Here is a 922,746-nt window from a genome sequence, read left to right on the forward strand (position 1 = left end):
CGATGCTTTTTTTTGTTATTTGTATTATGTATATATTCGCGACGATATAAAACACAAATATGAATATCCCTACATTAGTTTCTACTCAGTATGGTAAAGTACATGGTGCAGTAGAAAATGGTATTGCTGTATGGAAAGGAATACCTTACGCCCAAGCGCCTATTAATCAATTAAGATTTAAGGCTCCAAAACCACCGCAAAGTTGGAGCGGAATAAAAGATACAACTGCATTTAGTGCAATTGCACCACAAATTAGCCCCGAAGCACTCAAAGAGCAGACCAGTGAAGATTGTCTTTTCCTTAACATTTGGTCGCCTGCCGCTGATGATAGCAAACGGCCCGTACTTTTTTGGATACACGGGGGAGCTTTTGTAACAGGCTCAGGTTCTACACCAGCTTATAATGGCGCTAGTTTTGCGAAAACAGGAAATGTAGTTGTAGTAACCATTAATTATAGATTAGGTCCATTTGGCTTTTTGTACACTAAAGATTTAGTAGATAATGATCTCTTTGACTCTAATAATGGTTTACGGGATCAGTTAGCAGCACTTGAGTGGGTAAAAGAAAATATTGCTGCTTTTGGTGGGGATCCTGAAAATATTACCATTTTTGGCGAATCAGCAGGGGGAGCGAGTGTTGTTAATCAGCTAGGATCACCTTTGTCAAAAGGGTTATTTCATAAGGCCATTGCCCAGAGTCCTTGTTCATCTTGTATTTACACAGATACCAAAACGGCTACCCAATGGACAATCCGTTTTTTAAAAATCTTAGGACTCGGTCCATCAGAGCTTACTAAACTGATTCATATACCAGTTGATACTTTATTAAAAGCATCTACACAACTCATAGAAGAAATGACAGAACTTGTTCCGGGTAATATCGTATTTCAACCCATAGTTGGTGATGATATGCTACCTCTTCGTCCAGAGCAGTCTGTCGTGGAAGGTTTGGGAAGTCAGGTACCTTTAATAGTTGGCTCAAATGAAGATGAAGGGACTATGTTTGCTTTGTTGCCTGTGCCTAAAATTATGCCGGTTAATGATACACTGATAAATATTTATTTGGAGCAAAATTATCCCAATACAGCTTCTGAAATTAAAGAAGCTTATAGAGAAATCCCGGCAGATTTAAGACCCATTAAAATGGGAGGTGATGCAAGCATTTGGATGCCTGCTGTTACTATTGCAACAGCAATGTTGGATAGCAATCCTGTTTTTATGTACCGTTTTAGGTGGGCAAGCGATTATTTAAGAACATCAGGACTTTATAGTTTTCATTCATTAGAAATTCCGTTTGCATTTGGTAATCTTCAATCAGACGATGTGGTAGAAACGCTGAAAGGTTCGGATGAAAAGGAAATACAAAATCTTTCGCAGACAATGCAACAAGCTTGGCTCAACTTTGCTCACACGGGCAATCCAAACAAAAGTGAGATAAATAATTGGCCTCTTTATAACAAGAAAACACGGGCATCTTTAGTTTTTGACAAAGAAGTTGTAGTAGAAAATGATATAGAAGCTGAAGTACGTAAGGCTTGGGAAAATAATTAGACAATAATTTCCAGAATAAATAGCTTAAGTTATTTTTAAAGCTCGTAAGTATCTATATGAAATTTAGAAGGATATTTTACTTTTACTTTTTTTTGTAAAAATATCTAAGTAGTATTTCTGAAGCAGAGATCTGAAAATTCGTAAGAAATATTTTTAACAGAATATTAAAGCATCGAGTATATTGATGCTTTTTTTGTTACTTTTATTTTATATATCTTTGTAAAAATTAATTTTATATAATTTTCTAAATGGACTCGGACATAGTCAGGCTTTTGTTAGCCTTGTTTCTTGTATTACTTAATGGCTTTTTCGTAGCCGCAGAATTTTCAATTGTTAAAGTTCGTTACTCGCAAATTCAGATAAAAGCTGCAGAAGGTGATTCTATGGCTAAACAGGCAGAGCACATCATAAAACATCTTGATGAATATTTATCTGCAACACAATTAGGAATTACATTGGCTTCACTTGCCCTTGGTTGGGTGGGAGAAAGCGCATTGCATCATGTTATCGAAAATCTTTTTATATCAATTAATTTTGAATTGAGCCCAGCTTCTGTTACTTCAATATCGTTAATAATCAGTTTTGTTATCATTACGATTATGCATATTGTTTTTGGAGAGCTTATTCCAAAGTCAATTGCTATAAGGAAATCAGAGGCTACGACAATGGCAACTGCTGTTCCTTTAAGGGTTTTCTATACCATCTTTAAACCTTTTATTTGGTTAATGAATTCCATGTCTAATGGGGTTTTAAGATTAATGAAAATTCACCCTGCTTCAGAACAGGAGATTCACTCCACTGAAGAGCTTCAGCTTTTGGTAAAACAAAGTGCAGATAGTGGAGAAATTGAAGAGGAGAACTATGAGATCATTAAAAATGCGTTTGATTTTACAGATCATTCTGCGAAACAAATCATGGTTCCGAGGCAAAATATTACATCAATTGATTTTGAAGAAGATATCAGTGATATTATTAACAAAATTATGGATAGTGGTTATTCCAGAATTCCTGTATATATAGACTCTATTGATAATGTAATAGGTATTCTTTATACAAAAGAGATTATCCGGGAATTTGTTAAGAGAAAGGGAGAACTGAATCATGATGATTTAAAAATCTTGATGCGAGATGCATTCTTTGTGGTTGGAAGTAAAAAGATCTCTGATCTACTAAAGATCTTCCAACAGAAAAAGCAACATTTAGCTATTGTGATTGACGAATTTGGTGGTACCGAAGGTATTATCACACTAGAAGATATACTTGAAGAATTAGTGGGTGAGATTCAGGATGAAGAGGATGATGAAGATAAAGTGGTGGATAAAATTGGAGACAATATTTATTGGGTACAGGCTACGCAGCCTTTAGAAGAAATTAATGAATTTTTACCTAAGAAATTAGCGCCTTCAGAAGAAAGTGAATACAATACATTAGCAGGTTTTATCCTTCATGCTTTGGAAGATATTCCAGTTGAAAATCAGGAATTTGACCTTGAGAATTATCATTTTAAGATCTTAAAAATGAATAATAAGAGCGTTGAGCTTGTTGAATTGGTTTATGAAGGACCAAATATTTTAAATGATATCGCAGATAGATTAGGAGAAGTTTAAATAATTCTAAAATGATTTTTTATAACGGAATAAGGGATTACGAAAATCCAAAACGTCAGTATGAAGAAGAAGTTCTTGTGTTGGAAGAAACGGATGATGTTTACAAATTAATTTTACACAATGATGACATTCATACTTTTGATTATGTAATTGATAGTTTGGTGGAAATCTGCAAACATACCTTAGAGCAAGCTGAACAATGTACCATATTAATACATTATAAAGGTAAATGTACAGTAAAAACAGGCTCAATGGAAGTTTTGAAGCCGATGCACGAAAAATTAATTTCAAGAGAATTAACAAGTGAAATAGTATAATATAGCCCTGACATGATGTCGGGGCTTTTTTTGATCTATTTACAATTATTTAATATTTTATTAAGATATTTTAAAATAGAAGGTCTTATCTCAATAATCTTTGCTATTTTAGTAAAACAACTTAAAAAATATTATATGAGATTAAAAATTAATTCTTTACTCCTTGGGTGTGTACTGGCATCTTCCAGCCTATTAGCCCAAGAATCTTCTTTTGAAGCACCTGCGAAAAAATGGATTAGTGAAAATTCTAGGAATCTAGGAATTCAAAGTAGTCAACTGACACTAAACTTTGTGAAAAAAGGAACCTCTGGAGAAACATTGCGCTTTCAACAATATGTGAAAGATGTACCTGTTTTTCAATCTGAGATCCTGGTACACTTCAATAAGGAAGGTAAAATCACTTATACCTCCACTGAAAATTTAAAAAAGAATATTGAAGAAGTAAATACAGTTCCTTCGCTTAAAGCCTCTGAAGCGCTTCAAAAAGCCCATACTGTTTCAAAAACAAAAGGGAAAGTTACTTTTGAAGAAACTAAACTGTTTGTTTATGCCACAAAAAGTGGTGAAACAAAACTTGTCTACAGAGTACTTACAAATTCTCATGATAATCCCGGAAGCTGGGAAACAATAGTAGATGCACAAAATGGTAACATAATCAGTGTAGAGGATATTGCACTTTATCATCATGATAAAAATGAAATCAAAAAGCCCAGAAAAAAAAGCACAAATAAAGAAATAAATACAAAAAAAGCTTTTGTACCCGGCTCGGGTTATATTTTCAATCCTGATCCTCTCTCTAAAATGCAGGTTACTTATGGGGGACAGTATATAGATAATGATGATGCAACTAATGCTAGTTTGGATGCTGCAAGAACTCTGGTTACCATTCCCGAAGTAGATTTTGCTGGGGGAGTGTATAAATTAAAAGGTTCTTATGCAGAAATTAAAGAATTAGAAACACCGGCAACAGGGCTGTTTACTCAAGCAACAAATCAATTCCTGTTTAACAGAAATGAACAGGGTTTTGAGGCGGTAAACGCTTACTGGCATATAGATAATAGCTTAAGATACATTAATGAAACCTTGAATATCGTATGTAAACCATTAACTAACGAAGGGATATTGTGGTATGACCCACACGGAGTGGATGGTGATGATAATTCTTATTACAGTAATGGCAGATTGGTTTTTGGCGAAGGCTGTGTAGATGATGCTGAAGATGCCGATGTTATTTTACATGAGTTAGGTCATGGAGTACATGATTGGTTAACGAATGGAAATTTGTCTCAGGTTCAGGGATTGAGCGAGGGATGTGGAGACTATTGGGCTCAGTCGTATAGCAGAAGCCTTAATCAATGGCCTTCGTCTGCTCCACAATATAATTGGATGTTCAGCTGGGATGGACATAATGAATGCTGGGCAGGAAGAATTACAAACTATACAGCTTTATATCCAGGGAGTGGAGCTATTCACATCAGAGGACAAATATGGGCTTCTGCTCTTATGAGGATTTATGATCAAATAGGAAGAGCGAAAACTGACCGGGCATTTTTGGAGGGAATATCTATGACAGGATCGAGCACTAATCAGCAACAGGCAGCAATTGCAGTGAGACAGGCGGCGATTGATATGCTTGGGCAATTTGGATTCACTTGTGGGGATATTGCTATTATGACACAGGAATTTACTGCTGCAGGATATGTTTTACCAGCTTACAGCTGTCAGCTGAGTGTTGATGATGTTTCTAAAAAAGAAATTATTGCTGTTTATCCCAATCCGGTACATGATGTATTGAACATTTCTTTGAAAATAACTAAAGAAGAAAAAGTGGAGATCTACAACATGGAGGGCCGAAAAGTTTTAGAAACCACCATTGGAAACGGTAAAAATCAAGTTGATGTTTCTAATCTTCAAACAGGTGACTACTTATTGAATATGAAAGGCATAAATTTATCTACTAAATTTATCAAAAAATAAAACTCTAATGAAAGCCGGCATTTTAATGCCGGCTTTTTTTTATTCAAGAATTACAGAGGCATTACTTTACTTGCATTCAACTAAAATAGTATATTTGTACCCAACTATATAGAAACTCAAAAAGAATGCTTGTAATAGGAATTGCAGGAGGAACAGGATCCGGCAAAACTACAGTTGTTGATAAAATACTCCAACAGCTTGATATCGAAGGAATGAACATCCTTTCTCAGGATAATTATTATCATGATAACCATAATCTTACACTGACTGAAAGGGAAGCTTTAAATTATGACCACCCGAAGTCAATAGATTTTGAACTGATGTTAAAACATGTAAAAGCTTTAAAAAATAATGAGCCTATTGAACAGCCGATTTATAGCTTTGTTACTCATTCCAGAACCGGAGATCATGTTACTGTAGAACCTAAAAATGTTTTGGTTGTGGAGGGAATTTTGGTACTTACTAATAAGGAGTTATTGAAAGAATTTGATTTGAAAGTTTTTGTTCATGCAGATTCAGATGAAAGACTAATTAGGAGGATTAGAAGAGATACTCAGGAAAGAGGAAGAGATTTAAGTGAAGTTTTACATCGCTATCAAACCACTTTGAAACCAATGCATCAGGAATTTATCGAGCCTTCAAAAAATGAAGCCGATCTTATTATCCCTAATATGAAACAAAATTCCGTAGCGATTGATTTTTTAACTACTGTTATAAAAAACTCGTTGAGAAAACACTAAAATGGCAAATAAATTAATTAAAGACATACAACCAAAATCAGAAGTATTAAAGCTTCTTCAAAAATACATTGTAAACAGGTATTTTATCACTATCTGTTTATTTTTGGTTTGGATGGTTTTTTTTGATAAAACTTCGTTCTTGGTAATTAATGAACTTAATGGTGAGATTAATAAATACCAGGAACAATTACAGTATTATAAAACCGAGTATGAAAAGAACGATACGTTTTATAAAAAACTGATGAACAATAAATCTGAAAAAGAAAAATACGCAAGAGAAAATTATTTTATGAAAAAACCAGATGAAGAGATCTTTATTCTGGTGGTAGACAGTACAAATATTCCTAAAAAATAGGATTCATAAATTATTCTCTTAACTCATAACTTTCAACTAAATGTCAAATATAAATACATTTCCCGACTGGGAAAATTTAGTAAAAAAGCAACTTAAAACAGAAGATATTTATACCATTCTGAAAAAAGAAAATTTAGAAGGAATTGTTGTAAAGCCTTTTTATAGTGCAGTACAAAAACCTTTAGTAAATCTGCCAAAAGTTGAAGAAAGTACACATTTAGTATCTAATTACCATGAAAGTTTAGAAGATGACGTTTTTGCTTTCCTTTTGGATCAGAATGTAGAAAACCTTGAGCAAAAAACAATTTTTGTTAATAATAAAGACCTTGCCGAACATATCAGTCCAAAAGATGAAGATCAGTATTTCTCATTAATCGATGTGTTCGATGAAAAAGAAGGGATAATTAATGAACAACTTGTCAAAGAATTACTTGCTAAAGACTTTAGAAGGAATATTTGCGTAGATATTTCTCTTCATCAAAATTCAGGAGCTGCGATCTTTCAGCAGTTAGGTATTGGTCTGGCAAAATCTAAAGAACTTGTTGAAGTCTTTGGAACTGAAATTTTAAACAAACTAATTTTCAGGATAGCAGTTGGAAGCAATTACTTCTTTGAAATGGCCAAAATAAGAGCTTTCAAATTGATTTTTAATCAACTTTCAAAAGAATATAATTTAGATCTGATTCCATATATTTTTGCAGAAACTTCTCTAAGAAATAAAGCGTTTTCAGATAGTGAAAATAACCTTATCCGTTCCACATTAGAGCTTGCAGCTGCTATGATAGGTGGGGCTGATGCTGTTTATAGTAACGATTATAAGATTGAAAAAAGCTCTGAAAACTCACAAGAGATCTCTTTCAAGCAGCAGATTGTATTAGCTTATGAAAGTATAATTAATGTATTTGAAGACGCTTCTAATGGTAGTTATTATGTTGAGGATCTAACTCAACAGATTGCAGATAAATCATGGGACTTATTCCTGGAAATAGAAGATGCAGGAGGGTATTTGGAATTAATTAAACAAGGAATTGTACAGAAGAAGATCTATGATCAAGCCATTGAAGAACAAAAATGGGTTGAAGAAGGTAAAATAAAGCTGATCGGAGTGAATCTTTATCCAAAACTAGAAGTTAAAAGGTCAATTAAAGAGCTTTACAACGAGAAAGAAATAAAACCGGTCCGTTGGGCAGAAATGTTTGAGTAATGAATGAAAAGTTAATTGATTTATTTGAATATACTCATCATTATAATCGAGAAATTATAAAACTTATTAAAGAAGAAATCTCGAAAATTGATGAAAAAACCATTGCATTGATAAACCCATACGCTTGACGCTCAACAAATCTGGAATGCAAGAATATTGGGAGAACAACCGTTTGGGGTTTGGCAGATAAATCCACTTGAAGATCTGGAAGAAATCAACCATCAGAATTTTTTAAAAAGTATTCAGATTGTTCAAAATTTTAATTTAGATAACAGAATAGGTTATCAAAATTCAAGAGGCACCAAATTTGAAAATAGTGTGTTTGAGATGCTTTTTCATGCTATTAATCATTCAACTTATCATAGAGGTCAGATCAACTCTTTATTAAAGCAAAGTGGGGTTGAGCCATTATTAACGGATTATATCTTTTACAAAAGATAAATATTTATTGGAGTAAATTTTTGTTCCCACAGATTTCACAAATCACACTGATTTGTAAATTACTTCAAATAAAACTACACAAATGAATGAAAATGAAAAGTGCATCACAAACAATTATTAACTTATTTTAAATTAACTGGTTTTAAGTTGGGCATATTAATTAATTTTAATACAGACTTTATTGCTAAAAGTATAATTAGAAAAATAAATGGAACTATTGATTAATGGTTTTTTAATCTGTGATATTTGTGAAATCTGTGGGAAACAAAATACTAGACCAAAAGGTTCAAGAATTCATTAATGCAAATACAAATTCAGATTTGCATTCTTTATTATTGAAAAAATCTCCATTTCCTGAAGTGACGATTCAGGAAATTGTTCAGCAAATAAAAGGAAAACAAGTGGCCTTGAAAAAATTCCCCTTTTTACTGCACAATGAAATTGTTTTTCCACCACAGCTTAATTTAGAGCAAGCATCTTCAGAAAAAACAGCCCTTTATAAATCAGAATCTTTACATGGGAATAAGTTTATTGATCTTACAAGTGGCTTTGGAATAGATGCTTATTACCTATCCCAAAATTTTAAAGATGTTACCTTAATAGAACAGAATACAGAGCTCTTAAAGATTGTTGAACATAATTGGACTGTTTTAGGAAAAAAAGCAAAATTCATCAACACAAATCTGGAAGATTTTTTAAGTGAAAATAAAGATTTTTTTGATGTTATATATTTAGATCCCGCAAGAAGGGATAGCAACAAGAATAAAGTTTTTCTTTTAGAAGACTTGTCTCCCGATATTTTAGAAATTCAGGATCATTTACTATCTATCTCAAATGAAGTTATTATAAAACTATCACCATTAATTGATTTGAAGTATCTGATATCTGTAGTAAAGCACATTTCAAGAATTGATATTATTGCTGTCAGAAATGATGTAAAGGAGGTTGTTATATCTTTGTCAAATAAAAATTCAGGAAATATTATTTGCCATTGTGTGAACCTGGAGGTTAATGAATCACCTTTTACATTTCAATTTGGTGAAGAAGAAAATGCTCACTCTGAATATACTGAGCCTGAAAGATTTATTTATTTACCCAATAATTCAATATTAAAATGTGGAATCTTTAATTTAATTTCAGAAAAATTTAATTTGGAGAAACTTCATCCCAATACCCATATTTACACTTCCGATAAAATGATCAGTAATTTTCCTGGGAGAGTTTTAGAGATGGAAGTTATTGATAGTAAGAAGATTAAAAAGAAAGAGCAATTTAATATTATTTCTAAGAACTATCCTCTGAAGCCAGATGAAATTAAGAAGAAATATGGTTTAAAGGATGGTGGTGAGCAATATCTTATTTTTACCCAATCCAAAAAAGGAAAAATTATTTTAAAATCAATATAAAAATGTTGCCAAAAGAGGCAAGATTTCTTAATTTTGGGCAATCTAAAATTTAAGCATGAGAAAATTAATTATATGTTTAGCCATTGCAAGTGTAGCAGTAAGCTGTAAGAAAATACAAGCTGGAGGGAATAAGAATACCTTAAAACTGGAAGAAGGAGCAGAAAGATATTCTGATGATGCGCAAGGAGGTGGAGAAGCTCATGGTAAGGGGCATGAAGCTGCTGCAGAGCACAAAGAAGCTGGTGTTACTGAAAAACAGGATGCTGAGGCTCCAAAAAAAGATAGCGCTACCACTGCAAAGCCTGTAGAAGCTGAGAAAGCTAAAGCTGAACACTAATTATTAGTAGAAAATATAAAAATGTCTTGCAAAACTGTAAGGCATTTTTTGTTTTAAAACGTTGATAATTTCTAAATTTCCGATAAATATAGATTCCAGGGAAAATTCTCTGTTTTTGCTTGCTCCTGCGACCCATTTTCTTTAATTTTAACAAAACAAATTTTTACAATGCAAGAGACATTAAATTACATCAACGAAAACAAACAGCGTTTCGTAGATGAGTTATTTGAGTTATTGAGAATTCCTTCTATTTCTGCAGATCCTGCTTACAAAGGTGACGTATTGAAATGTGCAGAGGTATGTGCAACACATCTTAAGAATGCTGGCGCTGATAATGTTGAAGTATGCCAGACAAAAGGCTATCCTATTGTTTTTGGTGAGAAAATTTTAGATAAAAGCCTGCCAACGGTATTGGTTTATGGACATTATGATGTTCAACCTGCTGATCCATTAGAACTGTGGAAAAAACCACCTTTCGAACCTTATATTGAAAAAACTGAACTTCATCCTGATGGGGCAATTTTTGCAAGAGGTTCTGCAGATGATAAAGGTCAATTTTTCATGCACCTGAAAGCTTTTGAAGCAATGATGAAAACCAATTCTCTTCCTTGTAATGTTAAGTTTATTTTAGAAGGAGAAGAAGAAGTTGGATCTGTAAGCTTGGGAGATTTTGTAAATGAAAACAAAGAGAAATTAGCTTGCGATTGCATTTTAATTTCTGACACCCATATTTATAGCAACGAACAACCTACTGTTACTACAGGTTTAAGAGGTTTAAGTTATGTAGAAGTAGAAGTGGAAGGGCCGAACAGAGATTTACATTCTGGCCTTTATGGAGGAGCTGTTCCAAACCCTATTCATGTTCTTTCAAGGATGATTGCAAAATTGATCGATGAAGATGGACATATTACGATTGATGGTTTTTACGATAATGTGGATGTAGTTTCAGATGAAGAAAGAGCTGAAATGAATAAATTGAAAGATAATCCAGAAGAGTTTAAAAAAGCAATTGGTCTTGGCAATGTAGAAGGAGAAAAAGGATATACAACCTTGGAGAGAACTTCTATCCGTCCTACTTTAGACTGTAATGGGATTTGGGGAGGTTACACAGGAGAAGGAGCAAAAACAGTTATTCCTTCAAAAGCTTTTGCAAAGATTTCAATGCGTTTGGTTCCTTATCAAACTCCGGAAGAGATTACAGAAAAATTTACAAAATATTTCGAGAAAATTGCTCCTGATACTGTTAGAGTGAAAGTTACTCCACATCATGGAGGGATGCCTTATGTTTTGCCAACTGATACCAAAGAATTTGCAGCTGCAAAACAAGCAATGGAAACAGCATTTGGAAAAGAAGTATTACCTTACAGAGGAGGCGGAAGTATTCCTATCACCTCTATGTTTGAAAAAGTATTAGGTGCGAAATCTGTTTTAATGGGCTTTGGTCTGGATTCCGATGCTATCCATTCTCCCAATGAACATTATGGCTTATTCAATTTCTATAAAGGAATTGAAAGTATTCCATTATTCTTCGAAAACTATTCAAAATAAAAGCTATTTGTGAAAGATAATTATTGTTAAAGTAATTAACCACTAAGCTTAAAATCAAAAAAGAGAATGCCTGTAATGGGCATTCTCTTTTTTGATGGTTATATTTTAAATAAAAAATACTTAATGGTTTATTTTATTAATTATAAAAAATAATATAAAAATACTTATTTTTCACTTAATAGTGTATTGTGTTGTTTATTGTTTATATGACTGATTATTTTTGATTATATATTTTTTAAATTAAAATTTTTTTTAATCAAGAAAAAAAAATATCTTTACAAAAATAACTAAAAAATAATATCATGAGAAAAATCTTTACATCTTTAGCGGTTGTAATATTTGCAGGTACAACCTTTGCACAAGTAATATCACAAAACGCAACACAGAATACAGTAGTATCAACTGGTTCTGTTGCCTGCGGAAATCAAGCTGGAGGCTTTACTTCAGATAATTCATATTATAGAGTTTTTAAATTATCCGATTATGGGATTAACTATAACTATAATATTACTAATGTAGCGTTTGGAGTTCAAACTGCTAGTACAACTCTTCCTGTGGAGGTCAATCTTTATACTTTAGTTGGTACATTTCCAACAGGAACTCCTACTTTTCTTGGAACAACAACGGTTAATGTAACACCAGCTAACGTGTTAGGAATGGTAAACACTGGAACTGGTCTTTCGCAAATTGTTCCTGCAGGAGGTACATTTATAGTAGAACTATTTCATGATGGTAGTGGTACTACCCCACCACAGTCTTTTTATTTAGGAACTAATGCAAGTGCGCAAACAGCACCTTCATATTTGTCTTCAGAGGCTTGTGGTATTGATACACCTATTGCAACCGGAACAGGTGCTTTGGCGGCTTTTGGTTCAGCAAGATGGGTTATTACAGTTACAGGACAAAATACTTTAGGAGTTACAGAGGTAATTAATTCTAAAGATCTACAGGTTTATCCAAATCCAGTTAAAGATGTCCTGAAATTTAAATTTGGAAACAATTTGAAATCTGAAGGAATAGATATTTTTGATATGAATGGTAGAGTAGTTACTTCTATCGGAAATAACAAAAATGTGAACGAAGTGAATGTATCAAGCTATCCAAAAGGAAACTATATTTTAAAAGTTAAAGCTAATGATGGAAAAGTATATATTCAAAAAATTATTAAAGAATAATTACAGGTAAATCTTAATTTACATAAACATACAGCGCTCCAATTGGAGCGCTTTTTTTTGTATATACATTCAATTAGACAAGTGTGAATGTTTACAGTTTTATAGATTTTGATGTAAATAATACTTTTATTATAAGACTAATTTGTAATCTACTTAAAACTTGTAATACTAAAAATACCTAATATCAGGTATAAATAATTACTTGTTTTTAAGTATTGGTAATCTCTTAATACCAAAATAGCTTTGTAACGATCAATTTTGCTAATCATAGAATTAAAGATTTCAGAAAATTAAACAAATAACTTGTCAAAAATGCATCTTAATAAATGATTATGTTTTTTAAATTCATTGATAGGAGACATTTTGTTTATTTTTTTATTCACAGGCAACCTTTTTTAACTTTTGTTGTCTTATCAATAGAAGCTAATTATAAATAGTTTCAATAATAATATCAAATTAAAAAAAATCTTATGAAAAAAATTTTACTAATTAATGCATTTTTATTTGTTTTATTACAGACATTAAATGCCCAATCTTTACAAGAAGATAATTTTAATTCCTATAATATAGGAAATGTCGGTACAACCGTGACCCCGACTACTTTGGGGCAAGGTGGGTTTCGTACAGATTTTGCAGGAGGTCAAAATTCAGATGCACAAATTGTAAATATCGATGCTTCTCATGACAAATCTTTGCAGCTTACGGGAAGTTCGACCGCAACAGGAACAAAGTATATGTGGAAAGATGGACTACCTGCTGCGTGGGCTGCAAGAACACCAGGAAATAATATCCTTGAACTGGAATTTAATTTATACACTGGAAGTGTGACAGGTGGCGTGGGTAGAGCAACTGTTTTAGTTTATGATGAGACAACCCATAAAACGCTGCTTGGAGCTGGATATGAATTTGCTACACAAAGAGTTGTTGGTATAGCAAACTATCACAATACTAATAGTGGGGCAATGGGAAATATTCTTTTTTATTTGGAGCCAAACACCTATACTTATCCTGCAAATACATGGATCACATTAAAGTGCACATTTAATAAAACCACAGGAGCGGTTACATGGACAGGACCTGGAGGTGTTGTTTATAGCCCTGCTTCAAATTATATACCGCTTGCTGCAGGCATAGATCCGTATGAAATGGATTTTGTTTCAGTAGTTGGTTCAGGAAATACAGTGGCTCACATCACTTCTTTTGATAACTATATGTTAACCGCTAAAAATACGACAGTATTAGCGACAAAAGAGGCTGTTGCGAAAGAAAATGATATTTCAGTTTATCCTAATCCTGCAACTGATTTTATTACTATACAATCAAAGTCACAGATTACTAAAGCTGAAATTTTTAATGCGGCGGGAAGAATCATAAACGCTAAACTTAATGGTGATAAAATAGATGTAAGGAATCTTCTTCCAGGAGTGTATATCCTTTCTATTGAAACCAAAGGGGAGCAATTTTCTAAAAAATTCATTAAAAAATAAATTACTGATAAATCTTAGTCTCAATAAAACGCTTCAATTGAAGCGTTTTTTTTATTTTAGAGAAATTAAAGTGAAATATATGATCGAGAATAAAGTAGCCTATATAACAGGTGGAACCAAAGGTATAGGTTTTGGAATAGCTAAAATTTTGCTTGAGAATGGAGTATCTATTGCGTTCTCAGGAAGAAAACGGGAAGATGTAATGGAAGCGGAAAAAGAATTACAAAAATATTCCAGTCAGGTATTAGGAATTGTTTCTGATGTGAGAAGCTTGGAAAGTGAAGAAGAAGCTATCAGATATACCATAGATAAATTCGGAAAATTAGATTTTGTTATTGCTAACGCTGGATTAGGGATATTTAAACCGGTAGATGAATTAACTTCTGAGGAATGGAATTCTATGATAGAAACTAATTTAACAGGTGCTTTTTACACATTAAAAGCATCAGTAGAAGAGTTGAAAAAGTCAGAAGGATATTATATCACAATTTCAAGTTTGGCTGGAGCTAATTTTTTTGAAAATGGTACCGGGTATAATGCTTCAAAATTTGGAGTTGTAGGATTTACACAAGCTGCTATGATAGACCTTAGAAAATACAATATTAAAACAACGGTGATCATGCCAGGTTCTGTAGCAACAAATTTCAATGGAAATGTAGTTTCTGAAAAGGATGAATGGAAAATCCAGCCCGAAGATATGGGGAATTTGGTATTGGATATTTTAAAAATGAACCCACGGGTTTTGCCTAGTAAGATAGAGTTTAGGGCAACAAAACCAGGTAAGTAATTACATTTAATGTATTGAATAATAAAATCATAAGTATTATGCATGCATAATATATTTTTTATTTATATTTACAGAAATTAATCAAACAAAATCTCTGCATAACGGTACAGAACTTTTATGCGATAAAAAGAGAAAAATAAAATAGTACACATGAAAATATTAGTTTGTATTAGTAGTGTTCCGGATACTACTTCCAAAATTAACTTTACAGCAGATAAATCTGCTTTCGACAAAAATGGAATTCAGTGGGTTATTAATCCTTTAGATGAATTTGCATTGACAAAGGCGGTTAAACTTCAGGAATCTCAAGGAGCTACGGTTACAGTAATAAATGTAGGAGACATTGCTACAGAACCTGTAATAAGAAAAGCATTGGCAATTGGTGCAAATGATGCAGTTAGAGTAAATCTTGATCCGAAAGATAGTTATTCAACAGCTAAAGAAATTGCTGCTGTTGCTCAAAATGGAGGTTATGATCTTATCCTTTGTGGTAAAGAATCGATTGACTATAATGGAGGCTCTGTTCCAGGAATGGTAGCTCAGTTATTAAACCAACCTTTCGTGAACGCATCTGTAGGTTTAGATGTAAATGGAAGTGAGGCAACTGCTGTAAGAGAAATTGAAGGCGGTAAAGAAACTATTTCTGTAAAACTTCCTGCTGTAATTGCAGGTCAGAAGGGATTAGTGGATGAGAAAGATCTTATTATTCCTAATATGAGAGGAATTATGTCTGCGAGAACAAAACCTTTACAGGTTGTTGAGCCTACTTCTTCAGAAGTAAAAGTTCAGGGAGTTTCTTATGACAGCGTTCCACCTAGGGCTGCTGTGAAAATGGTTTCTCCTGATAATTTGGATGAGTTGGTAAGACTTCTTCATGAGGAAGCTAAAGTGATATAAAAATTAGAAACTGGATGTCAGAAGCAAGGATATTTAAAGATCCTGTTCTAAATCCATTTCTTTAATCCTTTAATTTTTTAATCTTTAAATTTTAAAAAAATGGCAGTATTCGTATACGCAGAAAATATAAATGGAGTTTACAAAAAAGCAGCTTTCGAGGCAGTTTCTTATGCTAAAGCTGTTGCAGATCAGGCTGGAGATACCGTTACAGCGATTTCTGTAAACCCTACTGATTCTTCAGATTTATTATATAAATATGGAGCATCAAATGTTATCAATATTAAAGACGAAGGTCTTAAAAGTTTTTCAGCAAAAGCTTTTGCTCAGGCAGTAAGTGAAGTAGCTGATGGAAATATTATCATTTTCCCGCATACTACAGATGCTTCTTCTGTAGCACCAATGTTAGCTGTAATGAAGAATTATTCTTTAATTACTAACGTTCTGGAAGCGCCAGAAAGTCTTTCGCCATTCCAGGTGAAAAGAAGAGCTTTCTCAGGAAAAGGATTTATGCATGCTAAAGCTGAAGGTACAGGAGTGATCGTTACGGTTTCTCAAAATGCTTTCGGGGTTAAGGAAAATGCAGCTTCCGGTTCTGAAGAAGTGAAAAATTTATCTGTAGCCAATGAAGATACTAAAGTAGTTTCTCATGAACAGAGTTCTGGAAAACTGGATCTTAAAGAAGCTGAAGTAGTGGTTTCTGCAGGTAGAGGGATGAAAGGTCCTGAAAACTGGGGGATGATTGAAGATTTAGCAAATGTTTTAGGCGCTGCTACAGCTTGTTCTAAGCCTGTTTCTGATATAGGTTGGAGACCTCACACAGAACACGTAGGACAAACAGGTAAAGCGATCTCTCCAAATCTTTATATTGCTGTAGGTATTTCTGGAGCAATTCAGCATTTAGCTGGAGTGAATTCTTCTAAAACTATCGTAGTCATTAACAGTGATCCTGAAGCTCCGTTTTTTAAGTCTGCTGACTATGGAGTAGTAGGTGATGCTTTCCAGATTATTCCTGCATTAACTGAAAAGATTAAAGCAATCAAAGGATAAAATTTAGTTTATAATAAATAAAAAAAATAAAAGTTCGGGCACTCCGAGCTTTTATTTTTGTCTAAAAAGTAAAACCTACAATAAAAAATTAATTTATCTTTGTAGTTATGGATTATAAACAGCTAATTATTCGAGGAATATCGTACAGCCAGACCCAATCAGGGGCGTACGCTTTGTTATTGGAACATGAAGAAACACATATAAAATTACCTGTTGTTATAGGAAATTTCGAAGCACAATCCATTTCTCTCGGTCTGGAGAAAGATATTCATCCACCACGTCCTCTTACACACGATTTATTTACAAAATTTATAGTTTCGGCGAATTACGAATTGGTCTCAGTCATTATTTATCAGATTGTAGATGGAGTTTTCTTTTCTAATATTAACTTTAAAAACAAAGTAACAGAAGAAGAGCTTATCTTAGATGCCCGAACTTCTGATGCTGTTGCTATGGCGGTACGTTTTGACGCACCAATTTTCACCACCCAACAAGTTTTAAATGAAGCAGGAATTCTTTTGGAATTAGAAGATGTTTCGAAAGAAGAACAATCATTCTCTGAAACCGTTCAGTCTGAGGATAATTTAAAATCTCTTTCAATGGAAGAACTTCAAAAATTATTAGAAGATGCAGTAAAAGAAGAAGATTATGATACTGCCTTAGAAATTCAGGAAGAAATCAAAAGAAGGAAAAAGAAAATTGATTAAAAGAGATATTTATAACTAAACTATGAATTTAAAATTACGACTTACCATCCTCAGCTTTCTGCAGTTTTTTGTTTGGGGAGCATGGCTGATTACGATGGCTAATTTTTGGTTCGGTACAAAACATTGGGACGGGACACAGTTTGGAGCTGTTTTCGGAACAATGGGGATAGCTTCTATCTTTATGCCTACCATCACCGGAATTATTGCAGACCGCTGGGTAAATGCGGAGCGAATTTTTTCGGCTCTACAAATTCTTTATGGGATTGTTCTATTTATCTTACCACATACAGGAGATCCTAATTCGTTCTTTTACGTAATGCTTGCTGCCATGTGTTTTTATATGCCAACAATTGCACTTGCGAACTCTATTTCTTACACGATACTAAAGAATAGTAATTTGGATGTTGTAAAAGATTTTCCTCCCATTCGTGTTTGGGGGACAATTGGGTTTATTGTAGCAATGTGGATTACAAATCTTACAGGAAATAAAGCAACAGAAGGACAGTTTTATATTGGTGGAGTTGTTGCAATTTTACTTGGAATCTATGCACTTACCCTACCAAAATGTCCACCACAGAAATTGATTGATAAAAGTGCACCTTTATCAGAACAGCTTGGTTTAAATGCATTCAAGCTTTTCGGAAACTATAAAATGGCATTATTTTTCTTGTTTTCCATGCTTTTAGGGGCTGCATTACAGTTGACTAATGCTTATGGAGATGTTTTCCTAAGTGAATTTGCACATTTTCCAAAATATGCAAATTCTTTTGTAGTACAGCGATCAACAATTATTATGTCCATTTCTCAGGTTTCTGAAACTTTATTTATACTTGCTATCCCTTTCTTTTTGAAAAAGTTCGGAATTAAAAAAGTAATGTTGATGTCAATGTTTGCATGGGTTTTAAGATTTGGATTTTTTGCTTACGGAATTCCCGATGGATATGGCTTGGCTTTAATTGTGCTTTCTTGTATTGTTTACGGGATGGCTTTTGATTTCTTTAATATCTCAGGTTCCCTTTTTGTAGAAACTACAACTGATAAAAAGATCCGTTCTTCTGCACAGGGTTTGTTTATGATGATGACCAATGGTTTTGGAGCTGTTTTTGGAAGCTATATGGCAGGTTGGGCTATTGATAAATTCTTTACACATAGATTTACTAATGTTTCCGATTTATCATCTTACCTAGAAACAACACCGGATAACCCTACGTTTTTAGAGATTCTTAAAAATTCTTTTAATGCTGCGGTAAATAATGACGGAACTTTATCTTCAATTGTTTTGGTAAAAGACTGGCATCAGATCTGGCTATCTTTTGCAGCATATGCCTTGGTACTTGCCATACTTTTTGCTCTCTTATTTAAACATAAGCATGATCCTAAAGAGGTAGCTAATGTAAATCACTAAATTTTATTAAGTTAATTATCAATATATTAAAATGCACTTTAAAAATAAAGTGCATTTTTTTTATTTTTGAGGCAACCTTTTATCATTTCCATCGTCTTATAGATAGAAACTCATACATGAAGAACTTAGAGGAAAACTTTATACTTGCTAAAAAACAAGATCGGAGAGCTCAGAAGGCTCTTTATGAAGCTTTCTCGTGTAGAATGTTGGCTATTGCAAATTCATATACTAATAATATTCATGATGCAGAAGATGTATTATTAAATGCATTTCTAAAGTGTTTCACAAAATTAAATGAGTGCAGAGATTATAAAAGCTTTCCTTTTTGGTTGAGAAAAATTGTAGTTAATGACTCTATAAGTTTTGTACGGAAGTCTAAAAATATACTTTATGTAGACATTGATGTTGCAGATGATTTTTCTGATGAAAACTTTGAAGAACAACTAGAGGAAATTAATCTTGAAGAAGTATTCTCTAAGATGCCGGCAGGATATAGGATAATTTTTAATCTATATGTTTTTGAAGAGAAAAAACATCAGGAAATAGCTGAAATTCTTAATATCTCCGAAGGAACAAGCAAGAGTCAGCTGAATAAAGCTAAAAAATGGCTTGTTGAATTTTTTAAAACAAAAGAAAATGAAAAAAGAAACACTGAGACAATTAAGATCTGATTACGAAAGCAGAGAAATAAAGCCGTCTCGTGATCTTTGGGATAGAATAGATCATGGAATGGGAGAAACCTCTGATTTGCCCTTAAAACAATCTGTTCAATGGTGGAAATACGCTGCTGTCGTATTGCTTTTGATTTCTTGTGGAATATATTTTTATTTTGATTCAAAACAAGTTGAAAATACTGTATTAGTTACAAAATCTGATAAGCCTGACAAAACTTCAACAGTAGAAAAAGAGGATGATAAATTTAATCGCTTAGAAGCTGAAGAAGTAAAGCATAAAAACGTAGCGATTTCAGATAAAAGAAATGCAGCTGAAATTAAATCTGAAAAAGCCATAATTAAAACTTATCCAGAAGAGTTTAAATCTTATAATCCGATTTTAGTTAAAGCTAAAGAAGAAAAAAATACAGAAACCCTCGTCAATATCCCTACTGTGGAGGAGAAAGCCCACGATCAGATTGTTGAAAAGCCAATTGTAATTGCTCAAAAGAAAAAAGCAAATTATATCAATGCTGATGAATTACTGCTAGGAAGAGAATTTGATAAAACCCGTGAAGAGAATCATAATGAACATAAAAAAATGGGAGTGGTAGATATGGATAAAATTAAAATTAAAGGCCCTAATTCTTTTAAAATCCTCGGACTGACCGTGTTTTCCGATTCTTCTGGTACCAAATAATCTTTAAACTTTTTAATACAAAATATACTGTTCTGAAAATGGAGCAGAGGTAAAATATGGTCTCAAAAATAACATTTAAACTATGAAAAATAAAATTACTCTATTGGCTGCCGTAATGGCTTTTTCTTACAATTTTGCGCAGGAAAGCCCACAAATGGAATCCCAGATAAAGATTTATTCTAAAAAAATCGACAGCATTGTAGTTTCTGAAAAATCAAATATGAATACAGAACTGGATGTTATTGATAAAAGTTTTAAAGAAAATAAAATTACATCTGATGAAAAGAAGAAAATGAGAACAGACATAGCTTCAAAATATGAACAGATTATCAATGAAAAAGTAGATGCACAGCAGTCCGATCTGGAAAATGCAACAAAAGAAATGGTGAAAAACTCGGTTTTACAGAAACCGGATACTTTAAATAGAGATAAAAATGAAATGCAGTTCGGATTCAATGGTATTAGGGTAAAGCTCAACAAAAATAAAAAGACACCTAAGGACTATCTACATACATTGGAGTTTTCAATAAGCTTAACGGGTGCCATGCTTACCACAAAGGATAAACCGTTTAAACTTTATGATAAGGATTCTGATGTGAAAAATACGGTTATCAATTCTTCAAGTTATACATTAAGATATGAAGATCAGATTGGAGGTTTTACAAGTTCTGTTTTTTATAGAGTAGGACTTGGAGTAAGGATGGATAGATTTGTTCCAAAATATGGTAAGGCGTTTGCACAGGATAGCAAGACTTTGTTCACAGAGGATTTTACACGGGGAAATTTAAAAGATACCTATCTTACCAATTCTTATCTTTTTGTTCCTGTTGATTTTAAATTTGTTTTAAATCCTAAATATATAGAATATGATGGTGTAAAATATCTTGATAACAGGAAAAAACAATTCAGCATTATAGCAGGTATTTATGGAGGTGTGAAAGTTGGAAGTGTTATATATAACAGATTTTCAACGGAGAATACCAAAAGAATTGTGGAAAGAGAAAGAGCAATGCATGGCGTTAATAACTTTATTTTTGGTGGAAAATTTGGAGTCAGCTATGAGGGTATCAACATATTTATACAAAAAGATTTTACTCCGGCTTTCAACAATGATGCTAAGCTAAGGAATAAATATGGATTACAAATCGGAATTGAGATTGCCAATATCAATTTTTAATTAAACAAAGAAACTTATTTTTTCTTATTAAATTATTAGTTTTTCATTAGATTTTTTATAGCCGTCAATGTTTAAATTTGAAAAATTTGTTTTTAAAACACACTGATTTAAAGTGTGTTTTTTTTTGTATTTTGGCACTTTAAGAAATATGAAAAATATTCAGTTAATAGGAGTACTACTGATAATAGTAGGGAGCTTTTTACCACTGGTTTACGTTCCCATTATAGGAAATTGGAATTACTGGAAATTAGATCATTATTTAGCTGTTGCCTGCTGGATCCTTACAGCATGCGCGCTTTTTGGAGTAGTTAATAATAAACCAAAAATAGCACAGATTTTTGGAGTTTTGTTAATCCTATTATTCATTTTTACCTTGATTGCTGTTAAGCTTCAATCTTTGGATTATTTCAGTTTTTTACCCTTTAAATCCTGGCGGGAAACCTTTGCAGGTGTAGTAAAGCTAAAATGGGGTTGGATCGTTGAGTTTTTGGGAGCTTTTTTATTGCTAATTAAAAAAACGCAACAGAAATATGAAACATCTTAACACTTTATTAATTGTATTTTTTTGTATGGGATTTTCTAAATTGAAGTCTCAACAAAATATGTTCTTAACATCTGATAACCCAACTAATTGTCAAATCATAAAGGCCGGAAAATTTCTACGTGTTGATATGCCTATTGATAAATGGGTAATGACTGTTCAGGATAATATCCAGACAGAATATTATAATGATGGTAAAGATTATGTGAGGTCACGCCTGGATTTTGTTGATAATTGTAGTTATAAAGTTACGATAATTGGAAAATCCGATGAAAATTATCCTGTAAAATTAGGTGAAGTGATGGTTAATAGAATCATAGAAACAGATCGCAATTTTCTGAAATTAACCTCAGAATATAATAATAAGACCTCAGAATTTATACTTAGTAAAGTAGAAGATATTAACTAAAGTATAACAAATTATTAGTAAAATGAAACCGTAAGGTTAAATATATCAATAAAAAAAATAAATCATACACATGAAAGAAGTATTCATCGTTTCCGCAGTAAGAACACCAATGGGTAGTTTTATGGGAAGTTTATCAACTGTTCCGGCTACTAAGTTGGGGACTGTTGCTGTAAAAGGAGCATTAGACAAGATTGGTCTTGATCCTAAAATGGTTCAGGAAATTTACATGGGGAACGTTTTACAGGCAGGAGAAGGACAGGCACCTGCTCGTCAGGTAGCATTAGGAGCAGGACTTTCTATTGAAACTCCTTCTACTACAGTAAATAAAGTTTGTGCTTCAGGAATGAAAGCAGTAACTATGGCAGCACAGGCAATTAAAGCAGGTGATGTAGATGTAATCGTTGCCGGAGGAATGGAAAATATGTCTTCAGTTCCACATTATTATAATGCTAGACTTGCAACAAAACTAGGTGATGTAAAAATGCAGGACGGAATGGTTTTAGATGGTCTTACAGACGTTTATAATAAAGTTCATATGGGAGTTTGTGCAGAAAAATGTGCAACTGACTATTCTTTTTCTAGAGAAGATCAGGATCAATTTGCTATTGAATCTTATAAAAGATCAGCTAAGGCATGGGGTGAAGGGAAATTCAATGATGAGGTAGTATCTGTTGAGATCCCTCAGAGAAAAGGAGAGCCTGTAATTTTTGCTGAAGATGAAGAATATAAGGCTGTTAATTTTGACAGACTTCCAACACTTCCAACAGTATTTAAAAAAGAGGGCGGAACAGTAACAGCAGCTAATGCATCTACTTTAAATGATGGAGCTTCTGCGTTAATCCTTGTTTCTAAAGAAAAAATGGAAGAATTAGGTCTTAAACCTTTAGCAAGAATAGTATCTTATGCTGATGCGGCTCAGGAGCCTGAAAATTTCACAACAGCACCTGCTAAAGCTCTGCCTATCGCTCTTAAAAAAGCTGGTTTAGAAATTAGTGATATTGATTTCTTTGAATTTAATGAGGCTTTCTCTGTAGTTGGTTTGGCAAATAATAAGATCTTAGGATTGGATGCTGCTAAAGTAAATGTAAATGGTGGTGCTGTCGCTTTAGGACATCCACTGGGAAGTTCTGGTTCAAGAATTATAGTTACTTTAATTAACGTGTTAAAACAAAACAATGCTAAATATGGTGCTGCTGCGATCTGTAATGGAGGTGGTGGTGCTTCTGCCATTGTTATTGAAAATATGTAATCCTTCAAATAGGATTTAGAATGCAAAAAGTTGGAGCAGATAGCTCCAACTTTTTTATTGTAGATAGATGAATAGATACGCTGATTATGAAAGCCTTTATTTAACTTTGTGGTAAAGCTTAAATCAATAGATTGTAAAACTAAGTTTAGCATTAAATAACTACCTTTAAATTATCATTTATCATTATCCAATGCTTGATTATTTTATAAATTATTTAAAAGAAAAAATCACTCTCTCTGAGCACGAGATTGAGTTAATAAAAAGTGTAGCGGTATTAAAAAGACTCCAAAAGCGCCAGTATTTACTCCAGGAAGGTGACGTGTGGAAATATAATGCTTTTGTTTCAGGTGGATTGGTGAAGACTTTTTCTGTAGATTCCAAAGGTCAGGAACATATCATGAATTTTTCGGCAGAAAACTATTGGACAGGTGATCGGGAAAGCTTAACATCTGGAAACCCCTCAGAGTTTAATATCGTTGCATTGGAAAATTCAGAAATTATCCTTATTACGAAAGATGATTTTATAAGTATATGTCAGAAAATACCACAATTAAATAACCTGGTTAATGAAATTCTACAAAGAAGTTTCCTGGTTTCACAAAAAAGAATACACGCAAATATAAGTTTATCTGCAGAAGAAAAATACCAGGATTTTATTCAAAAGAATCCATTAATAGTGAATCGAATTCCTCAGCACATGATTGCCTCATATCTGGGTGTTTCACCTGAAACGCTTAGTCGCATACGAACACAATCAACAAAAAAGTAAAACCATTGATAATTGTCAATGGTTTTTTCCTTTAAATATCAATGGATCACGACGGTTTCTGATACTAATTTTGCCTCAATATTAAATAAAAAATTTAAAAGATATGAGCAAAACAATTTTCATTACAGGGACAAGTACCGGATTCGGAAAATTAATGACAATTACATTGTCACAAGAAGGGCATACTGTTATTGCAGGGATGCGTGGAACAAAAGACAAAAATGAAGCAGTAGCTAAAGAACTTTCGACACTTCCAAATGTAGATGTGGTAGATATAGATGTTACTAATGATGCATCAGTAAAAGAAGCTTTTGAAAATACACTGGCTAAACATGGAAAAATAGATGTACTGGTGAACAATGCAGGTCTGGCAGGTTTTGGATTGGTAGAGGCATATTCTATCGATCAGATTAAAAAGTTTTTTGAAGTCAATTTCTATGGTGTTATTCGTACCTATCAAGCTGTTTTACCAGGCATGCGGAAGGTGAAGTCAGGGCTTATTATTAATATTACTTCCGGAGCTAGTGGACATGCAATGCCTTTTATGGGACCTTACCTTGCCTCTAAATTTAGTGTTGAAGCAATTACAGAAGCTATTCAGGATGAGCTATCTCAATTCAATATAGAAAATGTAACCATCCAGCCAGGAGTGTATCCAACAGAAATGAATTCCGGGAGTAAAGCAGGAGTACAAGCTGATAAGCCAGAAATTACCAAGGAATATGATCCTGTTGCTACAGAAATGTTTAACAATATCGGAGCTGGATTATTTGGTAAAATGGCTGAATTCAATATGGATCCCCAAGTCATTGCAGATGGCGTATTAAACCTTATTAATATGGAGAAAGGAACACGTCCTTTACGTTATCCTCTGGATGCTATAGCCCAAGGAACAGATATAGAATTTATCAATGCGAGAGCCGAGCTTAAAGCAAAATGGGTAGAAAAGTACAGTTAATATTTAGTAAAGAGAAATGGATATTATAAAAGCCTTAGAATGGAGGTATGCAACAAAAAGAATGACAGGAGAGTCCATTCCACATGACATTCTCGATGCAATCATTAAAGCTGCTCATCTGGCACCATCAGGTATTGGATTACAACCTTACGAAATCTTTATTATTTCCGATAAATTATGGAAAGAAAAACTTTTGCCGATTGCGATGAATCAACCACAAATTGTGGAGGCATCTCATGTATTGGTATTTGCAGCCTGGGATAATTATACACCGGAAAGAATAGATAAGGTATTTGATCATTTAAACCTAATACGAAATGAAGATACTACAATTTCGGGTAGGCAACGAAATTTTGCTAAACAATTTTTTGGCAAAATGTCTAAAGAAGAAAACTTTCATCATGCAGCAAAACAGGCTAATATTGCTTTGGGACTTGCACTTGCAACCGCTGCTTTAAACAAAATTGATGCTTCGCCAATGGAGGGATTCGATCCTGTAATGTTAGATGAGGTTTTAGATTTACCTGAGAAAGGATTGCGTAGCTCTATGCTTCTTGCATTAGGTTATAGAGATGAAATAAGCGACTGGAACCTGCCATTAAAAAAAGTGCGGAAACCCTTGGATGAATTTGTAAAGAAAGTAAATTAATAAATTTTGTTAAAAATATTCTAGCAATGTCTTTTAGTCTTTATATGAGGTTTTGTAAGATAGAGCCAGCAGAAATTATAAATATAAAAAGCTGTTTAATAATTTATAATCTTTCACAATAATCTAATTAATAAAAAAAACCGTTGAATATTCAGCGGTTTTTCTATTTTTGTGCATCTAATATATTTGAAATGTCTGAAACAGAGAATCAACAACCAAAAAATATAAAGAATAACCCGAAGATTATGAAGGCTTGGGCCGTTTATGACTGGGCCAACTCTGTATACTCCCTGGTTATTACTTCTACTATTTTTCCTATTTACTATTCTATTCTTACTACCGCGTATGAAAAGAAGGAATATGTAGTAGAAACCAAACAATGGATTGATGTCCCTGTAAGGCATTTAATAAAAGTCTTTGGAAAAGAATATCAACCGGATGCTGTATATGGCTATTCATTGACAATCTCTTTTTTTATTGTGGTTTTACTTTCTCCATTTTTATCTTCTTTAGCAGATACAATTGGAAATAAGAAATCATTTTTACAGTTTTTCTGTTATTTAGGTGCTACTTCTTGTATGGGATTGGCTATGTTTACAGGAATGCATAATGTTTTTTTAGGGCTACTCTTCAGTATTACGGCGAGTGTGGGATTCTGGGGGAGTTTGGTATTTTATAACTCATTTTTACCAGATATTGCGACTCGGGATAAACAGGATGCACTTTCAGCAAAAGGCTATGTTTATGGGTATATAGGATCTGTAGTTCTGGTGGTGATTTGTTTGGTTTTGATTCAGGTCTTTGCAAAAGGAGCAGCTCAGCAATTGCTATTTACAAGAATAAGCTTTCTTTTAACAGGGGCATGGTGGTTTGGATTCTCTCAATATACATTTAAGCATTTGCCACAGTTTGGTAATGTAAAAGACAATCTTCCTAAAGATTTGGTATTATTGAACTATAAGAACATATTTAAAAAACATGAAGAGCAAGGTGGTTTCTTTGAGGTTTTAAAGGATAATATGAGTTTTTATAAAGATATTGCCAAAGAAAGTTTTCATGAGCTTTTTAAAGTTGGGAATGAACTGTTTAAAGATAAAAACCTTAAGTTTTTCTTATCGAGTTTCTTTTTCTACAGTGTAGGAATGCAAACGATCTTTTTAATGGCAACATTGTTTGGGAAAAGTGAAATCAATCTGGCACAGGATAAGCTTATAGGAACACTTTTAGTGATTCAGATTGAAGCTATTATAGGTGCTGTTATTTTCTCGAGATTATCAAGAAAAATAGGTAATAAAAATGTAATCTCTATTGCTATTGTTCTATGGATCGTAGCTTGTTTATGGGCATATTTCTTAAATAAAGAAAATCCTACAGTAGAATATCAGTTCTATGGGGTTGCTGCAGTAGTTGGTTTAGTTATGGGTGGACTCCAGGCAATGTCAAGATCTACTTATTCAAAACTATTACCGGAAGATTCCATGGAAAATACAACTTTCTTCAGTTTTTATGATGTGTTAGAAAAAATAGCGATCATTATAGGAACATTTATTTTTGCGACATTAATAGAGCACTTTAATAATATGCGTATTGCAGCGCTTTCTATGACATTATTCTTTGGTGTTGGGCTGATATTGATTCGATTCCTAAAAGTGAATACGTTGAAAGAACGAGATACTTTGTAAAAAATAGTAAATATACAAAATGAAAAAGACGTTATTTTAACGTCTTTTTTAATTTTAATCTTGATGTTTTGTGATTAATATCAAACAAAGTGTGTTTTTTAATTAATTATTTTAATTTAATTCTCTTTTAATTGTTCATTAATTAGTAAATTAAGATAAATTATGATTATTAATCACTTAATGTAGAATTTTTTTGTTTATTTGCATTAATAAATTAATAATAATGATAAAGAAAATTCTACTTCTTGGTATTTCAATGTGCTTTATCTTAAGTTTTTCTCAAAATTTAAGACCCATTGCTCAAAAAATAACAGAATATCATAATCAAAGTAAAAGTTTTGTGAAATATGATTTGTTTGAAGTCAACAAAGCTTCTTCAAAAATGGCTGAATACAAAAGAGCTGCAACGGATATTACAGCAATGTCTATTAATTCTGTTGAGCTAAAAAAACTTGTAAAAGATAAGCCCGAATTTCTTGAAATGTCATTTCCTTTTGAGGGAGACAAAAAAATAACCATAGAATTATATAAAAGTCAGATTTTTACAGATAATTTTAAAGTAACCACTAATAAAGGGGAGATTGTACAGTATATTCCTGGGGTTTATTACCGAGGTATTATTAAAGGAGATAATAGCTCTGTGGTCGCTTTTAGTTTCTTTGATAATGATGTTGTAGGTGTAGCTTCCACTTCTGATCTTGGAAATGTGGTTGTAGGAAAAGTGAAAAATTCTGAAGATTTTGTCAGTTACTCAGAATCGAAGTTGACTGGGGCTAATCCATTTGTTTGTGGAGTAGATGAATTGAAAGAAAATCAAACTCAAAAAATAACTTTTGATCCTAATACTAGTAAAAAAGCGGTAACAGAAAATTGTGTTAGAATTTATTATGAAGTTTGTTTTGCACCATATCAGAATAATGGTTCAAACACGACTACCGTGACTAACTGGCTTACTGCGGTTCACAATAATATAGCTACTCTTTATAGCAATGATGATGTAAGAGTAGCCTTAAATGAAATATTTATCTGGACAACTGTAGATCCATATACAGGAACTCCAAGTGGTAATTTAAACAGTTTCAAAACAAACAGACCCACTTTTAATGGTGATCTGGCTCACCTTGTTAATGCACCAGCAACAACAAGTATAGCTTTTCTGAATTCGCTTTGTACAGGAAATAAATATGCTTATTCTGGAATCTCTCAAACATATTCAAATGTACCTGTATATTCATGGACTATTCAGGCAATGACTCATGAAATGGGGCATAGCTTAGGGTCACCACATACTCATGCATGCGCATGGAATGGAAATGGAACTCCGATCGACGGATGTGGGGCACAAGCTGGTTATAGTGAAGGCTGCACAGGACCTATTCCAGCGACTACAGTTAAAGGAACGATCATGAGTTACTGCCATCTAGTTTCTGGAGTAGGAATTAGTTTTAGTAATGGATTTGGTCCTCAGCCTGCAGCATTAATTAGAAATACAGTAGATTCTAAACCTTGTCTTGGTACCAATTGTACAACCGCCTGTAATCTTACAGTTACAGCAATGAATATTTCTAATGTTACAACCAATACAGCAAGTGCTACCATTACAGATGCTACTTCTACATCCTGGAAATATAAATTGACAACAATGGATGGAACTCTTGTTACCTCTGGAAATACAACTACTCAAAACCTTAATTTAACTAATCTTCAACCCGCAACTTATTATAAGCTGTTTGTAGGTTCAAGTTGTTCCGGATCCAATGCTTATCAGAGGTCGCAAGTATTTTTAACAGATGCCAATTGGTGTGGTGGTGCCTTGTTTACAGACACCGGAGGGGCAACTGCTGTTTACGGAAACAATGAAACCATCGTTAAGACATTTTATCCTAATGCAGGTTCAGCACTTACACTGAATTTTACTGAGCTTGCGCTTGAACAAGATTATGATTATTTGTATATTTATAACGGACCATCCACTGCTTCACCATTATTTACTAACGGGACTTTAACTGGAAATACCCTACCTGGATCGTTTACTTCTACTCATTCAACAGGAGCAATTACGGTAAAATTTGAATCAGACCCTGGAGTTACTGAAAATGGATGGAAAGCTAATTTTTCATGTGCAGTTTTAGGAATAGAAGAAGTTGGTACTAAAGATAACACTGTCAGTATCTATCCGAATCCTGCAAAAAATTTAATCGTCATTTCTTCTAAAGAAAACCTGAAATCATATAAAATGTATGATGAAGCTGGAAGATTAGTATTATCTTCTTCTTCATTAAAAGGCAATAAACTTGAAGTCAATCTCTCTTCAATTCAAACCGGAAATTATGTAGTTTCGGTAGAAACGGAGAAACAAACGGTTACTAAGAAATTAATAAAACAATAAAAATATATACCTTATTTAAAAAGCCTGATTATCCCAGGCTTTTTTCTATTAATTCCTAATCGTTTTAAAGTTAGTTGGATTATAACCGTTGAGTCCTTATTATTCAAAAAAAAATTGTAATTCGGCCTGGATTTTGCTTATATTCAGCAGAATAATTATAAATTTGCAAAAAGATTTATTGTCAAGATGACGAACCCTCTATTTTACGCAAAAATAATTCTGTTTGGAGAATATGGGATGATAGAAGACTCTCAGGGTCTTGTCGTACCTTATAGCTTTTACAAAGGAGCTCTAAAATTTTCTGATTTGAATTCTGAATTTGAGTCAAAATCAAATCAACATCTGCAGAAATATGCTAATTTTCTTGGTGAGCTAAACCTTTCTGATGATTTCAAGCTTAATATTGAAGACTTTAAAAAAGATATTTCAAAAGGACTTTTCTTTGACTCTAATATTCCACAGGGATATGGGGTTGGAAGTTCCGGAGCTTTAGTAGCAGCAGTTTTTGAAAGATACTCATTGAATAAACTGAATCCTGAAAGCATTTCTAAAGATAATCTTAAAAAATTAAAAGCCGTTTTTGGTGAAATGGAAAGTTATTTCCATGGTAAAAGCTCAGGTATGGATCCTTTGATCTGTTATATGAATTTACCTATTCTTATTGAAAATAAAGAAACCCTTGATAGAGTTTCTATTCCTGATGGCGAGAAAGGAAAAGGAGCCATCTTCCTTATTGATTCTGGAATGAGCGGTGAAACAGGACCAATGATTCAGATTTTCTTTGAAAAAATGAAAACCGAAGGTTTCCGTAAAACTTTGAAAGAAGAATTTATACGTTACAATAATGCTTGTATTGAGTCTTTCCTAAAAAAAGATATGAACCCTTTCTTTAGAAATTTAAAAAAGCTTTCACATTGGGCTTATGAACATTTCCGTCCAATGATTCCTGAAAGTATTTTTAATATCTGGAAAAAAGGACTAGACTCTAATGCATACTATCTTAAACTCTGTGGAAGCGGAGGTGGAGGTTATATTTTAGGCTTCACAAAAGACTATGAAAAAGCTGAAAAAATGCTTGATGGTTTTAACAAAGAAGTAATTTACAGATTCTAAATAGTTGGGAATGAATTCTGAAAAAGAAACTTTCCAATCACAAAATTTTATATCCAAATCTTTATTTTATAGATTCTCACAATTCGTGGGCTTTCTTTTGGGTGCCAGGTTCTTTGTAGCAGGTTTGCTTACTTTTGCCCTTTATGTATCTACCTTTTTTTTATTTAATCAGGAAGAAAGTTTCAGGAATTTTGTATTTGATTTTAAAGTTCACGGAATTATCTTCTGTACTGTTTTAACAATTCTTGCTGGCGGTATTATCAACCAATTCTATGATTTTGAAAAAGATCATATCGTAAAACCTTTCCGGACGAGATTACAGAGCTTTATTGCTCAGAAATATTTTCTCTATGCCTATTTGGTATTAAGTGTTATATCCTTGGGAGTGGCATGGTTTATTTCACATAATGTCTTTATATTCTTTCTGATTTATCAGTTTTTTATGTGGTTTTACAGCCATAAATTAAGTCGTATCCTAATACTCAATAACCTTACTTTTGTAAGTCTTACACTCTATCCTTTCTTTGGAATGATGGTGTATTATGAAACTTTTTCGAAAAAAGTTCTTTTAATGGCTATCTTTCTTTTTCTCATTCTTTTGTGTATTGATATTGTAAAAGATACCTTAACGAAAAGTGTGGATAAAGCATTTGGATATACTACAATTCCCAATTTTTTCGACAATAAAAAGACAAAGATCATTATCATTTCTCTACTTGTGATCACAATGGCTGTGTCCATGAAGCTTATTGTAAAAACGGGAATTTCCGGATTTATGGCCTATTATTTTACCGGAGGGATGTTTATCATGATTGTATGCATCTATTTATTGTTGAATTACTCAAGGAAAAGTAAATTCATTACCTTAAATATATTAAGGCTTTGGGTTTTTGTAGGAATCATTGCCATGCTTTTAAATGGAATCGAAAGTAAATTATAGAAAATATTCTTTAAAAAGACTAAGGTTATTATTACCTTTGCCAAATTAAATTTAATAAAAAGGAATGCCCATTTTTAACGATACTAAAGTTGCATTTGCAGACAAAACAGATGCCCAATTAAGAAAAGCTTATTGGATGTTTAAAATGATTGAACAACCAGCTTTGACAAGTGTTGGAACTTCTATTCTTAATTTTACAGTTCATAATAATTTTCCGTTCGTTACAGGAATTGTGAAGAATACCTTATTCGAACAGTTCTGTGGTGGTGAAACACGCGAAGAAAGTATGAAAGTTGTAAAGCAACTTTTCAAGCGAGGAGTCGGAAGTATTTTCGATTATTCTATTGAAGGGAAAGAGGATGAAGAGACCTTTGATGCAGTATGTAAAGAAATTAAAGAAATTGTAAGATTTTCAGTGGGAAATCCAGCAATTCCATTTATTGTTTTTAAACCTACGGCTTTTGGTAGAATTGATCTCTACGAAGCTGTTGGCAAGAATGCTGAATTGACTACGAGTCAAAAAGAAGAATGGGAAAGAGTTGTAAAAAGATTTGATGAGGTTTGTAAGCTTTGCCATGAAAATGATAAAAAAGTAATGGTAGATGCTGAAGAAACATGGATGCAGGATGCAGCAGACCATCTTTGTGAAGAAATGATGGAGAAGTACAATCAGGAGAAGCCTATTGTTTGGAATACTATTCAGATGTACAGAACCGGAAGACTGGAATATATGGAAGAGCATTTGCAAAGAGCCAGAGAAAAGAATTATTTTATTGGCTACAAAATAGTTCGTGGTGCATATATGGAAAAAGAAAGAGCAAGGGCTGAACAAAAAGGATATGCTGATCCAATTCAGCCGAATAAAGAAGCTACTGATCAGAATTACAATGCAGGAATTGATTTCGTAATGAATCATTTGGATAAGGTGTCTGCATTCTTTGGAACCCATAATGAGATCTCTTCTGAACTGGTAATGGATAAAATGAAAGCAAAATCTCTTGAAACTGGAAATCCACATGTTTATTTTGGACAGCTTTATGGGATGAGTGATAATATTACATTCTCATTATCAGATAAAGGCTATAATGTGGCTAAATATCTTCCTTATGGGCCTGTAAAAGATGTTGTTCCATATCTTACAAGAAGAGCTCAGGAAAATACTTCTGTAGCCGGGCAGACAGGAAGAGAATTGGGACTTTTAAAGAAAGAATTAGATAGAAGAAAAAGTAACAGATAATAATAGTAATATTCTATTCTGTATATAAATAAATAAGCCTCACAATTTGTGAGGCTTATTTTATTCTATTTTCATCATAAAATTCTTCATCAATCTTATAAATTCTTTATATTTTATATATTGTCTTAAATTTAAAAGACTAGGATTTTCCTTTTTAAGATATTCTTATTTTAATAAGGTTTTTATGGCTCAAAACTTTCGAATTTTCCATTTTCATAAAACAAAACAATTCTTTTTATTTTATGACTCTGATTTTCAATTACTTGGTTGATCATTTCGTCATTAGATTTTTCTAATCGCTGAGAATCAATTATTTTTTCATGAGATTGGATCTTGTATGGTATAGGAGATTCTCGGATAGCTTGTTTTTGAGGGATTACTTCTGTTTCTTCAATTCCAAAATCTTCATCATTATTCATCATGGTAAATAGATCCGGAAGTGAGGTTGGCTTTAATTTGTCTTCATCTGTTTCTTCTACTATCTGTTCAGAAGTTTCAGGTAGAGCAGACTTCAACATCTCACCGTCACCATTTACTAACCAGTCCCAAAGGATCTCGGGGAAGTGAGACTTTATTTTTATGATAAACTCTAAGGAAGGTTTATTCCTTCCCGAAGTGATATGAGAAATAGAAGAACGTTGTACATCAATCTCATCAGCGAACTCTGAAGGTGTAAGTTTGGAGTACTCTATAACTTTGGAAATTCTTTCATTTAAACTCATAAAATAAGCTTTTAATCATTTTACAAATGTAAAGATAAGATTTACAAATGCAAAATACAAATGTAAACAACCACAAAATTATCAAGTATACAAAAGTAAACTACATATTCATCTGATAAACAACTATTTATAATGTTGATAAAATTAATCATTGATTTTTATTCAACAATTTATCCTCAAAATCTGTTTTTTGATAAATAACTTAAAGTAATAGATGAGGTAAATGAGTTATTGATAAAATTCTATGTAAATATTTCTATTAAATCTCCTGGTATAAGCTATTATGGTTGTATTTATACGCTTTGTTATAGCTAAAGAGTGGGAGATAAGCTAATAATCTGATTATATAGATAAATGACTATCGCAATGCTTGTGATATGATACATTTTGGAGCATAAACACCCTCTATAATTCAATTTTAACATTTATTTTTAATATACGTTATTTGGTATTATAGACTTTCTTTAAAGCTTATTTACCTAATTAAACTCAGATTAAATTTGACGAAAAATGGAGTTGAAATTAAAAAATAGTCCACAATTTACATTTGTATACGATAGATAAATGCAATGTTTTCCACACTTTTTCTTGTTTAAAAGAATTACACTCAATTGTTGATAATCAGAATATTATTCACTTAAAGTAAAGTTAATTGTATAATATAGATAAATCTCATAAATAACTGACTTTTAAATATTTAAATATATTACATTTAATTATATGTAATCCACAATTTTATCCACAGACATAATGGCAATTTACATCGTTTAACTATATTACAAATGTTAATTTCATTTTTCACCTAAAAATGGTTATTTTTGACTCATGTAAATTATTAGTCAGATGAACTTTGAACAGCTCTACCTTCAAAACCCTACATTTCCTAATCGCTATATTTCCCCTGAAAAATTATTTTCTTACTTACAGACGAATCTCAGCGATTATATTCAGGAGATTGGAAAATCATATTTAGATAAACCTATTTTTAAACTAAGCATTGGAACAGGAGATATTAATGTTCTGGCTTGGTCACAGATGCATGGAAATGAATCAAACGCTACTCATGCCATGTTAGATTTATTAGTTAGCTTGGATAAAGATCACTTTATGAAGCAGGAACTCTTTAGCAGGATTAAACTGGATTTTATCTTTATGCTAAATCCTGATGGTTCTGAAAAATGGACCAGATTAAATGCCGTAGATATTGATCTCAATCGGGATTTCCATAATGAAGCCAGTAAAGAGATTAAGCTCCTTAAGAATATTGTTTCTCAAAATAGATATGATTATGCACTGAATCTTCATGAGCAGAGAACCATCTTTACAACAGATGGAATTCATCCCGCTACACTTTCATTTTTAGCTCCATCTGAAAATGAAGAACGGACGGTTACAGATAATCGAAAGAAATGCATGGCAGTGATTGCAAATATTTATAATCATCTACAGGAGTTGATCCCTAATCAGATCGGAAGATACTCAGATGAGTTTTATCCTACATCTACGGGGGATAATTTCATAAAAGCCGGAATGCCTACTATTCTATTTGAAGGAGGACATTTTATAGATGATTACACCAGAAAGGGAACCAGAAAATATTATACAATAGCATTATACTATGCTTTAAAAGCAATCAGTGAGCTAAACTCTGGTATTACTGGTTGGGAGACCTATTTAGATATCCCTGAAAATAAAGAAAGCCATTATGATATTGTTTATAGAAATGTAAAGCTCAATACGGATCATCATTGTGTCCTGGATATAGCAGTACAATATCGAGAAGTAAAGGAGGAGGAAAAGGATGATCTGTCTTTTATACCTTTTGTAATGGAAGTGGGAGATGTTAAAAAAAGAAAAGGATGGTTGGAAATAGACTGTACAGGAAAGAAATTTGTTTGCTCTACTAAATATCCAAAACTGGATGAGAAAGTAGATTTTACTATTGAAGATTAAAAAAGCGGAACAATTGGTTCCGCTTTTGTTTTATAGATACTCTTTTAATTTGGATTAATTTACCACCTTAATTCCATTTGCTACAAATCTGATCTCTTCTTTCGGTGTAGTGATCGCATCAATCTCTGATTGTGGTTTTTTAGCGTCCTCTGCATAGTGTTTCTGCTCGTCAATAGAAATTATCTTTCTTTCAGCGTCACCCTCTAAAACTACGTTTTTCCCTTTTAAAGCGGTAGGAACAAAGAATGCATAATCTTTCATTTTTACGAAAAATTGAGAATTATCTTCTGTCTGGATTGTTAACCAACATCCTTTTTTCTCACAAACATCGGTTACTTTTCCTTTAATCGCTACATTTTCAACCTTTTTATTTTCTTTCTTAAGTTTCTTACCTAATTTTTCAACGCTGATAGCCTTTGATTCAACAGATGAACCAACGCCAGCTCCGTAGGTATCACCTACAATAGCATTTCCTGCCGGTGGAGAAAATTTCTTTTGTGCTGTTTCTTGTGCAAAAGCTACAGTAGAAGCACTGATCGCTACAGCAAATAGTATGGCTTTGAATTTCATTTTTAATATTTTTTTCAAAAATAACAATAAAAATTGAATTAATAAGTGTGATATACTTGATAAAAAATAGGCGTATCACTAAATTTTACACAAAATTCAAAATCAAGTGCATATTTGTTTATATTTGGGAATTCTAAATAATTTATGCATAAAAAATTAAAACTTTGGGATGCCATTATGTTAGTAATGGGTTCAATGATCGGAAGTGGAATCTTTATTGTAAGTGCAGACATGATGCGGAATCTGGGTTCTGGTTACTGGCTGATCATTGTATGGGTTATCACAGGAATAATGACGGTAGCTGCGGCAATTAGCTATGGGGAACTTTCTGCATTATTTCCTAAGGCAGGAGGACAGTATACCTATCTTAAAGAGATCTTCGGTAAGAGGATGGGTTTCTTGTATGGATGGGGACTTTTTACGGTAATCCAGACGGGTACTATTGCTGCTGTAGCAATGGCTTTTGGTAAATTTACTGCTTACCTGATTCCAGCTCTTAATGATGCAGAAGCTATTTTTCAAAGTGGAGAATTTAAAATTACATGGATTCAGATATTAGCGATTGCTATTATTGTTTTGCTTACTTATATCAACACAAGAGGTGTAGAGAGTGGTAAGATATTACAGAATATTTTTACAGGATCTAAAATTGTTGCTCTGTTGGGACTAATTGCCGCAGGTTTTATTTTGATAGATGTTTCTCATCTTTCCGAAAACTTCAGCTCTGGTTATGACGCTTTCAGTAATCTTAAAAAGGATCTGAGTGGAAATTTTCTTAAACAAGGCTGGGAGCCTATTGGAGGAATGACCTTGCTAGGAGGTATAGCAGCAGCGATGGTTGGTTCTGTTTTCAGTTCTGTGGCTTGGGAAAGTGTCACCTTTGTATCAGGTGAAATTGAAAACCCAAAGAAGAATGTTGTGAAGTCAATGATTTTCGGAACTTCTGCTGTAATGATTCTTTATATAGCAGTAAATTATGTTTATTTAAATGCTCTCGATCGGGATTCAATTGCTTTTGCAGCAAATGACAGGGTAGCTGTTGCAGCTTCACACAATATATTTGGAAGTGCGGGAACGGTTATTATTGCTTTACTGGTAATGATTTCTACTTTCGGATGTAATAACGGATTAATCTTAGCTGGAGCAAGGGTTTTTCAAACGATGGCTAAGGACGGAATGTTTTTTCAATCAGCAGAAAAAAATAATAAAAATGAAGTTCCCGGAAATGCACTTTGGATGCAGGGAATCTGGGCTTCCATATTGTGTCTGAGTGGACAATATGGAAATTTACTGGATATGATCTCTTTTGTTATTGTTTTATTTTACATGATAACAGTTTTTGGAGTGATTTACCTAAGGTTTAAACAGCCTAACCTTGAGAGGCCTTATAAAACATGGTTATACCCGATTACACCTATAATTTATCTGTTGATAGGAGCTGGTTTCTGTATTTTATTACTGATCTATAAACAACAGTATACATGGCCAGGTTTTGTAATGGTTTTACTCGGACTTCCGGTTTACTACTTTATTAACAGAAATAAAAGAGATAGCAAATAACTTGCTAACCAGGGAATATGGTAATTCCTTTTGCTTTAAAATATTCAATATTCATTTCGAAATAACTTCATTTACGGCTTTCAAACAGGTTTGAAAGCCGTAAATTTTAAGGAATATTTTTATTTCTGTATCATATATTATTTATTGAAAAATGTTTAAATTGGTATTTTGTTTTATGCGAATGAAAAAATAAAGAAAAAGCAAGAAAAGTTGATATATGGACACACCAAATTACAGAATGCCTTTTGTTCCGTCAACATTAATGTCCGAAGGAGGAAGTATAGATACCTGCGACATGGGGGAGAGTATCGCCCATAACATTATGTTGTTGATAACAACTAAAAAAGGAGAAAATAGATATGATGAAAATTACGGAAATGATGTATGGAATCTTGAATTCGATAACGGAGTTACAAGTGCTGTTTGGGAGAATATTTTTATTAAGAGTCTAAAAAGACAGATACAGGAATACGAACCAAGAATTGTTCAGCCACAAGTTGACGCTCATGTGCAAATCGTAGAACATAATTATGACACCAAGGAACATACAGAGATAAAGAAAAAAGTACGAATCGCCATTAATGCCAAAATGGAGGCGACAGGTGACCGATTCAGTTTTTCTACAGAATTATTTCTGAGCCCTATGTCTATTGATTAAATATTTATTGTAATTAAAATTTATGAATTTAGATCAGAATATATATTCTAAAGAATCCGTAAAAGCAAGAATGCTTCAAAATGCAACTAAAGTCTGGGGATTAAAGAGCCCACAATCTTTGGATCCATTTGTGAAATTATTGATAGATGCATTCAGCACTGAGATTTTCAAAGCGAATAATGAGATACAGACCGTAAATGCCCGCATATTAGAAAAGCTGGCAAAATTACTTACGCCATCTATTTATACTCACCCTATTCCTTCTCATTCTATCGCATTTACCCAGCCTTCAGAATCTTCTGAAGTATTGCTGGAACATACAGAGTTTTTCTTCAGAAAGCAGATGACTTCCACTGTAAAATCAGAATCAGATAAACAGGTTAATATTCCTTTCACTCCGATTGGCAACGTAAGGATCAATAAAGTACAGACGTCAATCATGTTTGTAGGGAATACCTGCTACAGTATTGATGAAAGATTGAACAAGATTCCTATTGCTAGATTCCAAGGTAAACCGGAAGATTATCGCAAGGTTACTATTGGTGTAAATGTCTCTAAATATGTAAGTGAGAACTTTCCTAAATACCTTAGTATATTTTGTTCAAACCCGGCTTTTGAACATCTTGATTTTGTATATAAACTTTTACCTTACATAACGGTTACAAGTGATGGAAATCCTTTGTTTATAAGAGAAGGATTATCCTATTTGAAAAATACTCAGGCAGAAGGGTATGAACAAATGTTCCGTGAGCAATCTATCAAAACAAAAACGATAGAAGATATTAAAAGTATTTATCATCATAAATTTATCGAAATAACAGGCTTATCAGATAGTTTGTTTTCGGAACCCGGAAAACTCCCTGAGAATCTGGACTTTCTTGAAGGTAGAGAGGAAATTGAAAAATACCTTGAAGGAAAGCGTTATTTATGGCTGACCTTTGAGTTTCCACCACAGTTTTCTGCTGAAATTTTAGATAATTTTTCATTCGTATTTAATGCTTTTCCAATTTATAACAGAGGGTGGAAAAAAACTGAATATAGTTTGGATATTATGGGAAATAATATTCCGCTGGTAACCGACGAAGGGGAGCATTTTTTATATGTAGACGAAGTTCAGGATGGAGAAGGTAGAAGATATACGGAAATTCCTTTTACACCAGCTGATGATTTAAAGAAAGGTCTTTATACAGTCAGAAAAGGAGGAATGGAACGTTTTACCAATAGAAATGCAGTTGATATGATTGCTAATGTTCTAGAACTGACAAGAGATGAAATTGCAGCATTTTCTTTATTAAACAGGGATAATGTAAAAGGAGTATTGAGTGAAATGTCAGACAAAATGAAGTCTATGGTGCAAAAAGTAAATAATGCAAAAAGAAGTATCAAACAAGAACTTAATTATGTGATAATGGAGCCTGTTGAAAAGACAGACCATACGTATGCTTCTTTCTGGATCACACATTGTACTCTTGCTAATCATATGCGTCCTGGAACAGAGCTTTCAAATCAGTTGAAATCACAGTCTTTAGTGCTTCTTACTGAAACTATTGGTGGGGCTGAAGAGCAGAAAGGGACAGACAGCATTCAAGCTTATAAATATGCTCTGACAACCAGAGATAAAATTATATCCCTGGAAGATGTCAAGAACTATTGCAGGATGATTTTAAAAGATGAGGTAAAGGAAGTAAGGGTAAAAAGAGGTACCATGATCAGTAATAAACCAAAAGAAGGTTTTGTACGTACTGTTGAGATTGAAATTATTCCCCAGAACTACTCTTTTTATGGAAGAGCCTATTGGGAAAATATGTCAAATATGCTTCGAAACCAGATTATCTCAAAAGCAATAGACGGAATAGAATATCTCGTGAAAATAAGTAATGAAGATGTTGATTTCTTTGAAAATTAAAATTAAAAATTCCGGACTACCAATAGTTTCCGGAATTTTTGTTTTTAAAAAAGATTGCTATAAAATTTTATCCATAAGAATTACTTCTCTACTTTCCAGCAATGGAACGATTTTTTCCAGAACTAAATTTTTGAAATATTCAGAATTACGATGTATTTCTACAGCATCTTTATCTGTATAACCTTCAAATAAGATTAATGTATTTTCATCTTGTTGACTTTGATGAAGATTATAGAACAAATTTCCTTCTTCCTTAGAGCTTTTCTCAGCGACTTCTTTCATGAGATCCAATACGGTGTCTAGTTTCCCTTCTTTTACTTGCCATTTGGCGTATATATAAACAGCTTTTTGACTCATTTTCTTGAATTTAATGTTAAAGGTTATTTCTTTTTTGATTCTAAAATTGCAACTATTTTTTCACCAACACCTTTTGCAGAAGCTGGGTTCTGTCCGGTTACAATATTTCCATCAGCAATGCTATTCGCAGACCAGGGTTCTGCAGCGTGAAAAATTGCGCCCTGTTCAGTTAATGCAGTTTGCAGATCAAAAGGAACCTCAGCTCTTGCATAATTATCCTCTTCTTCTGTTGTGAAAGAAGCAATATTTTTACCATTGATCAGATAAGATCCATCGCTTAATTTTACATTCAGTAAAGATACCGGACCATGACATACTGCTCCAACTACTGCGTTACGCTCGTAAGTTTCGGCAATAATTCTTTTAAGTTCTGGAGCTTCGGGCATATCTACCATAGGAGCAAGACCCCCAGGAATAAAAATTGCATCATAGGTATTTACATCTACGGTTGATAATTTTACCGCATTATGCATATCTTCCCAACCTTTACCCGTTAGGAAGGCTAAATTATCAGGATCATCCGCTAAATTTAAAGCATCAAGATAAGGAGAGTCTCCTGTTAAGCTCGCAAAATCAATTTGATAATCTGCTTTTTTAAATTCTGCATAAGGGTGGGCTACTTCAGGTAGGAATGTACCTGTTCTTCTATTGTTAGGTCCGATTGAGTTTGCATTGGATACAATGATTAATACTTTTTGTTTCATGACTTAAAATTTTTCAGATTAATAATATGTTTAAATTGTTATTTTTTTCTGATGTAAAATTACCACGGAACTTATCCGAAAATGAAGGAATAAAGTCACAAAAAAAGTGTGATTGAAATCACACTTACATTTTATTACTGTTCACATATAATCTACTCAATGTTTCCCTGCTTACACCCAAATATTCTGCTACATATTTTTTTGGAATTTCAAGGATGAGATCGGGATATAATTTTGAGAACTCTTCATATCGCTGTTGAGGAGTACTTGATAATAGAAGGGTTATTCTTTGTTGCAGAGCGATGTAGCCGTTTGTTAATTTTACCCTAAAGAAATGTTCCATTTTGTGAAATTCTAAAGCAAGTTTTTCTCTTCCTTCTAGAGTGAGACATAAAACCTGGCCATCTTTCAGGCATTCTACGAACATAGTAGCATTTTTTTGTTTGAAAAATCCTACGTAATCTGTCATCCACCAATTTTTTTTAGCAAATTGCAGGATATGCTCCTTACCGTTTTCATCAATGTAAAATACTTTATAGATACCATCCAAAGCTAAAAATTCAAACTTCACTTCGTCAGCTTCATTAACCAAAAATTGATTTTTACGAACATTTTTCAACGTAAAGAAGGTTTGAATACGATCAAATTCCTCATCTGTAAGAGGAATTACTTCTTCAATATGCTCGCGTAATCTGTTCATAGTGGTGAATTAATGAAATGTAAATTTAAATAAAATTGATTAAGTAAAGCGGGTAGGACAGCTTTAATATATTTTCCCGATCAATGTAATTTCATATAACCGTTATCTCATTTAAAATTTAAATTAAAATAAAAACTTTTGATTCATTTACTGCAAATAAACTAACACTTTTTAACACAAAAAATTCCATAAAATTCCGTAATTTTGCACAGCGTGATTTTCAGGTAGGATCACACTGAATTATGAGTAAATCAACAGAATATATAGAAATTTACGGTGCTCGAGAGCATAATTTAAAAAATATAAACGTAAAAATTCCACGCAATGAATTGGTAGTAATTACCGGGCTTTCCGGCAGTGGAAAATCATCATTAGCTTTTGATACTATTTTCGCAGAAGGTCAGCGTCGTTATATTGAAACATTTTCAGCATATGCACGTCAATTTTTAGGAGGTTTGGAACGTCCTGATGTCGATAAGATCGAAGGGCTTTCTCCTGTAATTGCAATAGAGCAGAAGACCACTAATAAAAATCCACGTTCCACTGTAGGAACAGTTACTGAGCTTTATGATTATCTGCGTTTACTGTATGCAAGGGTGTCGGATGCTTATTCAATGGCTAGTGGAAAAAGATTGGTAAGCTATACGGAAGATCAGATCCTTGATACAATTAAGGAAAATTATAAAGGTGAAAAGATCATGCTGATGGCTCCGGTTGTTCGCTCGAGAAAAGGACATTACCATGAGCTTTTCGTACAGATGGCAAAAAAAGGCTATGGACAGGCAAGAATTGATGGTGAGCTGCAGGATATCGAATATGATCTAAAGCTCGACCGTTATAAAACCCATGATATCGATATCGTTATTGACCGCTGGATTATTGGTGAAAGTGCCTCCGAAACCAGAATGGAGAAATCCCTGAGAACAGCGATGGAGATGGGGGAAGGAATTATTGGAATTCAAAAACTGGGAAGTACGGATATTGAATATTTCTCAAAGAATCTAATGGATGCGGAAACAGGACATTCACTAGCATTACCGGAACCTAATACCTTTTCATTCAATTCCCCTAAAGGAAGCTGTCCGGATTGCAAAGGATTGGGAACTATTAAAAAGATCAATACAGACTATTTTGTTGATAATCCAAAGTTGTCGATCAATCAGGGAGCTTTATTGCCTTTAGAAGATATTAAATCTAATAAATGGATTTTAGCACAGATCAAGAATATTCTTGAGATCTTCGGTTTGGGTTTAACGACTGCAATGAAGGATATTCCTGAAGAGGCATTGGAATATATTTATCACGGCTGTCATAAAGAATTTAATAAAGACCTTAAATATGCAGGAATTACCAAGAAAATAAAAATCAATTTTGATGGGTTAATTCCTTTTATGGAAGAAATTATTGATGAGAAAGAATCTTATGAAGGTGTTTTGCTGGAAAGACATTTTACTACTGAAGAGACTTGTCCTGAATGTAACGGAACCCGTTTACAGCCTTCAAGTTTAAGTTTTAAAATTGATGGAAAAAATATTGCTGAGGTCAATGGTTTAAGTTTATCGGATCTGAAAGACTGGCTGCATGATATTAAAGACAAATTCTCAGAAAAAAATAAAATTATTGCGTACGAAATTTTAAAGGAAATTGAAACCAGACTTCAGTTCTTGCTGGATGTAGGATTAGATTATTTAAGTTTAAGTAGGAGTTCCAAAACGCTTTCTGGAGGTGAATCTCAAAGGATCCGCCTGGCAACACAAATTGGTTCGCAACTGGTTAATGTCTTGTATATTCTGGATGAACCAAGTATCGGTCTCCATCAGAGAGACAATGAAAGACTTATCAAATCATTAAAGAATCTTAGAGATATTGGTAATTCTGTTTTGGTTGTAGAGCATGACAAAGATATGATCCTTGAAGCTGATGAGGTATTGGATATCGGGCCAAGAGCTGGAAAATTTGGAGGTGAAATTCTTTGGCAGGGAAAACCGAAAGACCTGTTGAAGGCTGATACTATAACAGCTGATTATATCAATGGAAAAAGAAAAATTGAAATTCCAGAACAAAGGAGAGTAGGAAACGGAAAAAATATTTTATTAAAAGGGGCTACTGGAAATAACCTTAAAAATGTAACTCTTGATATTCCTTTAGGGAAATTAGTGGTTGTAACAGGAATTTCAGGAAGTGGAAAATCTTCCTTGATTAATGGTACCTTATATCCAATCCTTAACAAACATTTTTACAGAGCAGTTCAGGAGCCTTTACCATATAAAAAAATTGAGGGTCTGGAAAATATCGACAAAATAGTAGATGTAGACCAAGCTCCGATCGGAAGAACACCTCGATCAAATCCTGCAACCTATACGGGAATGTTCACAGATATCAGAAATCTTTTCGCTGAATTACCGGAAAGTAAAATTCGTGGTTATAAGCCAGGGAGATTTTCTTTTAATGTAAAAGGTGGAAGATGTGAAACCTGTCAAGGTGGTGGACTGAAGGTAATTGAGATGAACTTCTTACCGGATGTTTATGTTCATTGTGAAACCTGCAACGGAAAACGCTTCAACAGGGAAACCCTTGAAGTTCGTTATAAAGGAAAATCTATTTCTGATGTATTGGATATGACAATTGATGAAGCAGTAGATTTCTTCCAGCCAATTCCTAAAATTTTTAGCAGAGTTAAAACACTGCAAGATGTTGGTTTGGGCTATATCACAATGGGGCAACAGTCAACAACCCTTTCCGGAGGAGAGGCTCAGCGTATTAAACTGGCCACAGAACTGGCGAAGAGACAAACAGGAAATACACTTTACATTCTGGATGAACCTACAACGGGATTACATTTTGAAGACGTTAAAATATTAATGGATGCAATCAACCAACTGGTTGAGCTTGGAAATTCGTTTATTATTATTGAACATAATATGGATGTGATTAAACTGGCTGATCATATTATTGATGTTGGTCCGGAAGGAGGGAAACATGGTGGACAAATTGTTGCTCAGGGAACTCCCGAGGAAATTATCAAGTCTAAGAAAAGTTTGACAGGGAAGTTTTTGAAGAAAGAATTCTAATACCTATACTTCGTATTGAAAAAAGTTAAATATGTGATTTAAAAGTATTACAATAATGACTAAAAAAGGCTGAACCGATAAAGTTTGGTCTTTTTTTATAATCTAATTCGAAGTCCAATATTAATTTTTTAATTATTTTAAAAGTTTAATATACTGGATATCAGTTATTTGTGTTCTAATATTAACTCAATGTTAATTAAATGTGAATTTAATATGAATTATTTTTAATAACTTCGGGTAAGAAATACAAACTAATGTAATTATAATATTTAAAACCATACAGTTATGAAAAATAAAATTCAAATATTTATAGCTTCACTTTTCGTTTTGGGATTTATTTCAATGAATACTTTTAAAGCACAGACTAACAATACTAATGTAATTCAGGAGATTCAATTGAATAAGAATGATACGTTCAGTGACATAAGAAATGAATTATTAGATAACTTCGATTTTACGAATTACGAATATAAACAAGGAGTTGTCAATTCAGAGGTAAAATTCGATATTACAGAAAATGGAAAGATCGTGAACGTTCACTCTACAGGTGATTGCAAAAATGTAAGTAAAGAAATTGAAAATGTTTTAACTAACCTTAAAATAAATCGCAAAAATTTTAATGAAAATATGATGGCTTATACCTATGTGATGCCAGTAACGGTTGAGATAGATAACAGGTAAAATTCATAAAACATTTATATAGGTTTAGGCAAATTCTCTATAATTTTTGTTTTTAAGATGCAAATAGTGAAAATTTTCCACAAAAATTTGTAATAAACTAATTGGTTTTTCGTTTTAAATTTAGCCAACTATTAAAATTAAAACAATATGAAAAATTTAAAGAAACTTAACAAGCAAGAATTAAAATCAGTGTATGGAGGAGAGCCTAAAAAGTACTGTGTATACTGCGAAAGATTAAATAAGACAGTTTGTAGCGAAGTTCCAATCGCTCAGTGTCCTTAAAAAACTTAAGCTGCTAGAAATAGCAGCTTTTTTATTGTTCTAAATTTTCTTCAGCATAAGAAATAAATCCTTCCAAACTATTTTTAAGATCTGTAGCGGTACTGATAGAATTATTAAATATTATATTGTCAATTTTCCAATGCTTGTCATCTGTGTTAATTAAATGTATAGTATCAGTCCATATAATTTGAGGGGATACCTTATCATACTCAAAATCAACAGAAACATTTGCTCTATTAGCAATGATATCAACCGATTTTATTTTGTAAGTCGTATATCCTTCATATAAACTTGAGAAAACTTCCCCTTCTAATATTAAAGGCTTATCCGTTGGATGAGCACTGCTTTTTACTTTTTCAATATCTGCTTTTGAAACACTAATTGCTTTTTTTATTACATCTTCCAGATCAGAAGAAAATAGATCCTTTTGAAGCGGGCGATCATAAAGGGTTTCATTAGAACGACTATACAAAGTGTATAGTTTATTTACTTTTTCTCTGATTTCGGGTTCTGCAGATTCTTTTTTATAATCCTGATGATTTTTACAGCTGAGTAATACTAAGAAAATACTTAGATAGAAGAATAGCGCTTTCATTATTGTGTTTTTTAAGGATATAAGGTCCTGAAATTGAGTATCAAAGTTTGTACCAATTTATAGATGGTCAAAAAGAAGATGATTGAAAATTTACTTCGATATTTTAAGATTTCTTTACTACATTTGAATAGATAAAAAATATCTGTGGATCCTATTCTTAATGTTGTTGTTCGTTCCCTTTGCGTTTACCTTTTCATGGTAATTGCAATCCGTTTATTTGGTAAAAATCAACTTTCTCAGCTTAATGCAGGAGATGTTGTGTTATTACTTCTTATTTCCAATGCAGTACAAAATGCCATGGTGGGACCTGATACATCTCTCCAGGGAGGGCTTATCGCTGCACTTGTGCTTTTCGCAGCTAATTTTATCTTAAAAAGATTAATGTTTGCAAACCCGTCCTTCGAAACTTTTATGGAGGAAGATCCGGTGATTTTAATAAGGGATGGTGAAGTAGATCAAAAAGCGCTTGATAAAGTGAAAATTACTAAGGGAGAATTAGAAGAGGCAATAAGAGAGCATGGTGTGGAAAAGATAGAAAATGTAAAACTATCCGTTCTTGAAGTTGATGGAAATATAAGTGTTGTCTCAGAAGATGGTCAAACAAAACAAACTCATTATTCAAGAATAAAACGAAAAAATAAAAGAAAATATCTTTAAATAAAATGAACTACGAAATCAGAGAAATGCTTCCCAGTGACGAAGTACGTGTTTTAGAAATATTTCAGCAAGGAATAGATGGCGGAATTGCTACTTTTGAAACCGAGGCTCCCAATAGAGAAGTTTGGAACACAGAATTTTTTAACGACTGCAGATGGATTTTGGAAAATGAAAATAATGAGGTAGTTGGTTGGGCAGCCTTAAAACCAGTAAGTAAAAGAGAATGTTTTAAAGGAGTTGCGGAAGTAAGCATTTATTTTGACGTTAATTACCAGGGAAAGGGTTTAGGGTCAGTATTACTTAAAAAGATGATTTTAGACAGCGAAAGCCATGGTTTCTGGACCTTACAGTCTAATATATTTCCTGAAAATGAAGCATCCATAAAATTCCATCAGAAAAATGGATTCAGAACAGTAGGAATTCGTAAAAAAGTTGGAAAACTAAATGGAGAATGGAAAGATCTTGTTATGCTTGAAAAAAGAAGCGAGACAGTAGGTTTTGACTAAAATTAAGATATTAATATTCTCTTAATATCTTATCTCTGCTATGTGAATTCGATCTTTGGCACCAACCTTGTTTATTTTCATACGAAATTTGAAACAATGAAAATATGAAAGGTTTAATAAAAGTAGTGGGAGTAGTTTCTCTGGGTTTTATGCTGTCTAGCTGTACCGTGCAGGAGCAACACTATCATGGTAGGAGGGGATTGCCACCAGGGCAGGCAAAAAAGGTGTATGGCGGAAGTGCCAGATATTATGCGCCAGGCCAGGTTAAGAAGAGGGTATACTACTATGAATATGATGATAGAGGTCATAACAAACATAGAGGACATAAAAAACATCACAGAGATTAATATCTTATAATAGCCCTGATTTTACGGGGCTTTTTTCGTTGGCAGTTAAAAGCTATATTTTAATTTAACTTTTTGGCACTCGGATTGTTTGTATTAGTTTGAATCATAAAGAATAAAAATATGAAAACCTTAACTAAAATTATCGGAGTATTGGCTTTGGTTGGTGTGTTGGCTTCATGTTTACCTCACCCTCCTGCGCCTCCAAAACCACCGCATCATCCAACAAGATAAAAAGAAACTCTTTTTGATTTAAAAATCAAAAAAATGAAAGGCCCTGAAATTTCAGGGCCTTTTTTATTAAAGTCTGGTTTTCTTTGGATTTAAAAAAGTGTTGAAGATCATAACTTCCTGTCCAAATTGTTTCTCTATTCTCTCAGAGATGTTTAAGAGCTCACTCTCAATAAAATCTGTTCGCAATTCATCATTGTCAAATATTAAAAGAAGGTTGTAGTTTTTTCCATCCTCAATATAATCACTGTCTACTTCGGAAAGAATATATTTGCTGACATCCATCAGATTTTCAGTCATTAAAACCAATGTCTCGTCCATATAATTTTCCCATTCTTCCAGATTGTTTTTCGTGCAGTGGAAAGTTATACTTAATACGCTCATATTTTAAGAATTTTTAAGATTTTGTGGATAAATTCTACTACAAAAATCGGTAAAAATTTCGTAAATTAGCCCGTTAATAAAAAACCAAAATAAATAATTTTCAGACTCACAGCTAAAAGTCTGACTGTCATTATAATAAAATTTGTTTATGCAAAAAGAAGGAGAAAGACTAATTCCTATCAACATTGTTGATGAAATGAAGTCATCTTATATCGATTATTCGATGTCAGTTATCGTTTCAAGAGCGTTACCTGACGTAAGAGATGGCTTAAAACCCGTTCATAGAAGAGTACTTTATGGTATGTATGGATTGGGGGTTTTTTCTAATAGAAAATACTTAAAATCTGCGAGAATTGTTGGAGATGTTTTAGGTAAATATCATCCACATGGAGACTCTTCTGTATATGATGCAATGGTTAGAATGGCACAGCCTTGGAGTTTACGATATCCTCAGGTTGATGGTCAGGGTAACTTTGGATCTATGGATGGTGACCCACCGGCGGCAATGCGTTATACTGAAGCCAGACTAAAGAAAATTTCTGATGATATACTTTCAGACTTGGACAAAGAAACTGTTGATTTTCAGAATAACTTTGATGATAGCATGACGGAACCTACCGTGATGCCTACAAAAATTCCAAATCTTTTAGTTAATGGAACTTCTGGTATCGCTGTTGGGATGGCAACGAATATGGCGCCGCATAACTTATCGGAAGCTGTAGATGCAATCACGGCATACATTGATAATAAGGAAATTACCATTGATGAATTGATGCAGCATATCATTGCTCCTGATTTTCCAACAGGTGGGATTATTTATGGGTACGATGGGGTGAGAGATGCGTTCCACACAGGAAGAGGAAGGGTTGTTCTTAGAGCGAAAGTTAATTTCGAAGAAATAGGAAACAGAAATGCTATTATCGTTACTGAAATTCCTTATCAGGTAAATAAAGCAGAAATGATCGCCAGAACAGCTGAACTGGTTAAAGATGAGAAAATTCCTGGAATTTATGAGATAAGAGATGAATCCGACAGAAAAGGTCTTCGTATCGTTTATGAATTAAAGAATGATGCGATTCCTAATGTAGTATTGAACTTATTATATAAATATACTTCACTTCAGACCTCTTTTAGTGTTAATAATATTGCTTTGGTACATGGTAGACCTGAGCAGTTGAACTTAAAAGATATTATCCATCATTTTGTAGAACACAGACATGAGGTGGTTATCAGAAGAACTCAGTATGAGCTTAAGAAAGCTAAGGAAAGAGCACATATCTTAGAGGGCTTCATGAAAGTGATAGGCACTCAGGATTCATTGGATAAAGCTATCTCAATTATCCGTCACAGTGCAAATCCCCAAGCTGCTAAAGAAGGCTTAATTCAGGAGTTTGATCTTTCTGAAATTCAGGCTCAGGCAATTCTTGATCTTCGTTTGGCTCGTTTAACGGGAATGGAACTTGATAAGATCCGCGATGAGTACGATGCTATCATGAAAGAAATTCAGAATTTAGAAGATATTTTAGCAAACGAAAGCAGAAGATTCGAAATTATTAAAGAAGAATTACTTGAAGTAAAAGAGAAATACGGTGACGAAAGAAGAACTGAAATAGATTATTCAGGAGGAGAAATGTCAATTGAAGATATTATTCCGAATGATGCTGTGGTTCTTACTATTTCTCATGCTGGATATATCAAAAGAACTTCTCTTTCGGAATATAAAATTCAAAGTAGAGGTGGTGTAGGAAACAGAGCAGCTACGACAAGAGATGAAGATTTCTTAGAGTATATTGTTTCTGCAACCAATCACCAGTATATGTTATTCTTTACGGAAAAAGGAAAATGTTATTGGTTAAGGGTATTTGAAATTCCTGAAGGTTCTAAAACAGCAAAAGGCAGAGCAGTTCAGAATTTGATCAATATTGAGCCGGATGATAAGATTAAAGCATACATCCGTACTAACGATCTTAAAGATACTGAGTATATAAATCAAATGAGCGTTGTGATGATTACTAAAAATGGTACCATCAAAAAAACGTCTCTCGAAGCATATTCAAGACCAAGAGTAAATGGTATCAATGCTATTGAGATCAGAGATAATGACCAGTTGTTAGGCGCATGGTTAACGAATGGTACTTCACAGATTATGATTGCTACTAAAAATGGTAAATGTATCCGTTTCCCAGAAGAAAAAGTAAGAGAAGTAGGAAGGGGTTCTATTGGGGTTCGTGGTATTACTATGGAGGATAGTGATGAGGTAATTGGTATGATTGTTGTGAACGATGTAGAAAATGAAACCGTTTTAGTAGTTTCTGAAAAAGGATACGGTAAGAGAACTGCCGTTGAAGATTATAGAATTACCAACAGAGGTGGAAAAGGAGTTATCACGCTGAATATTACTGAAAAAACCGGAAATCTTATCGCAATTCAGAACGTAACAGATGAAGATGGATTAATGATTATCAATAAATCTGGTGTTGCAATCCGTATGAATATGGATGAAATGAGAGTAATGGGTAGAAATACTCAGGGAGTGAGAATGATCAATCTTAAGAAAAATGATGAAATTGCAGCAATTGCAAAAGTAGCTATGGATAAAGATGTAGAGGAAGAATTAGAGGAAAATTTAGAAGGAGCGGAAACTACGCAAGATAGCGGTACAGAAGCAAATGTAACACCACAATTAGAGAATAATTCAGAAAATGATAAACCAGCAGAAGACGCTGAAAATTCTGATTCTGAAGAATAAATGTAAATAAAATAAATTCTGATTATGAAAAAGCTAATTTTAAGTATAGCGATTATTTCTTCAGCTTTTGTTTTCGGACAGAAGAAGGATACAAATGCTCAGCTACAAGAAGCTAATAAAGCAGCTATGGATGCATATAATGCGAAAAACTATGCTGTTGCGGCTCCAAAGTTTTTAGAAGTATATAACTTGTTGAAAACTAGTGGCCAGGATGATAAAGTGTATATGTATTATGCAGGTCTTAATTATGCTTTAGCTAACAACGTAGACGAAGCTATTAAAATATATACTGAGTTAATTAATTCAGGATATACTGGAGTTCAGACTAACTATACTGCAAAGGAAAAAAAGACAGGCCAGGTTGCTACTTATGATAAAGGAACTTGGGATATGCTGAAAAAGTCTGCAGATTATTCTGACTTTAAAACTGAGCAAACACCAAGTGTTGAACCTGATTTGTATGAAACTTTATCTACTTTGCTATTAAATGCTAAGAAGAACGATGAAGCTGTTGCAGTTATTGAAAAAGGATTAGCTAAATTTCCTAATAATGCAAAGTTGAAGGATTTCCAAAGTACTGCTTACTATCAGTCAGGAAATACAGATAAATTTGTTGCTACCTTAAAAGAGCAATTAGCAAAAAATCCTAATGATGCTACCAATTGGTATAATTTAGGAGTAATGCAGTCTAAAAATCCTGCAAGTGCAGCTGATGCTGAAGCTTCTTTTAAGAAAGCAATAGAATTGAAACCTGACTTTGCTAATGCTTATCAGAATTTAATTTATTCCGTAATTGGAGAAGATGAAAAAGCGGTAAGTGAAATCAATACACTTAGGAAAACTAAGCCGGATGATGCTACTAAATTAATTGAAGCAAGAAAAGAAAGGTTTAACAAAGCTTTGCCTTTTGCAGAGAGTTGGTATAAAGCTCTTCCTAATGACGTAAATGCTGTTACAATGCTAAAAGAGATTTACAGCATTACTAAAAATCAGGCTAAAATGGCTGAAATGAAAGCTAAAGAAGCTGAACTTCAGGGAAAACCTAAATAGTATTCTTTTAAAAGAATTTATAGATAATAAAAACCGAAACAATTTTGTTTCGGTTTTTTATTTTTTTGATATGAAATTAAGAGATAAAATTCCAGTATTTTTACATGATAATCCTTATTTTTGAACGTTAAAATTCTTTGCAATTCCGTATCTTTGGGAAAATTTTTACAAAATGATTGAGTGGAAAACCGTCAAAGAATACGAAGATATTACCTATAAAAAATGTAATGGTGTTGCGAGAATTGCTTTTAACAGACCAGAAGTTCGTAATGCTTTCAGACCTAAAACTACCTCAGAATTGTACGATGCTTTTTATGATGCTTATGAAGACTCTTCTATAGGCGTTGTTTTACTTTCGGGAGAAGGTCCAAGTCCTAAAGATGGCGGATGGGCTTTCTGCAGTGGAGGTGATCAAAAAGCAAGAGGACATCAGGGATATGTTGGTGAAGATGGAAGACATCGTCTGAATATTTTAGAAGTTCAGCGTTTGATCCGTTTTATGCCTAAGGTGGTTATTGCTGTTGTTCCAGGATGGGCAGTAGGTGGTGGACATTCACTTCATGTGGTTTGCGATCTTACTTTAGCAAGTAAAGAACATGCTATTTTTAAGCAGACTGATGCTGATGTTACAAGTTTTGATGGTGGATACGGTTCTGCATACTTAGCAAAAATGGTGGGTCAGAAAAAAGCTCGGGAAATCTTCTTTTTAGGAAGAAACTATTCAGCTCAGGAAGCATTGGAAATGGGAATGGTTAATGCTGTAATTCCTCACGCTGAACTAGAAGATACAGCTTACGAATGGGCGCAGGAAATTTTAGCAAAATCTCCAACTTCAATCAGAATGCTGAAATTTGCAATGAACTTAACTGACGACGGAATGGTAGGGCAGCAGGTTTTTGCAGGAGAAGCAACTCGTTTGGCCTATATGACTGAAGAAGCTCAGGAAGGTAGAAATGCATTCCTGGAAAAGAGAAAGCCGGACTTCGGAGAAAATCAATGGATATCTTAAATAAGATATTAGAGGTTAGATGTCGGATATTACAAGAAAAATGTTTATAAAATCTAACTTCTAACTTCTGATTTCTAACATTTACATAAAATGAAAGACTGGATAAAAGCCGCAAGGCTAAGAACTTTACCGCTTTCTTTGAGCGGAATTATTATGGGGAGCTTCATCGCTAAGTGGAAATTATATGGTGCTGGTGGAACTTGGGACTGGAAGATTTTTGCACTGGCTCTTTTAGTGACTTTACTGTATCAGGTTTTATCAAACTATGCCAATGATTATGGTGATGGAGTAAAAGGAACGGATGCTAAAAGAATTAACGAGGCAGAATCAAGAGCCGTAGCTTCAGGAAGAATTACAGCTCAGCAAATGAAGAATGCTGTGATCTTACTTTCAATACTATCTTTTATAGCTACAGTAGTCTTGTTGTATGTTGCTTTTATTCCTAAATATATGAATGAATTCTACATTTTCATAGGATTAGGAATAGCAAGTATTTTAGCAGCTATTGGATATACAGTTGGAAAAAAACCTTATGGATATATGGGATTGGGAGACCTTTTTGTATTTATCTTTTTTGGTTTGGTTTCAGTTTGTGGGAGTTATTTTCTTTTCACTAAAACTTTCAGCTGGGATATTTTATTGCCAGGAACAGCAGTTGGATTGATGAGTATGGCTGTTTTGAACCTAAATAATATGAGAGACATTGAAAGTGACAGACTATCGGGCAAACACAGTTTTGCTTTGAGATTAGGCTTTAAAAATGCAATGATCTATGAAATGATTCTGTTGCAGCTTCCTCTTATTTTGATTCTTGTCTTTTTAGGGATAAATGGTTTTATAGAATCAAAAAATTACTATGTTTTCATTGTGATGATCCTATTGATCCCATTTGCTAAGCTGAGAAGAAAAATAATGTCTGTAAAAGAACCTAAAGAATTGGATCAGTATTTGAAACAGGTCGGAATTCTTACTTTTACTATGGCTGTTCTTACAGCAATTGGACTCAATTTCTTTAACTAAATAAAATTTCATTATGAGTAATTCTCCTATCTACGTTGAAGCTCAAATGCTTATCAGAAAGCCTATTCAAGAGGTATTCGAAGCATTTGTTAATCCTGAGATCACGACCCAGTTTTGGTTTACAAAATCGACTGGAAAGTTAGAAAAAGGTAAGACGGTTACCTGGGAATGGGAAATGTATGGGGTGAAAAATAATGTTACCGTTCTTGAAATAATTCATAATCATCTGATAAAAACAGAGTGGGGTGATCCTGCAAGTAGGGTGGATTATGAATTCAAAGAAATGGAAAAAGGAACCTTTGTGGTGATTAAAAGTTATGGATTCACTCAGACTGGAGAAGATCTTTTAAAAACCGTTAATGATAATACTGGCGGTTTTACCACTGTCTTGGATGGCTGTAAGGCGTATCTGGAACATGGAATTAATTTAAGATTGATCGAAGATAAGTTTCCACAGAAATAAGGTTTCATCATCTTAATAAAATCTCCCACAGAGAAATATTAGCATTCTATTGCTTTTAAAAAACTAAATACACAAATACTTTCACAAATTTCACAATATTTTTGCTGTGATTAATGATGAGATATTAATGCTATTTGTGTTTAAGAATAATTAAAAAAATAAATTAAAAATGAAAATACAATATTTAGGGCAAAATTGTTTTTTGTTCACTTACAAAGATAAAACGATTTTAAGTGATCCGTTTTATAACTACAAAAAAGCTGAATCGGGGTTTGATATTTCAGCACAAAAAATAGATTACATTTTATTAACTCATGCTCATGGTGATCATATTGCTGATGTAGCAGAAGTTTTAGAGTATCACCCGGATGCTACTGTAATTGGAGTACCTGAAGTTTGTGGTTATTTTAAGATGGCTAAAAATAAAGATGATGTGAACTTAGGAGGATCGGCAAAAATCGACGATCTTAAAATTTCCATGGTTCCGGCTCATCATACGAGTTCTTTCCCAGATGGAAGCTACGGAGGTGTTCCTGTGGGCTATATTTTCAGATTACCTGAAGGTAAGAATCTTTATTTGGCAGGAGATACCGGAGTAATGGCCGATATGGAATTATTCCCAAGATTATACGGAAATATTGATTTATCTATTTTACCTATCGGAAGTCATTATACAATGTGTCCAAGAAAAGCAGCTTTTGCAGCAGCAGAATTATTGAAAACGCCTAAAGTTATTGGATGTCATTTTGATACTTTCCCTGCTATTGAAATTAATCATGAAAGTGCTTTAAAGCATTTCGCTGATAAAAATGTTGAACTTGTTTTACCGAAATTGGGAGAGAAGTTTGAATTTTAAACTAAGGGAAATAAAAAATGGCAAGCTATCTACATCACACCGCTACGACCAATTACCTTTGCTGTGTTCCCACCCTGGAGGATTCTCAGGAGCTGGTTGTGTAGGACTTGCCGGTGCAAAGATAGGAATTAATTATAAATTTGAAAATAATATTACAGAAAAATGAACGAAAAAATGCTTTACCTAAGCTAAATTGCTGAAATTTAGAGCAATAATTTTTCTAAAATTTTTCTAAAAATAAGAATATGACGAAAAGTCCATCCACCATAGGAATTATACTGTTTATCGCTACAATGATTGTTTTTTTTATAGCGTATTACTTTTTCTCAGGAATCCATTATTTTGATACTTCTCTCAAAATCAATGCTTTCGTACTGCCTATTATTTATGCTGCTGCAGCATTCTGGTCAGTAAAATCTCATTGGAATAACCATAAAATGGGTTTCAGAGAAGCTTTCAAAAGATCTTTCGTTCCAATGTTCATTGGCGGAATTCTTTCAATATTTAGTATTTATGCATTTTTAAATTTTGTAGATACAGATGCAAAAAAGCTATTAAATTACCAATATGTTGAAAGACAAAAATCAGAACTTGATTCAGAATACAAGTCTGCAAGAAAGATTTTAAAACATCAAAAAGATATCGACGAACTCGATCAGAAATATAAAGAGAGAATTCAAAGCTTTTCTCCACAAGCTGTTAAAGGAAAAGATATGCTTACGGCAAGTCATTTTTCAGGATATTTTGCAGCAATTCTTATATTTTACGTAGTTTTGTCACTGTTTTTTGGAGCGTTTTTCAGAACAAAAACAATTCACCAATAATTTTATAAAAGTTAAATGAATTTATCTATAATTATTCCGCTGCTTAATGAAGAAGACTCTTTGGAAGAGCTTTTCTCAAGGATTGATACTGTTTGTAAAACAAGCAATTTATCCTATGAGATTTGGTTTGTAGATGATGGAAGCACGGATTTGTCATGGAGTATTATTGAAAATCTGAAGGTTCAAAATCCACAGATTCATGGGATAAAATTTTCCAGAAATTACGGAAAATCTCAGGCATTGCATGCTGCTTTTGAAAGAGCACATGGTGATGTAATTATCACAATGGATGCTGATTTACAGGATTTTCCAGAAGAAATCCCTGATCTGTACAAAATGGTAATTGAAGACAATTACGATATTGTTTCAGGTTGGAAGAAGAAACGTTTTGATAATGTAATGACTAAAAATGTTCCTTCAAAGCTTTTCAATGCAGCGGCAAGAAAAGTATCAGGAGTTGAGCTTCATGATTTCAACTGTGGTTTGAAAGCATATAAAAAACAGGTTGTAAAATCTATAGATGTATATGGAGATATGCACCGTTATATTCCTGTTTTAGCTGCTAATGCAGGATTCAGAAGGATTACTGAAAAAGAAGTTCGTCATCAGGCCAGACCTTATGGAACTTCAAAATTTGGAACTGAAAGATTTATTCGTGGTTTTCTTGATTTGGTAACACTTTGGTTTGTAAGTCGTTTTGGAGGCAGACCTATGCACTTTTTTGGAGCAGTAGGAACGATTATGTTTATTTTTGGATTTCTTTCTGCATTTTGGTTGGGAGTTTCAAAGCTAATTGATGTATCAAGAGGAATTTATGGGCATCTTATTACTAATAATCCGTGGTTTTTTATTGCTTTGACAATGATGATCATGGGAACGCTTCTGTTTATTGCTGGGTTCTTAGGTGAAATGATCATAAGAACAAATAGAGAGCATAAAAATTATAATATTGATGAAGTAATCTGATATGGAGAATAATCTGCCAAAAATATATTCCAAAAAAGCCATTTTAGGTTTTTCTATATTTAATGTCGACTCTTTTCGGAGGTATTTTATTGTATCAGAATTTAATTGATATAAAGAAGAAAAAAGAGGCTTATATGGTATTGGGAATTTCAATTTTGATGACTATTGTAACGATTATCATTGTAAATATTCCGGAAGAGCCGAAAAGCTCACTTGCCTATGTTTGCGAAATTGCTGGCGGAAGCTTACTTTCATATTATTTCGTTCCGACCTATTTCCCGGATGAAGAGCAGTTTCCTAAAAAAAAGATATGGAAACCTTTAATCATTGCGGTTATCATAACGGCAGCTTTTGTAGGTCTGATCATTTATGCAGGATCACTTGAAAATACTTAAAATAATGTGATGTTTTTTCATGAGTAAAAAGAGTTGTTTGAACTGCGGTTATAGAATTTCCGATGAGTTTTGTGCTCATTGCGGACAGAGGGCCGACACTGCAAGAATAACTCCGCATTCTCTTATTAAAAGCGATATTTTAGGATCAGTTTGGCATGTAGAAGCAAGGTTTTTCCGAACATTAAAACATATTTTATTTAGTCCTGGAAAAATGGCAATGGATTATATTTCAGGTAAAAGAGTTAAATACTATAATTTATTTTCTCTATTACTTATTTTATTTGGTTTCAATGTTTTAGCCCTGCATTTTTATTTGGATCTGAACCCTAAGGAAATTCCCAAAGAAAGCTTAGATATTGTTGATTTTTTCTCAAAATACTCTAAAACAATTTTGTTTGCTTTGGTCCCGATTCTGGCTTTGAATGGATGGATTATTTTTAAACGAATTAAGCTGAATCTTGCAGAACATGTGATTATTGCATCCGTCAGTCTTTCAGGAATTCTGGTATTATTGTTATTAGATGATGCCATTAGCATTATCGGAGTTTATGAGCCATTGTCAAAAATCATTAATATCTTAGATAAAATTTTAGTTAGTGGCTTGGCTTTATTTCCTGGTTTTACTTATTTTAATGCTTTTAAAGATTCATACTCAAAATTAGGCTTACTATGGAGGTTATTAGTTTTTTATATCTTACTAATAATTGGATGTTTTGCAATAATTATACTTTTATATAACATATTTTAAAATAAAAATGAAAAATATATTCTATGTAGCTGCTGTCTTTGCCTTAGTTTCCTGCGGAAAAATTTCTCCAAAAGGAAATATTGAAAAGAAAGATATTGATGTTTCAGAATTTGTGAATCTTGATATGCAAGGAAAGTTTCGTGTGTTTTATGCAAGAGGACCAAAAAACTTTATTGAAATAGAAACATATCCCAATGTTGCCAATAATTTAGATGTTGATGTAAAAGATAAAACCCTTTCAATCAAGGAAAAAAGAGGTACAAAGGGGGTTGATTTTTATAATGTAACCATTTATTCTAAATATAATCTTGAAAAAGTATCGGTCTCCGATTCTGTAGAAATGAATATTTCAAGCGAAATAAAAACAGATAACTTTAAGCTTAATTTAAAGAATAACGCTACATTTATGGGTTCAGTGAATACAAGAAGAGCAGAAGTAGAGATGCTGAACAAAAGTAGGGCTAATTTTTTAGGGGAAACTAAAAATGCAGTGATAAAGATCTCTGATACTGCAAGTTTGATTGCTCCATATTGGAAAATTACAAACTTGAATATTGATTCTAAAAATGGGAATTATGCAGAGGTTAATGTAAAAGATTCTCTAAAGGGACATATTCAGAATACTGCGAAGTTTTTGTATTATAACGATCCGATCCGTGCTTTTAAAATTGATAAAACAACAAGGGTAGAGAATAAGAAATTGGATTAAAAAGTTTATTGTCATTCAGAACACAAACTACAGGTCCAGGAACGTAGTTCAGAAATCTTTAAAAATAACCATAGAGATTTCTCGTTTCTCAAAATGACAATTTATAAAAAATAATTAGACACAAATTTAAAAGAACAAAGTACAAATATGACAACATTAGAAAAAGCGAAACTTTGGTTAAGTGATACGTTTGATCAGGAAACGAGAGATGCTGTACAATTATTGATTGATGGTAATTCCCCTGATCTGGAAGATTCTTTTTATAGAGAACTGGAATTCGGAACCGGAGGAATGAGAGGAATTATGGGTGTTGGAACCAATCGTTTAAATAAGTATACGTTAGGTCAAGCAACACAAGGACTTGCGAATTATATGTTAAAGCAATTTCCAAATGAAGAAATTAAGGTTGCTATAGCTTATGATGTACGGCATAACTCTAAGGAATTTGGAAAGTTGGTAGCTGATGTTCTAACGGCTAACGGGATTAAAGTATTACTTTTTAAAGATCACAGACCTACTCCTGAATTGTCTTTTACCGTTCGTGATAAAAAATGTAACGGTGGTATTGTTTTAACCGCTTCACACAACCCACCGGAATATAACGGATATAAAGTATATTGGAATGATGGAGCACAGATTGTTCCACCTCATGATGAAGCGATTATTAATGAAGTTTATTCTGTAAAATTCAATGAAATTAACTTCAATGGGAATGATGATCTTATAGAATGGATCGGAGAAGAACAGGATGATGTTTATATTGATTCCTGTATTGAAAACTCTACCTATCAGAATGTTGGAAAAGAGAACCTTAATATTGTTTTCACTTCCATTCATGGAACTACGTATACAACAGTTCCAAAAGCTCTGGAAAAGGCCGGATTCAAAAAAATTGACCTTGTAAAGGAACAAATGATTCCTAGTGGGAATTTTACTACTGTAGAATCTCCAAACCCTGAAGAGCCTGCAGCATTAGAAATGGCAATGGACTTAGCAAAAATTACGAATGCTGATATTGTGATCGGAACAGATCCGGATGGTGATCGATTGGGGATTGCGGTAAGAAATCTCGATGGTGAAATGCAACTGCTGAATGGAAACCAAACCAATACAATTCTTACCTATTATATTCTTAATGAGTGGAGAAAGCTTGGAAAAATTACAGGAAAAGAGTTTATCGGTTCAACAATTGTTACTTCAGATATTTTCTTTGATATTGCTCAAAAGTTTGGTGTTGCCTGCAAAGCTGGTCTTACTGGATTTAAATGGATCGGAAAAATGATTCGTGAGGCTGAAGGAAAAGAAAAGTTTGTTTGTGGTGGAGAAGAAAGTTTTGGTTTTATGACAGGAGACTTTGTTCGTGATAAAGATTCTTGTGGAAGTATTCTTGTTGCTTGTGAGATTGCTGCCTGGTGTAAAGCAAATGGCAGAACGATGTATCAATATATGATTGAGATCTATCAGGAAACCGGAATGTATTATGAGGGATTGGTAAACCTTGTAAGAAAGGGACGAGACGGAGCTGAAGAAATTCAGAATATGATGAAAAATTTCCGTGAAAATCCACCTAAACAAATAGCTGGTTCTCTAGTGGAAGAAGTAAAAGATTTTAAGGAACAAACCAATTTTATTGTTTCTAAAAATGAGAAACAGGTAATGAATGATATTCCAAAATCAAATGTATTGATCTATTATACACAGGATGGAACTAAAGTTTGTGTAAGACCTTCAGGGACTGAACCAAAAATTAAATTCTATATTTCTGTAAAAGATAGTATTACTTCTGAGGCTGATTTTAGAGATAAATTAAAATCTTTGGATGAGAAAATCAATCAGGTAAAAACAGACTTACAGTTAACATAAATAAGAGTGGGCTTGGTGTTTAGAAATAGAGTTTAATGGAAAATTCCTAAAATCTAATTTCTAATCTTTAATCCCTGAAAACTTAAAATAATTCTAAATTTTAAATAAAGTGAAAGTTTCAAAATTAGCGGCGAACCTGATTGGTTCTGAAATTGTAAAAATTGGTAATGAAGTAAATGATTTAAAAGCAAAAGGAGCGGAGATAGCCAATCTTACTATTGGTGATCTGAATTCTAATATTTATCCGATACCTGCAAAGTTGAAGGAAGAGATTCAGAAAGCTTATCAGAATAATCTGACAAACTATCCGCCAGCAAATGGGCTTTTATCTTTAAGAAATGAGGTTTCTAAAGATCTTAAAACAAGATGGAACCTTGATTATTCTGCAAATGATATTTTGATCACTGCGGGTTCAAGACCATTGATCTATGCTGTGTATAAAACAATTGTAGATGAAGGTGATAAAATCATTTATCCAATTCCTTCATGGAACAATAACCATTATGCATACCTTACATCAGCTGATGCCATTGAAGTAAAAACGACACCTGAAAATAACTTTTTACCTACTGCCGCTGATATTAAACCTCACTTAGGTGGTGCTGTTTTGTTAGCACTTTGTTCACCATTGAATCCAACAGGAACAATGTTTACAAAGGATCAGCTTTCAGAAATCTGTGAATTGATCATTGAAGAAAACAAGAAGAGAGGTGAAGATGAGAAGCCGTTATACTTAATGTATGACCAGATCTATTCCAACCTTACTTTTGATGCAAAGCATTATGATCCTGTTTCTTTATTTCCTGAGATGAAAGAATACACCATATACATTGATGGTATTTCAAAATGTTTGGCTGCTACGGGAGTTCGTGTAGGATGGGGATTCGGACCAGCTCATATCATTGATAAAATGAAAGCACTGCTTACTCACGTAGGAGCTTGGGCACCAAAACCGGAGCAGGAAGCAACAGCTAAATTTTATCAGAATACTGAAGATGTAAATACTTTCGTTGACGATTTTAAAGCTAAGTTGGAAGAGAGTCTAAAAGTGCTTCACAAAGGAATTCAGGATCTGAAAGGAAAAGGATTGGCAGTAGAAAGTATCGAACCAATGGGGGCTCTTTACCTTACTATTAAATTAGATTATATCGGAAAAACAAAACCAGACGGAACTGTTATCGAAAATTCATCTGATCTTGGATTTTACCTGATCAATGAAGCTGGAGTGGCATTAGTTCCATTCTCTGCCTTCGGTGAAGAAAAATCTGAACCTTGGTTCCGTGCTTCTGTAGGTGGATTAGCTGTAAATGAAATTGAAGTAATGATGCCAAAACTTGAACAGGCATTAAACAATTTGAAATAAAATACATACCCGCAATTAACTAAATTTTATTCTTTCGAACTTTATTTCCCGTCATAAGTTCTTTTGAATATGAGGTAAATAGTTAATTGCGGGTATTAATATACACACATGATGAAAAGAATTAGATTGATATTGTTACCGATATCTGTCATGGTATGGTCTCAAAAGAGCGATAGTACAATTATCGTAAACCCTCCAAAGTCCCAAAATTATACGCTAAAAGATGGCTCTGTTAGAACCTATTCTAAACCAAAGCTTTTTGAATTTATTACAAGAGTTCCCAAAGATTTTATTGAGACAAATAAAGATTTTGTTGCAAAAGATCATGCCTATTATCTAGGTGGTGCAGTGGCAAGTACTTTAGTACTATTACCTTTTGATCAGAAACTTATAGATAACTCAAGAGAGCTGGGTGATAAATGGGGAATGAGTGCTGACAATAATTACAGTAAAGTTGGTGGATTAATAAAAATTCCAAAAGATATTGGAGCAGGCCTGTATTTAATTGGTAATGGGTCTACAGTTGTACTGTTAGGGATCGGTTTTGCTGCTTATGGATTAATAAAAGATGATTATAGAGCTCAGGCTACAGCAAGTGGATTAATGGAAAGTTTAATACTTTCAGGTGTTTTTTCTCAAACCATAAAAAGAATGACGGGAAGAGAAAGTCCATTTGTAGCAATTGAAAATGGTAACTCTGGGGGACATTGGACTCCGTTTCCTGGTTTTTCTGCATTTTCAAGTAATACTTCGCGTTATGATGCGATGCCCTCAGGGCATTTAACTACGTTTATGTCGGCATTAACGGTTATAGCGGATAATTATCCTGATGTAAAATGGATAAAGCCTGTAGGCTATACATTAGCCGGAGCATTGGCCTTTCAAATGATGCAGAGCCAGGTTCATTGGGCATCTGACTATCCTTTAGCTTTGTTGATGGGATATTTTATAGGAAAAACCATTTCCAAAAACAGATATACCGTTTCAGGATTTAATGCAGGAAAGGTACACTATAAAGTTAACTTTACCGCTTCTCATAATTTTGGTTACAATATGGTTGGTATTAACTTATCTTTTTAAAATGAAAAGCATATTTTGCCTATATTTAAAGAAAATTTTAAACAATTAGATTCATTCAATGAAGATCATAGCCGTTATTCCCGCTCGTTACGAAGCGAGCCGTTTTCCAGGAAAATTAATGCAGATTTTAGGAGAAAAAACAGTGATCACAACTACTTATCAGAATGTTGTAGAAACTGGTTTATTTGATGAAGTTTTTGTAGCCAGTGATTCTGAGATTATCTATAATGAAATTGTAAATAATGGTGGGAAAGCTGTGATGACAGGACAGCATGAAACGGGGAGTGACCGTATTGCAGAAGCTGTTCAGAACATAGATTGTGACATTGTTATTAATGTACAAGGAGATGAACCTTTTTTAAAAACTGAACCCCTCAAACAATTGATCGAAGTTTTTAAACAAGATGATAATCAGGAGATCTCATTAGCTTCATTAAAAATAAAACTGACTGAAAAAGAAGAAATAGAAAACCCTAATAATGTAAAAGTGATCACAGATAACAGTGGATTCGCTTTGTATTTTAGCCGTTCCATTATCCCTTATCACAGGGAAACTTCTTATGATGTTGATTATTTTAAACATATCGGAGTCTATGCTTTTAGAAAACATGCTCTATTGCAATTCTCTAAATTGGAAATGAAACCTTTAGAAATTTCAGAAAAAATAGAATGCATTCGTTATCTGGAATACGGAATGAAGATCAAATTAATAGAAACCAACTTTATCGGTGTGGGAATTGATACTCCTGAAGATTTAGAAAAAGCAAGGAAGCTAATAGGTTAGCTTTTAAATCTGTAAAATCCCTGGAATAAAGATGGTTTTACTTTTTTGCAAATTCATCTTTACCTTTCATAAAAACCTTATATTTGAACTATAAATTGAATTAATGAAGAAATTACTTTTAGTATTCGTACTGATTTATTCGCAACTCTCTTTTGCACAGACCGCAAAGGAAATTATAGATAAAAATATAGAATTATCAGGCGGATTAACGAATTGGAAGCTATTAAATTCAGTATTACTTCAGGGTAAAGTAATTTTAGGAATTAAGGATGAATACCCGATAAAAATTTACCAGCAACGTCCGAATCTTACTAAGACAGTTCTTACGATCAATAATAAAGAAACGGCGATTGAAGGTTATGATGGAAATAAAGGATATGCCATGAATTATGCAACAAATAAAGTTCAGGAATACCCGAATTATGTTCCTGAAAGCTTTGATAATGACTTTATAGATTGGGAGAATAAAGGATTTGATGCAAAATATTTAGGAAAAGAAAAAGTAGGAGATATTTACTGTCATAAGGTAGAACTAACGAAAAATGTAAACAAAAATTTATATTACTTCGATACCAATACTTATATGCTCTTAAAAGAAATAAAGAAAGAAGAAACTTTAAACTATTCGGAGTATAAAAAAGTTGGAAATCTGGTTATGCCATTCAGAATAGAGTCATCAAGTTCTAAAAAAGACGGTGATTTTGTGATGCAAATTAATAAGATCGATATTAACAAAGTGTTTCCGGCAAATATTTTTAAATTTTAATTCGATTTAAGCTACTTTTCATCAACTGAACCGTAATAGAAAAGTAAATAATGCACAAAGATTTATTGCTGCTAGGCATGTTAAATAGTAAAAGCCTCGGATCAAATCTGAGGCTTTTATTTATATAGTGTTTTTTGATAAAAACATCTATTATATTTCTACTTTTAGACGATTACTTAGGAAATTTTTCATTCCAATTATCTGGCTTCTCATTATTAGCTTTGGGTTTCTCATCCCATCCCTCTGGTCTAACATCCTTAGGTTTAGGTGGAGGAGTAATTGATGTATCAGAAGCAGGAGTATCATCCTTAACCTTATCAGAAGTTTCTCGGGCTTTACCCATAGCACCTGCGGCTGGATCAACTACTGACGAAGGATCATTCATTGATTTCTCTATACTATCACTAGATTGTTTAATATCAGAAGTCACCGATTTTATGAAATTGAATACAATATTGGATTGTGGGGATGTTTCTCTCACAATTTTCGGATCTTGTCGAACCGGTTCTTCGGGTTTAAATGGATCGTGAGGAGGAGTACTGATTGATTCATTTTCTTCTTTTGGTATGAATCCAAAAAGTTCCCCTTCTGCTTTGCTTCCTCCGGCAGATATACTGCGGGAAAAATTGAATATATCTTGAAATGTCATATTTGTTGTTTTTTTATAAGTTATATTGATTTTACAAATTATGTGGACGCTCTGTTCCAAATTTTTGACTACCATCTCTACTAAGTGCCTTGGTATCGAAAATAGTATGATTTACATCCAAAGCTGATACTGTTTCTGCTATTCCCTTTGGTCTGTATAGTTTATTTTTCTCTACAAGCTCTAAAAAAGATATACTAACAGGAATTACTTTAGCTGGAGGAGCTGAAGCTGGAAGTGGCCCGTCTGCATTCACAATAGGAAGAACTAATTCATCATAATTCAATGCAATGAATCCATCAAACGTAATGGGTATTTCGTAAGTAAATTGCTTCACCTGACGCCTTTGTGTTGCCGAGGTTTCAACTCGAGAGTTGGCTGGGATGCTTCCTGAAACATTAGAATCTGATTTCCATGATGTTGTTAGTGTACCAGAAATCGTACCCGTCAAAGAAAGCCCAAGTTCTGCAGCTAGCTCTCCACGACCAATAGCAGTACCAGTCCCTGTGAAGCTTAGCCTGTTTGAATTGGTGAAAGTAAAATTAGTTGTTTTAGTACTTGCTGATTGATTTGCGGCAGAAGATACAGTTTGGACACCTATATTGTCTTTATGATTATGTATGTGCTTGGTTTGCGTGATGGTATTGCTATCATATTTTGCTAAACTATTAGACAAACTCTCTGTCAAAATCGTCTCTATAGTTTTCGATATTTGTCCTTGCAATTCCCCAGCAACTTTTCCGTCAAAAGTAGTAGTTCCTGTACTTGACAAAGCCCAATTGATTGTATTCCCTACAGTAAATTCAATAGTATCAGAAAATTGACGGATTTCAGACGATCTATTTTCATAGGTTCTGGTAGATATTACATCAGCAACAGGTTGAATGATATTTGATCTTTCTTCAAACAAGGGAGCTCCAATTTCAAAAAAAGCCATCCATCCTCTTTTTGCAGCATTTGGATCAGGGAAAACACCAAATTTTTTATCGTTTATAGATACTCCTACTGGCCATAACGGGATTTGTCGTCTATTACTATCCAGAATAGGTTTTCCACTTTCATCTACTTGGGGTCTCATTAATCCAGGTACTTTTTTAGTCAAAAAATCCTGAAGAAATTCATCTGTTATTCCTATTTCTTCCATGTTTTTAACTGTAAGGATGCGACGTTTCGCAGGGTCAACAGTGTAAGTTTTTATCTGTGCCATATTTAAAAATTTTAATTAAATGATGTTATTTTACTAATTCCTTGACAAAGCAGGAAATTAATTGTTAAGGGTTTGTTTTTTGCCGTATATTATCGACATAGAGTTCTTGAAATCAATATTTTCGTATTTATTCTGTACTGCGCACATACAAAATATAATATTAATCTATTGACTGGTCTTTAATAAAAATAACGATCTAGGATTCCCAAAATGAGCTGAGATCCCCATTTCGTTTTTTTTTATTCTCATTGCTTGAAACGTTATCCATTGTACGACACAAAACAAGAGAAGTACGTGCAGCTAAATAAATAATTTTTTCATAAATGTTTTTTTTATTGGTTTTAAGTTGCCAATCTATGATTAAAAATTATTGTATGTGCAATAATTTGGGCTCAAAATTATTTTTTCTAATTATTTAAAATGAATGTATTGTTTTGATTATAAGTGATTTATATTATTTTTATTAATAATATCTCACCTGTTTGGGATTTTAAAATAAAATTTAAATGCCAGCAATAATAATTGGATATAAATATTTTTTTTCTCTGATTTTAAGAATAGAATAAAAAATAAATTGAAAGTAAATATTAAAAGAAATAAAATAACAATCCTTACAAAAAGCAGGATGAGAGTATATACTGATCTATAACAAAAATTGATTTTCAGTATTTTTGGCTTATAAATAATGTGTTTTCAATATGTGAATAAAATGTATTTTGTAACTGACAGAGTCAAACGATAGGGGATTAGTTGGGAAATAAAATATGGTGATATAACAATCTTTTCTTTTTATCCCTAAGTAAATATAATTTGAGATATGAACAAGATCCGATTAAGTAAAAGGTTATCCTTTTTCTAGATAAATATTCTAAATGAAATATCCGGCTTTTAAAATAAATTTTGTAACTAGCAAGGTAAATATACATCATTCAAATGAAAAAATTTTTTGTATTGCTGCTTTCTTTTGTGGCATTTTTACAGAGTTGTACGAATCAAAAAAGTGAAATTTCTAAAGCTAAAACCAACGAACTTATGGGAAAAACAATATATGATTTCAAAGTTGAAAGCCTGGATGGGAAGGAAATCAATTTTGCTGATTTTAAAGGGAAGAAAATCCTTATTGTAAATACTGCTTCCGAGTGTGGATTTACTCCACAGTATGCTGATTTAGAAAAAGTGTATGAAGAGTATAAAGATAAATTGGTCATTGTAGGTTTCCCTGCCAATAATTTTGGAGGTCAGGAACCAGGAACAAATACAGAAATCGGAGCTTTTTGTCAGAAAAACTATGGAGTAACTTTCCCTTTGGCAGCTAAAGTTTCTGTGAAAGGTGATGACACAGCTCCAATCTTTAAATATCTGACAGAGAAAGACCTGAACGGAGTAAAGAATACAACGATCCTTTGGAATTTTACAAAATTCCTGATAGATGAAAATGGTAAATTGGTGGACAGTTTTGTAAGTACTACAAAACCTACTGATGAGGCTATTACAAAGTATTTGAAATAAAATTAAAAAGTATATTTTTACAAAGTGGATGTTTTCATCCACTTTTTTTATGAGAATATTATTAAACAGGTAAAACGTAATTTATGAAAAAAATATTTTTTGCTTCTTGCATTCTGGCTTCTTTTATACTAGGATTTGCTTTTAAATCAGCTACAGAAAAGAAATCGGATGATCTGAAAAGAGTAACAGGTATTGGTGGAATCTTTTTTAAATGTAAAGATCCTAAAAAGATGAGAGAATGGTATAAAGATCATTTAGGTCTTAATACAAATGAATATGGTGCTGTGTTTGAGTGGTATCAGGGTGCGGATAATTCTAAGAAAGGATTTTCACAATGGAGCCCTTTCAATGAAAAGACAAAATACTTTCAGCCTTCTGAAAAAGATTTTATGATTAATTACCGTGTAGAAAATCTTGAAAAATTGGTAGAAGAACTGAAAAAAGAAGGTGTAACAATCGTGGATAAGGTCGACACCTATGAATACGGAAAATTTGTACACATCATGGATGTCGAAGGTAACAAAATAGAACTGTGGGAGCCTAATGATATTGAGTATGAAAAATTAGGGAAAAGTATGGGAAGTAAAACCACGAAATAACTAGGTTATAGGTATCAGATTTTAGGAGTTATAAGATTCGGGTTTAAATTGAAATTAAAAGTGGAAAGTTTAAAAGTTATGGGATTTGAGATGCGGGTTATGGATTTCGTGGTTCTACTTAAAATTATTATTTTCGATCTAACTTCTAACTTCTAACTTCTAACTTTCAATTATTATTCATTTGTCTTTTCTGCAAAGCAGAAAATATTTCCCAATTTGATACTGGAATAGCCATTGCTTTTGATTTTCGAAGAATTGATCATTGCTTTGGCTAAAATATATGTAGGTAAGGGTTTTTGACTTTCTAAAAGTCCAATTTTATTTGCGAATTTTATAATTCTGCTTCCCAGGACTTCTCCTGTTCTGTCAGAATCTTTTCTCTCCAACATTCCGGGTTTGAAGATAGTGATCTTATTAAAATGGAGTTGTCTTACTGCATCTTCCAGTTCTCCTTTCATTTTAGAATAGAAAATTTTTGACTTAGGATCAGCTCCATAGGCAGAAACCAGAACATAGTCATCCACATTATTTTCTTTAGCAGCTTTTGCAAATTGATATTGATAATCGAAATCCACTTTTCTTTGGGCTTCCTTGCTTCCTGCGGTTTTTAAAGTAGTTCCGAGACATGAGAAGGCTACATCACCTTTTACCGAATCTTTCCATTCTTCAGGATTCTCAAAATTCACTACGTGAACTTTTAATTTATCACTTTTTATATCCAGCGGTTTTCTAACGAAAACATCTACTTCATCAAACTCTTTATCATTCAACAATTGACTGACTAAATCTTTACCTGTGGCACCAGTCGCGCCTATTACCAAAGCTTTCATAATAAATGTGATTTGTGATAAGTATAATTTTTCTTTTCCTTTCTAAATTTACTAAATTTTGATTAATAAAACAGAAAGATTAAAATATTAACAACCTAAAAATGAAATTATTCGCTAAAAATTATTATTGAATATAACTGAAACACACTCTGAAATTTTACTAAGTTTGTGTTGAACCTTTTATAAATATTATGGAAACATTAAAAACGGTCAGCACTCAGTACGGAGACGTTAGTGGCATTAAAAAAGAAGATGGTATCTTAGCATTTAAAGGCATTCCTTATGCTGCCCCACCTATTGGTGTAAACCGCTTTCAACCACCCAAACCTCCAATGCCATGGACGGGTGTAAAAAATGCAACAGAATATGGTGCCACTCCGCCACAAATAACCCCAAAATCTGGACCGTTTGCTGGATTATTACCCAATGTGGTAATTCCGGGAGATGATTATTTAAACCTTAATATTTGGACTTCAGGTGTTGCTGAAAAAAAGCCAGTCATGGTTTTTATTTATGGCGGTGCCTTTACTCTTGGGTCAGGTGCTGTTTCAGGCTATGATGGGAGTCATTTTGCACGAGATGGTGTTGTTTTAGTTACCATAAATTATCGGATTGGTATTGACGGATTTTTGTGGTTTGGTGATGGGGTACCTAACCTTGGTATACTTGACCAAATTGCTGCACTCAGATGGGTTCGGGACAATATTGTAAACTTTGGTGGTGATCCTGATAATGTTACTATTTTCGGTGAGTCTGCTGGTGGAATGAGTGTTTGTACTTTACTCGCAATGAAAGAAGCAGAAGGTTTATTTCGACGGGCTATTGCTGAGTCGGGAGCAGGACACTCAGTAATTAGTCCTTCCTCTGCAAAGCTTATTGGTACCAGGCTTGCTGAAATACTTGGTGTTGAGCCAACACGCGAAGCAATCGGACAGGTTACTCTTGAAAAGCTTTTTGCTGCACAAGGTCAATTGGGATCCGAAATTATGGCAAATCCTTCAGCAAAATTATGGGGTGAGGCTGCTTTCAACTTAATGCCGTTTGAGCCAATAGTTGATGGTCAGTTATTAACAGCAACCCCTATAGAATGCATTGCTAAAGGCGCAAGTAAAGATATAGATATTCTTATTGGTAGTAATAGTCAGGAATTTAGATTATTTCTTGTACCTGAAGGTACCATATCAAAAATCACTGATACGGCTTTAGATATGGCAGCTTCTGCTTATGGACTATCTACTGAGGCCATTCAAATCTATAAGGCAAACCGTCCAGATAGTTCTCCTGGTGATGTGCTAAGTGCAATTATCACAGATTGGTTTTACCGTATTCCAGCTTTGCGCGTTGCAGAAAAGCACGGCAACACACATGTATATGAATTTTCATGGGAATCACCTGCATGTAACAATCTACTTGGAGCTTGCCACGGTCTTGAGATTGCTTTTGTATTTGATAATCTGACTAATGCTGGCTTTTCCGAAATATTAGGCAACCAACTTCCACAACAATTGGCTGACAGTGTACATAAAGCATGGGTAAATTTTGCTACTAACGGCAATCCTGGTTGGGATACTTATAATGTTAATAATCGTATATCTATGCGTTTTGATACTGTATCACAAATTACAGTCAACGATCGAGCTGATGAACGTTCTCTCTGGGATAGAATTAGATAATTAAAAGATTAAAGGAACTTCCTAAACATTAATTTTGCACTATCAACTATCAACTATCAACTATCAACTATCAACTATCAACTATCAACTATCAACTATCAACTTTCCATTTTCACCTTTCAACTAACAAATTATGGATGCTAACGAAATATTAGATTATTGTCTTGCTAAAAAAGGAGTCACAGAAACTTTTCCTTTTGATAATGAAACGCTTGTCATGAAAGTAGGAACAAAAATGTTTCTCCTGATGGGTTTGGAGAGGCAGCCTTTGGGAATTAATGTAAAGACAGATCCCGAATGGAGTGCTGAGCTTCGCGAACAATATCCACAGATCACCGGGGCTTATCATATGAATAAAACCCATTGGAATTCAGTTTCAGTAGATGGTTTAAAAAGAGATCTTATTTTTAAACTGATTGATCAGTCTTATGAATTGGTTTTTAATTCTTTAACGAAAAAAGCGAGGGAAGAAATTACAAATACTTAAAAATCAAATTCTTCAGTCAGTCTTTTATCTTCATCCAATCTTTCAATTAACTTTTCAAGGCCTTCAAATTTGATCTCATCATGAAGAAAATCTCTGAATTTTACCGTGATATCCTGATCATAAATATCTTCATTAAAATCAAGTATGTAGACTTCGACAGTTAAAGTATCACCGTTTACGGTTGGATTGGTTCCAACACTCAACATCCCTTTATATGTCTGACCTTTTACTTCAACTTCAACAATATAAGCTCCTTTTTTAGGTAATAACTTAATGGAATCAGTACCAATATTAGCAGTAGGATAACCAATTGTTCTTCCTATTTTCTTTCCATGAATTACTTTTCCTGAAACAGAGTAGGAGTAGCCCAACATTTCATTGGCTGCAACAATGTTTCCAGCTAAAAGTGCATTCCTGATTTTTGTAGAACTGATATTGTTTTCGTGGATATTAATTGCTTCCATTTGTTCCACTTCAAAATTCAATTCTTTTGAAAGTTTTTGAAGAAGTTCAAAATTCCCACTTTTATTTTTTCCGAAAGAATGATCGTATCCTATAATAAGGTATTTTACATTCAGCTTGTCGATAAGGATTTGACGAACAAATTCCTCTCCGGTAAGATTCCTGAATTCTTCATCAAATTCTTTTAAGAATAAATTATTGATACCATATTTATCGATCAGTAATTTCTTTTCATCTAACGTATTTAAAAGTTTTAAATCTTCATTTGGATTAAAAACAAATCTTGGATGTGGCCAAAAAGTAAGGATAGCAGTCTCTAGTTGGTTTTCTGTACCCACTTTTTTTAATTCGTCAATAATACATTTATGACCTAGATGTACTCCGTCAAACATTCCTAAAGACAATGCTAGAGGCTTTTGAGAGGAATAATCTTTAAAATTCTTGAAAACTTTCAAAACGGAAAAAATTTGACTGCAAATATAAAGCCTTTAAAATAATCTACTATAATGTATCGCAAGTTATTTTATGTTATTGTATTTTACGTTGTCTATTAAGTGTATAATTGGTTACCCTTTTATATGATGTTTATCTCATTGATCTGTAAATTAACTTCAATCCGACGCATAATTATATTAAAATTAATTGAAAATCCAAAAAATTAAAAGCCAGAATCCGAATTTTAGAGAGGTTAAAAAGTATGATAAAAATCTTTTTTTTACCAATTGCGGGTTTGTTAAGATTCATTATATTTGCACCAAGAAAAAATTTAGCAATGGCAAACCAAATTAAAGGAAAAATTTCTCAAATTATTGGTCCTGTAATCGACGTAGTTTTTAATAATGTGGAAGCAATTCCAAGTATTTATGACGCGTTAGAAATTACTAAAGGAAACGGTGAAAAAGTAGTCTTAGAGGTAGAACAACATATTGGTGAGGATACAGTAAGATGTATCGCAATGGATGCTACAGACGGTCTTCAAAGAGGGCAAGACGTAATTGGATATGGAAATCCTATTACAATGCCAATCGGTGAGGCTGTGAACGGAAGACTATTCAACGTTGTTGGTGATGCTATCGACGGGCTTCAAAATATTTCTAAAGAAGGTGGTCTGCCAATTCACAGACCAGCTCCAAAATTTGATCAACTTTCAACTTCTGCAGAAGTTTTATTTACAGGTATTAAAGTAATCGATCTAGTTGAACCTTACGCAAAAGGGGGTAAGATTGGATTGTTCGGTGGTGCTGGTGTAGGTAAAACAGTATTGATCCAGGAGTTGATTAACAATATTGCAAAAGGACACGGTGGTCTTTCTGTTTTCGCTGGAGTAGGTGAAAGAACGAGAGAAGGAAATGACCTTTTAAGAGAGATGCTAGAATCAGGAATTATCAAATATGGTGATGATTTTATGCACTCTATGGAAAACGGAGGTTGGGATCTTTCTAAAGTAGACTTAGAGGCTATGAAAGAATCTAAAGCAGCATTCGTTTTCGGACAAATGAACGAGCCACCAGGAGCAAGAGCCAGAGTAGCACTTTCTGGTCTTACATTAGCTGAATACTATAGGGATGGTGGAGAAAGTGGACAGGGTAGAGACGTTCTATTCTTCGTAGATAATATCTTCCGTTTTACACAAGCTGGTTCTGAGGTATCTGCACTTCTTGGTCGTATGCCATCTGCGGTAGGTTACCAACCAACACTTGCTTCTGAGATGGGTGCAATGCAGGAAAGAATTACTTCTACTAAGAACGGATCTATTACTTCTGTACAGGCTGTTTATGTACCTGCGGATGACTTAACTGACCCGGCTCCGGCAACTACGTTTGCTCACTTGGATGCAACTACAGTACTAGATAGAAAAATTGCTTCATTAGGTATTTATCCGGCAGTAGATCCATTGGCTTCTACTTCAAGAATCCTAGCTCCTGAAATTATCGGAGAAGAGCATTATAACTGTGCTCAAAGAGTAAAAGAAATTCTTCAAAGATATAAAGCTCTTCAAGATATCATCGCTATCCTTGGTATGGAAGAACTTTCTGAAGAAGATAAATCTGTTGTTTACCGTGCTAGAAAAGTTCAGAGATTCTTATCTCAGCCTTTCCACGTTGCAGAACAGTTTACAGGTATCCCAGGTTCATTAGTAGATATTAAAGATACTATCAAAGGATTCAACATGATTATGGATGGTGAATTAGATCATTTACCAGAAGCTGCTTTCAACTTGAAAGGAACTATTGAAGAAGCTATTGCAGCAGGACAAAAAATGTTAGCTGATAACGCTTAATAAATTAGACAAAAGATGTCAGACACAAGACATGAGACTTTAATGCTGTCTGAAATCTGAAATCTGGAATCTGAAATCTTCAAATCTAAAGAAATGAATATAAAAATTTTAACACCAGAACACGTAGTTTTTGAAGGTGAAGTAACTTCAGTATTACTGCCGGGAAAAAATGGTGAATTCCACATCATGAAAAACCACGCAGGAATCGTTTCTTCTTTAATTAACGGTAAGGTAAAATTATATGTGAATTCTATTGATGAAACGTATGCTAAAAACTTTACAAGAGAGAATGAAAAAGATTCGGTTTTTTCTTATCCTATCAAAAGCGGTGTTGTAGAATTTAATCATGATAAAGGGATTATCCTTTGTGAGTAATTAAATGAAAAGCTAAATATATTTTCAAAAAGTGTAACTTTGGTTACACTTTTTTTATGTAATGTAAAAATCTGATTTTATGAAAAAAAGTACGGTCATGTTGTTTACAGTTTTGAGTATCTTGTTTAATGCTCAGAATTTTAAAACTAAAAGGGGGATTGTAAGTCTTGATGGTGTGCACGTCGCGAAAATTTCAAATAAATCAAATCAATACACTTTTATGGATCTTAAAGAAACTCCGATCTATACAATGGAATTCATTGATAAAAGTGTTGTTGATTCTGTAAGAGATAGTTATATAACATTAAACAGGGTATATAACAGGGATAAAACAATAGAACTGGATTATATCTCTCCATCAGCTTTTTCTGGTGAAGAAAAATCGGCAGTTTATACTTCTATAAAAGGTTTGAAACTGATTGATAATAAAGGGATCAATGTTAAGAATTTAGATGAGCTTTTTACGAATATGCCTAAACGGAAGCTTGATAGTAAAACAAAAGATGCTTACGCTATAAGAAGTAAAATTGATAAACTGAAAATTGAAGTCAACAGCGTTGGCGAAATTCTAAGTAATGGTGTTCCTGTAGGGTATTTTACCAATCTACCAGTCAGCTTTGGTTCTGATGATACAATCGCCGAAAAAACCTTTGTTGATATTGAAATTTATGATGCTAAGAGTAAGTATATTGGAAAATATATTACAACCACAAAGCAGATCAAAACCGCTGGTGGGAAATCGTTTACGCTCTATAGAGAGATGTCCGGAAGGGCTTCAATATTAAAATTTCCTACCTACAAAGCTATCGCCGAACGAATGGCAATTATGGATCCTAATTTTATAAAAGTCCAAGAAAAAGTGGTAGTAGGAGCTGTGGTAAAAGATGGTGTTGAGAAATAAAAAGTAGAATCATTAGTTGAAAATTGCTGAACTATCTACGAAAAAATCAGATTACAAACTTAAAATAACACCATTATCTTTTAGCTGCTGCATAGGTTTTGAAAACCAAAATAATTCAAAATCTTCAAAACTTTCTTCAAACTGAGTTTTAAGCTGCTGAAGTGTAATTTTCTTCGCACTTTCTTTAGAATTGTCTTTAAGTATTTCCATTAACCATTCAGCTTTTTCCTGTTCCAGATCCACTTTTACAATATTGGTTTTTAAATGGAATGTAAGCTGGGTATACGGCCAGGAGTTCTGTTTTTTTGTTTTAATGTAATTCTCAGCGATCACGTTTTTATCTAAGAAAATAATTTTTGAATTTCCTTTAAATATAAAACTATCATCTTCTAAAAGACAATCGTGAATATAATCAGGGTGAATGGTTGTTTTCGGGATTTTAAAATCAAACCAATCCTGCAGAGGAATTTCAAAATTGATCCCATGCATATAATTGAATAAAGATTTCTTTAAGCCAAAACTAAATTTACTATGATCAATACCTGTTTTATCTGTAAAATCAATATCGTTATTAGCAAACAAAATTTCCTGTTTAATAGGGGTAACTCCAAACTCTTCTGGATTTAAGCCTACCGGTGAATGAGCGGTCATGGCAAACTGATGCCAAAATCCACTTTGTAAAATTCCCATTTCAAATAATTGACGAACCATCTCCAGAGAGTCGACGGTTTCCTGAACTGTTTGGGTAGGGTAGCCATACATCAGGTAAGCATGGATCATAACTCCGGCCTCAGTAAAATTTCTTGTTACCTGAGCAACTTGGTCTACCGAAATCCCTTTATCAATTAATTTTAATAAACGGTCACTGGCAACTTCCAATCCTCCGGAAACAGCTACACAACCTGAAAGTTTTAATAAAAAACAAAGATCTTTGGTAAAGCTCTTTTCAAAGCGAATATTGGTCCACCAGGTAACTACTAAATTTCTTCGTAAAATTTCCAAAGCAACTTCTCTCATTAGAGCGGGTGGTGCTGCTTCATCTACAAAATGAAATCCTGTTTCGCCTGTACTTTTAATGAGATCTTCCATTCTGTCGACCAGAATTTTTGCAGAAATAGGCTCATAAATTTTGATATAATCTAATGATATATCACAAAAAGTACATTTGCCCCAGTAGCAGCCATGTGCCATTGTAAGTTTATTCCATCTTCCATCACTCCATAAACTGTGCATTGGATTTGCAATTTCAATAACCGAAATATATCTGTCTAGCTGTAAATCGGTATATTCAGGTGTTCCTACTTGAGCTTGTTTATAATCGTGTCTTTTCGAATTGTTCTTATAAGTTACTTTTTCATTTTCTATTAAGAAAGTCCGTTTAAATTCTGCAATTTCGGATTGGCTATTTAGATTTTCGTAAAGAAGTTCAATAGGAAGTTCACCATCATCCAGTGTAATAAAATCGAAAAATTCAAAGACTCTGGCATCTTTTACTTCTCTTAATTCTGTGTTTGGGAAACCTCCGCCCATTGCAGTTTTAATGTGGGGAAAGTTATCTTTAATGTATTTTGCACATCTAAATGCTGCATACAAATTTCCAGGAAAAGGAATAGAAAAGCATACCAGTTTTGGCTGAGCAAATTCTAATTTTTCCTGAAGAATACTTAAGGTTATATGGTCAATAAATGTTTGGCCTCCGATCAGTTTTAAATACAATTCGTCAAAAGAATTAGCACTTTTTCCCAAACGTTCCGCATATCTGCTGAAACCAAAATCTGAATCTATATTTTCAATAATATAATCAGATAGGTCTTCTAAATATAAAGTACACAGATGTTTAGCTTTGTCCTGTAAACCCATGTTTCCGAAAGCAAATTCCATATCATCCAATTGGTTGAAACGGGAAGCTTCCGGTAAAAAATTCATGCTGCAGATCTGCCTTGCCAATGTGAAATTTTTACCTTGTAAGAAAAGTATAACCTGATCAATGGTTCTTAGATATTCTTCTCTTAAAGCAAAAATTCTCTGAGAATTTTCTGAAGTATTTTTAAGGTTAATTTTTTTATTAAAAATATTCTGAAGCCCGTCTTTTGAGAATAACTCCAAAATAACTTCAATCCCCAAATCAATCTGATAGCTGGAAATATTTTTGGTATTTAGAAAACCTTTAATATAAGCTGTTGCAGGATAAGGAGTGTTAAGTTGGGTAAAAGGCGGAGTGATAAGAAGCAGATCTTTCAATAGAAAAATTTTTACAAATTTATTTTAAATTATTATATTCTGTACTATAAAGACTAGCAGCTTATAAAATGTGAAGGTGTGAAGGTTATTTATTTAAACCAAACTTTGTAATTGTAAGATTTATTTTTTTCATCCATTCATTAGGTTTCGCAGAATAGCCTGAAGAAGCAATCGCTTTAACCCATTCAGTATAATTATTATTATCTTTTAGTTTAGTGTAGAGTTTCTTTTTTGAGAGCAGTCGACAAAAAGCCTCATAACTTTCTTTTACAGAGCCAAAGCTCTTAAATCTCGAAGAATTAATATCATTTTTCCCTAACATACCAAAATGATTGTTTAGGGTCTTACTGGCTTTACTGGTTCCCGCTCCGGATTCAACAATGGCAATAGCCAGTATAACCGAACTTGGAATTCCGTACTGTTTTGAGAGATTCATAGCGATATCTTTATGATTATCGATATAGGAACGTTGAGCCGTAGCGTTAGTGAAAAAAAGCAGTAGAAAAAGGCTAATAATAGCAATTCTGATATTTTTAGAATTTTTCATATAAATTCATTTTGACGTAAATTTATTAGACAAAAAGGTCATTCTATTTCAAATGACCTTTTTTATTTTTAATTAAATTTCTTTAAACTGAATATTATTTTCTTTAAGATAGCTCTCAGCCTGTTCTTTATAATGTCCACTCATTAATTTGTCGTGAATTGCTTCAAAAGCGGCAAGAGTTTCATTGATCTCAGAATCAGTATGAGATGCGGTAGGAATTAATCTTAATAGGATCATTCCTTTAGGAATTACCGGATAAACAACAACAGATGTAAATATTCTATAGTTTTCTCTTAAATCTTTTACTAAAAGAGTTGCTTCTACAGGAGTTCCCTGCATCATTACCGGAGTTACACACGTATTGCTGTCTCCAATATTGAAACCTCTTTCTTTAAGACCATTTTGTAATTTATGAGTGTTTTCCCATAATTTAGCTTTGATCTCAGGCTTTGTTCTTAAAAGCTCTAATCTTTTCAAACCTCCAATTACCATTGGCATGGTAAGAGATTTTGCAAAAATTTGAGATCTTAAATTGAATTTTAGATATCTGATGATGTCTTTGTCTCCTGCGATGAAAGCTCCAAATCCTGCCATTGATTTAGCAAAAGTAGAGAAGTATACATCAATCTGATCCTGACATCCCTGTTCTTCACCAGCCCCGGCCCCTGTTTCACCAAGAGTTCCGAATCCATGAGCATCATCTACTAATAGTCTGAAATTATATTTTGATTTCAGGTCACAGATTTCTTTAAGTTTTCCCTGTTGGCCTCTCATTCCGAAAACACCTTCAGTAACTACTAAAATACCTCCTCCTGTTTCCTGAGCTACTTTCGTCGCTCTCTGAAGGTTTTTTTCCAGACTTTCAATATCATTGTGTCTGTATGTAAATCTTTTTCCAGCATGAAGTCTTACACCGTCTACAATGCAAGCGTGAGAATCTACATCATATACAATAACATCATTTCTGCTAACCAATGCATCAATAGTGGATACCATTCCCTGGTAACCAAAATTTAATAAATAAGCGGATTCTTTTTGAACAAAGTCAGCAAGTTCTTTTTCTAACTGTAAGTGCTGTTCTGTTTCTCCAGACATTGCTCTTGCTCCCATTGGATAAAACATCCCGTATTGAGCAGCAGCTTTTGCATCAGCTTCTAATACTTCAGGATGATTACACAATCCCAAATAATCATTAGCACTCCAGAAGATTACTTCTCTTCCCTGAAACTGCATTCTAGGTCCGATAGGTCCTTCCAGTCTTGGGAAAATAAAATAACCTTCGCCATAATCTGCAAATTGTCCAAGAGGTCCTGGATTTTCTTTTATTCTGTCAAAAATATCCAACATTTTATAAGTGATTTTTTTAAGTAAAAAAGCCTTTTGTGATCTACAAAAAAGGCTTTATTTGTATGGTAATTTATTTCTATTTAATGAATTCTGTTTTAAAAACTTCATCGTAATTGTGTACACAATTATTTACAAAACCTTGCTCAGCCATCCATTTGTCACTATATACTTTAGTGATATATCTTGATCCGTGATCCGGATATATTAAAACAACAAGATCGTCTTTTGAAAATTCGTGAGATTGTGCATACTGTATCAATGCCTGTGTCACAGCTCCTGTTGTATAACCACCCATGATGGCTTCCTTTAATGCTATTTCACGAGTTCTATATGCAGACATTTCATCGTTTACCCTTACGAATTCATCTACTTTGTCAAAAAGCAAAGCAGCAGGAATCAGGTTTTTTCCCATTCCTTCAATCTGGTAAGGATGAACATCTTCTTTATTAATTTTTCCAGTTTCATGATAACTTTTCAGAATAGAACCATCTGCATCTACTCCGATAATTTTGATATCTGGATTTTTTTCTTTCAAAAATTTTCCTGATCCCGATAAAGTTCCACCAGTTCCGGTACAAGCAAAAAGATGGGTTATTTTTCCCTCCGTCTGCTCCCAAATCTCCGGTCCTGTAGTTTGGTAATGGGCATCAATATTCAACTCATTAAAATACTGATTGATATAAACGGAATTAGGCGTTTCTGAAGCAACTCTTTTTGCCACTTCATAATAAGATCTCGGGTCATTTGCTGCTACATTCGCAGGACAGACATATACCACAGCACCAAGTGCTTTCAGATAGGCAATCTTCTCCGGTTTTGTTTTGTCACTTACAGCAAGAATGCATTTGTATCCTTTGATGATGCAAACCATTGCAAGAGAGAATCCAGTGTTTCCGGAAGTGGTCTCTACAATTACAGAATCTTCTTTTAATAAACCTTTCTTCTCAGCGTTTTCTATAATATGAAGTGCGATTCTATCTTTAGTGGAATGTCCAGGATTATATGATTCTAACTTGGCATAAACAGTTGCAGGAATATCTTTCGTTACAGTATTTAGCTTCACCATAGGAGTATTTCCTATAAGGCCAAGGATATTATCGTAAACATTACTCATTATTTGTTATTTTTCAATAAAAATCTGAGGGCAAAAATACAAAAAAATAAATAATTTCTAAACTTTTGTTTGATTTCTAAGTCGCCATTAGTTAATTCGTTATTTTTCCTTCCTCAATCATTGCTCCATTATTATCGCAAATACCACACCAGTATTTTTAAAATTTGTTAAAATCGGCATAAAATGAGATAAAAGCCCTATTTTCGCGTAATTGATTTTATACTATGAAAAACTGGACTTTTAGGCAATGGAACACCGTTTTAGGGTGGGTTACTTTCGTCATTGCATTTTTCACGTACTTATCAACGATAGAACCTAAGCTTAGTTTTTGGGATTGTGGTGAGTATATTTCTTCAGCAGTTAAATTAGAAGTAACGCACGCTCCTGGAGCTGCTTTATTTCAAATTGTGGGCGCAGTAGCGGCCATTTTTGCATTAGGAAAAGGTGAAAATTATTCTATTGTCATCAATGCGATGTCCGCAATGTTCAGCGCGTTTACTATTTTATTTTTGTTCTGGACGATTACTCATTTTGTGAGAAGGCTTTTGAACAAAGATTTTGAAGAAGTAACCAAACATCAGGAAATTTCTATTTTATTTGCTGGGGTAATTGGAGCTTTATGCTTTACATTCTCGGATACCTTCTGGTTTTCTGCGGTAGAAGGAGAAGTATATTCTATGGCCTCGATGTTTATTGCGCTTTTGGTCTGGCTGATTACAAAATGGGAAAATGAATACAGTGCCGCGGATAATGAGAGATGGATTATTCTTATTTTCTTTATTGTAGGACTTTCTGTAGGGGTACACATGATGTGTATGTTATCAATTCCTGCTATTTGCTTAGTATACTACACCCGAAATTATAAATTTACCTGGAAAAATTTTATCTGGGCTAACTTAATTACACTTGGAATTCTGATCATTGTATTTAAAATTATCTTCCCATTGATCATGACGATGTTTGGGAAACTTGAAATATTCTTTGTTAATGGTTTAGGACTTCCTTTCCACTCAGGAACTATCGTAGCGTTTATTCTTATGATTGTCCTTTGTTATTTAATTATTAAATATGCGAGAAGAAGTAAAAAAAATGTTTATCAAACGGTTGCATTATCTGTAGTTTATATGATGATAGGTTTTTCATGTTGGATGGTAATTCCGATCAGAGCCAATGCAAATCCACCAATGAACCTTAATGATCCGGATACAGCAATTGGTATGCTGGATTATTATAACAGAGAGCAGTATGGAGACTGGCCAACAATTTACGGACAGAACTATACAGCATTCCTTGATGCAAATGGAATTGAAAAAAATGAAGATGGAAGTTTTAAAACACAGAAAACAGGAGAGATCTTCGAAAAAGATGAAAAAACGGGGACCTACAGAAAAACAGGAGATCGTTTTAATTATGTATTCAGTAAATCCCAGGTAAGTTTAATGCCAAGGATGTTTAATGAAGATAAAGCAGTAATGGCTAATTACATTTCAATGTACGGAGCACCTGACTTTACTTTTAACTATGGAAATGAAGATGTAGCAGATAATCCTCAGGCTAAACAGATTTTTGAAGAACTAAGAAAGAAATACGAAGATAAATCTATTACCGCAGCAGATTATTTAAAAGTAAAACCATATGATCTTATTACGGTTCAGAAGCCTTCTCTGGCTCAGAATATGGACTACTTTATTACTTTTCAGAACGGATATTACTTTGTAAGATACCTGTTGTGGAACTATGTGGGTAGACAGAATGATCTGGAAGGAAATATGGAAAATACAAAAGGAAACTGGATTTCAGGTTTTTCTTTTATTGACAATGCTTTGTGGGGTAATCAGGATAAAATGCCTGCTAAGTTCAAAAATGAAAGTACGGTTGCCTTTTTCTTCTTACCGTTGATCTTGGGATTAATAGGTTTCTTCTTTCAGCTTAACAGAGACTTTGGAAGGTTCTACGCTATATTATCATTATTTGTGATCACAAGTGTTGGAATCGTCTTTTATACGGGAGTAAAACCTTTTGAACCAAGAGAGAGAGATTATGCTATGGTGGGCTCCTTCTACGCATTTGCCATTTGGATAGGTTTAGGTGCAGGAGCTATCTTGTGGTTTGTACAATCTAAAATTAAATCCAACGCTGCGAATATTATTGCAGGGATTGTTTTATTGGGAGTACCTTTTATGATGGGATTCCAGAATTATAATGTACACGATAGGAGTAACAGATATACTGCCTATGATTATTCATACTCAGTGTTAAAATCCTTACCTAAAGAAGATATCTTATTTGTGTATGGAGATAATGATACGTATCCGGTTTGGGGACTTCAGGAAACAGAAAACTTCCGTGATGATGTAAAAGTAGTTAACTTTACTCTTTTATCCACTCCATGGAATATTGATCAGGTAAAGAGAAAGACATATAATGCGAATCCTATTCCTAGTCAGTTAACACATGAGGATTACAGAGATGGAGTGAATGATCAGATCTATCTGATGAAAAAAGAGGACTGGCAAAATATTTTCAGTAACCTTCAGGAACAGGGAGCTCCTTCAACAGAATTCCAATCCTTTAAAAAATACCTTACACAGGATTCTATTACCCTTAAAGAAGCAATCAATTTCATTAAGATGAAATCCCCTGAAAAGGATGAAGTACTGAAAATGATATTTGGTGAAGCACGTTATGAGAAATACAATTTTCTACCGGTAAGCAAATTTATTCTACCTGTTAATAAAGAGAATGCCTTAAAAGCAGGAATCATTAATCAGGCTGATTTACCAAATACGGTGAATCAGATCATGATCGATTATAAAGCGAATACACTCTATAAAAATAATCTGATAATGTTTGATATTCTTGCCAACTTCGATTGGAAAAGACCGATTAATTTCTCTTCTGGAGGAATCTATGACAGTGAGAATATTTTCTATTTAGATGATTATCTTCAATTGGATGGTTTCAGTTATCGTTTGATTCCTATTCATACACCTCCAAATTCTGATGGTGATATGGGTAGAGTAGATGCCAATTCACTATATAATGTGGTGAAAAACTTCAAATGGGGTAATTTTAAAGATCTTAATGCTCATTTTGATGAAACCGCTACTTCTAATATTATCAGCTACAGAAGTGCTGCAAGTAGAGCAGCAGCTGCTCTTTCTCTAAATGGCCAAAAAGCTAAAGCGGTTGAATTATTGGATCTTGCAGCAAAAGAAATTCCTGTAGAAAAGTATAATGATCCCCGTTCATTAAGTTCTATCGTTTATGGATATATTGTGGCAGGTCAGGAGCAGAAAGGATTGAAACTGGCAGAAACACTTAAGAAAGGAATTTTTGAAGAATATGATTATTATTTAAGCCTTACTCCAAGTGAGCAAAGATATCTGAGAAGACAAATGGGGTCCAAACCAATGGAATATTCTCTTGTTGTTTCATCTGTTACTAATGCCTACAAAGCGATCGGACAAAAAGATAAAGCCTATGACTATCTTGTGAAATCGATAGAGCCAATTGATAAAAAGTTCAATGTGTTCGTAAAAGATCTTCAACAGATGGGTAAAGAGAAGGCAATGAGTGAATCTGAAAATGTACAGAAGATCACACCATTCTATCAGTACTTATTTGATATCATGGAACCTTTTGATTCTACTTATTCAAAAGAAAAGGAAAATCAGATTACTACAGCCATTATGAAAGCAACACAATAGAAAGCATAATTTTAAAAACGGAACTTGGTTCCGTTTTTTTATTGCCCTATTATTCTGTTAAGCTTTTAATTAATACTAAAACAATGGAATATAATGAGTTGTATTCCGTTGTTTAATTACATAAGTCCTAACGGTATTCCTAAAAAGTTAAAGTTCAAAAATAAATATTCACCATTAAGTAAATTATTTTAACAAATGTTATCAGAAAGCCTTGAAAAAAGTATCTTTGGAACTTTACTGGAGTGTATCCTGAATTTGATAAAAAATTTATTTAGAAAAGGTTATTAGAAATTAATTTTTATATGAAGAATTGGACTTTTAAGCAATGGAACACCGTTTTAGGGTGGGGAATTTTCATCATTGCACTTTTTACATATTTATCAACAATAGAGCATTATTTGAGTTTCTGGGATTGTGGGGAGTATATTTCTTCAGCAGTTAAACTAGAAGTAACACACGCTCCTGGAGCTGCTTTTTTTCAGATCATGGGCGCAGTAGCTGCCATTTTTGCATTTGGAAAGGAAGATAATTATGCTATTGTCATCAATGCGATGTCTGCGCTGTTCAGCGCATTTACTATTTTATTCTTGTTCTGGACGATTACTCATTTTGTAAGAAGGCTTTTGAAAAAAGAATTTGAAGAAGTAACCAAACATCAGGAAATTTCTATTTTATTTGCAGGCGTAATTGGAGCATTATGTTTCACTTTCTCCGATACCTTCTGGTTTTCTGCGGTAGAGGGAGAAGTTTATTCAATGGCCTCGATGTTTATTGCGCTTTTGGTCTGGCTGATTACAAAATGGGAAAATGAATATAATGCGGTTGACAATGAGAGATGGATCATCCTTATCTTCTTTATTGTAGGACTTTCTGTGGGTGTGCACATGATGTGCATGTTATCAATTCCTGCTATTTGCTTAGTATACTACACCCGAAATTATAAATTTACCTGGAAAAATTTTATCTGGGCAAATTTAATTACACTTGGTATCCTGATCATTGTATTTAAAATTATCTTCCCATTGATCATGACGATGTTTGGGAAACTTGAAATATTTTTTGTTAATGGTTTAGGACTTCCTTTCCACTCAGGAACTATTGTAGCGTTTCTTCTTATGATTGTTCTTTGTTATTTAATTATTAAATATGCAAGAAAGACGAAAAGAAATATACTTCAAACCATTGCATTATCGATAGTTTATATGATCATTGGTTTTTCATGTTGGATGGTGATTCCGATCAGAGCCAATGCAAATCCACCAATGAACCTTAATGATCCGGATACAGCAATTGGTATGCTGGATTATTATAACAGAGCTCAGTATGGAGACTGGCCAACAATTTACGGACAGAACTATACAGCATTCCTTGATGCAAATGGGATTGAAAAAAATGAAGATGGAAGTTACAAGACGCAAAAGACCGGTGACATTTATGAAAAAGATGAAAAAGCGGGTATCTACAGAAAAACGGGAGATCGTTTTAATTATGTATTCAGTAAATCCCAGGTAAGTTTAATGCCAAGGATGTTTAATGAAGATAAGGATGTAATGGCTAATTACATTTCAATGTATGGAGCACCTGATTTTACTTTTAATTATGATAACGAAGAGGTAGCAGATAATCCTCAGGCTAAACAGATTTTTGAAGAACTAAGAAAGAAATATGAAGATAAATCTATTACTGCATCAGATTATTTAAAAGTAAAAGAATATGATCTAATAAAGGTTCAAAAACCTTCCCTGGCTCAGAATATGGATTATTTCTTTACCTTTCAGAACGGATATTATTTCGCCAGATACCTGATGTGGAACTTTGTCGGAAGGCAAAATGACAGGGAAGGTCACATGGAAAGTACCAATGGGAATTGGATCTCAGGTTTTTCTTTTATTGACAATGCTTTGTGGGGTAATCAGGATAAAATGCCTGCTAAGTTCAAAAATGAAAGTACAGTTGCCTTTTTCTTCTTACCGTTGATCTTGGGATTAATAGGTTTCTTCTTTCAGTTAAACAAAGATTTTGGAAGGTTCTATGCATTGCTGTCTTTATTTATATTGACAGGAGCTGGAATTGTTTTTTATACCGGAGTAAAACCCTTTGAAGTTAGAGAAAGGGATTATGCTATGGTGGGCTCCTTCTATGCATTTGCCATTTGGATAGGTTTAGGTGCAGGAGCTATTTTATGGTTCTTGCAATCTAAAATAAAGTCGAATGGAGCAAATATCGCAATAGGAGTACTCTTATTAGGAGTGCCATTTATGATGGGCTTCCAGAACTACAATGTACATGACCGTAGTCGTAAATCTGCGGCTCATGATTATGCTTATTCATTTATAAAGTCTTTACCAAAAGAGGATATTATATTTCTTTATGGAGATAATGATACATTTCCGGTTTGGGCAATTCAGGAGACAGAAAGATTGCGTGATGATGTAAAATCAGTTAATTTCACGTTACTTTCGACTCCGTGGTATTGTGATCAGGTAAAGAGAAAGACATATAATGCGAATCCTATTCCGGGACAGCTGACCCATGATGATTATAAAGACGGGGTTAATGATCAGATCTATGTAATGAAAAAGGAAAACTGGCAGAATATTTTCAGTAACCTTCAGGAGCAGGGAGCTCCTTCAACAGAACTTCAATCTTTTAGAAAATATCTTACTCAGGATTCTATTACCCTTAAAGAAGCAATGAGTTTTCTTAAGATGAAATCTCCGGAGAAGGATGAGATTTTGAAAATGATCTTTGGAGAAACACATTATGAGAAATACAATTTCTTACCGGTAAGCAAATTTATTCTACCTGTTAATAAAGAAAATGCCTTAAAAGCAGGAATCATCAATCAGGCGGATTTACCGAATACAGTAAATCAGATCATGATCGATTATAAGGCAAATACACTTTTTAAAGGAAACCTTATGATGTTTGATATTTTTGCCAATTTCGATTGGAAGAGACCGATTAACTTCTCCTCAGGAGGGGTCTATGACAGTGAGAATATTTTTTATCTGGATGATTATTTGCAGTTTGATGGCTTCAGTTATCGACTGGTTCCTATTCATACACCTCCAAATCCTGAAGGCGATATGGGTAGAGTAGATGCCAATTCACTATACAATGTGGTGAAGAACCTCAAATGGGGCAATTTTAAGGATCTTAAAAATCATTACGATGAAACAGCAACATCGAATATTATAGGCTATAGATCAACAGTTAGCAGAGCTGTGGGAGCATTATCTTCAAGTGGCCAAAAAGCTAAAGCGGTTGAATTATTGGATCTTGCAGCAAAAGAAATTCCTGTAGAAAAGTATAATGATCCCCGTTCCTTAAGTTCTCTTGTTTATGGATATATTGTGGCAGGTCAGGAACAGAAAGGATTGAAACTGGCAGAAACACTTAAGAAAGGAATTTTTGAAGAATATGATTATTATGCAAGTCTTAGTCGTGGTGAACAAAAGTATTTAAGGAGACAAATGGGATCCAAACCGATGGAATATTCTCTTGTTGTTTCATCTGTTACTAATGCCTACAAAGCGATCGGACAAAAAGATAAAGCCTATGACTACCTTGTGAAATCTATAGAACCTATAGACAAAAAGTTCAATGTGTTTGTGAAAAACCTCCGACAGATGGGTAAAGAGAAAGCTATGAGTGAATCTGAAAATGTACAGAAGATCACGCCATTCTATCAGTATTTATTTGATATCATGGAACCCTTTGATTCTACTTATTCCAAGAAAAAAGAAGATCAGATTACCACATCTATTATGAAAGCAACACAATAGAAAATATATTTAAAACGGAACTTCGGTTCCGTTTTTTGTTATTGTATTCATAAATTTTTAAGATTATATTTGTGCCATTAAAGAAGCACAATGTCAGAAAGAACAAATAAACTCCCAATTTATGCTGTAATTTTTACAGTTATTTTTAAGCTCCTCTTTTTATTGACGCACCATATTCAGGAAGACGCATTCATCACCTGGAGAGTTGCTCAAAACCTAATGGATTATGGGGTGATTGGATTTAATGGCGAAACCAGAATTTCAGCGTCAACAACCCATTTATATGTTTTTGTTTCTTATCTGTTCAATCTTATATTTGGGAAAGAATATTTCATTGAACCTCTTCTTATTTTTAATTCAATTCTTTTCACAATAGGGAGTTTGTTTTTATCTCATTTACTCCTAAAAAATCCCTGGCATAAAGCAATTTTTATTTTCCTGTTTGGGATATTACCGCCTTCTATAAAAATTTCTATCCTGGGCATGGAATATGGGATTCTCTTCTTTTTAGAAATGGCTTTGCTGTATTATGGGTTTAAAAAAGAAAAAAAATGGGCGTTTATAGTACTTCCGATACTGATCTTATTTACAAGAATTGATACCGTAATTTTCCTGGGAATCGTTTTTTTAATTGATATTTTCTGGAATAAAAAAGTAAGATGGAGCTATATCATAGGTGGTGTATTAGGTGTTTCTGTTGCCCTTGTTTTTAACTGGTTTTATTTCGGCGAATGGGTTAATAATACCATTGTTGCCAAAAAACTTCTTTACGACAAGAATTTTACATTTAGCCAGGATGTGGAATATTTTATGACCAATTACGGAAACTTCTGGGGCATGTTAAAATTACCTGGAAATTTCAATCCATTCACCATACTTGTTCTGATCTTTGAACTGGTTTGTTTTATATTTCTGATCCGTCAGAAAGAAAAAAGAAATTATTTTCTATGGATGATCTTTCTTTTCGGTTGGGTAAAACAATTGATCTTTCTGTCCCAAAAAAGTCTTTTTGACTGGTATTACTGGGTTCCGCAGATCTTACTTTTTGTTCCTGTTTTAATATTTGTATTGGAGCAAAAGGTTAAAAGAAACCTATGGCTGTTTCTGCTAATTATCATCTATATTCTACCCATGTTGCTTTTTCAGACTATTCATTCTATTGCAACAGGAAATGGGGAATGGAATTACAGAAGGTCAATTGGAATATCTCTAAACTTTTACGAGAAAGATAAAAAGCAATGGATATTATTGGAACCGGCAGGATATATTCCTTATTTCTCGGGATTAAAGACCATTGATGAAGTAGGATTGGTAGATAAGAAGATTCAGAGTGAAATAAAGAAGGATAAAGCACATTACTGGATTAATACCGTAAAACACAGGAAACCAAAATATCTGCTTTCGTACAATGATTTATTTAAGACTCCGGATGCTGAATATTATAGGACCCACTATAGATTATTAGAAGAATTCAGAATTAAGGATCATCTTAAAAGTAACAATACAATTCTTGAAAAGATTTATAAGCTGAAACCTTCGGGAACGGATTATAATTTATATGTGAGAATTAAGAATTGAGGATTATGTATTATTTCGCTAAATTCATTACCTACAACCTTTAATCTGCAACCTATATAATATAAAACTAAAAATATGAAATACTGTGCTTTTCTTAGAGGTGTCAATGTAAAAGGAACAAATATGAAAATGGCTGATGTCTGCAACGTTTTTAAAGATGCAGGAATGGAAAATGTAAGTTCTATTTTGGCATCAGGAAATATTGTTTTTTCTTCAGAGAAGAATGTATCCGATTTAAAGAAAATTCTTGAGAAATCAATGTCGGAGTATTTTTCTTACGAAGCTTTTTTGTTTATTAAATCTTTAAAAGAGATAGAGAATTTCTGGAGTGGAAACCCTTTTGAAAAAAATGAAAATTTCCATAGTTATACTTTTGTTGGAAATAAAGGAGTAGAAGCGGTTTTAATGAAAGAATTTGAAGAGTCTTCTAAGGTTGAAAATGAAAAAGGAGAAATCATTAATGATATTTTTTACTGGCAGGTTCCTAAAGGAAATACGTTAGATTCCAGCTTTGGTAAAATTTTAGGTAAAAAAAGCATGAAAGACCAGTTTACAAGCAGAAATATCAATACTTTTGAAAAGATTTTAAAAAAAATGAATTCTTAATAACAGTATCGTTTCTTAATTGTTTTATTAAAACCTTACTATTAAAATTTTGTTTAGACTCTTAATACTATTAAGGTTTTAAATTATTTCCGATTCTGAAACTTTATAAGTATTTTTACTGAACTTTTAATTATAATAAAATGATTCAGTATTTAGATAATATCCAACACAAAGATTCAAAAAACTTTTTTCTTACAGCAGGTCCTTGTATTATTGAAGGGGAAGATATGGCGTTGAGGATTGCAGAGAAGATAATAGAAATTACCAATAAATATAACATTCCATATATTTTTAAAGGAAGCTTTAAGAAAGCTAACAGAAGTAGAGTAGATTCATTTACTACTATTGGTGAGGAAAAATCTTTAGAAATTCTAAAAAAAGTTGGAGAGACTTTTAATATTCCAACCACTACAGATATTCATGAAAATGAGCACGCAGCTTTAGCGGCTCAGTATGTAGATGTTTTACAGATCCCTGCATTTCTAGTACGTCAGACCGATCTATTGGTTGCTGCAGCAGAAACAGGAAAATGTGTTACCTTGAAAAAAGGACAATTCCTTTCTCCGGAATCCATGAAATTTGCTGTTCAGAAAATAACGGATTCTAATAATCAGAAAGTAGCGATCATTGAAAGAGGAAACTCTTTCGGATATACAGATTTAATCGTTGATTATAGAGGTATTCCAACGATGAGACAATATGCGCCTGTTATTCTGGATGTTACGCATTCTCTACAACAGCCTAATCAAAACTCTGGTGTTACAGGAGGAAGACCGGACTTAATTGAAACCATTGCTAAAGCAGGAATTGCTGTTGGAGCAGATGGACTTTTTATAGAAACACATCCTACACCAGAAACTGCATTATCTGATGGAGCCAACATGTTAAGATTAGATTTATTAGAAGATTTGTTACAAAAATTAACAAGAATTAGAGAATCGATTTTGTAGTTGTTAAAAAATACTTAATTTTAGAAATTCTTAAAACATTTCTTTTGAAAAAACTAGTTTTACCACTGAGCCTTATGGTTCCCATGTTAGTGTTCTCTCAAACAAAAAAGAAAGATACTACAAAAGTCACAGATATTGAGGAAGTCGTGTTCCAGAAAAAAGTCGTAGGACGAACAACTGACCTTAGTACTGTAAAAATTTCAGCTAAAGACGCTAAAAATGTTGCTAGTATTTCCGGAGGAATAGAAGGGATCCTTAAAACCCTGCCATCCGTAAACTCCAACACAGAGCTTTCTTCGCAATATATGGTTCGTGGTGGAAACTATGATGAAAACCTTATTTATATTAATGATATTGAAATTTACAGACCTTTCCTGATTAGAAATTCTCAACAGGAGGGATTGAGTATCATTAATCCGGATATGGTGTCAACAGTTAATTTCTCGGCAGGAGGTTTTGAACCAAGATATGGAGATAAAATGTCTTCTGCTTTAAATATCTATTATCGGGAACCCGAAAAATTTGAGCTCTCAGGAGAAGCAAGTTTAATTGGTGGAAGATTGACCGCAGGTTTAGCTTCAAAGAATAAAAAACTGACAGCCTTATTTTCTGGAAGATACAGAAATACAAACCTTGTTCTGAATACTTTGAAAGAAGATACTAACTTTAATCCTACTTATTGGGATTTCCAGTCTTATATCAACTATCATATCAATCCGAAGCTAAGTCTCTCATTCGTAGGATACTATTCTAAGAATGATTACGAAATGATCCCCAAAGAAAGAAGTGTTGATTTTGGAAGTCTTCAAAGACCTCTTAATCTAACTGTTTTTTATGCTGGAAAAGAAAATGACAAGTATAAAAACATGATGGGAACTCTTTCTATGAACTACAAACCATCAGATCAATGGAAGTTCACCTTGGATGCTTTTGCGTACCAAAACCGTGAAAGAGAATATTATTCTATACAATCTCAATATATACTACAGACCTTTGATCCTATCACAGGAGCACCTCTTACAACATATGATACAGGAGGACAAATAGATCATGCAAGAAATGACCTTTTTGTAAGGACTTATGGAACACAGCTCAGAGGACGTTTTTCACCTAATGTAAACACAGATATTGAAGTTGGATTTAAATTTGAAAAAGAAAATCTGAAAGATCTTACCAATGAATGGAAATTGGTAGACTCTGCGGGATATAGTACTCCGGTAGCTATTGATGATCCAAGATTTGGAACTCCTGGAGATCTTAAATTATTCTATAGAATCGCTGGTCAAAATGCCATTGAACCCACAAGGTTATCTGCTTACGCACAATATTCACAGAAATTTTACTGGGGAACGAAAAAAGTTTTCATTAATGCTGGAGCAAGAGTTTCTCACTGGAGTTTTAATAATGAGACTATTTTCTCTCCACGTGTACAATTTGCTGTTAAACCTGATTGGGAAACTGATATGCTTTTCAGGCTTTCAGGAGGGGTATATTATCAGGCACCTTTCTACAAAGAAATTAAAGATCTGGATGGAAACTTTAACAATACAATAAAATCTCAGCGTTCGTTACAGGTGATTTTAGCGAATGATTATGAATTCCAGATGTATGACCGTCCATTTAAATTGACGACAGAAGCTTACTATAAAAAAATGGATGATCTTATTCCATACTACATGGATAATGTAAGAATCCGTTATTCTGGTAATAATAATGCTACTGGTTATGCTTATGGAATTGATACCAGATTATTTGGTGAATTTGTACCAGGGATCGATTCTTGGTTATCTGCAAGTTATGCCAGAGTGTATGAAAATATTGATGGGAAAGGAAATATTCCAAGACCTACCGATCAAAGGTTAAGGTTTGCGATGTTCTATCAGGATTATATGCCTCAATATCCTTCAATGAGGGTGAATCTTACACTAACTTATGCAATGGGACTACCAACTGGAGCACCAATTATATTAGACCAGAATGGTGCGCCTGACGTAAATGCTGCTTATCAATATCAGAGAACATTACCTTCCTATAAAAGAGTGGATATCGGGTTGTCTAAAGTATTTATCGATTCTAAAGATAAAAAGCAGAAATATGGATTCTGGGGCAATTTTGAAGAATTAATTTTGGGAGTACAGGTTTTCAATGCATTTAATATTAGAAATACAGTAGCCAATCAATGGATTACAGATGCGAATACCAATTTTATGTATCCTGTTCCAGTTCGATTAACAGGAAGATTCTTTAATGTGAAACTTGAATTTAAGATTAAATAAATAGTTATTTGGCAGCAGATATAAAGTATTAAGTAGCAAAGGTTGGAAATCTGCTCAATCTGCATAATGCGCGAGAAATAAAGACAATATAAACTTCTGAAATTTTCAGGAGTTTTTTATTTGCTGTTTTCCGAATTTTATAACAACATTACATAATTTTATAACAATTGCTAGAAAGTTATTTTTACCTTTGCTTCAGCATATGAAAAAGATTCTTGCCATATTGTTTTCTGTTTTCTACTTTGGATTTTCTTCCGGAGCAGTTTTCAGTGTACATTATTGTATGCAGGAAATGGTATCAGTAAGTCAGAAGACAGATGATATTTGTGCTAAATGCGGTGTTAAAACTAAAAAGGATTGTTGTAAAACAGAAATCAAAGTTGTAAAAGTTGATGATTCACAAAAATCAGATTTCTTAAAAATTGATTTTTTAAAACAGATTGCTGAATTTCAAAACCATGAGTTTTTCTTTACGGATCACTCTTTTTCAGCTGTAAAATTTACATCAATTCAGATCAATGCACCACCTGAAAATCGATCTATACCTATCTTTATTACACATTGTAATTTCAGAATTTAGAATTAAGTTCTTCGTTTAATGGTTTCATTATAACGAACGGCAAGTTTTGTCGCAATAGGCGACTCTCAGTTATTCTTATTAAAAACTTATTTAATTCTAAATTTTAAAACAATGAAAAAGTATATCGTAACCGCAGTATTCTCTTTATTTTCAATGATTTTTGTGTCTGCACAATCAAAATCAAATCCTCAGGTTTCAAAGTTATATAAAAATTATATTGCTATTAAAACAGCATTGGCATCCGATGATGCTGATAAAACGTCAAAAGCAGCATCAGAATTCATTAAAACGGCTTCAACAATTGACTATAAAGTAGTTTCAGAAGGAAACTTAACGATTCTTAAAAAAGATGCTACCGCTATTTCTGAGGCCAGAAGCATCAATACACAAAGAGAGACTTTTCTTAATCTCTCTGATAATATGATTGCATTAACAAAGCAATTTAAACTTTCAGAAAAACCAATTTTTGTTCAGTACTGCCCAATGGCTGATGGAAGTTGGTTGAGTGATGAAAAGCAAATTGTAAATCCCTATTACGGAAGTAAAATGCTTTCATGTGGAAATGTTAAAACTGAGATTAATTAATTTTTATATTGATCTATAAAATAGTAAGTTGTATAGTTTAAATTATAATTCACTTTAATTGATTAATTGAACTATACAGCTTTAAATAAACTCGAAATATTATGAGAAAAATAATAATATTTCTGATGTTTTTGTTCTCTGTTTTTACTTTCACACAATTGACAAAAACTTACTATACCTGTCCAATGCATTCTGAAGTAGTTTCCCAAAAACCTGGAGACTGCCCGAAATGTGGAATGACCTTAGTAAAAAAAACTGTTGCCATTAAGCCTAAAGTTATTTCAAAACCTACAGCTAGGCCAATTGAAAAACAAGAAACAAAGACTCAGGATATAAAGAGAAATAATAAGCCTGAGGCAGAGAAAAGGAGTTATGTAAAAATAACCTCTAAAGCTCAACCTATCTCTAACCCTAAAACGCTCTCAAAATCCCAGATAGCTTATAGTTGTCCGATGCACCCAGAGGTAATTTCCGATAAACCGGGAAAATGTCCTAAGTGTGGGATGGATTTGGTAGAAAAGGAAGATCAGAAACAAAAGACGGTAGAAAATCAGAAAGAAGAGACCTCAGTTTTAAGAAGAAATTCTGAGAACGGTAAAATTACTTTTGGGGGTAAAACCGTTCGTTATGATCTGTATGTTAAAGATACGATTGTCAACTTTACAGGGAAGAACAGAAGAGCTATTGCGGTAAACGGTAAGTTACAGGCTCCGACCTTATATTTTACAGAAGGTGATACCGCTGAAATTTATCTTCATAATATGCTAAAGGAAAACACAGGATTTCATTGGCATGGAGTTATTCTGCCCAATGAACATGATGGAGTTCCATACCTTACCACAAAACCTGTAATACCTGGAGAAACTCATCTATATAAATTTAAAGTTTCTCAAAATGGGACCTATTGGTATCATTCGCATCAGGGACATCAGGAACAGATTGGCATGAATGGTATTTTAGTTTTCAAGAAAAGGGAAGGAGAACCGGCAGAGCAGTATACAAAGGAAATCCCTGTACTACTTGGAGATTGGAGTGATGAAGATCCAATGCAGATTGCCAGGAGACTACATATGGCCAATACAGATTGGTATGCTATTAAGAAGAATGCTGTTCAAAGTTATTGGGAAGCTATTAAATCTGGAAATTTTGGAACAAAAGCCCTGAATGAATGGAAAAGAATGGAGGCGATGGATGTAAGTGATGTGTATTATGATAAATTTCTCATTAACGGATTGCCAAGTTCTGAGTATTCCAATCTAAAAGCTGGAGATAAAGTAAGGCTAAGAGTGGCAAACGGTGGATCTTCAACCTACTTTTGGTTAAATTATGGTGGCGGAAAAATTAAAGTCGTGGGTAATGATGGAAATGATGTAGTTCCTACAGAAGTTGATCGTCTGATCGTAGGAGTTTCTGAAACCTATGATATTGAGGTGACCATTCCTGAAGATAAAAGTTTTGAATTTCGCGCTACTTCGGAAGACCGAATTGGACATTCTTCACTTTGGCTGGGATCAGGAGAAAAGGTAGAAGCTCCTGATTTACCAAGATTAAAACTTTTTGAAGGAATGAAGATGATGAATGGAATGATGGAAATGAGTGGAAATATGAAGCCTATGAATATGACTATGGGTAACCAGATGATGGATATGAATGAAGTGATGTACCCTGAACTTTCTGAAAGCCAGCGGAAAATGACGATGAAGCATATTAATGAAATGATGGGGGTGAAAACAAAAGATGAAAAAGAGGATCATTCCCAACATTCTGGAATGGATATGAAAGAGGAAAAAACGATTAAAAGGCTTTCCTATAATATTTTAAAAGCTCTTGAAAAAACAATCCTTCCAACCGAAAATGTCAGAGAGCTTAAGTTTACATTGGAAGGTAACATGAACCATTATCTGTGGACTCTAGATAATAAAACAGTGACGGAAACGGATAAGATTTTGGTTAAGAAAGGAGAGATTCTGAGAATTACAATGTATAATAATTCGATGATGCGACATCCAATGCATTTGCACGGACATGATTTTAGACTGATCAATTCAAAAGGAGAGTACTCACCACTAAAAAATGTAGTGGATATTATGCCAATGGAAACAAACACGATAGAATTTGTTGCTAATCAGGATGGCGACTGGTTTTTTCACTGTCACATTTTATACCATATGATGGCTGGAATGGGAAGGATATTTAGCTATGAGGATTCTAAACCCAATCCTCAGCTTCCAAACAGGAAGTTAGCCTGGAAAAATTTCCTTAAGGATAACAGAATGGTGAGCTCAATGGCGATGCTGGATATTGCAAGCAATAAAATACATGCTGAAACCATGACGATGTTCGGACCGAGATGGGCTAATCTGAATGAATTTCATTCCAATTGGAACTTCGATCATTTTGATGGAAATTTTAAAGTAGGAAGATTCTTAGGGAAATTCCAATGGGCACTTCCTTATGCCGGTTTTAGGATTCAGAAGAATCATGAGATCATGGAAAGACAAATGACAGAAGAGATGGGAATGAAGTATGAGGGTAAGAAAACCTGGTTTGGACAAAACATCGCCTCAAAGAATAAGGCTACTTTCATTGTGGGTGCACAATACCTTTTGCCTATGTTGATTACAGCAGATGCAAGTGTAGATCAGAATGGAAAAGTATTACTGGAGCTAAGCAGGGAGGATATTCCGATTTCCAGAAGGATAAGAGGAAACTTTAGTCTTAATTCTGATGGAGAATTTACTACAGGACTACGGTATATCGTACAAAAATGGTTCTCAATTTCAGGAAATTATGATAATGAAATGGGTTGGGGAGCAGGTGTTACACTGACTTATTAAATAAAAAAAACCGTCTCATCACTGAGGCGGTTTTTTCTTGCTTTATATTTGAAAGTGGTATATTTATTTTATGATATAAATTTAAAAAAAACAGATCACTTTACAAAAGATTAATTGAATGCATGATGAAAGAAAAAGTATATAGTGTTGATAATTATTTGGATATGACTATCATTGAAGGAATTGCTGACTTCAGTGGCCAACCTTACTATTATGCAAATATTTTTTCTGAAAAGGAGGATGACTGGACGGATGAATATCTATTAACGCCTTTATCAGAAGATATTTTTAAACTGGGAAAAGAAATTTGGAATTATTGGCTCTATTGGTTGGATACGTCTAATGAAACGAAAATCCCGCATTCTGTTGAATATGCTAAAGAGAGAAAAATTAAATCTTTTGAAAGCTTGAATATAATAAATGGATCTAGTGAAGAGTGGGTAAAAGCAGAAAAAAATTATCAAAATCAACTTGTCTTTGATAATTATTTAAAACTTAATACCCCAAGAATAAAAGTGAAAGGTATATTTAGTGGAAAAATCGACGGGACAGAAACATTTGTAGAATGGGGTGATTAGGATCATATGATGACTAATTCGTTACATTTCCAGCGTCGCTATTTTTTCAATCATTTTTTTGTTGATACTTTCAGGGATAATACCTATTAAAAAATTACGGAGAGAGGTTCCATATTGCCATTGTGAAATGTTTCCAACCTGTCGGCTTGTACTGACAATATAATCTACTTTTTTTCTTCTTATTTTTTGAAAGTCTTCAAAAACAGAATTGAAATTTTTACTCTTTTCTAATAATTTACCAATAATGTAAGCATCTTCTATTGCCTGGCAAGCTCCCTGACCCATATTAGGAGTCGTTGCGTGCGCAGAATCACCAATGAGGCATAAGTTGTCTGAATGCCATTTTGGGATGGGAGAAAGGTCTGTAATGTCGTTGAAAATAATATTTTTAGGATCTGTTGCTTCTAAAATTTTAATAACTAAAGGATCAAAATCGCTATAAGTAGAAAGCAGATCAGTATCCGGGTTCAGATTTTTGTCTTTGATCACTGCATACCAATAGACTTTTTTATCTGATATTCTTACAAAGCCAAAGCGTTTACCAACTCCCCATGTCTCAAGGGCTTCCTGATTATATTTTTCCGGTAATTCAAAATCGACCAGTCCACGCCAGCATTTTTGTTTTGTATCCCGGATTGTTCCTGTTTTTAGAATTTGATTACGAATGTTTGATTTAATTCCATCAGCGCCAAAAACAACAGTACTTTCTATTTCCTCTCTATTTTCAAAATGGAGATGGTAATTTTCTTTTTTTATAATTTGTTTTAAGTTATAATTGAGCTGAATGTTTTCAATACCCATGTTTTCAGCGAGAATTCTCTGTAATTCTGCTCTGTGAATCGCCACATTACATGAATTAAATTTCTTTTCAAATTCAAGGCTATTGGTATCAGAAATAGGTTTTAGATATTGATTGGTAATCGATATTTTATGGATTTTATTACCGGCTTCTTCAATTTTCTGTTTTAATCCCAACTGATCAAAAACCTGCATGGCATTCATAGCCATCATAATTCCGGCCCCCACTGGTTTTATTTCCGGTACAGAATCATAGATACTAAAATCCATATGTTGCTGTTTTAGGATATTTCCAAGTGTTAAACCGCCAATTCCGGCTCCAATTATTGAAATAGAATTCATAAGCAGATGAAGTTGTTAATTTGAAAGTTTGTTTTACATCGTCAGAATGTAATTTTCTGATACTTTTGTGAAGCCATATTTTTCAAAGAAATGATGTGCTCCTTTATTATCTATCCCACTTTCTAAAAGAATAAAGCTGACATTCCAATTTTTAGATTCCTGAATGGCATTTTCCAGTAAAGCACTTCCAATAGATTGTCCACGGAAAGCATTATTCAACAGCATATCTTCTAAAACAGCATATTTTTTAAAACCACTGTAGATCACATTAAATACCAACATTCCAATGATGTTGCCATCATTATTTTCTGCAATTAAAATTTCTAATTTTGAGGAAGAAGAATCTTCTGAGTTAAAATCGGTAGTAAGCTGGTCTGTTAGTATAGACTCAAGATTTGAACTCCATTCGTGAGTATTTTCAGCTCGGCCGGATATTATTTCTCCGTGCGAAATATAAGATTCTGTTTTATGGGTAATAAAAAAATCTACTAATTCCTTAACACGGCTTTTATCATTGAGCCATTGAGTGGTATATTGCATCATTGTGACTTTTATAGACTTTTATTTTGAATTATTTCAAATTTTTTAATTCGGTCAATAGTTTATTTTGTTTGTTGATGAAGCTATTTAAATGATCTGGCTTCAAAGGATGTGCATTCTGATATTTTTCAATTTCAGGAAGTGTTTTATTGACTTTAAAAACGGTGTATAAATCATTCATTTTCTTTTCATTGGTATTCACCTGATTGATTAAGTCCTTGATGTTTTTAACTTTTGAAAAGTATGTATCGGAGCTTGCTTTAATAGATTTTGTGATTTCCTTTTTCATCAGGGAATCGCTTATTGAACTGGTATGATATTCAGCATCGCGATAATAGGATTCAGATTTATCAAAGACTTTTTTATATTCGAAGATAACTTTACCTGCTTCCTGATTGATGCTTTTTATTTTATCATCCAGTGCCTGAAGGTTTTTATCGTTTTTAATAAGTTCAGAATAAATCTGATCGATCATATCTTCACTCCGTCCACTTTTAAATGAACCTGATACAGAAGATTCTGCATTATCTACAACATTATCCGGGATAGGAGTGTTTTCAGACTTATTTTCTGTACAGGAAAATAAAAATAAAACCAGCGCAGAGGTTAATAGTATTTTTTTCATAATTACCATTTATAAGTATTAAAAATAAGCAAATAAAATAGATTTTTACTGATGATCAAGCTGATATTCATCGGGCTCAATAACTTATAATTTCACTGCCATTAGGACTGTCATTTCGACTATGGGAGAATCCATTAATAATTTATCTTTTTTTGAGATTCTTCATTCCCCTTACGCTTCATTCTGAATGACAAATTTTATGATTATTTAATTAGTTGAAGATGTAATATAAAGATAAAAAAAACGGAGTCTGAAAAATCAAACTCCGCTAATTAATTATTTAGGCTAAATTATTTACCTAGGTAAGATTTCAAAATCTTACTTCTTGTATTATGTTTTAGTCTTTTGATTGCTTTTTCTTTGATCTGACGAACTCTTTCTCTCGTTAGGTCAAAAGTTTCACCAATTTCTTCCAAAGTCATTGGATGTTTTCCGTTTAATCCGAAGTACAATCTTACAAGATCTGCTTCTCTTGGAGTTAAAGTATTCAATGCTCTTTCGATCTCAATTTGAAGAGATTCAAGCATTAGATCTTTATCAGGACTTGGAGATTCTCCAGAACGTAATACATCATAAAGATTAGAATCTTCACCTTCTACTAAAGGTGCATCCATAGACAAGTGTCTACCGGAGTTTTTCATAGATTCTTTAATGTCTTCTTCACTCATGTCAAGAACTTCAGCCAATTCTTCCGGAGAAGGTGGTCTTTCATTTTCCTGCTCAAGGTGAGCGTATGCTTTATTAATTTTGTTAATTGAGCCAATCTTGTTTAGTGGTAATCTTACAATTCTTGACTGTTCTGCCAAAGCCTGTAAAATTGATTGACGAATCCACCAAACTGCGTAAGAGATAAATTTGAAACCTCTGGTCTCATCATATCTTTTTGCAGCTTTCATAAGTCCTAAGTTACCTTCATTGATCAAATCGGGTAAAGAAAGACCTTGGTTTTGATATTGTTTAGATACAGAAACTACGAAACGAAGGTTGGCTTTGATTAATTTTTCCAATGCGGCTCTGTCACCTGCACGAATTTTCTGTGCCAAATCTACTTCTTCGTCTGCAGTAATCAATTCTACCTTACCAATTTCCTGCAAATACTTGTCTAGTGAAGCAGTTTCCCTGTTGGTTACCTGCTTAGTAATTTTTAACTGTCTCATTTATTTTATCCTCAAACTAGAGTTACTATATATTATACGCTTGAAGAGGTTAAAAGGTTACACTAGTTTTAATTTTTTTTAAACTTAAGCTGAATTTTATGAAAACAAAAAAGGCAAAACCGAAGTTCTGCCTGTATTTTTATGATAGCTGATCATGAATGTTGGTTTCAATTTGATGTTAACATAAACTGAGATCCATTAATCTTTCAATTAAAATAAATCATTCAATAGTTTTGCTAGTCTTAAACCTCCGTAAAGAAGCTGTCTTTCTAATGTATCATTAAATTTATACTGATAATCGAAAGATAAATTTGAACCATCAGGAGTTTGTGCATAGATTTTATTGGCAATTTTATGAGAATCATATAACCAATCTTCTAATGTTCCGTATTGGATCTGCTTTACTTCATCCTTAGATTTAATATCCAATAACCTTGAATATTCCGTATAGCTGTATTTTTGAGAATCTACTAATTTCCCGTCCCATACTGAATGTAAGTTTGTTTTATCTCCAAAATAAGTTACATTGATTTTGTTGCCTCCTAAATCTTCAGCTCTTCCGACATGCAAAGGCTGTGCAAGATCTCCCATTATATGAATAAGGAATACCAAAGCAATTTTTCTGTCTTTTTCAGATGTTTTTTCATCTTTTACCTGTGCAGATAATGTTTTTACCTGAGAATAAAGACTTGGACCTGCCTGAGCTTTTAAATTTTGCTCAAATGTTTTAAAATCAGCTTGCGGCGCTATATTTACATAATGCCATGCTGAAGCCTGTTTCCAAACGCCTGTGGTATCAGATTTAATAAAATCCGGCCAGTTTGCCCAATAAGCAAGACGTTCCTGACCCATTATTTTTCTGATTTCCCTTCTTGCTTTTCCGGAAAGATGGTTTTCTGCGATTTCTGCAATAATTCTGTGCCCCGTTAATCCCCATGCAAATGAATAAAGAGAAGAGGAGATGAATGCTAAAATTAAAATTTTAGAATAAATACTTTTCATTGTAAATAACATTTTCAATCTGCAAAGATAAACCAGCTTTTTATAAGTAGAGATAAAAAAGATTAATTTCTTATGAGAAAGAGATTAATAAAATTTAATTTAAATAAAGGAAGGAAACATTTGTTTAAATAGATCAGTATGATAGAATGTTTTCCGATATTATAGATGATTTTATATTAAGCTGTATCTTAATAAAGCATCTTATTATGTTTTTTAAGTAGTAAAGTGTACAAGTATAGTATATCAATGTTTTTTATTCCTTAATTTTTATCTACATCTGCCTTTGATTATACAAAAATTTTATATTTTTACTCCTACTAATAATGATATTATCTTTGAAATGTAAAAATTATATAATATTTTTTTTCCATCTCATGAGATATATTATCTTTACAAGTCATAATCACGGGAAACACTATGTATGAGAATAATATTGTAGATATGCATTACAATAAACTGCAGACCGATTTTAAAGCTGAATCGGTAGCAGTTAATCTTTTGAAATATCACAGATCAGTAAGCAATATTTTCATTGACCGAATTGGAATCAATGACAGGGCTTATTTAAAAGATATCAAGAGTATTTCGAGCAATTATTTAGGATTTGATGAAGAAGTATTTACGATAGAGACTTATAGAGAGGGGATCTATGATTATCTTCCGGAAGGCTTATTTCATCCACCATCATTAAGTACTACGAGAAAGAACGTAGAGGGTGTTGTTAAGGAAATCCGTAAACAAAAAAAAGTAGAGGAAGACGCGAGAAAATTTTTTCGTCCCTTCGAATTAGAGATATTTTTTACAGAGATCAGCGCTTTATCAAAAGAGTTTGATTTTGAAGTTTCCAGTGATACCGATACATTGCTTGAAACCATTACTGAACTTTGGCCTATTGTAAAACAACTTGACCAGAAAAATGCGTACATCTTTATGCACATCCTACCTTTTTTTCATCAGATTCGTGGTGATAAAAGATGGTTTGAAAGATGTCTAACTGCTTTTTTGCGTGTTCCGGTAGAAATAACCTTTACTCCAAATGTCATTGATGATATTGAAGAAAATGATGATTCAATGTTATTGGGGAATTCAAGATTAGGGGTTACCTACATTCCAAGTGGCAGACACATGGATGGACAGCGAAATTGGGTGGTCAATATAGGACCTATTCCTTATGAAAATATGAAAATGTATATTCCTGGACATCCTTTCAGAAAAGTGCTTCAGGCTTTATATGATTATTTCCTTCCTGTGACAGTAGATATACATGAGAATTTTATAACAGAGAAACAAGAATATTCGTTTAAGCTGGAAGATGATGAAAGAAATGCGAACCGCCTTGGATACTCTACCTTTCTGTAAAATATTTTACTATATTTACAAGCACCAATACATTATAAATTTGAAAAACGACCAATGGAAATTTCTTCAGTAAAAGGAATCTTTTTAAGATATATTTTAATGCCTTTAATAGCAGTTATTATGATGATTATACTAGGTGTAATCAGACGAAATAAACCTGCTATAAAAATTAAGGTCATCATCATTTATGTTCTGCTATGCAGTTTATGTTTAGCCTTACCTGGTTTTTTTGGATTTGCCGGGAATTTATTTAATCCTTACTGGTATCTTATTGCACAAATCGTCTATCTGATTTTTGGTATTATCCATGTAAATTTGTTAGACAGGTATTTTAAAAAACATATTGAATCTGTGCCAATGAGTATATTATTTGAATCTATACTTTCATTGACGTGTATTGCTTTTGGAGGGTATCTCTTTGTACTTCTGTTCAAATGGATGAGTGTGGGAACAGGGTATCCGGTAATGTCGGCGACGAGTGTAATTATATTTCTTGTTCCGATGGTATTTCATTACTGTTATGTTCAGTTTATCAGTATTCCGGTTGATATTTATAAAACATGGCGTTATTCTCCGGATCAGAGGCTTCCTGATTTTGAAGGCGCGGATTTTGATAGACTCATGGTATTGAATGTAGAACTGAGTAAAAATTTGGAAGATGCCAACAGATTTAGAATTAAAGCTAAAACACTCCCAACAGGGGTAACTTTTGGGGACTGGTTCTATAGAGTGGTGGATGACTACAATCATAAAAACCCTAAGTCGATCATTCATCTTACAGACGAAGAAAGAGAATCCTATTATTGGATCTTCTATACCAAAAAATCGTTTTTCAGTTTCAGAAAGTATATTGATTTTGACCAGGATATCATGGCAAATGGAATTTCTGAAAATGAAGTCGTTATTTGTAAAAGAGTTATTCAGCATGAAGAAGAAGGAATAACAAGAAAATCATAACCACACAAAATTTAAAGTATTTAATATGATACAGCCTATTAAACATTTTGCAATCAATTGGGTAGATGGGATGAAAGTTTCCCAGAGACACCTTAATGATCAGGATAATTTTTTAATTGATACCATTAGAGATTCCAATTCACTTGGAATTACTCCATATAATTATGGGCTTCTTCCCATTTCCAATGAGTTTACCGATAAAACAATATTTGATGTTCATAATACAGCAACGAATGATGTTCAATTGGTGATCAAGCGTTGTAGTGCTGTTACATTGGCAGGCTACAGAATGGAGATGAGTGATAGGAGAGTGAGTGTAAAATCATTGGCAAAATCGATGAATGAAGAGCAGGCCGATGGTGAATATTATATTTTAATTTCAGTTAATCCTTTTGATAAAGTACCTTTTGGGGATATTGATCCTGAGGAAATACCTCCGCGTCATCCTAATGCACAGCCTAATTATCATATTGAATTACTTCCTGTTACTTCTTTAAACAGCAGCTATTCAGGAGGAAATTATCTGATCGTTGGGAAAGTAGATTTAAAAGGAAATATCGCACAGGTTAATTCTAATTTTATTCCGCCATGTACTTCTATTCAGAGTCACCCTGTTTTGGTTGATTATTATGGAAGCTTTGCAAAATCTATTGGAAATTTACAACAGTATGCTTTTAAGATCGTTCAGAAGGCATCTCATAAAAATCAGAATACAGCTTTAGCACAAAACGTTAAATTTTTGTGTAGTACCCTGATCAATACATTTGGCGATATGTATTTTCAATTTAGAAATGTCATTCCTTCGCAGCCACCTATATTTTTAATCGAATCTTTTGCTAAACTGGCACTTCGTTTATATAATACTACCCAAGTTTTAGTTCCTGCGGAATTGGAAGAGATGCTAAACTATAGTTTAGAATGGAGTGAAATAGCTCCTCATACCTTGCTTAATCAACTTTCAATTGTTGCTGAAACCAATTATGATCACCATAATTGTGGAGAGCCTTTACTGTACATTCAGCAGATGCTAAGAAGCTTGGAAACGATTTTCTCTAAACTAAGTGAACTGGATTATATCGGACAGAGAAAAGAAAATATTATTGTTAATGAACAGGAAGTATCTAATAATGCCAATCCGAAAAGAGGTTGGAGTGTTTTAGATTAATCCAATACCATTTAAATATATTAAATCCCGTTTATCGGGATTTTTTTGTTTTAAGAAACAGAACAAAAAAGACCTAACAATTTGTCAAGTCTTTTTTATTTTAAATTCTATTTTTTATTTTCATTTAGAAGTTCCAGTGTATGTTCTACATGACCTCCACCTTTCCATTCGTCATGTCCGGGAACAACCATCGTTGCTCCAGGGTACTTAGATTTTAGTTTAGCCATTGTCAAAGGCCACTGCTTTACATTGGCTTCACCAGTATAGCCCAAGTCTGTTGCATTTCTGCTTTTTACAAGACATCCACCATCCAATATATTGTATTTTGGAAACCATACCACGACATTATCTGCAGTGTGCCCTTCTCCAAGAAAATCTACAACAAACTCTTCTCCTCCTATACGATAAGGCTTTCCTGTTTTTGTGATCTCACTTGATGTAGCTTTTCCTTCTTTCTTCAATAGCTCATTGGTTTTTACAGTTGCGTAAGTTTTAATTCCTTTATTATTGTAAAAACTTAAATCTCCCGCTCTATCATCATGCGAATGTGTTGCAAATACAGCAATAATCGGTAGGTTATGGCGTTTTTTTATAGTATCCATCAGGCTTTGATATTGCGTTTTCTGCCAAGGCACATCAAAGAGAACGACTCCTTTTTTGGTAACTAGATACATCGCATTGGTAGAATATTCTCTGCCTCCAAATACACCAAAAGTTTTGTAAATATACAGATTGGGTTTAATGGGAGGTTCGATCACAAAATCTCTTACCTGAGCATTAACAAACTGACTTAAAAACAAAACGGAAATAATTAAAAATCGAATACTTTTTCTCATAATTTTTTTGAATGATAATTAAAATTTTACTGCTTTTAGGAAAAGACGGAATCGAAGCAGAAAGTTTTGCAAACCTAATTAAAATTAAAATATTGAGCATTTATGGAATAGAATTTAACCGTTTTTTAACGGTTGAGCGTATTTATGGTTCTATATTTTAATCAATTTGCTTTTGTAAAGTTTTTAAACTAATGCAACAAAGTTGCATTAGTTTGTTTTTTTTTAATACTTTTGCTTTTTATTAAAATAGGGTTTCTTTTAAAGTTGAAACTAAGTTTTAAACTAATCACGGTTAAATATGATGTATATGAACTTTAGATTTATTCTGTCAGTATTAGGTGTTTTTATTATTTCCACAGTAAAAGCACAGGATGGAGAAGCAACGGGAAGAGTATTTTTTGAAAACGGAGGATCTTCAGATACTGAAGTAATATTAAAAGATACACAGACAAAAACAACCACCGATAAAAACGGAAATTATACGATTAAAAATATAGTTCCGGGAAATTATAAACTTTTAATTAAAGCTAAAGGATATGAAAATATGGAGCAGGAAGTTTCCATAGAGAAAAAGCATACCGTGATTCCAAATATTTTATTGATCCGCGACAGTAATAAAATTGATGAAGTAGTGATAACAGGAGTTTCAAAAGAAACTTTAATTAAAGAGAATCCAGTTGCTATTATAAGTATTTCTTCCAAACAGATTGAAAAGACGATAGCTACTAATATTATCAGTTCTTTGGTAAAATCAGCTCCGGGTCTGAGTGTGGTAGAGACAGGACCTAATATTTCCAAACCTTTTATCAGAGGACTGGGATATAACCGTGTATTAACACTCTATGATGGAATACGGCAAGAAGGTCAGCAATGGGGAGATGAGCACGGTATAGAAGTAGCTCCTTATATAGTTGAGCGTGCAGAAGTGATAAAAGGACCTGCCAGTTTGATGTTTGGTTCTGATGCACTGGCTGGTGTCGTTAGCCTATTTCCTCATATTCCTACTCAGGATGATGGTATTATTCATGGAAAAATAACCAGCGAGTATCAGGGTAATAATAGTCTTATAGGAAATGGGATGCAATTTGATTATAAGAAGAATTCTTTCATAGCCTCATTAAATGCTTCTTATAGAATGGCAAAAAACTATAGAAATTCTATGGATGGGAGAGTATATAATACCAATTTTGAGGAAAAGAACTTTTCCTTTCTATTAGGACGTAAAACAAGAACCAGCTTTTCGAAACTTAATTTTACACTATATGATAATCTTCAGGGGATACCAGATGGTAGTCGTGACGCTAAGACCGGAAAATTTACATATCAGGTGGGAGAGGGTGAAGATGATGATGTAGAAAAAAGACCCATTGTTTCAGAGAGAGAACTCAATTCATATGCTCTTTCACCTTTACATCAGAGAATTCAGCATTACCGACTTTATGCGCAGCATACTCAACAAATTGGAAAAGGAGACCTGGATGTTCAGCTTGCTTTGCAGAAAAATATCCGTAGGGAATATAATCACCCGACTTTACCTTCCCAGCCGGGAATGTATGTTCAGCTTAATACTTTAAATTATGGAGTCCGCTATAATTTTCCCAAGTTTTCTTCTTTTGAAATTTCTGCAGGTGTTAACGGAATGATGCAAAATAATAAAAACAAATCTGCCACGGATTTTCCTATTCCTGATTATGACTTAAGTGAAGGTGGTGTCTACGCTTATGCCAAATGGAAATATAAGAGATTGAACATCAGTGGTGGTGCCCGTTATGACATCCGAAATGTCAGGTGGAATAATTTCTATGTACAGACCAATCCGGTAAACCAGTTTGAAGAACAGGCTACTCAGGTATCTTCTCATGCTGAATTGAGATTTCCATCATACAGCAAAACTTTTGGCGGGGTATCAGCTAGCATAGGATCTGCTTTTCAATTAACAAAACAGATCAGTCTTAAAGCTAATATTGGAAGAAGCTACAGGGCACCAAATATTACGGAGATTGGTTCCAATGGACTGGATCCGGGAGCTCATATTATCTATAAAGGAAACAGGGATTTCAATCCTGAATTCTCATTGCAGGAAGATCTGGGGGTAAGTACACGTTTCAAAGATTTCTCAGCAGATGTAAGCTGGTTTAATAATCATATTCAGAATTATATCTATCTTTCATTACTAGTAGACGGACAAGGAAATCCTCTTGTCGACGCTCAGGGAAATAAGACCTATCAGTATCAGCAGGCCTCTGCTCAACTTTATGGTATGGAAGCATGGCTATCACTACATCCGGAAAAATGGAAAGGATTTAACTTTGAAACCAGTCTGTCTCTTATTTATGGATTTAACCGTGATAAGATGTTTAAAAGTAAAGGAAATAACGGAGAGCATCTTCCTTTGATTTCTCCGCTAAAACTATCCAGTAGCATATCACAGAAAATAGCTACCCGATCAAAAGTCTTTTCATCCATGACTCCTACAGCGGACGTGGAATTTTCAGCAGCACAAAACAGATATTTGGGTTTGAATGATACAGAAACGGCAACAAAAGATTATACTTTAGTTAATATAGGGATCTCTGTTAACATGAACTATTCTGAAAACCATTCTGCAGTCCTATTGCTTCAGGTGAATAATGTGTTCGATCGTGCTTATCAATCACATCTTAGCAGACTAAAGTATTTGGGAAATATTTATAATATGGGAAGAAATGTGTCGTTGAAACTTATTGTTCCTTTTTAAGTTGGAACTTAAGAACAAAAAAGGTGGCTGAAGCTCTCAAAACCACCTTTTTTATTTTATTTTTTGACTAATATTTTCTCGGTTGCTTTTTTACTAAGGACCTCTCTTTTTCCTTCAATTTCTATAGTGACAGATTTGTCAAAGTTTTCGATTTTTATGATCTTAATTCTGGTATTCAGCAGTAACTTTCTTTCTGTAAGATAACTTAAAAAAGCATCATCAGATAATGTGACAGAAGCAAAAATTACAGTTTCACCAACTTCACAATTGCTTAATTTCTGCAAATCCTGAGCGATGATATTGCCATCTTTATCAGGAATAGGTTCTCCATGAGGATCGAATTTTGGATAATCTAAAATTTCATCCATTTTATCAAAAAAGACCTGAGAATGTACATGCTCCAGCTGTTCTGCAATTTCATGAACATTTTCCCAGCCGAAGTTCATCTTTTTTACCAGGAACATTTCTGTAAGCCTGTGCTTGCGAACCACCAAAGCAGCCTCCCGTTTTCCTTTATCAGTGACACGAAGGGGTTTGTAGGTCTCATAAATTACCCAGCTCTTTTCTGCAAATTTCTTCATCATATTATTAACGCTTGGCATTTTTACATTTAGAAATTTGCTGAGTTCGTTAATTGTTACTTTACCTTCATTATCAACCAAATGAAACAAAGCTTTCAGATAATTTTCTTCTGTTAATGTTGTTTTCAAAATGTTAGATGATTTTAACTACAAATCTAACAAAATTTTGTGAAAATTTTATGCTTGTTCCTTTAAGTTTTTTTAATTTTGTCTTATGAAATTTTCTTTTAAAAACGATTACTCAGAGGGGTGTCACCCTAATATATTACAAGCACTTTTACAATCTAACCTTGAACAGGAAGCTGGCTATGGAGAGGATAGATATTGTTTAGAAGCTAAAGAATTGATCAGAGAAAAGATAGGCCGTAAAGATTCTGAAATTTATTTTGTTTCTGGAGGAACACAAGCAAACCTGATTGTTATTTCTTCGATTTTAAGACCTTATCAAGCGGCTATTTCTGCTGCTACCGGACATATATTAAATAATGAAGCTGGTGCTATTGAGGCAACGGGGCATAAGATCTTAAGTATTGATACTGAAGATGGTAAATTAAGACCATCAGATATTATTCCTGTATTGGAAGGACATAGCAATGTTCCGCATCAGGTGATGCCTAAGCTGGTTTATATTTCAAATTCTACTGAATTAGGAACAACCTATAATAGGAAGGAATTGGAATATCTTTCCAGTTTTTGTAAGCAGAATAACTTATATCTGTTCATGGATGGGGCAAGATTAGGTCATGGATTAACAGCTGAAACTAGTGATCTGACTTTAGAAAAAATAGCGGAATTAACTGATATTTTCTATTTAGGTGGAACTAAAAATGGAGCATTAATAGGAGAGGCGATTGTGATCAATAACCCTGTTCTTAAGGAGAATTTTGGTTTTAGCATTAAACAAAAAGGAGCCATGTTGGCTAAAGGAAGACTTCTTGGAATTCAGTTTTTAGAACTGATGAAAAATGATCTTTATTTTGATCTGGCGAAACATGCTAATCAGCAGGCTATGAAAATAAAAAATGCTTTACAGGAAAGGGGAGCTTCTTTTCTTTCTGATTCGTATACCAATCAGATATTTCCTGTTTTAAATAATGATCTGATTGAGATCCTGGCGGAGAAATTTGAATTTTATGTGTGGAAAAAAATAGATGATCAATCTTCTGCTATACGGTTAATAACCTCCTGGAATACTTCTGATAAAGGGGTAGATGATTTTATAGAAACTATTAAAAACAACTAAGAATTATAAATAAAAAACAGCCTTTTAAAAGCTGTTTTTTTATTTTTTTATACGAGAGGTTAATCCTGCGGGTGTGGTTGAAGTATTTTTTTTATGCCTTCAACAACTTCATCTTCAAGACGTTTGATCTTATCTTTTTTCATTCTGATATAAATAGCAATCGGAAATTGGAATATTAAATAAACAATAGGCATGTCGTTGTTGGTTTGTGTAGTTACCATACCTGTTTCGGGATTGGCATTTATTTTTACATTTCCTGTAATTGTAAAACCACTGGTACGCACCTGTAATGCTCCAAAACTTGTCTGAATTTTATATTGAGGAAATGTTTTCCTTAAATCTTCAATAAATTCTTTTTTTGAAAACGGACTGAATAGTAAACTCTGCATAAATTGTATTTAGTTATGATTCCTATGAATGAAGTTCTTGTATAGCAAATACTATGCTGAAATATTTCATTACTGTATGAATAATAACGAAAAATATTTTATTTTAATCCTTTTGAGACAATAGCGCAATCTGCTGTTTCCATTTTTGGACCATCTTTATAAGTGATCTTCTTTTCATCAGCGTATTTACTTTGTGAACCCTCTTCTTTATGGTCACCAATTCCTTCGATCAAAGCATTATCTTTTTGAATGAAGAAAATATCGCGTTTGCTTTTTGAACCTTCAGACTGAAATTCATAGGTTAGTTTTAAAGTATCACCTGATTTGAAGCCTGTTATTTCTCCTGTAGAACCGTCTTTCTCACTGTTTTTGTACGATAATTTACCGGAAATTGTTCCCAGATTATCATCAATAGAAGCAAAAACACTGTCTTTACCAATCACCCCTAAATAACAAAATGACTTAGGACCTAATGTATCAACAACAGCTTCAGTAGTTGCAGTGGAATCTATATTCACTTTTGGAGTTACATTTTCTGCTTTTTTATTACAATTCATTAAAAAAACTGACAATGAACCCAACACAATTAATTTTTTCATATCCTTAGTATTATATTAAATCAAATTTCAATTTTGCTAAAATAGCAATAGTATTTAAATCAAAGATACATTTATTGTAAATAAAATTTCATCAAAAAAGTATTGAAAATACTTGTGTATATCATAATTTCTCTAATTGCTGAGAATCGTTTAAAAAAAATATTTGTGAATATTTATTCGTACAGAGGAAAATAATTTAGGCACAGAAAGTGCTTATAAAATGGTATTAAAAAAGGTCTATGTACAAAATTTTTGAAATCTTAACTGTTGTTTTATTTTTCTGTGGAATTAATTTATTAAGATCGCAGACGCCACAAAATTATATTTACACTTCCTCCGGGGATTTAGAGCAAATAGAAAAAATGATCAGCCGAAAAGATATAGGTGGTGTCCAAATTGTTTATAACTGGAAATCCTTAGAAACTGAAAAAGATGTTTACGATTTTTCAAGAATTGAGAAGGATCTTGATTATTTGACAAAATTAGACAGAAAATTATTTATTCAGCTACAGGATAGATTTTTTGAACCTCAGGCAAGATATGTTCCGGATTATATTTTAAAAGATAAAGAATATAACGGCGGACTGGTTCCTCAATATGATAACCCAGGTGAAAATAAACCAATAGGAAATGGATGGGCTACCCAACAATGGAATTCAGAGGTTCGGAAGAGATTTCAAAAACTGATAGGAGAGTTGGCTAAAAAGTTCGATGGAAAAATTCAGGGAATCAATTTACCAGAGACTGCCATTGATATCGATATGAAAAAAGATAAAACAGGATTTAGTTGTGATTCTTATTTTCAGGCCGAGCTTGATAATCTGAAGTTTGCACGAAGCGCTTTCTCAAAATCTTATGTTTTACAATATGTCAATTTTTTCCCTTGTGAATGGGAAAATGATCATCAATATATGTCAAGGCTGTTTGAGTTTGCAAAAGAAAATAATATAGGCTTGGGAGGACCGGATATTGTTCCCAATAAAAATGCACAGATGAAAAACTCTTATCCTTTCTTTAATAAATATAAGGGAAAACTTCCTTTAGTAGCGATGGCTGTACAGGAACCAACACTTACCTATAAAAATCCCAAGACTAAAAAGCCTTTTACAAAAGAGGAATTTGTAATGTATGCAGAAAATTATTTGGGCGTGAATATTATCTTTTGGAGTGTAGAATCGCCATGGCTGAAAGTAGGAAAGACTAAAGAATAGAGTGGGTTTTAATAGACCGTATTTATTTAAAATTTTTTGTCTCGCAGATTTTACAGATGGCGCAGATCCTTTTTCTTTGAAAAATAAATCTGCTGAATCCGCTAAATCTGCGAGCGATAAAAATATTTGGTAGTAGATAAAATGTTAAATTCTAAATTTTGAATTTTAAAATTAGAAATATTTAACAATCAAATGTCTTAATTCAAAATCCACATTTGAGATCTAGAATCCTTCACACCCTCAAAGATCCACGAAAACCTCTCGCAGCATAATAGGAGTCTGCTCCGTTGTGGTACATGAAAACTTTATTGTAACGGCGGTCGCAAAAGATTGCTCCTCCTAATTCACGAATGTCGGAAGGTGTTTTTACCCAGCTTGAGGTTTTCAGATCGAACTTTCCTAATTCCTGAAGTTGACGGTATTCATCTTCGGTTAACAGTTCGATTCCCATTTCTGAAGCTTTGTCAATTGCATTACTTTCCGGTTTATTGGCTTTTCTGGACTCCCAGGCCTGATAATCATAGCACAAGCTTCTACGCTTTGGACTCTCTGGAGAACAGTCGAAGAAAATATATTCGTTTGTTTTTTTATCAAAACCTACAACATCGGGTTCGCCTTCAGTTTCTTCCATTTCGTTTAAAGACCAAAGCTTTTCGGAATTGGCTTCTAATTTTGTCTGGATTTTGTTCCAGTCGAGATCTTTATGACGATTCATATTTTTCTCAAAACGAATTTTTAAAACTTTTAAAAGTTCCCGACTTTGTTCCGATGAGATTTTTTTATTTTTTTTCATAAGAATAGTTTGTGGTGGTAGTTTTATACTGAATGTATTTAAATTATTTTTCTTTCTGCTGGCCTAAAATACCAGGATATTACAGTAAGAACAAGAAGTAATAATGATGCGAATATTTTACTAAAGTTATGATCTGAAGCTAGGTGAGAGATAATAGCTCCTGACATCACAAAGAAAAATCCAGCGTATGCCCATTCTTTTAGTAAAGGACGCTTTGGAATGAGAATGGCAATGACACCCAGAATTTTCCAGACTCCGATAATGGTCATTAAATAAACTGGAAATCCTAAACTTGTAAAGTTTTCTACTTCATCCTTGTGTTTTAATAGCTGAACAGCAGCAGTAGATACCATTCCTAATGCCAGCCATAGTGTAAAAATCCAGTAGATGATTTTATTTCTTTTTTGAGATTGCGTTTGTGTTTGTACTTGTGTTGTTTGTGTCTGTGTTTCCATGATATTGTGATTTGAACATTAGTCATTAAGTCCTTTACCGGCAAGAATTTGAGGAATGCATTTTTCAATTCTCGCTTCGCGGGTTTTGGATTGTTTAGGTGAAGAAAAATGGAGTAGGTAGGCCCTTTGCCTTCCGGGAGTTAAAGCCTCAAAAGCGGATTTTAATTCTGAATTATGATCCAGTGTATGCTGAAATTCTTCAGGCATTTCAAATTGCTTTGTTTCTTTCAGTATAACTTTTAAGCCTGCTTTTTCTACTTCAAGTGCTTGATACATATAAGTTTTAAGTACCTTTTCCAGATCAGCGATTTCCTTAAGATTGGTAAATCGAATCTGTCTTGCAGCTTGCACGTTTTCAGATTGAAGGATCAGAATGTTATGAGTGTCGTTCAATAAAGCACCTTTAAAAAAGAGTAGGGCGCAGTATTCTTTAAAGCCATGGATCAGAAATATATTTTTCCCATGGTAGGTATAACAGGGACATCCCCATTTTAATTCCTCTTCAAGTCCTGTGTCTAAAGCAATTGTTCTTAATTTTTCAAATTCTTTCTGCCGTTGTTTGGCTGTTTCAAAGAAGAAGTCAACTTTTGGATTCATGGTGTTTTGAGTTATGAGTTACGAGGTTCGGGCGTTGCTGTGTATTTTAAATTTCATCCCTTGATTGTCATTTATGCCTAATTTTAAAATTTAAAATTCAGCTTCTGTCTTTCCATCTTTTAATTTTTAAAAACCTCCTGCAATCTATTATGTGCCATATTAAGTCCTTGTGCAAATGGTAATTTCAGCATTTGGTCTCTGTAATCGACTGATTTATAGATTACGTTGATGGTGAGTTTGCTGGTGTTATCAGTTAGTTTTTCAAAATTAAGAAATTCAAACTGGGGTGGGAAAGGAGCATCATTCATTTCAAAAGTCCGTGTGATTTGCTGATTGGGAATGATGTCGTGAATAGTTCCATGTGCACGAAATACTACGTTTCCATTGGGATCAGAAGTTTCAAACTGATAACCACCATGTTGTTTATTTTCAAGTTTTAAGACTTTTGTTCCCATCCATTGTTCTACAATTTCCGGTTCTGTATATGCTTTAAAGAGCAACTCTACAGGAAGATCAAATTCTCTGGTTATCTGTATTTCCTGTTTGTTGTCTTCAGCGTGAATTTTTGTTTTGAGTTCCATATTTTTTTAGTTTTGGTGTTACGAGCTACGGTGTTTCGGATTCAAGTTTGAGAGTGTGAGTTACGGGTTCTGGGTTTTGGTATTTCAAAATCTAAAATTCAAAATTTAGAATTTAACTCCCACCTATAACCTTTTACCCTTGATACTTTTTCATTATATCCTCCAGTTTATTAAATCGGTCATCCCACATTTTGCGGAAAGGTTCTATAAAGTCTGCGATTTCTTTCATTTTATTTGGATTTAGGTGATAGATCATTTCGCGGCCATTTTGTTCCTGCGTCAGTAATTCACATTCCGTAAGAATCTGAAGATGCTTGGAAACCGTAGGTCTGGCTGTATCAAACTTTGAGGCAATACTTCCGGCTGTCATAGATTGAGTTGCTACCAGCATCAAAATCGCTCTTCGGGTAGGATCTGCTATTGCCTGAAATACATCTCTTCTTAAGTTCATCGTGTAGTTATTTGACTACAAATATATATGAAGTTATTTAACTACGCAAATATTTTTATGATAAATTGTTGGTTTTTAATGGAAAACCTCTTGCAATATGTATTGCAAGAGGGTATTAATATCATTTAAAATAAATTATTTTAATTATTTTTCTTCCATAAGTCTCTCCAATCTTGTCATCATCTCATCTTTTTCCTTCAACATTCTTTCGTATAGTTCGATTTTTTCTTCATGAAGTTTAATAATTTGATCAATAGGATAAAAGGTAGGATTATACTGTATAACAGCACTTTGATCATGGTTATTAATTGTACTTGCAATAATATTCACAGCCTGTTCTTCATCAAAATTCTCAATGGCTTCAGTCGGGATTTTCAAAATCTTAGCAACATGTTCTAAGATATCTGATTCTACAGTTTCTTTCTGTTCGAGAAGGGAAATTTTCTTTTGATTCCAATCATCACCTAATTCAAAAGCTAAGGCTTCCTGTTTAATACCTAACATTTCACGGAAACGTTTGATATTTCGGCCCTGATGTATTTTTTTAGTTTGCATATCTGTGTTTGTCATAATAACAAATATAGAATTTTAAGTTTGAAGAATAAAGTGTTCCTGGTATAATTATCCTTCTGAATTATCCATTACAGTGAATAAGTTATCCTTTATCCAACTTGAATATCTAAGGTCTTAATCTTTCTTTTACAGGACAAAAACACGGATATGAAAAAACCAGAAGCGAATAATAGTAAAAATAAACAAGTTCGTGACCGTAACCTTACAGTTTCCCATAAGTCATTTGAAAGATCTTACCATCGGCAGGTTTTCTTTCCTGAGATCAGGATAGCAGGGAAGTGGGTTCTGGAATGCGGCTTTGAACCCGGTGACAGGGTAGTTGTGAAGGTTCAGAGAAATCAGATTATTCTCAAAAAGCAACTATAGAAAGTTCATAAGAAAACCTCCTGTTTGCGGAGGTTTTGCAAATTATTATAGTATTGAAATATTTATTTCATCCTTTGCATAGAGAAAGTCATTTTTTTCGTTTTTCCATTTTTTGTCGCTGAAATTTCAGCGATCAAAGCATCAGAATCGATCTTTTTATAGGAAATGATTTGTGGGAAATCATGTTGCAGATTTTCAAAAATTAAATGCGAAGGATCTGGATTGATGTTTGAAGCGAAACTAACAGGTAGTTCATTATTTTGGCCAGATACACTTACAATATAATATAGTTTTTCTTCTTTTTCTACTAAACGAACGCTTTCGGAGAAGATCGTATCTTTTTTATTTAAATAATAACTTTTTCCATAGAACTCTGTGTCGTTCTTTTTGCTCCAGGTTTCGTAAAGATTTCCTTTGGGAGTTTTCGTTACCCAGGTTCCGATTAGCCATTCGAATTTTTTAAGTTCGTTACTGGGTTCATGTTTCCAGCTGCCGAAAATAATCGCCGAAATAATGGTAAAAATGAGTGTTGTCTTCATTGTCAATATTTTTTATACGGACAAAGTTCAACATTTACATAGGTACAAAATTGTAAAAATGCGACAGTCTATTCTGTTCTATAAAATAGAGAGGACATTTTCAGACTTTCACCATAAAATTCTTTTGGAGTCAATCCTGTAAATTCTTTAAAATCTTTTATAAAATGAGCTTGGTCATAGTAATCGGCATCATAAGCCAGAGTAGTAAGGCTGGTGAATTCTTTATTCAGGAGTAGTTTTAGAATCGATTGAAGTCTGATCGTTTTGGAAAGCTGCTTGGGGCTTAGGCCAATAGTCATGGAAAACTTACGCTCCAACTGCCTTCGATTGATATTGATGCGTTTAGAGAGTTCATTAATAGGCATCTGTCCATTCGCGGTTAATATAGTATCAACTGTGGATTGCACGATCTTGTCGATGGTCTCCATATTTAATCTGTTGAGTAGGAACAATTCAACAGCAGCTATTTTTTCTTCTGTTGTTTTTGCTTGTAAAACATTTCTCTCTAATTCGGTTCCATCAGTTCCAAAGATTTTTTCCAGGGAAATGGCTTTGTTATCCATCTCTTTTATTGGAATTGTTGCAAATGGTAGGAAACCATCATAGTGAAAGCGAACAGAAAAAATACCCGTAACTCCGGTTGGTTCTATTTTGAGGGGTTGGGTAAGCTGGCCAAAAACACAACTTCTTGGCTGAACAACGTTTTCGCCATTTTCCAGATATTGTCTGTATAAATCGCCATAATGAAAAATCATTTCCATGCAACCATCAGGAACAATGGTCTGCTGTTGTGGGTTTTCGTCTTTGGGACTTTCCATGATCCAGTAACACTTTATGAGCGGTGCCAAATCCAGCTGGGGTTGAAAGGTTTGATAATTCATGGATGGTATATTGGATTAAATTATTCCAAAAAGGACATTTAAATATAAATAAATTTACTCTATGATTCTATAGAGTAGCAGAAGTTACTATTTATCGTTATTTTAATTCGATAAATCTCATCATTAAACCCAGGAAAAGTGTAGTATAGAGGTAATAATATTTATCACTTTTTTGTGATTTAAATTAAAACCCTCTTATCATAATAACAAGAGGGTTTTAGATATTATTTTTTTCTAATCGATATTAATGTCTGCAAAATAACAGAAGTAATGATCAGTAGAAGTCCTATATAAAAGGCCATGTTAACCTGTTTGCTTTCATTAAAGAATAAAAAAGCCATGATAATAGCATACACGGGCTCTAAATTGAAGGTTAGATTAACTGTAAATGCTGGAATCTTCTTTAAAACCTCCGCAAATATAACATATAAGCCAACTGTACAGAAAAGCCCGAGAATGATCAGATAACCAGTATCTTTCAAATTCGGAATAACACTTTCTACAGGGAAAAAGTATAAATAAACCGGTAGGATAGCTCCTAAAAAAACCGTTCCGCCAATCATCTGATAATAATTAATTACTTTGGTATCATAACGATGAACCAAACGCTTATTGAAAATGGTATATAAAGCGCCAATGGCAGATGAAACAACACCCAGACCAATTCCCAATTGATAAGATGCATCAAAATGAAAGATCAGACTGATTCCTAAAAGTGTAAAAGTACTGAGTAGCAATTCGGAAACTTTGAATTTCTCCCGATCGATCAATGGTTTAAATATAGCCGTGAAGAAACTTGTCAGGCAATAACAAACCACACCAATTGAAATATTGGAATACTTAATACTGGCATAGAAAAATAACCAGTGCAAAGTAATCAACAGTCCAACTTTGGCTATATTGACTTTTTCCCGATTTGAAATCGTATAACGGATTCTCAGCGATTTTAAAATCAGGAATAAAATAATGGCAGAAAATAGTAACCGGTACCAAACCAGCAGACCTTCATTCAGAGATATGAGTTTTCCGAATATACCTGTAAACCCAGCCAGTATGACGGCCAGATGTAATAATACATATGATTTTTTCATGAGACAATTTGCCTGTCTGTGAAGACAAAGATTTTTAATTAATATTTAATAGAATCTGAAGCATTAGAAAACAACCGATAATATATTATCAGCGTCAATACTTCAGGTATACTTTAGAAATATTAAAATCCTGGAGGAGGCAAACAGCTTGAATGGTTCATATTGAATTATATTAAAACAAATATAGGAAATATCCTTTTATTTCTACATATGAAATACGTTATAGGTATGGCCATCCGGATCAGCAAATACGAATCCATAATAATTATCTCCAAAGCTTTCAGGTTTTGAAACAATAGTACCGCCAGCTTTTTCAACTTCTTTGGCCCAGTCATTTACCTGATCTATAGTTTCTGCAGATAGAGTAAAAACGATCTCATGTACTTTTTGGGTATCACAGAATTCTAAAGGCTTTAGATTGGATTCCAAAATATTCTTCAGGAAAAAATGGATGACAAAATCATTTTCACCGAAAAAAAAACTTACCAGCTGATCAGAGGTGTGTGGACCATTAGGTTTAAATCCTAAGTCAGAATAAAATTTGTGTGTTCGTTCCAGATTGGCTACGGCCAGATTTGACCAGATCATTTTAGGCTTCATAATATTTTATTTTTTGGTTAGGATAAAGGTAGCCCGTTTATTAAAAACTAAGATTGCCATAGGACAAGATTTTAATGGCTGAGAATCGGATGTAGAGAAATTGTAAGGAAAATGTGAGCGATAAAGCTCTCCTTTCGGGCTCATTAAAAATCCTATAATTTATATTATGTTAAATTGTATTTATGTTTACTTTTTAATAATTGATTCTGGCCTGCCTATTTCAATGCAAATAAAATAGTTCCACTAATTATCAACACAGCTCCAATTGTGGTCTTTATTGTCAGCGTTTCTTTGAAGAACAACACGGAAAGAATTATGGCAAGAACAACGCTTAATTTATCTACAGCTGCCACTTGTGATATTTTTCCGATTTGCAATGCTTTAAAATAAAACATCCATGACAATCCTGTTGCTATGCCAGACAGAACTAAAAATATAATATTTACTTTTGATAATGAACCAATATTTTTACCCTCACCATTTATAAACACAATACTCCAAACCAGGATAAGAATGATCACAGTTCTTATACCAGTTGCAAGATTAGAGTTAATATTGGACACTCCCATTTTTGCAAAAATGGCTGTAAATGCAGCGAATAAAGCTGATAATAAAGCATAATAGAACCACATATATCTATATATTAAATTCAATTTTAATTATTTATTAACTGAACATTCACTTCCTTGAACTTTGAAAGTATTTTTTGACCATAATCAGTGTAAAATTGATGTGCCCTCAGAAAACTGAAATTCTTTGCCATCCATTCTTCATCGGTATAAATTAAACCAAGGTATTTTTCAAATTCTTGCCTTATTGCTTTTTCATACTTTGGATAATTGGGTCGCGTTAAATGGTACATATCGGCATCACACATTACTTTTTCAATTAATGAGGAAGGTTGAGCAGGATATTTTGTTGATTCTATACAGCTTAAAACAATGTCAATCATTTTTTTTCCGCACCCGAAATTTTCTAAAAAATTCTTTGCTATTTTTTTACTTTCTTCTTCATGACCGGTATATACATTGGCATATCCACAATCATGAAACCATGCTGCAACCTGTAAAACAATTAATTCTTCCTCAGAAAGGTTACTTTGTATGCCAATTTCGCATGCTGCACCTACAACATCATAGGTATGGCCAATACTGTGAAAAGAAAGATTCTCTGAAAGATTTTCGGAAAGAAATAATATAACATAGCTACTTACCGCTTCTACTAAATTATCCATGATCATTTTTAATTAAAATTTATACCTATAGCCAATCCTACAACTTAAGTTTCGTAATAATATTGTCCTGGTTGATATGCAATAATCGGTAACGATTTAGAAGAAATTTCGAATTTTTAAGGAAGTTCTGGAGGAAAATGATATATTTTATTAAAAACAGAAATAAAACATAAAACAAAAATCACCCTGTTATAGGGCGATTTTTTGAATCATATTCTATTAAAAACTGAATTATTTATAAACCTGTTTATCCTCTGATTTTCTTTTTTTGTAATTCATAAGGTAAATTCCTTTATCAGAGCTTTTTGAGAAATTATTACTAAATTCCCAAACGAAACGTGCATTTGCTCTGGCATCTTCGTTGGTGAAGTTTTCGTATTCAATTCTATAAAGTGAACTAAACAACCGTGAACGTCCTACCCCATGATGGCAATGAATTAAAACCGGATAATTTTTGGGATCATCCATAATTGTTAGAAACTTTTTTACAGTACTATCCTGAGGAATTTGATCTGTAGGCAGATTAAAATAATGAACACCTGAAATTTTGTCTACGGCATTTTCTTCTGCATTCACCTGCTTTTTTGTTTCAGGATTTAGTTCTGTTTGTTCTACACCATCCCGTAAGTCGATAACGGTTTTTATGTGATGATCCTTTAGAACACCAGGTAATTTATTTGGAGGTATAACCCCTGAGTTATAGACTTTATTTTCTGAAATGGTTACTAAATTATACCGTACTTTTTTCTGATAAAGAGAACAAATTAAAAATAAGAACCCTATTATTACTAATGGAATTATTATTCTTTTTATTGTGGTTTTAAAATTTAAATTCATTAGGATTAAATTTTGAATATTGTAAAGCTATAATTTATTTTAAAAATACTCATTTTCTCATCATAAAAAGGTGGAACATTTAGAAAAGCAAAAAAAGGGCACCACTACCCTTTTTTTGCATTATCAAAAAACTCTCCATTGATAATGTTCTGGAAAGAAAAATAAAGATCGATTTTAATGTAAATTAGCATAAACTACTACAAATGGAAATATTATTTGATATACTTCAAACGGAGAATGATTATGTATATCTTATTCTTAGACTTGCTGCCGGGATTATTATTTTTCCTTATGGAATGCAAAAGCTATTGGGTTGGTTTGACGATATGGGCGGCGGTGTAGGAATTAAAGAGACTTTTTTTAAGATGAGAGCTAAAAAAATTCCGGGCTTTATTACCTGGATGGTTATTATAGGGCAATCTTTGGGAAGTATTGCTTTGATACTAGGCTGTCTTGGGAGAGTTGCTGCTTTAGGCAATTTTGTTATTTTTTTAGGAGCCTTGTTTGTGCATCTGCCTGAGGGATGGACCTTGAACTGGCTCAAAAACAAAAAGGGCGAAGGTATAGAATATTTCGTATTACTGCTGGCAATTTTACTGATTATTATCCTTAAAGGAACTGGTACATTATCTGTGGATTATTGGTTGATCTCTTCTAAGATTATATTAAGATAAAATTGTACTCCAATTATTGTAACTCATCAAATTCCAGATATATTATTTCAGGATTATTAAAGCTGATATTTTTATACTCTTTAGTACCACTGCATTTCTCTTTTAAAGATTGAGTTTTTTTTGCTTTACTGGAAACAATTGCTATTTCACCATTTTGTAATGTAGCCGCAACGTTCTTATTTTTTATATCAATTTTTGAAAGTTCATCAAAATCCGGACGATTTAAAATCTGATGGGCTAGAAATTGTTCTTTTTGATCTCCAAATAAAATATAATCACATGGGTTTCCTTCGCTTTTATCTTTGTTTAGCTTATGAAAATACAATACTTTGGTTATTTCTACTTGTGCATCCTTTATGATAAGTTCTCCGCCGCGCTCAAAATGACCTCTGTAAATGTTAGCTTTAAAAGTGGTGATATCATTGAGGATGCTTGGAAGCACAAATTTTTCTGGTTCCAGTGTATACATATTATTTTCCGGATGTACTACTCTATCTTTTTGATAGTTTAAGGTAGATGTCTCATCTAATTTTATTTTTAGAATAACCTGATAATCATGAGGTGAATGAAAAAGAGGAAGATGGGAAGCATATTGAGTATCGCTCCCGAGTAAAACCATACCATGAATTCCGGGATGATCTTTTGTATCATGTGTTTGAGAAAAAGTAAGTATTGAACAAGTGAATATTATGGCTAAAATAACACGGGATATAATGGAAGAACGCTTCATTTTTATTATTGATAATTAATCTTGCAAAGTTACGTTGGAAACTACTATCAATACCTCTTGAAATAATATTTTTTACTTAAAAATAATTCATTGGAAATTTCTTTTTGGTTTTTTTATTTAAGAATCATCATCCTTCTCTTTTATTTTCGAATTATTTAAAAGAAATAGAGCTATCCCAGAAAATCAAAAGGATATGTTTTCTGACCATATTTTTGATCTATCTCTTTTAAGAATTCTTTTCGCTCTTCAGTTAATTCCGGAACGGGTAAAATCTGACCTGGTAATACGGAAATACCTATCTCTCCAAATAAATTCTCCAATCCTGCCGGGACAACAGTACAGAGTAACCGGGCATATTTTTCAGAAGTATTTTTAAAACAATGTATAGAACCACCAAAAGGGATATTAACAAAACCGTCTTTACTTACAATTTGCTTTCCTGCTTCAGTTTTAAACTCTACTTCCCCTTCCAGGACATGAAACATTTCTTGGGTATTTGGATGTGAATGTGGCGGCGGACCTCCTCCCGGAGGCACAACCATTTCTATAACAGCATAATTGCCACCAGTTTGTTCGCCAGAGATTATAATTCTATAATTGCCACCTGCAACAGCTAATAGTTTCCCTTCGTTTTTGTTGATAATACTGATATTTGAATCCATATCGCTTTCTTTTATTGAACTCTTACATTACGTTTACCAAACAAATATAAACAGATATTAGATAATCTCTCACATTTACTAGTTGCCCTTTTGTTAAGTGGTTAGTAACCTTCAATTTTACAATAAAGATCAACAAAAACAGATCTATTATTAAGAACTAACAATTTAAAAATTAAGTAAAATGAAAAAATTTATCCTCTTACTGTCTTTTGTATTGGTGTGCCAAAACCAATTAACTGCCCAAAAAATAATTACTGATCCAGGTACTACTGCTCCTGCGCCAACCTATAACATTACGGTTACCAGACAAGATGATTTTGCTCCAACTACACCGGGTTATGCACCCACTACTATTAACCTTGAGATAAAAAAAGGGTCTAATTCTCAAATTAAAGCATTTGGCCCAGGCGCTCTTCCTGGAATTTACACTTTTCCTATTTCTATTTCTCTTCCTGGTTTCCCCCCTCCAGTAACTTATGTTAAAGTAACTTCTAATGATCCGGTGTATCCATCATTATTTAGTGCTTATTATCCACTTTCAACTGCTGTAGGAAGTCATACAACAATTTCAGATCCCAATATGATCGTATACGACCCATACCCGGGTCAATATGGATATGGAGTTGATCTTTATTGTACAGCTCCGAATCAATATACAATGAGGGTTACTAAGTTCTTATGTTATATATGTGTTCGTCCTCCTGTTTCAAAAACTGCAAATCCTCAAAACAATGTATCTCTGGTACCCAACCCAAGTATGGGATTCTCTGAGCTTTACTATACCGCTGCTGATAAAGAAACCATTTCAATTAATGTAGCTGATATGAATGGTAAAATAATAAGAGCATATACTACCGATATAGAAGCTGGATTAAACAAACTGCCGATCGATATCCAAAATCAATTGGGAGGAACTTATATTGTTCAATGGAAATCAAACGCCGGAACAAGTGGAACTTTAAAACTGATGAAAAAATAATAATCATAACTGATATCCTATTCCATATTCCAAACTCCTGCAATTTTTGTGGGAGTTTTTTGATACCATTATTCAGTTTCCTTATCCTATTAGATGATTGATCATGACTAAGACTATTAAAAATAAGATCAAATGAAAATCTGTGCCTTCAGAATAGATGGTACTCAGTACAAAACAGGATTTCTAAGATCATAAAACGAAGAAACCAAAGTAGAGCTTTCCTGCTTTGTTTTTCATTTAAATAATCTTATGATTGGTAGCAAAAGCAAGTGCTTCTGTAAAGTTTTTAACTCCAAAAGTGTCAAAAATTTTTCTCCTGTAATATTTGACGGTATCCGGTGAAACAAATATTCTTTCTGCAATCTGATTGATCGTTAATCCCTGAGCATATAACCGAAGTATCTTCAGTTCTTTTTCTTTGAGTGTTGGTTTGTTTTCTGTGATCCAAATTTTTTTGGATAGATCCAATTTCCATAACTGATCTGAACCCTGCTTATTTATAGTTACATTCCCAGCCTTTTGATTATGCGAAATAGATACTATACACAATGATTTCCATAAAGAACCATTTCCGCTGAGGAAAAGAGGGGTTAATTTGTGGTTGATAAGAACAGGCTTATCATACTTACCTTTTAAATGAAAATCATAAGAAATGCTGTATAATTTTCTGTCAGCATCTTTAGGCAGCTTATCATAAAAATCAAATCCAAGTGTATTGATCATGCTCAGTAGCTCAAGATCTTCTTTAGGTACATTGTTGAAATAAAATTCATAACCCATCTCAAATACTTCTTCCGAAGAATAGCCGCATAAAAACAAAGGATTGTTTGAAACATATTCAAACTTCATTTCCTTATAATCGATTACATAAACACTTTGATAAGTAATTTTCGCAAAAGACTTTACGACCTCCAGATAATCGCCAAACTGAAGTTTATCTTCGTCAGATATTGTTTTTATCCTATTTCGATTAAGCAATGAATTTTTTTCATTTTCCATTGGATAAAAATAATAAAAACTAAACAAAGGTGTAAAGTTGGTTTAAAATGATTTATCGTTTTTTGCGGTAGGATTTAGTTCCGGCCATATGATAAAAAATCATTTACAAAAGATAGTACCGTTTAATAAACACCATTCGAATTATGAGTGAAGAATTCTGTTCAAACTGCAAACAAACTGTAAAACCAAAAAGAATTGATGGTCGGTATATCTTGCATGAAATCGAACATGTTTTACATTTTGAAAGAGGTATTTTATATACCATACGGGAATTATTAGTAAGACCCGGACAAAATATAAAGAATTTTATTAATGAAAATAGAAGCAGACTTGTAAAACCTGTGATATTCATTATTGTAGCATCGCTGATTTATACTTTGATCAGTCATTTTTTCCATATTGAAGAAGCGTATATTAAGTATGATGATGCAACAAAAGGAACAGAAGTCAATGTGATTAACGATTGGATTCAAAGCCATTATGGATATGCAAATATTATAATGGGAGTCTTTATTGCTTTTTGGTTGAAAGTATTTTTCAGAAAATATGATTATAATTTTTTTGAAATATTAATCCTATTATGTTTTATACTTGGAATGGAAATGTTGATATTTTCTGTTTCTGCACTTTTTGAAGGATTAACTAATTTTCCATTAATGAAGGCTGCCGCAGCTATTGTCTTTATCTATTTTTCGTGGGCCGTTGGTCAATTTTTCGATAAAACAAAGGCTATGAGTTATGTAAAGGCCCTTGTTTCTTATATATTGGGAATGACCACATTTGGTATTGTAGTCATTATTTTAGGAATTTTAATGAACCTGACTTTAAAGCACTAAAATTTGGAAAGAACTTTTTTACGATAAGATGCAGTATTTTAAAATATGGATGCCTGATCCTCTTTAGCACTTTTTTCCTGAATAATATTATTGTTCAGCGACAGAATGCAAATCCATAAAAAAACCGCTCTGAAAAGAGCGGAATAACTAACTAATAAATACTTGATTATATTAACAAGTAGATTCAAATAAAAGTAATTTGAGCTACTCCATTAACTGCAGATTGTATGTTGCACAATGATTGCTTACAAGAGCCCCCAATATCATGTACTATAGGGGTTCTATTTTTTTATTGCTGATTTTCTACAAAAAAAACCGCTCTAAAAAGAGCGGTATACTTTTAATACTTGTTTTTTTAGCAAGTAGTAGCTCCACAATTAAGTAATCTGATGTGGATTACATTATTGATTTCACACTGTACTTGGCATAATCCATTTCCTAAGTTACCTACTACGTTACCAACGATACCTCCAACACCGCTAGCAACACCGCCAACGATACCTCCAACAGTTCCAGCAACAGCTCCAACAACTCCTCCAATTAGACCTCCGATTGGATCAAGTAATCCTTCTCCTGAAATAGATTTCAACTCGTCTCTGTTTAATTTTTTAAAATTTTTCATGATATAAAATTTTTATGTGGTTAATACATCACTAAGATATGAAAAATTACAATACCCTTCTATTTTTTTGGAAAAAATAATGAAATATTCTTATAACTTAATATTTCATTAATATAAGTGGTATTTGATGAGGATATCGCTTTTGTGATTTTTCCTTTATAAAATGCCTTTAGACAAATATCCAGGCTCATTTTTGTGAAATGTGGTGTTCCTTATTCTCCCTTAAAGAAAGTTTTTTCAATTTTAAGAATTTGTAAAAAAAACTAATAAATGTCACATAAGTGTGTCATTTGTCATATATTTGTGTTATGAAAAGTACAGAAGACAAAATTATAGAAGCAGCAGTACATGTATTAAATGGTAATGATGCTGCTACAATTGATGATATCGCTAATCATATTGGAATAAACCGACGAACAATTCACAGGTATTTTAAAGATAAAAATCTTCTTATCGAACAGTGTAAGCAAAAAATGATGACAACATGTAATGCAACAATGATAGCTGCTTACCAGAGCAGTAATGAACCAATTGTTCAAATGGAAAATATGTTCTATGCGGCTCTTAGTATTGGTAATGAATACTCATTTGTAAAAAAACGTTTTGAACGCAGTGGCTATTCTGAAGTAGTAAGTAATGAAGAAGGGTTATACGACGATGTTAAAGCAAAATGGTTTAGAATTGTAGAAAAGCTTCAGGAAGACAGGATGGTTGATAATAAATTTACAGTTGCATGGATCTACAATCTTTTTGGAGGTATCATTGATATTGCCATCGTTGCATTGCGTAATGAAGAGATAGCGGGTAATGATCTGAAAAAGTTTGCCTGGTCTTCTTTTAAAGGCAGTATAGGATTGAAACAATCAATAAATAATTAAGCAATATGGACTCAAAATTGGCAAATCAACATTTGGAAAATTATCAGGATAACGAACTTGTAAAATTGATAATCGGATTTACCAGCCATATCGAACACTTAGAGGATGGTATTAAATTACATTATGTTACTGGTGGAAAAGGTTCACCTCTTGTACTCATTGCAGGTTGGCCGCAGACCTGGTGGAGCTTCCATAAAATAATGCCGGCATTGGCAGAGAAACACCATGTGATTGTTGTAGATATCAGAGGAATGGGAAGTTCCGATAAGCCTGAAGATGGATATACAAAGAAAAATATGGCTGCTGATATATTGGCATTGACTAAAAAGATTGGATATGAAAAGATAAGTATTGCCGGGCATGATATTGGGGCGGGTGTTGCCATTAGTTTTGCTGGGCATTTTCCAGAAAATACCGAGAAACTCATCGTTTTAGACACCCCGCATCCTGACGAAAATATGTATAAACTTCCAATGTTACCTGTAGGCGCCCCTGTATATCCCTGGTGGGTGGCTTTCAATCAGGTTAAAGATCTACCAGAAAAATTGACAGAGGGACGATTCCATATGATCCAGGATTGGATCTTCGATCATCTTTTACAAGATCAATCAGCGATTAATGATTTTGACCGTAAAGTGTATGCAAACGCTTATGCTGACAAAGATTCTATAAGGGCCTCAAATGCTTGGTACCAAACATTTACTCAAGACATTCAGGATATAAAAACAATGGCAACTATTCGTGTGCCTACAATGGGTATTGCAAGCAATGAAAGTTATGAAATGCTTAAATTTTCTTTATCACAGTATGCCATAAATTTAGAAATGAAGGAAATTAAGGGAACTGGTCATTTTTTAATGGAAGAACAGCCTGAAGAGGTCACACAATTAATCTTAAGCTTTATGGGTAAATAACCTTTTATTTATTATTCTATCGGACAAAAAGTTCAACTTTTTACAAGTTATTAAATTTATTATTTGATAATCAGTATTTTAAATAAAAATTAGACAGATCTGTCTAATTTTTAAATTAAAATATTACCTTTGTTTCATGGATACAAAGAATCGCATTATGGAAACAGCTGATAAGCTCTTCTATTTTCAGGGTTATCAGTCGACGGGGATCAATCAGATTATTGCAGAAGCGAATGTTGCGAAAGGAAGCTTATACAATCATTTTCCTTCAAAAAAAGAGCTTGGTCACGCCTATGTAAAGCAATCCAGTGAACAATGGTTCAAAGGACTTGAGGAAGAATTAGAGCCTTATTCTAGTCCTGCTCAAAAACTTCTTGCTATTTTTTCGTTTTCAGAAAAGTATGCTCAGATCAATCATTTTAACGGGTGCCGTTTAATTAATATTTTAACGGAAGTTACTGATCAGGATGATCAAATTACGACAATGGCAGTGGCTCATAAACAAAAATTCCGGGAATTTTTATATCAACTCACAACGAAGATATTTACCAATTCAGCTCAGGCACTTGAAATATCCGACACCATTTACCTACTCTATGAGGCTGCAACTGTTGAAAGCAAAATCTTTAAGAACAAATGGCCCATTGAACTGGCTCGAAAAAATGCGACACAGATCTTAGCACAAAATCAAATACCAAATAATAAATAGCTAAATGGATATTAAAAAACAAACCGAACTTATTTTTGAACCCATTCTTTTGCCTCAGGATTACAAATTTGAATTGCCTGAAAATGTTGAAGAGATTTTTATTAATGTTGCCTCAGAAGTTGACTTAAATGGTCTTTATCATAAGACTACAAAAAGTCCGTTACTCTTGCTCTATTTTCAGGGAAATGCGAAAAACATGCAGAATTTTCTTGATAACCATTCTATGATATTAGATTGGGGATACAATGTTTTGGTTACTGACTATCGTGGTTTTGGAAAATCAACAGGAATGATTGACGGGGAACAAAATATGTATAATGATGCCGAACAGATCTATGATTATGCACTACAATTAGGATATCGTCCCGAAGATATAATCCTTTACGGCTATTCTATGGGAACCTCAATGGCCGCCTATCTGGCAACTAAAAAAGATGCTAAGGCTCTCATTCTTGAAAGTCCCTACTCTTCTATTGCGGAAATTGATATTTTTGGAAATCAGGCACCTGCCTATCAACTCAATACTGCAGCTAGAGCTGATGAAATTACTATTCCTACTTTATTGATTCATGGTGAGCAGGATGATGTTTTACCTCCTGACCATTCAGAGCGGATATTTGCTAATCTTCAAACTCAGGAAAAAGAAATGACTGTAATTTCTAAAGGAGGACATGGTGATCTAAAAAGCAGAAGTGAGTATAAGGAAAGCTTCAATAGGTTTATTTCTAATTTATAAGGAGAAAATAGATATTCTATTTCAATATGAAAATCTCTCATATTATTTCCTTGGAATATGAGAGATTTTTATTAGAAAGAAGTTTATGTATTAATGCTCTTGTCTTTTAAGTCAATTTCAAATAGACAGCAATTGGGTTCCCTTTGATAATGTAACGGAAGATTTGCAGTGTCTGTCAGTCTTTCTATTCCTAAGAAATTAAACCCAGCTGAGGTATAGTGTTGAATAAGCTTGGTATTGTTTCCTAAGGTATCAAGACGTATAAATTGTTTTCCTGATTGTTTTGCGTATTCTTTTGACCACTCTACAATATCATCAATATATCGGTGTCCCCGAAATGATGGATGAGTAGAAATGCGATGAACATAAATTGAATCATTTTTATCCCTTTCACCCCAAATTTCCGGATCCTCAAACGCGATAACCCAGATGCACGCGATGTTGCTGTGATCATCAACTATTTTCCATTGTCGTTTCTCTTCTATTTCTTTTTCAATAAAAGTTTTTTCGAAAAAAGGCCATATGACCATTTGTCTTTGGGCCTGTAAATTCCGTGCAGCTTCATAAAGCGACATTATCTCATTGACATCACTCATTACGCAGTTTTTAATTTCCATAGTATTGTATTTTATACGTCACAAATATCAGGCTCATTTGAAGGCTGAAAAATCTGAATCTTGCTTTATTTATCACCTACCACACTGTCGATCTCGGTTTGTGTGATTCCGTATTTTGCTACCCGCAAACGATGGTCAGTTGATCCTATATATTTGCGGAGCTGCGAGTTTACAGCTTGTAAAAGGTCTTGGTTATTTTTACTGAAAGAGAAAGCACCGACTGATGCGCCGCTATCTTTAGTTATCTGATGTGGGACTGCTTCCAGCTCTCGATGTGCATCGGCAATAGCACGATTACCAATTGCTGTAGCCGCAAATGCGTCGATCTTCCCTGCTAATAAAGCTGCGATTGCATCTGGCTGACTGTTAAACATGACAATCTGCTTATCAGGTATACCAGCAAATTTTGCAGCATCATATTGTAGTTGTCCTGGAATTACTCCTAGCAGAGCATCATTGTTCCTTACCACAGCTTCATAGCTGGTTAGTGTTTTTGGATTGCCATTATGTACAACGAATCCATCGCCAAGCGACCAAACCGGAAGGCTGAAAGCTACTTTCTCAGCACGTTCAGCTGTAGCGAAAATGGGTACGTTCATATCCCATCGATCTGCCTTTACACCAGGTAAAAGTTCTTCGAACGTAGTGAGATGATATTCGATGGAAGAAACACCTATCGCTCGAAGTACAACTTCGGTCAACTCGATGTCTGCACCTTTTACAAGATGCTCTTCAGTCCAATAGAAAGGAGGTTCTTCAATATAGGCGACTCTGATTTTATTCCATCTATCAGGCGTTGAAATTTTTGTTTCCATTTTACTTGCTGTTATATGATTCATACCTATCTACCCTATTTATAAAGATGATTTTGTAATGATTATCAATGCTAATAGTGTAGTATTAATTTGTAATACAAAGCTATAACTATAAATAAACTTATAACAGATACAGATATTGGAAATTTAAGTGTAACAGATTTATAAATGAAACCAAACTAGCTAAACCTCAGGGATAGCAGAAAATAGATTCCCTAACTTAATCAGGGCTTTTTCTACTTTATTCTCCCATAAACTGCAATAGCTGACACGAATATAGTTTCGATATTCTCCTTTTGATGAAAATACCTCTCCGGGAACATAAGATACATCGTTATTAAATGCCGTATCTAAAAAATAGGTCGTATTGATATGATCAGGGAGCTCGATCCAAATCATAACGCCGCCGTTAGGTCTGGTTATTTTGGTGTTTTCAGGAAAAGATTGTTGAATAAGATCAATGGTTCGGTTCAGATTTTTATGCAACTCAAGTCTGAATTTTTGAAGATGACGTTCAAAAAGCCCGGACTGTAATAATTGTAAAATTACTCTTTGATCGAAACTGGAAGTTGAATGGTTATTGATGTATTTAATTCTGGCTACCTGATCGGTAAATCTTCCAGCAGCACACCATCCAACCCGAAAGCCTGGAATTAATGTTTTTGTAAATGAATTACAATACAATACCCATCCATGGGTATCATAGGTCTTGATGGTATCTGGCCTGCTTCCTTTAAAAAATAGTTCACCATAAATATCATCTTCTATTATTGGTATTTGGGAAGAATTAGCCCATTCAGCAAGTTCTTTTTTTGTTTCAGTATTGATGCTGGCTCCATCAGGATTGTTAAAGTTACTGACAAAAATACATGCCTTAACCTGCATTTTTCCGCAGATTTCTTTCACATTTTCAATAGATATCCCCTCTTCAGGATGTGAAGGTACTGTAGATACTTTGAGGTTTAAACATTCCAATACCTGCATAATACCATGAAAACAAGGATCCTGGACTAAAACAGTATCTCCCGGTTGTGTTATTGCTTTAAGACAGCAAAAAATAGCTTCCGTCGCCCCATTAGTGACAATTAACTCATCAGTATGAATTACTCCTTTCCAGATCAAAGATCTTTTGGCTATTTCATCCCGTAACTTCTGATTGCCTTTTCTACCTTCTAATGTCAGGTAGCTTCCACTGATATCTCTTGAAGTTTGCTGTATTGCTCTTTTGATACTATTGAAAGGTAATAATCTATTATCTGGAAGGGCTTTAGCAAAAGATACAAAATTTTTACTGTCATTTTTAAAAGGCAGTTTTTGTAAGAGTTGATCGATCTTAACAGTGTTTTGTTCCAATGAAACAGGCAATACGTTAGGCAGGGGTAACTTTTTATGCATGTTGTCATTGACAAAATATCCCGATTTTTCTCTGGAAGTTATTAATCCTTTATCCATTAGATAATTGAATGACTGTAATATTGTACCAATACTTAAGCCTTTCTTTTGATGTAAACTCCTTAATGAAGGCAATTTATCTCCTGGCTTATAGGTTTTATCTTCTATCATTTGCGCAATTTTATTGGCAAAACTAATGTAAACAGGTTCTTTCATGTACTATCTGTTATAGGATAATTTATAAAAATAAAATCTGTTAAAGGTATAGAATCTTTACAATATAAATCGGATTAAAGAATTAATACTATTTGAGCCATTTTAAAATAAGCAATCTTCATTAATTATAAAGACTTGTATAGCTCTTCATAAATTAAATATTGTTTTTAATCTCCCGGTTTTTATCTACCCAATAGGCTAACGAGATAATAAGTACTGATGCAATAATTGAAGATATAAATAATGTCATTATTGAATCAGGGGGTGTCGGGCCAAAAGTATTGGCTAGGTTGATCATTAAAAGTAAAGCAATCAATATCCATAATCCCCACTTTCCAATTTTATTTTTGGCTTTAGTAATTGCAGCATAAACAGATGTACCAATTAAGAATATTGCAGTCTCAGTAAATAGCGTAATCATGACATGATTCCAAAGACCAAAACCCACTTTATAATCATTAAAAGGTGTCAATGGCAAATCCGCAACATGAACAATTAAGTCAAGAAACCAGTGACTTAGCACACAGATACCCACGACGATTGCACCTTGTCTGTCTCTTTTAACAAGCCAGTAAATAAATCCTACGATGACACCCCATACTATATTCATGAGTAAACTATGTGTATAAGGGTATAATAAAAATTCAAAAGCATTTGTCTTCGTATAGCCACGTATAATAGCCACCTTTTCAATGTTGAAAATGAGGAGAAAGGGCCAAAGGATATCTACAAATTGAGTAGCAATAAAGAGAATTCCTAGTGAAACTTGTGGTGCAGCCTTTTTAGCTGCAAATGAAAGTCCAAAGTGTCCTATAAACATGATGTATTTTATTAACAAAAGTAGTTTGGAATGAGGGGTTTTCCTCTTGACAAAAATCAAAAAAAACATTTTTCTTAATTCTACTAAAATTGAGTTTTTTACGCCACTTTAAATAACCGTTTATTAAAACATTACGGTAAAATTTGGAAAGATTATTTAGAAAAGTTACGATACGAAAAATAAAAAGAGTTACATTGAAATCACATAACTCTTTCTTTAGTTTTATTTTAAAATAAATTAACCTTTTACTACCCCAATCCTTGATTTTACTGGAATATTATAGGTATTTAAACTTGGTGTTTGCCCATGGAAATCAAAATCGATATTCACTCCTGGTCTGAAAATTAAACAATGGGTAGATCCACCAAAATGGAAGGTCCCTGTTGGATCTCCTTTTTTGATATGATCTCCTACTTTTACGGTGATCTCACAACTGGAAACTTCTGCCATACCGATAGCTACAAAGCACATCAATCCAATTTTTGGATTGTCTGACTGTATAAAGATCAATGCACGCGCAGCCAATTCGGCAATATAGCCCTGAGAATCATTAGGACCTGCAGGATCGTAACCTTCTACGGGAGCTTCAGCATAATACGTACCCGGCACATTCTGAATAGCGACTACTCTACCATCTACCGGACTGTTCCATCGGTGATAGGTTTTAGCACAAAGAAATGCCTGATATACAGTACTGTTATCTCCAAATTGTTGTGATAGCGGATGATTGTTCATAATATCCACTAGTGAATAGGGCTGTCCTTTCATCCAGAACTTATCTCTCATCATCGCGTTGGTTACACAATTATAGGGAGCCGATTCACAGGCACTTACAATAACGGAAGGATCTTTGTCCGCATTGCTTACTTCCCTTACACCGGGATTAAACTCACGGGTGAAGAAATCATCCCAGCTTTTATAACCAAAATAAGGCTGAGTGGGCTGACATTGATAGTTATATATAAAATTGGATAATGCATCCTGTGGATCATTGCCCTGCCCTCTCAACGGATCCATAGCGGCAATTGCTTCCAGAGCCTCCGGTGAAAACCAGCCAACAGGATTGGTGTAATCTGGTTGTGGCTGATGTATCGGACCGTTGACAAGAACATATTTTGAAGCTTCAGATTGAAGAAATACTTTCCATTCGTTCAGGATCACATTTAGTTTTTCGTTAACCACCGTATTGGTGAATGCTAAATATCCGCCACTGGTTCCCATTGCCCAATCTAAAATAGCATTGATGGGAAAGCCAACCAGTCCTATTGTGTTTTCTATCGTGCTGTAGCATGGTGCTTCCTGTAGAATCTGATTCATGACGAGAAGCATGGTGTCAAAGTTTTTTACAGGTTCATTGTAACCCTGCGGAATTTCATCATACATACTGGTGAAGCTCATATACAAAATTGGATCATTGTATATGGTATCTCTAAGATCAGCAATAGCCGGATTTATGGCAAGTTTAGAATGTTTGGCCTGATTGACCTTCTTTTCTATCCAGCTATTTAGAAAATTCCTGTCGGAAGGAAGCCATTTTCCAACCCTGTACTTTACATGATTCATAATATTCAGTTTTTTCGCTCCCTACTCATTTGGCTTTTCGGAATTGCGCCCCGTTTTGTAATGGTTTCTGGTCTCCATGGTTATTAAGATTTAGTATCCTAAATTTACGACGGGAAATAAAGAGAAACAAGAGTATTTCTACTTAAAGGGAAATACGTATAACTACTGACTGTATTTTGTAAGAAAGCTTAATGTGGGAATGAGCTGGAACATGGCCTGTAATAGAAAGGTTTAGTATATTTACCAAAACATTTGATCATCATTGACACCTACATCAACTTTTGAATTTGTAATGCCAGATAACCAACGTGCTGCACAATGTGCACTCAGCGTTCCTCTATTACTTCTGATAACGGTTATCGGAGGAAAAATAATAGATATTCATATCAATTGGCTGCTAGGTATCAGCATCATTGAATTTATTATATTATCTTTTATCTCTATCCGGTGGATGTGGAGAAAAGAACGTATTGTATTCTACCCGGATCATATGGAATCAGATCTCTATGGGAGAATTTATTTTAGAGATATTATAAAAATCGTTTCACCATGGTATTTCATGTATCGAGGCTTTAAACTCCGATTTACTGATAGTAGATCATGCCATTGGGCAATTAGTAATCCACGGCCTTCCCAACCCTTGAGTAACACACAGGAGGAGGTTGATGCTTTTAATAATTTTAAAGAAATGTTAGAGAAAAAGATTGACAATTTTCATAACAAAAAACTCGATTAAAGAATAACAACAATACCAATTATTTTAATTACTCCTTCTTTTTTGGTGGATATTCGATACCTTCATCAATGATCAATTCATAACCGTATTTCATAATAGTTTCTATGACAGGAATTGCTTTTTCTCCCTTTTCTGTTAAGCTATACTCTACTTTTGGTGGGACGACCGGAAAAACTTTTCGGTTAACCAATCCTTTACTTTCCAACTCTCTGAGCTGACTGGTAAGCATTTTATCAGTAATGTGTGGAATGTCTTTTTTCAGTTCATTAAATCGTAACGCTTTCTCTTGCAAACGCCACAAAATAGGCATTTTCCAGGTTCCTCCTATATGGTTTAATGCAAACTCTATAGGGGTATAGTATAGTCTCTTATCGTGGAAAAACTCAGGCATAAAATGAAATTAATTTTGCTTACACTTTCTAAAAGGTTAGTATATCACTTATTAGTAAGTATATGATTTATTGATAGTGCTTTTTGCAAATTTGCAAAAAATATTTTAAATGAAATCAAAAAGAACACTTTACATTTTGGCGTTAGGCATCTTTGGTATTGGTACCACTGAATTTGGTGTGATTGGTATATTGCCGCAATTGGCAACTGCATTTGATGTAAGTATTGAGAAAGCAGGTTGGTTATTGAGTGGTTTTGCGTTAGCAGTTGCTGTTTCCGGACCATTTATGATGATGCTTTTATCTTTTTTTAAAAGAAAAAATTTAATGGCATTTGTTTTAGGGATCTTTGCTCTCTCCAACTTACTTTCTATCATTGCCCCCAATTTTGGACTTCTGCTTGCTGCAAGAATTTTACCTGGATTTTTTCATCCTGTTTACTGGTCTATTGCTTTATCTTCCGCAGCTAATTTAGTTTCCGAAAAAGAAGCTCCCAGGGCTGTAAGTATCGTCTTTGGCGGCTTTACCATTGCAAGTATTCTGGGTATCCCTATTGCTACATTAATGGCAGATGTATTTAATTGGCAATCATCTTTTATCCTTTATGCTGTTATAAATGTTATTTCATTTGCTGGAATATTGCTCTTTTTACCGAACATTCCAATTCCGGATAAAAAAGCAGCAGGTACAAATAGTAGTATTTTTAAGAAGAAGGTTTTATGGATCAACTTGTTGGTAGCTTGTTTTATCATTGCGGCAATGTATGCTACTTATGGATATATGGCTGATTACCTGGGAAAAGTAAATAGAATGAATGGCAAGGAAATAAGTATTCTCTTATTTATTTTTGGAGTTGCCGGAATTTTTGGCAATCAGTTGGCGGGTAAATTTTTATCTAAAAGCATCTATATCACTACACTTTTATTTATCCTGTCTTTAGGTGTTGTGCATCTTTTACTTTATAATTTAGGGACAGAATTTATATCGGTTGCCATCATGATAGCGATCTGGGGCCTGGTGCATTCTGGTGGTTTTCTCATCAGCAATATTAATGTAACTTCTTCAGCACCTGAATCGCGTGAATTTATTAACAGTATTTTTACTTCTTGTGGAAATATTGCTGTTACATTAGGGACAAGTATTGGAGGTTTTTGGATTGCCCATTTTGGTATTCATCAAATTATTTGGTCAAGTATGTTGTGTTTAGCTGTTTCGTTTTTAATTCTTCTTCTTAAAAAGACAGAAATAGTGAGCTCAGACATTATTAAGAAAACCCCTGCTTAGCTAGGGGTTCTTGAAATTTATACAATCTTTTTATGGATTGTTATGATGGTCCTCTGGCTTATAAACAACAAGTTTGTTCATTAGGAATACAGCCTCCTGAAGGTGTACACCAGTAATGATTTTTTGGGCATACCGAAGCTGCACCTTTGATTGTTTTTAAATCCTCTTTTGAAATTTTTTTGAAATTTTTCATTTTAAATAATTTAGTGGTTTGTTATGTAAATATGATGAATATTTTCCTAACTAACTGTTAATCATTTGAAAAAAAACAATAAGAATTGTATTATTTGATACCAATAACCTTCAAAGCGGTAGAACTTAAATATATTTCATCGAAAACTGTAAGAGACTCAATGTCTTCAAATGTCTGAAATTTCAAATCGATCTTGTTAAATGAGAGTTCAATAGAATCATCATAGGATGCCACAATTCTCACCACTGAATACCCATTATAAGCTACTTTAAAACCTTCAAAAAAACAGTTTTGTTCTGCCTTTTGGTAGATGCGGTTTTCTTCAAATCCGGGACCTCCGAAGTTATCATTTTCTTTTTGGGTATTATGTTCAAGAGATTTCCAGCTTATATAATTTTTAGGTTCTTTCAAAATGTTTCCATCTGGATCTACAGGAACAAACATTCCAAGAGTTAAGGGATGTTTCAGCAGGTTTGCATAGTTATTCACCAGATTTAATGTCTGAAGATCGGCATATCCTTCGTTTGAATAATATTCAAGAACGAAAGTGGTCATTGGAATAAGCTTATGGGAGGCATGAGGTGTCACCATCAATAATTTTGTGTTGTGAATGAATGTTATATTTTGGCAAATATACAAGTTTAGTATAAATACACATTCTTCATAGTGTTCAAGAATACAGTTTAAGACAGTGTTTTGCAGTATTTTTTCTTAGAATAAATAAGATTAGTAAATGAGTAATAATTATTCATAACAGAGATATGGTTATGAACTCAAGTAATTGAGATACCATTTATTTAAGGTTATGCCCGAATTTTGCATTAGAAAAAAGTATAAACACAATATCATGCAGACTATATTAGGTGCCAATGGCCAGATTGGTGAAGAACTGGCAAGAGAACTGAAACGAAACTTTACTTCTGATATTAGAATCGTGAGCAGAAACGCAAAGAAAGTGAATCCTACAGATACAATATTCTCTGCAGATCTATCTGTTAGAGAAAATGCTATTGAAGCTGTAAAAGGGAGTGAAATTACCTATTTTACTTTAGGACTGCCTATGAATTCTGATCTATGGGAAAAACGATTTCCTCTCATTACCAAAAATGTAATCGAAGCTTGTAAAATCAATGGAAGTAAATTGGTGTTTTTTGACAATACCTATATGTATCCGCAAAACGACAAGGTTCTCACTGAGAACACCCGCTTTTCGCCAATTGGAAGGAAAGGCAGAGTGAGAGAAGAAATGGCAGATATGCTTTTAAAAGAAATGAAAGCAGGAGAAATAGAAATAGTAATCTGTCGAGCTCCTGAGTTTTATGGTCCTGGTAAGACACAAAGTATTACAAACGCTTTTATTTTTGATGCAATAAAAGAAAGTAAAAAGCTCAAAGTACCATTGAGAGATGATAAGTTAAGAAGTCTGATATGGACTCCAGATGCAAGCAGGGCCACTGCTCTAATTGGAAATACTCCTGATGCATTCGGACAGACCTGGCATCTTCCGGTAGATGATCATAAATTAACTTACAAGGAGTTTATTGCTTTAGCTTCTGAAATTTATGGGCAGGAATTTAAATATTTTACAATTCCTAAATTTGCTTTTAAGCTTAGTGCTTTATTCAATGAAAACGCAAAAGAGCTGCAGGAATTGCTGCCAAGATATGGATATGACAATCTTTTTGATGATTCAAAATTCAGAAATAGATTTCCTGATTTTGAGGTAACAACCTATAGAAAGGGAATAGAGCAAATAAAGAAAGAACAGCAGGCTTTAATATAATAGTCAATTTAAGATGTATCATTATTTAATAATATAAAAAATGAAAACACCGGAAAAAATAAATTCAATTACCGCATTGCACAGCTATTTGAACCTTAAAAGGCCTTCAAATCCACTGATCAGTGTTTTGATTTTAATGAAGTTTCTGTGCATCATGAAACTCTTCTTAATACTGTAAGTACGGATTTCTATGTTATTGCGATTAAAAATGAATGTGCAGGAAAGTTCAGGTATGGGCAGCATTACTATGACTTTGAAGATGGGATTATGTATTTTATTGCACCGAATCAGGTTGTACAGTTTGAAAATATCCTGTTGTCTGAAGTAAAAGGCAGTGTGATTGTTATTCACCCCGATTTTTTACAGGGATATCCATTAGCTTCTGCTATCAAAGATTATGGTTACTTTTCGTATTCTGCTAATGAGGCTTTGCATCTTTCTGAAAAAGAAGAAAAGTTGGTTACGGATATCATAGATAATATACGAAGAGAAACAGAAAATAATATGGATATTTTCACCCAGGATTTATTGATATCTAATATTGATCTGCTTTTAAAATACTCAGACCGTTTTTATAACCGTCAATTTTTAACAAGAAAAAAAGTAAACAATGATCTTTTAAACCACCTGGAAACTTTACTTGACGAACAGTTTAAAAATGATAATTTAATGATCAATGGTATACCTTCCGTGCAATTTATCGCAAAAAAACTTCACATCAGCCCAAACTATCTGAGTGATACATTGCGAATTCATACCGGACAAACAACACAGCAGCATATACAGTACAGATTAATAGAAAAGGCTAAGGAATTACTGTCAACAACTTCTATGTCAGTTTCTGAAATTGGTTATCATTTGGGCTTTGAATATCCGCAATCATTCCACCGATTATTCAAGAACAGAACATCTGTTTCTCCGCTTGAATTCAGACAAATGTTTAATTGAATAGTAAAAGGGGATTAATCTTATTTTGCGTCTTTCTCTATACCTTCCTGAAATTCGATCAGTGCTTTTGTGGTTCCAGATTTCAGGCTTCCGTTTTTCTCACCTTCGTCCCAGGTTTTAAAAGCTTTATCTTTTAATCCCAATGTGTAGTAATAGCTTCCTAAAACCGTGTATCCTTCGGGTTCACCGAGGTCTATTATTTTCTTTGATAATGCAATTAATTCCGGATGAGGTTTTATTTTTTTTGAAGCAATCTTTGCAGGATCACTTAATAGGCCAGGTGTATATTCCATCATTTTCAGTCCGAAAAGGTTCATACAGGCTTTGGCTAAACCTTTGTTACAAAGTTCTTCATTTATTCCAGCAGTTTTACTGGAAAGCAATGCTTCAAAATCGAGATCAGATTTTGAAGAGCTTTTTGTTTTATCATAGTATTCGGCTAAAAGCTGTGCTTTTTTTTGAGCATCTACGGGATTTTTTCTGTTATTGATTTCCGAACTGTCCTTTTTGGGAATCCAAATACCCTTTTCTACCCAGTTTGAAACCCCTGTAAGTTTCCCTTTTTTAATTTTAAAAATAAATATGCTTTTATCAGGATAGATGATCAGGCTATCATTTCGTGTAAAATAATCACCATAATCCATATCGGATATTAGAACTTTCCCATTGCCATCGAAGTTAAAACTGTTGTAAAATGTTTTATCATTTGTTGCTTTGTAATAACCCTGAAGGGAATTATCAGCATCCTGTGCTGAGATGATATAGCTGAATAGGAGTAGTAATAGGAATAATAATCTCTTTTTCATAATTCGTCAAATTCTTTTAATACCTTATGTTTTCTTTGCTACAAAACTATTGAATAGAAATGATTATCCGCCTGATAAATATCAAATTCTTAGACCAATCATGAAAGTAACTCCCATAAATATTTTATTATATTTGTTACCGTTTTTAGAGAAGTTTATGATGAGAGAAATTGGTTTATGGCATTATGTAAGGGTATTTAATATATTTTTAATGCTAACCCATTTGTTCATTTTTAAAACAGATTACAGTCATTTATCTTTAAAGGCGTTAAATACTTATCATAGGTTTAAAGCAAATTCTCATAAAAAATGCAGTAAGATCTATCTTCAGGAAAACAATAGAACTCCAATAAAATGCAATAACAATTATTGCTACAGTTTTTCATCATTCTTTGTGGCTTCTTTTTCATCTTTTATATGCCATAAAAGTATTGACCAGGATATAGAAAATAGGTTCTTTTTATATGACGATCCACCCTATTCTTCTTTTTTTAATTCAATCTGGATTCCGCCCAAAATAAGTATTTAATTTTCAGATCGTTATTCGACATAAACTAATACCTTCAAACTTCTAATAAGGTATCAGATAATTTATATCCCAGATATGAACGGATAAACCATATCTGGATCTTTACGAAAATGGAATACAATTATTCCAATACTCAAATTATTATCTAATTTTAAACTGACATGACGGAACTTCTTTCATGAATCTTGTCAATGTTATTTAATTAAAATAAATTAAAAAATATAATGAAAACAACAATATCAAACTTCGAAAAAAACAGCAAAAATATTTATATCATCTGCAGAATATTAATCGGATTATTTTTCTTTATAGCAGGTTTCAATAAATTATTCCATCCCATATTTCAAGGGTATATGTTTAATACCATTAGCAATATAGGATTTCCTTTTCCACAATTTACGGCTAATTTTACGGCATTTTGTGAGTGTATATTTGGACTGTTTTTGATGATAGGTTTATGGACCAGACTTAGCTCTGTTTTCCTGATCATCATTATACTTGTTGCGTTATTTACCCATGATCTGGCTACAATTCCCAAAGAGCTTATTCCTGTTAAACCAGAAACCGGAGTATACGAAATGGATCCTTTTACATGGTTGAGTTATTTCCTTTACCTACCACAAACCTTGTATTTACTGTTTTTAGCACTTTTCCTATCACATGGATGTGTTGGATTTGGAATTGATAGCTTTAGAAAAAACAAATATTTAGTTAATCGTTGAAAAACCCTTTTATAATCTCAGTTTAGTAATGAAGACGGAAAGAAATTTTTACTTTTACTGAATACAATTTATATCCGTAATTATGAAATTAGAATTATATCAAATCGATGCCTTTACAGATGAACTTTTTAGAGGAAATCCGGCATGCGTTGTTCCTTTGAAAGAATGGCTTCCTGATGAAACACTTCTAAAGATTGCCATGGAAAATGCAGTAGCTGAAACAGCCTTTTTTATCGACAACGGTTCAACAACACATCTGAGATGGTTTACTCCAGAAATTGAAATGGATCTTTGTGGGCATGCAACATTAGCAACGGCTCACTGTTTGATTTCGATTCTAAACTATAACAGGGATGAAATTATCTTTGAAACAAAAAGTGGTGAATTGAAAGTTATTTTTCAGGATGGACTGTATGAGCTTAATTTTCCTTCCAGAATGCCGGTACCATCTGTTTTACCGGATATTATTTCTAAATCATTAAATATTCAGCCGAAAGAAGTATTCAAGTCAAGAGATTATGTTTTGGTCTATGATACCGAAGAGGATATAAAAGACATCAAAATTGACAGGCAGACTTTTGATCTTATTAATTTAGATCCTGGTGGTGTGGTTATCACAGCGAAAGGAAATGACAGCGATTTCGTTTCAAGATATTTTACCTCACAATCCAGTATCCTGGAAGATCCTGTAACAGGCTCTGCACACTGCTCATTAATTCCTTTCTGGTCGAAGAGATTGGGAAAGAAAGATCTTTTTGCCGTACAACTTTCCGAAAGGCTTGGGAAATTATATTGTGAAGATCAAGGTGAGCGGGTAATCATTGCAGGAAAAGCAAAAACCTATTCCGCAGGACATCTGTGGATAGAATAAAATTTTTTAAACCAGAGGCATTTTATGGAAAGCTCCCCAAAGGGAGCTTTTCTTATTTATAATAAAGATTTTACAATGGTGATAAGGCTCATTACAATAACCACCATACCTACAACCACAAACATTTTTTTAGTCGGTAACTTTGTGGTAAGCATGGCTGAAAAAGGAGCTGTAAAAACGCCACCCAGCAAAAGTCCCAATACGATATTCCAATGATGAATTCCAATGGTAAAAATAAAGGTGATCGCACTGGTGATGGTGAGCAAAAATTTAGCAACGGTGGAACTACCAACAACATAACGGGGATTCCTTCCTTCTTTAATTAAAGTTCCCGTAACCAACGGTCCCCATCCTCCACCAGCAAAGGAATCAATGAAACCACCAACCAGTCCTAAAACTCTAAGGTTTGTTTTCTTTTTAGCTTTAACAAGACCTGTTTTCTTTTCCTTGAAAGCATTTTTTAAAATATTTAGTCCCAAGTATAAGGTGTAACAAGCGATAATGGGTTTTACAATATGAGCATAATACTCGCCGTAATGGGATAATGTTAATGCTCCAATCACTGAACCTACAATGGCTAATGGAAACAATACCCAAACCATTTTTTTATTGACGTTTCCTAATTTATAATGACTAAAACTTCCAGCCGCTGTCGTAAAGGATTCGGCAGAGTGAATACTGGCACTAACTACTGGTGGCGGAACATTAAGCAATAATAAAATGGTTGTACATATTACTCCATAGCCCATTCCCATTGATCCTGCAACGATTTCCGCCAAAAAACCGGCAAGCAGCATCCAATAAAAGATGTGACCATCTTTGCTGAGAAAAACCTGAATAGCATCGGACAGATCAAACTGATAAATAATAAGTCCGAATACCCCAACAAGAAGCAGAACTCCTATAATAGCCAGATAAATATTAGCTTTTCTTTGGGCTATCTTGGTGATTTTGATTAATTTTTCAATTTCCAGATCTGATTTTGAAGGGCTATTTTTTCTATCAGAGATATATTGGGTTGTCACTCTGTTCAGTTCTTTCACTTTATAATTAAAATCACCTTTTAGCTCATTGCGTATATTTTGCATATTGTCCAGTACGTGATCCATTTCGTCGGGGATCACTTCTGTGAAAGTTTCACGCAATCTCTTGGCAATGGTTGGTGATTTTCCATTGGTTGAAATAGCGATTTTAAGACTGCCCTTTTTTACAATCGAACCTAGGTAAAAGTCGCACAGATCAGGCTTGTCAGCCACATTAACGAGCACATTATGTTGATAGGCGTGATTTTTAATCTGCCCGGCTATTACAATATCATTGACTGCTATAACGGCCAGATCAATATCCTTAAAATCATAAATGTTATAAGACCTTTCGTATATCGTTAAATTAGGAAATTGAGACTGTAAAGATCTAATCTCTGGAATAATTTCCCTGGCCACCAATTTAATAAAGGTGTTAGGAGAATTACCTAGTATTGATTCTAATTTTTCGAGAGCCACCTTACCACCACCAATAATTAATAATGATAACTTCTCTAGTTTTAGAAATACGGGATATAAGGAGTTGCTCATTTTGATGATAATTTTAAATCATAAGTAAAGGCGAGATAGTATAACCCACCGATTTCCGGACCTGCTGCATATTGAAAATAACGTCTGTTAAGAAGATTGGTAGCTCCGATTTTCACATTGGCATTAATCTCCGGAAGTTTCCAGGTGGCCTGAGCATCAACGGTATAATAAGCCGGGATATTTCCTGAAGCTAACGGGCTCTCCCATAAAAATTGATTCTGCCATCTGGCTACGATCGTAACCCCAATATTCTTGATAATTTCCCTGTTTCCTACACTAAGATTTACCATCCATTTCGGCGTATTGAAAGAGGTAATAAACAGGTCCGAATTAGTATTTGAAGCCAGATCATTGTAAGAAACATTAGCATTGACATTATAATTTTTTATAATGTTATAGCGAATACCCAGAGAGGTTCCATAACTTTTATAGGTATTGTTGCTATTGGTATACACTCTGTATCGGTCTTGCTTACTGCGGTCAATCATATCAAGAACTGCATTTTCACTGCCTACTTTACCATTTTTAGGAACAGCCACTTCAACTTGGCCAAGGAATCCTTCATAGATGTTATAGTAGAAATCCCAATCTAAAACCAACTTATTATTAAAGAAAACTGATTTATAACCCACTTCAAATGAATTGATCTTTTCAGGCTGTAGCTTTTGCAGGTTGGCAACCATTAAAAGGTTTTTGTTATCCAAAGCCGCTTGATTTGGCGTTTTTCCTCCATCTACATCCGCATTCACAGCAGACGTAAATTTGTCGATTGAGGCCAATGTGTATGAATTGTCCAGATAATCTAATCCTTCATTCACTTTAGATAATCCTCCAACCCTTCTTACATTTCCGTTATTGACGAATGAAAGGGCTTCAAACAGTGAAGGAAAACGATATCCGTTTTGAAAAGATGCCCTGAAGTTATGCTGATTGACAGGAGAATAGACAATACTAATTCTTGGATTTAGTTTTGCCTCAAATTCAGGATTCCTGTCAACACGTAAAGCGGCATTAAGCTTTAATTTATCATCAAAGAAAAGCTTGGTTACCTGTGCGAAAACACCATATTTTTGATAGATAACATCTTTACCAAATGTACCATTGGATAAAGGAATATTTCTCTCCTTAACCGGTCTGTCAAAATCAACAAAATTATTTCCGTCCGGTGTTATGCTGTATAAGCGATAATCAATACCGGCAAGTAAATTAAATATTTTCACAAATCTGCTGAGATCGTATGTAAGCTCTCCCTGATAAAAGCGGGATTTCTGTTCGAGTTTAGCCCCACCAGTTGCCGGAGCTCCAACAACCCCTCCATTGGCAGAATCCCAGTTATTGATCCCAATAATAGTATTTTTTAGCTGGTCAAAAGCATAAGTTCCCGGGACTACTCTATTTTTGTCTGATTCTCTCCGGGCAAGAATAAAAGCATCATTAAGGTTTATACCAGAGTTAATATTATTTTGCAAAGCCGACTGAAATATGTTTTTCCAATTGGTATTGGAAAGATTGGTCAGATCCAGATTATCAGCCAGTGGTTTTAAATTATAAGAATCTCCGGTATTTTCTATAGATACATAAGCTCTGAAGGTAAGTTCTTTGCCCGTTAGTTCAACTTTATGATTTTGGACCGTTGCATTTTGTAACCTGATCTTATTCCCTCTTTGGAAAGTTCCGTCCAGTAATCCATATCGATAGACATATGATGCTCTCCACTGATCGCCAAAACGATAATATAATCCGGCATCAAATTTTATATTTTTTACTTCGGGACTTACCAGATCCTTCTCCAAATAACCCGTTCTTGAAACATTGAATGTCGTAGGTTTTCCATTATAATCCACTTTTACGGCAACTCGGTTATTTCTTTCGTCTCCATATTTATTCCAAAGATCTTCGGCAGGGTTATTCGTTAATGGAAAATTGGGATTAGCGGTAATTAATGGATTGGCATTCTGATCGGTTTGATTATTAGAGATCCAATCGACACCACTAAAATAAGAGGCATTGACTTTTACGGCCAGATTTTTATTTAAAGCTTTTGCAAAACGTATTGCACTTTCTCCCAGAGAACTTATTTTGTGATTAACATTGTCTACATGATTCACACCACCCCTGAAGTAAACGCTCAGTCCTTCAGAAGTAAAAGGATCTTTGGTTTGAAGGCTTGCCAATCCATTGATGGCATTCATTCCATAAAGAGCAGATGCAGCTCCCGGAGTCACCTCCATAGACTGAATATCCAGTTCCGTTGGTCCTATTGCATTTCCTAAGGGGACTCCCAAAGTAGCCGACTGTACATCAACACCATCCACCAATTGCATAAAGCGGAAATTATTGGGTGAATTGAAACCCCGGGAATTAGGGATTTTTAGAGTCAGACTGGAAGTTAAAAGCTGTAAACCTTTTACATTTTCCAGTGTTTCATAAAATGACGCAGCCGGACTCTCACGGATGGCTCTGATATCAATCTTTTCAATAGCTATAGGTGATCGCAATACTTTTTCAGGAACCCTTGAGGCTGAAATAACCACTTCGTCTATGATTGCATTCTGAGGGTTGAGCTCGATGGCTATTTTATTTGAAAGAGAAAGGATTTCAACCGTCTGACTGGTAAAGCCTTCTTTATTGATGATAATTCTGAATGGTATTTTAACCCTTGTTCTTATTTTAAAATTTCCCTGCTGATCGGTTAATGAGGTGTCTTGTGTATTTTCAACCTGAACCTTTACTGCGGTAATACCTTTTTGAGTATCTGTATTTTTGATAATTCCACTTAATTCTATAAGCTGCTGTTGGGCTTCTGCAAGGTTAAAAAATAAGAGTGTAAATACTAGAATGCCCGTTTTTTGCAGAAAATATATCTGCCTTTTATGTTTCATTTTTTATCTGTTTTTAGGTTACTATGAATGAACTTATTTAAACTTTTTTTGATAAGGGAGATTGTTGGAGGATGAATTTTGAACTACAAAAGTTATTATACTTGGGAGATTTTACGTTAAAAGCTTTACGTACAGTAAGTGTATGTAAGTAATTAAAATAAAAGTTTTTAGGAGTTTTGTAGTTTAAATCAGTTTAAATAGTTTTAATGTTATTATTGATTAAAAATCAACAACACATACACATTCGCATACCTAAAAGATGATGATCGAATTTCTTAGTTTTTTTATGTTGGTCAATAAGATGGGTCATATTTTCAATTTTAGTTTTTATAAGAGCATAATGATGATGTGTTTGAATTTTTAGGAGCTTCATTAATTTAAGTTTTGTAAGTATCGATATGAAAAATCTCCAAATGTTTCTTCAGCAAGTTTCTCCTTTACATAAATTCCAAAAAGTTCATCCAGCGTTTCCAGGATCTCTTCTTCGCCGATATTTTCTTTGAATTTGGTGTTGAGACGCATTCCTAGTCTGTCCCCACCAATATGAAGATTGTATTTTCCATAGGCTGTTCCCACAAATCCGATTTCTGCATTAGGAGATCTTCCACAGCCATTGGGACATCCTGTCATTCTTATTGTAATATCTTCCTGTAAAAGGCTATATTTTTCAAGCATCGGTTCTATTTTAGTCACTAAAGAAGGCAGATAACGCTGTGCTTCAGCCAATGCTAATGAACAAGTATTTAATGCCACACAGGCAACTGAATTTTTACGGAGAGCACTGGCACCTTCAGTAGAGTCTGAAATTCCAAATTCTTTCAGAAGATTTTCAACTTCAGGCTTATCCACTTCTTTAATATCTGCAAGAATTAAGTTTTGGTTACAGGTAAAACGGAAGTTGACTTTGCCTGCTTCTGCAATTTTTAATAACCCAGATTTTAAAGGATATTTTTCGATGTCTAAAACTCTTCCATGTTCAACAAACACAGTATAGAACCATTTTCCTTCATGATTTTGTATCCAGCCGTAACGGTCTTTTCTTTGCTCAAACCTGAATGTTCTGGCAGGTTCAAAAGCAAAACCTGTTCTTTTCTCAACTTCAGCCCTATATCCATCAATTCCCAGTTTATCGATCGTATATTTTAATCTTGAAAGTTTTCTATCATTTCTGTTTCCAAAGTCTCGCTGTACCGTAATAATCTCATATACGGTTTTTAAAACTTTCTCTTCCGTATCCACAAACCCTAATAGAGAAGCCAGACGGGCATACGTAGCTTCATTTCCGTGAGTTGCCCCTAATCCGCCTCCGGCAGCAATATTATATCCTACGATCTGATTGTTTTCAATGATGGCAATCAATGCGATATCATTGATGAATACATCCACATCATTATTGGGCGGAATGGCAATTCCTATTTTCAATTTTCGGGGAAGGTATCTGTCTTGGTAGAGAGGATCTTCTTCAACTTTCCTATCGACAATTAGTTCATCATCAATCCAGATATCATAATATGATTTTGTCTTTGGAAGGCACATTTCACTTATTTTACCGGCAAGCTCATAAGCTTCCTGATGTAATGGTGACTCTGAAGGGTTTGCTGTACAGGTTACATTTCTATTCACATCACCACAGGCTGCAATAGAATCGAGATGTTGCAGATTGAAATTCTGTATGGTTGGTTTTAAATGGGATTTTAAAATACCATGTAACTGAATCGTCTGTCTTGTGGTTATTTTTATGGTTCCTGTGGAATGATCTTCGGCAATTTTATTCAATCCGATCCATTGTTCGGAATTTAAAAAGCCTCCAGGAAGCCTTAGCCTGATCATATAAGAATAAAGCCATTCCAATTTTTTACCTACGCGTTCTTCTCTTCTGTCTCTGTCGTCCTGTTGATACATTCCATGGAACTTGATCAGAGTTTGATCGTCTTCTCTTATAGATCCTGTGAAGTCATCCGAAAGACTCTCTTTTAAAGTCCCTCTGAGTCCGTTACTACCGGTTTTAATCCTTTCTACCGGCGAAAGGTTATCTTTATTACTCATAACTGTTTTCTTTTAATTTTACTGACTTGATTTAATAAACATCTTTAGCATATCTGCCATTGAGCTCCATTTCTTCGAGATAAATTAGAGCCTCTTCTTTGCTGCGTTTTCCCTGATCCTGAATAATATTCAAAAGGGTGTCTTCAACATCCCCGCTCATCGGTTCTTTAGTACCACATACATAAACAGATGCTCCGCCTTCAAGCCAGTAGAATACTTCCTGAGCTTTTTGTTTCAGTTTATGTTGAACATATACTTTTTCGGCTGTATCTCTGGAGAATGCCATGTCTAGGTGGGTTAGTGTTCCTGTTTTCAGGAAATCAATCATTTCTGACTGATAAAGAAAGTCTGAGATGAAATTCCGGTCTCCAAAAAAGAGCCAGTTCCTTCCTTCTGCTCCTATTGCATCGCGCTCCCAAAGGAATGATCTGAAAGGAGCAATGCCAGTTCCCGGCCCAATCATAATGATATCTTTATCTGTTTCAGGCAATCTGAAATGTCCGGCTTCCTGAATATAAAATTCAAGACTTTCTCCTTCCGTAAATCCACTGAGAAATCCACTGCATAGACCATTTTGTTTCTGATCATCAAGTAAGAATTCTGACTTGGCAACAGTAATATGAATCTCATTTTCACCATGAGCTTCCAAAGAAGAAGAAATAGAATACAGACGGGGTGACTGACCTGTTAATACTCCGATCACTTGTTCAAATTCATCAGCATTTTTCACCGGATAGATCCGAAGCAGGTCGAGAAGACCCAAGCGGACTTCCGGAATCGAATGTCCCGTAATCTTTGCATATTGGGCAACGACGGTTTTAAGTAAATAACTTATATTAAGATGCCTGTACAAAAGCTCTTCTATACTGGCCGTAACTTTTGATATCTCGATCTGTTTTTTAGGATCAATTCCTGTCAGTTCAATAATTTCTTCTACTACAGATTTCGAATTGATCGGTAAAATACCCAAAGCTGCCCCTGGATGATAAATCAGTGCTTCTTCAGTTTCTATTTCTATATGATAGGTTTCTTTTTCAGAAGTAATATCATTCAGATTGATGATTGTTGAAACCTTTCCATGGTATTTTTTTCTGCCTGTTGAAGTTTTTGGTGCCGAAGTATTCTTTATACTATTCTGAGTGGTTTTATTTACCGTTTCAAAGATATGTTCTATCCAGTTACCAGCTTCTTCTTCATAATCAATATCACATTTTTTCAATGGGATTATCCGTTGAGCTCCTAATGTTTCAAAGCGGTAATCTATATCTTCTCCTGTTTTACAAAACAAAGGATAACTGCTGTCTCCCAAGGCTAAAACCCCAAACTTGAGATGAGTGAGATCGATCTCATTCTCATGAATATGATCGTAGAATTTCTTGGCAAGAACCGGTGGATCTCCTTCTCCCTGTGTACTTATGATCACAAAGAAAAATTCTTCTTTATTCAGGTCTTTAGGTTTATATTGGGAAAGGTCAGCTAACTTAACCTGAACCCCTTTTTTCTTAATTATTCCTGCAAGCCCTGTAGCCAGTTTCTTGCTGTTTCCGGTTTCTGTACCATAAGCCAGTGTAATTTTCTTTACTGCGACCTGGTCTGTATGAATCAGTTGTTGAGGTGGCTGAACCGAAGTTGAAGGATCTGCCACAAGACCAGCGAGGTAGCCACTTGCCCAGATGGTTTCATCTCTGGAGAAATCACCTGATATCTGTTTTAATATATTAAATTTTGTTTCAGACAGCATATTCGAAAAAGTTTTGAGTTTTTGGTATTAAGCTTCCATTCACGACTGATTTAAAATAAAGGCCTTCTTTTTCTGTATTTTTCAGCCACGAAAATTCCTCATGCAGGTTAACGATCTTACCTATGACCACGAGTGAAGGTGAAGCAAAGGTTTTGTTCGAAAAGTTTGCTTCAAAATCATCGAAAGAAGAAGTGTATACCTTTTGATAAGGGGTTGTAGCCTGTTCAATGATTGCAATTTTTTTCTCTTTTGAAATATCCAGGTGTATAAACTTCTCAACAAGATCAGTAAGGTTGCCTTTAGACATATAAAAAACAAGGGTGTCGTTCGTGGCAGCAAGTTCTTTCCAATACTCAGCGGTAAGAATTTCCGACTTGTAATAGGTTAAAAATCGAACAGATGTAGCATATCCTCTCGCTGTTAGAGGCATGCCTGCATACGCGGCAGCACCTAAAGCAGCAGTAATCCCCGGAATAATTTCGTATGGAATATGATTTTCCTTCAAAGTTTGTAATTCATCCAGAATATTAGAAAATATGGATACATCTCCCCCTTTTAGCCTTACAACCGTTTTATTTTGACGTGCATAGTCTACTATTAAAGTATTAATGCGAGATTGAGGTGTTGATGCATTTTTACTGCATTCTTTACCTACATAGATCACTTCTGTAGATGTATTTACATACGTCTCTAAGATCTCAGGGCTTACCAAACGATCGCATAAGATAACATCTGCTTTAGCAATTGCTTTTACTGCCTTTACTGTGATCAGATCGGGGTTGCCGGGTCCTGCACCGATAAGGTAAACCTTAGGTGTTTTTAAATGTGTATTCATTGAAAATCTGTGTTAGTTGAAGAAGTTAGAAGAGCCCTTCAATGGACAGATACCTTTCACCAGTATCATAATTGAGGGTTAGAATTTTAGATCCAGTCTTTATTTCTGGCAGATGCTTAGCAATGGCAGCTAAAGCAGCTCCGGTAGATATTCCAACAAAGAGGCCCTCTTTTTTTGCTGCATCCAGCGTATATTTAAAAGCTTCTTCCTTGCCCACAGTAATGACACCATCGAGAACAGTAATATCCAATATGGATGGAATAAATCCGGCTCCTAAACCTTGTAAAGGATGTGGTGCAGGACTTCCGCCACTTAATACAGGAGATAAGTCAGGTTCAACAGCGATTACTTTGATATTGGGATATTTTTGTTTTAAAACCTTTGCAATTCCGGTGATATGGCCACCTGTTCCTACACCTGTAATAATATAATCCAAGCCTTCAGGGAAATCTTTTAAGATCTCCTGTGCTGTAGTTTCAGCATGGATTTTGACATTGGCAGGATTATCAAACTGTTTTGGAATCCATGAATTGGGTGTTTCCTGAGCCAGTTCGTTCGCTTTTTCAATAGCGCCTTTCATTCCTTTTTCTCTTGGAGTCAATACAAATTCAGCACCGTACGCTTCCATAATTTTACGGCGTTCTATACTCATGCTGTCGGGCATTACGAGAATAAGTTTGTATCCTTTTACGGCAGCAACCAAAGCAAGTCCTATTCCTGTATTTCCGCTGGTAGGCTCAATAATCGTACTGTCTTTGTTTAATAATCCTTTAGCTTCTGCATCTTCAATCATGGCTAAGGCAATCCTGTCTTTGATGCTTCCACCTGGATTTACCTTTTCCAATTTGATCCAGACTTCGTGTTCCGAATCAAAGAGTTTGTTAATTTTTACGACTGGCGTATTCCCAATCGTTTCTAGTGCGTTCTGAAATTTCATACCAATACAATTTTTATTTTTTACTTTATATGACGAAGTTGAGTGACTCCGGCAACGTGTTGTTATCCTTTATTCTTATTTCACTTTTATTATAAACCAAGGAGTTGGAAGGAACATCTTGCGTTATCCATACATTACCGCCGATGATACTTTCTTTGCCTATGGTTGTATTTCCTCCTAAAATGGTCGCTCCTGAATAAATAATGACGTGGTCTTCGATATTAGGATGCCTTTTTTTGTTGGCTTTTTCTTTGGAAACATTCAAAGCTCCAAGGGTTACGCCCTGATAAAGTTTAACGTGATTTCCAATGACAGCGGTCTCTCCAATGACGATCCCGGTTCCATGATCGATGAAAAAATACGCTCCGATCACCGCTCCCGGATGAATGTCGATTCCTGTTTTGCTATGTGCATATTCTGAAATGACACGAGGCAATATTTTTAATTCCTGATTCCAAAACTGATGGGAAATACGATAAACATAGGTTGCAAAATATCCCGGGTACGCAAGAAGTATTTCTTCCAGAGAATCTGCTGCAGGATCAAATTCCAAAATAGATTGAGCGTCCTGAATCAGTTGATCATAGATTTCAGGCAAAGTCTCAAAAAAACGGTCTGTTTGTACTTCAGTAATTTCTTCATCATCAGTTATGCTGTTGATCAGACAAAAAAGGCTGCCATACAGTTTGGCGAAATTTTCTTCCAACTGATCTGCTATATCTTCTTTCTCAGAAATAAAAAGTACTTCGTACAAATGCTTAACAAAATTTTTAGCCTTTGATTTATCAAAAGAAATGTGACTATTACTTTGTTTGTTATTACGGATTTTGTCAATTAAGTTATTGTATACTGCCATTTTTTATTGAATTATACATGCTGCAACAGTTGAATTGGAGGTTTCATCCACCAAAATTGCAGATCCTGTTCTTTTATTATCTATAAAACTATCGTAAACCAGAGGCTGTGCTGTTCTTAGGGTAACTTTAACGATTTCATTCAGTTTGATCTCACCTTCAGCTTTTTCCTGTATAAGTGTATTGACATTGATCTTATAATCTACTGCCTTTACTACTGTTTTTACTAACCTGCTGTTTTGCTGTAGCAAATATTTATTGCCTGGTTGTAATGATTTTACATCAAGCCAGCATAAAAGAACTTCAAGATCTTTTTCGATAATGGGAAGCTGTTCTCCTGTAGCAAATAGATCGCCTCTACTGATATCCAGATCTTCTGTTATATGAATTACGGCAGGCTGTCCTTCAAATACTTCATTGCTTTCAATTCCATTGATCTCAATTTTAGCAATTTCACTGGTTGAACCTGCCGGAAGAATATGGATCTTATCTCCTTTCCTGAATTGACCACTTAATATCTGTCCTGCATAACCTCTGTAATCATGTAATTCTTCTGTTTGAGGTCGGATCACATATTGAACCTGAAAACGGCTTCCGCTATTTAATTCGTCATGAAGGGTCACCTGTTCCAGATATTCCAAAAGAGATTCTCCTTCATACCAGTCTGTTCTGGATGATACCGAAACAATATTATCTCCTTTAAGTGCTGAAATGGGAAAATAGCTTACATCATTTAATCCAAGGCTATTGGCAATTTTTGTGTAATCTGCTTTTATGGTTTCAAACACTTCCTGTGAATAATCGACCATATCCATTTTATTGATGGCTACAGCTACTTTTTTCAATTTAAGCAATGAAGCTATAATTGAATGCCTCCTTGTTTGTTCGATCACTCCTTTTCGGGCATCAATAAGAATGACCATCAGGTCAGAATTAGAAGCTCCAGTAATCATATTACGGGTATATTGTACATGGCCGGGAGCGTCAGCGATAATAAATTTCCTTTTGGCGGTTGAAAAGTATCTGTAAGCAACATCAATGGTAATTCCCTGCTCTCTTTCAGCACGTAAACCGTCGGTTAATAGAGCTAGGTCTACCCCATCTTCGTTTTTATTTTTAGAATGTTTCTCAAGTACTTCCAGCTGATCCTGTAAAATACTTTTACTATCGTAAAGCAGTCTTCCGATAAGGGTACTTTTACCATCATCTACACTTCCTGCTGTTATAAATCTTAAAATATCCATATCTGTTAATTATAAATTATAAATGATAAGCGATGAATGATAATTGCCTGCAGAATCATTGATCAATTATATTTTATCATTGATTAAAAATAGCCTCCTTTTTTCCTGTCTTCCATTGCGGCTTCTGTTACCCGGTCATCTATTCGGGTTTCTCCACGTTCGGAAATTCTGGTGGCAACGATTTCTTCTATCACTGCGTCTATTGTCGATGCGTGAGATTCAACTGCTGCAGTACATGTCATATCTCCCACGGTACGATAACGTATCTTTTTTGTGGTAATAAAATCGTGGTTTTCCAAAGAAGCATGTTCAGAATTGGCAATCCATTGTCCATTGAAATCAACTACTTCCCTATCGTGCGAAAAGTAAATGGAAGGCAGCGCAATTTTTTCTCTGCGGATGTAATTCCAGACATCAAGTTCTGTCCAGTTACTGATAGGGAAAACCCTTACATTCTCTCCTTTCTGAGTTTTTCCATTAAAAATATTCCAGAGCTCCGGACGCTGAAGCTTAGGATCCCATTGTCCAAATTCATCGCGAACAGAAAAAATTCTTTCTTTTGCACGGGCTTTTTCTTCATCTCTACGGGCACCTCCTATACAGGCATCAAATTCAAATTCTTCTATCGTATCAAGTAGCGTATAAGTCTGCAGCCAGTTTCTGCTGGGGAACTTACCTTTAGGTTCTGTTAAACCTTTTTCCTTGATCGTATCCTCAACTTTACGAACCACAAGATTGACATCCAGTTCGCTGACCAGCTGATCTCTGAAGCTTAAAACTTCAGGGAAATTATGTCCTGTATCCACATGAACAAATGTGAAAGGAATTTTTCCGTGGCGGAATGCTTTTGAAGCTAGATGAGCCAGTACAATACTGTCTTTTCCACCGCTGAATAACAAGGCAGGACGTTCAAATTGTCCTGCTACTTCCCGTAAGATGTAAATCGATTCGGATTCCAACTGATCCAGGTAATTTAAATGATATATTGACATGTTTATTTTTATTTATGAATATGTAATCCGCATTCTTTTTTATTTGCATCTTCCCACCACCATCGGCCCGCTCTGAAATCTTCTCCTTCTTTTATTGCTCTTGTACAGGGCTCGCATCCAATACTGACAAATCCTTTTTTATGTAAATAATTATAAGGTAAATGATACGCCTGAACATATTCTAAAACCTGCTTTGTAGTCCAGTGAAGCAATGGATGAAATTTGATGATCTGATGATCTTCATCCCATTCTAATTGTGGCATATTTTGTCTGTTGGTAGAATGCTCTGATCTTAAACCAGTGATCCAAACTTTGTATCCTTGCAATGCTTTTTTTAGAGGATGAACTTTGCGGATCGTGCAGCATGCCTTCCTCTGCTCCACAGATTGATAGAAAGAATCGGGTCCGTTCTGAGAAACGAACTCTCTTATTTCTTCTGTGTCGGGATAGTAGGCTTTGATTTCTTTTTTAAAAAATGCTCTACTGGCTGTCCAGGTTTCATAAGTCTGTTCAAAAAGTCTTCCTGTATCCAATGTGAAAATGTCCACGTCTAGGTTTTTGATCAAATGAGTTACAATTTGATCTTCATAACTAAAGCTGGTGGAAAAAGTGACCTTACGCGGAAATCTCTCTACAAGTACTTGTATAAAATCGGTATTAATAGCATTGTCAGAGGCTTTTTTAAGCAGTTCTTCGAATTCTGTTTTCAGATTATTTTCCATTTGGGATTGAAATTATTCCTGCAAATATATATAATCCTATTAATCCTACCAAATTAGTAGGATTTAAAATTAAAAAAAACTAATTTTTTTTCATAAACGAAGTCAGAGTGGCCTCCATCATGCTTTTCCTTGTTTTTTCCCTTACAATAATAAACTCTTTTCTAAGGTAGCAGGTTTCTTCATCTACGCAATCATCACAAGGTTCATAAAAGTTTAAGGAAACACATGGAGCCAATGCTATAGGACCGTCAAAAATCCGGTAAATATCAGCTAAAGAGACATCATCAGGAGATTTTAGCAAATAGTAACCACCTGCTTTCCCTTGTTTACTATTAACAAGTTTTACCCTCTTTAACTCTAAAAGAATTTGCTCTAAAAATTTTCTTGGAATATGTTCATCTTGTGCAATAATAGATGTAGACAAAAAGCCTTGATTGTAATTTCTTGCTAATCTGACCATTGCTTTTAAAGCATATTTGCAACGTTTGGACATCATAATAGACGCAAGTTATAACATTTTCTTTTATTATTGAAATGTTTTTCAGATTGGGCGTGTTCTTGTTGTATAGGAAGAATACTTAAGTCTTTTTGAAAATCTTTGATTTTCTGTTTATGTGTTCTTTATTGTGCAGTAGATTTTACACTTTCTTACGTTTTCTAAAGTGTCTCAAAAAACTTTTGCGACTTTTGCGTTTTAAAAACATGATACCCTTAAAAGTTTATTGCCTTCGTTTAACTGTTTTTCGATAAACTTAACCTGGTCGTTGCATTTTTTCATTTTAAAAAGATGTATTTTTCATAATGGAATAAAGATTTATAAAACTGTGTTATAGAAGGATTTGAATTTAAAATCAAACTATATATGAAACAAAAATTTAGCTTTTTAAGCACTTTAATACTGCTTATTATTTTATTCAGCTGCAAACAATCCATCCAAAATATTAATCCATCCAAAGGTATTTCCACAACGAAAAAGATCACCTATACTCAATCTTTGTTTCCTAGCTATAATGCAAATTATACTCCCCCATCGGGAATGAAAACGTTTGAGCTTAGCCAGGATTATCCAAAAACATTGGTTGTAGAAAATTATCCATGGCAAAGTATCGACTTCAAAAAAGAACCCGAGCTCTACATGCAAACGGTTTTGAATTATTGTTTGAAAGGTAACCTAGAGGTTGATTTTAGAGGTCAGGAAAATAAAATAAGAAAGTGGTACCATGCTCCATGGCTTGATGATGATGGAAAGTACCTGAATAAGGAATATATAGGAAATGGACGTGAATATATCCACGGCCTGACAAGGGAGTTTGCCACACCAAAATATAAAATACACGATCAACAGGACATCGAATTGGAAAATTGGGCAGTAGGAATGTATAACGCTCCGGGAGGCTATACAATAGGTCAAGTTTGGCCTGCTCCCAACCATAATCCGGCTCCTGGAAAATCAAACTTTCCGGAAGGAACAGTAAGCTTTAAATTGTTGTTTACGGACGGGACTCTCAGTAAAGTCCCTTTTCTAAAAAATACCCTGGAATGGAAAGCTAATATTTATTCATGCAATCCTAATGCAGAGTGTACAGATAAAACAAGAACTGATCGAACTGTTAGACTGCTTCAGATCGATATTGCAATTAAAGATAAGAGAGCATTAAAAACAGGTTGGGTATACGGGACATTTATGTATGACGGGTCAGGTAAAGGGAAAACGGTTTGGGATAGAATGGTTCCTGTTGGTTTAAGTTGGGGAAACGACTCAGGGATAACAAAAGATATACATCGTGATGGTGCATTTATTAATGAGGAACTTAAAGAGTCTTTTATTAATGCTTCATTAATACATTCTGAGAAAAAAGACAAAACAGCAGCTTATCTCAAATATCATGGATTGGGAGGAAGGTTAAACGGGCCTATTGATAATTCAATATCATCATGTATTTCGTGTCATGGGAATGCATCAGTGAGTAGCAAAGGCGTAACTCTGCCTTTAGGTGATTTTAAAGCAAGTACAACAAGACTTAATTATTCTCCTGAATCGTTCAAACAGTTTTTTATGGATGTTCCATCGGGTGCCAATATCATAAAATTCAAAGAAGAAGAATATACAACGACAGATTATTCGTTGCAAATTTCTACAGGTATTAGAAATTATTATGTGAATAAGAGAGCTTTGGCTAACCGTTTAAAACAAGGGAATTAATAACATTTTAGGTTAAGATAAGTTTCGAACTTTGTTATAGCGAGTCATTGGTTAATCGCAAAGGCGCAAAGGTTTCTTTAGGATGCTGTTTTTAAGGCGCAAGAAAATCAAAGATTTTCGGCAGGGTTTATACTGAGGGCTCGATTCGTCCCTTCGAGTAGGTTTTGGAAAACCGTATCGAGAAGTTGTTTCTATTTAAATAACACTTAAGTTATTTTAAGTGAAAAGCCTTGCGAATAATAAGTACACTTTAGTTTTTTGAAAATCTTTGATTTTCTTCTTCTGTGATCTTTAAAACGTTATTCATTTAGCTTAGGAAAACTTAAGTGTTCTAAAGTGTTTAAAATAAAGGCTTTTGTGACTTTTGTGGTTAAAAAAAAGATTTTTTATCTCGCAGATTTAGCGAATTAAGCAGATATTTTTAAATTTTTATCGAAGATAAAAATCCTTGCGCCTTAAAAACGTTATGATTTTAAAGATTTTAGCGTCTTTGCGATTAACCATTTCTCATTTAATCTTTCTGAAATATAAAGTAAGCTACCACCTCGTTTTCCCGTACTAAATTCTCTATTCGGATAAATCCATTCTTTGTAAGAACTTTTTGAGATCCTATATTATCAAGATCAGTAACAGCAACAATATCTCTATTGTCATTTAGTGAAACACAATAGTCAACAAGTGCTTTGCATATTTTAGTGGCTACGCCCTTTCCCCAATACTTTTCATTGGCAACATAGCCAATTTCTGTTTGTTCAGGATTGTCCACAAAAACTCTTGCGACACACATTCCCACAAAGTCATTATCTTCAGTATTAAAGATACCCCATCTGCTGAATGGTCCTTCATGATAATCTGACAATGATTTTTGAAACGTTTTTATATATTCTTCGATACTTTTATAGGGAAGAAATTGAGTAATATTTGGGTTTTCAAAGAGTGATAAGAACAAAGTTAATTCCTGAGCTGTAAATTCACGTATGGTGATCGAATCGTCTTTATGTTGCATAAGGATAATGAAGTTTTTTAAGCCCATAAAATACATCAAAATACCGAGAATTAAGTGATGAAAATGTGAGAATAACTATTAAAAAAAAGGGCTTAAGATCATTGCTGATCATTAAGCCCAAACATCATCCAAAACTCAGAATTATTTTCATATTCGATATAGTAGTAACCACCCCGTCAAATCTTTGATTTGCCACCCCTCCGAGGGAGGGGAATTTTGTTTTTTGTTATGCTATAATAGTTGGGGTGGTTAATGGGTTAGAAACTTTTGAACCAGTCGGTTACAGCTTTGAAGTAATAATCCGGTGGTTGGTGACCTAAGAGAGAGTTACCTCCTCCTGAATACTGCCCACTTGCATAAAGCGTAAGTTTTACATCTGCTGTACCGCCGCTATAGGTCTTTGTCGTATCATTACCACTGCCAATTGATGTAGATGTTGGATTGTTGCTTGTTCCGTTTTTCAGTCTCCAGAAATCTGCTTGCTCTTTTCCGAAGAGTCCATTAGGACTGGTGTTACCAAAATGATCGTCACCAAGGCCAAAGAAAATCCACACAGTTGTGTTTCCATGATAATTAGAATTAGCAACATAATTACCATTACTATTTTTAAACCAGAATGGTCTGTTAGATGCAACCGGAGCAATAGCCTTAAATACTCCATTTAAGAAATAAGCAGTAACATTAGTCATATCTCCACCCCAAGAGTGTCCGGTAGCAAAAATACGGTTTTGATCAATCGAGTAGGTTGATTTGATAAGATTCAAAAGTTCCTTGGTAAACTGGATATCTTCCGATCCCTGATAAGGTGAAGCATAATCTCCCATAGCCCAACCCTTATCACCATCCCAAGTGTATTCCTGATCAGGATAAACAAATATGGTATTATCCATTAATTTTTCAAGACCGGGGGTGCTGGAGTTCCATCCTTGTCCCATCCATTGTTGCATTTCATGTCCTGTTGTATCTGTTCCTGCGAAAACAAAGACAAGGCGATACTTCTTCTCACTATCATAATTTTCAGGTACAGATAGGTAGTAGCTTCTTGTTCCTCCCGCACTGGAAGAGAAATCGTGCTGTTTCTGTCCGCTGGTGTAAGAGGTTACAGCAGCAGTTTTACCTGCTGTAGGTGATTCATCTCTGGCTGGTGTAATGTCTCTGCTTTCGCAAGCATAGAAGAATACAAAGCTGATTAAACAAACTAACTTCAATAGATAGCCTGTAAGTACATTTTTTGTTTTCATATATTAAAAAATTTGGTGTGCCTATTGTATCAGATCAGCTAAATCTTTGAGGATTAAATAAGCTGATATCTGCAGTTGGCTTTTGGCCATCCGCAATTTCAGAAACTGTTCTTCCAAAAACAGGTCCCAGACTTAATCCCATCATTCCACCACCACCTGCAATAATTAAATTTTCAAGTTTTGATGCCTTTCCCAAATAAGGAAGCCCATCAGGAGCACAAGGTCTGTAGCCAAACCAAATATCAGATTCCTTAGGTGTTTCGATCTGAAATTCGGGCATATATTTCGGAATAGACTGTACAATCCCTTCTACCCGATTCATATTAATTTTACTACGATGGGGTGCCAATTCCATAGTCCCTCCAAATCGGATATGCCCACCCATAGGAGTCACAGCTACTCTTGCTTCCAGTAAAAGAGCGGCTCGCTCTATCCTATTGTCTGGATTTTCCGGTTTATGCATAAATGAATACCCTTTGCCGGGCATCAAATGAATTTTTATACCCACTTTTTCTGCCAGTTCAGGAAGAAACGAACCTCCTGTCATCACAAATTGATCAGCTGTGAATTTTTCACCGTTAGCAATAACGGCTCTAATTCTTTTTCCATGGGTCTCAAATCCTGTAATTCTATGTTGAGTATGGAAAACAACACCATTATTTTTAAGATAAGTAATCAGTTGTTTCATCAGTTTCACCGGATTCATATGGCCATCACATTTATAATTGATGCCACCAATAATATCCAGTTTAACATTCGGTTCCAGTTCCTCGATCCCTTTTTGGTCAAGGATATCAACAGATAAACCCAATTTAACCGCTGTATGAGCAAGCTCTATCTCTTCTTCAGCTACTTTTTCTGTTTTATATAGCATTAGAAGGCCTTTCTGAGTAAGCTCAAAATCAAATTCTTCTTTTTGGGCAATTTGGTTATAAAGCTGGCTGCTGGCTAAATTAAGGTCTCTGATTGCAGAAGCAGAGCGATCAACATGTTTCTGATTAGAATGTTTTAAAAATTTGATTCCCCAGGATATTAATTGAGGACTTAATGAAGGCTTTACATAAAATGGACTTTTACTGTCAAACATCCATCGAATTCCCTGAGCAACGACTCCAGGTGCTGCCAACGGGGTAAAATGACTAGGAACAATCATTCCCGCATTGCCGTATGAACAATTATTGGTGAGATCATTTTGTTCCAGGATTTCTACCTGCCAGCCTTTCTCTAAGAGGTAATATGCAGAGCTGAGTCCTGCTATTCCGGCACCAATAACCAGTGCTTTTCCTTTATTTTGTGTCATTTGTTTGCTTACATAACCTGAAATCCTAACCAATAAGGATCTTCATCGTCGATAATAATATGGTTATACCCTGTAATTCTTGCCCAACCTTCAACCGAAGGGATAATAGCTGATTTTCCATCAACGGTTTCCGTTCCCTCTATCCGTCCGATAAACTGAGAACCGATATAGCTTTCGTGGATGAATTCTTCCCCTTCTTTTAATTTCCCCTTAGCATACCATTGAGCCATTCTTGCTGAGGTTCCTGTACCACAAGGTGAACGGTCCAAAGCATTTTCACCCACTAAAACAGCATTTCTTCCACTGGCTTTAGGATCTGTAGGTGTACCGGTCCACTGGATATGACTTAATCCAAAAATATTTTCATCTTCTGGATGGGTAAAGATGTATTTCTCATTGAGGAGTTTTCTGATTATTTTTCCATAATGAATGAGTTGGCTTGCTGTAAAATCGGAAATATCTCCAAAATTTTCCTGAGGATCAATAATGCCGTAAAAGTTTCCACCATAAGCTACATCTACTTTTATGGATCCTAAGTCCGGACAGTCTACTTCCAGATCTTCTGCGTAAAGAAAAGATTTTACATTCGTTAATTTTACAGACTTTACTTTCTTTCCTTCCTGAGCATAATCGATCAAGATCAGTCCTGCTGGGGTTTCAAGTCTTAATTTTCCGGGAATTTTTGGAACGACCAAACCCTCTTCTATAGCAATTGTTACGGTTCCTATCGTTCCATGTCCACACATAGGAAGACATCCACTGGTTTCAATATATAAAACGCCGATATCATTAGCTTCATCAATTGGAGGATAAAGGATACTTCCACTCATCATATCGTGCCCCCTCGGCTCAAACATCAATCCTTTACGAATCCAGTCATATTCTTTCATGAAATGAAGTCGGCGTTCCATCATTGAATTTCCTTTCAGAATGGGTCCACCACCTGCTACGAGACGTACCGGGCAACCGCAAGTATGAGAATCTATACAAAAAAATGTTCTGTTCATGGTTTTAAAATTTTAAAGGTCCTGAATGAATTTCGCCATCAACAATTCTTTTGATTTGTAATGAATTTTCATTCTTTAACTCTTCAGGTAAAAATTCATCCGGCCAGTTTTGAAAAGAAATCGGACGGACAAATCGTTTGACAGCATCCGGTCCTACCGATGTAAAGCGCGCATCGGTAGTTGATGGAAAAGGTCCTCCGTGCTGCATGGCGTAAACGACTTCGACACCGGTCGGCATCCCATTGAATAAAAGCCGGCCGCATTTATCTTTCAAAATATTAATCAATTTAATATTTTGACGTACATCTTCCTCTGTAGCTGTTATGGTTATGGTGAGCTGTCCTTTCAAATGTTGAGCAATCTGTAGTATTTCCTCCGGTGTTTCACAGGCTACAATAATACCGAACGGGCCGAAAACTTCTTCACTTAAAATATTATTTTTAATAAAATTCTTTCCCGTAGTTTCTACAACAATAGCTCGTCCCTGCCATTCATTTGCTTCTGCATTTACTTCTGTAATTACATCCACTTCCGATTGTGTAGAAGCAATACGCTTCAGTTTTTCAAAGTTTTCAAAGATACCTTTATGAAGCATATTGACAGGAGCAATACCCGGAATTTCATTTTTTAATGCCATTATAAATCTATTCAGGCTTTCTCCTTTTAATGCAATAAAAACACCTGGATTAGTGCAAAACTGTCCAACGCCTAATGTTAAGGAAGATGCATATTCTTTTGCCAGATCTTCTGCTCTGTTTTTCAGTAAATGCTCAAAAGCAAACACAGGATTGATACTGCCCATTTCTGCAAATACGGGAATAGGTTCCTCACGTTGATTCGCTAAATCGAACAAGGCTTTTCCGCCATTAAATGAACCCGTAAATGCTACCGCTTTTATGTCTTTGTGCTTCGTTAAGTAAGCACCAATATCATTAGATGTTCCGGTAATATGACTAAATACACCTTCCGGCCATCCGAGTTCCTTTACAGTAGCTGTTATAGCATCAGCCATTATTTGTGAGGTCTTGGTATGAGCTGGATGAACTTTTACAAGTACAGGATTTCCCGCACCCATAGCACTCGCTGTATCTCCTCCTGCTGTAGAAAATGCAAACGGGAAGTTACTGGCTCCGAAAACAACAACAGGACCTATTCCTATATTGTATTTTCTCAGATCCCCCTTTTGTTTTTCAGGTTGGGAAAGATCAATCCTTGCTTCTGTATAAATTCCTGTTGATACTGCTTTTGCATAACTTCTCCACTGCCCTATTGTTCTTGCCTTTTCACCGGTTAGTCTTGCTAAAGGTAACGACGTTTCTTCATGAGCTGTCATCAGGAGTTCTTCTCCTAAAGCTTCAATTTTATCCGCTACAGTATTCATAAACACTGCACGTTCTTTTATTGTCGTATTCTTCAGAAATTGATAAGCATCCGTTGCCATCTGAATCCTCTGATCAATAATTTCTTTTGATGTTTCTTCAATCATAGTTTTTATTTCTGATGTTAATCTAATGCCGGGCGATTGGCTATACCATTCGAAATAATCTGATTAATCTGTTCGGCTTCGGCACCATACAGCTCCAGTCTTGGAGCTCTGACATAGGGGTTACTTATTCCTTCTGCGGTTGCTGCAAGTTTAATGTATTGAATCAGTTTAGGATGAATATCCAGCTCTAATAAAGGCATGAACCATCTGTAAATGGCAATGGCCTTATCATAATTTCCAGCTTTAGCATGATTATACATGGCCATTGTTTCGTTGGGGAATGCATCTACCAAACCTGCAACAAGGCCGTCAGCTCCAAGCATTAAAGTTTCAAGGCAAATGGTATCGACTCCACCAAGGATTTTAATTCTTTTACCAAAGCGGTTGATCATTCTGGTCACGTTTGCTAAATCTCTTGTAGACTCTTTCACCGCCTGAATAGTAGGATAAGCTATAAGCTCTTCAAACATATCAAGCGTTACATAAATCCCATAATCAACGGGATTGTTGTAAATAAGGATAGGAAGATCTGTTGCCATTGCAACTGCTTTAAAATATTCTACGACCTCACGGCTGTCTGCCTTATATCTCATAGGTGGAAGCAACATCAATCCGTCTGTACCTATTTCTTTTGCTTTTTTTGCGAAATTTGTTGCGTTTTTCGTTGTATTTTCAGAAAGGTTGAGAATAACAGGAATTCTTCCGGCGGTAATATCCTTTGCATATTTTAAAAGTTCAAACTTTTCTTCTGTTTCTAATACGCTTGCTTCTCCTAATGTTCCCCCAAGGATAATCCCATGGACACCAGCTTTAATCTGAGCTTCAGTATTTTTAGCGAACATTTCAAAATCTATATCACCTTCTTTTGTGAAAGGTGTTAATACGGCTGGATAAATACCTTCCCAGTTAAGTTTTGTACTCATATTAAATTATGTTTATTCAAAACTATCGGAATTTTAAATCCATAAATGTTAATATTTTAATGGATAATGACCATATTTTAACACGTTACGAATTTAGTCCATAATTGTTTCTTTATATCGCTTCAGATATTCTTTAGGTGAGTATTTCATAATCATCCGGAAAACACGATTAAAATTAGTCAGACTATTGAATCCGCTATTGAAAGCAACAGATGAGATATTGTACATGTTTGAAGATGTTAAGAGCTTACATGCACGTTGTACGCGTAAATCATTAAGATATTCAATATAAGTAATGCCAGTACGTTTTTTAAAAGATCTGCAAAAAGCTTGTGGCGTCATACAGGCTTCTTTTGCAACATTGTCAAGTGTCAGCTTATTTTCGGCAAAATTTTTCTTGATATAGTTTTGTGCATTTATAATCCTTTTATCATTATCAGAAATATGACTGGGTAAATTTTTTCCTGTAGATAAGGGAATATGTAAATGTCTGTTTTGCATCAGATGGCTTAAGATCTTTACAAAGTTTATGATTTGATCAATACCCATTAATTTTTGTAATTCTGTGATTTCATTGCCTATTTTGGCTTTTAATTCATGTGATACTTGAAATCCAAATTCCGAATGAGTTATGAAATTTTTAAGCTCTTCAAATTCGGGTAGATCAAATACCCCGGCAATCTTTTTATAAGGATCAAAGAAAATGGATACCGAATGAACTTTATGCTTTTCATCTTTATTAAAGTCTGCTTTAAAGACGTGTGACTGATTAGATCCTAGGTAGAAAATATCACCAGCTTCAAAATTAAAAAGGCTTTGTTCGATGGCCAATGTTCCGTGACCTTTTACAATCCACATGATCTGAGTTTCATCATGACGATGAAAATAGGGATAAAAATTAGTCATTATATCTTCCTGAATACGAATGCTTTTACTGGTGTTGGCAGGAACTGAAAACTGGAGACTTTTCATATAATATTAATACTTTATGTTAGTGGAGAATATAATATGTTAAAATATTACCGAATTTAAGCAAAATATAAACATTGAATATCATATTAAAATCCCAACTTTATATATTGTTTATTTTTTATAAACAAACCCATCATAAATAGTACAAAATTGTAACTTTAAACCTTTAAATAAAAGTATTTATCATATGTTTTCAGCACAAACTTATCAAGAAAGAAGAACCGCACTAAAAGCCAATATGGGCAGTGGAATTTTATTGTTTTTGGGAAATATAGAAAATCCTGTGAACTTTGAACACAATCCTTATTATTTCCGTCAGGACAGTACTTACTTATACTATTTCGGAATTCAGGAACCAAGGATTGCTGCAGTTATTGACATTGATGAAAATAAGACCATTATTTTCGGGGATGAATTAAGTATTGATGATATTGTGTGGCTGGGAAGACAGGAAACACTGAAAGAGAAAAGTATAAAATCCGGTGTGCAGGAAACTTTACCCTATACAGAACTTTCTAAATATATTCAGAAAGCGCAGGCTTCTAACAGAAAGGTACATTATCTTCCTCCCTACCAGTCTTCCAATAAAATTTTATTGGGTGAACTTCTTGGAATTAAAATAGCAGAATTGCAGCCTTCTGTTGAAATGATCAAAGCAATCGTAAAACAACGTTCTGTAAAAGAAGCTCAGGAAATAGAACAGATAGAACAGGCTATCAATGTATCTAATGAAATGCACTTATTAGCAATGCGTATGGTAAAACCAGGTGTTAAAGAATATGAAATAGCAAATGCTATTCAATACCTTGCTGCAAATAAAGAATGTCAAATGTCTTATCCACCCATTGTTACTATAAATGGAGGAATACTTCATAATCATTATCGCCTCAATACTTTGAAAAGCGGAGATCTTTTCCTTAATGATTCCGGAGCTGAAACAGCAATGGGATATGCTGGTGATTTAACGCGTACATTCCCTGTAGATACTACTTTTTCTACCAAACAAAAAGAAATGTATGAAGTTGTTTTAAACGCTTTTGAGAATGCGCAACGTCTTTTGAAACCTGGAGTAAAATTTAAGGATATCCATTTAAAAGCTTCCCAATATCTGGTGGAAGGTCTTATTGACCTGGGATTAATGAAGGGAAACCCTGAAGAAGCCGTTAAAAATAATGCTCATACTTTATTTTTCCAATGTGGGCTTGGTCATATGATGGGATTGGATGTTCATGATATGGAGGACCTGGGCGAACAGTATATAGGATATACCGAAGAAGAACCAAAGGATACCCAAACATTCGGGCTTAAATCTCTGCGTTTAGGGAAAGCGTTAGAACCGGGATTTGTTGTAACGGTTGAACCGGGTATTTATATGATCCCGGAATTGATCGATATATGGCAGGCTGAAAATAAAAATGCAGACTTTATTAATTATGATAAAGTAAATGAATACCGAAATTTTGGAGGAGTACGCGTTGAAGATGACTTCCTGATCACCAATGACGGATACAGGCTTTTAGGAAATGGTCTGATTAAAACCGTTGCGGAAATTGAAAACTACAGAACAGAACATTTAGCTTAATTAAATACCTTATATGAAAGATATAAAAAAACTAATTTACATTGCATTATACTTCTTGTGTTTATCGCCAATTGCTGCGCAAAAAACACAATGGACACCTGATGGTAACGCTTATCATTCTTTTACTAAAAATGGGATCGAAATCGTTGATTTACTGAATCCCGGAAAAAATCAGTCTTTTTTAGGTAACAGCGAATTAATTCCTTCCGGAAGTTCTGAAGCTTTAGAAGTACAGAGTTTTCAGGTATCTCCGGATGAGAAAAGTTTATTACTCTTTGCTAATACTAAGAAAGTCTGGCGGGATAATACACGCGGTGATTACTGGATTTTTAATAAAAACAGTAAAAAGCTTACACAGCTTGGAAAGGGATTACCAGAATCTTCTCTTATGTTTGCAAAGTTCTCTCCGGATGGTAAAAAGGTTGCCTATGTATCTAAACACAATATCTATATTGAAGATCTTTCAAACAATCAGTTAAGTAAAATCACCAATGATGGTACTGACAGAATCATTAATGGTACTTTCGACTGGGCCTATGAGGAAGAATTTGGTACTCAGGATGGTTTCAGATGGTCTCCGGATGGAAGTAAAATTGCTTACTGGAAATTAGATGCACGCAGCACTAAAAATTTCCTGATGATCAATAATACAGATAGTCTGTATTCGTTTACCGTTCCTGTAGAATATCCGAAAGTTGGAGAAAATCCCTCTGGTTGCAGTATTTGGTTGTACGATTTAGCTGCTAAATCTTCAAAGAAGGCCAATATTGCAGGCGATGAAGTACAAAACTATATCCCAAGAATGGAATGGGTATTGGATTCCAAATCCATTATCCTGCAGCAGCTGAACAGGAAACAAAATCAAAGTAAAGTGATTGTAGCAGATGCTAATTCGGGGAACAGTAAAACCATCTATTCTGAAACAGATCCTGCATGGATTGATATCAAATCCCGTTGGAACGACAATGACCCTAGCGGATGGGACTGGATCAATAATGGTAAAGAATTTTTGTGGTTATCTGAAAAAGACGGCTGGAGACATATCTATAAAATAGACATGAACGGAAAAGAAACACTGATTACAAAAGATGGATTTGATGTGATACAGCCAGAGTTTTTTGATATTCCAAACAAACTTATTTACTTCTTAGCTTCACCAAATAATGCTACCCAGGAATATTTATATAAAGTGAGCTTGAACGGAGGAAAGGCAGAACGGGTAACTCCTGAAACCTATCAGGGCTCTAATAAATATGCAATATCACCCAATGGAAAATTGGCTATGTTTAGTAACAGCAGTGTGAATGCACGTTCAGTAGGAGCTGTAATTTCGCTTCCGGATCATAAAGAACTGGTCGCTGCAAAAAATTCTGCAAAAGCAGATCCTTCAAAATCTAAAGCAGAGTTTTTCCAGATCACAACACAGGATGGGGTGACGATGGATGGATGGGTGGTAAAACCTAAAAACTTTGATCCGAATAAAAAATATCCGATTGTTTTCACGGTTTATGGAGAACCTGGAGCACAAACAGTAACAGATAGCTTCTATACAGGCTGGAATGGTTTATATATTGGTGATATGGCTCAGGACGGGTATTTATATGTTTCTCTTGAGAACAGAGGAACACCGGCACCGAGAGGACGTGAATGGAGAAAATCTGTTTACCGTAAAATAGGACAGCTTAATATTCGTGATCAGGCAATGGGAGCTAAAGCTTTATTTGCTAAATGGCCTTATATAGATACTTCCAGAGTTGCCGTATGGGGCTGGAGTGGCGGAGGTTCTTCCACACTGAATCTTTTAGGACAGTATCCGGATATTTACCAAACGGGAATAGCAATTGCTCCGGTAGCGAATCAACTATTTTATGATAATATTTATCAGGAAAGATATATGGGACTTCCACAGGAAAACAGAGAAGATTTTGTCAATGGTTCTCCCCTCGCTTATGCTAAAAACCTGAAAGGAAATCTTTTATTGGTTCACGGAACAGGAGATGATAATGTACACTACCAAAATACAGAGGTATATGTCAATGAACTGGTAAAATACAATAAACAGTTCCAGCTGATGTCCTACCCTAACAGAACACACTCCATTAGTGAAGGAGAAGGAACATCACTGCACCTAGCAACATTGTTTACAAAATATTTAAAAGAACACTGCCCTCCCGGAGGAAAATAACAGATAAAAAAATCCCACAGTAATGTGGGATTTTTTATTTAAGACTATTTCTTATTTTAATTGTCTATTTTCTCTTAAACACCAGCGTCCAAATTCCACGGCTTGTATGTCCTCTGTGACTTTCAGCTACCTGCATAATAATTTTCATTATTGTTTTAGCCAATTGCCCTATTTCAAATCTCTTCTCATAGCCAGCCTTTCATAACATCGTTATTTTAATAGAAAAGAAGATTAGCCTAATGTTCCAAATTTAGTGAGAATCTATTTAATTATGATGAAATTAGTACGGATGTCAAATCATCTGGGCCATACAATTTGATTAATCTGGGTGCATAAAGAGGTTCAGGGAGTTCATATTTTTGTGCCAATATAATACAATACTTATGAAAGATTCATTTAAAATCCCGCAGCTTCTTTTAAGATGTGCATTGGGAATTACATTTTTAACTCCTGTGTCTGACAGATTAGGACTTTTAGGTGCTCCCGGTACCGGAAATATTGAATGGGGAAACTGGGGAAATTTTATTAATTATACCACTACCCTAATGCCATTTTTAGACAGACCTATGGTGAATATTATGGGTGGTATTGCTACCGTATCGGAATTGCTTATTGGTATTCTTCTGATTATTGGTTTTAAAACAAAATACGCCGCACTGGGGGCTTCGTTGCTTACATTAACATTTATTCTATTTATGATCTTTTCTGTAGGAATACAAAAGCCAATCAATTTTGGAGTTTTTACAGCAACTACAGCAAGTTTCTTATTATCACGTATGCCGAATTACAACTGGAGTTTGGATAACCTGTTAAAGAAAAAGGAGAGCTAATTATTTCCAAATATGAATGTGATGAAAAAAATTCTTGTTATCAATGCAAGTGCCAATATAGAAACCTCATTCAGCAGAGATCTCAGCGATACTTTTATTAGACACCTGAAAAATGGAAGTCAAACTTACCCAATCAATTACAGGGATTTAGCAAAAACTGAAGTTTCACATATCAGTCAAAGGTGGATTGAAGCTGATTCAAAGAAGAGAGAGGAAAGAGATGATGAAGAGCTTGAGATTCTGAGATCCAGTGATATTTATATTCAGGAACTACAGGAAGCAGATATTATAGTGCTTGCAACACCAATGTACAATTGGTCTATTCCAAGTAGTTTAAAGGCATATCTTGATCAAATCCTACGTTTCAATGAAACTTTTACTACCAATCCAGAAAAGAATGACAAACGATACTTGGGTATGCTTAAGAATAAAACCCTTTTTCTCTTATTCTCCAGAGGAAGCCAGGGCTATGGAGAAGGAGAAAGAAATGAACATATGGATTTCCAGAGCAAATATTTAAAAATGGTTTTTGGCATCATGGGAATCGATCATATTCATGAATTCGCTATCAATGGAACCAAGCGGAAAAATGATAAGTTATCTGGCGAAATAGCAAAATTGGGCGACCAATTGGCCCATTTGATTCATAGTGAAATCAAATAGCAGATTTACAAAGTTCGCGTTCATTTGTATCATCTGGGCTGTATATTTTTTAAAATCTGGTCTATAAACACCATCCAAAAACACCTTACCTTTGACCTATGAAATTAATGCAACTTTCTATGTTTGAGAGGTATTAGAATAATAATTATAAAATTAAATAATAAAATGGCAACACGTATTAAAATCGACCAAGTAGAAGCAGCAGGTTACAGAGCAATCTTAGGTCTTGAAAAATTCATTGAAAGCACTCCATTAACGAAAACTCATAAAGATTTAATTAAGATCAGAGCTTCACAAATAAACGGTTGTGCATTTTGTATAGATATGCATACTAAGGAAGCACGCACAGCCGGTGAAACCGAGCAACGTATCTATGCACTTAATGCATGGCGTGATACTCAGTTTTTCACTAAGGAAGAACGTGCTATATTGGCTTTGACAGAAGAGGTGACTTTGATTGGTAACCATGTAAAAGACGAAACCTACCAAGATGCGTTAGAAGCCTTAGGAGAAAGTTATCTGGCTCAGGCTATCCTTGCTATAATAACAATTAATGCATGGAACAGAATAGGCATTACAACACAGCTGATTCCGGCTTAAGTTCGTAATCTTAGTCAGATCATTTATACAGATCATCGCTGCTCCTATGAAAAATATGGAGCAGTTTTTTTATATGATATTCTATCTGCTAAAGCTTTTTAAAGTTTTATTAATCCTAAAAATCAATCCAGCATGCTACCCTATAAATCACTGATACAACTTAACAGAGATTCGAGTGTCTCACTTTATGTTCAGCTATGTAACAGCTTTATCAATCTGATTACTAATGGTACACTTCAACCTACAGATGTATTACCCAGCACACGTGTGCTTTCCGAATTAATTGGGCTTAACCGGAATACAGTGAAATTAGCGTATGAAGAACTGATAAGCCAGGGTTGGGCTGAGTCTATAGAACGTAAAGGGGTATTTGTATTCTCTAAATTACCTGTTGTTTCCAAGAATAAAGGAAATGCTTCTACTGAAATTTCCAATAAACCAGGGGAATCATTTATTTGGACAAACCCTTTTCTGGGAAGAAAAGGAAGTGACAATTTCCAGCATTCCGTTTTAACGATCGATGATGGGTTTCCTGATGTACGATTGACACCAATTGATCTATTAATGCGGGAATATCGAAGCATTTCTAAAAAGTTTTATGGAAAAAGCTTCTTAAAATATGGATACCCAAAAGGCTCAGAACATCTTCGTAATGCTTTAAGCAGTTACCTTGCCAATACAAGGGGATTAACGGTTAATCCTGAGAATTTACTAATTACAAAGGGTAGTCAGATGGGTATTTATCTGTCCACTCAGCTTTTACTTAAACCCTCAGATCATATTGCTGTTGGAGTATCGAATTACCGTTCCGCAGATGAGATATTCAAATATGTAGGAGCTAATCTTTTAAGGATTCCTGTGGATCATTCCGGAATGGATATCGATTTTCTGGAAGAGGTTCTAAAGCATACGTTAATTAAAGCTGTTTATATTATTCCACACCATCATTTTCCAACCACTGTTACGATGAGCATGGAAAGAAGACTGAAACTGATGAAGCTTGCCAAGGAATATCGTTTTGCTATCATTGAAGATGATTATGATTTCGATTTTCATTATAACAATAAACCTTATATCCCTTTAGCAAGTATAGATCACAACAGTAATGTTATTTATATCGGATCCATAACAAAAACTTTTGCACCAGCACTGAGAATTGGATTTATGGTTGCTGATCCTGCTTTTGTAGATGCTGCATCATCATTGAGGCAATTGATAGATAAACAAGGGGATTCCTTACTTGAAGAGGCTTTTTCATCTTTATTTGATAACGGAGAAATGGAAAGACATTTTCGTAAATCATTAAAAATTTACCGTCAACGCAGAGATTTATTTTGTGAAATTCTGCAAACTAATTTCAATGATGTCATCACTTTTAAAATCCCTGAGGGTGGACTTGCGGTTTGGTCCGTATTCGATGAAGCGATACACCTGCCCGATCTTTCACAAATAGCTGCTAAAAATGGATTGAAAATGTCTGACGGTTCGTTTTATAATAATGAAGTATTTATTCCCAATGGACTTAGATTGGGGTTTGCATCACTTAATGAAAAGGAAATTGAGCATTCACTTGAGCTGTTACGAAAAAGTATATAATGAGCAAAGAAATACCATGCCATCTAAATTTTTGAGGCTACATCTGTACGCTGATTCCCATAATACTTCTGAATACTTTTTGTTCATGATCGTAGGCTGGCATAATCCATATGGTTGATTGAAGTTTTGGAATGGTATATCTTAGATTAGGCCCAAGACCATGATACCGCCAATCCATAATTCCCAAACTGAATTTCTCTGAGAACTCATGAAAGATATTGATCTTATATAGATAATTTTCATGACCATTTCCCAATTCTCCAAGGATCAGAAATGTCGTTTTGTTTTTCTTTAACCACACACTGGCCGAATATCTGGGTGAACTTTGGCCATGCTCGATACCGGCAGTTGCCGAAAAACGAACTGAGCTGGTGGGTGAATAGGAAAGTCCGACTAGGGCCTGACTCCACTGCTCCCTGATCAGACCGAAAAATATAAGATCAACTTTATCACTGATCCTTTTGCTCCCATTGTAATTAATAACAGGATTTACGGTGCCATCCTGGTTAAATTTTGCATAGAGTTCAAGTTGAGCCTGAGCCAGTATTGGACTACCTATTATGAAAAAGAACACTGTTATTTTTACTAAAAACTTTGGTGGGATAAGAAGAAAACAGGATGATATTTTATTTGGGAAGTTCATAAATATTGACTGATTTATAATGCAAAATTAGTCTGTTCGGTGGCCGAAGATCTGTCCCAGATTCAAGAAAGGTGCTGACCCACAAGATCCATTTTGTTTACAAGACTTAGTGCTCTATTTAATTGATCTGTCTCAGGATTTATTTAACTATAATGATATAGTCATATTTGATTTAAATAACTTTTAGGGAGTCTAAATTTGTACTTTTGTATGATATCAATACCATTGAGATGAAAGATAAAGGTCCGGGTAAAAATTTTGAATGTGACATAGAAATGAAATTACAATACTCTTATTATCAAAATCAAGATGTTATTTTTCTGGCTAAAGATCTTTTGGGAAAAATACTTTTTACCCAAATCAATGATGAGATAACGGCAGGTATCATTGTAGAAACTGAAGCGTATTTTGGAGTACTGGATAAAGCTTCCCATGCATATGGCGGACGACGCACCAACAGAACCGAAATCCTCTATCACGAAGGAGGTATTTCCTATGTTTATCTATGCTATGGTATTCATCATCTTTTTAATATTGTAACCTCTGTTAAGGATGAACCGCATGCTGTATTGATAAGAGCTGTTGAACCGTTGGTAGGAAAAGACATCATGGAACTGAGACGAAATATGCCTTTTACTAAAGCTGCTATTACATCAGGTCCTGGTTCTGCGGCTAAAGCTCTGGGAATTGATCGTTCCTTTAATAAAAAAGATCTATCCGGAGAGGAGATATGGATTGAAGATCACGGGATCCGATATACATCTGATCAAATTATAGAAGGACCACGTATTGGAGTTGCTTATGCTCAGGAAGATGCACTTCTGCCCTGGCGCTTTTTTGTTAAAGGCAATCCATATGTAAGTAAACCCAATAAGGGATAATCAGGAGAATTTAATGTGAAATTACCTGATAGAATTCACCGTAGGACCTAACAAGGTCATCAAGACTAAACCCTCTGTTCAAGCCGCTGGGATTAGGGAGTATCCAGACTTGTGCACCACAGAGGCATTCAGGTTGTTGTCCCCACATAATTTCCTTTTTTCCTGAGAAAGCTTTATAGGCTGCTTTACCCAGAAAAGCAATATATTTTGGTTGAAACTTGTTTATTTTTGTTTTAAAAGTTTCAAGGGATTGGTCGAATTCTTCTTTTGAAAGTTCATCTGCGCGGGAAGTTGCCCTTGCAACTGCGGTCGTCAGTCCATATCCAAAATCTATAATACTGGTATCATGTATAGCTTCGATCTCATAGGGTGTAAAACCAGATTTATGAAGAACTTTCCAGAAGCGATTGCTTCTTCCGGAAAAATGATGTCCATCGTCTGCGGATTTTAAACCGGGATTGATTCCACAAAAAATAACGGTGAGGTTGTTGGTGATAATATCTGTTAGCATTTTAGAAGTAGATAGTAAACTGTTTTATACAGATGATCTTCATTGTATTATAATGAGCAATTTAGAAATTTTAATTTATTTCCCATTCGTTTTGCATAAAATATCCTCTATAAGCTATATAGAGGATATGGATTATTTTCTTATCCAGAAAAATCTGTAGAAAATGAACTGTCTTTCCAACGATCTATTTCTGAATTGAGCTGTTCTATCTTACTTTTGGCTCTCATAAAAGAATCGCTTCCTAGAAATAAATTCACTGCAGGCAAAGTACTGTTGGTTAATTCTAAGAATACATCTGCTATCTTATCAGGATCTCCCAGTTGAGTTCCACTCATATTGTTCATTTTATGATGATACTCACGAAGGTAATTATAATCCTCTATCTGATTTTTATTGTAGGCTATTGAATCTTCATTGGCAAAATTTGTTCGGAACCAACCCGGTAGAACATTGGTAACATGTATTCCAAGAGGTTTAAGATCATTTGCTAATGCTTCAGAAAGACCACTAACTGCAAATTTTGCGGCACAATACATCGACCATCCTAATCCTGGAGCAAAACCGGCAATTGATGAAATATTAATAATATGTCCGGATTTTTGTTTTCTCAAATACGGTAAAGCCCGCTGAATGACCTTAACAACTGCAAAGAAATTAACTTCGAAATTATCTTTTATTTCATCTCCTGTAAGCTCTTCAAGTGCCCCACCGAGTCCATAGCCGGCATTATTTACAACAACATCTAATCGCCCAAACGTATCATAAGTTTTTTTTAATGACTCTGCTATAGAACTTTCATTTTTAAGATCAACCTCTAGTGGAAGAAATCTATCTCCATATTCTGAAAATTGCTCAAAAGCATTAACAGACCTTGAAGTTACCGCTACCCGATGTCCTTTTATTAATAGTTGCTTAGCTAATGAAAATCCCATTCCCTTAGATGCTCCCGTTATATACCAAACCTTTGTATTACTCATTGTTTTATTTTTATACAAAGGTAGATGTAGAAATAGGCTCTTATTTTGTTGTATAAAAACCATTTTTTGTCAGATTCAAACCTGGCGGAAAATTGATGGGCTGATATTGGTTTGTTTTTTAAAGAATTTATTAAAATGAGCCTGATCTTCGAATCCTAGAACGTAACTGATCTCTGCAATATTCCAATTCGTATGTTTTAAAAGAGCTTTTGCTTCTGCAGTAAGTTTTTCAAAAATATGCTCAGTCGTTGTAAGGCCTGTTGCATTTTTAACGGCCCTGTTGAGGGAATTGACATGAATGGAAAGTTGATCTGCTATAACCTTTGGAGATCTCAATTCAAAACGTTGTGTTTTCGATTCTATCGGAAACTGCCTTTCCAGTAATTCACTAAATACAGCTGTGATACGAGAACTTGCATCAGGATGATGGAAAACCTCCTCACTTGGATGCAGCTGCATGGCTAAATAGATCAGTTCACTGACGTAGCTTTTAATTAATTCATATTTATAAATATAATCTTTATCAATTGTTTTAATAATTTTTTCAAAAATTGACTGTATCTCTTTTGCTTCCCCAGGCTTAAGTTTAAATAACGGATGATCTATTATTGAAAATAAAGGGAGATCACTTAGATTGATGCGAAGGCTGGTATGGAAAAATTCCTGCTTAAATACGCAAAACCATCCTTTACTTCCTGGCTCAACAGGATCATAAGTATAAGGTGTTTTAGGATCGAAAAACAACAAGGTATCCCCTTCAATGGGAATACTTTTATCTCCGTAATGGAATATATTTTTACCTTTAAATAGCATGATCTTATAAAAATTCCGGCGTATATAGGCAGGTGATGATATACCGTTAATGCTATTTTCTTCAATACTGAAAATATTAAACTGATCATTGTCTTTTCTTAAACCCTCCGAAACATTCGTGAGTTTATGTCTGTAAAATTCTTCAAGCGATTCTATTGATTTTCCCATGACTCATCGTATTGGCAAATGAAAACTATCTCTACTAATATAGGCTATTCTTATTAAATTTAATGGACAATGTTAATTAGTTTGGAAGGTTTGATTTTATACTTATTATCAATTAAAAGACTGCGTTTTTAGGATTATAATTTAATAGTTTGTATGATCTATTATTTTAAATTGACGAAAAATATTATGATAAATGGCTTAATTTTAGATGACTGTTAACTAATTGCCGCTTTAGTAGGTAATAAATATTGTTCAAATCAAAATTATCTATTTATGGAAAAGTTTAAAAAAATAATTTTGAAGATCTTAAAATGGACTGGGATTTCAGTGGTGTCCATTCTATTCCTGATGTTCATTATTCCTATATTGTTTCCCGGGACAATATCTCAGCAGGTAAAATTATTTGCAAATAAACATCTCGCAGGGAAACTTGATTATAAAAGAACGCATCTGACATTTTTCAGACACTTTCCATCGCTTACCGTTTCTGTAGATCAGTTTTTATTACAAGGTTCCAAACCTTTTCAACAGGATACCCTACTCGCCGCAAAAGAAGTTGCAGTAGGAATCAATTTGAAGAACCTGATCTTTGATCGTGAAATTAAGATCGATGAGATTTATGTAACAGATGCGTACGCAAATGTTTTTGTCAATAGTAAAGGAGAGGCTAATTACAATGTTTATGTTTCTAAACCTTCCGGAAAGCCTAAAGATACTACAGAAGAAGGTGCTTCTATAAAATTGGATCTCATCAAATTCAGAAACTGGAATATAAAATATAATGATCATTCTGCAAGAGTCTTGGTAGATGCTAAAGGATTGAACTATACTGGTAAAGGAGGATTTAGCAAAGATATTTTTGACCTGAAAACTGACCTTGAAATTAATAAAGTTGATTTTGCCCTTAACAGAATATATTATGCTAAACAAAAGAGTCTGCGTGCTGATCTGATAACGAGGATCAATACGAATGCACTGACTTTTGTATTAAGGAAAAACGAATTAAAGATCAATGATCTCCCTTTAGAATTTACAGGTTCTCTAAGTATTTTAAAAGATGGATATAACCTTGATATTAATGCATCTTCTGAGAAAACAACGATCCGTGATATGATCTCTGTGTTGCCACCGCAATATCTGGATTGGGCAAAAGATACCAAGATAGAGGGGAACAGTGATTTGTTTTTTAGTCTGAAAGGAAGATTTAGCGAGCCTAAAAAATTAAAACCCAGACTAAAAGCACGCCTTCTGGTAAAAGATGGTTTTGTTTCTAATGGAAAAGCTCCGGTTCCTATGAATAACCTTAATATGGATCTCAATGTAGACCTGCCATCATTAGATACAGAACAGCTGAATTTAAATCTTAGAAATCTAAGTTTTGATCTCGGCAGGAATAACAATTTCCGGGCTGTTGTACGAACAAAAGGCCTAAATGAGATGCAGGTAAATGCAGATATAAAAGGTGCTGTCGATCTTCAGACACTGGATCAGGCACTGGGATTGAAAAACATCGATATGCGCGGGCTTATGGATACCAATATCAAATCCAACGGAATTTTCAGTCTTGATAAAAAATTATTTCCTAAAACCAACGGATATCTTCATCTGAAAAATGGATGGTTGAAAACAAACTACTACCCCAACCCTATTCAGAATATCAATCTTATTGCTAATATCAACAATACAGATGGTACTTTTAAAAGTCTGGGAGTAAAACTGAATCCTTTTAGTTTTGATTTTGAAGGAAATCCTGTTTTTGTAACTGCTGATCTGCAGGATTTTGAAGATCTGCTGTATAAAGTACAAGCAAAAGGAGTCTTAAATGTGGGTAGGATCTATAAAGTTTTTGCTAAAAAAGGGTTTGATGTAAGTGGGCTCATTATGGCTGATCTTTCTCTTAATGGAAGACAGAGTTATGCAACAAAAGGTCAGTACAGTAAATTAGATAACAGAGGAACTTTAATATTGAAAAATATAAAAGCGACTACAGAATATTTGCCGAAATCATTCTATATCAAAGAAGGGAACTTTCAGTTTGAAAATGAAAAAATGTGGTTCAGAAAATTTAATGCCACCTATGGTAAATCTGATTTTGCATTAAATGGCTACCTGTTGAATACAATTAATTATTTTATTGAAAGAAAAGGAACCCTACATGGAAAATTTGATCTGAATTCCAATTATATTTTAATTGATGAATTTATGGCTTTAAAAAATGGAGATAATACCGATAAATCTATTGAAGTAGAATATGCAAAAGTAGAAAATCCTAAAAGCAGTGGTGTTGTAATTATTCCAAAAAATCTCGATGTCTCTTTAGAAGCTCATGCGAAAAAGGTTGAATTTAAAGGTTTAGTCCTTAATCAGCTTCAGGGGCTGGCTTCTGTAAATACAGGACAGGTTTATCTTAAAAACACCTCATTTAACATCATAGGAAGCCGGATGAATATTGATGCCCGTTATCAGGATGAATCTCCATTAACGGCCAATTACGATGTAGCGCTTAAGGTTCAGGATTTTGATGTTCAGAGAGCATACAAAGAAATTGATATGGTTAGGGAGATGGCCACTGCTGCCAAAAATGTAAAAGGAATCGTATCAATTGATTATAAGCTGAAAGGCGATTTTGACAAAAATATGACCCCGATTTATCCTTCATTGGAAGGTGGAGGTATTGTAAATCTTCGCAATGTAGAGGTGAAAAACCTTAAAATGTTTTCAGTAATCGGCGATAAAGTTGGAGCTAATGCTTTTAATAATCCCGATATGAAAGGGGTGAATATTCAAACTGCTATTAAAAATAACCTGATCCATGTTGATAAGTTCACTTTTAAAGTCTCTGTTCTGAGACCTTCCGTTAGTGGGACTACCAGTTTCAATGGATTGCTGGATCTACGGGTAAGGGTCGGTCTTCCGCCTGGTGGATGGATCGGTTTTCCGGTTGTTGTAACAGGAACCCATGATCACCCAAAAATAAAAATATTCAGTAAAACAGGACAGGGAATTGTAGATGCTTTGTACAATACAAAATCCAACAAAGTGATTCGTCAGGAAAGACGTGCCGAGAAAAAATCCCGCGTAGAACAGCGTAAAGAAAAAGAAGCTCAGGAAAAGAAAGCTGAAAATGCAGAAAAACAAATTAAAAAAGATCTTAAAGAAAAATAAAAGAAGCGTCTGCAAATTTAATGCAGACGCTTCCTATAAATAAATTACTTTATTGATCTGTCTCCAATTCTATCCAGACTGGAGCGTGATCACTAGTCTTTTCCCAGCCCCGGACATGCTTATCAACGCCCCCGGATTTTAATCCTGACGCTAAGTAAGGACTCAGTAGAATATGATCTAATCTAATTCCAGCATCTCGATCATAAGCTTTATAGAGATAATCCCAAAATGTATAGATCTTTTCTTCAGGAAATAAAGTTCTTATAGAATCAAGCCAGCCTTTCTTTTGCAGCTCCTCATATGCTTTCCTTACTTCAATCCTAAACAGGGCATCGTTTTCCCAACGTTCAGGTTTATGGACATCAAATGGAGTTGGAATGATATTAAAATCACCAATAATAATCGCAGGAAGTTCCATTTTTATTAATTCATCTGTTCGTTTTTTCAAACGTTTGATCCATGATAACTTATAATCAAATTTGGGTCCCGGATATGGATTGCCATTAGGAAGATACAAACAGCAGATAACCATCTGATCAATAATTGCCTCAAGATAACGGCTCTGTATATCCTCAGGATCTCCGGGTAGAGATCTTTGAACTTCTGTAATCTCATAGCCTTTTGAAAGTATCGCTACTCCATTCCAGCTTTTCTGCCCATTCCAGATCGCTTCATATCCCGCGGCATTGATCTCATTGATTGGGAAACGTTCCTGGGGAGCTTTCAGCTCCTGGAGGCAGACAATATCCGGTTGGGCTTCCTTTAACCATTGAAGTAAAACAGGTAATCGTCCATTAACTCCATTGACGTTGTAAGTTGCTATTTTCATGATATTGTATATGTTATTGAGGTTTATTGAAGACAAAAATTATTCCATCAGCCTATTTTCCTGCTTTGCCAGCCAATCTGTTAATAATTTTATTTGTTGATCACTTAGCTTAGCATCATTATGAATAAATGTGTAGGAAGACATAGGTATTTTTTTAGTTTCAATCTGTTTTTTAATTGAAGTAATTAATCTTTTCTGCTTCCGACCGGAATAGGTAGTCCATTCATTAAAATTCAAATCCTCTTTTGCATCTTTGATGTGATTATCTACAAAACTTCTGGCTGGCTGTATATAATCATACCATTCATAGTTTGTATGATTACTGTGACAGTCGTAGCATGATATCTTCAGTATGGCCTTTACATCAGTTGGTATAGAAGTATGTGCTTCCATAAAATCGGTTTTATAAACCTGCCCCTTATCCATATTTGGGACAGGCTGATAAAGCTGTAGAGCAATAAAAATAAGCAGAACAATTGCTGCCAGTATCTTTACTCCTTTTTTCATTTTAATATTCCTTTTTTACGGAACCACAAGTAAGCATCTTATCACCGTAATAAGGATTTTTAATTGCTTTTGTCTCACTGATCCAGATGGCACCTTTACCATCATTATACATCGGACAATGGTCCTGATATAATTTTTGTGTGGTTCCAAATGCCGCTATAAGATCAGCTATATCATTGCTTAATGATGCCATATGTTCTCTCTGGTGATCAATCTTTCCGGCATTGTTTCCGATGTGTTCGGCATTTTCTTTGGCGTCTTCGGCGATATCCATATATTCTTTGTGTTTATCTGCGGGAATAGCCTTCATATTTACATTCCTCAAAGTTGTAAACAGTTGCTTTCCGGCTTTAGCTACAGCCTGATCATTATCAGCTACTAGTGCATTTTTTAGAATTAAATAGTCCCTAATGATCGGATCAATAGAAAAGTTTTTTATATCTTTTTCTACGACGGTTTTTCCCGCTTCTGTTTTGGTTAATTCAGTGGGTTTATTATTTTCCTTTAACTGTAATTCTACAGTTTCGGAAGTTTGATCAGGAGTTTTATTTGTTGATTTTTTACAAGATGATAACGCTAAAGCTATTATTGTCATTGCAATGATTGATAAGGATATATTTTTCATTATGTTGATATTTCTATGATTAAAATTGTTGAATGTCATTACTTCTATAGCATGACTTTTAAATTATTTTTTATCGAATTTTTTCAGTTTACCTTCATGAATTCGATTTCCTTTGTCTGGATTCCAATATGTTTTTTGAAATTGTATCAGCTCTTATTTGATATTCATTTCATTGTTTTAATAACAATAGAAATATCTCTATTGTTTCAATTATAAATTAAAACTGAAATGACTTCCAAAAGAACATAATTTGGGCTGTAAATATGGGGATTAAACTATTTTAGGGATTAGCCAAATAGATTGGAAACCTTTAGAAACTGTAGTTTCATGAGATGAGAATAAAATAGAATTAAAATCTTTTAACCTTAAAAAACTGAACTCCTGTTGATTTAATAAAGTTGGATTTGGATTTGAGGTGGGACATTTGCATAAAGGATTTTTACATTTCCCGGAACATTTTTTTGAACCATAAGAATTACAGTGATCTTTATGCGTAGATTTTGAAATGCTGATCTCACAACGTGATTTTTCTACTGAATGAGATTTCAGGCCACAGGCAAATATTTGCGTTGGCATAAAAAATAATCCCAATAGTATAAAAATTGATATAAACTTGTGCTGAAACATTCCAGGCAAAATTAATATTTTTTTTCATTTTGACTTCACTTAATGAAATATTTTCTTTGGATAATCAACGGCTATTATGACTTCCATTACAAGCTGATCATATATAAATAAAAAATGGCTTAAGAGTTTGTACTCATTAAGCCATTACGATCCCGTAATGGGAAAACTAAATTATATATTGTTTTACTGTTTTGTTCCCTGGAAAAGATATATTTTATCCGTTTCAGAAGTTTTTTGAGTGCTTACCATGAGAGCCTTCGTTGAAATAAGGTAGTCGATACTTCCCTCATTATTATTACCCACAACCCCTACTCCTTGAGTATTTACTGCAGTTAATGTCTTGGTGGTTACAAATGAATAAGATTCATTGGTTTTGGCCTGAACCTTAACATGGGAATCGTCGACTTTTGAAACCATGACAATGGCATTAAAATAATCCTGGCCGCCTGAATTCAGTGTTCCTTTAAATGTACCAAGCACTACATCTATACTATGATCTGTCATAGGGTTAGAATCTTCTCCATCGTCATTTTTACAGCTGATAAAAAATACTCCTACAAAAAGGATTAGAAAAAATCTGTACACCCAATTTTGGATTCTCATTGCTCTCATAAGTCTGCTTTTTATTATTAATTATTATATACTCTTTAATTATTGATTCAAATTTGGGTAAATCTTAAAACGTTAGGAAAAAACATCTACAAACAAAGAAATCACGTCTACAAAAGAATTTTATGTATAATTAAAAAGCCTGCACCAGAATGCAGGCAAAAAATCACAGTTGAAAATAATATATATGAAGAAAGACTATGATATTTTAAAGGCTTACTTTAATTTCGGTCCCAGAATACTTTTGTTGTCAGTTTATCACCACCGATCGCAGCAGCGGCTTTAGAATAGTTGGTTCCATTGGTTGTTGCTTCCAGCCCCGGATACTGTAATCTTACAGGTACTTTTCCACCAGCATTATTAATGGCTGTTGGTGGTGCCTGTAAAGCTGGATAGTCCAATCGGCGGTAAAAATTCCAGGATACTACCGGATGATTATACATGGCAACCCAAGCCTGTTCACCAATCGATTTTTTCCAGTTTGCTGCATTGTAAGGATTGTCAGTAAGGTAGTCCAGGGCATTCTGCGTTGTAAAGCCCCACTCCAGAAAGGAAGCCTGAACAGCATTTTTATAAAGTACTTCGGGGTTTCCACCAATTCCAAATCTGGCAGCGGCTTCAGCAAGGTAGAAAGAAACTTCAGTATAAGTAAGGAGATTTCCAGGGGTTTCTTGTTTATATGCGAAAATTCCGGGAGCAGAAAAGCTGGAGAACTCTCCGGGTAGACCAATGACCTGACCTATATAAATACCGTCTACGTCCTGAAAATATTTGGATACCCTTGCGTCTGAAGTCGCATTAAGAAAATCGACGAATGGTTTTCCACCAAAAAAATCATCCCGGTTATTATTAAGAACATTCTCAAATATAGGACTAAAGTTAGGCGATTCAGCCAGATACCTGAATATGCAGCTCTGAGATTCACTGATCATGACTCCTCCTGAAATAGCTTTATTAATGGTAGATTGAGCAAGGGAGGGATTTACATCGGAAATAGAAATCCCCAGCTTCAGCAGAAGAGAATTTCCAAATCTTTTCCATTTTCCAATATCTCCGCCATATAAGATATCTCCCTGTCCGAATGTTCCCTGTCCTTCCTCGAGATTGTTTATATCGACCTTCAAACGATTGATAAGGCTTTCATAGATCTCCGTATCATTATCATAAACAGGAAGTGGATATTGATTGTTATTAAGTGCCTGGCTGTAGGGAATATCTCCGAAAGTATCTGCTAAGGTTTGAAATGTATAAACTGAGAGCATATCAATAATTGCTAATTGGTTTCTTTTTTTAGCTGGCCAGGTATTCAGTTCTGAAGGGACCGGTTGATACTGCTCGATCAGTTCTTTTGCTTTATTAAGGTTATTGAGAACATTTACATAATTATCTCCCCAAACATTATTGGAGACATTTCTTGCTGTAAAATTGTAATTACTTTCATTCACATAGGTTGTTTCCTGCCAATATTGCATGGTTAACCTAAAATTATTTTCATTAACATTCGGTGTAGTCATATAATCACTTAATTCCTTTTCCGCATAAGTAATCAGCGTTTCGGGTATCGTATTATAGGTAGCATGAGGATCCATATTTACATCATCCGATGTACAGCTTACCAATAGTAATACTAAAGAACTTATTATAATTGTATTTTTCATTGTCATAGTTTTTAAAAATTAACTTTCAGATTGAATGCAAAATTCTTTGTAGATGGCATCACTCCGGATTGATATCCCTGAATATTACCTGACGAAAGCCCTGCTTCAGGATCTGCATAAGGAAGATTTTTATGAATGATCCAAAGATTGCTCCCTACTAAGCCCAGACTAAGGCTCTGAATTCCGGTATTGCCTAAAAATTTCTTGTCAAAAGTGTAAGAAATTGATACCTGGCGAAGTTTTATAAAACTGGCATCATAAACAAATGCCGCCGCCGGTGGATCTGTTTCCAGAAACTGACTGGAAATAGAACGATCAAGACGAATTGTATTAGGAATATAATGTCCGGGATTATTGGGATCTTCCATTACTCCGGGTAAAACTACACCTCCACCATTAGCAAGGGTATTTCTGATAGGATTTCCCAAATCATTCAGCCCTACAGAGTCAGGATGTAGTCCTGTTCCATAAGCATAATACTGATCCAGGGAAAATATATTGCCTCCCTTCTTCCAATCGATCTGAAAACTTAAATTGAAGTTTTTATAGGTGAAAGAATTGTTTAATCCTGCAAAAAAATCAGGTTGGAAACTTCCAAAATTGTGATTGGTATCGTCGGTATGTAGATATGCTCCATTTCTTCCGATGATCCTGTTTCCATTGGGATCATAAACGTAATCAGATCCCCAGATGCTTCCATAATCTTCATTAAGAGGTGCATTAATGGATATACCGCCCTGTAAAGCTCCGATGGTAATATTTTCAATACCTTCCCGAAGTGCAGTAACTTTAGTTATGGGATTAGACCAGTTCAACGACATATCCCAGGCAAAATCACTGAATTTTAAAGGAGTTATATTTAAAGATACCTCGAGTCCTTTTGTAGTGAGCTCTCCTGTATTCTGAATTTTACTTCCCGATCCGTTGGATAAAGAAATCGGAAGTGGTAGAATCTGATCAAATGCAATATTTCTGAACCATGCAACATCAAAGCCTATCCTGTTTTTGAAAAACTGCATATTGGTTCCAACCTCCAGGTTTTTTAATTTTTGAGGAAGAAGGTCAGCATTTCTTAAAGTAGTATTATAAGAATAAACGGGGCTGTTTCCAAAAGAAGATTGTACGATAAACCTGTTTCTCAACTGATCAGCATTCGTATCCGAACCTACTTCTGCATAGGCTGCTCTTACCTTTCCAAAGGTCAGCCATTTTTGTTTCAGCCAATTAGAAAATACCACACTTGCCGAAAGGGATGGATAATAATAAGCTTCTTTTCCTTTTGGTAATGAACTGGACTGATCCCTCCTGAAAGTTCCCTCAAGATAATAGGTGTTTTTATATCCCAAAGAAGCCTGAACAAAAGCTCCATAAATATATTTTGAAGTATCGGTGATCACTGGTTTTGCTGCCGTAGCCGCCGAATTGGAAATCGTATAAAGATCACGAATGTAAAGTCCACCTGTGGTGGTCTGGGCATTGGAATAATTGGACTGAACATTGATGTTTCCACCTATTAGTGCCTGAATATTGAAATCCTCACTAATGTTCTTTTTGTAGGTAGCGATAAGGTCATAATTGGTTTCTGTAAAACGAAGATTGGTAACTGCATATCCTGATGGCTGCTCGATGGTATTAAAGCTAAAAAATGCAGGAACAGAACCTACAGCCCTTCTTTCTTCAATCATCATATTATATCCATCTATACCTACCCTGCCCAGTATATTGATGTTTTTAGAAAGATCATAATTAAGACTGAAATTCCCTGCAAAACGGTCTCTTTTATCGTTCTGATAGTTTTTATATCGCGTGAAATATGGATTGTCCCAGTAAGCAGGAGACAAATTAGTTGGAGATTTTATATTCCAGGTGTAATTTTTATCAAATGTTTCATACAAATATTTCAGGTATTGAATGTCAATATTTGTAGGCCACCATTGACGAAAGTTGCCCATAAGATTATCCGTGTAGCCCGTTGCATTCCTTCCTTTTGTACTTTGTGTAATATAATTGGCGAAGATAGTAGCCGTAAGATTATCCATCAGTTTGTAGGATGCATTACCACTAAAATTATTTTTCATTAAAGAGGAATTGGGAAGAATATCTGTAGCATTGGTATTGGAATAACTTAATCTGAATGTTGTCCGGTCATCTCCACCACTGAAAGCAATATTATTCGTTTGATTGATTGCTTTATCAAAGAATGTTATCGGTCCATTTTTAGCCATTACCCAAGGTGTCGTTTTACCAAAATTACGGGAATCAGGTATGAATGCATCATATTGCCAGACCATAAGATTGGGATCATAGGGTGCTCCATAAGAAGCATCATAATAAAAAGGTGCAATTGGTTTATTTTGATACATTCCAAAAACGTTTCCTAAATATCCTTGTCCATATTGTGTCTGATATTCAGGGAAAGTAGATTTATCAACCGTAGAAACAGAAAAACTTCCACTGTATTCAAGACCTATACCTTTCGAGTTTTTTTTCCCTTTTTTTGTGGTAATAATAATAGCTCCATTCTGAGCTCTTGATCCATATAAAGCTGTTGCTGCAGCACCTTTCAGTACATTTACAGTTTCTATATCATTGGGATTGATATCGGATACAGGACTTCCGTAATCATATCCCCCACCACCATTCTGCTGAAATGTAGAATTGATATTCCTGTTGATAATGGGAACTCCATCAACTACAAAAAGTGCCTGATTATCACCCAGAATAGATTTATATCCTCGTGATACTGCATTTACGGAGCCTCCAAAATTGGTGGATTGTTTGATCTCAAGACCTGCTACTTTTCCAGAAAGGTTATTGAGGAAATTGGTGGTTGGATTCTTACTGATATCATCGCCTTTTACCTCTTGTGTCGAATATCCAAGGGACCTTTTTTCTCTTTTTATTCCTAAGGCAGTAACCACTACACCTTCTATATCCTGGGTTTTAATGGTGTCCTGCTTTTCCTGACTTAAAAGCAAATCGTGACCCATAAAAAAGGCAACACCCGCACTTAGAAGCTTTAATCGATATTTCATAATTATTGATTTTTTAACTATTGTTAATCAAAATTCAATAATTGTTAAGACGATGTCAAAAAAACAATATCAACAACGGTATGAGGTCTACTAAAAATAAAAACACCCGATATTCAGGTGTTTTATAGGTGTTTTATAAGTGTTTAATGGGTTTAAAATTCTATGGAAGGTTTGTACGTTCTGCCAATAGGAAGTTTCTTGCCGTTAATCTGCATCATGTTCGCCGACTTTACTTCTACTTTAGATTTAGAAACAATGTAAGACTTGTGAATACGGACGAACATTTTCGGATTTAAACTTTCTTCTATTTTGCTGATCGGCATTTTGAAGGTAAAAGTCTCTGCCTTTGTATGAATATTAATATATTCTCTTAAGCTTTCAATATAAAAGATATCTAATAAAGTTATTTTTATCTGCCTTTTCCCACTGTTGATGAAAATGAAATCACGATCTGCAATTTCTAGTAATGCCTCTTCGGCTTCCATTAAATGTTTAAATTTTCCAATCGCTGTAAGAAACCGGCTATAAGGAATAGGTTTCATCAGGTAATCTGTAACATCGAGTTCATATCCTTCTACAGCATACTGATGATAAGCTGTGGTAACAATAACAAACGGTGGATTTTTTAATTTTTTCAGAAAATCAAATCCTTTTATCACCGGAAGATTAAGATCCAAAAACATAAGATCTACATCGTGGATGCTTAAAAGGCTGCTGGCATAAACGGCATCAGAGCATTTTCCTACAAGATTCAGTTCTTTATCCTGGGAAACAAAGTTTTCAAGAATTTCTGCTGCAATCGGTTCGTCTTCTACAATAATGCAGTTGTATTTTTTAGATGCTGAGTGTGTCATTGAAATCAATCATTAGTTTTACAATATAACGGTCACTTTTGTCCTCAACTTGAAGGGTGTGTTTTGGATAGAGTAATTCAAGCTGCCTGTGAATATTTTTCAATCCTATTTTGGTTGAATTTTCACCTGATCTTTCTTCTTTGGAATTTTCAATAGAATAATAAAGAATTCTGTTTTTCAGCTGAATGTCAATATGGATGAATGAATTTCCGAGACTTTCCGAAACACCATGTTTAAAGGCATTTTCAACAAACTGGATCAATATCAGTGGTGAGATTTCCTGAGAAGGATTATCAATAGCTTCACTAAAATCCACAGAAAGGTGACGGTGTCGGATTTTCTGGATTTGTATAAAGTCTTTTATATTTTCAATATCCTTTTCAATAGAGATGTTCTTTTCAGCGGCCTCATAAATATTGTAACGCATTACTTTTGAAAGCTGTAGAATTACATCCGGCGTTTCATCAGCTTTTTTAAGTGCCATTCCATAGATATTATTGAGTGTATTAAAAAGAAAATGTGGATTGATCTGTGCTTTAAGCATGGTTAGTTCCTGATCAAGCTTCTCTGCTTTAAGCATAGATATCTGATCTTTAAGAAGATTTTTCTGCCGTGTAATTTCAATACCAAATACCAGACCTACCATAAAAATAAGATCCATAAATGAATTAAAGGCGACGAGACCATTGATGAAGCAAGAAGGCTGTTTACCATCCAGAGTTTCTGTGACCCCATAGATATAAGGATAAATAACATAGTGTGTAAAAAAGCGGTGGGCTAATACCGCAATGATTACGATAATGATTGACAGGAAGTATTTGGAAAATTTATTGATATCAACCTTTTCATAAACATAAAGTAAAGAATAGGCAAGAGGAATTTTAACCAGAAAATAGATCAGTTCAAGGATCATTGTATTTTGAAGCCTTATCTGCCATTTGAAATCAGGGAATTGATATCTGGACCAATAAAAATCAAGATACGCTTCCAGAATATAATAGAATATCCAAAAGAGTAAATGAATATATAGTTTTGATTTTGTGGTAGACTTCAATTTTATACGATTTAAAACTACAAAGTAATATCTTTCAATCAAATATAAAAATAGAAAGGCTACGAAATTAACCCATTTGTATACCAACTACCTGTTTTTTTTGTTTTGGAAAGAAACTTCAGGAAATATAAGGTTTAAAAAACAGAAAATAAGCAGGAAATTAAATTCCACCCCATTCCTTCCACCACCTACTACAAACCACCCATTCTGCCAGTGGACATAAATAATCCCAAGAATAAAAATTGAAATATTGGCGACTGCCACAGTTTTTAAATATTTATCTATCCAAAGCAACGGAACCGATAAAAGATGAGTAAGCTTAACTGACCAGGCGAGGTAAAGCCCCAATGGACTGAATCCTATCGTATTAAGAAAGTGGAGACCGAAATTATTGACGTCTCCACTAACAATAGAAAACACACTATGCATCAGTAAAATAACGGATAATGCAAAACGGAGGTAGAAGTTCTTTTTCATGACCCCAAAAATATTGAATCGGAAAAATAATTGTTTTACATTATATAGCAACAACATTGAAATGTATACCAATGATGTTTTATACTTTATAGCTATATTTCTTTAGCCATAAACTTATCTTAACTAATAATATTAAAATAGGAACTTCAATTAATGGTCCAATCACCCCAACAAATGCCTGTGGAGAATGAATCCCAAATACAGCTATTGAAACCGCTATTGCCAGTTCAAAATTATTTCCTGTAGCGGTAAATGCGACGGATACATTTTTGTCATAAGGAATATTCAATAGTTTATTGATAAAAAAGCTCATCATGAACATCAGTACAAAATAGATGATCAGGGGAACAGCTATTTTTATCACATCCATAGGGAGTTCTACTATTTTATCTCCTTTAAGGGTGAACATAAGTACGATGGTAAATAATAAGGCATATAATGTAAATGGAGATATTTTAGCTATGAATTTTCTCTGATACCATTCTTTTCCTTTTAATCTTGTAAGGAAATAACGGCTTAGAAGACCGACAATAAAAGGAATCCCTAAATAAATTAGAACACTTTCTGTTACTTCCCGGATAGACACACTGACATTAAAATTGGCAAGACCTAATTTTTCAGGAAGTATGTTGATGAACAGCCAGATCATAAAACTGTAGCTAAATACCTGAAATATACTGTTTAATGCGACTAATAATGCTGCATATTCACGATTTCCTTTTGCCAGATCATTCCAGACCAGGACCATTGCGATACATCTCGCCAGACCAATAAGGATCAAGCCTATCATGTAATCAGGTTCATTTCTCAAAAATAAAACAGCCAGTATAAACATTAAAACAGGACCAATGATCCAATTCAGTAATAACGAAATGCTTATTACTTTTTTATCCCGAAATACCATTGGCAGCAATGAGTAATCAACTTTTGCCAATGGTGGATACATCATTATAATCAAACCGATCGCCAAAGGAATGTTCGTTGTTCTGATGGATAATGAACTGATCATATTTGAAGTGGCAGGAAATAAATAGCCTAAAACGATTCCTAAAAACATCGCAAGAAATATCCACAAAGTAAGAAACCTGTCAAGAAATTTTAGTTTTGGTTGCATGGTATAGTTTTAATCCATTTGTATTACCTGTGAAAAGACATGAAACATCTCAACTCCTATTTCTAAACTTCTTTCATGATAAATTCTCGTCTGTTCAGGTGTATTATCGGAGACTTTAGGATCTTCAAATGTAATGGGAATACGTTGGTCGGCACCAGCAATAAAAGGGCATCCACCGTCAGCCTGTGAGCATGTCATAATCGCTGCAAAGCCATAAACAGGATTGAAAAGGCTGTCGTGTCTTTTGGAAAAGCCAATAATAGGATGTGATTCTTCATTATATTTAATTGAATAAACAGAATTTGCACTATTTGATAGCTTCAATATTTGAAGTCCCTGTTCTTCCAGAGTTTCTACAACTTTAGGAAATATCGACGTTTCTTCAGTCCCTCCGGAATAACAGGCTACTTTTGGAATATGGAAATAATCACTGGCTATCTGTGCCCAAACTTGGGATAGATGGCTTCTTCTGGAATTATGAGTGCATATAAAATTAAGATTTATTGCTTTTTTATCTCCTAGTTTTCTTTGGATAAATGCTGTTAGTGGTTTTAATATTTCTTTTCTTTCCGCTGGGATTTCAATATTTTGTACTAATTCTATAGTTTGTAAAAGCCGTGGATACATCGTTTATTTATTTTTAATTAGAGATTATTTTAGCAGCATCCTGATTCCGGTTTACAAGTACTGGAGTTAGAAGAGAGACCGGATAAATTAAGCTTTTGCTTTTCGGTGGGAATACCACAGGCCTCCTGAGCCAGACACGCTGTTGTTTTATTTTTAAGGATAAAATTTTTTCCATTAAAATCTAAATCATATTTTCCAATGGTAACATCTTGATACTCTACCTCTATTTCATGATCTTCAATATCTAATTTTTCCTCAGATAATTTGATAATGTTTATAAGTTTAGTAGGCTTTAAGCGATGTTTAAAGTCGTTGGCATTCCATAGTTGGAAGCTGATGGTTTTTTCGCTTCGAATGATTCCACCACAATCAATAAAATGTTTTGTTATTGTTCCTATCTCTGTAACATGAAAGTGTTCAGGAACAAAATTTCCATTTTCCAGTTGAAACTCAACGTTATTTAATGTTGGTAAGATTTTTTTGATTTCAGATAATTTCATTGTTCTTTTTGTTTTATTTGTTTATTGCAATATTGCGATATATTATTTCAAAAAAATGCATTAGCAGCATTTTTGGGTCGTAACCCTGGAGATTATTTTTGAAAAGTATTCATTCAGGATTTCAAAAGTCTTTTCATCAATGCAGTAGCAAATTGCTGTTCCCTCGATATTCCCTTTAATTAAACCAGCATTTTTTAACTCCTTTAGATGCTGCGAAACCGTAGCCTGAGCCAATGGAAGTTCATTTACAATATCTCCGCAAATACAGGTATCTACTTTTAGCAGATATTCAATAATCGCTACTCTGGCAGGATGCCCTAATGCCTTAGCGATAATTGCTATTTTATTTTGCTCATCTGTAAAATGGTCTGTTTTCGTTGCTCCCATGATTTTAACTTTATATTGCAATATTACGATAAATAGAAATACAAAAAAATATTTTTTTAAAATTTTGTCAGAAATGCTTTGTTTTACAATTTATCTATAAAATCAGTGAGCTTCAAAAATTGAAGCCCACTGTATATTTTACTCGAAAAACTGTAAAAAAGAAAAGCCGGGATCGCGCATTTCTATTTCATTCGTAGCTGATTCAAGTTGAGCATCTGCAGCATAAATCATCATTCTTTCTTCATAATCTTTAATGGCTTCTTCAACAGTTTCAAATTTTCCTTCGGTAAGGTTTTCAGATAAAGTTAAGGCATCTACCAATCCAATATTTACACCTTGACCAGCAAACGGCGGCATCAGGTGTGCTGCATCTCCGATAAGCGTTATTGGAAGAGGGCGATCATTTTTCCAGGGTTTATCCAATGGCAATTTTCTTGTTGGTAATCCCACAAAAAATGAAGTTGCATGAAATACCTGTTGGAAGGGCCCACTCCAATCTGACAGTCTGTTTGAAAGGAACTCGATAACGGAGTCTTTATTCTCGAAGTCTAATGGGTGACCATAGTTCCATTCTTCAGGTTTCTGAATAATTAAACCATAGGTCAATGCACCATTATTATAAGGATTAGCAACGAATAAACTTCCATTATCTGCCGTCATTAATCTGCTGCCATCACAAAGCTGATAAGCTTCAGGACAATTGAGTTCAGGTGTAGGTACATCCCCCTGGATAATAAAGCTTCCGGTTTCTTCGATTTTAGCATCAGTTACATAGCTTCTTACTTTCGACATTCCTCCATTAGCTACGATAACAAAATCTGCAGTAGCATCGGGTTGATTTTCGAATTGTAATAGCCATTTTCCGTTTTGCACATCAAGATTTGTCAATTTTCTGTTCCAAACTACGGTATTAGCTGTTAGGCTGTTAAGTAATATTTTTCTTAAATGGTTTCTGTTTATTTCCGGATTATCATGCTGATTTTCAGGTGTAGGTTTTCGGGTGTGTAACACATTACCTTGCTTATCAGCAAAGATGATTCCCATAGGAATTGCTTCAGAATAATAATTTTCCAAGAGTCCGGCTTTTTTCAAAGCTTCCTGTCCGGAAGTTTTATGAAGATCGAGAGTACCACCCCAAATTCTTGTTTGTGCATCATAATCTCTTTCGTAAACGGTTACATCTACACCTTTTTGTTGTAGTAACTTAGCCATTGTTAAACCAACTGGTCCACCACCGATGATCGCTACTTTTTTGTCTTTTAATAAATATTGCATGTCTTTTAATTTGTATGTTAATTTCAATACAAATTTCAGAAATGCTCTTGGCTCAGGCTTGTATAAATGCGACAAAATCATCACTTACCATCTGTCTTCTTTTTTTTGCTTTTCTGGCAAATGCAGCAGGTGTGATACCACTGTAGCGTTTGAATTCTCTACTTAAATGAGACTGATCAGTATATCCAAGATCAATGGCTAAACCTGCAATATTAGTTTCGGGATGAAGCCATAAATGATTTCGTGCCTGTTCAAACCGCATTAAACCGGATACATCTTTAACGGTATGGCCTGAAGATTCTTTGAATTTTCTTTCCAATGTCCGAACGGTAGCATGAGCAGCCTGAGCAACCTGGCTTACTGGTAAAGTGCCTTTAGCTTCAGTCATAGCTATTCCAGCTTTAAACAGCATACTATCTTTAGCAATTGCCTTATGCGCATTAAGGAAATATTCTTTGACGTGTTCTATTGCTTCATCTACTCTGCCATTTTGAATTAATGTATTTAATGTGGAATGAAGCTGTGCGATAGGATGTTCAAATGTATGGACTTCAACCTTACCTGATGGCAGTCCCAATAAATCAAAAACAGTCCATGGAAAACATCTGATGGCAATGATTTCTAGACGGTTTTTCATTTGAAATATAACAGGCTGATTCAGAAGTCCTATCATAAATGGGGATGGTAATGGTTGTAATGTTCCATTATAAGAAATACTGCATTCACCTCCAAAATGGAAAATAATCTCTGCATAACCGTCTGGGACTACCTCAAAATCTGATTGTGCTTCTTCAGAGTCTCTCCTGTTATACCAAAAGCATTTTATGGTATCCTGTAATTCCTCAGGAGCCTTAAATTCTTGATGATACATTTCGGGAGGTAGCATAATAGATGGGTGTTATTAATAAAAATCTGTTTAATAAAACGAATACCAATTTATAAATAAAACGACTACTATCAAAACACAATAAGAGAAATGAAGGAAGATTTTACTAATTTAACCGATTAAAATTATTGAAGAATGAATGAAAATAATCAGTACACAGCCTATGCCGTATCAAAGGATGGAACGCGTACGAAAATTGATGCAGAATCCATTATTATACAGCTTGACGAGGAGGAAATTGAAATATCACTGGTTATTCCACATCCGATTTTTCAGGGGAAGCTTACTTTGACGACTGGTTCTGCCGTTCAGGGGAGAAATCAGGAAAGAGGAGCTGGTGTACGTTTTGTTATTGAGCCCGGAGCTTCAAATGTAGTTCATATTACACCAAAGAAAAATAGTTGAAAACTTTAATAAAAAAATCTCCATACAGTTTCATTTTAAATAATTTAATTGAATGAAACTGTATGGAAATTAAAGAAAAAATTTATTTGTTATTGATCCAATCTAGGCTTGTTCGCAGATTACTTGGGAAATTTTTATTTTTTCCTCTTCTTCTCTTTCCTCTTCTTCGATCTCCGATTTTTTTGGGAAAGTGATAAAACTAAGTGCTAATGTAGTACCAAGCAATGCAATACTGATCTACACAATTTGATGAATCCCATATTTAGCAATGATAAATCCACCTACAAAAGCTCCCAGAGAGATGCCGATATTGTAACAAGATGTTAAAAGGCTATTGACAAATTCGAGCGCGCTATGAGGTACTGCCTGAGTAGTTCTGATATTTGGAACTAAAAAGCCTCCGGTATGAATCATTCCCCAGAGAGAAATAATAAGAACCATCGGTGTGAAAATTCCGCCAAAGTAATAGGCCAATATCTGAACTGAAATTAAAGAGATGAAAAATAATCTGACCGTTAATAACAGATTTCTGTTTAGAGCAAGACCCATCAACCAATTGCCGACAATTCCCATTCCGCCAAACAAAAGCAGCATGATACTGATCTCTGCCCCATCCATATGTGAAATTTTTTCAAGGTAAGCAGCCAGATAAGTATAACTTGAAAACATGGCTGCAAGAGTGAGAACGGTAGAGGTAAGATTAAGCCAAAGTTGAGGGTTTTTCAGTACATATAACTGATTATGTGATGTTTTATCCTTATTGGCAGGCATTGATGGGACAAAGAATAATAATCCCAAAAAGGCAATCAGGCTTATAAAACTTCCCACATAAAAAGAAGCTTGCCAATTGTTGAACAAATCTGCAGCATAAGTTGTGAGCGGAACACCTAAAACGGTAGCGAGACTAAGACCTGCCATAACTATAGAAACGGCTTTAGCACCACCCTGTTTAAAAGCTATTGCCATTGAGATATTCCAGAATAATGGATGTAGGAAAGCTGGTAGAACACGGGCCACCATCAACATCGTAAAATTGGTGGAAATAGAGGAAAGAAGATTGGATAATACAAATACTCCAAGTACCATACACAGTAAAAGTTTCCGATTTATCTTAGTCGTAAACGCGGTTATGAAAGGTGAGGAAACGGCTACTGTAAGAGCAAAAGCACTCAATAACCAACCTGCAGTATCGATAGATACATCAAATTCCCTACTGATATTGGGAAGAATACCAATCACCCCAAATTCTGTGGTGATAATACCAAAGGCTCCCAGGGCCAAAATATAAATCGATCGTTTCATGATGAGTCTTAAAATTATTTAGCAAAATTGAACAGATTTTTTTTAATATATCAGTATATTTTAATGATAAATGAGTAATTTTACGGGATGAATAAAGAAAATATAGACCGACTGGTTGATGTAGAATATTGTAAAACGGAAAAATGCCCCGTAAGGAACCTGCAGTTTTCTTTTTTTCAGATGGTGTATGTTATTTCAGGATCAGGATTTTTAGAAATAAATGATAATAAGGTTACTTATAATAAGGGAAGCCTGATCATGCTTACCCCTAACGATCAGCACTACTTTGATATTTCTGAAATATCAGAATTTTTATTTGTCAAATTTAGTGAAAACTATGTAAGAGAGTATAATTGGAAAAGTATCAATTGTATCGAATGTTTATTATACCATGCCTCTCATTTGTCGGGTTGTGTTTTAAAAAATAAGCCGGATGAATTTCTGGTAAAATCAATTGTTGATTCTCTTTTGCATAATATGAAACACCACGATCTTTATCAGGAAGATCTCACTCTGCATTATGTGAATGCATTAATTGTGATTGCAGCGAGAAATATATCAAAGATGAGACCCGTGAATGCTACAGTAAATTCGGATAAGAGAATGTTATCGATCATCGGTCATATTCAGACTCATATCTACGAACCACAGCAGTTAAAGGCTTCTGTTATCAGTAAGAAATTTGGTTTATCAGAAACTTATTTAGGGAGTTATTTTAAAAATCAATGTGGAGAAACCATTCAGAATTATATCTATAACTACAAAATGAGACTAATTGAGCACAGACTTATGTTCAGTGATATGCGGATCAATGAGATCGTTAATGAGTTTGGTTTTGCCGATGAAAGTCATTTAAATAAATTCTTTAAAAAGCGTCATAAAATAAGCTTAACTGAATTTAGAAAATCCAAACAGACAGTTAAAGAAATGGTTTAATTACAGAGGTTATAAAAGATTGTAATTCATTAAATTATAATTCAGTATCTTTAGACCAGTAATATTTAATTAAATCAAATATTGCTTATAATAACACCAAAACACTGAACACATGCCAAGTATTAATATTAAAAATTTTCAATCTAAAAGTGATCTGATAGTATATGAAACTGATGTTGAAAGCTCAGCAGATCTACTGGTTTATAAAACGAATTCTAAGTTGAAAGCTTTGGAAAATGAAGCTTTCTGGTACTTTGAAAATTTTGAGAACAGTTCTGATCGCTCGATTTGTTTTTCAAACTCTAAAGCAGCTTCTGATTTATCAATCCATTACGTGAGCAATGATGCAAGTGCCCGCTGGCAAAGTGAGCACCCACTGAAAGGTAAATTAAAAAACTGATCAATTTACAGATTAATAGAAATTACATTTTATAAAAGAAAACCACTGCATTGCAGTGGTTTTCTTTATTAACAAAAAGATCTTTTTATAATGCTGTTATCCTGAGACCTGCATTTCTTAAACCAGTTTAAGAAAATATAGTTTTTTTATTTCCAGTTTTGCTTTAATAATAATCAAGGAAAATTAAAGTACAAAATGAAAAAATCAGCAATTATCTCTGTTGCCTTTTGCCTTACTTTTGTCATGACTGCAAAGGCACAACATTCCGGGAATTCAACTGAAGCAGCAATACCCCCACGCGTTATCTTTAAACAATTTATCGAAACCTCAGGCCTTAAAGAACAGGAAGTAAAAATGGTTATTGTTAATTTTGCTCCGGGTGAAGTTTCTGCACCACACCGGCATCCTATACCTACTTTTGGCTATGTTCTGGAGGGTGAGTTGGAATCAACCTTCGATGGTAAGGTTTATCATTATAAAACGGGTGATGCTTTCTATGAAAAGCCGGAAGGATTGCATTCGGGAACAAGGAATATGAGCAAAAATAAGCCAGCTAAACTCCTTGCTTTTTTTGTTGGTGACAAAGGGAAACCATTTTTAATCCCTGAAAAAAAATAATATCCTTACATCCACATTTATCTAATAAAGTTATGAGTTATCGAAAAAATACATTGATTAAAACTTCTATAGGAAGGAAGATTGTAATGGCATTAAGTGGTTTATTTTTAATCAGCTTTCTTATTGTACATGCCTCGATTAATGCACTGATTTTTTATAATGATAATGGAGAAATATTTGGCATAGGAGCCCATTTTATGGCTACCAATCCAATAATCAGAACCATAGAGGTTTTTCTAATTATTGGATTTATTATTCATATTGTTCAGGGATATATGCTTTGGTATAAAAATAAAAAAGCCCGACCTGTGGGCTATGCCGTTAATAAAAATATCTCCGGGGTTACATGGTACAGTAAAAGTATGACTTTATTAGGGACATTACTCTTGCTGTTCCTGGTTATTCATACCCGAAATTTCTGGATTCCCAATCGAATTCATCAGTTTCAATTCGGAGAAGAATTGCCCTTGTATAAAATGATGATTGAAAAATTCACGAATCCTGTTGAAGTGGTTATATACCTTATCGGATGTTCCTCTCTTGCCTGGCATTTGGCACATGGTTTCCAAAGTGCATTCCGTTCCCTTGGAGGCAACCCCAACAAATTCAATTCCCTGATTCTGAATTTTGGATATGCTTTTGCTATAATAATACCATTAACACTAGCCATGATGCCCATATCAATTTATGTTGGATGGATAAAATAAGTGGAAAATACAATAATCCATAAAATCACAAACACTCATAGTGGCTTTTCCATTTCTTCACGTCTATTATACTTTTATTTTTATCAAAAATTAATAAATACTTATTTACGCTTCCACAGTACTTTATACCTTTTTTAGAGTTAGATATTATGTCAATTCTTAACGAATCATTTCTTAATGTTGTGAAAATAGCTATATGCGATGGTCCTTTAAATTTTTCTTTACTAAAAACTTTAGAATTTTTATAATACTTTGAGGTTTTCCAATCTTTTTTCCAATAAAGTTTATTCAATTTAATTAGACACTTATCTTTCTTATTATCAGCAATTGTCTTATCAATATTTAACCAGTTTCTGTAATTATCAGTTTTGTAAATGGGATAAGTCTTTTCATATATTGATATTCCATATGCATCTGAAGAAAGAATATCATTATAATACTTTTGAATACCATTATCAATAAAATCTTTGTTTATATAAATAATTCCTTTTTCATACAATGTATAATCACATTGTCCTTTTGTGATATTGAATATTAATAATAATATGATGACTAAAGTTTTCATATTATATAATCTGAACATTCAAACTTCTAAAGGATTCCAGCTCATCATGATCAGCAGGCAAATCCGTAATTAAAACATCAAGATCTGTAATATCACAAATCTTAAGAGGTTCCGTACGTCGTAGTTTACTTTGGTTGGCCAGTGCAATTGTTTTTTTTGAAGACCTGATCATGGTTCTTTTCGTTTCTACATCGCTAATGGAGGTGGCTGAAGCCCCAAAATTTGCGTCCACAGCACAGGTTCCCATGATAAAGAGGTCTGCAATAAACTTAGAGGCTTCATTACAGGTGGTGTTTCCTGTGGTCACTGCCAAATCATCATCATATACTCCACCCAAAAAGATCAGCTCTACTTTTTTAAACTTACTCAATATGGGAATAAGTGAGGTATTGTTAGTAATGATCCGGATATTGATATCAGCAGGCATATAATTGGCAACCGCACAGGTGGTAGTTCCGCCGTCCAAAAATATGGTCATACCATCTTTGATAAATTGCTGTGCTTTTAAAGCAATAACATTTTTCTCATCAGCTAGAAAAGATTGTCTGTCATGAAATGAAAGCGGATCTTTTTCTCTTGATATGGCACCACCACGAACTTTGGATAAAAGTCCATTCCGGTGAAGCTGCTCTATATCTCTTCTTATGGTATCTTCAGAGACGTTAAGGTCTTCAGCTAAATCTTCAAACTTAACTTTATTTTTTTTCTTTAATTGAGTCAATATGACCTGAAAACGCTCTTCTTTTAACATGATGATGGATTATTTCTGAATTTATAGATGATAGCGACCAGAACAAACAGCAAAGCTATGATTTCGAATGCAACCGTCAAAGAAAAATGATGCGCAATAAAACCCAATAAAGCAGGACCAGCCAGCGATCCGGCATATCCTATTGTAGTAATAGCAGGAATAGCAACCGTTGAAGAGATCCCGGAAATTCTTCCGCCTTCACTGAAAAATACAGGAACGATGTTCGCGGCTCCCATTCCAAGCAATATAAATCCAACAAGTGATAATGGTATCCAGGGACTGAAAGTTAAAAGTGTAACTCCTAATGAAGCTACTATACTTCCTCCTATCACCACCACTCTGCTGTTTAGTTTACTGACAAGAGAATCTCCGGATAACCTCATGACAGCCATGGCTACAGAAAAGGCAGCATAACCAATTCCTGAAAATTCATGCTCAACGCCTTTATCATCTCTTAAAAATACAGCACTCCAATCCAGCATAGCTCCTTCTGATAGGAAAACGATAAAACACATCAGTCCTAATACCAAAACTTTTGAATCGAGCCACTGAAAACGGCTTGTAGTTTGACTTTCCACATCAACGTGAGAAAATTTAAGAATAATTTCCCTTTCTGTTTCATAATCAAAAAGATATCGGAATTGAATTACCAGAAGAAAGATAAGTAATATGGATATACTTATTGCCGCATAAATAGGATTCAACCCTAATTTCATTAAGAAACCTAAGCCTAGAGATCCGAAAAGTCCACCAACACTGAAAAGCCCATGCAAAGAAGACATAATAGGTTTTCCATATTCATTCTGTACCTGCACACCATGAGCATTCATAGCAACATCAATCGTTCCTATACTGCATCCGAATGCGAATAAAACGGTTCCCATTACATAAACATCAGATATGACCAATAGCCATGGTAATATTATAGCACTGAATAAAACACTTACAGCAATAACTTTTCGACTGCCTATCTTATTAATCATCATTCCTGATAAAGGCATCATTAGCAATGCTCCACCACCCAATAAAAGAAGTAACAATCCCAAATCTGCTTCATTTAATCCAAGTCTGTCTTTTGCCAGGGGAACCATAGGAGCCCAACTCGAAATTCCCAATCCACAGACTAGAAATATCAATTGAGTGGCGGTTTTTGCTTTCGCTATTGTTTTAAGTTTCATTAATCTGATTATTTTATTTTGCAAACTTATGCAAATTTGCATAAGTTTGCAAAATATTTAGAGATAATATTTGAAAACTTAAATATAGAAAAAATGAAATTTGATCACTTTGCCTTATGGTGTAACCATATAGAACTGATGCGAAAGTTCTATTTGAATTATTTTGAAATGGAAAGCAATGAGAAATATGAAAATCAAACTAAAAGATTTGCTTCCTATTTCTTATCATTTAAAAACAATCCTTCTGCAAGACTGGAGCTCATGGAACGTCCGGATATTACCGAGAATGATGGGACAAGAGGAATGCTAATGGGATATGCTCATCTGGCTATATCTGTAGGAAATAAAGAAAAAGTGGATAGTCTGACAAAGAAATTACAGGATGACGGATATACTGTTATTGGAGAACCAAGAACCACGGGTGATGGTTATTATGAAAGTATTGTAAAAGATCCCGAAGGTAATTGGATTGAGATCACTGAATGATCGTAACGAAAATGGATAATTGACTGTGATATTATGTGGAAAGATTCTTTTTTAGTTAAAATTTTAGAACAGAAAATTATGAAATATTTAATAAAAATTTGTTTAGTTCTGTTTAGATAATGCTCTATTTTTGAAAAAACATCACAAATTAGAGATATAATAAGTGCAGTATTCTTTCCTTCCATTCAATAATTAATTTTAAAAAAATACCATAGAGCGAAAATTTTACTCTGTTTCAGTTTAATTAATACTAACTAAAAAAAAGTTTTCTATGAAAAAACTATGGTTTCTAACAGCATTGACTGCTGTTTTTATTGCAGTGAACTCTTGTGAAGAAGACAGGTCCACTGATCTGCCTCCTGGGAGTAATCCAAATGTTCAAAAGTATCAGCGTATTGTTGATCAGTTTATGGCAGCCGGAGCTGTGGGAGTGAATGTAGCGGTAATTTCTCCTGAAGGTACCTGGACTGGTTCCGGTGGATTGGCCGACAGAGAAAAGAATATCAAAATGTCCACGGATAACAGGCTTCGTATCGGGAGTATGACCAAAATGTTTGCAGCTACAACTATTTTAAAATTACAGGAAGAGGGTTTGTTGAATATTAAAGATAAAATTAACCAATACCTTCCCCACAGTATTACAGATCGTATCGCCAATGCCAATGAGGTAACGATCGAGCAATGTCTTAATCACAGAGCGGGAATCCATAACTATTTACCGGATATTGCTCCAGGTGTTTTTGATGGAAGTATCGTTAATTATTCTGCAGAGCAGACACTGCAACTTATTTATGACAAACCGGCTGATGATCCTGTTGGAAAAGGATATTACAGCAATTCCAATTATCTCTTACTTTCTCTTATCATTAAAAAAGTAACTGGGAAACCATCTTATCAGGTAATCAATGAGAAAGTGATCACACCACTTGGGCTGAAAAATACAACTGCGAGTACCCTACTGCCGGATAAACTTACCCGATCCTATTATGCTGAAACGATCAGTGATCCTCTGACTGACGTAACTCACATAGATAATAATGGTATCGGTGGTGAAGGGGCGATAGATGGTGGAATGATATCAACGGCTTCAGATATTACCCTATTTGTAGAAAGTTTATTAACAGGGAAGATCCTCTCACCTACCTCTATGCAGCAACTGCAAACCTTTGTAGATAATGATCCAGCACGACTGGAACCGGATCTGAAATATAATAAACAGTATGGATTGGGGCTGATGAAACTGGATACAAATCAGGGAGTGGCTTTAGGACATGACGGGCATGTATTTGGATTTGGTGGTAAATCCTATTATTTCCCAAAACAAAAAGTAACGGTCTGCATCCTTCTTAATACCTGGTCACCAAAGGTGGTCGCCTTATTGAATGCAAAAGATACCTTCAATTTGTTGTTTTAATAAAGAAGTTTAGAATATCAATTCAAAATAAAACAGTCCTGTTATGGGACTGTTTTCATATTTTTAACATAAACAGATCCCAGAGCAAATAAGCATAGAATTCCGACAATAAATCCCCCTACAACATCGGTAAACCAATGTGCTCCCAGATAAATACGGGAAAAAGCTCCAAAGAATATCATCAGGAGACAAAGGGTTATAAGAAGTATTCTTATTGTATATCTTATTTTCTTCATATGAAGGAAAATAAGAATTAGTGCTCCGAAAAAAGTGGTATAGAATAAGACATGTCCACTTGGAAAACTCTGATACTGGGTCTTTTCTAAGAGAACAATCAGATCCTGAGAAGGACGGGGTCTGTTGATGAGTATTTTCAGGATTAATCCAACGATCCCTGATAGTAATGTCGATAGAACGAGAATCGCTTCTTTTTTATACTGTAATAAGACCAATAGTAAAGAAGTGAGAAAAACCATCACGACGGATACTGGTGTTCTTCCCAACCAACTGACACCTATCATTAATGTATTAAGATTCTGGGTTTGATTTTCCTGGATCTCTTGAGAAATATGAAGATCTAAATATTCAGGGGAAATGAAGGTAACAAAGAGGCTCAACATAATAAATATAACCACTAAACTTATCAGTGTTGAATAGAATAAGAGCCTTTTATTAGCCTCCAGGTAGGTTATGAATTTCATATTTTAAAAATTAATCATGACAAGATAGCATTCGAATTTCAAATTAATCTTGAATTTTCTAGAAGTCAAATCAATCTCATTGCAACGCTAAGCATCTTTGATAACAAAATGTGTGCTAATGCAAGGTTTTGGGGATAGAATTATCCATAAAATAAATAAACATAAAAAAGCCGGAGTTCAGATACTCCGGCCACAAATTGCTAAAATTTGTTATATAGTAAATGGATAGACCCTTTTCCAGAATTCTTCCAGAATTTGTCCCGATTTTCGACACTTTAAAAGATATTTAAATAATAAGTAGGATTAAAAAGCCTTTAAATTTGTGACGATGGAGAATGTTTTATGTGTTGTACGACCGTTTAGATTAAAAAAAATTACCGGAGCCTTATTTTTGTTTGCCGGTCTTCTTTTACAGGCCCAGATCAGTCCACCCGGTTTAGGTGAGGCCAATACTGCATTTTGGGGTGCATTTGGTGTTAGACGCCAGCTGGATTCTTTAGGAACGAAACAGGCTTTAAGCTATATTGCCATAGGACGTAAGAGTCAGCCCGATCAGGATAATTTATTCTCAAAGCAAGCCATTTTTGTGTTGAATCACGAAGTGTATCATTCTTTTGCTCCCCATCAACAGTATAGCTATGCGATAAGCTATCGTCGACAACCTCAATATGATGAGGTTTCACCTTATGAAAAAGAAGGCACAGAACAGGAATTCAGGATTTACGGAAGATATGCCTATACCTTTAAATTTGGAGAAAGATGGAAACTGAAAAATACGATCCGACAGGAATTCAGAAAGTTTTTTGATCCCGATTTTCACAATGTGGAAGAAAACTTCCAATTAAGAACCCGTATCAAAAGCCAGATCACGTATAATCTACCCTCAGAAAATAATCAGAAACTGGCATTAAGTGTAGAGGGACTGTTTTCTGCGAGTTATCTTAATGAACCCAATCCGGAATGGACTCCTTTTGGATATCGGGAAATGCGTATTGCTGCCTATTATATGTTTAATATTCCAAACTCTCCTTTTACAGTAGATATTGGTTACATGGATGATCTCATCAGAGGGAGTCACAGTATTACCAAAGGCGGAGTTCATTATCTGGCTGCTGATCTGATCTGGAACCTGCCTTATAAAAAGAAATAAGTTTTACATATTATTTAAACTTGTTTCTGGGTAATCCGATTTCATGAGCCTGTGGGTAAGGAGGTCGGTTGGTCATACTTACATCTTCTTTAATTTGCTTATGAATATCATATTGCATTTCTTTATCATAGGCATATCTTGGATCGGGAATAAATGGCATCTTAGCCATTTTAGTGACTGTAATGGTAGGAAAATGAAAATCGACTTCTACAATTCCTAAAAGCAAATAACATCCGCCACCCTGAAATGAATACTTTTCAAGGCTGTCCGGAAAATGAGCGGTATCAAAATAATCCCCGTTTACATCGATCCAGGTTCCAAAATACATAGTTCCTTTCTTGGTCGGAACATGTTTTCTGGAGATCAGATAAGCCATCATCTTCACTTGTTTCTTATGGTACTGTAGCAGGTCTTTTACAAAAACGGAACCCCTGTATTGGGTCTTCAATAAATCAAAAGGGTCGCATGATACGGTAAATCCCAGAATTTCAATTTCATCAAAAGCATCTTCAAAAGTTTCCCTTTTCAACTGGGGAAGCTTGTATTCCTTAACGGGTTCTTCAATTAACATCAAACCCCTGTTTTCTGGTTTGAAATTCACGAGAAGCATTCTGATGTCTACCAGTAATTCATTTTTTTGTTTTCCTGTAAATCTGAAAGCTCCGATGAAAATAAGGATCTGCGCGGTTTCGAGTCCGATGGGGACTCTGCGGATAAAATCTTCTAAGGATTTGTAATCCCCATTTCTGATTCTTTCTTCAATGATAAAATGGGCAATTCTCGTTTCAAGCCCCTGCAAATGCATAAAACCCAGATAGATCTCTTTTCCGTGCAAGGTGGTTTGAAAATCACTGGTATTTACACAAGGATTGCAGACAATCCCACCGGACATTTTGGTTTCATGAATATAAACCTCAGTACGGTAGAACCCACCCATATTATTGATCACAGAAACCATGAACTCTAACGGGTAGTATACTTTTAGATATAAACTCTGATAACTTTCTACGGCATAGGAAGCCGAATGTGCCTTACAGAAAGAATATCCGGCAAAGGACTCGATCTGGCGGTAAACTTCTGCCGACAGAGCTTCGGGATGTCCTTTTTCACAACAGGATGCAAAAAAGTTACTTCTTACTTCCTGAAGCTTTTCAATGGACCGGCCTTTTCCACTCATAGCACGTCGTAAAATATCTCCGTCGGCCAAAGATAAGCCGCCATAATGTTGGGAAATCTTGATCACATCTTCCTGATAGACCATAATTCCATAGGTTTCTCCTAAATGCTGCCTGAACACTTCATGGAAATATTCAAACTGGTCAGGATGATTGTGTCTGAAGATATATTCGCGCATCATCCCACTTTGGGCGACACCAGGTCTGATGATCGAGGATGCGGCGACTAAAATTTTATAATTATCACATTTCAGCCTTCGTAAAAGTCCACGCATGGCAGGACTTTCAATATAGAAACAGCCTATTGTTTTACCTTGTGCTAAATATTCATTGCATACCTCTTCATCTTTAGAAATGGAAGTATCCCGAATATCTATTTCGATATTCCTTGTTTTTTTGATCAGCTTAACGGTATCATTAATCGTTCCTAAGCCTCTTTGGGAAAGGATATCGAACTTTTCAAAACCGATATCTTCAGCAACATTCATATCAAACTGAACAATGGGAAATCCTTTTGGTGGCATTTCAAGGGCTGTAAAATGGGTAATAGGTTCTTCTGAAATCAGAATTCCACAGGCATGCATGCTTCTTTGATTCGGAAACTTTTCCAATAGCTTACCATATTTATGAACAAGCTTCACCACTGGGTTTATATCATGAAATTCTATCCGTTGACTGGTCAGCTCATCCAGCTCTTCTTTCGGTAGGCCAAAGACCTTTCCAACTTCCCGTAATATCGATTTGTATTTAAATTCAACATTGGTTCCGCAGAAGGCGACATGTTCTTTTCCGTACCGGTCAAAGATATATTGCAAAATGGCATCTCTTTCCTGCCAGCTCCAGTCGATATCAAAATCAGGTGGGGTCTTTCGGTTTAGATTGAGAAATCGTTCAAAATAAAGATCAAGTTCCAAAGGGCAGATATCCGTAATTTCCAAACAAAAGCTGACGATACTATTGGCACCACTTCCCCGTCCTACATGCATAAAACCCATTCTGTTGCTGTATCTTATAATATCCCAGACGATCAGAAAATAAGAACTGAAATTGAGCTCGTCAATCACTTTAAGTTCTTTTTCAACCCTTGCTGTGGCTATTTCATGATCCAAGCCATAGCGTTTTTTTAACCCTAAATACGCCAGTCGGGTCAGCATTTTAAGATCTCCTTCTTTAGACCGGGTGTAATGCAGTTTGTTTTTAACTTTTTTATAGTCAAACTCAAAATGACAGGCATTCAGGATATGCTGTGTATTTTTAATAATGTCAGGATATTGCTGGAAAGAATCTCTGAGACTTTGTTCCTGCTTAAAATATTCCGTTTTATGGCAAGTTTCGTTTTCAGTTAGTTTAGTGAGAAGTGTATTGTTATCTATAGCTCTGAGAATTCGGTGTAAATTATAATCTTTCTTGGTGGCAAATGTTATCGGATGGAGAATCACCATTTTATGGGTGAGACTTTGATATTCAGGGCGTATAAGAAGCGTTAATTCTTCTTCCCGGAGACCTATGAATTCATTTTCTTTTAATACTTCGGGAATATTTTCTTTCGGATAAATAACAAATACATTGGCAAATTCGGGAGCGGTTGCCGTTAAATTTTTCTCCTCACAGTTATAGTCTGTAATGATCCGGTTGATTTCCCCAATACCACTGAATTCCTTTGCAATCGCAACATAAAGAAGCCTGCCTTCTTTCCTTATTTCAACTCCGGCAATGGGTTTTATACCACAATCATCACATAGGGTTTTAAACTCGTAAATCCCGGTGATGGTATTGATATCCGTTAAAACCAGTTCCTTAACTCCCAGCTCATAAGCCTGTTTTACTAATTCCTTTATGGATAATGTGCCATAACGAAGGCTGTGAAAAGAATGACAATTGAGAAACATAGCGTTAGAGTAATCTGTTTTTATTTTCTAAATCAAACCCTGAAGCCCTGCCGACAGCTTGTGCTCCAAAACGGTTTTTGATGTAATCCATCGACTGATACAGGTTCATCAGTTCTTCAGTGTCTTCGAAAAGATCCATCTGGTGATTTCCATGAACCAGTCCTGTGAAGCGTAAACCTACCAAACGAAGACGCATTCTTCTGGTATAGGCTTTTTGAAATAATTCCAGGGCAACCCGTGAAAGCTTGTGATCCGCAGACGTATAGGATACCTTGCATTGTTTGGTTTCTGTATCAAAATTGGAATACCGGATCTTAATAGTTACCGTTGAAGTCAGCCATTTTTCCTTCCGCAGCTGATAAGCCAACTGCTCTGCCATTCCTGATATTAATCCTTTTAAAGAGATAATATCCATGGTATCATTTGAAAAAGTCCTTTCTGTGGAGATCGATTTTCTTTCCGAATAAGGAATGACCGGATTTTCATCAATGCCATTTGCTTTTTTCCATAGTTCAATTCCGTTTTTACCAATCATCTGCTGCAGCACCAGGACAGGCATGTCGGATAGAGTATGGATGGTACGGATGCCTATTCTCGAAAGAAGCTGAAAGGTAGCATTGCCCACCATCGGAATTTTTCTTATGGATAAAGGATTGAGAAATCCTTGCATATTCTGAGGTTCTATTTGCAGTTTTCCTTCAGGTTTAGATTCCCCGCTTCCTATTTTTGAAACGGTTTTGTTGTTGGATAGGGCAAAGCTGATCGGAAGACCTGTTTCTTTGGTTACCGCAGCAGCAATTTCTTTCGTCCATTGATAGCATCCAAAAAACTGATCCATTCCGGACAGGTCAAGGTAAAATTCATCAACACTCGCCTTCTCCATGACCGGAACTTTACTTTGGATCACCTCTGTTACCAAATGAGATAAATTAGAATACAATTCATGGTCTCCACGGATTACTTTAGCATCGGGACAGAGTTTAAGTGCCATTCTTATAGGCATTGCAGAACGAACGCCGAATTTTCTTGCTTCATAGGAACATGATGCTACTACTCCACGGTCCCCACCTCCGATGATCAGGGGGATTCCGTTAAGTTCTGAATTATTAAGACGCTCACAGGACACAAAAAAGGTATCCAGGTCCATATGTACAATCGATCGTTCCACGGAACAAAATTAGTTACAATTTATATCAAAATGATTATATTTGTTGCTATAATTTATAGCAATGTCAGTTTTAGCAGAAAACATCAGGTATCTGAGAGATCAATTAAAATTATCTCAACAAGCGGTAGCGGATCACTTATCAATCACCCGTGGTCGATATGCCAAATATGAAGATGGTGCTTCACAGCCTCCAATAGAATTATTGATTAAAATATCCAGATACTACAGGATAAGTATTGATCTGATGGTCACCATAGATCTCAAAAAATACCCCTTGAATGATATTGTTAATTTACCTGATAACAGAATTGTACTTCCTGTTGTAGTAGATCAATCCGGGAATAACAGTATTGAAATCATTCCTCAAAAAGCATCGATGGGATATCTGTCCGGATATACAGATCCCGGTTATATCGAAAGCCTGCAGAATATTTCGTTACCCTTTCTTACGAATGGAAAATATAGGGCTTTTCCTGTAGAAGGAGATTCTATGCCCCCTTTTAAAGATGGCGCTTATATTGTCGGAAAATATATTGAAAAAACAGAAGATCTAAAAGCTGATAAAACATACATTTTCGTAACGCTGAATGATGGTATTACCTATAAAAGATTTAAATCCAGAAAAGAAAATACAATTCATGTCGGTGCTGATAATCCGTTTTATGAGCCATATGACATTCTTCTGAGTGATGTATTGGAAATCTGGGAATATGCCTGTAGTATTTCTACCCAGGAATTTGAAACTGAAAATAATACCCAAAATGTGAAAGATATGTTTCTGGAATTACGGAAAGATATTAAAGATTTGAATAAAAAATTTTCGGAATTGTAATAAATTTTCGGATAAAAATCCACAGTTGATAAATCCACTAAAAGGATTAAAAGGAATTGTTGTAAATATTTGAATATCAAATTTATCAGGAGATATACCTGGTTCGTCAAAATTTTATTTAATATAATAATACCATAAATATTTGATGTTAAATATGAAAATAAATAATGTTTTTGAGTAAAATGGCACAATTTATTCTTTATATCAATCAAATTCTAACTTATTATGGCACATCAAGATTTACATAAAGAAGATTTTGTACCGACTGATAACAACCTGTATCAGGTTGAATATAAAAAAGGAGAAATTGGAGAAGGTTCTGATTTAACGGTAGAGAAAAAAAATGAAGATGGAAGCTATGAAGTTATACAGGTTATCATCAGAAGATTCGAGGATAGTATTTTTATAAGTTGGAGTGAGCCATTTGATGGCAGAATTATTTTTGAAAAATAATAAATATAGGTGATATGAAATATAATGAAGCGGTTCAACATAAAAAAGAGGCTTTAAAAAAAGCTGATGAAACAGTGTTAAAGGATTATCACATCATCATTACGCCAGCTAATACTGACGAAAGTCAAAAGCATATTAAAGCTTTTATGGACAGCCCAAAAACCTTTAGTGACGAAAGTTGCAAAAAGTTTTGCTCAGATGATGAATATGAGGTGGTCAGTTTTAGAAAAGACGGTGTTGAGGATAAAAACAGGTAGCAGGGTTTCTTGCTTACACTGATTATTTTACAGGTATTCTCAATCGACAAAGAATATTTGAAGTAATACGTAAACAGCATTTGTTTATCATACGAAGCATAAAGTATGCTTTATCTTAATTAATAATAATTAAAAAAAATTACAATTATGAGAAGTTTATTATGGTTAGTAGCAGTTATTTGTATTGTTGTTTGGCTTTTAGGAATGTTAAACATCATACCGGGAATCAGTACAGGTTATTTAGTTCATGTTTTATTGGTTATTGCCATTATTGTAGTTCTTTACAATATTATTTCAGGCAGAAAACCTCTTGATTAAAAAATATTAATATCCTTTATTGCAGACAGAATCACCCTGCAATAAAGGATAATTTTTTACCATGGATCAGCTAAGTTTATTTGATGCAGACGAATATTATCAGTTTCCACAGGAGTTACTGGAATATACAGATGATTTTTTACCGGAAAACGAAGCGACAGCGCTTAAAGCGTTTTTAATGGAAACCACTCCATGGATACAGACTACTCAGAAGATGTACGACAAAGAGGTTCTGACTCCCCGTCTGACGGCATGGTATGGAGATGAGGGCAAAGCCTATCAATTGAGTGGAACCCGTGTTGTGGTCAATCCATGGACTTCTGAATTACTGGCACTAAAAAACCGTTTAGAGCATTTTTCAGGATATACATTCAATTCTGTATTGTTAAACTTATACCGTAACGGGAACGATTCTGTAGCGTGGCACCGGGATAGAGATAGTAGATTTGGTAACAGACCTGTGATTGCTTCCCTTAGTCTGGGGCAGGTCAGGAATTTTGATTTCCGTAAATTTGATGATCATCAGGTAAAATACAGCTTAGCCCTTTCACACGGCTCATTACTGATTATGAAAGGTGACCTACAGCTTCATTGGGAACATCGGATCGCTAAATCAGTAAAACCGATGCAACCCCGGATCAATCTCACTTTTCGATTAATTAAAGAGCTGTAAGAATCTTACTTTTCTTTTGTTATTAGTTCTTCCAATTCTGATAATAATCCTGCTTGTGCTATATTAATACGGATCTTCGCTTCTTCCGAACCAAACCATTTCCACTGATCTACTTCCGGTATTTCAATAAGTTTTCCTGATCTTGGCGGCCATTCTATCTCTACAGAATTACTGAAAAGCCGGGCTGTTTCTACATTGCCTTCTACAGCCCAGGCATATACTGTTTTCCCTCCTTTCTGCCGGATCGGAGACAATTCGATGAATTCTCCTTTTACAGACTGTCCGGTTTCTTCTTTAAACTCTACAAGAGCCCGTTCCAAAGGATCTTCATCCTGTTCTATTTCGCCTTTGGGAATGGACCAGGCACCATTATCTTTATTCTTCCAGAAGGGACCTCCCGGATGAACCAGAAAATAAAACAGATCGTTATTTTCCTTTTTAAATAGTAAGATGCCAGCACTTGTTTTCATATCGTGTAGTCCTGATTCCGGAGATTAGTTATTTTTTAAATAATCCCTCAAAACATATTGTAAAATCCCTTGGTTTTTATAATATTCAATTTCTATTGCCGAATCCAGTCTGGCCTTAACCGTGAATACGGTTTCTTTTCCAGATGGATGAACAGCTTTTACATTAAGCATTTTATGAGGGGTTAAATTTTCCTCTAAGCCAGTAATGGTATACGTTTCTGTTCCATCTAATCCTAATAATAATGCACTTTCTCCATCATTGAAAACCAATGGAGCAACGCCCATTCCAACAAGGTTACTTCTGTGAATACGTTCAAAACTTTCAGCAATTACGGCTTTTACTCCGAGTAGAAAAGTACCTTTTGCTGCCCAGTCACGGGAAGAACCGGAGCCATATTCTTTACCTGCTAAAATAATCAACGGGGTGTGATCATTTTGATATTGCATCGCTGTATCAAAGACGGTTTTAACCTCTCCTGTTGGTAAATAACGGCTATATCCACCTTCTTTATCAGCTATTTTGTTTTTTATCCTTACATTGGCAAAAGTTCCACGCATCATTACTTCATGATTTCCTCTTCTGGATCCATAGGAATTAAAATCCTCTTTGTTCACGTTATTACTCTTCAAATAGCTTCCTGCAGCAGAATCTTCTTTAAATGATCCGGCAGGTGAAATATGATCGGTGGTTACGGAATCTCCAAGGTATAAGAGAACTCTTGCATTTTTTATATCGGTTACAACATCAGGATCAGCTTTTATGTTTTCAAAAAAAGGAGCCTCTTTGATGTACGTTGAGTTTTTGTTCCATTCAAAATTCTGATCCAGATTAACTTCCAGGTCTTGCCAATCCTCTGAACCATCGAAGATCACATTATATACTTCTTCAAAGTCGTCCTGTTTCATGCATTCATTAATTGTTTTTTGAATCTCTTCCCTTGAAGGCCAGATGTCTTTTAAATAAACAGGTTGTCCGTTTGGATCATAGTCCAGAGGGTCTGTAATTAAGTTAATGTCCACGTGCCCTACCAAAGCATAAGCAACCACCAACATCGGGGACATTAGGAAGTTCATTTTCACTTGTGGGTGTACCCTTGCTTCAAAATTTCTGTTTCCGGATAATACGGAGGCTACCACTAGTTCTCCATTATCAACCGCTGTTGCAATAGCAGGTGGAAGTGGTCCTGAATTTCCGATACATGAAGTACATCCATAACCGACGGTATGAAAACGAAGTGCCTCAAGATCTGTATTTAAACCCGATCTTTCCAAATATTTGGTCACTACTTTGGAGCCTGGTGCCAGAGAGGTTTTTACCCATGACTTTGTCCTAAGTCCTTTTTCTATGGCATTTCTAGCTAAAAGTCCGGCACCTACCATAACAGCAGGGTTTGATGTATTGGTGCAACTGGTAATAGCGGCAATCACAATACTTCCGTCACTCAATACAAATTCTGAATTATTTTGTTTAATCCTTACGGTTCGCAAAGAATCCTGAATGACTTCTGAATGGATTTCGCCTTCAATAGGGACTTTACCAAAAGTAAATTCTGTTCCTGACCCGCCATCAGCTAGCCAGGCATATTCTGTTCGTTTGGAGATAGGTTCGTAATTACGGTGATGTTCATCCTTTAAAACTTCTGAAAATCTCTGACTGAGATCTTTAACTAAAATCTTATCCTGTGGACGCTTAGGACCGGATACTGTAGGTTCTAAAGTCGATAGATCAAGTTCTGCTACAGAAGAGTATTTGATTTCTTCTTTTCCTGTTCTCCACAAAAGATTTTCTTTGCAATATTCTTCAACAATTTTGATCTGTTCCGAAGAACGGTTGGTGGCGTGCATATATTCCAAAGTCCGCGTATCAATAGGGAAATACGTAACAGTACATCCAAATTCAGGTGACATATTGGAAATCGTTGCACGGTCAGTTACTGTTAAATGATCCAGCCCATCACCAAAAACTTCAACAAACTTGCCTACAACACCTTTATCTCTTAAAATTTTAGTAATAGAAAGTACCATATCTGTTGCGGTACAATGATCCGGAATTTTTCCTGTCAGTTTTAAACCTACAACCTCTGGGCAAGTAAAGAAAATAGGCTGTCCCAGCATGGCTGCTTCCGCTTCTATACCACCAACACCCCATGCAATCACTCCAATTCCATTCACCATTGGGGTATGAGAATCGGTTCCTACTAAAGTATCAGGGAAAAGCCACTCATCCTTGCTGATGACTCCTTTTGCTAAATATTCCAGATTAACCTGATGGCATATCCCCATTCCGGGAGGGACTACGGTGAAATTATTCAGTCCGTGTTGAGCCCATTTTAGAACCTCATACCGCTCCTTATTTCTTTCAAACTCAAGTTCTACATTTTTATCATAAGAGTAATCGGTTCCAAAATAATCTACCTGAACGGAATGGTCTATAACCAGATCCACAGGAATAGCAGGGTTTATCTTTTGTCCGTCTTTTCCCTGTCTCACAAATTCTGAACGCAAAGAGGCCATGTCTACCACTGCCGGTACTCCTGTAAAGTCCTGCATTAAAATCCTGGCGGGTTTAAATGGAATATCTTTATCATTAGGAGCAGGTGTCCATTGGAGTAAGGTATCTATATGTTCATTTGTAATACCAAAACCATCATAATTCCTTAGTACATTTTCTAAAAGAATACGAATGCTGAATGGCAGATGATCCACAGTTTCCGGAAGGTTTTTTAAAGAACTGTAGTGATAAGATTTTCCATCAATAGTGAGCTCTTGTACAGATTTTGCGTTTGGGGTGTTCATTTCTGTTGTTTTAATAATACCTCTAAGTTACCCCAAAAAAAGAAATGATGAATGAACATTAGGATATATTAACACTATAAAAAAGATTGTTTTTTTTTATTCTATTTATGAACAAGTAATTACTTAATGGCTGATGCAATGATATCTTCTTTGCTTCAATATAAAACCTCCTATTATGGGAGGTTTGGTATTATTTTAAAATTAAAATTCTATTGATAATCAGTAGTTTGGACTTTTTCATAAATGAGGCCTTCAGATTTTAATTCATTCCAGAAGTCAGGTGGAATAACTGCATTTAATCCATTCATATTATCCTTTACCTGATCCGGTTTACTGGCCCCGGGAATAATAGCAGCAAACTCATCAGCAGCTAAAACAAACTGCAGAGCAGCATGAATAATATCTGTATCGTATTTTTTTGCTATTTCGGCTATCCTATCACGTTTTTCAGTCATTCCTTTAGGAATAACATCTTTATAATTGTAACGATCTCTACCCGCTATAAAACCTGAGTTATACCCAGCTCCGGAAACTAATTGTACTCCAGCTTTTTTTACGGCCGGAAGTAATCGGTCTACAGCATCTTCATGTTCTAAAATAGAATATTGTGTGGCAGAAAGACAGATGTCCGGATCTGCTGCTTCTATGCAGTCTAAAATAGGCTCAATCTTATTGACTCCCATTCCCCATGCTTTGATAATTCCCTGATCACGAAGATCTGAAAGTACTTTAAAGGCTCCTTTTTTAGCCTGTTCCAGATAGTATGGATATCGGTCTCCTACCTGATCTTCTGATAGATCATGGATATACACAATATCGATTCGATCCAATCCTGTTCTCTCAAGACTGTCGTCTATCGATCTTTTGATAGCATCGGCTGTGTAATCATGTTTGAAATCATAATTCAGTGGTTTTTTCCACATGGTAGGTGGAACTTCAGATTCAGGAACTTCTTTAAATAACCGACCTACTTTTGTAGAAAAGACAAAGTCATTTCTGTCTTTGTCCTGTAGGAATTTGCCAAACCTTCTTTCACTTTTAGTCAATCCATACCAGGGTGATGTATCATAATAACGTATCCCCAGATCCCATGCTTTCTGCAGAATATTGTGCGCTTCATCGTCCGTAATAGCCGCAAAAGCAGTTCCTATAGCTACTCCTCCTAATCCTAATTTGTACTTTTCTGTTAGAATATCCGTTTTCATATTTTACTTTTTTTTGAATTTTGGCTACTTTATAATAAGCAAACATCATGCATTTATAAACAATTATAATTGCGGTATCAGTAATTATTTTGATTCCTTAAAAAGGATAAAACTTATTTGTAACGATGATTAGAAGCATGTTGTTCGTTTTTTAAACGAGTTTGGTTTGAATCAATTTTTCTTCTTTTCTCATATAGTTTTTGAAATTTTTCCTCTGTATGATCTTCTATGTCAACGATCCGGTTATTTGATTGTTCATGGGCTTTAACCAATTCATTTAATTTTATCTGCATTGCTTTTGAATCATTATTTTGCGATTTTAGAGTAAAGAAAATCATTGAAAAGGTAATTAAGGTTATCCCTGTACTGATGGCTATTCTCCAGGTGGGTGAGAAAGAAAAGACAGATCCCAGAATACCCCATACAAGAACCAATACTCCGACTACAATAAATGCGATGACAGTTCCTGTAAAACGTATGGGTTGATCTGTGATTTTGTTTAATATAATATTTTTCATAATAATAAGTTTGAAAGATGAATTAATATTTCATCATGATTAATGAAAAGGGAATTTATTCATCTTGTTAGAGAGTTAGGTCTGCTGTTATACATTTTACTTTAATATCAATTGTTGGTTCAATTTGCTTTTAAAGCATCCTAATATAAATTCAGCATAATACAGCTGAGCCTTCATTGCTGAAGTTTTATAAGGCAATTCTATTCTTTTGGAAAGAACAATTTCATTTTTATAATTAATTGAGAAAAAAGAAAAAAGATTATAATCCGAATATCGACTTGGTGTGGCAAATCCTGTAATGGCTATTGACCATTGTGTTGAGAATAATTTGGCTACGCTAAGAGCCATTGTATTGGCAATTTTTTGTGATACACCATCACATTCTTCAGCCTCTTTTCTGTCAACATTTAAGATTTTTACTTTTTCTTCTAACGTATAAGCAGTAAGTCCACCCTTATAAAATAAGGAGGCATTCTGCATTTGTGAAAACGAAAATTGTAAAAAACCAGATGTAACCGTTTCAGCAACTGAAACGGTTTCGTTGATCGTAAGTAAAGATTGGCTGATATAATCAAGTAAAGTCTGTTGAAGTTGCATGTTAATCAAGTTTTAAGCTGGGTTATTTCTTTCTTTTTCTAATTCCCAAACCCGATGATTGGCAATTGCTTTGATGAATCGGGTATCGGCATCTTTGTTCTCAGCAGTAATAACAGCAGGATCGTCATGTTTTTTATTTTTAATATGACTTGCCTGATAAACTGAATCTGTTTCATTTCCAAAGTAAATGGCTTTACAGTGTTTATAAGCTTCATTAACAAATAACAGCGTTCCCGGTCGATTATCTTCGTTCATTAAATTTTCAGCCGATTTTTTACCACTGCATACATAAAGGGCATCAAAACATACACTGGACGTACTTGTAAGAGAATGTTTAGGCTCAAAAATTGTCCCATCATCCGCCTTAACAGGAGCTAAGTTTCCGGAAATGATCTGAACTACCGCTCCTTTACTTTGAAGTTTAGATTGTAATGTTTTTACGTCATCTGCTTTCACCCCATTCTCCATCATAAAACCGATGACACGGCTCTTTATCGTATCTTTCACGGTATTTGCCATACTTAGTGCCTCAGAACTTTTTGTCAGCGGTTCTTTTTCAGGACTTTGTAATGTTTTAGGATTGGCATCTGCGGGTATACTTCCATTAGGCTGTTTCAGTTTGGTAACCTCTACTCCTACTTTTTTTGCTACCGTAGAAGCTAAATCTTTATTAATAAAAGCCAATTGTCCAACCACTCTTTCACGGATGGCAGGAATAGTGACCTTAGATAATTCAAAAATAATGGCATTTTGAAGATGTCGTTTTTCATCAACAGATTGGCTGTTATAGAATAATTTAGCCTGGGAATAGTGATCTACGAAGCTTTGACTTCTGGCGCGTATTTTACTGCCATCTACCCTTTCACTTTGTGTAGAGAATCCACCGTCTTTCATCATGGCCTGAAATGGACAGCCTCCACCCATAGTATTGGGTTCATAACTTACCTTGCCTTTTACAATTTGCTGGCGCATATGTCCGTCCCGTTGATTATTGTGAACCGGATTGATGGATCTGTTGATAGGTATTTCATGGAAATTAGGAGATCCTAACCTCGATAATTGTGTATCTGTATAGGAAAATAATCTTCCTTGTAATAATGGATCATTGGTAAAATCAATTCCAGGAACCAGGTGTCCCGGGTGGAAAGCAACCTGTTCTGTTTCAGCAAAGAAATTGTCTGGGTTTCTGTTGAGTGTTAAAGTACCTACAAGTTCCACCGGTATTTCTTCTTCCGGAATTAATTTTGTAGGATCCAACAAATCAAAATCAAATCGGTGTTCATCTTCTTCGGGGATGATCTGTACACCAAAATCCCATTCCGGAAATGCTCCATTTTCAATAGCTTCCCATAAATCTCTTCTATGGAAATCTGAATCTTTTCCAGATATTTTTGTGGCTTCATCCCAAGCTACAGAATGAACTCCCAGTTTAGGCTTAAAATGAAATTTCACAAAATGCATTTTTCCTTTTTCATTAATAAATTTGAAGGTGTGAACCCCAAAGCCTTCCATCATCCTGTAACTTCTCGGGATTGCCCTGTCACTCATTGCCCACATAATCATATGCATGCTTTCCGGCATTAACGAAATGAAATCCCAAAAAGTGTCATGTGCTGAAGCAGCTTGTGGAATTGCATTGTCGGGTTCAGGCTTTACGGCATGAATAAGATCAGGGAATTTCATAGCATCCTGAATAAAAAATACAGGAATATTATTACCTACTAAATCATAATTACCTTCTTCTGTATAAAATTTAATAGCAAAACCTCTTACATCACGCGCTAAATCGGTACTCCCTGCGCTTCCGGCAACAGTGGAAAAACGGACAAAAACAGGAGTTTCCTTACCTTCTTCTCCTAAGAATTTTGCCTTAGTATATTTTTTTAAGCTTTTATTTAATTTAAATATGCCATGAGCTCCTGAACCTCGGGCATGGACAATCCTTTCAGGAATTCTTTCATGATCAAAATGAGTGATCTTTTCTCTAAGGATAAAGTCTTCAAGCAGACTTGGTCCCCGATCATCAGATTTTAATGAATCCTGATTATTATTGATTTTTAATCCCTGATTAGTGGTAAGATTCTGATCAGTATTATCAGTGGTATGGTTCTGAAGTTGATCTAATTTGGGGTCTTTTTGATTTTTAGGGTCTTTCATTGTATATATATTTTGATGGTTTGATTTGTATTTTCCTATAGATTACCAAAATGAAATCTATATATTATGGTTCTGCAAAATGTTTTTTACATGTATAAGCCAAAAAGTAAGATGTGCTAGCGAAACGAGAACAATTGTCTTTGAGGAAAATTTTTCCCCAAGAATTATTCTTCAGTTAAAATGATGTGGCTATTTTAATTAATGTAGAAAATATATTATATGCTATCCAAAAAACACGCCAATGTATTAATAAGTAAATGATGTTTTATTTAAAAATCTTTGGCTTTATTATTGTTATGGTTAATAAATTATTAACAAATCATTAAAAATATTATTTATGGCAACTAAAACCAAAACACCAAGTACCAGAAAGACAACACCTGCAAAAAGTAAGGTAACATCTGTTTCTGCAAAAAAGATTCCGGCGAAAAAAGATGCAGCAAAAGAATTAAAAGATTTGTTTGAAGATGGGTTAAAAGATATTTATTGGGCTGAAAAGGCATTGACTAAAGCATTACCAAAAATGCAAAAGAATGCTACCGATCAAAAGCTGAAAGATGCAATAGGTGCTCATTTGGCTGAAACTAAAGAGCAGGTAAAGAGATTAGAGGATTGTTTTGCTGCGCTGGGTAAAAAACCACAGGCTAAAAAATGCGATGCCATGCAGGGATTGCTTGATGAGGGTAAAAGTATCATGGAGGAAACAAAACCAGGTGCTGTTCGTGATGCCGGTATTATTGCCGCTTCCCAAAAAGTAGAACATTATGAAATTGCAACCTACGGAACTTTAGCAGCTTATGCCAAAGTTTTGAAACAGAATAAATGCCTTAGAGCACTCCTTAAAACATTGGGAGAAGAGAAAAAATGTGATGTACTTCTTACCAGCATTGCAGACACAGCTTTGAATAAGAAAGCGATGAATTAATAAGAATAAAAAGTTTTCGTAAGTAAAATTCCTCAATCTTGTATTGAGGAATTTTTTTTGAATTTAAGTGTGATCATATCAATAAAAAAGTCTCGTAACGAAGTTGATCCTTTATCCTAAAAAACGGATGAAGAATAGACTATTGATCTATACCAAAAGAAGCCCTGAATTCCATCGGAGCCATTTTTGTTTTCTTTTTAAAAAGAGTACTAAATGACTGAGCATGTTCAAACCCTAAAGCGTAAGCAATTTCGCTAACAGATAAACTGGTAGTTGATAGTTTTTCCTTGGCCTTAGTTATTAGTTTTTCATGGATATGCTGTTGGGTGTTTTGTCCCGTATGAATCCTGAGAAGATCACTGAGGTAATTGGGAGACAGATTCATTGCTTCAGCGATAAGGTGAACTGTTAATAGACCCCGATCTGAGGGTTGATCATTATCAAAATAATCATTCAGGAAACGCTCGAATTTAACAAGCAGCTGATGATTGTTATTTTTACGGGTAATAAACTGTCGTTCATAAAAACGGTTGGAATAATTAAGTAGAAGATCTATTTGTGATAAAATGATCTCTTGGGTATAGCGATCGATATGCTGGCATTCTTTGTCAATTTTCTGGAGTATTTCAATCAGATCATTTTCTTCATCTGTTGATAGATGCAGAGCTTCATTTACAGCATAAGAAAAAAAGCCATACCCTGTAATCGCAGAAGCCAAAGGATGTTTCAATAGAAAATCAGGATGAAAGATCAGGAGATAGCCTGAACCACATTCCATATTATGTAAGTCTAAGTACTGCACCTGATTAGGTGCAGTAAAGCTTAGTACTCCTTTATCATAATCATAATGCTGCTGGCCATATCTGATCTTTCCTTTTGCATCTCTTTTTAATGCAACACAATAGAACCTGTTTACAAAGCCTTTCCATATCTCATCTTCCAGAAAAATACTGTCAGATAAATTGATAACGCTTACCAGTGGATGTTTTGGTTCCGGTAAAGATAGTAAGCGATGAAAAGCAGAAATTGATTGAATGGCATTCATAGAACAAATGTAAGAATTAATCTAAAAGTCCCATACTGAACTCATCATATGGAGCCCCGGTGTCAGTGCCTAACGGTATTATACTTTCCAGTTTTAAAAGATCAGCTTCAGTTAATCGGATGCTGGCTGCATCAATATTCTGTTCCAAATACTTTCTACGTTTTGTTCCAGGAATAGGAACAAAGCCTTTACTGATGATCCAGGCTAATGCTAATTGGGTAGATGTAATATTTTTTTCTTTTGCCATCATTTCAATTGCATTTACCAATTCAATATTTTTATGAAAATATGCTTCCTGAAAACGTGGGATTCCTCTTCGGAAATCATTCTCAGGTAAATCATTTATAGAACGGATTTGCCCAGATAAAAAGCCACGTCCTAAAGGTGAATAAGGAACAAAGCCTACGCCTAGTTCATGCAATGTTTTAATCACCCCTCTTTCTTCGACCGTACGTTCAAACAAAGAATACTCACTTTGTACTGCAGTAATTGGATGGACCATATGAGCTCTTTTTACTGTTTCAGAAGAAACTTCTGATAAGCCAATATATTTTACTTTTCCTTCCTGTACCAATTCACTCATGGCACCAACAGTTTCTTCAATAGGAGTGTTTTTGTCAAGCCTGTGCATATAGTAGAGATCAATATAATCTGTTTTTAAATTCTTTAATGAACGTTCTACTGATTTTTTTATGTAATCTTTATTTCCTTTAATTGCCCAAGTCACTTTGCCACTGTCATCGATTTCCCAGCCAAATTTAGTAGCAATAATATATTGACTGCGGCTATTTCCGATTGCTTTTGCAATAAGTTGCTCATTTTTAAACGGACCATAAAGATCTGCGGTATCAAGAAAATTACCTCCTAGTTCCAAAGATCTGTGAATAGTAGCGATAGCTTCTTTTTCATCTGCTTCACCATACATGTTATTATCCTCAAAGCCTGTCATTCCCATGCATCCCAGACCGATAGTGGGAACCATTAATCCCTGATTTCCTAATTGTATTGTATTCATTTTCATACTGTTGATTTTAATGATTCAAAATTCGTTAGAAATCAGAAATTCGATGTATGCAAAACGCTGAACAATGTATGTAAACCAAGGATACTGAATAGAATCTTAATAAAATGAATAAAAAAAGCCTCATTAAGAGGCTTCTTTTTATTTACTTGCTTCATTCAGAAGATTGATATCATCACTATTTAATTGAAGTTCTGTGGCTTTAAATAATGTTTGTAATTGAGATTGGCTTGTGGCGCTGACGATCGGAGCTGTAATGAGTGGATTAGCCAGTAACCATGCCAATGCAACAGAAGCTTGATTAGCTTGATGCTTTGCACTAATCTCATCCAATGCCTTTAATACTTTTTCCCCTTTTTCATTAAGATATTTTCGGACTCCCTCACCTCTTGCACTTTTTGAAAGATCTTCTTCACTACGGTATTTTCCTGTTAAAAAACCGGCTGCTAGGGACCAATATGGGAAAACACTCAGGTCATATTTTTTAACCAATTCTGCATATTTAGTTTCGAAATTCTCTCTTTCCAATAAGTTATAATGAGGCTGTAAGGCAACATATTTTGGGAGATTATTTTTTTCCGAAGCCTCAAAAGATGCTGTTAACCGTTCTGGAGATAAATTTGAAGCTGCGATATAGCGCACTTTTCCAGCTTTAATGATCTCATCATACGCTGCAAGAGTCTCTTCCACAGGTGTTGTATGATCATCAAAATGGGTATAGTAAAGGTCAATATGATCGGTCTGAAGTCTGCTTAGTGATTCATCTACTGACTTCAGAATGTGTTTTTTACTGATATCAAAACCATGTTCTTTAGTTTCCGATCCTACTTTTGTAGCGATCACCAAATCGTTTCTGTTTCCCCGGCTTTTCATCCACTTTCCGATGATCTCTTCAGATTGGCCACCTTTTCCATTTACCCACCATGAATAGGTATCAGCAGTATCAATAAAATTAAATCCAGCTTGTGTAAACTGGTCCAGGATATCAGAAGACTGCTGTTCGTCTAATGTCCATCCAAAAACATTTCCTCCAAAATTAATCGGAGCGATTGATAGATCTGTATTTTTTATGATTCTTTTTTCCATTAATTAAGAAATTTAATTTTTTAGCAATGATAATTGATGTAAAGTCACAGAACTTCACAATTGAAAACCTTTAAGACGGTTGATCTATTTGTTTTCTGAATAGTTTGAAGATTTAGAATCATCTTCAGTAGTATAAATTTAGGGAAAAATTTTCTGAAGAATGTAGGAGAATGGACTATTTAAGATAATATTAATATAATCCTATTTAATTTTATAGTATAACAGATAAGATTACTTTCTCATACTTTCTTTAATTTTTTCCCTGTGCCATTTACCCCAGACACTTAATTCCGCCATTACACCCTTTAAAGTCATGCTATACTCGGTTGCTTCATAAATGATCGTTATGGGTTTGGTAGGATATACATTCCGGGTAATGAAGCCATTCAGTTCCAGAGTTTTTAGTTCTTTGTCCAGTACTTTTGAAGATATCCCGGTAACTTCATGCTGAATCTCATTGAAGCGTTTTGATGATTGAATCAAAGACAAGATCAAAGCCAACTTCCATTTTCCATTCAATACATATAATGCATCGAGGACATTTCTGAGTGAGCCAGCACATTCTTCACTATTGAGAAGAAGCTCTTTATTGGTGTCTTTCATAAGACAAAGATAATGACTTACCCCAACGTAAGCGCTTTCCTTTAGGTAAGTCTATTCTTTTCGCCATACGGTAGCTATACATTTGTTTTAATTATTTGAGCGAAAGAATCATTTTATTAAAACGGAAAAAATGAAATCGGAATAAGCTCATCATGTAACAATAAAAGGATTATTAAATAAGTAAATTTTTATGAAAAACATTCTTCACTTAAAGTCAAGCCTTCAGGGTAAAGGTTCTTATAGTATTAAACTAGGAAATACCATCGTTGAGAAAATTCTGGAAAAATATCAAGGAAGTACGTTGGAAGAACTGAACCTTGTAGATATTGAAATTCCACATCTCAGTCCTGAAGTTCTTCGTGCATTCTTTACACCCGGCAATGAGATGTCAGCAGAGCAAAAAGAGTTTATCCATCTTTCTGATGAACTTGTTAAACAGTTATTGGCTGCGGATATCATTGTTATTGGTGCTCCTTTGATCAATTTTACCATTCATTCCTCTCTAAAGGCGTGGATCGATCACATTACAAGAGCTGGAGTAACTTTTGGGTACGGGGAAAATGGTCCTATTGGAATGGTAACAGGAAAAAAAGTATATGTGGCCATGTCTTCAGGAGGTATTTATTCTGAAGGACCTGGAAAAGAAAACGATTTTGTGGCTCCCTATTTGAAAGCTTTCCTTGGCTTTTTGGGAATGACAGATCTTACCGTATTCCGTGCTGAGGGTTTAAAAGTACCTGGAGTCCAGGAACACGCTATGCAGAAGGCGGTTGAGAGTATCGTGATAGATTAATTTGAAGTATTAAGCTTTGATTTTAGTTAAACGCAAAGGCGCAAAGGAATTTCGATTATTATCCTTGCGCCTTAACATCATAATTGTAAAATAAATGGCGTCTTTGTGTTTAATAAATTCAGTAAATTTTTATTTTCCGACCTGAGGAATTTCAATTTCTGAAACCATCATTTTGTATTTCTGTAATTGAAGAGGTATGGCTTCTTTTTTATCCCTGAAAAAGATTGAAGTACTGAAAAGATCTTCATAATAAGTAATGCCATCCAAAATGTTCTTTTTAAAAGAGTTCCATTTTTTTGTCTGAGAATGAGTAGTAACTACAGATGAATCCGCGATCTCTTTTTTCAGATGATCAACATACATTTTAAGTTCATTGATAAACATATTCGGACGTCGGTTGTCCGGTAGAATATTTGAATTACCGTAAATGTGCTGGACCATTTCTAATAATGAAACTTCTTTATTGAAATAGGCAAGATTTGGACCTGGACAAATTACAACCCCTTGCTTCTCTCCTTTTATTTCTATGTTCTGTTCCAGATATGCGGAATTAACCAATCCAACACATAAACATGCTTTATCGGTAATTTCGGTTTTCCTTTTATTGAACTCATCAGTCGTTAAGGTTTTTTTTTCCATTTGAAGTTCATCAAGTTTAATATCCTGATATTTCTTTGAGGCTGTGCATATACCTTTCGGAGAGTATTCTTTACTTAGAGCTAATAACTTTTTCGGACATGAGCTTCCATATTTTTTATTCCCTTCTTTCTTATCTTTCAAAAGCTGATTGGAAGTACCACGAACAGTATTGAAAGGAACGCCCAACGGAGAAATCTTACTGAGATAAAAATCTTCTTCCTTTGATTTCAGGAGAAGCTCTCTGGTTGCTTTATCTACGGAAGTAGCTTCCGGAACGAGTAAAAATGGCGATCCCCACCCTACGCTGTCAACATTGTAATTTTCAAGTAAAAATTCGTGCTCTTCCGATGTGCCTACCCCGCCCTGAACTGTAATTTTCATTTCCAGTGGCTGTACAACAATATATTTGCCTTTCTGTTCTAAAGCATTATTCATTATTGTATGTGCAGACTGTATAAGTTCATTCTTTTTTTGTTTAAACTCTTCCATGATCGGTCCCAATAACAAACCTTCGGTTGCAAAGGCATGTCCGCCGCAATTTAATCCTGATTCTATTCTATATTCAGAAATCCATAATCCTTTCTTTGCTAAAAAATTCCCCTGTATCATTGCTGAACGGAAATCGCTGACCTTAAGAATGATCTTCTTCTTTAAAATACCATTCTGATCGGGGAAAAAGTCATCAAACTCTTCGATATAACTGTATAATCGTGGATTCATTCCAGCGGAAAGTACCATTGATGATGATAATTTGCTTTTGGCAAATCCTCGCAGCGAAGCATGGGCATCATTATAAATAACCGGGAGCTGTTCGTTTTTTCTGAAATTGTCTTTGTCTACTTTGGTCATGATATTGACATCGATACCTCCGGGTTTCAGATTGGTTTCAATAAAATGTTTGATGCTCGAACTGAGATAATCCTTTTGATTTAAAAAACTTTGTAGTCCGTTTTTAAGGTCAGAAGTGTTAGGAAGCATTGCAATGAAGTTCTTTAGTACTTCCTTATTTTTACTAAGTTCCTGTTTAAAAGCTTCAAATTTTTCATTTACGATATCATCCATCATATCTAGGTAATCCGTAATTCTTTTGGCGCGGTAATCGTCTGTTTTATGAGAAATACTGCGATAATCCAAACTGAATTTTTTGTTATAAAAGTCTTTCATTTTTTCGATGATCTCATCATCTATGATAGAAATAACAGAAGAAATTCCATAGTGTGCCACCCGTATCGGACTGTCTATGGTATAGGCGAGTCCCATCACAGGAATATGAAAATTGTGTAAGGGTTTATTTTTCATTTTTATTAATAAAATTAGTTTGAAAAGATAGTTTGAAACCCTTAATTATCTTATACTATTATCTACTAAAGTATACCTTTACAGTATATGAGAATAATGATATTAAAAGGGAGTTAAAAAGATATTTTTTATGAAAAAATCAGGTAAAAAAATGAAAAAGAAACGCAGTTTTAGAAAGTAATACCTTACTTTGTTTTAAATGATCAATAAATAAAAATTTGAAAAGTATGGTACATCAGCTTCAGCGTGAGCAACAATTATATTGTAATCTGGAAACGGCCTGGAATTTCTTTTCTTCGGCTAATAATCTGTCTGAAATTACACCCAAAGACATGAATTTTATTGTTCTTACCAAGCTGGAAAATGATGAGATTTATGAAGGAATGATCATCGATTATTATGTTTCTCCTCTATTGGGAGTTAAAATGGCCTGGCAAACAGAAATTACCCAGGTTTCTTTTCAAAAGAATTTTACAGATTTTCAGAAAAAAGGACCTTATAAATTGTGGAATCATTTTCATGAATTTATTCCTAATGAAAGAGGAGTACTGATAAGAGATACTATCGATTATGAACTTCCTATGGGATTTTTAGGAGAAATTGCACATGGTTTATTTGTTAAAAAGAAACTTGAGCATATTTTTGATTATCGTTTTCAGGTTTTAGAAAGATTATTTAATCAGAATAAATAGTTAATCCTATTTTTTAATCTGGATTAAAATAAAAAAATAGATGAAGCTTTCTTTATCCTATTTTATACCAATAGTAGATTTAAGATTGAAATTTTTTATAATTTACAATAAAAGCAATATGGGAGAATTTTGTTTTAGTATATTATTTTCTGCATTATTATTACATTTACGTTGATAAACGTTCTAATAAATATACCATGGTAAAATCTACAATACCACTCCATAAAAACGAGCTTCCCATTATTGGTATTGAAATCTGCCCTATTGTTAAGCCTGATAAAATATTACAAATTCCACATAGGGATGAGCATTTTATGTTTGTTGTTCAACAGGAAGGTAACTCTTTATGGGAACTTGATTTTCGTGAAATTGAATTATTTGGGACATCAATCTTGTACGTAGCACCAGGTCAGGTTCATCGGTATTTAAAACATGAAAATTGTAAAGGTTGGTTTGTATTTATAGAAACCGCATTAATCCCTAAAACGTATCTTGAGATCTATAATACCTATCTTAATTCCAATCAGGTAGCTTCAATAACAAGAGATAGTGATTTATTTTCATTTATTCCTGTCTTTGATTCTATTTTAAAGAATCCTGAAGCTCCTTTTCAGAATAACCTTATAAGTTCGCTCTCTGATAGTTTGACAGGGCTTATTATTAGAGTATTCATAGAGAACCGACATTCTGAAAAGATTATTGCCGGACAGAAATATAAAACTGTACTTCAGTTTAAACAATTGATTCAGACGCATTATAAACAATTGAAGCAGGTAAAAGAATATGCATCGGAACTTCATATAACTCCTCTTTATCTGAATGAAGTAGTAAAAGAAATTACAGGTTTTGCGGCCAGCCATTGGATACAGCAGGAAATTATTATTGAATCTCAACGGCTATTATATTATACCAATCTGGATATAAAACAGATTGCCTTTGAACTGGGTTATGAAGATTACGCCTATTTTTCCAGGTTTTTTAAAAATAAAACAGGATTTACAGCATCTCAGTTCCGAAAACGAAAACCATCATTTGTCCAATTATAGCCATGGAATAGCTATCGTCAGATCTGCTCTTCAAATTTACTTTTGTACTCGTAAAATAATTAAAAAAAACGATGCAATATGGCAAGTAAAAGTACAAATCCAGTAGCTCAGGGTCCAGATGCTACTGTTGTTAAGGAACAAAAAATCCCACTAACAAAAGTTTTGGCTCCAATAGTGGTCTCCGTATTTTCGGCCTACCTTACAATAGGTATCGCTTTGGGTGCATTACCACCATTAATCAAAAATGAATTAAAATTTGATACTTTCATTGTAGGAATTGTGGTGGGGCTTCAGTTTTTGGCAACGTTATTAACCCGCGCCTATGCTGGAAAAATTACAGATACACTTGGTGCTAAAATAAGTAATCACCGGGGGATATTTCTGGTTTTAATCGCAGGAGTCTTTTATATTATAGGTAGTTCCGCAGTCCATTTTCCATTAATAGCACTTGGGATACTCATCATTTCAAGGATAATACACGGTATATCTGAAAGTATGATGGTAACGGGAGCCTTGACTTGGGGAATTGGTTTGGTAGGACCTCATAAATCAGGTAAAGTAATGACCTGGAACGGAATTTCAATGTATGCAGGAATTGCTATAGGTGCGCCTTTAAGTATGTGGTTAGGAAATAGATTTGGAACAGGTGTTCCTTTTTTATTGATTTTTGCATTATCAAGTATAAGTTGGCTGTCTACCGCTAAACTACCGACTCTTGAAGTTGATCCGACCCACATAAGAACTCCATTTTATAAAGTAATAGGAAAGGTTTCGGATCAGGGATTGGCATTGGCTTTTTCTTCTTTAGGATTTGCCTGTATAGCTTCTTTTATCGCTTTACTATTCGCTGAAAAAAACTGGGATAATGCTTCTTTGGGATTTATCTGTTTTGGGGGCTTTTATATTCTTACCCGCATATTATTTTCTTCCTTCCCTGATAAATATGGTGGTTATAAGGTTGCATTGGTTTCATTTGTTATTGAAATTATTGGTCAGCTATTGATTGGTTTTTCTCATTCAGGATGGATGGCTATTGTAGGTTGTGCTCTTACAGGAATAGGTTTTTCCCTGGTATTTCCTTCTCTGGGAGTTTTGGCAATCAAGAAAGTTACTCCACATATGAGAGGAACAGCTTTAGGAGCTTACTCAGCCTTTTTTGATCTTTCCTTAGGATTGGCAGGTCCAATAGCCGGGATCATTGCCGGATGGTTCAGCTACCAGTCTATTTATATATTCGGTGCTGTAGGTGGTATGCTTGCCATTTTGGTTTTGGTAATGCGAAAGAACAGTCATGAGTAAGGTGATTTTAAACTACTTCTCATCATCTGATTTATAAAAAAAGACTAACCTTTCCGGGTTAGTCTTTTTGTTTGTATTGATGGACTCATTTATTTTTTCATCCAAGACTGATTGTCTTTTTTATCAGAGCGTTTTTTACCATTGTCGATATTATAAGCAAAACCAACTCCTAAAGTTTGTTTTAGCTGTGTCCTTCTGATCTGATTGTGATCATATAGTAAGTCTAGAGTTATATTAGTAGAAATGAATTTATTGATCTTCATATTTAAAATTCCACTGTAAGAAAGAACCAATCGATCTGGATGATCTAAATAATTAGAAAATACGGAACCTGTATTGGTAAGGTTGATGTTTTCCATGATTTTCAGTTTATAAATAGCTGTTCCTAAGAAACCGAACTGGAATAATGAAGAATCTCCATCATTTTTTAATCCATAAGTTCCGGCATATTGCAGATCTTTATCTAATACAAATGTCACTCTTGCATTAGCTGGACGTAGGGTCATGGTAAAGTTATCATTAGGTCTGTAAGTAAAACCGGCACCTACATTTAAATAACCGGGAGCCATAAAATTCGAGATCTTTTTAGCATCAGGGTTATTTCCATCTTCATATCCTGCTGCAAACTGAGTCTGTAGACTTACACCACCGGATACGTACCAGTTTTTGGCAATCTCTCTACCATAATTACTGGAGAGATTAATGACATCCTGTGTTTTTCTAGTTCCTACTCCCTGGGTGTTATTTTGCCCATAGCCAAGAATAATAATGTTTTCCCATAGATCTTTTCCTTTTTCATAAGTAAGGTTGTAATTTACACCTGCAAGCCAACCCACGTTGTTAGCTCCACCACCAACCCAATTCGAAAATGCAGCTTGGTTTAGCATTAAAGTGTTTTGACCCTGAATGCTCCATGCTTTAGTTGTATCTACTACAGGAGCTTCAGTTTTTACCTCTTGTGCAGAAGCAAAAATTCCAAAAGAAATGGAAAAGGTTAATAAAATTTTTTTCATAATTTAAAGATTTGGTTGCAAAAATAGAAATATAATTTTTGTTAAAAATTGTCAAAAAAACCTAAAATCACTTAAAATTAATGTTTTTTATCATACAATTTAATAATGTGATAGAACAATATTTTGCATATTGTTCACTTTTGTATGAAATATACAGTATTGATGGGTATTTCTGATAGAAATCATTTTGTTTATTTGAAATCAATTTAATATATACACCCTCTTTTGTTGGTATCTGGTGACTCTGTAATAATTTCATGGAGAAGGGAATTAAATTTCTTAATTTTAACAGATACATAAAATGATTGAATGAAAAAAGAAGTCCTGTATTTAAAGATTGCCGGAATCATTGAGAAACAAATTCTTAATGGAACCTTAAGGCTTGGCGATAAACTCCCGTCTATACGAACTGTACAGAAAGTGTATAATGTAAGTATCAATACTGTTCGACAGGCATTTCTGGAACTTGAAAGTAAATCATTAATAGAGCCTGTTCCAAAATCGGGTTATTATGTAAGCCGGGCTTCTCAAAGGAAATTTTCACTTCCCTCGGTTATTATATTAGAATCATTACAGAAAGAAAAACATCCTGAAGATCTTTTTAATAAAACTTTTGCTTCATCCGATAATAAAGATATTACCCATTTTTCTCTTGGCTTGCCTGAAAAAAGTCTTCTACCAATTGCTCAGCTTAACAAAAGTGTCGCTACGGTGATGCGCACTTTAGCCAACGGTGGTGCAACCTACGAATCGGTACAGGGTAATCTTAACTTCAGAAGAACCGTTGCCAGATGGGCGTTTATGCTGGAAGGTAAAATAACTGAAGATGATGTCGTGGTAACATCAGGGGCTATGAATGGAATGTTTATGTGCCTGATGGCAGTTACGAAACCTGGAGATAAAGTAGCTATTGAAAGCCCAGCCTATTTCGGAATCCTTAAGATGATAAGTGCCATGGGACTTGAAGCTGTAGAAATACCTTCAGATCCTGCAACCGGTTTGGATCTGGAAGCTCTTAAAAAGGTTTTGCCTACGATAAGTGCATGTTGCTTTATAGTAAATTTTAATAATCCTTTGGGCACTCTGATGTCTGACGATCATAAAAGAGAACTGGTAAAAATGCTTACGGAGCGTGATATTCCACTGGTAGAAAATGATATATTCAGGACAGTCTATTATGGAGCAGAAAGGCCAAAACCCTGTAAGGCATTTGATGAAGCTGGCATTGTAATGCTGGTCAATTCTGTATCTAAAACACTGGCGCCAGGTTATCGTGTAGGCTGGATTATTCCTGGAAAATACAAAGACAGGATTATTCAGCAAAAATTAATTCAAACACTTTCTACACCTGCAATTTATCAGGAAACGATATCACATTTTTTAGAGAACGGAAGATATGATCATCACTTGCGGACTTTCAGAAAAACAATACAGGCTAATTGTCAAAAACTTCAACAAGGAATAGAGGATTTTTTTCCGGATAACACGAAAGTTTCTCAGCCAAAAGGAGGTTTTATGCTATGGTTGGAGCTTGATAAAAAAATTGATACCGTAAAACTGTATGATATTGCCATCCGTCAAAATATAAGTTTCGCTCCGGGAAGGATGTTTACTCAATACAATCAATATAACAACTGTATGAGACTGAATTTTGCAATGGAATGGAATGAGAAAATAAACACTGACCTCCAGACCCTCGGGAAAATTGTTAAAGCCTGGTGATCTGTACCCTAATAAAAAACATCAACTGTATCTGTACCTCTCATACTGATTGCTCTAAATTTGTAAACAACAAAACCAAATGATTTTAAAAATTGACGAGGCTGTAAAGTAATATTTATAGCTTCGTCTTTTTTTATCGTCTCCAATATTTGTTGAGATTCATAATGTCAATATTTTTTTTCTTTTGCTTTCAACTTTTCTATCACTTTCCTACTGTTAAAATACATTTATATCAATTTTAAGAGAAATAATAAATATTGTTTTATCCTTTATTAATCGGATAAAAGCACTGGTCATGGGCATGCTAAGTATAAGTACTGAATAAAAAAAATGGTGCTTTATACTCTACTATTTGTTTTTTTATAATCGCAATTTTGGAATGTTAAACTTTAAAAACAAAAACCATGTCAAAATTCAAAATTAACATCGTAGCAGGTCCGCTTTGGAGCAACGATCAAGCACAGAAATTAGGTGGCCGTATCGCTGCGGCACATTTAGGAAAATTTACTGGACAATGGAGTACCATTGTTGAGGGAGAAATGAGTGTAATTGAAGTTGAGTATGATACTGCTCCTTCAGGGGATACTGAATATACTTTAGACGTTCTTGCAGGACCTATCTGGAGTAATGATGATGCTAAAGAAATATGTCCGTCTATTTGTGCATCTTATGGAGGTACTTGGAATGGACAATGGACAACAGTTGTTGAAGGCAAAATGAGCGTTTGCGGCTGTGTGTTTAAATTTTAGGAAATAAAAAGTTTCAGAGAACCTTCAGGAATTCCTGAAGGTTTTTTTTGATCTACTGCAAGGGAATAAATGCCCGTGAACAGCTGATTTTGTATTAAAGAATAAAAATGTATATTTGAAAATATTTTAATTATATGCATGCATAACATTAATATGTTATTAATAAATAAATTAAAATATTAATAAAATTACAATGTGTTACATAATATATTTTATTATATTTGCACTTCGAAATAATTTTTTTTCATCATTTGTGTTTTTTAAGGCCTCCCTCGGGAGGCTTTTTTTGGAGCTTAAATTGCTGGTTAAAAAATGAAAATGAATGCTCAAAAAGGCTATTGACAAACAGGCTTAACATCATTTAATAAAGTAACTAACATTTTACCAGGCTCCTCGAAAGGAATTAAATGAGCTGAATTTTCAAACCATATCCCCTTTTTTGTAGGCGCTTTTACATTTTGTATCCATTTTTCGGTTGGCTCAGAAGGAGTTGTATAGTCATGTCTTCCCATAAACATAAAGACTGGAATAGGAAATTTCTTGATGCTTTTGAAATCAACCTGTAGAAATTCAGGAAGAATTTTTCCGAGAGTAAAGAGACTTCCCTTGCCAATCGCTTCGGCATCTATATCAGAGTATTCAGGAGATAACAGTGGAGCCTGGAAGAAATACTTTGAGTTATCTTTAAATGCCGTTAAGCCTCCATAATATTGAGGCCATTTTCTTGCAATAATAATCCGCTGCCTTGTAATGGGAATATTCCCAGGATATGGTGCTATTGTGGCCAGTTCTTTCAAGGCAGTAGTGTTTTTTAATCTGGTAGCTTCCTTTACTGCATAATCAACACTTAACCGTTCGTTATCCTTGGTGTTAATTACTTGCCCGATGCCAACATAAGCATAAAATAAATCAGGCCTTTTTAATGCAGCATTCATGGAAATTACAGTTCCCCAACTATGTCCAATGAGGATCACTTTTTTCTTTTTATATTTTTGTTTAATCAACTCGGCCAACTGTATTGCATCATCAACATACTGATCAATTTTTATAGTATTGTTTAATCTTAATGTATCATTCGCATTATATGTTTTACCAGATGCTCTCTGATCATAGTTGACGACCGTAAAATATTCCTCAATAGGCCTTTGAAACATCCACATCACCGGAGATATTGGAGATGCAGGACCACCATGCACAAATAAAATCATAGGATTGTCTTTGTTTTGTCCTCTTACATATACCCATTGATCTATCCCTCCAATTTGAGCTTTATATCTTTCCTGGATTCCATTGGGATTAGCAATCGAATCCAAATCTTTAATGATTTCTTTGGCGTTAGCATACTCATCGGAAGGTTGTTTATTTTGCCCAAAAAGAACAATTGAGCATAGTAGTATTATTAATAATGACAGTCTCTTTATCATTTGTGTTTATTTTTTTTAAGAATAATTCCTTATACTAAATATACTAATATAAAGAAATAAATTTAGAACAGATTAGCAAAATGTGAATGTACAGGCTTATTTAATAAAAGGGAAAAAAGCATAAGCTTTCGGGAAATTACTCTATTCTTTTTAGGTCAGTGATGGTGCAACTTTGTACTATTAATTTTAAACAATAATTAAAAATGAAAAATTTTCAAATTCCCCAAAAAGAACAACTTTCAGAAGCTAACCAAAGTATTTTCAATCAACTGGAAAAAGGGATTGGATATGTTCCTAACCTTTTTGCCACTTTCGCTCATTCTGAAAATGGATTAAGTACCTATATGGGATTGCAAAATGCAAAATCTTCTCTAAAAGCAAAAGAAAAAGAGGTGGTGAGTCTGGTGGTAAGTCAATATAATAAATGTCTTTACTGTTTAAGTGCTCATACTGCTGTCGCAAAGCTTAATGGATTTAATGATGAACAAATTTTAGAGATCAGAAAAGTAAATATTTCTTTTGACTCAAAACTAAGTTCTTTGGCTAATCTGGTTCAGGAAGCAGTAAGTAAAAAAGGAGAAATATCTGATGAAGCAAAAGAAAACTTTTTTAATGAAGGATATACAGAAGGAAATCTAGTTGATGTGATTATTGCTATTGGTGATAAGACCATAACCAATTATTTATATGCTGTCACAAAGATACCCGTAGATTGGCCAATAGCTGCTGAGCTATAGACATTAAGTAATATTAAACAGAAAAGGCTGCCAATTTATGAGGTAGCCTTTTCTGTTTAATGAATTAAGTATGCATTGCTATAAATGCCTCTAAAGCTTGAGATTTTGGAATATTCTTTAAATAAATAAGTGAAGTTGATATGCTGCTTATCTCTTTGTTAAGTTTAAATACCTTTAACTTACGGGACTTATAATATTGTTCGATCAGTTCAACAGGGAGTATGGTGATTCCGAGACCAGCCTCAACAAAATTAATAATACCTTCTATGGAATTCAATACCATACTTTTGTATTCAATGATACCCCTTGAATTAAGCATTGCTTCAAGCCTTGCTCTATACACGCATCCCTGTTCAAATACAACAATACTTAGGTTTTCTTTTTTAAGGATCTGGTTGATTGATTTTTCTTCAAGAGAAGAAACGATAACCAATTCATCCTCCTTAATGTGGACCTGCTCAAGTTGTGAAGAATGAATAGGAACCGAAACAAATGCAGCATCCAGTTTATAATTTAATACATCATCAATCAGTTTGGTACGGGAATCTGATTTGAATTCCAAATCTACATGTGGATATATTTTCATAAAATTTGAAAGGATACCCGGAGCCTTAAATACTAAAGTGGTTTCTATACATCCAATACATAAATTTCCCCCTATCTGATCCGATTTTTTGATTTCTTTTTTAGCTTCATCAATAATATGAGAAATCTGACGCGCATACTGAATGAATGCATGTCCGGATTTGGTTAAAGAAACCTTTCTTGAAGTACGGGTGAAAAGTTGTGCTTCCAATTCTTCCTCTAATGTTTTTATTCTTGCAGTAACATTAGACTGTACCGTACACATCACATCTGCAGCTTTAGTAAAACTTCCGTGAACCGCTACTGCCTCAAATATTTTAAGATCATTTAAATTCATATATCATTTTTTGTGATAGTTGTAATCATAATTAATCGTTTTATGTAATCAAATATATGACGTAATTTTGAAATAACAAAAAACAAAAACAATTATGAACCCAACTATTTATTACAAAAACGTAGATGTTAACGGCCTGAATATTTTTTATCGTGAATCGGGACCAAAAGATGCTCCAATTCTATTGCTGCTTCACGGATTTCCTACTTCCTCACATATGTTTCGGGATTTGATTCCTACTTTAAATGATAAATACCACATCATAGCTCCGGATCTGCCGGGTTTTGGATTTACCGATGCTCCGGATCCATCGCAGTTTGACTATACTTTCGATAATCTTGCTAAAACTATGCAAGGGTTTATTGATACTCTGGAACTAAAAAGATTTGCTCTGTATATTTTTGATTATGGTGCTCCCACAGGTCTCAGACTTGCCTTAGCCAATCCTGAAAAAATAACGGGGATTATTTCTCAAAATGGGAATGCTTATGAAGAAGGTTTAAGTGAAGGTTGGAATCCTATGAAAAAATACTGGCAAGATCCAAGTAAGGAAAATCGAGAAGCACTAAGCGATTTTACTTCAAAAAAGATGACCATATTCCAATACGAAGAAGGAGTTCGTGATGTATCGCTTATTGCTCCGGAGTCCTATGCATTGGATCAGTATTTTCTGGACCGTCCGGGAAGAAATGATATCCAATTGGATCTGATGCTGGATTATCGTACTAATGTTGCTTTATATCCTGCATTTCAGGAATATTTCAGAAAATATCAACCACAATTATTAGCCGCTTGGGGGAAATATGACCCTTTCTTTTTACCTCCGGGAGCAGAAGCTTATAAAAGAGATATTCCGAATGCTACCATAAAGTTTTATGAAACCGGTCACTTTGCACTGGAAACTCATGTACAGGAAATAAGTAAGGATATCAGAATTTTTTTAGATCAATTACCGGCATAGCTAATTGAATATCTTTATTAATTAAAAAGAAAATGCCTGACCGAATCTGTTGTAAATTCGGTCAGACATTTTTTTCTATTAAGTTAGAAATGATTGATCTTAACAAGATTTCATTCTACCTATTTAAATTTTCAATAACCATCGCTGAAGCTCCCCCACCACCATTACAGATCGCTACTACTCCATATTTTCCTTTTTCCTGTTGTAACACATTAAGAAGGGTAACCAGGATTCTTGCTCCCGAAGCTCCTATCGGATGACCAATAGCTACTGCTCCGCCATAAACATTAACCTTCTCAGGATCAAATCCCAGGATTTTCTGATTTGAAAGAACTACTGAAGCATAAGCTTCATTAATTTCAAAATAGTCTACTGCAGAAAGATCCAGATTAGCACTTAAAAGTGCTTTTGGAATTGCTAACGCTGGCGAAGTGGTAAACCATTCCGGAGCCTGAGCGGCATCTGCATATCCTATGATCTTGGCAAGTGGCTTTAGCTGATATTTTTGTACAGCCTCTGCAGAAGCCAGAATTAAGGCAGCAGCACCATCATTTAAATTGCTGGAATTAGCTGCAGTAAGTAATCCGTCTTTTTCAAAAACAGGTTTCAGCTGAGCTATTTTTTCCGGGATAAGCTTATAAATATCTTCATCCTTATCGATTGTAACCGTCTCTTTTCCTTTGGTGACTTCAACAGGAACAATTTCATTTTTAAATTTTCCCTGAGCCGTTGCATTTTGCGACTTTTGATAAGAAGATAAGGCATAATCATCCAGCTCCTGTCTTGTATGTCCGTATTTTTTTATACCCAGCTCTGCTGCACTTCCCATGTGGAAATTATGATAGACATCCCATAATCCATCTTTGGTCATCCCATCGGTAAGGGTAATATCACCCAATTTCTTTCCGTTTCTTAGAAAAGCATAATGTGGAACATTGCTCATGCTTTCCATACCTCCGGTTACGATAAGATGTTCTAAACCAGTCTGAATTTGCTGTGCTCCCAATGAAGTGGCTTTCATTCCTGAGGCGCATACTTTATTAATTGTTGTGGCATCTTTGTCATAAGGAATATCAGCAAAAATAGCAGCCTGTCTTGCCGGAGCCTGTCCTACTCCTGCACTCAGTACATTTCCCATATAAACACTGTCTAATAATTCGGGTTCCAATGAAATGCTTTTATATGCTTCACGAATGGCTAAAGCTCCTAATTGTGGTGCAGAAAAACCAGATAAATTTCCAAGTAATCCACCTACAGGGGTGCGCTTTGCTGATACAATAAATACTTCTTTCATGATAATTTTATAGATTTTTATTGAATATTATTTAGTTCTTTCTAATGATCTGCCGAAACGATCACTATTTTTTTGTTCTTATTTCTTTTCAGAAAAAATAATAATAAAGGTAATACAAATATAAATGCCAGACCAATAACCATATATGCATCAATATAACTTAAAAAAAAGGACTGTTTTACAACTATTTTTTCCATTAAGGCAATTGCCTTTTGCTGAGCTTCAGGAAATCCAAAACCTTTGCTCTGAAAAAGAGAAGTGTAGGTTTGTAATCGATCCATCACTGATCTGTTATCAGGAGTAAGATTTGAAATTAAATCGGTGCGGTGTAGGGCTACTCTTCTTGCGATATAAGTATTGATGATTGATATTCCAAAAGATCCGCCAAGCTGTCGCATCATATTATTGATCGCTGTTCCCTGTGGCATATCTTCTGGTTTCAAAGAGGAAACAGCAAGAGATGCCAACGGAACCGTAAGTAAAGCCATTCCCAGTGCTCTAAATATTAAATTAATAGAAATTGTTGCAAATGAAACTTCCAGATTCACCTGACCCATAGACCAGTTAAAGTAAATAAAACAGCAAAATCCCAATAATACAACTAAAGCAGGTGGAACTCCTTTTTGCAGTACTTTCCCGGTAATGATCAGTGCAAATACGGCAATGATAGATCCTGGCAGGAGCAAAAGACCTGCCTGAGCAGGATTAAATCCTAAAAATCGCTGAGCAAGTACCGGAGTAAGATAGATGGAAGTAAACATACCAATGCCGGTTATGAAAGTAAGAATAGCCGATATACTGAGTGAAGGATGTTTAAGTACTGATAGTTTAACCACCGGATGCGGGATGGTAAGTTCTCTGTGTACAAATAAAACAAGCGACAAAACAGCGGCAGCAGTGAGAAAAACAATATATCTTGTAGCAAACCAGTCTTCTGTTTCTCCACGTTCCAGCACGGTTTGTAAAGAGCCAATTCCAATAATCAATAAAATAATTCCCCACCAGTCAATCTTTTTAACCTTCTGTCTTGTCGGTGATTCCGGGAGTAAACGGAAACATAAAATCGCAGCTAGAATGCCTAAAGGAATATTAATGTAAAAAATCCATCTCCATGAAAAATTATCGGTGATAAACCCACCTAGTGTAGGGCCAATAGTAGGTCCGATGAAAACTCCGATTCCAAATAAAGCACTGGCAATGTTCTGTTTTTCTTTTGGAAAACATTCATACACCACCATTGCTGATACAGAAAGTAAAGCCCCTCCTCCAATACCTTGAAGGAATCTAAACATCACCAATTCCCAGAGGTTGGTTGAATTCCCACACATAAAGGAACATACGGTAAATAGTATAATAGAACCGATATAATAATTTCTGCGCCCCAGATTATTTACAAGGAAACTGGTCATAGGAATGATGATCACATTGGCGATACCATAGGCTGTAACTACCCAGGAAATATCTTCTAAGGTGGCACCAAGATTTCCGCTCATATAATTAAGGGCTACATTCACAATGGAAGTATCTATCAGTTCCATTATAGCTGCGGAGATCACGGTTATGATAAGAATTATTCTCTTCATTTCTAAAGTTTTTATAATATTTTAATATACCGATCGGTATATTTTATTTCAAAAAAAACACTTAATTATTAAAGCTGTTTTTGTTTTTTTTATTCGTTTTGTGTCGGATTCAATTTTAAGGTGCAAAGATATAAAATAAATATACCAATCGGTATAATTTTTAATATTGAATAATAAAAAAACATTCATTAGTTTGAACGGCTTTTATTTTAAACATTATTAAAAGATCGTAAGTTGCTTTCTGAGTAATCCTTATTCTTTAAAAATCTGCTTAATGATTTTGAACTGACCATCTAAGATTGCAATACTACTTTCCTATCACTTCTTCACGATGAATAAGCCCCCAGTTCCAAAGTTCAAACAATACATTTTTTAATGACATACCATGTGGCGTCATGGTATATTCTACTGTTGGAGGGGAAGTATCGAAGACTTCTCTATTGACTAATTTATTAGCCTGTAAATTCTTTAACTCTTTTGACAGGGTTTTGTCTGTTATTCCAGGGACCTCTCTTGAGAGCTCTTTAAAACGCTTTGGTCCACTGCACAATGAATAAAGGATCAATAGTTTCCATCTGCCCTCTACTGCATCCAAAGCGTCTTTTATAGATAACATGGCTTTTGAACAATCATTATCAGGTATCATAATAGTTACAGTATTTAACTTACTTTCTTTTTGGATAGTGCTATCCAAAGGGGAAGTAATATCATTTGGATAGTAAAGGTAATTAATTTTGTAGCATGAAAGAAAAAGATCTCACAAAACAAACAATTTTTGATGAAGGTAAGCGTCAAAGAAGAATGATACTTATCACAGTTTGCCTTGCGTTAATGGCAGTAATTGCTTCTGTAAGCGGGCTTAATGTGGCACAACCGAAATTGGCAATAGAATTCAATGCATCTCAGACTAATATATTGTGGATGATCAACATTTATACAATAAGTTTAGCCGCTTTACTATTGCCTCTCGGTGCTATTGGCGACAGAATTGGACGCAAAAAAATACTGCTTGTTGGTTTATTTATTTTTGGAATAGCAAGTATGATGTCGGGTTGGGCAACTTCTTCTTTTATGATGATTGTTGCTAGATTTTTGTGTGGTGTTGGTGCGGCAATGATCATGCCCGTGACACTTGCCGTTATTACATCTACATTTCCTGAGGAAGAACGTTCGAAGGCCATTGGTATTTGGACCGGTGTGGCTGGAGGTGGCGGGATTCTGGGGATGTACCTTTCTGCGGTTTTGGTTGACCTTGCCACCTGGCGTCTGCTTTTTGTTATTCCTGTGGTCCTTGCTTTGGTATCAATTGCTCTGGCGGTTCGATATGTTCCCGATTCTACAGAAAAAGCAGAACCGCAGTTTGATCTGGTAGGTTCTCTCCTATCGATAATTGCAGTAATTGGCATCGTTTATACACTACATGAAGCTCCGGTTCATGGCTGGACAGAACCACTAACTTTAGGATCCCTGATTACAGGAGTGATATCGGCTGTACTATTTGTGCTTTGGGAATTGCGCCAGAAAGCGCCAATCCTTGATGTATCTCTTTTTATGGAACGTGGTTTATCCAGTGGATCTATATCATTACTGGCGATTTTTGGGGTACAAGCCGGAATATTTGTAGTGCTCTTCCCCTATTTTCAGGGTGTATTAGGTTGGTCAGGTCTACGTTCTACACTTGCGATGATGCCTATGGCTTTACTTATGATGCTTGCTTCAGGTTTTGCTCCTAAAGTAGCCATGCGAATAGGAAGACGTTTTACCATGGCATCTGGGATTTTATTAGGCGGTTTTGGTGCTGCTCTTATGGCTGTATTTGTATCTGTAGACGGCGGTTATCTGTCGGTACTTCCCAGAATGCTTGCTATGGGATTTGGAATGGGATTAAGTATGACTCCTTCTACCGAAGCTATAACTTCAGCATTGCCTGCTAGTCGCCAGGGAATCGCTTCTGCGCTTAATGATATTACCAGGGAACTCGGAACAGCTCTCGGGGTTGCTTTACTAGGATCTCTGGTAAGTGCAGGCTACAAGAGTATGATCGATAAAAAGTTAAATGGAATTTCTACGCATGCTGCGACGTTGGCTCGAGAAGGCATTTCTAATGCACTTGCTGTTGCTCCGGAAACAGGTGATCAATCTGCTTTACTAATTCGCATTGCCCGTGAATCTTTTGTATATGGTTGGAAACAGGCCATGTGGGTTGGTGCTGTTGTTATGCTGATCCTGTTCATGTATGTTCTTGTGTATGGACCTAAAAGGATAAATAAAGAAATTTTAAGTTAAAAAAATTCGATGGAAAATAGATGGATATTTAAAACAGACCTTCATGGACAAGATGATACAGATCCTATTTTGGAAGCTTTGAGAAATGTTTTGACTGACTGTAATATTGATTTCATTAAACAGAATTCTGAGGTATTGCTTCAGGTTGATGGATGCTCAGTGGACACTGAACTTATTATTTCAGAGGCTGGAAAATTAGGTTTCAACTGTGGACAAATAATAGATAAAATAAATATTGGTGGGATTAATTCAGCAGAAGATATGAAAGTATTTTGGGACGACAGTTTTATTAAACATAAGACCATGTGGGGTTTTGAACCTTCACATTCTGCAGTACTGACTAAAGAACTGTTTATGGAACAGGATGTGAATAATATTCTTATTCCAGGGATAGGATATGGTAGGAATGCTCAGATCTTTATAGAAAATAAAATTAAGGTAACAGGAATAGAAATCTCTAAAACTGCCATTAAACTGGCTGAAGAGCAGTTTAAAAATAAAATGAAAATTTTTCAGGGATCGGTCACAGAGATGCCCTTTGACCTCCATTTGTATGATGGAATTTTCTGCTATGCACTTCTTCATCTATTAAATGGTGATCAAAGAAAGAAAATGATCAGTGATTGTTTTAATCAATTACAAAATGAAGGCTGGATGGTCTTTTCGGTAATTTCTAAAAATTCTCCAAACTATGGAAAAGGAAAAGGGATCGGAAAGGATACTTTTGAAATTGGAAAAGGAGGACAGCTTTTTTTCTATGACATGGAGGCTGTACAGAAGGAATTTAAAGAATATGGGCTGTTGGATTATTTTGAAATTGATGAGCAGACAGATGCCGTGACAAAATTATCAGCATTCAAATTTATAATGATCATTTGCAGAAAAGAAAATAAAAATGAATCAGTTAAAAATGAAAGTGATTGTAAGTCAAATAGTATTTCTGTTGTTTTTAATAAAATGCTGTCTTACAATTACTAGATGTCACTGGCTATATTCTTTTATTAAAAATAAAAATGAGGTTTAACAAAATCATTTATCAAAACTGTTTACGTTGTATATTTGTAAGAGTATAACAGAACATAATGACCGATCCTAAAGAGATATTACAGCTGCATTTATCACAATTTGTCTCTCTGAACGAAGAGCAGTTGGAATATGTGTTTTCCCATTTTACTATGATTACTTTAAAAAAAGGTCAAATGTTATTATCTGAAGGTACTGTCATAGATCAGGAATATTTTGTACTGGATGGCTGTCTGAAAGCTTTTTATGTAAATGATAGTATGAAAATGTTTATCCTTCAGTTTGCCATGCCTAATTGGTGGGTTTCGGATTATAATGCACTCTATAGTCATCAGAAGGCAACGGTAAATATTGATTGTATTACCAATGCAACGGTATTGGCCATATCCAATGCAAACAGGGAGAAAATATGTGGTGAGATTCATGAGATAGAGCATTTTTTCAGGTGGAGAACAAATAAAGGTTATGTTGCTGTACAGAAGCGACTTCTTTCTCTGATGAATAATGACGTAAAATTCAGGTATGAAGAGCTTTTATCAATGTATCCGCAACTGTATAATCTGGTTCCTAAACATCTGATTGCTGCTTACCTTGGAGTTTCCAGAGAAACGCTCAGCAGATTATATCACGCTTAATCTCTTTTAAATATAATTCTTCAGTTGTATAAATAGTGACCCAGGTCACGTAACTTTTTGATGGTCTCAACGGAACTTTGTGTCAACATTTAAACATAGAAAAAATGAATACACAAAATTTTAAAGTAAACAATGAAAAAAGCATTGTAGAATGGACCGGAAGAAAAATAACCGGAGCACATAACGGAACTATTGGAATCAAAGAAGGGACATTCTCTTTTAAGGACAACCAACTCTCCTCTGGAACATTTATTATTGACACCCGTTCCATAAAAATTCTTGATATTGAAGATGCTGAAACCAATGCACAATTTGCAGGGCATTTAGCTTCCGATGATTTCTTTAATTCTGATCAGTATCCTGAATCAATATTTCAGATTAAGCATGCAGAACCAGGAGACGATCATCTGTATTATGTAACCGGTGACCTTACGATTAAAGGAATCACCCACCCTGTTGATGCAGTTTTGAAAATTGCGACTCAGGAAAACACAGCTACTGTTCAAAGCAAAATTGTTCTTGATAGAACCAAGTACAATATGAAATTCAGATCGGGGAATTTCTTTACCGATCTTGGAGATACCCTGATATACAACAATTTCGACCTTAATATTAATTTGGTTGCAGAAGCAGCTGAAAATAATTTTTAACATCTAAAATTTAAAATCATGCCTTACATAAAAATAGAAGTTTTACGTGACGGAGTTACCAGAGAAGAAAAACAACTTTTGATAAAAGGAGTAACAGAATTGGTAACATCGGTATTGAATAAAGATCCACACCTTACCCATGTAGTGATTGATGAAAAAGAAGATGATAACTGGGGATATGCAGGAGAACAGGTTTCTGTATTAAAAGAACAAGGATTTTCAACGGAAAAAAAGTAAAGAAATGAAAAAACAAACCGTTATTGTAACAGGAGCTTCATCAGGAATAGGATTGGAAGTAGCAAGATATTTTCTGGAAAAAGGAGATAACGTTGTAATCAATTCAAAAACACTTTCTAAATTAGAACAGGTTTTCAATGAATTGGGAGGTGGGGATAAGCTTGCCATGGTTGCTGGTGATGTTGCTGACAAATCTATTGGTGATTTATTGGTAAAAACCGCTCTTGAGCGATTTGGCTCTGTGGATGTGCTGGTTAATAATGCAGGAATTTACGAAAATAAACCATTTTTAGAAGTAACAGAAGAACATTTGGATAAGTTTTTAAGAACAAATCTTAAAGGAACTTTCTTTACCACGCAATCGGTTATTCCGCAGATGCAAAAGCAGAAAGATGGGGTAATCATTAATATTGGATCACCATTGGTCTATCATGCTATGGCAGGATCACCTTCTACAGCTCCAATATCCAGCAAAGGGGCGATCCATGCTTTAACGCATCAGCTTGCTGCTGAATTTGGAAAGGACAATATCAGAGTGAATACTGTTGCTGCAGGACTGATCAGGACACCAATGCATGATGAAAATATTGATAAAGCTGCGGGACTTCATTTATTGAACCGTATTGGTGAACCGAAAGAGGTAGCACATATGGTGTATAGTATTGCTTGTAATAAGTTGATAACTGGAGCTATTATTAATGTGGATGGCGGTATGGGAGCCGGTCATTATCTGTAATGAAAATTGTATTATTAATGGCATGGCTGTTTAGTTTCCCAATAAACAGCCATGCTCAAAAAACCAACACTATGAAAAATAGTACAGAAGAAACCGCTATAAGAACGGCTCTTGAGCAATATTATTTTAAAGGTATTTTTGAGGGCAATACAAAACTTTTGAAAGCAGTATTTTTTAAGGATGCGCTTCTTTTTGGAGATGTAAAAGGTGTTGCTTATCATAAAACAGCAGCACAATACATAGAAGGTGTGGGTAACAGGGTAAGTCCTGAAAAAGCAGGGGCACAGTTTAAACCGGAAATTATTTCTATTGATGTGATCAACTCTATTGCTGCGGTAAAATTAAATGTAAAGATGTACAATTATAATTACTATAATTTTATTACTTTTCATAAAATCAATGGTAAATGGCTGATCGTCAATAAAACCCTTACGGATGTAGAATAGTTATTTAAACCAAATCAAACGTATTTATTTATGTGGAATAAAAAAAGAATAACAGATTTGTTGGGCATTGAATACCCAATATGGCAAGGGCCTTTTGGTGGTGGCTTATCTACTGTTGAATTGACCTCTACGGTTAGTAATATGGGTGGATTGGGAGGATTTGGTGCATATACTCTTAGTCCACAGGAGATCTATGAGAAAGATCAACAGATCAGATCACAAACAAAAAATCCCTATAATCTTAATCTCTGGGTCTCTGATACGGATTATAGAGATCACGAGGATACTGAAAGAAAATATAAAGAAACGGTAGAGACGTTTAGACCTTATTTTGATCGTTTAGGAATAGAGATTCCTACTCTTCCACCCTCTTTTGAATCCAGGTTCCAGAATCAGCTGCAGGCAGTTCTGGATATCAAGCCCAAAGTTTTCAGTTTTATGTTTGGTTTACTGGATCCGGATATTGTAGAAGAATGTCATAAAAGGGGAATTTTACTCGCGGGGAATGCTACAACATTAGATGAAGCGATAGCTCTGGAGAATATTGGAGTGGATTTCATTGTTGCTTCAGGATTTGAAAGCGGAGGCCACAGACCTTCTTTTCTCGATAAAGCTGAATTTTCCACGACAGGAACTTTTGTTCTGATTCAGCTTATTAAAGATAAAGTGAAAATTCCTGTGGTTGCTGCAGGAGGAATAGCAGACGGAAAAGGTATTGCTGCTGCATTAACGTTAGGTGCTGAAGCAGTACAGATCGGAACAGCTTTTCTGGCATGTGAAGAATCTGGCGCGCTACCTGACCATAGAGAAGCTCTTTTTTCTGAAGCCTCTAAAAATACAAGGCTTTCAAGAGCTTACACGGGACGACTTGGTAGAGGAATTACTACTGAAATACTAAAAGATCTTTCTGAAAAGTCAATCGCCCACTTACCTTTTCCATTGCAGACTACTTTCATGTCACCATTGCGAAAAGCTGCCTTGGAACAAGGAAAGAATGAAATGGTATTTTTCTGGGGAGGTCAGATTGCTCCTATTTTAAAGTATAAAAATGCATCGGTTTTAATGGAGAGCCTGATTGAGGAAACGTCAAAAATATTCTCATGATTTAAATTGGATATTTATTTTCTTTCTCGCAGATGACAAAGATCTCTTTGATCGGTGATAGAAAAAAGATCAATAGAAACGGGCTTTAGCCCGTTTACTTTTTTATGCATTCTAATGGCTTTAACCGAAACCAAAAAAAAATCTAAATTTTGGTTAAACCTCAATCCTATGGTATTGCACGCGATGAATAAATCTTGATTGTTTTTATAAATTCATTTTATGGAAACTTGTTTTCAGAAATTTAAAGAATTAAATTTGTGGTACTACGAAACCATATCATTTTTAGCCAATTTCTAATTTGGCAGAATTAAAAATTATATCGGATCCCTTTTACTCTAATACATTTAAATATGAAAGTTACCGTTTGCGAGCTTAGCGATAATAAGCAACAATTTCAAAATGACTGGAAAGATCTAAAGCTTTATCTTGAAACTACATTCTCTGACCTTCTACTATTACCTGAAATGCCTTTTTATAAATGGTTGTCAGCTAGCAATGTTACATCGGATGAATTAAAGCAGGAAAGTGTAAAGGAACATCAGTTATGGTTGAAAGAAATAGAAACTCTTGGAGTTCAATACGTAGTGTATTCTATACCGGAAATTGTGGAAGATAGATATCTGAACACCGCTTATGTATTCGAAAAAGGGAAAGGACACGACAGACTTCATACAAAAGCTTATTTTCCTGAAGAAACTCATTTTTGGGAGGAAACATGGTTTGACAGAGAAGAGCCCGCTACTTTTGAAGCATTTGATCTCGGAAATTTTAAAATAGGGATTCTCTTATGTACTGAACTTTGGTTTACAGAAAAAGCCCGTCATTATGGAAAACAGGGAATTGATATTCTGTTCTGTCCGAGAGCAACAGGAAAAACTTCTGTAGAACAGTGGATTAACTGTGGGAAAATTGTCGCTATTATTTCGGGAGCATATTGTTTAAGTTCCAACAGATCAGGATTGGGTGAGAATAACTTTGAATGGGGAGGTACAGGTTGGATCGCAGAACCGATGAACGGAAATCTATTAGGTAGATCTTCTGCTGAGGATAAATTTATAACCCATGAAATTGACTTAGAAAAATCTAAAGAAGCAAAACAGGAGTACCCATTATATGTGAAAAGTGATTTTTAAAAGAATATGGTTTGGTTTATATTCTCAAAGAAATTGAAAGTTCGAGGAAGTCAATGACAAAATGGATGTTTATTTTCTTTCTCGCTGATGACACAGATTGAACAGATCTCTTTGATCGGTGAGAGAAAAAAGATCAATAGAAACGGGCTTTAGCCCGTTTATTCTTTTACATATTTAATGGCTTTAGCCAAAACTTACAAAATACTATAGGTTTTGGCTAAAGCCAATGCATGTTAGATTAAATAAGCCTGGCTAAAGCCAGGCTCTATTGATAATACGGAACATATACGAGTCTACGAATGAATATGGATTTAGTTAGAATTCGTGCGAAAACTGAAAGTTTGAGGAAGACAATGACAAAGTTGGTATTTAAACCCCTTCGTAAACTCTAATAAAAAAATCTATGTCATCTGCTCAATCTGCGAGAGAATAAAATGCTAAATAGAAAGAGATTTTAACCCAGTTCTTAAAATACCTTCAGGCTTTGAATCTATTTGTATACATTATTCAGCTGAAGAATGATGTGATGCCAGGTCATAGGCCAATGAAAGCATAAACCCCCGGTTATATATTTTAATCTTATCTTTTTTAGAATTTCCATTGGCAAAACTGTTGGCATTCTGAAAGAGATCTGTAAAACCGTGATTATATCTGAACCCAACAGACCATCTGTCTTTTAGTTGATAATCTACACCAAGGTTTATTCCGAAATCAAACTTTTGAAGATAATAGCTTTTACTTTCATCATTAGCAGCATCTCCAAAAATACTCTTATCCCGGAAAAGATCCCCATTTTGGTCTTTCCGTTTTGTGTTGGCAGCTACTAAAACACTTACATAAGGTCCAGCATAGAGCCGGAACTTTGAGAGTTGATAATTGATATTGGCAGGAACAATATCAATATAAGAGCTATTAATGGCCGATTTATAGAGATGATCATCAGTGTCTTTATAAATGACACCTACTCTTCTTTGATTAAAAATCAGTTCATGAGTAAGCCCAATATTTCTGTTGATCTTTGTATTAACGAAGATTCCCACATAAATACCCGGTTTGAATTTCGTATCTGAATCTGCAAAAATAAAGTCTCTTTCTTTACCATAGAAATTATAGTAATTAAGTCCGGCTTTCACTCCCCAGCTTATACGATTTGTATTCAGCTCAAAAGTATCAATTTCTGAAGAACTATTATTTTCAAATATGGTTTGGGCATACGAAAACTGTTGCCCCAATATGATAATAAGTATAATTAATATTTTTTTCATTGTTTTTTTATTACAGATTAATATCCCATATTCCGGCAGCCCTTTCCAGTTCTACCAAAGCAACAGCATAATCGTGAAGAGTTCCATAGTAATCATGTTGAACATCGTTATAGGTACGCTGAGCATTCAGTACTTCCAGTAAAGAAGACTGTCCTCTCTTATAACTGTACATTTTTCCATCAAGGATTGCCTGAGCTTCGGTTAATAAACCTGATTTAAACTGATTTACCTTTTTTTGAGCAGCGATATAGGTATAATAAGCCTGGGTAACTTCGATTTGGATCTGAAGCTCTGTTTGTTTGTAAACAGCATCAGCCTGTAAGGTGCCATATTGTGCGGCACGCAAATCTCCTGATCGGTTGTTGGAGAATTTAAGAGGAATACTTATTCCTGCATTCACTGTGGTCATTGCAGGAGTAGGAGCAATCGTATTTCTTACATAAGAAGCATTGTTGACACCGAACGATAATCCAAGATCCATTGCCCTATCTGCTTTAGCTTGCTTCAATACACTCTGGGAGACATTTTTACTTTGTAATGCTGCTTTTAAGTCGGCTCTGCTGTTCTGTGCTTCAATAATCAGATCCTGTAAAGAAAACTGACGCCCAAAACCGGAAAAGTCACCTTGAGGGTACCATAATGAATCGTTTTTTGTTTTCCCCGACAAGAGCGAAAGATTTGCTAATGAAGTTTTCCATTCTGCTTCTGCTGAAAAAACATCATTTAACATCGTACCCGCTTCCAGTTTAGATTGCCGGGCATCTACCTGAGTGATAACCCCTAATTTAAATCTGATACTGTCAGATTCTGCGAGTTTCTTCATCTGCACATAAGAATTAGCTTCCACATCCAGTACAATTCGACTTTGAAGAGCTGATAAATAAGATAATGTTGCATCAGCACGAAGGTTACGGAAATAATCATCCAAGAGAAGACGGCTAAGCTGTGCCTGATTACGGGCAACTTCTATTCGTGCTTTTCTCTTCCCACCCATCTCTAGGGTCCAGCTTACTTCAGAATTAAAACCATAACCCATTTTCATTCTTCGCTGTCCGTTATCAAACCAGCCAAATCCAAGTTGGGGATCCGGAAATATTCTGGCTGTTTGTATGGCTGCATCAGCGATGTTAATATTAAATTTCTCTGCTGAATAAGCCAGGTTGTTCTTTCCTACAAGATTGATGTAGGTAGGATAATCAATCGGCTCCTTAGCAAATGTAGTATCTACTTTCTGAGCATTGATAATACTGGAGATACCGAGGATGATACTGCTCAAAAAGAGCTTTAAATGTTTGTTTTTGATAATCATTTTAATTTTCTTTTGGAGCGTTAAAATTTTTCCCCCATTTGTTCTCTATCAGATAATAAAGAGCTGGAAGTGCAAATAAGGTAATGATGGTAGAAAATAAGAGACCGTAAACGATGACCGTAGCTAAAGGTCTTTGTACATCAGATCCGATACCTGTTGCCAGTGAGGCTGGAAATAATCCAAGTATGGCAACAGTAGCCGTCATTAAAACAGGACGGAAGCGGTGTGAAGCTCCTTCAATAACAGCTCTTCTGAGATCATACCCTTTTTTTCTCAAATCGTTAATATGTGAAATCATGATCACCCCATTTTGGATAGCGACCCCAAATAATGCGATAAAACCTACTGCAGATGAAATATTCAGGGTCATTCCGCGGAGATTAAGGGCCAGCATTCCTCCAAAAAGGGCTAACGGAACAATACTTATTAAAAGTCCCGCCTGACGAAATGATTGAAAGGCTCCATAAAGCAATATGAACATGATAGAAAGTGCCAAAGGAACAATCACCGAAAGCCTACCGTAGGCACGATTCTGATTTTCAAACTGTCCACCCCACTTAATGTTGTATTTTTCATGATCATACTGTACATTTTTTTCAATGGCATTTTCAGCTTTAGATAAAAAGGAAGTCAGATCAATCCCACGAAGGTTGAGACGTACTGTCAGATGACGTTTATTCATCTCACGGGCGATCATACTTTCCCCGGTATTCATTTGTATATCTGCCACCTGAGAAAGGGGGATTTTCGCTCCAGACTCACTTGTTAGCATAAGGCTGCCAATTTTTTCAGGCGTATTCCGGCTTGTTTCATTGTAACGGGTGATAACGTCATAGACTTTAATTCCCTGATAGACTTTTGAAACGGCTTTTCCACCAATAGCTACTTCTATAAGGTCTGAAACATCGGAGACATTTAGTCCATATTGAGCAATCTTTTCACGATCCACTTTAATCTGTAACTGCGGTAATGGTGGTTCCTGATCTATCGCAAGATCTACTGCGCCTTTTAACTTTTTCAAAGCCGTCATCACCTCTTCAGCGATCCGCCTGGTTTCTTTGAAATCATTTCCATACACCTTAACAACCAGTTCACTGTGTGCTCCTGAGATTTTGTCCATTACCCCATCGATCATAGGTTGGGTGAAAGCAATATTATAGCCGGGCATTGTTGCATATTCAGCTTCAAGTTCTTTGATCAGGCCGGCTTTATTTCTACCCCATTTCCATTCACTATAAGGTTTTAACCCTACACTGACTTCAAAATGTGAGGGTGTCCATGCATCCGTTCCATCATCATTCCTACCCGCCTGTACCATGACATAGGTTACTTCTTTATGTTTAAGGGTTCGTGCACGAAGGGTATCGCTCATTTCCCTCGATTTTTCAACGGTAATGCCTGGTGGTAATGAAACCTGTAACCAGATTGACCCTTCATCCAATGGAGGTAAAAAGTCCTTTCCAACGATTGCAGTTAATACTCCTGTAGTTAACAGGATAACTGTTAAAGGGATAAATATCCTTTTAGGATGGCTCATGATCTTCTGAACCCTGCGATGATAGGCTGCTCCTAACTTTTCTAACCAGCGGTTATGGTAAATTTTACGGGGCTTTCTATAGATCACAAAAGCCAATCCAGGAATCAGAAATAATGCCACAGCTAATGCTCCGATTAATGCATATCCTACTGTAAATGCCATTGGGGTGAATAGCTTTTTTTCGACTCTTTCAAAAGCAAACAATGGTAAATAAGCAGTGATTATAATGATGGTAGCGAAAAATATAGGTTTGGCTACCTCTTTTACTTTCTGGGTAATTGTTTTCTCTTCCAGCTCGTCCTCAGGGTGATCTTCCCTTTTCTTTAAAATAGTTTCCAGCATGACAATAGCACCATCTACAATAATTCCGAAGTCTATAGCTCCAAGCGATAAAAGATTAGCTGGAATATTGGTAAAATGCATTAATATAAATGCAATGAGCAGAGATAATGGTATTGTAATGGCAACAAGTAATGCACCACGCCAGCTTCCCAGGAATACAATCAATACAATGATAACCAATGCCATTCCTTCAAGTAAAGTTTTAGAAACAGTATGTAAAGTGTTGTCAACAAGATTTGTACGGTCTAATACAACGTGAATTTGGATACCCTTTGGAAGAATGTTTTTATTTAAATCATCAACAGCTTCATTCACTCCCTTCAATACAACGGATGGGTTTTCACCTTTCAGTAATAAAACAATACCTTCAATGTTATCAGAATAATTAACACCGCGTTGATCAGAATAACCTAGTGCTCCTTTTCGTTCAAGATTTCCGTATTTTATTTTACCAATATCATTCATATAAACAGGTGTTCCATTGACTGATTTTACAACTACGCTGCCCATATCTTCTAAAGACTTTACCAAGCCTATACCACGAATAACATAAGACTGGTCTCCCCTGTTCATTACACTTCCGCCGGAATTAGCATTGTTAGCTTCCAGTTTCTCTGCGACTTCTTTAAGGGAAATATTGTACTGTTCCAATTTTACAGGATCCAGTTCTACCTGAAACTGAGTGGTAATTCCACCAAAATTAGTTACATCAGCGACTCCTGAAACCTGCTTTATTTTAGGAATGATCACAAAATTCTGCAGATCAGTAAGCTCGCGGAGATCATGGGTTTTACTTTCAATAATATATCGGTATATCTCTCCTGTAGGCGATGTTAAAGGATCTAGTCCGGGAGCTACTCCATAAGGAAGTTCCAGATCACCCAGTCTTTCTTTAATTCTTGTTCTTGCCCAGTAGTCATCTACCCCATCGTTAAATACAATAGTGACCATGGATAATCCAAAAGTACTTTTACTCCGCATCACGTGCATTCCGGGAAGTCCATTGATAGCCTGCTCAATAGGAATAGTAATCTGTTGTTCAATTTCTTCAGCTGCTAAGCCCGGAACCTGTGTTACGACCTGTGATGTAACATCTCCAATATCTGGATAAGCTTCTATAGAGAGTTGTTTCCATGAGTAGTATCCAAAAAGAGCGAGTAGTGTAAACAATGCCAGAATTAGCCATCGTTTAGCAATTATATTGTTTAATATGTTTTTCATTGAGTCTTTTATTTAGCATCTAATAAGTAAAAAGCTCCATCACTGATAATGGTTTCTCCAGAGTTTAATCCATTTATAATCTGAATCTTATCATTTTCTGTGATCCCTGTTACTACATATTTTTTTACATACTCATTTTTTGATGTCTGTACCAGAACATAATTTTTGTCATTGAACTGAAGGACAGCTTTAGCAGGGACAAAGATTTTCTTTTCTGAAGTATTGGTAAATTTTACATTCACAAACATTCCGGGTTTTAAAAGACGCTCGTTATTATCACATTCCACCAAAACCTCTACGCTTCGTGTTTCTTCATTTACAATTTCATTGATATGGTATATTTTTCCTGTAATTTTTTGATCAGGTAAGGCACTGATATTTACTTCCACTCCAGTAAGATTCTGAAGAAAACGGATGTCTTTTTCTTTCACCTGCCCCGCAATCCAGACTTTGGATAATTTAGCAACTACCGCAATCGGAGGTGCATCTTCTTTTAAATACTGCCCTATCACAATATTATTGGTTACGACTTCTCCTTTAATTGGTGATACAACAACTAATGGTGTGTTGGCAGACATTTTACCAGTGTTTTTAAAAATCCCTAATGCTGCAGAAGCGTTGGAAAGTGCTGTTTTTTTTATCTGATATTCAGTAGCAGCTTCTTCAGTTTCTCGTTGTATGCCTACTCCATGTTTTAAAAGATCCTGTTGACGTTTAAGATTAAGCTCCGATTGGTGATATTCCTGCTGAGCGTCACGATAGTCTTTTTGTGCTGCAAAATAATCTATAGAACTTATTGAAAACAAAGGTGATCCAGGTATCACCTTTTGTCCCAGTTTAACGTAGGATCTTAAGATCCTTCCCGCAAATGGGGAAGCTATTTCAGCATAGGTATTGGGAATGGCCTTAACTGTTCCGACCGTGATAAGATTGGGACTATATTCTTCTTCCTTTACCGTATATAATTTCAGTTTAGAAGTAATTGGAGAGTTTTTTTGCAGAGCAATAGTGTCTCCTTTGGTAATATAAGAATTCGTATTTTCAGACGGTTCTTTTTTACCACTGCAGGAGTAAAGGATCACTGAGGCTGTAGTAAGTATGAGCATTGTTGGCATACCGCTCCTCAATCGTTTTGATTTGATCGTCATTACGTTAATATTTTTAATTGTTTATTTTTTAAATGAAACCGTTTTAAACAAAACAGCTTCTTTGTGTGATTATAGCCAGGCATTGAATTTCTTGATGAACCATGTTTTTATCCATTGAGTAAGCAGACAATAACAAGTGAGTATCCCTAATAGCCAAGGGAAATAACTCAGCGGTAAAGGCTGCATTTTTAATGCGGTGGCAAAAGGAGAAAATGGCAAAAGAATTCCTACGATCATAATCAATGAGGTTAAAGCAACCACAGGTGCTGTAGCCCAGCTTTGTATGAAAGGTACTTTTCTCGTCCGGATCATATGGATGATCAGGGTTTGTGAGAGTAGCCCTTCAACAAACCATCCTGTCTGGAATAAGGTCTGATGTTCAGCTGTATTTGCTTTAAATACATAATACATAACCGCAAATGTTGCAAAATCAAAGATTGAACTTATTGGTCCGATGAAGAACATAAACTTAGCCACTCCGCCTGCATCCCACTTTTTAGGGGTTTCTAAAAACTCTTCATCCATTCGGTCCCAGGGAATAGAAATCTGTGAGATATCATATAATAAATTCTGGATCAGTAAATGAACCGGCAGCATTGGAAGAAATGGAAGAAATGCACTGGCTCCCAACATACTGAACATATTCCCGAAATTACTGCTTGCTGTCATTTTGATATACTTAATGATATTTCCAAAGGTTCTTCGCCCATAGATCACTCCTTTTCTTAGTACCATAAGGTCTTTTTCGAGAAGGATGATATCAGCACTTTCTTTCGCTACATCAACAGCAGTATCCACACTGATCCCTACATCGGATTCTTTGAGGGCTGCTGCATCATTAATTCCATCTCCCATAAAACCAACAGTATGTCCCTGGCTGCGTAAAACCTGTACTACCCTAACTTTTTGCAAAGGATTTAGTTTAGCAAATACAGAAACTGAATCCATTCTTTCTGCCAATATTTCATCTGATATTTCATCCAGATCTCTTCCGTTAATAATATGATGTACCGGAATCCCTACATCTTTACAGATCTTGCGGGTAACAATCTCATTATCTCCAGTGAGTACTTTTACACTAACGCCTAATTTTTGTAAAGCCTCAATTGCTGGTTTAGCAGATGGTTTAGCAGGATCCAGAAAACCAATAAAACCTGTTAGGGTAAGATCTTTTTCACTTTCTAATGTGTACGTAAGCGGATGTGAAGCGTCAAATTCTCTGATGGCAACCAAAATCACACGTAGCCCTTCTTCATTCATTTTTTTTGAAGTTTTCAAGACGATCTTGCGCATCGCATCATCCATGGGAACAGCTTTATCATTTTCAATATGGATATTTCTGTTGTCTCCAGGGTCAAAAGTTTTGCTGCATAATTCCAGCATTTCTTCGACAGCTCCTTTACAGATAAGTAAATGATTCCCATTATTCATCTTCAGGATAACAGACATTCTGCGGCGTTGAAAATCAAATGGGATCTCGTCTATTTTAAGATATTGTTCTTCTACTTTAAGATAGTCATGAAGTTCAACATGTTCCAGAACGGCTTTGTCTAAAAGGTTTTTCAGTCCTGTCTGATGATAGCTGTTGAGATAAGCCCATTTCAACACTTCATCATCTTCTATTCCATGTACATTTAGGTGTTTTTCAAGAACGATCTTATCTAGCGTAAGGGTTCCTGTTTTATCAGTGCAAAGGATATCCATTGCCCCAATATTCTGAATGGAATTCAATCTTTTTACAATGACTTTACGCTTGCTCATGTTTACGGCACCTTTGGCAAGATTAGCAGTAACGATCATAGGCAGCATTTCGGGAGTTAATCCTACAGCAACAGCAATAGCAAACAATAATGCCTCAAGCCAGTTTCCTTTGGCAAGTCCATTGACTAAAAATATCACAGGAACCATAACCAGCATAAAGCGGATCAATAGAAAACTAACTTTATTAATTCCTTTATCGAAGCTAGTTTCAGGACGTTCTCCAGTGATGGATTTACTGATACTTCCAAAATAGGTATAGCTTCCGGTAACCACAATGACAGCAGTTGCAGAACCACTTACAACATTGGTTCCCATAAAGCAGAGATTGTTGAGTTCGATAACCTGTTTATTTTCAGCATTACGGATAGGAAGATGGTTTTTTTCTACGGGTAATGCTTCGCCTGTAAGCATACTTTCACTCACAAATAAATCTTTACTTACGACAATTCTACAGTCAGCCGGAATCATATCTCCTGCAGACAGATAAATGATATCCCCCGGAACGAGCTCGCTGATCGGTATTTCCTGTTTACCTTGAAATTTTCTAAGAACAGTAGCTGTCGTTTTGACCATACTTTTCAGTTTTTCGGCAGCATTGTTACTTCTGTATTCCTGGATGAAACGCAGCAAAGTACTGATCAGTATCATAATAGATACAACGATCACTGTTTTATAATCCCGTTCTTCTGCAGAAGGTAGCCATACATCAATGAGAAATGATACCGATGCAATAGCCATCAGGATATAAATAAATGGATTAGCAAAAGCTTTTAGCAGCTGTATATACCATTTTGGAGCTTTCTGGTGCTGAATTTCATTATGCCCAAATCTGGCTTTACGTTCATCCGCCGTTATTTTTGTTATGCCCTCTTCACTGGTTTCCAGCATAGCGAATACGAATTTATGATCCTGGCTGGATGCATTCTGCAGCTTGGTAATAGTTCCTACATTCATTCCGTCAGAATTAATCACGGAATGAAATGGATTTTTAATTTTTTCTTTTAGCTTTAACATGATTCCTCATTTTGTTTATGAGTTAAAGGAATAGAATACCCTGCTTCATAGAAGCTGATGTTTGTTGTAATGAATATTGATAAGATTGCCTGAGATGGCAGTATTTCCTGAAGGGTAAAAAGAGATTATAATTCCGATTGGGTTCCTATAATCTCCCAACTGACCTTATGTACTTTTTCTTCAATAGTAAGGCGGCTTGCCGTTCGTTCGATAAGACTGTCCTGGGGTGTTGCTGTTACGATGACCGCGGTGATGATGACATTATTGTCAGTATCGTCGCTCGATAAGGATTTAAGCAATAGTTTTTCATCGTTACCCAGCATTTGCATTAGCAATACCCGGATATGATTTTCTACTTCTGCCGTACATTTTATGGTAAAGAGATAATCGGTTTGTACATTGCCGGATTTCACGAAGCTTAATCTGTTGAGCTGAATCCCTATCGGGCGGAGAATAATGTGAGTAAACATAACGGTAACGGTAACTACTGCGGCTTCCATTTGTAAACCCATGCCGCTTAAGGCACCTACTGCAGCAGAACACCATATCGTTGCAGCAGTATTAAGTCCCTGTACATTGAGTCCGTCTTTCATGATAACTCCGGCACCGAGGAAGCCTATACCGCTCACAATATATGAAGCAATTCTTCCGGTAGCATCACCACCTATTTTTATAGAAAGAAGAATGAAGGCTGTTGCGCCAAGGGAGACTAAAGTATTGGTACGCAAACCCGCACTTTTTTGACGCCAATGTCTTTCGATACCAATGGCGGAACCTAATAACATTCCGCTTAAAAGTCTTATTGTAAATTCCAGTATTCCCATGAGTCCTCTTCTTTTATTTGCTGGCACAAAGGTCTGTACTATCTGCCTTAGACCCGGTTAGAGAATCTGTAGAAAAAAATTAGAATTTTATTAGAGAAATTATAAATGGGGTAATTCCACAGTAAAAGTAGTTCCTGTGTTTTTTTGTGAAGATACATTGATCGTACCTTTATGAAGATCAACAATCTTTTTGGTAAGCGGAAGCCCTATCCCATTACCATCTGCAAATTCTTTATTTTCCCCTCTGTGAAATGGCGCGAAAATAAAGTTCATGTCTTTTTCTGAAATACCTATTCCAAGGTCAGAAAATGCCAGAATCACCTGATCATCACTGAATATAATGGAGACCGTACTTTTATGATCATCAGAAAATTTGCAGCCGTTCTCAAGAAGGTTGACAAATGCTACTTTTAAGAGGTATTCATTACCATTAACTGAAATTTGATTTTCATCATCAATATCAGTTTTAAAATTAAGATCAATTTTATAATTATGGTTATAATTTTGAACCTGTTGGCGGGCATCCAGTAATATCTCATCGATCCTTACAGGCTTGAATGAAATTTCGGTAGGATCATAGCTTGCTTTGGCAAAATCTAATAAGCTATTGGATAAGCGAACCAGTCTTTTAGAATCATCCAATACGTTATTGATTACCATTTTGTATTCAGCAGTAGTTCGGTCCTTATAAATAGAAAGTTCCAGCTCGGTAATAATCGCCGCAAGTGGTGTTCTTAATTCGTGGGAAATATTGGATACAAAGTTTTTCTGAGCATCAAAAGAACTTTCCAAACGATCCAGCATATCGTTGAATGTATTGGCAAGTTGGGACAGTTCATCTTTATTTCCGGTGGTTTCTAAACGCAGATCAAGATTGGTCGCTGAAATGTTTCTTGCTTTTTCTGTCATTTCATTGACAGGCTGAAATGCTTTTCTGGAAAATATTCTTCCAGCCAGAAAGATGATAATGATTGAGAATATAAATACAATGACGATTGTTTTTAGTAAATTATTAACCTTACTGTATCCATATTGGTCATAGGCAGCAGCGGTAACAAGGTATTTTTGCCCCTGATGCTGATATACTACTCCAATTACCTGCCAGCTATTCTGATAGAAGCTTATGGAGCCTTTAGAATTGATCTCATTAAGCATTTCTGGAGTTTCTTTTACGAAATCAATATCTACTGCATCATGATACAAAAGTTGATGATCAGTATTATAAATGGCTACCTCTACTTCATTTAATGTTTTACGGTTGTTATGATAGATCTCCTGCAAAGTTCGTTTATCTACCTTTGCCTTGAGAAACAAATTTGCTTTTGTAAAGGCCTCTTTATTTAAAAGTGCATAAAACTCAGTTTCACGACTTTTGCTTGCAGAGAAGTAGATTACAAATGCAAATATCAATAAAATAGTTGCTGTAATAATGGTGAATAATATGGTAAGCCGGGTTTTGATTTGCATTACTCTAATTTAAGGATAAATCCCATACCAGATTTGGTATGGATGAGCTTCTGATCAAAATCTTTATCAATTTTCTTTCGTAAATAATTAATATACACGTCTATGAAGTTGGTTCCGGTATCAAAATGGGTGTCCCATACCTTTTCAGCAATCTCTACACGAGATAAAACCCTGTCTGGATTTTGCAGCATATACTCCAGTAATTTGAATTCTTTGGGAGTAAGATTAATATCTTTAGTATTTCTTTTGACCATTTTGGTATGGAGATTCATTTCAAGATCAGCATATCGCAAAATAAAGCCCAGGTTTTTGGATGATTTATTATTTCTTTTTAATAAAACCCTGATGCGTGCCAATAATTCCCTCATCTCAAAGGGTTTTACCAGATAATCATCTGCACCAGCATCAAAACCTTCCACCTTGTCGTCTGTTGTTCCCAAAGCAGTAAGCATAATGATCGCTAAATCTGGTTTGATCTGACGTATTTCCCTGCAAAGATCAATACCATCCATCTTAGGAAGAACGATATCTGTAATGACCAGAGCATAATCATTTTGTAATGCTAATTTTTTTCCTGAAAGCCCATCATAAGCCAACGTTACCATAAAACCCTGTTCTTCCAAACCTCTTTGCGTAAGTTGGGCTACTCTTTGGTCATCTTCTATGATTAGGATGTTCATAAGTACAAATGTATCAAATATTGTTTCGGTAAATGAAAAAGTTTTAGTCGGAGTATTCTTTTAGTAATTCTCTGTAACTCATTAAAACGGTAGATTTTGAAATAAATCCTATAAATCGATTATGTACATCTACAACAGGTAAATTCCACACTCCTGTTTCATCGAAAACCTGAATGATCTTTAAAGGCTCATCTTCAGGATGAATAACAGCGGGTGGTGCTTTCATGATCTGTTGGATTGTAAATGATACATCTTTGTCCCGGTTAAAAAGAAGTGGACGTATATCATCTAAGGTTAAGATTCCTTTGAGCATTTTTTCATCGTCTACTATTGCGAATATATTCTTTTTCCCATTTTTAATTAATTCATACAGATCATTAATGGGTGCATCATAATTAACGATCTGAGAATCTATATCAATCAAATCTTTTGTACGGAGAGAAGACATCAGGTTTTTATCATGTTCATGCGTAAATATTTTTCCCTCATCAGCCATGTTTTTTAATTCCGGAGATATTGGTGAAAACCATTTTGCCATTAGATATGACATCACAGAAACGATCATTAACGGAATAAATAGATCATATCCGAAACTGGATTCAGCGATAAGGAAAATAGCAGTAAGAGGTGCATACAATACTCCACTCATTGCTCCAGCCATTCCGACAAGAACAAGGTTGGTAACAGGTACATCTTCAAAACCAATTTGTTGACAGATCATGGCAAAAAGAAAACCTACTGTACCCCCGGCAAATAACGACGGAGCAAAGTTACCTCCGTTCCCACCACTGAAAATAGTGATAGAAGTAGCAAAAGCTTTTAAGAGGCAGATAAGAACAAGAAATAAAATAACAGTCCAGTTTCCTATCTCAAAATATCTGAAAAGACTATTTTCTATGATCGAGTGTGCATTTCCATTGGTGAAGTCTTTTACAGTTTCATAGCCTTCTCCAAATAATGGCGGAAATAATACGCAGAGTAAAGACAGTGCAGCTCCTCCGATCATAGCTTTACGGATACGGGAAACTTTAAGCGCTTTAATAAAATGCTCGACCTTTTGGGAAATAACCACAAAATACCGCGCATATAAACCGGTTACTATTCCAAGTATTAAATAATATGGAACATTATGATAATTAAATGATTCTCTGGTATGAAATCTGAAAAGGATGTCCTCCTGAAGTAATATCCTTGATAAAAGGCTTCCACATACTGCAGCAACCACTAATGGAATAAAGTCTGAAAAAACAACTCCTGTCAGCAGTATTTCAAATGCAAACATCACCCCTGCTATCGGAGCATTAAATGCGGATGCAATACCCGCCGTAGCTCCCGCAGCTAAGAGTAAAGTTCTTTCTTTGTATCCTAACCGGTAGGTCTGAGCATAGTTAGAGCCAATAGCGGCACCGGTAACAGCAATTGGACTTTCCAATCCGGCAGATCCCCCAAGTCCAACTGTGATTGCACTCTGAACTATCTGTGAATACATTTTTACAGAAGAAACAATACTGGAATTTTGAGCAATTTCATAAAGAATGGCTCCGATCCCTTTTCTGTCTTGCCCTTTAAATAAGGTAAGTACAATACTCGTTGTCAGTACAATCCCTAAAAAAGGAAAAACAATATAGAAAAGGATCTGATATTCAAAATGAACTTTGTTGACAATGAAATAGTGGATGGTATGGACTAAAGTTTTTAGAATCACACCTGCCAGTCCGGCAGTACATCCTACTAAAATACCCGAAAGAATAAGAAATTGGCTACGGCTTAACCTGCTACTTAACCAATGAAGAATAAGCTCATAACTGCGAACTTTTTCGAGACCATATTTTTGAAAGTCTCTTTTAAATTTAAGAAAACTAAGGTATTTTCTTTTATTGTGAATCTTCACGGGTGGCTATTGGGTATTTGACTGTTTTTTATAAGTATTCTTCCATTACTTTATACAGAAAGACCATATAAAGATAGAACTAATGTTAAAAAAAGGATTAATAATTAGTGACTTTTTTACGCCGATTTTAAATAGACGTACATAAGAATAACAAATATATGGAAAAAAGCAGGGATTTTTTATGTGATTCTTTTTTTATTGCTTGCCAATACCCATTCATCTTTTTTACAAACAGAACAATTTCCAGCCTTTCCTGGGTGTTTTATTTCTGTATGACCACAAAAAGTACAGGAATAATGACCTTCTGTATCAATATATTTGATTGTTTGTTCCAGGGAATCGGGCATGATCGGAAGCCCATATTTTACATTGATATCTTCAAAATAAAATACACTGATCTCTCCGGAAATTTCTTCTATAGCCATTTCAATCTGTCCAAGTTGGGAGATTCCTTTTAATCTTAATTCAGCAAAAAATTCATCACTGCCCAGGTTTTCTTTTTTGAAATTATCAATTGAAAATTGACCGTTCTGAACCAGACATATAGATTTCCCTTCGATGATCTGTTCAATCTTTTTATACTTCCCTATTAAGAAAGTGACAATGCTGTAAAGCAGAATAATAACTATAAAAACAATAATGGAAGATATAATTCCAACATCTTTATTGAACATAGGATCACCGGCTGCAGAACCCAAACCAATTATAACAACAAGTTCGAAGATAGAAAGCTGCTTCACTCCTCTTTTACCTAAAATCCGAAGTCCAATAATGATTGTTAAAAACATAATGGCTGTACGCAGAATGATTTCCAGGATAAATGACCATTCTTCGTGTCCCATTAATAATTCTTTCCAGTTAAGCTCTAAGAGAAATATGGATAACATAGAAATTAATTTAGAAGGAATATCCAAAAAATGAGCCACACCCGATATCTAATTCAAAGACTGCCTGTATTGTAGCGGAGACTGTTTTGTTTTTGCTTTAAATAATTTATTGAAAGACTGCGGATGCTCGAAACCTAATTCATAAGCAATCTCAGAAATACTGCGATCAGTTGAAGTTAATTTTTCTTTAGCCTTGTCAATGAGCTTTAAATGAATGTGTTGCTGAGTATTTAAACCTGTGTTATTTCTTAATAAATCTCCCAGATAGTTTGAAGAGAGATTCAGTTTATCTGAGAAATATTTCACACTTGGCAAACCTTTATTTAAAGATATTTCATCATTGAAATAATCTGATAAAAGATCTTCAAATTTTTCGATAATGGTATGATTTACAGGCTTCCTTGTAATAAATTGACGTTTATAAAACCTATTGCTGTAATTAAGAAGTACCTCCAGATAGGAAACGATAAGATCCTGACTTACCTCATCAATTGATGAATCCAGCTCTTGCTTTATATCATCAAAAATACTGATGATTTTTAATTTTTCACGCTCCGATAAATGAAGGGCTTCATTAATGTGATAAGAGAAAAATCCATATTTGGCAATGGTCTTTCCTAACGGATAAGACAGTAGGAAATCTGGATGGAAAAAGATACTCATGCCTTTGCACAAGTCTTTTCCATCGACCACTGATAATGCCTGATTGGGAGCAACAAAAATTAATCCTCCTTCATCAAAATCATAATGTCCCTGTCCATATTTTAATTTCCCTTTAAGGTTACTTTTATAAGATAACATATAAAAATTTGTAACCAATTGTTGCACTTCTGATTCTGAAGAAACTTTGTCATGATCAAACAAAACAATTAAAGGGTGTAATGGTTGTGGAATACCAAAAGCCTTGGTCAATTCTGAAATGGAATCAAAGTAAGTCAGATTGCTCTTTTTTATAGACTGATCAATCATTTTGATAGCGTTTTAATTATAATAAGAAAATGTAATTTTAATCTCATTCCCATTGCAGACTCTACCTACAAAAGTAGGGAAATAAGCTAAAAAGTCTGCAATATGTTTATTGCAGACTTTTATGAGTCTTATATTAATTTTTAAACCCATTAGGCATAAATATTTTTCTAAGATAATCTACATATTCCTGATCCGGTTTGCTGTTGCGGATCTCAAATAATTGTTCGATATCGGGACCTGCAGTATAACGGAGCTGATTGGTATCATCTGTAATTGCTGTATAGATCACTTTGGCCACATCATTTGATGAGAATAAATTATCACCTCCTTCAAATGATTTAAAAAATGATGCCATTTCTTCAGAGAAATCTTTATAATCTTCCAATGTAGGATCGAATGCAAATTCTTCATTGGCTCTTTCATAAAAGGAGGTAGCAATATATCCGGGTTCTACAATTTTAACTTTAATATTTTGAGAATTAAGTTCAAATGCCAATGATTCTGAAAACCCCTCAACAGCAAATTTTGAAGCACTATAAATAGAAAGTAACGGTGTTGTTACCCTACCTGCTCCTGAGGTAATATTTAGAACGGTACCCGAATTATGGGCTCTGAAATGAGGTAAAATAGCTCTGGTAACATTCATAACTCCAAAAACATTAACATCAAATTGAGCTTTGATCTTTTCTTGAGTTACGGCCTCAAAAATCCCCTGTTGCCCATATCCCGCATTGTTGATGACAGCATCAATTTTTCCAAATTGATCGATTCCTTGCTGGATCGCACTATGAATGGAATCTTCCTCTGTTACTTCAAGCTCAGTAACCAGTACGTTTTCATATAGATTCAGTTCCTTTTCTTTTTCAGGATTTCGCATAGTGGCAATAACATTCCAGTTATTCTTTGCAAAATAGTGTGCAGCAGCTTTTCCAATACCTGATGATGCTCCGGTGATTAATACGGTTTTATTCATTTTTTTGTTTTTAAGTACACTGCAAATTTCTATACTTTCACAAAGTCTGAATAAACCGAAATGAGCGAAAAACAAGCCGAAACGGGGCTCTGAAAAAAGTTTGAAAACTACTGAGTAGCTCCTCCGTTTACTAATAAATGCTGCCCATTGACAAATGAGGACATCTCGCTGGCAAAGAATTCTGCAGCATTGGCTACATCTTCTACTTCAGCCAGTCTACCCATTGGACAGCTGTCTATTAACGATTTTCTTAATTCGGGATAACTGTTTTCTTCAGCAAAAATACCGGAGTGGTCTACTGCAAAAGGGATAATAGAATTAACGGTTACGCCACGGTGTCCAATTTCTTTCGAAAGAACATCTACCATATACCTCGGTGTTGTTTTACTTCCGCCATACACTGCCATCCCGGGAACAGGAAAAGCTGTCGTACTGGAAGCAATATAAATAATACGGCCATTATTCTCTACACTTTTAGCTGCCTGCTGCATGGTAAAATAGGCTCCTTTTGTATTGATACTGAATAAACGGTCAAACTGCTCTTCAGTAAATTCTGTTACAGGAGTTTCTACCATTTCTATTCCTGCATTAGCAACAACAATATCTATTTTTCCAAAAGCTTTTTTAGCTTCATTGAAAAGTTTTTCTATTTCAGCTACTTTGCTTACGTCTGCCTGTACTGCAATTACGCCTACATTCATCGCTTTAATATTGGAAACCACTTCATCTGCTGATGATTTGTCTTTAGAATAATTGATAACGATATTTGCTCCTAAAGCGGCATATCGTTCTGCGATAGCTTTTCCCAATCCTCGGGCAGAGCCAGTTATTAAGGCTGTTTTGCCGTGTAAATTATTGTTCATTTTTTTATTTTTATATTAATTAGTAGAGAGAATAAAGAATAAAGAATAAAGAATTGAAAGCAGAGGGTTAAAAGCAAGAGATAGTAATTGAAAAATCAGAAGTTAAATATTAATAGATTAGTTAAACCCGGATTCCGAAACTCTTAACTTTCATCTCTTAATTATTTAAGCCATTCCTCCGTTTACTCCAATATTTTGAGCATTGATCCATTTGGCTTCATCACTAGCGAGAAATACAACTACACTAGCGATATCATCGGTTTCTGCAATTCTTCCAAAAGGATTTAATGAAGCAAGTCTGTCGATCACTTCCTGTGGTTTTCCATTAAGGAAAAGTGCTGTCGCTGTAGGTCCGGGAGATACTGAATTAACATTAATTCCCCTGTTTCCGACCTCTCTTGAGAAAACTCTTGTGAGCTGTTCTACCGCAGATTTTGTTGCTACATATGTTGCATATCCTGGTAACATCAATCGGTTAACAGATGTTGAAAAATTGATGATACTTCCGTTGTCTGCTAATTTAGTCGCCGCTTCACGAAGGGTATTGAAGACCCCTTTTACATTGATATTAAATTGGCGGTCAAATTCTTCATCTGTAGTTTCGAGAATAGTTTTAGTGATCATCACTCCTGCATTGTTTACCAATACATCTATTTTACCATAATGAGCGATAGCCTGATCAAAAAGTGATTTTACGTCTTCCGTCTTACTTACATCTGCCTGTATTGCAATGGCATCACCATTATTTTCTTTGATATAACTGACTACAGCTTCAGCTTCCGTTTTACTTCCTGCGTAGTTTACAATTACTTTCGCATTGGCTTCTGCTAGTTTTTTGGCAACTTCAGCTCCTATTCCTTTTGAAGCTCCTGTTACTAATACTACTTTTCCTGATAAATTGTTCATGTCTTTTTTGATGTTTTAATTTTACATGACAAAGGTAGATTGAGAACAAGTGGTATTTGTTGCAAATAATAAAGCATTATTTGCAAATTTCAAATGTGTTGGAAAGTATTATTACTTTACTTTCAGTTCTTTTCGATATTGAACTGGTGTAGTATGGGTATGTTTCTTAAAGTAATTGCTGAAGTGGGCTGTTTCAGAAAACCCAAGTTTATATGTGATTTCCTTAATGGATATGCTAGAGTTTTTTAATAAAGATTTAGCTTCAGAAATTGTCTTTTCAGCAATCCATGTAGCAATAGGTTTTCCTGTTTTGGTTTTAATAACAGAACTTAGATAGTTAGGATGTAGATTTTGTGCGTTGGCATAATCCTGGACTCTGAAGACTGTTTCTACCTGATCTGAGCTTAAGTCCCGATAATGTTTTTCTAAAAGCTGTTTGAAGGATTTTACAATCTGGGAACTTCTGTTACCTTCATAAATAGGATCGTAATCCTGCCAGAAATATTCTTTTATCCTATAAAATAAAACAGCAAGTAAATGACCGATAATTTTATACTTCTCTGAAGAATTGGTCATATATTCAGAGTGAATCTGAAGATAGATATGCTCTGCTTTTTCATAGAATTCATCTGTAACGGTTTTAGGTTTGATCTTTTCAGTCAATAAAAAAGGAAAATCATCGAAGATTTCTTTGCTGATATACTTTTTCAGAAAGGTTTCATCAAAGGTGATCAGGTAGATCTCTTCAATTTTATCCCATCCAAAAGTCCTGTAGTTGCTGGGGTTTGTAAAATATACAGAATGAGGTTTTACTTCAAATGTATATTCATCGATCGTATAATGTCCGGAACCGTCTTTTATAAACAGAAAGGAAAAAAAGTTCGGACGGTAGGAAGTTGATTGATAAGGAAGTTTAAAACCAATATCTTTTAAATTAAAAACAGAAAATCCCTCCGTGGCATCAATCAGGTTTACCGGCAGGTTTAAATGAGTATATAATTCAAATAATGAATTGGATTCAAAATTAAGATCTTCCATAGTCAATCGTTTAAAATTATTGAATTCTGTAGAAAGCAAAATTATGAATATTGTTACAAAGAAAAGGGTAATTGATCAACAGTTATCACGTATTTTGCAGATTAAGCAGGTTTTTAAATTAGATTTCGCCTTGCTTAAGTGTAATAATAGATTGATTTCAATTCTGTGATTTTAGATAAGATCTGCGCCATCTGCAGATCTACAGGAAATAAAAAATAAAGATAAGTTTAAAAATATACTCTCGCAGATCGGGCAGATTGAGCAGATTTGGATTTTGTGTTTTTTAATCTGTTGAGTTTATGCCAGCAGCGAGAGTATGAGCTATTTCTGTTTTAGAAATAGGTTAAGGACTTCTACGATATTTGTATAGATGAAATCCAGCTCTTCAGAAGTGATACAATAAGGAGGAACCAGGTACATTACATTTCCAAGCGGGCGCATAATAATTCCTCTTGATAAAAACTCATCATACACCTTTTTTCCTATTTCATTAAAATAAGAAGTCTCATGATCTGTACTCAATTCCCAGGCTAAAATGGTTCCAGTCTGACGTACATTTTTAACAAGATGATGCTGGCTAAGGATTTTTGTAAAATCAGTATGTTGTTTACTTATTCTCTGTATAGCAAATTGCGTATTTTCCTGTAATAAAAGTTCCATACTGGCTAATGCTGCAGTACATGCCAGAGGATTGGCTGTAAATGAATGACCATGAAATAGCGTTTTATATTTGTCATCAGATAAAAACGCACTAAAGATCTCACCTGAACAAGTGGTTATACCCATTGGCATGGTACCGCCTGTTAATCCTTTTGAAAGACACATAATATCAGGTTTTTCGGAAAGATGGTTTGCCGCAAACAGCTTTCCGGTTCTTCCGAATCCTGTAAAAACTTCATCCTGAATCATGATAATTTCTTTTGCCCTGCAAAACCTCATCAATTCACTCAGGTCTTCCGGAGAATGCATAAGCATTCCTGCTGCTCCCTGTATTAAAGGTTCATAGATAAAACATGCCACTTCATCAGCGATATGTTCAATCTGATCTTTTAATGCTTCGAGATTTTCAGAATTAGGAGTTTCAATAAAGATAACTTCAAACAACATTTCTCCAAAAGGCTGCGTCCATACACTTCTTCCACTTACAGACATGGCGCCGAAAGTATCCCCATGATAAGCATCTTTAAAAGCCAGTATTTTCGTTTTTGCTTTTTCTTGATTATAAGCATATTGGATACACATTTTTAATGCTACTTCTACAGCCGTTGATCCATTATCCGAGTAGAAAACTTTCCCTTGATTTTCAGGAAGCAGGTTTAGTAAATTTTCCGAAAGCTGTATAGCCGGTTCATGAGTAAAACCTGCAAAAATAACCTGCTCTAAGGTATTCAGCTGGTTAAATACACGTTGAGCAATATATGGATTGGAGTGTCCGTGTAAGGTAACCCACCATGAAGAAACTGCATCAATATATTTTTTTCCTTCATTGTCATAAAGGTATACTCCTTTTCCCCTGATGATAGGAATAGCATCATCAGCCGTTTTCATCTGAGTATACGGATGCCAGTTGACAGCCCGGTCTCTTTTTTTTAATTCGTTGTCCATTTAAAATGTATTTATGTACTGATGTAAAATGTATTTATGAAAAATTGGAGATATTAGAAGTTAGATTAATTAAACCCTAATGCTCTCAAACCCCGAACTTCGAATCTCGGAATTCTCAACTTTCCACTTTCAATTTTCAACTATTATAAACTGTTCATCCAAACTTCTTCTGCTCTTTTCTTTGGTTTCAGCCCCAGATTATTCAGCATCTGCATATCTTCAGATACGCCTGGATTTGGTGTTACTAGTAACGTTTCTCTTTCTCCTGTGAAAATTGAGTTGGCTCCGGCCATAAAACACCATGCCTGTTCAGATTCTGTCATTTCGATTCGGCCGGCACTTAAACGAACCATTGATGAAGGCATGACAATTCTTGCGGTAGCGATCATTCTTACCATTTCCCAGGTATCTACTTTTGGATTGTTTTCAAGAGGTGTTCCAGGTACTCTCGCTAAAGCGTTAATTGGAACTGATTCCGGGTGTCTGGGCATTGTTGCCAATGTCAATAACATGGAAATACGATCACCATTGGTTTCTCCAAGACCTATAATTCCTCCGGAACATACTGTTATTCCGGCGTTTCTAACGTTATTGATGGTGTTAATTCTGTTGTCAAATGTTCGGGTAGAAATGATTTCTTCATAATACTGCTCTGAAGTATCCAGATTGTGATTATAGGCATAAAGTCCTGCTTCCTGAAGTCTTATCGCCTGTTCTTCTGTGAGCATTCCTAGTGTACAACATACCTCTAATCCTAATTCGTTCACCCCTTTTACCATATCAATAACCCGGTCAAAATCACGGTTATTACGAACTTCACGCCATGCGGCAGCCATACAGAATCTTGAAGAGCCTGAGTCTTTTGCTTTCTGGGCGTGTTCAATTACTTTTTCTGTAGGCAATAAAGCCTGTACTTTGATATTGGTATGATAACGTGCTGCCTGTCCACAGTAGGAACAGTCTTCCACACAACCTCCTGTTTTAATAGATAATAAAGTAGATATCTGTATTTCTTCCGGATTATGCCATTCGCGATGTACAGTAGCCGCCTTGTAAATAAGCTCCATTAAAGGCTGATTAAATATCTCTTCTATTTCCTGTTTGGTCCAGTCATTTCTAAGTTCTGTTTTTTTATCCATTTTGTAAATTGTTTGCGATTAATTCTATTTTTTCCTTTGTAATAAGATCTACATCCGGAACTCTGATTATTTTTGTTTTTTTACTTGTATAATTGATTATTACCCTTTCAGTATCAGGAGGAAATTCTCCGTTTAGGATTAAATATTCGAGCAATAATCCTTTTTCTTTCAATGCCATTATTGATAATAAAGTATGGTTGATACACCCCAGATAATTTCTGACGACCAAGACCACTGGAAGTCTTAACTTTTCGATGAGATCAATCATTAATTCATTGTCTGAGACGGGAACCATCAATCCCCCAGCTCCTTCTACAATAAGAGAATTTGATGTTTCCGGTAATTGAAAATCATCAACCCGAATTTGTATTCCTTCCTCCGCAGCAGATTGATGAGGTGATGCGGCCAATTGTAAACGATAGGTTTCAGGATGACAGACTACCCCGCTTCCTACCCAATCTTTGATTTTCATACTGTCCGTGTTATGAAGGTCTCCCGATTGTATTGGTTTCCAATAATCTGCTTTAAAATGTTGAGTTAAAATAGCAGAACAAACGGTTTTTCCTATTTCGGTTCCTATTCCGGTGATAAATAATTTCATGTTTCAATATTTTCGTAAATGTGAAATGATAAAAGTCCAGAATTGACCATCTGTTTTATTGTTTCACGATTTTACTTTCTTATATAAATTCTTTAAGTGTTCTGACAAGCTCTATAATTTCTTCTTCGGTATTAAAGCTGTGCAGACAAACACGTAACCTTTCTGTACCTTCTTTTACAGTAGGACTATAGATAGGGTATGTAAGCATTCCTTTTTCAGATAAATTATTTTGTAAGATTTTTAATTTTTGATTATCCCGGATTATAACTGCCTGTATAGGACTGTTTTCTGAAGAAGGAGTTTTAATAGCCTGTGCCCTGAAAATGTTTATGTTATACTGGAGCTTTAGCGATAATTCAGGATGCATCTGAAGAAAATCATACCCAATTTTTATGGACATCCACTGTATATCCTGAGCAGAAGTAGTATAGATAAAAGGAGAAGCAAAATTGATAAGATAGGTTTTGATCAGTTCATTGGTCAGTATTGCTGCACCGTGAGCACCAAGTGCTTTACCATAGGTAATTACGGTAGCCAAGACATAATCCTGTAATTGATGTTCTGCAACCATTCCATATCCTAAAACTCCAAAAGCATGAGCTTCATCAACCAATAAACCTGCAGAATATTTTTCAGCGAGTTGAACAATTTCCTGAAGTGGAGCAAAATCTCCTTCCATCGAATACAAGCTTTCTATTGCGATATAACATGTGCCATCAGTTCGTTGAAGTTTATTTTCTAAACTATCAAGATCATTATGTTTGAATTTTGTTTTTTTTGCATGAGACATCATACAAGCATCGTGTACTGACCGATGAATCTGGTCATCAATGATAATCGTATCCTGCCTTCCGGGCAGTGTTGAAAATAACGCCAGATTAGCATTATATCCGGAGGGGAAAAGCAATGCTGAGTCATATTGATGTTGTGCGGCAATAAATTCTTCAGTTTCTGCAGCTATTATGCTATTGCCACTAATCAGCCTTGATCCTGTACTTCCAGATAATAATGCTGGATTGTCCTGAACTTTTTCAAGCAATAATTGTTGAAGCTCCTTATTTCTGGCTAAACCTAAATAGTCATTAGAATAAAAATCAACTCCTTCAGTTCTATTCTTTAAAGACCTGAAGATTCCCTGTTCCTTTCTCTTATCTAATGCCTGTTGCCATTGAACAAACTGACCTGCTGACATTTCTAATTAAGCTGTATTACTTCTTTAGCAATAGAATTAATCCATTGATCGTGTAATTCATGTTCTATTTTCAGGATATTTTCAGCATGAGCCTGCCAGTCTTCTGAAAATTCATTCAGCTGATTGATCATTTCTTCAAGATGCCCTTCTTCTTCCAGAATAATAGATTTTACCATAATTTTAGAAGATTCTTTAGTAAGGATATCCTGATATACGGGATATAATTCGTCGGCGCGTACCTCTATCGCGTAGGTCACAAAAAGATAAGCAGCATATTTAAGCTCTTCTTTATTTAGCGTAAATGCTTTCTGTAAATATTTACAGGCTTTAATATCCAAAGAATGAAGATACTGTCGTGTAGCTAATGAAGCCAATAGCTCTTCTTTTTCATAAGTTTTACAATAATCAGGATTCAGTTTTCCAATCTGCTTTTTCAGGTAATAAGCATGGCGGTGCTCCTCTGCAGCATGTTTTAGCTGGATCTGACTAACCTGTGTGGGATGTTCGCAGCTGGAGATTTTTCTGGCCCCTGCATTCTCCATAAAAGATAATGTGTTCAGCCATTTGGCGTGAATCTCATTATTCTTTACAATGCTTTCTAATAGATTGTAAAATTCCATGTATTTTTATTTTGGATCAAATGTAGTATATTGCCGGATGGTTGAATGGTGCCAGTTTTAATATTATGGATAGTCCGGTTGAAATTCCGTATCAAAGTTTTGTGAAAATCAGCAGAACCTCAGATACTTCAATTTATATGCAGATTGCAAATCAGCTCATTAATGCAATTCAGAGAGGTTTTCTTCCTTTTGGAACTAAGCTTCCTGGAACCAGAGCTTTAAGTCAGACCCTTGAGGTTCACAGAAATACGATTGTAGCGGTCTATGATGAATTATTTTCCCAGGGTTGGGTAGAAAGTATTCCAAATAAAGGGACTTTTATCATCGGGAAAAATCATGATGAACCTTTACCTTTTAAAGAATTCGGAAAAAATGATCTGGAACATTATCCTAAAATAACCGGTTTTTCTTTTAAAACATCCAATATTCTGGACAATCCATTTGAACATTCTGCCTGTGAATATCTTTTTAATGATGGGGTGCCGGATATCAGACTGACACAGATTGATCAGCATTCTAAGATATACAGTGCTATTTTGAAGCGAAAAGCACATCATAAAATGCTTGGCCATTACAACCATGACGGGAGTGAATTTTTTAAAAAGAATCTTTCCAGATATCTGAATCTTTCGCGGGGCTTGCCCATTTCAAAAAATAACCTGCTCATTACAAGAAGTACGGAGATGAGTATTTATATTGTTTCAGAAGTTTTGCTGTCACAGGGAGATACTGTATTGGTAGGTGCTTTGAGTTATTTTTCCGTTAATATGATCTTTCAGAAAGCAGGTGTAAATATTGTTTCAATACCGATTGATGAAGAAGGTATTATGGTAGAAAATGTACGGGAAGCCTGCAAAAAGCAAAAGATACGCATGCTGTATCTTACACCCCATCACCACTATCCTACCACAGTAACATTGAGTGCACAGAGAAGGCTGGAATTGTTGAACTTAGCGAATGAATTTGGATTTATTATCCTAGAAGATGATTACGATTATGATTTCCATTATGATAAAAGTCCTATCCTTCCACTAGCCAGTGCAGATACGAACGGAATGGTGGTCTATATCGGTTCATTTGGGAAATCATTGGCACCGGGATTTCGAACCGGGTTTATTGTAGCACCAGAAAATCTGATGGCAGAACTGCGGAAATATTTAGGAATTATAGACCGGCAGGGAGATATTCTGATGGAACAGGTTTTGGGAGAAATGATTGCCGAAGGCGAAATTCATCGTTATCTTAAAAAATCAGTTAAAACTTATCAGGAAAGACGAGATCAATTTGCTCTTTTACTGGAAGAATATTTAGGAGAATTCATAAAGTTTCAAAAACCATCAGGTGGTTTAGCAATCTGGACAGAATGGAATATTCCAATGAACCTGATGCAGCTAAGCCGAAATTGTGCTCAGAATAATCTTTTTATCCCTAAAACTTTATTATATCAGAGTAAAGATCTTACTGCAATGAGATTGGGTTTCGGTAATCTAGATTTTGAAGAAATGAAACAAAGTATAAAGATATTGTCTGAAAATGTGAGAAAGCTTATTTAAACGTGGAATTCTTTGTATTTAAATAATCTCTCACTGTTCCTTGTATTTTAATTGATCTGCGTAATCTGTAAAATCTGCGAGAGAAAAAACTATTAATTTTTAACGCAAAGATTTATAATTGATACTTTTGAATTTAAGAAGGCAAAGATGAATCAACAAGTTGATTGAAGAAGCGAAAATCTAAAATTTTAAATAATTATATCTTGGAGATCTGGCAGGTGTTTAGGTTTTATTAATCTGCGTAATCTGTGAAATCTGCGAGAGAAAATTTAGATTTTAAATTAAAAAAGAGCAAATATAATTTGCACTTTCTTAGGTCTTGTTTCTTTTTATTTTGAAAAAGAATGTCTTTTTTTATGAATATGATGATGCTTTCTTTTTTGAGGTCGCTTCTTTTTTCTATTTAAATAAATGATAAATCCTGTGATAGGAAGTGAAACAGCGATCATCCCTGCAAATAAAAATAAAAACCTCCCTGCAAGTCCGAATATACTTCCGGTGTGCAGATCATAGTTTCTTTCTCTTAATGCAGTTCCATAACCTATATTCTTGTCTTTATAAGATTGATGTTTTAAAATTTCTCCGGAATATTGATCAAAATTGAATTGCTCATTCTGGTATTGTTTATTACCGTAAGTCACTTCAGCATAATAGGTTCCCTCCTCTTTCTTAGGAAAGGTGATAAGTGCTGATTCTTTACCGGCTAAAGTTTTTTCTACTTCACTTCCAACAATATTTAAAATGTCCTTTTGATTTGAAAAATCTCCAGATGGTATTTTACTTTTAGCTTTTTGTTCAGTATGGATTTTCCCATTCAGTGTTTTCTTTACCCATTTATCAATATCTTCAAAATTCCATATCACTGCGGCATATGAAATAAGAATCAGAGGAATAACAGCATAGAAACCGAGAACATTGTGACTGTCGTAATTAATTCTTTTCCAATTGGCAGATGTTTTAATAGAAAACATACCTTTTAAAGCATTCTTATTCATCTTTCGGGGATACCAGATCACCAGTCCTGAAAAGAGCATAATCGCTAAAATAAGTGTTGAATATCCTGTAATGGTCTTCCCTATTTTCTCTCCAAGTAAAAGTCTTCGATGAAGGTCCATGACGATCTCAAAAAAATCTGTTTTTGCATTTTCAACTTCTAGAACTTTTCCGGTGTAAGGGTCAATATAAACCCTGTAATAATGAACATAAGTACCCCAATAAGTCAAGGCTTCATTATTCATTTTTAAAGAACGGAATGCATAACTTCGGGATGGGTCTGAAGATATTTCTACCCTGCTGACTTTTAGGCTGTCTGGCAATGCTTGCTCTGCTTTTAATTTAAGCTCAGAAAACTGTAGTTTTTCCTTCTTTATATTTTTTACGAAATACTTTTCCGGATAGAATGTCTGTTTTAATTCTTTTTCAAAAGCGAGAATACAACCTGTGACTGCCATTATTACAACTATAAGCCCGGACGTTAGTCCGAGCCATAGATGTATTTGATATGTAATTTTTCTAAATCTGGGATTCATTGTTAAAACTTAAGACTTACCTCTGCAACAAAGTTACGAGGCATTTGAGCTACTACAACGCCCTGTCCTGAAAAATACTGTGCATTTCCTAAATTATTCATTTTAAATCCTAATCTGTACTTCTCTTTTTCAAGAGATATAGAAGCGTTGACCAAAGTATAGGCCGGGAATATAAATTGTCCTGTAGCTGCATTATCGACAGTGATCTGTTGACCAACACGGTTAACTCCAAAACCTACGCCTAGCCCTTGAAGTCCGTTGATTGGAAGTATATAGCTGATCCATGAATTGAATATATTAGCTGGGCCTGCAGTTGATGGACGGCGACCTTCTGTAGCAGCAGCTGATCTTACAAATTTACTGTCATTATAGGTATATCCTGCCATAATATTAAGACCTTGAATCGGATTCAGGATAGTTTCAATTTCAATCCCTTTACTTTTCTGCTCTCCATCTTGTGTTGTGATTCTATAATCGGTTCCATCACGATTCACTACAATTTCCTGAGGCATATTGTCAACAAGAATATCATAATACCCAACTGTGAAATTCACTTTATTTCTCCACAAATTTCCTTTTACTCCTACTTCCCATTGTTTAGCCATTTGTGGCTTCAAAACACCACTGTAATCAGGTAATGGCTGTGTAACTGGGGCTGTATAGCTGAAACCGTTCATATAGTTGGCATAAGCAGATAAACGATCTTTAAAGACCTGATACAATAAGCCTACTTTAGGAGACCAGGCATTCTGATTAAAGTCTCCCGTACGGGTATTATTGTTTAGGTTAAGTTGTCCTTTACTTTCATAATGATCAAAACGTAAACTAAGCAAAGTAATCAAACGGTCTGTAATATAAACCGCATCTGAAACATATGCCCCATAAACATTAGACATTGCCGTATTTCTGATCATCGGTGATTTGTTAAGTTTGATAGCAGCATCAGTAAATTCTTGTATTTTTTTAAGTGCCAGATCTTTAGATATACCTCCATATGTCCCCGTTATTGTTACTGGCGGTGACCCTGGCGTTTGCACTTGTACTGGCGCTGTAAGATTTTTACCATCAATTTGATCAAATACAACAATTGGAGAATTATTATTGTTTAAAGACTGATTCAAGTAGTCTAACCCAACAAGTACTTTATTTTTGATGTTACCAATTTTAAATTCTCCATTAAAGTTCTGTTGAATGCTGGTAGATGCCCCTTCAGAATTCTGCCACTGTACATTTCGTTCCAATAGGTTATCAGTATTTCCTCTCATGAACTGATACTGGTATAATCCTTCTGTTTTTCTGTAGTTTCTTGAGATCAAAGTCTGAGAACTCCAGTTATCAGAAATTTTATAATTCACCTCAGCTTTTACATTGATTGATGGAGCTTTTAAGGTCATATCATTATTTGAATAAGACTTTTTCCAGTCAAACCCAAGTTCATCTGGAGTCCTCGAGGTAAACTGTCTGTTTCTCGGCAAAAAGATGATCGGCGTGTTAGTTCCTTCATAGGTGTAAATCTGTGCACCCAGATTGAACTTTAATCTGTCATTTACCTGGTAGCTGAATGTTGGAGCTACAAACATTGACTTTCTGAACTCAGAATCTCTGAATCCATTTTGATACTGATAAGCAGCATTCAAACGGAAAAGTGTTTTTCTGGAGTCAGTAATAGGGCCATAAACATCCGCTGTAACACGGTTAAGGTTATAGCTTCCCAAAAGATAAGAAACCTCACCTCCGAAATAATCTTTCGGTTTTTTAGTCACTACGTTGATTAATCCTCCAAAAGAGGTAACCGCACCACCATACAATGTTCCGGAAGGTCCTTTAATGACATCGATACGCTCAATATCAGCAGGATCAATTTCCGAGTTAGTTGTTGCTGGAACACCATCTACCATAGAAACCCTTGTAGGGAATCCTCTTAAATTATAATAGAAACTACCATCTCCTGCTCTTCCCGGGCTGCCCTGCATTTTTACAATACCTGGCACGTTCTTCAATGCATCAGAAACATCATAAACAAGTTGTTCTTTCAGGATCTGCTGATTGATACTGGTGTACATCTGTGGATTTTCCAAATTTTTCAATGGCATTTTTGAAATTGAGGTACTGTCTTTATCCAGAAATTTATTTCTGCTAAAAGCATACACCGTAATTCCTTCAATAACATTGTTTTCTACTGCGGTGTAGATCACCGGGATTTCGTAGACATCTTTCTCAATACGGATGGGTTCACGAGTCAGTTCAATATCATTTAAAACCACCTGAAGCGTATAGTCTCCAGCGGGTACATTTTCAAAATAATATTCTCCTAAATTATTGGTTTTCGCCTGATATGGCGTATTTACTAATCTTAAAAGTGCATTTTTTACAGGCGCTTTATCAGACAGCATGATCTTGCCGTTTACGCGTTCACTCTGCTGTGCAGAGACAATAAGAGGAAAGCTGACAAGAAGTAAAAGTAATATAAGGGTTCTAAATGTTTTCATGCTGTAAGTTTTGTAACAGTGGATAGTTTATTTTGCCGTTTTGTGATAATGGGAATGATTCTATGTGTTCGGTGCGTACGTACTGCGGATTGATACGAAGTTTATTCTTAATGGTATCCGTAATGATCTGAGGATCGATCTCATTGTTGTCATAAAGAACAATGATCTTTTTGTCGTTAGAATTCAGACATACAAACGTATTTCCTTCCAGTTCATTTTTAAGGATAAATTCAACTTCATCCAGGTTAAGACGAATTCCGAAAAGCTTCATGATCCTTTTTATCCTTCCTGTAATATAATAAAGTCCATTCTTTCCTCTTTTTGCTGTATCTCCTGTACGAAGAACTGAAGGTTGTTCATAAGAAGAAAGGTCTTCGAGTTTGTTGGCATAACCGCCACAAATACTTGGGTGAAGAAATAGAAGTTCATCCGTTTCTTCATCGATCTGAAAACTTCCACCTTGTACTGGAGTACCAATAGAAGTTTCCTCTTCAAGAAGGCCTTCTGTTGTAAGATAGGCCATTCTTCCACCTGCTTCAGTCTGTCCGTATTGGGCGTAGAATTCTTTTCCAAACTCCTGGCAATAATTGAAAATGGTCTTTCTCAATTCACCATTGATCACTCCTCCCGTATGGGTCATGTATCTCAGGCTGCTGCTGTCTTTTCTAAAGAATCCTATTCTGTTAAGATTTTCATATAGATAAGGAACACCACCCAATGTACTGTATCCATATTCTTCCATTTCATCCCAGAATGCTTTCTGCATGATATCTTTATCTGTGCATACTATTTTCGCAGCACGCATACAGTTGGTGGTAAAAATAGAAAATCCGTACACGAAATTAATCGGTACGTTTAATGGGACAACATCAGTTTCGAGAATGGGCATATACTGAAGGATGCTCAATGCGTTCTGATAAAGATTTTCATCAGAAAGCTTAACCAGTTTAGGAACTCCTGTTGTTCCTGAGGTACTCAAGAGGATCTTGATGTCAGGATGAATTGCAACTTCGGGTTTATAATCTTCTTTAACAAAGATCTTTACCGTTTCTGAGAATTCCTTTAAAACATATCCCTCAATCTCTTCCCTTGATGGGTCAAAGATGTATTTCGGACGATACTCTGTTTCCAGACGGTCTTTGAAATCTGTATGCAGTTTTTGTCCTAAGACTGCAATAGCATGTGCTGTACCATAAAAATTGAGAAGAACCTCAATACTTGACAGCTGATTGTCATTGTATAAAAAGACCAATCCTTTTTCTACAGGATTTAAACCCAATGACCGGTATAGTGTTCCTATCGGGACACTTTTGCCGCTGGAAGCCTCCGTGAAAGAGAGGCTTCTATTGGCAATTACATTTTCTAAAATTTTCATATACTTAGTTTTCTACGAGTACATCGTATTTTTTCATTTTTTCACGGATTTTACCGACCGTTCCCATTTCAAGAATGTCATTAAAATCAAACTTTACCTGATAGAACTGCTCCAATGCTTCTACGATAAGTAAGTGAGACATAGAATCCCATTCAGGGATTTCCTGATACGTAAGATTTTCATCTACCATTTCTTTCTTTACCGCAATTGCTGAAGCAATTATTTCATAAAATTCGTCTGTTGTGTGCATTTTAAATTTTTATAGTTTTCCATTTACCATTTTTGAAGATCAATAAGAATAATACAGCCAATACGATTTCTGAAGAAACGATTGCTGTAAATATTCCTTTCAGTTCCCAGTGAAGTCTTACTCCAAGGAGATAAGCTAAAGGAAGCTGAATAACATAGAACATGATCATATACAGCAGCGTTACCTGCATAATATTGCCGGCTGCATTTAGAGCACGGCTGATCACCATTGTAAAGCCAAGTAATAAATAAGCCATAGAAACCACATGGATGTACTGTATTGCATATCGTGCGACTTCAGTTTCGGAAGTGAAGAATGTTACCACATACTCTGCTGCAAACTGCCAGAATAAGGCAACTGCCACCAGGTAAGTCATATTGATCCCTCCAGCTCTCCACACCGTTTTTTCTGCACGGTCCGGATTTCCAGCTCCTAAATTCTGTCCTGTAAGGATTCCTGCAGCGTTTCCTATTCCCCAGGCGGGCATTGTCGCTACGGAAGCAATCCTTTGGGCAATGATGTAGCCTGCGAGAGCAGTTGTCCCGAAAGTAGCTGTAATTTTAACCATGATCAGCCAGCTGGAAGCAGGAATAATGTACTGCACCAGTCCTCCAAAGGTGATTTTTAGTATTTTCTTTATTAAAGGCACATCAAAGTGAAACTTTACCAGAATATTGATACTGGTTTTGCCTGTAAGAAGAATAAAGAATTGGTACAAAACAGCTAATAGTCGGGATAAAACGGTAGCATAAGCTAACCCCATCAATCCGTAAGCGGGAATAAAACCAATTCCAAAAACAAAAATCACTGCGAATACCATACTGGAGATATGACAAAGCCAAAGGGATTTCATCGCAAGAGCTGCATCACCGGCTCCCCTGAAAAGTCCATTAATAGAAAGACGCAGGATAACCAGGCCAATACTTAAAAATACGAGCTGGGAAAAAAGTAATCCATGGTCAACACTATTGGGTTTAATTCCAAGAAAACTGATGATATCGGATGCAAAAATAAAAGATAACCCACCTATTAACAATGCGAAAGCTGCTGCTAATAATATGATATAATGAGCGGTTCTGCTCATGCCTTCTCTGTCTTTTTCTCCGGCTCTCCTTGCTGTTAATGTTGCAGCAGCGATACCAAGGCCAATGGCAATAGCATTAGCAAAATTGATGTAGTTATCTGTGATCCCTACAAGCCCAAGGACCTTATCTCCTAGCCTGGCAATAATTAAAAGATTGATACTGACAAAAAGAGATTCCATTACAAGCTCCATGACCATGGGAATGGCCAGGCTAAAGATAGAACGGTTGATGCTTCCGGTTGTCAGTTCGGTTTTTTTTCCGGCTAATGCTCCATACGCAAATACAGAACCATCTTTTACAAGATGCAGAAACTTTCTCATATTGCCGCGACAGAATTTTTATTCGCTATCTGATACAGTGGATTTGGTAGTGCTCCATCTTTCTTTGGAATAGCAAATGCCTTATTTTCACTGTATCCGTTATTTTTTAAACGCAGGCTGTTGATATAGAATCTTTTGAATGTTGGAACATAAAGATCATATTTTTCGTAACGTTCCTGCAAATGAGGATTGTCATTTTTATAGCTTTCAATACATTCGTGAACAAGGGTCCAGAATTGATTTTCTTTAAAGTCTGAATGCGTGTGCAGGGCATCTGATAAATATCTGAAGAAAGCATCAAACACACCCAGAAGAATAAATAACGGAATATTCTCTTTATTTGAAGACTGGATCAATCCATCTGCCAGATGATCCGGTAATTTTTCTCTTGCTTCTGTAGTTAAAACAATATCATCTACAAAATCTTTGATCACGATTCTTTGTGGAAGTCCATTTTTCAGTACTACCATGATATTCTCTCCATGAGGGGTAACACATAAAGAATGGGTATAATAGATATGAAGTAATGGAATAAGATAAGCATCAAGATAAAGGGTTATCCATTCTTCAATACTTATTCCCGCTTTTTTAGCAAATGCTTCTACCAGTGAATTTCCTTCCTCATCTACGTACAGCAAAGAAGCCATGGTTACCATTTCTTCATCTCCTTTTAAATAATTAGATGCACTTTCACGCCATAAAGCACCTAGGAATTCATTATACTGATAAGGAACATTCTGAATAGCTCCATATTGTGGATGTAAATAAGTAGTTGCTGCTTCTTCTCCCAGGAATATAGTTCCCTTATCTGCTAAATATGCATCATCTTTGATCAATCCTTTTACCCAGTCTGTAATAGATGGTGCAATTTTCATCTGTTTAGGGGAAAGTCCACGGATGTTTCCTGTACTCAAAATAGATACTGCTGTCTTTAAATATCTTTTCTCAGGATTTTTAGTATTGAATAAAGTACGAATACTTTGCTGTGCACTGTATTCATCATTACCTTCTCCCAGAGGAATAAGAAGTCCGTTTGCGATATCACCTGCATAATGGATCTTTAATTTATTTTCCCATTGCCAGGGGTGTACAGGAATAAGATTAAAGTCACTAATTGATTTTCCACTTTCAGAAAGTTTTTGCTTAAAGCTTTCATACAGTTCATGACCGACTTCTGAACGGTAGAACTCTTCTTTTTGAATGTTTTCCAAAGCCTGGAAACTCGATCTGTCCTGATGTGCAGCAAACCATAGAACTTTTAAAGGCTGATCAGCTTCAGGAGAGTAAGTTTGTAGATCCGTAGGAGAAAAACCCAGACGGCTTTTGTTAACGATCACCCAAGGATGTCCTTTCATATGGTGCTCTATAACCTGATAACCGGCTTCAGCTAAATCTTTTGAGGACATTACTCCTTTTTCAAGGATCAGTGCATCACAGTATAAAGTATGTAAAAGCTCTTCTGTATATCTTGCTAACGTATTGGAATCAAGATCGAATACTGGCTGCATTTCCAAAAAGAACTGAGGAACATCGATTGACGAACTTACATTCCCGTTTTCATGTCTTTTAATGCTGTTTTTATCAATAAACCAGTAATCCATAAGTCTTTCCTGGCCACGGAAACTGTAAACTACATTTTCATTTCCTGTTTCAAGTCTGAATACAGTATATCCTTTTTCATCTTCAAAATCGGCTGTTGGTTTTAAGAGTTCTTCATGCATTAATTCTGCAATGGTCTTAGCCATAAGATCTCTGTTAGCTTGCTTCCAGTTTTCCTGGCTGATTATTGTATTGTTTAATGTGTTGTTCATAATAAGTATTAAATAGTGGCAGTTGTGGGTATAGTAGAATATTTTTCGACGTCAAAATCCTGAAAAGCGATTTTCTTTTCGACTTTGTAATATTCTCTTCCGAGAATATCGTTGATGATGTAAGAATTTCGGTATGCAGCCATTCCAAGATCCGTAGAAATATAGCTGTGAGTATGAACTTCTGCATGAAGTACATAAATTTCACCACCATTATGATCTATAGAATAATTTCTGTTGACAGCGTATAAACCAGATGAATCTCTTTTAATTCTAGATTCAATATTCTTTAGGAATGAAGGCTCTTGATAGCGGTATCCTGTTCCTATTACGATGTAATCAGCTTCCTGTTCGTAAGGAATCCCTTGTTCTTTCTGTGTAAATTCAAGGGTAAGACGATCCGGACTGCTGTTATCTACCCTATCCAGCTGACTGTTTGGAATAATCGTGAGCTTTGGATCAGCATTATCAATGTTCAGGTCATAAATAAAATCATAGATCTGATTGATCAGGTCATAATTGATGCCTTTAAACTGAGCCTGTTGTTTGCTTAAAATTGATTTTCTTGCTGCTTCATCCCTGCCGTAAAAATAATCTACATAATCAGGAGAGGTTAGCTCTAAGGTTAGTTTAGCATATTCCATTGGAAAGAATCGATCTGGTCGGGAATACCAGCCTAGTTCTGTATTTTCATTACGGCTCTGAAGCAGGTCATAGAAAACCTCTGCTGCACTTTGTCCTGAACCTATCACAGCTATTTTTTTTCCTTTTGCCAAAAGCTCCTCTTTTCGGTATAAATAAGAACTGGTATGAAGGATGCGTGAATCTTCTTTTGGAATAAACGAAGGGATATGTGGCTGTGTTCCTGTTCCAAGGATCAGTCTTTCTGCTTTATAAACTACCGCTTCTTTAGTTTTGGTATGAACTGTTGTGATGAGATAAAGTCCATCTTCATATATAATATCCACTACCTGTGTTGAAAAACGACACTGCGGTAACTGGCTCACCACCCATTGGCAGTAACGGTTATATTCCTTACGAGGGATGAAGAAATCTTCCCTGATAAAGAATTTATAAAGCCTGTTCGTTTCTTTAAGGTAATTCAGGAGACTTAAAGGATTCGTAGGATCGGCCATGGATACACAGTCGCATAAAAAAGGCGTCTGAAGCGTTACATGATCGATCATCAACCCCGGATGCCAGTCGAAACCGTCTCTCTGGTCAAGGAAAAGTGTTTTTAATTCAGAAATTGGATTGGATAAAGCGGCAAGACCCAGATTGAAAGGTCCGATACCTATTCCAATTACATTATATATTGTTTCGTTATTCATTTTCAGTGATTGTTGCATTGATTTGTACATCTTTGTTTTGAGGGAATTTTTCCCAGTACCATTCTCTGTAGCAGAAATTAAGGTTGGCCTTTTTATGAGGCATTTCAATAACTTTCTCGACTTTAAAACCTACATGTGCTTTATTCATCATCGACGCCAGAGAATCTACAGAACCTTCACCAACCATTTTTCCTACCTCTGATTGAGCAAATACATAATCAACCATCGATTGTGTGGAAGGAGAGACATATTTCTTTTTAGGATCTGTAGGGGCTATGAACTGGTGTGTTCCATAATCTGTAGGAAGTACTTCATAGTAATCTCCTACTATGTCTCTGCATGGCCAATATACTTCAATATTACATGAAGGTTCGCCATTGCTTAATACGATATAACTGTGTCCTTCCTCGCTTGGTAACATCAGACGGTAATAGGTTTCCAGTTCATCAATCGGCCAGTTCATTTGCCATACTTTTACTGCATGTTCACGGTTGAACCATTCATGAAGCATTTCAAGATCCTCATCAAGATCAATCGGACGCATGGTAATGGTAACATCTTCTTTCTCAAAATAGCGTCTGAAGAAAACCTCTTTTCCTTTCGGATTAATCAGCTGATCTGAAAAGAAGTGCTTATGAAGCAGATTGGGTACTCTGGCGTATGAAAGAGAAGAAGCATTGATGCCACCATCCATATCAAGAATGGCTGATTGTAAATTGGCTTTTGTTCCCCAATAGCGATTTGTTAATGCATAGCGGGTGATATCAGATGGATCTTCATGATTCAGCTTTACAAATTCCTTATAAACCTTATCGATAAGATCTCTTTCTTTTACCCATCCTGTTTTACCCAATGATGTAATCAGTGCAGATAAATTACTTACCAAAAGATGATGTGAAATAATATCAAGAAGTCTTTCATCTCTGATAAAAAGTTCTTCAATTTCAATATGATCTTTTAAAAGATCCTCGTATTGGTATCTTGCGCTTTCTCTCAACAGATACCCTTGTCCGTCTCTTACAAAAAGAGTTTCAGGCAATAGATTATCATTCAATCCAATCAGTAAATTCTGCTGATGGGCTTCAGGAGCCATGCCATATTGACTGTAAAGGTGGTTTAAAGGCGCAATAAGAAGCTTGATATAAGCCTCAAACCAAACGCTGATAGCTTCTTCCTTGGTAGTCTCCAGACGATCTGCAACATCTTTGAAAAAACGTTGTACAAAGCTGGATTCATCGGTAGGTTCATCCTGACATAGCCTTGCCAGTAATAATACTTTGTCCTCTGGTTTAAAGGTATTTTCACGGAGTAATAAGTTTAGACTTTCTATATTTTTTCCGTTATGATGTACACTTAATGAAGCAGGTTCCAATAATAATTTAAAATGACTGAAGTTTTTCTCAAATGAATGAGCTACGGTCTTCCACCATAAAGAAGAAGCGTAACCTCTTTTAAGATCTTTAAAACTATTTATTCTTATAGACCCTGTCATCAGAACATGCAAAGAGAACTTAGGCATCCAGGCACTATCCAGGTTGTAAAGAGTTCTTATAGAAGATGTAGAATAGAATTCATCTCCTAATGCTCCGATAGGAATTAGTTTTCGGAGTTGTACCATTTCTTCTCCTTCCTTGGTTGATAGAAAGTACTTTCCTTCCCAAGGGTGGCATGGGGCAATATAAAAATCAGAAAGCATTTCCCCATCCTTTAAATATTCTTTTCTAATGTTTTCAGGTAATGAAACCATACTTTTCAATAATTCCTTGCATGATATTTCCAGGACAGAATTCTCTCGTACACTATGTTTATCGATCAAAAAATATTCAAGTTGGATCGCTTTACCGAATTCAGGGCCGTAGTGAAGCTGCTCTCCTTCCGAAAATCCCATTCTTGATTTTGTAAACGGATGCAGGTTATGACCTATAGGAAGTTGCTGCTCAGATTCTAAAAAAGAATAGGCTGATGTTTTATTATTTTGTGAATTGGCAGCAATAGTCAGTTCCATATTTTTTAAACTGCTGTGAATTCTATCAATGAACTTATCGAATCCTTTTTCATTAAAGCTTTCTGAAAATTCTTTATATACAAATGCCGTCAGCTGATCCAGATCTACTTCAAAAACCTTTTGGTTTTTATGATCAACAGCCCATATTGGAAATCCATAATCATGGAAAGAACTTTCAGAGCGGTAAGAAACAGGAGCAAATAAAAATAGTTCGCTTTTCTTTAAGTCGAATCTTAGATATAATGGATAATTAGTGTTTTGGAGTGCTTTAGCTGTGAGCGTATCATATTTTGGAATCCCTTCGTAGAATTTTCCATTTCCAAGTTCACGAAACATTCCGTTTAACAGGATTCTTGCAGTAATTTCCTGCGCTTTTTTTGCAAACTTAGTTTGTTGTTCCAAAGTCTTCTCCATGAGTTTTTATTTTATTTAAAATTTGATGAACATCCTCAGTTGTAGTGATCGGATTAAGGAAGGTAAACTTGAGGTAGAAATTACCATCAACCTTGGTACTGGCAACAAGGATTTCTCCACTATAGAAAAGTTTCATTTTAATATGCAGATTCAGGGCATTCAGATCTTCAATATCAGATCTCAGATAACGGAATACCAATACACTAAGGTCTGTATGAGATAAAAGTTCAAATTCAGGATCTTCCGTGATCATCTCTGCTACATCTTTAGTAAGATCGATTACTCGGTCTGTGTATTCAGCTAATTGTTCCTGTCCCATCATTCTTAAAGTGAACCATAATTTTAATGCATCAAATCTGCGGGTACTCTGTATGATCGACTTATTGATTTGTGCAGGAATTTCCTCCTCATCCATTTCTGCAGGATTCAGGTAATCTGCATGATGTTTCAGGATTCGCAATTCTCTCTTGTTTTTAACGATAAAAGCACTGCTGCTGATCGGCTGGAAGAATGATTTGTGATAATCTATAGTCACAGAATCTGCTTTTTCTATTCCATTTAATAAATGGCGGTATTTACCACTTAAAAGCAATGCACAACCATATGCTGCATCTACGTGCATCCATATATTGTGATGTGCTGCAATATTGGCAATGTCTTCTAAAGGATCTACATTTCCAAAATCTGTAGTTCCTGCAGTAGCAATAATCCCGATAGGAATATTCCCCATAAGAATTTCCCTCTTCATGTATTTTTGAAGTAAAGTGATGTCCATACGGAACTCACTGTCCGTAGGAACCTTGACGATAGATTTCTCACCCAATCCCATTATTGATGCATTCTTTGAGTTGCTGAAATGAGCTTTATCAGAAATAAAGATTCTAAAACGGCTGGCTTCAGGTGGAAGACCATCCTGTTTAATATTGTGATTTAAATTCTTTTGAGAATAGCAGTCTCTCATCATCACCAATCCCATTAGGTTGCTTTGAGATCCTCCTGCGGTAAAAACACCATCACTTTCAGTTGTATAACCTAATCTTTCTGCAGTCCAGTCGATCAGTTTTCTTTCCATAAAAGTACCTCCGGCACTTTGGTCGTAAGTATCTTGGGAAGAATTGATGGCGCTGACAAGGATTTCTCCGGCCAATGCAGGGATGACGATTGGGCAATTAAGGTGAGCAACATATTGAGGAAGATGAAAAGCTGTGGCATGCTTTACGTAGATATCATCTACCTCATTTAATAACTCTTCATAAGAAGAGAGTTTTTGATTCAGATCGATGTGCTGAACCTTCTTTTTCATTGTTTTAGCTTCGATACCGCTAAATGGTTTGTCGTTTCTATGAAGAAAAGTTCCAACTAGGTTTAAAGTGTCATTGATAGCGGAACGATAGTGATCATAATTATCTTGATGAAAAATGTTTTCAAATTTCCCCGAAAAGTGATTCAAAGTGCTATTTATCACTTCCCCGTGAGGCAAAATTTCGTTGTTCATATATTTATTTATAACGTTGATTGAATAAATTGTGGTTTTTTTATTTCTATATAGAGATGAAGTATCCATCTCGTAATCAATACGTTAAGTTTTAAATTTTTTCATTTTTTGTTTGGTACTTAATTAAAAATTCATAAATTTGACAACCCTATTGTTATTTAGAATAATTAAAAACAAATATAATAATTTAATCCTAACACAAAATTTTTTTTAATGAATTCTTTAAAAATTCTAGAAAAAAGCAGTTTGACTGCAGAGCGGCTACTTCCTGTAGCTATTGAAATTACAGATGGCGAGCGCAAGATGATCATGGAGGCAGTGGATTATCTTGAGAAAAAATATGGTAATTTCGAAAACCGTGAATTTGTAATGCAGGTCCATCAGCTTGCCTCTTACTTTTTACCGGAGAGATTGCTAAAAGTATTGGCTTCTTTTGCCAGTGACTTTTCTGAAAATCAGTATGGGGCTCTTATTTTCCAGGAACTTTTTGATATTGATCAGGAAAAAATAGGCAGTACCCCTGCTAATTGGCAATCAGCAGATTATTCAAAATTCAATCAATATGGATTTGCCTGTGCATTGATACACGGAGCTCTTCCGTCTAAACCGGTACAATATTATTCACAACGTAAAGGAGGTGGATTGATCCATGCGATCATTCCGGATGAAAAAATGCGTGAAACACAGACCGGATCGGGATCTGCAACTGATTTATATGTACATACTGAAGATGCTTTCCTTAAACATCAGGCTGACTTTTTAAGCTTTATGTATATCCGTAATGAGGAGCAGGTGCCATCAACCCTATACTCTATCCGTTCCCATGAAAATATCCGGGAGGAGTACAGACCTTTATTCGATCCTATTTTTAAGATCCCTAAGGATGCCAATTTACAAACCGAAGCAGAAGAAGTAGACACTTTGGATGCGGTTCTGTATGGTAACAGAGATCTTCCTTTTATGCGTTTCGATGCTGCAGAGCAATTGTTTAATCCAGATATCAAGCAGACTGATCTGGCACATCATGCGCTTAGCAAATTCTGGCAGGAAGCAAAAAACCTGATCTATTCAGATTTTACTCCTCAGGCTGGAGATGTTATCGTGGTGAATAACCATTTGTGTGCTCACGGACGATCTGCTTTCCGTGCCGGTGTGAAAAGTATCAACGGTGTCGAACATACCTGTGAAAGAAGAATCATGCTAAGGATGATGAGTAAGGTAAGTCTTCTTGATATGAGAGGACATACACTGAAAGAAGATCCATTCTTTGTTATAGAAGAGCATTTAGGTAAAAACTTTGCGAACTTCTAAGTAATCGAAAGATTTAAATTTTTAATAAAAAATCCTTTCTGAGCATTTGTTCGAAAGGATTTTTGCTTTAAATAATAAAAGAAATAGTATTTTTTTATCTATTCATTTTCTAATTGACGTATTACTTTTTCTAGATCACTTTTATTTAAATCTGTTTCTGTTTTGTTCTTCAAAATCTCTTTAAGTGCCAAAACATGTGCGGTTTTAAAAGCCTTTTCAGAAGTTGTGCTTATATCCGGACTAACTCCGGTATGTTCCCAGTTTCCACCTGTTATTGCTGCTGTTACTTTTCCAGTAGGAATTAATAGAAGATATTTATTCCCAATTATAAACGGATCTACAGGGTTAGCTGCTCCACCGGTATTTTCACCAATTACCTGGGCTAATTTATATGCTTTTAAAAAGTAAGCCAATCCTTCTGCCGCCGAGAAAGATTGTTTACTGGTAAGAATGTAAACATTCTTATTGAGATATTTTTGACCAGGCACTTTTGATAGCGTGTTATTCTGTACTGTTTTTTCTTTATCTCTGAAATAGGTGGAATACAAATTGGTTTTCTCTTTAAAGAAATAGCTGCAAAATAGCAAGAGCATTCCATTATCCCCACCTCTATTTTCTCTAAGATCAATAATTAATGAATTAGTATGGGCCACAAAATCCATTGCTGATGCTAACGTTTTGGCACTCGAATTGGGCTCTGCAAATCCTTTGAAATTAATATAACCAATATTACCTTCTAATCTTTTTACATTCTCAAAGCCAAAATTCTCAAGACTATTGTGAAAATTGTTTGAAGCGGTTATTTCTTTTGTAATTTTCCGATCTTCAGGATTGAAATTCTCCACGTATTTAACAAAAAAGTGTTGATCTTGAGATATTATTCTTAATTGTTTCGTAAGTTCTTCGGCAAGATTTTTTCCATTAAGAGATTCGAAATTTTTCAACTGAAGTTCAGAATCCAGTTTTTTATAAAGATCTTTGTCTAAATAGTGGTCTTTGACCTTTCCCAAAATCTCTTTTATGACCGGACTATTTGTATTCTGACAAAAAGAAGATAAAGAGTAAAGTGAAAAAGCAAGAATTAGTATTTTTTTCATTAGATTAAAATTTAATGTATGGCAAAAATACTTTCGTAGGCAAAGTGAGAATTGTAAAAAAGGAAACTCATTCAAATAAACAACCATATATTTTTCTGTTCAGTATTAACTTTCTTAAAAAAAGTACCCGGAGTTATTTTGGTAAGTTCTTTAAAATCCTTTATAAAATGAGATTGGTCATAAAAAAGATTTTCATAAGATAGTTCTGTCAGGTTTTTTATTTGTTTATTCTGTATCAGTGCCTTTCTAAAACGATGTACTTTCCGATATTCAGAAGCAGATTTAGCGAGATAGCGTTTAGAAATTTTATTGACATACTGACGAGTTATTCCATTCTTCTGAGCGATATCTTCGATACTAATATCAGTTTCAAGGTTCTGCGTTATCTTTTTTACAAAGCTCAGATCCTTCTCTATAAATTTTGAAAGCCAATAATCTTCTAGTTTTTGTATTTGTGTTTCCCGGTCTGATTCATTGAGAATAGAATTCACTATTTCCGGAAAGTCAGAGGCAATGATTTCATCTTCAAGAAATACAATATTCTCATTATTGAAAAAATGATATATTCCTAATGGTTTAAAATAAATCGTAATTTCATTGATAGCTTGTATGTAGTATATCTCAGTAGAGCTGGTACACCGCGAAACGAGGTCAACAAGTACATTTTCTTCAGGAGATTGGGAAATTTCTATTTTATTTTCATTCTCCATTACTTCAGCATTCTGGCAAGCTGATACAATAAAAAAGTTATTGGGAAATGTAAGATACCGTAAGGCATGATCAGGATCATCTTTAGACATAAAATAATATCCCTGGATATATTTTCTTAGTACTGGATTCGCAGGTTGGTAAAAATGGATTTTCATTAATATTATGTACAGAAATAAAATAAAGGTCTTTATGGTAAAAATACAAATAGAAAAGAAGAAACCCGAAGAAATTCTTCAGGTTTTATGCAATGATTCTTTTTTTTTAAAATATCTCACTAAATACCGCATCCATCAGCATCACAGGCATTCTCTCCATTAGAAAGATCGGTAAATGATGAAACAGTTTCTTTGTATGTTTGCTGAAGTGCATTTTCAAAAACGTCAACAGGTTGGGCTCCTGATACAGCATATTTACCATTTAAAACGAAAAACGGGACACCTGTAATTCCATTATTTCTTGCCTGTTGAATATCTTCATTCACTTCATGAGTAAATTCCTCTGAAGTTACAGCCTGCTTTGCTTCCTCTCTGTCAATACCCAATGAGTCTGCAATAGATACTAAAGTGTCAGGATCACCTACATTCTTACCGTCAATAAAGTGAGCAATAAATAATGCTTCTTCCATTTCATTAGACTTATGATACTTTTTTGATAAGTGTAGAAGTTTATGAGCAGAAAAAGTATTGGTGATTAAAGCTTTTTCAAAATTAAAATCAATTCCCGCACCTTTACCCATTTGTGCTACCTGGCTGATCATTTGACTAGCCTGAGCCTCAGGAAATCCTTTCTTTTCTCTAAAATAAGTAAGGGTGTTTTTCGTTTCTGATGGATTCAGTGTCGGATCCAGTTGAAAACTCTTCCACTCTACTTCTACCTGATCTTTAAAGGGTAACTTTTCTAAAGCCTGTTCAAAATTATTCTTTCCTATATAGCAAAACGGACACATAACATCCGACCAGATTTCTATTTTCATTGTATTTCTTTTGATAAATTTAATCCTGCAAAGTTACCAAATATTTTTAATGTAACAAAATTTATTACATTTAACTGTTTCTTGCTGTCACCATTTTCTTTTTTCTCTCTATCATGCTTCTTAACCCTATCATCAGTAAGGCTAGCAGTCCAAAAAAAAGCCCGATCCATGGATTATACTGAACGTCATAACGGATAATCATCCAGCCTCCGAGTGTTGTTCCAAGAGTTACTCCCAAATTACCAAATGAAGTAGCCAGACTATTGGCAAACTCCAAAGAATTCGGTGCTGAAGAGATCATATAAGTGGACGCATTAAGAAAACTCGGGGAATACAGAAACCCCCAAACTCCAATGGCAATAATAGTTATGATCATAGTTCCATCAGACCAATATAGAAGTACAGGCATAATAATAGTTCCTGAAAGAAAAAAAGCTGTAGTAAGTGTTATATTTTTGCTAAGCATTTTTCCCGCGATCCAATTGGCAATGACCCCGATAATTCCAAATAAAAAAAGCATATAACTCACCATGGTAGAATCCATCCCCTTAGCTTTATTCAGATAATCTGCAAAATAACTATAGGTAGAAAACCAAGCGGTAATCATAAAAAAATTCATTGCTGTGCTGATTATAAAAGTAGGCTGTGTAAGTATTTTAATCTGGCTTCCGTATGTTTTCTTTTCTTTTACAGGCATAGAGGGCAATACACAATAAATGGCTATTAGTGCAATTAAACTTACAATGGACTGGATGAGAAATGAATATTCCCATGACCACAAACTAGCAATCCAGGTTGCAAAAGGAACCGTAGTAACCATTGCAATAGCTACCCCACTAAATACAATGCTCATAAGTTGATTACTGTATTTTTTATCAGCCTGTGATACCGCAACAGACAATGCTGTTGCAATATAAACAGGCTGTAAGAAAGCAGGTAAGATTCTTACAAGCATTAAAAGCCAAAACGGAGGAGAAAAATAAGAGACAATTCCGGTGATAAGAAATATAAATATCGCAGTAAACATTACACTTTTACGGTTAAATCCTGATGTCAATAAGGTCATAAAAGGTCCTGTTAAAGCAATGATTAAAGCGAAAGCACTTAGTAAATAGCCTGCTTTATCTATGCTTATTTTGTAATAGTCTGCTATTTGTGGTAAGATTCCAATGACTCCAAATTCGGTCGTAATGACTGCAATAAACCCCAGACATCCAATATATGCATACTTTTTCATCCCTGCTTTTCTGTGATGGTTTCAAAATTCTGACTGGCAAAAATCGCCATCTCATCTACAGCTTTCTGAACTTCATTTAGAATTTCTCCCATATGCATAAAGCCATGAACCATATCTTTATAGAAGCTGATATGGACAGGAATCCCTGTATCTTTCATATGCTGTGCCAGTTCTTCTCCTTCATCTCTTAATGGATCATGCTCTGCTAAAATAACCATAGTAGGGGGTGTATTTTTAAAATCTTCAATTAGTATAGGAACTGCTAAAGGAGCAGGTTGGTTTTCTCCCGTAGGATAATAATGTTTCCAGGCTTCAATTCCACCTTTTTTGTTTAAAACAGGTCCATTTTCATAGATTGACCAGGAGTTTGTATTGAGTTTATTATCAGCTGCAGGATAAATTAAGATCTGAAACTTAAACAGTTCCCCTAGCTGTGTTGAAACACTGGTAGCAAGTGCTCCACCTGCACTGTCACCTATGATCCCAATCTGATGCCTGTCGATCCCCAGAGATACAGCATTATCAACAACCCATTTTACCACATGAGTACAATCATTGAGTCCGGCAGGGAAAGGATGCTCCGGAGCCAATCTATAATCTATAAAAATGACAACTGACCCAGTTTTATTGGCTAATTTCCGAACGACAGCATCATGGGTTTCAAAGCCCCCCGCAATAAACCATCCTCCATGTATATAGATGATGGCTGAAGAGCTTGGATTTTCCCTTCCTTTTGGACGATACACTCTAGTTGGTATTTCATGTTTTCCGTGGGTAATATTGAATTCCTCAATCATCTTTACAGCCTCTTTTTTTTCACTCAATTGAAACGTCATGGTATCAAGGTATTTTCGGGTTTCTTCTAATGGATTAAGTGCATTGAATAGCTGTATTTTTTCTAAATGATTTAAAATTTGAGTTATCGGTAATGTTAATTGCATTTTTCTTTTTATTTTATGTTAAATATTTTATTGCAGGAAACTTTAGCGCTATTGTTCCCATTACTGAATATTTTCAGTTTGCAGGGACAAAATTAATTTTCAAATCTTACATTTGCACTGTATACAGTGAATTGTATGGGACTAACAAATTTGTAAGCCATGGGGGAAATAAAAGAAAATTCGACAAATAGCATCAATAGAAAATACATACAGGAATGTGATCTGTCGTATGCAGTTTGTAAAATTGGAGGAAGATGGAAATTATTGATATTAAATCAATTAAAGGATAATAAATTGCGCTTCAGTGAAGTCCGCGACCGAATTTGCGGAATCACAGAAAGAATGCTGACGCTACAATTGAGAGAGCTGGAAAAAGAAAGTCTTATCAAGAGAACTGTGTATGCTGAAGTTCCAACAAGAGTAGATTACGAATTGACAGATATTGCCAGAGAACTGATCCCGATATGGGAAGTGTTGGAAAAATGGGGTGAGAAACACCGGAAATTAATAAAAAACGGACATTAACAACTGATCTTAAAAATTAAAGGAAATCACAAATAGTATTTTAACCGGACACAATTAAGAATTACTGGTCACTTTTTTATTAAATAATATGTGGGCTATCAAAGCCAGAAGTCCGAAACTAGCCCCTACAAAACATACTCCATTCCACTGTGCGTAATGCCAGGCAATGGAAGCCAGCCAGGTTCCAAGTGATCCACCAATGAAATAACAAACCATATAAACGGTATTTAATCTGTTGACTGCATTGGTTTTAATTAAAAAATAATTGGTCTGATTCATAATATGGCTTGATTGAACACCAAGGTCAACAAGGATAACACCTACAATCAATCCCCAATAGGTTTCACCTGCAAAATATGTAAATGCCCAGCTTCCCAGTACGATAAGTAATGAATACAGGATGATCCTGTTCAGATCCATAAATTTTTGAAATTTCCCAACTTTAGCGGCAGCTAATGCTCCAACGGCTCCTGCCAATCCGAAACTTCCTACAACAGATGAACCGGCATTAAAAGGAGCTTTTTCCATATGAAAAGCCAGAGATGTAAACAATGCACACATTGAACCGAAAGCCATTGCTCCACGGAAAGAGGCCAATTGTAAAACAGGTTGTGTTCTGGCTAAGTGAAATACAGAGCGCATCAGTTCTTTATAAGTCCCTTTGAAATTAGGAAGCAGATCCGGAAGCATTTTATATACCGCGATCCAGACAACGATCATTACACCCGCAGCAATGCCAAACATGGCTCTCCAACCCCATATTTCACCCACAATTCCACCTACAAAACGTGATAAGAGAATGCCCATCAGTAAACCTGACATCACCACTCCAATATTGGAAGACCGCTCTTCATCAGATGAGAGCTCAGCAGCGATAGGCACAAAAAGCTGGGGAATTACAGAAGTCATCCCAATTAGTAAACTGGCAGCATAAAGCATCCACAAATGAGTGGCAAAAGTCATCCATAAAAGAGATCCGAAAACCAGAAAAAGATCTGCCAGTATCAGTTTTTTACGTAGAAATTTATCCCCAAGAGGGACAATTAGTAAAAGTCCTAATGCATATCCTACCTGAGTAAGTACAGAAATTTTACTTGCTGCACTTTCAGAAACATCCAGGTCGTCAGAAATAAGAGCCAGTAAGGGTTGGTTATAATAATTATTTGCAACTACCAGTCCTGAAATAATAGCCATTAGCCAGATTACAGTACGTGAAATACCAGGAGATGAGCTCGTCTGCATAGCAAAATTTTAAATTTAAATTTAATGAAAGAAATTAGTGAACTAAAGAATGGAATATCTTTTAGATAGACACAAAGATACCTATTTATATGAAAAATATTTCTTAAAGATCCAGCTGTCTTTGAAATTCTTCCAGATATTTTGCAATATGAAGACCGTCAGCCAGACCGTGATGTGCTTCAATAGAAACAGGCAGGTATTTTCTCCCCTCGCGGATACTAAATTTTCCAAACGTAATTTTGGGGATAGATTCTGTTGGATCAAGATTAGTAGGATGTAGCAAAGCACTGAAAGTATTCCACGGAATGGTAGAATGTCTTATTAAAGCTTTAGTCACAGTATCGGTACTCAATCTTAACCCTGAAGAATTTTGTACCGCTTTAACTTCTTCCTGAAGTTCAGCATTAAAAGTTTCAAATTGTTCTGAAAAAGGAATAAATGAAAAACCAAAGGTTCCATCAGCTCGGGCAATGGTGGTTCCGGCGTGGATGACATCAAATAGAACAACCTGATCATCTACGATCCGCATTTTTAATTCATCCACAGAATTTATTGCGGCCATTGATTTATGAAGGTAATAGGCAAAAAAAGAATAGCCATTTGCTTTTACCGTATCATAAGCCGTAGTACAATCTACTTCTGTTGTAAAACCAAAATATGGACTTGCCATTTTTGAAAAAAAATTAAAATGTTCTTTTCTGTTCCATTGTTCAACATCGATGATCTTCATTTTACTTACTGCTTTATCATTTCTGCAAATTTCCGTAAGTTTTCTGATTATAAAAAATTCCAAGATGAAAAATTTAAGCTTATTTCTACCATAAGATTGATATGTAATATTTATATTAATTAATGAATTTAAATAATAAAGGATCTGATTTAAATATTGTTTAACCACATATTTCCCTAAATTTATATGATGTAATAATGATAAAGTTTCAGAGTACAAAATGTGCAGTTTTAACACAAATCATCGATGTCAATTTATGATAAGTTGCTGTCTGTCATCAATACTTTTTACATTATACATTAACACAAAAAATATGAATTACAGAAAATTAGGATGCAGTGAACTGGAAGTCTCAGCGATCACGCTTAGAGCTTGGGCTACTGGAGGTTGGATGTGGAAGAGCAAAGATCGAAAGGAAGCTGTTGAAGCAATTAAAGCGTCTCATGATGTTGGAGTGACTTCTATTGATACTGCCCCAATTTATGGACAGGGAGCCAGTGAGGAAATTGTTGGAGAGGCTATTAAAGGATTTTCTCGTGATAAAGTTCAAATTCTCACAAAATTCGGGATGCGTTGGGATTTGGAGAAAGGAGATTTTGCAATGAAAAGCTATGATCATAATGGAAATGCGATCGAAGTTTATAAATATGCGGGAAAAGAAAGCATTATTTATGAATGTGAACAAAGCTTAAAGAGATTAGGAACTGATTATATTGATCTGTATCAAATTCACTGGCCAGATTCTACCACTCCCATCGATGAAACTTTTGAGGCTGTTTTAAAATTAATAGAACAGGGAAAAGTGCGTTTTGCAGGAGTTTGTAATTATACTGCATCGCAGATACAGCAAGCCGAAAGAACGCTTCCTTTGGTTTCTAACCAAATTCCATTCAATATGGTCAACCGCACCGTTGAAAGTGAAACAGTTTCTTACTGCATAGATCACAACAAGTCTGTATTGGCTTACAGCCCATTAGAAAGAGGATTGTTAACAGGGGAAATACATTCCGGTTATGAGTTTAAACCCGGTGATCATAGAGCTAGTTTACCTCATTTTCAACCCCAGTTTGTTGAAAAAACAAATGTCTTTTTAGATAAAATTAAACCTATTGCAGAACAGCATAATGCAAGTTTGAGTCAGTTGGTTTTAAGATGGACTATTGAAAGACCTGGAATCACTATCGCCTTAGCAGGAGCCAGAAATGCGGAACAAGCTGTTCAAAATGCAAATGCAATTCATATTAATTTAAGCAAAGAAGAACTGAAAACAATCGATGATCTGGTAAATACTTTTTAAAAACTAAAGATTAAAAGTTGAAATTATCGACCATAATAGTCTTTTCTATTTACTCTTTACTCTCATTATCATTAATATTATAAAAGCTATGGAAAATACAAAATTAGGGTTTATTGGATTAGGAAATATGGGAAATCCAATGGCCAAAAATCTGGAAAAAGCGGGATTTCCGCTATCTGTTTATAACAGAACAATTGAAAAAGCGGAAGACTTTAAAGAAAAATCAACAGTTTACAGTAAGGTTTCAGATGTGATTAAAAACAGTGATGTTATTTTTACAATGCTGACCAATGATGATGCAGTAAGAGCAGTATATGAAGAAATACTATCAGTAGATATTCATGGTAAACTGTTCGTTGATATGAGTACTATTTCTCCTGAGGCAAGTAATGATATTTCTTCCGCTGTTAAAATAAAAGAAGCCGGATTTATTGATGCTCCTGTTGCCGGAAGTACAAAACCTGCTGCTGATGGTACCCTGATTATTATGGTAGGTGGCGAAGAAAAAGATGTAGAGCGTGCACAACCTTATTTACAAAAGCTTGGAAAAACCATCAAGCATTTGGGAGAGAATGGAAAAGGAATTGCTGCAAAATTATCAGTAAACTATTTCATATCTACCCTATATCAAGGACTTGCTGAGACTGTTTTATTTTCGGATAAGCTAGGAATAGAACGTAAAGATATGCTGGACATTATTAATGAGAGCGCAAGTGGTAGTGGTGCTACAAAAGTTAAAACACCATTACTGGTGAATGATAACTATGAACCGGCATTTGCATTAGATCTTATGTTAAAAGATATTCTTCTCGCCAAAAAAGCGGGAGCTGATTATCCATTATCAAAAACATTAATTGATACCTACCAGTCGGCTCATGATGCGGGATTTGGAAAAGATGATGTGATCGGTATTATCAATTATCTGAAAAAATAATCATTATAAAAACATGGTATGAACACGGATATTTTTAAAGGAACTCTTTGGACTGCTAAAAAAGTAGATGAGATCTATATTGTAAGTGTAAAAGACAGGTCAGGTATTGTAGAAGCATTGACGGACTTTGTTAAGGTTCAAAAAATACAGTCCGGAGAGATAACAGGAATAGGTGCAGTAAGCGAGGCAACACTTCGGTTTTTTGTTCCTTCGACAAAAAATTATGTCGATAAGACTTTCAATGAACAAATGGAGGCCTCTAATATTTCAGGAAATGTTTCAGTAATGGATGATAAACCACTACTCCATTTGCATATCACGTTGGGAAGACAGGACTATACCGCTTTGGCAGGACATCTCTTGGATGCAAAGATCCGCGGTGCAGGAGAATTTATTTTTTATCCTTTGAACACAAAAATGGTAAAAGTTAAAGATGATGAAGTTGGGATTAATTTTTATGATTTTGAAAAATAATGCTCCAAATCCAATCATAAAAGATACTATATATAGGCACTTTTGTATGCATAAAAAGAGAACTTAACAAATACAAACAATGAAATTGGTTTTGAAGCCATCAGAAAATCAAGCCATCCACGATTTGGTTATACCTTTGGTGGATTCAGTTAAGTAGAATTTTATTTTCCTTATGATCTTTGTATCATCAATTAAGATCAAAAAATAAAGAAAATGGAAACAAAAAAAGTATGGTTCGTTACTGGTGCCTCTAAAGGATTGGGACTTAATTTAGTTAAAAAATTACTAGCCGAAGGATATCGTGTAGCAGCAACGAGTAGAAATGCGGATTCTCTGATTAAAGAGATTGGTAGTGCATCTGAAACATTTTTACCCCTGGAAGTCAATTTGAAAGAGAATTCAAGTGTTAAGGAGGCTGTTGAAAAAAGTATAGCTCATTTTGGACAACTTGATGTTATTGTAAACAATGCCGGATATGCGCAGGTTGGTTCTTTAGAAGAGCTTTCTGATGAGGAATCACGTGAAAATTTTGATGTTAATGTATTTGGAGCATTAAATGTTGTCAGAAATGTAATGCCTTATTTACGAAATCAGAGATCAGGAAATATATTTAATATTTCTTCAGTAGCAGGTTTCTCCGGTGGTTTTGCAGGTTGGGGGATCTATTGTTCCACCAAGTTTGCTATGGCAGGATTTACAGAAGCACTGGCAGAGGAAGTTAAAGAATTTGGCGTAAAAGCTACTGTTGTATATCCTGGATATTTTCGTACAGAATTTCTTACAAAAGGATCAATCAGAACTCCTGAAAATGCTATCGAAGATTACAAAATGGCACGTGAATCTCAACAACTGCATCTTGATACCATTAATGGAAATCAGATGAATGATCCAGAAAAAGGAGCAGAAGTTCTCATTGCGATGAGTAAAGAAGAGCATCCACCTGTACATTTGTTATTAGGAAATGAAACGATTGATTTACTTAAAAATAAAATCGATATCCTAACCCAAGATGCTGAAAAATGGAAAAATTATACCCTATCTACAGCTTATACTGAACTTTCATAAAAAGTACCTATGAACAATACGATAGAAGAAACAAAAGAATATATCGGAATGTGGGTAACCAAAGACGGTCACATCCGCCATGAATTATTACCCGACAATCGATACGACGAAGCCCGTGGTTCGCGTGAAAGTGCCTACCAGGGAAGTTATTGGGTTTCAGGAGATCATATTGATTATAAAGATGATACTGGATTTACCGCAGACGGCGACTTTAAAGATGGGATATTATACCACGGTGGTATGGTTTTTTATAAAGAAAATTGATTTACTAAATTAGCACGATGGAAAAGATGTTTCGCTTTAATTCGATTTCCGAGTTTCATAACTTTTGTAATCTACCTGGTCCTGAACATCCATTGATCAGCCTGATTGATTACAGTAAGGTTTCTTATCCTATAGATGATAATGAAATGAAATGGATTCAGAATTTCTATTCTGTAGGCTTAAAAAGGAATGTTAATGCCAAATTCAACTATGGCCAGCAACAGTATGATTTTGATTCGGGGGTTCTGTCATTTGTTTCTCCACTTCAGTTTTTAAAAGTAGAGATCAATCAAAATGTAAAAGTAGAGCCAACGGGCTGGATACTTCTTATACATCCTGATTTTCTATGGAATACTTCACTGGCAAAAAAGATAAAATCGTACGAGTTCTTTCAATATTCAGTAAATGAAGCTCTTTTTTTGTCAGAAAAAGAAGAAAATGCAATCGCTGAAATTCTAAAAAACATTGAAAAGGAATATCAATCCAACATCGATAAGTTCAGTCAGGAATTGATAATTGCCCAATTAGAATTATTGCTTATCTATTCCGAACGATTTTATGAGCGACAGTTTCTAACCAGGAAAAAATCCAATCATGAGATTCTTGAACGATTTGAAGAGACCTTATCCCGGTATTTCAATAATGGGCATATCCCGGAAAATGGTTTGCCTACGGTAAAAGCTATTGCTGAAGAAATGAATATATCCCCCAATTACCTTGGAAGCTTATTACGGATTCATACGCAGCAGAACACCCAACAGCATATCCAGAACAGACTTATTGAATATGCTAAAGAGCGGTTGAGTACCACGAATTTGTCTGTTAGTGAAATTGCTTATGAACTTGGTTTTGAACATCCACAATCATTTAGTAAACTTTTCAAACAAAAAACGACCCAATCCCCTTTGGAATTCAGAAAATTTTTCTCGTAAAAGCATTTACGAAATGACCATATACAAGGTGAGCTGTTTATTGCAGCTCATCTTTTTTTAACTAATTTATTCTGTTAGATTCTTGTATAAAAGAAAGATACGTTTTTAACCTTGCATGAAAGAAAGTATCTGTCATAAATAGAACCAGGAATAGAATAATAAAGCCAAATGAGAGACCCTTCATGTAGCAGCTGTCAAAAAGTAAATATATGGAAAGTATAAATAGAGAAAGCCAAATTGTTTTAAAAATGACATAACTCTTACTATCTTTTTTCGCTTTGATGTATTATTTCGTAAGAGTCAGCTGATGATTTTTTGAATATTCTTTTTCAACCCTTTGTATCTCTTTACCTTTGGTTACCACAAGATAGCCTCCATAACTTAAAAGCATTAATGATAAAATACTTAAAGGGATAATAAGCCCTTTAAAAAAGACATCACTTGTTTTAGTTGAATAAAAAATAAGAGGAACACAAAAAATAATAATACCGGCTATCATCAGTTTAGCCTGAATTAAGTCTCCTTTAGTCCAATTACTAAACTGTTGAATAAAATCCATTATAATACAATTGATAAATTAATTCTAATCAGACTTCAGTGGTTGTTACTCCAAATTTCTTTTTAAACGAATAATAGAAATGCGACAAATTCTCAAACCCAAGATCAAGATAAATATCAGTGGGTTTTTTATTTTGATGTTTAATTAAATAATAGGCTTCTTCCAATCGTTTTTCTTTAAGCCATTTTTGGGGAGGTATGCTGAATGCTTTTTGAAAATCACGCTTAAAACCAGATAGACTGCGACCTGTTAATTTTGCAAAAGCTTCGACAGGTAAGTTGAAAATAAAATTCTGATTCATGAATTCTTTTAAATCAGTTTTATAGGGCTCAGAAAAATCAAAAAGCAAATTCTTAAAATCAGGATTACTTTGTAAAAGAAGCTCAATTGCTTCCTTTACTTTTAACGAAGCTAGTTTTGAGCTTGCATTTTTAGTTTTATCAATATAGGGAATCAGAGAAACAAAATACTTCGTAAAAAAATCATCCGACTCAAAAAAGAATTTTTGTTTATTCTTAAATTCGTTATCAACAATAATTTTGTTTTCTGCTGCATATTGCTGAAGTGTATTTTTATCCAGAGTAATTGAAATAAATTGATACTGGGTTTCTTTAGAAGGATGTTTTATAGTTCTTACAAGTTGATTTTTTCTGACCAGAACGACTGTGTTTTCTTTAATAATAGTCTTGCCCTGATCATGAAAAGCATGAGTCTCACCAGATAATTGGAATCCTAAAAAATGATCTGGAATAAATTCTTCCATTCCCCTGTATTTTTCAAAAGCACAAGAGTATACCAATCGATCAAATATTATTTCAGAACTTTTTGTCATAATACAAATATCTGAAATTTAAAAAATACCAGCAGCCCCTTTGTTTGCTATTTCCTTATCCTGCTCCGGCGAACCTCCGGAAGAGGCAATAGCTCCTATTATTTTTCCCTCTTTATTTTTAATAACCACGCCACCTGCTATTGTTAAAAGTCCGTCGTTAGAATTTAACATACCATATCCATGAATGTCAGCACCTGAAACAATAGTGCCCATTGTATCACTGTCGACACCGAACATTACTGCAGTTCGGGCTTTTTTAATAGCAAAATCGATGACGCCATAAACGCTGTCCAGTCTTGCAAATGCGACCAAATGTCCTCCTGTATCTACTACGGCAAGGCTTACAGGAATATGTAAAGATTTTGCTTTTTCTATGGATGCATTTATTGCAATTGTTGCTTCAGAATAAGTGATATTCATTTGTTTTTTTTATTTAATGATGTTAAATGAATGCGTAAACAAAAATATTTACGCATTCTCTGAATATTGAATATTGTGTTTTAACTTTTTACACTCCAGGCTTCTGTTTGTAATTGTTTTACAAAATCCTCTGTTTCTTTAGGGTGTAAATTTCTGAAATTACTATGATCATCTAATGCAACATTTACAATTACATCAGCCATAGATTGTGGATCAAGTTGGTTGGCAAGAGCTTCAGTAGTTCCTGCAAAAACTGATTCTGGGGTGAAATTTACCTTAGGATCATACCAATGCATAATAGAATCTACTCCCCTATCATTAAATCCAGTTCCAAAAACTCCCGGATTACAGGTTGCTATTTTGATGTTAAAAGGTTCTAATTCTGTCTTAAGACCTTCTGCGATAGCCTCTAAAGCATGCTTTGAAGCACAGTAAGCAGCAACGTAAGGAACAGTCCAAAGACCTCCCATTGATGATGTAAAAACAATTTTACCACCTTTCTTGTCGATAAATTTTTTAATAAAACCTTGAGCCAGCTCCAAAGCTCCGAATACATTTACTTCAAACATAGAACGGATCAGATCCAGAGGCTGCTCAGCAATAGGTCCTCCTTCCATGATACCGGCATTACTTATTAAAATATCAATATCATATTTTTTTAAAGTATAAGCAATGTCTTTAGGATTGGTCACATCTAATTTATCAACAGTCATCTGAACACCTTGTTCTTTGGCTTCTCTTATTAAATCACTCATCTGCGGGTAAACCTGTGTCGTCGCAATGACATGGTGTCCCTTTTTAGCTAGATCGAAAGCTGCAATTTTACCAAAACCACTTGCAGCACCTGTAATTAAAATTGTTTTACTCATTTTGTATTTTTTATTCTGTTTAGTTAGTAAAACAAATTTCAACTTTATGTGAACTTATGTTATTGGTGGAAAGCCCAATGTTTTATTGCTGGAAAGTTCAATCTAAAAAAATGTTATTTTTAAATATTTATTGGTGATTGGTCAGCTTTTTGAATGATAAAATCAACCAAAGTCATATAAATACCAAAAGTTTTTATAGATCATAATATATTATTCATTGAAACTAATTACATTCACAAAAAAAGGAATTTATTGTCCTCAAGGTCAATTTTACATAGATCCCTGGCGGCCTGTCGATCTGGCGGTGATCACTCATGGACATGCAGATCATGCCCGTTGGGGAATGAAAAAGTATTTTTGCCACCATTTTACCAAACCTATTTTATACCAAAGAATAGGACCTGAAATTGAATGCCAGAGCGTAGGTTATGGTGAAGTTACAATAATTAATGGAGTCAAGGTTTCTCTACATCCTGCAGGCCATATCATAGGATCTGCCCAAATCAGATTAGAGTATAAAGGATATGTAAGTGTAATTTCAGGAGATTATAAAGTTCAGGATGATGGATTAAGTACTCCTTTTGAATTGGTAAAGTGTCATGAATTTGTGACTGAAAGTACTTTTGGGCTTCCCATTTACAACTGGTTGGAAATTGAAGATCTTAATAAAAAACTTCAAAATTGGGTATTAAGAAATAAAGAAAACGGGAAAACATCTGTTTTTGTGGGCTATTCTCTTGGAAAAGCACAACGTATTATGAAGGCAATAGAAGGATTAGGAAAAATCCATGTTCACTATTCTATTGGGAAGCTCAATGAAGCTTTTGAAAGTGTGGGAATAAAACTTCCTGAATATGAGGTTCCTGACTTTAAAGAAAGTACCAAGCATCTGCAAAGTGAAATTGTTATTGTTCCGCCGGCTTTATTAGACAGTAATATCATTCGTAAAATACCCGAAGCGGCGACAGCCATCTGTTCAGGATGGATGCAGGTTCGGGGTGCCAGAAGATGGCGAAGTGCTGATGCAGGATTTGCAATGAGTGATCATGCAGATTGGGGTGGATTACTGCAGGCTGTAAAAGCTACTGAAGCAGAAATTGTTCATGTTACCCATGGGCAAACGGAAGTTTTTTCAAAATACTTAAATGAAATAGGTGTTAAAGCTGATGTTGTACAAACTCAGTTTGGTGAGGATGAAGAAGAGGCTGAAAAAGAAAACATTGAAAATCCTGAGCCATGAAACATTTTGCAGAATTGATCAATGCTTTGGAAAGCACTAATAAAACCAACGCTAAAATAGATGCGATCATCGATTATCTTGAGCGTGCACCTGAAGAAGATAAAGTATGGTTTATTGCTTTGTTTACCGGCAAAAGACCCAAAAGAAATGTCAATACAAATTTAATGAAGGAATGGGCATTGGAAATTACCCAACTTCCCTTCTGGCTTTTTCAGGAGAGTTATTCATCTGTAGGTGATCTTGGTGAAACACTTTCCTTAATTCTGCCACAGCCTAGAGAAAAAATAGAGCGGACTCTTTCACAGTGGATGAATGACATTGTAAATCTGAAAGATAAAACTGAGGCCGAAAAAAAAGAATTCGTTTTACAATCGTGGAATGGGCTGGATTATACGGAGCGACTGATTTTCAATAAATTATTAGGTGGAAGCTTCCGTATAGGTGTTTCCGATAAAACATTGATCAATGCTCTGACAAAATATTCAGGGCAGGAAGCAAGTGCATTAATGCATAGCATGATGGGAAAATGGAATCCTGGTGAAGTTTCTTTTCAGGAATTGATCTCAGCAGAAAAAGTGAATGCTGACAACTCTCGTCCTTACCCATTTTGTCTCGCCTATCCTTTGGAAAAAGAACTTTCCGAATTGGGAGAACCTAACGAATGGCTGATCGAATATAAATGGGATGGAATACGTGGTCAGATCATCAGAAGAAATGATGAAGTTTTCATCTGGTCCCGGGGTGAAGAACTGATCACGGAACAGTTTCCTGAAATTGTAGAAGCTGTAAAGGCTATGAAAGGGAATTTTGTTTTAGATGGAGAAATACTTGCGGTAAAGGATGGTAAGGTTTTAAATTTTAATGAATTACAGAAAAGATTAAATAGAAAAAATGTTACTAAAAAGATGCTTACTGATATTCCTGTTGAAGTATTTGCTTATGATTTAATTGAACTTGAAGGCAACGATCTACGGGTGAAGCCTATCTCTGGAAGAAGAGCTATGCTCGAAGAATTATTCCTTAATGAAGATCCTGAAAAAATTCGGCTTTCAAGGGTTATTGAATTTGAAAAATGGGAAGAATTAGATCAAATCAGAGAATGTTCAAGGGATATTAATAGTGAGGGATTAATGCTTAAACAAAAGAATTCTCCTTATCATTCAGGACGGAAAAAAGGCGACTGGTGGAAATGGAAGATCAATCCAATGACCATTGATGCAGTATTGATCTATGCCCAGAAAGGAAGTGGAAGGCGAAGTGCTTATTATACTGATTATAGTTTTGCTGTAAAAAATGGAGATTCTCTGGTAACAATTGCGAAGGCCTATTCAGGGTTAACGGATAAAGAAATTATGGAGGTCAGTCGTTTTGTAAATAAGAATGCTATTGAAAAATTTGGGCCGGTCCGCACAGTAAAAGCTGAGCTTGTTTTTGAAATTGCTTTTGAAGGAATAGGCTTCAGTAGTCGCCATAAAAGTGGTGTAGCATTGCGTTTTCCAAGAATCGTACGGTGGCGGAGAGACAAAACGGTAAATGAAATAGATGATCTTGAAGAAATAAAAAAACTGATACAATAATTTGACTGCTTTTGAAAATACCAATGGATTTAAGGTCATTCAGCAATGGATGGCTGAAAAAGGTAATTCCCCTTTCAAATTTCAGACAGATACCTGGTGGAAGTTTGGAAATGGATACAGCGGAATGGTTATTGCGCCAACAGGATTTGGAAAAACTTATTCTGTATTTTTAGCCCTGATCACTGATTTTCTCAATCATCCTGAAAAGTATAAAAAGGGACTGAAAATGATCTGGATCACTCCTCTTCGATCCCTTTCTAAAGATATTGCAAAGGCAATGGAAGAGGCTATCAATGAGATAGGACTGGATTGGACTGTTGGAGTGAGAAATGGCGATACTGATCCCAAAACAAGGCAGCAACAGGTCAGAAATATGCCAGATATTCTAGTGGTAACTCCTGAAAGTTTACATCTTCTTTTGGGTCAAAAAGATCATTTGAAATTTTTCAAAAATCTCCATTGCATTGCGGTTGATGAATGGCATGAACTATTGGGTTCCAAACGGGGTGTAATGGTAGAACTGGGTATTTCACAGGTTAGAAAGTATGTTCCTTTATTAAAAATTTGGGGAATTACAGCAACAATCGGTAATCTGGATGAAGCACTGGAGGTCTTAATTCCATATGATATCAAAAAAACAAAAATTACTGCGAAACAGCAGAAAAAAATTGACATCATTCCTGTATTTCCGGATGAAGTCGAAATTTTACCATGGGCAGGGCATTTGGGGGCTAAGCTTGCTGATAAAATTGTTCCTATTATTCTTGAATCTAAATCTACGATCGTATTTACCAATACCCGGAGTCAGAGTGAAATGTGGTATCAGTTATTGCTTAATGCATATCCTGATTTTGCGGGCCAGATTGCTATTCATCACAGTTCTATTGATGCTCATTTAAGAATCTGGATCGAAGATAATTTAAGCAGTGGTAAATTAAAAGCTGTTGTTTCTACTTCATCTTTAGATTTAGGTATCGACTTCAAACCTGTTGATACTGTGATTCAAATAGGTTCTGCTAAAGGTGTGGCCAGGTTTCTGCAACGCGCCGGACGAAGTGGACACTCTCCTTTTGAAACCTCTAAAATCTATTGTGTTCCCACACATTCTCTGGAACTGATTGAAGTGGCTGCCTTAAAAGAAGCCGTAAAACAAAAAGTTATTGAACCTCGTGAACCTCAGGTGTTGTGTTTTGATGTTTTGGTACAGTTCCTGATGACTTTAGCTGTTGGTGACGGATTCTTTCCTGATGAAACCTATGAAAGAATTAAAAAGGTCTATACTTTTCAGGAGATGACTCCTGAAGAATGGAAAGAGATCATTGATTTTCTTACTATTGGTGGCAGTGCATTAAAAAGCTACGAAGAATTTCATAAAGTAGTGATTATGGATGATGGGTTATTTAAAGTGACTTCCAGAAAAATAGCTATGCTGCACCGGATGAATATGGGAGCGATCGTAAGTGATGCAATGCTAAAGGTTAAATTTATTTCTGGTGGTTATATTGGAATGATTGAAGAATACTTCATTTCAAAGCTCAAAAAAGAAGAAAAATTTATTTTGGCCGGAAGAGTTCTTGAAGTAGCAATGGTTAAGGATATGACCGTTTATGTACGTCTGTCGAAAGGAAAAGCCTTAGTTCCCAGTTACCTTGGCGGAAGATTACCTTTAAGTTCCAATTTGAGTACTTTTTTAAGGGAAAAGCTTTCCGGGGCATTGAATCCTGCTTCTTCAGAAAAAGAACTTAAATTTTTGCATCCTCTCCTTGTCAGTCAGGAAAAAACATCCCATATTCCGAAAGAAGATGAATTTCTGGTGGAACTGATTAAGAACAAAGAAGGGTTTCATTTGTTTATGTACCCTTTTGAAGGACGTCTGGTGCATGAAGTCATGGCTGCATTAATTGCTTTCAGAATTTCTAAACTCGCTCCTATTTCCTTTTCAATGGCCATGAATGATTATGGTTTTGAGCTGTTCAGTGATAAAGAAATTCCTTTAAATGAAGGCAACCTGGAGAAGATTCTAACCCGTGATAATCTGATGGTTGATGTTATTTCAAGTATTAATTCTGCTGAAATGGCACGTAGAAAATTCCGCGATATTGCCGTTATTTCAGGAATGGTTATCCAAAATTTCCCTGGACAGCAACGATCAAATAAAGCCTTACAAAGTTCAGCGGGACTCATTTTTAAAGTACTTGAAGATTATGATCCAAATCACTTTCTTGTAAGACAGTCTTATACAGAAGTTTTTAATATGCAGCTACAAGAACAAAGACTTGTAGAAGCCTTCAAAAGAATTGAAAAATCGAAAATTATTTTAAAATATTCTAATACTTTTACACCGTTAAGCTTCCCAATTAAAGTAGATAGTCTTCGTCAGACTCTTTCAAGCGAAGGTTTAGATGCGAGAATACAAAAATTGATAGAACAGGCGGGTAAGAGAAGAGAATAAAGAGTCGAAATATGGATATTGACGATTTAGAAGTTAGATTTAATAGATTAGTTATACCTGAATCCCGGTCTGGAAATTCAGAAAGCTCTCGAAAATAAACATGTATATAGCCACAAAAAATATCAGTATTCAAAATGAAGTTTTTACTTTAACGAATCAGCGTGCGTTGTTTTGGAAAAAAGAAAAAGCATTGATTCTGTCAGATCTTCATATCGGGAAAACGGCTCATTTTAGGAAAAATGGAATTGCACTGGCAAATCATGTGATGAAGAGTGACCTTGAGAGATTGTCGGTACTAATCGCTTATTTTCAGCCTGAAAAATTTATTGTTGTCGGAGATCTGCTGCATGCGGGAAACAATTCTGATGTCGAAGAATTTTGTGAATGGCGAAATCAATATTCCAAACTGAAGTTTTATCTTATTGAAGGAAATCATGACCGTATTTCAAAGGAGCTGGAAGAAAAATTATGTCTTGATTTTAAAGCAAAAATTTTAGAATTGGCAGATATTCTTTTTATTCATGATTTTGATAGGTCCAATCCGAAGTTTCAGATTACAGGACATATTCATCCTGGATTTGTCATTAATTCCACTGTTAAAAGTATCCGTCTACCCTGTTTTGTACAAACTACACATCAATTATTACTTCCCGCTTATAGTGAGTTTACAGGATTAGATACAAAAAATCTCCCTAAAGGAGGAAGATTCTATGTTTTTACGGATGCTGAGATCTACCAAATCTAAACTTTATTCTACTATTTTTTTCATCATGAGATCGGTCTGTTCCTCATTTCCTAAACGGAAAATATGTTTATCGAATTCGACAAAACCATTCTTTTTATAAAAATTCACGGCTCTAAGGTTCTCCTCCCAAACTCCTAACCATATGTAAGCTTTTTTCTGTTCTTTTGCCACATTTAAAGCTTTGTCATAAAGGAGCTGGCCAACCTTTTTACCATGATGACTGCTTCTTACATAAATCCTTTCAATTTCAAGAGATGTTTTATCCTGCAGTTCGGTTTGTGCAGTGCCTGCATTAAGTTTTAGGTAGCCAATTGGGTTGTCTTCTTCCCAGGCGATAAAGAAAAAAGAATCCGAATTATTTAGTTCATCTGTCAGCTTTTCTTTGTTAAAGCTTTTTTCAAGATAGAGATCCATTTCCTCCTTCGAATTATCTCCGGAAAATGTTTCTGAGAAAGTTTCTTTTCCAATGGTCTGCAGCGTTTCCCAATCCTCCAGAAATGCCTGATTTATGATTATTGAGTTCATATTCACTTATTGTTTTAATTCTACTCATACAAAATTACGAATACCATATAAAATAGTCTTGTATGCCCTGATGAAATTTTATTTTTTTTAGGCCATAATCGGTTTTGGCGATAGCTTAAATCGAAAAATAAAGTTTTTAATATTTAGAAATATTCAGGAAATTTGTATCATGAAAATCATCCCGTTAAAAGAAGGCAATTTTGTAGCCAGCCCAACAAAAGACTTTAGTCTTTTAACGACAGAAAAAACAGATCTGGCTCAGGGAATAAAAATGTCTGTACAGCCCTTCCTTATTATCACAAAAAATGACTTTATTATTTTAGATACTGGTTTAGGCTGGAAAAGTGAAACCGGTAAAACAATCGTTTCAGAGATTTTAGAGAGAGAAAATATTAACCCAAAACAAATTACGAAGGTCCTGCTCTCCCATCTTCATAAAGACCATATTGAAGGAGCAATACAATATACGGAAGACGATTTTGAAGCGACATTTCCAAATGCTGATATTTATATTCAAAAGCGTGAACTTGATTATGCTATGGAGAATAAAGGAAATCCTTCTTTTGATTTTAAAACACTCGAAAAACTGATCCAACTTCCTAATATCATCTGGATGAACGATGACAAAGGATCTATTACTGATGAAATCTCTTATGAAGTGGTTGGTGGACATACGCCTTTTATGCAGGTTTTCTGGATTACCGAAGATGGAGAAACTGCTTTTTATGGTGCTGATGATCTTCCGCAAGAAGCTTATTTACGGTATCATCTTGCCTATAAAAGTGATTTTGATGGTAAAAAAGCAATGGAACTAAGACAGATCTGGCAAAAAGAAGCTGAAGAAAACCATTGGAAAATACTATTTTATCACGATCTTAATAAGCCATTCATTCAATTTTAGCAGGATTCTATAAATTATTAAACCACTTATAAATATCTACCTCAGATGGAATAAGCAGTTTCTTTCGAAGTCTGTTCTTTCGGTTCTGAACAGCTTTAGGCGTTACATACGTATAGGTTGCTACTTCTTTTGTAGATAAATTTAGTTTTAAATAAATACAGAAAATCAATTCTGAGTTTCTCAGATTAGGTTGTATAGCGAATATTTTATCAAAAAAACCAGGATAAACTAGTCTGAATTTATTCAATAGACGGGGGGAATTTTCTTTGGCTAATGCTATAATTTCATCTTGAGCAAAAATTTTTTCGTTTAAATCTTCTAAATTGAATCCAGGTTTTTCGTTTTTCATAATATTGTTCTCATCTCTGCTAGTTCTGTAGCTTTTTTATTGTTTACAGAATTAAATCCACTTTTTCACTATTATTATCTGTCTCTTCGCTGTGTCAAATTAATATTGCCAGTACAAACAATAAGATACCAATTGATGTTTTTAATCTACTATTTAAGATTTCAACATGTCTCAAAAATAAAATCTACTATAATGAAGACAAAGAAAGAAAAAATGATTAAAATTTTGTTGAATTGAAATACCACATAGATACCACGCGAACCCTTATATACACGGAGTCTGCTTTATCTTAATTAATTTTTTCTAAAATTTATTAGTTTTTAAAGTGAGAATTCAAATTTACACCAATACCTAATTTATTTTTTATGATTACAATCACTGTATATAAAATTTACTGGTCTCTTTAAAGCCCGCAAAATAGTAAAAAAATACGAAGCATGGTACCTATGTGGTATCTCTGTTTTAGGAAATTTGGAAAAAATATTTTCTCTTTACTTAAATGAATTAAGAAGCTCATGTAAGATTAGCTTAAAAGATATAGTATGTCTAAAATATCTTACTCTTTTAGAGTATTAAATAAATCACAATGTGGTTCTTTTACAGGACTTTAGATGAACTTACTAGTCAGAATTATAAAAATAAAGAAAGAAAAGCTTTAAAAAAAATTGTGAACAGAAAAAAATCTATTAATTTTAAAAAAACTAACCATCATGAATTCACAAATCGTTACGGGTAACCTATGGACGGCTCACAAAATAGAAGATTGCTATATAGTAAAGCTTCAGGATAAGGCCAATATCACAGAAGCTTTAAATGATTTTATAGCGTATGAGAAAATTAAATCCGGAAATATTTCGGGAGTTGGTATTGTAAAAGAAATGACGCTTCGCTTTTTAGATCCCACTGTAAAACAATATTTATACACCCATCTTAATAATCCAATAGATGTTCAGGATATTTCGGGTTGTATTTCAGAAAGTGAAGGAAAACCTGTATTATTTTTAAATGCTACTATGGAATGGAAAAATGAAACCACTTTATCAGGTCAGTTAATGGATGCTAAAGTGTATGGATGTACAGAATTCCTTTTTTATTCCATTAATAATACTGAAATGTTCATGGAGAAATGTTTAAACCTTGGCAAGACAAGTTCTTGGAGTTTCAATTAATAATCCCCCATTACCATAATCTTTAATCGATCTTTATTGTATAAGGATCGGATTGTGCTTTAGGAATCCACAGCCAGCCATCTTCTGTTTTGCCGATATATCCGATTCCCGGCCATGGAAGATGGCAGGTTGTTACCAGTCTTTTATCATTATAGCAGTTGTCAAAAATCTTTTTTCTTGTTGCAACACCTTCTTCAAAATTGATATCCCATTGCGTACCCCAGTCGGGATGATTGATCAATAAAGGGGAATGAACAATATCTACGAGATGGGTAATCGATTGATTTTCTGAAAATACATGAAAGATAATATGCCCCGGTGTATGTCCTGGTGCAAATTCTGTTTTTAAACATGAAAAAAGGATATCGCCGGGTTCAAAGATTTCCAGATCATTTTTAATGGCCCTAAGTATTTCTGTCTGTAGTTTTCCTGTTGGGTAAGAAGACATTTTACTCTTAGAAAAGTCTTTTTCATCATTATTCCAGAAGCTATATTCCGGAGCAGAAATATAATATTTTGCATTGGGATATATTCTTCTACCTTCTTTTGAAAGAATTCCGCCAATATGATCCCGGTGAGCATGGGTGATTAGGATATCTGTAATCTCTTCAGGTGAAATTCCTATTTCTAAAATACTGTTCTGAAGCCATCCCGCATTAACAGGATCATGATAACCTTCTCCTGTATCAACAAGAATGTACTGATTTCCCTTTTTGATCAGAAGTGTCGTGATAGGCATTTCATAATCAGATTCGGATAAGTGGAGAGTTTTCAATGCATTCTGTACCTTTTCTTTTTCTATTTCAGGAGCTAGAATTGGCTGTGGATCTCCGATTCCAAAATATCCATCTGATAAAACATAAATCTCAATCTCTCCCATTGGAATTCTGACCGATGCACTTCTTTTTGATCTCATTTACTTTGCTGAATTTGATTACTATCTTATCAATATTAAATAGCAGATTTAAATAAAGACCACCAGATCGGATATGATCTGGTGGTAAATGTTTATTTATACTGTAAAATTAAATAATTTTCAGCTATTAAAGTCTATCAAAGTTTCAAAATTAAACGGTTAATTCTTGAAATAAATTTAATTATTTAAATAAGAGTTTCTTAAATGCTTCAGCAGCAAGATGTACCTGTACAGCCCAATCATCCGCAGCGTCACTTCCTGCATCATCGGAAATGTACTTCAGGCATAAAAACGGAATTTCTTCTTTCATAGCAATAAGAGCTAAAGGATAAGCTTCCATATCCACGATGTTATAATCAATTTCTACATGATCCATTTCAAAACTGTCTCCACTTCCACATGTTCCTTCTTTTACGTTATCCATTTTCAATCCATATTCCAACACTGGTGGAATTCCTGATAATGGAGTTTCGTATTTTTTAAAACCAAGTCCTCTTACGTCCATATCACGTTGAATAAACTTCGTACAACAAACGATATTTCCCTTACTAAAAGTCTTACTTCCCGCAGAACCCAGATTAACGATGAGCTTGGGTTTCCTTAAATAGATTTCTTTTGTAAGTGCCGAAGCTGCATTTACCTTTCCTATTCCTGTGATCAGTTTATGAGTGTCATCAAAAAGATCAGCTGCTTCAGATTCCAGAGCAAAAACAAAAAGGATATCAGAAATGGAATATGTATGTTCAGTATTGATTGTTATCATGAGTGAATAATTTAGAAATAACGGTTGCAAATATATTATAATAACAGGATGTATTCATCAAAAAGGGCATAAAAAAAGCTGAACAAATCGTTGAACAGCCTTAATTGTAAAATATGGTAATAACTATCTCAAAAGCTTCTTACCAAGCTTGATACTATACAATGTAATAAATACTGTAATCACAAGGAATAAGGCTCCTATCCAGGGTGTACTTCCTATTCCTAAAGATGATGTTACGATAAGTCCTCCGGAATAAGAACCAATAGCAATTCCTATATTAAAAGCGGCAATATTAATTCCTGATGCAACATCTTCTGTTCCCGGCAATTCCTTTTCTGCTATCTGAACGACCAAAAGTTGTAATCCCGGAACAGTAGCAAAGGATAATGCTCCAAGGAAAAATAATGTTATAATACTTAGTATTGGGCTGTGTACTGTAAAGTAAAATAAGAAAAGTACGATACCTTGAGCAATAAACATCCATAATAAGGCTTTCAAAGGATTTTTATTGGCTAATCTTCCCCCGATAAGATTTCCTAGCGCGATAGCAATACCGTAGATCAGCAGGATAAGTGTAACTAAAGATTCTTTCAATCCTGTAATTTCCTGTAGGATTGGAGACAAATAGGTGAAGACTACGAACGTTCCTCCATATCCCATTGCGGTCATTAGAAAAGCAAAAATCAAACGTTTATTCGTCAATACTTTTAGCTGTTGTTGGAGAGATGCTGTCTTTCCGTTTTGTAAATGACCAGGAACAAGGATCATACTGGCTATTAAACCAATAATTCCCAGAATAGCCACTCCAATAAAGGTTGCTCTCCATCCAAAATGCTGCCCTATAAATGTTCCCAGCGGAACCCCGGTTACAATAGCCAACGTTAAACCCGCGAACATAATGGAAATTGCCGTCGCTCTTTTTTCTTCAGGAACCAAAGATGCAGCAATGGTAGATCCAATGGAAAAGTAAACGCCATGTGCAAAACCTGTTAAGATTCTGGCTAAAATTAAAGTGACAAATCCTGGTGCTATAGAAGCTAATCCGTTTCCGATTACAAACAATAGCATGATTGAAACTAAAAGTGTTTTGCGAGGTACCTTTCCTGTTAATGCTGTTAATACAGGTGCTCCGATAGCAACTCCTATTGCATACAAGCTTACCAGTAATCCTGCTGATGGTATGGATATTCCAAGATCTCCGGCTACGGTAGGTAAAAGCCCTACAATAACAAATTCTGTAGTTCCAATACCAAATGCGCTGATCGTTAATGCCCATAATGCAGCAGGAAGTCCTTTTCTTATCTTTTTGTTTCCTGTTTTACCAGAAACTGAAATTTCATTTTGATAGTTCATTGTACTATGTTTTTCACTGTTATTTTAACAGGACAAATTTCCGACGAAATAATGTATTATAAAAATAACTTAAATAGTAGTTTATTATCAGAAAAATAATAGATAAAAAATAAGCCTACTACTGCTTTATCTGTGAATTGAATTTGAAATGATTAAAAAAAATTGTTTATTTGTAGAAAATACCAACCAGTATCTAAATGAAAAAATCTGAAGCTACCCGACTGAATATTCTGCAAAAGGCGTTTGAGCTCATTTATTCTCATGGATATCAGACGACAAGTGTAGATGAAATCATTGCCACTACTCAGGTAACAAAAGGTGCTTTTTATTATCATTTTAAAACAAAAGATGAAATGGGGCTCGCTATCATTAATGAGTTAATGAGATCTTCATTTAAGAAAACTTTTATAGATCCATTTCAAAATACCGATAATCCGTTGGATACTATTTATCAGTTAATGAATTTTATGCTGATGGAAAATGAATTTTTGAAGGTCCAATATGGTTGTCCTACAGCTAATCTCACTCAGGAAATGGCTCCATGGAATATTGAGTTTACAAAAGCATTGAATGATCTTTCAAAGCAATGGGAAGAAGCTATGATTAAATCCATTGATCATGCAAAAGAAACCGGAAAGGTGAACAAAAATGTGGATTCTAAAGGAATTGCTGTTTTCGTAATGTCAGGGTATTGGGGAGTCAGAAATTTAGGAAAACTGGAGAATAACAAATCAGTCTATGTAACTTATTTAAAGCAACTTAAGGCTTATTTTAGCACAATGCAATAATTTTTTTCAACAAAAACATACTAATTAGTATGTTTTTATTATATCTTTGTCTGCGTATTAAAAATGATCTATGTACCAAACGCTTACTTTCCTCCACTCCATCTTCCGATGGTTGGTTTTACTAAGTCTTATTTACACCATATTCAGAGCTTATAAAGGATACTCTTCGGACAAAGAGTTTTCTAAAAGTGATGATTCATTAAGACATTGGACAGCTACTATTGCGCATATTCAGCTCGTTTTAGGAATTACACTCTACTCCCAAAGTCCAATTGTTTCCTATTTCTGGAAAAACTTTGCGACAGCAAAAGAAAGTTTTGATCTGTTATTTTTTGGACTGATCCACATTTTCCTGATGCTCATTTCCATTGTACTTATAACAGTAGGATCATCTTTAGCAAAACGTAAACAAACAGATAAGGACAAGTTTAAAACGATGCTTATATGGTTTGGTATCGGGTTGCTTATCATTTTTATCGCCATTCCCTGGCCCTTCTCACCTCTTGCAAACAGACCTTATTTCAGATAATTATGACAGATTTATTTAAAACTAAAATCGGACGTCTCCGAATTCTCGCTATCCTGGAAGGAATTTCATTATTAACGTTAGTGTTCATCGCTGTCCCATTGAAACATTGGATGGGAAATCCCACTTTTGTAAGGATAATGGGACCTATCCATGGGACATTGTTTCTTTTATTTCTTTTCAATACCCTAAGTGTCGGTGTTGAACAGCATTGGAAGTTTAAAGAAACCACATGGAAAGTTTTACTTGCATGTTTTATTCCCTTTGGAACCTTTTATATCGACAAGAAAATATTAAGTAAGTTATGAAAAGCTTATTGATTTTCTGGGGAATTCTCCTTGTTATCTATGTAAGCTATCGCGTTTACCGATACCAAACATTGGATAACGGATTACCCCAACTAGTAAAAAAAGGGGCAATTATTCTTGATGTAAGAACGGAAAAAGAATATGAAACAGGACATATTGAAGGTTCTGTTAATATTTCTCTGGGAACGATCAGGGAAAGATATATTGAATTAGATAGGGAAAAAGCATATATCACAGTCTGTTCACATGGTCTTAGAAGTGTAAAAGCTGAAAGCATTTTAAAAGAAAAAGGTTTTACAAAAATATATAATGGAGGTGCATGGAGTGATCTGGAGAAAAGCTTAAAGAAAGAATAAAAAAAATCGAAAGAGCCTAAAAACTCTTTCGATTTCTATCAGAATAACTGAACTCTGTATTTTATACTTTTTGTTTTGCTTCAGATAGATTTACCGGTTTTCCCAGTGCTCCGAATTCATGAAGATCACCAAAAACTTCAATTCTAATCGATTGATCAATTCCTCCAATTCTAACAGCGTCAAAACCATTGTCATGAATTAGTTTTTCAACCTGATCATCAATGCTTGTATCGTCGGTTGCATAAAATAAGACTGATCTATCGGGAGTTTGATAAGCCGCATCAGATAAAGTTCCCGCTCCTAAAGTTCCTAATGCTTTAACTAGTTTTGCGCCTTTGGGTAAGAAGCTCTTATTAATTTCTCCTGCTGATTCTTTTTCTCCAATGATTTTTTTGAATCCACCGTTTTCAGCCGGAGCAATAGGATTTGAAGGATCTACAATAATTTTACCTTCTAAATCTGCAGCATATTCTTTCATAAATCCAGCGATTGTTCCAAAAGGAATGGCCAAAACTATAATATCGGCAGTTTTTACGGCTGTTGGAATATCACTTGATTCAGTGTTCCATTTTTCAGAAAGTTCTTTTGCCTTTTCTACATTTCTGTCCGCAGCAATAAATTTATTATTAGACTTTGCCATATTTCCGGCTACAGCCTGTCCGATATTTCCTAAGCCAATTACAGCTACTTTTGATGATGTTGTCATAATGATTTCTTTTTAAAATTTATACTACAAATATCCGCTGAAAGAAGATCTTTTTCCAATAAACTAAATTAAGAAATACTATTGATCTGGTTTAAGATTTCGGTTTAACAAGTCTGTTTCTTAATCTGCTTAGGAATTCCGGAGTAATTCCTAAAAAGGAAGCAATCTGTGTCTGTGGCAAACGATTAGACAGCTGAGAATAGGTTTGCATAAAAGAAAGATACCGCTCTTCGGCTGTAGAACTTATATTTTGCAGCAATCTGTTTTGTAAAGTAACAAAACTGTTTTCAAGCAAAACTCTGAATATCCGGTCGAATTTTGGTGCCGTTTTGTATAGTGTAATTAAATTTTCATGACTGATCTGCAAAACCATAGTATCTTCTAAAGCATCAATATTAAGTTCTGAAGGTTGCTTTTTGTGAAAGCTTCGGATGTCATTTATCCACCAATTTTCGGGAGCAAACTGGATAATATGGGTATTTCCTTTTTCGTCTATTTTATAAATACGTAAGCACCCACGGACTACAAAATTAAACTGATTGCAAACATCTCCTTCCTGAAGAACATATTGCTTTTTTCGGTATAATCTGGGTTTGAAAAGTTCTGTAACAAGCTCGCGCTCCTCCACATTCAATGGAATATGTCGATTAAAATAATCGATTAAGGGTTCTACTGAAGCTTGTACAAGATTTTCTTTCATAAATATGGATTTTATAATAACAAATTTACTATTCCTTCCTTAATTATAATTGTTTTTATCCTGTTACCTTTTAATAAAAGCTTAATTAAACAAAACAAAGGAGTACATTGGAAGTGCTCCTTTGTTAATTAACCAAACCTTTATTTTTAATTATTCATTTTCTGATGTAAGCCAAACCACTTTTTGTTCCGATTGATGCTCCTGACCAATAATATCTCTGTATAATTCGGGTCTTCTTGCTTTGATATAACGGTAACCTCCAGCTTGAGTCAATTTTTCGGGATTGATAATAGTTGTTACAAAAGAGTCTTCAAACGAATGACATTCTGCAAGAATATCTCCAAAAGGATCGATGATCATTGAACAGCCATTCTTTAACTGATTATCATCCATTCCGATGGGATTGGAGAAAACAATATAGGCCCCGTTATCATAAGCTCTTGATGGCAGCCATTTCATCAGCCAGTCTCTTCCTTTCATTCCATCAAACTCAAGGCGTAAAGAGGTAGGGTCAGTTTCCCGGTTCTCCCAAAGTGTTGGATCTACAAATCCTGCTCCAGGTCTTGAAGAAGGCGTACACATGGTGACATGGGGCATGAAAATAACATCTGCTCCCAAAAGTTTAGTAGCTCTCACATTTTCAATAATATTATTGTCATAACAGATCAGAATTCCAAACTTCCATCCATAGATCTCAAAAACACAGTATTCCTGTCCTGCTGTAAGGTGTGGGTTTATAAAAGGATGTAGCTTCCTATATTTAGCCACCAAACCATTTTTATCTACACATATGTATGCTTTAAACAGGTTGTCGTGCTCATCTTTTTCAAAAAGACCTGCTAAAATGGTAATATTATTTTGAGTAGCAATCTCCTGTAACTTTTGGACGCTTTTACCGTCAGGAATCAACTCAGCAATGTCAAGCATTTCCTCTCTATTAAGCCTTCTGGCAAAGGTGTAGCCTGTGATGGAACATTCATGGAAAGCAATAATATGCGATCCTTTAGCAGCTGCTTCTCCGCTTAACTTTTCTATTATTGAAAGATTATATTCTTTATCTCCGCTTTTGTTTTCGAATTGTGCGGTTGCGATTTTAAGATTGATCATATTTTTTTGAGCAAAATTATATGACAAGAAGATCTAAAAATTGTAAAAAACCGACATTTGCTTATTAAGCTCTATTTTGAGTGATTCTTTTTTTCTCTTGCGGATTTTGCAGATTAAGCAGATTTCTATTAAATAAAACTTTAGAACGATACGAAATAAAAATCATTCTCAAACATCCGAATAATCTGTGAGATCTGTGGGAAATAAAAATCTTAATGAAGCTCTATAAAGTTTACGGCTAATTTATTCTTAGTTTTAAGATACTGAGAAGGAGTTAATCCTATGGTATTTTTAAATTCTTTGATCAAATGGGATTGATCTGAATAGCCCGCTTCATAAGAAAGATTGGTCATACTTGCTTTGTCTATGTCATTTTTCATAAGACTTAAAAAGTGATGAAGCCTGATGATCGTGTTGTACTTTTTGGGTGATATTCCAATATGTTCTTCAAACTTTCTTTCAATATGCCTTTCTGAATATCCGGTGAAATATTCCAGATCTTTTAAGGAGATTGTTCCTTTATTTTGAAGGAGGTACTGTTGAGCTTTTATAAGCCATGAATCCGAAGTGTCTTTTTTAGAAATAAGTTTTAGGAAAAAGTCATTTAATGCATTAATTACAGATTGAGGATCTGCCTTATTATACAGACTTTCCTGAAACGGAATCAACTGATCTTTCAGGATATCTGAGGCTGAAATTATTTCATTTTTAATTTCTTTAGCGGCAACATTAAAAAGTAAATTAAAGAAATAAGGTTGAAAAACGACTGCCAATAATGAAAACTTCCCTTTTGTTGTAAGATCTTTATACTGTGTTGGCTGCCCGTAAAAAAAAGATGATGGTAAATTGGTTTCCGCGTTATCTTGCATATTGATATCAGCAGAAATGATAAGTCCTGTGTTTCCGTCGGCAAACAACCGTAAATTTTTACTGTCCTCTTCAGGATTTTCTAAAAAGATATAATGTTTGATATAAGATGCTAATTGCTTAGGTGGCGAAATTTGCATTCTTCAAAATTAATCAAAAATAAACAAACAGGCGGCCTCATATCTGAGACCACCTATTTAAATCTAACTGAATATTTATTTAATGGGTATATTTTTGCTTTAAAATAGCGATTTCATTGGGGCCTATTCCCATTTCTACCTGGAAAAAGTTTTCTACACTTCCGTATTTTTTGCTGATAACAGCAAAGAAGTTCCTGATCAGTTCCGGTCTTAATTCCATCTGTTTTTTGATCTCATCATCACTCATTCCGGACATTTTAGAAAGCCCGGAGTACATTTGCTTCATCGTTGGATTTTTTGAAAGATAAAAATTAGATGCGACATAATCACTCTCTATTACTTCCTGGGGAACTCCTAATATTTTAAGAAATAATGCGGAGGCCATTCCTGTTCTGTCTCTTCCACCGGTACAATGATACAAAAGAGATTCGTTAGGCTGTAAGGTCAGTAGCTTTACAAATAGTGGTCTGTATCTTTCTCCAAAATAGGGTAATCCTCCTTCACCATACATGTCAAACAGAAAGTTTTTATCCTTCAGGAATTTTACCATATCCTGAGCTGTCGGTAGATTATTACTTCCTGCCGGACAAAGAAGATAACTTGTATTTTGCGGAAGCCTGTCCGGAGCTTTTTTAGCTTCTTCAATCCCTCTGAAATCTACTACAGTTACAATTTTTTTGTCTTTGAAGGTTTTAAGATCTTTATCCGATAATTTATCGATGGCATCACTTCGGTATACTTTTCCCAGTGCGACTTCTTTACCATCTGTTGTTTTATAGCCTCCCGTATCTCTGAAATTATAAGCGCCTTCCATTTTCACGACACGACGAAGGCTGTCACTGATCTGTGCATTTACTGTCGTACCCAAAACAACCATCATGGTCATTGTTATTCCTAATTTTTTCATGTATATTATTTTAAAATATTTGCCAACGAACTCCCATTTGTCCTCTGCTTCCATACCATTCATTTGAGGTTACCCTTTTCTTATTATCACCCATATATAACCTTAAGCTTTCATTGCTTAAGTTGTTGAGTTCGATGAAGATTTTTACTTTTTTACTGATATCATAACTTGCAGAAAAATCGACAGTAAAGTTTTTATCTGACCAGATGTAATAATCAGGACCTAATTTTTGATTGATCGTTTCCACTGATTTCCCTCTATAATTTCCAGCCAGACGGATCATTAATTTTTTACTTTCGTAATATAAGATAGCATTAAAGAGGTTTTTAGACTGATTGGGAAGTGTTGTTTTATCGAAGTACTGAATACCGTCTACAGTTCGGGGAACTTCAACGGTTGAGTTTATAAATGTATAATTAAATTCGACTCCAAAGCCATTCCAGAATCCTGGTAAAAAGTCGAGACGCTTATTGATTCCTGCTTCAAAACCAAATAGATTAGAATCCTGAAGGTTTTTAGATTGAGTGACCATATAATCTGTTCCACCGATATTCAGCATAGAGGTGTTTGAAAATACAATATTTGAAATTTTCTTATAAAATAAGCCCCCTGAAAGAATCCCGATATTATTGAAATAATATTCTGCCATCATGTCAAAATTATGACTGAAAGTAGGCTTCAAATCGGGATTTCCTCTGGTAATGGTAAATGGATTTGATGTATTATCAATACTGGATCCAGGTGACATATCTCCAAAATTTGGTCTGATGAATGATTTGGTATAAGCAAATCTTAAACTTACTTTAGGTGAGAAATTATATCGTAAATGAATCATAGGCAGAAATGCATTGTAATTGCTTTCTACCACAGATGGACTGATAACTGTTGTGGCAGGAGTTCCTTCTTTTGTTGCTTTAGCCCCATTCAAAGTCAACCTTGTTGTTTCATTTCTGAATCCACCAACGATTTTAAATTTTTCACTGGCTTTAATTTCAGCCATTGCGTATGTTGCGAAGACAGACTCTTCTCCTGTATAAACACTGGTAGCATTAGATTCCAAACTTGAAAAGTCTCTGAAGCCAAATTGTTGAAGAAATTCAGGGGAGAACATCTGGAAAAGCTGATCTTTTGTTGGTGGATTCATAATGTATGAATTATAATTTCCATTCATTCCATTTAAGAAGCCGGTTCCTTTTGGAGGATCTGTAGTTGTCAGTTGAGAAAGGCTTAGTAATGCCGGAGAATTTGGAATTCCTAAAGATGCACCAGGAAGAAAAACAGCATTGTATCCGAAAGTGCTTGTACGTTCTTTGTCCCGGTATTTTGCTCCTACTTTTAAAGTTATATTGGAATTGATATCATATTTCAAATTCACCCTTGCAATCTTATCTCTTTCATTGTTGTCCAATTTAGAAATGACCACTTGTGATAACAGTAATTTATTAGGACTCATTACTTCATTAGGATCTTTCACATCTGATCCATAATCCATATACTCACCCCCTATCCCATTAGGAGAATCGAATCCCCAATACCGCTTTCCATCACTGGAAAGATTATTGAATCCACTATTTATTTTTTGTCTGAAGGTGGAGATCGGAAGCCCTTTAATTTCATTGGTAGGTGGTGTATCCAGGAAATATTTAGCCTGATAATCACTTAACATCCAATCCAAACTTAATTTAGAAGAAAGACTATGCTCGCCCCCTAACTCCATTCCATACAATTCAGTCTGATAATGAGAATATCTGAAATTATATTGATAACGACTGTTTGTATAATCTACATAAGATTCATAAACAGGACGGATATCGTCGAATTTATTAAACATTCCCCGGAAATAAACCTTATTATTGACATTGAATTTATATTCCAATCCACCATTCAATCCTATGGTTCTTCTGGTTCCCATATATCTTTTCATCATGATGGTACTGATAGACTTTTTCTGAAGATCAGTTGCTGCTCCGGTGTTATAAGTAACATCAAACGAATCTGCTCCCCATTGTCTATCCCAGATTGCTCCCGACAGGAGTACCCCTAATTTATTCTTGAAAAAACGGTCGCCATACACTATCGATCCATTATAAGTTCCATCTTGAGAGAACGTATTATATCCTCCGGCACCACTTACACTCAATGTTTTCTTTGCTGGAGCTGTTCGAGTAATGAAATTGATGCTACCACCGATTGCATCACCATCCATGTCTGGAGTTATAGCTTTGGAAACCTGTACAAACTGGATCAATTCGGAAGGAATGACATCAAGAACAAAAGAGCGGTTTCCCAGAACATTAGCACTAGGTAAACGATTTCCATTAAACAATGCCGATGTCCAGGAAAAAGGAGTTCCTCTTACAGTAGCCTGATCTGCTTCACCATGATATCTGGCAACAGCAACTCCCTGAACCCTTTGTACAGCTTCTGCAGCATTTCGATCCGGAAGCTTTCCAATAGCATCAGCTGCAATAACCTCCATAATAGCGTTGTTGTTCTTTTTTATTTCATAAGCTTTAGCTTGGGTTAAGGCATTAGATCTGGTAAATACCACTTCCTGTATACTTCCTGTCCTGTCTTTTGTTGATTTTTCTTCTGGAGATATAGTGATGTATCCGATATCATTAGTTCCTTCTTTAATGGTAACAGGAAAAATTTTTGTTTCGTAGCCAATGTATTCTACTTTAAGGTTCATCTCGCCTAATTTTGGGGATAGGACATTGAAATCCCCATCTAAAGAAGAAACGGTTTTGGCATCAGCATCTACAATCGAAATATTAGCTCCGGGAAGAGCACCATTTGTTTTGCCTACAACAGTACCTTTTATGGTTTGTGCATGGATGGTTCCAAAAGAAGCAATTAAGAAAAAAGCGGATATCTGAATGATCCCTGACCTTCGTTTTGAAAAATCAATAAAATAGTTCATAGATTTTTTTTGATGACAAAATTGGACAGATTCTTACTTTATATCGTCCTTGAAAAAAAATCATATTCAGAAACGTGTCACTCGTTGGTTTAGTACCTTTAATGTATTGAATATTAAGTATTTATACTAATTTAACTAATTGTTATTTATTTATGAACTCAATATTAATAATTTAATAAAAACTTTAATAGATAAATAATAATTTCATAATCACTAAGTCCTTTTTTTGTATTTATTTTTGTACAAACCTAAGGAATGCAGTATATCATTATCATCGGAGCTTTTCAGGCACTTGTGGCACTTTGGCTTTTACAGTTCAGGGAGAAAAAATCATCTTCGAATTATCTGTTTATTTTCCTGCTTTCGGCAATTGCCGTCCATTTAACAATTAAGTTTGTTATATTCAATTTTATTCCTGATGAGAGTATCAGGCAGCAGATGAATACGTTTATTGGCGTCTGTTATGGTCCTTTAATTTATTTATATACTTTAAGCAAAACAAAAAAGAGATTTTCTATTGCTCGTAAATGGTATATTTTCATCCCACTCTTTTTATTGATGATTGCTTATTTTACAATCTCATGTGTCTTCGTTATTCTAAATCATGTTGATCAGAGACTGCTCGATCTATACAATAATTTGAGCTTAAATTTAATCTTCATCATTAATCTATACTACCCTGTAAAAAGTATTTTAATTGCGCGAAAAGCTAAGTTTAAGATTCTGGAAAAGATTGAGTATGATGCTATACTGAGGATCTCTTACTGCCTATTATTAATGGAATCCGGAGTTGTTATTTCCAAAAGTTTGCTATATATCTATCCTGAAGAAGCTCAGATCATTACTATTTCGATTAGAAGTATTGCCTACTTTTTATTATTGGTGATTTGTCTATTAATCATAAGGAAAAGCCTGAAAACTGAAATTGTTTCTCTTCCTCAAACCCATTCCGATGATAGGTTAAAAATATCCATAGTACAAAATTCCACAAAGGACAGTCCATTAAATACGGTTGATTATGATTTAAAATTCAATGATTTATGGCAGAAAATGGATAATTCGATGAAAAAACAACAGCTCTTTAGAAACTGTGATCTAAATCTAGATGAGCTGGCACACCAAACAGAAATCAATAAATATCAGATCAGCGAAATGCTGAATGGTTATAAGAACAAGCCCTTCTACCGTTACATCAATGAATACCGCATTGATTATTTTAAAAATATTGTAGAAAGAGCTATTGAAAAGAATGAGAATATCAATTTTTTATCCTTTGCTTATGATGCTGGGTTTAAATCTAAATCTTCTTTCAATCGCTATTTTAAAGAGATAATCGGACAAACCCCTTCCACTTATTATAAAAGCCTGATACAGGAAAATAAAGAATCAGGATTTGGTAATTTATATGGTAGAAGCGTTTAATTTTCAGAGTTTAAACTTTTTCACAATCCAGGGTAAGGTTAGCCCCTGTCCTAATAGCGAGATCAGAACCACAACTACAGATAGAAAAATAATTTCATTACGCATTGGAAAAGGTTCACCTTCATTAATGGTTGTCGGAAGACCTAATGCAATAGCTAAAGAAACAATTCCCCGCATTCCGGACCAAGTTATAATAAAGCTGGTTTTAGAATCAAATAAAGCCTCTTCACTAATCCTCCTTTTCCCCTGAAAAGCTTTTTGAAGATTGAACTGTTGTAGATATACCCGCGCCATTCTGATCAATAAAGTGACGATAACAATTATTCCTGCATAACCGGCATATGTCCATAACTGAATTTGAGGCATTTTCTTTAAAATAATAGGAAATTCGAGGCCTATCAATAAAAATATCAACCCATTAAGAAGAAAAATAATAATATCCCAAAAATTACGTGATTGTTCCTTAACATGATCAGGAAATTTTGTCCTGCTCAATTTAGACATTCCTAAACCAAGAACAACAACAGCAATTACTCCTGATACTTTGAAATGCTCCGCAATAAGATAAGTTACGAAAGGCATTAAAAGAATTAAACTGTTTACCACCATTGCATCTTTACGAAAGAAGCCGATCGTTAAGGCTAAAGCTCTAAAAATAATCCAACCAACCAGAAAACCACCACCTAAAACACATAAAAACTCAACAGATGCTTTCCACGTTACGAAGGCAACTCCCGTTACGGCAGCTACTGCAAATCGATAAGCAACCAAGGCTGAAGCGTCATTAATCAAACTTTCCCCTTCCAATATGGTCATTGTTTTATGAGAAAGACCCAACCCTTTTGTTACACCTAATGCAGCGACAGCATCGGTAGCAGAAAGAATAGCTCCTAAAACAAAAGCCAATGGCCAGGTCATTCCCGGAATTAAATAATATGCCAATACAGCAATTCCTGCCGTTGTCATAAAAACAAGTCCTATTGCCAAGGTACCAATCGTATTGAGATTGGTTTTAAACTGTTGAAACGAAATATTAAAAGCGGCATCGTATAATAACGGTGGAAGAAAAAGTAACATAATGATCTCCGGATTCATTTCAACTTCAGGCATAGCGGGTACAAAACCTATCATTACACCTACAATTAAAAGTAACATCGGTACGGGAATCTTTATTTTACCCGCCAAACCGGATACCCCGATCATCAAGGCCATTATCACTAAAATGACAGCATAGTTTTCCATCAGGCTTATCGTATTTCAGAAAGTTTACAGTTATAATTGATTGTTGAACTTATAAAAGTAACAAAAATAATTATTTCGAGTAAAGCTCTATATTTTTTACTAGTCATTTTAAACGGAAGACTATTGAAAAAAAAAGATAGAGCTCTTTAATGGAATGTAAATTTTGATATTATAAAATATGGTCAGGTTTTTGAAGTATTAACTCTGAAAATGATCATTCATTTCATCCTATATTCTTAACCAATCACTCAAAATATTATATTATGTCAACAAAAAATATTACCCATCTGGAAGCAATTAAAAAAATTCAGGAACTTTCTACGAAAGCAAGAATTTGTATGTTTTGTACTGAACTAGAGACAGTTCCGGTCAACTCACGACCAATGACTCTACAGGAAACAGATGACAATGGAAACCTATGGTTTATCAGTAGTGAGACCAGTAATAAAAATTTCGAAATTAAAGAAGACCGCAGAGTTCAGCTTTTTTTTATGAATAATGATGATTCACAGTATCTCTCCGTGTATGGTGTTGCTTCTGTGTATAAAGACAAAGCAACCATTGAAGAAAAATGGTCAGCTATGGCTAAAGCATGGTTCGATGGTAAAGATGATCCAAATGTATCTATTATTCGGGTAGAGCCTAAAGAAACCTATTATTGGGATACAAAGGCTGGAAAATTAGTGAGCATTTTAAGTTTCGTGGCAGCCGCGGTTACAGGAATTAAAACAAATAACTCTGACGGCATAGAAGGTAATGCCACTTTATAATAGAAAGTAAAAAAGAGGCTGTCGCAAAAAACAGCCTCTTTTATTTATTTCTTTACATCTTCCAGTGACGCTCCAAAATTAATATGCAATACATTTCCATTAGGAGTAACCAGAGCAGGAACAGATTGTACACCTGCCCTCTCAGCTGCCTTGATCTTGTCTGTGTCTTCTCCCAAATGAATGATTTCTACATTTTCAACGCCGATAAGGTCGATGATATCGTGTTCCGCACTAAGACATACAGGACATCCTGCATGATAAAAAACTGACTTTTTCATTATGGATATTTAAGGTTTTTAATAATTATTTTTAATTCTTCAACTTCTTTTTCCGGTAAAGGTTTTAGAGGGCTTCTTAAGTTTCCGCCTTCTTCGCCCAAAATATTAAGACCCGCTTTTACTGTTCTTGGAAGTCCTTTAGCCACAATGAATTTGAGTAATTCAACTTGCTTGTAAAAGATATCCTGCGCTTCTTTTAATTGGTTATTTTCAATGGCATTATACAAGCCTATAGTGAGTTCAGGAATTAAATTAGGTGCTGCTGTACACCATCCTTTTGCTCCTGCAGCAAATGCAGCAAGTGCTAACGGATTTGAACCATTATAGAAAGCAACATCTTCGCCCAGCTCTTTTCTCAGATAGTGCATTCTCTGGATATCTCCTGTACTTTCCTTGATCATGGTAACATTAGGGATTTCCAGTAGTCTCTTTAATAAAGCAGGAGACATATCTACTCCACCGGTTGCAGGATTATTATAGGCCATAATAGGGATGGATATTTTGCTTGCTACCGCATCATAATGAGCAACGATTTCATCTTCTGTTAGTTTCCAATAGCTCATCGGAATAATCATTACTGCATCAGCACCTGCTTTTTCTGCAAACCGGGCATGATAAACCGTTCTTTCGGTCGTGAGATTAGAAACTCCTACAAGGGTTGGAATCCTTCCGTTTACCTGGTTTATTGTAGTTTCAGTAATTGCCTCTTTTTCCTCATCGGAAAGATATGGCAGTACTCCTGTACTTCCTAAAGGAGCAATACCATGATTTCCTGATATTACTAATCTTTCAACAAGTCTTTTAAAGAGTGGAATATCTATTTTCTCGTTATGGTCAAAAGGAGTAATGGGATACGCAATGATCCCTTTAAATGGAACATTTTTCATGTAATTTCTTTTTAGTTGATATTAATAATCTAATGCAAAGACTTCAAATGGATAATATTGATCTTTATAAATGACAAATATGCTGTAATGTGTGTTTTTTTGAGTGCCATTTATGCTTTGTATCAATGAAATTTACTTCCTAATCTCTTCCTTCTTCTTCTCTTAGTGCAACTCCTAAATTCTGTAATTGGGGTGCATTTTCACAGGCAATATATTTAGCCGGTTCCGTATCACTCAAATTTTGATGCTTATGCCATCCCCAAGATGGAATATACACTGCATCACCTGCTTGCCACTCCACTTTCTCACCTTCTATTTCTGTCCAGCCTTTTCCTTCGATAACATACAATACAGTCTCATAAGTATGGCGGTGTTTATTGGTTTGTTGCCCAGGTAGCAAACCTCCGATGGTCATACTCACATTTTTACTGGGTAGATCGACAAAGAATACGGGATGTTTTCTTTCGGTTGAAAATTGATCGTGTTCACCAGCTTTTTCTACATTTTTATGAATGAGGTGACTTGGTTTTTGGTACTCGGGTCTGGCAAAAGTTTTGTGAAAGTCTTTTGAACTGAATTTTTCATTTTCCATGATTTAAAAAATTTAATGTTTCTTGCATTATTGCTTTACAAAAATATTTTATATTTGGACTAGTTAAATGATTCAGTTTTAATAAAAATAGATAGTCCAGATGTTGCGTCCTTGGAAATTGGAATTCAAAATAGATAAGAAATTAGCAAAAGCAGTATATCTTCAAATTGCAGATACTATAATTGCAGACATACAATCCGGAAGGTTAAAAGCAGGAGATGCTCTTCCGGGAAGCCGTATTCTTGCATCTATGTTGATGGTCAACAGAAATACCATAGTTGAAGCTTATCAGGTCTTGATCAATGAAGAATGGGTAATCTCAAAAGAGAGAAAAGGAATTTTTGTATCTGATCAATTGCCCTCGTTAGGTATAAGATTTAAAAATGATAAAAAAGAGACCAGCGAGAATACAAATTCTGCTGATCCATTTTTAATCAATTTTGATGATGGTCATCCGGATAGTAAAATAGCGCCTATAACTGAACTCGCGAGGGCTTACCGGCAAATATTCAACAGAAAAGCCAAATGGCAGATGATGGGCTACACTGAGGTACATGGAGATATCGAATTCCGTAAGGCCATCTCCCAGATGCTCAATCACCAAAGAGGAATGAATACCAATGAAAATGAAATTTCAATTACCAGAGGAAGTCAGATGGCCATGTTTCTTACCGCAAAAAGTCTGCTAAATCCTGGTGATCATGTAATTGTTGAAAATCCTGGTTATAAACCAGCCTGGAAAGCTTTTGAACATGCTGGAGCAAAACTTTTACCCATATCAGTCGATCATGAAGGCTTAATGGTGGAAGATATTATGAGACTTTTAAATAAGAAAATAAAAATAAAAGCTATTTACGTAACCCCTCACAGACAGTATCCTACTACGGTTACTTTAAGTTTAGCTCGAAGATTGAAATTGATTGAACTTTCAAATGCACACGGGATTACCATCATTGAGGATGACTATGATAATGAATTTCATTTTGGATATCGTCCTATTCTTCCACTTTCAAGTTTTCCTGAATTAAACAATTACGTCTACATTGGAACGATGAGTAAAGTTGTCGCTCCGGCATTAAGAATCGGATATTTAGCTACTAAAAATCAGACACTTCTTCAAAAAATAGGCGAACTACGAAAAATAATAGATGTACAGGGGGATGTTATTATGGAACAGGCTGTTTTGCAGCTTATAAAGGATGGAGCTGTTAAAAAGCACATAAAAAAAGCAACGATCCATTATAAAAATAAAAGAGATTTTGTACATGACCTTTTAAAAAGACATATAAATGAGCATGCAAATTTTAATCTACCAGATGGTGGATTAGCTTTCTGGATTGTACCTAAAGTAAATATAAACTGGGACAATGTAACTGTTTTACTACTAGATAATAATATTAAAATAATACATCCTGAGAGATATAGCTTTAAAGAGTCCGTAAACGGATTCAGATTAAGTTATGGTTCACTTTCTGAAGACCAATTGGAGCAAAGCATAAAGATCATTGGGCAAATATTGAGTGGTCAAAAATAGAATGGCTCTCCTATTGGAAAGCCAATTTAAATAAGAATTTCTATACAGATATTCTTGTAAGTTTAACATTAAAAATTTTTAACCAAGCCAATTCCAACATTCCCCTGTTGATAAAAAGGCATTATCATGGTTTGTGATTTTTCCTTCTTACCACCCAAAAGGCTATTTATTTTTGGATATAACCAATATGCTAATTCTGTAGATAAAATACCAAAACCGGCACCACCTACTACATCTCCAAACCAATGCTTATTATTTAACATCCGGTATACTCCCGTAAAAACAGCCAATGAATATCCTGAAATACCTAACCAGATATTGGTGTCTTTATGTTCCCTGAACATAAACTGGGCAGAAGCAAAAGCCATTGCAGTATGACCGGAAGGAAAAGAAAGGTTATTGGAACCGTCCGGCCTTTCCTCCTTGGCAATATGCTTAAGAGGCATTACAATGGCAGAAGAGATTAACAAAGAAGTTCCATAGATAATACTTCGGTCCCTGAAGTTATGTTTTCCTTTTATTCCTGCGGCATTTAAACCATAAACAAGAACAGCTGGCGCAAATTGAGTGTAATTATCCAATCTTATATGATCAGGTTTATGTTCACTGATTTCGTACTGTGTTGAAGAATTCAGGTTTTTGAGCTCTTTGATTCCTAAGCTTGCAACACCATAGGTAATTAGTGCCGCCGGTATGATAAGTTTTTTATAAGTAAACTGATGGCTTGTATCATTCCTATCCAATGGTAAGGGAGCAGATGTACTGTCTTTAACAGTAATGACAGCCAAACTATCCTGAGCATTGATATTTTGAAAGCTTGCGAAAATTAAAACCAAGCTTACGATTAAACTTTTCATTTGAATTTTATTGAATTAAAATTTATAACTGTATCCCAATCTGACAACCTGAGTTTCATAATAATCATCACTGGTATATCTGAATCCGGCACCCTGTATTTGTTTTTTTATGACCATTGTATTCAATAGATCGGAAGCATTAAGAAACAATTCTCCCTTACCATTTTGAATTGACTTTTTCATACCCAGATCCATCGAAAATCTTGAACCTATTCTTCCCTGCGGAATAATATCAGGAGCTAGATAAACTGCAGTAAGCTGTGCACTGATCCCCTTAGAAAATTTAAAAACATTATTTAATTTTATATTTCCTGAAATAGCAGTCTGTTGATCAGCAGAAAAAATATTCGGTCGTGGATATAGATTTTCAACGGTAAAAGCATTGATCTGATTTCTGTACATATTTCCGTTGATATTGAAAGAGTAAACTGATGAAATCTTTTGATTCCAGATCGCTTCAATTCCTGAATTGTAACTTTTTCCTGCATTCTGAAATATGGCATATATCAGTGTGCTTTCAGGAACAATACTTGAAATTCTGGTAATCGTTCCATTTGAAAAACGATGATAAAATGAGGAATATAAATAGCCATTATCCCAATTGTACTTATATCCCAACTCTATTGAATTTGTAAATTGAGGCCTCAGTCCCGGATTTCCTACTTTAATGATTTCAGCATCATCATATTTAGGGAATATGCGGATATCTACTTCATTAGGACGGTCTACTCTCCTGTTATAAAATATAGAAAATTTATTCCGGTCATTTAGTTTATAGGCAACCCTAAGGTTGGGAAATGGTTGCGTGTAGTTATATCCACTACTTGTATAAGTTGGGTGGTTAGGATTTACATCATATTGAATTCTTACATATTCCATTCTTAACCCCAATTCAGCTTCCCATTTTTTATTTTCAAAAACATAATTACCATATATAGCCGGAATTAATTCTTTATAATTTGCCCATCCTCCGGCATTAGCGTCGATCACAGAATTTATTCCTGGTATAAAATTCATATTTGTAGGAATACTTCTGTTTCTCAGTTTAATACCAGCTTCAATTCGTCCGTATTTAAGAGGTTTTACATAATCAATATTAAAGTCATACACCTGTTCGTCAGATAAAAGCTTAAAAGCATCAGTACCTGAAGATAAGGGCAGAAAATTGTCGTAGAAATACTTTTCATCTTCCCTATGGAATGTATAATTAAAACCAATATTCAAGAGATGCCCGGCTTCTTTAAACTTATGCTGATAGGCCGCAGTAGCCATTACGGTAGTTTTCAGTTCATCTTCTAAAAATTGCCATAAACGGAGCCTTTGAGAAAGGCCACCATTAAAAAATGGCTGATCACCCTTGTCTGTAATCTTTTCACTTCCATAAAGCCCTGAAATGTTAAGCGTGTTCTGACTGTCAATATTCCAGTCTATCCCTGATTTTGTTGTCAGAAAATTAGTATTTCTGTTTCTTTTTAGCTGAGAGTTAATAACTGTTCCATCATCATAAGTACGGGTTACAAATTCGTTTTTATTAAGTGTTTCTGTGTATAAATTATCAGCCTGTAAAAAGACATTTATTTTGTTTTTCCTGTAATTAAGGGAAACAGAAGGATTTATTTTTGGAGTTGTCGTATACTGTGGTCTGATCGTTGGAAGATTTTGTTTTCTTTCCCAAAGAGAACCTAATCCCAATGTTAATCCCACTTTACCATTCCAGCCATTTTGTTTATTTTTCTTCATAATAATATTGATAATTCCGGCATTTCCATTGGCATCATACTTTGAAGATGGATTATTAATGATTTCAATTTTATCAATAGCTGAAGCAGGAATATTATCCAAACCGGTCTGACTTCCAAATCCTGTTAAGGCAGTTTGTTTACCCTCAATTAAAACCGTTACCTTATCATTTCCCCGCAGCTGAATTTTACCATCCTGAACGGTAATACCGGGTAGATTCTGCATGCTTTGAAGTACAGATCCGCCATTCTGACTGATATTATCGGCAACAGAATAGGTTTTCTTATCAAGCTGATTACTTACCTCGTTTTTTCTACTGCCTGTTAGCACAACTTCTTCAATTTTTGTCTCCTTAGCATTACTATTTGATTGAAGTTCTATAGGCGGAATATCCAGGAATTCTGAAAGACTGCCAATAAAAAGAGACTGGGTATGGGAATTATAGCCTGCCATAGAAATTTCTATCAGATAATTTCCTGGTTTTATTTCGGTAAGAGCAAATCTACCCTCTTCATTAGTAATTGTTCCGGAAATAAATACACTGTCTTTAGGAGATTTTAAAACAATGCGGCTGTAAGGAAGTCCGGAATGATTGGTATTGCTTACAATCCCTGAAACAGTTACTGAGGAAACCTGAGCAATGGCAAAAGAGGAAAACAACAATACTATTGAAAATATGAACAGCTTGATTCTAATCATTATTTTTAGTCTTTAATCTCTCTTAAAAATTTTCCGTCATTGTCAAAAATTAGGTCCTTTCCATTTACCTCTGCCTCATAAGTTATAATACCTTTTGAATCTTTTATTTTTGCAGCCTCTTTTATTTTCTGATTAGGATAGTTTTTAAGAATGAATTGTTTAATTGATGCAGAAAGAGCATTAACATTGATAGGGACTTCTGTTTCGATAATGTTTCCTGAAGCATTGAACAAAACGGATTGCTCCAATCCTTTTGATAGGAATCCCGCTTCATAATTGTCCTTTTCTTTTTCCCATTTTACTTTTTTAGCTTCCGGATACTGTTTCTGTAATGCAGAAGTAACAGACACCGGAACACTTTTATGTTGGATTTTTTGCGCATGTATTAAAACAGCACCGGCAATGACTGTTAAAAGAACCACTAATTTTTTCATTGTATTACATTTTAATTTATGATACAATGATCGGATATGATTTAGAAGAAATTTAGAATATCTGGTCTTGAGATTTCAAATTCTTTATCTCTTTATGCGAAATAAGGATCATTAAAAACAATAAGGCCAACGATACTAAGGATGCATTAAGAGTTCCAAGATCAAGCCCACCCTTTAAAATGGGTTTAGTAAGGAAGTCACCGAATGTAGCGCCAAATGGTCTCGTAAAAACAAAAGCAATCCAAAATAGGAGAACATGATTAATTTTTGTGAAATAATGAACTAGAATAACGATAAGAATAATTATTCCGGTGACAGACGCTCCAGTTAGGTAAGTTAACCCCAAATTGTCGCTCAGAAAATCACCAAATGCCGTTCCCAGACTATTTGAAAAAAGAATTGCTATCCAGTAATATATTTCCTTAGACTTTTCAAAAATAGGATATACTTCAAGATTTTTATATTTTCGGTACCATAGGAAAAGGGTTGTTAAAAGCCCAGTGATAAGGAGTAAACTTCCCAATAGATATCCGGTTTTTAATGTTCGGTCTATAAAATCAGAAATTTCTGTACCCAATGTTGTTGTTCCCACAATGACCAGCCAGTAAACAATAGGAATATATCTTTTTACCTTTAGCTGAATGGATATCGTGATGATAAAGAGTAAAAATGTGATAAAAATTCCAACTGTATAACCAAAATTAAGGGTCATAGAAATAAAATCACCCAGAGTCTCCCCCAAAGTCGTAGCCGTTATTTTCATCAACCAGAAAAGAAGACTTATCACAGCTACTTTATTCAGTGTTCTCATATTTTTTTATTCAAAGTTCATCCTCAATTTTGTAGATATTTCGAATAAAATGAATAATAGAAAACGAGCCTTAAAATTTTATAAAGAAAGTATGTTGATTATCTTTAAAGTAATAATCTAAGATCCATCCCTGATGAGTACAGATCTCTTTTACAATAGCTAACCCTAACCCACTCCCATTATGATCTGTAGATGCTTTTGAAAATCTTTTAAACAGATTGTCTCCATTTAATGAAAAAGATCCTGAATTAGAAATCATCATCTGTTGCTGAGAAAGTTCGATCCTTGATGTTCCATTAGTTGACGTATGTCTTACTACATTAATCAGAAGATTGTTAATAAGAGTTTCAGTTAAAGTCCTGTTTCCGGTAGCATATACACTATCCATAATTTCAGCCTGAATCTCAATATGCTTTTGATCAAAATGCTCCTTCAATATTTCCAGACTTTGATGAAGCAGTTCGCTTAAAGGTAAATTTTCATTTTCCGCAAATTGGAGATTTTCAATTTTTGCAAGTAATAAAAGATTTTTATTAATCCTCGAACTTCTTGTTAAGGCCCTGTTGATCTCTTCAGCAATCTGATACTGTTTCTCAGTAAGATCTTCATTTTGCATTAAAATATCAAGTTTATTTTTGATAATAGCTAAAGGAGTCTGTAATTCATGAGAAGCATTTTCAGTAAATTCCTTTTGAGTTTTATACACTGAAACATTATGTTCTATCAGTCTTTTTAATGATAAATTCAATTCTTCAAATTCAATAATATCTGTTGAGTCAAATTCAATTTTGTTTTGAGTGTTAAGATTGAAAGTCTTTAACTTTTCTAATGTATTTCTAAAAGGTTTCCATATAGAAGTAGAAAGTTTTCGATTTAAAAATAAGAGTCCTAAAACAATCAGCATAAAGAAAAAAACAGTGATAGCAGCAATAACAGCAATTGTCTCATGGGATTCTTCAATATTAGTTTCTACTGTAAATAAAAAGGGTTTATGATTAATATAAACTACTTTTTTTAGACATCTGTATCGTTCTATTTCGGGCTTATCTACGAATGTTTTTTGTTTTTCTACTGTAAAGGTTTGTTCTTTTTTTAAGGAATTAAAAGGAATTTGTTCAATATTAGTTCCAGGCTGAATTTTGTTCCATAGAAGAACACTTTTTTCGAGTTCTGATTCCGAGAGATTCAAATGATTAAATTCAAAAGCGGTCTTTTCTACAATAGTAATATTGTGCTCGTCCAATTCCCCCTTCCAAATGGCATCCACAACCCAATAATAAACAGGAATACTAATGATCAATATGATAAGCACATAGATCAGAAAAGGTTTTGTCGTTTTACTTAGAAGTGGTTTCAATGGAGTTTACAGTTTAGAAATTAGAAATAAAATTACAAATTATTGAGAATGATAGTCTTCTCTCTCATTAGTCCCTGCTTCCCATTTATATCCTGTTCCATAAACTGTTTTTAAATAATGTTCACAGCCTGCATCATAAAGCTTTTTCTTCATGTTTTTCACATGTGCATACACAAAATCATGATTGTCAAGCATATCAGCGAAATCACCTGAAAGATGCTCTGCTAAAGTACTTTTAGAAATTACTTTATTTTTATTTCCTATGAAATAAATAAGCAGATCAAATTCCTTTTTAGTAAGAGCCACTGTTTTATCGTTAATTAATACGGTTTTAGCAAGAAGATCAATTTGCAGTTCATTTTGCTTAATGATATTCGAATTGTTAAACTGCTTTCTTCGGATAATAGAATAGATCCTGGCCATTAGTTCAGAGAGATGAAAGGGTTTGGTAAGATAATCATCAGCGCCCAGCTGTAAACCTTTGATCTTATCATCCAATGCATTTTTAGCAGAGATAATAATCACACCATCCTGCTTGTTCTGTTTCTTTAATTCTTCTAATATGTTCAGTCCATTACCATCTGGAAGCATAATATCCAATAAAATACAGTCATATTGAAACAACTCTATTTTATTCATTGCTTCGTGAAACGTGGTAGCAAATTCACATAAATAACTTTCCTCTGAAAGATATTCAGCGATGCTTTTTGCCAGTTCAGTTTCATCTTCTATGATCAGTATTTTCATTGGACCAATTTACAGATCCAATTTAGAAGAAATTTTGAATATAATAAAATAGCTGTAAAATATTAATGAAATTAATTTTTTGATGGCTGAAAGTTGATTTTACTGAATTTATTTTAAGATCAATACTTGGTTAAGTTCACTTTTAAAACATCCCAGAATAAATTCTGTAAAATATAATTGAGCATCTAGAGCTTGTGTTTTATGATGTAATTCCAGTCTTTTCGTTAAAATAATTTCGCCTTTATATGAAAAAGAGAAATAGCAGAAAATTTTATATGATGAACTTCTTACAGGAGTACAGTAACCTGTAATAGCAATGGACCAATCCGTTTCAAATGATTTTGCAACATTTAATGCCATCGTTTCTGCTATATTTTCTGATACACAATCGTATACTTCTGCCTCCTCCTTATCTATATTGAGAAATTTTACTTTTTCAGACATTGTATAAGCCGTGATTCCGCCATTATAAAACAATGAGCTACTGGGCATTTGCGAGAAGGCAAGTTGCAATAATCCTGAAGTTACACTCTCTGCTACAGATATCGTTTCCCCGGTGGTCAGTAGGGACTGACTGATGTATTCAAGTAAATTTTGTTGAAACTGCATAATCATAATTTTTATGTGATTGGTAATACCCTTTACTTAAACGCTAAATTTTCTGCACTTACAATAACTTTAAATAATACTTTGATTTACAATATATTAACCTATCTCTAATGGTTAGATCTGATTAAAGTATTCTCACAAAACAATCATGTAATGACATAACTATTTGTAAACATCAATTTATTACTCAATGTTTTTTTAAGTATTAAAGTAGCATTTATCCTGAAATAGAATATCAAAGATAGATCAACCAGCTTCCCATTCTTATGATTTGAGTCATGTTTCTAATAGAGGATTCTTCTATTTTCAAATTTTAATAGATTTTCCTTGCCCATTTTTTTTAAAGTTCTGATAACGGTTTCTACCCTTAAACCCGTTAAATTTGCAATCTGTTGACGGGTAAGTTCTATAGGGAAACCAAACTGACAGTCATTTTCAGAATAGCTCTTTAGATACTCCATTAATCCTTTAAGTCTTAATGTTGGATTTTGATAAGCCATATACTGTGTCATCAATACTTTATAATATAATCTTTGAGAAAGACAGGCATTCATTCTTAAGGAAACCTCAGGATGCATTTCCAATAGTTTCAGGAAATTATCCTTTGATATTCTAATGATTTCTGATGATACTAAAGCGGTTGCATCAGTTGGATAAACTTTATCCAAAAAAAGTAATGAATCTCCAAAACTCTGATTTTTACCCAGAATATTTTGAATGAATTCTTTTCCTTCCTCATTGTAATTATTAAGTTTTACTTTGCCTTCAGCAATTTGAAAGTAATGAAGAGCATGATCATTTTCTTTAAAAATCAATTCTCCTTTTTTGTAGGTTTTATTTTCAGCACCAAAAGAATATAAAATCTCATGGTCAATGTTCATACAGCTAATTGTTTTCATAATCTTGTTTTTATCACTTAGAAAAAGAAAAATAGTAAAAATCATTGATTAATACAAAGGTTTTCATTAATCTAAGATAATAGGAATTTTCCAGTATTGGCTATTATTAAAAGGCTATTAATACAAAAGCCACACCATCATCTTCGAATAGGTTTTAGGTAATTTTAAAGTTAGAAATTAAATTTTTGTAAACTTTTTGTAAACAGATTCTCACAATTAACTTCCAATGAAGCATTTACCTGTTAACATTGGTTTTAGAGGGAAATGCTATGATTTTAGAAGTATGAATTATGATTAATTTCGCATCCTGTTTGCTGATTGGTTTAAAAATAAATCAGCTTAAAAAAGAAAGTATGACTTCCAATTTAACAAAAATCTCTACGCTCATTTTATTTGTATTCTCTCTACACGGATTTGCACAAAATCCTAAAGTCCATTCTCACAATGATTATGAGCAGAAGATACCATTCTGGTATGCGTTGGGATCTGGAGCATCCTCTATAGAAGCTGATGTATTTCTGGATAATAATGAGCTGTATGTTGCTCATCATGAAAATGGAATCAAAAAGGAAAGAACACTAGATGAATTGTATCTGAAACCCATCGAGAAAGCTTTAGAACTTAATTTAGCTTCCGATCGCCCTATTCAGATTCTCATTGATATTAAGACTGATGCTGAGCCAAGTCTTCAAAAAATTGTTTCAGAAATCCAGAAACATCCCAAGATTGCCAATCAAAAACGCTTTACTTTTGTTATTTCAGGGAATCAGCCTAAACCGGAAAAATATAACTCTTATCCCGATTTTATAACATTTGATTATCAGAGTTTAGCAGATCTATCTCCAAAACAATGGCAAAAGGTAGCTATGATCAGTCAGGATTTTAAAAGATATTCAAACTGGAATGGTAAAGGAGGTTTAATGATTGATGACCTCCCTAAAGTACAGGATATTATAAAAAAAATTAAAGCATTCAAAAAACCAATACGTTTCTGGGCTACTCCGGATTCAAAAACCTCTTGGGAATTTTTTGTCAATGCAGGGGTTGACTACATTAATACGGATCATCCAAAAGAATGTGTGACCTATGTTCAGAATTTAAAAGACCATACATTTAAAAACAGTCTTTTTTCTGAGATTTACCAACCAAAGTTTTTGTATGAAAATAAAAATGAACCGGTAAAAAATGTAATCTTACTCATTGGCGATGGAAACGGACTTTCTCAAATTTCCGCATCTGTTCTGGCTAATAAAGGACAGCTGACACTAACACAACTGAGGAATATCGGATTCATTAAAACAACGGCTGTAGATAATTTCACCACAGATTCAGCAGCCGGTGCTACGGCATTTGCAACCGGTAAAAAAACAAACAACCGTTTTATAGGTGTGGATTCTGAAGGAAAGTCTATACAAAACCTTACGGAGGTGCTCTCTGAAAAAGGATTTAATACAGGGGTCATTACTACAGACGAAATTGTAGGAGCCACACCTTCGGCATTTTATGCACATCAAAGAGACAGAGGTATGGAAAAAGAGATAGCTTCTGATCTTAGTAAAAGTAAATTGACTTTCTTTGCTGCAGGTGGCAAATCAAAAGTCTCTGATCTGTCAGGTTTTTCCAAAGTAGATCAGCCGAAAGATATTGCCGAAAGCAAATCCCCACGATTAGCTTATTTTATGTCAGAAAATGGTGTTCCATCAGTTTTAAATGGCCGTGGAAATCTTTTACCAGAAGTCGTTCAAAATGGTTTACAGTTTCTTAAAAATAAAAATAAACCTTTCTTTATAATGATAGAAGGTGCGCAGATCGACAGCGGTGGTCACGCCAATAATGTTGGAACAATCGTTACCGAAGGAATTGATTTTGATAAAGCGATTAGTCAATCAATACAGTTTGCTGATCAGAATCCCGGAACTTTAGTGATCATTACTGCTGATCATGAGACTGGTGGATTCAGTATTCCTCACGGTAATCTAAAAAACAGTATGATTGAAGGTGACTTTACTACAGAAGACCATTCTGCTACGCTAATTCCCGTATTTTCTTATGGTCCAAAAGCTGATCTTTTTATGGGTGTTTATCAGAATAATGAAATTTTCCATAAAATTTTAAAAGCCCTGAATATAAATAATTAATAAAATAACCTGGTAATATAAAAAGACCGCCTCACCTGCGGTCTTTATTTTTTATAAAATAGATTATTTAGCGAACTTTTTTGTTCCTGCAACACACAGAATTACGCCAATCGTTACTCCAAGCATGCCTATGCTTACGGGTTCATGAAGAAAATATGCCGCTAAAGCCAATCCAAAAAATGGCTGCAATAGTTGTAATTGACCTACTGTACTTATTCCTCCTTGTGCTAGCCCTTTGTACCAGAAAATAAAACCAATGAACATACTGAATAAGGAGATATAAGCCAGACCAAACCATGCTTGATTGCTCACAACTTGAATATCTTTAGGAAAATATATAAAAAACAATGGAATCATTAAGGGTAAAGCGAGGATCAAAGCCCACGAGATCACTTGCCATCCACCCAATGTTCTGGATAATTTCGCTCCTTCAGCATAACCTAATCCACATAAAATTACAGCTGCCAACATCAATATATCGCCTATCGGAGAGGCGGAAATTCCTTGTGAAACAGCAAATCCTATAACCAACAGGCTTCCTACAATAGAGAAAAACCAAAATACAGGATGAGGACGCTCCCCACCCCTGAATACTCCAAATACAGCTGTTGCTAATGGAAGCATTCCCAAAAATACAATAGAATGCGCAGAAGTTATATACTGAAGTGCTAAAGAAGAGAGTAACGGAAAGCCGATAACACAGCCTATGGAAACTAAAATCAAAGGTAATATCTGTTCTTTTGCAGGTCTCTTTTCCTTATAAATTAGAATAACAGCCAAGGCAAGTATCCCAGCGATTGCTGCTCGTGCGATTGTTACAAAAATAGGACTCATATCCATAACAGCTAATTTTGTCGCAGGTAAAGATCCACTAAATAACAATACTCCGATGAAGCCATTAACCCATCCATTGACTGCCTGATCTTTTGAAATTTTATTTGTAATCATTTTATATTTTTTGAATAGGTCAAAATTATAGAGGATAAATAAATAAACACAGTCTCAGTTTTGTATATTTGCATGAGCACAGTTTGAAAATATGAATAAAGAATTTTTGTACACAGAGATTACCAATGGATTGGCTTCACAGATCAGGAATGGGGTTTTAAAACCTGGAGATAAATTACCTTCAGTAAGAAAGCTATGCCTTGAGCATCAAATAAGTATGAATACAGCAAAGCGTGTATTTCTCGAACTGGAATCACAATCACTGGTTGAATCTAAACCACAGTCAGGCTATTTCGTCAGTCAGTTGCTTTCCATCAAACTACCCCTTCCCGAAGTAAGTCGTCCCTCATTGATCGCTAACAATAACGAACCCGACGAACTGATCAGTAAAGTCTATGAAAATATGGGTAAAAATAATCTCACCCTTTTCTCAATAGCTATTCCTTCAGGAGCCCTACTTCCTCAAGCTAAACTTAAAAAAGAAATTATTCAGGCCACCAGAGAGCTGAAATCAGGAGGAGCCGAATATGAGGAACTTCAGGGCAATTTAAAATTAAGAAGAATGATTGCTCAAAGATCATTAGCATGGGGTGGAAATTTTCACGAAAATGATCTGGTAACAACAAATGGTGGGATGAATGCCTTATCTTTTTGCCTGATGGCTTTGGGAAAACCCGGAGATACAATAGCAATAGAAAGTCCTTGTTATCCCGGAATATTACAGTTGGCCACAGGTTTTGGTCTTAAAGTATTAGAATTACCTACTCACCCTGCTCATGGGATAGAAATTGAGGCCTTAAAAAAAGCAATTCCCAAAATCGATATCTGCCTGTTAATTCCTAATTTTAATACTCCTTTGGGAAGCTGTATGTCTGATGAAAATAAAAAAGAAGTTGTAAAACTCCTTTCTGAAAATAATATTCCACTCATCGAAGATGATGTTTATGGTGATATTTATTTTGGATCACACCGTCCGAAATGCTGTAAATCGTTTGATAAAGAAGGAAATGTTTTATACTGCAGTTCGGTATCAAAAACCCTGGCACCAGGTTATCGTGTAGGTTGGATTGCTCCCGGAAAGTATAAGGATAAAATACTGAAGCTTAAACTACTCCATTCTACCTCTTCCATTGCTATTGTAAATGAAGCGGTAGCCAATTTCCTAAAAACCGGGAAATATGAAAAGCATCTACAGGAACTTCGCCGAACTCTTCAGACTAATTACCAGAATTATGTACAAACCATTATTCAGTATTTTCCGGAAGGTACAAAAACCAGCAGGCCACAGGGTGGACTCTCCTTTGGGTAGAATTTGATAAAAAAATACAGACCAGAAAACTATATGATCTGGCCATTAAACAAAATATCAGTATTGCGCCCGGCAGGATGTTTAGTCTCCAGGATCAGTTTGAAAATTGTATGAGATTGTGTATTGGTCTCCCATGGTCAGAGGACACACAGCAAAAATTAATTGAGGTCGGAAGACTTGCCAAAATGATCGACAGACAGTCTTAATCTACAACGAAATTTTTTCTCGCTAGTTCTTTTCTTACCCGGCTTAAACTTTCAGGAGTAATTCCCAAATAGGAAGCAATCATCCATTGTGGAACCCTTAACAGTAAGTCTGGATACATTTTGATGAATTTTAAGTATCTTTCTTCGGCAGTTTCCCCCAACAAAGAATTGATCCTGTCCTGAAGGCTTCTTACATGTTTTTGTATTAAAATATCTCTTCTTTCAGCACTATCCGGAAATTGAGAAACCAGTTTATTAAAGAAATCCGGGTGTAAAAACAAGACTTCAGAATCTTCAACGGCTTCTATATAGTACACAGACTGTTCGTTGAAGTAAATACTCGTTCTGTCAGAAATGAGCCAGCTCTCAGGAGCGAATTGTATAATATGCTCTTTTCCGTTTTTATCGATGGAATACATCTTCAAAAGCCCTTTCTCCACGAAAAAAACATAGCGGCAGATTTCACCGTATTGTAAAAGAAATTGGTTTTTGGGTATCTTTTTTACCTCGTAATGTAAGCTACAGCTGTTTACCTGCTCTGTGGGAACATTTAAAACTTTAGCTAAATAGTTATTAATATTCTTCATCGTGTAATTTGGGTTATGGATATATCTTGGTGTGAAGCGTTGTTGACTGCCTTTCCGTTTTCTATTACGATCAACTGTGGGCTTTGATGGGTTACATCAAGATCTTCCGCAATTTTATTGGAAATAGACCTGTAAGCAAGGAGATCTAAAAAATAAAGATCAACGTCAGTACCAAGGTTTTTAATTTCTGATTCAAAATTTCTCAATACTGTTTTACTGATGAAACAACTGGTAGAATGTTTGAATATTGCAATTTTATCGTGATACGAGTTTTCAATAGCTTTTGCTAAATCTTCCTCAGATTGTATTTTTTTCCAGAAAGATTTCTCTTCAGGTTTCTCTTCTTTTCCACCAAATATTTTATCAAAAAAACTCATATATTAAATTGTTTAAGATGATGATTGAGGTGCTTATACTCCAAAAAGCCCCAGTCGCTTTCGGTCATTTTTCCAAAAAGCTCATGCTTTTCTGGTAGATTATGGTGAGTATAGTTTTCCCAATATTCATTCATTGTTTTTAAAAGCCCTTCTCTGCTTTCATTAAAGTCACATTCAAAATTAACGATTAGTTTTTGAAAAGTCGGCATATTTCGGGGAATTCCATTGTTAAAAATCTGCATCTCTACTTTTGTAAGAATTCCTATTGTCCCAAAAAGAAGGTTAACAGGAGGAAGGTTGATCTTTCTTAATGAAATCTGAAGAACCAGATCACAATGTTTTAACATCTGTGAAACGTTCATTTTGCCCCACTTATGCTCATAACTCTCGGTCAACATAGAGATTCTGTTGATGATTTCATCAAAATAAATACGATTGTGAAGACTCTTTTTTACCAACCTTTTTCTTTCTTCAGATTTTCAATATGAGCAAAATGATGATTACAATGCCAGGCGTAGAAAGCAAGATAGTATCTCAGATCATAATCCTGATTATTTTCCGGATGATGAAAAGTTCTTTCAAACTGTTTATTAGTTAACGTTTTAAGCAAAACATGCCATCTTTGATGTGTTCCTTTGATCATTCTCATAGCAGGCTTTACAGGGATGTTGATGCTATCCTGGAGTTCAGCCCATTTTGCTTCTTCATATGGTTTTATGGTTGGATTATCTTCCGTTAAAGCCAATTTAAAACGAATATAACTATTGATATGACTGTCAGCCAAATGATTAACAAGTTGTCTTACTGTCCAACCTCCTTCTCTGTAAGGGGTATCTAATTGATCGTCTGTAAGATCTTCAATAAGCTCCCTTAATTTATCCGGAAAGTTTTTGATCACTTTCATGTACTTATCCAATTCAATATCACAAATATGATCAGGTTTTTCAAACTGACCTATCGGATATCTCTTTTGTTCTAAATTACTCATTTTTAATTATCTTGGTTAATATGTTCTTATCTTTTAAGGAGGCAATAGACAATTTTCTATCCTTCTGAAACTTGACCTAAAATTACTACAAGAAAAGCAACAAAGCAATAAGTAGTAAAAGAATAAGAAAAATAACCTTAGGATCTATATTGTTTTACAGAAAATTGAATCTTTAATCTATTTATGTTTCAAAATTTAAGATAAAAAAACTTCAATTCTATTAAAATTGAAGCTCTTATTATTTAAATTCATCCACTAATAACCATGCAGATCAATACCTTCTGTTCTTTGTAAAGTCACTTTTTTACCCATTTTCTTTTGAATCACTCGAAAGTGCTGCAATTCATCATCCGTCAGAATGGTAATGGAAGTCCCTTTTTCGTTGGCACGACCCGTTCTACCGATACGGTGGATATAATCTAAGGGTGAACGTGGCAGTTCATAATTAATAACGCAAGGTAAAGACTCGATGTGAATACCACGGCCAAGTAAATCCGTAGCGACCAAAATTTGAGCTCAGTTTACTTTAAACTCTTCTAAATTATTTCTACGGGCACCCTGTGACTTCTGTCCGTGAATAGCTACTGCTTTAATTTTATTTTTTTTAAGCTTTTCAACTAAATTGTCTGCAGATTTTGTAGAAGAAACAAAAATTAACGCCTTTTCAACCTTCTTTTCTTTAATTAAATAACGTAAAAAAGGGCCTTTATTTTCAGGAGAGACATGATAAGCCAATTGCTCAATATTATCAATTTCAACTTCTTCTTTTTTAATTTCAATAATCGTAGGATTAATCGATAAACGCTCTTTCATTTCAGAAACCTTATCATCTAAGGTCGCCGAAAACATAGTCGTTTGTTTCATTACGGGCATCAGAGCGAAAAGCTTATTCATTTCTTCTCCAAACCCTAATTGAAACATTTTATCCGCCTCATCAATTACTAAATGTTTAATTTCTGAAATACTCAACGCCTTATGATCTATTAAATCTAACAAACGGCCAGGTGTTGCAATAAGAACTTCTACCCCAAACATTCCCTTCATCTGTGGATTGATAGAAACACCACCATAAACAGCCATTGTACGGATCTCACGCTTCAGATTCTCTGTAAAAGTTCTGAAAACTTCATCTATTTGAATCGCTAACTCACGGGTAGGAACCAATATTAAAACCTGAACATTACGATCTTTTTTAACCTCTAAGTTTTGTAATTTTTCTAAAATAGGCATCACAAAGCTAGCCGTCTTTCCGGAACCGGTTTGTGCAATTCCCATCAAATCCTTTCCTTGCAGAATAACAGGAATAGCCTGCTCCTGAATTGGAAAAGGCTTCAGATAGCCCAACTTTTTGATAGAACGAATAATGTGGTGTGATAATCCCAAAGACTCAAATGACATAGAATACTTATTTTGCTGCAAAGATAAGCTATTGATATTTGGTTTACACGTGAAACTAAATTATGCCAATGATTATTAATTGTACAGGTACATTCAGGCTATTAAAATTTACATTTTGGAAATTTCTTTTATTCCTGATTGCTCATTTTATTCATTTTAAATTTTATTGTTGTCGTTTTGTCCGATAATTTATTTTTGGACAAATTTTTGAGTATTAGTTTTTGTAAATTTATCAAAAATTCGAGAAATCTAAATATGAAAAAAGCGTTAATAATAGTAGATGTACAGAATGATTTTTGTGAAGGTGGAGCCTTAGCTGTTCCGGGAGCCAATGAAATTATTCCCTATATTAATCTTCTTATGGAAGAAAATGAATACGATCAGATTGTTTTAACCCAGGATTGGCATCCTGCAGACCATAAAAGCTTTGCAAGTAATAATGGAAAAAAGGTTGGCGAAAGTATTATTTTAGGAGGAGTCCCTCAGTTTATGTGGCCTGATCACTGTGTTCAGGGAACTTTTGGAGCCGAATTTCATAAAGATCTGAACAGAGATAAAGTAACCCATATTATTCAGAAAGGTAAAAATACTGAAATTGATGCCTACAGTGGTTTTCAGGATAACAATCACTTTATGAAAACCGGTCTTGATGACTTCTTAAAATACCACGACATACAGCTCCTAGAAATTGTAGGTTTGGCAATGGACTATTGCGTAAAATTTACTTGTACAGATGCTGTAGCTAATGGATACGTAACTTGTCTGCATTTTAACGGAACCCGTGCAGTGAATGTAAAACCGGATAATGGAAGGGATGCAATTTATGAGATGATCCAAAAAGGAGTTACCATTTTAGGATAATTTTAAATTTCAAAAAATATAAAAAAGCGCAGTAAATATTTACTGCGCTTTTTGCTTAAATAACCTTGAAATTTATAAATCATTAAACACATCATTATAAGATAATTATCTACATTTGGAAAAATCTCTTCAATGAAAAAAGTTATTTTGTCAGCAGTATTTTTTAGTGCATTTTTAGCAAAAGCCCAAAACTCGCCTGCCAATGAATTTAAATATTTGGAATATGATATCCAAAAGATTCAAAGCTTATATAAAAGCAATAAAACTTCTGTAAAAGAAGTGGTTGAGGCATATTTAAAACGAATTAATGACATCGACAAAAATGGAGTTCAGTTAAATTCTATAATTACTATAAATCCCGATGCCCTTAAAATTGCGGACTCTCTTGATCATCTTGATCCAAAATTAAAGGACAAACCTTTATTCGGAATTCCTGTCTTATTAAAGGATAATATTGATACACACGATAAAATGCCAAATACAGCTGGTTCTTTAGCTTTAAAGAATTCGTTCCCTTTACAGGATAGTTATCTGGCAAAAAAATTACGGGAAGCAGGTGCCGTGATCATTGGAAAAACAAATCTCAGTGAATGGGCTAATTTTCGGGGTATGAAATCTACGAGTGGCTGGAGTGGTCTTGGTGGATTAACCAAAAACCCTTATATCCTGGATAGAAATACCTGCGGATCTAGTGCCGGTTCCGGAGCAGCCATTTCAGCCAATCTTGGTATTATTGCCATTGGAACAGAAACCAATGGATCTATTGTCTGCCCTTCCAGCCTCAACGGAGTGGTAGGACTGAAACCTACAGTAGGCTTAATTTCAAGAAAAGGGATCATTCCAATTTCAAGCACCCAAGATACACCCGGGCCAATGGCCAGAACAGTAAAAGATATTGCAATTAGTCTCGGAACAATAGTCGGTGAAGATAAAAACGATATTAAGACAGTGGGGTCCAGTCAGTTTTTACATAAAGATTACACGAAATTTCTAACCTTAAATGGACTTAAGGGTAAAAGATTCGGTTATATAAAAGGGATTACCAATGGTGCCAGCAAAAAAGTAGATGAATTATTTTTAAAAACCTTACAAAACTTAAAAGATCAGGGCGCTATTATTGTAGAGATAGAAAAAGAGCTTATTTCTGAGGAAGTACAGCAGAAATCTTTTGAACTGATGGTTGCAGAATATAAAGATGGACTTAATGATTACTTTCAATCTTTAGGAAAGAATGCTCCAATAAAAAATATAGATGAACTGATTGCTTTCAATAAAAATAATAAAGAAGAATTACAATATTTTGGACAAGAGTTTCTGATACTTTCAGCAAAAGGAGATGGAACAAAAGACAAAAATTATGCAAATGCTGTAAAAGTAGCTAAAGAAGGAAGTCAGGATAATGGAATTGATTTCGCAATGAAAAAATACACATTAGATGCCATCATTGCCCCAACCACCACAGAAGCCTGGAAAACAGATTTAAAAAATGGGGATCATTATTCGTATGGAAGTGCAGATGCTGCTGCTATTGCTGGATATCCAAGCATTACTTTACCTATGGGATATGTTGATGAACTACCCGTTGGTATTTCATTTTTTGCCGAAAAATGGCAGGAAGGAAAATTGATTACTATGGCTTATACTTTTGAACAGAGTAATCCACAGCGAAAAGTACCTCAGTTTTTAAAATAAAAATAAAAACTCCGGTTACAAAAAACTATTATCATTAATTGAAATGGGCTTCTTTATCACACTCTATTGATGACAATTTATGTTTATAACAGAACTAGAAAAACAAAACAGAAGTCAAAATACAGTACAAAAAAAAGCGTGGTCATATTTGACCACGCCTGTATTTTTAAATGCTATGTTGTTTTGGATCGCGATTAAAAGTCTTAATTCATCACTCAAAACAGATAACTCTTAAAGCATTTTTAAGTTGTTCACCTCTAATTCTGAAAGAATTCTCCAGTGTCCTCTTTTGATATTTTTCTTTGTCAATCCTGCAAACATCACTCTGTCTAAGGCTTCAACTTCGTATCCTAATCTTTGGAATATTCTTCTGATAACACGGTTCCATCCAATATGGATTTCAATCCCAACCTCATTTTTAGGTTTCCCTTCTATATATGAAATTTGATCTACCACTGCTACACCTTCATCAAGACGAATACCTTCAACAATTAGCTTCATGTCTTCATTGGACAATTTTTTATCCAATGTTACATGATAGATTTTTTTAGCATCAAAAGATGGGTGAGTTAGCTTCTTTGTCATGTGTCCGTCATTAGTAAGAAGAATAACCCCCGTTGTAGAACGGTCCAATCTTCCTACAGGAAAAACACGGTAAGGAGAAGCATTAGCAACAAGATCCATTACAGTTTTTCTTGCTTTGTCATCTTTCGTTGTAGAAATATATCCTTTAGGCTTATTTAAAAGTACATAAACCGGTTTTTCAGGAGTGATGTTTTGCCCGTCAAAGATCACTTTGTCACTTTTCTGAACCTGGTAGCCCATCTCAGTAACTACTTTTCCGTTTACTTCTACCAACCCTTGTGTGATCAGCTCATCAGCCTCTCTCCTGCTGCATATTCCTGAGTTTGCGATGTATTTATTAAGACGGATCGTATCCTTATGAATATCTTTTTCGATTTTGCTTAATCTTCTTTTCTGTACAAAAGATCTTGCTTTGTCTTCATCTCTTTCATTTCCTGCAGAAGCTCTTCTGCCATACTTTAAGCTGCCTCGCTCATATTTATCTCTACTGTCGAAACTTTTTCCGCCTCTTTTTGGAGCTGGTTTCCCGTAAGTCTTTCTTTCTCTGCTTTCGCTTTGATTAGTAATATAAGGTGGTCTCTCAGATTTTGGGTTACGATCTTCATCTCGGCTTTCAAAATTTGTTTCACCTCTCCTAGAATCAGGTTTTTTAAAAGGTCTAGAGCTGCCATCTGTGTCTCTATCACTTCTACTGAAAGGCTTTTTCTCAAATTTTGAATTGCCACTTTCATTTCTATCTTTTTGTCCAAAACTTTTGTCACCGCTTTTCGAAAATGGTTTTTTGAAAGGTTTTGATTCTGAAGAATTTCCAGATTTAGGAGCACGAGAACTGCCTGAATTTCTAGTTGAAACTCTGGGTCTTTTAGGTTTTCCTGAATTATTATTGTCTCTGCTCATTCTAAATATTTTTGCAAAGATAGTAATTTAGTTATGAGTTAAAAATTAAGAATCATAACTTTGCGATATTGTTTTACAATTAATTATATATTATTCCGGAAATGATAACACTATTAAATGATCAGTTTTCTCAATTAAATGCTTTTTTACATGGAAAATCTTTCAGTAAAATCTTTATATTAGTTGATGAAAACACGCATGAATACTGCCTTCCTGTTCTTTTAGGCAATATGGAAACGGATTTAGGTTTCGAAATTTTGGAAATAGAGGCAGGCGAAGAAATGAAAAATATTCAGACTGCCAATCAGCTTTGGGAGATTTTAACGGAAATGCAGGCCGACAGAAAAGCATTGGTTATTAATCTTGGTGGTGGTGTTATTACTGATATGGGTGGTTTTGTTGCTTCTACTTATAAAAGAGGCGTTCAGTTTATTAATATCCCTACTACCCTTTTATCAATGTGTGACGCTTCTATAGGCGGAAAAACAGGAATTGACCTGATGCATTATAAAAATATGGTGGGAACATTTACATTCCCTGAGCAGATTTTTGTATACCCACCATTTTTGGAAACCCTTCCTTTTAAGGAGTTAAGAAGTGGTTTTGCTGAAATGCTGAAACATGGTTTAATTGCTGATAAACTGCATTGGGATAATCTGATAAAAATTCAAAAACTTGATGTAGAAGCATTACTTCCTCATATTCAGACCTCCATGGCTATTAAACAGGACGTTGTTGAGCAGGACTTTCATGAAAAGAATGTTAGAAAAACACTGAACTTCGGCCATACTATTGGTCACGCCATCGAAAGTTCTTGCCTGGAACAGGGAAATCCTATTCTGCATGGTGAAGCTGTTGCTGCAGGAATGATTTGCGAAGCACATCTTTCTCATCTCGAAGGCTTGATCTCAAAAGTAGACTCAGAAATGATCATTGATAACGTTAGAAGATACTATCCTTATTTAGATATCAGTGACTTTAAAGATGAAGATCTTTCTGCATTATTACTGAATGATAAAAAGAATACCGAAAAGAAAATTAATTTCTCCCTGCTTTCAGGAATAGGGTCATGTGTTTATGATCATGAATGCAGCCAGGAAAATATAGAAGAGTCTCTGCATTTTTATAGAAAACTAAATGATGCCTAAAAGCTTTTTGAGAATATAAAGTAGAATCCTGATTGTAAAAAATCGGGATTTTTTTATAGAATTTATTTGAGCATAGTGAAAAGATAACACCAATACATGGACTTCTACCGGACATTGAACCCTATTTATCATATATCACATAGATCAGCATTAACCTTTCATACAATAAGTAAAGTCTAAAAGGATTTATTAAAATAGCAAGTGATTTTCGCGATTACTAGTATTTTTTTTACCAAAATTAAGGTATAGTTAAATTTAAGTGATTTTTAAGTTGTGTTAAACAAACATTTGTTTAATGTAAATTATCATCTGATAATCAATGACTTGAGTTTGGATCATGATCGTTTCCTTTGTTTTAGCCTACCTGATTTTTGTCATATTTCATTCTTTGGCATCCAATTTGAAAGATACTCCCCGTCAACGAAAAATTGACAGTAGTAAAATTTAAAATTAAGAAAGTAAAATATTAAAAAATTAAAGTTATGAAAAAGTTAATTTTAGGATTAGCAGTAACTGCAAGTTCATTCGCATTTGCTCAGCAAACAACATCAACTTCTACTTCATCTTCAAGCCCAGTTACATTTGGTGTTAAGGGAGGTATGAACGTTTCATCTCTTTCTAAAGATAATGGTTTGGATGATCAAAAATCTAAAATAGGTTTTAATGCTGGTGTATTTGCAAATATCCCAATTGCAAGTTCTTTCAGTATCCAACCTGAGGTTCTTTATTCTCAGTATGGTAATAAAACTGATTATACTGTATTAGGTACTAAATATTCAGCTTCAACAAAATTAGATTATATTACTGTACCGGTAATGTTCCAGTATAATTTTATTCCTAATCTTTATGTAGAAGCAGGACCTGAATTTGGATTAATGGTTAGTGCCAAAAATAAAGTGAAAAATGAAAGTAATGGTAACTCATCTACGACCGATAATTATAAAGATAATTTAAATACCTTTAATTTTGGTATTGGTCTAGGTGCAGGATATTACTTTACTCCAAACTTTGGTGTTACAGCAAGATATGTAGCAGGATTAACAGATGTAGCTAAAAACAGACCTAGTGGATCTGATGCTGTTAGAAACAACGTATTCCAGGTAGGTTTAGCTTACAAATTCAAATAAGCTTAAGAAACACATTCAGATAACAAATTTTGATTTCAATAAAATGGTTAGATTTACTGGTTAAATCTAACCATTTTTCATATATTTTCAATAGTTCTACTCCATTGGTAAGGTACTTGCTCCGATAGTTTAAATTTTAAAAAAAATTTAAACTATGAAAAAATTATTACTAGGTTTAGCTGTTATTTCAAGTTCTTTATTCTTTGCTCAGAAATTTGGAGTAAAGGCAGGTCTCAATCTTTCAACGATCAATACCAGTGATTCTAAAGCAAAAGCAGGATTTTATGGTGGCGTCCTTATGAACGTTCCTGTTGCATCCCATTTTAGTGTTCAGCCAGAAATCTTATACAACGGTATAGGGACTAAGGTTAAAGGGAATAATGATCTTCAAACCAACTTGAATTACATTTCAGTTCCTGTTATGTTTCAATACAACCCTACTCCACAATTTTATCTTGAGGCGGGTCCTCAATTTAGCTTTCTGATTGATTCTAAATTTAAAAATGGCTCAACGTCAGTAGGCGGAAAGGATTATATTAAAAGTTTTGACTTTGGAATTGGTATCGGCGCAGGATATTTCTTTATCCCAAGCCTTGGTCTTACAGCAAGATATATAGCTGGTGTTGGAGATGTTATCAAAGAAATCGGAGGTATGCAACCTAAAGGAAAAAATAATGTTTTCCAGATAGGATTAGTGTATAAATTCAAATAAACTTCAGAATTAAATTTTGAATTTTTATAAAACAACTTGGGTTTCAATCATTAATTTTAAGAAATCACATGTATATTTTAACTATTTTAACATTTTTTGGCAAGAAATTTGCATAAAATAGCTAAGATTAAAAAACAATTTAAACTATGAAAAAATTATTATTAGGATTAGCAGTTGTTGCAAGCTCGCTAACATTTGCTCAAACATTTGGAGTTAAAGCCGGTCTTAACATTTCTACGGTTTCTGGTGATGATACTAAAGCAAAAGCTGGATTTTACGGAGGTGTTTTAATGAACGTCCCTGTTGCTTCAAGTTTTAGTGTACAGCCTGAAATATTATATAATGGGGTAGGAACAAAAGAAGATGGAAATGGTAATGGAAAGTTGAATTTAAGTTATATTTCAGTTCCGGTAATGTTCCAATATAATGCTACCCCACAGCTTTACCTCGAGGCAGGACCGCAATTCAGTTTCCTGATCGATTCCACTCTTAAAAGACAATCCGTATCAGTAGATGTTAAGGATGCTCTTAAAAGTTTTGATTTTGGTATAGGATTAGGTGCAGGATATTTCTTTACCAAAAACATTGGTGTTAATTTAAGATATGTAGCAGGTGTTACTAATATTACTAAAGAAGTAAATGGTTTTCAGGCTGATGGAAAAAATAATGTATTCCAAGTAGGTCTTACTTACAAATTCAACAAATAACACTGTTTTAATTACGGTATAACCGGTTAGATTTACTTAAATCTAACCGGTTTTTTATTCTATAAGTTGACATTCTTTTTATTTTCATTAATACTCTATTCTTCTATTCTCTCATATTCTTTTAAAACCACTGTACATTGTTTCATGAAGATCCGTGATTTGATACTTCTATTATAAGAATTAACAGATAATCTTTATATTATTTAATGCTATTTGTTTTATTAAAATGTAATAAAGTAACCATAAATGATAAGTAAATAAAGTATTTGGCATCGTAGATTTAAACATTAAACTATAACATTTATAAGAAAAAGCATGGCAATGATCGATGAATAAAGATAATATTAAAAAATATTTCAAAAAATGCACATATTTTTTTTCAATTGAATTTAACTTAAAAATTTAACCAAACAATTGAAATTAACTAAAAAAATCCCCCTCAAGTGTAATATTGAAGATTGTTTTAAATAGGCGCTTCTTGACATATCTTACTGCAAATCATCAAATTATAATTATGGCAAGCCTTTTGCAAAATACATCGAGTCTGAATGAATAATCCAGGCGAAAAGAAATAGTAAAATTAAAAAATTAAATTATGAATAAGTTATTTCTAGGACTAGCAATAGTTGCTGGCTCATTAGCTTTCGCTCAAGAAACACAAACGACAACGACTACTATTACCACCGTTAATAAGGAAAAGGAACCTATTAGATTTGGTATTAAAGCAGGGGCAACTTCTGCTTATTTCAGTCAGCAAAAATTAAGTGCAAACAATCAGAAAATAGGATTTAATGCAGGTGCTTTCGTAAATATCCCATTATCTAAACAAATTAGTTTACAACCGGAGGTATTGTATAACCAATTAGGGGCAAAGAGTGTTCTTTCTTCTTCTGAAGTTACAACAGGTGCTACAACTGTAAAAAGACAGTCAGATTTTAAAACTACATTGAATTATATTTCAGTTCCATTAATGGTACAGTTTAAACCAGTAGATAATTTTTATTTCGAAGCTGGTCCTGAGTTCAGTTATTTCATCAACGGAAAAAACAAAGGTGAAACAACTGTTACAAGTACTACAGCAGGTATAACCACTACTCAGAGAGAATCTACTTCTGAAACCATTGATAAAGATAACATCAACAAATTCAATTTCGGTTTAGGTATTGGTCTTGGTTACTACTTTACTCCTAATTTAGGAATTAACGCAAGATATGTTAACAGTTTAACTAAGATTGATAATAACCGACCTGCAGCTGAAAACAACAACAGAGCATTTCAGTTAGGTTTGAACTATAAGTTTTAATAACCACAACCAATTTTTTAACCATAAAATGCAGCTTTTTGCATTGTAAAATGGCTGGAAGAACTTCTTCCAGCCATTTCTATTGAATCAAGAAAGTAAAAATAAGGTAAAAGTTTATTCAAATATTCGTGGATCATCACTAATCAATCCATCTATTCCCATACCTTTTAGTTCCTTTAATCTCTCTTTAGTATTAACGGTCCATGGTATAACTTTCATCCCCATTGTATGGCATTCCTTCACCAATTCAGGAGTAACAAGAGACTGATCCGGACTGTAGATAGTAGGAATAAAGCTTAGAAACTTCATATCTCCGGATACACCATTAAGATGATTCGGGTATAGTTTGAATTTCTCTGCTGGTATGTTTTTAAAGTAATACTGTTGTTGTGCGAGCTTTTTATCATCAACTTTTTCAACCAGTAAAGCCGTCATTATTTTAGGATATTCTTTATGGATAATTTCAAGTGTTCTTGGATCAAAAGATTGAATAATAACGCGATCTTGAATCTTTTTTTCTAAGATAACCTTCATCATCAGATCCATAAATTCTTTTGGTTCCGGGTGAAAGATATTATCAGAGAAAGGACGGGTTTTAGTTTCTATATTATAGAAGGGCAAAGGTCTTTTCAACTCTCGGGAATAAGTCTCACATGCATCTATTACCTCTGAGAAAAGAGGTTTCTGTACCTTCATTTTCTTCTGATCAGGATAATTGTCAAGTTTTTTTAAGCCTACATCAAATGTTTGAATTCTCGCATAAGACATATCATAAATTTTATAGTAAAAACCAGAGTCTTTGGGAATATAGGTTCCATCAGGCTTTGTTACCAGTTCAGGTGAAAGAAAAGCATCATGGGAAAGAATTACTTTTTTATCCTTTGTGATGGCTAAATCCATTTCAAGTGTGGTAATACCCATTTTTAATGCATTCTTCATAGCCGGGATTGTATTTTCCGGATATAGAGATTTGCCTCCACGGTGTGCCTGCTTATCGAAAGATTGAGCAGAATACAATTGAACAAATACAAGAAAAATAGCTGTGAAAAATGTGTGTTTCATATCCTGAATTTTCATTTTACAAAATTAAAACTTACTTGTGCACTATGTAATACAGGAATATTAAGCTTATGCTACATTTATATGAAAAAACAAAAAAGTTGAGCCCTCAAATTTGGATTTATGTTTTACAGAATAAGAAAGGCCAGATAATTATATCTGGCCTTTTTTTTATTTAATGTAAACAATTAATTAAACAGTTCTAATTCCTCTCCTTTTGCTACAGGATATTCTTCTGTAAAACATCCAAAGCAATGATTAGAAGAACCTAAAATCTCCTTAAGATTGTCGGTACTTAAAAACTCTAAAGAATCAACTCCTAAATAATCTCTAAGCTGTTCTGTTGTCATATTTGCAGAAATCAGATCATCTTTAGACGGTGTATCAATTCCTAAATAACAAGGTGCGATGATAGGTGGTGAAACACTTCTAAAGTGGATTTCTTTTACACCGGCGTCTTTTAAGATCTTAACCAATCTTTTGGAAGTAGTACCACGGACGATAGAATCGTCGATGATCACTACCCTTTTTCCTTTGATCTCAGAAATGATAGGATTCAACTTTAAATTGACAATCCTTTCTCTCATTTCCTGAGTAGGAACAATGAAACTTCTACCAATATATCTGTTTTTGATCAAAACCGGACGGAAAGGTATTCCTGAAGCTTTAGAAAAACCAATTGCAGCTGGTACTCCAGAATCCGGAACTCCAATTACTAAATCGGCATCTACAGGTGCTTGCTCCCAAATTTTCTCACCAGACTTTTCTCTGATCTCATAAACATTAATATTTTCTAATGTAGAGTCGGGTCTTGCAAAATAAATATATTCAAAAGAACAGATTCTCTGTCTTCCTTTATCATTAACCATATAAGAATGTAATCCAGTTTCATTCTCATTCGTATATACGATCTCTCCAGGTAAAATATCACGAACATATTGTGCTCCAACAGCATCAAGAGCTACAGACTCAGAAGCTACTACATATGATTTCTCATCAATAGCTCCTAATACTAAAGGTCTGATCCCATTGAAATCTCTGAATGCAAAGAATTTATTTCTCGTCATTCCTACTACAGAATAAGCTCCTTCGATCTTTTCCATAGTTGCTTTGATTGCTCCTCTTAATCCTAAATCAAGATTTTTTTGAATTAATCTCAATATTACTTCAGAATCAGAAGTTGCTCTGAAAACAACTCCTTCAGCTTCCAATTCAGCTTTTAATTCTTTCGCATTGGTTAAGTTACCGTTATGTGCAATCGAAAGTATAATCTGGTCATATTCGTTTTTCGCGAAAAATGGCTGAAAATTGTACTTCTTTTTGTCTCCTGCAGTGGTATAACGAGTATGCCCTATTGCAGAATTTCCCATAAAAGCTTCAGGATTCTGAATATCTTTATAAACATCTAAAACCAATCCCTCATCTTTCATATTGTTGATCCTTCCGTCTTTCAGAACGGAAATACCACAAGCTTCCTGGCCTCTGTGCTGTAATGCAAAAAGCCCGAACTGAGAAAGAGAGAACGTATCCAGATCATTATCAGAATATAATCCGAAAATCCCACACTCCTCATTGGGAGCATCAAGTCTTTCTTCTTCATTCGTTCTGAAAAGATTCCTACCGTAGGCCTGGTTTTTAAACTGTTTTAAATATTCACTTTTATGAATGTCTAAACTTTCCATTTTTTCTAAATATTAGAAGTTAGATCTTAAAATTAAGTCTAAGTTAACTTCAAATTATAATTTTAAACTTTTCTGTAATGAATAAATCAGAGGCTATTATACAGCATCTGAGATCTACTGACTGAAATTATTTACCTAGTAAAGTTTTCAATCTGTTATAAATTTCAACGTACGCTTCAGTTACTTCTCCTAAGTCTCTACGGAAACGGTCTTTATCCAACTTCTTCATAGTGTCCTTATCCCATAATCTACAAGTATCTGGAGAAATTTCATCGGCTAAGATGATCTCACCATCTGAAGTTTTACCTAACTCGATTTTGAAATCTACAAGGATGATATTCATCTTATCAAATAGATCGATCAAAATTTCGTTGATATCTGAAGTTAACTCATACATCTCATCAAGTTCTTCATAAGTAGCTGCACCTAAGAAAACAGCATGGTGATCATTGATTAGTGGATCTCCTAATTCATCCTTCTTATAACAGATGTCAAAAATAGTTACCGGAGATTTTATTCCTTCTTCTACCCCTAATCTTTGAGCCATACTTCCTGCAGAATAGTTTCTTACAACCATTTCTAAAGGAATAATGGATACTTTTTTTACCAATTGTTCTCTTTCGTCCAATTGTTTAATGAAATGAGTTTTAATCCCTTTTTCATTTAAATACTCAAAAATCAAAGTAGTGATCGCGTTGTTCATTTCGCCTTTCAGATCAACTTGTCCTCTTTTCTGAGCATTAAAAGCGGTAGCATCATCTTTAAAACGCACTACTACTTGATCAGGATTATCGGTAGCAAACACTTGTTTAGCCTTACCTTCGTACAACATTTCTTTCTTTTCCATTTTCTAAATTGTCTTTTATAGTTAGATTTATAATTATTTAATTAAAATTCCTGTTAGAACAGCCATTCCAAAACTTAAAAGTGTGCCGACGAGTACATACTCCGTTAACTTTCGTTGTTTGGCCTGTGCAAGATCACTGAATCTGAAAACAGATTTTGCAGCAACCATAAAACCTACGCCTTCCCAATGATTCACTAAAATAAAAATGAATACCAGTAGACGTTCCAAGATCCCTATATATTTTCCGGCACTCGTAAGAGATTCGGTTTGTATATTGTTTTGTGCTTCAGCAACCGGAGTCCATGAAGACAATAATATTTTAATGATAATAGATGATGGAGTCGTTAAAAATAAAACAGCCATCAATACTTTTAAAAAATCCTGATTTTCTAAAATTTTAAGGTCGAATTCCTTAAAATAGAATGAAACTCCGACGATTACCAAAACATGAAGGAATTGATCAATAAAAAACCATCTTTTTTTTGTTTTTACATTTTGAAAACTTAGCTTACATACATCAATAATAAAATGAGAAACTCCCACTAAAATAGCGACCCACCAAAGCTGCAGATCCCAAAGGAAAATGAAAGTTAAAACAGTATGAATAAGAATATGTGAGTATAAATATTTGCTTTTCAGCTTATGATTTTCTTTATCAGCAACCCATGAATTTGGCTGAAGAAGAAAATCTCCGAGTAAATGTGCCAATATGAGTTTAGTGAAAATCATTTTACAGTTCTGAAATTTTCTTTCTAAAATATTGATTAGTTTCTATAATAAGGTCATAATTTGCACGTTTTAACCTCTGGCTTACCGAGGATTGTGAGATGGCAAATTTTTTGGCAAGATCTTCCTGTGTAATATCTTGATTCATGATCATTTCATGAATAATTTCGGCTGTAGCCATTGTCCAGTTATCAAAATCCTTGGATGACCACTTCAAGAGCATGTTAAGATCTCTGTCTACCGCCTCATTAGAAGTCTTAATAGCAACAGTATCTCCGTCACTCTTCAGTCCATTAAGCAGTCTTCCGGAATGTACATATGCCGTTCCATTGGATTCCGTAATTTTTTCAGATGAAAAATTTTCTTCACCGATACCGATGGCCATTCTTACATCTAAATTTTCCTGACTTTTTATAATAGATTTTATGGCAAGAAAACGCCAGAAAACTTCATCGATAGTACATTTGAATTGGAATTCGTCACCTCTGTAAATTTCCCATGTTAGGGGTGAGCTTCCCCAATTCTCCAGGAGATTCTTTAGTTTGGTGATCCAAACTTCTGTGTCTGCATGTTGCGAATTTATAATATCACCGGTAATGACCGCTATCATTTTGCAAATATAAGCATAATTACTTATAAATAAAAGATATAAGCAGAAACACTTATAGATATTAATTATTAGTGAATCTGCTTATATCGATTATCTCTAAAACAGAAGATTTTACGGGATTTAGAGATTATAAAATAAACGTGTAAAATCTATTTTCATTATATTTTGTTATCCTAAAACAGGTATCTTCTTTAAAATTATTTCTTAATAAGCTTATATGTTTTGTCATCTAACTTCAACAAATATATTCCTGGCTGTAGATTTTGTACTGAAATATTGGTCTTGTTTTTAAATGGCAGCTTTTCAGTAATAATGCTTCTTCCTGACCAATCTATGATTTGAGCTATTTTTATATTTTCTGTTTTTCCACTTACAAAAATACGATCCTGTACAGGGTTTGGATAGATTTTGAATGTATCATTTTCAACAAAACGAATATCAGGTGATGCAGACAAAGTTCCCAGATCCTCACAATAATTACTGGAATGAATATCCCATTCATTAATATTGAAAGAATTTGTTGGTTGATTAATACTTGCTTTTCTATATAAAGAGACATTACCCAGCACTGAAAAATTAGATTGAGATTTTATTCCGATGGCATCAACTGTTGCTGACTTATATCGCAATTCAAGGTATTGACTTCCAGAATAGGTCATTTGAGGAGCTGCTGTAACAAATTTAGCTTCGTCATTTGTATAGCATGAAAAATTAGCATTTGGATTTAACAAGACAAAGGCTTCATTATCTTGAATGATCCCTTCCAATTCGTAAGGTGCTGGAAAGTAATAATTGTTTGTGCTCGAAAACTGAATTGACAACCTATAATCACTTAAATTAACCGGATGTCCGGTTCTGTTTGTAATTTCTATTGCTTTATTATCTGATGTTCCTTCTAAATATTTAGAGATAAAAAGGTCTTTTGCATAGACATCAGAGGCAAGTGTATTTACAGAAATCACATTACTATCCGGCGAAAGTAAGTACCCATTATCGTATGCCTTTACGGTAAAAGAATAATTTGTAGAAGGTAAAAGATGATCAATGCTTATAGAAGTACTTTTTGTAGAAGCGACCAGTGTTCCATTTTGATAGATTTTATATCCAATAACATCTGAGCTTGAACTTGGCAGCCAACTTAGCGTTGTAAAATAAGTACTTATCTGAGTTGCGTTAAAATCAGATGGAGCCTGAGGAGCAACATTATCCGGGGTTTGATTCCAAATAGCATTTACCCATTGTGGATGATCTATAAATGGATTTCTATTCTTCTGGATTGCATACACCGCATTATTTCTATCAATTTCTCTTTGGGAAACAGGATCTTGTGTATGCCATTGAAGCAACATTGCAATATAAGCATCGTCAAAAGCCTTTTCCTCAGTACCATTTAAAGGATTGGTGTCCGAGGCTGGATTTGAATTATTATTAAAGTTAAAAGCACCTAATTTCCCTTCATATCGGACCGCAAAATACAATAGACTCCTGGCTACATCTCCTTTAAACTCATCAATAGGTTCATAAACACGACCTGTATATACATAATTAGGAATGGCACTTTTTCCGATCTTTGAGGAATTGGTAAATGTATAAAATACATTAGAAGGTGTGGTCATAGAAATCCCGTAAGGATAATTACTTCTTAACTGATTGATTCTCGAATCAGTAGGGACAACATAAAACAGATCGGAATACATTGGATAGTTGCTGTAAAAAGTACTTTGAGGCATCATATGCTCCCGATTCCACCCTAGTCCTTCAGCAGATGAACTTCCTATTAAATTAGCTGTTGTATACTCGTAAGCATCAGGGCCTGTCGGGATTTCAGAGTACATATCCAATAACAAAGTGGTATTGCTTGCGTCATGATCATAATATACATCCAGATCAGTCTGATTATAATAATTGGTAAGATCACCATAATGCCAACTGATATTCTTTGCTGAAATAATATCATGCAGTTTCGACTTTAGAGCGTAACCCGTAAGCCCGGTTGTTCCGTCATAATATCCAGCAGGAGCTTGTGCGAAAATAAAAGACGAAAATAAAATGACAGGAAATAAAAGTTTTTTCATATTTAAAATTAAAGCTTTAAAGTAGAGAAATAATTCATTTACAAAGGTCTCCTGATTATTAAAAAAATATTAAATCTCCTGTTGTAAAAAACTGATAATTAAATTATTGCAAATGTAATATTGTCGCCGGAACAATTATTTTTAGTATTTCCACAATTTAAGTATCTTTGAGCACTAACTATTTACTTATTATATGAATACAGAGATTATTGAGAACATTAAAATGATAGCAGAAACAGCGAAGGAATTTGCTGAAAAAAATATCAGACCCAATATTATGGAGTGGGATGAGAGCCAGACTTTTCCAAAAGATTTATTTCATCAGTTAGGAGAAATGGGCTTTATGGGAATTGTTGTTCCTGAGCAGTACGGAGGTTCTGGGTTAGGTTATCATGAATATGTTGCTATCCTGGATGAGATTTCTCAAGTAGATCCTTCTATCGGACTTTCTGTAGCAGCACACAATTCTCTTTGTACCAATCATATTTATGAATTCGGGAATGAGGAGCAGAGACATAGATGGTTGCCTCAGTTAGCAAGCGGAAAAGTACTTGGGGCTTGGGGATTAACAGAACATAATACAGGTTCAGATTCAGGAGGGATGTCTACAACTGCTGTGAAAGATGGTGATGAATGGATCATTAATGGAGCTAAAAACTTTATTACTCATGCTATTTCAGGAGATATTGCCGTAGTAATGACAAGAACAGGAGAAATTGGAGCTAAGAATAACTCTACTGCTTTTGTTTTAGAAAAAGGAATGCCAGGTTTTACTTCGGGAAAAAAAGAAAACAAACTGGGAATGCGTGCTTCCGAAACAGCAGAACTAATCTTTGATAATGTTCGTGTACCGGATTCTCATCGTTTAGGAGAAGTTGGAGAAGGATTTAAGCAAGCTATGAAAATTCTTGATGGAGGAAGAATTTCTATCGCTGCTTTAAGTTTAGGAACTGCAAGAGGTGCTTATAAAGCAGCTTTAAAATATGCTAAAGAAAGACATCAGTTTGGAAAATCAATTGCTAGTTTCCAGGCTATCAACTTTATGCTTGCTGATATGGCAACTGAAATTGATGCTGCAGAACTTCTTATTCAAAGAGCTGCAACATTGAAGAATGCAAAGCAAAAAATGACAAAAGAAGGTGCTATGGCAAAACTATATGCATCTGAAGCTTGTGTGAGAATTGCTAATAATGCGGTTCAGATCTTTGGAGGTTACGGATATACGAAAGACTTCCCAGCTGAAAAGTATTACAGAGACTCTAAACTTTGTACCATCGGAGAAGGAACTTCTGAGATCCAGAGATTAGTAATAGGAAGAGATATTACCCAATAATTTAATTCGAATACCATGATTAAACAAGCCCTTTTAGGTGAGTTTTTACATGAAGCAGAAAATAGCAGAAGAATTTTAAAAGCGATTCCTGACAGTGCTCTGGATTGGAAACCTTCAGAAAAAAACTGGACCACAGCCCAATTAGCGTCCCATATAGCAGAAATATACAACTGGTATGGATATACATTCAATCAGGACGTTTTTGACATGGGAGTGTATCAGTATGATAAAGGAGATATTTCCAAAGCCGAAAATATTGTCGCTAAGTTTGAAGACAACGTTGCCAAAGCTCAACAAGTTTTAGAAAACTGGGATGAAAAGACTTATCTTAATGAATGGAAAATGGAAATGCACGGAAAAATATTCTTCCCGCCTACTCCAAAAGTTCAGGTAATTAGAGGTTTTCTGTTTAATCATTTGTACCATCATAGAGGTGAATTGGTTGTCTATTTAAGATCAACGGGAAATAAAATTCCCGGAATATACGGACCCACAGCAGACGATAGAATATAATTTTAGAATTATTTCACCGATAAATGAATAGCACACGTATTTTATGTGTGCTATTTTCTTTTTTTGATACAATACAAATTACCGCATATTCAATGTATCGAATAATATTTTAAATCAACTTTCAAAAATCTTCTTAAAAAATTTTGTTTTTCGTAATGAATTTTTTATTAGCTTTGATATTCCACAATCAAAATAAATATTTTATGAAAAAACAATTAACTCTGATCGGAGTGCTTTTTATGACGGGCATTTCTTTCGCGCAGACTGATCGTCTCTGGTCTCAAAGCTCACAAAAAGCATCTACAAATGTTTTTGAGAACAAAACCAGCATTAGTGATCCCAAAGTTTACACTCTGGATATTAATGGCTTAAAGAATGTACTTTCAAGAGCTCCTAAAAGACTGGCAGTTGGAGAGAAATCAGAAATCATCGTTTCCTTCCCTAATTCTGAAGGAAAGATGGAAAACTTTAAAGTAAGAGAAAACTCAAACTTTGATCCTCAACTGGCAGCCAGATACCCGGATATCAAATCGTATGTTGGTGAAGGTTTAGGAGATTCTAATTCCACTGTCTATTTCAGTATTTCTTCATTAGGGCTTTCTTCTATGGAAATCTACGGTGATAAATCAGCTGTTTTCATTGAACCCTACACAAAAGATCTATCCACTTATGTTGTTTACAAAAAATCAGACAAAAAAGATGATCTCAACAAATTTGAATGTACTGTAATTGATGTTGCTCAAAAAGGGATTGACAACACCAGTCTTGCAGCCAGACCAAATGCGGATGATGCAAAATTAAGAACATTCAGACTGGCTCTTTCCTGTACAGGAGAATACACCACTTATTTCGGCGGTACAAAAGCCAATGCTTTAGCAGCAATGAATAACACAATGACCCGTGTAAACGGTGTCTTTGAGAAGGATTTTGCAGCAAGAATGGTTCTTATCTCTAATAATGATGCTGTAATTTATACCAATGCTTCCACTGACCCATATTCTGCAGCATCCGGAATGAGCAGCTGGAACTCACAACTTCAAAGTACTTTAACTTCCGTGATTGGTGAAGCTAATTACGATATTGGCCACTTATTCGGTGCTACCGGAGGTGGAGGAAATGCCGGCTGTATTGGCTGTGTATGTACAAATGGATCTAAAGGAAGTGGGTACACCTCTCCTGCAGATGCAATCCCTTCTGGAGACAACTTCGATATTGATTATGTAGCTCACGAAATGGGGCATCAGTTTGGAGGAAACCATACATTCTCTATGAGTAATGAAGGAACAGGTGCCAATATGGAACCTGGATCAGGATCAACTATTATGGGATATGCAGGAATTACTGCCCAGGATATCCAACCCCATTCCGATGCTTTTTTTCATGCGATAAGCATCCAACAGATTACCAATAATATCAAAGCTAAAACCTGTCCGGTAAGTACTGCAACAGGAAATTCAATTCCAACAGCAAACGCAGGTTCAGACTATACTATTCCTAAAGGCACACCATTTATGCTGACAGGAACGGGTACTGATGCAAATGGTGATTCTTTAACGTATGTTTGGGAGCAAATGGATAATGCATCCTCCTCTCAAACAGGAGCCAGCTCTGCAGCAAGTGCAACAAAAGCTTCAGGTCCTACATTCAGATCATGGACTCCAACTACTTCGCCAACAAGATATTTCCCTAGAATGGCTTCTGTATTAACTGGTGCTACCACAACGGCAGGATCAGAAATTACAGTTGAAGCATTATCTAATGTAGCCAGAGCTCTGAACTTCAGATTTACGGTTCGTGATAACAGAGCTGGTGGTTCAGGAAATAATTCTGACGACGCTGTGATCACAGTAAACGCTACTGCAGGACCATTCAGTGTTTCTTCACAAAATTCAGCAACAACATATACGGGTGGAACTTCTCAAACGGTAACATGGAATGTTGCAGGAACTACTGCCAATGGAGTGAATGCTGCTAATGTAGATATCCTTTGGTCAACTGATAGTGGGAATACATGGACTACCCTATTAGCCGGAACTCCAAATGATGGTACTCAAGCGGTGACTATACCAAATGCTTCTACAACAACTGGAAGAATTATGGTTAAAGGTTCCGGTCACATCTTCTTTGATGTAAATAATGCCAACATTACTGTAAACGCTGGATCTGGAGGAACAGATGTTATAGCTCCTACAGCACCTACCCTTGCAGCTTCTGGAACGACTTCTACAACTACCAATCTTTCATGGAGCGGAGCTACAGATAATGTAGGAGTTACAGGTTATGATGTATATCAGGGAGGCTCATTAATTGGCTCTACTGCTACTACTTCGTATACAGTAACAAGTTTAAGTCCAACCACTACTTACAGCTTTACAGTTAAAGCAAAAGATGCGGCAGGAAACACTTCTGTATCTAGCAATTCTGTAAGTGTAACTACTCTTGGAGGAGGTACTGTAACCTATTGCTCTGCATCTGCAAATAATACGGCTGATGAAAGAATCGGAAACGTAAAATTCGGAACCATTAATAACAGCTCTACAGGAACTGCAGGATACGAAAACTTCACTTCTGTTTCTACCAATGTAACAAGAGGAAGTGCTTATACAGTTTCTATAACTCCAGTATGGACTTCGACAGTTTACAGTGAAGCATACGCGGTGTATATCGACTATAATCAAGATGGTGACTTTACTGATAGCGGAGAGCTAGCCTGGACAAAATCAGGATCTACTACAACGCCGGTAACAGGAAGTATTACAATTCCGGCTTCAGCAACTTTAGGGGCAACAAGAATGAGAGTAATGATGCAATATAGCTCTATTCCATCATCATCTTGTGGAACTTACACCTATGGACAGGTTGAAGATTATACTCTAAATATTGGTTCTTCAGGAAGAGGAGATATGCTTAATACTCAGGATTTATTGACTGAAGTAAAATTATATCCTAATCCGGTAAGAGATATTTTAAATATCTCAAATACAACATCAGAAGAATATAAGATCTTCGATATGGGTGGAAAACTAATCAATTCAGGAAAACTTGAAAAAGGTACTGTAAATGTGAGTCATCTTATAAAAGGTGCTTACATGATTCAGATTGGCGAAATCGCTAAGAGATTTATTAAAAATTAATTATTTATAATTAAACCTTGTGAGGGCCGTCTAGAAATAGACGGCCTTTTTTATTGCAAATTATAGAATCCAGTCTTTAAAATGTAAAATATTATCATAAATTACAGATACTAATGAATTTAATTTATAAATAATATTTTATTTAAATAAAATTTTTAATATTTAAGTTTTTTGATTAAATTTATCATTCAGTATTATTCTTTTATTGTACCGTTTACCCAACTTGTATTTAAGGGAGCATCAGCTCTTTTTTTGACGGTAAATCACCTTGCCTATTTCTTTGATCCTGCTTTAAAAAACACGTGCAACAACCTTGTTGGCAAGGAAATACCTTCTCAAATTGATGCTACATGCGACCCTTCAAATAATACTCACTCAATTTTTACATTTAAAAAACTATTAACTATGAAACATTTATTTAAGTACATCTTCTTCTTAGCTATTGCATTTTTTTCAATTGCCTGTAGTTCTGACAGAGATGATGAAATCGACAACACAAATGGAGTCACACATGTGTTCTACAAAAATGCTGATGAATTTGCTTTAACATATGATACAGCTGGGCTTGTTAATCAGACGATTAGAAATCAGGCATTTGATTTATACAAGCAAGGTAAATGGAGCGAACTGGAAGCATTATTTAAAGCCAATAATTTAAATGGTGGATGGCCACCTGCAAATGGAGGATACAATATCGTAGATGATGTTTCTTTTCAGGCTGGACAGAAATTTGACAGATACAGCGGAGCTATTAATTATAACGGAACTGGAATTCCAACTTTAGGGGGAAGTTTTACAAGTCCCATAGTAAATGGATATGTTTACACCTTCTCACAAAGAGCATTAAATCAACCTGAAAATGCTTATGATTTTTATTATGAGATCGATGTTTTAAATAATTCATTACCTTTCAAATCTCAAACAGCAGATGTCATTCCTTGGTTCAATCAAATAGGTGGCGGTAAGCAAACGATGTGGAAAATTCCTATAGATCCTGCTACCGGTTATCAGAAAACATGGAATAAATTAGCTGCAGAAGGATATGTGAAAATCACTATTAAAAAGAGTCCAAGTGGTCACTATAATAACTTAGTAGGGACGGTTATTCAGCAATAAATAAACTCAAATGTATTCAATATCAAAAAAAATAAACATTGGTGAAAAAGTTCCTGTTGATAAGGATATTTTCACAAATGATGAAATCACTCCGGCAGCTGTAACCAATTTCACCTGTTGCGAATGTGGCCATAAAAATACCATTGAAATAGTCCCATATCAATCAGGTTTTCCAATCCTTCAAATTTATAATGAAGATAAAGTATTATCAAAAAATGAATTATTAAAGAATGGAGCTGTTGCTGAAACTTCACAAGGCATGTTGCATTTTGGAGCATTAACGGTAAATAACTTACCAACTTTATATTTTGGAACTGACTGCTCATTTTGCCATTCAAAATATTTTTGTGTATTTAGTTACGGAGAAAAGCAACCTGGATTAACGGTCTTAAACATTTCAGGAATCTGGAGATATGAGAATTTAGAATAGTCGATCCTACACGATCAACAAAGTCTTTTTTATATACTATAAGAGAGGCTGTCTGATAATAGGCAGCCTTTTTTGTTTAATTAAAAGTTGAAGGCTAAGATCTTAGAAATTAAAACCACATAAACATAATCTATTACTCTCACCACTAAAATCCAGTATTTAATATCTTGCATCTGACTTTAATTTTTCAAAATCCTTTTCTATCTTTGCTTTAAATAAAAAAATTCATGGATAAAATTGATAGTCTGAACCAAGTAGCAGAATTCCATACTACTTTTAAAGCCCCTATTTTAGAAACCCCACAAATCCCTTCTCAGGAAAGATGCAGTCTTAGAGTTGAACTTTTACAAGAGGAATTAAATGAATTAAAACAAGCTATTGCAGATAATGATATCGTAGAAATTGCTGATGCTTTGTGTGATCTGCAATATGTTTTGAGTGGTGCTGTTCTGGAATTTGGACTTGGCAGTAAATTTGTAGAGCTATTCAACGAAGTTCAGCGCTCTAATATGTCAAAAGCTTGCGACAATGAAGAACAGGCAAATGAAACAGTTGAGTTTTATAAAGAAAAAGGAGTAGAATCTTTTTATGAAAAGTCAGGAGAAAAATTCAATGTTTACAGACAGGCGGATCATAAGGTATTAAAAAATAAATACTACTCTCCTGCTGATTTAAAAACGATCATCGACAAATAAAATATGAAAAAATTTATTACAAATATTGTTGCCATTTCAAGTCTCGTTTTGGCTGCCCAACAGTTCAATGCTCAAAAAGTAGTGATGAACCGTGAGGTAGAAACTCAAAAAGACGGGAAAATGCTTTTGGGAAACCAGCTAAAAGAACAATTTCTAAAAGAGCCTTATGCCGATTGGTATGTGAAAGAGCATGATGAATATGCACTTGACCAGAAAGCCATCGCTGAGCTGAAGAAAGCCAAAATAACCTCTTATAATATTACTGTTTTCATGGGAACCTGGTGTGAAGACAGCCATAGGGATTTCCCAAGGCTAATGAGGATTTTAGAAGAAGTGAAATTTCCTGATAATAAGCTGACTATTATTGCTGTCAATCGTAAGAAAGAGTCTCCATCGGGCGAAGAAGGTCTTTATAACATTCAAAAAGTTCCTACGATCATTGTAGAAAAATATGAAAAAGAGATTGGGAGAATTATAGAAATGCCTAAAACAGGTTATGTTGAAAGAGATTTGGTTGACATTTTGAAAAAAGATGACAAATCTGTAATTCGGGAAATATTTAAAAAATAAATATTGAAAAATAATAAACTAATACTATCATTTGCAGCAGGAATTCTTGTCATGTTATTCCTGTTTTTTGGTCTTAAATCGTGTTTTAATTTTGGTGGAAAAACGGAAAAATCAGATTATTATATTCTGACCAACCAGATTTCTAAAATGAATAAAATGGTGGTTTTAGAGCAGAATACTTCCAGCATGCAAAAAACGAAAATGGGTTATGAGGTATTTGGAAATGAAGTTTCAAGTAACAGCATCATTACCTATACCAAGACCAATGCTCAGGTTTCTTATGATCTTAATAAGATGAAAATGGAAGTTGATTCTATCAATAAAAAACTGATCATTACTGAATTGCCAAATGCAGATGTCAGAATTACACCAAGCGTAGAAATACAGTCTTTGGATGATTCTTTTTTAAATAGAATTACAGAGAAAGATATTAAGAATGTTACTCAGAAAGCAAAAGATACAGCCATTAAAACAATTGATGAAAATCGATTAAGAAATGAGGGCCGTAAACAGCTTATGGAAAATCTTAATAATATTTTCGTTTTGGCAAAGGCTTTGAATTATACCATAGAAGATAAAACAGGTCAACTAGGTATTTTAGCACTTTAAAACTTAAAGCTATGAATAATTCAAAAGACAATAACAAAAAGAAAGAATCTACAAACGCTGCAGAGTCGAAAAAACAAAATGAGGATTTTCCCAATATCCCGGCGTCCTCTAAGAAGACTAATCCACCGGATATTGATAAAGAAGATATTGAAAAATCTTCTAAAAATAAAACCGGAAAAACGGATAATACTAAACAGTAAAATATGAATAGTCTGCTTCAAAAGAGGCAGACTATTTCAATATAAAAAAAATAAAATCAAACTTCTCGTTATACAATTGTAGATTTTCCGATCTTAATATTCTCAAAATTATAATAAGATTTCTCAGAAAACTTAATATAATCAGCAATAAAATCCCCTACTTCACTTGTAGAATAAGGCTGCTTGGCATTAAGATCAACGGTTACATATTTATTCTCAATAGCATGTTCCACAGATTCCCTTAATTTATTTGCCGCCTGTTCCAATTGCAGATAATCAAGCATCATGGCTGTACTCAATATCGATGCGATAGGATTGGCAATTCCCTTTCCTTTTGCCTGCGGATATGAACCGTGTATAGGTTCAAACATCGCATTAGAATCACCTATAGAAGCTGAAGGCAACAATCCGATGGAACCTCCTATTACACTGGCTTCGTCGGAAATAATATCACCAAACATATTCTCTGTTACGATAACATCAAATTGTTTCGGATTAAGAATTAACTGCATTGCAGCATTATCAACAAACATAAAATCCAAATGAACCCCAGGATAATCCTGAGCAACCTCTTTACAGATCTTTCTCCACAATCTTGAGGTATCCAACACGTTAGCTTTATCAATAAGTGTTACTTTGTTTTTCCGCTTTTGTGCCTCCTGAAAAGCCATATGAACAATTGGAATAATATCTTCTCTGCTGTATTTGCATACATCATATGCGTAAGCTCCTTTTTCTTCGGTAAATTTCTCCCCAAAATAAATCCCACTTACCAATTCCCTGAAAATCTGAATATCTGTCCCTTCAATGATCTCTTTTTTCAAAGGACTTTTCTCAATCAGTGAGGAATATGTTTTTAAAGGCCTGATGTTAGCAAAAAGCCCCAGCTCCTTACGAAGTTTTAGCAGGCCTTGCTCAGGTCTAACCTTAGCATCAGGGTTATTGTCGAACGAAGGATCTCCGATAGCTCCGAAAAGAACTGCATCTGAATCTTTACAGAGCTCCAGTGTTTTCTCCGGTAGCGGATCACCAGTCTGATAAATAGCTTCGGCTCCTACCACTCCATATTTGAACTGAAAGTTGCACTGGAAAACTTCTCCGATTACTTTTAAGATTTTCACACTTTCATTAACCACCTCCGGACCAATCCCGTCTCCGGGAAGAACCGCTATTTTGAAATAATTATTGCTCATAAACTTTTTGTGTTTTTAATTCGAATTCTTTTATTGTGTTTTTTTTACTGATTAAAAAATCAATATCATCATATCCATTCAGAAGGCAGATCTTTTTGTAAGAATCAAGTTCAAAGCATTCAGTTTTATTTTTAAAACTAATCGTTTGCTGCTCCACATCAATAATTACTTCCTCTTCAGGATTCTCTGTAATATCTTTTAGAATATCTTTTAAAAAATCCTCTGAAACTTTTACGGGCAATAATCCGTTATTTAAAGCATTTCCTTTAAAAATATCGGCAAAATAACTTGATACAATCACCTTGAAACCAAAATCAGTTAAAGACCAGGCTGCATGTTCACGACTGCTTCCACAACCAAAATTATTACCTGCGACTAGAATTTCTCCTTTGTACTGAGGTTTATTTAAAATGAAATTAGCATTCGGTTCATTGGTATGAACATCATATCTCCAATCCCTGAACAAATTATCTCCGAATCCTTTTTTGTCTATACTTTTCAGAAATCTTGCAGGAATGATCTGATCAGTATCTATATTTTCTACAGGCAATGGAATTGCACTGGATTTTATAATAGTTAGCTTTTGCATTTGTTTGGTTTAAAATATTCTAAATGAAAGACAATTCTTTTTATGTACATTTTTAAAAGCTGCTTTTGAGAAAATAATTATTCAATTCTTACAAAAGCAGCAATCTTTAACATCCTCTATATGTATTTTATGTCTTATTGATTAATTTAAATTTTCAAAGGCAGTAATTTTGCCTTCTATAGCTACTTTAGCAGCCGTTAATGGACTTGCCAGAATAGTTCTGGCGCCTTGTCCCTGTCTGCCTTCAAAATTCCTATTTGATGTTGAAACGCAATATTCACCTTCCGGTATCTTATCATCATTCATAGCAAGGCAAGCTGAGCATCCCGGCTGCCTGATCTGAAATCCGGCTTCACTGAAAATCTTATCGAGTCCTTCCTCATAAATCTGTTTTACAACAAGCTGAGATCCTGGAACAATTAAAGCATTAACATGTTCAGATTTACTTTTCCCTTTAATATATTCGGCTGCTGAACGGAAATCTTCGATTCTAGCATTTGTACAACTTCCAATGAATACGTAATTCACTTCAATATCAGATGGAGATTGCCCAGCCTTTAATCCCATATACTGTAATGCTTTTTCTTCTGATTCATTTTGTGGTACAGGAATTACATCATACAATGAAATTCCCATTCCCGGATTGGTTCCATAGGTGATCATAGGTCTTATTTCTGAAGCATCAAATGTAAATTCGGCATCAAAAACAGCATCTTCCTCCGTTCTAAGGCTTTTCCAATAGGTAAGTTTTTCTTCCCATTCTTCCCCTTTTGGTGCAAAGGGTTTTCCTTTTACATATTCAAATGTGATCTCATCCGGTGCTATCATTCCTCCTCTGGCTCCCATTTCAATACTCATATTACAGACTGTCATTCTTCCTTCCATCGACATTTCTTCAAAAACAGATCCTGCATATTCACAAAAATATCCTGTCCCGCCATTGGTTCCTACTTTAGAAATGATATAGAGAATAACATCTTTTGGCTGAACATGATCCTGAAGCTTTCCATTTACCGCTATTCTCATTGATTTCGGTTTGTTAAGCAACAGACACTGACTGGCAAAAACCTGCGCTACCTGACTTGTTCCGATCCCAAAAGCGATTGCTCCGAAAGCACCATGTGTAGAGGTGTGACTATCTCCGCAAACAATACTCATTCCTGGTTGGGTAATTCCTAATTCCGGAGCAATGATATGTACAATCCCCTGATAATGATGTCCAAGCCCATACAATTCAATATTGTTTTTCTTACAGTTTTCTGTCAGCTGTTCCACTTGATTCCTTGATGATTCATCACGGATCGGTAACTCCTGGCTGAGTGTAGGAACATTATGGTCCGCTGTAGCCACAATCTGTTCCGGTCTGAAGACTTCGAGGTTTCTGGATTCAAGCTCTGCAAAAGCCTGTGGGCTTGTTACTTCATGAATCAGATGTTTATCGATATATATAATCTGTGGTCCATCCGGAACGGTTTCTACAACGTGAGCGTCCCAGACCTTATCAAAAAGCGTTTTATTATTGTTCATTTTTAGTTTGATTTGATTAGAAAAGAAATAGAGATCTTTTAACTGATTTTTCTGGTCAATGCTGTCATCATCAGATTAAGATCTTCGTTATCTATTTCTTTTTTCATATCTGCTACTTTTAAAAATTCTTTGTATAAAAAGTCGAGTTCATTTTTAGTAACATCAAACCCGATATGTTTAAAACGATAAGCTAAAGCCGATCTACCACTTCTGGCAGTAAGAATAATGGAAGACTCACTTACCCCCACATCCTCAGGATTCATAATCTCATAAGTTTCTCTATTTTTGATGACCCCGTCCTGATGGATACCAGAACTGTGGGCGAAAGCATTAGCTCCAATGATTGCTTTATTCGGCTGAACAGGCATTCCCATAAGATCTGAAACTAAAAAGCTCATCTCATTAAGCATTTTAGAATTGACATCGGTATGCAGGTTTAGATTCTTGTGTTGCTTCAGAATCATGACGACTTCTTCCAATGCTGTATTTCCGGCTCTTTCTCCCAAACCGTTGATCGTACATTCGATTTGTCTTGCTCCATTGATCACTCCGGCAATAGAATTTGCAGTTGCCAGTCCTAGATCATTATGACAATGACATGATAAAACGGCTTTGTCTATTCCACTTACATTTTCTTTTAAATACTTAATTTTTTGTCCATATTCTTCGGGTAAGCAATATCCTGTTGTATCAGGAATATTTAAAACTGTTGCTCCAGCCTTAATAACAGCTTCGCAAACTCTTGCTAAAAATTCATTGTCTGTTCTTCCGGCATCTTCAGCATAAAACTCGACATCTTCTACAAAACTTTTAGCATACTTTACAGCATCTACCGCCCTTTCTAGAATATCCTCTCTTGTAGAATTGAACTTATATCTTATATGAGAATCTGAGGTTCCAATACCGGTATGGATTCGCGGTCTTTTAGCATGCTGTAATGCTTCAGCAGCAATTTCTATATCTTTTTTATTGGCTCTGGTCAATCCGCATACTTTTGCATTTCTAACCAGTTTTGAAATTTCAGAAACAGAATGAAAATCTCCCGGACTTGATACCGGAAATCCGGCTTCAATTACGTCAATCCCTAGTTTATCAAGCCTTTCGGCTATAATTAATTTTTGTTCTGTATTCAGCTTACATCCCGGAACCTGTTCCCCATCACGCAATGTGGTATCAAAAATTTCAATCTTTTCGGAATTCATAATGAAGTTTTTTACTTAATTTTGATTCAAAACTAAGGCTTGCATATTTTTTATATTTTCAATTTTAATGAAAATTACAATATTCAAATAATGAAAAACTAAATGTAATAATATGATATCCAAACATTTAAATTAGCAAATTTTACAATGGCAGAATTGCAGAAAGACTTCTTATTTGTACTTATTAAATCATTAACAACTTCCGAAAAGCGACAGTTCAAGCTTTATGTTAACCGTTTAGGAATTAACGTGGATGCTAAATTCCTTTTGCTTTTTTCAGAACTGGACAAGATGAGTGAGTACAATGAGTCTGTTATAATAGAGAAAAAAATTTCAACGAAGCAACAGCTTTCTAATCTTAAAGCGCACCTCTATAAACAGATTTTGGTAAGCCTCCGTATGAACCCCAGTCACCAAAACTATAGGATTCAGCTCCGCGAACAGCTGGATTTCGCTAATATACTTTATCAGAAAGGACTCTATAAGCAGGCTCTGAAAATATTAGATAAAACAAAGCAGTCGGCATTAGAATTAGACGAAAAGAGTATTGCATCAGAAATCATAGATCTTGAAAAAGTAATCGAATCCCAATTCATTACGCGAAGTATAAATGGTAGAGCCGAAGAATTGATAAAAGAATCAAAAGCGATCAGTAAACAAAATCAGTATACTACAGAACTTTCCAATCTTTCATTGAAATTATATAGTGAGATGTTAACACATGGCTATGTAAAAAATGATGCAGACCGACATGAAGTATTAGAAATCTTTAATGCACAGATAAAAAATATAAAACCTTCTAAGCTTAATTTCACAGAAAAGCTATGGTATTACAAAGCTCATGTCTGGAAAAACCAACTGTTACAGGATTATAAATATACATTGAAATATGCCTATCAATGGGTAGAATTGTTCCATCAGAAACCTGAAATGATCTTCAGCCATCCGGTTTGGTATATTAAAGGGAATACCTATTTACTAAAGATCCTTTTCCTATATGGTAATATTGATATTTTAGAGAAACAGTTTGAAATTTTTAATAAAACAGTTTATTCACCAAGCTTTGCTCAAAATGAAAACTTACAGGCACTTACCTTTCTTACCTATTCTAATACTTTAATGAATATCCATTTTGTAAAAGGCGAATTTTTTAGCGGAACAAAACTTATCCCTGAAATTGAAATGAAGATGGATAAGCTTAGGGATAAGATCGATGAGCACCATTTCATGATTTTATATCTCAAGATGGCAGCTATGCTTTTCGGAAGTAAGAAATATAATGAATCCATGCGTTACTCTATGAAGATCATTGAATCTAAAGGGAATGTGCAGGAAGATCTTTTGTTTCATACCAGAATTTTGATCTTAATGTCAAAACACGAATCGGGAAATGATGAAGATTATGATGAGTTTATAAAAGCGACTCTCAAGTTTGCCTTAAAAATGAAAAAGCCTGAAGAGTTTCACTTTGAAAGTATCAATTTTTTCAAAAATCTGAATAATTTAGTTCCGGATGACAGGCAAAAAGCTTTCGAAGCATTTGATCAAAAACTTGAAGAATATTCAACCAATGAGTATTATAGAAGATCTTTATTTTATATTGATATCCATGGTTGGATAAAATCCAAAGTTCAGCATGTAGATGTTATTGAAATTATAAAACAAAAGGTCCGGTATAAAAGAAAAAAATAAATATAAAAGGTGGCTGAGGCTCTCGAAGCCACCTTTTAATACCCCCAAATTATCTATAATCTTTTTATAAATTCCAGTGCATTTTTATGACTGATTTTCTCCATAAGCCCTGGAGAAAAGTCTTCAGATAACTTTTTATTGATCGAATTATAAGTTGTAGCATCTTGAAATTCGTCAAAGAAAAAGGGATATCTTGACTTATCCGGATGCTCTTTATCGAAGAAAAAATCACCTCCGTATGCAATACAATCTTCAGCGCCTAGGGACAGTGCATATTGAATATGTTCATAAAGTCTTTCAGGATGATGATGGTCAATATAATCTTTAATAAAATTAAGCCCGATCAAACCCTTTCTTTTGATCACTTCATTCACTAATTCATCGGGAAGATTTCTATTATTTTTATATACACTTCTATAGTTAGAATGGCTTGCCAGAATAGAAATTTTATAATTTTTCTGATCCGTATAATTAAGAATATCATAGGCTAACTGATCACTTGTATGGGCTAAATCAATAGCAATCTTTTTATCTGCTATATAATCGATCAATATTTTACCATCTTCTTTTAGTCCGGCTTCGGAATTATTTCCACCTCCAAAACGGTTTTCAGAATGATGAGTAATTCCTATATATAAAACCTTCTGAGTATTGTTAATAATAGTTTCCAAATTTTTAAAACCTTCCTCCAAACTAGAATCTTCTTCACAAAATGATGATGCATTTTCAATAGAAGCAAGAACTCCTACCCGATTCGAATTTTCACTATTGCTGTAATTCTGAGTGTTGAATAGAAAGAAATCATCCGTATTCAGTAAATCAGCAAACACTTCACTTTGCCTGATCCCTTCTGTTATACTGTTCTTTCCTGTAGCAGAATAAATTGCCATTACCTGTAGCTTTACATTCCCTTCTTTTAAATAGGGTAATGAACAGCCTAACTGTTTGTCATGGATATCAGATTTTGGATCTAATAAATAATAAAGTAAATCGCAGTGTAGATCTATATTGAATGTGCTCATGAGTAAAATCTCTATGTTTTTTTATAAATATATTTAAAAATTTTAATGTCTTTTTTTGAAAAAAAGAGATCATGAAAAATAAAACGACAAAAATCAGTAAATGTTTTTCATATTTCTTCATTCAAATATACGTTAATATACTATTTTAAATAAAAAATGCGTATTTTTGCATCTTAAAATTTCATAGTAAACAATGATAAAAATTACACTTCCAGACAATAGTGTCAAAGAATTCGACGGAGAAGTTACTTCTCTAGATGTGGCAAAATCTATAAGCGAGGGATTGGCTAGAAATACCATTTCCGCAATTGTTAACGGCAAACAAGTAGAGATTACCACACCTATAACGACGGATTCTACGGTACAGCTATTGACATGGAATGATGATCTTGGAAAGAAAGCTTTTTGGCATTCTTCTGCCCACCTTTTGGCGCAGGCAATCCTGGAATTTTATCCAAATGCTAAGTTGACTATCGGACCTGCTATTGAAAGCGGTTTTTATTATGATGTAGATTTCGGTGACGAAAGTTTATCTGAAAAGGATTTTGAGAAAATTGAAAAGAAAGTATTGGAAAATGCTAAAAAAGGTTCTACCTTCTCATTATATCCTGTTTCTAAAGAAGAAGCATTAAAAACATATGCAGACAATCCGTATAAAGTAGAATTGATCTCTAATCTTAATGATGGGGAAATTACTTTTGTAACCCATGATAATTTCACAGACTTATGTCGTGGCGGCCATATTCCAAATACAGGAATTGTAAAAGCTGTAAAAATATTAAATGCAGCCGGAGCTTACTGGAGAGGAAATGAGAAAAACCCTCAGTTGACAAGAGTATATGGTATTTCTTTCCCTAAACAGAAGGAACTTACTGAGTATCTTGAAAAATTAGAGGAAGCAAAAAGAAGAGACCACAGAAAGCTAGGAAAAGAATTAGGAATTTTTGCATTCTCTGAAAAAGTAGGTGCCGGACTTCCGTTATGGCTTCCAAAAGGGACTGCTTTAAGAAGAAAATTAGAAAACTTCCTTAGTGATGCTCAGAAAAAAGGCGGTTATGAGTTTGTAATGTCTCCACATATTGGTTCAAAAGAACTTTATGTAACTTCAGGACATTGGGATAAATATGGAGCAGATAGCTTTCAGCCTATTAAAACGCCTAATGAAGGAGAAGAGTTTTTACTAAAACCAATGAACTGTCCTCACCACTGTGAAATCTATAAAACTTCACAATGGAGCTATAGAGATCTTCCAAAAAGATATGCAGAATTCGGAACAGTTTACCGATATGAGCAAAGTGGAGAGCTTCACGGTTTAACAAGAGTTCGTGGATTTACTCAGGATGATGCCCATTTATTCTGTACTCCGGATCAGCTTTCAGAAGAATTCGAAAAAGTAATAGATTTAACACTCTATGTTTTTAAATCTTTAGGATTTGAGGATTTTGTAACTCAGGTTTCTTTAAGAGATCCTGAAAACAAAGAAAAATATATCGGTTCTGATGAGAATTGGGAGAAAGCAGAAAATGCGATTATCAATGCGGCACAGAAAAAAGGATTAAAGACAGTTATCGAATATGGTGAAGCGGCATTTTATGGCCCTAAACTGGATTTCATGGTGAAAGATGCCTTAGGAAGAAAATGGCAGCTGGGAACAATCCAGGTAGATTATAATCTTCCGGAAAGATTTGATCTTCATTATATAGGAAACGATAATGAAAAGCATAGACCGGTAATGATTCACAGAGCACCATTTGGTTCTATGGAACGTTTTATAGCCATATTATTAGAAAATACTGCAGGTGATTTTCCATTATGGTTAAGCCCTGATCAGTTTATAATTCTACCGATAAGTGAAAAATATGTAGATTATTCAAAAAAAGTTTCACAATTTTTGGAAAATCACGATATTAGCGGTCTGATTGATGACAGAAATGAGAAGACAGGAAGAAAGATCCGTGATGCGGAAATGAAAAAAATCCCTTTCATGCTGGTTGTCGGTGAGAATGAAGAAAACGACGGTACAATTTCTGTAAGAAGACGTGGAGAAGGAGATCTCGGCGTAATGAAGATGGAAGATTTCGTCAATTATTTTAAAAAAGAAGCAGCAATATAAGAAAGCTGTTAAATAGAAAGTTAACCAATAAAATTTAAAACAATAGCACAAAGATTTAACAACAGAGGCCCAATGCGTCGTCCAGTACAGGAGGATTTGCATCAAATTAATGGTAAAATCAGAGCCCGTGAGGTTCGTTTGGTAGGTGACAATGTTGAACCCGGAGTTTACCCATTAGATAAGGCTTTGCAGATAGCCAAGGAACAAGAATTAGACTTGGTTGTGATTTCCGACAAAGCGGAACCTTTTATTGCAAGAATATTAGACTATAAAAAGTTTTTATACGAGCAAAAGAAAAAACAAAAGGAACTTAAAGCGAAGCAAATAAAAGTAGTTGTAAAAGAGATCCGTTTTGGACCTCAGACTGACGACCACGATTATGAATTTAAGAAGAAGCACGCTGAAAAATTCCTGGAAGAAGGTTCAAAACTTAAAACCTACGTATTTTTTAAAGGACGTTCAATTATCTTTAAAGATCAGGGAGAGATCCTACTTTTAAAACTTGCGCAAGAACTTGAGCATGTAGGTAAGGTAGATCAATTACCTAAATTAGAAGGTAAAAGAATGATTATGATGATGAGTCCTAAAAAACCAGCAAAATAATTTAATTAAATCTTGTATTTAATTCGCCAATATAAAACCTCAAATTTCTTTGAGGTTTTTTATTTTATCAGATTTTGACGAAAATATCCTATGTTAAGGTTTACAATTGAGAATAGATTTAACTTTGTTTTAGAAATAATAGATAAATAATCTACAAGGCAATAATAATTATTAATCATAAAATATAAAACAATGAGTACTATTCAATTAAAAGACGGAACAGAAATTTATTACAAAGATTGGGGAAAAGGTCAACCAATATTCTTTCACCATGGATGGCCGTTATCCAGCGATGATTGGGATGCACAAATGTTATTTTTTTTAGAAAAAGGATATAGAGTGATTGCTCATGACAGAAGGGGTCATGGAAGATCTACGCAAACTTCGGAAGGACATGATATGGATACTTATGCATCCGATGTGGCAGAAATTGTAACTGCATTAGACTTAAAAGATGTTATTCATGTTGGCCATTCTACTGGAGGTGGCGAAGTGATCCGATACGTAGCCCAACATAGTAAAGGCAGAGCTGCAAAAGCAGTTTTAATAAGTGCAGTAACGCCGATTATGGTAAAAACGGATAATAATCCGAACGGAATTCCAATGTCTGTTTTTGATGAGATCCGTCACAATACGGCAACACAGAGACAACAATATTTTGTAGATTTTTCATTGGCTTTTTATGGATATAACAGAGAAGGCGCAAAAATATCTCAGGGTATTCGTGATAACTGGTGGAGACAGGGAATGATGGGATCCATTAAAGCTCATTATGACTGTATAAAAGCGTTTTCTGAAACTGACTTCACAGAAGATCTTAAAAGCGTAGATGTTCCCGTATTGGTATTACATGGAGAAGATGATCAAATTGTACCTTACGAAATTACAGGTGTTGTAGCTGCCAAGCTGGTAAAAAATGGAAAACTAATTACCTATCCTGGCTTTCCTCACGGTATGCCTACTACAGAAGCAGAAACTATTAATAAGGATCTGCTGGAATTCTTTCAATCTTAATCAGAAAGTACATTATTATAAATTGTAAAACCCCGATTAAAAAAATCGGGGTTTTTATATTAAAATCACTTAAGTGTGTAAATTTAATTACTTGAAAACGCTATAAATAAACCATTTATTTGAATTTATTAAGTCTTTAAATTGTGACTTAATACTGAATTATTTATATTTGCGGCGTAAAAATTATTTATGAAAATAAAATTATTGACTTTCGTAAGTCTTTCGATGCTCTTAGCATCTTGTGGTCAGGATGACAGTCTTGACAATGTAACAGTCGAAAATGGAAAAGTACAAACAACTGCGAATGCGAATAAATCTATTCCTGGTGGCGGTCTTACAACTTTAACACTTATTTCGGAAACAACCAATCATCCGCAAATATTAAATGCTGAGGAGTCAATTAGTTTAGAGAATAATGGCAGTATCTACCGACTTGTCATGCAAGGAGATAGTAACCTTGTATTATATCGTGAAAAACCAGGTAGTTACACGGTTTTATGGGCATCTAATACGGTAAGGAACCAGGGCACTCCTAAACTTATTGCACAAAATGATGGTAACCTTGTTATTTATAATAACAATAATCCTCTTTGGGATTCCAATAGTGCAGTTACAGGTAACGTTTCTAATCCACATATTAAGCTTCAACTTTATTCAAGAGGTGGTTATTTCATTGGTAACGGCCTTAGAATTAAAGTTATTTTGGGTGGAAATAATGAAGAAAGAAGAGAAATAGTTGTTAGAGATTTCGACTAAGGTAATTAAATTATAGCCCCTCTTATAAAGAGGTGTTTTTTTGAAGTCATAGAAAATCATAGGTTGTTAAAATTTGAATTGATATTTTTTGTATCTTTGCACCCTATTATTCCTAAATATTACTAGGAAAGAAGACAGAGATATTGATAACAAAATAATAAAAAAGCAAGACAATGCCAAAATTAAAAACGAAATCAGGTGCTAAGAAACGTTTTGCCCTTACTGGAACAGGTAAGATCAAAAGAAAAAACGCTTACAAAAGCCACATCTTAACTAAAAAAGAAACTAAGCAAAAGAGAAATCTTACGCAAACTTCTTATGTTGCTGCAGTGGACGTAAAAAGTGTTAAACGTCAATTAGCAATTAAGTAGTTTTTATAAATCTATATTCGGTTTATAGGAATTAAAACAATTCAGAATTTTTAACCCTGAAACGGAGCAAATAAGTGTAATGAAACAGTTTACCGCCCTTTTCAAAAAAACAATTTAAATTATGCCTAGATCAGTAAATGCAGTAGCTTCAAGAGCTCGCAGAAAAAAAATCATGAAACAAGCTAAAGGTTTTTTCGGTAGAAGAAAGAACGTTTGGACTGTAGCTAAAAACGCGGTACACAAAGCAATGCAATATGCTTACCGTGGAAGAAAAGAGAAAAAGAGAAATTTCAGATCACTTTGGATCACTCGTATCAACGCGGGAGCTAGAGAACATGGAATGTCTTACTCTCAGTTTATGGGAGCTCTTAAAAAGAACGATGTAGAACTTAACAGAAAGGTTTTAGCAGATTTAGCAATGAATCACCCTGAAGCTTTCAAAGCAGTTGTAGATCAAGTAAAATAATGTAAAATTTTTTGTTATCAATATAAATCCTGAGTTTTTTGCTCAGGATTTTTTTATTATTTACATTTGTTTATTAAATATATAATAATTCTGTAATCTTATTATAAAGTGAAAAAATTAACTACTCTACTCCTTTTTTCTATTGCTGCTTACAGCATACAGGCACAAAGTTTTATTCAGGCTTATCAAAGCAGAGCAACCCAGGTTTCGCAAACCAATATTACAGCTAACCTGCATGAATTTGACAATCTGGGTGTAAAAACCACAGGTTCTGTTAATAATACCAATGCTTTAAACTGGATCAAGAATAAATATTTAGCTTATGGATATACAGCAAGTCAGATGACCGAAGATCCTTTTACGTTCGGAAATACAAGTTCTAAAAATCTAATTATTACAAAAACCGGAACTGTTTATCCCAATACCTATGTTATTATCTGTGGACATTATGATACAATAGTAGGGACTGGTGTTAGCGACAATGGAAGTGGCACTTCTATTATACTTGAAGCTGCAAGAATTTTAAAAGATATTCCTACTGAATATTCAATTAAGTTTATTCATTTTTCTGGCGAAGAACAGGGATTGATAGGAAGCTACCATTATGCAGATAATGTGGTATTTCAAAATGATGTACGCCAGATGAATGTAAGAGTGGTATTTAATATTGATCAGGTAGGTGGACAATTGGGAAATAATAACAACACCATAAAGTGTGAGAAAGGGGTAAATGGAAGTTCTTCTAATAATGCTACTTCAAGTGCTTTCACTCAGCAACTGGCTAATTGTACAGAACTATACTCTCCTCTTCAGACAGCGATTACGAATGCTTATGCCTCCGATTATATTCCTTTTGAACAAAACGGAGATATTATTACAGGTTTCTATGAGAATATTAAAAGTAATAACGAACATACAGTGAATGATACTTTTGCTAATATAGATCCCACCTATGTTTTCAATGTTGGTAAAGCAGCGGTTGGAGCTCTTCAACATTTTGCGGTAGCAACTACATTGAATTTGGGAACCAATGAAACAGAAGGCCAAAGATCTATAGAATCTGTCAAAATTTATCCTAATCCTGCAAAAGATGTATTAACTATTGATCTACCTGATACTATTAAAGATTTTAATTTTGAATTAACAGACCTTGTAGGACGATCATTAATTAAGCAGCAAAATCAAAAGACAATTAATGTTTCATCTTTAGTAAAAGGAGCATATTTAGCGATTATAAAAACCGGAGATCATACTGCCGTAAGAAAAGTTATGATTGAAAAATAATCCGATCACTCTTAAAAAGTAAAATATATAAAACTTAAAAAATGCTTTTATTACTGTCAATAGAAGCATTTTTTATTTATAACATAAAATTTATCTTTATTTGTTATGATTTTATTATTACTTTTACAAAAAATCACCTAACAATGAAAAATATAATTACTTTTCTTTTTCTTGGTTTTCTAAGCCAGCAATTACAATCTCAAACTTTTATCCAAGCCTATCAAAATAGAGCTAACCAGGTTACCCAAACGAATATTACAACGAATTTACAGCAGTTTCAAAATCTTGGTGTAAAAACTACGGGCTCTGCTAATAATGCCAATGCCCTTACCTGGATTAAGAATAAATACCTTTCATATGGTTATACGGCAAGCCAGATCGTAGAAGACCCTTTTTCCTTTGGAAGTACCAGTTCTAAAAATCTTGTTATCACAAAAACAGGAACGGTATACCCAAATAAATATGTTATTATTTGTGGACATTTTGATAGCATTTATGGCCCAGGGACTAATGATAATGGAAGTGGAACTTCTATTATATTAGAAGCGGCCAGAATTATGAAAAATGTTCCTACTGAATATTCAATCAAGTTTATTCATTTTTCTGGGGAAGAACAAGGATTATATGGAAGTTACCATTATGCTGATAATGTAGCTTATCAAAATGGTGTTCGTAAATTGGATATAAAATTGGTCTTCAATCTGGATCAGGTAGGTGGTAAAATGGGTAACGTTAATAACAAAATTTACTGCGACCAGGATCAGGGTGGACTAAGTAGTAATAATGCTGCATCTGCCGCAGTTACTCAGCAATTAGTAACATGTACAACTTTATATTCATCACTTCAAACGGGTATTGATCCTGCTGAAGACACAGACTATATTCCATTTGAAGAAAAAGGAGAAGTGATTACTGGTTATTTTGAATATAAAAGAAGTAATTACCCACATTCTTCTAGTGATACCTTTGCCAATACTGATCCTGTATACATCTTCAATGTAGGGAAAGCAACTGTTGGGGCTCTTCAGCATTTTGCCGTAGCAACTACAGCATCATCAATAGTTTTAGATACTAAAGAAACAGCTATAAATACATTAGAATCTATAAAAATATATCCCAATCCCGCAAAGGATTACCTTTCTTTGGAAGTACCAGGTACAGTGAAGGATTTCAGTTTTGAGATTACAGATCTGTTGGGACGTTCACTGCTTAAACAGGAAAATCAAACGAAGATTAACGTTTCAGGCTTAAAAAAAGGTGTTTATCTGGGAAACCTTAAAGCTGATGATCATACAGTAGTTAGAAAAATTATGATCGAATAATGAATCATACAAACAAATCTATAAAAATAAACCCCTTTCTAATACTGGAAAGGGATTTGTTTTTATAATGATTCATATATATTCAGTGTCATTCCAGAAAGTATCACTTCCAACACCTTTACTCTGTTTTCTTGTATTGAGGTTTTTGAGATTGAGTTTATTATTTATACAATCCGCTGATTTCTCAACTGTAAAATCTTCTCAACATCCTCTAAAGCGATATCTTTTGCCTTCAACAAGATTAAAAAATGATACATTAGATCAGCGGCTTCATTTTTAAATAAATCGTCATTATCATCTTTAGCTTCTATAACTAATTCTACAGCCTCCTCTCCTACTTTTTGAGCTACTTTATTAATTCCTCGTCTGTATAATGAATAGGTATAAGAATCCTCTACTTTTCCATCGATTCTATGACCGATTTTCTCTTCCAATTCATATAAAAATCCTTTAGAATCTTTTTCTCCGAAACAACTGAAACTTCCGGTGTGGCAAACTATATTTTTAGGAATAACTTTAATAAGGATTGTGTCCTGGTCACAATCGATATCAATACTTATTACCATTAAAAAATTACCCGATTCTTCACCTTTAGTCCAGAGCCTGTTTTTTGATCGACTGAAAAAAGTGACAATTCTTTCTTTTTTTGTTTTATTAAATGCCTCTTCATTCATATAGCCCAGCATCAAAACCTGTAATGTCTTATTGTCCTGGATGATTACCGGAACAAGACTATTTTTATTAAAATCAATCATCGTCTTATTTGTATTTTTTGAATTAATAATTCTTCCTTTAAATCCTTAATATGAACTTCTCCAAAGTGAAAAATACTTGCTGCCAATGCGCCGGTAGCTTTTGTCTCTTGAAATACTTCCTGAAAGTCTTTTATTGTTCCAGCACCTCCTGAAGCAATGACAGGAATATTAATTGCCTCAGACACTGATTTTGTAATTCGTAGATCAAAACCTTTTTTAGTTCCATCTCCATCCATAGAGGTTAATAGAATTTCACCCGCTCCAAGTAATTCAGCTTTTTTTGCCCATTCTACAGTTTTTAGTTCTGTAACCTCCCGACCACCTTTTATATATACCTTATCTTCACCATTCTCAAATCTGGTATCAATTGCAACCACAATACACTGACTCCCAAATTCTTTAGCCAAATCAGAAATAATATCTGGATTATTGACAGCCGATGAATTGATACTGATCTTATCAGCTCCTGCTTCCAGTAATTTTCTAACATCATCTACAGAGGAAATTCCGCCACCAACTGTAAAAGGAATACTTAATTCCGTTGCAATTTCCCTGACAAGCTCCACAAAGGTTTTCCTTTTTTCAATAGTTGCCGTAATATCAAGAAAAACCAATTCGTCAGCACCCTCATCCTCATATTTTTTTGCGAGGCTTATGGGATTCCCTGCATTTCGGAGCCCTTCAAAATTAACTCCCTTTACCGTAGTTCCATCCTTAATATCCAAACATGGAATAATTCTTTTTTTAAGCATTTTCAATAAAATTTTGAAGTTCTTTTAATGTTATTTTTCCTTCATAAATAGCCTTTCCAATGATCGTTCCCGAACAACCGATTTCTCTCATGTTATAAACATCCATCATTCCGGAAATCCCACCACTTGCCACAAGCTGAATTGAAACATTATCTAAAATCTCTTTATATAAATCCATTGAAGGCCCTTCCAACATTCCATCTTTGGAAATGTCTGTACAAATTACCTGCTCAATCCCCTTCTTCCTGTACTGAAGTATAAAATCAATAACATCTTTATTACTTTCTTTCAACCATCCTGAGGTTTTTATTTTCCTATTTTCACAATCAGCTCCAAGGATGATTTTTCCAATTCCATATTTTTTAATTAAATCATAACAAAATTCAGGATCCTGAACGGCAATACTTCCAATTGTTATTTGATTGGCACCTGCATCGAAAGCTGTTTCAATATCTTTCAGAGTTTTTAGCCCACCTCCAAAATCGATCTGCAATGATGTTTCTCTGGAAATTGATTCTAATACTTTGTGGTTCACTATATGTTTGGATTTAGCACCATCGAGATCGACTAAATGAAGAAATTGAATTCCAAAATCTTCAAATTCTTTAGCCATTTCCACAGGGTTTTCATTATAAATCTTTTTAGTTCTATAATCTCCCTTGGAAAGTCGCACACATTTTCCATCAATAATATCTATAGCAGGAATTATTCTCATACTTACAGTTTTAAAAAGTTTTCAAGCAATTGAGCACCTGTTCTCCCAGACTTTTCAGGGTGAAACTGCATAGCAAAGAAGTTATCCTTTTGCAGTGATGCACTGAAAGGTAAAATATAGTTACATCTCGAAGTGGTATATTCGGATAGCTCACAGTAATAGCTATGAACAAAATAGACATCCTTCTCTTTTTCAAAATCTGAAAAAACAGCAGATCTCAAATCTGTAATACCATTCCATCCCATGTGAGGTACAATTTCTCTTGGTGGAAATTTCTTTACATTAATATCAAAAATTCCCATTCCAACTGTATCTCCTTCCTCATTATTTTTACACATCAACTGCATTCCCAAACAAATTCCTAAAACAGGCTGTTTTAAAGTTGGAATAAATGTATCCAACCCTTTACCTTTGAGAAGTTTCATCGTTGAAGAAGCTTCACCCACTCCTGGAAAAATGACTTTATCCGCTTTTTCAATCAATTCAAAATCATCCGTAATAACAGATTCTTTATTTAATCTGCTTAAAGAATTCTGAACAGACTGAACATTCCCGCCATTGTATTTTATAATTGCAATCATCCTATAAACTTCCTTTAGTTGATGGTAAATTAAAATTCTTATCGGTCTGATTCACGGCCATTTTTAAAGCTTTAGCAAAAGCCTTAAAAATAGATTCAATCTTATGATGTTCATTACTACCCTCCACTTTAATATTTAAATTGGATTGAGAAGAATCAGTAAATGATTTGAAGAAATGTGAAAATAATTCGGTCGGAACATCACCAATTTTTTCTCTGTTAAATTCAGCATCCCAAACCAACCATGGTCTACCCCCAAAATCAAGAGCAACCTGCGCCAGACAATCGTCCATTGGAAGTAAAAACCCATATCTTTCGATTCCTTTTTTATTCCCCAAAGCTTTAAGAATTGCCTTGCCTAAAACAATAGCAGTATCTTCAATTGTATGGTGCTCATCTACCTGCAGGTCTCCATTTACCTTAATGATAAGATCTAAATTTCCATGTTTCGAGATTTGCTCCAACATGTGGTCAAAGAAATGTAAGCCGGTTGAAATTTTAGAATTTCCTTTGCCATCAAGATTGACTTCAATTTCAATATCCGTTTCATTTGTTTTTCGGGATACCTTAGCCTGTCTTGGAATCCTTTTTAGAAACTGATAGATCTCTGACCAGTCTTTTGTAGAGAGATCTGCTTTTCCATTGACCGTTTCACCCATATAAATGGCTTTTGATCCCAAATTTTCTGCCAGCTGAACATCTGTTATACGATCTCCTATTACATATGAATTCTTAAGATCATAATTTCCATATATATACTTTCCAAGCATTCCCACTCCTGGTTTTCTGCCAGGTAAATTTTCGCTTTCAAAGCTTTTATCAATTAAAATATCACTGAAAATAATACCTTCATTTTTTAAAGCATTCAGCATTTTTTCATGAGGTATTATAAAATCTTCAAACGGAAAACTCTCTGTACCTAATCCATCCTGATTGGTAACCATCACCAGCTCATAATCTAGTTCCTTAACAATTTTGGAAAGATTTTGAAAAACTCCGGGATAGAACTCTAGCTTTTCAAGAGAATCAACCTGAAAATCAGTTGGCGGTTCTATGATCAAAGTGCCATCGCGATCTATAAATAATACTTTTTTCATGATTCAAGCTTTTTTAAAATAGTGATTAAACGAATATTTTCATCTCTCGTCCCAATATTAATCCGAATACAATTCGGAATGGCTGGTGCCCTTTTATTCGTCAATACTTCACTTTGTAGTAGCTTTTGATATACATTGTCAACATCATTAAACTCTACTAAGAAGAAATTGGCATCAGTAGGAAATACTTTAGTAACAGATTTGATATTTCTGAATTCACTTTCTAACCATGCTCTTTCCATTAAAATATTTTCTACATTTTTTTGAAATTCATCTGCATTATCGATACTTTTTAAAATCAATTCCTGACTTAAAGAATTTAAATTATAAGGAGCTTTTACCGTATTGATCAAACGGATGATCTCTTCTGTAGCACAGGCTATTCCTACCCTTGCTCCAGCTTTTCCCCAGGCTTTAGAAAAAGTCTGAAGAACAATAAGGTTCGGGTATTTTTCAAGAAGTTTGAGACTAGATTGTTTATCTGAAAATTCAATATATGCTTCATCTACAACCACAATTCCTTCAAAATTCTGAAGATAAAATTCAATATCATCTACACTGTTTCCCGTGGGATTATTTGGTGAACAAAGGAAAAATATCTTTGGTTGGGCTTCTTTAGATACTTTCAGGAAATCTTCCTTTAGAATCTCAAAATTTTCATCAAGATTTACCTTAAAAACCTTATTTTCATTAATTGCCGCATAAAAGGCATACATTGCAAAAGATGGGTCCATCATCAAAATAGCATCTTTTTTAGGTTCACAAAAGATCTTGATGATTAAGTCAATAAGTTCATCACTTCCATTTCCTACTGCAATCTGCTGAGGACTTAGATTTTTAAAATCTGCTATTTTTCTCTTAAGCTCTTTTTGAGTCGAATCAGGATAACGGTTAAATTCTCCAAAAGGACTTTCATTAGCATCCATTAAAACTGGAGTTTCAAACTCATTATGATCTCTAAAACTTATATAAGGCTGTAATTCTAAAATGTTCTTTCGTACAAACTGACTGATTGTTAATTGCTTCATTATTTTTTATATTTTAATCGAATTGAAACGGCATTTTTATGGGCAAATAATCCTTCTGCTTCTGCCATTATCTCTATTGTTTTTCCTAAATTCTGTAACCCTTTTGCTGAGAGCTCCTGAAAAGTAATTTTCTTTACAAAGCTGTCTATTGAAACTCCACTATAATTTTTTGCAAACCCGTTGGTGGGAAGTGTATGGTTAGTACCGCTGGCATAATCTCCAGCACTCTCACAGGAATAATTTCCAAGAAACACAGAACCGGCATTTTGAATAGATGGAATATGTTTTTCAAAATCACTTAAGGCCAGTATAAGGTGTTCCGGAGCGTATGAATTACTAAATTGGATGGCTTCTTGGGCAGTATTCAGCAGAATAAAATGACTGTTATTCAATGATTCTTCTGCTAATTTATTTCTTGGAAGCTTTTTAACCTGTTCATGTACTTCTTCAATGGTTTCATTAAAAACTTTTAAATCCGTTGAAATAAAAACAACCTGGCTATCACTGCCATGTTCAGCCTGAGAAAGTAGATCTGCAGCACAAAATGCCGGAATAGCCTGTTGGTCAGCAATCACTAAAACCTCACTTGGTCCTGCAGGCATATCGATCGCAACACCATAATTTTGAGCATATTCCTTTGCGGCAACAACAAACTGATTTCCAGGTCCAAAAATTTTGTATACATTAGGTATACTTTCAGTTCCTAAAGTCATTGCTGCAATTGCCTGTGCTCCACCGATCTTAAATATTCTGGTTACTCCACAAAGCACTGCTGTATAAATAATAGCGGGATTTAAATTTCCATTTTTATCTGGAGGCGTACATAAAATAATTTCGTTACATCCAGCTAATTGAGCAGGAATAGCCAACATAAGAACCGTAGAAAATAAGGGTGCCGTTCCTCCGGGTATATAAATTCCCACTTTTTCAACAGCACGGTTTTCCCGCCAGCATATTACTCCTTTTGTGGTTTCAATCTTTTCAATCTCAACCTGTTGTGAAGTGTGAAACTTTGTAATGTTTTGCATTGCTACCTGAATAGCTTCTTTCAGTTCATCACTTATTAAAGAGCCCGATCTATCAATTTCTTCCTTTGAAACTGTAATACTTTCAATTTCTGTAGAATCAAATTTTTTAGTGAACTCCAGCAAAGCTTCATCACCATTTTGTTCTACTTTTTTGAAAATTTCGGAAACTATTCCTGAAACTTCTTCTTTTTTGAGAACAGGTCGTTTTATGAGTCCTGCCCATGTTTCTCTTTGAGGGTATCTATTTATAAACATATTAAATCACCATTTTATCGATTGGAATTATTAGAATATCCTGAGCTCCATTTTCTTTGAGCTCATCAATGACTTCCCAGAATCTTTCTTCGTCTATAACTGAATGGATGCTACTCCATCCTTTTTCAGCCAAAGGAAGTACTGTGGGGCTTTTTAGAACTGGCAAAACATTAGAGATATCCTGAATCTTTTCATTGGGGACATTCATCAGGATATATTTTGATTTTTTTGCTTTTAAAACGGCTTTGATCCTAAATAGAAACTTTTCCAGAATGTTTTCTTTTTCTATATCCAGTTGTAGATTCTTTGCCAATACAGCTTCGGAACTAAGTAAAGTAATGGTCTCTCTCAACCCATTTTTGAACAGGGTACTTCCGGAACTGACAATATCACAGATTCCATCGGCCAAACCAATGTTTGGAGCAATTTCTACAGATCCTGAGATAACATGGATATCTGCAGAAATGGAATTTTCTGTTAAGAATTTCTTGAGGGTATTTGGATACGAAGTAGCTATTTTCTTTCCCTGGAAATAACTGAGTTCATCCGTTTCTATTTCTTTGGGAACTGCAAGAGAAACCCGACACTTTGAAAATCCAAGTTTCTGAACAATTTCAATTTGCTTTTCTTTTTCTATCAGTAGGTTCTCACCAACAATGGCAATATCAACTACTCCATCTTCCAGATATTGTGGTATATCAGAATTTCTGAGATACATAATCTCAAAGGGAAAGTTATCAACCGAAACTTTTAGTTGTTCTTTTCCGTTGTTAATGAAAATTCCGCAGTCTTTCAAAAGCTGTAAAGAATCTTCATAAAGTCTGCCGCTTTTCTGAATGGCAATTTTTAATTTACTCATTGTTGCACTTATTGTGTCTGAGTAAATAAAAAGTATTTTTGAAAAATTTCCGCGAAGAATTTAGAAACAAAAAAACCGTCTGTTACTCAGACGGTTTTTAATTATTTTTGATTTTAACACATGTTATTATCAATCAATTCCGTCTTAGCAGAGATGATGATAATAATGATGTAGTGTTAAAAAATTCGGTTTCATTTGTTGAAAATTGTGATACAAATGTAGGACTTATTTTTAAATATCAAAGTTTTTTTTAAATAATTTCCAGATATAAATTCATCAGTTCGTTGGCAATAGGCTCATCATTAAACTTCTGAACAAACTCAAAACCCTTATCAGCACGACGTTTTCTTTCAGACTCATTGTCCCACAGAAATTGTATTTTGGATTGAATATCCAAGTGATTTTCCGGATTGATGTATACAGAATCTTTTCCACCTGCTTCAGGCAGACTGCTTGTGTTACTCGTTATGGTGACTGTTTTTGAAAAAAGCGCTTCAATAATGGGAATTCCAAATCCTTCAAACAAACTTGGGTAAATAAAAATATCTGCAAGTTTATAAATAACGGCTAATTCATCCATAGAAACTCCTTCTAAGAAATGAACCTGCTCTTCCAGCTTGTTTTTTTTAATGAAAGCTTCTACTTTTTTATAATAACCCGTTTTTCTTCCAACCACAACCAAGGGAATTCCGGTTCCACTGACTGCCTTCACAATATTTAAAAGGTTTTTCCGCTCTTCAATCGTACCCACATTTAAAATAAATCTTTCAGGAAGCTTAAATTTTTCTTTTGTAATCTGAATCAGTCCTTCGGATTGCTGTTCTTTAAAAGCCTTATGACAGCCCTGGTAGACCACTTTTATTTTATGTTCAGGGACTTTTAAATACTGAACAATATCAGATTTCGTCTGCTCGGAAATAGCAATTATTTTATCAGCATTCTGAGCCGCTTTTTTAAATTTCCACAAATGAATTTTACGATCAAAAAACGAGTAATATTGAGGATATCTTACAAAAATAAGATCATGGATCGTTACGACTTTTTTTATTGATTTTTTGTCCCATTTTAAAGGTAATTCCCCTGATAAACCATGAAAAATATCGGCATTAGCTTTTTGAGCGTCTTTGCCCATTTTAAACTGGCGCGACATATTCCCTTTTGAAGTTTCAACAAAATGAACATTCGTATTCTGCAGAATATCTGCTCCTCGGTCGGATCTATTTTTATTGATTAAAAGATATTCATTATCAGGAAAATATTGAGAAAGAATTCTTACAAGATCTCTCGAGTAATTCCCCAATCCTGATGTATTATGGAAAAAACGTTTTGCATCAAAAGCAATCTTCATGATTCTATCTTTTTTTGAAATTCCTGGAACGTTCCAAAGCTATACTTTTTATCCTTAAGCCAGCCAATAAATTGATCAAATCTTTCCACCATATCCTTTCCGGAATTTTTCACCGTAAACCCAGGAAGTTTAAATGCTTCATCTTTAATTTCTGCAAATTCCCAGGGGTGAAAGTATATATTAAGGTAATTATCTTTTTTCAGGCTATCTGAAGCTATTTTTTTATAGATCGACAATGGAAAATTATGAAAGCTCAACCAGAACAAAGGGATTCTGAAATTGGGTGAAACAGATGCTGGGATCTGAGTGACATTACCTTCTTTAAAATAGGTTCTTGATACTTTTAAATTATTGTATCTACCCGGTAAAAAAGTTGGATTAATGGAAGAATTATAAGAATATCCTGCTCGCTCAACGGAAGTTTCATTGACAGGCATCATTCTAGGCATTCTAAGCCCGGTAACTTTTGTTGAAAATAATTCTTCTAACTTTTCTCTGGATTCTTTTAAATGCTTTTCTTCAAATTCAGAATGAAACCAGGTGTGAGAAGCCAACTCATGCCCTTCCTGCAATAATCTTTCAATTAAATGTTTACTATTTTCCGCAAAAACTACTGTAGAAAAAAAAGTAGCTTTTACCTGATGCTTTTTAAGAAGATCAAGAATTCTTTCCAATCCTGTTTGTGAAATCAAAATCTGCCTTTCAAAAGGAATTTCTCCTTTATATTCTAATGGCATATCAAATTCTTCAATATCAAAACTCAATAAAACCATTTATAAATTTTTATTTTTAATAATATAATTAGGTCTTTCTTTGACCTGTTTGAAGATCTTCCCTAAATATATCCCAATGATTCCAAGGATAATTAATTGTAAGCCACCAAAGAATACAATCGTCATAATCAGGGATGCCCAACCAGAGATTTCAGTATGGGTGACAAAAGAATGAATAACATAAATCCCATACCCCAATACTGAGATTGCGGAGAATAAAAAGCCTAAATAAGCTGCTATATATAGAGGTTTTACACTGAAAGCCGTTATACCAGTAAATGCAAAGGTGACCATCTTTTTCAGATTGTAACTACTCTCACCTGCAACCCTTTCGTTTGCTGTAAAATCAATTGCTGTTTGCTTAAATCCCATCCAGCTTGTTAAGCCTCTTAAAAACAAATCATCTTCATTGAACTGTCTCATCACTTCCACAGCACTGGCATCTAATAATCTAAAATCAGATCCACCTCCTTTAGTAAGATTTACATCTGATAGGCTGGATAATAATTTATAGAAAAAATCGGACGTTTTTCTTTTAAAGAAAGAAATTTCCTTAGGATAGGTTCTCACCGTTAATACGACATCATATCCTTCTTCCCATTTTTCGATCATTTTAGTAATCAATTCTGGTGGATGCTGAAGGTCTCCGTCCATAGAAATTACTGCATTTCCATGGGCAAGGTCCATTCCTGCTTTTACGGCTGGCTGATGTCCAAAATTCCTTGAAAATTCAATAAATTTTACTTCATCATATTGTTGGGATAATTCTTCAAGTTTTTGTTGTGTAGCGTCTCTGCTGCCATCATTTACAAATATAATTTCAAAATCATAGTTGCTTAGTCCAGAAAAAACCTCTTTGATCTTTTGATGGATCATAGCCACATTTCCCTCTTCATTATAGGCAGGAATTACAATAGAAATTTTTTTCATATGATCAATTCAGGCTGTAATTTTTTTCAAAATCTTTAGTTAAAAGCTCATAAACAACTCTCAACCAAACTACGATACAAGGTACAGCTTTTAATGAATATTTGATGATGTAATCATTTTTAACCGATTTCGGAAATAGATCAGAAGTTGAAAAACAAGTGAAAATAATCACGAAAATCAATAGTCCTGTAATAAGAGGTGTTCTCTCTTTCTGAAGGAAAAACCAGATCATTACACCCACTACAGCAATAATATAAGTTGGAGATTCTGAACTGGAACTGAACAATACCAAAAACAGTAAAGTAGAAGCTAAAATCATCAACTGAAAGGCATAATGTTTATATTGTTTAATTCTAATATAAGGTAAAGCAAATAGGGGTAAGCCAAAAGCTAAAAACACAAGATTAGAAATTGAAGCATCTCCAAGAATTCTTCTAACAAAACCCATTAATGAAATATCCTGCATATTTCCCAATACCTGATTTTCATTGTTTTTTTCTACAATAGAATGGAACCAGTCGGCATAGCTTTGTATTACAAACTGCGGGCTGGAATAGATCATAGGAATGACAAAGAATAGTGCTGCAATTACCAATCCTGAAAGAATAAATTTTGTTTTATTTTTAATAAAGAAAAACTGGGTTAATCCAACGATACCATATATTTTCACAAAAACACCAATTAATATTGCCGTAGCTGACTGCACTTCTTTTCGTTCATAAATATAGACCGCTGACAATATTAAAAGACCGGTTAGAGCTACATTAAACTGTAAACTTAAAGCGGCTGTAATATATTCCTGAAGGCATAACAATCCGAAGATTGCTTTTTTAGAATCTGAAAATGGTAATTTATAAATTGCAAATACAAACACAAAAGTATTAATCAGATTCCAGAGAGAAATTCCAAGCCAATCGGGCATTCCTGCAAATGGAGCAATCAGGAGGCTAAAAAAAACTCCATAATGATTTAGATCAAAATAGAGGTCAGGATAATGAATAAATAAATTCTTCTGATTAATGGTATTAAAGAATACATTTTTAAAAATCAGATAATTATTGATCGCATAATCTCCTCTTAAATATTTGGAAATTGCAGTAACCACTGATATAATAAGATAAACCCCAAATATATATTTAGGGTTTAATATGAATTTTAAAACTTTTTCTTTCAAAATTGTGCGTATTAGGTAAGTTAAGGCTTAAACAGCTACGTTGTTCTCCCTTAAAGCATCGTTAAGAGAAGTCTTCTTATCTGTAGATTCCTTTCTTGTACCAATGATCAGTGCACATGGAACCTGATATTCTCCAGCAGGAAACTGCTTTGTATAACTTCCTGGGATCACTACTGAACGTGCAGGCACTCTTCCTTTGATTTCGATAGGTTGATCTCCGGTTACATCTATAATTTTAGTAGAAGCTGTTAATACTACATTAGCTCCTAATACCGCTTCTTTTTCTACGTGAACTCCTTCTACCACGATACATCTTGAACCAATGAAACAATCGTCTTCAATAATTACAGGTGCAGCCTGTAAAGGTTCTAAAACACCACCGATACCAACACCACCACTTAAGTGAACATTTTTACCAATCTGTGCACAACTTCCTACAGTCGCCCAGGTATCTACCATTGTTCCTGAATCTATATAAGCTCCGATGTTTACATATGATGGCATTAAAATTACTCCGGAAGCAATAAATGCACCTTCTCTGGCAACAGCATGAGGTACAACCCGCACTCCTTTTTCAGCGTAATTTCTCTTTAAAGGCATTTTGTCATGAAATTCAAAAGGACCTACTTCTATAGTTTCCATTTTCTGAATTGGAAAATACATTACTACAGCTTTTTTCACCCATTCATTAACCTGCCATCCATTATCTGTAGGCTCAGCAACACGAAGTTCTCCGGAATCTAATAAAGCTATAACCTCTCTTATGGTCTTCTTGCTCTCTTCATTTTGTAATAAATCTCTATTATCCCAGATGTTTTCAATAGTTTGTTGTAACGACATGCTTCTAATTTAAATTATTTTTTCGAATATAAGTAACGACCCTGTAGGTACGTCATTTCAGGCGATAAAAGTACAAAAGTTTGTCGTAGTATACAAGTTTGAAAAAATGACAAATATTAAGAAATTAACAATATTAGTCATTTAATATAATCAGGATCCGGTACTTAATTTCTCTATTCACAAACAATAAATTCCATTGTTTTTTCAACATGCTTTCCTTCAGTTATTGGTTTTGCATATTGCTTTGTGCTATACTTTGTTAAATAGACCTGATTAATAGAAGGAGTAATGTCCACAAGATCATCGGGAATATGTGCATTAATATTCAATATGATATCTCCACATTTTATTTGTCCACAGGAATCTTTTAAGAAGCTGTTGTACCAACTATTTTCTGCAAATCCCCAGGAGCGGGCAAAAATTCTACCATTTACAACCACCATCCAGATGTCTAAAAATGTTTCACGTTCTAAACCTGCTTTTATTCCACTAATATCGTTTTCACAGATGTATTGTAAAGCTTTTTTCTTATTCATTATCTTTTAATTTTTCACAAAACTAAAATGAATGGAAATACAATGAAATATTATTATTCAGTTGGTGGAAAATATTATTCTATTAGATAATATATGGATGTGGATTGATTTATAACATCATTTTGTCTAAAGCTTTCACCAAACAATCCCTGTAACTTTTTGCAACAGCAATTTTTAGATCTTTAGAAATGATTTGGTTGTTTTCGAAAGATTCTATGTTTGTCAGATTCACTATATATGAATTATGAATACGCATAAATTCATCTGGCAAACTTTCAATTAAATCTTTAAGTGTTTTATAATAAATGTATTTCTTATCATAGGTAGTGAAAATCTCAACGTAATTTCCAAGGCCTTTTATCATGATAATATCGTTAAAGAAAAGCTTAATCAGTCTTTTATCTGTTTTAATAAAAGCAAACGTTTTGTTTTTCATCTATCTTACTTAAATCATTTACTTTTTAATACAGCTTTTTTTTACAGAACTCTCTGCGCGTGTAGATAAGCTTTGTTCCAGTACTTTTCATTTAACGAAGATATCATTACCCCTTTTGAAGTTGAGGCATGGATAAATTTGATCTCACCATCACTTCCGATATCATGGACAATACCAACATGTGACACTCTGCTACCTCCTGCTGTAGCAAAAAATAACAGATCACCAGGCTTCACTTCACTGATATCAATTTTTTTACCGGCATCAGCCTGATCAGAAGATCTTCTTGGTAATTTCTGGTCATTTTCTTCAAATACTTTCACTGTAAAACCGGAACAATCAAATCCTGATGAAGTATTACCACCAAACTTATAGGGTGTTCCAATATATTTTTCGGCATCTTTCAAAATACTATTGATAGAACTTGGGACTTTTCCACTAAAATTAGAATCTAATTTTCTTAAGTTCTCAGATTTTGCAACCGTTTTTGTTGTATTCTTTTTTGAGGAAACATTTTTACTGCTTCCACATGAAATCACTAACGAAGTTGCAATCAGCAAAGCAGCTAACTGCTTTATTCCCTTTTTTTCAATAAATAATCCTGCTGTCATATCTGTCTGATTTTTACCTATGTACGTAATTATTGACAAATATACATTTTATATTTTAATTATAAATATTCTATACTACAACTATATCATAAATATATGTTAAAATATTGTATTTAATTAATTATCATTATATTTGAATCAAATTTTGGAAAAATGGCCACATATGAAAGCTTAATAAAAATAACAGGATCTGTTGGAGATCTTGTTTTTTATACACTGAACGGAAAAAATATTGTTCGGAAAAAAAGTGGTTTTAATAAGAACGCTTTCAAAAAGAGTCCTTCGTATGAAAAAGTAAGACAAAACAGTTCTGAGTTTGGGCATTGTTCTAAAGTGGGAAAAACAATTCGCCAGGCACTTGATTCTTTCATTAAGGCAGCGGAAGATCCTCTACTCTATCAGAGCTTTGCTAAGCTGATGACGGAAATAAAAGATTTGGATATTGTATCGGGAAGAGGAAAGCGTAGTGTAAAAAACGGTATTTCTTTACAGGAAGGAAAAGACTTGCTCAGGAAGTTTCAATTTGGAAAACTTCCTAATTTAGAAGCAATTGCTTCAATTTCATTTGACCTATGGGAAAATAACCTTCAAATAAATAAAAGATTTGAAGCTGATGAAGTTATTATTGTTACTTTAAAAATGGATTTTGATTTATATTCGATCGAAAAGTTTGAAGAAATCATCTCTCTGAAACAACAATCTGAAAGTATAAAATTTGAAAAGCATTTTTCTGATGATGATCTTATTCTTTATTTTATTGTTTTAAAGAATATCGGGGAAATCGTAAATATGGGATTTGTTTAAAAATGACTATAAAAAATTAAAATAAAAAAGGCTACCAATTGGGTAGCCTTTTTCAATATTATAATGTCATATTATTCCTGCTTATCTTTTCCTCCAGACCATGATCCGGATCTTGTAGGAGTTGGAACTTCATTTGTCCAGCTTCCGCTTCCTTTTTTATCAGTTCCTAAATTCCCTCTGAAATCACCATCTGCTGGTAAACCTACTGAAGCATTTAATTCTCCTGAATCGTTAAGGTGACCACTAATTTTGTAGTTCTCATTATTCGTATCAGAATGCATTGTTCCATTTACAGTTCCGTCACTCCCTACCACGATGTTCCAAATTCCTTTGTCACTCCCGTCATAAGTTCCGGACCAGGTTCCAATGTAGTCATAGATCGTATCATCATCTGAACTACATCCTATTAGTGCAAAAGTCGCTAACAAAAGAAAAAAAAGTTTCTTCATAGTTTAATAAGTTTTACCAATATATGTGGAGAATACGGGGATCGAACCCGTCACCTTTAGACTGCCAGTCTAACGCTCTAGCCAGATGAGCTAATTCCCCAATGTTTCTCACTTCTAATTTCTGAAGCGGTACAAAAGTAAGTATTTATAGCACATATACAAATAGTTTGTTAGATTTTATTTAACAAGATTAGCAATTAACTGGATAATAGTTACAAATTTTGTGAATTTTTAGACGATAAATAATTCAAATTGGAAATATTTTAGAACCATCATATTTTACCGTGTTACTTTAAAACAAAAAATCTCTAGTGAAAACTAGAGATTTATCTTAAATAATATATAAAAAAATGATGTGGTGTGCTGCTTTTATTAAAATCAATTGTAAAGAAAACTTCAATATTGATGCGTCTTAAAGCATAGTTTGCATTTGCGTTTTTGTTACTTGCAAATACTATACCCTATGTCGTAATTATTTTAATAAAATTTTAAGTTTTTTTTCAACTGATGCAGTATCAACACATTAATTTTATACTCTCTTCAGGTTAAAATATAAATAAAAACAAAAATTGAAAGACAAAATCGAAAATTACCATGAAATAACAAACAAACCCAGAATAAACGGGGTTTACAATAGATTCAAAATGATCAGATTTTAATTCTTACAATCTTGTAATACTATTTGTTATTCTTAAGTTGCAATGTGCGCTGTAAGAATGATTGATTGGCAATTTTTTCCTCAGCTTCATCAATTGCTTTCAGCAAATGATTTTCGTTATCTGCTATCTCCGCCAATACCGTTGAAATCAACTCCCATACAGGTTTCATTTTCTCTATAAGTTCAAGACCTTTAGGAGCAAGTTCAATCATTCGTTTCCGTTCATCATGTTTATCTTTTTTTGAGATGATCATTTTTTGTTTTTCAAGCTCTTTCAATAAGCTAATAGTGGACGGGTGAGTATATCCTATCTCATTTGCTATTTCTACAACACTGAGTAATTTTTTATGATGCAATGTAAAGATGACTGGAAACCACTTAGGTTCAAAGTCAATACCGAAAGCTTTATAAATTAAAGCCCCATCCTTCCGCAACTGCTCACTAAGCCTTTGTAATCTCGTGGATATAGCAAGAATACCTGATTCGTTAATAACATTCATTAGACTTCATTTAGATTACGTATATAAAAAATATTATCTGCATTCATCAGAGGAAATTTAGCTGGAAGATCTTCTTTAGCTATTACTTTAAATTGGTTACGCTCATAAAAACGCATTGCAGCATTCAATACTGAAACAGTACCAAGCATGATCTTATCGATCTTATTTTCAAGACAATAAGAGATCAAAATATCCAGTAATTTCTGTGCAATCTGATGTTCTTTGCCTCTGAATTCTTTCTTAACGAACATTTTTCTGATGGCTCCGGCATTGTCGTCAAATTTAACTAAAGCTATAGTTCCCACAAGCTCTCCATCTATGAAGGCTCCCCAAAAGTTCCCCCCTCTTTCTCTGTAAAAGCTTTCTATCTTTAGAAGATCCGGTTGGTCTTCAATGGTAATGGGAATATTAAATTCTTTTTGCTGAATATTCAGAATCAAATCTATGACCTGCTCAGAATATGTATTGCCGATGGGTTGAATTTCTAATGTCATCACTTTTTCTTTAATGCACAAAACTACGTAGTTAACTACATATATGCAAATTAAATTGTATAATATTGATTAATTATTCTATCTATGAAATAAAAAAGACGCATGCAATTCTGCATACGTCTTTTATTCTGACTCATCGTTTTATTATTTCCAGCCTCCTCCAAGAGCCTGATATAAGTCAACACTAGCTTTCATTTTGTTATATTGAGCATTTGAAATATTCAATTCAGCGTTCAATGAATTCACACTCGCATTCAACACTTCAAGATAGTTGGCCATACCATAGTTAACCAATTCCTGAGAGAAGTCAACTGATTTCTTATAAGCATTCAGTTCTTTTCTTTTCAAATCAATGAAAGAATCCTGAACGGAATAAACACGGATTGCATCAGAAACTTCTTTCCCTGCTGTAAGAACTGTTTTTCTAAAGTTTAAATAAGCTGTTTCCTGATTCGCTAAACTAACGTCGTAATTAGTTTTGATCGTTCTTCTGTTTAAGATCGGCTGTGCCAGTCCTGTAACAACGTTAGCAAACAATGAATTGACACTAAATAAGTGATCAATATCTACTGATTGAACTCCCCCTGTTCCTGTTAGTTTTAAAGTAGGATAAAACTGTGCTTTTGCTGAATTTGTCAGTTCAAAAGCATTCATCAGGTTGTACTCTGCTTTCATAACATCAGGTCGGTTAGCTAATAATTGAGCCGGGTATCCTAATTTTATATCATTTGGAAGGCTTTGGTTTTCTAAAGTCGATCTTTCGATTGCATGAGAAGGCTCTCCCATTAATAAGCTCATTGTATTTTCCAATGACTGAATTTGTGTATCAATATCGATTAGTAATGATTGGGCATTAAAAACAAGTGCCTCACTTTGCTGAACTGCAACTTCAGTTACCGTTCCTGACTCTTTTAAAGCTTTTGTTGTTTCCAGATTTTTTTCACGAACGTCAATCGTTTCCTGAATAATTTTCTTTTGTGAATCAAAAGTCAGCAATTGGTAATAAGCAGATGCCACAGATGCTACGAGACTGCTCTTTACTGCTTTATGGGCAGCAACAGTTCCTAAATAACTTGCTAGCTGAGCTTTTTCCTGTGCTTTCAATTTACCCCAGATATCAGCTTCCCAGCCAATACTTGCTGTAATATCAAATTGGTTGACATACCTTCTTTCTCCAATGATCTGACCAAACTGTGTATTAATAGACTGGGTCTGAAATGTGTAGTTAGGTCCAACTGAAACAGTGGGTTGATATGCTGCTTTACTCTGCTTTAAATAAGCTTCTGCAGATGCAATACTTTGCAAAGCAATTCTAATATCTAAATTATTTTCTAAAGCTTTTGAAATATGTCCCTGCAATATTGGATCTGTGAAAATTTCTTTCCATGAAATATCTGCGATAGATGCACTGTCTTTAGGAAGCATATCCGTACGGAAAAGCTTTTCGTCCACAACATTTTTCGGTCTTTCATAGTCTTTTCTTGCCATACAAGATGAGATGGCAGCCAGTACGAAAGCTGAAAAAGTTATTCCTTTTATGATGTTTAATAAACTTTTCATTTTTAAAAATTGGAAGTTAGAAATTAGAGGTTAGAAGCTAGATTTAAGATTTTAGACTAATATCTAACCTCTAACCTTTCTAATCTATATTTTATTCTGCTAAATTGATGTCTTCTCTTTTAATAGGCTTGATCTTTTCTTGCAGTGTTTCGAAAATCACATACAACACAGGAATCACAATAAGTCCTAATACTGTTCCTATCAATAACCCGATTGCTGCACCGGTTGCAATAGATCTGTTACCTACCGCTCCGATACCACTTGCTAATACCAATGGCAATAATCCAAAGATGAAAGCAAAAGAGGTCATCAAAATTGGTCTTAATCTCGCTTTCGCAGCATTGATCGCAGACATTACAATGGTTTCACCATGGTGCCTTCTCTGAACAGCAAATTCGACAATCAAGATAGCATTCTTCGCCAGCAATCCAACCAACATGATCAAGGCGATCTGGAAATAAATATTATTTTCCAAGCCCATGATCTTTTGTCCAAAGTAAGCCCCCATTACCCCTAAAGGAAGTGAGATCACAACAATTAACGGAAGAATATAACTTTCGTACTGAGCAGAAAGGATAAAGTAAACGAAGATCAAACTTAATCCGAAAATTAGTAATGTTTGAGATCCTGAGTTCAATTCCTCTCTCGTTAATCCAGTAAATTCTACATCATAATTCTGATTCAGGGTTTCTTTTGCTACTTGCTGTACTGCAGTAATAGCATCCCCTGAACTGAATCCCTGAGAGTTACCACCAGTGATTTTCACGGATGTAAACAAGTTATAACGGCTAACAGATTGTGGCCCGTATGCCTTTTTTAACGTTACAAACTGTGAAATTGGCGACATTACTCCTGAACCTGTTTTTACATATAGTTCATTAAGATTATCTATATTTTTTCTGTTCTCAGGAAGTGCCTGAACCATTACTCTAAACTGTTTCCCGTATTTCGTAAAGTCAGCCGTATAAATCCCTCCGATATACCCTTGCATTGTACTTAGGATATCACTTACAGAAACTCCTAATTGCTTAGACAATGGAACATTAATTTCCATTTGATACTGCGGATATTTTGTATTAAAAGAGGTTTGTGCAAATTCGATTTCGGGTCTTTCTACAAGCTTACCAATGAATTCATTGGTCTTATCATCAAGAGCTGCATATTCACCACCCGACTTATCAAGTAATACCATCTCAAACCCAGCACTGTTACCAAAACCAGGTACACTTGGTGGTTGGAAGAATACGATTTTAGCATCCGGTACATTTCCAGAAATTCCAAATAACTTTTTCGTGATATCTTCAGAAGTCAGATTATCTTTTTTCCTTTCATCGAAAGGTTTCAATTTGATGAATGCAAGACCATTGTTACTTCCGTTTCCTGATAAAAATCCTCTACCTGTTGAAATAGTGACATTCTGCACTCCCGGAATTTTCATTGCACTGGCCTGTAGTGTTTTCAATGCGTTATATGTTCTTTCCATAGAAGCTCCCGGAGGCAGCTGTACATCGGTAAAGATAATTCCACGGTCTTCGGTAGGTACAAAACCCTTTTTCATTGTTGAGCTTGCCCAGAATAAGATTCCTCCTGTAACAGCAAAAATGATCAGAGTAACCCACTTATGTCTTAACAAGAAAACGAATCCTCTTCCGTAACGTTCAGTAGTTGTTCTGAAAGCAATATTGAATTTATAGAAAAACTTCTGAAGGAAATTCAGTTCCTTGTATTCTTTATGATGTTCAGAGTGAGGTTTCAAGAATAATGAACATAAAACCGGACTTAACGTTAATGCATTAACAGCAGAAATGATAATCGCAACAATAAGCGTAATACCAAACTGCTGGTAGAATACCCCTGTAGGACCTGTAATAAAGGTTACCGGAATAAATACGGATGCCATTACCAATGTAATTGAAATAATAGCTCCTGTAATCTCATCCATTGCTTCTACAGTTGCCTTTTTAGCATCAGAAATACCATGTTCCATCTTGGCATGAACGGCCTCGACGACGACAATCGCATCATCCACCACAATACCAATTGCTAGTACTAGTGCAAATAAGGTTAAAAGGTTTAATGAATATCCAAATAAATTCAGGAAGAAAAATGCTCCTACAATAGATACCGGAACTGCAATGGCCGGAATCAAAGTGGATCTGAAATCTTGTAAGAAAATATATACCACAATGAATACTAGAATAAACGCTTCAATTAAGGTATGAACAACCTTTTCAATAGACGCATCTAAGAATTCATTAGTATCAAAGTTAAAGGTATATTTTATCCCTTTAGGAAAAGTTCCTTCAGCTGATTTTAAATAGATTTTAATATTTTTAATGATCTCCTGAGCATTAGAACCCGGTGTCTGAAAGAATCCCATACTAATAGAGGGACTGTTTCCGTTTTCCCCAATTCCTGTATAAGATTGCCCGGCTAATTCAACTTTTGCAACATCCTTAAGCATCAAATTCTGTCCGTCTCCTAGAGACTTGATAATGATGTTGTCATATTGAGATTTTTCGTTGAATTTACCAACATATTTAATGATGTACTCAAAAGAGCTACCGCTGTTTTGTCCGATGGACCCAGCTGCTGCTTCTCTACTTTGTTCATTAATAGCTCCTGTAACGTCATCCGGTGTTACTCCGTACGCTGCCATTTTTGCAGGATCCAACCATACTCTCATAGAATAGTTTTTCCCACCAAAAACAGTGGCATCTCCTACACCATTAATCCTTTTAATATTAGGAATAATATTAATATTCAGGAAATTTTGAAGGTATACATCATCCAGATCCTTATTTTCAGAATAGAAGGACATATACATCAAGGCACTGGTCTGCTGTTTCTGAGTAACAACCCCTGAACGCGTTACTTCACTCGGAAGCAATGGTGTTGCTCTTGTTACACGGTTCTGTACGTTTACCGCTGCAATATCCGGATCAACTCCTTGTTTGAAGAAAACCTGGATATTTGCAGAACCATCGTTACCAGCTGAAGAAGTAATATAATCCATTCCTTCTACCCCGTTGATCTGTTCTTCCAAAGGAACTACTACACTTTTCATTACAGTCTCCGCATTGGCTCCCGTATAGTTCGCTGTAACACTTACTGTAGGAGGTGCAATATCCGGATATTGGGTGACAGGCAATGAAATAAGGCCTAAAACACCGAGTATAACAATTAATATTGATATAACAGTGGATAAAACCGGTCTGTTAATAAAGTTTTTTATCATTAGAATTTCGGTTTTATAGATTGAACCAGGCTATCCATTTTTACAGGTTTTGGTTTTACAGCAGTTCCTGATTTCAATCCACCAATACCTGCTGCAACTACTACTTCTCCTTTATTTATTCCTGATTTTAATAACGCCATGTTATCAATTCTGTCAATTACACTGACAACTACATTCTTAGCAGTGTCTTTTTCTACTTTATAAACGTAAACAATTCCCTGTTGTTCATAGGTAGCACTTTCAGGCACTACCAAAACATTATCGTAAGCTTTAGGTAATCTAATTGTTCCACTATTTCCATTACTTAGTAATTTTTGAGCATTTGAAAACGCCACTCTGAACTGAATAGTTCCTGTAGTTGGATCAATTTGCCCGGTAATGGCCTCGATCTTTCCTTTTTCAGGATAAAGACTTCCATTAGCCAACTGTAAATCAACCATGGGAAGATTTTTGATTTTTTCCGGCATAGTTGCACCTACAGATTTCTCCAGAAAGTCAAAATATTCCTTCTCATTCATTGAGAAGTAAGCGAAAACCTGAGAAGTATCAGAAATCGTTGTTAGCGGAGTCTGATCTGTCGGACCTACCAAACTACCTACTTTCAAAGGAAGCTTTCCGATAACTCCTGAAATAGGGGCACGGATAATAGAATATTCGATATTCGCTTCTACTCCTTTATAATTAGCACTTGCCTGACGTTTTGAAGCAATAGCCTGCTGTAATTGTGCCTGAGCTTGTGCTAAATTAGCTTGTGCTGTTTGTAATTGAACGTTACTGATGATATTCTTCGCAACCAAAGGTTTTAGTTTATTTACTTCTACCTGAGCTGCATTTACTGAAGCCTGTGCCGCTGCAATTGTAGATTCGGCAGCGCCAATTCCTGCTTTTGCTGCAGCTGCATTTTCAGTTAATATATTTGTTTCCAAACGGAATAAAGGCTGTCCTTTCGTTACGTATTGTCCTTCATCAACTAAAAGCTGTGTAATATATCCCTGAATTTTAGCTCTTACATCATTGTTTACTCTACCTTGTATACTCGCAGGGAACGTTTGATATCCAATGATATTTTTTTGTTCAACCGAAATTACAGGATAAGGCTTTGCACCATCCTGTTTCGGAGCTTCTTTTTTGCAGGCCGTCAAAGAAATAGCTGCAACAGAAAGTATAATTAGTTTATTTGTCATTTTATAGTTTATTAATAGATTCCTGAATATTTGAAATATTTTTGTTTAATAGCGCCTTATAAATTGTAAGTTTTTCATTGTAGTCTTCATCTTTTACTTTTCTTAAGTTGTTTAAATCATTTAATAATTTTAATTCGTCTTGTAATCTTTGTACTATTTTTTCAAATCTTATCTTCATATGTTCATCATTAATAAAAAAATACCTTTTCCTCTCATCCATCTTATTAAGATCTATAATAAGCTGTGAGTTTAGCAACAATGAAATACTGGTGGAAACGGAACTTTTACTGGCAGAGAGTACCTCTACAAATTCGTCAAAAGTAATTCCTACTTTCTCAAAATCGAAAATGAGGTAGGAATAGATTTTTGAAGCTAATGGTGGTATATTCAAAGAGCTGCCATAAAATTTCACAGCATCTTGAAAAACTTTTTCATCAACTTCTATACTTTGATGCATAATTTAAATTTGAACAAAAGTATAAATTAGTTCAGAACTAAACGAACAAACTCAATAGAGTTTATAAATACATAGCGTTTTAAAAATTCAATGGAAGTTGATTTAACTTTTTACTCAAATTATAATCTTCTCAAATGCTTTTCTTACGCCGCCTGCTAAAACGACTTCACCACAATAGGAGTATCCCTGTTTCTCAAGAATCTTCAGCATGGCAATATTATCGTAATTGGTATCTACTTTTACACTTTGAACCCCTTGGGATTTTGTGTAATCTTCTATGTGTTCAAAAAGTTTCTTAACTAAACCTTGTCCTGCAAATTCTTCGGAAACGGCTACTCTGTGTACAACCACAAATTCACCATTGCTTAGCCAGGCTCCTTCAATCGTGCTGTAAGCAGGTTCATCATTGAATATTAAAGCAACATATACTGCAACAGCTTCATCTACTGTAAGTACAAATCCAAAACCTTTGGCAATATCACTTTCTACAGTATCAGCATTAGGATATCCATTCTGCCATTGGGTACTCCCATCCGCCTTCCTCCTTTCTATAGCTTGCTGGATAATTTCCCAAATGATATTTCTGTCTTTAATTTCTGCCTTCCTGAATTTAACTTGCTGCGTCATATATTTTTAATTGTTGAAAAAATTTAAAAGACAAAAAATAGGATTATTTTAAATCATTTATATTTCCTTAGCATTAAATTTAAATAAAAAAACCGAAAACTAATTAAATTAATTTTCGGTTCGAAGTAGTAAAATTTAAAATTATGAAATTCTTTTATTGGTTTGCACTTTGTTGTATATAAGTGTCAATAATTTCGAATGCTTTTTTCTCATCCTCTAAATCCACCATAACTTTTAGTGATGTCGCTGTTGGCGTTGTCGTAAAAGTTAAATAATTATTTTCAACAGTGTTTGTGATTTGGGCGTCATCTAATTTAGATTTGATCAATTGAATTTCTGAAGGATTATCACTTTCAAAAACTGATACTCGCGTACTTCTTTCCATATTTTATCCTTTTTGAAATCTAAATATAGTAAGATTTTTCCAAAATTACAAATCTGTGGTTTTAAATTTTGTTAATATTATTTTCTATTTTATCCAAAGCAAGCTGAATTTCTTCTCTGGAAACATTCAGATGTGGTCTAAAACGAATCGATTGATCTCCACACGATAAAATAATTAAACCATCATTGAAAAGTTCATTAATTAAATGGTTTCTCTGCTCTCCCGAAGGAAGGTCTATAGCACACATTAATCCTCTTCCTCTTGCATTGGAAATTTTTTCAGGATACTTCTGAGCTAAATTCTGTAAGCCTTCTAATAAGTACTCACCTACCAGCTTAGCATTCTCCACAAGATTTTCTTTTTCAATAACTTCCATTACCAATTGGAAACGAAGCATATCGATAAAATTCCCTCCAAAAGTGGAATTAATTCTTGAACTTTCTCTGAACACATTATTAGGAATCTGGTCAAATTTCTCTTTATTCGCTAAAACTCCACATACCTGTGCTTTTTTACCAAAAGAAATAATATCTGGTTTTGCAGTAAAATGTTGGAAAGCCCACATTTCTCCCGTAATTCCAATACCGGTTTGTACTTCGTCAAAGATTAAAAGAATTTCATTCTGATCACACAGTTTTCTTAATTCAACAAAAAACTCATCTCTAAAATGGTTATCTCCACCTTCAGCCTGAATAGGTTCAATAATGATACAAGCTACTTTGTCAGGATTGGAAATAATAGCTTCTTCGATATGCAATAGCGCTAATCTTTCATTTTTGATCGTTTCCTCTAAATTCTCTTCAGTGATTGGAAAGCTCAATTTTGGATTAAGGATTCTTGGCCATTCAAACATTGGGAAATATTGATATTTCCTAGGATCAGAAGTATTTGTTAAACTTAATGTATAACCACTTCTTCCATGGAATGCCTGTCTGAAGTGAATACAAATTCCAGCTTCAGTTTGAAGTCCTTTTTCAAAATTCTTACGTGTTTTCCAGTCAAAACATGCTTTCATTGCATTTTCAACGCCTAAAGAACCACCTTCAATAAAGAAAGCTAATTGTAATTCTTCGGGGATAACTACTCTTTCAAAAACCTCTAAAAAATGAGCATATTCCTCTGAATATACGTCTGCCAGCGTTGGTTTATTAACCGCCATTTTTCCTAGCCATTCTGATTTCCCTACAAGGTAAGGGTGATTGTATCCGATAGATGCTGAACCGAACATCGAAAACATATCTAGAAATTTTTTATCTGTAAGTCTGTCATACAGCCATGAACCATGAGATTTTTCGATATCCATTACGAAATCAAAACCGTCTGCCAGTACGTGTTTTCCTACAGTCTCTTTAACTTTATTTGCTTTTATATCAATTGTCTGTTCCATATTGTTGTGATTGAAAGATTAAAGATTGAAAAAAATTTAATTAAAATATATACATTTTTCAATCTTTAAATGATTTTAAATGTTTTAATTAAATATCAAACTTAATTCCTTGTGCTAAAGGAAGACTTGTCGTATAGTTGATCGTATTCGTTTGTCTTCTCATGTAATATTTCCAAGCATCTGAACCCGATTCTCTACCGCCTCCTGTTTCTTTTTCACCACCGAAAGCACCTCCAATCTCAGCACCAGAAGTTCCTATATTTACATTCGCAATTCCACAGTCTGAACCCGCTTGAGAAAGGAATAATTCTGCTTCTCTTAAATTTTGAGTCATAATTGCAGAAGACAATCCCTGAGGAACATCATTTTGAATAGCAATTGCTTCTTCAAGAGTTTTGTATTTTATTAAATATAAAATGGGAGCAAAAGTTTCATGTTGTACAATTTCGTAAGAGTTTTTTACTTCAGCGATACATGGTTTTACATAACATCCAGACTCATAGTCTTTACCGCTTAGAACACCTCCTTCAACAATGAACTTCCCACCTTCTTTTTTACATTTTTTGATTGAATCTTCATATTGAGTAACAGCACCTTTATCAATTAGTGGTCCAACATGATTAGTCTCATCTAATGGATTTCCGATTTTTAACTGTCCGTATGCTTTTACCAATCTATTTTTTACTTCATCATAAACATCTTCATGAATAATCAGTCTTCTCGTAGATGTACATCTCTGACCCGCAGTTCCTACAGCTCCGAAAACAGCACCAATGATCGACATATCGATATCAGCATCTTTAGAGATAATAATGGCATTATTTCCTCCCAGCTCAAGGATAGATTTACCAAATCTTTCAGCAACTTTAGAAGAAACCATTCTTCCTACTCTTGTAGAACCTGTGAAAGAGATTAATGAAACACGCTTGTCATCAACTAGTTTTTGTCCGATCTCGTGATCAGAAACCATCACACTTGAAATTCCTTCAGAAAGGTTATTTTCTTTAAGAACTTCAGCTAAAATATTTTGACATGCAATTGCACAGAAAGGTGTTTTTTCAGAAGGCTTCCAAATGGTTACGTTTCCACATATCCAAGATAATGCTGTATTCCAAGCCCAAACAGCTACCGGGAAGTTAAATGCTGTAATAATTCCTACAATTCCCAGTGGATGATATTGTTCATACATTCTGTGACCTGGTCTTTCAGAATGCATGGTAAACCCGTGAAGCTGTCTTGATAAACCAACAGCAAAATCACAAATATCAATCATCTCCTGAACTTCACCAAGACCCTCCTGTAGAGATTTTCCCATTTCATAAGAAACAAGTTTCCCTAAATCATCTTTATATTCTCTTAATTTTAGACCTAACTGTCTTACAATTTCTCCCCTTTTTGGTGATGGGATCATTCTAAATTCCTGAAATGCTTTTTGAGCAGATTGAATTACCTTTTCATAATCAGCTTCATTTGAAGTTTTTACTTTAGCAATTAATTTTCCATCAACAGGAGAATAACTTTCTATTATTTTTCCTGATGCAAAGTACTTTCCACCTACGGAAGTTCCTTTGTTATCATCTTTAATACCTAGATTTTTAAGCGATTTCTCGATACCGAAATCCTTGACTTTTTTAGACATAAAATATTCCTTTTCGTTTTCTCTAAAGATAAAAATATTATGCGAAACCCAAAATTTTAATTTTCGTTGCGTTTTTATTTGGACTAATTATAAACATGCTTATCTTTGTAATACCAATATTTTAATTTCAGAAATGGAAAATAAGAAACCAATAAACGAACCCGAAAAAGAGGATACTTCAAAATGGAAACAATGGGTTAAGCGTTTTGGGATCGGAGGGATTATATTTTTTACTGTAAAAGGGATTATAACTTCTACACTGATCTATTTCCTGGGAAAGAATTTCTGGACTATTATTAGCACGTATTTTACTACTTTATTTGATTAATAAGGTTATTCATAAAATAAAAAAGCAGAGAAAATTTCCCTGCTTTTTTACTATGCTTTAGTTAAGTTTTCTTTTATTAATCACAAAGCGGATAAAAATCAATAATTTCCTATATCAATTCTGCAACTTTACGATTTGAGTTTTCACTTTTAACTATTCCTTTTTCTTTCTTCCGGACTCAACAAGATTTTGATGAAGCAAATACTCAATTTGTCCATTTACACTTCTGAATTCATCATTTGCCCATTTTTCCAGAAGTTTGTAAGTAGATTCTTCGATCCTTATCACAAAGGATTTTTTGCCTTTTTGAGTGCTTTCGGAAGAATTTTGAGATTTTTGAGGTTTCATTTTTTATTTTTAAAATTTCAAACAAAGACTCTTTTAAATTTCGAGTCTTCTTGCTTTTAAGTTGGCAGGAATTTTAATTATATAAAGTTCCTGCATTTAAAATAGGCTGTGCCGCTTTTTCACCACAAAGAACCACCATAAGATTACTAACCATGGCAGCCTTTCTTTCATCATCTAATTCTACGATATTCTCTGCAGAAAGTTTTTTTAATGCCAGATCAACCATTCCAACGGCCCCTTCTACAATTTTTGTCCTTGCCGCAACAATAGCAGTGGCCTGCTGTCTCTGAAGCATTGCTCCCGCGATTTCTGATGCATATGCCAAATGTGATATCCTAGCTTCCTGAATCACAATTCCTGCCTTTGAGAGACGATCTGTAAGTTCCTGTTCCAGGATAGAATTGATCTTGTCACCACCCTCTCTCAAGGTAATCGGAGCATGATCATCCTCTAAATTATCATAAGGAAAACTCATAGCCAAATGACGCACAGCAGCTTCACTTTGCATTTTTACAAAATCAGAATAACGCTCAACATCAAAAGCTGCTCTATAAGTATCGCCCACTTTCCATACAATAACGACAGCAATTTCAATTGGATTTCCCATCTTATCATTCACTTTTAAAGTCTGTCCCTGTAAATTTTCAGAACGGAGTGATATTTTTTGTGAGGAATACAATGGGTTAATAAAGAACAGTCCGTTATCTTTTACTGTTCCAACATATTTTCCAAAGAAGTTCAATACTCTTGAATGATTAGGCTGAATGATCATTAAGCCTTTCAAAAAGAAACAAGAAGTTAGAAAACATACCATTGCTAAAACAACATAAGTAATACTTTGATCTACTCCACTTATAAATAAGTAAACAGCAGCTATAAATAAAACAAGGCAAATTACCAGTGTTATATAGCCGGACATAGGTTTTAGGATTTTTTCCATATAAATATAAATTTTAAAATGATATTATTTTGATATCATAAAGATATAAATTAGTTTTAAAATATAACAGATAAGTTTCAAGTTTTTAAACCATTAGAAAAATTCCTTTGCAGATCACAACAAAAAATCCCGGAAAATATATTTCCGGGATTTTGTTATTTTAATTGCAAACCTTATTTTTTATTTAATGCTTTAAATTTAAAGTAAGAAGCAGCGGATAATAAGAGCATAACAGATAATCCGATATATACCCAAGCCGGAACCGGAACCGGATCTCCTGCTGCGTAAGAGTGAAGACCTGTTAAATAGTAATTAACTCCAAAATAGGTCATTACCATCGAGCAGAAAGCAAACATCGTAGCTACATGGAAAGCCCATTTACTTCTCAATCCAGGAACCAATCTCATGTGCAGTACAAAAGCATACACCATGATAGAGATGAAAGCCCACGTTTCTTTTGGATCCCAGCTCCAGTATCTACCCCATGACTCATTCGCCCAGATTCCCCCTAAGAAGTTCCCTACAGTTAAAGCAAATAAACCTATAGTAAGAGACATTTCAGAAACAATTACCAATTCTTTTAAAGTGGTATCATGGTGAATTTTATAGGTCTTTTTACTTGAAATAATATAGAATACTAATGATATCACTGCAATGATCATAGATAGGGCAAAGAACCCGTAACTTGAAGTAATGATCGCTACGTGTACAATTAGCCAATATGACTTCAATACAGGTACCAAAGGTGTAATTTGTGGATCAAGAGCAGATCCTCCGTGTGCAAATCCCATCATAATTACTGCAACCATAAATCCTGCAGCAGGAATTAGTGCATTGGCATTTCTGTACAATAATAATCCTGCAGAAATACCGACCCACGAGATAAATATGATAGCCTCATATCCATTACTCCAAGGTGCATGACCTGAAATATACCATCTTGCCACAAGACCTAAGAAATGGAATATATATCCTATCAGACCTAAAACAATAATTGCTTTGATTACTTTACTTAATACTTTGTTAGGCTTGAATAAATCAACAAAACCTAATAACAATAGCAATCCGCCAATTAAAGTATAGAAAATTAATAATTTAAAGTTGATATTCACTTTGTTCATGAACACCTCAAGATCTATTTTAGATTTTGAAGGAACTACACTTTTCCCCCACTTTTGCTGGTAATCTGAAAGCTTCTTCAGTTCAGCATCAGCTTTTTTCCAGTATCCTGATTTCTGAGCAGTTAAAGCTTCTGCAAAATAAGGTCCCATTACCTCCTGAGATTCCATATCCGGTTCAAATTTTTGATCCAACCAAGAATGCCAAGTGTGATTCGGATCATTTTTCACAGGAACAATTCTCATAAACTGCCCACTAAAAAATTCGTTGAAAATCTGAACTCTTTCATTTACAGAAATAATCTCTTTATCATAATTAGTCTGTTCAGCAGGTTTTTTACGGAAAGCGATGTTATAATCGTGCTCCAAAATATAAGTAAGATTACCATTGGCATCCGCTGGGAAAAGATTCATTAATGAAGTATAACCTTCATCATCAGCCTTTGTTTTATTCTTTAATTCGTCTCCTCCTTTAGAACCTACTTTAATAATAGGAACCATTGTCCAGCTTGGGGTATCAGTATTGATAGACAGAAACCATTGATTGGCTGTAAGAGACTTTCCATCTGTTCCTTTGAATTCGTCCTTTTTGTATAGTTTTCTTAAAACATCCAGCGCTTCAGTATTGATAGGAACAATTCTTCCTTCAAAATTCTGAACTAAAAGGTATCCGAATTTATCTGCGTGTTCTTTACTTATTTTATTTCTAGCAATAATTTCATCTGCAGAAATCATTCTCATTTTACCTAATGGACTAGCTAATGAATTTTGTCGCGGAGCTATTTCTTGCCGGTTCGTTTCAGGAACTTGTGCATGAGAATGCCCATCGCCTTCTACATGAATATGTTCTCTGCTTCCATCAGTGGTTCCGTGAGTTTCAATTTTTTGAGCATTTAACCCTAAACTTAGTAGCAATAATACGACTGTTGCCGCTCTTTTCTTATTAACATCTCTCAACATTTTATTTAACTTCCAGAAATGAGTTCCTTTCCAGAAGAAAATAATAAACATTCCAAGAAATAATAAATTGTATCCCAAATAAGAAATCATAGTTCCCCAAAAATCATGATTTACAGATAATACAGTCCCCATTCTATCCGGATCAAAACTTGCCTGGAAAAAACGATATCCGTCATGATTAAGAACGTGGTTCATATAAATTTTATAAGGTGTCTGCTTTCCGCCATCAATAATTTTCACATGGCTTTCGTAAGCACTTGGTGAAGAACTTCCAGGATAGGTTTCCATTACGAAATCATCCAGTTTCAATGCAAAAGGAGTATTATATACTTTAGGACCAAAACCAGCCATAATATTCAACCCGTCCATGGTAATTTGCTTATAGGCATTTGGATTTCCTTTTTCTACAGACAACTCAACAAGCTGTTTTGTTTTAGGACCCTGAATTTCAATTTTCAACATATCAGGAACAGCCTGATCCTTCTTTCTATCGCCTTCAATAGCCAATAACTTCCCTTTTCTAAGTCCTTCAGGTACTACCAACTTTAAATCATTGATACTGTATAAACTTCTTAATGCTAAAGGTTGGAATTCATCTTTTTTAGTATTTCCGGTAGCCTGAGTTGCCATCGTCATATAGGTTGCATCAACCGGAGTTTTAACGAATAACTTCCCGCCTTCATTTTTAAACTCTACAGCACCTTCAATGGCTCTGTTAAAAGTAACAAGAGTTCCATTGATGGATTTTGTCTCTCCCGGTTTGATATAAATATTTTGTCTTCCGGTCTGTCCTGTTGAAACCAAATGAAGGTATTCTGCACCATTCGGATCAGCAATCAGACTGTCTTTTTTTCTTTGAATATATTCTTTAGCAAAGATCTTAACTTCTTTTCCATGGAAATCATAAGTTGCACTAAAGTCTTTATGTAATGGAGACATTAGATAAGGAATATCCTGATAGTTCAGAACATCTCCTTTTTCTTCGATCTGAATTTTGAAGAAATTCTTATCCGTTACAATTTCGTTTGAAGTTTCGCCTTCTCTGATGTGCATTGTTCCTTCAAAACTTACATATCTTGTAATGGCACCACCTATAAAAATAAAAACAAATGCGAGGTGAAACATAAGAACCGGCCACTTTTCTCTCTTCCATAGTCTATATCTACCGATATTTCCAATGAAATTTAAGATCAGCAATACCATAATCAGCTCAAACCATTTTGCTTCATAAATTAATGCTTTCGCTGTAGGGGTTCCATAATCGTTTTCGAGAAACGTTGCATACGCCATAGAGAATGCAAAGACCAGCAGCAACACAGCCATTGTTCTGGTTGAAATAAGAATATCTTGGATCTTCTTCATGATTTATTTTACTTGACATGCAAAAATAAGCATGATTAAGTAAAAGGTCGATAAAAAAAGATGTTTTTTATCATTTTAAAGCCTATATTAGTTATTTTGAATTATTCTTAATAAGCCGAAAAACATTGAGGAAAATTTAAAACTAAAAACCCCGGGATTGTGAATAAAAAAAAGCTATGTGTATTATTGAGTACATCTATTTACCAAGCATTGTTTTCTTTCTTATTTTACTTAAAAATTCATGAGAAATACCCAGGTAAGAGGCCACTTGCTGTTGTGTTATCCTTTGTTCCAGTTCAGGATATTTTTCCAGAAATTCAATATAACGTTTATCAGCTGTCTTATTTAATAATGAAAGTATCCTTCTTTGTAGCGCAATTGAAGATTGTTGATTCATAATTCGGAAGAGCTTTTCAACTACTGGCATGGTTTCATACAGATGAAGCTTTTCTTTTTTTGAAATCATTAATACTTTACTGTCTTCCAGAGCTTCAATATTCAGTGTACTCGGAACGTGATTAATGAGGCTGTCCAGATCTGTGATCCACCATCCTTTGACTGCAAAATACAAAGTCTGCTCGGCACCATTTTCATTTAAAAAACAGACCTTAAAACAGCCCTCTGTCACAAACCCTTCAAAAAGACAATAATCTCCTTCCTTAAGAACTACTTCTTTCTTTTTAAACGCTTTAAGTTTAAAAGGTTCAGAGAATTTTTTAAACTCTTCATCTGAAAACAGGATGTGCTGGTTTATGTTTTTATGTAGTAGATCAAGCATAAAGTTTTAAAAAATTTATAAAATATAAAGATACCAACAATGATGGTATCTTTATAATCCTACTGAAATTTTAGATATTTACCTTTCTTTAAGAAACTCTTCTGTGGACATTACATTTGCATACAAGTTACCTAAAGCTGTAAATCCAGCAAGATAAGATGAGTGTATCTCTTTTGCATTTATTGCTTCACCATACAACTCACGATTTTCAGTTGCACAGGCATCACCAATAACCGTTGTTTTAAAGCCAAGATCCATCGCAGCTCTTACTGTAGCATCTACACAAACATCCGTCATCATTCCGCATATAATTAAATTTTTAATCCCTTTTTTCTGAAGGTGTGCTAAAAGATCCGTATTTCTGAAACTGTTGGGATAATTCTTAATAATGATTCTTTCTCCTTCTACTGGTTGCACAAAGGCATTTATTTCGGCTCCATAGGTATCCGGTAAAAAGAAATCAGCACCTTCATTCACAGACAGATGTTGAATATGAATAATTTCATTTTTTTTACTGCGGACATACTCCAATACTTTACATGCATTTCTCCCTGCCTGTTCGGAACCTGACAAAATGTGTTTACCATCTGGAAAATAATCATTTTGAATATCGATGATCAAAAATGCTTCTTTCATAATAATTCTAATTTTAAAATTTAATAAAGCAAAGTTATTCCCATCCTATTTCCTGACATTTGAACTAGTTCAAAAAATAAAACTATTTAAAATATAAAGGCGGCTAAAGCTGGATTATCATATAGAATCGGGGCATAACCGTCCTATCATAATCAGCATTTAGACCGCCAAATATTATTTGATCATCATATTACTTCCAATAGCTCCATTTCAGGCCATCAAATACGGCTAAAGTTTTACTAGTAGTATCATAACATATCATTCCGGGAAATGGACTTTTCACATTGATATGGGGTGTTGCCACTTTCGGCAGTATCAATGCTTTGTCGAGGGATTCCAACACCAATACTCCAGGCGCATTGGAAGTATGAGATCCCATGATTATTCTGTTTTTTCCCGGCAATTCATTATTAGTATTAAAAACAACACCAGTAATAGATCCCGGATCACTTAATTGAACCCACGCAGCACCTGTATTCATTTTTAGAATTTTATCATTTTTATCCATTAAGATAGTACCCCCTACAGCGTCGTCAGGAAGTATTTCTACAATTGGCAACAAAATACCATTTGTAGTATTCGCTGCAAAATCAAGAAGACCATCCCCATCCACTTTCTCCTTATTTATTGCTATCTGTGCATGCATTGATCCAATAAACAACAACCCTACCATCGTTATAATTCTATTTATTTTTTTCATTTTGTTTTTTGTTTATGCCATCCATTTTATTCAACGATTTATGGAATTAATGGCTTTAAAATTATTAATCGTTACAAGATCTTGATATACAATTCCATGTAGTACCGTTATAAAGTTTATAACTTATCGGTAGTATCAAAAATCAACATCCCCTCTACAGGACTAACTATTTTATCAGAAGCAGTTCTGGTAATTACAAATCCTTTGTTCTTTGATTCTAATGCTAAAAATCCATTAGGAACATTAGCTGGCCAGTTTTGCTGCAGATTAGTATGCCCGCTAATACCCATTCTTGTTATACCATTAGGGGTTCCCGATGCTGGATCTTTAGTACATATCCCATTACAAAGAGGAAGAAGCAAAGCATTGGAATATGCTGTAGAACTACTACTACAAGGATTATCAGAATCTATTTCTATAATAAACTGACTAACAATACCTGAGGTATTATTGTTATCATAAGAGTCTTGTAGATTTACCACCATATCAATTGTACTTATACCTACCGGTATGGTAACATCATTTAAATGAAATATAGTTGCTCCTACTGGATTTACAGCTGGTGTTCCAGTAATTCCGTTGAGAATATAGCTTTCTATTGTCTGACCACCCTCAAGGTTTTCTTCTAAATTTGCTCCTGTTACCGGTGCTCCAGAATTATTCTCAATTGTTAATCTATATGTTACTTTTTGGTTATTTACACCACAAGATACATTAACAGATTTTGTTAATTTATATTTTGAGATATCTACTTCTTGGCCTTTTAATACTTCTAAAGGAGAAGTCTGAAAGCCGGGAACTGAAGCGTCTCCATCACTTTTGTAATTATTTCCCGTATTAAGCACAGTGAAATCGGCTTGTGTCTGATAAGTAGTCCCCGTATTATTCGTAGGTTTCACGTCCACATAAACAGTGTGAGTTCCAGGTGGAACCACTAAATTATTTAATGAAAAAACTTTCCCGGCATATGTTGGTTGCGGATTACCTGATAATTCTACATCATTATAGCTGTCGGGTACATACGCTAAACCTTCAGGAAGATTATTGCTGATACTAATCTTTCTATTAGCCGAATTGTTATTTATAATTCTCATAATCATAGTTGTTTCATTACAAGAATAGACAGGATTGGTTGTAAATGACTGGTAGATATTCATATGATCAGCTGTTGGTTCTGGATTGGCAGCACATTCCAATGCCATATCGCCCCAAGTTAATGATCGCAAAGTTTTTCTTGCGTTAACCCGATTTACTTTACATTCAATTTCTATTTTCTGTACAGGACGATCAAATACAATATTCGCAGTAGAATATAAATAAGTGAAACCTCTAAATGGTCTTATTCCAGTCAGCAAATTTCCATCTATGGAAAAAGTCGTTCTTGTATCATTTACAGGGTATGCATAAGTAACTTTAGGATATACAACCTTTCCATCGCAATATCCTTTTACAGTAAATAGATTTCCATTTCTCAGATAGGTATTAATATTGGAAATTTGAAATCTTGCCTTTACAGATTGATTAAACTCCACAAAATGTCTTGCAACAGCCTTAGTATTATCATACCTTCTAGTAATCACCCAGGTTCCCCGATACATTCTAGGATAAGCTCTTGGTGCATATTCCATTGAAGGGTTTTCTGTATAATCGGAAACCATTTTAACAACTCTAAGCCCTCCCTCTGTGGTATTTCCTAATAAAATATTAGAGATTTCATTCGAAGTTCTACCTGACTGCCCTGCTTGTAACCATGCATAACCTGTTCTGAATCTATATGTTTTTCCTCCTGTACATTGTACACAGTTACCTTCTGTAATCTCCCCTCCGAAAGTAATGTAGCTGTTTTTAGAAAAAATATGATTAAATACGACCTTACCACCGGCATTTATTACACCGGGAACTATTACTAAATTGTTTTGAAAACTTGCATCATCGGCCACCATCATAAAAATATTCGTGTTAATCGAATATGCTGATAAGTCGGCTTGAAGCCATACAGAGCCACTATTATTTGTTTTTTCTACCTGCCATACTCTCTGGATTCTTTTTCTTTCTCCATTTGGATTTATAACTGCTGGAACATCCGTAACATTTCTAGAGGTATTGTTATTATCTCCAAACATCAAAAAAGTATTATCTGCAGTAAAAGACGTTCTGCTTCCTGAAGAATTAGCTGAAGTAAAATCATTAACAGTAGCAACAGTAAGTATCGTTCCACTGTTGATGCTGTTAGATACTCTCTGATCTAATGCTGTCTTATCATCTTTGGCCAGTCCAAAAATATTGCTGTTAAAGCTAGAATTCCTATTGGAATTCCAGGAAATAGTTGTTCCGTCAGAGGCTATATAATTTTGAGGCTGAGCTAATGTAACCCCATATTTAATAGCCAAATAAGAACGAACTCTGTTTCTTTCCCCCAGCGTAATATCTCTTTGAAAACCAATTACTTCTGAAATATCAGTTGCTGCAACTTCTCTCTGTGAGCCTAGAATCGCCCCACCAGTCAGTCTATTAGAAGCAGCCCTGATAATGGGTCCTGAACTATTTATCCCATCAAGACCTGATCTCACAGAACCGCCTTCACTGTAAGAAAAATCAATTAAATGGTTTTTATTTAATGTTCTTCCAACAGTACTTGCTGCTGTAGGATAAAGCAATGCAGAGGTATTATTATTGTTATTATTAGTGATTACAGGAAGGTTAGCTTGTGATAAACTCGAACCTGTAGTAGTTCCTCCAAAACCAATATAATCATGAAACCCCACTAAGTCCTTTGCACTAACCATCATTAGAACAGTGTTTGCTGATTTATTCGTGTATGGTCCGCCATTAGGCACCACCATAAACCTAGCATCAGTAGCACTTGAGGCTCCAAAATCAGCAGAAGGATTAAAATTATGTTTTGGTGATGGCAATATAAGAAAAGGCCTTCTGGTGCTGTTGCTTTGAGTAAAGTTATTACCGGAACCTGAATGGTCCTTCCATGAGTTTGATGAAAACCCATCATTGGCTTTGAGCCAGATTCTTAAATTCGCGTTGACACCTCCGGGTGATTGCCCCCATAGCATATAGCATAGGGTAAAGGAAATAAAAATAAATAATTTCTTCATTTTGTATAATTTTCAATATATGTTTAATTATTGGAGTACTTTACAAGTCGCATTCATTATTCAAAAAAGTAAGTTGATCAAATAATAGAATTTTCACCTCTTAAGAGCTCGCGGAGATAGAAATCAATTCTTCTATAAGAATATGATTTAATCACCTGTGTGTATGCATAATAACATACGCAAGCAGCCAAAGAAGTACTCTTTGCTATCTAATGCGGATTGTAAATTATTTAATTGAGATCCTATAAAACTATAGATAAGTTTTTTTAATCGTAGCTAGAAACAAGTCCTGATCTTATTAAAAGAATCCTGAATTGTGGATATTCTTTTCATAATAACTCATTATAGAATAAATAACAAGGGGAAAACTGATCGATTTAATAGTGTTTAATTTCATACTTGTGTGTGTGTGTTAAATATATGCCAATCAAACGATTCGCTTTCTACTAAGGGTTAAATCCTTAACACAGTGCAACAATACAAAAAAAAAATTAAAGGAATAGGCATTGGATTTTAGGAAAAATCATACAAACATAAAAAGTTATCAAAGTCACACGAATAATACGAATAAAAATTTAACCCATTATAGGACCATACTTTATATTTATTAAATATCAAGAAAGAATATAAATTGATCAAAAGAGAAAATATACCTGTTTCTGGTTTAAAATTATAGATACCCTTATACATTTAATAATAGTTCTCTTCTTCCTCTGGTACTCATTACAATCGTATGGCAAAGACTGATTATTTTGATTAAAGCTAAAATCGAAAAGTTAGTTAAAAAATATTCTTTAGTATTGAAAAAACACTAAATTTGCCGACATTGATATTATGGATAAAAAGACACAAACTAAGCAACAAGATATGTCTGAAAAGGGCAAAATTCTATCTAAACCCCGTATATTTTTCGGGCTTACTTTCATACTTTTTTCTGTCGTCCTTATTTTCTCTTTCATTTCTTATTTAATGAATTGGAAAGCTGATCAAAGTCAGGCTGGAACAATGATGGATAAAAGCATACAATCTTCAAATGTTTTTGGCAAAGTTGGAGATTGGTTAGGAAACATTTTTATATTTGAAAGTATTGGTGTAGCCTCTTTTATCATTGCATTTTTATTTTTAGTGGTTGGAACATTAATTTTAAAAAAGAAAATATTCAAACCTTGGAAAACCATAGGACATTCTTTGTTTTTCATTTGCTGGGTTCCCATTTTCATGGGTGCCATTACAAAAGGTCAAGGTGTTTTAGGTGGAGTTTATGGTTATCAGATCATGGATTCTCTTAATGCAATTATAGGAACAGTAGGGCTTTGGTTGGTATTGGCTTCAAGTATTGCATTATATTTTATTTTGGAATTCAATCTTCGTCCTAGCTCTATTAAAGCTAAATTAAATAACATCAATGAAAATACAATAGGAAAAGTAAGATCAATGATGCCTAGTTCAGATGAAAACTTTGAAGCAGACGAAGAACTGGAAGAGGAGGTTACTGAAGATCACCCAAATATTTCGGTTACTGACACAACAGTCTCTGCTAAGGCTCAGGAGCCTGTAAATGTACCCAAAGGTTTTCCGGATGTTCCAGTATCAACAAATCTTGAAACTATTGCCACCCCTAACCATACTTCATTTGAAGGAGATGAGGATCTTTCTAAATCACTTAATTTAAATCTTAACACCAAACCTACAATACCGGTTTCAACACCTGAACAGGCATTTGATATTAAACCAACTACACAAGATGATATCAAATTTAATGTTGAGATAGCTCCAGTAATTGATGTTTTAGATGATACAGAAAAGAAATCTCAAGAACTTATCGAGAAGCATGGTCTTTATGATCATAAACTGGATCTTCCTAATTTCCAAATGCCAACGGTGGAACTGTTAAAGGATTACGGGAATGAGGAAATCTCTATTAATAAAGAGGAGTTAGAAGAAAATAAAAATAAGATTGTTGGTCTGTTAAAAAACTTCAACGTAGGTATCGCTGAAATAAAAGCGACGATTGGTCCAACCGTTACTTTATATGAAATTGTTCCGGAAGCAGGAATCAGAGTAGCGGCTATTAAAAAATTACAGGATGATATTGCTTTGAATCTTTCGGCATTGGGAATCAGAATTATTGCTCCGATGCCAGGAAAGGGAACAATTGGAATTGAAGTGCCAAGAAAGAACCCTACTATGGTTTCTATGCGTTCTGTAATTGCATCACATAAATTCCAGAATACAGATATGGATTTACCTGTGGTTTTCGGGAAAACAATTTCCAACGAAATCTTCATGGCTGACTTATCCAAAATGCCTCACTTACTAATGGCAGGTGCAACAGGACAGGGTAAATCAGTAGGTATTAATGCTATTCTTACTTCACTACTATATAAGAAACACCCTAGTGAATTGAAATTCGTGATGGTGGATCCGAAGAAAGTGGAACTCTCTTTATACTCTAAAATAGAGAGACATTATTTAGCGAAACTTCCTGATACGGACGATGCAATCATTACAGATACCAATAAGGTGATCAATACTCTGAACTCTCTTTGTGTTGAGATGGATAACCGATATGATTTACTGAAAAATGCTTTCTGTAAAAATTTAAAAGAATACAATAAAAAATTTGCTGAAAGAAAATTGAACCCTGAAAACGGACATCGTTATTTACCTTATATTGTCTTGGTAGTTGACGAGTTTGCAGATTTAATTATGACCGCAGGAAAAGAAGTAGAATTACCAATTGCAAGATTGGCGCAGCTGGCAAGAGCTGTAGGCATTCACCTTATTGTTGCTACTCAAAGACCTTCCGTAAATGTAATTACAGGGATGATTAAAGCTAATTTCCCTGCAAGAGCAGCATTTAGAGTAATTTCAAGTGTAGATTCCAGAACGATCTTAGACTCTACTGGAGCAGATCAGCTGATAGGAAAAGGGGATATGCTTTATTTTAATGGAAATGAAATTTTAAGACTTCAATGTGCATTTGTTGATACTCCTGAAGTAGAAAGAATAGCTGAATTTATTGGTGAACAAAAGGGATATGCTTCTGCATTTTTACTTCCTGAATATGTTTCTGAAGATTCAACAAGTACAGTGGGCACTTTCGATCCCAATGAAAAAGATGCGTTATTTGAAGAAGCAGCAAGAATTATTGTTTCAACACAACAAGGTTCCACTTCTATGCTTCAGAGACAATTGAAGTTAGGATATAACAGAGCCGGAAGAATTATGGACCAGCTTGAGGCTAGTGGTATCGTAGGTGGATTTAATGGAGCTAAAGCAAGAGAGGTTATTATTAGTGACCTTCATTCTTTGGAACAGTTTTTGGAAGATCTGCGTAAATAAAGGGAAAACACCCTGTGCTGTTTAACTTTTTAAACAGGAAAATGTCTAAAGATTAATAAAAGTAAAAAAATGAAAAGTATTATCTCAAAAATTATATTAGGAGGATTTGTGGTAGGGGCTGTTGGTTTATCTAATGCACAGAAGATAGATGCAAAAGCGAAAAAGATATTAGATGATATAACTGCTAACTATAAATCCAAAAAAAACACCTATTTCAAATTTTCTTTTGGAAGCGGTGTTAATGGACAAGTTGCTAAAACTGAGCCTGGAATTTATTATTCTGCAGGCGATAAATATAAATTGAAGATCATGGATACGGAGCAGGTGTTCGATGGGAGTAAAATATATAATATCAATGCAGATGATATGGAGGTAACCATTGCCAAGCCTAATGGAAGTGGCACCATGTTCTCCCCCATCAATTATCTTTCCACTTATAGAAATGATTACAATGTAGCCTATGGTGGTAAGAAAATCGTAAACGGTGTAAGTACAGACCTTATTAAGTTAACACCTGTTAAACCAAACGGTCTAAGTTATGTCTATCTATTTGTAGATTCTGCAAAGAAACAGATGGTGAAACTGGAACAACATGGAAATAATAAAGACGTTGCTGTAATTGCTATTAAAGAATACAAAGAAAATCAGGAATTAGATCCTAATATGTTTGTTTTCGATAAGAATAAATTTAAAAATTACGTCATTACAGAATTGTAATTTAAAAAAGTAATAAAATGTAAAGTCACAAAGTAAACTTTGTGGCTTTTTGATTAATTTTGGCGAATGTTAAAAATACTAGACCGATATATTATAAAAACCTTTTTCGGACCATTTTTCTTTATATTCAGTGTATTGTTTTTCATATTTATTGTAAACATTATCTGGGTTCAATTAGGGCAATTTATGGGAAAAGGATTAAGCTACTGGCAAATCCTTAAACTTCTTTTTTATCTCGGAGTAAGCGTTATCAGTATGGTATTACCGCTTACTATTCTTTTGGCGAGTATTATGTCCTTCGGGGAATTCGGGGAACGCTATGAACTTGCTGCTATGAAAGCAGCCGGAATCTCTTTAACCAGAGTTATGGTCCCTCTTTTAGGGGTAACTGCCCTATTGTCCATAATGCTTTTCTTCTTCTCTAATAATATCATTCCGGACTTCCAAAGGAAGGCCAAGAATATGCTTTTTAACATTGCTCAGACAAAACCGGCCCTTAACTTTACTCCGGGACAGTTTATCGATCAGATCCCAGGATATATGGTAAAGTTTGATAAAATTCAGGGAGAAAATGGTGAAAATATCGAGGGCGTTTTTATTCACAGAAAAGCCAGTACTTTTGAAAATCAACAATCTATTGTAGCGGAAAAAGGAAAATTTATTCCTGCTGCTAATAAAAACTATCTGAAGCTTGTTTTATACAACGGATATGTATTTGAAGATAACTTTGCAGGTAAGGGAGAAGCTGTAAGATTAAAACAGCCTGATCAAGCCATCAAATTTGACACATTGGTTTCTCACTTTGACATTAGTGAGATCATTAATAAAGCAATTGAAGAAGAACAAATCACAGATGATTACCGTTTCCAGACTTTTAATCAACTGAATAAGACCATTGATCTTAATAAAAAAGATAATGACAAATTTTTCACTACCATAACAGGTGATGTTTTGAATCAGACCAATTCTGTGGTTACCTATATGGATAAAAATAATAAATCCAAGGCTCCGGTTAAACAGCAGTTAAAGTTGGATACTGTAAAGGTTAATAAAAGAATGGAGATCATTTATAATGCCTACAATCGTTTGGAAAATTTAAAATCAACTCTTGACGGGAAAACAAATGATTTTAAACCTAATGTTAAATATTTCAGTAAAATCGTTATTTATCAGCAAAGGATACTCTCCTATTCGTTTACATGTATCATATTCTTTCTGATTGGCGCCAGCTTAGGTTCTATCATCAGAAAAGGAGGAATGGGTCTTCCTGTCATTATTGCGATTGTCATATTTATCATTTTCTATGTAATTAATGTGGGTATGGAAAACCTTGCCTGGGCGGGCACCTTAAATCCTTATCTGGCTGCATGGCTTCCTAATATTATACTTTTCCCATTTGGAGTGATCATGACCTATAAAGCACTTACAGATTCACAGTTATTTGATGCTGAGAAATACAAAGCATTACTCAAACCTATTACAAAACGATTCTCAAAAAATAAAGAACATAAGAGATACCAATAATAAAAAGATCCGGAATTACCGGATCTTTTTTATTTTAATTTTTAAATTTACATATGAAATAAGATGATAAATGAATCTAGTAGACAGGGAAAAATTTCTGAGTCCTTTAATCTTAAATTATCTTTATATGAAACTCCTATTTCTTATACTTAGCCTGGCATTTATTTTTTCGTGTAAAAAAGAAACCAATAAAATTCCTGTAAAAAATACTGATTCTTCAGATACATTAACTTCCAACCATAAAAGGGATTCTTCAACGGTGAATAATAAGTTGTTAACCATTGAGGACATCAGAAAGGAATATTATACGATAAACAAGCAATTAAATAAGAAAGAACTTGATTCGGTAAGCTTTGATTATAATTGTAATAATGAAAGATCAGGAACAGTCACTTTTTTTTCCGATCAGAGTGGGCTTAAAATAATAAAACACTTTTATGCAGAGTACAGTCATTTTTCTTCCGTTGAAAGTTATTTCATTAAAGACAATACGCTGTTTTTTATTTTTAAGGAAGACACTTCATGGAATTTTGATGGTGGAACACCTGAAAAGCCAGAAACAAAAGATGATATTATTGAACAGCGTATTTATTTACAAAATAGCAAACCTATTAAATGTTTTGAAAAAAGATATACTATACGCTCAAAGGAATCTACCCGTCCCGATATTGATAAAATTGCCAATAAGGAAATACCATGCTCAGCTGATGAGTTATTGAGTACCTATCAGCAGCTCTTAAAAAACAAAGAAAAGAGAGGCGAAATTAAATGTCTGTAAAAAAGAAACTATTGATCCATCGCTTTCCCCTTATAGATTTTTACAAAAAAGAAGCTGCCCAATCAGACAGCTTCTCTTATATTATTTAAAAAAACTAAAAATTATACTTTCATAATTTCAGCTTCTTTTGTTTTTAAATGGTCATCACAAGCTTTTACATACTTGTCTGTTAACGATTGAATATCATCTTCAATCCCTTTGATAACATCTTCAGAAACGCCTTCAAGTCTTTTAAGTTCTTTCAAACCATCCTGTCTTGCATTTCTTACAACAATCTTTGTTTGTTCTGTTTCTCCTTTAGCTTGTTTTGCCAAATCTCTCCTTCTCTCCTCTGTTAAAGGCGGAACATTCAAAATAATATTTTCCCCGTTATTAGAAGGTGCAAAACCCAAGTTAGAATTAATAATAGCTTTTTCAATAGCACCGATAGCCGTTCTGTCCCAAGGTTGAATAGAAATTGTCATTGCATCCGGAACTGAAACGTTTGCTACCTGGTTAATAGGAGTTGGAGCACCATAATATTCTACCATAACATCCTGAACCATTGACGTAGAAGCACGTCCTGCTCTGATTCTTTGAAATGCATGCTCCAAATGTTTAATAGCTGCGTCCATGTCCTGATTTACAGACTCTACTATAAGATCTAATTCTTCCATTATATAATAAAAATTTGATAGGTTACACAAAATTATAAATGATAATTGATAAGTTACAAATGATAATTAATAGTAGTGACTAATCATCTTTAAGCCCTTGAATCTTGTAATATTTAATTGCCTAAATCCTACTATCGCTTAATTACAAATCAACTAAAGTACCAACATTTTCTCCGTCTACGATTTTTCCTAAATTACCATCCTTATTCATATCAAAAACAATAATCGGTAATTTATTTTCATGACTTAAAGTAAATGCAGTCATATCCATCACTTTAAGGTTTTTTTCAAAAACTTCATCGAAAGATAAAGAATTATATTTTACAGCGTTTACATTTTTTTCAGGATCACTATCGTAAATTCCATCTACTCTTGTTCCCTTTAAAATGACATCAGCACCAATTTCAATTGCTCTCAATGTTGCTGCGGTATCTGTTGTAAAATAAGGGTTTCCAGTGCCAGCTCCAAAAATAACAACTCTCCCCTTTTCTAGGTGTCTTACGGCACGTCTTTTAATAAAAGGTTCAGCTACTTTATCCATCTCAATAGCTGACTGAAGTCTTGTTTTGATTCCGACATCTTCCAAAGCACCCTGTAGAGCCATTCCATTGATTACTGTTGCCAGCATCCCCATATAGTCACCCTGTACCCTGTCCATCCCTTTTGCAGCACCTGCTACTCCACGGAATATATTTCCTCCTCCAATTACAATGGCAACTTCACAACCTTTATCTACTACTTTTTTTATTTCAACAGCATATTCCTGTAGCCTGTCATTATCAATACCATATTGTCTATTCCCCATTAAGGCTTCACCACTAAGTTTTAGAAGGATTCTTTTATATTTCATTTTTAATTTTTAATAACTTTTTTAATAGGGCTTATTTCCCTGAAATTTGATTTTGCAAATATAATCATTAAAAATATTGGAGAAAGAAAAATATTTAGCTGTAAATAATGTGGGAAATATTTTGACAACTACAAAAAAGGATTATTTTTGCAATAATTATAAACTGAATTGAAGAAAATTATCATTCTTTCATTATTTCTGTCAGGAATTGTTTCTTTTGCACAAACGGGAACAAATGTTTATCCATTCTTAAACATTCCCGTATCTGCCAGACAAGCTGCATTAGGTGGCGATGCAATTACTATAAGAGATTATGATGTTTCCTTTGCTATTGCAAATCCGGCTTTACTTAATAAGGACTCAGACAAACAGCTTTCTGTGAACGGAGCTGCGTACCTCGCAGATTCTAAATATGGAACTATTGCTTTTGCTAAAGACTTTGATAATGGCCATATGGCTACGATCAATGCTCGATATATGAGCTATGGTGATATCCCCAGAACAGATGAAAGTGGTTTTGAAAATGGGCAATTCACGGCTTCTGATGTTGCTGTAGGTGCAGGTTATGCTTATCAGTTTGAAGAAGACTGGACAATTGGAGGTGGAATTAATTTTATCACTTCAAAAATTGATACTTATACTTCATCAGCGCTTTCAGGTACTGCAGGGATAACGTATCATAATAAGAAAAATAAAGAAGTCGTTTCCCTTGTTGCCAGAAATTTCGGATACCAGTTTAAATCCTTTAATGGAACAAGAGAAGATCTTCCGTTCCGTATCGATTTAGGATACACCAAAATATTAAAGGCAATTCCTCTTGCTATTACGATTACGGCACACGATTTACAACAATTCGATATCTCTTCACAGTTTAATGTAGACGGCCAGGAAGTTAATGTAGGAAGAAAAATTGCTGATCACTTTTCAATAGGCGCTGAGTTATTCCCTGAAAAGAACTTTAACATCCGACTGGGATATAATGTAAAAAGAGGTAATGAACTTGCTGTAGCAGACCAAAGAAACTTCTCTGGTTTATCTGGTGGATTTGGAATTAAGATTTCAAAATTCCGAATTGACTATGCACATGTAAGGTATCATAACTCTTCTAATGTGAATCAAATAGGAATCTCTATGGACCTTAGCGGACACCGCTACTAAAACTTTTTCAACATTTAATTTTCCATTTCCTTGATTTTTTAAAAAAAATCTTGAAATTTGTGGTATGAAAAAACCAGTAATAGCTATCGATGGGTACTCGTCTACCGGAAAAAGTTCAATATCAAAGGTCATTGCTGACAAATTGGGGCTTATTCATTTAGATACAGGGGCGCTTTATAGAGGAGTTACCTGGTTTGCTTTGCAAAATTGTAAGAACGAAAATGGTTCTATAGACCTAAACCTACTCTTTTCATCGTTACATAAAATTCATTTGGAATTTAAAAATAACAATGGTGAACTTGTTCTTTACCTTAATCATAATGATATTTCGAAAGAGATACGTAGCAATGAAGTTTCCGATAATGTAAGTCTTGTTGCCAAGCAAAAAGAAGTACGTGATTTTCTATTGCAATCACAACGATCTATTGCCGAAAAAGGCGGAGTTATAATGGATGGCAGAGATATCGGAACTATTGTCTTACCTGATGCTGATTTTAAATTTTTCCTGACAGCCAGTATTGATGAAAGAACAAAAAGAAGATATAATGAACTTTTAAGTTTAGATATAGAAGCTAATGAGCAGCAGGTAAAGGAAAATCTTATCGAAAGAGATAAAATAGACAGTGAGAGGGAGATTGCGCCATTAAAAAAAGCGGAAGACGCTATTATCATTGACAATACAGAACTTTCCAAAAAGGAAACTATTGAGGCGATACTGGCCTATATCAGAAAGATTTAACAATATTTAATAAGAACAATCCGTCATTTGGTATATTAATTGTAATATTTATCACAGTAAAAAACTAATATTATTAACTATTAAAAAAAACAAGAAATGTCAAGAAAAGGAAACAATACAGCAGGTATATTAGCAGGTCTTCTTGCAGGTGCAGCAGCGGGTGTAGTACTGGGAATGCTTTACGCACCGGAAGAAGGAAAAGAAACTAGAAAAAAAATAAAGACTAAAGCTAACGATCTTAAAGATCAGGCTAAAAGCAAGTACGGAGAAGTTTCTGAAAGAGTAAAAGATCAGTATGGTAATATATCTTCTACCTTCAAAGAAACAGCAAATAGTGTTGCTCACACCGTAAAAGATGGATACGACAAATATAAAGATCAGATTGTTTCTAAAACTACTGATGTAGTAAAAGATGTAGAAGCAGAATTGAACGATCTTAAATAGTAATAATTTTCAATTAATTTTTAAATTATGAAAGGGACTTTTTGCATTAAAGTTCCTTTTTTTGTAACTTTAAAAAAAAACAGATGATAGAAACTATTAAAGAATATGCATCTAAGAGAATAGATCTACTTAAAATAGAAGCTACCGAAAAGTCATCACTTTCCGCAGGTATGATTACCTATCTGGTTGTATTACTTGTTGCTTTTGCCTTTTTTATTATTCTTTTTAACTTTGGAATTGCATTTCTTATAGGTAAGGCAATGGATAATTATTCTTACGGATTTTTAATTGTTGCTGCGTTCTACCTTGCAGTAATGATTCTTGTTATTCTATTTAAAAAGAGAATAGTAAATTCCGTGGCAGATCAAGTTATTAAATTTTTAAATCATTAACCAATGGGCAGAAACTATGAAAGTTTAAAAGAATTAAGAATAAAAAAGAAATTACTGAAAGAGGAATTAGGTGATTTGGAAAACCTTCTTACATTCAAAAATACAAAGGAAAGTTTAAGCGCATTTACGAATGGTTTAACTGATCAGTATTTACAAGAAAAAGTAGATGAAGATGGTGATGAAAAGATTGTTTTGAGAAAAGATGTTATTGCAAAGCAGCTTACTTCTGAAGTAAAAGATATGCTTATTAGTAAAAATACGGCTATGGGAATTGCAAGTTCTGCATTGTCAGGAAATGCATTAGATGGTATTATTAGGTTGGGTGCCACTGCTTTAGTTGGAAATTATGCAAAGAAAAATATGCGCAGCTCCAACTGGAAAAAGAAATTATTGGGTGTTGCAATGATCTATCTGGCGCCGATTGCCTTAAAATATGTCAGAAAAAAGCTTGAAAGCTATCAAAAAAATAAAAGTGTATCCAGTATGGAACAACTTATATAAGTTTAAAATTTAAAACCGCATTTCAGCGGTTTTTTTTATTTTTCAGATGCAAACAATTGTCCCAATATTATTCCCGCAGCCATTGATACATTTAGACTCTCTGTAGACTGAGACTTTCCAAATCTTGGAATACTTATGCTCTTATGAAGTAATTTTTCGGTTTCGGGACGCATTCCATTTCCTTCATTTCCCAGGATTAGATTTAATTTATGAGGCTTTTCAAACTGATAAATATTTTCTCCATCCATATCAGTTCCTATATTTATATTATCCGTCTCAGAAAGATACTCTACAAGATCACAGTATACAATATTTACTCTCGTAAAAGATCCCATACTGGCTTGGATCACTTTAGGATTATAGAAATCCACAGTATCCTCACTACAAATAATCTGTTCTATTCCAAACCAATCTGCCAGACGAATGATAGTGCCTAAATTTCCAGGATCCTGAATCCCATCCAGTACAAGCTGAATATTTTGATCTGTTATTTTTTTTTCAGGCTCAATATGGCAAACAGCAATAGAATCTTTAGGTGTTTTCAGAAAACTAACTTTTTTCAACTCATTTTCAGATATATGAGTCATCATTATTCCCGGAAAATCCAATTTATGTGGATCCGTAGATAATATTTCTTTAATTTTAAAGTTAGAATTCGGAAGTTCAGAAATGATTTTATTACCTTCAACCAAAAACAAATTGTATTTTTGTCTGAACTTCTTTTTATCTAAAGACTGTAAAATTTTTATTGTATGAGCTGTAAGCATTATAAGAATTCTCCTCAAAAATATTATAAAATTATATCATTTGCAACATTTATTGCTCTTCTTTGTGCTTGTAGTACTACAAAAAAAGTTCCTGATGGTGAATATTTGCTTACAGAAAACAAATTTAATTTTGAAGATCAAAAAGAAGCTTTTGACAGTGAGTTAAAGGGTTATGTACAGCAAAAACCTAATAAAAAACAATTCCTGTTTATGCCATTAGGGTTATGGTTATATAATGCAGCTAATCCTAAATACGATACTATTCTTAATGAATACATGACCTACCCTAGTGAAATGCGAACTCAAAAATTAAGAGATTCTCTTTTCATTAAGTACAACATGAAAAGCAGCATAGGAAAAAGCTTATTACTTGACAGATTATACCACAACTGGGGTGCAGCACCTGTTATTCTGGATCAGACAAAAGTTGAGAAAGGAGCTGAATCTATTAATAAAAGACTTACCTACAGAGGATACTGGGATGGTGAAGTGAAATTTAAGACAAAGATTGATTCAGCAGCAAAAAAGGCAGCAGTTACTTATTTTATCACTCATAATGATCCAACTTATATCAAAGAATATTATTACAATATTCCAGATCCGGTTGTTCATAATATATATCAGCAAAAGATTCATGAAACCCTTATCAGATCAGGGCAGGTTCTGGATCAGACAGTACTTGAAAAGGAAGTAATGAGGATCAATGAGATCATGAAAGATTATGGCTATTATAGGTTTAATAATTTTAATGATGAAGTTTATTTTGTTGCTGATTCATTAAAAAGCAGAAAACAGGTACCTCTTACTTTAGAGATTCACAATGATTCTATTGATACTCCATATAAAGTGGCTACAATTGGCAATATTGATGTTGCTATAGTAAATGAGGCAGGAGATTTTCGTAAAAATACAGCGAAGGACAGTTTAAGAGGAATCAGATTTCATAAGGTTAATAATAAATATCAGACACGATCTATATGGAGAAATATTATTGTCGGTCATAAACAAATATATGATCAGAAGAAACTTGATCTGACCAAAAGAAATATTTTGTCAATGAATAACTTCACCATTCTGAAAGCTAAAGATTCTTTAAGACAGGGCGGCGAAGGATCTCCAAATGACAGTATTATTGATGTCTTGTATTTGCTGAAACCGCTGCCCAAATATGAATTAAAAGTGGGAACAGATATTAATTATTCTCAAATATTAAATTTAGGAATCTCACCTTCTATTGATCTTACCACAAGAAATATTTTTAAAGGCGCAGAAAACCTTTCAACAAGTTTATCGGGGACATTTGGGTCGATAAGAAGTACCAAGGATATTAGCCAGAGAATTTTAGCTTATGAACTATCTGCACAGGCATCAATTAATTTTCCAAGACTTTTGCTACCTTTTGATTATTATAAATTGATCCCTAAAAGATACAGTCCAACATCATCTATTGTTCTGGGTGCCACCGTACAAAATAATATAGGTTTAGGAAGGGTTAACTTTAATACAGGATTAAATTATCTGGCAACAGTAAATGATAAAGTATCTCATAGGTTAACACTTTTCAACACACAGTTAAGTTTAACAAAGAATAAATCGGCTTATTATGATTTTTTTACCAATGATAATGAGTTAAGAAAAGAAATATTTACTAATTACTTTCAAAGCGGCCCGGTAGGTCAGTCAACGGAAACTAAATATTTGGCCGGACAGCTTACAATTGATGAAGTTTCCCAACAAATTGTAACTGATACCAATTACATTACAAGTCTTGATCAAAAAGGAAGGGATCTTTTTACCGCATTTACAGGAACCCTGGTCAATAAGGACAGACAAACTCAAGATGTTCTGATTTCATCTATGATCTATAATTATGTGTATAATGAGATCGGAAAAAAGGAATACCCTAATGCATTTTATTTTAATGGAAAGGTAGAATTGGCAGGTAATATATTGAGTATATTTAACCAGAAAAGAGATGATGGAGGGGTTGTAACCAGCCCGCAAAGAACTATTTTCGGAGTACCTTATGCTCAGTTTGTGAAATTCGACTTTGACGTAAGAAAGTATTTTAAATTTAATGGAAATCAAACCTTGGTTCTTCGACAGTTTATTGGTGTAGGAATTCCTTACGGAAATTCCACTTCAATGCCTGTGATAAGATCTTATTTCAATGGAGGTTCCAATGACATCAGAGCCTGGGTTGCTTTTGGTGGTTTAGGTCCTGCTGATTCTCAGATTGATGAAAGGGTTCGAACCTACATGACGGATAATTTAAAACTGACAACCAATATCGAATATCGAATTCCTTTTACTGATATGTATGAGGGAGCTTTATTCACCGATATTGGTAACACATGGAGTCTTCGTAATTATAATGACGGATATGGTGATGAATTTAAATTCAATAAATTCTTAGGCCAGGTTGGTGTTGGTAGTGGATTTGGATTAAGAGTGAATGTAGCTTATATTACTTTAAGGCTAGATTTTGCTTACAAGATCTATGATCCCAATAAACCTAATGGAGACCGATGGAGATTTAAAGATTTCCAACCTTTCAAGCCAACATTAAATATCGCATTTGGTTATCCTTTCTAATCAGGAGAAATTCCCAGTAAAAAATACACTACAGCAATCATTCTGGCGAATATTTCTCTGAATTGGTTTCTGTAGTAACTTTCAGGTTTATTAACATCTTGTGCATCAAAACCTAAAGCATTCATATTATTATTTCTTGCAAAAAATAAAGCACGTAGATTATGAAAACCCTGTGAAACAATGATTACATTATTTTCCTTATAAATGTCTTTACAGCGTAAAATACTTTTGTAGGTGTTAAAACCTTTGGGATCTTCTATGATAATTTCTTCAGGTACCCCTTCCTGATAGACTAAATAGTTTTTCATCGCTGCCGGTTCGTTATACCCTTTGCTTTTTTCGCCACTTACAATTATCTTTCTAATTTTTCCATGGTGATAGAGTAAAGCAGCAGCATCCATCCTCTTTGTGAAATAAGGATTAGATAAGCCTGATCTCATTTTAGGAGATGTTCCTAACACTAAAGCAATTTCGCGTGGTGGTATTTTTGATATTTTGGTATAGGTCCTACCATTAGTAAGAGCAAAAACCCATGCATTAGCAAGACATATCACTAGAATTCCAATTTCTATTGATGATATAATAAGATTAAATATGTTTCTTACAACTCTCAAATGAGATCAAAGTTAAGCTTTATTTTCTTACTTTTTGCAATAGACATGCAAGCTAATATTTTTCCTTGCGATTCTTCTTTTTCGGTCAAATATTCATTCTCTAGTAATTCAACTTCTCCTTCTTCCAGATAACATTCGCAGCTCCCACAGATTCCTGATTTACAGGAATACGGAACTTGGAATTTTTGAATAAGTAATTGCTGTAGAATTTTCTCTCTATTATCAGGAAGTTCTGTCGAATATTTTTGCCCCTGTATCTTAAAGTCTACTTCCACATTTTCTATTAATGGAAATTCTTTTTCTATAGGATATATATCATCATTAAATTCTTCGAAAAGCTCAAAATGAATATTTTTTTTGGGAATACCATGATGGTAACAAGCATTTGCAAGGGTTTTGATCATCTCTCCTTTTCCACAAATCAAAACTTCATCTACAGCATCCCAAATGGTAGATTCTTCATCTGTATCATCAAGATGTAAAATCTGGTTGATAATTAAATTTAATTTTTTAGCATCCAGCCTGCCATAGAAAAATTGATCCGGAGTTTTTTCCTTAGAAAAAAAATAAAAAATTTGTAATCTATTATTATGTTTCCGTGCAAGATTATCCAGAAGATCTCTGTAAACTAATTCCTCAGAACTCTTGTTTCCAAAGAATAAGAACAATCTCGTTCGTGGTTCATTATGGAGAATATTTTTAAAATGACTTAAAACAGGGGTGATACCAATTCCTGCAGCAAAGGCGATAATTGTTCTGAACTCACTCGGTTTTGATACTAAAGTAAATCTACCACTTGGCTCACTGATTAGTAATTGATCGCCTACATTGTAATTTCTAAAGAGTTCTGAAGTTGCTCCTTCAGATGAATTTATCTTTATTCCTAAACTTATCTTTTTCTCATAAGGAGCCGAAGTCATTGAATAATCATTAACGATATCTTCTCCGTGAGACTGAAATTTAATACTAACAAACTGCCCTGCTTCAAATCGAAAATTCTCTTGTAAATTCTCCGGAATTTCGAATTCCAGAGAAAAAGTATTTTTGGTCAGGTCTTCCTTTTTCGCTATTTTTAACCAATGAAACTGCGTAAGTTTCCCTTTATAGATTTGTTGTTCCATACTTCAAATTCAAAAATACTAAAATAATTATGAAGAAGATAATTTTATCAACGCTTGTTATTATTACACTGGTAAGCTGTAAAAAAGAAAATCAAAAAATTGATGATACAGTAAGTCCTAAAGATTCAATTTCTGTCGTAGACAACAATGGATCTGGTAATACAGCATATATTTCCAAAGAAATTTTACCTAATAATATAGGTGATTATCTTGCTAAAAATAATGATACGTTGTATGTCACCAACTTCTTTGCTACCTGGTGCGGGCCGTGTATGAAAGAAATTCCTCATTTCAAGAAAAAGATGGAGGAATTAAAAGGAAAACCTGTTAAATTCACTTTCGTTAATCTGGATGATCAGTCTGAATGGAATACCTCCGTTAAGAAATTCGCAGAGGAAAACGATCTAGCAAAAAATATTGTTTTATTGGATGGAAAAAAGCTGGATCAGAATTTCTTCCCTAAAAATTTCAAGCAATGGGATGGCGGATCTATTCCTTTTACATACATGAGAAAAGGGACTAAAACTGATGAGTCTTTGGGAATGATGAGTGAAGAACTTTTAGATTCAAAAATCAGTTCATTTTTAAAATAAAATCCTACAGAATTATTTCTGAACAATGTCTAAAAAATTTAAAATCCTGTGTTCATTATTTGTAGTCGCTATTATTATTACTGCGATTATCAATATGAATACAGGATTTTTAAGCTTAGAACTCCAGGACTTTTTTTACAATTCACCCAATAGTCAAATTGCAGATATTCGAATCAATCGAGTATTGGTAATGCTTTTAGCGGGTTTATCAATTCCTACTTCAGGTTTTCTGATGCAGGAATATTTCCAAAATCCATTAGCAGGTCCTGATATATTAGGAATCACATCAGTAGCAAGTTTATCCGTTTCGTTTTATATTTTCTTTTCACATGATATTTTGCTCCCTGAATTTTTACAAAATAGTTTTCTAAGCTTATCAGCAATTGTTGGCAGCTTATTATTAATGTTGGTTCTATTATCTATTTCCAATAAATTCCAGGACAAATCATATCTGATCATTTTTGGTTTTTTGGTTTCTGCTTTAGCCGGAGCGATTGTCTCATTACTTCAATTATATGCAGAAAATCAGAACTTAAAAAACTATATTCTATGGTCTTTCGGGGCTAATAATATGGTAACTAGAAATCAGATTTTAGTATTATTGATTTTAGTATTATTAGGTTTGTTTATGTCCTTCAAAACGATAAAACCACTTATAGGAAACTCATTGGGAAGTTCATATGCTCAAAGCTTGGGTGTGAACCTGCATCATCTGAAATTATCGATAATTGTAGCATCTTCCCTCCTATCGGCATCAATTACAGCCTTTTTGGGACCTATTTTATTTATTGGGATTATTGTTCCCCATTTTTGCAGATTAATTTATAACCCCGCAAAACTATGGCAGCAATGGATATTAAATATGATGCTTGGAATGCTTATGATGCTGGTATTTTCAATTATAGCAGAAAAAAGTCAGATTCCTTTAAATGTGATAAGCTCTATATTTGGAATACCTGTAATTTTGGTGATGCTCTTGAAGCAAAGTAAAGTTTAGAGTACAATTAAAGAAAAAGATGAAGATTAGATCTTAGAATATGAATTTTATTATTTCAAAAAATGGTTTAAATTCCTATGGAATAACTCCTAACATTTGTCATTCTGAAAGAATCTAAAGGAAGTACATAGAAGAACGCAAGTTCATAGATTTGTACCAATAAAATAAGTACCCTTATTAGAATAAGCTAGATAAACAATGAGTATAAGAGTATCACAAAAAAAATTAATTACTATTCACATCTTTCTATTTGTGTTTGGTATTGCTTTTTTGGAATTATCTAGTAGGTTTAGATTTAATAAAGATCTACATTGGATCTATTCAGCAGGGCGTAATTATCATTTTCTGATTACTTTACCATTATGTTTCTGTGGTTCTCTTGCTTTAGCTATTTACAGTTTATGGAAGGGAAAAGAAAATAAATTTTTATATTTAATCTTTAGTGCAATACCACTTATTTTATTTTTGATAATGATTTATCTAACTTATTAAAATTCAACATGCACCTACAAATCAAACAAGCAACTATCGGCTATGATAAGTCTTTAATTTCAGATGTTCATATAAATTTGAACCTGGGAGATGTATGCTTGTTAATTGGAAATAATGGTGTAGGAAAAACTACTTTAATTAAGTCCATTCTTCACCAGACGCTCTTATTAGGAGGAGACATCCTAATTAACAATAGAAATATAAAAACACTTTCTGTTAAAGAGATCGCAGAAAATATCGCGGTTGTGTTTTCAAAGGCTCTTATCCCTCAAAATTATACGGTGGAAGATCTTATTTCATTAGGTAAATATATTTATTACCCCTATTATTTTGAACTCAAAAAAGAGGATAAACAAGAGGTATCAAATATCATTGATGAACTGGACCTGGATCAATATAAACATGTTCTGCTTAAAAACCTTTCAGATGGCAATCTTCAAAAAGCATTCATAGGTCGTGCTATAGCACAAAATTCACCTATTATCATTTTGGATGAACCAACTACTCATCTTGATGAAAAAAATAAATTAATTATTCTTAAAACACTTCGAAAATTGGCCAAAGAACAAAATAAACTGATTTTGTTTTCCTCTCACGACTGGCGACTGGCAAAAGAGTTCGCAGATAAGATATGGTACGTAAAGGATACTCTGCTATACTCAGGAATTGTTGAGGATATACTTCTTCAGCATGAAGAGCTTATTAATGTCTCTTTATTTCAGGTAAACGAGCGTTTTATTGCACCAGCAATTGTTGCTCCCGCCATTCATAGGGAAATGTTGTATTCATTACTTCAAAAAAACTTCCAAAAAGACCTTTCTTCTTTCCAATTTGACTTCCAGGATAACTTTTGGGTTATTTCTCATCATAACACAAAACAGCAATGCGAATCCTTTGAGGAAATCATCGATTACATCAAGAACATTCATTAATACTTAGTTTTTATTAAAAATTTCATATACTATGCATGCATAGTATTATGCTACTCATACAATTTAATCGACTTACTACCAGATTGTTAACAAATTTTAACGTTAATAAATACTATGCATGCATAATATTTACTAAATTTGATAAAAACCTATTACCACAAAAATGATGGATAATAACAAGGAAAAAATAGAAAACGTAGATCTGGTCCTGAAACAAACTTGGCTGGCTGTATCTAAAATGTATACAGAACTGGCTCAGGAACATGATTCTACAGCAGTTCAAGCTCTCACACTTCTTAAAATAGATCCTAAAGAAGGCACAAGAAGTACTAATCTTGGTCCTAAAATGGCCATTGAACCAACATCTTTAACCAGGATTATAAAACTATTGGAAGACAATGGTTACATCTATAAGGAAAAGACAACCACTGATAAGAGAGAAGTTATTATAAAACTTACTGATAAAGGATTAAACTCCAGAAATCTCTCTAAAGAAGTTGTCGTAAGCTTTAATAAAAGAGTTATGGAAAAGATTGCTCCCGAAAAATTGGAAACCTTCAAAGAGGTTATGCATGAAATCATGAAAATTGCAAACGATCTAAATAATAGAAAATAAATTAAACTGAAACCGAAAGGTTCCATGTGACAAAATAAAAATAAACAATAAATAGTTTACAAATGAAAAGAAGAATCAAACACGTAACGGTTCTTGGTTCAGGAATCATGGGAAGCGGTATTGCAGCTCACTTTGCCAATATTGGTGTAGAAGTTTTGCTGTTGGATATTGTTCCTTTTGAATTAACTGAAGCGGAGCAAAAAAAAGGTTTGACCAAAGATGATAAAGCGGTGAGAAACAGAATTGCTGCAGAAAACTTTGAAAAACTTAAAAAGGCGAGCCCTGCACTACTCTATTCTCCAAAATTTGCAGATAGAATTAAAGTGGGGAACTTTGATGATGATTTACAGACAATAAAAAATACAGACTGGATTATTGAAGTTGTTGTTGAAAAACTAGACATCAAAAAATCAGTTTATGAAAAAATTGAACAATTCAGAAAACCGGGAACATTAATTTCTTCTAATACATCCGGAATTCCTATTCATTTTCTAACAGAAGGAAGAAGCGAGGATTTTAAAAAGTATTTTGCGGGAACCCACTTCTTTAATCCTGTAAGGTATCTTCCTCTTTTGGAGATTATTCCAACAAATGATACAGATCCTGAAATTATAGATTTCTATATGACCTATGGAGCTAAATTTTTAGGTAAAACAACTGTTTTAGCAAAAGATACTCCAGCATTCATTGCCAATAGAATTGGGGTATTCTCTATGATGGATCTTCTTCATAACGTACAAAAATTAGGTTTAAACGTTTCTGATGTTGATAAATTAACAGGCCCTGTAATTGGTCGTCCAAAATCTGCGACTTTCAGAACGGCTGACGTTGTTGGTTTAGATACATTGGTTATGGTGGCTAATGGCGTTCGCCAAAGTGGTGCTGAAGCTAATAATTTTAATGATGTATTTGCTTTACCTGATTATATCCAGAAAATGATGGATAACAAATGGTTAGGATCCAAGACTCAACAGGGATTCTATAAGAAGGTGAAGAACGCAGAAGGAAAATCTGAAATTCATGGATTAAATCTTGATACTTTAGAATATGAACTTCAAGGAAAATCCTCTTTCCCTACTCTGGAATTAACAAAAGCTATTGATAAACCAATTGACAGATTTAAAGTTTTAATTGGTGGAAAAGATAAGGCAGGAGAACTATACAGAAAATCTTTAGGAGCGTTATTTGCCTATGTCTCTCATAAAGTTCCTGAAATCTCTGATGATATCTATAAAATTGATGATGCTATGCGGGCTGGTTTCGGATGGGAAAATGGACCATTTGAGATATGGGATGCAGTAGGAATTCAGAAAGGAGTTGAATTGGCTAAAGATGCAGGATATGATGTGTCAGACTGGGCAAAAACCCTGGCAGAAAAAGGAGAAACTTTTTATAAAGTAAATGATGAGGGACAAAGTATCTATTACGATAAAAACTCTGGAAATTACAACAATATCCCAGGTCAGAATGCTTTTATTATTTTAGACAATATCAGAAAGAACAAAACACTTTGGAGTAATTCAGGTGCTGCTATAGAAGATTTAGGAGACGGAATTATCAACTTTGAGATCCGTTCTAAAATGAATTCTCTTGGAGGCGAAGTTCTTGATGGACTAAACAGAGCCATTGATTTAGCAGAAAAAGAATACGACGGTTTAGTAATCGGAAATCAAGGAACTAACTTTTCAGTAGGAGCTAATTTAGCAATGATCCTAATGATGGCTATTGAGCAAGATTGGGATGATCTGAATATGGCCATTGCCTACTTCCAGAAATCAATGATGCGGGTTCGTTATTCTTCAATTCCTGTCGTTGTAGCTCCTCACGGAATGACTCTTGGAGGTGGTTGTGAAATGACTATGCATGCAGACCGGGTAGTTGCTGCTGCTGAAACCTACATTGGTTTAGTAGAAACCGGAGTTGGTGTAATTCCTGGTGGTGGTGGTACTAAAGAATTGACTTTAAGAACTTCTAGAGAATTCCATAGTGATGATGTTAAAAATAACAGACTTCGTGAGGCTTTCATGAATATTGCCATGGGTAAAGTTGCAACATCTGCTTATGAAGCTTATGATATGGGAATCCTTGAAAAAGGAAAAGATATCGTTTCTGTAAGTAAAAACAGACAGATTGCTGAAGCTAAAAAGATTGCAAAATTATTAGCCGAACAGGGGTACACTCAGCCAATCGAACAAAAAGTAAAAGTACTGGGAAGAGACGCGCTTGGAATGTTCTATGTAGGAACAGATCAAATGTTAACAGGAAACTTCATTTCTGAACACGACAAGAAAATTGCAGATAAATTAGCCAATGTAATGGTGGGAGGAAATCTTTCTGAACCAACTGTAGTGACTGAACAATACCTATTGAACCTTGAAAGAGAAACTTTCCTTCAGCTTTGTGGTGAAAGAAAAACGCTTGAAAGAATTCAGTATATGTTACAAAATGGAAAACCGTTAAGAAATTAGGATTTTCAAAAATTAACACACACCTTGTCATTCCGTAGGAATCTAAACTACGTTAAGATGCTTCCAGCATGACAAACTAAGTGTATAATTTTTATAATTAATCAATTAATACTAAAAAAAATGTCAAAGACAGCATATATAGTTAAGGGTTTTAGAACTGCCGTTGGAAAGGCTCCAAAAGGAAGTTTAAGATTTACCAGACCCGATGTAATGGCGGCTACAGTCATTGAAAAATTAATGGCAGAGCTTCCACAATTAGATAAAAACAGAATTGATGACCTTATCGTAGGAAACGCAATGCCTGAAGCTGAACAAGGCCTGAACGTTGCCCGTTTAATTTCTTTAATGGGATTAAATACCGATAAAGTTCCCGGAGTTACTGTCAACAGATACTGTGCATCGGGAAGTGAGGCTATAGCGATTGCTTCAGCAAAAATCCAGGCTGGAATGGCAGATTGTATCATTGCTGGGGGTACAGAATCAATGTCTTATATCCCAATGGGCGGTTATAAGCCAGTTCCTGAAACAGATATAGCAAAGACAAATCCTGATTATTATTGGGGAATGGGCTATACCGCTGAAGAAGTTGCTAAGCAATATAATATTACAAGAGAAGAACAGGATCAGTTTGCTTTTGAATCCCATATGAAAGCTTTAAAAGCTAATGCTGAAGGTAAATTCGCCAACCAGATTGTTTCAATTCCTGTTGAATATAATTTCTTAGACGAAAATCAGAAAATGCAGACTAAAAAGTTTGACTTTTCAGTAGATGAAGGTCCAAGAAAAGATACTTCTTTAGAAGGTTTGGCTAAACTTAGACCTGTTTTTGCAAACGGAGGAAGCGTAACAGCCGGAAACTCTTCTCAAATGAGTGATGGAGCAGCTTTCGTAATGGTAATGAGTGAAGAAATGGTAAAAGAACTTGGTCTTCAACCTGAAGCAAGATTAGTAGCTTATGCTGCGGCTGGTCTTGAACCAAGAATTATGGGTATGGGACCAATCTATGCTATTCCAAAGGCCTTAAAACAAGCAGGCTTAGAATTAAAAGACATTGAACTGATTGAATTAAATGAGGCTTTTGCTTCTCAATCTGTTGCTATAAAAAAAGAATTAGGATTAAATCCTGATATTCTGAATGTAAACGGAGGTGCAATTGCTCTTGGTCACCCACTGGGATGTACAGGAACAAAATTAACCGTTCAGCTACTTGATGAAATGAGAAAGCGCGGAAACAAATATGGAATGGTTTCAATGTGTGTAGGAACAGGACAAGGAGCAGCTTCTATTTTTGAACTACTTTAGAACAATTTTGAATTATGAATTTTAAATTTTGGATTGAATGCAAAAGGAAAATCTAATTAAAGATATGTCATTTAATTTTGCTTTATCAATTATCGAATTATATAAAATCTGCAAATCTCAGAATGAATTTATTCTTTCAAAACAATTATTAAGAAGTGGAACTTCTATTGGCGCTAATGCTCAAGAAGCTTTAGCAGGATTTTCGGAAAAAGATTTCCTCCATAAAATGTCAATAGCAAGTAAAGAAGCTAGAGAGTCTCAATACTGGATTGATTTACTATCACAATCTAAATTAGTTCAGTTTGATGAGATAAGATATAAATTAGAGATTCAAAGTATTATAAATATTTCAACATCGATTGTTAAAACGCTTCAAGATAAGTTAAGACTGAAATCATAATTCAAAATCCACAATCTAAAATTCAAAATTAAATAACTAAAATTTAAAATAATCAATAATGAGTGATACACTTAATAAAACATTAAAAGGTGGTGAGTTTTTAATTAAAGAAATTCCCGCTAATGAAATCTTCTCTTTGGAAGAACTTTCAGAAGAGCAAAAAATGCTTCGTGATTCTGCAAAAGAATTTATTGACAGAGAAGTAATTCCTCAAAAAGAAAGATTTGAGAAAAAAGATTATGCCCTAACTGAAGAAAAGATGCGTCAGTTGGGTGAAATGGGACTTTTAGGAGTTGCTGTCCCTGAGGAATATGGTGGTCTTGGAATGGGCTTCGTTAATACTATGCTTGCTTGTGACTACTGCTCTGGAGCTAATGGTTCTTTGGCTACAGCTTATGGCGCGCATACGGGAATCGGAACACTTCCTATCCTGTTATATGGAACAGAAGAGCAAAAGAAAAAATATCTTCCGGATCTGGCTACAGGAACGAAATTTGGAGCATATTGTTTGACAGAACCGGATGCTGGTTCTGATGCAAATTCAGGGAAGACAAGAGCAAAACTTTCTGAAGATGGAAAACACTATATCATCAATGGACAAAAAATGTGGATCTCTAATGCAGGTTTTGCAGAAATATTCATTGTTTTCGCTAAAATTGATGATGATAAAAACATTACAGGTTTCATCGTAGAAAAAGAAGGAACTACAGGTCTTAGTTTCGGTGAGGAAGAGCACAAATTAGGAATCCGTTCGTCTTCTACAAGACAGGTTTTCTTTAATGATATGAAAGTTCCGGTAGAAAATCTTTTAGGTGAAAGAAACAACGGTTTCAAGATCGCTTTAAATGCTTTAAATGTTGGAAGAATTAAATTAGCTGCAGCAAACCTTGACGGACAAAGAAGAATTTTAAACCATTCTCTTCAATATTCTAACGAAAGAAAACAGTTTGGTGTTTCTATTTCAACTTTCGGAGCAATCAGAAAGAAATTAGCTGAAATGGCAACTGGGATCTTCGTTGCTGAAGCAGGATCTTACAGAGCAGCAAAAGATGTTGAAGATAAAATCAATGAATTGGTTGCTGGCGGAATGAATCACCAACAAGCTGAATTAAAAGGAGTTGAAGAATTTGCTGTAGAAGCTTCTATTTTGAAAGTTTTTGTTTCAGATTTAACACAACATACTGCTGATGAAGGAATTCAGGTATATGGAGGAATGGGATTCTCAGAAGATATGCCAATGGAAGCAGCCTGGAGAGATTCAAGAATTGCAAGAATCTATGAGGGAACCAATGAAATCAACCGTCTTCTGGCTGTTGGAATGTTGATTAAAAAAGCAATGAAAGGAGAACTGGATCTGCTTTCTCCAGCAATGGCTATCAGCAAAGAATTGATGGGTATTCCTTCATTTGATGTTCCTGATTACTCTGCATTCATGAGTGAAGAAAAAGCTATTATTGCTAACCTTAAAAAAGTGTTTTTAATGGTTTCAGGAGCTGCTCTTCAGAAGTATATGATGGATATTGAAAAGCAACAACATTTACTGTTAAATGCTTCAGAGATCCTTAACCAGATCTATATGGCAGAATCTGCTATTTTAAGAGCTGAGAAACACTTCTCTCCTGATTCTGTAGAAGCTGCAATGGCTCAATTAAATCTTTACAAAGCTGTCGAAAAAATTATCGTAGCTGCTAAAGAAGGAATTATTTCATTTGCTGAGGGCGATGAGCAGAGAATGATGCTTTCAGGATTAAGAAGATTTACAAAATATACGAACCATCCGAATGTCGTTGCTTTAACTGAAAAAGTAGCAGCACATTATATTGGAAAAGGAGCTTATTAGTCTTTTACATATAAATTTGATTTTCAAAGCGTCTCATTTTTTTGAGACGTTTTTTATTTGCATTTTTTTTTATAATTTTAAGGAAATCATAAATTAAAAATTATGGGAAAATTTATTATTTCAAAAAGAACAAACGGAGACTACCAGTTTAATCTAAAAGCCAGTAATGGGCAGGTAATTTTAACCAGCCAGGGGTACAGTTCTAAATCAGGATGTGAAAATGGTATTGAATCTGTCCGGGTAAATTCCAAGGATGATTCTAAATTCGAAAGAAAAGCATCTTCCAATGGGAAATCTTATTTCAACCTGAAAGCCGGAAATGGGCAGATCGTTGGAACAAGCCAAATGTATGAGTCGGAAAGCGGTATGGAAAAGGGAATAGAATCTGTAAAAGCCAATGCTCCAATAGCGTCCGTAGAAGAAGAAACTACCGGATAAAATAATCTAAAATAAATTTTAGAAAATGTCTTATTTATGTAAGGCATTTTCTATTTTTGTACGAATCTTTTCAAGAAAAAATGACTAAAGAAGAACTTTTACATAGAGCCATAAAGATAGCTGATAAAGCACATAAAGGTCAGACTGATAAATACCACGCTCCATACATTGCTCACGTAATGCGTGTTATGGAATATGGTAAAACTCTGGATGAAAAAATTGTAGGGGCATTGCATGATGTTGTAGAAGATCATCCTTCAGAATTTAGTCTTGATTTTCTACGTAACGAAGGCTTTCCTGAGTATGTTCTGTTTGCTGTAAGCTGTCTTACAAAATTTGATCCCGAAGAGGATTACGATGATTTTGTAAAAAGAACAGAAAGATCCCCTCTTGCAGTAGCAGTAAAATTAAATGATCTTCGCGATAATATGGATTTACGCAGGGTAAACAGAGAACTGACTCCTAAAGATATCAAAAGATTCAATAAATACCTTAAAGCCTATCATTATCTGATTGAGAAATATTAATCTGCTCCAGGGAAATCAAATGTTTTGGTATGATGATCTGTACCATCGATATTGATATTTAATGCTAAATAAATAAAGTGTAAATTCCTGTTTCCTGAAGCTTCAAATTCCCTTTGCCACAAATAACCACAGAGAACCCCAAAGTATTCATCGACCTGGTATCCGAAACCACCGTATACTCTATTTCTTGCGAAGGTAGGTTTTATTGGGCTCACTAAAAATACTTCATCGTAAGCATTGGCGAAAACGGTTCCTTTCTGTATGGTTTTAGCATTTAATGGGACACTTACATTCAAACGGTAACGGTAACGCATCCTTTGGGAACTATTATCTGTTTGAGGCTCATAAAACCAGCTCTTTTCTACACGAAAACGATTTTCAAACTTTACAATACCTTTTTTGATATCAATGACATCCTGAAGCCATACTCTGAATTCTTCTTTACTCAGACTATGATCTTTATAATTCACATATCTCCCCAGACCAACAAATGGTTTATAATTTTTTGTAAGATTATATCCTACCCCACCTTTTATTTCATAATAATCAGGATACGAGTATTCTTGATTACCACGGAGCTGCCCTTCAGCATACAGGAAAAATTTGGGATGAAATTTATAGGTAAGAGTCACTGCATTGAAGCTTGAAACATGCTCTTGAGCTTTAAAAAAAGTAATACTAAAAAGTAAGCTTAAACCTAAAAAAAGTTTCATGAAAAAAATTTCTGCAAAAGTAAAATTAATTAACCACCCCTTAATATTAAGTTTACTTAATATTAATATTGTACGTAAAACCAATATGAAACCATCTGTTAGGCATTTGAACACCAAATGTTTCTGTATATTTCGTATTCGTAATATTATTAATCAAAACATAGACAGAAAAATCATTTTTCACAAAACTGATCTTCTCATCCAATAGATTATAACTTCCAAGATTTAACCTGTCATTATATCGGTATACCAGTTCATTGGTAAAATATTGCAAGAAACTTGTTTCCAGTTTTGCTACGAACTGATGCTTTAAATTATCCAGAACATACCTTGAAACAAAATCATTGGATTTATTTTTTGTATCCAGATAAGTGTACCCTATGGCATATTTCAACCAGCCTGACAATCTGTGGCTAATTTCTGCTTCAATCCCTTTTGTATCTATATTTCTTACATTTCCGGCATACCAAATAGGAACCGAAAGAGTCTTTTTTTCCCAATCAATGGTATTTTTAGAATTACGCATAAAACCACTGATCTTAGCTAATAAACCTTTATTCTGATATTGATATCCTATTTCTGTAGATACTGCATTTTCAGGGAGCAAATCAGGGTTTCCCTGCTCCGTTGGGCTTATATAATAAAGATCTGTGAAGGTAGGAACTCTATGAACTTTGGCAATATTACCATAGATCTTGTTATTGGGATTAAAGTTATAACCTACATCTAATCCCGGATAAAAGAAATTCCCTTCCTTGGAATAATTTCCCCATGAAATTCCTGGTGTAATATTCAGTTTTTTATCTAATAATGAAAAATTATGTTCAAAGAAAATCTGGGAAACAAAACGGTTTCTATTTCCTAAATTATTACTTGCCAAAAGTTCTTTTCTTAACTCAATTCCAACACCAGTTATTCCCAATCCCCATGAATAGCTTGAGTTGACTTGCCCTCCTACATTGTTTCCAATGTGCATATTTCTGTATCCATCAGGTTTTTGCCTGTCATATAAATACATATCCTGTCCTCGTCTCCAGTACACATTAGAATTTAATTTTAATTTTCCGAAGGATTGTTGATGAGCTAAACTAATCACGGAGGCCTGAAGCTCCTCATATTGTTCAGTTGCTTTTGGAGAAGCATAAAATCCATTAGCCCCAAATTTCTTTTCTGAAATACCGGCCTGTAGCCTTAAGTCACCATTCTTAATAGCTAATCTGCTTTGATAAAAAACATTTCGTATTTCATAATCAGTGTTATGCATGAAACCTTGGGAGGTTGCAGAATTGGCCTGTAAAGAATTAGAAAATTTTTCATTTCCCAACTGAGCATTCAGTCCAAATCCATAGGTTTCATAATCCCCACCTTCAGCGCTTATCTTTACTCTTTTTCCAGGATTTGTTTTGGTAATGATATTAATGACTCCTGCATAAGCATTCTGCCCAAATCTCCTGGCAGCAGGACCTTTGACTATTTCGATTCTTTCAACATCTTCAAGATCTATAGGAATATTAAGAGAATTGTGCCCCGTTTGCGAATCATTCATTCTAATCCCATTTAATAGAAGAAGAACCTGTTCGGATGAACTTCCCCGAAAAGCGACATCACTCTGAACGCCATTTGCTCCTCTCCTTCTGATATCCATTCCGGGAACCTGTTGAAGGATTTCATCAATACTTTTCGCAGGAGAATTGGTAATCTCTTCTTTTGAAATAACAGTGATATTCTGATTGGCATTTTTATATGGAGTTGAAATAAATTTACCTTGAAATTCAACAGTTTCTATATCTGTGGTTTTTTCCTGCGCTTCAGTTATTACTATCAGACCAAGAAAAAATACAACGCCCAGCTTTTTCATCATATCCTTTAATTTTTAAGATTTTTTTAAGATTTCCAAAAATAGATGACTTAGACAACACTCACAAATGATTATTATCATAGATGTTGCCAGCGCATCAATAAAAATGAGATTTGGTATTTATAAAAAATAAAGATGCAGTGGATGCTGCATCTTGTGTGGGGGAATTATCTTTTTCTCATTAAATGTGTAACAAGGTCTCTGAATAATTTTACCATCGCTTTATTACATATTTATAGGTGCAATTTTAAATAATTTTGAAACACAAAACAATAGCTTAACTTAAAAAAACATAAAAAATCATAAAATTTATTCAAAATAAAAAACTTTAAACTACTAACTAAATATTTCGCTTACAGATGTTTAATTTTTTAAACCCATATATCCCTTATTAACTGATAAAAATGAGAGGTAATTAAAACACCTTGTTTAATAAAAGTCATTTGAAAATAAATGAGGTTGCTGGATTATTGAAAAAATCAATATATTTTTTTTATTAATGAACATAATAGCATTTGTATTTTAATCCCATCCTGATTTGATATTTAATTACGAAAATATTAACAGTCTGTTTAATAGATTTTTTGAATGGCAATGGGAATAATTATAGAAGAAAAATCCACCAAAAATTCGTATTTTTGTTGGTCTTAATTTTACTATGGCATCAATTACAGAAATAGATATAAAAAAACAGGTATTTGTTAAAAACGCACACCTTAACAACCTGAAAAACATCGATGTATTAATCCCCAAGAATAAACTGATTGTCATTACCGGAGTATCGGGAAGTGGAAAATCTTCTTTAGCTTTTGACACCATTTATGCGGAGGGACAAAGACGTTATGTTGAGAGTTTAAGCTCATATGCACGACAGTTTTTAGGTAAACTGGAGAAACCAAAAGTGGATGATATTAAAGGATTGGCTCCTTCTATTGCTATCCAACAAAAAGTAATTTCTTCCAATCCCCGTTCTACGGTTGGAACTTCCACGGAGATCTATGATTACATGAAGCTTCTATTTGCCCGAATTGGAAAGACCTACTCTCCGGTTTCTGGTGAAGAGGTAAAAAAAGATTCAGTGACTGATGTAGTAGATTATATTAAAGCATCGAAAAAAGATACGTCTTTTCTTTTAACAGCTCCTTTGGAATATGATACAGACAATTTCACTGAAAACTTAAATGTCTTAAAACTGGCTGGTTTTACAAGACTTGAGATCAATGACAATGTTGCCGGAATTGAAGATCTTGAAAGTTTTGGATTTACTCCTGAAAAAGGAATGGTTATCAACCTTGTTATTGACCGTTTCGCTTATGAGGAAGATGAAAGTTTTCTTCAAAGATTAGCAGACTCTATACAGATGGCTTTTTATGAAGGCCGGGGATATTGCTCTCTTAAAAATATAGAAACAGGGGCAGCTAAAGAGTTTTCCAATAAATTTGAATTGGACGGGATTGAGTTTCTGGAACCCAATGTTCATTTTTTCAGCTTTAATAATCCTTATGGTGCTTGTCCTACCTGTGAAGGGTATGGAAAAGTAATTGGAATTGACGAGGATCTTGTGATTCCAAATAAAACACTTTCCATTTATGAGGATGCAGTGGTTTCCTGGAGAGGTGAAACAATGAGTGAATGGAAAAAAGCATTTATAAAAAAAGCTGGTGAATTCCCTATTCATAAACCCTACCATCAACTAACCAAGGAACAGAAGAATTATTTATGGAAAGGAGATGGCAGCAGCAGTTTCCCATCGATCAATAATTTCTTCAAGATGCTTGAGGAGAATTTATATAAAATTCAATACCGTGTCATGCTTTCGCGTTACCGTGGAAAAACCCTTTGTCCAACCTGCGAAGGATTACGACTTCGTGAGGAAACGAGTTGGGTAAAAATTGACGGACACAACATTCAGTCTACTATTGAATTACCTTTAGATGAACTTTCCCCTTTAATCAATAGTTTAAAAATTTCAGATCACGATCGTGATATTGCCAAAAGGCTTTTGTATGAAATTACGACCCGTTTGGATTTTTTATTAAAAGTAGGATTAGGATATTTAACGATAAACAGGACTTCAAATACCCTTTCAGGAGGTGAAAGTCAGAGAATTAACCTGGCAACCAGTTTAGGAAGCTCATTGGTGGGTTCTATTTATATTCTGGATGAACCTTCTATAGGACTACACTCCAGAGATACAGAAAATTTAATTGGAGTTTTAAAAAATCTTCGAGATCTGGGCAATACCGTTATCGTTGTTGAACATGATGAAGATGTGATGAGGGCTGCAGATTATATTATTGATATAGGCCCTGAAGCCGGCTATCTGGGTGGTGAGTTGGTTTTTGCAGGAGATTATAAAGAATTGAAGAATGCTGATACTTTAACCTCTAAATACTTAACAGGAAAATTGGAAATTAAGGTTCCTGAAAAAAGAAGAAAGGCTAAAGAATGGATTTATATTAAAGGGGCAAGACAGAATAATCTGAAAAACATTGATGTAGATGTTCCATTGGAAAGTCTGGTTGTTATTTCGGGAGTTTCAGGAAGTGGTAAATCTACTTTAATGAAAGAAATCCTTACGAATGACATCCAGATACAATTAGGAATGGGTGGTAAAAAAGGAGATTATGATTCTGTAGAATTCCCTAAAAAACTCATTAAAAATATAGAGCTGATCGATCAGAATCCAATTGGAAAATCTTCGCGTTCAAACCCTGTTACTTATCTTAAAGCTTATGATGACATCAGGGATCTGTTTGCTAAACAGAAGATGTCTAAAATGATGGGTTATAAACCAAAACATTTCTCTTTCAATGTAGATGGTGGAAGATGTGACGAATGTAAGGGAGAGGGAGTGATCAATGTTTCCATGCAGTTTATGGCAGATATCGAATTGGAATGTGAAACCTGTAAAGGAACACGTTTCAAGAATGAAATTCTTGAAGTAAAATTTGATGAGAAAAATATTTCTGATATCCTTCATATGACAGTGGATGAAGCTCTTGAATTTTTCAAAGAGAATCATGAAGAAAAGATCGTTACAAAACTAAGACCTTTACAGGATGTTGGTTTGGGATATTTGCAGCTTGGACAAAGTTCATCTACTCTTTCAGGAGGTGAAGCACAACGTGTAAAACTGGCCTCATTCTTAGTAAAAGGAGTAACAACAGATAAAACCCTGTTTATTTTCGATGAACCTTCAACAGGTCTTCATTTCCATGACATTCAGAAATTACTGAAGTCCCTTCAGGCGCTGATCGATCTTGGACATTCTGTGATTGTTATTGAACACCAACCTGATATCATTAAATCTGCGGATCATGTTATTGATATTGGTCCCGAAGCAGGAAAATATGGTGGTGAAATTGTTTTTGCAGGAACACCTGAGGAATTAGCAAAAGATAAAAAATCTCACACAGCAAAATATATTAAAGAAAAGCTGGAGAGTTAAATATAAATAGAGAGTCAAATTGACTCTCTATTTTTTTAACAATAGTTTAAACCATTCTTGGTTTAAGATAAATTATACAAAAAGGGACTTTGTTTAATGTAAGTTCTGTCATCAATTTGAGAAGTTAAAAACTCCGCTAAATCTGTAGCACTTATGTTCTCTCCTTTACAATCTTCAAGATTTGTCTCGGTTTTAAAACTTTCAGAAGTTTGAATAATTAAAGGAAGTCTTATTAAAGTCCAATCCAGATTGGTTTTTGTAAGAATCTCATACTCTGCCTGTCTGTCTTTTGTGGTTTTTGGATAGTTTTGATACATCCATTCTGTTGCCTGTTTCACCTTAATGCTTTTCTTATCAAAAGGAGTATCTACATTCAAACCCGCTATTACGATATATCTTTTAATTCCATGCAAGGCCATTGATCTGGTAATATTCTCTGCGGCATCACTAAATATAGATTCTTCTCCCACAGGTTGACTCAAAGTACTCATTACAACACTACAATCTTTAATCAAGGTATTGACTGAGTGATAATCTCTTGCATCTCCTTTTACGATTTCAATTAAAGGATGTTCAAGTTTAAAATTTTCTGGAGTTCTTAATAATAATTTCATCTTGTATCCTTTTTCTAAAAGATATTGCACAAGATATTTTCCCGATTTTCCGGTTCCACCGATTACGGCAATTGTATTTGTTTTCATAATGTTCTCTTTATTGTTATAAATAGACTAAAAGCACAAATTCTTAAATAGATAATTTGTCTTTAGTTTAAAAAATAAATAATAATGGGTTCAGGAATTTTGAACCTTAAGTACCAAGCTTCGAATGGCGCTTGAATGGGTGTGCTATTTATAAAGAGATATTAATGAAGCAAATGTAATCTTTTATTTTAAAACAACATGGTGAATAAATTCAATCTGAATTTTCATTAAATTTATTCAACGAATAAAGAATTACATTATATTTGTTATCAATTGTCATGCAGCCTGTTACCTCAATTCATGAAGTAAAACAAATCATAATTTATTACTAAATCGTTGCTTTTAAACCAAATTCAAAATATTATGAAACCATTTACCGTAAACATTTCACAAACTGTTCTCGATGATCTGAAAAACCGCATTCAAAATACCCGCTGGCCTGGAGAGGCTGAAGGTTCCGGCTGGCATTTTGGTACCAGTGAAAAATACTTAAAAGAACTTGCTGATTACTGGATGGATAGATATGACTGGAAGAAGTATGAACAACAGCTGAATCAATATCCACAGTATATGGTAGAAATTGATGGGATACAAATTCATTTCCAACATATAAAAGGTAAAAGCAGCAACTCAAAGCCGTTGTTATTAACTCACGGCTGGCCAGATAGCTATTATCGCTTCCACAAGATCATTCCATTGCTTACCGAAGGGGAACAAAGCTTTGATCTCATTATCCCTTCTATTCCTGGATTTGGATTTTCTGATAAAACAGCTGTTAGCAGTGAAGATGTTGCAGGCTTGTGGAGAAAGCTCATGACCGAAATATTAGGTTATAAAACGTTTTTTGCCGCAGGTGGTGATGTGGGCATGGGTGTTACCAAAGCTTTGGCTTCTAAAGATCCGGATGTTGTTGCGGCTGTCCATTTCACTGATCTGGGTTATCCCATGGGACAGGAAGATCCCAACAGCATGACTGAAGAAGAGCAACAATTTGCTCAGTTTGTTCAGCAATGGTGGTATAGTGAGGGTGCTTATGCAATGGTTCATTCTACCAAACCTCAATCTTTGGCCTATGCACTTAACGACTCTCCTATTGGATTGGCATCATGGATCATTAGTTTTGGAAATGCGGGGGCTCCACCCGAATTAATTGAAACAGCATTTGGTGGAAAAGATGAACTTCTTACCAATATTATGATCTATTGGATTACTCAGACAATAGGCTCATCCATGAGAATGTATAAAGCTGATGCTATTGCACAATGGGGAGGTTCCCAACCTTTACAAAAAAGCAATGTTCCTGCAGGAGTTGTTGTTCTTCCTCGTGAAGCACAATTTCCCCGTGAATGGGCGGAAAGATTTGTAAATGTAGTACGTTTCAACAAATTAGATAAGGGCGGCCATTTTGCTGCTTTAGAAATACCACAGGCTTTTGCAGATGAATTGAAATCTTTCTTTTATTCTTTGAAATAATATATTAAACAGAATAATTGAAATAAACAACCATCTTTGCATTCTTTTAATAGTACCATGAAATACAAATTATTTTTCTTGCTTCCAGTTATTCTATTTTTAATCAATTGTTCTTCAAAAAAGATCATTGATTTGAAAGGTCCTTATGACGTACAACTTGATACTTTAAAGATGTATGACAAGAATAGAGACCGTTTGATTCCCGTTGCTTTCTATAAACCTAAAAACAAAAAGAAGATCTCAAATCAGGAGGTTATTATTTTCAATCATGGATATGGTGCCAATCAGGGTGGGGATTATCTAAAATATTCATATCTGACTAATCAGCTGGCTTCAAAAGGATATTTTGTGGTAAGTATTCAACATGAACTTCCAACTGACCCATTGATTCCGACGGATGGCAAGCCACAGAAAGTACGAATGCCATTCTGGGAAAGAGGAACTGAGAATATTCTGTTTGTCTTGAATGAACTTAAAAAAAGCAACCCTAATCTCGATTATAAGCATTTAACCTTAATGGGTCACTCTAATGGTGGTGATATGGTCGCATTGTTTGGAAATAAATATCCTGATTTGGTCTATAAAATTATTACCATGGACAATAGAAGAATGTACCTTCCCAGAGCTTTTCATCCTAAGATCTATACTTTGCGCTCAAATGATTACCCTGCTGATGAAAAAGTATTACCTACAATAGAAGAACAAAAAAGATACAATATCATTGTACAAAACACCAGTATTAATCACGGAAAAATGGATGATAAAGGTAATGCAGAAGAAAGAAAAACACTGAACAATTTCATTGATAAATACCTTGAAGAAAATTAAATACAGACTTATCCACAAAAAAATGTGGATAACTTGTGAATTTTAACATTTAATTCATGTTTCGTATTAAAAATATTCCTACATTTACTATGTAATACAACTGAAATGAAATCATTTTTTGCTTTTTTCAGCTTTGAAATTGCAATTAAATTTGAAATAAAAATTTAAGCACAGCATTGTCGGCTGTGCTTTTTATTGTTGTCTAATTAAAAAAATGAGATGTATTTATCTACTGGATCCGCTTCTAAAGAGCGGATTCTTTTGTTTAAATACGACTACTCCCGCTCAAATTTCTTTAAAGATCCATTTTCTGTCAATTCAATCGAATACCGTTCTCTACTTCCGTTAATGGTTGTAGGATACCATCTCAGCTTATTATTCCAAACCGAAATATAAATATTGGTTACTGGTTTTGCTCCTTCAATCTGCGATACCTTATCATTATAAATCGCTGCAGCTTTCGCTATGTTCCTAAAACTTACTTTTTGTAAAGGAACCAATCTGCTTTTAATATCATCTTTTACAGACAGCTGCTCAGGTTTTGGCTCAGACCAAATACCATTTTTATAATCATAATTATCTACATATTCAGGATTCTTTGGATGTTGAAGCATAACATGAATATTGCCATCATCATAAAAATAAACCAATGAATAAATAAAAATTTCTTTTCCCATGTACTGAGGAAGCTTTCTTAGGGCTTCCTCAGCTTTATTTAATTCTATTTCATTGGTCAGAAAATCAGTGTTTTTACCTTCTTGGCGTCTTTGTACATGGGTTGTTGTATGTTTTTCAAGTATCGTTGTCACAAGTTGCTGAGCATCCTGAATCTGCTTTTCTACAGCTGGATCAAATGGACTTGGAGGAGGTAATTCCTCTTTTTTTGCATTGACCTCCGTGGTATCAGCCACAGGCTTAAGTGTGTCTTTAATACTTTTGGAAATCTGCTCACAGCTTGTTAAAAAAATACTGCTGATAACTATAATAATTGATTTTTTCATGGTGTTAGCTTATTTCTTCTAAATCTGCAGCAAATGCGATACGGTCCGGATTTTCCTTTAAGTAAAAGATCTCCATAGTCTCCTGTTTCAAACTGCCCAGATCAAGGAGATTTACAATTCTTTTTAATTCCGTTCTTCTTGTTTTATTCTGATAATCAACAAATTCAAGTTTAAACAAAACCATGGGCTGTGCATTGATATAAGTTCCGGTCTGATTAGCACTGAGCAGCTTTGCAGTCGTTTTTAGTCCTTTAAATTTAATCAGTTCAGCTTTACCTTTCTTACCACCCTCAAATAATCTAAAAATAGAAGGCAACCCTACTCTATACAATAAAAGTATCGCAGGACAAAGAATCAAAGGATGCCAGAAGACTATAAAACGCCAACCCATCCCTGCATTTTCTGTTTGATAAGAATAGATATAATAGCCTGCAATAAGTGCAACCAATGTTAACCAACCCAAAATGATAAGAAAGACAACAAGTATATTGATGGTCGCTACTGTTCCTGCAAAAATAAAATAAGGTACTTTTTTCATTTCCTTATCAATAAGAATATCTACTTTTTTACCTGTTTCGAAACGACGCTGCTGAGGTTTAGAGTCATTTACAGCTGCTTTTTGTATAATATCGGTATCAACTAGATTTTTAAATAAAAGTCGAAGTTCATAAGAATTATATTTAGCATTATCTTTAGAAATTTTTACGGCTTCGATTATGTCAGCTTTTCTCGGAACTCCATTTCTATTTAAATAATCAATATTTCTTTTGGCTATAAAATTAGATAATACCCATTTACGAAAATACCCAATCAGAATGATGATCCACAATATGACAGATAATGTTAGAATGCCTAACACAAGCCATGGATTTGTATCTGTGAGTGAAGGCGGATCATCACTTTTGATGTTATAATACAAAAGCATAGGAAATGGAATTGCAAAAAACAGCATGTAAAGCATCCAGAATATAGCAAAGCCTTTTTTCATATTTTTTTATTTGGTGATTGGTGGATCTTATTTCATCTTAAAGTTACTTCTTATTTACAAATTCAAGGATAGGATTTAATATGTTTTCTATATATTCCGTTTCTCTTGCAGTGCTTTTCTTACCTCCTGAAAAAGTATCGCTAATTGGATAATTCTTTATAAACTGTTTTTTCTTTTTGCCTATAGCATAGGCCATTTCTCCATATTCTGCTGTGTTGATAATGGCCATTTCATCCAATGCCATTAACCTTTTTCTTATTGATAATATATAGATCTTGTAAATGCTATTTGTTTTTTTATCAAACAGGAATTTAACACTGCCCCGGAAAATAAAATCATATATCGCGTAAAAGAGCATTATCCCACCGATACCATATAAAATATACCTTATATTGTAATCCAATTGAGTAAAAAACGGAACAAAACAAAAGATGATAACCGATAAAAAAGTGAATATCCTTATCTTGGGTAAGTATCCGAAATAAGGCCTTATAATCAGCTCTGTAGATGTTATTTCCAATTGATATTTATTCATTGCAGTGTCCTGTTATTTCTCTTCAATATCCATAATGTCACTAATTTCATTAATGGCATTCTGTGCTGTTTTCGAGCTGAATAATCCTACAATAATTGGAACTCTTTTTTCTTTACCATCTTGGTCGAATATGAAGAAAGCAGTGCTGTCCAGGGTAATAAAAAGATATTTTCCTGTCAGTACATAAAATTGTACAAAGTCTTCAAAACGATAAATAGCCTCACCACTAATGATGTTGTTTTTATGAGTTATTGTCTTAGACTGTGTGTCTATCACTAACCGCTTTGTTGTTTTTAATAAATTGACAAGAGCAAAAAATACAAATAAGAGAGCAGCCCATAATCCGATCTTTTTTTCTGGTGGAATAATACAATATAAAGCGACACCTATAGCAAGGCATGCAAACACCCGTAAGACAGCAGTTGACATTTTAGTTTTCAAATGAAATCTATTGCCTTCCTGTGTAAAATATTTGTAATCGTTCATCTCAGTTGTTCTTTACGATGGATTAACCGATAAAAGCAAATTTATCCTCAAACATTTTTCCAAATAGAGGAACAGGCTTTTCAGCATTGTTAGCCGCATTGATAATTCCTAATATCCAGAATATCATAATCAGAAGTCCTACAATTCCTAAAAAACCTAATGCTGGCGATATAGAAACAAGGATTCGCATTACAATATTAAAGAGGATACTGATGATCATAAGTCCCAATGACTGTCTTAAATGATATTTAAGCAGAGAATCTGCGTTGTCTTTTCCTATAAGATAAGCTATGATCCAGCCAAAAGGAGTAATATAGGAAATGATAGATAAGGTCTTGTTATTCATAATTTGATGATTAATTGTTAGCATTATTACTGTTACAAATATTCATTCAATAGCTGACAATTTCCAAATTTTACTATTCTACAAAGCATCTACTCATTAGGAAGACTGCGTCTACAATGTGTCTACAGAAATTAAACAAATCTGATTTACAACATATTACAACAAACCACAAACCACTATATTTATTGACTTTTATGTGTAGAATTAACAATTTGTCTTAATTTTAGGGATATGAAACCTGTCCGCTATCAATTGTTTTTATTTATGTGTTTATGCGTAGGCTTAAACAGTTTTGCGCAAAATATATATCTTGACAGCCTGCAGTTGGCCATCAATAATACTGACCTCCCTGAAAAAGAAAAACCTGTTTTATTGAACCGGCTTGCAGAAGTTTACCGGATAAACAGAAATTATTCTGCTGCAGAAAGTAACGCGAGACAAAGTGCCCGTATAGCTTTGCATTACAAAAATTACATTGAAGCTACAAAAGCTTATACACTTATTACTGTTATAAAAGCTAATAACGAGCAGTTGACCTCTTTGAAACAAACCAGTGATTCAGCCTTGGTATACGCTCAACAGGCTAAAAATCCTGTAGCGATGGCTTACGGATATTATGCACAGGCTTTTTTATATAAAACGCTGGATGATCCACAGAAAAAAATCAAGTTTTGTCAACTGGGATTAAAAGAACTGGAAAAGTCACCTGATCCTTATATTGCGGCAAAACTGTATTACCAGCTTTATGCTGCTTATTCCAATTGGAACAATGTACCACAGGCTAATAAATACGCTCTCAAAACGACCGAAAATGCATTAAAAACAAAAGATTACAACCTACTGAGTAATTCTTATGCAGCATTATCAGTAGCTCATGAATATAACTACAATGCCACTAAAGAAAAAAAGGAACTTGACAGTGTATTATTTTATCTAAAAAAATCAGAAGCCCTCTACCTTAAATACCCAACACAGGTATCCAATTATACATATGCCATCACTTGCATCAACATTGCAAATGTCTACTTCAAATATTTCCCCGTCAATGATAAAAATGCTGAAAAAAATGCCATTTATTATGCTCAAACAGCTGGAAATATTTTAAAAAATAATCCCAATGCTTCAGAAGTTAAAGCGAGCAGTTTGGGTTTATTGAGCGAATATGCATCACGAAGTGGCAACACTAGTTTAACGGAAAGCTACTTATTAGAGGCCTACAATCTTATGAAAGCTGATCAGCATCCCTATTACTACACACTAATCAATATCACCCGATCCTTATCCATTTTTTATAAAAAGCAGGGTAATTTTGAGAAAGCCATTGCCTTTCAGGAAGAAGTAACTGAGTACAGCAATAAGAATTTTAATCAGGAACAGGCACTGAATTCTCAAAAACTGGAAATACAATTTGAAACTGAAAAGAAAAACAATGAGGTAAAAATTTTAAAAGAAAGAGAAGCAAGTCGTAAAATACAAAACTATTTATATGTCTGCATTGTGATAGCTTGCTTGCTGGGGTTGCTCTTTATGTTCCGGTCATATCATTTTAAATTGCGTCTGTCTTTAGAGCGTGAAAAGCAGCTGCAGTTAGAAAAACAGGAATCTGAAATGCAGATGAAGTTAGAAAAAGAGGAACAGGCGAGATTAAAAGCGGAACAGCAATTACTGGAAGCTCAACAGCAGCAATTGCAAAAGGAGGCAATGGCCAATGTCCTTCAACTGGAACATAAAAACCGTATGTTGCATACCATAAAAGATAAACTGGCTGATGATAATTCATTAAATATGCAAAAGATCGTAAGAGAAGAAATGGTTCTGGATAATGATTTTGAAGGCGCTAAACTACAAATCCAGCAGATACACCCGGACTTTTTTAACCTCATCAATGAAAAAGCACAAAAAAAACTTACCCTTTTAGATATGAAGCTTTGTGCTTATCTCTATCTTAAAATGGATACCCGGCAGATCTCACAGCTCATGCATATTGAACCTAAAAGTGTACGAATGAGCCGTTATAGAGTTAAACAGAAATTAGGACTGGAGAAAGATGATGATCTCAACTTATTTTTACAAAGTGTAGGCAATTGAAACAAGTGATTATTTCTCACTTAATTTTTTAATCACTTATTGTATTCCGTCTATTCTTTTTATTTTTAAATATTAAAATTAAACCATGAAAAAAACAATAGTGAGCATTTCCATTTTACTGAGTGGAATCTTTATACAGGCTCAATTACTAAATCCAGGTTTTGAAAAAACTGAAAATAATTATCCCACAGACTGGAGCAATAAAATCCTTGATCTCTATGAGATGAAGGCAGATAATGTAGTTAAACATTCTGGTACAAATTCATTACAGATCTCAAGTAAAAAAGAAAGTGCCAATGAATTACAAACTTTTTCACAGAAAGTCCCTGTTCCTGGAAAAGGCTTAAGAAAGATAGAAATCAGTGCTTATATCAAATCAGAAAATGTACAAGGAAATATTGCACTTTGGACACAGGTTCGTGATGAGAAAAAAAACATGATTGATTTCGCAAATTCTGTTACACAGAATCATAAAGTAAGTCCTAATGAAGATTGGAAAAAATATTTCTTAGAATTTATATTAGATGATCAGGCAAATTACTTTGTACTAGGAGGCTTTTTAATGGGAGGTGGAAAAGTTTGGTTTGATGATTTTTCAGTTTCAGAGATTCCATTTTCTGGAAAACCAGCCTCTAAACCAGCTATAAAATATATTGATGAATTTAAAAGTATTGTAAAAAGAAATTCAATTTTTAAAGATAAAATAGACTGGAACACATTGGAAGCAAATCTGCAAAAACTTTCTAATGGAATGGAAACAGTGGATGACACTACTCCAGCGATCCAATATATTATGAAAGCATTAAACAATGCAGGTGATAATCACTCTTTCATTGATAATAAGGAATATTCTGAGGAGAAAAAAAGCAATAAGAGTTCTCCGATTGAACCTGAATCAAAATTGTTGGATAAAAACATCGGTTACGTTATGGTTCCTGGGTTTTCTTCTTTAAATAAGGAAGTAGGTAATGCATTTGCAGAAAAAATTCAACATATGATTGAAACGTTGGATTCTGAAAATACGATCAAGGGATGGATTGTTGATCTAAGACCAAATACAGGAGGAAATATGTATCCGATGATCACCGGCTTAGGACCATTGACTGGTGAAGGTACCCTGGGTTACTTTACAAAAGATGGAAAAAGCAAAAGTGATTGGAGTTATAAAAATGGAAAAAGCTATAATGTCAAAGTTTCCAAACCTTATACGCTTAAAAAACAAGATCAGAAAATTGCTGTTTTAATAGGCCCAAGTACGGCTAGCAGTGGTGAAGCTACAACGATTTCGTTTATAGGAAAAAAGAATGTTAAGACTTTTGGACAACCTTCTGCCGGGCTTACGAGTGCTAATCAGGCTTATAGACTCAGTGATGGAAAGACCCTTCTCTTAGCAATAACTTATGAAATGGACAGAGCAGGAAAAAAATATATGGGAAAGATAGAGCCTGACGTCCTTATAACTCCATCCACTGACAAAAATATCGATGCTGAGATACAAAAAGCATCTGTATGGATTTTAGAATAAATAAAAAGGCTTCGATTATGGAAGCCTTTTATATGAGTTTAAGAATTACTCTTTTTTAAGAACATACATACTTGAAAACAGTTTATTGTCGTTAAATATCAAATTGATTTTATAGGTAGGGTTTTTAATCTCTAAATAATTGGAATACTTTAATCCGGTATCGCCAATGATATCATTTTTACCGATAACCTTTACTACATCCTCTCCTTTCATTCCTTTTTTTAACTGATTTTCAAATGATGTCTCCACCGCTTCAAAGTCATTAATAGAATAGCCTTTTAAAATATTATTCTTTTGATCATTCTCTCCGTTTTTACCTGCTGTAAAATAGAAATAGAAATTATTGTATTTGTTTTCATGCATAACTTCCTGTAAACCTCCCTTGGGGTTCAATGTAATCACTCTTTCAAAGTTTTTGCTGGTGAAAGACTTAACGAAATCAGCTTCAGTTGATGTACCAAGTCTAAGGTCATTAATATTCCAGTTCTTATCAATTTTTAAGACCGGTTTGTTTTTAATATCCTTTGAGTCTGTCCTGTTCTTCGTTAATTCTTTAGTGTATGCTTCGTGATCACATCCTCCAAAATCAATAAGACCATTCATGCTATCCCAATAGCAGTTTTTAGATAGATTGGATTTATTTAAGATAATGAGCCTGTCATAGTCCGGTGCATAGAAAATATACTTATTCTGTTTTCTCACATTCCAATACAGACCATTATCTGTATTAGGGTTCTTGGTCCCCTTTCCATATTGGCTTTCAAGTTTTTTCAGGATCTCTTTTTTAAGAGTTGGTGTTTGCATTTCCATTCTGAATCCATAAATGGTAGGATCTGCTTTGTATTCTTTTAAAATTTTAGCAAGCTCTGTTTTGTCTTTAAATCCCTTCATATCAAAGTGCCCTCCACCAAACTTGGTAATGCTATCTGTTTTGAGCCGCTCAGAATTAATCTGAAGAAATACTTTTTGTCCCTTTAGATCAATTCCATCAAATGTATATTTTCCCGGGTTATCCATTTCTATCAAAAGGCCATACGCATACTCAACTGTTTCTACACCGATCATATTTTTATCGTTAAAGTCTACGATCTTTTCAATCGGTTCATCTAAATTCAGTTTGAAAAGATCTACTTTTTCTTGACCATTGCACGCAAGCATTAAAAATAAAAAAAAGAGATAGGATAAATATTTCATGGTATTGGTTAATTTTATTTCTAAAACACCAATATAAGAAGAAATAATGATTAGACTTCAGTTTAAATCAGGCATTAAACTGACGCAGGTGGTGATCCATATGTTTATATACAAAAATACCCAATTCATAAGGTTTCATCCTTCCAAAAAAATTATGAATAAAATCGGGATTCGAATAATTTCCATAGGCCTCGATCTGTTCCATCCATATCTTCTTCTGTTGCTCAAGGTTACCATCTAGTCCCTTGATGGCAAAATTTCCTGCCGGAATATTCTTATCCATTGGTTTATCATTTTTCACCAAGCTTCTTAAAGCCATTTTCCCAAATATTTTCCCCATAAATTCCTGTTTATAACCTTGCTTATCTACACCCAGAATCCAATCATTCCATATGGTACAGTGCTTGGTCATCTGATAAAGATTCATTTTTCCCCACTGAGCTGTATTCTTTTCCGTAAGGGAATTTATCCTTTTGATCAATTCTTGTCTGGTTGTATTTTCAAATATTGTTTTCATAACTGATTTTTATGTAAAATTAGAAGGTTTGGAAACGGGATCCGCAACGGTTAAATGACAACAAGCAGTGTATTTTGTGCCATTTTTTTACGTATTTTTGAGTACACAAGCATATCTACCTATGAAACATATTTCAATAATAGTGTATGAAGATGCAATGCCTACCGCACTATCTACTACAACAGCACTACTTACCAGCGCCAATGAAGCAGCATTAATAAAAGGAATGCCACCTCCCTTTCAGATAGAATTGGTGGGTGTTCATCATAAAAATGTACAGTCAAGTCTGCCTATGCAATTTAGCTGTAGTAAAACGCTGTCTGATGAATTTGACACTGATGTTGTTATCATTCCGCCAATGAAGGCCGGACCTGAGGACATCAATACTATATTATCTAAGAACTCAAAACTGATTGATTGGGTCAAGAAAATGTACGAACAGAAATCTGAGATCATTAGTCTTTGTACAGGGGCTTATTTCCTTGCCGAAAGTGGTCTTCTGGATAATATGCCTGCTACTTCTCATTGGAATGCAATAGAAGATCTTCAGCAAAGGTATCCTTTAATTGATTTCAAACCGGATCATGTGGTCACCCATTCAAAAGCGATCATTACTGGTGGTGGTGGATTTTCATCGTTAAATGCCCTTTTGTATTTTATAGAAAAAAACTGTGGCAAAGAGATATCGGTTTCTTTAAGTAAATATTATGAACTCGATTACGGAAGGACCTCTCAGAATATTTTTACGATTTTCTCCGGACAACGCCGGCACGATGATCATGATATCCATATCGCTCAAAGCTATATAGAGAAGGAATTTACTACAGAGATCTCAGTAGAACAGGTCGCCAGTCAGGTGAATATGAGCAGAAGAAATTTTATCCGTCGATTTAAAAATGCGACCTCACTAAATCCTATAGAATATATTCAAAGGGTAAAAGTAGAGGCTGCAAAAAAAGCACTGGAAGCCGGAGAGAATAATATTGCTGATGTTACCTACAGTATGGGCTATAATGATCTTAGAACTTTCAGAACTGTATTTAAAAGAATTACTGGATTAACCCCTATAGACTATAGAAATAAATATAAAAGTCAGGAAATAGCTTAGGTAGAAGTTTGATTTATGAAGTACCAAAACGATAATTTTTATATAATAACCGGAGGTCCGGGTGTTGGAAAGACAACAATTCTCAAGCAACTCGAAAAGATGGGATACCTTACTGTATCGGAAGATGCCAGAAAGATCATACAGGAACAGGTACAAAATCATGGTAATGGTCTTCCCTGGAAAGATAAAGAACTGTATACACATCTCATGATCAATGCATCAGTATATAGTTTTAAAGCCATATCAAATGATAAAAGGAATATTGTATTCTTTGACCGTGGGATTGTAGATGCATTTTGTTATGCTGAAATGATAGACTTAGTGATCTCTCCTGACATGAAAGATATTACCGAGACTTACCGTTATAATCATAAAGTTTTCATTCTTCCGCCGTGGCCGGAAATTTATGAAACTGATGATGAAAGAAAACAAACCTGGGAAGAAGCTGTTGCAACTTATGATGCGATGAAAAATACCTACTCTATTTATGGGTATCAAACCATTGATGTTCCTTTGGAAACGGTTGAGAACAGGGTTAAATTTATTTTGGATAAAATTGTAAATCCCTTATAATAACCAATCATTCAAATTCTTTTTCGAACTTTTTAAAGTCCTGTAATGTGGGTTGAGATCCTCGCTTAATTCTATTTTTAGTTTCCTTAACGATATCTTCTGATCCCAGTCTTTTAACCGTTGCAGTTCTAAGTCCGGTCAATACATTAATTTCAGTTTCTGTGGTTAAGTTTTTACCATCCCAAGTCCCTTTTGATACATTAATTAAATCGAAGTTTCCATTTTTATACCGGAATGTATACTCGGCATGTCCATCTTTGATATCCGATAAGATGTATAAGTTTCCATTTTCAATACTAAAAGTCGGGGTTTGATTTTCTGCGTGTTTGCCCTTTAATTCAACAGGATACTGAGCTTCAATAATATCCGTTGATGAGGTATGTAACTTAAGTTTTCCATCCGGCTGGGAAAGGAATATCTGCAATCTAAATGGAACAGTTGTATCAACAGTATCCATAGCCAGAATTAATTTATCCTTACGCCCATCATTATTTAAATCACCTGTTTCTTCCCGCACTACGATATTAAAATGATCTTTTCCAGTCTTATTCTGTGAATAGACGGTGATCTGTATAAGAGCAAAAAAGGCAAACAGTATATTTTTCATAAAAATAAATTCAAGTGATTCATTGGCAACAAAGCATGCAATATAATCATTCGAAAATTATAAATAAGAACAATAAACAAATGGAATCTATTTCCACCCACCTCCCAGCGCAGCATACAAATTAACAACCGCCTGAAGTTGCTGAAGTTTATCAGTCACTGCGCTTTGTTTTGCACTTAAAAGGCTTTGTTCTGATGTAAGGACATCTGTATAATTGGTAGCACTGGTGTATTTTAATAATTCCTTTGTAAAATGGACTGCTTTTTCCAGGTTGCCAATCTGCTCTTGTCTTGAGGATGTTTTTTCATCTACCATCTGGTATTGATAAAGCGCATTAGAAACCTCCTGACCTGCAGTAAGCAGTATTTTGTTGTAATTATATTCTGCAGCCTCATAATTGGCCTGTGCTATTTTTAGCTTTTGTTTATTAAGTCCATTATTAAAAATAGGCTGCGTTAAACCTCCTACAATATTAGCAAGAAAAGCACCTGCGCTAAAAAAAGACTTTAGCTGTGTAGCATACAAACCTCCTTGAGCTGTTATCGTTAATGAAGGATAAAAGGCCGTCTGAGCAACATTCACTTGTTCAAAATAACTTCTCAGTTGTAACTCAGCCTGTTTAACATCCGGTCTGTTGGCCAGTAATTGGGTAGGTAAACCCGTTGACAATTCACTGTACATCTGCTCATTAAAAAGTGAGTCCCGTTGAATAGGACCTGGAGTTCTGCCCAATAATAAAGAGATTGTATTTTCTGTCTGGCGGATATTATTCTTTATGTCCGGAACAGTAGATTTTACAGCATAGTAATTAGCAGCACTCTGTACCACTGCTGCCCCTGTCACCACATCACTGTTTTTCAAAACTTTCATGGTTTCTGTATCCTTGGAATAAACTTCTAAAGACTGCTGAACAATTTTCAGCTGCTCATCATAAGCCAGAAGCTGATAGTAAGTCACGGCAATATTGGCAACGAGCTGCGTCTGTACCGCCTGCTTATATGCTTCACTGGCAAGATAACTGGCATACATTGATCTTTTGGTACTTCTTAACTTACCCCAGATATCAGCCTGCCATGAGGATAACGCATACAACTGATAAACCTGATTATTCGCGGCCTGTGAATTTGAGGGATGATACTCTCCTCCTGAAGCATTTCCGGAAAGAGAAGGTAGAAATGCCTGCTTACTCTGTACAAAATTGGCTTCAGCCACTTTCAGATTGGTAACAGCTGTTTTCAGATCAAGGTTATTTTCAATCCCTTCCGTAATAAGCTGTTGCAATAAAGGATCTTTAAAAATTTCTTTCCAGGAAAGTGTTGCTATAGAGGTTGTATCTTTTACTGTATTTCCATACAAATTATCAGGAGCCGACTGTTTATTCACATACGGTTTGGTAACATCACAACTATAAAGTATAGCTGAGGTAATGATTACCTGTACAAAAAATTTATATTTTATTTTCCAATGTACCATACTTCTATTGTAAGGAGCTATTTTTATTATCAACAATCAGTTCATCATTTTCGTCATATTTGTTACTTTTTATTTTCTCCTGCAATCCCTGGAAGATGACATAGAGGCCTGGGATCACAAATATTCCGAGTAAAGTCCCAAATAACATTCCGCCGATAGAACCTATCCCAATAGATTTATTTCCATTAGCCCCAACACCTGTAGAAAACATCAAAGGCATCAAACCGAAAATAAAAGCTAATGAAGTCATCAATATCGGACGTATTCTAATTTTTGCCCCTTCTAATGCACTCTCAAGCAATCCCATTCCTTCGTGTCTCTTCTCTAAAGAAAACTCCACCATCAAAATGGCATTCTTCGCCAAGAGTCCTATCAGCATGATCATACAGATCTGTACATAAATATTATTATCAATCCCAAATAATTTAGCAAAAACAAATATCCCGCTCAGTCCAACAGGTAGCGAAAGGATTACCGCTAATGGAAGAATGTAGCTTTCATACAAAGCACTCAGCAACAGATAGACAAAACAAAGACTTAACAAAAATATAATACCAGCCTGAGAACCTGAGCTCTGCTCTTCTTTACTGATACCACTGTATTCAAAACTGTAGCCCGGAGGCAGAACTCTAGCCGCAACTTCATTGATAGCTTCCATAGACTGACCTGTACTGAAGCCTATATTGGGTGAACCATTCACTGAAATAGCATTATACATGTTAAACCTCGATATGGATGATGGTCCATATACTTTTTTCATCGTTATATACTCTGAAATGGGGCTCATTACTCCGCTTTTGGTTCGTACTTTAATGTTATTCATCTGCTCAATGGTTCCTCTGTAAGGATTATCAGCCTGAAGAATGATCTGATACTGCTGTCCGAATTCCGTAAAATTACTTATATAAGAACTTCCATAGTAGACATTCATTAAACTTAAAATATCTGCAGGCTGGATTCCATTGTCTTCACATTTGGCAAGATTGACATCTACTTCATACTGTGGGAAATTAGGATTGAATGCTGTAGCCGCATATTGAATTTCACTTCTTTTATTTAATTCTGCTAAAAAATTTTGGGCTACTCCATAAAAGTCAGCAATGGAATGTCCACCTCTGTCTTCGATCTGAAATGTAAATCCACCACTCGTACCAAAACCACTGATCGTAGGCTGCTGCATAAAATTAATGGAAGCTCCTTGTATGTTTTTTGTTTTTTCAGTAAGTTGCTGGATGATGTCCTTATCGGTAACACCGGGACGCTGACTCCAGGGTTTAAGCCTTAAAATAAGCATTCCGTAAGAACTTCCGCTTCCTCCCAACTGATTTTGTCCCAATGTCGTCATTGAAGCCTGTACCTCAGGAATGGTATGGGCAATACGATCTATCTGAGTGTTTATGGTCTGTACCCTTTCTTTAGTTGCCGCAGCAGGAAGTGTTACGTTAACGAAAATAGTTCCCATATCCTCTGAGGGGACAAAACTTGAGGCTACACTTTTAATCGTCACATAAAATAACCCTCCAAAAAGGACGACAAGAAGTGCTGTCAGCCATTTTTTCCTTATCAGAAACCCTACAGAGGCTATATATTTATTTATTAATTTGTCATAATTAGAATTAAAACCATCTTTTATCTTTTTCAAAAAGCCTCTTTTACTTCCTTCCACCTCATGTTTTGGCGGTCGTAAAAACATAGCCGCTAAAGCAGGACTTAAAGTAAGTGCATTCACTGCCGAGATCATAATAGCAATCGCCAGCGTAATACCAAACTGTTTATAAAATACCCCCGCAGAGCCTCCTAAGAAAGTAACAGGAAGAAATACTGAAGCCATTACAAGCGTAATAGAAACAATAGCCGGAGCAATCTCTCCCATAGCATCAATTGCTGCCTTACGGGGAGAAGTATATCCATGTTCGAGCTTGCTGTGAACAGCTTCCACAACCACTACGGCATCATCCACCACAATACCTATGGCAAGTACCAAAGCAAATAAAGTAAGTAAATTCAGACTGTATCCAAATAAATACAAAAAGAAGAATGTTCCTATAATCGACACCGGAACCGAAACTCCGTGAATAATGGTAGAACGTACGTCCTGTAAAAATATAAGGATCACGACAAACACCAGTAAAAAACATTCAACCAATGTATGGAGAACCTTATCAATACTTTCACCAAGGAAGTTATTAATATTAACCAACTCTATCATTTTGATCCCTGAAGGAAAACTCTTTGAAGCATCAGCCATTACTTTCTGTGCTCCTACGATTACCTCCTGGGCATTGGAACCTGGAGTCTGGCTTATCGATATGGCAACGGCAGGTTTACCATTAATGGCTGTAGCACTGGTATAGGTCTGGGTTCCCAAATCAATACGGGCAACATCTTTAAGGTAAAGATACTGTCCGGTTCCAATTGATTTGATAATAATATTCTGAAACTGCTCAAGTGAGCTCAACGTACCGGAATAGGTAATATCATACTGAAATGCCTGAGCCATGTTATCGCCAATTTTACCTGGTGCAGCATTAAAATTCTGTGCATTCAATGCCGTCGTAATATCAGCGGGAACCAATCCATAGGCTGCCATTTTATCAGGTTGCAGCCAGATCCGCATGGCATAGGTCATCGCCCCACCGAATATGTTGGCTCCACCTACTCCTTTTGCTCTCTGTAGCTGCGGAACTAAATTGATCGCCGCATAATTCTGTAAAAATTTCTGATCATATTGCGAGCGCTCACTGTACAATCCAACGATCAGCACATTACTGCTTTGCTGTTTCCTTACCGTTACCCCAGCTTGTGTTACCGCCTGGGGAAGTTTGGATAATACCGTACTTATCCTGTTCTGTACATCTACGGCAGCTTGATTAGGATCTACTCCTACTGCAAAATAAACGGTGATACTTGCCGATCCTGTGTTACTCGCTGATGAAGTCATATAGGTCATCCCTTCCACGCCATTGATCTGCTGCTCAAGTGGAAAAACCACACTATTAATCAGTGTTGTTGTATTAGCTCCCGGATAGGAAGTCGAAACCTGAATGGTAGGCGGTGCAATATTAGGATACTGAGCCACCGGCAGGCTGGTCACTCCTAAAATCCCCAGTACAACAATGATGACAGAGATCACAGTACTTAATACCGGCCGTCTTATAAATAGCTTTAGCATGGCCTCTTAGTTAGATTTGGTTTTCATGGTACTGTACACTTCAACAGCATTGGCAGGTATGGGTTTTACTACCGTGCTGTCACTGATATTAAGCCCGTTAAGAAGAACTTTATCTCCTACTTTAACGCCATCTTTAATCACTGCAAAGTTACCGTCGTCTGTAGGTGAGGTGACTACCGCAGTACTCATTACTTTATTTCCATTCATCAACTGATAGACGAATGATTTATCCTGCATTTGATAAATCGCCGTCTGAGGAGCTAATAAAGCATTATCGAGACTAACAGGAATCCGGATCGTAGCACTTGCGCCGTTTTGGATAAGACCTAATTTATTATCGAATATCGCTTTGAATGTTGCAGTACCGGTACTTGTGTTTATGCCACCGCTGGCTGTTACCAGTTTGCCTTTTTCAGGATAAACGGTTCCATCAGCCAATACTAATGTGACCAGAGGCATATTATTTAATTTTTCCAGCGTCGTACTTCCTTTCATTGTATTCATAAAATCCAGAAGCTGTTTTTCACTGAGGGAAAAATAGGCGAAAACACTTGTAGTGTCGGAAAGTGTCGTAAGCGGATCTGTTGTTGTACTGCTTACTAAAGCACCAATTTTATAAGGAATAAGACCAATGGTTCCACTTTGTGGACTTCGGATGTAGGTATATCCTTGATTGGTTTGAGCATTGGCAAGGGTTGCTTTTGCCTGAGACAAAGCAGCCTCTTGTGACTGTAAAGTATATAAAGCGGAACTCAGTTGATATTTGCTTACAATTTCCTGTTCTACCAGAGGTCTTGCTTTCTCCACATTCATACGAGCAGTATTAACGTTGGCTTCTGCTATTTTTATAGCTCCCCTGGCTGTAACAATGTCCTGTTCATATTGGGGATTTTTGATCCGGAATAATAGCTGTCCTTTAGTTACTGCGGCTCCTTCGGAAACATAAATATCCTGGAGGTAACCAGAAACCATGGGCTTTATTTCCACTACATTTTCACCTTGTATGGAGGCTGGGAAATCATTATAAACTGTTACCGATCTCGGAGTGAGAGTTAATACCTGATAACTTTGTATAGGTTTCTCTTTTGTCTGTTCCTTTTTTTTGCCACAAGAAAGCAATAATATTGGAATAAACAGGACATATCTACTTTTCGTCATATTAAAATATTTGTGTCTGATAAGAATTACAAAAAATGAATTATCATCTCAAGCTTTAAAATAAATCCCTTAGCACTACCCTATGATTATAAAAATAGGATTTTGTTAGATCAAAAATGTCAAATTTTAAATAAATTTTAACATTTAATAAAAATTATTAAATCGAAACAGAATTTTATATAATAAAAAACCAGTCTCTCCCGATGGGATAAAGACTGGTCTCTGTTATATTTATTGAAGATAACTCCTATTTTTGAAAAGATATTTTAATTAAAAGACTGTTTATAAAGTAAAGGAGTGGTATTTGTTTTCTTCTTAAATAACTTATTAAAAGACTGTGAATGTTCAAATCCGAGCTGATAAGCTACCTCTGCCACTGAAAGACTGGTGGTCGTAAGATATTCTTTGGCTTTTTCAATCAGTTTTTCGTGGATATGCTGTTGGGCATTTTGTCCAGTCAGATTACGAAGCATATCACTTAGATAGTGTGGTGAAAGATTGAGTTTCGAAGCTAAAAACTCCACGGTAGGAAGTCCGCCGGTTAAAGTCTCCTGTTTATTAAAATAATCTTCAAGTAAATTTTCCATTTTGGAAAGTAAATCACTATTAACCGTTTTACGTGTTATGAACTGGCGCTTATAAAATCGGTTGCTATAGTTTAATAACACCTCAACATAAGAAACGATGACATCCTGACTGATCTCATCAATCGCTGTATCCAACTCGCCATGAATATTATCCAATAACCCCACGATCAGTTTCTTTTCTTTATCAGATAAATGAAGTGCTTCATTGGTGTCATAAGAGAAGAAACCATATTTCTTTATACTTTTACCTAGCGGGTAATTTCGAATGAAATCAGGATGAACCAATAAAGTATATCCATGGTATTTCGCTTCTTCATTAGTAGATAAAATCTGATTGGGTGCCGTAAACATCATTCCACCCTCATTGAAATCATAGTACCCTTGCCCATATCCAATTTTTCCATTCTCAGAAAACTTATAGGAGATCTTATAAAAATCCATCACAAAGTTGCGGTTAAGCAGTTCCTTGTTGACACTCATTTCAGTATTGTCAATCAAGCTAATCAATGGATGAAGGGGTTTTGGCACCCTCAATATCTGATGAAGCTCGGAAATGGATGAGATTTTCAAAGGGCTGTTATCTTTCTTTTCCATAGTATAAATGTATGAATTATTTAAGTGAAAAAACAGCACAGCTCACACTGTACCTGTGCTGTTTTAAAAGGAAAATTTATATAAACTGTTTTCCCAATTGCTCTCTGAATGCTTCAACACCTAACTCCTGACGTTGTTCATACAATTCATTGGCATCTTTTCCTGCGATGTATCGTAGTTGCTTTTTCCCGTCTGTTGCTGCTTCATATACAACCTCGGCAATCAATTCCGGTTCCGAAGCTGCTTCCAGCATCCCTTCCAAGTTTGAAAACAGACTTTTGATTATAGGTTCGTATTCCGGTTGAGTTCCCATATCCAGAGAGCGACTGATAAAATCTGTTTTAATTCCTCCCGGAGAAACTGTTTTTATGCCCACTCCGAAAGTATTCAGTTCAAAAGCTAAACTTTCACTCCATCCCTCCAGTGCCCATTTCGTTGCATGATAGGTAGAACTTAAGGGGAACGCCATCAACCCGCCAATAGACGTTGTCGTAATAAACATTCCACTTCTTTTTTCTCTAAAATAAGGAATGAAAGCCTGTGTTACACGAATCACTCCTAATAAGTTTGTATTTAATTGTTTAACGACCTGATCATCCGTTAAGGCTTCTAAAGGTCCCATTAAACCATATCCGGCATTATTAAAGACTAAATCGATATTGCTGATCTCAAGTGCTTTTTTCACAGTAGACTTGATCTGTTCCGGATTTGTTACATCCAATGGAAGAACTGTTACATTCTCTAAAGCTCTAAGTTCTGTATCAGATTCCGGATTTCTCATCGTAGCGATCACGTTCCATCCTCTGCTTTGAAATAATTTTGCACTTGCTTTTCCAAGTCCTGTTGAGGCACCTGTTATAAAAATTGTTTTCATTTTTTTATTGTATTAAAATTACAATACAAATGTCTGCAATCAAAAAAACGCCAGAGTTGCCAAATTGGATTTTGATGTAGCCAAAATGGAATTTACATTTTAAAGACAGAAAAATAGGTCTTCCTTATTAATTTTTGAATTGATATTAATATATTTGATCTAAAGAGGCCCCATAGTTCAATGGATAGAACAAAAGTTTCCTAAACTTTAGATCCAGGTTCGATCCCTGGTGAGGCTACAAATTGAATACTCTAGTATTTAGTTGAAAAATGAAAGTTAAACATAGGCTTGGTATTGTATTGACGATTGCAAATAAACGAAATGAAAATAAAAACTATTGCTAACAAGGGCTTTGCATGAGGCAGACTGAAATGCAAAATTCAACAGCAGTGTTTCGGTTAAACTTTAATCATAAATTAAGCTTTTGTCCTTCGGCAATCCCAAAACGTTAAGCGTAATTTTACAAACAACCTCAAATCAGAATTCCGACACGAAAAGAAATGAAAATAATTATTACAATTTTTTCTTTATTATTTTTTTCATTTTCTTATGGACAATCTGTAAGTAAAACAAAACCCGCAACACTAAATGCAATAGCAAAATTCATATCTCATGAAAATGGCGAAATGATTTCTATTTCAAAATTTTCAATAATAAAAGACTTTTCAAATAATGCTTTTGCTGACACCGTTTTTGTATATGACAGCAAAGAAATTCCTTTAGACTTTGACACTGTATTATTAACTGTAAATAAATATGGTGGAGAACGCTCAGAAGGTAACATATATTTTAGCAGCCCAGATTATGATGCAAATTATGGTATTCATCCAATAAGAAATAACCAAATTTCAATTGGTGAAAATGAAAATTCTGAAATTAATGAATGGGCTTTAAAAGGGCAAATAAGAAAAATAGCAGTCTTAGAATATGAACAATTTGACCAAACTAAAAATAAACCTAAAAATCCCAAGAATTATAAAAGCAATACTACTGTTAATTATAACCGTACAGGAAATTTAGACAGCTTAAAGATTTTGTATAAAACCAAAACATCTTCTACATTTATGGAAACAAACATCTCATATAATTATACGAATGTAGAAAGGACAGGAATTGTTATTGAAAATAAAAAAGATACAATTTCTATAACTCACAAAAAATGGCTAACAAATCAATTGTATACGGAAGAATATTTCGACAGCAAGAATAATCTATTTAAAACAATTTGGACATTCGTTGACAGCAATCATAAAATCACACATCAAAGAACAGAAGAAAAATATACAAACTCAGCAACTGAGATAAGACCGTTTGACATTTATTACACATTTAACGAAGATAATTACCTGGAAAAAATAACAACCAAATTTCAAGGAATAGAAAATGAAACCATTGTGGACAAAAATATAGATTTGCTGTTTGACCATAATGGTAATCCAACAAAATCAATAAAAGTTGAAAATAATATCAAATATTTGATTATAAGAAAATATGAATACTACTGAAAAAACAACCACTAACAAAGGTTTGCCGAAAGCGGGGCTAATTGCTTTGATTTTCTGTCCGAACGTAAAGCCGTAAAACGTTAGCACCAATACATTCTAAAAATAGACACATTGAAAAACAAGAAAATATATATTTCATTAATTGTCTTTATAGCAGTTTTTAGCTCAATTGCTTTTTTGATGGGATATCGAATTCCACAATGGGACAAACACAGAGATTGGGTTTTTATGCCCGAAAATAAAGATCCCTTTTTTGAAATTGAAAAAACAGACATAAAGACAGATTTTGTGCTGCATATACCCAATGGTAAAGGCTATATTTTGTTATTGAAAAACGGCGATTTTATAACCGTAACTGCTATTACAGAAAAAGGAAAAATAATTAAACGATTCCCGAAAACAAAAGACTTTTACATAGATTCCCTTAACCAAAGATTTATTTTTTCTAAGGAAATTTATAAGAGTGATGACCATTTAAAAAAACAATTAATAAGTTATCGTTTTACGGATTATCAGAAGCAAGAAAATCGGGAACTCAACGATTTTATTATAGAAGAAACGCAAGCTGAATTTTTAAAAAGAAAAGGCTATTCTATAAAGGATTTCCTTAAGGATAATGAAAAAAAAGAGTTAGACAGTCTTTATCTAAAGGAAAAAACAAAAGAAGCCAATTTCTACAAAACACTCTACCCTGTAACCAAAGTATCAATAGCATATGAAGCGTTGGACACAGAATTCTATACCAATAAAAATGGACAACTATATACCGTTGAAGAAACGAAAGTAAAGACAAATAATATTGAAGATGTTTGGAACAGTCTCTACTTACTTTTCCCCAATTACAAAAAAAAAATGAGTGTACAAACGCTTACCAAAAATATGAATACCTATGTGAAAACAGACGAACCAACCATAGAAAGTAATTTTATTCATACACATTATCTACGTGTTTCTTTCAGGCAGCACCATATAAATTATTTCAGCATTCCTTTTGGAACTAAAAATTTTAACTTTAAATATAAAGAGAGAACATTGGCCTACCCAGAACAATTGAATATTCCTAAAAATGATATGGATACACTCGCTTGTATCATTGACAATACCTTGTACAGGATATACCCAAAAACAAATAAAATTAAAAAATGAAAGAGCAAAGTGTCATCTCTTTCCGACTTGTATAACCAATTTACTCTTCAAGCATTGAAAATGGTTTAATTCAATACTTTATGATTACGATCATAAACCAACTTAAAATCTGTTATTAAATTTGAAATGGAAAGTATTCCGATAATAATTCATCATTTTTACAGTTGAGCTTCTCTCCAACGGGAAGCTTTTTTAGAATACTTTTTTAGATCTTTTTAATATTACTGGATAGGAGTCTTTCGCAATTGAAGGACTCCTTTTTTAATTTAAAAAATCCCAAACCAAGGTCAGGGATAAAATTTCAAATGGGATATTTAAATGGGACCATTATTTTACTGCATAAAATGCAACTCCTTCATATGTCCAGCCATTTCCGCCCCATCCTAGTTCATTAAGATTTGTTGTATAAAAATGACCATTCTTTGAAGATCACTTGAAGTTTTAAATGCTACCCCCTCATAAAACCAATCGTGCTGACCAATCGGAAATGTAAGTATAAGTATTTTTCTCATGTAATAGAATATGTAATTTAAATAAAAAGGCTGCTAATGCAGCCTTATATTATTTCATTTCTGCTAAAATAATTGTCTTTATTTTATTATATGAATAGTTTAATTTTTCAATTTCTTCTTTTTTGTTAATAATATTAAAAGTTTTAATTTTCTCTTTTTTTATTAATGAATTAAAATCATCATATGAATAAACCTTACTTCCAATTAAAACAATAGTTTGTTCATTTTGCTTTTTTTTAAGATCAGAAATCATATTTCTTTGGTCTCCATAATCCGGACTATAATCAATAATAGGCTGGCTAACTGTTTTACTACAACCGCAACATATCATCAAAGAGAATAAAATAAAATTTTTCATATTTTCAAAATTAAGACTAATAATTACCTTCTCCTAAACAAATAACTAGGACTCCAATACAATTTGTAATGGTTAATGTTCTCATAGGTTTTAGTTTTTTATTAAACTTAAATATATACAATTTGTATGACTCAATGATTTACAATTATTTATCCGTATTATTTGGCTAAAATTTAATCAGATAAGGTAATTGTTTTGAATTATTGGTTGCATTATTACCTGTTTTTTATATTTTTAAATAATGCAATCAATACTTAAAGAAGACGTTTTTTCTGCACCCCGATGGCAAAAAACTATATACCGCTTCGTAAGCCTTTTAATGTTAATATTGGGAGGGTATGTGCTCACGATAAAAAATGTTGGATGGATTATCTTTTTAGCCCCCTTTATTTTTCTAATTGCCGTTTCAATGTTTATCTATACCCGGGTAAAACTTATTATTTCGAATGACGGTGTACGTTTTGTTGGTGGTCTGAAGAAACATTCTTTTTTGTGGAGTGACATTACACAAATAGATATGGTCAGGTTAGGAAAATTTAAAACACCATCAGCAACAATATATTACTCTGGCGGGAAGCTGGAATTGAATATGAGTGTATACCTTAAACCAGAGTTCAATAAAATTTTATCGCTTTTAGAAATGAAAGTTGATTCGGTTCTATTTACAGAAAATTACAAAGAGGTTCGTGGCCAGATCAGTTGATATTTTTTACAGGCTTGAAGTTGAAAACACTCCAAATCAATACTTTATGATTACGATCATAAATAAATTTAAAATCTGTTGCTAAATTTGATTTAGAAACCAGTCTAATAATAATTCATCGTTTTTTACAATCGTAGTGCTTCCCTCTTTTGGGAAGCTTTTATTTGAATAATTTTTGCAACTTATACATTTTACAGCCCCTGGAGTCTTTCAATTTCGAAAGGCTCCTTTTTTATATGAAAAATCCCTCAGATTGAGGGATTGTATTTATTATATTGGAACGCAATAGCAATTACAAGCAGCGTCTGGTTCTGGTCCGCAAATACCCGTGGCTTCGCAAATGAGCTTAAAGTGAGGTTTGCAAACACCATCTATGCCTCCGCCTCCTTTAACTTGTTTTAATCCTTCTCTGGAAATTTTTTTGAAATTATTCATTGTTTTTATTTTAATTAGGTATTAAATATAAGAATTATTCTCCAACTATAGATTTAATATACAAAATATGATTACGAAAATCTACACCCTTAAATCAAACAACAAAAGTATTTACACTTTTAATATTTATTTAGTTTTCAGTAAATCAACCTCTAAAAGATTATTATTATTTTTAGTTCTGTTCTTGTAATATTTTTCCATATTTCTCTTAAATTCACTGTTGCTTTTTCCATCCTGAGTCTCTATAATATCTAGACCCATCAAGTTTTTGCTGGGATTTCCTCGATATTCTTTATATAATTTCCTATACTTTTCATGATCAATGGATAGCATTTTTTTACTGCTTGTTTTGTAACTTAAAATACCATTTAATTTTTCAATAGCAACTAATCCAAAACTATGTGTATGGGTATTATCCTCTATTTTTAAAACAAGACCGGGCAAACCATGAAATTTATAAGGGCCATCAGATATAGGAATATCCGTAGAAAACCAGGCTGTCCATATTCTTCCGGCAAAGTGTAAAGTAGCTTTTTGGGTAGAGAATTTATTAATTTCCTTCTTTTCTGAAGAAATTTTCCAATCCATTTTTCTTAAATCAGAAACTATATAAATATCACCATACAACGAGACAATTAGAGAAACATCATAGTTTGGATATTTTTTATAAACCCGGTTTTCAAAACTACTTAATTTTTCATTTTGTATTGATGCAATTGAATCATTTTTAAAATTTTGGACATCATAAAAAATAGAGCCTTCCTTATATACATCCAGATACATTACTGCTTTTGTTGTATCATTTTTTATAGTGTCTTTAACAGACTTATATTCATATACAAATCTATTAGATTGACAATAAACAAAATGAGATAAGAAAAATAAAAAAGCAAATAATTTCATTTTTTGTTTTTGTGAATAATGTAATAATTTTTTTCGGAAGAATTCAAACTTGTTTACCGCCTTTTTAGAAAAAATTATGTAGAATAAATATACAACATGAAACTTTAATTAAAAAAAGAATAAATAAAAAAGCACCTCTTCCCAAATGCCTTCCCATTTCCATAGAAGTTATCATTTTTTTTTGCAAATTTGTAAAAATGTCAGATATGCAAAAAGAAAAATTACGTTCGCTAAGAAAGAGAAAAGGTTATACGCAACAGCAGATTGCTGATATCATTGCAACGGATGTATCTAATTACAGCAGGAAGGAAAGCGGTGACGTAAAAATCTTTAAAGATGAATGGGAAAAGATTGCTGCTTTCCTTGAAGTCCAGGTTGATGAAATTTACGAAATGGAAGAAGCGAAAGTAATTGTTGAAAACCCTGTTTTTAATGATAGCCCAGGTTCTTCAGGAGGTGGTAATGTGACCAATTTTAATAATGATGTGAGTATTTCAGTCATAAAAAATTTACAGGATTATATAGCTCTTTTAAAAGAGGAAAACGATAAACTGAAACAACAGATAGGATCAGGAAAATAAATAAATAAATAAATAAAAAATCATCTCCGAAACGGGATGATTTTTTTTTATTAATATGCTCTCTTATTTCTGCTATTTTCATTTCGAAAAATTGGCACAAGTAAAACTTGTATTTTCATGGAATTCATGCATTAAAAGCGCTAAAAACAACCACATACCACATATAAAAATAATCAATTATTATTGAGAATAATAATTACAATAACGAATTATATGATTATTATTAACAATAATATCAAAATTTATTACTATATTTACAATGTAATAAAAATTTACATTCCATTTTGCACATTTACTTCCCTATTTTGGGAAGTTTATAATACCTTTAAAATTCATAATAAGCGTAGGAGTCTTTCAATTTAGAAAGGCTCCTTTTTTATTTAGCTAATTGATAGGATCTGGTTTAAAAATGTTAAACAAATCTTTATGATTACGATCATATAATTGATATACAAATACTTATTACTTTTAAGGGGAAAACTAATAATCAAGCATCACTTATTATTTTATTGCTTCCCTTGATCCGGGAAGCTTTTGTTTGAGACACTTTTTTTAGATCTTATCATATTATAGCCACTGGAACCCTCTGAATGGAGGGTTTTCTTTTAAACAAAAAATCCCCAACCGAAGTTGAGGATAAAAACTAATAACCATGAAAACTCAAATTAAACATGAGTTGTGTTCTTACATTGAAATATTGTGCCAAGAATTGAGACAATACAAACTTTAACATAATTTTAATAGTTTTATACTCCCCTTTCCTGTTGATTGTAATTTTGTACAAGTATATTTTTGAATTAAATTTGTACTTGCATTGATTGATCAATTCTCAATACAACGATACTCTATATGATAAAATATTTCTTTAATCTGACTATCTTTTTGTCGGCAGCTGTTTGTTCAGCACAGAATAGTTTTAAAGTGATTCCACTGGGAACTTATGGTGGTGGTGATGAAAGTAATTTATCCAGTTATATGGCTGCTCCGGTAAATTCTGAAAACTATATAGCGCTTGATGCCGGAACGATACGTTCAGGAATTGAAAAAGCCATACAGAAAGGAAATTTTAAACAAAGCTCTGCATCGCAGGTTATGCAACAAAATATCAAGGGATACCTGATTTCTCATGCACACCTCGATCATGTAAGCGGAATGATCTTAAATAGTCCGGATGATACAAAAAAGTCTGTGTATACCCTTCCTAGGGAAAATCATTACAGATAAATATTTCTCATGGGAAAGCTGGGCCAACTTTACCGATTCCGGTGAAGCTCCCCGGTTAAGCAAATATAAGATGGTAAGTCTTGAGGATGGTAAGGAAATACCGATCACTGATACCGAAATGTATGTGACTGCATTTCCGCTAAGTCATGTCAATCCATATGAGAGTACAGCTTTTCTCGTAAGACATGATGGTGATTATCTTTTATATTTAGGAGATACCGGAAGCGATCTTATAGAAAAAAGCAATAAACTTGAAAATTTATGGAAACAGATTGCTCCTTATATTAATGAGCAAAAATTAAAGGGAATTCTAATAGAGGTTTCCTTCCCTAATGAACAGCCTGACAAATCTTTATTTGGCCACCTTACTCCAAAATTACTGGAACAGGAACTAAATACTCTGAACGGATTCTGTAAGCCAGGAAAACTGCATCACGTTCCTGTCATTATTACCCATCTGAAACCTGTAGATGACCATATTGAAAAAATCAAGAAGCAGCTGAAAGAAAAAAATGCTCTGGGAATCAAGTATATTTTCCCTGTACAAGGGGAAAAAATCACTTTATAAGGAGATATAACCAAATACTTAACATCCTATTATATAATTCATTACATTTGTTTTACAACTAAAAACAATGTACTATGAAAAACAATTTGAAATCATTAGAAAGAAATCAGTTAAAAGTAATTAATGGTGGCGTACCCGCATGTCCTGAGAATCTGGAATGTGGCCCTGGAAAATGCTGCATCAATGGTGGCTGCCGTCCTATATCAGAGGCGGGACCCAATGGATTATGTATGGCACCACCAATCGAATAGAATTTTTTCAAACGGCAAAGAATAATCATATTCTTGTCGTTTGATTATTAGATGATATAGGCAATGCTATCTCATCTTCATGTAAATTTAATTATATCCAAAAAAACAATGTACTATGAAAAATCTGAAATCCTTAGAAAGAAATCAATTAAGAATGATCTACGGTGGCTATCCGCCATGTCCTGAAAGCTTAGAATGCGGTGACGATTGGTGTTGCATCAACGGTGCATGCCGTCCGAGATCTCAGGCAGGCCCCAATGGACTATGCATGGCCATCATAATCGATTAAAATTTCTCTGAAGACAAAGAATGAAATTTTTCTTTGTCTTCAGTTTTTAATGCTGCTCGTTATCTAACCTCAATCCCGGCATCTATATAAGGTTTTAAATAATCTGATTTTGGATCTGCCTCAGTGATAATAATATTCAGTGAATTGGCAGCGCAGATATAAAAGGATTCGGATTTTCCCAACTTATCTGAAGTCGAAAGAGCAATCGTGCATTTTGAAGTTTCTATCATCACCCTTTTAACCAGGCTGTCTTCATAATCATCACCGGTAACTCCAAAATTCAGATCGATACTGCATACACCCAGTAAACAGATATCAGCTCTGATATTCCTTATACTTTGAATCGTCTCATACCCATTTGTAGAGAATGAAATTTTATTCAGCATTCCACCCATAAATAAAACTTCAATTTCTTTATGATCTTCCAAAAGTGAAGCAACCGGAAAGCTATTGGTTACTACAGTTAAAGCAATATCCTTTGGTAAATTAGCAATTACCGCCAGTGCTGAAGTTCCTGAGTCAACTAACAGAACCATTCCGGGTTTAATATATTCCAATACCTTTTCAGCAATGATCTTCTTGTGTGGGACGTCGATATTCTGACGGTCTTTAAAATGAAGCGGCATTGAAGACCTTTGAATAGCACCACCACGGACAGCTTTTAACAGACCTTTATCTGATAATTCTTTAATATCTCTACGCACGGTATCTTCAGATACTTTAAGTATTTTACTGATCTGATCAAGCAATACTTTTTTATCTTTTACTAAATACTCGAGAATGAGATCCTGTCTTTCAGCTTTTATCATAACACAAATATAGAAAATATTTATTGCAAAATAATGCAACTTTATGCAATAATACATATCTTTGTTGCAAATAATTGCAAAATGAAAAATAAGAAAGAAACCATTGCGATAGATATGGACGGTGTAATAGCAGATGTAGAAGCGCAACTTATCGATTGGTATCACAGAGATCACGGTATTTTAATCAGTAGAGAAGATATGATCGGTAAACCGGAACCCGAAGCTTTTCCAGATAGAGAAGCAGTCTTAAAATTTTTACAGACTCCCGGTTTTTTCCGCACTCTGCCGGTAATGCCTAATGCAGTGGAAGTAGTTAAAGAATTGATGAATGATTATGATGTTTATATTGTGACTGCTGCTATGGAGTTTCCACTTTCATTATATGAAAAATACGAATGGCTGCAGGAGCATTTCCCTTTTATATCATGGAAAAATATAATCATGTGTGGTGATAAAAGTATTATCGACACCGATTATCTGATAGATGACCATATTAAAAACCTTGATTTCTGTAAAGGCAGACCCATTATGTTCAATGCCGGACACAATAGTAGTATAGATCATCATCAGCGGGTACACAGCTGGGATGAGGTGAGGGATTTATTTAGTAATATTAGAAACCTAAGTCAATCTGAAGCTATTTAATCGGATATCATATCTATAAAAAAGGTAATCAATCTATTGGTTACCTTTCTTTATATTATAAAAATGATCTTACTTTTTCAATGGATGTGCAAGATGAAGCGCCGCAAGCCTGAATCCGCTTTTCAGATAAACCTTTTGCGCAGTATTATTAGTGAAGTCAGTATCAAGAACTACCGCATCCATCGCACTGGACCTGGCAATATGCTCTACATATGCCAGTAGTTGAGAGGCTAAACCTTTTCCTCTATGAGATTCCAGGGTACAAAGGTCATCAATATAAATAATATGTCCGCTGTGTAAGGAGTTCATAACCCGGTATCCGGCAAATGCCACACACTGATCATTTTCCATAATTCCAGAAATCCTGTACTTCTCATTTTCCATCATTTCATGAATGATTTCTTTCCAGTTATTTTTATCGAGATGAGGTCTTAATAAAGAGATCACTTCCCAGCACTGTTGAATTTCCAGATCGGTCGTAAAATCTGAAATGGTATATTGACTCTGCATAATGTATTTTATTTAATACAAATTTAAAACAGATCATTTCGTTCTATATATGCCAATTGTGAAATATGATATAGCCCAAATCAACATAAAAATTTAATAACGTGAGCATTTAGGATAAAAAAACTACAATAAAGAGCTATAACAACAATAATTCAAAATTCAAAACTAATCAATCGCCTCTTTCAGTATACTCAACGCCAGTCTCATTTCCTTTTCATTCAATGACGCAAATCCCATCCTCATTCCATTGCTTGCAAAAACCTCATTTTTATAAAGATCCCCATATTCGATATACAGTCCTTTTTTCAATGTTTTCCCGGCAACTTCCGTTAAATTAATTTTCTTATTAAAGTCAGCCCACACAGCTAATCCTCCTTCTGGAATTTTAAAATCAATCAGTTCTTTAAAATCTGAAGCTAGTATTTCACAAAAAAGATTGCGGCGTTGTTTATATATTTTTAAAGATTTTCTAAAATGTCTTTCCATTTCTCCGCTATCGAACATCATTGCAAATGCATTTTCCAGTAATGTGTCACCCTGCTTATCTATAAATTCCCTGGTTGATGATGCTGCATCAATGAAAGCTGAAGGTCCCACCATAAATCCAATTCGTAGTGCCGGGGCAAATGTTTTCGAAATAGATCCTATATAAATAACATTGTGATGATGATCTATACTCGCCAGAGGTACGTATGGTTTATTATCGTAATGAAAGTCAAAATCATAATCATCCTCAATAATGGCAAAACGATACTTTTTAGCAAGATGCAATAACTTCATTCTGCGCTCCATACTTGTCGTTACAGTGGTTGGAAAATGATGATGAGGTATAATATAAACTGCTTTTATCGCAGTGTGGTTTAAAACGGTTTCCAGATGATCAATATCCATTCCCTGTTCATCAATAGGAATTCTGAGAAGCTTACCTCCTAAATATTGGAACGTCTGATCTGCAAAAGGATAATTGGAGGAGCCCACAGCAATAATATCAGATGGCCCTATTAACAGTTTACCTGCAAGATAGATCCCCATTTGGCTTCCTTTTGTGATGATAAGGTTTTCTTTAGAAACATTTAACCCCCGGGTGTTGGATAAATAATGACAGATAGAATCGCGAAGATGTTCAGATCCCTTTGAACTTCCATATTTCAGAAAATTTTTACCATAGAATTTTCTGGAAAGACTTCTATATTCTCTCATAAGCTGATCTACAGGAGCTAACCGTACATCGGGAAAACCACCATCGATCGCAAGATCTATTTTCTGAAAATCCTTTCCTGAAGAAGGGGTTTTAAATGGATTATTCCAATAAAAAGCTTCACTAAGATCATTATTCTCACTATGTTCAGAGGTTATGATCTTAGAAGACGTTGGCAGATTAGAAAGAACAAATATTCCTTTTCTTTCAACAGACTCTGCCCAACCCTGGCTGATAAGTTCTTCGTAGGCCAGCTTTACCGTATTTCTATTGATCCCAATAAGATCTGCAAGTATCCGTGAACTCGGAAGACTGTCTGATGGTTGCAGCGTACCATTTGTAATCAGTGATATAAATTGATTACATACTTGAACATACAGTGACACCGACCCTCCTCTGTCCAGCTTAATTAACGATTTGTAAGGTAACATCCTATTTAATATAGATATGAGTTGATACACAAATGTAATTCAAAATCTTAACATCCAGACAAATTGTAGTAAAACTGGACTATCCTATTTCTTGAAACTGGAGCACTTAAACACCTCATTCTACCAGTAATTTTGTGATAGAGATGCAACAATTAAAATTATTATTAAATTATAAATGGAAAACGTACAATTTAACTTGTTTGGTTTGGCAGTAAGTGTTTCAGACTTAAGTCAATCCATAAAATGGTACCATCATATATTAGGGTTTCAGTTGATAGAAGAAGTTGATTTTCCTGCTGTAAAGGCAAAAGGTGCTTTTATGGAAGGAATGGGAATCCGTCTGGAGTTATTACAATCTGCTGATTCTTATCGAATTGAAGAATTATTTGCTACCCCTCCGGGTCACCTTAAACCTATAGGAAATAAAGCTTTGATTCTGTATGTTGATGATTTACATGAAGCTGGTTTGTGGCTGGAAAAACAAAATGTAAATTTTGTATTTAAAGAGATACAGCTTAATGAGGAAGGACTCACCAGTACGATCATTCAAGATCCGGATGGAAATTTCATTAGTATTTTCGGTAAGGAAGTATTCACAAAAAAATAACTACATCACAGGTTATTTAATTTTTATTTAACGCAGCAAAGCTCTCAATACGAGAGCTTTGTTCATATCTGCTTTTAGGGTTCTTACTAACTTACAAATGCTTTTTCAATTTCACGTGTATCTTCAAGCATTAAAAGCTTTGTGATTTTGCCATTTTCAATACTAAACCTCTGACATATAAAAGCAGTGAATCTTTTACCCGTCTTCTTTGCGACCCGGGATGCTTTCCCAAACACTGCAGCTTCGTTTCCATCGATAAAAAGATGATCAAGTTCAAATTGTTCTTCGCCATCTATATGAGAATCTAAAAGAAGTTGAAGTGCTGCTATCACCTCTGATTTTGTTGTTAATGCTCCCGTCCAGGGTAATAGATCTGATTTAGGAATATACCATTCCACTTGGTCAGCAAAAAAAGATCCTGCTTTTTCAGTATCCTTCTCAGAAACACTTTGGAAAAATCCATTTAATATGGCGGCTGTCTGTTCGTTTTCAGCTAATGAATTCATATATTTTAATTTTTACACCTATTTACTTTACAGTAAATTATTAATCATTTTAGACAACAAAATTAGGATGTTCCCTTTGCATCGATCTATACCAACTATAAAATAATGACCAGCCCAGAATTCCGTCTAGCTTCGGAATATATTGAAAGTATTAATAAAGAAAACCGATGGGATATGGCCCCACCGGTTTAAAAAAACAAAAATTGATATGGATATGATTAGTTGTGTTTATTTTTTAACGATCTTTTCAGTACAGCAATACTTAAAAGGATACAGGTCTTCTTCGTTTTTTCTTATTTTTTGTTAAGACAAATTTATATTTATTTAGACTGAATAAAAATAAGAAACTAATGACTTTTATCAGTTTATCACTATTTTATGATAATTAACTGCATTAACACCCTTAACTATTTAATAACAAAACACTTATATACAATAAAAAAATTTAAGCCACTTATAAAAGTGACTTAAATAGATAATTTAGATTAAAATATTCATCATATTAGGAGAATCATTGAGGTAAGATTCATAATACCCCGCTTTCTTCATTCTGTTCAATAATTCTTCAAAATCAGAAAACGAAGGTACTTCGATACCTACAATTGCTGAAGCTGTTTCCCGTGAGTTCCTTTTGGTATATTCAAAAAATGTAATATCATCTGACTTCCCTAAAACACTTAAAACAAATTCTTTAAGAGCTCCCGGACGCTGTGGAAATTTTACAATAAAGTAATGTTTCAAGCCTTTGTAAAGCATCGCCCGTTCCTTAATTTCTTCAGTCCTTGTTATATCATTGTTGCTTCCGCTTACAATGCAAACCACATTTTTATCTTTTATTTCTTCTTTATAAAGATCCAATGCTGCTATTGCTAAAGCACCGGCAGGCTCCAATACCATGGCGTCTTTATTATAAAGCTCTAATAAAGTTTCGCAAACTTTCCCCTCATCAACTGCAATACAGTCATGAATATAATCTTTACAGATTTCAAAATTGAGGTCTCCTACTTTCTGAACAGCAGCTCCATCCACAAATTTATCAATATGCATAAGTTCGGTATTCACTCCGGCATCTAAAGAAGCTTTCATTGAAGCTGCCCCTTTGGGTTCTACAACAATAATTTTGGTTTCAGGTGATAGAACTGAAAAAACAGTAACTACTCCAGCAGCCAGTCCACCTCCTCCTAAAGGGACAAATACAAAATCGATCTTATGTTCTGCCTGTTCCAGAATCTCCATCGCCAAAGTAGCTTGCCCTTCAATGATCTCAACATCATCAAAAGGATGTATAAATTCAACTTTAAAACTTTCACTATACTCTATTGCGGCTTTTTTGGAATCATCAAAAGTATCACCGATCAATTTGATATCGACATATTTTTCTCCAAACATAGCTACCTGTTCCAGTTTTTGTTTTGGAGTGGTAACAGGCATGAAAATAGTTCCCTCAATTTTCAGTTTCCGACAAGCGAAAGCAACACCCTGAGCATGATTTCCTGCACTGGCACAAACAATTCCATTTCCAACTTTATGATCTTTATAAAGGCTATAGATTTTATTGTAAGCTCCTCTTATCTTATAGGAACGGACTGGCTGCATATCTTCTCTTTTCAGAAAAATATCAGCTTCAATTTGTTTTGAAAGCCTGAAACTTTTCTGCAGAGGCGTTGTATTAACAATATTCTCTAGTGTTTTCCGGGCCTCTTTTATGGCATGCAGTGAAGGGAAACTGATGGTTTTACTTTTCATATTCGAGTTCTCTATCAGGACGTAAAGACCTTACGACTTTACCTGCCTGCCATAATTCGCTGTTTCTTAACTCTTCAAGTTCTTTATTCAGACCTTCTCTGTAGTTTTCCTTGCTGTTGCTTGAGATAGACTTTTGTGATTCATTTCCTTCCTTCACACTCTGATACAGTTCTTCAAATACAGGTTTTGTAGCATCATAAAACTTCTTCCACCAATCTAAAGCCCCTCTCTGTGCTGTTGTAGAGCAGTTGGCATACATCCAATCCATTCCATTTTCAGCAACTAACGGCATTAAAGATTGGGTTAATTCTTCCACAGTTTCATTAAATGCTTCTGAAGGGGAATGTCCCTGGGCTCTTAATACCTCGAACTGTGCAGCAAATAATCCCTGTATAGCTCCCATTAGGGAACCTCTCTCTCCTACAAGATCACTGTATACTTCTTTTTTAAAATTGGTTTCAAACAGATATCCGCTACCCACAGCAATACCCAACGCTGTTACTTTATCTTTTGCTTTACCGGTTGAATCCTGATGGATTGCATAACTGCTGTTTAGTCCTTTACCTTCCACAAAAAGTCTTCTTAGAGATGTTCCAGAACCTTTCGGTGCTACCAAAACCACATCTACATCTTTAGGTGGAACAATTTGTGTCTGATGATTGTAGGTAATTCCAAATCCGTGAGAGAAATATAAAGTCTTTCCAGGGGTAAGATGTTTTTCCAAAGTTGGCCAAAATTCGATCTGTGCCGCATCACTCAAAAGGTAGCAAAGAATCGTTCCTCTCTGAGCCGCTTCTTCCAATTCAAATAAAGTTTCTCCAGGAATAAATCCATCTTGTACAGCTTTATCCCAGCTTTTAGAATTTTTACGCTGCCCAACAATTACATTGATCCCATTATCCTGAAGGTTTAGAGCCTGACCAGGTCCCTGAATACCATATCCTAAAACCGCTACCGTTTCATCTCTTAATACTTCCTGAGCTTTTTCAATTGGAAATTCTTCTCTTGTTACTACATTTTCCTCTACTCCTGCAAATTTAATTACTGCCATAATTTTATATTTAATTGTTATTTTTTTAGACCTTTTCAGATCATTTATATATTTTAATTTGTGTTTGTTTTTATTTTATTTATTTTTTACTGATAGGCCATTTTTTCAAGGACACTAAGCTTTTTGTGAAAACCCTCATTTGATTTGATGACCGCTACCCTTCCGCTTCTGATAAATTCTATAAGACCGTGTGGCTCTAAAATTTCAAGAAAACGATCTATCTCTTCGTGATGCCCTACAATGGTGAAAACCGTATAATCATTTCTTACACTTACAATGGTAGCTCCATATTGTCTTAAGATCCTTTCAACATAAAACTTCTCAGAGACCACATTCGTTTCTATTTTGAAAAGAGCCAGTTCCTGCCATACAATTTCATCATTGGTATTGTAGTATACTTTAATGACTTCAACAAGCTTCTGAATCTGTCTTGATACCTTTCTTACAGTCTCTTGCGAAACTTCTACCACAATTGTAAATCTTGAGATCCCTTCAATCTCTGTTGGAGAAACATTTAAGCTTTCGATATTGATTCCTCTTCTGGAAAAAACCATTGCTATTTTGGTAAGCAATCCAACCTGGTTTTCGGTGAAAACACTTATTGTATATTCCTGTTTATTCATTGCATTTGTTTTTATTTTAAACGGATCTCACTTACACTGCAGCCCTGTGGAACCATAGGAAAAACATTGTTTTCTTTTCCTACTTTTATTTCTAGCAGATAAGCTCCGTCGGTATTAAGCATTTCTTCTAATGATAATTTTAAAAAAGCTCTTTCTTTTACCTGCTTTCCTTTAATACCATAAGCTTCTGCAACAGCAGAGAAATCAGGACTTGTAATATCTACGAATGAATACCTCTTGTCGTGAAAAAGCTCCTGCCACTGACGCACCATGCCTAGAAAAGAATTGTTAAGAATGATCATTTTTACACCTATTCCAAATTGTGCAATAGTACCGAGCTCCTGAATATTCATCTGAAAGCCTCCATCACCGGCAATACAGATCACATGTTTATCCGGATTGGCCATTTTTGCACCTACTGCAGCTGGCAGACCAAATCCCATTGTCCCTAATCCACCAGAAGTAACATTTCTTTTGGATGTCTTAAATTCTGCGTAACGGCAAGAGATCATTTGATGCTGGCCTACATCTGTGCAGATAATATATTCTCCATCGGTCAACTGATTCAGATATTTTAACACCTCACCCATCGTAAGCTCCTCTGTTGTTGGATTCAGCTCCTTTTTTACGACTTCTTCATTTTCCTCATTTCTAAGTTCTTTAAACTGATTCAGCCATTCATCGTGGGAATTCTCATCAAGAATCTGAGTTAATAAAGGAAGAGTTTCTTTACAGTTTCCTAAAACAGGAACATCAGCTTTCACATTTTTATCAATTTCTGCAAGATCAATATCAAGATGAACCACTTTTGCCTGTTTTGCATATTGATCCAGTTTTCCGGTAACGCGGTCGTCAAAACGCATTCCTACCGCAATGATGACATCACAATCATTGGTTAATTTATTGGGAGCATAATGACCGTGCATCCCCAACATTCCTACATACAAAGGATGTTCTGTTGAAATCGCTCCTAAACCTAAAGCTGTAGAAGCTGCGGGAATTCCTGTTTTCTCAATTAATTCTTTAAGTTCTTCCTCCGCCTGGCCAATAATTACACCCTGCCCAAATAATAAGAATGGTCTTTTAGCGGTATTAATTAGTAAAGCGGCCTGTTCTATATATTCAGTTTTAATTCTTGGTTTTGGATGGTAAGACCGTATAGAATTACAGATCTCATATCCTTGAAAATCTATTTCCTGAAGCTGGGCATTTTTAGTAATATCAACCAATACCGGACCCGGACGGCCAGATCTTGCAATATAAAATGCCTTTGCCAGTACCTTTGGAATATCCTCAGCATCAGTTACCTGGCAATTCCATTTCGTAACAGGGGCTGTTACATTGATCACATCTACTTCCTGAAAAGCATCAGACCCTAAAAGAGAAGCATAAACCTGTCCCGTAATGCATACCACGGGTGTACTGTCGATCATCGCATCTGCCAGTCCGGTTACCAGATTGGTTGCTCCGGGCCCACTTGTAGCAATAGCAACTCCGATATTTTTAGAAGATCTTGAAAACCCTTGTGCAGCATGAATCGCTCCTTGCTCATGTCTAACCAGAATATGTTGTAAATCATCTTTGTAATCATAAAGAGCATCATAAATTGGAATGACGGCACCTCCAGGATACCCAAAGACCGTATGTACCTTTTCAGCTTTAAGAATTTCCAAAATTACTTCTGCTCCCTTCAATTTTCTTCCCGTATGAGAAGACCTTTCTTTCTGTAATGCACTGAATGTTGATTCCATTATATTTGATTTAAAAGTCTGTTATACATCCTTGAGAAGCATCTGATACCAGTTTTGCATACTTGTATAGAACACCTGTTTTTACTTTATAATCCGGTTGTTTAAAACTGGATTTTCTTTCCTGTAATTCTTTGTCTGATATCACAAGGTTAATGGTATTTTTCACGGCATCAAGCTCGATGATATCATTATCTTTTACCAAACCAATTAAACCGCCTTCAAAGGCTTCAGGAGTAATATGCCCTACTACAAAACCATGCGTTCCCCCTGAAAAGCGTCCATCAGTAATTAAGGCTACGTTCTTTCCTAATCCAGAACCCATTAATGCAGAAGTTGGTTTTAGCATTTCCGGCATTCCGGGCGCTCCTTTCGGACCTTCATTCTTGATGACGATCACATCACCTTCCTGTATTATTTTATCTTCAATACCTTTGATAAATTCTTTCTCACCATCAAAAACCCTTGCTTTTCCCTTAAAGAAATCCCCTTCCTTTCCGGTAATTTTAGCAACACATCCTCTTTCAGCAAGGTTGCCGTACATGATCCGGATATGACCAGTTTTTTTGATAGGATTATTGATATCACGTATAATATCCTGCTCACGCTCAATAATCGATGTGACATTTCTAAGGTTTTCAGCGATCGTTTTTCCGGTTACCGTAAGACAGTCTCCATGAAGAAGACCAAGGTCCAAGAGATATTTCATTACTGCCGGTACTCCGCCTACCTGATGAAGGTCTTTCATCAGATATTTTCCACTCGGTTTCAAATCGGCTAATAAGGGCGTCGTATCACTTATTTTCTGAAAATCATCAAGGCCTAAATTATGTCCGATACTTTTTGCTATGGCAATAAAATGGAGAACGGCATTGGTACTTCCCCCCAGAACCATAATGATCCTTAATGCATTTTCGAAGGCTTTAGGAGTCATGATATCTGAAGGTTTGATATCTTTTTCCAATAATATTCTTACATAATGTCCCGCAAACTCACATTCTTCTTTTTTCTCCTTACTTAATGCCGGATAAGAAGATGAATAAGGGAGGCTCATCCCTAATGCTTCAATAGCAGAAGCCATTGTATTGGCAGTGTACATTCCGCCACAAGCACCAGCACTAGGACAGGAATTTTTGATAATTCCGTCGTAATCTTCGTCAGAAAGTTTTCCTGCTATTTTATTTCCCAGGGCTTCAAAGGCAGAAACAATGTTAAGATCATTCCCTTTATAATGTCCGGCTTCTATACTTCCGCCATACACCATAATAGACGGTCTGTTTAATCTTGCCATTGCCATCAGAGATCCCGGCATATTTTTATCACATCCGGGCACGGTGATCAATCCGTCATAATATTGTCCTGCACATACTGTTTCAATACTATCAGCGATGATATCCCTGCTTACAAGGGAATAACGCATTCCATCTGTGCCATTCGTCATTCCATCACTGATTCCAATGGTATGGAACATCAATCCTACAAGGTTTTGTTCGTTGACCCCTTTTTTAACCAGCTCAGCAAGTCCGTTTAGATGCATATTACAGGTGTTACCATCATAACCCATACTTGCTACTCCTATCTGAGCTTTTTCAAAATCTTCCTTTTTAAAACCTATACCATAAAACATAGCCTGAGTAGCCGGTTGCGTAGGATCCTGGGTAAGAACTCTGGAATATTTATTAAGCGTTTCACACATACTGTTCCTGTTTTAAATAGGTATAATCTTCATCAAGAACCAAGTGCCTGTACGCCTTTTGAATCATTGCAGACACACTATTTTCCCATTTTAATTGAAATGGAATATTATTCAAGGACTCTAGTGCCACTACTTCCGCCGCAGTTCCACAGAAGAATCCGGCATCTGCTCCTTCCATTTCTTCAGGTTTAAAGAATTTCTCCTCATAATATATCCCTAACTGATCGCATATCTCAAATACCGTAGATCTCGTGATCCCCGGCAGAATACTTCCTTTTGCCGGAGTATATAATTTTGAATCTTTCTCGTAAAAAATATTTGCCCCTGAACTTTCAGCTACGTTCCCATTTCCATCTAAAAGCATAGCTTCATCAAATCCCTTATCTTTAGCTTCCTGAGAAGCAAGAATAGAATTTACATAATGTCCGCTTGCTTTCGCTTCTATTTTAAAAGCCTTAGGATTAGGGCGTTCAAAAGATGAAGTCATAATTCTTGCGTGATCGGATAGATATCCATTATCCCAGCTCCAGGCTTCTATCACTAAAGAACTTTTGTTTCCTTTTGATAAGCTCATGTTAGGGGAGCAGATTATTAACGGTCTGATGTATGCATTACTTAAATTATTCATTTCTAAAAGCTTATACGTCAAATCAATCATCTCCTCAGTGGAATATTCGAAAGGGATCATCATCAGTTCAGCTGATCTTTTCAAACGATCATAATGTTCTTTTGCTTTAAAAATTTTCGTCCCGTTCTTTGTCTTATAAGATTTAATTCCCTCAAATACAGCATATCCATAATGAAGTGATTGTCCGTAAAGACCCGTTGAAGCTGTAGAAGCTTCCTGGAACTTTCCGTCATAATAAAGCATCGTTTTCTCGTTGTAATACATATTTATTTTTTAAATTATTTTTAAGTTTAGACATAAAAAAAGCTATTCTTATCGGTTGAGGCTAAATATTGATCAGCAAAATTTATTTAACCTATCCCGATTCCAAAAGCAATACATGAAGTTCTTTCTAATTTTGATTCAAAACTAAGGCTTGTATATTTTCTATCTTTCATATTTTATTTAAAACTACAATATTCAAATAATGAAAAAACAAATATAAAACACTAATAATCAAATATTTAAACTAGCTAATTCTACAATAGCAGAATTATAGAAAGACTTCATATCTGCAATTATAAAATCGGCAATCCTTTTGTATTTGAACATTCAAAGGAAGATTTCACAAATTGTCCAATGCTGTTGACTGTCATTTTTTCGTTGTAATACATATTTCTGTTTTTAGATTAATTTTAAAATTTGGGCATAAAAAAAGCCATCCGGATGAGGATGGCTTTCTAATATTTTTATAGAGTTTCAACAATACCATCGCTCATCACCGGAATCCGATAATGACAATAACGATAGTAATAATATTGTTGAATGTTCTATTCATTTCTATTTTTTGATCTGACAAATGTATAAACTTTTTTCAATTAAAAAAATATTTTATCTTTTTTTTAATTAAATCTCAATAAAAAGCAAAATGCTTAACCGTATTTACAATCAGTAAAGGCCTGAAATATCATTCTAAGTTAGATTATTTAGTATCGTTTAGAGCATGGATTTAAACTCTGTAGGCCTCATATTCGTTAATTGTTGAAATGTATTGCTAAATGCAGAGATGTTAGAATAACCGATTTCATAAGCAATCTCACTCATAGTCAAATTGGTGTCTTTAAGCAGTTCCATTGCACGGATAATCCGCAACATTTTTACATACTGAATGAACGAAATTCCAAGTTTGCCAGTAAAAGCGCGTGTCAGACTTCTTACACTAAACCCAAATTGATGAGCTACCTCTTCTAATGTCAGTGGATTTTCCAGATTGTTCTTAATAAATTTAATTATCTCAGTGAGACGCTCATCATTGGTGGTGGGGAGCTGTATCGTAAATTTTTTTAAATTCTCTTTAGGAAGCAGATGTTTCATTGTCAGTAGAAACTCATATTCCCACGAATCGGGAAAGAAATCACCATTCCAATGTTGTCCAAAATTTAAAAGCTCAGAAAGTAAATTACTAACCGGATATATCCCCAGATCATCATAAAATGGGTGCTTGAACTTTTCTTCTTCCGGAAAATAAATATTGATGATATCAAGATCTTTAGAATTGAACATCAAATTATGCGAATACATTTTCGGCATCCAGATATAGTGATTGAGTGGAATATAAAGATCCTTTTCTTTGGTCCTTAATTTTGCCATCCCACCAATAACCAATAATAGCTGCCCTTTCTGATGTCTGTGCATAGGAAGCCTCTGCTCCCACTGCTGCCTGATTACCAATATCGATGCAGGATGGGCATCAACTTTTTCTCTTACTTCTTTTATGTTATTCATGGGTATGAATTGCTTAATAATTACAAAACCGCGATCCTTGATAATAACCTATCAATAAAGTGATAAGCCAAAACTCCTTGGCCAGAATAAACAAAAATAAGGCTAATATTATAAAAAGACTCATTTTATTACGCAATAATTTTGCCTGTATAAAATTGTAATCTTAAAAATGAAAAGATATATCATACTTCTATACCTTGTAATTTCAGTAGGTATAAAGGCACAAACACAGTACAACCCACCTACATTAACGCTGAATGAAATCTGGAATATATCCGAGTCACAAAATAAACAGCTGAAGCTTGCCAGCCTGAGTAATGAAGAAAGTGAAATTGGTATTTTAGAAGCAAAGGATAAATTGTTACCGGAATTATCAGTGGTAGGAGACTTTCGTATCAACTCTAAGTTTCTTCTTTATGAAAACGGATTGTTTTCTTCACCTCAAAGTGTTCCAATAAAAGATTATGGCTACGGATTGGGCTACAATATAGACTATAATCTTTATAACGGAGGAAAGGAAAAAAGAAATATTGAAATCAAAAAAGAAGAGAAAACACGTAAACAGTATGAGTTTGAACTACAGAAAGATAATGTTAAATACATGATTGCCGCTTCTTACTATGATCTATACAAATTCCAGGAATTTGAATCCTTGATTTCAACAGAGATTTCAACAGAAAAAAAGCAGCTTTCTACCATCGAAAGTCTTAATCGAAATGGTATTGTACTGAAAAGTGATGTATTAAGGATTTCTGTTAAACTGTCACAATTGGAGCTTAGTTATTCTGATGTAAAAAAGAAAATTAATCTTACCAAACAACGCATCAACATCCTGATGGGAAGAGGAAGCGCAGAACCATTGGAAATTTCTTCAGAAGATATTTTAGAACCTAGCGATCTACAAGGATCAAACTATGAAGATTATCTTGTGGTGGCACTCAACAACTCACCTGATCTTAAGATCGTTAACAGTAATCTTACATTAAGTGAGCTTAATATTAAACAGATAAAAGCAAACCTATTACCCAAAGTTTCTTTATACTCCAGATATAACTATACCTACCCCCAAATTTCATTCTATCCATATTCCAACGATATCTGGGGGTTTGGACAAATAGGATTAAAAATGACCTACTCTATTGATAATCTTTACAAGAGTAAACATTCTGTAGCTCACGCATATAATTTGAATAAGCAGGAAATTGAGAAAAATGATATGAAGCGGGATGAAATATCAATTAAAGTCAAAGAAGCTTTTCTCGAAAGACAGCAAGCCAGCGAAAGCGTAGAAACAGCAGAACTTACCATCAGGCAAAGTACAGAAAGTGTAAGGGTAATACGAAATAGTTATCTCAATCAGCAGTCTCTTCTGACAGATCTTTTAGATGCTGAAAATATTTTACTACAGGCAAAATTCAATCTTACATCTGCACAGGTAAATTTAAGACTAAGTCATATAAAACTATTGATTATCACAGGAATACTTTAAAATAAAATTATGAATAAAAATAAAACAGATCACATTGTAGTGGCAGCAACACAATGGTTAGGAATATTATTATTAATTGCAATTATCATTTGGACAGTGCTTCACTTCTGGAAAGGATATTGGTGTGAACAAACCAATGATGCACAGATAGAAGCTTATTTATCACCTGTAAATGTGAAAGTGGGTGGATATATCAGCAAGATTTATTATCAGGACAATCAGGAGGTTCATAAAGGAGATACTCTTGTGCTTATTGAGCGGGATGAATATGATTTAAAAAAAGAAACAGCTTTAGCCGAATTAGCTACATCCCAAGCCAAACTTCCAATCTTAAGCGCAAGTGAAGAAACCCAGAGTAGAAATATAGATGTCATCAAAGCTCATATTCTGGGAATTAAAGCCAAACTGGATCAGCAGCAAAAAGAGTACGACCGCTATAAGAACCTTCTGGCTGATGAATCAACTACCCAACAAAAATTTGACAATGTGCATACCTCGTTACTCACTAATAGATCCGACTATGATGAAACACTTGCAGCACTTCGTGCAGCAGAATCAAAACTTAATGATATTAAAGCACAGCGTTTAGCCATCAATGCGGAAATAAAAGTAAAAGAAGCATCAATAGAAAGACAGGATCTTGATATACGATATACGGTGATCACCGCACCATTTGACGGTAAGATAGGCAAAAAAACCATTCAGGAGGGGCAATTGATCCAGCCTGGACAAACTCTGGCTTTTCTTGTAAACAAATCACAGGAGAAATGGGTGACAGCCAATTTTAAAGAGACTCAAATCAAAACATTCAGGATTGGGCAAAAAGTAAATATAGAAGTAGACGCCTTTCCTGATGAAACATTCTCAGGCACCATAGAATCTCTTTCTCCTACAACAGGCTCACGCTATTCGCTTCTGCCACCAGATAATGCAACAGGAAATTTTGTCAAAGTTATACAACGAATTCCGGTGAGAATTAAACTTACAGAAAGTAAAGAAAAACTTGCTAACCTGTCAGCAGGAATGAATGCTAATGTGTACATCAATAAAGATTAGATCCAATGCAAGCCCACAACATACCTATATTTAAAAGTTGGATACCCGAATGGCTGGCCAGAAGCGTAATTTTTGCAGTATTGATGACTTCGCTCTTCAATTTTGCCTTATATGGAAGACCCATGAGCATGGCAGGTTATTACGGAGTTCAACCTTCTGATGTACAATATGCCATGGTACTAACCTATGCATCAGCTGTAACATTTTTAGCTCTGGATTTTCGTATCACCAAATATTTTGCCCCCCGAAAGTATCTGATTATAGGACTTACTTTAAATTCAGTGAGTTCATTAATATGCTTTTATTCTAAAAACTGGGGTGTTTTTCTGATCTGCGGACTCGTTCAGGGAATTGCCTGTGCCCTCATTTGCAGCATCGTCCTCAATATGGTATTCTCCCGTTTGCAGTCTACAAGAGCAAGAGTAATAGGTTATAGTATTTTCTATGGAGCCATACAAATAGCAGTGCCTGTTTATGCAATTTACAGTAGTGTTCTACTTGATGTATCAGACTTTAACTGGTTATTTTTCGGATTGATCGTGATGCTGGTTGCTTTGTTATTTGTGATTTTAATAACAATGAATTCAAAAGCCAGGTTTCATAAAAAGATGCCCCTCTACAAAGTGGACTGGATCGGATATTTATACTACCTTACTTTTTCTTCTGTTGCTGGATATATTTTGATATATGGTCAGCAACTCAATTGGTTTGATAGTACGCTTATTGTTCTTTTGACCATATTCTTTATTATTCTGTTATTTCTTTTCATTGCCAGAGAAAAAAGGTTGAGACATCCAATAATTAATTTACAGATTTTTAAAGCTAAAAACTTTATAAAAGGCTTATTATTACTTTTTGTTTTTTACATATTTAAGGGAACAACCGGACTTACATACGGGTATATAGAGGTCGTACTGGGAACCGATCCGCTTCATATCATCCCTATTTGGCTAGCTGTAATCCTGGGTACAGCCGTAAGTATGTTTGTTACAGCCCGTTTTATCTTAATGGGAGTTTCCTTAATAAGGATTATTATAACAGGGTTTATCATTATGGCTTGTTATTATTTTTACATGCTACATTTTGTATCTTCAACAGGTGAAACTAAAGATTTTATTCTTCCGTTGTTTATCTATGGAGTTTCTACGGGGGTATTATTTGTTCCCATTGTGTCTTTTATGGCTTCCTCTGCACCTCCTAAAGTTGCTTTCAATGCATCCATGGTTGGTATATTTGCACGGTTCTTAGGATTTAGCACCAGTATGGCTGTAAACAATTACACGCAATTATACACCAGATCTGAAGCAAACGATAAAGTCCGAGAATCAATAACAGAAATCAATCCTCAGCTATCACTCACTTTAAAAAATATACAACAGGCCTATTTGAATGCAGGTAATGATATATACACTTCAAAAGGAGCTTCAAATGCCTATCTGAACTACTTTATAAAAGAACAGATATTGATACATTCAACGAAAGATTATTATGATGTGATGCTGGTTGGATTACTGGTTGTAATCGTTATTTTAATATTTCTACCGGGAATACAAAATATTGTTCTCAAACTGCGAAAAGGCAGCATTCCATATTAATCATTTAGCAATCAATCGTTTATCTAAATAAAGAATAGGAAGCAGAACTTTATTTCTGTTTCCTATTCTTTTGTAATATGCTGATATCATAAAAATCAGATGAATAATTACAATCACCGATTTCTTAGAAATAGATAGGATTATTCAATCCTTGTTAATTGATCTAATTTTTTAAGTAATGTTGGTATTCTGTACGATCCATGCATTTGTTCTATTTTGGTTTTTAAAAGATCCACATCCATTCCTTTTGATGTAAGAAATAATGGTGTCTTACTCTCACCCCTATAGATTTTTCTCCTTTGAGAATCTGGAGTTGAAAACTCATTTTTTGCAATTCCAACTACAGGATATTTTTCTTCTAAGGTTTGGTGTAAATAACCACCTAGCCCTATTTTTCCTTCATCATTTAAAGTTACATAACCGTCCACCAAAAGAATATCGCCTTCTTTAAGATCTATTTGTAACAATAGACTCAATATGCATGGAAGTTCCCTTTTGTAGAAAGCTCCACTTTCATAGTCAGACGTAATATTTGTTTTTCCACTGTAAATTATCGTTTCTTCAGCATCTTCCCAATCTTTAAATGCAAGGCAAATTGTATTGGCATATTCTTCATAGTAATACGTATCAAAAGCGTAAATCATATTCAATTACTGAGTGAAAAATTCTCCAAAATGCCATAAAATACCAGAGGGATCATGCACGAAACATTCTTTTCCCCAATCCATAGTCCTGATAGGCACCAGCTTTGCATCTGTATATTTTTCTGTTAGATTTAGAAATACCAGTTCTTTCCAGTAGTCTTCCACATTGTCAACTTCAACAAAGATCATGGTATTATCAATCCAGTCTTTTACATAGGCGTCCTGAAGGTAAAAAGCAATATCCCCTTTTTTGAACAGAGACAACTTGGTTTCTAAAACAATTTCTTCAAATCCCAGATCGGTATAAAATGCTCTACTGACAGCAAAGTTTTTAGCCCCGACAAATGGGCGAATAGATTTTACGGGTGATTTCATTGTTTTTCTTTTTTCCAGTTATTATAAGTCATCTCAAATTTAGTTTCCTTAGTTCCATGCATTCCTATATTCTGCCAGCCAAATTTTTCATAAAACCCTTCTGCTCTAGTTTTAAATGCAGTACCTAACCAGACACTTTTATCGGTTTGTTCAAAATACCAGTCCAGCATAATATTTTGAAGTTCCCGTCCGATTCCCATGTTCTCAAAATTGGGATGAACAAATAATGCCCAAATATTATTTTCTTTCAGATCAACGATTGAAAAGCCTACCATCTGATTACCAATTTCGCAGACCCAGCCTTTACCTCTTTCAAATAGAAATTCTTTGTAATCATTATCCGAAACAAGATTAGGATCAGATAGAATATTTTCTTTAACAGAGTTTCTAATCACCTGCATTTCCTGAATATCACTTTTCTTTGCTTCTCTAATATTCATTATTAATTTAATACTTTAATTAAAATATATAATCAATTATATTATAAATATTTACACATGAATGTTTAAAGTAAACGATGTAAATATTTTAAACTTATATAATAACAATTTATTATTTATCAACCGCAATTCTTTCTGTTCTGTTTGCAATTTCCCAAGCAGTAGCAAATACCAATTGAGCTCTTTTCTGTAGCAAGCTAAAATCAATCTTTTCTACATCATCAGTTGGTTTATGGTAATCTTCATGGATTCCGTCAAAGAAAAAGGCTACTGGTATATTGTTCTTTGCAAAATTATAATGATCTGATCTGTAATACAATCTATCCGGATCATTAGGATCATCATATTTGTAGTTTAGTTCCAGATTATTGGTTTTTTTATTAGCAGCCTCGTTGATCACTTTCAGTTGTGAGCTTAACATCTCTGAACCTATAACATAGACATAATTTTTTCCTCTGTTTTCCGGATCATCTCTTCCAATCATATCAATATTAAGATCTACGACTGTATGAGCAAGTGGAAAAACAGGGTTATCTGTATAATACTCCGAGCCAAATAATCCATGCTCCTCCCCGGTTACATGTAGAAATAAAATTGATCTTTTAGGGCCATTACCTGCTTTTTTAGCACTTTGAAAAGCCTTAGCAATTTCCATAACAGCTACGGTTCCACTACCATCATCATCTGCTCCATTATATACGACTCCATTTTTTGTACCTACATGGTCATAATGTCCGGAAATAACCACAATTTCTTCGGGCTTTTCTGAACCTTCAATAAACGCTAGGATATTCTCTGAATCCGGAAGATTCCTTCCTCCTCTTTGTTGCATGAAAGAAGCCGGAACTTTCTGATAATAAGACCCTAAGGTTTTAGGAAAAGAAATTCCATGCTCTTTATAAAAATTAACCATATACTCTCCCGCTTTTTTCTGTCCCGGGCTTCCTGTATCTCTGCCCTCCATTTCATCTGAAGCAATTACATATAGATTTTTCTTTAGATCATCAATCTTAATTTCCTGATATGCAGACTGAAATGCTTTTTCAGATTTTGATAATACTTTTGAAGAAGGTTGCCCATTAGTAGTAACCTTAGCCGTTTCACAACTTGATAGTATCACAACAGTAAAAAGAGGAATAAGTATCTTTTTCATTATAATATAATTTTCTTAAAAGTAACAAAATTTATTTAATCTATAACAAATTGCATTTTTCCTTATATTTGATTTAAATGCACAATAAATGGAAAATATTTTCGGATTTAATCATTATTCATTTTTTACGGATATGTCTGAATTGGCCTCAAAAAACAACAGTTTTGACTTGTCATTAGGGCTTCCTGATTTTGATATTGATCCCCGATTAAGATACTATCTTAAAGAATCTGCAGAGCTTAATTACCATCAATATGAGCCACTTGCCGGTAATCCTTTACTTATAGAATCCATCATAAAGTTTAATTTTAACCGTAAAAACTCTATTCATTTAAAAAAAGAAGAGATCACGATCGTACCATGTGCAACTTTTGCTTTACATACCTCCCTACAATGCATTTTAAATCAAGGGGATGAAGTTATTATCATCCAACCTTCTTATTACACTTATGGCCCATCAGTAGTCCTTAATGGCGGCATTCCTGTTTATTATGATCTTGACAATGATTTCACGATAAATTGGGATAAACTTCAAAATTGTTTATCTGAAAAAACTAAGGCGATTATTGTTAATTCTCCGCAGAATCCAACAGGAAAAATATGGTCTCAAACTGAATGGGATCAACTATATGATATGATCAAACATCAGGAAATATATTTAATTTCCGAAGAAATTTATGACACCTATTGTTACGACGATAAAGAGCATTACAGTTCTTTTATTCATCCGGAGCTGATGAAAAGAACATTCTGCATTTTTTCATTTGGTAAAATGTTTCATACCTCCGGATGGAAAGTCAGCTACATGTTGGCAACTCCTGATTTAACCTCTAAATTCAGATGTCATCAACAATATATTTCTTATAGTGCCAATGCACCAGCCCAATATGCCATAGCAAAGTATTTAGAAGTATTTGACCCATCCGAAAATAGAATTCTAATACAGGGAAAAAGGGATCTTTTTAATGAACTGGTTAAGAACACTCCATTAGAAGTTGAGCATAAATCTGAGGGTAGCGTTTTTCAGATCGTTAATTTCAGAAAAGTTTCTTCAACCATGTCCGATGTAGAATTCTCAAGATGGTTAACCATTGAAAAAAAAGTGGCATGCCTTCCTCTTTCAGCATTTTACAACTCGAGACAAAACTCTGATTACCTTAGATTTAGCTTCATTAAAAAAGATGAAGTGATCATTCAGGCAATGGAACATTTAAGAAAGAACTTATAAGATATCAATCAAAAAAAAGCACCACATATTGTGGTGCTTTTATAAAAATATTATTTTGAATTAAAGAGAAAGAACCCTCACATCAATCCTTCTGTTTTTTGCTTTACATTCATCAGTATCATTTGCTTCACAAACAGGATATTGAGAGCCATATCCTTCCGCTTCCACTCTATCTGAAGAGATTCCCATTTCCAATAGCTTCAATTTAGCCGTCTGTGCTCTCAGATTGGATAACCTTTTATTACTATCTTCATTTCCTGTATTATCCGTATAACCTCCTAGTTTTATTTTTAGATTAGGAAAGGCATTCAGCAATTCCGCCAGAGTATTCAGCTGCGCTTCAGAACCAGCTTTAAAATCACTAGAACCACTCTCGAAATACAGATTCTCAACAGTATACCAATTGTTAGGATCTAAAACAGATTGGTTTTTATTTTTAATGTTATTATACATTTCAAACAAACGGCTGTTTTCTCCAATCGAAATAGTATTTCCATTGCTAAGCTTTATGTCCTGAATATTTCCTGTTTCATATACGAAATCTCCATTTTCATTTAAATGCCCTTTAATCTCGTTTGATACTACAGCAGCTGTAGCAGATGCAGAACCGATGTTTTGTATACCTGAATGTGCTCCGACTTTACCTAAAAGAGTTTCAATTGTTGCCTTTCTTTCAGCTTCAATTTTGTCTTTATGCAGTGTTGCCAATGTTGGAGCAATGACCAATGATACAATAGACATTAATTTAATCAAGATATTCATGGATGGCCCTGAAGTATCTTTAAATGGATCTCCAACAGTATCACCAGTTACAGATGCTTTATGAGGTTCGGAACCCTTATAATAAGTTTGTCCGTTAATTTCTACTCCCTTTTCAAATGATTTTTTTGCATTATCCCAAGCTCCACCAGCATTGTTCTGAAACATTCCCATTAAAACTCCACATACCGTAGCTCCAGCCAGAAATCCTCCTAAAACTTCAGGTCCGAAGATAAATCCTACCAATAATGGAGATATTATAGCAATAGCCCCCGGAAGCATCATTTTTCTGATTGATGCATCTGTAGATATAGCAACACATTTTTCATATTCTGGTTCCGCAGTACCTTCCAGAATTCCAGGGATCTCACGGAACTGTCTTCTTACTTCTTCAACCATAGCCATTGCTGCCTGTCCAACAGCCGTAATTGCCAAAGATGAAAAGATAAAAGGAATCATTCCGCCCACAAACAAACCAGCTAAAACATCAGCTCTGTAGATATCTATTCCATCAATTCCTGCAATTCCTACGAATGCAGCAAATAAAGCTAAGGCAGTTAAGGCAGCAGAAGCAATAGCAAATCCTTTTCCTGTAGCAGCGGTAGTATTTCCTACAGCATCAAGAATATCTGTTTTTTCACGCACTTCTTTTGGAAGCTCACTCATTTCAGCAATTCCACCTGCATTATCAGCAATGGGCCCAAAAGCATCAATGGCTAACTGCATTGCAGTAGTTGCCATCATTCCGGCTGCTGCAATAGCAACTCCATAAAGACCTGCGCATAAATAAGATCCGTAAATACCTCCCGCCAAAACAATAATCGGAAGCAAAGTAGATTCCATTCCTACAGCAAGACCTCCAATTATATTGGTTGCATGCCCTGTAGAAGATTGTCGTACAATACTGGAAACAGGTCTTTTCCCTATTGCCGTATAAAATTCAGTAATGATACTCATCAGCGTACCAACAACCAATCCAACCATGATGGCCCCGAAAACACCCATTTTAGTAAACTCGTGTCCTCTTAATACCATGGTTTCAGGTAATATATAGGTAACTAGAAAATAAGAGGCTATTGCAGTAATTACAATACTTCCCCAGTTTCCTAAATTCAAAGCATTTTGTACACTAGAGGTTGAAGCCCCATCGTTATCGTTGATTCTCACAAATAAAGTTCCTATCATGGAAAAAATGATTCCTGTTCCAGCTATAAGCATTGGAAGAAGAATGGGCGCGAAGCCTCCAAAAGAGTCAACCGAAATTGTTTCTCTTCCTAATACCATTGTAGCCAATACCGTTGCAACATATGAACCAAATAAATCAGCTCCCATCCCCGCAACATCACCAACATTATCCCCCACGTTATCAGCAATCGTAGCTGGGTTTCTTGGGTCATCTTCAGGAATTCCCGCTTCTACTTTTCCCACTAAGTCAGCACCAACATCGGCAGCCTTGGTGTAAATACCACCACCAACTCTTGCAAATAAAGCTATAGATTCTGCCCCTAAAGAAAACCCCGTAAGAATCTCTATTGTTTTCTCCATTTCATGGGAATCAACAGTTGCATCTGGTGCGAAGATCTGTTTAATGATTAAAAATAAAGCTCCCAAACCTAAAACAGCCAAACCAGCAACACCCATCCCCATCACAGAACCTCCTGTAAATGAAACTTTTAACGCCTTAGATAATGACGTTCTTGCAGCTTCTGCAGTTCTTACATTGGCTTTTGTAGCTATCTTCATTCCTATAAAACCCGCAGTAGCAGAAAAGACAGCGCCTACAGCAAAGGCTACCCCAATACTCCAATGTGAATTGGAATTACTCATCCCCATTATCGCTAATAAAATAGCTACAACTACTACAAAATAAGTTAAGATCTTGTACTCTGCCTTTAAGAAGGCCATAGCACCGTCAGCAATGTGTCCGCTGATAATTTTCATTTTTTCATTTCCGGCATTCTGTTTTTGCACCCAATTACTTTGTATAAAAGTATATAGTAGAGCGATAACACCAAAAACCGGAACCAAATAGAACAAATTCATAGTTTATTATTTTTATATTAAAAAATTGTAATTAGTTTTATAAATATAACAAAATTTCCAAATGCTTTGTAAAATCAACCCTAATTAATCATATTATTATAAATAAAATCATCACCAAACAATGAATTATACTCTGTAAAATGAAAATTATTCATTTTAAACTCCCCTTATTGCAAAGAAAAAAGGCAGCTGAAAACTCAACTGCCTTTATTTATTTATCGAAAGAAATTATTATCCGCCGAATTTTTCCGCGTAATCTTTTTGAGACGCTTTAATTACTTTTCTAGCATGTTCAACCCCATACACCTCCTGAATTCTACATTTAGCAGGCTCATCCGGTAAGTTTTTGTATGTTAAGAAATAATGCATCAGTCTTCTTACTTCAGCTTCAGGTAATTCAGCGATATCTCTGAAATGTCCAAAAGCGTGGTCACCTACCATTACCGCTACAATTTTATCATCAGCCTCACCACCATCAATCATTTTGAAACCACCGATTGGAATAGCTTCCATAAGCATTCCTCCTGAATGAATATTGTGTGAACTTAATACACAAATATCTAATGGGTCATGATCTCCCATTGTTACATCATCTGCTCCACTCTCAACAGCTAACTTCATTACTTCATTATGGCAATATGTTCTTGGAACAAAACCATATAGAGCAGGAATAATATTTGAAAATTTCTGAGGACGGTCTACTTTTAAATATCCAGTTTCCTTGTCAACTTCATACTTAATAGTATCTGAAGGAACGATTTCCACAAATACATTTACAACATTTGGCGCATCTTCCCCTGCAGAAATCCCATGCCACGGATGTGCTTTAAAATTTGGAATCATTATATATATATTATTTTTTTAAGTTATGCTAATATTAAAATTTCTCTCCTTAAGTCTTCTATTGTAGTTGCAATATAGTCTTCATCATTCATATAATTCATAATAAAAACGGTCTTAAATTCGTTCAGATTGGGATTATTATTTAAATCTTCATACGTCTTATGAAGAAGATCAATAATTGCACTCTTACAATCGACTATATTTTTCCACGAATTTTTTGTCAAATAAAGCTGTTGAGAAGAATTATACTCGAATTCTTCGTTGATTGTTTTTTCAGTAAGAAATACAAACTCATGAACCGCTAAATTCTTATCAAACTTCTGAATAATATTAGAAGGCTTTATCCTTTCCAGAAAAAGTGTCATCCTTTCATATGAATGAGTCTTATTTTCGGAATTTGATTTTACAGAAAGAAGTTTTATCTCCTGATTTTTAAGGGTAATATAAGTGTGTACGAATTGTCTTAGCAAAACCAAAAAAGGAATTGCAATAATTAATGCAAAAGCATACGGTAGATATTCTGAAAAACTTGTCATAATTCGATGTGCAAAATTACTAATAATTTACTGTTCTGTATGCAAGTTTAGCCCTTTTATTTTTCAATTTTTATTTAAAAAATAGTTAGATAAATATAAATACTCTTAATTTGCGTTATCAACTATCACACTACTTACAATGTCTTTAAAAAACTATATTTCTAAGGTACTTTTTAATAAAAATATGAGTGGAAACCTGAAAACGTTTCTTGCATTTATTGTTAATTCAAAAAGATATAGTTCAAAATTCAAAAAAAGTAGTTTGGATTTCAGTAATAATGAAATTTTTGCTTACAATTTTAAAAATGGAAACAAAAGATTTGACACTTATCTAAGAACCTTCAAGGGAGATATTGATATTTTTTATGAGATATTCTGGAAAGAAACTTACAAAGAACACCTTCAATTTTTAGTCAATGACCCTAAAATCATTGTTGATCTCGGAGCACATATTGGGATGACATCGATGTACCTTTCATTAAAATATCCTAATTCAAAAATATATTCTGTTGAGGCATCTCAGGAGAATTTTGAAATCCTAAAAACCAATACAAAATCATTTACAAATATTGTGTGCTTAAATGCTGCTGCTCATTTTGAAGATGGAACATTAAAGTTCGGAGGAGATGAACTTTCATACAATCAAAAAGTATCTGAACAAGGTATTCTTACAAAGGCTTTGTCTATGGGAAGTATCATGAAAAGCTATGATATTGAAAAGATTGACTTGCTTAAAATTGATATTGAAGGAGCAGAGATCGAATTACTTAGTAAAAATAATTCATGGCTGCAGAAGGTAGAAAATATTGTAATCGAAATACACCCACCTTATGATGCTAAGAGTTTAAATAACGACATAGAACCCTATAACTTTTCTATAAAAAATCAGAGAAAAGATGTATTATTTGTCAATAAATCATTAAGCTAATAGTTAGAATTACAACTCAAATAATGCTGGTCTCTGAGTTACTTCGTGATAGCATACACTATTTTCGTCAAAGTAATGATAAACCAGACTTTTCCTTGTTCTCTCTTTGTCCAAATGTGGTTCTCCCCCATGCAAAATATTAGCATGCCATATCAAAAGATCGCCTTTTTTTGCTCTGAAAATTTCTTTCTTCAGACCAAGCTCTTTTACTTTATTTTCTAAAAACTCTTCATAGGCCTTATAACTTTGTTTGCCAATTTTAAAAGCATTTCCTTCATTATCATAATCTGAATTTAAAAAATATGGAAGTTTATGGCTTCCTGGAATATAATGAAGTGCTCCATTATTCTCATCGATATCTTCCAGTGCAATCCACACTCCTAAAAGTCCTCCCAGAGGATAAGTAGTCATATGAATACTGTCGGAATGTGTTTTTTGCTGACTCCCATTAATAAAATTAATACTTTGAAAAAGCTTTGCTTCCCCATCAAGTAAAACTGAAAGAAAGTCAAGAAAATCTTTATCATTACCAATCATTCTGATAATATCAGAATGATGAATTGCAAACATTAATTTTCCACCATAACGAAACTTCAAGGTTCCTTCGGTCATTAATTTTTCTATTTCATCATTAATTTGATCAACTATTTCTGTGTTTAAATAATTTTTTAAGATAAGATATCCATTATTATTGTAGTGAATAGTACTTTCTTTATTTTCTTGTGATAATTTTTTATAAAAATTGGTATTTATCAATTTTTCATGATCTATCCCTCTTTCACTTGCTGGAAGATGGGAAAAATCTTTACTTGAAATACTTGAAAAATAACTTTTATTAACACCATATTTCTTATACAACGGAATATTGTGTTTCAACTTTTTCTTATTGAAAAAATTATAGATTGCATATGGTAATTTATAGTTTCGAATCTGTTTAAACATAAATAAGATATGGTGTTAAAATAACTTTGTAAAATTATAAATAATATTTAGAACCAATCTAAACAATGATTAGGTTTACTATTTTAAGTTAAAGAATTTTCCTTTAATAATGAGTGCAATTAAATCTTTCACAAGTTTTTTTACAGAACTCTCGATAATACCATAAGGTCTAAATTCGGGACGAAAACCTCTGAAGAACTCCTCTATATTAGGAAGTTCCCCCCCTTCAAAATCGAATATTTTAGTTTCTATAAAATCTTTAATAACATTATCTATAAGCACAGAAGCTCCAGAAATCTTCACATATTTTTTATCATTAAATGTTCCTAATAAAGCTACAGTATATTTATCTTCGTAAATAGCTATAACATTGATAATACTATTATTATAATAAAAAGCAGAAAATTGAAGATGTCCCAAGTGATAAAACATTTCGAAAATCCTTAAAAATCCACTCAGATCCCCTTCTTTATCTAATCCCAACATATTAGCCTCTATAAAGCCTTTAGCTTCATTAAAGGTTACCATCTTTATTTTAGATACATTTAAGACATCTTTATCTAGCCTTAATTTCCTTTTTCTTTTAGGTGAATATTTAGAGTATACATTTTCATAAGAATCCGGAAGAATTAGAAAGTTTTTTCTTAATTCTATTTGGGAATGAAATTGATTACAATCGTTAAATTTATAAACTCTAACAAGATAATTTTTATTCAGGTATCCATAAAAGGCTTCATTAATTGATATATCTTCTTTCTTTGAAAAGATACCTAACTGCTGACATAACATTGGGTTATGGACAATCTTTAGTCCATATTTTTTCACATATGGAATTGGCATTACTGCTTCATAATCATTATAAACCAGTAATTCCCAACGGTTATTGGAAGAAACATCTAAAAAGACTTTCGAAGCTGAGTATTTCCTTTGCTCAGAATTTTCCAAACATTGTGCATACTTTACAAAATCTATTTCACTATATTTTAATCTCTTAATCATACTAATCCTTCGTCCGAGAAACTAAAATATGCGTTTTGCGTAATAATTAAATGATCCAATAACTGAATATTGAGGAATTTCCCTGCGTCTTTTATTTTTTTAGTAACATCCAGGTCTTCTCTACTTGGTTTTAAACTTCCAGAAGGATGATTGTGGGCAATAACAATTCCTGTAGAAAAATTATCCAAAGCTGTTTTAAATAAAATCCTCACATCAACAATAGACTGGCTGATTCCCCCTTGCGTTAATTGAGAAATCTGAACCACCTTATTGCTTTGATTGAGAAAAATAGCCCAAAATTCTTCGGTTCTTAAATCAGACAAATGATTTTTAAAAATAACATAGGCATCATGACTGTTTGAAATTATTGGTTTCTCAGAAATTTCCTGTCTGCCCCTTCTACGTCCTATTTCAAGAGAGGTGGCAATTGATAGTGCTTTTACTTCACCAACACCCTTAAATTTCATTAAATCTTTAATAGATAGTAAACTCAAGTCATGCCAGTTATTATTTACTGTAGATAAGATCTTTCTAGCAAGTTCTAAAGCAGTTTCATCTCTGCTTCCGCTTCCCATAACAATTGCTAAGAGTTCTGAATCAGAGAGTGAATCTTTACCTTTTTGTAAAAATTTTTCTCTGGGTCTATCATCCTCTGCAAGAAACTTAATGGACATAACTGAAGTTTAAATTAAAAGTACAAAGTACGAATTTTTAATAGAAAGCGTACAAAATAACAGGCTGTTTCGATGAATCAATATATCGGGCAGTTTGTTTCAAGGCATTAAATGAAAGCATAGGACAGCCTAAACTTAAACAAGCTGGATTTTGTGATTCATTATCAGGAATACAACTATAAGAATGAAGAACGATAGCCCTTTCCATAGCATTATTATTGGTAATGTCCAGACCATTTAACCGATAAGACTTTCCAAATCTTCCGGAATAACTTTCTTTGATCTCAAATTTACCTAATGATGACTGATAGGAACCTTCAACATTGCTGAAATTGAGTGCATCAGAATTCTTTATCACTGAACCTGAACCATGAGCTACAATAGCCTGTTGTAATATTTTATTATTTTTCAGATCGTAAATAAAATAACGGTACTTCCCCGAATAGACTCTAAAATTGATAAATACAGCAAGATCCTGATTATAGTTCTTTCCTTTTAAAAATGTTCTAATCTCTGTAATTCTGGATTCTGGCAAATTTGATATGCTTTGTGATTTAAAACCAAAAGTAAAAGACAATAACACAAAAAGAACAATAATTTTTCTCATCATTAAAACTACATTATTCGATAATCATTCCGTCTTTCATGACCAGTTTTCTATCTGTAATTTCAGCAAGATTCGGATTATGGGTTACAATCACAAATGTCTGATTATATTTATCTCTTAAATCAAAAAATAAACGATGCAAGTCATCTGCATTTTTTGAATCAAGGTTACCGGTTGGCTCATCAGCAAAAATAGTTTTAGGTGAGTTAATAAGCGCCCTGGCAACCGCTACCCTCTGTGCCTCACCACCAGATAACTGATTAGGTTTATGATGTAGCCTTTGCTCTATCCTTAGGTCTTCAAATAAAGCGTAAGCTTTTTCCAAAGCTTCTTTTTCATTGGCTCCTGCAATTTTGGTGGGAAGCAAAACATTTTCCAAAGCTGTAAATTCAGGAAGTAACTGGTGAAATTGAAATACAAAACCAATATTCTGGTTTCTGAACTTAGAAAGCTGTTTATCATTCATATTGATAAATGATTCTCCAGCCAAAGTAATTTCCGTGTCGTAATTCTTTGAGTTGGTAGGCGAATCCAAAGTTCCTAAAATTTGTAGAAGTGTAGATTTCCCTGCTCCGGACTCTCCTACGATAGAAACAACTTCTCCCGTTTTGATATGAATATCAACACCTTTTAATACTTCTAAATTCCCATATGACTTATGGATATTTCTTGCTATAATCATGGTTCAAAAATAGTGAATATAAATAAAATTCTAATGATGTTAATACAATTTTTTAATCAGTAGAAATCCTCTCAGCGTTAAAGTTTTAAAAACAAAAAACCTCTCGAAATGAGAGGTTTTTTGTTATAATACAAACTGGACTGATTACAGTAATAAAGTTAAAGGACTTTCCAGATATGTTTTTAAAGTTTGTAAGAATTGGGCACCCGTAGCACCATCTACTACTCTGTGATCACATGCTAATGAAAGCTTCATGATATTTCCAACAACAATCTCACCATTTTTCACAATTGGTTTTTCAATGATTGCACCTACAGAAAGAATTGCTGAGTTTGGCTGGTTAATGATACTTGTAAATGTTTCAATTCCGAACATTCCTAGATTAGAGATCGAGAATGTAGAACCTTCCATTTCGTTTGCTTTTAAACCTTTAGATTTAGCTCTTGAAGCCATATCTTTTACAGCAGCCGAAATCTGAGTGTAATTCATCTGATCGGTATTCTTAAGAACAGGAACAACCAATCCGTCAGGAATTGCAACAGCTACTCCAACATTAATATTTCCTCTGTGAATGATCTTATCTCCTGCCCAACTTGAATTTACCTGTGGATGTTTTCTTAATGCAACAGCAGTTGCTTTAATAATCATATCGTTGAAAGAAATTTTAGTATCTGGTAAAGAATTGATTTCTTTTCTGGCCTCAATTGCTTTATCCATGTTGATCTCCACCATCAGATAATAGTGTGGAGCAGAGAATTTACTTTCAGCAAGACGTTTTGCAATAATATTTCTTACCTGAGAATTTGGAGTTTCTGTATCTTCTCCCTGAACAAAACTTAATGCTACTTGAGCTGCCGCTGAACTTGCCGCTGGAGCAGAAGTATTTGGTTTTGCCTGAGAAGGCTGATAATTTTCAATATCTTTTTTTACAATTCTTCCGTTTTCTCCGGATCCCTGAACACCATGAATATCAACACCTTTTTCCTGCGCTATTTTCTTAGCTAAAGGAGAAATTGCAACTCTGTCTGTAGATGAAGAACTTACTGCTTCTGTTTCAGGTTTTTCTTCAGACTTAGCTTCTGGTTTTTGTTCAGCAGGTTTTTCTGAAGTCTGAGTTGCAGGTTTTGCAGCTCCAACTCCTGAAACATCTGTTCCTTCGGGACCAATAATTGCTAGTACTGAATCTACTGGAGCAGCTCCGTTTTCCTCAACACCCTGCTTCAATAAAACTCCGTTAAATTCAGATTCAAAATCCTGAACCGCTTTATCGGTTTCGATCTCAGCGAGAAGGTCACCTTCTTTTACTGTATCACCAACGTTTTTATGCCATTTAGCCACTTTCCCTTCTGTCATTGTATCAGAAAGTCTTGGCATTGTAATAACTTCTACACCAGCAGGAACTTCAGCAGAAGTTTGTTCTACACTGGTTTCTTTATTTTCGGTTTTAGCCTCTTCTTCAGATTTTTTCTCCTCCGAACCTTCGGCTGCGGGAGCATTACCCCCTTTTAAAGAAGATATATCTTCACCTTCATTACCAATGATTGCAAGAACAGAATCTACAGCTGCAGCACCGCCTTCTTCTACACCAATGTATAAAAGGGTTCCTTCTATTTCAGATTCGAAATCCTGAACAGCCTTATCTGTTTCAATTTCAACTAAAATATCTCCTTCTTTTACTTTATCGCCAACGTTTTTATGCCATTTCGCCACTTTTCCTTCCGTCATCGTATCGGAAAGACGAGGCATTGTAATTACTTCTGCCATAATTTTTTAATATGATAATGAATTAATTTGATAATTTGATAATGAAAGGGAACATGATAATTAACTCTTTGTCATTATCATATTATCTCATATTATTTATTAGTTATTTTCCAGTTTGTTTACGAATGGATAATTTTCCTGCGCATAAACATACTCATAGATCTTCTCTTGCGTAGGGTATGGAGAGTTTTCCATAAACTCAACACATTCGTCAACAAAATCTCTGGATTTATTTTCAATAGCTTCCAATTCAGCTTCAGTTGCCCAATTATTTGCTAAAATTCTTTCTTTTACCAATTCAATAGGATCATCCTTTTTATGAATTGATACTTCTTCTTTAGATCTGTAAGGTTCAGCATCAGACATAGAGTGACCTCTGTAACGGTAAGTTCTTGCCTCGATAAATGTTGGCCCATCTCCTCTTCTTGCTCTTTCTACAGCTTCATAAGCTGCTTCAGCCACTTTCTCAGGATCCATAGCATCTACAGCAAGACAAGGCATTTCATACCCTAATCCTAATTTATAAATATCTTCATGGTTTGCTGTTCTTTTTACAGAAGTTCCCATTGCGTATTGATTGTTTTCAACAACAAATACTACAGGAAGTTTCCAGTTCATAGCCATGTTAAATGTTTCATGTAATGAACCCTGTCTTGCTGCTCCATCTCCGAAGAAACAAACATTTACAGCTTTTCTATCAAAATATTTATCTGCGAAAGCAATACCAGCTCCCAAAGGAATCTGTCCCCCTACAATACCATGACCTCCGTAGAAACGGTGTTCTTTACTGAAAATATGCATAGAACCACCCATACCTCCAGACGTTCCTGTTGCTTTTCCGCAAAGTTCTGCCATGATTCTTTTAGGATCTACTCCCATTGCCATTGGATGGATATGACATCTGTAAGCAGTAATCATACTATCTTTCGTTAAATCCATTGCATGTGTAAAACCTGCAGGAATGGCTTCCTGACCATTGTACAAATGTAAAAAACCTCTGATCTTTTGTTTTAGATAAAGAGAACGGCATTTGTCTTCAAACCTTCTCCACATTGTCATATTTTCATACCACTTAAGGTATACCTCTTTAGAAAATTCTTTCATGTGCTAGCTCTTGCTTATTTATTATGAAATAGTTGAGCAAAATTATAAAAAAAACTTCGTTTTTATTGTATACATACCAATTGTTTTTTTGGTTATAATGTTATATTTGAGTTTTTAATTTAAACATGGAAGAAAAACAAACATCATCGATACATAAAATCTCTAAAATTATCTCAGAATTTTTTAATCCTTTGGTATCGTTATTTTTATTTTTCGTTTATAAAAGTATACGGGATTACTCCCTTAAAGACTCAATATTATACTTTCTTCCTATACTCCTTATCATCATATTACCTGTAATTATCTGGCTCATCTGGAATGTAAAAACAGGAAGGTACACCAACATGGATGTTTCAAACAGAGTTCAGAGAAAAACTTTCTATATTTTCACTGCAATTACCGTTATCCTTTATCTCCTTTTCCATTACATCAAAAACGGAACGCTTGATTTTTTAATGTTGTTCATACTTATTCTTCTTTTTGCTTTACAAGTAAGTAATTTCTTCATTAAAAGTTCTATGCACACTGCTTTCAATGTATTTGTTGCTTCTTTATTCTACTCGTTAGATTGGAAAATGGGCATTGTATGGTTAGGTATAGCTGTTATTGTAGGGATTACAAGAGTCATATTAAAAAGACACACCGTAAAAGAAGTATTTATGGGTGGAGGAATAGCTTTTCTAATTTCTTTTCTTTATCTTTATTGCAATATACACTTTCAACATTAGAATATTTTATGAAAATAAATCACCTTACAACTGCAGAAGAAAACTTAATGAAGCTATTCTGGAAGCTCGATTCATTTTATTTGAAAGATGTTATGGAGCAGCATCCGGAACCAAAGCCACATCAAAATACGGTCTCCACTTATTTAAAGATCCTGGTTGAAAAGGGTTATCTTTCTACTCAAAAAGAAGGTAGGATCTTTAAGTATACAGTAACAATTCCACATGAAAATTATAAAAAGTTTTTATTAAAAGAGCTTTCACATAATTTCTTTCATGATTCTGGAAAAGAAATTCTACAGTTTTTATTTAATGAAAAACTAATATCTAAGGATGACTTACAAGAGTATTTTGATCTTAAGATTGAAATGAAACCTGTAAAAGCTAAAGCGCCGAAATTGGAAATAGCCAATGAGATTCTTAATCCGAAAAAAGATAAGAAAAGTAGAGATAAGAAGAAAAAGAAGAAGAAGGATTAATTTCTAAAAAGAAAGTATTCTATATTTAAAAAGTACATCTTATATCATATATAAACGGAATACTTCGAGAATAAAAGACATAAAAAAAGCGGCTTAAAAGCCGCTTATATTTTTTACCAACGATTTCCACCGCCGTTTCCACCACGGTTGTTACCTCCGCCGTAGCCACCGCCACCGTTTCCACCTCTGTTATTTCCATAACCACCACCGCTTCTGTTGTTATCGAAGCTTCTTCTTGGCTTCTCCTCTCTAGGTTTAGCTTCAGAAACGTTAAGTGTTTTTCCGTTGAATTCTTTCTCATTAAGAGCTTCAATAGCCTGCTTTCCTTCTTCTTCCCCCATTTCTATGAAACCAAAACCTCTGGAACGACCAGTTTCTTTGTCTGTAATGATTTTTGCAGAAGATACTTCTCCAAATTCTGCGAATAAATCTTGTAATTCGTACTCTTTAGTTGAGTAATTGATGTTTGAAACAAAAATGTTCATTGTTAAATAAAATTATAATAATTAATAAAAATTTGGTATATAAAAGAAAAGCAACATATATTAAATGAACAAATATTGATTCCAAATATAAACGTTCGCAAGATACAATTTAATATTTCAAATCAAAACCTTTTTATAAGTATTTTATCACTCACTTTTGATGTACGCATTAAAATTATCGTTAAACAATATTTTTTAATTGTTATAAAATAATATTTTGGGTATTTCTTTACAAAAATTAAATATTTTTTAACATTAAATCTAACACCAAATTAACCTTTATATAGCAATTAATACAGTAAAAATACATATTTTCAAATTAAAACCACAGTTATTCCGCTTTATCGTTAAACATTTTTAAAATTAATTTAACCTTACATTCTAAAAATACCCTGTTCAAGTTTATGATTTTCTTTATAAGAATGTGTACAATGGATTAAATAATAAAATTATACGTTTTACTTTTTAAAACAAATAACAAAACAAGCTGATTGAGAAAATAAATATTTCTCTTTAGATAACTAAATCCCTTTCCTTTGATTAAGCCATTTTTTAACGTTAAATTTGTATCTCAAATTATTAAAAGATGAACTACCATACTAGAAAATGGGTAAAACCAGAAGATCTTAATCCTAATCATTCACTTTTTGGAGGAAGATTATTACAATGGATTGATGAAGAGGCAGCACTTTATGCTATTATCCAGTTAGAAAACACAAAAGTTGTTACCAAATTTATTTCAGAAATCAACTTCATTAGCTCAGCCAAACAAGGTGATATTGTTGAAATTGGTATTGAAGTTTTAGCATTCGGCTCCACATCTATCACTCTTCAATGTGAGGTAAGAAATAAAATGACTCACCAAACTATTATTACGGTGGACAAAATTGTGATGGTTAATTTGGGTGAGGATGGCAATCCTATTCCACATGGAAAAACGCAGGTTGAATTTGTAAAAGACCGATTAAATAATCCATTATGAAAATCTTTATAAAAAATATGGTTTGTGGCAGGTGCATTTCTGCCGTGTCAGCTATTTTTAATGATTTTAAGATTGATATAAAATCTATACATCTTGGTGAAGTTGAAACCGAATCTGATATTTCAGATCAAGAATTAACTTCCATCGAAGAGCAGTTAGAAAAGACTGGTTTTGAAAGAATAAAAGATTCTTCACATCAATTAATTGAAAAGATCAAAAACCTTATTATCATAAAGATCAGTGAACTTGATATTGATGAAAACTTCTTATTATCAGAATTTCTCACCTCAAAACTTCATAAAGATTACAGTTCACTTTCCAAAACATTCTCACAAAACGAAAATATTACATTAGAACAGTTCTTCATTCTTCAAAAAATTGAGAAGGTAAAAGAGCTTCTTTTGTATAATGAATTTAACTTAACCGAAATTGCAGGAAAGTTAGGCTATAAAAGCGTACAGCATTTATCCTCACAATTTAGAAACAGTACGGGTTTTACTCCCACCGAATTTAAAAAACTAAAGGTTCATAACAGAAAACCTTTGGATTTTGTCTAGGTATTTTAGATGCTGGTGAGAGACTTTTAGTTTTATAATAAGATAAGATTATAACAATCCATTTTCTTAAGTAATTATTTATTAAAATAAAGATACAATCTTGTATCATCACTTCTTTACATATTCTCATTTTCGAGCACTACAACTTACCGGCTTCCCAAATTTTATAACTATTATCCTTAAATTTATAACAGGTATCCTTTTGCTTTTTGGAACTTTGTCATATAATTTAAGATCATGGAAAGACAATATAGAATACTTGGAATGAGCTGTTCGGGCTGTAAGAGAAGAATTTCAGAAAGACTAAACACTTTGGAGGGCATAGAAGCCGATATTAACCTGGAGACAAAAATGGTTACTATTATTTCTAATCAGGAAATTGATCTTATGAACCTAAATAAAGTGTTAGAGGAGATTGGTCACTATCAATTAGAAGATATCATTGCTTTGAAGGAAAGCGAATATAAAGACAATAACATCATTTAAGATCATGGAACAACAATATAAAATACTTGGAATGACCTGTTCAGGTTGTCAGAAAAAAATCTCAGAAAAGCTTAATGCTATTGAAGGAATAAAAGCTGACATTAATCTGGAAACAGGTCTGGCAACTATTACTTCTGATAAAGACATTGATCTTAGTAATCTCAATAAAGTTTTGGGAGAAATTGGTCATTACCAGTTAGAAGACCCTACTCAACAAGGGAAAACTTTTATAAAACCTCAAGATCGCATTTCCCCGTCGTCAGTATATTATTGTCCTATGGAATGTGAGGGTGATAAAGTATATTTCAAACAAGGAGAAAGATGTCCCGTCTGCAAGATGTATTTAGTTCCTATTGAGGAAAAACAATCTAAAGATCCAAACTATAAACCCACCTACTCTTCGGCCAATCTACCGGAAAATTTCAAAGATAGTATTGGAAAATATTATTGTCCGATGTTTTGTGAGGGTGATAAAGTGTATGATGAAAAAGAAGACTGTCCTGTTTGTCATATGCATATGGAGGAGATTACAGAAGATTTGGTTAAAAAATCCGTTTCACAACATTCACATCAGCAATCCCATTCCCATACTCACCATCACCAGGAAGCTCCAAGAGTTACGGATGATATGGCAGGAAAATACTATTGCCCAATGTATTGCGAAGGGGATAAAACCTATGACAGTAATGTGGGATGTCCTGTATGCGGAATGGATCTTGTAAAATATCCTGAAAAGAAAACCGCAAAGTACAGCTGTCCTATGCATCCGGAAATCATCCGTGATGAACCTGGAAGTTGCCCGATTTGTGGAATGGATCTGGTAAGGATGCCTGATACCGAAGGTGAAGAAGATGATGAAACATACAACATACTGAAAAGAAAATTTATTATTTCATTAGGGTTCACCATTCCTGTATTTATTCTTTCAATGGGTGGGATGTTCATTAATTTCCCTTTCTCTCATCAAATTCAAGGGATTATTGAGCTGCTGCTTACTCTTCCCGTGCTTTTTTATTCGGGATGGTTCTTAATGAAAAGAGGCTGGGTTTCATTCAAAACCTGGAATTTAAATATGTTTAGTTTAATTGCTCTGGGTGTTTCCGCAGCATTTATATTCAGTATTATTTCTTTGGTATTTCCAGATATCATACCTCATGAAATCCGCGGACATAACCATGAGATCCCACTTTATTTCGAGGCAGTCTGTGTGATTTTGACGCTTGTTATTTTAGGACAATTAATGGAAGCTGCAGCCCATAAAAAAACAGGAAACGCCATCAGAGAATTAATGAACCTTTCTCCTGATGAAGCCAACCTTATGATTAATGGTGAAGAAAAGAGAGTACTTCTTTCACAGGTTAAAATCGGAGATCTTCTAAAAGTAAAACCCGGTGAAAAAATCCCTGTAGATGGAAAGATTACGGAAGGTAATTCTATTGTAGATGAAAGTATGATCACTGGAGAGCCGATTCCTGTTGAGAAGAATATTGATGATAGAGTTTCTTCGGGGACCATCAATGGCAATCAGGTTTTCATTATGAAAGCTGAAAAGGTAGGTGATGAAACCCTGCTTTCGCAGATTATAAAAATGGTGAATGAAGCAAGCCGAAGTAAGGCACCAATTCAAAAGTTAACTGATAAAGTTTCTAAAATCTTTGTTCCGACAGTGATCCTTATTGCTGCACTTACATTTGTAGGCTGGCAATTCTTTGGTCCTGAAGGTAAAAGAAGTCTATTTGCTTTCGTTAATGCAGTAGCTGTTTTAATTGTTGCCTGTCCTTGTGCCCTTGGTCTGGCCACTCCAATGTCTTTAATGGTAGGTATCGGCAAGGGAGCAAAAAATGGAATATTGATCAAAAATGCAGAGGCTCTGGAACACATGAATAAAGTAAATGTTTTAATTACAGACAAAACGGGAACCTTAACCGAAGGAAAACCTTCTGTAGAGTACATTGAAAGTATAAATAATGGAGATCAAAATCAAATATTGAAACTGGCATTCTCCTTAAATCAAAATTCAGAACATCCTTTATCTAATGCTGTTATCAACAAAGCAAAAGAACAGAATCTCACCTCTGAGAAAGTAGAAAAATTTGAAAATATATCCGGAAAAGGAGTTAAAGGAAATATTAATGGGAAAACTATATATGTAGGAAATGAAAGTCTATTGACTTCCCATCAAATTTCTATTCCAGATCATTTAAAGCAAAAAGCGGTTGAAGTTCAGTCAAAGGCACATACCATTTCTTATGTAGCAGAAGATAATACCGCTCTAGGATTTATAAGCTTTACTGATAAAATTAAAGAAAGCTCCAAGAAGGCTGTTGAACTTTTAATGAAGGAAGGTTTGGAGATTATTATGATGACAGGTGATAATGAACATACGGCTAAAGCTGTTGCATATGAATTAGGTATCAAACATTTTAAAGCGAACTGTTTACCTGAGGATAAACTAAATGAGGTTAAAAGACTTCAGAAAGAGGGGAAAATTGTAGCTATGACAGGAGATGGCATCAACGACTCCCCTGCTTTGGCACAAGCGGATATCGGAATTGCAATGGGAACAGGAACAGATGTCGCTATTGAAAGTGCTGAAATTACATTACTTAAAGGAGATATCATTGGAGTTGCAAAAGCAAAACTCCTAAGTGAAAAATTATTAAAAAACATCAAAGAAAATCTGTTTTTCGCATTCATTTATAATGTATTGGGAGTACCTATTGCGGCAGGATTATTGTATCCATTTTTTGGAATTCTATTATCACCCATGATTGCTGCAGCAGCGATGAGCTTCAGTTCTCTTTCAGTGATTTTAAATTCATTACGATTAAACTCTGTTGATCTGGACATTAAATAGTATATTTTCTCTCGCAGATTATTCAGGGTTTTCGAAAAAAAACGATTTACTAATCTTAATCTGCGAGAGATAAAAAAATATGAAAAAGAAAAATCTATATATTGGATGTTCAGGCTTTTACAATAATGATTGGAAAGGCTCTTTTTATCCGGAAAATACACCAACTAAAGATTTTCTTACTTTATATTCAAAAGAGTTTAATGCTGTTGAAATTAATTCTACTTTCTATCGAAAGCCAACAGCAAAAACACTAATTAAATGGTTCGATGAAACACCTGAAGAGTTTAGATTTTTCATTAAGATTCCAAAAACTATTTCTCACGAGAAACGATTACTGGACTGCAAAGAAGAAATCTCAGAATTCTGTCAGCATATCCATGAAAATTTGAAGGAAAAGCTTTCCGGATTTTTGTATCAGTTCCCACCATCTTTTAAAAATACTCCAGAAAATATAGAGTTAATCCTAAAAAATATCGATTCAGCATTTTTAAATGTCATAGAGTTCAGACATAAATCCTGGTGGCGTGATGAGATTTTTGATATTTTAAGACCTAAAAATATTATTTTTTCCGGTGTTAGCTTTCCCGGTAATTTACCAGAAGAAGTAATTATCAACAATAATGAAGTAATGTATTACAGATTACATGGAAAACCTGTTCTTTACAAATCTGAATACAGTGAAGAATTTCTCAATAATTTAGCAGAAAAAATACAGATATCACAAAATAAAACATTTATATTTTTTAATAATACATGGGGAGTTTCGGCAATTAAAAATGCAATGTATCTTAAAAAGATTTTACTTTGAAAACTGTCTAAAAATTAGCACATTAAAATATTATTAAAAAGCAAAACTTAAAGTAAATTGGCATACATATTGTTAACATTAGTTTACAAATTTTAACGATATTTAACAATTAATCTCTAATTATTTCATGAAAAAACTTTTTGCGGAAAAGTCTCGAAATACGACTTTTCTTGGGATGTTTGCATTGATGAGTGCAACTTCAATTTTATTTAACAGCTGTAATCAGAAAAAAGATGAGAAAGATTCTGAGAAGATGATTTCTAAAGACCATCCCGTCGCAAAAACAGTCCCCTTATTGGACGATAATGAAGATCTAACCGACAAAAGAGTTATATATCTAACTTTTGATGACGGTCCGAATCGAGGAACCGAAAATCTACTGAAAATTTTACGTAAAAGAAATGTATGTGCAACAGCTTTTTTAGTTGGAAAACATTCTTATGACAGTAATAGACAAAAGGATGATCTGGATCTTTTAAGACAGGATCCTTTGATTGAACTGGCTAATCACAGTTTTACGCATGCACATAATAAATATTCTAATTTTTATCAAAATCCTGATGCTGTGGTTCATGATTTTGATAGAACAAAAGACAGTTTGAAACTTTATGATAAAATAGCGAGAACTCCGGGAAGAAATATATGGCGACTGAACAATATTAATGTTACCGATATAAAAAGCTCTACTCTGGCTGCAAATAGCCTGAAGAAAGCAGGTTATAAAGTAATTGGTTGGGACCTTGAATGGAAACCTACTAATAAGATGGTATTAAAAGGCAGTCACGAAGCAATGCTTAAAAAGGTTGACAGTATATTTTTCAATGATCTCGAAAAAACATCAAGACACTTGGTCTTTTTAACTCACGATCAATATTTAGCGGATACAGACTCTATTAATGAACTTGATCTGTTTATTGAAAAATTACAGAAGAGCAATCGATTTGTATTTAGAAAGATCTCTTCCTATCCTAAGATCAATGACGTTTTAAATTAAGAGTATTATCATTAATAAATTGAGAAATAGTCAATTTTTAATCGCGGATAAACCGTTCTTAAAACTCTTTTTAAAATTTTACAAAATCATTAGTATTTTGCTCTAAGAATTCAGAAATTTGCAATTATGGATATTAAAGAAAATTACAATAACATAAAAAAACAACTTCCTAATGAGGTTCAGCTGGTCGCAGTTTCTAAAACACATCCTGTATCAGCTATTCAGGAGGTTTATAGCTTAGGGCAAAAAGTTTTTGGAGAAAACAAAGTTCAGGAGCTGATGGAAAAATACCCTCTCCTGCCAAAAGATATTCAATGGCATCTGATTGGGCACCTTCAGACCAATAAGGTAAAGTATATCGCAGAATTCATCGACACCATTCAAAGCGTTGATTCTGAGAAACTTTTAATAGAAATAAATAAAGAAGCAGTTAAATACAAACGTAAAATTAAAGTTCTCTTACAAGTAAAAATTGCGGTTGAGGAAAGTAAATTTGGCTTTGAAATTTCAGAAGCACAAGACATTTTTCAAAAATACATAAACGGTGATTTTTCGAATATTGAAATAACCGGATTAATGGGAATGGCAACTTTCACAGAAGATGAAGAGCAGGTAAAAAAGGAATTTTTAAAATTAAAAAATGTTTTTAACGAATTAAATCAATTGAAAAAACTAGATACATTATCAATGGGAATGAGTGATGATTTCCCTATTGCCATTGAATGCGGTGCTAATTCTGTAAGAGTAGGGTCCGCTATTTTCGGAAGAAGAGATTATACTAAATAAAGTATTTAGGTATAGTTTTTGCTAATAATTCAATCAAAAAATCTAAATTTGCAACTATGCAAAAAATCCTTATAGTAGAAGACGAAAAAGCAATCTCAGGAGTACTGCACAGTATTCTTTCAGATGAACTTACCAATTACGAATTTGTTGTAGCCGAAGATGGTTTGGAAGGCTATAAACATTTAGAAAAAGAAGATTTCGCATTGGTAATTTCAGACATAAAAATGCCAAAACTTTCAGGAACTGAGCTATTAAAGCAAGCTCTACTGCTTAAACCTGAAACCACTTTTATTATGATCTCAGGACACGCAGACATTGATTCTGCTGTATCTTGTTTAAAGGATGGTGCATATGACTTCATCTCTAAGCCAATCGACATCAATAGGTTGATTACAAGTGTAAAAAATGCTTTGGTTAAAGAGACCTTAAAAAAAGAAAATAAAAATCTTCAGACCGAAAATAAAACACTAAAGAGGAAGGTAAACAAAAAGTACCAAATGATTGGTGAGTCTCCGGCTTTACAGAAAATTCAGGATATGATCGGAAAGGTTGCTGTTTCGGATGCAAGAGTTTTAATTACCGGACCCAATGGGGCAGGAAAAGAATTGGTTGCTCATGCTATCCATAATCAAAGCGAACGTGCAAGAGGACCTATGATCGAAGTGAACTGTGCTGCAATTCCTTCTGAACTTATTGAATCAGAACTTTTTGGACACGTTAAAGGTTCATTTACAGGGGCTATTAAAGATAAGCAGGGTAAATTTGAACAAGCAACGGGAGGTACTATTTTTCTTGATGAGATCGGAGATATGAGTCTTATTGCCCAGGCTAAAGTATTAAGAGCCCTTCAGGAAAGCAAAGTTTCTCCTGTAGGAAGTGATAAAGAAATTAAGGTTGATGTAAGGGTACTTGCAGCAACCAACAAAAATATGCAGAAAGAAATTGAGGAAGGAAAATTTAGAGAAGATCTTTACCACAGGCTTTCTGTAATTGAAATTTATGTTCCCCCATTGGATGATAGAAAAGAAGATATCAAATTATTAGTGGACCATTTTTCAGGACTGATCTCCGATGAACATGGTACAGCGGTGAAAAAATTTGATGATGATGCTATTGAAGCGCTTAAAGCCCTTTCATGGACTGGAAATATCAGAGAGTTGAGAAATGTTGTTGAAAGATTAATTATCCTTGGTGGAAGCACTGTTTCCAAAGAGGATGTCGCAAATTTTGTAAGAAAATAATTTAATTATAACCTAAATAAATTATAAAAAATTTGCAGTATTCACACTGCAAATTTTTTTTTGTTAAAACTATGAGCTTTTTAAATAAAAACTATACTAAAGAATGCCTTACATTGGCACTACCCGTAATGCTAACGCAGGTAGGACAAGTTTCTGTAAACTTATTTGATAATATTATTGTTGGAAAATTACTGGGTGCAGATGCCTTAGCTTCAGTGTCTTTAGGGAATGCTGTATTTTTCTCTATGTTCGTATTGGCACTGGGATTTTCCTTTGCTATTCCACCTTTGGTTTCAGAGGCGCACTCGAGACATGACCATAAAACCATTAATTCTGTTTTCAGTCACGGATTTGTTATTAATATGACCGTGGGGATAATTTTAATGGGAATTTTATTATTAGGATTGCCTCTACTCTATCATTCCGGTCAACCGGCTAAGATAGTTCCTGATACGGTAGACTTTTTAGGCATCATGGCGATAAGCATGATCCCTTTCATGGCATTTCAGACCCTCAGAGAGGTTTCTGAGGGTTTATCTTACACCATTGGAGTTACGAAAGCGACCATTATTGCCAATGTTATTAATATCGTTTTGAACTACGTTTTCATCAAGGGACTTTTTGGATTCCCTCCAATGGGGGTAAAAGGATCTGCATTGGCTAGTTTAATTGCGAGAATTTTTATGGTGGTATTCTTATATTTCGTTTTACTAAAAGAAGAAAGAACGAGACGCTATATCAAAGATTTTTCCTTGAAGATCCAGGTATTTTCTAAAAATATGTTTGATAAAATGGTAAGATTAGGATTACCTACCGCTTTACAGATGTTCTTTGAAGTAACTGCTTTTGCCGGTGCTGCTTTTATCTGTGGATTAATTTCTGCTCATGATATTGCCTCACACCAGATTGCTCTCAGTATGGCTTCATTTACCTTTAACCTCTGTGTAGGATTTAGTGTTGCATCAACTGTAATGATCGGAAGAAAAATGGGTGAGCAAAATTATGTTGAACTTAGAAAAGTTGGAATAAACAACTTGAAAATTGCCTTTATCTTCATGTGTATTTGTGGAGTTGTATTTATTTTGGGTAGAAATATCCTTCCTACATTCTTCACTAAAAAAGAAGAGATCGAAGTAATTACGTTAGCTTCAAAACTAATGATCATCGCTGCTCTGTTTCAGTTATCAGATGGAATCCAGGTAACAGCTTTGGGAATGCTGAGAGGTATACAGGACGTTAAAATCCCTTCTATTTATACTTTTATAGCCTATTGGGTAATTACAATCCCACTCGGGTATTTCTTTTGTGTCACATTAGAAATGGGCGCTTTTGGAATGTGGATCGCCTTAGGATTGGGATTAACGATCTCTGCAGTCTTCCTTGTAAAAAGATTTTTAAATATGTCGGCTAAGAAAATAAAACAGAATATATAATAGAAAGCGGTCTTTACAGGCCGCTTTTTTATTTTTTATTTAAACTTTTCAAAGCTCTATTTAAACTTCTTATGGTAACTCCTAAATAAGCTGCCATGTCTTCTTTTGAAATTTCAATTTCTTGTTTGGATTGTAATTCCAATAGTTTCGCTAAGCTGTGTTCAGTGGTATGAAGTTGTTGATAAGATGCCCTGGCAGAAGTATTAATGATACGCTCAGCAAAGGCATTTAATAATAAATTATTTAATGCTATATCATTTTCAACTAATGTTCTGAAATAAGGAACAGAAATCGCATAGACAGATACTTCCGTCACTGCTTCAATAGTACACAGGCAATTAATATTTTTAATGAATTCAATTTCACCAATAATTTCACCTTTCCCAAGAAACTCCATAATATACTCTTTATCATTTTCTTCTTCAAAATAGCATTTGGTAACACCATCATTAATAAGCATTATTTTCGGGGATTTTTCATTTTGTACAAATATCCTTGTCCCTTTTGAAAATGATCTGATCACGATATCTTCTTTACGTTCCTGCTTACTGTAAAGTTGTTCTAAATAGCTCAAAAAAGTTTCATTGGTTCTTAACATATTCCATTCAGGACAAATGTCCTTTGCTTTTATATAATTTATTCTGATTTTTGCACAGAGAAATGTACAAAATAAAATGAAAAATCATATTACAACAATAGCATTTGACGCAGACGATACCCTTTGGGTGAATGAACCCTATTTTCAGGAAGCTGAAAAGGAATTCTGTGTTCTTCTTGAAGATTATCTTCCACAGCATTCGGTATCGCAGGAATTGTTTAAAACAGAAATGCAAAATCTGCATCTTTATGGTTATGGGATAAAAGGTTTTATGCTCTGTATGATCGAAACCATCTGTAGGGTCTCTAATGGAACAGCTTCCATGCAATTAATAAACAAAGCGATTGATCTTGGCCACGAATTATTACAACAACCTGTTCAGCTTTTAGATGGAGTCACAGAAACATTAGAAGATCTGAAAGGAAAATACAGATTAGTTATGGCAACCAAAGGTGATCTGCTGGATCAGGAGCGTAAGCTTAAAAAATCAGGATTAGAGAATTATTTCCATCATATAGAGATCATGAGTGATAAACAAAATACTGATTATACAAAGCTTCTGAAGCATTTAGACTGTAAACCTGAGAATTTTATGATGTTAGGCAATTCAATAAAATCTGATATTTTACCTGTCTTGGAAATTGGTGGATTTACAGCTCATATCCCATTTCATACGACCTGGGCACATGAGCAGCATGAACATCAGCTGAAACATGAAAGATTTATTGAGTTGGAAAGTATTGATGAAGTATTGAAGTATTTGGTTCAGTAAAACATTTAAACTCTGTATGAAAGTTAAAAATATTGTCATTTCGAACGCAATATAATGAAGTGAAAAATCTTTTGTAATGAGATTCTGAATCACAATAATAGTTTATATAATAACTCCTCCATATGCTAAATAAGTTAACTTAGCACCTTCAATAAACTTTTCAAAACTTGTATTTTCGTCAGCATTCTCATTTTGAAGTTCAAAATAATATTCGTCAGGATTGGCCCTTCCTTTCAGCATATTTTCAACCGAATTTTCGCTCCCAGATATTCCTTTTTGGGGAAATATCCAAAAACTAAATCTTTTTGTCTGGGGATTAGGATTTAATAATATGAGTTCATCAATACTCGAAATTCTTAAAACATAATTTCCATTTACTTTTGTCGGATCTATCAATCCATTTTCAAAAATTAATTTAAATCTTTTATCCAAATTTTCAGAAAACTCGATACTCTTTACTACATCAATTACTACTTTATTTTTTTCAACTTTAATTTGAGATTTTAAATATTTTTCATATTCTTGTCTTACATACTTTTTTTCAAATTGTTCTTTTGAAGTATGATATTTTCTATTTTCAATATTTTCAGTTTGCCCAAATAACCCTGCCATAGAAGTCATTATAAGAAAAATTATCAGTATCTTTTTCATATATCTGTTGTCTCTATTTCTAATTTAGCATATAATTTTTTTAGTGAAGTCGTTTCTCCTTTTATTTTTACATTCTCCCACAGACTTTTTTCTTTAGAGATTATATATTCAACATGATATTCATTCCTATACCCATTTATAGCGACAAACCAATCAGATATGGAGTTGTCTTCTTCCATTAAAAGCAACGTTGAGTGCGAAGTGAATCCATAAATTAAGGTCTCTTTGAATAATTTATTTATTACTTCCAAAACATTAAGCATTGGAGGAGTACCATTGTCACCAAATGTATCCTCTACTTTCGGTACTAAGTCTTTATAAAAATCTTCCAGAGATTTGCTTATTTGTTCAGAACTTCTAATTATAGGCATGATTATTAATTGAAAACTAAAATAACAAAAAACTCGCCCAAAAGGACGAGTTTCTCAATTTATTTCTTCAAACATTTTTCTAAGAACTGATCTTGTTCCCATAAAAGGTGAAGTATATTTTCTTTAGCTACATAACCGTGAGCTTCTTTAGGTAAAAGAACCATTTTTACAGGTGCACCAAGATTTTTTAAAGCCTGGAAATATCTTTCTGTCTGTAAAGTAAAAGTTCCTGGATTGTTATCTGCATCACCATGAATTAAAAGTAATGGGGTTTTCATTTTATCAGCATTCATGAATGGAGACATCGTGTTGTAAATTTCCGGAACATCCCAATAATTTCTTTGTTCACTCTGGAAACCAAAAGGCGTTAAAGTTCTGTTATATGCACCACTTCTTGCAATTCCGCAAGCGAATAGTTTAGAGTGTGTTAAAAGGTTTGCCGTCATAAAAGCCCCATAAGAATGTCCTCCAACAGCCACTTTCTTTCTGTCAATATAACCCAACTGGTCTACAGCATTAATCGCTGCTTCAGCATTGGCAACTAATTGTGGAATAAAAGTATCATTAGGTTCAGTTTTTCCTTCTCCGATGATTGGGAAAGCTGCATCATCAAGAACTGCATATCCTTTTGTTGTCCAATACACAAAAGACCCGTAATAAGGGAAAGTAAAATCATTAGGATTCTGCGTATTTTGCCCTGCCGTATTCTTGTCTTTGTATTCCGTCGGATATGCCCAGATCAGCAATGGAAGTTTTTCGTTCTTTGCTTTTCTATCATAATTAGCCGGTAAATAAAGAGTTCCTGTTAATATTACCCCATCATTTCTTTTGTATGTAATTACTTCTTTATACACATCTTTTATACTTTCAAAAGGATTGGCAAAATTAGTTACGGGCTCTGATTTATTAGATTTAATATTTTTCTTAAAATAATTCGGATACTGACTTGCAGACTGCTGAATAGTAAGAACCTCTCCTTTTGCAGGATTAAGAATATCTATTATATCCTCTTTGGCATTCTTTAAATTCGAAGTATATAGTCTTTTCTTTTTTAAAGTTTTCATATCCATTTCATCAATAAAAGGATGTTGTCCATCTTTTGTAAAGCCATCCCCGATAAGATAAGCTTTCCCTCCTTTCATATCGAGAACTGTTCTTCCAAATTGATTTTTTGTCGTATTAAAATTCCCTGGATCACTATAAACATCCTGATAATTTCTGTCATCAATAACTTTCGATTCACCGTTGTTTAAATCAACTAAGAAAGATTTTGTATTTCTGGTATCATACCAATCTTCTGAAACAATAGCATAATGATCGTTCGTCCAACTTGTACCTTCATATCTTTGTTTTGTTTTAAAGAAAGATTTTGCAGTGGTATTAAATGGTGCTTCCCAGGTAAAAACTTCGTCTCTGTATTCTGCTGATTTAGATTGATCCCCACCATCCAAAGCTTCAGCATAAACCAAGGTTGCAGGCATATCGCTTCTCCAGCCCATATCTCTTTTTCCTGTTCTTACGGATGCAAAACCTTTAGGCATGATTTCGTTTAATGGAACTTCATTTACCACTTTCACTACATTCCATTTAGCATCGTAAACAGTTGTCGTCATTGGAAATCTATTTAAAGGGACAATGTATGAGAATGGTTTTTTAATAGTGGATGCCATTAAATAATTACCGTCGGGTGAAAAGCTTAAACCAGAATACATATCCTGATCCTTTATTTTCTTGAGATTCCCACTAAGGTCTACATTATAAATATCTGCAGCTGTAAGAATTTCAAAGTTCTTTTCATCCTGAGGGTTTTTAAGAAGATCCTGATAGGTTCTGTTTTGAGAAACTTTTCCATCAGCTGTAGATACAATAGGACCCGTTGGCAGATCTTTGCTCGAATCTATTAATGCAGGCCTGTTTTGTGGAAGTATTTTTATTAATAAATTCTGAGAATCTTTGTACCAGATATATGGACTACCAAGGTTAGCATTAAGATTATCATCTGTAATCTTTTTGGCAGTTGCAGTTTCGAGATCTACAATCCAAAGTTCTACTCCTTTACCTGTCGTATTCGTGAAAGCCAGTTTCTTTTCGTCTGGAGAAAAAGAGGTATTGGTAATTTTAGGATTAGTCGGTAACCCTTTTACCTGAACTTCATTTTTATCATTTATCTTTCTAACCTTAAGATTATTTGAATAGGTTACTGAACTTGAAATATTAGTAACAGGATTGATTCTTAAACCACCTAATTTCATTTCCTGTTGCCCAAGATCTTCCAATGTTTTATAAGTCGGTCGATAGGTAAATACCACCCAATCTTTTTTACTGTTCATCAAAACACTTGGAGGTCTTTCATAATCTGCAAGCTTAAGAATTTCTGCAGATGGTTTTTGGTAAGTAACATTTTCCTGAGCTTCGTAGAAATTAAGAAACGCCAAAAGGCAAATAGTTAACTTTATCTTCATTTTATACATTTTTCACGAATTTAGTAAATTGAAGTTATATAAGGAAAAATTATCCGTGCTATTCGTGCTGGTTATTCAATTAAATAGTATTTTAGTTTTTCAAATTAAATCAAAGTACTATGAAAAATTTACGAAAGTTATCAATGAAAGATCTTAAAGCTATTAATGGTGGCAGTGCTCCGGAATGTCCACAAGGATTCAAGCCCTGTATGATAATTGGTGAAGACGACACACCAAAATGGACCTGTGTCTGGGCATCTTTACCATGTAAGCCTTAATAAATCAAGAGAGGGCATTTCATTTTTGAAATGCCCTTCTTTATCTATTTTCAGCTTATAAAATTAAGAACAATTAAATAGCATTTAATCCTAATCTTGTGATATAATAAAATAAATATTACATTAGTGATTCAAATTAAATCAAAAAAGTATGAAAAATTTACGCAAATTATCAAAGAAAGACCTTAAGACTGTTAATGGAGGAAATGCCCCTCTGTGTGAATCAGGTTATAGAGCTTGTGTTACGGGAAGAGATGAAAATGGTTCTCCAATTTGGGATTGCATACCATCAACACTTCCTTGCAGACCTTAACAGAAATAAAAAAGAGCATTAGATTAATGCTCTTTTTTATTATATTTTTTTAGATCTTTTTACCAATCTGAAGCTCTTTTTCTTTTTTCAATCATATGATCTATCGAAAATCTTCCTGCTCCAAAGCACATTAACAGAAGATATGCAGATAAATAAATGAAAGCCAATTCTCGTTTCTCAAAAGGATCTGCACCATGAACTACAAAGGCAGCAATAGCCATTGTAAATATGAGAAAGCCTAAAGCTACTCTGGTAAACAATCCCAAAATCAAAAGTATAGAACATACAAACTCTGCTACGATAGTAAGAATTAAAGATATCTGTGGACCCAGCCCCAGGAAATCATAAAACTCGATCTTCCCTCCTTCCAGTAACATCTGAAGCTTGGGAAATCCGTGAGAAAGCATGGAAAATCCAATAAAAACTCTCACAATTAACAGTATAATATCTCTAAATATAGGATTAGAATTTGAGTTACTATAATTCATGTATGAAAAATTTAGTTTAAAGATAATAAAATCTTTCTATACAACGATGATTATTGACATTTTAGTTTATCTGTATCCGAAATTCTTCAGATCCCGGTCGTTTTTACGCCAGTCTTTTTTCACCTTTACGAATAAATTAAGGTGAATTTTTTTTGAGAAAAATTTCTCCAGATCTATCCTTGCCTCTGTTCCTACTTTTTTAATTGCTTCCCCTTTATGGCCAATAATAATTCCCTTTTGGGTATCTCTTTCTACATAAATAATAGAATCTATAAAAATGATTCCCTCCTTTTCTTTAAATTGTTCGGTAACAACTTCTACTGAATAAGGAATTTCTTTATCATAGTTCAGAAGGATTTTTTCACGAATTGCCTCATTTACAAAAAATCTTTCCGGCTTATCTGTATATTGATCCTTATCGTAATAAGGCGGGTTCTCCGGCAACATCGATTTAAGCTTAGGCAGAATAACATCTGTATTAAATGCATTCAGTGCAGAAATAGGTAAAATTTCAGCTTTAGGAATCCTATTATGCCATTCTTCTACCAATTTTTCAAGTCCCTCCTGATTGGTCTGATCTACTTTATTTAATAAAAGTAAAACAGGAACAGGAATTTTATTCAGCTTTTCAATTAAAAATTCTGAAGGTTCAGCTTTATCTGTAACATCCACAATGAATAAAAAGACATCAGCATCCTGTAAAGAGTCCTTTACAAAATCCATCATTTTTTCCTGTAACCCGTATTTTGGGTCTAATACTCCCGGTGTATCAGAAAATACGATCTGTAAGTCCTCTTCATTATAAATTCCAAAAATTCTGTGACGTGTTGTTTGTGCCTTCTGCGTTACGATCGCCAACTTCTCGCCCATCAATTGGTTCAGCAAGGTCGATTTTCCAGCATTAGGTTTTCCAACTATATTTACAAATCCTGATTTGTGCATAAAAATTATATTACGGATTGCAAAGTTACTAAAAGAAAACCGGTCTTTAGGATTAATTTTAAAGATTTAGATCTTTAGTACTGGTCTCTGAATTTTTGAAATTCCTCATATTCATAATCAGGACAAGCTCCCGGTTTTGAAGTTATAAAAGCTCCCAGAGCAATAGCCTCTTTCATTATTTTATAAGGTGCTTCGAGTTGAATTCTTTTAGAAATAAAACCTGCAAGAAAAGAATCTCCACTTCCTACAGTATCTGCAATTGTGATAGGAACTGCCGGGCAGTCATAGCTTTCATTTTCTACAAAATACCTTGCTCCTTTACTACCTTTAGTCAGAACAATTTCCTTTATCTTAAAGTGATCCTTAATAAAGGCCGCACTTTGATCCTCATTCACATATTCTACATCAAGGAAATCGAGGATCTGTCTCATCTCGGCTTTATTCATCTTCACGATATCTGCATGATATAAAAGTTCTGTAATAAGGTCAACATCCACAAATGGAGGTCTAAAATTGACATCAAAAATTTTAAGTTTTGCATACTCCAAAAGCTTAAGGAGTGTTTTCCTTGTTTTTTCATTCCTTGCAGCTAAGCTTCCAAAAATAAATGCATCGGCATTAGAAACTAACTCAGCTAATTTGGGTAGAAATTCTATATAATCCCAGGCTACATCATTAATAATTTCGTAGCTGGCTTCATTATCTTCATCAATAGTAGCAATAACGGTACTCGTAGGTTTTTGATCATCAACCTGAATATAATCGGTGGTAATTCCCCAATTTTTAATCTGATCAATAAGCTTATCTCCAAGCTCATCACTTCCTATTCTACTGAGTACTTTAACATTTACTCCCATTTTATAAACATTATAGGCAACATTAAATGGTGCTCCCCCTGCTCTTGCTCCCTGAGGAAATAGGTCCCAGAGGACTTCTCCGAAACATACCACGTATTGATTGTCTTGTATCATATGGTTAAACGTTTAAATTATTTATAAAATTTTACTTTACAGATTTCATTTTGATCAATTCACCAGAACAGACTATTCTTGTTCCCTTTTCGGAAAAGTTTTTAATCTGATCATCAAGAAGTTTTAAAGCAATAACAGCCATTTCTTCCAAAGGCTGTCTAATGTAGGTAACTTCCGTGGGAAATAAAGTGTAGGCATCTGTTTCATCAAATGCGATTACAGAAACATCCTCAGGAACCTTTATCTTATTTCTAACCAGATAATTTAATCCGGCAATTCCAATTTTATTATTTAAAAAATACAAGGCGGTCTTTTTAGAAGTAATTTTAAGTTGCTTCTTAAGCTCGGTATGAACTTTAGGTGTAACATCTTTCATATCCACTAAAACTTTTTTTGCTATAATACCTCTTTCACGAACCTTTCGCTCAAAACCACGTTGCCTGTCAAGTAAATGAGGCAATTTTGTGTTATAACCTACATAAATTAATTCCTCGAAATTATGATCAATAAGATAATCGACTATAATTTCAGAGATTTCAAAATTATTCAGTGTTACTGCAGGAAGATTAACATTTTCAAGGTAATAATCGACACTAACAACGGGGTATTCATTATTCAAAAGTTTTTTGATCGCATCATCTGAGCCAACAACTGGAACTACAATCATTCCATCAACCTGCTGTTCAGAAAAAAGTTCTGTAAGCTGTCTGAATTTATCTGGATTTTCGTCAGAACTCCCAATAAGGATCGTGTAACCTAACTTCATGGCTTCATTTTCTATCCATCTTGCGATATTAGAAAAGAAATCGTTTGAAATATCAGGAACAATCAAGCCTATAAGTTTACTATTGCTCATTTTAAGACTTCTGGCAATCTTATTTGGAGCATAATTAATTTCTTTTGCTACTTCGAGAATCTTAATTTTTGTAGCTTCACTGATCCTGCTTCCTTCCTTTCTATTTAATACATATGAAACTGTTGCTACGGAAACACCGGCAATTCTTGCAATATCTTTTATGGAAGCTCTTTTCATTTTATTGATTGACATACAAAAGTATTTCATAAAATATAAAAAAATGTATAATAAATAGCATAATTTTTTTATAAAATTATTGTAGTTTCGCAACTTTTTAAAAAGGACACCAATCAGCAACTTAAACAACTGAAAATAAATCAATTAAAAACACATAACTTCTATTTCATTTGAGTAATACTTTGCTAAAATCCATTTCATCTCCTTTCTATTTTGACTTATTTTCGGTAATTTTTCAGATTCTTTACTAGTTATAAAATAAAATTAGTTCTCATATTTTTTAATTAATCATGAAAAACAGATAATTTTGACCCATCACAATTTACCCTCATGACCATAGACGAAATTATTGATAGTATACTTCCCCTTCCTGCAGCTTCAAAGGAAAATTTGAAAATGTATATTACAGAAGTTTCTTATCCAAAGTGCTTTTGCCTCATGGAAGCAAATAAGATTATTCCTTATGTGTACTTTATAAAAAGAGGAATTGTTCGCGCCTACGCTTCTACGGAAGATAATGATATTACATTTTGGTTTGGTAGCGAAGGTGAAACGGTAATTTCTATGAAAAGCTACGTAGAAAATAAACCAGGCTATGAAAGCATTGAATTGTTGGAGGATTGCGAACTTTACCAGTTGGCTACTGAAAATCTGAGAAAGCTATTCAATGAGGATATTTATATTGCCAATTGGGGACGGAAATTTGCAGAAAGAGAGCTTGTAAAAACAGAAGAATTAATTATCTCCAGACAATTTAAAACATCTACTGAGCGCTATAAAGACTTAATGCGTGACAAACCTAATCTTTTGAAGAGGGTTCAGTTGGGACATATTGCTTCTTATTTAGGAATTACACAGGTAAGCTTGAGTAGAATCAGAGCTGAGATCAGATAATAATTTGTAAGATTTCTAATTAGAAAAAATCTTTATTGATTATCAATATAGCCTAAAAGAAGAAAAACTTATTTTTTAACATTTGTAAAATTTTTATTCCTCATAAATGCGGAACTTTGCAGGAGAAAAAAAATAAAAATGAACTGGATTATTTTAATTATCGCAGGATTGTTTGAAGTTGCTTTTGCATCTTGTTTAGGAAAAGCAAAAGAAACAACAGGATCAGAAATGTATTATTGGTTTGCGGGCTTTTTGGTTACGATGACCATCAGTATGTTATTACTGATCAAAGCTACACAAACATTACCGATAGGAACAGCTTATGCCGTATGGACGGGGATTGGTGCTGTAGGTACCGCTTTAATGGGTATGCTCTTTTTTAAAGATCCTGTAACCTTTTGGAGAATTTTCTTCATCTCTACCCTTATTGGTTCTATCATAGGGTTAAAAGCTGCTTCTCACTAAAGTATACATCTTATCATAAAAAATGTCTTCAGGTTCTGAAGACATTTTTTTATTCATTTTTTAAAAACAACTGGTAAGATCTCATTATGCCTTAAACCGAATTTTCTTATTTCTTCTTCTGAGAAGTTTTGCGAATAGAAATTAGGTTCTATTTCAAAACCAGCTTTTCTTAGCCGATTAAAATAATCCATTCCATACCAACGAACATGATCATACTGACCGAAATGTTTTTGACGTTCTTTAGGATCTTTAATAGAAAAATCTTCATAGGTTTTCTCTAATGAATTTTTCATAGGAACCTGAAAAATTCCCCATCCGCCAGGTCGCATTACCCTATAAAGCTCGCTTATGGCTTTGGCATCATCCTCAATATGTTCCAAAACATGGTTACAGAAAACGATATCGAAACTTTCGTCAGCAAAAGGAAGATCAAGAATATCTGCTTTTACATCTACAATAGGGGAAAAAAGATCTGCAGAAATATAATCAAGATTTCTCATTCTCTTGAATTTCCTCAGAAACTCTTGCTCTGGAGCGATATGTAAAACTTTATAATTTTTAATAAAAAAATCAGTTTCATTTTGAAGATACAGCCACATCTGACGGTGTCTTTCCAGGCTTAAGGTTCCCGGGGACAAAGCATTTTCTCTTTGCTTCCCATAGCCATAGGGAAGAAATTTACGATATGATTTTCCATCAATAGGATCGAAAAATTCATCGCCCTTAAAAAACTGATAGATAAGAGGTCTCGCCCAGATACTCATCGTAATAAGCATCGGACGCGGAATTGTATTCAGTAAAAGCTTGGTTACTTTTTTCATTAAAAATCCATTTGGAAAGGCTTTTCCTCATCACTTTGAATACCTAAAGCTTCATATACATATTTGAAGGTAGAAAGCAATACAGGTTTTCCATTAATTACCGCTACATCATGCTCAAAATGTGCTGAAGGCTGATTATCTAAAGTTGTTACCGTCCAGCCATCATTATGGAACTTCACTTTTTCAGTTCCCAGATTTACCATAGGTTCAATGGCAAGCGCTAAACCATCTTTAATGACTTTTCCACTTCCCTGTCTCCCATAGTTAGGTACTTGAGGGTCTTCATGCATTTTTCTTCCTAATCCATGTCCTACGAGCTCTCTTACTACTCCATAACCTTCTTTTTCACAATGAGCCTGAATTGCATGAGAAATGTCTCCTATTCTCTTTCCTCTCACACATTGTTCAATTCCTTTATAAAGAGATTCTTTGGTAATCTGCAATAGTTTTTTGATCTCAGGCTTTACTTCTCCGATTTCAAATGTATAGGCATGATCCCCTACAAAGCCATTTAAAATAGCTCCACAATCTACAGAAAGTACGTCGCCTTCTTTAATAATATCATTATTGGGAAAACCATGTACTACCTGTTCATTTGGAGAAATACATAATGAATTTGGAAAACCTCCATATCCTAAGAATGCAGGTTCACCACCATGGTCTTTAATAAAATCATGCGCTAATTTATCTAAATACAAAGTAGTAATTCCCGGTTTGATTTCTTTCGCTAACATTCCTAATGTTTTTGAAACCAACTGAGCACTCTGTTTCATGAGACGAAGTTCGTCTATTGTTTTTAATTGAATCATGTTCTAATGTAACAATTTATGAATTTAGCAATGTAACAATACAAATATTAAAATTGGTAAACTGCTACATTGTTATATTGTTAGATTTTTCTTACCAGAATAATCCTTTTTTCTTATCTTTTTTAAGTTTAGAATATGCTAAAACTTCTTTGCCTTCAACACGGAATTCTATTCTTTCATTGATAATATTATAGATCTCTCCCCAACCTGGAAAACCGCCTAGATTTCTATCATCAATAAACCAATCGGCATCTATTTTTCGAGATTGTGTTTCAGGGTCAAAAACCTCTCCTTCGAAACTGCCATTAACGGAATAAAACTCTATTCCGTTTTTTTTGCAGAATTCTACCGCTTCATCTAATGTTTTTCCGTGTCTGTATGTCCAAAGAATTAATCTGTAGCCTTCAGACTGAAGTTTTCTTAATGTTTCAAAAGCGAAGATCTTTGCCTTACCAATTCCGGGATAGGCATCGTCAACAATTGTTCCGTCGAAATCTACAGCAATTTTTTTATTGTTTAACATTTTTTTGCGTTTTTAGCAGTGCAAAGATAAGAAATAAAAAGAGTGCCAAAAAACACTCGGCACTCTTACTTTATAATTTTATGTATTCTTTTCCTAACTTTTCACCCAACTGAATTGAAATTGTAAGTCTGGAGTGGATACTCTATCTGTAATTTTTTGCAGTCTGGAAGGAAGTTTCATAAGATATTCCTGAGCTTTTTCAGCTTTTTCAGTAAGCCCTTTAATATGTTCTATCTTCCATTCATCCAATAATTCTTTCATGATATTGATATAATCCTGACCGGTATATACCATACATCTTTGAGCTGCATCTGAAAAATGTCCCCAAAGCTCACCAGCTTTTTGTCCTGACTGTCTCATTAAATGGGCAGGCATTACAATTTTTTTACGCATCATATCTTCAAATGCCAGGATCATTTCTGAAGGATCTAATTCTAGAATTTTAGCAACAAAATGTTTATATGCTTTAGCATGTCTGGCTTCATCAGCGGCAATCACACCACACATTTTAGCCAATTTCCCGTTTCCGGATTGCTTTGCTAAAGTTCCTACTCTTCTATGAGAAATATTAGTAGCAGTTTCCTGAAAGCTTGTATACACAAAGTTTCTGTAAGGATCCATACTTGTCCCCAAGTCAAAACCATCACTGATCAGATATTGGGTAGTGATTTCAACTTCTCTCATGTTTACTCTACCACACAAATAAAGATATTTGTTCAATAAGTCACCATGTCTGTTTTCCTCTCCTGTCCAAGATCTTACCCAATTGGCCCAACCTACTTTTTCTTCCTGATTTATTCCGTCTACCCCCATTAACCATGATTCGTAAGATGGCAATGCCTCTTCTGTGATACAGTCACCAATAAGAGTAACAAAAAGATCATAAGGCATTTCGCGGGCAAAGGTCTGAATTTCTTCTAAATCATATTTAAAATCTGCACTTGATGGATCTGGAAGGTAATCTGAGGGCTGCCATATTTTTTCAATTGGCGTCAAAAATTTTTCCAGAAAAGAACTTACTTCCTTTTCCAAGATACCCATTACTTCTTTCCTTACCAGCGTTTGATACATTTCCGTTATTTAGATTTATTATAATTTAATATACAAAGATATGATTTATTTATTATTTAGCGCATAATAACATATGCCTCTCATAATATGCATGACATATATCATAAAAAATGCCATTATCAGTATAACGACACTTTTATTTTTTTATTTGTCTAGTTCACTAAAATATCTCCAGTCATTATTTTTGGGATATCTATTCCCATTATTTTTAAAATAGTTGGAGCCACATCCCCTAACTTCCCTGACTTCCCTGGTTTCAAATTCCATGTATGGTCTTTATCCATTATAATAAAAGGAACCAAATTCGTAGAATGTTGTGTATTTGGAGTTCCATCAGGATTAACCATCACATCAGAATTTCCATGATCCGCGAGAATAAATACCGCATAACCATGTTCATAAGCTGTTGTAGCTACTTTTTCAATACATTTATCTACAGTTTCTGCCGCTTTTACTGCCGCTTCAAATACTCCGGTATGACCTACCATATCGGTATTGGCAAAATTGAGACAGATAAAATCAGCTGTTTCATTTTCCAATTCAGGAATGATTGCGTTTGTAATATCATATGCTGACATTTCGGGTTTCAAATCATAAGTTGGAACATCCTTCGGACTTGGGCAAAGTAATCTTCTTTCTCCGACGAATTCTTTTTCTCTTCCTCCTGAGAAGAAAAATGTCACATGTGGATATTTTTCTGTTTCGGCAATCCTGATTTGAGTTTTACCATTTTTCTCAATGATTTCGCCCATTGTTTCTTGTAGTACTTCTTCATCAAAAACTACATGAACATTATTAAAGGTTTTATCATAATTGGTCAGTGTAACATAATACAAATTCAATTTACGCATGAAGTAATCGGGTAAATCCTGTTGAGAAAGAACTTCTGTAATTTCTCTTCCTCTGTCAGTACGGAAATTAAAGCAGATCACCACATCATTATCTACAATTTTAGCAACAGGTACTACATTTCCAGTTTCTGTTGTATGTATTAAAATAATTGGTTTTAAAAACTCATCTGTCACATTATTGTCATAAGACTCTTGAATAGCTGCTAATGCATCTGTTGTTTGAAGTCCTACTCCTTCTGTTAATGCATCGTAAGCTAATTTCACACGCTCCCATCTTTTATCTCTGTCCATCGCGTAATACCTTCCAACAACAGTTGCTAATTTTCCAGTCGTTGAATGCATATGGTCTTCCAATTCTTTAATAAAGCCTAATCCTGAATGTGGATCACAATCTCTACCATCAGTAAAAGCGTGAACAAATACATTGTCATTCAATCCGAAATTCTTCGCGGCTGTTAATAAACCTTTTAAATGGTTGATATGTGAATGTACTCCACCATTGGAAACCAATCCTATGAAGTGTACTTTTTTATTTTCTCTTTTGGCATATTCAAAAGCCTCCTGAATAACCTTTTCTTCACCCAGAGTCCCGTTTTCAACGGCCATATTCAGTTTTACAAGATTCTGATATACCACTCTTCCGGCTCCAAGGTTCATATGTCCAACTTCAGAATTTCCCATCTGTCCGGCAGGAAGCCCTACTGCTGTTCCACTTGCCTCAAGGGTTGTATGTGGATATTTATGAAAACAACTATCTATAAATGGTGTATTGGCACTATCTAATGCTGAAACTTCAGGATTCTTTCCCAATCCCCATCCATCAAGTATTGCCAGTATTGCTTTTTTCGACATTTTCTGTAACTTTTATTATACAAATTTACCTATTTTCCAATGAAACTAATAATCTCAAACACTTAAATTTTTATTAAAGAATTTATTTATTTCCTTTTTAAATGAAGAAAATTCTAAAGCAAATACTTTTTTTGTTATTACAGATTACGCCATCTTAATTACATTTCTAAAATCTCATTCTATACTTAGGTTAGCTCTCTTATAACGATGAAAAACCTATACTATCTGCAAGACCTGCCGAGGACTATAGAATAAATTGAACATATTTTCTACCACCACTGTGAGGAATTAATTATTATTTTTAATTTTGCTCTATGGATTTACGAGATCAATTGAAGAACCTTTTTCCTGGGCACGAAGAACAGGATTTTGAAATGCCTGAAGAAAAATTCAAGCAGAAAGAGCCTTTAGTATGTAAGTTTGAGAAAAAAGGAAGAAATGGAAAGCCTGTCACTGTGATTGAAGGCTGGGAAGGAACTGAAGAAGATTTGAAAAAAATCTCTAAAAAGATTAAAACAACTTTAGGAATTGGGGGATCGGAAAAAGATGGAACGATCATCATTCAGGGTGACAACCGTGATAAGATCATGGAAATTCTTAAAGATATGGGTTATAAAACTAAAAGAGTCGGTGGATAATTTAGAAATAAATTTGCGCTTTCGGTAACAGGCTTTTAAGTTTTTCAACTGTTGCTTTATCCATAGGATTTCCTGTCAGTATCAATGTTTTAAGATTTTTCAATTTTGAAATTTCTATGGGAAGATCCTTTAAGTCATTGTTAGCAAGGTTCATACTTACTACACTTTTTAATCCTTTTATTTTAGTTGAAATTTCTTTAATGTTGTTTTGACTAAGATTAAGGAATTCAAGATTTCTTGATTGAAATAATGTTTCAGGCAGTTTTGAAATAGCATTCTGTTGCAGCTCAAGATATTTCAGATCCTTTGGAAACTCAAGGCTTCCCAGGTCATTGATTTGATTGGCAGCAAGGTTCAGATATTTTAAATTTTTAATTTGTTTTAAATGACCTGAAATAAAACTGATTTGATTACCCTGAAGGTTAATTTCTTCAAGGGTTGGAATTTGAGTTAATGTTTCCGGGAAAACATTCAGATTATTGGCATCAAGATGGATTGCCTTCAACTGCTGTAGTTTAGCAATATTCGGATTAACAGATGTTAAACTATTCAGATTTATGGAAAGTGTTTTCAATTTTGTAAGCTCCCCTATCTCATCAGGAATAAATTTAATGCTGTTCTCGTTGGCATTTAAAATTTCAAGATCTTTTAATAAAAATAGTTCCTGATCCATCCTTTCTAAATTATTCCCCATAATATTTAAAAAAAACAAAGAATTTAGTTTCTTAATTTCAGAGGGAACATTAAACATTCCCTTACCTCTAAAGCTCATACTATAAACCGGTTTATCACTTTTCAATGCGTCTTCTACATTGGTATAAGTAGGATATTTTACGGGATCGATCTGTGCCTTAGCAAAGCTGATAGAAAACAAAATAAGAAGTAGAGATAGCTTTTTCATAGAAAGAGAAAAGCTGTCGATAATAAAATTACCGACAGCTATAAAATATTAATAAATTATTTTTTAAGAAGTTTTACGGTTTTCTGGAAACCTACAGCTTCAATATTCAAGATCAACACTCCAGATGCTTCAAGTTGTGATGTAAAATCTAAATCCAATGTAGTATTAGAACCTGTGAATTTCTTTGTGTAAACAATCTTACCATCGATACTGTAAGCTGTTACTGAAATATCCTTCAGACCTTTAGGAGAATTAATTTTCACAATTCCTGAAGTAGGGTTTGGTGCTATAGTAACTGTATTTTCTGCCTTAGCATCAATAGTTTCTAAAGTTCCGTTTTGTCCTAAATTATCTTTAAGCGCTACAACAATCGTTGCAGATTTTCCACGGTAATCAATCACATTTCCTGTTGCATCAACATCTGTAGAGATCGTACCATCCGGATGCTGAATAGAGAAGAATCCAAATTTATGATCTGGCGTAAATGTAAGTCCTGTGGGCTCAGATCCTGTAGGCATGGAAGCGAAAAGTCTTACTTTAGGATTTGCCGCCGTGTGATCTGGTGCCACTACCCAAATATAATTTTTACCCCCGTCTTGCAATACCCAAAGATTTCCCAGTTCATCGAAGGTAAGGTTGTCATTACCATCTCCCCAAACTTCAGATTTCATTCCTTGTGCGGTATTGAAAGAGTATACGGTAGAAAGTCCACCTACAAAAGTTTCTACTGATGAAGCAGTTGTTCCATTATCCTGTAAACGATATACTTTATTTAAACCTTTAGCTGTAAAATAAATTTTCCCATCTAATGGACTGATATCAACATCTTCTACTCCATTAAATGAAGTTCCCCCTAATGAGGATGCCAAATTATTGGTATTATTCTGGTCAGCTTTAAATTTATTAGGAACCTGAATCCATGTTGCAGTAGTTCCTACAGGATCTCCACCACTGCTTAGTCCCTGATCTAACTTCAATACATAAAGGTTACCTGAAGACAGATTATTTGGGGTATCCATTACATATTTATAAACCAAATGTGTTCCACCATCTTCACCATAATAAGCGGTAGTTCCTGCATTATTAACCACTACGTTTTCGTGATTCATAATACCCATTTGCCATAGCTTACCTTTAGAACCATCTGTATTTTGAGAGATCACCTGAGCGGTTGCAGGATCAATTTCTACCAACCATCCATAATCTTTATATCCATCAGCATTTACATCACTTGATGTTACCGATTCTTCAGCAGTTATTACTGTTCCCCAAGGTGTAATACCTCCAGAACAGTTTCTGATCGTTTGTACTAAACTAGGTGTTGAAAAATCTACAGCTCTCGACTTTGTCAACTGCCAAAGTTTCGATGAAGCATTATAGTTGATTTCAGCCATGGTAACTCCACCAGGGTTTGTTTCATGGTTTACAGAAAGATATCCATTAGTAGCACTTCCGTTTTTAGGTACATAAGCTGTAAAGTCATTCTGACCTCCTACTAATCCACCTCCCTGTGTATAGTTATCACCTTCTTTTAAAATAAGCTGATATTTATGTTCTGTTGGGATAATAAGCTTATTCGTTTGCGATGTTGGAACAATAGAAGTAAAACAGCTGATATGAGCAATATTACAGCTAACCGGATTCGTTGGAGTCGTTGTCGTTTTAAGATAGGCATCGATTCTTAAATCTGAGCTTTGCCCTGTTCTGTTATGCAATTCAATAGATATTCTATTGTTCCCATTTACAAATTTTGATTTTGGAATCGAGAAAATATTGTAAACACTTTCCGCAGCACCATCAATAGTGTTAACAGACGGTGTATTAAAAGCAATAGCTCCTGTTGGCATATTATCTCTTACAACTTCTACTCCATTCAGATATACTACAATACCATCATCTCTCATAATACCTAATTCCATTGCATCAGAAAGATCGGCTAAATTTACAGTGAAATCTTTTGCAAAATAAGCAGCTGTAAGACCTGAACTGATCGTTGTAGTTACAGGATCACCATATCCAAGAGGACCATTTCCTGTTGACCAAGAAGTAATATCGAAGTTGGTATCCTTCCATTGAGCAACCTGCGCCTGGTTGTTGTCTTTATACCTCCATGAGGCATTCTTATTGAAAACAAAAGTCTGTGCTTGAAATACAGAACTTGATACTAATGCAAGAGCTGCAATTGTAAGTAGTTTTTTCTTCATAATAGTTTCGATTTATTAGATGTTGCAAAACTATTTTATAATCACGAGCCCTCTATTAATACAGTTTTAAATAAACATCATCCAATGTTACAAAATTAAAAACCCAATATTAAGGGAATTAAGTTATTGTTAAATTATGATGTGGGATTTGTGTGGGTTGACAATTGAAGTTGAAAGTTATTGGAAGCAATATTGATGTTTCCAATCCTGAAAGCCAAATTCCATAACCTCGTGTCTCAACCTCAACCCACATCTCGAAACTCACAACACTTATTACTTCTTTGCTCGGCTAATATCAGTAAGTGTGTTTAGAAATGCAATGATCTGCTTGATTTCCGGTTTGGTGAGGTTGAGTTTATCCGCAGGTAAAGTCTGGTTATTCATTTTCAAGCCTAATCCTTCTCCACCACCTTCATTATAGAAATCCAGAACCTCATCTAAAGTACTGAAAGCTCCATTATGGAAATAAGGCTTGGTAAGGGCAATATTTCTCACCGTTACTGTTTTAAAAGAGTTTTCATAGATCCATGAATTTTCTTTTTTCACGGGACTTTTTATCCTACCCGGATCTGAATCTAATTCCAAAGGCAGTTTATTGATAGGTGCCTTTGTAACTCCTAATACTTCAGATTCATTTTCATTATAGAAAGGAGGAACCAGACCGGAAAAATGAGGTGCAAAATGACATGTTGCACAATTGGCTTTTCCCATAAATAAATTGAAACCTTTTTTAGCATCATCTGAAATTTCTTTTTCATTCCTCATAAAGCGGTCAAAATCACTTTCAAAAGAATACAGAGAAGCGACATAAGAACTTAATGCCTTGGAGAAGTTCTCTTTATTGATCTTACCATCTTTGAATGCCGAACGGAAGGCTTTTTTATATTCAGGTTTTGTTTTTAATTTTTTGATGATACTTTCGTAGCTCGTATTAAATTCCTGTTCATTATAGATAACATGTTCCGCCTGTTGTTCGATATAGAATGCGCGCATATCATAGAAAAATCTTTTTGCAAATACAGCATTGTATAGAGAAGGTGAGTTTCTCAATACTGTCTTTCCTTCTACATTGCTAGGTGATTTTACTTTTAGATCTGTAAAAGCATTTTCAGGTAAATGACATGTTGCACAACTCATCTTTGTGTTATCGCTTACACTTTGATCATAGAAAATATCTTTTCCAAGTTCTCTAAGCTCAGGGCTGTCTTCCGATGATTGTAGTAATGTATAAAAATAAGGATCCAGAAAATCACTGCTAAAGAAGTTTTTATTACCCACATTCCATCCTGAAAACTCTTTGAGATCATCTGATCTTCCGTCCCAAGAACCAAATTCTTCATATAAAGGTTGTACATATTTTTTATAAAATTCTATACGGTCAAATGTTTCAAAATCTTTATGTTCTGATAGATACTCACCAGCTGCAGAAAGGATTGCATTTACTTTTTGAATATTATAATTTTTAAAATAAGGATCATCATTGATGTATTTTTTAATTCCCAAAAGTGCATAACCAGCTTCTTCTGATATATTTAATGAACCTGGGGTATCAAATCCTGTTACTCCTAAACTGTAAATTCTGATTAATTCTATTCGAAGAGGTAAGGTTTTATTGGTTCCTTTACTCAATCCATTTTTAATTGAACTTAAATAAAAGTTCGCATAACTATTATACAAGAAATCGGTAATGGATTTTATCTTTTCCTTTTGTTCACCAGCCTCTTCAGAAAAGATCAATTCATCCAATACCTGTAACCCTTCAGGAGGCAAGGTGTATGCAGAAGTTCCTGCCGCTTCTATATGAAACAGTGGTGCTGCGTTAAGATGGGTTTTGGTGAATTCGGGGTAATGATAAGCAATATAGAATTCTATTTCTTTAAAAGAATTTCTTGTACTTCTTAATGATTTTTGTAGATCTTCAAGAGATATTTTATCATCATCAAACAGATATACGTCTGTTTTTAATTGTTCGAGTTTATTTTTGAAATCAGTTAATCCTTTGTTTATGACAGTATTTTCTTTTTCTACGCCTTTGTCAGTTGGATTAAATGACATTATTGCAAAACCGAATAATAAGATGATAATAAATGATAGAGAATATCTCATGAAATTTTTAGCTGCAAAGCTACAACTCCGATGTTATCCCAGTTTTAAATCTGGATTAAATAATGTTTATATTTTAATTCATAGAATTTTATTAATTTTAAGCCCCGAAACCAAATTCACTATACTGAAAATCCGAATACAGATCCGGTTCTTTTAAAAAAATGATGAAGGAATGATGGGAAGAGGATTTTAAAACTATTTTTCAACAAATCAAAACAAAATATTATTATGAAAACAAAATTATTTCTGACTTTTATAGCAGGTCTTTTTTCATTAAATTCTTTTGCACAAAAATCAACTCAGGAAATGGCTGTTTATGCGGAAAAAAAAGGAAATGACTACTATCTGATTCGTTTGGCAGAAGGTGTAGAGGTACCTAAAGTTTACGTTTACTCAAATGGACTGATAAAGCCTTATAAGAATTATACAGAATTAAAAGAAATCGTAATGGACTTTCCAGGAATGATGACGTCCAATAATTCGACCAAAGAAGAATTGGTTTCTGTCATGAAAAAGGATAATCATTTTTATGAAATCACTTCTCAAAGAAAGGATCCTAAAAATTTCGAAAAAACAACCATTACTGTATATGAGGTTGTAAACAATCAAAAAAGAATTGTAGAAGAATATGGTTCACTTATAGAACTTATGCCTACTCCTTATAAAGATGCTATATTCATCGACATAAAAAAATAAACATATTATGCTAAATAAACTTGCAGCCTCAGAGCTTGTATTAAATGAAGACGGAAGTGTTTACCACTTAAACCTTTTACCTGAAGATATTGCTGATAAAATCATCCTTGTTGGTGATCCTGACAGGGTACCAAAAGTATCTCAATATTTTGATAAAGTAGAAATCAAAAAAAACAAAAGAGAGTTCTATACACATACCGGAACATTACGAGGTGAAAGAGTTACTGTAATGTCTACAGGGATCGGTACAGAGAATATTGATATTGTAATGAATGAGCTTGATGCTTTAGTGAATATCGATCTTAAAAACAAAGAACTTAAAACAGAGCATAAAACACTTGAACTTTTCCGTATGGGAACATGTGGCAGTGTAAACCCTGATGTGCAGGTTGACAATATGTTGGTCACTCAGAATGTTGTAGGTTTAGATGGCCTAATGCATTTTTATCAGGATTATCATTTCGAAAATGAGTTTTCTAAAAGCTTTTTAGAAAGATTCCCTTATGATAAGATTAAGCCAATGCTTTATTTCGCGGAATGGGCTGAAGATATGGCAGATTATTATAAAGATGCCAAATATCACGGAAATACTGCGACCTTTCCAGGGTTCTACGCTCCGCAGGGAAGACAGCTTCGTTTAAAAGCTCTAGATGACAAATTCCTGGAAACATTAAATGATCTTGGGATCACCAATTTTGAAATGGAAACTTCTGCCATTTATGCATTCTCAAAATTATTGGGACATAAAGCGATTACTGTAAATAACGTTATTGCTAACAGAAGACGTGGAGAATTCTCCTCTGATCACCATGCCTCAGAAAAGAACCTTATCGAATGGGTATTGGAAAGAATTATTAAATAACAATTTTAAATAAAAAGAGAAACTGTCTACTATGACGGTTTCTTTTTTATGCTATAATAACTCTTCGATGCTCTTTCCCCCATTCTATCATATCTTTCATTAATTTTGCATAGTCTTTAGCATATTCGGTACATTCATATTCGATTACCTCTCTGGTATCTTCACAAGCTGACCTTTTTACTAATTTATTAATTTCCATTTCTTTTAAATTGAGGGAAAGCATTCGTGTAGAAATACCGGAAATATCGCGTTTAATATCAAGAAACCGTTTTTTGCCATTACCCAATGCAAAAAGGATAGGAAGTTTCCATTTACCACCAATAACATATATGGTATCCTGTAATGCACGCAGGTTTTCCTCAGTATGATCTATAACAACGCATTTTTTCATGGTTCGTAAAAAATTAGGTTTTTAATGATTAGAAAAAATCAATAATAATACCAAAGGAATTCTATGCCAACAAGGCAGTGATAAAGAAATCCACTCCTGTTTTGAAAACAGAGTGGATCATCAATCTGATATTTATATTAAAGGATTTAAGCAGAGAAACCGCCATCAATAACGATACTGCTTCCAGTAATGTAAGCTGCATCGGGACCTGCCAGAAAATTTGCCAAACCAGCTACATCTTCCGGTGTTCCTAACCTTTTTAATGCCATAGCATTCATATAAAATTCCCTGGTAGCATTATCTGCTTTTTTCAACATATCTGTATCAATAACTCCAGGCTCTATTGTATTTATTGTAATATTTCTTAATCCCAGATCCCATGCTAATCCACGACTGTAAGCGCCAACAGCAGCTTTTGTAGCAATATACTCACTCATAGTAGGTCCTCCTATGCGTTTTGCTCCAACTGAACCAATAGTGATAATGCGTCCTCCGTCGGGCATAAATCTTAAAGCTGTACGCACAGCCTCCGTTACTGCCCTTATGTTTACATCAATTTGTCTGTTGTAATCATCTGCCTGTGTATGAGCCTGCTCTACAGGACCGGCAATTGATATGGCAGCATTATTTACTAAAATATCTATTTTACCAAATTTGTCAGCAGCTTCTATGATCGCTTTTTCTGTATTTCCAGAAATCGAAGCATCCGCTTTTATTGCATAGGCAACTCCTCCTGATCTTGCAATCTCAGCAACAAGTGCTTCTGCTTTTTCATCAGAATTTACATAGGTAAATGCTACCTCTGCTCCTTCCTGAATATAACGTCTTACAATGGCTTCTCCCATTCCTCTTGTTCCTCCGGTTACAAAAGCCGTTTTTCCTTTTAATATGGACATAATTTTATTTTTTGTTTTAAATTCTTAACAAAATTATGTTTCAAAACTTTCAAAAAACGAATGCAGTAACATGCGTGTTACTGGTTTTCTAAGGAAATGCATCTGATAATAGATATTTAATGATCATACTATTATATTATAGCATAGAGTAAGACAAATATTCACTGTCTGGTAAAACAGTCCTTGATATGATCATTCATCATACCTGTTGCCTGCATATGTGCATATACTACAGTAGAGCCCATAAATTTAAAACCCCTCTTTTTCAAATCTTTTGACAAAGCATCAGAAATATCGGTAGTAGCAGGAATATCTTTTAAAGTCTCTGGTTTGTTATCGATAGGTTTTCCATCTACAAAGCTCCAGATATATTTTGAAAAAGAGCCAAACTCTTTTTGAACTTCCATAAATCGCTGTGCATTAGTGATGGTCGCTAAAATTTTAAGTTTATTCCTTATGATCCCAGAATCTGCCATAAGTTCCACCACCTTATCATCGGTATATTTTGCAATCTTTTTATAATTAAAATGATCAAATGCTTTCCTAAAATTGTCTCTTTTACTTAAAATGGTATACCAGCTTAGGCCAGCCTGGAAACTTTCCAATATCAGAAATTCAAAAATAGTTTCATCATCATAAACAGGACTCCCCCATTCTTTATCATGATATTTTCTGTACAGATCATCTCTTTCACACCATCCACAGCGTATCTTTTCCATAAATATTCATTTTTATTTAGCTTTAAAGATAAAACTGATTTGGAAAACTATAACAAAAGATTATGAAAAGTTTAACAGCGTATCCCGGCTTTAGGAATGGTTATTGTTTTACTACAAACATCACTAAATAATAAATCTTATGAATAATTCAGATTACAACAAAGCGGAAGACGCTGTAAATAACACAGAAAATTCTTTAAAAAATGCAGCTAACGATGCAAAATGGAAAATCAACGATTTAGCAGATAAAGCTAGGGATTATATTAACGAAAAGAGAAACAACGACCAGGAAGCTAGCCAGGAAGATTGGTTAGACAGGGTAAAAGCTAATATTTCTGATGCTTGGGAAGATATTAAAGATAAAGCGGGTGATGCATGGGAAAAAACGAAAGACATTGCCGAAGATGCAAAAGATAAAGCAACGGATGCTGCAAAAGATGTGAAAGATAAGGCGAATGATGCCGCTGAAGATGTAAAAGCAGAATGGAATAAAAAAACCAATTAGAATTTCAGTTATATAAATATTTTCAAAAAAAACAGGGTCTTTTTATAAAGGCTCTGTTTTTTATTATGTTCTGAACACAAATTATCGTTACATTTGTATGTATATTAATAAACATTAAAAAATTATGTCATACGGTTTACTTAAAGGCAAAAAGGGAATTATTTTTGGGGCCCTTAATGAACAATCGATCGCATGGAAAGTTGCTGAAAGATGCCATGAAGAAGGTGCTGAATTTATCTTATCTAATGCTCCTATTGCTTTGAGAATGGGAGAACTTAATGGTTTAGCTGAAAAAACAGGTTCTGAAGTTGTTGGTGCAGATGCTACTTCTATTGAAGATCTTGAAAAGCTTTTTGATACTGCCATCGCAAAATTTGGAAAAATCGATTTCATCCTTCATTCTATAGGAATGTCCGTAAATGTAAGAAAAGGAAAACATTATACAGAAATGAATTACGATTGGTTAGAAAAAGGCTGGGATATCTCTTCTGTTTCTTTCCATAAAGTAATGCGTGTGGCTTGGGAAAAAGACTGTATGAATGAGTGGGGAAGTATTTTAGCACTTACTTATATTGCTGCTCAAAGAACGTTCCCGGATTATAATGATATGTCTGACAACAAAGCTTATTTGGAAAGTATTGCAAGAACTTTCGGAAATTATTGGGGTGAGAGAAAAGTACGTGTAAACACGGTTTCTCAGTCTCCTACAGTAACTACTGCAGGTAGCGGAGTGAAAGGTTTCGGAGGTTTCCTTGGATATGCTGAAGATATGTCTCCTCTTGGAAATGCTACAGCTCTTGAGTGTGCAGATTATTGTGTGACCCTTTTCTCTGATCTTACGAAAAAAGTAACCATGCAGAACCTTTTCCATGATGGAGGTTTCAGCAGCTCTGGAGTAACTCAGAAGGTAATCAGAAAATATGATGTTGAATAATTTGTTTAACAAACTTTCAATGATAAAAATAAATAGGCTGTCTCTAGAGACAGCCTATTTTAATAAAAAAATATTAATATGAAGTGTTTATAAAATTACAGTCTGTATAGAATGTGCAGGCGCTGAAAGTTTGGCCGCCATTCCTTCAATCCAAAGATGAGTATCTATATCATCATCCGAATTATTCATAATTACAGTCACAAGTTCTCCATTTTCATTCATAAATGAAGTAGAAATTAAACCTGATGTATTTGTAGAGCTTCCAACTCTTTGAGCGTTAGGTTTTATATATTTTGAAACATGCCCAACATAATAGTATTCATAAGTATAATGTACCTCTCCTGTTTTTGTGTCGGCAATGATTGGTGCAAAACATAAATTTCCAACATGATTGGGACCTCCTGTTTCATCCAGAAGTACATTCCAGTCCGTCCATAAAGAAGTTCCACGATTAAAATCGTTGATCATATTTTTACCATACAGCTCCCCTAAACTGACATCATTGATCCTTGACATATTAAATACCTCTTTACATCCTTCTGTAAAAGCCAGGAATTTATCTGGAAATGCCCTATGTGTTTCTCCAACATTATCAAATAACTGTGTTTTGTTGTGCCACGTTTCATACCAGTGATAGGCAATACCAGATGTATATTTTGAAACTTCAGGATCACCTAATGTCGTGGTTGCCCTTTGAAAGATCAAATCTCTATTATGATCCCAGATCATTACTTTTTTATCTTTATATCCATTCTTCCACAAGGTTGGACCAAGATTATTTTTCAAAAATGCACCTTCCTCCTCCGCAGTATAAAGGCAGGACTCCCATTTTTGTTTTGCCATTGCCTCATTCTGAACCGTTAATCCCCAGATCTTCATCCCTCTTTTTTCATATTCCTTAATAAACTTGATATAATAATCTGCCCAGGTCTGATAATATTGATTTTCCAGCCTTCCACCGTTCAGCATATCTTTATTAGATTTCATCCACGCTGGTGGGCTCCATGGCGAAAAATAAAGCTTAAATTGATTTCCTATAGATTTTTGAGCCTCCTGAATCATTGGGATCTTATACTTTTCATCATGGGCAACCGAAAACGACTTTAATGACGCGTCATTATCATCTACATAAGTATAAGAATCACTTGAAAAATCACAGGAATTCATATTGGTTCGAACTATGGTATATCCTAAACCATTCTTCCCATAATAAGCTTCGATAATTTCCTTCTGTTTGTCCTTCGGTAATTTATAAAAAGTTTCTGCTGCAGCATCTGTAATTGCTCCACCAATTCCTATTAATTTCTGATATTTAAAATCCGGATCAACGAAAATACAGGCTTCATTTTCTTTAGGCTGATCAAATTTTTCAAATTTTACCATTCCTTTGTCAACCATTTTCTCATTGGTTTTAGAATTGGTAACAATAACTTTTGCTGATTTTCCGGCATTTTTCTTCCAGTAGTTTTGTGCATGAGCATTACAAGCCATCCCTATAACAAAACAACTTACGATTAGTTTTTTCATTGTATTACTTCCTGTTTTATGGAGGTTTTATTCCCTTCATTATTTATTCTGATAAACCCGTACATAGTCTATATAATATTTTTGTGGAAAAATGGAATCATCTATTCCTTCCTTTCCACCCCAAAATCCGCCAACAGCCAGATTTAAAATGATAAAATAAGGCTGATCAAAAGGCCATGCTTCATAGTTTTTTTCTTTATTCTCATACGTGAAGAACTTTTTATCATCAATGTAAACATCTATTTTCTCTGGTGTCCAATCTGCTTTATATACATGGTACCGATCACTTGCATCACTGATGATTAAAGTATCTGTTTTCTGTGTTCCCTGAATATGGTTATATTTTTTGGTGTGTACGGAAGCATGGATATATCCGGGATTAAACCCAACATGCTCCATAATATCCAGCTCGCCATCATCAGGCCATTTCTTCATATCTTCACTCATCATCCAGATGGCAGGCCATGTTCCACGTCCTTTCGGTAATTTTGCCCTTACCTCAATTGTTCCATACTGAAAAGAAAATTTTCCCTTGGTTAAAAGCCTTGCTGAAGTATATTTATTTTTCTCCCAGTTTTCCTTTCTCGCTTCAATGATTAAATTCCCATTTTCCATCCTTACATTTTCCAGACGTTCTTTAGTATAAAACTGGGCTTCTTTATTTCCATAACCATCTCCGCCAACATCATAATTCCATTTTGAAGAATCTGGCAATCCTTTCCCATTAAATTCATCACTCCAGATTAGATTTCTATTGGAATCAGATTTCTGAGCTGTGCAGTTTGATATAGAAAGAGATAAAATCCCCCCTGTTATTAATAAATAAAAATGTCTTCGGATATTAATTTTCATACAATATGGTGGTTTAGTGAACCGGCAATTATTCCGTTTTATTAAAAGCGGGTTAAAACCCGCTCCTCTTGATCTAATTACTTAATCCAATTAATTTTTTTTGTCTGAACATCCTGAGAATTGGTTCCTACCATAATTTCAAACTCTCCACCTTCCCAATCATAATTTAATTGGTCATCATAGAATTTCAAATTTTCTGGAGTTAGTGTAAAGTTTACTGTTTTAGTTTCTCCTTTTTTCAGAAGTATTTTTTGGAAACCTTTTAATTCTTTTACAGGTCTTACCACTTTTCCGAATAAGTCTCTGATATATAACTGCACTACTTCTTCACCGTCATAATTTCCGTTGTTAGAAACATTCACTTTAATATTTAAAGCTTGATTTCCTTTTAGACTTGTTGAGCTTAGCGTCATATCAGAATATTTAAACTGAGTATAACTTAATCCATATCCAAAAGGAAATTTAGGATCGTTATCTAGATCGATATAAGCAGAAACATAACTTCGTTCTTTATTCGTTTTTGCGGGTCTTCCTGTATTATAATGATTATAGTAAACAGGAATCTGACCTTCGGTTCTTGGAAAAGTCATGGGAAGTTTACCTCCCGGATTTACAGTTCCAAAAAGAACATCAGCTATTGAGTTTCCTGCTTCCGTTCCTAGCCACCAAGTATACAGAATCGCAGGAATATTATCCGCTGCCCAATCAAAGACGAGAGGTCTGCCCGCGTTGATCATCAATACAATAGGTTTTCCGGTTTTTGCAATTTCTTTTAACAGTTCTTCCTGAGCACCAGAAAAATGGATATTACTCCGGCTTTTCGCTTCCCCACTCATTGCATGTCCTTCCCCTAAAGTCATAATAACAACATCAGCTTTCTTTGCCGTTTCTACTGCTTCAGCAAACATTGATTTATCCTGATCATCAGCATTACAACCTTTAGCATATAATAAAGTTGAATTTTTATCCAACTGATTCTTAATTCCGTCAAACTGAGAAATGATCCTTTGGTTGTCATCTTTAAAAGCAACAGACCAGAATCCATGATTGGCTACCGTTTCTTTTCCAAAAGGTCCTATTAAAGCTACTGTCTTCGTAGATTTTGAAAGTGGTAAAATATCATTTTGATTTTTTAAAAGAACAATACTTTTTGACCCGAATTCCCTTCCGAATTTTCTGTTCTCCAAGTTATTGGTCTGCTCTTTTTCTCTTTTCTCATTACTGAATCTATAAGGATCATCAAATAATCCCATTTCAAACTTTTTGATTAAAATTCGTCTTGCCGCATCGTCAATGAATTTTGGATCTACTTTTCCTTCTTTAACCAGTTTTGGAAGTTCCGTCATATAAACGTGACTTTCCATATCCATATCACTTCCTGCCAAAATAGCTTTTTCAGCGGCTTCCGCTTTATCTTTCGTATAACCATGGTTAACCATTTCACCAATGCTTCCCCAATCTGAAACCACAAAACCATTGTAGTTCCACTTTCCTTTTAACAAGTCTCTAAGAATGTATTTATTAGCAGTCGCGGGAACCCCATTAATATCATTAAAAGAATTCATGAATGTTGCAACGCCTGCTTCTGCCGCAGCTTTGAAAGGAGGTAAATAGGTTTCATTCAGTTGTCTGAGGCTCATATCTACAGAATTATAGTCTCTTCCACCTACTGCTGCGCCATACGCCGCAAAATGTTTCGCACAAGCCATTATTGCATCGAGGTTTCCAAGACCTTTTCCCTGGAATCCTTTAATCCTTGCCAAACCGATCAGTGTTCCTAAGTAAGTATCTTCACCAGAGCCTTCCATTACTCTCCCCCATCTTGGATCCCTGGCAATATCTACCATTGGAGCAAAAGTCCAGTGAATTCCATATGCTGAAGCTTCCGTAGCAGCTATTCTTTCAGATTTTTCAATTAATGCTAAATCCCAGCTTGCTGCCTGTCCAAGATTAACAGGAAAGGTGGTTCGGTATCCGTGAATAACATCCTGTCCAAATAATAACGGTATTTTTAATCTTGATTCTAAAGCTAATTTTTGAAAAGATTTTGTTTCTTCTACGCCAGCTACATTTAGCATAGAGCCCACTTTACCTTTTTTTATTTCTTCAAGAACGGTTGCTGAATTGGAATTCTGGGGTCCTGTAGCATATGCAAAGCCACTGTATTGCATCAATTGTCCCACTTTTTCTTCCAATGTCATTTTAGACAAAAGATCAGAAACTTTTTGATCAATTGTCTTTTGTCCGTATGTATTCAATCCAAATGCTGCAAATGCTAATAAGAAATAAGCTTTTTTCATAATTAATTAGAAAATATAGGTTGCTACAGAATTTCCTGATATACTTACAGGAGCTGTTTTCTGGTTATACTTAAGAGTAAAGACCTCTTCCGTTTTACTGTTGTTCTGTACTATTAAAACAGTTTTTCCCTTTGGAGTTTTAAAAGCTACAGAAGATAGATTGTTTGTTTGAGAAGAACCAATTCGCTGCGAGTTAGCAGGAATAAATTTTGCTGCATGTGCAACAATATAATAAGAAACATTTCTGGTGAAATTTTCCTTGTCAGAAATAGTAATCGCTCCTTTGCACTCCGTACAACCACCATCAGTATGAGGTTTATACTGTGGATCATTAGCCAAATTCCATTCTAAAGCTATTTTACTCCAATTTCTCATGGAACCAATGATCACATTTTTAGTATGCCAATTAAGATCTTCATTAAAGTTGCTTTTAGCTCCTGTCCACTGCTCTGTAAAATAAAGATTTTTATTTGGATACGCATTATGAACGGTACTTAATGCAGAAATGTCTCCTTCATATAAATGAAATGCAGAACCATCAACATATTTATAAGCTTCAGGATCGCTTAAAATATTGGTAGCATATTCTGGTTTGTTACAATTGTGATCATATACGACAATTTTAGTTTTAATCTCATTAGATTGGAAAACCGGACCTAAATGATTTTTAATAAAATCTTTTTGCTGATCAGAGGTCATATACAAACTTGGATTATTTCCCGGATGCAGCGGTTCATTCTGAGGTGTAATAGCATCAATATTAATACCCTCTTTTTTCATTCCCTGAATATATTTCACAAAATAATTCGCATATACCCCGTAATATTCAGGTTTTAGACTTCCTCCTTTTGACTTTCCATTATCTTTCATCCAAACCGGAGCAGACCATGGAGCAGAAATAATCTTAATCTTCGGATTGATCGCTAAAATCTCTTTTAACATAGCAATCAGATCTTTATCTCTTGCTAAACTGAAATGTTCCAGTGAAATATCTGTTTTTCCTTCAGGTAGGTCATCATAAGAGAATACCTCGCCATCAAGATCAGAGGCTCCTACACTTAATCTAAGGTAGCTGACAGAAATTGAGTTTGTATTATTTCCAAAAAGTTCATTTAATAAAGCTTTTCTTTTTGCTTCTGAAAGTCTATTAATTACTTCCACACTTCCCCCTGTCAATGTATATCCGAAACCATCAATATATTGAAACTTTTGAGTATCGTCAATTTCAATATTCTGACCGTTATCAGGATTGTTCGTAAAATTGATTGAAGGTTGCTGCTGTAATTTTATGCTCTCATCACCTTTGGTAAGCCATACCTGAACTTCGTTCCTATTATTTGCTGAACTCGACTTACACGCTGATAAAGATAAAAGTACCACACCACAAAGTGGTGCGATACTTCTAAAAAAGAAACTATATAAACTGTGAAACTTCATTTTTAATAGCCAGGGTTTTGTTTTAAAGCAGTATTTACTAATTCGTTGAAAGGAATTGGTAAAATTTCATTCTTACCTGCTACAAATCCTCTTGCCCCTAATTTAGCCGGAGCATCGCCCCATCTTACCAGGTCAAACCATCTGTGACCTTCTCCTGCCAATTCTCTTCTTCTTTCATCTTTAATCGCCTGCATAGAAACCGGAACTGAACCTAATCCTACTCTCGATCTTACCGCATCCAGTAATGCCTGAGCTCTTGCTCCCGCACCACCTAGTGCTTCTGCTTCCATCAAGTAAGTATCAGCCAATCTTATAGCAATATAGTTTTGACGGAAGTTTAATTCAGTAGGACCTGGCAAATTACTTTTATCTGCATTTCTTGGTGCATATTTGTTTAAGAAATATCCAGTGTCTTTAAAGCCTGGAGAATAAGTAATCTTACCTTCTTGTTTTAATTTTTTACAATTAAGTACTGTAGCGTCTAAACGAGGATCTCCCTGCATGAAATTAAAAAGATCATCCGTCATTGGATTAAAGCCCCAACTTGCATAAATATCGGGCGCGTCATTATTAGGTACTGTCGTACGGCCATAAGATATAATACCAAGCATCACATTAATTGAATTTCCTTCATCTTTTCCGGAACCCCAAAATGGCCAATCCGCATTACTTTTATTAGTATGCATTACTTCAAGAATGGACTCTGTGGTAAATTTATTATCTACTTTCCACAGATCTGCAAAGTTACTAACTAACTTATAACCATACTGGCTGGTTTGCCCTGGTGTACCGTTCACCATTTCAAACTGAGCAGCAGCTTCGGTATTCTTTTTATCATATAGATAAATCTTTCCTAAAATAGCATGAGCAGTACCTTGCGTAATTCTTCCTTTTTCAGATGCTCCAGAAGCTACCATCATAAGATCTGGAAGTGCAGAAACAATATCACCTTCTATTTGGGTATATACTTTTGCCGGATCTTCTTGTGGAATATTGTAATAATCATCTGTAGCTAAAACAGGCTTTAAAATAAGCGGAATATTTTTGAACATTTTTAACAATTCAAAATAATACAGTGACCTTAAAACTTTAGCTTCAGCAATAAATCTCTTTCTTGTCTGTTCATTCATATTTGCATTAGGGATTCTTTCTAATAGAAGATTTGCACTTGCAATTCCCTGATAGTAATTTTTCCAGTAACTAGCAGGCATGATAATCGGATTAATGGTATAATTCGAGAACCCCTGGATTCCTGCACCATCTGAAGAATTTCCACCTCCTGAATAGAAATCATCAGAAGCACCATTAAAGAAGGTTACCATATTTTCAAATCCTCCAGAATATTTTCTCAACATATCGTATGTTGCTACCAATCCTGTAAAAGACTGTTCTTCATTTTGAAAGTAATTACTTGCATCAAAAGTACCTGTATTCTTTACATTCTCAAGATCACCTTTATCACAAGATACAGCTCCAAAACTAATACCTGCTAATAATAAAACAGATAAACTTTTATATATTAATCTTTTATTTTTCATTTTTTCTTTAATTAAAATTGAACATTAGCACCGAAAAGGAAAGTTCTTGCTTGGGGATAGAAAGCTCTGTCTATACCAAAAGTATCTGCTCCTGCAATTTCAGGATCATAACCAGTATATTTTGTAAAAGTAACTAAGTTCTCTGCTGTAACATAAAATCTTACTTTGCTTGCTCCTATAGTTTCAGAAATATTTTTTGGAAGTGTATAGCCTACCTGTACCAATTTTATACGTAAATAGTCTCCTTTTTGAAGATAGTAATCAGACATTCTGGTATAATTCTGATTAAGATCATCTCTTGTAACCCTTGCTACAGTATTTGATGTCCCTTCACCAGTCCAACGGTCTAAAATAGAAGTCTGGTAATTCGCTTCCTGAATATCCAATCTTCTTAGCCCCTGGAAAATTTTATTTCCTGCCTGTCCCTGTGCGAATACCATCAAATCAAAGTTTTTGTAATTCATGTTCAATGTTAAACCAAATGTATATTTTGGTACTGAATTCCCTAAATTCACAAAATCCTTCTCATCAATTTTCCCATCACCATTAGCATCTAATCGTTTAAAATCTCCAGGTTTAGCATTGGGTTGAATTAGCCCTCCATTTGTATTTCTATATGCATCAATTTCAGCTTGATTCTGGAAAATTCCCATATTTTGGAAACCATAAAAAGAGCCATATGATTCACCAACTTGCAATCTCGATACGGTACCCAAAGTTTGGTAAGAAGCAAAATTCACATATGGTTTATTACCTTCTAATCTTGTAATTTCATTTTTTAAATAAGCAACATTACCATTTGCAGAAAACCCAAAGTCACCCCAATTCTTTTTATAACCTAGACTTATTTCAATTCCATCATTGTTCATATCTCCAATATTTCTCCACGGGTTATTAATCAATCCTAAATAACCAGGAACTTCGACTTGTCTTAAGATATCTGTACTTTTCTTTCTATAAACATCAACACTTAAATCAAAGTTCTTGAGAATCTTAAGGTCTGCGGCGATATTGAACTGTGATGTTCTTTCCCATTTAAGATCGGGATTTTCTAGTGTGCTTGGTGCATATCCAACACGGATTATATTATCTCCAAAAGTATAATTACTCCCTGCAGTTAAAAAGTTGGCAAACTGAAATTCTGTAATACCATCATTTCCTAATACACCATATCCACCTCTTAACTTAACGCTGCTTATAATATTATTTTGCGGCCAGAAACTTTCATTTGAAACATTCCAACCCAAAGACATTGCTGGAAAGTTTCCCCAATGGTTATTACTTCCAAATTTGGAAGAACCATCTCTACGAATTGTTCCTGTAAATAAGTATCGGTTATCATAATCGTATACTACTCTGGCAAAGTAAGAAGCTTTGTGAGTTTGTTTTCCATCCCATGCATCGCCTTTTTTATTTTCCGGAGAAATATCGAAATTAAAAGATGCATCTTCCCAGTTATTAACTGGTAAGTTTGTAAATGTAGTACTTTGGCCTGAAGAAATATTATACTCATAGTACCCCTGTCCTAATAAAACATTTAGGTTATGCAGTCCAAACTTATTTTGATAAGTAGCGGTATTTTCAGTACTCCATTCAAATTTTTTATCAGTTTGTCTGAATAAACTATTAAAATCATTTTTATTTGCTGTACTCAAATAATTAGTAGGAGTAAAGGCCTGATTTCCCCAGTAGGAAAGCTTTCCGTTTATACTAGATTTAAAACTGATATTTTTATTAATTTTCAATTCAGCAAATACATTTGCTATAAGATCATCTGACCATTTATATCTACCCAACTGAACTTGTCTGAAAGCCAGTGGATTTGTCATTTCTTTACTTACAAAACGTGAAAGTCCATAGGGATTCCCATTTGGATCTCTTACATAATTAGGGTTATTAATATAATCATTTGCATTAGGTTGATTAGCAATACCATTGGTTACTATAACAGGGGTCAATGGATCCAGATTGATAGCAGAACTTAACGGGCCTCCGAATTCTCCGTTATCAGTAACCCCTTGAGATTTTGTATGCGTATAAGCAAAAGTTTGTCCTACCGTTAAGAAATCAAATACTTTATGTGTTGAATTTAATCTGGCATTAACTCTTTTATAATTAGAAATGTCTCTCAATACAATACCCTGTTGATCATAATATCCGAAAGAAGCATAATAAGTAGACTTATCACTTCCCCCATTGATGCTGAATTCATGAGATTGACGTTGTGCACTATTGAAAATTTGTTTTTGCCAATCCGTACCTACTCCATAAGATGCAGGATTTCCCAATACTGGTGTTTTACCTTCATTGGTATATGCCTCATTCATAATTGTAGCGTACTCCGATCCATTTAAAAGATCAAGCTTTTTTGCGGCACTTCCAACTCCAAAGAAACCATTGTATGAAAGATTTAACCTTCCTTTCGTCCCTTTTTTAGTCGTAATCAAAATAACACCTTTTGCTGCAGAAACTCCATAAATTGCTGCCGAAGCACCATCTTTAAGAATCTCCATTCCTTCAATGTCAGACTGATTCAACCAACCAATGTTATCAACTACGATTCCATCGACTACCCATAAAGGATCATTACTTCCGGCACCAAAACTGGTAATACCACGCACCCTCACAGTAGCTGCAGTCCCAGGTTGCCCCGAATTTGATATTACACTGATACCAGCAGCTCGACCCTGCATAATTTGCTCAGGCCTTCCCGCAGTAGGAGAATTTTCAATATCAGATGCCTTGATGCTTGATATTGCTCCAGTCACATTACTCTTTTTCTGAGTACCATAACCAATCATTACCACTTCCTCAATTTTTTGTTCTTTTGGAAGAGTATCATTGGCTGTTTTTTGGGCACTGAAATTAGCTGTAAAATAAAGTACAGCAACCATTCCCAAACCTCTTGATATTCTAATATTCATATACAGTTAGTTTTTTAATTCTCATTTTGAGACAATAAAAATATATTTTTTTTTAAATAGTTAACATTATATTAATAAATATTTTAATATTTCTTTTATTTTTGGGGGTTGAAAGCCCTTTTTTTTGACTAAAATTTCATAAAAACTCATAAAAAATTAATAAAATCAATCCCCAAAATGTCGAGTAAGCTTCGTAATATTTCACTTCCATTAAAACTGACCTTCTTAATTTTTTCCATGGTTCTAAACTGCATGGGCATTGTAATATTGCAACTTTCGGAGGCAAATATCACCTATGAAAAACTCGGACTTTTAGAATCTTTCAAAGATTTACCTATTGCATTTATTTCTCTTTTTGCTGTTAATTTTATTGGTCGGATTGGGACAAAAAAGGCATTAATTTTTGCATTAATAATTGTTGGGATTTGTTCATCTATCCTCCCTTTTGTAAAAGTATTTTGGTTTTATAAGCTTTGGTTTGCTATTATTGGGACTTGTTTCGCTATAGGGAAAATATGCGTTTTCGGAATTATCCGGAATAATATATCAGATGAAAAATCCCTTACCAAGACCATGAGTAATGTAGAAGCCTCTTTTATGATTGGAATTTTTGTGGTCAATACCATTTTCGGATGGTTAATTTCCAGTAAATACTCAGAATATTGGAAATTTGGATTTATTGCAATTTCAGTTCTTTCTTTAATTACAATATTCCTGTTTTCAAGATTGGAAATAGCTGAACCCAAAAAGACTGATCAAAAGAAAGATCTTCTTTCAGATTTGTCGGGATTTGTCAATCCATCAATTATCATATTTCTGGCTGTTGTTTTTTCCATTGTGTTTGTTGAACAGAGTTTCAATTCCTGGTTACCATCATTTTATAAAAACCATTTAAAAGTTAACTCCTTTTTCGCCTTGCAGGCTTCATCTTTCTTAGCCCTTTTTTCATATGTAGGAAGAACGATAACAGCCCACATTATTCATAGGTTTCCACTTTCAAAATATTATGTATACTGCTTATTGGCTATTATTCTCGTATTAGGTATTATTCTGGGAATCCAATATTTTGAATCGGAGGATTCAAAAGCCATTTTATTTTTATTCCCGATCATTGGTTTCTTCTTGTCACCACTCTATCCGGTTATTAATTCCAAGATGATTGTACAGATTGATAAAGAAAAAACAAACCTTTTTACCTCCCTGATCGTTATTTTTTCGTCGTTGGGAAGTTCAGTAAGTTCAATTATTATCTCACTACTATTTGAAAATCAATTACTAAGATATTACCCATTATACATCTTATTTATTGTAACTGTCCTTTTTTCAATAAGTTTAATTTATTTTAAGCTTATTAAAAAAACATATTGAAAATAATTTTATTTTTACTCCCATGGAAATCAAGGATTCAAAAAACAAAGAAACACTTCAGGAACTTATAGACACCAAAGACTTTGTAGCCCATCTTTCAGTGGACTGCACGATATTTGGTTTTCACAATAATATACTGAAGGTTTTATTATTAAAATACCATGATTTAGATCTTTGGTCACTTCCCGGGGGATTTGTCTTTAATGATGAAGACCTTAGAGAAGCTGCTGCGCGTGTCCTGTATGAAAGAACACACCTTAAAGATATTTTCCTTAAACAATTTCATACATTTGGAAGAATAGACCGTACAGAAAACAATGTACATCAGATATTACTTAAAAACAAAGGAATAGAAGTTCCTAAAAACCACTGGATCTTTCAGCGATTTGTGACGGTAGGCTATTGCAGCCTTATTGATTTTTCTATTGCAAATACTTTTCCCGATGCTTTCAATGAAACCTGTGAGTGGTTTGAAGTGAATAATCTGCCAAAAACAGCTTTTGATCATGATAAAGTTATAGAAACCGGATTAGAGTATCTTCGAATGAATATTAATACGGAAGTAGCTGCCAGTAATTTACTTCCTATAAAATTCACGATGAAGGATCTGCAATCCTTATATGAAACAATTTTAGGTCAGAAATTCAGAAGAAATAATTTTCAGCGAAAAATTTTAAGCTTAAATATCCTCGAAAGACTGGAAAAGTTGTATGATGGATCTGCGAACAAAGCGCCTTACCTCTATAAATTCAAAAATAAAATTCATAATTCGGCGAATCATTACCCAATATCCAATGAGGAGGAAGAAGAACTGTAATACCAAATCCTCATAAAGTGATCTTTATATTATATCCATAAAAAGATAGCTTAATTCTCCATATCAGCTTTATACATCAAAAAAAATATTATTTAAAAAGGCAGGCAAAAAAATTTTTCTGAAATCACGAAAAGTGCTATTTTTAGGAAAATTATAAAAATGTCATATTATCCTCTTACAAGTATTCCTGACTATTACGGAATTGATGCCTTACTTACCGAAGAACACAAGCTAATTCGCCAATCTGTAAGAGATTGGGTTGAAAGTTTTGTAATGCCTCAAATAGATCATGCTGCACAAAATCATACGGATTTACCTGGTTTAATGAAAGAATTAGGGAAAATCGGAGCTCTTGGTCCTTATATTCCGGTAGAATATGGTGGTTCAGGATTGGATCAGATCTCTTATGGTCTTATTATGCAGGAACTGGAAAGAGGAGATTCTGCTGTACGTTCTGCAGCTTCTGTACAAAGTTCTTTGGTTATGTTTCCTATTAATGAATTCGGATCTGAGGAGCAAAAAAAGAAATATCTTCCGCAATTAGCTTCCGGAGAAATGATCGGATCTTTTGGATTAACGGAGCCTAACCATGGTTCTGATCCAAGCTCTATGGAGACTTATTTTAAAGACATGGGCGATCATTATCTTTTAAATGGTGCAAAAATGTGGATCACAAATTCTCCTTTATGTGATATTGCTGTTGTTTGGGGAAAAAATGAAGAAGGAAAAATACAAGGACTGATTGTTGAAAGGGGAATGGAAGGGTTTACCACTCCTGAAACTCATAACAAATGGAGCTTAAGAGCTTCTAAAACAGGAGAATTGGTATTTAATAATGTAAAAGTTCCAAAAGAGAATCTTCTTCCGGGAGTTACTGGATTGAAAGGACCTCTTTCTTGCCTTAATTCTGCCAGATACGGAATTTCGTGGGGAGTAATTGGAGCTGCTATTGATTGTTACTGTACTGCTGTTCAATACTCTAAAGAAAGAAAGCAGTTTGGAAATCCAATTGGTTCTTATCAGTTGCAACAGAAAAAATTAGCAGAATTTTTAACTGAAATTACCAAAGCTCAGTTGCTTTGTCTTCAGCTAGGAAGTCTTAAAAATGATCATAAAGCTACTCCGGCTCAAATTTCAATGGCAAAAAGAAACAATGTAAAAATGGCAATTGATATTGCAAGAGAATCCCGCCAGATCCTTGGTGGAATGGGAATCATGGGTGAATTCCCGATGATGAGACATGCCGCTAATCTAGAATCTGTAATTACGTATGAAGGAACACATGATGTTCATTTGTTAATTACAGGTATGGATATTACTGGTATCAACGCATTCTAATCCATAAGCAGATAAATATACAAAGCGTCTGGTCAGTTGACCAGACGCTTTTATTTTGCGTTAAATCAATAGAGTACTATTCATTGAATAATTATTAATATCTCAATAGAGTGAATTTAATATTAAAAAATTCTATCTTAACTCCACAAAAAATTACCATTATGAAAAAAATTACTCTTTTTTTACTTGGCCTCTCTGCGCCTTTTTACTTTTCCCAGCAGGCAGGAGATGTTGTAAATTTTGAGCAAAAGCTCGATTTAACTCCGCAAGGTGTTATCAATTTCATATCTAACAATCTGGGAGACCAGAATACTCCTGATTTTGTTAATTATCTAAATGGCTTTAATGTTGGTATAAAAGCATATAAGATAACGTATTATACTAAAAATGAAAATAATGCACTGGTTAAAGCAACAGGGCTTATTATGTATCCTAATGTCAATTACAAACTGTCAACGGTAGTTTCTGATCATGGAACAACAGACAGCAGAAGTAATGTTCCCTCTAATTTAAAAGGTGTCTTATATGCCGGGTTTGTTGTTGAATTATCCTATGTATTGAACGGCTATATCCTGATGGCACCTGATTATGTGGGGATGGGTGGTGGCGATGGAGTTCATCCTTATGTACACTACCCTACAGAATCTGGCGCAACTATCGATTTTATTACTGCCGCTAACACAGTTATCGCACAGTTAGGGATAAAAAGATATGATGAATACTTTTTAACAGGTTATTCCCAAGGTGCTCACGCAGCCATGTCCACACTCAAAAAATTAAATATTTCCAATCCCACACAATTGAAATTCAAATATGCTTACATGGGTGATGGTCCATATGATTTTTCAGGAGTTACCCTTCAAAAAGGTGTTTTGGAAAAAGACGTTTATCCATTTACTTCTTTCCTTGCCAATGTAATCAATACCTGTAACAATACAGGTTACAAAACGTACAACAATAATATTTCAGAGGTTATTTCTGCAGAGTATATGGATAAATACAATTATCATGTTCTACAGGATAATGGCGGATTACTATGGGGACCTCTTATCTGGAGAAAGCTTTTGACCAATAATTTTATTAGCGATGTAACCAATAATACCAGTAATAAACTCAGACTTTGTTTAAAATCAAATGATGTGTATGATTGGTACAATAAGACCCCAATGACATTGGGTCATTCCACAGTAGATCTGGCTATTCCACCGGAAAACACTTCGAAAACGATTGATGTACAAAGGGGATATTATCCATGGTGGAATTTAGATAAATTCAAGCTACAATCTTTTTACTGGGGGCCTCTTGGGCATATTGGTGGTATAGTTCCTTTTGTTTTAGCATCTAATGCTAAATTTAATACCCTGCGAAGCGGTGGTTTACTGAATGAATGGGCAATGTTGACCTCAAAACAATCCACAAACGAACCACCTAAAATTAATTCTCTTTATTCATCTCAAATAAAACCAAGCCTGGGTTCTATGCAACTCGTTGAAATAAAAGATTTTAATAAAGAAGATACAGCCACCAGGTCAGTAGCCAGTAACAATTTGAGTTCTTTAAAAGATGGTGTTTATTTGTTGAAAGTTTCACAGAATAATGAAAACAAGCTTATTCCCTATATTAAAAACACCCCAACTCTTATTGCAGAAAATGAGATTATTGCTTCAGAAAACAACAATATTTTAAGCTTAAAAGTTAATCAGGATGAATTGTTATCCATCAATATATTTGATGAAAATAAAAATCTGGTTAAAACTATATCACAAAAGGAATATATAAAAGAAGGTGGAATTAATTTAAATAACATTGGAAACCAAACCCAAACATTTGAAATCGTTACTGAATTTTATAATCTACAGTTTAATAGAAGTATTGAAATTAATAATGGTTCAGAGAACAACGTAAATATATTTACTCAAAACAACCAGGTTAAAGTGAAGTCAAAGGATAATATTAAAACTATAGATATCTATTCCATTTCCGGAGCTTTGATACAAAAACAAGAAATCAACGCTTCTAATTTTGAATCTAAACCTTTAGAATCAGGAATTTATGTAACACAAGTCATACTAAGCGATGGAAAAATAATTAATAAAAAAGTAAAATTATAACAATAACTTTCTTCATATCAATTATATTAATTGGAAGGTTGTCTTATAGCAAGGACAACCTTTTTTATGATAGCTTCAAGAGTTTCAGCCACCAATACTAAAGTTATAAAATTTCTACTACGTACGAGATGGCTTACCCATAATTATTAGCTTACAAAAGACTTAATGTTTTCAATAAAACTAATATCTGGATCTAAAATTTCAAGGATAAGGCTTCGAACAGACTGCATTGCTTCATCAATACTTCCTTTTTCAAACTGAAGAGAAACAACACCTTTTTTAGCTTCTGCAAAACTCCAGATTCCAGTTTCCACGGGAAGCCCCCAGAATTCCGGAAGACTTTGAATAACGTATTGATAGATACAAAGCTGAAGTGCCTGTTTCCTATCACTATTATGGAAATATCCATCTACATTATCAGCGTCTATTTTTACAACAAGATTCTTTATTTTTGCCGTTTTGTAATCAATGATTCTTACTGTACCATTCAGACGGTCTATGCGGTCTATAAAACCAAAAAAAGAGATCCTGTCTTTAGCAGCTTCGTCAAGATAAAAATCAACATTTTCAAACCTCCTTTCAATGGCAATAATCTCCAGTTTATTTCCTCTTTTTACAAGATCAAGATCATGATTTAAAATATTTTCAATTACCTTTTTCGCAATTGCCCGATGAATAAAATTCATCCCTTTCTCATAAAACTCCGGCTGATGTTTTAGCTTTTCAATAGCAACATTAATATAGTAATCTATTGCTTTAATTGAATTCTTTAAATCATTTTCCTTTAAAACTTTACCTTTTAATACTTCATATACTTCTTGAAGTGAATAATGAACAAGATTTCCATAATTTTTCACAGATAATTCCTCTTCAATTTCATCTGCTTCAGACGTATTTAAAATCTTTGATAAGTAAAAATCAATGGGATTATAAAGATAGCTCGTAAGGTGTGAAGCTGAAACTTTTTCTTTCCATTTTTCAAGTCTTTCCAGAACAATATCAGTCTTGAAAATTTCAATAGGTTGTGTTATAATAGGCTCAGAAGAATTCTCGATAATCAGGTGTTCAATAGTATGAGAACTCTCCATTTCTATCTGGGTAATAAATCTACTTTTCTCACCGCTGTTTACGCCTGAACTTAAAGCGTTAAAAAGCAGATGAACATTCTGGGAATCCTGGATCAATCGATAGAAATGGTACGCATAAATACTGTCATTGTCCAGAAAAGTATGTAAATCGAAGAATTTCCTTATATCAAAAGGAATATAGGTATTTTGTGAGTTTCCTAATGGCAGCTTCCCTTCATTTACGGATAACAGGATCACATTTTCAAAGTTTAAAAGCCTGGTTTCCAAAAGTCCCATAATTTGCAATCCCCTCAATGGCTCACCCTGAAAGTCAATACTCTCAGAATTAATATGCTGATTGATAAGAATTTCCAGAGTTTCCATCTTGATCTCAAAATCATAGGGAGTAACCTGATTTTTAATAATCTTAAAAGCACTTTCAAAATGCGAGATATTTTCGTACTGAATATCATCTATTTCCAGCCACTTGATCTGCTGACAGAACGCGATAAGCATATCGAGGTAGATGCTTGTAGAGTCAGCTTTTTGAAGCAGATGAAAATAAGACAGATCATTTAAAAGTTCATAAAGCAACTTTTTGGATATATAAACAATATTACGCTCTTCTATTTTAGACTTAAATCGATTGATAACCTCTTGATCTTCAGCTGACTTCGGAAGTTCTTCGAGGATAGGAAATAAATCTCTGTAATAGTAAGAAGATTTATTCTTTTCTAATTGCTTCTGCAGATAAAATAATTGTTTTATGGCATTTGAAAAAGATAAATTCTTCAGAGGAAAACCCATCGTAATATTTAGATTATCAATCCCATGCATTACATCTAAACTTGCAGGAAGCAAATTTTCATCCAATAAAACGAGTGCTGTATTTGAATAGGTTTTATTATCTATTTCATTAAAGATTTCAGGCAATATTTTAGTTTGAGTTACATTCCCGGAAACCTCGTATACTTTTATATTTTTTGGTTGATTGAAATCATCTTCAATCCACTGTAAGGCGCGACTATCATTAAACTCCTTCCATAATTTATGATTTCTGAGAAATTTTCCCGCCTCTTGCCTTTCATCATCAAAATAATAATGATCAGCCTGAAAAAAACACTGTCCTTTATTCCACTGCAGCAAGCCTCTAACTAATTTTTCTTCTACGGGTGTAAAGGCATTGAATCCACAAAAAACAAACTGTTCAGAGGTAGCTTTAGCGAAATCAATTATTTTTGCTTTAGCCGTTTCATGAATCATTCCTGAGGTAGCCCAATTTTTTTCCTGTAATTTCTTTTTTAATACCGGAAGGAAAATATTCATATTTCTCCAGAAGTTCAGAAATTTCTTTCTTGGAACATCATCATCTTCACCTAAATTCTGGGCCCAGTCTTTAATCCTCTCTTCATCAAACATGTATTGCAAAACGATTTCATCGCTTTCAGAAAACTTTAAAATATCATCCCAATCTTTTTGTAAAGTAGGAAACCATTTCAGGAAATCCGAAAAACTATCGTTGGGAATCAGATTAAGGCTTTTGTATACATCAAATGCAAATAACCATAGAGAGATCCCCTGAATTGGCTGTTTATCAGCTATTTTATCAATAAGTTCTTCAATGGTAAAAAAGTTAGGCAGAAACCCTGAATAATTATTTTCTTCAAGAATTTGTCTGATGAAAACAATAGGCCGTTTACCGGGAATAACAATATTAAATACCGATAAATCTGTATTTTGAGCTAAGAGTTCGTGAATAATTTTATTGAGAAATTTCAAGACTTTTTATAGCTATTTAGGTTTTCTAATGCTTCAGATATAATGGTATTATATTGAGCCTGTTTTTCTTTATCCATCCCATTTTGTGTATCTCTGTCATAAGCCATCTGGAAGTCTCTATATTCATTTAAAATCCGGGAATAAATAGCTTTAAATTTTTTATCGAAATCACTGGAAGTTTTAATATTTTCCAATACTTCTTTTCGAAGCTTTCTGGCATAAATTTCAGCAATATCAAAGTGCTTTTGCTCATGGAGCAGCACATAGTCACTAATCCTCTTTACATCCTTCCATGACTTATCCTTATTAAAAATAGTCAAAATTTCAATTTTCACTGGGGATGAAGGATTAGAGGATGTTATAACAGAATATTCCCATCCACAATGGGTATAGGCTACTACATCTTTATTATTTTTCCTGTTTACAGAACTTTTAAAATCATTCCATGTTAGTTTTTGGTCTTCTTTCCATATTATTTTCTGACTAAATAACTGAATGGAGACCAAAAGACAAATGACGCTCCATCTCATTATTCTACTACAATTGTTTTTGTAATCCAACTATTGGTACCTGTCCAGAATTTAAAAGTATATGTTCCCGTCTGCTGTGGATTAAAATTAATCTGATTCATGCCTTGATGTGTAGACTGTGCACAAGCGGCATCAGTACGAAATTTATATGCAGTCACAGTTCTGGTTAAATTATCGTTATGTATGTAGTCGTAGCCATAAAAACCTTCACATTGCGAAAGGTAGGAAGAATAGGTTTTAATATGCTGAATATCAAAAACATTCATAGTATCATTAGTAATTCTTACACTATCTATTTTTACTTTATCAACAGATTGTATTGTTTCATAATCATCATCATTACAAGAAGTAAGTACTACTCCTAATATTATTGCAGAAAACCCAATATTTAAAAGTCTTTTCATAACACAATAGAATTTCGATTATTAACAAATAATTAGCAAAAACTATTCCTTAATTAAGATAAATTAAGAATTAAAATTACCTTTTGATACATAAACCACTTTTTTAGTATCAAAAAACTCTCCTTCGAAATAATTTTTAAGATTAAAGATTTCAGATTTAATGCCACCCAGCTCTTCAGCCAGATCTCCACCTTTTAAATATAAAACTCCATTATGTTTGGCATTAAACTGCTCTTTTTCAAATTTCCCTTTTAACCATTTTAAAAATTCCGGCATTTGTGTTACTGCTCTACTCACCACAAAATGGAATTTTTCTTTAAGCTTCTCAGCTCTTCCATGAATGGCAGTTACGTTTTTCAATCCCACCCCTTCTGCAACAGCATTCACAACACTTATCTTTTTTCCTATAGAATCAATTAAAGTAAATTGTGATTCCGGAAATAAAATAGCTAAAGGAATTCCTGGAAAACCACCACCTGTTCCAATATCTAAAACTCTGGTTCCTGGTGTAAATTCCATTACTTTAGCAATTCCCAATGAGTGTAGAATATGCTTTTCGTACAAAGATTCCATATCTTTTCTGGAAATTACATTAATCTTTTCATTCCATTCTGTATAGAGATTTTCTAACTGAGTGAACTGTTGTATCTGATTTTCTGTAAGATCGGGAAAGTATTTTAATAGTAACGATATAGACATAAGAATTATTATAATTTGCAAAAATAAGTTTATTTAACATTGTATTCAAATTAAGTCGCTCAAATCAGGGTTTTAATTTAAACAATCACAACTCTGATCATCTGGCAATAACTGGAATAACAGGGATACTTAAATTTCCAGTTTGGTTAACTGCCTGTACTGCAAAAATATAATTATCCTTTGACAATGGAACTTTAATAGAAAGATCCTTGGTAAATATTTTTTTCTGCCACGCCGGACTATCCGTTTCTCTTATAAGCACATAATATCCAATTGGGAGCCCAGATTTTGGCTTTTTCCAATGCAATGTGGTAGAATTTGTAAGCTCTTTAACCTCTATTTCCACATTCTCGGGCTTTGCCGTAGATTTAGCGAGACTGGCCAACACCGCAATATTTGCAGCTACATTCTTTTTCAGGTAGTTATAATCAATAAATTCAGGAAGGTCACCATATTGTTTTCCATTTTCCATTCTTACATCCTGATGCTGATGATCATAGTTCTCATAATATTCAGTCAGCCTTACGGAAGGAAATCCATAATTAACAAAACTTGAATGATCTCCGCCACGCAAAAATCTATCATTTCTATAGATCAATTTAACCTCAAGTTTCTTTACATATTTTTCTGCAGTTTCTTTAATGTATCTGGCTAATTGCCTGGATTCACCGTCATTTTCCAACCCTAAGTTTCTTATTCCCATTGCCTTTTTATCTAAATCTAAATAAGGCAAACCTTCACTAAACACGCGCAAGGTGTTATTATTGATCTCATTGGTCTCTCCAGCCTTAGCATTTCCTATCATGTCATTATTTAATACAGCCTCGATCTGCATGTTTTCATTCTTAGCTCTTTCTGCTAATAGTTTAGACCCGAGTAAAGACTGCTCTTCTCCGGAAAAAGCAACAAAAATAACAGATGCCGGAAATTTGGATCTGCTCAAAATCCTTGCGGCTTCTATTACCGCACTTACTCCACTGCCATCATCATTTGCCCCGGGAGCAAATGATGTTCTATTCATAACATCCGTAACCCGTGAATCCAGATGTCCTGAAATCAAAAAGATTCTTTTATCATTAGAATCTGTTCCTTTTAAATAAGCAATAGGATTACCAAGATTCGTTATTTGATCTACCCGTTTTCCGTCTGGCTGAATGTCCTGCTGTTGTAAATACACATCCATTCTTCCTTCAGAATTTTTCGCATAGTCTGTGAATTTACCAAGAACCCAATTCCTCGCTGCTCCTATTCCTTTATTCTGATCATCAATGGCGCTTAGTGTATGTCTCGTATTAAAACCGACAAGTTTGTTGATATAACTTTTTAGAGAATCCGAGCTCACCTCAGAAACGTATTTTTTTATTTCACTATCTTTTGAACTAACCTGTGAAAAAATAACAGATGGAGCCAACATTAAAAAAAGAAAATATTTCATAATCAAAAATCTTTTAAGCCGATCAATCCAAATATACTAAATCTCTTTTTTGAATGCAGTTTTTTATTTCACACCTCAGTCACATTAAGTTTTTATTATATATTTGTTACAATAGAAAAAGACTACATGGACAAACTTTCAGATAGAGTAAAAAGATTAGGTTACTCCCAAACTTTCGTAATGTCTAATAAGGCCAGAGAAATGAAAGCCAACGGAATAGACGTTATCAGTTTAACTCTCGGCGAACCGGATTTTGATGTTCCCGACAACATAAAACAAGCGGCATTCGACGCTATTAATCAAAATTTCAGTCACTACTCTCCCGTTCCCGGCTTTTTGGAACTTCGTGAAGCGATTGCTTACAAATTAAAGAGAGATAACAATATAGAATACAAGCCTACCCAAATTTGTGTTTCCAATGGTGCAAAACAAGCTATTTTAAATGTTTTGGCAGCTATTATCAATGATGGAGATGAAGTTATTCTTCCAACGCCATACTGGGTAAGCTATGATGAAATGGTAAAAATGATGGGTGGAAATTCTGTGATGGTATCCACTTCGTATGTCACTGATTTTAAAATCACTGCTGAACAATTAGAAGAGGCCATTACTGATAAAACCAAGGCTATCCTATTCAGCTCACCTTGTAATCCTTCTGGAGGTTATTACACTTATGACGAACTGAAATCTTTAGCGCAGGTTATTGCAAAATATCCACAGGTTACAGTAATTTCTGATGAGATCTATGAGTTCATCAATTATGAAACTAAAACAGCATCTATTGCTCAGTTTCCTGAGATATATGAACAAACTGCCGTGATCAATGGTATGTCAAAAGCTTTTGCAATGACAGGCTGGAGAATCGGATATTCTGCATGCCCGGAATGGCTTGCAAAAGCTTGTGAAAAAGTTCAGGGACAGATGACCAGTGGAGCTAATACAATGGCACAAAGAGCCTCTATAACAGCATTAAAAACCGACCCTTCAGAATACAGATACATGATCGATGCTTTCAAAAAAAGAAGGGATCTTGTGTATGGTCTAATTACTGAAATTCCGGGATTCAAAGTTCTTTTACCAAAAGCAGCGTTTTATTTCTTTCCTGATATCTCCCATTATATTGGTAAAACCTTAGATGGAAATGAAATCAAAGATGCCGATGATTTTGCGATGTTCATTTTAGAAAATGCCCATGTAGGTTGTGTAGGTGGTGTTTCATTCGGAAGTCCGGAATGCATCAGATTCTCGTATGCTGCATCAGAAGATGATTTAAGGGAAGCGATGAGAAGGATTAAAGAGTTATTACAGAAATTTAACTAATAAACACCATAAAATGAATTTTTTCAAAAGAATTACCATTGCATCCAGTATTGCTGCTGCAAGTTTTAGTGGTTATGCTTTCGGACAGGATTTCCAATGGAAGGAAGCTACATCCAAAGGTTATACCTATCGGTATGTAACCAACGATCCTACTTCGGCAAGATATTATACATTAAAAAACGGGTTAACAGTTATTTTAAGCCCTACCACTAAAGATCCGAGAATCCAGGCTTATATTGCCACCAAAGCAGGAAGTAAAACAGACCCGGCGGATCATACAGGTCTTGCTCATTATCTGGAACACATGCTTTTCAAAGGAACTGACAGGTTTGGTTCTAAAGACTGGGCAAAAGAAAAACCTTTGTTAGATCAAATTGATGCTCTTTATGAAAAATACAATCAGACTAAAGATGAATCCAAGAGAAAGGAAATCTACAAAGAAATAGATAAAGTTTCCGGAGAAGCAGCAAAATATGCCATTGCCAATGAGTATGATAAATTGATGTCCGGAATGGGAGCTGACGGAACCAATGCCTTTACTTCTTTTGAACAAACAGTGTATACTGAAGACATTCCAGCGAATGTTACAGATAAATTCTTAGCCGTTCAGGCTGAAAGATTCAGACAACCGGTTTTAAGACTTTTCCATACTGAGCTTGAAGCTGTTTATGAGGAAAAAAACAGAGGACTGGACAGTGATTCAAGAAAAGTTTCTGAAGCAATGTTTGCTGCTATTTTCCCTAATAACAATTATGGAAAACAAACAACAATAGGAACTGTTGAGCATTTAAAAAATCCATCTTTAAAAGCGATCAGAGAGTATTTCGATAATTACTATGTACCTAACAATATGGGAATCATCATGTCCGGAGACTTTAATCCCGACGAAATGATTACAAAAATTGATAAGGACTTCTCTTATATGAAGTCTAAAGCAATCCCAGTATATAATATTGGTCAGGAAAAACCAATTACAGCGCCTATTACGAAAGAGGTTTTTGGACCGAATCCTGAAAACATAACAATAGGTTTCAGATTTCCGGGTGCTACTACAAAAGATGCCAGACTTCTTAATCTAATAGGAAGTATGCTAACAAACGGACAAGCAGGTCTTATCGATCTGGATCTGATAAAAAAACAAAAACTGTTGGGAGCATATGCTTTTCCATATGTTTTAAAAGATTATTCTGTTCTTTTCTTACAGGGAAACCCTACGGAAGGGCAATCTTTGGATCAGGTTAAAGCTTTATTACTTCAGGAAATTGATAAACTAAGAAAAGGAGAATTCTCTGATGATCTTATTCAGTCCATTGTAAATAACGAAAGAAAAAATATCATTCAGAATAACGAAAAATATTCTTCCAGAGCGAGTACATTAATGGATGAATTCACTTCTGATATTGATCATAAGGCAGCTTTGGAATATGTGGAGGAAATATCCAAGCTTACGAAAAAAGATATTATGGATTTCACTTCAAAATATCTTCAGGACAACAATTATGTTGCTGTTTATAAAAGAAAAGGAGAAGATAAAAATATTGTAAAAGTTGATAAACCTACAATTACTCCGGTATCTGTAAACAGAGATGATCAATCTGATTTTGTAAAAAAAATCAACGAGATGCCTGAAGCGGCTATCTCTCCGGTTTGGCTGAATTTCGACAAAGATATTGCCAAGAATAAATTAGGAGGTGTCGATGTTCTTTCGGTAAAAAATACTGATAATGAGCTGTTCAGACTTTATTATTATTTTGATTCCGGAAAATGGAATAACAAGATGCTCCCTTTAGCTGCGGAATATCTGCAATATTTAGGAACAAAAAATAAATCTTCTGAGGCAATCAGTAAAGAATTTTACAAATTAGCATCAAGTTTCAGTGTTGGTGCCGGTAATGAAGAAACTTATGTTACGCTAGAAGGTTTAAATGAAAACTTTGACAAAACAGCTGCGTTGTTTGAGGATTTAATTAAAAACTGTGAGGCCGATCAAAGTGCTTTAGATTCTTATAAAGCAAGATTGAAAAAGTCAAGAGCGAATGCTAAACAAAATAAGGGAACTATTATGTCCGGCTTAAGAAGTTACGCACAGTATGGAGCTCAAAACCCTTTCAACAATGTACTAAGTGATGCAGAGCTTGACGCTTTAAAGGCTGAAGATCTTATCAAAATACTTCATGACCTGTTTAATTACAAGCATAAAGTGCTTTATTACGGTCCAAAATCAGGAAATGAGGCAGTTGCATCTCTGAACCCGATTCACAAACTTCTTGCTACTTTAAAAGAGATGCCGAAGTCTAAAACATTTGCACAGATTGCAACAGATAAGAACAAAGTATTGTTTGCTCATTACGATATGGTTCAGGCTGAAGTTTTCTGGGTAAGAAATGGAGATGCCTACAATTCAGCAATTACACCTACCGTAAGCTTATTCAATAACTACTTTGGTGGTGGAATGGGTTCTATTGTATTTCAAACAATCAGAGAATCTAAAGCTTTAGCATATTCTACTTATAGCTATTTCTCTCTTCCAAGCAAAAAAGAAGATAAAGATATTATAACAGCTTATGTAGGAACACAGGCAGATAAATTCAATGAATCTACTACTGCAATGAATGAACTTCTTACCACCCTGCCACAGTCTCAGCAATTATTTGAAACTGCTAAAAGTGGATTGAAGAAATCTATTGCTTCTGAAAGAATCACTCAGGACGGGATCATCTTCACCTATTTAAGAGCTCAAAAGCTTGGTAATATGAGTGATATAAGAAGGAATGTATATGAACAGGCTCCAAAATTAGCATTTACCGACATCAACAGTTTCCACGATAAGGAAATGAAAGGTAAAAATTATACCTATTGTCTGGTCGCTTCTCAAGACAAAGTAAATGAAGCCGATATGCAAAAGTTAGGCGAGGTGAAAAAACTCAACTTAACTGAAATATTCGGTTACTAAAAATAAGAAAAAAGCCCTGAATTCAGGGCTTTTTTCTTTCTATCGAAATGAAAACAATTATAGATTTTATTTATCGAAATACGTTTGTTTGATAGATAAATCATTCATATATTTGCAACAGAAAATTAAATATAAAAACAGAAAATTATGTCTTTAGTAGGAAAAAAATTCCCGAATCTAACAATCGATGCGATGTCTGAAATGGGTGATGATTTAAGAATCAACATTTTAGAACAAACAACTAAAAATCAAGAGAAAGTTATCTTATTCTGGTATCCAAAAGATTTCACTTTTGTTTGCCCTACAGAGCTTCACGCTTTTCAAGATGCTTTAGGTGAATTCGAAAAAAGAAACACTAAAGTAATCGGAGCTTCATGTGATACTAACGAAGTACATTTTGCATGGTTAAATACTGCAAAAGATAATGGAGGTATTGAAGGAGTAACTTACCCACTTTTAGCTGATACTCACAGACAATTAGCAAATATCTTAGGAATTGTAGATCAGGATTTCGATTATGATGATGAAGGAAATGAAAGCTTTACAGGATCTAACGTAACTTACAGAGCAACATATCTTATCGATGAAACAGGAAAGATTTTCCACGAGTCTGTAAACGATATGCCTCTTGGAAGAAACGTAAAAGAATATTTAAGATTAATTGATGCTTATACTCACGTTCAGAAGCATGGAGAAGTTTGTCCGGCAAACTGGGAAGAAGGTAAAGAAGCTATGAAAGCTGACAGAAATTCAACCGCTGAATATTTAGCTAAAAACTAAAAATAACAATGGGGTTTGAATTTTTCAGACCCTATTTTTTTTAATTAAAAATCACAACAATTATGTATACAGAATTAACAGAAGATACGTTACAAAATATCGTTAATGACAATGAAAAAGTAGTCGTTCAATATGGCGCTACATGGTGTGGGAACTGTAGAATTATGAAACCTAAATTCAAAAAATTAGCTTCTGAAAATGACGCGATTCCATTCTTATATGTAGATGCAGAAAAATTACCAGAAAGTAGAAAATTAGCTAAAGTTGATAACTTACCTACTTTTGCCATTTTCAAAAATGGAGAATTGGTGAATCAGGTTCAATCTAATCAGGCTGAAAGTTTAATTAACCTTTTTAATGAATTAGCATAATGAAGTTACCTGTAATCAGACAATTTTATCAAAATCAGACCCCTGAAAACCTTGAAAAAACATTAGAAGTTTTAGAAAGCTTCAGTGAATTCAGAGGAACAAGTGAAGAGGACTTAAATGTTGCCGGAGAATTAATCACCAACATCTGTGGGGCTTTAGAAGTTCATGCTAATGTTCAAAACGGAATGAGCGAAAAAGATGCTTTAAACTCTTTTGCACAAAAGGTTTTAGGATCTATAGATAAATAATATTGAATCGTAAGATTCAAAACTCAAAGTAAAGATTTAAAATCTGAGACTTAAATAATAAAAAAATCCCGATGATCTTACATCAGGATTTTTTTGTTTTTTAGAAATTATTTTATCAATCCCGCTGCTTAACAATAAAAACGGTACCGGCAGGATCTGTGATCCAATGCATATTATCAGGAATTTTTTCAAATTCATCACAGGTCTCTACTTTGTTATCTTTAAGATGAGATATTGCAGCAGCTACATCAGGTACGTTCAGTTCTAACCATGTTTCAGAATGGGTATAATTATCAACACAATCCAACCAGACCGTATTACCACCAAACTTCACTTCATGAGTTCTTGATACTGTTGGATTACTGATCGGCTTTTCTTCTACTTCCAGCTTTAGAATATCCTTATAAAAAGATACCGTCTGTTCGTATTTATTTTTAGGGATCTTTATGGCAATATTAAGTCCGCCTTCAAATTTTGCTTCCATAATTAAGTTTTTGTTTTTAAAGTGTTTTCCAAATTACACAAATTGAACAGAAATTAAAAATCCCGATGAAATTTCACCGGGATTATATTTATCATTACTTGTTTAGTATCTTGATTAGCTTCTTCTGCTCATCAGGATGCTTAAGATATACCAGAATAAAAGCATGATCGAAGCAAAAAGCTGAAGAGCTGCTCCCACATACTGATCTGTACCATAAGAATCTTTAAGTTTGCTTGTTTGATATAAAATGGTGGCAGAAGCCAGAATTACCATTCCAACAGAGAACCAAAGTCCAAGGTTAAATCCAAAGATCATTCCCGCTACAATAAGACCTATTGAAACAAATCCACCAATTACGATGATATTTCTCAGGAATGAAAAATCTCTTTTAGAAGTAAATGCAACAGCTGATATCCCGGCAAACATAGCAACAGTTAAAGTAGCGGCCTGAAAGATAACATTGGGCCCGGAATATACCATCGCAATATAAATCAGTGGCAGGAAAATAACAGCTTCCAACAATACATAAAATCCAAGTCCTAAGTATTGAGTTGATTTGCTTTGTGATAATGACCATTTGGAAGCTAAAATAGAGGCAATCCAGAAAACCCCGATGATCAGTAACCATGCGTATTTCTGAGCAAACATCATATAGATTAACTCAGCAGGAACGGTTTTCAATAAAATAGTTTCAACCCCGATAAATGCAAGGATCGAAAGTGCAACGTGTAAGTACGTTTTCTTGTAAAAATCAGCTTTTTCCACGTCCGTAGATTGAGCTACTAAAATATCTTTAGTCATAGTTTATATTTTCTTTAAATATAACGAAATTATTTATTTTTCTCTTCCGGTTTTACTCCAATAATCTTGCCATCGTCCTCAAATAAAACGTTAACGAGATCTTTTGGTAGAGAGGATTTGTCATCCGAATATTTATATTGGATCATAGGATAACTAACCCCATCCATTAGTGTTTGATGATCTGATTTAAAAACTTCCATTTTTCTATCCAATTGAATACCATTCGATAATTTTTCCAGAACTTTATCCGTAACCAGAGTTTTTACCTTTTCAGAAATTAGATCATCAATTGCCTTACGATCAGTAGGGGTCTTTAAAGCCTTTATAAATGCAAAGTACTTTTCATTGTATAGGGCGATCTTCTCTTTACTTACTTCTACAGCTGCTTCCTTTTTATCATTGTTCTCAACCTTTACATCCACAACTTTCTGAGAAAAGAAAAATTGAGCTAAAAAAAGTGTTACTGCTAAGAATATTTTTTTCATATAATGAGATTTGGTTCTATAAAGTTAGACTATTTCTAGAAACTTCATAGTATCCACATTATCCGCATAAGTATCTAAGCCCGGATTTTGTGCTTCCCCAAAATGAATAGAATCAAATCCCAATTCATCCTTAGCTACAATACACTGAATGTCTTCTTCATTTTCTGTAATAAAATTTTTCACGTCATCTAAAGAAGAATATCTGCTAAAATTAATAACCGAAAGTGGACTGAATAATTTATCATCCTCTTTTAACATGACAAAATTATTATCCCAAAACAGATCTCTGTTCAAAAGATAAACCGCTTTGTTATAGTCGTAATTATTGGCATATTTATGATGGTTGATAATATCCTGGTATTCTAAAAAGCTCTCAAACAGCCTGTCAATTAAAAAATCTTCAGGAATAAAAATCCGGGTTACATTTCTACAGCCTAATCCAAAATATTGGAAAATATCTTTTGCTAAAAGTTGTAATTCGGCTTCTGTCTCGTCACCTTTTAAAACAGCAACGGAAGTCCTGTTTTTACGAATGATATTCAAATGATTTTTAAAATAATATTCAAGATACCTTGCTGTGTTGTTACTTCCTGTAGCAATAACGGCGTCGAAGTTTTCCAATCTCTCAACAAACTCATACTCCACTTGGTCATTTGAAAACTCTTTCCATTTCTTTAATAAAAAAGGAACCGTGTATTTATCTTTTGAAGATAGTTTGATCACTGGAATGTGATTGCTTAAAACTACAGAAATCACATCATGCCATCCAACTAACGGAATATTTCCAGCTAAGATTAACCCTACTCTTTTTGGAGTTTTGGAAGCAGAATAATCTTTAAGCCAATTCTTTATATTCTCTTCCCTCAGTAAATCTGCCCATTGTTTGAAAGCAAATTTCTGATTATCAATAGTAAACCATGGGTTCTCTATTTCAGACTTCTTTAATAATAATTCAAATTCAGAATCATCTTCATTAAATTCTTCCGTACTTTTTGCTAAATACGCTCTTATATAATCACTTAGTTTAATAAGTCCTAAAACTTGATTTTCGATATTCATAATTACTGTAAAATTGGGGAATATTTTGTAATTTTGTGCAAATTTAAAAAAAATTAGCGATGGCTATTAAAATAACTGATGAATGCATTAATTGTGGAGCCTGCGAACCAGAGTGCCCAAATACTGCAATATATGAAGGAGCCGTAGATTGGAAAGCTTCCGAAGGTACTGAATTAAAAGGTACTATAACATTGCCATCAGGACTAACAGTGGATGCAGATTCACCTCAGGAACCTGTAAGTGATGATGTTTACTTTATTGTTACTGATAAATGTACAGAGTGTAAAGGATTCCATGAAGAACCACAATGTGCCGCAGTTTGTCCTGTAGATTGCTGTGTCCCAGATGAGGATCATGTAGAGTCTGAAGAAGCTTTACTTAATAAAAAAGCGTTCTTACACGGTGAATAAAAAATGCCGTCTCATCAATTATGGGACGGTTTTTTTAATTATAAATTGAAAGATCTATTAAAAATATTAAAAGTGAAACCACAGGTTTTCAAAAGCCTGTAACAACCAAAAAAATAAAAATATGAGCAAAAAGCACAATTTCAGCGCAGGACCATGTATCTTACCAGAAGAGGTATTTCAAAAATCAGCAGAGGCTATTCTTGATTTCAATGGTATCGGATTATCGATCCTTGAAATTTCTCACAGAAGCAAAGATTTTGTTGCTGTAATGGATGAAGCGCGTGCCATTGTAAAAAGACTGATGAACCTTGGTGATGATTATGAAGTATTATATTTAGGCGGTGGTGCTAGCTTACAGTTTGCAATGGTTCCTTACAACCTGATGAAAGTGGGCGGAAAAGCGGCTTATCTGGATACCGGAACTTGGGCTGCAGGAGCTATTAAAGAAGCGAAAAAAGTTGGAACTGTAGATGTTTTAGGTTCTTCAAAAGAAGAGAATTATTCTTTCATTCCAAAAGATTATACCGTTTCTTCAGATTATGATTATTTCCATTGCACATCAAATAATACCATTTATGGAACTCAAATGAAGTCATTTCCAGAAGTAGATACTTTAATGGTTTGTGATATGAGTTCTGATATTTTCTCAAGACAGCTTGATTTCAGTAAATTTGATTTGATTTATGCTGGAGCTCAGAAGAATATGGGACCTGCAGGAGTAACATTGGTTGTTGTAAAAAAAGATATTCTTGGAAAAACGGGAAGAGAAAATATGCCTTCTTATTTTGATTATGAACAGCATATCAATAAAGAATCAATGTATAACACTCCACCGGTTTTCCCTGTTTATGCTTCTTTATTAACGCTTCAATATCTTGAAAGAAATGGTGGAATTGCAGCTGCAGAGCAAAGAAATGAGGCAAAAGCCAAACTTCTTTATGACGAAATAGACAACAATCCCCTATTTGAAACGTTCTGTGTAAAAGAAGATCGCTCTCTAATGAACGTTTCTTTCAAATTATTAGACGAAACAAAAAAAGAAGCTTTTGACAATGCATGGAAAGCAGCAGGAATTAATGGATTAAACGGACACAGAAGTTTAGGAGGTTACAGAGCTAGTTTATACAATGCACTCCCTATCGAAAGCGTTCAGGTTTTGGTTGATGTAATGAAATCTATCAAGTAATTCAAACATTAAAGAATTAAAAGATTGTAGTGCTAATAATAATTTTATTAATTTGCAAACCAATTTTAAATATTTAAATTCTTCAATCTTTAAATTTTTTAAATAAAAAGAAAGTATGAAAGTCTTAGCTAACGATGGAATTTCCAAAGCGGGAGAATTAGCTTTAAAAGAAGCAGGAATTGAGATTCTGAATAACCGTGTTGCACAGGATCACGTCATTAATTTCATTAACGAAAATAATGTTGATGTTCTTTTGGTTAGAAGTGCCACTAAAGTAAGACAAGATCTTATTGATGCCTGTCCTGGTCTTCAGATCATAGGAAGAGGTGGCATCGGAATGGATAATATTGATGTTGATTATGCTAAAAGCAAGGGCATCCAGGTAATCAATACACCAACAGCATCTTCAAAATCTGTTGCCGAATTGGTATTTGCTCACTTCTTTTCTTTAGCCCGATTCTTACACGAATCCAATAGACTGATGCCTTTGGAAGGAGAAACTCATTTCGATGCGATGAAAAAATCGTTCAGTAATGCGTATGAACTTTCAGGAAAAACATTGGGAGTAATTGGTTTCGGAAGCATAGGCCAGGAGGTTGTAAAGATGGGAATATCTTTAGGAATGAAGGTGAAAGTTTTAACCCGAAAACCTAAAACAAAAACGCTTTCTTTATCATTTTTTGACGGACAAACAGTGAACTTTGAAATTGAATCCACAAACGATACAGATGCTTTCTACAAGGATACTGATTTTATAAGCATTAATACGCCTAAGACAAATGAATATATCATAGACACCGCACAATTTGAAAAGATGAAAGATGGTGTTTATATTGTAAATACTGCAAGGGGCGGTGTAATTAATGAAGTTTCACTACTCGATTTTATCGAATCCGGTAAGGTAGCAGGCGCAGCATTGGACGTTTTTGAAAACGAACCGAGCCCTGAACTGACTTTATTGATGAACCCATCATTATCTCTTTCTCCCCATATTGGTGGAAATACAGTAGATGCTCAGGAAAAAATCGGAGTTGAACTTGCAGAACAAATTATCAAGCTACAAAAAGAAACTATAAAATAAATATGCCTGTTTTTAAACCATTTCGCGGAATTAGACCTCATAAAGACTTTGAGCAGACTTTTCCAACACATCCATTAGACAATTTCACTCAAGAGGAAATTGCCGAAAAAGCTCAGGTTGAGAACACTTACATTAATATGATAAAACCTTATGTTGTAAGTAAATCTAAAGATATTGACCGGAATTTAAGAAAGATCCGTTCTACTTTTGAAGAACTTATGGACGAGAAAAAACTTGTCCAGGACAGTTCAGCATACTATCTTTATGAGCAGATCTACCCCAGCAAACAGGTTTTCAGAGGATTGCTTGGTCTAACCAGTCTTGAAGATTTCTGGAATGGGAAGATTAAAAGACATGAAAGTACCATTCCTCAGAAAAAAGAAAAACTGGCCCATTATCTTGAAAAAGTAAACCTACAGGCTGAGCCTGTACTCCTTACCTATCCATCAAATTCGAAAGTTGAGCTACTGATGAATCACGAGGAGAAAAATGTACCTATTTTCAATCATGTCGATTCTAAAGGAATCAGACATAAAATCTGGAGAATTGATAACCGTCTAAAACTACAGCAGTTTAAGGAAGTGATCGAACAGATCGATTCTTTCTACATTGCTGATGGTCACCACAGAATTGGCTCTACTGCATTGAATGCCAAGCATCATAAGGATAAAAATAAAAGACATAACGGTACTGAAGCATACAATTTTGTATTTAGTTTTATCGTTTCCAATCAGTCTATTAAAATTCATGATTACAATAGAATTGTAGCTGATATTAATGGTTTATCGACTGCCGACTTCTTAAAGCAGCTTGAACATTATTTTCTAATTCATGAAAAAGAAGAAACGGCTTACTATCCTTCGCAAAAATTCCACATGTCGATGTATCTGGATGGTAAATTCTACTCTTTACACGTAAAGCATGATCTTCGTTCTCAGGAGATGTCATTAGACAATCTTGATCACCATCTTTTGGATAAATATATATTTAAGGATATTTTGAAAATTGAAGATCCTGATAGTTCAGATAAAATTTCTTATATTAAAGGGACTTCTAATCTTGAAGGAATCAGTCTATTAAAAGAAAAAATCGACAATGGCGAAGGTCGTGTAGGTTTCGGGATCTATCCTGTAAGTTTTAATGATATGATTAAAATTTCAGATCTCAAATTAAGCATGCCTCCGAAATGTACATTTATTGAGCCTAAATTAGTTACAGCACTATTAATGTACGACATGAAACCTTAGATTATTTCTATTTTTTTCCTACTTTTATAGACGGAAAAGAAAAGGTAAATCAAAAAATGAAAAAAATATTCATTATCATACTTCCACTCTTTTTGAGTGGATTTTTATTTTCTCAAAAAAAAACTCAAAAGAAGCCTCAGAAAAAATCGACGACAGCAAAATTCAACTATCATGATGAATTTAAACAGATTTCTGATGAAATTTTAACCAACGGTACCGCATACGAAAATTTAGAAGAACTAACCAAAGGCATTGGCCCTCGTTTTAGTGCCACTTTGGGTTATGCTAAGGCAACGGAATGGGCAGAAAGAAAACTTAAGGAAGCCGGCGCTGAAAACATCTGGAAACAGGACGTCAGAGTCCCTGTTTGGATAAGAGGACGAGAATCTCTACAGATAAAAACGGGTAATGGTGACTGGAAAAATATAAGAATGTTATCTTTTGGAAATTCCGAAGGAACAGGTGGAAAAGACCTTACCGCTGATATTTTACTGGTAAAAGATATTCCAGAGCTCAATACATTGACTTCAGCCCAGGTAAAAGATAAAATTATTTTTGTGAACTCCCCTATTGATCAAAAAATCATCAATACAGTAGATTCTTATTTAATTACAGCAAAATCAAAATTACTATCCGCATCTGTCATTGGCAAAAAAGGAGCAAAAGGTTTAATTATCAGATCACTGACAACCGCTTCTGATGATATTCCACATGCCAAAATGATTTACTATGAACCTGATGACCGAATAAAAATACCTGCCGTAACAATAGGTGCAAAATCAGCCAATGAATTAGAGAAACTTTTGAAAAAACAGACCGTTAAAGCGAGATTGAATATGTCTGCTGAATCAAAAGGAGATGCCATTAACCACAATATCATTGGAGAAATTCCCGGAAAGAAAGATTCTAAGGTGATTGTTTTGGGAGCACAGCTGGATTCCTGGGATTTCGCAGAGGGTGCTCATGATGATGGATCGGGAGTCGTACAATGTCTTGAGGTATTGAGAGCTATTAAAGCTTTAGATATCAATAATAACCATACGATAAGAGTTGTTCTTTATGCTAACAGTGAAAATGGCGGCCAGGGACGGGAAAGCTATGCAGCTTATGTTAAAAAGAAAGATGAGAAACATATTTTTGCCCTGGGAACTGATTCCGGTGGTTATTCTCCCAGAGGATTTTCATTAGATATGGCCCCTCAAAGGCGAAGGCTGATCTTTGACTGGAAAAGTTATTTCCTTCCTTACGGAGTTTATGATTTTGACCAAACTTACGCAATACAGGACATCTCTCCTTTAAAGAAACTCGATATTCCGTTAGCAGAATTGGTTGTTGATACTCAAAGATACTTTGATTACCACCACTCTTCTGAAGATACTTTTGACAAAGTCAATAAAAGAGAGCTTTTATTGGGTGCCGTAGTGATGACACAAATGATTTTTATGATCGATAAAAATTGGTAATATGAAAAAATTGGTATACAGCTCGCTAATTCTTCTGGGTATCACCATATCTGGACAGTCCAAAGAAGATTCAATACAGTTTAATAAGATTTCTACAGAAATTTTAAATAATGGAAAAGGTTACGAAGAACTCAGAGATCTGACCAAAAACATTGGGAAGCGTTTAAGTGGTTCTGAAGCCTATGAAAAATCAGTACAATGGGCAGCTAAACAGCTTCGTGAAGCAGGAGCTGATAAAGTCTGGCTTCAGGAAGTAATGATCCCGGTCTGGGAAAGAGGAAAAGAATCTTTACAGATCAAAACCAACAATGGGCAATCAAAAACCCTGAAGATGCTTTCTCTTGGAAATTCTGAAGGAACAGGAGGAAAAGATGTCAGTGGAGAAATTATTATGGTAAAATCACTGGAAGAATATGACCGTCTTCCTGCTGAGCAAGTAAAAGGTAAAATTGTCTTCTTTAACCATCCTTTTGATCAGAGTTATGCACAAACTTTCATTGCATATAGGGAAGGGGGAGCTTACAGACGTACCGCAGCTTCTCTAACCGCCAAAAAAGGCGGTAAATATGCCATCATTCGTTCATTATCATCTGCGTTTGATGATGTTCCACATACCGGTGTAATGAAGTATGAAGACAATATAGCTAAAGTTCCTGCAGTCTGTATTGGAAATACTACAGCTGATGATCTCGAAAAACTTTTAAAAACCCAAAAAGTAATTGCAACACTTAATTCCAATTGTGGAATGAGGGGTGAAAAACTCTCCCACTCTGTAATCGGAGAAATTACTGGTAAAAAAGATAAAAGTGTTATTGTTGTGGGTGGACACCTCGACTCCTGGGATGTTGGTGAGGGTGCCCATGATGACGGATCTGGAATTGTTCAAAGTATTGAGGTCTTAAGAACATTTAAAAAATTAGGAATTCAAAATAATCATACCATAAGAGCAGTTTGTTTTGCAAATGAAGAGAATGGGACTAAAGGGGGAAAACAGTACGGAAAAACAGCAAAAGACACTAATGAAAAGCATCTTTTTGCTATAGAATCTGATGCAGGAGGTTTTTCTCCAAGGGGAATTTCTCTGGAAATGAATCAACAAAACAGAAAACAGATCCAAAGTTGGGTTAATCTGTTTTTGCCATATGGAGTTTATAATTTCGATGGAAAATATTCAGGATCGGATATTGCTCCACTTCATGAAATGGGAGTTCCTACCGCTGAATTAGTTCCTGATCCACAACGTTATTTCGATATCCATCACACAGCAGAAGATACTTTTGAAAAAGTAAATAGAAGAGAATTACTTTTAGGATCTACAGTAATGACACAACTTATTTATATGATCGATAAAAATTGGTAAATATGAAAAAAATAACAAGCACTTTATTACTACTTCTCAGTATGGCTTCATTTGGCCAGGCTAAAGAAGATTCTATACAATTCAATACAATCTCGAAGGAGATTCTTAATAATGGAAAAGGATATATTGAATTAAAAGATTTAACTAAAAATATAGGACATCGTTTAAGCGGTTCACCCGCTTATGAAAAAGCTGTACAATGGGCAGCTAAAGAGCTGCGTGATGCTGGAGCTGATAAAGTATGGCTTCAGGAAGTGATGGTCCCTGTCTGGGAAAGAGGAAAAGAATCATTAAAAATCACAGCAAACAGCGGAAGATGGAAGACCCTGAAAATGCTTTCTCTGGGGAATTCTGAAGGTACTGGCGGAAAAGATATGTCCGGGGAGGTCATTATGGTTAAATCCATGGAAGAATATGACCGTCTTCCACCAGAAAAAGTAAAAGATAAAATTGTATTTTTTAACTACCCCTTCAGCCAGTCTTTTATAGAGACGTTCAGGGGTTATGGGGATGCAGCTAAGTATAGAGTAACCGCAGCAGCTTTAACGGCTAAAAAAGGGGGTAAATTCGCTATCATCCGATCTCTTTCGTCAGCATTTGATGATGTTCCTCATACAGGGGCAATGCGATATGAAGATAATGTAGATAAAATACCAGCTGTTGCGATAGGAAATACAACAGCAGATGAACTGGAACAACTTTTAAAAACCCAAAAAGTCCTGGCCACTTTGAATTCTAACTGTGGCATGAAAGGCGAAAAGCTCTCCCACTCTGTGATCGGAGAGATTACAGGTAAGAAAGATAAAAGTGTTATCGTTGTAGGCGGACACCTGGACTCCTGGGATGTAGGTGAAGGAGCTCATGACGACGGAGCCGGAATTGTTCAAAGTATAGAAGTGTTAAGAACTTTTAAAAAACTGGGTATCCAAAATAACCACACGATCAGAGTGGTCTGTTTTGCTAATGAAGAAAACGGAGTAAAAGGCGGTATACAATATGGAAAGACTGCTAAAGAAAAGAATGAAAAACACCTGTTTGCTATAGAATCCGATGCCGGAGGTTTTTCTCCCAGAGGAATTTCTCTGGAAATGGATGATTCAAAAAGAAAACAGATCCAAAGCTGGGCTAACTTATTTATTCCTTATGGGGTCTACAATTTTGAAGGAAAATATTCTGGAACGGATATTTATCCCCTTCATGATCTGGGTGTTCCTACTGCCGAACTGGTTCCGGATTCTCAAAGATATTTTGATATCCATCATACAAATGAAGATACTTTTGAAAAGGTTAATCGAAGAGAGCTTCTTTTAGGAGCAGTTGCGATGACACAACTTATTTATATGATTGATAAGAATTGGTAAAATATAATAAAACCGCCTGATAGGCGGTTTTTATTTTTTAAATTGCTTTATTATTTTTCGGTATTTCCATCGATGTATCAATAGATTGAGATTATGCCTTATATTCATGGATTCCCAATTTACATCAAACTTTATGTCTTGATCTCCAATATATATTGGACGTGAAATCTTTGTATGAAACATGGGAGGATTATCCTTTATTAGATTTCCTAAAGTATTGGATTTCAATGATGGTCAAATTTCTCTTTACTTTGAATGCATAAAGCGTAATGTCATACAGATCATTACATTTTTTATATAATTCTTTTACGGCCAATTGTAAGTCTTGTGGAGCTTTTTTATTGTTAATTGTCTTTCTGATTTTACGATAGTCTTTGTGGTCAGGAGAATCAAACTCATTATAATCTGATACAATGTACAAGCAATTTTGAGATATTTTATTCCAACAGAACTTTTCTACTAATTTAAGTAGATCAGCTAAAGATTTTTTCAAATCATTTTCAAATGCTTGCTTAGACATGAAAAGTCTTTTTCAATTAATTCAGATATTCTTTTTTATCAAGTCTTAAATCCATTACTTTGCCCGCTCTTTTTATTCTGATTCCGATTGTTTTATAATCCCTTTCTACCCTATTGATCATATAATGACAAGCAGATTCCTGATTCAAATGATCCAAATCCACATCATTAATACTTAGAATAGAATCTCCTATTTCTAAAGGAGAACCCCTTTCTTTAAATACAAATGCTACCACTGGTTTCGCATCAATAAAACGGTATCCAAACCCAAAAGATTCTAATGTAGGTGGATTATTTTTAATCTTCTTCATATAGATCTTTTTATTCTGCCAATCCATAATAAACGTAAAATCTTTAAAGAAATCATTTCCAATCAGTCTTGAATTTCCTGTCATGATCATTTCGTTTCCAAATGCCTTATTTCCAAATCCCAGCTCAGAAATTTTAAAAATAAAACCTGAAACCGGTTTTCCAGCACCAAAAGCTCCTACAGAACTTATTCCAAATGTTTCAACAGTTTGTTTTACTTTTTTAGGGTCATAATCGCTATCTGATATTTTAATTCTCCCTGTAAATCCAGTATCAAAAGTAAGTTTAATTTTTTTATCTAAAATTTTAGTTTCTATAACAGGAGTTTTCTGAGTTTGCGGATCAAATGGAACAACTGTTTCATAATCATCAAACTTAAAATTCAACAGATCTTTTGTTGCTTCTAAAGAATTTTCTGAGTAATTCACTCTCCAGAATAGTTTTGCCATCTGATTGGCGCCAAGAATACCATCAATTTTAAAACATCCCAACTCGGAAGCACTCAGATCCATTACTATTGCGCCAATATTTTTAAAAATAACATGATCAACAGTCATCTCCGGCAATTTGGTAAAGATCTGTTCCTGTTTATTTTTCTGGGAATCTTTTACTTTACTTGTATGTTCTTTCTGAAGATTAAGCTCAGTATAGATCGCATTAGAAATAACCGTAGGAGCACCGGAATCAAACAGAAAATTATATAATTTACCGTCGATACTCACTTTTACAAGAGGCAGATCATTAGTGAAATTTAAGTTGATCTTCTCAATAGGATTGGTTAATTCGACTTCTCCGGTTTCGAAGAAGCGTTTTCCCTGAGCTGGAGATATAATTAATAAAAATAGAAATAATAGGGATGAAATCTTCTTCATGAATTTATTTTGGGCTAAAATAGGGATTTTGTGATTGATTAAGAAATAAAATGCAGTCTTCCTAAATGAGTAAATGATATTGTATCCTCTTTAAAATCATGCTTAACATAGCTTTAAATTACAAAAAAAAGCCGGCTTAAAAGCCGGCTCTCTGTATAATAAAATTTGGATTATTTCACTTTTACAAGTTCAACATCGAAGATCAACCAAGCGTTTGGTGGAATTACTCCTCCTGCTCCTCTTTCTCCGTAACCCATTGAAGATGGAATCAATAAAGTAGCTGTTTCACCTTCTTTTAACAATAGGATACCTTCGTCCCATCCTTTGATCACTCTCCCCATTCCGATAGGAATATCGATAGGTTCATTTCTTTTGAAAGAAGAATCGAATTCGGTTCCGTCTACTAATTTACCAGCATAGTGTACCGATACATTATCTCCAGATTTTGGAGCTTTTCCGTCAGTAGTTTTTGTGATTTTATAGTATAAACCAGATTCGGTTTTCTGCATTCCAGCTTTTAAGTTTTCTACTAACTTCTCCTGGTTTGCTTTAAATTCTTCTTCTTTTTTCTTTTTCTCAGCTTCTTCTTTTGCTAAATAAGCTTTGTTATTTTCCTGGATTTTAGCTTTCCCTTCATTAAAAGTTTTTGCTGCATCATAGTTCTTATACTCATCTCCTTTGCTGAAAATGCTTACTTTTTCTAAAACAACATCTGTTTTAGGCTTATCCTGAGCACCTTTCTCAACATTAGCGATTGCATCAATCACATCATCTCCTTTTACTACTTTTCCGAAAATAGTGTGTCTTCCGTCTAACCAAGGAGTAGCTACTTCAGTAATGAAAAACTGAGAACCATTGGTATTTGGTCCAGAGTTAGCCATTGATAAAGTTCCCTTCCCAGTGTGTTGAAGGTCATTTTTTTCGTCCTCGAATTTATATCCAGGATCTCCCATTCCTGTTCCCTGAGGATCTCCCCCCTGGATCATGAAATCTTTGATCACTCTATGGAAAATAGTTCCGTCATAAAAAGGAACTCCCTTTGCTTTAGATTTGTTATCAATTTTCCCTTCTGCAAGACCAACAAAGTTAGCTACAGTAACAGGCGATTTTTTGTCTTCAAACTTTACAATAAGATTTCCTTTAGATGTTTGAAGATTAGCATAAAGTCCGTCTTTAAGACCTTCGTAAGTTTCTTTGTCTACGTTCATTTTTTTATAAATTGGTGTACAACTCATCAGCGAAATACTTGCCGCTGCCAGAATTATATTCTTGTTAAACAATTTCATTTATAGAGCTTTTAATTTTATGATTAATGGGATATCGTTATTTATTTTTTTCTCGTCTCCATAGGTGCCATAAGCAAGAGAAGATGGAACCAAAATCGTAACTTCCTCACCATCACGTATAAAACGCAAAGCATTTTCTACCGCTTTTAATTCATCAAAGTGCCCGAATTTGGCATCTCTCCTTTCAAAAGGCTCATCATAGATCTTCGTCTGATCGAAATCATAAAGATCATAAGAATAAGAAATCAGGGAATTATCCGGTCTTCTTTCTCTTGTATCAAAACCTTCAGTATCTACCCAGTAATTAAGCTGTGTTGGATAAAATTTCACAGACTGTCCATTGATCCATTCCTGAATATGCATTCTTTCCGAAGCATTAAGATTTTTCATCCTTGCTTTAGAAACATCAAGATCTTTTTGGCTCAAAACCCCACCTAGAGGTGGATGTGTCTGTGTATTTCTGTTACAGCTCAACAGCCCCAATACTGATATGAAGAGTATTTTTTTCATAAACTTTTGCGAAAATAAGCATTTCACAGGATATAAAAAACAAAAAAAGCCAAGAATGTCTTGGCTTTTATATAAATTCTTAAGTTGGAATTAAACCGTTTCCAATACATTTTTCTCAACCAGTACTCTCCATCCGAAAGAATCATCAGAATGATTAGTCTGTAGATCAACTAAATCATTTTTAAGAATTGCAGCAAAACTTTCCTCATCAGATAATTTAGGTAAGTCTAATTTCTCTCCCTGATATCCTAATGCCTGGAAAATAGTGGTTACAACCGCTGTTCCTACACCCCAAACTTCTTTTAATGTCCCGTTCTTCTGAGCTTCTACAACAGTTTTTACTGCAATTGGCTCAACTTTAACTTCAATTCCTCTTTTCTTAGCCAATTGGATGAAACTGTCTCTTGTTACTCCGTCTAAGATTTTTTCTGAAGTTGGTGGTGTATAAACCGTATCATTAATTCTAACGAAAACGTTCATTGTTCCACTTTCTTCAAAATATTCGTGAGTAGAATCATCTGTCCAGATAATTTGATCATATCCTTCCGCCATTGCTAATTGAGTAGGATAAAAAGATGCAGCATAGTTTCCTGCAGCTTTAGCTGAACCAACACCTCCGTTAGCAGCTCTTGAATAATGATCAGAGATTTTTACAGAAACAGGTTCTGTATAATAACTTTTCGCTGGCGTTGCAACAATTGCAAACATATATTTTTCAGATACTCTCGCTTTTAAAGCTTCTTCTGTAGCAAAAATCAAAGGTCTGATATATAAAGACATTCCTTCTCCCTGAGGAATCCAGTTTCTGTCGATATCTACTAACGCTTTCAAACCATCTAAAAACATTTCTTCCGTTACCTCAGGCATAGCAAGACGCGCAGCCGACTTATTGATACGTTCAAAATTCTTTTCAGGCCTGAAAAGGAAAACTTGACCATCTTCGTCTTTATAAGCTTTCATTCCCTCGAAACAAGCCTGCCCGTAATTTACACCCATCATTGCAGGCGTAAATGCCAAAGGACCATAAGGCACCAATTTTACGTCCCCCCACTTTCCATTCTCATACTCACATATCACCATATGATCTATGAAAGTATTCCCAAAAGAAAAATTATTTGGGTCGAATGAAGAAAGTCTGGAATTCTCAGTTTTTTGAATTATCATTTCTAAAATTTTTTATGATGTTCTACAAATTTAACATAATTTTCTAAATATAAAAATTTTACACTAAATTTGACAAAAAAAAGGGTGAAAAGAGAAATAAAGACCACTAATGACGGAAGTAAAACACTATTTATCAATGAATTAAATGAAAACTACCATTCTCACCATGGAGCCTTACAAGAAGCGGAACATGTGTTTATCAAAAATGGACTAAATTTAATAAATGATTACGAAATTAATATTTTAGAACTCGGTTTTGGAACAGGTTTGAATGTTTTGGTTACAATTAATGAATATTTAAAAACTGACAAAAATCATGTTATTAATTATTTTTCACTAGAAAAATATCCCATAAATGAATCAGAAATCAAAAATTTAGCCTATTTTGAACTTTTTGATAACATAGAATTCAAAGAAATTTATCATAAAATTCATCAAGCAGAATGGGAAAAACCAGTTGAAATCATTAACAATTTTAATCTAAAAAAGATTAAATGTGATTTTTTTGAACTAAAAGATCTCGATTTACCTAAAATAAACCTAGTTTATTACGATTGCTTCGGTGCGCGTGTACAACCAGATCTTTGGGAAAAACCCCTGTTTGAGATGGTTTCCGACAAAATGAATATTAACGGATTATTAACAACCTACTCTTCTAAAGGGAGTGTAAGAAGAATTCTTCAGGAACTGAATTTCAAAGTAGAAAAGAAACAGGGTCCACCGGGTAAGAGAGAAATGCTTAATGCAGTTAAATTATAGTTGATCTAAGAGATTAGAGATTAGAGATTAGAGATTAGAAAAATAAACTTTGATATACTATATTATATATGATGTATTTGGTTAAAATTTTTAAAATTAAATTGTTTTATTATTCACCACCAACTTTTAACTTCTAACTTCTAATTTCTAACAAATTTCCTTATTTTAGCTATACAAAATAGTATATATGATAGACAACATCAACGTTAGAGTTTATGCCTGTGCTGTGAAGGATAAAAAAGTTCTAACCTTATTTGAAGAATATGCCGGAGATCAGTTAATAAAATTTCCTGGTGGTGGTTTAGAATATGGGGAAGGTTTATTAGAATGTCTTCATCGTGAATTTGATGAAGAGCTTAATGTAAAAATTGATGTTGTAGAACATTTTTATACGCAGGAGAATTTTTTAGTTTCGCGTTTCCGCGAAAATGAACAGCTTCTTACCATATATTATATAGTCAATATAATTAATGAAGAAGATTTCCTTATTCTTGATCCTTGTATTGAAAAAACGGAATGGATAGCAATCGACAGACCAGACAATCCTTTTCCTTTACCTATAGATCAGATTGTATTTGATAAACTAAAAGAAAAATACCTGTAATTGCTTACAGGTATTTTTTTATTTTTTCTTTACTTTAAAATCACCAGCTCCCGGATATGGCTGAAGATAACCAGAGTTCCAATTTGACTGCAATAGTGATTCTAAAAATTCATCCGTTCTGTTTCTATGAGGATCATACTGATCTTTAAGATCTATACTTGCCATTTTTCCCTTTACATTCCACCAGAAAGCACTCCATCCACCTCTTAATTCTTTAATGATCTCAAATACATTCTTTCCGGTCGCTCTGTTCATGAGCTTTGCAAAAACCTGACCTTCTGTCGTAGTAAGATCACGTAACTGCTTTTCGTATTGATCGGCTAACATATTCTGCCGGTCTCTCACATATTTCCTTTTTGCTTTACTATCCAGATTAGTCATCTCTTTCTGAATATCTCTGTACTGTTGTAAAGCAGCTACAAATAAAGGATATACCCTGTAAAGTTTTTTATTAAGAAAATAGTAATAATTTCTATCCAGTTGGTTATTGAATTTTGGCTTGTTGAGTAATATCAACTCATCCATCACAACTACTGTTTCTCCATTTATTTCATAGAACTTGGCTTTCTGTCTTTCATCATAATAATATTTATTTCCAAATTCATCTACTTTTAGCTCCTCCGGAGGGTACTGACTCAGGGGTTTAGCAATAATAGAATCTGTTTGTCCAAAAACACCAATCCCAAAAAAGAAAAGAAAAAGACAAATAATCTTGCTAAAATTCATTATTTTTACGCGTATTAGAGTAAAAATTGAACGCAAAAATCATTCCTTTTTATGAAATTTGAAAAGAAATCTTTAAAATTTTTAGAAAAATACTTAAATACATCCTCACCGACCGGTTACGAGCATAAAGGACAAGAAATCTGGATGGATTATATTCGGCCATATGTAGATAAAATTGAAGTCGATCATTATGGAACCTGCTATGGAATTATTAATCCTGAAGCAGAATTCAAAGTGGTTATCGAAGCACATGCGGATGAAATCTCCTGGTACGTTAATTATATTACGGATGACGGATTAATTTATGTGATCCGAAATGGAGGTTCAGATCAAACGATCGCTCCATCAAAGGTTGTTCACATTCATGGAGAAAATGGCATCGTAAAAGGAGTTTTCGGATGGCCAGCCATTCACACCCGAAGCGCTAATCAAAACGAACCAACACCAAAAATCGAAAATATCTTCATCGACTGCGGAGCCACTACCAAAAAAGAAGTTGAAGAAATGGGTATTTACGTAGGTTGTATGATCACTTATCCAGACGAATTCTTTGAAATGAATAACCGTTATTTTGTCTGCAGAGCTTTAGACAACAGGATTGGTGGATTTATGATCGCAGAGGTAGCAAGACTTTTAAAGGAAAATAAAAAAACGATTCCTTTTGGTCTATACATTACAAACTCCGTTCAGGAAGAAGTAGGTTTATATGGAGCAGACATGATTGCTGATACGATAAAACCAAATATCGCTATTGTAACTGATGTTACCCATGACACTACAACACCTATGATCGAGAAGAAAAAAGAAGGTGACCAAAAATGTGGTGACGGGCCTGTAATTTTCTTTGCCCCTAGTGTTCATCACACGATCAGAGAATTAATCATTGATACGGCAAAAACTAAAAAGATCCCTTATCAAAGAGCGGCTGCCAGCAGAGCAACAGGAACGGATACAGATGCTTTCGCACATTCTAATGGCGGTGTTCCAAGCGCTTTGATTTCTCTACCTTTGCGCTACATGCATACAACGGTAGAAATGGTTTCAAAAGAAGATGTCGGAAACGTTATCTCATTAATCTACGAAACGATTTTGAAGATAAAACCGGAAATGAAACTGAAATATCATTAATAAAGATACTCGATAACAGATGTCAGATATCAGACTTTTGGGAAAAGAACCAAGTCTGACATCGGGTATCTTACGTCTGACACCTTTAGTAAATCTAATATAAAAGTAAAAATGAAAACTAAGCTAATTGCTCCTTCCCTATTATCCGCAGACTTTGGGAATCTGCAAAGAGACATTGAAATGTTGAACAATTCTCAGGCCGACTGGTTCCATATCGATGTCATGGATGGGAGATTTGTTCCAAACATTTCATTTGGTTTTCCTGTGATGAAGACTGTTCAGCAACATGCTAAAAAATTTGTTGATGTTCATTTGATGATCGTTGAACCTGAAAAGTATGTTGAAGAATTTATTGATCACGGAGCTGATTTAATTTCTATCCACTATGAGGCTTGTACGCATTTACACCGAACGATCCACCTTATTCAAAGCAGAGGAGCTAAAGCAGGAGTTGTGCTTAATCCTTCTACTCCGGTTTTAATGCTGGAAGATATTATTGCGGATGTCGATTTAGTGTTATTAATGAGTGTAAATCCAGGATTTGGAGGACAAAAATTTATTGAAAATACCTATAAGAAGATTGCTGAAACTAAAGATTTAATTTTAAGCAATAACTCTACTGCGTTAATTGAAGTGGATGGAGGTGTTAACTTGGATAATGCGTCGAAATTATTTGAAGCCGGAGCTGATGTTTTAGTAGCCGGAAACGCTGTTTTCTCATCTGAAAGTCCTGAAAGAACAATAGAGCTTTTAAAAATTTAAATATAGAAATTACTATATCATATCAAAAGGCAGCTGTTAGGCTGCCTTTCTTCTTTGAAAATCTGAGCTTACGATGGTTATTAGTTTCAGTCTTTTAGACTTTAATGCTTAAATTTTCTTTGTTCTATGCTGAAGTAAAGATCTCAATAAATACAAAACGGTGCATCCGTATAAATACTGAATTTGCAATAAGTATTTATACTGAATCTATGATTCTGCTTTAGTCCAGACACAGGCACATATAACCAAGAGTATACTCAAGGTTGAGCATATAGCACGTATGGTATTTAGAAAATTCCATCTGTTTTCAAAAACGTCACGCATCTTCTTTAATCCTTCTGCTGTAGAATCTACTATATTAAACTGATCCAACTGATCATTTAGAGGAACATTTCCCACTATCGTAACTCCAAAAACCCCAATGAGATAGATTATTGTTGCCAATAACAATAACATGAATACAGGGTTTTGTGCCCTATATAAAAAAGTAGAAATGGGAAGCATCGCTGCTGTCCCCATAAAACTCAGGAAGAATACAGGATTTAGAATTTCCCTGTTAATAGACTGCATTGCTTTCAGATATTCTGCATCTGATAATTTCCCCAGGCCTAATACCACCGAGCAGGAATATGCATAAAAAAGGCCACCTATAAGAGCCGTTAATACAGCAGTTAAAATTAATAGAATTGTTGTCATTTTCATAGTTTTTATTTTATGGTTCTAATGTCGATATATGAGTAACGCCTTTAATAAGGATTCCATTTTTTTATAATACTCTTAGCAGTATTGATCATCTCTATATCCCAATCATCTGTTTTAAAATAGTGAAATGTTTGACTTTTAATCAATTCCGGTTTATCATCAAACAGCAGCTTTGTTAAGCGTGTCTGATCTTCATATAATTGTAGATCCTCGAGCGGTGAAACTAAATTAACATTTTTTTTCTCCCAGATCGCCGGATAATTATTTTCATGATATTCAATGCTATCGATAATCTCTCTGACTCTTCTAAAATCATCAAAAAATGCTTCTTTTTCATCTTTTGTTTTTATGGTACCCCCCAGTCTTTCAATAATAATATATTGCAGGTTTTCACACTTTGGAAGTACAAAAGGAAGAATATTTAATATTTCTTCAGGAATAGCATCATCATGGGTATCTCTGCGAATTAGTTTATTTTTAGTGTAAATACTTTGATTCCAGCTTCCTCCGGAGAGATGTATTTCCTTAACTTTTTCTAAAGGATAAGCACTAATAATTTCCTCGAGCTGAACGTCAAAATTATAGGCTTGGCAATAGATATTATGAAGATCCAGAATTAAAAACCCATCAATATCCGTAATCAGCTGATCAAGAAACTGTCCTTGTTGTTTTACATCTTCTATAGAAAAAGAGAAAGCTAAGTTTTCAATTCCTATTGGAACATTTACAACATCTTGCAGCCTTAAAAGTCTGTCCTTTCCTATTTGTAATGTTTTGGAGTTCAAGGAAACCGGCAAAGGAATACCTTGATGAAAGTTTTCTGTATTCATAAAAACCAAAATGCTCAGTTATATGATTATAATGGCGCTTTTCAGTTTCAGTTTTTAGATTATTAAGCCACTCTTCCTGTCTTTCTGTCCATTTCGCATCAAAAAGGGAATAATAGACACCATGACCGATCAGACGGTTATTTTGAGAATAAAAATCCAGTAAACCTTTTAGCCATTCAGGTTCTTCTACATCATAAAAAGTATCAAAAGACCATTCTAAAATTTCTATTTGGTTGTTTTCAAATAAAGGCAAAATAGCTGAAACAAAATCTGCCTCAGCCATCATTGATAATCCTAATAGCGGTTTTTTCATAAGTTAACCCATACCACATGCTACGCAAGGATAGTTCTTTCCTCTTAAAATAGTATCTTTTTTAGCAATAGGTCTTGTATTACTTTTAGGAACCTCTGCTTTTCTTACTTTCTTTATTGGCTTTTTAGTTTTCTTTACAGTAGGTGTAGTAGTCTGTGCAGATAAACTTACCGTTACTAAACCTGCCATCAATAATGCTGGTATTTTCATAATCTATATTTTAATGAATGGTTACAAGAATTATTCCATTGCATTATATCAAAAATACTATAATAAAAACAAAATTATCCCATCTATTTTATGATAAGATTATAGTTGAAACTTTTTTATTGAGAAAAACATATTAGCACTTTATCAATAGGGGTTTTGTAAGACACTTTTCCTATTTTTGAGATTAAAATAAAAAACATGAAATGCAGATTTACCGGATTGTTCCTCTTAGGATTGTCATTAGCTGCCCATATGAATGCCCAATCCCTATCAACTGAAAATAAGAAAATGGAATGGTTTCAGGATGCTAAACTTGGAATTTTTATCCATTGGGGAATTTATTCTGTAGATGGAATTTCGGAATCATGGTCCTTTTTTAATAATTATATTAACCATGAAAACTACATGAAGCAGCTTAATGGGTTTTCTGCATCGAAATTTGATCCTGAATATTGGGCAAAGCTAATTAAGGAATCCGGAGCTAAATATTCTGTGATAACTACAAAACATCATGATGGCGTTTCACTCTGGGATTCTAAAGCTGAAAAATCCATTACCATTCCTGAAAATTCTTTAGCAAAAAAGGATGTCTTAACACCTTTTGTCAATGAACTTAAAAAATCAGGAATAAAAACGGGACTCTACTATTCTCTTCCGGATTGGAGTCATCCCTATTATGATATCAATACAAGAATTAAAAAAAGGTATGAAATTAAAAATGATCCTAAACGCTGGCAAAGTTTTATTCAGTATTACCAAAGTCAATTAGATGAACTTTCAAATCAGTATAAGCCGGATTTATTATGGTTTGATGGGGATTGGGAACATACTTCGGAAGAATGGCAAGCTTCACAGACGTTGGAAAATCTAAAAAAGTTCAATCCGAATATTATCATTAATTCAAGATTAAACAATCATGGAGATTATGAAACTCCTGAACAGGGTATTCCCGTAATTGCTCCACAAAATAAATATTGGGAATTATGTTATACTATGAATGATTCATGGGGATATCAGCCTTTTGATACTCATTATAAAACCCCGAATATGCTGATAAGAACTTTGGCAGATGTAATAAGTATGGGTGGAAACCTTCTACTTGATATAGGTCCGAAAGCTGATGGAAGTGTTTCTGAAGAACAGGTTAAAATTCTAAAGAATATGGGACGATGGATTTCAAAATACCCTGAAGCCATTTATGCTACCCGACGCGGATTACCTTTTGAAAATTATAAAGGAAAATCAGCACTTTCTGCTGATGGAAAATCCCTCTTTTTGTATCTGGAGGAAGCCAAAGATCTCATGAAAATCTATGGTATAAAAACTAAACCTATTTCTGCAAAAATCATCGGAGATAATAAAGCAAAAATAAACTTTGATCTTAGTAAAAACAATACTTTAACCCTTAATCTTTCAAATACGCAATTTGATGAGGATGTAACAGTAGTTCAATTAACATTTAATGATCCACTTAAAATATTAAAAGATTTCCCACTAGAAAAAAAATCACTCTCAGATGTAATAAACAATAAAAATACAAAAGAGACAATTTATAACATTGCCAACCAAATAAATGATGGAAACAATGTATTAGATCATTCTGGACTTACTAATGATGGTATGGATATGACCATTCCAAAAACTAATACAAACCCTGAAGTTTTATCATGGATCAGTAAACATGCTGAAGCTCTTTTCGATACCGGCAAAGGATTACCAGGTGGCCACTATTCAGGAATGAGCACCCTTTCGAAGGATAAACAAACCCTTTATCTTTTTGTAGAAGGAATTCCCAGCGGACCTATTGCCCTGAAGGGAATTAAAAATGGGATCTCAAGAATCAGAATTGTTGGTGAAGGTTCTATGATCAGCCATCATATTTTTAATAAATTATATTGGAGTGACAGACCGGGAATTATTTATATTGATGCTCCAAAAGAAAGATTGGATAGGAATATGACTATTATTGCCGTATTACTTGATAAACCTATTGAGTTATACAGGGAAAAAGTAGGTGCTATCGAAAGTAACCTGTAACAACATTGCTGGCTGAGGCTATCCACACCCTACCTTTTTGTAAAACAGAAATCCGGAGAATAATCCCCGGATTTTATATTTTGAAAAAATCTTTTATCTTAAAAAATCTCTCTTCCAGAAAAATGGAATTGTGCTTCAATAAGAGCATTTTCATTAGAATCTGAACCGTGAACCGCGTTCTCTCCAATGCTTCTTGCGAACATTTTTCTAATAGTACCTTCTGCAGCCTCAGCTGGGTTAGTAGCACCAATTAGAGTTCTGAAATCTTCAACAGCATTGTCTTTTTCTAAAACAGCTGCTACGATTGGACCTGAACTCATAAACTCTACTAATTCCCCATAGAATGGTCTTTCAGCATGTACTTCGTAGAATTTTTTTGCATCAGCAACAGTAAGTTGAGTTAATTTTAAAGCTTTGATTTTAAAACCTCCTTCTGCAATTTTACCTAATATAGCACCGATATGTCCATCTGCTACTGCGTCAGGCTTAATCATAGTGAATGTAATGTTAGACATAAATGTATATTTTTTTTAATGGCGCAAAATTACAAAAAAATATTCTTACTTCTATTTTAATTTTTTTTTAACATAAAAATAACTTTTATTAAGAAATGCGAAATAAATCTTGGCACAGTAATTGTTTATTTTATTGCGATTCTCATGTTTAATTTGAGTTTTCATGGTTATTAGTTTTTACCCAGCTTCGGCTGGGTTTTTTATTATGAATACTCATAAAATTTCCTACTAACCTTTGCGAAAAAATCCCCAAAATCTTCGCCTAAAATCCAAAAAAGGTAAAAATCAACAATTTATTGTTCAAAAAATGCTCTCAAATATGATAGCATAAATGGCATAATTTCATTCAGAATTACTCAATTTTGTCATAAATTATTCATTTTGAATTAATATTTATGTATTATGCCAAAACTTTTTTCCGGGAAAAAGTATAATAAGCAAAATATACTGCAATTGCTGCAAGTAAAATACGCGCAATAATCATTGGCATGACCGATTTAGATTCTAAAAGACCAACTAATGCTGACATTAAGAAAGTAACCATCAACTGCATAAACCCCATTAATGCCGCAGCTGTTCCACGTCCTTCTTTAAAAGGAGACAATGCATGTGCCGTAGTAATAGGAAACAGAAGACCTATTGCTATAAGGGAGGAAAATAAGACTGCTACTTCCAAACCTACATTCAACTGCACTATTGATACCATCAAATGTAGGCAACTCATAGAAAGAAGCAAAATTGCTGCAGATAATAAAATTTTCGTATCCCTTATCCTTTGCGCTAATTTCGGTGTTATATATGCAGCAAATATCAACGCCATCGAATTAAAAGCAAATATAAAGCTGAATACTTCACTGGAGAACCCATGAATTTCCATAAATAGTAACGGAGCATTGGAAATATAAATAATCAATGAAGCAAAAGCGATACTTCCAATGATGGTATTGCTTATAAAATCTCCATTTGAAATGATAATTTTTAAGTGATGTTTTAATTTAGTTTCGGACGATGTAGTTTCAGGCGATGTTATCCTTGAATTGGTTTCCGGCACATACTTAGCGACCAGTAATAAGGTTAAAGCTCCTAAAATACTTAAGAAACTGAATGCACTGTTCCACCCCCAGAATCTAAGAAATACACTTCCCAAAAGCGGCGCTACAATGGGTGCGATCCCACTTATCTGTGATTGTTTAGAAAAAATAGTTACTGCCTTTTCTTTGTCATATAAATCGATCACAATTGCTCTGCCAATAACGATACCCGCACTTCCTCCAAAGGCCTGAAGAAAACGCATCATCCACAATACATAAATATTTTCAGTGAAAATAATAGCAACTGCTCCCACAATGAAAAGAATTAAACCACAATAAAGCATTGGCTTTCTTCCTTTTTTATCGGATAATGGTCCCCACAACAGCTGTCCAATAGCAAAACCTGCAAAAAAAATGGAAATAGAAATTTGTATGTGGCCAATATCTGTCTGAAAGATTTTTGCCATACTTGGAAAAGCAGGTAAATATAAATCGATACTCAAGGACTCAAGGGTGTTCAAAAGAGCTAAAATAAATACAATAATACTCAGGTTTTTCATAAAGAATTTTTAAATCATTATTCGCCAACATTATGACTTCTACGATGTGCAAAATTCTTATAAAAAAAAGGAAGACCCAATAAAACAACTGAGGGGATACCAGCACAAACTGAAGATTTCCTTAGAATTGATCTTTTATACTTTTAAAATGTTCCGGATTATATCCTGTTTGCTTTTTAAAAAACCTTGAAAAATAAGAAGCTTCATTAAATCCTAATTTAAAAGCAACTTCTTTTATCGTTAAAGCTCCAAAGCTTAGTTCTCTTTTAGCTTCCAGTAAAATCCGTTGGGCAATCATCTTTTTCACTGTAGTTGCCCTTGAAATACGAACAATATCATTAAGATGATGAGTGCTTACATTAAGTTTTTCTGCGTAAAACTTGGTTTCCCTTTCTGTGATATAATATTCTTCAATCAGAACAATCAGGTTTTGAATGCGCAGTTTATCATTCACTAAAGATTCCTGCGAGGTAAGATCTTCAGTAATAATGATGCAAAAAGCTTTAAGATAAGCTTTGATCAAATTCATACGGGAACTTCCATGATATTCCTGCTCAAGGAGTTTTATCAGACCATGACAGGTCTTTTGACTTGCTGTATCTAAAAAGAAAGGCTGCGTGCCACTGGTTAAAATAACCTCTATCTCACAAATTTCCTGAAAAATTTCTCTACTGATGGCAAAAACATAGCCTTTCTCACCACGAAGCTTCATATTAAATACCTGCCCCGGAGCTATAATGCATATCTGATTGTTTTTGATCGTGTAGTGCTCAAAATCCAACTCCAGCTGGCTGTCTTCTTTAACCTTATTGAACCAGAGGATTTCAAAAAAGTTATGCCGGTGAATATCATCAAAATTTTCGGGATGTCCCCCTTCCAGGGTTGTCAGCTGAAATTCCTGATATGTTAGATTATGGATAGGAATATGTTTTTCCTGGCTCATGAAGAAGATTATTTTTGAGAAGCTTCTTCTGCTTCATCCATCAGTTTTATATATGTAGAATATCTTGAATACTGAATCTCTCCAGTTTCAATCGCATCAAGAACGGCACATTTTGGTTCATTAACATGCATGCAATTGTGAAATTTACATTCTTTTCTTTTTCTAAAAATTTCAGGAAAATAATGCTGTACTTCTTCTTTCTGGATATCAATCATCGCAAACTCTCTCACGCCTGGTGTATCTATTACATTCCCGCCAAAAGCCCAAAAATGCATTTGAGCAAAGGTGGTAGTATGTTTTCCTTTAAGATGAGAATCTGATATTTCAGAAGTTTTTAAATTCAGTCCTGGTTGTAAAGCATTCACTAAGGTAGATTTCCCACATCCTGAATGCCCAAAAAACACCGATGTTTTATCTTTTAAAATCTCCTCTAAATCTTCTAAATTAAGCCTTGAATAAGAAGAAATTTCTAATGAATCATATCCAATTTCCTGATAAGTAAATTCGATATCTTTTACGATCTCTATTTCCTCTTCATTTAAGACATCTATTTTATTGAATAAAATTAATGGTGTTATATTATAAGCTTCACAACATGCCAGAAATCTATCTAAAAAACCCAGGGATGTTTCAGGATGCTTAAGTGTAAAGATAAAGCATGCCATATCAATATTGGATGCAATAATATGAGCTTCTTTTGAAAGGTTAACAGATTTTCTGATCAGGTAATTTTTACGTGGTTCTATTTTAGTAATCCATGCGATATCATCCTGTTCAAGTTGAAATTCCACATAATCTCCTACAGCAAGTGGATTGGTAAGACGTGTTTTTATCAGTTTGAATTTTCCGCGAATTCTGGCCTCGAAAATTCTACCGGTTTCCATTTCCAAAACCTGATACCAACTTCCTGTAGATTTAATTATTTTTCCTTTCATATTTTATTGACTGCAAATATAAGGAATTAGGGCTTAGGATTCAGGTTTAGAAATATAACATATAATACTATTATTTTCCATCCCTAGTTCCTAAGCCCTAAAAATATTAATCATGTTTCTAATTATCTGTCGATCATAATATTATTCTGTACTTCAATAGATTCTTCGTGAATCGCTTTGAAAACTTTCTCAATAAATTCCTGAGACATTCCTGTTTCTTTAGCTTTCTGAGTAGCATATTCAGTAATTACTTTCCAACGTTCAGGCTGGAAAATAGCGATATCATTTTCTTTTTTAAGTTTACCAATCTTTTCAGAAACTTTCATTCTTTGAGAAAGCAGTTCGATTAATTGAAAATCGAGATCAGAAATTAATGTTCTGTGTCTACCCATTTCTCCATCAAATCCTGCTAATCCAGAGTTTCTTATTTTCAAATTACCTATTAATTCCGCTAAAACTTCCGGAGTAATTTGCTGTGAAGCATCGCTCCACGCTTCGTCAGGATTACAGTGACTCTCGATAATAGCTCCCTGGTAACCAACATTCATAGCTTCCTGGGTAACATCTGCTAATCCTGTTCTGTTTCCACAGATATGAGAAGGGTCAATTAACATTGGAATATTTGGAAACTGACTTTTAAAATCTAAAGCAATCTGCCAGTTAGGATTATTTCTGTATTTAGTTTTTTGGTATGTTGAGAAACCTCTATGAATAGCACCAAGATTTTGAATTCCTTGTCCTAATAGTCTTTCTAAGGCTCCTATCCACAAAGCTAAATCTGGATTTACCGGGTTTTTAACCAATACTGTCTTCTCAGTTCCTCTCAAGGCCATTGCAATTTCCTGAACTGTGAATGGATTTACAGTAGAACGTGCTCCGATCCAAAGAATATCTACATCTGCTTCTAATGCTGCAAAAACGTGATGTGCATTAGCAACTTCTGTAGCGGTTTTAAAGCCATATTCTTCTTTTACTTTTTTCAACCAGTTTAATCCGATCACTCCTACTCCTTCAAAACCATTGGGTTTGGTGCGGGGTTTCCAGATACCAGCGCGGAAAATAGGAACCTGAGCATTTGTTTCTCTAATTCTTTTTGCCGTCTCCAACATTTGAGCTTCACTTTCAGCACTACAAGGTCCAGCAATCATTAATGGTTGTGAAAACTCATTAATCCAATCGTTTTTTAAATCTTTTAAAGTCATATTGTTAATTTATTTTTTATTTTTAATATTATACACAAATAGTTCTTCCCTTATAAAATTTACTTTATAATTCTTTTCAAAAAATGCCGTTTAAAAATTTTTAATGGGATCAGGAATTAAAATGAGAAGACCTTTTATTCCTATTTTTTGGAAAGAAATTTAATTAGTAATACCAATAAAATCGGTAATAACTTCTAAAATTTCTATAATAAGTAGCCGAAAAGCTAAAATAGCCGCTAAAATAATCAGCGGATATAAAACCAAAAAGGTTTAAAGTAGACAGATATGGGATAAATAATTTTTCCACTTTATACTGTGAATCGTCTATTTCTAGCTTTACAATTAATAATTTGTTTTTGTCAAAAACTTATTTTAAACAAAAATATTTGACAAAGATATAAAATTATGACAAATCAAACTTCATTAAATCATCAAGATCTTTTAGTAAAGGATTTTTCTCTATAAACTTTTCAAATATCTTTTTCTTCGTAACAACCTCTATCTTAAGATTTTGAATGTCTTTTTTATAATCAATTTCAATAGAATAATTAAGTACTTTTCTTTTAAAATGATTGAAAAATTCGCCACTTATTTTATCAAATTCAACTTTTGCGGAGTCCGAGGGGTATAAAACCTGAACATTACTCTCGTCAATTTTAACCAGTTTAAATGATTTAACAGCATTATAAACAACGGCTTGTTTGAATTGGATTTGTTTCAAGAACAAATTCCATTCCATTAGCAGATCTGTTTCCGTAAAATGATGTTGTGGCAGATTATCTGTTTTAGTAACAACCGTTTCTTCTTTCTCTTCTTTTTCCTCTTTATTAATAAAGGAATTAATACTGAATCCAGATGAAAAACCTTGCTTTGACAAGGGTTTGGATGTTTTTTTAACAACAATTTCCTGAGAAATATCACCTGAACCAGAAGGTTGTTCAGTTTTTTCTTCTTTAATTGGCTGTGGCTTCTCTTTCTGAGGAATTTTTATTTCCTGTTTTTCACTAAGAAATGGAGCTAATATTATAAACTTTTTTTTTTAGCAACGTCTCCTTGAGCCGTCAGAGAAGACAATTGCATTAATGCAATTTCTACAGTAAGTCTGGGATTTTTAGAATTTTTATAATTAATATCCGCATGGTTGCAGATCTCAATAGCATCAATCAATTGTTGTGCATTCCATTTCTGGCTTTGCTCAACAAATTTAATCTTTGTTTTTTCACCTACTTCAATTAAGTCGATTGTTGAAGTATTCTGAGCCATCATAAGATCTCTGCAGTGATTTCCTAATCCTGCAATGAAAATATGAGGGTCAAAGCCTTTCTTTACAATTTCATTAAATGCAAAAAGGACTTCTGGAATTTTATTTTCTTTAGCAAGATCTAAAATATTCAGATATTGGTCATAGTCCAGAATATTAAGTACTTCTGCTGCTTTAGCAAGTGTAATGTTCTTTTGAGAAAATGTAGAAAGTCTATCAAAAATAGAAAGGGCATCTCTTAACGCACCATCTGCCTTTTGTGCAATAAGATATAAAGCATCGTCTTCATATTGAATATTCTCTTTTTGGGCAATAGTCCTCAAATGCCCTTGAATATCTTCTATAACGATCCTTTTAAAATCATAAATCTGACAACGGGATAAAATCGTAGGAATGATCTTATGCTTTTCCGTGGTTGCCAGAATAAAAATTGCATGTGCAGGAGGTTCTTCAAGTGTTTTAAGAAAAGCATTGAAGGCTGCAGAAGACAGCATATGTACCTCATCAATAATATATACCTTATACTGGCCAACCTGAGGTGCAAAACGAACCTGATCGATCAGTTCACGAATATCATCAACTGAGTTATTAGAGGCAGCATCAAGCTCATAAATGTTATAAGCAAAACCATCTTCTGAAACGGAACCATCTTTTTCGTTGATCTTTCTGGCCAGGATTCTGGCACATGTAGTCTTACCAACACCACGAGGCCCGCAAAATAGCAAAGCCTGCGCTAATTGGTTCTCTTCAATTGCATGTTCTAAAGTATCTGTAATGTGGGACTGCCCAACAACAGTGTCAAACTCTTGTGGGCGATATTTTCTTGCAGATACTATGAAATTTTCCATTGGTCAAAAATAAGAAATATACTTCTAATCTGAAAGCCAAAAGTTTTCAAATTATCCACAAATTTATTTTTAATCAAACCGGTAAATCTTATTGATCATCTTTTTTCTGGTAAGCAAAATCTATAATATCAACAATAGCTTTCTCAATTTCAGATCTTCCTTCATCGGTCTTCATATTAAGTCCACAAAATTCAGTTGCATTATATGCAGGATATAGATTTAGATAATAAGCTCCTGAAACAATCAAAGCCATAATTGCTCTAAATCTCTTTGCATTTTTTCCAAAATAAGGATCTGTAACATTTTCAAATAAATTAGCTCCTACATCTTCTCTTTCCTGTACTAGTTTTCGAAGGATCGGTTTACTTTCTGAAAGCTCCCAAAGGATGATTTTCTGAAGTTCTTTATTTTTCTTTAAGCTCTCAAACTGAGTAAGAATCCCTTGTGTTAAAGCCTCTTTACCAATAGTAGTAGCTTTTTCTTCTTCTATATTGGGGCTAAACTTGCTCCAATAATCCTGAGACTTTATATATTCATCAATAAGTTTATCAGTACTACCAAAATACTCATAGATCAGTTTTTTATCAAACCCGGCTACAGCTGCAATTTTACTTACTTTCAGGCCTGAATAACCTTTTACTCTCAAAATTTTACCAACTGCTGCAAGCAGTTTTTGTTTTGTTTTCTCTTTGTCCCTAATGGGACCTTGCACCACTTTTCTAGGCATAATTATTTATTTTTTCGCAATATGCAATTTTTTATTAATATCATCAAATACATTGAGTGTTTTATCTAGATGTTCTTTTTCATGTCTTGCCGTTACACTCATTCGGATACGTGCATCTTTCCTCGGCACAGCGGGATACATAATAGGATTCGTATAAACTCCTTTTTCAATTAATATTCTACCGATATCCCACATTTTACTTTGATCTCCTATTTTCACAGGAATAATAGCTGAGCAGGTAATTCCGGTATCCAATCCCAAATCATCGAGTCCTTTTTTAAAATAATTGATATTATTCCAAAGTTTTTCTCTCCAAATCGGTTCTTCATCTATCAAATCAATAGCTTTAACTATTCCTGCTGAAGAAGGCGGTGCTGTTGCGGAAAAAATTTGCTGTCGGGATTGAAATTTAAGAAATGATGCTATTTTTTTATTAGCGATCACAAATCCTCCAAGGTTACCGAAAGTTTTACTAAATGTACCAGTTATAAAATCTACTTTATCCAGCAAACCTGCCTGCTCAAGGGTACCTCTTCCTGTTTCTCCTAAAATTCCAACACCATGTACATCATCTACCATGATATAGGCGTTATACTTTTTTACAAGATCATATATCTCATTGATGCGAGAAGTATCACCATCTTGTGAATAGACACCATCCACAACAACAAGCTTCGTACGGTACATATTTTCAGATATCTTCAAAATGTGTTCCAAAGCTTCTAAATTATTGTGTGGAAATGTTTTTTTATTTGTAAAAGCACATCCTTCATGAACGCTGGCATGTACAGCCATATCTAAAATTGCAATATCTTCTTTCTGCATTAAAATCTGTAAAGTTGCACTATTCGCCGTATACCCGGTCGTAAATAATACTGCTTCATCTTCATTTCTCCCAAAAAAACTTGAAATTCTTTTTTCTAAAGCATAGTGGTAATCGAAGTATCCACCAATAAGCGGTGTGGCTCCTGTGCCTGTTCCATATTTTTCAATCCCTTCAATAGCAGCCTGCTTTATTTTCGGGTGTTGTGTAAACCCTAAATAGTCACTGGAAACAAAGCTTACATACTCCTTATTTTGGTTGGCAATATTTATATTTAATGTTGCATTGGTTCCCGACGTATTTTTCAATCTGTAATTCATGTGTCCTCTGGACTTCATATGATCTAGAAATTCATAAAAATACTCTGCTCTTTGATTAATATCGTAATCTGGAATGTTCTCAAAATCCTTAAAAGTTGCTGTTGCAAAATTAATATTCATCCTTTAAATTATTAGTTGTTTAGTAAACAAATATATAAATATTTCACATCGATTACTTTTAATTTTCATCGAAAATATATTATGTATATAACATTTTAACCTTATTCATTGAAAATCAAATAATTTAACAACATAACCTATTTATATTAATTTATATTAACAGCTATTGAGGTCTATCCAGGGGCATTTAAACAGGTATAATAAAAAAAGCGACAGTTTTCACAATCGCTTTTTTCATCATTTTTTGGTCACTTATCTGGTGGTATATCCTCCATTTGCAAATATGGTTTGGCCTGTAATCCACCAGCCATCACTTACTAAAAATTCTATTAATGGTGCTATATCTTTTATATCAGTTAAGCCTCCTAATGCAGAAGCAGATTTATGATAGTTTACAGCATCATTATTTTCTTGTCCGTAAAAGAAAGGAGTATCCATTGGTCCGGGTGCTACGGCTGTTACGGAGATCCCACGATCACCAAATTCTTTGGAAGCCATTCTAGTAAAATGTTCTACAGGTGCTTTTGCTCCTGCATATGTTGAGTACAACCCTGTGTAAGCAGCTAATAATGATGTTACAATTGTACATATCTTACCATTGTCATTTAATTTTTTACCGGCTTCCTGAATAAAGAAGTATGCCACTTTAGAATTAATATTAAACATGGAGTCATATTCTGCTTCAGTAGTTTCTACAAAGGGTTTCTTAAGAACCATTCCAACTGTATTGATGGCAATATCAATCCCACCGTAGGTTTTTACCGTTTCATCAAATAATTTAGTGATATTATCAACTTTTGTAAGATCTCCCTGAAAAAGAAAAGCTTCAGCTCCTAAAGCTTTGACCTCCGCTAACGTTTTCTCACTTTCCTTTTTTGAACTTTCACTGTTGTAATGAATAGCAAGCTTTGCTCCTTTTCTGGCAAAATCTCTGCTTAGCAAGCCACCAAGGTTCTTTCCACCACCAGCTATTAATACCACCTTTCCTGTTAGGTCATTTTTCGACATAATTATGTATTTTTTAATTAGTATGTCTTACAAATATGATTATTAGCGATGATGTTTCTATGGTGAACTTTTCGGTAATTTATTCTGATTTATGTTTCTATACTCTCCTGGAGTCAGATTCGTCCATTTTTTGAAGAATTTGGAAAAATTGGAAGGATCATAAGTAAATATTCTGGCTATTTCTGCAATGGACCGATCAGTTTCTGACAGCATGATCTGAACCTGTTCAATAATTTTAGTATCGTAAAAATGACAAGGATGATTTCCTTTTTCTTTTTTAACCGTATCGGTAAGGTGTGTATGAGAAATCGCAAGATGTACAGCTATTTCGTTAAGTTCCATAAATTCAGAAGTATTACCAGAAATAACATTCTGAATATGCTCATCTAAGAATGCCAGATACTTATTGGTAATTTCTTCTCCTCTCTTTACATTTTTTTCTTTTTTCTTCATATACGTAGCTTTATGTCTTTTACTAAAAGTACGAATTAAAAAAAATATACCGAATATATATGGTGAACTTTTATGAACATCAGAACACTCTATTAATTAATGAAAGCTTTCATTAAAGGCCTTTATTGAATTTTTTACTTTCAGTTTTTCAAGAATATTCTGTCTATGGCGGCTAACTGTATTAACGCTTATAAATAGGAATTCTGCAATCTCCTTACTGGTAAAACCCTCGCCTACAAATTTCAAAATCTCTAATTCCCTTTGCGACAAAATATTCCTGTAGTTAAGTTTATCCTCTACTACTACTTCTCCTTTTACAGAGTTTACAATGAGAAAATCTGAAGGTAAAAGAATTGACTGATCTATGGACATACTATAGAGACATAATGCAAATCTAAGTTTTCCGTTGTATGGTGAATACACATAGAACATCCTATGCTGCACAAATTTATATTCCTCATTTTTGTCTTTTATCCGTATTCTCGACAAAACACTATAATCCTGTCGTGCTTTAGGTTTCAATGAATCCATGAGTTTGAAAAATCTTAATTCGTGAATGTATTTTTTAAGCTTATCATCAGGATGTATTTTTTTTAATATCTCCTCTTCCCAAATGGAATCGATGAGCATAGGATTTTCATCCACATTTAAACCTAATTCGAAAGCTGTATTGGATTTATAAACATAGCTCTTATTAGCCTGCATGTCGCTTAATACTGAAATTGTATTTTCGATTTGAGAATACATGAGAGCAGTATTCTTGTAAGTATCAATACCCAATAAACATTCATTGCTTTTATTTAGATCTTTGTTTAGCAATTTTTCATTCAACGTTTCTACAATCTTCATAAAATGGTTATTTATCAGTATTGATGATAATACGGTTAAGTTATACTTTTGCTAAATTAATAATTTACATCCAGTTATACTTATAACAATAGATATTTGTAAAGATGAAGAGAATAATTTTAAGTTTTTGTGCAGTACTTCTTATAAATAAGAGTTTCGCTCAGACATTAGAAAAAATGACATGGTTTAATGAACCTGAAAAATGGGAAGTTAAAAACAATACTCTATCAATGTTTGTTACTCCACAAAGTGATTACTGGAGGATTTCTCACTACGGTTTCACAGTAGATGATGCTCCCTTTTATTATACAACCTATGGTGGAGAATTTGAGGCTAAGGTAAAGATCAGCGGAAATTATAAAGCAAGGTTTGATCAGATGGGCCTGATGCTTAGAATAGATAAAGAAAACTATATCAAAGCGGGAATTGAATTTGTAGACGGAAAATATAATTTAAGTACTGTGGTAACTCATACAACCAGTGACTGGAGTGTGATCACTTTAGACAAAACACCATCAGCAGTCTGGATAAAAGCAGTAAGAAGACTGGATGCTGTAGAAATTTTTTATTCTTTTGATGATAAAAATTACATCCTGATGCGTAATGCCCACCTTCAGGACAATATCCCTGTTATGGTAGGACTCATGGCTGCATGCCCGGACGGAACAGGTTTCAACGCTACATTTGAAAATTTCAAGGTAAAACATTTGCCTGATGAGCGTCGTTTAAAATGGCTTGAGAACAATAAATAACGATTGAATTACACTTCAATATACAGTCAATTTTTTTTTAATTACCTCTCTTTTTGGGAGGTTTTTTATTGATCTGCCTTTAAGAAATCATAAAATACTTTTGCTGACTTTTTTGTATAGGCATCTTTTAAGGATACAAACATAGCAGTCCGTATCATATTTTTTCCTTTAATGGGAATGGTAACCAGTTGATCCTGATCTATTGCAGTAGTTTCTGCTAAAATAGTATGCCAATTTCCACTTTTAACAACCTCTAATAAAGCCGCAACATCATTTATTTCCATTAAAACATCAGGTTTAAGTTCATTACTTTCAAATGCTTTCATTACAAACTTTGTGGTACTATATCCATTTGTTGGCATAGCAAGAGGAAGGCCTACAATTTCTTTAAGGGTCACATTTTCTTTATTTGCGAGAGCAGAATTTTTAGAAACAACCAAAGTCATTGGTGAAGTAAAAAGGGGTATATAACTGAAGAGCTGTTCTCTTGTCCCTTTCGCAAAAGTAAGGGCAAAGTCAAGCTCTACATGATGAAGCTTTTCCATGAGTTCCGAAGTAGTTCCGAATACGATGTTAATTTTAACATAGGGATATGTATCTGAAAAACGAATCAGTGCTTTAATCAAAGTTGACCGCAGACCATAAGTAACGCCAATCGTCAGCTTTCCGCTTTTCAATTCTTCCAGATCCCGCAGTGCCAATAAGCCCTCCTGAGACTTTAAAAGAGATTTTTGAGCATATACTCCAAAAACCTTACCCGCCTCTGTAAGTGTAATCCGTTTTCCAATTCTGTTGAATAATGGAGTTCCTAATTCTTCTTCCAGCTGTTTGATCTGTTGTGAAAGAGTACTTTGGCTGATATATAAATGATTAGCAGCTTCCGTGAAGTTAAGTAGTTCTTTAGCTTTTAAAAAATATCGTAGCTGTCTAAGTTCCATTTACAATTGATTTTAGAATGAATATTTCTAAGAAAGAATTACAAATTTAGAAAATAGACAGCTTACAAATCTATTTCATTAAAATAAAACAATTAGCGTTTTTTAAAACTCTTGGAAAGTGATAGTTCTGAAGCTTTATCGTCTTTAAATGTAAGTGTTAAAATAATTCTTTTCCCTAACCAGGTTTTTCCAACTTCATAGTTCCAGACATCCTCCTCAAAACGATTCAAACCATACCCCATTTCTTGTCCAACTTCATAACGGGTCATACCAATTAAATTAATAAATAGTTCTTTTTTCATCATAGTGTTTTGCCTTGGATCATCAAAACACAGACCACAACAGGGCATAACATACCAGTTTTTATAATAATTTTTTTAAAATTAAATTACTAAAAAACAGCTGATTAACCTTTTTATAAAAATGTTAAAAAAAAATAAATTAAAAAAGATATAAATTGTTAAAAGTGTGTATTATTAGTCATTTTGGACGATGTTTTTACCTAGACTTATTTTAACATATTTTAGAAAATAAATTTTGATAATTGTAGATTACATCAAAATAAAACGTTTAACATTTTTTGAAACTTTTAAAAAATATGATTTCCGAAGCTTTTTTTTCCTTGAATTTAATGGATAGAATAATTCTTCTTCCTATCCATGTTTTTCCAACTTCATAAGTCCAGATTTCATTAGCTGGAAAATTAAAGCCGTCTCCTATTTCTTGGGTAATTTCATTACGTGTCTTTCCAAGCAAATGCTTGAACTTTTCTCTCATCATTGTTGTGTGTTTGCCAATCATTATCAAAAAAGAGACCAAAATAAATACGACATCACCTCTCAATTCGACAATAAATACCTCATTCTTAAATAATTAATTTTTTACTTTTATTAAATATTATGGATGAATTATTTTACTCAAAATCAATTTTTTATTGAATAAAAAGTAAGGCTGAAAAATTTCGATGGGGAACTAAGTAATTTTCAGCCTTAAACATTTGTACTTCTAGAAAAGTGTATCTAAGTGATTTGCTTTTTTATTAATATACCATCCCTCTAAAATGACATTGTTTTAATAGCAGAAGCAATAATACAAAAGTATAATGATAAGGCTATAGAAGAAAATTATTTCTATAGAATAAAAATCACAACAGGTAGAAATAGTTCTACATAAAGGATAGTTTTTATTTGAAATTTGCTAGTTCATTGGTAGTGATTCAACAAGAATTTTTCAAAAAAATAACATCTTTTAAATTATTTAAGTATTTTGGTTAACTTTTTGAAGTCTAAAAATTAAAGTAATATATAATTATCTGTTAGAAAAAATTATTAATAACTAAAAACTATTGCCAAATTATGATTTTTGAAGACGAATCACATTCAGTATTGCAGGACAAACATAATTTATCGTTTGTAAAAAATATTATTAATTTTCACGGAGATAAATCATTAATATTAAATTCTTTACAAAAGATAAAGAATTGTACATTATGTGAATTAAAGAAAAAAATAATTGATAAGTATATTAAAGATTACACGCAGCATTTAAATCAATACATAGAAAATGAAGACCTCAATGCAGTACCTGAAACTTATAAACTGTCTCCTGCCTATGCGAGACAATCTTACAATAAAGTTTTAAAAGAAAATGAATATCTACAAAGACTTTTATCAATCATCAATATGGATTGATTAATGGGTGTATTTTATTCTTTCTTCCTCCAGATCTATTCTCATTAAATGTTTTCTGATGACATCTTCATCATACTTATCACCATGATTCTGATCAACAAGCCACATCCTTTGCTGATTTAGGATATCCAAATATGCAAGTTTAACTTCCGGAGAAACTTTGATCTGAGCATCATCACCAATCTTCCCTTGCCATTTATCATGGATATTCTGTAAGAACGGACTTATAGCAAGCATCTCACCGTAATTTTTAGTAATGTGTTCTAAAGTATATTGAGCCATATTCCTTTTGATCAATTCATCAGCTTCTTCATCGGGTAGGTGATCATTAAAAGATGGCATATTCACTTTTTTAATTATATAAGGCAAAGTAAGTCCCTGGAGTAACAGGGTCGTTAATATAACAATGAAGGTAATAAATAAGATCAGGTTTCTTTGTGGAAAATCTGGCCCACCCGGATATAAATGAATTGGAATCGAAAGTGCTGCAGCTAAAGATACTACTCCACGCATTCCGGTCCATCCCAAAATAATTGGAGCTTTAAAACCGGGACTGGCATCAGCTACCGTGATATAATTACGGGCAATTAAAGTGATGATTACAGCTCCATAAGCAGACAAAATTCTCACAAAGATCAAAACCCCGGTAATTAATAATCCATATCCAATTGCAGCAGAAAGACTTACCCCTTCTAATCCTGAAGTAATTTCAGGTAGATCTAATCCTATCAACATAAACACCAAACCGTTCAGTACAAAAGCAAAGCTTTCCCATACATTGATTCCCCGTAACCGTGATGAGGCGCTTAAAATACGATGTCTATGGTTAGATAAAAGTAAACCACCACTTACTACAGCTAAAACTCCGGAGCTGTGTACTTCCTCAGCACCGATATACATGATATACGGAGCAACAATCGTAAGGATAGTATCCATATTGGCATCTGTAGGAAGATACTTATGACCTTTCATAAAAACCCATCCTATCAGTAAACCAATTCCCACTCCACCAATAACCATCCAGGAAAAACTTAATGCTGCTTCATGCCAAATAAACTGTCCGGTAGCGACAGCAATCATTGCAAACCGAAGAATTATAAGTGATGATGCATCATTCAAAAGACTTTCACCTTCTAAAATAGATGACATCCTTTTAGGAACTTTCACAAATTTCAGAATAGCACCTGCACTTACAGCATCCGGAGGAGAGACAATTCCTCCTAATAAAAAACCAAGAGCCAAAGAAAATCCGGGTATAAAGTAATTAGCAACAAAAGCGACGGTAATTGCTGTAAGAAAGACAACAATAAAAGCAAAACTTCCAATAACCCGTCGCCATTTCCATAATTCTTTCCATGAAATGGACCATGCTGCTTCATATAATAAAGGAGGAAGAAATATAATAAAAATCAGTTCAGGATCAATCTTTATAGCCGGAATGCCAGGAATAAAACTAATTAATAATCCAGCAATCACTAAAAGTACCGGATAGGCAACTTTTATTTTGTTAGCCAACATAATCAGCAATATAATGGCTACAATTAGTGATAAGTAAAATGGGAAATTTTCTATCATTTGTGTTATGTTTTCAGTATTGCAATGATAATGATTTGCAGACTTTTAATCCAAAAAAATCTTTACATTTTGCAAAATTACTACGAATTTACACAATAGATTAATTTTAATCTTCTAATCGATTTTAAAATGAATATTTTAAAGGAATAAAAGAGAATTAATGTGATCTCCTTTCCAAGTATACAAGTAATTAACTGGATCTGGAAGGTAATACACATCATCTACTAAAAATTTATATTGATGAATTCCTTCCGGTATATCAACTTCGCAATACCAGTATCCATTTTTCTTTTCCATCTTTACAGGACTTTTAAGCCAGTCTGTAAAATCGCCGATAAGCTTTACATTTTGTGCTCCACTCCATTCATTGATTTTAAATATCACCTTTTGATCTTGTCTTTTATAAAACAGATTGGCAAGATAATCATCCTTATGATGTTTAAGAACTGTATCAAAGTATGAATTACTGATGGAAAAATCATGTCTGGACTTATATGCAATTCCTAACCAGTTGCTGATGTCAACACTTTTTTTCTCATATTTCTGTAGATTAGAAAAAAACTGAATAGCATCATCTGTTTTGTTTTCTTTCAATAAATTGACACCAAACTGTACTGCCTCATTATTTTTGAAATTATAAGCTTTGTATGCGCTTTTTCTCAGTTCATTATATTCATTAATAGCGCCTGTGATTCCTTTTTGTTCGTACTGATCCTTCAATATTTTGGATAGCCCAAGAGGGAAATAAGCTGTTATATCTTTAGAATGTTTTCCTTTTTTAAGTTCTTCAGTAAGATTAATGATCCTGGGGGTTTTAAAATCATTTTTATAATAAAGGATCATTTCCCTGTTTTTTAAGTTAACAACCATTGAATAATTGGTGACCACATCGCCAGGCCACTTTTGAGAAGATTCTTTAAGAATGTCGGAAATATTATTTTTATTGTAGTGTTTGAAAGTATCTAATTTCGAGTACGCTGTTTCTCTTCTCCAGCAAGCTTCTTTATGTCCGTTAGCGATACAGTAATTTGTTAATGTAAAATTTCGGTCTGTCTTTTTAATCACGTAATTACCATGAACGGTAGCATAGTTTCCAGTAGCATCACCAATAAAAAGCTGAGCTCCGGAAAGTTTGACAAGATTAAACTGATTGATAAACATTAATGCTTCTTTAACAGTCTTACAGGTTTTCAAAATATCGTTGACTACCTCCTGCTCTCGTGTCTTTTTTGAGGGATCAGCAATAACAGGAATATTATCAATTGCTGTATAATCAAGGAAGAGTCCATACTCATTAAGTCCTCCCTGCGGATATTGCCACATCACAGGATCATATCCTTCATGTTTTTCGGACCAAAGCATATATCCAAATGAATTATTTTCTTCAGGGAAATACCAAAACCTATAATTCATATCGGGGCTTTCGTCTTCATTGTTTCCTATCCATACCTGTTTTCCATCATTAGCCATAAAAATGGTACAGGCCTTCAAAAACGAAACACTGAAAAAAAATAAAGAAAATATAATATAAATTCGGGTTCTGATGGTATTCATGTTTACTATCTGTACATGTTAATTTACATCTTTTATTTTTCACTTTTGCTCATTCTCTCCCTCTATTGAAGATAGAACAGCGTATTCTTCCAGCACTCCTCCCTTACTATAAGATTCTTTTTTTACAATGCCGTATCCAGGTGTAAACCATTCTATTATTTTCTTATTTAAAGGTATTGAAATCCCTGCTATATTGTATTTTACATTTAAATTATATTGTATTTTTTCCGTCTTATAATCTCCGGTGGAAGTTTTAATGATCTCCTGCCCGATCACTTTTCTATCAATAATGCTATAGAAAATCTCGATTTTTCTCTCACTAACACTTATTTCAAATGATTTGTTAATATCTTCACCAAGTTTCTGCCCGATTTTCATATCTGAAGGATAGGATAGATAAGTTTCAATACCAGGCAGGGTAGAAATAGGAACATTAATTTTAAGATTGTTTCTGATGCATAAAGTACGATTTGGCAATTCTTCTTTTACATTACCCTCAGGATTATAATTGACAATCGAATTATCAGATAAGGCAATACCTTTTCCTAAGCTTACATTTTTTATAATCTCTATATTCTTTCCTAAGATATTTCCTTTAGAATCATATTGTATAAATGTGACTACTCCATCTTTTCTGAAATAATAAAAATCAGAACAATTTTGTGCAGAAAAGCAGGTATTTCCCAGCATAATAAATAAAATATAACCTCCGAAAATTTTCATGACATCGTTTTGGTTCTTGAACAAAAATATCAATTGACATCAAAACTGAGAGCTCATTTTATACTTAGGCCGCTATTTTTTATACAAAACCGAGAGGTATTATTTATTGATGAAATTGTTTATAAATTCATTTCGATAGGTAGTTCCTAAAGGCAGTTCAATTCCATTAAGATGAACATTATGTGAAGAGACAGAAGTTACATGGTGATAATTGACAATATATGATTTGCTGATCCTTTTAAAAAACTGTGGCGGAAGATGAGAAAGTATTGTTTTAAGATTCATTGCAGTTATAATTTTATTATCCTTACTGTTGATGACAGAATAATCCTTCATCCCTTCAATAAAGAGAATATCTTTATGTAGTATTTTGTAAATTCTGCGGTCAGCTCTTATAATAATACTGTTTTCTTCAATAGATTCAAAGCTGCTTTTTTCATAATCTTCGGAAAGAAAATAACTAAATTCAATTGCCTTAGCCACCGCTTTTAAAAATCGATCTTCTTTAATAGGCTTCAAGAGATAATCTACAGCATCAATTTCATAGCTTTCTAAAGCATATTGGGCATGAGCTGTAGTAAAGATAACCAGTGTTTTTTTTGGAATACTCTTCGCAAAATCAATTCCATTTGTTCCAGGCATTTCGATATCCAGAAAAACCAGGTCAACTAAATTATTTTCCATGTATAATTTAGCTTCATTAGAATTCTTAAAATGTCCTTTCACAATGAGATCGGGAACCTTAACAATTAAATTCAGTATTCCTTGTCTTGCGATAGGTTCGTCATCTACAATAATACAGTTCATAATGTTAAGTTTAATTCCACTTTAAAGACATTATCTTTGTTCTCTATCTTAAGATCATGCTTCTGGGGAAAAAGCAATTGTAGTCTTTTTTTGATATTCGTAAGTCCAATACCTTCATTCTTTTGTTTTTGATTAGTATCTGAATTTGTGGAATTGATACATACAAACTTCAAATTATTATTTTCAAGATGGAAATTTACCTTTACAAGAGGGTTTTCATTATCGATATGCTTTACAGAATTTTCCACAAAAGGAATAAAAAGCAAAGGTGGAAGAAAGATGTCTTTTTGTGATCCCGTAAATGAAATATCATATTTGAAATTATCCTTCCTCAATGATTCTACAAAAAGAAAATTCTTTATAAAAGTAACGTCAGCACTTAGTAAAATAGAATCTTCAACCCCATCGTAAATCTGATATCTTAATAAGTCAGATAAATTGATAATGAGCTTGGAGGCGAGTTTGGGATTAGTATCTGTGAGAATATTAATATTGTTCAGCGTATTGAATAAAAAATGCGGTGAAATCTGATTTTTAAGTATCGAAAGTTCATTTTGAAAATTAAGCTTCTGAATCTGATTTAGTTTTTCAAGGTGTATGATCAGATATTGAAAAACTTTTATGGCCGTTGTAAAAGAAATTAAAATGATAAAAGTGGTTAAGAAATAGATCAGTCCTGACAACCAATTTTGACCTAAAGTTGAATCTTTTGAAACCCTGTAGTCAGAGAGTAAAATCTCTGCAGAGCAAATGATTAAAAATGTTATCACACCTATCATAAGTACAGCAAGGACATATTGATATACTTTCCCCTTTAATAAAAGCTTCGGAACAAGGAAATAAATATTAAAGTAGAAAACAAGCATAATGTAAATAAAATCAACAATACCTGCGTAGAAATTAACTTCAGCCGTATATCCACGGTCTTGCGGATTGATAACATACAGTAAAAGAAAAATAGTAAATAGAAGCGCATGTCTTAAAATACGGTATTTCTTCGATAACAAAAATAACCGCCACAACTTTTGTTTTCCAAGATCACCACCAGTTTCTATCAGGGTTTCCTCCATTTGTATAATTAATAAACTCAAAACTACGAAAATTCCGAATCTTTACAGTTGATCGGTTTCAACGATCAATATTATCGAAAATAAACGTTTTATAGATTAAAAAATTATCAGGAAATTTGTATAACCCTTTACAGACATTAATCAAAAGGATATTAGACTTATGAACCTACCTGAAAAAGCACATAAAAAAGACAAACGTTTTCAATATATCAAATTATGTATTTTTCTATCCGGATTATCTGTATTTGCTCAACTCTACCTTTTTCAACCTCTTCTTCCTCTTGTAGCAGATCATTTTCATACTACTGTTGGAGATAGCTCTTTACTTGTCTCATCATCCACAATAGGAATGGCTGCCGGTCTTTTTTTCTTTGCATTTAATGCAGATCGCTATTCAAGAAAGGGGCTTATGGCATTTTCACTGCTATGTTCTGCCTTACTGACCATTATTTCGGCATGGATTCCCAGTCTGAGTCTGTTGATTGCAATTGGCATTTTAAAAGGTTTTGTTATTTCCGGTGTTTCTGCGGTAGCCCTTGCCTATCTCACAGAGGAAGTTCATGCTTCTGTTGTGGCTCTTGCCATCAGTATGTACCTGAGTGGAAATACGATTGGCGGCATGAGTGGAAGAATATTCGCCACACTTCTTGCCGGAGAGCTGGGCTGGCAGAATGCTGTACTTATCATCGGGATTGAAAGCCTTATTCTGGGATTAATATTCTGGAAATTATTTCCGGGATCAAAATTCTTTAACCCACAAAAGGTTGACTACCATTTGAAAATAAAACAGATGAAGAAATTCCTTACAGATCCTTATATGCGTCGATTGTATTTTGTTGCAGCTCTTCTGATGGGAGCTTTTGTAAGTGTATACAACTATCTCACATTTCGTTTAGAGGCAGCTCCTTTTTCTCTTAATCATTTTTATATTGCATTTATCTTTCTGATGTATACTTTTGGCGTTTTTGGAACGATGATCACCAGTCGCTTATCAAAAAGGATGGAACAGAAAAGTATATTAAAAGCGTCAATTCTATTTATGGTTGCGGGAATTTTATTATTACTTTCTGAAAATATATATATCGTAATTTTTGGACTGGGATTATTTACATTGTCATTTTTCGCTGCCCATACTATGGCCAGTCAGATGACGGCACTTCGTGCCAAGGATGGAAAATCTTCTGCTACTTCAATGTACTGGCTTTTTTATTATTTTGGGTCTAGTATCTTAGGAAGTGGTACAGGCTACCTACTCCATGCTACTTCTTGGAGTTATTTTATTATATTTCTTATCATTGCAATACTTGCGGCATATTCATTAACATCACTGAAATTTAGCATAATCAACAAAATTCAACCCTAAAAACGATTTATTTTAAGCTATATTTAATAATCCATAAAAATTAACCCTATATATTAACAAATATTTAAATAAAATATATTCTGTAAGGCATAGTATTTGCAACTGTATTCACTACCACATCATTTTTAATAACCTCCTTAACACTAAATATTATGAACGTTGCAGACCTTAAGATTAGAAATTTAGTAGAGTACAAAAATCAAATTTTCACTATCACAGAGATATTTCAAAATAATACGAAAGATTATTTTGTAAAAATTGAAAATGATATTCATAGTATTTCTGCTCCGGCAGATGCCATCAACCCTATCCAGATCACTGAAGAGTGGTTGGAGCAATTTGGATTTTCAAGAACATACAGTTCGGAACAACGGATTCGTTACGAACGACCGGAAGAGTTTATCAAGTATGATATTGACTTGAGTCCGAAGAAGATTGTTGAGGGACTAAAAATTTATGGTAATTCTATCCGGTGTAAATATATCCACGAGTTTCAAAATATATTCTCATGTTTATTTGGAAAAGAAGCCTTCACACGAATTCAGATTCATCAATAAATTGGATTCCAAGGACAACTATAATAAACCCACAACTTTAAAAAGTTGTGGGTTTATTAATTTTTAAAATTTAAAATCTTTTTATTTTCTTAAAGATTTAAATGCTGCGCGAAGTTCCCTGGCATAGATCTGAGGCTCTTCCCATGAAGCAAAATGTCCACCTTTTGTGACTTCATTAAAATAAGTAAGGGTTGGATAAGCTTTTTCTGCCCAAGTCTTTGGCGCCTGATAGATCTCCCCAGGAAATACTGTAATGGCAACTGGTACTTTTATTTCTCTTGTTTTCTGTTCTACCACGTTGAAATTGTTATTATTATTTTCCCAATACAGCTGTGCAGAGGAAACGGCAGTATCTGTAAACCAATATAAACTGATATCATCTAACATTTCGTCTTTTGTAAGTGACTTTTCAGCATTCCCACCGCTATAAGTCCATTCATTAAACTTATCAAGGAAGAAAGAAGCAAGCCCAACCGGTGAATCTGTAAGTCCATATCCCAGCGTCTGAGGACGGGTAACCATCATTCCTGCATAACCACCACCACGGGTATATAATTTATTCAATGAAATGAAAGCTGCTTTTTCTTTATCGGATAAGCCTTCCGGAGCAGGATCACCTGCTTTTAAAACATCTGCGATTTCCGCCGGTACTGTTGCGGGCATATTTACATGAATTCCTAAAAGGCCATCCGGAGCCTGACGTCCCATAGCATCAGCAATTACAGCACCCCAGTCACCTCCTTGTGATACATAATGATGATACCCCAAACGTTTCATCAATACATCCCAGCTTTTTCCTATTTTTTCCACACCCCACCCTGTTCCTTTTGGCTTTTCAGAAAAACCATAACCCGGCATGGATGGTATAACAACATCAAAGGCATCTTCAGCTTTTCCACCGTATTTCGTTGGATCTGTAAGAGGATCGATTGCTTTTAAAACTTCAAATACCGATCCCGGCCATCCATGAGTAATGATCAAAGGCATCGCATTTTTATGTTTTGAACGGACATGGATAAAATGAATATCCAAACCATCTATTTTAGTAACAAATTGCGGCAATGAATTCAGTTTGTTTTCAGCTTTATGCCAATCGTAGGTGCTTCCCCAATACTGTACCAGGTCTTGAATTTGCTGTAGCTTTACACCTTGTGACTGATCCGCAACGGTTTCCTTTTCCGGCCATCTTGTGGCATTGATCCGCTGACGGAGTTCTTTAATAGCGGCCTCAGGAATACTAACATGATAAGGGCGAATGGCATCAGCATCTTTTGCTGTATTCTGCGCAAAGCCGGTTACTGATAATAATAAAAATACACCTGTTGTAAGTGTTGTTTTTAGGTTGTTTCTTTTTGTTTCCATTGTTTTGATTTTAAATAAGTTGATTTAGAATTATTTCTTCGGCAAATGTATTTTGCTTACGAGCACTAATCAATCACCTCTTACTTCAATCAGACTAAATAGACATTGAACCGGTCATTTCAAAACTTAAAATCTACAGAGCTCTTTTTAATGATTATGATGAAGAATATCTATCTTGTTTAGCATTACCATTATTAGAAATAATTGTCTGAAATTATCTTTTAAAACATTGCCGTTTCCAATTGTCTGTTTCACCTTTTAAAATGACGACCTCATCTTATTTTCATTGGTTTTCATTTAGGATTAAGGCTTCCTTTGCAAAGCATTTTAAATGTATTATTAACTAAAATTTACAGTAATGAACAACGATCAAAAAACGGCAGGAATAGAAAAAGTATTATACACTGCAAAAACACACACTACAGGAGGGAGACAGGGAAATTCCAAAAGTGATGACGGAAATTTAGATCTCCTACTATCTCCTCCGGGATCAAGCATTCCAGGAACCAATCCAGAACAGCTTTTTGCCGCAGGCTGGTCAGCATGCTACATTGGGGCACTAGGATTAGCTGCTAAAAAATTAGGCACAGCCATTCCTTCTGATACTCACGTTGATGCGGAGGTTGATCTGGGAATGAATGGTGGAGATTTTCTTTTACAGGCTCGCCTCACTGTTAGTCTACCAGGTTTAGATAGAAATATTGCAGAGCAATTAACAGATCTTGCGCATCAGACCTGTCCTTATTCCAAGGCAATCTATGGGAATATTAATGTAACGACCACTATTATTTAGTCCAAAAAAAAATCCACAACTTCAATGCTGTGGATTTTTCTTTTCCTTGAATTTCTATTAATTTACCTTTTTAGTTTTCAGGTGAAGTCCATCTGATATCATCTCGAGCTCGTAAACTCCTGTATCTTTATTCAAAGTAAATATCAGTCCATCATTTGAAGCCGGATCAAAGAAGAAAGTGGTTTCAGAATCAGGAACCCCTTCAGTTACCTCACCATTTTTATCTGTAATGTATAATTTTCCGTCTTTTACATTAATGATCAGATATTGAGTTTGGTCGACCTCTAAGATATATTTACCCTCATATCTTTTCATTATTGCTTCTGAAAGGTTGATCTTTACTCTTTTTATTGCAGTGGGAACCTGATATGGCTTTCCATCAAATATCTTCACAATATCTTCTGTAACCTGCTGAATTGGAATTCCGGTGTAGTTACTGACAAAAAGAAAGTCGAAGCCCGTTTTCCTATTTTTATAAAAATAAGCTCTATATCCTGGCCGGCCTCCTGCTTGAGCCAATACTTCATTTTCATCAAATAGTTCTTTAATAAGAGCCTTCTGAAGATGTTTCCCGTTAAAACCTTTTTTAGAAAAAAGGTACAGATCATTAATTGTTGAAACGTAATTACCTGTTTCAAACCGATCAAGATCTTTTGCTGAAGCCATTACTATTTTACCATCTTCATTATCAAATCCCCGTACAAATTTTTTGGAAAGCTTTTTACTATTGTATTCATTTGTACTCTTTAGACCAATAGGATCAAATATTTCCTTTTTTATAAATGCCAGATATCCGTTAGGTGCCGTTTTACCAATAATATAATGGAGGATTAAAAAACCAATATTTGAATATAGTGTTTTAGTTCCCGGTTCAAATAAAAGTTTTTCTTTTTTCGCCAGTTCAATGATTTGTTCACCGGTTAGTTTATCAAATTTTTCATAATCCTTAATTTCTCTAGGCAGTCCTGACTGATGGTGTATTAAATGATTTATGGTGATTTTATTTCCTTCGGGGAAATCGGGAATAAACTTAGACAGTGGATCATCTAAAGATACTTTCTTTTCTTCAACAAGCTTCAGTATTCCATATTTTACAAATACTTTAGATACAGATGCTATAATAAATCTACTATTCTTCTTCACCTTTAAACCTTTTGGTTCACCGGATAAGTTGTAGGTTTTTTTAAGAATAATGTCTCCATCCTTTGCAATGATCACATTTCCATTAAACTGTTTTAAGCTTGTTAATGCTGAAAAATACTCATTTGTTTTCTGTTTTATTTCATATTTTGTCTTATCGACAGAAAGCTGCTGCTCCTGGCCGAAGCCAAACAAATACAAAAATGTAAAAAGCATCAATGCAAGTTGATATTTCATAATTATTTGTTTTATATAAATTTCATTTTTTTAATTAATGACCTCCAGATCCCGAAGAACATTTTTAGTAATTTCTTTACGGCATTTTCCAAAATCAGGGTTATTAAATTTTCTATCCTGCAAAAGACGAGTTGCAAAAAAATAAACTCCCTTTGGATTTTCTACGAAGCCTACCCACCAACCGGTATTTATTCCTTTATCTCTGGTCCATCCTGTTTTTGAACGAATGATGTAGTTGTCTTTTTTTTCTGTGATCATTACTTTTTTTACAATCTGTATATTCCTTTCTGAGAAAGGAAGCTGTTCATCATAGAGCTTCTTTAAAAACTCTACCTGATTAACGGTTGAAATTTCGAATGCTCCAAAATTCCAGAAATCAGCATCCTTTTGTGACAGATCTCCATTCCCATAATGGCTGAGTGCCAGGTATTTTTTATATTTCTCCTTACCTATTTTCTTTGCCAATTCTACAAATACCCAACCTGCTGATACTTCAAAAGCTTCTTTTACACTCATATCATGATAGATATCCGGCCTGTAACCATACTTTAGTGTATCGGTTTTTCCAATCCATTTCACTACTTGGTTCTCATCTTTAATCGTTTTGGTTTCCAGAGCAATCAACAAATTGATGATTTTAAATGTGGAAGCCGGCAATGTTTCTTTACGGACACTCATTGTATCAGAAGCAAACCACTTCTTTTTCTGGTTATCAAAAATTACAATAGATCCATCAATACCACAGTCTTTAAAATAATTTTTCGTCAGAATAATTTTATCATTATTCTTCCACAAATCAGCATCATCAGCTGTTATGATATTTTTTTGATTTTGTCCAACGCAGGTTAAACTTAAAAACAAACTCAGTACTACGAAAATTTTATTCATATTTGAAAAGTATCGATAAAAATTCGAAGTTATACAAATAGGACAAAATCTTTTTTATCAGCCCATCTTGTATGATCAAATATATATACTCAAAAATAAGTCCTGCTTACTTTTTATACATATACATCGTTTTTTTATACAAAAAAGAATTGACCTCTCAATAGTAAAGAGGGGTATGAAAAAGCCCAGATCACAATCCGGGCTTTTTATTTATTCTATCTAATAAAGTTTTCTTATTTGCAGACCATTTAGGATAGGCTCGCCCTGTTTAGGAATAAAATTTATCGTTATACCCTGTCCTTCTTTCACCAACAATGTTATCTTAGTATTATATGCTGTTATTGGTTTCAGGTAATTATCATCAGAAAGATCTTCAAGGATGGTAAGTCCATTCACTGCTACATCAAACCTGCGTCCTATTCCGGTTTTGGTATTCTGATTGGCATTGTTTTCCAGATTATAGACCAGTTTTTCCTGTTGCTCCGCGCTAAGAAGTTCAGCAAAGTGTAATGTTAATTCATAAAATCCATCAGGAACATCAGCCTTAAAGGTCTTCAAACCTATACGTTGTGTTTCGTACATCGCATCATATGAAGTTCCAAATATATTTCTCCTTGAACCGTAACGCTCACCCTTTTCATCTTCTTTATATATTTTCCCACCGATATATCCCCAACTTCCTGCTTCATATTCTTTTTCCGGTACCCAGGCTTCTTTTGTCAAATCATCTTCAAACATTCTTTGATCTCCCATGCTTACATTTAAAGTAGAAAAAGAATTTTCTTTGCTTTTTAACTGATTGGCTATAACATGGAAATCAATATTAACAAAATCTTCCTGGCCATCATTGGTTATAGCTTTAAGTGTATTATTTCCATTTTTGAAAATACAGGTAAAAACAGCTTTACCTTCATTCATACTTTCTGCACCTATCAACTGTCCATTAAGCCAGAGTTTTACTTCTTTCTGATTGGTATATACTGTGACTGGCTGTGTTGCATACGTATCACTTCCCTGATCTGCCTGCTGAGCACGATATAACCAGTCCGACCCTCCGATTTTTACAAAAGGTTCCTTTGCCAGTAAAGCCTTATAAATAAAGTAACTGTCTTTGGGTTTGCGGTCGGTAGTTAGCAAACCCTTGTTATTAATATGCGGAACGGCTTCCTGACGGCTTTCATTCCCAAATTCTGCAAGATTCCAAACGATTGCCCCTGCAATGAAAGGATATTTTTTAATTGTTCTAATATATGCTTCATGATAGAGATTCGCGTATTCCTGGGTTTTATCGAAAATTGTAGGTTTAAAATTATGAAGACGATAATCTGAATCAGCGCCAAATTCTGAAATGATCAAAGGTCTTAGGGGATATTCTTTATGATGTTTTAAAACAAAAGTCTCAAAATCTTCAAACTTTCCACCATACCAACCCTGATATAAATTCCATCCTGCAATTTTTGGAATATCGATGAGACCTATCCTTTTATATATATCAAAATCGCCATGAAATGCAATCATGGTATATCTTTCACCATCTTCAGCTCTGCATAAAGCCTCCATCTTCTGGGCGAGCTCATAAAGATTTCCCCAATACTTTTCTCTTTCAGGCGTTTTATCTTTATACAGCGGTTGGATAAGGGCCTCATTCATATAGCTCCACATTATTACACTGGGATGGTTATAATTCTGGCGAATCATTTCACGTTGCATGTCCAGCATATTACGGGTATAATTTTCACTTTCAGTAATCTGATTATTACCTGGTGTTTCTACTGCTGTTAATATTCCCAAACGATCACAAGCTTCCATAATAGCCGGATCCTGTGGATAATGTGAAACTCTTAAAAAGTTTCCGCCCATATCTTTAAGCCATTGCACATCATTGATATGCAAAGCATCAGTAAGAGCAGAACCCATTCCTTTAAAATCCTGATGCCTGCTCGCTCCCATAATTTTATAGGGTTTTCCATTGAGATAAAATCCCTTTTCCACATTAAAATGGTACCATCTGAAACCTAGTGGATTAACGACTTCATCATAAACTACATTATTTGATTCATCTGCTAATTCGCTGACAACCTTATATAGATTAGGATCTTCCGGACTCCACAGATCGGGTTTTTTGATATTTTTTATCTGTGTAGTAAAGTTTCCATTTTTATCAGGTTTGCTTTCTGAAAACGCTATTTTTCTTCCCTCCTTATCATAAACTGAAGTTTTAATTCTGATCTTTTTATCACTGATTATCTTTCCCTTTATCTGTATTACAGCTGATTCTTCATTAACACTCGGAGTACTGATAAATACACCATTAGTCGCATAATTATCCATATCAAAATGATTTTTATCGACGGCAATAAGATAAACATCACGATAAATACCTCCATAAACGCTAAAATCACCTCCTAGTGGGGGAATATCGGAATTATGACTGTTATCAAGTTTTACTTTAATTTCATTTTTACCTTCATGTAAAGCTTTAGTGATATTAAAACTAAAAGCCAGATAACCGCCTAAATGAGTTCCCACACTTATCCCGTTTACGAATACTTCTGCAACCTGACTCGCCCCTTCAAAATACAGATAGATACTTTTCTCTTTCCAGCCCTGGGGAATGTAAATTTCTTTCTGGTACCAGCCAATCCCCCGATAATATCCAGCTTCATCATCCATTACATCTTCGGCATTCCATGTATGAGGAATATTAATATCTTTCCAATAGTCTTTATCACTTTCGCTTCCACCTGTTCCTTTGTGAAACTGCCATGAAGTATTCATGCTTTGTTTGATGCGCTGCGAAAATAGCAGAACTGGTAGTAGTAATAATGCAGGTATAATGATATTTTTTAACTGATTCATGGTATTAAAAGATTTATGAAAGACATAATATCTCAAAAAGAGACAAAAACAAATTTAATTGAAATAATTGGGTATTATAAAATTTTCCTTCGTTTAAATAATTTAAAAGAAAAGATAAAATGCTTATGATTACAGCTATACGTTGTTTCAACAAAAGTTTCTTTCAAATCGTGAGCTTATATAAATTAAAAAGCAACTTAAATACTTTATATATTCATTAAAATTTTCTCTCATAATTGACAATTTGTTCATATTTTTTTAAAACAACCTTAATCTTAATTTGATGCCTTCCATCGTGTCAACCATTATTTTTACGCTGAAATTTAATATACTAAAGTGAAGAAAATTTTTACATCTGTTTTATTGTGTGCATCGATCTATTTTTATGCACAATCGGGAACTGTTTCCGGAAATATCAATGATGATTCAAAAATTACATTACCCGGAGCTAAGATCTCCCTGACTCCAGGAAATATTTATACTACATCAGATGAACATGGAAACTTTATATTCCTGAATGTTCCCGCAGGAAACTATACGATGAAAGTAGATTACATCGGCTATGGAAGCAACGAATACAATGTTCTTGTTGAAGCTGATAAAAATACAAAGCAAAATATTGTTTTCACAAGAAAGGAAACGGAAATCCAAGAAGTTGTAGTAACAGGAGCTACCCTTCGTAATCAGGCCAGAGCTTTAAACAAACAAAAGAACAATGCCAATATTACAAATGTGATCTCTTCTGATCAGATCGGACGTTTTCCGGACGCTAACATTGGAGATGCACTAAAACGTGTTCCTGGAGTAACCATACAAAATGACCAGGGTGAAGCCAGAAATCTGATTATCCGGGGATTGGCTCCTAATTTAAATTCGGTAACCTTAAATGGTGACCGTATTCCATCTGCGGAAGGAGATAACAGAAATGTTCAGATGGATTTAATTCCTTCTGATATGATAGCAACTATTGAAGTCAACAAAACACTGACTCCGGATATGGATGCTGATGCTATTGGAGGATCTGTCAATCTCATTACAAGAGCTTCTCCAAACGGACAAAGGCTTTCTGCAACGCTGGCAGGTGGTTATAATCCGATTCGTGAAAAAGGAAATTATACTGCAGGTTTCGTTTATGGAAACCGTTTTCTTAATAAAAAACTGGGCGCTGTTTTCAGTTTTTCTTATAACAATAACAATTTTGGATCAGATAATATTGAGCCTACCTGGAGTCTTGCGGATGATGTAGCAAAAACAGCATATATAAGTAAGATGGGTGTTCGTTATTATAATGAACATCGCATCAGACACAGCTTTGATTTGAATATGGATTACGAATTCAATTCAAAAAATAAGATCTATGCTTCAGCAATGTATAATTTCAGGAATGATAAGGAAAACCGATATGCTTTAGGTTATAAAATAAAACCGGTTTATAATACGGATGAAACAGAAATCACAGGCTGGACAGGAAGTATTACAAGACAGGACAAAGGTGGAGATGCCGATAATGATAATACCCGTCTTGAAAAACAAAAAGTTCAGAATTATGCTTTGAGAGGTGAACATGTATTAGGCTCTAAGATCGATCTTGACTGGTCCATGAATTATGCAATGGCAAGTGAAGAAAAACCTCATGAACGGTATATAGAATTTGAACGTAAAAACGTAAACTTTCTAAGTGATCTGAGTGACCCTAAAAGGCCAATGATCACACCGACAACAGCAGATAACCTGGGCGGCTACAAACTAAGTGATCTTTCAGATGCAAATAGTTTCACTCAGGAAAAAGAATTTGGCGCAAAAGTGAACCTTCGTTTTCCTTTTTCAGTAATTGAGGATCAAAAAGGAAGATTGCGTGTAGGAGCGAGATTACGTCTGAAAGAAAAAGAAAGAAACAATGATTACTATGCTTTTGAACCGGTAAATAGTATGGGAAGCCTTTTAACAGTTCCTACTTCTTATTTCGATGGACACAACTTTCAGGCGGGCAATTATGTTCCGGGAACTTTTGCCAGTGCAGCCTATATGGGAGGTCTTGACCTCTTCAATCCTAATTTGTTTAAAGGAGAACTTAAACCTGAAGAGTTTCTTTCCAATAATTACAGTGCAAAAGAACATATCTATGCAGGATATATCAGATGGGATCAGGATTTTAGTGATAAATTCTCTATGATCGCAGGAGCTCGAATTGAGACTACAACAATAGATTATACAGGAAATTATGTGATGGATGAAGACGATCTTGTAGGAAAAATCAATAATACGAATACCTATACGAATATTCTACCGAATGTTTCCTTTAAGTATGTTCCTGAACAAAACCTTGTTCTTCGTGCTGCCTTTACTACAGCTTTAGCCCGTCCTAATTACTATGCATTGGTTCCTTTTCTAAGTGTCATCTCAGCAGATGAACTGATCTCAGCAGGAAATCCCAATCTGAAAGCTACTTACGCCTATAACTTTGACTTCATGGCCGAAAAGTATTTCAAATCTGTGGGTATTCTTTCCGGTGGTGTATTTTATAAAAACCTGAAAGACTTTATTTATACCTATTCGAGAAAAAATTATACTGCTGCTGATTTTGCGGGAGATTTTGCGGGTCAGACCAATCCTATTTCTGAGGGAGAAGGCAATTGGAGATTTACCCAGCAAAGGAATGGTGATAATGTAGATATTTACGGTTTTGAGGTTGCCTTACAAAGACAATTGGATTTTATTCCGGGGGCATTTTGGAAAGGCCTGGGTGTTTATGTTAATTATACTTATACCAAATCAAAAGCTAAAGGAATCACTAATGAAGAAGGCGTTGAAAGAACAGATGTAGGATTACCGGGAGCTGCTCCCCATATGTTCAACGGATCTCTTTCATGGGAAAATAAACGTTTCTCAGCCAGAGTTTCTATGAACTATGCATCCTCTTATATCGACGAATTGGGTGGCACCTCATTTGATGACCGTTACTATGATAAGCAGTTGTTCCTTGATGCTAATGCTTCCTATAAAATTACCAGCCAGCTGAGAGTTTTTGCAGAAGCTAATAATTTAACTAATCAGCCGTTGAGATACTACCAGGGAATTCAAAGCAGAACAACTCAGGTTGAGTATTACAGACCCAGATTTACAATGGGTGTAAAGTTTGATTTTTAATGATTAAAGAAAAAATGACAAAAATAAATAAGAGTATAGCTATATTAACTTTCCCTTTACTGATCAACTGCATTGGGCAAAATCAGTTAGGAAAAAAAATAGTGCCTACTGCTATCACAGAGCAGGTAGGTTATGATACCGATGATCCTGCCATATGGATCAATCATCAGGATGCGTCAAAAAGCATTATCATAGGAACTGATAAAGATTCTAATGGTGGATTATATGTTTTTGATCTGAATGGAAAGATCATCAATAAAGTTCTGGGATTAAAGCGTCCAAATAATGTAGATCTTGAATATGGTTTATCTTTAAATGGAAGTAAAATAGATTTTGCTGCCGTTACGGAAAGAGAAACCAATAGTGTAAAACTTTATTCACTTCCTGATCTCAAGGAAGTGGGCTCATTCACTGTTTTTGATGGTGAAACAGAACGGTCTCCAATGGGAATTTCTATTTATAAGAACCCTGCAACAGATGAAATATTTGCTATTGTTGGAAGAAAGTCAGGGCCTAGTGACGGTTATCTCTGGCAATATAAATTAACAGAAAAAGAAGGGAAAATTACCGGAGAAGTTGTACGGAAATTTGGAAAATACAGTGGACTGAAAGAAATAGAAAGTATTGCTGTAGATGATCAATTAGGATACATTTATTATTCTGATGAGTTATTTGGTGTCCATCAGTATTATGCTGACCCTTCAAAAGGCAATGAAGAGCTTTTGGTTTTTGGAAAAGGAGATTTTAAATCCGATGTAGAAGGAATTTCTATTTATGCCACCTCTCCAACAACAGGATACATACTGGTCTCGAATCAACAGAAAGACACATTCAACGTTTACCTGAGAGAAAACCCTTCGAAAGGAAAAATTGCAGAAGTCCCTGTATCAACCAGTGAAAGTGATGGTTCAGAGGTGACAAATGTGAACCTGGGACCAAAATTTCCAAAAGGGATATTTGTAGCGATGAGCAATGGTAAAGTATTTCATATTTATGACTGGAGAACAGTAGAAGAAAAGATCAAGGCCACCATGAAATAAATTAATCTACACTTTTTTAATCTTGTAAACCATTGTAACTTAGTTGCAGTGGTTTTTTTATAAAGTTTCCATATTTACAATTTCTGAACCTTGCGAACATTTTACTTTACACGTTGTAAAAACAATCACATTTCATGTTCAAAAAGTACCTTAAAATAAAGATCTTAATGATCCTGATATTCTTTAATATCTCTTTTGCTCTTGCTCAAGAAAACAGTAATGCGGTTAAAAATATAGAAAAACAATTGGCTGTACTTGAGAAAGAAAATAATTTAAGCGGAGTCGTATTGATCGCTAAAAATGGTAAACCTATTTTTAAACAAGCCTATGGGATGGCAAATATTGCAGATCATATTCCCAACAAAATCAATACAAAATTCAATCTGGCATCCATGAATAAAATGTTCACGGCAATGGCTGTTATGCAATTGGTACAGGAAGGCAAAATATCGGTTCAGGATTATGTAGGCAAGTACCTCACAGATTATCCTAATAAGACTGTTCATGATTCAGTGACCATTCATCAGTTATTGACACATACTTCAGGGCTGGAAAGTTTTTGGGATGAACACGCTAAACTCGCGAAGGAAAAGTTTAGAAATACTTCCGATTACCGCCCCTTATTTGTTGATAAAAAACCGATTTTTAAACCCGGAACACAAATGCTTTACAGTAATACGGGATATATGATATTGGGACTCATTATAGAAAAACTAACCGGAAAAAATTATTCTGATTATGTAAAAGAAAAGATCTTTGTCCCATTAAAAATGTATGATACAGACGCTTATGAACTCGATGATGCCATCCTCAATATGGCAACAGGATATACGATGTCAGTGGAAAAGCCCGGTCAATGGAAAAATAATACCTTTTTAAATGTTATCAAAGGAACTCCAGCAGGAGGTGGATTTTCAACTGCTGAAGATCTACTCAAATTTGCGGATGCGTTACAGAATAATGTTTTACTCAATAAAAAAAATACCGAAATCTACACCAAAGGTTCTTTAAAATACCGTGATGCCAGGTACGCCTATGGAATCATTGAAAGCGATATCAATGGTCATCGCATTATAGGACATACTGGAGGACATTATGGCATTGCCAATGAACTGATGATCTTTACAGATATGGGATACACCGTGGTAATACTGACCAACGGAGAAGTCGAAAACTATTGGGAAGCAGGTAATTTCATTAAACAACAATTGGCTGGTACAACACCTGCATTGGATAACTTTTTTTACACCAGAAAAGTGATCAGGCAGATTTCTGATCACGGATATGAGTCTGGCAAGAAAATGATATCAGATGATTCCGGTAAGCATGTGTTAAAAGAAAACCTCATAGAAAGATATGGTTACAAATCACTATTTGAAAGGAAAAATCAACTGGCTATAGATTTATTTATAACTAACATTTCCCAATTTCCCGATTCCAGCTACGGCTATTATAACTTAAGTGAAGCCTATAGAATTTCCGGGCAAAAAAAAGAAGCTATCGCCTATTTAAAGTGCTATTTAGAGAAGGAACCTACTGACCAGGATGCAAGAATAAAATACGAAAAACTCGCCCATTAATTATAAACAAACAAGAAGCCTCTACTATTAAGTAAAGGCTTCTTTCCACCAAAAGATATAAATATGAAAAAATATTTATTCAAAAATTTGAAATACTAATAATATCAGTTTCTATTAGTATTAGTTGAAAGTTCTGCTGCTTCGAGCATTATATAATGTAAGTCTGTGTTTTTCACAAAAGGTTTTAGCAATTCACTTCCCGGACCGAACATTGCAAGTTCAACATAATCGCCAGAATGATCCATACTGATCCAGCCAACAGAATTATGCTTTTTCTGAATTTCTGAATAGAGCTTAAATGGGAGCTTTTTATAATTATATAACCCACCTTCTTTTTCAAGGCTGGTGTAGAAATCCAAAAGACTTTTTGCTTCATCATCTGCCAGACTTACTTGATTGGTTTCATAGATCCAGTCTTTCGTCTGCTGAAGGTTGAAATCAGGATGAATGGCATTCAGTATATATTCATTAGTAAATTTATAATTGGCTATACTATTGAAATTTTTAGTGGCATCAGCTCCATAAATCGTTCCTGGGTTAGCATTTCCATGATCCGTTGTGATGATTACCAATGTATTTTTATCTTTTTCGGCAAAGTCAATCGCTACTTTTACAGCATCTTCAAAAGCAAGCTGATCATGGATAAGTGCAGCAACATCATTAGCGTGAGCTGACCAATCCACCTTCCCACCTTCGATCTGAAGGACAAAACCTTCTTTATGATCCTTCATCTGATCGATAGCCGCTTTTGCCATTTCTGCAAGTGTTGGTGTGTTTTGTAAAGCAGTTGTATTTTCCCGATCTATCGTATATGGTAGTGCTCCCGTATTAAAAACCCCTAAAACCTGTTTACTTTTTTCAATCTTCTGCAAATCGGAACGGTCTCTTAAAATTTGATATCCTTTTTGCTGATACAAACCATATACATCTTTCTTATCTTTTCTTTTTGAAGGATTGAAGAATTCATCTCCCCCACCCATCATTACATCAAAGCCTATTTCAGCGTACATTTCGGCTATTTCAGGTTCGGCATTTCTACTGTCAGAATTCACGCAAAAACCAGCAGGAGTAGCATGTGTGATTGTTACAGTGGTTACACATCCGGCTTTCTTACCAGCCTTTTTAAATTTTTGCCAGATCGGAACATACCTCTCACCATTCGCTCCTACATTCAAAACTCCATTTTTTACCCGGAATCCACCTCCAAATGATGAACTGGCTGCTGCAGAATCTGTAACAATAGAACTCGCCGAAGCAGTATCCATTAATGCTCTCGATACTTTATTCTCTTTATACAGATTAACCCAGTTTCCAGTTTTACCAAGAATGTTCTCAGAATACAGATTAGCCATTGCCAACGTTCCGGAACTCATCCCATCACTTACCATAAAAATGATGTTTTTGGCCTTCTTATTGGATTTTGGAATTATCAGGGTTTGATTTGCCAGTAAATCTACCGGATTAATTGTTAACAACCCGGAAAGTAATGCTGATCCTTTTAGAAACTTACGTCTATCCATCTGTATTAAAATTTCGCTTTGCAATATAAATAATAAAAATCAATAATGAAACAATGTTGCATTAAATAATTATGAATTTAGTTTAAATGGAAACTATCAGATATTCTCGGGGAAAGGGTCCTGAAAAATTATTGACTCATCGAACATTATCTTTTCCTCTACCGTGATCAGGCAATTTTCAAGATCATTCATCATTTTTTTCTGATCTAAATTCTTTCCAATAAAAACCAGTTCATTGATCCTGTCACCCCAACTTCTATCCCACCGGCTTTCTATGAATTCCTGATTTTCTATAAATGAAGGATATTGTACACGATTACTCATTGGCATACTCGACCACCATACTCCAGCTTTTTCCAATCTAAAAGATCCACCTGCCTGGGAAAAATTAAGGGCATCATCAGGACGGGAAGCGAGCCAGAACAGCCCCTTAGCACGTAATGCACCTTCTTGATACTGTACATTGAGATATTTCCATAACCTCATTGGATGAAAAGGTTTTTTATTTCTGAACACAAATGAACCAATTCCATATTCTTCAGTTTCCGGTGTATGATGTTCAGCTCGCAGTTCTTTTTGCCATCCTGCCGACTGTTGAGCTTCATCAAAATCAAATAATCCCGTATTCATAATTTCTTTGGGTTGTACCTTTCCAAATTCAGAAGTGATCAGTTTTGCAACAGGATTTAATTTCCGGATCGTTGCTTTCAAAAAATTAACAGTTTCCGTATTTACCATATCCGTTTTGTTCAGGATAATAACGTTGGCAAATTCTATCTGATCGGTCAGAAGGTTTACAATGGTACGGAAATCTCCTTCCATGTCGGTGAGATCACGATCCATTAATCGTTCGTTGGAACCAAAGTCTTTAAAAAAATTAAAGCAGTCTACTACCGTCACCATCGTATCCACATAGCTAAAGGATGAAAGGTCAATTCCACTTTCTTCATCTATAAAACTAAAAGTCTGTGCCACAGGAACTGGCTCACTGATCCCCGTACTTTCAATTAACAGATAATCAAATCTTTTTTCACGCGCTAACCTTTCTACTTCTATCATTAAGTCTTCGCGAAGTGTGCAGCAAATACAGCCATTACTCATTTCCACCAGTTTTTCTTCTGTTCTGGACAGTGTATTTTGATTTTCCACAAGACGTGCATCAATGTTTATTTCGCTCATATCATTAACGATTACAGCTACTTTTAAACCTTCTTTATTATGCAGAATATGATTGAGTAATGTGGTCTTCCCTGCACCAAGAAAACCACTGAGTACAGTTACAGGAAGTTTTTCCTTTGTCATGATAATAGAATTAATGTTTATGATTTTTAAAATTGAGAATATGACCGGTAATTAATCCTACAGCTCCTACATAGATCAATGGAATATGGATTTCATAAATGAGATCAACCAATACCGATATAGAGATTAATAGAATTGAGATCCAGAACAACGATTTCAACCAGAGTTTTGAAACCTTTTTCGTTACTCTGTACACAACCACTCCTCCAATGAAAAGAAAAGCAAGATCAACATAAGGATTATGAGAGATCCCCAGAGGAACAATCATTAATAAAGGAAAAATAATACAATGGATCAAACATAAAACTGCTGCTGAAATTCCTACTGCATCTAAAATTTTTGATTTCATAAATGGATATTTAAGTTTAAAATACTTATCGTAACTTTGTTGCAAATGTAAATATTAAATCTAATTAATGCAACATTGTTGCAATAAAATTATGAAGCAAGTTAGAAATACCCAGGCCAAAACTGAGATATTAAACATTATCAATAATTCAGAAAGCGCATTATCCCACACTGCTATTCAGGAGAAAGTTGGGGATCTATGCAATCGTGTTACTACTTATCGAGTATTGGACCGTTTGGAAGAGGAAGGGAAAATACATAAGATTGTGAATGTAGATGGTGTCGTGAATTATGCCAAATGTCATCATTGTACAGAGAATGATCACTCCCATAATCATATCCATTTCAATTGTGAGAAATGCCAGTCGGTTACCTGTATAGAAAATATAGTTCCGGAAATAACACTACCTAAGCATTTTGTTGCAAAAAGTTACAATTTCGTAGTAAGCGGAATTTGTCCGAAATGTTATCAAAATTAACCTTTGATAACGTAAATAAAGTAAAATATCTATCAGCTGTTAAAGATTTTTTTATCTATTTTTGATTTAAAGCATTTCAGTACAGAAAGTACCCGAAAAGTATGGCAGTCACAAATATGAAAAAAATAAATTTTTCAAAAATCTTCAAGTTGGTTCGCTGGAAGGAAGTTTTAGCAGTTGCTATCTTATTACTGGCATTTGTATTTTTCCGAAGTGAAAGACATGAGCTGGCTACTATTGGTCCTGAGCTTCAAAATGCAAAATTAGGTTGGATCTTAATTGGAGTATTATTAGCCTTCATTTATGTTCTTCTTCAAGGTTTAATGTATGTAACGAGTTTTCGCGCTACAAAATTAAATGTAAGTATATCAGATGCTACAAGTTTATTTTTAAAACGAAACTTCCTAAGTGTATTTCTTCCTGCCGGTGGCGTCAGTTCACTTGCTTATCTTCCCCGAAACATTAGAACGAAAGGTTATAAGTCTTCGAAAATCCATCAGGCCAGTGCCATATATGGATTTGTAGGCTTACTGACAGTAGTACTGGTTGGGATTCCATTAATCGCTTATGCAGTTTTGATCAATAAAAACTTTAATGACAGCTGGGTTGGTATTTTAGTTTTAGTGGCAATACTTATTGGCAGTTATCTCATTTTCATTTCTTTCCGGAAGAAAAATTCCTTCTACCAATTCCTTGATAAGAAATTCCCAAAATTTATCAGCACAGTTGATGAAATATTTAGCAATGAAATCGATAAAAAGTACTTTTGGATTACTATTCTGGTTTCTATTTTTATTGAATTTTGTGGTGTTTTCCATCTTCTGATCGCTATGTATGCATTTGGAGTTCCTGCTTCATTTTCTGCGGCAGCAATATCGTATGTTGTTTCAATTTTATTAATGATCGTATCTCCTTTTCTTCGTGGTTTGGGGGCTGTGGAATTTTCTCTCACCTATATCCTTGCCAATTTCGGATATAAGCATGCCGATGGTTTAGGAATTACATTGCTTTATCGGTTTTTTGAATTTTGGATCCCTTTGATTCTGGGAATAGTAGCTTACCTATGGGGTGGAAGAAAACTATTTGCTCGTATTTTACCTGTAATCATGATCTTTTTATTAGGTATTATTAATATCCTTTCTGTAATTACACCAGCATTAACAGATCGTCTTCATATTCTGAAAAACTATTTACCCTGGGAATTGATCCATATTTCCAAGATGATCACACTTATTTCAGGAGTATTGCTTTTGGCGACTTCTGCCAATCTTTTTAGAGGTTATAAAAGAGCTTGGTATTTTGCTGTGATCCTTACCATCTTCTCTATTGTTTTTAATTTATCAAAAGCTCTGGATTATGAAGAAGCCTTGTTTTCAGCATTCACTTTAGGCCTGTTATTATATACCAGAAAAGAATATATTTTCACGACTAAAATCGTTTCTTTACAAAAAGGATTTAGCTGGTTTTTAGGGATCTTTACCGTCATTTTAATTTTCAATTACCTTAGCTTCTACTTTATAAGCAAATCTCATTTCGGTATAGATTTTACAAAAGAAGAGGCTCTGTATTACACATTACATACATTTTTATTATTCAAAGATTCCGGACTTACCCCGCTTACAGGGTTTGCAAGGGATTTTCAGAACCTCAACTATATTCTTGGGGTTATTTCCTGGTTGGTACTTATCTTTTCATTTTACAGGACCCACTCCCGTATTGAAAAAGATGACAAAGAGAGCCATATGAATGCCCAACATCTTGTAGAAGAGTTTGGAGCTTCTTCATTGGACTATTTTAAACTGACCAAGGAAAAACAGTTTTACTTTTCAGAAGAAATCAATGGCATGGTATCCTTCCGGACAGCAAACGGATTCGCTGTCGTATTAGAAGATCCTGTTTGTGCTGAGCAAAATAAGACAGATCTGATTAATGAATTTGATCAATACTGTAAGAATAATAACCTAAAGACCTGTTATTACAGAGTAGGTGAAAATGGAATCGTTTATTTTAATCCTTTAAAAAAACAAAAATTATTTATTGGTCAGGATGCAATTGTAGATACAGAAAAGTTTAGTCTGAGTGGGAAAGACAGGAAAACGATTAGAAATGGAATTAATGCTGTTGAAAAATCAGGTTATACCACAACAATACACTATTCTCCTCATAATGAGGATATGATAGATCATATTCAAAGGGTTTCCGACGAATGGTTAAGAGAGTTTGATAAAAAAGAAATCGTATTCGCTGAAGGGATGTTTGATCGCGAAGTTGTAAAAAATCAAGATCTTATTACCATTTTTGATGTCGATGGTATGTGTGTTGCATTTTTAAATATCATTCCACATTGTGCCCCTGATGAATGCAGTTATGATATGATCAGAAAAACTGAAAATGCGCCGAATGGCAGTGTAGATGTTTTAATTGTGAAACTTATAGAATATGCTAAAAGTAAAAATCTAAAGTTTGTCAATATGGGAATGACCCCAATGGCAGGAATAGAACAGACCAACAATACGGCTGAAGATATTATGAAATTTGCCTATCAAAGAGTAGGAAGTTTTAAGCATTATCAAACACTGAGAAACTTTAAAGAAAAGTATGCTGATATCTGGGAAAACAAGTATCTGGTGTACAACAATGATTTTGAATTACTTCAAATCCCGACGACATTAAGTAAAGTGATGAAACCACAAAAAAATGAAGAATAAGCTGCAAAAACTGATAAGAATTTTATCTATATTGACATTAGCTTTTTTTTTCGGCTGTCAGAAAGATAATGATTTTAGGATCACGGAATGGAACTCCAATACCAATAAACCCATCATCTTTTTTATAAGTGGGGATGCTGGTTTTAATACGTTCACAAAGAGCTTAGGGACGAATCTTCATACACTGGGTTATGATGTATTTGCTTTAGATACAAAATCTTATTTCTGGAACAAAAAAACTCCGGAACAAACCTCTTTAGACATTGAGAATTGTATTAAGGAGAAGTTACATGGACGAAAAAATCAACACGTCGTTTTATTAGGGTTTTCATTTGGTGCTGATGTTACTCCCTTTGTATATAACCGTTTTACCACCAGCTTAAAAGAGAAGATTCAAAAAGTTTTTATTATGGGCCCTTCAAAAAGTAATGATTTCAAGATCCATCTTGATGAGTACTTCGGATTTGAACCTAAAGGCAGCCTCCAGGTGATCCCTGAAATCAATAAAATGGGCACAGTTCCCGTAATGGTTGTCTTAAGTGATTTTGAATTTACCCGTTTTCCCTACCGGACAATAACCCTGGGAGCCAATTACAGGATGAAACATATAGCTGGAAATCATCATTATGGAAATAATACCAAAATGCTGGCGAATTTCATCAAGAGTAATTTATAACTTGCATAATACTGAAGCTAAATCCTGAGCCTTTACTTAATATATCTTTCTGGATACTATAATCTAAAATTTAATTTATTACTATTCATAAGAACTTATGAATAGCTGAACATATGGTATTTTGTTTAAGTGATCAAAAAATTGAGAGAAAAATAATATCTTAGTTGAATGAAATATTTAGAAAAAATTCAAGGATTATTACCATTAGGGTATTTATATCTTATTATTCTTGGACTTTTAAAAGAAAGTATTCTTTTTTATCAATTGGGAATAAATATTTTAAAATACTCATCTATTACAGATATCCTCATCAGTCCGATTGCTGATATGACATCAAGTCCTATATTGATTATAATAATAATTTCTGTCGTCCTTTTTTTCTTTTTATTTCAGGTAGTCCTGATCAGGAACAGAGATAAAAACTGGAGCAAGAAGCTACTAGGAAGCTATAAAATAAATCCTGAAAGTGATAAAAAAGAGTTGCAGAAAACCATGATTCCGATCTTTTCTATACTTGTAGCCATTGAACTTCTTGCCTTATTCGTTGGATTGGGAATAGGACAAGGCAGCATTATTAAAAAAAGAATAGAAGCCCAAAACCTAAAATACAATTATACAATCACTTCTGAATCCAGTGAACCGACTGACATCTATATGATCGACATTAATAGTACTTACTATTTTTATGTAACAAAAGGAGATCAACAAATCAAAATAGCTCCTGTCGGAAAAATTAATAACCTTGAAGTCATCAAAAAAAAATAAAATGAAAAATAAACCTATAACCGAATACACAAACGAGGAACTCATCAACAATGAAAAGAAAAGTAAAGCAGTAACCACCTTGCTGATGGTTTCAATCCCGATACTATTCTTAAGTAATATGTTTTTAATATTCAAAAATGGATTTACTGCCCTCACTGTAATTCCTATCGCCCTGCTCCCTATTTTAATCCTAAATATTAACAAGTGGAATCAATTAAAAAAAGAAAAGGCGAATAGAAATTTATAAAAGATAAAAAAGCCGCCCAGAATTATAAGAGGTATTAAAGAAATACCGGATCAATATTATTTTTTATGTACATATTTTTCCAATCGGTGTAAACCTTCCTCCAAAACTTGTCTTGGACAGGCGATATTTATGCGTAAAAAACCTTCTCCAGAGCTTCCGTACATGGTACCTGAATTTAACCAAAGCTTTTCTTCTTTAAATAAAAACTTGGAAAGTTCATCTGATCCTTTACCTAAAGTATGACAATCCAGCCATACAAGATAAGTCGCCTGTAAGTCACTAACCAATACATTTGGCAGATATTCCTTGCAAAAATATTTTAGATATAAATAGTTGGCATATACATATTCTTTTAGTTCTTCCATCCAATTTCTACCCTGATTATAAGCTGCTATTAAAGCTTCAACGGCGAATGGATTAATGGTAGTTGTTTCCTGTATTGTAAGTATTTTCTCAATCCGTTTTAAGATCTCCTGATCTTTGGAGATAACATAAGATACAGGCAGGCTGGATAGATTAAATGTCTTACAGGGCGAACCACAGGTAACAGAAACCAGATCATAATTTCCTGCAACAGAAACAAACGGAATATGCCGATGATTTTTATAAACCAGATCAGCATGGATTTCATCTGAAACTACCATTACTTGATGTTTTGTGCATATGGAAGCTATTTTCTCCAGTTCTTCACGTACCCAAACTCTACCCACAGGGTTATGAGGACTGCATATTAACAGCATTTTAGTTTGTGGATCTGAAGCTTTCAATTCCAAATCAACAAAATCTATTTGATAATTTCCATTTTCATAGATCAAATGGTTATCAACTGTATTGCATTCACAGTTTTCTATAAGCGTAAAGAAATGATTGTAGACAGGTGATTGAACAATAATATTATCCCCCGGTTGAAGATGGGCTCTGATAATAGCTGAAAGTGCGGGGATCATTCCGGGAACTGGTAACAGCCACTCTTTTTTCAAGATCAGCTGATGGCTTATTTCCCACCAATTGATAATAGAATCATAAAATGCTGAAGGAATAATACTGTAACCAAATATTCCTTGTTCAACCTTCCTTGAAAGAGCTTTTATAACTTCAGGAGGTGTTTTAAAATCCATATCAGCTACCCACATTGGCAATACATTTTCATCAGCAACCTTATCCCATTTTATAGAGTTCGTTCCTCGTCTTGGTATTATTTCGTCAAAATTATAGTTCATGTAATTAAGGAGTGTCTAAATAGTTTTTAAGATCTGAAATAGTTTTTATTTTTAATTTCTGAGACTGTTCTCTACGCATCATTAAAGCATAAGAATTATTAAAACCCAAAGGTTTCAGCCATTCAATTCCATATTGTTTTTTAAATTCTGAATTGACATAATCATAGGTTTTTTCCGCACTCTGACTTACATTTTTAATGGTTGATTCCGTTGGCTTTAGAAGCACTAAAAGTCCGGTGCCTGTATATTCAGGATAAAAATCGATCGCATCATTCGTCAGAGCATCGAAACATATTTTAGTTCCTCCCAATCCGGTCTTCGTTTCAACCTTATAATCGGTATAGCCTTCAAGAAGCATTTTATACATTTCTGTAAGAATATACTGCTCGCCAAAAATTTTTGATCCGATCCTTATGGTTCCGCCGCTACCTTTTCTTGGGGTCTTTAATAATCCATTTTTTCTTAGAAAATCTTTAGCAATTTTTTCCGGCGTCTGGTGTAAATAGTCCGATCTGTAATTAAGATCCGTCATAACGGAATCATTAAATTTTCCAGCCAACAAATTTAAAACTTCTTTCAATTGGGGAAATTTTTGTAATGTTTTTGTTTTGATGATTGGTGCTGCAAAATAAGGTGGAAATATTTTTTTATCATCATTTAAAACATAGAGATCAAAAGCCTTAATTCTGCCATCTGTAGAATAACCACTGATAACATCCAGTTCTTTATCATAAGCAGCTTTGTACATAATAGCATCACTTACAATGGTAGGCTTCGCATTCAGTCCATACACTGATCTCAAACCGATATCTCCATCCTGTCGTCCCATAAACTCCGGCGTAAAACCTGCTTTAAGTTTGTTCCCGGAATTTGAAGTTAGTACATAGAATCCAACAACGACAATCAGTATTAAGGGAATGATAAATAAGATCTTACGAAGTCTTCGGTAACCTGTCTTTTGTAAAACAGCAATCAGCTGATCTAATATAATAGCAAGTAAAGCCGCTGGAATGGCACCTGCAAGGATCATATTGGTATTATTCAGTGAAATACCACCGAATATAAATTCACCTAATCCTCCTGCCGCAACAAATGAAGCTAATGTAGCCACTCCAACATTGATAACAGCAGCGGTCCGTATTCCTGCAATGATAACGGGCATTGCTAAAGGAAGTTCAACTTTGAAAAGAAGCTGTTTCCTATTCATTCCCATTGCTTTCGCCGCTTCAATAACTGCAGGGTCAACTCCCGTAATTCCTGTGTAAGTATTTCTGATAATTGGTAAAAGCGCATAGATCAGTAAAGCTACAATTGCCGGGGTTGCTCCTATCCCAAAAGCAGGAATCATAAATCCAAGCAAAGCAATACTGGGAACAGTTTGTAAGATACCTGCAGTTCCAAGAACAGGATTGGCAAATAATCTCTTCCTTGCTATCAATATTCCCAGGGGAACTCCAACTACGATCGCCAATAGTAATGACACAAAAGTCAATCCAAGATGTTGTACAATTTGAATCAGGAGTTTATCTTGTTGTTCGACAATAAATTGCCATAGACTTTGTTGCGTCATTCGGTCTGCACTTTTCTATAAATATTGAATGCTTCTGTTAATTTTTCATACTGTTCTGTATAGCTTTTATCAGCACTTAGCTTTTGTAAAATATTCCATACGTTTTCAGTTTTATTAAACCTTCCATTTAGTATTTGAGAATCGGCAAGAAAGGGTCGGACATTCTCTAAGCTGGCTACTTTATACTCCAGTAAAAGCCTGTTTTCTGCAAAAAAATCTTTTACAAAATCGTTCTCAGGGCGATAAAGCATTTCCATCGGAGTTCCTATTTGAATAATTTGCCCTTTATCCATCAAACAAATCCTATGCCCCAGTTCAAACGCTTCCTGCACGTCGTGAGTAACAAGAATGATGGTTTTATTTTTAAGCTCTTCAAGTGATTTAAATTCAGAATGAATGTCTGCTTTTGTTATATTATCCAATGCACCAAAAGGCTCATCCATTAATAGTATGGGAGTATCTGCAATTAAAGCTCTGGCAATGCCAACACGCTGTTGCTGTCCCCCACTTAATTCCTGAGGAAAACGAGTTAAAAGATCTTCGGGTAAATGAAGCTTATGTATTAACTCCCCGGTTCTGCTCTGGATCTTTTTTTTCTCCCATTTCAGCAACTCCGGAACTACAGCTATATTCTGTCGAATCGTATAATGGGGAAACAACCCTGAATGCTGCATAACGAAACCTATATGCATCCGGAGTTCTTCAACCTTCTTATCGCGAATATTTTCTCCGTTAATAAATATATTACCAGAATCAGCTTCTATCAGACGATTGATCATTTTTAGAGTCGTTGTTTTTCCGCAACCACTAGTTCCCAGAAGTACTAATATTTCCTTGTCATTCGCTTGAAAAGAAATGCGGTCGACAGCAGTTCGTTCGTCAAAATTTTTAGTTACTGATTCTACTTTAATCATAGTTTAAGACTTATTTCGCCAATCTGATTCCTGTGAACTGCCAGCGTAGATTCGCATGAAAGAAATTACGATATGTATTTCTGCTGTGCCCCTTTGGTGTTGCTTCTGAGGCACCTCGTAAGACCATTTGGTTTACCATAAATTTTCCATTGTATTCTCCTACTGCACCAGCTTCTTTTTTAAATCCCGGGTAGGGTAAATAGGCACTTCCAGTCCATTCCCAACGGTTTCCCCACGGAAATTCTTCAGAAGCGACTTCCCACTCGGCTTCGGTAGGTAAACGCATTCCTTTCCAGGCAGCATAAGCTGCGGCTTCGTAGAAATTAATGTGACAGACCGCTTCTCCGGGATCTAATTCCTGTAAACCATCTAAAGTATAATACATCCATTGGCCTTCAATAAAATGCCAATACAAAGGAGATTTTATATCATTTTGTTTTACCCAGTCCCAACCTTCAGCATGCCAATGCCTGAAATCAGTATACCCGCTATCATTTATAAATTCCAAGTATTCACCATTGGTAACTGCCCGATCACTTATTTCAAAATCCTGAAGATAAACTTTATGTCTCCCTAACTCATTATCGAAACAAAAACCATTACCATTAAAACCAATTTCATAGATCCCTTCATTAAAATGGATCATTTTCCCTATACGTAGGTTTTCCTGTTTTACACCTGAATCTTTTCTATAAGCAGGAAATAAAGGATTATGTCCAAGAATATATTTGATATCGGTAAGCAAAAGTTCCTGATGTTGCTGTTCATGATTTAATCCAAGTTCTAAAAGGGACTCAATAGATTTACTCATTGATTCACTTTGAAGGAAAGCTTTCATTTGCTGATCAACATATTCTCTGTATTGGTAAACATCAGCAACTGAGGGACGGCTCAGATTACCTCGATCGGTTCTGATAACACGTGCTCCGATGGTTTCATAATAACTGTTGAAAACAAAATTATATTGGGGATCAAAAACCTCATAACCTGGAAAATTGGGTGACAATATAAAAGTTTCAAAAAACCAGGTGGTATGTCCTAAATGCCATTTTGGCGGGCTAACATCTACAATAGGCTGCACCACAAAGTCTTCAATTTCCAATGGGGCACAAATTGCTACGGAATGGTTTCGAATATCCGTATATTTCTTTACTACATCAATAATCTTAGGATTTGCTATCATCTTTTTAGATTTTAATTATTATTTCACTTTCCAAACGGAATCTATAAACCATTTTTTTGAGTCTCTTATTTCTCCCTTGATCTCAAAACCCGCTTTTTCTGCTAATTCTTTGATATCTGTTTCTGAAAACTTTTGTGAAACTTCCATATCAATCAGCTCATTTTCTTTAAACGATATTACTGCATGATCAATGGTTACAACCTGATCGATAAGACTTACAAGATAACTTCGGCATGCCCCACTAACAGGGTCGTATGTCTGATAATGCTGAAATTGCTTAAGGTCAAAATCGGCATCAAGTTCACGATTAATGCGGGTAAGAAGATTAAGATTAAATGACGCTGTTATACCAGTCTTATCATTATAGGCATTTAAAATAGTATGTGGATTTTTCTTTAGATCAAAACCTACCAATACCCGATCTCCTGATGCAAGATGTTGTTTTAGACCTGAACAAAATGAACGCGCCTCATCAAGTTCCATATTTCCGATATTACCACCTAAAAACAATATCACCTTTCTTCTTGAGGAAAGTGAAGCTGCTTTATTTAACATTTCGAAATACTCACCTTCTAAGCAGACTACTTTTAATTCCGGTAGGCTTTCATTTAATTTCTGATCCAGAATTGAAAGGATATTACCTGAAATATCAATAGGCATATAGGTAAAATCCAAGCCTTTTTTTACCATGTATTTCAAGAGGTGCGTTGATTTCATGGCATCACCGGCACCAAGTTCAATAAGATCGAATGGTTGATCATCAAAGGCAATAAGATCAGCAATATCCGATGTTTTATTTTGAAATATATCCAGTTCACATTGGGTAAGATAATATTCCGGCATTGCCATTATTTTCTGGAAAAGATGATCCCCAATTTCATCATAAAAGTACTTTGAAGATAATCTCTTACGATCACTATCCAGTCCTTTTTTTACATCGAGGAAAAAGTTTTCTGTCTTATTGTGATTATTTTTTATTTGAGAATTGGTGTTTAAATTCATTTTACGTTTTCATTATAGTTCGGTAAGCACTACTTATTTACCGCTATCTACATTACTCCTCATAAAAGTTTGTGCTTGAATTATATCATTATAATTAAATGTATACATATTTTTTGATTTAGCAATTCCGTTTTTAGTCTTTTTAAGAAAATCATGAAAATTTAAAATATCAATCATAAAAGTAAAGCCTGCAAAAACATTATTATTCATCTTACCTTTTTGAAAAATAATTATCTAGAAAACAGTATTATGAGCTCCTAAATAAGGTTCTAAAATAAAAACAGCATATACATTTAAAATATCGTTTTAATATTTTATTTTTAGCGCTATAATTCGATGCACAATTCTTATATATTTATAGCATGTTCTATTTAGCGGGAATCTTTATTGCTTATTTTTCTTCTTTTCTCATTTTAGGGAAGAAAAAGAAAGTAAGTGCCGATTATATATTATCATTATGGTTCTTAATTATTGGTATCCATCTGACTTTATTTTTTTTAATTTTCTCCGGAAAATATATACAGATTCCTTATCTACTTGGTTTGGAAATACCCCTACCTTTGATTCATGGGCCTATTTTATATGTTTACATTTTGAGTCTGACAAAACAGAGACCCCATAGATACCTTTGGAGTTTACATTTTTTACCTGTGCTGGCTATTTATCTTATTTTATGGGATTTTTTCAGACTTCCTCCAAAAGAAAAAATTTCAGTTTATCAGAATGGAGGTCTTATGTATCAGGAGTTAAGAAAGAACATTAATGTATTAATTTATTTATCAGGATTTTTATACATCTGCTTAAGTATTTTTTCATTGCAGAAATATAAAAAGAACATTGCAAAACAGTATTCAAATATTGAAAAGATCAATTTAAACTGGGTATATTATCTTATTATAGGAATTTCAGTAGTCTGGATCTTAATTATTCTAAAAGATGATACCATTACCTTTACATCAGTAGTTGTCTTTGTATTGCTTGCTGCTTATTTTGGAATTAGTAAAGCAGGTATTCTGAATTTACCCGAGATAAAAACCAATATAGAAACAGAAAACATTCCTGAAGAAAGTGAGATTTCTGTTAAATATCAAAAATCCTCATTAAGTGAGGAGGCGATACGGATGATCTATGAGAATCTGGCTTATAAAATGAAATCTGAAAAGCTTTTTAAAGATCCGGAACTCAACTTAAATACGATTGCATCTACACTAGAAATCCATCCCAACATTCTTTCCCAGGTCATCAATTCTATTGAAAATAAAAACTTCTATGATTACATCAACACACAAAGAATTGAAGAATTCAAAAGAATAGCGGTTTTGCCCGAGAATCAAAAATTCACTATTCTTTCTTTAGCTTTGGAAAGTGGATTCAATTCTAAGACTTCTTTTAATAGAAACTTTAAAAAATATGTAAAATGTTCACCCCGTGATTTTTTAAAGGAACAAAATTTAGATATGGAATAATTAATTTCCATCCACTAAGGGATTTTTTCTGCTGTACTGTTACTTTAGTATCAACTTCCATTCTGATACTTTTCCTTTCCATCATCACATCGTTTTTCTTTTTTGATATCAACATAGGAATCATTTTTTTCTTTTACCATCAATCTTACCAATTAAGAATTCTTATTTTAACTATGGAAGGAACAAGTCTATAGAAATTAGTCTTTTTTTTTCATAAAATTAGTTCCACCTTACGTTTTGGAGCATGTACCTTTTAAATATTCTTCATTTTTGCTAAAACTTTAATCTGTTAAAAGCACTGAAGTTGAATCATTTAAATTACTTTTTGTCATGAAAAACCTCTTATTTATTATTCTCGTTATTTGCGCATTGTTAGTAGGTGCATACCCTCTTATTTATGTATTTGTTGATCACAAACATACCTTTTTAGGCTCTAAACCTCTTGAAATTCTAAACAACCCGGTATGGAGATTTTCATTTTTTTGTCACATCATCTTTGGTGCTGTATCCCTTTTCATCGGATGGAGACAGTTTGGGGCTAAATTTCGAAATAAGCATCTTTCACTACACCGATTAATTGGCAAAACATATATACTATCGGTTATTATAAGTTCATTATCAGGAATTTATATTGGCATTTTTGCCCATGGAGGAATTGTTTCATCAATGGGATTTGTTAGCCTGGGAATCGTTTGGTTTATAACCACTGTTATTGCATTTTTAAAAATTAAAAATGGAGATATCAGGCAACATCAGAATTTTATGACCTACAGTTACGCCTGCACTTTTGCGGCTGTAACATTAAGGATATTATCACCATTATTAAAATTAGTCATAGAAACTCCGGGACTGTCATATCATATCGTTGCCTGGTTATGTTGGATTCCCAATCTGATGTTTGCTTACTATATCAATAGAAAACGTTCGTACAAAAGTGCTATTCTTGAATAAAAAAATTCGTAGAGGAAGCTTTAATATAAAGTATCTGGATTACAATCCGATAGTAACAAATTTAAGCCTTATAAATGTATATTTGTATCCATTGAATTTTATGTTTTTGTCATATTTGAGTAAATATTTTACAATTATGAAAAAGAAGCTTTGCCTACTGCTTATACTATTTTTCTCTTATGGATTACATGCCCAAAGGTTTTATACTCTTGATGACGACGGTCCATATATTGATAGTCTTACACAGGTAATAAAATCAACAAAGTCAGATAGCATAAGGGGAATTAGCAGCTTCAAGCTGGCTGACCTGTTCAGAAGAAGTAAGAAAAATGAATTATCAGATCAGTATCTTCTTATGGCCAACAAGATCGCCCCAAAATATCCTTTTTTAAAAGCCGTTGCCATATATTATAATGCGGCAGGATTAGTAAGTAAAGGTGATTTTGACAACTATGCAAAGCAATTGAAACTGGCTGATAGTGAGCTTAAGAAATATAAAACCAAGGACTCGTATGTCTTGCGGGCATTCATCCTAAAAAATCTATCCCTTGTCTATGTCCTTCAAAATAATGAGGTGGAAGGAATGAAAGTTTTGGTTAATGAGGCTATTCCTTTGGCAAAAAAAGGCGGTGATCTGGAGGTTCTAAGTATTTTATACAAATCCGTTGCCGTTATTTTTATGAATAGTGAGGAAAGGGTTAAAGCTAACAGCTATTTGAAAACAGCTAAAGAATATATCGAGCAAGCAAACACCTCTTCTTACAGCTATCTGGAAACTAAGGCGGACATCTATATCGTAGACGTTGAAAATCTTTGTTTTCTTACCATGACAGCCGAAGCAAAAAAATCACTTGATAAGGCATATAACATTATAAAAAAACATCCTAATTCAAATCTAAGTGGAAGTTATTATACTGCTGAAGGTTATTATTTTTATAAGATAGGACAATTTAACAATTCTCTAAAAAGTTATGATAAAGGTATTGTTAATAGTACCCTTCATAAGGATGTACTTCTAACTAACCGTTTAAAGTTTTCCAAATATCTGCCTCTGAAAGCAATGAACAGACTGGAGGATGCTAAAGATCTTTTGCTCGATCTTATTGGAACTACAACTAATTTTGCTATTGATCAGAGAAACTTTACTAAAGAGCTGGCATTTATTTATGAAGGTCTGGGAGATACTAAAAATGCCTATAAATATCTTTCAAAATACACTGCAATTAATGACAGTTTGAATATTAGTGAATCAAAGGGGAAAATAGCAGCACTGGAAGCTAAATTCAACAAAGTTGAAAACGAAAAAAAAATCAGTATGCTCGAGGCACAGCGTGAACGTGACCGCTTGGTAGCCCAAAACAACAAACTATACTATAGTTTATTGTTTGCTATTTTAGTGATATTGCTGTTATTGGTCATTTTCCTATGGATCAATTCAAAAAATCAGAAAAAAATAGCTGCCCAGCAGTCTCAAAATTATACCCAGAATATAGAGTCTCTGAAAAATCAGAAAGAAATAGATGTAATGCAGGCAATGATCCGGGGAGAAGAGGATGAGCGTAAAAGAATAGCGCGAGACCTTCATGATGGTATTGGAAGTATGCTTTCCTCATTGAAGATTCGTTTTCTGAAGGTAAGTAAATCCTCAGAACCTGCCCCACCTATCGAAATTGAAAACATAAATAATCTTTTGAACAATTCCATTACAGAATTACGACAGATTTCTTTTAATCTTATTCCTGAGACACTTCTTAAATTGGGACTTGAACATGCATTAAGTGATTTATGCCATATGCTGGAAACAGATGAGATCCACATCTACTTCCAGTCTAATGAAATCAAGAACAATATCCCTGAAAACATTCAGATCATGATTTACAGGATCGTTCAGGAGCTGCTTAATAACGCTTTGAAACATTCTTCGTGTACAGAAATTCTGGTAGATTGTAGCCAGAATGAATCTCAGTTTTATATTACTGTTGAAGATAATGGTATTGGATTCGATACCACACAGATCAATGACTTTACTGGACAGGGTTTAAAAAATCTTAAAAACAGAGTGGAGTTGCTTAGTGGAAAAATGGATATTCATTCTTCACAGAAAAACAGCACGATCTTTAATATTGAACTATCTATTTAAATTCCGATGACTATGACAAAACCATATAAAACAATAATCGTTGATGATCATCCCATAATTACTGAAGGGCTACAGCTGCTTTTTTCAAACTCAGAAGATATAGAGATCGTCAAAAGTTTTAAAACTGGTGAAGCGCTTTTAAAATATGACAATCTAAATAAAATTGATATTATCCTGCTGGATATATTTCTTCCTGATATCAATGGCATCGATCTGTGTCTAAAAATTAAAAAATTACATCCTAAAACTATTATTTTAGCAATAAGCAGCCAGTCAGAGCGCAGTATTATTTTGCAAATGATAAAAAACGGAGCTCAGGGATATCTGTTGAAAAGCGCCTCAATGGAAGAATTTAAAGACTGCATCAATAAGGCTGCATCCGGACAATTAGCATTCAGTGATGAGGTTGAAAAAATAATTGAAAAGACCAGTATCTATGATCTAAAGACTGTTCCCAGATTGACCCAAAGGGAAAAGGAAATCCTACAGCTTTTAGCGGAAGGAAAATCAACTCAGGAAATATCTGACATTCTATTTTTAAGCTATCTCACCGTACAGACACACAGAAGAAACTTACTGAATAAGTATGGAGTTAGGAATGTTGTTGAGCTTTTAAAATTCGCTAAAGATAATGGGTTGTAACTCTGCAGTTACCAAGGCCACTACTCTATTTCACAGAATATATAACAAAAAAGTACTATCCAAGGGATAGTACTTCACCACCATAAATAAAAACAATTACTGTTTACTGATTTTTTTCGAAATAGTTTTTCCGTTTTTAAGCTCTCCTTGCACAATGTATATTCCATTGGGAAGGTTTGCCACATCAATTATTTTGTGATTTGGTGTTTTTCGAACAACTTTTCCATCAAGACTTATAATGTTAATATTTTTGATGTCTTCATTTGATTTTATGGTTATAGATTGTGTTGCCGGATTAGGATAAATAACAATCTCATCTTTTGTGCTATCCAAATCTACAGTAGATAGCGTAGAGGAAGATGTAAAATAAGCTAAAGATGGTTGAGTGGTGGTCTGACCATTAATTGTAAAGGTGTTAAATGCGACAGTAAGAACGGGACCATTACTTTCAGTAACCCATTGATAGGACTCATTAACATAGTTAAATGTTGCTCCGCCACTGGCTTGAGATCCATTTCTTATTCTTTTTATTCTAAGCGCATTGGGAAAGGTTCCATTTGGAGTGATAACGGTACCATAACCATCCACTTTAAAACTTTGCTGTCCTGTTTCAGTTGTTCCTGGTGTGCTAAACTGATAGGTATCTGTAAACTCCTGCAGATAATTTACAGGAAACTTATAGTTGATCAAAGGATCTGAATATGTCATGGTTACATTTCCCATTCCACTAAAATTACCGATCGTAGTTGCTTCGGCATCGCTATTAAGTAAATAGTCGTAAGTATCGCTTCCCACAAGTTCAGAAAGTCTGTTAGCAGTTGGAAATCTTGAACAATTTGTCTGCCCTGGACATGGATAAATTTTTGTTGTTATGACAGGAGTTCCTACATAAGAAGAAAAATTCCATGTCTGTCCAGCTCCCGATGGTCCAGGACTTAATGTGCCTGTAGAAACATCAGCATGATAAACATTAGTGGTAACATTAATTTTATCAAGAGCAAGCCTGGTTACAGTAGGCTGTGCAGCAATCCCGATTCCCATTAATATTAAAGAAGTAAAGATTAATTTTTTCATTATGTATTTATTTTGGTGTTCTATTAGATAACTTTATATCCTGAATTATTCTAAAAATTTAAAATAGGAACAGGTTCTGATGTCACTTACTGTTTCATAAGTTATAGGACAAATTTATCCCGATAAAGACCGCTATCCAATACCTGTAGCAGTGTATAATTCTTTACCTGATATCAGGTAGTCGTGAAAAAATAAATTTTTAACAAACTGACAAACAATAGTTTACACATTTCACAATTAATTCTGTCTAGTTAAATACTTTTCATTGATATCTGTATACTAAATAAATTTATTACTTTCACTCTTCTAAAAATAATTCGTTTATGATACCTTTATCAAAAATTTAACTGATAAAAAGGATTGGCAAAATATTCAAAGTTGTATCAGTTGTAAACAAATTATTATTACTTCAAACTATTTAAATAGATGAAAAAAGCAGGAATTATTGGTTGTGGTTGGTTAGGTTCAAAGATTGCCGAAGTACTCTCAGAAAACTTTGAAATTTATACTACTACGACGACTCCGGATAAAGCAGAACTATTGATATCAAGAGGCTTCCATCCTCATATTATAAACTTCCCTGATTATCTACTGACTGAAAAACACAGACAATGGCAGGTTATTAATGATCTTGAGGTATTAATTATTACCATTCCACTTTCTGGAAAAAGCTGCTGCCCCAGCTCATTGTACAATAGGATTCAAAATTTGCTTTCTTTTATCGGGGATTTTAGTGGCCAGATATTCCTCATGAGCTCAACCGGTGTTTATCCTGATCTTTCCCAGGAATTTACAGAAGAAAATATATCTCCTGATGATATTTCAGGTGAAAGAACGATAAAAAACAGATATCCACAGGTTAACATTCTAAGATTAGCGGGGCTGATGGGAGGTGACAGACTTTTAAGCAAGTATCATGTGTCGAACTTAGAGTTTTTTGCTAATCATATTCATTATGTTGATGTATGTTCGGTAATTGAAAAAATGATCGAGCAGGAATCACAATCCAAAATTTACAATGTAGTTGCACCACTCCATCCTGCAAAATCAGAAGTGATCAACGCTCAAAAAAGCATTGACAGTATAAAAGAAATCGGAGAGCCCATAGGGAAAAAAATCTCATCTTCTAAATTAATTTCAGAATTGGATTTCGTATTTAAATATCCGGATCCCAGATATTTCCATGAATTAAGTTCAAAAGAATAGCAAGAAGGATTAAATCTAAACACCAATCACCATATATCATGAACGAAGACAATCAACTATGGAAAAAATTAAAAAAATGGCTTCAACCATTAAAAGCTTCAGTAACTCCTAACCGAGCAACATTAAAAGCCGCTGGCTTTGGCATTCTTATCAGTTCAGTCATCTTTTTTATTTTGGTATCGGCTGACAAATTTTTACCGGCTATAGGTTTTGGTAATTTCATTTTGTTTATACTGATTTCCTTTTTAGTAAGTTATTTTATAGGCTGTATACTTAGCTGGATAGCCGGTTTAATCGGCAAAACACCCCCAAACTTCAGGCAGGCTATAGGTTTTTTATTATTCTTTTTCTTTTATTTAATTCTAATCACTACTACTTTCCGTTGGGTGCTTGTCATTTTTCTTATCCTATTTCCGGCACTCACTTTTGGAGCATTATTTTACTGGAAATCAAAATCAAAATCTAAAACATCATGGTCTTTGAGCCAGAAAATAACCACTAGCCTTTCACTTTTAATTGGAATTTTAGGATTAAGTATAGGCGGTTATCTTTATTTATACGCCGGAAGTGTACAGCCTGTTATAAAAAATTATAAAATGTCCGGCAAACTTCCAACACCTATTGAAGCTATTAATCCAGCGCTTCCAGGTAAATATAAGGTTGCTTTTTTAACCTATGGATCAGGAAAAGATAAACATCGGGCAATTTATGGCCAAGAGGCACGTATTATAACACCTTCTGTTGATGGGTCACTTCTTCTTAAATCATGGGATGGTATTTCAGGTAAACTACGTACCCGATATTTTGGATTCGACAAGACCCAATTGCCGTTAAATGCAATGGTATGGTATCCTGAAAATTTTAAAGGGCAGGCTCCTTTAGTATTAATTGTTCACGGCAATCATCTAGCACAGGATTGGTCAGAAGAAGGATATGATTATCTGGGGAAACTATTGGCAAGTAAAGGCTATATTGTTGCTTCTGTAGACGAAAATTTCTTAAATACCAGCATTACTGATCTGGATCAAAAAGGCTTTAAGGATGAAAATGGTGCGCGTGGTTGGCTTATGCTTAAACACCTTGAACTCTGGCGAAAATGGAGTAAAGACCCGGCAAATCCATTTTTTAACCGTATCAATATGGATCAGATTGCTTTGATTGGGCATTCAAGAGGTGGTGAAGCGATGTCGCATGCTGCTTTATTTAATAAGCTTCCTTACTTTCCAGATAACGCTAATGAAGTATTTGATTTTAATTTCAATATAAAAGCATATGTAGCTATTGCTCCGGTTGATGGACAATACCAACCCGCATCTATATTAGCGCCTTTAAAGGACATTAATTATTTCGTTATTCAGGGCGTTCATGATATGGATATGCAATCTTACGGTGGCCTCGCTACTTACAAACGAATTCAATATTCATCAGATTACCAAGGATTTAAAGCTGGCTTATATGTCAATCAGGCTAACCATGGCCAATTCAATACTTCCTGGGGAAGTTATGATTCAAGCAGTCCATATATTAATCAATTTAATATGACCCATCTGATGCCTGAAAAGGAACAGCAACAGATTGCCAAAGTCTATATCAGTGCATTTTTAGATGTGAATCTAAAAGGAGAAATGGTATATAAACCTCTTTTTGTTGATTACCGTTATGGTCGTAAATGGCTTCCCAATCATATTTATTTCAATCAATTTGAAAATAGTGAGACTCTATTTGTTGCCCGTTATGAGGAAGATCTTAATTTATCTACTGCAACCTTACAGGGTGTAAGCATTAACATAGAAAATCTAACCTTATGGAGAGAAGCACAACAGAAGCTGATCTGGAATAGTGAGATTTCCAGGGCAGCCTATATCGGCTGGAATCATAAAGAAACATCAAATAAACCCGGCAGATATACCTTTAATTTTAATGAAAATATTGGTCAGGATTTAAAAGGACGAGCATTGGCATTCAATCTGGCAGAAAGTGATGAGCCTTCTGTAGCACCTAAAAAGGAACAAAAGAACAAAAAAGATAAAAAGGAAAATCCTGTAAAAGGAGATCAGCAAAAACAGGCGATCGACTTTAGTATTGAGCTTACAGATCAAAAAGGCACGCATGTTCGTTTTCTCTTGAGTGAATGCGCTCCATTGCAACCTCAGCTGAAAAAGAACCTGACCAAGTTTAGCTTTTTTAATGATAATGGAGATGCAGAATCAATTCCGGATTATTTCTATTTTGATCTTGATATCCTTCAAAAAAAATATCCAACAATGGATTTAAACAGTCTGAAGTCTATTTCTTTTATTTTTGATAAGAGTCCTGAAGGAGCGATTATTTTAGATGATGTAAGCTTTGTTAAACTTTCTGGTCCTTCAAATTAGTCAATTAAAATCACATCTATTAAAAAACCTTATAATGGATATTAAGAACTTTGCCGCTCAGTAGATTAATTCCTGGAACTCTCATGATTTGGAGGATATACTAAGTCATTACGCTGATGATATTGAGATCACAACGCCCATGATCAAAACATTTACTTCTGGTGAGGATACGTTGAAAGGAAAAGAAGCTGTTAAAAGGTATTGGGAGAAAGCCCTGGAAAAAGTGCCGGACTTGCATTTTGAGCTTTATGAAGTAACGTACGGGATTAATTCTATTGCACTCTATTATCAATCAATCATGAATAAAAAAGCAATGGAGGTTATGTTTTTTAATGAAGAAGGGAAAGTAAATAAAATGTTTGCATTTTATACAGACTAGCAATACACATATCTGATAAACAATACGATTAACAAAATGGAAGATAAAAAAGCATTACTTATCATAGACCTTCAAAATGATTATTTTGAGGGCGGTGCCAACGCTTTACAGGGAAGCCTTGAAGCGAGTGTAAATGCTAAAAAATTATTGGAGAATTTCAGGGAAAAATCACTTCCTGTTATTCATGTTCAACATTTTTCAACCAGAGCCGGCTCGGCATTTTTCATCCCTCATACTAAAGGTGTCGAGATCCATGAAAATGTAACCCCAATAGATGGAGAGAAAATAATTGTTAAAAATTACCCTAACAGCTTTCATCAAACAGACTTGCTCGAGTATCTCAGAACAAATGAGATCATAGAATTGGTCATTTGCGGTATGATGACACATATGTGTGTTGATTCAACGACCAGAGCAGCAAAAGATTTTGATTTTACCTGTACGTTAATTGGTGATGCCTGTGCAACAAAAGATCTCGAGATCCAAGGGCAAAATGTCGCGGCTGGCGAAGTACACAAATCTTTCCTGGCAGCATTAAGCTACTTTTATTCTACGGTTAAAAACACGGATGAATATTTAAATGAAATTTAATAACGATAAACCAAAATATCCAATCATTGATTGGATATTCTATTATAAAAGTCTTATCCGTTCTTCTTCTAAATCGATCTGATAGATTTGCCAGTTTATATATTCTTCGTGTAATTCAGGATCATCCTTGAGGCCTGCTACGAACTGGCGTTGACCTTCCAATAGTTCTAAATAATTTTGTTTGGCAGATTCTGTCATTCTCAAATGCTCAGGTTGACTTATTTTATATTCCCACTGATCAATCATTTTTTGCAGATGAGGATCGTTATAGAGACCTTTTTTTTGTTTCTCTTTCAGCACCCGTATCGTTTCTACCACAAGGTGGTTTTTTACTTTCATCTTTGCATCATCTTCAGACAGTTCCCTGCCATAATCAAAGAGTTTGGAACGTTTAATAAAATACGGAAGCGTAAGCCCCTGAATTAAAAGAGTCAGTAAGATAACGGTGAATGTGATAAATAAAATAAGGTTTCGGTGTGGGAAAGGCTCCCCATTAGGCAAAGCCAAAGGAATAGATAAGGCAGCAGCCAAAGATACCACTCCCCTCATTCCTGTCCAACCCAGCAATAAAGGCATCCCAAGTCTTCTGCGCCTGCTTAAGCCTCTTCCAGGAGTTACACTTGGCCTAAATAAGATTGTAGCGATCATTGCTCCATAAGATGAAATCATTCTGGTGGCAATTAAAATAGCAGTAACCAAGCCGCCATAAAAAATAGCTTTACTTAAAGGTATTCCATCAGCCCGTAATCCTTTCACAATTTCAGGAAGGGCTAAACCAATAATCATAAATACAATTCCATTTAGAATAAATATTAAAGCCTCCCAGAAGCTAAAGCCCTTAATCCTGCTGGAACTGCTTAAAAAAGAAAGCCTATTACTGGATAAAAGTAAACCGCCCGCTACAACCGCCAGTACACCGGAACTGTGTACCTGTTCAGCGGCCCAATAAAGTAAATAAGGTTCAACAAGGGTAAATACAATATCAGAAGGTGCATCTGTAGGTAACCTTTTATGTGCTTGTATAAATAACCAACCACCAATAAGACCAATACCAATACCACCAATTACCATCCATGAAAACTCAACAATTGCGGTCTGAAAAATAAACTGTCCGGTACCTACAGCCACTAAGGCAAACCTAACAATAATAAGTGATGAGGCGTCATTAAGCAAACTCTCCCCTTCTAATATAGCCGATGTTGCCTTAGGAATTTTTACAAATTTCATAATGGCTCCAGTACTCACAGCATCAGGAGGTGATACAATCCCACCCAGTAAGAATCCTAATGCTAATGTAAAACCAGGAATGAAATAATTGGTAAGTAAAGCAACAGTGAGTGCCGAAAAAAAGACAACGACAAAAGCAAAACTACTGATAATACGCCACCACTTTTTCATTTCCTTAAAAGAAATACTCCATGCTGCTTCAAATAAAAGTGGGGGTAAAAAAATGAAAAAAATCAAATTCGGATCTATCTGTATCGTTGGTAACCCCGGAATGAAACTGATCAGTAATCCTACAACAACAAGAAGTATAGGATAGGCAATCTTTAGTTTTCCTGCCAGCATTTCGATCAATACAATTAACACAATAAGTGCCAACATGAAAGGTAATAATTCGTGCATATTTTTGAAAAAAGTTATTTGAATAAAACAATATAAGACTAAGCAGATACTAAAAATAAGGTTTTAACAGATTACTTTCAAGAAAAATTATGTATCCCTCTTTAAATCAGCTTTTATTCTCTTTTGTCAAAAAAATAAAACCTTACATTTATAAAACATTATGTATTATTCTTTTACAAAAAAAATCATTTATTCTGATAAAATATTTTCAATACGATGAAAACAGTAGAAATTCTTACTGATAAAGGCCATTCTATTTCTGCAAATATTTTTGATTCTCCAGGAAACAGTACCATCCTCATCATATCTTCTGCTACCGGAGTAAAACAATCCTATTATAAAAAATTTGCCCAATTCATATGCGAAAAAGGAATTTCAGTTATTACGTTTGACTATTTGGGAATTGGAAAATCTCTTAAAAAACCTCTTAAAAATTTAAACAATAATGCTGTCGACTGGGGTAATACAGACTTGACCTCTGTTATAGAGTTTTCAGAAAAAAATTACCCGGATTCTAAGATCACTTTATTGGGACACAGTATAGGTGGGCAACTGATTGGATTATCAAAATCAGCTTCAAAAGCTCATAAAATCATCCTCGTTGCCGCACAAAGTGGATACTGGAAATTTTGGAATGGATTTGAAAGATATAAATTATGGACCTATTGGACGATTCTCTTTCCAGTCCTTATTAAAGTTTTTGGCTATTTACCCTCAAAGAGAATCAGCGGAATGGAAAATCTTCCTAAAAATGTTGCAAAACAATGGATGAAATGGTGTTTATCTCCAGAATATCTTTTTGAAAACACAGCAGAAGAAGACTTGTTCTTTAAAAACATAAAGGTATCTCTGACTTCTATCAGCATTGAAAATGATTATTTCGCTCCTGTTGCAGCAGTAGACTGGCTAACGGCAAGATATGAAGATGCAGATATTACAAGAATTCATCTTGCTTCAAAAGATTTTAATACCAATGATATTGGACATTTTGGAATCTTCAGGGAAAAATTTAAAGACAATATCTGGCTGTTGCTTTTAAAAGAAACAGACTTCAGCGAAAATCAGGATATATAATATTCTATTCATTAATATACCAACAAAAGGAATGATAAGTCTGGCAAAGGAGCATACAGGTTCATCATATTATATGAAAGACAACAATTTACCTTTTCAGAGAAATGTATAAGAAGCTCCTTGAAATGTATAAATAATATCCTCTCGTTTTTAGGAATTTTGTATAGAATTTAAAAAATATCACAATGCAAAAGACCATATTAATCACGGGAGCCTCATCTGGCTTCGGCAGAGAAACAACAAAGCTATTTCAAAAAAACGGATGGAATGTTATTGCTTCCATGCGGTCACCTGAAAAGGAAAATGAGCTAAATAAACTTAATAATGTTTTTGTTACCCAACTTGATGTAACAAATAAACAAAGTATTCAGGAAGCTGTAAATGCAGGAATTAGTCAGTTTGGAAAAATTGATATCCTGCTTAATAATGCCGGATATGGTGCTATTGGTGCTATTGAAGCGGCAACAGATGAACTGATCAAACAACAATTCGATGTAAATCTGTTTGGGCTTATCGATGTAACAAAAGCTGTTTTACCTTTTATGCGCCAAAACAAAGAGGGCGTTATCATCAACATATCATCTATGGGCGGCAAAATAACATTTCCATTTGGTTCCTTGTATCATGCTACAAAGTTTGCTGTGGAAGGACTTACAGAAGCCATGCAATATGAACTCAACCCATTAGGTATTAAACTAAAGCTTATTGAACCTGGCAGTTACAGAACTGATTTTGGTAACCGTTCTCTAGCCATGTTCGGAATTGACGGACTTGAGGATTACAAACCAGGTTTTGATAAATTAACCGCGTTTGCAAGTACTCCGGATCGGGGGAACAAAAACATCAATGAAGTAGCTGAAGCTATTTATGAAGCGGCAACAGACCGTACAGATAAGCTTCGGTATCCTGTAGGGGCCGATGCACTACAGCTTATCCGGGCAAAAGAAGAATCTGGAGATATAGACTTCAAAAAAATGATGATGAGCCATATAGGTTTATGATAATCAACCAATTTGATTATTGTTGGAGTTATCTGTTTATTGTACCTTTATATTGATATTATTCATATGCCAACATACAAAAACATAGCAAGCATTAGCGAGGCACATCAATTAATAGGATTATCTCCACCAAGACATCCGTTAATTTCTGTTTTTGAACTTTCCAAAAATGTCACCAGAGGCTACCGAAGTAAGGATATCTTTTATACATTAGGTTTTTATACTATCTATTGTAAGACCTTCAGAGGTATTTTAAATTACGGCAAAGGCCACTACGATTTTGACGAAGGATCATTGATGTTTACGGCACCAAATCAGGCAATATCACCAGATCCTGATATTAATTGCGAGGAAGGCTGGGGACTTTTCTTTCATCCGGATTTGATCCACTCAACAAATCTGGGCAAACAGATCAATACGTATTCTTTTTTTAATTATGATATAAACGAAGCCCTTCATGTATCAGAAAATGAAAAACTGGATTTGAAAGATTGTTTTTTAAAAATTGAAAAAGAGTATTCACAAAATATAGATAAGCATACCCAATCTCTAATTGTAAACAATCTGGAATTGTTATTGAATTATTGCAATCGCTATTACGACCGCCAGTTTATAACAAGAGAGAAGGTAAGCAAAGATATCGTACAGAAATTTGAGGCATTACTTATAGAATATTTTTCTGTAGAAAGTCTTATTGAGACAGGATTACCATCTGTTAGTTATTTTGCTTCAAAATTAAATCTCTCCACCAATTATCTGTCGGATCTATTAAGCAAATATACAGGAAAAAGTACTATGGAACATATTCACTTGCAACTGGTTGACAGAGCAAAGACCTTGTTATGGGGTTCGGACAGATCCATCAGTGAAATCGCTTATGACTTAGGATTTGAGCACCAGTCTCATTTCACCAAATTGTTTAAAACAAAAACGGGTGTTTCACCAAAAGCATTTAGATTATTAAATTAAAGAAAAATCACATCATCTAAATCTTTTTATCTAAAAAACCGGGTATATACACCCGGTTTTTGTTTAAAATCAGACAAGAACTTTGTAAAATTATATCAGTGTCCTTAATTATTTTTCTGCTATTTCTTTCGCGGCCTTCATAATTACTGCAGCCACTTTTTGAGGTTGAGAGATAAAAACAGCATGACTTCCTTTGATCTCTGTAACTTTAGTATTAGAACGTTTGTACATATTACGTTGGATGTCCGGATGAATACTTTTATCTTCAGTAGCTACTATCCCGTAAGTTGGTTTATTTCTCCATGCTGCATCTGTAATTGGTGTTACAAAACACTGGCCATTGAATGCACCTTGTGAAGCATACATAAAATCAGCTAATTCATTGCTGACATCTGCACAAAAGCCTGCATGAAATTTTGCCTTATCATAATAAACAATCCCTTTTTCATCCGGAGGCAATACTCCATTTTCAGGGGCAGGTTTCATGGTCTGAAACCATTGTAAGGCCGTTTCTCCGTTGTCAGGTTGGAATGCTGCAATATAAACCAGTCCAGCTACTTTTGGATGATTTCCAGCCTGAGTAATAACTGCTCCACCCCATGAGTGCCCAGCAAGAATCGTTGGTCCGTCCTGAGCGTCCAGTGCCAGCTTTGTTGCTTTTACATCATCTTCCAGAGAGGATAATGGATTTTGTACTACAGTAACGTTGTAACCCTGTTTTGTAAGTACGTCATAAACACCTTTATACCCGGAACCATCAGCGAAGGCACCATGTACCAATACTACATTTTTTATAGTCTGTGCATTTACTAATGCAGTGGTGGAAAAAAGAACGGTTGCCAATGCTATGATACCGCTTTTTAATTTACTCATAAAAGTTTGCTTTTTCATTTCTTTAGTTGTTGAAGTTTTTGTTCGAATCAACACCACAAAGATGCGCTGAAAAAGAGGTGCAACCTGTGGGCATATTCCCCGGTTAGTTGTAGTTATTTCCCGTCTTTTGATATTTCAAGTGAATTTCTGAAGTCAGAAGGAGATACACCGGCATTTTTCTTAAAGAAATTGGAGAAATAAGATACATCTTCAAAGCCAAGTTCAAAAGTGATATTCTTTACAGATCTATCGGTATACAGTAAAAGTCTTTTAGCTTCAAGGATGATCCTCGTTTGGATGATCTGTGAAGGTGTTTTTTGATTGTATATTGCAAATAGGTTAGATAAGGTTTTAGGGGATTTAAAAAGTTGTTCTGCATAAAAACTTACTGAATGCTCTTCTTTAAAATTCGCTTCTACTAATAGATTAAATTTCCTCACAATATGAAACCGGTCTTCCTGACTTTTCAGAACCGGGATATACTCTGATTTGGCCAGCCCTGTCACATAAATGATCAGTCGCTTCAGTAACACGAGCAGCATCTCATTTTGAATAAGATCAGAAGTCCCGAATTCTTCGATGAAAATATCCGATAACAACTGTAATTTTTTCTGAGCAGATTCATCCAGTTTTACAAGCATATGATCTGTACTGCTGAATAAAAATCCAACACAACTCACCTCACTATCATGATCAATAATACAATAGAATTCCCGATTAAACTGCCATACAATAATATTTGAAGAGTCTTCAAAACTGAAAGTCTGATTAAACAAAAGGGTCAGCAAAGAATGGGAAGGAAATTCATATTCCTTTCCATCAACTGTAACCTGCTGACTTTTTCCAGGATTCCAGGCAATAGTAAAGTATTTATTAAACCTGTCTCTGGTAAAAAACAACCGGTCAAAACCAGGTTCGTCTCTAAAGAACATTAATTCGCCACCCGTATTTTCTTCCTTTATTTTAAGTTTCATGGTTTATATATTCTGACCTTAAAAATACAAAACCAGAAGAGGAACTCAAAAAAGAAATCCAGTTACTGTGTTCATTTTTTTATTCATTATTTGAAATATTGGTGTTTTTACTAATTTGGGTTTATACTTATTAAAGAATACCGTTATGAAAATATCATTCTCTATTGTTAACATTTTGCAAAGTATCCGTTAATTATCGTTTCGATAGAAAAAATTATGCTAATTTCACATTAAAATATAGCTTAAGAAAGGTTAAAAAAAGACAACTTTATAAGCTTAGAAGTTATTGACTTCTATCTTTATTTGTGTTTCAATCCAACTAGTACAAAATGCCTAAAAAATATATCCTACCATCTGAATTATCCTGGTTATCTTTTAATGACTGTGTTTTACAGGAAGCCGCTGATAAAACAAATCCTTTATACGAAAGAATAAAATTTCTTGCCATTCATTCCTCTAATCTGGATGAATTTTATCGTGTAAAGATCAGTGATCTGCATTCAATTCCTGAAAAGATCACATTGTTTGAAAAAGTGAAAAAGGAAATAAACCGTCAACAGAATAAATTTGGTTCCATATGGAAGGAACAAATCGTTCCGGAATTAGAGGATAGCAAAATTATCTATTACGAAAAGCAACCATTACTTCCTTTGCATTCGGATGAGATTGAAAGTTATTTTAAAACAACCATTCTTTCTTACATACAGATCGTTTATCTCTCTGAAGACGAAAAGCAGGAATATTTTTTAAATAACCGGCAGCTTTATTTACTTATTAAATTAAAGGCAAAAAATGGTGAAATCAGATATTGCTATATTAATATTCCTTCAGATAAACTGAACCGATACAAAATATTAAGCAGTCATAAAGGAAAAAGTTATATCATCTCTATAGATACCATTATCAAACGGTGTCTGCACTACATATTTACCGATCAGGAAATTATCACAGCCTTTGCCATTAAACTCAACAGGGATGAAAATTACCAGATCGATGACGAAGCAAGCGGAAATCTAGTATCTAAAATAAAAAAGAAGGTTCTTGAGCGAAAATCAGGTTCATCAACACGTTTTTTATATGATTTCAATATGCCTGAGGATCTATTGATTCTTTGTAAAAAATCCTTTAATCTTAAAGAGGATGAAATGATTGTGGGTGGGACCCATCATAATTTTTTTGATTTGTTTAAATTCCCGAATCCCAATTTTCCAAATCTTCAAAATGAGAACTTTCCACCGGCAAAACATATCCCTTTTGAAAGTAAAAGATCAATGTTTGACATTATTGATAATGAAAACCAACTGATTCATTTTCCTTATCAATCTTATCATTATGTTCTACAGTTCTTTAATGAAGCTGCTATTCATAAAGACATCACGGAAATAAAGGTAACGTTATACAGAATATCCTCACAATCACTCATCGCCAATGCCCTTATCAGTGCTGCAAAAAACGGAAAAAAAGTAACTGTTTTTGTAGAAGTAAAAGCACGATTTGATGAAAACAACAATCTGTTCTGGGCTAATGAGATGCAAAAGGCAGGAATTAAAATCATTTACAGCATGCCCAACCTGAAGGTACACGCGAAAGTAGCATTGTTTACTTTGAAAAACGGAAAAAAAACAAAAAATTACGCCTACCTTTCCACAGGAAACTTCAATGAAAACACTGCAGAAACATACACTGATTTTGGTCTTTTCACCTCTGAAAAAGAATATACAGAAGACTTAAAACAGGTATTTCGTTTTTTTAGAACCAAAGAGAAAAAATACATTATTTCTAATTTATGGGTGGCAGGATTTAATCTGAAAGAAAATATTCTAAAACATATTGATATTGAGATCCAAAACGCCGAAAATGGTAAGAAAGCGGCTATATTTCTAAAGGTTAACGGATTGAATGACAAAGATATTATCAGTAAATTAATTGAAGCCAATAATTCAAAAGTTGAAATTACCCTTATTGTAAGAGGTATCTGTACATTATTACCCGGAATCAAGGGATATACCGAAAACATCAAAATTTACAGGATCGTAGACCGTTTTCTGGAGCATTCACGTATTTATAAATTTCATAACGATGGTGAAGAAAAAATTTATCTTTCTTCTGCAGATATGCTCAGCAGAAACCTGAACCGTAGGATAGAAGTCGCTTTTCCGATTAAAGATAAAAAAATGATGCAAGAGATCAATACGATCATAAAAATGCAACTTAATGATAACACCAAAAAGAGGATATTAAATAACAAAGGTCAAAGTATCTCACAATATCAGCCCGAGCAATTACAAAACGCATCCCAAAAGGAAACTTATTTTTGGTATAAAAAGAAAGAAGAAAAGCTAAAAAAGGAATGAAAATCTGGCAAACAGCATCATTACTCAATTGGTCATAAAGTCTACCAAATTTCTATTTATGTGATGTGGGTCACATAACTATCTTATTAATTCTGTTGACATTTGTATGAGAAAGAGGTGAAAAATTTGAAGCCTTAATTAACCATCATACATTTTATAAAATGGAACCAATAAATAATAAAATTGGTATGCCTGTACTCGGATTTGGAACATTAATTCCTGATCCCGTTCTTACGGTAAGTGCAACTATAGATGCTTTAGAAGCTGGATTTCGACACTTCGACTGTGCCGAGAGATATCAAAATGAACGCGAAGTAGGGAAAGCGTTACATGAAGGACTTGCGACAACAGGTATTAAACGTGAAGAGATCTTTGTTACAGGAAAGTTATGGAATACCAACCATCGTCCCGATCGCGTTGAGGCCGCATTTGAAGCAAGCTTGGAACGATTGGGTCTTGATTATATGGATGCCTATCTTATTCACACTCCATTTGCCTTTCAACCGGGAGATGATCAGGATCCACGGGATGAAAATGGCCATACAATTTATGACCATGAAATCACGTCATCAGACACCTGGAGGACTATGGAAAATCTTGTAGACGATGGTAAAGTCCGCCATATCGGATTGTCTGATGTCAGCTTGGAAATACTTTCCTCTATTTACCAATCAGCAAGAATCAAACCCACTGTAGTTCAGATCGAATCACACCCCTATTTACCGGAAACAGAACTTCTAAATTTCTGCAAAGAAAATGATATTGTGTTCTTGGCTTTTGCACCATTAGGTCATGGAATAAGACCTGGGTTACTTGAAGATCCTACCATCTTAAAGATTGCTGTTCGAATTGGAAAAACGCCAGCACAGGTATTATTAGGTTGGGCAGCCCAACGTGGAACAGCTTTGCTTACCACACCAAAAACTAAGGCTCGTGCACAGGAGAATTTTGATGTGGATTTCCTGCCACAAGATGCTTTTGATGAGATTAACAGCATTCAGATCCGACAAAGATATAATCAGGTTGTGAAAACCGGAGTTCCTGGTTTTATTGCAAGGGTTGACTAAGCTGAAATCAAAAAAAAATAAAAACTAAATGGTTCTAAAATTCACTGTTTTTCAGACAATAAATTTTATTTCCTTTTTTTAGCATAACCTTTTTTCAGGTATTATTACTTTTTCTACATCAATATACCATCGATTGGCTGTATGGGCTTAGGAAGCTCGGTTTCTCCTAACATCTGCAACAGATCGATCTCAATGGTCCTGCAAATAGAAAGCATGGGTATATCGGTTGCTAATCCTTCGAATGGATTTTCAGAATAATCACCTATCAGTTCCATCATTACATAAACCCAGCCCACAACCGTTCCAAATGGAACCATCAACCAAATACCAGCCCCACCCAGTTTTTCAAATTCAGCTACAATACCAAGAGGTAGTAAAAAAATAAAAATACAAATAAAGATAAAGCTTAAACTGGCATACTGCCGGGGTAAAGGAAACTTTTTTATGCGTTCTGCCCTACCTTGATGCTCATAAAAATCACAAAGAACCTTCTGCATATCAAGTTGTCTCCTCATGTGCAGATGTTCTTTCTCTTCCTGTTCTGCCAAATACTGCGATTGTAGATTTATAATTTGTGTGGCAGCATTAGCAGCATCCTTCCATTGGTCAGCAGTTGAAAAATAATCTAATTTTTGTTTTTCATTTAAATAGTCCTTATACATTCCAATCCCATACAATTCTCTTCGCTTTACTCCAACTTTACCAAACAACCATTTCAAACTGGCATGCTCCCACTGGGTAGGTATCAATAATTGTTCTCTTAAAATATACAGCCACGCAATATGCTGATATATTAGTTTGGTTTTTATGTTCCTGTGTTCACTAGATGAAAGTTGGCTATGACCTACATAAGCATTCACCAGTACTCCCCAGCTTCGACTGCTGTTAACAATAGCTCCCCATATTTTACGGGCTTCCCAAACTCTGTCATAGGACTGATTATTTTTAAATCCTACGTAAAAAGCTACCGCCGTTCCAATAAGTGATAATGGCAACGATGGGATAGAAATCCATTTCCAATCCAAAATATCGTATAGGAATGCAATAAAAAGCATATACAGGACCAGCCACCATAAATGGTGTCCTGCAAATTCGAATAATTTTTTTAGAGTAATGTTTTTTTTAACAAGCATCTTTGTGTGTTTTTCACGTACAATATAACAAAACATTTATGTTTATTACAACTTATACTGCCCACACTAGCAAGAATTACCAAATACGCACCCTCTTTTCAGGCGATAGGTATAACTTGTCTTCTGGAATTATATTGAAAGCCTTATACCATGCATTCATATTTCTTACAACGCCATTTACACGGTACTCTGCAGGCGCATGATAGTTCTGTGATATGTTCATCCGATAGGCTTCCGGAGTATAAAGGCTACGATTAACCTGAGCGAAAGATAGAAAATAGCGCTGATCACCAATATATCCATTTAAAACACGTTGTTGATCGGCATGATCTTTACAATACAGTTGATAAGCTTCATAGGCAACTTCAGCCCCAGTAAGATCCCCAATATTCTCTCCTAGCGTTTGTTTTCCATTGATATGGATTCCATCTAAAGGTGAAAATGAATCATACTGTTCTATAAGTAGTTTAGTTCGCTCTTCGAATTGTTTTCGGGTCTGATTAGTCCACCAATCATGAACCAGTCCCTGTCCATCAAATCTTGACCCTTCATCATCAAAACAGTGTCCCAATTCATGTCCTATTATAGCACCAATGGCGCCAAAGTTTACAGCCGGATCAGCAAATGGATCAAAAAACGGTGGTTGTAAAATACCTGCAGGAAATTCTATGGAATTATATAATTTACTACTGGTTGCATCAACAGTTTGCGGAACCTGATACCAATCTTTACTAGTAAAGACTTTTTGAAGGAGTGAACGTTCATAATCCCAGTTGGCTTTTGCAATAAGTTGCTCATTGCCAATAGGATCTTTAGCGTCAAATTTGATTGATGAGTAATCCCGCCAAACTTCAGGATACCCTATCCTTACAGTTACTGCATCTAATTTAGCTTTTGCTTCCTTTCTACTGCTTTCATCGAGCCAATCCAGATTGTCAAGTCTGACTGCAAATGCTTTACGGATATATCCAACTAAATCCTCGATTCTTTTAAGCGTTTCGCGAGGAAAATACCTTTCTACATATAACTTCCCTACTATTTGCCCCAACCTATTATTAACATATCGAATTGATTTCTGTTCCCTTGAAATATCCTTTGAAATCCCATTTAAAGCAGTAGAATAAAAATCAAACTGACTTTTGCGAAAGTCTTCTGATAAAATAGTAGAATGATTAACGATCCAATGAAATGCTAAATAAGATGACCACACTTCGACAGGAGTTTTTGCAAATAGAGCAGCTTTTGCTTTTATCGCTGAATCTGCCTGCAATATCACTTCACTTACATGATCTACCTGTCTGCTTGCCAGAAAGGTCTTCCAAGGGAAACCCGGAGCATACCTATTCAGTTCTGAAGTAGACAACAGATGTGAATTAATCTTACTATCACGTATTTGTGCTGGTGTCCATTGCATTGATGCTAATTTAGTTTCAAGCTCCAGAATATCATTGGCTCTTTTATCAGCATTTTTTATACCTGCAAGCTGGAAAGTATGAATAATATAATCTTTATAAGCTTTGCGATAACCCGGATAAGGTCCATCTTGTTTTTGATACCACTCAGGTGCAGGCAAACCAGTACCACTTTCACTTAATGTAACAAGAAACCTGCTTCTGTCATTTAAATCAGGTCCTGTCCGAATTCCTATAATGGAGAAAGATTTTGGATTTGCCATCCATTTAGCAACATCCTTATAGCTACTTAAGGCAAATATCTGTTCTAAATCCTTTTGAATTGGTTTAATACCCAGTTTATCCATATTTTCAGTATCCAGATAACCTAAGTAAAGTGCACCTATTTGTTTTTGGGAATTATCTGCCCCACTTTTTGCGTCTGATCCTTCATGAATCACCTTGGCTATTCTCTCATTAACCTGATTGCCCACTTCACTATAGTTACTTAGCCCCGAGGATCCTGTCGGAATGGTTTTTGATTTTAACCATCCGTCATTAACATAAGCATAAAAATCATTGCCCGGCAATATTGACTTGCTTATAAACTGAGTTTCAACACCCCAATTACCAAAAGCAGCTTTATCTTTACTAAATTCCGTTGTCTGTGCACCAATGTAACAGGGAAAAGTTGCAGATACTATAATAGTCGTAATAATTTTCACTTCCAATTTCTGAAGTTGAGATGTTATGGAGAGGATTGACAGGCAGTTTCTATAATTCATTGGGTATCCATTGTAATGCCTCCAAGTTACTTCTAGATTTTGAATTTTGATTATATAAATGTCAATAAGAAGCTTTTTTTAGTTTAATTTATCATGACATCTTTATTTCTTCATTATTAAAATTTAGCTGGGAATACTTATAATTTGTTAAATTAGTATCATTTAAATACCTAAATATCACATTATGAAAATATTAAAACCCGTTGAAGCATTTGACAAAGCGGCAAAAATATACCAGGATAAGTTTATGGATGTCAGTTCCTTTGCTGACACTTTTAATTTGTTCTGCGATCATATAACAGCCGATCATGCAGACATTCTGGATATCGCCTGTGGTCCTGGAAATATTACAAAATACCTGTTGGATAGAAAACCCGATTACGATATATTGGGAATTGATTTATCATCAAAAATGCTCGATCTTGCCCAGATCAATAATCCTACTGCTCAATTTCAGCTTATGGACTGTCGGGAAATAAATCAGATTGAAAAGAGATTTAATGGAATCATCTGCGGCTTTTGCCTTCCTTATTTATCTCGTGAGGAAGCTGTTGAGTTAATCGCAAATGTCTCCGGATTATTACAACCTGGTGGTGTATTTTATCTAAGCACTATGGAGGATGACTACAATAAATCGGGATTAATCACATCCAGTTTAGGTGACCAGGTGTATCTTTATTATCATCAGGCAGATTATTTAACCAAAGCATTCCAGGAAAATAACTTTGAGGTTATTCAAACAAAACGTTTTAAATCTACTGATAAGGATGGCGCCACAATTACAGATTTGGTATTGATCGGAAAGTTGATTTGATTGATTCGTATTTCTCCTTGTAATTACTTATGTTGAAGAAGTTTCATAATCAATAATCATCGCTAAAAACATTTTATGAATATTAAAAACAAATAATTATGTCATTTACAACTTACATGAAAAACATTGAAGAAAAAACCGGCAAATCACCGGAAGACTTCCAACTTCTTGCAGATGAAAAAGGTTTCACTAAAAACGGTGCTATTAATACAAATATCAAAGCGACTGAAATTATCAACTGGTTAAAGGAAGATTTTGATTTAGGGCACGGACATGCAACAGCAATGTATGCCTATCTTAAAGGCAAACGTGAATAATAGATTATAAGTTAAAGGAGATATTGTAAAAACATCTGAGCTTTTGAACAAATTAATTTTGGACTTTTGAACAAATTTATTCTTCATTTTATGATGGAACTTTGTCCTATCAAAACTTTCAAAAATGAAAAATAAAGAAACAGTATTGGTAACTGGCGGTTCAGGCTTCATAGCTTCTTACTGCATTATTACTTTACTTAAAAATGGCTACAAAGTAAAAGCCACGCTCCGTTCACTAAAAAAATCACAATTGGTAAAACAAATGTTAAAAGAAGCCGGTCTTCATTCATTCGAAGATTTATCATTTGTAGAAGCAGATTTACAGAATGAATCAAGTTGGGAAAAAGCAACCGAAGGATGCCAGTACGTCATTCATGTTGCATCACCAACTCCTCATACTGATGCAAAGACTGAAGATGATTTTGTAATTCCTGCTAAAAATGGTGTTCTATTTGTATTACGAGCGGCAAAAAAGGCAGGTGTAAAAAGAGTTGTTCTTACTTCAGCTTTTGGTGCTGTAGGATTTGGTACTGTAAAAACCACTCCATATACAGAAGAAGACTGGACAGTACTTAATGAAACAGTATTCCCTTATCAAAAATCGAAAACAATTTCTGAAAAAGCAGCTTGGGATTTTATAAAAAATGAAGGCAAAGGAATGGAATTGTCTGTGGTAAATCCCACCGGAGTTTTGGGCCCTGTATTAGGAGATGACTTTTCACATTCTATTCAAAACATCAAGCAAATGCTTAATGGAGATATGAAAGCCTGTCCCAAAATAATTTCAGGATATGTGGATGTCCGTGATGTTGCTGATTTGCACTTTAAGGCGATGACAATGCCTCAGGCCAATGGCCAACGTTTTATAGCGGTTGCAGGGAAAGGTTTTTCTCTGATAGATACAGCAAATGTCCTTAGAAAAAACCTGGGTGAAAAAGCATCAAAAGTGCCAACCAAAGAATTACCCAACTGGTTCATTAAAGTTTTGGCCATATTCAATCCTAAATTGAAATCAGTTGCTCCTTATTTAGGAATGATAAAGAATGCAAGTAGTGAAAAGGCCATCAAAGTGTTAGGATGGAAACCACGTTCTACCGAAGAAGCTATTGTAGCGACAGCCAATAGTTTGATTAAATTTGATATTGTAAAATAAACATAGATGAAAATAATTATTACCGGAGCTACAGGATTAGTAGGTGAAGGCGTTTTGCTTGTTTGCCTGGAAAATCAAGTGGTAAAAGAGGTCCTCATCATAAGCAGGAAACCTCTTACTCTCACACATGAAAAATTAAAAGAACTGATTGTAGAAGATTTTGCAACCATCAAAAACTACCGTCAAGATCTGGAAAACTATGATGGGTGTTTTTTTTGCGCAGGAGCAAGTGCTGTTGGTGAAAATGAGGAATCATTTACCAGAAAAACATTTGGCTTTGTCGTTCCATTTGCTGAGATACTATCTCAAATTAACCCTGCCATGACATTTATATATGTTTCTGGCAACCGTACTGATAGTACAGAAAAAGGAAAAGCGATGTGGGCCAGAGTAAAAGGACGAACCGAAAATGCTTTGCTTAAATTATCTTTTAAAGCAGTATATAATTTTCGTCCCGGTTTTATGAAACCGGTAAAAGGTCAAAAAAATGTAAGATCTGTTTACCGTATTTTTGAAGTACTATCTCCTTTATGGTACTTGCTTTTTCCTAATTGGATCTGTACAATGCGGGAAGTCGGTCTGGCAATGATCAATTGCGTATCCAAAGGATATAAGACTCCTATTTTGGAAGTAAAAGACATAAAATCACAAGCAAAATCATGAAAATATCAGAAATAAAATCCTGTATCGTAGGTCCTGCCATTTCAGCAGAAGAATTCATCACCGAACATTTCTTTTTATTCCTGGTAAAAGGCAACATGAATGGCTATGATGGAAACAAGCATTATACACTCAAAATCGGCGAAAGCTGTGTTGTCCGTAAAAATAGACTGGCACGATACAATAAAGTGAGAGTGAATAATGAATTTGAAAAAATTATCTTTTTCTTCGATGAAATTTTTCTGAGAGATTTTCAAAAGAAGCATAGCATTAGCTTTCTTAATCATGAATCAAAGGACACATTTATCAGACTCAGAAAAGATAACCTTATCAATAGCTTCCTTCTTTCATTAGAACCCTATTATAATGGTTCTGGAGACATCAGTAAAACATTCTCTGATTTAAAAAGAGAAGAATTACTTCTTATCCTGTTGCAGTTGCATCCCGAATTATCAGATGTGTTATTTGATTTTGGTTTCCCTGGGCGTGTGGACCTTGAAGAATTTATGCAAAAAAATTACAGGTTCAATGTAAGTATGAAACGTTTCGCTTTCCTTACCGGGCGCAGCTTGTCAGCTTTTAAAAGGGATTTTAAAACCATCTTCAATGAAACACCTAATCGTTGGTTAACGAGGAGACGATTGCAGGAAGCAAGATTTCTTATAGAGCAAAAAAGACAAAGGCCAACAGATATATATCTTGATTTAGGCTTTGAGGATCTGTCGCATTTCTCTTTTGCATTTAAAAAAGAATTCGGTGTATCAGCAAGTAGCTTGTAGCGGATTAAAATCTACAATATTATAGACCTGGCTACTTAGAAGCGAACAAACTTTATAAATATTTCATTTTATTGATCACAGGATTAGCATACATAGCCAGGAAGCTCTGTTTCAGAACCGAATCAGAAATATCGATACGCATTTCCATTCTTCTTCCAAAAAGCATTTTTTCATCTTCTGTATAGTAATCGGAATATTTATTTGTTCCATTTAGTAAATCATAGGCTATAAAGTTGGTCGGCCAAAGTTTATAATTTTCTATAATGGAATCATCAATGACCTGAGCGATCGCTTGCAGCTGTTTATTTTTATTGTCGAATTTTGAAACAATCTCATCAAATTCCGTATTAAGAACTTGACCTGCATGCAGGTGAATACGTTTTTTTTGTCCCAATACTCCACTAAGCATAGTCATAAAGTCTTCATCTTTCTCTTTTACATATAATTCATTTCTTGATTTTGCCATAAGTTGTGGCATTTTAAGAACATCTGTAGGATCATATTCATATGAAATGGAAAGAGGAACTATCTTCAATGTCTTAAAAAAATCATTTAACGGTTGCTCACCTGCCGCCATAGCAAGCATTTTTAAGACACCCTGCTGGGTAGCATCGTTGCCATCTTTGGTTCGGCCCTCACGTTGTGCAATCCAGACTGAACGGTTTTCTTTCGTTAATAAATCGTAAATATACTCAGACATCACCTTTGAGCTGTTCAGCTGTTCGCGAATAGGTAATCCTCTTTGAACTAAAAAGTTACGATTGAGTTTTGCAAGTACATGCAGAAATTTCTTATGTACAAGATTATCACCAATGGCTGAAGAGGTCATAATCAGTCCTTGATCCAGCAATACTAAATTAAGCAGAGAGGTATCTAAAACAATGTCTCTGTGACTGGATACAAACAAATACGCAGCATCTTTATCCAACTGATCAAATCCCGATGTACTTAATCCTTCGGAACTCTGTTTCAGAATCTGGCGGACAGTTTGTGAGATAAAATGATGTTGAAAATCACTTATTGAATGGATATTTGTAAATTCTTTAAGCCAAAACTCTTCATCATGATCGGGAAAAGTAAAACGCATCAATGCCTTCATCATAGGATGCTTAGCAATACTTTGCAATGCATCATTTACTTCATGGTCGTAAAAAGGCCTTATATCATCAAATTTCGACATTCTTTTATTTAAAAATTAAACGCTTTGCAAAAGAACAAAAAATTATTGACTACATCTGATGATTCATGTCATAATTGCTATTTTGTAAATAGAATACAAAAAAAGATTTTAATAAGAGGCTTTTTAATTATAATTCTATTTTTTCAAAAAGATTGCAAGCCCCGAAGAACTGCTGCTGCCTCCATTAGAAAGATGTGTTGCTACACCATTTTTCCAATAGGTTACAAAATTCCCTTCATATCCCGCAATATATACTGCACCTCCCGAAAGAGCAATAGCATTCGCTTGGGATCCTCCTTGTGATCCGTTTGTAAGATCTCTGGCGACACCATTTTTCCAATATTTCGCGGTATTTCCGGTACTGCCATTATTTTGATATCCGCAAACGTATACGTTTTTTCCCAAAATGGCAATGTCCGTTGCAATATTATAATTGGCGCCATCAGTGAGTGGCACAGCGACTCCGTTTTTCCAGTATTTGGCAATAGGAAGACTTCCACCGTCAGTTGTTTTAGCTTCATATCCTGCAACATAAATATCACTTCCATCAACTGCAATGGCATAAGCATGTGCTGATTTGGTGCCATCGGTAAGAGGTACGGCTACTCCGTTTTTCCAATATTTGGCAACACCCCGGCTTCCGTTAAATTCACCACCGGCTATATAAACATCGTTTCCTACCACCACTATTCCACCAGCATTGGTATGATGACCAGGTGTACCGTCGGAGAGATTCGTAGCCACACCATTTTTCCAGCATTTCCCAACTTTAGTTCCATTACTGTCAGTTTGTGCTCCTGTGACATAAACATCGTTACCACTTACAGCAATGCCGCCTGTTAATGTGTTATGATCGCCAACAGCAAGTTGTGTTGGAACACCGTTTTTCCAATATTGGAGCTTTCTTCCGCCAGGAATATCGTCCCATCCGGCTACGTATACATTGTTGCCTGCAACCGTTATTCCTGTTGCATATCCGCCACTCGATGCACTGGTAAGATTGGTAACAGTACCATTTTTCCAATATTTTGCATCTCCGCTTTCATAACCAGAGACATAGATTTCAGAGACCGGTATTTCAGGTATCTCTGCATCACCAGGATCTGAAGAATCGGATTTATCTCTGTCGCAACTAACTAAAGATAAAGCTAATATAGAAACCGTTATTAGACTACGATAGTTTAATTTCATTTTAATGTGTGTGTGATTGGTTAGTTTGGCTCGGCTTTTCGATCTCAAATAGTATTGAACAATCTTAACTCACCGAGTTTAGAAATTAATGAGCAATATCTATACCGAAGGATTTGATTGGCTTTTGTATGTTTGTGGATTATTTTTAAATTTGAAATGCTTGTGAATTTATTTGCATTTGTATTTTTAAGCATCTTTTAGAAAGGGCTTTTTTACAGTGTAAAATTAAAAGTTCGTTTTTCCTCAATAAAAGGCCAATCATTATTTGTATCTTATGAAAAATCAGGAATTAAATCAGTTAATTGATATTTTATTTAAATCAGGGAAAGAAGAAAAATATAAACCCAAAACAATTATTATTGAAGAAGGTATCATTTCAAAAAAATTTTATTATCTGAAAAAGGGAATCCTTAGAGGATGGACAAATTACGATGGTAAAGAAATCTCTTTCCAATTTCTTTTCGAAGATCATATTTTCTGCTCCTCTGAAAGTTTTTTTTATAACAGACCAAGTTCTTACACCATTGAAACAATTGAAAACTGTACAGTATTATCAATAGAAAAAACGGTAATAGACAAATTATCAGAAAACAATGATTTCTTAAATTTATTCAATAAATACCTGATCAGCAGAATCAATGATTATCAGCAACTACTGATATCAAAAATACAGGACAAACCGGAGGTACGATACAAAAAACTGCTTGAAGCAAATCCTGAAATTATTCTTCGTATTCCTCAACATTTAGTTGCATCCTATCTGGGTATTACTCCGGTAAGCTTAAGTAGAATCAGAAATCGTTGAGTGTATATTTCTTTACAATTGTTATCGATTGGCCACCCGGATGCTAAGTACTTTTGTTGAAAATAATATCAACAATGGAAAAATTAATAAAAGCAGTATTTACCGATGTCATTGAAAATAAAAACTACGATGAATCATTGATCAATAAATACTTTAGTGAAGATTATATACAGAGCGTAGACAATGTAACCTTGGATTTTAATTCTTTTAAAAAGCATATTCAGAAATTAAAAGAAAAAGCAGATCAGCAAAATGTGGTATTCGAAAATATAGCAAGTAATGAAACTTCAGTATTTACCAAACATTTTGTCACAAGCGTTCTCAAAAATGGGGAAATTGTAAAACATAAGGTCTTCGCGGAATTTACTATTAAAAACAATAAGGTAATATATTGTGATGAGTTGACTACCTTATTAGAAGGCTCTGCTTCAGAAAAAAAACTCGGCTCAGAAATTTAAGCTCTGCTAAAATATGCAGAAGGGTAAATCTCCCTTTTATTATTTGAAAATGAGAAATGTAAACAAAAATGAGGTAGATATAAATTCTACCTCATTTTCTTTTATTGATCAATTCGTCAACCCTAAAATTAGAGCTCCCTGAAGGCAAGCATCAATTCTTCAAATAGGTTTCAATTACAGAAAGTGCCTTTAAAGTAAGCAGAAAGTTTTACAAGTTTTAAAATCAAAAACAATAGGGTTATTAATTGCAAAGAACAAACTATCTTAGTAGAAGGATCCGTTACTGAAATCCTGCTGAGAGGCCAAATAAATAGAATGTATGGTAAATGACTATAAAAAGTATGATCTTTTTGGAAAGACTTTAATGCAAAAAATTGCATTGACACCACCTTTTAATTTTGATTTCCCTGTTACTGAACAGGCCTGTTTTCTATATGTTCTAAAAGGTGAATTTCAATATCAGATTGATAACGAGGATATTAATATTCCTACAAATTATTCATTGTTCCTGAATTGTATAAGCTCTGGAAAGCAAATACATAATTCACACCCCGAAAGCAATTGTGAAATTGTAATTGTTACTTTTTATCCGGATATATTAAAGAAAATTTATGACCGGGAACTCCCATCATTGCTTCATCCACCAAGGAATATCATTTCAAATCAGTCAAATAAAAAAATAAATAATGAATTTTTAATTCAAAAATACATTGAAGGCTTATTATTTTATTTTGAGAATCCATCTTTGATTAATGAGGATATCCTGATCCTGAAGCTAAAGGAAATCATACTGTTGTTAGCTCAAACACAAAATGCAGAAGCGATACAGGTTATATTATCGCAGCTCTTTTCTCCAATAACTTATACTTTTAAGCAGATCATTGAAGCTAATTTGTTTTCACAATTAACAATTGAACAGCTCGCAGAACAAAATAATCTAAGTGTATCTTCTTTTAAAAGAGAATTTGCCAAACTATACAATGATACTCCCGCCAACTATATTAAAAACAAGAAACTCGAAAAAGCAGCTGAGCTACTTCTGGTTTCGGATCAGCGAATCACCGATATTGCTTTTGATTGTGGATTTAATGATCTGGCAAATTTTACAAAAAGCTTTGGTGATAAATATAACTTAAGTCCTACAAATTATCGTCAGGAACTGAAAAATAAACATTTAAAATAATATTCTATTACTCGATAATTCTTACAATATTCTCCAACAGGATCGGGCGTTCTTAAAGCTAATTTAAGAATGCTTTTTTTATGAACCAAAATCCCAAATAATTGAACGAAATCACAAAGTTATTTTTTCTTTTCTATTGCAATTTTGCAGTGTTCCTCTTAGAGAAACAATAAAGCGGACAGATGACTTTTTATCAACCTGTCGTCTTTAAAACAATAGAATTTATAACATAAAATAATATAAAATGGGACTATCAAGTTTAGGAATTTTTCACACAATTATAGGTATAGCTGCTATAATAGGCGCATTAGTATCGTTTATTAAATATGGAAGGATTAATCTGAGTGAACCATATGGCAAAGTATATTTCTATGGAACCCTTGTTACATCACTCACCGCATTGGGTATCTCAAAACATGGTGGCTTTAATCCAGGGCATGCTTTTTCGATCTTTATCATCATTTTGGTATCCGTGGCCTATTTCCTTTTTTCAAAAAAGCAAAAAAGTAAAAGAGCCCGCTATTTTGAAAACTTCTCACTTTCCTTTAGCTTTTTCCTTTCCCTTGTTCCAACAGTTAATGAAACATTCACCCGTGTTCCACTAGGGCATCCTTTGGCTAAAGATATCACTGATCCAATTATAGGTAAAACCCTCCTTGTTCTTTTTATTCTTTTTATTGCAGGCTCTGTTTATCAGTATATAACGCAGCGAAAGGCAAATAAACAAGGGTCATTTTAAACTCTTAAATTTTTTCTTTATAAAAAAATGTTCGGAGGTCCGAACATTTTTTTATTGAATTTCTATCTTATTTACTCTGCTAAAGGGACAACAGGCTCTTCAACGGAAGTCATATCAGCAGCTGCCTTTTTTTTAGCTAAATTGCTAACCCGCCACATTAAAAATATACTGATAAAAGAGATGACAACAATCACATAACCAACTATATCATAATGTTCTAGAGGTGCTCCTTTGCTTTTTTGGGTAACAATGACACCAGCAACAGCTGCTGCAACTCCACCTGCAATTTGTTGTAATGAAGAGTTGATACTCATAAAAGCTCCCCTATCCTGTAAATCTGGTATGGCACTTGTCAGAGCTGAAGAAGGAATCATCCTACTCATAATTCCGATCATCATCAGGATATTGAATATCATAACCAACCATAGCGGTGTTATAGATAAATTGGTATACAGCACACACATGACCACCATCCACAAAGAGGCAACGGCAAATATTTTAAACTTATCGATCTTATCACTTAATTTTCCTATTAACGGCATGATCACGAGTGAGCTTACCCCGGACACCATAAATAACATAGGAAGTTGCTCGTTTGTAAGCCCCAGATTATTGATCGCAAAGGCACTTCCAAAAGGCATCATCATAAAACCACCAATGGAAAGTAAAGCTGTTGCTGTAAAACCTACCCGGTAATTGCCTTTTGCAATGGTATGCCATAAATGCTGGAAGGCAGATTTATCCCTTTGTACAGAAAGATGTTTTACTACAGGCTGCAGTTTCATAAAAATTAAAACAGCAATAATGATACTCAAAGCTGCTACCATCCAGAAAGGAGCCTCCCAACCCCACTGATTAGCTAAATAAAGACCAATAGGTACACCCAAAACCTGGCTGCCACCAAATCCCATCTGAATAAATCCCATCACTCTACCCCTCTGCTGAAGGGCGAATAAATCGGTAATAATGGCCATAGAAATAGAACCTATTACTCCACCAAAAAGACCGGTAATGATTCTGGCAGCAACTAATACCGGATAAGATTGTGCCATTCCACAAAAGATGGTTCCAGCTATAAATCCGATGTAAAAGAAAAGTAAAAGCTTCTTCCGGTCAAACCTATCGGCAAAGCCCGCAGTTAGCAAACCTGAGATACCTGCGCTGAAAGCATAAGCTGAAACCGCAAAACCAAAAGCCGACGGTTTAAGACTAAGTGATTTCATCAGCATGTCGCCAAGCGGAGACATCACCATAAAATCTAATATTACCGTAAACTGCGTAATAGCTAAAATAAATATGACAAACTTTTGATAGCCCGTAAAGGGCAAAGGTTGTTGTTTTTCCATAATTTTAAAATTAATTTACAGCGGTTATCGCCGTTATTTTTTAATTTAAACTGACCATTCAAGTTGTTTTAATCAGTTTCTGTTGTAAATAAAATGTGACTGAAATTTCTAATTAGGTCTTCTTAAGCGCCTTGACTACCAGATCAAATGTTTGCCATAAAATCTCATCAGTCATTTTAAACACTTTTCCACCAAGGCTTTTTCCTTCGTTATGAAAACGTGCTAAAGAGTACATAGGCGAAAAAGCAACTGACCAGTAAACTTCAAAAGGCATCTGGTCTAATTCACCTCTCTTAACAGCATTTTCTAAAAACCTTCCTAGAATTTCCTTAAATCCGCGTAAAAAATGATGAAGAAATTCTTCCTGATAACTTGAATTTCTCAATTGTTCAAAGAACAGATGTTTATCCTGATTTGTTGTTATATAACTATATCGGTTTTTCCATTGGACTCTCAACCCTTCTTCAAAATGTGCGTCCGGATCAAAATCTTTAAGAATGGCATCAGACATTTTTTGCCCTACTTCTTTCGCAATCGTTAAAATTAAATCGTCCCTGTCTTTGTAATAGATGTAGGGAGTTGCAACAGAAATTTTGCAGGCTTTAGCCAGCTTGTTCATACTGAATCCTTCCAATCCATCTTTTATGATCATCTTAATTGCTTCTGTCTGAATCAGTTCCCTTTTATCAGTGTCTTTTATGCGCATTTTTCAAATGTTCTAAAATTTCAAGGCGTAAAATTAATGAATATTTATTAATTATAGAAATTATTTTCTCTTAATTTTCTGTAATACAAAAACATCACTACTCTAAGATTAACACAGAGTTAATAAGAGTTTGTTGATTTATTTTTTGACAAAGTTTAGTTTTGTTAACCAATAAATTTGTCTTTGTTCTATGAAAACTAAATTTTTCCTGATATTCATGCTGTTTGCACAATTGGCCGGTGCGCAAAATACAAAAACCAAGAATATCGTATTGATTTCTATTGATGGTTACCGCTGGCAGGAAATCTTTAAAGGAGCTGATTCTTCTCTTTTACAAAATAAAAAATTCCGTCAGCAGGATTCTACTGAGGTGTATAAAAAATTCTGGGCTGAAACAGAAGATGAACGTAGAAAAAAATTAATGCCTTTCTTCTGGAATGTAATTTCAAAAAAAGGACAATTATATGGCAACAGGAACCTAAACAGCCCGGTGAATGTAAAAAATAAATACTGGTTCTCTTACCCCGGAAGAAGTGAAACAGTAACCGGTTTTTATGATGAAAAGATAAATTCTAATTCATATCCAAATAACCCGAACGAAAATGTACTGGAGTTTATAAATAAACAGAAAGACTATCAGGGTAAGGTAGTTATAATTGCTGGCTGGGATGCTGTATCAAAAATTGTAAACCGTGATCGGAATCATATGCCTGTAATCAATCCGTTTGAAAATGCAGAAGGTAAAAACCTAACTGAAGCCCAGAAACTGGCTAATGAAATACAAAATTACCTTCCTAATTATTTTGGCAGATCTGTACGTTGGGACGTGGGTACTTATGCTATTGCTAAAACATATATTGCCGCCAATCATCCTAAAATGGTTTATATTGATTTCGCTGATCCTGACGATCTTGGCCATGCTGGACAATATGATTACTATTTGGATTCCGCACATTATCTGGATGCTATGATTGGAAATCTCTGGGCGGCAATGCAGGCGGATCCTTTTTATAAAGACAATACCACTTTTATTATTTGTCCCGACCATGGAAGAGGTTTAGAAAGTCAGTGGACAAGTCATGGATCATCATCAGAACATTCTAACGAAACATGGTTGATTGCACTAGGACCTGATACTCCCCCATCGGGAGAAATGAAAAATACTGCACAGATCTATCAGGATCAGATTGCTCAAACCATTGCCAGTTTACTTGGATTTACTTTTAAGACTAATCATCCCGTTGGGGAATCTATAAAATCTGTTGTTGGAAAATAAACTTGAATTGCATGTATAAACTTAAAGCCTCGATCATCATTGATCAAGGCTTTATTTTTTTAAAGGAAATTATTCAGTTACTTATAAAAAAAGGTCAGCTAAAATACTTTTGCCTCTTTCATTATCCCTTTTAATAGTTCAAATAAGATTAGATGGAATTATCTTTTACTTTTTTTAGTCGGGCTATCCTTTTTTTCAGGTTCAGGTGTTCTATTTAAGAGAATATCCAATACTTTTTCTGTATAATCGAATTTCTTCTCATGGTAAAGGACATTACTGTCTTTTTTATCGATAATGGTTCCCAATCCGTTTTTTTCAGAAACTGTCATAACAGCATTGTGTATCTGCTCCTCAAAAGGTACAGCCAGGTTTTTTTTCAGTTGACTGACTTCACCATTATTTCCGAATCTTAAGCTGGTAGTGGTTTTAATATTTTTATCCAAATCAGCTACTTCTTTTTCTCTCTGCTTTAGCTGATCTCCTACTAATAATACTCTTTCGTTATCCAAAGCTGATTTCTTCTTTGCATATTCCGTCTGTATAGCCAGAAGTTCAGACTTCCAGGTATCTATCTGTGCGTTAAGTCTCGCTTCAGCTTCTTTATATTGAGGCATTTTATCCAATATTGCTCTGGTGTCTATAACCCCTATCTTCTGGGCATTAGTAAAGCCAAAAAGTAAGAATAATCCAAATGTAACCGCAATTTTAAAATTTTTCATTATTAAATATATGTTCTAATCATTTTGCAAAACGAACCTGAAAATGATCTAAGTATGTTTACATGCCTGATCAACTGTTGTACGTTTTGGTGTAAAAATATTAATTTTAAACGGTTTTTATCATCTAAAATTGCTGTATTAAAGAATTATTAAAAATTAAAATAAAATTTCCTTTAAAGAGGATATCTTTTTATGACAAATTAGTTTTAATTCAAACTAATTTTTACTATATTTGTTATACAAGTGATTACTTAAAGATTTTAAATAAACTTCATGATCTATCCTCACCTACAGTTAGTTAATCATTACATATGTCTGAAAAACAAAATAACATATCCGAATTAGCTTTAGAACTAGGTCTGGCAATGGGTGAAATGAAAAATCGTCTACGGCAAAAGATCCAAACGAAAGTTAATGAATATGACCCTGATCTTTCTTTTGAACTTATTGAAATACTTGGCCTACTTTCCCGTAATGACGGAATAAACCAACAGGAAATAAGTAATAAAATCAGCAAGGATAAATCAAGCGTAACCTACCTGATTAACAATCTTGTAAAAAGGGAGTTAGTTGAAAGAGTGGAATATACAAATGACCGAAGAAACAAACAGATCTTCCTTACTGTAAAAGGAAAGGAAATTGTAGAAATCGTTTATCCCTGGGCATTGGAACTTTATAAAAAAGCGGCTGATGATATTAGTAAAGATGCTATAAAAAATGCACTTTTCCTAGTAAAAAAAATGACAGCGAATCTCGAATAACTAAGCTTAAATTAATCAATATGAGAACCATACTTGTACCGGTTGACTTTACATCAACTACCGAAAATGCAGTAAAGCTTGCTGCAGAATGGGCAAAACAATATCAATACACCCATATTATTCTTTTAAAAACCTCACAGGAATCTGAATTCGACTACCTGCATATCTCAGAAGGACATGTATTAGTTAATGAGGAAAATGTAAATAGCCTGATCGAAAGTACAGAACAACTCCTTAATAACTTAGTGGATATCATAGTTGAAAAAGCACCTGATTTAAAAGTTTTAAAAGCCGTAAGTGAATGGACACTGACCAGAAGTATCCATGATCTTGTAAAGAATCAGCCTTCTATAGAACTTCTTATTTTGGGAAGTGATGATAAGGCCTCTTCCAGTGACAGTTTTGTTTCAGAGAATATTATTAGCATTGCCAGAACAAGTCCTGTCAAGGCCTTAATAGTTCCTAATGGCTATATATACAGTACAATAAAAAACATCCTGATTCCATGCGATGTAAATGGTATAACAAAATTAGACCGGTTATTTCATCACAAATCCGTTATTGAAAAACAGGATGTTCGGCTGATGTTTTTAAATATTACAAAAGAAGGAGCTGATGGTGATGGTGATAAAAAGAAAGAGCTCGAAGAATATATCCGTCAATATCTTACTAAAATCCCTAGCAGTATTCATTATTATAATGATGAAAATATCATCAACGGAATCCTGACTTTCGCAGCATCTAATGAAACGGATCTGATCATTGCTTTACCGGGAAGACATAGTTTCCTGTATTATCTGGCAAACAGGAGTATTTCTGAGGGAATTTATCAAAATGTCAACCAGCCAGTTTTGATATTAAAGTAAGATCTATTCAAATAAATATCAAGCGGGTTTTTCAAAGTCATTTATAACTGATTTAAAATTATTTCGTTAATAAAACTCATGAAAAGAATTTTTGTAATAAACGGTAGTGCAAGCAATACCTCAGCAAATCAGAGGCTTATAGATAACTTCGCGAGTCTGACAAAAGATTTTTTTAATCTAAAAGTTTTTAACGCACTTAAGGCACTTCCGCATTTTGACCCTGAACTTTCCATAGATAAGACACCAAAGGCAATCTTAGATTTCAGACAAGAAATTGAAACCGCAGATGGAATTTTAATCTGTACACCTGAATATGTTTTCAGCATTCCAAGCGGACTTAAAAATGCTATTGAATGGTGTGTAGCGACAACAATATTATCTGAAAAACCCACAGGACTTATTACAGCTTCTGCAAGTGGTGAAAAAGGACATGAAGAATTACAGCTGATAATGAATACTTTAATGGCAAAATTCACTACTGATACGACACTTTTAATTCAGGGTATAAAAGGAAAAATAAATGAACAGGGAGATATAACCGATAGCCTAACTAAAACTGATCTGGAAAGATTTGTCAGTGCATTTGAGAAACTTGTTTCCTGAATCCCATTTGCGGACGGCAGAACAAATCATTATTTAGCCCTATTCCACTACTTTAATCTTTAAACATTCAGCAAATATACTACGTGAAATAAATGCAAAATTTATATTTCATGACAAATAAAAAGTAATGTAAATTTAATTATCATTATTTTATTATTATTTATTCCGTTATATCTTTGTCTCATTCTTAAAACAATGAGATTTGCCTAAAAATATACTTTTAATCCTCTTATTCATCTTTTTCAAAGTCAGCAGTCAGAAATATAACATTCAGTTATATAATACTGATAATGGGCTTCCACAAAACAGCGTTAAGGATATTATAAAAGATAAGTATGGATTTATATGGTTGACCACCGAAAACGGAATTGTAAGATATGATGGTGCTAAATTCCTGGTCTATAAAAACTTCCCATTAAACAGTCAGCGTTTTACCTTTTTCTCTGGAAACACGGATAAAGACAGTATTTTTACTGCCGGAGATTATGGAAGAGTTATACTTATACACAAAAAATTTCCAAAAGTCACTGCTCCATCAAAACGGTTTCCTAATTTGATACTTAAAGATAATATCAATTACTTTTTGTATGGTTCTAATTATAGTTACTCAAAATCTCCAGGTGTATATTTTTATATGAATTTTAAAGATGGGAGATACTACATAAAGGAAAATAATTTAACATTTATTGACTTCCACTCAAAAAATGAAGAAAATCTAAAGATCAGATCTATCTACAAAAATATACCCAGAATTTTCACTATAGATGAAGACTTATTTTATATAGACTTCAGTTCAAAAAAGGTACTTAAAATAAAAAAAGGAAAGATTATAGATTCATATGATGCGCCACTATTAACTGATATTCATAGTAAAGTTTTCTGGAGCAGAATAAATAATCAGGTTCTGATTCAAAATAAAAATATTTTCTATAGCTGCACTTATGAAAATGAGCAGCTAAAAATATCTAAGATCATTCAGATAGATAAAGTAAAAGGTGACAGTTTTATTAGTGTTTACTATGACCAATTTTACAAAAGGCTTTATCTTGGAGGAAGTACGGAAGGTTTACAAATTATAAATTTTTCAGATTTCGTTACCATAAAAAGACCACCATCAAAACCAGAGTCTGTTTTTTATGCTACTTTACCTTATGACAGCTCTTCGGTCATGAATACATATGGAGAGATCTATAATCGAAATGGCATTGTAAAAAACAAAAATTTCAGAAACACGGTTCCTTTTTTTATGGCGTATGATCCATCTGGAAATATTATAGTAAGAAAGGATGACGATTTAAACATATATACAGAAACAACATCCTATACCGATTACACTACTGTAAAAGATTTTTCTTTAAAGGACTTTTTCTTTGACGGGGAAAAATATTATGTATTACGTTCAAAACCAAAAAAAAAAGGCACTCCCGACTTTAGCGGCGTATTTGAAATATACAGAGATCGGTCATTCAGATCTTTAAAAAAGAGATTTTTATTTGATAATGAACCGACAAAATTAATACCACTTGATCAGAACAATATCTTAGTCGGTACTATAAAAGGATTATACAGGATACAGACAGAAACAAACAGAATATACAACATTACCGGAGATAAGGAATTATCAATCCGTAGTATTATAAAATCAAAAGACGGTAATTTCTGGGTCACTACTTTAGGAAAGGGGTTTTATTTGTTAAGAAATAACCGGCTAATTAAAATGCCTTATGATCTTAATAATAACATTTCTTCTTCTCATACTATTTTGGAAGATATGAAAGGTTTTTTTTGGATTCCTACCAATAATGGATTATACAGGGTTTTAGAAAGTCAGCTATTGCAATATGCTCAAAATAAAAGCTCTAAAGTAAATTATTATAGATTTTCAAAAGATTCAGGTTTCAATACCAATGAATTTAATGGCGGCAGTAATGTATGTGGTAATCAATTAGGCAATGGTGATTTTGTCATTCCTTCATTGAATGGTCTTGTTTTTTTTAATCCATTAAAGATCCGAAGTTATTATCCGAAGAATATATACATCGAAAGAGCTCTGATTGATAATAAGGAGCAATGTTTTAAAAATGATCTGCATCTGGAGCAAAAATCTAACAGGATCGATCTATTTATCGATGTCCCTTATTATGCTAATCCTGACAATATTGTTATAGAAGCAAAAATAATGGGCATACAAAATGCAAAATGGGAATCTATCGGAAAAGACAGAAAATTTTCTATTTCCAATCTTGGATACGGAAAATATTCACTGATTGCAAAAATGCTTGTTTCTGATGATGGAAAATACATTTATAAAAAAATTAATATAATTATTCAGCCTTATTTTTACCAGACGCTATGGTTTAAGATTCTTACCTTTTCAATGTTCTTACTCCTATTATTCCTTTTGGTAAAATGGAGAATCAATTTTCTACAAAAGAAAAATCATGATCTGGAAGAAATTATTAATATCCGTACTAAAAGCCTTTCTACGACTGTAGAAAAATTAGAAATAACAAAAACACAGCTTCATAAGGAAATTGAACAACAAAAAAAACTCATCGGTACAATTACCCATGACATAACAACTCCGGTAAAATTCATTGCCCTAACAGCAAAGGAAATACTGAGTCAAAAAGAATTCGATCAACAGAGGACTGAAAAAATACTTGATTCCATTTACAAGTCATCAGATCAACTGTACAATTTTACAGTCACATTAAAAGAATATGCAGATATATACAGTCATTACCGATCAGATAAAACAGAGGTCTATTCTTTATATAAGCTAATTGAAGAAAAAAAAGTGCTTTTCCATGCCATAGCCGAAAATAATAACACATCTATTAGCAATCTTGTTGAAGAGAATATAATGACACAGATCAGTAAAAATATACTTGCTGCCATTATTCACAATCTTTTAGATAATGCGGTGAAATACACAAAAAATGGTGAGATAACAATAGATAGCCATATGGATGATAGGAATATTATTTTACGTATAAGTGACACTGGCATCGGAATGGACGAGCAAAAAATAAAATACTATACAAGGCTACAGAATAATATTGAAAGTGAAAAATTGTTACTTCAAAAATATGGCATGGGCCTGCATCTGGTACTGCAATTATTACAAATGATAGAAAGTAAAATTATCTTCAAAAAAAATGACTCCGGTGGAACCTCCTGCCAATTGATTTTAAAAAATAAAAAAGATGATTAGAAACATTCTTATAGCTGATGATCACCATGTCGTACTAACAGGAACAAGCCTGATACTGGAATCAAGGATACCCAATATAGCAATTGATCAGGCCGAAGACTATCCGGAAGCTTTAGATAAGATCTCAAAACAAAAATACGATCTTATTATTTTGGATATCAATATGCCAGAGACTAAAAATAAAAAAATGATCCCTGAAATTAAAGAGCTTGATCCCGATATAAAAATTCTTATATTCTCAGCCTATGAGGAAGAAATAGCGGTACAATATATAAAAGAAGGAGCCAATGGATATCTTAGTAAGCTGAGTAAAGTTGATGAGATTTCAGAAGCAGTGAATAGAATATTTTCAGAAGGCTACTATTATCCATCCAGTATTGTCCACCAACTATTAAAGTTTTCCCCTTTAGATTCTATAAAAAATCTCTCAGAAAGGGAATATGAAATTTTTATTCTCATGGTAAAGGGATATGGGAATTTAGAAATCTCAAATGAACTGAATATTCAGATGAGTACAATCAGTACTTACAAAAAAAGAATCCATAACAAGCTAAAAACCAACCACCTTGCTGACCTGATTAAGCTTTACCAAACCTATATATCCTAGAATAAAGCTTTTCCATAATGGTATGCTTTTTTTGCTATTCATTAAATAACTCTTCTTTTGCAGTTATAAAATACACTATTTAAAATTATCAACTTAAAAAGAATGATGTAGAAAATTTTCTACATCATTCTTTACTTCATTCTACATACTATAAGATCCCTTGTAGCAGTATTTCCTATAATTTTACACCAACAAATGAAATATAAATGTACCTGCTTATTTTCTAGTAATGAAGGACTTTTAAAAGCATCATAACCATTAAAATATTTAATAAATGCGTAGAAATTTTACACCACTATTGAAAACAATAGGATTATTCATTTCAACAGTCACTTTTGCACAAACAGGAAATGTTGGAATAAATACGGTAACTCCAGGATCGACAATAGATATCAATGGATCTGTAGCTGCCAGTTACAGGGCAGTTAGTGCAACATCTTACAATTTGACCGCAACCGATTTCCATGTTTCATATAATGGCACTGCTAATGCGGTATTCAATCTTCCCCCGGCAATTAATGGAGTTGGAAACTTCAAAGGACGTATCTATACGATTAAGAATAATACCAATTTCACAATAACAGTAAACTCTGCAGCTCCAGAAACAATTAACGGAAATACAAACGTTTCAGTACCTGCCAATCAAAGCGTACAGTTGATCAATACAGGACTAACGGGAGCAACGAGCACATGGGAGGCTACAACAGCCAATAGTAGTGCAACTACTGCCAGTAATGGACTTACGCTTTCGGGTAATGATGTAAAATTAGGAGGCGCTCTTTCCCAGGCTACAGATATTGCTACCACAGGAAACAATTTAAGTGTAACCGGTACAGGTAAAGTTTTATTAGGTACAAATACAGTTCCGGCAGGAGCTGCCAATGCGAAAATAGTTATTGATAATGGAACAACAAACGGAGCATTACAAATTAAAGATGGTACACAACAATTAGGATATGTATTAACCAGTGATTCCAATGGATTAGCGACGTGGTCATCTACAGTTACCACCGCTTTTGCCAATAACTGGACATCTTATACAGGAACATTGGTCAATCCTTTCACCGGAAATGCAGGTGGAGATAATCTAGCCACAGGAATATCCGTAAACATTCCTGCCAAAGGATGGTATTTTTTCCGTTCTGGAATTACAATCACATCTACTTGTAATGATTACTGGTTTTACATCGGTGGTATAGGAGAAGTATGGAAAGCATATTGTGGAACCGGCAGCCCTGATCCTATTAATTTTGTACCAAGAGATCAGACCAGAGTATTATACTTCGCAGCTCCCGGAATTTATCCTATAGTTGCTCACAAAACGAATTTAGTAGTTCCGACGGGATTTAATGGTGGAAACCCTTCTTTTTACTTAGATTTTGTAAAGTTCCAAAATTAATATAATATAAACTTTCAGTTCATAAAAATGAACAACAGAAATTATTTAGATACTAATGATCTAAATACCATTTAAAAACAACAATTTTATATGAGAAGAAATTCAATTTTCCTTACCTTATTACTAATTTTAAATAGTATTCTAATCTACTCACAAGCTGGAAATGTAGGCATTAATACCACTACTCCCGGTAGTACTTTAACGGTGAGCGGATCATTTGCAGCCACGTATAGATCGGTTACGACAAGTGGAACTGTAGATCCCAAAGATTACTATATAGCTTATAATGGTAACAGTAATGGAACTTTAACTCTGCCCGCAGCCATAAATGGATCCGGAAATTTTATGGGTAGGACCTACCATTTTAAAAATACAGGAACTGCCCAACTTTCCATCACCGCCAATGGAACTGAATTAATTGACAATCAAAGTGGAACTGGTATAACAACAGTAAATGTATCTCCTGGTTACTATGCATTTTTTATTAGCAAAGGAACGATCACAGGAACAACATGGGAACTTATTTTACTGTCGAGTTCTGATAATTTACCGATAGCAGCTTCTACCTATCCCTTTTCAACGGTAAGTACTGCAACCAGGCAAAACCTTACAGCAAGCACAGGCCCTTATATTACATCTGAAATACATTATCCTGAAGGAACGGTAATAAATACAGGAAATGTTCTTAACACTGTAAATGGAAAATTCACAGCACCTACCAATGGATATTATATGTTCTACGGATCTACACAGTTCGATAATGGCTCTGTTCCAGGTGCTCCCAATTTTGCCTGGGTGGTTTTATATCTTATAAAGAATTACAGTACAAATCCCAATAACATATTAGTTCAGTCTTATCACCCTAATCCAGGCACATTAATAGGTAAAAATGTCTCTTGTATTGCCTATTTAAATGCAGGTGAAACAGTAAGCATGGCAGCAGCTGCTGCAGTAACCAGTGGTAATGTCTACCAAGTGGTTGTAAGCTCTTTATATGGTTATAAAATCGCTAATTAATAATATATCATACTAGGAGAATCATTCATAGATATGCTATTCATCGTTTATAGATTCTAATAACACAATGGAAACTCAAACATGTAGAAATCCCTCATTTTACAAGGTTTAACAAGTGGTTGTCTTAAAGGGCAGCCACTTTGTTTTTAAAAATTCACAAAACATAGGTAAGTATCCAAACATTTTGACGGAGGAGTAAGGCCAAAGAACTGCTATGTTTCATTTTTTTTAAAATGTTAAAAAGCTAATTTAAAATACTCCCTATTAATTTATTTCGAGCGTTTTTATACAACAAAAACTCTGAATTTTAATTTTACATACGATTTATTTCATTATTTTTAGTCTAGCAATAAAGCCATAAACTGTATTTAATCAAACAAAATCATTATGGAAAAATTTGACGTAATTATTATTGGTTCAGGACAGGCAGGAACTCCACTTGCAAAAAGGTTATCTAAAGAAGGTAAGCGTATTGCACTTGTCGAGTCAGATTTTGTTGGTGGGACATGTGTGAACTACGGATGTACACCCACCAAGACATTAGTAGGATCAGCCAAAGTCATCTTTCAGTCCCAAAATGCCACAAAATATGGCATTACATTAAATAATAATGCACCCGATTTTCAACTAATTAATCAGCAGAAGAACAAGGTTGTAACTCATTCCCGGGAAGGTTTGGAAAAATCACTTTTTGAAGATCCCAATATTAATTTTTTTCATGGAAAAGGTAGCTTTTCAGGACATAAACAGATACGAGTAGAATTTGCAGATTCAAGTGATATTTTTATTACAGCATCGTTGATATTTATTAATACGGGAACAAGAGACCGGATTCCTGAAATAAAGGGGTTAACAGGCGTAAATTACCTTACATCAAAGACTCTTTTAACCCTTGAACACTTACCCAAAAAGTTACTTATTATTGGGGGTGGTTATGTTGCGCTTGAATTTTCACAGATTTTCAGTCGATTGGGCAGTCAGGTCACGATTATAGAGCAGTCCGCCAAATTATTACCTAAAGAAGATGATGATGTTGGATCTATGATCACACAGATTCTTACAGCAGAAGGGGTAAAAATTATCACGGATGCAGTGGTTAATAGTGTATCCTCAAATGCAGATGAATCCATTCAAATAGAACTGTCATCAGGAGAGAAACCTTTTACAATATCAGGAACCCATGTTTTAGTCGCTACCGGTAGAATACCCAATACTGAAACACTCAATCTATCAAAATCAAATATTCCAATGGACGGAAGGGGATTTATTCCTGTTAACGATTATCTGGAAACAACGGAAGCGGGCATCTATGCTCTTGGAGATGTAAAGGGTGGACCTGCATTTACTCACGTGTCATATCATGACTATCTTGTTGTGGCCGACCATTTATTTGGCAAAAAAACTTCTACTATTCGCGATCGATTGATTCCCTACTGTGTTTTTATTGATCCTGAGCTTGGAAGAATTGGGATCACGGAAAAAGAAGCCCGTGAAAGAAATCTGAATTTTTCTATAGCTAAAATGGATGCATCCTCTATAGCAAGGGCTGTAGAAACTGACGAAACAATAGGTTTCGTAAAGGCGATTGTGGACCATAATACTAAGAAGATTTTGGGAGTTGCAGCACTATGTGCGGGAGGTGGAGAGTTCATGTCTATATTGCAGATCGCTATGTTGGGCGGGTTGACTTATGACCAATTACGCGATACCATGTTCGCACATCCTACCTATGCCGAGGCAATTAACAATCTCTTTAATCCAGCCCATCTAAAACCAGGCATTTCATCATGATAAATTTTTAAAATAGTAAGCATCATTGCCTCTCTTTCAAGGTAATCATTAAAGTTCATTAATATTAAAATAAAATTTCCAAATACTGAAACTATAATTCTTGCCTCCCGACAAAAAAAGATGACTATAGAAAGTCTATCCTCAATATGGCTTCAAACAGTCTCGATTTAACTACAAATCCTGCTATTTTAATATCCAAATTTGCTGTATTAATTTAAATCATTTAAAATTATGCAGACAAATGAACAAAAAGTAGCATTGGTTTCAGGTGCGAATACTGGGATAGGTTTTCAAATTGCTAAGGCCCTCACCAATAATGGATACGCAGTTTATGTAGGTTCCCGTAATCTTCAAAAGGGCATGACAGCTGTCGCAGAGATTGGCGGTCAAGCAAAAGCTATTCAATTAGATATCACTGATTCCAATTCCATCAATGCGGCAGTAAAAATAATAGAAAATGAATTTGGGTACCTTACATTGTTAGTGAATAACGCAGCCATCTCACATGCTGGCCATTCCGGACGTACAATGGAAGAAGTATTGGGAGCACAACGGGCAAGCATTGTACCTATCAACGAAATAGAAACCGTTTGGAAGACAAATGTATTCGGTACTTTAGAAATCACGCAAGCCTTTTTGCCTTTATTACAAAATGCACCTGCTGCGCGTATTGTGACGGTTTCCAGTGCATTGGGATCTCTCGTATTGAATTCAAATCCGGAAAACCCTTACCGTTCGGCATTTGATGCGGTTTATGGAGCTTCTAAAACAGCACTCAATGGGATTTTTCTTTCTCTAGCCATAGAATTGGAAAACACCAACATCAAAGTCCATCTTGTAAGTCCTGGTTTTACCGCTACGGCACTCAATAATTTTCAGGGAACAGATACAGTGGAAAAAGGATCGGTTGAACCAATAAGAGTGGCATTGGCAGAAGATATCCCAACAGGAAGCTTTACAGGACCCAGCAATTTTTCGGGAGTAAACAACAGTCTTCCGTGGTAGGAATTCATTAAACCAAAAACTTATGGTAATCAATTTGTCATAAGTTTTTTTACAAATTTATGTAATGAAAAATAAAGACGATAAATTGATCCGGTTAAATGATAGATTTTAATTTTCGTGACTGATTCCATTTCTTTTTACAATTTCTGCGTGCTTTAAATATGAGTTAAAAATACAAATTTCCTTTGTCTCTATTATTGACTCCAAAACTGTTTCAATACCTACTAATCAAAATATACAGGAGATCAATACAGGAAGGTATTACTTCTTCTTTCATTACAAAAGCAGCTTTGCAATGAATATTTAATTCTCTGAGATGTGAAAATTTAACATTTAGAACATACTCTATTCAATTTATTATTTTAAATTTATTATTCTATTACTAAACATATTGCATTATGAATAAATTATCATCAGACACTTCATGAATTTTAACAAATAAAAAAAACAATATTAAACTTTTAACCAAATCAAAAAAACTAATATGTCAAACATCAATTCAACATCAGAAACACAAAAAAATTTAACCTCAGTTTCCCTATCTCCGGAAGACAGATATAAACTTCTAAATGAGTTTAATGACACCAGTTGGAGCTTCCAGAAAGAACAAACTTTGGTTTCTCTTTTCCAAAAACAAGTCAGTCTTCATGCAGATCATACAGCAGCCATCTATCAGAATCGACAAATAACCTACCGCGAACTGGATCAGAAAAGCAATCAGCTTGCCAATATCCTGATCGCAAAAGGAGTAACAGAAGGTATGTTTGTTCCCGTCTGGCTCGACCGCTCACTGGAATGGATCATTGCCATTCTCGGAGTTTTAAAAACAGGTGCAGCTTATGTACCTATAGATCCGGCATATCCTGTAAAACGTGTAGAATATATTCTTAATGATACTAAAGCAGAAATCATTATTACCAATCATACCCTCAGCCAATCATTTGCAGGAAGTAAAATCTGCCAGATTTTTTATCTCGATCAAAAAGAAGATCTCACAAATTTATCCGTTCAACAACCGGAGGTTATACCCCATTACAACGCCCTTGCTTATACAATTTACACCTCTGGCTCAACAGGAAATCCTAAAGGAGTAATGATTACTCATGAAAGCATCCAGCATTTAGTATCCTGGCATAACAGTCATTTTAATGTAGATCATACTTCTCACCTAACTCTGGTTGCAGGATTAGCTTTTGATATATCAGTATGGGAAACCTGGTCAGCCCTTACTGCGGGTGCAACTCTTTTTATAACAGATAGTGAAGAAAGGACTGCGGCTTCGGCATTGGTTAACTTTTATCACAAGAACAGAATTACTCACGGTTTCGTACCTACTGTTTTAGCTCCGGCAGTTGTAGCACAGACTAAAAATTACGGTGACCTTGCACTGCAATATCTTTTCACAGGAGGTGAAAAACTTAAACCGTTACTTACCAAGGGATTAAGCTATGAGCTTATTGATTATTACGGACCTACAGAATGTACAGTCTATGCTACTTTTAAAAAGGTAAAAGATATTAATGGAGAATATGTTTCTTCAATTGGTAAACCAATAGCCAATGCTAAAGCTTATATTCTGGGAAACCAAATGGAACTATTGCCGATAGGTGCAACTGGAGAACTGTATATTAGTGGAATTTTATTAGCTAAAGGATATCTTAATAATGAAGAACTCACCTCTTCAAAGTTCATTGTTAATCCTTTTATGGAAACTGAAAAACTGTATCGTACAGGAGATCTTGCCAGATGGACTTCAGAGGGAGATATTCAATTTCTTGGACGAATAGATAATCAGGTGAAAATTAGAGGATTCCGTGTTGAATTAGGAGAAATAGAACGCACCTTTGACCGGTTGGAGGGAATACAGGAAGCGATAGTAATCACAAAAAACACTTCAGGAGATAACAAATACCTAACTGCTTTTATTGTTTTAAAACCTAATGTGGAAAAAAACATTGCACTGATCAGAAATCAGCTCAAAGAGGAATTGCCAGGGTATATGATTCCCGCACAGATTATTGCTATTGATAAAATACCATTAACGGCCAATGGAAAAACAAATACTGATCTTTTACAGAGCTTAGCTGATAAGGAAGCTAAGGAACTTATCTCCCACGAACCACCAACAAATGAGACCGAAAGAATTATCGCAGATATTTGGTCATCAGAACTAGAACTTCCCATCATTAATATGACAGATCAGTTCTTTGATATTGGCGGAAATTCTCTTTTAGTAGCTATTGTAGCTGTTGCATTACAGGAAAAATTAAATGTAAAAGTATACCTACGCGATATTTATCAATATCCTGTCTTACGAAATCTCGCCAATGTACTGATAGCCCGTGCTAAGGAAGCAAGGGAGGCAATTCCTCTCGAAGATGTGGAGCCTTATGTTGAATTACAGCAAGATGTCTACCTGAATCCCGGAACCTATTTTGAGGATAATTTTGATCCAAAAAAAATTGAAGATCCATCAGCAATATTGTTGACCGGTGCCACAGGATTTGTAGGAATTCATCTTTTACAGGAACTTTTAGATACAACTACCGCAGATATTTATTGTCTGGTAAGAGCCCAGGATGAATTTCATGCAATGGAAAAAATAGACAAGTGTTTTATTCAATTTCATGTCCCTCAAAACCATGAACAGCGATCAAGAATTATCCCTGTTTTAGGTGATCTGGCAGTACCTTCGCTCGGATTATCAGAGGAAATATTTAATATGCTGGCAACAACTATTGATCTGATTTATCATTCCGGTAGTTCCGTAAACTTTATTGAGCCTTATTCTTATATGAAAGCTCCCAATGTTGATGGGCTCAGAGAAATTATAAGACTTGCAGGAGCTCAAAGAACAAAATGCCTTGCTTTGTTATCTACTATTTCTGTTTACAGTTGGGGACATGTGTTTACCGGAAAAAAAGTAATGCTGGAATCTGATGATATTGAACAAAACATTGTATCAGTAAGTAAAGATATCGGCTATGTCAGAAGTAAGTACGTAATGGAAGCCATAGCCGATCTGGCTGCAAAAGAAGGTCTCCCATTAATTACTTATCGTCTGGGATATGCAATGTGCCATAGTGAATCCGGAGCAAGCGCGCCCTATCAGTGGTGGTCGGGTCTGGTGAAAAACTGTATTGAATTTAAGTCTTACCCTGCATTAACAGAGTTAAGAGAAGGTTTGATAACAGTCGACTATATGACTAAATCAATGGCTCATATTACAAAAAATAAAAATGCCATCGGAAAGAAATTCAATCTGATTGCCAGCCCGGAGACCAATCTGACCTTGGAAGGTTTCTTTGACCTGCTTAAAAAAAATTACCCCTACCAGCTTAGCCCCCTTCCCTATAAAGAATGGCGAAAACATTGGGAGAATGACAGCAAAAACAGATTATATCCATTGACAAGTTTGTTTAAAGATAATATGCACGAAGGTTTGTCTACGGTGGAACTTTATCAGCATACTTACATTTGGGACTGTTCAAATGTACAGGAGTTCCTCAAAGATTCTGATATTAAAGAACCTGTGTTCGACAAACCACTCCTCGATTCTTATTTAAAGTATCTTGGCCTGCATTCTTAGTTATGGTTTATCCCCGGTTCTGGCCGGGGATTTTATTTGAAAATCTTCTGAGCAAACTGATATAGAGATCTTCTCCAGGTAAGCCATTCATGATAAGTGCCTGCAGAACTGTATAAAGTGTAAGAATACTTATTTTGGCTAAAAAAATCATTCAATGTTTTATTAAATTCAAAAAACCTTGCCTCTTCTTTTTCCCCGATTCCAATAAAAAAGTAAGGCTTTTTCTTTGATTTTAATAAGTTTCCGATTGGAAGTTCTTTAAAAGGGTCGGATTCGGTACCTTCATAAATCACTGGGCTAAATACCCCAATTGCTGAAAACATCTCAGGATGACTAGCTCCGATAAGCATGGCCTGATAACTTCCGCGAGAAAGTCCGGCAATAGCTTTTTTATCAGTCGTTTTATATTTCTTTTCAATATAGGGAATCAGTTCCTGAGTAAGGATTCTGTTAAGGTTTTTGGAAGAAAGAACAGTTCTTGGATAATCATCTGCCATATTTTCTTCTTCTGGATTTAATGCAACTCCATAATCCATAACCACGATCATTTCCTTAGCTTTTTTCTCTGCAAAAAGGTTATCAAGAATTTGGCGGATAAAACCTTGTTTTTCCCATCCTGTAATATCTTCTCCTGTACCATGATATAAGTACAGGACAGGTAGCTTCTCCGATCCGTAATTCGGGGGAAGATATACTTTAAAATTTCTTTTACCCTGTGTTATATTCGAATTTAAGCTGTCCTCAACTATTTCCCCGTGTTTTACATTTTTCTCCATAAAAAAATCTTCTCCGGAGGGAACTTCAATACCACTGGTAGGTTGGCCATAGCCAAAATACAGCTGTGTATTTGGATCATTTACCCGTTTGCCATCCACATTCAACCAGTAATAATGAAACCCTATTTCCAACGGTGTTGTTGAGATATTCCAAAAGCCATCTTTATCTTTTGAAACAAGGGATTTTATACTTTTCATTCCATCACCACCATCTAAGGTCACCGATTTTGCATCTGGAAAATAAACACGAAATTTCGCTTTCCTCTCTGCATCTATTTTAGGAAATGCTTTTCCAGGCAAGGCTGTAGAAGTAATTGTATAGGTTTGGGAAAATGCTATTGAAGAAAATAAAATGAAACTAAGAAATATCTTTTGTAGGTACTGCATTATTTTAGTTTTAAAAAATAAGAAAATCATAATCATTCATCACAAGACACCATTTTTAAGAAAGGTCTTAAATCAGTCTTTAAGTTAACATCAGGTAATTTCATTTCAATATTAAGGAAATATTTATAGAAAAATAGTCAAAGACAGAATTTTCAAAAATTATCGAAGTTTAATTTAAAATCAAAAAATAAATGAAAATCAAGAATATAAATACTTAGAACTTAACAATGATTAATCAAATTACAGATAAAATAATACTTCAAAACCTACATTCCATAAGTAAACTAATTGAATATTAATATTTTAATAATAATTTCACTTCAATTAACCAAAATTGATTAATTTAGAATGAACTAAACGTAATCTGCAAAACTAAAGCAGAATAGCAAATTATAAAATTAAATTCTTATGAAAAATTTAAAAAAAATCAACAGACAAGAAATGAAAACCATCCAGGGCGGCATTAACTGCATGGGTGGACAACTGTGTTTGATCAACGGAAAATGGCAGTGTATGCCATATGACGGATGTGGTGGCGGAAATCAACCGTAATTCTTAAGTTCAACCAAATTACTTTATTATGAAAAATTTTAAGAAAATTTCAAGAGATCACCTGAAGAATATTAATGGTGGTGCCGTGACGTGCTCTGAAGCATGTTGTCCTCCTCCAGGGACAAAAAGATGTCCTTGGGTGTATTGTTTTGCACCATGTGAGATATTGAGCTAAATACTACAAGTTTTTAGATCATATAAAAGCTGTCCTTTTGGGCAGCTTTTTTTTAATGTAAAATAATAATGAAATAATATTTCCACTAAAAATAGTTGACTAAGTCAACTATTGTGTATTTTTACATTATGAAACAAGAATATATTGACCAAATAAGATCCTTTAACAGGAATTATACGCAGGTACTGGGGTTGCTTAACAAAGGTATCCTGGATGGAGACCTTGGCATTTCGGAGGTTAGGGTTATGCGTGAAATTTATTTCAATTCTGATATAACACCAACACAAATCGCCAGTACTCTTGAATTAGATAAAGGTTTCTTAAGCCGGATACTTAAACGTTTTGAAAAATTGGGTCTCACTATTAAAAAGAAATCTGGAGAAGACCATCGCTCAAATATTATTAATCTTACAGATGTAGGTCGTATGACGTATGAAAAAATAAATCTTGATTCGGACAATCAGATAGAAAATTTATTTACTGACTTTTCCAAAGAGAAATTGAAAACCATCATTCGATGTATGAATACCATCGATTCACTTCTTCACCAAAAGGATGATCATGACCCAGTTGACCCTATCATTATTCGTCCGATTGAAGAAAAGGACAATGAGCAATTAGCGGCTCTTATTCGTCAGGTATTTGATGAATTCAATGCTTCTAAAAAAGGAAGCGTATATGATGATCCCCAGACAGATATATTATATCAACATTTTCTACATCCTTCTGCTGAATATTGGGTAGTAGAATGTAATCATACAATTTTAGGAGGGTGTGGCTTTTATCCAACCCCAGGACTACCTTCATCATGTGCGGAGATTGTCAAGTTCTACCTTTCAGATAAATTAAGGGGAAATGGTATTGGCTTATATCTTCTTAATATGATTGAAGAAAGAGCAAAAAAAGCTGGTTACCATCAACTCTACCTGGAATCCTTCGAGGTATTTCAAGGTGCAGTATCTTTATATGAAAAACTGGGTTACAAACATTTAGATGACTCACTCGGTAATTCAGGACATTACGCTACAACAATTCATATGTTGAAAAGTATCGATTAGAAAATGACAGAAAAGTTAATAATCTTAAAATCAAAATCTAAATTTCAACATCACCAGTTATCACTTTTCCATCACGTTTGTAAGTGGCTATAATAACTCCTTTTGATGTTACCTGATTTTCCGTTAATGTAAATGCCGCCGGGATCATATTATTTTCAAATAGCTTTTTCCCTTCACCAAGGATTAAGGGGTAAATTTTGAGCCGCATTTCATCAACGAGATCATGTTTTAGCAGCAATTGGACAAGCTTACTGCTGCCCCAAACCTGAATATCAGCACCTTCCGAATTCTTGAGCATTTTGATATCTTCAAGACTTTTGATAAAAGTGGTGTTTTCCCAATCTGATTCTTCCACGGTGTGAGACAGAATGTATTTATTACCATCATTGATACCTGGCCAGAAGTCAGCATGCTGAGGCCAATAGGATGAAAAAATATCAAAGGTTTTCCTACCCAAAAGATAATCCGATGGCTTCATTTCTTCTTTCATGATCTCGCCGAAAAGCTCATCCCCGTAAGACACCGTCCATCCACCATATTTGAAGTCTCCGGATACGTCTTCCTGAGGTCCACCAGGAGCCTGCATAACACCATCCAATGTCATCATTGATAAAACAGTTATTTTCCTCATCTTATTATTTTTTTGTAGTCTAAATCTGAATTTAATTACTTTAAAAAACTGTTCAAATAACCCAAAATAATTGAAGTCTGCATCATAAGGCTGACATGGCTCTGTCCTGGAACGATGGCTAATTGAGATTTTGGCATAGGTTTAAAATCTGCAGAAATGCCACCTCCCAACAATTTATATGTTTTTGCCAGCTCTACTTTATCCAGTCCGTCATTGTCTCCAGAAATAATTAATACAGGTGAAGAAATTTTCGAAATATTATTGTCTCCAAAGTCATATGGAACTCCAGCGGAAGCAATCATCTGCTCTAAGAATTTTGTCCATTTTGTTTTATCAGGTGCTACTGCATCATACGCAGTCTGCATAGGGCTGTTTGCAAAAAGTTCTGGCTTCATGTTCTTAAAAGCATTGTTTATCTCAGGTAGCCAACCACTACTTTTATAGGTCGCAGAAATGATTACCAGGTTCTTAAGTCGTTTAGGACTTTGGATAGCAAATTCGTATGCTATAGCACCTCCAAAGCTATACCCTACTACATCGGCACTTTCAATTTTCAGATAATCCATGACTCCAACTACATCACTTGCTAAGGTAGCATGAGACAATTTTCTATCTGAAAATGCTGTATGTCCATGTCCCTGCAATTCAATTGCAATGACTTTCCTTGTTTTTGACAGCTCTGGAATTAACTGCCCCCAGTTTGTGTCAATGGTCATAAAAGCGCCATGCAATAGAACAATGGGTCTACCCTCACCATATACTTCATAATAAACTTTAATACCATTAACCGGTACGTAGCCACTGTTAGAAGGCTTTATTTGTTGCCCATATAATTGCGATGCTGTAAACATCATAATAACAACCATTACTAATGGCGTAAGGAACTTACAGGAATTTAATAGATTTTTCATAATTATATTTGATTTTGTTTAACCAAAATTAGTAATCTATCATGAAAATTAACTTGCCATAAGGCAAGATTTTATTTTGAAGCTATAAAGGACCTAAGAAAAGCAGATCTTTCTATATTTAAAAAAAAAAGAAAAAATTAAACATGTTTTTTATTATCCAGTTCCACCATATATCCTACCATTAATAATTAAAAAAATGTATTATTCCCATTTTACTGCCAGAATTCATTGCTTCATAGAAATGTTTACTTTATCAAAATATACATTCTTTATCAAACCCTTTTCTTTGATTTTTCTGTATTCTTCTCTCTCAACATCAATCCTTTTCTTTTCACCGTTAAAAGTATTTATTAAAAATATTTTGAAAATTACTTTACATTTGTAAGTAGTTACCATTTTGATATATAGGAACATAAGTAAAACCGGGTATTAATTTCCGGAAAATAGATAATGTCAATCACCAATTGTAACCGGAGTCAGATAAGTTGCAAAAAGATATATTATAAGTTTTAATAAAATCATCATATGCAGATTTTACCTTCCACAATTTTAGCACCCTACATAAAGAACTTTACTGTTGTTACGATTGACAGGGATATTGATAATGAGGTATTTTATCCAAGTGGATATGTAGATTTAATCATTAATTTATCTGGAGGGGCAGCCGCCACTATTATCAATGGTAAACGGAAGAACACTCCAGATATAGAATTGTTGGGACATCTTACCCTTCCCACCAGGCTCACAGTAAAAAAATATACATCTATTCTTATTGCTCGTATTTACCCGTATGCTGCATCATTATTCTTTTCAGCCCCTTTATCCGAATTCACTAACTATGCCACAGATATGTATGATGTGGCCAATGCAGAAAACAAGGAATTATATGATCGCATAATGCTGACAGAAGGACTCATCTCTAAAATCAGTATTTTGGAAACTCACTTTCTTAAGCAACTGAAAAAAAACGAAACGCGGTTAAAGAAAATTTCAATTATCCAGACCCTCAGCCAACAGTTTTTTCTCGATCACCAACCATTAGCCCTCTCTACTATTGCGCAGAACTCAGGACTGTCTGAAAGATATATCCAAAAGCTTTATATGATGAATATGGGTATTAGTCCATCAGCCTTTTCTGGAGTAATACGGTTTAATAAGAGTTTACAGATGGTACTGAATACAGCAGCATCACTTACTGAAATAGCTTATGCATGTGGATATTACGATCAGGCACATTTCATTAAGGAGTTCAGAAAATTTACAGCTATTACTCCATTTGCATCCAGGAACTCACTGATAAAAAATGATGCTGAATTTCAACAAGCCGTCAACATCGGTTTCTGAATCTATTTCACCGGGTGGTTACTGCTGAACATATCGCGATGCATCTTCCAACCTTCGTTTGTATTTTTCCAGATAACAATTACTTTTCCATCATCCAGTTTCTTACCCTCCAGATCTGTCATCTCATAATAACTTTCCTCTGTTACATATGTTTTACCGTCTCCATAAAGGTTCTGGATAGAAAATTTAACATGTACTTTAGGTCCGGACTTAAAGAATATTCCTATTTCTTTGCTCCCACATACTGGTGTAGCGTTTGGAGGAAAGAGACAGGCATCATCGGTATATCGGGTCAGGATGGATCCATCATTTTTATTAGCAAGGTCAGCGTAGATAGCATTGCTCGCTTCAATTGTCTTTCTCACAGAACTAAAGGCATCACTGGTTTGAGCATTACACCAAAAAGCTAATGTCAGCAATCCACTTAAAACAAGTATTTTTTTCATTTCAATTTTTTATTCAAAGTAAATCATCTTTACTCACTAAAAATTGTAAAATAGCGAACAAATTATATGGATACAAAATATATAAATAAATCAATTTCCAGCAAAAATCTATTTTGAAAAGAACGAGAGATTGCTTTCCTATAAAAATTGACAGAAGCTTATATGTGCCAATTTTGTTGAAGGACTTTTAAAAAACATAATTAAGATCAAGCCCTGAAAACATTACCGGTTCTCCTTTACCAATCACACTCCCTAATCTAACCTCTAAAGGTAATATCATCTGTGCCGGAATCCTTAACCACAAGGGCATATTGTAATAATTGATATTAAAAAGTGGTCCTAGCTGTATGCCCACAGAGGGTACAAATACAATAGAAGCTTTTCCTTCCTGAAATTCAACCCCACCTTCCATATAACTGATAAAACCCAAAAACTTTTTATCCGTGATCCAATAATCATAATTGCTCCTGACACCTCCTTTTAACAAATAAACTCTTTGCCGGGGCAATTCAGAACCGAATTGGCCAATACTCCCAAATCCATAACTCAGCGTATAACCATTAAAATAATCCAACATTCCTCTTTTTGTTCCCAATTCATTATACTCATACCGTTTTGAGAAAAGCCCAAACTTCAACCTGAATTCACCGCTTTCCAAATTAGCACTTTTAAATGCTCTCGAATTAAAACCAAAGACTATAGAATTTCCAATCCTACTCCTGATGAAGTTTCGGTCTGGTAATATCTGACTCGCCTTCCTGGCCTCTACTGTAATCAGGCTGTCAGGAAGGAGATTGTTTAAATCGGTATTATAGGGGATCGGTATCAGCCATAGAGGTTTAATAGAATCTAACAAATCATCAGCCTTCATACTTCCAATTAACTTCCCTGAATATGCATCAAATACTTCTGAAAGCGAAACCTGAACGGCCTCAATTATCCTGTCAGCGCCACTCTTTTCCAATGATCCATCACCATAAGCTTTCCATACCTCACCTCGCCTATTGACCACCATACTTCCTTTCATCGAATAAAAATCATGCAATGCTTTATTATTGGTAAAAGATGCCAATGGACTCCTGTTTACCACAAGATGCCCTGATGAAAAAGCATCTTCCAGAAAATGGTCTGCAAAACTGTTAAACAATATAGCCTGTTGTAACCATGTTTCTGCACGTTCCTGATCAAATTCCTTAAGCTTACCAGCTTTTGCAGCAAGATCCATGGCTATTAAGTGCACCGTCACATACATTGTCAGTGCATTTGTCTTTTTCAACTTTTGAAATACAGCTTTCACTTTGGTTTTATTCTGTGCATCCTGTACCCAAACCGGTGTAAAAGCATTAAGCTGCGAGCGTAGGTCTTTACCATACAGATAAAAATGCGACATATTAGCTACTGCTAACAGCGCATATCGCATATCGAGCCCAGCCAGCTTTGCATCGGGTGCTGCCAATTGTCCCTGATCAATATACAATTGGTGCATAGTGATGATCTGTTGGATCACGGATTCTTTATTACGCAATTGCTCTTCAAGCAATACCGGATCTATTTCATGGTCTCCATTAAGCCCGTTTAATATACCATAACTGATTTTATTGCCGCCAGAAGACAAAAACCCAAAATTTTCAGGATCTTCTCCACTTAGTATCGCTTTAAAAAAGAATCCACCTCCAGGTTGATCCAAATGCATAAACCTGAACCGTTTAAAAGCAGCATCCCCGATCTTTTTATGTTCCCCATATAAATAGGCGAAACTTTGACCGGGGATTGCTAGAAATACTAAGATAATACCAATGGACATACGTAATTTCATAATCCATTAAAATTTATCTGTTTTTGATCTCTGAGGTTTGTTAGGTTGCAACAATATTTTATGTTTTATTTTATCTTTTGGGTTAGCAGTATCTAACAAATATAAAGCATCCGCATTTCTAATAATGAGAAATTATACTAACAGTACCTTATTTTATACAAACTCTACTAGAAGATTATTTAGTATAAAAAATATGTCTTCTTGTATAATAAAGAAAAATAACCGCCCGATTATAATTTCTTTTGTAATACGATGAATTTATTAAATAGACTTCAGCAATATACGACTCACATCATGGATGAACCCCATTTGTCAGGGATACAGCAAGAGGAAAAAATGATCCAGGTTTTTGATCTTTGTCATTTTATTGATATATACAATCAATCATTGCAAATAATCGATTATGAGCATAAAATTAATGTCATTGAAGAAAATGGTATACGAAAAGGAATCTACTTCTGTGATCTCCTTTATAACATACAATACTCTATTGACAAATGGATGTATCAAATAAGTAATTTACAGAATTTAAAAAATCAGTTAAAGATCGAAGAACTGTGGTTTGTGATTGTTGTAGAAAGCTTCTTTTCAAAAGATTTGATTGGTAGTGAGAAATTTGTGAAAAAAAATAACGTTGATAGGATATATAACAAAATATTCTATTTCAATTTTTCTCAATCAACAATTAAAATCTTAAAATAGGCTATATTAGAGATAATAACAGAGAATAAAGAACGAATAATGAAGAACGACTTAAACCACATAAGAATTCATTATTTATTCAATTACACTTAAACTTTAAGCAATAAAAAAAATTCTAAAATATAGAATGACATCGTTCTATTTATTCATTTTCTTAACACATACAAGTACACTTTGTATTCATTTATTTTTATAAACTGAATTAGTTGTTTTTCCTGGAATAATTCCATTTAAATTCAACATGTAATACCTATGTCATACATTCATTAAAGGATTATGTAATACAAATTCTTATTATTGCCGCACATAATCATAATCAATATTAATTCAAACGCCGAGAACTAAGTAATTTATTTTAATTACTTAGTTAAAGCACTCATTTAATATCTTCAGTAATTAATTCATTAATTAATGTAAAATATCAAAATATTCCCTAGTTTTACACACCACAATTCGCAAAATAACTAGTACAAAATGAAAATTCTCACATTATTCATCGCTATTTTCATATTTAATCATCAAGATATAACACCTAAATATATAGATTCAGAATTTCAAAATATAGAAAATTTAGCTAGAAAAGGTAACTACAATCAGTTTATGTCCAGAAATATGTCGGTATTGAAAAGCTCTAAACGGATCAATTATTCTAAAGGCATTGCACTGAGCTATTTGAATCTTTCTTATGGATATTCATACTCCAGAAACTACAAAAAAAGCTTCCAATATTTACAACTTGCTAAAAATGCAGAATATGCTAAAGATAATTTTGATTTTCAAGTCAACTTTAAAAGATTTCTGGGCTTTAACTACTCTAATATTGGACTTTATCGGGAAGCTATTAATGAGCTTAAAGAGGTAATAGTTTTAGCTGATGATATGTCAGCTGATACTCTCAGGGTATATACTAAATCTTCAGCATACTGTGATATAGCAGCTATTTATAAGAACCAAAAGCAATTAGATTCTTGTAAACTATATTTAGGAAAAGGACTTAATATTCTAAAAAATCAAAAAAAATTAACTCCCAGACTTCAGGCAATTTTATTATGGTATTCTATGGGTTTGATCGAAGTAAATATCACTGAAAAAAAAATAGATTCAGCAACTATACTGCTCCAGGCGATAGAAATTCCATCAAAAAAAATTCTTGGAAACAATAATTTTAGGCTATACAAAGTAAAAGGCTTAATCAATTGCTATAAAAAAGAATATGATTTTGCCATTATAAATTATCAAAAGGCAATTGAACTGGTTAAAAACACCCATAATATAGTACAATTACAATGGCTATATCATGCTATGTCTGAAATTTACAAGCAGAAAGGGGATAATAATTCCGCTCAAAAATACTCTAAAATGTCGGCTGCTATAAATGAGAAATTAATACGGACAAAGCAACCGGAAATTGAAAAAATAGTACAAGAATTAATTATACAAAAAGAAAGTAAAATAGAGACCACAAACCAACTTTTACTAGGCAGTTTGATTTTATGTACTTTCTGTTTGCTTATTTTTATGTTTTTCATGATAAGAAAGAGAGATAAAAAGAAAAAAAAATTTAATCTAAAAGATGAAGAAACTACATTATTAAATGAAAAACTTCCCATTGCTTATGAAGAGATCATACAAATGGCGAAAAATAATAATTCAGAATTTCTAACCAGGTTTCAAGAAGTATACCCTGATTTCTTTTCAAGCCTTTTAAATATTGATCCCATGCTTCTTCACAGTGAGTTAAAGTTTTGTGCTTTGCTATTTCTCGATTTTTCTACCAAAGACATAGCGACATATACTTTCGTAAAACCTCAATCCATACAAACACGAAAAAACAGATTGAGAAAGAAACTCAACATTACTTCTGATCAAGATATTTACAATTGGATGAAGAACATTAATAATGCTATTTAATAATTCATTAATCTATGCTAAAAATTCTATTCTTTTTATTTTCAACTTTTATATTTGCCCAGGAAAAGATCACTTCTCAATATATTGATTCGAAACTTAAAAGGCTAAGTACTTTAGGACTAAATGGAAAACATGATCAATATATAAGAGAAAATATGTTGGTCTTGAAAGAAGCAAAAAAAATCAGCTATTCTAAAGGAATTACGTTGATTTATTTAAATCTATCCAATACTTTTATTTTTGAAGCGAATTATAAAAAAAGTCTAAAGTATCTGAATTTGGCAAAAACAGAGAACTATGCTAAAAACGATCTCTGTACTCAGATGAAAATAAAACAACTTACCAGTTATAATTATATTGCTATAGGCCTTTATAAAGATGCCATAATTGAACTTAAAGAAATAGCTGTATTATCAGATAAAATACCTGTTGATTCAATAAAAATATATACTAAAGCATCGGCATTCATTGATACTGGTGTCGTGTATAGAGGTAAAAAACAATTTGACTCTGCTACTTTCTATCTCGAAAAAGCAATTGCTCTATTACAGAAGAAAAAAAATCAAAGATTACAAACAATATCAGCTTGGGCTCATTTAACATTGATAGAAGTTAAAATTGACGAAAATAAAATTGATTCGGCAGATATATATTTTAAATTATTGAAAGTACAAAAAAGAATTTTAGTAGGTAGCTGTAATGTCAAATTATATCAGGTTAAAGGCAAAATTTATGACAGAAAGAAAAAATATTCATTAGCCATTAACAACTATCAAAAGGCGTTAGAATTGGCTAAGGAAACTAAGAATATACATGTCATGTCAGATCTTTATCAATTAATTTCTCAGGCCTATTTAAAAATTAATAATAAAGAGTTATACAAAACATTTCTCCAGAAATATAATTCTACCAATAATAGTTTAAATACGAGCTCTCAAGACTCAACGGAAAGCATTGTAAAAGAATTGGTTATCAAAAAAGAGGAGAAATTGAAGTCCAAAACCAGATCCTTAATTTATATTATATGTATGATCGCTATATTGGTTATAGCTTTTTTTATATACATTTTTACAAAGATCCGTAAAGAGCGAAAGATTTTAAATAAAAAAAATCAAGAAACTAAATTATTAAACAAAAAGCTAAATACTGATTTTGAAGAAATAGTAAGATTAGCTAAAAACAATGATTCGGAATTTTTAAACCGCTTTCAAGAGGTATATCCTGATTTATTTCCAGGACTTTTAGAAATAGAACCTAATATGCTCATCAACGAATTACGATTTTGTGCTTTATTATTCCTTAACTTTTCAACTAAAGATATTGCTCAATATACGCTTTTACAACCACAATCCATACAAATAAGAAAGCATAGATTAAGAAAAAAATTGGGGATCCCATCAAACGTTGATATCTACATCTGGATGAAGAATGTCAATCAAAATAATAAAACAGCCGATTCACCTATTCAACATAAACTTTACAGTTACAGTAAATACAATTGTATAATAAAAAAATTAAGCACCTTAATTAAAAGATAAAGTATGAGTAAAAATAGGAATCAACAGAACCTTAGAACCTCACTACATTCAACATTAATTAATAATCACAAGGAAAAACATTTCCTACGGAGACATAACATCCCGATTTTGGTATTTCATTTTAAGTTTTCTTTATTATTGGTATCACAATAAATATTCAAAAAAGAGAAAATAATAGCAATAAATATCAGATTTCCTAAACCAAAAAATAGATCTGTTACAACGAGAATATAATGGAGTTGATTTGTATAAATGATATTCTTTTCAGAATCTATAATTGCAGATTACCAATTTTTAATACTTCATATCTGGAAAATAGTATACAAAATGCATGTTAAAATTGAAAAATATAGATTTTATATCTGCTTTAATTTTATTAAAATAATAATATTGCATCATCTCCCAGATTTACAAATAACTTTAAACAACTGATTTACAACAACTTAAACACATGTTATATCTATGTAATATCCTCAAATTACAGCGTATAATGGTTTGGATTGTATACTTGTGAAATCAATGGTCATTGTAAAGTGAATTGTGAAAAACATAACTTTTACTCTAACTGTTGAATTTTAATAAACAAACCAAACAAAAGATTTTATTTATGAAAAACAAATTAATTTTTGCGTTTTTTATTCCACTTTTAGTAAGTGGTATTTCTCTACAAGCTCAAAGGTATGTTGAGCAAAAGATCAATAGTGATGATGGCAGATCATCATTCATTAAGTTCAATTCAGGAACAGCCGCTAAAGACCTGGCCTTATCGGACAACAAAAAGTTCTTCTCAGAGCTTTTAAACCTCCCTGCAGGATCAGAAATGGTTAAAACGGAATCTGCAAAACTGTTCAGTGATTTTTCGGACGAAAAATACCAGCTTTATCACAATGGGATTAAAGTTGAATTTGCCAAGTACATATTGCATTATATAAAAGGCAATCTGGTAAGCATGAACGGTGAAATGTATGATACTGACAATGTGAATACCCAACCCGATGTTTCAGAATCTGTGGCACTTCAAAAAGCCATAAAACATCTGGGTGCAAAAACTTTAATGACAGGAACTAAGCATGGAAAAGAAATTGGGTATCAGCCAAAAGGAGAACTTGTTTTAATCCCTGTTGAGGCTTCTAATGGAAAGTATAGACTTTTATTATCATATAAGTTTGATATTTTTTCAGCTGAACCATTTTTAAGATCTCATGTTTATGTAGATGCAAAATCCGGAGCAATAATACTTAATGATCCCATCATGAAACATGCGGGAGAAAATGCCCATGGAAAAGAATTGAGTAGCATCCCAATTATTGGAGTAGAAAATCAGGCAAAACAGGATTTTGCATCAATTTTTGTTGCAGGAACAGCCCAAACAAAATACAGTGGATCAAAGTCTATTGAAACCACTCTTTTGAATAATAAATATGTATTAAAAGATAACACAAGAGGTGGTGGAGTAAATACTTATAATAACAATAATGCGAATTATACCAACCTTGTAAAAAACAATATCACGGATACAGATAATAACTGGACCACTGCAGAACATTCTTCTACCGGTAATGATGTGGCACTGGATGTACACTGGGGAGTAGAAAAAACGTATGATTATTTCAAAACAGCTTTCAATAGAAATAGTTATGATAATCAGGGTGCTGTACTTGACAGTTATGTTCATGTATTAAATTCTTGGGAAAATGCAGCTTGGACAGGAAGCGAAATGGTATATGGTGATGGCGCAAGTACATTCAAACCACTTGGTGCATTTGATGTTACAGCTCACGAATTAGGACATGCAGTATGTCAAACAACTGCCAATTTAGTATACCAAAGAGAATCAGGAGCTATAAACGAGGGACTTTCTGACATCTGGGGTTCCGTGGTTGAAAATACATATGCACCGGATAAACAGAACTTTTTAATTGGAGAAGATATTACCAAAGTATCTCCTAGTTATTTAAGATCACTTAGTAATCCAAACTCAGGATTATCAAAACAACCGGACACTTATAAAGGAACCTATTGGAAAGATGCAAGTAACAATTGTATTCCTAACCCCAACACCAATGATAATTGTGGTGTTCATTACAACAGTGGTGTCCTGAACTATTGGTTTTATCTTTTGGTAATGGGTGGTACAGGTACCAATGATATTGGAAATAGCTTTAATGTTACGGGAATAGGATTTGAAAAAGCTGCGAAAATTGTGTATAGATTGGAGACTTCTTATCTCACATCCAACTCCACTTATAATAATGCTTTAACCTATGGAATCCAAGCCGTTAAAGATCTTTTTGGTGCTGATTCGGCAGAACATATAGCGACTCAAAATGCATTTTATGCAGTAGGTCTAGGACAGGCATATACTGGAGGTGGAAACCCGACAACAGATACTCAGGCTCCTACTGCGCCTCAGTTGACAGCGTCTTCTACTACACAGAATTCCACTGCATTATCATGGAGCGGATCTACGGATAATGTTGCCGTAACGGGATATGATGTTTATAGAGGAACAAGTCTTTTAGGTTCTACTACTACAGCGACAACATATTCGGTGACAGGACTTTCGCCTTCTACAGCATATAGCTTTACGGTAAAAGCAAAAGATGCTGCAGGGAATGTTTCTCCAGCTAGTAATACAGTAAATGTAACTACCCAATCAGGTGGAACGACAACAACTTACTGTTCTTCTTCTGCAAACTCTACTTCAGATGAACGCATTGCTAATGTTAAATTTGCGAATATCAACCAAGCTTCAACAGGAACAACGGGATATGAAAACTTTACTTCTTCTATAGGAAATGTTGCAAAAGGAAATACCTATTCCATTACTATAACTCCATATTGGTCATTTTATAAGTTTAGTGAAGCTTATGCTGTTTATATTGATTATAACGGTGACGGCGACTTTACTGATGTTGGGGAATTAGCATGGTCTAAAACAGGCAGCACAACATCTCCTGTTTCAGGAAATATAACAATTCCCACAACAGCTATTACAGGTGATACAAGAATGAGAGTTATTATGAGATACAATTCATTGCCAACTTCATCATGTGGAACATTTGATTACGGTCAGGTTGAAGATTATACATTAAGAATAGCTTCATCTGCTGGTATCAGCTCATTGGTTTCTGAATCTTTAGCAGATAATAATACCATCAGTATTTATCCAAATCCGGTAAAAGAAATAATTAAAATTAAATCTGCTTCCGGTTCGGAGTTCAAATATCAGCTTATTGATGCTCTTGGAAAAGTGGTATTATCAGGAGAAACAAGATCTCAATCCATTGATGTAGAATCATTGCTTTCAGGAGTTTATATTCTATCATTAGATAATGGTAAAGAAAAAACCACACAAAAAATTATTAAAAATTAATCACTGATTTTTAAAAAATCCTGTAGGATTAAACAGGTAAAATGATGTAAACAGTTGTGAAATTAATTTCACAGCTGTTTTTTTTAAACTTATAGGTAATGACTGTTCAGTAAACTCTTTGCATTTATTTTTGCCTTTTTTACATGAAAACATTTAATAAAGAGAATTAATCTTTATCAAACCCTGTTTTAAATTCCAAAGATTGCAAATTAATACTTCCGATAAAGTTTGTAGGACAAATAAATATTTTAACTTCTATCTATTTAAAAAAACAGACCTTTGAAATTTCTTTTATTCTTTATTAATCATTATAAAAAGTACATTTTGAGTTCTTACATATGGTTTAATTTGGGTAAATCTAATTTCTCTTTATTTATTAATGCAATCGATTACATAAAAAATTATATATTTCAGAAAAAATTAGAAATCAGTTACGCCGACAGTGCAGGATAATTTCTAATTGCAATTATTTTAGATTGCGATAAAAGAAAAGAAAACTATAGAATAGCATTCCTCTTTAAAACTAAACAATCTTATAATATTATGAAAAAGTATGCTTTATTCCTTTTTGCACTGTTATTATCAATCCAGATCTCGGCTCAATATAAAGCCTGGACTTCAGCACAGGAGCCACTAAAAGAAATTCAGGCATTAAAAAAACAAATTATAAAACCCAACTTCAGAAAAAAAGATTATCTCATTACTGATTTTGGTGCCATTGGAGATGGAAAAACAAAAAATACTGAAGCATTTAGAAAAACTATTGAAAGATGCAATTCTGAAGGAGGAGGAAGAGTTGTAGTTCCAGAAGGAATTTTTTTGACGGGTGCCATTTATTTAAAAAGTAATGTGAATCTTCATGTAAGTGAGGGAGCAACTATTTTGTTCAGTCAGGACAGTAATGATTATCCTATTGTATTCACAAGATGGGAAGGAATGGAATGTATGAATTATTCATCACTGATATACGCTTACGAGGAAGAAAATATCGCCATTACAGGAAAAGGAACATTAGATGGAAATGCAGATGAAGATCATTGGTGGTTTTGGTGTGGTGCAAGAAAATACGGTTGGAATGAGTCACGTCCCGGAAAGCAAACACCTGCACGTACAAAGCTCCATCAATATATGGCTGAAAAAAAAGATCCTAGAGAAAGAGTGTTTGGAGATGGATATTACTTAAGACCTAATCTCGTTCAGCCTTACAAAAGTAAAAATTTCTGGATGGCAGATGTTCATGTAAAAAATTCCCCGATGTGGAACCTCAATCCGGTACTTTGTGAAAACGTTCTGATCGAAAGAGTAAGAATAATAAGTCATGGTCCCAATAATGACGGTTTCGATCCGGAGGCATGTAAAAATGTTTGGATTAAAGATTCCTATTTCGATACCGGAGATGATTGTATTGCCATAAAATCCGGAAGAGATGAAGATGGAAGAGATATCGGAAAACCTGCAGAAAATCATATCATTGAAAATTGCGAAATGAAAGACGGACATGGTGGCGTTGTGATCGGAAGTGAAATTGCAGGTGGTGCCAAAAACATCTATGCAGTAGGAAATGTAATGGACAGTAAAAATCTTGAAAGAGCACTTCGTATTAAAACCAGTTCGAGCCGTGGTGGAATTATTGAAAATGTATTTTTTTATAACACAAAAGTTGGCTCTTATAAAGAAGCAGCCGTCCGTTTCAATATGCATTATGAAAAACCCGGCAATTTTATTCCGACGATTCGAAATATAAGGGTAGAAAACTTAGAGGTGAAAGGAGGAGGAAAATATGCTGTCCTTTCTGATGCTTATGAAACTTCTCCTGTAACGGATTTCACCATGATCAATGCTAAAATCAATGGTGTTGAAATTCCTTATAAAGTTGATTTCTTAAAAAATGTGACTTTAAAAAATGTCATTGTGAATGGCCAACCTGTAACCAATTTTAAATAAGATGCGAAAAAGATCAATTCTGGCCTGCTTTATCGTCTTATCTGCTTTTTCACTTTCTTTTTCCCAATCAAAACACTGGCAGAAAAGTGAGCGGAAACTGCATTATAAAGAAGACAACGGTGATTTTTTATTGGTCAATGGAAAATACAGATTCAATCGTGCACTTTATGGAAACCACCTGGCTTCCCGCGTAGAAGCTGGTGACTTGCCGGAATTTGCCTTGTATTTCCCCGGAATGGGTGGCAATCTTCAGTTTGTTATTCAGAAAGGAAGTTCCATTAAAAAATTAATTCAGGCAGAAAAAATTGAAACCCGCTACCGCCCCGGAACAATGCTTTATACCATCAAAGATCCGCTTTTTGGGAATGGAGGTTTAAAATTAACTGTTTTAGCTCAATCAAAGCAGGAAGGTTTGATTTTAAAAATGGAAATGGATCATATAGATACTGATACCAAGATCTATGCTGTTTATGGGGGAGCAAGCGGAAAAGCCTTCAGTAGAAATGGTGATATTGGTGCTGATCCGGAATCAGGATTCTATTTACTTCCTGAATACTGTATCGATAATAAATTTCAAATTAATAAAAACCAATTCCAGCTCTCTTACTTTAACAAAAAAAAGGAAACTCAAGTTGTTAATGGAAGTTTTTCTAATACCAACTTATTACAATTAGCTGATGCTAAAACACTGCAAAATCTTTCTGATCTTACTCAAAATATGGTTGAACGATCTCCTGTAATTTACACAACCTATTCAGCACAAAAAAAACCTGTTTACATTCAGATTACAAAAGGAGAATCAATTTCTGAAACGACCACAGAAGAACATTTTACAGCTATTTTTGATGAAGCTGAACAAGCCCGATCCGCATTGGCCAATCGGATTCAGTTAAAAACACCGGATTTGGATTTGAATAGCTTTGGAGCTACCCTTGCTATAGCTGCGGATGGCATTTGGGAAAGCCCTACATTTCTCCACGGAGCAATAGCCTGGAGAATGAGGTTAAATGCATGGCGCGGTGCTTATGCAGCAGACGTTCTCAGCTGGCACGACCGGGCAAAAGAGCATTTTGAAAGTTATGCAAACTCTCAGGTTTTGGTTCCTGAAAAAGCACCTGTTAAGATGGATACCCTTTTACATTTGGCTCGACATGCAGAAAATATGGGAACTTCAGTATTTTCAAGTGGATATATTTCAAGGAATCCCAATGACAATTCCAAACCCCATCATTATGATATGAATCTCGTTTTCTTTGACCAGATATTTTCTCATTTTAACTATACAGGTGATGTTGAGTTTTTAAAGAAAATGTGGCCGACAATGGTCCGCCATATGGATTGGGAAAAACGAAATTTTAAACGAAATAACCTTTACGATGCCTATGCAGCGATTTGGGCAAGTGATGCCTTACAATATTCTGGTGGTGGTGTCACTCATACTTCTGCCTATAATTATAGAGCCAACCGTGAAATGGCGAAATTAGCGAAAATAGTAGGTGCAGATCCAACGCCTTATGAAAAAGAAGCTGATATAATTCTGAATGCAATGAAAGATCAACTCTGGATAAAAAAGAATGGTTATTTTGCTGAATTTAAAGATGCTTTGGGTAACAAAATCCTTCATGATAAACCGGGAGTCTGGTCAATTTATCACGTTTCAGATGCTTTTATTTTAAATGAATTTGAAGATTATCAGAATACTCAATATATCAGGAATTATATACCACACATTCCGGTAACAGTGAAAGGTGAAGCTTCCAAAAACTATTATACTTTAGCAACCACAAACTGGCAACCATACACCTGGTCTATCAACAATGTCGCCTTGGCAGAAAATCTGCAGACCGCATTAGCTTACTGGCAATCCGGAAGAAACGAAGATGCATTCCAACTTTGGAAAGGTAATTTGATGGAAAGTATGTATTATGGAATCAGCCCTGGAAATTTTGAACAGTTATCCCATTATGATGCCTTTCGTGGTGAATTGTACCGGGATTTTGCAGATCCGATCGGAGTTGCGGCAAGAACTTTAACAGAAGGCCTGTTTGGTGTCTATCCAAAATTGTTGGAAAATAAAATTAACATAAAACCGGGATTTCCAAAAGACTGGAATTTTGCAGAATTGAAACTTCCGGATTGGGAATTTAAATTTAGCAGAAATTCTAAAAAAACGAATTATTGGTTTAAATCAAACTTTGCCAATGTGGTTTCACTCGATTTGTTAATTCCGATAAATCATACCCAAATAAAATCTGTAAAAGTAAATGGTAAAAAAATACATTGGAGCATACAACCGAATTCTATTTCACAACCTGTTATAAAGCTGGAGACTGCAAAAGGAAAAGATTTTGCCATTGAAATTACCTATTCAGGAGAAGAATTAAAAAATGAGAAGACTGATTATATAAATTATATTTCTGAAAGTCTTCAACTTAATGTAGATTCTAAAAAGAAGATTCAGCAGATTTACGATCCACAGGAATTAATAAAATTCAGAAACGGAAATCAACTTGACTTAGTAAAAGAAGAACGGAAAGGAACTTTTTTCGTTCAACTCGAGCAAAATGGAACAAAATGGTGGCAACCTGTAAATGTTGACATTCAATATCCTTTAGAAATTAATTGGAGAATGAAAGGTCTGCAAATTCAATCACAATCATCAATTCAGATTAGTGGAAAATTGAAAATTAATGATTTTTCCCATGCTTTTTCTATTAAAAAAGATGAGATGAAATTCATTGAAATTCCGACAAATACTTTAAGTAAAGGAACTAATTCTGTTGAACTTGAATACAATGGAATCAAACAAAATTTAGAAATAACAGATTGGGAGATTGAAAATAAAGGAGAGTTTAATCCCATTTCACTGCAGTCACAATATAATGATCGGGTGACCCACATTTTTAACCAAAAATACCTTTCACCCCGACCAACAGTTCCTACTCTTCAGCTTCCATGGCAGGGAATTGGAAACTGGTGCTATCCATTGTCTACCACTCAAATTGATGATACCGGACTGATGGCCATTCGGAAAAATGAAAAGCTTACGTTTTTAGGAATTCCTTTTTTAATCAATAACGAAGAAAAAAATATTGTTTTTACGAGTCAATGGGATAATTATCCAAAATCCGTTGAAATACCACTGAAAGGAAAGGGTAAAAAGATCTATTTTCTTTTGTCAGGTTCTACTAATCCAATGCAGTCGCAGATTGTAAATGGAATGATTACAATTAATTATTCCGATGGTTCGTACACCAATTTGGAGCTAAAAAACCCCGTCAACTGGTGGCCGATTGAGCAGGATCTGTTTGATGATAATTTTGCTTTTGAAATCCCGGATGATAAAATCCCCTACCGGGTACAGTTAAAAACCGGCCTATTGTATAAAGGTGGAAGTTTAACGAAATATTCAGAAATAAAAGGACTTACCAATCGGGCAGTCGAAGGTGGTGCAGCCACCATTCTTGATCTGCCAATTGACCCCAAAAAGGAATTGAAATCAATTAAATTAACAGCAGTGAGCAATGATGTTGTAATCGGAATGATGAGTGCTACTGTCCTTAAATAAAAATATAATGAAAAAATTAGTCGTATATCTTGGTCTGTTTTTGATGGGATTCTCCTCATTACACGCTCAAAAAATTGATCGTAAAAAGGTTGTCGGGCGTCATAATATTATCAATACAAAAATTGATACATTATCTACTTTGACTGTTGGCAACGGAAAATTTGCTTATACTGTAGATATTACCGGGATGCAGTCATTTCCTGAATTTTATAAGAACGGAGTTTCCCTAGGCACACAGTCTGAATGGGGATGGAACAGTTTTCCAAATCCTCAAAATTATAAATTTGATGAAACCCTGAAAGTTTATGACTTTAACAATGACGGACGTAAGGCACTATACAGTGTACAGCTTAAAGAACCCGAACGAAATAAAGAAGCCGTTGATTATTATCGTGTAAACCAACACCGATTGCAATTAGGAAATGTGGGTATTGAATTATACAAAAAAGACGGTCAGAAAGCAAAAATAGCTGATCTCAAAAATATTCATCAAGCCCTTAATCTTTGGACAGGAATTATAGAAAGTGAATTTTCTCTGGAAGGAACAGTGGTAAAAGTACAGACCGCTTCTTTTCAGAATTCCGATAAAATCGGAGTTAAAATTGAATCTGATCTGATCACGCAAAAAAGGCTTAAGGTTTTTACACGTTATCCCTCTCCTACCGGTCAATTTTTAGATGATGCCGCTTTTTATGGTAATGAAAATGATCACACAACAAAAATTCTATCATCACAGCCAACTTCCGGACTGATCCATCATCAGTTACAGAGTTCTGATTATTACACTCAGTTTTATTTTTCAGAAGGAATATTACGTGAAGCCGGAAAACATTATTTCGTGTATGAACCCTCTTCTAAAACAAAAAAAATAGAATTGAGCATTGAATTTTCTGCTAAAGATCCGAAAAGTAGTAAAAGTCTGTTTACTGATGCGGAAAGGGAAAGTACCTTAGGATGGAAATCGTTCTGGGAAAGCGGTGCAGCCGTTGATTTTGATGGAAGCACAGATCCGAGAGCCAACGAACTTGAACGCAGAATTGTTCTCTCAGAATATTTAACCAAAGTACAGTGTGGAGGAAGCAATCCACCACAGGAAACCGGTTTAACCTTTAACAGCTGGTATGGAAAACCACATACAGAAATGCATTGGTGGCATGGTGTACATTACGCTTTATGGGGAAGACCCGAAATTTTGGAAAAGCAACTGGATTATTATTTCAGGTCTTTTGAAAAAGCAAAGGCTTTAGCTGAAAGACAGGGATATAAAGGTGTTCGATGGATTAAAATGTCTGATAATGAGGGTAATGAAAGTCCTTCTTCTGTGGCTGCCTTTTTAATCTGGGAACAACCGCATATTATTTATATGACGGAACTGCTGTATCGGGATAAAAAGGATAAAAAAGTATTGGAAAAATATAAAGACCTGATTTTTGCAACGGCAGATTTTATGGCGGATTTTGCAACCTATGATAAAGAAAAAAACCGTTATAATCTAGGCAAAGGAGTGATCCCTGCTCAAGAAGTTTTCCCGGCTAAGGATACTTACAACCCAACTTATGAAGTGGCCTATTGGGATTGGGCACTAAAAACAGCACAGCAATGGAAAGAAAGATTGGGAGAACCGAGAGATAAAAAATGGGATGACGTCATTTCAAAATTATCTCCGCTTCCAGTTCAGGATGGTGTTTATCTGGCTACAGAATCTGCAAAAGATTCGTATACTTTTCAAAAATGGATGACCGATCATCCAGCTGTTCTCGGAGCCTTGGGAATGGTTCCGGAATCTCCAAAACTGGACAAAAAAATTATGAAAAATACGTTGGATACCGTTTGGAAAAAATGGAATTGGGAACATACCTGGGGCTGGGATTTCCCGATGACTGCCATGAATGCAGCAAGATTAGGTCTTCCATCAAAAGCTTTGGATGCTCTTTTTATGAACATTCAGACCAATACCTATTTGAAAAACGGCCATAACTACCAGGATAAACGTCTGCGTATCTATCTTCCCGGAAACGGAGGTGTTTTAACTACTGTTGCTATGATGCTGGAAGGTTGGGATAATTCAAAAGGTGAATTTCCCGGTTTTCCGAAAGATGGATCCTGGAAAATAAAAGCAGAAGGTTTCAAAAAAATGCCTTAAAAACTCACATTCATATATAGTGAAGTCTGTCCGGAAACGGCAGGCTTTTTTTATGCTTAAAATTATATTTTCGTCAATATTCAAACACAAAAAAGAAACATTAATCAATCCTTATTCGCAATTGTATTATAATATTTAAGATAATAACAATAAAACTAACAATACAGCATAGTGCAGGATGATTTTATGGTGTTAAGCTTTTAATTTAATACAATCAAAAAATCAAAACTTATTAAACATGAAAAAAATTTCTACAACACTTTTGTTTTCTTTATTTCTGTTATCGTGTAATCATGATGATCACAGCAATCCACCAACTACTGAAAGCTGCAATTCTGAAAGGGCTTTGGCTTTTCCTGAAGCGGAAGGTTTTGGAAAATTTTCTAAAGGAGCACGAGGGGTGACGAATCCCAGCGTTTATATTGTCAGTAATCTGAATGACAGTGGTCCGGGTTCCTTTCGGGACGCTGTGAGTCAGCCCGGCAGGTTTATCGTATTTTCTGTAAGTGGTATTATCAATTTGCAATCTTCCTTAGCGATGTCACCAAATCTTACCATAGCTGGCCAGTCAGCTCCCGGGAAGGGAATCGTTCTCTATGGCCAGAAAGTATCCTTTACGGGCGCAAATAACACCATTGCAAGATACTTCAGAATCCGACTGGGGAATGTAAACGGATTATCCAAGAATACAGATGCTTCAGGAGTAGCAAATGGTAAAAATATTATGCTGGACCACATGTCTTTTTCGTGGGGTCTCGACGAAGTTTTTTCCATCAACTGGGATAATAAAGGGTTTGAACCCGACAGTATAACCATACAGAATTCTATTATAGCACAGGGTCTGCATCGTCACAACCATTCTGCCGGTGGCCTGATCCAGACAACCGACGGGCATATCAGTATTTTAAAATCTCTGTATGAAAGTAACAAAACAAGAAATCCTAAAGTAAAAGGGAAGAATGAATTTGTAAATAATGTCATATACAATTATGGTAACCTGGGAAATACTTATGGGCATACCGTTTCTGGAGATGGCTATATTATGGGTGATTCAGCAGGAATTTCGGAAGTGAATATTATCAATAATTATTTTGTTGCCGGTCCTTTAAATGTGGATAATCAATCGACACCATTCAGCAGAGGTACCAGCACATTCCATTTATATCAATCGGGAAATTATTACGACTCTAATAAAAACGGGGTTTTGGACGGAAATCTGGTTCCTCAGAATACAACGGCATTTCCCGGAAATACACCGGTTCAATTTATGAACAGCCCATTTGCATACCCTTTCAATGCAACTAACCTGTCTGCTACTCAAGCATTTTATCATGTTATACAAAATTCAGGAGCTAATTTTCCTCATCGTGATGATGTCGATAACTTGATCATTTCTGAAGTGAGTTCCAAAGGAACTCAGGGACTCTATGTGTACACTGAAAACAATCTTCCTCTTGCTAACGGTGGTTTAGGAGACTACCCTGCTTATCAAAGCGTTCAGGACAGCGATAAAGATGGAATACCAGATGCTGTTGAAGTTCATATGGGACTTAATCCGCGAGACTCAACAGATGCCCTGAAGGTTAGTAAATTTTGTAAAAATTATTTAAATATTGAAATTTACTTGAACAACATTATGAAGTAAGAATCACCTTTACTATTCACATCTAAATACTTATATTTTCGTCTTCATTCTGTTTCAACATGATTCAGAATGAAGATTTTTTAGTAAAATATTCATATATACAGACTTATTATAATTAATTAAAAATAAATATAGATTTATTGACATAAATTTTACGACTTATTTACGATCATTGGTTAATTTTTTATAAATTAGTTTCTTTAAACCGTTTTAACCGATCCTATCTGAAAAACATGGCAGAAACATTTGAAATACAGATCAATGAACACTCCAGAGTTCCTAAATATAAGCAGATTGTTGATTCTATTCTGAATGGAATAGATGGTGGAGAAATTCAGATTGGAGAGAAGATTCCTTCCATCAACGAGCTCAGTGAATCCTGCTTTCTCTCGAGAGATACTGTGGAAAAAGCATATAAGGAATTGAGGAAAAGACAGATCATAGAATCCGTAAAAGGTAAAGGATATTATATTTCACGTATCAATAAAAATGATATTATTAATATCTTTTTTCTGATCAACAAACCGAGTACCTATAAAATGATGATCTATAATTACTTCGTCAATGCAATCGGTACCAAAGGCAATGTTGAGATGTATATTTACCATTGTGATGAAACACTTTTCATTAATTCTTTGAAAAAGAATCTGGGCGGATTTGATTACTATGTCATTATGCCTCACTTTCGGGACGAACAGTCTAAACATACCAGCTCTACAAAGGAAGTGATTGACATGATTGAAAAAATACCAAAAAATAAACTGCTGTTGCTGGACAATACCAAACCCAATGTTTCAGGAGAATATGGTACTATTTTTCAGGATTTCGAACATGATATTTACAATGCCCTTCTGGAAGGTTTAGACAAGATAAAGAAATATGAGAAAATCATCTTAGTCTATCCTGATAAATCAATCCACCCCTATCCTTTCCGTATTGTACGCGGTTTTGAGAATTTCTGCAAAGATTTTAAACTTGATTATGAAATCCTTGATGAAATTTATCCTGATATGGAATTACAGGAAAAAGATATTTTCATCACAATCCGCGAACGGGATCTTGTTAATTTGGTGAAGCAGATCAGACAGAAAAATCTTGAACTGGGCAAAGACATCGGAATTATTTCCTACAATGAAACTCCTCTTAAAGAATTGCTGGGAATCACAGTGATTACTACAGATTTTAAAGCAATGGGAGAATCTGCTGCCTACATGATCCTGAAAAATAAAAGGGAACAGGTCAACAATGTCTTTAAATTTATTCAAAGGGATTCTTTATAAAGTCATTTATTTTTTTTAAATAATGCAATCGATTGCGCTTGTCATTAGATTAACACCTCTAACAATTAAATTATAGACAGCATTTAAAACCTACTAAAAAATATTTATTTAATTATGATTAAAAAATTAATTTTCGCCATGGCTTTCTTCATGGTACTTGCTTTGTCAGGACAGAAAAAGAATGATAAAGATGCTGTTACTGAAGCCGCTGAAAAGTTAAGATCGGCCATGATAAGCGGTGACAAACCAACATTAGAATCATTGATCTTACCGGGATTAACTTATGGACATTCGGGAGGTCACATTGACAATGCAGTGGAATTTGTCGAGAAATTAGTCAGTAAAAAATCAGATTTTGTAACCATTGATATTACCAATCAAAGCATCGACCTTGTTGGTAACACAGCGATTGTCCGTCACCATTTTTATGCAACAACTGCTGACTTTGGAAAAACTCCAGGGGATGTAACGTTGGATGTATTACTGGTTTGGGTAAAAACCAAAAACGACTGGAAATTACTGGCCAGACAGGCAGTAAAATCTGAAAAGAAAAAATAAGTATCAAGATTATGATAAACAAAATTCGCAAAGCTATCTTTGCGAATTTTTTATTTAGAATTTATTCTAAGTTTTGGTTAAAGCCCATTTAGTTTTTTTTATTGAGCATTAATAAGACTTAAAGATTTTATTTCACTCTAAAATTTTGCAGATCTTCCGGTTTTTCACAGCAAAGCTGTTCCATTACCTGTCTGAACTGCATTTTAAGCATTTCAATGATGTGATCGCCCCCTTTTTCACCCAAAGCACCCACTGCATACATAAATGTTCTTCCCATAAATGTAAATTCAGCACCACAGCTGAGAGCACGGGCAACATCCGGACCTGTTCTTACACCACTGTCCATCATTATTTTTATCTGATTTTTATATTTTTCACTAATTTCCTTCACTACCGCAATGGTAGATTCCCCGGCATCCAGCTGTCTTCCGCCATGATTGGAGATAATCATTCCATCAAATCCCAGACGTACTGCTTCAGCAGCATCTTCATCAGACGCAACTCCTTTAATCACTAATTTACCTTTCCATTGATCACGGATCACTTTTAGCCTGTCTGCATTCAGCCTGCCGGAAAAAGTAGAGTTCATAAATTGCCCCAACTGCTTTACGCCCATACTCTTATCTATGTATTTATCCAAGGTTGCAAAACGGGGAACACCATGCTTTACCATTTCCATTACCCATTGTGGTTTTACCAAAGCCTGAGAAACATTTCTAAAATTAATCTGAGGCGGCATTGCCAAACCATTTCGGATTTCTTTGGCCCGGTAACCAAAAGTAGGAACATCTGCTAAAACAACGAGTACGTCATATCCGGAAGCTTCACAACGGTTGAGAATATCATCACGCAGCCATTCTTCCCTTGGATGGTATAATTGATACCAGGCTTTTCCTTCCGTTAATTCTGCAATTCTTTCAATACTGCTGGTCGTTACCGTACTTAAAATAAAAGGAATATTATGTTTGAAAGCTGCTTTTGCTAAAATTTCCGGAGCATTAGGCCACATCAATCCTTGTAAACCGACAGGTGAGATTCCAAAAGGCGCAGAATATTTCACACCGAATAATTCGGTCTCCATACTGGTTTCACTGTAATTATTCAAATAGCGTGGACGAAGAAGAACTTCTCTCAGCTCAGATGTATTCCGGTCTCTGTTTATGTTTTCATTGCAGCCTCCGTCCAGATATTCAAAAGCGAAACGGGGCATTCTTTTTTTTGCCCTTTCAATCAGAAGCTCAAGGGAAGCATATCGGGTATCGAATGGAAATGACATGATTATAAATTAAGAATTAAAGGTTGAAGCACTTTCATCTGATAATGCTGTTGTAAAAAGGTTTCATCTATTTTCTTGTTAGAAATTACCATAGAAGCCCCCAATGCAGAGCCTAGTGGTGAATGCGTTGACATCACGCTGTAGTGGTGGAAATGATGAGACATCAGTTTCATAAATACATCATTATCCGTAAATCCGCCATCAATGTAGATTGTTTCAATTTCTGAATTTCCTATTGCATTTTTAATGGTATGAATCTGCAGATCCATTAATTCTATCATCAATTGATGATAGGCTTCTTCAAAAGTTGCAAATGATTTTAGATCTGTTTCAGTGATCATTTTTCGTTTTAAAATAATTCCTTCAAACCGAAAATAAATATTCTTATTTTTCATCAAACGCAAATACACATCCTGATCAAAATGTACTTCTCTATGGAAACCATATTCTTTTCCATAATAAGCGCATAATTTTTCTACCTGAATCTTATATTCATTTCCCATAAAAAAGCGGGAAGCTTTTACGCGTTTACCATCGATCCGCATATAATTCAGACAATTGTTCTCGATATCCTCATCGGTAAGACTTTCGTCATTAAATGGATTTAAAGAAATACTCCACGTTCCTGTTGACAGCAATAAAAAAGGTTCTTTTTTACTTAAAATGTAAGGCAATAATGCTGAAGAACTGTCATGAATTCCAACACCTATTTTAATTTTTTTGTTTCTGTAGGAAGTATTTATGCTTGCTGAAGTTGGAACGATGGGTGCCAGTAAAACATCGATCCCTTCTTCATACACCCAGTCATGATAATCGGATTTATCATAGTTCCATAAATTGGTATGACAACCTATTGAAGTAAATTCCGACACACAAATCCCTGTAAACAGATAAGATAAATATTGAGGCAAGTGAAGACTGTACCTGATCTTTCTGAATGTTTCCGGATGTTTGTACTTCAGCCAAAACAACTGCATCCCTGAGTTGAGCATCCCTGATTGCGGTGATGCTGTTTCGCGTGCAATTTTCAGCTTGCTCCCATGTTTTTCATAAAACAAATCCAGTATTTCCTGATCCATGGGTTTGGTATAATTGTACAGTGGAGCCAAAACATTTCCTTTGTGATCCAAATGCACCAAACTTGCTCCATAACTGGAGAAATTAATCGCTTTTACTTCAAAATTTTCATCGTCAAGAATGGCATTAAAATTATCTTTGATCCAGTTTTGCAGTGCTGCAAGATCTTCTGTAGGATAATCATCTTCATCTGTGGTGAGCGGTAGTTCTGTATACTCACGAACAACTTCTTTATAATTTTTATCAAATAAAAAGAACTTTTTATTGGTCTTTCCAATATCAAATACTATGGTTACCTTTTTTTTGGACATTCTCGAGATGAATTAAATTATGTATTTATAGTACAAATCGGTTTTTTAAGATCTGTGCACGCTTTTAAATTTTATTAAATATTCTTTTAAAGACCATTAAGGAGTGTTTAGCAATTAAGGAAGAATAAGAAAAAAATCCAATAATTTTCTTAATAAATGAAGTTTCGCTTAATACTAAACACTCTACCTTAACGGTAAAAAATAAGGATACATATAATTAAACTTTCGATTGCACCTGAAAGTTGAAATTATCAAAATTTAAATAAGTCTTATAATCCGGTTGCTTTTGTTTCTAAACCTCTTTCGGTAATTAAACGCTGTCTTATCTTTAGTTTTCTGTAAGCAGCTATCGGATCCAGAGCTGCACCAGTCTGCAGCCTTGCAGCTTTTAACAATGGGCGTACATCGGTTCTGTATGCATTCTGTAAAATCTCCTGAGAGAGCACTACATCATTTTCCAATTGTGCTGTTTTTAATGCTTTTTGATCTACAAGAAGTGCCTGGGCATAAGCAATTAAAATAGCTTCAAGAGATTGTATTAAATCCTCTAAAGGATCTTTTATATTATGACTAGCATCGATCATCCATGCCGGATAAGGATTTTGAGGATTGTTTTCAATTCCATATACCAGCTCATTGAAAATCAAGAACAATGCATAAGGTTTGATCGATCCTACGGTTAAATCATCATCTCCATATTTGCTGTCGTTAAAGTGGAAGCCTCCTAGTTTCCCTTGGTACATTAAAGTAGCAACGATCTGTTCAATATTGGTATTTGGTAAATGATGTCCCAAATCCACTAAAGTGTAAGCTCTTTCTCCACAGGCATTTGCCAACATCAAAGAGGTTCCCCAATCCTGAATCGTTGTAGAATAAAAGTTAGGTTCATAAGGCTTATACTCGATGAACAGTTTCCAGTCTTCAGGCAAACCGCCATAAATTTCTTTTAGACTTTGCTCAGTTTTAGACAAGGCAGTCTGGAAGTTTAACTGACCTGGAAAGCTAGAGCCATCTGCCAACCAAACGGTTAAACTTTTAGAACCCAGTTCTTTTCCAATTCTGATAACTTCTTTATTATGTTCCACTGCATAAGCACGGGAATCTTCATTCACGCTGTTCAGAGAACCAAATTTATATGATTTTTGTGCTCCCGGCTGATCCTGAAAAGTGTTGGAATTCATTGCGTCAAATACAAGATTGTGAGAAGCCGCGACTTCCTTTATTGCTTTTACGTCACCCGGAATATCCCAAGGAATATGCAGTGAAACAGCTCCTGCAGAATGCGTTAAAGCGTGAATCAAGCCTACATCATCCAATTTCTGTTCTAAAGTAGACGGTTCACCACCATAAGAAAACCTTCCGAAACGGGTTCCGCCTGCTCCTAAAGCCCAGCTTGGAATTGCCACCTGAAAATCGGCAATCTTATTGACTACCTCTGCAACATTTAACCCTGATTTTGTTAATTTATTTTGTAGAAAATCAAAATCTGAATTGAAATTTTCAACTTCTCCTTTATTATTTTGTTCAATGATATCTTTTCCTATAATCATGATTTGATTTTTAAAACTTTTTAATTGAAACATTTAAACTTTTAAGGTTTACTCTTATTCAAACCAAAGATTAAATTAATTCATTGCAGATCCAGTAAAACTGGCTCTAAATTTACCAAATTATATACTTTTGAGAATAATATTTACCTAGGAAATGCATTTGCCATCCCTCCGTCTACATTAATAATGTTTCCTGTCGTTTTATCTAAAATAGCTACACATACAAAAACACCGTTTGCAATATCTTCAGGAAGAATGATTTCGTTTAATAAATTTCGCTTTGCATAAAATGCAGGCAGTTCTTCTACAGAAATTCCATTCGCTTTAGCACGACCTTCTGCCCACGAACCTTCCCATATCTTACTTCCTACAATAACTCCATCTGGATTAACGACATTGACACGAATTTTATCCGTTGCCAATTCCGCTGCCAATAGTCGGGTCATATGCTGTTGAGCCGCTTTAGCAGTTCCATACGCCACATTATTAGGTCCGGCAACCAGGCCATTTTTACTTGCAATATTTACAATATCACCCCCTAATCCCTGTTTCTTCATTATTTCAACACCATTTTTTGCCATTAAAAACTGACCTTTTACCAAAACATTTTCCAGGAGATCCCAGTCTTTTGTTGTGGTATCTTCCAGAGATTTAGAAATTGCCAAACCTGCCGAATGAACAATAATATCTACTCCTCCAAATGCCAGAACTGCTTCTTTAAAAGCATTTGCAATAGCATCTTCACTGGTTACATCGCACGGAACAGCTACCGCCTGATCTTTGCTGTATTTTGCCGTAACAGAATCTAATGCTTCCTGATTCAAATCTGTAAAAACAACTACTCCACCTTCCTGAACCATTTTGTCTGCAATTGCCTGTCCTATTCCACCACCAGCTCCTGTAACAACAGCTATTTTCCGGGAAAGAGGTTTCTCTTTAGGCATTCTCTGCAATTTTGCTTCTTCAAGCAACCAGTATTCAATATCAAATGCTTCCTGTCTTGGTAAAGAAGTATACTCAGAAATGGCTTCTGCTCCACGCATCACATTGATCGCGTTTACATAAAATTCACTTGCCACACGGGTGGTCTGTTTATCTTTAGAGAAACTGAACATCCCTACCCCCGGATAAATAATGATCACCGGGTTTGGATCACGCATTGCGGGACTGTTTGGATGCTTGCAGGTTTCGTAATATTCCTTGTATTCTTCTCTGTATTTTTCAAACAGAGGATTTAATTTAGCAAGAATAGCCGCAGAATCCGTAAGATCCTCGTTGGTCGAAAGATTAAGAATCAATGGCTGAATTTTGGTACGTAAAAAGTGATCCGGACAAGATGTTCCCATTGGTGCCAGACGCTCCAGATCATTGCTGTTTATATATTCCAATACGGCATCACTGTCAGTAAAATGACCTATCATTCTATTTTCAGACGAAGCCAGACCACGTAATAACGGCATGAGTTGAGCCGCTTTATTCTTACGCTCATCAGCCTGCAGGGATTCAATTTTCTGTCCACCGAAAACCTGCCCGTCTTCTTCTATTTTTTTAGCAATATATTCGGAAGCCATTTCGATGACTTCTAAGCTATTAATATAGCATTCATAGGAAGTATCTCCCCATGTAAATAATCCATGGCTCCCTAAAATGATCCCGCGGATTCCCGGATTGTCATCTAAACATTTTTCCAACTGCAGTCCCAGATCAAAACCCGGACGCTGCCATGGAACCCAACCCATTGTGTCACCCCATATTTCTTTGGTAATTTTTTCGCTGTCCTTTGCTGCAGCGACAGCAATTAAAGCATCAGGATGAAGGTGATCAATATGTTTGAATGGAAGTAAGCCATGTAATGGTGTATCTATGGAGGGAGCTTTACTGTCAAGGTCAAAAATACAGTGATTGAATAATCCCACCATTCTGTCTTCATCTGCCAGACCCTGGTAAACATTTTTTAAGTTTCTCAATCTCTCTGTGTACAATCCGGCTATTCCTTTACGTGTTAATGTTCCAATGTCACCACCTGAACCTTTTACCCACATTACCTCAACTTCTTCGTTCGTCAAGGGGTCTTTTTCAATTGTTTTGCAGCTCGTATTACCACCTCCGTAATTCGTGATTCTTAAATCTGCCCCTAATATGTTTGAACGGTATAAAAATAAAGCGACCTGATCATCTTTTAAAGATGCTGCTTTGTTTTCATCCCATAAATAATCTACGTATTTAAATGTTTTTACATTTTCCATTTGTTTTCTTTTGTTTCTGAATTTTAACTCAAAATTAGATTGTTATATTTTTTTCAGTATCCCGTACTATACTGATGAACACCTTATTTAAAGATATTTTAACACTTAAATTCCATTGTAACTCAATTCATCTTTACAACTGATATACAATCCCGTTGAGTTTATTTATAAATTTATTTTCAATGATTATGTTGTTATTCACTAGTATCCAGGAAGTTGAGTAAGATTAGGATTATCAACCAGCGGATGACCGGCAGACTGCGCTGCAAGCGGAAGTAATTCCGTTTTATTAGGTACAAATCCATAGAAAAGACCTTCGCCTCCGCCCTCGATCCAGTTTGGATATGCTCCTCCGTTTTCAAATGAACCAGTTGGTTTTGTGTAGATGATATTTCCGATTTGAAGCTGATTAAAACCTTCAACAAAACCTACCGCTTTTCTTGCATTACCGTTAAAGGTACTCGTATATGCCTGGAACATATTGGCAGGATACCATTTGTCTTCTGCTGTTGAAGCTTCCCCGTTCGCTAATGCTATATTCTTCAGAGTCGTCTGATAGGCTGCATATCCTGATGAATTGGTAGGCACAGCCTGCACTTGTGCAATCTGCGCAGGATCTGTTAAATCTATATAAGTAACAGCTAAGAACGGATCTCCATAAACCTGTGCATTCTTGTGATATTTGTAAAGCCTGTAAATTGGTGTTGATGCGAATTGACCTGTACGATCAGATAAGTTTTTCATTGCCTGTCTTGTAGCATCAATTTCACTAGCAATACGATTCATCCTGATTAAATCGGTACGAAGCATAAATTCATCCGAAAATTCCCACTTACGCTCCTGAACAATTGCTGATTCAAAAGCCTGTTGACCACTTGGAACAGGTAATGATCCAATTCCGGCACGATTTCTTACCTGCATTAAAGCTGTAATACCTGCAGCAGTTGGTCCTCCATTTAAATAATTTTGTGTTTCTGCATACATCAATAATACATCAGCATATCGAATAATAGGAATATTCAAGTTACGTGCATCTGCAGCTTGTGGCTCCACACACCAGCTAATTCTGAACTTACCCGGCATAATACAAGAATATGTAGTTCCTACATCTACCCAAGTATCGGTTGCAGAACCTGTTTTTAAGAAATAAATACTGTAAGAAGTACAAGCCACATCTCTACGTTTATCTGTCTTATCAAAAGAAAGATAATAACTTGGAAGTAAAAACTGTAATGCTTTACGAGAACCATAGGTACCACCTCTGGAACCGGGATGCGCATATATTCCGAATGCCGAGTTGGTATTTGGACCGTATTCAGCAATGTGCCAAAGCATCTCCTGATTTACAGCTGCAAAATTTCTTCTGTCAAAATTAAACCACAATGCTTCGAAACCACTTTTCCCTCCCTGAGCCTGTACCAAGCTATTAGTACCTCCATTAATTACAGAAGCTGCTGCTTGATCTGCAATTTGATACAGTTGTTGAACCCTGTTATTATCGGGACGACGAGACATTGTACCCGCAGATCCGGTATTCAAGTCCCAACGAAGAGAATATCCTGCAGCATACAGGGCAATTCTTGCTAAAAGAGCATTGGTTGACTGCTTGTTTAATCTCTCCGGTGATCCATTCGAAGCCGGTAAACTGTTTACTGACTCTTGAATATCGGTGATGATGCGGTCATATATTCCGTCTCGGGAAGACCGTTTCGGGTAAAATGTATTCGGATCATTGGGATCTGCATCTTCTAAAGGAATCCAAATGGCTGGTACGTCGCCATACACTCTGATTAGGTTGTAGTAGCAAAATGCACGAATTGCTTTTGATTCTGCCAGTAAGGCATCACGCTTTGGACTTACAGCCATCTCACCTAGCCTGTCGATAGCAATATTGGTTCTCTCAATAACCGCATACATTGCAGAATATATTCCTGTAACAGTATTCGGAGTATAGGCATCATACTGATAGTTGCAGATGTTGTATTTGGAATTATTAGTTGTTCCGTCTTCAGCAGAATGAGTAACCGTATCTCCTGCTCCCAATTGGTAAAACATTTCGGTAGGAACAAGACCTCTATAAAGACCCTGAACGAAAGCGTCTGCGGTGTCTAAATTTGTAAACACCGATTCTGTATCAGATGAATTATAAGCAGGCTGATCTAAAAACTCCTCGCTGCAGGAATTGACACCCAATCCTGCAATTAAGATTGATGGAACGATGATTAGTTTTTTAATAAAACTATGATTATTGAATATATTTTTCATGATGGAACATTTAAATATTAGAAAGTAAGATTGATCCCTAAAACATAGCTTCTAGATCTTGGGAATGAAGAATTATCATATCCAGGAGAAACTGTAACGCCGCTTGCCGCTGAAACTTCAGGGTCAAAACCGGAATAACCTGTAATAGTTGCTAAATTATTAACTGTAGCATAGATACGCGCATTAGTCAATTTAATATGGTTCAAAAATTCTTTGGGAAAAGAATAACCCAAAGTTACCATGGAAATCCTTAGATATGAGCCATCTTCCACGTAATATGAAGAAGGATACGTTATGTTAGCAGTATTTGTATTACTTAAACTCCACAAGCTTGAATCTTCATTAGGATTAAGTTCTTTTAATCTCACCAAATTCGTTGTTGCCTGTCCCGTATTAGGATCGATCAAATGATAATAGTTGTTTCCGAATTCTGAAGGAACATTCTGATACATCCCGTAAGGACTCAAACTTTGTTTAGTTGCGTTATAAATATCACCACCTACGCTGAACTTCAGAAATACTGCAAGATCAAAACCTTTGTAAGAGAAGTTATTACTGATACCTCCAATAAAGTCAGGCGTACCGTTACCTATTTTCACCAGCTTTCTTGTAAACTGATCTCCAGCCTCATTATCTGCGGCAAATTTCATATCTCCAGGTTTAGGAGTTCCCGATGCTGGTTTCACAACGCCCGGTTTTAAGGTTAATGTTCCGTTTGCATCCTGGTTAAAGTCATCAGTCGTGTAAATTCCCTGGTAAACATATCCGTACATATCCCCTAATTCTTCTCCAACTGTGGCATAATATGTTACCATACCTGCTCTGTTGCTGCCTACACTGAATGTTCTAAAGGTTCTTCCCTCGTCAAGAGACAATACTTTTGACTTGTTAAAACCTATATTGGCATCGGTAGACCATCTGAAGTTTTCAGTTTTTAAATTTATTGAGTTTAACGTGAACTCCATACCGGTGTTTTTCATAGAACCGATATTTACAAACTTGCTCTTATATCCCGTAGAGGCAGGAAGTACAGTTTCCAGTAACATACTGCTTACATTGTTATTATAAAATTCAGAAGTTAATTTTATTCTATTATTAAATAAAGCCAAATCTACCCCAATGTTGGTAGATCTCATTTCTTCCCATTGTACAATACGATTACCCAAAACACTACTTGTTACCAGAGCAAGATTACCCACTGTATTATTCAAAGGATAATCGGTCCCTACCACATTGGTTCTGAATACGTTATTTGGTATACTGTTATTCCCTACGATCCCATATTCGAATCTGAACTTCAGATCATTGATATAATTTTTGATTTTAGAATTTTTCCAGAAGCCTTCTTCTGAAACCCTCCACGCGGCAGCTACTGATGGAAATACACCCCATCTGTTATCAGGACCGAATTTTGAGGATCCATCACGACGAATAGTACCTGTTAATAAATAACGATTATCGTAATTGTAATTTACACGGGCAAAGTATGAAAGTAAGCTGAGTGAAGATCTGTCTGTATCTTTATCGGCAATGGTAGCATTAGATATATCATCTAATCCATAATTTAAGATGGAAGGAAACTTTATCAATGTTATGTTGTTACTTTCAGTTTCCTGATAGATTATTTCATTACCAATTAAAGCAGTAAGTTTATGCTTTTCACCTAAAGCCTTATTATAGGTCAATGTATTTGTGATCTGATATCGGTATGCTTCAGAATTCCCAATACTTCCGTTGATTCCTGTATTAATAGGATCTGTAAGATATGCACGGGAATTTTTATCTGAAAATGAAGTTGCTTTAGTGTTCGTCCAGTTATAAGATCCTGCAGTTCTGAATGTAAAATCTTTCAACAAATCAAATTCAAGACCTACATTAGCTAAAAATGTTCTTGCCCGTTTGTTTTGAGTAGATGCTGCCGTTTCTATATATGGGTTTTCTGTATCAAAACTCGAATCCAATGCAGAGTAATCTGGGAAAGTCTGAGTATTAAATAACTGATCCTGTGTAAATAATGTTCCTCCTGTAATAGGTTGAAGCAATATCTTTTTCATTCCTGAATAGGCCCCACCTCCGTTTGTAGAATTTGAAGTAAACATTGAACTGAAGTCTAAACGTATTCCTTTATACAGTTCTGAATTAATATTAGCTCGTAATGAGTTTCTGGTCTCATTAAAGTTTTGTAATAAACCTTCCTGTTTGTTGTAGTTGTAGCTGATAAATGCCTGTGTTTTATCATTACCTGCCGAAACGCTCACATTTTGATTCTGCGTAAGTCCTGTTCCACCAAGCATTTTTTCCTGCCAGTCTAATACTGGTGCTGATCCATACCGGTTGCCGATCCTATTAAATGCACCTGTATAAAATCCCGGAGAATCTGTTCCTAAACTATTATCAAATACATTACTCCATTTTGTTGCATTTCCTCCTAATTGAGCTAACTCATACTGATATTTCACATATTGCTCTGCATTGGAAACCATATCCAACTTCTTTGAAAGCATATCAAAAGACATGAAAGAATTATAGTTGATGGTTACTCTTCCTTTTTTTCCGGTTTTTGTCTTAATAACGATAATACCGTTGGAACCACGGGCACCATAAATGGCAATGGCAGAAGCTCCTTTCAATACATCAATACTCTCGATATCATTAGGATTAATGATGTTTAATGCATTATCCAGCTGGAAACCGTCTACAATGTAAAGCGGTTCTGTACCCTGAGTAATAGAAGCACCACCACGAATCGTAATGTTGGCACCTGCTCCCGGAGCACCACCTGCAGTAACGATATTTAATCCTGAAGCCCTTCCCTGCAAGGCTTGTAATGCATTCATTGCTGGTGTAGCTGCTAAATCCTTTGCAGATACTGAAGCCACCGATCCTGTTAAATCTGATTTCTTAACTTTACCATAACCAATAACCACTACTTCTTCAATATCTTTTGTGCTTTTCACAGTATCATTTACAGTCTTTTGCCCCCAGACAAAACTTGTTGAAAGCATAAATGCGGGAAACACTATTCGCTTTATATTCTTGTGTTTAATTATCAAAGACATATATTAAATTTTAGTAACATTAATTATTATGTCCCAATCTACACAGTTACCAAATTTTTAGCATCCTGCAATATCCTGCATTAATTATAAAATACTTAACCCATCCTAATAATGTATAATTATACTTAGTTCAAATTTTATAAATATTATTAATTTGCTTAAATATCTTTAAATAAACTCTGAAATCTGAAACCCAAATCACTCTATGAATTGTTTGCGAATATATTTATCGGGAACGTCGGATATCCATCAACACAAAAAAAGACACTGAAAAAATCAGTGCCTTACAAAAACTAAACTGTATATTGAATATGAATGATGAAGAAAAATTTTTAATTATGATCAGAAAGACTCTATCTCAAAGAATTTCCATATCCGACAATTAAAATAGAAATGAACATCACAACCATTCCCATAAGAATGGTAGAAATAGTTTTTTTAGAAACTCCTTTCCATTCCTTAATGATAACGCCCCACAGATTGGCAATTAAAATGATAAACGCCATATGTAGTATCCATGAACTAGGGCCATTTCCCATTTTACTTTCTCCCATACCATAAAAGAAGAACTGTAAAAACCACATCGTCCCGGCAAGTGCACAAAAAACGATGTTACGTACAACCGGTACTTTTCTTTTTGTATAATCTGTATACGATTTATTTTTAATAGCTAAATATAAACAGCCTATAAGATTTACTGCCATTCCACCCCAGAGTACAACGACATAGGTTACATTATTTTGAAAAAGGAATTCTCCCTGTCCCGGATTTGCATTTTTCCACAATTCATTTGCTACGACTGCCATCGGTTTTCCAGCTTCCAACCCAAAGTTAAAGCAGGCACTTAAAACTCCTGATATAATGGAAACAATTAAGCCCAACCTAAACTTGTACTCTGTTTTCACCTGTATACCGTGTGGATCTGTAGATTCAGTTTGCAGTTCTTTTTCTTTCATCATTCCCGCTTTCCCACTAATGATGATTCCGATGATACAAACTAAAAGTCCCAATAAAACCATCTGTCCCCATGTACTGGAAAGCATTAACCCAATATTGTCCTTTCCCGTATGTGGAGAAAATTCATAATATACAGATGGAACCAGCGAACCAAAAACCATACAGAGCCCAAGAATTATGCTGCTTCCAAGTGCTACTCCTAAATATCTTACCCCTAAACCATAAGTAAACCCTCCAATTCCCCACAAAGCACCGAACAAAAACGTCAATCCCAATATAGAAGAACTTTCATTCTGTATGATTTCCCAAAACCCTGGAATGGTAATAAATGCAGCAAGTGGCGGAACAATGATCCATGAAAACACCCCTCCTATCAGCCAATATGTTTCCCAGGACCATCCTTTTACTTTTTTATAAGGTAGATAAAAACTACCTGAAGAGAATCCTCCTAGGAAATGAAAAAAAACTCCTAATAATGCATTCATAATTTTATCTTATTGATATTGAATTTGAAAATTAATAATATGGTATCGATTGCGCATCTTGTAGTGTCATGTCTTCAATATGTCAGAAAATAAGCATTTCAGCAGTATCCAATACCATTAACCTTTTTTATTTTTATAAACAATTTTGTGACTCTGCTCTTCTTTATAATTTAATTCAACTTATAAACCTCACTCCCTGCGAGCAACAGACATCCTAAACCATAGTCTTCAAAATCAGGTTCTTTATCAACAGCGAGAGGCTGACCATCTTTAGGTTCTTTTCCTGTTCCCTGTACCCAACCTAAAAATCCATTTGGCTGAACAGAGTCTTTTACAATAGCATTCCAAGCCTTTACGACAGCCGGCAAATAAGATTCTCTATCAATTAGTCCATTATTGATTCCATACGCCATTCCGTAAACAAACAGGGCTGTTCCTGTCATTTCTTTTCCACCAAAATTATTGGGATCATGCAGACTAACATTCCAAAAACCATCTTCTCTCTGAACAGGAAGTAAGGCTGATAATAAATCTCTGTAATCCTGTAAATATTCTTTATAATGAGGATCTGATTTGGGTGTATCTTCCAGGGTACGTGCTAAAGCAGCAACTACCCATCCGTTTCCGCGACTCCAGTAGGAATCTTCACCGTTTGGTTCTTTATAAGGTGGAACAAAACTTTTGTCTCTCCACCAAAGCTTGTCTTTAGGATTATATAAACCATGATCTCCATGTTTGTATTTCGTATAGGCATACATTTCGTAATTTTTATCGAAATACTTTTTGTCACCTGTAATTTTACCCAGTTTTGTGAAAATAGGCATTCCCATTTGGAGTGCATCAATCCACCACCATTCATCTACTTTATTGGAAGCGATCATACTATCTATCGATGCTTTTACCAATTTTATTCGCTCAGGATTCTTTCTGCCATCGAGTTCATAAAGGTCTAAGTATGTTTGTCCACAAGCCTGATTGTCTGCATTACGGGTATAGGTATCACGCATCATGTTCCAATTGTGTTTTTCTGACCAGGAAATGGCATACTCATAATATTCTTTTTTGGGATCTATCTTATAGAGTGCTATTAATCCTTCATAGTAAACAGCACGGGTCCATAAATTACTTGGCCACACCTTTTTACCAACAATTTCTTTTCCGGTATCCGGCCATTTGTTCATGAAATATTGGTTGGCCCGTCGCGAAACTTCCAGAACCTCTTTTTTATTTGGAAGATCAACATTTTTAGCAGCTGTTTGTTTTTGAACTGAACATGAGGATAAAAGTCCAAAAGCCAATATACAAAAGGCACTTCTCATTACTATCATTTTCATAATTGGTAAGTTATTTTTTATTAATTTTCTAATTTAACGTCAAACAATAGATTGAAGATCGATCAGATGTATTTAATCAAATCAAACTTTTAAGTATTATTTAAAGTTTTTCTCTACTAATTTAAAGTTTGTTAATTTTTAGTTTTTACAGTAATGATGTTTGGATTTGGAATTTTTGAAACAGATTCATCCAGATAATAATCAGTATGTGGAGGCTGATTATAGCCTACATTCTGCCATACGATACTCAACCGGTATTGTGGATTGTGCATCAGGGTATACAAACGGTGATGTGTTGGAAGTGTTGAACTGAAGATCCGGAGTTCCTGATTGTCTGACGTTCTGTATATTAATTCTTCCCGCCAGTCACCGAATAAATCTGCAACTAAAGATGGATTTTTTTTCGTTCCGTTATTTGATTCACATTGGAAATCTTTGGCGTCAAATATAATATTTGTATTCTCTTTCTTCCAATCCCATTTTGACACTACAGTACCGTCTAAAATTTCGCTTAAAAAATCTCCATCCCAATAGACACCCATATTACAGGCTGGATTTTTATCACTGATTTTATTTCCTTTGGCATCATAAAGACCTTTAACTCCAGCTCCTGCGGCCCAACACTCAGAACCTTCATGCCGGGGATCTATATTCAGAGACAATCCTCTCCCGGGACCCTGAAATTTGCCCTGTTTACTGTATATCAAGGATGGCAATTTCCATAATACTTTTCCTGTTGCCCCATCTCTGAAATGTGCACCGGCATCATCAAACCTTTCCTGAATATCAAAAATTTCCAATCCGGGATGAGAGGGATCCAAATCCCCGACATGCAGAGCATCTCCATGACCATATCCGGTACTGTTCAATACCGTTCCGTTGTCATCGATAGTCATTGCGCCAAAAATAATTTCATCTTTTCCATCATTATCAACATCTGCAATACTCAGGTTATGGTTTCCCTGTCCTCTGAATTTTTTATTTTCTTCTGAACTTTCTGTATCGAATAACCATCGTAAACTCAACTTCTTATTTTTGTAGTCCCAGGCTGCCATCGCTGTACGGGTATAGTAACCTCTTGACATAATAACACTCGGATGCTTACCATCTAAATAACCCACTGCACCCAGAAATCGATCTACACGATTGCCTTTTGCATCGCCCCAGGTCTCTGTAAGCTGTTCCGGAGATGGATTCAGATTGTTCGGAAACCTTGGAACGACATAGTCTACTGTATTTATTTCCTCACCAGTCCGACCATCGAAAACAGTCATATACTCAGGTCCTGAAAGTATAAATCCATTTTCATTTCGCCAATCTTTTTTGGGATCACCAATATATTTCCCTCTGCTGTCTTTGGTACCATCTGCCGTTTTCATCACGATCTCCGCTTTACCGTCCTGATCTAAATCGTATACCAGAAACTGAGTATAATGAGCCCCTTCCCTGATGTTTTTACCTAAATTAATTTCCCATAACAAATCACCGTTTAACTTATATGCCTGAATAACCGGAGGATCTGTAAAGCCTTTCTGACTATTATCACGGGATTGTCCGGTTTGATGAAGGATGATTTCATAAGCACCGTCTCCATCCAGATCTGCTACAGATATATCATTTGGTGTATAGCCGGCTGGTGTTTTTAAAGGAATGGAAAAATAGGGCTTTTGAGAAGCAACATATCGGGCAGAGTCCATATCCAAGGTTTTATCTGGGGTATTGGATTTCACGAAATAAGTATAATTCTTTGCTTTATCTGCCGTTTTATCTAAAAAATTTGTTTCGTTGAGCAATATCTTTTCATTCAATTTTTTGCTCTTGTTATTTTCAACACGATATAGGTCAAACTGAGTGTTTTGAGGCTCCGAACCTAATAACCTCCAGCTGACAAAAACCCCTGATTCTGCAGGTATGGCTATAATTCCTCTTTTCAAATACTCCATTTGTCTTTGTGCTGAGAGTACTTGTGAAAAAAGAACTGTAATTAAGATAAAATTAAATTTTAAGTTCATAATTCCAGTATTGTTTTAAATATAGATAAGGCAATCGATTGCATATTTTGATTTATTTACTTTGTTTGATCAGCCATTTCACAAACTCTTCAGCTCCCTGGAAATTGGTGAAATCGGCAGGTAATTTTTTACCGTCCGTATATTCGTTGTAACACCACGGATCTCCCAGAGCGAAAACGGTTCCTTTTCCAAACTTCGCAATGGCTGCAATGTTTTTACCTTCCGCAGATAATAAAGTTTTTGCAGGCTCTTTTACAGTGATTGAACTCACTTCTTTCATGTATAATTTTTGTGCAGAAAAAACTTCATTTCCCTCTCGAACATGTACTACACCCTGTTCAAATTCTTTCCCTTGAACTCTATTGTAGCTATCGTCATTAAAATGAATCCCAAACTCTCCCGCCAGCTGGTTAAAGTGTTCAAATTCAGAATTGCCATGATCATTACTTAACAAAACCAATACCCCACCTGCTTTTACCCATTTTACCACATTTTTAATGGTCGTAGGATCTATTAAATTGGCCTTTCCTTCAAAAGCTTCTTTGTCAATATCTGCATCTACAATAATGTAAATATCTGCGTTTTTCAGGTCTGCCTGTGTAGGAGCATTTTTAAGAGAACTGATTGATGCACCCTGTTTTATAAAGATTTCTCCTAATAATGAAAACCCACCATTGGTCTTATCATTCCACGTGTAATGCCAGGATTCTATTTCCTTCGTTTCTTTGTTTTCTTTTTTTTCATTGTTGAAAAAATTATCTAAAACTACTTTTGGTTTTTTCTGTGAATACGAAAATCCGAATGTCAACATGAAGGTTCCAACTGCTAATGACTTTACTATTTTATGTTTACTCATAACTTTTATTTTTACAATATTTGTTAAGCTTCGATGTTATTTTTAAATTTTTATTTTGAATATATGATTGGAATCAATTGAATCTGCCCATCCAAACCAGAGGGTTGAACCGTCCAACCGGAGGCATCAAAGGATTTGTAATCAATATTTACAAAGTTAATCTCATGGTAGTTACGCCACTGTATTTTTTTCTGATCCATATACCGTATTCTATTGGCCATCAGATTACAAACTTCAATTTGAATGGTATTTGTACCCTTTTTTAAATATTTACCAATGCTGATTTCAAAAGGGATGCTCCAGACAATACCGGCATCTTGGCCATTTACAATCACTTTCGCACTTTCATAGAGTTTATCCAGTTTTAAGACATAATCATCTGCATTCTTTTTCCTCAGATCCAGTGAAGTAGTGTACACACCTGTTCCCGAAAAACTTTGTGTTGCAGGATCTTCTGAAAAGCTGGTCCATGGTTGAGGTTTCTTTAGTTGTTGTGATTTGGGAAGTTCGGGACCACCTTCTTTAAAGGTTAACTGCCAGGGTTGATCTAAAATAATCGGAGTCCCTGTCTTTTCAGTATAATTCCATTTCTGTACGGATGAATCAATAGTTTTACTACTTTTCAGAATTAAAGACTGTCCTGATTTCAACTGAATTCTTGCAGAATTATTCTGTATTTGTGCCATTCCGAAATCTCCGTTTTCCGGATTCATAATAATGGTCTGCTTTCCTGTATAATTTATGGGAAGAAATTGATTGATTTCTTTTGAAGTATGATTAACAATATAGTAGTATTTTCCACCCTCAAACTGTCTTCTTACAAATTTCAATCCCGTTTCTGTTAGTTTTTCTCTTTCTATTTTCAGATATTCAAGCGCTTTTGAAACATCGGAACTCAAAATAATCTTTCCTTTTCCAAATTCTGCAGTTTTTAGATTTTCACCCTGATTATTAAATAGAATTTGAGACCACAAAGATTTTAAAAGATTTCTTCTTTTTTCAACCTCAAAGTAACCCGGAATATCTTTTGGTTCATTCTGAAAAATAACTGAAGCACCATTTCTCGCTAATTCCAGAATATTATTCAACGTTGTTTCTGGTAAATACGTTAATTCGGGAACGATCAAAACCTGATAGGAAGATCCTTCTTTTGCAATTTGAATTTTATTATTGTAGGATTTTGCTTCACCAATCATTTTATCCGAGGTCATGTCAAAAGAATATCCCATTTTATCTAGTTTGGTTAGATCTTCATAAAACGGAGTTGGCTGCAGCCATTTTTCAACGTTATGAACTTTAAAGGCAACATCTTTCCCTTTTGCTGATGCCCAAGAATCATAAACTGGCCAATATATCAGCAATTCATTATCAGATTTCCCGCTCTGCAAAATACTTTGAGAACGCATAACAAAGGAATTGAGGCCACTTATATGAGGCCATAAACTATTTTCTGGAACAAAATTAACCGAAGCATAAAATAACCACCCTGGAAAAGGGACATCAGCAGGCGTATAGGTTGTACCATGATAAAAAACATGATTGATCCCAGATAAAAAAACCTGCTCAACTTCTGGTTTGGCCTGCGACCAGGAAGTTTTAAAATGTTCAGTAAGCCAGGTAAAAGTTTCATTTGAAATCAATTGCTTCCCTTTAGCATTGGCCGCCGATGAGGCAAACTTCAACATATTTATATCCGGATGATCTGCTTTTTGCACATCCAGGCTGTCTCTTCGTAAACCCGGAATATCAAAAACAGTACTTCCGAATGTTTCTGATTCCGGAATATCTACTGCTGCATACAGATCCAGTAAGTTTCCGGGTGAACCGTGCGCCTGATTTGTATTTTTAGAGTTCTTGGAATGCGCCCAGCTTGTAAACTGATCAGTAAAATTGTATAATATCAATTCACTAAGGGTTTCTCTATAATCTGATTTTACCCTTCTCGTAGTCCCGTTTTCCTCATCGTTGATCAGATATTTGATGTAAGGACTAATATCATATCCCCTTCTTTTTAAAAATTCATTCTTAAAGTCAGGGGTCCAGTCTGCATTATAGACCTCATAGCTATCATTAAAAAAAGAACGGACACCATAATTGGAATTGCCAAATGCCTTATCAAATGTTTTAAAATAATCAACCGTTGCAGCACCTGAAAAATGGTTTAATGTAAATCCTTCCCCTCCGGGAGCGGCCCTTTTTACCTTCTGAAGTGTTTTACCAGTAAAAACTGCATATATTGTCCATTTCCCGGAGTCCGGTTTCCAATTGAGAACACCATCATTTGTAACTTTATCTGTTAAAACAACCGCCTCATTTTTTTCGTTGTACGCCGTTACAATATCTAATTTTACAGTCTGTAAGTTTTTAAGTTTTTCGTCTTTAAGGAATATCTTTTCGGCTAATTTTTCACCTGATAAAAGTGCATACTTCTGAACGATCATTTTTGTGGCCGCATCCTCTTCATTTACCTGAGGTCCACCTATCGGCCACCCGGTTCCGACAGCCATATCAACACCCATCTGTAAGCTTTTTGCTTTATTCACAGTAAACTGCAGCATCTTCATCCATTCCGGACTGAGATAAGATATATATCGATTTTCAAATCCTTTTGCCCCGTAAATAGGAACGACTTCCACGCCTCCAAAACCAGCGTTACTGAGCGTTGTCAATTGCTTATCCAATCCTTTTTCATCAACTGCATTTCCCATCCACCACCACCGTGTCCATGGTTTAGCAGTGTTCGTCATTTCCGGCCACGGATTTTGTGCAGAAAGATTTCCAAACGCCAAACAAAATACACTTAACTTTATAATAGATTGAATATTCATTTTCCCATTCTTTATTTAGTTTCCATCGGGTTTCAAGGCTTCCATAAAAATACTTTCAGGCCAATGGAACTTTTCAGCAGCATCAGGTTTTTCCGGATCAAAATTCCGGTAATTTTTTGAAATAAATTGCTGCAAAGGCAAGTTTTGTTCAGTAATACTTTTTACAACACATTTTGCCAATTCATAAGCGCCATAAGTATTGAAATGAGTATCATCGGCCAAAGCTTCTGCCTGATTGGGATAAGAATTTGCCGGATAGTAAACAAATGCTTTTTTAGAGAGCTCAGGTCCCATGGCTTCGAACAGTGTTTTACTTATTTCATTTAAATCGATTAAAAAAACATTTTCTTCTTTTGCTACTTCCCGCATTGCGGAAGGATAGTCACCGAGTGTATTGACAATTTTTTTGTTTCCATCAAAAACATGACGGTTTACTGAAGTTACCAAAACCGGAATAGCTTCTAATTGCCGGGCTTTATAAATCCATTCTTTTAATTTCTCTTTATACCCGGAATTTGCTTCCAGATGGCTGTTTCCCGGCTTTTGATCATTATGTCCAAACTCAATAAACAGATAATCCCCAGGTTTTATCCTGTTCCAGATTTTATCAACACGGTGACGGCCTTCAAATGCTTTCAGCGTTTCTCCACTTTCCGCATAGTTAGCCACAACAACCTGATGCGGAATTAAAAAATAAGGAAACATCTGCCCCCATGATGCCCAAGGTTCATACAGCTGATCTACTACCGTAGAATCTCCCGTGAGATAAATCGTTTTTGCGACTTTATTGGGTTGGATTACTACAGCACAAACTTTTGGAGCTTTATCATTAAATTCGATAGTCAGCAAATTATCCCAGTGTAAATATTTTTTTTCTCTCGGTTTTAATTTCACAATCCCAATCTCATTTCCATTTTGATTACGGATGATACTGTCTTTAACATGGACGGTTATTAATTTTTCTACAACATCACCTTCTTTTGTTTTCACGTCATCCAATAGTAAACGGCGATTCTCTACGCGTACCGTTGTTTCAGAACTTCCTTTACTATCCCCCAATGTCAATTGTATGTCATAATTCCCTTCAGATAATATAACTGAAAAATAAAAAGGTCGGTCACTTGTGATAAAATCTCCTTTCAAAGCATTTCCTCCTCTGTCAACTGATTTTATATTGGAAATATCCATAAATCCATAACCTGTCTTTCTGTCAAATTTAGAATGTTCTGTGATGGGAATAAAACCGTCCTGCGTTCTGCTTCCTCCAAAATCAAATTTGAAAGTAGTTTGTTGTGCAGAAATAGATGAACAGATAAATACTGTCATAATGATTATCCAATTTTTCATAATCAATCGGTTAAAATATTCACATTCCATCATAAACTGATGATTGTCCAAAACGGTTCCCTATGTAATTTCGATCACTCTGTACTGTCAGAAGAAAACTTTATTTCCGAGCTTCATCAGAATCGTCCTTTTTATCATACAGTTTGTCAGGTGACTCTACTTTTGCTACGTTTACTTTTATTTTCTTTAAATTTTTAATGAAGTTTAGTTTTTCCAGATCGGGCTTCATTGCTTTTATGGTAAGATTTTCGAATGTGAAGTCTGATAATTGATACTGATCGGACGGATCTACCGAAAAAGCAGTTTCACAACTTATATTTATATTTTTCAGAAGAATGTTATGGGCATGTGACATTTTTGGCCCTACCTCACCTTTTAGATCAAAAAACTGATTCCAGGGTTTTACGTATAGAAAAGTTTTAACATTTCCTGTTATATTTTCGACGGTAATATATTCGTAATGCTGTGGTGTATCAGGTCTCATTTTAAGATGTAGGAGTCTGGAGGCATCTTTCACCTTAGAATTGCGTAAAACAATATTATAATTATGAATAGATTCGCTGCCACAAGTAAGCACGCTGTGACAAAATCCAAAACTGTTATCTTCAATGATGATGTTTCTGTTTTCACCATTTTGAGCATCTTTATCGGCATTCGGACCTTTTCCTCCTTTCAGAGCTATAGCATCGTCATTCACGGATAGGTAACAGTTTTTAATTAAAAAATTCTTGCATGCATCAATATCAACGGCATCTGTACTTGGTGCTTTTACAGGTTCTTTCGGAGCCAAAATCGTTAAATGCAGAAGTTTCACAAATTCACATTTATAATAATGGGTACTCCAGAAAGGAGAATTTTTTACGGTAGTATCTTCAATCTGTATATTTTTTGAATTTGATATATAGATGATACGGGGTCTCATTTCATCCATATTCGTACACTTAGGATTCCACTCCCGTCTTTTCCAAAATGCTTTCCAAAACCTTAATCCATTTCCATTTAGAGTTCCTATACCTGAAATGGTAAAACCATCCAATCCGTCTGCATTAATAAGGGCTGGAAAGTAATTGACAGTCTGTCCCTCCATCCTGGTTTTCATTACCGGATAATTGCTTATATCATCACTCCCTTTTAAGACAGCCCCTTTCTCTAGATGCAAATGGGTACCTTGTTTAAAAAAGATAGAACTTATCAGGAATGTTCCCTTAGGCACTATAATGACACCACCGCCACTTTTAGCAGCCTGGTCAATAATAGCTTGGATCTTCTTTGTCTGAAGAATGGTACTGTCATTCTCAACTCCAAAATCTGTAAGGATATATTTTTTACCTAATGTATTAATGTCCGTAGGTTTGTTTTCTTTAAACCATTCTGGAATCCGGGTTCCATCCGGGAACAGATCCTGACTTTTTACTCCCGATGAAGAGAAAAGCATTATCAACAGAAACCAATAAAAAACTGATGTATTTTGAAATTTCATAATTTATTCTTTCTTGCTATATAATTTTTGATTTTTATAGCTATTAACAAAAATATATTCGTTTTAGTGTAATGAAACCGGGTTCTGCAACCCATTTGATTGATAATATAGAACCTCAACATTAATTTCCTCTTAAATCAATTCCTCTTCTTCAGTAAGACAGTAACAAAACTATCCTGAATTTCATCTTCATAAAAATATACATTTTAGGAGCTTACGGTATCCTGCTCTTTCATGTTAACTCATCTTATAATTTTAATTCTTTTTATAATCTCTGTTTATTTCAAACAAAAAAAACAAATTTATGCAATCGATTGCTCAAATTCAACTTTACGAATCAATTTTGGGAGCAATATAGAATAGATTTATCAGTTATGCTTATAGAAAACCCATGTTTATAATAAGAGATTAAATCCGTAAATAACTGATATTGAAGCACTCAACCATCCGAAACCATATAATTTATTAAATTTTCAAAAATAAATCAAATATTGTATAAAATTACTATTTTTAAATCCCTACAATTATTAACTACAATGAAATTTATAGGATATGATGTCGGAAGCTCATCAATAAAAGCTTCTATCGTAGATAACAAAGGTAGATTAATTGCTCATGCCAAATATCCGGAAAATGAGATGTCTATTGATTCACCAAAAATTGGTTGGGCAGAACAAAATCCTGAAGAATGGTGGCAGAATTTACGGATACTGACTCAAAAGATAATTGCAGAGAGCCATATCGACAAAAATGAAATCAAAGGCATTGGAATTTCGTACCAGATGCATGGCCTCGTATTGGTGGATAATAACAGGAAGGTTCTCCGGCCCTCTATAATCTGGTGCGACAGTCGTGCAGTTGAAGTTGGTGATTCCGTTTTTCAGGAAATTGGTAAAGAAATATGTATGAAAGAATTACTAAATTCTCCTGGAAATTTTACCGCTTCAAAGTTAAAGTGGGTACAGGAAAATGAGCCTGAAGTCTATGAAAAAATCTGGAAATTTATGCTTCCGGGAGATTTTATCGCTCTTAAATTAAGTGGAGAGGCCACCACTTCCATCACCGGGCTTTCCGAAAGCATTCTTTGGGACTTTGAGAGAAATGAAGTTTCCAAAACAATGCTTACTCACTTAGGCATTGATCAATCGCTGGTTTCTGATGTAGTTGAAAACTTCAAAATACAGTGTACTGTTTCGCAGCAAGGTGCTGAGGAAAGTGGCTTACCTGTAGGAATTCCTATTTTTTACCGTGCAGGAGATCAACCCAATAATGCATTAGCACTTAATGTGATGAATCCAGGCGAGATAGCTGCTACAGGAGGAACATCCGGAGTTGTATATGGTGTTACAGACACAATACAATCCAACGAACCTGTGCGTGTCAATAATTTTGCGCATATTAATCACACCAAAGAAACCCCAAGAATTGGAAAAATGCTTTGTTTAAACGGTGCAGGTATTCAATATAGCTGGCTTCGCCACCAGGTGGATCAGAAAAGACATTCTTATCATGATCTGAATGCAATTGCCTCTGAAATTCCTATAGGATCAGATGGAATTATTGTACTCCCTTTTGGGAATGGTGCCGAAAGGGTGTTAAATAATAGGGATATCGGTGCATCTGTTTTTAATCTCAATTTTAACCGTCATAAAAGTGAGCACTTATTCAGAGCAGGTTTGGAAGGTATCGCTTATTCTTTTGTGTATGGAACAAATATTCTATTATCGGATGGGTTGCAAAATGGAATTATTAAAGCTGGTGGGGATAATTTATTCCGTTCATCCTTATTTACACAGTCGATTTCTTCGTTACTGAATACTGAAATCAGGATTATTGATTCTACAGGGTCTACTGGTGCAGCCAGAGCTGCTGCTATGGGAGCTGGAGCATTTGATAGTTTTGATGATATACTTAGTAATAAAGATATTTTAAAAAGCTATTATCCTGAGCACATCTATTATGATCAATATAAAGAAAGCTATGAAAGATGGAAAACAAAATTATTACAAATTTTAAATAATTAATTAAATTCTTGATTCATTTAATGCAATCGATTGCATTAAATGAATACAATAAATTTTAAACTAAAAAACAGATCAATGGCAATTACAACAGGCAACAAAGAGTATTTTAAAGGAATCGGAAAAATCCAGTTTGAAGGAAAGAAATCTGATAATCCCCTGGCATTTAAATATTATGATGAAAACAAAGTAGTTCGTGGAAAGACCATGAAAGAATATTTCAAATTTGCTACAGCTTATTGGCATACATTCTGTGCCACAGGAGGAGATCCTTTTGGGGTGGGAACGCAACATTTTGACTGGCTCACAGCATCAGATGCAAAACAAAGAGCTGTCGAAAAAATGGATGCAGCCTTCGAATTTTTCACAAAATTAGGTGTTCCTTACTACTGTTTCCATGATTATGATTTAATTGATGAGGCAGGAAATTTCAAAGAGTCAACAAAAAGATTAGAATTTATAACAGATTATGCCAAAGAAAAGCAGTCAGCTTCAGGGATAAAATTATTATGGGGAACTTCGAACTGTTTTTCTAACCCCAGATTCATGAATGGTGCTGCAACAAATCCTTCTTTTGATGTGTTAGCCTACGCTGGAGGACAGGTAAAAAATGCTTTGGATGCAACTATTAAATTAAGTGGTGAAAATTACGTTTTTTGGGGTGGTCGCGAAGGCTATATGTCATTATTGAATACCAATATGAAACGTGAGCAGGAGCATATGGCAAAATTTTTACATATGGCAAAAGATTATGCTCGTTCCCAAGGATTTAAAGGAACATTTTTCATCGAACCCAAACCAATGGAACCTACAAAACACCAATATGATTTTGATGCAGCAACATGTTTAAATTTCCTTCGTCAATATGATCTGTTGGCTGACTTTAAACTGAATATTGAAGTGAACCATGCTACTTTAGCACAACATACATTCGAACATGAGCTGCAGGTTGCTGCAGATAACAATGTACTGGGAAGCATTGACGCCAATCGCGGAGATTATCAGAACGGCTGGGATACAGACCAATTTCCTGTTGATTTATATGAAATGACTCAGGCGATGTTGGTGATCATCCAGGCTGGAGGTCTTCAGGGGGGAGGTGTAAATTTCGATGCTAAGATCAGAAGAAATTCTACGGATCTGGAGGATATTTTCATCGCTCATATCAGTGGAATGGACAATTTTGCAAGAGCTTTTATGGCAGCCGATACTATTTTAGAAAAATCAAAGTATTCCGAAATCAGAAAAAATAGATATTCATCATTCGATGGCGGTAAAGGGAAAGATTTTGAAGAAGGAAAATTATCACTTGCTGATCTGGCTTCACATGCTGAAGGACTTGGAGAAGTAGGCAGAGAAAGTGGTAAACAGGAATATCTGGAGAGCTTGATTAATCAATATTTATAATTAAAACTAATGAAATTATGCAAATAATAGATTCCGGTCCGCAATATTCTTCAGGATCTAAGGCGGAAATCAATATGGTGTATGTTACTATGCTTACACTAGTAGCCACTTTGGGCGGGCTTTTGTTTGGTTATGATACGGCAGTGATTTCAGGAGCAGAAAAATCAATACAAGAACATTTAGTTACTCCTCTGGGATTAAGCTCATTGGCACATGGAGCCACCATTTCCAGTGCTTTAATCGGATGTATAATCGGAGGAGCAATTTCAGGACTTATCTCCACACGGTTAGGCAGGAAGAAAGCTTTAATGCTTGCTGCATTTCTGTTTTTTATAAGTGCTTTGGGAGCTGCCTATCCAGAGTTTTTATTCTTTAAGAAAGGAGAAACTTCGATGGGTGTTTTATTGGCTTTCAATCTTTACAGAATTATAGGTGGGATTGGAGTCGGTCTTGCTTCAGCAGTATGTCCAATGTATATTGGGGAAATTGCACCAGCTGAAATTCGTGGAAGACTGGTTTCTTTAAATCAGTTTGCCATCATTTTCGGAATGCTTGTTGTGTATTTTGTCAATTGGGGAATTGCTGACGGGAAAAGTATTGAATGGATCAACCAGATCGGTTGGAGATATATGTTTTTATCACTAACCATCCCGGCTGCCTTATTTGGAATTTTATTATTTCTTGTTCCGGAAACGCCACGCTATCTCACTTTTATCAATAAAGACGAGGAGGCACTTAAAATTTTAACAAAAATAAACGGCCAGGAACGTGGAAAAGAAATATTTTCGGAAATAAAAGGGACTGTTGCAGAACATAAAAGTGACATTTTTTCTTTTGGAAAAACAGTAATCATTATTGGAATTTTACTTTCCGTTTTTCAGCAGTTTGTAGGGATTAATGTAGCTCTTTATTATGCACCCCGTATTTTCGAAAGCATGGGTGTTCATAAGGATGCCTCTATGCTGCAGACTGTAGTGATGGGACTGGTGAATGTAGTTTTTACAGTTATTGCAATTTTTACTGTCGATGAATGGGGAAGAAAACCTCTTCTCATTATTGGATCAGTAGGTATGGCCATAGGCATGTTTGCGATTGCTATTTTTTCCTATTTCCATATCATTGGTATTGCCACTTTGATATTTATCATTGTTTATACTGCTTCTTTTATGATGTCGTGGGGGCCGATATGCTGGGTTCTGATTTCTGAGATTTTTCCGAATAAAATAAGGGGAAGTGCAATAGCTATTGCCGTAGCGGCACAATGGGCAGCTAACTATCTTATTTCATCTACCTATCCTTTTATGATGGAGTTCAGCGGAGCTTTTACTTATGGATTTTATGGAGTAATGAGTGTTCTTTCTCTTCTTTTCGTTTGGAAATGGGTCCCGGAAACCAAGAGTAAATCGCTAGAAGAAATAGAGAAAATATGGCAAAAATAAACTTTGCTAGACATTTTTTTAATTACAATTTTCTACTTCTTTGTTTTTAACAAAATTATTATAATATGATTATTTAATCCATGATAGTCTATGGAATAGTTTAATTTTATTTTAAGTATAAAATACATTTTATTTCCTAGTGATTAGACATAATTTGATTAAATTTACGTCAACGATGTATATCATTTTGATATAGAAAAAACAGCAGAAAAAAAACATTTATGAATAAAAAAAGTGCCACAATATATGACATTTCAAAGAAGCTTAATGTGAGTGTGGCTACTGTTTCCAGAGCACTTAATGATCATCCGAGAATCAGCCAGGCAACAAAAGATTTGGTAAAGAAAACCGCTAAAGAAATGAATTATAAGCAGAATAATCTTGCCAAAGCTCTTAAAAGCGGAGAAACAAAAAACGTAGGGATTATTGTTCCTTATATCAATACTAATTTTTTCTCATCTGTAATTCGCGGCATTGAAGAAGAACTTTCTCCACATGGTTACCATGTAATCATCTGTCAGAGTCATGAAGATGTTACTATTGAAAAAAGACATCTCAATACTTTATTGAATGCCCAGGTAGATGGAATATTTATGTCTGTTTCAAAAACAACCATTAATACGGAGCATATTCAGAGTATTTTAGATACCAGCAATACGCCGATTATATTCTTTGACAGGAAAAAAGATATTCCGGGAATAAGTACAGTAACAATTGATGACTACCGTGGTGGTTATATGGCGACAGAACATCTGATCAAAGAAGGATATAAAAATATTTGTCATTTTGCCGGAGATCTTAACCTTGAGATCTATCAAAACCGTCTTAACGGTTATAAACAGGCATTAATTGACCATAAGTTCCAAATAAAAGAAGATAATATCATTTCTACCGGAAGTGCAATTGATGCAGGAATTGATGCTATTAAAAAACTATGGGACAAAAAGTCGGTTCCAGATGCTATCTTTTCTTCCAGTGACTTTGCTGCATTGGGAGCCTGTCAGGAATTAAAAAAACGCAAAATAAAAATTCCTGAAGAAGTTGCGGTTATAGGATTTTCTAATGAGCCCTTTACTCAGTTTATGGAGCTTCCAATGAGTTCCGTAGACCAAACTCCACTCATAATGGGAAAAATGGCAGGACAGGTATTTATTGAAAGTGTAAAAGAAAATGGATCAGGTGTTTCCATAGAAAAAAAGGTGGTTTTAGCACCTCAGCTCTATATCAGAAAATCTTCTAAAAGGAAATAGCTTTAAAGCCTCTATTTTCTCCAAAATAACAAAAGAGTTCAATACTATATTGAACTCTTTTGTTATCTATTATTTACAATTAAAATTTTATAAAGAAACTCCCCTTCTCCAGGGAATAAAATCATTCTGATTTAAAATAGCAGCTTTTGTTTTTACTTCACCACTGGCTACTTCAATTATAAATTCTAATAATTCTTCAGCTTTTTCATCAATTGTTTTTTCACCGGTAATTATGTCTCCGGTGTTAAAGTCGATGATATCGGGCATCCTTTCAGAAAGTGATGTATTGGAAGAAATTTTAACAACAGGTACAACAGGGTTTCCAGTAGGCGTTCCGAGACCTGTAGTAAATAAAACCATATTTGAACCGGATCCCACAAGTGCTGTGGTACATTCTACATCATTTCCGGGAGTACATAATAAATTCAGCCCCGGTTTTTCAATATACTCTGTGAAATCAAGAACATCCTGAATCGGAGATGAACCTCCTTTTTTAGCTGCTCCTGCTGATTTCATAGCATCTGTTATCAATCCATCTTTAATATTTCCAGGTGAAGGATTCATATCAAAGCCTGATCCTGCAGCAACAACTGATTTTTCAAAATCCTGCATTAATGTTAAAAATCTTTCAGCATCTTTTTCATTCACACAACGGTTAACCAGCTCCTGCTCTACTCCACACAGTTCGGGAAATTCGGAAAGAATGGTGGAACCACCGATTCCGGCCATTAAATCTGATAATTGTCCTAAAACCGGATTCGCGGAAATCCCTGAGAAACCATCTGAGCCGCCACATTCCAATCCCAGAACAAGTTTTGAAAGAGGTGCGGGCAACCTTTGGATTTCATTGGCCTGTTTTATTGCTTCATAAGAATCTTTGATGATACCATTCAGCATTTCATCTATAGTTCCTGATTTTTGTTGTTCGTAAACAATAATAGGCTTTTTGTTATCCGGACTTATTTTTTCTAAAGCTTCTTTAAATAAATCAACCTGTAAATTCTGGCACCCAAGACTCAAAACGGTAGCTCCGGCTACGTTCGGATTTTTAACATAGCCTGCCAATAGTCGCCCCAAAGCTTCTGCATCCTGACGAATACCACCACAACCACCCTGATGGGTGATAAATTTAACATCAATATTTTTAAAAATCCGCGAGTCCTTTTCATCTTCAATAGCAGTTTCAGTTTCAGAGTTATTCACCAATGATCTTAATAATAACTGATGCTTTGTTACTTTTTCAAACAAAAGCTCTTTTTCAAAAACTTCCTTTAAGATTTCGATATTTCTGTTTTCACAAAAAACCAGTGGAAAGAAAAGCCATACATTAGATGTCCCAACCTGTCCGTCTTCTCTATGATAACCATTGAATGTTTTGTCTTTCCATTTTTCAATATCCGGAGCGGTCCATGGAGTTATTTCCGTTTTCCCTTCAACTTTTGCACTTTGATGTTTTACATTTTCCGTAGTGATAACTTCACCTTTCTGAATAGGAAGGTTGGCTTTTCCCACGAGAACACCATACATAATGATCGCATCTCCAATTGCAAGATCTTCGGTCACGAATTTATGTTTTGCCTTTGTATTTTTTACAATATCATAAGTAAGATTACCCAAAGTAACAGTTTCCCCCTCCGTTAAATCTACCAACGCCACTGCTACATTATCCACGGGATTTACTTTCAGTACTTTCTTTTGCATAATTTCTTAAGAATTAAATTTGATAAAGTTTTTATAAGCAGTTTCAATATCATTATGATCGATTTCCCATAATGCTTTTGCTACCGCTGATTTTAAACCCTGAACTTTAGTAAGATCAATATCCCAGAAATGAGTTTCACTAAGTGCCAATTCAGCAACTATCTCATAATCTTCATTTTTCCAGATTTCTTTGAATCTGTTTATAATGAATTCCTCATCGTTCAACGGCAGTGTTTTTTCACCATAACTTCCCTGATAGAATCTGATTAAACTCGCTAAAGAAAAAATTAGGTTCAACGGTAATCTGTTATTGATCTCAAAATATTTTAAGATACTCGGAACAATTCTCACTTTAAATTTAGAAACAAAATATAAAGCGATACTTGCCTGATAATGCTTGATGAAAGGATTTCTGAACCGGTCGAAAACCTCTTCTGCAAATTCTTTCAATTCAATTTCATCTAACCCTAAAGTAGGATTAACTTCATTTGATATAGTTTCGGTTAAAAATCGGCCTATAAACTCATCATCTATAGATTCTTTTACCGTCTCCTTGCCAGATAAAATAGCTGGAGCTAACATCAAACTGTGGCCTCCGTTCAGTATCCTGACTTTTCTTAAACGGTATGGCTGGATATCATCTACCACCAATATCTGTTCGTCAATTTTATCAAAAGGAATTCTCTCCTTCAAATTTCCAGCATCCTGGATCACCCAAAGCAAAAATATTTCTGAGACCACCATCATCTGATCTTCGTAATCCAATTGACTTTCGTAAGTTTCTAAATCATCCTTTGGATATCCTGGAACAATTCGGTCCACCAATGTATTGTGAAAATAATTATTTTGTTCAATCCATTTTATAAAACCTTCTCCTAAATTCCATAGATCAGCATACTTTAAAACAATTTTTTTTAAAGCAAATGCATTATCTTCAATCAGTTCGCAAGGAATAATCCGAAGTCCTTTTTCTGTATCTCCGCTGAAATATTTAAATCTTTCATGAAGTAAAACGGTTAATTTTGCGGGAAAATTCTTGTGTGGTCCTTGATAACCGGTTTCCGATTCATCATATGTGATTCCTGTCTCTGTCGTATTTGAAAAAATAAATTCTAATTCTTCTTCTTTTGCCAGTGCTAAGAATTCATCATAATTTGTATAAGGATTGATCGATTTTTGAATCGCAGAAACCACCTGTTTGGTATCAATAATTTTTCCTTTTTTTACTCCTCTTGAGAAAAGTGTATATAAATTACCCTGTTCTTCCAGTTTATGAACAGCCCCCCCCACTGTGGGCTGAACATTTACTATTCCAGCATTAAAATCTTTCTCTTTATTTAACTTATCAATTACGTAATCTGTAAATCCCCGCATGAAATTTCCACCTCCAAACTGTACAATCTTTATAGGAAGTTTTTCTTGAGAATCCAGCAATTCACGGTTTAATTTTTGTTTTAACTGTCTTTCCATCATTATTTACTTATTACTTTATATTTAGGAACCAATGCTTTCATTACACTCCATGCAATCAGATAAGCTACTGCACATACTGAAAAAATAATCATATATCCTTTATCTATTCCGTCTGATACAATGGCTCCTGACTTTTCCAACTGTTCAAAAAAACCTTCCGGTAAACGTTGATTGACGTATTCTGGATATAGTTCCAGTAATGGAGTTCCATTAATGGTTGTCCATGCCTTATGAGCATGATCGAACAGTACCCCAGAAGATTTATTAATTAAAAATGAACCAATACCACCTGCCATTCCACCTATTCCGGTAATCGTAGCAATGGCTTTTTTGGGAAACATATCGCCTACTGTCGAGAAGATATTTGCTGACCAGGCCTGATGAGCCGCACCTGCTATCCCGATAATCACAACCGGAATCCAATAGGTTATAGAGCCCAGAGGTTGAGCAAAAAGCGCCAGCAGAGGGAAAAATGCAAAAATTAGCATGGCTTTCATTCTTCCTGTGTAAGCATTCATCCCTCTTTTTTCCACGAAATATTTAGGAAGCCACCCGCCAATAATTGAAAACAGTGTAATCATGTACAATACAAACAGGGGCAATGCACTTTGGGTACTGTCCATTTTGTAGACAGAGCTTAGATAAGCAGGTGTCCAAAATAAGAAGAACCACCAGATTCCGTCAGTCATAAATTTTCCGAAAGCAAATGCCCAGGTTTGTCTATAACTGAAACATTCTTTAAAAGAAAATATCTTTTCAGGAATATTTGAATCCACATTGGATTCATCATCCTGATCCTGCTGGATATACACTAGTTCATGTTCATTAACCTTATGATGCTCATGGGGTTTTTTATAATAGAATATCCACAATCCCATCCATAAAAAACCTAAAGCTCCGATGATAATAAATGCCCACTCCCAGCCCATCGATTTTGCTATAAAAGGAATAGTAATGGGTGCAGCTAAAGCTCCCACTGTCGCTCCTGCATTGAATATACTTGTCGCTAAAGCCCTGTCTTTTTTAGGAAAATATTCTGCCGTTGTTTTAATTGCCGCTGGAAAATTTCCTGCTTCTCCAACTGCTAATACAAAACGTGCAAAAATAAATAAGGTTACGCTGGTACTGATTACAGTTGAGACATTATCTACTGTTCCTATAATTTCTTTAGATTCTCTAAATCCTACGAACCAGCTTCCGGTAAGAATACCAGATATGGCAATCCCACAAAATGCATGTAAACAAGCACCTACAGACCAAATAGCAATTGCCCAAAGGAAGCCTTTTTTCGTATCCATCCAATCAACAAATTTTCCTGCAAAAAGCATACTTCCTGCATAGAAAATGGAGAATAATGCGGTGATATTTCCGTAATCATTATTGTTCCAATGAAATTCCGGAGCGATAAAATCTTTCCAAGTTAATGATAATACCTGCCTATCCATATAATTAATGGTAGTGGCAATGAACAATAAAAAACATATTGTCCATCTAAAACCAGTAGGTTTAGAGGATACTTCTTTTTTCATATCAATCTTTAATAGTATTGATTTTTTATTAATTTTAAAAACAAAATGGGTATAAAATACCCTTCCAAGCTATTTTTAACTAAGAATTTTTATTCGATTAAACCTTTTCCGTTTAAACCGGTATTAAGAATTGTTTTAAAACGATCTTAATTCTTTGATGAGTTCAATTGAGCTTTTCACAACGTCTGTAATTTTCCCGTAATCATACGTTCCGTCATTATTTTTTACAAACAACTGTGAACCCAGACCCACGCAATACGCTCCGGCAGATATCCATTCTGTAAGGTTTTCCTTTGTCGGAAGAACTCCACCTGTAGGCATAATATTTGACCACGGCATCGGTCCTTTTACTGCTTTGATGAATTCCGGTCCTCCCACCTGGGATGCAGGAAATATTTTAATAATTTCAGCACCCAACTCTTCAGCATAGGAAATTTCAGAAACTGACCCGCAGCCTGGCATCCAGGAAATTTTTCTCCTGTTACATACTTTTGCTATATCTACATTCAATAAAGGGGAAACAATGAAGTTGGTTCCGGACTGAATATACAGCGAGGCTGTTCCGGCATCTACCACTGAACCTACCCCTAAAATCATCTCAGGAAGTTCTTTGGCTGCATATTTTGTAAGTTCGGTAAAAACTTCGTGTGCATAATCCCCCCTGTTCGTAAATTCAAAAACACGAGCTCCACCATCGTAGCATGCTTTTAAAATTTTCTTGCCTATCTCGGCATCAGCATGATAAAAGACAGGAACAACTCCCGTTTCTCTAGCTTTTAACGCAACGTCTATACGTGTAAATCTTGCCATAATTATCTTTTTATTCTTCCACCAGAATTTCCGTTCATTACTTCCAAAATATCTTCTGCACTGCAGTAATTGGTATCTCCCAAAATAGTATGCTTGATAGCACAGGCTGCATTGGCAAATTTCAATGCCTTTTCATCATCGAAATTTAACAATCCGTAAATCAGGCCTGCTGCAAAAGCATCTCCGGTTCCTATTCTGTCAACCACCGGGCTTACTTCTAAAAGTTCAGTTTCAAAATAAGTTTCTTCAACCCAGGCTCTTCCCTGCGTTTGCTGAGAGCTTGCCGTAACACCTATTCTTACTTTGTCGAAAATCCTATGAATAGAAGGAATTTGTTTTTTTAATTCTTTACAAGCTTCAATGAAGCCTTTCTGATCTGTTGAAAACTGAGTATCTAAAATTTCGTTGATTTCATTTACACCACCAATAAAAATCGTGGAATAGGAAACCAGCTCCTTTAAAATTTCATTTCCATTTTTGCCGTATTTCCAAAGGTTTGAGCGATAGGCTGGATCGGTTGTGATCTGAATACCCATTTCCCTGGCTAGTTTTAAACCTTCTTTCAAAGTTTCATACGCTCCTTCAGAAATCCCAGGACTAATACCCGTCCAGTGAAAAAATTCACAGCTTTCCAAGGCTTTTTTCCAGTCAACCTGTTCTGGTTTTATATGAGAAAAAGAACCATGGTGTCTATTGTAAGTAATTCTACTTGCACGAACCGACGAGCCTACTTCAAGAAAATATAATCCCAGAGGATGCTCGTTTGTATTGATAAACGAAGTATCAATCCCAAAACTTTTAATGAAAGAAATTGCAGATTCACCCACAAAATCATCAGAAACATTGCTGATATGCTTTACATCACAACCTAAAGTTGCCAGTGATGAAGCAACATTAAGCTCCGTACCTCCGAAATAGAATTCCATTTCAGAGCTCTGCTTCATAGTTTTATTTCCGGGAGGTGAAAGTCTCATGATTACTTCACCGAATGTGACTATTTTACTGCTCATAATTTCACTTTAAAAATCAAAATAATTTTTAGCGTTATGATAGCAGATATCTGAAACCGTTCTTCCAATAAGCTCAATATCATCCGGCAATTCACCGTTCTTCATTTCTTCGCCGAAAAGATTACACAATACCCTTCTGAAATATTCGTGTCTCGGATAAGAAAGAAAACTTCTCGAGTCTGTCAGCATTCCTACAAAACAGCTTATAAGTCCCATATTTGAAAGGGCATTCATCTGCTTTACCATTCCATCTTTCTGATCCAGAAACCACCATCCGGAACCGAATTGTACCTTTCCTTTCACACTGCCATCATTGAAATTTCCGATCATTGTTGCAAAAATTTCATTATCGGCAGGATTTAGATTATAAAGAATCGTTTTAGCCAGCTTATCTTTTCCATCCAGCGTATTCAGGAATTTAGACAGTGCTTCAGCCTGAACGAAATCTCCGATAGAATCCCAGCCTGTATCAGGTCCTAAAACCCTGTGCATACGTTCGTTATTATTCCTCAAAGCGCCAAGGTGGAACTGTTGAACCCATCCGAATTGATGATAGGTTTCACCTAAAAATAATAAGATCGCTGTTTTGAATTGATTGACCTGCTTTCCGGCAATCACTTTTCCTGATAACTTATCACTGAAAATTGTATTGATCTCAGCATCTGTAAATTCTTCAAAAGAAATATTATTCAATCCGTGATCACATAATCTGCAACCATTTGCGTGGAAGTATTCAATTCTTTTTAATAAAGCATCACAAAGGCTTTGATAGGAATCGATTGTAATTCCTGCCGATTGTCCGAGTTTGGCCAGATAGTCCGCGAAATTGTGGTTTTCAATCAAAATAGCTTTGTCAGGACGAAAGGCTGTACTTACTTTAATACTGAAATCGGTTTTTGCTATTTCCTGATGGTAATTTAAAATATCTGTAGGATCTTCGGTTGTACATAAAGATTCTACATTCATCATTTTTAACAGACCTCTTGTTGATTTTTCAGGAGTCTGTAATTGTGCGGTAACGTTTTCATAAATTTCACCTGCATTATCTTCGTTAAGAAGTTCATCGATCCCAAAATAACGTTTCAATTCCAGATGTGTCCAGTGATACAATGGATTTCTTAATGTGTAAGGCACTGTTTTTGCCCATGCTTCAAATTTTTCTTTGTCAGAAGCATCTCCTGTAATGAACTTTTCATTCACTCCCATGGTACGCATAGCTCTCCATTTATAATGGTCTCCGGCAATCCAGACTTTAGAAATATTCTCAAACGCAGTGTTTTCTGCAATATCTTTAGGGATCAGATGATTATGATAATCGATGATCGGTAACTTTTCTGCATAGTTAAAATATAACTCTTCAGCGTATTTATTTTGTAGTAAAAATTGATCTGTTATAAAGGATTTCATTGTAGTTTAATTCTGTTATTACTCATTTGCAGGTTTCCCGATAGTCGCCAGAATACCACCGTCCACATAAATGATCTGGCCGTTGATAAATCTGCTCGCATCGGAAGCTAAGAAAATAGCTGTCCCTGCAAGGTCTTCAGGGTTTCCCCATCTTCCGTCCGGAGTTCTGCTAATGATAAAATCATTGAAAGGATGCCCGTCTTCTCTGATTGGCTCTGTCTGTGATGTTGCAAAATATCCCGGGCCAATTCCATTTACCTGAATATTGTGCTTCGCCCATTCTGTTGCCAGATTTTTTGTAAGCATTTTAAGCCCTCCTTTTGCTGAAGCATACGCCACTACATTATCCCGGCCAAGCTCACTCATCATTGAGCATATATTAATGATCTTTCCGGATTTCCTTTTGATCATATGCTTACCAACGAGTTGTGACATGATAAAAGGACCTGTAAGATCTACATCGATTACCTTTCTAAAATCTTCAATATCCATATCAATCGCCGGAATACGTTTGATGATTCCTGCATTATTCACAAGGATATCAATCTTCCCATGTGTAGCAATCATAAGCGCTACCTTCTGAGCAGCCTCAAGTTTGTCTGTTACATCAAAAAGATAACCCGTTGCATGATATCCTTTTTCGCGATAATAATTTAAAGCTTCCTCTAACTTTGAAGGCGTTGTACTTGTGATGGCCAGTTCCGCCCCTGCAGAAGCTAAGCCTTCAGCCATTGCCATTCCCAATCCGTGAGTAGCCCCTGTAACGACTGCTACCTTACCGGATAAATCAAATAAATTCATTGGAAAATTACTTTAGTTCGTTAGTTTTGATACCATCCATATCGCCATAGTCCATATTCTCACCGGCCATACCCCAGATAAAAGTATAATTAGAAGTTCCAACTCCAGAGTGGATAGACCATTCCGGGGATAAAACAGCCTGACGGTTTTTCATAAAAATATGACGTGTCTCATCAGGTTGCCCCATGAAATGACTTACCGTTTGATCTTCCTGCAGATCGAAATAGAAATATGCTTCCATTCTTCTGGTATGAGTATGTGCAGGCATTGTATTCCAAACACTTCCAGGGTGAAGTTCAGTCATTCCCATTTGAAGCTGACATGTTTGAAGGACGCTATTAACAATCAGTTTGTTTATCGTACGTCTGTTAGCGTATTTTTCCTCCCCTAGTTCCACAATCTCAGCCTCGCTCTTCGTTATTTTTCTTGTCATATAAGAATGATGTGCCGGAGCAGAGTTGATATAAAAATAAGGTTGTTCATCACCCGATTTTTCAAAAATCACTTCTTTTGCCCCTTTCCCAACATACAAGGCTTCTTTATTCATAAGCTCATATACCTCACCATCTACTGTTACTTTTCCTTTTCCGCCAACATTGATAATTCCTAACTCTCTTCTGTCAAGAAAATATTCTGCTTTCAAATCATCTGTTGGTTCAAGTTTTAAGGACTTCGATAAAGGTTGTATTCCACCTACAATCAGTCTGTCATACATAGAATAGACTAATTTTATCTGATCTTCATTAAATAAATCATCGATTAAAAACTCCCTCCTTAAATCTTCAGTTGTGTACTTTTTAACATCTTCAGGATGGTGGGCATATCGAAATTCTGATTGCGTCATACTTTCTTTTTTTTATACTTTCTTTTTATGGTTTTAATAAAACTAGTTAAACATTGCGTAATCGATTGCATTAAATTACACTTACATTTGATAGAAATACTTGTCGATAAATATATAATTATTATTTAATTAGTAAACAAAAAAATACATTTAATTAAAAAACAACTGTAAATCAACAATATAAAAACAATTATTCCAATAAAATCATTAGGCAAATTACTATAATCCAATGATTTCAATTCCCTAAAATAGAATCCTATTTTAATTTTTAAGCCAAATGGTGTATTATAATAATGATTAACTTACAATATTAAATTACCAATAATAATAGCATTTATATAATAATAGTAAGACTATTTCGTGATTTATTTATTATTAAGCAAAAACTCGTTTTGTATGGTTCAAAAAAATGTGATAAAAATCAGAAAAATGGAAAAAAAACAACTTCTAAGTATCATTTTTGGGAAATTTCTACTGTCTAAAATGAAGTATTCTTTAAAGAAATAATAAAATTTAAATAGAAAAATACTGCCTGAATTTCACTTACCCTAAATTTTAATCGAAATAATATATAATATTTAAATTACTAATAATCAATCATTTAATTACGTAATTTATGCATTATTATAATTAATATTAACAATTAAAAAAAAGAATTTAACAGAAAAATAATATTTTTTTCTTTGCATATTGGAAAATAATATTAGTTTAGGAGCCTAGATATTTTTAATAAATAATTACGCAATCGATTGCACTCATTAACGCGTATGTTTATTAAAATATCGGTCACTTCATTTATAGAATACTTACAAAAAATCCAAACAAACAAAAGATTGAAAAGAATTTCAACCAAGAATTAAAACTATAAGGATACAAAATGGATAAAAGAGTACAATCTATAAAGTGGTTATATTTAACTGTTTTTCTACTTCCGGTCCTTGGTCTGGCTCAAGAAAAAGAAAAGAATAAAGAAAAGGAAACCAAAATCGATGAAGTGGTTTTGGTAGGATATACCAAAGTTTCTAAGAAAGACGTTACCAATGCTGTAGGCTCAGTAAAGGCTGAAGATATGAAGGATATGCCTGTAAACAATGCTGCAGAGGCCATTCAGGGAAGAGTAGCTGGTGTACAGATTACGGCAAGTGAGGGTTCACCAGGAGCAGAGGTAGATATCAAGGTAAGAGGTGGAACTTCTATTACACAAAGCAATTCTCCTTTATATATCGTAGATGGAATCCAGATGGATAATGCATTGTCTATTCTATCTCCTAAAGAAATCGAATCAATTGAGGTACTGAAAGATGCTGCTTCCACTTCGATCTATGGAGCCAGAGGTGCCAATGGTGTTGTTCTAATCACCACAAAAGGTGGTCGTAAAAGAGCAGCAACCTCTATTAACTACAGTGGATATACTGGAGTTAGAAAGATTATGAATCAAATTCCTGTATTAAGCCCACAGGACTTTGTAATGTATCAGTATGAACTTTATTATAAAGGAGATATTCAGAGTGACAAAGACATTTTTGACGCAAGATATGGAACCTATGACCAACTTGCGGATAAGTATGGCTCCATCAAAAAAAGAGATTGGCAAAAAGAACTTTTTGGAAAAGAAGCCTTCAACTTTACCCACAATATCAATATTACAGGCGGTTCTGATAAATCAGCATTTTCATTAACGCTAAATCATGTAGAAGAAGACGGAATTATGCTTAATTCAGGTTTTAGAAGAAGCATGGCCAATTTTAAATATGATTATGATGTAAGTAAGAAGGTTAAGATAGGATTTAACACCAGATACAGCCGATCCCTAATTTCGGGTGCAGGAACTTCAGCATCCGGGTCACAAGGAACCAACAGGTTGAGAAATGCAGTAAGATACCAGCCTTTTGAGGGCGGAAGCAATGTTCCTGTAGACGACTTTGATCCTAATTATGCAACAAATACCAATCTTGTTAATCCTCTTCTTCTTAATGACAGTGAAGTAAGAAATAACAGCACAAACGACTTATTGTTAAACGCTTACTTTAATTATAATATTACAAAAGATCTTACCTTCCGATCGGTCATAGGATATGTACAAAAAGACAATGCTGTTGATCAATTCTGGGGAAGCATTACAAACGATGCAAGAGCTAATAATAACCAGCCTATTGTACAGTTAACCAGATCTCAAACCAGGAGAATCACGAACACCAATACATTAAATTACACAAAAAAATTCGGAAATCATAAAATCGATTTACTATTGGGTGAAGAAACTGTTCAGACAGACGGTGAATCTTCCAATACATATGTAAAATGGCTACCGAGTTCTATTTTGCCTAATGAAGCATTTGCTAACATCCAGTCCGCCATCCCACCATCAGGAATGATTCAGGATGCCCCTAGAACAGCTGCGCTGGCACCGGACCGATTGGTTTCATTTTTTGGACGGGCCAACTATATTTTCGATAATAAATATATAGCCACCCTTTCCATAAGAACAGACGGAACAAATGTCTTTGCCCCAAAAAACAGATGGGGAACCTTTCCTGCCCTCTCATTAGCATGGAAGCTTAAACAGGAAAATTTCCTTAAGGATAAAGAGTGGCTGGAAGAACTTAAGCTGCGTTTTGGATATGGTTTAGCAGGAAACAACAGAATTCCCGCATTCCTGTATGATACATTCTTTACCACTTCTACTGATTATGGATACACTTTCGGAAGTGGTGTAACTCCAGGAGCAACGACAGGAAACACGTTGAAAAATCAAAATGTAAAATGGGAGGCAACGGTATCTAAAAACATAGGTATTGACTTTGGTTTTTTCAAGGGCAGATTATATGGTAGTGTGGATGCATATATTACAGACACTAAAGATCTTTTAATCTTAGCTAAAATTCCTCAGACCTCAGGATATGAATATCAGTATCAGAATTCAGGGAAAACTCAGAATAAAGGTATTGAATTTACCATGGGAGGAATTCTCATTAATAAAGAAAACTTCTCATGGAAGACAGACTTCAACATTTCTGCCAATAGAAATGTGATCAAAAGTTTAGGTTCCAACGCCTCTGCAAGTAATAGTTATTATCTTGCTGCTTCAGGATGGGTAAACAGTTTATATGACTTTATCGTAAAGGTGGGTAACCCTATCGGAACTTATTACGGATATGTAACGGAAGGAAGATATGAGCTCAATGATTTCGACTATAACCCTTCAACTCATGTATATACATTAAAAGCTGGAATCCCAAGTAACAGTGCTATTGCACTAGGTTCTAAAGCAGTACAGCCAGGTGACTTGAAACTTAGAGATATTAACGGTGACGGTCAGATCACTACAGATGACCAGACTGATTTGGGCAGTTCCCAGCCTAAGTTCTTTGGAGGGTTCAATCAGACTTTCCGGTACAAAAACTGGGATATGAGTTTATTCTTTAATTTCTCTGTAGGAAATAAAGTGTATAATGCCAATAAAATTGAGTTTTCAACACAGTTTCAATATAGAGATAACAATATGCTTGCTGAAGTGGCTGACCGATGGAAATGGTTTGGGCCAGACGGTGTAAAAGTTACAGATCCTGCTGCATTAGCTGCATTGAATGCCAATACAACAATGTGGACTCCCCCATCCGGTAACTATATTCTGCATTCTTATGCTATTGAAGATGGCTCTTTCTTAAGATTAAATAACCTTACGATCGGATATACCCTTCCAAAAGGGGCACTGGAAAGCGCATTTATTAAAAATCTAAGAATTTATGCCACTGTTAATAATGTATTTACCATTACAGGATATTCAGGATATGACCCTGAAGCAAGTACGAGGAGAAATCCTCTGACTCCGGGTGTAGATTATGCCGCTTATCCTCGCAGCAGATTTATTTTAACGGGAGTTGATATCACCTTTTAATTGAATAAAAAAATAGACATGAAAAAAACAATATTAATTTTAAGTTGTGTCGTTGCCTCACTTACTTTTAATTCATGCGACGATTTTCTGGATGCCGAAAACCTCTCAAGTGTATCTGAAGCGCAACAGTTTGACAGTACTGCAGATACATTCACTGCTTTGGTTGGAGCGTATAGTCAATTAGCAGGTGATGATGGTTATGGGCAGAGATTAGCACTAATTTATCCTCATTCCAGTGATGATTTCCGAACATCGGGAGACTATAACTGTAATGACAGAAGAGGGATTGCTACATTTGGAGCATGTACCACAAATTCAGAACTTAATAAACCATTCTTAAAATTATACTCAGGAATAGAGCGTGCTAATCTTTGTATTAAAAACATTCCCTTATCTCCTGTTTATAAAACAGGATCTGTTGCCGAGAAAAAACAAATGGATCGTTATCTTGGCGAAGCTCTCACTCTCAGAGCACAGTTCTACTATGACCTGATCAAAAACTGGGGTGATGTTCCTTTCCAGGATAAGCCTTCTGCAGATATGGAAAGTATTTATCTTGCAAAGACTGATAGAGATGTTATATATGAAAGAATCATTGATGACCTTGCCAAAGCAGGTAATTTAGTACCATGGAGATCCGAAGAAGGTACAAATTCAGCAAGAATTTCTAAGGGAGCTGTAAAAGGTCTTAGAGCAAGAATTGCGCTGGCAAGGGCCGGATATTCTTTAAGAAGAAATCCCCAGCAGATGGCACAAGGTTCTAACCCTCAAAAATACTATCAGATTGCTTATGATGAGTGTAGAGATATTATGAACCATACGGGAGAACATAGTTTAAACCCAAGCTATCAAGCTGTTTTCAAAGCTCTACACAATAACACTCAGGATGCTACCAATGAAGTAATCTTCGCTGTTGGAGCATTTGGAGGTAACGCGAGAACAGATAGTAAAATTGGATACTATAATGGTTTGAAGCATGATGATAATTCCTCATGGAAAGGTGGCGGCGGGATCAACGCCCTTCCTGTATACTTCTACGAATTCAGTAAATATGATTTAAGAAGGGATATGAATGTGGGAATTTTTAAAGTAAATAACTCCAACCAGGCAGAATTGGTAACAGCAATTTCGTTTACGGATTCAAAATACAGAAAGTCATGGACTAACGTGACCGGCCCTTCTCAAAATTTAGCTATAGACTGGCCTATGATCCGTTTTTCAGATGTATTATTAATGTTTGCTGAGGCAGACAATGAAATTCACGGCGCTCCTTCACAAGAAGCTCTAAATGCTTTAAAACTGGTTAGAAACAGAGCCTATGCCGGGAACTTAGATCAGGTGGGAGCTATACCTACCGATAAAGCAGGATTTTTTAATGCTATTGTAAAAGAAAGATTATTGGAATTGGGTTGTGAAGGAATCAGAAAGTATGATCTCATCCGCTGGAATCTTTTAGATGCTAAAATTACGGAGACCAGACAGAAACTTACTGACTTTATGAATGGAACCGGAGCTTATGCTAATGTTCCTTTAAACATGTATTATAAGAAATCTCCTTATGATCCTACCAAAACGGCTCAGCAAAATATCACTGATATTGATATTTATTCTACAGTATCGGATAAATCAGAAGTTTTTTACATTCCTTCACAGGATGCAACTCCTGCAGGATATACAAAAATTGCATGGAGAGCTTCCGTTCTGCAGACTTATATAAGTGATCCCGTAAAAGGTTTTGCGCAGTATTTCCAACCTAATAAAAGAGAACTACTGCCTATCTACAGTGATATCATTCAATCAAACTACAATCTTACCCAGGATTATGGGTACTAGTAACAATATACATTTATATTAACAGGAGTACAGGCTTTCTTCTCCGGAAGCGAGTCTGTATTTTTAAATGTAAAATAGATATGAAAATGTTTAATTGTCAGCGAAATATAAAACTAATATTGGTTTTAATAGTTTTAATATGCATTCTTTCTTTCAAAACCACTCATCAGACGTTTGTGGTTTCAAAGGACGGAAAGGGTGATTTCACGACCATACAAGAAGCAGTTGACGCCACTTCAAATCTATTATCTGCGAAGACTGTAATCATTCTCAAACCAGGAATTTACAAAGAGAAAATTATCATTCCGGAAACCAAAGGAGCAATCGTAATGGAGGGAGAAAACCCGGAAAATACCATTATAACATATAATGATTATGCCTCAAAAAAGAATTCTGAAGGTAAAGAGATAGGAACTACCGGTTCTTCTACGATCTTTATTTTTTCCAATGACTTTACAGCAAAAAGTATTTCTTTTGAAAACAGCTCAGGAAAAGTAGGTCAGGCAGTGGCAGTTCTGACAGGTGGTGACCGAATTACTTTTGAAAACTGTAAATTTTTAGGATTTCAGGATACGCTTTATCTTAAAGGAATGCAGGATGTACCAGCGGGTGCCAAGGGAAAAATTTCCCGAAATTATTTTAAAAACTGTTATATCGAAGGTACAACAGACTATATTTTCGGTGCAGGAACAGCTGTTTTTGAAAATTGTACAATCTATTCAAAAGAAAGTGCCAGCTATGTAACCGCTGCCTCTACTCCACAGGAAAATGCTTATGGCTTCGTTTTCATCAACTGCAAAATAACTGGTCATGCAGTAGAACATTCAGTATATCTGGGTAGACCATGGAGACCCTTTGCTAAAACTGTCTATATCGATTGTACAATTGATTCAACCATAAAACCAGAAGGTTGGCATAATTGGAACAAACCGGAGGCAGAGAAAACAACTTTTTATGCAGAATATAATTCTAAAGGAAATGGAGCAAATGCTTCAAAAAGAGTTTCGTGGTCTCATCAGCTGACCAAAGCTGAAAGAAAAAACTATACAAGAGACTATGTTCTCAAAGGAAAAGATAACTGGAGAGTACAAAAGGATCTCAAATAATTTTAAACCAAACCATCAACCCCAAAGAAATCTTTCGATCATGAAAAAGCATTTAACAAAAATATTGACGATAGGAATTGTATGTAGTATTCAGATTTTAGTTGATGCTCAAAATGTATTGAGTTTCCCCGGAGCAGAAGGTTTCGGACAATATACAACTGGGGGTCGTGGTGGAAAAGTATATTTTGTAACTAAGACGACTGATGACGGATCAGATGGAACTTTGCGATATGCATTGAATCAGAAAGGTCCAAAATATATTGTTTTTAAAACCGGAGGAACCATTTATCTTCAATCTCCACTCAGAATAAAAGAAGGTAATGTTACTATTGCAGGACAAACGGCTCCCGGAGATGGAATTACTATAGCCAATTATGAAACTTTTGTAGCTGCAGACAATGTCATTATACGGTACATGAGATTCAGGATGGGTGATCAGAAGAAATTTGAAGGAGATGCTTTTGGAGCAAGATTCATAAAGAATCTAATCGTAGATCACTGCTCGATGAGCTGGTCAACGGATGAGACAGTTTCCATTTACGTCAACGAAAAGACAACACTCCAATGGTGTTTGATCGCAGAAAGCCTAAGAAACTCTGTTCATCAGAAAGGCGCACATGGATATGGTGGAATTGCCGGAGGAAAATTCGCTTCTTTTCATCATAATATTTACGCACATCATGATAGCAGAAATCCAAGATTAGGAGAATATGCCGGAAGTAAATTTGCGCTAACGGATCTTACAGATTTCAGAAATAATGTTATTTACAATTGGGGTCACAACAATATCTATGGTGGTGAAGGAATGAACGTGAATCTCATCAATAATTACTACAAACCCGGTCCTGCTACAATGACCAGGCAACGAATTACTGCTATCGATAAAAACGAGAAACCGCAGACCGAAGTTTATAACATCTGGGGAAAATACTACATCAATGGAAATGTAATGGAAGGGAATCCAGAAATTACCAAAGACAATTGGACCGAAGGCGTTTTTGCCCAAATGAAACCTACTTACAATTTAACGGATAAAGATAAAAATTCAATTAAAATCAATCAGCCACACGATATTGAGAATAATATAAAAACCCATTCTGCAAAAGAAGCTTACGAAAAAACACTGCAGTTTGGAGGAGCGAGTTTAGTTAGAGATGCCATTGATCGTCATGTTTTGCAAGATATAAAAAATGGAAGTTTTACTTATAAGGGTTCAAAAGGAAGTACTAACGGTATTATTGATTCTCAAACCGATGTGGGTGGTTTTCCAGATCTAAAACCCGGAAAATATTTATCAGATTCAGACAATGATGGAATGCCTGATGAATGGGAAATTAAAAATAAAATAAATCCAAAAATTGCCAATGCCAATGGACGGGATTTAGATAAAAATTACGACAATATTGAAATTTACATGAATGATATTGTAGAAAAAATAACCGAAGGACAAAACTAATAACCATGAAAACTCTTTGTTAAATTCGGCTATATAAAAAGTATTATAAGATTCAGTTTATCATAAATAGTTTGACTATGGAAGAAGTATTTAATAACAATCAACTTTAAAATTTAATTACAATGAATTTTATTAATCAAAAGATAAAAATATATGCAGTTGCAATCTTAGGCTCAGGAATGTTCCTGGCCTGTGCTCAAACAAAAACGACACCAGCCTTAAAATCATCAAATGCAGCTTCACAGTCTGGAAAAGTTGTTCCAACAAATTTGAATTGGTCTGAAAGAATGTTACTTTCTGAAATGAACCGTTTTCCAGAGTCCTGGATGCTCGATTTCAGCAAAAGTCCAAAATGGACCTATCCTTCAGCAATAGTTTTAGACGGTGCTGAAAAACTGTACCAAAAAACAGGCAAAAAAGAATATTACAATTATGTAAGCAGCTTTGGTGAAAAGTTGATAAAAGAAGATGGCAGCATCCTTACTTATGAACGGGAAAAATATAATATCGATCTTCTGAATAGTGGAAATGTACTTCTTTATCTTTATGAAAAAGAGAAAAAAGAAAAGTATCTAAAAGCCTTGCAGATGCTTCGTTCCCAAATCGACAGACAACCACGAACTAAAGAAGGCGGTTTCTGGCATAAAAAAATCTATCCGAACCAGATGTGGCTCGATGGTTTGTATATGGGTCAACCGTTTTATGCACATTATACCAAAGATTTTGTGAACGGTGAAGAGGCTACAAAAGCTTATGACGATATTATAAACCAATTTGATCTTATTCAGAAAAACCTTCTGGACAAAAAAACAGGTCTGCTTTATCACGCCTGGGATGAAAGTCGCGAACAGAAATGGGCAGATAAACAAACCGGCCAATCACCTAATTTCTGGGGAAGAGCAATGGGTTGGTATGGAATGGCAATGGTAGATGTTCTTGATTTTCTTCCAAAAGATCATCCTGGAAGAGCGAAATTAATTTCGTACTTAAAATCTTACAGCGATGCCGTAATTAAAGTTCAAGACAAAGATAGTGGACTTTGGTATCAGGTTTTGGATAAATCGGGTGAAAAAGGAAACTATACCGAAGCAACAGCTTCCTCAATGTTTGTATATACAATGATAAAATCAGTTAACAACGGTTACCTTCCAAAATCATATAAAAAAGCTGCTCAAAAAGGGTATAATGGAATCATCAAAAATCTTATTTCTGTAGATGAAAACGGTATTGTAAATCTTAATAAATGCTGTGCTGTTGCAGGATTAGGTGGAACGCCTTACAGAGATGGGTCTTATGAATATTACGTAAACGAAGAAATCCGCTCTAACGACGCAAAAGGAACTGGCCCATTTATCCTGGCAAGTTTAGAATTTGAAAACTCTAAAAATTAAAGCAGGAATTCTGATCACAAAACAATGAATTTGATCTTTATGAGGATAAAAAATATTTTAAGAATAGCAACAGTTACAACTCTAGCAGTTGCTTCAACATATATAAACGCTCAGGAAAAACCATATGTTTCTGAAGTATGGACTGCAGATCAGGGGAAAAATTTCAGAAACCCTATTTTGTATTCAGATTATTCAGATCCGGATGTGATTCGTGTTGGAAATGATTTTTATATGACCTCTTCAAGTTTTAATGAAGCTCCCGGCTTACCTATTCTTCATTCAAAAGATATGGTGAACTGGCAATTAGTGAATTATGCTCTTCCTGACGTTCTTCCTTTTGAACATTTTTCTACTCCTAAAAGAGGCGACGGAGTTTGGGCTCCGAGTATGAGATTCCATAAGGGTGAATTCTACATTTACTGGGGAGATCCTGACTTCGGAATTTACATGATAAAGACTAAAGATCCACTTGGAGCTTGGGAGAAACCTGTTTTGGTGATGGAAGGAAAAGGTCTCATTGATTCCTGTCCGTTTTGGGATGAAGATGGAAATGCATATTTAGTCCATGGCTGGGCTGGAAGCCGTGCTGGTGTAAAAAGTTTGCTTTCCATTAATAAAATGAATCCTGAGGGAACAAAAGTTTTGGATAAAGGAGTCCATGTTTTTGACGGGCATGATGCCCATCCAACAGTTGAAGGTCCCAAATTATATAAAAGAAATGGCTTTTATTACATTTTCGCTCCTGCAGGAGGTGTTGCTACAGGATGGCAATTGGTATTAAGATCAAAAAATATATATGGCCCTTACGAAGAGAAAATTGTTCTTGAACAAGGTTCAACAAAAATAAACGGGCCTCATCAGGGAGCCTGGGTAGATACACCTTCTGGTGAAGATTGGTTTTATCATTTTCAGGATGTTGACGCCTACGGAAGAATCGTTCATCTTCAACCTATGAAATGGGAAAAAGACTGGCCTATTATCGGAATCGACACCAATAAAAATGGAATCGGCGAACCTGTTTTAACTTCTAAAAAACCTGATGTAGGACAATCCTACCCCATCGTTACACCTCCTGAAACAGATGAATTTGATGGCGATAGATTGGGTATTCAGTGGCAATGGAGCGCTAACGAAAATATCGTATGGTCTTCAAAACTTTCAGGACAGAAATTTCTAAGATTGTTTTCAATGAAAGTTCCTGAAAATGAAAAAAATCTATGGAACGTCCCAAATTTACTAACCCAAAAATTCCCTGCTCCGAATTTTGTAGCATCAACTAAAGTTAAATTAACCCCTGAGGATGCCAAAGAGGGTAAAACAGCAGGTCTTTTGGTAATGGGATTAGACCATGAATCGATCGTTATCACCAATAAACCGGACGGATATTACCTTCAATTAAGAAAAGCTGAAAAAGCAGATAAAGGTGGTGAGGAAAAAGTAATATTTGAAACTAAATTGAAAGCAAACGAAGTATTCTTAAAAGTAAATGTTAACGAACCTAATGGTCTATGCCAATTCAGCTATAGTGAAAATGGTAAAGATTTCATAAAAGCCGGTGACGTTTTTCAGTCAAAACCGGGAAAATGGATTGGGGCTAAAATCGGTTTATATAGTATAAGTACAGCAAAAGCATCCCGCGGTGGATATGCAGACTTTGACTGGTTTAGAATGACAAAAAAATAAATCATGAGAAAAGTATCCTATAAAACATCTTTTGCTTTACTAATAATCCTGTTTTTATCATCTTGCCAATCACAAAAGCTTACAAGGAATACATCTGCCAAACAGAATAAAAATATCACACATATTTATCTCATCGGTGATTCCACGATGGCAGATTACACAGGGAATTATGAACCCGGTAAAGATTACATGAAAGTCCGCTACCCTATTACAGGTTGGGGACAGGTTTTTCAGCCATTTTTCCTAAAAGACAGTTTATATTCTTTAAGGCCGGGAATTACCACTGATTCTGTTGCAATCATCGACAGAGCTTATGGCGGAAGAAGCACCAGAACTTTCTTCCAGGAAGGACGATGGAGATATGTTTACGAGCATTTGAAACCAAACGATTATGTAATCATGCAGTTTGGACATAATGACGGTTCAGAAAAGCATACAGAACGATATGTAAATATTGAAGGATATAAAGAATTTTTAAGATTATTCATTACGCAAACCAGACAAAAGGGCGGAAATCCGATTATTGTAACACCAGTTGCAAGAAACTACCCATGGAAAGAGGGAAAACTTGAAAATATTCATGGAGATTACTGGCAGGCACCAATCGATATTGCTAAAGAAATGAGCGTTCCGTACATTGATTTAAATAAACTGTCTATGGAATATTTCACAAAAAAAGGGCAGGATTTTACCAGCAGTCACTATTTTATGAATCTTCCTGCTGGAATGTATGAGGCTTATCCTGGCGGTCAAAAAGACAATACCCATTTCCAGCCCGAAGGGGCAAAAGTAATTGCAGCGATTGTTTATAAAGAATTTAAAAATATACTTAAAACTCAAAAAAAATAGAATGAAGAAGTTTATCAAAATTATTGGTTCAGTAGCAGCAATGATGATTTCAGGGCAGATATATGCTCAGAATCTGGATATTTATAAAAATATTGAGTTTAAAATGCCTCAGGTTGTGGAAACTTCTTTTCCTGCAAATACAGTTTCCATCACACAATATGGAGGTGTTGCGGGGGGAAATGTAAAAAATACAGAAGCTTTCAAAAAAGCAATTGAAAGTCTCACCAAAAAAGGAGGTGGCAAACTGATCGTTCCCCGCGGAATGTGGTTAACAGGTCCTATCGAACTGAAAAGCAATATCAATCTTCATTTAGAAGAAGGAGCTTTCATTATATTCAGCAAAGATAAAAATGACTATCCATTAGTAGATGTAAGTTTTGAAGGGTTAAATACCATCCGTTGTCAATCACCGATCTCTGCAAAAAATGCAAATAATATCGCTATTACCGGAAAAGGAGTAATCGACGGAAGCGGAGATGCGTGGAGAGCCATCAAAAAAGGTAAAGTGGCAGAATCTGAATGGAAAGAAATCATTTCCTCAGGTGGAATATTATCTTCTGACGGAAAAACGTGGTACCCTTCAGAAAGCTATAAAAAAGGATTTGAAAGCAGTTCAAGCTTCAATGTTCCTGATAAAATTTCTAAAGAAGAGCTTAAGACGGTTAAAGATTTCCTTCGTCCGGTAATGGTAAGTCTGATAGGTTGTGATAAAGTTCTTTTAGATGGTCCTACCTTTCAGAATTCACCGGCCTGGAATCTTCACCCATTGATGTGTTCCAATGTGATTTTAAGAAACCTTACCGTAAGAAATCCCTGGTTTTCTCAAAATGGCGATGGTGTAGATTTGGAATCCTGTAAAAATGTTTTGATCTACGATAATACTTTTGATGTGGGTGATGATGCGATTTGTATTAAATCCGGGAAAAATGAAGACGGAAGAAAAAGAAATATGCCTACTGAAAATGTGATCATAAAAAACAATATCGTTTATCATGGTCACGGAGGTTTTGTTGTCGGAAGTGAAATGTCAGGAGGAGCAAGAAATATTCACGTTTCTGACTGTACGTTCATTGGAACCGATATCGGTCTTCGTTTTAAAACAACACGTGGAAGAGGCGGAATTGTTGAAAACATTTACATCAAAAACATCAATATGATTAATATTCCAACACAGGTTATTGGCTTCAATATGTTTTATGAAGGAGCCTCGCCGGTTTTAGAAGACGGTCAGAAAAAGGAAGGAAATAAAGCACCCGAAAAACTTTATCCAGTGACAGAGGAAACTCCGATTTTCAGAAATATTTTCTTTAAAAACATTAATGCTATTAATTCTTACGAAGCGATTACCCTGTTCGGATTAGCCGAAATGAATCTTAAAAATATTGTAATTGAAGATTCACAGTTTGACACAAAAAAAGCTTTAACGATAGTAGATGCCGATGGAATCCAGTTGAAAAATGTTAAACTTAAATATTCTGAAGGAACAGGAGCGACAATATACAACAGCAAAAAAATTGACCTGTCTACTGTAAAATTTGAATCAGTAAATAAACCTTTCATTAAAATTTTAGGCCCTAAAACCGGAGCTGTATTGTTACCAAAAGAAATTTCTACTGATAAAGCAGCTCTTTCTATTTCAACACAAGTTGCTGAAGATTCAGTTAAATAAAAATTCTACAAGCGAATGATCATTAACAAACTTACTTATATTTCCTTTTTTTTAGTAGGAGTAATATCAGCATTCGGTCAAGTTCCACGACCGAATGCTACTCCTTATACTAATGAGGGAACTTATGATAAATTAAAGAAAAAATATCCTTTCATCACCCCTTTGGAAAGGCCTGTTCCGCAAAACATAGGCATCGATAAAGATGTAGAATATTCTAATATTGATGGACTTGCATTAAAAGCTGATATTTATTATCCCCTTGATAAATCCAAAAAATATCCGGGAATCGCAATGGTTCACGGTGGTGGATGGGTTTCAGGAAGTAAGGAAAATGAAAGATATATGGCTATGGAACTGGCTTCAAAAGGATATATAGCAATGGCAGTTGGTTATCGTCTTGCAGATGTGGCAAAATATCCAGGTGGCGTAGAAGATGTTAAAACAGCTATTAAATGGTTCAAGAAAAAAAGAAAAAAGTACTCTTTAGATCAAAATAAAGTCGCCGTTTTGGGTGAATCGGCAGGTGCACAGATGGCCACTCTGGTTGGGGTACAATTACATAATAAAATTAAAGCAATTGTAAATATTGATGGAATCGTTTCCTTTATTCATCCGGAAGCTGAAGAAAGTATTTATGCTTCTTATTGGCTGGGTGGAGATAGAAATGTAAACCTTAAAAACTGGACCGAAGCCTCTCCCTTGGAATATATTAATAAAAATACGCCGCCTACTCTTTTCATTAACAGCTCACAACCTCGTTTTCATGCTGGAAGAGATGATATGATGAATCAATTGAGAAGCTACAATATTTTTACAAAATCTCATGAAATTAAAGATACACCACATTCATTCTGGAGTGCTGAACCCTGGTTCACAGAAACATTACATTATACTTTAGATTTTTTAAATAATGTTTTAAAATAACTTCATGAAAAAATTATTCTTAATTCTATTTATCTCGGCTGCCAATTTTCTTTTGGCAGGAAACTCACCCTATATAAAAATTACCGTCAGCAAAGACGGAAAGGGAGATTTTACTTCTATTCAAAAGGCTATTAATTCAGTAAGAGACCTTGGTCCTTCAGAAGCATTGATCACTATTAAATCAGGGACTTACAATGAAAAAATCACAATCCCTTCTTCAAAACATAAAATTATATTAGAAGGTGAAAATAAGGAGAATACAATTATCATTAATAATGATTATTCAGGAAAACCAGACGTGTTTAATGAAAAAATGACAACTTTCAATTCCTATACTTTATTGGTAATGGGTGATGATATTACAATTAGTAATTTAACGATTCGAAACAGCTCTTGTAACGAAGGACAGGCAGTTTCCCTCCATGTGGAAGGCGACCGTTTTATCATTAAAAATTCAAAAATTCTGGGTTGCCAGGACACTCTTTATTCAGCAACCAACCACAGCAGGCAATATTTTGAAAACTGCAGTATTGAAGGAACTACAGATTTCATTTTCGGACAGGCGACCGTTGTTTTTAAGAATTGTACTATAAAAAGTTTAGCCGATTCTTATATCACTGCAGCTGCAACAGAAGCTGACAGAAAATATGGTTTTGTATTTCTTGACTGTAAATTAATTGCTAAAGAAGGTGTGACAAAAGTATACCTGGGAAGACCTTGGAGGCCGTTTGCAAAAACAGTTTTTTTAAATACCGAAATGGGAAAGCATATTCTTCCGGAAGGTTGGAATCCTTGGAAAGGAGACAAAATGTTTCCTGACAAAGAAAAAACCGCTTTCTACGGAGAATTTGGAAGTAGCGGTGAAGGTGGAAATACAATAGATCGTGTAAGCTGGTCACACCAACTTACAAAAAAAGATATGAAAAATTATACTCTTAAAAAAATTTTTGATGGCTGGAAACCTAATCTATGAAGATCCTAATTATGAAAAAACTATTTTTAACTCTTTACATTTTTATCTCTGCAATTATTGTTGCCCAGCAGAAACCTACTCTATTCCTAATCGGCGATTCCACGATGGCCAATAAGGAAAATCCTGATAAAAATCCTGAACACGGTTGGGGTCAGGTGCTTCCATTATTTCTTACAACCGGAATTGAAATTCAGAATCATGCAATGAATGGAAGAAGCTCAAAAAGCTTCAGAACAGAAGGAAGATGGGATAAAGTTGAAAAACAACTTAAAAAAGGTGATTTTGTAATTATCCAATTTGGTCATAACGATCAGAAGGTCAAGGATTCTTCAAAATTTACCAACCCTTATACTCAATACAGAGCCAACCTTGAAAGATACGTTAATGAAACCAGAGCAAAAGGTGCAACACCAATTCTGATGACTTCAATAGTAAGAAGAAACTTTACTGAGAATGGTGTTTTAGTAGACACTCACAAAGAATATCCTTTGGTGGTAAGAATGGTTGCCAATGATCTTAAAGTTCCATTCGTTGATTTACAGTTATTAACCGAACAAATGGAGATTTCTTATGGTCCAGAAAAATCAAAACAGCTTCATCTGCATTACAAAGAAGGCGATGTTGAATATTATCCTAAAGGAAAATCTGATGATACGCATTTATCAAAATTCGGTGCTGAATCTGTTGCGAAATTAGCACTGAATTCTTTGAGAAATTTAAAAACCGGTTTGGAAAAGTATATTAAATAATCAAAGCTTTATGCGTTTTATTCATAGTAATAAACTAACCGAAATTTTTTAATCATTTAAAAAAATAAAAATGAAATTCAAAAAAGAACCATTCTTTGATGGAAATTCCGAATGGGAAGATTTAGGAAATGGCGTTTCCAGACAGTTTGTGGGCTACAATTCTCAGGTGATGATGGTGATCGTAAAGTTTGAAAAAGATGCGATAGGAGCTCTACATCAACATTTTCATTCACAGATCACCTATGTTGCATCAGGATCATTTGAAGTAACCGTGGATGGTGAGATAAAAATCTTACAGAAGGGTGATGGTTTTTTTGCTCAGCCCAATATTTTCCATGGTGTAAAATGTTTGGAAGAAGGACAATTAATTGATGCATTCACTCCGTTCAGAGAGGATTTTCTAAAATCATAATTGAATGAAAAAATTTGCTTTCATATTAGTAATTTTCCTCTACAATCATCTTTTAACTCAGGAAAAACTGATGGTCTGGCCAAAAGGACAAATGCCTAATTCTAAAGGACTGGAATTAAAAACCGAAGAAAAAGAGGGAAGAATTATCCAAATTCAGGAAACTGAACTTTTTGCTTTTTTACCTCCAAAAGAAGAAAGAAAGCAGATGGCTGTCATCGTCATTCCCGGTGGTGGATATTATAAACTCACCTACGACCTAAATGGTTTTCAAATTGCAAAATGGTTTAATACCCTTGGAATATCTGCTTTTGTTTTAAACTATAGGTTACCCACCTCACCAGATTTAAAACAAAAAGAACTCGCTCCTCTACAAGATATTCAGGCCTCAATAAAATATATTAGAAAAAATGCTTTACAATGGGGAATTTCACCAGACCAGATTGGAGTTCTAGGAACCTCTGCAGGAGGGCATTTAGCTGCAATGGCAAGCAATATAACCACAGATTACACAGCATTAAAAGGAGATTGGGAGAATTTTTCCACTGTTCCTGATTTCGCCATTCTTGTTTCTCCAGTCATTGATTTGGGAGAGTTTGCACATGTAGACAGCCGCAATAGCTTGCTCGGCGAAAATGCTTCCAGGGAAAAAATCAAAGAATATTCTATGCAAAACCGTGTCACTGAAAAAACCCCGCCCACGATATTATTTCATGCACAAAATGATCGGACTGTTCCTGTGATGAACAGCATTCTTTATTATCAGGAAATGATTAAAAATAAAGTAAAAGGCGCATTGTTTATTTTCCCTGAAGGTCAGCATAAAATCGGAATTAACAATAAAAACGAATTGACTGACAACTGGAAAAAACTATGTTCAGATTGGCTGAAAAGTATTAGTATTCCGTAATTGACAATTAAACATTTTTGAATCATCGCCGACACAAATTACTTCAATAAAATATAAAATGTTGAAAATCAATCAAAATAAAATCTTCGCATTTCTTTTTGGAGCAACAATCTCCATTACCATTCATGCTCAACAAAATTTAAAACTAACTTACGATAAACCCGCAGAAAACTGGAACGAAGCATTGCCTATCGGAAACGGAAAACTAGGAGCAATGGTTTTTGGAGGATCTTCACAAGAGCATCTTCAACTTAATGAAGAAACGATATGGGCAGGAGAACCGGGAAACAATGTTCCCAAAAACACCTTCGACAGTATTCAGAAAATCAGAAAACTTTTAAATGAAGGTAAATTTGAGAAAGCTCAGAATTTATCAAATACTACCTATCCGAGAGCAGCTCCGAAAGATTTGAACTATGGAATGCCATATCAGACAATGGGTGATCTATTTCTGAATTTTAAAGATCATAAAAATATTAAAAATTACAGCAGGACTTTAGATATTGAAAAAGCCATAACTACCATTTCTTATGAAGTTAATGGTGTTATTTTCAAGCGTGAGATTTTCTCTTCATTCGTAGATAATGTTATTGTAATCAAACTGTCTTCCAACAAAAAAAGAAGCTTAAATTTCTCTATTAATGCCTCTACTCCACATTTAAAAAATTCAATTTTTACGGAGAAAAATCAATTGATTATTAACGGAACAAGCAGCTCTGTTGACAATAAAATAGGAAGAATAAATTTCAAAACAGTTACAGTTCCAATTTTAACAGGCGGAAAATTAACCACCACTGAAAATCAATTGACTATTTCAGAAGCAGATGAAGTTGTTATTTATGTATCTATTGCTACGAACTTCAAAAAATACAATGATATTTCAGGAAATCCTGATACTGGGGTTTTACAATATTTAAATTCTGCTTTAAACAAAAGCTATACTGACGAATTAAAAGCACATATTGAAAAATATCAGAAATATTTTAAGCGTGTCAGTCTTAATTTTGGAACCACTCAACAAGCGAAAAAAACAACAGATGTAAGAATTAGAGAATTTGGTAGTTCGAAAGACCCAGATTTGGTAGCGTTGTATTTTCAATTTGGCCGTTATCTTTTGATTTCTTCGTCTCAACAAGGAACCCAGCCAGCCAATCTTCAGGGTATCTGGAATTATCAATTGAATCCAGCGTGGGATAGCAAATATACAGTCAACATTAATACAGAGATGAATTACTGGCCTGCCGAAAGCACGAACTTGAGTGAAATGCATGAGCCATTGTTTGATATGATTCAGGATTTATCATTGACCGGACAAGAATCGGCAAAGGAAATGTATCACGCCAGAGGTTGGAACATGCATCACAATACTGATTTGTGGAGAATCACAGGAATTGTCGACGGTGGCTTCTATGGGATGTGGCCTATGGGTGGTGCCTGGTTGACACAACATCTTTGGAATCATTATTTATACACCGGAGATAAGGTATTTTTGAAACAATATTATTCAGCTTTAAGAGGACCTGCATTATTTTATTTAGATATTCTTCAACAGGATGCTTCTAAAAAATATCTGGTTGTCTCTCCTTCTATGTCACCGGAAAATACTTATATAAAAAACGTAGGAATTACGGCAGGAACAACAATGGATAATCAATTGGTTTTTGATGTTTTTAATAATTTCATCAATGCTTCAAAAGCTCTTGATACGGAACAAAATCTCTCAGATGAAGTGAAAACAGCCTTAAGTAAACTTCCACCAATGCAGATCGGTCAGCATACACAATTGCAGGAATGGTTAAAAGATATGGATCAAACTGGTGATAAACACAGACATATCTCGCATTTATACGGACTATTTCCTTCAGGACAGATTTCACCTTTCAGAAATCCCAATCTGACAGAAGCCGCCAGAAATTCTATGATATATAGAGGTGACAAATCCACAGGTTGGTCGATGGGTTGGAAAGTCAATTGGTGGGCAAGATTATTGAATGGAAATCAAGCTTTTAAATTAATTTCAGATCAATTAGCACCTGCTTCAATGGAACAGAAAGGACAATCAGGAGGAACTTATCCCAACCTGTTGGATGCTCATCCTCCTTTCCAAATTGATGGAAATTTCGGTTGTACTTCCGGAATTGCAGAAATGCTTTTACAAAGTTATGATGGCTATATTTATATTTTACCCGCTCTTCCCGATGCTCTACCTAACGGTTCTGTTAAAGGTTTAAAAGCACGAGGTGGTTTTGAAGTAGATATTGAATGGAAAGATACCAAGCTCACTAAACTGGTAATTAAATCAGCTTTAGGAGGAAATTGTAGAATCAGAATTGCAAAAAATACTGAGCTAAAATCTCAAACGCAATTCAAGCTTTCAAAAGGAGAAAATCCAAATGAATATTATCAGGTAAATACTATTAAAACGCCGCTAATTTCGGAGAAAGCACAGTTAAAAGGATTTCCTATCCCCGAAACACAAGTTTTTGATTTTAATACAGAAAAGAATAGGATATACTCTTTTGAAGTAAGATCATTCTAAAGGATCGTAAAAAGCAAACTTACAAAGCCTACATGGAGGGTATTTCATTTTCCCTTACACTGATTTCCTATCCGGAAAAACAGATATTCAAACAAATTATCTATATACTAAAGTGCAACCGATTGAATTAAATAAATACTTAACATTATAATTATATAAACATGAATATATTAAAATATAAAATAATTTAATATTAAATATATAATTTTACAAAAGAACAAATCACTAAATATAAACTATGAAAACAAAAATCAAAGCCACCCTATTTGCGGTAGCTCTAAGCTCAGCTTTTACATTAACTGGTTGCGGTCAGGAAGACATCAAGACCGAGTTATCAGGAAACCCTAACGAACTCAATCTTAAAAATGCAATTATGCAAAATGCTGTTGTCCCTTTAGCCAGTTGTGTTGCTCCTGGATGGGCTTCTCAAAACGGAGGAACAGCAGGTGGAGGAACTGCTGCTGAAACTACAGTAACAAACTATGCACAATTAAAAGCAGCTATTGAAAACACAGCTGTAAAAGTTATTAAAGTCACAGGAACGATTACCATTACCACCCGGTTATCATTTCAGGATCAAACCGGAAAAACAATTTATGGCGCAAGCGGTGCAAAACTGGTTTCAACCGATCAGACAAAGGATGGATCTGGCATTATCAATATTAAAAGATGTAACAATATCGTTATCAGAAATTTGATTTTCGAAGGACCTGGAGCTTATGACACAGATGGTTGGGATAATGCTATTTTGGATGACTGCAGAAATGTTTGGATAGACCATTGTGAATTCAGAGATGGTGTTGACGGAAATTTTGACATTAAAAACAAATCAGATTTTGTCACTGTTTCTTACACGAAATTCCATTATTTAAAGGCTCCAAAACCAGGTGGTTCAGGAGGAACCGATGATCACAGATTTTCAAACCTTATCGGTTCAAGCGATGGAGCAACTGCTGATGCGGGAAAATTGAATGTGACCTTTGTTCGTTGCTGGTGGGCTCCGGGATGCAGAGAACGTATGCCGAGGGTAAGATTTGGTAAAATCCACATTGTCAACAGTTATTTTAACAGTTCATCGAGCAATAAATGCATTGCAGCTGGAGTTCAGGCAAATATCCTTGTAGACAAAAATGTTTTTGAAAACGTAAAAGAACCAATCAACCTGATGAGCGGGTATACAGCCGTTACAGCAACAGGAAATACATTTACAAATGTCACCGGAAATACTTCAGGAAGTGGAACAGCATTCACACCTCCGTATTCTATTTCTACTTTATCTGTTTCTTCAGTAAAATCTGATGTTACAGCAAACGCAGGAGCCACATTATCGGGGAACGTTTGTAATACATTATAACTGCAAGGAATTACAATACTAAGATAAAAAGACCGGGAGGAATCTCGGTCTTTTTATCATTAATAGATTAATCATCTCAATTTCGATCTTATAACCTATTTGTTTAATGTTTCAATTCATTATTCTGGCAGGTTGTTTTCGCCAATCCATTTAGAATATTCTTTATCTATCAGTTTTGCAGGTGCATCACCAAACCAGCTATAGCCATTTCTCCTTTCCTCTGAAACCTCATTATAATTGTATTTTACACTTCCGTCCCGGTCACCAAAAAGAGGTTTGTTATTATTAATATCATAAAATCTTGCCCAGATCACAGAACTTTTATCTTCAGCCAAAATTCTTACTGCTTTACCGTTTTGTTTTGCTACGTTGTAGCTGTAGCCATTTATTTTATTCTCTTGAAACCATTTTATTGCTGACCGTATCGACTTTTCAATCTCGGGAGTAATGGGCTGCATCATTAAAAACCTTACGATTCCAACCGACTCTCCTGTTGCTAAAGAAATAGGTTCAAAAGCTCTTGCTTTATCAGGTTGCAAGGTTATTTCATTGTATTGATCAGCCCAAATAGAAAGAATACCTTTCTGCAAAACCTGGGTTTTTAAAATACATTCAATACCTTTTTGAACAGCAATTTTTGATTGTTGTTTTATATGATAATCAACAATAACATCAAAATCATTTTTACCCACTGCCACATTATACAAAACCATTAAAGCATTAATCATAGCGTTGTCATTATAAGTAATTTGCTTTCTATAAAGTCCCGTATTTGGATAATATTGTGGAAAGCCTCCGTTTTTATACTGCATTAATAGGAGGTACTTTATCCCTTTTTCTGCAGACTTAAGATAATCGGGATTCTTTGTGATTTTAAAAGCTTTTATTAATGCATTAATTTCTTTTGAAGTCGCATTATTATCTATTGTAGCATGATCATTTCCGGTATTTTTTATTCTCTTTAAAAGTACTTCATCAATCGGTAAATTATAATTAACAACTGATTTATCATCAAGTTGCTTTCCCCAGCCACCTATTGGAAGCTGATAAATCAATATTTTCTCGGCTAAAGTATCTTTCACCTGACTAAAACCATTAAAACCAGTCAAAACTAACGCTAAAATATACAGTTTCGTTTTCATTTTTTTAATTTATTTTTTCTAATAAAATAATGCAATTAATACAATAAATTCACAATATGCAATCGATTACTCATATAAATATAATTAACAAAAGCACCATTTATTATTATCAAAAATACCAAAAAAATGTAATTTATTGATCAAAAAAATACAAATTCTATTTAGAAGAATTATTTAATGATCATAGAGCTTTACAACAAAAATTCCCCAACCTATCTATTCCGATGGAATGGCCAAAGGAACTAAAATTACCTATGAAAATAAATGGATCTTTTATAATTGATTTCATTCCTACATGCTTCTGCTTCCATTGGTAGAAAGCAGGTACAGAAATCCTATGTTCACGGCAGATGTTTTTTTTATTTCTCTTTAATTTTGAATATTACAGTTAATATTTGCATCTGTTTTCCAGCTTTTATGTACATTTAATAACATTTAGGACTTAATGTTAATTAAACTATTTTTTAGATACATTCTATATGATGAAACATCTTATTTTGTTATTCTTGTTTATTCTATCATCAGTTACTATTACTGCTCAAAAAATTAACTCCACAGAATATTGTAACAATTTAATCAAAAACGGGATTGATGCATTGTACAAAAAAAATCACAGCACTTCATTAGAAACATTTGCAGAAGCAAAAAAAATTGCAGAACAAAATAAACTATATGAGCAGCAATTTATTGCGACCAACTGTATCGGGCTCAATTATTATCAGATGTATGATTACAGCACAGCACTCGATTATTATTTGGAGGCCTACTCTATCGCTATTAAACATTTGAAAAGTGACCGCGAAATGACGGTATTAAATAATGTAGCACTCGTCTATTTACAACAGGGAAAATATAAAGAGTCTGAAAAGCACCAAAAAAGAGCTTATGAGTTAGCAGTTGCCAATAAGGACTATATCGGGATCGGGATATACTCTGCCAACTTAGCTGATCTTTATAATATCACCCATCAATTAGACCGTGCTTTAGAGTATGTAAAAATTTCCAGAACCGCTTTATCTATAGAAAATAATCCGAGAATTACCATTGATCTATCTATTGTAGAAGCCAAGAATTTCCTTGAAAGAAAAGAATATAATAAAGTTCTAACTATTCTTGAACCTTTACTAAACACACTAAGAAGTAAAGAATCCATGGATCATAGAATTTTAATATTACTGATTCTTTCTCAGGCATATCAAGGCCAGAACCAAAACGAAAAAGCGCTCTACTATATAAAACAATCCCAGCAAGAGAATCTGAATTACAGCAATAATAAAGACATTTACAATCAGTTTTCAAGCCTTTACTTCAGCATTGGAGATCATACCAAGGCTTTACAATATAAAGATTCGGTAATTATTGTTAAAGATTCCCTTAGTGCCATTAAAAATCAGGCAATGTATCAAAACAGCGAAATCAAACTAAAACTTCAGGATTCAGAAAAAGAACTTAAAAGTGAAAAAAGATTAAAATTTTACATCGCAGGATTCTGCATCTTGATTCTCGGATTACTAAGCTTATTATTCAGAACTCTTTATTTAAAGAACAGACAAAAAAGAACTATTGCTGAAAGAAACGAGCAGATTATTTCCTTAGAATTAAAAAATAAAGAAACCGACAATCTCTTATTAGAAAAACAAATCAAGGAAAAAGAGACCGAAACTCTTTTAGAAAAAGAAAAGCTCAGAAACGAATTGGAAAACAGAAACAGAAAATTAGCTGCCAATGCTATCCATATCGCACAGAGAAATGATAAAATAGAACAATACATTCTTCAATTAAAAAGAAACCCTGAAATGATCAAAAATGATCAGCTCTCTCAACAATTGGATCAATTGAAATTAATACTCACTAAAGAGGAAAATAACGACGACTTTTTATCTCATTTTGAAAAAATCAACAGCAAGTTCATTAGTAACCTTAAAGAGAAACATCCTGATCTTACACTGAATGACATTCGCTACATCAGTTATATCTACATGAATCTTTCTACTAAAGAAATTTCATCAATATTTAATATTACCATTGAAGCATGTAGAAAAAGAAAAGAAAGGGTTTCAAAAAGATTAAACCTTCAAAATTCAAATGATTTATATAGCTATCTATCAAATGTTTAAATAAAAAAGTCACGTTTTTTCCATTTTCAGTCTCACTATTTCCCTTTTCATTGTATTGAAAGTTTTCTTCAAAAAATAAATTTGTATTCCTTAACAACTAAACAAGTATTATGAAGAAAACTGTATTTACTTTATTTTTTATTATGTTTCTACAGCTTGCTTTCGCGCAAGTGAGCTTTGCTGGAGACCCGCAATATGGACAGCTGCGAAATTTTGTTTATGACAAAAATGTTCCCAACAGAGTCTATGCAACTACTTATGTTGATAAACACATTGTGGTTTCCAACGACAATGGCACACATTGGGAAATACTATACACTCTTCCTTATCCCGCTTATACTGCGGATATAAAAGAGATGCATCTTACCAACAATGGTACTGCTGTAAGTTTTATTCAGCATTTTGGCCTAGGCAGTCCATTAAACAAAATTATTGTACTGAATCTGCAAACATTAAATGTTGTAAAAGAATTTAATTTTCCTTCAAATCAGTCTATAGAAGCTATCACCAACTATTCTATTTATGATAATGGAAACATGACTACTGCCACAATGCTTACTAATGGTGGTAGTAATAAATTTTTTTATACAACAAACGGTGGTACGACATGGACGAAAATTTATGATGGGCAGGATCATGAAGATGTACTTTTAAATGATGCTGTCATGGATCCTCAGAATCCTCAAACATTATACATTGTGCGTAATGGAGGTCCTGGAAATATTGACGGCGGCTTACTCAAATCCACTAACGCTGGAGCTACGTGGACAGAAACATTAAACGGTCTTATTTTACAGTCAATAGCAATTGATCCTGAAAATACCAATATTCTTTATGCCGGAAGTGGTATTCTTTGGTCATATCTTAACCAACATCAGGCTGTCTATAAATCAACAGATGGAGGAACTACGTGGAATGAACAAACAGGAATTACCTGGTCAACAAGTACACAGGGATTAAGAAATGTTCCTAAAATTCAGATAAATCCCAATGACACCAACCATGTTATTGTAATGGGTGATGATAGAATTGCCGTAACCACCAATGCTGGGAGTACGTGGACTACAACTTTTCATAATGGTTTGATAGATGGTCATTCCTATTTCTACGGGATAGACGCAGCCTTTAATCCTAATAACTTAAACCATGTTTTAATTTCAAATAATCGTTATGCAAAATTCTCAACAGATAAAGGAATAACACTTACCTCTATTGCAAACCCGTTTTTTATGGGGATGGGTAAAATAAATCTTATAGATGATAATGGTACAGACAAATTGATATATGGAGTGCAATATGGTTATACAGTCAAAAACCTAGTCAATAATCAAGAAACTCCTATTAATGTTTATCCTCTTAGCGAGTTTCCGGTGGGTCAGCAAATTCCGCTTATGTATGCAGATAAAAAAAAACCGGGAAGAACTTACAGTTATGAAGAATCTTTTGGGATGGGAAATAATGTTAAGGTAAGTGATGATTATGGTGCAACATCAACGTCAATTTATAATACTTTTGACACTGGTTTTACTGCTGCCGAAACAGATCCTACCAACCAAAACATAGCATGGATTGCCACTTTTAATGGGATAAATGCAAGCCTGATCAGGTCTAATTTCACCAATATCAATAATGTAATAAACGATGTCATAACCCTGCCTTATGATGGTGATTATATTTTTGGAATCAAAGTAAATCAGAGTAATTCTAATGAAGTATTAGTAACTGTTGGAAACAGATTATTTAAAACAACAAACGGAGGAACAACATGGACGGAAATCACAGTCGGCTTGCAAGATTTAATCCTTCCAAACATCGCGTTAAGTTTAGTTCAAAACCCATTGAATGCAAACCAATATACAATGGCAGCATCAAACGGAATATATACTTCTTTAGATGGAGGAAATACATGGTCTAGAATTTATAACGAAATGGTTCATAAAGTTGAACATTCCACAAAACAAAACGGACAAATTATAGGTATTGGAAATTCATATTTAGCTACGCTTCCAAAAGTGATTTACACGAATAATAACGGAACAAACTGGCAGGTAAGAACGGCATCCAACTATTTTAACACAGTAGTTATCGATGGTACAATGCGTTTTGTAAGCCCTACTACAGCAGAAGTCTATTTGATGACAAATTCATTAGGCATCCTGAAAGACGTTATAGACTTCTCAACGTTAGGAACTTCAAATCCTGTTATCGTAAAAGATGATATCAGTATTTATCCCAATCCTGCTCAGGATGTGATCAATATCAAATTAGTTAAAAATACATCTAAACTTAAAGTAACGATTTACAACACAACAGGGCAGCTAGTTTCAACATCAGAAAATAAAACTAGCATTGACATTTCCGGTCTTACAAAAGGGGTCTATCTTCTGAAGGCGGATCAGAAAAATGCAACTACTATAATTAAAAAATTTATCAAAAATTAACTTTATCAGGTATTATCATCCTTAAACCGTCTCCCAAGGGCGGTTTTTTATTTTCATCCATTTTTAAAAGCTATCTGAACATTTTCTTAAATATTCTTTCTAAATTCCTCAAACATCCAATCTGTTATCTACTGGCTACTCTTTTACAAGTCCATACTCCATATAAGTGCCTATAATTTGTATAAAACCGCTTATCCATACAGTAAATCAAGCTATAATGACAGTAATTTTACTTATTCGTATTTCAGAAAAAGATTAGCATTAAAAATATTTCAAATTACCCTTACTTATTAATATTATATCATTTTCAACCATCTTACAACAGCTAACTTGCTTGAAATATCATACATTTGTAAAAACACTTTTTCAAACAAAATTACCATTGAATTCCAGTCAAATGAGAGCTTACCAATCCATTTTATTCCTTATCATCCTACATCTATTCACCTTAGGAAAAAGCCAGAAAATATCCGAAGAACAATTAAAGAACGAATTACACGACATACAACACAAGATCGGCAGTACAAGTATCGTAAGCAATACCATAAAACAACTGGAAAAAAGCTACAGAACTGCAAAGGAAAATAAATACAATGTTGCATTCTCCATTGGTACTGAACTGATACGAACATATTCAACATTGGATAATTCGGAGAAAGTTATTGAGGTTGCAACAGACCTGGAAAACCACATCAATGAAGATTCACCGCCACAGGAAGTATCCAATATGTATAAGATGAAAGCAGGTTCATTGGGGGATTTGGGGTTTCTGGAAGATTCCCACAAAGCTTATCAGCTTTCAAAAAGATATTTGGCAAAAATCAAGGACAATGATGTGCGTCATTATTACAGCAGCTTATTTTATTCTAACTATTCCGGTTATTTTGATCAAAGCAAAAAACAACCTGATTCCGTACGCCTATATCTCATAAAAGGGTTAAGCGAAGCAGAAAAAATATCTGAAAAAAAATCAAGTATATCACTAAAAAAGAAATATGATTTGATTCTTTCCATACAGGCAAACCTGACATTGTATTATTTATGGATCATTCAGCCCACCGAACCAAGGACAGCAGAGACATATCTTTTAAAATCATTGAAGATTGCAGAAAATAGGGAAATAAGTTCACTCAATAAAATGAACCTATACAGAACGGCTGGTGATTTTTACTTTGACCAAAAAGATAACGACAAGGCCATACACTATGCTCAGAAAGGCTTAGAACTTGAGCAAAAAATTTCATCCCCTTCCAGTCGGGAAATTTTCTACGAAATCATGACGGAGGCCTATTTGGCTAAAAATAATACTCTTGAGGGAAAAAAATACAATCAACTTCTTACAAAGCTCAGGGACAGTATTAAAATTGCAGAAAAACATTCGGTGAATAAAGTTACCACAGCAATAAAAAAAGAAAAGGAAAAGGAAAAAAGCAGCAGCCTTAGAAACTACTTATATGTGTTCTTCATTATAACAATGCTGGGATGTGGTGGTGTTTGGTACTATTGGAAAAGCAGGAATAAAGTCTTACAACAGAGATTTCAGGAACTCATTACCAAAATAAAGCATGAGTCAGAAAACCAAAAGAATGAAATGGAGAAGGATGGAGAAAAAGCAGTAAAAGCTCCGAAAACAATTGCTGAGGAAACGGTCAATCAACTATTGACTAAGATATCCAAATTTGAAAAAACAGAGAAATACCTGAAAAGTGATATTACAATAGCCAGTATGGCAAGTAATTTTGGCACCAATACAAAATATCTTTCAGAAGTCATAAAATCCTATAAGGACAAGAACTTCAATCATTACATCAACAGCCTTAGAATTGAATATATTACCAGGAAACTGTATGAGGATGCTGTATACAGAAAATATAAGATTACTTCTTTGGCAGAGTTATGTGGCTATGCCAATCATAGGGTCTTTCAGACAGCATTTAAAAAAGAAACAGGTCTAACTCCCTCAGATTTTATTAACAATCTGAAAAAGAAGACTGAACTGGAAATACTGTAATACAAAATAATTTTAAAAAGGAATAGCATCAATATACCTTTGCAAAAAAAGTCTATTCAATCCATGAGCACAATACAACCGTACCTATAGCGGCAAATATTACTTTAGCTGGATACCATTCCAAGCTCTTGAAGGATGTTACATTCTGTAAAAGAAAAGTCATTGTACTATAGCTCCTTAAAAATTTATACTATCATCTGGTTGAACTGAAATGTACAAATTATTGGTCTGGAAGTATTTTACCCCTTCAGTTGGATATCCATTTCTAAAGCCTCTTCCTGATTATCTCAATCTAAGCTAAAATTCAAATCAGAGTTCATTTGCTTTGGAAATCTTCCGTAAACTTCAGTACTAATATTTAACATATATCCCAAAAATCAAATACCTATTTGGGATTTCTAAAATTTTAAACAAATACCTTGATATTTTTCAACAAACTGATTTTCAGTACATGAAAATTGTAAAATCAATCAAACAACACATGAAACTTTCCGAATTATTCATGCATCAGCCTTGTACAGGCATTGTGGCATTCATAATATTGCATCAAAATGACAACCGATTCTGAAAATAACATGATGAACCAAATCTTCTCTCTGCATTCACTTGGAGGGAGGAGGTTTTTCTTATTCATCTTGTTGTTAATCAACTTTCAGATCATACAGGCTGTTTGTATACGTAACGAAGCTCCTTCATCAGATACTCTTCATGCATCAACTGCTATAGTTGTATCAGAGGGTACTATCGTTTCAGGTATGAAACGAATATATGTTTCCCATCCGAAAAAGGATAAAATAAAGAAAATTCTCAAAGGAAAAAATACACTTGTATCCAATAAAAGGAAATACAAAAAAAGACAGGCTATTTCTCAAATCGTTAAAAACAGCAATAGATCCACATTAATTTTCAGTGGAAATACACAATCAGAGAAATCTTTACTGGCTGTTTCCGACAATGATAAGCAAATCATAAGACCCAATCAACGAACGATGAAATTCCTTTTTTTTGGGTCCGAAAACAGGATGCCTATTCTAATCCATTTACCAGATACTTTCCTGAAAAAAAACTATAAAAACCGTGGGGTTTCAAATTTAGAGTTCTTTAGAAATTTCAACCGACCTCCCCCATTTCTATGTATGGCTATCGCTTAACAAATCATCGGATAGCTCTTTATTAAACGAAAATTTCAACATATGTATCCATATTCGCCGGTTTGTCCGATGTGAACAGGTAACGTCGTTTTTTTGACTCAAACAAAAAAGGAGAAGAAACCATCATTGGCAACAACCAAAGGCTACTGATAATCCTGGGCTGAATACACTCAACGACTATTTTCTTTTCAGGCGTCTTTTTTGGAAATAAAACATTCAATTCAAATAAAACCTAATTAAAAATCATGAAAAAACAACTTCTACCCATAGCAATTTTACTTGCTGTAACGGGTACTGTAAAATCTCAGATTGCCATAGGAAAACCGACAGTAACCAATGCTTCGGTATCTTTGGAATTTGCAGATACAGAAAATCGGGGATTCGTAGTTCCCTATGTAGAAACAAAAACAGGAATTACAGACAACGGTACCATCATTTATGATACGACCGACCACAAAGTAAAATACCTGAAGGACTCCGGAACATGGACTGATTTAAGTGTTGACAACTCCGGAACAGCAGATATTTTGATCCAGACCAATAAAACGGAATCTACGACCGCAAAATCAGTCATCGGATCAGCAGCTGCCACAGACAGTACACCTGGTATGTTGGTTTTATCCGACACCAACAAGGCAATGATATTACCCAAAGTAGCCAGTCCACACCTTAACATCATCGACCCCGCTCCTGGAATGATGGCTTATGACACTGTTAAACGACAACTTGCCATATACAACGGCAAAGTCTGGACTTTCTGGAAACCTTAAATGAATGAAATATGGAAGAAATACACTTTTATTAGCGCATTTTTTATAAACATGACTGTCTCTACTCAAGTAGGTATTAATATCAAGTGTTCAAAGATCATATTGGATATCTCTATAAAGTTCAATTCATAAAACACATCGTCATATTTATAAAAAATCACAGTATAAAAACGCACATACCGAAAATCCGGCTAAAAACTAATATATTATGAAAAAACAAATCGTCTTTTTCTTCATATTCCTCATTATGGGTAATATGATGATTTTGGCACAAAGCTGCAACATCAATGCAGGAGCCAATGCCGTCATTTGTGGCACGTCTGCCAATTTATCGGGAAGCTCCGGGGGAAGCTCAGCTGGAAATCCAGTGTGGACACTGATATCCAAACCTTCCGGTGCCCCCAACCCAATTATTGTAACCCCTTCAGGTTATAATACCAATGTCACAGGAATGACCTCTCCTGGAAATTATGTGTTTCAGATTGCCCAGAACTGTACTACAGGCACGGCAACCTCACAAATAACCATTACTGCCCCGGGAGAGGTTTCATCTTTTACCGCAGGACCTGACATCACCAATGTTTCTGCCATTACCGGTACTGCAACCTTAAATGCAATAATTCCTGCAGGGTATACCGCATCGTGGACCTATTATAACATTTATAATAAAGAATATTATAATCAGACCACCACCACGAATGCAACGATGTCTAATACGACAACCGCCACCCCTACCCTAACCCTTACAAAGAAAGCTAATCATGACATTGACCCAGCTTATCGTGCAGTATTAAGGATAACATCTATCAACAATCCAAACTGTTGGTACGAAGATGATGCAATCATAAGGTTCATCCCTAATCCACAAATAAGTCTTCCCGCAACCCATAACAGATGCTATCCATCGACAGACACCAACCGGTATATCAGTTTGAGCGGAACCTCTCCTATGTTGGCAACCAATACGCCAAACTCATCTGGAAACCAGGCATTTGGAACAACAGTTACCATAAATGCCATCAGCCAACCAGCAGGTGGAAATATTTCATTTTATCAAATAAGAAATAGTTCTATCTACTTCAATGGTGTAAATGTTACAGGAGCCTATGTGTTCACCATCACCGTTACCAATGCCAATGGAACATACACAACTCCTCAGATAACCTATAACTATAATGGAACAGATCCCAAACTAGTAAGTTTTATCGATTCCTCTTATCCTGAACAAATGCAGTACTATGGTGCAACCGGTAGCGGGGGTGCCGTGTATTGTAATAAGGCAGGTACAACGGCACCTATTACCATCTATTTCAAAATTGATCCCTCAGACCCAGCAACACTTACCACGACAGTTGGTAATTCGGGTATTGTTCCTTCCGGAGGAAATCCCACTTTAGTTTTGAACGGAGCCGGGACGATGAACAGGAACGTAGTGGTAACACCACCTGCCGGAGGTTGGCGAGTGGGAACTTACATTGTTAATTTAGCAGTTAAAAATGGCACCTGCGGTAATAGTCAGGATTATTATATTCATATTTCAGACGGTAGCCGCCCGAATGTGGCTGTCCCAAATACTACAATATGTTATACAGGATCAGGTATTGTAACGGCAACGATTCCTTTACCTGCTGTATATCAAGGAGTAGTCAACGCTAGCTACCTTCAGGAATTTTCTGGTGTATATAACTTTACTCTGGTTTCCAAGCCAGCCGGAGCTGCCAATCCTGCTTACGAATCCAGTAATCTCAGGACATTGACAAATACTTCTACCACGATAAGTAATTTAGATAAGCAGGGAGAGTATGTATTCAAGATAAGGGCTGTTCCTAATGCAGGTGGAGTGGATTCCAGATTTCTGGATAAAGAATATGCATGCTCGGGAACTTCTCCGGAGGGTACATTTTCAATATTCGTATCCCCACAGGTAAATGCCAATGCAGGATCCAATCAAATCTTGGGAATAGGAGCTTCACAAACCTCTCTCAATGGGAATAATCCAGGAGCATCATCTACAGGTTTATGGACCGTGATTTCAAAACCAGCCGGAGCTCCAAATCCTATAATCACCAATCCATCCCTATATAATACCAATGTTACAGGACTTACCAGTTCAGGGACATATACTTTCAGATGGACTGTTACCACCGGTACCTGTACAAGTACCAGCGATCTTACCGTTACCATTACAGCTCCTGGCCCCGGTGGAGTGCAGGGAACCGAATTTTGGGTAAAATCGGATGATGCCGGAAGTATTGCTACGGCATGGAAGGATCATTCCTTAAATGCAGATAATATACCGAATGTGGGAGGGGTAACATTATCTCCTGCAGACAGAAGCCATAATTTCAATCCTTATACTACCGGTTATACCACTTCTAAATTCTTTTATAATACGGCTTCTGTAATGAACCCTACCAATGGTGAACTGCCTAATATATCCCATTCCATTTTCTCTGCAGTAAGACCCAGCACTTCGGGAACCGGACGCATTACAGGGATTGATGATGATGCAACCTATGCTTCTGAACCTGCAGCATCAATTGCCAATGGGAAGCCAAGACATTATGAATATTATAATGTTACTACCTCAACAGATTTCTCTACAAATTTCAATATCGGTTCATCCAACGTGTTCTCGGTAATAGCTAATAATTCTGTTGCCAACGGAGGATCTTCGGCTTCATCCGGAGGAGAAAAAAGATTGGGTCTGAATGGTACTTATGAAACAACTTCATTTACCGGATCTAATAAATTTCAGTTATATGGTCGTAATCTAAGAGTAGGCCAGGCCGGCTGGGATGCACCAGGTGCTTTCCCTGGAGATATTATGGAAATTTTATGGTTCAAACGTGCCTTAACAGCGAATGAACAGTCGAGGATAAATTCCTATCTGGCTGTCAAGAATGGGGCTACATTGAGCGAGAATTATCTTTCAACAACCAGCAATGTGATATGGGACAGAACCATTAATACGGGCTACAACAATAATATTTTCGGTATTGCCAAAGATGATCTCACCTTATTACATCAAAAGCAATCGGGAAGTACAAATAGCGGACAGAAGCTTGTCATTTCTACAACAGGATTTGCAGATAGTAATGCAGCCAACAGTACAGGCTTAGCTAATGACATGCAATTCCTGATGACAGGAGATAATGGTTTGGAGCAAAGCCTTAAAACACCATTTTCTTACACTACAGGCTCTAATGGTGTGGTTAACTACCGTTTTGAATCTATCTGGAAAGTACAAAACTCAGGAAATGTGGGTACCATAACGGTTGCTTGGCCTAAAGGAGTGAACAATATGTACTTAGTTCAGTCTTCAGATGCTGCAATTGATGGCAATGACAACTTTACCCCAATGGTTACTGAGGTTACTGTAAACGGAATTGTATATAACACAGCTACCGCAACATTAACGAACGGTCAATATTTTACCTTTGCCGGTTTTGCATATGCACCGGGTGGAGTATTTTCCGCTGCGTGGTATCGTGCTGATGCTGCTTCAAACCTATTCTCAGACGCCGGAACTACGATCGCTGTAGATAATGCTAATGTTCAGCAATGGAACGAATTTAATAACAAACCTTTCCCTCTTTTACAGTCAACAACAGGCTATCGTCCGAAGTTTTCTAATACTACTTTAGCAAATTTCAACCCAACGGTAATTTACGATGGAACTCAAAAATGGATGCAATATGCTCCGGTAGATGCTCAAGGGTACCTGTTGAATAGAAGCAAAGGAGCATTGTTCTCAGCTGGAAACACAACAAGTGCAACCTCTTCATTACTGGGATTTGGAACAGCCGGTTCCGGAAATGCAATGGATGACCCTGGTCTGTATAGCTTTACAGGAAATAAATTTTTGTTCTATCCTGTAATAGGTGAATATGCCCCTCAAAGTACCTACACGATCAATGGATCTTATATTGGTGGCGGTACCTGGGAGAATGGCGCAGGAACGGGAGGAAACAATGCAGTAAGCATCACATTAAACGGATTCCATCAGACCTTCGACATCAATATTTCAAATGTAAATACCGATGTAAGCCGTAGTGCCTTAATGGTAGGAAAAGCAGATGCCGGGGCACAATTGATTGGGCAAGAAAATGAAATGATTGTTTTCGCTGATAAGCTAACTGATCTGGAGGTAAATAAGGTAGAATCTTATCTTGCTATTAAATATGGACAAACGCTGAGCAAAGAACAAAGCAGAAATTATTTAAGCTCTGCAGGCAATGTGGTTTGGAATGGATCATCCAATAACTATTACAATAATATTTTGGGTATAGCAAGAGATAATACATCAGCTTTACATCAAAAACAATCACGAAGTGTAAATGATGGTCAAAAACTAATAATTGGAGTAGGAAATTCATTGGCCAATACCAATATTGGCAATACCAATTCTTTGACGGAAGGACAATTCCTGATCATAGGAGACAATGGGCTTAAACAATCAATGACTACTCCACTAGTTTACACTGCAGGAGCGAATGGGGAAACGAACTATCGTTTTGAAGCCATCTGGAAGGTACAGAATACCAATAGTGTAGGAACTGTAACAGTTGCCTGGCCTAAAGGAATAAAAAATCTATACCTGGTGCAGTCTGCAGGTCCTGTATTTGACCTAACTTCTACCTTCACTCCAATGGTGACCGAAGTAACTATAAACGGTGAGATCTACAAAACAGCTAATGTAACATTAACCGATGGGCAGTTCTTCACTTTTGCAGGTTTTGGACTTGCTCCGGGTGGAGTTGTGAATAATCTTTCCTATTGGTACCGGGCTGATAAAGATGCTGCAAATACAGGAGATGGGACAGATATTACAGCATGGACTGATCAGTTCTCAGGAACTACATCAGCACAATTGGGAACCAATGCCCTGCCAAAATTCAAGATGGGTGCGGCCAATTACTTTAACTTCAATCCAGGTGTCAATTTTACTGCAAATACTCAAACGATTGGAAATACATCAGTAAGAACCTTTGGCAACAATACCTATGATATCTTTATCTTGACAAAAGATGGGTTATCAAACCCTGGCGGAAATGGAAGGATATTTAGCTCTTTATTGGATCATTCTAAATTAAGTGGTAGCATCAACTATTGGGATGGTTTTGGCGATATGTATGACAATAGAACAGAAAGAGTAAGAGCTGATGAAGGGTATAGATTTCTTGCTAATCCTGGAGGAATAAGGTCAACGACGATTCCAAGCATTGTATATCACAATCTATTAAATACCACTACTGGTAAAGGAATCAACGGAGGTGTCGTTTCGATGACTGGAGCACATACTTCCATAGGCTTTCTAAACGGAGGGCATACCTTCGGTTCTACACAAATAGGCTCCAATGGAAGTGATAATGGAGGTTTTGTTGGAAATCTGGGAGAAACAATTGTTTATGGAGAAGGTAACCTTACCACCGCTGAACGTAGAAGAGTGGATTCCTATCTTGCTATTAAATATGGTATTACGCTGGGACAAGTAAATACTGACCATTATCTGAATACAGATGGAAACACAGTATGGAACGGAGCAGCCAATACTACGTTCAACAATAACATTTTTGGAATATCTCGTGACGATATTGAAATGTTAGAACAAAAGGTATCGAAAAGTGTCAATGCAGGAACAATTCTCACTGTTGCCACGATCAATGATTTTGCTTCTCCGAACCAACTTGCAACGCGAACAGGATTTACGAATGATAAAACATACTTCCTGCTTGGAGATAACAATGTTACGGCAACACCGCTTGTTAACATCACAATTGCCGGAACTACACTGCAGAGAATCCAGAGAACATGGCTATCTCAACGTTCAAATACTTCTGGAAGCCTATACTTTGAGGCAGACCTCTCAGCTTATGGAGCTATTTTCTCAGCTGGAAACAACATTCAGATGATTGTAGCAGATGATGCAACTTTCACAACAAATGTAAAAACAATCACTGGAATATTCGCAGGCGGTAAATGGGTATTCATGAATGACTTCAATGCAGATAATACCATAAGGTACATCACGTTTGCTGAAGGAAAGGCTTACTGCTATAAGCCAGGTGCTATTGCTACAACTGGCAATCCAGCATTACCTACAAAAGTAGGAGTTACCTCTCTTGGAAGAGCTGGAGCAGGAAGTACAGACAACTGGCCAATGGTAAGAAAAGGTGGCTGGCTGGTGTTGGAAGCAAAAACCAAAGGTTTTGTTCCAAACAGAGTCAAGTTTAATACATCAAACCAACCTGTTGCCGCTGATGGGATAACTCCTGTTATTACAACACCTGTAGAGGGTATGATGGTGTATGATATTACCAACAAATGTATGAAGATGTACACCCTTAAGGAAGGTGATGCAACCATGAATTGGCACTGTATCTCCACACAAACTTGTCCTGATTAGAAAAGTACAGGTTTGATAATTGATAGAAACTTAGCTCCGGAAAGTATTGTACGGAACGGGGCTAAGACTATCAATTAAAAAATAAACCAACATTTAAAATAAAGAAAAACAATACGATGATAAAAAACGTTTCAACATCGTCCAACAAAGCCTCAATGTATTTACCATATTATTGGGTATTTGTCAACTGCGATCAAAATATTAATACCATAATATCGTCTCTTTTAAAAGAAATATAAGTTATGAATTCAAATTTCAGGAATATTCATATTGGGAAATTCATCCACCTTCGGGTTAAAGAAAGCAATATTGACTTATTACGTATCTGCAACTTCATGAAATGTACAGATGAAGAAATCAATGAAATGTACATACAGGAAAACCTACCCACCAATATTTTATTGAGATGGAGTAAATTGCTTGAATATGATTTCTTCAGACTATATTCTCAGCATTTGATACTCTACGCCCCTCCTTCAGCCCCAATAAAAGAGCAGGATTCTTCAAAGCTGCCTCGTTTCAGGAAGAGTATCTATACTCAGGAGATAATAGATTTCATTTTGGAGCTGATACAGAAACAAGAAAAAACCAAACGTCAAATTACGAATGAGTATGGGATACCTTATACCACTCTATGTAAATGGATAGCAAAACATAATAAATGATCAAAAGACATCTAGCAATGAAAAGTTAGAAACATCCATAATTGGATCACTTTATCTGGATCTTTAAAATAATATAATGAAAAAACAAAATCAACCTAATTATAAACGAATATATTCAGACATCATTGACCAACGATTTCCTCATAAGAAAGCCGAGTGCGAAAAGATATTGGGCAAAAAAATACTTTCTGCCATGGACATTACGGACCTGAATAACAGAATTTTTGGCACCAAAAATAAAGATGCAAAAAAGATAAATCAAAAACTTCGCTCCTACAATGAAACAGATATAATGCGTATCCTTGATTACCAGAAGAATCATAGAATGAACAATCTTCAGGTAGCCGAACACTTTGGATTAAGCAGAAATACAATGACCAAATGGCGAAGGATGTTTCAGTAAAGAGGTTGATATCCTTAAGTGGAAAAAAAGATTTTGATTTTTGAATAATCTAAAAAAATGTACATTGAGAGATATTTAAGTGATTTTTTTTATGAAAATAACATTCACAAACTTGCTCTCATCCAGGGTTACCTTAGACTTTGCCGGATTTTAAATATGTTCTTCTGAGTACTCATGATTTTTATAAAATAATGTTGTTTTGAGGCATGCTAAAGTCTGGTAAATTAATTTCTCCGATCATTTGCCTTAATTCGATTTCTAATTGGAAACTAATTTGAGATATTGGAACATCATTCGCACCTCCTTCAAATGGATTTTCAGTATTTTCCCCCACTTGAACTATAGAAAAGTATAGCCATGAAATTAAAAAGCTGAAAGGAATAATTAGCCAAATCATATTTCCCTTCATAAATCCAGCCATACCTTCATTGAGCTTATCAAAGTCATTCAACATTCCATAAGGCAACAAAAATGTAAAAGACCGGACTAACAAATTATTAATAGTATTATACTGGCCTGGAAATGGTGAATTCTTTATCTGTTCACTTTTTCCTTGTAAATTATAAAAGTCTTTTATTGATTTTTCCATATCAACAAATTGTAAAACTGTAATTTCTTGTTTGTCATAAAGAGATTTCAAAGTTTTACTTTGTAAACTTAAAATATGGGTTGAAATGTTTTTAGATTTTAAAACGGCTTGCAACTCACTGGCTATAAGATATTTTGCCAATTCCTCCTCAAGGTTTGTTTCTTGTTCAGGAATCTTAAATAATTTACGATATGCTACATTATTTGTTTCATTTGTTGACTCCCATGTTTTGAGTGTTCTCATTCCATAACGTAAAGCAGTAACCCAAGCTATATGCCTATAAATAAGGTCTTTTGAAATCTCACTATTTAAATAATCTCTGCTTACTAACCCCCAAGCCCTACTATTTGATAAAATTGATGTCCAAACATCTTGAGCATCTAGAGAACGTTTATAGCTTAAGTTATTTTTAAACCCTAAAATAAACGCTGTAGCTGTCCCTAACATTGCGATAACTGACCAGGGAATTGCTATCCATTTTATTTCGAGTACATCATATAAGATGACAGGGATAGCACTTAAGAGGAGCAACATATATATTTTCCCTTTAGTCCATATCACAAATTCAAAAAGGTTGTATGATTTGCCAATATACATATTCCAATTATTTATCTATTTTAATTATCAAGTTCTCCACTGATACAAAGACGTCTTTAACCAGTCGCAAATATCAACGTTTGTTTTCGGGCTTAGCTATCCAATTTTTGTATTCATTAGTTCCTATATACACAGGATTCTGAGGAATAAGTGTTTTCCTTTCGAGTACAACACCTGAATATGGCGCATTACTATTAGTTTCAATCTCCAAAGTCTTTTCTGTTGATGAGAGATACTGCTTTATCCACTTATCAATTCTGAACTGTTCGGGGCCGCCAATTTCCAGAATCTTATTTGCTGGGGTTTCTATTGCTACTTTTACAAGAAATGTTGCAACATCAGCACTTGCAATGGGTTGAATAAATGCATCCGAAAGTTTAACTTTTCCTTCGGATGTGCTCATTGCAACAATACCGCCTGCAAACTCAAAAAATTGTGTGGCATGTACAATAGTAAAGGGTATACCAGATTCTTTGATTAAATTTTCCTGGATCTGCTTGGCACGAAAATATCCGCTATCCTGTAATTTATCCGTTCCGACAACTGACAAGGCAATGTGATGTTGTACCCCTGCCCTCTTTTCCACAGGCAGTAGATTTTGATTTGATGTTTTAAAGAAATCCATTACAGGACCATCATCGAATGATGGTGAGTTAGAAACATCAATGACAACATTCGCGTTTTTAATGGCTTCTTCAAGACCTTCTCCCGTGATCGTGTTTACTCCTGTATTAGGTGAGGCAGCAATTACTTCGTGTTCATTTTTCAACATGTTTGCCACTTGGCTACCGATAAGTCCGGTACCTCCAATAATTACAATTTTCATTTGATTTTTGTTTTAGCTATTAATAAAAACAAAATTGAGGATAAAAAAAAAGTATAATCTTAAACCAGTTTAAGATTTTACAATGGAACTATTTTCACTTTTGTATCCAAGTATATCATAACATTTGTATCAATTAAAAAAATTTAAAAAAATGAACAGCGAAAATTTAATTAAACTAACAAGAGAACTAATTTATGAAGCAACACATTTCAATGTATCTTATGTAAAGCAAATCTATGCGGAGAATTTACTGATTGTAAAGGTTGAAAAGAATGGAACGGTAGATACTATGAACAAAGAACAGCTTGTTGGTTTTGTTCAAAGCAACAGCGATGCAAAAGTTACCCCCTTCTCAACCAAGGCAGAAATTCACTATGCTGTTTGTGATGGTAATATGGGTATGGTAGTGATGACCCGCGATTTGGAATTGAATGGAAAATTTGACCCTAAATTCTTTACATTGATTTGGGAATATTCATCAGAAAGATGGCAGGTGGTCAAAGAATCCTATCTTGTAATTAATTAAATATGTCTTACCAAAATTTGAGTTTAAGAGGTAGAACGCTTCTTCGCTTTTATCTCGCTTAGGTACTCAGGGGTCATATTAAGGTAGGATGCAAGGATATGTTGAGGAACTCTCCTGGTAAATTCTGGGAATTTATTATTAAAAAGATGATAAAGTTGTTCACTGGAAAGAGTATGCAAATATTTAGAGCGATGTTGGGTTGCAGCATAAGCTCTCTGGTAAATCAGTCTGAAATAGTGTTCAAGCTGAGGGTACTTCTTGAGAAGTTTTTCCTGATTTTTATAACTAATTGCTAAAACCTCTGTTTTTTCAACCGCTTGTATAATAAATTCTGTTTGAGCTTGTTTTTCAAACGCGAGATAATCAGTAATCCACCAGTTCTCGATCGCAAATTGAATAGTTTGTTCAATACCTTTATCGCAAATAAAAAACATACGCAGACACCCATTTTCTACAAAATAATGAAACTTGCATTGAGAATTGTCAGGTGTTAAATTTTCCTTTTTTGCAAAAACTAAAGGTTCGAAATATGATAAAATTAAAGGCTCATCGTTAGGGTCTATTTCAACATACTTTCTAAAATGGCTTATTAATTTTTTGGTCATAATCTTGTTGAAGTTTGAAGTTATAATCACTGTTAGCTTTTGGGATATTTTAGACTTTATAAATAGTACTAACAAAATTAATTTTTAAAAAACATATTCTTTGAATTTAAATTAAATTATTCACATTAGATGCAGAAAATGGTGATAATAAGCCACTAATACTGAGTTATAGTTATCATGTTTTCTATTGAAAGCCTAGCAATATACAAAATAAGAGAGCCTATGTTGGTAGGCTCTCTTGTCTATTAATGGTGTATTACTTCTTTTGCTTAGAGTGATAATAAATCGTGACATTCACAGTCAATGAAATCACAAGACCTCGTATAATTGACCATAAAATTATTTAATTTAATTCATTCCTAATGAATTAGTCTGGTTTATAATTATTCAGCCAGAATAGGTTAATCCAATTTGTGATCCTCTTCAAGTATACTCAAAAGTAATTTGTTTTTACCTTATAAAAGGTAGAATTTCATTATATGGCTTTCCAAAAATAATTCCATACAAGGAAACCAAAAATAAAATAACTACAATAATTAAAAAAACAGGTTTGTACCTGAATACCATCCCTTTCTTTTGAGTATACCTGTAATTAATGTATGTGCCCATTAAAAAAAGACCTGTAAATATGAGTATAAAATAATTTACCTGCATAATAATTTTAAATTTAGTGATGTGTTATCAGGTTCTTCAGCTACAATTGCTCTACTTTTTTCACTTATTTCAGTTTATTTATTATAAAAAATTCATTAAACGCTGCAGCTCGCTCTCTGTATTATTTTACTTTATCTACTCTTATTTTAACTGGATAAATTGATGCTTTATCAACCTCAAATGATACTTCTACCTTATCATTCGTTGTTAGTGGTTTTCCTTCATTATCATAAAATATTGTTTTATCCGATCCCCGTCCCGCATCTTCAGGGACAAAAACGCTGTTATTTCCATTTTCTGCCCACTTCAGCTCTATTGGAGTAATAGTTTCTCCGTCATCACCCGGTGCTGTATTTACATATACTGATTGGGGTCTGTCAACATAAACAGTCATTCCTGCAGAATAATTCAAATAGCCCGTGATAGAAAAACGTTTCCCTTCATTCGTCTCTTTATCAGCTAAAATTTTTTGTACTGCCGTCTTCGACGATTCCATTGGTGTTCCTTTTTCAAGGTTTTTACCACTTTCAAAATATGAGCATGAGGTGGCTGTTGATAATGTTCCTGCAATTACTGCTGTTATAAATAATGTTTTAGATGTCATATTAATTTGGTTTTTGGTATTGATGTTTTTGGGTATCTTATAATACTTATAGTCTGCTTTATTTTCTTCATAGCCAGCGCTAATTCCCTGATTAATATTATGGAATTTTCTCTTTAGCAACGTTCGCTTATTAAGAAAAATCATAATTTATTTTGATAGATCTGATTCTAAATAATGATCATGTTTTATTTTAAGAAAGATAATGGATATTTCAAAAATAATTTAAAATAAACATAGGGTGGCACCTCATCTAATTTTAATATTGGTACTCTTTCACAAGAATCGTAATCTTTGATACAATATCAAAATTTTAAACAAAAAAATCCCGGATTAACGGGATTTTAATTTGTCATATTTAGATTTATTTGATCTCTACAGGAACTGAGATTTTATCCCAATCCATTGTGAATCCATTACTATTTATTTTATAAACTAAAGTTTCCTGTGTTGCTGGTAAAGCTTTTGTTTTTACATCAACACGTAGAGCATCTTTTGCTTCTTCGTACTTATAAGCTCCCCATTGTTTTGGCTCTTTATTAAAAATCGCAGTCCAGGTTCCGCCTTCTTTAGGGATCAGGAAAAAGCTATACTTACCTGCAGGCAGCGGTTTACCCTGAACGGTAATATTTTTATCTGTTTCGAAAGTTGTTGCTTCATTGGCACCAGCACGCCAAACTTTATTATAAGCTTCTAAACCACCCCAAATTGTACGTCCTTTAACAGAAGGACTGCTATAGGCTATGGTAATGGTTGCATCTTTAATTTTTCCCGTAGCAGTAGCCGGAGGGCTGGCAGGTTTTTTAGTATCCTGTGCAAAGGCATTCACTGAAAGCGTCATTGCAGCAAAAAGTACGGTGACAGATTTAATCATTGTTTTCATAATATTTTTGTTTGTTTGTGCTTACGAATTTACTGCTTTCGGCTTATAAAACAATAACCCGATTGCAGAAAATATAATTACTGCCGCTGCCCCAATTACATTAAGCCAAAGGAAAGAAACGATATCGAGCTGATAAACGGCAATAACCGCGATTTCTGATAAAATTGCAGAAATAAATACATTTGAACCGGTAATTTTTTTATAGTAAAAAGCGACAAGAAAAATCCCCAATATCGGGCCGTAGAAAAGAGAACCTAATACATTAACCGCTTCAATAAGGGAACCCATTTGAGTTGCAAACATGGCTACGCCGATTGAGAAAATACCCCAAGCTAAAGTGTGCAGGCGACTGTACTTCAATTCGGTTTTCTCATCAGGAATTTCTTTACTAAATATTAAATGAACATCTTTTAATGAGCAAGCGGCAAGAGAATTCAGCGCTGCCGAAATTGAACCCCAACTGGCCAGAAAAATAACGGCAAATAATAAACCAATCATCCCTACAGGCAAGGTATTTTTTACGAAATACAGGAAAATGTAATTTGTATCCGTTTTCTCCGCATTATAGTTTGAATTATTGATCGCTTCTTCTACTCTGCCGTGAAGTGCTTTTACCTGGGTTTGTGTATTTTTAAAATCCTGAATTGTTTTTGTGAGTTGGGGAGAATGAGTTTCTTTCAACCTTAGAATTTCTTTCGATTCTGCATTAAATTTTATTTGCAAATTCTGATGCTCTTTTTCAAAGACATGTGCCTGTTCAGGTTTTGTTTCCTTTAAATATTGGTAAGAACGTTCGTTAAAATAAATCGGAGCCGGTTTTAGAGAAAAGAAAGCGAAAAGCAAAGCTCCGATCAGGAGAATAGCAAATTGCATCGGAATTTTAACCAATCCATTCAACAGCAAGCCCATTTTTGCATTGGTATTGTCTTTCGCTGTAATATACCTCCCGACCTGACTCTGGTCAGTACCGAAGTAAGAAAGTGCCAGGAAAAAACCGCCAATTAACCCGCTCCAAATATTGTATTTATCTTTCCAATCAAATTCTGTGGTGATTACATTCAGCTTTCCTGATTTCCCAGCCAGATAAAGTGCATCCTTAAAACCAACTCCATTCGGCATATTTTGGATAAGCAAATAACCTGCAAAAGCCATTGTTCCCAGAATAATAAGAAACTGTAATTTTTGGGTGTGAGCGATAGCTTTTGCACCACCAACATAGGTGTAAATCATCAGAATACCACCTGTTAAAACATTGGTTAAATAAATATTCCAGTTTAAAACGCTTGATAAGATGATACTCGGAGCGTAAATGCTGATTCCTGTTGATAAACCTCTGGAAAAAAGAAAAAGTAGTGAAGTAAGTACCCTTGTTTTTTTGTCAAAACGGTTTTCTAAATATTCATAGGCCGTGTAAACATTTAAACGCTGAAAAATCGGGATGAAAGTGATACAGATAACAATCATCGCCAAAGGCAAACCAAAGTAATACTGAACGAAACGCATTCCGTCTGTATAAGCCTGACCCGGTGCTGAAAGAAAAGTAATTGCACTTGCCTGCGTGGCCATAATACCTATAAGCACAATGTACCAAGGCATTTTATTATCTGCTTTCAGGTATGATTCATTGCTTTTTTGTCCACGACCGATAAATACGCCGTAAACAACCACAGCAACAAGTGTAAAAATGAGAACGGTCCAATCTATATTACTCATGCCCAGAATTTAGTAAACAAATAATAAAATGCGATCTGAAATACTAATGCAATTGCTAATAATATGTACCAGGTATTCCAATTTTTAAGTTGTTTGTTCATCAGTTTTTCTGTGCAGATAAAAAGTTTAAAAATAAACGTGCCGCACCAACATTTCCCGCAGGCAACTGTCTGAAAAATGCCAAAGGTGTATAAATAAAATTACCCTTACCATACTTAGCATATAAAGTTGATCCCTGCAGAGGCTCTTCATCTGAATCGTGCATTTCAAAAAGCGGTTCATAAGCCGAATCCCATTGAGCAGGGAAATAGGCGCCACGCTCCTGTACCCAACCATTAAAATCATCCGCAGTAATTTTGTTCGGAAAGTTCAGTAATTTATGATTGGGATTTAAAAACGTAACCGCAGCATTTTCTTCGGTAACCCTCTTATTTGTAATGCTGAAATTGTACATCCCCAATTTATCAACTGCTGTATCCTGATTGGTGTTATACTGCATTACCAAATTACCCCCGCCTTTTACATAAGACCATAAAAAAGGCATCCAGCGACCCAACTTCTTCTCTGTGTTATTGGCACGAACACCAAGTATGATTGCATCATATTGCAATAGCTTGTTTTGATTAACTTTTCCGCCAGATTCATCTAGGTTTCCATAAAAATCTTCGTCTTTCAGGACTTCTACCTGAATACCTGCAATGCGTAGGAACTCAGGAATGAAATCGCCTGCACCTTCTATGTAACCAACTTTTCTAACTTTCGACTGAATATCGCCTTTCATTACGATTACAGTTGCAGGCGCAAAATATTGTAATGACGGTAAATGCGGGTATTGAATTAACACCTTTTTTTTATTATAAGTTACTCCATCTGCAACATAATTTGCATCCAGTTGAAAACGATCCGAATGTATTGAGGCAAGCTTAGTTTTTGGAATAACGTAATCGACGGTAGTATCTTTTCCATTGATTGAACTTACATCAGTGCCGCCTAACCGTTCTCCGTTATACATCAGGTTCAGATTACCGTTACTGTATTGTTTGTTAGAATTAACCTTAAAATTTAAACTCAAATGTAAATCTTCATTTTCTTTGACCAAATAAAGGGGTTGTGTAAATTTCAGTTCCAGTGCAGGAACAATGCGTAAGGCTTCGACCACATCACCGCGCACAGGGTCTAATTTCTTGAAAGATAAAGGAAGTTTAACCTGAAACTTGTCCGAACCTATTCTTAAACCAAGTAAGATATTCAGTGGTGATTCTGCCTCAGGTAAACCGATTAAAGTATCATTTGTAACAGAGAAAGTTGCCGCATTCGTGGCTGGTCTTTCCAACCAGTAAGGTTCTGTGAGTGCTGCATCAGCAGGAATCTGAATTTTATGTTCAATAGTAATTAAAGAATCTTTTGATAGTTTTCTATTGAAGCTTTCTGACTTACTTAACCATTTTACATCTTCTAAAATAACAGGATTTAAAGTTCTTGAAATCAGATTCAACTTAAAATTGTAGTGATCTCCGGCAACAGCTTCAGCTTGATTGGTAACTGCCTCACCCATGAAGCCCACGCAGCTTAAAATGATATTATCGAGTGCTTTAATTTTATCCTTTTTTAGGTCTATATCATTTAGCGCCATAAACTTTTTTCGTAAAACAAGCAAAGCAGGTAAGCTAAGGTCTGGCTCGTTGAAATTGAAAGCGGAAATAATTTTATCTAATGATTGGTCAATATCAGCGTTTCCCTTTGTGGTCCATGTTTTAACTACCCCATCAAAAAGTGTTGCTTTTGCAGGTTCACCAATAACGTGAGTAAAATATTCGGTTCTGGTCCCGGCCACAGACTGTGTTCCTGCACCCTGGCTTTTATGTAAACTTCTGCTTAATCCTGCCAATTCACCATAGCCCATTCCCAGTTGCGCATCATATTGCCCAACGGTAACTTTCAGTTGATTTTCAGCTGTCGTATTGACTGCACCAAAGCGGAAAGTATTCCATAATACGCGTTTGGGTTGCCATACATTAACATATTTTAGTTGATCTGGAAAAGCAGTTTTATCGCCTGCCAGCTTAAAAGCTTTTTCTGCAACCACAGCCGAAGCCGCATGTTGTCCGTGGCCTGCCGCTGCAGTAGGTGGAAAACGACAAATGATAACATCAGGACGGAATTTGCGGATTGCCCAAACTACATCCGCTGTAATGCTGTCTGCATCCCATTGTTTAAAGGTATCAGTAGTATTTTTAGAGAACCCGAAATCAATCGCCCGGGTAAAAAACTGTTGGGCGCCGTCTAACTTTCTTGCTTCCAAGAGCTCATGCGTTCTGATTAAACCCAATGCAGCACCCTGCTCTGTGCCTAATAAATTCTGACCACCATCACCTCTGGTTAAAGACAAATAGCCCGTTTCTACATTTTGGTCGTTTATTAGCCAGGAGAGTAATCCTGTATTTTCATCATCGGGATGAGCAGCAAGATATAAAACTTTAGGTAAGTGTTTAAGTGTCTTAAGTTCGCGGTAAATTTCAGATGATTTTGAAGGCCGAACCTGTTGGGCCGAACAAAAAATCGTATAAAAGCCAAGAATAAATACAGTGCTTACTTTTTTGAACATTTTAATTTGCTTTGCAGGGCAAATATAAGTAAATCATCTTTCTTTCAACCTTAACATCTAAGAGCTTCTCATTTTCTTTTTGTGGGAGATTTTTTCGATACTCCATCCACGCTGATTCTAATGTAAATCAACTTTTTCAATTGTAATTTGTTTTGGAACTTTTAAGAAAGAAATTCAGCCCGTACCTTTACTCTAACAATAATTAACGTTTTAAGGGTTACAATATGTTTCGCGATCTAAAGCTATAAGCTAAAATTTGTTTTTGCTTTTGATAACATACAGTTATTGTTACAAAATCTTTTATTACGTTGTTTAGCTCAATTTTGAGAAAAAATCTGTAATATCTTCAGAAAGTAATTCCGGTTGTTCCACTGCAGCAAAGTGCCCACCAGCAAACATTGTTGTCCAAGATCGGATATTAAAACCTCTTTCAATATATGACCGGGGTGGAGTGGGCAATTCTTTTGGAAATTTAGCAAAGCCAACTGGTATCGTTACGAACTCATTCTTTTTAAATACTAGTGGTTTTTTGCTGTTTTCTTTATAAATCCGCATAGAGGAATGTATGGTTTGTGTTATCCAGTATAACGTGATATTGGCAAGCAGCTCATCTTTGGTAAAACTATTTTCAATATTTCCATTATTATCACTCCAGCCCTTAAATTTTTCAATGATCCATGCACATAATCCAACAGGAGAATCATTTAGCCCGTATGCAACTGTCAGTGGTTTCGTAGCATGTATATAAGCATATGCCCCTTCCCTGGCAGACCAATCAGCTGCGGTCTTCTGAAAAGCTAATACTTCTTCAGAAAGCTGTTCACCATCTGCTATATAGGGCTTATAAGAACCAGAGATATAGTTGAGGTGCAAACCAATAATATGAGATGGATATTTTAAAGACAACCATGTGCTGATCCCAGAACCTATATCACCACCTTGTGCTCCATAACGTTGATACCCAAGTTCCATCATTAACTGATGCCAAATGTCGGCAACAAACTCACTGTTGCAACCGGGATCAGTAATTTTACCAGAAAAGCCAAATCCCGGAACAGACGGGATAACTAAGTCAAAAGAAAAATAAGGATCTTCAGTCAATAGAGGTATAAGTTTCATCATTTCCAGAAATGATCCTGGCCATCCATGGGTAATTATCAATGGTACTGATCGTTTACCCTTTCCTTTAATATGCATAAAATGAATCTGATATCCATCAATATCAGCCATGAAATTGGGATAAGAATTGATTTCAGTTTCAACTTTTCGCCAGTCAAATGTTTCCTGCCAATATGTTGTCAATTCTTTCAAATAAGAAAGATCAGTACCATAATTCCAATCGGATCCTGTTATCTGATCAGGCCATCTGGTTAGATTTAACCTTAATTTTAGATCGTCCAGAACTTGTTGTGGAACCTTGACTGAAAATGGTTTAATCATATTGCTAGGTGTTGGCATCTCCATAAATGAATGATTTATTTTTGTGATTAAAGGTAACGAAATACCCATTAAAGCTAAACTGCTCTTTTTAATTAATTCTCGTCTGGTTAGAAGATTCATTGTTATAAATTTAATCAGAAATTGCTAGTTTTCAACCGTAACCCTTCCCCTAAAAGCCGTAGCGGTGTCAATTAGAAATCCCCAATGATTACTTGATAAAAAATTGATAATCTGAACTTTAATTTGATCCCCAATTTTTAAAGTTTACATACCTATTGAATAGTCCCTGGGTCAATTTATTCGGATGATTTTGCAGCTTCAAGAATCAACTGGGCTACCTTGAGGCATTTTCTGATTATTTTAAAAGTTCAAACCAATCACCAGGTTCTTTAATCATAATACCTGTATCTAGATCCGCTAAGCTGGCACTCAATCGCTCTAATGCATGTGGAGTCTCGATATAGATAGGTGGTTGATGCATGGTACCATAATGTATTGGAACCACAAAGTCAGCTCTAAGGATATTTGCAGCTGCAGCAGCCTGTTCCGGAGTCATTACAGCTTCAACGGGACTCATTGGCCTAAGTGATGGAAAATCTACAATTGGCGCATTTATCGGTAGGAATGCAATATTGAAGGGACCAAATCTGTGAAAAATTTTCCACCAAAAGCCATGATACAAGGTATCTCCGGCATGAAAAATTCTAAATCCTCCAAACTCTACAATCCAGCTCAACTGAGGATCTCCGAAACCATCAACAGCAGGCACCGAAAAAATCCGATATGGCCCGACTTTTCTTTCTTCCCACTCTCTGACTATTTCAGTCCTGAGCTCATATTTTTTAAGTTCGATCTCGGCATCCTTCGTCAATACCATATCCGCATCGCTCCCTCTAGCCTCAATTGGCCTAAAAACTATCGCATCTTTGCTAAGTGCCACACTTAATGCTTTAGGATCTGCGTGGTCACTGTGTAAATGTGTTAATAACGCGACTGAGGCCACGCCAGTTTTAGAAGATGCCAAAAATTGCTCCTCAGGATTGCGTATCACAGCCAACGGCGAAATATCCTGAACATAGTCTATCAAAAGTGTTTCTCCTGCACATTCGATTTCCACCCCGGCCCACCCCAGCCTACGCATCCTAACTTTTTCTTTATTATCCATAATTTTTCTCATTTTTTATTGACAAGACAAATGTGCAAGTAAAAAAGAGACCATTGATAGGCAAATGTTCCTTAACAGTTAGCAATTCTTCCTGCGCTGGGTAAAGAGGAATACTATAGTAATTTTAGTGGGACTTCTGCTGCGATGCAAATTTATCACGATATTGAATGGGAGATATACCTTCTCTATTACGAAAAAACCGACTAAATGTCTGAATATCATTGTAGCCTAATTGATAAGCAATTTCCTTGATTGAAGAATTGCTGTAGTTGATCTGCCTTCTGGCATGAATCATAATCCTATCATGAATAATTTCACGAGGAGTACGTTTTAAGACCGTTGAAAATAAATTGGCCAGTGTTTTTGGTGACTTGTTTAATTTTGATGCATAAAAAGCAACGTCATGATGTTTGAAAAAGTAGGAATCGACCAGATAGTTAAATTCCCTGATGATATCCAATTGCTTTTTCTCCAAGCTTTTTAAATAAGTGGATTTACTTAAAATCCTAACAGAGAGAATTAGCATTCTCTTAAGCATTGTTTCCAACATTTCTTTTTTCAGGAGATTTTCCTTTTGCATTTCTTTACAGAAAATTTTCCATGAGATCTCAAAATCTTCGGCTTCACTTTCATTTAAAACCAACCTTGGAACGTGTGTTGTACTATAAAACAACAGACCTTTGCTCCCTACTTGGCTATCCTGATCAATCATGCAAAAAAAAGATTTATTGAACCTAATCATGCGGGCGCTAAAGAGTTGTACATGATCAATTTTGTGAAATTCAGTTAAAAAGATAATCTCATTTCTTGAAAATTGATAGGGAACATTATCAATGGTTATTGCTAAACTGTCTGCCGTATTCCAGATAAAAGTCTTGTCCATTTTCTGAGCATGAAAAACACTATCCTGATTTTCACTATCAAGTTCAGTAAGACTGAGAAACTCCTTCGAGTCATTTTCGAAAACCATGGTTAAATATATAGCTCCGCTTTTGAAAGCGCCAGATATCCTAAGGTAATTGTTTTGTCCTTAAAAAAACTTCCATGATTACATTTTACATACCTTTTCATAAACTAAAGTTTTAACAAATATATTAAAAATGAAAATTGAATATGAAGTGATTTAAACTTATTCTTCAAATAAGAAAGGGATGTCGTAATTTGTATTGCAAAACATAATCATTTCAAAATCACTCCCATGTACAGTATACTTGACAAAGATATAAACTAAAATTGCTCTTGAATTATTTAACTATGATGAAATTAAACCTGACCGTTGTTTACATCTCGACCAAAGTATTATCCAGGAACATTACATAATGTTCCATTACTTACAGGAAAAAAATCTTTTGGATGAATTTTAAAATTTTTTCCTTTTTTCATAAATTTGAATTATAGATGTCAAATAGTTATTTTAATGGATTTTTGTTAAATCGAATTGTATAAAATAAACATCATTCTTACCAATAAAATCCAAAACTTAGATATACATCTCTAAGCTTTGGATACTGTTTGATCACCCCTATTGTCCTTTCAGACACTAAGGGAAAAAGAGGTTATAGTGTAAATTAAGTATTTAAGTTTATATTATTTATTAATTTCAGGCCAGGCAAAGCCTACTCCTCCATGCTGGTATCTTTCTGTCTCCAAATAAAAAGAATTTACACCCTGCAGACCAACTCCTGCATAATAAACAAATTTATCTACATACTCCTGATATTCACCAAACTCACGATACTCAGCATGTAAGGCGAGTGCAGCTGCCAATTCTTCATTATGAATACGAAATGCCTCTGCACAGGCATCCTCCAGTGAAAAATTATATTCTTGTTGCAGTACAAAAACCAGGTTAAAAACTTCCGTTCCCTTCGCCATTTCTTTTGGTAGGGAATGAATGTCGTTTTGCCAAGCGACAACTAGGGTCATATGAGATATCATCTTTTGAAAGACAATATGCTCAAAAATATGTTCTGGCAGTACAAGTCCCGATTCAATTTCACCAAAAATCAGATATGGACGCATAAGAACAGAATACTCACGAATGGTTTTGAAAAGAGTGAGAGACGGTGGACGCTGCGCTATTTTGTAAGGATATTCCAATTCGATTCCGTATCTGAAGGATTGATAGAAATAGTAAATAAAACGCTCAACCCACATATCAGGCATCAATGCACGGAATTCATCCCTTATCAAAGCCATATGTTGATAGAGTGCATTTTCTTCCTGCCTTGGTTGCGCTCCCTTAAGAATATCTACACAACGAATCCGTAACTGTTGGATTTCCTCTAGGGAAGAATGCTCCACCTGATCATCAAGAGCGACATACTGGAGCATGAACCTATTACAGGGAATACTCTGCTCATAGGTTAAATCAGGCCACATACGTGCAGTACACATATGGAGCTTCATTTTTTTGTATATTTTCCGCTGTTTTTCTGTCAGAAAAGTATAGTCATTATCAATCCATCCATCCATATCTTTCCCCATTTGTTCTGCATGAGGATTGATAAGATCAGGCCAGGGATAATGGCCAAGAGGCAGGTAATCTTTTGAATTATATTCTTCGGGTTTCATTTTGTTTAAGTTTTAATTTTTGTAATATCATAGAATGGTCCTGGTTTATTCTTGTCGGCTTATCGCATCTGGTTCAGTTTTTCTTTGAGTTCAGCTGCATCTGGAAATTCCATTCCGTTATAACGATCCAGCTTCGTAGAGATGTTTTTCCATCCACTCAGAACCATACTCATGTAATGCACCCAGTTGACAACAGCGTCTTGCCATATTCCAAAATCAGGAAGGGAGGACTGAAGTGCTATAAACTCTTTCAGGTCTTCATTATGAAGGCGAAGATCCTCGAGGCACGCTTCTTTCAGAGACATCTGATTCTCATGTTGGAGTACTTTTACAATATTGTAATAAATACTGTCGGTGGCCTCGTCTTTTAATACAGATTGTACTTCATTGAAAAAAGTAACCAGGTGACACGCCAATGTCTGTAAGCGAATGATCACCGGATGCTCATGTATTTCTGGGGGCAGAACAACACCCGTTTCTATTTCTGTAAGCTGGAGAAAGGGATATAGGCAGATTGAATTTTCACGCAGAGCAATACATTCCGTTACCGTGGGATAGGTTTTGTTTTTCTTATACCTTAGCTCAGCTTCTAATCCATTAAAATACCTGCTGATCATTTTTGTGAAGCGGAAAACTGATTCCTGTGGAATAAACTGTAAAAGTTCCTCTCTTAATGATGCCAGCATAGGACCTAAAGGTATTCCTGAATCTTCGGCGGTTATCTCACCGTTCAGTATCGCAATCGATTGGGCATGCACATGTCCTATGTCATCGGGCTCGCTTTCTTCGTAAAGATCATCATTGTACAACGTCCATAGCATTAGCCGGCATATGGGTTTAAACCGGTCTGGAGATGCGGTAGGAAACCATTGAGCAGCAATATGTGCCGTTTTCGTTTTTTTGTACTTTTTCCGAAGATCAGGGTTCTGCTGATAAAGCCACAGATACTCCCCGTCAATCCATTGATTTTCTGTAAGTTCCTGTAACTGTTCGGCGTTGGGGTTTTTTAATGTAGGGAAGGGGTACCTGAACTGTTTGCGTAGCAGTTCAAGGGTACTGAAATTTTCAGTGCTCATTTTGTGATGTTTTTTGGTTTTTAGTTTGAGACTAATATATAATTAAATTTAATTACACAAGTAATTTATTTCACATAATATTGATATTTAACATCATTATATTCTAATATTACATTATTAATGCATGATTACGTACACATAATAAATGTAATTGTAGTATAAAATTTTAAATGTATTTGCTTGTTTTTAGTGATTTTCGCATCTTTTTTTAGCTAAAAAACTTTGAAAGAAGAGTTCTAGATTTAAAGTCCTGCAACGGGGCTTTATTAATTTGCTTTATAGTTTTCTACTATGAATAAATCAAACTTTGGATATTTGGTAGATATTTTTTCAATTATTATTTTTATATAGATCCAATTTAACCCACCAAGTCCCGCATCAGCTTTTTTGTTTAAAATCAGAATAAAAAAAGATGGGTGATCGAAAAATAATTAATTTTAATAAACTAAACTGGCAATTACATTATGCATGATCAGCTTTACGAAAACGCAAATAATTTATACACCACTGTTCTTCTGCCTTTAACGGAAAAAGACAAACTAGTAATTGAAAAGACGATAAAAAATCATTACCAGATAAATGTTCTGTTACTGCCGCTGTTAGTCTTAATTTATTTTTGGGGATTAGTGTATTTTCTCATTTTCCTTGCTGTCGTCCTTGCCTATAATATTTCTGCTTTTTACAGTATTAATAAACATGAAGTCTCATTAAATAATCAAAAAACTGTATTAACAGGTAAAATCACCCGAAAGGAGCCTCCTGGAGAGGAAATGATCTTTTTTTTCGGTCCGGAGAGATTTGATGTCACGTATGCAAATATCACATACCCTGTTGAAGTCGGTGATACAATTTCTCTTCATTATTCGCAGTTCAGTAGTAAACGAAGAGGCATTCTTCTCAGTGTGGAAAAAGAAAATTATCCAATCAGCTATGCAATGCTTGTTAAACCTTAGTTATTTCAACTAACAAGAGATTTAACACAATAAATTAATTCCGAAAATCAGCAACCAACCGCTGCCTGTAAGCCGGAGTATTTAATATTTGTTTTTGTCAATTATTTTCACTATATTGATATATGAAAAAAAGTGAAAGTCAGCACAGCATAACACATGCAGGAAAAATGAACGAACGAACAAGAGCTTTGGAAGTTCTTGAAAAAGCTAAGCAAACACAAGGGAAAATTACATTCCTAAGACAAGGAGCAGGTAGAAGCTTTAAGCCAAAAAATGAGGAGTAATAAATTGAATTATTTTATATCTTCAAAGAGTAAATAAACAATATAAAGGTGTAGCTAAAACGTTACACCTTTTTCTTTTATTCCGTTCGTCCATACGACATTATTAATCTCACTAACTTCTGACCATTTACCTCAACACTCTGGATCCTCCACTTGTCCAATGTACATGGCTTCTAATTTCATCGCGCTAACACTCTCTCGTAACACATCTTTCTCTTACTCCTTCTTGTCACATTACCTGTAGCTAAATAAGCTACCCTGTAGGTGGCTTATTTGTTAATTATTGATTGTTTGTATATTAATATCTTAACTAATGAAGTGAAAATTACACCACTTCACGACTTGGGTCAAAATTTTAGACTACAGTTAATCAAAAATTAAATTCTCTCATAATAATTAGCAACTATTTTCGCATATTCAGTTTTTGCAACATCATTGAAATGTAGCATTTCATCTAAAATTTCTACTTGCTCTTTTACCGTTGTAAACATATCAGAGCTTGTTCCAAATGATTCTAAAAATTTTCTTTCATCACTAAAGAAGTGAATCCAACTACAGCTATAAATTATGAGGCTTTTGCAATTTTTGGGATTTCCTCAAAAAAAAGCCTGCAATTTTTTAAAATTGCAGGCTTTATTAGCTTTTTTAAGCATTTGTTTGAGTATACTCTCACTTATAGCGGACTGAGAGAGTCCTCTGTCGAACACTTAATACCTCTTCTCACCCTCCTAAATAACATTGAATAATTGTTCTACTAAATCAAAATATTAACTATGATGAAATTAAACCTGACAGTTGTTTACATCTCGAGCAAAGTATTATCCAGGAACATTACATAATGTTCCATTACTTACAGGAAAAAAATCTTTTGGATGAATTTTAAATTTTTTTTCTTTTTTCATAAATTTGAATTATAGATGTCAAATAGTTTATTTTAATGGATTTTTGTTACTCCCGGTTCTTCACCGAATCATAAATCGAATTGTATAAAATAAACGTCATTCTTACCATAAAAACTTCTATAAACTCTTTCAGGTCTTCATTATGAAGGCGAAGATCTTCAAGGCAGGCTTCTTTCAGAGACATCTGATTCTCATGTTGGAGTACTTACAATATTGTAATAAATACTGTCGGTGGCCTCGTCTTTTAATACAGATTGTACCTCATTGAAAAAAGTAACCAGGTGACAGGCTAATGTCTGTAAACATTAGTTAAAGACACTCCTATGGTAACCGCTAATTTTAACAATATGTTACATTTAATTAATAAATAATGAATTATATGCAATTTTAAGTAAATATAACACTCAATAGTGAAAATATTTTATTATATTTGGTATGATTCTAAAAACCATGAAAAAAACATTTTCAAACTGAGATTTTATCTCAACAAAGAAGCTCGGCATATGTATGCCGAGCTTCTCTAATCAAATCAGTATGAAAGATTTTAACTGCTGTATGTGATTGCAATAGTTGTTAATATACAAAGAAAAAATACGAGCTTGTCGGGATTGTTCGTTTCCGTAAAGGAGTTTTCAATTGCTATGAGAAGGCTCTGCAATAAAACGAGGTAAAGAGTTTTAATCTGAGATACAGTCAAATTACCAGGTGAACATAAGGATATAAGTCATGGAATTGCAATTATTCTAGAGACGAAATTTTATATACTATTAATGCTACATTTTTAAAACTGAAAGTCCCTCTGACCTTCAGGCGTGAACTAAATTTTCAAATACTCACTAATTGTTTCTAACACACCAAAATCGTCGTTTGAAAGTGTAGAAAAACGGGCAGCATTCTTTACAGAAGGATGAGCGTTTTCCATTGCGTAAGAATATTTTGATTTTTCCAGCATAGTAATATCATTCATATAGTCTCCGAAAGACATTGTCTGGGAGGGCAAAATATTAAGAAGATTCTGTAATTTTTCTAATGCATTGCCTTTGTTGATGTCTTTATTCATTATATCCAACCAATATTTTCCGGATATAACGACTTCCAGATTGTCCTCTTCGAATTTTTTCAGGAAAGGATAAAGATTCTTTTCGGAACCCCCGGGATGATAAACTGCGATCTTGAATGCGTCATCATCTACCTCTTCTGTCAAGTTATTTACTTTTTGATTTTCAGTATAATATTTTGTAAAATAATCAATAAATTGCTGATCATCACTTTCATAGTAGGCTTTCTTTTTTGCAGACAAAACTGCTCTGGCACCAGGAATTTGACGTATAGCCGTTACAATATCAACAATAAATTTATTATCTAATTTATCAGCGAAAAGTTCTTTATTTTTATAAACTACATATCCTCCGTTTTCTGCAATAAAGCCGATATCATTTTTAATGTCTTCAAAATATTGGGTAATACCGGGCATTTGTCTGCCGCTCGCAGGGACAAACAATATATTTCTTTTTTTTAGTTCTTCGAAAATGGTAGGAAAGCTAGGACTTACTTTGTAATCTGAATTGAGAAACGTGCCATCCATATCTGTGACAATCAGTTTAATATCTGTCATAATAATATTCTTTACAAGAAAATCAAATTGGACTTCTTGATTATAATTCAATTAAATTTACAGTGCAAAGTTAAACACTTTTAATTATAGATTTTTGTAATGCACAATGGAAAGATTTTGTAATATTTCAGCACTCTGTTCTGGTGTGATATCTCGCTGTGATTCTGCCAGCATTTCGTAACCAACCATAAATTTTTTCACTTCACGGCTTCGCAGCAAGGGCGGATAAAAATGCATGTGGAAATGCCATTCCGGATGTGGTTTTCCATCAGTTGGTGACTGGTGAATTCCTGCTGAATACGGGAAAGAAATTTCAAAAAGATTATCATATTTGGTCGTCATAAGGCTAATAATCTCTGCCAGAGCATGCTTTTCAGGTTCGGAAAACTGCAGGATATTTTCAATTTTTTGTTTGCTGATGATCATCGTTTCGTATGGCCAGATCGCCCAAAATGGAACTAATGCTACAAAATGTTTGTTTTCCAGAACGATTCTTTCTTTAAGCTCTAATTCTTTTTTGAGATAGACTTCTAAAAGTGATTTTTTATTTTTATTAAAATACTTTTTAAAATTTTCCATCGTCTTCAAAACTGAAGAAGGAATTGAAGACTGTGCCCATATCTGCCCATGTGGGTGGGGATTGCTACATCCCATTACATTGCCTTTGTTCTCAAAAATCTGAACATGATTAATATAATCTTCAGCTCCCAATTCCTCATATTGCTGTTGCCATACATCAACCACTTTTTTTATATCGTTTACTTCCATTTGCGGTAAAGTAAGACTGTGATTTTCAGAAAAACAAATGACCCTGTTAATCCCTCGTTCTGGCTTTAATAAAAAAAGATCAGATTGTTCTTCAGTAAATTCAACATCATCTTTCATCAATGAACCAAAATCGTTATCAAAAACATAGACGCCTTTATAATCAGGATTTCTTTCACCATTAACACGCAGATTTCCTGAACACAGGTAGCAATTTGGGTCGTGAATAGGAAGTTTTTCTTCGAAAACTTTTTCGGTTTGTCCTTGCCAGGGGCGGCTTGCTCTTTGTGGAGACACCAGGATCCATTCACCCAAAAGAGGGTTGTATCTTCTATGAGGATGTTTTTTCTGATTAAATGATAAATTCATTTCTTTCGTATTCATTGATTCCATCCGATATTTTCACGCGGTACACTTTCATTTCGATACCAAAATCTACCTTGTATTTTTGGGTTATTTTTTCAATCACATCATCTACATTCTCACTTTTAATAAGATTGATACTGCATCCTCCAAAACCGCCGCCCATTATTCTTGCGCCTAAGACACCTTCTTCCTTTAAAGTCTCCTCTACCATAAAATCAAGTTCTTTGCAACTCACTTCAAATTCAGTGGAAAGTCCGGAATGCGTTTCACTAAGAAGTGTACCCAGATATTTTATGTTACCTTCTGACAAAGCTTTGGCAGCTTTTTCAACTCTTTTGATTTCCTTTAAAAGATAAAGACTTCTTTTGTAGGAGGTCTCTCCTATTTCTGCTCTCACTTCATCCAGCATTGAAAAACTGAAGTCTCTGAATTTCTCAACTTCAGGAAACTTCTTCCATAATATCTTTTTAGCTTTATCAACATCCTTTCTCCTGTCATTGTAGCCGGAAGTAAGATGTGTATGTTTTACACAACTGTCGAAAAGCACCAGACTATAACCTTCTATATTGGCTTCGAAATACTGATGCTCCAGGGAATTGCAATCCAGCATTATCACTTGATGTTCTTTTCCAAAAACGGATGCGAACTGATCCATAATTCCACACTTCACACCGACAAAGGTGTGTTCGGATTTCTGACCAATGAGAGCTAAATCTTTCTTTGTTAAATTTAAATCAAAAAGTTCGTTGAGAATAAAAGCAAATCCGCATTCTAAAGCTGCTGACGACGATAAACCGGAACCCATTGGAATGGTACTGCTAAAGGCAACTTGTAAACCTCCGATCTTTTTTCCGCTTTCCTGAATAACATTAAATACACCCAATAAATAATTAACCCACATCTGTGAAACCGGACTTTGCTTTTGGGTGATATTAAAACTAAAAGAATCGTCAAAGTCTTTAGCAAAAAAGGTGCAATTTTCCGAATTATCAACTTTTCTTACAGCAAAGCAGATATATTTGTCAATAGCAGCAGGAAGTACGAAACCATCGCTATAATCTACGTGCTCACCGATAATATTAATTCGTCCCGGAGCCAGAAAAATACTTTCCGGCTCGGACTCGAATACCGATTGGAATGCTTCTATTGTATAATTGATTAATTTCTCCATTATCAATGACTGCAATTTTCTTTTTTTAAATGAATTGAGCCTTAAAATTTAATTCTATCTTTTTGCCAGAAATATTTAAAAAAGAAAAGCAGGTATTTTTAAATTAATGAATTTTCCTTTTCATTGCTTTTTTTGCAGCTTCCACGATGTCACCGGCTGTAAGCCCATATTTTTCCATCAGTTGATCAGGTGTTCCACTTTCTCCAAAACTGTCATTTACCGCAACATATTCCTGAGGGGCAAGATATTCTGTGATCAAAAGGTGAGCAATACTGTCACCTAAACCTCCTAATCTGTTATGCTCTTCGGCAGTAACAACACACCGCGTTTTTTTTACTGAATTTAAAATAGCAGCAGCATCCAAAGGCTTTATAGTATGGATATTGATAATTTCAGCATCAATTCCCTGTTCTTCCAGGAGTTCTCCCGCTTTTATTGCTTCCCAAACCAAATGACCGGTCGCAACGATGGTAACATCTTTTCCTTCATTCACCATCCAGGCTTTCCCAATCTCAAAGTTTTGATTCTCATCCGTAAAAACAGGAATTACAGGTCTTCCGAAACGCAGATAAACCGGACCTTCATAATCTGCAATAGCAATAGTTGCTGCTTTGGTCTGATTGTAGTCGCAAGTATTGATAACAGTCATCCCCGGAAGCATTTTCATCAAACCGATATCTTCCAGAATCTGATGCGTTGCACCGTCTTCGCCTAAAGTAAGACCTGCGTGTGAAGCACAGATTTTCACATTCTTATCGGAATAGGCAACAGACTGACGAATCTGGTCGTACACTCTTCCCGTAGAAAAGTTGGCAAATGTTCCTGTAAACGGAATTTTACCTTCCGTTGCCAAACCTGCGGCAATACCAATCATATTCGCTTCCGCAATCCCGATCTGGAAAAAACGCTCTGGTGCTTTTTCTATGAATTTTTCCATTTTCAATGAACCGATAAGGTCCGCGCAAAGAGCCACAACCTCAGGATTTTTGTCTGCTAGTTCAGCAAGACCAGCTCCAAAACCGCTTCTGGTATCTTTTTTTTCTGTGTAAGTATATTTTTTCATTTGATATCTGTTTAATAATCCCCCAAAGTTTCTTCAAGCTGATCTAATGCTTTTGCCAATTGCTCATCGTTAGGTGCTTTTCCATGCCAGGCGTGACTTCCCATCATATAATCTACACCGTAACCCATTCCTGTTTTCAGGAGAATACAAATCGGCTGGCCTTTTCCTGTCAACGATCTGGCCTCATCTAAAGCAATAAGAATTTCCTCCATATCATTTCCATTTTCTACTTCCAGCACATTCCAGTCAAAGGCTTCAAATTTGGATTTAAGATTACCTAAAGAAAGTACTTTTGAAGTCGGTCCGTCAATCTGTTGACCGTTATAATCTACAGTTGCAATCAGATTATCTACCTTATTGTGAGAAGCGTACATGATGGCTTCCCAGTTTTGTCCTTCCTGCAATTCGCCGTCGCCGTGAAGGGTAAATACTAAATTTTCATCTTTGTTTAGTTTTTTACCCACTGCATGGCCGATTGCTACCGACAAGCCTTGCCCTAGAGAGCCTGATGCTACCCGAACACCGGGAAGGTGCTCATGTGTGGTAGGATGTCCCTGCAATCTTGAATTTAGCTTTCTGAAAGTTGCCAATTCTGATTTATCGAAATATCCTGCGTGTGCCAAAACACTATAAAAAACCGGAGAAATATGGCCATTGGAAAGATAAAATACATCTTCCCCTTTTCCACTCATATTAAATCCTTCATTTCTTTTCATCACATCAAAATACAGAGCGACCAAAAAGTCTGCACATCCCAGCGAACCTCCGGGATGACCCGATTGACAAGCATGAACCATTCTTACTATATCCCTTCTCACCTGGGAAGCGATATTTTTGAGTTTTAAAAGATCGTGCTGCATATAATTATTTCATTTTTTTTGAATCTTTGATAAACTGATCCAACCCACTGTCTGTTAAAGGATGTTTCAGCAATGACAAAATGGGAGGTAAAGGACAGGTAACAACATCAGCACCTATTTTTGCACAATTGATAATGTGCATACTGTGTCTTACAGAAGCTGCCAGTATCTGTGTTTCAAAACCGTAATTATCATAAATGGTTCTGATTTCTTCAATTAAATTTAAGCCATCTGTAGAAACATCATCCAGCCTGCCTAAAAAAGGCGAAACATACGTTGCTCCGGCTTTTGCAGCCAGAAGAGCCTGTCCTGAAGAAAAAATCAAGGTACAATTGGTTCGGATTCCTTTTTGGGAAAAATATTTAATGGCTTTGATACCGTCTTTGATGATGGGAACTTTTACCACAATCTGAGGATGCAGTGCCGCCAATTCCTCTCCTTCTTTAATCATTTCGTCATAAGTAATTCCTATAACTTCGGCACTTACATCACCATCTACAATATCGCAAATTTTAAGATAATGGTTAAGAATATCTTCTTTTCCGGAAATCCCTTCTTTAGCCATTAAAGAAGGATTGGTTGTAACGCCGTCTAAAACACCCAAAGCATGGGCTTCTTCAATCATAGAAAGATTGGCAGTGTCTATAAAAAATTTCATAAAATGTTGTTTAATCTTTTAAGTGTTAAAAATACACTTAACAAATGAAATAAACAATTTTAGTTTAATTTATTTTGAAGAAAAGCATCATTGCATGACATAATTAAACTCTTTACGATATTGAGAAGGACTTTTCTTTATATATTCCTTAAAAGTTTTGTTAAAATAGCTGAAATTATTAAAACCGCTTTCAAAACAAACGTCTGTTATGCTTAATGGTTTTTCAGCGAGCAGTTTCAGAGAATGTGTAATCCGGTATTCATTTACAAATTGGGTAAAGGTTTTGTTGGTGATTTTCTTGAAATAACGGCAGAAAGAAGGCACTTTCATATTCGCCAAATCTGCAATTTCTTTCAAAGTTATCTGCTCTTTAAAATGATCTTTCACATAATTGAAGATATGATTGATCCTTTCATTATCCTCAACCTGAGTTTGCAGGTAATATTTTCCTGCATTAAGAATTCTGTAATTATCCGTGGCAGAAAGCTCGTGTAGAATTTCAAAAAATTTCAACAGCTTTTCTAAAGATTCTGACTGATGCATCTGCGAAATTTTTTTTCTCATTGCTTTTTTGACATCGTCGCCGAAGACCATTCCACTTCTTGATTTTTCGAGCATTGCGTGAATTTTTGCCATTTCAGGATTTTCCCAAATCTTTTCACCCAGAAAATCAGGCTTAAACTGAATCACCATTTCGTAATCGTTATTGGTATTTTCATTGGTTAAACCACAATGTGGCAAATTACTGCCAATCAGCACCAAATCACCATCAGTAAAGTATGAGATATTACTTCCTATCTGCCTTTTGCCGGATCCCCCTTTTACCAGAATCAATTCAACCTCAGGATGATAATGCCAAACGTGAGATTTGATATTCTCATTTCTCTGAAACTTAAGGCTCGTAAAACTGCTTCCTATATTAGGATTGACAGCTTCAAATGCGGGACTGTGGTGTTTCATAATTTAATTCTCAATCAAAGTTATAAAATAATATTTACAAAATTAACTGTTAATATTTAAATAATATACAATTAAGGTTAATATAGAACATAAATATGAAAATTACATTCTAAAATCCAACAGAGAAACACTATACATTTGCAGTATCAGTATCAGCAAACATAAAACACTTTTATTATGAATAATCTATTAAAAATCAGTCTATTTGTTGTGTTTATTTTAACTTCAGCAGATGTAATGAGTAAAGACAGAGACTTTTCTGTATCATTCGGAAATGTAAATTCTAAAACCTTTAGTTTTGAAGTGAGCAACGCGCAAAATATTTCCCTGTTTGTATACAATGATAACCAGGGAGAAATATATTCTGAGAAAATAGGAGATCAAAATTTCATTTCGAAATCATATAATCTTGAAACTTTATCCGACGGAACTTATTATCTGGTTGCAGAATCTGATTATAAAATTGAAAAATATAAAATCAGTATCCAAAATAAAAATCTGATGGTTGAAAAAAAACCGGTTACCGAAATCATCAAGCCGGAATTTACGATCAACGACAATATTGTAAAACTCAATATGCAAGACATGAAAGGTTCTGTAAACGTTTCTGTTCAGGATTTTTCAGATAATATCTACTATAGTGAAACTAAATTCGCAAAAAATGGCAAACTCAGTTTAACATTCCAACTGGATCCCAAAACCTCTCCAAGTTACATCATCGCAGTAGAGAAAAACGGTAATATATTCAGTAAAATTATTGCTCTTAAATAAAATATAGATTCATACATATTAAAAGCAGCTCTACCTTTCGGAAGAGCTGCTTTTTTTAATTATGATGTCCCATATTCAGTTTAATCTTCTTCAAATCTTCCAGTTCGTGAACCGGTCGTTCGATGTCATAAGGAATCGGCATCTTTGAATAGGTCTGAAAATACAACAGACAAGCGTCTTTCCACCACTCAGCGTCTTTTGCCTGAATTTTCAATTTAGACTGAACTTCTGTAAATCGTTCTTCATCAATATAAGGCTGAATTTTATCCCAGACTTTTTGATACCCCCGTACATTTTTAACCCCTGTATCATATTTGTATGATAATTCTTCCCACAAAGTTTTCCCATCCTTCATCTCATACTCCCAGGGAACATGATGAAACCATAGAATCAAGTTTTCTGGGCAGGTTTTGATATTTCCATAGATTTCATTTAATGGAGGAAAATAATCAGAAACTGCATTGCTTCCGGATTTTGTTCTGTCGAAACCGATTCCCATCTCATTTGCCTGATGATAATATACTGGCGACCAGTCAGGTCTTCCACTTTTATAATCTCCCCAAGGTTCAGGGCCATAATGATGTCCTGATGCAAAAATATGGTGCAAGCCAAGAGGCATCATATAATCCACTGCTGTTTCCCTTGAAGTGAGCATCATTTCTTTTACAGGATTAACGAATTTATCATTATCCGTAAATGTCATTTTGATCCATTCATCAGCAATCTGTTCAGAGGTCAGATCCCGGTTCCATGCCAAACGTCCGAATGCATACCAATTGGACTGTGCAAAATGATGTCCCGTCCAGTTTTTATCTTCCCCAATGTTAGAAACTGCCGAGATCGCCGAAATTTTTGCAGGTCTTAAAGTGCCATCCGTAATTTTAGCAATCGTAGAACCAGTTCCGTCAGAATAGGTATCACTGTCTAAAGTTTCCTTGAATAAGGGCGCGAGATAAACCAGATGGTTGGACTGCCCTAAATATTCCTGAGTAATTTGAAATTCAACCATTTCAGGAGTTTTTCTCAAAGCTCCAAAAAGTGGATTAAATGCTTCCCGGGGTTGAAAATCAACAGGTCCGTTTTTGATCTGAATAATAACATTATCTCTGAATTTTCCATCAAGAGGAACAAATTCCAGATAAGCCTGTCTTGCACGGTCTTCTTTACTTGGACTGTACACAAAAGCCCTCCACATGACGATTCCACCGTAGGGTTTCAAAACATCTGCCATCATATTCGCTCCGTCAGCATGGGTTCTTCCATAATCCTGTGGACCGGGTTGTCCCTCGGAATTCGCTTTCACCAAAAACCCGCCGAAATCTGGAATTAATTTATATATTTCAGAAGCCTTATCTTTCCACCATTCCTGAACATCTTTGTTCAAAGGATCCGAATTCTGTAATCCACCCAAAACTTTTGGCGATGAAAAATTGACTGAAAGATAGACTTTGATTCCGTAAGGTCTGAAAAGGTCTGCCAGAACTTTAACTTTTCCAAGATAATCTTTACGTAGCATATTTGGAGATGCATTCACATTATTAAGAACAGTTGCATTAATTCCAATCGAAGCGTTAGCTCTTGCATATTCTTCGTATCTGGGAGAAACTGAATGCGGTAAATCTTCCCATTTCCAAAGAGAATGTCCGGCATAACCACGCTCAATTGTTCCATCCAGATTATCCCAATGATTGAGAATTCTCACATCATACGAAGGTTTTTCTGTAATATTAAGATTTGTTAAAGCTGACTTTGTTTGCTGCAAACGTAAAATATGATAGACCCCATAGAGCAATCCGATTTCTTTTTCGGCAGAAATAACCAGTTTGTTCTGAATCGATTTTATCGTATAACCACCTTTTAAATTTTTTAATGATTTTTCCGTGCGAAGTTCAATTTCCTGACCCTGCCAATGATTCATTAATTCTTTTTTGGCAATCTCTAAAGTTGGATTGTTTCCTTTAGAAATAATTTTATCTGCTGAAACTCCATTTTTTGCAGGAAACCGAAGCCAAAGCAGACTTCCATCCTCGGCCAAAACCGTTAAAGGAATCATTAAAAACAATATGATGTATAATCGGAAATAACGCATTGGATTCTTTAATTTTTTTATTTAAATAACTGTTAAATGGGTTAAAAACCCATCCATATTGATTAATTATCGAGTCCTTCAATGGTTTTAATTTTACCATCACTGTCGTATTCGAGTTCAATGACTTTCATGCTTCTAAGCCATGTTTTTCCCTCGCTCGGAACACAATCATGGAAGAAAAGATACCATTTCCCGTTATATTCTACAATACTGTGATGGGTCGTCCATCCAACAACAGGTGTCAGAATTTCTCCCTGAAAAGTAAATGGACCATAGGGATTGTTTCCTGTTGCATAACATATTAGATGTGTATCACCGGTAGAATAAGAAAAATAATACTTGTTATTGTATTTATGCATCCAGGAAGCTTCAAAAAAACGATGCTTGTCGCCATGGAGTAAAGGATTTCCGTTTTCGTCAAGAATAAGAACATCTTTCGGCTCTTCTCCGAATTCCAGCATATCCTCTCTTAAAATAGCAATCTTTGAAGAAATTGCCTGTTCATCATCATTGGGAAGAATAGCAGATTCAAGGGCTTTGTTATTTCTGTAACGTTGTAATTGTCCACCCCAGATTCCGCCGAAATACATATAATGTTTTCCATCCTCTTCAAAAACACAGGGGTCGATGCTATAACTTCCCATCATCGGATGTTTCTCCGGAACAAATGGTCCGTAGGGCTTATCACTTACTGCAACACCTATTCTGAAGATATCGTTTTTATCTTTTAAAGGAAAATACATATAGTACTTTCCTTTTTTATACGCTACATCGCAATCCCATAACTGCCTTCCCGACCAGGGAATATCTTTCACGGAAAGCACAACACCATGATCTTTGATTTCACCATTTTCCACATCGTCTAAAGAAAAAACATGATAATCATTCATATCAAAATGATCTCCGTTATCATTCTCTTCCATTCCACTTTCCCAGTCATGTGACGGGTAGATGTACAATTTGCCTTCAAAAACGTGTACAGAGGGGTCTGCCATATAATCCTTCGGGAATAGATATTTTGCTTTTTTCATTGTTTTAATTAGAAGTTAGATATTAGAATTATTTTTCTTTTGTCAGCTGAATGATTTTTTCCACCACAGGTTTTGTCTGACCATTCCGGTCAAAAAGCAACGGATAGTCGGTTCTTCCTTTTACAGGAAAATCATTTTTCCACGATTGTGCATCGGTAGTACCCCATAATGTCACCCTTCTTATTTTATCCTGGTGTTTGATGAAGAGTCTGAAAAAATCCAGATAACGGTTTTCCCATTCTGTCTTTATATTTTCGGGAAGACCTGTCGTATAAGGATTCATTTTTGCCTGATATTCCACGGTATCTGAAACATTGGCAGAAGTTCCCCAAGGTGAAGGAAGTGCACTAATCTCCATTTCGGTAACATTCACTTTAATGCCGTTTGCTGCATAGGCTACAATTGCTTTTTCATATTCATCAAGCTTTGGTGTATCGAGACCAACGTGTGTCTGCATACCAACTCCATCGATACGAATTCCTTTGGTTTTCAATTTTTCAACCATTTTGCTAACAGTCTGAACTTTTTCGGGGTACCATTCGTTGTAATCGTTGTAATATAATTCTGCGTTTGGATCTGCTTCGTGAGCATACTGAAATGCCAAGGGAATAAATTCTTCACCAAGGATTTCGTAAAATTTACTTTTACGGTAAGAACCGTCTTCCATGATGGCTTCATTGACTACATCCCAACCTTTCACCCGACCTTTGTATCTGCTTACAACCGTAGTGATATGATTTTTCATCCTTTGTTTAAGAACTTCTGCTGAAATCTCTTTTCCATCTTTATCAATGAAAAACCATTTGGGCAACTGAGAATGCCAAATCAGCGTATGACCGATAATGAACATTTTGTTTTTCTCTCCGAAAGCTACAAATTTATCGGCATCATCAAAAAAGAATTTTCCTTCCTGCGGTTGCAGAAACATAGATTTCATACAGTTTTCTGCAACAATAGAGCTAAACTGCTTTTTAATGATCCCAACAGAATTGGCCTCTGTTTCGTCAATCTGCGGAAGGCTCATTGCTGTTCCGACGTAAAATTTATTCTTGAATGCATTTTTAAGGGTCACCGCAGAAGCTGCATTGCCTGCTGTCTTACACGATACGGTCAAGGTTAAAATTCCTAATAATGCTGCTATTTTTCTCATAAGCTTTTTATTTTCATTTGGCTTTGGATGAAACTTATTTTAAATTTTGACTAAAGCCATTTCCTTGTATTGTATTGAACGGGTTAAAGCCCATTCGTACTTATTTTTTATTAATCTCGCCAATATTTTTTGAACACTAATCATACGCAGTCCGGCTTAAACAGAGCTCTTTTTGCGAGAAAAAAAACATTTCTGATTTGTTTTTTTACTTTCTTCTTTCTTTAAGTTCTTGCTCGATTTTAATTTCCATCTTTTTATTGATTTCGTAAAACATCAGCAGTCCACACGCTAAAAAGAAAGGAATGGAAGGAAATACACTGACCAGCATTTTTGCACCTGCGGAAACTGTTTCCGGCTGTATCACGTTTACCGCACCTTCAGAGGAGATATAACCATACTGACCAATAATATATGCGACTAATGAGCTTCCGATGCTTAAACCTACCTTCAAGCCTACCATCATTGCCGAAAAAATAATGGCAGTTGCCCGTCTGTTATTTTTCCATTCGGAATAGTCCGCGACATCAGCAATCATTGCCCAAAGCAAAGGTGTACCGATTCCGTAAAAGAAACCGTGTAAAATCTGCGACAAAAACATCAATCCAACAGATTTTGGCGGATAGAAAATAAAGGCCACTACAAATAAAGTTGATATAAACAATGAAGCAATAAACGCATCTCTTTTGCCATATTTGTCTGCAAATTTTTTAGAGAAAGTGATTCCGACAATCATCATAATGATTCCTCCGGCATTGAAAAGTCCGAAACCTGCTGAACGTGCATCTTCACCAAAGAAATTCATCCCAATGGAATTGAAGAAATTGGTTATTGGTGATATAAATTGCTGAAGAGAAGCTTCATCTACATAGTTATTAAAATAATATACATACGAACCTCCCTTCATTGCCAATGTAATGAAAATCAATGCCGTAACCACCAACATTATAATCCAGGGCTTGTTTTTCTTTAAGTCTTTTAAATCAGCACCTAAAGTCGATTCTTGCTCCGGTTTTGGAACCACTCTTTCTTTGGTGGTGAAAAATGTTATCAGTAACATTGCTGTTCCTATAATCGCTAACCAAGTCATTACCACTTCGATTCCGGCCGCTTTATTGCCATGTCCTGCAGATAAAATAATCGGTAACATAAATACCTGAACAAAAAATTGCGCAAACATTACAGCTACAAAACGATAAGAAGAAATACTGTTGCGCTCACCCATATCGCCTGTGATTACACCACTTAAAGCAGCATAAGGTAAATTATTGGCCGCGTAAAGCAATAGTAATACAGAGTAAGTGACTGCTGCATAAATCATTTTTCCTTTATACGAAAAATCAGGAGTACTGAATGCTAAAAGCGCTGCTGCACCCAACGGAATGGCAGACAGCAAAATCCACGGACGGAACTTCCCCCACTTTGTTCGTGTTCGGTCTGCCAAAGCACCAATCATTGGGTTGAAGACAAAACCAGCCAATAATCCGACGGTGAGTGTAATGATAGAGGCATTTTCCGGTTTTAATCCATAAATATCTGTGTAGAAATACGCTAAATATGTTACGAGCGTCTGGAAAACCAGATTGGCTGCTAGGTCTCCTAAACTGTAGCCAATTTTCTCAATAACAGATATTTTTTGGGATGAGTTGTTCATTTTAATAGTTTATAATTGATAAGTAATAATTGATTATTCCGTAGTAAACGGTGAAGCGGGAAGTCCGGATTTATTTCTAAGGTTTCCATCGGGATTATCTGCCCAGTCATAGCGGACAGCAAATGGTTCTTTTACAATGTCATTCCAGACAGTGATTCTGTTACCTTCGATTTTCGCCTTCGCCCACTCATATTTTCCATCCTTACTTTTGATAGCAAAACCTTTCAATTCAGAAACAGGCTCAAAATTATCCGTTCCAGATTTAAAAGTAAGAATAATTCTATTTTCTTGTACCTTCATTGATTGATACACTGGTCCATCTGCGATGATATTTTTTCTATAAGCCACTTTAAATGCCTGTAAAGCTAATCTTTCGCCAACTGATTTTTTATTTAAAGGATGAATATCATTCCATTCTCCTAAATCAATAATTACGGCAAGTCCTGTATTTGGAACTTTCAACGAAACCCGACGCTGTTGGTCTCTCAACTCTGCCCAATTGCTTTCCACAGGCTGAGTTTTCGGGTCCATAAAATTGGCCAGCTGTACGGTAAAAAACGGCATATCCTTATGATTCCATTTGTTTCGCCAATCCAGAATCATCGTAGTCAGTAGATCTCCGTATTCTTTTGGTTCTCCGGTATTACCTTCCCCTTGATACCAAATTACTCCTTTTATATTATAATTGATTAGTGGATTAATCATTGCGTTGTACAATCCTACTGGTTTCCAACGAATAAAAGTTTGTCCGGGAGCCATTTTTTCCATCTTGGCACCAACCTTATATTTCCATTCTGTTTTTAAATCTATTTTATTTCCATCGATTTCGATATAATAAGGTTTGTCGGCGATAAACTCTCCTTTTCCGCTTCCATTCGTAATCCTTGTGGCAATGATATTTTTGCCTTCTTTCAAAATGCCTGCCGGAATATCGTACCAGCGAGGCGGATATTCGTAGGTTACATTTCCTACTTTTACGCCATTAATGTACGTCACATCGGCATCTTTTATTCTTCCTAAATTTAAAAATGCTGTTTTTCCTGCCTGACTTTTAGTTAAGTTAAATTCTTTTCTAAACCAAACTGAACCTTCGAAAGGCCCTTCTTTATCTTCCCACGAACCCGGAATTCGCATCGTCTTCCAGCTGGAATCATCCAGGCCGAAACTTTCCCAGTGCTGATTCAATCCGATATCACTCTGGCTAAGCTCTGTATACCATGCTTTACTTAATGCCTGTTCTGTAGATTCTGTAGACTTAATTAACTCATCATTTTGCCATTTTTTTGCTTCATCCAGATATTCAGGATATTTTTTCAGAGAATTTTCATCCATCCACGACTGGATTGGTGCCCCACCCAGACTCGAGTGAATAATACCAATGGCAATTTTATTTTTTTCACTCAACTGCTTTGCAAAAAAATAGGCAACTCCAGAAAAATTAAGAATCGTCTGTGGATTTGTTACTTCCCATTTGCCGCCGTCAAGCTCAGTTTGAGGTGACTTGAAATTATATTTTTGAGGAACAGTGAAAAATCTGATATTCTGGTTATTTGCATTTTTAATTTCATTCGCATAAAGAGGTATCAGCCTGCGCATTGGCAGTTCCATATTCGACTGTCCGGAAGCCAGCCAAACATCACCGATGAGAATATTTCTCAATGTTACTTCATTAATGGTCATAACATAAGGCCCCCCTGCTTTCTGCTCAGGAAGCGTGATTTTCCAGTTCCCCGTTTGGTCGGAAGTTGTGCTGTATTTCTTATTGAAGAATTTAATTTCAATTTTTTCTCCGGCATCTGCTTTTCCCCAGATATTTAGTTTTTGATTTCTCTGCAAAACCATTCCATCTGAGACCAATGCAGGAAGTGTTATTTTTGCTTCAATGAAAATGCAGAATAGGCAGAGAAGCAAGCTTAAAATTTTATTGAGTTTATTGTTCATATCGGATTGAAATATTTTGTAAGCCTTGTCAAGACTGTTAGTTTTTATCTGGCATTTGATTAAGTACTCTTACTTCAATGATCTTCGGGGTAAGTGATTTTTCACCTGATTTAAATTTTATCGTAAGAACTTCCTTACGATTTTCAGATTCAGGAATCGGAATTAATAATGATTGTGGAGAGCTGCCTAATGTTCCATCGAAATCTTTAGAAATCACTTTTACTCCATTAATTTCCACATTCAACATTCGGTTGTTATTGACATCGAAATAAAGAACATAAACATATTTTGCATTTTTATTCTTATTTCTCATCTGGTAACTGAACCAACCTTTAGCCTCGCGGAAATGGCGGTCTTCGATATAACCGGTATTGGAGTCTTTGCTGTCGATGAAATGGTCTGATTCTGGCTGCTGTTCACCCAACTGGATTTTATCTGCTGTAATGCTGTTCAGTTTTTTGAGGTCCTCTTCTTCTTCGGCTTTCTGTTTCTGAATCATTACAATTTTATCCTGATCCGCCTGCGGAAAGTAAATGATGTAACGTTCTTCCTGAATTTTATAAAACGGAACCAGTTCTAGTCCATTACCGAATTTATTCGGAGGATACAAACCTTTTAATCTGAAGGTGAGATCTTTTCCATTAACATTTTCCAAATGACTTAAAACCGAGGCTGAGCTTCCCAAAATGGTAGGAATTTCATTTAAAGGAATCTGCGGACCGTGCGCGATGTGTCCGCCTCTGCTGTCATCGGCCAAGAGTCCATCCTGATTTTCTTTTCCATATTTGGCAGCTAAAACAATCGGGCCATATTTAAACGCAAAATAGTCCAAATTATCGGGAAGTTGTTCTGCAGAAAGATGCATCGGCATTTTCATTTCTATAACATCACTTTTCTTCCATTCTCTTTTGATATTAAAGTAACCTTCAGCATCAACAGCAACATTAATATTTTTACCATTTACTGAAATGGTAATCTGAGAAGCATCCGACCATTGCGGTGCTCTTAATTTCAAATTTATATTTGATTTTGAAGCGACGTCAAAAATCAGTTTTGTAGATGCTGATTCCGGGAAGTTATTTTCCTGCCTAAGAACCACTTTCTTTTCAGACCATTTTAAAATGGAAGGGATAAAAAGGTTTACATACAGATCTTCATCTGAATAAGCATAAATCATTTCTCCATACTTGGCCTGATTCTCCATTCCTGAGCCTACGCAACACCAAAAGCTGGTTTCAGGCTGAGAATAAACCCTGTAATGACCTGGACGCATTGGTGTGAAATAAACAAAACCACCTTTTTCAGGATTTTGAGTGGAAAGAATATGGTTGTATAAAGCTCTTTCGTAATAATCTATATAAGATGATTTTGGATTCGTTGCATATAATTCTCTGGAGAGTTTCAGCATATTATAGGTATTACAGGTTTCGGGACCTTCGACACTTTTAATCATTCCACCGAAATCATTAATTGGATTAAAATGCTCACTCACACTGTTTCCTCCGATAATTACCGAACGTTTTTGCGTAACGTTCGTCCAGAAAAAATCGGCAGCATTGCTCCATTCTTTATTATTTTCTAAATCCGCAATACGTTTAAAACCAATCACTTTCGGAATCTGTGTATTAGCATGAATTCCAGTTAGTTTATCTTCATCATTCAATAAGGGGTTTAAAATTGCAAGATGTGAAAAGCGATGGGCAAGTTTGAGATATTTCGGATTTTTTGTGATGTCGTAAACATCAGCAAATACTTCATTCAAACCGCCATGTTCACTACGAAGCATCTCCTGAATCTGCGCATCGGAAAGTCCGGAAACTTCATCAACCATCCAATCTGTGAGTTTTATCAGTATCTTTTTTGCTTTCTCACTATCAGCATACCAATAAGCATCCCGCAAACCTGAATATGTTTTGTGGATATTATACAGTGGAACCCAACGGTCGTTCAGACCAAAAGTTGCAGCCCGGATGTTCCCCCCGGCAATCTCCTTCCAGATTTTTTTACCATTCGGAACTCCCGAAAGATAACCGTTTCCTGAAAAATCCTGACACCGTTCCAGTTCATCGATCATATAATCCAAACGCTGCTTGACTTCTCGATCATCTGTTGAAGCGTACATGAGAGCCAGAGCGGAAATGTAATGACCACCGATATGACCATCCAGTCCTGTATTTTCCCAATTGGGATAATTTTCTTTTTTAAATTTCAATCCTGCTTCTTTTAGGTACGGTGCCAAAAGCCTGTCTGCATTCATCGATAGGATATATTTTTTATCCGTTTGCATTGCTTTTCGAAAATCACTATCAGATAAATGAACTCTATTTAGCGGAAAATAATTGATTTTCTTCTCTGTCTGCCCAAAAGCAAATGAAGCAAATCCTAAAAAAAGTATCAAAACCCGTCTGTTCATTATTAAATGTAATTTCAACATTTATAAAAATAGCAGAAAGAATCCAGATATAAAAGAATTTTGCAGAGAACAAAAAAACAGAGGTCTTATCAAAATTCAAAAAATGTAAAAAAAACAATAGCTTATCATAAAAAATAAGAATACCCAACTAATCACCTACACAGACCGTATATTTAAAACACTGTTTCCAAAATAATTACAACAAGTTTATATTAAGGTTTTATTAACGATTTGAATACTTATCGTAATTTTAGTAAATCAAAGAAAAACTAATTAATTAAGTTGTATTTTATATTTTAACATAATTTTAACTTTTATTTTATGAACCACGATATGAATTTTAGGGAAAAAAGTAATAAATCTTGAATATTAAATCCCCAAAATAAGTTATCCTATGCATTTTCTGTGTGATATTAGAAAAAACAAAAATAAAGTGTTAAAATAACATTTAATCAACTTGATCGACAAAAAGCACGCTAAAAACATTAACTTTGTAGAAAATAATATTGATGTTAAAAGATTACTTACATTATCCACAGCATTTTGTTGCAGTTGACTGTATCATCTTTGGTTTTGATGGAGAAAATCTAAAAATTCTTCTCGTTAAAAGAAATTTCAAACCAAAAAAAGGAGAATGGTCTCTGATGGGAGGTTTTATAGGTTCTGATGAAAGTTCTGATCAAGCAGCAAACCGGGTTCTACATACTTTGACAGGTCTGGAAAACATTTATTTAGAGCAGTTAAATGCTTATACAAAAATTGATCGTGAACCAAATGCTAGAATTATATCCATTTCATATTATGCACTTATTAACATTGACAATGACATTCATATCAATGAAAAGTATAGTTCCAAATGGTTTGACCTCAAAAACTGCCCAGAACTCATTTTTGATCATAACGAAATGGTAAAAGATGCGGTTTTAAGATTAAGAAGAAGAGCCACTACTAAACCGATCGGTTTTGAATTGCTGGCAAAAAAATTTACAATGAAAGATATCCAGAATCTTTATGAAGCTATTTTTGATGAAAAATACGACAAAAGGAATTTCACGAACAAGATAAATGCTATGGATATTCTGGTCAATACCAATGAAAAAGATATGAACTCTTCTAAAAAAGGATCTTTCCTTTATAGATTCGATGAAGATAAATACAATAAAAAATTATCAGAAGGATTTATGTTTAAGATCTAAGTTTATAAACTTCCAATAAATTTCATCTTGATACCTGACTGAAAATTGCCAATAGTTTTGAAAATTTCAATCAATGTCACCCGTTCTATTCTGGTTAATTTACTAATATCCACATAATTGTCAGGGTGCCTCTTATCAATATTTATCTCATTAGCCTGATTTTTAAGTCGCAGAGCCATCAGATAATAGTAAGATTGATGAATTTCGTTATACTGCTGTTGTGTGAAAATTCCAATTTCAGTAAGTCTCTTCATTCTTTCGCCAGTATTTTCTAATTCCAGATGATTTTTCAATGCATATACACGAACCAGATCTACAATTGGAGACATTGCCGTTTTAATATCGAAAACTTCTGATTTACCAATCGTTTGAGTCTTTATTTTTTTGAAAAAAGTCAAAGGAGGCTCATATTGAAGCGCATTTTTTGCAATGTGTGCAAAAAACAGCTGGTTGGGTGAAACAAGTTTTTCCTTGATAAAAGTTTTAAGCTCCCATACAATATTTTCCTCACCATAAATAAAACGGAAATCAAAAAATGTAGAAAATTTCATTGCATTTTTTGGTATAGATTCATCTATCCATCTTGCATAATCTCTTTTCCAATGGGAAAGAGAATGGGTCCATTTTGGATTACTTGCCATAAAACCGCCTTTACAGTATACAAAACCAATGGTGTTAAGATCATCTGAAACACGTTTGGCAAATTCTAAAAAATATTCTCTTACAATTTCTCTCTGCTCATTCCCTTTGTCTTCATAGATGATTCCGTTATCCTGATCTGTGCTTAGGGTCTGCTCTTTTCGTCCTTCACTTCCCGTAACAATAAAAGCAAATTTCGCAGGTGGATTTCCAATTTCTTTTATCACTTTCTCTATTACCTTTCCTGTTATCGTATCGGCAATCGTGGTAATGACCTGGCTGGCAATTTCGCCGTGTACTCCTCTTCCCAAAAGCTGATTGATCATATCCGGAACCTGTTTCCATTTTTTGAGGAGCTCTTCGATGTTTTCTGCCTGCTTTACTGACTGGATAAACACCAAAGGACTTTGTGCTTGCTCGCTCAGCAACCTGTTTCTGCTTAAAAAACCGACATATTCTTCTTTATCTTTCACTAAAAGATACCTTGATTTGGTTTGGAACATCATCAGAATCGCTTCATATAAATAGGCATCACTGGAAATACTTACAATCGGATTATCCATTACCTCTAAAGTAGCTGTTCTTGAATCCAGACAACGGGCGATGACACGATCCCTTAAGGTAATATCGGTAGCATAACCAATAATCTCTCTGTTTTCCGAATTTTTGATAAAGATACAGCTTACCTTATTGGCGGCCATCAGTCTGGCAGCTTCAAAAACAGGTGTATTTTCCTCACACGAAACAATACTTTTATAAGCAATGCCTTCAATTTTCCGGGAATACAGCTGATCGGCTGCAAAATAACTTTCTTCGAAGGTTGCGGGTGTTTTTACAAAGTGTGAAAACTCCTCATCCAGCATTTTTATACCAAAATCTGAAGTAAAATAATGAAAAAAATCTTCGTACGCATTACACAATTCATAAAATTCTTTTCTGGGTAAAGTATAAACCACAGTTCCTTTTTTGGCAATGGCAGATTTCAGCGCACGGACTCTGTTCAGAACCACCGAAATTCCGCCGAAACAGTAAGGAGAATGGTGTTTAGTAACACATCTTTTATTTTCAGTAGCATCGAAAAAGAAAGTTTCGTATTCTCCTGATGAAATAATATCTACACCCGCCATCTCGGTCACTTCCTGACGATAAGCCAGCGTGTCTTTAGAAAACTCGGTTTTAATAAGTGTTTCGGAGATTTCAGCAAGAACCGTTTCGGGCAAAAGGAGAAAGGGCTCTGTTATTTTTAATAGTGAAATAATTTTTTCTTCTGTCATGATTATTCCATTTTATCTGTTAAAAATTTTAATTTACATTCTATTTCGTGATGGATTTTCTGAAGTTCATTTTCAGAAATCTCTCCGCGAGAACGAATTTCAAAAAAACATTTTGCCGTCATTTCAGCATCAATCACAGCATCATGAGAGTCTTCCATTTTTTCATTAAAAAGGAAATCGTAAAGCTGTGGCAAACGAAAATAATAAACTTGAGGATTTAAAATATAGTCTTTGCTTTTTAGCATCGTGCAGTAAAAATGACTTTGAGGAAAAGGATTTTCCAAACCCGCTCTGTAAAAATCACAGCTTAGCGTATGAATATCAAATTCTGTAAAATGTCCTGTAATTAACGGATGATATTGCTGAATATCTTTTAAAAGCTTCTGTAGAACAAACTTTCGTGCTTTTCCATTGTTGCTTAAAAATTCTCTGGAAATTTTGTGAACTTTGAATGACGGTAAACTGATTTCAAAATCTTCATTAATATAAAAATTCTCTCTTTTAATTTCTTTACTGTTTTCATCATACAAAATCCATGAAACCTGAACTGCTGAAGGCCAGTTGTCCGTTTCAGAATAAGGCAGATTCCAACGTTTCGGGATTCCTGTTGTTTCGGTATCGATAAAAAGGAGATATTTTTTCAAAACTTTATTTAAAATTACAAAATCATTAGTATTTTTTTAACAAAGATAGGATGCCAAGAATGGCATCCTATTTCCAAATATTTTTTAAAATTACCAAAATCTCACATAAAGTGCGGTCAGTAAAAGAACTGTTACTACAATCATAACCAATGTTCTGGAATCTACTTTAAACATGGTTGCATCTATTGCGAAAGCTTTTGGATTTACTTTCGGACCAGCCAAACTTATTATCACCATAACAGCAACCGTGATAAAGAATGACCAGCCCATATTAATCAAAAACGGAATTTCTGTAATCGTATGAACTACGCCATTTTCTAATTTTTCATAGGTAAAAGCAGTGTATAGCCAAGTTTCTTTCCCGAAAATATCTACTGCAAAACTGTTGAAGAAAATAGCCAGTAAGAATCCCAGAATAACTCCGACTAAAGCTGCTATTCCTGTCGTTCTTTTCCAGAACATTCCCAAAAGGAACATTGCAAAAACTCCGGGACTGATAAATCCGGTATATTTCTGGATGAATGTAAAACCACCTTCTCCTCCGATTCCCAAAACATCAGTCCACGTAAAGGCTAAAGCAACAGCCATTGCAATAATTATTGCCCAACGCCCCGTTCTTACCATCTGGATTTCAGTAGCATCTGCTTTCAGGTATTTTTTATAAATATCTAAAGTGAAAATCGTCGAAATACTGTTTACTTTTCCTGCCAAAGATGCTACGATTGCTGCGGTAAGTGCTGCAACTGCAAGTCCTTTCAATCCCGAAGGTAAAAATCCTAAAATCGCCGAATACGCTCCGTCTTTTACCCCGTTGAAACCAGGTAAATGTCCTTTTGTGTATAAAACATACGCTGCAATTCCTGGAAGCATTACGATAATCGGCATAAATAACTTCAAGAATCCTGCGAACAGAATTCCGGTCCTTGCTGTTTTTAAATCAGCTCCCAAAGCGCGTTGTGTGATGTACTGGTTGCATCCCCAATAATTCAGGTTTACGATCCACTGCCCTGCAAAATACATTGCCAAGCCCGGTAGAACCACATATTTCTGCACATTCAGATTTTCCGGCATTGCCAAGGTGGTCGTTGTAGTCGTTGGTTTGTCAAGCATTAACTTAAAGTGTTGCGGTGCTTCATTCATCAAAGTTTGAAATCCTGCAAAAGCATTTCCTACATCAGCTCCGTTAATTCTCTGGTCAACAATCTGAAGAGCCATGTAAACCGTTGCAAAACCTCCGATGATAAGAACTGCCACCTGAATTACATCAGTATAACCTATTACCTTCATTCCACCTAAACCGATAAGTAAGGCCATCAACAGCAACCCGATCATAATAATATGCAAATGCCCTCCTCCAAGTAAGGTATCTATAGCCAGGGCTCCTAAATATAAAATCGAGGTAAGGTTTACAATTACATATAAAAACAGCCAGAATACAGCCATTATCAACGAAACCGACTTGTTATAACGGGTCTCCAGAAATTGAGGCATTGTATAAATCTTATTTTTAAGATAAATAGGAATGAACCAGACGGCGATGATTATCAATGCAATTGCTGCAATCCATTCATAAGCTGCAACAGCAATCCCCACAAAAAAACCTTCACCACTCATCCCGATAAACTGTTCAGCCGAAATATTGGATGCAATCAAACTGGCACCAATGGCCCACCAGGTGAGTGAGCCTTCTGCCAAAAAATAATCCTTACTACCTGTGGCAGCGGACTTCTTCTTATTATAAATCCAAATTCCGTAACCGGCTACCACCACAAAATAAACAAGAAATATGATGATATCAATCGTTGCTAAGTTTCCCATAATCTATTTTTTAACTGAGAATTTATAAATCGTTTTAGTCTGATATTTTTGTCCCGGCTTAAGCTCTGTTGAAGGGAAAGAAGATTGATTTGGAGAATCCGGAAAATGTTGGGTTTCTAAACAAAAGCCTGTTCGGAATTCGTTTTTCCCTCCTGTTTTAGTATCAAACTTTCCATCAAGAAAATTTCCGGAATAAAACTGAACACCCGGTTCGTCTGTAAGAACTTCCATTATTCTTCCTGATCCAGGATGGTACACTTTGGCAATGCTTCTCATTCCGTTACCGTTCAAAATCCAGTTGTGGTCATAACCTTTTCCTTTTTTTAGCTGGTCATCATCTGAATTGATATCTTTTCCGATTGGTTTTGAAACGGTGAAATCAAAAGGACTTCCTTTTACTTCTTTCTGTTCACCCGTTGGTATCAATGTTTCATTTACAGGTAAAAATTTATCCGCATTAATTTGTAGTTCGTGGTCGGTAACCGCTTTTGTGAAATTCCCTGAAAGATTGAAATATGAATGTTGTGTAAGATTAATAACTGTTGATTTATCTGTCGTTGCTTCATAGGAAATTTCCAAAGAATTGTCATCTGTCAAAGTATATAAGACCGTTGTAAAAAGTTTTCCAGGGTAACCTTCTTCGCCATCTGCACTGGTGTAAGTTAACTTAAGAGTCGGAAAATTCGCATCTTTTACAGGTTCAATATTCCAGAATTTGGTATAGAAACCTTCTTTTCCACCGTGAAGACTGTTTGGTTTATCATTTTTATCAATCTCGTAAGTTTTGCCTTCCAAAGTGAATTTTGCATTGGCTATTCTATTCCCATAACGACCAATTAAAGCTCCGAAATAATAAGGATTTCCATTGAAATACCCTTCAGGTTTTGTGAATCCTAAAACGACGTCTTCATATTTCCCGTTTCTGTCGGGGGCCGTGAGTGAAGTAATAATTCCTCCAAAATTGATGACTTCCACCTTCATCCCGTTTTTATTAGTTAGGGTATATTTTTTAATGGAATCGCCTTTTGCCGTCACTCCGTAGTTTGAAACCTTTATATTATCCATGTGTTGGGATTGTGTCTTTTGATCGTTTTCTTTTTTATTGCAGCCGAAAATACATAAAACTGCAATAATAATAATCAGATTGATAGTTGTTTTTCTCATTGTCTTAGGAATTTGCAATTTTAGCGATAATAAATTTCATTCCAACGAAGATTGTTCTTAAAATCACGAATCTTTGTGTCTTCATCAATTACCAGGGATTCAATTCCTGCAATTTCAGCAAAATCTTCCAACTGTTCTGCACTGATGTTTTCACTATAGCACGTATGATGTGCTCCTCCGGCCAGAATCCATGCTTCTGCTGCCGTGTACAAATCAGGTAGTGGCTTCCAAAGGACTCTCGCCACAGGAAGTTGTGGTAATTCTTCGGTAATTTCCAACGATTTTGTTTTGTTGATTAACAGTCTGAAATGATTTCCGAAATCCATTAAGGCAGCATTCAAAGAATCAATATTTCCTCTTGAGCTAAAAACCAGACGAACCGGATCTGCCTTACCTCCAATTCCCAACGGATGAATTTCACAAGATGGCTTGCCAACCGCCAAAACAGGATCGACTTCCAGCATATGAGAACCTAAAACCGAAGGATTTACAGGATTAAGATGATAAGTATAATCTTCCATAAAGGCATTTCCGCCTTCCAAACCCTGTCCCATTGTTTTCATTGCACGGACTAATGCTGCTGTTTTCCAGTCACCTTCTCCCGCAAAACCGTAACCTTTTTCCATTAACCTTTGAACAGCAATCCCGGGAAGCTGCTCCAGACCGTGGAGATCTTCAAAAGTGTCTGAAAAACCTTTAAAATCTCCTTCTTTGAGGAATTTTTCTAAGCCCAGTTCTATTCTTGCCGCAGCTTCAAGTGATTTTCTATTGCTTCCTCCCGAAAGTAAAGAATCTGCCATTTTGTAGGAAGCTTCATATTCTTCCATTAAAGTTTTTACCTCACCTTCACCAATAGAATTGACAATGCTCACTAAATCTCCGATTCCCCAAGTGTTAACTGAAAATCCGAATTTTGTTTCTGCTTCCACTTTATCACCTTCTGTAACGGCAACATATCTCATGTTGTCTCCAAAACGGGCAAATTTCGCTCCCTGCCAATCTTCCCAGCCTGCTGCAACACGACTCCAGTCTCCGATTTGTTTCTGTACTCTTTCCTCAGCCCAGTGTCCGACAACTATTTTTCTGTTTTTCCGAAGACGGCTTACCATAAAACCAAATTCACGATCCCCGTGAGCAGCCTGATTCAGATTCATAAAATCCATATCCATTGTAGACCAAGGGATATCTTGATTGAACTGTGTATGCAAATGCAACATTGGTTTTCGCAAAGCCGTCAGTCCGCGAATCCACATTTTTGCAGGTGAAAACGTGTGCATCCAGGTTACAATTCCTATGCAGCTTTCTGCATAATTAGCTGTTGTTAATGTTTCAAAAATTTCTTCTGTTGATTTTACGGTTGGCTTAATAATAACTTTTACAGGAATTAATGAAGACTGATTAAAAGCTTCAACAATTTTCCGCGAGTGTTCCGCAACCTGAGCCAACGTTTCAGGCCCATATAAATGCTGGCTTCCGGTGATGAACCAGATTTCTTTGGTATTGAGAGGTGTTAACATATATTAATTGATAGTTTATAGTTTTCTGTATTTATAGTTTGTCATTCCGAAGAATAAGGAATCTCTATTTGTTATATTTAAATGAGATTCTTCACTACAGTGAGTTTCATTCAAAATGATATTTTTAATTTTAATTTTTAATTATTGTCCGTAATAGGAATTTTTGCCGTGTTTGCGTTCGTAATGTTTTTTGATAAGTGAGTCTTTCAGGCGTGGTGCACCGGGGTTGATCTGTCTTGTGCGATAGGCCATTTCTGCAATAGTTTCCAGAACTTTACTGTTGTAAACGGCTTTATCAGCATTTTTACCCCAAGTGAATGGTCCGTGGTTTCCGATAAGAACCATTTCAACTTCTTCGTAAGACAGTTTTTTTTCTTTGAAGCAATCAAGAATCTGGATTCCTGTATTGTATTCGTAATTTCCTTCGATTAAATCGTCACGCATTGGTGGCGCACAGGGAATATCCGTTGTTAAATGGTCTGCGTGTGTGGTTCCGAAAATCGGAATATCCAGTTGTGCCTGTGCCCAGGCTACCGAATAAATGGCATGCGTGTGTGAAATCCCGCCAATATTTCCCCAATTTTTGTAAAGGTAAGCATGGGTTTTGGTATCGGATGACGGCCTTAATTTTCCTTCTACGACATTGACATCGTAATCTAAAATCACCATATCTTCAGGCTTTAGAATCTCATAAGGAACACCGCTTGGTTTAATAGCAAAAATTCCTTTTTCACGGTCAACCGCGCTTACATTTCCGAATGTATAAACAACAAGCTTCAAGGCATCCAATTGCATATTGGCTTCGTAACATTCTCTTTGAAGTTCTTTATAGATGCTCATTTTATTTTTATTAAATAATTAAATATTTCAAAAATTACAGATGATTTAAGCCATTCTTATTGATTTACTTTAACAATGAATGCACACAGACAGGCTTGAGCAGAAATCTTTTTTATGCTGGCAAAAAGATTGGGTGTGGAAGACGGATATGGCTGTTTAAAAAAAATCTGAATTGTTTTTAGTTGGTCAATGATCTGGATTTCTTATTCTTAAGTTTTATACTGTTTTCAGTAAAGTCGGCGAGAACCTGATACTGATTCATTAATTCTGCATAATTTTCCACCTGATCTGCCTGAGGAAAATATTCTACTTCGAAATCCGAACCCATTTTCCGGCTTGCTTCCTTAACATTTGGGTAAATCCCTGCTGAAACCGCTGCATAAATCGCTGCTCCCAAAGCTGGAGCCTGGTCAGATGCAGCTATGACGATGGGCATATTAAGAACGTTTGCCAATGTCTGCATTATAAACGGGGATTTTCTGGCAACACCACCAATTCCGATTACTTTTTCGATTCTTACCCCTTCTTCTTCAAAACGATCTACTATTTTTTTCGAACCAAAACAAATGGAATTAACCAATGCTTTGAAAATATGTGGTGCTTTTGTACCGAGTGAAAGATTATTGATAGCAGCTTTGAGTTCCTGATTGGCATCCGGCGTTCTTCGTCCGTTAATCCAGTCCAGCGCAATAGGGAAGGCTTCGGAAAGAGGAATTTTTTCAGCTTCCAAGGTAAGGTTACGAATGAGATTATTTTCTATTTCTTCTTTTAAAAGTTCTTTCTGATTGTTATCGATCACATTGGAATTCATCAGAATGTTGTGAACAGGCCAAGTCAGAATGTCTTTGTACCATGCCAATACATCACCAAATGCAGATTGACCGGCTTCAAGACCAATCAAGCCCGGAATAACGGAACCGTTGACCTGTCCACAGATTCCTTTAACGGTTTTCTCCTGAATAATTTCTTTGGATGCTACCATAATATCACATGTAGAGGTTCCCATAATACGGATCAGTGTGTTTTCTTCTACTTTTGCACCAACTGCTCCCGAATGGGCATCGAAAGTTCCCACTGTAATGACCGTATTGGTAGTCAAGCCTAATTTTTCCGCCCATTCCTGATCTAGATTTCCTGCAACTTCGTCTGAAGTATATGTTTTTTCATATAACCTGTCACGAAGTTCAGCCAGAGACGGATCTAACTGATTGAGAAACTCTTTTGACGGCAGTCCACTCCACGATTCGTGCCACATTGCTTTGTGACCCGCTGCGCAGCGACTTCTTTTGAATGTTGCCAAATCCTGATGATCGGAAAGCAGAAAAGTAATATAATCGCAGTGTTCCATCCAGCTGTAAGCAGAATTTCTCACTTTCTCATCCTGTCTGTTGATGTGAAAAATTTTCGCCCAAAACCATTCGGAGGAATAGATTCCACCCTCAAATTTGGTATAATCTTCACCGCCCCAGTTTCTTGCCAAATGGTTTATTTCTTCAGCCTCATCAATAGAAGTATGGTCTTTCCATAAAACCATCATTGCATTGGGATTTTCTTCAAATCCAGGTGTTAAAGACAATGCTATTCCGTCTTTGTTTACAGGAAGCGGTGATGAACCTGTGGTATCGATACAAATGCTGACAATTGATTCTGGTGCTACTCCACTTTCTTTTACCACATCAGAAATGGTTTGTTGTAAACCCTCAATATGATCCAAAGGATGTTGACGAAACTGGTTCTCTTCCGGTTTACAGAATTTTCCCTGCTTCCATCGTTGGTAGTAGCTGACAGAGGCAGACAGTTCTGCCCCGTTTTCTGTATCAATCAGCACTGCACGTACCGAATCCGTACCATAATCCAGTCCGATAACATATTTCTTCATTTTATAATGAATTAAGTTTTAATAAATATTTACATTTTCCTTAATCGGAGAATAAAACAAATATAAGATTCTATTTTAAATAAATGTATAAAATACACTTAATTTTATTTTTTCCTTTATTGAATGTATTTTAGACTTATTTTGTCTTTAAAATAAGCAAAGAACTGGCAGGAATATCCACTGAAAATTTCCCATTTTTAATGACAATATTCTCCTCAACTGGTTGTATATTTTCCATTTTAAAATTATTTTCAGCAGAAAGTGCTGGAGCTGTTAGGATCGTTTTTACTAATTTTTGCCCTAATTTTATATTTTTAGGATTGATTTCTATTGACCTGTTCTTATGGTCTGTGTTTACAATTTTTATGATCACCTGATTATTTTTGCTGTCTTTTACGGCCGTTGCATAGAGCTTGTCCTGGCCGCTAACCGAATTTTTATTATAAGAAATTGTTAGCAAATCAGTTCCCTTATTATTTGAAAACAATTTTTGAACATAATAATTGGGTGTTGCATATGACTGAAGATTATTAAACCATATCAGATCCGGAGTCCATTGCCAGCCATCGGCATGAGCAAATAACGGCGCATAAGAAGTCATCGTTACGACATCTGCATTTCTTTCCAGACCAGTCATAAAAGCTGCTTCCGAGAGTGCCGATTCCCAGTTGTTTCTATTGTCCGGACTTACTGTTTTCACCGACTGAACGGCATATTCACCAGCAAAAACTTTAGGCCCGTTTCTATCGTATTTATCATATCTCGCTGCATTTTCCTGAAACCATTTTGCAGAATTGTAATAATGCTCATCTACAATCTGGGCATTGAGTTTCTTAAGCTCTTTCCAACCATAATCGAAAAATTCTCCGTCTGGCGATGGTCCACTTCCTGAAATAATTTTCATGTCAGGATATTTCGCGTGAATGGCTTTTTCAAAAATCTGGTAACGTTCAATGTAATCTTCCCCCCACTGTTCGTTTCCAACACCGATATATTTCATATTAAAAGCTTTGGGATGTCCCATTTCTGAACGAATTTTACCCCACTTAGTAATGACATCTCCATTAGCAAATTCAATCAAATCCAAAGCATCCTGAACGAAGGGATTTAACTCTTCCAAATGAACCAGTTCCCCTGTATTGAACTGACATGCCATTCCACAGCTGAGAATCGGCAAAGGCTCGGCTCCCAAATCTTCCGAAAGCTGAAAATATTCATAAAAACCTAATCCAAATGACTGGTAATAATCGGGTGTAAGACGGTGTGCAAACCCCGAGCTCCATTTATTGATGAGATATTCTCTGTCGGCTATATTTCCCAATGTTTTTTTCCATTGATATCTTTCGGCAAGTGTTCTGCCTTCCACAATACAACCCCCTGGAAAACGTAAAAACCCGGGCTGTAAATCGTATAATTTCTGAACCAAATCTTTTCTTAAGCCACCTTTTCGTCCTTTCCAGGTATCTTGCGGGAAAAGAGAAATCATATCCACATTCACAACACCGTTTCCTGTAAAAGTGATTTGCAGTTTTGCTTTTTCAACTGTCCCAGGAGCAGAAAAAACAGCCGAATATTTTTGCCAACCTTCTCCTTTGATAATTATTGGAACATTGGAAATCACTTCTCCATTTTCCTCAATCAGGCTTGCATTAACCGCAGAAATATTTCCAGATACATTTTCCAGATCAAAGCTGAAATCATATTTAGCATCTTTAAGAAGTCCTATTCCCCGAAAACCTTCATTTTCCAATAGGTACTTTTTATCATTGTAAACGGTAATTCTTGCATAGTTTTTATTGGTTTTGGAATGCTCAGAATAAATCGTCAAAAAACCAGAATCCAGATTATGAGAAAGGGTTTGTGTATTTTGCTGTTTCCAGCCCATTAATGGCTCATCAAACTCAAAGCTTCGGTTCTTGATAAGCTCAGCATACATTCCGCCATCGGCTGCAAAATTGATATCCTCAAAGAAAATCCCATACATTGTCGGCTGAATTTTGATGTTGGTAGGACTACCATCCAGGTCTAAAGTAAATTTTGTTGCCTGTGCCGATGAACATGCAACGAAACCTGAGAGAAGAAGTGTGAAAATTTTATTTCTCATTCTTATAATTTTGAAATTGATTCGATTTTATTTTTTTTTGAATGCCCATTTTTAGAAATAATGCTTTTTAGCACAAATCATTCTCAAATGACAATCGCTTTTAAACTTGCAAATGAAATTCGCTGATTCCTTTATATTTTATAAAATCACAGACAAAAAATGGCCTGCTCAGCAAAATTCATTAAGACTTTTCAATTACTTCAAATTGTGGATAATCATATTTTTTAAAAAAATTTATTGGACTTTCAACTCAAGACTTTTTAGTTCTGAATTTTTTGAAGTTCCGCCATACAAAACAGTATAGTCTCCTGATTTTAAAATTAAATCATCTGCTTTTTCATCGTAAAATTTAAAAGACTCTTCAGAGATCTTTAGCTGAATATTTTTTGTTTCTTTTGCTTTAATCAAAACTTTTTCAAAAGCTCTTAAAGTTTTTATGGGTGCCAAAACATCGTTATTTCTTTTCACATACACCTGCACCACTTCTTCGCCGTCTCTTTCTGAAGTATTGGTAACTGGAATTGTTATCGTAACATTTTCATTTGAATTGATATTTTTTTTGCTCAATTCAGCATTCCCATAAATAAATTTTGAGTAGCTTAAACCATGACCGAATGAGTATAAAGGATCTTCGGTCATATAACGATACGTTCTTCCCTTCATATCATAATTCTCAAAACCCTGATGCTTGCTTGTTGTTGAAAGTGCATTATCCAATTGCTCAAGATTCCTGTAAAAAGTAATAGGTAATTTTCCGGAAGGATTATAGTCTCCAGCAAGAACATCTGCCACTGCTGTTCCGCTGGATTGTCCACCATACCAAGCATTCACTAGAGCATCATAATTCTTTTCGTCCTGTTGCAAACCAAGCGCACTTCCCGTACACAGAACGAACACAACAGGTTTTCCTGTTTTTCTAAGCTCAGCCAGCAATTGACGCTGAACTTTCGGAAGCTCTATTGAAGTTTTATCACCTCCTTTAAAACCTTCTGCATTAACCATCATTTCTTCCCCTTCAAGGCTTGGAGAAAGTCCGCCGACAAAAACAATTACATCAGCCTCTTTTACTTTTTCTTTTACTGAATTAAAATTCACCGGATCTTTTCGGTACACTTCAAAACCAATACTAACATATTTCCCTTTCTGGCTGTGCCGAAGCTCAACCTGATATTCTTTTCCTTTCTCCATTTTCACCGGAAATTCCGAAGGATGCCTTGCATCGGGACCTTTTCTTGTTGCAATTTCTTTTCCATCGATCACAAGTGTATAAATATCTGATGTTGAAGCAGAAAATATCACCTCACCGGAATAAGTGCTTTTAAAAACACCGGATATTATTGCCGAAGTATTTTCTCTGGCAACTCCCGGAGCAAGCTGGGTTCCGCCAAAACTGTTGTAGGTAATTCCTGTTTTATTAGTCGAAGTATTGACCGGCTTTTCTTTCCATTCATTATTATTAAAAAACTCTACCTTCATTCCCTTTTCACCATTCTTCTGGCTTACAAAATTCTGGTAAAGAGATGTTCTGGACGATGGATCTGCTACTTCGCTTCCTTTTTCATAGATGATTTCAGCATTAGGAAATTTAGCTTTAATTCCACTTAAAATCGTAACCGTTGAAGAAGGCGTTCCGTTGTAGTTTCCAAGCTGCATAATTCCGTCATCAGCATTGGGACCTACAATGGCAATTCTTTTAATATTTTTATTTAAAGGAAGGACATTTCCTTCATTTTTCATCAGTACAATAGACTTTTGAGCCATTTTCAATGCCTGCTCTCTGTGTTCTTTAGAATCTATAGTAGAATAAGGAATATTGTTCCAGTGAACGGAAGATTTAGGATCCAGCATTCCCAACTCAAACCATCCTTTCAGAATTCTTCGCATAGAAACGTCAAGATCTTTTTCTTTAATTAATCCACTTGTCAGAGATTTATTAAGATTATTATAAGTATCCCCGCATTCCAGATCTGTTGAATGTTTTAATGCATCTGCAGCGCTTGTTTTTTCATCGGGGTGTGTTCCATGGTATTTTTCCTGATAAAAATCTGCCAAAGCCCAACAATCCGAAACCACCATACCATCATATTTCCATTTGCCGCGAAGAATTTCATTAAGCAAAGTATTATTCGCGCAACAAGGCTGACCGTCGAATGCATTATACGCACACATCACTTCTCTTACATTTCCTTCCAGAACCAACGCTTTGAAAGCCGGCAGATAGGTTTCATAAAGATCTCTTTTCGAGATTTCGGCATTGTAGGAATGTCTGTTCCATTCCGGACCGCTGTGAACCGCAAAATGCTTGGCACAGGCATGGGTTTTAAAATATTTAGGATCATTTCCCTGCAAACCTTTTACAGCAGCAACACCTAAAACAGAGGTTAAATAAGGATCTTCTCCGTACGTCTCCTGACCTCTTCCCCATCGCGGATCTCTGAAAATATTAATGTTCGGAGTCCAAAAGGTAAGACCTTCGTAACGCCCGGTTTTGCTCGCCTCATCAAAAGATTTATTGTATTTGGCACGGGCTTCGTCAGAAATCATTTCAAAAGTTTTGAGGTGTTCCGGAACATCCCAGGTTGCTGCCAATCCGATCGCCTGAGGGAAAACGGTAGCGGTTCCAGCTCTAGCTACCCCATGAAGTGCCTCATTCCACCAACCATAAGCCGGGATTTCCAATCTGGGAACGGCTTTGGAATTATCCATCATCATTCCGATTTTTTCATCCACTGTTAACAATCCCAGAAGGTTTTCAATCCTTTGCTCAACCGGCAGACTTGGATTTCGAAACGGATATTTATAATTCTGAGCAGAACTAAACACACAAACTATGACTGATATGGTTGATAAAATTTTATTCATATGATTGATTTTAAAGCAATTTTTCATTAAAACGTGCTAAATATTACCTTTAAATATGGTTTTACAATGCGATAAAGACAAATATAAGATTCTATTTTGAATAAATGTATATATTACACTTAATTATAAATGATAAAGAAAAAAAGTCACCGGAATAAACCGGTAACTTTGTGAGAAAGCATATTCTCATTAAATATGAATGAAATTATTGTTTTATAAATTTAGTTTTGATGCTTTCCTCTAAACCGGAAATTTCAATAAAATATACACCTGAAGGAAGTTTTGAAATATCAATTCTGTTTTTACCACGGCTAAGTTTTGTATGATAAGAAACTGTACCTCCTCTTGCATCACTAATTGAATATACGGCATCAGATGACTTCCAATCAACAAAAATTTCATTTCTAGCGGGATTTGGATACAAAATAATATCATTTTTCGCTTCTACTACACTGCTTACTTTAAGTGTAGCAAAGCTCAAAGGGAGAAGGTTATTTGTGTACACATTGTTTTCAGTAAGATATCCCTGAAACGAACCGACTGTTGGTTCATTACCAGCTGTTACTTTATAAAATCCTGTAACCCCGCTTTCTGTTTTCAGTACATATCCTCCCGCAGCTACTTTTACAGACTGATAAACACCATTTATCTGATTGATCGTAATTGCTTTTGGTGTAGATACAGCACCTGATCCTGTGAATGTTTTGCTTCCTGTAGCATTGATTAATACAGGAACATTGGCAGGAATGATACCATTGGAAATCTGCGTGCAAACAACACTTCCGAAACCTGGCTGCATCATATATGCTGTAACTCCCGATGGAATGGCTGCCTGAAAAGGTAAAAGTACGATCCCATATCCATTGAAAGTTCTAGTATATTTTGCAGAACTTGCTGTAAAGCCAAAAGGCACCTGAAAATCTTTACCCAAATCCGAAAGAGTCAGATTCTGACAGGAATTGCCTGAAATTACATTTATATTATTGTTACTGACACTTCCGTTAATATAAAAAATACTGTTACGATTGGAAGAACCACTGTTCCAAGTATCTGCCGATGTGTTTCCTGTAACATCTATGAAATCAATGGATGTATAATATTCATTTTCCAGAGCATCCGTAAGATTGCTGTCTGTAAGCGAGTAAGCTGCTGCAAATTTTGAAGCTCTTTCATTACCAACATTGAAATAAACATCACCAAGAGTGAGGGTGAGAATTGAGCTGTAATTTCCGCTTCGAAGCCCAATAATTCCCTTGCAGCCATACGGAAGAACCGTTCTTGATATATCAAATACCAGATCGAAACTTCCGGAGCCCGGAGCAGGAAATGCTATACTGCCGTAATTATAAGATCTTACTGTCCCATTAGCATCTACATAATACAGCGTCGTATTGGAAGAAGTCGGCAAATTGGTTGTGGTATAATTCAGTATATTAAAAACTAACTTGTTGTAACGGTCATCAAGATTTAAATATCCACTGGTAGCATCTGTATTTGAGCTTATCAATGGGGTGGAATTATAGAAGGTAACTGTCTTTCCGCTAAGCTGGTAATTAATACCAAACGCTGAATTGGTTGGAATCTGAGTTTCAATTTTATTATAATGAACATCACCGCCCGTCATTAAAGATATTGGTCTGTCACCGCTTTTATTAAAAACAAAAGTCATTACACTAGAAGGGCTCACCTGAACCGTCGGACGGAAGCTCGCCGTATTGAAAGAGAAAGGTGATGAGGCCATATTCAAGGATTGTGATGTGGTTGTCTGTGTCCCTGAAGTAGTAAAGAATGGCAGATCAACTTTAAGATCATACGTGCTGGAAGAAGAATTGATAACAACAAGGGTGATCTGGTTTCCGTCCAGCGAGATATAAGAAGATCCTTCCAATGTTCCACCGGAGGTTTCCCATTTTGCATCTATCCTTGTTTTTCCCGTTGTATTTTTAGCATATTGAGATAGAATATATCCTCTTTTGGTCATGTCCCCGGAAACTGTTCCGTATGAGCCGTCTCCCATAAGACCATAGTACCTTTTAGAGCTATAATGAATCCATGCATTTACATTTCCAAGCAATGCATTATTAACACTTCTTGCAAAAGTGAAACCATCCGTATTCCAGGCAAAATCTCGTGGAGCTGAACTACTTGATGAGTTCCAATTGATCAGATATTCTGTCTGCCATATTTCTTTGTTATAATTTTGAAACTGCTTGTACACAGACTGCATTGAGCCATATTGATGACCTCCGTACACCTCAAAGTTAGCCATCACCGCAGGATCCAAAAATGCATTGGCAAAATTATCTGTAAAACCAACACTTTCGGGTGCTATTACCTTGCAATTGATGAGATGTCCGTAATTTTTAACAAAGGTGGCTATTTGTGTCGGAGTCCAGATACACCCTTGATACTGTGCCATTTCATCGGGCTCATTTTGTATAGATATGTAATCTAATGTTACCCCATTATTTTGCATATAAGTTACAAAATTGTTGAGATACAAAGCATAATCCTGATAATTTTCAGGTTTCAGATAGCCTATTTGCTGGACACCGTTTGGATCAGTATAAACAGCATTGACATGGTTATTGGTTTTCCATGCTGCCGGCATTGTCCATGGACTGGCAAAAATGGTAAGACCCATTGATTTAGCAAGCTGGGCCGTTGCAAGAGCAGTGCTCCAATTGCTGCTTTGCTCGGGAATATAAAGGCGCATTATATTATACCCTCCTTCACTCCCTGCACCCCAGAGTTTTTGGATCTCTGTGGTAGTCATATGATTGTACCCAAACTGTGGACTACAAACAAAACCGCCGAAACCTGTAATTTTCTGATAAGCAATATTCTTATCAATTTTTACTTTTGCCTGCACATTTTGTGCATTCAGCTGTACTGAAATTGCAATACCTGTAATCATTACAAGTATTAATTTGAAGATTTTTTTCATAGTAATAAGTTGTTAAATTGTGGTGTTAAATGTGTCTAATGAATAGATTATGATGATTGTTAAGTCGTTATTTCAGCTTCTCTCTGAAAATTATCCCTTCATAAAATTCACCATCATCAATTTTCAACAATTACGCTCTTCATTTATTTTTCTGAATAATCACTTTGAGAAGCTCCCAGGTAACTTGGTTTAAGACTTCCTGTATCAATAAGTATTTTCTCTAAAACAATTCCCGGCTCCAGAACCCTAAATCTCAACGTATGTTTGCCTGGTTGCAAAATCTGATGTTTCGTCACTGATTTAATGATTTGTTCCGACTGCCATTTCCCCAATTCTCCACGGTAATGTCCATTAAAATTAACGGTCTCGGGTTTTTCTCCATCAAATGAAATCTCATAACGCAATCCTTTATTATGATTAAAATTTAAAGTTGGTGCCAACAAAAGCTGAACTTCAAATTCTCCTTTGGATTCAAAATTAATATCATATTCCAGATAAATATTTTCATCGGATTGAGGATAGGCGTTTTGTGGAAAAGTCGTAATTCCTGATTTTGTTTTGCCGAAATCAGGGATCACTTCCCAATGAATCCTGTCTGAATTATTCATCCTCGCAAAGTTTTCCGCTTCAATAGAAACATACCCGCTTCTTTCTGCAAATACTTTTTCTTTCAGTACGTTTGCCTGGGAAACATAAGTCACTTCAGGCATTATATTTATTTTTCCGTCAAACCAGGCTTTATATCCTATCTTCATTTGATCCATCATATGCGTCCATTTTCCTCCGGAAATCTCATTGTTATATTTATTGTCGAGATAAGCATTTCTTTCAAAACAATCTTTCACTTTATCAGCATAGAAGTTGGCCTGAATATCTTTTTTAGCTGCCAGTTCCTTGTTTTTGGCAACAGCGTAATACATTTCATATAAATTGCTGCACGCGTCGATCGGGTATAGAACCAACTGATAATAGGCATCCTGATATTCTGCCGGAATCTGGTCTTTCAAACGTAATGCATCTAATGCCAACGCTCTGTAGTCATTCAATACCATTTCAAATTCATCATAATTCTCAAGACTGAATGTTTTACTGTCAAGCGTTTCCGGAGTTACTCTGCGATTGTATTTTGCATACAGGTTAATCATCCTGGCAATTTCCTTTGAATGTTTTTCTCCAAACTGCTGTGCAGCCCATTTTTCGGTATATTCCAAAAGGTTTTTAGAATTAAATTGTTTCGGATTCCACGCCATTTCCAGGAAAAAGCTGATCGGAAATTCCATTGGTTTTAAGTCACCCACGTTGACCACCCAAACTTTATCTACTTTATGTTCGTACGAAAGATTCATCTGCTCCCAAACCCGTTGAATCGGACTGATATTGATCCACTTAGAATTTCTCGGTCCGCCTACATAATCGAAATGATAATACATTCCGTAACCCCCTTTATGCAAAGGCTTCGAAAGGTCCGGAAGCTTTCTCACATTGCCCCAGTTATCGTCACAAAACAGTAGAATAACATCATCCGGAACTCTCATTCCTTTATCATAGTAATCCTGAACTTCTTTATACAAAGCCCAAACCTGAGGTGTTTTGTCAGCTTTTTTTCCAGTGACATTAGCAATGATTTTGCGCTGGTCCTCTACTATACTTTCCAGTAAAGAAATATTCGTTCCCTCTCCCATTGCTTCATCACCATCGCCGCGCATTCCAACAGTAACGAGTTTTTCCCAGTTTTCACTTCTCATGATTCCCGCTTTCCAGAATTCCTGTAATACTTTGGCGTTTTTAGAATAATCCCACACATTAGGCAAATTATTTCTTTTGATATATCGGTGCCAATCAGTCTGTGCCTGAGCCATCGGTTCATGATGCGAAGTTCCCATTACAATTCCCATTTCATTAGCTAAAGGTCCGCTCAAAGTGTCATCGTCGTAAAATGCTTTTCCCCACATGGCAGGCCAAAGGTAATTGCCTTTCAGACGAAGGATCAGTTCAAAAACTTTTTCATAAAATTTTGAATTAATCCCGCCAAAAGTTGCTCGTGCCCAACTGCCAAGCGAAGGTTCTTCATCATTCAGAAAAATTCCACGGTATTTTACGCCAGGTTCTCCATCGGTGTATATTCCTTTTTTGAAATATAAATTTTCTTTCTTTTCAACCGGAACATCAGCCCAGTAATTCCATGGCGAAACGCCAATCTGCTTCGACACTTCGTAAATGCCATAAATGGTTCCTCTTTTATCGCTTCCTGCAATCACAATGGCTTCCGAAACTCCCGGAAATGGATTGCTGATATTTTGGATAATATATTTTTCTGTTTTTCCGGTTAATGATTTCCCGTCGATCTTTTTTTGTTTAATTAAGTCATCGATCACCGATTTTGTTCCGATGGTTCCGATGATAATTAAAGGAGAATTGACCCCGGAAATCTGATTCAGTATATTGGGCTGTTCACCTGTTACTTTCTGAAAATCTGTTTGCAGGTTTTTTACCGCCCTCATAATTCCTGCATCCATCTGAGCCTTTGCATATAATGAGATTCTGACTGATTTATCTTTCAGAAGAATGGCATCATTGGTTTTTTCTGTTGTGATAAAACGTTCGGTTGCCTGTAGATGACAACAAGCACCAAACAATAGTACAAAGAGAAATAGTATTGGTAATCTGTTCATAATCTCTATCTTTTATCTTATTGAACTTTATAGGTTTAAATTTAATTCGATCAGTTGCGAATCTTACGCAGCCGAAGTGCCTCTCTATTTCTTATTTTTTTTTAAAATCGGCGAATCTCATTCCTCGATTTGAGCGGAAATCCTTTTTGTTTTGATTAAACAAAAAGACTGGGGCCTTCCACAAGCTCAGGATAAACTCAGGAAGATAAAGCTGCCCCAATTATTCCCGCATTAATTCTTCAATACAAATCCACCATTCGGCTGAATTTTAATTTCGTATACTCCTTTTTTATTGATGGAAATCTGTTTTATAAAAGTCGTTTCAGAATGATTGTCATTCATAAGTTCAACCTTTTTGTCTGCCAACATCGGAAGGTTCAGTTTAAGTTTTTTAGGTTTTTTTTCTGCATTCACTCCTGCGACATACCATTTATTCTGATGTCTTCTTGCGATCACCGAATATTTTCCAGGATAGCCATCGATAAAAACCGTCTCATCCCAAAGTGTCGGAACATCTTTGATAAAATCAAGCTGGAATTTCGGCGTATCAGTTAGGTTATTTGGCATTATGGCAAACATCTGAATGGGATTCTGAAAAAGGACAGCAGTGGCTAACTGAAATCCATCCGTAGTCAACCTTCTGTTTTTTTCTTTGTTGGATTTGGTTAAAAATTTATTGAGAAATGTCCCTCCAAATTCCATACTTCCGACCGTATTTCGGATAAAGGGATGTAATGTGGCAAAAAAAGCTTCCTGCTTACGTACCTCTTCCGAAAAATAAAGCATTTCCGAAGCTAGAACGGCTTCACTTCCGGCATAATTCGGGTACATTACTTCCCATCCTCTCGGTAAAGTGGCACCATGGAAAATAATTGTTAATCCAAAATCGTTGGCATCAGATAAAATATCTTCGTACAGACGTATTGTTTCCTGTTTATCTCCTCCAAAGAAATCGACCTTCAAGCCTTTTATACCAGATTCCTGCAGCCACTTCATTTCTTTTTTGCGTTCGACAGAGCTGCTCATCTTATTTCTCGGTCCCATTGGTGCATCATTGGCAGCTCCATTGGAATTGTACCAAAGCATGACACTCACATTTTTAGACTTTGCATACTGAATAAGTTCTTTCATTCTGTCTTTCCCTATATTTTTATCCCATAGCGCATCAATCAGAATAAACTCATAATTAAGAGTTGACGCTAAATCAATAAATTTTGTCTGATCATCGTAATTCATACTGTTGTCCTGCCATAGAATCCAGCTCCAGGTAGAACGTCCGAACTGATATTTTTGTGAAGGCTCGTAAAGCGGTTCTATCAAATCAAAAGGAACAGTAGTTTCCACAATTGGTTTCAACGAATCTCCAATCGTAATCGTTCTCCATGATGTTTTTCCAGGAAGAGAAATCGCAGCTCCCGAACTTCCGAAACCGTTATTTTCTGCCATATGCGGATACGCAACCTGATAAAGATTTTTTTCTGAGGTGGTATTGAGGTGTGAAGCGCAGTATAAACTATTTACTCCTGTCTCCGAAAGTAAGACCCAGCCATCGTTTCCGACATGAAAGAGCCCAGGGAAAACATAACCGTAATCGGCTTTAACCCCTAATTCCGCATCCGCCTTATATCCGCTTTCATAGCTCGGTGCTGTTCGGGCAAATCCGGTCATCGGCTTCATCATCGGTGAGAGAAAGGTCGTCGTTTGATCTGGAAATCTATATCCCGTAATTTCTGATTGTACAACAGCGCTGAAACGGTCTTTCATTGGAGGAATTTCATAACGGAATGCAACATTATTATCGCTGACCTGAAACTCAATTGAAATGTCGAACTGATCTTTATTCATAAAATTAACAGTCAACGCATTCGCTTTATACTGAATCTCTGATTTTTTGATTTTTTCATTGTTATATTTTTTGGAAATTAAATTCATTTTATAGTTGATGAATTTTAAATTTTTAGAAAAATCCGATTCGTTGGTAATTAAACCCAACGGAGATTTATCTATCCCTGTTTTTTCCTGAAAAGTCACAGAGTATAATGCTTTTCCCTCTTCCAAAAATACATTCAGCTTCAGCTGGCCGTCCGGACTTGAAATCTCGGCAATCTGTGCTTTAACTTGTGATAAAAGACAGAAAATTATTAATGACAGAAATAGGAGTGTTGCTTTTTTCATTTTAATTTATTTTGAAAACATCCAATAATCGAAAAACATTATATCTTTTTCCGCTTTGCCATTACACACAAAATAAAGATTATGAATGCCTGTAATTTTGCTGGATATATTAATAGTGACCGTTTCAAAGCGGTCGTCACCACCTGTTAGCGGAACTTTTACGGTTGCGGCTATTGGTCCACTTACACTATCTAAACGAACCTCCATCGTAACACCGCTGTTATGCGTAGTCCCTACTCTTGCAGAAAATGATTGTGCACCTTCTTTTCCAAAATCAACATTTTTTACGCTTGTATAAGCACCATTTTTCTTTGCTTTGATGAAAACTCCCACTGTTTTGTTTTGATAAGATTTTACATTCTCTGACCAGGCTATCATTTCCGCCTGATTAAATGAATAAGGATTAATGGTTGCAATGGCTTCTGTAATACCGTTGGTCATTTTAAAAGGTGAAATAGAACCGTCTGTATTAAAATTAAGCTCCTGAACACTTACCGATCTTGTAAATCCACTTCCACCTGGCAACGCACCATTGTGGTAGAAAAAATATGTTTTTCCTCTGAAATCAATAACTCCGGGATGATTGGTAAAAGATTTTCCTTCCGCAGGCATTATGGTTCCGCCATATTTCCAAGGACCCTGCGCACTTTTGCTTGTGGAATAGCCGATAAATTCTGGAAGCGGGCCTCCAGGCCAGAAAAGATAGTACAAGTTTTTACGTTTGTACAGCCACGGACCTTCCTCATATTTTGTTGGTCTTTCGGGATTTCCTTCTCTTTTACCAAAAGATTCTTCTGTCATCGGAACCTCAACAATATCACCGGAATAGGAAATCATATTTTCATTCAACTTTACATATTTAAGCTTCGGATTTCCCCAATACATATGCGCCTGACCATCATCAAGAAAAACGGTAGGATCTATATCACCCCATTCACTCTGAACAAGCGGTTTTCCCAAAGGATCATGAAATGGTCCAAATGGATTATCGGCAACAGCAACACCAATTGCTCCCTTATTATTTGTCTTGCTGATCATCGGCACATACATGAAAAATTTCCCGTTTCTTTCGATGCACTGCGCTGCCCACGCATCACGTTTTGCCCAATCGAAATCATTGTAGGAAAGGATAACGCCGTGGTCTGTCCAGTTAACCATATCATTGGTAGAAAACACTTTCCAGTTGTTCATGGTAAACCATGTAGAATCGTCTTCATCATGTGTTGTATAAACATATAAACGATCATTGTAAACCATCGGAGCAGGGTCTGCGGTATAGGCAGTCTGAGCGATAGGGTTTTGAGCAGTTACAAGTCCTGTATAACCCGTCAACAAACTACTTATTATAAGTTTTATGGTATTATTTTTCATTTTAAACATTTCTATTTAACCATTATTTTTTCTAATATCAGATCACTTTAGTTTAAGCTAAACGATGAACACTTTAATTTGAACTAAACTTCCACCAATCGAAGTAGAAAAGTTCTTTGTTTCCTTTAAATATAAAGTACATATCATGAACGCCTTTTATGTTTTTTACTGGGGATTTAATCGTTTTGAAGAGATCGCCTTCGGCTTTTCCCGTTACCTCAACAGTCCCTAATAGAGGTCCATCAAGAGTATCAGTGTGTATTTCTATACTTCCGCCACTTATTGAGGCAACCGATACTTCCAGGAATTTTGTTCCTTTCGAAAAATCAACCCCTTGAACTTTGATATAATCTCCATTGTTGATCCATGAAACAACAAGACGATCAGTTATTTTTTTACCGGTATCATAGGGATTGTTCCTTTCCCATTCGGTCATTTTTTCGGTTTTTAAACCTTCACTGTAAGCAATGGTTTCCGCTTCAACTCTATTGTATGGATTTAAAACTGCCATTCTTTGTACACCTTCCGAATTCCAAAACGGTAACTTTTGAATGGTACCATCAGCATTGTAAATCAGTTCGCTTATACAGATGGAACGGCGCTCATAGTGTTTGCTTATTGTCTGTTTCCCTAGATTGTAATTGAAACCGAAAACATAAGATTTTCCTTTGTAATCAATAATTCCTGGGTGATTTCCGTTGGATCGTTTATCGCTGTCCATAATCATTCCCTTGAATTCCCATGGCCCGGTTGATGACTTTCCCATTGCATAACCGATTCCTTCAGGACAGCAGGTTGATGCATATGCCATATAATAATTTCCGTTGCGTTTCCAAGCCCAGGGACCTTCCTGATAATGAAAAGGATCGGGAGTACCCTTCACTTTAGCAATCGATGGGTCCTTTACCATTGGTCCGTCAATAGAAATCATGTCATTATTCAGTTTTACATACCATAAATTTGGATTTCCCCAGTACAAATAGGCCTGTCCATCCTCATCAATGAGGACGGTCGGATCGATATCGTCACTTGAATTTTTTACAAGCGGTTTGCCTATAGGATCTTTAAAAGGACCATACGGACTGTTTGCCACCAAAACTCCGATTCCTCTTTGTCCCGGCATCGGGCAATACATATAAAATTTACCATTTCTTTCTATAACCTGAGGTGCCCACGCTCCGTTTTCGGGATCAGCCCATTTAAAATCTTTTAGAGAAGCTACAATACCGTGATCGGTCCAGTTGACCATATCGGTTGAAGTATATAGCAGCCAGTCTTTCATTTTAAATCCGAATGCATCATCTTCATCGTGACTGGTGTACAGAAAAACAGTATCCTTATAAACCATTGGGGCCGGATCAGCTGTGAATTTGGTCTGAATAATGGGATTTTGTGCAGAAAGCCACGAACCGGCAAATAGTAATCCGATATTTAAAGTATATTTTAAAAGTATTTTCTTTATCATAATTGAGTATCTTTCATTAATCGTTAATAATCTACCTCATTTTGGTATTTTAAGAGTTTAATTATTTTATTTTAGAACTCCACTTTAATATTTCTACCCGAATAAGCCACCGTTTTCTGCCGGCCATCCGGAAGAATAATATTGAAGTTTCTTTTTTCAATCATTCCTTTATATTTTCCTTTGCGGCTATCTATGGTAAGTGTATGGGATTTGTTATTCCAATGCATTGGTATTTCCGTGTAATCTCCTTTTTCGTAATTATAATTGTCAAATTCGTCTTCATATAAGATAAAATCTGCATCTGAACCTGGATAAACTTTCAAGGTTAAATTATCCCATTTCTTTTCTGTAGCATACTGGACATCGGGGCCAAATGGAATAATGCTTCCATCTTTTATATACAATGGGATGCTATGGATATTGACTGTTTTTTCGATTTCTTGTCCGCCCTTGTATTTTGTATTGGTCCAGTAGTCGTACCATATAGAACCGGATGGAAGATAGACTTTCACAGTTTTATTCTGGGTGAAATCTACATCAGTAGCAGAAGGTCCTTTTTTAGTTTCCTCTTTTTTATCCCAGCCGTTCTGTTCGTTGGTTTTCAAAATTTTCTCGGGAGTATATTGTGCATTCAGTATAGGAATAACCAAGAAGGATTTCCCGAACATATATTCACTATTCATGTTCCAAGTCTTTTTATCTGTTGAAAAATCCATTGCAAGCATTCTCATAAAACTTGACTGATTTTTAGAAACATCCCACGAAACGGAATAGATATAAGGCAGTAAACTGTATCTTAATCTAATAAATTTTTCAATGGCATCATATACAGGCTCTCCTCTTTTTCCGAACTGATAGATTTCTCTCGGAACATCTGTTCCATGTGAACGCATCATTGGGGTAAATGTTCCGTATTGTAGCCAGCGTACATACAATTCCTGAAACATAGGATTTTTTGATCCTGAACTTTCATTCCAGCCTTTTTTATATGTTCCTGCAAAAAAACCACCGATGTCCGAATTGAAATTAGGGTTTCCGGTGAGGGTAAAATTCAGACCCGCAGGAACCTGATTTCGTAAAGATTCCCACGAAGAATTAACATCCCCAGACCAGGTATTGGCTCCGTATCTTTGCTGGCCTGCATATGCTGACCTTGTAAGAATGAATACTCTTTTGTCACTTGTTGTAGCACGCTGATGGTCATAAACACCACCAACAGCTATTAATGGATAAGCATTTCTTACCTTTCTGAAAGAGCCTAAATATGTTTGTGTGTCTAAATCTTCCGGCTTCTGGCTGAGATGATCCGGTTCAGTAGAATCCATCCACCAGCTGTCTACGCCAAGGCTGAAAACACCTTTGTTCAGATATTTCCAATAAATATCTCTGGCTTCCGGATTATAAGCATCGTAAACACGCACTCCGGAAGGATAATTCATATCAGGAGGCCAGACTTCTCTGCCAGATTCCGGCCAGGTTTTGAAATTAAAAAGCATTCCTTTTTTATCCATTTCACGGTAAGGATTGGTCATCGGACCGAATGATGACCAGATGGAAACAGACAAATGCGCATTCATTCCGTGGATGTCAGTAATCATTTTTTTAGCATCAGGAAAATCCGGGCTAATAAAATCCATCGCATTCCACTGGTAATTGTTTCCCCAATATTGCCAATCCTGAATAATTCCATCTAAAGGAACTTTCAAATCACGATATTTTTTTACGACATCAACAATCTCACTCTGACTTTTATAGCGTTCTTTACTTTGCCAAAAACCGTATGTCCATAATGGGGACATGGAGACATTTCCGGTAAGCTCACGCATTGAAGCAACTACTCCATCAGCATTTCCTCCATACATAAAATAGTAATCCACCCCTTCTCCTACTTCAGAAGAAAATGATGTTTTCAGAATATTATCGGTAAACTGAGTCGGAGACTCATTATCCCAAAAAATGCCGTAACCTTTTAAAGACTGGAAGAAAGGCACAAAATCCCAGGTATTGTTCTGCACCATTCTGATGTCCTGATTCCGTTGGGATAATTTTCCGTTTTGAAGGATACCCAAGCCATAAATAGGCTCATCTTTTTCCAACTGAAAAGACTGGGTTACTGAATAAGTTTGTTGCCCGGCATCATTAAAAGATTTAAAATCACACCCTTTTTCTTTCAGAAGCTGTTTTCCCGATAATGTGGTATAATCTATCTCTCCGTTTTTTGTATTAATGGATATTTTTAAAGCATCCGTTTTTACTAATAAAATATCTTTCTTTTCTGCAACAGTAAATTTTATTCTTTGTTCCTGCTTGGTTACTGACCAACTTTTTTTCACAAATGATTTTCCTGCAGGATATTTAATGATCCGTACTGTGTGAGATCCGTAAAATCTCACTTCCATATTTAGATCAGCCGCAGAAAAAATTAATCCCGTGTCTGTTTTTTTGTATGACTGCGCGTTCGCATATTGCCCGGTTATGAAGACTAATGGGGCCATGATGATATATGCTTTTATTTTCTTAAAATTTATTCTTGTTATCATGGTTTGAATTAATTTTTCAGACTGATTTTGTTTATTCAGATCTTAACTGAGCTGAAATTGCCTGCTGATCAATATTCTTAAAAAGCAATTGAGAAAACAGATACAGATCATTCTTCCAGACTTTGAAATCGTGACCGCCCGGTTCTACATAAAAAATGTGAGGAATATTATTCTGAGCCAGATAATCGCTTGTCCTTCTACTGAAAGGCATCAGTCTATCCTGATCTCCGCAGGAAATCCATAGCAATTTTAGTTCGTTAGCTTTGGTGGGCTCTGGAAGCAGTTCCTGAGGTTCTTTGGTATTGGGGGCGGAAGAAAAGCCGCCAACCCAGGCAAATTTGTCGATATTTTCTAAACCAAAATTCAAGGTTTGTCCACCACCCATTGACAATCCTGCTATCGCCCGGTTTTCCCTCTCTTTTTTTACAGGATATTTTTTTTCAATGAAAGGTATAAGATCATTCAGTAAATCTTTTTCAAATGTTGCGAAAGCTTCCACCTTGTCTTTTGACATAATATCACCTATCGCTCTGTCGTCTTTCATCGCTCTTCCATTGGGTAATACGACAATCATGGGAGTTAGTTTTCCCTGAGCATAAAGATTGTCAAGAATAATCTGAGGTGTTCCGTTTCTGAACCATTCTTTTTCGTCTCCACCAATGCCGTGAAGCAGATACAAAACAGGATATTGAATCTTTTTTTTGAAGCCTGGAGGTGTATATACCAAAGCTCTTCTCTGCGTTCCCACCGTTTTTGATTCATAGGTTATAGTATCAATTTTCCCATGAGGACTTTCTTTCCTTTCAACATCAAAACCCTGAGGGGCCATTTTATCAAAAGTCTGTGCGGGAATAAACACTACTGATAAGATAAGACCTAACGCTAATGCAATTGATTTATTCATAATTTTTATTTGTATTTTTTACACTTATTAATTTAGATAAAAAAATATTATACAAATAATATTTCATCATCTATGCAACCTTAATCTAACTACTTATTGTATGAGCGAAGAATCCGTAATTCTGAAAAAATCAACATCAACAAAACCTCCTGTACTTTTTGTGGCATAATTAAAAATCGCGAATTTAGATCCCATGAATAACCTTCTGTAATCAAAAATCATTTTATAGTCTTTTTCCATAACCGTCCAGTTTTTCTGGTCGGTGCTATAAGAGAAATCTGCCAAGTCTTTTCCAAGGTTAAAATCTGCTTCAATACGAAGATAAATTATACCCGCAGCTAAAGGAATTCGCTTTTTTTCTTCCTTTTTCACTCCTATAATCGCTTTCGTTTTATTATCTAAACTAACTTCATTAGTAGAAAAAGTCAGAAATTTCTGATTGCCTTCTTTTACAATTGATAACAACCCTGAATCTCCGTTAAATGCACTGAAACCTGTAATATCACCGTCCTTCATTCCTTTTAAATCTAACGCAACAATAGCACTTGATTTTGGACCGGTCATTCTTTGCGTTAAAGTATTTGGAGCAGCATAAAGATTATCTACCACACGACTTGTTTTCAGTCTTATAAATCCTTTTCTTTCAGATAAAGACCAGGCTTCATTCATAGGATTGTGATTCCATTGCCATTGGATTTTCAATTTTTTATCTGAAAACTCGTCACTTTCTACGATGCTATTTTTAGGTTTAAAAGGCGAAAGCGGAATTTCACCGTTCAAAGGGATTTTTCCGTTATACCCCAAAACCGGCCAGTCATTTTCCCACTGGACAGGAATCAAAATAGGGACACGTCCTACTCCACCTCTGTCCTGAAAAATAAGCGAATACCAGTTGCCATTTTTATCATCAATCAAAGCGCCTTGACCAGCGTAAGAGAATCCGAGAAAATTATCTTCCAGAATCACTTTTTTCTCATAAGGACCGGTTACTTTATCTGCTCTGTAAACTTCCTGACGGCGTTTTTCACCTTTAGGCCAGGAAATCATCATCATATAATATTTTCCCTTCCTTTTAATGATCTGGTTACCTTCCAGAAGTCCAGTTTCTGATGAATCTCTCTGAAAAACAACAGTTCCGTCTGGATTTCCGATAATCTCTTTAAAATCAGCACTTAATTCAAAAACTTTATTGGAAGTGAAAACATAAACTTTGTTGTCATCATCAAAAAGCAAAGAAGCATCGTGAAAATGTCTGGTTCTGCTAATGAGCTTCCAGTTACCTTTTTCGGGATTGTCCGTTACATAAAAATAGGATCTGAAAGGCTCATCATTCGGAGAAAACAAAACGTAATATTTTCCTTTATGATAGCGGATAGAGGACGCCCATTGTCCCCTGCCGTACACTGTTCCGTTAAGCAGATCATACTTAGAATTATCATTCAGTGTATCGAAAACATAGCTTGCCATTTCCCAATGCACTAAATCCTTAGAATGCATTATTGGAGCTCCTGGCATTAAGTGCATGGTGGTACTGATGAGATAAAAATCGTCACCATTTCTGGTCACCGATAAGTCCGGAGCATCAGCCCAAATAATAGGATTGGTAAAGGCGGTCGTCTGCTCTTTTTGAGCAGGATTTACCTGGGCCGAAAAGAGATTCAGCCCAATAAATCCATAAAAAGAAACTATATGAAGTGATTTGTTAATTTTCAAAACTTTAGTATTTAATGTCTGCGTTACTTTTTTAATAATCACTGGATGACAGGTTTGGAACGTTGACCTGAAGCAGCCCGACTTGAGCGGAAATCCTTTTTATAATTGCGATTGATGGAAAGTTCAACAGATTGCTTCACGTTGTTCGCAATGACAAAAGATTGAGAGCGGAAGGCGGATTAAGCTGCCATAAATGTCATCATCTCATTTAAAATCTAGTTAGGTTTAATATCGTTAGATGAAGTGCTATACAAACCAATCAAGCTTCCTGTAAATCCACCTGCAACATCAGTAGAAAGAATATCTCCTGAAACCGGACCTCCAAGGTTTTTAAAGTTTTTGCCATCTAAGGAATAATTAAAATAATGTTCGTCTTTTTCACCTATCACCTGTAATGTGGCACTTTTTGAAAGTGAAATTTTTTCACTGGCAATTAATTTTGATTCTCCTTTTTCAGTTCTTTCCAAAACGATATAATAATCTTTATCTTTTTTTGTAATTCCGAATACATAGTTGAATCGTTCACTTTGATAGCAAGTAATTCCTGCCAGTTCTTTTTCTGATTTCGGCTTAAAATCCAGCATTACAGAAGCTTCAAAGTCTTCATGCTGCAACCTGTGAAATAATGCCGAAATTGGAGCAAGAGCTTTAATATTCGTTTCAAAAGGATTTATTTTCACTCCATTTTTGGAAATACTAATGAAATTCTCACGTGGCCCGCGCATTGCGATCCATCGGTAGTCCAGACTTTTATCAGTCAGTTTATCAGAATATGTAAAGTTTCCGTTCGGGAAAAATCCGTTTTGTCCGGCCTGATCTTTTACGCCTTCCGGTAATTTTAATTTTGGTTTCATCGGAACCAGTCCGTTTTGAAAAACAGGATACGTTCCGCTCCAGTCAACAGGAAGAATAAAAGTTTCACGACCACTGTTTACTCTGTTCTTTACATTGGGGCGAATCGCTAAAAAGACACCATAATATGTACCATCCGGGCTCTCAACCAAATCGGCGTGACCCGCCCAATCTACTTTATCTTTTCTGTCTTTCGGAAAATACCGCTGTGTCAAAATAGGATTATTCATCGCAGGAACAAACGGACCTTTCGGAGAATCCGACATAAAAATAACTTCGCTGTGATTACCTCCTGTTCCGCCTTCGGCACACATCAGATAATATTTTCCGTTCTTTTTATATAAATGCGGACCTTCTATCCAGATTGGTTTTTGGGAAAGATCAACACCTCCGTTTACAATAATTTTGTCTGAACCTGCAACTACCTGATCTTTTTCCAGATCATAATCCCACATCTTGATGACACGGTGACCGTTATACTGCTCAGTTCCTTTTGGTGGGGCATCATTGTGAACGATATAAGCTTTACCATCATCATCAAAGAAAATCGAAGGATCGATGCCATCAAAATTCAGCTTTTGAACTTCGCTCCATCCTTTTGCAGGATCTTTGGTTTTCACAACCATATTTCCAATTCCGCCGGCAATCTGCGTGGTGATCATATAGAAAGTATCATTATGCTTATTATATTTAATATCAGGTGCATAAATTCCTTGTGATACGCCTGATTTTTCTACTTTCAGCTGTGAAGGTCTGTCCAGAACGTGTCCTAGCTGTTTCCAATTAACCAGATCTTTGGATGTGAAAATCGGAACACCCGGAAACATTGAAAATGAAGAATTTACCAGGTAATAATTGTCACCTTTTCTGGTAATACTTGGATCCGGATAACATCCCTGAAGAATCGGAGAATAAAATTCGTCCTCTCTCAAAGGATTGTTTGTGTATATTTTATCATTTCCATGATAGGAAAAGTCTGAGAAAGTCTGTGCTGAAACGTTGGCAAAAGATAATAAGGCAACAGCAGCCATCAACGTTGTTTTCTTTTTTAAAAATATCGGATTCATTGTTTTCTGGTTCATTATTTTCTCTTTATGTGATTGTTATTTGATTTTAAATTCTTTCTTAAAATTTTGATTAAGGTCAATTGGTACCATTCTATTTTATAAATAACCTGAAGCCCCTTTCTATTGATGTTCTTTTTTCATTTTTAAAATATAAGTTCTTCCTGCTTCTGTTCGCAAATCATAGATGAATCTTTCTTTTATTTTCACTGGATTTAATTGAGCTTCAGGAGAAATCAAAGGTTTTTTGATCATTGGAATTTCAAAATAAGGATTTTCATTTTTTTCCGATGCTGCTTTTAATACGCTTTTTCCTTCTAAATCCAATTCATTAAGTGCACTGATTCTACAATTTCCTCCAAGATTTGATTTGATGATGACCTCAGTTGCCTGATTGTCTTTCCAAACCATGCTGACTTCAAAACCACCATACGTTTTCAGTCCGGAAATATTTCCGTTTTTCCATTCGTCGGGAAGTGCGGGTAAAATGTCGATGCTTCCGTTTTGTGTCTGTAAAAGCATTTCTGTAATTCCTGACGTACAGCCGAAATTTCCGTCGACCTGAAACGGCGGATGTGCATCGAATAAATTCGGATAGGTTCCTCCTTTTTCGCTCCAACCGTCTTTTTCCACTAAAGTTAACTGGTCTTTTATTAATTTATTCGCGTGATTTCCCTCTAATAATTTAGCCCAAAGATTAATTTTCCAGCCCATCGACCAGCCTGTAGAAACATCACCACGGTGTATTAAAACCGTTTTCGCAGCATCAAAAAGTTCTGGCGTTGTGAGAGGATTGATTTGATTTCCGGGAAACAATCCATACAGATGAGAAACGTGCCTGTGATTGTCTTTTGGGTTGTCCCAGTCTTCAATCCATTCCTGGAGCTGACCATACCTTCCGATTTTCATCGGTGGTAATTTGGAAATGATATTGTTCCAAACCGGAATTTTATCTGAATCTAGATTTAAAATTTGTGCTGCTTTTTTTGTTTTGCTGAACAGGTCAAACATCAACTGGTTATCCATCGTATTTCCTGCCGCCAAAGCACTTCCCTGATGTCCTTGCGGAATATTTTCGGGAGATATAGACGGACCTACCACCAACCATTTGTGCGTCGGTTCTTCAATCAGAAAATCTTCATAAAATAAGGCGGCAGATTTTAGAACGGGATAAATGGATTTGAGATAATTTTTGTCTCCGCTGTACAAATATTTTTCCCAAAGATGCTGGGAGAGCCAGGCACTTCCCAATGGCCATTGCCCGGCATTAGCAAAATCCACCACACCAGTAATTCTCCAGATGTCGGTGTTGTGATGCGCTACCCAACCACGGCTTTTGTACATCACTTTTGCCGTTTCTGCCCCCGTTACACTCAAATCTTTGACCATTTGAATTAATGGTTCGTGCATTTCCGGCAAATTGGTTTTTTCCGCAGGCCAGTAATTCATTTCCGTATTGATGTTGATGGTATATTTGCTGTCCCACGCCGGTTTGTTGGAATTGTTCCAAATTCCCTGAAGATTGGCTGGCTGACCACCCGGTTGTGAAGAAGAAATCAGGAGATAACGCCCAAACTGATAATATAATGAAACAAGCTCAGGATCATAACTGGTGGCGAAATTTTTAATACGAATATTGGTAGGAAATTGTGACGCAGGAGAAGTTCCGATACTGAAGTCCACTCTTTTGAAATATTTCTGGTAAGCGTTGATATGATTTTTAAATAAGGTATTGAAGCTTTTATTTTTGATTTGAGTAATGTATTTTTTACTTTTTGAAACTTCGTCGGTATTTAGAGTTTTATAGTCTGTGAAATTGGTGGCAATTGAAATCAAAATCATTACTTCATCTGCATTGGTTATAGAAATTCCGTTGCCTGAAACTGAAATGGTTCCACCTTTGGAAATGAATTTTGCCAGCGCATTAAACTTAACCTGACCCTGAACGCCGTCTAATGTGGAAGAAAGTCCGTCCATTTGCAAAGTATTGGCATCAATCGCCTTCGTATTTTTTTTCAATTCGCTGTTGAATCCAGCACTGAAATTCAGTACATTTTTTTTGTCTGAGCTCAGTTTTATCACAATTACCTGATCCGGAATTGAAGCAAAGACTTCTCTTTTATAATAAGTTCCGTTGGAGGAAAACGTAGTTGTTGTTATTGCTTTTTCAATATCAAGCTCACGATAATAATCCTTAACATCGCCAAGATTATTAAAATCAAGATTCAAATCTCCGATATTCTGAAACGCAGAACCGTGAAGTGTTTTTGCCGTTAAACCTTTATTGGAAAGGGTTTCAGCTCTTTTGTAATTTCCATTAAAAAGATAGTAACGAATAGAATCCAACACTTTGGGACCATCAGGATTATCGTTTCGGGAAGGACCACCTGACCAGAATGTGCCTTCGTTCAACTGAAACTTTTCTTTTGAAGGATCTCCAAAAACCATTGCCGCCAATCTTCCATTTCCAACAGGTAATGCTTCTACCCACTGTTTTGCAGGCTTGTCATACCAAAGCTTATATTTCCCACCTTTCTGTGCAGGGGAAAAGCCACTAATGAAAAGACAGATTATTAATATGCAATGATTTACGTTCATTTTCACTTTTTATATTTCATTAATTTCAAACCGAAATTTCAGTTTTTTTCCTGTTGATCAACCAGATAATTCCCCAAGCCGCAACGTAAGAAACACCAGCAATGAAAAATATAATATTGTAGCCTCCGTTGATATTCCCTGCTTTTTTAAATGTGTCCAAGACAATTCCGATGAAAAGCGGGAATATAATCCCTGCAGCTGAGCCCAGCATTCCGCCAAAGCCAATCACAGAACTTACATAATTATTGGGTAATTTATCACCCACCGTTGTCATTAGGTTCGCTCCCCAACCCTGATGTGCTGCTGTTGCAAAAGCAATGATCATGGTAATGAGCCACATATTGTCTACATATTTTGAGAACATTACCGGAACGACCATCAGAGCAAACAAGAGCATAGTGAAGCTTCTGGCTCTTCCGATTGCCCAGCCTTTTTTAATTAAAAATGAAGAAAGATAACCGCCGCCAATACTTCCAATCGTGGTTCCGCTATAGATAATAATCAACGGAATGGAAGGTTTCGTTAAATCCATTTTAAAAACATCTGCAAAATAAGCAGGTAACCAGAACATAAAGAAATACCAAATCGGATCTGTAAGGATTTTTCCCACAGCAAAAGACCATGTTACTTTGTATTTTAATAATTCTGACAACGGAACTTTGGATTGTTCCTGTGTTTTTCCATCCTGATCACTTTTAATATACTGTAATTCTTCCTGACTCAGTTTTTTAGTTTTTTCCGGAATTTTATAAAACCGCCACCAAAGTACAATCCATAATAATCCGAGAGCACCAATCCACACAAAGGTTTCCCGCCATCCGTAATGCCCAAGAATGAATGGCACAAGAAGCGGTGCTAAAATGGCTCCAACCGTCGCTCCGGAGTTGAAAATCCCTGTTGCCAAGGCTCTTTCTTTTTTCGGAAACCATTCTGCCACAGATTTTATAGCTGCCGGAAAATTTCCTGCCTCACTGATACCGAGGGTACTTCTTGCAATGATAAATCCAATTGTACTTTTTACAAAACCATGCCCTATTGAAGCCAGACTCCAGACAATCAATGAAACAGCATAACCTATTTTGGTTCCCACCCTGTCGATCAACCTTCCCATCGCAAGATATCCAATAGCATAAGTCGTGGTGAATGCCATCACAATGTAGCTGTAATCTTTCTCATCCCAACTGAATTCTTTTTCAAGAACAGGCTTCAGCAAACCCATTACCTGACGGTCAAGATAGTTGATCGTGGTGGCGAGAAAGACCAAAGACAGCATAAACCATCTTATATTACGATTTTTAGGAGCCTGCATTTAGTGTCGATTAAGTTGTTGCAATAAGTTCTGAACTTTTTCCGTGAGCTGTTCTGCTATAAAATCTTTGTTGATAAGCGAACTGCCCAATCCAACAGCAACTGCGCCACCCTTAAGCCATTCTGTAATATCATCAAAGTCAGCATTGATTCCTCCGGTTGGCATATAATGCATTCCCGGAAAAACAGGCTCAATAGATTTGATATATTTTTTACCTAAAGCATCAGCCGGGAAAATCTTCACTAACCGAAGTCCGTTCTGAAATGCTACATTAACATCGGAGGGGGTAAAACATCCCGGAATTAAATTGATGTTTTTTTCAACAGAATGTTTTACCAATTCTGCGCTAATGACAGGTGTAATGATAAAATCTGCTTTTGCACGAGCATAATCATCCATCTCTTTTATATTTTTTACGGTACCTATTCCCAATAAAAGTTCCGGAAACTCTATAGAAGAAATTTCCTTCAGTCTTTCAAAATTTTCCAATGCCTGATTTCCGCGATTGGTATATTCTATTACATGGATTCCCCCTTCGTACAAAGCTTTTATGATCCTTTTTGAAACTTCAAAAGATTCGTTGTAAAAAAGTGGGACAATTCTCTGGTCCTTTATTTTTTGTAATAGTACACTCATAATTTTTCAATTTTAATGGTATCATTAATGGTATCACCTTTAATAAAGAGCTTTTTGAAAGCGACTTTTGTGGCATCTTCTAAAATTTGCTCTGTAGGATTTCCTTTTAATGTTCCGTGAATCAACGCTGCCATAAATGCATCACCGCTTCCTACTCTTTCCTCTATTTTATCTGAATGGTATTGTTGCGAAATCAAAAGTTTTTCATCAGTATATAAAGTCGCAAAATAATTTACCGCTTCGCCACTCGTGAATCGGAATGTATTTGCTATCGTTTCAACATTGGGATACATTTTCTGAATTTCCGATGCCGATTTTTCTGCTTGTTTTAAAAGATTTTCATCATCAGAATTTCCATTCAATTCATATTCAACAGGAATATGCAGAAATTGCTGAACAGACCAGATATTTCCCATCAGAACATTCACCAAAGGCATCATATGTTTTATTTTATCTGAAGGATTTTTGTCTTGCCAAAGTGCAGCACGATAATTTAAATCAAGAGAAACCTGAATGTTTCTTGAAGCTGCTTCCTTCATTAAATCCAGACATTTGATGTAAGCTTTTTCACTTAAAGCAGGTGTAATTGTACTGATATGCATCCATTTCACCTCTGAAAACACATCATCTAAATTGAAGGCGTCAAAATCCGACTGTGTAAAAACCGATGGAAAACGGTCGTAAATTACCGATGTATTTTGCATATCACCATCCGAAGAGAGGTAAAAAGTTCCGATTCTGCCTTTACTTTTCTCGGCAAGTACCTCGATTCCTTTATTTTTCAGCTGAGATTCCAATTGGATTCCCAGGAAATTTTCAGGCAGAGCCGAGAGAAATTTTACCGGGTTTTTCCAGTGCGCAAGAGCTGTGGCAACATTATATTCTGCACCACCCACAAAGATTTTCACTAACTGGTTATTCATCCAGTTTCCATTAGAATCCGGAGCAAAATGTAAAAGCAATTCTCCGAAACAAAGTATTTTACCTGACCTTGAATGTTGCATAATCATTTAAAATCTAAAATAGTTTTTGGTATTATTAAAACAAATATCCTGAATGATGCTTCCCACCCATTGTTCATCATCCGGAAGTAGCCCGGCTTCCATTTCGCTGCCGAAGATATCGCAAAGCAATCTTCTAAAATAATCGTGTCTTGAAAAAGACAGAAGACTTCGTGAATCTGTGAGCATTCCAATAAAAGTGCTGATAAGTCCAATATTGGAAAGTGTGTTTATTTGCTTTTTCATTCCCTCCATTTGATCTAGAAACCACCATGCTGCACCTAACTGTATTTTTGATTTAATTCCGGCTTCATTAAAATTCCCAACGAGCGTTGCCAATACTTCATTGAAAGACGGATTAAGGTTATAAACTATCGTTTGGGTAAGTTTCCCTGCAGTATTCAGTTCATCGAACATCATGCTCATTCTTTGGGCAAAATACTGTTCACTAATGGCATCATAACCGGCATTAGTTCCTATCGTATTCAGCATTATTGTGTTATTATTCCGTGTGGCTCCTATATGAAACTGCTGAACCCAGTTTTTTTCGGCATACATTTTACAAAGCTCTTTCAAAAGATGGCCAGACAAAGCTTCTGGATCTGAAAATGACTTTTTATTTCCAGTTAAAAATTCTTTGAATTCATTTTCTAAGGCAGTACTCCATTTCTTAGTATCAGGAAAATATTCCAATCCATGATCGGAAATCCGAGCTCCGTTTTCATGAAAGTACTGAATTCTTGAATAAAGGGCTTCCAGTAAATCTGAAGTCGATTTTATATTAATTTCACTAACCTTCTCCAATTTTTTAATCTGACGGAGGTAGTTCTCAGTGTTTATTATATTAATATAACTGTCCGGACGGAAGGTAGGGAGAACCCGAGTGGTAAAAGAGCTATTTTTTATTGTCTTATGATATTGAAGATTATCAGCAGGATCATCTGTTGTACAAAGAGTTTCCACATTAAAATTTGTAATGATGGATTGTGGTAAAAATCCAGGCATTTGGAGATTATCATTCATCTTATGATATACGGAATCTATATTTTTTAAGGATAAGTATTCTTTAATCCCAAATGGATTATTCAGCTCCATATGTGTCCAATGAAACAGTGGATTGCGGAGTGTGTAAGGGACAACTTCTGTCCATTTTCTGAATTTTTCTTGATCAGATGCATCCCCGGAAATAAATTTTTCTTCAATTCCGAAATTCCTCATCGCTCTCCATTTGTAATGATCCCCATCCAGCCAGATTGCTGTGGGAGATCTGAAGTTTTGATTTTTTGAGATGACATCCGGCTCCAGATGATTATGATAATCAATGACCGGCATATCTTTCGCATACCCAAAATATAAATTTTCTGCGGTTTTAGAACGTAGAAGAAAAGATTCGCTGAAAACATCTTTGCGATCTACAGTTTTAATATTGGTCATGTTTATTCAGTTCATTTACTATTAAAAAAACAGGGTCTTAGGCAATAGCTATTGACAAAAAGACCCTGCCAACTAACTGTATATTTTATACTCCGCTGAAAGCACTGAAACCTCCATCAACAGGAACTAAAGCGCCTGTAATAAAGCTTGCTGCATCTGAACAGAGAAATTGTACAATACCATTAAGCTCTTTTGCTTCTCCAAATCGTCCCATTGGGGTTTTAGCAATAACCTTTTTACTCCTGTCCGTTAAAGATCCATCGGGATTTAATAAAATCGCACGGTTCTGGTCTCCTATAAAAAATCCGGGAGCAATAGCATTTACACGAATTTTATCACCATATTTTATAGCTAAATCCGAAGCCAGCCATTGTGTGAAATTGGTAATTGCAGATTTAGCCGCGGAATATCCTGCCACTCTTGTGATTGCAGAATATGCCGCCATTGATGAAATATTGACAATACTTCCGCTACCCCGTTCTGCCATTACTTTTCCGAAAACATAGCTGGGATAAACAGTTCCGTTGATATTAAGGTTTGTTACCTCATTCCATCCTTCAATATTCATGTCTAAAAAAGACTGGTCTGGAGAAAGAGTTGCTGCTGGAATATTTCCACCAGCTATATTAAGGAGAATGTCAATCTTCCCGAATCTTTCAATGATCTTCTTTGAAGCTATTTCCAGGTTTTCGATATTCATAACATTGGCTTCCACAGCAAAAGCATCACCACCTGATTCCTGAAGTTCTTTGACGCAGGCATCTAAAGTTGCCTGTTTTCTTCCCAACGCAACCACTTTTGCCCCGGCTTCAATAAAGCTTTTAGCAAGGCTACTTCCCAGAACCCCTGAGGCACCGGTGATCACTGCTACTTTATCTTTTATACTAAATATTTCGTTCATTTTAACTTTTTAGAATTAATTACAAACTGTAGCTTTATTTTTTTTCCAATTCCATCTGTACACTTGCCATTACCCCTTCGATCTGTCCTAGGGCCAGCATTCTTCCCAAAAATGAATATCCTGGATTGTAGCCTTTATCAATATCATCTGTCAAAAGCCTTCCATGATCAATGCGCATTGGAAGGTCCGGATTTTCTTTTTCAAATATTCGAACAACCTCAACGATTTTTCCTCTTCCTTCCAAGTGATTTGCTTCTATAAAATCTCCATTCGGAAATACATTGGTACTCCTCAGGTGGACAAATTTTGTGCGTGAAGCATATTTCTGAGCTAATTTCGGAACGTCATTCTGAAGTCCTGCACTTAAGGAACCCGTACAAAACGTAAGCCCGTTATGAGGATTGTCAACGGCGTTCAAAAACCAGTCAATGTCTTCTTCACATGTTATAATTCTTGGTAAACCTAATAATGAAAATGGGGGATCATCGGGATGTACACACATCTGAATATTGTACTCTTCACATACGGGCATGATTTTCTCAAGGAAGTATTTCATATTTTCACGAAGCTGATCTTTACCAATTCCGTCATATAGTAACAATAGCTTTTTAAAAATAGCTACAGGATTCTGGTCATCTTCCTTAATGTTTCCATTTACAAAGCCTTGAGTTTTCACAATGACCGAATCAATCAAATCATTGTTATCCTTATCAGTAAGGGTATTTTTGAGTTCTCTTACTTTATCAAGAATTTCTGAGCTATATTCTTTTTCTGCACCTTCTCTTTCAAGGATATGTATTTCAAAGTAGGCGAACTTAGCCTTATCAAAATACAATGATGATGAACCATCCTCCCATTTATGGTAAAGGTCTGTACGGGCCCAATCGAGAACGGGCATAAAATTGTAACAAACAGTTTTAACTCCTGCTTTTCCTAAATTTCCGAGGCTAATGATATAATTTGCTATTAAATGGTCTCTGTCCTCTCCTCCGTATTTGATAGATTCGCTCACAGCAAGGCTTTCAACTACAGACCAACGGAGTCCGAAACTTTCTATATATTCTTTATACTCATTAATTGCTTCTAACGGCCATATTTCCCCGTTTGGGATATCATGAAGTGCAGAAACAATACCCTGGACGCCTATCTGACGGAGCATGTTTAATTTTATGTTGTCTTTTTTACCGAACCAACGCCATGTTTTTTCCATATTCTCTATAAATTATTTTCATTAAACAAAGCAGGTGTTTTTAAGGACACCTACTTTGCTTCTTAATATGAATGTGAAAAATTAAATTAATTGTAACCTGGATTTTGATATTTAGCTTTTATATCCGCAGATACTTCCATTGCATCAAGTTGTCCCTGAGGAATAGGTCTGAGATAATGATACGGTAGTATCGTTCTGGTAACTGTCTCTGGGGTGTGATTTCCATATGAAGCTCCGCCGATCTGATAGGTGGCTGCATATTCACTCCATTTTTGAGTACGTACAAGATCATACCATCTGTAAAACTCACCATAATATTCACGTGATCTTTCTGCAAGGATATAATCAATGGTAATATTCGAAGGTGTTGCCGCAATCATTGCCGCACTGTTATCTGCCGTATAAGCAGCATTCTGAGCATTGTTAAATTTCCATTTGCCTGCACGGGCACGGATTACATTAATAAGATCTTTGGCTGTCATTGCTCCTGTAGCTCCTTTCACAGCCGATTCTGCTGCAATAAAATAGAATTCTGAAAACTTCGCTACACTGAAAGGACGTGTTAAAGATGCATTTGGATATCCTAAGCCGTTCGGATCATCGGTACGGTAAGTTCCTATTTTCCATAAACCAGGATACACGATTCTGCTGATCCCATTTGGAGCAATAACCCAATCTGCTCTTCCGGCTAAAGTTCCTGCTCCTACACCGTTTTGTCCCGCTCCAGAAGGATATGCAGGAGTCTGCGTATCATCATTAAGGAAACTAAGGATAGCGCCCCCCGGTTGTACAGGTAAATTGTTTGCGTTATATAACACTGGTACACCCGTAAGACCGGTCCCGTTTTTATTCCAGTTTCCTCTGTATGTAGTAACAAAGGTACCATCGTAACGCGAGTCATTGGTTTTATCGGCAAATGTATTTTTAATAACCCCCAGGGTAGGACACATACGAACCCATGGACGCCCGAAGGGCTGAGCCGCTTCACGTTGCACTGGACTTACAACATCTGCCCCTGCCCAGGCTGTTGTTTTACTGCTTTTTATGGCAGTATAATTCCATGTCTGCATCCACGCTGCAAAATTATCCGGAGCCCAACCTGACCCAAACCCTACAGGATCTCCTTCGTTATAATATGTACTTGACTGCGTGTGATCTGCATACAGCATACATTCGTTGTTTCTGTCATTAGAACCCACATTTACATCGTAAAAAGTAGGCTGAAGCCCATAACTTCCGGGGCTGGTAATTCCCGCCATTGCTATATCATATGCTTGCTGGAAATACCATTGGGCATTATGACCATCAGGGTCACTCCTTGAAACTTCAGGATAAGTAGGAATATTGTTCGGATTCTGCAGCCACCATCCATAAGTAAGATAAGCTTTTGCCAAAAATAATCTCGCTACGTTCTGTGTCACTCCTCCCGTTACCCGTGGTGATACAGGCAAGGTTTCAATTGCTTTTTTAAGATCAGGAAAAATAGCTTTTGTATATACTTCAGTAACAGTGTTTCTTGCGGAAGTTGTAGCAGGTAAAGTATTAAACTTTAATTCCCCGGCACCCAGATCCAATGGAACTCCTCCATATGTCTGAACCAACATAAAATAATCGAACCCTCTGAAAAATCTGGCTTCAGAAATCATTGACTCTGCAATTCCGAATCCTGGTCCCTTTTCTATAATCCCATTGGCAGTATTAATATAAGGAAAAACCGATCCCCAGATCATACTGGTCGGGAAAGTATTGGAATTAATATTACCGTTTCCTGACATATCAAGTTCTTTGAAGTTACCATCTGCACTTTGTGCCCAGGTAGATTCATCGGTTCCATTCTGACAATTGCTCATAAAGTATCCGTTACCATAGAGCAATCGTAACTGTCTGTACAGGGAAGTAAAACTCTGGTTGATTCCATCCGGCGTACTAAAGTAGTCAACAGTGTATGTTGATCTTGGCTGTTCATCAAGAATTTCATTACATCCTGTAAATGTTAATGATAAAAAGATTGCTCCTAATATCAGTTTTTTGTTAAAATTTATCATGACTGTACAGTTTTAAAAAGTTAAGTTAAGTCCCATTAAGTAATTTCTTGTAGAAGGATTATTAGTTCCTATGATTGGCTGACGATTTTGATATCCGCTTACAGCCTGATTTTCATTACCCAAAGAATTAGGTTCCGGATCCATTCCTGAAAATTTATGATAAGGAGAGAATAGGACAACCGGATTGGTAACTGTAAAGTAGATTCTCAAACTGGTAATTTTCAAATCTTTCAGGAAGTCCTTATTGACATTATACCCTAAAGTAATCGTTCGGAGTTTGAGATAAGATGCGTCAAACATTGCCAGTGTAGAAGAATATTTTGGATTATCCCCACTTAAGTGACGTCCAGGACGCGGAAAATAAGCATCTGTATTATTTTCTGTCCAATAATCAACATCAACATTATTGCCACGACCTGTTAATCTGTTAAGATAACCTGCAGATCCATATATTGAACTTATCAGAATTCCCCCATGTTGAAAAGCACCCACGGTACTTAGCTCGAAATTTTTGTACGCAAAGCGCATATTAAATCCTCCCTGAAACTTCGGAGCTGTGTCAAAAATCTGCCTGTCATCGGGTCCAATTGCTCTTATAGGAGTACCATCCGGGTTATAACCTCCTGTGTAAAGTACCTTAATAGAGCCAACTACATCACCAGAAGTTCCCGGCTCCAAAATACTCTGATAAGGATCACCTGCCTGCCAAAGACCTACATATTGATAATCATACAATGAATTTATATTATGTCCTACAAACCATAAGTTATTTACATCACGTGTAGTTCCGGAGGCAAGAGATAAAATTTTATTTCTGTTAGTATAAAAATTAGCACCTGCTTCCCATGTAAATCCGTCAGGGTTGTCGATTATAACGCCATTAACACTAATTTCGAAACCCTTATTTTCCGTCTCTGCAACATTGGATATAATAGATCCTATAGCCGTTGATGATGGAAGGTTTTTCTGAGTTAAAAGATCAAAAGTATGTGTTTTGTAATATTCCACACTACCTGTAAGGCGATTATTAAATAATCCAAAATCCACCCCGTAGTTTTGTGTTTTTGAATATTCCCATCCAAGATTAGGATTCGGAGCCTGGCTTACATAAACTCCCGTACTGTTTGTAGTCCCAAAATTGTAAGGAGTAACAGTAAGTGCCCCCAACGTAGAATATGGATTCACTGCCTGGTTGGATGTTTGGCCCCAACCTGCTCTAAATTTAAGAAGATTAAGTATTTTAATATTCTTCATGAAAGCTTCATTAGTAACGTTCCATCCCAATGATAGTGCAGGATAGGTATGCCATTTATTACCGGGGGCAAGTCTTGAAGATCCATCAGCACGAAGAGTTGCAGTCAGCATATATTTGTTATTAAATGTATACATTACTCTTCCCATCGCTGAAAGCAGGCCGGTCTGCCAATATATTTGATCCTCCGGCCTCACTGTAATATCTGCCTGTGGAGATTGCCCTAAATTATAATATTGAAAAAAATCCGCCGGAACATTTTTCGCGCTCATATAAGAACTCGTATATCTATTTCCTTCAGCGGAATACAATGCTACGGCATTTATTTTATGCTTACCAAAAGTACGGTCATATGTTAAGAGATTTTCTAAAACCCAATGATAAGTCTGATTATTTCCTCTCCCTGCAGAAGATGGTCCTGCTGGATTGGTATTAAACACTCCAACTCCCGTATAGTTTCCACTGTTTGAGGTACGATAATCCAAACCTACATTTAATCTGTATTTTAATCCAGTCACCGGCAGATTTAATTCGCCATAGAGATTATTATACGATGCAAAAGATTTCGTTTCATCAATATATTTATCACCTAAATTTTCTAAATTCTTACGGGTATAAATCCAGCTCTGATCAATACCTCCTGCCGTGCTCATTAAAGTTTTCAAACTTCCATCAGCCCTGTAAGGACTAGCAATTGGAGAGTATCCCAAAACTGCTCCAGGATTTACTCCATTTCCTTCTGATACAGAATAATTGGTATTAGTGGTAAATCCGAATCGGAAAGCTTTACCCACTTGTTGGTCAATGGCTGTACGTAAGGCAAATCTCTCATAACTTTGGAGAGGAATTAATGCATTTTGTTTAAAATATGACAAGCCCACATTATAATTTCCCCCTTCAGTACCTCCTGAAACACCTACATCGTGGCTGGTTATCATTGCCGGCTTATAGTATAAATCCTGCCAGTCTGTATTGGTATTGTTATTCTCATCGACACCATTAGTATATAATGGAGTCGTATTACCAGCAGGAATAGCATAGGCACGAAGCTGAGCAAACTTTGGTCCATCCATCATCGGATATTTCGAAAACAAAGTCTGTACTCCTGTAAAGGTATTGTAGGTCAACTTGGGCTTTTGACCTTTAGATCCCCTATTCGTGGTTACTAAGATAACACCATTCGCACCTCTTGATCCGTAAATTGCCGTTGCCGATGCATCTTTTAAAATATCAATGCTCTTAATATCACTTGAACTGATGTCTCCTAATGATCCGACAAAAGGAATTCCGTCTAAAACAATTAATGGGTTATTATCTCCTGTAAGTGATCTGGTTCCCCTTATGCGGATCTGCATTGCGGCTCCCGGTTTGGTAGAGGTTTGAGAAATATCAACACCTGCTGTTCTTCCTTGTAATGCCTGGGTAATATTTGCAGATGGTACCTCTCGTAATACATCTCCTTTTACAGAAGCAACAGATCCTGTAACAGATTCTTTTCTTTGTGTACCATATCCAATAACAACAACTTCATCTATCTTTTTCTCTTTTGTTACCGTATCTTTTTTAACCTGGGAATAAACCACGCCTGAGGGTAGTAAAGCCATTGCAAAAAATAGTGCAGCTTTATTACTACCAAAATAAAATCGGCTCATAATTATTATTTTTGTGTGTTAGGTTTTAATAAAAGGCTATTAATAATTAGAGTGGTAAAAACCTTAGTGTTTAGCAGCCTTTTATTATGTATTATATATGCATATTTACAATGGCTTCAAACAACTCCTGTTTTCCACTTTTTGCTTGAGGTTCACCTATTTCATGGGCAATTCTCTGAAGGTCTTCCAATGTAAGAGAGCCATTTTCAAAAGCCTTTCCATTTCCATTATCAAAAGAAGAATAACGATTCGTACGTAATTTGTTATAATCTGAATTCTCAAGAATGTCAGCTGCTGCCAAAAGTCCTTTGGCAAAAACATCCATTCCTGAAATATGGGAGATGAATAAATCTTCAGCATCTGTAGAATTTCTTCTGATTTTAGCATCAAAATTTACCCCGCCATTTCCCAGTCCTCCTGCAGGAAGAAGTACCAACCAAGCCTGAACCATATCATAATAATCAATTGGGAACTGATCAGTATCCCACCCATTTTGATAATCTCCTCGGTTGGCATCGATGCTTCCTAAAAGTCCAGCATCTACTGCAACCTGAAGCTCGTGCTCAAAAGTATGTCCGGCAAGGGTTGCGTGGTTAACTTCAATATTTAATTTAAAATCTTTATCCAATCCATAATGTCTTAAAAAGCCAATTACTGTTTCAGAATCGTAATCGTACTGATGCTTGGTAGGTTCCATCGGTTTTGGTTCAATTAAAAAAGTTCCTTTAAAACCTTGCTGACGGGCATAATCTCTTGACATTGAAAGAAAACGCGCTAAATGATCTTTTTCACGCTTCATATCCGTGTTTAAGAGACTCATATATCCTTCTCTCCCACCCCAAAAAACATAATTTTCTCCGCCTAATGCAATGGTTGCATCGATAGAATTTTTAACCTGAGTTCCCGCGCAAGCTACCACATCAAAATTTGGATTGGTAGATGCACCATTCATATATCTTTCATGTGTAAAAACATTAGCTGTTCCCCATAAAAGTTTAATTCCAGTTTCTTTTTGTTTTTCTTTTGCGTATTCCACAATGGCCTGAAGGTTTTTTTCATAGTCTTTCCAGTTGTTGGCAGGATCTACTAAATCAATATCGTGAAAACAATAGTAGTTGAATCCCATTTTAGACATAAATTCAAAGCCAGCATCCATTTTTTTCATAGCCCTTGTAAGGGTATCATCTCCCATGTCCCAAGGGTGATGAATTGTCGGTCCTCCAAACGGATCACTTCCATTTGCACATAAAGTATGCCACCAGGCCATTGCAAAGCGTGTCCATTCTTTCATAGGTTTTCCCATGATTATTTTGTCTTCATCATAATATCGGAATGCAAGCGGATTTCGACTTTCTTTTCCTTCAAATTTTATCTTTTCGATACCTTTAAAAAATTCTTTTGTTTCTGTTAAAGTGTTCATATTTATTTGATTATTTTTTATTTGTTTTAAATTTGGCGTAAGGATTCTCTTCTCACTGATTAGAAAGACTCAGTGAGTACCTACCTTATAAGGCTCTGGTGTAAGTGTCTAGATTATTTCGTTAAGATGACTTTTCCATCTGGCATAAGCTTCAAAATATTGTTCTTGTTTTTCATGTTCAGGTTCTATCACTGCTATTCTCTCAAGTGAATAAAACGCTTCTTTAGAATCTGAATAAAAATTTATTCCCATTCCTGCAGCTCTTGCAGCCCCAACAGCTCCATCGGTGTCATAAAGCTCAATGACCGCATTACTGATACTGGAAAGTGACTGACGAAAAATTGAACTCAAAAACATATTTGCATTCCCTGCACGGATTACCTGAATATCCATTCCAATATGTCTCATGATATCCATTCCGTACTCATAAGAAAATACAATACCTTCCTGCGCTGCACGCAGAATATCTCCTTTTGTGTGTATATTGAAATTAATTCCATGAATCGAACAACTTGTATCTTTATTTTCCAAAACTCTCTCTGCACCGTTTCCAAAAGGAATGATGCTTAGCCCTTTTGAGCCAATTGGTGAAAGGGAAGCCATGTCATTCATGTCTCCATAAGAAGAAAGGGAAGTCGCAAAGTTATGTTTCAACCAGGAATTTAAAATTCCCGTTCCATTAATACAAAGCAAAACACCTAGTCTGATTTGCTCAGCTGTATAATTAACATGAGCAAATGTATTAACCCTGGATAACCTATCGTACTCAAGCTGATCAAGAACGCCATAAACGACACCTGAAGTTCCTGCTGTAGAAGCAATTTCTCCCGGATTGAAAACATTCAGGGAAAGGGCATTGTTGGGTTGATCTCCCGCCCTATATGAAATTGGTGTACCTTCTTTTAGACCTAATTCCCGAGCTGCCTCTTTAGACACTGTTGCCTGAATACCAAATGTTGGTACAATTTCTGGAAAAAAGCTTTTTGGAATACCATAATAGTTAATTATATCTTCAGAAATGCAATGATTTTTAAAATCCCAGAAAACTCCTTCAGAAAGACCTTCGATTGTTATTCCAATGTGATTGGAAAGTCTCATTGCGATATAATCTCCGGGAAGCATAATTTTATCAATTTTATCAAAAATTTCAGGTTCATTTTCCTTCACCCAGGCTAATTTTGAAGCGGTAAAGTTTCCTGGTGAATTCAAAAGATGTGACAGGCATTTTTCTTCGCCTATTTCTTTGAATGCCTTCTCCCCGTATGGAACGGCACGGCTATCACACCAAATAATAGAAGGTCGCAAAAGATTTTGATCCTTATCTACTAAAATCAAACCATGCATTTGCCAGGTAATCCCAATTCCTTTTATATCTTCTGCATTGATTCCGGATTCATGCATTACAGCTTCGTGGGCTAATTTCAAATTTAACCACCAATCCGAAGGATTCTGTTCAGCCCAACCCGGATTGACAGCTATAATTTTCATCTCCTTTTTTGGAGAAAAGTCTGATGCAATAATCTTTCCACTGGATGCCTCAATGAGACAAACTTTTACGGAAGAACTGCCAATGTCATATCCTAGTAAATACATAATTCAAAAAAAGGTATTGGTATTATTTTATTAGTCTACTGTTATTTTTCTTGTACACTTTAGCATCAAACCTGTAATATCTTGCCGCCCGATGGGAAACATTGGTCTCTATCTCTTCAAGAGGTATGATATAACTGAAGGATGAAATCTTTTTATGAAAATTCTTAATATCAATCTGTTTTTCACTTAAAGCACTATACAGTTGATAGAGCTGTCTTATCGTAAATTTCTTGGGCAGCAATTCAAAAATAATAGAAAAGTCGGATTCTATCCATTTTCTGATTTCTATCAATGATTCGCTGATAATTTTATTATGATCAAACGGCAGCGATGGTACCTCATCTATTGGATGCCAGTCTACTGTACTATATTTTGTGCTGTTTATTTTATGATCTATTTTGCAAAGAGATAAATATGCTACGGTGATTATCCTGTCTATGTCATATTTATATTCTTTGTTCATCCAACTTATATCATCCTTACTGCTCGCACGTAAAGGATCTGCAAAGCATTTGAACTGCTTAAGTACCATTTTTTTAATCCCTGTTAATTCATGTAGAACTCTTTGTGCTGCATCATCAACATCTTCATCACTAAATATCAGGCTCCCTGGTAATTTTTTCTGTCTTTCCAAAGGAAGTTCAGCAATATGGCGTTGAACCAATAAAATGTTGAGTCGGTTATCGTAATCGAATCCGAAAACAACACAATCAACAGAAACATAAGTATGAATAAAGTTTGGGCTCATTAATTGTTAACATTTACGTAACATCACAAATATAAAAATTCAGTCGAATAAAAAAAATAAAAATTGCACTAAGCATTGCTTATCAACATATTACATATCGATTTTTAATGATAAGAATACCGTAAAAAATATGATAAGGTTATCATTAAATTTACACCTATTAAGATTCCAAAGCATACAAAAACAAATAATTATAAATTGCTATTACAAAAATTCTTAGGTTATTTTTTTAGTTTTTATTATGATAAGAGTTTTGGAAAAGGGCAGATTATTTTTTTTAAAAAAAGTGTAAAATCAACACTTTTAAATACTAAAAAGTGACAATAAAAACGATTTTATTTTACCATTTCTGCATACAAGACTCCGTATAATTATAAAAAAAGGAAATTCAACTTAAAAAATTAATTGTTTTTTAGACTAAAATACACCACATAATGTATGAGAAAAGTCTCGTCAATGATTTTTATATTGTAAATGATTTTCTAAACATTTTTAGTTGATAAGCTTAAGAAAGTTCATAATTAATAATATGATTAAGAGTAAGTCTTTCTAACATTAGCCTGGTCTTGTACCTATTCAATATTATTTTTCATTCGAATCACAAGCAATAGTATGGCTATTGATCAAAAGCCCTCTCAATAACTTAGACATTTAAAATTAAATGGTCACAGTTTCATCAATACAAACAATGTGAAGTGTTTTCAATACACTGATGCTTTAGAGTAAGTCCTCAAGTGTGTTTCATTAAATATTCTTTTTGTTTCCTATATTGAGAAAATGGGAAGTTGTACTCTTGTAATTACTCTATTTTTTTTTATATTTACGCTCATTTAGTAAATTGAATTAACAATAAAACTGTTTATTTTTGGAACTATTTTAGGAAAGATTAGATATTTGTAAAATTAAAGATTTACAAAAAGAATTGGATTAAATATGAGTAATCAAAACAGTAATTGGATTAAGGGGAAACCAAAAAAAACGAGTAACTATTGGGAAGATGAATGACAAGAATTAAGGAATAACGCAATGTTATTTACTGTTACCCACCCATTATCAATCCATAGAAAAACCTAATCCTCCAATTATCACTTATTAAAACAATCCTTACTCAGCGGACGGATATGCCTGAAAAGCCTTCAGGAAAAAATAAAACTCATTTTTGATTGAGTCTCATGGTTATAGTTTGATCCCCGGCCACAGCCGGGGATTTTTTTATAAAAAAGAAGCCCTTCTAAACAGAAAGGCTCGGAAAGACAATAACATAGTTTTTATAAATTCTCAAGTAAAGCTTTCCAAACAACAGGAAGCTAATAAAAAACCTGGAAACTAATGAAAATATTGGGCAAATCATCTATCAAAGTGTTTGAAGATAATTACGTCTTGGTTACAAACAACCAAATGGCGCCACTTAAGACAAGTGACGCCATTTTTATTTACTTTAATAATACTTACCAGATTGGTATTTTTCAAAAATAGATCAAGTACGAACAGTACTATTTAAGCAATATTCTTAAAAGGCCTAGTTCATCGCTATGAATTTGAACTTGAACAATTGACAGGATGTACCATAATAATCCCAAAGTCGCAAGTTCGAATTCCCATCCATGGTACAGTCGGGCACATCCCAGCCACGAGTAGCATCTACCTTTGATAGAATTTTGTAGTAGCCATTAGCTACAGCCACTACCTGCCAGGCCTGCGCATCATTACCATAGTTCTGCCAGAGCCGGATTGAAGTTCCCAGTGTATTGCTATTACTGGCTAGATCAATACAGCGATTTGTTGCGCTGGCTTTAGACACAAAGCGCCAGTAGCCATTGCCTGCATCAATGGCTATCCACTGCTGCGCTGCAGCACCATTCCTCGTCCATGGTCTTAACACTGCGCCATTGGTATCCTCTCCTGATTTTAGATCAAGTACTTTATTGGCGTCGGTCTGAAACTCGATCTCGTAAATACCATTATTAACCAGACTAGTTGCATTGCAATTTGCAACAGGATAGTTGGAGGCCGCATATTGTTGAAACCACTGTTTGCTTGGGGCAGCGCAGGCTTCCCAATTGTTACTAAAGGCCGTTCCAGCATTAGGGTCGCCCTTGTGGAGCAGGTCATCCGGGGCAAGGAGGTTCCAACTCACATTGCCTGATTGATCCGCGATATATTTTAGATTCGCACCAAATCCGTTTCCGCCTGCCGTACCGGTTGTGCCAATACCGAATGTACCATATCCCTGAGGCGCCCAGTCGGTTTCGGTAATGGCGATCGGAGCAATGTCTGCAATCGGTTTAACATTGGTATTCCAGCCATTTTGAAAGGACTGATAATTGTTGACACCACCCCAGTAACCTGGGTAGATATGAACGGCATAGCCAATATTACCGCCTGTGATTGGATTGGTAACGTAACCTTGGTAATGCGATTGCCATCCCGTGCCTGGTATCCAGCAGACATTATTTGCACCATTGTTACGAATGATATTGACCAATGGCTGGAAGAAATTTTTAAGCGCCGCAAAATGTTCGTTTCCTGTGGTACCCCATACCCCATTTGTGCCAAGGATTTCAACAGGTTCATTGGCCAACTCAAACATCACATTGTCAGCATTTTTTAAGCCCGGATGTTGCGACAAAAATGTCCATACGGTTTTAAGGTAACTATGATAGGCATCGTTTACAGCAATGCGATTTGGACATACACCCGGTGGGCGTAGGATGACATACATTCCTCGGCTCCGGGCATGGTCGATCAGTGGGATAATCACCTGATTCGTATAAGTTACCAAGCGGTTATAATTGAATCTTGAGATATCGTTCTCTGGGATAGATGGGCCGGGATCATTGGTCCAATAAGGATCGATATGGAGGCGAATATAATTGAGATACCAGCCATCAGCGGTGCTGCTGAGCTTGTCAATGACTGCTTTGTTATAATTCAAAGCTCCTTGTACATTGTAATTGTCCCAGGTACAGTAACCAGAATTGGCGCCATATTGACAGCCATTGAACCAGGGACTGGGTGTTATGGCAACCCCATGTAAGACAACATTATTGCCGCAGGGATCCTTGAGGTTCCTGCCACCGACATGCAGGGATGGTGTCACTGCCAATGCAGATGCATTGGCTCTTAGGTTTCTTTCAGATTCTTCTGGTAAAGTTTTTTCTTCCATCCTGGAGCAGTTGGAAAGAATGGTTAACAGAAAAACCAGAAGTAACCACATTTTGTTTGTTCTCATAATTTAAATATTTAAGGGTGATTCATAATTTATTTTTTTTACCATCGATGCCCGACTCCAATCGTGCGCAGGAATGTTAGACAGATATGTGAAATTTAATCTTAATTGGATTGTTGTAATTACCAGACTTAGAAAATTCTGGATAGAGGAATTAACGTCCTTATACCGCACCAATTTCTTGGGAGGCATACTAAAAAATACACGTAAGCATGAGATTGTGAAAATTCGAATTTTCATTAATAACAATTATTAGTTTATTATAAAAATATGTAAATTATTAAATATAAAACAATGTTTTATTAAAAATTAACACAAAAAACTCATATCATAAATAAAATAATTAATAGATAGTCACAATACTTTATATAGCGGGGAAAATAAAAGGATCTTATCATAAATTTCATTAAGATGTTAATCACAAAAAGATGAAATAACTATTTACTTTGCTAAAATTTTATTCATTAGCTCAAAAAAAACTCGCAAAAAAAATGAAATTTTATAATATTCATCTTCAAGTCAAGATGTAATGTGTAGATATGTAAAGTTTACAGATATTGATATAATAAATGAAGTAAGGAGCATTTGTTTCCTATATTGGAGTGGTGTTTCACCACAACTGTCATAAACTTACTAACTTTTAGAGAAAAACAATGTTGCTGAACTGAATATTTGTAAGCATTATCACATTTTTGAAGTCGTAGAAATTCATGCCCTAATCTGCTAAAACCTCTTTGCAAAGAATCATAACTGCAGAACTTTCCCAACTTGTGTTCAGTCTTCACCCTAATAGAAAATGCATATAAAAATGGCGTCACTTAAAGATAAGGACACCATTTTTTATATTTAAATTGATAACCAATTAACAATCCATTTTTTCACTGATTTTTTTAATATTATTTCTTTATTAGCTCAATCGCATCCTTAATTCCACCACCTGCAACTTCAAAGAAAGATGGACCTGCCAAGAGATATACTTTTTCCAGTTTTTTTGTTTTGGAAAGGTTATGCTCTCTTAAATAGATCTCCGAACGATTGGCCAAAACAATACCTTTAACCACGTTTCCGGCTACCAGAGCTGTTGGAGAATCAATTCCTGCATCTTTTAAGTCACTGGCAAAGGCAAAGTTGGTCACATCTAATCTCAAAGCTTCCCTTGTCGCAACCTCTGCTACTGAAGTCATCAATTCCGGAGTGAAATTGTTACGATCTCCCAAACCAATTAACAATAGTTTTTTCGCTGACATAGAACCTACAGGAGGCGTAATCAATAATGTTTCCAAAGCATGTCCATTAAACTGACCTGATTGTCTTATTTTCGTGAATTCGCCTTTCAGAGCTTCATCCAAATGTACCAAACCATTTAAGTTTGCTGGCAAAGCCTGAGCACTGTGGATGTCGTTATCTGTATATTCGAAAACACAGGCAACCTGAAGCTGAGCATTGGCGGAAGATGGCCCCTGAACCAATCCTATCATTGAAATTCCGTCAACTGAGCCCCAATTTTTGGATGTTCCAATGGCTGTGGTTTTTGCAGACACATTAGCCCTAGTTGTATTCGTTTGTGCAAATGTTAGGGTTGAAAATGCTAATCCTGCAATTAATAATGATTTGCTAATGGTATTTCTTTGGGTATTTTTCATAATATTTATGTTTTCAAGTTTTTTAACAGTTTGTATTGGCTGATTATAATTTTGTTTTATGCTATTCAAAGATAGTTTTAGAACTGAAACCCGGCATTGATGTGAGATAACTAATATTTTTTTATTCATTTAAAACTGAAGGACAATCCTTGAATCGATAAACGATCCGTCTTTGTCATTTCATTTTGCGGTTCGTTTTATAATTGCCAATAACTTCAAATTTACGTATTGGGTCAATCTGATTTATATACTTTCGTAAAGCTAATTCTGCCGCTGATTTAAAATTCATTATATTATTTCGATATCCCTCTGATCGTTTTTTGAGATTAACCTAGCTGAAATTTTCTATATCAGATGATCCCTGAATTCTTTTTATAATCAACATTCTTAACCGATCCTCATGCTGATCCGCCCATTGGCCTAAAACACCAATCACAGGAATCAAACTTTTACCAAATTCTGTTAAACTATATTCTACTTTTGGAGGTACAACCGGATAAATTTTCTTTGTAATCAATTCGTGATCTTCCAATTCTTTTAACTGAATATTTAAAACCCTTCTTGTGGCATCCGGTATCTTACGTTGCAATTCACTAGGTCTTTTATGCCCTTGATCAATAAACCAAAGCAGACGTATTTTCCATTTGCCGTAAAGGACTTCACCTATCAGATCAAGACCGCAGTTCAGGTTCGGTATTATTTTTCTCTCATACATATTGTAAATTTAAACGTATGTTCGAATTTGTACAATAGGGGAATAATTTATCCCTATGTGAATCGTAATTCCGTACTTGTGCAAACTGTTTTTATACCCCAATTTTGTTCTATAAACAATTCTAAAAATGGAACAATTTAATTTCAACAATGAGTTATCAGGTAAGATTGCCTTAGTAACAGGAGGTACGAAAGGAGCCGGAAAAGCAATTGCAGAAAGGCTTTTACAAGCTGGTGCAACAGTTGTTGTTACTGCAAGAAACGCACCGGACAAAGAAAGCAGCAAGTTGCATTTCATTCCCTCCGATTTAAGTAAGTCAGAAGGCGCGCAAAAAGTAGTCAGCGAAGTACTATCAACCTATGGGAGGTTGGATATCCTGGTAAATAACCTTGGTGCATCATCAACGCCTGCCGGTGGCTTTTCAGCATTGAATGATGAGGATTGGATTTCAACCCTACAAGCAAATTTACTTGCTCCTGTAAGGCTTGACAAGGGATTTTTACCCCAAATGATCGATCGAAAAAACGGTGTTATTATTCACATTGCATCAATACAGGGTAAGCTCCCTTTGTATGATTCTACTTTGCCTTATGCAGCTGCAAAAGCAGGATTAATCAATTACAGTAAAAGTTTATCAAATGAAGTTACGCCAAAAGGTGTTCGTGTACTTACTGTTTCACCAGGATGGATTAGGACAGAAAATACCAAAGTATGGCTGGAAACGATTGCCCAAAACTCTAATATTTCCATTGAGGAGGCTCAACAAGATGTTGTGGATGCACTTGGTGGAATACCTTATGGCAGACCTGCCGAACCGGAAGAAGTAGCTGAATTAGTTGGTTTTCTTGTTTCACCAAGAGCCCATTATTTAACAGGAACAAATTTTGTCATTGACGGTGGAACCATACCCACGATTTAATAACCTCAAAAATAAATAATAATGAACTTACCGAAAGTAGTATCAGATTTAGTAAAAACACAAAACAACTTTGATAGCGTTGCTTATGCAAATTGTTTTTCCGAAACAGCCGTAGTTTATGATGAAGGTAAAACGTACAAAGGACGAAAAGAGATAGAACATTGGATTGCGGATGCCAACGAGCGATACCAAGCTACAATGCAGCCCGTAAGCTTTGAAGAAACAGAAACGGGAAGCGTTTTGAAAGCAGAAGCTTCAGGAAAATTTAACGGAAGCCCTATTGTGTTGAGTTATCATTTAGAAATAGCTGATGAATTGATACAGTCATTGAAAATTACTGGATAAAAAACGGCTAAAAATTTAGCCGTTTTTTAGAATGGCAAACCATTTTTTGAAAGCGATTTTTATCGTTTTTTGAGATTTAGATATTCTATTAGTAACGTTTTTTTGGGGTGCAATATTGAGACATTCAAGAACCATTCGTTCAAATTTAAAATTTCTTCTCCCAATATTGCAAAACCCTTGTTAAAATGCCATTTTATTTCCTGGAGGTTCTTTTTATTTTGTATTTTTACAAAAATCCAACAATATTCCCATAACAGGAACTAAAATGATTGTGATTATAAAAATCCAAAGCCAAGTAAGTAATGCCATTTCACTTGTTTCTGTTTTTAGCTTTATTTGATTTTACTAACTAAATTTTCTTTTAACCACTCTCTAATGGTTGTTCTTGTTGTGCTTTCTTCTGTTCTCGGTTCCGTGTCATAAAGGCCATTGCCAATTGCTGTCAACATTTCTGTTAAAGAGATTGCAAAAGCTTCACTCGTATGATGTTCTACCAATAGTGCTTCTATATAGTCCTCTTTTGAAACTTGTTGAAAACGAATAGGCTTTTCCGTTAATTCACTCATTTGTAGAGCAATCTCATTGTAGCTTATATCTGCCGGACCGTGAACCGTAAATCCCTCAACGCCTGCCCAGGTTTTGTCTATTAAAAATTCTACTGCTTTTGATGCAATGTCTTTTACTGCTATTTGCGATGATTTGTAATTTCCGTCAATAGGTAAGAAAAACGTTCCTGATTTTTTTAGAGAAGCAATCTGATACAAAAGGGTTTCAAAAAATACCGGGCAACGTAATGCTCTTACTGATGCTCCGGATTGGCTGACTATATCTTCGCCTTTGTGTAACGCTGTTATAAGACCTGCCTGCAAATTACTTTCTTTACCGCCGCCTGATAAATAAACAACTCTTTTTGTACCTGCATTTTTAATTGCTTGTGAAGCCACTTTTGCAAAGCTTTCATAATAAATATTTACATCTTCTTGGGTATTACTCTGGGGCACACAAAAATAGAGGGTATCACAACCTTGCAATGCTTTTGTGAATTCATATTCATTTAGCAAAGAACCTGTGGCAACTTCTACTTTTTCTAAAATGTCAGCTGATATTTTTTTAGGATCTCTAACAAAAATTCTAACCTCTTGTTCCCCCTCTACCAATTGTTGCAGAATCATTGAACCTGTATTACCTGTTGGCGTTGTTACTAAAATCATAATTGAACTTTTAATTGTTTAGTGAAGTACAAAGATGATAAGAGTATATTTTGTAAACATTGTCCTATGTTCACATTTTCAAATCTTTGATTTTAATCTACTTAATGTTTGAGGGGTAAGCCCTAAGTAAGATGCAACAATTTTGTTTGATAGTCTTGTCAACAATTTTGTTTGATCTGTCAAAACCCAACGAACTTTTTCTATTGCTTCTAAACCTTGAAAACAATAAATACGTTCTTGGGATTTTATATAGGCTAATTCTAGAATTTGTCTGTAAATAAAGCCAAACTGTGGAACCGTCTTGACCAAATGAAAGTAGTCGTCACGATTTATAACTAACAATTCCGAAGGTTCGATAGTCTGCATAAATTCGAATGAAGGTTTTTGATTGATTAAGCTTGACAGCGCAGTTCCAAAAGCATCTTCAAAATGAAAATATCTTGTGGCTTCCTCTCCTTCTTTATTAACGCTAAAAAGTCGTATGCAACCTTTGTTTACAAAATAGAAATGTTTACAGATTTCGCCTTCTTCCAACAGAAACTCGTTTCTTTTGGTCTTTTTAGATTTGAAATATGAAAAGATATAAGAAAGTGTCTTATCGTCAATTTCAGTTCTTGATTTAAAATATTTTTCTAATTGTCTATACACTTTAAATGTTTTAGGTTTTATAAAAATAGCAGATAACTGTCAAATTTTCACATTGTATCAATCTTATTTATAACTTTCATAAATTTATTTCTACCACGGCTTTAAAATTTATTATGATCGTTTTTTGATTTTACAATCCTTGTTGTAGAAAATGCAGATAACTCAACACTAATTGTAGAGTCATTGAAAAATATTTTTTCTAAAAACTTAAGATTTTTATTTTGATAAAGTATTTGGGCATTACTATTCCGTTTGCATAATTAAGACCCAGCCATCCGTTAGTATCTTGTTTAAGATAATTTGAAATTTTCTCTTTGAAATTAATTTTTATAATTTGTCTCGAGGACTGGAAGCAACTTTGAGCCATAAGTTATCTTTCTATATTTTTTAAATGATAACAGTAAAGTCTTGTAGAGATTAATCCGTTACAAGACTTTTCC

At 34.7% G+C, this 922,746-nt stretch carries 812 protein-coding genes, 2 tRNA genes, 1 other RNA gene and 5 pseudogenes; 365 read left to right on the plus strand and 455 right to left on the minus strand.

Features of this window, described 5'->3' with window-relative positions:
* The first annotated feature begins 59 nt into the window (after positions 1-59).
* The 33 genes from J7E44_RS00505 to J7E44_RS00665 all read left to right on the plus strand — a co-directional run bounded on the left by J7E44_RS00505 (position 60) and on the right by J7E44_RS00665 (position 33,453).
* Positions 60-1,550, plus strand: coding sequence for a carboxylesterase/lipase family protein (locus J7E44_RS00505; RefSeq protein ID WP_214824330.1), 1,491 nt, complete (start codon positions 60-62; stop codon positions 1,548-1,550).
* Positions 1,551-1,798: 248 nt separating this feature from the next.
* Positions 1,799-3,157: a hemolysin family protein gene (locus tag J7E44_RS00510; RefSeq protein ID WP_214824333.1), complete on the plus strand. Its 1,359-nt coding sequence runs from the start codon at positions 1,799-1,801 to the stop codon at positions 3,155-3,157.
* Between the two features lie 11 nt (positions 3,158-3,168).
* Positions 3,169-3,474 (plus strand): ATP-dependent Clp protease adaptor ClpS, encoded by a 306-nt coding sequence (locus J7E44_RS00515; RefSeq protein ID WP_214824335.1) that lies wholly within the window; start codon positions 3,169-3,171, stop codon positions 3,472-3,474.
* Positions 3,475-3,609: 135 nt separating this feature from the next.
* On the plus strand, positions 3,610-5,451 hold the full coding sequence (locus J7E44_RS00520; protein WP_214824344.1) for a T9SS type A sorting domain-containing protein: 1,842 nt from the start codon (positions 3,610-3,612) through the stop codon (positions 5,449-5,451).
* A 125-nt stretch (positions 5,452-5,576) separates the two neighbouring features.
* A complete protein-coding gene (udk, locus tag J7E44_RS00525) occupies positions 5,577-6,191 on the plus strand; it encodes a uridine kinase (protein ID WP_072406162.1) in 615 nt (204 codons plus the stop codon).
* A 1-nt stretch (position 6,192) separates the two neighbouring features.
* Positions 6,193-6,546, plus strand: a complete 354-nt coding sequence (locus tag J7E44_RS00530) for an FtsB family cell division protein (protein ID WP_214824346.1) — start codon at positions 6,193-6,195, stop codon at positions 6,544-6,546.
* A 40-nt stretch (positions 6,547-6,586) separates the two neighbouring features.
* Positions 6,587-7,750, plus strand: a complete 1,164-nt coding sequence (locus J7E44_RS00535; protein WP_214824348.1) for a methylmalonyl-CoA mutase family protein — start codon at positions 6,587-6,589, stop codon at positions 7,748-7,750.
* Between the two features lie 156 nt (positions 7,751-7,906).
* The gene (locus J7E44_RS23865; protein WP_251040437.1) at positions 7,907-8,191 is read left to right on the plus strand and encodes a DinB family protein; all 285 of its coding nucleotides are present in this window, start codon (positions 7,907-7,909) and stop codon (positions 8,189-8,191) included.
* Between the two features lie 99 nt (positions 8,192-8,290).
* The gene (locus J7E44_RS23870) at positions 8,291-8,416 is read left to right on the plus strand and encodes a GxxExxY protein (RefSeq protein ID WP_261512406.1); all 126 of its coding nucleotides are present in this window, start codon (positions 8,291-8,293) and stop codon (positions 8,414-8,416) included.
* 32 nt (positions 8,417-8,448) lie between these two features.
* Entirely contained in the window at positions 8,449-9,597 is a 1,149-nt protein-coding gene (locus tag J7E44_RS00550) for a class I SAM-dependent methyltransferase (RefSeq protein ID WP_353050420.1), read from the plus strand.
* A 55-nt stretch (positions 9,598-9,652) separates the two neighbouring features.
* Positions 9,653-9,934, plus strand: coding sequence for a hypothetical protein (locus J7E44_RS00555; protein WP_214824353.1), 282 nt, complete (start codon positions 9,653-9,655; stop codon positions 9,932-9,934).
* A 168-nt stretch (positions 9,935-10,102) separates the two neighbouring features.
* Positions 10,103-11,482 carry a dipeptidase gene (locus J7E44_RS00560; RefSeq protein ID WP_214824356.1) on the plus strand — a complete coding sequence of 460 codons (1,380 nt, stop codon included), beginning with the start codon at positions 10,103-10,105 and terminating at the stop codon, positions 11,480-11,482.
* A gap of 302 nt (positions 11,483-11,784) precedes the next feature.
* Positions 11,785-12,657 (plus strand): T9SS type A sorting domain-containing protein, encoded by an 873-nt coding sequence (locus tag J7E44_RS00565; RefSeq protein WP_214824359.1) that lies wholly within the window; start codon positions 11,785-11,787, stop codon positions 12,655-12,657.
* A 470-nt stretch (positions 12,658-13,127) separates the two neighbouring features.
* The gene (locus J7E44_RS00570; RefSeq protein ID WP_214824361.1) at positions 13,128-14,144 is read left to right on the plus strand and encodes a T9SS type A sorting domain-containing protein; all 1,017 of its coding nucleotides are present in this window, start codon (positions 13,128-13,130) and stop codon (positions 14,142-14,144) included.
* 79 nt (positions 14,145-14,223) lie between these two features.
* On the plus strand, positions 14,224-14,931 hold the full coding sequence (locus J7E44_RS00575; RefSeq protein WP_214824364.1) for an SDR family oxidoreductase: 708 nt from the start codon (positions 14,224-14,226) through the stop codon (positions 14,929-14,931).
* 150 nt (positions 14,932-15,081) lie between these two features.
* Complete coding sequence (locus J7E44_RS00580) at positions 15,082-15,828, plus strand: electron transfer flavoprotein subunit beta/FixA family protein (RefSeq protein ID WP_214824368.1); 747 nt, start codon at positions 15,082-15,084, stop codon at positions 15,826-15,828.
* Positions 15,829-15,927: 99 nt separating this feature from the next.
* Positions 15,928-16,875 carry an electron transfer flavoprotein subunit alpha/FixB family protein gene (locus tag J7E44_RS00585; protein ID WP_214824370.1) on the plus strand — a complete coding sequence of 316 codons (948 nt, stop codon included), beginning with the start codon at positions 15,928-15,930 and terminating at the stop codon, positions 16,873-16,875.
* A 107-nt stretch (positions 16,876-16,982) separates the two neighbouring features.
* The gene (locus J7E44_RS00590) at positions 16,983-17,582 is read left to right on the plus strand and encodes a bifunctional nuclease family protein (protein WP_214824378.1); all 600 of its coding nucleotides are present in this window, start codon (positions 16,983-16,985) and stop codon (positions 17,580-17,582) included.
* Between the two features lie 22 nt (positions 17,583-17,604).
* The gene (locus J7E44_RS00595; protein ID WP_214824381.1) at positions 17,605-18,987 is read left to right on the plus strand and encodes a nucleoside permease; all 1,383 of its coding nucleotides are present in this window, start codon (positions 17,605-17,607) and stop codon (positions 18,985-18,987) included.
* Positions 18,988-19,103: 116 nt separating this feature from the next.
* Complete coding sequence (locus J7E44_RS00600) at positions 19,104-19,658, plus strand: RNA polymerase sigma factor (protein WP_214824384.1); 555 nt, start codon at positions 19,104-19,106, stop codon at positions 19,656-19,658.
* Entirely contained in the window at positions 19,624-20,340 is a 717-nt protein-coding gene (locus tag J7E44_RS00605; protein ID WP_214824387.1) for a hypothetical protein, read from the plus strand. Before J7E44_RS00600 ends, J7E44_RS00605 begins: the two co-directional genes overlap by 35 nt.
* 82 nt (positions 20,341-20,422) lie before the next feature.
* Entirely contained in the window at positions 20,423-21,517 is a 1,095-nt protein-coding gene (locus tag J7E44_RS00610; protein ID WP_214824390.1) for a hypothetical protein, read from the plus strand.
* A 148-nt stretch (positions 21,518-21,665) separates the two neighbouring features.
* Entirely contained in the window at positions 21,666-22,061 is a 396-nt protein-coding gene (locus tag J7E44_RS00615; RefSeq protein WP_214824393.1) for a hypothetical protein, read from the plus strand.
* Positions 22,062-22,119: 58 nt separating this feature from the next.
* The gene (locus J7E44_RS00620; RefSeq protein ID WP_214824396.1) at positions 22,120-22,467 is read left to right on the plus strand and encodes a hypothetical protein; all 348 of its coding nucleotides are present in this window, start codon (positions 22,120-22,122) and stop codon (positions 22,465-22,467) included.
* Positions 22,468-22,537: 70 nt separating this feature from the next.
* Positions 22,538-23,716 (plus strand): acetyl-CoA C-acyltransferase, encoded by a 1,179-nt coding sequence (locus J7E44_RS00625; RefSeq protein WP_214824399.1) that lies wholly within the window; start codon positions 22,538-22,540, stop codon positions 23,714-23,716.
* A gap of 190 nt (positions 23,717-23,906) precedes the next feature.
* Complete coding sequence (locus tag J7E44_RS00630; protein ID WP_214824402.1) at positions 23,907-24,485, plus strand: Crp/Fnr family transcriptional regulator; 579 nt, start codon at positions 23,907-23,909, stop codon at positions 24,483-24,485.
* Between the two features lie 103 nt (positions 24,486-24,588).
* Complete coding sequence (locus tag J7E44_RS00635; RefSeq protein WP_214824405.1) at positions 24,589-25,443, plus strand: SDR family oxidoreductase; 855 nt, start codon at positions 24,589-24,591, stop codon at positions 25,441-25,443.
* A 16-nt stretch (positions 25,444-25,459) separates the two neighbouring features.
* Complete coding sequence (locus tag J7E44_RS00640) at positions 25,460-26,092, plus strand: nitroreductase family protein (protein ID WP_214824416.1); 633 nt, start codon at positions 25,460-25,462, stop codon at positions 26,090-26,092.
* A 191-nt stretch (positions 26,093-26,283) separates the two neighbouring features.
* Positions 26,284-27,774 (plus strand): MFS transporter, encoded by a 1,491-nt coding sequence (locus J7E44_RS00645; RefSeq protein ID WP_214824419.1) that lies wholly within the window; start codon positions 26,284-26,286, stop codon positions 27,772-27,774.
* A gap of 223 nt (positions 27,775-27,997) precedes the next feature.
* On the plus strand, positions 27,998-30,163 hold the full coding sequence (locus tag J7E44_RS00650; protein ID WP_214824422.1) for a T9SS type A sorting domain-containing protein: 2,166 nt from the start codon (positions 27,998-28,000) through the stop codon (positions 30,161-30,163).
* A gap of 186 nt (positions 30,164-30,349) precedes the next feature.
* Entirely contained in the window at positions 30,350-31,276 is a 927-nt protein-coding gene (locus J7E44_RS00655; protein ID WP_214824425.1) for a mevalonate kinase family protein, read from the plus strand.
* A gap of 10 nt (positions 31,277-31,286) precedes the next feature.
* Positions 31,287-32,216, plus strand: coding sequence for a UbiA family prenyltransferase (locus J7E44_RS00660; RefSeq protein ID WP_214824427.1), 930 nt, complete (start codon positions 31,287-31,289; stop codon positions 32,214-32,216).
* Between the two features lie 64 nt (positions 32,217-32,280).
* Positions 32,281-33,453, plus strand: a complete 1,173-nt coding sequence (locus tag J7E44_RS00665; protein WP_214824429.1) for a proline dehydrogenase family protein — start codon at positions 32,281-32,283, stop codon at positions 33,451-33,453.
* A 182-nt stretch (positions 33,454-33,635) separates the two neighbouring features.
* Here J7E44_RS00665 and J7E44_RS00670 read toward each other — a convergent pair whose 3' ends face one another.
* A complete protein-coding gene (locus tag J7E44_RS00670; RefSeq protein ID WP_214824431.1) occupies positions 33,636-34,175 on the minus strand; it encodes a helix-turn-helix transcriptional regulator in 540 nt (179 codons plus the stop codon).
* Positions 34,176-35,018: 843 nt separating this feature from the next.
* Here J7E44_RS00670 and J7E44_RS00675 point away from each other — a divergent pair.
* Complete coding sequence (locus J7E44_RS00675; protein WP_214824433.1) at positions 35,019-36,128, plus strand: M14 family zinc carboxypeptidase; 1,110 nt, start codon at positions 35,019-35,021, stop codon at positions 36,126-36,128.
* Positions 36,129-36,182: 54 nt separating this feature from the next.
* Here the strand turns inward: J7E44_RS00675 and J7E44_RS00680 are convergent, their stop codons facing one another.
* On the minus strand, positions 36,183-36,698 hold the full coding sequence (locus J7E44_RS00680; RefSeq protein WP_214824435.1) for a DUF4920 domain-containing protein: 516 nt from the start codon (positions 36,696-36,698) through the stop codon (positions 36,183-36,185).
* Positions 36,699-36,842: 144 nt separating this feature from the next.
* Here J7E44_RS00680 and J7E44_RS00685 point away from each other — a divergent pair, with 144 nt between their 5' ends.
* The 3 genes from J7E44_RS00685 to J7E44_RS00695 all read left to right on the plus strand — a co-directional run bounded on the left by J7E44_RS00685 (position 36,843) and on the right by J7E44_RS00695 (position 40,822).
* On the plus strand, positions 36,843-38,258 hold the full coding sequence (locus J7E44_RS00685) for an APC family permease (protein WP_214824437.1): 1,416 nt from the start codon (positions 36,843-36,845) through the stop codon (positions 38,256-38,258).
* A gap of 217 nt (positions 38,259-38,475) precedes the next feature.
* Positions 38,476-38,916 carry a GPW/gp25 family protein gene (locus J7E44_RS00690; RefSeq protein WP_214824439.1) on the plus strand — a complete coding sequence of 147 codons (441 nt, stop codon included), beginning with the start codon at positions 38,476-38,478 and terminating at the stop codon, positions 38,914-38,916.
* A 22-nt stretch (positions 38,917-38,938) separates the two neighbouring features.
* The gene (locus J7E44_RS00695) at positions 38,939-40,822 is read left to right on the plus strand and encodes a type VI secretion system baseplate subunit TssF (protein WP_214824443.1); all 1,884 of its coding nucleotides are present in this window, start codon (positions 38,939-38,941) and stop codon (positions 40,820-40,822) included.
* Between the two features lie 57 nt (positions 40,823-40,879).
* Here J7E44_RS00695 and J7E44_RS00700 read toward each other — a convergent pair whose 3' ends face one another.
* The 3 genes from J7E44_RS00700 to J7E44_RS00710 form a co-directional block, all read right to left on the minus strand.
* The gene (locus tag J7E44_RS00700; RefSeq protein ID WP_214824456.1) at positions 40,880-41,179 is read right to left on the minus strand and encodes a putative quinol monooxygenase; all 300 of its coding nucleotides are present in this window, start codon (positions 41,177-41,179) and stop codon (positions 40,880-40,882) included.
* Between the two features lie 23 nt (positions 41,180-41,202).
* The gene (locus tag J7E44_RS00705) at positions 41,203-41,883 is read right to left on the minus strand and encodes a type 1 glutamine amidotransferase domain-containing protein (RefSeq protein ID WP_214824458.1); all 681 of its coding nucleotides are present in this window, start codon (positions 41,881-41,883) and stop codon (positions 41,203-41,205) included.
* Between the two features lie 124 nt (positions 41,884-42,007).
* Positions 42,008-42,583 (minus strand): Crp/Fnr family transcriptional regulator, encoded by a 576-nt coding sequence (locus tag J7E44_RS00710; RefSeq protein WP_214824460.1) that lies wholly within the window; start codon positions 42,581-42,583, stop codon positions 42,008-42,010.
* Between the two features lie 242 nt (positions 42,584-42,825).
* On the opposite strand from J7E44_RS00710, the gene uvrA (J7E44_RS00715) reads away from it, so the two are divergent.
* The 3 genes from uvrA (J7E44_RS00715) to J7E44_RS24355 all read left to right on the plus strand — a co-directional run bounded on the left by uvrA (J7E44_RS00715) (position 42,826) and on the right by J7E44_RS24355 (position 46,617).
* Positions 42,826-45,654 (plus strand): excinuclease ABC subunit UvrA, encoded by a 2,829-nt coding sequence (gene uvrA, locus J7E44_RS00715; protein ID WP_214824463.1) that lies wholly within the window; start codon positions 42,826-42,828, stop codon positions 45,652-45,654.
* Between the two features lie 285 nt (positions 45,655-45,939).
* Positions 45,940-46,335, plus strand: coding sequence for a TSCPD domain-containing protein (locus J7E44_RS00720; protein ID WP_214824466.1), 396 nt, complete (start codon positions 45,940-45,942; stop codon positions 46,333-46,335).
* Between the two features lie 147 nt (positions 46,336-46,482).
* Positions 46,483-46,617: a bacteriocin-like protein gene (locus J7E44_RS24355; protein ID WP_449243619.1), complete on the plus strand. Its 135-nt coding sequence runs from the start codon at positions 46,483-46,485 to the stop codon at positions 46,615-46,617.
* A 31-nt stretch (positions 46,618-46,648) separates the two neighbouring features.
* On the opposite strand, the gene J7E44_RS00725 is transcribed toward J7E44_RS24355, so the two are convergent.
* Complete coding sequence (locus J7E44_RS00725; protein ID WP_214824468.1) at positions 46,649-47,212, minus strand: hypothetical protein; 564 nt, start codon at positions 47,210-47,212, stop codon at positions 46,649-46,651.
* 144 nt (positions 47,213-47,356) lie between these two features.
* Here J7E44_RS00725 and J7E44_RS00730 point away from each other — a divergent pair, with 144 nt between their 5' ends.
* The 3 genes from J7E44_RS00730 to J7E44_RS00740 all read left to right on the plus strand — a co-directional run bounded on the left by J7E44_RS00730 (position 47,357) and on the right by J7E44_RS00740 (position 48,722).
* On the plus strand, positions 47,357-47,869 hold the full coding sequence (locus tag J7E44_RS00730; RefSeq protein WP_214824470.1) for a DUF421 domain-containing protein: 513 nt from the start codon (positions 47,357-47,359) through the stop codon (positions 47,867-47,869).
* 5 nt (positions 47,870-47,874) lie between these two features.
* Complete coding sequence (locus tag J7E44_RS00735) at positions 47,875-48,375, plus strand: GNAT family N-acetyltransferase (protein WP_214824472.1); 501 nt, start codon at positions 47,875-47,877, stop codon at positions 48,373-48,375.
* A gap of 125 nt (positions 48,376-48,500) precedes the next feature.
* Complete coding sequence (locus J7E44_RS00740; RefSeq protein WP_353050422.1) at positions 48,501-48,722, plus strand: hypothetical protein; 222 nt, start codon at positions 48,501-48,503, stop codon at positions 48,720-48,722.
* Positions 48,723-49,019: 297 nt separating this feature from the next.
* On the opposite strand, the gene J7E44_RS00745 is transcribed toward J7E44_RS00740, so the two are convergent.
* Complete coding sequence (locus tag J7E44_RS00745) at positions 49,020-49,334, minus strand: DUF4286 family protein (RefSeq protein ID WP_214824478.1); 315 nt, start codon at positions 49,332-49,334, stop codon at positions 49,020-49,022.
* 148 nt (positions 49,335-49,482) lie between these two features.
* On the opposite strand from J7E44_RS00745, the gene gyrA reads away from it, so the two are divergent.
* The 6 genes from gyrA (at position 49,483) to J7E44_RS00775 (ending at position 56,481) form a co-directional block, all read left to right on the plus strand.
* Positions 49,483-52,083, plus strand: coding sequence for a DNA gyrase subunit A (gene gyrA / locus J7E44_RS00750; protein WP_214824481.1), 2,601 nt, complete (start codon positions 49,483-49,485; stop codon positions 52,081-52,083).
* 24 nt (positions 52,084-52,107) lie between these two features.
* A complete protein-coding gene (locus J7E44_RS00755) occupies positions 52,108-53,133 on the plus strand; it encodes a tetratricopeptide repeat protein (protein WP_214824484.1) in 1,026 nt (341 codons plus the stop codon).
* Positions 53,134-53,305: 172 nt separating this feature from the next.
* Positions 53,306-54,142 (plus strand): 1,4-dihydroxy-2-naphthoyl-CoA synthase, encoded by an 837-nt coding sequence (locus tag J7E44_RS00760; RefSeq protein WP_214824487.1) that lies wholly within the window; start codon positions 53,306-53,308, stop codon positions 54,140-54,142.
* Between the two features lie 90 nt (positions 54,143-54,232).
* Positions 54,233-55,162: a 1,4-dihydroxy-2-naphthoate octaprenyltransferase gene (gene menA, locus J7E44_RS00765; RefSeq protein WP_214824490.1), complete on the plus strand. Its 930-nt coding sequence runs from the start codon at positions 54,233-54,235 to the stop codon at positions 55,160-55,162.
* Between the two features lie 13 nt (positions 55,163-55,175).
* Positions 55,176-55,625 (plus strand): SRPBCC family protein, encoded by a 450-nt coding sequence (locus tag J7E44_RS00770; protein WP_214824493.1) that lies wholly within the window; start codon positions 55,176-55,178, stop codon positions 55,623-55,625.
* Between the two features lie 169 nt (positions 55,626-55,794).
* Positions 55,795-56,481, plus strand: coding sequence for a metal-dependent hydrolase (locus J7E44_RS00775; RefSeq protein WP_214824494.1), 687 nt, complete (start codon positions 55,795-55,797; stop codon positions 56,479-56,481).
* 15 nt (positions 56,482-56,496) lie between these two features.
* Here J7E44_RS00775 and ffs read toward each other — a convergent pair.
* An RNA gene (gene ffs / locus J7E44_RS00780) (signal recognition particle sRNA small type) lies at positions 56,497-56,594 on the minus strand.
* A gap of 132 nt (positions 56,595-56,726) precedes the next feature.
* On the opposite strand from ffs, the gene J7E44_RS00785 reads away from it, so the two are divergent.
* The 10 genes from J7E44_RS00785 (at position 56,727) to J7E44_RS00830 (ending at position 65,979) form a co-directional block, all read left to right on the plus strand.
* Positions 56,727-57,305: a DUF4199 domain-containing protein gene (locus tag J7E44_RS00785; protein ID WP_214824496.1), complete on the plus strand. Its 579-nt coding sequence runs from the start codon at positions 56,727-56,729 to the stop codon at positions 57,303-57,305.
* Positions 57,306-57,320: 15 nt separating this feature from the next.
* Entirely contained in the window at positions 57,321-58,271 is a 951-nt protein-coding gene (locus J7E44_RS00790) for a glycosyltransferase family 2 protein (RefSeq protein WP_214824499.1), read from the plus strand.
* Between the two features lie 62 nt (positions 58,272-58,333).
* Positions 58,334-58,666: a hypothetical protein gene (locus J7E44_RS00795; protein ID WP_214824501.1), complete on the plus strand. Its 333-nt coding sequence runs from the start codon at positions 58,334-58,336 to the stop codon at positions 58,664-58,666.
* Between the two features lie 19 nt (positions 58,667-58,685).
* Complete coding sequence (locus tag J7E44_RS00800) at positions 58,686-59,414, plus strand: DUF3667 domain-containing protein (RefSeq protein WP_214824503.1); 729 nt, start codon at positions 58,686-58,688, stop codon at positions 59,412-59,414.
* A gap of 7 nt (positions 59,415-59,421) precedes the next feature.
* Entirely contained in the window at positions 59,422-60,123 is a 702-nt protein-coding gene (locus J7E44_RS00805) for a GIN domain-containing protein (protein ID WP_214824507.1), read from the plus strand.
* A gap of 147 nt (positions 60,124-60,270) precedes the next feature.
* Positions 60,271-61,986 carry a phospho-sugar mutase gene (locus tag J7E44_RS00810; protein WP_214824511.1) on the plus strand — a complete coding sequence of 572 codons (1,716 nt, stop codon included), beginning with the start codon at positions 60,271-60,273 and terminating at the stop codon, positions 61,984-61,986.
* A gap of 109 nt (positions 61,987-62,095) precedes the next feature.
* Positions 62,096-63,349, plus strand: a complete 1,254-nt coding sequence (locus J7E44_RS00815) for a pyridoxal phosphate-dependent aminotransferase (protein WP_214824513.1) — start codon at positions 62,096-62,098, stop codon at positions 63,347-63,349.
* 108 nt (positions 63,350-63,457) lie between these two features.
* Positions 63,458-64,429, plus strand: a complete 972-nt coding sequence (locus J7E44_RS00820) for a phosphatase PAP2 family protein (RefSeq protein ID WP_251040438.1) — start codon at positions 63,458-63,460, stop codon at positions 64,427-64,429.
* Positions 64,430-64,487: 58 nt separating this feature from the next.
* On the plus strand, positions 64,488-65,213 hold the full coding sequence (gene kdsB / locus J7E44_RS00825) for a 3-deoxy-manno-octulosonate cytidylyltransferase (RefSeq protein ID WP_214824516.1): 726 nt from the start codon (positions 64,488-64,490) through the stop codon (positions 65,211-65,213).
* Positions 65,214-65,316: 103 nt separating this feature from the next.
* Positions 65,317-65,979, plus strand: a complete 663-nt coding sequence (locus J7E44_RS00830) for an outer membrane lipoprotein-sorting protein (protein WP_214824518.1) — start codon at positions 65,317-65,319, stop codon at positions 65,977-65,979.
* A 172-nt stretch (positions 65,980-66,151) separates the two neighbouring features.
* Here J7E44_RS00830 and J7E44_RS00835 read toward each other — a convergent pair whose 3' ends face one another.
* A complete protein-coding gene (locus tag J7E44_RS00835; RefSeq protein WP_214824521.1) occupies positions 66,152-66,628 on the minus strand; it encodes a calreticulin family protein in 477 nt (158 codons plus the stop codon).
* A gap of 31 nt (positions 66,629-66,659) precedes the next feature.
* Positions 66,660-67,832, minus strand: coding sequence for a hypothetical protein (locus tag J7E44_RS00840; protein ID WP_214824523.1), 1,173 nt, complete (start codon positions 67,830-67,832; stop codon positions 66,660-66,662).
* Positions 67,833-68,765: 933 nt separating this feature from the next.
* Between J7E44_RS00840 and J7E44_RS00845 the strand changes: the two genes are divergently transcribed.
* Both J7E44_RS00845 and J7E44_RS00850 read left to right on the plus strand, forming a co-directional pair.
* The gene (locus tag J7E44_RS00845) at positions 68,766-69,341 is read left to right on the plus strand and encodes a glutathione peroxidase (RefSeq protein WP_214824525.1); all 576 of its coding nucleotides are present in this window, start codon (positions 68,766-68,768) and stop codon (positions 69,339-69,341) included.
* Positions 69,342-69,424: 83 nt separating this feature from the next.
* Positions 69,425-69,940, plus strand: coding sequence for a VOC family protein (locus J7E44_RS00850; protein WP_353050423.1), 516 nt, complete (start codon positions 69,425-69,427; stop codon positions 69,938-69,940).
* 173 nt (positions 69,941-70,113) lie between these two features.
* On the opposite strand, the gene J7E44_RS00855 is transcribed toward J7E44_RS00850, so the two are convergent.
* Positions 70,114-70,770 carry an NAD(P)H-binding protein gene (locus J7E44_RS00855; RefSeq protein WP_214824527.1) on the minus strand — a complete coding sequence of 219 codons (657 nt, stop codon included), beginning with the start codon at positions 70,768-70,770 and terminating at the stop codon, positions 70,114-70,116.
* Positions 70,771-70,961: 191 nt separating this feature from the next.
* Between J7E44_RS00855 and J7E44_RS00860 the strand changes: the two genes are divergently transcribed.
* The gene (locus J7E44_RS00860) at positions 70,962-72,443 is read left to right on the plus strand and encodes a carboxylesterase/lipase family protein (protein WP_214824530.1); all 1,482 of its coding nucleotides are present in this window, start codon (positions 70,962-70,964) and stop codon (positions 72,441-72,443) included.
* A gap of 133 nt (positions 72,444-72,576) precedes the next feature.
* Positions 72,577-72,930, plus strand: coding sequence for an MmcQ/YjbR family DNA-binding protein (locus J7E44_RS00865; protein ID WP_214824533.1), 354 nt, complete (start codon positions 72,577-72,579; stop codon positions 72,928-72,930).
* Here the strand turns inward: J7E44_RS00865 and J7E44_RS00870 are convergent.
* Positions 72,927-73,847, minus strand: coding sequence for a bifunctional riboflavin kinase/FAD synthetase (locus J7E44_RS00870; protein WP_214824536.1), 921 nt, complete (start codon positions 73,845-73,847; stop codon positions 72,927-72,929). The two genes, J7E44_RS00865 and J7E44_RS00870, sit on opposite strands and share 4 nt — an antisense overlap.
* Positions 73,848-74,164: 317 nt before the next feature.
* Between J7E44_RS00870 and atpD the strand changes: the two genes are divergently transcribed.
* The 3 genes from atpD (at position 74,165) to J7E44_RS00885 (ending at position 76,949) form a co-directional block, all read left to right on the plus strand.
* Positions 74,165-75,673 (plus strand): F0F1 ATP synthase subunit beta, encoded by a 1,509-nt coding sequence (gene atpD / locus J7E44_RS00875; RefSeq protein ID WP_214824539.1) that lies wholly within the window; start codon positions 74,165-74,167, stop codon positions 75,671-75,673.
* A 93-nt stretch (positions 75,674-75,766) separates the two neighbouring features.
* On the plus strand, positions 75,767-76,048 hold the full coding sequence (locus J7E44_RS00880) for a FoF1 ATP synthase subunit delta/epsilon (RefSeq protein WP_214824541.1): 282 nt from the start codon (positions 75,767-75,769) through the stop codon (positions 76,046-76,048).
* Positions 76,049-76,127: 79 nt separating this feature from the next.
* Complete coding sequence (locus tag J7E44_RS00885) at positions 76,128-76,949, plus strand: hypothetical protein (protein ID WP_214824544.1); 822 nt, start codon at positions 76,128-76,130, stop codon at positions 76,947-76,949.
* Positions 76,950-77,000: 51 nt separating this feature from the next.
* On the opposite strand, the gene J7E44_RS00890 is transcribed toward J7E44_RS00885, so the two are convergent.
* The 4 genes from J7E44_RS00890 to J7E44_RS00905 form a co-directional block, all read right to left on the minus strand.
* Positions 77,001-79,190, minus strand: a complete 2,190-nt coding sequence (locus J7E44_RS00890; protein WP_214824545.1) for a B12-binding domain-containing radical SAM protein — start codon at positions 79,188-79,190, stop codon at positions 77,001-77,003.
* 85 nt (positions 79,191-79,275) lie between these two features.
* Entirely contained in the window at positions 79,276-79,737 is a 462-nt protein-coding gene (locus J7E44_RS00895) for a glucosaminidase domain-containing protein (RefSeq protein ID WP_214824548.1), read from the minus strand.
* A 72-nt stretch (positions 79,738-79,809) separates the two neighbouring features.
* On the minus strand, positions 79,810-81,081 hold the full coding sequence (locus J7E44_RS00900) for an aminotransferase class I/II-fold pyridoxal phosphate-dependent enzyme (RefSeq protein ID WP_214826172.1): 1,272 nt from the start codon (positions 81,079-81,081) through the stop codon (positions 79,810-79,812).
* A 79-nt stretch (positions 81,082-81,160) separates the two neighbouring features.
* Positions 81,161-82,198, minus strand: coding sequence for a PLP-dependent cysteine synthase family protein (locus J7E44_RS00905; RefSeq protein WP_214824551.1), 1,038 nt, complete (start codon positions 82,196-82,198; stop codon positions 81,161-81,163).
* Between the two features lie 224 nt (positions 82,199-82,422).
* On the opposite strand from J7E44_RS00905, the gene J7E44_RS00910 reads away from it, so the two are divergent.
* The 10 genes from J7E44_RS00910 (at position 82,423) to J7E44_RS00955 (ending at position 99,686) form a co-directional block, all read left to right on the plus strand.
* Positions 82,423-85,908, plus strand: coding sequence for a glycosyltransferase family 117 protein (locus J7E44_RS00910; protein ID WP_214824554.1), 3,486 nt, complete (start codon positions 82,423-82,425; stop codon positions 85,906-85,908).
* Between the two features lie 302 nt (positions 85,909-86,210).
* The gene (locus J7E44_RS00915; RefSeq protein ID WP_214824555.1) at positions 86,211-89,696 is read left to right on the plus strand and encodes a glycosyltransferase family 117 protein; all 3,486 of its coding nucleotides are present in this window, start codon (positions 86,211-86,213) and stop codon (positions 89,694-89,696) included.
* A 90-nt stretch (positions 89,697-89,786) separates the two neighbouring features.
* Entirely contained in the window at positions 89,787-91,274 is a 1,488-nt protein-coding gene (locus tag J7E44_RS00920; RefSeq protein WP_214824557.1) for a DUF8728 domain-containing protein, read from the plus strand.
* 75 nt (positions 91,275-91,349) lie between these two features.
* On the plus strand, positions 91,350-91,880 hold the full coding sequence (locus J7E44_RS00925; protein WP_214824559.1) for a DUF1697 domain-containing protein: 531 nt from the start codon (positions 91,350-91,352) through the stop codon (positions 91,878-91,880).
* 140 nt (positions 91,881-92,020) lie between these two features.
* Positions 92,021-92,830, plus strand: a complete 810-nt coding sequence (kdsA, locus tag J7E44_RS00930) for a 3-deoxy-8-phosphooctulonate synthase (protein WP_214824561.1) — start codon at positions 92,021-92,023, stop codon at positions 92,828-92,830.
* A gap of 44 nt (positions 92,831-92,874) precedes the next feature.
* On the plus strand, positions 92,875-95,106 hold the full coding sequence (locus J7E44_RS00935) for a TonB-dependent receptor plug domain-containing protein (RefSeq protein ID WP_214824562.1): 2,232 nt from the start codon (positions 92,875-92,877) through the stop codon (positions 95,104-95,106).
* A gap of 202 nt (positions 95,107-95,308) precedes the next feature.
* The gene (locus tag J7E44_RS00940) at positions 95,309-95,686 is read left to right on the plus strand and encodes an HYC_CC_PP family protein (RefSeq protein ID WP_214824564.1); all 378 of its coding nucleotides are present in this window, start codon (positions 95,309-95,311) and stop codon (positions 95,684-95,686) included.
* A gap of 111 nt (positions 95,687-95,797) precedes the next feature.
* Entirely contained in the window at positions 95,798-96,271 is a 474-nt protein-coding gene (locus J7E44_RS00945; RefSeq protein ID WP_214824566.1) for a DUF3347 domain-containing protein, read from the plus strand.
* 101 nt (positions 96,272-96,372) lie between these two features.
* Positions 96,373-99,108 (plus strand): multicopper oxidase domain-containing protein, encoded by a 2,736-nt coding sequence (locus tag J7E44_RS00950; RefSeq protein WP_251040439.1) that lies wholly within the window; start codon positions 96,373-96,375, stop codon positions 99,106-99,108.
* 125 nt (positions 99,109-99,233) lie between these two features.
* Positions 99,234-99,686, plus strand: a complete 453-nt coding sequence (locus J7E44_RS00955) for a hypothetical protein (RefSeq protein WP_214824567.1) — start codon at positions 99,234-99,236, stop codon at positions 99,684-99,686.
* 21 nt (positions 99,687-99,707) lie between these two features.
* Here J7E44_RS00955 and J7E44_RS00960 read toward each other — a convergent pair whose 3' ends face one another.
* The 5 genes from J7E44_RS00960 to J7E44_RS00980 all read right to left on the minus strand — a co-directional run bounded on the left by J7E44_RS00960 (position 99,708) and on the right by J7E44_RS00980 (position 104,150).
* Entirely contained in the window at positions 99,708-100,826 is a 1,119-nt protein-coding gene (locus J7E44_RS00960) for an FAD-dependent monooxygenase (protein ID WP_214824569.1), read from the minus strand.
* A gap of 33 nt (positions 100,827-100,859) precedes the next feature.
* Positions 100,860-101,369 (minus strand): GNAT family N-acetyltransferase, encoded by a 510-nt coding sequence (locus J7E44_RS00965; RefSeq protein WP_214824584.1) that lies wholly within the window; start codon positions 101,367-101,369, stop codon positions 100,860-100,862.
* Between the two features lie 28 nt (positions 101,370-101,397).
* A complete protein-coding gene (locus tag J7E44_RS00970) occupies positions 101,398-101,991 on the minus strand; it encodes a hypothetical protein (protein WP_214824586.1) in 594 nt (197 codons plus the stop codon).
* A gap of 290 nt (positions 101,992-102,281) precedes the next feature.
* Positions 102,282-103,148: a sigma-70 family RNA polymerase sigma factor gene (locus J7E44_RS00975; protein WP_055859010.1), complete on the minus strand. Its 867-nt coding sequence runs from the start codon at positions 103,146-103,148 to the stop codon at positions 102,282-102,284.
* Between the two features lie 210 nt (positions 103,149-103,358).
* Positions 103,359-104,150: a S1/P1 nuclease gene (locus J7E44_RS00980; protein ID WP_214824588.1), complete on the minus strand. Its 792-nt coding sequence runs from the start codon at positions 104,148-104,150 to the stop codon at positions 103,359-103,361.
* A gap of 417 nt (positions 104,151-104,567) precedes the next feature.
* On the opposite strand from J7E44_RS00980, the gene J7E44_RS00985 reads away from it, so the two are divergent.
* From J7E44_RS00985 to J7E44_RS00995, 3 genes are read left to right on the plus strand one after another with little or no spacing between them, the layout of a single operon-like run.
* A complete protein-coding gene (locus J7E44_RS00985) occupies positions 104,568-105,509 on the plus strand; it encodes a type VI secretion system baseplate subunit TssG (protein WP_214824590.1) in 942 nt (313 codons plus the stop codon).
* Between the two features lie 54 nt (positions 105,510-105,563).
* Positions 105,564-106,466 (plus strand): TssN family type VI secretion system protein, encoded by a 903-nt coding sequence (locus tag J7E44_RS00990; protein WP_214824592.1) that lies wholly within the window; start codon positions 105,564-105,566, stop codon positions 106,464-106,466.
* A 25-nt stretch (positions 106,467-106,491) separates the two neighbouring features.
* Positions 106,492-107,631 carry a hypothetical protein gene (locus J7E44_RS00995; protein ID WP_214824595.1) on the plus strand — a complete coding sequence of 380 codons (1,140 nt, stop codon included), beginning with the start codon at positions 106,492-106,494 and terminating at the stop codon, positions 107,629-107,631.
* A 107-nt stretch (positions 107,632-107,738) separates the two neighbouring features.
* On the opposite strand, the gene J7E44_RS01000 is transcribed toward J7E44_RS00995, so the two are convergent.
* Positions 107,739-108,467, minus strand: a complete 729-nt coding sequence (locus tag J7E44_RS01000; RefSeq protein WP_214824597.1) for a subclass B1 metallo-beta-lactamase IND-17 — start codon at positions 108,465-108,467, stop codon at positions 107,739-107,741.
* A 307-nt stretch (positions 108,468-108,774) separates the two neighbouring features.
* On the opposite strand from J7E44_RS01000, the gene J7E44_RS01005 reads away from it, so the two are divergent.
* Positions 108,775-111,204, plus strand: coding sequence for a TonB-dependent receptor (locus J7E44_RS01005; RefSeq protein ID WP_214824599.1), 2,430 nt, complete (start codon positions 108,775-108,777; stop codon positions 111,202-111,204).
* Positions 111,205-111,260: 56 nt separating this feature from the next.
* On the opposite strand, the gene J7E44_RS01010 is transcribed toward J7E44_RS01005, so the two are convergent.
* The gene (locus J7E44_RS01010) at positions 111,261-111,914 is read right to left on the minus strand and encodes a metal-dependent transcriptional regulator (RefSeq protein WP_214824602.1); all 654 of its coding nucleotides are present in this window, start codon (positions 111,912-111,914) and stop codon (positions 111,261-111,263) included.
* An 85-nt stretch (positions 111,915-111,999) separates the two neighbouring features.
* Here J7E44_RS01010 and J7E44_RS01015 point away from each other — a divergent pair, with 85 nt between their 5' ends.
* Positions 112,000-113,028 (plus strand): threonine aldolase family protein, encoded by a 1,029-nt coding sequence (locus tag J7E44_RS01015; RefSeq protein ID WP_214824605.1) that lies wholly within the window; start codon positions 112,000-112,002, stop codon positions 113,026-113,028.
* 59 nt (positions 113,029-113,087) lie between these two features.
* Here J7E44_RS01015 and J7E44_RS01020 read toward each other — a convergent pair whose 3' ends face one another.
* Positions 113,088-113,417 carry a hypothetical protein gene (locus J7E44_RS01020; protein ID WP_214824607.1) on the minus strand — a complete coding sequence of 110 codons (330 nt, stop codon included), beginning with the start codon at positions 113,415-113,417 and terminating at the stop codon, positions 113,088-113,090.
* A gap of 98 nt (positions 113,418-113,515) precedes the next feature.
* On the minus strand, positions 113,516-114,016 hold the full coding sequence (locus J7E44_RS01025; protein ID WP_214824609.1) for a hypothetical protein: 501 nt from the start codon (positions 114,014-114,016) through the stop codon (positions 113,516-113,518).
* Between the two features lie 239 nt (positions 114,017-114,255).
* Here J7E44_RS01025 and J7E44_RS01030 point away from each other — a divergent pair, with 239 nt between their 5' ends.
* Complete coding sequence (locus J7E44_RS01030; protein ID WP_214824610.1) at positions 114,256-115,227, plus strand: hypothetical protein; 972 nt, start codon at positions 114,256-114,258, stop codon at positions 115,225-115,227.
* Between the two features lie 232 nt (positions 115,228-115,459).
* On the opposite strand, the gene J7E44_RS01035 is transcribed toward J7E44_RS01030, so the two are convergent.
* The 6 genes from J7E44_RS01035 to J7E44_RS01060 form a co-directional block, all read right to left on the minus strand.
* Positions 115,460-116,020, minus strand: coding sequence for a DUF4256 domain-containing protein (locus J7E44_RS01035; RefSeq protein ID WP_214824611.1), 561 nt, complete (start codon positions 116,018-116,020; stop codon positions 115,460-115,462).
* Between the two features lie 38 nt (positions 116,021-116,058).
* Positions 116,059-116,475, minus strand: coding sequence for a DoxX family protein (locus tag J7E44_RS01040; RefSeq protein ID WP_214824612.1), 417 nt, complete (start codon positions 116,473-116,475; stop codon positions 116,059-116,061).
* Between the two features lie 18 nt (positions 116,476-116,493).
* Positions 116,494-117,072, minus strand: a complete 579-nt coding sequence (locus J7E44_RS01045) for a YdeI/OmpD-associated family protein (protein WP_214824623.1) — start codon at positions 117,070-117,072, stop codon at positions 116,494-116,496.
* 119 nt (positions 117,073-117,191) lie between these two features.
* Positions 117,192-117,653, minus strand: a complete 462-nt coding sequence (locus tag J7E44_RS01050; protein ID WP_214824626.1) for an SRPBCC family protein — start codon at positions 117,651-117,653, stop codon at positions 117,192-117,194.
* A gap of 133 nt (positions 117,654-117,786) precedes the next feature.
* The gene (locus tag J7E44_RS01055) at positions 117,787-118,104 is read right to left on the minus strand and encodes an ArsR/SmtB family transcription factor (protein ID WP_214824629.1); all 318 of its coding nucleotides are present in this window, start codon (positions 118,102-118,104) and stop codon (positions 117,787-117,789) included.
* Positions 118,105-118,248: 144 nt separating this feature from the next.
* Positions 118,249-118,674, minus strand: coding sequence for a helix-turn-helix domain-containing protein (locus J7E44_RS01060; protein WP_214824632.1), 426 nt, complete (start codon positions 118,672-118,674; stop codon positions 118,249-118,251).
* Positions 118,675-118,824: 150 nt separating this feature from the next.
* Here J7E44_RS01060 and J7E44_RS01065 point away from each other — a divergent pair, with 150 nt between their 5' ends.
* The gene (locus J7E44_RS01065; RefSeq protein WP_214824634.1) at positions 118,825-119,043 is read left to right on the plus strand and encodes a SymE family type I addiction module toxin; all 219 of its coding nucleotides are present in this window, start codon (positions 118,825-118,827) and stop codon (positions 119,041-119,043) included.
* A 62-nt stretch (positions 119,044-119,105) separates the two neighbouring features.
* Here the strand turns inward: J7E44_RS01065 and J7E44_RS01070 are convergent, their stop codons facing one another.
* From J7E44_RS01070 to J7E44_RS01100, 7 genes are all read right to left on the minus strand, one after another.
* Complete coding sequence (locus J7E44_RS01070) at positions 119,106-119,582, minus strand: DUF6265 family protein (RefSeq protein ID WP_214824636.1); 477 nt, start codon at positions 119,580-119,582, stop codon at positions 119,106-119,108.
* A 68-nt stretch (positions 119,583-119,650) separates the two neighbouring features.
* Positions 119,651-120,463: a helix-turn-helix domain-containing protein gene (locus tag J7E44_RS01075; RefSeq protein ID WP_214824637.1), complete on the minus strand. Its 813-nt coding sequence runs from the start codon at positions 120,461-120,463 to the stop codon at positions 119,651-119,653.
* Between the two features lie 224 nt (positions 120,464-120,687).
* Positions 120,688-121,554, minus strand: a complete 867-nt coding sequence (locus tag J7E44_RS01080; RefSeq protein ID WP_214824638.1) for a DMT family transporter — start codon at positions 121,552-121,554, stop codon at positions 120,688-120,690.
* Between the two features lie 204 nt (positions 121,555-121,758).
* The gene (locus J7E44_RS01085; RefSeq protein WP_214824639.1) at positions 121,759-122,154 is read right to left on the minus strand and encodes a VOC family protein; all 396 of its coding nucleotides are present in this window, start codon (positions 122,152-122,154) and stop codon (positions 121,759-121,761) included.
* A gap of 215 nt (positions 122,155-122,369) precedes the next feature.
* A complete protein-coding gene (locus tag J7E44_RS01090; RefSeq protein WP_214826174.1) occupies positions 122,370-122,786 on the minus strand; it encodes an EamA family transporter in 417 nt (138 codons plus the stop codon).
* Between the two features lie 23 nt (positions 122,787-122,809).
* On the minus strand, positions 122,810-123,388 hold the full coding sequence (locus J7E44_RS01095) for an HD domain-containing protein (protein WP_214824641.1): 579 nt from the start codon (positions 123,386-123,388) through the stop codon (positions 122,810-122,812).
* Positions 123,389-123,619: 231 nt separating this feature from the next.
* Positions 123,620-124,225: a dual specificity protein phosphatase family protein gene (locus tag J7E44_RS01100; RefSeq protein WP_214824643.1), complete on the minus strand. Its 606-nt coding sequence runs from the start codon at positions 124,223-124,225 to the stop codon at positions 123,620-123,622.
* Between the two features lie 203 nt (positions 124,226-124,428).
* Between J7E44_RS01100 and J7E44_RS01105 the strand changes: the two genes are divergently transcribed.
* Positions 124,429-124,899 (plus strand): DoxX family protein, encoded by a 471-nt coding sequence (locus tag J7E44_RS01105; protein ID WP_214824646.1) that lies wholly within the window; start codon positions 124,429-124,431, stop codon positions 124,897-124,899.
* A gap of 13 nt (positions 124,900-124,912) precedes the next feature.
* Here J7E44_RS01105 and J7E44_RS01110 read toward each other — a convergent pair whose 3' ends face one another.
* Positions 124,913-125,629 (minus strand): hypothetical protein, encoded by a 717-nt coding sequence (locus J7E44_RS01110; RefSeq protein WP_214824648.1) that lies wholly within the window; start codon positions 125,627-125,629, stop codon positions 124,913-124,915.
* Positions 125,630-125,799: 170 nt separating this feature from the next.
* Complete coding sequence (locus J7E44_RS01115) at positions 125,800-126,291, minus strand: cupin domain-containing protein (protein WP_214824650.1); 492 nt, start codon at positions 126,289-126,291, stop codon at positions 125,800-125,802.
* 181 nt (positions 126,292-126,472) lie between these two features.
* Here J7E44_RS01115 and J7E44_RS01120 point away from each other — a divergent pair, with 181 nt between their 5' ends.
* Complete coding sequence (locus J7E44_RS01120) at positions 126,473-127,270, plus strand: T9SS type A sorting domain-containing protein (RefSeq protein WP_214824653.1); 798 nt, start codon at positions 126,473-126,475, stop codon at positions 127,268-127,270.
* A gap of 237 nt (positions 127,271-127,507) precedes the next feature.
* On the opposite strand, the gene J7E44_RS01125 is transcribed toward J7E44_RS01120, so the two are convergent.
* Complete coding sequence (locus tag J7E44_RS01125) at positions 127,508-128,269, minus strand: response regulator transcription factor (RefSeq protein ID WP_214824655.1); 762 nt, start codon at positions 128,267-128,269, stop codon at positions 127,508-127,510.
* A gap of 143 nt (positions 128,270-128,412) precedes the next feature.
* On the opposite strand from J7E44_RS01125, the gene J7E44_RS01130 reads away from it, so the two are divergent.
* Positions 128,413-129,105 carry a DUF3667 domain-containing protein gene (locus J7E44_RS01130; protein ID WP_214824656.1) on the plus strand — a complete coding sequence of 231 codons (693 nt, stop codon included), beginning with the start codon at positions 128,413-128,415 and terminating at the stop codon, positions 129,103-129,105.
* A gap of 355 nt (positions 129,106-129,460) precedes the next feature.
* Here J7E44_RS01130 and J7E44_RS01135 read toward each other — a convergent pair whose 3' ends face one another.
* Positions 129,461-129,727, minus strand: a complete 267-nt coding sequence (locus J7E44_RS01135; RefSeq protein ID WP_214824657.1) for a bacteriocin-like protein — start codon at positions 129,725-129,727, stop codon at positions 129,461-129,463.
* A 308-nt stretch (positions 129,728-130,035) separates the two neighbouring features.
* Between J7E44_RS01135 and J7E44_RS01140 the strand changes: the two genes are divergently transcribed.
* The 4 genes from J7E44_RS01140 to J7E44_RS01155 all read left to right on the plus strand — a co-directional run bounded on the left by J7E44_RS01140 (position 130,036) and on the right by J7E44_RS01155 (position 132,964).
* Positions 130,036-130,605 carry a TetR/AcrR family transcriptional regulator gene (locus J7E44_RS01140; protein WP_214824658.1) on the plus strand — a complete coding sequence of 190 codons (570 nt, stop codon included), beginning with the start codon at positions 130,036-130,038 and terminating at the stop codon, positions 130,603-130,605.
* A gap of 5 nt (positions 130,606-130,610) precedes the next feature.
* A complete protein-coding gene (locus tag J7E44_RS01145) occupies positions 130,611-131,519 on the plus strand; it encodes an alpha/beta fold hydrolase (RefSeq protein WP_214824659.1) in 909 nt (302 codons plus the stop codon).
* A gap of 136 nt (positions 131,520-131,655) precedes the next feature.
* Positions 131,656-132,228, plus strand: coding sequence for a TetR/AcrR family transcriptional regulator (locus tag J7E44_RS01150; protein ID WP_214824660.1), 573 nt, complete (start codon positions 131,656-131,658; stop codon positions 132,226-132,228).
* Between the two features lie 4 nt (positions 132,229-132,232).
* Positions 132,233-132,964 carry an alpha/beta hydrolase gene (locus J7E44_RS01155; RefSeq protein ID WP_214824661.1) on the plus strand — a complete coding sequence of 244 codons (732 nt, stop codon included), beginning with the start codon at positions 132,233-132,235 and terminating at the stop codon, positions 132,962-132,964.
* 83 nt (positions 132,965-133,047) lie between these two features.
* Here the strand turns inward: J7E44_RS01155 and J7E44_RS01160 are convergent, their stop codons facing one another.
* The 5 genes from J7E44_RS01160 to J7E44_RS01180 form a co-directional block, all read right to left on the minus strand.
* Positions 133,048-133,581 (minus strand): GNAT family N-acetyltransferase, encoded by a 534-nt coding sequence (locus J7E44_RS01160; protein ID WP_214824663.1) that lies wholly within the window; start codon positions 133,579-133,581, stop codon positions 133,048-133,050.
* Positions 133,582-133,646: 65 nt separating this feature from the next.
* A complete protein-coding gene (locus tag J7E44_RS01165) occupies positions 133,647-134,420 on the minus strand; it encodes a transporter substrate-binding domain-containing protein (protein ID WP_353050426.1) in 774 nt (257 codons plus the stop codon).
* A 159-nt stretch (positions 134,421-134,579) separates the two neighbouring features.
* Complete coding sequence (locus tag J7E44_RS01170; protein ID WP_214824667.1) at positions 134,580-136,004, minus strand: aminotransferase-like domain-containing protein; 1,425 nt, start codon at positions 136,002-136,004, stop codon at positions 134,580-134,582.
* A gap of 154 nt (positions 136,005-136,158) precedes the next feature.
* Positions 136,159-136,824: a metal-dependent hydrolase gene (locus tag J7E44_RS01175; protein ID WP_214824669.1), complete on the minus strand. Its 666-nt coding sequence runs from the start codon at positions 136,822-136,824 to the stop codon at positions 136,159-136,161.
* Positions 136,825-137,061: 237 nt separating this feature from the next.
* Positions 137,062-138,387 carry a phosphatidylserine decarboxylase family protein gene (locus tag J7E44_RS01180; protein WP_214824671.1) on the minus strand — a complete coding sequence of 442 codons (1,326 nt, stop codon included), beginning with the start codon at positions 138,385-138,387 and terminating at the stop codon, positions 137,062-137,064.
* 262 nt (positions 138,388-138,649) lie between these two features.
* Here J7E44_RS01180 and J7E44_RS01185 point away from each other — a divergent pair, with 262 nt between their 5' ends.
* Positions 138,650-139,123 carry a hypothetical protein gene (locus J7E44_RS01185; RefSeq protein WP_214824673.1) on the plus strand — a complete coding sequence of 158 codons (474 nt, stop codon included), beginning with the start codon at positions 138,650-138,652 and terminating at the stop codon, positions 139,121-139,123.
* A 28-nt stretch (positions 139,124-139,151) separates the two neighbouring features.
* Here J7E44_RS01185 and J7E44_RS01190 read toward each other — a convergent pair whose 3' ends face one another.
* Complete coding sequence (locus tag J7E44_RS01190; protein WP_251040440.1) at positions 139,152-139,514, minus strand: winged helix-turn-helix transcriptional regulator; 363 nt, start codon at positions 139,512-139,514, stop codon at positions 139,152-139,154.
* A gap of 109 nt (positions 139,515-139,623) precedes the next feature.
* On the opposite strand from J7E44_RS01190, the gene J7E44_RS01195 reads away from it, so the two are divergent.
* A complete protein-coding gene (locus tag J7E44_RS01195) occupies positions 139,624-140,796 on the plus strand; it encodes an MFS transporter (RefSeq protein WP_214824675.1) in 1,173 nt (390 codons plus the stop codon).
* Positions 140,797-140,854: 58 nt separating this feature from the next.
* Here J7E44_RS01195 and J7E44_RS24060 read toward each other — a convergent pair whose 3' ends face one another.
* Both J7E44_RS24060 and J7E44_RS01200 read right to left on the minus strand, forming a co-directional pair.
* On the minus strand, positions 140,855-140,989 hold the full coding sequence (locus J7E44_RS24060) for a bacteriocin-like protein (RefSeq protein WP_261512322.1): 135 nt from the start codon (positions 140,987-140,989) through the stop codon (positions 140,855-140,857).
* A gap of 90 nt (positions 140,990-141,079) precedes the next feature.
* A complete protein-coding gene (locus J7E44_RS01200; RefSeq protein WP_214824676.1) occupies positions 141,080-141,580 on the minus strand; it encodes a hypothetical protein in 501 nt (166 codons plus the stop codon).
* Positions 141,581-141,836: 256 nt separating this feature from the next.
* Between J7E44_RS01200 and J7E44_RS01205 the strand changes: the two genes are divergently transcribed.
* Complete coding sequence (locus J7E44_RS01205; protein ID WP_214824677.1) at positions 141,837-142,772, plus strand: NAD-dependent epimerase/dehydratase family protein; 936 nt, start codon at positions 141,837-141,839, stop codon at positions 142,770-142,772.
* Between the two features lie 40 nt (positions 142,773-142,812).
* Positions 142,813-143,720 (plus strand): annotated as a pseudogene (locus J7E44_RS01210) (helix-turn-helix domain-containing protein).
* A gap of 20 nt (positions 143,721-143,740) precedes the next feature.
* On the opposite strand, the gene J7E44_RS01215 reads toward J7E44_RS01210, so the two are convergent.
* Positions 143,741-144,526, minus strand: a complete 786-nt coding sequence (locus J7E44_RS01215; RefSeq protein WP_214824678.1) for a hypothetical protein — start codon at positions 144,524-144,526, stop codon at positions 143,741-143,743.
* Positions 144,527-145,279: 753 nt separating this feature from the next.
* Here J7E44_RS01215 and J7E44_RS01220 point away from each other — a divergent pair.
* On the plus strand, positions 145,280-145,777 hold the full coding sequence (locus J7E44_RS01220) for a DoxX family protein (protein ID WP_214824680.1): 498 nt from the start codon (positions 145,280-145,282) through the stop codon (positions 145,775-145,777).
* 82 nt (positions 145,778-145,859) lie between these two features.
* A complete protein-coding gene (locus J7E44_RS01225) occupies positions 145,860-146,648 on the plus strand; it encodes a PhzF family phenazine biosynthesis protein (protein WP_214824683.1) in 789 nt (262 codons plus the stop codon).
* 56 nt (positions 146,649-146,704) lie between these two features.
* On the opposite strand, the gene J7E44_RS01230 is transcribed toward J7E44_RS01225, so the two are convergent.
* From J7E44_RS01230 to J7E44_RS01280, 11 genes are all read right to left on the minus strand, one after another.
* Complete coding sequence (locus tag J7E44_RS01230) at positions 146,705-148,222, minus strand: TSUP family transporter (protein WP_214824686.1); 1,518 nt, start codon at positions 148,220-148,222, stop codon at positions 146,705-146,707.
* Positions 148,219-151,104, minus strand: a complete 2,886-nt coding sequence (locus J7E44_RS01235; RefSeq protein WP_214824688.1) for a TonB-dependent receptor — start codon at positions 151,102-151,104, stop codon at positions 148,219-148,221. Before J7E44_RS01235 ends, J7E44_RS01230 begins: the two co-directional genes overlap by 4 nt.
* A gap of 372 nt (positions 151,105-151,476) precedes the next feature.
* Positions 151,477-153,150: an NADPH-dependent assimilatory sulfite reductase hemoprotein subunit gene (locus J7E44_RS01240; RefSeq protein WP_214824690.1), complete on the minus strand. Its 1,674-nt coding sequence runs from the start codon at positions 153,148-153,150 to the stop codon at positions 151,477-151,479.
* Positions 153,151-153,181: 31 nt separating this feature from the next.
* The gene (locus J7E44_RS01245; protein ID WP_214824692.1) at positions 153,182-154,891 is read right to left on the minus strand and encodes a diflavin oxidoreductase; all 1,710 of its coding nucleotides are present in this window, start codon (positions 154,889-154,891) and stop codon (positions 153,182-153,184) included.
* Positions 154,881-155,726, minus strand: a complete 846-nt coding sequence (gene cobA, locus J7E44_RS01250; RefSeq protein WP_214824694.1) for a uroporphyrinogen-III C-methyltransferase — start codon at positions 155,724-155,726, stop codon at positions 154,881-154,883. Before cobA ends, J7E44_RS01245 begins: the two co-directional genes overlap by 11 nt.
* A gap of 25 nt (positions 155,727-155,751) precedes the next feature.
* A complete protein-coding gene (gene cysK / locus J7E44_RS01255) occupies positions 155,752-156,663 on the minus strand; it encodes a cysteine synthase A (protein WP_214824696.1) in 912 nt (303 codons plus the stop codon).
* Positions 156,664-156,688: 25 nt separating this feature from the next.
* On the minus strand, positions 156,689-157,519 hold the full coding sequence (gene epsC, locus J7E44_RS01260) for a serine O-acetyltransferase EpsC (RefSeq protein WP_214824698.1): 831 nt from the start codon (positions 157,517-157,519) through the stop codon (positions 156,689-156,691).
* A 3-nt stretch (positions 157,520-157,522) separates the two neighbouring features.
* On the minus strand, positions 157,523-158,761 hold the full coding sequence (locus J7E44_RS01265) for a sulfate adenylyltransferase subunit 1 (protein WP_214824702.1): 1,239 nt from the start codon (positions 158,759-158,761) through the stop codon (positions 157,523-157,525).
* Positions 158,762-158,844: 83 nt separating this feature from the next.
* On the minus strand, positions 158,845-159,753 hold the full coding sequence (cysD, locus tag J7E44_RS01270) for a sulfate adenylyltransferase subunit CysD (protein WP_214824705.1): 909 nt from the start codon (positions 159,751-159,753) through the stop codon (positions 158,845-158,847).
* 8 nt (positions 159,754-159,761) lie between these two features.
* Entirely contained in the window at positions 159,762-160,475 is a 714-nt protein-coding gene (locus tag J7E44_RS01275) for a phosphoadenylyl-sulfate reductase (protein WP_214824708.1), read from the minus strand.
* 79 nt (positions 160,476-160,554) lie between these two features.
* Positions 160,555-160,971, minus strand: a complete 417-nt coding sequence (locus J7E44_RS01280; RefSeq protein WP_214824711.1) for an RrF2 family transcriptional regulator — start codon at positions 160,969-160,971, stop codon at positions 160,555-160,557.
* Positions 160,972-161,337: 366 nt separating this feature from the next.
* Here J7E44_RS01280 and J7E44_RS01285 point away from each other — a divergent pair, with 366 nt between their 5' ends.
* Entirely contained in the window at positions 161,338-162,678 is a 1,341-nt protein-coding gene (locus tag J7E44_RS01285) for a hypothetical protein (protein WP_214824714.1), read from the plus strand.
* Positions 162,679-163,189: 511 nt separating this feature from the next.
* Here J7E44_RS01285 and J7E44_RS01290 read toward each other — a convergent pair.
* The 7 genes from J7E44_RS01290 to J7E44_RS01320 form a co-directional block, all read right to left on the minus strand.
* On the minus strand, positions 163,190-163,684 hold the full coding sequence (locus tag J7E44_RS01290) for a GNAT family N-acetyltransferase (protein WP_214824717.1): 495 nt from the start codon (positions 163,682-163,684) through the stop codon (positions 163,190-163,192).
* Positions 163,685-163,941: 257 nt separating this feature from the next.
* A complete protein-coding gene (locus tag J7E44_RS01295) occupies positions 163,942-164,925 on the minus strand; it encodes a CE1 family esterase (RefSeq protein ID WP_214824719.1) in 984 nt (327 codons plus the stop codon).
* 34 nt (positions 164,926-164,959) lie between these two features.
* Positions 164,960-166,225: an NAD(P)/FAD-dependent oxidoreductase gene (locus tag J7E44_RS01300; RefSeq protein ID WP_214824722.1), complete on the minus strand. Its 1,266-nt coding sequence runs from the start codon at positions 166,223-166,225 to the stop codon at positions 164,960-164,962.
* Between the two features lie 8 nt (positions 166,226-166,233).
* Positions 166,234-167,232, minus strand: a complete 999-nt coding sequence (locus J7E44_RS01305) for a 4-hydroxyproline epimerase (RefSeq protein ID WP_214824725.1) — start codon at positions 167,230-167,232, stop codon at positions 166,234-166,236.
* 4 nt (positions 167,233-167,236) lie between these two features.
* On the minus strand, positions 167,237-168,718 hold the full coding sequence (locus J7E44_RS01310) for an aldehyde dehydrogenase (NADP(+)) (RefSeq protein ID WP_214824727.1): 1,482 nt from the start codon (positions 168,716-168,718) through the stop codon (positions 167,237-167,239).
* Positions 168,719-168,735: 17 nt separating this feature from the next.
* A complete protein-coding gene (locus J7E44_RS01315) occupies positions 168,736-169,641 on the minus strand; it encodes a dihydrodipicolinate synthase family protein (protein WP_214824728.1) in 906 nt (301 codons plus the stop codon).
* 93 nt (positions 169,642-169,734) lie between these two features.
* On the minus strand, positions 169,735-170,613 hold the full coding sequence (locus J7E44_RS01320; protein ID WP_214824729.1) for an AraC family transcriptional regulator: 879 nt from the start codon (positions 170,611-170,613) through the stop codon (positions 169,735-169,737).
* A 187-nt stretch (positions 170,614-170,800) separates the two neighbouring features.
* Here J7E44_RS01320 and J7E44_RS01325 point away from each other — a divergent pair, with 187 nt between their 5' ends.
* The 6 genes from J7E44_RS01325 (at position 170,801) to pdxR (J7E44_RS01350) (ending at position 178,069) form a co-directional block, all read left to right on the plus strand.
* On the plus strand, positions 170,801-172,195 hold the full coding sequence (locus J7E44_RS01325; protein WP_214824730.1) for an aminopeptidase P family protein: 1,395 nt from the start codon (positions 170,801-170,803) through the stop codon (positions 172,193-172,195).
* A gap of 13 nt (positions 172,196-172,208) precedes the next feature.
* Complete coding sequence (locus J7E44_RS01330; protein WP_214824731.1) at positions 172,209-174,380, plus strand: S9 family peptidase; 2,172 nt, start codon at positions 172,209-172,211, stop codon at positions 174,378-174,380.
* 383 nt (positions 174,381-174,763) lie between these two features.
* Complete coding sequence (locus J7E44_RS01335; RefSeq protein ID WP_214824732.1) at positions 174,764-175,210, plus strand: DoxX family membrane protein; 447 nt, start codon at positions 174,764-174,766, stop codon at positions 175,208-175,210.
* A 21-nt stretch (positions 175,211-175,231) separates the two neighbouring features.
* Complete coding sequence (locus J7E44_RS01340) at positions 175,232-175,873, plus strand: FMN-dependent NADH-azoreductase (protein WP_214824734.1); 642 nt, start codon at positions 175,232-175,234, stop codon at positions 175,871-175,873.
* A 165-nt stretch (positions 175,874-176,038) separates the two neighbouring features.
* Positions 176,039-176,473, plus strand: a complete 435-nt coding sequence (locus J7E44_RS01345) for a carboxymuconolactone decarboxylase family protein (RefSeq protein WP_214824737.1) — start codon at positions 176,039-176,041, stop codon at positions 176,471-176,473.
* Between the two features lie 132 nt (positions 176,474-176,605).
* A complete protein-coding gene (gene pdxR / locus J7E44_RS01350; protein ID WP_214824740.1) occupies positions 176,606-178,069 on the plus strand; it encodes a MocR-like pyridoxine biosynthesis transcription factor PdxR in 1,464 nt (487 codons plus the stop codon).
* Positions 178,070-178,106: 37 nt separating this feature from the next.
* Here pdxR (J7E44_RS01350) and J7E44_RS01355 read toward each other — a convergent pair whose 3' ends face one another.
* On the minus strand, positions 178,107-178,643 hold the full coding sequence (locus J7E44_RS01355; RefSeq protein ID WP_214824743.1) for a hypothetical protein: 537 nt from the start codon (positions 178,641-178,643) through the stop codon (positions 178,107-178,109).
* A 299-nt stretch (positions 178,644-178,942) separates the two neighbouring features.
* On the opposite strand from J7E44_RS01355, the gene J7E44_RS01360 reads away from it, so the two are divergent.
* Entirely contained in the window at positions 178,943-179,593 is a 651-nt protein-coding gene (locus tag J7E44_RS01360) for a DNA-3-methyladenine glycosylase (RefSeq protein ID WP_251040441.1), read from the plus strand.
* 10 nt (positions 179,594-179,603) lie between these two features.
* Here J7E44_RS01360 and mug read toward each other — a convergent pair whose 3' ends face one another.
* From mug to J7E44_RS01375, 3 genes are all read right to left on the minus strand, one after another.
* The gene (gene mug / locus J7E44_RS01365; protein WP_214824746.1) at positions 179,604-180,104 is read right to left on the minus strand and encodes a G/U mismatch-specific DNA glycosylase; all 501 of its coding nucleotides are present in this window, start codon (positions 180,102-180,104) and stop codon (positions 179,604-179,606) included.
* Positions 180,105-180,244: 140 nt separating this feature from the next.
* Positions 180,245-181,081: an SDR family NAD(P)-dependent oxidoreductase gene (locus J7E44_RS01370; RefSeq protein ID WP_214824749.1), complete on the minus strand. Its 837-nt coding sequence runs from the start codon at positions 181,079-181,081 to the stop codon at positions 180,245-180,247.
* Positions 181,082-181,156: 75 nt separating this feature from the next.
* A complete protein-coding gene (locus J7E44_RS01375) occupies positions 181,157-182,062 on the minus strand; it encodes a helix-turn-helix domain-containing protein (RefSeq protein WP_251040442.1) in 906 nt (301 codons plus the stop codon).
* Positions 182,063-182,335: 273 nt separating this feature from the next.
* Here J7E44_RS01375 and J7E44_RS01380 point away from each other — a divergent pair, with 273 nt between their 5' ends.
* The gene (locus tag J7E44_RS01380; RefSeq protein ID WP_214824752.1) at positions 182,336-185,227 is read left to right on the plus strand and encodes an AsmA-like C-terminal region-containing protein; all 2,892 of its coding nucleotides are present in this window, start codon (positions 182,336-182,338) and stop codon (positions 185,225-185,227) included.
* Positions 185,228-185,276: 49 nt separating this feature from the next.
* On the opposite strand, the gene xth is transcribed toward J7E44_RS01380, so the two are convergent.
* From xth to J7E44_RS01455, 15 genes are all read right to left on the minus strand, one after another.
* Complete coding sequence (gene xth, locus J7E44_RS01385; protein WP_214824755.1) at positions 185,277-186,056, minus strand: exodeoxyribonuclease III; 780 nt, start codon at positions 186,054-186,056, stop codon at positions 185,277-185,279.
* A gap of 39 nt (positions 186,057-186,095) precedes the next feature.
* Positions 186,096-186,563 (minus strand): heme-binding domain-containing protein, encoded by a 468-nt coding sequence (locus tag J7E44_RS01390; RefSeq protein WP_214824757.1) that lies wholly within the window; start codon positions 186,561-186,563, stop codon positions 186,096-186,098.
* A 1-nt stretch (position 186,564) separates the two neighbouring features.
* On the minus strand, positions 186,565-187,188 hold the full coding sequence (locus J7E44_RS01395; RefSeq protein WP_214824759.1) for a DUF3347 domain-containing protein: 624 nt from the start codon (positions 187,186-187,188) through the stop codon (positions 186,565-186,567).
* A gap of 810 nt (positions 187,189-187,998) precedes the next feature.
* A complete protein-coding gene (locus J7E44_RS01400) occupies positions 187,999-188,427 on the minus strand; it encodes a hypothetical protein (protein WP_214824761.1) in 429 nt (142 codons plus the stop codon).
* Between the two features lie 218 nt (positions 188,428-188,645).
* Entirely contained in the window at positions 188,646-190,082 is a 1,437-nt protein-coding gene (locus J7E44_RS01405; protein ID WP_214824763.1) for a SusD/RagB family nutrient-binding outer membrane lipoprotein, read from the minus strand.
* A gap of 11 nt (positions 190,083-190,093) precedes the next feature.
* Complete coding sequence (locus J7E44_RS01410) at positions 190,094-193,117, minus strand: SusC/RagA family TonB-linked outer membrane protein (RefSeq protein ID WP_214824765.1); 3,024 nt, start codon at positions 193,115-193,117, stop codon at positions 190,094-190,096.
* Between the two features lie 152 nt (positions 193,118-193,269).
* Positions 193,270-193,971, minus strand: a complete 702-nt coding sequence (locus J7E44_RS01415) for a LytR/AlgR family response regulator transcription factor (protein WP_214824767.1) — start codon at positions 193,969-193,971, stop codon at positions 193,270-193,272.
* The gene (locus J7E44_RS01420) at positions 193,952-195,025 is read right to left on the minus strand and encodes a sensor histidine kinase (RefSeq protein ID WP_214824771.1); all 1,074 of its coding nucleotides are present in this window, start codon (positions 195,023-195,025) and stop codon (positions 193,952-193,954) included. Before J7E44_RS01420 ends, J7E44_RS01415 begins: the two co-directional genes overlap by 20 nt.
* A gap of 87 nt (positions 195,026-195,112) precedes the next feature.
* Positions 195,113-195,502, minus strand: a complete 390-nt coding sequence (locus J7E44_RS01425; protein WP_214824774.1) for a DoxX family protein — start codon at positions 195,500-195,502, stop codon at positions 195,113-195,115.
* A gap of 79 nt (positions 195,503-195,581) precedes the next feature.
* On the minus strand, positions 195,582-196,616 hold the full coding sequence (gene arsB / locus J7E44_RS01430) for an ACR3 family arsenite efflux transporter (RefSeq protein ID WP_214824778.1): 1,035 nt from the start codon (positions 196,614-196,616) through the stop codon (positions 195,582-195,584).
* A 9-nt stretch (positions 196,617-196,625) separates the two neighbouring features.
* Positions 196,626-197,243, minus strand: coding sequence for a low molecular weight phosphatase family protein (locus tag J7E44_RS01435; RefSeq protein ID WP_214824781.1), 618 nt, complete (start codon positions 197,241-197,243; stop codon positions 196,626-196,628).
* 29 nt (positions 197,244-197,272) lie between these two features.
* Positions 197,273-197,743 carry a DUF6428 family protein gene (locus J7E44_RS01440; RefSeq protein ID WP_214824784.1) on the minus strand — a complete coding sequence of 157 codons (471 nt, stop codon included), beginning with the start codon at positions 197,741-197,743 and terminating at the stop codon, positions 197,273-197,275.
* Positions 197,744-197,803: 60 nt separating this feature from the next.
* Positions 197,804-198,130, minus strand: a complete 327-nt coding sequence (locus tag J7E44_RS01445; protein WP_214824787.1) for an ArsR/SmtB family transcription factor — start codon at positions 198,128-198,130, stop codon at positions 197,804-197,806.
* 138 nt (positions 198,131-198,268) lie between these two features.
* Positions 198,269-199,405, minus strand: coding sequence for an FAD-dependent oxidoreductase (locus J7E44_RS01450; protein WP_502757487.1), 1,137 nt, complete (start codon positions 199,403-199,405; stop codon positions 198,269-198,271).
* 52 nt (positions 199,406-199,457) lie between these two features.
* Complete coding sequence (locus J7E44_RS01455; RefSeq protein WP_214824793.1) at positions 199,458-200,291, minus strand: helix-turn-helix domain-containing protein; 834 nt, start codon at positions 200,289-200,291, stop codon at positions 199,458-199,460.
* 135 nt (positions 200,292-200,426) lie between these two features.
* On the opposite strand from J7E44_RS01455, the gene J7E44_RS01460 reads away from it, so the two are divergent.
* Positions 200,427-200,696 carry a hypothetical protein gene (locus J7E44_RS01460; protein ID WP_214824796.1) on the plus strand — a complete coding sequence of 90 codons (270 nt, stop codon included), beginning with the start codon at positions 200,427-200,429 and terminating at the stop codon, positions 200,694-200,696.
* 237 nt (positions 200,697-200,933) lie between these two features.
* On the opposite strand, the gene J7E44_RS01465 is transcribed toward J7E44_RS01460, so the two are convergent.
* Positions 200,934-201,998 (minus strand): MFS transporter, encoded by a 1,065-nt coding sequence (locus J7E44_RS01465; protein ID WP_214824799.1) that lies wholly within the window; start codon positions 201,996-201,998, stop codon positions 200,934-200,936.
* Between the two features lie 87 nt (positions 201,999-202,085).
* On the opposite strand from J7E44_RS01465, the gene J7E44_RS01470 reads away from it, so the two are divergent.
* The 4 genes from J7E44_RS01470 (at position 202,086) to J7E44_RS01485 (ending at position 204,659) form a co-directional block, all read left to right on the plus strand.
* Complete coding sequence (locus J7E44_RS01470) at positions 202,086-202,934, plus strand: helix-turn-helix domain-containing protein (RefSeq protein ID WP_214824803.1); 849 nt, start codon at positions 202,086-202,088, stop codon at positions 202,932-202,934.
* Between the two features lie 112 nt (positions 202,935-203,046).
* Positions 203,047-203,334 (plus strand): 7(1) septoil knot domain-containing protein, encoded by a 288-nt coding sequence (locus tag J7E44_RS01475; protein WP_214824805.1) that lies wholly within the window; start codon positions 203,047-203,049, stop codon positions 203,332-203,334.
* A 195-nt stretch (positions 203,335-203,529) separates the two neighbouring features.
* Positions 203,530-203,952: a cupin domain-containing protein gene (locus J7E44_RS01480; protein WP_214824807.1), complete on the plus strand. Its 423-nt coding sequence runs from the start codon at positions 203,530-203,532 to the stop codon at positions 203,950-203,952.
* A 32-nt stretch (positions 203,953-203,984) separates the two neighbouring features.
* Positions 203,985-204,659: a succinate dehydrogenase cytochrome b subunit gene (locus J7E44_RS01485; protein WP_214824808.1), complete on the plus strand. Its 675-nt coding sequence runs from the start codon at positions 203,985-203,987 to the stop codon at positions 204,657-204,659.
* A 25-nt stretch (positions 204,660-204,684) separates the two neighbouring features.
* Here J7E44_RS01485 and J7E44_RS01490 read toward each other — a convergent pair whose 3' ends face one another.
* Genes J7E44_RS01490 through J7E44_RS01500 form a run of 3 tightly spaced genes read right to left on the minus strand, consistent with a single transcriptional unit; the run spans position 204,685 to position 207,153 of the window.
* Positions 204,685-205,224, minus strand: coding sequence for a hypothetical protein (locus J7E44_RS01490; protein WP_214824809.1), 540 nt, complete (start codon positions 205,222-205,224; stop codon positions 204,685-204,687).
* Position 205,225: 1 nt separating this feature from the next.
* Complete coding sequence (locus J7E44_RS01495) at positions 205,226-205,975, minus strand: DeoR/GlpR family DNA-binding transcription regulator (RefSeq protein ID WP_214824810.1); 750 nt, start codon at positions 205,973-205,975, stop codon at positions 205,226-205,228.
* Positions 205,969-207,153, minus strand: coding sequence for an MFS transporter (locus tag J7E44_RS01500; protein ID WP_214824811.1), 1,185 nt, complete (start codon positions 207,151-207,153; stop codon positions 205,969-205,971). Before J7E44_RS01500 ends, J7E44_RS01495 begins: the two co-directional genes overlap by 7 nt.
* A 93-nt stretch (positions 207,154-207,246) precedes the next feature.
* On the opposite strand from J7E44_RS01500, the gene J7E44_RS01505 reads away from it, so the two are divergent.
* Both J7E44_RS01505 and J7E44_RS01510 read left to right on the plus strand, forming a co-directional pair.
* Positions 207,247-207,639 carry a VOC family protein gene (locus J7E44_RS01505; protein WP_214824812.1) on the plus strand — a complete coding sequence of 131 codons (393 nt, stop codon included), beginning with the start codon at positions 207,247-207,249 and terminating at the stop codon, positions 207,637-207,639.
* A 271-nt stretch (positions 207,640-207,910) separates the two neighbouring features.
* Positions 207,911-209,053, plus strand: a complete 1,143-nt coding sequence (locus J7E44_RS01510) for a serine hydrolase domain-containing protein (RefSeq protein ID WP_214824814.1) — start codon at positions 207,911-207,913, stop codon at positions 209,051-209,053.
* Between the two features lie 41 nt (positions 209,054-209,094).
* Here the strand turns inward: J7E44_RS01510 and J7E44_RS01515 are convergent, their stop codons facing one another.
* Positions 209,095-209,754, minus strand: a complete 660-nt coding sequence (locus J7E44_RS01515; protein ID WP_214824816.1) for a phosphatase PAP2 family protein — start codon at positions 209,752-209,754, stop codon at positions 209,095-209,097.
* Between the two features lie 328 nt (positions 209,755-210,082).
* Between J7E44_RS01515 and J7E44_RS01520 the strand changes: the two genes are divergently transcribed.
* Positions 210,083-210,904 carry a DUF2490 domain-containing protein gene (locus J7E44_RS01520; RefSeq protein WP_214824820.1) on the plus strand — a complete coding sequence of 274 codons (822 nt, stop codon included), beginning with the start codon at positions 210,083-210,085 and terminating at the stop codon, positions 210,902-210,904.
* 10 nt (positions 210,905-210,914) lie between these two features.
* On the opposite strand, the gene J7E44_RS01525 is transcribed toward J7E44_RS01520, so the two are convergent.
* Complete coding sequence (locus J7E44_RS01525) at positions 210,915-213,968, minus strand: DNA polymerase III subunit alpha (protein WP_214824823.1); 3,054 nt, start codon at positions 213,966-213,968, stop codon at positions 210,915-210,917.
* A 4-nt stretch (positions 213,969-213,972) separates the two neighbouring features.
* Positions 213,973-215,136: a DNA polymerase IV gene (gene dinB, locus J7E44_RS01530; RefSeq protein WP_214824826.1), complete on the minus strand. Its 1,164-nt coding sequence runs from the start codon at positions 215,134-215,136 to the stop codon at positions 213,973-213,975.
* A 61-nt stretch (positions 215,137-215,197) separates the two neighbouring features.
* Between dinB and J7E44_RS01535 the strand changes: the two genes are divergently transcribed.
* From J7E44_RS01535 to J7E44_RS01555, 5 genes are all read left to right on the plus strand, one after another.
* Entirely contained in the window at positions 215,198-215,968 is a 771-nt protein-coding gene (locus J7E44_RS01535; protein WP_214824829.1) for an XRE family transcriptional regulator, read from the plus strand.
* 225 nt (positions 215,969-216,193) lie between these two features.
* Positions 216,194-216,421, plus strand: coding sequence for a glutathione synthase (locus J7E44_RS01540; protein ID WP_214824830.1), 228 nt, complete (start codon positions 216,194-216,196; stop codon positions 216,419-216,421).
* A gap of 14 nt (positions 216,422-216,435) precedes the next feature.
* Positions 216,436-216,678, plus strand: coding sequence for a hypothetical protein (locus tag J7E44_RS01545; protein WP_214824831.1), 243 nt, complete (start codon positions 216,436-216,438; stop codon positions 216,676-216,678).
* Positions 216,679-216,825: 147 nt separating this feature from the next.
* Positions 216,826-216,996 carry a lmo0937 family membrane protein gene (locus tag J7E44_RS01550; RefSeq protein WP_034684968.1) on the plus strand — a complete coding sequence of 57 codons (171 nt, stop codon included), beginning with the start codon at positions 216,826-216,828 and terminating at the stop codon, positions 216,994-216,996.
* Between the two features lie 61 nt (positions 216,997-217,057).
* On the plus strand, positions 217,058-217,669 hold the full coding sequence (locus tag J7E44_RS01555; RefSeq protein ID WP_214824832.1) for an alpha-ketoglutarate-dependent dioxygenase AlkB family protein: 612 nt from the start codon (positions 217,058-217,060) through the stop codon (positions 217,667-217,669).
* A gap of 5 nt (positions 217,670-217,674) precedes the next feature.
* Here the strand turns inward: J7E44_RS01555 and J7E44_RS01560 are convergent, their stop codons facing one another.
* From J7E44_RS01560 to J7E44_RS01585, 6 genes are all read right to left on the minus strand, one after another.
* Complete coding sequence (locus tag J7E44_RS01560; RefSeq protein ID WP_214824834.1) at positions 217,675-218,139, minus strand: NUDIX hydrolase; 465 nt, start codon at positions 218,137-218,139, stop codon at positions 217,675-217,677.
* Between the two features lie 24 nt (positions 218,140-218,163).
* Positions 218,164-220,935 carry an aconitate hydratase AcnA gene (gene acnA / locus J7E44_RS01565; protein WP_214824836.1) on the minus strand — a complete coding sequence of 924 codons (2,772 nt, stop codon included), beginning with the start codon at positions 220,933-220,935 and terminating at the stop codon, positions 218,164-218,166.
* Positions 220,936-221,144: 209 nt separating this feature from the next.
* Complete coding sequence (locus J7E44_RS01570; RefSeq protein WP_214824839.1) at positions 221,145-222,140, minus strand: aldo/keto reductase; 996 nt, start codon at positions 222,138-222,140, stop codon at positions 221,145-221,147.
* A gap of 113 nt (positions 222,141-222,253) precedes the next feature.
* Entirely contained in the window at positions 222,254-222,658 is a 405-nt protein-coding gene (locus tag J7E44_RS01575) for a low affinity iron permease family protein (protein WP_214824841.1), read from the minus strand.
* A gap of 96 nt (positions 222,659-222,754) precedes the next feature.
* Entirely contained in the window at positions 222,755-223,255 is a 501-nt protein-coding gene (locus J7E44_RS01580; RefSeq protein ID WP_214824845.1) for a CinA family protein, read from the minus strand.
* Positions 223,256-223,267: 12 nt separating this feature from the next.
* A complete protein-coding gene (locus J7E44_RS01585; protein ID WP_214824847.1) occupies positions 223,268-225,412 on the minus strand; it encodes a catalase in 2,145 nt (714 codons plus the stop codon).
* 337 nt (positions 225,413-225,749) lie between these two features.
* Between J7E44_RS01585 and J7E44_RS01590 the strand changes: the two genes are divergently transcribed.
* On the plus strand, positions 225,750-226,337 hold the full coding sequence (locus J7E44_RS01590) for a YciE/YciF ferroxidase family protein (RefSeq protein ID WP_214824850.1): 588 nt from the start codon (positions 225,750-225,752) through the stop codon (positions 226,335-226,337).
* Between the two features lie 139 nt (positions 226,338-226,476).
* On the opposite strand, the gene J7E44_RS01595 is transcribed toward J7E44_RS01590, so the two are convergent.
* The 4 genes from J7E44_RS01595 to J7E44_RS01610 all read right to left on the minus strand — a co-directional run bounded on the left by J7E44_RS01595 (position 226,477) and on the right by J7E44_RS01610 (position 230,092).
* Positions 226,477-227,382, minus strand: a complete 906-nt coding sequence (locus J7E44_RS01595; RefSeq protein ID WP_214824852.1) for a helix-turn-helix domain-containing protein — start codon at positions 227,380-227,382, stop codon at positions 226,477-226,479.
* A gap of 16 nt (positions 227,383-227,398) precedes the next feature.
* Positions 227,399-228,397 (minus strand): aldo/keto reductase, encoded by a 999-nt coding sequence (locus tag J7E44_RS01600; RefSeq protein ID WP_251040443.1) that lies wholly within the window; start codon positions 228,395-228,397, stop codon positions 227,399-227,401.
* Positions 228,398-228,544: 147 nt separating this feature from the next.
* On the minus strand, positions 228,545-229,489 hold the full coding sequence (locus J7E44_RS01605) for an aldo/keto reductase (RefSeq protein WP_214824855.1): 945 nt from the start codon (positions 229,487-229,489) through the stop codon (positions 228,545-228,547).
* Between the two features lie 231 nt (positions 229,490-229,720).
* Positions 229,721-230,092, minus strand: a complete 372-nt coding sequence (locus J7E44_RS01610) for a winged helix-turn-helix transcriptional regulator (protein ID WP_214824856.1) — start codon at positions 230,090-230,092, stop codon at positions 229,721-229,723.
* Positions 230,093-230,282: 190 nt separating this feature from the next.
* On the opposite strand from J7E44_RS01610, the gene J7E44_RS01615 reads away from it, so the two are divergent.
* Positions 230,283-230,885, plus strand: a complete 603-nt coding sequence (locus J7E44_RS01615) for an FMN-dependent NADH-azoreductase (RefSeq protein WP_214824857.1) — start codon at positions 230,283-230,285, stop codon at positions 230,883-230,885.
* Positions 230,886-231,014: 129 nt separating this feature from the next.
* Here the strand turns inward: J7E44_RS01615 and J7E44_RS01620 are convergent, their stop codons facing one another.
* Entirely contained in the window at positions 231,015-232,823 is a 1,809-nt protein-coding gene (locus J7E44_RS01620; protein ID WP_214824859.1) for a hypothetical protein, read from the minus strand.
* Between the two features lie 227 nt (positions 232,824-233,050).
* On the opposite strand from J7E44_RS01620, the gene J7E44_RS01625 reads away from it, so the two are divergent.
* The 3 genes from J7E44_RS01625 (at position 233,051) to J7E44_RS01635 (ending at position 235,860) form a co-directional block, all read left to right on the plus strand.
* Positions 233,051-233,515, plus strand: coding sequence for an SRPBCC family protein (locus J7E44_RS01625; protein ID WP_214824861.1), 465 nt, complete (start codon positions 233,051-233,053; stop codon positions 233,513-233,515).
* Positions 233,516-233,712: 197 nt separating this feature from the next.
* Complete coding sequence (locus J7E44_RS01630; RefSeq protein ID WP_214824864.1) at positions 233,713-234,561, plus strand: helix-turn-helix domain-containing protein; 849 nt, start codon at positions 233,713-233,715, stop codon at positions 234,559-234,561.
* Between the two features lie 78 nt (positions 234,562-234,639).
* Positions 234,640-235,860, plus strand: coding sequence for an MFS transporter (locus tag J7E44_RS01635; protein WP_214824867.1), 1,221 nt, complete (start codon positions 234,640-234,642; stop codon positions 235,858-235,860).
* Positions 235,861-235,949: 89 nt separating this feature from the next.
* Here the strand turns inward: J7E44_RS01635 and J7E44_RS01640 are convergent, their stop codons facing one another.
* Positions 235,950-236,873, minus strand: a complete 924-nt coding sequence (locus tag J7E44_RS01640) for a DUF3078 domain-containing protein (RefSeq protein WP_214824870.1) — start codon at positions 236,871-236,873, stop codon at positions 235,950-235,952.
* A 309-nt stretch (positions 236,874-237,182) separates the two neighbouring features.
* On the opposite strand from J7E44_RS01640, the gene J7E44_RS01645 reads away from it, so the two are divergent.
* Together J7E44_RS01645 and J7E44_RS01650 are read left to right on the plus strand one after the other, a co-directional pair.
* Complete coding sequence (locus J7E44_RS01645) at positions 237,183-238,595, plus strand: aminotransferase-like domain-containing protein (protein WP_214824873.1); 1,413 nt, start codon at positions 237,183-237,185, stop codon at positions 238,593-238,595.
* Positions 238,596-238,999: 404 nt separating this feature from the next.
* Positions 239,000-239,344 carry a mannan-binding lectin gene (locus tag J7E44_RS01650; protein WP_214824876.1) on the plus strand — a complete coding sequence of 115 codons (345 nt, stop codon included), beginning with the start codon at positions 239,000-239,002 and terminating at the stop codon, positions 239,342-239,344.
* A gap of 335 nt (positions 239,345-239,679) precedes the next feature.
* Here the strand turns inward: J7E44_RS01650 and J7E44_RS01655 are convergent, their stop codons facing one another.
* Positions 239,680-240,768, minus strand: coding sequence for an alpha/beta hydrolase (locus tag J7E44_RS01655; RefSeq protein ID WP_214824879.1), 1,089 nt, complete (start codon positions 240,766-240,768; stop codon positions 239,680-239,682).
* Positions 240,769-240,971: 203 nt separating this feature from the next.
* Between J7E44_RS01655 and J7E44_RS01660 the strand changes: the two genes are divergently transcribed.
* Complete coding sequence (locus J7E44_RS01660; RefSeq protein WP_214824881.1) at positions 240,972-241,505, plus strand: carboxymuconolactone decarboxylase family protein; 534 nt, start codon at positions 240,972-240,974, stop codon at positions 241,503-241,505.
* Between the two features lie 64 nt (positions 241,506-241,569).
* On the opposite strand, the gene J7E44_RS01665 is transcribed toward J7E44_RS01660, so the two are convergent.
* Positions 241,570-242,427: a LysR family transcriptional regulator gene (locus J7E44_RS01665; RefSeq protein ID WP_214824884.1), complete on the minus strand. Its 858-nt coding sequence runs from the start codon at positions 242,425-242,427 to the stop codon at positions 241,570-241,572.
* A 94-nt stretch (positions 242,428-242,521) separates the two neighbouring features.
* On the opposite strand from J7E44_RS01665, the gene J7E44_RS01670 reads away from it, so the two are divergent.
* A complete protein-coding gene (locus J7E44_RS01670; RefSeq protein WP_214824888.1) occupies positions 242,522-243,388 on the plus strand; it encodes an alpha/beta fold hydrolase in 867 nt (288 codons plus the stop codon).
* A 115-nt stretch (positions 243,389-243,503) separates the two neighbouring features.
* Here the strand turns inward: J7E44_RS01670 and J7E44_RS01675 are convergent, their stop codons facing one another.
* From J7E44_RS01675 to J7E44_RS01685, 3 genes are all read right to left on the minus strand, one after another.
* Complete coding sequence (locus J7E44_RS01675; protein WP_214824892.1) at positions 243,504-244,682, minus strand: acetyl-CoA C-acyltransferase; 1,179 nt, start codon at positions 244,680-244,682, stop codon at positions 243,504-243,506.
* Between the two features lie 41 nt (positions 244,683-244,723).
* The gene (locus J7E44_RS01680; RefSeq protein ID WP_214824895.1) at positions 244,724-246,265 is read right to left on the minus strand and encodes an MDR family MFS transporter; all 1,542 of its coding nucleotides are present in this window, start codon (positions 246,263-246,265) and stop codon (positions 244,724-244,726) included.
* 307 nt (positions 246,266-246,572) lie between these two features.
* Positions 246,573-246,911 carry a winged helix-turn-helix transcriptional regulator gene (locus tag J7E44_RS01685; RefSeq protein WP_214824898.1) on the minus strand — a complete coding sequence of 113 codons (339 nt, stop codon included), beginning with the start codon at positions 246,909-246,911 and terminating at the stop codon, positions 246,573-246,575.
* Between the two features lie 95 nt (positions 246,912-247,006).
* On the opposite strand from J7E44_RS01685, the gene J7E44_RS01690 reads away from it, so the two are divergent.
* The 9 genes from J7E44_RS01690 (at position 247,007) to J7E44_RS01730 (ending at position 254,515) form a co-directional block, all read left to right on the plus strand.
* Complete coding sequence (locus J7E44_RS01690) at positions 247,007-248,551, plus strand: MFS transporter (protein WP_214824900.1); 1,545 nt, start codon at positions 247,007-247,009, stop codon at positions 248,549-248,551.
* A 9-nt stretch (positions 248,552-248,560) separates the two neighbouring features.
* On the plus strand, positions 248,561-249,529 hold the full coding sequence (locus tag J7E44_RS01695) for a class I SAM-dependent methyltransferase (RefSeq protein ID WP_251040444.1): 969 nt from the start codon (positions 248,561-248,563) through the stop codon (positions 249,527-249,529).
* A gap of 104 nt (positions 249,530-249,633) precedes the next feature.
* Positions 249,634-250,209, plus strand: coding sequence for a Crp/Fnr family transcriptional regulator (locus J7E44_RS01700; RefSeq protein ID WP_214824902.1), 576 nt, complete (start codon positions 249,634-249,636; stop codon positions 250,207-250,209).
* Between the two features lie 104 nt (positions 250,210-250,313).
* The gene (locus J7E44_RS01705) at positions 250,314-250,859 is read left to right on the plus strand and encodes a YceI family protein (protein WP_214824904.1); all 546 of its coding nucleotides are present in this window, start codon (positions 250,314-250,316) and stop codon (positions 250,857-250,859) included.
* A gap of 18 nt (positions 250,860-250,877) precedes the next feature.
* Complete coding sequence (locus J7E44_RS01710; protein WP_214824906.1) at positions 250,878-251,096, plus strand: tautomerase family protein; 219 nt, start codon at positions 250,878-250,880, stop codon at positions 251,094-251,096.
* A 4-nt stretch (positions 251,097-251,100) separates the two neighbouring features.
* Positions 251,101-251,832 carry an SDR family NAD(P)-dependent oxidoreductase gene (locus tag J7E44_RS01715; protein WP_214824908.1) on the plus strand — a complete coding sequence of 244 codons (732 nt, stop codon included), beginning with the start codon at positions 251,101-251,103 and terminating at the stop codon, positions 251,830-251,832.
* A gap of 71 nt (positions 251,833-251,903) precedes the next feature.
* Positions 251,904-252,278 (plus strand): nuclear transport factor 2 family protein, encoded by a 375-nt coding sequence (locus J7E44_RS01720; protein WP_251040445.1) that lies wholly within the window; start codon positions 251,904-251,906, stop codon positions 252,276-252,278.
* Between the two features lie 30 nt (positions 252,279-252,308).
* Complete coding sequence (locus J7E44_RS01725; protein WP_214824914.1) at positions 252,309-253,382, plus strand: NAD(P)H-dependent flavin oxidoreductase; 1,074 nt, start codon at positions 252,309-252,311, stop codon at positions 253,380-253,382.
* Positions 253,383-253,732: 350 nt separating this feature from the next.
* On the plus strand, positions 253,733-254,515 hold the full coding sequence (locus tag J7E44_RS01730) for a carbon-nitrogen hydrolase family protein (RefSeq protein ID WP_214824917.1): 783 nt from the start codon (positions 253,733-253,735) through the stop codon (positions 254,513-254,515).
* Between the two features lie 503 nt (positions 254,516-255,018).
* Here J7E44_RS01730 and J7E44_RS01735 read toward each other — a convergent pair.
* From J7E44_RS01735 to J7E44_RS01830, 20 genes are all read right to left on the minus strand, one after another.
* Entirely contained in the window at positions 255,019-255,780 is a 762-nt protein-coding gene (locus tag J7E44_RS01735; RefSeq protein ID WP_214824920.1) for a porin family protein, read from the minus strand.
* A gap of 10 nt (positions 255,781-255,790) precedes the next feature.
* Positions 255,791-257,089, minus strand: coding sequence for a TolC family protein (locus tag J7E44_RS01740; protein ID WP_214824923.1), 1,299 nt, complete (start codon positions 257,087-257,089; stop codon positions 255,791-255,793).
* A 1-nt stretch (position 257,090) separates the two neighbouring features.
* Positions 257,091-260,189 (minus strand): efflux RND transporter permease subunit, encoded by a 3,099-nt coding sequence (locus tag J7E44_RS01745; protein WP_214824925.1) that lies wholly within the window; start codon positions 260,187-260,189, stop codon positions 257,091-257,093.
* An 8-nt stretch (positions 260,190-260,197) separates the two neighbouring features.
* Positions 260,198-261,337: an efflux RND transporter periplasmic adaptor subunit gene (locus J7E44_RS01750; protein WP_251040446.1), complete on the minus strand. Its 1,140-nt coding sequence runs from the start codon at positions 261,335-261,337 to the stop codon at positions 260,198-260,200.
* 69 nt (positions 261,338-261,406) lie between these two features.
* The gene (mgtA, locus tag J7E44_RS01755; RefSeq protein WP_251040447.1) at positions 261,407-264,112 is read right to left on the minus strand and encodes a magnesium-translocating P-type ATPase; all 2,706 of its coding nucleotides are present in this window, start codon (positions 264,110-264,112) and stop codon (positions 261,407-261,409) included.
* Between the two features lie 125 nt (positions 264,113-264,237).
* The gene (locus J7E44_RS01760) at positions 264,238-264,936 is read right to left on the minus strand and encodes an MgtC/SapB family protein (RefSeq protein ID WP_214824927.1); all 699 of its coding nucleotides are present in this window, start codon (positions 264,934-264,936) and stop codon (positions 264,238-264,240) included.
* Between the two features lie 99 nt (positions 264,937-265,035).
* The gene (locus tag J7E44_RS01765; RefSeq protein WP_214824929.1) at positions 265,036-266,403 is read right to left on the minus strand and encodes a HAMP domain-containing sensor histidine kinase; all 1,368 of its coding nucleotides are present in this window, start codon (positions 266,401-266,403) and stop codon (positions 265,036-265,038) included.
* Positions 266,403-267,083, minus strand: a complete 681-nt coding sequence (locus tag J7E44_RS01770) for a response regulator transcription factor (RefSeq protein ID WP_214824931.1) — start codon at positions 267,081-267,083, stop codon at positions 266,403-266,405. Before J7E44_RS01770 ends, J7E44_RS01765 begins: the two co-directional genes overlap by 1 nt.
* A gap of 43 nt (positions 267,084-267,126) precedes the next feature.
* On the minus strand, positions 267,127-268,974 hold the full coding sequence (locus tag J7E44_RS01775) for a chloride channel protein (protein WP_214824933.1): 1,848 nt from the start codon (positions 268,972-268,974) through the stop codon (positions 267,127-267,129).
* Positions 268,975-269,153: 179 nt separating this feature from the next.
* Complete coding sequence (locus J7E44_RS01780; RefSeq protein ID WP_214824935.1) at positions 269,154-269,861, minus strand: DUF421 domain-containing protein; 708 nt, start codon at positions 269,859-269,861, stop codon at positions 269,154-269,156.
* 48 nt (positions 269,862-269,909) lie between these two features.
* Positions 269,910-270,830, minus strand: coding sequence for a helix-turn-helix domain-containing protein (locus J7E44_RS01785; protein WP_214824938.1), 921 nt, complete (start codon positions 270,828-270,830; stop codon positions 269,910-269,912).
* 133 nt (positions 270,831-270,963) lie between these two features.
* A complete protein-coding gene (locus J7E44_RS01790) occupies positions 270,964-271,803 on the minus strand; it encodes an SDR family oxidoreductase (protein ID WP_214824940.1) in 840 nt (279 codons plus the stop codon).
* 107 nt (positions 271,804-271,910) lie between these two features.
* Complete coding sequence (locus tag J7E44_RS01795; RefSeq protein ID WP_214824942.1) at positions 271,911-272,666, minus strand: SDR family oxidoreductase; 756 nt, start codon at positions 272,664-272,666, stop codon at positions 271,911-271,913.
* Between the two features lie 165 nt (positions 272,667-272,831).
* Positions 272,832-273,572: an SDR family oxidoreductase gene (locus J7E44_RS01800; protein ID WP_214824943.1), complete on the minus strand. Its 741-nt coding sequence runs from the start codon at positions 273,570-273,572 to the stop codon at positions 272,832-272,834.
* Positions 273,573-273,683: 111 nt separating this feature from the next.
* Complete coding sequence (locus J7E44_RS01805; protein WP_214824944.1) at positions 273,684-274,610, minus strand: helix-turn-helix domain-containing protein; 927 nt, start codon at positions 274,608-274,610, stop codon at positions 273,684-273,686.
* A gap of 321 nt (positions 274,611-274,931) precedes the next feature.
* Complete coding sequence (gene bioA / locus J7E44_RS01810) at positions 274,932-276,215, minus strand: adenosylmethionine--8-amino-7-oxononanoate transaminase (protein ID WP_214824945.1); 1,284 nt, start codon at positions 276,213-276,215, stop codon at positions 274,932-274,934.
* Between the two features lie 143 nt (positions 276,216-276,358).
* Entirely contained in the window at positions 276,359-277,354 is a 996-nt protein-coding gene (gene bioB / locus J7E44_RS01815) for a biotin synthase BioB (RefSeq protein WP_214824947.1), read from the minus strand.
* Entirely contained in the window at positions 277,347-277,955 is a 609-nt protein-coding gene (gene bioD, locus J7E44_RS01820) for a dethiobiotin synthase (protein ID WP_214824949.1), read from the minus strand. Before bioD ends, bioB begins: the two co-directional genes overlap by 8 nt.
* Before the next feature lie 79 nt (positions 277,956-278,034).
* Positions 278,035-279,147: an aminotransferase class I/II-fold pyridoxal phosphate-dependent enzyme gene (locus J7E44_RS01825; RefSeq protein ID WP_214824951.1), complete on the minus strand. Its 1,113-nt coding sequence runs from the start codon at positions 279,145-279,147 to the stop codon at positions 278,035-278,037.
* 2 nt (positions 279,148-279,149) lie between these two features.
* Positions 279,150-279,767, minus strand: a complete 618-nt coding sequence (locus J7E44_RS01830; protein ID WP_214824954.1) for a hypothetical protein — start codon at positions 279,765-279,767, stop codon at positions 279,150-279,152.
* A gap of 65 nt (positions 279,768-279,832) precedes the next feature.
* Between J7E44_RS01830 and J7E44_RS01835 the strand changes: the two genes are divergently transcribed.
* A complete protein-coding gene (locus J7E44_RS01835) occupies positions 279,833-281,320 on the plus strand; it encodes an aminotransferase-like domain-containing protein (protein ID WP_214824957.1) in 1,488 nt (495 codons plus the stop codon).
* A 329-nt stretch (positions 281,321-281,649) separates the two neighbouring features.
* Here the strand turns inward: J7E44_RS01835 and J7E44_RS01840 are convergent, their stop codons facing one another.
* From J7E44_RS01840 to J7E44_RS01880, 9 genes are read right to left on the minus strand one after another with little or no spacing between them, the layout of a single operon-like run.
* Positions 281,650-282,849, minus strand: coding sequence for a PepSY-associated TM helix domain-containing protein (locus tag J7E44_RS01840; protein ID WP_214824960.1), 1,200 nt, complete (start codon positions 282,847-282,849; stop codon positions 281,650-281,652).
* Positions 282,850-282,851: 2 nt separating this feature from the next.
* Entirely contained in the window at positions 282,852-285,338 is a 2,487-nt protein-coding gene (locus tag J7E44_RS01845) for a TonB-dependent receptor (protein ID WP_214824963.1), read from the minus strand.
* Positions 285,325-286,713 carry an AMP-binding protein gene (locus J7E44_RS01850; protein ID WP_214824966.1) on the minus strand — a complete coding sequence of 463 codons (1,389 nt, stop codon included), beginning with the start codon at positions 286,711-286,713 and terminating at the stop codon, positions 285,325-285,327. Before J7E44_RS01850 ends, J7E44_RS01845 begins: the two co-directional genes overlap by 14 nt.
* A 4-nt stretch (positions 286,714-286,717) precedes the next feature.
* Positions 286,718-286,963, minus strand: coding sequence for an acyl carrier protein (locus J7E44_RS01855; protein ID WP_214824969.1), 246 nt, complete (start codon positions 286,961-286,963; stop codon positions 286,718-286,720).
* A 1-nt stretch (position 286,964) separates the two neighbouring features.
* Positions 286,965-288,368 carry an MATE family efflux transporter gene (locus J7E44_RS01860; RefSeq protein ID WP_214824971.1) on the minus strand — a complete coding sequence of 468 codons (1,404 nt, stop codon included), beginning with the start codon at positions 288,366-288,368 and terminating at the stop codon, positions 286,965-286,967.
* On the minus strand, positions 288,365-290,179 hold the full coding sequence (locus J7E44_RS01865) for an IucA/IucC family protein (RefSeq protein WP_214824973.1): 1,815 nt from the start codon (positions 290,177-290,179) through the stop codon (positions 288,365-288,367). The genes J7E44_RS01860 and J7E44_RS01865 overlap by 4 nt, the downstream gene beginning before the upstream one ends.
* Before the next feature lie 8 nt (positions 290,180-290,187).
* Positions 290,188-291,507 (minus strand): lysine N(6)-hydroxylase/L-ornithine N(5)-oxygenase family protein, encoded by a 1,320-nt coding sequence (locus J7E44_RS01870; protein WP_214824975.1) that lies wholly within the window; start codon positions 291,505-291,507, stop codon positions 290,188-290,190.
* Positions 291,500-293,926, minus strand: a complete 2,427-nt coding sequence (locus J7E44_RS01875; protein WP_214824977.1) for a GNAT family N-acetyltransferase — start codon at positions 293,924-293,926, stop codon at positions 291,500-291,502. Before J7E44_RS01875 ends, J7E44_RS01870 begins: the two co-directional genes overlap by 8 nt.
* Complete coding sequence (locus tag J7E44_RS01880; protein WP_214824979.1) at positions 293,898-295,421, minus strand: pyridoxal phosphate-dependent decarboxylase family protein; 1,524 nt, start codon at positions 295,419-295,421, stop codon at positions 293,898-293,900. The genes J7E44_RS01875 and J7E44_RS01880 overlap by 29 nt, the downstream gene beginning before the upstream one ends.
* 213 nt (positions 295,422-295,634) lie before the next feature.
* Here J7E44_RS01880 and J7E44_RS01885 point away from each other — a divergent pair, with 213 nt between their 5' ends.
* Positions 295,635-296,732 carry a Fe(II)-2OG oxygenase family protein gene (locus J7E44_RS01885; RefSeq protein WP_214824981.1) on the plus strand — a complete coding sequence of 366 codons (1,098 nt, stop codon included), beginning with the start codon at positions 295,635-295,637 and terminating at the stop codon, positions 296,730-296,732.
* 98 nt (positions 296,733-296,830) lie between these two features.
* Here J7E44_RS01885 and J7E44_RS01890 read toward each other — a convergent pair whose 3' ends face one another.
* From J7E44_RS01890 to J7E44_RS01910, 5 genes are all read right to left on the minus strand, one after another.
* Positions 296,831-297,829: a S41 family peptidase gene (locus tag J7E44_RS01890; protein ID WP_214824984.1), complete on the minus strand. Its 999-nt coding sequence runs from the start codon at positions 297,827-297,829 to the stop codon at positions 296,831-296,833.
* Positions 297,830-297,900: 71 nt separating this feature from the next.
* Positions 297,901-298,695, minus strand: a complete 795-nt coding sequence (locus J7E44_RS01895) for a helix-turn-helix domain-containing protein (protein WP_214824987.1) — start codon at positions 298,693-298,695, stop codon at positions 297,901-297,903.
* Positions 298,696-298,814: 119 nt separating this feature from the next.
* Positions 298,815-299,513: a DsbA family oxidoreductase gene (locus tag J7E44_RS01900; RefSeq protein WP_214824990.1), complete on the minus strand. Its 699-nt coding sequence runs from the start codon at positions 299,511-299,513 to the stop codon at positions 298,815-298,817.
* Between the two features lie 70 nt (positions 299,514-299,583).
* Entirely contained in the window at positions 299,584-300,750 is a 1,167-nt protein-coding gene (locus J7E44_RS01905; protein WP_214824995.1) for an MFS transporter, read from the minus strand.
* Positions 300,747-301,691 carry an alpha/beta hydrolase gene (locus J7E44_RS01910; protein WP_214824998.1) on the minus strand — a complete coding sequence of 315 codons (945 nt, stop codon included), beginning with the start codon at positions 301,689-301,691 and terminating at the stop codon, positions 300,747-300,749. Before J7E44_RS01910 ends, J7E44_RS01905 begins: the two co-directional genes overlap by 4 nt.
* A 159-nt stretch (positions 301,692-301,850) precedes the next feature.
* Between J7E44_RS01910 and J7E44_RS01915 the strand changes: the two genes are divergently transcribed.
* The gene (locus J7E44_RS01915) at positions 301,851-302,216 is read left to right on the plus strand and encodes a winged helix-turn-helix transcriptional regulator (protein WP_214825000.1); all 366 of its coding nucleotides are present in this window, start codon (positions 301,851-301,853) and stop codon (positions 302,214-302,216) included.
* Positions 302,217-302,270: 54 nt separating this feature from the next.
* On the opposite strand, the gene J7E44_RS01920 is transcribed toward J7E44_RS01915, so the two are convergent.
* The gene (locus J7E44_RS01920) at positions 302,271-303,458 is read right to left on the minus strand and encodes an MFS transporter (RefSeq protein ID WP_214825002.1); all 1,188 of its coding nucleotides are present in this window, start codon (positions 303,456-303,458) and stop codon (positions 302,271-302,273) included.
* A gap of 103 nt (positions 303,459-303,561) precedes the next feature.
* On the minus strand, positions 303,562-304,251 hold the full coding sequence (locus J7E44_RS01925) for a chloramphenicol acetyltransferase (protein ID WP_251040449.1): 690 nt from the start codon (positions 304,249-304,251) through the stop codon (positions 303,562-303,564).
* Between the two features lie 250 nt (positions 304,252-304,501).
* Between J7E44_RS01925 and J7E44_RS01930 the strand changes: the two genes are divergently transcribed.
* The 6 genes from J7E44_RS01930 (at position 304,502) to J7E44_RS01955 (ending at position 309,154) form a co-directional block, all read left to right on the plus strand.
* Complete coding sequence (locus J7E44_RS01930; RefSeq protein ID WP_214825004.1) at positions 304,502-305,485, plus strand: aldo/keto reductase; 984 nt, start codon at positions 304,502-304,504, stop codon at positions 305,483-305,485.
* An 88-nt stretch (positions 305,486-305,573) separates the two neighbouring features.
* On the plus strand, positions 305,574-306,419 hold the full coding sequence (locus tag J7E44_RS01935; protein ID WP_214825006.1) for an NAD(P)-dependent oxidoreductase: 846 nt from the start codon (positions 305,574-305,576) through the stop codon (positions 306,417-306,419).
* An 18-nt stretch (positions 306,420-306,437) separates the two neighbouring features.
* On the plus strand, positions 306,438-306,893 hold the full coding sequence (locus J7E44_RS01940) for a PPC domain-containing DNA-binding protein (RefSeq protein ID WP_214825007.1): 456 nt from the start codon (positions 306,438-306,440) through the stop codon (positions 306,891-306,893).
* A 213-nt stretch (positions 306,894-307,106) separates the two neighbouring features.
* Positions 307,107-307,958: an SDR family oxidoreductase gene (locus tag J7E44_RS01945; protein ID WP_214825010.1), complete on the plus strand. Its 852-nt coding sequence runs from the start codon at positions 307,107-307,109 to the stop codon at positions 307,956-307,958.
* 9 nt (positions 307,959-307,967) lie between these two features.
* The gene (locus J7E44_RS01950) at positions 307,968-308,222 is read left to right on the plus strand and encodes an Atu4866 domain-containing protein (protein ID WP_251040450.1); all 255 of its coding nucleotides are present in this window, start codon (positions 307,968-307,970) and stop codon (positions 308,220-308,222) included.
* Between the two features lie 17 nt (positions 308,223-308,239).
* Positions 308,240-309,154 (plus strand): helix-turn-helix domain-containing protein, encoded by a 915-nt coding sequence (locus tag J7E44_RS01955; RefSeq protein ID WP_214825013.1) that lies wholly within the window; start codon positions 308,240-308,242, stop codon positions 309,152-309,154.
* Positions 309,155-309,440: 286 nt separating this feature from the next.
* Here J7E44_RS01955 and J7E44_RS01960 read toward each other — a convergent pair whose 3' ends face one another.
* From J7E44_RS01960 to J7E44_RS01975, 4 genes are all read right to left on the minus strand, one after another.
* On the minus strand, positions 309,441-309,713 hold the full coding sequence (locus J7E44_RS01960; protein ID WP_214825016.1) for a hypothetical protein: 273 nt from the start codon (positions 309,711-309,713) through the stop codon (positions 309,441-309,443).
* 28 nt (positions 309,714-309,741) lie between these two features.
* Positions 309,742-310,545 carry a helix-turn-helix domain-containing protein gene (locus J7E44_RS01965; protein ID WP_214825019.1) on the minus strand — a complete coding sequence of 268 codons (804 nt, stop codon included), beginning with the start codon at positions 310,543-310,545 and terminating at the stop codon, positions 309,742-309,744.
* Between the two features lie 18 nt (positions 310,546-310,563).
* On the minus strand, positions 310,564-310,965 hold the full coding sequence (locus J7E44_RS01970) for a GlcG/HbpS family heme-binding protein (RefSeq protein ID WP_214825022.1): 402 nt from the start codon (positions 310,963-310,965) through the stop codon (positions 310,564-310,566).
* A gap of 80 nt (positions 310,966-311,045) precedes the next feature.
* Entirely contained in the window at positions 311,046-311,834 is a 789-nt protein-coding gene (locus J7E44_RS01975) for an SDR family oxidoreductase (RefSeq protein ID WP_214825025.1), read from the minus strand.
* Positions 311,835-312,051: 217 nt separating this feature from the next.
* On the opposite strand from J7E44_RS01975, the gene J7E44_RS01980 reads away from it, so the two are divergent.
* The 4 genes from J7E44_RS01980 to pdeM all read left to right on the plus strand — a co-directional run bounded on the left by J7E44_RS01980 (position 312,052) and on the right by pdeM (position 317,848).
* On the plus strand, positions 312,052-313,074 hold the full coding sequence (locus tag J7E44_RS01980) for a ligase-associated DNA damage response exonuclease (protein WP_214825028.1): 1,023 nt from the start codon (positions 312,052-312,054) through the stop codon (positions 313,072-313,074).
* Positions 313,071-314,651: an ATP-dependent DNA ligase gene (locus J7E44_RS01985; RefSeq protein WP_214825030.1), complete on the plus strand. Its 1,581-nt coding sequence runs from the start codon at positions 313,071-313,073 to the stop codon at positions 314,649-314,651. The genes J7E44_RS01980 and J7E44_RS01985 overlap by 4 nt, the downstream gene beginning before the upstream one ends.
* A gap of 1 nt (position 314,652) precedes the next feature.
* On the plus strand, positions 314,653-317,103 hold the full coding sequence (locus tag J7E44_RS01990) for a ligase-associated DNA damage response DEXH box helicase (RefSeq protein ID WP_251040451.1): 2,451 nt from the start codon (positions 314,653-314,655) through the stop codon (positions 317,101-317,103).
* Positions 317,104-317,203: 100 nt separating this feature from the next.
* Positions 317,204-317,848 (plus strand): ligase-associated DNA damage response endonuclease PdeM, encoded by a 645-nt coding sequence (pdeM, locus tag J7E44_RS01995; RefSeq protein WP_214825031.1) that lies wholly within the window; start codon positions 317,204-317,206, stop codon positions 317,846-317,848.
* 3 nt (positions 317,849-317,851) lie between these two features.
* On the opposite strand, the gene J7E44_RS02000 is transcribed toward pdeM, so the two are convergent.
* Positions 317,852-318,373: a GNAT family N-acetyltransferase gene (locus J7E44_RS02000; protein ID WP_214825032.1), complete on the minus strand. Its 522-nt coding sequence runs from the start codon at positions 318,371-318,373 to the stop codon at positions 317,852-317,854.
* Positions 318,374-318,542: 169 nt separating this feature from the next.
* Here J7E44_RS02000 and J7E44_RS02005 point away from each other — a divergent pair, with 169 nt between their 5' ends.
* A complete protein-coding gene (locus tag J7E44_RS02005) occupies positions 318,543-319,274 on the plus strand; it encodes an MBL fold metallo-hydrolase (RefSeq protein ID WP_214825033.1) in 732 nt (243 codons plus the stop codon).
* 7 nt (positions 319,275-319,281) lie between these two features.
* Here the strand turns inward: J7E44_RS02005 and J7E44_RS02010 are convergent, their stop codons facing one another.
* The gene (locus J7E44_RS02010; protein WP_214825034.1) at positions 319,282-319,623 is read right to left on the minus strand and encodes a helix-turn-helix transcriptional regulator; all 342 of its coding nucleotides are present in this window, start codon (positions 319,621-319,623) and stop codon (positions 319,282-319,284) included.
* A gap of 710 nt (positions 319,624-320,333) precedes the next feature.
* On the opposite strand from J7E44_RS02010, the gene J7E44_RS02015 reads away from it, so the two are divergent.
* On the plus strand, positions 320,334-320,792 hold the full coding sequence (locus tag J7E44_RS02015) for a PPC domain-containing DNA-binding protein (protein WP_214825035.1): 459 nt from the start codon (positions 320,334-320,336) through the stop codon (positions 320,790-320,792).
* Between the two features lie 22 nt (positions 320,793-320,814).
* Here J7E44_RS02015 and J7E44_RS02020 read toward each other — a convergent pair whose 3' ends face one another.
* The 3 genes from J7E44_RS02020 to J7E44_RS02030 form a co-directional block, all read right to left on the minus strand.
* On the minus strand, positions 320,815-321,708 hold the full coding sequence (locus tag J7E44_RS02020) for an MBL fold metallo-hydrolase (protein WP_214825038.1): 894 nt from the start codon (positions 321,706-321,708) through the stop codon (positions 320,815-320,817).
* Positions 321,709-321,889: 181 nt separating this feature from the next.
* Positions 321,890-322,471: a 5'-methylthioadenosine/S-adenosylhomocysteine nucleosidase family protein gene (locus J7E44_RS02025; protein ID WP_214825041.1), complete on the minus strand. Its 582-nt coding sequence runs from the start codon at positions 322,469-322,471 to the stop codon at positions 321,890-321,892.
* 123 nt (positions 322,472-322,594) lie between these two features.
* Entirely contained in the window at positions 322,595-323,824 is a 1,230-nt protein-coding gene (locus J7E44_RS02030) for an MFS transporter (protein WP_251040452.1), read from the minus strand.
* 197 nt (positions 323,825-324,021) lie between these two features.
* Between J7E44_RS02030 and J7E44_RS02035 the strand changes: the two genes are divergently transcribed.
* The 4 genes from J7E44_RS02035 to J7E44_RS02050 all read left to right on the plus strand — a co-directional run bounded on the left by J7E44_RS02035 (position 324,022) and on the right by J7E44_RS02050 (position 325,802).
* Positions 324,022-324,612: a TetR/AcrR family transcriptional regulator gene (locus tag J7E44_RS02035; protein ID WP_214825044.1), complete on the plus strand. Its 591-nt coding sequence runs from the start codon at positions 324,022-324,024 to the stop codon at positions 324,610-324,612.
* A gap of 70 nt (positions 324,613-324,682) precedes the next feature.
* Entirely contained in the window at positions 324,683-325,141 is a 459-nt protein-coding gene (locus J7E44_RS02040; RefSeq protein WP_214825047.1) for a hypothetical protein, read from the plus strand.
* 2 nt (positions 325,142-325,143) lie between these two features.
* Positions 325,144-325,446, plus strand: coding sequence for a DUF3817 domain-containing protein (locus J7E44_RS02045; RefSeq protein ID WP_214825050.1), 303 nt, complete (start codon positions 325,144-325,146; stop codon positions 325,444-325,446).
* A complete protein-coding gene (locus J7E44_RS02050) occupies positions 325,443-325,802 on the plus strand; it encodes a rhodanese-like domain-containing protein (RefSeq protein ID WP_214825053.1) in 360 nt (119 codons plus the stop codon). The genes J7E44_RS02045 and J7E44_RS02050 overlap by 4 nt, the downstream gene beginning before the upstream one ends.
* Positions 325,803-325,863: 61 nt before the next feature.
* Here the strand turns inward: J7E44_RS02050 and J7E44_RS02055 are convergent, their stop codons facing one another.
* The 6 genes from J7E44_RS02055 to J7E44_RS02080 form a co-directional block, all read right to left on the minus strand.
* Positions 325,864-326,508, minus strand: coding sequence for an NADPH-dependent F420 reductase (locus J7E44_RS02055; protein WP_214825056.1), 645 nt, complete (start codon positions 326,506-326,508; stop codon positions 325,864-325,866).
* Between the two features lie 91 nt (positions 326,509-326,599).
* Positions 326,600-327,208: a Crp/Fnr family transcriptional regulator gene (locus J7E44_RS02060; protein ID WP_214825059.1), complete on the minus strand. Its 609-nt coding sequence runs from the start codon at positions 327,206-327,208 to the stop codon at positions 326,600-326,602.
* 150 nt (positions 327,209-327,358) lie between these two features.
* Entirely contained in the window at positions 327,359-328,315 is a 957-nt protein-coding gene (locus J7E44_RS02065; RefSeq protein WP_214825062.1) for a nitrilase family protein, read from the minus strand.
* Between the two features lie 212 nt (positions 328,316-328,527).
* A complete protein-coding gene (locus J7E44_RS02070; protein WP_214825065.1) occupies positions 328,528-329,322 on the minus strand; it encodes a helix-turn-helix domain-containing protein in 795 nt (264 codons plus the stop codon).
* Positions 329,323-329,401: 79 nt separating this feature from the next.
* Complete coding sequence (locus J7E44_RS02075; protein WP_214825068.1) at positions 329,402-330,229, minus strand: tyrosine-protein phosphatase; 828 nt, start codon at positions 330,227-330,229, stop codon at positions 329,402-329,404.
* 10 nt (positions 330,230-330,239) lie between these two features.
* Positions 330,240-333,152 carry a TonB-dependent receptor gene (locus tag J7E44_RS02080; protein ID WP_214825071.1) on the minus strand — a complete coding sequence of 971 codons (2,913 nt, stop codon included), beginning with the start codon at positions 333,150-333,152 and terminating at the stop codon, positions 330,240-330,242.
* A 255-nt stretch (positions 333,153-333,407) separates the two neighbouring features.
* Here J7E44_RS02080 and J7E44_RS02085 point away from each other — a divergent pair, with 255 nt between their 5' ends.
* Positions 333,408-334,574, plus strand: coding sequence for a helix-turn-helix domain-containing protein (locus tag J7E44_RS02085; RefSeq protein WP_214825074.1), 1,167 nt, complete (start codon positions 333,408-333,410; stop codon positions 334,572-334,574).
* A 3-nt stretch (positions 334,575-334,577) separates the two neighbouring features.
* Here J7E44_RS02085 and J7E44_RS02090 read toward each other — a convergent pair whose 3' ends face one another.
* Positions 334,578-335,816: a Na+/H+ antiporter gene (locus tag J7E44_RS02090; protein ID WP_214825078.1), complete on the minus strand. Its 1,239-nt coding sequence runs from the start codon at positions 335,814-335,816 to the stop codon at positions 334,578-334,580.
* Between the two features lie 263 nt (positions 335,817-336,079).
* On the opposite strand from J7E44_RS02090, the gene J7E44_RS02095 reads away from it, so the two are divergent.
* Positions 336,080-336,586 (plus strand): pyridoxamine 5'-phosphate oxidase family protein, encoded by a 507-nt coding sequence (locus J7E44_RS02095; RefSeq protein ID WP_214825081.1) that lies wholly within the window; start codon positions 336,080-336,082, stop codon positions 336,584-336,586.
* 44 nt (positions 336,587-336,630) lie between these two features.
* Here the strand turns inward: J7E44_RS02095 and J7E44_RS02100 are convergent, their stop codons facing one another.
* The 3 genes from J7E44_RS02100 to J7E44_RS02110 all read right to left on the minus strand — a co-directional run bounded on the left by J7E44_RS02100 (position 336,631) and on the right by J7E44_RS02110 (position 338,343).
* Positions 336,631-336,864, minus strand: a complete 234-nt coding sequence (locus J7E44_RS02100; protein ID WP_214825084.1) for a thioredoxin domain-containing protein — start codon at positions 336,862-336,864, stop codon at positions 336,631-336,633.
* On the minus strand, positions 336,864-337,751 hold the full coding sequence (locus J7E44_RS02105) for a dihydrodipicolinate synthase family protein (protein WP_214825087.1): 888 nt from the start codon (positions 337,749-337,751) through the stop codon (positions 336,864-336,866). The genes J7E44_RS02100 and J7E44_RS02105 overlap by 1 nt, the downstream gene beginning before the upstream one ends.
* Before the next feature lie 139 nt (positions 337,752-337,890).
* Positions 337,891-338,343, minus strand: a complete 453-nt coding sequence (locus J7E44_RS02110) for a cupin domain-containing protein (protein WP_214825090.1) — start codon at positions 338,341-338,343, stop codon at positions 337,891-337,893.
* 100 nt (positions 338,344-338,443) lie between these two features.
* Here J7E44_RS02110 and pdxR (J7E44_RS02115) point away from each other — a divergent pair, with 100 nt between their 5' ends.
* Entirely contained in the window at positions 338,444-339,877 is a 1,434-nt protein-coding gene (pdxR, locus tag J7E44_RS02115; RefSeq protein WP_214825093.1) for a MocR-like pyridoxine biosynthesis transcription factor PdxR, read from the plus strand.
* 68 nt (positions 339,878-339,945) lie between these two features.
* On the opposite strand, the gene J7E44_RS02120 is transcribed toward pdxR (J7E44_RS02115), so the two are convergent.
* The 8 genes from J7E44_RS02120 to J7E44_RS02155 form a co-directional block, all read right to left on the minus strand.
* Positions 339,946-340,734, minus strand: a complete 789-nt coding sequence (locus J7E44_RS02120) for a phosphatase PAP2 family protein (RefSeq protein WP_214825096.1) — start codon at positions 340,732-340,734, stop codon at positions 339,946-339,948.
* Positions 340,735-340,749: 15 nt separating this feature from the next.
* Positions 340,750-343,173: a TonB-dependent receptor domain-containing protein gene (locus J7E44_RS02125; protein ID WP_214825099.1), complete on the minus strand. Its 2,424-nt coding sequence runs from the start codon at positions 343,171-343,173 to the stop codon at positions 340,750-340,752.
* A 5-nt stretch (positions 343,174-343,178) separates the two neighbouring features.
* A complete protein-coding gene (locus J7E44_RS02130; RefSeq protein ID WP_214825102.1) occupies positions 343,179-343,607 on the minus strand; it encodes a PepSY-like domain-containing protein in 429 nt (142 codons plus the stop codon).
* Between the two features lie 52 nt (positions 343,608-343,659).
* Positions 343,660-344,418 (minus strand): COG4705 family protein, encoded by a 759-nt coding sequence (locus J7E44_RS02135; RefSeq protein ID WP_214825105.1) that lies wholly within the window; start codon positions 344,416-344,418, stop codon positions 343,660-343,662.
* Positions 344,419-344,488: 70 nt separating this feature from the next.
* The gene (locus J7E44_RS02140; protein WP_214825107.1) at positions 344,489-345,775 is read right to left on the minus strand and encodes a sensor histidine kinase; all 1,287 of its coding nucleotides are present in this window, start codon (positions 345,773-345,775) and stop codon (positions 344,489-344,491) included.
* A gap of 39 nt (positions 345,776-345,814) precedes the next feature.
* A complete protein-coding gene (locus J7E44_RS02145) occupies positions 345,815-346,522 on the minus strand; it encodes a response regulator transcription factor (RefSeq protein ID WP_214825110.1) in 708 nt (235 codons plus the stop codon).
* 108 nt (positions 346,523-346,630) lie between these two features.
* Positions 346,631-347,131, minus strand: coding sequence for a CinA family protein (locus tag J7E44_RS02150; RefSeq protein ID WP_214825113.1), 501 nt, complete (start codon positions 347,129-347,131; stop codon positions 346,631-346,633).
* 284 nt (positions 347,132-347,415) lie between these two features.
* Entirely contained in the window at positions 347,416-348,030 is a 615-nt protein-coding gene (locus J7E44_RS02155) for a Crp/Fnr family transcriptional regulator (protein WP_251040453.1), read from the minus strand.
* A 353-nt stretch (positions 348,031-348,383) separates the two neighbouring features.
* On the opposite strand from J7E44_RS02155, the gene J7E44_RS02160 reads away from it, so the two are divergent.
* Positions 348,384-350,168 (plus strand): alkaline phosphatase, encoded by a 1,785-nt coding sequence (locus tag J7E44_RS02160; RefSeq protein WP_214825120.1) that lies wholly within the window; start codon positions 348,384-348,386, stop codon positions 350,166-350,168.
* A gap of 63 nt (positions 350,169-350,231) precedes the next feature.
* Here J7E44_RS02160 and J7E44_RS02165 read toward each other — a convergent pair whose 3' ends face one another.
* Positions 350,232-351,116, minus strand: a complete 885-nt coding sequence (locus J7E44_RS02165) for a DMT family transporter (RefSeq protein ID WP_214825122.1) — start codon at positions 351,114-351,116, stop codon at positions 350,232-350,234.
* 91 nt (positions 351,117-351,207) lie between these two features.
* Here J7E44_RS02165 and J7E44_RS02170 point away from each other — a divergent pair.
* Positions 351,208-352,631, plus strand: a pseudogene (locus J7E44_RS02170) (aminotransferase-like domain-containing protein).
* Here the strand turns inward: J7E44_RS02170 and J7E44_RS02175 are convergent.
* From J7E44_RS02175 to J7E44_RS02195, 5 genes and pseudogenes are all read right to left on the minus strand, one after another.
* A complete protein-coding gene (locus tag J7E44_RS02175) occupies positions 352,628-353,218 on the minus strand; it encodes a Crp/Fnr family transcriptional regulator (RefSeq protein WP_214825124.1) in 591 nt (196 codons plus the stop codon). The pseudogene J7E44_RS02170 and the gene J7E44_RS02175 overlap by 4 nt on opposite strands.
* Complete coding sequence (gene ytxJ / locus J7E44_RS02180; protein WP_214825126.1) at positions 353,215-353,595, minus strand: bacillithiol system redox-active protein YtxJ; 381 nt, start codon at positions 353,593-353,595, stop codon at positions 353,215-353,217. The genes J7E44_RS02175 and ytxJ overlap by 4 nt, the downstream gene beginning before the upstream one ends.
* Complete coding sequence (locus J7E44_RS02185; protein WP_251040454.1) at positions 353,592-354,053, minus strand: DUF1569 domain-containing protein; 462 nt, start codon at positions 354,051-354,053, stop codon at positions 353,592-353,594. The genes ytxJ and J7E44_RS02185 overlap by 4 nt, the downstream gene beginning before the upstream one ends.
* On the minus strand, positions 354,047-354,583 hold the full coding sequence (locus tag J7E44_RS02190) for a YfiT family bacillithiol transferase (RefSeq protein ID WP_214825130.1): 537 nt from the start codon (positions 354,581-354,583) through the stop codon (positions 354,047-354,049). The genes J7E44_RS02185 and J7E44_RS02190 overlap by 7 nt, the downstream gene beginning before the upstream one ends.
* Before the next feature lie 255 nt (positions 354,584-354,838).
* Positions 354,839-355,981: pseudogene (locus J7E44_RS02195) on the minus strand (DEAD/DEAH box helicase).
* Positions 355,982-356,236: 255 nt separating this feature from the next.
* Between J7E44_RS02195 and pncA the strand changes: the two are divergent.
* Complete coding sequence (gene pncA / locus J7E44_RS02200; protein WP_214825133.1) at positions 356,237-356,842, plus strand: bifunctional nicotinamidase/pyrazinamidase; 606 nt, start codon at positions 356,237-356,239, stop codon at positions 356,840-356,842.
* Between the two features lie 132 nt (positions 356,843-356,974).
* Entirely contained in the window at positions 356,975-358,534 is a 1,560-nt protein-coding gene (locus J7E44_RS02205; RefSeq protein ID WP_214825137.1) for an amidase, read from the plus strand.
* Positions 358,535-358,765: 231 nt separating this feature from the next.
* Here the strand turns inward: J7E44_RS02205 and J7E44_RS02210 are convergent, their stop codons facing one another.
* The gene (locus J7E44_RS02210) at positions 358,766-359,686 is read right to left on the minus strand and encodes a pseudouridine synthase (RefSeq protein WP_214826193.1); all 921 of its coding nucleotides are present in this window, start codon (positions 359,684-359,686) and stop codon (positions 358,766-358,768) included.
* Between the two features lie 431 nt (positions 359,687-360,117).
* Between J7E44_RS02210 and aroB the strand changes: the two genes are divergently transcribed.
* The 5 genes from aroB to J7E44_RS02235 all read left to right on the plus strand — a co-directional run bounded on the left by aroB (position 360,118) and on the right by J7E44_RS02235 (position 365,013).
* Positions 360,118-361,164 carry a 3-dehydroquinate synthase gene (gene aroB / locus J7E44_RS02215; protein ID WP_214825139.1) on the plus strand — a complete coding sequence of 349 codons (1,047 nt, stop codon included), beginning with the start codon at positions 360,118-360,120 and terminating at the stop codon, positions 361,162-361,164.
* Positions 361,165-361,646: 482 nt separating this feature from the next.
* Positions 361,647-362,291 carry a porin family protein gene (locus J7E44_RS02220; RefSeq protein WP_214825142.1) on the plus strand — a complete coding sequence of 215 codons (645 nt, stop codon included), beginning with the start codon at positions 361,647-361,649 and terminating at the stop codon, positions 362,289-362,291.
* Between the two features lie 154 nt (positions 362,292-362,445).
* The gene (locus tag J7E44_RS02225) at positions 362,446-363,003 is read left to right on the plus strand and encodes a porin family protein (protein WP_214825154.1); all 558 of its coding nucleotides are present in this window, start codon (positions 362,446-362,448) and stop codon (positions 363,001-363,003) included.
* A gap of 146 nt (positions 363,004-363,149) precedes the next feature.
* Positions 363,150-363,710, plus strand: a complete 561-nt coding sequence (locus tag J7E44_RS02230; protein ID WP_214825157.1) for a porin family protein — start codon at positions 363,150-363,152, stop codon at positions 363,708-363,710.
* A 595-nt stretch (positions 363,711-364,305) separates the two neighbouring features.
* Positions 364,306-365,013, plus strand: coding sequence for a porin family protein (locus J7E44_RS02235; protein ID WP_214825160.1), 708 nt, complete (start codon positions 364,306-364,308; stop codon positions 365,011-365,013).
* A gap of 114 nt (positions 365,014-365,127) precedes the next feature.
* Here the strand turns inward: J7E44_RS02235 and J7E44_RS02240 are convergent, their stop codons facing one another.
* The 6 genes from J7E44_RS02240 to J7E44_RS02265 form a co-directional block, all read right to left on the minus strand.
* Positions 365,128-366,075, minus strand: a complete 948-nt coding sequence (locus J7E44_RS02240) for a glycerophosphodiester phosphodiesterase family protein (protein WP_214825163.1) — start codon at positions 366,073-366,075, stop codon at positions 365,128-365,130.
* A 185-nt stretch (positions 366,076-366,260) separates the two neighbouring features.
* Complete coding sequence (gene purF, locus J7E44_RS02245) at positions 366,261-367,754, minus strand: amidophosphoribosyltransferase (RefSeq protein ID WP_214825166.1); 1,494 nt, start codon at positions 367,752-367,754, stop codon at positions 366,261-366,263.
* A 127-nt stretch (positions 367,755-367,881) separates the two neighbouring features.
* A complete protein-coding gene (gene purC / locus J7E44_RS02250) occupies positions 367,882-368,601 on the minus strand; it encodes a phosphoribosylaminoimidazolesuccinocarboxamide synthase (protein WP_034686328.1) in 720 nt (239 codons plus the stop codon).
* Between the two features lie 33 nt (positions 368,602-368,634).
* Positions 368,635-369,330 carry a DUF3307 domain-containing protein gene (locus J7E44_RS02255; protein ID WP_214825169.1) on the minus strand — a complete coding sequence of 232 codons (696 nt, stop codon included), beginning with the start codon at positions 369,328-369,330 and terminating at the stop codon, positions 368,635-368,637.
* 1 nt (position 369,331) lies between these two features.
* The gene (locus J7E44_RS02260; RefSeq protein WP_214825172.1) at positions 369,332-369,937 is read right to left on the minus strand and encodes a SatD family protein; all 606 of its coding nucleotides are present in this window, start codon (positions 369,935-369,937) and stop codon (positions 369,332-369,334) included.
* 197 nt (positions 369,938-370,134) lie between these two features.
* The gene (locus tag J7E44_RS02265; protein ID WP_214825175.1) at positions 370,135-372,012 is read right to left on the minus strand and encodes an endonuclease; all 1,878 of its coding nucleotides are present in this window, start codon (positions 372,010-372,012) and stop codon (positions 370,135-370,137) included.
* Positions 372,013-372,205: 193 nt separating this feature from the next.
* On the opposite strand from J7E44_RS02265, the gene J7E44_RS02270 reads away from it, so the two are divergent.
* The 9 genes from J7E44_RS02270 to J7E44_RS02310 all read left to right on the plus strand — a co-directional run bounded on the left by J7E44_RS02270 (position 372,206) and on the right by J7E44_RS02310 (position 380,612).
* A complete protein-coding gene (locus J7E44_RS02270) occupies positions 372,206-373,345 on the plus strand; it encodes an acyl-CoA dehydrogenase family protein (RefSeq protein WP_214825178.1) in 1,140 nt (379 codons plus the stop codon).
* Positions 373,346-373,360: 15 nt separating this feature from the next.
* Positions 373,361-373,858, plus strand: coding sequence for a DinB family protein (locus tag J7E44_RS02275; protein ID WP_214825181.1), 498 nt, complete (start codon positions 373,361-373,363; stop codon positions 373,856-373,858).
* A gap of 203 nt (positions 373,859-374,061) precedes the next feature.
* On the plus strand, positions 374,062-376,992 hold the full coding sequence (locus J7E44_RS02280) for a reprolysin-like metallopeptidase (protein ID WP_214825183.1): 2,931 nt from the start codon (positions 374,062-374,064) through the stop codon (positions 376,990-376,992).
* Between the two features lie 405 nt (positions 376,993-377,397).
* Entirely contained in the window at positions 377,398-378,108 is a 711-nt protein-coding gene (locus J7E44_RS02285) for a glycohydrolase toxin TNT-related protein (protein WP_214825185.1), read from the plus strand.
* Positions 378,109-378,118: 10 nt separating this feature from the next.
* Positions 378,119-378,538 carry a hypothetical protein gene (locus J7E44_RS02290; RefSeq protein ID WP_214825187.1) on the plus strand — a complete coding sequence of 140 codons (420 nt, stop codon included), beginning with the start codon at positions 378,119-378,121 and terminating at the stop codon, positions 378,536-378,538.
* A gap of 227 nt (positions 378,539-378,765) precedes the next feature.
* Positions 378,766-379,233 carry a pyrophosphohydrolase domain-containing protein gene (locus tag J7E44_RS02295; RefSeq protein WP_214825189.1) on the plus strand — a complete coding sequence of 156 codons (468 nt, stop codon included), beginning with the start codon at positions 378,766-378,768 and terminating at the stop codon, positions 379,231-379,233.
* Between the two features lie 3 nt (positions 379,234-379,236).
* Entirely contained in the window at positions 379,237-379,803 is a 567-nt protein-coding gene (locus tag J7E44_RS02300) for a thioredoxin domain-containing protein (RefSeq protein WP_214825191.1), read from the plus strand.
* 3 nt (positions 379,804-379,806) lie between these two features.
* Positions 379,807-380,412, plus strand: a complete 606-nt coding sequence (locus J7E44_RS02305; protein WP_214825193.1) for a DUF4230 domain-containing protein — start codon at positions 379,807-379,809, stop codon at positions 380,410-380,412.
* An 11-nt stretch (positions 380,413-380,423) separates the two neighbouring features.
* The gene (locus tag J7E44_RS02310) at positions 380,424-380,612 is read left to right on the plus strand and encodes a hypothetical protein (RefSeq protein ID WP_214825196.1); all 189 of its coding nucleotides are present in this window, start codon (positions 380,424-380,426) and stop codon (positions 380,610-380,612) included.
* A 68-nt stretch (positions 380,613-380,680) separates the two neighbouring features.
* Here J7E44_RS02310 and leuB read toward each other — a convergent pair whose 3' ends face one another.
* The 4 genes from leuB to J7E44_RS02330 all read right to left on the minus strand — a co-directional run bounded on the left by leuB (position 380,681) and on the right by J7E44_RS02330 (position 385,123).
* Positions 380,681-381,805, minus strand: coding sequence for a 3-isopropylmalate dehydrogenase (gene leuB, locus J7E44_RS02315; RefSeq protein WP_214825198.1), 1,125 nt, complete (start codon positions 381,803-381,805; stop codon positions 380,681-380,683).
* Positions 381,795-382,394 (minus strand): 3-isopropylmalate dehydratase small subunit, encoded by a 600-nt coding sequence (gene leuD, locus J7E44_RS02320; protein WP_214825200.1) that lies wholly within the window; start codon positions 382,392-382,394, stop codon positions 381,795-381,797. The genes leuB and leuD overlap by 11 nt, the downstream gene beginning before the upstream one ends.
* Positions 382,395-382,535: 141 nt before the next feature.
* On the minus strand, positions 382,536-383,921 hold the full coding sequence (gene leuC, locus J7E44_RS02325; RefSeq protein WP_214825202.1) for a 3-isopropylmalate dehydratase large subunit: 1,386 nt from the start codon (positions 383,919-383,921) through the stop codon (positions 382,536-382,538).
* Positions 383,922-383,959: 38 nt separating this feature from the next.
* A complete protein-coding gene (locus tag J7E44_RS02330) occupies positions 383,960-385,123 on the minus strand; it encodes a 2-isopropylmalate synthase (RefSeq protein ID WP_214825204.1) in 1,164 nt (387 codons plus the stop codon).
* 147 nt (positions 385,124-385,270) lie between these two features.
* Here J7E44_RS02330 and J7E44_RS02335 point away from each other — a divergent pair, with 147 nt between their 5' ends.
* The gene (locus tag J7E44_RS02335) at positions 385,271-386,815 is read left to right on the plus strand and encodes a hypothetical protein (protein WP_214825206.1); all 1,545 of its coding nucleotides are present in this window, start codon (positions 385,271-385,273) and stop codon (positions 386,813-386,815) included.
* A gap of 53 nt (positions 386,816-386,868) precedes the next feature.
* Here J7E44_RS02335 and J7E44_RS02340 read toward each other — a convergent pair whose 3' ends face one another.
* Positions 386,869-387,837: a dipeptidase gene (locus J7E44_RS02340; RefSeq protein ID WP_214825208.1), complete on the minus strand. Its 969-nt coding sequence runs from the start codon at positions 387,835-387,837 to the stop codon at positions 386,869-386,871.
* 193 nt (positions 387,838-388,030) lie between these two features.
* Here J7E44_RS02340 and thrS point away from each other — a divergent pair, with 193 nt between their 5' ends.
* From thrS to J7E44_RS02380, 8 genes are all read left to right on the plus strand, one after another.
* Positions 388,031-389,950, plus strand: coding sequence for a threonine--tRNA ligase (thrS, locus tag J7E44_RS02345; RefSeq protein ID WP_214825211.1), 1,920 nt, complete (start codon positions 388,031-388,033; stop codon positions 389,948-389,950).
* Between the two features lie 72 nt (positions 389,951-390,022).
* Positions 390,023-390,553 (plus strand): translation initiation factor IF-3, encoded by a 531-nt coding sequence (gene infC / locus J7E44_RS02350; protein ID WP_214825214.1) that lies wholly within the window; start codon positions 390,023-390,025, stop codon positions 390,551-390,553.
* 192 nt (positions 390,554-390,745) lie between these two features.
* Positions 390,746-391,567: an alpha/beta fold hydrolase gene (locus J7E44_RS02355; protein ID WP_214825217.1), complete on the plus strand. Its 822-nt coding sequence runs from the start codon at positions 390,746-390,748 to the stop codon at positions 391,565-391,567.
* Between the two features lie 189 nt (positions 391,568-391,756).
* Complete coding sequence (locus J7E44_RS02360) at positions 391,757-392,323, plus strand: hypothetical protein (RefSeq protein ID WP_214825220.1); 567 nt, start codon at positions 391,757-391,759, stop codon at positions 392,321-392,323.
* Positions 392,324-392,496: 173 nt separating this feature from the next.
* Complete coding sequence (rpmI, locus tag J7E44_RS02365) at positions 392,497-392,694, plus strand: 50S ribosomal protein L35 (protein WP_214825223.1); 198 nt, start codon at positions 392,497-392,499, stop codon at positions 392,692-392,694.
* 121 nt (positions 392,695-392,815) lie between these two features.
* Positions 392,816-393,160: a 50S ribosomal protein L20 gene (gene rplT / locus J7E44_RS02370; RefSeq protein ID WP_214825226.1), complete on the plus strand. Its 345-nt coding sequence runs from the start codon at positions 392,816-392,818 to the stop codon at positions 393,158-393,160.
* Positions 393,161-393,268: 108 nt separating this feature from the next.
* A complete protein-coding gene (locus tag J7E44_RS02375; protein WP_214825228.1) occupies positions 393,269-394,444 on the plus strand; it encodes a M28 family peptidase in 1,176 nt (391 codons plus the stop codon).
* A 143-nt stretch (positions 394,445-394,587) separates the two neighbouring features.
* On the plus strand, positions 394,588-395,766 hold the full coding sequence (locus J7E44_RS02380) for a M28 family peptidase (protein WP_214825231.1): 1,179 nt from the start codon (positions 394,588-394,590) through the stop codon (positions 395,764-395,766).
* 164 nt (positions 395,767-395,930) lie between these two features.
* On the opposite strand, the gene hisIE is transcribed toward J7E44_RS02380, so the two are convergent.
* The 16 genes from hisIE to J7E44_RS02460 form a co-directional block, all read right to left on the minus strand.
* Positions 395,931-396,521, minus strand: coding sequence for a bifunctional phosphoribosyl-AMP cyclohydrolase/phosphoribosyl-ATP diphosphatase HisIE (gene hisIE, locus J7E44_RS02385; protein WP_214825234.1), 591 nt, complete (start codon positions 396,519-396,521; stop codon positions 395,931-395,933).
* Complete coding sequence (hisF, locus tag J7E44_RS02390) at positions 396,518-397,273, minus strand: imidazole glycerol phosphate synthase subunit HisF (RefSeq protein ID WP_214825237.1); 756 nt, start codon at positions 397,271-397,273, stop codon at positions 396,518-396,520. The genes hisIE and hisF overlap by 4 nt, the downstream gene beginning before the upstream one ends.
* Positions 397,266-397,988, minus strand: a complete 723-nt coding sequence (hisA, locus tag J7E44_RS02395) for a 1-(5-phosphoribosyl)-5-[(5-phosphoribosylamino)methylideneamino]imidazole-4-carboxamide isomerase (protein WP_214825240.1) — start codon at positions 397,986-397,988, stop codon at positions 397,266-397,268. Before hisA ends, hisF begins: the two co-directional genes overlap by 8 nt.
* Positions 397,989-397,990: 2 nt before the next feature.
* Positions 397,991-398,569 carry an imidazole glycerol phosphate synthase subunit HisH gene (hisH, locus tag J7E44_RS02400; RefSeq protein ID WP_214825244.1) on the minus strand — a complete coding sequence of 193 codons (579 nt, stop codon included), beginning with the start codon at positions 398,567-398,569 and terminating at the stop codon, positions 397,991-397,993.
* 1 nt (position 398,570) lies between these two features.
* Positions 398,571-399,665 carry a bifunctional histidinol-phosphatase/imidazoleglycerol-phosphate dehydratase HisB gene (hisB, locus tag J7E44_RS02405; RefSeq protein WP_214825247.1) on the minus strand — a complete coding sequence of 365 codons (1,095 nt, stop codon included), beginning with the start codon at positions 399,663-399,665 and terminating at the stop codon, positions 398,571-398,573.
* A complete protein-coding gene (gene hisC / locus J7E44_RS02410) occupies positions 399,662-400,693 on the minus strand; it encodes a histidinol-phosphate transaminase (RefSeq protein WP_214825250.1) in 1,032 nt (343 codons plus the stop codon). Before hisC ends, hisB begins: the two co-directional genes overlap by 4 nt.
* The gene (hisD, locus tag J7E44_RS02415) at positions 400,693-401,976 is read right to left on the minus strand and encodes a histidinol dehydrogenase (protein WP_214825252.1); all 1,284 of its coding nucleotides are present in this window, start codon (positions 401,974-401,976) and stop codon (positions 400,693-400,695) included. Before hisD ends, hisC begins: the two co-directional genes overlap by 1 nt.
* 1 nt (position 401,977) lies before the next feature.
* Positions 401,978-402,835 (minus strand): ATP phosphoribosyltransferase, encoded by an 858-nt coding sequence (hisG, locus tag J7E44_RS02420; protein ID WP_214825254.1) that lies wholly within the window; start codon positions 402,833-402,835, stop codon positions 401,978-401,980.
* Positions 402,836-403,085: 250 nt separating this feature from the next.
* Positions 403,086-404,183, minus strand: a complete 1,098-nt coding sequence (locus tag J7E44_RS02425; protein ID WP_214825256.1) for a glycosyltransferase family 4 protein — start codon at positions 404,181-404,183, stop codon at positions 403,086-403,088.
* The gene (locus J7E44_RS02430) at positions 404,180-404,956 is read right to left on the minus strand and encodes a polysaccharide deacetylase family protein (RefSeq protein ID WP_214825259.1); all 777 of its coding nucleotides are present in this window, start codon (positions 404,954-404,956) and stop codon (positions 404,180-404,182) included. Before J7E44_RS02430 ends, J7E44_RS02425 begins: the two co-directional genes overlap by 4 nt.
* On the minus strand, positions 404,957-405,886 hold the full coding sequence (locus tag J7E44_RS02435; protein WP_214825263.1) for a glycosyltransferase family 2 protein: 930 nt from the start codon (positions 405,884-405,886) through the stop codon (positions 404,957-404,959).
* 4 nt (positions 405,887-405,890) lie between these two features.
* Positions 405,891-407,060 carry a glycosyltransferase family 87 protein gene (locus J7E44_RS02440; protein WP_214825265.1) on the minus strand — a complete coding sequence of 390 codons (1,170 nt, stop codon included), beginning with the start codon at positions 407,058-407,060 and terminating at the stop codon, positions 405,891-405,893.
* Positions 407,061-407,087: 27 nt separating this feature from the next.
* Positions 407,088-407,900 (minus strand): 2,3,4,5-tetrahydropyridine-2,6-dicarboxylate N-succinyltransferase, encoded by an 813-nt coding sequence (locus tag J7E44_RS02445; protein ID WP_214825267.1) that lies wholly within the window; start codon positions 407,898-407,900, stop codon positions 407,088-407,090.
* 173 nt (positions 407,901-408,073) lie between these two features.
* Positions 408,074-408,436, minus strand: coding sequence for a DUF2255 family protein (locus tag J7E44_RS02450; RefSeq protein ID WP_214825269.1), 363 nt, complete (start codon positions 408,434-408,436; stop codon positions 408,074-408,076).
* A 109-nt stretch (positions 408,437-408,545) separates the two neighbouring features.
* Complete coding sequence (locus J7E44_RS02455) at positions 408,546-408,872, minus strand: LytR/AlgR family response regulator transcription factor (protein ID WP_214825272.1); 327 nt, start codon at positions 408,870-408,872, stop codon at positions 408,546-408,548.
* A gap of 41 nt (positions 408,873-408,913) precedes the next feature.
* Positions 408,914-409,483 (minus strand): C40 family peptidase, encoded by a 570-nt coding sequence (locus J7E44_RS02460; RefSeq protein ID WP_214825275.1) that lies wholly within the window; start codon positions 409,481-409,483, stop codon positions 408,914-408,916.
* A gap of 153 nt (positions 409,484-409,636) precedes the next feature.
* Here J7E44_RS02460 and J7E44_RS02465 point away from each other — a divergent pair, with 153 nt between their 5' ends.
* Positions 409,637-410,287: a hypothetical protein gene (locus J7E44_RS02465; RefSeq protein WP_214825278.1), complete on the plus strand. Its 651-nt coding sequence runs from the start codon at positions 409,637-409,639 to the stop codon at positions 410,285-410,287.
* 71 nt (positions 410,288-410,358) lie between these two features.
* Here the strand turns inward: J7E44_RS02465 and J7E44_RS02470 are convergent, their stop codons facing one another.
* The 12 genes from J7E44_RS02470 to amaB form a co-directional block, all read right to left on the minus strand.
* Positions 410,359-410,736, minus strand: coding sequence for a membrane lipoprotein lipid attachment site-containing protein (locus tag J7E44_RS02470; RefSeq protein WP_214825281.1), 378 nt, complete (start codon positions 410,734-410,736; stop codon positions 410,359-410,361).
* Positions 410,737-410,762: 26 nt separating this feature from the next.
* Positions 410,763-410,836, minus strand: a tRNA-Ala gene (locus J7E44_RS02475).
* A 578-nt stretch (positions 410,837-411,414) separates the two neighbouring features.
* Entirely contained in the window at positions 411,415-411,894 is a 480-nt protein-coding gene (locus J7E44_RS02480; RefSeq protein WP_214825283.1) for a MarR family winged helix-turn-helix transcriptional regulator, read from the minus strand.
* Positions 411,894-412,388, minus strand: a complete 495-nt coding sequence (locus tag J7E44_RS02485) for a GNAT family N-acetyltransferase (RefSeq protein ID WP_214825285.1) — start codon at positions 412,386-412,388, stop codon at positions 411,894-411,896. The genes J7E44_RS02480 and J7E44_RS02485 overlap by 1 nt, the downstream gene beginning before the upstream one ends.
* Positions 412,389-412,532: 144 nt before the next feature.
* The gene (locus tag J7E44_RS02490; RefSeq protein ID WP_214825288.1) at positions 412,533-413,948 is read right to left on the minus strand and encodes an efflux transporter outer membrane subunit; all 1,416 of its coding nucleotides are present in this window, start codon (positions 413,946-413,948) and stop codon (positions 412,533-412,535) included.
* A 91-nt stretch (positions 413,949-414,039) separates the two neighbouring features.
* Positions 414,040-417,186: an efflux RND transporter permease subunit gene (locus tag J7E44_RS02495; RefSeq protein ID WP_214825290.1), complete on the minus strand. Its 3,147-nt coding sequence runs from the start codon at positions 417,184-417,186 to the stop codon at positions 414,040-414,042.
* Entirely contained in the window at positions 417,186-418,370 is a 1,185-nt protein-coding gene (locus J7E44_RS02500) for an efflux RND transporter periplasmic adaptor subunit (protein WP_214825292.1), read from the minus strand. Before J7E44_RS02500 ends, J7E44_RS02495 begins: the two co-directional genes overlap by 1 nt.
* A 1-nt stretch (position 418,371) precedes the next feature.
* Positions 418,372-418,827 (minus strand): transcriptional regulator, encoded by a 456-nt coding sequence (locus J7E44_RS02505; RefSeq protein WP_214825294.1) that lies wholly within the window; start codon positions 418,825-418,827, stop codon positions 418,372-418,374.
* A gap of 114 nt (positions 418,828-418,941) precedes the next feature.
* Entirely contained in the window at positions 418,942-419,454 is a 513-nt protein-coding gene (locus tag J7E44_RS02510; protein ID WP_214825296.1) for a GNAT family N-acetyltransferase, read from the minus strand.
* Between the two features lie 154 nt (positions 419,455-419,608).
* Positions 419,609-419,839, minus strand: a complete 231-nt coding sequence (locus J7E44_RS02515; protein WP_214825298.1) for a DUF2007 domain-containing protein — start codon at positions 419,837-419,839, stop codon at positions 419,609-419,611.
* Between the two features lie 61 nt (positions 419,840-419,900).
* Positions 419,901-421,226: an L-lysine 6-transaminase gene (lat, locus tag J7E44_RS02520; protein WP_214825301.1), complete on the minus strand. Its 1,326-nt coding sequence runs from the start codon at positions 421,224-421,226 to the stop codon at positions 419,901-419,903.
* An 88-nt stretch (positions 421,227-421,314) separates the two neighbouring features.
* Entirely contained in the window at positions 421,315-422,865 is a 1,551-nt protein-coding gene (gene amaB, locus J7E44_RS02525) for an L-piperidine-6-carboxylate dehydrogenase (protein ID WP_214825303.1), read from the minus strand.
* A gap of 133 nt (positions 422,866-422,998) precedes the next feature.
* Here amaB and J7E44_RS02530 point away from each other — a divergent pair, with 133 nt between their 5' ends.
* Positions 422,999-423,193, plus strand: coding sequence for a hypothetical protein (locus J7E44_RS02530; RefSeq protein WP_214825305.1), 195 nt, complete (start codon positions 422,999-423,001; stop codon positions 423,191-423,193).
* A 153-nt stretch (positions 423,194-423,346) separates the two neighbouring features.
* Here the strand turns inward: J7E44_RS02530 and J7E44_RS02535 are convergent, their stop codons facing one another.
* The 7 genes from J7E44_RS02535 to J7E44_RS02565 form a co-directional block, all read right to left on the minus strand.
* Complete coding sequence (locus J7E44_RS02535) at positions 423,347-423,541, minus strand: type II toxin-antitoxin system antitoxin (protein WP_214825307.1); 195 nt, start codon at positions 423,539-423,541, stop codon at positions 423,347-423,349.
* A gap of 73 nt (positions 423,542-423,614) precedes the next feature.
* Complete coding sequence (locus J7E44_RS02540) at positions 423,615-424,481, minus strand: SPFH domain-containing protein (RefSeq protein ID WP_214825309.1); 867 nt, start codon at positions 424,479-424,481, stop codon at positions 423,615-423,617.
* Positions 424,482-424,654: 173 nt separating this feature from the next.
* Positions 424,655-427,921: a cytochrome c biogenesis protein CcsA gene (locus J7E44_RS02545; RefSeq protein WP_214825311.1), complete on the minus strand. Its 3,267-nt coding sequence runs from the start codon at positions 427,919-427,921 to the stop codon at positions 424,655-424,657.
* 196 nt (positions 427,922-428,117) lie between these two features.
* Positions 428,118-428,699: a Crp/Fnr family transcriptional regulator gene (locus tag J7E44_RS02550; protein ID WP_214825314.1), complete on the minus strand. Its 582-nt coding sequence runs from the start codon at positions 428,697-428,699 to the stop codon at positions 428,118-428,120.
* A 78-nt stretch (positions 428,700-428,777) separates the two neighbouring features.
* Positions 428,778-429,335: a cysteine hydrolase family protein gene (locus tag J7E44_RS02555; protein WP_214825316.1), complete on the minus strand. Its 558-nt coding sequence runs from the start codon at positions 429,333-429,335 to the stop codon at positions 428,778-428,780.
* A gap of 190 nt (positions 429,336-429,525) precedes the next feature.
* Positions 429,526-430,035, minus strand: a complete 510-nt coding sequence (locus J7E44_RS02560) for a phage tail-like protein (RefSeq protein WP_251040456.1) — start codon at positions 430,033-430,035, stop codon at positions 429,526-429,528.
* Between the two features lie 116 nt (positions 430,036-430,151).
* A complete protein-coding gene (locus tag J7E44_RS02565; protein ID WP_214825318.1) occupies positions 430,152-433,145 on the minus strand; it encodes a DUF8202 domain-containing protein in 2,994 nt (997 codons plus the stop codon).
* A gap of 834 nt (positions 433,146-433,979) precedes the next feature.
* On the opposite strand from J7E44_RS02565, the gene J7E44_RS02570 reads away from it, so the two are divergent.
* From J7E44_RS02570 to J7E44_RS02585, 4 genes are all read left to right on the plus strand, one after another.
* A complete protein-coding gene (locus J7E44_RS02570; RefSeq protein WP_214825320.1) occupies positions 433,980-436,490 on the plus strand; it encodes an FtsK/SpoIIIE family DNA translocase in 2,511 nt (836 codons plus the stop codon).
* A 69-nt stretch (positions 436,491-436,559) separates the two neighbouring features.
* Entirely contained in the window at positions 436,560-437,207 is a 648-nt protein-coding gene (gene lolA1, locus J7E44_RS02575) for an outer membrane lipoprotein periplasmic chaperone LolA1 (protein ID WP_214825322.1), read from the plus strand.
* Between the two features lie 66 nt (positions 437,208-437,273).
* A complete protein-coding gene (locus J7E44_RS02580) occupies positions 437,274-438,731 on the plus strand; it encodes an LptF/LptG family permease (protein ID WP_214825324.1) in 1,458 nt (485 codons plus the stop codon).
* 127 nt (positions 438,732-438,858) lie between these two features.
* Positions 438,859-439,509, plus strand: coding sequence for a hypothetical protein (locus J7E44_RS02585; protein WP_214825327.1), 651 nt, complete (start codon positions 438,859-438,861; stop codon positions 439,507-439,509).
* Between the two features lie 101 nt (positions 439,510-439,610).
* Here the strand turns inward: J7E44_RS02585 and frr are convergent, their stop codons facing one another.
* Entirely contained in the window at positions 439,611-440,165 is a 555-nt protein-coding gene (gene frr, locus J7E44_RS02590) for a ribosome recycling factor (protein WP_214825329.1), read from the minus strand.
* A gap of 142 nt (positions 440,166-440,307) precedes the next feature.
* Positions 440,308-441,015: a UMP kinase gene (pyrH, locus tag J7E44_RS02595; RefSeq protein WP_214825331.1), complete on the minus strand. Its 708-nt coding sequence runs from the start codon at positions 441,013-441,015 to the stop codon at positions 440,308-440,310.
* A 168-nt stretch (positions 441,016-441,183) separates the two neighbouring features.
* Between pyrH and porQ the strand changes: the two genes are divergently transcribed.
* The 5 genes from porQ to J7E44_RS02620 all read left to right on the plus strand — a co-directional run bounded on the left by porQ (position 441,184) and on the right by J7E44_RS02620 (position 444,249).
* Positions 441,184-442,173: a type IX secretion system protein PorQ gene (porQ, locus tag J7E44_RS02600; RefSeq protein ID WP_214825333.1), complete on the plus strand. Its 990-nt coding sequence runs from the start codon at positions 441,184-441,186 to the stop codon at positions 442,171-442,173.
* Positions 442,174-442,237: 64 nt separating this feature from the next.
* Complete coding sequence (gene cmk / locus J7E44_RS02605; protein ID WP_214825335.1) at positions 442,238-442,912, plus strand: (d)CMP kinase; 675 nt, start codon at positions 442,238-442,240, stop codon at positions 442,910-442,912.
* Positions 442,913-443,008: 96 nt separating this feature from the next.
* Complete coding sequence (locus J7E44_RS02610; RefSeq protein ID WP_214825338.1) at positions 443,009-443,356, plus strand: YtxH domain-containing protein; 348 nt, start codon at positions 443,009-443,011, stop codon at positions 443,354-443,356.
* Between the two features lie 83 nt (positions 443,357-443,439).
* Positions 443,440-443,748 carry a phage holin family protein gene (locus J7E44_RS02615; protein WP_214825341.1) on the plus strand — a complete coding sequence of 103 codons (309 nt, stop codon included), beginning with the start codon at positions 443,440-443,442 and terminating at the stop codon, positions 443,746-443,748.
* 3 nt (positions 443,749-443,751) lie between these two features.
* Entirely contained in the window at positions 443,752-444,249 is a 498-nt protein-coding gene (locus J7E44_RS02620) for a phosphoribosyl-ATP pyrophosphatase (RefSeq protein WP_214825344.1), read from the plus strand.
* 35 nt (positions 444,250-444,284) lie between these two features.
* On the opposite strand, the gene J7E44_RS02625 is transcribed toward J7E44_RS02620, so the two are convergent.
* Complete coding sequence (locus J7E44_RS02625; protein ID WP_214825346.1) at positions 444,285-445,016, minus strand: TrmH family RNA methyltransferase; 732 nt, start codon at positions 445,014-445,016, stop codon at positions 444,285-444,287.
* On the opposite strand from J7E44_RS02625, the gene tamL reads away from it, so the two are divergent.
* A complete protein-coding gene (gene tamL / locus J7E44_RS02630) occupies positions 445,002-447,611 on the plus strand; it encodes a translocation and assembly module lipoprotein TamL (RefSeq protein ID WP_214825348.1) in 2,610 nt (869 codons plus the stop codon). The two genes, J7E44_RS02625 and tamL, sit on opposite strands and share 15 nt — an antisense overlap.
* Here the strand turns inward: tamL and J7E44_RS02635 are convergent.
* Both J7E44_RS02635 and J7E44_RS02640 read right to left on the minus strand, forming a co-directional pair.
* Positions 447,608-448,207 (minus strand): SanA/YdcF family protein, encoded by a 600-nt coding sequence (locus tag J7E44_RS02635; RefSeq protein WP_390882597.1) that lies wholly within the window; start codon positions 448,205-448,207, stop codon positions 447,608-447,610. The two genes, tamL and J7E44_RS02635, sit on opposite strands and share 4 nt — an antisense overlap.
* Positions 448,208-448,221: 14 nt before the next feature.
* On the minus strand, positions 448,222-449,346 hold the full coding sequence (locus J7E44_RS02640; protein WP_214825352.1) for a flavin reductase family protein: 1,125 nt from the start codon (positions 449,344-449,346) through the stop codon (positions 448,222-448,224).
* 29 nt (positions 449,347-449,375) lie between these two features.
* Between J7E44_RS02640 and J7E44_RS02645 the strand changes: the two genes are divergently transcribed.
* The 10 genes from J7E44_RS02645 (at position 449,376) to J7E44_RS02690 (ending at position 459,951) form a co-directional block, all read left to right on the plus strand.
* Complete coding sequence (locus J7E44_RS02645) at positions 449,376-449,939, plus strand: TlpA family protein disulfide reductase (RefSeq protein ID WP_214825354.1); 564 nt, start codon at positions 449,376-449,378, stop codon at positions 449,937-449,939.
* A gap of 25 nt (positions 449,940-449,964) precedes the next feature.
* Positions 449,965-450,936, plus strand: a complete 972-nt coding sequence (locus J7E44_RS02650; RefSeq protein ID WP_214825355.1) for a FecCD family ABC transporter permease — start codon at positions 449,965-449,967, stop codon at positions 450,934-450,936.
* 500 nt (positions 450,937-451,436) lie between these two features.
* Entirely contained in the window at positions 451,437-452,360 is a 924-nt protein-coding gene (locus tag J7E44_RS02655; RefSeq protein WP_214825358.1) for an ABC transporter ATP-binding protein, read from the plus strand.
* A 166-nt stretch (positions 452,361-452,526) separates the two neighbouring features.
* The gene (locus tag J7E44_RS02660; RefSeq protein ID WP_200249134.1) at positions 452,527-452,976 is read left to right on the plus strand and encodes a MarR family winged helix-turn-helix transcriptional regulator; all 450 of its coding nucleotides are present in this window, start codon (positions 452,527-452,529) and stop codon (positions 452,974-452,976) included.
* A 62-nt stretch (positions 452,977-453,038) separates the two neighbouring features.
* Positions 453,039-455,444 (plus strand): 3-hydroxyacyl-CoA dehydrogenase/enoyl-CoA hydratase family protein, encoded by a 2,406-nt coding sequence (locus tag J7E44_RS02665; RefSeq protein ID WP_214825361.1) that lies wholly within the window; start codon positions 453,039-453,041, stop codon positions 455,442-455,444.
* 120 nt (positions 455,445-455,564) lie between these two features.
* Complete coding sequence (locus J7E44_RS02670; protein WP_214825364.1) at positions 455,565-456,746, plus strand: acetyl-CoA C-acyltransferase; 1,182 nt, start codon at positions 455,565-455,567, stop codon at positions 456,744-456,746.
* Positions 456,747-456,783: 37 nt separating this feature from the next.
* Entirely contained in the window at positions 456,784-457,146 is a 363-nt protein-coding gene (locus tag J7E44_RS02675) for a four helix bundle protein (RefSeq protein ID WP_214825367.1), read from the plus strand.
* A gap of 58 nt (positions 457,147-457,204) precedes the next feature.
* Positions 457,205-458,986, plus strand: coding sequence for an acyl-CoA dehydrogenase FadE (locus J7E44_RS02680; protein WP_214825369.1), 1,782 nt, complete (start codon positions 457,205-457,207; stop codon positions 458,984-458,986).
* 102 nt (positions 458,987-459,088) lie between these two features.
* Positions 459,089-459,424, plus strand: coding sequence for a YegP family protein (locus J7E44_RS02685; protein ID WP_214825371.1), 336 nt, complete (start codon positions 459,089-459,091; stop codon positions 459,422-459,424).
* Between the two features lie 80 nt (positions 459,425-459,504).
* On the plus strand, positions 459,505-459,951 hold the full coding sequence (locus J7E44_RS02690; RefSeq protein ID WP_214825373.1) for a phosphohydrolase: 447 nt from the start codon (positions 459,505-459,507) through the stop codon (positions 459,949-459,951).
* Here J7E44_RS02690 and J7E44_RS02695 read toward each other — a convergent pair.
* Both J7E44_RS02695 and J7E44_RS02700 read right to left on the minus strand, forming a co-directional pair.
* Positions 459,948-460,664: a DUF2490 domain-containing protein gene (locus J7E44_RS02695; protein ID WP_214825375.1), complete on the minus strand. Its 717-nt coding sequence runs from the start codon at positions 460,662-460,664 to the stop codon at positions 459,948-459,950. The genes J7E44_RS02690 and J7E44_RS02695 overlap by 4 nt on opposite strands.
* Positions 460,665-460,716: 52 nt before the next feature.
* Positions 460,717-462,525 (minus strand): TonB-dependent receptor plug domain-containing protein, encoded by a 1,809-nt coding sequence (locus J7E44_RS02700; protein ID WP_214825377.1) that lies wholly within the window; start codon positions 462,523-462,525, stop codon positions 460,717-460,719.
* Positions 462,526-463,180: 655 nt separating this feature from the next.
* Between J7E44_RS02700 and uvrA (J7E44_RS02705) the strand changes: the two genes are divergently transcribed.
* Entirely contained in the window at positions 463,181-465,973 is a 2,793-nt protein-coding gene (uvrA, locus tag J7E44_RS02705; RefSeq protein WP_214825380.1) for an excinuclease ABC subunit UvrA, read from the plus strand.
* A 62-nt stretch (positions 465,974-466,035) separates the two neighbouring features.
* Here uvrA (J7E44_RS02705) and J7E44_RS02710 read toward each other — a convergent pair whose 3' ends face one another.
* Positions 466,036-466,674 (minus strand): NAD(P)-dependent oxidoreductase, encoded by a 639-nt coding sequence (locus J7E44_RS02710; protein ID WP_214825384.1) that lies wholly within the window; start codon positions 466,672-466,674, stop codon positions 466,036-466,038.
* Between the two features lie 363 nt (positions 466,675-467,037).
* Here J7E44_RS02710 and J7E44_RS02715 point away from each other — a divergent pair, with 363 nt between their 5' ends.
* Together J7E44_RS02715 and J7E44_RS02720 are read left to right on the plus strand one after the other, a co-directional pair.
* Positions 467,038-468,147, plus strand: coding sequence for an epoxide hydrolase family protein (locus J7E44_RS02715; RefSeq protein WP_214825387.1), 1,110 nt, complete (start codon positions 467,038-467,040; stop codon positions 468,145-468,147).
* Positions 468,148-468,204: 57 nt separating this feature from the next.
* On the plus strand, positions 468,205-468,975 hold the full coding sequence (locus J7E44_RS02720; protein WP_214825391.1) for an alpha/beta hydrolase: 771 nt from the start codon (positions 468,205-468,207) through the stop codon (positions 468,973-468,975).
* A gap of 275 nt (positions 468,976-469,250) precedes the next feature.
* Here the strand turns inward: J7E44_RS02720 and J7E44_RS02725 are convergent, their stop codons facing one another.
* The 5 genes from J7E44_RS02725 to J7E44_RS02745 are packed head-to-tail and all read right to left on the minus strand — an operon-like array spanning position 469,251 to position 472,331.
* On the minus strand, positions 469,251-469,976 hold the full coding sequence (locus J7E44_RS02725; RefSeq protein ID WP_214825395.1) for a hypothetical protein: 726 nt from the start codon (positions 469,974-469,976) through the stop codon (positions 469,251-469,253).
* A gap of 4 nt (positions 469,977-469,980) precedes the next feature.
* Positions 469,981-470,964, minus strand: a complete 984-nt coding sequence (locus J7E44_RS02730) for a hypothetical protein (RefSeq protein ID WP_214825398.1) — start codon at positions 470,962-470,964, stop codon at positions 469,981-469,983.
* 43 nt (positions 470,965-471,007) lie between these two features.
* Entirely contained in the window at positions 471,008-471,499 is a 492-nt protein-coding gene (locus J7E44_RS02735; RefSeq protein WP_214825401.1) for a hypothetical protein, read from the minus strand.
* A 12-nt stretch (positions 471,500-471,511) separates the two neighbouring features.
* Positions 471,512-471,985, minus strand: a complete 474-nt coding sequence (locus J7E44_RS02740) for a hypothetical protein (protein WP_214825404.1) — start codon at positions 471,983-471,985, stop codon at positions 471,512-471,514.
* Between the two features lie 22 nt (positions 471,986-472,007).
* On the minus strand, positions 472,008-472,331 hold the full coding sequence (locus J7E44_RS02745; protein WP_214825408.1) for a magnetosome magnetite crystal formation protein family: 324 nt from the start codon (positions 472,329-472,331) through the stop codon (positions 472,008-472,010).
* A gap of 231 nt (positions 472,332-472,562) precedes the next feature.
* On the opposite strand from J7E44_RS02745, the gene J7E44_RS02750 reads away from it, so the two are divergent.
* Both J7E44_RS02750 and J7E44_RS02755 read left to right on the plus strand, forming a co-directional pair.
* Positions 472,563-474,419: a helix-turn-helix transcriptional regulator gene (locus tag J7E44_RS02750; protein WP_214825411.1), complete on the plus strand. Its 1,857-nt coding sequence runs from the start codon at positions 472,563-472,565 to the stop codon at positions 474,417-474,419.
* 85 nt (positions 474,420-474,504) lie between these two features.
* Positions 474,505-475,944 (plus strand): S41 family peptidase, encoded by a 1,440-nt coding sequence (locus tag J7E44_RS02755; RefSeq protein WP_214825414.1) that lies wholly within the window; start codon positions 474,505-474,507, stop codon positions 475,942-475,944.
* Positions 475,945-475,989: 45 nt separating this feature from the next.
* Here the strand turns inward: J7E44_RS02755 and J7E44_RS02760 are convergent, their stop codons facing one another.
* Complete coding sequence (locus tag J7E44_RS02760; protein WP_214825417.1) at positions 475,990-477,138, minus strand: hypothetical protein; 1,149 nt, start codon at positions 477,136-477,138, stop codon at positions 475,990-475,992.
* Between the two features lie 67 nt (positions 477,139-477,205).
* Positions 477,206-477,655, minus strand: a complete 450-nt coding sequence (locus tag J7E44_RS02765; RefSeq protein ID WP_214825420.1) for a DUF1569 domain-containing protein — start codon at positions 477,653-477,655, stop codon at positions 477,206-477,208.
* Between the two features lie 121 nt (positions 477,656-477,776).
* On the opposite strand from J7E44_RS02765, the gene J7E44_RS02770 reads away from it, so the two are divergent.
* Both J7E44_RS02770 and J7E44_RS02775 read left to right on the plus strand, forming a co-directional pair.
* Complete coding sequence (locus tag J7E44_RS02770; protein WP_214825422.1) at positions 477,777-478,763, plus strand: GlxA family transcriptional regulator; 987 nt, start codon at positions 477,777-477,779, stop codon at positions 478,761-478,763.
* Positions 478,764-478,778: 15 nt separating this feature from the next.
* On the plus strand, positions 478,779-479,336 hold the full coding sequence (locus tag J7E44_RS02775) for an AAA family ATPase (protein WP_214825424.1): 558 nt from the start codon (positions 478,779-478,781) through the stop codon (positions 479,334-479,336).
* A gap of 7 nt (positions 479,337-479,343) precedes the next feature.
* On the opposite strand, the gene J7E44_RS02780 is transcribed toward J7E44_RS02775, so the two are convergent.
* From J7E44_RS02780 to J7E44_RS02805, 6 genes are all read right to left on the minus strand, one after another.
* A complete protein-coding gene (locus J7E44_RS02780) occupies positions 479,344-479,943 on the minus strand; it encodes a hypothetical protein (protein WP_214825426.1) in 600 nt (199 codons plus the stop codon).
* 87 nt (positions 479,944-480,030) lie between these two features.
* Positions 480,031-481,416, minus strand: a complete 1,386-nt coding sequence (locus tag J7E44_RS02785; RefSeq protein WP_214825427.1) for an efflux transporter outer membrane subunit — start codon at positions 481,414-481,416, stop codon at positions 480,031-480,033.
* A 4-nt stretch (positions 481,417-481,420) separates the two neighbouring features.
* Positions 481,421-484,588, minus strand: coding sequence for an efflux RND transporter permease subunit (locus J7E44_RS02790; protein WP_214825428.1), 3,168 nt, complete (start codon positions 484,586-484,588; stop codon positions 481,421-481,423).
* A gap of 6 nt (positions 484,589-484,594) precedes the next feature.
* Complete coding sequence (locus J7E44_RS02795; protein WP_214825429.1) at positions 484,595-485,746, minus strand: efflux RND transporter periplasmic adaptor subunit; 1,152 nt, start codon at positions 485,744-485,746, stop codon at positions 484,595-484,597.
* 266 nt (positions 485,747-486,012) lie between these two features.
* Positions 486,013-486,927 carry a helix-turn-helix domain-containing protein gene (locus J7E44_RS02800; protein ID WP_214825430.1) on the minus strand — a complete coding sequence of 305 codons (915 nt, stop codon included), beginning with the start codon at positions 486,925-486,927 and terminating at the stop codon, positions 486,013-486,015.
* A gap of 76 nt (positions 486,928-487,003) precedes the next feature.
* Entirely contained in the window at positions 487,004-487,801 is a 798-nt protein-coding gene (locus tag J7E44_RS02805) for an SDR family oxidoreductase (protein WP_214825432.1), read from the minus strand.
* A gap of 166 nt (positions 487,802-487,967) precedes the next feature.
* Here J7E44_RS02805 and J7E44_RS02810 point away from each other — a divergent pair.
* From J7E44_RS02810 to J7E44_RS02820, 3 genes are all read left to right on the plus strand, one after another.
* Positions 487,968-488,039: transfer RNA gene (locus tag J7E44_RS02810), tRNA-Arg, on the plus strand.
* A gap of 262 nt (positions 488,040-488,301) precedes the next feature.
* Positions 488,302-489,306 carry a hypothetical protein gene (locus J7E44_RS02815; RefSeq protein ID WP_214825434.1) on the plus strand — a complete coding sequence of 335 codons (1,005 nt, stop codon included), beginning with the start codon at positions 488,302-488,304 and terminating at the stop codon, positions 489,304-489,306.
* Between the two features lie 111 nt (positions 489,307-489,417).
* Complete coding sequence (locus J7E44_RS02820) at positions 489,418-490,452, plus strand: hypothetical protein (protein ID WP_214825436.1); 1,035 nt, start codon at positions 489,418-489,420, stop codon at positions 490,450-490,452.
* A gap of 327 nt (positions 490,453-490,779) precedes the next feature.
* On the opposite strand, the pseudogene J7E44_RS24175 reads toward J7E44_RS02820, so the two are convergent.
* A pseudogene (locus J7E44_RS24175) lies at positions 490,780-490,860 on the minus strand (hypothetical protein); the annotation flags it as partial.
* A 153-nt stretch (positions 490,861-491,013) separates the two neighbouring features.
* Entirely contained in the window at positions 491,014-491,322 is a 309-nt protein-coding gene (locus J7E44_RS02825; protein ID WP_214825438.1) for a hypothetical protein, read from the minus strand.
* A gap of 241 nt (positions 491,323-491,563) precedes the next feature.
* On the opposite strand from J7E44_RS02825, the gene J7E44_RS02830 reads away from it, so the two are divergent.
* The gene (locus tag J7E44_RS02830) at positions 491,564-492,025 is read left to right on the plus strand and encodes a hypothetical protein (RefSeq protein ID WP_214825440.1); all 462 of its coding nucleotides are present in this window, start codon (positions 491,564-491,566) and stop codon (positions 492,023-492,025) included.
* 270 nt (positions 492,026-492,295) lie between these two features.
* Here the strand turns inward: J7E44_RS02830 and J7E44_RS24360 are convergent, their stop codons facing one another.
* Complete coding sequence (locus J7E44_RS24360; protein ID WP_449243617.1) at positions 492,296-492,460, minus strand: bacteriocin-like protein; 165 nt, start codon at positions 492,458-492,460, stop codon at positions 492,296-492,298.
* A 126-nt stretch (positions 492,461-492,586) separates the two neighbouring features.
* Entirely contained in the window at positions 492,587-493,363 is a 777-nt protein-coding gene (locus J7E44_RS02835; RefSeq protein WP_214825442.1) for a GLPGLI family protein, read from the minus strand.
* Positions 493,364-493,569: 206 nt separating this feature from the next.
* Here J7E44_RS02835 and J7E44_RS02840 point away from each other — a divergent pair, with 206 nt between their 5' ends.
* The 4 genes from J7E44_RS02840 (at position 493,570) to J7E44_RS02850 (ending at position 495,987) form a co-directional block, all read left to right on the plus strand.
* Complete coding sequence (locus J7E44_RS02840) at positions 493,570-493,944, plus strand: helix-turn-helix domain-containing protein (protein WP_214825444.1); 375 nt, start codon at positions 493,570-493,572, stop codon at positions 493,942-493,944.
* 849 nt (positions 493,945-494,793) lie between these two features.
* Positions 494,794-495,168 (plus strand): MBL fold metallo-hydrolase, encoded by a 375-nt coding sequence (locus tag J7E44_RS23875; RefSeq protein ID WP_251040457.1) that lies wholly within the window; start codon positions 494,794-494,796, stop codon positions 495,166-495,168.
* Entirely contained in the window at positions 495,116-495,736 is a 621-nt protein-coding gene (locus tag J7E44_RS02845) for a 3',5'-cyclic-nucleotide phosphodiesterase (RefSeq protein WP_251040458.1), read from the plus strand. The genes J7E44_RS23875 and J7E44_RS02845 overlap by 53 nt, the downstream gene beginning before the upstream one ends.
* 74 nt (positions 495,737-495,810) lie before the next feature.
* A complete protein-coding gene (locus J7E44_RS02850; protein ID WP_214825445.1) occupies positions 495,811-495,987 on the plus strand; it encodes a hypothetical protein in 177 nt (58 codons plus the stop codon).
* Between the two features lie 348 nt (positions 495,988-496,335).
* On the opposite strand, the gene J7E44_RS02855 is transcribed toward J7E44_RS02850, so the two are convergent.
* Entirely contained in the window at positions 496,336-497,085 is a 750-nt protein-coding gene (locus J7E44_RS02855) for a DeoR/GlpR family DNA-binding transcription regulator (protein ID WP_214825446.1), read from the minus strand.
* Positions 497,086-497,166: 81 nt separating this feature from the next.
* On the opposite strand from J7E44_RS02855, the gene J7E44_RS02860 reads away from it, so the two are divergent.
* Positions 497,167-497,730, plus strand: a complete 564-nt coding sequence (locus J7E44_RS02860; protein WP_214825447.1) for a 5' nucleotidase, NT5C type — start codon at positions 497,167-497,169, stop codon at positions 497,728-497,730.
* A gap of 69 nt (positions 497,731-497,799) precedes the next feature.
* On the opposite strand, the gene J7E44_RS02865 is transcribed toward J7E44_RS02860, so the two are convergent.
* Together J7E44_RS02865 and pdxR (J7E44_RS02870) are read right to left on the minus strand one after the other, a co-directional pair.
* A complete protein-coding gene (locus J7E44_RS02865) occupies positions 497,800-498,240 on the minus strand; it encodes a GNAT family N-acetyltransferase (RefSeq protein WP_214825448.1) in 441 nt (146 codons plus the stop codon).
* A 165-nt stretch (positions 498,241-498,405) separates the two neighbouring features.
* Positions 498,406-499,869 (minus strand): MocR-like pyridoxine biosynthesis transcription factor PdxR, encoded by a 1,464-nt coding sequence (pdxR, locus tag J7E44_RS02870; protein WP_214825449.1) that lies wholly within the window; start codon positions 499,867-499,869, stop codon positions 498,406-498,408.
* 175 nt (positions 499,870-500,044) lie between these two features.
* Here pdxR (J7E44_RS02870) and J7E44_RS02875 point away from each other — a divergent pair, with 175 nt between their 5' ends.
* On the plus strand, positions 500,045-500,476 hold the full coding sequence (locus J7E44_RS02875) for a VOC family protein (protein WP_214825450.1): 432 nt from the start codon (positions 500,045-500,047) through the stop codon (positions 500,474-500,476).
* Positions 500,477-500,562: 86 nt separating this feature from the next.
* Here the strand turns inward: J7E44_RS02875 and J7E44_RS02880 are convergent, their stop codons facing one another.
* The 8 genes from J7E44_RS02880 to J7E44_RS02915 form a co-directional block, all read right to left on the minus strand.
* Positions 500,563-500,982: a nuclear transport factor 2 family protein gene (locus tag J7E44_RS02880; protein WP_214825452.1), complete on the minus strand. Its 420-nt coding sequence runs from the start codon at positions 500,980-500,982 to the stop codon at positions 500,563-500,565.
* 480 nt (positions 500,983-501,462) lie between these two features.
* On the minus strand, positions 501,463-502,728 hold the full coding sequence (gene ilvA, locus J7E44_RS02885) for a threonine ammonia-lyase IlvA (protein WP_214825453.1): 1,266 nt from the start codon (positions 502,726-502,728) through the stop codon (positions 501,463-501,465).
* On the minus strand, positions 502,718-503,779 hold the full coding sequence (gene ilvC, locus J7E44_RS02890) for a ketol-acid reductoisomerase (protein ID WP_214825454.1): 1,062 nt from the start codon (positions 503,777-503,779) through the stop codon (positions 502,718-502,720). The genes ilvA and ilvC overlap by 11 nt, the downstream gene beginning before the upstream one ends.
* Before the next feature lie 86 nt (positions 503,780-503,865).
* The gene (gene ilvN, locus J7E44_RS02895) at positions 503,866-504,402 is read right to left on the minus strand and encodes an acetolactate synthase small subunit (protein ID WP_214825455.1); all 537 of its coding nucleotides are present in this window, start codon (positions 504,400-504,402) and stop codon (positions 503,866-503,868) included.
* 11 nt (positions 504,403-504,413) lie between these two features.
* Positions 504,414-506,153, minus strand: a complete 1,740-nt coding sequence (gene ilvB, locus J7E44_RS02900; protein ID WP_214825456.1) for a biosynthetic-type acetolactate synthase large subunit — start codon at positions 506,151-506,153, stop codon at positions 504,414-504,416.
* 10 nt (positions 506,154-506,163) lie between these two features.
* On the minus strand, positions 506,164-507,846 hold the full coding sequence (gene ilvD / locus J7E44_RS02905; RefSeq protein WP_214825457.1) for a dihydroxy-acid dehydratase: 1,683 nt from the start codon (positions 507,844-507,846) through the stop codon (positions 506,164-506,166).
* Positions 507,839-508,738, minus strand: coding sequence for a branched-chain-amino-acid transaminase (ilvE, locus tag J7E44_RS02910; protein WP_214825459.1), 900 nt, complete (start codon positions 508,736-508,738; stop codon positions 507,839-507,841). The genes ilvD and ilvE overlap by 8 nt, the downstream gene beginning before the upstream one ends.
* A 711-nt stretch (positions 508,739-509,449) precedes the next feature.
* Positions 509,450-510,238 (minus strand): helix-turn-helix transcriptional regulator, encoded by a 789-nt coding sequence (locus tag J7E44_RS02915; protein WP_214825461.1) that lies wholly within the window; start codon positions 510,236-510,238, stop codon positions 509,450-509,452.
* A gap of 169 nt (positions 510,239-510,407) precedes the next feature.
* On the opposite strand from J7E44_RS02915, the gene J7E44_RS02920 reads away from it, so the two are divergent.
* From J7E44_RS02920 to J7E44_RS02930, 3 genes are read left to right on the plus strand one after another with little or no spacing between them, the layout of a single operon-like run.
* Complete coding sequence (locus tag J7E44_RS02920) at positions 510,408-511,727, plus strand: TolC family protein (RefSeq protein WP_214825463.1); 1,320 nt, start codon at positions 510,408-510,410, stop codon at positions 511,725-511,727.
* Between the two features lie 9 nt (positions 511,728-511,736).
* Positions 511,737-512,783: an HlyD family secretion protein gene (locus tag J7E44_RS02925; RefSeq protein WP_214825466.1), complete on the plus strand. Its 1,047-nt coding sequence runs from the start codon at positions 511,737-511,739 to the stop codon at positions 512,781-512,783.
* 5 nt (positions 512,784-512,788) lie between these two features.
* Entirely contained in the window at positions 512,789-514,378 is a 1,590-nt protein-coding gene (locus J7E44_RS02930; RefSeq protein WP_214825468.1) for an MFS transporter, read from the plus strand.
* A 140-nt stretch (positions 514,379-514,518) separates the two neighbouring features.
* Here the strand turns inward: J7E44_RS02930 and J7E44_RS02935 are convergent, their stop codons facing one another.
* The 4 genes from J7E44_RS02935 to J7E44_RS02950 form a co-directional block, all read right to left on the minus strand.
* Positions 514,519-515,022 (minus strand): endonuclease V, encoded by a 504-nt coding sequence (locus tag J7E44_RS02935; RefSeq protein ID WP_214825470.1) that lies wholly within the window; start codon positions 515,020-515,022, stop codon positions 514,519-514,521.
* Positions 515,023-515,028: 6 nt separating this feature from the next.
* Positions 515,029-515,397 carry a VOC family protein gene (locus tag J7E44_RS02940; protein WP_214825472.1) on the minus strand — a complete coding sequence of 123 codons (369 nt, stop codon included), beginning with the start codon at positions 515,395-515,397 and terminating at the stop codon, positions 515,029-515,031.
* Positions 515,394-515,837: a GNAT family N-acetyltransferase gene (locus J7E44_RS02945; RefSeq protein WP_214825473.1), complete on the minus strand. Its 444-nt coding sequence runs from the start codon at positions 515,835-515,837 to the stop codon at positions 515,394-515,396. The genes J7E44_RS02940 and J7E44_RS02945 overlap by 4 nt, the downstream gene beginning before the upstream one ends.
* 112 nt (positions 515,838-515,949) lie before the next feature.
* Positions 515,950-516,990 (minus strand): M28 family metallopeptidase, encoded by a 1,041-nt coding sequence (locus J7E44_RS02950; protein ID WP_214825474.1) that lies wholly within the window; start codon positions 516,988-516,990, stop codon positions 515,950-515,952.
* An 88-nt stretch (positions 516,991-517,078) separates the two neighbouring features.
* Between J7E44_RS02950 and J7E44_RS02955 the strand changes: the two genes are divergently transcribed.
* On the plus strand, positions 517,079-518,218 hold the full coding sequence (locus J7E44_RS02955) for an aminotransferase class I/II-fold pyridoxal phosphate-dependent enzyme (protein WP_214825475.1): 1,140 nt from the start codon (positions 517,079-517,081) through the stop codon (positions 518,216-518,218).
* 60 nt (positions 518,219-518,278) lie between these two features.
* On the opposite strand, the gene J7E44_RS02960 is transcribed toward J7E44_RS02955, so the two are convergent.
* The 3 genes from J7E44_RS02960 to J7E44_RS02970 form a co-directional block, all read right to left on the minus strand.
* Positions 518,279-521,020 carry a sodium-translocating pyrophosphatase gene (locus J7E44_RS02960; protein WP_214825476.1) on the minus strand — a complete coding sequence of 914 codons (2,742 nt, stop codon included), beginning with the start codon at positions 521,018-521,020 and terminating at the stop codon, positions 518,279-518,281.
* 231 nt (positions 521,021-521,251) lie between these two features.
* Positions 521,252-521,863, minus strand: coding sequence for an inorganic pyrophosphatase (locus tag J7E44_RS02965; protein ID WP_172283200.1), 612 nt, complete (start codon positions 521,861-521,863; stop codon positions 521,252-521,254).
* Between the two features lie 23 nt (positions 521,864-521,886).
* Entirely contained in the window at positions 521,887-522,399 is a 513-nt protein-coding gene (locus J7E44_RS02970; RefSeq protein ID WP_214825477.1) for a DUF7935 family protein, read from the minus strand.
* A 139-nt stretch (positions 522,400-522,538) separates the two neighbouring features.
* Here J7E44_RS02970 and J7E44_RS02975 point away from each other — a divergent pair, with 139 nt between their 5' ends.
* Entirely contained in the window at positions 522,539-523,327 is a 789-nt protein-coding gene (locus tag J7E44_RS02975; protein ID WP_214825479.1) for an FkbM family methyltransferase, read from the plus strand.
* Positions 523,328-523,336: 9 nt separating this feature from the next.
* On the opposite strand, the gene J7E44_RS02980 is transcribed toward J7E44_RS02975, so the two are convergent.
* The 7 genes from J7E44_RS02980 to pdhA form a co-directional block, all read right to left on the minus strand.
* Positions 523,337-524,203: a phytanoyl-CoA dioxygenase family protein gene (locus J7E44_RS02980; protein ID WP_251040459.1), complete on the minus strand. Its 867-nt coding sequence runs from the start codon at positions 524,201-524,203 to the stop codon at positions 523,337-523,339.
* A 144-nt stretch (positions 524,204-524,347) separates the two neighbouring features.
* Positions 524,348-525,268 (minus strand): hypothetical protein, encoded by a 921-nt coding sequence (locus J7E44_RS02985; RefSeq protein ID WP_214825482.1) that lies wholly within the window; start codon positions 525,266-525,268, stop codon positions 524,348-524,350.
* Entirely contained in the window at positions 525,265-525,942 is a 678-nt protein-coding gene (gene radC / locus J7E44_RS02990; RefSeq protein ID WP_214825484.1) for a RadC family protein, read from the minus strand. Before radC ends, J7E44_RS02985 begins: the two co-directional genes overlap by 4 nt.
* Positions 525,943-525,979: 37 nt before the next feature.
* Positions 525,980-526,552 (minus strand): murein L,D-transpeptidase catalytic domain-containing protein, encoded by a 573-nt coding sequence (locus tag J7E44_RS02995; RefSeq protein ID WP_214825486.1) that lies wholly within the window; start codon positions 526,550-526,552, stop codon positions 525,980-525,982.
* Positions 526,553-526,562: 10 nt separating this feature from the next.
* A complete protein-coding gene (locus tag J7E44_RS03000; RefSeq protein ID WP_214825488.1) occupies positions 526,563-527,231 on the minus strand; it encodes an ABC transporter ATP-binding protein in 669 nt (222 codons plus the stop codon).
* 144 nt (positions 527,232-527,375) lie between these two features.
* A complete protein-coding gene (locus J7E44_RS03005) occupies positions 527,376-528,995 on the minus strand; it encodes a dihydrolipoyl dehydrogenase family protein (protein ID WP_214825490.1) in 1,620 nt (539 codons plus the stop codon).
* Between the two features lie 99 nt (positions 528,996-529,094).
* Positions 529,095-530,099, minus strand: coding sequence for a pyruvate dehydrogenase (acetyl-transferring) E1 component subunit alpha (pdhA, locus tag J7E44_RS03010; protein WP_214825492.1), 1,005 nt, complete (start codon positions 530,097-530,099; stop codon positions 529,095-529,097).
* A 125-nt stretch (positions 530,100-530,224) separates the two neighbouring features.
* On the opposite strand from pdhA, the gene J7E44_RS03015 reads away from it, so the two are divergent.
* Complete coding sequence (locus tag J7E44_RS03015; protein ID WP_214825494.1) at positions 530,225-530,827, plus strand: phosphatase PAP2 family protein; 603 nt, start codon at positions 530,225-530,227, stop codon at positions 530,825-530,827.
* An 8-nt stretch (positions 530,828-530,835) separates the two neighbouring features.
* Entirely contained in the window at positions 530,836-531,303 is a 468-nt protein-coding gene (locus J7E44_RS03020) for a BlaI/MecI/CopY family transcriptional regulator (protein ID WP_214825496.1), read from the plus strand.
* Between the two features lie 113 nt (positions 531,304-531,416).
* Here J7E44_RS03020 and rbp read toward each other — a convergent pair whose 3' ends face one another.
* Positions 531,417-531,788 (minus strand): RNA-binding regulator, encoded by a 372-nt coding sequence (gene rbp, locus J7E44_RS03025; protein WP_214825498.1) that lies wholly within the window; start codon positions 531,786-531,788, stop codon positions 531,417-531,419.
* Positions 531,789-532,374: 586 nt separating this feature from the next.
* Here rbp and J7E44_RS03030 point away from each other — a divergent pair.
* The 9 genes from J7E44_RS03030 to J7E44_RS03070 all read left to right on the plus strand — a co-directional run bounded on the left by J7E44_RS03030 (position 532,375) and on the right by J7E44_RS03070 (position 541,932).
* Complete coding sequence (locus J7E44_RS03030; protein WP_214825500.1) at positions 532,375-532,770, plus strand: acyl-CoA thioesterase; 396 nt, start codon at positions 532,375-532,377, stop codon at positions 532,768-532,770.
* On the plus strand, positions 532,767-533,327 hold the full coding sequence (locus J7E44_RS03035; protein ID WP_214825501.1) for a helix-turn-helix domain-containing protein: 561 nt from the start codon (positions 532,767-532,769) through the stop codon (positions 533,325-533,327). Before J7E44_RS03030 ends, J7E44_RS03035 begins: the two co-directional genes overlap by 4 nt.
* 237 nt (positions 533,328-533,564) lie before the next feature.
* The gene (locus tag J7E44_RS03040; protein ID WP_214825502.1) at positions 533,565-533,813 is read left to right on the plus strand and encodes a heavy-metal-associated domain-containing protein; all 249 of its coding nucleotides are present in this window, start codon (positions 533,565-533,567) and stop codon (positions 533,811-533,813) included.
* Positions 533,814-533,817: 4 nt separating this feature from the next.
* Complete coding sequence (locus J7E44_RS03045) at positions 533,818-536,670, plus strand: heavy metal translocating P-type ATPase (protein WP_214825503.1); 2,853 nt, start codon at positions 533,818-533,820, stop codon at positions 536,668-536,670.
* A 79-nt stretch (positions 536,671-536,749) separates the two neighbouring features.
* A complete protein-coding gene (locus tag J7E44_RS03050; RefSeq protein ID WP_214825504.1) occupies positions 536,750-537,478 on the plus strand; it encodes a DUF72 domain-containing protein in 729 nt (242 codons plus the stop codon).
* A gap of 127 nt (positions 537,479-537,605) precedes the next feature.
* Positions 537,606-538,472 carry a polysaccharide deacetylase family protein gene (locus tag J7E44_RS03055; protein WP_214825505.1) on the plus strand — a complete coding sequence of 289 codons (867 nt, stop codon included), beginning with the start codon at positions 537,606-537,608 and terminating at the stop codon, positions 538,470-538,472.
* 126 nt (positions 538,473-538,598) lie between these two features.
* Entirely contained in the window at positions 538,599-539,258 is a 660-nt protein-coding gene (locus tag J7E44_RS03060) for a YggS family pyridoxal phosphate-dependent enzyme (protein WP_214825506.1), read from the plus strand.
* 56 nt (positions 539,259-539,314) lie between these two features.
* On the plus strand, positions 539,315-540,499 hold the full coding sequence (locus tag J7E44_RS03065) for a sigma-54-dependent transcriptional regulator (RefSeq protein WP_214825508.1): 1,185 nt from the start codon (positions 539,315-539,317) through the stop codon (positions 540,497-540,499).
* A 71-nt stretch (positions 540,500-540,570) separates the two neighbouring features.
* The gene (locus J7E44_RS03070) at positions 540,571-541,932 is read left to right on the plus strand and encodes an MATE family efflux transporter (protein ID WP_214825510.1); all 1,362 of its coding nucleotides are present in this window, start codon (positions 540,571-540,573) and stop codon (positions 541,930-541,932) included.
* A gap of 28 nt (positions 541,933-541,960) precedes the next feature.
* Here J7E44_RS03070 and J7E44_RS03075 read toward each other — a convergent pair whose 3' ends face one another.
* Entirely contained in the window at positions 541,961-542,530 is a 570-nt protein-coding gene (locus J7E44_RS03075) for a Crp/Fnr family transcriptional regulator (RefSeq protein WP_214825512.1), read from the minus strand.
* Between the two features lie 76 nt (positions 542,531-542,606).
* Here J7E44_RS03075 and J7E44_RS03080 point away from each other — a divergent pair, with 76 nt between their 5' ends.
* Entirely contained in the window at positions 542,607-543,302 is a 696-nt protein-coding gene (locus tag J7E44_RS03080) for an HAD family hydrolase (protein ID WP_214825514.1), read from the plus strand.
* A 102-nt stretch (positions 543,303-543,404) separates the two neighbouring features.
* Here J7E44_RS03080 and J7E44_RS03085 read toward each other — a convergent pair whose 3' ends face one another.
* Genes J7E44_RS03085 through J7E44_RS03095 form a run of 3 tightly spaced genes read right to left on the minus strand, consistent with a single transcriptional unit; the run spans position 543,405 to position 546,786 of the window.
* Positions 543,405-543,953 carry a hypothetical protein gene (locus J7E44_RS03085; protein ID WP_214825516.1) on the minus strand — a complete coding sequence of 183 codons (549 nt, stop codon included), beginning with the start codon at positions 543,951-543,953 and terminating at the stop codon, positions 543,405-543,407.
* Positions 543,950-544,324 (minus strand): hypothetical protein, encoded by a 375-nt coding sequence (locus tag J7E44_RS03090; protein WP_214825518.1) that lies wholly within the window; start codon positions 544,322-544,324, stop codon positions 543,950-543,952. The genes J7E44_RS03085 and J7E44_RS03090 overlap by 4 nt, the downstream gene beginning before the upstream one ends.
* A gap of 59 nt (positions 544,325-544,383) precedes the next feature.
* Entirely contained in the window at positions 544,384-546,786 is a 2,403-nt protein-coding gene (locus J7E44_RS03095; RefSeq protein ID WP_214825520.1) for an alpha/beta hydrolase family protein, read from the minus strand.
* Positions 546,787-546,905: 119 nt separating this feature from the next.
* Here J7E44_RS03095 and J7E44_RS03100 point away from each other — a divergent pair, with 119 nt between their 5' ends.
* Together J7E44_RS03100 and J7E44_RS03105 are read left to right on the plus strand one after the other, a co-directional pair.
* Complete coding sequence (locus J7E44_RS03100; protein ID WP_214825522.1) at positions 546,906-547,064, plus strand: bacteriocin-like protein; 159 nt, start codon at positions 546,906-546,908, stop codon at positions 547,062-547,064.
* A gap of 151 nt (positions 547,065-547,215) precedes the next feature.
* On the plus strand, positions 547,216-547,377 hold the full coding sequence (locus tag J7E44_RS03105) for a bacteriocin-like protein (RefSeq protein WP_214825524.1): 162 nt from the start codon (positions 547,216-547,218) through the stop codon (positions 547,375-547,377).
* A gap of 59 nt (positions 547,378-547,436) precedes the next feature.
* Here J7E44_RS03105 and J7E44_RS03110 read toward each other — a convergent pair whose 3' ends face one another.
* From J7E44_RS03110 to J7E44_RS03125, 4 genes are all read right to left on the minus strand, one after another.
* Positions 547,437-547,865 carry a DoxX family protein gene (locus J7E44_RS03110; protein ID WP_214825526.1) on the minus strand — a complete coding sequence of 143 codons (429 nt, stop codon included), beginning with the start codon at positions 547,863-547,865 and terminating at the stop codon, positions 547,437-547,439.
* Between the two features lie 66 nt (positions 547,866-547,931).
* Positions 547,932-548,807: a GTPase Era gene (gene era / locus J7E44_RS03115; RefSeq protein ID WP_214825528.1), complete on the minus strand. Its 876-nt coding sequence runs from the start codon at positions 548,805-548,807 to the stop codon at positions 547,932-547,934.
* 74 nt (positions 548,808-548,881) lie between these two features.
* Positions 548,882-549,778, minus strand: a complete 897-nt coding sequence (locus tag J7E44_RS03120) for a carbohydrate kinase family protein (protein WP_214825529.1) — start codon at positions 549,776-549,778, stop codon at positions 548,882-548,884.
* A gap of 31 nt (positions 549,779-549,809) precedes the next feature.
* Positions 549,810-550,826 (minus strand): LacI family DNA-binding transcriptional regulator, encoded by a 1,017-nt coding sequence (locus tag J7E44_RS03125; protein WP_251040460.1) that lies wholly within the window; start codon positions 550,824-550,826, stop codon positions 549,810-549,812.
* 315 nt (positions 550,827-551,141) lie between these two features.
* Here J7E44_RS03125 and J7E44_RS03130 point away from each other — a divergent pair, with 315 nt between their 5' ends.
* A complete protein-coding gene (locus tag J7E44_RS03130) occupies positions 551,142-551,705 on the plus strand; it encodes a Crp/Fnr family transcriptional regulator (RefSeq protein ID WP_214825530.1) in 564 nt (187 codons plus the stop codon).
* A gap of 138 nt (positions 551,706-551,843) precedes the next feature.
* Entirely contained in the window at positions 551,844-552,170 is a 327-nt protein-coding gene (locus J7E44_RS03135; protein ID WP_214825531.1) for a DMT family transporter, read from the plus strand.
* A gap of 53 nt (positions 552,171-552,223) precedes the next feature.
* Here J7E44_RS03135 and J7E44_RS03140 read toward each other — a convergent pair whose 3' ends face one another.
* The 5 genes from J7E44_RS03140 to gpmI all read right to left on the minus strand — a co-directional run bounded on the left by J7E44_RS03140 (position 552,224) and on the right by gpmI (position 557,097).
* Positions 552,224-552,991 (minus strand): class I SAM-dependent methyltransferase, encoded by a 768-nt coding sequence (locus tag J7E44_RS03140; RefSeq protein ID WP_214825532.1) that lies wholly within the window; start codon positions 552,989-552,991, stop codon positions 552,224-552,226.
* The gene (gene map, locus J7E44_RS03145; RefSeq protein WP_214825533.1) at positions 552,991-553,800 is read right to left on the minus strand and encodes a type I methionyl aminopeptidase; all 810 of its coding nucleotides are present in this window, start codon (positions 553,798-553,800) and stop codon (positions 552,991-552,993) included. The genes J7E44_RS03140 and map overlap by 1 nt, the downstream gene beginning before the upstream one ends.
* Before the next feature lie 91 nt (positions 553,801-553,891).
* Positions 553,892-554,323: a BT0820 family HAD-type phosphatase gene (locus J7E44_RS03150; RefSeq protein WP_214825534.1), complete on the minus strand. Its 432-nt coding sequence runs from the start codon at positions 554,321-554,323 to the stop codon at positions 553,892-553,894.
* Positions 554,324-554,416: 93 nt separating this feature from the next.
* A complete protein-coding gene (locus tag J7E44_RS03155) occupies positions 554,417-555,394 on the minus strand; it encodes an acyl-ACP desaturase (protein WP_214825536.1) in 978 nt (325 codons plus the stop codon).
* A gap of 152 nt (positions 555,395-555,546) precedes the next feature.
* Positions 555,547-557,097, minus strand: a complete 1,551-nt coding sequence (gpmI, locus tag J7E44_RS03160) for a 2,3-bisphosphoglycerate-independent phosphoglycerate mutase (protein WP_214825537.1) — start codon at positions 557,095-557,097, stop codon at positions 555,547-555,549.
* 314 nt (positions 557,098-557,411) lie between these two features.
* Between gpmI and J7E44_RS03165 the strand changes: the two genes are divergently transcribed.
* Positions 557,412-557,735 carry a translation initiation factor gene (locus J7E44_RS03165; protein WP_214825538.1) on the plus strand — a complete coding sequence of 108 codons (324 nt, stop codon included), beginning with the start codon at positions 557,412-557,414 and terminating at the stop codon, positions 557,733-557,735.
* A 1-nt stretch (position 557,736) separates the two neighbouring features.
* Here J7E44_RS03165 and J7E44_RS03170 read toward each other — a convergent pair whose 3' ends face one another.
* The 3 genes from J7E44_RS03170 to J7E44_RS03180 all read right to left on the minus strand — a co-directional run bounded on the left by J7E44_RS03170 (position 557,737) and on the right by J7E44_RS03180 (position 562,946).
* Positions 557,737-558,636 (minus strand): leucine-rich repeat domain-containing protein, encoded by a 900-nt coding sequence (locus tag J7E44_RS03170; protein ID WP_214825539.1) that lies wholly within the window; start codon positions 558,634-558,636, stop codon positions 557,737-557,739.
* A 56-nt stretch (positions 558,637-558,692) separates the two neighbouring features.
* The gene (locus J7E44_RS03175; protein WP_214825540.1) at positions 558,693-560,840 is read right to left on the minus strand and encodes an alkaline phosphatase PhoX; all 2,148 of its coding nucleotides are present in this window, start codon (positions 560,838-560,840) and stop codon (positions 558,693-558,695) included.
* A 273-nt stretch (positions 560,841-561,113) separates the two neighbouring features.
* Positions 561,114-562,946 (minus strand): cytochrome-c peroxidase, encoded by a 1,833-nt coding sequence (locus tag J7E44_RS03180; protein ID WP_214825541.1) that lies wholly within the window; start codon positions 562,944-562,946, stop codon positions 561,114-561,116.
* A 228-nt stretch (positions 562,947-563,174) separates the two neighbouring features.
* Here J7E44_RS03180 and J7E44_RS03185 point away from each other — a divergent pair, with 228 nt between their 5' ends.
* Both J7E44_RS03185 and J7E44_RS03190 read left to right on the plus strand, forming a co-directional pair.
* The gene (locus tag J7E44_RS03185; protein ID WP_214825542.1) at positions 563,175-563,642 is read left to right on the plus strand and encodes a hypothetical protein; all 468 of its coding nucleotides are present in this window, start codon (positions 563,175-563,177) and stop codon (positions 563,640-563,642) included.
* Between the two features lie 7 nt (positions 563,643-563,649).
* A complete protein-coding gene (locus J7E44_RS03190) occupies positions 563,650-564,504 on the plus strand; it encodes a nucleoside phosphorylase (RefSeq protein WP_214825544.1) in 855 nt (284 codons plus the stop codon).
* A 46-nt stretch (positions 564,505-564,550) separates the two neighbouring features.
* Here J7E44_RS03190 and J7E44_RS03195 read toward each other — a convergent pair whose 3' ends face one another.
* The 3 genes from J7E44_RS03195 to J7E44_RS03205 form a co-directional block, all read right to left on the minus strand.
* Entirely contained in the window at positions 564,551-564,895 is a 345-nt protein-coding gene (locus J7E44_RS03195; RefSeq protein WP_214825546.1) for a winged helix-turn-helix transcriptional regulator, read from the minus strand.
* A gap of 146 nt (positions 564,896-565,041) precedes the next feature.
* Positions 565,042-565,791 carry an SDR family NAD(P)-dependent oxidoreductase gene (locus J7E44_RS03200; RefSeq protein ID WP_214825548.1) on the minus strand — a complete coding sequence of 250 codons (750 nt, stop codon included), beginning with the start codon at positions 565,789-565,791 and terminating at the stop codon, positions 565,042-565,044.
* A 161-nt stretch (positions 565,792-565,952) separates the two neighbouring features.
* Positions 565,953-566,510 (minus strand): DNA-3-methyladenine glycosylase I, encoded by a 558-nt coding sequence (locus tag J7E44_RS03205; protein ID WP_214825550.1) that lies wholly within the window; start codon positions 566,508-566,510, stop codon positions 565,953-565,955.
* Positions 566,511-566,649: 139 nt separating this feature from the next.
* On the opposite strand from J7E44_RS03205, the gene J7E44_RS03210 reads away from it, so the two are divergent.
* Together J7E44_RS03210 and J7E44_RS03215 are read left to right on the plus strand one after the other, a co-directional pair.
* Positions 566,650-567,015: a YtxH domain-containing protein gene (locus J7E44_RS03210; protein ID WP_214825552.1), complete on the plus strand. Its 366-nt coding sequence runs from the start codon at positions 566,650-566,652 to the stop codon at positions 567,013-567,015.
* 124 nt (positions 567,016-567,139) lie between these two features.
* On the plus strand, positions 567,140-567,949 hold the full coding sequence (locus tag J7E44_RS03215; protein ID WP_214825554.1) for an enoyl-ACP reductase FabI: 810 nt from the start codon (positions 567,140-567,142) through the stop codon (positions 567,947-567,949).
* An 87-nt stretch (positions 567,950-568,036) separates the two neighbouring features.
* Here the strand turns inward: J7E44_RS03215 and J7E44_RS03220 are convergent, their stop codons facing one another.
* From J7E44_RS03220 to J7E44_RS03245, 6 genes are all read right to left on the minus strand, one after another.
* A complete protein-coding gene (locus J7E44_RS03220; protein WP_214825556.1) occupies positions 568,037-569,476 on the minus strand; it encodes a glycoside hydrolase family 30 protein in 1,440 nt (479 codons plus the stop codon).
* A 39-nt stretch (positions 569,477-569,515) separates the two neighbouring features.
* On the minus strand, positions 569,516-570,328 hold the full coding sequence (locus tag J7E44_RS03225) for a glycoside hydrolase family 16 protein (RefSeq protein ID WP_214825558.1): 813 nt from the start codon (positions 570,326-570,328) through the stop codon (positions 569,516-569,518).
* Positions 570,329-570,405: 77 nt separating this feature from the next.
* The gene (locus J7E44_RS03230) at positions 570,406-572,628 is read right to left on the minus strand and encodes a glycoside hydrolase family 3 N-terminal domain-containing protein (protein ID WP_214825560.1); all 2,223 of its coding nucleotides are present in this window, start codon (positions 572,626-572,628) and stop codon (positions 570,406-570,408) included.
* 6 nt (positions 572,629-572,634) lie between these two features.
* Positions 572,635-574,065, minus strand: coding sequence for a glycoside hydrolase family 30 protein (locus J7E44_RS03235; protein WP_214825562.1), 1,431 nt, complete (start codon positions 574,063-574,065; stop codon positions 572,635-572,637).
* Between the two features lie 2 nt (positions 574,066-574,067).
* Positions 574,068-575,603, minus strand: coding sequence for a RagB/SusD family nutrient uptake outer membrane protein (locus J7E44_RS03240; RefSeq protein WP_214825564.1), 1,536 nt, complete (start codon positions 575,601-575,603; stop codon positions 574,068-574,070).
* 11 nt (positions 575,604-575,614) lie between these two features.
* Positions 575,615-578,527 carry a SusC/RagA family TonB-linked outer membrane protein gene (locus tag J7E44_RS03245; protein WP_214825566.1) on the minus strand — a complete coding sequence of 971 codons (2,913 nt, stop codon included), beginning with the start codon at positions 578,525-578,527 and terminating at the stop codon, positions 575,615-575,617.
* Between the two features lie 177 nt (positions 578,528-578,704).
* Here J7E44_RS03245 and J7E44_RS03250 point away from each other — a divergent pair, with 177 nt between their 5' ends.
* From J7E44_RS03250 to J7E44_RS03265, 4 genes are all read left to right on the plus strand, one after another.
* Positions 578,705-579,895: an MFS transporter gene (locus tag J7E44_RS03250; RefSeq protein ID WP_214825568.1), complete on the plus strand. Its 1,191-nt coding sequence runs from the start codon at positions 578,705-578,707 to the stop codon at positions 579,893-579,895.
* 22 nt (positions 579,896-579,917) lie between these two features.
* Positions 579,918-580,712, plus strand: coding sequence for an NUDIX hydrolase (locus J7E44_RS03255; RefSeq protein WP_214825570.1), 795 nt, complete (start codon positions 579,918-579,920; stop codon positions 580,710-580,712).
* A 159-nt stretch (positions 580,713-580,871) separates the two neighbouring features.
* Positions 580,872-582,050, plus strand: coding sequence for an acyl-CoA dehydrogenase family protein (locus tag J7E44_RS03260; protein WP_214825573.1), 1,179 nt, complete (start codon positions 580,872-580,874; stop codon positions 582,048-582,050).
* A gap of 161 nt (positions 582,051-582,211) precedes the next feature.
* On the plus strand, positions 582,212-584,161 hold the full coding sequence (locus tag J7E44_RS03265) for a T9SS type A sorting domain-containing protein (RefSeq protein WP_214825575.1): 1,950 nt from the start codon (positions 582,212-582,214) through the stop codon (positions 584,159-584,161).
* Between the two features lie 146 nt (positions 584,162-584,307).
* Here the strand turns inward: J7E44_RS03265 and J7E44_RS03270 are convergent, their stop codons facing one another.
* From J7E44_RS03270 to J7E44_RS03290, 5 genes are all read right to left on the minus strand, one after another.
* Entirely contained in the window at positions 584,308-587,007 is a 2,700-nt protein-coding gene (locus J7E44_RS03270) for a PD-(D/E)XK nuclease family protein (RefSeq protein WP_214825577.1), read from the minus strand.
* Positions 587,004-587,537 (minus strand): DUF922 domain-containing protein, encoded by a 534-nt coding sequence (locus J7E44_RS03275; RefSeq protein ID WP_214825579.1) that lies wholly within the window; start codon positions 587,535-587,537, stop codon positions 587,004-587,006. Before J7E44_RS03275 ends, J7E44_RS03270 begins: the two co-directional genes overlap by 4 nt.
* The gene (locus J7E44_RS03280; protein WP_214825581.1) at positions 587,537-587,941 is read right to left on the minus strand and encodes a hypothetical protein; all 405 of its coding nucleotides are present in this window, start codon (positions 587,939-587,941) and stop codon (positions 587,537-587,539) included. Before J7E44_RS03280 ends, J7E44_RS03275 begins: the two co-directional genes overlap by 1 nt.
* A gap of 63 nt (positions 587,942-588,004) precedes the next feature.
* Positions 588,005-588,640, minus strand: a complete 636-nt coding sequence (gene rsmG, locus J7E44_RS03285; RefSeq protein ID WP_214825584.1) for a 16S rRNA (guanine(527)-N(7))-methyltransferase RsmG — start codon at positions 588,638-588,640, stop codon at positions 588,005-588,007.
* A 97-nt stretch (positions 588,641-588,737) separates the two neighbouring features.
* On the minus strand, positions 588,738-590,075 hold the full coding sequence (locus J7E44_RS03290) for a M28 family metallopeptidase (RefSeq protein WP_214825586.1): 1,338 nt from the start codon (positions 590,073-590,075) through the stop codon (positions 588,738-588,740).
* A 126-nt stretch (positions 590,076-590,201) separates the two neighbouring features.
* On the opposite strand from J7E44_RS03290, the gene J7E44_RS03295 reads away from it, so the two are divergent.
* The 5 genes from J7E44_RS03295 (at position 590,202) to J7E44_RS03315 (ending at position 595,747) form a co-directional block, all read left to right on the plus strand.
* On the plus strand, positions 590,202-591,395 hold the full coding sequence (locus J7E44_RS03295) for a pyridoxal phosphate-dependent aminotransferase (RefSeq protein ID WP_214825588.1): 1,194 nt from the start codon (positions 590,202-590,204) through the stop codon (positions 591,393-591,395).
* Between the two features lie 13 nt (positions 591,396-591,408).
* Entirely contained in the window at positions 591,409-594,348 is a 2,940-nt protein-coding gene (locus tag J7E44_RS03300) for a M16 family metallopeptidase (RefSeq protein ID WP_214825590.1), read from the plus strand.
* A gap of 147 nt (positions 594,349-594,495) precedes the next feature.
* Positions 594,496-595,128: a peroxiredoxin gene (locus tag J7E44_RS03305; RefSeq protein WP_214825592.1), complete on the plus strand. Its 633-nt coding sequence runs from the start codon at positions 594,496-594,498 to the stop codon at positions 595,126-595,128.
* Between the two features lie 62 nt (positions 595,129-595,190).
* Positions 595,191-595,499 carry a thioredoxin family protein gene (locus tag J7E44_RS03310; protein ID WP_214825593.1) on the plus strand — a complete coding sequence of 103 codons (309 nt, stop codon included), beginning with the start codon at positions 595,191-595,193 and terminating at the stop codon, positions 595,497-595,499.
* Positions 595,499-595,747 (plus strand): DUF6952 family protein, encoded by a 249-nt coding sequence (locus J7E44_RS03315; RefSeq protein ID WP_027375263.1) that lies wholly within the window; start codon positions 595,499-595,501, stop codon positions 595,745-595,747. The genes J7E44_RS03310 and J7E44_RS03315 overlap by 1 nt, the downstream gene beginning before the upstream one ends.
* Positions 595,748-595,862: 115 nt before the next feature.
* Here J7E44_RS03315 and J7E44_RS03320 read toward each other — a convergent pair whose 3' ends face one another.
* The 4 genes from J7E44_RS03320 to J7E44_RS03335 all read right to left on the minus strand — a co-directional run bounded on the left by J7E44_RS03320 (position 595,863) and on the right by J7E44_RS03335 (position 598,576).
* A complete protein-coding gene (locus J7E44_RS03320) occupies positions 595,863-596,231 on the minus strand; it encodes a VOC family protein (protein WP_214825596.1) in 369 nt (122 codons plus the stop codon).
* A 114-nt stretch (positions 596,232-596,345) separates the two neighbouring features.
* A complete protein-coding gene (locus J7E44_RS03325) occupies positions 596,346-597,032 on the minus strand; it encodes a Bax inhibitor-1/YccA family protein (protein WP_214825598.1) in 687 nt (228 codons plus the stop codon).
* Between the two features lie 29 nt (positions 597,033-597,061).
* Positions 597,062-597,517 carry a peptidylprolyl isomerase gene (locus J7E44_RS03330; RefSeq protein ID WP_214825600.1) on the minus strand — a complete coding sequence of 152 codons (456 nt, stop codon included), beginning with the start codon at positions 597,515-597,517 and terminating at the stop codon, positions 597,062-597,064.
* A 24-nt stretch (positions 597,518-597,541) separates the two neighbouring features.
* On the minus strand, positions 597,542-598,576 hold the full coding sequence (locus J7E44_RS03335) for an acyl-CoA reductase (protein ID WP_214825602.1): 1,035 nt from the start codon (positions 598,574-598,576) through the stop codon (positions 597,542-597,544).
* A 59-nt stretch (positions 598,577-598,635) separates the two neighbouring features.
* On the opposite strand from J7E44_RS03335, the gene J7E44_RS03340 reads away from it, so the two are divergent.
* The 7 genes from J7E44_RS03340 to J7E44_RS03370 all read left to right on the plus strand — a co-directional run bounded on the left by J7E44_RS03340 (position 598,636) and on the right by J7E44_RS03370 (position 606,684).
* On the plus strand, positions 598,636-598,986 hold the full coding sequence (locus J7E44_RS03340) for a 4Fe-4S binding protein (RefSeq protein ID WP_214825604.1): 351 nt from the start codon (positions 598,636-598,638) through the stop codon (positions 598,984-598,986).
* Positions 598,987-599,107: 121 nt separating this feature from the next.
* Complete coding sequence (gene serC, locus J7E44_RS03345) at positions 599,108-600,172, plus strand: 3-phosphoserine/phosphohydroxythreonine transaminase (RefSeq protein WP_214825606.1); 1,065 nt, start codon at positions 599,108-599,110, stop codon at positions 600,170-600,172.
* 115 nt (positions 600,173-600,287) lie between these two features.
* The gene (locus tag J7E44_RS03350; RefSeq protein ID WP_214825608.1) at positions 600,288-601,253 is read left to right on the plus strand and encodes a D-2-hydroxyacid dehydrogenase; all 966 of its coding nucleotides are present in this window, start codon (positions 600,288-600,290) and stop codon (positions 601,251-601,253) included.
* A gap of 2 nt (positions 601,254-601,255) precedes the next feature.
* Positions 601,256-602,500 carry a DUF1015 domain-containing protein gene (locus J7E44_RS03355; protein WP_214825610.1) on the plus strand — a complete coding sequence of 415 codons (1,245 nt, stop codon included), beginning with the start codon at positions 601,256-601,258 and terminating at the stop codon, positions 602,498-602,500.
* 56 nt (positions 602,501-602,556) lie between these two features.
* Positions 602,557-603,963, plus strand: a complete 1,407-nt coding sequence (locus tag J7E44_RS03360; protein ID WP_214825612.1) for a M28 family peptidase — start codon at positions 602,557-602,559, stop codon at positions 603,961-603,963.
* A 1-nt stretch (position 603,964) separates the two neighbouring features.
* Positions 603,965-605,323 carry a M28 family peptidase gene (locus tag J7E44_RS03365; protein WP_214825614.1) on the plus strand — a complete coding sequence of 453 codons (1,359 nt, stop codon included), beginning with the start codon at positions 603,965-603,967 and terminating at the stop codon, positions 605,321-605,323.
* A 2-nt stretch (positions 605,324-605,325) separates the two neighbouring features.
* On the plus strand, positions 605,326-606,684 hold the full coding sequence (locus tag J7E44_RS03370; RefSeq protein ID WP_214825616.1) for a M20/M25/M40 family metallo-hydrolase: 1,359 nt from the start codon (positions 605,326-605,328) through the stop codon (positions 606,682-606,684).
* A gap of 190 nt (positions 606,685-606,874) precedes the next feature.
* Here J7E44_RS03370 and J7E44_RS03375 read toward each other — a convergent pair whose 3' ends face one another.
* The 5 genes from J7E44_RS03375 to J7E44_RS03395 all read right to left on the minus strand — a co-directional run bounded on the left by J7E44_RS03375 (position 606,875) and on the right by J7E44_RS03395 (position 611,344).
* Positions 606,875-607,204, minus strand: a complete 330-nt coding sequence (locus J7E44_RS03375) for a hypothetical protein (RefSeq protein WP_214825618.1) — start codon at positions 607,202-607,204, stop codon at positions 606,875-606,877.
* A gap of 16 nt (positions 607,205-607,220) precedes the next feature.
* Positions 607,221-608,384 carry a retropepsin-like aspartic protease gene (locus tag J7E44_RS03380; protein WP_214825620.1) on the minus strand — a complete coding sequence of 388 codons (1,164 nt, stop codon included), beginning with the start codon at positions 608,382-608,384 and terminating at the stop codon, positions 607,221-607,223.
* A 170-nt stretch (positions 608,385-608,554) separates the two neighbouring features.
* Positions 608,555-609,592: a peptidylprolyl isomerase gene (locus J7E44_RS03385; RefSeq protein WP_214826197.1), complete on the minus strand. Its 1,038-nt coding sequence runs from the start codon at positions 609,590-609,592 to the stop codon at positions 608,555-608,557.
* A gap of 78 nt (positions 609,593-609,670) precedes the next feature.
* Entirely contained in the window at positions 609,671-610,180 is a 510-nt protein-coding gene (locus tag J7E44_RS03390) for an FKBP-type peptidyl-prolyl cis-trans isomerase (RefSeq protein WP_214825622.1), read from the minus strand.
* Between the two features lie 90 nt (positions 610,181-610,270).
* Positions 610,271-611,344: a branched-chain amino acid aminotransferase gene (locus J7E44_RS03395; protein ID WP_214825625.1), complete on the minus strand. Its 1,074-nt coding sequence runs from the start codon at positions 611,342-611,344 to the stop codon at positions 610,271-610,273.
* Positions 611,345-611,428: 84 nt separating this feature from the next.
* Here J7E44_RS03395 and mnmC2 point away from each other — a divergent pair, with 84 nt between their 5' ends.
* Both mnmC2 and J7E44_RS03405 read left to right on the plus strand, forming a co-directional pair.
* The gene (mnmC2, locus tag J7E44_RS03400; RefSeq protein WP_214825627.1) at positions 611,429-612,103 is read left to right on the plus strand and encodes a tRNA (5-methylaminomethyl-2-thiouridine)(34)-methyltransferase MnmC2; all 675 of its coding nucleotides are present in this window, start codon (positions 611,429-611,431) and stop codon (positions 612,101-612,103) included.
* A gap of 187 nt (positions 612,104-612,290) precedes the next feature.
* Positions 612,291-612,707, plus strand: a complete 417-nt coding sequence (locus tag J7E44_RS03405) for an NUDIX domain-containing protein (protein WP_214825628.1) — start codon at positions 612,291-612,293, stop codon at positions 612,705-612,707.
* 18 nt (positions 612,708-612,725) lie between these two features.
* On the opposite strand, the gene J7E44_RS03410 is transcribed toward J7E44_RS03405, so the two are convergent.
* Complete coding sequence (locus tag J7E44_RS03410; RefSeq protein ID WP_214825630.1) at positions 612,726-613,433, minus strand: DUF4294 domain-containing protein; 708 nt, start codon at positions 613,431-613,433, stop codon at positions 612,726-612,728.
* A 51-nt stretch (positions 613,434-613,484) separates the two neighbouring features.
* Between J7E44_RS03410 and chrP the strand changes: the two genes are divergently transcribed.
* Positions 613,485-614,561 (plus strand): chryseobasin maturation metalloprotease ChrP, encoded by a 1,077-nt coding sequence (gene chrP, locus J7E44_RS03415; protein WP_214825632.1) that lies wholly within the window; start codon positions 613,485-613,487, stop codon positions 614,559-614,561.
* Positions 614,562-614,672: 111 nt separating this feature from the next.
* Positions 614,673-615,323, plus strand: coding sequence for a ribulose-phosphate 3-epimerase (gene rpe, locus J7E44_RS03420; protein ID WP_214825635.1), 651 nt, complete (start codon positions 614,673-614,675; stop codon positions 615,321-615,323).
* A 207-nt stretch (positions 615,324-615,530) separates the two neighbouring features.
* Here the strand turns inward: rpe and chrI are convergent, their stop codons facing one another.
* From chrI to chrA, 4 genes are read right to left on the minus strand one after another with little or no spacing between them, the layout of a single operon-like run.
* Positions 615,531-616,019 (minus strand): chryseobasin maturation helper ChrI, encoded by a 489-nt coding sequence (gene chrI / locus J7E44_RS03425; protein WP_214825637.1) that lies wholly within the window; start codon positions 616,017-616,019, stop codon positions 615,531-615,533.
* Positions 616,020-616,069: 50 nt separating this feature from the next.
* A complete protein-coding gene (locus J7E44_RS03430) occupies positions 616,070-616,822 on the minus strand; it encodes a multinuclear nonheme iron-dependent oxidase (protein WP_251040484.1) in 753 nt (250 codons plus the stop codon).
* Positions 616,731-617,168, minus strand: coding sequence for a hypothetical protein (locus J7E44_RS23880; protein WP_251040462.1), 438 nt, complete (start codon positions 617,166-617,168; stop codon positions 616,731-616,733). Before J7E44_RS23880 ends, J7E44_RS03430 begins: the two co-directional genes overlap by 92 nt.
* Before the next feature lie 3 nt (positions 617,169-617,171).
* Positions 617,172-617,378, minus strand: coding sequence for an MNIO class RiPP chryseobasin precursor ChrA (gene chrA / locus J7E44_RS03435; protein WP_214825641.1), 207 nt, complete (start codon positions 617,376-617,378; stop codon positions 617,172-617,174).
* Between the two features lie 198 nt (positions 617,379-617,576).
* Between chrA and J7E44_RS03440 the strand changes: the two genes are divergently transcribed.
* Positions 617,577-619,415: an alpha-L-fucosidase gene (locus J7E44_RS03440; protein WP_214825644.1), complete on the plus strand. Its 1,839-nt coding sequence runs from the start codon at positions 617,577-617,579 to the stop codon at positions 619,413-619,415.
* Positions 619,416-619,513: 98 nt separating this feature from the next.
* Here the strand turns inward: J7E44_RS03440 and J7E44_RS03445 are convergent, their stop codons facing one another.
* The 12 genes from J7E44_RS03445 to J7E44_RS03500 all read right to left on the minus strand — a co-directional run bounded on the left by J7E44_RS03445 (position 619,514) and on the right by J7E44_RS03500 (position 631,010).
* Positions 619,514-619,930, minus strand: a complete 417-nt coding sequence (locus tag J7E44_RS03445) for a nucleoside-diphosphate kinase (RefSeq protein ID WP_076355787.1) — start codon at positions 619,928-619,930, stop codon at positions 619,514-619,516.
* A 400-nt stretch (positions 619,931-620,330) separates the two neighbouring features.
* Positions 620,331-621,521, minus strand: coding sequence for a multidrug effflux MFS transporter (locus tag J7E44_RS03450; RefSeq protein WP_214825646.1), 1,191 nt, complete (start codon positions 621,519-621,521; stop codon positions 620,331-620,333).
* 121 nt (positions 621,522-621,642) lie between these two features.
* A complete protein-coding gene (locus tag J7E44_RS03455; protein ID WP_214825647.1) occupies positions 621,643-622,464 on the minus strand; it encodes a helix-turn-helix domain-containing protein in 822 nt (273 codons plus the stop codon).
* A gap of 8 nt (positions 622,465-622,472) precedes the next feature.
* On the minus strand, positions 622,473-623,399 hold the full coding sequence (gene rsgA / locus J7E44_RS03460; protein WP_214825648.1) for a ribosome small subunit-dependent GTPase A: 927 nt from the start codon (positions 623,397-623,399) through the stop codon (positions 622,473-622,475).
* Between the two features lie 122 nt (positions 623,400-623,521).
* The gene (locus J7E44_RS03465; protein ID WP_214825649.1) at positions 623,522-624,601 is read right to left on the minus strand and encodes a chorismate mutase; all 1,080 of its coding nucleotides are present in this window, start codon (positions 624,599-624,601) and stop codon (positions 623,522-623,524) included.
* Between the two features lie 403 nt (positions 624,602-625,004).
* Positions 625,005-625,478: a DUF8439 domain-containing protein gene (locus J7E44_RS03470; RefSeq protein WP_214825650.1), complete on the minus strand. Its 474-nt coding sequence runs from the start codon at positions 625,476-625,478 to the stop codon at positions 625,005-625,007.
* 146 nt (positions 625,479-625,624) lie between these two features.
* Positions 625,625-626,710 carry a DNA polymerase III subunit gamma/tau gene (dnaX, locus tag J7E44_RS03475; RefSeq protein WP_214825651.1) on the minus strand — a complete coding sequence of 362 codons (1,086 nt, stop codon included), beginning with the start codon at positions 626,708-626,710 and terminating at the stop codon, positions 625,625-625,627.
* 88 nt (positions 626,711-626,798) lie between these two features.
* Positions 626,799-627,437 carry a TetR/AcrR family transcriptional regulator gene (locus tag J7E44_RS03480; RefSeq protein WP_214825653.1) on the minus strand — a complete coding sequence of 213 codons (639 nt, stop codon included), beginning with the start codon at positions 627,435-627,437 and terminating at the stop codon, positions 626,799-626,801.
* 6 nt (positions 627,438-627,443) lie between these two features.
* Entirely contained in the window at positions 627,444-628,700 is a 1,257-nt protein-coding gene (locus tag J7E44_RS03485) for an aminotransferase class I/II-fold pyridoxal phosphate-dependent enzyme (RefSeq protein WP_214825654.1), read from the minus strand.
* A gap of 252 nt (positions 628,701-628,952) precedes the next feature.
* Complete coding sequence (locus tag J7E44_RS03490) at positions 628,953-629,708, minus strand: SDR family oxidoreductase (protein ID WP_214825656.1); 756 nt, start codon at positions 629,706-629,708, stop codon at positions 628,953-628,955.
* 57 nt (positions 629,709-629,765) lie between these two features.
* Positions 629,766-630,161, minus strand: a complete 396-nt coding sequence (locus tag J7E44_RS03495) for a helix-turn-helix domain-containing protein (protein WP_214825658.1) — start codon at positions 630,159-630,161, stop codon at positions 629,766-629,768.
* 96 nt (positions 630,162-630,257) lie between these two features.
* The gene (locus J7E44_RS03500) at positions 630,258-631,010 is read right to left on the minus strand and encodes a response regulator transcription factor (RefSeq protein WP_214825660.1); all 753 of its coding nucleotides are present in this window, start codon (positions 631,008-631,010) and stop codon (positions 630,258-630,260) included.
* A gap of 104 nt (positions 631,011-631,114) precedes the next feature.
* Here J7E44_RS03500 and J7E44_RS03505 point away from each other — a divergent pair, with 104 nt between their 5' ends.
* Positions 631,115-631,762: a DUF1349 domain-containing protein gene (locus J7E44_RS03505; RefSeq protein ID WP_214825661.1), complete on the plus strand. Its 648-nt coding sequence runs from the start codon at positions 631,115-631,117 to the stop codon at positions 631,760-631,762.
* 65 nt (positions 631,763-631,827) lie between these two features.
* Here J7E44_RS03505 and J7E44_RS03510 read toward each other — a convergent pair whose 3' ends face one another.
* The 3 genes from J7E44_RS03510 to J7E44_RS03520 form a co-directional block, all read right to left on the minus strand.
* Positions 631,828-632,700, minus strand: coding sequence for a LysR substrate-binding domain-containing protein (locus J7E44_RS03510; RefSeq protein WP_214825663.1), 873 nt, complete (start codon positions 632,698-632,700; stop codon positions 631,828-631,830).
* Between the two features lie 92 nt (positions 632,701-632,792).
* Positions 632,793-633,002, minus strand: a complete 210-nt coding sequence (locus tag J7E44_RS03515; protein WP_251040463.1) for a hypothetical protein — start codon at positions 633,000-633,002, stop codon at positions 632,793-632,795.
* A 268-nt stretch (positions 633,003-633,270) separates the two neighbouring features.
* Positions 633,271-633,480: a hypothetical protein gene (locus J7E44_RS03520; RefSeq protein ID WP_251040464.1), complete on the minus strand. Its 210-nt coding sequence runs from the start codon at positions 633,478-633,480 to the stop codon at positions 633,271-633,273.
* A 575-nt stretch (positions 633,481-634,055) separates the two neighbouring features.
* On the opposite strand from J7E44_RS03520, the gene J7E44_RS03525 reads away from it, so the two are divergent.
* Entirely contained in the window at positions 634,056-634,391 is a 336-nt protein-coding gene (locus tag J7E44_RS03525; protein WP_214825668.1) for a hypothetical protein, read from the plus strand.
* On the opposite strand, the gene J7E44_RS03530 is transcribed toward J7E44_RS03525, so the two are convergent.
* The 5 genes from J7E44_RS03530 to J7E44_RS03550 form a co-directional block, all read right to left on the minus strand.
* Positions 634,392-635,966 (minus strand): Na+/H+ antiporter, encoded by a 1,575-nt coding sequence (locus tag J7E44_RS03530; RefSeq protein ID WP_214825670.1) that lies wholly within the window; start codon positions 635,964-635,966, stop codon positions 634,392-634,394.
* Positions 635,967-636,104: 138 nt separating this feature from the next.
* Positions 636,105-637,520 (minus strand): carcinine hydrolase/isopenicillin-N N-acyltransferase family protein, encoded by a 1,416-nt coding sequence (locus tag J7E44_RS03535; RefSeq protein WP_214825672.1) that lies wholly within the window; start codon positions 637,518-637,520, stop codon positions 636,105-636,107.
* Positions 637,521-637,559: 39 nt separating this feature from the next.
* A complete protein-coding gene (locus J7E44_RS03540; RefSeq protein WP_214825674.1) occupies positions 637,560-638,243 on the minus strand; it encodes a TapB family protein in 684 nt (227 codons plus the stop codon).
* A 99-nt stretch (positions 638,244-638,342) separates the two neighbouring features.
* Complete coding sequence (locus tag J7E44_RS03545) at positions 638,343-639,050, minus strand: LytR/AlgR family response regulator transcription factor (protein ID WP_214825676.1); 708 nt, start codon at positions 639,048-639,050, stop codon at positions 638,343-638,345.
* Entirely contained in the window at positions 639,047-640,120 is a 1,074-nt protein-coding gene (locus J7E44_RS03550; RefSeq protein ID WP_214825678.1) for a sensor histidine kinase, read from the minus strand. Before J7E44_RS03550 ends, J7E44_RS03545 begins: the two co-directional genes overlap by 4 nt.
* Before the next feature lie 160 nt (positions 640,121-640,280).
* On the opposite strand from J7E44_RS03550, the gene J7E44_RS03555 reads away from it, so the two are divergent.
* Both J7E44_RS03555 and J7E44_RS03560 read left to right on the plus strand, forming a co-directional pair.
* Positions 640,281-641,483 (plus strand): MFS transporter, encoded by a 1,203-nt coding sequence (locus tag J7E44_RS03555; protein WP_214825679.1) that lies wholly within the window; start codon positions 640,281-640,283, stop codon positions 641,481-641,483.
* A gap of 152 nt (positions 641,484-641,635) precedes the next feature.
* Positions 641,636-642,040: a hypothetical protein gene (locus J7E44_RS03560; RefSeq protein ID WP_214825680.1), complete on the plus strand. Its 405-nt coding sequence runs from the start codon at positions 641,636-641,638 to the stop codon at positions 642,038-642,040.
* Between the two features lie 81 nt (positions 642,041-642,121).
* Here the strand turns inward: J7E44_RS03560 and J7E44_RS03565 are convergent, their stop codons facing one another.
* Entirely contained in the window at positions 642,122-643,402 is a 1,281-nt protein-coding gene (locus tag J7E44_RS03565) for an epoxide hydrolase family protein (RefSeq protein ID WP_251040465.1), read from the minus strand.
* A gap of 358 nt (positions 643,403-643,760) precedes the next feature.
* On the opposite strand from J7E44_RS03565, the gene J7E44_RS03570 reads away from it, so the two are divergent.
* On the plus strand, positions 643,761-644,195 hold the full coding sequence (locus tag J7E44_RS03570) for an organic hydroperoxide resistance protein (RefSeq protein ID WP_214825681.1): 435 nt from the start codon (positions 643,761-643,763) through the stop codon (positions 644,193-644,195).
* A gap of 57 nt (positions 644,196-644,252) precedes the next feature.
* On the opposite strand, the gene J7E44_RS03575 is transcribed toward J7E44_RS03570, so the two are convergent.
* From J7E44_RS03575 to J7E44_RS03585, 3 genes and pseudogenes are all read right to left on the minus strand, one after another.
* Positions 644,253-645,572 (minus strand): serine hydrolase domain-containing protein, encoded by a 1,320-nt coding sequence (locus tag J7E44_RS03575; RefSeq protein WP_214825682.1) that lies wholly within the window; start codon positions 645,570-645,572, stop codon positions 644,253-644,255.
* 30 nt (positions 645,573-645,602) lie between these two features.
* Positions 645,603-646,334, minus strand: a pseudogene (locus tag J7E44_RS03580) (penicillin-binding transpeptidase domain-containing protein); the annotation flags it as partial.
* A 345-nt stretch (positions 646,335-646,679) separates the two neighbouring features.
* Positions 646,680-649,319: a glycoside hydrolase family 2 TIM barrel-domain containing protein gene (locus tag J7E44_RS03585; protein WP_214825686.1), complete on the minus strand. Its 2,640-nt coding sequence runs from the start codon at positions 649,317-649,319 to the stop codon at positions 646,680-646,682.
* A 336-nt stretch (positions 649,320-649,655) separates the two neighbouring features.
* Between J7E44_RS03585 and J7E44_RS03590 the strand changes: the two genes are divergently transcribed.
* The 3 genes from J7E44_RS03590 (at position 649,656) to J7E44_RS03600 (ending at position 655,086) form a co-directional block, all read left to right on the plus strand.
* A complete protein-coding gene (locus tag J7E44_RS03590; RefSeq protein WP_214825688.1) occupies positions 649,656-652,466 on the plus strand; it encodes a TonB-dependent receptor in 2,811 nt (936 codons plus the stop codon).
* Positions 652,467-652,480: 14 nt separating this feature from the next.
* Entirely contained in the window at positions 652,481-653,506 is a 1,026-nt protein-coding gene (locus tag J7E44_RS03595) for a phytase (protein WP_214825691.1), read from the plus strand.
* Positions 653,507-653,640: 134 nt separating this feature from the next.
* On the plus strand, positions 653,641-655,086 hold the full coding sequence (locus J7E44_RS03600; RefSeq protein WP_214825693.1) for a serine hydrolase domain-containing protein: 1,446 nt from the start codon (positions 653,641-653,643) through the stop codon (positions 655,084-655,086).
* Between the two features lie 104 nt (positions 655,087-655,190).
* On the opposite strand, the gene J7E44_RS03605 is transcribed toward J7E44_RS03600, so the two are convergent.
* The 3 genes from J7E44_RS03605 to J7E44_RS03615 form a co-directional block, all read right to left on the minus strand.
* Entirely contained in the window at positions 655,191-656,606 is a 1,416-nt protein-coding gene (locus J7E44_RS03605) for an alkaline phosphatase (RefSeq protein WP_214825695.1), read from the minus strand.
* A gap of 96 nt (positions 656,607-656,702) precedes the next feature.
* On the minus strand, positions 656,703-657,908 hold the full coding sequence (locus J7E44_RS03610; protein ID WP_214825697.1) for a GTP-binding protein: 1,206 nt from the start codon (positions 657,906-657,908) through the stop codon (positions 656,703-656,705).
* A gap of 10 nt (positions 657,909-657,918) precedes the next feature.
* Positions 657,919-658,257 (minus strand): MerC domain-containing protein, encoded by a 339-nt coding sequence (locus J7E44_RS03615; protein WP_214825699.1) that lies wholly within the window; start codon positions 658,255-658,257, stop codon positions 657,919-657,921.
* Between the two features lie 91 nt (positions 658,258-658,348).
* Here J7E44_RS03615 and J7E44_RS03620 point away from each other — a divergent pair, with 91 nt between their 5' ends.
* The 5 genes from J7E44_RS03620 to J7E44_RS03640 all read left to right on the plus strand — a co-directional run bounded on the left by J7E44_RS03620 (position 658,349) and on the right by J7E44_RS03640 (position 663,131).
* Complete coding sequence (locus tag J7E44_RS03620; RefSeq protein ID WP_214825701.1) at positions 658,349-658,735, plus strand: Fur family transcriptional regulator; 387 nt, start codon at positions 658,349-658,351, stop codon at positions 658,733-658,735.
* A gap of 116 nt (positions 658,736-658,851) precedes the next feature.
* Positions 658,852-661,443 (plus strand): phosphatidylglycerol lysyltransferase domain-containing protein, encoded by a 2,592-nt coding sequence (locus tag J7E44_RS03625; RefSeq protein WP_214825703.1) that lies wholly within the window; start codon positions 658,852-658,854, stop codon positions 661,441-661,443.
* Positions 661,433-662,119, plus strand: a complete 687-nt coding sequence (locus J7E44_RS03630; RefSeq protein WP_214825705.1) for an AcvB/VirJ family lysyl-phosphatidylglycerol hydrolase — start codon at positions 661,433-661,435, stop codon at positions 662,117-662,119. The genes J7E44_RS03625 and J7E44_RS03630 overlap by 11 nt, the downstream gene beginning before the upstream one ends.
* 168 nt (positions 662,120-662,287) lie before the next feature.
* A complete protein-coding gene (locus tag J7E44_RS03635; protein WP_214825707.1) occupies positions 662,288-662,884 on the plus strand; it encodes a hypothetical protein in 597 nt (198 codons plus the stop codon).
* A 1-nt stretch (position 662,885) separates the two neighbouring features.
* The gene (locus J7E44_RS03640; RefSeq protein WP_214825709.1) at positions 662,886-663,131 is read left to right on the plus strand and encodes a redox-active disulfide protein 2; all 246 of its coding nucleotides are present in this window, start codon (positions 662,886-662,888) and stop codon (positions 663,129-663,131) included.
* A 56-nt stretch (positions 663,132-663,187) separates the two neighbouring features.
* Here J7E44_RS03640 and J7E44_RS03645 read toward each other — a convergent pair whose 3' ends face one another.
* Genes J7E44_RS03645 through J7E44_RS03670 form a run of 6 tightly spaced genes read right to left on the minus strand, consistent with a single transcriptional unit; the run spans position 663,188 to position 669,230 of the window.
* Positions 663,188-664,351, minus strand: coding sequence for a MalY/PatB family protein (locus J7E44_RS03645; protein ID WP_214825711.1), 1,164 nt, complete (start codon positions 664,349-664,351; stop codon positions 663,188-663,190).
* 4 nt (positions 664,352-664,355) lie between these two features.
* The gene (locus J7E44_RS03650) at positions 664,356-665,921 is read right to left on the minus strand and encodes an ABC transporter permease/substrate-binding protein (protein ID WP_214825713.1); all 1,566 of its coding nucleotides are present in this window, start codon (positions 665,919-665,921) and stop codon (positions 664,356-664,358) included.
* Entirely contained in the window at positions 665,918-666,835 is a 918-nt protein-coding gene (locus J7E44_RS03655) for an ABC transporter ATP-binding protein (protein ID WP_214825715.1), read from the minus strand. Before J7E44_RS03655 ends, J7E44_RS03650 begins: the two co-directional genes overlap by 4 nt.
* Positions 666,836-666,845: 10 nt before the next feature.
* Positions 666,846-668,018, minus strand: coding sequence for an ergothioneine biosynthesis protein EgtB (gene egtB, locus J7E44_RS03660; RefSeq protein ID WP_214825717.1), 1,173 nt, complete (start codon positions 668,016-668,018; stop codon positions 666,846-666,848).
* Positions 668,019-668,036: 18 nt separating this feature from the next.
* Complete coding sequence (locus tag J7E44_RS03665; protein ID WP_214825720.1) at positions 668,037-669,020, minus strand: L-histidine N(alpha)-methyltransferase; 984 nt, start codon at positions 669,018-669,020, stop codon at positions 668,037-668,039.
* 33 nt (positions 669,021-669,053) lie between these two features.
* On the minus strand, positions 669,054-669,230 hold the full coding sequence (locus tag J7E44_RS03670; RefSeq protein ID WP_214825722.1) for a hypothetical protein: 177 nt from the start codon (positions 669,228-669,230) through the stop codon (positions 669,054-669,056).
* 152 nt (positions 669,231-669,382) lie between these two features.
* Here J7E44_RS03670 and J7E44_RS03675 point away from each other — a divergent pair, with 152 nt between their 5' ends.
* The 4 genes from J7E44_RS03675 (at position 669,383) to J7E44_RS03690 (ending at position 674,219) form a co-directional block, all read left to right on the plus strand.
* Positions 669,383-670,486 carry a helix-turn-helix domain-containing protein gene (locus J7E44_RS03675; RefSeq protein WP_214825724.1) on the plus strand — a complete coding sequence of 368 codons (1,104 nt, stop codon included), beginning with the start codon at positions 669,383-669,385 and terminating at the stop codon, positions 670,484-670,486.
* A gap of 330 nt (positions 670,487-670,816) precedes the next feature.
* Positions 670,817-671,437 carry a DUF2306 domain-containing protein gene (locus J7E44_RS03680; protein WP_214825726.1) on the plus strand — a complete coding sequence of 207 codons (621 nt, stop codon included), beginning with the start codon at positions 670,817-670,819 and terminating at the stop codon, positions 671,435-671,437.
* Positions 671,438-671,573: 136 nt separating this feature from the next.
* Positions 671,574-673,577 carry a sensor histidine kinase gene (locus J7E44_RS03685; protein ID WP_214825728.1) on the plus strand — a complete coding sequence of 668 codons (2,004 nt, stop codon included), beginning with the start codon at positions 671,574-671,576 and terminating at the stop codon, positions 673,575-673,577.
* Between the two features lie 12 nt (positions 673,578-673,589).
* Complete coding sequence (locus J7E44_RS03690; RefSeq protein WP_214825730.1) at positions 673,590-674,219, plus strand: response regulator transcription factor; 630 nt, start codon at positions 673,590-673,592, stop codon at positions 674,217-674,219.
* 96 nt (positions 674,220-674,315) lie between these two features.
* Here the strand turns inward: J7E44_RS03690 and J7E44_RS03695 are convergent, their stop codons facing one another.
* A complete protein-coding gene (locus tag J7E44_RS03695) occupies positions 674,316-675,293 on the minus strand; it encodes a T9SS type A sorting domain-containing protein (RefSeq protein WP_214825732.1) in 978 nt (325 codons plus the stop codon).
* A 426-nt stretch (positions 675,294-675,719) separates the two neighbouring features.
* On the opposite strand from J7E44_RS03695, the gene J7E44_RS03700 reads away from it, so the two are divergent.
* The 4 genes from J7E44_RS03700 (at position 675,720) to J7E44_RS03715 (ending at position 679,844) form a co-directional block, all read left to right on the plus strand.
* On the plus strand, positions 675,720-676,499 hold the full coding sequence (locus tag J7E44_RS03700) for a Rossmann-fold NAD(P)-binding domain-containing protein (protein ID WP_214825734.1): 780 nt from the start codon (positions 675,720-675,722) through the stop codon (positions 676,497-676,499).
* A 38-nt stretch (positions 676,500-676,537) separates the two neighbouring features.
* Positions 676,538-678,874 (plus strand): alpha/beta hydrolase, encoded by a 2,337-nt coding sequence (locus J7E44_RS03705; protein WP_214825735.1) that lies wholly within the window; start codon positions 676,538-676,540, stop codon positions 678,872-678,874.
* A 64-nt stretch (positions 678,875-678,938) separates the two neighbouring features.
* Positions 678,939-679,253 (plus strand): nuclear transport factor 2 family protein, encoded by a 315-nt coding sequence (locus J7E44_RS03710; RefSeq protein WP_214826203.1) that lies wholly within the window; start codon positions 678,939-678,941, stop codon positions 679,251-679,253.
* A gap of 36 nt (positions 679,254-679,289) precedes the next feature.
* Positions 679,290-679,844, plus strand: coding sequence for a cysteine hydrolase family protein (locus tag J7E44_RS03715; protein ID WP_214825736.1), 555 nt, complete (start codon positions 679,290-679,292; stop codon positions 679,842-679,844).
* A 42-nt stretch (positions 679,845-679,886) separates the two neighbouring features.
* Here J7E44_RS03715 and J7E44_RS03720 read toward each other — a convergent pair whose 3' ends face one another.
* Positions 679,887-681,470: a Na+/H+ antiporter gene (locus J7E44_RS03720; protein ID WP_214825737.1), complete on the minus strand. Its 1,584-nt coding sequence runs from the start codon at positions 681,468-681,470 to the stop codon at positions 679,887-679,889.
* 216 nt (positions 681,471-681,686) lie between these two features.
* Here J7E44_RS03720 and J7E44_RS03725 point away from each other — a divergent pair, with 216 nt between their 5' ends.
* The 3 genes from J7E44_RS03725 (at position 681,687) to J7E44_RS03735 (ending at position 684,514) form a co-directional block, all read left to right on the plus strand.
* The gene (locus J7E44_RS03725) at positions 681,687-682,544 is read left to right on the plus strand and encodes an alpha/beta hydrolase family protein (RefSeq protein WP_214825738.1); all 858 of its coding nucleotides are present in this window, start codon (positions 681,687-681,689) and stop codon (positions 682,542-682,544) included.
* A gap of 185 nt (positions 682,545-682,729) precedes the next feature.
* Entirely contained in the window at positions 682,730-683,545 is an 816-nt protein-coding gene (locus tag J7E44_RS03730; protein ID WP_214825740.1) for an SDR family oxidoreductase, read from the plus strand.
* A 66-nt stretch (positions 683,546-683,611) separates the two neighbouring features.
* The gene (locus tag J7E44_RS03735) at positions 683,612-684,514 is read left to right on the plus strand and encodes a helix-turn-helix domain-containing protein (protein WP_214825741.1); all 903 of its coding nucleotides are present in this window, start codon (positions 683,612-683,614) and stop codon (positions 684,512-684,514) included.
* Between the two features lie 108 nt (positions 684,515-684,622).
* Here J7E44_RS03735 and J7E44_RS03740 read toward each other — a convergent pair whose 3' ends face one another.
* On the minus strand, positions 684,623-685,387 hold the full coding sequence (locus tag J7E44_RS03740; RefSeq protein WP_214825743.1) for an alpha/beta hydrolase: 765 nt from the start codon (positions 685,385-685,387) through the stop codon (positions 684,623-684,625).
* A gap of 113 nt (positions 685,388-685,500) precedes the next feature.
* The gene (locus J7E44_RS03745) at positions 685,501-686,361 is read right to left on the minus strand and encodes a helix-turn-helix domain-containing protein (protein ID WP_214825746.1); all 861 of its coding nucleotides are present in this window, start codon (positions 686,359-686,361) and stop codon (positions 685,501-685,503) included.
* A gap of 329 nt (positions 686,362-686,690) precedes the next feature.
* Between J7E44_RS03745 and ppk1 the strand changes: the two genes are divergently transcribed.
* Complete coding sequence (gene ppk1 / locus J7E44_RS03750) at positions 686,691-688,715, plus strand: polyphosphate kinase 1 (RefSeq protein ID WP_214825747.1); 2,025 nt, start codon at positions 686,691-686,693, stop codon at positions 688,713-688,715.
* A gap of 161 nt (positions 688,716-688,876) precedes the next feature.
* A complete protein-coding gene (locus J7E44_RS03755) occupies positions 688,877-689,782 on the plus strand; it encodes an aldo/keto reductase (RefSeq protein ID WP_214825756.1) in 906 nt (301 codons plus the stop codon).
* A 113-nt stretch (positions 689,783-689,895) separates the two neighbouring features.
* Here J7E44_RS03755 and J7E44_RS03760 read toward each other — a convergent pair whose 3' ends face one another.
* Complete coding sequence (locus tag J7E44_RS03760) at positions 689,896-690,915, minus strand: bestrophin family protein (protein ID WP_214825758.1); 1,020 nt, start codon at positions 690,913-690,915, stop codon at positions 689,896-689,898.
* Positions 690,916-690,991: 76 nt separating this feature from the next.
* Positions 690,992-693,091 carry a M13 family metallopeptidase gene (locus tag J7E44_RS03765; RefSeq protein ID WP_214825760.1) on the minus strand — a complete coding sequence of 700 codons (2,100 nt, stop codon included), beginning with the start codon at positions 693,089-693,091 and terminating at the stop codon, positions 690,992-690,994.
* 184 nt (positions 693,092-693,275) lie between these two features.
* Here J7E44_RS03765 and J7E44_RS03770 point away from each other — a divergent pair, with 184 nt between their 5' ends.
* The 5 genes from J7E44_RS03770 (at position 693,276) to J7E44_RS03790 (ending at position 696,814) form a co-directional block, all read left to right on the plus strand.
* A complete protein-coding gene (locus J7E44_RS03770; protein ID WP_214825762.1) occupies positions 693,276-693,905 on the plus strand; it encodes a class I SAM-dependent methyltransferase in 630 nt (209 codons plus the stop codon).
* A 98-nt stretch (positions 693,906-694,003) separates the two neighbouring features.
* Entirely contained in the window at positions 694,004-694,222 is a 219-nt protein-coding gene (locus tag J7E44_RS03775; protein ID WP_214825764.1) for a DUF4287 domain-containing protein, read from the plus strand.
* Between the two features lie 124 nt (positions 694,223-694,346).
* A complete protein-coding gene (locus tag J7E44_RS03780; RefSeq protein WP_214825766.1) occupies positions 694,347-695,375 on the plus strand; it encodes an SDR family oxidoreductase in 1,029 nt (342 codons plus the stop codon).
* A gap of 6 nt (positions 695,376-695,381) precedes the next feature.
* On the plus strand, positions 695,382-696,038 hold the full coding sequence (locus J7E44_RS03785; protein WP_214825768.1) for an NAD-dependent epimerase/dehydratase family protein: 657 nt from the start codon (positions 695,382-695,384) through the stop codon (positions 696,036-696,038).
* Entirely contained in the window at positions 696,035-696,814 is a 780-nt protein-coding gene (locus tag J7E44_RS03790) for a helix-turn-helix domain-containing protein (RefSeq protein WP_214825770.1), read from the plus strand. Before J7E44_RS03785 ends, J7E44_RS03790 begins: the two co-directional genes overlap by 4 nt.
* A 52-nt stretch (positions 696,815-696,866) precedes the next feature.
* Here J7E44_RS03790 and J7E44_RS03795 read toward each other — a convergent pair whose 3' ends face one another.
* Together J7E44_RS03795 and J7E44_RS03800 are read right to left on the minus strand one after the other, a co-directional pair.
* Positions 696,867-697,994 carry a lysophospholipid acyltransferase family protein gene (locus J7E44_RS03795; protein WP_214825772.1) on the minus strand — a complete coding sequence of 376 codons (1,128 nt, stop codon included), beginning with the start codon at positions 697,992-697,994 and terminating at the stop codon, positions 696,867-696,869.
* A 135-nt stretch (positions 697,995-698,129) separates the two neighbouring features.
* Positions 698,130-699,185, minus strand: a complete 1,056-nt coding sequence (locus J7E44_RS03800; RefSeq protein ID WP_214825774.1) for a hypothetical protein — start codon at positions 699,183-699,185, stop codon at positions 698,130-698,132.
* Positions 699,186-699,459: 274 nt separating this feature from the next.
* Here J7E44_RS03800 and J7E44_RS03805 point away from each other — a divergent pair, with 274 nt between their 5' ends.
* From J7E44_RS03805 to J7E44_RS03820, 4 genes are all read left to right on the plus strand, one after another.
* Positions 699,460-699,990 carry a Crp/Fnr family transcriptional regulator gene (locus tag J7E44_RS03805; protein ID WP_214825776.1) on the plus strand — a complete coding sequence of 177 codons (531 nt, stop codon included), beginning with the start codon at positions 699,460-699,462 and terminating at the stop codon, positions 699,988-699,990.
* Positions 699,991-700,064: 74 nt separating this feature from the next.
* Positions 700,065-700,448 (plus strand): hypothetical protein, encoded by a 384-nt coding sequence (locus J7E44_RS03810; RefSeq protein WP_214825778.1) that lies wholly within the window; start codon positions 700,065-700,067, stop codon positions 700,446-700,448.
* Between the two features lie 319 nt (positions 700,449-700,767).
* Entirely contained in the window at positions 700,768-701,631 is an 864-nt protein-coding gene (locus J7E44_RS03815; protein ID WP_214825780.1) for a helix-turn-helix domain-containing protein, read from the plus strand.
* Positions 701,632-701,875: 244 nt separating this feature from the next.
* The gene (locus J7E44_RS03820) at positions 701,876-702,370 is read left to right on the plus strand and encodes a hypothetical protein (protein WP_214825782.1); all 495 of its coding nucleotides are present in this window, start codon (positions 701,876-701,878) and stop codon (positions 702,368-702,370) included.
* 71 nt (positions 702,371-702,441) lie between these two features.
* Here the strand turns inward: J7E44_RS03820 and J7E44_RS03825 are convergent, their stop codons facing one another.
* Both J7E44_RS03825 and J7E44_RS03830 read right to left on the minus strand, forming a co-directional pair.
* The gene (locus J7E44_RS03825) at positions 702,442-703,716 is read right to left on the minus strand and encodes an MFS transporter (protein WP_214825784.1); all 1,275 of its coding nucleotides are present in this window, start codon (positions 703,714-703,716) and stop codon (positions 702,442-702,444) included.
* 112 nt (positions 703,717-703,828) lie between these two features.
* Complete coding sequence (locus J7E44_RS03830; RefSeq protein ID WP_214825786.1) at positions 703,829-704,422, minus strand: TetR/AcrR family transcriptional regulator; 594 nt, start codon at positions 704,420-704,422, stop codon at positions 703,829-703,831.
* A 190-nt stretch (positions 704,423-704,612) separates the two neighbouring features.
* Between J7E44_RS03830 and J7E44_RS03835 the strand changes: the two genes are divergently transcribed.
* On the plus strand, positions 704,613-705,698 hold the full coding sequence (locus tag J7E44_RS03835) for a sulfatase-like hydrolase/transferase (RefSeq protein WP_214825787.1): 1,086 nt from the start codon (positions 704,613-704,615) through the stop codon (positions 705,696-705,698).
* A 158-nt stretch (positions 705,699-705,856) separates the two neighbouring features.
* Here the strand turns inward: J7E44_RS03835 and J7E44_RS03840 are convergent, their stop codons facing one another.
* Entirely contained in the window at positions 705,857-706,417 is a 561-nt protein-coding gene (locus J7E44_RS03840) for an OmpH/Skp family outer membrane protein (protein ID WP_214825788.1), read from the minus strand.
* 311 nt (positions 706,418-706,728) lie between these two features.
* Between J7E44_RS03840 and J7E44_RS03845 the strand changes: the two genes are divergently transcribed.
* The 10 genes from J7E44_RS03845 to J7E44_RS03890 all read left to right on the plus strand — a co-directional run bounded on the left by J7E44_RS03845 (position 706,729) and on the right by J7E44_RS03890 (position 721,272).
* Positions 706,729-707,178 (plus strand): MarR family winged helix-turn-helix transcriptional regulator, encoded by a 450-nt coding sequence (locus tag J7E44_RS03845; RefSeq protein ID WP_214825789.1) that lies wholly within the window; start codon positions 706,729-706,731, stop codon positions 707,176-707,178.
* 20 nt (positions 707,179-707,198) lie between these two features.
* Positions 707,199-708,044 carry a universal stress protein gene (locus J7E44_RS03850; RefSeq protein WP_214825790.1) on the plus strand — a complete coding sequence of 282 codons (846 nt, stop codon included), beginning with the start codon at positions 707,199-707,201 and terminating at the stop codon, positions 708,042-708,044.
* 78 nt (positions 708,045-708,122) lie between these two features.
* The gene (locus J7E44_RS03855; RefSeq protein ID WP_214825791.1) at positions 708,123-708,647 is read left to right on the plus strand and encodes an NADPH-dependent FMN reductase; all 525 of its coding nucleotides are present in this window, start codon (positions 708,123-708,125) and stop codon (positions 708,645-708,647) included.
* Between the two features lie 202 nt (positions 708,648-708,849).
* Complete coding sequence (locus J7E44_RS03860) at positions 708,850-711,864, plus strand: sensor histidine kinase (RefSeq protein ID WP_214825793.1); 3,015 nt, start codon at positions 708,850-708,852, stop codon at positions 711,862-711,864.
* Complete coding sequence (locus J7E44_RS03865; RefSeq protein WP_214825795.1) at positions 711,857-712,471, plus strand: response regulator transcription factor; 615 nt, start codon at positions 711,857-711,859, stop codon at positions 712,469-712,471. Before J7E44_RS03860 ends, J7E44_RS03865 begins: the two co-directional genes overlap by 8 nt.
* 274 nt (positions 712,472-712,745) lie before the next feature.
* Complete coding sequence (locus J7E44_RS03870) at positions 712,746-713,870, plus strand: hypothetical protein (protein ID WP_214825797.1); 1,125 nt, start codon at positions 712,746-712,748, stop codon at positions 713,868-713,870.
* Positions 713,871-713,960: 90 nt separating this feature from the next.
* Positions 713,961-714,887 carry a hypothetical protein gene (locus tag J7E44_RS03875; protein ID WP_214825798.1) on the plus strand — a complete coding sequence of 309 codons (927 nt, stop codon included), beginning with the start codon at positions 713,961-713,963 and terminating at the stop codon, positions 714,885-714,887.
* A gap of 387 nt (positions 714,888-715,274) precedes the next feature.
* On the plus strand, positions 715,275-716,678 hold the full coding sequence (locus J7E44_RS03880) for a mercuric reductase (RefSeq protein ID WP_214825800.1): 1,404 nt from the start codon (positions 715,275-715,277) through the stop codon (positions 716,676-716,678).
* 231 nt (positions 716,679-716,909) lie between these two features.
* Positions 716,910-717,683, plus strand: coding sequence for an SDR family NAD(P)-dependent oxidoreductase (locus tag J7E44_RS03885; RefSeq protein ID WP_214825802.1), 774 nt, complete (start codon positions 716,910-716,912; stop codon positions 717,681-717,683).
* Positions 717,684-718,167: 484 nt separating this feature from the next.
* Positions 718,168-721,272, plus strand: a complete 3,105-nt coding sequence (locus J7E44_RS03890) for a non-ribosomal peptide synthetase family protein (protein ID WP_214825804.1) — start codon at positions 718,168-718,170, stop codon at positions 721,270-721,272.
* Positions 721,273-721,304: 32 nt separating this feature from the next.
* Here the strand turns inward: J7E44_RS03890 and J7E44_RS03895 are convergent, their stop codons facing one another.
* Positions 721,305-722,435 (minus strand): alpha/beta hydrolase-fold protein, encoded by a 1,131-nt coding sequence (locus tag J7E44_RS03895; protein WP_214825807.1) that lies wholly within the window; start codon positions 722,433-722,435, stop codon positions 721,305-721,307.
* A gap of 408 nt (positions 722,436-722,843) precedes the next feature.
* On the opposite strand from J7E44_RS03895, the gene J7E44_RS24365 reads away from it, so the two are divergent.
* From J7E44_RS24365 to J7E44_RS03900, 3 genes are all read left to right on the plus strand, one after another.
* On the plus strand, positions 722,844-722,987 hold the full coding sequence (locus J7E44_RS24365) for a bacteriocin-like protein (RefSeq protein ID WP_261511917.1): 144 nt from the start codon (positions 722,844-722,846) through the stop codon (positions 722,985-722,987).
* 28 nt (positions 722,988-723,015) lie between these two features.
* Positions 723,016-723,162, plus strand: a complete 147-nt coding sequence (locus tag J7E44_RS24370) for a bacteriocin-like protein (RefSeq protein ID WP_261511915.1) — start codon at positions 723,016-723,018, stop codon at positions 723,160-723,162.
* A gap of 128 nt (positions 723,163-723,290) precedes the next feature.
* Positions 723,291-724,220 (plus strand): bifunctional helix-turn-helix transcriptional regulator/GNAT family N-acetyltransferase, encoded by a 930-nt coding sequence (locus J7E44_RS03900; RefSeq protein WP_214825808.1) that lies wholly within the window; start codon positions 723,291-723,293, stop codon positions 724,218-724,220.
* Between the two features lie 37 nt (positions 724,221-724,257).
* Here the strand turns inward: J7E44_RS03900 and J7E44_RS03905 are convergent, their stop codons facing one another.
* Together J7E44_RS03905 and J7E44_RS03910 are read right to left on the minus strand one after the other, a co-directional pair.
* Positions 724,258-724,851: a dihydrofolate reductase family protein gene (locus J7E44_RS03905; protein WP_214825809.1), complete on the minus strand. Its 594-nt coding sequence runs from the start codon at positions 724,849-724,851 to the stop codon at positions 724,258-724,260.
* Positions 724,852-724,886: 35 nt separating this feature from the next.
* The gene (locus tag J7E44_RS03910; RefSeq protein ID WP_251040467.1) at positions 724,887-725,762 is read right to left on the minus strand and encodes an alpha/beta fold hydrolase; all 876 of its coding nucleotides are present in this window, start codon (positions 725,760-725,762) and stop codon (positions 724,887-724,889) included.
* Between the two features lie 525 nt (positions 725,763-726,287).
* On the opposite strand from J7E44_RS03910, the gene J7E44_RS03915 reads away from it, so the two are divergent.
* Complete coding sequence (locus J7E44_RS03915; protein ID WP_214825810.1) at positions 726,288-727,106, plus strand: helix-turn-helix domain-containing protein; 819 nt, start codon at positions 726,288-726,290, stop codon at positions 727,104-727,106.
* Positions 727,107-727,108: 2 nt separating this feature from the next.
* On the opposite strand, the gene J7E44_RS03920 is transcribed toward J7E44_RS03915, so the two are convergent.
* Both J7E44_RS03920 and J7E44_RS03925 read right to left on the minus strand, forming a co-directional pair.
* Positions 727,109-727,552, minus strand: coding sequence for a YybH family protein (locus J7E44_RS03920; protein WP_251040468.1), 444 nt, complete (start codon positions 727,550-727,552; stop codon positions 727,109-727,111).
* A gap of 187 nt (positions 727,553-727,739) precedes the next feature.
* The gene (locus tag J7E44_RS03925) at positions 727,740-729,368 is read right to left on the minus strand and encodes a hypothetical protein (protein WP_214825811.1); all 1,629 of its coding nucleotides are present in this window, start codon (positions 729,366-729,368) and stop codon (positions 727,740-727,742) included.
* Between the two features lie 252 nt (positions 729,369-729,620).
* Here J7E44_RS03925 and J7E44_RS03930 point away from each other — a divergent pair, with 252 nt between their 5' ends.
* The 10 genes from J7E44_RS03930 (at position 729,621) to J7E44_RS03975 (ending at position 748,033) form a co-directional block, all read left to right on the plus strand.
* On the plus strand, positions 729,621-730,070 hold the full coding sequence (locus tag J7E44_RS03930) for a hypothetical protein (RefSeq protein ID WP_214825812.1): 450 nt from the start codon (positions 729,621-729,623) through the stop codon (positions 730,068-730,070).
* Between the two features lie 474 nt (positions 730,071-730,544).
* Entirely contained in the window at positions 730,545-731,981 is a 1,437-nt protein-coding gene (locus tag J7E44_RS03935) for a helix-turn-helix domain-containing protein (protein WP_214825813.1), read from the plus strand.
* 278 nt (positions 731,982-732,259) lie between these two features.
* A complete protein-coding gene (locus J7E44_RS03940) occupies positions 732,260-733,519 on the plus strand; it encodes a tetratricopeptide repeat protein (protein ID WP_214825815.1) in 1,260 nt (419 codons plus the stop codon).
* A 607-nt stretch (positions 733,520-734,126) separates the two neighbouring features.
* Positions 734,127-736,895: a M4 family metallopeptidase gene (locus J7E44_RS03945; RefSeq protein WP_214825817.1), complete on the plus strand. Its 2,769-nt coding sequence runs from the start codon at positions 734,127-734,129 to the stop codon at positions 736,893-736,895.
* A gap of 543 nt (positions 736,896-737,438) precedes the next feature.
* The gene (locus tag J7E44_RS03950) at positions 737,439-738,839 is read left to right on the plus strand and encodes a glycoside hydrolase family 28 protein (protein ID WP_214825819.1); all 1,401 of its coding nucleotides are present in this window, start codon (positions 737,439-737,441) and stop codon (positions 738,837-738,839) included.
* A gap of 1 nt (position 738,840) precedes the next feature.
* Positions 738,841-742,407, plus strand: coding sequence for a DUF4450 domain-containing protein (locus tag J7E44_RS03955; protein ID WP_214825821.1), 3,567 nt, complete (start codon positions 738,841-738,843; stop codon positions 742,405-742,407).
* A gap of 7 nt (positions 742,408-742,414) precedes the next feature.
* A complete protein-coding gene (locus tag J7E44_RS03960; RefSeq protein ID WP_251040469.1) occupies positions 742,415-744,550 on the plus strand; it encodes a hypothetical protein in 2,136 nt (711 codons plus the stop codon).
* A 238-nt stretch (positions 744,551-744,788) separates the two neighbouring features.
* Positions 744,789-746,195, plus strand: a complete 1,407-nt coding sequence (locus J7E44_RS03965) for a pectate lyase family protein (protein WP_214825823.1) — start codon at positions 744,789-744,791, stop codon at positions 746,193-746,195.
* A 233-nt stretch (positions 746,196-746,428) separates the two neighbouring features.
* Positions 746,429-747,475 carry a GntR family transcriptional regulator gene (locus J7E44_RS03970; protein WP_214825825.1) on the plus strand — a complete coding sequence of 349 codons (1,047 nt, stop codon included), beginning with the start codon at positions 746,429-746,431 and terminating at the stop codon, positions 747,473-747,475.
* Between the two features lie 114 nt (positions 747,476-747,589).
* Positions 747,590-748,033 (plus strand): nuclear transport factor 2 family protein, encoded by a 444-nt coding sequence (locus tag J7E44_RS03975; RefSeq protein WP_214825826.1) that lies wholly within the window; start codon positions 747,590-747,592, stop codon positions 748,031-748,033.
* A gap of 127 nt (positions 748,034-748,160) precedes the next feature.
* Here the strand turns inward: J7E44_RS03975 and J7E44_RS03980 are convergent, their stop codons facing one another.
* The 13 genes from J7E44_RS03980 to J7E44_RS04040 form a co-directional block, all read right to left on the minus strand.
* Positions 748,161-749,309 (minus strand): alpha-hydroxy acid oxidase, encoded by a 1,149-nt coding sequence (locus tag J7E44_RS03980; RefSeq protein WP_214825828.1) that lies wholly within the window; start codon positions 749,307-749,309, stop codon positions 748,161-748,163.
* Positions 749,310-749,311: 2 nt separating this feature from the next.
* Complete coding sequence (locus J7E44_RS03985) at positions 749,312-750,697, minus strand: FGGY-family carbohydrate kinase (protein ID WP_214825830.1); 1,386 nt, start codon at positions 750,695-750,697, stop codon at positions 749,312-749,314.
* A gap of 269 nt (positions 750,698-750,966) precedes the next feature.
* Entirely contained in the window at positions 750,967-752,247 is a 1,281-nt protein-coding gene (locus J7E44_RS03990) for a sugar isomerase (protein ID WP_214825833.1), read from the minus strand.
* A 143-nt stretch (positions 752,248-752,390) separates the two neighbouring features.
* A complete protein-coding gene (locus tag J7E44_RS03995; protein ID WP_214825835.1) occupies positions 752,391-754,493 on the minus strand; it encodes a bifunctional aldolase/short-chain dehydrogenase in 2,103 nt (700 codons plus the stop codon).
* Between the two features lie 201 nt (positions 754,494-754,694).
* Complete coding sequence (locus tag J7E44_RS04000) at positions 754,695-756,758, minus strand: RagB/SusD family nutrient uptake outer membrane protein (protein ID WP_214825837.1); 2,064 nt, start codon at positions 756,756-756,758, stop codon at positions 754,695-754,697.
* Between the two features lie 17 nt (positions 756,759-756,775).
* Positions 756,776-759,817, minus strand: coding sequence for a SusC/RagA family TonB-linked outer membrane protein (locus J7E44_RS04005; RefSeq protein ID WP_214825839.1), 3,042 nt, complete (start codon positions 759,815-759,817; stop codon positions 756,776-756,778).
* 353 nt (positions 759,818-760,170) lie between these two features.
* A complete protein-coding gene (gene rhaT, locus J7E44_RS04010) occupies positions 760,171-761,259 on the minus strand; it encodes an L-rhamnose/proton symporter RhaT (RefSeq protein ID WP_214825841.1) in 1,089 nt (362 codons plus the stop codon).
* A 170-nt stretch (positions 761,260-761,429) separates the two neighbouring features.
* Positions 761,430-762,593, minus strand: a complete 1,164-nt coding sequence (locus J7E44_RS04015; RefSeq protein WP_214825843.1) for a glycoside hydrolase family 88/105 protein — start codon at positions 762,591-762,593, stop codon at positions 761,430-761,432.
* 131 nt (positions 762,594-762,724) lie between these two features.
* On the minus strand, positions 762,725-764,605 hold the full coding sequence (locus J7E44_RS04020; protein ID WP_214825845.1) for a rhamnogalacturonan lyase: 1,881 nt from the start codon (positions 764,603-764,605) through the stop codon (positions 762,725-762,727).
* Positions 764,606-764,657: 52 nt separating this feature from the next.
* Positions 764,658-765,461, minus strand: a complete 804-nt coding sequence (locus tag J7E44_RS04025; RefSeq protein WP_214825847.1) for a lacto-N-biose phosphorylase central domain-containing protein — start codon at positions 765,459-765,461, stop codon at positions 764,658-764,660.
* A 50-nt stretch (positions 765,462-765,511) separates the two neighbouring features.
* Positions 765,512-768,289: a glycosyl hydrolase gene (locus J7E44_RS04030; protein WP_214825848.1), complete on the minus strand. Its 2,778-nt coding sequence runs from the start codon at positions 768,287-768,289 to the stop codon at positions 765,512-765,514.
* 15 nt (positions 768,290-768,304) lie between these two features.
* Complete coding sequence (locus tag J7E44_RS04035) at positions 768,305-769,636, minus strand: rhamnogalacturonan acetylesterase (protein ID WP_214825849.1); 1,332 nt, start codon at positions 769,634-769,636, stop codon at positions 768,305-768,307.
* Between the two features lie 100 nt (positions 769,637-769,736).
* Positions 769,737-771,116, minus strand: a complete 1,380-nt coding sequence (locus J7E44_RS04040) for a rhamnogalacturonidase (RefSeq protein ID WP_214825850.1) — start codon at positions 771,114-771,116, stop codon at positions 769,737-769,739.
* Positions 771,117-771,652: 536 nt separating this feature from the next.
* Here J7E44_RS04040 and J7E44_RS04045 point away from each other — a divergent pair.
* The 4 genes from J7E44_RS04045 (at position 771,653) to J7E44_RS04060 (ending at position 777,233) form a co-directional block, all read left to right on the plus strand.
* Positions 771,653-773,140 carry a xylulokinase gene (locus J7E44_RS04045; RefSeq protein ID WP_214825851.1) on the plus strand — a complete coding sequence of 496 codons (1,488 nt, stop codon included), beginning with the start codon at positions 771,653-771,655 and terminating at the stop codon, positions 773,138-773,140.
* A 75-nt stretch (positions 773,141-773,215) separates the two neighbouring features.
* Entirely contained in the window at positions 773,216-774,544 is a 1,329-nt protein-coding gene (gene xylA / locus J7E44_RS04050) for a xylose isomerase (protein WP_214825852.1), read from the plus strand.
* Positions 774,545-774,561: 17 nt separating this feature from the next.
* Entirely contained in the window at positions 774,562-775,983 is a 1,422-nt protein-coding gene (xylE, locus tag J7E44_RS04055; RefSeq protein ID WP_214825855.1) for a D-xylose transporter XylE, read from the plus strand.
* A gap of 221 nt (positions 775,984-776,204) precedes the next feature.
* Positions 776,205-777,233 carry a LacI family DNA-binding transcriptional regulator gene (locus J7E44_RS04060; RefSeq protein ID WP_214825857.1) on the plus strand — a complete coding sequence of 343 codons (1,029 nt, stop codon included), beginning with the start codon at positions 776,205-776,207 and terminating at the stop codon, positions 777,231-777,233.
* 87 nt (positions 777,234-777,320) lie between these two features.
* On the opposite strand, the gene J7E44_RS04065 is transcribed toward J7E44_RS04060, so the two are convergent.
* From J7E44_RS04065 to kduI, 8 genes are all read right to left on the minus strand, one after another.
* A complete protein-coding gene (locus tag J7E44_RS04065) occupies positions 777,321-778,934 on the minus strand; it encodes a UxaA family hydrolase (RefSeq protein WP_214825858.1) in 1,614 nt (537 codons plus the stop codon).
* Between the two features lie 6 nt (positions 778,935-778,940).
* Complete coding sequence (locus J7E44_RS04070; RefSeq protein WP_353050439.1) at positions 778,941-780,407, minus strand: tagaturonate reductase; 1,467 nt, start codon at positions 780,405-780,407, stop codon at positions 778,941-778,943.
* A complete protein-coding gene (locus J7E44_RS04075) occupies positions 780,407-781,936 on the minus strand; it encodes an MFS transporter (RefSeq protein ID WP_214825859.1) in 1,530 nt (509 codons plus the stop codon). The genes J7E44_RS04070 and J7E44_RS04075 overlap by 1 nt, the downstream gene beginning before the upstream one ends.
* 135 nt (positions 781,937-782,071) lie before the next feature.
* On the minus strand, positions 782,072-782,746 hold the full coding sequence (locus J7E44_RS04080; protein ID WP_214825860.1) for a bifunctional 4-hydroxy-2-oxoglutarate aldolase/2-dehydro-3-deoxy-phosphogluconate aldolase: 675 nt from the start codon (positions 782,744-782,746) through the stop codon (positions 782,072-782,074).
* Positions 782,747-782,748: 2 nt separating this feature from the next.
* A complete protein-coding gene (locus J7E44_RS04085; protein WP_214825867.1) occupies positions 782,749-783,756 on the minus strand; it encodes a sugar kinase in 1,008 nt (335 codons plus the stop codon).
* Between the two features lie 9 nt (positions 783,757-783,765).
* Positions 783,766-785,163, minus strand: coding sequence for a glucuronate isomerase (gene uxaC, locus J7E44_RS04090; protein WP_214825869.1), 1,398 nt, complete (start codon positions 785,161-785,163; stop codon positions 783,766-783,768).
* Positions 785,164-785,181: 18 nt separating this feature from the next.
* Positions 785,182-785,964, minus strand: a complete 783-nt coding sequence (locus tag J7E44_RS04095; RefSeq protein ID WP_214825871.1) for a gluconate 5-dehydrogenase — start codon at positions 785,962-785,964, stop codon at positions 785,182-785,184.
* 7 nt (positions 785,965-785,971) lie between these two features.
* A complete protein-coding gene (gene kduI / locus J7E44_RS04100; RefSeq protein WP_214825873.1) occupies positions 785,972-786,808 on the minus strand; it encodes a 5-dehydro-4-deoxy-D-glucuronate isomerase in 837 nt (278 codons plus the stop codon).
* A gap of 877 nt (positions 786,809-787,685) precedes the next feature.
* Here kduI and J7E44_RS04105 point away from each other — a divergent pair.
* From J7E44_RS04105 to J7E44_RS04175, 15 genes are all read left to right on the plus strand, one after another.
* Positions 787,686-790,706: a SusC/RagA family TonB-linked outer membrane protein gene (locus J7E44_RS04105; protein WP_214825876.1), complete on the plus strand. Its 3,021-nt coding sequence runs from the start codon at positions 787,686-787,688 to the stop codon at positions 790,704-790,706.
* Between the two features lie 18 nt (positions 790,707-790,724).
* The gene (locus J7E44_RS04110) at positions 790,725-792,539 is read left to right on the plus strand and encodes a RagB/SusD family nutrient uptake outer membrane protein (protein WP_214825878.1); all 1,815 of its coding nucleotides are present in this window, start codon (positions 790,725-790,727) and stop codon (positions 792,537-792,539) included.
* Positions 792,540-792,619: 80 nt separating this feature from the next.
* Complete coding sequence (locus tag J7E44_RS04115; RefSeq protein WP_214825880.1) at positions 792,620-793,645, plus strand: pectinesterase family protein; 1,026 nt, start codon at positions 792,620-792,622, stop codon at positions 793,643-793,645.
* A gap of 40 nt (positions 793,646-793,685) precedes the next feature.
* On the plus strand, positions 793,686-795,101 hold the full coding sequence (locus J7E44_RS04120) for a pectate lyase family protein (RefSeq protein WP_214825881.1): 1,416 nt from the start codon (positions 793,686-793,688) through the stop codon (positions 795,099-795,101).
* A gap of 122 nt (positions 795,102-795,223) precedes the next feature.
* Positions 795,224-796,492, plus strand: a complete 1,269-nt coding sequence (locus tag J7E44_RS04125; protein WP_214825882.1) for a glycoside hydrolase family 88/105 protein — start codon at positions 795,224-795,226, stop codon at positions 796,490-796,492.
* Between the two features lie 39 nt (positions 796,493-796,531).
* Positions 796,532-798,175 carry a glycoside hydrolase family 43 protein gene (locus tag J7E44_RS04130; protein ID WP_214826212.1) on the plus strand — a complete coding sequence of 548 codons (1,644 nt, stop codon included), beginning with the start codon at positions 796,532-796,534 and terminating at the stop codon, positions 798,173-798,175.
* A gap of 3 nt (positions 798,176-798,178) precedes the next feature.
* Complete coding sequence (locus J7E44_RS04135; RefSeq protein WP_214825883.1) at positions 798,179-799,024, plus strand: rhamnogalacturonan acetylesterase; 846 nt, start codon at positions 798,179-798,181, stop codon at positions 799,022-799,024.
* Between the two features lies 1 nt (position 799,025).
* Entirely contained in the window at positions 799,026-800,693 is a 1,668-nt protein-coding gene (locus J7E44_RS04140) for a glycoside hydrolase family 28 protein (protein WP_214825884.1), read from the plus strand.
* A gap of 15 nt (positions 800,694-800,708) precedes the next feature.
* On the plus strand, positions 800,709-801,617 hold the full coding sequence (locus J7E44_RS04145) for an alpha/beta hydrolase (RefSeq protein WP_214825886.1): 909 nt from the start codon (positions 800,709-800,711) through the stop codon (positions 801,615-801,617).
* A 4-nt stretch (positions 801,618-801,621) separates the two neighbouring features.
* The gene (locus J7E44_RS04150) at positions 801,622-802,590 is read left to right on the plus strand and encodes a pectinesterase family protein (protein ID WP_214825888.1); all 969 of its coding nucleotides are present in this window, start codon (positions 801,622-801,624) and stop codon (positions 802,588-802,590) included.
* An 11-nt stretch (positions 802,591-802,601) separates the two neighbouring features.
* Complete coding sequence (locus J7E44_RS04155) at positions 802,602-803,339, plus strand: rhamnogalacturonan acetylesterase (protein WP_214825890.1); 738 nt, start codon at positions 802,602-802,604, stop codon at positions 803,337-803,339.
* A 70-nt stretch (positions 803,340-803,409) separates the two neighbouring features.
* The gene (locus tag J7E44_RS04160; RefSeq protein ID WP_214825892.1) at positions 803,410-803,751 is read left to right on the plus strand and encodes a cupin domain-containing protein; all 342 of its coding nucleotides are present in this window, start codon (positions 803,410-803,412) and stop codon (positions 803,749-803,751) included.
* Between the two features lie 4 nt (positions 803,752-803,755).
* Entirely contained in the window at positions 803,756-804,658 is a 903-nt protein-coding gene (locus J7E44_RS04165; protein WP_214825894.1) for an alpha/beta hydrolase, read from the plus strand.
* A gap of 58 nt (positions 804,659-804,716) precedes the next feature.
* A complete protein-coding gene (locus J7E44_RS04170; protein ID WP_214825896.1) occupies positions 804,717-807,197 on the plus strand; it encodes a glycoside hydrolase family 95 protein in 2,481 nt (826 codons plus the stop codon).
* A 238-nt stretch (positions 807,198-807,435) separates the two neighbouring features.
* Positions 807,436-808,551, plus strand: a complete 1,116-nt coding sequence (locus J7E44_RS04175; protein WP_214825898.1) for a pectate lyase family protein — start codon at positions 807,436-807,438, stop codon at positions 808,549-808,551.
* A 119-nt stretch (positions 808,552-808,670) separates the two neighbouring features.
* On the opposite strand, the gene pelA is transcribed toward J7E44_RS04175, so the two are convergent.
* On the minus strand, positions 808,671-809,693 hold the full coding sequence (gene pelA / locus J7E44_RS04180; RefSeq protein ID WP_214825900.1) for a pectate lyase: 1,023 nt from the start codon (positions 809,691-809,693) through the stop codon (positions 808,671-808,673).
* Between the two features lie 479 nt (positions 809,694-810,172).
* Between pelA and J7E44_RS04185 the strand changes: the two genes are divergently transcribed.
* The 8 genes from J7E44_RS04185 to J7E44_RS04220 all read left to right on the plus strand — a co-directional run bounded on the left by J7E44_RS04185 (position 810,173) and on the right by J7E44_RS04220 (position 825,660).
* Positions 810,173-811,810: a tetratricopeptide repeat protein gene (locus J7E44_RS04185; protein WP_214825903.1), complete on the plus strand. Its 1,638-nt coding sequence runs from the start codon at positions 810,173-810,175 to the stop codon at positions 811,808-811,810.
* Positions 811,811-811,920: 110 nt separating this feature from the next.
* Positions 811,921-814,251: a T9SS type A sorting domain-containing protein gene (locus J7E44_RS04190; protein WP_214825905.1), complete on the plus strand. Its 2,331-nt coding sequence runs from the start codon at positions 811,921-811,923 to the stop codon at positions 814,249-814,251.
* A gap of 397 nt (positions 814,252-814,648) precedes the next feature.
* A complete protein-coding gene (locus tag J7E44_RS04195; RefSeq protein WP_214825906.1) occupies positions 814,649-816,262 on the plus strand; it encodes a helix-turn-helix domain-containing protein in 1,614 nt (537 codons plus the stop codon).
* A 551-nt stretch (positions 816,263-816,813) separates the two neighbouring features.
* The gene (locus J7E44_RS04200; protein WP_214825907.1) at positions 816,814-817,413 is read left to right on the plus strand and encodes a hypothetical protein; all 600 of its coding nucleotides are present in this window, start codon (positions 816,814-816,816) and stop codon (positions 817,411-817,413) included.
* A 245-nt stretch (positions 817,414-817,658) separates the two neighbouring features.
* Positions 817,659-818,183: a phage tail-like protein gene (locus J7E44_RS04205; RefSeq protein WP_214825908.1), complete on the plus strand. Its 525-nt coding sequence runs from the start codon at positions 817,659-817,661 to the stop codon at positions 818,181-818,183.
* A gap of 208 nt (positions 818,184-818,391) precedes the next feature.
* Positions 818,392-824,592, plus strand: a complete 6,201-nt coding sequence (locus J7E44_RS04210) for a DUF8202 domain-containing protein (protein ID WP_214825909.1) — start codon at positions 818,392-818,394, stop codon at positions 824,590-824,592.
* 242 nt (positions 824,593-824,834) lie between these two features.
* Positions 824,835-825,257, plus strand: a complete 423-nt coding sequence (locus tag J7E44_RS04215; RefSeq protein WP_214825910.1) for a transposase — start codon at positions 824,835-824,837, stop codon at positions 825,255-825,257.
* Positions 825,258-825,333: 76 nt separating this feature from the next.
* The gene (locus J7E44_RS04220; protein WP_214825911.1) at positions 825,334-825,660 is read left to right on the plus strand and encodes a helix-turn-helix domain-containing protein; all 327 of its coding nucleotides are present in this window, start codon (positions 825,334-825,336) and stop codon (positions 825,658-825,660) included.
* Positions 825,661-825,841: 181 nt separating this feature from the next.
* Here the strand turns inward: J7E44_RS04220 and J7E44_RS04225 are convergent, their stop codons facing one another.
* Together J7E44_RS04225 and J7E44_RS04230 are read right to left on the minus strand one after the other, a co-directional pair.
* Positions 825,842-826,846, minus strand: a complete 1,005-nt coding sequence (locus tag J7E44_RS04225) for a bestrophin family protein (protein WP_214825913.1) — start codon at positions 826,844-826,846, stop codon at positions 825,842-825,844.
* 73 nt (positions 826,847-826,919) lie between these two features.
* A complete protein-coding gene (locus J7E44_RS04230; protein WP_214825915.1) occupies positions 826,920-827,672 on the minus strand; it encodes an SDR family oxidoreductase in 753 nt (250 codons plus the stop codon).
* Positions 827,673-827,823: 151 nt separating this feature from the next.
* Here J7E44_RS04230 and J7E44_RS04235 point away from each other — a divergent pair, with 151 nt between their 5' ends.
* Complete coding sequence (locus tag J7E44_RS04235; RefSeq protein ID WP_214825917.1) at positions 827,824-828,198, plus strand: hypothetical protein; 375 nt, start codon at positions 827,824-827,826, stop codon at positions 828,196-828,198.
* Between the two features lie 23 nt (positions 828,199-828,221).
* Here the strand turns inward: J7E44_RS04235 and J7E44_RS04240 are convergent, their stop codons facing one another.
* The 10 genes from J7E44_RS04240 to J7E44_RS04285 all read right to left on the minus strand — a co-directional run bounded on the left by J7E44_RS04240 (position 828,222) and on the right by J7E44_RS04285 (position 841,514).
* A complete protein-coding gene (locus J7E44_RS04240) occupies positions 828,222-828,803 on the minus strand; it encodes a Crp/Fnr family transcriptional regulator (RefSeq protein WP_214825918.1) in 582 nt (193 codons plus the stop codon).
* Between the two features lie 775 nt (positions 828,804-829,578).
* A complete protein-coding gene (locus tag J7E44_RS04245; RefSeq protein WP_214825919.1) occupies positions 829,579-830,181 on the minus strand; it encodes a hypothetical protein in 603 nt (200 codons plus the stop codon).
* A 241-nt stretch (positions 830,182-830,422) separates the two neighbouring features.
* Positions 830,423-830,941 carry a DUF2911 domain-containing protein gene (locus J7E44_RS04250; RefSeq protein ID WP_214825920.1) on the minus strand — a complete coding sequence of 173 codons (519 nt, stop codon included), beginning with the start codon at positions 830,939-830,941 and terminating at the stop codon, positions 830,423-830,425.
* Between the two features lie 21 nt (positions 830,942-830,962).
* Positions 830,963-832,654, minus strand: coding sequence for a sodium:solute symporter family protein (locus J7E44_RS04255; RefSeq protein ID WP_214825921.1), 1,692 nt, complete (start codon positions 832,652-832,654; stop codon positions 830,963-830,965).
* A gap of 100 nt (positions 832,655-832,754) precedes the next feature.
* A complete protein-coding gene (locus J7E44_RS04260; protein WP_214825922.1) occupies positions 832,755-835,259 on the minus strand; it encodes a PIG-L family deacetylase in 2,505 nt (834 codons plus the stop codon).
* A 312-nt stretch (positions 835,260-835,571) separates the two neighbouring features.
* Positions 835,572-836,819 (minus strand): epoxide hydrolase family protein, encoded by a 1,248-nt coding sequence (locus J7E44_RS04265; protein ID WP_251040470.1) that lies wholly within the window; start codon positions 836,817-836,819, stop codon positions 835,572-835,574.
* A 235-nt stretch (positions 836,820-837,054) separates the two neighbouring features.
* A complete protein-coding gene (locus J7E44_RS04270) occupies positions 837,055-837,876 on the minus strand; it encodes an MBL fold metallo-hydrolase (protein WP_214825924.1) in 822 nt (273 codons plus the stop codon).
* Between the two features lie 112 nt (positions 837,877-837,988).
* Complete coding sequence (locus tag J7E44_RS04275; protein ID WP_214825926.1) at positions 837,989-838,834, minus strand: helix-turn-helix domain-containing protein; 846 nt, start codon at positions 838,832-838,834, stop codon at positions 837,989-837,991.
* 617 nt (positions 838,835-839,451) lie between these two features.
* On the minus strand, positions 839,452-840,438 hold the full coding sequence (locus J7E44_RS04280; RefSeq protein WP_214825928.1) for a terpene synthase family protein: 987 nt from the start codon (positions 840,436-840,438) through the stop codon (positions 839,452-839,454).
* 59 nt (positions 840,439-840,497) lie between these two features.
* Entirely contained in the window at positions 840,498-841,514 is a 1,017-nt protein-coding gene (locus tag J7E44_RS04285) for a terpene synthase family protein (protein WP_214825930.1), read from the minus strand.
* Between the two features lie 464 nt (positions 841,515-841,978).
* On the opposite strand from J7E44_RS04285, the gene J7E44_RS04290 reads away from it, so the two are divergent.
* Both J7E44_RS04290 and J7E44_RS04295 read left to right on the plus strand, forming a co-directional pair.
* Positions 841,979-842,467 carry a hypothetical protein gene (locus J7E44_RS04290; RefSeq protein ID WP_214825932.1) on the plus strand — a complete coding sequence of 163 codons (489 nt, stop codon included), beginning with the start codon at positions 841,979-841,981 and terminating at the stop codon, positions 842,465-842,467.
* A gap of 122 nt (positions 842,468-842,589) precedes the next feature.
* Positions 842,590-842,751, plus strand: coding sequence for a hypothetical protein (locus tag J7E44_RS04295; RefSeq protein WP_214825933.1), 162 nt, complete (start codon positions 842,590-842,592; stop codon positions 842,749-842,751).
* A 948-nt stretch (positions 842,752-843,699) separates the two neighbouring features.
* Here the strand turns inward: J7E44_RS04295 and J7E44_RS04300 are convergent.
* The 8 genes from J7E44_RS04300 to J7E44_RS04335 all read right to left on the minus strand — a co-directional run bounded on the left by J7E44_RS04300 (position 843,700) and on the right by J7E44_RS04335 (position 851,111).
* Positions 843,700-843,837, minus strand: coding sequence for a hypothetical protein (locus tag J7E44_RS04300; protein WP_214825934.1), 138 nt, complete (start codon positions 843,835-843,837; stop codon positions 843,700-843,702).
* 633 nt (positions 843,838-844,470) lie between these two features.
* Positions 844,471-845,268: an HAD family hydrolase gene (locus J7E44_RS04305; protein ID WP_214825935.1), complete on the minus strand. Its 798-nt coding sequence runs from the start codon at positions 845,266-845,268 to the stop codon at positions 844,471-844,473.
* A gap of 84 nt (positions 845,269-845,352) precedes the next feature.
* A complete protein-coding gene (locus J7E44_RS04310; RefSeq protein WP_315941750.1) occupies positions 845,353-846,417 on the minus strand; it encodes a UDP-glucose--hexose-1-phosphate uridylyltransferase in 1,065 nt (354 codons plus the stop codon).
* Positions 846,386-847,570 carry a galactokinase gene (galK, locus tag J7E44_RS04315; protein WP_251040471.1) on the minus strand — a complete coding sequence of 395 codons (1,185 nt, stop codon included), beginning with the start codon at positions 847,568-847,570 and terminating at the stop codon, positions 846,386-846,388. The genes J7E44_RS04310 and galK overlap by 32 nt, the downstream gene beginning before the upstream one ends.
* A gap of 103 nt (positions 847,571-847,673) precedes the next feature.
* Complete coding sequence (locus J7E44_RS04320) at positions 847,674-848,633, minus strand: transketolase family protein (protein WP_214825937.1); 960 nt, start codon at positions 848,631-848,633, stop codon at positions 847,674-847,676.
* 11 nt (positions 848,634-848,644) lie between these two features.
* On the minus strand, positions 848,645-849,493 hold the full coding sequence (locus J7E44_RS04325) for a transketolase (RefSeq protein ID WP_214825938.1): 849 nt from the start codon (positions 849,491-849,493) through the stop codon (positions 848,645-848,647).
* A gap of 4 nt (positions 849,494-849,497) precedes the next feature.
* Positions 849,498-850,151: a fructose-6-phosphate aldolase gene (gene fsa / locus J7E44_RS04330; protein ID WP_214825940.1), complete on the minus strand. Its 654-nt coding sequence runs from the start codon at positions 850,149-850,151 to the stop codon at positions 849,498-849,500.
* An 87-nt stretch (positions 850,152-850,238) separates the two neighbouring features.
* Entirely contained in the window at positions 850,239-851,111 is an 873-nt protein-coding gene (locus J7E44_RS04335; protein ID WP_214825942.1) for an AraC family transcriptional regulator, read from the minus strand.
* Positions 851,112-851,288: 177 nt separating this feature from the next.
* On the opposite strand from J7E44_RS04335, the gene J7E44_RS04340 reads away from it, so the two are divergent.
* The gene (locus J7E44_RS04340) at positions 851,289-851,882 is read left to right on the plus strand and encodes a hypothetical protein (RefSeq protein ID WP_214825943.1); all 594 of its coding nucleotides are present in this window, start codon (positions 851,289-851,291) and stop codon (positions 851,880-851,882) included.
* A gap of 55 nt (positions 851,883-851,937) precedes the next feature.
* Here the strand turns inward: J7E44_RS04340 and J7E44_RS04345 are convergent, their stop codons facing one another.
* The 6 genes from J7E44_RS04345 to J7E44_RS04370 form a co-directional block, all read right to left on the minus strand.
* A complete protein-coding gene (locus J7E44_RS04345; protein WP_214825945.1) occupies positions 851,938-853,971 on the minus strand; it encodes an alpha-glucuronidase in 2,034 nt (677 codons plus the stop codon).
* A 62-nt stretch (positions 853,972-854,033) separates the two neighbouring features.
* Positions 854,034-855,002, minus strand: coding sequence for a glycoside hydrolase family 43 protein (locus J7E44_RS04350; protein ID WP_214825947.1), 969 nt, complete (start codon positions 855,000-855,002; stop codon positions 854,034-854,036).
* 28 nt (positions 855,003-855,030) lie between these two features.
* The gene (locus J7E44_RS04355; protein WP_214825949.1) at positions 855,031-856,152 is read right to left on the minus strand and encodes an endo-1,4-beta-xylanase; all 1,122 of its coding nucleotides are present in this window, start codon (positions 856,150-856,152) and stop codon (positions 855,031-855,033) included.
* A gap of 205 nt (positions 856,153-856,357) precedes the next feature.
* Entirely contained in the window at positions 856,358-857,803 is a 1,446-nt protein-coding gene (locus tag J7E44_RS04360) for an MFS transporter (protein ID WP_214825951.1), read from the minus strand.
* Positions 857,804-857,836: 33 nt separating this feature from the next.
* Positions 857,837-859,744: a sialate O-acetylesterase gene (locus J7E44_RS04365; RefSeq protein WP_214825953.1), complete on the minus strand. Its 1,908-nt coding sequence runs from the start codon at positions 859,742-859,744 to the stop codon at positions 857,837-857,839.
* Positions 859,745-859,781: 37 nt separating this feature from the next.
* Positions 859,782-862,157, minus strand: coding sequence for a glycoside hydrolase family 127 protein (locus J7E44_RS04370; RefSeq protein WP_214825955.1), 2,376 nt, complete (start codon positions 862,155-862,157; stop codon positions 859,782-859,784).
* A gap of 509 nt (positions 862,158-862,666) precedes the next feature.
* Between J7E44_RS04370 and J7E44_RS04375 the strand changes: the two genes are divergently transcribed.
* On the plus strand, positions 862,667-863,353 hold the full coding sequence (locus tag J7E44_RS04375; protein ID WP_214825957.1) for an NUDIX hydrolase: 687 nt from the start codon (positions 862,667-862,669) through the stop codon (positions 863,351-863,353).
* A gap of 2 nt (positions 863,354-863,355) precedes the next feature.
* Here J7E44_RS04375 and J7E44_RS04380 read toward each other — a convergent pair whose 3' ends face one another.
* From J7E44_RS04380 to J7E44_RS04540, 33 genes are all read right to left on the minus strand, one after another.
* Entirely contained in the window at positions 863,356-865,266 is a 1,911-nt protein-coding gene (locus J7E44_RS04380) for a DUF294 nucleotidyltransferase-like domain-containing protein (RefSeq protein WP_214825959.1), read from the minus strand.
* A gap of 2 nt (positions 865,267-865,268) precedes the next feature.
* Positions 865,269-865,910, minus strand: a complete 642-nt coding sequence (locus J7E44_RS04385) for a 3'-5' exonuclease (protein WP_214825961.1) — start codon at positions 865,908-865,910, stop codon at positions 865,269-865,271.
* Between the two features lie 90 nt (positions 865,911-866,000).
* The gene (locus J7E44_RS04390; RefSeq protein WP_214825963.1) at positions 866,001-867,728 is read right to left on the minus strand and encodes a sodium:solute symporter family transporter; all 1,728 of its coding nucleotides are present in this window, start codon (positions 867,726-867,728) and stop codon (positions 866,001-866,003) included.
* A 3-nt stretch (positions 867,729-867,731) separates the two neighbouring features.
* Positions 867,732-868,892: an aldose epimerase family protein gene (locus J7E44_RS04395; protein WP_214825964.1), complete on the minus strand. Its 1,161-nt coding sequence runs from the start codon at positions 868,890-868,892 to the stop codon at positions 867,732-867,734.
* A 20-nt stretch (positions 868,893-868,912) separates the two neighbouring features.
* A complete protein-coding gene (araA, locus tag J7E44_RS04400) occupies positions 868,913-870,409 on the minus strand; it encodes an L-arabinose isomerase (RefSeq protein WP_214825965.1) in 1,497 nt (498 codons plus the stop codon).
* A 141-nt stretch (positions 870,410-870,550) separates the two neighbouring features.
* Complete coding sequence (locus tag J7E44_RS04405) at positions 870,551-871,249, minus strand: L-ribulose-5-phosphate 4-epimerase (protein ID WP_214825966.1); 699 nt, start codon at positions 871,247-871,249, stop codon at positions 870,551-870,553.
* Positions 871,250-871,427: 178 nt separating this feature from the next.
* Complete coding sequence (locus tag J7E44_RS04410) at positions 871,428-873,128, minus strand: ribulokinase (protein WP_214825967.1); 1,701 nt, start codon at positions 873,126-873,128, stop codon at positions 871,428-871,430.
* A 136-nt stretch (positions 873,129-873,264) separates the two neighbouring features.
* Positions 873,265-875,232, minus strand: a complete 1,968-nt coding sequence (locus J7E44_RS04415; RefSeq protein ID WP_214825968.1) for an alpha-L-arabinofuranosidase family protein — start codon at positions 875,230-875,232, stop codon at positions 873,265-873,267.
* A gap of 234 nt (positions 875,233-875,466) precedes the next feature.
* A complete protein-coding gene (locus J7E44_RS04420; protein WP_214825969.1) occupies positions 875,467-878,094 on the minus strand; it encodes a glycoside hydrolase family 3 C-terminal domain-containing protein in 2,628 nt (875 codons plus the stop codon).
* Between the two features lie 205 nt (positions 878,095-878,299).
* Positions 878,300-881,041: a T9SS type A sorting domain-containing protein gene (locus tag J7E44_RS04425; protein ID WP_214825970.1), complete on the minus strand. Its 2,742-nt coding sequence runs from the start codon at positions 881,039-881,041 to the stop codon at positions 878,300-878,302.
* A 143-nt stretch (positions 881,042-881,184) separates the two neighbouring features.
* The gene (locus tag J7E44_RS04430) at positions 881,185-883,713 is read right to left on the minus strand and encodes a glycosyl hydrolase 115 family protein (protein WP_214825972.1); all 2,529 of its coding nucleotides are present in this window, start codon (positions 883,711-883,713) and stop codon (positions 881,185-881,187) included.
* A 231-nt stretch (positions 883,714-883,944) separates the two neighbouring features.
* Complete coding sequence (locus J7E44_RS04435) at positions 883,945-885,888, minus strand: glycoside hydrolase family 97 protein (protein ID WP_214825974.1); 1,944 nt, start codon at positions 885,886-885,888, stop codon at positions 883,945-883,947.
* A 6-nt stretch (positions 885,889-885,894) separates the two neighbouring features.
* Positions 885,895-887,259, minus strand: coding sequence for a glycoside hydrolase family 43 protein (locus tag J7E44_RS04440; RefSeq protein WP_214825976.1), 1,365 nt, complete (start codon positions 887,257-887,259; stop codon positions 885,895-885,897).
* A 73-nt stretch (positions 887,260-887,332) separates the two neighbouring features.
* Positions 887,333-888,724 carry a glycoside hydrolase family 43 protein gene (locus J7E44_RS04445; RefSeq protein ID WP_214825978.1) on the minus strand — a complete coding sequence of 464 codons (1,392 nt, stop codon included), beginning with the start codon at positions 888,722-888,724 and terminating at the stop codon, positions 887,333-887,335.
* Positions 888,725-888,795: 71 nt separating this feature from the next.
* A complete protein-coding gene (locus J7E44_RS04450; RefSeq protein ID WP_251040472.1) occupies positions 888,796-891,264 on the minus strand; it encodes a glycoside hydrolase family 31 protein in 2,469 nt (822 codons plus the stop codon).
* A gap of 31 nt (positions 891,265-891,295) precedes the next feature.
* Positions 891,296-892,168, minus strand: a complete 873-nt coding sequence (locus tag J7E44_RS04455) for an alpha/beta hydrolase (protein ID WP_214825981.1) — start codon at positions 892,166-892,168, stop codon at positions 891,296-891,298.
* A gap of 93 nt (positions 892,169-892,261) precedes the next feature.
* The gene (locus J7E44_RS04460; RefSeq protein ID WP_214825983.1) at positions 892,262-893,881 is read right to left on the minus strand and encodes a glycoside hydrolase family 43 protein; all 1,620 of its coding nucleotides are present in this window, start codon (positions 893,879-893,881) and stop codon (positions 892,262-892,264) included.
* Between the two features lie 215 nt (positions 893,882-894,096).
* Positions 894,097-895,815, minus strand: a complete 1,719-nt coding sequence (locus tag J7E44_RS04465; RefSeq protein WP_214825985.1) for a glycoside hydrolase family 43 protein — start codon at positions 895,813-895,815, stop codon at positions 894,097-894,099.
* 105 nt (positions 895,816-895,920) lie between these two features.
* Positions 895,921-898,395: a glycoside hydrolase family 95 protein gene (locus tag J7E44_RS04470; RefSeq protein WP_214825987.1), complete on the minus strand. Its 2,475-nt coding sequence runs from the start codon at positions 898,393-898,395 to the stop codon at positions 895,921-895,923.
* A 25-nt stretch (positions 898,396-898,420) separates the two neighbouring features.
* Complete coding sequence (locus J7E44_RS04475) at positions 898,421-899,704, minus strand: MFS transporter (RefSeq protein ID WP_214825989.1); 1,284 nt, start codon at positions 899,702-899,704, stop codon at positions 898,421-898,423.
* A complete protein-coding gene (locus tag J7E44_RS04480; RefSeq protein WP_214825991.1) occupies positions 899,705-900,340 on the minus strand; it encodes a bifunctional 4-hydroxy-2-oxoglutarate aldolase/2-dehydro-3-deoxy-phosphogluconate aldolase in 636 nt (211 codons plus the stop codon).
* Positions 900,337-901,344 carry a sugar kinase gene (locus J7E44_RS04485; protein ID WP_214825993.1) on the minus strand — a complete coding sequence of 336 codons (1,008 nt, stop codon included), beginning with the start codon at positions 901,342-901,344 and terminating at the stop codon, positions 900,337-900,339. Before J7E44_RS04485 ends, J7E44_RS04480 begins: the two co-directional genes overlap by 4 nt.
* A 6-nt stretch (positions 901,345-901,350) precedes the next feature.
* Positions 901,351-902,775, minus strand: coding sequence for a glucuronate isomerase (gene uxaC, locus J7E44_RS04490; RefSeq protein ID WP_214825994.1), 1,425 nt, complete (start codon positions 902,773-902,775; stop codon positions 901,351-901,353).
* Positions 902,776-902,860: 85 nt separating this feature from the next.
* Positions 902,861-903,676, minus strand: coding sequence for an SDR family oxidoreductase (locus tag J7E44_RS04495; protein WP_214825996.1), 816 nt, complete (start codon positions 903,674-903,676; stop codon positions 902,861-902,863).
* A gap of 34 nt (positions 903,677-903,710) precedes the next feature.
* Positions 903,711-904,886: a mannonate dehydratase gene (uxuA, locus tag J7E44_RS04500; RefSeq protein WP_214825998.1), complete on the minus strand. Its 1,176-nt coding sequence runs from the start codon at positions 904,884-904,886 to the stop codon at positions 903,711-903,713.
* A gap of 86 nt (positions 904,887-904,972) precedes the next feature.
* Positions 904,973-906,931 carry a RagB/SusD family nutrient uptake outer membrane protein gene (locus J7E44_RS04505; RefSeq protein WP_214826000.1) on the minus strand — a complete coding sequence of 653 codons (1,959 nt, stop codon included), beginning with the start codon at positions 906,929-906,931 and terminating at the stop codon, positions 904,973-904,975.
* A 12-nt stretch (positions 906,932-906,943) separates the two neighbouring features.
* Complete coding sequence (locus J7E44_RS04510; RefSeq protein WP_214826002.1) at positions 906,944-909,835, minus strand: SusC/RagA family TonB-linked outer membrane protein; 2,892 nt, start codon at positions 909,833-909,835, stop codon at positions 906,944-906,946.
* Positions 909,836-909,926: 91 nt separating this feature from the next.
* The gene (gene xylA / locus J7E44_RS04515; protein WP_214826004.1) at positions 909,927-911,255 is read right to left on the minus strand and encodes a xylose isomerase; all 1,329 of its coding nucleotides are present in this window, start codon (positions 911,253-911,255) and stop codon (positions 909,927-909,929) included.
* A gap of 108 nt (positions 911,256-911,363) precedes the next feature.
* Positions 911,364-912,848, minus strand: coding sequence for a xylulokinase (locus J7E44_RS04520; protein ID WP_214826006.1), 1,485 nt, complete (start codon positions 912,846-912,848; stop codon positions 911,364-911,366).
* A gap of 22 nt (positions 912,849-912,870) precedes the next feature.
* Positions 912,871-913,596 (minus strand): NUDIX hydrolase, encoded by a 726-nt coding sequence (locus J7E44_RS04525; RefSeq protein WP_214826007.1) that lies wholly within the window; start codon positions 913,594-913,596, stop codon positions 912,871-912,873.
* A 1,519-nt stretch (positions 913,597-915,115) separates the two neighbouring features.
* Positions 915,116-916,828, minus strand: a complete 1,713-nt coding sequence (locus tag J7E44_RS04530) for an RICIN domain-containing protein (protein WP_214826009.1) — start codon at positions 916,826-916,828, stop codon at positions 915,116-915,118.
* Between the two features lie 893 nt (positions 916,829-917,721).
* Positions 917,722-918,468 (minus strand): M17 family peptidase N-terminal domain-containing protein, encoded by a 747-nt coding sequence (locus J7E44_RS04535; protein WP_214826011.1) that lies wholly within the window; start codon positions 918,466-918,468, stop codon positions 917,722-917,724.
* Positions 918,469-918,799: 331 nt separating this feature from the next.
* Positions 918,800-919,183, minus strand: a complete 384-nt coding sequence (locus J7E44_RS04540; protein ID WP_214826013.1) for a winged helix-turn-helix transcriptional regulator — start codon at positions 919,181-919,183, stop codon at positions 918,800-918,802.
* Between the two features lie 127 nt (positions 919,184-919,310).
* Between J7E44_RS04540 and J7E44_RS04545 the strand changes: the two genes are divergently transcribed.
* Positions 919,311-920,102, plus strand: a complete 792-nt coding sequence (locus tag J7E44_RS04545) for an SDR family oxidoreductase (protein WP_214826015.1) — start codon at positions 919,311-919,313, stop codon at positions 920,100-920,102.
* Between the two features lie 21 nt (positions 920,103-920,123).
* Positions 920,124-920,447, plus strand: a complete 324-nt coding sequence (locus J7E44_RS04550; protein WP_214826017.1) for a nuclear transport factor 2 family protein — start codon at positions 920,124-920,126, stop codon at positions 920,445-920,447.
* A gap of 332 nt (positions 920,448-920,779) precedes the next feature.
* On the opposite strand, the gene J7E44_RS04555 is transcribed toward J7E44_RS04550, so the two are convergent.
* The gene (locus J7E44_RS04555; RefSeq protein WP_214826018.1) at positions 920,780-921,658 is read right to left on the minus strand and encodes an NAD(P)H-binding protein; all 879 of its coding nucleotides are present in this window, start codon (positions 921,656-921,658) and stop codon (positions 920,780-920,782) included.
* 78 nt (positions 921,659-921,736) lie between these two features.
* Positions 921,737-922,306, minus strand: a complete 570-nt coding sequence (locus J7E44_RS04560; protein WP_214826019.1) for a Crp/Fnr family transcriptional regulator — start codon at positions 922,304-922,306, stop codon at positions 921,737-921,739.
* Between the last annotated feature and the right edge of the window lie 440 nt (positions 922,307-922,746).

This window comes from Chryseobacterium sp. ISL-6, from assembly GCF_018613715.1.
GTDB classification, from domain to species: domain Bacteria; phylum Bacteroidota; class Bacteroidia; order Flavobacteriales; family Weeksellaceae; genus Chryseobacterium; species Chryseobacterium paludis.

What these genes read in the sequence shown, in the direction of transcription:
- J7E44_RS00505 (WP_214824330.1), top strand. Translation starts at nt 60, where the DNA reads ATGAATATCCCTACATTAGTTTCTACTCAGTATGGTAAAGTACATGGT.
- J7E44_RS00510 (WP_214824333.1), top strand. Translation starts at nt 1,799, where the DNA reads ATGGACTCGGACATAGTCAGGCTTTTGTTAGCCTTGTTTCTTGTATTA.
- J7E44_RS00515 (WP_214824335.1), top strand. Translation starts at nt 3,169, where the DNA reads ATGATTTTTTATAACGGAATAAGGGATTACGAAAATCCAAAACGTCAG.
- J7E44_RS00520 (WP_214824344.1), top strand. Translation starts at nt 3,610, where the DNA reads ATGAGATTAAAAATTAATTCTTTACTCCTTGGGTGTGTACTGGCATCT.
- udk (WP_072406162.1), top strand. Translation starts at nt 5,577, where the DNA reads ATGCTTGTAATAGGAATTGCAGGAGGAACAGGATCCGGCAAAACTACA.
- J7E44_RS00530 (WP_214824346.1), top strand. Translation starts at nt 6,193, where the DNA reads ATGGCAAATAAATTAATTAAAGACATACAACCAAAATCAGAAGTATTA.
- J7E44_RS00535 (WP_214824348.1), top strand. Translation starts at nt 6,587, where the DNA reads ATGTCAAATATAAATACATTTCCCGACTGGGAAAATTTAGTAAAAAAG.
- J7E44_RS00555 (WP_214824353.1), top strand. Translation starts at nt 9,653, where the DNA reads ATGAGAAAATTAATTATATGTTTAGCCATTGCAAGTGTAGCAGTAAGC.
- J7E44_RS00560 (WP_214824356.1), top strand. Translation starts at nt 10,103, where the DNA reads ATGCAAGAGACATTAAATTACATCAACGAAAACAAACAGCGTTTCGTA.
- J7E44_RS00565 (WP_214824359.1), top strand. Translation starts at nt 11,785, where the DNA reads ATGAGAAAAATCTTTACATCTTTAGCGGTTGTAATATTTGCAGGTACA.
- J7E44_RS00570 (WP_214824361.1), top strand. Translation starts at nt 13,128, where the DNA reads ATGAAAAAAATTTTACTAATTAATGCATTTTTATTTGTTTTATTACAG.
- J7E44_RS00575 (WP_214824364.1), top strand. Translation starts at nt 14,224, where the DNA reads ATGATCGAGAATAAAGTAGCCTATATAACAGGTGGAACCAAAGGTATA.
- J7E44_RS00580 (WP_214824368.1), top strand. Translation starts at nt 15,082, where the DNA reads ATGAAAATATTAGTTTGTATTAGTAGTGTTCCGGATACTACTTCCAAA.
- J7E44_RS00585 (WP_214824370.1), top strand. Translation starts at nt 15,928, where the DNA reads ATGGCAGTATTCGTATACGCAGAAAATATAAATGGAGTTTACAAAAAA.
- J7E44_RS00590 (WP_214824378.1), top strand. Translation starts at nt 16,983, where the DNA reads ATGGATTATAAACAGCTAATTATTCGAGGAATATCGTACAGCCAGACC.
- J7E44_RS00595 (WP_214824381.1), top strand. Translation starts at nt 17,605, where the DNA reads ATGAATTTAAAATTACGACTTACCATCCTCAGCTTTCTGCAGTTTTTT.
- J7E44_RS00600 (WP_214824384.1), top strand. Translation starts at nt 19,104, where the DNA reads ATGAAGAACTTAGAGGAAAACTTTATACTTGCTAAAAAACAAGATCGG.
- J7E44_RS00605 (WP_214824387.1), top strand. Translation starts at nt 19,624, where the DNA reads ATGAAAAAAGAAACACTGAGACAATTAAGATCTGATTACGAAAGCAGA.
- J7E44_RS00610 (WP_214824390.1), top strand. Translation starts at nt 20,423, where the DNA reads ATGAAAAATAAAATTACTCTATTGGCTGCCGTAATGGCTTTTTCTTAC.
- J7E44_RS00615 (WP_214824393.1), top strand. Translation starts at nt 21,666, where the DNA reads ATGAAAAATATTCAGTTAATAGGAGTACTACTGATAATAGTAGGGAGC.
- J7E44_RS00620 (WP_214824396.1), top strand. Translation starts at nt 22,120, where the DNA reads ATGTTCTTAACATCTGATAACCCAACTAATTGTCAAATCATAAAGGCC.
- J7E44_RS00625 (WP_214824399.1), top strand. Translation starts at nt 22,538, where the DNA reads ATGAAAGAAGTATTCATCGTTTCCGCAGTAAGAACACCAATGGGTAGT.
- J7E44_RS00630 (WP_214824402.1), top strand. Translation starts at nt 23,907, where the DNA reads ATGCTTGATTATTTTATAAATTATTTAAAAGAAAAAATCACTCTCTCT.
- J7E44_RS00635 (WP_214824405.1), top strand. Translation starts at nt 24,589, where the DNA reads ATGAGCAAAACAATTTTCATTACAGGGACAAGTACCGGATTCGGAAAA.
- J7E44_RS00640 (WP_214824416.1), top strand. Translation starts at nt 25,460, where the DNA reads ATGGATATTATAAAAGCCTTAGAATGGAGGTATGCAACAAAAAGAATG.
- J7E44_RS00645 (WP_214824419.1), top strand. Translation starts at nt 26,284, where the DNA reads ATGTCTGAAACAGAGAATCAACAACCAAAAAATATAAAGAATAACCCG.
- J7E44_RS00650 (WP_214824422.1), top strand. Translation starts at nt 27,998, where the DNA reads ATGATAAAGAAAATTCTACTTCTTGGTATTTCAATGTGCTTTATCTTA.
- J7E44_RS00655 (WP_214824425.1), top strand. Translation starts at nt 30,350, where the DNA reads ATGACGAACCCTCTATTTTACGCAAAAATAATTCTGTTTGGAGAATAT.
- J7E44_RS00660 (WP_214824427.1), top strand. Translation starts at nt 31,287, where the DNA reads ATGAATTCTGAAAAAGAAACTTTCCAATCACAAAATTTTATATCCAAA.
- J7E44_RS00665 (WP_214824429.1), top strand. Translation starts at nt 32,281, where the DNA reads ATGCCCATTTTTAACGATACTAAAGTTGCATTTGCAGACAAAACAGAT.
- J7E44_RS00670 (WP_214824431.1), bottom strand. Translation starts at nt 34,175, where the DNA reads ATGAGTTTAAATGAAAGAATTTCCAAAGTTATAGAGTACTCCAAACTT.
- J7E44_RS00675 (WP_214824433.1), top strand. Translation starts at nt 35,019, where the DNA reads ATGAACTTTGAACAGCTCTACCTTCAAAACCCTACATTTCCTAATCGC.
- J7E44_RS00680 (WP_214824435.1), bottom strand. Translation starts at nt 36,698, where the DNA reads ATGAAATTCAAAGCCATACTATTTGCTGTAGCGATCAGTGCTTCTACT.
- J7E44_RS00685 (WP_214824437.1), top strand. Translation starts at nt 36,843, where the DNA reads ATGCATAAAAAATTAAAACTTTGGGATGCCATTATGTTAGTAATGGGT.
- J7E44_RS00690 (WP_214824439.1), top strand. Translation starts at nt 38,476, where the DNA reads ATGGACACACCAAATTACAGAATGCCTTTTGTTCCGTCAACATTAATG.
- J7E44_RS00695 (WP_214824443.1), top strand. Translation starts at nt 38,939, where the DNA reads ATGAATTTAGATCAGAATATATATTCTAAAGAATCCGTAAAAGCAAGA.
- J7E44_RS00700 (WP_214824456.1), bottom strand. Translation starts at nt 41,179, where the DNA reads ATGAGTCAAAAAGCTGTTTATATATACGCCAAATGGCAAGTAAAAGAA.
- J7E44_RS00705 (WP_214824458.1), bottom strand. Translation starts at nt 41,883, where the DNA reads ATGAAACAAAAAGTATTAATCATTGTATCCAATGCAAACTCAATCGGA.
- J7E44_RS00710 (WP_214824460.1), bottom strand. Translation starts at nt 42,583, where the DNA reads ATGAACAGATTACGCGAGCATATTGAAGAAGTAATTCCTCTTACAGAT.
- uvrA (WP_214824463.1), top strand. Translation starts at nt 42,826, where the DNA reads ATGAGTAAATCAACAGAATATATAGAAATTTACGGTGCTCGAGAGCAT.
- J7E44_RS00720 (WP_214824466.1), top strand. Translation starts at nt 45,940, where the DNA reads ATGAAAAATAAAATTCAAATATTTATAGCTTCACTTTTCGTTTTGGGA.
- J7E44_RS24355 (WP_449243619.1), top strand. Translation starts at nt 46,483, where the DNA reads ATGAAAAATTTAAAGAAACTTAACAAGCAAGAATTAAAATCAGTGTAT.
- J7E44_RS00725 (WP_214824468.1), bottom strand. Translation starts at nt 47,212, where the DNA reads ATGAAAGCGCTATTCTTCTATCTAAGTATTTTCTTAGTATTACTCAGC.
- J7E44_RS00735 (WP_214824472.1), top strand. Translation starts at nt 47,875, where the DNA reads ATGAACTACGAAATCAGAGAAATGCTTCCCAGTGACGAAGTACGTGTT.
- J7E44_RS00745 (WP_214824478.1), bottom strand. Translation starts at nt 49,334, where the DNA reads ATGAGCGTATTAAGTATAACTTTCCACTGCACGAAAAACAATCTGGAA.
- gyrA (WP_214824481.1), top strand. Translation starts at nt 49,483, where the DNA reads ATGCAAAAAGAAGGAGAAAGACTAATTCCTATCAACATTGTTGATGAA.
- J7E44_RS00755 (WP_214824484.1), top strand. Translation starts at nt 52,108, where the DNA reads ATGAAAAAGCTAATTTTAAGTATAGCGATTATTTCTTCAGCTTTTGTT.
- J7E44_RS00760 (WP_214824487.1), top strand. Translation starts at nt 53,306, where the DNA reads ATGATTGAGTGGAAAACCGTCAAAGAATACGAAGATATTACCTATAAA.
- menA (WP_214824490.1), top strand. Translation starts at nt 54,233, where the DNA reads ATGAAAGACTGGATAAAAGCCGCAAGGCTAAGAACTTTACCGCTTTCT.
- J7E44_RS00770 (WP_214824493.1), top strand. Translation starts at nt 55,176, where the DNA reads ATGAGTAATTCTCCTATCTACGTTGAAGCTCAAATGCTTATCAGAAAG.
- J7E44_RS00775 (WP_214824494.1), top strand. Translation starts at nt 55,795, where the DNA reads ATGAAAATACAATATTTAGGGCAAAATTGTTTTTTGTTCACTTACAAA.
- J7E44_RS00785 (WP_214824496.1), top strand. Translation starts at nt 56,727, where the DNA reads ATGACGAAAAGTCCATCCACCATAGGAATTATACTGTTTATCGCTACA.
- J7E44_RS00790 (WP_214824499.1), top strand. Translation starts at nt 57,321, where the DNA reads ATGAATTTATCTATAATTATTCCGCTGCTTAATGAAGAAGACTCTTTG.
- J7E44_RS00795 (WP_214824501.1), top strand. Translation starts at nt 58,334, where the DNA reads ATGTCGACTCTTTTCGGAGGTATTTTATTGTATCAGAATTTAATTGAT.
- J7E44_RS00800 (WP_214824503.1), top strand. Translation starts at nt 58,686, where the DNA reads ATGAGTAAAAAGAGTTGTTTGAACTGCGGTTATAGAATTTCCGATGAG.
- J7E44_RS00805 (WP_214824507.1), top strand. Translation starts at nt 59,422, where the DNA reads ATGAAAAATATATTCTATGTAGCTGCTGTCTTTGCCTTAGTTTCCTGC.
- J7E44_RS00810 (WP_214824511.1), top strand. Translation starts at nt 60,271, where the DNA reads ATGACAACATTAGAAAAAGCGAAACTTTGGTTAAGTGATACGTTTGAT.
- J7E44_RS00820 (WP_251040438.1), top strand. Translation starts at nt 63,458, where the DNA reads ATGATGAAAAGAATTAGATTGATATTGTTACCGATATCTGTCATGGTA.
- kdsB (WP_214824516.1), top strand. Translation starts at nt 64,488, where the DNA reads ATGAAGATCATAGCCGTTATTCCCGCTCGTTACGAAGCGAGCCGTTTT.
- J7E44_RS00830 (WP_214824518.1), top strand. Translation starts at nt 65,317, where the DNA reads ATGAAGAAATTACTTTTAGTATTCGTACTGATTTATTCGCAACTCTCT.
- J7E44_RS00835 (WP_214824521.1), bottom strand. Translation starts at nt 66,628, where the DNA reads ATGACATTTCAAGATATATTCAATTTTTCCCGCAGTATATCTGCCGGA.
- J7E44_RS00840 (WP_214824523.1), bottom strand. Translation starts at nt 67,832, where the DNA reads ATGGCACAGATAAAAACTTACACTGTTGACCCTGCGAAACGTCGCATC.
- J7E44_RS00845 (WP_214824525.1), top strand. Translation starts at nt 68,766, where the DNA reads ATGAAAAAATTTTTTGTATTGCTGCTTTCTTTTGTGGCATTTTTACAG.
- J7E44_RS00850 (WP_353050423.1), top strand. Translation starts at nt 69,425, where the DNA reads ATGAAAAAAATATTTTTTGCTTCTTGCATTCTGGCTTCTTTTATACTA.
- J7E44_RS00855 (WP_214824527.1), bottom strand. Translation starts at nt 70,770, where the DNA reads ATGAAAGCTTTGGTAATAGGCGCGACTGGTGCCACAGGTAAAGATTTA.
- J7E44_RS00860 (WP_214824530.1), top strand. Translation starts at nt 70,962, where the DNA reads ATGGAAACATTAAAAACGGTCAGCACTCAGTACGGAGACGTTAGTGGC.
- J7E44_RS00865 (WP_214824533.1), top strand. Translation starts at nt 72,577, where the DNA reads ATGGATGCTAACGAAATATTAGATTATTGTCTTGCTAAAAAAGGAGTC.
- atpD (WP_214824539.1), top strand. Translation starts at nt 74,165, where the DNA reads ATGGCAAACCAAATTAAAGGAAAAATTTCTCAAATTATTGGTCCTGTA.
- J7E44_RS00880 (WP_214824541.1), top strand. Translation starts at nt 75,767, where the DNA reads ATGAATATAAAAATTTTAACACCAGAACACGTAGTTTTTGAAGGTGAA.
- J7E44_RS00885 (WP_214824544.1), top strand. Translation starts at nt 76,128, where the DNA reads ATGAAAAAAAGTACGGTCATGTTGTTTACAGTTTTGAGTATCTTGTTT.
- J7E44_RS00895 (WP_214824548.1), bottom strand. Translation starts at nt 79,737, where the DNA reads ATGAAAAATTCTAAAAATATCAGAATTGCTATTATTAGCCTTTTTCTA.
- J7E44_RS00905 (WP_214824551.1), bottom strand. Translation starts at nt 82,198, where the DNA reads ATGAGTAATGTTTACGATAATATCCTTGGCCTTATAGGAAATACTCCT.
- J7E44_RS00910 (WP_214824554.1), top strand. Translation starts at nt 82,423, where the DNA reads ATGAAAAACTGGACTTTTAGGCAATGGAACACCGTTTTAGGGTGGGTT.
- J7E44_RS00915 (WP_214824555.1), top strand. Translation starts at nt 86,211, where the DNA reads ATGAAGAATTGGACTTTTAAGCAATGGAACACCGTTTTAGGGTGGGGA.
- J7E44_RS00920 (WP_214824557.1), top strand. Translation starts at nt 89,787, where the DNA reads ATGTCAGAAAGAACAAATAAACTCCCAATTTATGCTGTAATTTTTACA.
- J7E44_RS00925 (WP_214824559.1), top strand. Translation starts at nt 91,350, where the DNA reads ATGAAATACTGTGCTTTTCTTAGAGGTGTCAATGTAAAAGGAACAAAT.
- kdsA (WP_214824561.1), top strand. Translation starts at nt 92,021, where the DNA reads ATGATTCAGTATTTAGATAATATCCAACACAAAGATTCAAAAAACTTT.
- J7E44_RS00940 (WP_214824564.1), top strand. Translation starts at nt 95,309, where the DNA reads ATGAAAAAGATTCTTGCCATATTGTTTTCTGTTTTCTACTTTGGATTT.
- J7E44_RS00945 (WP_214824566.1), top strand. Translation starts at nt 95,798, where the DNA reads ATGAAAAAGTATATCGTAACCGCAGTATTCTCTTTATTTTCAATGATT.
- J7E44_RS00950 (WP_251040439.1), top strand. Translation starts at nt 96,373, where the DNA reads ATGAGAAAAATAATAATATTTCTGATGTTTTTGTTCTCTGTTTTTACT.
- J7E44_RS00955 (WP_214824567.1), top strand. Translation starts at nt 99,234, where the DNA reads ATGAAAGAAAAAGTATATAGTGTTGATAATTATTTGGATATGACTATC.
- J7E44_RS00960 (WP_214824569.1), bottom strand. Translation starts at nt 100,826, where the DNA reads ATGAATTCTATTTCAATAATTGGAGCCGGAATTGGCGGTTTAACACTT.
- J7E44_RS00965 (WP_214824584.1), bottom strand. Translation starts at nt 101,369, where the DNA reads ATGATGCAATATACCACTCAATGGCTCAATGATAAAAGCCGTGTTAAG.
- J7E44_RS00970 (WP_214824586.1), bottom strand. Translation starts at nt 101,991, where the DNA reads ATGAAAAAAATACTATTAACCTCTGCGCTGGTTTTATTTTTATTTTCC.
- J7E44_RS00975 (WP_055859010.1), bottom strand. Translation starts at nt 103,148, where the DNA reads ATGAGACAGTTAAAAATTACTAAGCAGGTAACCAACAGGGAAACTGCT.
- J7E44_RS00980 (WP_214824588.1), bottom strand. Translation starts at nt 104,150, where the DNA reads ATGAAAAGTATTTATTCTAAAATTTTAATTTTAGCATTCATCTCCTCT.
- J7E44_RS00985 (WP_214824590.1), top strand. Translation starts at nt 104,568, where the DNA reads ATGTATGAGAATAATATTGTAGATATGCATTACAATAAACTGCAGACC.
- J7E44_RS00990 (WP_214824592.1), top strand. Translation starts at nt 105,564, where the DNA reads ATGGAAATTTCTTCAGTAAAAGGAATCTTTTTAAGATATATTTTAATG.
- J7E44_RS00995 (WP_214824595.1), top strand. Translation starts at nt 106,492, where the DNA reads ATGATACAGCCTATTAAACATTTTGCAATCAATTGGGTAGATGGGATG.
- J7E44_RS01000 (WP_214824597.1), bottom strand. Translation starts at nt 108,467, where the DNA reads ATGAGAAAAAGTATTCGATTTTTAATTATTTCCGTTTTGTTTTTAAGT.
- J7E44_RS01005 (WP_214824599.1), top strand. Translation starts at nt 108,775, where the DNA reads ATGAACTTTAGATTTATTCTGTCAGTATTAGGTGTTTTTATTATTTCC.
- J7E44_RS01015 (WP_214824605.1), top strand. Translation starts at nt 112,000, where the DNA reads ATGAAATTTTCTTTTAAAAACGATTACTCAGAGGGGTGTCACCCTAAT.
- J7E44_RS01020 (WP_214824607.1), bottom strand. Translation starts at nt 113,417, where the DNA reads ATGCAGAGTTTACTATTCAGTCCGTTTTCAAAAAAAGAATTTATTGAA.
- J7E44_RS01025 (WP_214824609.1), bottom strand. Translation starts at nt 114,016, where the DNA reads ATGAAAAAATTAATTGTGTTGGGTTCATTGTCAGTTTTTTTAATGAAT.
- J7E44_RS01030 (WP_214824610.1), top strand. Translation starts at nt 114,256, where the DNA reads ATGTACAAAATTTTTGAAATCTTAACTGTTGTTTTATTTTTCTGTGGA.
- J7E44_RS01035 (WP_214824611.1), bottom strand. Translation starts at nt 116,020, where the DNA reads ATGAAAAAAAATAAAAAAATCTCATCGGAACAAAGTCGGGAACTTTTA.
- J7E44_RS01040 (WP_214824612.1), bottom strand. Translation starts at nt 116,475, where the DNA reads ATGGAAACACAGACACAAACAACACAAGTACAAACACAAACGCAATCT.
- J7E44_RS01045 (WP_214824623.1), bottom strand. Translation starts at nt 117,072, where the DNA reads ATGAATCCAAAAGTTGACTTCTTCTTTGAAACAGCCAAACAACGGCAG.
- J7E44_RS01050 (WP_214824626.1), bottom strand. Translation starts at nt 117,653, where the DNA reads ATGGAACTCAAAACAAAAATTCACGCTGAAGACAACAAACAGGAAATA.
- J7E44_RS01055 (WP_214824629.1), bottom strand. Translation starts at nt 118,104, where the DNA reads ATGAACTTAAGAAGAGATGTATTTCAGGCAATAGCAGATCCTACCCGA.
- J7E44_RS01060 (WP_214824632.1), bottom strand. Translation starts at nt 118,674, where the DNA reads ATGACAAACACAGATATGCAAACTAAAAAAATACATCAGGGCCGAAAT.
- J7E44_RS01065 (WP_214824634.1), top strand. Translation starts at nt 118,825, where the DNA reads ATGAAAAAACCAGAAGCGAATAATAGTAAAAATAAACAAGTTCGTGAC.
- J7E44_RS01070 (WP_214824636.1), bottom strand. Translation starts at nt 119,582, where the DNA reads ATGAAGACAACACTCATTTTTACCATTATTTCGGCGATTATTTTCGGC.
- J7E44_RS01075 (WP_214824637.1), bottom strand. Translation starts at nt 120,463, where the DNA reads ATGAATTATCAAACCTTTCAACCCCAGCTGGATTTGGCACCGCTCATA.
- J7E44_RS01080 (WP_214824638.1), bottom strand. Translation starts at nt 121,554, where the DNA reads ATGAAAAAATCATATGTATTATTACATCTGGCCGTCATACTGGCTGGG.
- J7E44_RS01085 (WP_214824639.1), bottom strand. Translation starts at nt 122,154, where the DNA reads ATGAAGCCTAAAATGATCTGGTCAAATCTGGCCGTAGCCAATCTGGAA.
- J7E44_RS01090 (WP_214826174.1), bottom strand. Translation starts at nt 122,786, where the DNA reads ATGTGGTTCTATTATGCTTTATTATCAGCTTTATTCGCTGCATTTACA.
- J7E44_RS01095 (WP_214824641.1), bottom strand. Translation starts at nt 123,388, where the DNA reads ATGGATAATTTAGTAGAAGCGGTAAGTAGCTATGTTATATTATTTCTT.
- J7E44_RS01100 (WP_214824643.1), bottom strand. Translation starts at nt 124,225, where the DNA reads ATGAATTTAAATTTTAAAACCACAATAAAAAGAATAATAATTCCATTA.
- J7E44_RS01105 (WP_214824646.1), top strand. Translation starts at nt 124,429, where the DNA reads ATGGAAATATTATTTGATATACTTCAAACGGAGAATGATTATGTATAT.
- J7E44_RS01110 (WP_214824648.1), bottom strand. Translation starts at nt 125,629, where the DNA reads ATGAAGCGTTCTTCCATTATATCCCGTGTTATTTTAGCCATAATATTC.
- J7E44_RS01115 (WP_214824650.1), bottom strand. Translation starts at nt 126,291, where the DNA reads ATGGATTCAAATATCAGTATTATCAACAAAAACGAAGGGAAACTATTA.
- J7E44_RS01120 (WP_214824653.1), top strand. Translation starts at nt 126,473, where the DNA reads ATGAAAAAATTTATCCTCTTACTGTCTTTTGTATTGGTGTGCCAAAAC.
- J7E44_RS01125 (WP_214824655.1), bottom strand. Translation starts at nt 128,269, where the DNA reads ATGGAAAATGAAAAAAATTCATTGCTTAATCGAAATAGGATAAAAACA.
- J7E44_RS01130 (WP_214824656.1), top strand. Translation starts at nt 128,413, where the DNA reads ATGAGTGAAGAATTCTGTTCAAACTGCAAACAAACTGTAAAACCAAAA.
- J7E44_RS01135 (WP_214824657.1), bottom strand. Translation starts at nt 129,727, where the DNA reads ATGAAAAATTTTAAAAAATTAAACAGAGACGAGTTGAAATCTATTTCA.
- J7E44_RS01140 (WP_214824658.1), top strand. Translation starts at nt 130,036, where the DNA reads ATGAAAAGTACAGAAGACAAAATTATAGAAGCAGCAGTACATGTATTA.
- J7E44_RS01145 (WP_214824659.1), top strand. Translation starts at nt 130,611, where the DNA reads ATGGACTCAAAATTGGCAAATCAACATTTGGAAAATTATCAGGATAAC.
- J7E44_RS01150 (WP_214824660.1), top strand. Translation starts at nt 131,656, where the DNA reads ATGGATACAAAGAATCGCATTATGGAAACAGCTGATAAGCTCTTCTAT.
- J7E44_RS01155 (WP_214824661.1), top strand. Translation starts at nt 132,233, where the DNA reads ATGGATATTAAAAAACAAACCGAACTTATTTTTGAACCCATTCTTTTG.
- J7E44_RS01160 (WP_214824663.1), bottom strand. Translation starts at nt 133,581, where the DNA reads ATGGAAATTAAAAACTGCGTAATGAGTGATGTCAATGAGATAATGTCG.
- J7E44_RS01165 (WP_353050426.1), bottom strand. Translation starts at nt 134,420, where the DNA reads ATGAATCATATAACAGCAAGTAAAATGGAAACAAAAATTTCAACGCCT.
- J7E44_RS01170 (WP_214824667.1), bottom strand. Translation starts at nt 136,004, where the DNA reads ATGAAAGAACCTGTTTACATTAGTTTTGCCAATAAAATTGCGCAAATG.
- J7E44_RS01175 (WP_214824669.1), bottom strand. Translation starts at nt 136,824, where the DNA reads ATGTTTATAGGACACTTTGGACTTTCATTTGCAGCTAAAAAGGCTGCA.
- J7E44_RS01180 (WP_214824671.1), bottom strand. Translation starts at nt 138,387, where the DNA reads ATGAATCATGTAAAGTACAGGGTTGGAAAATGGCTTCCTTCCGACAGG.
- J7E44_RS01190 (WP_251040440.1), bottom strand. Translation starts at nt 139,514, where the DNA reads ATGCCTGAGTTTTTCCACGATAAGAGACTATACTATACCCCTATAGAG.
- J7E44_RS01195 (WP_214824675.1), top strand. Translation starts at nt 139,624, where the DNA reads ATGAAATCAAAAAGAACACTTTACATTTTGGCGTTAGGCATCTTTGGT.
- J7E44_RS24060 (WP_261512322.1), bottom strand. Translation starts at nt 140,989, where the DNA reads ATGAAAAATTTCAAAAAAATTTCAAAAGAGGATTTAAAAACAATCAAA.
- J7E44_RS01200 (WP_214824676.1), bottom strand. Translation starts at nt 141,580, where the DNA reads ATGGTGACACCTCATGCCTCCCATAAGCTTATTCCAATGACCACTTTC.
- J7E44_RS01205 (WP_214824677.1), top strand. Translation starts at nt 141,837, where the DNA reads ATGCAGACTATATTAGGTGCCAATGGCCAGATTGGTGAAGAACTGGCA.
- J7E44_RS01215 (WP_214824678.1), bottom strand. Translation starts at nt 144,526, where the DNA reads ATGAAAAAGAGATTATTATTCCTATTACTACTCCTATTCAGCTATATC.
- J7E44_RS01220 (WP_214824680.1), top strand. Translation starts at nt 145,280, where the DNA reads ATGAAAACAACAATATCAAACTTCGAAAAAAACAGCAAAAATATTTAT.
- J7E44_RS01225 (WP_214824683.1), top strand. Translation starts at nt 145,860, where the DNA reads ATGAAATTAGAATTATATCAAATCGATGCCTTTACAGATGAACTTTTT.
- J7E44_RS01230 (WP_214824686.1), bottom strand. Translation starts at nt 148,222, where the DNA reads ATGAGCAACTCCTTATATCCCGTATTTCTAAAACTAGAGAAGTTATCA.
- J7E44_RS01235 (WP_214824688.1), bottom strand. Translation starts at nt 151,104, where the DNA reads ATGAAACATAAAAGGCAGATATATTTTCTGCAAAAAACGGGCATTCTA.
- J7E44_RS01240 (WP_214824690.1), bottom strand. Translation starts at nt 153,150, where the DNA reads ATGAGTAATAAAGATAACCTTTCGCCGGTAGAAAGGATTAAAACCGGT.
- J7E44_RS01245 (WP_214824692.1), bottom strand. Translation starts at nt 154,891, where the DNA reads ATGCTGTCTGAAACAAAATTTAATATATTAAAACAGATATCAGGTGAT.
- cobA (WP_214824694.1), bottom strand. Translation starts at nt 155,726, where the DNA reads ATGAATACACATTTAAAAACACCTAAGGTTTACCTTATCGGTGCAGGA.
- cysK (WP_214824696.1), bottom strand. Translation starts at nt 156,663, where the DNA reads ATGAAATTTCAGAACGCACTAGAAACGATTGGGAATACGCCAGTCGTA.
- epsC (WP_214824698.1), bottom strand. Translation starts at nt 157,519, where the DNA reads ATGGCAGTATACAATAACTTAATTGACAAAATCCGTAATAACAAACAA.
- J7E44_RS01265 (WP_214824702.1), bottom strand. Translation starts at nt 158,761, where the DNA reads ATGGATATTTTAAGATTTATAACAGCAGGAAGTGTAGATGATGGTAAA.
- cysD (WP_214824705.1), bottom strand. Translation starts at nt 159,753, where the DNA reads ATGTCAATATATCATTTAAATTACCTGGATCAGTTGGAATCCGAATCG.
- J7E44_RS01275 (WP_214824708.1), bottom strand. Translation starts at nt 160,475, where the DNA reads ATGGAAAATAATCTGAAAACAGAATTCGAAGAACTGCTTAAAAAAGCC.
- J7E44_RS01280 (WP_214824711.1), bottom strand. Translation starts at nt 160,971, where the DNA reads ATGATGTCCAAACGTTGCAAATATGCTTTAAAAGCAATGGTCAGATTA.
- J7E44_RS01285 (WP_214824714.1), top strand. Translation starts at nt 161,338, where the DNA reads ATGAAACAAAAATTTAGCTTTTTAAGCACTTTAATACTGCTTATTATT.
- J7E44_RS01290 (WP_214824717.1), bottom strand. Translation starts at nt 163,684, where the DNA reads ATGCAACATAAAGACGATTCGATCACCATACGTGAATTTACAGCTCAG.
- J7E44_RS01295 (WP_214824719.1), bottom strand. Translation starts at nt 164,925, where the DNA reads ATGAAAACAAAAAATGTACTTACAGGCTATCTATTGAAGTTAGTTTGT.
- J7E44_RS01300 (WP_214824722.1), bottom strand. Translation starts at nt 166,225, where the DNA reads ATGACACAAAATAAAGGAAAAGCACTGGTTATTGGTGCCGGAATAGCA.
- J7E44_RS01305 (WP_214824725.1), bottom strand. Translation starts at nt 167,232, where the DNA reads ATGAACAGAACATTTTTTTGTATAGATTCTCATACTTGCGGTTGCCCG.
- J7E44_RS01310 (WP_214824727.1), bottom strand. Translation starts at nt 168,718, where the DNA reads ATGATTGAAGAAACATCAAAAGAAATTATTGATCAGAGGATTCAGATG.
- J7E44_RS01315 (WP_214824728.1), bottom strand. Translation starts at nt 169,641, where the DNA reads ATGAGTACAAAACTTAACTGGGAAGGTATTTATCCAGCCGTATTAACA.
- J7E44_RS01320 (WP_214824729.1), bottom strand. Translation starts at nt 170,613, where the DNA reads ATGAAAAGTCTCCAGTTTTCAGTTCCTGCCAACACCAGTAAAAGCATT.
- J7E44_RS01325 (WP_214824730.1), top strand. Translation starts at nt 170,801, where the DNA reads ATGTTTTCAGCACAAACTTATCAAGAAAGAAGAACCGCACTAAAAGCC.
- J7E44_RS01330 (WP_214824731.1), top strand. Translation starts at nt 172,209, where the DNA reads ATGAAAGATATAAAAAAACTAATTTACATTGCATTATACTTCTTGTGT.
- J7E44_RS01335 (WP_214824732.1), top strand. Translation starts at nt 174,764, where the DNA reads ATGAAAGATTCATTTAAAATCCCGCAGCTTCTTTTAAGATGTGCATTG.
- J7E44_RS01340 (WP_214824734.1), top strand. Translation starts at nt 175,232, where the DNA reads ATGAAAAAAATTCTTGTTATCAATGCAAGTGCCAATATAGAAACCTCA.
- J7E44_RS01345 (WP_214824737.1), top strand. Translation starts at nt 176,039, where the DNA reads ATGGCAACACGTATTAAAATCGACCAAGTAGAAGCAGCAGGTTACAGA.
- pdxR (WP_214824740.1), top strand. Translation starts at nt 176,606, where the DNA reads ATGCTACCCTATAAATCACTGATACAACTTAACAGAGATTCGAGTGTC.
- J7E44_RS01360 (WP_251040441.1), top strand. Translation starts at nt 178,943, where the DNA reads ATGAAAGATAAAGGTCCGGGTAAAAATTTTGAATGTGACATAGAAATG.
- mug (WP_214824746.1), bottom strand. Translation starts at nt 180,104, where the DNA reads ATGCTAACAGATATTATCACCAACAACCTCACCGTTATTTTTTGTGGA.
- J7E44_RS01370 (WP_214824749.1), bottom strand. Translation starts at nt 181,081, where the DNA reads ATGAGTAATACAAAGGTTTGGTATATAACGGGAGCATCTAAGGGAATG.
- J7E44_RS01375 (WP_251040442.1), bottom strand. Translation starts at nt 182,062, where the DNA reads ATGGGAAAATCAATAGAATCGCTTGAAGAATTTTACAGACATAAACTC.
- J7E44_RS01380 (WP_214824752.1), top strand. Translation starts at nt 182,336, where the DNA reads ATGGAAAAGTTTAAAAAAATAATTTTGAAGATCTTAAAATGGACTGGG.
- xth (WP_214824755.1), bottom strand. Translation starts at nt 186,056, where the DNA reads ATGAAAATAGCAACTTACAACGTCAATGGAGTTAATGGACGATTACCT.
- J7E44_RS01390 (WP_214824757.1), bottom strand. Translation starts at nt 186,563, where the DNA reads ATGAAAAAAGGAGTAAAGATACTGGCAGCAATTGTTCTGCTTATTTTT.
- J7E44_RS01395 (WP_214824759.1), bottom strand. Translation starts at nt 187,188, where the DNA reads ATGAAAAATATATCCTTATCAATCATTGCAATGACAATAATAGCTTTA.
- J7E44_RS01400 (WP_214824761.1), bottom strand. Translation starts at nt 188,427, where the DNA reads ATGAGAGCAATGAGAATCCAAAATTGGGTGTACAGATTTTTTCTAATC.
- J7E44_RS01405 (WP_214824763.1), bottom strand. Translation starts at nt 190,082, where the DNA reads ATGAAAAATACAATTATAATAAGTTCTTTAGTATTACTATTGGTAAGC.
- J7E44_RS01410 (WP_214824765.1), bottom strand. Translation starts at nt 193,117, where the DNA reads ATGAAATATCGATTAAAGCTTCTAAGTGCGGGTGTTGCCTTTTTTATG.
- J7E44_RS01415 (WP_214824767.1), bottom strand. Translation starts at nt 193,971, where the DNA reads ATGACACACTCAGCATCTAAAAAATACAACTGCATTATTGTAGAAGAC.
- J7E44_RS01425 (WP_214824774.1), bottom strand. Translation starts at nt 195,502, where the DNA reads ATGAAAAAGAACTTCTACCTCCGTTTTGCATTATCCGTTATTTTACTG.
- arsB (WP_214824778.1), bottom strand. Translation starts at nt 196,616, where the DNA reads ATGCAACCAAAACTAAAATTTCTTGACAGGTTTCTTACTTTGTGGATA.
- J7E44_RS01435 (WP_214824781.1), bottom strand. Translation starts at nt 197,243, where the DNA reads ATGTATCCACGGCTTTTACAAACTATAGAATTAGTACAAAATATTGAA.
- J7E44_RS01440 (WP_214824784.1), bottom strand. Translation starts at nt 197,743, where the DNA reads ATGAAATTATCTGAAATCAAAAAAATCTTACCAACATTAAATAACGTT.
- J7E44_RS01445 (WP_214824787.1), bottom strand. Translation starts at nt 198,130, where the DNA reads ATGGGAGCAACGAAAACAGACCATTTTACAGATGAGCAAAATAAAATA.
- J7E44_RS01450 (WP_502757487.1), bottom strand. Translation starts at nt 199,405, where the DNA reads ATGCAATATTTATTAAAAGACAAAAAAGTAGCGATCATCGGTGGTGGA.
- J7E44_RS01455 (WP_214824793.1), bottom strand. Translation starts at nt 200,291, where the DNA reads ATGCTACCTCCCGAAATGTATCATCAAGAATTTAAGGCTCCTGAGGAA.
- J7E44_RS01460 (WP_214824796.1), top strand. Translation starts at nt 200,427, where the DNA reads ATGAATGAAAATAATCAGTACACAGCCTATGCCGTATCAAAGGATGGA.
- J7E44_RS01465 (WP_214824799.1), bottom strand. Translation starts at nt 201,998, where the DNA reads ATGAAACGATCGATTTATATTTTGGCCCTGGGAGCCTTTGGTATTATC.
- J7E44_RS01470 (WP_214824803.1), top strand. Translation starts at nt 202,086, where the DNA reads ATGAATAAAGAAAATATAGACCGACTGGTTGATGTAGAATATTGTAAA.
- J7E44_RS01475 (WP_214824805.1), top strand. Translation starts at nt 203,047, where the DNA reads ATGCCAAGTATTAATATTAAAAATTTTCAATCTAAAAGTGATCTGATA.
- J7E44_RS01480 (WP_214824807.1), top strand. Translation starts at nt 203,530, where the DNA reads ATGAAAAAATCAGCAATTATCTCTGTTGCCTTTTGCCTTACTTTTGTC.
- J7E44_RS01485 (WP_214824808.1), top strand. Translation starts at nt 203,985, where the DNA reads ATGAGTTATCGAAAAAATACATTGATTAAAACTTCTATAGGAAGGAAG.
- J7E44_RS01490 (WP_214824809.1), bottom strand. Translation starts at nt 205,224, where the DNA reads ATGAAAACTTTAGTCATCATATTATTATTAATATTCAATATCACAAAA.
- J7E44_RS01495 (WP_214824810.1), bottom strand. Translation starts at nt 205,975, where the DNA reads ATGTTAAAAGAAGAGCGTTTTCAGGTCATATTGACTCAATTAAAGAAA.
- J7E44_RS01500 (WP_214824811.1), bottom strand. Translation starts at nt 207,153, where the DNA reads ATGAAACTTAAAACAATAGCGAAAGCAAAAACCGCCACTCAATTGATA.
- J7E44_RS01505 (WP_214824812.1), top strand. Translation starts at nt 207,247, where the DNA reads ATGAAATTTGATCACTTTGCCTTATGGTGTAACCATATAGAACTGATG.
- J7E44_RS01510 (WP_214824814.1), top strand. Translation starts at nt 207,911, where the DNA reads ATGAAAAAACTATGGTTTCTAACAGCATTGACTGCTGTTTTTATTGCA.
- J7E44_RS01515 (WP_214824816.1), bottom strand. Translation starts at nt 209,754, where the DNA reads ATGAAATTCATAACCTACCTGGAGGCTAATAAAAGGCTCTTATTCTAT.
- J7E44_RS01520 (WP_214824820.1), top strand. Translation starts at nt 210,083, where the DNA reads ATGGAGAATGTTTTATGTGTTGTACGACCGTTTAGATTAAAAAAAATT.
- J7E44_RS01525 (WP_214824823.1), bottom strand. Translation starts at nt 213,968, where the DNA reads ATGTTTCTCAATTGTCATTCTTTTCACAGCCTTCGTTATGGCACATTA.
- J7E44_RS01535 (WP_214824829.1), top strand. Translation starts at nt 215,198, where the DNA reads ATGTCAGTTTTAGCAGAAAACATCAGGTATCTGAGAGATCAATTAAAA.
- J7E44_RS01540 (WP_214824830.1), top strand. Translation starts at nt 216,194, where the DNA reads ATGGCACATCAAGATTTACATAAAGAAGATTTTGTACCGACTGATAAC.
- J7E44_RS01545 (WP_214824831.1), top strand. Translation starts at nt 216,436, where the DNA reads ATGAAATATAATGAAGCGGTTCAACATAAAAAAGAGGCTTTAAAAAAA.
- J7E44_RS01550 (WP_034684968.1), top strand. Translation starts at nt 216,826, where the DNA reads ATGAGAAGTTTATTATGGTTAGTAGCAGTTATTTGTATTGTTGTTTGG.
- J7E44_RS01555 (WP_214824832.1), top strand. Translation starts at nt 217,058, where the DNA reads ATGGATCAGCTAAGTTTATTTGATGCAGACGAATATTATCAGTTTCCA.
- J7E44_RS01560 (WP_214824834.1), bottom strand. Translation starts at nt 218,139, where the DNA reads ATGAAAACAAGTGCTGGCATCTTACTATTTAAAAAGGAAAATAACGAT.
- acnA (WP_214824836.1), bottom strand. Translation starts at nt 220,935, where the DNA reads ATGAACACCCCAAACGCAAAATCTGTACAAGAGCTCACTATTGATGGA.
- J7E44_RS01570 (WP_214824839.1), bottom strand. Translation starts at nt 222,140, where the DNA reads ATGAAAACGGATATTCTAACAGAAAAGTACAAATTAGGATTAGGAGGA.
- J7E44_RS01575 (WP_214824841.1), bottom strand. Translation starts at nt 222,658, where the DNA reads ATGAAAAATATTATATTAAACAAAATCACAGATCAACCCATACGTTTT.
- J7E44_RS01580 (WP_214824845.1), bottom strand. Translation starts at nt 223,255, where the DNA reads ATGCAACTTCAACAGACTTTACTTGATTATATCAGCCAATCTTTACTT.
- J7E44_RS01585 (WP_214824847.1), bottom strand. Translation starts at nt 225,412, where the DNA reads ATGAAAGACCCTAAAAATCAAAAAGACCCCAAATTAGATCAACTTCAG.
- J7E44_RS01590 (WP_214824850.1), top strand. Translation starts at nt 225,750, where the DNA reads ATGGCAACTAAAACCAAAACACCAAGTACCAGAAAGACAACACCTGCA.
- J7E44_RS01595 (WP_214824852.1), bottom strand. Translation starts at nt 227,382, where the DNA reads ATGAATGCCATTCAATCAATTTCTGCTTTTCATCGCTTACTATCTTTA.
- J7E44_RS01600 (WP_251040443.1), bottom strand. Translation starts at nt 228,397, where the DNA reads ATGAATACAATACAATTAGGAAATCAGGGATTAATGGTTCCCACTATC.
- J7E44_RS01605 (WP_214824855.1), bottom strand. Translation starts at nt 229,489, where the DNA reads ATGGAAAAAAGAATCATAAAAAATACAGATCTATCAATCGCTCCGATT.
- J7E44_RS01610 (WP_214824856.1), bottom strand. Translation starts at nt 230,092, where the DNA reads ATGAAAGACACCAATAAAGAGCTTCTTCTCAATAGTGAAGAATGTGCT.
- J7E44_RS01615 (WP_214824857.1), top strand. Translation starts at nt 230,283, where the DNA reads ATGAAAAACATTCTTCACTTAAAGTCAAGCCTTCAGGGTAAAGGTTCT.
- J7E44_RS01620 (WP_214824859.1), bottom strand. Translation starts at nt 232,823, where the DNA reads ATGAAAAATAAACCCTTACACAATTTTCATATTCCTGTGATGGGACTC.
- J7E44_RS01625 (WP_214824861.1), top strand. Translation starts at nt 233,051, where the DNA reads ATGGTACATCAGCTTCAGCGTGAGCAACAATTATATTGTAATCTGGAA.
- J7E44_RS01630 (WP_214824864.1), top strand. Translation starts at nt 233,713, where the DNA reads ATGGTAAAATCTACAATACCACTCCATAAAAACGAGCTTCCCATTATT.
- J7E44_RS01635 (WP_214824867.1), top strand. Translation starts at nt 234,640, where the DNA reads ATGGCAAGTAAAAGTACAAATCCAGTAGCTCAGGGTCCAGATGCTACT.
- J7E44_RS01640 (WP_214824870.1), bottom strand. Translation starts at nt 236,873, where the DNA reads ATGAAAAAAATTTTATTAACCTTTTCCATTTCTTTTGGAATTTTTGCT.
- J7E44_RS01645 (WP_214824873.1), top strand. Translation starts at nt 237,183, where the DNA reads ATGAAAAAAGAAGTCCTGTATTTAAAGATTGCCGGAATCATTGAGAAA.
- J7E44_RS01650 (WP_214824876.1), top strand. Translation starts at nt 239,000, where the DNA reads ATGTCAAAATTCAAAATTAACATCGTAGCAGGTCCGCTTTGGAGCAAC.
- J7E44_RS01655 (WP_214824879.1), bottom strand. Translation starts at nt 240,768, where the DNA reads ATGATAAAGAGACTGTCATTATTAATAATACTACTATGCTCAATTGTT.
- J7E44_RS01660 (WP_214824881.1), top strand. Translation starts at nt 240,972, where the DNA reads ATGAAAAATTTTCAAATTCCCCAAAAAGAACAACTTTCAGAAGCTAAC.
- J7E44_RS01665 (WP_214824884.1), bottom strand. Translation starts at nt 242,427, where the DNA reads ATGAATTTAAATGATCTTAAAATATTTGAGGCAGTAGCGGTTCACGGA.
- J7E44_RS01670 (WP_214824888.1), top strand. Translation starts at nt 242,522, where the DNA reads ATGAACCCAACTATTTATTACAAAAACGTAGATGTTAACGGCCTGAAT.
- J7E44_RS01675 (WP_214824892.1), bottom strand. Translation starts at nt 244,682, where the DNA reads ATGAAAGAAGTATTTATTGTATCAGCAAAGCGCACCCCTGTAGGTGGA.
- J7E44_RS01680 (WP_214824895.1), bottom strand. Translation starts at nt 246,265, where the DNA reads ATGAAGAGAATAATTCTTATCATAACCGTGATCTCCGCAGCTATAATG.
- J7E44_RS01685 (WP_214824898.1), bottom strand. Translation starts at nt 246,911, where the DNA reads ATGATACCTGATAATGATTGTTCAAAAGCCATGTTATCTATAAAAGAC.
- J7E44_RS01690 (WP_214824900.1), top strand. Translation starts at nt 247,007, where the DNA reads ATGAAAGAAAAAGATCTCACAAAACAAACAATTTTTGATGAAGGTAAG.
- J7E44_RS01695 (WP_251040444.1), top strand. Translation starts at nt 248,561, where the DNA reads ATGGAAAATAGATGGATATTTAAAACAGACCTTCATGGACAAGATGAT.
- J7E44_RS01700 (WP_214824902.1), top strand. Translation starts at nt 249,634, where the DNA reads ATGACCGATCCTAAAGAGATATTACAGCTGCATTTATCACAATTTGTC.
- J7E44_RS01705 (WP_214824904.1), top strand. Translation starts at nt 250,314, where the DNA reads ATGAATACACAAAATTTTAAAGTAAACAATGAAAAAAGCATTGTAGAA.
- J7E44_RS01710 (WP_214824906.1), top strand. Translation starts at nt 250,878, where the DNA reads ATGCCTTACATAAAAATAGAAGTTTTACGTGACGGAGTTACCAGAGAA.
- J7E44_RS01715 (WP_214824908.1), top strand. Translation starts at nt 251,101, where the DNA reads ATGAAAAAACAAACCGTTATTGTAACAGGAGCTTCATCAGGAATAGGA.
- J7E44_RS01720 (WP_251040445.1), top strand. Translation starts at nt 251,904, where the DNA reads ATGAAAAATAGTACAGAAGAAACCGCTATAAGAACGGCTCTTGAGCAA.
- J7E44_RS01725 (WP_214824914.1), top strand. Translation starts at nt 252,309, where the DNA reads ATGTGGAATAAAAAAAGAATAACAGATTTGTTGGGCATTGAATACCCA.
- J7E44_RS01730 (WP_214824917.1), top strand. Translation starts at nt 253,733, where the DNA reads ATGAAAGTTACCGTTTGCGAGCTTAGCGATAATAAGCAACAATTTCAA.
- J7E44_RS01735 (WP_214824920.1), bottom strand. Translation starts at nt 255,780, where the DNA reads ATGAAAAAAATATTAATTATACTTATTATCATATTGGGGCAACAGTTT.
- J7E44_RS01740 (WP_214824923.1), bottom strand. Translation starts at nt 257,089, where the DNA reads ATGATTATCAAAAACAAACATTTAAAGCTCTTTTTGAGCAGTATCATC.
- J7E44_RS01745 (WP_214824925.1), bottom strand. Translation starts at nt 260,189, where the DNA reads ATGAAAAACATATTAAACAATATAATTGCTAAACGATGGCTAATTCTG.
- J7E44_RS01750 (WP_251040446.1), bottom strand. Translation starts at nt 261,337, where the DNA reads ATGACGATCAAATCAAAACGATTGAGGAGCGGTATGCCAACAATGCTC.
- mgtA (WP_251040447.1), bottom strand. Translation starts at nt 264,112, where the DNA reads ATGTTAAAGCTAAAAGAAAAAATTAAAAATCCATTTCATTCCGTGATT.
- J7E44_RS01760 (WP_214824927.1), bottom strand. Translation starts at nt 264,936, where the DNA reads ATGGGAATACTGGAATTTACAATAAGACTTTTAAGCGGAATGTTATTA.
- J7E44_RS01765 (WP_214824929.1), bottom strand. Translation starts at nt 266,403, where the DNA reads ATGCAAATCAAAACCCGGCTTACCATATTATTCACCATTATTACAGCA.
- J7E44_RS01770 (WP_214824931.1), bottom strand. Translation starts at nt 267,083, where the DNA reads ATGAACATCCTAATCATAGAAGATGACCAAAGAGTAGCCCAACTTACG.
- J7E44_RS01780 (WP_214824935.1), bottom strand. Translation starts at nt 269,861, where the DNA reads ATGTTATCCATATTTCTCTTAGAGCTTAACTGGAAAGAATTATTAATG.
- J7E44_RS01785 (WP_214824938.1), bottom strand. Translation starts at nt 270,830, where the DNA reads ATGATTGATCAGTCTATAAAAAAGAGCAATCTGACTTACTTTGATTCC.
- J7E44_RS01790 (WP_214824940.1), bottom strand. Translation starts at nt 271,803, where the DNA reads ATGAATAAAACCGTATTAATCACCGGAGCATCATCAGGTATTGGAAAA.
- J7E44_RS01795 (WP_214824942.1), bottom strand. Translation starts at nt 272,666, where the DNA reads ATGAACAATAATTTACACGGCAAAACAGCCTTAATAACTGGCTCTGCC.
- J7E44_RS01800 (WP_214824943.1), bottom strand. Translation starts at nt 273,572, where the DNA reads ATGAACAATTTATCAGGAAAAGTAGTATTAGTAACAGGAGCTTCAAAA.
- J7E44_RS01805 (WP_214824944.1), bottom strand. Translation starts at nt 274,610, where the DNA reads ATGGAAGATCTTAATTTTGAATCCAATTCATTATTTGAATTATATACT.
- bioA (WP_214824945.1), bottom strand. Translation starts at nt 276,215, where the DNA reads ATGGACAACGAATTAAAAAAAAGAGACCGGGCTGTCAACTGGCATCCG.
- bioB (WP_214824947.1), bottom strand. Translation starts at nt 277,354, where the DNA reads ATGGATAAAAAAACAGAACTTAGAAATGACTGGACCAAACAGGAAATA.
- bioD (WP_214824949.1), bottom strand. Translation starts at nt 277,955, where the DNA reads ATGAAATTATTTATCACCGGAATAGGAACCGAAATAGGAAAAACCGTT.
- J7E44_RS01825 (WP_214824951.1), bottom strand. Translation starts at nt 279,147, where the DNA reads ATGTCAGCAGGTCAGTTTGTTCAATGGCAACAGGCATTAGATAAGAGA.
- J7E44_RS01830 (WP_214824954.1), bottom strand. Translation starts at nt 279,767, where the DNA reads ATGGAATTTTACAATCTATTAGAAAGCATTGTAAAGAATAATGAGATT.
- J7E44_RS01835 (WP_214824957.1), top strand. Translation starts at nt 279,833, where the DNA reads ATGGATAGTCCGGTTGAAATTCCGTATCAAAGTTTTGTGAAAATCAGC.
- J7E44_RS01840 (WP_214824960.1), bottom strand. Translation starts at nt 282,849, where the DNA reads ATGAATCCCAGATTTAGAAAAATTACATATCAAATACATCTATGGCTC.
- J7E44_RS01845 (WP_214824963.1), bottom strand. Translation starts at nt 285,338, where the DNA reads ATGAAAACATTTAGAACCCTTATATTACTTTTACTTCTTGTCAGCTTT.
- J7E44_RS01850 (WP_214824966.1), bottom strand. Translation starts at nt 286,713, where the DNA reads ATGAAAATTTTAGAAAATGTAATTGCCAATAGAAGCCTCTCTTTCACG.
- J7E44_RS01855 (WP_214824969.1), bottom strand. Translation starts at nt 286,963, where the DNA reads ATGCACACAACAGACGAATTTTATGAAATAATTGCTTCAGCAATTGCG.
- J7E44_RS01860 (WP_214824971.1), bottom strand. Translation starts at nt 288,368, where the DNA reads ATGAGAAAGTTTCTGCATCTTGTAAAAGATGGTTCTGTATTTGCGTAT.
- J7E44_RS01865 (WP_214824973.1), bottom strand. Translation starts at nt 290,179, where the DNA reads ATGAACAACACATTAAACAATACAATAATCAGCCAGGAAAACTGGAAG.
- J7E44_RS01870 (WP_214824975.1), bottom strand. Translation starts at nt 291,507, where the DNA reads ATGAATAACGAAACAATATATAATGTAATTGGAATAGGTATCGGACCT.
- J7E44_RS01875 (WP_214824977.1), bottom strand. Translation starts at nt 293,926, where the DNA reads ATGGAGAAGACTTTGGAACAACAAACTAAGTTTGCAAAAAAAGCGCAG.
- J7E44_RS01880 (WP_214824979.1), bottom strand. Translation starts at nt 295,421, where the DNA reads ATGAACAACGAAATTTTGCCTCACGGGGAAGTGATAAATAGCACTTTG.
- J7E44_RS01885 (WP_214824981.1), top strand. Translation starts at nt 295,635, where the DNA reads ATGAATTCTTTAAAAATTCTAGAAAAAAGCAGTTTGACTGCAGAGCGG.
- J7E44_RS01890 (WP_214824984.1), bottom strand. Translation starts at nt 297,829, where the DNA reads ATGAAAAAAATACTAATTCTTGCTTTTTCACTTTACTCTTTATCTTCT.
- J7E44_RS01895 (WP_214824987.1), bottom strand. Translation starts at nt 298,695, where the DNA reads ATGAAAATCCATTTTTACCAACCTGCGAATCCAGTACTAAGAAAATAT.
- J7E44_RS01900 (WP_214824990.1), bottom strand. Translation starts at nt 299,513, where the DNA reads ATGAAAATAGAAATCTGGTCGGATGTTATGTGTCCGTTTTGCTATATA.
- J7E44_RS01905 (WP_214824995.1), bottom strand. Translation starts at nt 300,750, where the DNA reads ATGAAAAAGTATGCATATATTGGATGTCTGGGGTTTATTGCAGTCATT.
- J7E44_RS01910 (WP_214824998.1), bottom strand. Translation starts at nt 301,691, where the DNA reads ATGCAATTAACATTACCGATAACTCAAATTTTAAATCATTTAGAAAAA.
- J7E44_RS01915 (WP_214825000.1), top strand. Translation starts at nt 301,851, where the DNA reads ATGGGGGAAATAAAAGAAAATTCGACAAATAGCATCAATAGAAAATAC.
- J7E44_RS01920 (WP_214825002.1), bottom strand. Translation starts at nt 303,458, where the DNA reads ATGCAGACGAGCTCATCTCCTGGTATTTCACGTACTGTAATCTGGCTA.
- J7E44_RS01930 (WP_214825004.1), top strand. Translation starts at nt 304,502, where the DNA reads ATGAATTACAGAAAATTAGGATGCAGTGAACTGGAAGTCTCAGCGATC.
- J7E44_RS01935 (WP_214825006.1), top strand. Translation starts at nt 305,574, where the DNA reads ATGGAAAATACAAAATTAGGGTTTATTGGATTAGGAAATATGGGAAAT.
- J7E44_RS01940 (WP_214825007.1), top strand. Translation starts at nt 306,438, where the DNA reads ATGAACACGGATATTTTTAAAGGAACTCTTTGGACTGCTAAAAAAGTA.
- J7E44_RS01945 (WP_214825010.1), top strand. Translation starts at nt 307,107, where the DNA reads ATGGAAACAAAAAAAGTATGGTTCGTTACTGGTGCCTCTAAAGGATTG.
- J7E44_RS01950 (WP_251040450.1), top strand. Translation starts at nt 307,968, where the DNA reads ATGAACAATACGATAGAAGAAACAAAAGAATATATCGGAATGTGGGTA.
- J7E44_RS01955 (WP_214825013.1), top strand. Translation starts at nt 308,240, where the DNA reads ATGGAAAAGATGTTTCGCTTTAATTCGATTTCCGAGTTTCATAACTTT.
- J7E44_RS01960 (WP_214825016.1), bottom strand. Translation starts at nt 309,713, where the DNA reads ATGGATTTTATTCAACAGTTTAGTAATTGGACTAAAGGAGACTTAATT.
- J7E44_RS01965 (WP_214825019.1), bottom strand. Translation starts at nt 310,545, where the DNA reads ATGACAAAAAGTTCTGAAATAATATTTGATCGATTGGTATACTCTTGT.
- J7E44_RS01970 (WP_214825022.1), bottom strand. Translation starts at nt 310,965, where the DNA reads ATGAATATCACTTATTCTGAAGCAACAATTGCAATAAATGCATCCATA.
- J7E44_RS01975 (WP_214825025.1), bottom strand. Translation starts at nt 311,834, where the DNA reads ATGAGTAAAACAATTTTAATTACAGGTGCTGCAAGTGGTTTTGGTAAA.
- J7E44_RS01985 (WP_214825030.1), top strand. Translation starts at nt 313,071, where the DNA reads ATGAAACATTTTGCAGAATTGATCAATGCTTTGGAAAGCACTAATAAA.
- pdeM (WP_214825031.1), top strand. Translation starts at nt 317,204, where the DNA reads ATGTATATAGCCACAAAAAATATCAGTATTCAAAATGAAGTTTTTACT.
- J7E44_RS02000 (WP_214825032.1), bottom strand. Translation starts at nt 318,373, where the DNA reads ATGAACTCAATAATCATAAATCAGGCATTTCTGGAGGATTGGGAAACG.
- J7E44_RS02005 (WP_214825033.1), top strand. Translation starts at nt 318,543, where the DNA reads ATGAAAATCATCCCGTTAAAAGAAGGCAATTTTGTAGCCAGCCCAACA.
- J7E44_RS02010 (WP_214825034.1), bottom strand. Translation starts at nt 319,623, where the DNA reads ATGAAAAACGAAAAACCTGGATTCAATTTAGAAGATTTAAACGAAAAA.
- J7E44_RS02015 (WP_214825035.1), top strand. Translation starts at nt 320,334, where the DNA reads ATGAATTCACAAATCGTTACGGGTAACCTATGGACGGCTCACAAAATA.
- J7E44_RS02020 (WP_214825038.1), bottom strand. Translation starts at nt 321,708, where the DNA reads ATGAGATCAAAAAGAAGTGCATCGGTCAGAATTCCAATGGGAGAGATT.
- J7E44_RS02025 (WP_214825041.1), bottom strand. Translation starts at nt 322,471, where the DNA reads ATGATAACAATCAATACTGAACATACATATTCCATTTCTGATATCCTT.
- J7E44_RS02030 (WP_251040452.1), bottom strand. Translation starts at nt 323,824, where the DNA reads ATGAACTATCAAAATGAAATTTCAGTTTCTGGTAAAACAGGAAACAAA.
- J7E44_RS02035 (WP_214825044.1), top strand. Translation starts at nt 324,022, where the DNA reads ATGAAAAAATCTGAAGCTACCCGACTGAATATTCTGCAAAAGGCGTTT.
- J7E44_RS02040 (WP_214825047.1), top strand. Translation starts at nt 324,683, where the DNA reads ATGTACCAAACGCTTACTTTCCTCCACTCCATCTTCCGATGGTTGGTT.
- J7E44_RS02045 (WP_214825050.1), top strand. Translation starts at nt 325,144, where the DNA reads ATGACAGATTTATTTAAAACTAAAATCGGACGTCTCCGAATTCTCGCT.
- J7E44_RS02050 (WP_214825053.1), top strand. Translation starts at nt 325,443, where the DNA reads ATGAAAAGCTTATTGATTTTCTGGGGAATTCTCCTTGTTATCTATGTA.
- J7E44_RS02055 (WP_214825056.1), bottom strand. Translation starts at nt 326,508, where the DNA reads ATGACAACATCATCAAAAGTAGCTGTAATTGGCTTAGGAAATATCGGA.
- J7E44_RS02060 (WP_214825059.1), bottom strand. Translation starts at nt 327,208, where the DNA reads ATGAAAGAAAATCTTGTACAAGCTTCAGTAGAACCCTTAATCGATTAT.
- J7E44_RS02065 (WP_214825062.1), bottom strand. Translation starts at nt 328,315, where the DNA reads ATGATCAATCTTAAAATCGCAACCGCACAATTCGAAAACAAAAGCGGA.
- J7E44_RS02070 (WP_214825065.1), bottom strand. Translation starts at nt 329,322, where the DNA reads ATGCAAATTTCGCCACCTAAGCAATTAGCATCTTATATCAAACATTAT.
- J7E44_RS02075 (WP_214825068.1), bottom strand. Translation starts at nt 330,229, where the DNA reads ATGAAAAAATTAGGAATAACAATGACCATGATGGTTGTTTTGGGTACG.
- J7E44_RS02080 (WP_214825071.1), bottom strand. Translation starts at nt 333,152, where the DNA reads ATGAACTATTTTATTGATTTTTCAAAACGAAGGTCAGGGATCATTCAG.
- J7E44_RS02085 (WP_214825074.1), top strand. Translation starts at nt 333,408, where the DNA reads ATGCAGTATATCATTATCATCGGAGCTTTTCAGGCACTTGTGGCACTT.
- J7E44_RS02090 (WP_214825078.1), bottom strand. Translation starts at nt 335,816, where the DNA reads ATGGAAAACTATGCTGTCATTTTAGTGATAATGGCCTTGATGATCGGG.
- J7E44_RS02095 (WP_214825081.1), top strand. Translation starts at nt 336,080, where the DNA reads ATGTCAACAAAAAATATTACCCATCTGGAAGCAATTAAAAAAATTCAG.
- J7E44_RS02100 (WP_214825084.1), bottom strand. Translation starts at nt 336,864, where the DNA reads ATGAAAAAGTCAGTTTTTTATCATGCAGGATGTCCTGTATGTCTTAGT.
- J7E44_RS02105 (WP_214825087.1), bottom strand. Translation starts at nt 337,751, where the DNA reads ATGAAAAATGTTCCATTTAAAGGGATCATTGCGTATCCCATTACTCCT.
- J7E44_RS02110 (WP_214825090.1), bottom strand. Translation starts at nt 338,343, where the DNA reads ATGGAAAATGAAAAATTCAGTTCAAAAGACTTTCACAAAACTTTTGCC.
- pdxR (WP_214825093.1), top strand. Translation starts at nt 338,444, where the DNA reads ATGTTGCGTCCTTGGAAATTGGAATTCAAAATAGATAAGAAATTAGCA.
- J7E44_RS02120 (WP_214825096.1), bottom strand. Translation starts at nt 340,734, where the DNA reads ATGAAAAGTTTAATCGTAAGCTTGGTTTTAATTTTCGCAAGCTTTCAA.
- J7E44_RS02125 (WP_214825099.1), bottom strand. Translation starts at nt 343,173, where the DNA reads ATGATTAGAATCAAGCTGTTCATATTTTCAATAGTATTGTTGTTTTCC.
- J7E44_RS02130 (WP_214825102.1), bottom strand. Translation starts at nt 343,607, where the DNA reads ATGAAAAAATTAGTGGTTCTTTTAACAGTCATTGCCGGTGCTGTTTTA.
- J7E44_RS02135 (WP_214825105.1), bottom strand. Translation starts at nt 344,418, where the DNA reads ATGAGAACACTGAATAAAGTAGCTGTGATAAGTCTTCTTTTCTGGTTG.
- J7E44_RS02145 (WP_214825110.1), bottom strand. Translation starts at nt 346,522, where the DNA reads ATGAAAATACTGATCATAGAAGATGAAACTGAACTGGCAAAAAGCATC.
- J7E44_RS02150 (WP_214825113.1), bottom strand. Translation starts at nt 347,131, where the DNA reads ATGCAGTTTCAACAAAATTTACTTGAATACATCAGTCAGTCCCTACTG.
- J7E44_RS02155 (WP_251040453.1), bottom strand. Translation starts at nt 348,030, where the DNA reads ATGAAAACAATTAGCTGTATGAACATTGACCATGAGATTTTATATTCT.
- J7E44_RS02160 (WP_214825120.1), top strand. Translation starts at nt 348,384, where the DNA reads ATGACTTCCAATTTAACAAAAATCTCTACGCTCATTTTATTTGTATTC.
- J7E44_RS02165 (WP_214825122.1), bottom strand. Translation starts at nt 351,116, where the DNA reads ATGATTACAAATAAAATTTCAAAAGATCAGGCAGTCAATGGATGGGTT.
- J7E44_RS02175 (WP_214825124.1), bottom strand. Translation starts at nt 353,218, where the DNA reads ATGAAGAATATTAATAACTATTTAGCTAAAGTTTTAAATGTTCCCACA.
- ytxJ (WP_214825126.1), bottom strand. Translation starts at nt 353,595, where the DNA reads ATGAGTTTTTTTGATAAAATATTTGGTGGAAAAGAAGAGAAACCTGAA.
- J7E44_RS02190 (WP_214825130.1), bottom strand. Translation starts at nt 354,583, where the DNA reads ATGAGTAATTTAGAACAAAAGAGATATCCGATAGGTCAGTTTGAAAAA.
- pncA (WP_214825133.1), top strand. Translation starts at nt 356,237, where the DNA reads ATGAAAAAAGCGTTAATAATAGTAGATGTACAGAATGATTTTTGTGAA.
- J7E44_RS02205 (WP_214825137.1), top strand. Translation starts at nt 356,975, where the DNA reads ATGAAAAAAGTTATTTTGTCAGCAGTATTTTTTAGTGCATTTTTAGCA.
- aroB (WP_214825139.1), top strand. Translation starts at nt 360,118, where the DNA reads ATGATAACACTATTAAATGATCAGTTTTCTCAATTAAATGCTTTTTTA.
- J7E44_RS02220 (WP_214825142.1), top strand. Translation starts at nt 361,647, where the DNA reads ATGAAAAAGTTAATTTTAGGATTAGCAGTAACTGCAAGTTCATTCGCA.
- J7E44_RS02225 (WP_214825154.1), top strand. Translation starts at nt 362,446, where the DNA reads ATGAAAAAATTATTACTAGGTTTAGCTGTTATTTCAAGTTCTTTATTC.
- J7E44_RS02230 (WP_214825157.1), top strand. Translation starts at nt 363,150, where the DNA reads ATGAAAAAATTATTATTAGGATTAGCAGTTGTTGCAAGCTCGCTAACA.
- J7E44_RS02235 (WP_214825160.1), top strand. Translation starts at nt 364,306, where the DNA reads ATGAATAAGTTATTTCTAGGACTAGCAATAGTTGCTGGCTCATTAGCT.
- J7E44_RS02240 (WP_214825163.1), bottom strand. Translation starts at nt 366,075, where the DNA reads ATGAAACACACATTTTTCACAGCTATTTTTCTTGTATTTGTTCAATTG.
- purF (WP_214825166.1), bottom strand. Translation starts at nt 367,754, where the DNA reads ATGGAAAGTTTAGACATTCATAAAAGTGAATATTTAAAACAGTTTAAA.
- purC (WP_034686328.1), bottom strand. Translation starts at nt 368,601, where the DNA reads ATGGAAAAGAAAGAAATGTTGTACGAAGGTAAGGCTAAACAAGTGTTT.
- J7E44_RS02255 (WP_214825169.1), bottom strand. Translation starts at nt 369,330, where the DNA reads ATGATTTTCACTAAACTCATATTGGCACATTTACTCGGAGATTTTCTT.
- J7E44_RS02260 (WP_214825172.1), bottom strand. Translation starts at nt 369,937, where the DNA reads ATGATAGCGGTCATTACCGGTGATATTATAAATTCGCAACATGCAGAC.
- J7E44_RS02265 (WP_214825175.1), bottom strand. Translation starts at nt 372,012, where the DNA reads ATGAAAAAACTTTTATTTCCTGTCATTTTATTTTCGTCTTTTATTTTC.
- J7E44_RS02270 (WP_214825178.1), top strand. Translation starts at nt 372,206, where the DNA reads ATGAATACAGAGATTATTGAGAACATTAAAATGATAGCAGAAACAGCG.
- J7E44_RS02275 (WP_214825181.1), top strand. Translation starts at nt 373,361, where the DNA reads ATGATTAAACAAGCCCTTTTAGGTGAGTTTTTACATGAAGCAGAAAAT.
- J7E44_RS02280 (WP_214825183.1), top strand. Translation starts at nt 374,062, where the DNA reads ATGAAAAAACAATTAACTCTGATCGGAGTGCTTTTTATGACGGGCATT.
- J7E44_RS02285 (WP_214825185.1), top strand. Translation starts at nt 377,398, where the DNA reads ATGAAACATTTATTTAAGTACATCTTCTTCTTAGCTATTGCATTTTTT.
- J7E44_RS02290 (WP_214825187.1), top strand. Translation starts at nt 378,119, where the DNA reads ATGTATTCAATATCAAAAAAAATAAACATTGGTGAAAAAGTTCCTGTT.
- J7E44_RS02295 (WP_214825189.1), top strand. Translation starts at nt 378,766, where the DNA reads ATGGATAAAATTGATAGTCTGAACCAAGTAGCAGAATTCCATACTACT.
- J7E44_RS02300 (WP_214825191.1), top strand. Translation starts at nt 379,237, where the DNA reads ATGAAAAAATTTATTACAAATATTGTTGCCATTTCAAGTCTCGTTTTG.
- J7E44_RS02310 (WP_214825196.1), top strand. Translation starts at nt 380,424, where the DNA reads ATGAATAATTCAAAAGACAATAACAAAAAGAAAGAATCTACAAACGCT.
- leuB (WP_214825198.1), bottom strand. Translation starts at nt 381,805, where the DNA reads ATGAGCAATAATTATTTCAAAATAGCGGTTCTTCCCGGAGACGGGATT.
- leuD (WP_214825200.1), bottom strand. Translation starts at nt 382,394, where the DNA reads ATGCAAAAGCTAACTATTATAAAATCCAGTGCAATTCCATTGCCTGTA.
- leuC (WP_214825202.1), bottom strand. Translation starts at nt 383,921, where the DNA reads ATGAACAATAATAAAACGCTTTTTGATAAGGTCTGGGACGCTCACGTT.
- J7E44_RS02330 (WP_214825204.1), bottom strand. Translation starts at nt 385,123, where the DNA reads ATGAATTCCGAAAAGATTGAAATTTTTGATACCACATTGCGTGATGGG.
- J7E44_RS02335 (WP_214825206.1), top strand. Translation starts at nt 385,271, where the DNA reads ATGGCAGAATTGCAGAAAGACTTCTTATTTGTACTTATTAAATCATTA.
- J7E44_RS02340 (WP_214825208.1), bottom strand. Translation starts at nt 387,837, where the DNA reads ATGAGCACATTCAATATAGATCTACACTGCGATTTACTTTATTATTTA.
- thrS (WP_214825211.1), top strand. Translation starts at nt 388,031, where the DNA reads ATGATAAAAATTACACTTCCAGACAATAGTGTCAAAGAATTCGACGGA.
- infC (WP_214825214.1), top strand. Translation starts at nt 390,023, where the DNA reads ATGCGTCGTCCAGTACAGGAGGATTTGCATCAAATTAATGGTAAAATC.
- J7E44_RS02355 (WP_214825217.1), top strand. Translation starts at nt 390,746, where the DNA reads ATGAGTACTATTCAATTAAAAGACGGAACAGAAATTTATTACAAAGAT.
- J7E44_RS02360 (WP_214825220.1), top strand. Translation starts at nt 391,757, where the DNA reads ATGAAAATAAAATTATTGACTTTCGTAAGTCTTTCGATGCTCTTAGCA.
- rpmI (WP_214825223.1), top strand. Translation starts at nt 392,497, where the DNA reads ATGCCAAAATTAAAAACGAAATCAGGTGCTAAGAAACGTTTTGCCCTT.
- rplT (WP_214825226.1), top strand. Translation starts at nt 392,816, where the DNA reads ATGCCTAGATCAGTAAATGCAGTAGCTTCAAGAGCTCGCAGAAAAAAA.
- J7E44_RS02380 (WP_214825231.1), top strand. Translation starts at nt 394,588, where the DNA reads ATGAAAAATATAATTACTTTTCTTTTTCTTGGTTTTCTAAGCCAGCAA.
- hisIE (WP_214825234.1), bottom strand. Translation starts at nt 396,521, where the DNA reads ATGATTGATTTTAATAAAAATAGTCTTGTTCCGGTAATCATCCAGGAC.
- hisF (WP_214825237.1), bottom strand. Translation starts at nt 397,273, where the DNA reads ATGCTTAAAAAAAGAATTATTCCATGTTTGGATATTAAGGATGGAACT.
- hisA (WP_214825240.1), bottom strand. Translation starts at nt 397,988, where the DNA reads ATGAGAATAATTCCTGCTATAGATATTATTGATGGAAAATGTGTGCGA.
- hisH (WP_214825244.1), bottom strand. Translation starts at nt 398,569, where the DNA reads ATGATTGCAATTATAAAATACAATGGCGGGAATGTTCAGTCTGTTCAG.
- hisB (WP_214825247.1), bottom strand. Translation starts at nt 399,665, where the DNA reads ATGAAAAAAGTATTATTTATAGATCGCGATGGCACTTTGATCATAGAA.
- hisC (WP_214825250.1), bottom strand. Translation starts at nt 400,693, where the DNA reads ATGAAGCAATTAACAATCAGTCAGTTTGTACGAAAGAACATTTTAGAA.
- hisD (WP_214825252.1), bottom strand. Translation starts at nt 401,976, where the DNA reads ATGTTTATAAATAGATACCCTCAAAGAGAAACATGGGCAGGACTCATA.
- hisG (WP_214825254.1), bottom strand. Translation starts at nt 402,835, where the DNA reads ATGAGTAAATTAAAAATTGCCATTCAGAAAAGCGGCAGACTTTATGAA.
- J7E44_RS02425 (WP_214825256.1), bottom strand. Translation starts at nt 404,183, where the DNA reads ATGAAGATTGCTTTTGATGCAAAACGTTTTTTCCATAATACATCAGGA.
- J7E44_RS02430 (WP_214825259.1), bottom strand. Translation starts at nt 404,956, where the DNA reads ATGGTTTTATTGAGTTTTGATATTGAAGAATTTGATATGCCATTAGAA.
- J7E44_RS02435 (WP_214825263.1), bottom strand. Translation starts at nt 405,886, where the DNA reads ATGAAAAAAATTTCTATTGTAATTCCTGCCTATAATGAAGAGGGAAAT.
- J7E44_RS02445 (WP_214825267.1), bottom strand. Translation starts at nt 407,900, where the DNA reads ATGTCGTTACAACAAACTATTGAAAACATCTGGGATAATAGAGATTTA.
- J7E44_RS02450 (WP_214825269.1), bottom strand. Translation starts at nt 408,436, where the DNA reads ATGAATAAGAAAAAAGCTTTACAATACATCTGTGAAAACGATATTAGT.
- J7E44_RS02455 (WP_214825272.1), bottom strand. Translation starts at nt 408,872, where the DNA reads ATGAAAAACAAAACGTTTGCTTTTATTAAAACAGATAAAAGACTGATT.
- J7E44_RS02460 (WP_214825275.1), bottom strand. Translation starts at nt 409,483, where the DNA reads ATGACAGCAGGATTATTTATTGAAAAAAAGGGAATAAAGCAGTTAGCT.
- J7E44_RS02465 (WP_214825278.1), top strand. Translation starts at nt 409,637, where the DNA reads ATGGCCACATATGAAAGCTTAATAAAAATAACAGGATCTGTTGGAGAT.
- J7E44_RS02470 (WP_214825281.1), bottom strand. Translation starts at nt 410,736, where the DNA reads ATGAAGAAACTTTTTTTTCTTTTGTTAGCGACTTTTGCACTAATAGGA.
- J7E44_RS02480 (WP_214825283.1), bottom strand. Translation starts at nt 411,894, where the DNA reads ATGAATGTTATTAACGAATCAGGTATTCTTGCTATATCCACGAGATTA.
- J7E44_RS02485 (WP_214825285.1), bottom strand. Translation starts at nt 412,388, where the DNA reads ATGACATTAGAAATTCAACCCATCGGCAATACATATTCTGAGCAGGTC.
- J7E44_RS02490 (WP_214825288.1), bottom strand. Translation starts at nt 413,948, where the DNA reads ATGAAAAGTTTATTAAACATCATAAAAGGAATAACTTTTTCAGCTTTC.
- J7E44_RS02495 (WP_214825290.1), bottom strand. Translation starts at nt 417,186, where the DNA reads ATGATAAAAAACTTTATTAACAGACCGGTTTTATCCACTGTTATATCA.
- J7E44_RS02500 (WP_214825292.1), bottom strand. Translation starts at nt 418,370, where the DNA reads ATGACAAATAAACTAATTATACTTTCTGTTGCAGCTATTTCTTTGACG.
- J7E44_RS02505 (WP_214825294.1), bottom strand. Translation starts at nt 418,827, where the DNA reads ATGCATCAAAGTATAGAAGTTGATGAAAAAGTTTTTCAAGATGCTGTG.
- J7E44_RS02510 (WP_214825296.1), bottom strand. Translation starts at nt 419,454, where the DNA reads ATGACGCAGCAAGTTAAATTCAGGAAGGCAGAAATTAAAGACAGAAAT.
- J7E44_RS02515 (WP_214825298.1), bottom strand. Translation starts at nt 419,839, where the DNA reads ATGGAAAGAAGTACGCGAGTATCAGTTTTTGAAAGTGATAATCCTTCA.
- lat (WP_214825301.1), bottom strand. Translation starts at nt 421,226, where the DNA reads ATGGAACAGACAATTGATATAAAAGCAAATAAAGTTAAAGAGACTGTA.
- amaB (WP_214825303.1), bottom strand. Translation starts at nt 422,865, where the DNA reads ATGTCTAAAAAAGTCAAGGATTTCGGTATCGAGAAATCGCTTAAAAAT.
- J7E44_RS02530 (WP_214825305.1), top strand. Translation starts at nt 422,999, where the DNA reads ATGGAAAATAAGAAACCAATAAACGAACCCGAAAAAGAGGATACTTCA.
- J7E44_RS02535 (WP_214825307.1), bottom strand. Translation starts at nt 423,541, where the DNA reads ATGAAACCTCAAAAATCTCAAAATTCTTCCGAAAGCACTCAAAAAGGC.
- J7E44_RS02540 (WP_214825309.1), bottom strand. Translation starts at nt 424,481, where the DNA reads ATGGAAAAAATCCTAAAACCTATGTCCGGCTATATAACACTGGTAATT.
- J7E44_RS02545 (WP_214825311.1), bottom strand. Translation starts at nt 427,921, where the DNA reads ATGAAGAAGATCCAAGATATTCTTATTTCAACCAGAACAATGGCTGTG.
- J7E44_RS02550 (WP_214825314.1), bottom strand. Translation starts at nt 428,699, where the DNA reads ATGCTTGATCTACTACATAAAAACATAAACCAGCACATCCTGTTTTCA.
- J7E44_RS02555 (WP_214825316.1), bottom strand. Translation starts at nt 429,335, where the DNA reads ATGAAAGAAGCATTTTTGATCATCGATATTCAAAATGATTATTTTCCA.
- J7E44_RS02560 (WP_251040456.1), bottom strand. Translation starts at nt 430,035, where the DNA reads ATGAAAAAAATAAATAGAATTATAACGATGGTAGGGTTGTTGTTTATT.
- J7E44_RS02565 (WP_214825318.1), bottom strand. Translation starts at nt 433,145, where the DNA reads ATGAAGAAATTATTTATTTTTATTTCCTTTACCCTATGCTATATGCTA.
- J7E44_RS02570 (WP_214825320.1), top strand. Translation starts at nt 433,980, where the DNA reads ATGGATAAAAAGACACAAACTAAGCAACAAGATATGTCTGAAAAGGGC.
- lolA1 (WP_214825322.1), top strand. Translation starts at nt 436,560, where the DNA reads ATGAAAAGTATTATCTCAAAAATTATATTAGGAGGATTTGTGGTAGGG.
- J7E44_RS02580 (WP_214825324.1), top strand. Translation starts at nt 437,274, where the DNA reads ATGTTAAAAATACTAGACCGATATATTATAAAAACCTTTTTCGGACCA.
- J7E44_RS02585 (WP_214825327.1), top strand. Translation starts at nt 438,859, where the DNA reads ATGAAACTCCTATTTCTTATACTTAGCCTGGCATTTATTTTTTCGTGT.
- frr (WP_214825329.1), bottom strand. Translation starts at nt 440,165, where the DNA reads ATGGAAGAATTAGATCTTATAGTAGAGTCTGTAAATCAGGACATGGAC.
- pyrH (WP_214825331.1), bottom strand. Translation starts at nt 441,015, where the DNA reads ATGAAATATAAAAGAATCCTTCTAAAACTTAGTGGTGAAGCCTTAATG.
- cmk (WP_214825335.1), top strand. Translation starts at nt 442,238, where the DNA reads ATGAAAAAACCAGTAATAGCTATCGATGGGTACTCGTCTACCGGAAAA.
- J7E44_RS02610 (WP_214825338.1), top strand. Translation starts at nt 443,009, where the DNA reads ATGTCAAGAAAAGGAAACAATACAGCAGGTATATTAGCAGGTCTTCTT.
- J7E44_RS02615 (WP_214825341.1), top strand. Translation starts at nt 443,440, where the DNA reads ATGATAGAAACTATTAAAGAATATGCATCTAAGAGAATAGATCTACTT.
- J7E44_RS02620 (WP_214825344.1), top strand. Translation starts at nt 443,752, where the DNA reads ATGGGCAGAAACTATGAAAGTTTAAAAGAATTAAGAATAAAAAAGAAA.
- tamL (WP_214825348.1), top strand. Translation starts at nt 445,002, where the DNA reads ATGAGCTGTAAGCATTATAAGAATTCTCCTCAAAAATATTATAAAATT.
- J7E44_RS02625 (WP_214825346.1), bottom strand. Translation starts at nt 445,016, where the DNA reads ATGCTTACAGCTCATACAATAAAAATTTTACAGTCTTTAGATAAAAAG.
- J7E44_RS02640 (WP_214825352.1), bottom strand. Translation starts at nt 449,346, where the DNA reads ATGGAACAACAAATCTATAAAGGGAAACTTACGCAGTTTCATTGGTTA.
- J7E44_RS02645 (WP_214825354.1), top strand. Translation starts at nt 449,376, where the DNA reads ATGAAGAAGATAATTTTATCAACGCTTGTTATTATTACACTGGTAAGC.
- J7E44_RS02650 (WP_214825355.1), top strand. Translation starts at nt 449,965, where the DNA reads ATGTCTAAAAAATTTAAAATCCTGTGTTCATTATTTGTAGTCGCTATT.
- J7E44_RS02655 (WP_214825358.1), top strand. Translation starts at nt 451,437, where the DNA reads ATGCACCTACAAATCAAACAAGCAACTATCGGCTATGATAAGTCTTTA.
- J7E44_RS02660 (WP_200249134.1), top strand. Translation starts at nt 452,527, where the DNA reads ATGGATAATAACAAGGAAAAAATAGAAAACGTAGATCTGGTCCTGAAA.
- J7E44_RS02665 (WP_214825361.1), top strand. Translation starts at nt 453,039, where the DNA reads ATGAAAAGAAGAATCAAACACGTAACGGTTCTTGGTTCAGGAATCATG.
- J7E44_RS02670 (WP_214825364.1), top strand. Translation starts at nt 455,565, where the DNA reads ATGTCAAAGACAGCATATATAGTTAAGGGTTTTAGAACTGCCGTTGGA.
- J7E44_RS02675 (WP_214825367.1), top strand. Translation starts at nt 456,784, where the DNA reads ATGCAAAAGGAAAATCTAATTAAAGATATGTCATTTAATTTTGCTTTA.
- J7E44_RS02680 (WP_214825369.1), top strand. Translation starts at nt 457,205, where the DNA reads ATGAGTGATACACTTAATAAAACATTAAAAGGTGGTGAGTTTTTAATT.
- J7E44_RS02685 (WP_214825371.1), top strand. Translation starts at nt 459,089, where the DNA reads ATGGGAAAATTTATTATTTCAAAAAGAACAAACGGAGACTACCAGTTT.
- J7E44_RS02690 (WP_214825373.1), top strand. Translation starts at nt 459,505, where the DNA reads ATGACTAAAGAAGAACTTTTACATAGAGCCATAAAGATAGCTGATAAA.
- J7E44_RS02695 (WP_214825375.1), bottom strand. Translation starts at nt 460,664, where the DNA reads ATGAAACTTTTTTTAGGTTTAAGCTTACTTTTTAGTATTACTTTTTTT.
- J7E44_RS02700 (WP_214825377.1), bottom strand. Translation starts at nt 462,525, where the DNA reads ATGATGAAAAAGCTGGGCGTTGTATTTTTTCTTGGTCTGATAGTAATA.
- uvrA (WP_214825380.1), top strand. Translation starts at nt 463,181, where the DNA reads ATGGCATCAATTACAGAAATAGATATAAAAAAACAGGTATTTGTTAAA.
- J7E44_RS02710 (WP_214825384.1), bottom strand. Translation starts at nt 466,674, where the DNA reads ATGAAAACAAATACAATTGCCGTAATCGGTGGAACCGGAAAATCGGGA.
- J7E44_RS02715 (WP_214825387.1), top strand. Translation starts at nt 467,038, where the DNA reads ATGAAACCATTTACCGTAAACATTTCACAAACTGTTCTCGATGATCTG.
- J7E44_RS02720 (WP_214825391.1), top strand. Translation starts at nt 468,205, where the DNA reads ATGAAATACAAATTATTTTTCTTGCTTCCAGTTATTCTATTTTTAATC.
- J7E44_RS02725 (WP_214825395.1), bottom strand. Translation starts at nt 469,976, where the DNA reads ATGAAAAAATCAATTATTATAGTTATCAGCAGTATTTTTTTAACAAGC.
- J7E44_RS02730 (WP_214825398.1), bottom strand. Translation starts at nt 470,964, where the DNA reads ATGAAAAAAGGCTTTGCTATATTCTGGATGCTTTACATGCTGTTTTTT.
- J7E44_RS02735 (WP_214825401.1), bottom strand. Translation starts at nt 471,499, where the DNA reads ATGAATAAATATCAATTGGAAATAACATCTACAGAGCTGATTATAAGG.
- J7E44_RS02740 (WP_214825404.1), bottom strand. Translation starts at nt 471,985, where the DNA reads ATGAACGATTACAAATATTTTACACAGGAAGGCAATAGATTTCATTTG.
- J7E44_RS02745 (WP_214825408.1), bottom strand. Translation starts at nt 472,331, where the DNA reads ATGAATAACAAGACCTTATCTATCATTTCCTATATTACTCCTTTTGGC.
- J7E44_RS02750 (WP_214825411.1), top strand. Translation starts at nt 472,563, where the DNA reads ATGAAACCTGTCCGCTATCAATTGTTTTTATTTATGTGTTTATGCGTA.
- J7E44_RS02755 (WP_214825414.1), top strand. Translation starts at nt 474,505, where the DNA reads ATGAAAAAAACAATAGTGAGCATTTCCATTTTACTGAGTGGAATCTTT.
- J7E44_RS02760 (WP_214825417.1), bottom strand. Translation starts at nt 477,138, where the DNA reads ATGAAATATTTATCCTATCTCTTTTTTTTATTTTTAATGCTTGCGTGC.
- J7E44_RS02765 (WP_214825420.1), bottom strand. Translation starts at nt 477,655, where the DNA reads ATGAAAACAATATTTGAAAATACAACCAGACAAGAATTGATCAAAAGG.
- J7E44_RS02770 (WP_214825422.1), top strand. Translation starts at nt 477,777, where the DNA reads ATGAAACATATTTCAATAATAGTGTATGAAGATGCAATGCCTACCGCA.
- J7E44_RS02775 (WP_214825424.1), top strand. Translation starts at nt 478,779, where the DNA reads ATGAAGTACCAAAACGATAATTTTTATATAATAACCGGAGGTCCGGGT.
- J7E44_RS02780 (WP_214825426.1), bottom strand. Translation starts at nt 479,943, where the DNA reads ATGAAAAATATACTGTTTGCCTTTTTTGCTCTTATACAGATCACCGTC.
- J7E44_RS02785 (WP_214825427.1), bottom strand. Translation starts at nt 481,416, where the DNA reads ATGGTACATTGGAAAATAAAATATAAATTTTTTGTACAGGTAATCATT.
- J7E44_RS02790 (WP_214825428.1), bottom strand. Translation starts at nt 484,588, where the DNA reads ATGCTAAAGCTATTTATAAGACGGCCGGTATTAAGTACTGTGATCTCT.
- J7E44_RS02795 (WP_214825429.1), bottom strand. Translation starts at nt 485,746, where the DNA reads ATGACGAAAAGTAGATATGTCCTGTTTATTCCAATATTATTGCTTTCT.
- J7E44_RS02800 (WP_214825430.1), bottom strand. Translation starts at nt 486,927, where the DNA reads ATGGAAAAGAAAGATAACAGCCCTTTGAAAATCTCATCCATTTCCGAG.
- J7E44_RS02805 (WP_214825432.1), bottom strand. Translation starts at nt 487,801, where the DNA reads ATGAAAACAATTTTTATAACAGGTGCCTCAACAGGACTTGGAAAAGCA.
- J7E44_RS02815 (WP_214825434.1), top strand. Translation starts at nt 488,302, where the DNA reads ATGAAAATAATTATTACAATTTTTTCTTTATTATTTTTTTCATTTTCT.
- J7E44_RS02825 (WP_214825438.1), bottom strand. Translation starts at nt 491,322, where the DNA reads ATGAAAAATTTTATTTTATTCTCTTTGATGATATGTTGCGGTTGTAGT.
- J7E44_RS02830 (WP_214825440.1), top strand. Translation starts at nt 491,564, where the DNA reads ATGCAATCAATACTTAAAGAAGACGTTTTTTCTGCACCCCGATGGCAA.
- J7E44_RS24360 (WP_449243617.1), bottom strand. Translation starts at nt 492,460, where the DNA reads ATGAATAATTTCAAAAAAATTTCCAGAGAAGGATTAAAACAAGTTAAA.
- J7E44_RS02835 (WP_214825442.1), bottom strand. Translation starts at nt 493,363, where the DNA reads ATGAAATTATTTGCTTTTTTATTTTTCTTATCTCATTTTGTTTATTGT.
- J7E44_RS02840 (WP_214825444.1), top strand. Translation starts at nt 493,570, where the DNA reads ATGCAAAAAGAAAAATTACGTTCGCTAAGAAAGAGAAAAGGTTATACG.
- J7E44_RS23875 (WP_251040457.1), top strand. Translation starts at nt 494,794, where the DNA reads ATGATAAAATATTTCTTTAATCTGACTATCTTTTTGTCGGCAGCTGTT.
- J7E44_RS02845 (WP_251040458.1), top strand. Translation starts at nt 495,116, where the DNA reads ATGATACAAAAAAGTCTGTGTATACCCTTCCTAGGGAAAATCATTACA.
- J7E44_RS02850 (WP_214825445.1), top strand. Translation starts at nt 495,811, where the DNA reads ATGAAAAACAATTTGAAATCATTAGAAAGAAATCAGTTAAAAGTAATT.
- J7E44_RS02855 (WP_214825446.1), bottom strand. Translation starts at nt 497,085, where the DNA reads ATGATAAAAGCTGAAAGACAGGATCTCATTCTCGAGTATTTAGTAAAA.
- J7E44_RS02860 (WP_214825447.1), top strand. Translation starts at nt 497,167, where the DNA reads ATGAAAAATAAGAAAGAAACCATTGCGATAGATATGGACGGTGTAATA.
- J7E44_RS02865 (WP_214825448.1), bottom strand. Translation starts at nt 498,240, where the DNA reads ATGCAGAGTCAATATACCATTTCAGATTTTACGACCGATCTGGAAATT.
- pdxR (WP_214825449.1), bottom strand. Translation starts at nt 499,869, where the DNA reads ATGTTACCTTACAAATCGTTAATTAAGCTGGACAGAGGAGGGTCGGTG.
- J7E44_RS02875 (WP_214825450.1), top strand. Translation starts at nt 500,045, where the DNA reads ATGGAAAACGTACAATTTAACTTGTTTGGTTTGGCAGTAAGTGTTTCA.
- J7E44_RS02880 (WP_214825452.1), bottom strand. Translation starts at nt 500,982, where the DNA reads ATGAATTCATTAGCTGAAAACGAACAGACAGCCGCCATATTAAATGGA.
- ilvA (WP_214825453.1), bottom strand. Translation starts at nt 502,728, where the DNA reads ATGAAAAGTAAAACCATCAGTTTCCCTTCACTGCATGCCATAAAAGAG.
- ilvC (WP_214825454.1), bottom strand. Translation starts at nt 503,779, where the DNA reads ATGGCAGTAATTAAATTTGCAGGAGTAGAGGAAAATGTAGTAACAAGA.
- ilvN (WP_214825455.1), bottom strand. Translation starts at nt 504,402, where the DNA reads ATGAATAAACAGGAATATACAATAAGTGTTTTCACCGAAAACCAGGTT.
- ilvB (WP_214825456.1), bottom strand. Translation starts at nt 506,153, where the DNA reads ATGGAATCAACATTCAGTGCATTACAGAAAGAAAGGTCTTCTCATACG.
- ilvD (WP_214825457.1), bottom strand. Translation starts at nt 507,846, where the DNA reads ATGTGTGAAACGCTTAATAAATATTCCAGAGTTCTTACCCAGGATCCT.
- ilvE (WP_214825459.1), bottom strand. Translation starts at nt 508,738, where the DNA reads ATGTATTACAACGAGAAAACGATGCTTTATTATGACGGAAAGTTCCAG.
- J7E44_RS02915 (WP_214825461.1), bottom strand. Translation starts at nt 510,238, where the DNA reads ATGAATAACATAAAAGAAGTAAGAGAAAAAGTTGATGCCCATCCTGCA.
- J7E44_RS02920 (WP_214825463.1), top strand. Translation starts at nt 510,408, where the DNA reads ATGAAAAGATATATCATACTTCTATACCTTGTAATTTCAGTAGGTATA.
- J7E44_RS02925 (WP_214825466.1), top strand. Translation starts at nt 511,737, where the DNA reads ATGAATAAAAATAAAACAGATCACATTGTAGTGGCAGCAACACAATGG.
- J7E44_RS02930 (WP_214825468.1), top strand. Translation starts at nt 512,789, where the DNA reads ATGCAAGCCCACAACATACCTATATTTAAAAGTTGGATACCCGAATGG.
- J7E44_RS02935 (WP_214825470.1), bottom strand. Translation starts at nt 515,022, where the DNA reads ATGATTTACGCTTTTGATACGTATTACTATGAAGAATATGCCAATACA.
- J7E44_RS02940 (WP_214825472.1), bottom strand. Translation starts at nt 515,397, where the DNA reads ATGAAATCACCCGTAAAATCTATTCGCCCATTTGTCGGGGCTAAAAAC.
- J7E44_RS02945 (WP_214825473.1), bottom strand. Translation starts at nt 515,837, where the DNA reads ATGAATATTAGAGAAGCAAAGAAAAGTGATATTCAGGAAATGCAGGTG.
- J7E44_RS02950 (WP_214825474.1), bottom strand. Translation starts at nt 516,990, where the DNA reads ATGAAAAAGATACTTATTCCTCTTTTTACTGTTGTGATACTATCAAGT.
- J7E44_RS02955 (WP_214825475.1), top strand. Translation starts at nt 517,079, where the DNA reads ATGGAAAATATTTTCGGATTTAATCATTATTCATTTTTTACGGATATG.
- J7E44_RS02960 (WP_214825476.1), bottom strand. Translation starts at nt 521,020, where the DNA reads ATGAATTTGTTCTATTTGGTTCCGGTTTTTGGTGTTATCGCTCTACTA.
- J7E44_RS02965 (WP_172283200.1), bottom strand. Translation starts at nt 521,863, where the DNA reads ATGATTCCAAATTTTAAAGCACATCCGTGGCATGGGATTTCTGCAGGG.
- J7E44_RS02970 (WP_214825477.1), bottom strand. Translation starts at nt 522,399, where the DNA reads ATGACAAGTTTTTCAGAATATCTACCGTATGCTTTTGCATTAATTATT.
- J7E44_RS02975 (WP_214825479.1), top strand. Translation starts at nt 522,539, where the DNA reads ATGTCTTTAAAAAACTATATTTCTAAGGTACTTTTTAATAAAAATATG.
- J7E44_RS02985 (WP_214825482.1), bottom strand. Translation starts at nt 525,268, where the DNA reads ATGATTAAGAGATTAAAATATAGTGAAATAGATTTTGTAAAGTATGCA.
- radC (WP_214825484.1), bottom strand. Translation starts at nt 525,942, where the DNA reads ATGTCCATTAAGTTTCTTGCAGAGGATGATAGACCCAGAGAAAAATTT.
- J7E44_RS02995 (WP_214825486.1), bottom strand. Translation starts at nt 526,552, where the DNA reads ATGATGAGAAAAATTATTGTTCTTTTTGTGTTATTGTCTTTTACTTTT.
- J7E44_RS03000 (WP_214825488.1), bottom strand. Translation starts at nt 527,231, where the DNA reads ATGATTATAGCAAGAAATATCCATAAGTCATATGGGAATTTAGAAGTA.
- J7E44_RS03005 (WP_214825490.1), bottom strand. Translation starts at nt 528,995, where the DNA reads ATGGCAGAAGTAATTACAATGCCTCGTCTTTCCGATACGATGACGGAA.
- pdhA (WP_214825492.1), bottom strand. Translation starts at nt 530,099, where the DNA reads ATGAAAGAATTTTCTAAAGAGGTATACCTTAAGTGGTATGAAAATATG.
- J7E44_RS03015 (WP_214825494.1), top strand. Translation starts at nt 530,225, where the DNA reads ATGGAAGAAAAACAAACATCATCGATACATAAAATCTCTAAAATTATC.
- J7E44_RS03020 (WP_214825496.1), top strand. Translation starts at nt 530,836, where the DNA reads ATGAAAATAAATCACCTTACAACTGCAGAAGAAAACTTAATGAAGCTA.
- rbp (WP_214825498.1), bottom strand. Translation starts at nt 531,788, where the DNA reads ATGAACATTTTTGTTTCAAACATCAATTACTCAACTAAAGAGTACGAA.
- J7E44_RS03030 (WP_214825500.1), top strand. Translation starts at nt 532,375, where the DNA reads ATGAACTACCATACTAGAAAATGGGTAAAACCAGAAGATCTTAATCCT.
- J7E44_RS03035 (WP_214825501.1), top strand. Translation starts at nt 532,767, where the DNA reads ATGAAAATCTTTATAAAAAATATGGTTTGTGGCAGGTGCATTTCTGCC.
- J7E44_RS03040 (WP_214825502.1), top strand. Translation starts at nt 533,565, where the DNA reads ATGGAAAGACAATATAGAATACTTGGAATGAGCTGTTCGGGCTGTAAG.
- J7E44_RS03045 (WP_214825503.1), top strand. Translation starts at nt 533,818, where the DNA reads ATGGAACAACAATATAAAATACTTGGAATGACCTGTTCAGGTTGTCAG.
- J7E44_RS03050 (WP_214825504.1), top strand. Translation starts at nt 536,750, where the DNA reads ATGAAAAAGAAAAATCTATATATTGGATGTTCAGGCTTTTACAATAAT.
- J7E44_RS03055 (WP_214825505.1), top strand. Translation starts at nt 537,606, where the DNA reads ATGAAAAAACTTTTTGCGGAAAAGTCTCGAAATACGACTTTTCTTGGG.
- J7E44_RS03060 (WP_214825506.1), top strand. Translation starts at nt 538,599, where the DNA reads ATGGATATTAAAGAAAATTACAATAACATAAAAAAACAACTTCCTAAT.
- J7E44_RS03065 (WP_214825508.1), top strand. Translation starts at nt 539,315, where the DNA reads ATGCAAAAAATCCTTATAGTAGAAGACGAAAAAGCAATCTCAGGAGTA.
- J7E44_RS03070 (WP_214825510.1), top strand. Translation starts at nt 540,571, where the DNA reads ATGAGCTTTTTAAATAAAAACTATACTAAAGAATGCCTTACATTGGCA.
- J7E44_RS03075 (WP_214825512.1), bottom strand. Translation starts at nt 542,530, where the DNA reads ATGTTAAGAACCAATGAAACTTTTTTGAGCTATTTAGAACAACTTTAC.
- J7E44_RS03080 (WP_214825514.1), top strand. Translation starts at nt 542,607, where the DNA reads ATGAAAAATCATATTACAACAATAGCATTTGACGCAGACGATACCCTT.
- J7E44_RS03085 (WP_214825516.1), bottom strand. Translation starts at nt 543,953, where the DNA reads ATGAAAAAGATACTGATAATTTTTCTTATAATGACTTCTATGGCAGGG.
- J7E44_RS03090 (WP_214825518.1), bottom strand. Translation starts at nt 544,324, where the DNA reads ATGCCTATAATTAGAAGTTCTGAACAAATAAGCAAATCTCTGGAAGAT.
- J7E44_RS03095 (WP_214825520.1), bottom strand. Translation starts at nt 546,786, where the DNA reads ATGAAGATAAAGTTAACTATTTGCCTTTTGGCGTTTCTTAATTTCTAC.
- J7E44_RS03100 (WP_214825522.1), top strand. Translation starts at nt 546,906, where the DNA reads ATGAAAAATTTACGAAAGTTATCAATGAAAGATCTTAAAGCTATTAAT.
- J7E44_RS03105 (WP_214825524.1), top strand. Translation starts at nt 547,216, where the DNA reads ATGAAAAATTTACGCAAATTATCAAAGAAAGACCTTAAGACTGTTAAT.
- J7E44_RS03110 (WP_214825526.1), bottom strand. Translation starts at nt 547,865, where the DNA reads ATGAATTATAGTAACTCAAATTCTAATCCTATATTTAGAGATATTATA.
- era (WP_214825528.1), bottom strand. Translation starts at nt 548,807, where the DNA reads ATGCACAAATCAGGATTTGTAAATATAGTTGGAAAACCTAATGCTGGA.
- J7E44_RS03120 (WP_214825529.1), bottom strand. Translation starts at nt 549,778, where the DNA reads ATGATACAAGACAATCAATACGTGGTATGTTTCGGAGAAGTCCTCTGG.
- J7E44_RS03125 (WP_251040460.1), bottom strand. Translation starts at nt 550,826, where the DNA reads ATGTCAATCAATAAAATGAAAAGAGCTTCCATAAAAGATATTGCAAGA.
- J7E44_RS03130 (WP_214825530.1), top strand. Translation starts at nt 551,142, where the DNA reads ATGACCATAGACGAAATTATTGATAGTATACTTCCCCTTCCTGCAGCT.
- J7E44_RS03135 (WP_214825531.1), top strand. Translation starts at nt 551,844, where the DNA reads ATGAACTGGATTATTTTAATTATCGCAGGATTGTTTGAAGTTGCTTTT.
- J7E44_RS03140 (WP_214825532.1), bottom strand. Translation starts at nt 552,991, where the DNA reads ATGAAAAAAGTAACCAAGCTTTTACTGAATACAATTCCGCGTCCGATG.
- map (WP_214825533.1), bottom strand. Translation starts at nt 553,800, where the DNA reads ATGATTCAATTAAAAACAATAGACGAACTTCGTCTCATGAAACAGAGT.
- J7E44_RS03150 (WP_214825534.1), bottom strand. Translation starts at nt 554,323, where the DNA reads ATGTTAAACAATAAAAAAATTGCTGTAGATTTCGACGGAACAATTGTT.
- J7E44_RS03155 (WP_214825536.1), bottom strand. Translation starts at nt 555,394, where the DNA reads ATGTATCAAACGCTGGTAAGGAAAGAAGTAATGGGTATCTTGGAAAAG.
- gpmI (WP_214825537.1), bottom strand. Translation starts at nt 557,097, where the DNA reads ATGTCGAAAAAAGCAATACTGGCAATACTTGATGGATGGGGATTGGGA.
- J7E44_RS03165 (WP_214825538.1), top strand. Translation starts at nt 557,412, where the DNA reads ATGGATTTACGAGATCAATTGAAGAACCTTTTTCCTGGGCACGAAGAA.
- J7E44_RS03170 (WP_214825539.1), bottom strand. Translation starts at nt 558,636, where the DNA reads ATGAAAAAGCTATCTCTACTTCTTATTTTGTTTTCTATCAGCTTTGCT.
- J7E44_RS03175 (WP_214825540.1), bottom strand. Translation starts at nt 560,840, where the DNA reads ATGAAGAAAAAACTACTTACAATTGCAGCTCTTGCATTAGTATCAAGT.
- J7E44_RS03180 (WP_214825541.1), bottom strand. Translation starts at nt 562,946, where the DNA reads ATGAGATATTCTCTATCATTTATTATCATCTTATTATTCGGTTTTGCA.
- J7E44_RS03185 (WP_214825542.1), top strand. Translation starts at nt 563,175, where the DNA reads ATGAAAACAAAATTATTTCTGACTTTTATAGCAGGTCTTTTTTCATTA.
- J7E44_RS03190 (WP_214825544.1), top strand. Translation starts at nt 563,650, where the DNA reads ATGCTAAATAAACTTGCAGCCTCAGAGCTTGTATTAAATGAAGACGGA.
- J7E44_RS03195 (WP_214825546.1), bottom strand. Translation starts at nt 564,895, where the DNA reads ATGAAAAAATGCGTTGTTATAGATCATACTGAGGAAAACCTGCGTGCA.
- J7E44_RS03200 (WP_214825548.1), bottom strand. Translation starts at nt 565,791, where the DNA reads ATGTCCATATTAAAAGGAAAAACGGCTTTTGTAACCGGAGGAACAAGA.
- J7E44_RS03205 (WP_214825550.1), bottom strand. Translation starts at nt 566,510, where the DNA reads ATGGAAAAGATACGCTGTGGATGGTGTGAAAGAGATGATCTGTACAGA.
- J7E44_RS03210 (WP_214825552.1), top strand. Translation starts at nt 566,650, where the DNA reads ATGAATAATTCAGATTACAACAAAGCGGAAGACGCTGTAAATAACACA.
- J7E44_RS03215 (WP_214825554.1), top strand. Translation starts at nt 567,140, where the DNA reads ATGTCATACGGTTTACTTAAAGGCAAAAAGGGAATTATTTTTGGGGCC.
- J7E44_RS03220 (WP_214825556.1), bottom strand. Translation starts at nt 569,476, where the DNA reads ATGAAAAAACTAATCGTAAGTTGTTTTGTTATAGGGATGGCTTGTAAT.
- J7E44_RS03225 (WP_214825558.1), bottom strand. Translation starts at nt 570,328, where the DNA reads ATGAAAATTAATATCCGAAGACATTTTTATTTATTAATAACAGGGGGG.
- J7E44_RS03230 (WP_214825560.1), bottom strand. Translation starts at nt 572,628, where the DNA reads ATGAAAAAAGCTTATTTCTTATTAGCATTTGCAGCATTTGGATTGAAT.
- J7E44_RS03235 (WP_214825562.1), bottom strand. Translation starts at nt 574,065, where the DNA reads ATGAAGTTTCACAGTTTATATAGTTTCTTTTTTAGAAGTATCGCACCA.
- J7E44_RS03240 (WP_214825564.1), bottom strand. Translation starts at nt 575,603, where the DNA reads ATGAAAAATAAAAGATTAATATATAAAAGTTTATCTGTTTTATTATTA.
- J7E44_RS03245 (WP_214825566.1), bottom strand. Translation starts at nt 578,527, where the DNA reads ATGAATATTAGAATATCAAGAGGTTTGGGAATGGTTGCTGTACTTTAT.
- J7E44_RS03250 (WP_214825568.1), top strand. Translation starts at nt 578,705, where the DNA reads ATGTCGAGTAAGCTTCGTAATATTTCACTTCCATTAAAACTGACCTTC.
- J7E44_RS03255 (WP_214825570.1), top strand. Translation starts at nt 579,918, where the DNA reads ATGGAAATCAAGGATTCAAAAAACAAAGAAACACTTCAGGAACTTATA.
- J7E44_RS03260 (WP_214825573.1), top strand. Translation starts at nt 580,872, where the DNA reads ATGTCATATTATCCTCTTACAAGTATTCCTGACTATTACGGAATTGAT.
- J7E44_RS03265 (WP_214825575.1), top strand. Translation starts at nt 582,212, where the DNA reads ATGAAAAAAATTACTCTTTTTTTACTTGGCCTCTCTGCGCCTTTTTAC.
- J7E44_RS03275 (WP_214825579.1), bottom strand. Translation starts at nt 587,537, where the DNA reads ATGAGATGGAGCGTCATTTGTCTTTTGGTCTCCATTCAGTTATTTAGT.
- J7E44_RS03280 (WP_214825581.1), bottom strand. Translation starts at nt 587,941, where the DNA reads ATGAAAAGACTTTTAAATATTGGGTTTTCTGCAATAATATTAGGAGTA.
- rsmG (WP_214825584.1), bottom strand. Translation starts at nt 588,640, where the DNA reads ATGTCTATATCGTTACTATTAAAATACTTTCCCGATCTTACAGAAAAT.
- J7E44_RS03290 (WP_214825586.1), bottom strand. Translation starts at nt 590,075, where the DNA reads ATGAAATATTTTCTTTTTTTAATGTTGGCTCCATCTGTTATTTTTTCA.
- J7E44_RS03295 (WP_214825588.1), top strand. Translation starts at nt 590,202, where the DNA reads ATGGACAAACTTTCAGATAGAGTAAAAAGATTAGGTTACTCCCAAACT.
- J7E44_RS03300 (WP_214825590.1), top strand. Translation starts at nt 591,409, where the DNA reads ATGAATTTTTTCAAAAGAATTACCATTGCATCCAGTATTGCTGCTGCA.
- J7E44_RS03305 (WP_214825592.1), top strand. Translation starts at nt 594,496, where the DNA reads ATGTCTTTAGTAGGAAAAAAATTCCCGAATCTAACAATCGATGCGATG.
- J7E44_RS03310 (WP_214825593.1), top strand. Translation starts at nt 595,191, where the DNA reads ATGTATACAGAATTAACAGAAGATACGTTACAAAATATCGTTAATGAC.
- J7E44_RS03315 (WP_027375263.1), top strand. Translation starts at nt 595,499, where the DNA reads ATGAAGTTACCTGTAATCAGACAATTTTATCAAAATCAGACCCCTGAA.
- J7E44_RS03320 (WP_214825596.1), bottom strand. Translation starts at nt 596,231, where the DNA reads ATGGAAGCAAAATTTGAAGGCGGACTTAATATTGCCATAAAGATCCCT.
- J7E44_RS03325 (WP_214825598.1), bottom strand. Translation starts at nt 597,032, where the DNA reads ATGACTAAAGATATTTTAGTAGCTCAATCTACGGACGTGGAAAAAGCT.
- J7E44_RS03330 (WP_214825600.1), bottom strand. Translation starts at nt 597,517, where the DNA reads ATGAAAAAAATATTCTTAGCAGTAACACTTTTTTTAGCTCAATTTTTC.
- J7E44_RS03335 (WP_214825602.1), bottom strand. Translation starts at nt 598,576, where the DNA reads ATGAATATCGAAAATCAAGTTTTAGGACTTATTAAACTAAGTGATTAT.
- J7E44_RS03340 (WP_214825604.1), top strand. Translation starts at nt 598,636, where the DNA reads ATGGCTATTAAAATAACTGATGAATGCATTAATTGTGGAGCCTGCGAA.
- serC (WP_214825606.1), top strand. Translation starts at nt 599,108, where the DNA reads ATGAGCAAAAAGCACAATTTCAGCGCAGGACCATGTATCTTACCAGAA.
- J7E44_RS03350 (WP_214825608.1), top strand. Translation starts at nt 600,288, where the DNA reads ATGAAAGTCTTAGCTAACGATGGAATTTCCAAAGCGGGAGAATTAGCT.
- J7E44_RS03355 (WP_214825610.1), top strand. Translation starts at nt 601,256, where the DNA reads ATGCCTGTTTTTAAACCATTTCGCGGAATTAGACCTCATAAAGACTTT.
- J7E44_RS03360 (WP_214825612.1), top strand. Translation starts at nt 602,557, where the DNA reads ATGAAAAAAATATTCATTATCATACTTCCACTCTTTTTGAGTGGATTT.
- J7E44_RS03365 (WP_214825614.1), top strand. Translation starts at nt 603,965, where the DNA reads ATGAAAAAATTGGTATACAGCTCGCTAATTCTTCTGGGTATCACCATA.
- J7E44_RS03370 (WP_214825616.1), top strand. Translation starts at nt 605,326, where the DNA reads ATGAAAAAAATAACAAGCACTTTATTACTACTTCTCAGTATGGCTTCA.
- J7E44_RS03375 (WP_214825618.1), bottom strand. Translation starts at nt 607,204, where the DNA reads ATGTCTAAGCAAGCATTTGAAAATGATTTGAAAAAATCTTTAGCTGAT.
- J7E44_RS03380 (WP_214825620.1), bottom strand. Translation starts at nt 608,384, where the DNA reads ATGAAGAAGATTTCATCCCTATTATTTCTATTTTTATTAATTATATCT.
- J7E44_RS03385 (WP_214826197.1), bottom strand. Translation starts at nt 609,592, where the DNA reads ATGAACGTAGACAAAGAAACTTACGAAGGTCTTAAAGACGGACTTTAT.
- J7E44_RS03390 (WP_214825622.1), bottom strand. Translation starts at nt 610,180, where the DNA reads ATGAAAAAAATACTCTTCATATCAGTATTGGGGCTGTTGAGCTGTAAC.
- J7E44_RS03395 (WP_214825625.1), bottom strand. Translation starts at nt 611,344, where the DNA reads ATGATAATTCAAAAAACTGAGAATTCCAGACTTTCTTCATTCGACCCA.
- J7E44_RS03405 (WP_214825628.1), top strand. Translation starts at nt 612,291, where the DNA reads ATGATAGACAACATCAACGTTAGAGTTTATGCCTGTGCTGTGAAGGAT.
- J7E44_RS03410 (WP_214825630.1), bottom strand. Translation starts at nt 613,433, where the DNA reads ATGAATTTTAGCAAGATTATTTGTCTTTTTCTTTTCTTTTTTGGGATT.
- chrP (WP_214825632.1), top strand. Translation starts at nt 613,485, where the DNA reads ATGAAATTTGAAAAGAAATCTTTAAAATTTTTAGAAAAATACTTAAAT.
- rpe (WP_214825635.1), top strand. Translation starts at nt 614,673, where the DNA reads ATGAAAACTAAGCTAATTGCTCCTTCCCTATTATCCGCAGACTTTGGG.
- chrI (WP_214825637.1), bottom strand. Translation starts at nt 616,019, where the DNA reads ATGACAACAATTCTATTAATTTTAACTGCTGTATTAACGGCTCTTATA.
- J7E44_RS23880 (WP_251040462.1), bottom strand. Translation starts at nt 617,168, where the DNA reads ATGAAAAAACCGCTATTAGGATTATCAATGATGGCTGAGGCAGATTTT.
- chrA (WP_214825641.1), bottom strand. Translation starts at nt 617,378, where the DNA reads ATGAAAATACCAGCATTATTGATGGCAGGTTTAGTAACGGTAAGTTTA.
- J7E44_RS03440 (WP_214825644.1), top strand. Translation starts at nt 617,577, where the DNA reads ATGAAATGCAGATTTACCGGATTGTTCCTCTTAGGATTGTCATTAGCT.
- J7E44_RS03445 (WP_076355787.1), bottom strand. Translation starts at nt 619,930, where the DNA reads ATGTCTAACATTACATTCACTATGATTAAGCCTGACGCAGTAGCAGAT.
- J7E44_RS03450 (WP_214825646.1), bottom strand. Translation starts at nt 621,521, where the DNA reads ATGAAAAACCTGAGTATTATTGTATTTATTTTAGCTCTTTTGAACACC.
- J7E44_RS03455 (WP_214825647.1), bottom strand. Translation starts at nt 622,464, where the DNA reads ATGAGCCAGGAAAAACATATTCCTATCCATAATCTAACATATCAGGAA.
- rsgA (WP_214825648.1), bottom strand. Translation starts at nt 623,399, where the DNA reads ATGAAAGGAAAAATAATTAAATCTACAGGAAGTTGGTATCAGGTTTTG.
- J7E44_RS03465 (WP_214825649.1), bottom strand. Translation starts at nt 624,601, where the DNA reads ATGACTTTAAAAGATTTAAAAAACGATTGGATTAATGAGTTTTCACAA.
- dnaX (WP_214825651.1), bottom strand. Translation starts at nt 626,710, where the DNA reads ATGGAAAATTTCATAGTATCTGCAAGAAAATATCGCCCACAAGAGTTT.
- J7E44_RS03480 (WP_214825653.1), bottom strand. Translation starts at nt 627,437, where the DNA reads ATGCCTAGAAAAGTGGTGCAAGGTCCCATTAGGGACAAAGAGAAAACA.
- J7E44_RS03485 (WP_214825654.1), bottom strand. Translation starts at nt 628,700, where the DNA reads ATGAATATTAATTTTGCAACAGCAACTTTTAAGGATTTTGAGAACATT.
- J7E44_RS03490 (WP_214825656.1), bottom strand. Translation starts at nt 629,708, where the DNA reads ATGTCGAAAAATGACCTAACAGGAAAGGTGGTATTAATAGCTGGTGGT.
- J7E44_RS03495 (WP_214825658.1), bottom strand. Translation starts at nt 630,161, where the DNA reads ATGAAGAAAAAAGAAAAAAATGTAAAGAGAGGAGAAGAAATTACCAAT.
- J7E44_RS03500 (WP_214825660.1), bottom strand. Translation starts at nt 631,010, where the DNA reads ATGAAGATTGTAGAAACGTTGAATGAAAAATTGCTAAACAAAGATCTA.
- J7E44_RS03505 (WP_214825661.1), top strand. Translation starts at nt 631,115, where the DNA reads ATGAAGAGAATAATTTTAAGTTTTTGTGCAGTACTTCTTATAAATAAG.
- J7E44_RS03510 (WP_214825663.1), bottom strand. Translation starts at nt 632,700, where the DNA reads ATGGAACTTAGACAGCTACGATATTTTTTAAAAGCTAAAGAACTACTT.
- J7E44_RS03515 (WP_251040463.1), bottom strand. Translation starts at nt 633,002, where the DNA reads ATGAAAAAAGAACTATTTATTAATTTAATTGGTATGACCCGTTATGAA.
- J7E44_RS03520 (WP_251040464.1), bottom strand. Translation starts at nt 633,480, where the DNA reads ATGATGAGAGAAAAGTTCAAGCATTTGCTTGGAAAGACACGTAATGAA.
- J7E44_RS03525 (WP_214825668.1), top strand. Translation starts at nt 634,056, where the DNA reads ATGATTTTTGAAGACGAATCACATTCAGTATTGCAGGACAAACATAAT.
- J7E44_RS03530 (WP_214825670.1), bottom strand. Translation starts at nt 635,966, where the DNA reads ATGATAGAAAATTTCCCATTTTACTTATCACTAATTGTAGCCATTATA.
- J7E44_RS03535 (WP_214825672.1), bottom strand. Translation starts at nt 637,520, where the DNA reads ATGAATACCATCAGAACCCGAATTTATATTATATTTTCTTTATTTTTT.
- J7E44_RS03540 (WP_214825674.1), bottom strand. Translation starts at nt 638,243, where the DNA reads ATGAAAATTTTCGGAGGTTATATTTTATTTATTATGCTGGGAAATACC.
- J7E44_RS03545 (WP_214825676.1), bottom strand. Translation starts at nt 639,050, where the DNA reads ATGAACTGTATTATTGTAGATGACGAACCTATCGCAAGACAAGGAATA.
- J7E44_RS03550 (WP_214825678.1), bottom strand. Translation starts at nt 640,120, where the DNA reads ATGGAGGAAACCCTGATAGAAACTGGTGGTGATCTTGGAAAACAAAAG.
- J7E44_RS03555 (WP_214825679.1), top strand. Translation starts at nt 640,281, where the DNA reads ATGAACCTACCTGAAAAAGCACATAAAAAAGACAAACGTTTTCAATAT.
- J7E44_RS03560 (WP_214825680.1), top strand. Translation starts at nt 641,636, where the DNA reads ATGAACGTTGCAGACCTTAAGATTAGAAATTTAGTAGAGTACAAAAAT.
- J7E44_RS03565 (WP_251040465.1), bottom strand. Translation starts at nt 643,402, where the DNA reads ATGGAAACAAAAAGAAACAACCTAAAAACAACACTTACAACAGGTGTA.
- J7E44_RS03570 (WP_214825681.1), top strand. Translation starts at nt 643,761, where the DNA reads ATGAACAACGATCAAAAAACGGCAGGAATAGAAAAAGTATTATACACT.
- J7E44_RS03575 (WP_214825682.1), bottom strand. Translation starts at nt 645,572, where the DNA reads ATGAAATATCAACTTGCATTGATGCTTTTTACATTTTTGTATTTGTTT.
- J7E44_RS03585 (WP_214825686.1), bottom strand. Translation starts at nt 649,319, where the DNA reads ATGAATCAGTTAAAAAATATCATTATACCTGCATTATTACTACTACCA.
- J7E44_RS03595 (WP_214825691.1), top strand. Translation starts at nt 652,481, where the DNA reads ATGACAAAAATAAATAAGAGTATAGCTATATTAACTTTCCCTTTACTG.
- J7E44_RS03600 (WP_214825693.1), top strand. Translation starts at nt 653,641, where the DNA reads ATGTTCAAAAAGTACCTTAAAATAAAGATCTTAATGATCCTGATATTC.
- J7E44_RS03605 (WP_214825695.1), bottom strand. Translation starts at nt 656,606, where the DNA reads ATGGATAGACGTAAGTTTCTAAAAGGATCAGCATTACTTTCCGGGTTG.
- J7E44_RS03610 (WP_214825697.1), bottom strand. Translation starts at nt 657,908, where the DNA reads ATGACAAAGGAAAAACTTCCTGTAACTGTACTCAGTGGTTTTCTTGGT.
- J7E44_RS03615 (WP_214825699.1), bottom strand. Translation starts at nt 658,257, where the DNA reads ATGAAATCAAAAATTTTAGATGCAGTAGGAATTTCAGCAGCAGTTTTA.
- J7E44_RS03620 (WP_214825701.1), top strand. Translation starts at nt 658,349, where the DNA reads ATGAAGCAAGTTAGAAATACCCAGGCCAAAACTGAGATATTAAACATT.
- J7E44_RS03625 (WP_214825703.1), top strand. Translation starts at nt 658,852, where the DNA reads ATGAAAAAAATAAATTTTTCAAAAATCTTCAAGTTGGTTCGCTGGAAG.
- J7E44_RS03630 (WP_214825705.1), top strand. Translation starts at nt 661,433, where the DNA reads ATGAAGAATAAGCTGCAAAAACTGATAAGAATTTTATCTATATTGACA.
- J7E44_RS03635 (WP_214825707.1), top strand. Translation starts at nt 662,288, where the DNA reads ATGAAATATTTAGAAAAAATTCAAGGATTATTACCATTAGGGTATTTA.
- J7E44_RS03640 (WP_214825709.1), top strand. Translation starts at nt 662,886, where the DNA reads ATGAAAAATAAACCTATAACCGAATACACAAACGAGGAACTCATCAAC.
- J7E44_RS03645 (WP_214825711.1), bottom strand. Translation starts at nt 664,351, where the DNA reads ATGAACTATAATTTTGACGAAATAATACCAAGACGAGGAACGAACTCT.
- J7E44_RS03650 (WP_214825713.1), bottom strand. Translation starts at nt 665,921, where the DNA reads ATGACGCAACAAAGTCTATGGCAATTTATTGTCGAACAACAAGATAAA.
- J7E44_RS03655 (WP_214825715.1), bottom strand. Translation starts at nt 666,835, where the DNA reads ATGATTAAAGTAGAATCAGTAACTAAAAATTTTGACGAACGAACTGCT.
- egtB (WP_214825717.1), bottom strand. Translation starts at nt 668,018, where the DNA reads ATGATAGCAAATCCTAAGATTATTGATGTAGTAAAGAAATATACGGAT.
- J7E44_RS03665 (WP_214825720.1), bottom strand. Translation starts at nt 669,020, where the DNA reads ATGAATTTAAACACCAATTCTCAAATAAAAAATAATCACAATAAGACA.
- J7E44_RS03670 (WP_214825722.1), bottom strand. Translation starts at nt 669,230, where the DNA reads ATGAATAATAATGTTTTTGCAGGCTTTACTTTTATGATTGATATTTTA.
- J7E44_RS03675 (WP_214825724.1), top strand. Translation starts at nt 669,383, where the DNA reads ATGTTCTATTTAGCGGGAATCTTTATTGCTTATTTTTCTTCTTTTCTC.
- J7E44_RS03680 (WP_214825726.1), top strand. Translation starts at nt 670,817, where the DNA reads ATGAAAAACCTCTTATTTATTATTCTCGTTATTTGCGCATTGTTAGTA.
- J7E44_RS03685 (WP_214825728.1), top strand. Translation starts at nt 671,574, where the DNA reads ATGAAAAAGAAGCTTTGCCTACTGCTTATACTATTTTTCTCTTATGGA.
- J7E44_RS03690 (WP_214825730.1), top strand. Translation starts at nt 673,590, where the DNA reads ATGACAAAACCATATAAAACAATAATCGTTGATGATCATCCCATAATT.
- J7E44_RS03695 (WP_214825732.1), bottom strand. Translation starts at nt 675,293, where the DNA reads ATGAAAAAATTAATCTTTACTTCTTTAATATTAATGGGAATCGGGATT.
- J7E44_RS03700 (WP_214825734.1), top strand. Translation starts at nt 675,720, where the DNA reads ATGAAAAAAGCAGGAATTATTGGTTGTGGTTGGTTAGGTTCAAAGATT.
- J7E44_RS03705 (WP_214825735.1), top strand. Translation starts at nt 676,538, where the DNA reads ATGAACGAAGACAATCAACTATGGAAAAAATTAAAAAAATGGCTTCAA.
- J7E44_RS03715 (WP_214825736.1), top strand. Translation starts at nt 679,290, where the DNA reads ATGGAAGATAAAAAAGCATTACTTATCATAGACCTTCAAAATGATTAT.
- J7E44_RS03720 (WP_214825737.1), bottom strand. Translation starts at nt 681,470, where the DNA reads ATGCACGAATTATTACCTTTCATGTTGGCACTTATTGTGTTAATTGTA.
- J7E44_RS03725 (WP_214825738.1), top strand. Translation starts at nt 681,687, where the DNA reads ATGAAAACAGTAGAAATTCTTACTGATAAAGGCCATTCTATTTCTGCA.
- J7E44_RS03730 (WP_214825740.1), top strand. Translation starts at nt 682,730, where the DNA reads ATGCAAAAGACCATATTAATCACGGGAGCCTCATCTGGCTTCGGCAGA.
- J7E44_RS03735 (WP_214825741.1), top strand. Translation starts at nt 683,612, where the DNA reads ATGCCAACATACAAAAACATAGCAAGCATTAGCGAGGCACATCAATTA.
- J7E44_RS03740 (WP_214825743.1), bottom strand. Translation starts at nt 685,387, where the DNA reads ATGAGTAAATTAAAAAGCGGTATCATAGCATTGGCAACCGTTCTTTTT.
- J7E44_RS03745 (WP_214825746.1), bottom strand. Translation starts at nt 686,361, where the DNA reads ATGAAACTTAAAATAAAGGAAGAAAATACGGGTGGCGAATTAATGTTC.
- ppk1 (WP_214825747.1), top strand. Translation starts at nt 686,691, where the DNA reads ATGCCTAAAAAATATATCCTACCATCTGAATTATCCTGGTTATCTTTT.
- J7E44_RS03755 (WP_214825756.1), top strand. Translation starts at nt 688,877, where the DNA reads ATGGAACCAATAAATAATAAAATTGGTATGCCTGTACTCGGATTTGGA.
- J7E44_RS03760 (WP_214825758.1), bottom strand. Translation starts at nt 690,915, where the DNA reads ATGCTTGTTAAAAAAAACATTACTCTAAAAAAATTATTCGAATTTGCA.
- J7E44_RS03765 (WP_214825760.1), bottom strand. Translation starts at nt 693,091, where the DNA reads ATGAATTATAGAAACTGCCTGTCAATCCTCTCCATAACATCTCAACTT.
- J7E44_RS03770 (WP_214825762.1), top strand. Translation starts at nt 693,276, where the DNA reads ATGAAAATATTAAAACCCGTTGAAGCATTTGACAAAGCGGCAAAAATA.
- J7E44_RS03775 (WP_214825764.1), top strand. Translation starts at nt 694,004, where the DNA reads ATGTCATTTACAACTTACATGAAAAACATTGAAGAAAAAACCGGCAAA.
- J7E44_RS03780 (WP_214825766.1), top strand. Translation starts at nt 694,347, where the DNA reads ATGAAAAATAAAGAAACAGTATTGGTAACTGGCGGTTCAGGCTTCATA.
- J7E44_RS03785 (WP_214825768.1), top strand. Translation starts at nt 695,382, where the DNA reads ATGAAAATAATTATTACCGGAGCTACAGGATTAGTAGGTGAAGGCGTT.
- J7E44_RS03790 (WP_214825770.1), top strand. Translation starts at nt 696,035, where the DNA reads ATGAAAATATCAGAAATAAAATCCTGTATCGTAGGTCCTGCCATTTCA.
- J7E44_RS03795 (WP_214825772.1), bottom strand. Translation starts at nt 697,994, where the DNA reads ATGTCGAAATTTGATGATATAAGGCCTTTTTACGACCATGAAGTAAAT.
- J7E44_RS03800 (WP_214825774.1), bottom strand. Translation starts at nt 699,185, where the DNA reads ATGAAATTAAACTATCGTAGTCTAATAACGGTTTCTATATTAGCTTTA.
- J7E44_RS03805 (WP_214825776.1), top strand. Translation starts at nt 699,460, where the DNA reads ATGAAAAATCAGGAATTAAATCAGTTAATTGATATTTTATTTAAATCA.
- J7E44_RS03810 (WP_214825778.1), top strand. Translation starts at nt 700,065, where the DNA reads ATGGAAAAATTAATAAAAGCAGTATTTACCGATGTCATTGAAAATAAA.
- J7E44_RS03815 (WP_214825780.1), top strand. Translation starts at nt 700,768, where the DNA reads ATGGTAAATGACTATAAAAAGTATGATCTTTTTGGAAAGACTTTAATG.
- J7E44_RS03820 (WP_214825782.1), top strand. Translation starts at nt 701,876, where the DNA reads ATGGGACTATCAAGTTTAGGAATTTTTCACACAATTATAGGTATAGCT.
- J7E44_RS03825 (WP_214825784.1), bottom strand. Translation starts at nt 703,716, where the DNA reads ATGGAAAAACAACAACCTTTGCCCTTTACGGGCTATCAAAAGTTTGTC.
- J7E44_RS03830 (WP_214825786.1), bottom strand. Translation starts at nt 704,422, where the DNA reads ATGCGCATAAAAGACACTGATAAAAGGGAACTGATTCAGACAGAAGCA.
- J7E44_RS03835 (WP_214825787.1), top strand. Translation starts at nt 704,613, where the DNA reads ATGAAAACTAAATTTTTCCTGATATTCATGCTGTTTGCACAATTGGCC.
- J7E44_RS03840 (WP_214825788.1), bottom strand. Translation starts at nt 706,417, where the DNA reads ATGAAAAATTTTAAAATTGCGGTTACATTTGGATTATTCTTACTTTTT.
- J7E44_RS03845 (WP_214825789.1), top strand. Translation starts at nt 706,729, where the DNA reads ATGTCTGAAAAACAAAATAACATATCCGAATTAGCTTTAGAACTAGGT.
- J7E44_RS03850 (WP_214825790.1), top strand. Translation starts at nt 707,199, where the DNA reads ATGAGAACCATACTTGTACCGGTTGACTTTACATCAACTACCGAAAAT.
- J7E44_RS03855 (WP_214825791.1), top strand. Translation starts at nt 708,123, where the DNA reads ATGAAAAGAATTTTTGTAATAAACGGTAGTGCAAGCAATACCTCAGCA.
- J7E44_RS03865 (WP_214825795.1), top strand. Translation starts at nt 711,857, where the DNA reads ATGATTAGAAACATTCTTATAGCTGATGATCACCATGTCGTACTAACA.
- J7E44_RS03870 (WP_214825797.1), top strand. Translation starts at nt 712,746, where the DNA reads ATGCGTAGAAATTTTACACCACTATTGAAAACAATAGGATTATTCATT.
- J7E44_RS03875 (WP_214825798.1), top strand. Translation starts at nt 713,961, where the DNA reads ATGAGAAGAAATTCAATTTTCCTTACCTTATTACTAATTTTAAATAGT.
- J7E44_RS03880 (WP_214825800.1), top strand. Translation starts at nt 715,275, where the DNA reads ATGGAAAAATTTGACGTAATTATTATTGGTTCAGGACAGGCAGGAACT.
- J7E44_RS03885 (WP_214825802.1), top strand. Translation starts at nt 716,910, where the DNA reads ATGCAGACAAATGAACAAAAAGTAGCATTGGTTTCAGGTGCGAATACT.
- J7E44_RS03890 (WP_214825804.1), top strand. Translation starts at nt 718,168, where the DNA reads ATGTCAAACATCAATTCAACATCAGAAACACAAAAAAATTTAACCTCA.
- J7E44_RS03895 (WP_214825807.1), bottom strand. Translation starts at nt 722,435, where the DNA reads ATGCAGTACCTACAAAAGATATTTCTTAGTTTCATTTTATTTTCTTCA.
- J7E44_RS24365 (WP_261511917.1), top strand. Translation starts at nt 722,844, where the DNA reads ATGAAAAATTTAAAAAAAATCAACAGACAAGAAATGAAAACCATCCAG.
- J7E44_RS24370 (WP_261511915.1), top strand. Translation starts at nt 723,016, where the DNA reads ATGAAAAATTTTAAGAAAATTTCAAGAGATCACCTGAAGAATATTAAT.
- J7E44_RS03900 (WP_214825808.1), top strand. Translation starts at nt 723,291, where the DNA reads ATGAAACAAGAATATATTGACCAAATAAGATCCTTTAACAGGAATTAT.
- J7E44_RS03905 (WP_214825809.1), bottom strand. Translation starts at nt 724,851, where the DNA reads ATGAGGAAAATAACTGTTTTATCAATGATGACATTGGATGGTGTTATG.
- J7E44_RS03910 (WP_251040467.1), bottom strand. Translation starts at nt 725,762, where the DNA reads ATGAAAAATCTATTAAATTCCTGTAAGTTCCTTACGCCATTAGTAATG.
- J7E44_RS03915 (WP_214825810.1), top strand. Translation starts at nt 726,288, where the DNA reads ATGCAGATTTTACCTTCCACAATTTTAGCACCCTACATAAAGAACTTT.
- J7E44_RS03920 (WP_251040468.1), bottom strand. Translation starts at nt 727,552, where the DNA reads ATGAAAAAAATACTTGTTTTAAGTGGATTGCTGACATTAGCTTTTTGG.
- J7E44_RS03925 (WP_214825811.1), bottom strand. Translation starts at nt 729,368, where the DNA reads ATGAAATTACGTATGTCCATTGGTATTATCTTAGTATTTCTAGCAATC.
- J7E44_RS03930 (WP_214825812.1), top strand. Translation starts at nt 729,621, where the DNA reads ATGAATTTATTAAATAGACTTCAGCAATATACGACTCACATCATGGAT.
- J7E44_RS03935 (WP_214825813.1), top strand. Translation starts at nt 730,545, where the DNA reads ATGAAAATTCTCACATTATTCATCGCTATTTTCATATTTAATCATCAA.
- J7E44_RS03945 (WP_214825817.1), top strand. Translation starts at nt 734,127, where the DNA reads ATGAAAAACAAATTAATTTTTGCGTTTTTTATTCCACTTTTAGTAAGT.
- J7E44_RS03950 (WP_214825819.1), top strand. Translation starts at nt 737,439, where the DNA reads ATGAAAAAGTATGCTTTATTCCTTTTTGCACTGTTATTATCAATCCAG.
- J7E44_RS03955 (WP_214825821.1), top strand. Translation starts at nt 738,841, where the DNA reads ATGCGAAAAAGATCAATTCTGGCCTGCTTTATCGTCTTATCTGCTTTT.
- J7E44_RS03960 (WP_251040469.1), top strand. Translation starts at nt 742,415, where the DNA reads ATGAAAAAATTAGTCGTATATCTTGGTCTGTTTTTGATGGGATTCTCC.
- J7E44_RS03965 (WP_214825823.1), top strand. Translation starts at nt 744,789, where the DNA reads ATGAAAAAAATTTCTACAACACTTTTGTTTTCTTTATTTCTGTTATCG.
- J7E44_RS03970 (WP_214825825.1), top strand. Translation starts at nt 746,429, where the DNA reads ATGGCAGAAACATTTGAAATACAGATCAATGAACACTCCAGAGTTCCT.
- J7E44_RS03975 (WP_214825826.1), top strand. Translation starts at nt 747,590, where the DNA reads ATGATTAAAAAATTAATTTTCGCCATGGCTTTCTTCATGGTACTTGCT.
- J7E44_RS03980 (WP_214825828.1), bottom strand. Translation starts at nt 749,309, where the DNA reads ATGTCATTTCCATTCGATACCCGATATGCTTCCCTTGAGCTTCTGATT.
- J7E44_RS03985 (WP_214825830.1), bottom strand. Translation starts at nt 750,697, where the DNA reads ATGTCCAAAAAAAAGGTAACCATAGTATTTGATATTGGAAAGACCAAT.
- J7E44_RS03990 (WP_214825833.1), bottom strand. Translation starts at nt 752,247, where the DNA reads ATGATTATAGGAAAAGATATCATTGAACAAAATAATAAAGGAGAAGTT.
- J7E44_RS03995 (WP_214825835.1), bottom strand. Translation starts at nt 754,493, where the DNA reads ATGGAAAATGTAAAAACATTTAAATACGTAGATTATTTATGGGATGAA.
- J7E44_RS04000 (WP_214825837.1), bottom strand. Translation starts at nt 756,758, where the DNA reads ATGAAAAATATATTCAATAATCATAGTTTTATTAAAAAACTAATCATC.
- J7E44_RS04005 (WP_214825839.1), bottom strand. Translation starts at nt 759,817, where the DNA reads ATGTCTTTGATAATTAAACACAAGAATATAAAGCGAATAGTGTTTCCC.
- rhaT (WP_214825841.1), bottom strand. Translation starts at nt 761,259, where the DNA reads ATGAATGCATTATTAGGAGTTTTTTTTCATTTCCTAGGAGGATTCTCT.
- J7E44_RS04015 (WP_214825843.1), bottom strand. Translation starts at nt 762,593, where the DNA reads ATGAAAATGATAGTAATGAGAAGTGCCTTTTGTATATTGGCTTTTGGA.
- J7E44_RS04020 (WP_214825845.1), bottom strand. Translation starts at nt 764,605, where the DNA reads ATGAACTTAAAATTTAATTTTATCTTAATTACAGTTCTTTTTTCACAA.
- J7E44_RS04025 (WP_214825847.1), bottom strand. Translation starts at nt 765,461, where the DNA reads ATGAGTAAACATAAAATAGTAAAGTCATTAGCAGTTGGAACCTTCATG.
- J7E44_RS04030 (WP_214825848.1), bottom strand. Translation starts at nt 768,289, where the DNA reads ATGAATATTCAATCTATTATAAAGTTAAGTGTATTTTGTTTGGCGTTT.
- J7E44_RS04035 (WP_214825849.1), bottom strand. Translation starts at nt 769,636, where the DNA reads ATGAAAAATTGGATAATCATTATGACAGTATTTATCTGTTCATCTATT.
- J7E44_RS04040 (WP_214825850.1), bottom strand. Translation starts at nt 771,116, where the DNA reads ATGAAATTTCAAAATACATCAGTTTTTTATTGGTTTCTGTTGATAATG.
- J7E44_RS04045 (WP_214825851.1), top strand. Translation starts at nt 771,653, where the DNA reads ATGAAATTTATAGGATATGATGTCGGAAGCTCATCAATAAAAGCTTCT.
- xylA (WP_214825852.1), top strand. Translation starts at nt 773,216, where the DNA reads ATGGCAATTACAACAGGCAACAAAGAGTATTTTAAAGGAATCGGAAAA.
- xylE (WP_214825855.1), top strand. Translation starts at nt 774,562, where the DNA reads ATGCAAATAATAGATTCCGGTCCGCAATATTCTTCAGGATCTAAGGCG.
- J7E44_RS04060 (WP_214825857.1), top strand. Translation starts at nt 776,205, where the DNA reads ATGAATAAAAAAAGTGCCACAATATATGACATTTCAAAGAAGCTTAAT.
- J7E44_RS04065 (WP_214825858.1), bottom strand. Translation starts at nt 778,934, where the DNA reads ATGCAAAAGAAAGTACTGAAAGTAAATCCCGTGGATAATGTAGCAGTG.
- J7E44_RS04070 (WP_353050439.1), bottom strand. Translation starts at nt 780,407, where the DNA reads ATGATGGAAAGACAGTTAAAACAAAAATTAAACCGTGAATTGCTGGAT.
- J7E44_RS04075 (WP_214825859.1), bottom strand. Translation starts at nt 781,936, where the DNA reads ATGAAAAAAGAAGTATCCTCTAAACCTACTGGTTTTAGATGGACAATA.
- J7E44_RS04080 (WP_214825860.1), bottom strand. Translation starts at nt 782,746, where the DNA reads ATGGCAAGATTTACACGTATAGACGTTGCGTTAAAAGCTAGAGAAACG.
- J7E44_RS04085 (WP_214825867.1), bottom strand. Translation starts at nt 783,756, where the DNA reads ATGAGCAGTAAAATAGTCACATTCGGTGAAGTAATCATGAGACTTTCA.
- uxaC (WP_214825869.1), bottom strand. Translation starts at nt 785,163, where the DNA reads ATGAAATCCTTTATAACAGATCAATTTTTACTACAAAATAAATACGCT.
- J7E44_RS04095 (WP_214825871.1), bottom strand. Translation starts at nt 785,964, where the DNA reads ATGAATTTATTTGATTTATCCGGTAAGGTAGCAGTCGTTACAGGGGCT.
- kduI (WP_214825873.1), bottom strand. Translation starts at nt 786,808, where the DNA reads ATGACGCAATCAGAATTTCGATATGCCCACCATCCTGAAGATGTTAAA.
- J7E44_RS04105 (WP_214825876.1), top strand. Translation starts at nt 787,686, where the DNA reads ATGGATAAAAGAGTACAATCTATAAAGTGGTTATATTTAACTGTTTTT.
- J7E44_RS04110 (WP_214825878.1), top strand. Translation starts at nt 790,725, where the DNA reads ATGAAAAAAACAATATTAATTTTAAGTTGTGTCGTTGCCTCACTTACT.
- J7E44_RS04115 (WP_214825880.1), top strand. Translation starts at nt 792,620, where the DNA reads ATGAAAATGTTTAATTGTCAGCGAAATATAAAACTAATATTGGTTTTA.
- J7E44_RS04120 (WP_214825881.1), top strand. Translation starts at nt 793,686, where the DNA reads ATGAAAAAGCATTTAACAAAAATATTGACGATAGGAATTGTATGTAGT.
- J7E44_RS04125 (WP_214825882.1), top strand. Translation starts at nt 795,224, where the DNA reads ATGAATTTTATTAATCAAAAGATAAAAATATATGCAGTTGCAATCTTA.
- J7E44_RS04130 (WP_214826212.1), top strand. Translation starts at nt 796,532, where the DNA reads ATGAGGATAAAAAATATTTTAAGAATAGCAACAGTTACAACTCTAGCA.
- J7E44_RS04135 (WP_214825883.1), top strand. Translation starts at nt 798,179, where the DNA reads ATGAGAAAAGTATCCTATAAAACATCTTTTGCTTTACTAATAATCCTG.
- J7E44_RS04140 (WP_214825884.1), top strand. Translation starts at nt 799,026, where the DNA reads ATGAAGAAGTTTATCAAAATTATTGGTTCAGTAGCAGCAATGATGATT.
- J7E44_RS04145 (WP_214825886.1), top strand. Translation starts at nt 800,709, where the DNA reads ATGATCATTAACAAACTTACTTATATTTCCTTTTTTTTAGTAGGAGTA.
- J7E44_RS04150 (WP_214825888.1), top strand. Translation starts at nt 801,622, where the DNA reads ATGAAAAAATTATTCTTAATTCTATTTATCTCGGCTGCCAATTTTCTT.
- J7E44_RS04155 (WP_214825890.1), top strand. Translation starts at nt 802,602, where the DNA reads ATGAAAAAACTATTTTTAACTCTTTACATTTTTATCTCTGCAATTATT.
- J7E44_RS04160 (WP_214825892.1), top strand. Translation starts at nt 803,410, where the DNA reads ATGAAATTCAAAAAAGAACCATTCTTTGATGGAAATTCCGAATGGGAA.
- J7E44_RS04165 (WP_214825894.1), top strand. Translation starts at nt 803,756, where the DNA reads ATGAAAAAATTTGCTTTCATATTAGTAATTTTCCTCTACAATCATCTT.
- J7E44_RS04170 (WP_214825896.1), top strand. Translation starts at nt 804,717, where the DNA reads ATGTTGAAAATCAATCAAAATAAAATCTTCGCATTTCTTTTTGGAGCA.
- J7E44_RS04175 (WP_214825898.1), top strand. Translation starts at nt 807,436, where the DNA reads ATGAAAACAAAAATCAAAGCCACCCTATTTGCGGTAGCTCTAAGCTCA.
- pelA (WP_214825900.1), bottom strand. Translation starts at nt 809,693, where the DNA reads ATGAAAACGAAACTGTATATTTTAGCGTTAGTTTTGACTGGTTTTAAT.
- J7E44_RS04185 (WP_214825903.1), top strand. Translation starts at nt 810,173, where the DNA reads ATGATGAAACATCTTATTTTGTTATTCTTGTTTATTCTATCATCAGTT.
- J7E44_RS04190 (WP_214825905.1), top strand. Translation starts at nt 811,921, where the DNA reads ATGAAGAAAACTGTATTTACTTTATTTTTTATTATGTTTCTACAGCTT.
- J7E44_RS04195 (WP_214825906.1), top strand. Translation starts at nt 814,649, where the DNA reads ATGAGAGCTTACCAATCCATTTTATTCCTTATCATCCTACATCTATTC.
- J7E44_RS04200 (WP_214825907.1), top strand. Translation starts at nt 816,814, where the DNA reads ATGACAACCGATTCTGAAAATAACATGATGAACCAAATCTTCTCTCTG.
- J7E44_RS04205 (WP_214825908.1), top strand. Translation starts at nt 817,659, where the DNA reads ATGAAAAAACAACTTCTACCCATAGCAATTTTACTTGCTGTAACGGGT.
- J7E44_RS04210 (WP_214825909.1), top strand. Translation starts at nt 818,392, where the DNA reads ATGAAAAAACAAATCGTCTTTTTCTTCATATTCCTCATTATGGGTAAT.
- J7E44_RS04215 (WP_214825910.1), top strand. Translation starts at nt 824,835, where the DNA reads ATGAATTCAAATTTCAGGAATATTCATATTGGGAAATTCATCCACCTT.
- J7E44_RS04220 (WP_214825911.1), top strand. Translation starts at nt 825,334, where the DNA reads ATGAAAAAACAAAATCAACCTAATTATAAACGAATATATTCAGACATC.
- J7E44_RS04225 (WP_214825913.1), bottom strand. Translation starts at nt 826,846, where the DNA reads ATGTATATTGGCAAATCATACAACCTTTTTGAATTTGTGATATGGACT.
- J7E44_RS04230 (WP_214825915.1), bottom strand. Translation starts at nt 827,672, where the DNA reads ATGAAAATTGTAATTATTGGAGGTACCGGACTTATCGGTAGCCAAGTG.
- J7E44_RS04235 (WP_214825917.1), top strand. Translation starts at nt 827,824, where the DNA reads ATGAACAGCGAAAATTTAATTAAACTAACAAGAGAACTAATTTATGAA.
- J7E44_RS04240 (WP_214825918.1), bottom strand. Translation starts at nt 828,803, where the DNA reads ATGACCAAAAAATTAATAAGCCATTTTAGAAAGTATGTTGAAATAGAC.
- J7E44_RS04250 (WP_214825920.1), bottom strand. Translation starts at nt 830,941, where the DNA reads ATGAAAACAATGATTAAATCTGTCACCGTACTTTTTGCTGCAATGACG.
- J7E44_RS04255 (WP_214825921.1), bottom strand. Translation starts at nt 832,654, where the DNA reads ATGAGTAATATAGATTGGACCGTTCTCATTTTTACACTTGTTGCTGTG.
- J7E44_RS04260 (WP_214825922.1), bottom strand. Translation starts at nt 835,259, where the DNA reads ATGTTCAAAAAAGTAAGCACTGTATTTATTCTTGGCTTTTATACGATT.
- J7E44_RS04265 (WP_251040470.1), bottom strand. Translation starts at nt 836,819, where the DNA reads ATGAATCTTCTAACCAGACGAGAATTAATTAAAAAGAGCAGTTTAGCT.
- J7E44_RS04270 (WP_214825924.1), bottom strand. Translation starts at nt 837,876, where the DNA reads ATGAGAAAAATTATGGATAATAAAGAAAAAGTTAGGATGCGTAGGCTG.
- J7E44_RS04275 (WP_214825926.1), bottom strand. Translation starts at nt 838,834, where the DNA reads ATGGTTTTCGAAAATGACTCGAAGGAGTTTCTCAGTCTTACTGAACTT.
- J7E44_RS04280 (WP_214825928.1), bottom strand. Translation starts at nt 840,438, where the DNA reads ATGAAACCCGAAGAATATAATTCAAAAGATTACCTGCCTCTTGGCCAT.
- J7E44_RS04285 (WP_214825930.1), bottom strand. Translation starts at nt 841,514, where the DNA reads ATGAGCACTGAAAATTTCAGTACCCTTGAACTGCTACGCAAACAGTTC.
- J7E44_RS04290 (WP_214825932.1), top strand. Translation starts at nt 841,979, where the DNA reads ATGCATGATCAGCTTTACGAAAACGCAAATAATTTATACACCACTGTT.
- J7E44_RS04295 (WP_214825933.1), top strand. Translation starts at nt 842,590, where the DNA reads ATGAAAAAAAGTGAAAGTCAGCACAGCATAACACATGCAGGAAAAATG.
- J7E44_RS04300 (WP_214825934.1), bottom strand. Translation starts at nt 843,837, where the DNA reads ATGTCTCTGAAAGAAGCCTGCCTTGAAGATCTTCGCCTTCATAATGAA.
- J7E44_RS04305 (WP_214825935.1), bottom strand. Translation starts at nt 845,268, where the DNA reads ATGACAGATATTAAACTGATTGTCACAGATATGGATGGCACGTTTCTC.
- J7E44_RS04310 (WP_315941750.1), bottom strand. Translation starts at nt 846,417, where the DNA reads ATGAATACGAAAGAAATGAATTTATCATTTAATCAGAAAAAACATCCT.
- galK (WP_251040471.1), bottom strand. Translation starts at nt 847,570, where the DNA reads ATGGAGAAATTAATCAATTATACAATAGAAGCATTCCAATCGGTATTC.
- J7E44_RS04320 (WP_214825937.1), bottom strand. Translation starts at nt 848,633, where the DNA reads ATGAAAAAATATACTTACACAGAAAAAAAAGATACCAGAAGCGGTTTT.
- J7E44_RS04325 (WP_214825938.1), bottom strand. Translation starts at nt 849,493, where the DNA reads ATGCAGCACGATCTTTTAAAACTCAAAAATATCGCTTCCCAGGTGAGA.
- fsa (WP_214825940.1), bottom strand. Translation starts at nt 850,151, where the DNA reads ATGAAATTTTTTATAGACACTGCCAATCTTTCTATGATTGAAGAAGCC.
- J7E44_RS04335 (WP_214825942.1), bottom strand. Translation starts at nt 851,111, where the DNA reads ATGAAACACCACAGTCCCGCATTTGAAGCTGTCAATCCTAATATAGGA.
- J7E44_RS04340 (WP_214825943.1), top strand. Translation starts at nt 851,289, where the DNA reads ATGAATAATCTATTAAAAATCAGTCTATTTGTTGTGTTTATTTTAACT.
- J7E44_RS04345 (WP_214825945.1), bottom strand. Translation starts at nt 853,971, where the DNA reads ATGCGTTATTTCCGATTATACATCATATTGTTTTTAATGATTCCTTTA.
- J7E44_RS04350 (WP_214825947.1), bottom strand. Translation starts at nt 855,002, where the DNA reads ATGAAAAAAGCAAAATATCTATTCCCGAAGGATTATATGGCAGACCCC.
- J7E44_RS04355 (WP_214825949.1), bottom strand. Translation starts at nt 856,152, where the DNA reads ATGAGAAAAATAGCAGCATTATTAGGAATTTTAACCTTGACCGTATCG.
- J7E44_RS04360 (WP_214825951.1), bottom strand. Translation starts at nt 857,803, where the DNA reads ATGAACAACTCATCCCAAAAAATATCTGTTATTGAGAAAATTGGCTAC.
- J7E44_RS04365 (WP_214825953.1), bottom strand. Translation starts at nt 859,744, where the DNA reads ATGAACAATAAACTCAATAAAATTTTAAGCTTGCTTCTCTGCCTATTC.
- J7E44_RS04370 (WP_214825955.1), bottom strand. Translation starts at nt 862,157, where the DNA reads ATGAACAGACGGGTTTTGATACTTTTTTTAGGATTTGCTTCATTTGCT.
- J7E44_RS04375 (WP_214825957.1), top strand. Translation starts at nt 862,667, where the DNA reads ATGTTAAAAGATTACTTACATTATCCACAGCATTTTGTTGCAGTTGAC.
- J7E44_RS04380 (WP_214825959.1), bottom strand. Translation starts at nt 865,266, where the DNA reads ATGACAGAAGAAAAAATTATTTCACTATTAAAAATAACAGAGCCCTTT.
- J7E44_RS04390 (WP_214825963.1), bottom strand. Translation starts at nt 867,728, where the DNA reads ATGGGAAACTTAGCAACGATTGATATCATCATATTTCTTGTTTATTTT.
- J7E44_RS04395 (WP_214825964.1), bottom strand. Translation starts at nt 868,892, where the DNA reads ATGAGAAAAACAACTATCAATCTGATTATTATTATTGCAGTTTTATGT.
- araA (WP_214825965.1), bottom strand. Translation starts at nt 870,409, where the DNA reads ATGTTAACACCTCTCAATACCAAAGAAATCTGGTTCATCACCGGAAGC.
- J7E44_RS04405 (WP_214825966.1), bottom strand. Translation starts at nt 871,249, where the DNA reads ATGAGCATCTATAAAGAACTTCAAAGAGAATGTTACGAAGCCAATATG.
- J7E44_RS04410 (WP_214825967.1), bottom strand. Translation starts at nt 873,128, where the DNA reads ATGAAGAAATATGTTATCGGACTGGATTATGGTACGGATTCGGTACGT.
- J7E44_RS04415 (WP_214825968.1), bottom strand. Translation starts at nt 875,232, where the DNA reads ATGAGAAATAAAATTTTCACACTTCTTCTCTCAGGTTTCGTTGCATGT.
- J7E44_RS04420 (WP_214825969.1), bottom strand. Translation starts at nt 878,094, where the DNA reads ATGAATAAAATTTTATCAACCATATCAGTCATAGTTTGTGTGTTTAGT.
- J7E44_RS04425 (WP_214825970.1), bottom strand. Translation starts at nt 881,041, where the DNA reads ATGAAAAAAATCTTCAAATTAATACTTGTAATGATTACAGGTATTGCA.
- J7E44_RS04430 (WP_214825972.1), bottom strand. Translation starts at nt 883,713, where the DNA reads ATGAACAGATTACCAATACTATTTCTCTTTGTACTATTGTTTGGTGCT.
- J7E44_RS04435 (WP_214825974.1), bottom strand. Translation starts at nt 885,888, where the DNA reads ATGAAAAAAGCAACACTCCTATTTCTGTCATTAATAATTTTCTGTCTT.
- J7E44_RS04440 (WP_214825976.1), bottom strand. Translation starts at nt 887,259, where the DNA reads ATGAAAAATAATACCATAAAACTTATAATAAGTAGTTTGTTGACGGGT.
- J7E44_RS04445 (WP_214825978.1), bottom strand. Translation starts at nt 888,724, where the DNA reads ATGATAAAGAAAATACTTTTAAAATATACTTTAAATATCGGATTACTA.
- J7E44_RS04450 (WP_251040472.1), bottom strand. Translation starts at nt 891,264, where the DNA reads ATGATAACAAGAATAAATTTTAAGAAAATAAAAGCATATATCATCATG.
- J7E44_RS04455 (WP_214825981.1), bottom strand. Translation starts at nt 892,168, where the DNA reads ATGAATAAATCAATTGCATTAGCGTTAGGTCTTATCTTATCAGTAGTG.
- J7E44_RS04465 (WP_214825985.1), bottom strand. Translation starts at nt 895,815, where the DNA reads ATGAACCAGAAAACAATGAATCCGATATTTTTAAAAAAGAAAACAACG.
- J7E44_RS04470 (WP_214825987.1), bottom strand. Translation starts at nt 898,395, where the DNA reads ATGAACGTAAATCATTGCATATTAATAATCTGTCTTTTCATTAGTGGC.
- J7E44_RS04475 (WP_214825989.1), bottom strand. Translation starts at nt 899,704, where the DNA reads ATGCAGGCTCCTAAAAATCGTAATATAAGATGGTTTATGCTGTCTTTG.
- J7E44_RS04480 (WP_214825991.1), bottom strand. Translation starts at nt 900,340, where the DNA reads ATGAGTGTACTATTACAAAAAATAAAGGACCAGAGAATTGTCCCACTT.
- J7E44_RS04485 (WP_214825993.1), bottom strand. Translation starts at nt 901,344, where the DNA reads ATGCAACATTCAAGGTCAGGTAAAATACTTTGTTTCGGAGAATTGCTT.
- uxaC (WP_214825994.1), bottom strand. Translation starts at nt 902,775, where the DNA reads ATGACCAATATTAAAACTGTAGATCGCAAAGATGTTTTCAGCGAATCT.
- J7E44_RS04495 (WP_214825996.1), bottom strand. Translation starts at nt 903,676, where the DNA reads ATGAACGAAATATTTAGTATAAAAGATAAAGTAGCAGTGATCACCGGT.
- uxuA (WP_214825998.1), bottom strand. Translation starts at nt 904,886, where the DNA reads ATGGAAAAAACATGGCGTTGGTTCGGTAAAAAAGACAACATAAAATTA.
- J7E44_RS04505 (WP_214826000.1), bottom strand. Translation starts at nt 906,931, where the DNA reads ATGATAAATTTTAACAAAAAACTGATATTAGGAGCAATCTTTTTATCA.
- J7E44_RS04510 (WP_214826002.1), bottom strand. Translation starts at nt 909,835, where the DNA reads ATGAGCCGATTTTATTTTGGTAGTAATAAAGCTGCACTATTTTTTGCA.
- xylA (WP_214826004.1), bottom strand. Translation starts at nt 911,255, where the DNA reads ATGAACACTTTAACAGAAACAAAAGAATTTTTTAAAGGTATCGAAAAG.
- J7E44_RS04520 (WP_214826006.1), bottom strand. Translation starts at nt 912,848, where the DNA reads ATGTATTTACTAGGATATGACATTGGCAGTTCTTCCGTAAAAGTTTGT.
- J7E44_RS04525 (WP_214826007.1), bottom strand. Translation starts at nt 913,596, where the DNA reads ATGAGCCCAAACTTTATTCATACTTATGTTTCTGTTGATTGTGTTGTT.
- J7E44_RS04530 (WP_214826009.1), bottom strand. Translation starts at nt 916,828, where the DNA reads ATGAGAACAAACAAAATGTGGTTACTTCTGGTTTTTCTGTTAACCATT.
- J7E44_RS04535 (WP_214826011.1), bottom strand. Translation starts at nt 918,468, where the DNA reads ATGAAAAATACCCAAAGAAATACCATTAGCAAATCATTATTAATTGCA.
- J7E44_RS04540 (WP_214826013.1), bottom strand. Translation starts at nt 919,183, where the DNA reads ATGTATGAGAGAAAAATAATACCGAACCTGAACTGCGGTCTTGATCTG.
- J7E44_RS04545 (WP_214826015.1), top strand. Translation starts at nt 919,311, where the DNA reads ATGGAACAATTTAATTTCAACAATGAGTTATCAGGTAAGATTGCCTTA.
- J7E44_RS04550 (WP_214826017.1), top strand. Translation starts at nt 920,124, where the DNA reads ATGAACTTACCGAAAGTAGTATCAGATTTAGTAAAAACACAAAACAAC.
- J7E44_RS04555 (WP_214826018.1), bottom strand. Translation starts at nt 921,658, where the DNA reads ATGATTTTAGTAACAACGCCAACAGGTAATACAGGTTCAATGATTCTG.